This window comes from Epibacterium sp. ABV4_022 (assembly GCF_056159345.1).
Map to the genome: position 1 here is coordinate 1,904,650 of NZ_JBSWVA010000001.1, position 905,647 is coordinate 2,810,296.

General features: G+C 62.5%; 843 protein-coding genes, 15 tRNA genes, 2 other RNA genes, 5 pseudogenes and 1 riboswitch (2 of these 866 running past the window's edge). Of the genes and pseudogenes, 421 read left to right on the forward strand and 444 right to left on the reverse strand.

The genetic code is table 11. The annotated features are described in order from the left end of the window. Positions 1-312: the start of a nucleoside hydrolase gene (locus ACXAF5_RS08995; RefSeq protein ID WP_474946338.1), read on the reverse strand. Its footprint begins 630 nt before the window's first position; the window shows 312 of its 942 coding nt (coding positions 1-312); it begins with the start codon at positions 310-312; its stop codon lies beyond the left edge, outside the window. Between the two features lie 118 nt (positions 313-430). On the opposite strand from ACXAF5_RS08995, the gene ACXAF5_RS09000 reads away from it, so the two are divergent. Next, a complete protein-coding gene (locus ACXAF5_RS09000; protein WP_474946339.1) occupies positions 431-1,327 on the forward strand; it encodes a hypothetical protein in 897 nt (298 codons plus the stop codon). A gap of 24 nt (positions 1,328-1,351) precedes the next feature. Here the strand turns inward: ACXAF5_RS09000 and mazG are convergent, their stop codons facing one another. Then, positions 1,352-2,170 carry a nucleoside triphosphate pyrophosphohydrolase gene (gene mazG / locus ACXAF5_RS09005; protein WP_474946340.1) on the reverse strand — a complete coding sequence of 273 codons (819 nt, stop codon included), beginning with the start codon at positions 2,168-2,170 and terminating at the stop codon, positions 1,352-1,354. Between the two features lie 63 nt (positions 2,171-2,233). Between mazG and ACXAF5_RS09010 the strand changes: the two genes are divergently transcribed. The 4 genes from ACXAF5_RS09010 (at position 2,234) to ACXAF5_RS09025 (ending at position 5,963) form a co-directional block, all read left to right on the forward strand. Continuing rightward, a complete protein-coding gene (locus ACXAF5_RS09010; RefSeq protein WP_474946341.1) occupies positions 2,234-3,397 on the forward strand; it encodes a M20 aminoacylase family protein in 1,164 nt (387 codons plus the stop codon). Between the two features lie 89 nt (positions 3,398-3,486). Further along, positions 3,487-4,452 carry an agmatinase gene (gene speB, locus ACXAF5_RS09015; RefSeq protein ID WP_474946342.1) on the forward strand — a complete coding sequence of 322 codons (966 nt, stop codon included), beginning with the start codon at positions 3,487-3,489 and terminating at the stop codon, positions 4,450-4,452. Next, positions 4,449-5,387: an agmatinase gene (gene speB, locus ACXAF5_RS09020; protein ID WP_474946343.1), complete on the forward strand. Its 939-nt coding sequence runs from the start codon at positions 4,449-4,451 to the stop codon at positions 5,385-5,387. The genes speB (ACXAF5_RS09015) and speB (ACXAF5_RS09020) overlap by 4 nt, the downstream gene beginning before the upstream one ends. A gap of 204 nt (positions 5,388-5,591) precedes the next feature. Continuing rightward, positions 5,592-5,963 (forward strand): CZB domain-containing protein, encoded by a 372-nt coding sequence (locus tag ACXAF5_RS09025; protein ID WP_474946344.1) that lies wholly within the window; start codon positions 5,592-5,594, stop codon positions 5,961-5,963. Between the two features lie 163 nt (positions 5,964-6,126). On the opposite strand, the gene ACXAF5_RS09030 is transcribed toward ACXAF5_RS09025, so the two are convergent. Further along, complete coding sequence (locus ACXAF5_RS09030; RefSeq protein ID WP_474946345.1) at positions 6,127-6,435, reverse strand: hypothetical protein; 309 nt, start codon at positions 6,433-6,435, stop codon at positions 6,127-6,129. 72 nt (positions 6,436-6,507) lie between these two features. On the opposite strand from ACXAF5_RS09030, the gene prfA reads away from it, so the two are divergent. The 3 genes from prfA (at position 6,508) to ACXAF5_RS09045 (ending at position 9,269) form a co-directional block, all read left to right on the forward strand. Beyond that, on the forward strand, positions 6,508-7,560 hold the full coding sequence (prfA, locus tag ACXAF5_RS09035) for a peptide chain release factor 1 (RefSeq protein ID WP_474947820.1): 1,053 nt from the start codon (positions 6,508-6,510) through the stop codon (positions 7,558-7,560). Continuing rightward, complete coding sequence (gene prmC, locus ACXAF5_RS09040) at positions 7,557-8,393, forward strand: peptide chain release factor N(5)-glutamine methyltransferase (protein WP_474946346.1); 837 nt, start codon at positions 7,557-7,559, stop codon at positions 8,391-8,393. Before prfA ends, prmC begins: the two co-directional genes overlap by 4 nt. Positions 8,394-8,624: 231 nt before the next feature. Then, positions 8,625-9,269: a DUF4167 domain-containing protein gene (locus tag ACXAF5_RS09045; RefSeq protein ID WP_239321783.1), complete on the forward strand. Its 645-nt coding sequence runs from the start codon at positions 8,625-8,627 to the stop codon at positions 9,267-9,269. 102 nt (positions 9,270-9,371) lie between these two features. Here ACXAF5_RS09045 and rsmA read toward each other — a convergent pair whose 3' ends face one another. From rsmA to lptF, 6 genes are all read right to left on the reverse strand, one after another. After that, positions 9,372-10,214, reverse strand: coding sequence for a 16S rRNA (adenine(1518)-N(6)/adenine(1519)-N(6))-dimethyltransferase RsmA (rsmA, locus tag ACXAF5_RS09050; RefSeq protein WP_474946347.1), 843 nt, complete (start codon positions 10,212-10,214; stop codon positions 9,372-9,374). Positions 10,215-10,321: 107 nt separating this feature from the next. Continuing rightward, positions 10,322-11,302 (reverse strand): 4-hydroxythreonine-4-phosphate dehydrogenase PdxA, encoded by a 981-nt coding sequence (gene pdxA, locus ACXAF5_RS09055; protein ID WP_474946348.1) that lies wholly within the window; start codon positions 11,300-11,302, stop codon positions 10,322-10,324. Then, entirely contained in the window at positions 11,299-12,576 is a 1,278-nt protein-coding gene (locus ACXAF5_RS09060; RefSeq protein WP_474946349.1) for a peptidylprolyl isomerase, read from the reverse strand. The genes pdxA and ACXAF5_RS09060 overlap by 4 nt, the downstream gene beginning before the upstream one ends. Beyond that, positions 12,534-14,759 (reverse strand): LPS-assembly protein LptD, encoded by a 2,226-nt coding sequence (locus tag ACXAF5_RS09065; RefSeq protein WP_474946350.1) that lies wholly within the window; start codon positions 14,757-14,759, stop codon positions 12,534-12,536. The genes ACXAF5_RS09060 and ACXAF5_RS09065 overlap by 43 nt, the downstream gene beginning before the upstream one ends. Next, a complete protein-coding gene (gene lptG / locus ACXAF5_RS09070) occupies positions 14,743-15,849 on the reverse strand; it encodes an LPS export ABC transporter permease LptG (protein ID WP_239321773.1) in 1,107 nt (368 codons plus the stop codon). Before lptG ends, ACXAF5_RS09065 begins: the two co-directional genes overlap by 17 nt. Continuing rightward, positions 15,846-16,979: an LPS export ABC transporter permease LptF gene (lptF, locus tag ACXAF5_RS09075; RefSeq protein WP_474946351.1), complete on the reverse strand. Its 1,134-nt coding sequence runs from the start codon at positions 16,977-16,979 to the stop codon at positions 15,846-15,848. The genes lptG and lptF overlap by 4 nt, the downstream gene beginning before the upstream one ends. A 222-nt stretch (positions 16,980-17,201) precedes the next feature. On the opposite strand from lptF, the gene ACXAF5_RS09080 reads away from it, so the two are divergent. Together ACXAF5_RS09080 and ACXAF5_RS09085 are read left to right on the forward strand one after the other, a co-directional pair. After that, complete coding sequence (locus ACXAF5_RS09080) at positions 17,202-18,674, forward strand: leucyl aminopeptidase (protein WP_474946352.1); 1,473 nt, start codon at positions 17,202-17,204, stop codon at positions 18,672-18,674. 7 nt (positions 18,675-18,681) lie between these two features. Then, on the forward strand, positions 18,682-19,146 hold the full coding sequence (locus tag ACXAF5_RS09085) for a DNA polymerase III subunit chi (protein ID WP_474946353.1): 465 nt from the start codon (positions 18,682-18,684) through the stop codon (positions 19,144-19,146). A 41-nt stretch (positions 19,147-19,187) separates the two neighbouring features. On the opposite strand, the gene ACXAF5_RS09090 is transcribed toward ACXAF5_RS09085, so the two are convergent. The 4 genes from ACXAF5_RS09090 to ACXAF5_RS09105 form a co-directional block, all read right to left on the reverse strand. Continuing rightward, positions 19,188-20,222, reverse strand: a complete 1,035-nt coding sequence (locus ACXAF5_RS09090) for a TDP-N-acetylfucosamine:lipid II N-acetylfucosaminyltransferase family protein (protein ID WP_474946354.1) — start codon at positions 20,220-20,222, stop codon at positions 19,188-19,190. 168 nt (positions 20,223-20,390) lie between these two features. Continuing rightward, positions 20,391-20,972, reverse strand: coding sequence for a retropepsin-like aspartic protease family protein (locus ACXAF5_RS09095; protein ID WP_474946355.1), 582 nt, complete (start codon positions 20,970-20,972; stop codon positions 20,391-20,393). A gap of 49 nt (positions 20,973-21,021) precedes the next feature. After that, positions 21,022-21,645, reverse strand: coding sequence for a MarC family protein (locus ACXAF5_RS09100; protein ID WP_005613274.1), 624 nt, complete (start codon positions 21,643-21,645; stop codon positions 21,022-21,024). Next, positions 21,642-23,504, reverse strand: a complete 1,863-nt coding sequence (locus ACXAF5_RS09105; protein ID WP_474946356.1) for an ABC-F family ATP-binding cassette domain-containing protein — start codon at positions 23,502-23,504, stop codon at positions 21,642-21,644. Before ACXAF5_RS09105 ends, ACXAF5_RS09100 begins: the two co-directional genes overlap by 4 nt. Before the next feature lie 189 nt (positions 23,505-23,693). On the opposite strand from ACXAF5_RS09105, the gene ACXAF5_RS09110 reads away from it, so the two are divergent. The 3 genes from ACXAF5_RS09110 (at position 23,694) to ndk (ending at position 27,174) form a co-directional block, all read left to right on the forward strand. Further along, a complete protein-coding gene (locus tag ACXAF5_RS09110) occupies positions 23,694-25,283 on the forward strand; it encodes a DUF2235 domain-containing protein (protein ID WP_474946357.1) in 1,590 nt (529 codons plus the stop codon). Between the two features lie 106 nt (positions 25,284-25,389). Beyond that, complete coding sequence (locus ACXAF5_RS09115; protein ID WP_474946358.1) at positions 25,390-26,601, forward strand: multidrug effflux MFS transporter; 1,212 nt, start codon at positions 25,390-25,392, stop codon at positions 26,599-26,601. A gap of 150 nt (positions 26,602-26,751) precedes the next feature. Continuing rightward, positions 26,752-27,174, forward strand: a complete 423-nt coding sequence (gene ndk / locus ACXAF5_RS09120) for a nucleoside-diphosphate kinase (RefSeq protein WP_239321757.1) — start codon at positions 26,752-26,754, stop codon at positions 27,172-27,174. A 206-nt stretch (positions 27,175-27,380) separates the two neighbouring features. Here the strand turns inward: ndk and ACXAF5_RS09125 are convergent, their stop codons facing one another. After that, the gene (locus tag ACXAF5_RS09125) at positions 27,381-27,713 is read right to left on the reverse strand and encodes a TfoX/Sxy family protein (RefSeq protein WP_239359022.1); all 333 of its coding nucleotides are present in this window, start codon (positions 27,711-27,713) and stop codon (positions 27,381-27,383) included. 403 nt (positions 27,714-28,116) lie between these two features. Here ACXAF5_RS09125 and ACXAF5_RS09130 point away from each other — a divergent pair, with 403 nt between their 5' ends. Next, positions 28,117-29,382, forward strand: a complete 1,266-nt coding sequence (locus ACXAF5_RS09130) for a glycosyltransferase family protein (RefSeq protein WP_474946359.1) — start codon at positions 28,117-28,119, stop codon at positions 29,380-29,382. Between the two features lie 430 nt (positions 29,383-29,812). Here ACXAF5_RS09130 and ACXAF5_RS09135 read toward each other — a convergent pair whose 3' ends face one another. Further along, positions 29,813-30,427: a response regulator transcription factor gene (locus tag ACXAF5_RS09135; RefSeq protein WP_239321751.1), complete on the reverse strand. Its 615-nt coding sequence runs from the start codon at positions 30,425-30,427 to the stop codon at positions 29,813-29,815. Between the two features lie 343 nt (positions 30,428-30,770). On the opposite strand from ACXAF5_RS09135, the gene ACXAF5_RS09140 reads away from it, so the two are divergent. The 4 genes from ACXAF5_RS09140 to ACXAF5_RS09155 all read left to right on the forward strand — a co-directional run bounded on the left by ACXAF5_RS09140 (position 30,771) and on the right by ACXAF5_RS09155 (position 36,124). After that, complete coding sequence (locus tag ACXAF5_RS09140) at positions 30,771-31,244, forward strand: putative pterin-binding protein (protein WP_239321749.1); 474 nt, start codon at positions 30,771-30,773, stop codon at positions 31,242-31,244. A 41-nt stretch (positions 31,245-31,285) separates the two neighbouring features. Continuing rightward, positions 31,286-33,748, forward strand: coding sequence for a hybrid sensor histidine kinase/response regulator (locus tag ACXAF5_RS09145; RefSeq protein WP_474946360.1), 2,463 nt, complete (start codon positions 31,286-31,288; stop codon positions 33,746-33,748). Between the two features lie 251 nt (positions 33,749-33,999). Further along, positions 34,000-34,074: transfer RNA gene (locus ACXAF5_RS09150), tRNA-Asn, on the forward strand. A gap of 223 nt (positions 34,075-34,297) precedes the next feature. Continuing rightward, the gene (locus tag ACXAF5_RS09155) at positions 34,298-36,124 is read left to right on the forward strand and encodes a methyl-accepting chemotaxis protein (protein WP_474946361.1); all 1,827 of its coding nucleotides are present in this window, start codon (positions 34,298-34,300) and stop codon (positions 36,122-36,124) included. A gap of 417 nt (positions 36,125-36,541) precedes the next feature. Here the strand turns inward: ACXAF5_RS09155 and ACXAF5_RS09160 are convergent. Then, a tRNA-Asn gene (locus tag ACXAF5_RS09160) sits at positions 36,542-36,616 on the reverse strand. A 68-nt stretch (positions 36,617-36,684) separates the two neighbouring features. After that, the gene (locus tag ACXAF5_RS09165) at positions 36,685-37,608 is read right to left on the reverse strand and encodes an MBL fold metallo-hydrolase (protein WP_474946362.1); all 924 of its coding nucleotides are present in this window, start codon (positions 37,606-37,608) and stop codon (positions 36,685-36,687) included. A 57-nt stretch (positions 37,609-37,665) separates the two neighbouring features. On the opposite strand from ACXAF5_RS09165, the gene ACXAF5_RS09170 reads away from it, so the two are divergent. Both ACXAF5_RS09170 and ACXAF5_RS09175 read left to right on the forward strand, forming a co-directional pair. Continuing rightward, positions 37,666-38,991, forward strand: coding sequence for an ATP-binding protein (locus ACXAF5_RS09170; RefSeq protein WP_474946363.1), 1,326 nt, complete (start codon positions 37,666-37,668; stop codon positions 38,989-38,991). A gap of 192 nt (positions 38,992-39,183) precedes the next feature. After that, a complete protein-coding gene (locus tag ACXAF5_RS09175) occupies positions 39,184-39,363 on the forward strand; it encodes a PLD nuclease N-terminal domain-containing protein (RefSeq protein ID WP_474946364.1) in 180 nt (59 codons plus the stop codon). A gap of 266 nt (positions 39,364-39,629) precedes the next feature. Here ACXAF5_RS09175 and ACXAF5_RS09180 read toward each other — a convergent pair whose 3' ends face one another. Further along, a complete protein-coding gene (locus ACXAF5_RS09180) occupies positions 39,630-40,814 on the reverse strand; it encodes an AI-2E family transporter (RefSeq protein ID WP_474946365.1) in 1,185 nt (394 codons plus the stop codon). A gap of 273 nt (positions 40,815-41,087) precedes the next feature. On the opposite strand from ACXAF5_RS09180, the gene ACXAF5_RS09185 reads away from it, so the two are divergent. After that, positions 41,088-42,026: a PRC-barrel domain-containing protein gene (locus ACXAF5_RS09185; protein WP_474946366.1), complete on the forward strand. Its 939-nt coding sequence runs from the start codon at positions 41,088-41,090 to the stop codon at positions 42,024-42,026. A gap of 195 nt (positions 42,027-42,221) precedes the next feature. Here ACXAF5_RS09185 and ACXAF5_RS09190 read toward each other — a convergent pair. Beyond that, a tRNA-Ile gene (locus tag ACXAF5_RS09190) sits at positions 42,222-42,297 on the reverse strand. A gap of 36 nt (positions 42,298-42,333) precedes the next feature. Next, the gene (locus ACXAF5_RS09195) at positions 42,334-43,263 is read right to left on the reverse strand and encodes a LysR family transcriptional regulator (RefSeq protein WP_474946367.1); all 930 of its coding nucleotides are present in this window, start codon (positions 43,261-43,263) and stop codon (positions 42,334-42,336) included. A gap of 121 nt (positions 43,264-43,384) precedes the next feature. Between ACXAF5_RS09195 and rmmL the strand changes: the two genes are divergently transcribed. The 4 genes from rmmL to rnd all read left to right on the forward strand — a co-directional run bounded on the left by rmmL (position 43,385) and on the right by rnd (position 47,554). Continuing rightward, positions 43,385-44,353: a quorum-quenching N-acyl-homoserine lactonase RmmL gene (gene rmmL / locus ACXAF5_RS09200; RefSeq protein WP_474946368.1), complete on the forward strand. Its 969-nt coding sequence runs from the start codon at positions 43,385-43,387 to the stop codon at positions 44,351-44,353. 295 nt (positions 44,354-44,648) lie between these two features. Further along, on the forward strand, positions 44,649-45,695 hold the full coding sequence (gene purM, locus ACXAF5_RS09205) for a phosphoribosylformylglycinamidine cyclo-ligase (RefSeq protein ID WP_474946369.1): 1,047 nt from the start codon (positions 44,649-44,651) through the stop codon (positions 45,693-45,695). Beyond that, positions 45,692-46,297, forward strand: coding sequence for a phosphoribosylglycinamide formyltransferase (purN, locus tag ACXAF5_RS09210; protein ID WP_474946370.1), 606 nt, complete (start codon positions 45,692-45,694; stop codon positions 46,295-46,297). The genes purM and purN overlap by 4 nt, the downstream gene beginning before the upstream one ends. A gap of 99 nt (positions 46,298-46,396) precedes the next feature. Next, positions 46,397-47,554: a ribonuclease D gene (rnd, locus tag ACXAF5_RS09215; RefSeq protein WP_474946371.1), complete on the forward strand. Its 1,158-nt coding sequence runs from the start codon at positions 46,397-46,399 to the stop codon at positions 47,552-47,554. A gap of 207 nt (positions 47,555-47,761) precedes the next feature. On the opposite strand, the gene ACXAF5_RS09220 is transcribed toward rnd, so the two are convergent. Next, positions 47,762-48,286, reverse strand: coding sequence for a hypothetical protein (locus tag ACXAF5_RS09220; protein WP_474946372.1), 525 nt, complete (start codon positions 48,284-48,286; stop codon positions 47,762-47,764). A gap of 133 nt (positions 48,287-48,419) precedes the next feature. Between ACXAF5_RS09220 and ACXAF5_RS09225 the strand changes: the two genes are divergently transcribed. Further along, the gene (locus tag ACXAF5_RS09225; RefSeq protein ID WP_474946373.1) at positions 48,420-48,830 is read left to right on the forward strand and encodes a SufE family protein; all 411 of its coding nucleotides are present in this window, start codon (positions 48,420-48,422) and stop codon (positions 48,828-48,830) included. Between the two features lie 40 nt (positions 48,831-48,870). Here the strand turns inward: ACXAF5_RS09225 and ACXAF5_RS09230 are convergent, their stop codons facing one another. Continuing rightward, positions 48,871-49,632 (reverse strand): DUF1638 domain-containing protein, encoded by a 762-nt coding sequence (locus ACXAF5_RS09230; RefSeq protein ID WP_474946374.1) that lies wholly within the window; start codon positions 49,630-49,632, stop codon positions 48,871-48,873. Position 49,633: 1 nt separating this feature from the next. Continuing rightward, positions 49,634-50,332 (reverse strand): corrinoid protein, encoded by a 699-nt coding sequence (locus ACXAF5_RS09235; protein ID WP_239321720.1) that lies wholly within the window; start codon positions 50,330-50,332, stop codon positions 49,634-49,636. 220 nt (positions 50,333-50,552) lie between these two features. On the opposite strand from ACXAF5_RS09235, the gene ACXAF5_RS09240 reads away from it, so the two are divergent. Beyond that, positions 50,553-51,632 carry a PA0069 family radical SAM protein gene (locus ACXAF5_RS09240; protein WP_474946375.1) on the forward strand — a complete coding sequence of 360 codons (1,080 nt, stop codon included), beginning with the start codon at positions 50,553-50,555 and terminating at the stop codon, positions 51,630-51,632. A gap of 67 nt (positions 51,633-51,699) precedes the next feature. Here the strand turns inward: ACXAF5_RS09240 and bmt are convergent, their stop codons facing one another. The 3 genes from bmt to ACXAF5_RS09255 all read right to left on the reverse strand — a co-directional run bounded on the left by bmt (position 51,700) and on the right by ACXAF5_RS09255 (position 55,134). Then, a complete protein-coding gene (bmt, locus tag ACXAF5_RS09245; protein ID WP_474946376.1) occupies positions 51,700-52,722 on the reverse strand; it encodes a betaine--homocysteine S-methyltransferase in 1,023 nt (340 codons plus the stop codon). 66 nt (positions 52,723-52,788) lie between these two features. After that, complete coding sequence (locus ACXAF5_RS09250) at positions 52,789-54,696, reverse strand: phosphatidylglycerol lysyltransferase domain-containing protein (protein WP_474946377.1); 1,908 nt, start codon at positions 54,694-54,696, stop codon at positions 52,789-52,791. 120 nt (positions 54,697-54,816) lie between these two features. Next, the gene (locus tag ACXAF5_RS09255; protein WP_239321712.1) at positions 54,817-55,134 is read right to left on the reverse strand and encodes a DUF1476 domain-containing protein; all 318 of its coding nucleotides are present in this window, start codon (positions 55,132-55,134) and stop codon (positions 54,817-54,819) included. Positions 55,135-55,590: 456 nt separating this feature from the next. On the opposite strand from ACXAF5_RS09255, the gene purC reads away from it, so the two are divergent. From purC to ACXAF5_RS09290, 7 genes are all read left to right on the forward strand, one after another. Then, positions 55,591-56,352 carry a phosphoribosylaminoimidazolesuccinocarboxamide synthase gene (gene purC, locus ACXAF5_RS09260; RefSeq protein ID WP_239322038.1) on the forward strand — a complete coding sequence of 254 codons (762 nt, stop codon included), beginning with the start codon at positions 55,591-55,593 and terminating at the stop codon, positions 56,350-56,352. A 106-nt stretch (positions 56,353-56,458) separates the two neighbouring features. After that, on the forward strand, positions 56,459-56,689 hold the full coding sequence (gene purS / locus ACXAF5_RS09265) for a phosphoribosylformylglycinamidine synthase subunit PurS (RefSeq protein ID WP_474946378.1): 231 nt from the start codon (positions 56,459-56,461) through the stop codon (positions 56,687-56,689). Beyond that, positions 56,689-57,357 carry a phosphoribosylformylglycinamidine synthase subunit PurQ gene (purQ, locus tag ACXAF5_RS09270; RefSeq protein WP_474946379.1) on the forward strand — a complete coding sequence of 223 codons (669 nt, stop codon included), beginning with the start codon at positions 56,689-56,691 and terminating at the stop codon, positions 57,355-57,357. The genes purS and purQ overlap by 1 nt, the downstream gene beginning before the upstream one ends. A 36-nt stretch (positions 57,358-57,393) precedes the next feature. After that, entirely contained in the window at positions 57,394-59,196 is a 1,803-nt protein-coding gene (locus tag ACXAF5_RS09275; protein WP_239321708.1) for an ATP-binding protein, read from the forward strand. A gap of 24 nt (positions 59,197-59,220) precedes the next feature. After that, entirely contained in the window at positions 59,221-60,558 is a 1,338-nt protein-coding gene (locus tag ACXAF5_RS09280; protein WP_474946380.1) for a sigma-54-dependent transcriptional regulator, read from the forward strand. Continuing rightward, positions 60,558-61,247: an HAD family hydrolase gene (locus ACXAF5_RS09285; RefSeq protein ID WP_474946381.1), complete on the forward strand. Its 690-nt coding sequence runs from the start codon at positions 60,558-60,560 to the stop codon at positions 61,245-61,247. The genes ACXAF5_RS09280 and ACXAF5_RS09285 overlap by 1 nt, the downstream gene beginning before the upstream one ends. 596 nt (positions 61,248-61,843) lie before the next feature. Beyond that, a complete protein-coding gene (locus ACXAF5_RS09290) occupies positions 61,844-64,699 on the forward strand; it encodes an Rne/Rng family ribonuclease (protein WP_474946382.1) in 2,856 nt (951 codons plus the stop codon). Between the two features lie 107 nt (positions 64,700-64,806). Here the strand turns inward: ACXAF5_RS09290 and ACXAF5_RS09295 are convergent, their stop codons facing one another. After that, positions 64,807-65,043, reverse strand: a complete 237-nt coding sequence (locus ACXAF5_RS09295; RefSeq protein WP_474946383.1) for a sulfurtransferase TusA family protein — start codon at positions 65,041-65,043, stop codon at positions 64,807-64,809. Positions 65,044-65,137: 94 nt separating this feature from the next. Here ACXAF5_RS09295 and ACXAF5_RS09300 point away from each other — a divergent pair, with 94 nt between their 5' ends. From ACXAF5_RS09300 to ACXAF5_RS09310, 3 genes are all read left to right on the forward strand, one after another. Further along, positions 65,138-65,890 carry a cytochrome c biogenesis CcdA family protein gene (locus tag ACXAF5_RS09300; protein ID WP_474947821.1) on the forward strand — a complete coding sequence of 251 codons (753 nt, stop codon included), beginning with the start codon at positions 65,138-65,140 and terminating at the stop codon, positions 65,888-65,890. An 80-nt stretch (positions 65,891-65,970) separates the two neighbouring features. Then, positions 65,971-67,218 (forward strand): hypothetical protein, encoded by a 1,248-nt coding sequence (locus ACXAF5_RS09305; RefSeq protein ID WP_474946384.1) that lies wholly within the window; start codon positions 65,971-65,973, stop codon positions 67,216-67,218. Beyond that, positions 67,215-68,573 carry a cytochrome P450 gene (locus tag ACXAF5_RS09310; RefSeq protein WP_474946385.1) on the forward strand — a complete coding sequence of 453 codons (1,359 nt, stop codon included), beginning with the start codon at positions 67,215-67,217 and terminating at the stop codon, positions 68,571-68,573. The genes ACXAF5_RS09305 and ACXAF5_RS09310 overlap by 4 nt, the downstream gene beginning before the upstream one ends. Here ACXAF5_RS09310 and ACXAF5_RS09315 read toward each other — a convergent pair. The 4 genes from ACXAF5_RS09315 to fumC all read right to left on the reverse strand — a co-directional run bounded on the left by ACXAF5_RS09315 (position 68,570) and on the right by fumC (position 71,668). Next, complete coding sequence (locus tag ACXAF5_RS09315) at positions 68,570-68,800, reverse strand: ribbon-helix-helix domain-containing protein (RefSeq protein ID WP_239321691.1); 231 nt, start codon at positions 68,798-68,800, stop codon at positions 68,570-68,572. The genes ACXAF5_RS09310 and ACXAF5_RS09315 overlap by 4 nt on opposite strands. A 3-nt stretch (positions 68,801-68,803) precedes the next feature. Further along, on the reverse strand, positions 68,804-69,898 hold the full coding sequence (locus ACXAF5_RS09320; protein WP_474946386.1) for a Hint domain-containing protein: 1,095 nt from the start codon (positions 69,896-69,898) through the stop codon (positions 68,804-68,806). Positions 69,899-70,094: 196 nt separating this feature from the next. Next, positions 70,095-70,271 carry a DUF4169 family protein gene (locus tag ACXAF5_RS09325; RefSeq protein ID WP_474946387.1) on the reverse strand — a complete coding sequence of 59 codons (177 nt, stop codon included), beginning with the start codon at positions 70,269-70,271 and terminating at the stop codon, positions 70,095-70,097. Continuing rightward, on the reverse strand, positions 70,271-71,668 hold the full coding sequence (fumC, locus tag ACXAF5_RS09330) for a class II fumarate hydratase (RefSeq protein ID WP_474946388.1): 1,398 nt from the start codon (positions 71,666-71,668) through the stop codon (positions 70,271-70,273). Before fumC ends, ACXAF5_RS09325 begins: the two co-directional genes overlap by 1 nt. Before the next feature lie 287 nt (positions 71,669-71,955). Between fumC and ACXAF5_RS09335 the strand changes: the two genes are divergently transcribed. After that, positions 71,956-72,498, forward strand: a complete 543-nt coding sequence (locus ACXAF5_RS09335; protein ID WP_474946389.1) for a hypothetical protein — start codon at positions 71,956-71,958, stop codon at positions 72,496-72,498. A gap of 109 nt (positions 72,499-72,607) precedes the next feature. On the opposite strand, the gene ACXAF5_RS09340 is transcribed toward ACXAF5_RS09335, so the two are convergent. From ACXAF5_RS09340 to ACXAF5_RS09360, 5 genes are all read right to left on the reverse strand, one after another. Further along, complete coding sequence (locus ACXAF5_RS09340) at positions 72,608-73,087, reverse strand: SspB family protein (protein WP_239359092.1); 480 nt, start codon at positions 73,085-73,087, stop codon at positions 72,608-72,610. 115 nt (positions 73,088-73,202) lie between these two features. Continuing rightward, entirely contained in the window at positions 73,203-74,489 is a 1,287-nt protein-coding gene (gene chrA, locus ACXAF5_RS09345; protein WP_474946390.1) for a chromate efflux transporter, read from the reverse strand. Positions 74,490-74,661: 172 nt separating this feature from the next. Beyond that, entirely contained in the window at positions 74,662-75,096 is a 435-nt protein-coding gene (locus ACXAF5_RS09350; RefSeq protein WP_239321678.1) for an ester cyclase, read from the reverse strand. A 211-nt stretch (positions 75,097-75,307) separates the two neighbouring features. Further along, positions 75,308-75,659, reverse strand: a transfer-messenger RNA (tmRNA) gene (gene ssrA / locus ACXAF5_RS09355). Between the two features lie 60 nt (positions 75,660-75,719). Then, on the reverse strand, positions 75,720-76,451 hold the full coding sequence (locus tag ACXAF5_RS09360; protein ID WP_474946391.1) for a FadR/GntR family transcriptional regulator: 732 nt from the start codon (positions 76,449-76,451) through the stop codon (positions 75,720-75,722). A 124-nt stretch (positions 76,452-76,575) separates the two neighbouring features. Here ACXAF5_RS09360 and ACXAF5_RS09365 point away from each other — a divergent pair, with 124 nt between their 5' ends. From ACXAF5_RS09365 to ACXAF5_RS09415, 11 genes are all read left to right on the forward strand, one after another. Further along, positions 76,576-77,349, forward strand: coding sequence for a DUF2182 domain-containing protein (locus tag ACXAF5_RS09365; protein WP_474946392.1), 774 nt, complete (start codon positions 76,576-76,578; stop codon positions 77,347-77,349). A 17-nt stretch (positions 77,350-77,366) separates the two neighbouring features. After that, positions 77,367-78,011, forward strand: coding sequence for a DUF1326 domain-containing protein (locus ACXAF5_RS09370; protein WP_009176404.1), 645 nt, complete (start codon positions 77,367-77,369; stop codon positions 78,009-78,011). A 69-nt stretch (positions 78,012-78,080) separates the two neighbouring features. After that, positions 78,081-79,196, forward strand: a complete 1,116-nt coding sequence (locus ACXAF5_RS09375) for a dimethylsulfoniopropionate demethylase (RefSeq protein ID WP_474946393.1) — start codon at positions 78,081-78,083, stop codon at positions 79,194-79,196. Between the two features lie 14 nt (positions 79,197-79,210). Further along, positions 79,211-80,206: an acryloyl-CoA reductase gene (acuI, locus tag ACXAF5_RS09380; RefSeq protein ID WP_474946394.1), complete on the forward strand. Its 996-nt coding sequence runs from the start codon at positions 79,211-79,213 to the stop codon at positions 80,204-80,206. A 133-nt stretch (positions 80,207-80,339) separates the two neighbouring features. After that, the gene (locus ACXAF5_RS09385) at positions 80,340-81,557 is read left to right on the forward strand and encodes an aminotransferase class V-fold PLP-dependent enzyme (RefSeq protein WP_474947822.1); all 1,218 of its coding nucleotides are present in this window, start codon (positions 80,340-80,342) and stop codon (positions 81,555-81,557) included. Between the two features lie 30 nt (positions 81,558-81,587). After that, complete coding sequence (locus tag ACXAF5_RS09390; RefSeq protein ID WP_474946395.1) at positions 81,588-83,012, forward strand: cryptochrome/photolyase family protein; 1,425 nt, start codon at positions 81,588-81,590, stop codon at positions 83,010-83,012. A 131-nt stretch (positions 83,013-83,143) separates the two neighbouring features. Continuing rightward, on the forward strand, positions 83,144-83,584 hold the full coding sequence (locus tag ACXAF5_RS09395) for a TrgA family protein (RefSeq protein ID WP_474946396.1): 441 nt from the start codon (positions 83,144-83,146) through the stop codon (positions 83,582-83,584). Positions 83,585-83,609: 25 nt separating this feature from the next. Then, a complete protein-coding gene (locus tag ACXAF5_RS09400; RefSeq protein WP_474946397.1) occupies positions 83,610-84,722 on the forward strand; it encodes an NUDIX domain-containing protein in 1,113 nt (370 codons plus the stop codon). A 92-nt stretch (positions 84,723-84,814) separates the two neighbouring features. After that, the gene (locus tag ACXAF5_RS09405) at positions 84,815-85,849 is read left to right on the forward strand and encodes a cysteine synthase A (protein WP_239321662.1); all 1,035 of its coding nucleotides are present in this window, start codon (positions 84,815-84,817) and stop codon (positions 85,847-85,849) included. A 5-nt stretch (positions 85,850-85,854) separates the two neighbouring features. Continuing rightward, on the forward strand, positions 85,855-88,431 hold the full coding sequence (locus tag ACXAF5_RS09410; RefSeq protein ID WP_474946398.1) for a DUF3772 domain-containing protein: 2,577 nt from the start codon (positions 85,855-85,857) through the stop codon (positions 88,429-88,431). 259 nt (positions 88,432-88,690) lie between these two features. Further along, positions 88,691-88,780, forward strand: a tRNA-Ser gene (locus ACXAF5_RS09415). 134 nt (positions 88,781-88,914) lie between these two features. Here ACXAF5_RS09415 and mtnA read toward each other — a convergent pair. Continuing rightward, the gene (mtnA, locus tag ACXAF5_RS09420) at positions 88,915-90,009 is read right to left on the reverse strand and encodes an S-methyl-5-thioribose-1-phosphate isomerase (RefSeq protein ID WP_239321658.1); all 1,095 of its coding nucleotides are present in this window, start codon (positions 90,007-90,009) and stop codon (positions 88,915-88,917) included. A 199-nt stretch (positions 90,010-90,208) separates the two neighbouring features. On the opposite strand from mtnA, the gene ACXAF5_RS09425 reads away from it, so the two are divergent. The 3 genes from ACXAF5_RS09425 (at position 90,209) to ACXAF5_RS09435 (ending at position 93,145) form a co-directional block, all read left to right on the forward strand. Beyond that, positions 90,209-91,036 (forward strand): inositol monophosphatase family protein, encoded by an 828-nt coding sequence (locus ACXAF5_RS09425; RefSeq protein WP_474946399.1) that lies wholly within the window; start codon positions 90,209-90,211, stop codon positions 91,034-91,036. A 67-nt stretch (positions 91,037-91,103) separates the two neighbouring features. Continuing rightward, a complete protein-coding gene (locus ACXAF5_RS09430) occupies positions 91,104-91,916 on the forward strand; it encodes an enoyl-CoA hydratase (RefSeq protein WP_474946400.1) in 813 nt (270 codons plus the stop codon). Positions 91,917-92,485: 569 nt separating this feature from the next. Beyond that, positions 92,486-93,145 carry a Hint domain-containing protein gene (locus ACXAF5_RS09435; protein ID WP_474946401.1) on the forward strand — a complete coding sequence of 220 codons (660 nt, stop codon included), beginning with the start codon at positions 92,486-92,488 and terminating at the stop codon, positions 93,143-93,145. Positions 93,146-93,164: 19 nt separating this feature from the next. On the opposite strand, the gene ACXAF5_RS09440 is transcribed toward ACXAF5_RS09435, so the two are convergent. The 6 genes from ACXAF5_RS09440 to ACXAF5_RS09465 form a co-directional block, all read right to left on the reverse strand. Next, a complete protein-coding gene (locus ACXAF5_RS09440) occupies positions 93,165-93,782 on the reverse strand; it encodes a nucleotidyltransferase family protein (protein ID WP_474946402.1) in 618 nt (205 codons plus the stop codon). Between the two features lie 194 nt (positions 93,783-93,976). Further along, on the reverse strand, positions 93,977-96,394 hold the full coding sequence (locus ACXAF5_RS09445) for a GcvT family protein (RefSeq protein WP_474946403.1): 2,418 nt from the start codon (positions 96,392-96,394) through the stop codon (positions 93,977-93,979). A gap of 261 nt (positions 96,395-96,655) precedes the next feature. Continuing rightward, complete coding sequence (locus tag ACXAF5_RS09450) at positions 96,656-97,969, reverse strand: HlyC/CorC family transporter (protein ID WP_239321647.1); 1,314 nt, start codon at positions 97,967-97,969, stop codon at positions 96,656-96,658. A gap of 149 nt (positions 97,970-98,118) precedes the next feature. Then, on the reverse strand, positions 98,119-99,072 hold the full coding sequence (locus ACXAF5_RS09455) for a site-specific tyrosine recombinase XerD (protein ID WP_474946404.1): 954 nt from the start codon (positions 99,070-99,072) through the stop codon (positions 98,119-98,121). Positions 99,073-99,090: 18 nt separating this feature from the next. Further along, entirely contained in the window at positions 99,091-100,620 is a 1,530-nt protein-coding gene (locus ACXAF5_RS09460; RefSeq protein WP_474946405.1) for a hypothetical protein, read from the reverse strand. Beyond that, positions 100,610-100,759 (reverse strand): hypothetical protein, encoded by a 150-nt coding sequence (locus ACXAF5_RS09465; RefSeq protein WP_239321641.1) that lies wholly within the window; start codon positions 100,757-100,759, stop codon positions 100,610-100,612. The genes ACXAF5_RS09460 and ACXAF5_RS09465 overlap by 11 nt, the downstream gene beginning before the upstream one ends. 83 nt (positions 100,760-100,842) lie before the next feature. Between ACXAF5_RS09465 and ACXAF5_RS09470 the strand changes: the two genes are divergently transcribed. Next, positions 100,843-101,433: a shikimate kinase gene (locus ACXAF5_RS09470; protein WP_474946406.1), complete on the forward strand. Its 591-nt coding sequence runs from the start codon at positions 100,843-100,845 to the stop codon at positions 101,431-101,433. Continuing rightward, positions 101,433-102,548 carry a 3-dehydroquinate synthase gene (gene aroB / locus ACXAF5_RS09475; RefSeq protein ID WP_474946407.1) on the forward strand — a complete coding sequence of 372 codons (1,116 nt, stop codon included), beginning with the start codon at positions 101,433-101,435 and terminating at the stop codon, positions 102,546-102,548. The genes ACXAF5_RS09470 and aroB overlap by 1 nt, the downstream gene beginning before the upstream one ends. Before the next feature lie 107 nt (positions 102,549-102,655). On the opposite strand, the gene ssb is transcribed toward aroB, so the two are convergent. After that, positions 102,656-103,195 carry a single-stranded DNA-binding protein gene (ssb, locus tag ACXAF5_RS09480; RefSeq protein ID WP_474946408.1) on the reverse strand — a complete coding sequence of 180 codons (540 nt, stop codon included), beginning with the start codon at positions 103,193-103,195 and terminating at the stop codon, positions 102,656-102,658. A gap of 274 nt (positions 103,196-103,469) precedes the next feature. Between ssb and ACXAF5_RS09485 the strand changes: the two genes are divergently transcribed. From ACXAF5_RS09485 to ACXAF5_RS09500, 4 genes are all read left to right on the forward strand, one after another. Continuing rightward, positions 103,470-104,045 (forward strand): lytic transglycosylase domain-containing protein, encoded by a 576-nt coding sequence (locus ACXAF5_RS09485; protein WP_239321633.1) that lies wholly within the window; start codon positions 103,470-103,472, stop codon positions 104,043-104,045. A 150-nt stretch (positions 104,046-104,195) separates the two neighbouring features. Further along, positions 104,196-104,570, forward strand: coding sequence for a hypothetical protein (locus tag ACXAF5_RS09490; protein WP_474946409.1), 375 nt, complete (start codon positions 104,196-104,198; stop codon positions 104,568-104,570). 140 nt (positions 104,571-104,710) lie between these two features. After that, positions 104,711-105,853 carry a cytochrome-c peroxidase gene (locus tag ACXAF5_RS09495; RefSeq protein ID WP_474946410.1) on the forward strand — a complete coding sequence of 381 codons (1,143 nt, stop codon included), beginning with the start codon at positions 104,711-104,713 and terminating at the stop codon, positions 105,851-105,853. A 129-nt stretch (positions 105,854-105,982) separates the two neighbouring features. Continuing rightward, complete coding sequence (locus tag ACXAF5_RS09500) at positions 105,983-107,398, forward strand: tetratricopeptide repeat-containing sulfotransferase family protein (protein WP_474946411.1); 1,416 nt, start codon at positions 105,983-105,985, stop codon at positions 107,396-107,398. Positions 107,399-107,747: 349 nt separating this feature from the next. Here ACXAF5_RS09500 and ACXAF5_RS09505 read toward each other — a convergent pair whose 3' ends face one another. From ACXAF5_RS09505 to miaA, 6 genes are all read right to left on the reverse strand, one after another. Then, a complete protein-coding gene (locus tag ACXAF5_RS09505) occupies positions 107,748-109,835 on the reverse strand; it encodes a dipeptide ABC transporter ATP-binding protein (RefSeq protein ID WP_474946412.1) in 2,088 nt (695 codons plus the stop codon). Positions 109,836-109,929: 94 nt separating this feature from the next. Next, positions 109,930-111,366, reverse strand: a complete 1,437-nt coding sequence (locus ACXAF5_RS09510; protein ID WP_474946413.1) for an ABC transporter permease — start codon at positions 111,364-111,366, stop codon at positions 109,930-109,932. A 15-nt stretch (positions 111,367-111,381) separates the two neighbouring features. Then, positions 111,382-112,434 carry an ABC transporter permease gene (locus tag ACXAF5_RS09515; RefSeq protein WP_239321621.1) on the reverse strand — a complete coding sequence of 351 codons (1,053 nt, stop codon included), beginning with the start codon at positions 112,432-112,434 and terminating at the stop codon, positions 111,382-111,384. Between the two features lie 174 nt (positions 112,435-112,608). Continuing rightward, positions 112,609-114,273, reverse strand: a complete 1,665-nt coding sequence (locus ACXAF5_RS09520; protein ID WP_474946414.1) for an ABC transporter substrate-binding protein — start codon at positions 114,271-114,273, stop codon at positions 112,609-112,611. 258 nt (positions 114,274-114,531) lie between these two features. Continuing rightward, positions 114,532-115,362 carry an AraC family transcriptional regulator gene (locus ACXAF5_RS09525; protein WP_239321617.1) on the reverse strand — a complete coding sequence of 277 codons (831 nt, stop codon included), beginning with the start codon at positions 115,360-115,362 and terminating at the stop codon, positions 114,532-114,534. 132 nt (positions 115,363-115,494) lie between these two features. After that, positions 115,495-116,358, reverse strand: a complete 864-nt coding sequence (gene miaA / locus ACXAF5_RS09530) for a tRNA (adenosine(37)-N6)-dimethylallyltransferase MiaA (protein WP_474947823.1) — start codon at positions 116,356-116,358, stop codon at positions 115,495-115,497. Between the two features lie 153 nt (positions 116,359-116,511). Between miaA and pyrH the strand changes: the two genes are divergently transcribed. From pyrH to lpxB, 13 genes are all read left to right on the forward strand, one after another. Then, positions 116,512-117,261 (forward strand): UMP kinase, encoded by a 750-nt coding sequence (gene pyrH, locus ACXAF5_RS09535; RefSeq protein ID WP_239321615.1) that lies wholly within the window; start codon positions 116,512-116,514, stop codon positions 117,259-117,261. A 189-nt stretch (positions 117,262-117,450) separates the two neighbouring features. Beyond that, positions 117,451-118,014, forward strand: a complete 564-nt coding sequence (gene frr / locus ACXAF5_RS09540; protein ID WP_239321613.1) for a ribosome recycling factor — start codon at positions 117,451-117,453, stop codon at positions 118,012-118,014. A gap of 9 nt (positions 118,015-118,023) precedes the next feature. Then, positions 118,024-118,788 (forward strand): isoprenyl transferase, encoded by a 765-nt coding sequence (locus ACXAF5_RS09545; protein WP_474946415.1) that lies wholly within the window; start codon positions 118,024-118,026, stop codon positions 118,786-118,788. Then, positions 118,785-119,579 (forward strand): phosphatidate cytidylyltransferase, encoded by a 795-nt coding sequence (locus ACXAF5_RS09550; protein ID WP_474946416.1) that lies wholly within the window; start codon positions 118,785-118,787, stop codon positions 119,577-119,579. Before ACXAF5_RS09545 ends, ACXAF5_RS09550 begins: the two co-directional genes overlap by 4 nt. A 37-nt stretch (positions 119,580-119,616) precedes the next feature. Beyond that, positions 119,617-120,789 (forward strand): 1-deoxy-D-xylulose-5-phosphate reductoisomerase, encoded by a 1,173-nt coding sequence (gene dxr / locus ACXAF5_RS09555; protein WP_474946417.1) that lies wholly within the window; start codon positions 119,617-119,619, stop codon positions 120,787-120,789. 4 nt (positions 120,790-120,793) lie between these two features. Then, on the forward strand, positions 120,794-122,146 hold the full coding sequence (gene rseP / locus ACXAF5_RS09560) for an RIP metalloprotease RseP (RefSeq protein ID WP_239321608.1): 1,353 nt from the start codon (positions 120,794-120,796) through the stop codon (positions 122,144-122,146). 131 nt (positions 122,147-122,277) lie between these two features. Then, positions 122,278-122,406 (forward strand): hypothetical protein, encoded by a 129-nt coding sequence (locus tag ACXAF5_RS09565; protein WP_474946418.1) that lies wholly within the window; start codon positions 122,278-122,280, stop codon positions 122,404-122,406. Positions 122,407-122,629: 223 nt separating this feature from the next. Then, positions 122,630-124,981, forward strand: coding sequence for an outer membrane protein assembly factor BamA (gene bamA, locus ACXAF5_RS09570; protein WP_474946419.1), 2,352 nt, complete (start codon positions 122,630-122,632; stop codon positions 124,979-124,981). A gap of 50 nt (positions 124,982-125,031) precedes the next feature. Continuing rightward, positions 125,032-125,613: an OmpH family outer membrane protein gene (locus ACXAF5_RS09575; protein ID WP_474946420.1), complete on the forward strand. Its 582-nt coding sequence runs from the start codon at positions 125,032-125,034 to the stop codon at positions 125,611-125,613. 61 nt (positions 125,614-125,674) lie between these two features. Next, a complete protein-coding gene (gene fabZ / locus ACXAF5_RS09580; RefSeq protein WP_005617880.1) occupies positions 125,675-126,157 on the forward strand; it encodes a 3-hydroxyacyl-ACP dehydratase FabZ in 483 nt (160 codons plus the stop codon). Continuing rightward, positions 126,157-126,942: an acyl-ACP--UDP-N-acetylglucosamine O-acyltransferase gene (gene lpxA / locus ACXAF5_RS09585; RefSeq protein ID WP_474946421.1), complete on the forward strand. Its 786-nt coding sequence runs from the start codon at positions 126,157-126,159 to the stop codon at positions 126,940-126,942. The genes fabZ and lpxA overlap by 1 nt, the downstream gene beginning before the upstream one ends. Before the next feature lie 13 nt (positions 126,943-126,955). After that, positions 126,956-127,744, forward strand: coding sequence for an LpxI family protein (locus tag ACXAF5_RS09590; RefSeq protein ID WP_474946422.1), 789 nt, complete (start codon positions 126,956-126,958; stop codon positions 127,742-127,744). A gap of 4 nt (positions 127,745-127,748) precedes the next feature. Then, positions 127,749-128,915, forward strand: coding sequence for a lipid-A-disaccharide synthase (gene lpxB, locus ACXAF5_RS09595; RefSeq protein ID WP_474946423.1), 1,167 nt, complete (start codon positions 127,749-127,751; stop codon positions 128,913-128,915). A 54-nt stretch (positions 128,916-128,969) separates the two neighbouring features. Here the strand turns inward: lpxB and mnmA are convergent, their stop codons facing one another. Next, positions 128,970-130,115 carry a tRNA 2-thiouridine(34) synthase MnmA gene (gene mnmA, locus ACXAF5_RS09600; RefSeq protein ID WP_474946424.1) on the reverse strand — a complete coding sequence of 382 codons (1,146 nt, stop codon included), beginning with the start codon at positions 130,113-130,115 and terminating at the stop codon, positions 128,970-128,972. A 157-nt stretch (positions 130,116-130,272) separates the two neighbouring features. Between mnmA and sciP the strand changes: the two genes are divergently transcribed. From sciP to ACXAF5_RS09625, 5 genes are all read left to right on the forward strand, one after another. Next, entirely contained in the window at positions 130,273-130,551 is a 279-nt protein-coding gene (gene sciP, locus ACXAF5_RS09605) for a CtrA inhibitor SciP (RefSeq protein ID WP_005611705.1), read from the forward strand. Positions 130,552-130,676: 125 nt separating this feature from the next. Continuing rightward, positions 130,677-131,396: a response regulator transcription factor CtrA gene (gene ctrA / locus ACXAF5_RS09610; protein WP_011538736.1), complete on the forward strand. Its 720-nt coding sequence runs from the start codon at positions 130,677-130,679 to the stop codon at positions 131,394-131,396. 176 nt (positions 131,397-131,572) lie between these two features. Continuing rightward, a complete protein-coding gene (ligA, locus tag ACXAF5_RS09615; protein ID WP_474947824.1) occupies positions 131,573-133,792 on the forward strand; it encodes an NAD-dependent DNA ligase LigA in 2,220 nt (739 codons plus the stop codon). 7 nt (positions 133,793-133,799) lie between these two features. Then, on the forward strand, positions 133,800-135,890 hold the full coding sequence (gene recG / locus ACXAF5_RS09620; RefSeq protein ID WP_474946425.1) for an ATP-dependent DNA helicase RecG: 2,091 nt from the start codon (positions 133,800-133,802) through the stop codon (positions 135,888-135,890). A 146-nt stretch (positions 135,891-136,036) separates the two neighbouring features. After that, a complete protein-coding gene (locus ACXAF5_RS09625) occupies positions 136,037-136,159 on the forward strand; it encodes a hypothetical protein (protein ID WP_255729556.1) in 123 nt (40 codons plus the stop codon). 247 nt (positions 136,160-136,406) lie between these two features. Here the strand turns inward: ACXAF5_RS09625 and ACXAF5_RS09630 are convergent, their stop codons facing one another. After that, positions 136,407-136,859 carry an iron-sulfur cluster assembly scaffold protein gene (locus tag ACXAF5_RS09630; RefSeq protein WP_239321592.1) on the reverse strand — a complete coding sequence of 151 codons (453 nt, stop codon included), beginning with the start codon at positions 136,857-136,859 and terminating at the stop codon, positions 136,407-136,409. A 59-nt stretch (positions 136,860-136,918) separates the two neighbouring features. Between ACXAF5_RS09630 and hisI (ACXAF5_RS09635) the strand changes: the two genes are divergently transcribed. Next, positions 136,919-137,308 (forward strand): phosphoribosyl-AMP cyclohydrolase, encoded by a 390-nt coding sequence (gene hisI / locus ACXAF5_RS09635; RefSeq protein ID WP_239321590.1) that lies wholly within the window; start codon positions 136,919-136,921, stop codon positions 137,306-137,308. A gap of 13 nt (positions 137,309-137,321) precedes the next feature. Here hisI (ACXAF5_RS09635) and gluQRS read toward each other — a convergent pair whose 3' ends face one another. Genes gluQRS through trmFO form a run of 3 tightly spaced genes read right to left on the reverse strand, consistent with a single transcriptional unit; the run spans position 137,322 to position 140,158 of the window. Beyond that, positions 137,322-138,170: a tRNA glutamyl-Q(34) synthetase GluQRS gene (gluQRS, locus tag ACXAF5_RS09640; RefSeq protein ID WP_474946426.1), complete on the reverse strand. Its 849-nt coding sequence runs from the start codon at positions 138,168-138,170 to the stop codon at positions 137,322-137,324. Beyond that, positions 138,167-138,781, reverse strand: coding sequence for a class I SAM-dependent DNA methyltransferase (locus ACXAF5_RS09645; RefSeq protein ID WP_474946427.1), 615 nt, complete (start codon positions 138,779-138,781; stop codon positions 138,167-138,169). Before ACXAF5_RS09645 ends, gluQRS begins: the two co-directional genes overlap by 4 nt. Before the next feature lie 36 nt (positions 138,782-138,817). Then, the gene (gene trmFO, locus ACXAF5_RS09650) at positions 138,818-140,158 is read right to left on the reverse strand and encodes a methylenetetrahydrofolate--tRNA-(uracil(54)-C(5))-methyltransferase (FADH(2)-oxidizing) TrmFO (protein ID WP_474946428.1); all 1,341 of its coding nucleotides are present in this window, start codon (positions 140,156-140,158) and stop codon (positions 138,818-138,820) included. 401 nt (positions 140,159-140,559) lie between these two features. Here trmFO and ACXAF5_RS09655 point away from each other — a divergent pair, with 401 nt between their 5' ends. Then, positions 140,560-140,982, forward strand: a complete 423-nt coding sequence (locus ACXAF5_RS09655) for a PaaI family thioesterase (RefSeq protein WP_474946429.1) — start codon at positions 140,560-140,562, stop codon at positions 140,980-140,982. A 54-nt stretch (positions 140,983-141,036) separates the two neighbouring features. Here ACXAF5_RS09655 and speE read toward each other — a convergent pair whose 3' ends face one another. The 3 genes from speE to ACXAF5_RS09670 form a co-directional block, all read right to left on the reverse strand. Further along, positions 141,037-141,891 (reverse strand): polyamine aminopropyltransferase, encoded by an 855-nt coding sequence (gene speE / locus ACXAF5_RS09660; RefSeq protein WP_239359176.1) that lies wholly within the window; start codon positions 141,889-141,891, stop codon positions 141,037-141,039. After that, positions 141,888-142,394: an adenosylmethionine decarboxylase gene (gene speD, locus ACXAF5_RS09665; RefSeq protein ID WP_474946430.1), complete on the reverse strand. Its 507-nt coding sequence runs from the start codon at positions 142,392-142,394 to the stop codon at positions 141,888-141,890. The genes speE and speD overlap by 4 nt, the downstream gene beginning before the upstream one ends. Positions 142,395-142,610: 216 nt before the next feature. Next, the gene (locus ACXAF5_RS09670) at positions 142,611-142,841 is read right to left on the reverse strand and encodes a DUF1127 domain-containing protein (protein ID WP_474946431.1); all 231 of its coding nucleotides are present in this window, start codon (positions 142,839-142,841) and stop codon (positions 142,611-142,613) included. 92 nt (positions 142,842-142,933) lie between these two features. Here ACXAF5_RS09670 and ACXAF5_RS09675 point away from each other — a divergent pair, with 92 nt between their 5' ends. The 3 genes from ACXAF5_RS09675 to rpsI all read left to right on the forward strand — a co-directional run bounded on the left by ACXAF5_RS09675 (position 142,934) and on the right by rpsI (position 145,472). After that, positions 142,934-144,349, forward strand: a complete 1,416-nt coding sequence (locus ACXAF5_RS09675; protein ID WP_474946432.1) for an aminotransferase-like domain-containing protein — start codon at positions 142,934-142,936, stop codon at positions 144,347-144,349. 173 nt (positions 144,350-144,522) lie between these two features. Then, complete coding sequence (gene rplM / locus ACXAF5_RS09680) at positions 144,523-144,981, forward strand: 50S ribosomal protein L13 (protein ID WP_239321572.1); 459 nt, start codon at positions 144,523-144,525, stop codon at positions 144,979-144,981. 5 nt (positions 144,982-144,986) lie between these two features. Then, positions 144,987-145,472 carry a 30S ribosomal protein S9 gene (gene rpsI, locus ACXAF5_RS09685; protein WP_239321570.1) on the forward strand — a complete coding sequence of 162 codons (486 nt, stop codon included), beginning with the start codon at positions 144,987-144,989 and terminating at the stop codon, positions 145,470-145,472. Positions 145,473-145,579: 107 nt separating this feature from the next. Here the strand turns inward: rpsI and ACXAF5_RS09690 are convergent, their stop codons facing one another. From ACXAF5_RS09690 to guaA, 11 genes are all read right to left on the reverse strand, one after another. Continuing rightward, the gene (locus ACXAF5_RS09690; protein ID WP_474946433.1) at positions 145,580-147,736 is read right to left on the reverse strand and encodes a methyl-accepting chemotaxis protein; all 2,157 of its coding nucleotides are present in this window, start codon (positions 147,734-147,736) and stop codon (positions 145,580-145,582) included. A 207-nt stretch (positions 147,737-147,943) separates the two neighbouring features. Next, positions 147,944-148,561: a TetR/AcrR family transcriptional regulator gene (locus ACXAF5_RS09695; protein ID WP_474946434.1), complete on the reverse strand. Its 618-nt coding sequence runs from the start codon at positions 148,559-148,561 to the stop codon at positions 147,944-147,946. Further along, positions 148,554-149,423 carry a polyphosphate kinase 2 gene (gene ppk2, locus ACXAF5_RS09700; RefSeq protein WP_474946435.1) on the reverse strand — a complete coding sequence of 290 codons (870 nt, stop codon included), beginning with the start codon at positions 149,421-149,423 and terminating at the stop codon, positions 148,554-148,556. The genes ACXAF5_RS09695 and ppk2 overlap by 8 nt, the downstream gene beginning before the upstream one ends. Before the next feature lie 60 nt (positions 149,424-149,483). After that, the gene (locus ACXAF5_RS09705) at positions 149,484-150,449 is read right to left on the reverse strand and encodes an alpha/beta fold hydrolase (RefSeq protein WP_474946436.1); all 966 of its coding nucleotides are present in this window, start codon (positions 150,447-150,449) and stop codon (positions 149,484-149,486) included. 9 nt (positions 150,450-150,458) lie between these two features. Next, positions 150,459-151,397: a homoserine O-acetyltransferase MetA gene (gene metA, locus ACXAF5_RS09710; RefSeq protein WP_239321561.1), complete on the reverse strand. Its 939-nt coding sequence runs from the start codon at positions 151,395-151,397 to the stop codon at positions 150,459-150,461. A 135-nt stretch (positions 151,398-151,532) separates the two neighbouring features. Beyond that, positions 151,533-152,396 (reverse strand): ATPase, encoded by an 864-nt coding sequence (locus ACXAF5_RS09715; RefSeq protein WP_474946437.1) that lies wholly within the window; start codon positions 152,394-152,396, stop codon positions 151,533-151,535. A gap of 149 nt (positions 152,397-152,545) precedes the next feature. Further along, positions 152,546-153,685 carry an OmpP1/FadL family transporter gene (locus tag ACXAF5_RS09720; protein ID WP_474946438.1) on the reverse strand — a complete coding sequence of 380 codons (1,140 nt, stop codon included), beginning with the start codon at positions 153,683-153,685 and terminating at the stop codon, positions 152,546-152,548. Between the two features lie 131 nt (positions 153,686-153,816). Next, positions 153,817-154,710: a DMT family transporter gene (locus tag ACXAF5_RS09725; protein ID WP_474946439.1), complete on the reverse strand. Its 894-nt coding sequence runs from the start codon at positions 154,708-154,710 to the stop codon at positions 153,817-153,819. A gap of 61 nt (positions 154,711-154,771) precedes the next feature. Next, on the reverse strand, positions 154,772-155,572 hold the full coding sequence (locus ACXAF5_RS09730; protein WP_474946440.1) for a hypothetical protein: 801 nt from the start codon (positions 155,570-155,572) through the stop codon (positions 154,772-154,774). Between the two features lie 15 nt (positions 155,573-155,587). Continuing rightward, positions 155,588-156,295: a sulfotransferase domain-containing protein gene (locus ACXAF5_RS09735; protein ID WP_239321552.1), complete on the reverse strand. Its 708-nt coding sequence runs from the start codon at positions 156,293-156,295 to the stop codon at positions 155,588-155,590. Between the two features lie 187 nt (positions 156,296-156,482). Then, positions 156,483-158,045, reverse strand: coding sequence for a glutamine-hydrolyzing GMP synthase (gene guaA, locus ACXAF5_RS09740; protein WP_474946441.1), 1,563 nt, complete (start codon positions 158,043-158,045; stop codon positions 156,483-156,485). 248 nt (positions 158,046-158,293) lie between these two features. On the opposite strand from guaA, the gene ACXAF5_RS09745 reads away from it, so the two are divergent. Further along, positions 158,294-159,838 carry a trimethylamine methyltransferase family protein gene (locus tag ACXAF5_RS09745; protein WP_474946442.1) on the forward strand — a complete coding sequence of 515 codons (1,545 nt, stop codon included), beginning with the start codon at positions 158,294-158,296 and terminating at the stop codon, positions 159,836-159,838. A 69-nt stretch (positions 159,839-159,907) separates the two neighbouring features. On the opposite strand, the gene ACXAF5_RS09750 is transcribed toward ACXAF5_RS09745, so the two are convergent. Next, complete coding sequence (locus ACXAF5_RS09750) at positions 159,908-160,228, reverse strand: DUF6477 family protein (RefSeq protein WP_474946443.1); 321 nt, start codon at positions 160,226-160,228, stop codon at positions 159,908-159,910. 170 nt (positions 160,229-160,398) lie between these two features. On the opposite strand from ACXAF5_RS09750, the gene ACXAF5_RS09755 reads away from it, so the two are divergent. The 3 genes from ACXAF5_RS09755 to ACXAF5_RS09765 all read left to right on the forward strand — a co-directional run bounded on the left by ACXAF5_RS09755 (position 160,399) and on the right by ACXAF5_RS09765 (position 164,074). Next, positions 160,399-161,508, forward strand: coding sequence for a DUF6456 domain-containing protein (locus ACXAF5_RS09755; RefSeq protein ID WP_474946444.1), 1,110 nt, complete (start codon positions 160,399-160,401; stop codon positions 161,506-161,508). A 476-nt stretch (positions 161,509-161,984) separates the two neighbouring features. Continuing rightward, the gene (gene lipA / locus ACXAF5_RS09760) at positions 161,985-162,935 is read left to right on the forward strand and encodes a lipoyl synthase (protein ID WP_474946445.1); all 951 of its coding nucleotides are present in this window, start codon (positions 161,985-161,987) and stop codon (positions 162,933-162,935) included. Next, positions 162,932-164,074, forward strand: a complete 1,143-nt coding sequence (locus tag ACXAF5_RS09765; RefSeq protein WP_474946446.1) for an amidohydrolase — start codon at positions 162,932-162,934, stop codon at positions 164,072-164,074. Before lipA ends, ACXAF5_RS09765 begins: the two co-directional genes overlap by 4 nt. A 53-nt stretch (positions 164,075-164,127) precedes the next feature. Here the strand turns inward: ACXAF5_RS09765 and hpt are convergent, their stop codons facing one another. Next, positions 164,128-164,664: a hypoxanthine phosphoribosyltransferase gene (gene hpt / locus ACXAF5_RS09770; protein WP_239321541.1), complete on the reverse strand. Its 537-nt coding sequence runs from the start codon at positions 164,662-164,664 to the stop codon at positions 164,128-164,130. Positions 164,665-164,738: 74 nt separating this feature from the next. On the opposite strand from hpt, the gene ACXAF5_RS09775 reads away from it, so the two are divergent. After that, positions 164,739-165,185: a type II toxin-antitoxin system RatA family toxin gene (locus tag ACXAF5_RS09775; protein ID WP_239321539.1), complete on the forward strand. Its 447-nt coding sequence runs from the start codon at positions 164,739-164,741 to the stop codon at positions 165,183-165,185. Positions 165,186-165,219: 34 nt separating this feature from the next. Here ACXAF5_RS09775 and ACXAF5_RS09780 read toward each other — a convergent pair whose 3' ends face one another. Genes ACXAF5_RS09780 through ACXAF5_RS09790 form a run of 3 tightly spaced genes read right to left on the reverse strand, consistent with a single transcriptional unit; the run spans position 165,220 to position 167,338 of the window. Continuing rightward, the gene (locus ACXAF5_RS09780) at positions 165,220-165,699 is read right to left on the reverse strand and encodes a CinA family protein (RefSeq protein WP_474946447.1); all 480 of its coding nucleotides are present in this window, start codon (positions 165,697-165,699) and stop codon (positions 165,220-165,222) included. Then, positions 165,696-166,193, reverse strand: coding sequence for a phosphatidylglycerophosphatase A family protein (locus ACXAF5_RS09785; protein WP_474946448.1), 498 nt, complete (start codon positions 166,191-166,193; stop codon positions 165,696-165,698). Before ACXAF5_RS09785 ends, ACXAF5_RS09780 begins: the two co-directional genes overlap by 4 nt. Beyond that, positions 166,190-167,338: a bifunctional 2-C-methyl-D-erythritol 4-phosphate cytidylyltransferase/2-C-methyl-D-erythritol 2,4-cyclodiphosphate synthase gene (locus tag ACXAF5_RS09790; RefSeq protein WP_474946449.1), complete on the reverse strand. Its 1,149-nt coding sequence runs from the start codon at positions 167,336-167,338 to the stop codon at positions 166,190-166,192. The genes ACXAF5_RS09785 and ACXAF5_RS09790 overlap by 4 nt, the downstream gene beginning before the upstream one ends. Before the next feature lie 194 nt (positions 167,339-167,532). Between ACXAF5_RS09790 and dusB the strand changes: the two genes are divergently transcribed. From dusB to hflX, 9 genes are all read left to right on the forward strand, one after another. Continuing rightward, on the forward strand, positions 167,533-168,519 hold the full coding sequence (dusB, locus tag ACXAF5_RS09795; protein WP_474946450.1) for a tRNA dihydrouridine synthase DusB: 987 nt from the start codon (positions 167,533-167,535) through the stop codon (positions 168,517-168,519). After that, the gene (locus ACXAF5_RS09800) at positions 168,516-169,604 is read left to right on the forward strand and encodes a two-component system sensor histidine kinase NtrB (RefSeq protein WP_474946451.1); all 1,089 of its coding nucleotides are present in this window, start codon (positions 168,516-168,518) and stop codon (positions 169,602-169,604) included. The genes dusB and ACXAF5_RS09800 overlap by 4 nt, the downstream gene beginning before the upstream one ends. A gap of 17 nt (positions 169,605-169,621) precedes the next feature. Next, complete coding sequence (locus ACXAF5_RS09805) at positions 169,622-171,001, forward strand: response regulator (RefSeq protein ID WP_474946452.1); 1,380 nt, start codon at positions 169,622-169,624, stop codon at positions 170,999-171,001. A 99-nt stretch (positions 171,002-171,100) separates the two neighbouring features. Then, positions 171,101-173,380, forward strand: a complete 2,280-nt coding sequence (locus tag ACXAF5_RS09810) for a sensor histidine kinase NtrY-like (RefSeq protein ID WP_474946453.1) — start codon at positions 171,101-171,103, stop codon at positions 173,378-173,380. Then, entirely contained in the window at positions 173,377-174,786 is a 1,410-nt protein-coding gene (gene ntrX / locus ACXAF5_RS09815) for a nitrogen assimilation response regulator NtrX (protein WP_474946454.1), read from the forward strand. The genes ACXAF5_RS09810 and ntrX overlap by 4 nt, the downstream gene beginning before the upstream one ends. Positions 174,787-174,877: 91 nt before the next feature. Then, positions 174,878-176,254 (forward strand): Trk system potassium transporter TrkA, encoded by a 1,377-nt coding sequence (gene trkA / locus ACXAF5_RS09820; protein ID WP_239321521.1) that lies wholly within the window; start codon positions 174,878-174,880, stop codon positions 176,252-176,254. Position 176,255: 1 nt separating this feature from the next. Then, a complete protein-coding gene (locus ACXAF5_RS09825) occupies positions 176,256-177,794 on the forward strand; it encodes a TrkH family potassium uptake protein (protein ID WP_239321519.1) in 1,539 nt (512 codons plus the stop codon). Between the two features lie 132 nt (positions 177,795-177,926). Then, complete coding sequence (gene hfq / locus ACXAF5_RS09830) at positions 177,927-178,166, forward strand: RNA chaperone Hfq (RefSeq protein ID WP_005611588.1); 240 nt, start codon at positions 177,927-177,929, stop codon at positions 178,164-178,166. Next, the gene (hflX, locus tag ACXAF5_RS09835; protein WP_474946455.1) at positions 178,166-179,437 is read left to right on the forward strand and encodes a GTPase HflX; all 1,272 of its coding nucleotides are present in this window, start codon (positions 178,166-178,168) and stop codon (positions 179,435-179,437) included. The genes hfq and hflX overlap by 1 nt, the downstream gene beginning before the upstream one ends. Before the next feature lie 126 nt (positions 179,438-179,563). Here hflX and ACXAF5_RS09840 read toward each other — a convergent pair whose 3' ends face one another. Beyond that, positions 179,564-182,044 (reverse strand): penicillin acylase family protein, encoded by a 2,481-nt coding sequence (locus tag ACXAF5_RS09840; RefSeq protein WP_474946456.1) that lies wholly within the window; start codon positions 182,042-182,044, stop codon positions 179,564-179,566. 114 nt (positions 182,045-182,158) lie between these two features. Here ACXAF5_RS09840 and ACXAF5_RS09845 point away from each other — a divergent pair, with 114 nt between their 5' ends. Then, on the forward strand, positions 182,159-183,031 hold the full coding sequence (locus ACXAF5_RS09845) for an NAD(P)-dependent oxidoreductase (protein ID WP_474946457.1): 873 nt from the start codon (positions 182,159-182,161) through the stop codon (positions 183,029-183,031). 114 nt (positions 183,032-183,145) lie between these two features. Here the strand turns inward: ACXAF5_RS09845 and ACXAF5_RS09850 are convergent, their stop codons facing one another. After that, positions 183,146-183,718, reverse strand: coding sequence for a lipid-binding SYLF domain-containing protein (locus ACXAF5_RS09850; RefSeq protein ID WP_474946458.1), 573 nt, complete (start codon positions 183,716-183,718; stop codon positions 183,146-183,148). Positions 183,719-183,849: 131 nt separating this feature from the next. Next, positions 183,850-184,848 (reverse strand): porphobilinogen synthase, encoded by a 999-nt coding sequence (hemB, locus tag ACXAF5_RS09855; RefSeq protein WP_474946459.1) that lies wholly within the window; start codon positions 184,846-184,848, stop codon positions 183,850-183,852. 181 nt (positions 184,849-185,029) lie between these two features. Here hemB and ACXAF5_RS09860 point away from each other — a divergent pair, with 181 nt between their 5' ends. Continuing rightward, positions 185,030-185,554, forward strand: coding sequence for a component of SufBCD complex (locus ACXAF5_RS09860; RefSeq protein WP_474946460.1), 525 nt, complete (start codon positions 185,030-185,032; stop codon positions 185,552-185,554). A gap of 30 nt (positions 185,555-185,584) precedes the next feature. Next, positions 185,585-189,043 (forward strand): transcription-repair coupling factor, encoded by a 3,459-nt coding sequence (mfd, locus tag ACXAF5_RS09865; protein WP_474946461.1) that lies wholly within the window; start codon positions 185,585-185,587, stop codon positions 189,041-189,043. 117 nt (positions 189,044-189,160) lie between these two features. Here mfd and ACXAF5_RS09870 read toward each other — a convergent pair whose 3' ends face one another. The 3 genes from ACXAF5_RS09870 to ACXAF5_RS09880 all read right to left on the reverse strand — a co-directional run bounded on the left by ACXAF5_RS09870 (position 189,161) and on the right by ACXAF5_RS09880 (position 192,789). Then, on the reverse strand, positions 189,161-190,384 hold the full coding sequence (locus ACXAF5_RS09870; RefSeq protein WP_474946462.1) for a multidrug effflux MFS transporter: 1,224 nt from the start codon (positions 190,382-190,384) through the stop codon (positions 189,161-189,163). Positions 190,385-190,575: 191 nt separating this feature from the next. Next, positions 190,576-191,277 (reverse strand): DsbA family oxidoreductase, encoded by a 702-nt coding sequence (locus ACXAF5_RS09875; RefSeq protein WP_474946463.1) that lies wholly within the window; start codon positions 191,275-191,277, stop codon positions 190,576-190,578. A 3-nt stretch (positions 191,278-191,280) separates the two neighbouring features. Then, on the reverse strand, positions 191,281-192,789 hold the full coding sequence (locus tag ACXAF5_RS09880; RefSeq protein ID WP_474946464.1) for a class I adenylate-forming enzyme family protein: 1,509 nt from the start codon (positions 192,787-192,789) through the stop codon (positions 191,281-191,283). 76 nt (positions 192,790-192,865) lie between these two features. Here ACXAF5_RS09880 and ACXAF5_RS09885 point away from each other — a divergent pair, with 76 nt between their 5' ends. Next, positions 192,866-193,489 carry a helix-turn-helix domain-containing protein gene (locus ACXAF5_RS09885; protein ID WP_239321497.1) on the forward strand — a complete coding sequence of 208 codons (624 nt, stop codon included), beginning with the start codon at positions 192,866-192,868 and terminating at the stop codon, positions 193,487-193,489. Positions 193,490-193,569: 80 nt separating this feature from the next. Here ACXAF5_RS09885 and ACXAF5_RS09890 read toward each other — a convergent pair whose 3' ends face one another. Together ACXAF5_RS09890 and ACXAF5_RS09895 are read right to left on the reverse strand one after the other, a co-directional pair. Continuing rightward, positions 193,570-193,788, reverse strand: coding sequence for a hypothetical protein (locus tag ACXAF5_RS09890; RefSeq protein ID WP_239321495.1), 219 nt, complete (start codon positions 193,786-193,788; stop codon positions 193,570-193,572). Positions 193,789-194,047: 259 nt separating this feature from the next. Further along, a complete protein-coding gene (locus ACXAF5_RS09895) occupies positions 194,048-195,874 on the reverse strand; it encodes an extracellular solute-binding protein (RefSeq protein WP_474946465.1) in 1,827 nt (608 codons plus the stop codon). 369 nt (positions 195,875-196,243) lie between these two features. On the opposite strand from ACXAF5_RS09895, the gene ACXAF5_RS09900 reads away from it, so the two are divergent. Next, complete coding sequence (locus tag ACXAF5_RS09900; protein ID WP_474946466.1) at positions 196,244-197,017, forward strand: 3-hydroxybutyrate dehydrogenase; 774 nt, start codon at positions 196,244-196,246, stop codon at positions 197,015-197,017. Positions 197,018-197,087: 70 nt separating this feature from the next. After that, the gene (locus ACXAF5_RS09905) at positions 197,088-198,116 is read left to right on the forward strand and encodes a patatin-like phospholipase family protein (RefSeq protein WP_474946467.1); all 1,029 of its coding nucleotides are present in this window, start codon (positions 197,088-197,090) and stop codon (positions 198,114-198,116) included. 8 nt (positions 198,117-198,124) lie between these two features. Here the strand turns inward: ACXAF5_RS09905 and ACXAF5_RS09910 are convergent, their stop codons facing one another. From ACXAF5_RS09910 to ACXAF5_RS09925, 4 genes are all read right to left on the reverse strand, one after another. Next, complete coding sequence (locus ACXAF5_RS09910; protein ID WP_239321487.1) at positions 198,125-198,823, reverse strand: DUF502 domain-containing protein; 699 nt, start codon at positions 198,821-198,823, stop codon at positions 198,125-198,127. Positions 198,824-198,909: 86 nt separating this feature from the next. Continuing rightward, entirely contained in the window at positions 198,910-199,818 is a 909-nt protein-coding gene (locus tag ACXAF5_RS09915; RefSeq protein WP_474946468.1) for a pseudouridine-5'-phosphate glycosidase, read from the reverse strand. Beyond that, on the reverse strand, positions 199,815-200,723 hold the full coding sequence (locus ACXAF5_RS09920) for a PfkB family carbohydrate kinase (RefSeq protein ID WP_239359263.1): 909 nt from the start codon (positions 200,721-200,723) through the stop codon (positions 199,815-199,817). The genes ACXAF5_RS09915 and ACXAF5_RS09920 overlap by 4 nt, the downstream gene beginning before the upstream one ends. A gap of 168 nt (positions 200,724-200,891) precedes the next feature. Continuing rightward, positions 200,892-201,527: a thiamine phosphate synthase gene (locus ACXAF5_RS09925; RefSeq protein ID WP_239359265.1), complete on the reverse strand. Its 636-nt coding sequence runs from the start codon at positions 201,525-201,527 to the stop codon at positions 200,892-200,894. A 156-nt stretch (positions 201,528-201,683) separates the two neighbouring features. Between ACXAF5_RS09925 and ACXAF5_RS09930 the strand changes: the two genes are divergently transcribed. The 3 genes from ACXAF5_RS09930 to ACXAF5_RS09940 all read left to right on the forward strand — a co-directional run bounded on the left by ACXAF5_RS09930 (position 201,684) and on the right by ACXAF5_RS09940 (position 205,116). After that, positions 201,684-202,433: an RNA methyltransferase gene (locus ACXAF5_RS09930; protein ID WP_474946469.1), complete on the forward strand. Its 750-nt coding sequence runs from the start codon at positions 201,684-201,686 to the stop codon at positions 202,431-202,433. A 63-nt stretch (positions 202,434-202,496) separates the two neighbouring features. Then, entirely contained in the window at positions 202,497-203,642 is a 1,146-nt protein-coding gene (ctaA, locus tag ACXAF5_RS09935) for a heme A synthase (RefSeq protein WP_474946470.1), read from the forward strand. A 4-nt stretch (positions 203,643-203,646) separates the two neighbouring features. After that, positions 203,647-205,116 carry a carboxypeptidase M32 gene (locus tag ACXAF5_RS09940; RefSeq protein WP_474946471.1) on the forward strand — a complete coding sequence of 490 codons (1,470 nt, stop codon included), beginning with the start codon at positions 203,647-203,649 and terminating at the stop codon, positions 205,114-205,116. Positions 205,117-205,176: 60 nt separating this feature from the next. On the opposite strand, the gene ACXAF5_RS09945 is transcribed toward ACXAF5_RS09940, so the two are convergent. Together ACXAF5_RS09945 and gyrA are read right to left on the reverse strand one after the other, a co-directional pair. After that, positions 205,177-205,527, reverse strand: coding sequence for a DUF6614 family protein (locus ACXAF5_RS09945; RefSeq protein WP_005615674.1), 351 nt, complete (start codon positions 205,525-205,527; stop codon positions 205,177-205,179). Positions 205,528-205,657: 130 nt separating this feature from the next. Then, the gene (gene gyrA / locus ACXAF5_RS09950) at positions 205,658-208,396 is read right to left on the reverse strand and encodes a DNA gyrase subunit A (protein WP_474946472.1); all 2,739 of its coding nucleotides are present in this window, start codon (positions 208,394-208,396) and stop codon (positions 205,658-205,660) included. 191 nt (positions 208,397-208,587) lie between these two features. On the opposite strand from gyrA, the gene ACXAF5_RS09955 reads away from it, so the two are divergent. Beyond that, entirely contained in the window at positions 208,588-208,857 is a 270-nt protein-coding gene (locus ACXAF5_RS09955) for an usg protein (RefSeq protein WP_239321472.1), read from the forward strand. A gap of 120 nt (positions 208,858-208,977) precedes the next feature. After that, a complete protein-coding gene (pgl, locus tag ACXAF5_RS09960; RefSeq protein WP_474946473.1) occupies positions 208,978-209,649 on the forward strand; it encodes a 6-phosphogluconolactonase in 672 nt (223 codons plus the stop codon). 27 nt (positions 209,650-209,676) lie between these two features. On the opposite strand, the gene ACXAF5_RS09965 is transcribed toward pgl, so the two are convergent. From ACXAF5_RS09965 to ACXAF5_RS09980, 4 genes are all read right to left on the reverse strand, one after another. Beyond that, complete coding sequence (locus ACXAF5_RS09965) at positions 209,677-210,156, reverse strand: acyl-CoA thioesterase (RefSeq protein ID WP_474946474.1); 480 nt, start codon at positions 210,154-210,156, stop codon at positions 209,677-209,679. A 174-nt stretch (positions 210,157-210,330) separates the two neighbouring features. Further along, positions 210,331-210,404, reverse strand: a tRNA-Gly gene (locus ACXAF5_RS09970). 70 nt (positions 210,405-210,474) lie between these two features. Further along, on the reverse strand, positions 210,475-212,520 hold the full coding sequence (locus ACXAF5_RS09975; RefSeq protein ID WP_474946475.1) for an ASKHA domain-containing protein: 2,046 nt from the start codon (positions 212,518-212,520) through the stop codon (positions 210,475-210,477). A 136-nt stretch (positions 212,521-212,656) separates the two neighbouring features. Next, on the reverse strand, positions 212,657-213,805 hold the full coding sequence (locus tag ACXAF5_RS09980) for a CaiB/BaiF CoA transferase family protein (RefSeq protein ID WP_474946476.1): 1,149 nt from the start codon (positions 213,803-213,805) through the stop codon (positions 212,657-212,659). Positions 213,806-213,994: 189 nt separating this feature from the next. On the opposite strand from ACXAF5_RS09980, the gene guaB reads away from it, so the two are divergent. From guaB to ACXAF5_RS09995, 3 genes are all read left to right on the forward strand, one after another. Next, entirely contained in the window at positions 213,995-215,443 is a 1,449-nt protein-coding gene (guaB, locus tag ACXAF5_RS09985) for an IMP dehydrogenase (RefSeq protein WP_474946477.1), read from the forward strand. A 41-nt stretch (positions 215,444-215,484) separates the two neighbouring features. After that, on the forward strand, positions 215,485-216,654 hold the full coding sequence (locus tag ACXAF5_RS09990) for an RsmB/NOP family class I SAM-dependent RNA methyltransferase (protein ID WP_474946478.1): 1,170 nt from the start codon (positions 215,485-215,487) through the stop codon (positions 216,652-216,654). Positions 216,655-216,756: 102 nt separating this feature from the next. Then, positions 216,757-219,066, forward strand: coding sequence for an ATP-binding response regulator (locus tag ACXAF5_RS09995; RefSeq protein ID WP_239359299.1), 2,310 nt, complete (start codon positions 216,757-216,759; stop codon positions 219,064-219,066). Positions 219,067-219,072: 6 nt separating this feature from the next. Here ACXAF5_RS09995 and ACXAF5_RS10000 read toward each other — a convergent pair whose 3' ends face one another. After that, positions 219,073-219,669 carry a gamma-glutamyl kinase gene (locus ACXAF5_RS10000; RefSeq protein WP_474946479.1) on the reverse strand — a complete coding sequence of 199 codons (597 nt, stop codon included), beginning with the start codon at positions 219,667-219,669 and terminating at the stop codon, positions 219,073-219,075. Positions 219,670-219,864: 195 nt separating this feature from the next. Here ACXAF5_RS10000 and recA point away from each other — a divergent pair, with 195 nt between their 5' ends. The 5 genes from recA to ACXAF5_RS10025 all read left to right on the forward strand — a co-directional run bounded on the left by recA (position 219,865) and on the right by ACXAF5_RS10025 (position 225,450). Then, positions 219,865-220,938 carry a recombinase RecA gene (gene recA / locus ACXAF5_RS10005; RefSeq protein ID WP_474946480.1) on the forward strand — a complete coding sequence of 358 codons (1,074 nt, stop codon included), beginning with the start codon at positions 219,865-219,867 and terminating at the stop codon, positions 220,936-220,938. Between the two features lie 2 nt (positions 220,939-220,940). Further along, positions 220,941-221,486 (forward strand): hypothetical protein, encoded by a 546-nt coding sequence (locus ACXAF5_RS10010; RefSeq protein WP_474946481.1) that lies wholly within the window; start codon positions 220,941-220,943, stop codon positions 221,484-221,486. A 121-nt stretch (positions 221,487-221,607) separates the two neighbouring features. Continuing rightward, positions 221,608-224,259: an alanine--tRNA ligase gene (gene alaS / locus ACXAF5_RS10015; protein ID WP_474946482.1), complete on the forward strand. Its 2,652-nt coding sequence runs from the start codon at positions 221,608-221,610 to the stop codon at positions 224,257-224,259. 6 nt (positions 224,260-224,265) lie between these two features. Further along, on the forward strand, positions 224,266-224,553 hold the full coding sequence (locus ACXAF5_RS10020) for a DUF1330 domain-containing protein (protein ID WP_011538572.1): 288 nt from the start codon (positions 224,266-224,268) through the stop codon (positions 224,551-224,553). A gap of 120 nt (positions 224,554-224,673) precedes the next feature. Further along, positions 224,674-225,450 (forward strand): class II glutamine amidotransferase, encoded by a 777-nt coding sequence (locus ACXAF5_RS10025; protein ID WP_239320289.1) that lies wholly within the window; start codon positions 224,674-224,676, stop codon positions 225,448-225,450. 68 nt (positions 225,451-225,518) lie between these two features. Here ACXAF5_RS10025 and typA read toward each other — a convergent pair whose 3' ends face one another. The 5 genes from typA to ACXAF5_RS10050 form a co-directional block, all read right to left on the reverse strand. After that, on the reverse strand, positions 225,519-227,339 hold the full coding sequence (gene typA / locus ACXAF5_RS10030) for a translational GTPase TypA (protein ID WP_474946483.1): 1,821 nt from the start codon (positions 227,337-227,339) through the stop codon (positions 225,519-225,521). Positions 227,340-227,464: 125 nt separating this feature from the next. Then, positions 227,465-227,794, reverse strand: coding sequence for a DMT family transporter (locus ACXAF5_RS10035; RefSeq protein WP_239320283.1), 330 nt, complete (start codon positions 227,792-227,794; stop codon positions 227,465-227,467). A gap of 131 nt (positions 227,795-227,925) precedes the next feature. Then, positions 227,926-229,092 (reverse strand): HD domain-containing protein, encoded by a 1,167-nt coding sequence (locus ACXAF5_RS10040; protein WP_474946484.1) that lies wholly within the window; start codon positions 229,090-229,092, stop codon positions 227,926-227,928. Next, entirely contained in the window at positions 229,089-229,337 is a 249-nt protein-coding gene (locus ACXAF5_RS10045) for a hypothetical protein (RefSeq protein ID WP_239320276.1), read from the reverse strand. The genes ACXAF5_RS10040 and ACXAF5_RS10045 overlap by 4 nt, the downstream gene beginning before the upstream one ends. After that, positions 229,337-229,990 carry an alpha/beta hydrolase gene (locus ACXAF5_RS10050; protein WP_239320273.1) on the reverse strand — a complete coding sequence of 218 codons (654 nt, stop codon included), beginning with the start codon at positions 229,988-229,990 and terminating at the stop codon, positions 229,337-229,339. Before ACXAF5_RS10050 ends, ACXAF5_RS10045 begins: the two co-directional genes overlap by 1 nt. Positions 229,991-230,173: 183 nt before the next feature. On the opposite strand from ACXAF5_RS10050, the gene iscR reads away from it, so the two are divergent. The 15 genes from iscR to ACXAF5_RS10125 all read left to right on the forward strand — a co-directional run bounded on the left by iscR (position 230,174) and on the right by ACXAF5_RS10125 (position 243,422). Then, entirely contained in the window at positions 230,174-230,632 is a 459-nt protein-coding gene (iscR, locus tag ACXAF5_RS10055; RefSeq protein WP_239320272.1) for a Fe-S cluster assembly transcriptional regulator IscR, read from the forward strand. Between the two features lie 64 nt (positions 230,633-230,696). Next, entirely contained in the window at positions 230,697-231,740 is a 1,044-nt protein-coding gene (locus ACXAF5_RS10060; RefSeq protein ID WP_474946485.1) for a cysteine desulfurase family protein, read from the forward strand. Between the two features lie 15 nt (positions 231,741-231,755). Then, positions 231,756-233,276, forward strand: coding sequence for a Fe-S cluster assembly protein SufB (gene sufB, locus ACXAF5_RS10065; protein WP_239320268.1), 1,521 nt, complete (start codon positions 231,756-231,758; stop codon positions 233,274-233,276). Between the two features lie 38 nt (positions 233,277-233,314). Continuing rightward, on the forward strand, positions 233,315-233,629 hold the full coding sequence (locus tag ACXAF5_RS10070) for a heavy metal-binding domain-containing protein (RefSeq protein WP_239320266.1): 315 nt from the start codon (positions 233,315-233,317) through the stop codon (positions 233,627-233,629). Positions 233,630-233,698: 69 nt separating this feature from the next. Then, positions 233,699-234,454, forward strand: coding sequence for a Fe-S cluster assembly ATPase SufC (gene sufC / locus ACXAF5_RS10075; RefSeq protein WP_239320264.1), 756 nt, complete (start codon positions 233,699-233,701; stop codon positions 234,452-234,454). Beyond that, complete coding sequence (locus ACXAF5_RS10080) at positions 234,454-235,734, forward strand: SufB/SufD family protein (protein ID WP_474946486.1); 1,281 nt, start codon at positions 234,454-234,456, stop codon at positions 235,732-235,734. The genes sufC and ACXAF5_RS10080 overlap by 1 nt, the downstream gene beginning before the upstream one ends. An 8-nt stretch (positions 235,735-235,742) precedes the next feature. Beyond that, positions 235,743-236,228, forward strand: a complete 486-nt coding sequence (locus tag ACXAF5_RS10085; RefSeq protein ID WP_474946487.1) for a YIP1 family protein — start codon at positions 235,743-235,745, stop codon at positions 236,226-236,228. Next, on the forward strand, positions 236,228-236,806 hold the full coding sequence (locus ACXAF5_RS10090) for a YIP1 family protein (protein WP_474946488.1): 579 nt from the start codon (positions 236,228-236,230) through the stop codon (positions 236,804-236,806). Before ACXAF5_RS10085 ends, ACXAF5_RS10090 begins: the two co-directional genes overlap by 1 nt. After that, positions 236,799-238,019, forward strand: a complete 1,221-nt coding sequence (locus ACXAF5_RS10095) for a cysteine desulfurase (RefSeq protein WP_474946489.1) — start codon at positions 236,799-236,801, stop codon at positions 238,017-238,019. Before ACXAF5_RS10090 ends, ACXAF5_RS10095 begins: the two co-directional genes overlap by 8 nt. A 101-nt stretch (positions 238,020-238,120) precedes the next feature. Next, complete coding sequence (locus ACXAF5_RS10100; protein ID WP_474946490.1) at positions 238,121-238,336, forward strand: hypothetical protein; 216 nt, start codon at positions 238,121-238,123, stop codon at positions 238,334-238,336. Continuing rightward, positions 238,336-239,247, forward strand: coding sequence for a hypothetical protein (locus tag ACXAF5_RS10105; RefSeq protein ID WP_474946491.1), 912 nt, complete (start codon positions 238,336-238,338; stop codon positions 239,245-239,247). Before ACXAF5_RS10100 ends, ACXAF5_RS10105 begins: the two co-directional genes overlap by 1 nt. Positions 239,248-239,296: 49 nt before the next feature. Then, entirely contained in the window at positions 239,297-240,886 is a 1,590-nt protein-coding gene (locus tag ACXAF5_RS10110) for a hypothetical protein (RefSeq protein ID WP_474946492.1), read from the forward strand. A gap of 49 nt (positions 240,887-240,935) precedes the next feature. Beyond that, positions 240,936-241,457 (forward strand): hypothetical protein, encoded by a 522-nt coding sequence (locus ACXAF5_RS10115; RefSeq protein WP_474946493.1) that lies wholly within the window; start codon positions 240,936-240,938, stop codon positions 241,455-241,457. Then, positions 241,447-241,977, forward strand: a complete 531-nt coding sequence (locus ACXAF5_RS10120) for a M15 family metallopeptidase domain-containing protein (RefSeq protein ID WP_474946494.1) — start codon at positions 241,447-241,449, stop codon at positions 241,975-241,977. The genes ACXAF5_RS10115 and ACXAF5_RS10120 overlap by 11 nt, the downstream gene beginning before the upstream one ends. A 227-nt stretch (positions 241,978-242,204) precedes the next feature. Further along, complete coding sequence (locus ACXAF5_RS10125) at positions 242,205-243,422, forward strand: rolling circle replication-associated protein (RefSeq protein ID WP_474946495.1); 1,218 nt, start codon at positions 242,205-242,207, stop codon at positions 243,420-243,422. Positions 243,423-243,990: 568 nt separating this feature from the next. Here the strand turns inward: ACXAF5_RS10125 and ACXAF5_RS10130 are convergent. The 4 genes from ACXAF5_RS10130 to ACXAF5_RS10145 all read right to left on the reverse strand — a co-directional run bounded on the left by ACXAF5_RS10130 (position 243,991) and on the right by ACXAF5_RS10145 (position 250,249). Next, positions 243,991-244,422: a universal stress protein gene (locus ACXAF5_RS10130; RefSeq protein ID WP_239359380.1), complete on the reverse strand. Its 432-nt coding sequence runs from the start codon at positions 244,420-244,422 to the stop codon at positions 243,991-243,993. Further along, positions 244,419-247,019, reverse strand: a complete 2,601-nt coding sequence (locus tag ACXAF5_RS10135) for a TRAP transporter permease (protein WP_474946496.1) — start codon at positions 247,017-247,019, stop codon at positions 244,419-244,421. Before ACXAF5_RS10135 ends, ACXAF5_RS10130 begins: the two co-directional genes overlap by 4 nt. A gap of 107 nt (positions 247,020-247,126) precedes the next feature. Continuing rightward, positions 247,127-248,098: a TAXI family TRAP transporter solute-binding subunit gene (locus tag ACXAF5_RS10140; protein WP_239359385.1), complete on the reverse strand. Its 972-nt coding sequence runs from the start codon at positions 248,096-248,098 to the stop codon at positions 247,127-247,129. A gap of 927 nt (positions 248,099-249,025) precedes the next feature. After that, on the reverse strand, positions 249,026-250,249 hold the full coding sequence (locus tag ACXAF5_RS10145) for an acyl-CoA dehydrogenase (protein ID WP_239320211.1): 1,224 nt from the start codon (positions 250,247-250,249) through the stop codon (positions 249,026-249,028). Positions 250,250-250,343: 94 nt separating this feature from the next. Here ACXAF5_RS10145 and ACXAF5_RS10150 point away from each other — a divergent pair, with 94 nt between their 5' ends. Continuing rightward, positions 250,344-251,255: a LysR family transcriptional regulator gene (locus tag ACXAF5_RS10150; protein WP_474946497.1), complete on the forward strand. Its 912-nt coding sequence runs from the start codon at positions 250,344-250,346 to the stop codon at positions 251,253-251,255. Positions 251,256-251,305: 50 nt separating this feature from the next. Here ACXAF5_RS10150 and phoB read toward each other — a convergent pair whose 3' ends face one another. The 11 genes from phoB to ACXAF5_RS10205 form a co-directional block, all read right to left on the reverse strand. Further along, positions 251,306-251,995: a phosphate regulon transcriptional regulator PhoB gene (gene phoB / locus ACXAF5_RS10155; RefSeq protein ID WP_474946498.1), complete on the reverse strand. Its 690-nt coding sequence runs from the start codon at positions 251,993-251,995 to the stop codon at positions 251,306-251,308. Positions 251,996-251,998: 3 nt separating this feature from the next. Then, complete coding sequence (phoU, locus tag ACXAF5_RS10160) at positions 251,999-252,709, reverse strand: phosphate signaling complex protein PhoU (protein WP_239320205.1); 711 nt, start codon at positions 252,707-252,709, stop codon at positions 251,999-252,001. 17 nt (positions 252,710-252,726) lie between these two features. Then, positions 252,727-253,524, reverse strand: coding sequence for a phosphate ABC transporter ATP-binding protein PstB (gene pstB, locus ACXAF5_RS10165; RefSeq protein ID WP_239320203.1), 798 nt, complete (start codon positions 253,522-253,524; stop codon positions 252,727-252,729). A gap of 14 nt (positions 253,525-253,538) precedes the next feature. After that, positions 253,539-254,867, reverse strand: coding sequence for a phosphate ABC transporter permease PstA (gene pstA, locus ACXAF5_RS10170; RefSeq protein ID WP_474946499.1), 1,329 nt, complete (start codon positions 254,865-254,867; stop codon positions 253,539-253,541). After that, complete coding sequence (gene pstC / locus ACXAF5_RS10175) at positions 254,864-256,336, reverse strand: phosphate ABC transporter permease subunit PstC (protein WP_474946500.1); 1,473 nt, start codon at positions 256,334-256,336, stop codon at positions 254,864-254,866. The genes pstA and pstC overlap by 4 nt, the downstream gene beginning before the upstream one ends. Positions 256,337-256,431: 95 nt before the next feature. Next, entirely contained in the window at positions 256,432-257,472 is a 1,041-nt protein-coding gene (locus ACXAF5_RS10180; RefSeq protein WP_474946501.1) for a substrate-binding domain-containing protein, read from the reverse strand. A gap of 255 nt (positions 257,473-257,727) precedes the next feature. After that, positions 257,728-258,768, reverse strand: coding sequence for a sensor histidine kinase (locus tag ACXAF5_RS10185; RefSeq protein ID WP_474946502.1), 1,041 nt, complete (start codon positions 258,766-258,768; stop codon positions 257,728-257,730). 53 nt (positions 258,769-258,821) lie between these two features. Beyond that, positions 258,822-259,979, reverse strand: coding sequence for a trans-sulfuration enzyme family protein (locus ACXAF5_RS10190; protein ID WP_474947825.1), 1,158 nt, complete (start codon positions 259,977-259,979; stop codon positions 258,822-258,824). Positions 259,980-260,005: 26 nt separating this feature from the next. Next, a complete protein-coding gene (locus ACXAF5_RS10195; RefSeq protein ID WP_474946503.1) occupies positions 260,006-260,527 on the reverse strand; it encodes a gamma carbonic anhydrase family protein in 522 nt (173 codons plus the stop codon). Continuing rightward, positions 260,524-261,177: a guanylate kinase gene (gene gmk / locus ACXAF5_RS10200; RefSeq protein ID WP_474946504.1), complete on the reverse strand. Its 654-nt coding sequence runs from the start codon at positions 261,175-261,177 to the stop codon at positions 260,524-260,526. Before gmk ends, ACXAF5_RS10195 begins: the two co-directional genes overlap by 4 nt. Positions 261,178-261,193: 16 nt before the next feature. Beyond that, complete coding sequence (locus ACXAF5_RS10205) at positions 261,194-262,090, reverse strand: YicC/YloC family endoribonuclease (protein WP_474946505.1); 897 nt, start codon at positions 262,088-262,090, stop codon at positions 261,194-261,196. A 242-nt stretch (positions 262,091-262,332) separates the two neighbouring features. On the opposite strand from ACXAF5_RS10205, the gene ACXAF5_RS10210 reads away from it, so the two are divergent. After that, the gene (locus ACXAF5_RS10210) at positions 262,333-263,283 is read left to right on the forward strand and encodes a PAS domain-containing protein (RefSeq protein ID WP_474946506.1); all 951 of its coding nucleotides are present in this window, start codon (positions 262,333-262,335) and stop codon (positions 263,281-263,283) included. A 215-nt stretch (positions 263,284-263,498) separates the two neighbouring features. On the opposite strand, the gene ACXAF5_RS10215 is transcribed toward ACXAF5_RS10210, so the two are convergent. Beyond that, complete coding sequence (locus ACXAF5_RS10215) at positions 263,499-264,869, reverse strand: class II 3-deoxy-7-phosphoheptulonate synthase (RefSeq protein WP_239320181.1); 1,371 nt, start codon at positions 264,867-264,869, stop codon at positions 263,499-263,501. 200 nt (positions 264,870-265,069) lie between these two features. Here ACXAF5_RS10215 and ACXAF5_RS10220 point away from each other — a divergent pair, with 200 nt between their 5' ends. Continuing rightward, a complete protein-coding gene (locus ACXAF5_RS10220; RefSeq protein WP_474946507.1) occupies positions 265,070-266,074 on the forward strand; it encodes a GlxA family transcriptional regulator in 1,005 nt (334 codons plus the stop codon). Between the two features lie 3 nt (positions 266,075-266,077). On the opposite strand, the gene ACXAF5_RS10225 is transcribed toward ACXAF5_RS10220, so the two are convergent. Continuing rightward, positions 266,078-267,184, reverse strand: a complete 1,107-nt coding sequence (locus tag ACXAF5_RS10225) for a PQQ-dependent sugar dehydrogenase (RefSeq protein WP_474946508.1) — start codon at positions 267,182-267,184, stop codon at positions 266,078-266,080. A gap of 139 nt (positions 267,185-267,323) precedes the next feature. On the opposite strand from ACXAF5_RS10225, the gene ACXAF5_RS10230 reads away from it, so the two are divergent. The 5 genes from ACXAF5_RS10230 (at position 267,324) to ACXAF5_RS10250 (ending at position 272,465) form a co-directional block, all read left to right on the forward strand. Continuing rightward, positions 267,324-268,517, forward strand: coding sequence for an ABC transporter substrate-binding protein (locus tag ACXAF5_RS10230; RefSeq protein WP_239320175.1), 1,194 nt, complete (start codon positions 267,324-267,326; stop codon positions 268,515-268,517). A 110-nt stretch (positions 268,518-268,627) separates the two neighbouring features. Further along, complete coding sequence (locus tag ACXAF5_RS10235) at positions 268,628-269,419, forward strand: ABC transporter ATP-binding protein (RefSeq protein WP_239320172.1); 792 nt, start codon at positions 268,628-268,630, stop codon at positions 269,417-269,419. Further along, entirely contained in the window at positions 269,416-270,129 is a 714-nt protein-coding gene (locus ACXAF5_RS10240; RefSeq protein ID WP_239320170.1) for an ABC transporter ATP-binding protein, read from the forward strand. The genes ACXAF5_RS10235 and ACXAF5_RS10240 overlap by 4 nt, the downstream gene beginning before the upstream one ends. A 3-nt stretch (positions 270,130-270,132) precedes the next feature. After that, a complete protein-coding gene (locus ACXAF5_RS10245; protein WP_239320169.1) occupies positions 270,133-271,143 on the forward strand; it encodes a branched-chain amino acid ABC transporter permease in 1,011 nt (336 codons plus the stop codon). After that, positions 271,140-272,465 (forward strand): branched-chain amino acid ABC transporter permease, encoded by a 1,326-nt coding sequence (locus tag ACXAF5_RS10250; RefSeq protein ID WP_474946509.1) that lies wholly within the window; start codon positions 271,140-271,142, stop codon positions 272,463-272,465. The genes ACXAF5_RS10245 and ACXAF5_RS10250 overlap by 4 nt, the downstream gene beginning before the upstream one ends. 52 nt (positions 272,466-272,517) lie before the next feature. Here ACXAF5_RS10250 and ACXAF5_RS10255 read toward each other — a convergent pair whose 3' ends face one another. Beyond that, positions 272,518-274,062 carry a helicase HerA-like domain-containing protein gene (locus ACXAF5_RS10255; RefSeq protein ID WP_474946510.1) on the reverse strand — a complete coding sequence of 515 codons (1,545 nt, stop codon included), beginning with the start codon at positions 274,060-274,062 and terminating at the stop codon, positions 272,518-272,520. Positions 274,063-274,638: 576 nt separating this feature from the next. On the opposite strand from ACXAF5_RS10255, the gene ACXAF5_RS10260 reads away from it, so the two are divergent. Further along, positions 274,639-275,286, forward strand: coding sequence for an invasion associated locus B family protein (locus ACXAF5_RS10260; protein ID WP_474946511.1), 648 nt, complete (start codon positions 274,639-274,641; stop codon positions 275,284-275,286). A 78-nt stretch (positions 275,287-275,364) separates the two neighbouring features. On the opposite strand, the gene ACXAF5_RS10265 is transcribed toward ACXAF5_RS10260, so the two are convergent. From ACXAF5_RS10265 to ACXAF5_RS10280, 4 genes are read right to left on the reverse strand one after another with little or no spacing between them, the layout of a single operon-like run. Continuing rightward, entirely contained in the window at positions 275,365-276,573 is a 1,209-nt protein-coding gene (locus ACXAF5_RS10265) for a beta-ketoacyl-[acyl-carrier-protein] synthase family protein (RefSeq protein ID WP_239320162.1), read from the reverse strand. Between the two features lie 34 nt (positions 276,574-276,607). Next, positions 276,608-276,865, reverse strand: coding sequence for an acyl carrier protein (locus ACXAF5_RS10270; protein ID WP_239320161.1), 258 nt, complete (start codon positions 276,863-276,865; stop codon positions 276,608-276,610). A 51-nt stretch (positions 276,866-276,916) separates the two neighbouring features. Next, complete coding sequence (lpxD, locus tag ACXAF5_RS10275; protein ID WP_474946512.1) at positions 276,917-277,990, reverse strand: UDP-3-O-(3-hydroxymyristoyl)glucosamine N-acyltransferase; 1,074 nt, start codon at positions 277,988-277,990, stop codon at positions 276,917-276,919. Between the two features lie 38 nt (positions 277,991-278,028). Then, complete coding sequence (locus ACXAF5_RS10280; RefSeq protein ID WP_474946513.1) at positions 278,029-279,651, reverse strand: L,D-transpeptidase family protein; 1,623 nt, start codon at positions 279,649-279,651, stop codon at positions 278,029-278,031. A gap of 358 nt (positions 279,652-280,009) precedes the next feature. Here ACXAF5_RS10280 and mepK point away from each other — a divergent pair, with 358 nt between their 5' ends. Then, positions 280,010-280,576 (forward strand): peptidoglycan L,D-endopeptidase MepK, encoded by a 567-nt coding sequence (gene mepK, locus ACXAF5_RS10285; RefSeq protein WP_239320152.1) that lies wholly within the window; start codon positions 280,010-280,012, stop codon positions 280,574-280,576. A gap of 184 nt (positions 280,577-280,760) precedes the next feature. Continuing rightward, a tRNA-Arg gene (locus ACXAF5_RS10290) sits at positions 280,761-280,837 on the forward strand. 112 nt (positions 280,838-280,949) lie between these two features. Here ACXAF5_RS10290 and ACXAF5_RS10295 read toward each other — a convergent pair. Beyond that, positions 280,950-281,651 carry an enoyl-CoA hydratase/isomerase family protein gene (locus ACXAF5_RS10295; RefSeq protein ID WP_474946514.1) on the reverse strand — a complete coding sequence of 234 codons (702 nt, stop codon included), beginning with the start codon at positions 281,649-281,651 and terminating at the stop codon, positions 280,950-280,952. Between the two features lie 403 nt (positions 281,652-282,054). Here ACXAF5_RS10295 and aroQ point away from each other — a divergent pair, with 403 nt between their 5' ends. Continuing rightward, on the forward strand, positions 282,055-282,504 hold the full coding sequence (gene aroQ / locus ACXAF5_RS10300; RefSeq protein ID WP_239359793.1) for a type II 3-dehydroquinate dehydratase: 450 nt from the start codon (positions 282,055-282,057) through the stop codon (positions 282,502-282,504). Further along, on the forward strand, positions 282,501-283,256 hold the full coding sequence (locus ACXAF5_RS10305; protein WP_239320143.1) for an autoinducer binding domain-containing protein: 756 nt from the start codon (positions 282,501-282,503) through the stop codon (positions 283,254-283,256). Before aroQ ends, ACXAF5_RS10305 begins: the two co-directional genes overlap by 4 nt. Positions 283,257-283,681: 425 nt before the next feature. Here ACXAF5_RS10305 and tsf read toward each other — a convergent pair whose 3' ends face one another. From tsf to ACXAF5_RS10330, 5 genes are all read right to left on the reverse strand, one after another. Continuing rightward, the gene (tsf, locus tag ACXAF5_RS10310) at positions 283,682-284,557 is read right to left on the reverse strand and encodes a translation elongation factor Ts (RefSeq protein WP_474946515.1); all 876 of its coding nucleotides are present in this window, start codon (positions 284,555-284,557) and stop codon (positions 283,682-283,684) included. 80 nt (positions 284,558-284,637) lie between these two features. Further along, entirely contained in the window at positions 284,638-285,408 is a 771-nt protein-coding gene (rpsB, locus tag ACXAF5_RS10315; RefSeq protein ID WP_474946516.1) for a 30S ribosomal protein S2, read from the reverse strand. Positions 285,409-285,576: 168 nt separating this feature from the next. Then, on the reverse strand, positions 285,577-286,422 hold the full coding sequence (gene olsA, locus ACXAF5_RS10320) for a lyso-ornithine lipid O-acyltransferase (RefSeq protein WP_474946517.1): 846 nt from the start codon (positions 286,420-286,422) through the stop codon (positions 285,577-285,579). Continuing rightward, the gene (olsB, locus tag ACXAF5_RS10325) at positions 286,419-287,180 is read right to left on the reverse strand and encodes an L-ornithine N(alpha)-acyltransferase (protein WP_474946518.1); all 762 of its coding nucleotides are present in this window, start codon (positions 287,178-287,180) and stop codon (positions 286,419-286,421) included. Before olsB ends, olsA begins: the two co-directional genes overlap by 4 nt. A gap of 108 nt (positions 287,181-287,288) precedes the next feature. Beyond that, on the reverse strand, positions 287,289-287,471 hold the full coding sequence (locus ACXAF5_RS10330; RefSeq protein WP_239320132.1) for a DUF3553 domain-containing protein: 183 nt from the start codon (positions 287,469-287,471) through the stop codon (positions 287,289-287,291). A gap of 28 nt (positions 287,472-287,499) precedes the next feature. Between ACXAF5_RS10330 and ACXAF5_RS10335 the strand changes: the two genes are divergently transcribed. Further along, a complete protein-coding gene (locus tag ACXAF5_RS10335; protein ID WP_474946519.1) occupies positions 287,500-288,096 on the forward strand; it encodes a histidine phosphotransferase family protein in 597 nt (198 codons plus the stop codon). A gap of 99 nt (positions 288,097-288,195) precedes the next feature. On the opposite strand, the gene ACXAF5_RS10340 is transcribed toward ACXAF5_RS10335, so the two are convergent. The 7 genes from ACXAF5_RS10340 to ACXAF5_RS10370 all read right to left on the reverse strand — a co-directional run bounded on the left by ACXAF5_RS10340 (position 288,196) and on the right by ACXAF5_RS10370 (position 294,611). Further along, positions 288,196-289,461, reverse strand: a complete 1,266-nt coding sequence (locus tag ACXAF5_RS10340) for a glutamate-5-semialdehyde dehydrogenase (RefSeq protein WP_474946520.1) — start codon at positions 289,459-289,461, stop codon at positions 288,196-288,198. Between the two features lie 90 nt (positions 289,462-289,551). Beyond that, positions 289,552-290,658: a glutamate 5-kinase gene (gene proB, locus ACXAF5_RS10345; RefSeq protein ID WP_474946521.1), complete on the reverse strand. Its 1,107-nt coding sequence runs from the start codon at positions 290,656-290,658 to the stop codon at positions 289,552-289,554. After that, entirely contained in the window at positions 290,646-291,692 is a 1,047-nt protein-coding gene (obgE, locus tag ACXAF5_RS10350) for a GTPase ObgE (protein ID WP_239320125.1), read from the reverse strand. Before obgE ends, proB begins: the two co-directional genes overlap by 13 nt. A gap of 170 nt (positions 291,693-291,862) precedes the next feature. Then, positions 291,863-292,399, reverse strand: coding sequence for a GNAT family N-acetyltransferase (locus ACXAF5_RS10355; protein WP_239320123.1), 537 nt, complete (start codon positions 292,397-292,399; stop codon positions 291,863-291,865). Positions 292,400-292,611: 212 nt separating this feature from the next. Beyond that, on the reverse strand, positions 292,612-292,881 hold the full coding sequence (gene rpmA, locus ACXAF5_RS10360; RefSeq protein ID WP_005611266.1) for a 50S ribosomal protein L27: 270 nt from the start codon (positions 292,879-292,881) through the stop codon (positions 292,612-292,614). A 12-nt stretch (positions 292,882-292,893) separates the two neighbouring features. After that, entirely contained in the window at positions 292,894-293,502 is a 609-nt protein-coding gene (locus ACXAF5_RS10365) for a 50S ribosomal protein L21 (protein WP_239320121.1), read from the reverse strand. 233 nt (positions 293,503-293,735) lie between these two features. Further along, positions 293,736-294,611: a DUF2059 domain-containing protein gene (locus ACXAF5_RS10370; RefSeq protein WP_474946522.1), complete on the reverse strand. Its 876-nt coding sequence runs from the start codon at positions 294,609-294,611 to the stop codon at positions 293,736-293,738. A 120-nt stretch (positions 294,612-294,731) separates the two neighbouring features. Here ACXAF5_RS10370 and ACXAF5_RS10375 point away from each other — a divergent pair. Both ACXAF5_RS10375 and ACXAF5_RS10380 read left to right on the forward strand, forming a co-directional pair. Continuing rightward, positions 294,732-294,821, forward strand: a tRNA-Ser gene (locus ACXAF5_RS10375). Positions 294,822-294,952: 131 nt separating this feature from the next. Beyond that, positions 294,953-295,363, forward strand: coding sequence for a DUF1801 domain-containing protein (locus ACXAF5_RS10380; protein WP_474946523.1), 411 nt, complete (start codon positions 294,953-294,955; stop codon positions 295,361-295,363). A 95-nt stretch (positions 295,364-295,458) separates the two neighbouring features. On the opposite strand, the gene ACXAF5_RS10385 is transcribed toward ACXAF5_RS10380, so the two are convergent. Genes ACXAF5_RS10385 through ACXAF5_RS10395 form a run of 3 tightly spaced genes read right to left on the reverse strand, consistent with a single transcriptional unit; the run spans position 295,459 to position 297,782 of the window. After that, on the reverse strand, positions 295,459-296,520 hold the full coding sequence (locus tag ACXAF5_RS10385; RefSeq protein ID WP_239359434.1) for a methyltetrahydrofolate cobalamin methyltransferase: 1,062 nt from the start codon (positions 296,518-296,520) through the stop codon (positions 295,459-295,461). Positions 296,521-296,523: 3 nt separating this feature from the next. Further along, complete coding sequence (locus ACXAF5_RS10390; protein ID WP_474947826.1) at positions 296,524-297,456, reverse strand: methylenetetrahydrofolate reductase; 933 nt, start codon at positions 297,454-297,456, stop codon at positions 296,524-296,526. Positions 297,457-297,485: 29 nt separating this feature from the next. Then, complete coding sequence (locus tag ACXAF5_RS10395; RefSeq protein WP_239320110.1) at positions 297,486-297,782, reverse strand: virulence factor; 297 nt, start codon at positions 297,780-297,782, stop codon at positions 297,486-297,488. 299 nt (positions 297,783-298,081) lie between these two features. Here ACXAF5_RS10395 and ACXAF5_RS10400 point away from each other — a divergent pair, with 299 nt between their 5' ends. Together ACXAF5_RS10400 and ACXAF5_RS10405 are read left to right on the forward strand one after the other, a co-directional pair. Continuing rightward, on the forward strand, positions 298,082-299,194 hold the full coding sequence (locus ACXAF5_RS10400; protein WP_474946524.1) for a Ppx/GppA phosphatase family protein: 1,113 nt from the start codon (positions 298,082-298,084) through the stop codon (positions 299,192-299,194). Between the two features lie 81 nt (positions 299,195-299,275). Continuing rightward, on the forward strand, positions 299,276-299,992 hold the full coding sequence (locus ACXAF5_RS10405; protein WP_239320087.1) for an RlmE family RNA methyltransferase: 717 nt from the start codon (positions 299,276-299,278) through the stop codon (positions 299,990-299,992). Between the two features lie 352 nt (positions 299,993-300,344). Here the strand turns inward: ACXAF5_RS10405 and ACXAF5_RS10410 are convergent, their stop codons facing one another. Together ACXAF5_RS10410 and ACXAF5_RS10415 are read right to left on the reverse strand one after the other, a co-directional pair. After that, positions 300,345-301,208, reverse strand: coding sequence for a YihY/virulence factor BrkB family protein (locus ACXAF5_RS10410; protein WP_239320076.1), 864 nt, complete (start codon positions 301,206-301,208; stop codon positions 300,345-300,347). A 25-nt stretch (positions 301,209-301,233) separates the two neighbouring features. Continuing rightward, positions 301,234-301,689: a potassium channel family protein gene (locus tag ACXAF5_RS10415; RefSeq protein ID WP_474946525.1), complete on the reverse strand. Its 456-nt coding sequence runs from the start codon at positions 301,687-301,689 to the stop codon at positions 301,234-301,236. Between the two features lie 121 nt (positions 301,690-301,810). On the opposite strand from ACXAF5_RS10415, the gene ACXAF5_RS10420 reads away from it, so the two are divergent. From ACXAF5_RS10420 to ACXAF5_RS10430, 3 genes are read left to right on the forward strand one after another with little or no spacing between them, the layout of a single operon-like run. Next, complete coding sequence (locus ACXAF5_RS10420) at positions 301,811-302,476, forward strand: ABC transporter ATP-binding protein (RefSeq protein ID WP_474946526.1); 666 nt, start codon at positions 301,811-301,813, stop codon at positions 302,474-302,476. Further along, positions 302,473-304,893 carry an ABC transporter permease gene (locus tag ACXAF5_RS10425; RefSeq protein ID WP_474946527.1) on the forward strand — a complete coding sequence of 807 codons (2,421 nt, stop codon included), beginning with the start codon at positions 302,473-302,475 and terminating at the stop codon, positions 304,891-304,893. Before ACXAF5_RS10420 ends, ACXAF5_RS10425 begins: the two co-directional genes overlap by 4 nt. Then, positions 304,883-305,953 carry a lipocalin-like domain-containing protein gene (locus ACXAF5_RS10430; RefSeq protein WP_474946528.1) on the forward strand — a complete coding sequence of 357 codons (1,071 nt, stop codon included), beginning with the start codon at positions 304,883-304,885 and terminating at the stop codon, positions 305,951-305,953. The genes ACXAF5_RS10425 and ACXAF5_RS10430 overlap by 11 nt, the downstream gene beginning before the upstream one ends. A gap of 17 nt (positions 305,954-305,970) precedes the next feature. On the opposite strand, the gene ACXAF5_RS10435 is transcribed toward ACXAF5_RS10430, so the two are convergent. Then, a complete protein-coding gene (locus ACXAF5_RS10435; protein ID WP_474946529.1) occupies positions 305,971-306,963 on the reverse strand; it encodes a TAXI family TRAP transporter solute-binding subunit in 993 nt (330 codons plus the stop codon). A 359-nt stretch (positions 306,964-307,322) separates the two neighbouring features. Between ACXAF5_RS10435 and ACXAF5_RS10440 the strand changes: the two genes are divergently transcribed. The 4 genes from ACXAF5_RS10440 (at position 307,323) to ugpC (ending at position 311,571) form a co-directional block, all read left to right on the forward strand. Continuing rightward, entirely contained in the window at positions 307,323-308,630 is a 1,308-nt protein-coding gene (locus ACXAF5_RS10440; protein WP_474946530.1) for an extracellular solute-binding protein, read from the forward strand. Between the two features lie 75 nt (positions 308,631-308,705). Further along, positions 308,706-309,587: an ABC transporter permease subunit gene (locus ACXAF5_RS10445; RefSeq protein WP_239320056.1), complete on the forward strand. Its 882-nt coding sequence runs from the start codon at positions 308,706-308,708 to the stop codon at positions 309,585-309,587. Between the two features lie 13 nt (positions 309,588-309,600). Further along, entirely contained in the window at positions 309,601-310,509 is a 909-nt protein-coding gene (locus ACXAF5_RS10450; protein WP_474946531.1) for an ABC transporter permease subunit, read from the forward strand. Between the two features lie 12 nt (positions 310,510-310,521). Beyond that, entirely contained in the window at positions 310,522-311,571 is a 1,050-nt protein-coding gene (gene ugpC / locus ACXAF5_RS10455) for a sn-glycerol-3-phosphate ABC transporter ATP-binding protein UgpC (RefSeq protein WP_239320051.1), read from the forward strand. Positions 311,572-311,682: 111 nt separating this feature from the next. Here the strand turns inward: ugpC and ACXAF5_RS10460 are convergent, their stop codons facing one another. Beyond that, positions 311,683-312,519 (reverse strand): hypothetical protein, encoded by an 837-nt coding sequence (locus tag ACXAF5_RS10460; protein ID WP_474946532.1) that lies wholly within the window; start codon positions 312,517-312,519, stop codon positions 311,683-311,685. A 247-nt stretch (positions 312,520-312,766) separates the two neighbouring features. Here ACXAF5_RS10460 and ACXAF5_RS10465 point away from each other — a divergent pair, with 247 nt between their 5' ends. Next, entirely contained in the window at positions 312,767-313,432 is a 666-nt protein-coding gene (locus tag ACXAF5_RS10465) for a class II aldolase/adducin family protein (protein ID WP_239320046.1), read from the forward strand. 209 nt (positions 313,433-313,641) lie between these two features. Here the strand turns inward: ACXAF5_RS10465 and ACXAF5_RS10470 are convergent. After that, a tRNA-Leu gene (locus tag ACXAF5_RS10470) sits at positions 313,642-313,727 on the reverse strand. A 166-nt stretch (positions 313,728-313,893) separates the two neighbouring features. On the opposite strand from ACXAF5_RS10470, the gene ACXAF5_RS10475 reads away from it, so the two are divergent. Next, positions 313,894-314,472: a YqaA family protein gene (locus tag ACXAF5_RS10475; protein ID WP_474946533.1), complete on the forward strand. Its 579-nt coding sequence runs from the start codon at positions 313,894-313,896 to the stop codon at positions 314,470-314,472. Continuing rightward, the gene (locus tag ACXAF5_RS10480) at positions 314,469-314,933 is read left to right on the forward strand and encodes a disulfide bond formation protein B (RefSeq protein ID WP_474946534.1); all 465 of its coding nucleotides are present in this window, start codon (positions 314,469-314,471) and stop codon (positions 314,931-314,933) included. The genes ACXAF5_RS10475 and ACXAF5_RS10480 overlap by 4 nt, the downstream gene beginning before the upstream one ends. A gap of 19 nt (positions 314,934-314,952) precedes the next feature. On the opposite strand, the gene ACXAF5_RS10485 is transcribed toward ACXAF5_RS10480, so the two are convergent. Continuing rightward, positions 314,953-315,384, reverse strand: coding sequence for an Lrp/AsnC family transcriptional regulator (locus ACXAF5_RS10485; protein ID WP_239320041.1), 432 nt, complete (start codon positions 315,382-315,384; stop codon positions 314,953-314,955). Between the two features lie 109 nt (positions 315,385-315,493). Between ACXAF5_RS10485 and rocF the strand changes: the two genes are divergently transcribed. Genes rocF through ACXAF5_RS10500 form a run of 3 tightly spaced genes read left to right on the forward strand, consistent with a single transcriptional unit; the run spans position 315,494 to position 318,392 of the window. Beyond that, positions 315,494-316,423, forward strand: a complete 930-nt coding sequence (rocF, locus tag ACXAF5_RS10490) for an arginase (RefSeq protein WP_474946535.1) — start codon at positions 315,494-315,496, stop codon at positions 316,421-316,423. After that, the gene (gene ctlX / locus ACXAF5_RS10495; RefSeq protein WP_239320037.1) at positions 316,420-317,349 is read left to right on the forward strand and encodes a citrulline utilization hydrolase CtlX; all 930 of its coding nucleotides are present in this window, start codon (positions 316,420-316,422) and stop codon (positions 317,347-317,349) included. The genes rocF and ctlX overlap by 4 nt, the downstream gene beginning before the upstream one ends. Then, on the forward strand, positions 317,346-318,392 hold the full coding sequence (locus tag ACXAF5_RS10500) for an ornithine cyclodeaminase (protein ID WP_474946536.1): 1,047 nt from the start codon (positions 317,346-317,348) through the stop codon (positions 318,390-318,392). Before ctlX ends, ACXAF5_RS10500 begins: the two co-directional genes overlap by 4 nt. 50 nt (positions 318,393-318,442) lie before the next feature. Here ACXAF5_RS10500 and ACXAF5_RS10505 read toward each other — a convergent pair whose 3' ends face one another. Continuing rightward, a complete protein-coding gene (locus ACXAF5_RS10505) occupies positions 318,443-319,027 on the reverse strand; it encodes an HNH endonuclease (protein WP_239320034.1) in 585 nt (194 codons plus the stop codon). A 245-nt stretch (positions 319,028-319,272) separates the two neighbouring features. Here ACXAF5_RS10505 and ACXAF5_RS10510 point away from each other — a divergent pair, with 245 nt between their 5' ends. Continuing rightward, on the forward strand, positions 319,273-319,956 hold the full coding sequence (locus ACXAF5_RS10510; RefSeq protein WP_474946537.1) for an rRNA large subunit pseudouridine synthase E: 684 nt from the start codon (positions 319,273-319,275) through the stop codon (positions 319,954-319,956). Between the two features lie 2 nt (positions 319,957-319,958). Here the strand turns inward: ACXAF5_RS10510 and ACXAF5_RS10515 are convergent, their stop codons facing one another. Together ACXAF5_RS10515 and ACXAF5_RS10520 are read right to left on the reverse strand one after the other, a co-directional pair. Further along, positions 319,959-320,624 (reverse strand): alpha/beta hydrolase, encoded by a 666-nt coding sequence (locus tag ACXAF5_RS10515; protein WP_005659799.1) that lies wholly within the window; start codon positions 320,622-320,624, stop codon positions 319,959-319,961. Then, a complete protein-coding gene (locus ACXAF5_RS10520; RefSeq protein WP_474947827.1) occupies positions 320,621-321,253 on the reverse strand; it encodes a DNA-3-methyladenine glycosylase family protein in 633 nt (210 codons plus the stop codon). Before ACXAF5_RS10520 ends, ACXAF5_RS10515 begins: the two co-directional genes overlap by 4 nt. A gap of 78 nt (positions 321,254-321,331) precedes the next feature. Between ACXAF5_RS10520 and ACXAF5_RS10525 the strand changes: the two genes are divergently transcribed. Continuing rightward, on the forward strand, positions 321,332-322,555 hold the full coding sequence (locus ACXAF5_RS10525; RefSeq protein ID WP_065324006.1) for an MFS transporter: 1,224 nt from the start codon (positions 321,332-321,334) through the stop codon (positions 322,553-322,555). A gap of 22 nt (positions 322,556-322,577) precedes the next feature. Here the strand turns inward: ACXAF5_RS10525 and ACXAF5_RS10530 are convergent, their stop codons facing one another. The 4 genes from ACXAF5_RS10530 to ACXAF5_RS10545 all read right to left on the reverse strand — a co-directional run bounded on the left by ACXAF5_RS10530 (position 322,578) and on the right by ACXAF5_RS10545 (position 327,245). Continuing rightward, positions 322,578-323,354: a squalene/phytoene synthase family protein gene (locus tag ACXAF5_RS10530; RefSeq protein ID WP_474946538.1), complete on the reverse strand. Its 777-nt coding sequence runs from the start codon at positions 323,352-323,354 to the stop codon at positions 322,578-322,580. Further along, a complete protein-coding gene (gene cimA, locus ACXAF5_RS10535; protein WP_474946539.1) occupies positions 323,344-324,972 on the reverse strand; it encodes a citramalate synthase in 1,629 nt (542 codons plus the stop codon). Before cimA ends, ACXAF5_RS10530 begins: the two co-directional genes overlap by 11 nt. Beyond that, positions 324,969-326,417, reverse strand: coding sequence for a cysteine--tRNA ligase (cysS, locus tag ACXAF5_RS10540; protein ID WP_474946540.1), 1,449 nt, complete (start codon positions 326,415-326,417; stop codon positions 324,969-324,971). Before cysS ends, cimA begins: the two co-directional genes overlap by 4 nt. A gap of 291 nt (positions 326,418-326,708) precedes the next feature. Continuing rightward, complete coding sequence (locus ACXAF5_RS10545; RefSeq protein ID WP_474946541.1) at positions 326,709-327,245, reverse strand: hypothetical protein; 537 nt, start codon at positions 327,243-327,245, stop codon at positions 326,709-326,711. A 468-nt stretch (positions 327,246-327,713) separates the two neighbouring features. Between ACXAF5_RS10545 and ACXAF5_RS10550 the strand changes: the two genes are divergently transcribed. Continuing rightward, positions 327,714-329,261 carry a trimethylamine methyltransferase family protein gene (locus ACXAF5_RS10550; RefSeq protein ID WP_474946542.1) on the forward strand — a complete coding sequence of 516 codons (1,548 nt, stop codon included), beginning with the start codon at positions 327,714-327,716 and terminating at the stop codon, positions 329,259-329,261. A gap of 323 nt (positions 329,262-329,584) precedes the next feature. Here the strand turns inward: ACXAF5_RS10550 and ACXAF5_RS10555 are convergent, their stop codons facing one another. The 5 genes from ACXAF5_RS10555 to pdxH all read right to left on the reverse strand — a co-directional run bounded on the left by ACXAF5_RS10555 (position 329,585) and on the right by pdxH (position 335,916). Next, positions 329,585-333,238: a vitamin B12-dependent ribonucleotide reductase gene (locus ACXAF5_RS10555; protein ID WP_474946543.1), complete on the reverse strand. Its 3,654-nt coding sequence runs from the start codon at positions 333,236-333,238 to the stop codon at positions 329,585-329,587. An 809-nt stretch (positions 333,239-334,047) separates the two neighbouring features. After that, a tRNA-Pro gene (locus ACXAF5_RS10560) sits at positions 334,048-334,124 on the reverse strand. A 43-nt stretch (positions 334,125-334,167) separates the two neighbouring features. After that, complete coding sequence (locus ACXAF5_RS10565) at positions 334,168-334,641, reverse strand: DUF192 domain-containing protein (RefSeq protein ID WP_474946544.1); 474 nt, start codon at positions 334,639-334,641, stop codon at positions 334,168-334,170. Beyond that, the gene (locus ACXAF5_RS10570) at positions 334,638-335,180 is read right to left on the reverse strand and encodes a cold-shock protein (protein ID WP_239320007.1); all 543 of its coding nucleotides are present in this window, start codon (positions 335,178-335,180) and stop codon (positions 334,638-334,640) included. Before ACXAF5_RS10570 ends, ACXAF5_RS10565 begins: the two co-directional genes overlap by 4 nt. A 130-nt stretch (positions 335,181-335,310) precedes the next feature. Continuing rightward, a complete protein-coding gene (gene pdxH / locus ACXAF5_RS10575; RefSeq protein ID WP_239359490.1) occupies positions 335,311-335,916 on the reverse strand; it encodes a pyridoxamine 5'-phosphate oxidase in 606 nt (201 codons plus the stop codon). 144 nt (positions 335,917-336,060) lie between these two features. On the opposite strand from pdxH, the gene fabI reads away from it, so the two are divergent. The 5 genes from fabI (at position 336,061) to trpE (ending at position 342,256) form a co-directional block, all read left to right on the forward strand. After that, positions 336,061-336,867 (forward strand): enoyl-ACP reductase FabI, encoded by an 807-nt coding sequence (gene fabI, locus ACXAF5_RS10580; RefSeq protein WP_474946545.1) that lies wholly within the window; start codon positions 336,061-336,063, stop codon positions 336,865-336,867. Between the two features lie 5 nt (positions 336,868-336,872). After that, positions 336,873-337,403, forward strand: coding sequence for a xanthine phosphoribosyltransferase (gene gpt, locus ACXAF5_RS10585; protein ID WP_239359491.1), 531 nt, complete (start codon positions 336,873-336,875; stop codon positions 337,401-337,403). 150 nt (positions 337,404-337,553) lie between these two features. Beyond that, a complete protein-coding gene (locus ACXAF5_RS10590; protein WP_474946546.1) occupies positions 337,554-338,729 on the forward strand; it encodes an aminotransferase in 1,176 nt (391 codons plus the stop codon). Between the two features lie 158 nt (positions 338,730-338,887). After that, positions 338,888-340,723, forward strand: a complete 1,836-nt coding sequence (locus ACXAF5_RS10595) for a peptidylprolyl isomerase (protein WP_474946547.1) — start codon at positions 338,888-338,890, stop codon at positions 340,721-340,723. 21 nt (positions 340,724-340,744) lie between these two features. Then, a complete protein-coding gene (trpE, locus tag ACXAF5_RS10600) occupies positions 340,745-342,256 on the forward strand; it encodes an anthranilate synthase component I (RefSeq protein WP_474946548.1) in 1,512 nt (503 codons plus the stop codon). Positions 342,257-342,338: 82 nt separating this feature from the next. On the opposite strand, the gene ACXAF5_RS10605 is transcribed toward trpE, so the two are convergent. Continuing rightward, positions 342,339-343,895 carry a divergent polysaccharide deacetylase family protein gene (locus ACXAF5_RS10605; RefSeq protein ID WP_474946549.1) on the reverse strand — a complete coding sequence of 519 codons (1,557 nt, stop codon included), beginning with the start codon at positions 343,893-343,895 and terminating at the stop codon, positions 342,339-342,341. Between the two features lie 194 nt (positions 343,896-344,089). Between ACXAF5_RS10605 and ACXAF5_RS10610 the strand changes: the two genes are divergently transcribed. The 7 genes from ACXAF5_RS10610 to lexA all read left to right on the forward strand — a co-directional run bounded on the left by ACXAF5_RS10610 (position 344,090) and on the right by lexA (position 349,718). Next, a complete protein-coding gene (locus ACXAF5_RS10610; protein ID WP_411051030.1) occupies positions 344,090-344,671 on the forward strand; it encodes an anthranilate synthase component II in 582 nt (193 codons plus the stop codon). Continuing rightward, positions 344,668-345,690 (forward strand): anthranilate phosphoribosyltransferase, encoded by a 1,023-nt coding sequence (gene trpD, locus ACXAF5_RS10615; protein ID WP_474946550.1) that lies wholly within the window; start codon positions 344,668-344,670, stop codon positions 345,688-345,690. Before ACXAF5_RS10610 ends, trpD begins: the two co-directional genes overlap by 4 nt. Continuing rightward, entirely contained in the window at positions 345,690-346,394 is a 705-nt protein-coding gene (locus ACXAF5_RS10620) for a uracil-DNA glycosylase (RefSeq protein WP_474946551.1), read from the forward strand. The genes trpD and ACXAF5_RS10620 overlap by 1 nt, the downstream gene beginning before the upstream one ends. Next, complete coding sequence (gene trpC / locus ACXAF5_RS10625) at positions 346,387-347,196, forward strand: indole-3-glycerol phosphate synthase TrpC (protein ID WP_474946552.1); 810 nt, start codon at positions 346,387-346,389, stop codon at positions 347,194-347,196. Before ACXAF5_RS10620 ends, trpC begins: the two co-directional genes overlap by 8 nt. A gap of 12 nt (positions 347,197-347,208) precedes the next feature. Further along, entirely contained in the window at positions 347,209-347,679 is a 471-nt protein-coding gene (moaC, locus tag ACXAF5_RS10630; RefSeq protein ID WP_474946553.1) for a cyclic pyranopterin monophosphate synthase MoaC, read from the forward strand. 3 nt (positions 347,680-347,682) lie between these two features. Continuing rightward, entirely contained in the window at positions 347,683-348,855 is a 1,173-nt protein-coding gene (locus ACXAF5_RS10635; RefSeq protein WP_474946554.1) for a molybdopterin molybdotransferase MoeA, read from the forward strand. Positions 348,856-349,019: 164 nt separating this feature from the next. Next, entirely contained in the window at positions 349,020-349,718 is a 699-nt protein-coding gene (gene lexA, locus ACXAF5_RS10640; protein WP_239319973.1) for a transcriptional repressor LexA, read from the forward strand. Between the two features lie 69 nt (positions 349,719-349,787). Here lexA and ACXAF5_RS10645 read toward each other — a convergent pair whose 3' ends face one another. Continuing rightward, complete coding sequence (locus tag ACXAF5_RS10645; protein ID WP_474946555.1) at positions 349,788-351,809, reverse strand: ComEC/Rec2 family competence protein; 2,022 nt, start codon at positions 351,807-351,809, stop codon at positions 349,788-349,790. 79 nt (positions 351,810-351,888) lie between these two features. On the opposite strand from ACXAF5_RS10645, the gene gltX reads away from it, so the two are divergent. From gltX to ACXAF5_RS10660, 3 genes are all read left to right on the forward strand, one after another. Next, positions 351,889-353,289, forward strand: coding sequence for a glutamate--tRNA ligase (gltX, locus tag ACXAF5_RS10650; RefSeq protein ID WP_239319969.1), 1,401 nt, complete (start codon positions 351,889-351,891; stop codon positions 353,287-353,289). A gap of 140 nt (positions 353,290-353,429) precedes the next feature. Then, positions 353,430-354,725: a citrate synthase gene (gene gltA / locus ACXAF5_RS10655; RefSeq protein ID WP_239319967.1), complete on the forward strand. Its 1,296-nt coding sequence runs from the start codon at positions 353,430-353,432 to the stop codon at positions 354,723-354,725. Between the two features lie 276 nt (positions 354,726-355,001). Next, positions 355,002-356,051 (forward strand): calcium-binding protein, encoded by a 1,050-nt coding sequence (locus ACXAF5_RS10660; RefSeq protein ID WP_474946556.1) that lies wholly within the window; start codon positions 355,002-355,004, stop codon positions 356,049-356,051. 83 nt (positions 356,052-356,134) lie between these two features. Here ACXAF5_RS10660 and ACXAF5_RS10665 read toward each other — a convergent pair whose 3' ends face one another. The 11 genes from ACXAF5_RS10665 to ACXAF5_RS10715 form a co-directional block, all read right to left on the reverse strand. Further along, on the reverse strand, positions 356,135-356,914 hold the full coding sequence (locus tag ACXAF5_RS10665; RefSeq protein WP_474946557.1) for an enoyl-CoA hydratase-related protein: 780 nt from the start codon (positions 356,912-356,914) through the stop codon (positions 356,135-356,137). A gap of 72 nt (positions 356,915-356,986) precedes the next feature. Continuing rightward, on the reverse strand, positions 356,987-357,514 hold the full coding sequence (locus ACXAF5_RS10670; protein ID WP_474946558.1) for a DUF2087 domain-containing protein: 528 nt from the start codon (positions 357,512-357,514) through the stop codon (positions 356,987-356,989). A gap of 206 nt (positions 357,515-357,720) precedes the next feature. Continuing rightward, positions 357,721-358,188: a cytochrome c-type biogenesis protein gene (locus ACXAF5_RS10675; RefSeq protein WP_474946559.1), complete on the reverse strand. Its 468-nt coding sequence runs from the start codon at positions 358,186-358,188 to the stop codon at positions 357,721-357,723. Beyond that, positions 358,185-360,149, reverse strand: a complete 1,965-nt coding sequence (locus ACXAF5_RS10680) for a heme lyase CcmF/NrfE family subunit (protein WP_474946560.1) — start codon at positions 360,147-360,149, stop codon at positions 358,185-358,187. Before ACXAF5_RS10680 ends, ACXAF5_RS10675 begins: the two co-directional genes overlap by 4 nt. A gap of 72 nt (positions 360,150-360,221) precedes the next feature. Next, on the reverse strand, positions 360,222-360,758 hold the full coding sequence (locus tag ACXAF5_RS10685) for a holin family protein (RefSeq protein WP_474946561.1): 537 nt from the start codon (positions 360,756-360,758) through the stop codon (positions 360,222-360,224). 10 nt (positions 360,759-360,768) lie between these two features. Further along, entirely contained in the window at positions 360,769-361,377 is a 609-nt protein-coding gene (locus ACXAF5_RS10690; protein ID WP_474946562.1) for a holin-associated N-acetylmuramidase, read from the reverse strand. 143 nt (positions 361,378-361,520) lie between these two features. Beyond that, positions 361,521-361,964 carry a cytochrome c maturation protein CcmE gene (gene ccmE, locus ACXAF5_RS10695; RefSeq protein ID WP_065323984.1) on the reverse strand — a complete coding sequence of 148 codons (444 nt, stop codon included), beginning with the start codon at positions 361,962-361,964 and terminating at the stop codon, positions 361,521-361,523. Between the two features lie 13 nt (positions 361,965-361,977). Continuing rightward, positions 361,978-363,006: an N-acetyl-gamma-glutamyl-phosphate reductase gene (argC, locus tag ACXAF5_RS10700; protein WP_474946563.1), complete on the reverse strand. Its 1,029-nt coding sequence runs from the start codon at positions 363,004-363,006 to the stop codon at positions 361,978-361,980. 85 nt (positions 363,007-363,091) lie between these two features. Beyond that, entirely contained in the window at positions 363,092-363,901 is an 810-nt protein-coding gene (locus ACXAF5_RS10705; protein ID WP_474946564.1) for a glutamate racemase, read from the reverse strand. Positions 363,902-363,931: 30 nt separating this feature from the next. Then, positions 363,932-364,810, reverse strand: coding sequence for a lysophospholipid acyltransferase family protein (locus tag ACXAF5_RS10710; RefSeq protein ID WP_239359541.1), 879 nt, complete (start codon positions 364,808-364,810; stop codon positions 363,932-363,934). A 140-nt stretch (positions 364,811-364,950) separates the two neighbouring features. Next, positions 364,951-368,388, reverse strand: coding sequence for an indolepyruvate ferredoxin oxidoreductase family protein (locus ACXAF5_RS10715; RefSeq protein WP_474946565.1), 3,438 nt, complete (start codon positions 368,386-368,388; stop codon positions 364,951-364,953). A gap of 150 nt (positions 368,389-368,538) precedes the next feature. Here ACXAF5_RS10715 and ACXAF5_RS10720 point away from each other — a divergent pair, with 150 nt between their 5' ends. From ACXAF5_RS10720 to grxD, 4 genes are all read left to right on the forward strand, one after another. Further along, a complete protein-coding gene (locus tag ACXAF5_RS10720; RefSeq protein WP_239319912.1) occupies positions 368,539-369,444 on the forward strand; it encodes a LysR family transcriptional regulator in 906 nt (301 codons plus the stop codon). Positions 369,445-369,951: 507 nt separating this feature from the next. Further along, positions 369,952-372,117 carry a phosphoribosylformylglycinamidine synthase subunit PurL gene (purL, locus tag ACXAF5_RS10725; RefSeq protein ID WP_474946566.1) on the forward strand — a complete coding sequence of 722 codons (2,166 nt, stop codon included), beginning with the start codon at positions 369,952-369,954 and terminating at the stop codon, positions 372,115-372,117. 277 nt (positions 372,118-372,394) lie between these two features. Further along, positions 372,395-372,631 (forward strand): BolA/IbaG family iron-sulfur metabolism protein, encoded by a 237-nt coding sequence (locus ACXAF5_RS10730; protein ID WP_011538457.1) that lies wholly within the window; start codon positions 372,395-372,397, stop codon positions 372,629-372,631. A 199-nt stretch (positions 372,632-372,830) separates the two neighbouring features. After that, the gene (gene grxD, locus ACXAF5_RS10735) at positions 372,831-373,193 is read left to right on the forward strand and encodes a Grx4 family monothiol glutaredoxin (protein ID WP_474946567.1); all 363 of its coding nucleotides are present in this window, start codon (positions 372,831-372,833) and stop codon (positions 373,191-373,193) included. Between the two features lie 209 nt (positions 373,194-373,402). On the opposite strand, the pseudogene ACXAF5_RS10740 reads toward grxD, so the two are convergent. Together ACXAF5_RS10740 and ACXAF5_RS10745 are read right to left on the reverse strand one after the other, a co-directional pair. Further along, a pseudogene (locus ACXAF5_RS10740) lies at positions 373,403-373,813 on the reverse strand (cell division protein ZapA); the annotation flags it as partial. After that, positions 373,813-374,718, reverse strand: a complete 906-nt coding sequence (locus ACXAF5_RS10745) for a hypothetical protein (protein WP_474946568.1) — start codon at positions 374,716-374,718, stop codon at positions 373,813-373,815. The gene ACXAF5_RS10745 and the pseudogene ACXAF5_RS10740, both read right to left, overlap by 1 nt. A 325-nt stretch (positions 374,719-375,043) precedes the next feature. Here ACXAF5_RS10745 and tkt point away from each other — a divergent pair, with 325 nt between their 5' ends. Further along, on the forward strand, positions 375,044-377,065 hold the full coding sequence (gene tkt, locus ACXAF5_RS10750) for a transketolase (protein ID WP_474946569.1): 2,022 nt from the start codon (positions 375,044-375,046) through the stop codon (positions 377,063-377,065). A gap of 139 nt (positions 377,066-377,204) precedes the next feature. Here the strand turns inward: tkt and ACXAF5_RS10755 are convergent, their stop codons facing one another. Beyond that, positions 377,205-378,155 carry a DUF808 domain-containing protein gene (locus ACXAF5_RS10755; protein ID WP_239359567.1) on the reverse strand — a complete coding sequence of 317 codons (951 nt, stop codon included), beginning with the start codon at positions 378,153-378,155 and terminating at the stop codon, positions 377,205-377,207. Positions 378,156-378,409: 254 nt separating this feature from the next. On the opposite strand from ACXAF5_RS10755, the gene gap reads away from it, so the two are divergent. After that, positions 378,410-379,411 (forward strand): type I glyceraldehyde-3-phosphate dehydrogenase, encoded by a 1,002-nt coding sequence (gap, locus tag ACXAF5_RS10760; protein ID WP_474946570.1) that lies wholly within the window; start codon positions 378,410-378,412, stop codon positions 379,409-379,411. An 81-nt stretch (positions 379,412-379,492) separates the two neighbouring features. After that, on the forward strand, positions 379,493-379,636 hold the full coding sequence (locus tag ACXAF5_RS10765) for a hypothetical protein (protein WP_239319896.1): 144 nt from the start codon (positions 379,493-379,495) through the stop codon (positions 379,634-379,636). 84 nt (positions 379,637-379,720) lie between these two features. Here ACXAF5_RS10765 and coaD read toward each other — a convergent pair whose 3' ends face one another. The 3 genes from coaD to ACXAF5_RS10780 form a co-directional block, all read right to left on the reverse strand. Continuing rightward, the gene (gene coaD / locus ACXAF5_RS10770) at positions 379,721-380,212 is read right to left on the reverse strand and encodes a pantetheine-phosphate adenylyltransferase (protein WP_239319894.1); all 492 of its coding nucleotides are present in this window, start codon (positions 380,210-380,212) and stop codon (positions 379,721-379,723) included. Positions 380,213-380,331: 119 nt separating this feature from the next. Further along, positions 380,332-380,766: a CBS domain-containing protein gene (locus tag ACXAF5_RS10775; protein ID WP_239319887.1), complete on the reverse strand. Its 435-nt coding sequence runs from the start codon at positions 380,764-380,766 to the stop codon at positions 380,332-380,334. 56 nt (positions 380,767-380,822) lie between these two features. After that, positions 380,823-381,719: a LysR family transcriptional regulator gene (locus tag ACXAF5_RS10780; RefSeq protein WP_474946571.1), complete on the reverse strand. Its 897-nt coding sequence runs from the start codon at positions 381,717-381,719 to the stop codon at positions 380,823-380,825. A gap of 155 nt (positions 381,720-381,874) precedes the next feature. Between ACXAF5_RS10780 and ACXAF5_RS10785 the strand changes: the two genes are divergently transcribed. Together ACXAF5_RS10785 and ACXAF5_RS10790 are read left to right on the forward strand one after the other, a co-directional pair. After that, on the forward strand, positions 381,875-383,374 hold the full coding sequence (locus ACXAF5_RS10785) for a CoA-acylating methylmalonate-semialdehyde dehydrogenase (RefSeq protein WP_239319883.1): 1,500 nt from the start codon (positions 381,875-381,877) through the stop codon (positions 383,372-383,374). 190 nt (positions 383,375-383,564) lie between these two features. Beyond that, the gene (locus ACXAF5_RS10790; RefSeq protein ID WP_474946572.1) at positions 383,565-384,182 is read left to right on the forward strand and encodes a L,D-transpeptidase; all 618 of its coding nucleotides are present in this window, start codon (positions 383,565-383,567) and stop codon (positions 384,180-384,182) included. A gap of 153 nt (positions 384,183-384,335) precedes the next feature. Here the strand turns inward: ACXAF5_RS10790 and ACXAF5_RS10795 are convergent, their stop codons facing one another. Then, on the reverse strand, positions 384,336-386,183 hold the full coding sequence (locus tag ACXAF5_RS10795) for an O-linked N-acetylglucosamine transferase, SPINDLY family protein (RefSeq protein ID WP_474946573.1): 1,848 nt from the start codon (positions 386,181-386,183) through the stop codon (positions 384,336-384,338). A 290-nt stretch (positions 386,184-386,473) separates the two neighbouring features. On the opposite strand from ACXAF5_RS10795, the gene ACXAF5_RS10800 reads away from it, so the two are divergent. The 3 genes from ACXAF5_RS10800 to mmsB are packed head-to-tail and all read left to right on the forward strand — an operon-like array spanning position 386,474 to position 389,564. After that, the gene (locus ACXAF5_RS10800; protein WP_474946574.1) at positions 386,474-387,619 is read left to right on the forward strand and encodes an acyl-CoA dehydrogenase family protein; all 1,146 of its coding nucleotides are present in this window, start codon (positions 386,474-386,476) and stop codon (positions 387,617-387,619) included. Positions 387,620-387,643: 24 nt separating this feature from the next. Beyond that, positions 387,644-388,687, forward strand: coding sequence for an enoyl-CoA hydratase/isomerase family protein (locus tag ACXAF5_RS10805; RefSeq protein ID WP_474946575.1), 1,044 nt, complete (start codon positions 387,644-387,646; stop codon positions 388,685-388,687). A 4-nt stretch (positions 388,688-388,691) separates the two neighbouring features. After that, the gene (mmsB, locus tag ACXAF5_RS10810) at positions 388,692-389,564 is read left to right on the forward strand and encodes a 3-hydroxyisobutyrate dehydrogenase (RefSeq protein WP_474946576.1); all 873 of its coding nucleotides are present in this window, start codon (positions 388,692-388,694) and stop codon (positions 389,562-389,564) included. A 181-nt stretch (positions 389,565-389,745) separates the two neighbouring features. Here the strand turns inward: mmsB and ACXAF5_RS10815 are convergent, their stop codons facing one another. Then, a complete protein-coding gene (locus ACXAF5_RS10815; protein ID WP_474946577.1) occupies positions 389,746-390,522 on the reverse strand; it encodes a helix-turn-helix domain-containing protein in 777 nt (258 codons plus the stop codon). Positions 390,523-390,657: 135 nt separating this feature from the next. Here ACXAF5_RS10815 and ACXAF5_RS10820 point away from each other — a divergent pair, with 135 nt between their 5' ends. Next, entirely contained in the window at positions 390,658-391,101 is a 444-nt protein-coding gene (locus tag ACXAF5_RS10820) for an excinuclease ABC subunit A (RefSeq protein WP_474946578.1), read from the forward strand. Here ACXAF5_RS10820 and ACXAF5_RS10825 read toward each other — a convergent pair. The 4 genes from ACXAF5_RS10825 to lpdA all read right to left on the reverse strand — a co-directional run bounded on the left by ACXAF5_RS10825 (position 391,091) and on the right by lpdA (position 397,676). Next, positions 391,091-391,816: a head GIN domain-containing protein gene (locus tag ACXAF5_RS10825; RefSeq protein WP_474946579.1), complete on the reverse strand. Its 726-nt coding sequence runs from the start codon at positions 391,814-391,816 to the stop codon at positions 391,091-391,093. The genes ACXAF5_RS10820 and ACXAF5_RS10825 overlap by 11 nt on opposite strands. 143 nt (positions 391,817-391,959) lie before the next feature. Continuing rightward, the gene (gene uvrA, locus ACXAF5_RS10830; RefSeq protein WP_474946580.1) at positions 391,960-394,851 is read right to left on the reverse strand and encodes an excinuclease ABC subunit UvrA; all 2,892 of its coding nucleotides are present in this window, start codon (positions 394,849-394,851) and stop codon (positions 391,960-391,962) included. A gap of 93 nt (positions 394,852-394,944) precedes the next feature. Continuing rightward, positions 394,945-396,126 carry an MFS transporter gene (locus ACXAF5_RS10835; RefSeq protein ID WP_474946581.1) on the reverse strand — a complete coding sequence of 394 codons (1,182 nt, stop codon included), beginning with the start codon at positions 396,124-396,126 and terminating at the stop codon, positions 394,945-394,947. 155 nt (positions 396,127-396,281) lie between these two features. Continuing rightward, a complete protein-coding gene (lpdA, locus tag ACXAF5_RS10840; RefSeq protein WP_474946582.1) occupies positions 396,282-397,676 on the reverse strand; it encodes a dihydrolipoyl dehydrogenase in 1,395 nt (464 codons plus the stop codon). A gap of 320 nt (positions 397,677-397,996) precedes the next feature. Between lpdA and ACXAF5_RS10845 the strand changes: the two genes are divergently transcribed. Next, positions 397,997-398,455 carry a pyridoxamine 5'-phosphate oxidase family protein gene (locus tag ACXAF5_RS10845; protein ID WP_474946583.1) on the forward strand — a complete coding sequence of 153 codons (459 nt, stop codon included), beginning with the start codon at positions 397,997-397,999 and terminating at the stop codon, positions 398,453-398,455. Between the two features lie 122 nt (positions 398,456-398,577). On the opposite strand, the gene ACXAF5_RS10850 is transcribed toward ACXAF5_RS10845, so the two are convergent. From ACXAF5_RS10850 to ACXAF5_RS10865, 4 genes are all read right to left on the reverse strand, one after another. Continuing rightward, positions 398,578-399,156: a DUF924 family protein gene (locus tag ACXAF5_RS10850; RefSeq protein ID WP_474946584.1), complete on the reverse strand. Its 579-nt coding sequence runs from the start codon at positions 399,154-399,156 to the stop codon at positions 398,578-398,580. A 148-nt stretch (positions 399,157-399,304) separates the two neighbouring features. Next, entirely contained in the window at positions 399,305-400,579 is a 1,275-nt protein-coding gene (locus ACXAF5_RS10855; RefSeq protein WP_474946585.1) for an MFS transporter, read from the reverse strand. A gap of 304 nt (positions 400,580-400,883) precedes the next feature. Further along, positions 400,884-401,933, reverse strand: coding sequence for a tRNA preQ1(34) S-adenosylmethionine ribosyltransferase-isomerase QueA (gene queA, locus ACXAF5_RS10860; protein ID WP_474946586.1), 1,050 nt, complete (start codon positions 401,931-401,933; stop codon positions 400,884-400,886). An 85-nt stretch (positions 401,934-402,018) separates the two neighbouring features. After that, positions 402,019-405,438: a YhdP family protein gene (locus ACXAF5_RS10865; RefSeq protein ID WP_474946587.1), complete on the reverse strand. Its 3,420-nt coding sequence runs from the start codon at positions 405,436-405,438 to the stop codon at positions 402,019-402,021. 61 nt (positions 405,439-405,499) lie between these two features. On the opposite strand from ACXAF5_RS10865, the gene ACXAF5_RS10870 reads away from it, so the two are divergent. From ACXAF5_RS10870 to ACXAF5_RS10890, 5 genes are all read left to right on the forward strand, one after another. Next, positions 405,500-405,961: a peroxiredoxin gene (locus ACXAF5_RS10870; protein WP_474946588.1), complete on the forward strand. Its 462-nt coding sequence runs from the start codon at positions 405,500-405,502 to the stop codon at positions 405,959-405,961. Between the two features lie 422 nt (positions 405,962-406,383). Continuing rightward, entirely contained in the window at positions 406,384-407,226 is an 843-nt protein-coding gene (locus tag ACXAF5_RS10875) for a ferritin-like domain-containing protein (protein WP_474946589.1), read from the forward strand. A 288-nt stretch (positions 407,227-407,514) separates the two neighbouring features. Beyond that, complete coding sequence (locus tag ACXAF5_RS10880) at positions 407,515-408,846, forward strand: DUF5930 domain-containing protein (RefSeq protein ID WP_474946590.1); 1,332 nt, start codon at positions 407,515-407,517, stop codon at positions 408,844-408,846. Beyond that, positions 408,836-409,369, forward strand: a complete 534-nt coding sequence (locus ACXAF5_RS10885; protein ID WP_239319820.1) for a bactofilin family protein — start codon at positions 408,836-408,838, stop codon at positions 409,367-409,369. Before ACXAF5_RS10880 ends, ACXAF5_RS10885 begins: the two co-directional genes overlap by 11 nt. 159 nt (positions 409,370-409,528) lie before the next feature. Then, positions 409,529-410,599, forward strand: a complete 1,071-nt coding sequence (locus tag ACXAF5_RS10890) for a type I restriction endonuclease (protein WP_474946591.1) — start codon at positions 409,529-409,531, stop codon at positions 410,597-410,599. A gap of 210 nt (positions 410,600-410,809) precedes the next feature. On the opposite strand, the gene ACXAF5_RS10895 is transcribed toward ACXAF5_RS10890, so the two are convergent. Together ACXAF5_RS10895 and ACXAF5_RS10900 are read right to left on the reverse strand one after the other, a co-directional pair. Beyond that, entirely contained in the window at positions 410,810-411,358 is a 549-nt protein-coding gene (locus tag ACXAF5_RS10895) for a peptidylprolyl isomerase (RefSeq protein ID WP_474946592.1), read from the reverse strand. Beyond that, a complete protein-coding gene (locus tag ACXAF5_RS10900; RefSeq protein ID WP_239319811.1) occupies positions 411,351-411,857 on the reverse strand; it encodes a peptidylprolyl isomerase in 507 nt (168 codons plus the stop codon). Before ACXAF5_RS10900 ends, ACXAF5_RS10895 begins: the two co-directional genes overlap by 8 nt. 224 nt (positions 411,858-412,081) lie before the next feature. Here ACXAF5_RS10900 and ACXAF5_RS10905 point away from each other — a divergent pair, with 224 nt between their 5' ends. From ACXAF5_RS10905 to ACXAF5_RS10940, 8 genes and pseudogenes are all read left to right on the forward strand, one after another. Then, a complete protein-coding gene (locus ACXAF5_RS10905) occupies positions 412,082-413,272 on the forward strand; it encodes a phosphoglycerate kinase (RefSeq protein WP_474946593.1) in 1,191 nt (396 codons plus the stop codon). Positions 413,273-413,451: 179 nt separating this feature from the next. Continuing rightward, on the forward strand, positions 413,452-415,221 hold the full coding sequence (locus ACXAF5_RS10910; RefSeq protein WP_239319805.1) for a methyl-accepting chemotaxis protein: 1,770 nt from the start codon (positions 413,452-413,454) through the stop codon (positions 415,219-415,221). Between the two features lie 167 nt (positions 415,222-415,388). Next, positions 415,389-416,629, forward strand: a pseudogene (locus ACXAF5_RS10915) (MFS transporter). 222 nt (positions 416,630-416,851) lie between these two features. Then, positions 416,852-417,151 carry an FtsB family cell division protein gene (locus ACXAF5_RS10920; RefSeq protein WP_474946594.1) on the forward strand — a complete coding sequence of 100 codons (300 nt, stop codon included), beginning with the start codon at positions 416,852-416,854 and terminating at the stop codon, positions 417,149-417,151. 247 nt (positions 417,152-417,398) lie between these two features. Next, positions 417,399-418,412, forward strand: a complete 1,014-nt coding sequence (gene pdhA / locus ACXAF5_RS10925; protein WP_474946595.1) for a pyruvate dehydrogenase (acetyl-transferring) E1 component subunit alpha — start codon at positions 417,399-417,401, stop codon at positions 418,410-418,412. Between the two features lie 16 nt (positions 418,413-418,428). Next, on the forward strand, positions 418,429-419,808 hold the full coding sequence (locus tag ACXAF5_RS10930; RefSeq protein ID WP_474946596.1) for a pyruvate dehydrogenase complex E1 component subunit beta: 1,380 nt from the start codon (positions 418,429-418,431) through the stop codon (positions 419,806-419,808). 11 nt (positions 419,809-419,819) lie between these two features. Beyond that, a complete protein-coding gene (locus tag ACXAF5_RS10935) occupies positions 419,820-421,145 on the forward strand; it encodes a pyruvate dehydrogenase complex dihydrolipoamide acetyltransferase (protein ID WP_474946597.1) in 1,326 nt (441 codons plus the stop codon). Between the two features lie 220 nt (positions 421,146-421,365). Beyond that, a complete protein-coding gene (locus tag ACXAF5_RS10940; protein WP_474946598.1) occupies positions 421,366-423,126 on the forward strand; it encodes a methyl-accepting chemotaxis protein in 1,761 nt (586 codons plus the stop codon). An 87-nt stretch (positions 423,127-423,213) separates the two neighbouring features. Here the strand turns inward: ACXAF5_RS10940 and cysE are convergent, their stop codons facing one another. Beyond that, positions 423,214-424,020 carry a serine O-acetyltransferase gene (gene cysE, locus ACXAF5_RS10945; protein WP_239319782.1) on the reverse strand — a complete coding sequence of 269 codons (807 nt, stop codon included), beginning with the start codon at positions 424,018-424,020 and terminating at the stop codon, positions 423,214-423,216. 398 nt (positions 424,021-424,418) lie between these two features. Here cysE and ACXAF5_RS10950 point away from each other — a divergent pair, with 398 nt between their 5' ends. Further along, positions 424,419-424,625, forward strand: coding sequence for a cold-shock protein (locus tag ACXAF5_RS10950; RefSeq protein ID WP_011538414.1), 207 nt, complete (start codon positions 424,419-424,421; stop codon positions 424,623-424,625). A 110-nt stretch (positions 424,626-424,735) separates the two neighbouring features. Here ACXAF5_RS10950 and ACXAF5_RS10955 read toward each other — a convergent pair whose 3' ends face one another. The 24 genes from ACXAF5_RS10955 to fabD form a co-directional block, all read right to left on the reverse strand. Beyond that, complete coding sequence (locus ACXAF5_RS10955) at positions 424,736-425,047, reverse strand: DUF7742 family protein (RefSeq protein ID WP_474946599.1); 312 nt, start codon at positions 425,045-425,047, stop codon at positions 424,736-424,738. 14 nt (positions 425,048-425,061) lie between these two features. After that, positions 425,062-428,982 (reverse strand): baseplate multidomain protein megatron, encoded by a 3,921-nt coding sequence (locus tag ACXAF5_RS10960; protein WP_474946600.1) that lies wholly within the window; start codon positions 428,980-428,982, stop codon positions 425,062-425,064. A 58-nt stretch (positions 428,983-429,040) separates the two neighbouring features. Further along, positions 429,041-429,469 carry an NlpC/P60 family protein gene (locus ACXAF5_RS10965; RefSeq protein ID WP_474946601.1) on the reverse strand — a complete coding sequence of 143 codons (429 nt, stop codon included), beginning with the start codon at positions 429,467-429,469 and terminating at the stop codon, positions 429,041-429,043. Then, entirely contained in the window at positions 429,466-430,344 is an 879-nt protein-coding gene (locus tag ACXAF5_RS10970; protein WP_474946602.1) for a DUF2163 domain-containing protein, read from the reverse strand. The genes ACXAF5_RS10965 and ACXAF5_RS10970 overlap by 4 nt, the downstream gene beginning before the upstream one ends. After that, positions 430,344-430,976, reverse strand: a complete 633-nt coding sequence (locus tag ACXAF5_RS10975) for a phage distal tail protein, Rcc01695 family (protein WP_474946603.1) — start codon at positions 430,974-430,976, stop codon at positions 430,344-430,346. Before ACXAF5_RS10975 ends, ACXAF5_RS10970 begins: the two co-directional genes overlap by 1 nt. Before the next feature lie 13 nt (positions 430,977-430,989). After that, the gene (locus ACXAF5_RS10980) at positions 430,990-431,649 is read right to left on the reverse strand and encodes a phage tail tape measure protein (protein ID WP_046002130.1); all 660 of its coding nucleotides are present in this window, start codon (positions 431,647-431,649) and stop codon (positions 430,990-430,992) included. A 3-nt stretch (positions 431,650-431,652) separates the two neighbouring features. Next, positions 431,653-431,868, reverse strand: coding sequence for a rcc01693 family protein (locus tag ACXAF5_RS10985; RefSeq protein ID WP_474946604.1), 216 nt, complete (start codon positions 431,866-431,868; stop codon positions 431,653-431,655). Next, a complete protein-coding gene (locus ACXAF5_RS10990) occupies positions 431,865-432,188 on the reverse strand; it encodes a gene transfer agent family protein (protein ID WP_474946605.1) in 324 nt (107 codons plus the stop codon). The genes ACXAF5_RS10985 and ACXAF5_RS10990 overlap by 4 nt, the downstream gene beginning before the upstream one ends. A gap of 3 nt (positions 432,189-432,191) precedes the next feature. Further along, a complete protein-coding gene (locus ACXAF5_RS10995; protein WP_009178857.1) occupies positions 432,192-432,605 on the reverse strand; it encodes a phage major tail protein, TP901-1 family in 414 nt (137 codons plus the stop codon). Between the two features lie 35 nt (positions 432,606-432,640). Next, on the reverse strand, positions 432,641-433,048 hold the full coding sequence (locus ACXAF5_RS11000; RefSeq protein ID WP_474946606.1) for a DUF3168 domain-containing protein: 408 nt from the start codon (positions 433,046-433,048) through the stop codon (positions 432,641-432,643). After that, positions 433,045-433,383 carry a head-tail adaptor protein gene (locus ACXAF5_RS11005; RefSeq protein WP_474946607.1) on the reverse strand — a complete coding sequence of 113 codons (339 nt, stop codon included), beginning with the start codon at positions 433,381-433,383 and terminating at the stop codon, positions 433,045-433,047. The genes ACXAF5_RS11000 and ACXAF5_RS11005 overlap by 4 nt, the downstream gene beginning before the upstream one ends. After that, positions 433,380-433,982 (reverse strand): head-tail connector protein, encoded by a 603-nt coding sequence (locus ACXAF5_RS11010; protein ID WP_474946608.1) that lies wholly within the window; start codon positions 433,980-433,982, stop codon positions 433,380-433,382. Before ACXAF5_RS11010 ends, ACXAF5_RS11005 begins: the two co-directional genes overlap by 4 nt. Positions 433,983-434,157: 175 nt before the next feature. Next, on the reverse strand, positions 434,158-435,354 hold the full coding sequence (locus ACXAF5_RS11015; RefSeq protein WP_065323682.1) for a phage major capsid protein: 1,197 nt from the start codon (positions 435,352-435,354) through the stop codon (positions 434,158-434,160). A 20-nt stretch (positions 435,355-435,374) separates the two neighbouring features. Further along, positions 435,375-435,947, reverse strand: a complete 573-nt coding sequence (locus tag ACXAF5_RS11020) for an HK97 family phage prohead protease (RefSeq protein ID WP_474946609.1) — start codon at positions 435,945-435,947, stop codon at positions 435,375-435,377. A gap of 35 nt (positions 435,948-435,982) precedes the next feature. Continuing rightward, entirely contained in the window at positions 435,983-436,207 is a 225-nt protein-coding gene (locus ACXAF5_RS11025; RefSeq protein WP_005685939.1) for a GTA head formation protein, RCAP_rcc01685 family, read from the reverse strand. After that, positions 436,200-437,405 (reverse strand): phage portal protein, encoded by a 1,206-nt coding sequence (locus ACXAF5_RS11030; protein ID WP_474946610.1) that lies wholly within the window; start codon positions 437,403-437,405, stop codon positions 436,200-436,202. The genes ACXAF5_RS11025 and ACXAF5_RS11030 overlap by 8 nt, the downstream gene beginning before the upstream one ends. A 285-nt stretch (positions 437,406-437,690) precedes the next feature. Further along, the gene (locus ACXAF5_RS11035; protein ID WP_474946611.1) at positions 437,691-438,992 is read right to left on the reverse strand and encodes a DNA-packaging protein; all 1,302 of its coding nucleotides are present in this window, start codon (positions 438,990-438,992) and stop codon (positions 437,691-437,693) included. Continuing rightward, positions 438,961-439,314 (reverse strand): ubiquitin family protein, encoded by a 354-nt coding sequence (locus ACXAF5_RS11040; RefSeq protein ID WP_474946612.1) that lies wholly within the window; start codon positions 439,312-439,314, stop codon positions 438,961-438,963. The genes ACXAF5_RS11035 and ACXAF5_RS11040 overlap by 32 nt, the downstream gene beginning before the upstream one ends. Before the next feature lie 252 nt (positions 439,315-439,566). Further along, positions 439,567-440,721, reverse strand: a complete 1,155-nt coding sequence (gene mltG / locus ACXAF5_RS11045) for an endolytic transglycosylase MltG (protein WP_474946613.1) — start codon at positions 440,719-440,721, stop codon at positions 439,567-439,569. Position 440,722: 1 nt separating this feature from the next. Further along, positions 440,723-441,991: a beta-ketoacyl-ACP synthase II gene (gene fabF / locus ACXAF5_RS11050; RefSeq protein ID WP_474946614.1), complete on the reverse strand. Its 1,269-nt coding sequence runs from the start codon at positions 441,989-441,991 to the stop codon at positions 440,723-440,725. Between the two features lie 488 nt (positions 441,992-442,479). Further along, entirely contained in the window at positions 442,480-443,223 is a 744-nt protein-coding gene (locus ACXAF5_RS11055) for a 1-(5-phosphoribosyl)-5-[(5-phosphoribosylamino)methylideneamino]imidazole-4-carboxamide isomerase (RefSeq protein ID WP_474946615.1), read from the reverse strand. 184 nt (positions 443,224-443,407) lie between these two features. Then, complete coding sequence (locus ACXAF5_RS11060) at positions 443,408-443,641, reverse strand: acyl carrier protein (RefSeq protein WP_005645147.1); 234 nt, start codon at positions 443,639-443,641, stop codon at positions 443,408-443,410. A 384-nt stretch (positions 443,642-444,025) separates the two neighbouring features. Further along, the gene (gene fabG / locus ACXAF5_RS11065) at positions 444,026-444,763 is read right to left on the reverse strand and encodes a 3-oxoacyl-[acyl-carrier-protein] reductase (protein ID WP_239319749.1); all 738 of its coding nucleotides are present in this window, start codon (positions 444,761-444,763) and stop codon (positions 444,026-444,028) included. A 20-nt stretch (positions 444,764-444,783) separates the two neighbouring features. Further along, positions 444,784-445,719, reverse strand: a complete 936-nt coding sequence (fabD, locus tag ACXAF5_RS11070) for an ACP S-malonyltransferase (protein WP_474946616.1) — start codon at positions 445,717-445,719, stop codon at positions 444,784-444,786. Positions 445,720-445,922: 203 nt separating this feature from the next. On the opposite strand from fabD, the gene ACXAF5_RS11075 reads away from it, so the two are divergent. Then, positions 445,923-447,164, forward strand: coding sequence for a cytochrome b/b6 domain-containing protein (locus ACXAF5_RS11075; RefSeq protein ID WP_474946617.1), 1,242 nt, complete (start codon positions 445,923-445,925; stop codon positions 447,162-447,164). Between the two features lie 73 nt (positions 447,165-447,237). On the opposite strand, the gene ACXAF5_RS11080 is transcribed toward ACXAF5_RS11075, so the two are convergent. The 3 genes from ACXAF5_RS11080 to ACXAF5_RS11090 all read right to left on the reverse strand — a co-directional run bounded on the left by ACXAF5_RS11080 (position 447,238) and on the right by ACXAF5_RS11090 (position 449,646). Then, positions 447,238-448,017, reverse strand: coding sequence for a type 2 periplasmic-binding domain-containing protein (locus ACXAF5_RS11080; RefSeq protein WP_239319743.1), 780 nt, complete (start codon positions 448,015-448,017; stop codon positions 447,238-447,240). A 277-nt stretch (positions 448,018-448,294) separates the two neighbouring features. Continuing rightward, positions 448,295-448,873, reverse strand: coding sequence for a YceI family protein (locus ACXAF5_RS11085; protein ID WP_474946618.1), 579 nt, complete (start codon positions 448,871-448,873; stop codon positions 448,295-448,297). A 239-nt stretch (positions 448,874-449,112) separates the two neighbouring features. Continuing rightward, positions 449,113-449,646 carry a hypothetical protein gene (locus tag ACXAF5_RS11090; protein ID WP_239359672.1) on the reverse strand — a complete coding sequence of 178 codons (534 nt, stop codon included), beginning with the start codon at positions 449,644-449,646 and terminating at the stop codon, positions 449,113-449,115. Positions 449,647-449,937: 291 nt separating this feature from the next. On the opposite strand from ACXAF5_RS11090, the gene rpsF reads away from it, so the two are divergent. From rpsF to rplI, 3 genes are read left to right on the forward strand one after another with little or no spacing between them, the layout of a single operon-like run. Further along, complete coding sequence (gene rpsF / locus ACXAF5_RS11095; protein ID WP_239319737.1) at positions 449,938-450,291, forward strand: 30S ribosomal protein S6; 354 nt, start codon at positions 449,938-449,940, stop codon at positions 450,289-450,291. Between the two features lie 29 nt (positions 450,292-450,320). Continuing rightward, positions 450,321-450,548, forward strand: a complete 228-nt coding sequence (gene rpsR / locus ACXAF5_RS11100; RefSeq protein ID WP_005608650.1) for a 30S ribosomal protein S18 — start codon at positions 450,321-450,323, stop codon at positions 450,546-450,548. A 13-nt stretch (positions 450,549-450,561) separates the two neighbouring features. Beyond that, the gene (gene rplI / locus ACXAF5_RS11105; RefSeq protein ID WP_239319735.1) at positions 450,562-451,179 is read left to right on the forward strand and encodes a 50S ribosomal protein L9; all 618 of its coding nucleotides are present in this window, start codon (positions 450,562-450,564) and stop codon (positions 451,177-451,179) included. A gap of 112 nt (positions 451,180-451,291) precedes the next feature. Here rplI and ACXAF5_RS11110 read toward each other — a convergent pair whose 3' ends face one another. Both ACXAF5_RS11110 and ACXAF5_RS11115 read right to left on the reverse strand, forming a co-directional pair. After that, a complete protein-coding gene (locus ACXAF5_RS11110; RefSeq protein ID WP_239359675.1) occupies positions 451,292-452,143 on the reverse strand; it encodes a flagellin N-terminal helical domain-containing protein in 852 nt (283 codons plus the stop codon). 291 nt (positions 452,144-452,434) lie between these two features. Then, positions 452,435-453,280 (reverse strand): flagellin N-terminal helical domain-containing protein, encoded by an 846-nt coding sequence (locus ACXAF5_RS11115; RefSeq protein ID WP_474946619.1) that lies wholly within the window; start codon positions 453,278-453,280, stop codon positions 452,435-452,437. A gap of 473 nt (positions 453,281-453,753) precedes the next feature. Between ACXAF5_RS11115 and ACXAF5_RS11120 the strand changes: the two genes are divergently transcribed. Both ACXAF5_RS11120 and ACXAF5_RS11125 read left to right on the forward strand, forming a co-directional pair. Beyond that, positions 453,754-454,221 (forward strand): lytic transglycosylase domain-containing protein, encoded by a 468-nt coding sequence (locus ACXAF5_RS11120; RefSeq protein WP_239319730.1) that lies wholly within the window; start codon positions 453,754-453,756, stop codon positions 454,219-454,221. Positions 454,222-454,385: 164 nt separating this feature from the next. Next, positions 454,386-456,350, forward strand: coding sequence for a bifunctional 2',3'-cyclic-nucleotide 2'-phosphodiesterase/3'-nucleotidase (locus ACXAF5_RS11125; protein ID WP_474946620.1), 1,965 nt, complete (start codon positions 454,386-454,388; stop codon positions 456,348-456,350). Positions 456,351-456,421: 71 nt separating this feature from the next. Here the strand turns inward: ACXAF5_RS11125 and ACXAF5_RS11130 are convergent, their stop codons facing one another. The 3 genes from ACXAF5_RS11130 to ACXAF5_RS11140 all read right to left on the reverse strand — a co-directional run bounded on the left by ACXAF5_RS11130 (position 456,422) and on the right by ACXAF5_RS11140 (position 460,560). Continuing rightward, a complete protein-coding gene (locus tag ACXAF5_RS11130) occupies positions 456,422-457,363 on the reverse strand; it encodes a GGDEF domain-containing protein (RefSeq protein ID WP_474946621.1) in 942 nt (313 codons plus the stop codon). A gap of 440 nt (positions 457,364-457,803) precedes the next feature. Further along, complete coding sequence (gene tig, locus ACXAF5_RS11135; RefSeq protein ID WP_474946622.1) at positions 457,804-459,135, reverse strand: trigger factor; 1,332 nt, start codon at positions 459,133-459,135, stop codon at positions 457,804-457,806. 306 nt (positions 459,136-459,441) lie between these two features. After that, the gene (locus ACXAF5_RS11140; protein ID WP_239319725.1) at positions 459,442-460,560 is read right to left on the reverse strand and encodes a porin; all 1,119 of its coding nucleotides are present in this window, start codon (positions 460,558-460,560) and stop codon (positions 459,442-459,444) included. 417 nt (positions 460,561-460,977) lie between these two features. On the opposite strand from ACXAF5_RS11140, the gene ACXAF5_RS11145 reads away from it, so the two are divergent. Together ACXAF5_RS11145 and ACXAF5_RS11150 are read left to right on the forward strand one after the other, a co-directional pair. After that, on the forward strand, positions 460,978-461,745 hold the full coding sequence (locus ACXAF5_RS11145) for a substrate-binding periplasmic protein (protein ID WP_474946623.1): 768 nt from the start codon (positions 460,978-460,980) through the stop codon (positions 461,743-461,745). An 82-nt stretch (positions 461,746-461,827) separates the two neighbouring features. Then, on the forward strand, positions 461,828-462,592 hold the full coding sequence (locus tag ACXAF5_RS11150) for a substrate-binding periplasmic protein (protein ID WP_474946624.1): 765 nt from the start codon (positions 461,828-461,830) through the stop codon (positions 462,590-462,592). A gap of 291 nt (positions 462,593-462,883) precedes the next feature. Here the strand turns inward: ACXAF5_RS11150 and ACXAF5_RS11155 are convergent, their stop codons facing one another. The 14 genes from ACXAF5_RS11155 to hisI (ACXAF5_RS11220) all read right to left on the reverse strand — a co-directional run bounded on the left by ACXAF5_RS11155 (position 462,884) and on the right by hisI (ACXAF5_RS11220) (position 480,220). After that, positions 462,884-463,279 (reverse strand): response regulator, encoded by a 396-nt coding sequence (locus tag ACXAF5_RS11155; RefSeq protein WP_474946625.1) that lies wholly within the window; start codon positions 463,277-463,279, stop codon positions 462,884-462,886. Then, positions 463,276-465,660 carry a transporter substrate-binding domain-containing protein gene (locus ACXAF5_RS11160; protein WP_474946626.1) on the reverse strand — a complete coding sequence of 795 codons (2,385 nt, stop codon included), beginning with the start codon at positions 465,658-465,660 and terminating at the stop codon, positions 463,276-463,278. Before ACXAF5_RS11160 ends, ACXAF5_RS11155 begins: the two co-directional genes overlap by 4 nt. A 1-nt stretch (position 465,661) precedes the next feature. Further along, positions 465,662-466,042 (reverse strand): response regulator, encoded by a 381-nt coding sequence (locus tag ACXAF5_RS11165; RefSeq protein ID WP_474946627.1) that lies wholly within the window; start codon positions 466,040-466,042, stop codon positions 465,662-465,664. A gap of 4 nt (positions 466,043-466,046) precedes the next feature. Continuing rightward, positions 466,047-469,874 carry a chemotaxis protein CheB gene (locus tag ACXAF5_RS11170; RefSeq protein ID WP_474946628.1) on the reverse strand — a complete coding sequence of 1,276 codons (3,828 nt, stop codon included), beginning with the start codon at positions 469,872-469,874 and terminating at the stop codon, positions 466,047-466,049. Between the two features lie 279 nt (positions 469,875-470,153). Next, the gene (locus ACXAF5_RS11175) at positions 470,154-470,918 is read right to left on the reverse strand and encodes an ABC transporter ATP-binding protein (RefSeq protein WP_474946629.1); all 765 of its coding nucleotides are present in this window, start codon (positions 470,916-470,918) and stop codon (positions 470,154-470,156) included. Further along, positions 470,915-471,952 carry a FecCD family ABC transporter permease gene (locus ACXAF5_RS11180; protein ID WP_474946630.1) on the reverse strand — a complete coding sequence of 346 codons (1,038 nt, stop codon included), beginning with the start codon at positions 471,950-471,952 and terminating at the stop codon, positions 470,915-470,917. The genes ACXAF5_RS11175 and ACXAF5_RS11180 overlap by 4 nt, the downstream gene beginning before the upstream one ends. After that, positions 471,952-472,959: an ABC transporter substrate-binding protein gene (locus ACXAF5_RS11185; RefSeq protein WP_474946631.1), complete on the reverse strand. Its 1,008-nt coding sequence runs from the start codon at positions 472,957-472,959 to the stop codon at positions 471,952-471,954. The genes ACXAF5_RS11180 and ACXAF5_RS11185 overlap by 1 nt, the downstream gene beginning before the upstream one ends. Before the next feature lie 197 nt (positions 472,960-473,156). After that, positions 473,157-474,158, reverse strand: coding sequence for a DUF6925 family protein (locus tag ACXAF5_RS11190; RefSeq protein WP_474946632.1), 1,002 nt, complete (start codon positions 474,156-474,158; stop codon positions 473,157-473,159). Next, positions 474,151-474,807 carry an adenosylcobinamide amidohydrolase gene (locus tag ACXAF5_RS11195; protein ID WP_474946633.1) on the reverse strand — a complete coding sequence of 219 codons (657 nt, stop codon included), beginning with the start codon at positions 474,805-474,807 and terminating at the stop codon, positions 474,151-474,153. Before ACXAF5_RS11195 ends, ACXAF5_RS11190 begins: the two co-directional genes overlap by 8 nt. Continuing rightward, complete coding sequence (locus ACXAF5_RS11200; RefSeq protein ID WP_474946634.1) at positions 474,807-475,562, reverse strand: ABC transporter ATP-binding protein; 756 nt, start codon at positions 475,560-475,562, stop codon at positions 474,807-474,809. Before ACXAF5_RS11200 ends, ACXAF5_RS11195 begins: the two co-directional genes overlap by 1 nt. Then, the gene (locus ACXAF5_RS11205) at positions 475,559-476,542 is read right to left on the reverse strand and encodes a FecCD family ABC transporter permease (protein WP_474946635.1); all 984 of its coding nucleotides are present in this window, start codon (positions 476,540-476,542) and stop codon (positions 475,559-475,561) included. Before ACXAF5_RS11205 ends, ACXAF5_RS11200 begins: the two co-directional genes overlap by 4 nt. Then, positions 476,539-477,375 (reverse strand): ABC transporter substrate-binding protein, encoded by an 837-nt coding sequence (locus tag ACXAF5_RS11210; protein ID WP_474946636.1) that lies wholly within the window; start codon positions 477,373-477,375, stop codon positions 476,539-476,541. Before ACXAF5_RS11210 ends, ACXAF5_RS11205 begins: the two co-directional genes overlap by 4 nt. A gap of 3 nt (positions 477,376-477,378) precedes the next feature. After that, positions 477,379-479,280 (reverse strand): TonB-dependent receptor plug domain-containing protein, encoded by a 1,902-nt coding sequence (locus ACXAF5_RS11215; protein ID WP_474946637.1) that lies wholly within the window; start codon positions 479,278-479,280, stop codon positions 477,379-477,381. A gap of 160 nt (positions 479,281-479,440) precedes the next feature. Then, positions 479,441-479,650, reverse strand: a riboswitch (cobalamin riboswitch). A 96-nt stretch (positions 479,651-479,746) separates the two neighbouring features. Beyond that, positions 479,747-480,220 carry a phosphoribosyl-AMP cyclohydrolase gene (hisI, locus tag ACXAF5_RS11220; protein WP_474946638.1) on the reverse strand — a complete coding sequence of 158 codons (474 nt, stop codon included), beginning with the start codon at positions 480,218-480,220 and terminating at the stop codon, positions 479,747-479,749. Between the two features lie 90 nt (positions 480,221-480,310). Between hisI (ACXAF5_RS11220) and ACXAF5_RS11225 the strand changes: the two genes are divergently transcribed. The 4 genes from ACXAF5_RS11225 to ACXAF5_RS11240 all read left to right on the forward strand — a co-directional run bounded on the left by ACXAF5_RS11225 (position 480,311) and on the right by ACXAF5_RS11240 (position 484,693). Further along, the gene (locus ACXAF5_RS11225; protein WP_474946639.1) at positions 480,311-481,456 is read left to right on the forward strand and encodes a CobW family GTP-binding protein; all 1,146 of its coding nucleotides are present in this window, start codon (positions 480,311-480,313) and stop codon (positions 481,454-481,456) included. A gap of 95 nt (positions 481,457-481,551) precedes the next feature. After that, a complete protein-coding gene (gene thrS / locus ACXAF5_RS11230) occupies positions 481,552-483,471 on the forward strand; it encodes a threonine--tRNA ligase (protein WP_474946640.1) in 1,920 nt (639 codons plus the stop codon). A 71-nt stretch (positions 483,472-483,542) separates the two neighbouring features. Next, positions 483,543-484,016, forward strand: coding sequence for a phosphoribosyl-AMP cyclohydrolase (locus tag ACXAF5_RS11235; RefSeq protein WP_474946641.1), 474 nt, complete (start codon positions 483,543-483,545; stop codon positions 484,014-484,016). Positions 484,017-484,045: 29 nt separating this feature from the next. After that, a complete protein-coding gene (locus ACXAF5_RS11240) occupies positions 484,046-484,693 on the forward strand; it encodes a DUF1826 domain-containing protein (RefSeq protein WP_474946642.1) in 648 nt (215 codons plus the stop codon). A gap of 35 nt (positions 484,694-484,728) precedes the next feature. On the opposite strand, the gene ACXAF5_RS11245 is transcribed toward ACXAF5_RS11240, so the two are convergent. Further along, positions 484,729-485,751 carry a GlxA family transcriptional regulator gene (locus ACXAF5_RS11245; protein ID WP_474946643.1) on the reverse strand — a complete coding sequence of 341 codons (1,023 nt, stop codon included), beginning with the start codon at positions 485,749-485,751 and terminating at the stop codon, positions 484,729-484,731. Positions 485,752-485,873: 122 nt separating this feature from the next. Here ACXAF5_RS11245 and ACXAF5_RS11250 point away from each other — a divergent pair, with 122 nt between their 5' ends. From ACXAF5_RS11250 to ACXAF5_RS11265, 4 genes are all read left to right on the forward strand, one after another. Further along, positions 485,874-487,037 carry an S-(hydroxymethyl)glutathione dehydrogenase/class III alcohol dehydrogenase gene (locus tag ACXAF5_RS11250; RefSeq protein ID WP_239359723.1) on the forward strand — a complete coding sequence of 388 codons (1,164 nt, stop codon included), beginning with the start codon at positions 485,874-485,876 and terminating at the stop codon, positions 487,035-487,037. 156 nt (positions 487,038-487,193) lie between these two features. Further along, the gene (locus ACXAF5_RS11255) at positions 487,194-488,666 is read left to right on the forward strand and encodes an FAD/NAD(P)-binding protein (RefSeq protein ID WP_474946644.1); all 1,473 of its coding nucleotides are present in this window, start codon (positions 487,194-487,196) and stop codon (positions 488,664-488,666) included. Positions 488,667-488,855: 189 nt separating this feature from the next. After that, positions 488,856-490,088 carry a putative DNA modification/repair radical SAM protein gene (locus ACXAF5_RS11260; protein ID WP_474946645.1) on the forward strand — a complete coding sequence of 411 codons (1,233 nt, stop codon included), beginning with the start codon at positions 488,856-488,858 and terminating at the stop codon, positions 490,086-490,088. Continuing rightward, positions 490,085-491,500 (forward strand): UdgX family uracil-DNA binding protein, encoded by a 1,416-nt coding sequence (locus tag ACXAF5_RS11265; protein ID WP_474946646.1) that lies wholly within the window; start codon positions 490,085-490,087, stop codon positions 491,498-491,500. Before ACXAF5_RS11260 ends, ACXAF5_RS11265 begins: the two co-directional genes overlap by 4 nt. A gap of 168 nt (positions 491,501-491,668) precedes the next feature. Here the strand turns inward: ACXAF5_RS11265 and ACXAF5_RS11270 are convergent. Further along, a pseudogene (locus ACXAF5_RS11270) lies at positions 491,669-492,435 on the reverse strand (transposase); the annotation flags it as partial. A gap of 809 nt (positions 492,436-493,244) precedes the next feature. Beyond that, the gene (locus ACXAF5_RS11275) at positions 493,245-493,628 is read right to left on the reverse strand and encodes a transposase (protein WP_474946647.1); all 384 of its coding nucleotides are present in this window, start codon (positions 493,626-493,628) and stop codon (positions 493,245-493,247) included. Positions 493,629-493,708: 80 nt separating this feature from the next. On the opposite strand from ACXAF5_RS11275, the gene ACXAF5_RS11280 reads away from it, so the two are divergent. Continuing rightward, entirely contained in the window at positions 493,709-494,008 is a 300-nt protein-coding gene (locus tag ACXAF5_RS11280; protein WP_474946648.1) for a hypothetical protein, read from the forward strand. On the opposite strand, the gene ACXAF5_RS11285 is transcribed toward ACXAF5_RS11280, so the two are convergent. The 13 genes and pseudogenes from ACXAF5_RS11285 to ACXAF5_RS11345 all read right to left on the reverse strand — a co-directional run bounded on the left by ACXAF5_RS11285 (position 493,976) and on the right by ACXAF5_RS11345 (position 503,156). Next, positions 493,976-494,284: a hypothetical protein gene (locus ACXAF5_RS11285; protein WP_474946649.1), complete on the reverse strand. Its 309-nt coding sequence runs from the start codon at positions 494,282-494,284 to the stop codon at positions 493,976-493,978. The genes ACXAF5_RS11280 and ACXAF5_RS11285 overlap by 33 nt on opposite strands. A gap of 561 nt (positions 494,285-494,845) precedes the next feature. Then, the gene (locus tag ACXAF5_RS11290) at positions 494,846-495,178 is read right to left on the reverse strand and encodes a PAAR domain-containing protein (protein WP_239359801.1); all 333 of its coding nucleotides are present in this window, start codon (positions 495,176-495,178) and stop codon (positions 494,846-494,848) included. A 59-nt stretch (positions 495,179-495,237) separates the two neighbouring features. Next, positions 495,238-496,011 (reverse strand): PoNe immunity protein domain-containing protein, encoded by a 774-nt coding sequence (locus tag ACXAF5_RS11295; protein ID WP_474946650.1) that lies wholly within the window; start codon positions 496,009-496,011, stop codon positions 495,238-495,240. After that, positions 496,008-496,193 carry a hypothetical protein gene (locus ACXAF5_RS11300; RefSeq protein ID WP_239359748.1) on the reverse strand — a complete coding sequence of 62 codons (186 nt, stop codon included), beginning with the start codon at positions 496,191-496,193 and terminating at the stop codon, positions 496,008-496,010. Before ACXAF5_RS11300 ends, ACXAF5_RS11295 begins: the two co-directional genes overlap by 4 nt. A gap of 244 nt (positions 496,194-496,437) precedes the next feature. Then, the gene (locus tag ACXAF5_RS11305; RefSeq protein ID WP_474946651.1) at positions 496,438-496,758 is read right to left on the reverse strand and encodes a hypothetical protein; all 321 of its coding nucleotides are present in this window, start codon (positions 496,756-496,758) and stop codon (positions 496,438-496,440) included. A gap of 80 nt (positions 496,759-496,838) precedes the next feature. Continuing rightward, complete coding sequence (locus tag ACXAF5_RS11310) at positions 496,839-496,973, reverse strand: hypothetical protein (RefSeq protein ID WP_474946652.1); 135 nt, start codon at positions 496,971-496,973, stop codon at positions 496,839-496,841. A gap of 260 nt (positions 496,974-497,233) precedes the next feature. Next, positions 497,234-497,578 (reverse strand): annotated as a pseudogene (locus ACXAF5_RS11315) (DNA/RNA non-specific endonuclease); the annotation flags it as partial. A gap of 42 nt (positions 497,579-497,620) precedes the next feature. Next, positions 497,621-498,331: a T6SS immunity protein Tdi1 domain-containing protein gene (locus tag ACXAF5_RS11320; protein ID WP_474946653.1), complete on the reverse strand. Its 711-nt coding sequence runs from the start codon at positions 498,329-498,331 to the stop codon at positions 497,621-497,623. Between the two features lie 8 nt (positions 498,332-498,339). Next, the gene (locus tag ACXAF5_RS11325) at positions 498,340-499,917 is read right to left on the reverse strand and encodes a polymorphic toxin type 15 domain-containing protein (protein ID WP_474946654.1); all 1,578 of its coding nucleotides are present in this window, start codon (positions 499,915-499,917) and stop codon (positions 498,340-498,342) included. Continuing rightward, a complete protein-coding gene (locus ACXAF5_RS11330; RefSeq protein ID WP_474946655.1) occupies positions 499,917-500,303 on the reverse strand; it encodes a hypothetical protein in 387 nt (128 codons plus the stop codon). Before ACXAF5_RS11330 ends, ACXAF5_RS11325 begins: the two co-directional genes overlap by 1 nt. Positions 500,304-500,311: 8 nt before the next feature. Beyond that, positions 500,312-500,767, reverse strand: coding sequence for a hypothetical protein (locus ACXAF5_RS11335; protein ID WP_474946656.1), 456 nt, complete (start codon positions 500,765-500,767; stop codon positions 500,312-500,314). A 36-nt stretch (positions 500,768-500,803) separates the two neighbouring features. Beyond that, positions 500,804-502,393, reverse strand: coding sequence for a type VI secretion system Vgr family protein (locus tag ACXAF5_RS11340; protein ID WP_474946657.1), 1,590 nt, complete (start codon positions 502,391-502,393; stop codon positions 500,804-500,806). Positions 502,394-503,079: 686 nt separating this feature from the next. Beyond that, a tRNA-Arg gene (locus tag ACXAF5_RS11345) sits at positions 503,080-503,156 on the reverse strand. Between the two features lie 365 nt (positions 503,157-503,521). Between ACXAF5_RS11345 and ACXAF5_RS11350 the strand changes: the two genes are divergently transcribed. Then, positions 503,522-503,606, forward strand: a tRNA-Leu gene (locus tag ACXAF5_RS11350). Between the two features lie 130 nt (positions 503,607-503,736). On the opposite strand, the gene ACXAF5_RS11355 is transcribed toward ACXAF5_RS11350, so the two are convergent. Beyond that, positions 503,737-505,398, reverse strand: coding sequence for an NAD(P)H-hydrate dehydratase (locus ACXAF5_RS11355; protein ID WP_474946658.1), 1,662 nt, complete (start codon positions 505,396-505,398; stop codon positions 503,737-503,739). A gap of 169 nt (positions 505,399-505,567) precedes the next feature. Here ACXAF5_RS11355 and ACXAF5_RS11360 point away from each other — a divergent pair, with 169 nt between their 5' ends. The 5 genes from ACXAF5_RS11360 to ACXAF5_RS11380 all read left to right on the forward strand — a co-directional run bounded on the left by ACXAF5_RS11360 (position 505,568) and on the right by ACXAF5_RS11380 (position 511,184). Beyond that, positions 505,568-505,906, forward strand: a complete 339-nt coding sequence (locus ACXAF5_RS11360) for a P-II family nitrogen regulator (RefSeq protein ID WP_239319636.1) — start codon at positions 505,568-505,570, stop codon at positions 505,904-505,906. Positions 505,907-505,993: 87 nt separating this feature from the next. Beyond that, positions 505,994-507,400 carry a type I glutamate--ammonia ligase gene (gene glnA / locus ACXAF5_RS11365; RefSeq protein WP_239319635.1) on the forward strand — a complete coding sequence of 469 codons (1,407 nt, stop codon included), beginning with the start codon at positions 505,994-505,996 and terminating at the stop codon, positions 507,398-507,400. A 355-nt stretch (positions 507,401-507,755) separates the two neighbouring features. Then, positions 507,756-509,018: an Hsp70 family protein gene (locus ACXAF5_RS11370; protein WP_474946659.1), complete on the forward strand. Its 1,263-nt coding sequence runs from the start codon at positions 507,756-507,758 to the stop codon at positions 509,016-509,018. Between the two features lie 88 nt (positions 509,019-509,106). Further along, a complete protein-coding gene (locus ACXAF5_RS11375; protein WP_474946660.1) occupies positions 509,107-509,916 on the forward strand; it encodes a lytic murein transglycosylase in 810 nt (269 codons plus the stop codon). A gap of 263 nt (positions 509,917-510,179) precedes the next feature. After that, on the forward strand, positions 510,180-511,184 hold the full coding sequence (locus tag ACXAF5_RS11380; protein WP_474946661.1) for a hypothetical protein: 1,005 nt from the start codon (positions 510,180-510,182) through the stop codon (positions 511,182-511,184). A gap of 57 nt (positions 511,185-511,241) precedes the next feature. Here ACXAF5_RS11380 and ACXAF5_RS11385 read toward each other — a convergent pair whose 3' ends face one another. Further along, positions 511,242-512,009, reverse strand: a complete 768-nt coding sequence (locus ACXAF5_RS11385) for a heme-dependent oxidative N-demethylase family protein (protein ID WP_474946662.1) — start codon at positions 512,007-512,009, stop codon at positions 511,242-511,244. 181 nt (positions 512,010-512,190) lie between these two features. Here ACXAF5_RS11385 and dddP point away from each other — a divergent pair, with 181 nt between their 5' ends. Then, positions 512,191-513,534, forward strand: coding sequence for a dimethylsulfonioproprionate lyase DddP (gene dddP / locus ACXAF5_RS11390; protein ID WP_474946663.1), 1,344 nt, complete (start codon positions 512,191-512,193; stop codon positions 513,532-513,534). Positions 513,535-513,544: 10 nt separating this feature from the next. Here dddP and ACXAF5_RS11395 read toward each other — a convergent pair whose 3' ends face one another. Then, on the reverse strand, positions 513,545-514,453 hold the full coding sequence (locus tag ACXAF5_RS11395; RefSeq protein WP_474946664.1) for an endonuclease/exonuclease/phosphatase family protein: 909 nt from the start codon (positions 514,451-514,453) through the stop codon (positions 513,545-513,547). Beyond that, the gene (locus ACXAF5_RS11400; RefSeq protein ID WP_474946665.1) at positions 514,450-515,010 is read right to left on the reverse strand and encodes an NUDIX hydrolase; all 561 of its coding nucleotides are present in this window, start codon (positions 515,008-515,010) and stop codon (positions 514,450-514,452) included. Before ACXAF5_RS11400 ends, ACXAF5_RS11395 begins: the two co-directional genes overlap by 4 nt. Positions 515,011-515,124: 114 nt before the next feature. On the opposite strand from ACXAF5_RS11400, the gene ACXAF5_RS11405 reads away from it, so the two are divergent. The 3 genes from ACXAF5_RS11405 (at position 515,125) to purB (ending at position 518,143) form a co-directional block, all read left to right on the forward strand. Then, positions 515,125-516,396, forward strand: a complete 1,272-nt coding sequence (locus ACXAF5_RS11405; protein WP_474946666.1) for a bifunctional alpha/beta hydrolase/OsmC family protein — start codon at positions 515,125-515,127, stop codon at positions 516,394-516,396. Between the two features lie 68 nt (positions 516,397-516,464). Beyond that, the gene (locus ACXAF5_RS11410; RefSeq protein ID WP_474946667.1) at positions 516,465-516,725 is read left to right on the forward strand and encodes a DUF6455 family protein; all 261 of its coding nucleotides are present in this window, start codon (positions 516,465-516,467) and stop codon (positions 516,723-516,725) included. 113 nt (positions 516,726-516,838) lie between these two features. After that, a complete protein-coding gene (purB, locus tag ACXAF5_RS11415) occupies positions 516,839-518,143 on the forward strand; it encodes an adenylosuccinate lyase (RefSeq protein WP_474946668.1) in 1,305 nt (434 codons plus the stop codon). Between the two features lie 50 nt (positions 518,144-518,193). On the opposite strand, the gene ACXAF5_RS11420 is transcribed toward purB, so the two are convergent. Next, positions 518,194-518,805 carry an NADPH-dependent FMN reductase gene (locus tag ACXAF5_RS11420; protein ID WP_474946669.1) on the reverse strand — a complete coding sequence of 204 codons (612 nt, stop codon included), beginning with the start codon at positions 518,803-518,805 and terminating at the stop codon, positions 518,194-518,196. Between the two features lie 182 nt (positions 518,806-518,987). On the opposite strand from ACXAF5_RS11420, the gene ACXAF5_RS11425 reads away from it, so the two are divergent. The 3 genes from ACXAF5_RS11425 to ACXAF5_RS11435 all read left to right on the forward strand — a co-directional run bounded on the left by ACXAF5_RS11425 (position 518,988) and on the right by ACXAF5_RS11435 (position 521,783). Next, the gene (locus ACXAF5_RS11425; protein WP_239364743.1) at positions 518,988-519,521 is read left to right on the forward strand and encodes a tetratricopeptide repeat protein; all 534 of its coding nucleotides are present in this window, start codon (positions 518,988-518,990) and stop codon (positions 519,519-519,521) included. Positions 519,522-519,599: 78 nt separating this feature from the next. Beyond that, positions 519,600-520,703, forward strand: a complete 1,104-nt coding sequence (locus ACXAF5_RS11430; protein ID WP_474946670.1) for a flagellar motor switch protein FliG — start codon at positions 519,600-519,602, stop codon at positions 520,701-520,703. A gap of 144 nt (positions 520,704-520,847) precedes the next feature. Continuing rightward, on the forward strand, positions 520,848-521,783 hold the full coding sequence (locus ACXAF5_RS11435; protein WP_474946671.1) for a lysophospholipid acyltransferase family protein: 936 nt from the start codon (positions 520,848-520,850) through the stop codon (positions 521,781-521,783). A gap of 1 nt (position 521,784) precedes the next feature. Here the strand turns inward: ACXAF5_RS11435 and ACXAF5_RS11440 are convergent, their stop codons facing one another. After that, the gene (locus tag ACXAF5_RS11440) at positions 521,785-522,492 is read right to left on the reverse strand and encodes a DUF1223 domain-containing protein (protein WP_474946672.1); all 708 of its coding nucleotides are present in this window, start codon (positions 522,490-522,492) and stop codon (positions 521,785-521,787) included. Positions 522,493-522,709: 217 nt separating this feature from the next. Between ACXAF5_RS11440 and acnA the strand changes: the two genes are divergently transcribed. The 3 genes from acnA to ACXAF5_RS11455 all read left to right on the forward strand — a co-directional run bounded on the left by acnA (position 522,710) and on the right by ACXAF5_RS11455 (position 526,737). Continuing rightward, entirely contained in the window at positions 522,710-525,457 is a 2,748-nt protein-coding gene (gene acnA, locus ACXAF5_RS11445) for an aconitate hydratase AcnA (RefSeq protein ID WP_474946673.1), read from the forward strand. Positions 525,458-525,596: 139 nt separating this feature from the next. After that, complete coding sequence (locus tag ACXAF5_RS11450) at positions 525,597-525,944, forward strand: hypothetical protein (RefSeq protein WP_474946674.1); 348 nt, start codon at positions 525,597-525,599, stop codon at positions 525,942-525,944. Positions 525,945-526,032: 88 nt separating this feature from the next. Further along, positions 526,033-526,737 (forward strand): SDR family NAD(P)-dependent oxidoreductase, encoded by a 705-nt coding sequence (locus ACXAF5_RS11455; RefSeq protein ID WP_474946675.1) that lies wholly within the window; start codon positions 526,033-526,035, stop codon positions 526,735-526,737. Positions 526,738-526,743: 6 nt separating this feature from the next. On the opposite strand, the gene ACXAF5_RS11460 is transcribed toward ACXAF5_RS11455, so the two are convergent. Next, on the reverse strand, positions 526,744-527,364 hold the full coding sequence (locus tag ACXAF5_RS11460) for an NAD(P)-dependent oxidoreductase (protein WP_474946676.1): 621 nt from the start codon (positions 527,362-527,364) through the stop codon (positions 526,744-526,746). A 105-nt stretch (positions 527,365-527,469) separates the two neighbouring features. Here ACXAF5_RS11460 and ACXAF5_RS11465 point away from each other — a divergent pair, with 105 nt between their 5' ends. Continuing rightward, positions 527,470-527,841 (forward strand): winged helix-turn-helix transcriptional regulator, encoded by a 372-nt coding sequence (locus ACXAF5_RS11465; protein ID WP_474946677.1) that lies wholly within the window; start codon positions 527,470-527,472, stop codon positions 527,839-527,841. Between the two features lie 27 nt (positions 527,842-527,868). Here the strand turns inward: ACXAF5_RS11465 and ACXAF5_RS11470 are convergent, their stop codons facing one another. The 9 genes from ACXAF5_RS11470 to yajC form a co-directional block, all read right to left on the reverse strand. Continuing rightward, on the reverse strand, positions 527,869-528,405 hold the full coding sequence (locus ACXAF5_RS11470) for a DsbE family thiol:disulfide interchange protein (RefSeq protein WP_474946678.1): 537 nt from the start codon (positions 528,403-528,405) through the stop codon (positions 527,869-527,871). Beyond that, positions 528,398-528,553, reverse strand: a complete 156-nt coding sequence (gene ccmD, locus ACXAF5_RS11475; RefSeq protein WP_474946679.1) for a heme exporter protein CcmD — start codon at positions 528,551-528,553, stop codon at positions 528,398-528,400. Before ccmD ends, ACXAF5_RS11470 begins: the two co-directional genes overlap by 8 nt. Continuing rightward, on the reverse strand, positions 528,546-529,280 hold the full coding sequence (locus tag ACXAF5_RS11480) for a heme ABC transporter permease (protein WP_474946680.1): 735 nt from the start codon (positions 529,278-529,280) through the stop codon (positions 528,546-528,548). Before ACXAF5_RS11480 ends, ccmD begins: the two co-directional genes overlap by 8 nt. A gap of 44 nt (positions 529,281-529,324) precedes the next feature. After that, positions 529,325-529,981, reverse strand: a complete 657-nt coding sequence (ccmB, locus tag ACXAF5_RS11485) for a heme exporter protein CcmB (protein WP_065323645.1) — start codon at positions 529,979-529,981, stop codon at positions 529,325-529,327. Continuing rightward, positions 529,978-530,592, reverse strand: coding sequence for a heme ABC exporter ATP-binding protein CcmA (ccmA, locus tag ACXAF5_RS11490; RefSeq protein WP_474946681.1), 615 nt, complete (start codon positions 530,590-530,592; stop codon positions 529,978-529,980). Before ccmA ends, ccmB begins: the two co-directional genes overlap by 4 nt. An 87-nt stretch (positions 530,593-530,679) precedes the next feature. Further along, complete coding sequence (locus ACXAF5_RS11495; RefSeq protein ID WP_474946682.1) at positions 530,680-531,033, reverse strand: Mth938-like domain-containing protein; 354 nt, start codon at positions 531,031-531,033, stop codon at positions 530,680-530,682. 188 nt (positions 531,034-531,221) lie between these two features. Continuing rightward, positions 531,222-532,190: a protein translocase subunit SecF gene (gene secF / locus ACXAF5_RS11500; protein WP_239319592.1), complete on the reverse strand. Its 969-nt coding sequence runs from the start codon at positions 532,188-532,190 to the stop codon at positions 531,222-531,224. A 3-nt stretch (positions 532,191-532,193) separates the two neighbouring features. Next, entirely contained in the window at positions 532,194-533,858 is a 1,665-nt protein-coding gene (secD, locus tag ACXAF5_RS11505) for a protein translocase subunit SecD (RefSeq protein WP_474946683.1), read from the reverse strand. Between the two features lie 34 nt (positions 533,859-533,892). Continuing rightward, entirely contained in the window at positions 533,893-534,177 is a 285-nt protein-coding gene (yajC, locus tag ACXAF5_RS11510; protein ID WP_239319588.1) for a preprotein translocase subunit YajC, read from the reverse strand. Between the two features lie 255 nt (positions 534,178-534,432). Between yajC and serS the strand changes: the two genes are divergently transcribed. Continuing rightward, positions 534,433-535,725 (forward strand): serine--tRNA ligase, encoded by a 1,293-nt coding sequence (serS, locus tag ACXAF5_RS11515; protein WP_474946684.1) that lies wholly within the window; start codon positions 534,433-534,435, stop codon positions 535,723-535,725. Between the two features lie 104 nt (positions 535,726-535,829). Here the strand turns inward: serS and ACXAF5_RS11520 are convergent, their stop codons facing one another. The 6 genes from ACXAF5_RS11520 to ACXAF5_RS11545 all read right to left on the reverse strand — a co-directional run bounded on the left by ACXAF5_RS11520 (position 535,830) and on the right by ACXAF5_RS11545 (position 542,252). Next, the gene (locus ACXAF5_RS11520; RefSeq protein WP_474946685.1) at positions 535,830-536,510 is read right to left on the reverse strand and encodes a helix-hairpin-helix domain-containing protein; all 681 of its coding nucleotides are present in this window, start codon (positions 536,508-536,510) and stop codon (positions 535,830-535,832) included. Between the two features lie 110 nt (positions 536,511-536,620). Beyond that, positions 536,621-537,574: a fatty acid desaturase gene (locus ACXAF5_RS11525; RefSeq protein ID WP_474946686.1), complete on the reverse strand. Its 954-nt coding sequence runs from the start codon at positions 537,572-537,574 to the stop codon at positions 536,621-536,623. Between the two features lie 172 nt (positions 537,575-537,746). Beyond that, positions 537,747-538,397, reverse strand: a complete 651-nt coding sequence (locus ACXAF5_RS11530; RefSeq protein ID WP_474946687.1) for a MarC family protein — start codon at positions 538,395-538,397, stop codon at positions 537,747-537,749. A gap of 40 nt (positions 538,398-538,437) precedes the next feature. Further along, entirely contained in the window at positions 538,438-539,916 is a 1,479-nt protein-coding gene (gene der / locus ACXAF5_RS11535; protein WP_474946688.1) for a ribosome biogenesis GTPase Der, read from the reverse strand. A 268-nt stretch (positions 539,917-540,184) separates the two neighbouring features. Beyond that, a complete protein-coding gene (locus ACXAF5_RS11540; RefSeq protein ID WP_474946689.1) occupies positions 540,185-541,507 on the reverse strand; it encodes a PQQ-like beta-propeller repeat protein in 1,323 nt (440 codons plus the stop codon). A 70-nt stretch (positions 541,508-541,577) separates the two neighbouring features. Then, a complete protein-coding gene (locus tag ACXAF5_RS11545; protein WP_474946690.1) occupies positions 541,578-542,252 on the reverse strand; it encodes a hypothetical protein in 675 nt (224 codons plus the stop codon). Between the two features lie 353 nt (positions 542,253-542,605). On the opposite strand from ACXAF5_RS11545, the gene ACXAF5_RS11550 reads away from it, so the two are divergent. Together ACXAF5_RS11550 and ACXAF5_RS11555 are read left to right on the forward strand one after the other, a co-directional pair. Beyond that, entirely contained in the window at positions 542,606-543,871 is a 1,266-nt protein-coding gene (locus tag ACXAF5_RS11550; RefSeq protein ID WP_474946691.1) for an efflux RND transporter periplasmic adaptor subunit, read from the forward strand. After that, the gene (locus ACXAF5_RS11555) at positions 543,868-547,647 is read left to right on the forward strand and encodes an efflux RND transporter permease subunit (RefSeq protein ID WP_474946692.1); all 3,780 of its coding nucleotides are present in this window, start codon (positions 543,868-543,870) and stop codon (positions 547,645-547,647) included. Before ACXAF5_RS11550 ends, ACXAF5_RS11555 begins: the two co-directional genes overlap by 4 nt. Positions 547,648-547,756: 109 nt before the next feature. Here the strand turns inward: ACXAF5_RS11555 and ACXAF5_RS11560 are convergent, their stop codons facing one another. The 5 genes from ACXAF5_RS11560 to ACXAF5_RS11580 form a co-directional block, all read right to left on the reverse strand. Further along, positions 547,757-548,230: a hypothetical protein gene (locus ACXAF5_RS11560; RefSeq protein ID WP_474946693.1), complete on the reverse strand. Its 474-nt coding sequence runs from the start codon at positions 548,228-548,230 to the stop codon at positions 547,757-547,759. Positions 548,231-548,635: 405 nt separating this feature from the next. Further along, positions 548,636-548,881 carry an EF-hand domain-containing protein gene (locus tag ACXAF5_RS11565; protein ID WP_239319561.1) on the reverse strand — a complete coding sequence of 82 codons (246 nt, stop codon included), beginning with the start codon at positions 548,879-548,881 and terminating at the stop codon, positions 548,636-548,638. 379 nt (positions 548,882-549,260) lie between these two features. Continuing rightward, complete coding sequence (locus ACXAF5_RS11570) at positions 549,261-549,590, reverse strand: hypothetical protein (protein ID WP_239319558.1); 330 nt, start codon at positions 549,588-549,590, stop codon at positions 549,261-549,263. A gap of 131 nt (positions 549,591-549,721) precedes the next feature. After that, positions 549,722-551,530 carry an ABCB family ABC transporter ATP-binding protein/permease gene (locus tag ACXAF5_RS11575; RefSeq protein ID WP_474946694.1) on the reverse strand — a complete coding sequence of 603 codons (1,809 nt, stop codon included), beginning with the start codon at positions 551,528-551,530 and terminating at the stop codon, positions 549,722-549,724. Between the two features lie 134 nt (positions 551,531-551,664). Continuing rightward, positions 551,665-553,530: a LysM peptidoglycan-binding domain-containing protein gene (locus ACXAF5_RS11580; RefSeq protein ID WP_474946695.1), complete on the reverse strand. Its 1,866-nt coding sequence runs from the start codon at positions 553,528-553,530 to the stop codon at positions 551,665-551,667. 150 nt (positions 553,531-553,680) lie between these two features. On the opposite strand from ACXAF5_RS11580, the gene ACXAF5_RS11585 reads away from it, so the two are divergent. After that, a complete protein-coding gene (locus ACXAF5_RS11585) occupies positions 553,681-554,229 on the forward strand; it encodes an LOG family protein (protein WP_474946696.1) in 549 nt (182 codons plus the stop codon). Positions 554,230-554,333: 104 nt separating this feature from the next. Here the strand turns inward: ACXAF5_RS11585 and ACXAF5_RS11590 are convergent, their stop codons facing one another. The 9 genes from ACXAF5_RS11590 to ACXAF5_RS11630 all read right to left on the reverse strand — a co-directional run bounded on the left by ACXAF5_RS11590 (position 554,334) and on the right by ACXAF5_RS11630 (position 562,126). Then, on the reverse strand, positions 554,334-554,786 hold the full coding sequence (locus ACXAF5_RS11590) for a host attachment family protein (protein ID WP_239319542.1): 453 nt from the start codon (positions 554,784-554,786) through the stop codon (positions 554,334-554,336). After that, a complete protein-coding gene (locus ACXAF5_RS11595) occupies positions 554,783-554,986 on the reverse strand; it encodes a hypothetical protein (RefSeq protein WP_239319539.1) in 204 nt (67 codons plus the stop codon). The genes ACXAF5_RS11590 and ACXAF5_RS11595 overlap by 4 nt, the downstream gene beginning before the upstream one ends. A gap of 155 nt (positions 554,987-555,141) precedes the next feature. Then, a complete protein-coding gene (locus ACXAF5_RS11600; RefSeq protein WP_474946697.1) occupies positions 555,142-555,741 on the reverse strand; it encodes a superoxide dismutase in 600 nt (199 codons plus the stop codon). A gap of 115 nt (positions 555,742-555,856) precedes the next feature. After that, positions 555,857-556,267, reverse strand: a complete 411-nt coding sequence (locus ACXAF5_RS11605) for a hypothetical protein (protein ID WP_474946698.1) — start codon at positions 556,265-556,267, stop codon at positions 555,857-555,859. A 102-nt stretch (positions 556,268-556,369) separates the two neighbouring features. Continuing rightward, positions 556,370-556,939 (reverse strand): sarcosine oxidase subunit gamma, encoded by a 570-nt coding sequence (locus ACXAF5_RS11610; RefSeq protein ID WP_474946699.1) that lies wholly within the window; start codon positions 556,937-556,939, stop codon positions 556,370-556,372. After that, a complete protein-coding gene (locus ACXAF5_RS11615; protein ID WP_474946700.1) occupies positions 556,932-559,967 on the reverse strand; it encodes a sarcosine oxidase subunit alpha family protein in 3,036 nt (1,011 codons plus the stop codon). Before ACXAF5_RS11615 ends, ACXAF5_RS11610 begins: the two co-directional genes overlap by 8 nt. A 73-nt stretch (positions 559,968-560,040) precedes the next feature. Then, a complete protein-coding gene (locus ACXAF5_RS11620; RefSeq protein ID WP_106165300.1) occupies positions 560,041-560,373 on the reverse strand; it encodes a sarcosine oxidase subunit delta in 333 nt (110 codons plus the stop codon). A 201-nt stretch (positions 560,374-560,574) separates the two neighbouring features. After that, entirely contained in the window at positions 560,575-560,766 is a 192-nt protein-coding gene (locus tag ACXAF5_RS11625; RefSeq protein ID WP_239319517.1) for a hypothetical protein, read from the reverse strand. 115 nt (positions 560,767-560,881) lie between these two features. After that, a complete protein-coding gene (locus ACXAF5_RS11630; RefSeq protein WP_239319516.1) occupies positions 560,882-562,126 on the reverse strand; it encodes a sarcosine oxidase subunit beta family protein in 1,245 nt (414 codons plus the stop codon). 242 nt (positions 562,127-562,368) lie between these two features. Between ACXAF5_RS11630 and ccmI the strand changes: the two genes are divergently transcribed. The 3 genes from ccmI to ACXAF5_RS11645 are packed head-to-tail and all read left to right on the forward strand — an operon-like array spanning position 562,369 to position 564,323. Beyond that, on the forward strand, positions 562,369-563,616 hold the full coding sequence (gene ccmI, locus ACXAF5_RS11635) for a c-type cytochrome biogenesis protein CcmI (protein WP_474946701.1): 1,248 nt from the start codon (positions 562,369-562,371) through the stop codon (positions 563,614-563,616). Next, positions 563,613-564,086, forward strand: coding sequence for a Holliday junction resolvase RuvX (gene ruvX / locus ACXAF5_RS11640; protein WP_239319513.1), 474 nt, complete (start codon positions 563,613-563,615; stop codon positions 564,084-564,086). The genes ccmI and ruvX overlap by 4 nt, the downstream gene beginning before the upstream one ends. A gap of 3 nt (positions 564,087-564,089) precedes the next feature. After that, complete coding sequence (locus ACXAF5_RS11645) at positions 564,090-564,323, forward strand: DUF1289 domain-containing protein (RefSeq protein WP_239319512.1); 234 nt, start codon at positions 564,090-564,092, stop codon at positions 564,321-564,323. A gap of 108 nt (positions 564,324-564,431) precedes the next feature. On the opposite strand, the gene ACXAF5_RS11650 is transcribed toward ACXAF5_RS11645, so the two are convergent. Next, complete coding sequence (locus tag ACXAF5_RS11650) at positions 564,432-565,232, reverse strand: hypothetical protein (protein ID WP_474946702.1); 801 nt, start codon at positions 565,230-565,232, stop codon at positions 564,432-564,434. After that, positions 565,232-566,242, reverse strand: coding sequence for a tRNA dihydrouridine(20/20a) synthase DusA (gene dusA, locus ACXAF5_RS11655; protein ID WP_474946703.1), 1,011 nt, complete (start codon positions 566,240-566,242; stop codon positions 565,232-565,234). The genes ACXAF5_RS11650 and dusA overlap by 1 nt, the downstream gene beginning before the upstream one ends. A gap of 477 nt (positions 566,243-566,719) precedes the next feature. Here dusA and ACXAF5_RS11660 point away from each other — a divergent pair, with 477 nt between their 5' ends. The 9 genes from ACXAF5_RS11660 (at position 566,720) to ACXAF5_RS11700 (ending at position 579,769) form a co-directional block, all read left to right on the forward strand. Beyond that, the gene (locus tag ACXAF5_RS11660) at positions 566,720-568,081 is read left to right on the forward strand and encodes a methyl-accepting chemotaxis protein (protein ID WP_474946704.1); all 1,362 of its coding nucleotides are present in this window, start codon (positions 566,720-566,722) and stop codon (positions 568,079-568,081) included. A 362-nt stretch (positions 568,082-568,443) separates the two neighbouring features. After that, positions 568,444-569,406 (forward strand): AraC family transcriptional regulator, encoded by a 963-nt coding sequence (locus ACXAF5_RS11665; protein WP_474946705.1) that lies wholly within the window; start codon positions 568,444-568,446, stop codon positions 569,404-569,406. 161 nt (positions 569,407-569,567) lie between these two features. Further along, on the forward strand, positions 569,568-569,822 hold the full coding sequence (locus ACXAF5_RS11670) for a hypothetical protein (RefSeq protein WP_474946706.1): 255 nt from the start codon (positions 569,568-569,570) through the stop codon (positions 569,820-569,822). Between the two features lie 576 nt (positions 569,823-570,398). Beyond that, a complete protein-coding gene (locus tag ACXAF5_RS11675; protein ID WP_474946707.1) occupies positions 570,399-571,790 on the forward strand; it encodes a methyl-accepting chemotaxis protein in 1,392 nt (463 codons plus the stop codon). An 830-nt stretch (positions 571,791-572,620) separates the two neighbouring features. Then, positions 572,621-575,170: a Hint domain-containing protein gene (locus ACXAF5_RS11680; protein WP_474946708.1), complete on the forward strand. Its 2,550-nt coding sequence runs from the start codon at positions 572,621-572,623 to the stop codon at positions 575,168-575,170. Positions 575,171-575,265: 95 nt separating this feature from the next. Then, positions 575,266-576,150, forward strand: a complete 885-nt coding sequence (locus ACXAF5_RS11685) for an MBL fold metallo-hydrolase (RefSeq protein WP_474946709.1) — start codon at positions 575,266-575,268, stop codon at positions 576,148-576,150. Positions 576,151-576,472: 322 nt separating this feature from the next. Then, positions 576,473-578,431 carry an acetate--CoA ligase gene (acs, locus tag ACXAF5_RS11690; RefSeq protein WP_474946710.1) on the forward strand — a complete coding sequence of 653 codons (1,959 nt, stop codon included), beginning with the start codon at positions 576,473-576,475 and terminating at the stop codon, positions 578,429-578,431. Between the two features lie 5 nt (positions 578,432-578,436). Further along, positions 578,437-579,120, forward strand: coding sequence for an adenylate kinase (locus ACXAF5_RS11695; protein WP_474946711.1), 684 nt, complete (start codon positions 578,437-578,439; stop codon positions 579,118-579,120). Between the two features lie 148 nt (positions 579,121-579,268). Further along, the gene (locus ACXAF5_RS11700; protein WP_239319499.1) at positions 579,269-579,769 is read left to right on the forward strand and encodes a flavin reductase family protein; all 501 of its coding nucleotides are present in this window, start codon (positions 579,269-579,271) and stop codon (positions 579,767-579,769) included. A 73-nt stretch (positions 579,770-579,842) separates the two neighbouring features. On the opposite strand, the gene ACXAF5_RS11705 is transcribed toward ACXAF5_RS11700, so the two are convergent. The 7 genes from ACXAF5_RS11705 to ACXAF5_RS11735 all read right to left on the reverse strand — a co-directional run bounded on the left by ACXAF5_RS11705 (position 579,843) and on the right by ACXAF5_RS11735 (position 587,468). After that, entirely contained in the window at positions 579,843-580,439 is a 597-nt protein-coding gene (locus ACXAF5_RS11705; protein ID WP_474946712.1) for a 4Fe-4S dicluster domain-containing protein, read from the reverse strand. Positions 580,440-580,721: 282 nt separating this feature from the next. Next, complete coding sequence (locus ACXAF5_RS11710; protein ID WP_474946713.1) at positions 580,722-581,708, reverse strand: ABC transporter substrate-binding protein; 987 nt, start codon at positions 581,706-581,708, stop codon at positions 580,722-580,724. 201 nt (positions 581,709-581,909) lie between these two features. Further along, positions 581,910-582,755, reverse strand: a complete 846-nt coding sequence (locus tag ACXAF5_RS11715) for an ABC transporter permease (protein ID WP_474946714.1) — start codon at positions 582,753-582,755, stop codon at positions 581,910-581,912. 55 nt (positions 582,756-582,810) lie between these two features. Next, positions 582,811-583,728 (reverse strand): ABC transporter permease, encoded by a 918-nt coding sequence (locus ACXAF5_RS11720; protein WP_239319487.1) that lies wholly within the window; start codon positions 583,726-583,728, stop codon positions 582,811-582,813. A 24-nt stretch (positions 583,729-583,752) separates the two neighbouring features. Further along, positions 583,753-584,580: an ABC transporter ATP-binding protein gene (locus ACXAF5_RS11725; RefSeq protein WP_474946715.1), complete on the reverse strand. Its 828-nt coding sequence runs from the start codon at positions 584,578-584,580 to the stop codon at positions 583,753-583,755. A gap of 53 nt (positions 584,581-584,633) precedes the next feature. After that, on the reverse strand, positions 584,634-586,088 hold the full coding sequence (gene hydA / locus ACXAF5_RS11730) for a dihydropyrimidinase (RefSeq protein ID WP_474946716.1): 1,455 nt from the start codon (positions 586,086-586,088) through the stop codon (positions 584,634-584,636). A 129-nt stretch (positions 586,089-586,217) separates the two neighbouring features. After that, positions 586,218-587,468, reverse strand: a complete 1,251-nt coding sequence (locus tag ACXAF5_RS11735; RefSeq protein WP_474946717.1) for an allantoate amidohydrolase — start codon at positions 587,466-587,468, stop codon at positions 586,218-586,220. Between the two features lie 296 nt (positions 587,469-587,764). Between ACXAF5_RS11735 and ACXAF5_RS11740 the strand changes: the two genes are divergently transcribed. After that, positions 587,765-588,379 (forward strand): TetR family transcriptional regulator C-terminal domain-containing protein, encoded by a 615-nt coding sequence (locus ACXAF5_RS11740; protein WP_239319484.1) that lies wholly within the window; start codon positions 587,765-587,767, stop codon positions 588,377-588,379. A gap of 320 nt (positions 588,380-588,699) precedes the next feature. Here the strand turns inward: ACXAF5_RS11740 and preA are convergent, their stop codons facing one another. From preA to ACXAF5_RS11755, 3 genes are all read right to left on the reverse strand, one after another. Next, positions 588,700-590,004, reverse strand: a complete 1,305-nt coding sequence (gene preA, locus ACXAF5_RS11745) for an NAD-dependent dihydropyrimidine dehydrogenase subunit PreA (protein ID WP_219230913.1) — start codon at positions 590,002-590,004, stop codon at positions 588,700-588,702. Between the two features lie 59 nt (positions 590,005-590,063). Continuing rightward, the gene (locus tag ACXAF5_RS11750) at positions 590,064-591,398 is read right to left on the reverse strand and encodes an NAD(P)-dependent oxidoreductase (RefSeq protein WP_474946718.1); all 1,335 of its coding nucleotides are present in this window, start codon (positions 591,396-591,398) and stop codon (positions 590,064-590,066) included. 294 nt (positions 591,399-591,692) lie between these two features. Beyond that, positions 591,693-591,959, reverse strand: coding sequence for a DUF2312 domain-containing protein (locus ACXAF5_RS11755; protein ID WP_005609905.1), 267 nt, complete (start codon positions 591,957-591,959; stop codon positions 591,693-591,695). A 208-nt stretch (positions 591,960-592,167) separates the two neighbouring features. Here ACXAF5_RS11755 and ACXAF5_RS11760 point away from each other — a divergent pair, with 208 nt between their 5' ends. After that, entirely contained in the window at positions 592,168-592,383 is a 216-nt protein-coding gene (locus ACXAF5_RS11760; protein ID WP_239364953.1) for a hypothetical protein, read from the forward strand. Positions 592,384-592,538: 155 nt separating this feature from the next. Here the strand turns inward: ACXAF5_RS11760 and ACXAF5_RS11765 are convergent, their stop codons facing one another. Further along, positions 592,539-592,754, reverse strand: a complete 216-nt coding sequence (locus ACXAF5_RS11765; protein ID WP_474946719.1) for a hypothetical protein — start codon at positions 592,752-592,754, stop codon at positions 592,539-592,541. Between the two features lie 617 nt (positions 592,755-593,371). On the opposite strand from ACXAF5_RS11765, the gene ACXAF5_RS11770 reads away from it, so the two are divergent. After that, positions 593,372-593,803, forward strand: coding sequence for a protein tyrosine phosphatase family protein (locus tag ACXAF5_RS11770; protein WP_474946720.1), 432 nt, complete (start codon positions 593,372-593,374; stop codon positions 593,801-593,803). Between the two features lie 225 nt (positions 593,804-594,028). Here the strand turns inward: ACXAF5_RS11770 and ACXAF5_RS11775 are convergent, their stop codons facing one another. The 5 genes from ACXAF5_RS11775 to ACXAF5_RS11795 form a co-directional block, all read right to left on the reverse strand. Next, positions 594,029-595,333, reverse strand: a complete 1,305-nt coding sequence (locus ACXAF5_RS11775) for a FliM/FliN family flagellar motor switch protein (protein WP_474946721.1) — start codon at positions 595,331-595,333, stop codon at positions 594,029-594,031. A 76-nt stretch (positions 595,334-595,409) separates the two neighbouring features. Further along, a complete protein-coding gene (locus ACXAF5_RS11780; RefSeq protein ID WP_474946722.1) occupies positions 595,410-598,100 on the reverse strand; it encodes an ATP-binding protein in 2,691 nt (896 codons plus the stop codon). Beyond that, positions 598,097-598,501, reverse strand: coding sequence for a hypothetical protein (locus ACXAF5_RS11785; protein WP_474946723.1), 405 nt, complete (start codon positions 598,499-598,501; stop codon positions 598,097-598,099). Before ACXAF5_RS11785 ends, ACXAF5_RS11780 begins: the two co-directional genes overlap by 4 nt. A gap of 10 nt (positions 598,502-598,511) precedes the next feature. Beyond that, positions 598,512-598,943, reverse strand: coding sequence for a response regulator transcription factor (locus ACXAF5_RS11790; RefSeq protein WP_239319468.1), 432 nt, complete (start codon positions 598,941-598,943; stop codon positions 598,512-598,514). A gap of 131 nt (positions 598,944-599,074) precedes the next feature. After that, complete coding sequence (locus ACXAF5_RS11795) at positions 599,075-600,412, reverse strand: helix-turn-helix domain-containing protein (RefSeq protein WP_474946724.1); 1,338 nt, start codon at positions 600,410-600,412, stop codon at positions 599,075-599,077. Positions 600,413-600,650: 238 nt separating this feature from the next. Between ACXAF5_RS11795 and ACXAF5_RS11800 the strand changes: the two genes are divergently transcribed. Next, on the forward strand, positions 600,651-601,997 hold the full coding sequence (locus tag ACXAF5_RS11800) for a substrate-binding protein (RefSeq protein WP_474946725.1): 1,347 nt from the start codon (positions 600,651-600,653) through the stop codon (positions 601,995-601,997). A 13-nt stretch (positions 601,998-602,010) separates the two neighbouring features. Here ACXAF5_RS11800 and ACXAF5_RS11805 read toward each other — a convergent pair whose 3' ends face one another. Then, a complete protein-coding gene (locus ACXAF5_RS11805) occupies positions 602,011-602,157 on the reverse strand; it encodes a hypothetical protein (RefSeq protein ID WP_239365001.1) in 147 nt (48 codons plus the stop codon). Between ACXAF5_RS11805 and ACXAF5_RS11810 the strand changes: the two genes are divergently transcribed. The 8 genes from ACXAF5_RS11810 (at position 602,156) to aat (ending at position 609,361) form a co-directional block, all read left to right on the forward strand. Continuing rightward, positions 602,156-603,178, forward strand: coding sequence for a branched-chain amino acid ABC transporter permease (locus ACXAF5_RS11810; RefSeq protein WP_239319457.1), 1,023 nt, complete (start codon positions 602,156-602,158; stop codon positions 603,176-603,178). The genes ACXAF5_RS11805 and ACXAF5_RS11810 overlap by 2 nt on opposite strands. Before the next feature lie 4 nt (positions 603,179-603,182). After that, on the forward strand, positions 603,183-604,382 hold the full coding sequence (locus ACXAF5_RS11815; RefSeq protein WP_474946726.1) for a branched-chain amino acid ABC transporter permease: 1,200 nt from the start codon (positions 603,183-603,185) through the stop codon (positions 604,380-604,382). 10 nt (positions 604,383-604,392) lie between these two features. Next, entirely contained in the window at positions 604,393-605,148 is a 756-nt protein-coding gene (locus ACXAF5_RS11820) for an ABC transporter ATP-binding protein (protein WP_239319452.1), read from the forward strand. 15 nt (positions 605,149-605,163) lie between these two features. Continuing rightward, positions 605,164-605,919, forward strand: coding sequence for an ABC transporter ATP-binding protein (locus tag ACXAF5_RS11825; RefSeq protein ID WP_239319449.1), 756 nt, complete (start codon positions 605,164-605,166; stop codon positions 605,917-605,919). Between the two features lie 177 nt (positions 605,920-606,096). Beyond that, the gene (locus tag ACXAF5_RS11830; RefSeq protein WP_239319446.1) at positions 606,097-606,636 is read left to right on the forward strand and encodes a PAS and helix-turn-helix domain-containing protein; all 540 of its coding nucleotides are present in this window, start codon (positions 606,097-606,099) and stop codon (positions 606,634-606,636) included. A gap of 173 nt (positions 606,637-606,809) precedes the next feature. Then, positions 606,810-607,307, forward strand: a complete 498-nt coding sequence (gene accB, locus ACXAF5_RS11835; protein WP_474946727.1) for an acetyl-CoA carboxylase biotin carboxyl carrier protein — start codon at positions 606,810-606,812, stop codon at positions 607,305-607,307. A 9-nt stretch (positions 607,308-607,316) separates the two neighbouring features. Beyond that, positions 607,317-608,660: an acetyl-CoA carboxylase biotin carboxylase subunit gene (gene accC, locus ACXAF5_RS11840; protein ID WP_239319440.1), complete on the forward strand. Its 1,344-nt coding sequence runs from the start codon at positions 607,317-607,319 to the stop codon at positions 608,658-608,660. A gap of 68 nt (positions 608,661-608,728) precedes the next feature. Further along, positions 608,729-609,361 carry a leucyl/phenylalanyl-tRNA--protein transferase gene (gene aat / locus ACXAF5_RS11845; RefSeq protein WP_474946728.1) on the forward strand — a complete coding sequence of 211 codons (633 nt, stop codon included), beginning with the start codon at positions 608,729-608,731 and terminating at the stop codon, positions 609,359-609,361. Here aat and ACXAF5_RS11850 read toward each other — a convergent pair. From ACXAF5_RS11850 to ACXAF5_RS11890, 9 genes are all read right to left on the reverse strand, one after another. Beyond that, complete coding sequence (locus tag ACXAF5_RS11850) at positions 609,325-609,762, reverse strand: DUF2155 domain-containing protein (RefSeq protein ID WP_239319437.1); 438 nt, start codon at positions 609,760-609,762, stop codon at positions 609,325-609,327. The two genes, aat and ACXAF5_RS11850, sit on opposite strands and share 37 nt — an antisense overlap. Further along, a complete protein-coding gene (gene mlaD / locus ACXAF5_RS11855; protein WP_239319434.1) occupies positions 609,762-610,220 on the reverse strand; it encodes an outer membrane lipid asymmetry maintenance protein MlaD in 459 nt (152 codons plus the stop codon). The genes ACXAF5_RS11850 and mlaD overlap by 1 nt, the downstream gene beginning before the upstream one ends. A gap of 93 nt (positions 610,221-610,313) precedes the next feature. Then, positions 610,314-610,700 carry an NADH:ubiquinone oxidoreductase subunit NDUFA12 gene (locus tag ACXAF5_RS11860; RefSeq protein WP_239319433.1) on the reverse strand — a complete coding sequence of 129 codons (387 nt, stop codon included), beginning with the start codon at positions 610,698-610,700 and terminating at the stop codon, positions 610,314-610,316. Between the two features lie 121 nt (positions 610,701-610,821). Next, complete coding sequence (locus ACXAF5_RS11865; RefSeq protein ID WP_474946729.1) at positions 610,822-611,223, reverse strand: glyoxalase superfamily protein; 402 nt, start codon at positions 611,221-611,223, stop codon at positions 610,822-610,824. 9 nt (positions 611,224-611,232) lie between these two features. Next, on the reverse strand, positions 611,233-611,598 hold the full coding sequence (locus ACXAF5_RS11870; protein WP_474946730.1) for a RidA family protein: 366 nt from the start codon (positions 611,596-611,598) through the stop codon (positions 611,233-611,235). A gap of 104 nt (positions 611,599-611,702) precedes the next feature. After that, positions 611,703-612,410, reverse strand: coding sequence for a dienelactone hydrolase family protein (locus tag ACXAF5_RS11875; RefSeq protein WP_474946731.1), 708 nt, complete (start codon positions 612,408-612,410; stop codon positions 611,703-611,705). Positions 612,411-612,473: 63 nt separating this feature from the next. Beyond that, on the reverse strand, positions 612,474-612,986 hold the full coding sequence (locus ACXAF5_RS11880) for a hypothetical protein (protein ID WP_474946732.1): 513 nt from the start codon (positions 612,984-612,986) through the stop codon (positions 612,474-612,476). Positions 612,987-613,013: 27 nt separating this feature from the next. Next, the gene (gene clpX, locus ACXAF5_RS11885; RefSeq protein ID WP_474946733.1) at positions 613,014-614,279 is read right to left on the reverse strand and encodes an ATP-dependent Clp protease ATP-binding subunit ClpX; all 1,266 of its coding nucleotides are present in this window, start codon (positions 614,277-614,279) and stop codon (positions 613,014-613,016) included. 154 nt (positions 614,280-614,433) lie between these two features. After that, positions 614,434-615,066 (reverse strand): ATP-dependent Clp protease proteolytic subunit, encoded by a 633-nt coding sequence (locus ACXAF5_RS11890; RefSeq protein WP_474946734.1) that lies wholly within the window; start codon positions 615,064-615,066, stop codon positions 614,434-614,436. A gap of 427 nt (positions 615,067-615,493) precedes the next feature. On the opposite strand from ACXAF5_RS11890, the gene ACXAF5_RS11895 reads away from it, so the two are divergent. From ACXAF5_RS11895 to mdoH, 8 genes are all read left to right on the forward strand, one after another. Beyond that, a complete protein-coding gene (locus ACXAF5_RS11895; protein ID WP_239319421.1) occupies positions 615,494-616,501 on the forward strand; it encodes a GlxA family transcriptional regulator in 1,008 nt (335 codons plus the stop codon). 121 nt (positions 616,502-616,622) lie between these two features. Further along, positions 616,623-617,117, forward strand: a complete 495-nt coding sequence (locus tag ACXAF5_RS11900; RefSeq protein ID WP_474946735.1) for a DUF302 domain-containing protein — start codon at positions 616,623-616,625, stop codon at positions 617,115-617,117. Between the two features lie 43 nt (positions 617,118-617,160). Further along, positions 617,161-618,774 (forward strand): thiamine pyrophosphate-binding protein, encoded by a 1,614-nt coding sequence (locus ACXAF5_RS11905; protein WP_474946736.1) that lies wholly within the window; start codon positions 617,161-617,163, stop codon positions 618,772-618,774. Beyond that, positions 618,761-619,960, forward strand: a complete 1,200-nt coding sequence (locus ACXAF5_RS11910; protein ID WP_474946737.1) for a CaiB/BaiF CoA transferase family protein — start codon at positions 618,761-618,763, stop codon at positions 619,958-619,960. Before ACXAF5_RS11905 ends, ACXAF5_RS11910 begins: the two co-directional genes overlap by 14 nt. 264 nt (positions 619,961-620,224) lie before the next feature. Then, the gene (locus ACXAF5_RS11915; protein ID WP_474946738.1) at positions 620,225-621,589 is read left to right on the forward strand and encodes a tetratricopeptide repeat protein; all 1,365 of its coding nucleotides are present in this window, start codon (positions 620,225-620,227) and stop codon (positions 621,587-621,589) included. Between the two features lie 22 nt (positions 621,590-621,611). Next, positions 621,612-622,889 carry an OpgC family protein gene (locus tag ACXAF5_RS11920; RefSeq protein WP_474946739.1) on the forward strand — a complete coding sequence of 426 codons (1,278 nt, stop codon included), beginning with the start codon at positions 621,612-621,614 and terminating at the stop codon, positions 622,887-622,889. Continuing rightward, positions 622,886-624,412, forward strand: coding sequence for an OpgD/OpgG family glucan biosynthesis protein (locus ACXAF5_RS11925; protein ID WP_474946740.1), 1,527 nt, complete (start codon positions 622,886-622,888; stop codon positions 624,410-624,412). The genes ACXAF5_RS11920 and ACXAF5_RS11925 overlap by 4 nt, the downstream gene beginning before the upstream one ends. Then, entirely contained in the window at positions 624,413-626,305 is a 1,893-nt protein-coding gene (mdoH, locus tag ACXAF5_RS11930; protein WP_474946741.1) for a glucans biosynthesis glucosyltransferase MdoH, read from the forward strand. Positions 626,306-626,399: 94 nt separating this feature from the next. Here the strand turns inward: mdoH and ACXAF5_RS11935 are convergent, their stop codons facing one another. Both ACXAF5_RS11935 and ACXAF5_RS11940 read right to left on the reverse strand, forming a co-directional pair. Then, positions 626,400-627,257: a CE1 family esterase gene (locus ACXAF5_RS11935; protein WP_474946742.1), complete on the reverse strand. Its 858-nt coding sequence runs from the start codon at positions 627,255-627,257 to the stop codon at positions 626,400-626,402. Then, the gene (locus ACXAF5_RS11940) at positions 627,245-627,721 is read right to left on the reverse strand and encodes a rhodanese-like domain-containing protein (RefSeq protein ID WP_474946743.1); all 477 of its coding nucleotides are present in this window, start codon (positions 627,719-627,721) and stop codon (positions 627,245-627,247) included. Before ACXAF5_RS11940 ends, ACXAF5_RS11935 begins: the two co-directional genes overlap by 13 nt. Positions 627,722-628,026: 305 nt before the next feature. Between ACXAF5_RS11940 and ACXAF5_RS11945 the strand changes: the two genes are divergently transcribed. From ACXAF5_RS11945 to selD, 7 genes are read left to right on the forward strand one after another with little or no spacing between them, the layout of a single operon-like run. Further along, a complete protein-coding gene (locus ACXAF5_RS11945; protein WP_474946744.1) occupies positions 628,027-630,888 on the forward strand; it encodes a monovalent cation/H+ antiporter subunit A in 2,862 nt (953 codons plus the stop codon). A 2-nt stretch (positions 630,889-630,890) separates the two neighbouring features. After that, entirely contained in the window at positions 630,891-631,244 is a 354-nt protein-coding gene (locus ACXAF5_RS11950) for a Na+/H+ antiporter subunit C (protein WP_239319389.1), read from the forward strand. Next, positions 631,241-632,884: a monovalent cation/H+ antiporter subunit D gene (locus ACXAF5_RS11955; protein WP_474946745.1), complete on the forward strand. Its 1,644-nt coding sequence runs from the start codon at positions 631,241-631,243 to the stop codon at positions 632,882-632,884. The genes ACXAF5_RS11950 and ACXAF5_RS11955 overlap by 4 nt, the downstream gene beginning before the upstream one ends. Further along, the gene (locus tag ACXAF5_RS11960; protein WP_474946746.1) at positions 632,884-633,381 is read left to right on the forward strand and encodes a Na+/H+ antiporter subunit E; all 498 of its coding nucleotides are present in this window, start codon (positions 632,884-632,886) and stop codon (positions 633,379-633,381) included. Before ACXAF5_RS11955 ends, ACXAF5_RS11960 begins: the two co-directional genes overlap by 1 nt. Further along, on the forward strand, positions 633,378-633,647 hold the full coding sequence (locus tag ACXAF5_RS11965) for a K+/H+ antiporter subunit F (protein ID WP_239319384.1): 270 nt from the start codon (positions 633,378-633,380) through the stop codon (positions 633,645-633,647). The genes ACXAF5_RS11960 and ACXAF5_RS11965 overlap by 4 nt, the downstream gene beginning before the upstream one ends. Positions 633,648-633,657: 10 nt before the next feature. Further along, positions 633,658-634,035, forward strand: coding sequence for a Na+/H+ antiporter subunit G (locus ACXAF5_RS11970; protein ID WP_239319382.1), 378 nt, complete (start codon positions 633,658-633,660; stop codon positions 634,033-634,035). 33 nt (positions 634,036-634,068) lie between these two features. After that, positions 634,069-636,231: a selenide, water dikinase SelD gene (selD, locus tag ACXAF5_RS11975; protein WP_474946747.1), complete on the forward strand. Its 2,163-nt coding sequence runs from the start codon at positions 634,069-634,071 to the stop codon at positions 636,229-636,231. Positions 636,232-636,236: 5 nt separating this feature from the next. Here selD and mnmH read toward each other — a convergent pair whose 3' ends face one another. Beyond that, entirely contained in the window at positions 636,237-637,289 is a 1,053-nt protein-coding gene (gene mnmH / locus ACXAF5_RS11980) for a tRNA 2-selenouridine(34) synthase MnmH (RefSeq protein ID WP_474946748.1), read from the reverse strand. A 177-nt stretch (positions 637,290-637,466) separates the two neighbouring features. Between mnmH and ACXAF5_RS11985 the strand changes: the two genes are divergently transcribed. Then, complete coding sequence (locus ACXAF5_RS11985) at positions 637,467-637,946, forward strand: MarR family winged helix-turn-helix transcriptional regulator (protein ID WP_474946749.1); 480 nt, start codon at positions 637,467-637,469, stop codon at positions 637,944-637,946. Positions 637,947-638,030: 84 nt separating this feature from the next. On the opposite strand, the gene ACXAF5_RS11990 is transcribed toward ACXAF5_RS11985, so the two are convergent. Genes ACXAF5_RS11990 through ACXAF5_RS12000 form a run of 3 tightly spaced genes read right to left on the reverse strand, consistent with a single transcriptional unit; the run spans position 638,031 to position 639,774 of the window. Next, positions 638,031-638,333 (reverse strand): DnaJ family domain-containing protein, encoded by a 303-nt coding sequence (locus ACXAF5_RS11990; protein ID WP_239319373.1) that lies wholly within the window; start codon positions 638,331-638,333, stop codon positions 638,031-638,033. A gap of 6 nt (positions 638,334-638,339) precedes the next feature. After that, a complete protein-coding gene (locus ACXAF5_RS11995; RefSeq protein ID WP_474946750.1) occupies positions 638,340-639,398 on the reverse strand; it encodes a quinone-dependent dihydroorotate dehydrogenase in 1,059 nt (352 codons plus the stop codon). 37 nt (positions 639,399-639,435) lie between these two features. Continuing rightward, a complete protein-coding gene (locus ACXAF5_RS12000; protein ID WP_474946751.1) occupies positions 639,436-639,774 on the reverse strand; it encodes a DUF952 domain-containing protein in 339 nt (112 codons plus the stop codon). 189 nt (positions 639,775-639,963) lie between these two features. Between ACXAF5_RS12000 and ACXAF5_RS12005 the strand changes: the two genes are divergently transcribed. Next, complete coding sequence (locus tag ACXAF5_RS12005; protein WP_474946752.1) at positions 639,964-641,544, forward strand: bifunctional metallophosphatase/5'-nucleotidase; 1,581 nt, start codon at positions 639,964-639,966, stop codon at positions 641,542-641,544. A gap of 302 nt (positions 641,545-641,846) precedes the next feature. Here ACXAF5_RS12005 and ACXAF5_RS12010 read toward each other — a convergent pair whose 3' ends face one another. The 3 genes from ACXAF5_RS12010 to ACXAF5_RS12020 are packed head-to-tail and all read right to left on the reverse strand — an operon-like array spanning position 641,847 to position 644,125. After that, the gene (locus ACXAF5_RS12010) at positions 641,847-643,169 is read right to left on the reverse strand and encodes an MATE family efflux transporter (protein ID WP_474946753.1); all 1,323 of its coding nucleotides are present in this window, start codon (positions 643,167-643,169) and stop codon (positions 641,847-641,849) included. Positions 643,170-643,187: 18 nt separating this feature from the next. Then, positions 643,188-643,706 (reverse strand): PaaI family thioesterase, encoded by a 519-nt coding sequence (locus tag ACXAF5_RS12015; protein WP_474946754.1) that lies wholly within the window; start codon positions 643,704-643,706, stop codon positions 643,188-643,190. Then, on the reverse strand, positions 643,703-644,125 hold the full coding sequence (locus ACXAF5_RS12020) for a PaaI family thioesterase (RefSeq protein ID WP_474946755.1): 423 nt from the start codon (positions 644,123-644,125) through the stop codon (positions 643,703-643,705). Before ACXAF5_RS12020 ends, ACXAF5_RS12015 begins: the two co-directional genes overlap by 4 nt. A 125-nt stretch (positions 644,126-644,250) precedes the next feature. Between ACXAF5_RS12020 and ACXAF5_RS12025 the strand changes: the two genes are divergently transcribed. The 10 genes from ACXAF5_RS12025 (at position 644,251) to ACXAF5_RS12070 (ending at position 653,916) form a co-directional block, all read left to right on the forward strand. Then, positions 644,251-644,622, forward strand: coding sequence for a MerR family transcriptional regulator (locus tag ACXAF5_RS12025; protein ID WP_474946756.1), 372 nt, complete (start codon positions 644,251-644,253; stop codon positions 644,620-644,622). A gap of 114 nt (positions 644,623-644,736) precedes the next feature. Beyond that, positions 644,737-645,000, forward strand: a complete 264-nt coding sequence (locus ACXAF5_RS12030; RefSeq protein ID WP_239365115.1) for a hypothetical protein — start codon at positions 644,737-644,739, stop codon at positions 644,998-645,000. A gap of 339 nt (positions 645,001-645,339) precedes the next feature. After that, entirely contained in the window at positions 645,340-645,741 is a 402-nt protein-coding gene (locus ACXAF5_RS12035; protein WP_005629585.1) for a MerR family transcriptional regulator, read from the forward strand. 65 nt (positions 645,742-645,806) lie between these two features. Further along, positions 645,807-647,588 carry an acyl-CoA dehydrogenase C-terminal domain-containing protein gene (locus tag ACXAF5_RS12040; protein WP_474946757.1) on the forward strand — a complete coding sequence of 594 codons (1,782 nt, stop codon included), beginning with the start codon at positions 645,807-645,809 and terminating at the stop codon, positions 647,586-647,588. Between the two features lie 91 nt (positions 647,589-647,679). Continuing rightward, entirely contained in the window at positions 647,680-647,892 is a 213-nt protein-coding gene (locus ACXAF5_RS12045; RefSeq protein WP_005629582.1) for a hypothetical protein, read from the forward strand. A 37-nt stretch (positions 647,893-647,929) separates the two neighbouring features. Further along, positions 647,930-649,093 carry an acyl-CoA dehydrogenase family protein gene (locus ACXAF5_RS12050; RefSeq protein WP_474946758.1) on the forward strand — a complete coding sequence of 388 codons (1,164 nt, stop codon included), beginning with the start codon at positions 647,930-647,932 and terminating at the stop codon, positions 649,091-649,093. Between the two features lie 285 nt (positions 649,094-649,378). Further along, entirely contained in the window at positions 649,379-650,011 is a 633-nt protein-coding gene (locus tag ACXAF5_RS12055; RefSeq protein ID WP_474946759.1) for a glutathione S-transferase family protein, read from the forward strand. 10 nt (positions 650,012-650,021) lie between these two features. Beyond that, positions 650,022-651,233, forward strand: a complete 1,212-nt coding sequence (locus tag ACXAF5_RS12060; RefSeq protein ID WP_474946760.1) for an acetyl-CoA C-acetyltransferase — start codon at positions 650,022-650,024, stop codon at positions 651,231-651,233. Further along, positions 651,233-651,718, forward strand: a complete 486-nt coding sequence (locus ACXAF5_RS12065; protein WP_474946761.1) for a cupin domain-containing protein — start codon at positions 651,233-651,235, stop codon at positions 651,716-651,718. The genes ACXAF5_RS12060 and ACXAF5_RS12065 overlap by 1 nt, the downstream gene beginning before the upstream one ends. Then, positions 651,715-653,916, forward strand: coding sequence for a 3-hydroxyacyl-CoA dehydrogenase NAD-binding domain-containing protein (locus ACXAF5_RS12070; RefSeq protein WP_474946762.1), 2,202 nt, complete (start codon positions 651,715-651,717; stop codon positions 653,914-653,916). Before ACXAF5_RS12065 ends, ACXAF5_RS12070 begins: the two co-directional genes overlap by 4 nt. A 222-nt stretch (positions 653,917-654,138) precedes the next feature. On the opposite strand, the gene ACXAF5_RS12075 is transcribed toward ACXAF5_RS12070, so the two are convergent. Beyond that, positions 654,139-654,831, reverse strand: coding sequence for a Hint domain-containing protein (locus ACXAF5_RS12075; RefSeq protein ID WP_239365174.1), 693 nt, complete (start codon positions 654,829-654,831; stop codon positions 654,139-654,141). Positions 654,832-654,958: 127 nt separating this feature from the next. Further along, positions 654,959-655,624 carry a sulfotransferase family 2 domain-containing protein gene (locus ACXAF5_RS12080; protein ID WP_474946763.1) on the reverse strand — a complete coding sequence of 222 codons (666 nt, stop codon included), beginning with the start codon at positions 655,622-655,624 and terminating at the stop codon, positions 654,959-654,961. A 159-nt stretch (positions 655,625-655,783) separates the two neighbouring features. On the opposite strand from ACXAF5_RS12080, the gene ACXAF5_RS12085 reads away from it, so the two are divergent. Continuing rightward, positions 655,784-657,415 carry an AMP-binding protein gene (locus ACXAF5_RS12085; RefSeq protein WP_474946764.1) on the forward strand — a complete coding sequence of 544 codons (1,632 nt, stop codon included), beginning with the start codon at positions 655,784-655,786 and terminating at the stop codon, positions 657,413-657,415. Between the two features lie 177 nt (positions 657,416-657,592). Here ACXAF5_RS12085 and ACXAF5_RS12090 read toward each other — a convergent pair whose 3' ends face one another. Beyond that, positions 657,593-658,177 (reverse strand): DUF2199 domain-containing protein, encoded by a 585-nt coding sequence (locus tag ACXAF5_RS12090; RefSeq protein ID WP_474946765.1) that lies wholly within the window; start codon positions 658,175-658,177, stop codon positions 657,593-657,595. Between the two features lie 350 nt (positions 658,178-658,527). Here ACXAF5_RS12090 and ACXAF5_RS12095 point away from each other — a divergent pair, with 350 nt between their 5' ends. Beyond that, positions 658,528-659,538, forward strand: coding sequence for a hypothetical protein (locus ACXAF5_RS12095; RefSeq protein WP_239319334.1), 1,011 nt, complete (start codon positions 658,528-658,530; stop codon positions 659,536-659,538). Between the two features lie 123 nt (positions 659,539-659,661). Here ACXAF5_RS12095 and ACXAF5_RS12100 read toward each other — a convergent pair whose 3' ends face one another. The 6 genes from ACXAF5_RS12100 to ACXAF5_RS12125 form a co-directional block, all read right to left on the reverse strand. Beyond that, positions 659,662-660,765: an SPOR domain-containing protein gene (locus tag ACXAF5_RS12100; RefSeq protein WP_474946766.1), complete on the reverse strand. Its 1,104-nt coding sequence runs from the start codon at positions 660,763-660,765 to the stop codon at positions 659,662-659,664. Positions 660,766-661,098: 333 nt separating this feature from the next. Then, positions 661,099-661,731 (reverse strand): uracil phosphoribosyltransferase, encoded by a 633-nt coding sequence (upp, locus tag ACXAF5_RS12105; protein ID WP_239319328.1) that lies wholly within the window; start codon positions 661,729-661,731, stop codon positions 661,099-661,101. Positions 661,732-661,814: 83 nt separating this feature from the next. Next, positions 661,815-663,032, reverse strand: a complete 1,218-nt coding sequence (locus ACXAF5_RS12110; RefSeq protein ID WP_474946767.1) for a phosphopentomutase — start codon at positions 663,030-663,032, stop codon at positions 661,815-661,817. After that, positions 663,032-664,336 carry a thymidine phosphorylase gene (locus ACXAF5_RS12115; protein WP_474946768.1) on the reverse strand — a complete coding sequence of 435 codons (1,305 nt, stop codon included), beginning with the start codon at positions 664,334-664,336 and terminating at the stop codon, positions 663,032-663,034. Before ACXAF5_RS12115 ends, ACXAF5_RS12110 begins: the two co-directional genes overlap by 1 nt. Positions 664,337-664,341: 5 nt before the next feature. After that, entirely contained in the window at positions 664,342-664,758 is a 417-nt protein-coding gene (locus ACXAF5_RS12120) for a cytidine deaminase (RefSeq protein ID WP_239365202.1), read from the reverse strand. A gap of 140 nt (positions 664,759-664,898) precedes the next feature. After that, the gene (locus ACXAF5_RS12125; RefSeq protein WP_474946769.1) at positions 664,899-666,014 is read right to left on the reverse strand and encodes a cupin domain-containing protein; all 1,116 of its coding nucleotides are present in this window, start codon (positions 666,012-666,014) and stop codon (positions 664,899-664,901) included. A gap of 450 nt (positions 666,015-666,464) precedes the next feature. Here ACXAF5_RS12125 and ACXAF5_RS12130 point away from each other — a divergent pair, with 450 nt between their 5' ends. Further along, entirely contained in the window at positions 666,465-668,744 is a 2,280-nt protein-coding gene (locus tag ACXAF5_RS12130) for an NADP-dependent malic enzyme (protein WP_474946770.1), read from the forward strand. 79 nt (positions 668,745-668,823) lie between these two features. Here ACXAF5_RS12130 and ACXAF5_RS12135 read toward each other — a convergent pair whose 3' ends face one another. Continuing rightward, complete coding sequence (locus ACXAF5_RS12135) at positions 668,824-669,402, reverse strand: YceI family protein (protein ID WP_474946771.1); 579 nt, start codon at positions 669,400-669,402, stop codon at positions 668,824-668,826. Positions 669,403-669,746: 344 nt separating this feature from the next. On the opposite strand from ACXAF5_RS12135, the gene prpE reads away from it, so the two are divergent. Further along, positions 669,747-671,639 carry a propionate-CoA ligase PrpE gene (prpE, locus tag ACXAF5_RS12140; RefSeq protein WP_474946772.1) on the forward strand — a complete coding sequence of 631 codons (1,893 nt, stop codon included), beginning with the start codon at positions 669,747-669,749 and terminating at the stop codon, positions 671,637-671,639. Between the two features lie 66 nt (positions 671,640-671,705). On the opposite strand, the gene ACXAF5_RS12145 is transcribed toward prpE, so the two are convergent. After that, positions 671,706-671,915 carry a CsbD family protein gene (locus tag ACXAF5_RS12145; RefSeq protein ID WP_239319310.1) on the reverse strand — a complete coding sequence of 70 codons (210 nt, stop codon included), beginning with the start codon at positions 671,913-671,915 and terminating at the stop codon, positions 671,706-671,708. Positions 671,916-672,138: 223 nt separating this feature from the next. Here ACXAF5_RS12145 and ACXAF5_RS12150 point away from each other — a divergent pair, with 223 nt between their 5' ends. Further along, positions 672,139-673,560: an amidase family protein gene (locus ACXAF5_RS12150; RefSeq protein WP_474946773.1), complete on the forward strand. Its 1,422-nt coding sequence runs from the start codon at positions 672,139-672,141 to the stop codon at positions 673,558-673,560. A 123-nt stretch (positions 673,561-673,683) separates the two neighbouring features. Here the strand turns inward: ACXAF5_RS12150 and ACXAF5_RS12155 are convergent, their stop codons facing one another. Further along, positions 673,684-674,439 (reverse strand): NAD kinase, encoded by a 756-nt coding sequence (locus ACXAF5_RS12155; protein WP_239319305.1) that lies wholly within the window; start codon positions 674,437-674,439, stop codon positions 673,684-673,686. A gap of 175 nt (positions 674,440-674,614) precedes the next feature. On the opposite strand from ACXAF5_RS12155, the gene glyA reads away from it, so the two are divergent. Continuing rightward, positions 674,615-675,910 carry a serine hydroxymethyltransferase gene (gene glyA, locus ACXAF5_RS12160; RefSeq protein WP_239319304.1) on the forward strand — a complete coding sequence of 432 codons (1,296 nt, stop codon included), beginning with the start codon at positions 674,615-674,617 and terminating at the stop codon, positions 675,908-675,910. 109 nt (positions 675,911-676,019) lie between these two features. Next, positions 676,020-676,712, forward strand: coding sequence for an SOS response-associated peptidase (locus tag ACXAF5_RS12165; RefSeq protein WP_474946774.1), 693 nt, complete (start codon positions 676,020-676,022; stop codon positions 676,710-676,712). Between the two features lie 39 nt (positions 676,713-676,751). Here the strand turns inward: ACXAF5_RS12165 and ACXAF5_RS12170 are convergent, their stop codons facing one another. The 3 genes from ACXAF5_RS12170 to ACXAF5_RS12180 all read right to left on the reverse strand — a co-directional run bounded on the left by ACXAF5_RS12170 (position 676,752) and on the right by ACXAF5_RS12180 (position 678,501). Then, entirely contained in the window at positions 676,752-677,039 is a 288-nt protein-coding gene (locus ACXAF5_RS12170) for a YiaA/YiaB family inner membrane protein (RefSeq protein WP_065329230.1), read from the reverse strand. Positions 677,040-677,129: 90 nt separating this feature from the next. Next, a complete protein-coding gene (locus ACXAF5_RS12175; RefSeq protein WP_474946775.1) occupies positions 677,130-677,810 on the reverse strand; it encodes a PspA/IM30 family protein in 681 nt (226 codons plus the stop codon). A gap of 94 nt (positions 677,811-677,904) precedes the next feature. Beyond that, complete coding sequence (locus ACXAF5_RS12180; protein ID WP_065329491.1) at positions 677,905-678,501, reverse strand: TetR/AcrR family transcriptional regulator; 597 nt, start codon at positions 678,499-678,501, stop codon at positions 677,905-677,907. A 146-nt stretch (positions 678,502-678,647) separates the two neighbouring features. On the opposite strand from ACXAF5_RS12180, the gene ACXAF5_RS12185 reads away from it, so the two are divergent. Continuing rightward, entirely contained in the window at positions 678,648-679,577 is a 930-nt protein-coding gene (locus ACXAF5_RS12185) for a DUF817 domain-containing protein (protein WP_474946776.1), read from the forward strand. On the opposite strand, the gene ACXAF5_RS12190 is transcribed toward ACXAF5_RS12185, so the two are convergent. Beyond that, positions 679,531-679,896 carry a hypothetical protein gene (locus ACXAF5_RS12190; RefSeq protein WP_474946777.1) on the reverse strand — a complete coding sequence of 122 codons (366 nt, stop codon included), beginning with the start codon at positions 679,894-679,896 and terminating at the stop codon, positions 679,531-679,533. The two genes, ACXAF5_RS12185 and ACXAF5_RS12190, sit on opposite strands and share 47 nt — an antisense overlap. A gap of 126 nt (positions 679,897-680,022) precedes the next feature. Here ACXAF5_RS12190 and ACXAF5_RS12195 point away from each other — a divergent pair, with 126 nt between their 5' ends. Beyond that, positions 680,023-680,781, forward strand: a complete 759-nt coding sequence (locus ACXAF5_RS12195) for an alpha/beta fold hydrolase (RefSeq protein ID WP_474946778.1) — start codon at positions 680,023-680,025, stop codon at positions 680,779-680,781. A 66-nt stretch (positions 680,782-680,847) separates the two neighbouring features. On the opposite strand, the gene ACXAF5_RS12200 is transcribed toward ACXAF5_RS12195, so the two are convergent. From ACXAF5_RS12200 to ACXAF5_RS12210, 3 genes are read right to left on the reverse strand one after another with little or no spacing between them, the layout of a single operon-like run. Next, entirely contained in the window at positions 680,848-681,723 is an 876-nt protein-coding gene (locus ACXAF5_RS12200; RefSeq protein ID WP_474946779.1) for a DNA adenine methylase, read from the reverse strand. Positions 681,724-681,727: 4 nt separating this feature from the next. Further along, the gene (locus ACXAF5_RS12205; protein ID WP_474946780.1) at positions 681,728-682,522 is read right to left on the reverse strand and encodes an endonuclease; all 795 of its coding nucleotides are present in this window, start codon (positions 682,520-682,522) and stop codon (positions 681,728-681,730) included. Further along, entirely contained in the window at positions 682,515-683,852 is a 1,338-nt protein-coding gene (locus tag ACXAF5_RS12210; protein WP_474946781.1) for a DNA cytosine methyltransferase, read from the reverse strand. Before ACXAF5_RS12210 ends, ACXAF5_RS12205 begins: the two co-directional genes overlap by 8 nt. Positions 683,853-684,209: 357 nt before the next feature. On the opposite strand from ACXAF5_RS12210, the gene ACXAF5_RS12215 reads away from it, so the two are divergent. Genes ACXAF5_RS12215 through ACXAF5_RS12225 form a run of 3 tightly spaced genes read left to right on the forward strand, consistent with a single transcriptional unit; the run spans position 684,210 to position 686,939 of the window. Continuing rightward, positions 684,210-684,857 (forward strand): GAD-like domain-containing protein, encoded by a 648-nt coding sequence (locus ACXAF5_RS12215; protein ID WP_474946782.1) that lies wholly within the window; start codon positions 684,210-684,212, stop codon positions 684,855-684,857. Between the two features lie 8 nt (positions 684,858-684,865). After that, positions 684,866-685,504, forward strand: coding sequence for a hypothetical protein (locus ACXAF5_RS12220; RefSeq protein WP_474946783.1), 639 nt, complete (start codon positions 684,866-684,868; stop codon positions 685,502-685,504). A gap of 1 nt (position 685,505) precedes the next feature. Further along, positions 685,506-686,939 carry a phospholipase effector Tle1 domain-containing protein gene (locus ACXAF5_RS12225; RefSeq protein ID WP_474946784.1) on the forward strand — a complete coding sequence of 478 codons (1,434 nt, stop codon included), beginning with the start codon at positions 685,506-685,508 and terminating at the stop codon, positions 686,937-686,939. A gap of 2 nt (positions 686,940-686,941) precedes the next feature. Here the strand turns inward: ACXAF5_RS12225 and ACXAF5_RS12230 are convergent, their stop codons facing one another. Further along, positions 686,942-687,865: a DUF4123 domain-containing protein gene (locus tag ACXAF5_RS12230; protein WP_474946785.1), complete on the reverse strand. Its 924-nt coding sequence runs from the start codon at positions 687,863-687,865 to the stop codon at positions 686,942-686,944. Between the two features lie 382 nt (positions 687,866-688,247). On the opposite strand from ACXAF5_RS12230, the gene ACXAF5_RS12235 reads away from it, so the two are divergent. From ACXAF5_RS12235 to ACXAF5_RS12280, 10 genes are all read left to right on the forward strand, one after another. After that, positions 688,248-688,718 (forward strand): Rrf2 family transcriptional regulator, encoded by a 471-nt coding sequence (locus ACXAF5_RS12235; protein WP_474946786.1) that lies wholly within the window; start codon positions 688,248-688,250, stop codon positions 688,716-688,718. After that, positions 688,715-689,377 carry a Crp/Fnr family transcriptional regulator gene (locus ACXAF5_RS12240; RefSeq protein ID WP_474946787.1) on the forward strand — a complete coding sequence of 221 codons (663 nt, stop codon included), beginning with the start codon at positions 688,715-688,717 and terminating at the stop codon, positions 689,375-689,377. The genes ACXAF5_RS12235 and ACXAF5_RS12240 overlap by 4 nt, the downstream gene beginning before the upstream one ends. A 92-nt stretch (positions 689,378-689,469) precedes the next feature. Continuing rightward, positions 689,470-689,682, forward strand: a complete 213-nt coding sequence (locus ACXAF5_RS12245) for a YgaP family membrane protein (RefSeq protein ID WP_239319274.1) — start codon at positions 689,470-689,472, stop codon at positions 689,680-689,682. Positions 689,683-689,686: 4 nt separating this feature from the next. Further along, entirely contained in the window at positions 689,687-690,118 is a 432-nt protein-coding gene (locus tag ACXAF5_RS12250; protein ID WP_474946788.1) for a YeeE/YedE family protein, read from the forward strand. Position 690,119: 1 nt separating this feature from the next. Then, positions 690,120-690,548 carry a DUF6691 family protein gene (locus ACXAF5_RS12255; protein ID WP_474946789.1) on the forward strand — a complete coding sequence of 143 codons (429 nt, stop codon included), beginning with the start codon at positions 690,120-690,122 and terminating at the stop codon, positions 690,546-690,548. Between the two features lie 29 nt (positions 690,549-690,577). Continuing rightward, on the forward strand, positions 690,578-691,459 hold the full coding sequence (locus ACXAF5_RS12260; RefSeq protein ID WP_474946790.1) for an MBL fold metallo-hydrolase: 882 nt from the start codon (positions 690,578-690,580) through the stop codon (positions 691,457-691,459). 11 nt (positions 691,460-691,470) lie between these two features. Continuing rightward, a complete protein-coding gene (locus tag ACXAF5_RS12265) occupies positions 691,471-693,150 on the forward strand; it encodes a bifunctional protein tyrosine phosphatase family protein/NAD(P)/FAD-dependent oxidoreductase (RefSeq protein WP_474946791.1) in 1,680 nt (559 codons plus the stop codon). A 105-nt stretch (positions 693,151-693,255) separates the two neighbouring features. Continuing rightward, positions 693,256-694,989, forward strand: coding sequence for a SulP family inorganic anion transporter (locus tag ACXAF5_RS12270; protein ID WP_474946792.1), 1,734 nt, complete (start codon positions 693,256-693,258; stop codon positions 694,987-694,989). 56 nt (positions 694,990-695,045) lie between these two features. Continuing rightward, entirely contained in the window at positions 695,046-695,291 is a 246-nt protein-coding gene (locus ACXAF5_RS12275; protein ID WP_474946793.1) for a DUF2798 domain-containing protein, read from the forward strand. Between the two features lie 147 nt (positions 695,292-695,438). Beyond that, positions 695,439-695,951: a DinB family protein gene (locus ACXAF5_RS12280; protein WP_474946794.1), complete on the forward strand. Its 513-nt coding sequence runs from the start codon at positions 695,439-695,441 to the stop codon at positions 695,949-695,951. Between the two features lie 84 nt (positions 695,952-696,035). On the opposite strand, the gene ACXAF5_RS12285 is transcribed toward ACXAF5_RS12280, so the two are convergent. Continuing rightward, positions 696,036-696,569 (reverse strand): Lrp/AsnC family transcriptional regulator, encoded by a 534-nt coding sequence (locus ACXAF5_RS12285; protein WP_474946795.1) that lies wholly within the window; start codon positions 696,567-696,569, stop codon positions 696,036-696,038. 86 nt (positions 696,570-696,655) lie between these two features. Here ACXAF5_RS12285 and ACXAF5_RS12290 point away from each other — a divergent pair, with 86 nt between their 5' ends. Then, positions 696,656-697,693: a zinc-dependent alcohol dehydrogenase family protein gene (locus ACXAF5_RS12290; protein ID WP_474946796.1), complete on the forward strand. Its 1,038-nt coding sequence runs from the start codon at positions 696,656-696,658 to the stop codon at positions 697,691-697,693. A gap of 484 nt (positions 697,694-698,177) precedes the next feature. Here ACXAF5_RS12290 and ACXAF5_RS12295 read toward each other — a convergent pair. Together ACXAF5_RS12295 and ACXAF5_RS12300 are read right to left on the reverse strand one after the other, a co-directional pair. Further along, positions 698,178-698,308: transfer RNA gene (locus tag ACXAF5_RS12295), tRNA-OTHER, on the reverse strand. A gap of 5 nt (positions 698,309-698,313) precedes the next feature. Then, positions 698,314-698,505, reverse strand: coding sequence for a hypothetical protein (locus ACXAF5_RS12300; RefSeq protein WP_474946797.1), 192 nt, complete (start codon positions 698,503-698,505; stop codon positions 698,314-698,316). Between the two features lie 992 nt (positions 698,506-699,497). On the opposite strand from ACXAF5_RS12300, the gene catB reads away from it, so the two are divergent. Continuing rightward, positions 699,498-700,133: a type B chloramphenicol O-acetyltransferase gene (gene catB, locus ACXAF5_RS12305; protein WP_474946798.1), complete on the forward strand. Its 636-nt coding sequence runs from the start codon at positions 699,498-699,500 to the stop codon at positions 700,131-700,133. A 337-nt stretch (positions 700,134-700,470) separates the two neighbouring features. Here catB and ACXAF5_RS12310 read toward each other — a convergent pair whose 3' ends face one another. The 3 genes from ACXAF5_RS12310 to ACXAF5_RS12320 all read right to left on the reverse strand — a co-directional run bounded on the left by ACXAF5_RS12310 (position 700,471) and on the right by ACXAF5_RS12320 (position 703,158). After that, positions 700,471-701,445: a reverse transcriptase domain-containing protein gene (locus ACXAF5_RS12310; RefSeq protein ID WP_474946799.1), complete on the reverse strand. Its 975-nt coding sequence runs from the start codon at positions 701,443-701,445 to the stop codon at positions 700,471-700,473. A gap of 132 nt (positions 701,446-701,577) precedes the next feature. Further along, positions 701,578-702,420: a retron St85 family effector protein gene (locus tag ACXAF5_RS12315; protein WP_474946800.1), complete on the reverse strand. Its 843-nt coding sequence runs from the start codon at positions 702,418-702,420 to the stop codon at positions 701,578-701,580. Positions 702,421-702,849: 429 nt separating this feature from the next. Next, positions 702,850-703,158: an AAA family ATPase gene (locus ACXAF5_RS12320; protein WP_474946801.1), complete on the reverse strand. Its 309-nt coding sequence runs from the start codon at positions 703,156-703,158 to the stop codon at positions 702,850-702,852. 311 nt (positions 703,159-703,469) lie between these two features. Between ACXAF5_RS12320 and phnD the strand changes: the two genes are divergently transcribed. The 8 genes and pseudogenes from phnD to ACXAF5_RS12360 all read left to right on the forward strand — a co-directional run. Beyond that, positions 703,470-704,414, forward strand: a complete 945-nt coding sequence (gene phnD, locus ACXAF5_RS12325) for a phosphate/phosphite/phosphonate ABC transporter substrate-binding protein (protein ID WP_474946802.1) — start codon at positions 703,470-703,472, stop codon at positions 704,412-704,414. Positions 704,415-704,493: 79 nt separating this feature from the next. Next, a complete protein-coding gene (phnC, locus tag ACXAF5_RS12330; RefSeq protein WP_474946803.1) occupies positions 704,494-705,315 on the forward strand; it encodes a phosphonate ABC transporter ATP-binding protein in 822 nt (273 codons plus the stop codon). Then, the gene (gene phnE, locus ACXAF5_RS12335) at positions 705,312-706,124 is read left to right on the forward strand and encodes a phosphonate ABC transporter, permease protein PhnE (RefSeq protein ID WP_474946804.1); all 813 of its coding nucleotides are present in this window, start codon (positions 705,312-705,314) and stop codon (positions 706,122-706,124) included. Before phnC ends, phnE (ACXAF5_RS12335) begins: the two co-directional genes overlap by 4 nt. Further along, positions 706,121-706,927 (forward strand): phosphonate ABC transporter, permease protein PhnE, encoded by an 807-nt coding sequence (gene phnE, locus ACXAF5_RS12340; protein ID WP_474946805.1) that lies wholly within the window; start codon positions 706,121-706,123, stop codon positions 706,925-706,927. The genes phnE (ACXAF5_RS12335) and phnE (ACXAF5_RS12340) overlap by 4 nt, the downstream gene beginning before the upstream one ends. Positions 706,928-707,056: 129 nt before the next feature. Further along, positions 707,057-708,271 (forward strand): ABC transporter substrate-binding protein, encoded by a 1,215-nt coding sequence (locus ACXAF5_RS12345; protein WP_474946806.1) that lies wholly within the window; start codon positions 707,057-707,059, stop codon positions 708,269-708,271. Further along, a complete protein-coding gene (locus tag ACXAF5_RS12350) occupies positions 708,268-710,253 on the forward strand; it encodes a sensor histidine kinase (protein WP_474946807.1) in 1,986 nt (661 codons plus the stop codon). The genes ACXAF5_RS12345 and ACXAF5_RS12350 overlap by 4 nt, the downstream gene beginning before the upstream one ends. Then, positions 710,250-711,527: a sigma-54-dependent transcriptional regulator gene (locus ACXAF5_RS12355; protein WP_474946808.1), complete on the forward strand. Its 1,278-nt coding sequence runs from the start codon at positions 710,250-710,252 to the stop codon at positions 711,525-711,527. Before ACXAF5_RS12350 ends, ACXAF5_RS12355 begins: the two co-directional genes overlap by 4 nt. Before the next feature lie 65 nt (positions 711,528-711,592). Further along, positions 711,593-711,763: pseudogene (locus ACXAF5_RS12360) on the forward strand (IS6 family transposase); the annotation flags it as partial. Between the two features lie 115 nt (positions 711,764-711,878). On the opposite strand, the gene ACXAF5_RS12365 reads toward ACXAF5_RS12360, so the two are convergent. Next, complete coding sequence (locus ACXAF5_RS12365) at positions 711,879-712,478, reverse strand: Spy/CpxP family protein refolding chaperone (protein ID WP_474947858.1); 600 nt, start codon at positions 712,476-712,478, stop codon at positions 711,879-711,881. A gap of 73 nt (positions 712,479-712,551) precedes the next feature. On the opposite strand from ACXAF5_RS12365, the gene ACXAF5_RS12370 reads away from it, so the two are divergent. The 6 genes from ACXAF5_RS12370 (at position 712,552) to ACXAF5_RS12395 (ending at position 717,258) form a co-directional block, all read left to right on the forward strand. After that, entirely contained in the window at positions 712,552-713,091 is a 540-nt protein-coding gene (locus ACXAF5_RS12370) for a Crp/Fnr family transcriptional regulator (RefSeq protein ID WP_474946809.1), read from the forward strand. Between the two features lie 361 nt (positions 713,092-713,452). Next, entirely contained in the window at positions 713,453-714,457 is a 1,005-nt protein-coding gene (locus tag ACXAF5_RS12375) for an AraC family transcriptional regulator (protein WP_474947828.1), read from the forward strand. Positions 714,458-714,566: 109 nt separating this feature from the next. Beyond that, positions 714,567-715,394 carry an NAD(P)H-binding protein gene (locus ACXAF5_RS12380; RefSeq protein WP_474946810.1) on the forward strand — a complete coding sequence of 276 codons (828 nt, stop codon included), beginning with the start codon at positions 714,567-714,569 and terminating at the stop codon, positions 715,392-715,394. Positions 715,395-715,419: 25 nt separating this feature from the next. Then, entirely contained in the window at positions 715,420-715,848 is a 429-nt protein-coding gene (locus ACXAF5_RS12385) for a DUF4345 domain-containing protein (protein WP_474946811.1), read from the forward strand. 61 nt (positions 715,849-715,909) lie between these two features. Further along, a complete protein-coding gene (locus tag ACXAF5_RS12390; RefSeq protein ID WP_474946812.1) occupies positions 715,910-716,395 on the forward strand; it encodes an anthrone oxygenase family protein in 486 nt (161 codons plus the stop codon). 335 nt (positions 716,396-716,730) lie between these two features. Further along, entirely contained in the window at positions 716,731-717,258 is a 528-nt protein-coding gene (locus ACXAF5_RS12395) for a P27 family phage terminase small subunit (protein WP_474946813.1), read from the forward strand. 410 nt (positions 717,259-717,668) lie between these two features. On the opposite strand, the gene ACXAF5_RS12400 is transcribed toward ACXAF5_RS12395, so the two are convergent. From ACXAF5_RS12400 to ACXAF5_RS12410, 3 genes are all read right to left on the reverse strand, one after another. After that, complete coding sequence (locus ACXAF5_RS12400) at positions 717,669-718,382, reverse strand: DNA helicase (protein WP_474946215.1); 714 nt, start codon at positions 718,380-718,382, stop codon at positions 717,669-717,671. Positions 718,383-718,830: 448 nt separating this feature from the next. Beyond that, positions 718,831-719,676, reverse strand: coding sequence for an AAC(3) family N-acetyltransferase (locus tag ACXAF5_RS12405; protein ID WP_474946814.1), 846 nt, complete (start codon positions 719,674-719,676; stop codon positions 718,831-718,833). A gap of 432 nt (positions 719,677-720,108) precedes the next feature. After that, positions 720,109-720,939 carry a hypothetical protein gene (locus ACXAF5_RS12410; RefSeq protein ID WP_474946815.1) on the reverse strand — a complete coding sequence of 277 codons (831 nt, stop codon included), beginning with the start codon at positions 720,937-720,939 and terminating at the stop codon, positions 720,109-720,111. A gap of 240 nt (positions 720,940-721,179) precedes the next feature. On the opposite strand from ACXAF5_RS12410, the gene ACXAF5_RS12415 reads away from it, so the two are divergent. Further along, positions 721,180-721,812, forward strand: coding sequence for a tyrosine-type recombinase/integrase (locus tag ACXAF5_RS12415; protein WP_474946816.1), 633 nt, complete (start codon positions 721,180-721,182; stop codon positions 721,810-721,812). 639 nt (positions 721,813-722,451) lie between these two features. Continuing rightward, positions 722,452-722,841, forward strand: a complete 390-nt coding sequence (locus ACXAF5_RS12420; RefSeq protein ID WP_474946817.1) for a GIY-YIG nuclease family protein — start codon at positions 722,452-722,454, stop codon at positions 722,839-722,841. A gap of 75 nt (positions 722,842-722,916) precedes the next feature. On the opposite strand, the gene ACXAF5_RS12425 is transcribed toward ACXAF5_RS12420, so the two are convergent. The 6 genes from ACXAF5_RS12425 to ACXAF5_RS12450 form a co-directional block, all read right to left on the reverse strand. Continuing rightward, positions 722,917-726,945: an NACHT domain-containing protein gene (locus tag ACXAF5_RS12425; protein WP_474946818.1), complete on the reverse strand. Its 4,029-nt coding sequence runs from the start codon at positions 726,943-726,945 to the stop codon at positions 722,917-722,919. Between the two features lie 227 nt (positions 726,946-727,172). Next, positions 727,173-727,907, reverse strand: a complete 735-nt coding sequence (locus ACXAF5_RS12430; RefSeq protein WP_474946819.1) for a hypothetical protein — start codon at positions 727,905-727,907, stop codon at positions 727,173-727,175. Next, complete coding sequence (locus ACXAF5_RS12435; protein ID WP_474946820.1) at positions 727,904-728,488, reverse strand: hypothetical protein; 585 nt, start codon at positions 728,486-728,488, stop codon at positions 727,904-727,906. Before ACXAF5_RS12435 ends, ACXAF5_RS12430 begins: the two co-directional genes overlap by 4 nt. A 171-nt stretch (positions 728,489-728,659) precedes the next feature. Continuing rightward, positions 728,660-729,307 carry a hypothetical protein gene (locus ACXAF5_RS12440; RefSeq protein ID WP_474946821.1) on the reverse strand — a complete coding sequence of 216 codons (648 nt, stop codon included), beginning with the start codon at positions 729,305-729,307 and terminating at the stop codon, positions 728,660-728,662. Beyond that, positions 729,307-729,573 carry a hypothetical protein gene (locus tag ACXAF5_RS12445; protein ID WP_474946822.1) on the reverse strand — a complete coding sequence of 89 codons (267 nt, stop codon included), beginning with the start codon at positions 729,571-729,573 and terminating at the stop codon, positions 729,307-729,309. Before ACXAF5_RS12445 ends, ACXAF5_RS12440 begins: the two co-directional genes overlap by 1 nt. Then, the gene (locus tag ACXAF5_RS12450; protein ID WP_474946823.1) at positions 729,570-729,893 is read right to left on the reverse strand and encodes a hypothetical protein; all 324 of its coding nucleotides are present in this window, start codon (positions 729,891-729,893) and stop codon (positions 729,570-729,572) included. Before ACXAF5_RS12450 ends, ACXAF5_RS12445 begins: the two co-directional genes overlap by 4 nt. A gap of 260 nt (positions 729,894-730,153) precedes the next feature. On the opposite strand from ACXAF5_RS12450, the gene ACXAF5_RS12455 reads away from it, so the two are divergent. From ACXAF5_RS12455 to ACXAF5_RS12480, 6 genes are all read left to right on the forward strand, one after another. Further along, a complete protein-coding gene (locus ACXAF5_RS12455) occupies positions 730,154-730,825 on the forward strand; it encodes a S24 family peptidase (protein WP_474946824.1) in 672 nt (223 codons plus the stop codon). Positions 730,826-730,925: 100 nt separating this feature from the next. Beyond that, positions 730,926-731,207 (forward strand): hypothetical protein, encoded by a 282-nt coding sequence (locus ACXAF5_RS12460; RefSeq protein WP_474946825.1) that lies wholly within the window; start codon positions 730,926-730,928, stop codon positions 731,205-731,207. Positions 731,208-731,323: 116 nt separating this feature from the next. Then, on the forward strand, positions 731,324-731,749 hold the full coding sequence (locus ACXAF5_RS12465) for a hypothetical protein (protein WP_474946826.1): 426 nt from the start codon (positions 731,324-731,326) through the stop codon (positions 731,747-731,749). After that, positions 731,733-732,428: a hypothetical protein gene (locus tag ACXAF5_RS12470; protein ID WP_474946827.1), complete on the forward strand. Its 696-nt coding sequence runs from the start codon at positions 731,733-731,735 to the stop codon at positions 732,426-732,428. The genes ACXAF5_RS12465 and ACXAF5_RS12470 overlap by 17 nt, the downstream gene beginning before the upstream one ends. Positions 732,429-732,480: 52 nt before the next feature. Next, complete coding sequence (locus ACXAF5_RS12475) at positions 732,481-732,732, forward strand: hypothetical protein (RefSeq protein ID WP_474946828.1); 252 nt, start codon at positions 732,481-732,483, stop codon at positions 732,730-732,732. After that, positions 732,722-733,954, forward strand: a complete 1,233-nt coding sequence (locus tag ACXAF5_RS12480) for a hypothetical protein (RefSeq protein ID WP_474946829.1) — start codon at positions 732,722-732,724, stop codon at positions 733,952-733,954. The genes ACXAF5_RS12475 and ACXAF5_RS12480 overlap by 11 nt, the downstream gene beginning before the upstream one ends. A 103-nt stretch (positions 733,955-734,057) precedes the next feature. On the opposite strand, the gene ACXAF5_RS12485 is transcribed toward ACXAF5_RS12480, so the two are convergent. The 3 genes from ACXAF5_RS12485 to ACXAF5_RS12495 form a co-directional block, all read right to left on the reverse strand. Next, positions 734,058-734,141: transfer RNA gene (locus ACXAF5_RS12485), tRNA-Leu, on the reverse strand. A gap of 97 nt (positions 734,142-734,238) precedes the next feature. Next, positions 734,239-734,808: a tetratricopeptide repeat protein gene (locus tag ACXAF5_RS12490; RefSeq protein WP_474946830.1), complete on the reverse strand. Its 570-nt coding sequence runs from the start codon at positions 734,806-734,808 to the stop codon at positions 734,239-734,241. A 52-nt stretch (positions 734,809-734,860) separates the two neighbouring features. After that, the gene (locus tag ACXAF5_RS12495) at positions 734,861-735,337 is read right to left on the reverse strand and encodes an Lrp/AsnC family transcriptional regulator (protein WP_239361369.1); all 477 of its coding nucleotides are present in this window, start codon (positions 735,335-735,337) and stop codon (positions 734,861-734,863) included. A 112-nt stretch (positions 735,338-735,449) separates the two neighbouring features. Between ACXAF5_RS12495 and putA the strand changes: the two genes are divergently transcribed. The 3 genes from putA to ACXAF5_RS12510 all read left to right on the forward strand — a co-directional run bounded on the left by putA (position 735,450) and on the right by ACXAF5_RS12510 (position 740,424). Continuing rightward, positions 735,450-738,857, forward strand: coding sequence for a bifunctional proline dehydrogenase/L-glutamate gamma-semialdehyde dehydrogenase PutA (gene putA, locus ACXAF5_RS12500; RefSeq protein ID WP_474946831.1), 3,408 nt, complete (start codon positions 735,450-735,452; stop codon positions 738,855-738,857). 259 nt (positions 738,858-739,116) lie between these two features. After that, on the forward strand, positions 739,117-739,887 hold the full coding sequence (locus tag ACXAF5_RS12505) for a rhomboid family intramembrane serine protease (protein ID WP_474946832.1): 771 nt from the start codon (positions 739,117-739,119) through the stop codon (positions 739,885-739,887). 240 nt (positions 739,888-740,127) lie between these two features. Then, positions 740,128-740,424, forward strand: coding sequence for an antibiotic biosynthesis monooxygenase family protein (locus ACXAF5_RS12510; protein ID WP_474946833.1), 297 nt, complete (start codon positions 740,128-740,130; stop codon positions 740,422-740,424). A 131-nt stretch (positions 740,425-740,555) separates the two neighbouring features. Here ACXAF5_RS12510 and ACXAF5_RS12515 read toward each other — a convergent pair whose 3' ends face one another. Beyond that, complete coding sequence (locus ACXAF5_RS12515; RefSeq protein WP_239321339.1) at positions 740,556-741,341, reverse strand: inositol monophosphatase family protein; 786 nt, start codon at positions 741,339-741,341, stop codon at positions 740,556-740,558. A 411-nt stretch (positions 741,342-741,752) separates the two neighbouring features. Beyond that, positions 741,753-742,658, reverse strand: coding sequence for a LysR family transcriptional regulator (locus ACXAF5_RS12520; protein ID WP_239361373.1), 906 nt, complete (start codon positions 742,656-742,658; stop codon positions 741,753-741,755). 180 nt (positions 742,659-742,838) lie between these two features. Here ACXAF5_RS12520 and metF point away from each other — a divergent pair, with 180 nt between their 5' ends. Then, positions 742,839-743,720: a methylenetetrahydrofolate reductase [NAD(P)H] gene (gene metF / locus ACXAF5_RS12525; RefSeq protein WP_239321334.1), complete on the forward strand. Its 882-nt coding sequence runs from the start codon at positions 742,839-742,841 to the stop codon at positions 743,718-743,720. Positions 743,721-743,761: 41 nt separating this feature from the next. Next, entirely contained in the window at positions 743,762-744,376 is a 615-nt protein-coding gene (locus ACXAF5_RS12530; protein ID WP_474946834.1) for a GNAT family N-acetyltransferase, read from the forward strand. A 37-nt stretch (positions 744,377-744,413) separates the two neighbouring features. On the opposite strand, the gene ACXAF5_RS12535 is transcribed toward ACXAF5_RS12530, so the two are convergent. Both ACXAF5_RS12535 and ACXAF5_RS12540 read right to left on the reverse strand, forming a co-directional pair. Beyond that, on the reverse strand, positions 744,414-745,499 hold the full coding sequence (locus ACXAF5_RS12535; RefSeq protein WP_474946835.1) for a DUF2235 domain-containing protein: 1,086 nt from the start codon (positions 745,497-745,499) through the stop codon (positions 744,414-744,416). Beyond that, positions 745,477-747,786: a xanthine dehydrogenase family protein molybdopterin-binding subunit gene (locus tag ACXAF5_RS12540; protein WP_474946836.1), complete on the reverse strand. Its 2,310-nt coding sequence runs from the start codon at positions 747,784-747,786 to the stop codon at positions 745,477-745,479. The genes ACXAF5_RS12535 and ACXAF5_RS12540 overlap by 23 nt, the downstream gene beginning before the upstream one ends. Positions 747,787-748,561: 775 nt before the next feature. On the opposite strand from ACXAF5_RS12540, the gene ACXAF5_RS12545 reads away from it, so the two are divergent. The 14 genes from ACXAF5_RS12545 (at position 748,562) to ACXAF5_RS12610 (ending at position 764,194) form a co-directional block, all read left to right on the forward strand. Further along, the gene (locus ACXAF5_RS12545) at positions 748,562-751,648 is read left to right on the forward strand and encodes a valine--tRNA ligase (RefSeq protein WP_474946837.1); all 3,087 of its coding nucleotides are present in this window, start codon (positions 748,562-748,564) and stop codon (positions 751,646-751,648) included. Between the two features lie 217 nt (positions 751,649-751,865). Continuing rightward, on the forward strand, positions 751,866-752,159 hold the full coding sequence (locus ACXAF5_RS12550; protein ID WP_474946838.1) for a DUF1330 domain-containing protein: 294 nt from the start codon (positions 751,866-751,868) through the stop codon (positions 752,157-752,159). A 22-nt stretch (positions 752,160-752,181) separates the two neighbouring features. After that, on the forward strand, positions 752,182-752,652 hold the full coding sequence (locus ACXAF5_RS12555) for a tellurite resistance TerB family protein (protein WP_239321318.1): 471 nt from the start codon (positions 752,182-752,184) through the stop codon (positions 752,650-752,652). After that, positions 752,652-753,092, forward strand: coding sequence for a tellurite resistance TerB family protein (locus ACXAF5_RS12560; protein WP_239321424.1), 441 nt, complete (start codon positions 752,652-752,654; stop codon positions 753,090-753,092). The genes ACXAF5_RS12555 and ACXAF5_RS12560 overlap by 1 nt, the downstream gene beginning before the upstream one ends. Continuing rightward, positions 753,089-753,859 (forward strand): phosphate/phosphite/phosphonate ABC transporter substrate-binding protein, encoded by a 771-nt coding sequence (locus tag ACXAF5_RS12565; RefSeq protein ID WP_474946839.1) that lies wholly within the window; start codon positions 753,089-753,091, stop codon positions 753,857-753,859. Before ACXAF5_RS12560 ends, ACXAF5_RS12565 begins: the two co-directional genes overlap by 4 nt. 183 nt (positions 753,860-754,042) lie before the next feature. Continuing rightward, positions 754,043-754,822, forward strand: a complete 780-nt coding sequence (locus ACXAF5_RS12570; RefSeq protein WP_239321312.1) for an ABC transporter ATP-binding protein — start codon at positions 754,043-754,045, stop codon at positions 754,820-754,822. Positions 754,823-754,861: 39 nt separating this feature from the next. Beyond that, positions 754,862-755,569 carry a transporter substrate-binding domain-containing protein gene (locus ACXAF5_RS12575; RefSeq protein WP_239321310.1) on the forward strand — a complete coding sequence of 236 codons (708 nt, stop codon included), beginning with the start codon at positions 754,862-754,864 and terminating at the stop codon, positions 755,567-755,569. 131 nt (positions 755,570-755,700) lie between these two features. Then, positions 755,701-756,600, forward strand: a complete 900-nt coding sequence (locus ACXAF5_RS12580; protein WP_474947829.1) for an ABC transporter permease — start codon at positions 755,701-755,703, stop codon at positions 756,598-756,600. Next, entirely contained in the window at positions 756,597-757,403 is an 807-nt protein-coding gene (locus tag ACXAF5_RS12585) for an ABC transporter permease (RefSeq protein ID WP_239321307.1), read from the forward strand. Before ACXAF5_RS12580 ends, ACXAF5_RS12585 begins: the two co-directional genes overlap by 4 nt. A 350-nt stretch (positions 757,404-757,753) precedes the next feature. After that, entirely contained in the window at positions 757,754-759,073 is a 1,320-nt protein-coding gene (locus ACXAF5_RS12590) for a glutamine synthetase family protein (protein ID WP_474946840.1), read from the forward strand. A gap of 55 nt (positions 759,074-759,128) precedes the next feature. Next, a complete protein-coding gene (locus ACXAF5_RS12595) occupies positions 759,129-759,812 on the forward strand; it encodes a type 1 glutamine amidotransferase (protein ID WP_474946841.1) in 684 nt (227 codons plus the stop codon). After that, complete coding sequence (locus ACXAF5_RS12600) at positions 759,809-761,176, forward strand: glutamine synthetase family protein (RefSeq protein WP_239321299.1); 1,368 nt, start codon at positions 759,809-759,811, stop codon at positions 761,174-761,176. The genes ACXAF5_RS12595 and ACXAF5_RS12600 overlap by 4 nt, the downstream gene beginning before the upstream one ends. Before the next feature lie 114 nt (positions 761,177-761,290). Then, a complete protein-coding gene (locus tag ACXAF5_RS12605) occupies positions 761,291-762,601 on the forward strand; it encodes an NAD(P)/FAD-dependent oxidoreductase (protein WP_474947830.1) in 1,311 nt (436 codons plus the stop codon). Between the two features lie 351 nt (positions 762,602-762,952). Continuing rightward, the gene (locus ACXAF5_RS12610; RefSeq protein WP_474946842.1) at positions 762,953-764,194 is read left to right on the forward strand and encodes a DegT/DnrJ/EryC1/StrS family aminotransferase; all 1,242 of its coding nucleotides are present in this window, start codon (positions 762,953-762,955) and stop codon (positions 764,192-764,194) included. A gap of 310 nt (positions 764,195-764,504) precedes the next feature. On the opposite strand, the gene phaR is transcribed toward ACXAF5_RS12610, so the two are convergent. The 3 genes from phaR to ACXAF5_RS12625 all read right to left on the reverse strand — a co-directional run bounded on the left by phaR (position 764,505) and on the right by ACXAF5_RS12625 (position 767,829). After that, on the reverse strand, positions 764,505-765,056 hold the full coding sequence (gene phaR / locus ACXAF5_RS12615; RefSeq protein WP_474946843.1) for a polyhydroxyalkanoate synthesis repressor PhaR: 552 nt from the start codon (positions 765,054-765,056) through the stop codon (positions 764,505-764,507). A 321-nt stretch (positions 765,057-765,377) separates the two neighbouring features. Beyond that, positions 765,378-765,824, reverse strand: coding sequence for a phasin family protein (locus tag ACXAF5_RS12620; protein ID WP_239321291.1), 447 nt, complete (start codon positions 765,822-765,824; stop codon positions 765,378-765,380). 178 nt (positions 765,825-766,002) lie between these two features. After that, positions 766,003-767,829: a PHA/PHB synthase family protein gene (locus tag ACXAF5_RS12625; RefSeq protein ID WP_474946844.1), complete on the reverse strand. Its 1,827-nt coding sequence runs from the start codon at positions 767,827-767,829 to the stop codon at positions 766,003-766,005. Positions 767,830-767,977: 148 nt separating this feature from the next. Between ACXAF5_RS12625 and phaZ the strand changes: the two genes are divergently transcribed. Next, positions 767,978-769,258, forward strand: coding sequence for a polyhydroxyalkanoate depolymerase (gene phaZ / locus ACXAF5_RS12630; protein ID WP_474946845.1), 1,281 nt, complete (start codon positions 767,978-767,980; stop codon positions 769,256-769,258). 2 nt (positions 769,259-769,260) lie between these two features. Next, positions 769,261-769,851: a DUF6151 family protein gene (locus tag ACXAF5_RS12635; protein ID WP_474946846.1), complete on the forward strand. Its 591-nt coding sequence runs from the start codon at positions 769,261-769,263 to the stop codon at positions 769,849-769,851. Between the two features lie 43 nt (positions 769,852-769,894). Here ACXAF5_RS12635 and ACXAF5_RS12640 read toward each other — a convergent pair whose 3' ends face one another. The 3 genes from ACXAF5_RS12640 to ACXAF5_RS12650 all read right to left on the reverse strand — a co-directional run bounded on the left by ACXAF5_RS12640 (position 769,895) and on the right by ACXAF5_RS12650 (position 772,194). Further along, positions 769,895-770,815, reverse strand: a complete 921-nt coding sequence (locus ACXAF5_RS12640; RefSeq protein ID WP_474946847.1) for an alpha/beta fold hydrolase — start codon at positions 770,813-770,815, stop codon at positions 769,895-769,897. Between the two features lie 121 nt (positions 770,816-770,936). Then, complete coding sequence (locus ACXAF5_RS12645; RefSeq protein ID WP_239321278.1) at positions 770,937-771,362, reverse strand: VOC family protein; 426 nt, start codon at positions 771,360-771,362, stop codon at positions 770,937-770,939. A gap of 82 nt (positions 771,363-771,444) precedes the next feature. After that, positions 771,445-772,194, reverse strand: a complete 750-nt coding sequence (locus ACXAF5_RS12650; protein ID WP_474946848.1) for an alpha/beta hydrolase — start codon at positions 772,192-772,194, stop codon at positions 771,445-771,447. 247 nt (positions 772,195-772,441) lie between these two features. On the opposite strand from ACXAF5_RS12650, the gene thrS (ACXAF5_RS12655) reads away from it, so the two are divergent. The 5 genes from thrS (ACXAF5_RS12655) to ACXAF5_RS12675 all read left to right on the forward strand — a co-directional run bounded on the left by thrS (ACXAF5_RS12655) (position 772,442) and on the right by ACXAF5_RS12675 (position 777,197). Further along, entirely contained in the window at positions 772,442-774,388 is a 1,947-nt protein-coding gene (gene thrS / locus ACXAF5_RS12655; RefSeq protein WP_474946849.1) for a threonine--tRNA ligase, read from the forward strand. A gap of 219 nt (positions 774,389-774,607) precedes the next feature. Then, positions 774,608-774,913 carry a BufA1 family periplasmic bufferin-type metallophore gene (locus ACXAF5_RS12660; protein ID WP_239321269.1) on the forward strand — a complete coding sequence of 102 codons (306 nt, stop codon included), beginning with the start codon at positions 774,608-774,610 and terminating at the stop codon, positions 774,911-774,913. Between the two features lie 93 nt (positions 774,914-775,006). Then, a complete protein-coding gene (bufB, locus tag ACXAF5_RS12665; protein ID WP_474946850.1) occupies positions 775,007-775,879 on the forward strand; it encodes an MNIO family bufferin maturase in 873 nt (290 codons plus the stop codon). Further along, on the forward strand, positions 775,879-776,625 hold the full coding sequence (locus ACXAF5_RS12670) for an HvfC/BufC family peptide modification chaperone (RefSeq protein ID WP_474946851.1): 747 nt from the start codon (positions 775,879-775,881) through the stop codon (positions 776,623-776,625). Before bufB ends, ACXAF5_RS12670 begins: the two co-directional genes overlap by 1 nt. Before the next feature lie 8 nt (positions 776,626-776,633). Further along, the gene (locus tag ACXAF5_RS12675) at positions 776,634-777,197 is read left to right on the forward strand and encodes a DoxX family membrane protein (RefSeq protein WP_474946852.1); all 564 of its coding nucleotides are present in this window, start codon (positions 776,634-776,636) and stop codon (positions 777,195-777,197) included. Positions 777,198-777,277: 80 nt separating this feature from the next. Here ACXAF5_RS12675 and ACXAF5_RS12680 read toward each other — a convergent pair whose 3' ends face one another. Next, positions 777,278-777,595: an ArsC/Spx/MgsR family protein gene (locus ACXAF5_RS12680; protein WP_474946853.1), complete on the reverse strand. Its 318-nt coding sequence runs from the start codon at positions 777,593-777,595 to the stop codon at positions 777,278-777,280. A 222-nt stretch (positions 777,596-777,817) separates the two neighbouring features. Here ACXAF5_RS12680 and ACXAF5_RS12685 point away from each other — a divergent pair, with 222 nt between their 5' ends. Then, positions 777,818-778,024, forward strand: a complete 207-nt coding sequence (locus ACXAF5_RS12685) for a cold-shock protein (protein ID WP_239321255.1) — start codon at positions 777,818-777,820, stop codon at positions 778,022-778,024. Between the two features lie 105 nt (positions 778,025-778,129). Here the strand turns inward: ACXAF5_RS12685 and ACXAF5_RS12690 are convergent, their stop codons facing one another. Together ACXAF5_RS12690 and ACXAF5_RS12695 are read right to left on the reverse strand one after the other, a co-directional pair. Beyond that, positions 778,130-778,612, reverse strand: coding sequence for a dihydrofolate reductase (locus ACXAF5_RS12690; protein WP_474946854.1), 483 nt, complete (start codon positions 778,610-778,612; stop codon positions 778,130-778,132). 27 nt (positions 778,613-778,639) lie between these two features. Continuing rightward, entirely contained in the window at positions 778,640-779,473 is an 834-nt protein-coding gene (locus ACXAF5_RS12695) for a thymidylate synthase (protein WP_474946855.1), read from the reverse strand. 149 nt (positions 779,474-779,622) lie between these two features. Here ACXAF5_RS12695 and ACXAF5_RS12700 point away from each other — a divergent pair, with 149 nt between their 5' ends. Beyond that, a complete protein-coding gene (locus tag ACXAF5_RS12700) occupies positions 779,623-780,051 on the forward strand; it encodes a VOC family protein (RefSeq protein WP_239321247.1) in 429 nt (142 codons plus the stop codon). A 718-nt stretch (positions 780,052-780,769) separates the two neighbouring features. Here ACXAF5_RS12700 and ACXAF5_RS12705 read toward each other — a convergent pair. The 3 genes from ACXAF5_RS12705 to ACXAF5_RS12715 all read right to left on the reverse strand — a co-directional run bounded on the left by ACXAF5_RS12705 (position 780,770) and on the right by ACXAF5_RS12715 (position 782,020). Then, a complete protein-coding gene (locus ACXAF5_RS12705) occupies positions 780,770-781,267 on the reverse strand; it encodes a MarR family winged helix-turn-helix transcriptional regulator (RefSeq protein ID WP_239321245.1) in 498 nt (165 codons plus the stop codon). A gap of 79 nt (positions 781,268-781,346) precedes the next feature. Next, positions 781,347-781,622: a succinate dehydrogenase assembly factor 2 gene (locus ACXAF5_RS12710; RefSeq protein ID WP_239321242.1), complete on the reverse strand. Its 276-nt coding sequence runs from the start codon at positions 781,620-781,622 to the stop codon at positions 781,347-781,349. After that, on the reverse strand, positions 781,619-782,020 hold the full coding sequence (locus ACXAF5_RS12715; RefSeq protein ID WP_239321240.1) for a helix-turn-helix domain-containing protein: 402 nt from the start codon (positions 782,018-782,020) through the stop codon (positions 781,619-781,621). Before ACXAF5_RS12715 ends, ACXAF5_RS12710 begins: the two co-directional genes overlap by 4 nt. Positions 782,021-782,104: 84 nt before the next feature. On the opposite strand from ACXAF5_RS12715, the gene ACXAF5_RS12720 reads away from it, so the two are divergent. The 3 genes from ACXAF5_RS12720 (at position 782,105) to ACXAF5_RS12730 (ending at position 784,644) form a co-directional block, all read left to right on the forward strand. Beyond that, positions 782,105-783,307, forward strand: coding sequence for a pyridoxal phosphate-dependent aminotransferase (locus tag ACXAF5_RS12720; RefSeq protein WP_474947831.1), 1,203 nt, complete (start codon positions 782,105-782,107; stop codon positions 783,305-783,307). 211 nt (positions 783,308-783,518) lie between these two features. Beyond that, positions 783,519-783,920 carry a GFA family protein gene (locus tag ACXAF5_RS12725; protein WP_474946856.1) on the forward strand — a complete coding sequence of 134 codons (402 nt, stop codon included), beginning with the start codon at positions 783,519-783,521 and terminating at the stop codon, positions 783,918-783,920. Positions 783,921-784,224: 304 nt separating this feature from the next. Continuing rightward, positions 784,225-784,644: a hypothetical protein gene (locus tag ACXAF5_RS12730; protein ID WP_474946857.1), complete on the forward strand. Its 420-nt coding sequence runs from the start codon at positions 784,225-784,227 to the stop codon at positions 784,642-784,644. A 128-nt stretch (positions 784,645-784,772) separates the two neighbouring features. On the opposite strand, the gene ACXAF5_RS12735 is transcribed toward ACXAF5_RS12730, so the two are convergent. The 5 genes from ACXAF5_RS12735 to ACXAF5_RS12755 form a co-directional block, all read right to left on the reverse strand. Next, the gene (locus ACXAF5_RS12735) at positions 784,773-786,230 is read right to left on the reverse strand and encodes an MATE family efflux transporter (protein WP_474946858.1); all 1,458 of its coding nucleotides are present in this window, start codon (positions 786,228-786,230) and stop codon (positions 784,773-784,775) included. 414 nt (positions 786,231-786,644) lie between these two features. Beyond that, complete coding sequence (locus tag ACXAF5_RS12740; RefSeq protein ID WP_474946859.1) at positions 786,645-787,682, reverse strand: nickel/cobalt transporter; 1,038 nt, start codon at positions 787,680-787,682, stop codon at positions 786,645-786,647. A gap of 1 nt (position 787,683) precedes the next feature. Further along, positions 787,684-788,322: a DUF1007 family protein gene (locus tag ACXAF5_RS12745; protein ID WP_474946860.1), complete on the reverse strand. Its 639-nt coding sequence runs from the start codon at positions 788,320-788,322 to the stop codon at positions 787,684-787,686. Between the two features lie 94 nt (positions 788,323-788,416). Next, positions 788,417-789,025: a peroxidase-related enzyme gene (locus ACXAF5_RS12750; RefSeq protein ID WP_239321227.1), complete on the reverse strand. Its 609-nt coding sequence runs from the start codon at positions 789,023-789,025 to the stop codon at positions 788,417-788,419. A gap of 76 nt (positions 789,026-789,101) precedes the next feature. Then, positions 789,102-790,517, reverse strand: a complete 1,416-nt coding sequence (locus ACXAF5_RS12755; RefSeq protein WP_474946861.1) for a pyridoxal phosphate-dependent decarboxylase family protein — start codon at positions 790,515-790,517, stop codon at positions 789,102-789,104. A 113-nt stretch (positions 790,518-790,630) separates the two neighbouring features. Between ACXAF5_RS12755 and ACXAF5_RS12760 the strand changes: the two genes are divergently transcribed. The 9 genes from ACXAF5_RS12760 to ACXAF5_RS12800 all read left to right on the forward strand — a co-directional run bounded on the left by ACXAF5_RS12760 (position 790,631) and on the right by ACXAF5_RS12800 (position 798,733). After that, positions 790,631-791,239: a hypothetical protein gene (locus ACXAF5_RS12760; RefSeq protein ID WP_474946862.1), complete on the forward strand. Its 609-nt coding sequence runs from the start codon at positions 790,631-790,633 to the stop codon at positions 791,237-791,239. A gap of 125 nt (positions 791,240-791,364) precedes the next feature. Further along, on the forward strand, positions 791,365-793,323 hold the full coding sequence (parE, locus tag ACXAF5_RS12765) for a DNA topoisomerase IV subunit B (protein ID WP_239321219.1): 1,959 nt from the start codon (positions 791,365-791,367) through the stop codon (positions 793,321-793,323). Positions 793,324-793,325: 2 nt separating this feature from the next. Beyond that, positions 793,326-794,111, forward strand: coding sequence for a hypothetical protein (locus ACXAF5_RS12770; protein ID WP_474946863.1), 786 nt, complete (start codon positions 793,326-793,328; stop codon positions 794,109-794,111). A 534-nt stretch (positions 794,112-794,645) separates the two neighbouring features. Then, entirely contained in the window at positions 794,646-795,245 is a 600-nt protein-coding gene (locus ACXAF5_RS12775; protein ID WP_474946864.1) for a hypothetical protein, read from the forward strand. 362 nt (positions 795,246-795,607) lie between these two features. Further along, positions 795,608-796,354, forward strand: a complete 747-nt coding sequence (locus tag ACXAF5_RS12780) for a hypothetical protein (RefSeq protein ID WP_474946865.1) — start codon at positions 795,608-795,610, stop codon at positions 796,352-796,354. Positions 796,355-796,398: 44 nt separating this feature from the next. Next, positions 796,399-796,806 carry a PaaI family thioesterase gene (locus ACXAF5_RS12785; RefSeq protein ID WP_474946866.1) on the forward strand — a complete coding sequence of 136 codons (408 nt, stop codon included), beginning with the start codon at positions 796,399-796,401 and terminating at the stop codon, positions 796,804-796,806. Positions 796,807-796,819: 13 nt separating this feature from the next. Then, complete coding sequence (locus tag ACXAF5_RS12790; RefSeq protein WP_474946867.1) at positions 796,820-797,476, forward strand: DNA-3-methyladenine glycosylase I; 657 nt, start codon at positions 796,820-796,822, stop codon at positions 797,474-797,476. Continuing rightward, positions 797,469-798,152, forward strand: coding sequence for a hypothetical protein (locus ACXAF5_RS12795; RefSeq protein WP_474946868.1), 684 nt, complete (start codon positions 797,469-797,471; stop codon positions 798,150-798,152). Before ACXAF5_RS12790 ends, ACXAF5_RS12795 begins: the two co-directional genes overlap by 8 nt. Positions 798,153-798,295: 143 nt before the next feature. Then, a complete protein-coding gene (locus tag ACXAF5_RS12800; protein ID WP_474946869.1) occupies positions 798,296-798,733 on the forward strand; it encodes a DMT family transporter in 438 nt (145 codons plus the stop codon). Between the two features lie 57 nt (positions 798,734-798,790). Here ACXAF5_RS12800 and ACXAF5_RS12805 read toward each other — a convergent pair whose 3' ends face one another. The 3 genes from ACXAF5_RS12805 to ACXAF5_RS12815 all read right to left on the reverse strand — a co-directional run bounded on the left by ACXAF5_RS12805 (position 798,791) and on the right by ACXAF5_RS12815 (position 801,351). Next, a complete protein-coding gene (locus ACXAF5_RS12805; protein WP_474946870.1) occupies positions 798,791-799,474 on the reverse strand; it encodes an ABC transporter ATP-binding protein in 684 nt (227 codons plus the stop codon). Next, positions 799,467-800,750 carry a lipoprotein-releasing ABC transporter permease subunit gene (locus ACXAF5_RS12810; RefSeq protein WP_474946871.1) on the reverse strand — a complete coding sequence of 428 codons (1,284 nt, stop codon included), beginning with the start codon at positions 800,748-800,750 and terminating at the stop codon, positions 799,467-799,469. The genes ACXAF5_RS12805 and ACXAF5_RS12810 overlap by 8 nt, the downstream gene beginning before the upstream one ends. An 88-nt stretch (positions 800,751-800,838) precedes the next feature. Continuing rightward, complete coding sequence (locus ACXAF5_RS12815) at positions 800,839-801,351, reverse strand: DUF2937 family protein (RefSeq protein ID WP_474946872.1); 513 nt, start codon at positions 801,349-801,351, stop codon at positions 800,839-800,841. Positions 801,352-801,793: 442 nt separating this feature from the next. Between ACXAF5_RS12815 and ACXAF5_RS12820 the strand changes: the two genes are divergently transcribed. Beyond that, the gene (locus ACXAF5_RS12820) at positions 801,794-803,065 is read left to right on the forward strand and encodes a calcium-binding protein (protein ID WP_474946873.1); all 1,272 of its coding nucleotides are present in this window, start codon (positions 801,794-801,796) and stop codon (positions 803,063-803,065) included. Positions 803,066-803,338: 273 nt separating this feature from the next. Here ACXAF5_RS12820 and ACXAF5_RS12825 read toward each other — a convergent pair whose 3' ends face one another. Then, entirely contained in the window at positions 803,339-803,968 is a 630-nt protein-coding gene (locus ACXAF5_RS12825) for a LysE family translocator (RefSeq protein ID WP_474946874.1), read from the reverse strand. Positions 803,969-804,227: 259 nt separating this feature from the next. Continuing rightward, positions 804,228-805,583: a proline--tRNA ligase gene (gene proS, locus ACXAF5_RS12830; RefSeq protein ID WP_474946875.1), complete on the reverse strand. Its 1,356-nt coding sequence runs from the start codon at positions 805,581-805,583 to the stop codon at positions 804,228-804,230. A gap of 680 nt (positions 805,584-806,263) precedes the next feature. On the opposite strand from proS, the gene ACXAF5_RS12835 reads away from it, so the two are divergent. Then, positions 806,264-807,970: an ATP-binding protein gene (locus ACXAF5_RS12835; RefSeq protein WP_474946876.1), complete on the forward strand. Its 1,707-nt coding sequence runs from the start codon at positions 806,264-806,266 to the stop codon at positions 807,968-807,970. A gap of 45 nt (positions 807,971-808,015) precedes the next feature. Here ACXAF5_RS12835 and ACXAF5_RS12840 read toward each other — a convergent pair whose 3' ends face one another. Then, on the reverse strand, positions 808,016-809,305 hold the full coding sequence (locus ACXAF5_RS12840; protein WP_474946877.1) for an MFS transporter: 1,290 nt from the start codon (positions 809,303-809,305) through the stop codon (positions 808,016-808,018). Positions 809,306-809,577: 272 nt separating this feature from the next. Here ACXAF5_RS12840 and ACXAF5_RS12845 point away from each other — a divergent pair, with 272 nt between their 5' ends. From ACXAF5_RS12845 to ACXAF5_RS12860, 4 genes are all read left to right on the forward strand, one after another. Then, entirely contained in the window at positions 809,578-810,486 is a 909-nt protein-coding gene (locus ACXAF5_RS12845; protein WP_474946878.1) for a hypothetical protein, read from the forward strand. A 397-nt stretch (positions 810,487-810,883) separates the two neighbouring features. After that, positions 810,884-812,029 carry an AI-2E family transporter gene (locus tag ACXAF5_RS12850; RefSeq protein WP_239321174.1) on the forward strand — a complete coding sequence of 382 codons (1,146 nt, stop codon included), beginning with the start codon at positions 810,884-810,886 and terminating at the stop codon, positions 812,027-812,029. Between the two features lie 9 nt (positions 812,030-812,038). Next, positions 812,039-812,725 (forward strand): P-loop NTPase family protein, encoded by a 687-nt coding sequence (locus tag ACXAF5_RS12855; RefSeq protein ID WP_239321171.1) that lies wholly within the window; start codon positions 812,039-812,041, stop codon positions 812,723-812,725. A 127-nt stretch (positions 812,726-812,852) separates the two neighbouring features. Continuing rightward, entirely contained in the window at positions 812,853-814,499 is a 1,647-nt protein-coding gene (locus ACXAF5_RS12860) for a Ppx/GppA family phosphatase (protein ID WP_474946879.1), read from the forward strand. Between the two features lie 27 nt (positions 814,500-814,526). Here ACXAF5_RS12860 and ACXAF5_RS12865 read toward each other — a convergent pair whose 3' ends face one another. After that, positions 814,527-814,904 carry a hypothetical protein gene (locus ACXAF5_RS12865; RefSeq protein WP_474946880.1) on the reverse strand — a complete coding sequence of 126 codons (378 nt, stop codon included), beginning with the start codon at positions 814,902-814,904 and terminating at the stop codon, positions 814,527-814,529. A 79-nt stretch (positions 814,905-814,983) separates the two neighbouring features. Next, a complete protein-coding gene (locus tag ACXAF5_RS12870; protein WP_474946881.1) occupies positions 814,984-815,202 on the reverse strand; it encodes a DUF1127 domain-containing protein in 219 nt (72 codons plus the stop codon). Between the two features lie 95 nt (positions 815,203-815,297). On the opposite strand from ACXAF5_RS12870, the gene ACXAF5_RS12875 reads away from it, so the two are divergent. Next, the gene (locus ACXAF5_RS12875) at positions 815,298-816,197 is read left to right on the forward strand and encodes a LysR family transcriptional regulator (RefSeq protein WP_474946882.1); all 900 of its coding nucleotides are present in this window, start codon (positions 815,298-815,300) and stop codon (positions 816,195-816,197) included. Here the strand turns inward: ACXAF5_RS12875 and ACXAF5_RS12880 are convergent. Genes ACXAF5_RS12880 through ACXAF5_RS12895 form a run of 4 tightly spaced genes read right to left on the reverse strand, consistent with a single transcriptional unit; the run spans position 816,194 to position 819,037 of the window. Beyond that, on the reverse strand, positions 816,194-817,195 hold the full coding sequence (locus tag ACXAF5_RS12880) for an endonuclease/exonuclease/phosphatase family protein (RefSeq protein WP_474946883.1): 1,002 nt from the start codon (positions 817,193-817,195) through the stop codon (positions 816,194-816,196). The genes ACXAF5_RS12875 and ACXAF5_RS12880 overlap by 4 nt on opposite strands. Further along, positions 817,176-817,883 carry a molecular chaperone DjiA gene (locus ACXAF5_RS12885; protein ID WP_009176686.1) on the reverse strand — a complete coding sequence of 236 codons (708 nt, stop codon included), beginning with the start codon at positions 817,881-817,883 and terminating at the stop codon, positions 817,176-817,178. Before ACXAF5_RS12885 ends, ACXAF5_RS12880 begins: the two co-directional genes overlap by 20 nt. A gap of 9 nt (positions 817,884-817,892) precedes the next feature. Next, positions 817,893-818,438, reverse strand: coding sequence for an N-acetyltransferase family protein (locus ACXAF5_RS12890; RefSeq protein WP_474946884.1), 546 nt, complete (start codon positions 818,436-818,438; stop codon positions 817,893-817,895). After that, on the reverse strand, positions 818,435-819,037 hold the full coding sequence (locus tag ACXAF5_RS12895; RefSeq protein WP_474946885.1) for a VOC family protein: 603 nt from the start codon (positions 819,035-819,037) through the stop codon (positions 818,435-818,437). Before ACXAF5_RS12895 ends, ACXAF5_RS12890 begins: the two co-directional genes overlap by 4 nt. A gap of 215 nt (positions 819,038-819,252) precedes the next feature. Between ACXAF5_RS12895 and ACXAF5_RS12900 the strand changes: the two genes are divergently transcribed. Beyond that, complete coding sequence (locus ACXAF5_RS12900) at positions 819,253-819,741, forward strand: VOC family protein (protein WP_474946886.1); 489 nt, start codon at positions 819,253-819,255, stop codon at positions 819,739-819,741. Between the two features lie 170 nt (positions 819,742-819,911). On the opposite strand, the gene ACXAF5_RS12905 is transcribed toward ACXAF5_RS12900, so the two are convergent. Genes ACXAF5_RS12905 through ACXAF5_RS12915 form a run of 3 tightly spaced genes read right to left on the reverse strand, consistent with a single transcriptional unit; the run spans position 819,912 to position 823,272 of the window. Continuing rightward, positions 819,912-820,208: a putative quinol monooxygenase gene (locus ACXAF5_RS12905; protein ID WP_474946887.1), complete on the reverse strand. Its 297-nt coding sequence runs from the start codon at positions 820,206-820,208 to the stop codon at positions 819,912-819,914. A gap of 15 nt (positions 820,209-820,223) precedes the next feature. Further along, a complete protein-coding gene (scpA, locus tag ACXAF5_RS12910) occupies positions 820,224-822,353 on the reverse strand; it encodes a methylmalonyl-CoA mutase (protein ID WP_474946888.1) in 2,130 nt (709 codons plus the stop codon). Then, positions 822,316-823,272, reverse strand: a complete 957-nt coding sequence (locus tag ACXAF5_RS12915; protein ID WP_474946889.1) for a hypothetical protein — start codon at positions 823,270-823,272, stop codon at positions 822,316-822,318. The genes scpA and ACXAF5_RS12915 overlap by 38 nt, the downstream gene beginning before the upstream one ends. A gap of 169 nt (positions 823,273-823,441) precedes the next feature. Here ACXAF5_RS12915 and ACXAF5_RS12920 point away from each other — a divergent pair, with 169 nt between their 5' ends. Continuing rightward, on the forward strand, positions 823,442-823,969 hold the full coding sequence (locus tag ACXAF5_RS12920; RefSeq protein WP_239321139.1) for a DUF4174 domain-containing protein: 528 nt from the start codon (positions 823,442-823,444) through the stop codon (positions 823,967-823,969). A gap of 67 nt (positions 823,970-824,036) precedes the next feature. On the opposite strand, the gene ACXAF5_RS12925 is transcribed toward ACXAF5_RS12920, so the two are convergent. The 8 genes from ACXAF5_RS12925 to ACXAF5_RS12960 all read right to left on the reverse strand — a co-directional run bounded on the left by ACXAF5_RS12925 (position 824,037) and on the right by ACXAF5_RS12960 (position 831,189). Then, positions 824,037-824,576, reverse strand: a complete 540-nt coding sequence (locus ACXAF5_RS12925) for a hypothetical protein (protein ID WP_474946890.1) — start codon at positions 824,574-824,576, stop codon at positions 824,037-824,039. Between the two features lie 224 nt (positions 824,577-824,800). Further along, positions 824,801-826,831 carry an acetyl-CoA carboxylase biotin carboxylase subunit gene (locus ACXAF5_RS12930; RefSeq protein ID WP_474946891.1) on the reverse strand — a complete coding sequence of 677 codons (2,031 nt, stop codon included), beginning with the start codon at positions 826,829-826,831 and terminating at the stop codon, positions 824,801-824,803. Between the two features lie 143 nt (positions 826,832-826,974). Next, positions 826,975-827,178 (reverse strand): hypothetical protein, encoded by a 204-nt coding sequence (locus ACXAF5_RS12935; RefSeq protein ID WP_239321130.1) that lies wholly within the window; start codon positions 827,176-827,178, stop codon positions 826,975-826,977. A gap of 537 nt (positions 827,179-827,715) precedes the next feature. After that, the gene (locus ACXAF5_RS12940) at positions 827,716-828,063 is read right to left on the reverse strand and encodes a hypothetical protein (protein ID WP_239321128.1); all 348 of its coding nucleotides are present in this window, start codon (positions 828,061-828,063) and stop codon (positions 827,716-827,718) included. Positions 828,064-828,132: 69 nt separating this feature from the next. Continuing rightward, entirely contained in the window at positions 828,133-828,276 is a 144-nt protein-coding gene (locus ACXAF5_RS12945) for a hypothetical protein (protein WP_239321125.1), read from the reverse strand. Between the two features lie 214 nt (positions 828,277-828,490). After that, entirely contained in the window at positions 828,491-828,988 is a 498-nt protein-coding gene (locus ACXAF5_RS12950) for a DUF6497 family protein (RefSeq protein ID WP_474946892.1), read from the reverse strand. A gap of 308 nt (positions 828,989-829,296) precedes the next feature. Further along, the gene (locus tag ACXAF5_RS12955; protein WP_474946893.1) at positions 829,297-829,647 is read right to left on the reverse strand and encodes a hypothetical protein; all 351 of its coding nucleotides are present in this window, start codon (positions 829,645-829,647) and stop codon (positions 829,297-829,299) included. Positions 829,648-829,656: 9 nt separating this feature from the next. Continuing rightward, complete coding sequence (locus ACXAF5_RS12960; protein ID WP_474946894.1) at positions 829,657-831,189, reverse strand: acyl-CoA carboxylase subunit beta; 1,533 nt, start codon at positions 831,187-831,189, stop codon at positions 829,657-829,659. 337 nt (positions 831,190-831,526) lie between these two features. On the opposite strand from ACXAF5_RS12960, the gene ACXAF5_RS12965 reads away from it, so the two are divergent. Next, a complete protein-coding gene (locus ACXAF5_RS12965) occupies positions 831,527-832,720 on the forward strand; it encodes a multidrug effflux MFS transporter (protein WP_474946895.1) in 1,194 nt (397 codons plus the stop codon). Positions 832,721-832,997: 277 nt separating this feature from the next. Then, the gene (locus tag ACXAF5_RS12970; RefSeq protein ID WP_474946896.1) at positions 832,998-834,386 is read left to right on the forward strand and encodes a helix-turn-helix domain-containing protein; all 1,389 of its coding nucleotides are present in this window, start codon (positions 832,998-833,000) and stop codon (positions 834,384-834,386) included. A 54-nt stretch (positions 834,387-834,440) separates the two neighbouring features. Here the strand turns inward: ACXAF5_RS12970 and ACXAF5_RS12975 are convergent, their stop codons facing one another. The 5 genes from ACXAF5_RS12975 to ACXAF5_RS12995 all read right to left on the reverse strand — a co-directional run bounded on the left by ACXAF5_RS12975 (position 834,441) and on the right by ACXAF5_RS12995 (position 840,245). Continuing rightward, positions 834,441-834,680 (reverse strand): HP1242/YdcH family protein, encoded by a 240-nt coding sequence (locus ACXAF5_RS12975; protein WP_065322120.1) that lies wholly within the window; start codon positions 834,678-834,680, stop codon positions 834,441-834,443. A 360-nt stretch (positions 834,681-835,040) separates the two neighbouring features. Next, positions 835,041-835,364 (reverse strand): hypothetical protein, encoded by a 324-nt coding sequence (locus ACXAF5_RS12980; protein WP_474946897.1) that lies wholly within the window; start codon positions 835,362-835,364, stop codon positions 835,041-835,043. 186 nt (positions 835,365-835,550) lie between these two features. Continuing rightward, on the reverse strand, positions 835,551-837,206 hold the full coding sequence (gene betA / locus ACXAF5_RS12985) for a choline dehydrogenase (RefSeq protein ID WP_474947832.1): 1,656 nt from the start codon (positions 837,204-837,206) through the stop codon (positions 835,551-835,553). A gap of 145 nt (positions 837,207-837,351) precedes the next feature. Then, positions 837,352-838,809: a betaine-aldehyde dehydrogenase gene (betB, locus tag ACXAF5_RS12990; protein ID WP_474946898.1), complete on the reverse strand. Its 1,458-nt coding sequence runs from the start codon at positions 838,807-838,809 to the stop codon at positions 837,352-837,354. Between the two features lie 227 nt (positions 838,810-839,036). Further along, positions 839,037-840,245: a BCCT family transporter gene (locus tag ACXAF5_RS12995; RefSeq protein WP_474946899.1), complete on the reverse strand. Its 1,209-nt coding sequence runs from the start codon at positions 840,243-840,245 to the stop codon at positions 839,037-839,039. A gap of 193 nt (positions 840,246-840,438) precedes the next feature. On the opposite strand from ACXAF5_RS12995, the gene betI reads away from it, so the two are divergent. Continuing rightward, positions 840,439-841,029, forward strand: coding sequence for a choline-binding transcriptional repressor BetI (gene betI / locus ACXAF5_RS13000; RefSeq protein ID WP_474946900.1), 591 nt, complete (start codon positions 840,439-840,441; stop codon positions 841,027-841,029). A gap of 66 nt (positions 841,030-841,095) precedes the next feature. Here betI and ACXAF5_RS13005 read toward each other — a convergent pair whose 3' ends face one another. The 3 genes from ACXAF5_RS13005 to ACXAF5_RS13015 form a co-directional block, all read right to left on the reverse strand. Then, a complete protein-coding gene (locus ACXAF5_RS13005; protein WP_474946901.1) occupies positions 841,096-842,103 on the reverse strand; it encodes a DUF1036 domain-containing protein in 1,008 nt (335 codons plus the stop codon). Positions 842,104-842,239: 136 nt separating this feature from the next. Continuing rightward, complete coding sequence (locus tag ACXAF5_RS13010; RefSeq protein ID WP_474946902.1) at positions 842,240-843,172, reverse strand: DMT family transporter; 933 nt, start codon at positions 843,170-843,172, stop codon at positions 842,240-842,242. Positions 843,173-843,284: 112 nt separating this feature from the next. Continuing rightward, positions 843,285-843,743 carry a DUF2267 domain-containing protein gene (locus tag ACXAF5_RS13015; RefSeq protein ID WP_474946903.1) on the reverse strand — a complete coding sequence of 153 codons (459 nt, stop codon included), beginning with the start codon at positions 843,741-843,743 and terminating at the stop codon, positions 843,285-843,287. Between the two features lie 217 nt (positions 843,744-843,960). On the opposite strand from ACXAF5_RS13015, the gene ACXAF5_RS13020 reads away from it, so the two are divergent. Further along, positions 843,961-845,550, forward strand: coding sequence for an ABC-F family ATP-binding cassette domain-containing protein (locus tag ACXAF5_RS13020; RefSeq protein ID WP_474946904.1), 1,590 nt, complete (start codon positions 843,961-843,963; stop codon positions 845,548-845,550). Here the strand turns inward: ACXAF5_RS13020 and ACXAF5_RS13025 are convergent. Together ACXAF5_RS13025 and ACXAF5_RS13030 are read right to left on the reverse strand one after the other, a co-directional pair. After that, the gene (locus ACXAF5_RS13025) at positions 845,547-846,488 is read right to left on the reverse strand and encodes a pirin family protein (protein WP_474946905.1); all 942 of its coding nucleotides are present in this window, start codon (positions 846,486-846,488) and stop codon (positions 845,547-845,549) included. The two genes, ACXAF5_RS13020 and ACXAF5_RS13025, sit on opposite strands and share 4 nt — an antisense overlap. 93 nt (positions 846,489-846,581) lie before the next feature. Next, the gene (locus tag ACXAF5_RS13030; protein WP_474946906.1) at positions 846,582-847,211 is read right to left on the reverse strand and encodes a LysE/ArgO family amino acid transporter; all 630 of its coding nucleotides are present in this window, start codon (positions 847,209-847,211) and stop codon (positions 846,582-846,584) included. A gap of 112 nt (positions 847,212-847,323) precedes the next feature. Here ACXAF5_RS13030 and ACXAF5_RS13035 point away from each other — a divergent pair, with 112 nt between their 5' ends. The 4 genes from ACXAF5_RS13035 (at position 847,324) to ACXAF5_RS13050 (ending at position 852,336) form a co-directional block, all read left to right on the forward strand. Further along, positions 847,324-848,211 carry a LysR family transcriptional regulator ArgP gene (locus ACXAF5_RS13035; RefSeq protein ID WP_474946907.1) on the forward strand — a complete coding sequence of 296 codons (888 nt, stop codon included), beginning with the start codon at positions 847,324-847,326 and terminating at the stop codon, positions 848,209-848,211. Between the two features lie 96 nt (positions 848,212-848,307). Then, positions 848,308-849,120: a TIGR00282 family metallophosphoesterase gene (locus ACXAF5_RS13040; RefSeq protein WP_239361527.1), complete on the forward strand. Its 813-nt coding sequence runs from the start codon at positions 848,308-848,310 to the stop codon at positions 849,118-849,120. Positions 849,121-849,965: 845 nt separating this feature from the next. Continuing rightward, positions 849,966-851,744: an SLC13 family permease gene (locus tag ACXAF5_RS13045; RefSeq protein ID WP_474946908.1), complete on the forward strand. Its 1,779-nt coding sequence runs from the start codon at positions 849,966-849,968 to the stop codon at positions 851,742-851,744. 127 nt (positions 851,745-851,871) lie between these two features. Then, positions 851,872-852,336, forward strand: a complete 465-nt coding sequence (locus tag ACXAF5_RS13050) for an META domain-containing protein (RefSeq protein ID WP_474946909.1) — start codon at positions 851,872-851,874, stop codon at positions 852,334-852,336. A 44-nt stretch (positions 852,337-852,380) separates the two neighbouring features. Here ACXAF5_RS13050 and ACXAF5_RS13055 read toward each other — a convergent pair whose 3' ends face one another. The 3 genes from ACXAF5_RS13055 to ACXAF5_RS13065 form a co-directional block, all read right to left on the reverse strand. After that, positions 852,381-852,851 carry an NADAR family protein gene (locus ACXAF5_RS13055; RefSeq protein ID WP_474946910.1) on the reverse strand — a complete coding sequence of 157 codons (471 nt, stop codon included), beginning with the start codon at positions 852,849-852,851 and terminating at the stop codon, positions 852,381-852,383. Between the two features lie 80 nt (positions 852,852-852,931). After that, positions 852,932-854,605 carry an FAD-binding dehydrogenase gene (locus tag ACXAF5_RS13060; RefSeq protein ID WP_474946911.1) on the reverse strand — a complete coding sequence of 558 codons (1,674 nt, stop codon included), beginning with the start codon at positions 854,603-854,605 and terminating at the stop codon, positions 852,932-852,934. Positions 854,606-854,903: 298 nt separating this feature from the next. Further along, positions 854,904-856,679 carry an SLC13 family permease gene (locus tag ACXAF5_RS13065; RefSeq protein WP_239321067.1) on the reverse strand — a complete coding sequence of 592 codons (1,776 nt, stop codon included), beginning with the start codon at positions 856,677-856,679 and terminating at the stop codon, positions 854,904-854,906. A gap of 382 nt (positions 856,680-857,061) precedes the next feature. On the opposite strand from ACXAF5_RS13065, the gene ACXAF5_RS13070 reads away from it, so the two are divergent. After that, positions 857,062-857,802 carry a YebC/PmpR family DNA-binding transcriptional regulator gene (locus ACXAF5_RS13070; protein WP_239321061.1) on the forward strand — a complete coding sequence of 247 codons (741 nt, stop codon included), beginning with the start codon at positions 857,062-857,064 and terminating at the stop codon, positions 857,800-857,802. Positions 857,803-858,056: 254 nt separating this feature from the next. Here ACXAF5_RS13070 and ACXAF5_RS13075 read toward each other — a convergent pair whose 3' ends face one another. Then, positions 858,057-858,980 (reverse strand): COG3904 family protein, encoded by a 924-nt coding sequence (locus ACXAF5_RS13075; protein WP_474946912.1) that lies wholly within the window; start codon positions 858,978-858,980, stop codon positions 858,057-858,059. 567 nt (positions 858,981-859,547) lie between these two features. Between ACXAF5_RS13075 and ACXAF5_RS13080 the strand changes: the two genes are divergently transcribed. Then, positions 859,548-860,387 carry a 2OG-Fe(II) oxygenase gene (locus tag ACXAF5_RS13080; RefSeq protein ID WP_474946913.1) on the forward strand — a complete coding sequence of 280 codons (840 nt, stop codon included), beginning with the start codon at positions 859,548-859,550 and terminating at the stop codon, positions 860,385-860,387. Between the two features lie 15 nt (positions 860,388-860,402). Here ACXAF5_RS13080 and ACXAF5_RS13085 read toward each other — a convergent pair whose 3' ends face one another. From ACXAF5_RS13085 to mgtE, 3 genes are read right to left on the reverse strand one after another with little or no spacing between them, the layout of a single operon-like run. After that, positions 860,403-861,374: a capsular polysaccharide export protein, LipB/KpsS family gene (locus tag ACXAF5_RS13085; protein WP_474946914.1), complete on the reverse strand. Its 972-nt coding sequence runs from the start codon at positions 861,372-861,374 to the stop codon at positions 860,403-860,405. A gap of 36 nt (positions 861,375-861,410) precedes the next feature. Continuing rightward, the gene (locus ACXAF5_RS13090; RefSeq protein ID WP_474946915.1) at positions 861,411-861,995 is read right to left on the reverse strand and encodes a 5-formyltetrahydrofolate cyclo-ligase; all 585 of its coding nucleotides are present in this window, start codon (positions 861,993-861,995) and stop codon (positions 861,411-861,413) included. A 20-nt stretch (positions 861,996-862,015) separates the two neighbouring features. Continuing rightward, entirely contained in the window at positions 862,016-863,404 is a 1,389-nt protein-coding gene (gene mgtE, locus ACXAF5_RS13095; RefSeq protein ID WP_474946916.1) for a magnesium transporter, read from the reverse strand. 137 nt (positions 863,405-863,541) lie between these two features. On the opposite strand from mgtE, the gene guaD reads away from it, so the two are divergent. Next, a complete protein-coding gene (gene guaD, locus ACXAF5_RS13100; RefSeq protein ID WP_474946917.1) occupies positions 863,542-864,831 on the forward strand; it encodes a guanine deaminase in 1,290 nt (429 codons plus the stop codon). 127 nt (positions 864,832-864,958) lie between these two features. Here guaD and ACXAF5_RS13105 read toward each other — a convergent pair whose 3' ends face one another. The 3 genes from ACXAF5_RS13105 to ACXAF5_RS13115 form a co-directional block, all read right to left on the reverse strand. Then, positions 864,959-866,299: an 8-oxoguanine deaminase gene (locus ACXAF5_RS13105; RefSeq protein ID WP_474946918.1), complete on the reverse strand. Its 1,341-nt coding sequence runs from the start codon at positions 866,297-866,299 to the stop codon at positions 864,959-864,961. 183 nt (positions 866,300-866,482) lie between these two features. After that, positions 866,483-867,277, reverse strand: coding sequence for a histidinol-phosphatase (hisN, locus tag ACXAF5_RS13110; RefSeq protein WP_474946919.1), 795 nt, complete (start codon positions 867,275-867,277; stop codon positions 866,483-866,485). Positions 867,278-867,441: 164 nt separating this feature from the next. Beyond that, on the reverse strand, positions 867,442-867,813 hold the full coding sequence (locus ACXAF5_RS13115) for a helix-turn-helix domain-containing protein (protein ID WP_239321038.1): 372 nt from the start codon (positions 867,811-867,813) through the stop codon (positions 867,442-867,444). A 352-nt stretch (positions 867,814-868,165) separates the two neighbouring features. On the opposite strand from ACXAF5_RS13115, the gene ACXAF5_RS13120 reads away from it, so the two are divergent. Then, entirely contained in the window at positions 868,166-869,140 is a 975-nt protein-coding gene (locus ACXAF5_RS13120) for an NADPH:quinone oxidoreductase family protein (protein WP_474946920.1), read from the forward strand. Here the strand turns inward: ACXAF5_RS13120 and ACXAF5_RS13125 are convergent. Beyond that, positions 869,109-870,026: a LysR family transcriptional regulator gene (locus ACXAF5_RS13125; RefSeq protein WP_239321032.1), complete on the reverse strand. Its 918-nt coding sequence runs from the start codon at positions 870,024-870,026 to the stop codon at positions 869,109-869,111. The two genes, ACXAF5_RS13120 and ACXAF5_RS13125, sit on opposite strands and share 32 nt — an antisense overlap. A 126-nt stretch (positions 870,027-870,152) precedes the next feature. On the opposite strand from ACXAF5_RS13125, the gene ACXAF5_RS13130 reads away from it, so the two are divergent. The 3 genes from ACXAF5_RS13130 (at position 870,153) to ACXAF5_RS13140 (ending at position 871,967) form a co-directional block, all read left to right on the forward strand. Beyond that, positions 870,153-870,365 (forward strand): DUF1127 domain-containing protein, encoded by a 213-nt coding sequence (locus ACXAF5_RS13130; RefSeq protein ID WP_474946921.1) that lies wholly within the window; start codon positions 870,153-870,155, stop codon positions 870,363-870,365. A 226-nt stretch (positions 870,366-870,591) separates the two neighbouring features. Continuing rightward, positions 870,592-871,371, forward strand: coding sequence for a Bax inhibitor-1/YccA family protein (locus ACXAF5_RS13135; RefSeq protein ID WP_239321026.1), 780 nt, complete (start codon positions 870,592-870,594; stop codon positions 871,369-871,371). A 104-nt stretch (positions 871,372-871,475) separates the two neighbouring features. Next, positions 871,476-871,967: an N-acetyltransferase family protein gene (locus ACXAF5_RS13140; protein ID WP_474946922.1), complete on the forward strand. Its 492-nt coding sequence runs from the start codon at positions 871,476-871,478 to the stop codon at positions 871,965-871,967. An 84-nt stretch (positions 871,968-872,051) separates the two neighbouring features. On the opposite strand, the gene ACXAF5_RS13145 is transcribed toward ACXAF5_RS13140, so the two are convergent. The 9 genes from ACXAF5_RS13145 to ACXAF5_RS13185 all read right to left on the reverse strand — a co-directional run bounded on the left by ACXAF5_RS13145 (position 872,052) and on the right by ACXAF5_RS13185 (position 877,984). Further along, complete coding sequence (locus ACXAF5_RS13145) at positions 872,052-872,177, reverse strand: hypothetical protein (RefSeq protein ID WP_255734522.1); 126 nt, start codon at positions 872,175-872,177, stop codon at positions 872,052-872,054. A 132-nt stretch (positions 872,178-872,309) separates the two neighbouring features. Then, a complete protein-coding gene (locus ACXAF5_RS13150; protein WP_474946923.1) occupies positions 872,310-872,801 on the reverse strand; it encodes a GNAT family N-acetyltransferase in 492 nt (163 codons plus the stop codon). Positions 872,802-872,946: 145 nt separating this feature from the next. Then, positions 872,947-873,114, reverse strand: coding sequence for a 50S ribosomal protein L33 (gene rpmG, locus ACXAF5_RS13155; protein ID WP_010441901.1), 168 nt, complete (start codon positions 873,112-873,114; stop codon positions 872,947-872,949). A 180-nt stretch (positions 873,115-873,294) separates the two neighbouring features. Then, positions 873,295-873,722, reverse strand: an RNA gene (rnpB, locus tag ACXAF5_RS13160) — RNase P RNA component class A. Positions 873,723-873,836: 114 nt separating this feature from the next. Next, positions 873,837-874,496: an N-acetylmuramoyl-L-alanine amidase gene (locus ACXAF5_RS13165; RefSeq protein WP_474946924.1), complete on the reverse strand. Its 660-nt coding sequence runs from the start codon at positions 874,494-874,496 to the stop codon at positions 873,837-873,839. Positions 874,497-874,505: 9 nt separating this feature from the next. Next, positions 874,506-875,264, reverse strand: a complete 759-nt coding sequence (locus tag ACXAF5_RS13170; RefSeq protein ID WP_239321015.1) for a hypothetical protein — start codon at positions 875,262-875,264, stop codon at positions 874,506-874,508. Positions 875,265-875,304: 40 nt separating this feature from the next. After that, positions 875,305-876,792 carry an Asp-tRNA(Asn)/Glu-tRNA(Gln) amidotransferase subunit GatA gene (gene gatA / locus ACXAF5_RS13175; RefSeq protein WP_474946925.1) on the reverse strand — a complete coding sequence of 496 codons (1,488 nt, stop codon included), beginning with the start codon at positions 876,790-876,792 and terminating at the stop codon, positions 875,305-875,307. Between the two features lie 3 nt (positions 876,793-876,795). After that, positions 876,796-877,083, reverse strand: coding sequence for an Asp-tRNA(Asn)/Glu-tRNA(Gln) amidotransferase subunit GatC (gene gatC, locus ACXAF5_RS13180; RefSeq protein WP_005679979.1), 288 nt, complete (start codon positions 877,081-877,083; stop codon positions 876,796-876,798). 244 nt (positions 877,084-877,327) lie between these two features. Continuing rightward, positions 877,328-877,984: a ceramidase domain-containing protein gene (locus ACXAF5_RS13185; protein ID WP_474946926.1), complete on the reverse strand. Its 657-nt coding sequence runs from the start codon at positions 877,982-877,984 to the stop codon at positions 877,328-877,330. 78 nt (positions 877,985-878,062) lie between these two features. Here ACXAF5_RS13185 and ACXAF5_RS13190 point away from each other — a divergent pair, with 78 nt between their 5' ends. Together ACXAF5_RS13190 and ACXAF5_RS13195 are read left to right on the forward strand one after the other, a co-directional pair. Then, the gene (locus ACXAF5_RS13190; protein ID WP_474946927.1) at positions 878,063-878,755 is read left to right on the forward strand and encodes a metal-dependent hydrolase; all 693 of its coding nucleotides are present in this window, start codon (positions 878,063-878,065) and stop codon (positions 878,753-878,755) included. After that, the gene (locus tag ACXAF5_RS13195) at positions 878,755-879,924 is read left to right on the forward strand and encodes a M24 family metallopeptidase (protein WP_474946928.1); all 1,170 of its coding nucleotides are present in this window, start codon (positions 878,755-878,757) and stop codon (positions 879,922-879,924) included. Before ACXAF5_RS13190 ends, ACXAF5_RS13195 begins: the two co-directional genes overlap by 1 nt. A 255-nt stretch (positions 879,925-880,179) precedes the next feature. On the opposite strand, the gene ACXAF5_RS13200 is transcribed toward ACXAF5_RS13195, so the two are convergent. The 5 genes from ACXAF5_RS13200 to ACXAF5_RS13220 form a co-directional block, all read right to left on the reverse strand. After that, complete coding sequence (locus ACXAF5_RS13200) at positions 880,180-880,782, reverse strand: DNA-3-methyladenine glycosylase I (RefSeq protein WP_474946929.1); 603 nt, start codon at positions 880,780-880,782, stop codon at positions 880,180-880,182. Then, on the reverse strand, positions 880,779-881,066 hold the full coding sequence (locus ACXAF5_RS13205) for a YciI family protein (protein ID WP_474947833.1): 288 nt from the start codon (positions 881,064-881,066) through the stop codon (positions 880,779-880,781). Before ACXAF5_RS13205 ends, ACXAF5_RS13200 begins: the two co-directional genes overlap by 4 nt. Before the next feature lie 23 nt (positions 881,067-881,089). Next, positions 881,090-881,671 carry a TetR/AcrR family transcriptional regulator gene (locus tag ACXAF5_RS13210; RefSeq protein ID WP_474946930.1) on the reverse strand — a complete coding sequence of 194 codons (582 nt, stop codon included), beginning with the start codon at positions 881,669-881,671 and terminating at the stop codon, positions 881,090-881,092. Positions 881,672-881,758: 87 nt separating this feature from the next. Continuing rightward, positions 881,759-882,580: an aminoglycoside phosphotransferase family protein gene (locus ACXAF5_RS13215; RefSeq protein ID WP_474946931.1), complete on the reverse strand. Its 822-nt coding sequence runs from the start codon at positions 882,578-882,580 to the stop codon at positions 881,759-881,761. Further along, positions 882,577-883,029 (reverse strand): nucleoside deaminase, encoded by a 453-nt coding sequence (locus ACXAF5_RS13220; RefSeq protein ID WP_474947834.1) that lies wholly within the window; start codon positions 883,027-883,029, stop codon positions 882,577-882,579. The genes ACXAF5_RS13215 and ACXAF5_RS13220 overlap by 4 nt, the downstream gene beginning before the upstream one ends. Positions 883,030-883,131: 102 nt before the next feature. Between ACXAF5_RS13220 and ACXAF5_RS13225 the strand changes: the two genes are divergently transcribed. The 12 genes from ACXAF5_RS13225 to ACXAF5_RS13280 all read left to right on the forward strand — a co-directional run bounded on the left by ACXAF5_RS13225 (position 883,132) and on the right by ACXAF5_RS13280 (position 897,511). Further along, positions 883,132-884,295 carry a pseudouridine synthase gene (locus tag ACXAF5_RS13225; RefSeq protein WP_474946932.1) on the forward strand — a complete coding sequence of 388 codons (1,164 nt, stop codon included), beginning with the start codon at positions 883,132-883,134 and terminating at the stop codon, positions 884,293-884,295. Positions 884,296-884,459: 164 nt separating this feature from the next. Continuing rightward, entirely contained in the window at positions 884,460-885,368 is a 909-nt protein-coding gene (locus ACXAF5_RS13230) for a 5-bromo-4-chloroindolyl phosphate hydrolysis family protein (protein WP_474946933.1), read from the forward strand. Positions 885,369-885,390: 22 nt separating this feature from the next. Further along, on the forward strand, positions 885,391-886,581 hold the full coding sequence (locus ACXAF5_RS13235) for a toxic anion resistance protein (RefSeq protein ID WP_474946934.1): 1,191 nt from the start codon (positions 885,391-885,393) through the stop codon (positions 886,579-886,581). A gap of 10 nt (positions 886,582-886,591) precedes the next feature. Further along, entirely contained in the window at positions 886,592-887,545 is a 954-nt protein-coding gene (locus tag ACXAF5_RS13240; RefSeq protein ID WP_474946935.1) for a DUF2927 domain-containing protein, read from the forward strand. Positions 887,546-887,859: 314 nt separating this feature from the next. Continuing rightward, on the forward strand, positions 887,860-889,050 hold the full coding sequence (locus ACXAF5_RS13245) for an SPFH domain-containing protein (protein WP_474946936.1): 1,191 nt from the start codon (positions 887,860-887,862) through the stop codon (positions 889,048-889,050). A 138-nt stretch (positions 889,051-889,188) separates the two neighbouring features. Next, a complete protein-coding gene (locus ACXAF5_RS13250) occupies positions 889,189-890,292 on the forward strand; it encodes a TFIIB-type zinc finger domain-containing protein (protein WP_474947835.1) in 1,104 nt (367 codons plus the stop codon). Positions 890,293-890,852: 560 nt separating this feature from the next. Beyond that, on the forward strand, positions 890,853-891,314 hold the full coding sequence (gene dtd / locus ACXAF5_RS13255; RefSeq protein ID WP_474946937.1) for a D-aminoacyl-tRNA deacylase: 462 nt from the start codon (positions 890,853-890,855) through the stop codon (positions 891,312-891,314). A 191-nt stretch (positions 891,315-891,505) separates the two neighbouring features. Next, positions 891,506-893,089 (forward strand): ABC transporter substrate-binding protein, encoded by a 1,584-nt coding sequence (locus ACXAF5_RS13260; protein WP_474946938.1) that lies wholly within the window; start codon positions 891,506-891,508, stop codon positions 893,087-893,089. A 1-nt stretch (position 893,090) separates the two neighbouring features. After that, complete coding sequence (locus tag ACXAF5_RS13265; protein WP_239320968.1) at positions 893,091-894,047, forward strand: ABC transporter permease; 957 nt, start codon at positions 893,091-893,093, stop codon at positions 894,045-894,047. Continuing rightward, positions 894,044-894,859, forward strand: coding sequence for an ABC transporter permease (locus ACXAF5_RS13270; protein WP_474946939.1), 816 nt, complete (start codon positions 894,044-894,046; stop codon positions 894,857-894,859). Before ACXAF5_RS13265 ends, ACXAF5_RS13270 begins: the two co-directional genes overlap by 4 nt. Beyond that, entirely contained in the window at positions 894,856-896,493 is a 1,638-nt protein-coding gene (locus tag ACXAF5_RS13275; RefSeq protein WP_239320963.1) for an ABC transporter ATP-binding protein, read from the forward strand. The genes ACXAF5_RS13270 and ACXAF5_RS13275 overlap by 4 nt, the downstream gene beginning before the upstream one ends. A 181-nt stretch (positions 896,494-896,674) precedes the next feature. Beyond that, positions 896,675-897,511: an alkaline phosphatase family protein gene (locus ACXAF5_RS13280; protein ID WP_474946940.1), complete on the forward strand. Its 837-nt coding sequence runs from the start codon at positions 896,675-896,677 to the stop codon at positions 897,509-897,511. Positions 897,512-897,682: 171 nt separating this feature from the next. Here ACXAF5_RS13280 and ACXAF5_RS13285 read toward each other — a convergent pair whose 3' ends face one another. The 4 genes from ACXAF5_RS13285 to ACXAF5_RS13300 all read right to left on the reverse strand — a co-directional run bounded on the left by ACXAF5_RS13285 (position 897,683) and on the right by ACXAF5_RS13300 (position 902,885). Continuing rightward, entirely contained in the window at positions 897,683-898,612 is a 930-nt protein-coding gene (locus ACXAF5_RS13285) for an alpha/beta hydrolase (protein WP_474946941.1), read from the reverse strand. A gap of 137 nt (positions 898,613-898,749) precedes the next feature. Then, positions 898,750-900,636: an acyl-CoA synthetase gene (locus ACXAF5_RS13290; protein WP_474946942.1), complete on the reverse strand. Its 1,887-nt coding sequence runs from the start codon at positions 900,634-900,636 to the stop codon at positions 898,750-898,752. Positions 900,637-900,829: 193 nt separating this feature from the next. Further along, on the reverse strand, positions 900,830-902,632 hold the full coding sequence (locus ACXAF5_RS13295) for an ABC transporter transmembrane domain-containing protein (RefSeq protein WP_474946943.1): 1,803 nt from the start codon (positions 902,630-902,632) through the stop codon (positions 900,830-900,832). Positions 902,633-902,811: 179 nt separating this feature from the next. Then, positions 902,812-902,885 (reverse strand) — tRNA-Gly (locus tag ACXAF5_RS13300). A gap of 191 nt (positions 902,886-903,076) precedes the next feature. On the opposite strand from ACXAF5_RS13300, the gene ACXAF5_RS13305 reads away from it, so the two are divergent. Together ACXAF5_RS13305 and ACXAF5_RS13310 are read left to right on the forward strand one after the other, a co-directional pair. After that, positions 903,077-903,793, forward strand: a complete 717-nt coding sequence (locus ACXAF5_RS13305; RefSeq protein WP_474946944.1) for a CbiX/SirB N-terminal domain-containing protein — start codon at positions 903,077-903,079, stop codon at positions 903,791-903,793. Positions 903,794-904,050: 257 nt separating this feature from the next. After that, positions 904,051-904,124: transfer RNA gene (locus tag ACXAF5_RS13310), tRNA-Cys, on the forward strand. A 287-nt stretch (positions 904,125-904,411) separates the two neighbouring features. Here ACXAF5_RS13310 and ACXAF5_RS13315 read toward each other — a convergent pair. Further along, positions 904,412-905,647: the 3' portion of a thiamine pyrophosphate-binding protein gene (locus ACXAF5_RS13315; RefSeq protein WP_474946945.1), read on the reverse strand. 477 nt of this gene lie beyond the right edge of the window; the window shows 1,236 of its 1,713 coding nt (coding positions 478-1,713); its start codon lies off the right edge, out of view; it ends in the stop codon at positions 904,412-904,414.

The following is a 905,647-nucleotide window of genomic DNA, read 5'->3' on the forward strand; positions in this document are numbered from 1 at the left end:
CTGGTCCTGCAAGGGCATGGTGGGCTCAAACAGGTCGGGGCCATCGAGGCCGGTGCCGCCATGGACGTGCTCGGCCGTGACAAGTGCGCGTTCCAGCGGCGCATCGCAGCCGGCAAAGACCTTGACCTCGGGCCGGTCTGCCACCTCGCAGGTGATGCGGGCGTTCTTTTGCGTCAGCGCCAGCGGCACGTTACCGGCCACCGTGGTGATCCCCAACAGGTCAATCTCGTCAGGAGAGCCAAGCGCCAGCAGGATGGCAACCGCATCGTCCTGTCCGGGGTCGGTATCTATGATAATCTTGCGGGGGGACATGGTCGGTTGATGCTCCTCGGCTTGTTGCGCGGACCCTCGCAGCCCGGGTGGGATTTGTCCACCTGCGGAGGAGGCAGACAAGCCGGAAAACGCCTGATACTAGTGACACGACAATTGCGTGAACACGGAAACCATGGCCCGGCAGTATTTCCTCCATCTTGGCGCCCATCGCACGGGCAGCAGTTCGTTTCAGCTGTGTCTGCATGAAAACAGGGCCAGTTTAGAGCAGCATGGCTATGCGGTCGCCTTTCCGGCGCGGGACGGAATCCGGGCCGGGCAATTGGCGTTGCGGCTGCCCGCGCCCCGGCACGGCGCAAAGGAGGCTGCCAAAATGGCTGAGGCGGCGCGGCGTCATCTGGCCGAGGACATCGCGCCCGGTGCGGAGAGCAACATCCTGCTGTCGGAGGAGAATATCCTGGGCAGCATGGTGCATTTCCAGAATGCCACCTTTTATCCGGCCTCTGAAAAAAGGCTGACCGCGCTGCGGCAGGCGCTGGATGGTCCGGTGCAGGCGGTTCTCTTTGTGGTGCGGGACTATGGGGCGTTCTTTCGGTCCTGCATCCGCAAACGGATGGAGGAGACGGTGGAGATGGATTTCGAGGCTGCCGCCGCCGCCTATCTGGCGATGGATCGCGGCTGGGTGGAGGTGCTGCGCGAGGTGCGCGACATCTTGCAACCGTCGCGGTTGGTGGTGGCGCGCCATGAGGACAGGCATGGGCGTGTGGATCTGCTGCGCCAGCTCGCCCCCGGACTGGAGGATGCAGCGCTCTCACCGCCGAGCCGGTCTCTGAACACCTCGGCCACGGATCGGGCCCTTGTTGAATTGCAGGAGATCTACGGCAAGGGGGGCAAACTGTCGCGCAAGGACCGGCGCGCGGTGATCGACGCCGGCCAGAACGACCCGGAGCCGCTTGGACTGACGGAATTCACCACCCGAGAGCTGCGTTCGTTTTCAATGCGTTACGAGCGCGACCTGATGCGGCTGCAACAGGAGCCGGGGATCACCTTGATCTAGCCGCGATCTGCATGACGCGCGTGGCTATCGCGCTTTTTCCTCGGCCTTCACCGCGTTCCAAAGCGCGTCCATTTCGTCCAGGTCACTGTCCTCCGCGCGCTTGCCGCGGGCCGCAAGTTTGGCTTCTACGCCTTTGAAACGGCGCGTGAATTTGGCGTTGGTGCGGCGCAGGGCAGCTTCGGGCTCAACACCGAGATGACGACCCAGATTGGCCATCACGAACAGAAGGTCGCCAAATTCTTCTTCGACTTCATCCTGAGTGAGGCTCTCTTGGGCTTCGACCAACTCGGCAGATTCCTCGGCGATCTTGGCCAGCACATTCTGGGCAGACGGCCAGTCAAACCCCACACGTGCGGCGCGTTTCTGCAGCTTGTAGGCCCGCAGCAGCGCGGGCAGCCCCACGGCAACACCATCCAGCGCGCCGGTTTCCGCCTTGGCGGCACGTTCGGCGGCCTTGATCGTCTCCCAATCCTGCGTTTGCTGGTCGGCGGATTTATCGCGGCTCTCGTCGCCAAACACATGTGGATGACGCGAGACCATCTTGTTGGACATGGTGGTGACCACGTCCTGAAAGGTGAAATGCCCGGCTTCCTCGGCCATCTGCGCGTGAAAGACCGACTGGAACAAAAGATCGCCCAACTCGCCTTTCAACTCGTCCCATTTTTCGCGCTCAATGGCGTCGGCGACCTCATAGGCCTCTTCGATGGTGTAGGGCGCGATACTGGCAAAGCTCTGTTCGATATCCCACGGGCAGCCGGTTTCGGGATCGCGCAGGCGACGCATGATTTCCAAGAGCCGTTCGATTCCTGCATTTTCATCGTGGATCAACCTGTCGTCGCTCATTGCACCTGCCCGGGATTTCGTGTTCTGCTGCATCATCCCGACTATTTGACAGGAGTCCACCCCATGCCGGTCGTGAACCGCATCGCCGATTATGCCGAAGACATGAAGACCTGGCGACGCCATCTTCACCAGATCCCTGAACTGGGATTGGACACCGCAAAGACCGCCGCATATGTGACTGAAATACTGGAAACATTGGGCGTTGACGAGATCCATGGCGGGATCGCGCAAAACGGGATTGTAGCCATCATTAAGGGTCAGGGCGAGGGGCCGACCCTTGGTCTGCGCGCGGATATGGACGCACTGCCGATCACCGAGGTGCGCGATCTGGACTACAAGTCCCGCGAACCGGGGAAAATGCATGCCTGTGGCCATGACGGGCACACCACGATGCTGCTCGGCGCGGCGAAATATCTGGCTGAGACGCGCAATTTCAAAGGCCGGGTGGCGCTGTTGTTCCAGCCCGCCGAAGAGGTGATCGGCGGCGCGCAGATCATGGTCGAGGAAGGCGTGATGGAGCGCTTTGACATCAAGGAAGTCTACGCGTTGCACAATGCGCCGGGGCTACCGGTTGGCCACTTTGTCACCACGCCGGGCGCGCTGATGGCGGCGGTGGATGAGTTTACCATCAACATCAAAGGGCTGGGCGGGCATGGCGCAATGCCGCATGAGACCCGTGATCCGGTGATGGCGGCCTGTGGCATGGCGCAAGCGATCCAGACCATTGTTAGCCGCAACCATCATGCGACCGAGGATCTGGTGATCTCCGTCACTCAGATTCACACCGGCACCGTCGACAATGTGATCCCGGAAACCGCCTATATCAACGGCACGGTGCGCACCTTCAATCCGGAGGTGCAGCGCATGGTGATGGCGCGCTTTGATGAGATCGTGAAGGGCTGTGCGGTGGCATACGGGGTGGACGCAGAGCTTGATTATGCGGTTGGGTATCCGGCAACCATCAATGATGCCGACAAGGCAGCCTTTGCCACCGATATTGCGCGCGAAATCTCTGGCGATGCCAATGTGCAGGGGGATGCGGGCCGCGAGATGGGGGCAGAGGATTTCTCATATATGCTGCAAGCCCGTCCCGGGGCGTATCTGTTCCTCGGTCAAGGCGACACCGCCGGGCTGCATCACCCGGAATATGATTTCAACGATGAGATCTCTCCGGTCGGGGCGTCGTTCTTTGCCCGTCTGGTGGAGAAAGCACAGCCTTTGGCGTGAAATCGCGATCGGCGGCGGGCTTTCGGATGACAAGCCCGCCTGCATTGGCTAGGACGTGAGCATAACCCGAGAACAGGGAGCAGTCCGACATGGCGCTGGAAGACGCAAAAACACAGGTCGATCAAGCCTTTACTCGCGAGGATCTTAAGGGTCTCAGCTTTGAGAATACCTTTGGCGGGGCAACATCGTTTCTGCGACGGCGCTACAGCAAGGATCTGACCCATGCGGATATCGCGGTCACGGGCATCCCCTTTGATCAGGCGGTGACAAACCGGCCCGGCACCCGGCTTGGTCCGCGTGCGGTGCGTGAAGCCTCTGCCCTGCAAAGCCCGGATGCGCCGTATGGGTGGGACATCTGCCCGGCGAGCGAACTGGCGATTGTGGATTATGGCGACCTGGCGTTTGATTATGCCAATGTCCCGGCCTTTCCCGACACGCTGACGGACCATATCCGGGGCATTCTGGCGACCGATACCGCTTCGGTTGCGATTGGCGGCGATCACTACGTGAGCTTTCCGATCCTCAAGGCCTATGCCGAGAAATACGGGCCGATCTCTCTGCTGCATTTTGATGCCCACAGCGACACCTGGGCCGATGATGATTTCAGCCGCGTCGATCATGGCACGATGTTCTACAAGGCTGTGAAATCCGGCATCATTGATCCCGAGACCTCGGTGCAGGTGGGTATTCGCACCACCAATGAGGACAATCTGGGCGTGCCGACCATCGACGCGCCCACCGTGCATGAGATCGGCCCGGTCGAGACCGCGCGCCGCATCCGCGAGGTGCTGGGCGACCGGCCGGTCTATCTGACTTTCGACATCGATTGCCTTGATCCGGCCTATGCGCCGGGCACCGGTACACCGGTCTGGGGCGGTCTGACCACGGCGCAGGCAGAGGCGATCCTGAAGGGCCTGCGCGGCATCAACATCGTGGGCGGCGATATCGTCGAGGTCTCTCCGCCGTTTGACACCACCGGCGCCACCGCCATTGCGGGCGCCCATGTGGCCATGAGTATTATCTGCCTTCTGGGCTGGAGGATGACAGGACGATGAGCGAGTTCAATCAACCCATCAGTGGCAATGATCTGGCACGGTTTTCCGGGCCGGGGACGTTTATGCGACTGCCGCAGGCCACCTCGCTGGAGGGGCTGGATGTGGCCATTCTGGGCGTGCCAATGGATATTGGCACATCCTGGCGGTCCGGCACCCGGTTTGGCCCCAAACAGATCCGCGCCGAGAGCGCGATGATCCGTCCCTATAATATGACCACAGGTGCTGCGCCGTTCGATCACCTCAATATCGCGGATATTGGCGATCTGGCGATCAACACCTTCAACCTTGCGGACTCCTTGCGCATCATTGAGGACAGCTATGATGCGATCCTTGCCTCCGGGGTGATGCCGCTGGCGATGGGGGGGGATCATTCGATCACCCTGCCGATCCTGCGGGCGATTGCACGCAAACACGGCCCCGTCGCGGTGATCCATGTGGATGCCCACGCAGACGTCAATGACGAGATGTTTGGCGAGAAGGAAACCCATGGCACGGTATTCCGCCGCGCCTATGAGGAGGGGCTTCTGGAGGCCGACAAGGTCTATCAGATCGGTCTGCGGGGCACCGGCTATGGGCCGGATGATTTCAAGGAACCACAGGGCTGGGGCTTTCAGCATTTCCTGGCGTCCGAGCTGTGGAATCGTTCGCTGCACAATATGGGCGCGGAAATTCGCCGCGATATTGGCGCGCGTCCCGTCTATATCTCCTATGATATCGACAGCCTTGATCCGGCCTTTGCACCGGGCACCGGCACGCCTGAAATCGGCGGGCTGACCACCATGCAGGCGCTGGAGCTGATCCGGGCCTTCAAGGGGCTGAATGTGGTGGGCTGCGATCTGGTGGAAGTGTCGCCGCCCTATGATCCGTCGGGCAATACCGCATTGGTGGCGGCCAATCTGATCTACGAACTGCTCTGCATCCTGCCGGAACGGTGATTGCTCTCCGGTGCCGGCGCGTCCTCTCACAGGGGGCGGCTCTGGCACCTGCTGGCCTCTCTGCGGAACGTCCGGGGAGAGCGGCGCGCAGATGTGCGCTGTTTTACTCGAATTCTCTGGATGACTATCATTCAGAATAGGAGATATTTTACCGCTGGGCTGTATCTTGGCGCCCACAAAACAAAGTCGTTCTGGAGATACAGTATGGATACTGCGGTTCTACAAGGCCAAATCAATGACGCCAAGGCGGCCCATGAAAGCTGGAAAGTGAAGCTGCGTTCGGCCATTGACAGTGGGGTTTTGCCAAAACCGGCACGGGACATCACGATGGATGACCAGTGCAGCTTTGGCAAATGGCTGAAATCCCTGGCCAATGACCCCGAAATCCGGGGGAACCTGAAATACAGTAACGTTGTCCGTGCCCATGCCGCATTCCACCGCCAGGCTGGGAAAGTGGCCAGCTATGTCGAGCAGGACAACCAGACGATGGCGCGCGATGCGCTCACCGGTGGGGCGTTTCAGGAGTCGACCTCACGGCTGAATGCCGCCATGGATGATTGGTTGCGCAGCATCTGACAGTCGGAGCGTCTCGGGGCGTGTTGCGCCGTTCAGGTTGCCAAGGGCAGGGCGCAGGCCCTGCGCACATCCTGAGACAAGACTGCGAAAAAGACTGTAAAAAACACACCGTAAGATAAAACGCCACGGTCGGGGGCACACCCGGCCCACGGCCGCTCTGCCACTAGAGACGCGGCAGATCTGCGGGAAGGGGGCTGTGGCTGTTGGCAGCGGAGAGGCAGCCGTCCTCGACCTTGCGCCACATCGGCACATTCAGCGACATCTGGCACTGCGCCATGAACATGCGCCCGTCCACCTGCAGGCAGATTGTTTCGCCCAGCTCAATGCGCTCGCCCTGGGTGTCGGTGCAGTAGCAATCAATGATTTTGCCGCCAGGGCCGGTGACATCGGCCCGCGCAAATGGCGCAAAAGCAGCCCCGCCCGCAAGGGCGGCGCAGGCTGCAAACCGGACAAGACCACTGGCATGTTTCATGGCTCTAGCCTATCACAGGTGAAGCCCCGCGCCAAAGCAAGAGGCGCACCCAACAGCGAGACACGCCACGACATGATCCCCGAAGACCGGCTGGAACAGATCCTGCAACGCTATCAGTACCTTGAGGCCGCAATGGCCGATGGGGCAGGCGGCGACATTGCAAAACTCGCCAAGGAGTATTCCGACCTGCGCCCGGTGGTGGAGCAGATCAGCGCCTATCGCCAGCTGCTGAGCGATCTGGCCGAGGCTGAGGAAATGCTGGCCGATCCGGACATGAAGGCGCTCGCAGAAGAGGAAATTCCAACCCTGAAAGCGGCGTTGCCAGAGGCGGAACATGCGCTGCAACTGGCGCTCTTGCCCAAGGATGAGGCCGACAGCCGTGCGGCGATCCTGGAAATCCGTCCCGGAACCGGGGGCGATGAGGCGGCGCTGTTTGCCGGTGATCTTTACCGCATGTACAGCCGCTACGCCGAGGCGCAGGGCTGGAAGATCGACGTGATCGAAGAGCAGATCTCGGAACTGGGCGGGCTCAAGGAACTGGTGGCGCGGATCAATGGCGATGGTGTCTTTGCCCGGCTCAAGTATGAGAGCGGCGTGCACCGTGTCCAGCGCGTACCTGTCACCGAGAGTGGCGGGCGCATTCACACCTCTGCGGCCACGGTGGCGGTGCTGCCCGAGGCCGAGGACGTGGACATCAAGATCGACGCCAATGACCTGCGCATTGATACCATGCGCTCTTCCGGTGCGGGGGGACAGCACGTGAACACCACCGACTCGGCGGTGCGGATCACGCACCTGCCCACCGGACTGGTGGTGACGAGTTCCGAGAAATCCCAGCACCGCAACCGCGAGATCGCAATGCAGGTGCTGAAAACCCGGCTGTTTGATCTGGAGCGGCAGCGCATCGACAGCGAACGCTCGGCGGATCGTGCCTCTCAGGTGGGATCGGGGGATCGCTCGGAACGCATCCGCACCTATAATTTCCCGCAAGGGCGCATGTCGGATCACCGGATCAACCTCACGCTTTATAAGCTGGAGCAGGTCATGGGGGGAGATCTGGATGAGATCATCGATGCGCTGATCTCCGAACATCAGGCGAAACTTCTGGCGGAGATGGGGCAATGACCACCACCGCCGCCCAGGCCATGGTTGCTGCGACCGCACGTCTTCGGGCCGCCGGGGTGGATGATCCGGCGCGCGACGCGCGGGTGCTGTTGGCCCATGCGGCACGGATCGAGGCGGCGCGGGTGACGCTGATTGCACCAGAGGAGCTCTCGCACGAGGTGGCAGAGCGTTATGACCAGCTGATTTCCCTGCGGGCGATCCGGGTGCCGGTGTCGCATCTGATCGGCGAGCGGGATTTCTACGGGCGCCGCTTCAAGGTCTCGGCGGAGGTGCTTGATCCACGCCCGGAAACCGAGACACTGATCGAGGCGGCGCTGGCGGAACCGTTTGAACGTGTGCTGGATCTTGGCGTGGGTTCGGGCTGCATCCTGGTGACGCTGCTCGCGGAACAGCAGGGCGCGTTGGGGCTGGGGGTGGATCTGAGCGAAGCCGCCTGTTTGCAGGCCAGCGCCAATGCGGTGTTGCACCGGGTCGAGGCGCGCGCCGACATTCGCCAGTCCGACTGGTTCTCCGCCGTCAAAGGCCAGTTTGACCTGATCGTCTCCAACCCGCCCTATATCGCGCTGGACGAAATGGACGGGCTGTCGGCCGAGGTGCGCGATCACGAGCCGCAGATGGCGCTCACGGACGGGGCCGATGGGCTCAGCGCCTATCGGTTGATCTGCGCGGGGCTTGGGCGTCATCTGGCGCAAGGGGGCCGTGTGCTGGTTGAGATCGGTCCAACCCAAGGGGCCGCTGTGGCCGAAATGATGCGGGCGCAGGGGCTGGTCGATGTCGTGGTGCTGCCGGATCTGGATGGCCGGGATCGTGTCGTTTCAGGGCGAAAATCGTGACATTCCGGCCCATTTGCCCTATATTTTGAGGTGTCAGAGCAAAAAGAGTCAAAAAACCACGGCTCCCCCCTTGTTTGTGACGGTGGAACGTGGTTACTCAAGGTGTCGCTGTTGCAAGAGGACGTCAACGGACCTCTCGGCGACGCCAAGCCCAAAAAAGTTCGCAGGCCCATGCGCAGGATGCGCGGTACGCGGTCTTCGACAATTAGAACCAAGGCTGACGTTAGGCATATGAGATCGTCAAAATCACGTTCGCGTTCGAAGTCGAACCGTAATCGCCCGAATGGGGCCAATGTTGTCAACCGCGTGTTCGACAGCTCTGGGCCCGAGGGCAAGGTTCGCGGAACGCCGCAACAAATCATCGACAAATACAACCAGCTGGCGCGCGATGCGCAGCTTGGGAATGACCGTGTGGCCACTGAGAACTTTCAGCAGCACGCGGAACATTACCTGCGCATGCTGAACGAAGCGCAGCGCGAGATCGAAGCCAAGCGCGAAGAGCAGGAACGCCAGAACCGCGAACGTCAGGCCGAGCGTGACCGCGAGCGGGCAGAGCGTCTGGAACGGCAGGAGCGCGAAGCGGCAGAGGCTGCTGCGGGCGATGGGCCACAGCCCGAGATCGCCGATCCGCGCGAGTCCACGGCACCTGCATCGCAAGAGGACAGCGGCCTGGTGGAAACCCCCGAAGGCAAGACCTCTGCCGGAGAGGCTGCACCTGCCAAGAAAGCGCCGGCGCGCAAGCCGCGCAGCCGCAAACCGGCAGCCCCCAAGGATGGGGAGACCGGCGAGGGCAAACCGGAGGCCGAGGCCAAGCCGAAACGCAGCCGCGCCAAACCCAAGCCAAAGCCGGATGAGCCGCAGGAAGCGGCCGAATAAGGCCCATCCTGGCCATGCGAGACAAAAGAAAACCCCGCTGCACGAGCTGCGGGGTTTCTTGTCATTCCGGGCGTGTCTCTGGCGGTTCTGGCCGCGGGCGCGTCAGGCCTGCGCGAGGCTGCGGGCGAGGGCGCAGAACGCCTCCAGGCTAACCTGCTCGGCGCGTTCGGTTGGCGGAATTCCTGCGGCGTTCAGGTGATCCTCGATCTGCGGCGAGATGCCTTTGAGCGAGGCGCGCAGCATCTTGCGGCGCTGGTTGAAGGCGGCAGCCACCACGCGGCTGAGGATGGCCGCATCGGCCGGGAAACGCGGCTCTGGCAGGGCAGTGAGATGCACCACGGCGCTGGACACCTTTGGTGGCGGCGTAAAGGCCCCCGGGGGCAGCGACAGGGCGATCTTCGCCTCCGCGCGCCACTGCGCAAGGATCGCAAGCCGCCCATAGGCCTTGGAGCCGGGTTGCGCCACGATACGCTCGGCCACTTCGCGCTGGAACATCAAGGTGAGGCTTTGCCAGAAAGGCGGCCAGTCCTTGGGCGTCAGCCAGCGCACCAGCAGCTCGGTGCCGACGTTGTAGGGCAGGTTGGCGGCAACGCGGATCGGGGGCGTCAAATGCGCCAGCGGGTCGATTTCCAGCGCATCGCCATTGATCACCTCCAGACGCTCCGGATAGGCGGCGGCGATCTCCGCCAGAGCGGGCAGGCAGCGCTGGTCCTTTTCGATCGCCAGCACCTTGCGGGCGCCTTCGCTCAGCAACCCCCGTGTCAGACCGCCGGGGCCGGGGCCGATTTCCAACACGTCACAGCCAGTCAGATCCCCGGCCTGACGCGCGATCTTGGCGGTCAGGTTCAAATCCAGGAGGAAGTTCTGGCCCAGCGATTTGCGGGCCGAGAGCTGATGGGTCGCGATGACCTCACGCAGCGGGGGGAGATTGTCGATGGCGCTCATGATGGGTCTTCATAAGGGGCGGATATGGATCTGGAAAGCGGCTTTTGTTGTGAAACGGTGCGCAGGGCAAATGCCCTGCGCGCAGGTTTGTCTGTGGTCCGCGCCCTTCAGGCCGCGCGCGTGGCGGCCATGGATTGCGCCAGACGCAGCGCCTCGATCAGGCTGGACGGGTTGGCCCGGCCTTGGCCCGCAATGTCGAAGGCGGTGCCATGATCCGGCGAGGTGCGAACAAAGGGCAGGCCGAGGGTCACATTGACCCCCTTGTCGAAATCCAGCGTCTTGATCGGGATCAGCGCCTGATCATGATACATGGCGATGGCCGCGTCATAGTGCCGCCGGGCGGCGGCATGAAACAGCGTGTCGGCGGGATGCGGCCCCGTGAGCCGGTGGCCCTCGGTCTGCATGTCGGCAATCAGCGTCTCGATCCAGTCGAGTTCCTCATTGCCCATGGCGCCGCCTTCGCCGGCATGCGGGTTGAGGCCCGTCACCGCGATGCGGGGGGATTGGAGACCGAACTGGTCGCGCAGCCCCTGCGCGGTGATGGTGATCACCTGACGCAACAGCGCCGGGGTCAGGACCTCGGGCACCTGTCGCAAGGGGATGTGGATCGTGGCCGGGACCACCCGCAACTGCGCGCTGGCAAGCATCATCAACACATGATCGACGCCCGCAAGCGCGGCGAGGAATTCGGTGTGGCCGGGATAGGCAAACCCCGCCCCGTCAATCAGCGCCTTCTTGTGGATCGGAGCGGTGCAGACCGCTGCCGCCTCACCGGAGGTGACCAGCCCGACTGCGGTTTCGATGGACTGGATGACCCCTGCGGCGTTCCTGGGGTCAGCCGTGCCCTTGGTCGCACCGCCTTCAAAAGTGAGCGGCAGGACGGGCAGGGCGGTTGCACAGAGCTCCAGCGCCTCGGCGGGGGACGCGACCTGTTGCCAGTTGGTCTCGGCAGGCAGGTGCCGGGGGTCACCGATCCAGACAAAGGGGCAGTCGGCGCGCAGCGCCTCCCATGCGGCGGCGGCGATCTCGGGACCGATCCCCGCAGGTTCGCCGCAGGACAGCGCGATCACCTGCGGGGGCCTGGTCATTTGTATTCGATCCGCGCGTTGGCTTTCAGCTGCTCGACCAGGCTGTCGGCATAGGCATTCAGCCGCTGCTGGACAAGCGCATTGGCGACGGTGGTGCGGGCGTTCTCCTGCGCGGCGACGACATCGCTGGTGCGACCGCAGAGCATCACGAACAGCAGCGTCTGGCCATTGTCACGGGTCACGGCGGCGGAGGATTCATTGGCGTCCAGCTTGGACAGTTCCAATGCGATGTCCTGTGGAATCTCCGAGGGGGCGCGGCTGATCCGCTCCAGGCGCTCCGGGGCCTGGCCCTTGTTGATGCCGTAAAGGTCGTCACAGGTGTCGATCTCGTTGCGCAGTTCGGTTGCGCGCGCCTGGGCCTCCGGGCTGCGACCGCCGGGAATGCGGTAGGTGGCATAGTCGATGGCGGCGTAATTGGTGCTGCGTCCGTCGACTTCGCGCAGGCCACGCATCTGGAAAATGGCGATCGCCCCCTGCAAGGGCAGCGGTTGGGTGATCTCTCCGGGTTTCAGCCCCAGCACCACCTCCTGCAACTGGGCGGGCAGTCGTGTCAGCGGCATCCAAGGCAGGCGGCCACCGTCGACGCGGCTGTCGGCGGCAGAGAACTGGGCGGCGGAGGCGGTAAACGCCTGCTGCGTCTCCAGCTCGGAGATCTGTGTGGCGAGTTCCTGAACCTGGGCGGCGTTTTCCTGCGTCATCGGCAGGATGACCTCCGACAGCAGCACCTGGACGCTGCCGGATCCCGCCGTGCCCATGGCGCGGTCGATCTCGTCTTGGGAGGGGCGCGCCTGTGCGAGGAAGCGCCCGCGCACATATTCGCGCCATCCGAGGCCCGCGGCGGCAAAGTCGCGCACGGTCTCGGGGGCGACACCGGCCTGCTGGAGCCGTGCCAGGAACTGGTCCAGCGGGATATTCGCACGTCCGGCCAGTTCGCGCATGCCCTCGGTGACCTCGGCCTCGGACAGGGTCAGACCGACCTCGTTCAGCAGATCCTGTTTCAGGCGGTCCTCGATCAGGTCTTCGCGGGCCTCTTCCAGCGGGTCGCCCTGTGCGGAGCCCAAGACGGACATGAACAGCGCGCGCTGTTCCAGTTCATACTGGGTGACCACATCCTCGTTGACGATCACAACCGGAGCAAACAGCCCCTGCGCCATGACTGCGGATGCGGAGGGAAGCGACAGCGCTGCCAGCGCCAGGGCGCCCGCGCCAGCAGCGTTGCGGGTCCAGGTGGTCAGGATCCGGGTGATCCGGCGGGGGGGTACGTTCTGCTGCATGATCGCCTGCTTGTTGTGGTCGCGCTTTTCACGGAAAATCCGTTGAGCGAGAGTGTAAATCCGAAATCTGTCGAAGGCTCAACACTTGTGGTTGAGGTATAGCGACGGCTGACCGAGAGGTCGAGGGTGACGCATTCATTGCGATAGGTCAGGCCGAGCCCGGCCCGGGTCGCGCGCCCATCGGTGATGTCGTAGCGCATATTCGCCCCGGCGCGCCATGTCTCGTTCAGGTCATAGGCGCCGTCAAACCACAGTTCCGAGGTCTCCTCGGTGCGGTCTTCCTCCGGGTCGGCCTGGAGCCAGAGGTAGCTCCCGGCGAGGGTCACGCGGTTGCGGTGCAGATCCCCGCGGAATTCGGCCTTGGTGACGGAGAACTCCTCGTCGAGGATGCCGCGCGCGGTGAGGGTCAGGTCGTTCTGCAAACCGATCTGGCCCGCCAGCAGGAGGTTCGAGTTGCGCCCGTCCAGCCCGGAGGAGGAGGTAAAGCCGGGTTGCGCCTCCTCGCGCCGGATCTGGGCGATGGTGCCGGTGGCCTGCCAGCCGCTGGGATCAAAATGCGAGAAGTTCACGCCGTAAACCAGGGTGCGCCCGTCCTCGCGCGCATCGGTTTCCGGAAACCGCGACAAGGCGAGCAGGTTGCCCTGATCGAATTCCGAGATATTGCTGGCCTCGTTGGGGGTGCTGTCGCCACTGACCTTGGTCCAGCCGATCTGCAGGATGGGTTCGAGGATCTGAACCGCGCCGGAGGCGGTCTGGCGTGCCATGGGGCGGCGAAAGGTCACCGCTGTTTTGGGAGTGACGCGCGTGGCCTCGTTGTCAAACGCGCCATCATCGGCCAGCGCAAAGCTGTCCACCCCGACACCCAACGTCCAGCTGCCCTGCACGCCCCAGGGCAGAATCCAGCTGCGCAGCCAGGTGGCGTCGGCGGACACTCGGGTCATGTCGCGCCCGTTGGCGCTGGTCGCGGTGGCCTCCTGCGAGGAGGGGCGGTTGAAGTGGCTGGCGTTCAGGCGCAGGCGCAATTCGCCGCCGATGCGGTTGGGAAACAGGCGTTTTTCAAATGTGCCGGTCAGGATGGTGGCGGGCAGAAACGCCTGATCCTCGGTGCCGCGCAGGGTCTTGTAGTGATAGAGCGTGCCTTCGATCAGCTCGTCACGACGGGCCCGCGACAGGGTGATGCTGGACCGCAGCCGGTCGGTGTCGGAAATATCGTAGTCGGCAAGATAGGCATCGTCTGACACGCTCTTGAGATCGAAGCTCAGCTTGTAGCCGCGCCGGATGTCGAAGCTGCCTTTTGCAAACAGGTAGCCACGCCCGTCGTCGGGCTGGATGTCGTCACGGCTGAAGGCGCCGGTGAGCTCGATCCGACCGTTGCGGAAGGCCTGCCTGTACCGCAGGCCGAGGGTCGTGGTCTTGGCAGAGATATAGGGCGTGATGGTGAGGTCGCGATGCGGCCCCAGGGCCACGAAATAGGGCAGCTTGACACCGACGCCGAGGTTGGAGTCGCTCGACAGTGACGGGGTCAGGAACCCGGTGGAGCGTTCCAGGCTGGGGTCCGGCAGGCGCAGCGCCGGAAAGTAGAACACCGGAACATCCTTGATCCGCAGCTGCGCGCCTTCGAAATAGAGTTGCCGCTCCACCTGGTCGTGGGTGATCCGTTCCGCGCGGATTTGCCAGAGCGGCGGGCGGCCGTCATCGCAGACGTCGCAGGAGGTGACAGAGGTCTTGTAGAGCTGGGAATACCGCCCTTCGACCCGGGTCATCTGCAGGGCCGCAAGCTGCACCTGCTGGTCGAACACCAGCCGGGCGCCGCGCAGAATCCCGTTGCGCAGGCCATTGTCCAGTTCGGCGGCGTTGGCCAGCACTGTCACCGACCCGCTCTGGTCGATGCGGATCGGGCCTTCAAGGTTGAGCACACCACTGTCGCGATCATAAGTGATCCGCTGGGCCTGAAGCCGCACATCCCCCTGGAAGGCCTCCACATTGCCCTCGGCAACAAGCTTGCGATCCGGTGACAGGAACACGCGGTCGGCGACCAGCATGGCCGGCGCGCTGGCCTGCGACGGCGGCGGCGCCACAGGCTGTGCGATCCCGGGCGCCGGCAACAGGCCGAGCCACAGGGGCAGCACCGTGGACAGCAGCGCTCCTCGCCGCCAGTTCTTGAATTCAACCGTCTTCGGCATGCAGGAGCAGTCCCATTGTCAGAAGTATTGAGGCCACCGGCGGCGCCCAGGCCGCCAGCAGAACCGGGATTTGTCCGTTTTCGCCAAGGATCCGGGCGAAGTTATGGACGAAGTAGAGCGCGAACCCCAGCAGCACCGACGTCAGCACGGCGACCCCGGTGCCCCCCAGCCGCGTGTGGCGCATGGTAAAGGCAGCGCCCACCAGCACCATGGCGACCAGAAACAGCGGGCGGGCCAGCTCAACCTGCAACCAGACGCGGAACCGCGTGGTCGAAAATCCGGCTTCGGCGAGAGAGGCGATGGTCTCCGGCAGTTCGTAGATCGAGATGCCTTCGGAAAAGCTGAGCGTATCGCGAATGCGCTCGTTGGTCAGGGTGGTGGGCAGGCGCAACTCGTCATGGCGCCGGGCGCTGGTCTCCGGGTTCACTCCGACCACCAGCTGCCAGACCTTGGCATCGCGCAGCACCCAGTCCGCGCCGTCCAGCCAGGCCTCCTGTGCCATGATGCGCCGCACCGGCCCCCCTTCCGGCGCGTAGGAGAGGATCGACACATCATAGAGCACGAGATTCTGCGCATCGCCGTGATAGTTGACCGCATGGATGACGGATTGGCCGTTCTGCCCGCCCTGTCGCAGCCACAGGCCCTCGCCGGTCAGGGAAACCGCGGCCGCCGATCCGGGTTGGCGATAGTCCTCGACCAGCGCCTTGTAGCGGTTGGCGGTGACCGCCTCGATCGGGTTGAGCGTACTGACAGCCAGTCCGCCGATCACCATCGCCACGCCTACCGGTGGCATCAGCGCCCGGATTCCCGACCGTCCGATCGCCCGCGTCACCACCAGTTCGCTGCTGCGCGCCATCCCCACAAAGAGCACGATCGTCGTGAGGATCATGATGAGCGGCAGGAACTGGCTGAGGGCGGCGGGCGCGTTCAGGAGCGTGAGGCCGAACAATTGCCAGAAACTCAGATCTTGGCTGTCAAAGCGGCGGAACTGATCGCTGAGGTCAATCAGCATCACCAGGCTCATCAGCACCGCCGTGATGACCAGGAACCATTGCAGGAACCGTTTGGCATAATAGAGGTCGAGGATCATGCCGACCCCTCCGGGCGGGAGCGCCCTCTGGCAAGCAGCTGCGGCCGGCTTGCAAGATGCAGGAACACCAGCGATATCAGCAGCCCCAAGCCAGCGGGCAGATAGAGCAATGGCCACATGGCCGCGTCTTCCAACACCGGGGCGGCAACGATGCCGCGCAAGCCTTCAATCAGAATCAGCAGCACAAAGGCGGCCAGCAGCTGTTTCCAGATGCCGAACCGGCTGAACCCGCCAAGCATCAGTGTCGATACGGCGATCATCACCACGGCCAGCGTCACCACGGCCCGCGCGAATCTCTGGTGCAGCTCTTCGGCCTGGGCGCCGGGGGAATGTGTCTCGGTGGCGGTGATCTGCGCCCGGTCATACAGCAGGTCGCGCGTGGGAATGCTGCGCAGCGGCCGGGGCCCGTCGCCGATCTCCGGGGTGACGCGCCCGATGGGATAAGAAAAATCGGCAAAGGCGGTGGTCGACAGCTGCGCGGTCTCCAGGTTTCGCCGCTGCGCAAGCCCGTCAACCAGAATGAGATGCGCGCCGTCGCCATCACGCACCAGATAGGCCTTGTCGCTGGTATATGTGACCTCGATCGCCGCGGCGCGCTGGTCGGTCAGGAACACATTGTTGAGCGTGCCATCGTCGTCAATGCTGCCAATGAAAAAGGTCAGACCGTCCGCCGGATGCAGAAAGCTGCCGGGCTTCAGGAGTTTGGCGCTGACGCTGCGCGACAGTTCGGCCTCCCGTTCCTGCATCTGCGCCAGCGATGCGGGCAGCAGCACCAGGCTGAGGGCGGACATCATCAGGGCGGTCAGCACGCCAAAGGCCATCGCCGGGCGGGCCAATTGCCAGGGGCTCGACCCCGTTGCGCGCAATACCGTCAGTTCGCTCTCGGAATTCAACCGGTTGGTGACCCAGACCGTCGCCGCAAAGGCCGCCAGCGGCAGCACCATACGCACGAGGTTCGGCAGGCTCAAAACCGAGATTTCAAGGAAAGCCATCACGCCTTGCCCGTCGCCGATGAGCCAGTCAAACAGGCTCACGGCCCGGTTGATCCAGAACACGGCCACCAGAATCAAGGCAAAAAAGCCAAAGAACAAAAGATATTGCGACAGCACATATCTGTCGTAGCGTGACACCCGATCCCCCCATAGATCTTGCGCTCGGACTGTTCGCCGGACCTTAGAGGAATTGTGCGGGCGGGAAAACTGCAATCTTCCCGGGCCCCTGCCTGATCGGCAAGGATTGGGCGCGCCGGTCTGCCCGCTCTGGTATTCATCTCGGTCAACCGCTACCTGTTACGGGACTGTCAGCCAGATGCGCAAGCGGCGACAAGAGCAGATCAACCACAGGAGACCCGAATGAGCGCGCTCACACCGATCCGTTTTTCCCCCTTCGATCCCAAATCTCTGGCCGAGGTCGAAGGCCATCTGGCCGTGATGGTCACGCCCGAAGGCACGATGGATCAGGCCGCCCGCAGCGCCAATCGCCTGAGCAAGGGCGCGGTGGCGCGTCTGATCGCCTCCGATGGTTTTGCCAAGGCCAAGACCGGTCAGGTGATCACGCTGGCATGGCCTGCGGGTCTGGCGGTAGAGGCCCTGCATGTTGTTGTGCTGCCCCGCCGCATCACCGCGATCGAGGCGCGCAAGGCAGGCGCAAAACTGGCCGAAGCGCGGGGCAACAAAGCGTTGACGGTGAAGGCGGGGAACATGTCCCGTGCCGCCGATCTGGCTTTGGGGCTGGCGCTGCGCAGTTACAGCTTTGATGCGCATAGATCCGCGGACGCCGAAACGCCTGGCACCGTGACCATCGGCCACAACAAGCCCGAAGAGATCGAAGCCGCCTTTGCGCCGCTTCTGGCGGTGGCCGAAGGCGTGCATATGACCCGTGATCTGGTCAACGAACCTGCAAACGTGCTGACCACCACCGAATTTGCCGCGCGTCTCGAGGAAATGACGGCGCTTGGTCTTGAGGTGGAGGTGCTGGATGAGGCCGAGCTGGAGAAGCTCGGCATGCGCACGCTTCTCTGTGTCGGCCAAGGATCTGCTAGCCCCTCCAAGGTTGTTGTCATGAAATGGAACGGCGGCGACAAGGACGCAGCCCCGCTGGCGCTGGTCGGCAAGGGCGTTGTGTTTGACACCGGTGGCATCTCGTTGAAACCCGCGGCGGGCATGGAAGACATGACCATGGACATGGGCGGCGCGGGCGTTGTTGCGGGCACCATGCGGGCGCTGGCGCTGCGCAAGGCAAAGGCCAATGTCGTGGGGCTTGTGGGGCTTGTGGAAAACATGCCCTCCGGCACGGCGATCCGCCCCGGTGATGTGGTGAAATCCATGAAGGGCGACACCGTCGAGATCATCAACACCGACGCCGAGGGGCGCTTGGTGCTCTGTGATGTGATCTGGTATGCGCAGGAGCGGTTCAAACCGGCCGGTGTCATCGATCTCGCCACCCTCACAGGCGCGATCATCATCGGTCTGGGGCATGACAATGCGGGCGTGTTCTCCAATGACGACAAGCTCTGTTCTGCATTCCTCAAGGCCGCCGAGGCCGAGGGCGAAGGCGCATGGCGGATGCCCCTGGGGCAGGCCTATGACGATCAGCTCAAATCCAATGTGGCGGATATGAAAAACGTCGGTGGTCGCCCGGCGGGATCAATCACGGCGGCGCAATTCCTGCAACGTTTCATCAAGGACGGCACACCCTGGATCCATCTGGATATCGCCGGTGTGGCCTCGGTCAAATCCAACACCGCCTATGCGCCCAAAGGGGCGACCGGTTGGGGCGTGATGGCGCTGAGCCGTCTGGTACAAGATCAGTTCGAGGCAGAGTAAGACCGCAATGGGGGCCGCCTATTTCTATCACCTGACCCGCAAGCCCTTGCAGGAAACGCTGCCTGCTTTGCTGGACAAGGCGCGGGGCGCGGGCTGGCGTATCGCCGTGCGCGGACGTGATCCGGAGCGGCTGGCGTGGCTGGATGATACACTCTGGCTGGGCGGGGACGCCAGTTTCCTGCCGCACGGGCTGGCGGGTGGCCCCCATGACGCGCTGCAACCGATCCTGCTGACCACCTCGGCCGAGGCGCCGAACAAGGCGAACTGCGTGATGAGCATCGACGGCGCGCAGGTTGCGCCCGAGGAAGTCACCACGCTGGATCGGGTGTGTATCCTGTTTGATGGCACCGACGCGGAGGCGGTGCAGCACGCGCGTGGTCAGTGGAAGGCGCTGACCGCCGCTGGATGTCAGGCGCAGTACTGGTCCGAGGAAAGCGGGCGCTGGGAGAAAAAGGCCGAAAGCGGGGGCTGATCACCTCGCCCCAGCTGCCCGTGACGCCAGGCCCGGGCCTGCTAGCCTCTGCCATTGCAAATATGCTTCATCCTCTCAAAGACCGCGGCCCGGTTTTCGGTGGATTGCGTAGTGACGTCGACGACCTGGTTCTGAACGAAGGGCGCGGCCTCAACGGATTTGCGGAAGTCCTCGTTTTCGAGGCTTCGAATATCCTCGACATCAACATAGCCGAAATTGAGCATCTGCAGGTAGCCGGGGTTGGCCATGGTTCGCCCGCTTGGGGTGGTGATGACGCGGCGCATGAAGACGCGGCAATTGTTCAGGTAGGCGCTGGCGGCCGACCCCAGCGCCTGCTGGCGGTTATGTGCGGCCAGAAACAGCTCCGCCCGGGCGATAACGCTATTGTACTGTTCCAGCGGCAGCATCTCTTCCTGGAGGTACATGCGATCCAGCATACCCAGCTCGGTGGCCTTTTGCACAACCTGCGCCCGGTATTCGGGCGTGACATTATAGGCAAAGGGAATGTGGACCCGGTGTTCCTTGAAACGGTTGGCCAGCTCCAGAAGATACAGGTGGTCGTTGGAGGGATCTCCGGAATTGCCAAGGATGATCAGTTTTTCCTTCTCCATCCCCTCTGCTTGGGTGGTGGTGCTGTCGACCTTGTGGCAGGAGCCAGGGATTTCCGGGAGGGTGATCTGCGGATAGAGCATCAGCTCACCACAGAAGGAGACCACGCAGGAAAACCGGTTCAGAAACTCAATCCCGCCCGGAGATTGGGCGACCATATGCAGGTCTCCGCCCCACATGCACCAGACCAGATTGGCGCGTCGCTGGATCAGTTGCTGCGCGATCTCGAAGGATTGCTTCAGGAACAGGCTGTGCAGAACCACAATGTCGTTTGGTGCAAAACTCAGATTGCCGGTGAACATCGCGACGGAGGGCCAGAACTCCTTGCTGGTGTCCAGAAACGATTTCTGATGGCTGGTGGAGGGGAGCACGATGATCTCGTGGTCATCGGCGCTCTTGATGTCGGCAAGGTTCTTGGCGAGGCTGACCAGATGATTGCTGTCCGGGATCACGTGTATGTATTTCATGGGGTCATCAGCTCGTCTTGGGTGGGCGATCCTGCTGATCGCCGGGTGTCACCTTTGCAGAGGTAGCGGACAGATCTTTAAAAGGCGTTACAGATTTTAAGGAAATTTGAGTCTTTTGCGCCGGATTTGACGATGGTCGCGGCGCAGGTATCGCGACGGCGCGGTCCCTTAACGTGTCAGGACCAGGGTGTTGTTGCGGATTTCGAAACCGGAAAACCGTTGAAGATACCCCATGCCCAGAAGGGATTGCTCCAATGCGCCCTCATTGACCCAGGCGGAGACGTTGCGATCCGTGATCGGGCCGAGCGCCACACTGTCCAGTTTCACCCGCGCGGTGCGGACCTCGCCATTGGCGGTCATCGCGCGCCCGAGATAGGCAAGGCTTGCGGGATCAATACCGATCCGCCGGGCGTCCTCGGCATTCAGCACCATGTCGCTGGCACCGGTGTCGACCAGGAAATCCACCGGATCGCCGTTGACCTGCAATGTCAGGTAGTAATGACCATCGCGCGCGCGTGGCACGCTGATCTGGCCGCCGTCAGAGTGCACGGCCTGCTGCGGCAGCACGGTGGAGCGGATGTCTCCCCACAGGCCGTAGGCGGCAATCACGCCAAGGAAGATCAGCCCCCAGATCATCAACTGCTGGACCGTTTTGCCCAGCGATTGCCGGTTTTGCACGAACACCCATGTCCCGACAGCAGCGAGCAATGCGATGAGGTAGACCAGCTGGCCGATATCGTCTGAATTCATCGGTCTTTGTCCTCCATATCAGGGAGGTAGGTGTTCACCGCACCTATGTCTAGCTGGCAAAGCCAAAGGCGCGCAGACCTTCCAGCACGAATTGCACCGAAAGCGCGGCCAGAAGCATGCCCAGCAAACGGGTTGCCACATTGATGCCGACGGGACCCAGCAGACGCTCCAGCAGGCCCGAAATCGAGAACATCCCCAGCATCAGCGCAATCACCGCCACCACGATGGCCATCACCGAGGCAAAGCCCTCGATGCCCGGATGCTGCCCGGTCAGAAGGATGACCGTGGCGATGGAGCCGGGCCCCGCGATCAGCGGAATGGCCATGGGAAAGACAGAGGGATCATCCTCGGGGGCGATCTCGTCGCCCTGGTGCTGACGACGCGCGGTGCGGCGCTCAAACAGCATATCGAGCGCGGTGAGGAACAAGAGAATGCCGCCTGCAACGCGGAAGGCCGGCATGGAAATGCCGATAAAGCCCAGAACGCTTTCGCCAAACAGCGCAAAGACCGCGAGGATTCCGACCCCTGTGATGGAGGCCCGAATGGCGATGGCGCGGCGTTGCTTGCTGGTCATGCCCTGGGTCAACGCCAGAAACACCGGCATCAACCCGATCGGGTCAATGATCACAAAGAGCGTCACAAATGAGGTGATCAGGAACGCGGTGTCGATCATTGCGCCTCGGCGACCTCCAGTTTCTCAAGTGCCTTCATCCACAATTCCTCGGCGCGGTCCAGCGCGTCCATGCATTCGGCGTGTTTTTTCTGCCAGACCGCCCGGTCACCGGCGCGGCTCGACTCGTAGATCTCCGGATCGGCGAGCTTCTCGTCCAGCTTGTCCTGCATCTCGGTCAGCTTCTCGATGCGGGCCTCGGCCTTGCGGACCTCGTTGCGCAGGGCAAGGATCTGATCGCGGCTGGCGCGTTTGGGCTTTGGCTTGGAGGCGGCTTTTGCATCCGCTTTGCGGGCGGGTTTGTCGCGCATCAACAGCATTTCGCGATAGCTGTCGAGATCGCCGTCATAGGGCGCCACGGTGCCATCGGATACCAGCCAGAGCCGATCCGCCACCATGCTCAGCAAATGCATATCGTGGCTGACCAGAATGACCGCGCCGCTATAGGCGGTGAGCGCCTCGACCAGCGCCTCGCGGCTTTCTATGTCGAGGTGGTTGGTCGGCTCATCGAGGATCAGCATATGGGGCGCATCAAGCGTCGCCAAAAGCAGGCTCAGGCGGGCCTTTTGACCACCGGACAGCCGCCCGACCGCGGTTTCGACCTGCGCGGCCAGCAGGCCAAAGCCTGCCAGACGCGTGCGCCATTTTGCGGGGGCCTCATGAGGACGCAGGCGACGCAGGTGGTCGATCGGGGTTTCATCCACATAAAGCTCGTCCACCTGATGCTGGGCGAAATAGCCAATGCGCAGCTTGGACGAGCGCACCATCTTGCCCGCCATCAGCGGCAGCCGGTCCGAGAGCAGTTTGGACAGGGTGGATTTGCCCTGACCGTTCTTGCCCAGCAGCGCGATGCGATCATCCTGATCGATGCGCAGGTCGAGGCGTCTCAGAATTTCGACATCGCCATAGCCGGTGACACCGCCTTCGATCTGGATGATCGGCGGTGACATCTCTTCGGGTTCCGGGAAGGTGAACGCCCGCAGCGCGGCCTCTTGCGGCGTCGAGATCGGTTTCATCTTCTCGATCATCTTCAGGCGGGACTGGGCCTGTTTCGCCTTGGAAGCCTTGGCGCGGAAGCGGTCCACGAAGCTTTGCAGATGGGCGCGGCGGGATTCCTGTTTGCGCGCCTCGGATTGTGCCACGGCGATGCGCGCGGCGCGGGTTTCGGCAAAGGTGTCGTAGGTGCCCTGATAGAGCGTCAGCTTGCGATCCTCCAGATGCAGGATCGCCCCCACCGCCCGGTTCAAAAGCCCGCGGTCGTGAGAGACGATCAGCACCGTATGCGGATAGCGCGCGATATAGCTTTCGAGCCAAAGCGCACCTTCAAGGTCGAGGTAGTTGGTCGGCTCGTCCAGCAGCAGCAGGTCGGGCTGTGCAAAGAGCACCGCCGCAAGCGCCACACGCATCCGCCAGCCGCCGGAAAAATCGGAACAGGGGCGCAATTGGTCCTGATCGTCAAAGCCAAGCCCCTTGAGGATCGAGGCGGCACGGGCCTCGGCGGACCATGCGTCGATATCCACCAGCCGGGTCTGGATTTCCGCAATGCGGGCGCCGTCGGTTGCGGTGTCGGCCTCGGCCATCAGCGCCGCTCGTTCGGTATCGGCTGCCAGCACGGTGTCGATCAGGGAGGTGTCCGACGAGGGGACCTCTTGTGCCACACCGCCGATACGCGCCTGAGAGGGCAGGGTGATGGACCCGGTTTCCAGCGCAAGCTCTCCGCGGATCAGGCGGAACAGGGTGGATTTGCCGGTGCCATTGCGGCCCACGACACCGACCTTGTGGCCGGTTGGGATAGTGGCAGAGGCCTCCTCCATAAGGGGGCGGCCTTCGACGGAATAGGTGATGTTATCGATCCTGAGCATGATGCCTCTCATGTCGAAACCTGCGCGGGGGGTCAATGACTATCCGTCTTTCGGCGCGGCAAAGCCCGGCCGCGCCTGCAGGGGGAATTCCAGCCTTGGCGCACCCGGGTTCCGTGTTACCCTAGGTTGCATTTGAGCATGCCGGAGCGGGGAGGGACTCGCATTGACGGGCTGCGGGGGGATTTTGAGATGCGCCGATTGATTATCTGCTGTGATGGCACCTGGAACACCGCCGACCAGCACAGGGACGGCACGCCGACACCGACCAATGTGGCCAAGCTGCATTCGCTGGTGGCGGCGCGCGACGCCGCCGGTACCGAACAGCTGGGCTACTATCGCACCGGGGTCGGCACCTCGGGGGGCCTCTTTCGTCGCGTGCTTGGCGGGGCGATCGGCTTGCGGCTCGAAGATGACATCATGAGCGCCTATAAATTCCTGGCGGAGACCTATGCGCCCGGCGACGAGATCTTTCTGTTCGGCTTCAGCCGCGGCGCCTACACCGTGCGCAGCCTTGCCGGCATGGTGTCCAACGTCGGGCTTGCCGATCTGCGTCCGGACCACCTGTCGCCCTATGAGGACCCCTGGCAGGTGGTGACCCGGCTGATGGAGCGCTACCAATCACGCAAGGCCGGAACGGAAAAGACCGCCTTGCAGGCCGCCCTGTTGCAGGAGCGTCCCCTGGGGGCGGTGCGCTTTCACGACCCGGGGCAGGTCGGCTTTGCCTTCATCGGGGTCTGGGACACAGTCGGGGCGCTGGGCATTCCTGATGACAAGGGGCTGTTGCGGCTGCTGCTGGGCGATCCGCGCAAACACGGGTTTCGCGACACCGAGCTGGGCGGCAATGTGCGATGTGCCCGGCACGCGCTGGCCATGGACGAGCGGCGTCACGATTTCACGCCCACCCTGTGGACCAGCTGGGCACCGGGTCAGGATGTGGAGCAGCGTTGGTTCCCCGGCGTTCACGGTGATGTGGGGGGCAGCTATGCCGATTGCGGCCTTGGGGATCTGACGCTGGAGTGGATGCTGACAGAATCCCGCTCCCGGGGGCTCGGGCTGCGCGAGATTGCACCAGGGCACCTGGCGCCCGATGCCTTTGCGCGGCGGCACACGTCCCGCCTCGGCCTGTTCCGCTATCGGCCGACCCGTCCACGCGCGGTGCCGGAGCTGACACCGGACGCTGCCACGGTATCCGACCGGCGCAGCCGCACCCGGTTTGACCCGTCGGTCTATGCCCGCCACCTCACCCCGCCGCCGGGAGAAGCCAGCTACTGGCCAACCTGTGTGCTACGCCCGGGGCAGACCCGAACCGTCGCCGCCCATGCGCGCCAGCACTGGAACGCCACCGGTCTGTTTATCGAGGCGGGCGGGCGCTACAGGATACGGGCACGGGGGGAGTGGCTGGACGCCTCCATTCCCGCAACTGCCGATGGCGCGCGTGCGGGAGCACATCTGGGCAAGCTGGCCTATCTGCTGGCGACCATCCCCGAAGCGCTGCGCCGCGGGTTGCGCCGGATCAGGCGGCTGGCCAAGGCCGATGTGATCTTTGCCCGTCGCGTCGATACCGCGCAGTGGTTCGCCCTGATCGGAGCGGTGGCCAATGGTCAGGGCGCCAGCGAGCATGGCGAGGGCGTTGCCGCGCACGAGATACACCAACTGGCGCAGGAGGACGCCTTCACGGCCAGCGAGAGCGGCTATTTCTACCTGTTCGCCAATGATGCCTGGCATATGTACCGCAACAATGCCGGCACGCTCTCGGTCGAGGTCACACGGCTGCGCTGAACCAGCCTTGTATCCCTGCCTTGTATCAGCGAGCGTTTAGGGGTTCACTGACCGTCGGCCGCCGGCTGCCTTCGCGCCCGGCCTGTGGAGGACGGGACACCACATCATGAAACTGCGCGCGGCACAATCGCCCCCGACCTTGATGACGCTTGTGTTCGGCACCGCGCTGTCGGTGCTATCGCTGAACATGTTCCTGCCGTCTCTGCCCGGGATCGCGGCGGCGTTTGACGCGGACTACGCGCTCGCCAATCTCGCCGTGGCCGGGTACCTCGCTGTCTCCGCGGTGTTGCAGATCCTGATGGGACCGCTCTCTGACAGATACGGGCGCAGACCCGTCATGCTGGTCAGTTGCGGTCTCTTTGTGGTGGCCTCTGCCGGCTGTGCTCTGGCGAGCAACATCTGGGTGTTCCTCGGGTTTCGTCTGTTGCAAGGGGCGATCATCAGCGGGCAGGTGGTGTCGCGTGCGGTGATCCGCGACATGTATGCCCCCAGCGCCGCCGCGAGCAAACTTGGCTACATGGGCATGATCATGGCGCTGGCGCCGATGCTGGGGCCGATGATCGGCGGGGCGCTCGACATGGCGTTTGGATGGCGGGCGGGGTTCTGGCTCTATTGTGCGCTGGGCATCGGCGTGATGCTGTTCACCTGGGCCGATATGGGAGAGACCAATACCACCCGCTCCGCGACCTTTGGTTCGCAGCTGCGCCTCTATCCCCGTCTGTTCTCGTCACGCCGGTTCTGGGGCTACTCCGCCTGCGTCGCCTTTTCCATCGGCGGGTTCTACTCTTTCGTGACCGGCGCGCCGCTGGTGGCTGCGGCCTGGTTCGACCTCAGCCCGGCCATGGTGGGGCTGGGGATCGGCATTATCACCGCGGGCTTCATGACCGGGAATTTCGTGACCGGGCTGCTGGCGCAGCGGGTCCGGCTGCTGTCCCTGGTGCTGGTGGGGCGCGTGATTTCCAGCGCCGGGCCGGCGCTGGGCCTGAGCCTGTTCTGGAGCGGGCAGGGCAGCGAATGGGTGTTCTTTGGCTCTGCGATCTGCGTCGGGCTGGGCAACGGGCTGACCATTGCCAATGCCAGCGCGGGCCTGATGTCGGTGCGTCCCGAACTCGCCGGGAGTGCGGCGGGGCTGTCCGGGGCCCTCACCGTGGCGCTGGGCGCGGCGCTCACCTCCATGACAGGGGTTCTGGTCGCGCCGGACAATGCGCCTTTCATGGTTCTGGGGATCATGCTGGCGGCCAGTCTGCTAGCGCTGGTCTCGGCGCTCTACGTGATGGCCGTGGATGCCGCCGATCCGCTGGAACCCGCCCAATCCTGATCGGGGCGGCGATTTGCACCTGCCCGGCGCGACAAGCCCTCTTCCCATGCGGCACCAGCCGTGCTACCCGGCGCCAGATCGTTGCGGCGTCCGCACAGACGGGCTCTGCGACACTTAATCGACCCGTGAATGTCCCAAGGAGATCGCCTGATGGCACTGGAACGCACCTTTTCGATCATCAAGCCCGATGCAACCCGCCGTAACCTGACCGGCGCGATCAACGCCAAATTCGAAGAAGCGGGCCTGCGCATCGTTGCGCAGAAACGCATCCACATGACCAAAGCGCAGGCAGGCAAGTTCTACGAAGTGCACGCCGAGCGTCCCTTCTACGATGAACTGTGCGAATTCATGTCCTCCGCTCCGGTGGTTGTGCAGGTGCTCGAAGGCGAAGGCGCCATCGCGAAGAACCGCGAAATCATGGGCGCCACCAACCCGGCGGACGCGGCTCCCGGCACCATCCGTGCCGAATTTGCCGAATCCGTGGGTGAAAACTCCGTGCACGGTTCCGACGCACCGGAAACCGCGGCTGTGGAAATCGCCTACTTCTTCTCCGGCATCGAGCTGGTTGGCTGATCGTTTAGCCATCAAACAATCAACAGAGAGATTGGTTCAGTGTTGAACCACTCCCTGTGCTACAGAACCGCCATGCCCGCGCGTGGCGGTTTTCTTATATCCAGCAGAGCGGTTCCCTCCTGCGATCCAGAGTGGTCAACGGCGCAGGGGCAGGGGTCAACAGCGGCAGACCCGGCAGCGGGCGGGGCGTGCCAGCGGGATAGGCTTTAGCCGGGGCGCCGTTCCACCACGCCGATCTCGTTCAAAATCGCATCCAGGGCGGATTGCCCGCTGTCAAAGGAGCGCGCCTTGATCGCGTCGAACCGTTTGCGCAGCGCCTTCTTCTCGTCGCCCTTGCAGTCATTCCAGGGGCGCCCCTGTAGGGCCATCACCAGAACGTAATAGCCGATGAAATGCGGCTTGCTGCCAGATTGCAGCATCTTTGCATAAGCCGCGTCAGCCCCAAGCGCGCGCAGTTCCTCGGCGCTGTGAATGCCGGCGCGGGCACAGGCCTGTTCGTAGGCGGGACCGAGATTGCGAATGGAGGTGATCGAGCTCATGCGGCTGAGCCTAACGCACCCGGGCGGGAACGTCAGCCCCGAACTCGGCGGCACCGTCATGACGGGAGCTGGCGCGGAATCGGAAATCATGCGGCAGATCTGATCTTGGTTAATGATTCCAATTGGTTGGAAAGATCATGGTTAATGCTTGTTAGCATTTCCGCGGCCAAAGACTGATACCAATAAATTCAGTAAATTTGTGACCCTCGGAGCGGTTCCCACCTATCCTAAAGGGGGAGCGCTATGCTTTCGCAAGGGGCAGAGCGACGTCTGGGTAGGAAGGTCTGTGACGCGTCTTCGTCTAAAACTGTATGCAATGATATACCAAGCAAGCGAGGTTCCCATGCTGCACCCGATTATTCTCGCCGGTACGCCCCTTCCGTCCAGCGTTGCAGAGTCTGACATGACCCCGTTGCACTTTGAAGACGCCCCAGGGGTGCCCAGCCGGTTTGAGCGGCTGTTGACGGCCCTGTCTGGAGATGTCTTTGCGCCGCCGCTGGTGGTCGCGACCCGGGACTGCGCCACGGTGGCCACTCGTCAGGCGCAATGCGTCGCCGGCAGCAGCCTGATCCTGGAACCCGAGCAGCATAAACCGGCCGCGGCGGTGCTGAGCGCGCTCATGGCGCTGCGTGATCGGCCGCATGCGCTGGTGGTGGTGGCCCCGGCCAGCGCCGATTTTGCCGATGCGCAGCAACTGGACACCGCCCTGTGCCATGCGATCCCTGCCGCCCAGCGTGGTGAGATCGTGATGCTGGGGCAGCGCCGCAGCCGCGCCTACATGGGGCACGGCCTGCTCGAAGTCGCAAGCGCGCCGCGGTCCTCGGCGCCGGTATCGGTGGACCGTGTGCTCACGTCGGACCGGCAGCCGATGCTGTCAGGCCTGTTCCACGGTAACCATCACCTCTGCGGGTTGGGGATCTATGTTGCACGTGTGGATACCTTGCTTGCTGCCTACAAGCGCCATGCCAGCCGGATTTTCCTGGCCGTGAAGAATGCGGCGCAGCGTGCCAGCCGCATCGGCGAGGCGACGCTGCTGGAGGATCGGACCTATCGCCGGATCAAAACGCTCAGCTTCGAACGGGCGGTGGCGCAGAAGGCGGATAATCTCGTGGCCGTGCAGCTGGATGTGGACTGGAGCGTGCATGCCGACTGGGATCGGGATCGCGACGCGGAACGTCACTCCGGTGGGCAGGACCTGTCCGCCTGGGAGGCGGACCTGGCCGCAGAACGGCAGGCGGCAGGCGCGCATCCCCACGCCGCGGACATGATGTCGGTTTACGCCAGCCTCGCGGAGGCTGAGGCGGGCGATGCACTGAGTGCCCGCAGCGATGAGCATGACTGGGGCCGCAAGGAGACACTGGCGATGGGGCCGGGGTTCTCGCTTCAACGCCTGCTGGTCAACCCGGGCGAAAGCGTCGAGCTCTGCGCCGGAGACGGGGCCGCCGAGCATTGGGTTGTGGTGCAGGGAGCCGCCCTCATCACCCTCGGCAACCATGTCCGCCTGGTCTGGGAAAGCCAGAGCGCCCGCGTGCCCGCCGGTCGCTCGCGCCGGATCGAAAACCCCGGATCGGCGCCGCTCCAACTGATCCAGCTGCATGTCAGCGCCCTGCCGGAAGCGGCGCATGTCGCAGATCGCGCTGGAATTGTTCCCCCCGCCGGAGTTGCCTGACTCCCCCCCTCTGATCAAGGCAACAACGGCACTCAGACGTCCCGCGCGCCCACGCGGGGCGTCTCTTTTGTTTCAGGCGTCCCTGTCTGGCGTTCCGCGACAGGACGGGAAGGGCAGTGTGATCGGATCGGCACCGGGGCAAATCAGCCGGCGCGGCGGTGCCGACCGGGGCGCGGCCGAAGTATCCGGGGCGATTGGTTGCGGACGCCCGGCGGTGCAGAGTTTGGGGCTACCAGAGCCTTCTTGCGGCGCAGGGGAGAGGCTTCCGGCACGCGCCGGGGGCAGGGGGAGACCAATCACAGGGGATCGACGCAATACGCAAAACGCGCCCCGGCCCGGGAGGCGGGCGTGGAGGGGCGGGTTTCATCGGGCCTGGATGTCGGTGTGCCGAAAGCGGGTGCGAGAGGAGACGCGAACGCGTCGCCTTCGATCAGAACAGGCCGGCTTCCTTGGCGGTGAGCGCCGCCTGGGTGCGGTTCTTGGCATCAAGCTTGCGGCACAGCGTGCGCACATGCAGCTTGATGGTGACTTCCTGAAGGTTCAGGTCGCGGGCGATTTCCTTATTGGATTGGCCACGGCACAGACCATTCAGCACCTCGACCTCGCGCGGGCTGAGCTGCGCAATCAGCGGGTGGGCCGGGGCCGCTGCCTCTTGCCGCATCAGCTCGACCGGGACATAGATTTCGCCCGCGCTCATGAAACGCACGGCGTTGAGAAGCGATTGCGCCCCCATCGTCTTGGGCAGGAAACCGATCGCACCTGCATCAAGCGCTTCCTGGGCGGTGCGCGTCGGCGCGCTGCCGGAGAGGATGGCGACACCCCGGCCGCCATTTGCCTTGAGCGCCCGTTGCAGCCCGTCCAGCCCGTTCATGCCCGGCATGTTGTAGTCGAGCAGAACCAGATCATAGGGTCCGTTTGCCTCGAGTTCCTGCATGGCGCGTGGCAGGTCGGTGGTTGTGGTGATCTCTGCTCCGCCTTCCGAAGTTAGATAAGCGGAGATGGTGTCACGGACCATGTCATGATCGTCTGCGAGAAGGATACGCATATCGCCATTTAACCTGTTTTCACTGTTCTGATATGACCCTACAGGCGTAAACGTTTCGAATCTATCAACTTCTGACTCATTTTCTGACTCAACGGTTGTGTTTGTATTCTGCATTTCGAACTCCTGAATCCCCAAAACCGCTGAATTGTGGCGGGTGAGTCGAGTTTAATTCGCTCTCAAGAGGTCCGGGCCGGGGCAACCGGGTGCCTCCTGTGTGCGGCAGTTTACCGATATTATACGAAAGTCTAGCAGACTATACACAGGCGCTCATGTCCTCGCGGCAGGGGTGTGCCAGTATCCTCCCACGCCCGCTCTGGGTATGGTTTGCGTAAGGAGACACTTCATGAAACGCCTTTTGTCCGCCCTCATGGCGGTGTTTGCTCTCACTGTTTCCCTGCCGGTGGCGGCTGCGGAGGATGATATCGTGCTGACACTCCGCACGGACAGCGACAGTCATGAATTCTCGATCGCCGACCTGCGCGCGGTTGGGGAGCGCAAGATCGAAACCACCACCATCTGGAGCGACGGCCTGCAGGAATTCGTGGGCGTGCCTCTCGACAGGCTGATGGCCCATGTGGGGGTCGACAGCGGTACCCTCGAAGCTGCGGCCGTGAACGACTATGCCGTGGAAATTCCGATGTCCGACGTGCGTCCCGGCGGCCCGATCATTGCCTATCTGCGCAATGGTGAAACCATGTCGCTGCGGGACAAGGGGCCGCTCTGGGTGATTTACCCCTATGACGATGGCGCGGAATTCCGCACCGAAGAGGTGTTTTCCCGCAGCATCTGGCAGTTGAATCGGATAACCGTGAAATGACCCGCCCGACATGCGGCGGAGTATAGGGAGAGTTCTCGCCTGTGACCCGCCCCTCGGCCCACACTTTGTACCGTCTGCTGCTGACCGGCGCTGCCGTGGTGCTGATGCTGCTGGCGGTGCAGGCCTTTCGGCTGGGCAAGGACGTGCAGACCCGGCTGGAGGCGCTGTCATCCGCGGCAACGGATAACCTGCAATGGACCTTGTCGCAGGCCGAGGTCGATTTTCTCAAATACCAAAGAGCCGCCGCGCGTGTGCAGGGTCCGTCGGACCTGCGCGCATTGCGCCGTCAATTCGACATCTATTACAGCCGCATTGCCACTTTTCGGGAAAGCTCCTCCTATGCGGGTATTCGCGAGACGCCGGAAGGCAGCGATTTGCTTGAGGGTCTGCGTCAGGGCTTGAACGAGCAGGCGGCGCTGATCGATGCCGCGGATGAAACCCTGTTGTCACGCATGGCAGAGCTGCGTCAGTTGATCCGCGACGAGGGCGACGATGTCCGCGATCTCGCCCTCATGGGGGTGGTGCTGCAGGCCGCCGCCGCCGGGGACGAGCGCGGCCGGTTGCACCAGCTGTTCCTCCGGTTGGCGGTGGTGGTGATCACGCTGACCTTCGCGCTCACCCTGACGGCGCTGGTGATTTTGTTTCTCTATCGGCGGGGGCAGCGGCTGGCCCATCTTCAGGCGCAAGAGGCCGCGCGCACCGAGGCGATGGTCACCTCCTCGCTGGACGCCATCCTGATGGCCGATGAAGACGGGCGGATCACCGCCTTGAACGGCGCGGCGGAACGCATGTTCGACTATACGGTGGAGGAGGCCCTGGGGCGCCCCTTCCAGACGCTGGTGGACGTTGATCCAACCCTGATCGGTCAGGCGTCGGTGGCCGCGGATGCCGGTGACGGACGCATCCAGCTCACCGCCTATCGCAAATCCGGCGAGGCGCTGCCGGTAGAGGTGTCGCTGACAATCAGCCGGTCGGGCGGTAGCCCCGTTCTGGTGAGCTATATCCGCGACATCTCAACACGCCTGCAGGCTGAAGAGGAACTCCGCCGGGCGCGCGACGATGCGCTGGCGGGAGAGCGCGCCAAGGACAAGCTGCTGACGGTGATGAGCCATGAAATGCGCACGCCGCTGACGGGCATTCTGGGCTCTCTTGATATTCTTGAGGATGGCAACCCTTCGGCTGAGCAGGCACGGTATCTGCAGGCGATGCGGGTGTCCGGAGAGTTGCTGCTGCATCATGTCAACGATGTGCTGGAGCTGTCGCGCCTCGAGGCCGGTGCCGAACCGGAACAGGAACGTGTCTTTGACCTTGAGGAACTGGTCGGCAGCATCGTGGACAGCCAGCAGGCCAACGCGGCCCGCAACAACAACGAGCTGAGCGTGTTTTGCAGCATCGGCACCCCAACCGGGGTGCGCGGGCGAACCCGCGGGCTGCAGCAGGTGTTGCTGAATCTGATCGGGAACGCGCTGAAATTCACCCGAGATGGCGCAGTCTCGGTCGATGTGTTGCGCGGCGAGGCGGATGTTGTGGAGTTCAGCGTCGCAGATACGGGCAAGGGGATCGCGCCGGAGGATCTGGAGCGCATCTTTGATGACTTCATCATGCTCGACCCCAGCTACAAACGCGGCAGCGAGGGCACCGGCCTGGGGCTTGCAATCTCGCAGCGGCTGGTGCGGATGATGGGGGGCGAAATCTACTGCGAAAGCGAACCGGGCGAGGGCAGTATCTTTTCCTTTACGATCCCGCTCCCTCAGGCGGAACTGGCGGCACCGGCCCAGGTCGCGCAAACGCAGACAGGGCAGGAGGCCCGGAGCCTGCTGGTGATCGAGGACAATGACATCAACCGGCTGTTGCTGGAAAAGATGCTGACCGATCTGGGGCATCAGGTGGTCTCAGCCGCCGGAGGCGCCGAGGGGCTTGACCGGATTGCCGCGCAGCGTTTCGATCTGATCCTGTCCGATATCAGCATGCCGGACGTGGATGGTATGGAGGTGTTGCGGCGGGTGCGCGCGGAAAAACTGGCAGAAGGGATCGATCTGGTGGCGTTGACGGCGCATGCGGCGGCCGAGGACCACGCGCGGATCGTCAAGGCCGGGTTCGCCGAGGTTCTGACCAAGCCGATCAACCGCGCTGCTCTCGCCGATCTTGTGGCCCGGCGCGGGGGTGGCGCTGCCGTTGCGCCGCCACATGCGGACCAGGATTCGGATATTGCGCAGTTCGTTGAGGCCATTGGCCCGGAGAAAGCCCGACATTTTCTGGCGGAGTTCCGCAGCGACATGCAGAGCCTCAACGAGGTGCTCGGGCAGAGCACGGAACTCACCGAAGGCCACCGTCAGGAAGCGCACCGCCTGGCGGGGTCTGCGGCGGTTCTGGGATTTGCGGATCTGCGCGCATCGATGCTGGCCATCGAGCAAGCCAATACAAACGCGATGCCGAACCTGGACGGGTTGCGACAGGCCTGGGAAAACGCGGACGGTCTGCTGAACCGTTATGTCGGTCGTTAGATGTCGTGTTGATGGCGCGTTGTGCCCCCGGCGCAGCCGCATGTGGGTCGATCCGAGGCATGTGATTGGGATGGGGAACTGGTGACAGGAATATCGAGCGAGCGCCATCACTTGCCAGGTAGTGTCCGGCTGGAACGACGGCCGTGTGGTACCCGCCAGCACTTGACCGGACCACGCGGCAAAAAACTGGTTTCAAGCGCGTTTTTTCCTCTGGACGCCCCCGCCTGTGGCGTCTATATCGGCCTTCACACTCCGGCGTAGCTCAGCGGTAGAGCAGTTGACTGTTAATCAATTGGTCGTAGGTTCGATCCCTACCGCCGGAGCCAAAATTCCCTAGTGTTTTGAGCAGACAACAGCCGCATTCCCAGGCGGTTTCTTCATGCGTGGTTGCGCCTCATTTCAAGGCGTAGCCCAAGGCGCGGTGCGGATCCGTGTTTTACTAAAATACTGCATTTTGCGGTCCCTTTATCGCGCCGGCGGTCTCTCCCGACTTAACGAAATAACAAGTGTCTTGCGCAATGGTATCTCCGAACGATTTGGAGGGACACCATGTTCTTAAAGTCTTGGTTCCGGAACATGCCAGTGAAACAGAAGATCCTGCTTCCCGGGATGGCTGGTCTGTTGATGATGATTGGCGTTATCACGACGTTCTGGGCACAGCGCCTCTCGACCGCGCTTTATACCGGGTTCGAGGAGCAGGTCGAACTGACCGAAACATATATTGCCGCGCCGCTTGCGACCGCGGCATGGAACTATGACGAGGAACTGGCCAACACCACGCTGGCCTCCCTCGCCGAGCGCGAGACCTTCGTGTTTGCGCGTGTCGTCAGCAGCGGCGATGTGTTGTCCGAAGCCTTCAAGGGCGAGGAGATGCAGGAAGCCTGGACGCTGAAGGCAGAAGAATTGCTCGAAACCGGGGAAACCCGGCTGGTGGATGGCGACTTCACCTACTTCCGCACACCGCTCCTGTTCGAAGGAGAAGAAGCCGGTAACATGGTTTGGGCGCTGGATACCTCCATCATCGCCAATGAGATCATGCACGCCAATACGGTTGCGGCGGGTCTGGGATTTGCCATCTTTGCCGGTTTCTCCGTCATCTTCTACATGATTGCGGTTGCCGTCTCGCGCCCGATCAGCGACGTCGTCAACCACATCGATGCGCTGCAACATGGTGACACCACCCGGGATATCCCCGAAGCCGACCGCCGGGACGAAATCGGCGCGCTTGGCAAAGCGTTGGTGGATTTCCGCGACACCACAGCCGAACAGCAACGCATGGAAGAGGAAAAGCGCAAGCAGGACGCCGCCCAGGAACATGTGGTGACGGTGCTCAGCGACGCGCTTGGCAACCTCTCCACCGGCGACCTTACCGTGCAGATCACCGAAGATTTCCCCGCAGACTACGAAAAGCTGCGCACGGACTTCAATGCGCTGGTCAATCGCCTGTTTGACACGGTGTCCGCCGTGGTCGACGCCGCCGATAGCATTCAGAACGGCTCGACCGAGATCAGTTCCGCTTCGGACGATCTGGCGCGCCGCACCGAAAGCCAGGCTGCGACTCTGGAAGAAACCGCTGCCGCTCTGGATGAGCTGACCGCCTCCGTGCGTCAGGCTGCGGATGGGGCCAGCAGCGTGGCCAACACCATGGAAGAGGCAAAATCCGAAGCGGTGAACAGCGGAACCGTCGTCAACAGCGCGGTGTCGGCAATGACCGAGATCGAGCAATCCTCGAGCCATATCTCCCAGATCATTGGCGTGATCGATGATATTGCGTTCCAGACCAACCTGCTGGCCCTGAACGCGGGTGTCGAAGCAGCCCGTGCGGGCGAAGCCGGCCGTGGCTTTGCGGTTGTCGCCTCCGAGGTGCGGGCGCTTGCCCAGCGGTCCTCCGATGCGGCGATGGAAATCAAAACCCTGATCGGCGACAGTTCCAAACAGGTCGAACGCGGCGTGGATCTGGTCGGCAAGGCAGGTGAAGCCCTGCACAATATCGTCGAACGGGTCACGCAGATCTCCGGTCTGATTTCCGACATCGCCCAGGGCGCAAGTGAGCAGTCCGCCGGTCTTGGCGATATCAACAGCGGTATGGTCGAACTGGACCAGGTGACCCAGCAGAACGCTGCAATGGTCGAAGAAGCGACCGCCGCAAGCCATATGCTGAAAGCAAATGCCACCAACCTCGCGGAAATGGTGTCACATTTCAAACTCGGTGCCGGCACACGCAATGTGGAACCTCTGGTGCCAGCTGCCGAAGAACAGCAGCACACGGCGCCCTCTGCGCATGGGGACGATTGGGATTACACCCCGGAGCCCAGCCAGGCTGCAGTCGCAAGCGGTGGTGGCAGCGAAGCGACCAAGATCTGGGACGATTTCTGATCCGGATCTCAACGAGACCCTTTCAGGAAAACGCGGCCCCTTGGGCCGCGTTTTTTCGTGCGTGTCCTGATTGGTTGCCGTCCGCGCCAGAGATCATGAAACGCAACTGTAGGCTGCGGCCGCAGCTGCCGGAGACCGGTTGAACATACTCTATGGTATGAAATTCTGGTCTCAAACCTCACGGGGTAGACGACTGCGCTTGCGATCTGGCCGGGCCACGGATTGCACCACCTTGGTCATGGGGAACGACGAGACCTGTCACGATGCACCAAAGCCTCGCTGCGATCAAATTGTTGAAACTCAGGTCGCGCGCTGATGGGTTTGGCGAGATACGGCACGGGCGCGTATCCTTGTGACGACAGCGTACTCGACAAGAAAAAAGGACTTAGCGAACGAGCGCTAAGTCCTTGAAATCTTTGGCTCCGGCGGTAGGGATCGAACCTACGACCAATTGATTAACAGTCAACTGCTCTACCGCTGAGCTACGCCGGAGTGTGGGCGCCGATATAGACGCCACAGGCGGGGGCGTCCAGAGGGAAATGTGAAATTCGAAAAAAAATTCAACGGCACAGTTCGAAGATGGCTTCGCGCGCCAATGTCGCGGTCGGCCGCACCCGCCCGCGCTGATAGAGGTCAACGAGATGAGCCAGCACATTGCGTTCCGCCGCGGGGAGCAACGGGTCGGGGGTGTCGCGGTAGATGTGCCTGGCCAGGCTGGCGGCGTCGGCGGCGCCATGCGCGAGTTGTTCGAGGATGTCGGCCTCGCGCCCTTTGCGATGCGCAATCAGCCAGGCCAGCCTCTCCGCGGGATCGTGCACCAGATCGCCGTGTCCGGGTAGAAAACACGTCCAGCGGCGCTGCTGCAGCCGCGCGCAAGAGGCCATGAAGTCCGTGAGGTCGCCGTCCGGGGGCGAGACCAAGGAACTGGCCCAGCCCATGACGTGATCGCCGGAGAACAGCAGTCCCCCGATCGCGAAGCACAGGTGATTGCCGATATGACCGGGCGTGTGCAGCGCCTCGATCTGCCAGTCGGCACCTGCGATGATGTCGCCATCCGCCAGAGTATGATCGCAGACGAAACCGTGATCGATGCCCTCACCACCGCCGAGCATACCCTCGGCGGCAAGCTGGGCCATGATCGCGCTGCGCCCCGTGGTGGCCGTGCCATGGGCATAGACAGGCGCGCCGGTGGCCTCCCGGAGGGCGGCCGCCAGCGGCGAGTGATCGAGGTGGCTGTGGGTTACCAAGATATGGCCAATCCGCCCGCCCGGTTGCACCGCGTTGAGGATGGCCTCCAGATGCGCGTCCGACGCCGGCCCGGGGTCGATCACCGCAATCTCGCTGTCGCCGACAAGATAGGTATTGGTGCCACGATAGGTCATCGCGGAGGGGTTGGGCGCCAGCAGACGGCGGACCCCGGGGGCCACCTCTTCGGGCACACCGGGTTTGGGGTTGAACCCGGTGTCGGCTTGCGGTCTGTTCATCTGGCACCTCCCGTATCGGAGCGCCGTTGCAACCGGCGCCCAGGCCTAGGCTTAGTCATGAAACTCTCACGTCTCAAATACTATCTCCCCAGAATGCCCTCGGGCATCTACGGGCGGGCGGCGCTGATCTTGCTGATGCCGGTGATTGCCCTGCAATTCGTGGTGTCCTTTGTGTTCATCCGGCGCGATCTGGAAGACATCACCCAGCAGATGACCTATACGATGGTGCGCGAGCTCATCTTGATCCGAAACGAGGTGACGCAGGCGGAGGATCGCGCGGCGGCGCTGGCCCGGCTCGACCCGATGATGGGGCCGTTGCAGATGTCGATGCGATTTCTGGAGGCCGACGCGGTGCCACCCGATCTGATCCATTTCGAGGATTTTTCGGGCCGGATCGTGCGCGCGACCCTGGAACAGAGCCTGCCTGAGTTCCTGTCGATCCAACTGCCGCGGACCAAGGTGCTGCGCACGGTGGTCGACACGCAGCACGGCCCCTTGGAGGTGGAGTTCAGCCGCCGACGGGTCAGCGTTGCCGCGCCGCACCAGCTGATCGTGATCATGGTCTTTTTTGGCATTCTGTTGGGCGTCATCGCCATGGCCTATATGCGCAACCAGCTGCGACCGATCAAACGGCTTGCAGATGCAGCCGAAGCCTTTGGCCGCGGTCGCATGATCCCCTATCATCCGCGCGGCGCAACCGAAGTACGTGCGGCCGGGGCGGCCTTTGTCGATATGAGATCCCGGATCGAACGGCAGATCGAACAGCGCACCCTGATGCTGTCGGGGGTGAGTCATGACCTGCGCACACCGCTCACCCGGTTGAAGCTGGGCCTGTCGATGCTGGACGATGACGACGCCAAGCCGATGTTGCAGGACGTCACCGAGATGGAGAACATGGTGAATGCCTTCCTCGACTTTTCGCGCGGGGTGAGCACCAGTGCCATGGAGGAGGCCGACCCCTGCGCCCTGGTCTCGGAAGCGGTGGACAGCTGGACACGACAGGGCAAGAACGTCCTGCTGGTGGAGGCGGTTGGCAACCGTCCGGTGCCCCTGCGGGTGGCTGCGGTACGGAGGGCGCTCGACAATCTGATCTCCAACGCGGTGCGATACGGCACCCGTGCGCGGGTCTCGGTGGCGGTGATGCAGAAATCTCTGCGTATCCGGGTGGAGGATGACGGACCGGGCATCCCGGATGATCTGCGGGGCGATGCGGTGCGCCCGTTCACCCGGCTCGATCCTGCGCGCAACCAGGATCGGGGCACGGGCGTTGGCCTGGGCCTGGCGATCGTGGCGGATATCGCGCGCGCCCATGGCGGGACCTTGCGACTGGAAACCAGCGAGGAGCTTGGAGGGTTGCAGGCGGACATCGTGATTGCACTCTGACCGTGCGGCCCGCCGCGAAAACCCGCTGCGGGCGATGGGCTTTGACAGAGGACATTCCCCCCGGTGTGGCGCGGTCGCGCCGGTGGGGCGTGCGCGTGTTTCCGCGGTTGTCAGGTCGGTGCCGTCAGGGCCGGTCGGGAACGAAACCGCGACTAAGGCGTTTCCGAAGCAACAGCTTCAAGGAGACAGCACATGGAATATGGTATTTTTGGCCTTCTGGTCCTGATCGCGGACATCTACGCGATCTTGCAAACCTGGAGCAGTGGCAGCAGCACCGGCGCCAAAGTTCTCTGGACGCTTCTGATCCTGATCCTGCCCGTGCTCGGCTTTATCATCTGGTACTTTGCCGGTCCCAAGGGGCGCGCGCTCTAAGCGCAACTGCCCCTTAATCCGGGTTTATCCCCACGAAATCCGCTGAATGCTGATCGCGTGCCGCAGATCTGCAAGGGCGTCCTGCTCTTGTGAGTGCGGCGGGACGCGATTGGGATCCTCCGGATTTCGTGCTTTTTTGTGTCGGCTCGTGCCGGTTTGTGTGGGTTCGTGTGGGGCGCGGGCTTTGGGGCACAACTGCGCATCGGGTCCCGTTGGCCTGTTTCGCAGGACGCAGGTGACGTGACCAAATCGCGGCTGCCAGTTTGTTAGTCGGCGGGGTGTGCGGCGGGGGCGTTCGAACCCCCGAGAAAGGTGCCAAGAACGGACAGGGCGGGAACGTGATCGCACAGGGACTTGAGACAGACCAGAAGCGGCACCGCCATCAGAGCGCCCGCCACGCCCCAGACCCAGGCCCAGAGCACCACTGCCGCAAAGACCGCAACCGCGTTCAGGTTCAGGCGCCGCCCCAACAAGACCGGGGTCACGAACTGCCCTTCGATCAGCGTTGCCAGCAAATAGGCCAGTGGCGCCAGCACGGCATAGGACAAGGCGGAGAAGGTCACCAGCGACACCACCGCGCAGAGCACCACACCGGCAAGGGAGCCGATATAGGGCAGGAAGTTGAACAGGAAGGCGATCGCCCCCCAGACCACGGGTTGCGGCATGCCGATGGCCCACATGCAACATCCAACCACGACGCCCAGACCGGCGTTGATAAGCGTCACCGACAAGAGGTAGCGCGAAATCCGACGTTCGATGCTGTAGACGATCTGCAAGGCGCGGGTCTTTTCGGTCAGGCTGGGAAAGCTCTGCACGATTTTCAGGTAGAACATATCGTTGGAGGCCAGAAGAAACAGCGCCAGCACCAGCGCAACCATCGCGGTCGTGGCCAGCGTCACGATGTCAAGCGCGGTCGAGGCAATGATCCCCGGCTGGTCGATCGCCACCTTGATGACATCGGAATCTTCGGTGCTGGCGGCGATGTCTTCGACACGCTGCGAGGCTTCGCGGACCGTTTCCAGGGAGGAGGTGATCGCCCTCAACCGCTGTTCGAGCACGGCGCGCATGCGCGGCGCCTCGTCGATCCATTCGGCGACCGGGCCGCTCAGCAGGTAGATGCCACCGGCCACCGTTGCCGCAACTGCCAGGACCAGCAAGCCCGCCGAGATCAGGGGCGGGATGCCATGACGGGCGAGCCCTCGGGTCAGGGGGCTGAGCGTAAGCGCAATCAGCACCCCAAGCACAAAGGGGAGGATGACCTCCTTGGCAAAGAAGATCATTGCGGCGGCGCAGATGACCACGATGATACCGAGAAAGTTCCGGATCAGGACCAGGTTGCGATGCGTGGCCTGCGTCGCAGAAGCGCCGCTTTGATCGGAGGGGGCGCTGGACACGGCGTGATCGGAGGCCGGTGAGGCTGTGCCATCCGGCGCTGGATTGGTGGGTTTCATGATCTGGTTCTCTCTCCCTGACGCAACGACAACGCAGCCCGCGCCAACTCGTTCCCGCGACGCTGCCAATCCTTCACCGTGGTCTTGCTGCGACCTGTGTCACCGCGGTCTGACGTCGCCGTGCGCGCCTTGGCCGGGTGCGGGTTCTGAGCCGGTTCTTGCGCAGGACGGCGGCAGCACGCGGTTTTTTTCAGGAACATTTTTCACCCCGTCCGGTTGGTTGGGGGAGTGTCGTCGCGACAGACCACTGCCCAATCAATGAGGAGAGTTCCAATGAAACATCTGTTTATTACCAGCGCCTTGCTGACCGTAACCTCGACCATGGCCGTGGCGGAAACAGGGATGTTCCGCGCGGAGAACGACCCGATGGCAATTCACGCATCCGAGTTCATCGGCCAGCGCATCTACACCAGCAGCGATGCTGTCGAACAGGACAGCTTTGCCGGTATCCAGGACGGCTGGGAGAACATTGGCGAGGTCAATGATATCGTGCTCAGCCGCGACGGGATGATCGACTCGGTCCTCGTGGACATCGGCGGTTTCCTCGGGATCGGCGAGCGTCAGATTGCCGTGGACATGGATGCGCTGAAATGGGTCTCCGACAGCGCCACGGCGGAAGACACCTCGGACTACTTCCTGGTGATGCAGGCCGATATGGCGGATTTCGAGAACGCGCCGGCCTATTACACCGATGCCCGTAGCACTCTGGACCAGGAGGTTGCGCAGGCCGCGGATGCGGTCGAACAAACCGCGGAAGCAACGGGAACGGCCATTGAGAACACCGCCCAGGATCTGAAGTCCGGTGCCGAAACCGCAGCCTCCGAAGTGGGAGAGGCGATCACGGACACGACCGAGCAGGCACAGGACATGGCCGCCGACACGATGGCGCAGGACGGCGAACCGATATTGCGTGACGAGTATGAGCCGGTGGTCGACAAGACCCTGACGGCAGACCTTCTCACCGGTGCCCGGGTTTATGACGCCAAGGACGAGTGGATGGGCGAAGTGTCCGAATTGGTCATGAACGACAAACAGGTCATCACGCATGCCGTTGTTGACGTGGGTGGTTTCCTCGGTATCGGCGAAAAACCCGTCAAGCTGAGCATCGACGAGGTCCAGGTCATGACCGCAACCGATGGCGATGATGTGCGCGTTTACGTGCCGATGACCGAAGAGAAACTGAAGTCCATGCCGACCTACGAGGGTAAGTAAGGTCAGCAGGCCCTGACGGATCCCCATCCGTGATGAGGGGCATTTAAAACGCGGCCCGCCAGCCTCTGGCGGGCCGCTGACGTTATTGCCTGATGTTGGAACGCATAGGCCGTCCCGCACAGGCAAACGCTGCTGGCGGTACAGGGTGCCGTTTGGGGCTGTTGCAGCGGGGCTGTCGGGGACGTCTCGAATATCTGGTAGGCCCGGCAGGATTCGAACCTGCAACCAAAGCGTTATGAGCGCTCTGCTCTAACCGTTGAGCTACAGGCCCACCTGCGCAAACTGGTAGGAAATGGCGCGGGAGAGGTCAAGCGGTGATTGCGTGCAGCCGGGGAGGGGGGCGATTGTGGCGGATCTCCTGCAAGCGCTCGATCACGCCGTCGATCACCAGATCCCGCCTCCGGTCCAGGCCATGGCGCGAGGGATACACCGCAAACACATCCTTTTCCGGCGCGCTCCAGTGGGGCAGAACCTGTTCGAAGGTGCCGTCCCGAAGCATGTCCTGGACAAAGAACAAGGGGGCGCGGGTATAGCCCGATCCACTGCCGACCGCGCGCATGATCAGGTCCGGGTCATCGGCGGTGAACCCGACCCGGATCGGGGCCAGATGCTCGGTACCATCGCGCGTCAATGGAAAGAACCCCTTGGTCTGGTCCTCGTGGTGCTGGATGAACTTCAGGTGCTTCAGATCTTCGGGGTCACTGGGCCGGCCTTTCTGGTCCAGGTATTCCGGGGTGGCAAAGAGCACGGTTTCCAGGCTTGCGATGCGGCGGCCGACACCATCGGTATCGCCGAGGCGGCCGGTGCGGATCGCCAGATCATAGTTTTCGCGCACCACATCGACCAGCCGGTCCTCGATCCGCATGATGATGTTGAGGTCATCATGCCTGCGATCCAGATCCAGCAACATGGGGCCGATCACCCCGCGCCCCAGAAAGCTGTTGACGCTGATGCGGAAATCTCCCGACAGGCTGTTGTGCATCTGATCCAGCTCTGCCGCCATGCGGTCAAAGCCGCCCAGAAGATCCTGCGCATGGGCATAGACCAAAGCACCCGAGCGCGTCGCCCGGACACCCTGTGCGGTGCGGTGCAGCAACTGATGCCCCACCAGCGCTTCGAGCTGCTTGATCTGCTGGCTGACCGCGGATTGCGTCATGTCGCGTCGCTGGGCCGCCCGGTTCAAGCTGCCTTCGTCCAGCGCAACGATGAGGGTCTCGAGAAGTGACAGCCGATCCATGGCCCATCCTATCAGTGATGCTAATACCCCATATTAGACGGTCCCTGCTATGGGATGCCAGACCAAAGCGATAAGGTCAGTGCAGCCCGTAATTGACGGGCCCAGGATATTGGAGCTTCTTATGACCCTTTCCCGCAGAACCCTGTTGAAATCACTTGGTCTTGGTGCCGCGTCGTTGTCCCTCCCCGCGTTTGGCCGGCTGGCACAGGCCGCGCCCGCGGGGCCCGCGCCGGTCCTGCACCAGATCAGGCTGGGTGAGATGACGATAACAGCCTTGCTCGACGGGCATCTCGCGGTCCCGGCTGCGGCCTTCACCGGCTATGACGCAGCGCGCGCGGAGGAGACCCTGTCCGGCAGTTTCTATTCCGAAGGCCCGCAGGGGCTGGAAATTCCGGTGAACGGATATCTGGTGGAGCGCGGCGGTCAGTACACGCTGGTGGACACCGGGACGGCACAGCTGATGGGGCCGGATCTGGGTGGCTTGATGGCGGCGCTGTCGGCCGCGGGTGTCGCCCCGGCGCAGATCTCCACCGTCTTGCTGACCCATATGCACCCCGATCACGCCGGCGGCCTGTTGGCTGCGGATGGCAGCGCGGCCTTCCCGAATGCGGAGCTGGTGGTGGCCGAAGCGGAATGGGCGTTCTGGCATGATGACGCGATCATGGCCTCGGTCGACGAGGGCAGCCGCGGGTTCTTTCAGATGGCGCGCAATGCGGTGGCCCCCTATGCGCAGCGGCGCAAGGTCTTTGCCGGTGAAGGCGAGGTGCTGCCGGGCTTTGACGCGATGCCGCTGCCGGGACATACGCCGGGCCATTCGGGCTTCATGCTGGACACGGGCGCCACGCCGCTGCTGATCTGGGGCGATGTGGTGCACAGCACCGCGTTGCAATTCGCCAACCCGGGCTGGACCATTCCCTTCGACGTCGATCAGCCGCTGGCGGCAGAGACCCGCAAGGCGATGTTTGATCGGGCCGCCGCCGATCAGCTGTTGGTGACCGGCATGCACCTGGATTTCCCGGGACTGGGACGGGTGGAGCGCGACGGCGCGGCCTATGCCTTTGACCAGGCGCCGTGGCAATTCGGGCTTTGACCTAGCACAGAGCCGGAGGGCCGCCGATGCCACAAGGCGGCCCTCCGGCCGTGGCCAACGGCTTGCGACGGGGGCAGGCATGGGGACGGCGGGGGCACAGGATCGCCCAACACTGCGCCCTCGGTCGTCCGGTGATTTTTTGCACAACCTTAACGCGTTCGACTAAAATCCATCGAAGTATTGGTTCTGTCGGATACCGCAAGTGACCGTATGCTGGGGGAATTGGCAAGCTGGGGCTTTCCACATCTGACTGAAAGCGGTAAAGGCGGCGCAACCTCACGGAAGGAGCCATGCGATGACCAGCGGCAAGAACGGTTTGACCTATGCGGATGCAGGGGTCGATATTGATGCGGGCAATGAGCTTGTGGACCGGATCAAGCCGGCGGCCAAGCGGACTGCGCGTCCGGGTGTGATGAGCGGCCTCGGCGGCTTTGGCGCGCTGTTTGACCTGAAAGCGGCCGGATACGAGGATCCGATCCTTGTCGGCGCCACCGACGGGGTGGGTACCAAGCTGCGCATCGCCATTGATACCGGTCTGGTGGATGGCGTGGGCATCGACCTCGTGGCCATGTGCGTCAACGATCTGGTCTGTCAGGGCGCAGAACCGCTGTTCTTCCTCGACTACTTTGCCACCGGCAAGCTGGAAACCGATGTCGCGGCGCGAATCATCGAAGGCATCGCCGAGGGCTGCGTGCGCTCTGGCTGTGCGCTGATCGGTGGTGAAACGGCAGAGATGCCGGGCATGTACCCCAAGGGGGATTTTGACCTCGCAGGTTTTGCCGTTGGGGCGATGGAGCGGGGCACCGCACTGCCCGAAGGCGTGAGCGAGGGCGATGTGCTCTTGGGGCTGGCCTCTGATGGCGTGCACTCCAACGGCTATTCGCTGGTGCGCCAGATCGTGAAGTATTCGGGCCTTGGCTGGGACGGCGACAACCCGTTCGGCGCGGGCAAACTGGGGGAGGCGCTGCTGACCCCGACGCGTCTTTATGTGAAACAGGCCCTGGCTGCGGTTCGGGCCGGTGGCGTCAATGCTCTGGCGCATATCACCGGTGGCGGCCTCACCGAGAACCTGCCGCGCGTCCTGCCTGAGGGGCTGGGCGCTGATATCGACCTTGGTGCGTGGGAGCTTCCGGGCGTCTTCAAATGGCTGGCGGAAACCGGCGGCATTGATGAGGGCGAAATGCTCAAGACCTTCAACTGCGGCATCGGCATGATGCTTGTGGTGAAGGCCGACCGCGCCGATGCGCTGACCGAGGTGCTGGAGGGCGAAGGCGAAACCGTCGCGCGTCTCGGCACCGTGACAGCCGGGGAGGGCATCCGCTACACAGGCGGGCTGCTGTGAGCGACAAGAAACGCGTCGCCATTCTGGTTTCCGGCGGGGGCTCCAATATGGTGTCCCTCGTCGACAGCATGCTGAACGACGCCGATCATCCGGGCCAACCTTGTCTGGTGCTGTCCAACAACGCCGATGCTAGCGGGCTGACGAAGGCCGCTGCGCGCGGGGTTGCGACCGCTGTTGTGGATCATCGCCCCTTTGGCAAGGATCGCGAGGCGTTTGAGGCCGAGCTGGTAAAGCCTATCCTCGACGCACGCGCCGATGTGGTCTGTCTGGCCGGCTTCATGCGGGTGCTGACCGCCGGGTTTGTGCGCCAGTTCGAGGGGCGGATGCTGAATATCCACCCGTCTCTCCTGCCCAAATATAAGGGCCTGCACACCCATGCCCGGGCGCTGGAGGCCGGAGATGATCGCCACGGCTGCACCGTGCATGAGGTGACGCCGCTTCTGGATGACGGGCCGATTTTGGGCCAGGCGGAGGTGCCGGTTCTGCCCGGTGACACGCCGGATGATCTGGCCGCGCGCGTGCTGGTGCAGGAACATAGCCTCTATCCGGCCGTGCTTGCGCGCTATTTGCGCGGCGAGCGCGACATTCTGCGTCTGAACTGACCTGCGCCCTTTCTTGCCGTTAGAGGGTTTGCAACCCGCTTGCACTCGTCGTATCAACGGGGAGCCGAGCGGCAGAAACCCTTAATAAAGACCCATTTGATGAAAACTCTGACCACCACCGACGAACTGCGCGCCTTTTGTGAAGAGGCCGCGAAATATCCTTATGTGACGGTGGATACCGAGTTCCTGCGAGAGCGCACCTATTATTCCAAGCTCTGCCTGATCCAGATCGCCTATCGCGGCGATGGTGAAACGGATGCGGTTCTGGTCGATCCGCTTGCGGGGGAGCTGTCGCTGGAGCCCCTCTATGAGCTCTTTCGCAACGAGGATGTGGTCAAGGTTTTCCACGCCGCGCGTCAGGATCTGGAGATCTTCTGGGTGGATGCGGCCGTCTTTCCAAAACCGCTGTTCGACACGCAGGTCGCCGCCATGGTCTGCGGCTTTGGCGAGCAGGTGGGCTATGAGACGCTGGTGCGCAAGATCTGCAAGCAGGGCCTTGATAAGACGTCGCGTTTTACCGACTGGTCGCGTCGCCCGCTGAGTGATGCGCAAAAGACCTATGCGCTGGCGGATGTCACCCATCTGCGCCAGATCTATGAACACCTGCGCAAAGAACTGGACAAGACCGGGCGCAGCCATTGGGTCGCCGAAGAGTTGCAGGTTCTGACCGATCCCGCGACCTATGATATTCAGCCGCGCGAGGCCTGGCGCCGGGTGAAGACCCGCACCAATTCCGGTAAGTTCCTTGCTGTGGTGCGTGAGCTTGCGGCCTTTCGCGAGGAATACGCCCAGACCAACAATGTGCCCCGCAACCGGGTCTACAAGGATGATGCGCTGGTGGAGCTCGCGTCCACCAAACCGCGCACGCCGTCCGATCTGGGCGGCTCCCGCCTGTTGCTGCGCGAGGCGCGCAAAGGCGCCATTGCCGAGGGCATCCTCAAGGCGGTGGAGCGTGGCGTGAACTGTCCGCAGGACGAGATGCCGCAGCCGGATCGCTCGCGGGAAAAGATGCAGATCAACGGCGCGCTGGCCGATCTGCTGCGGGTGCTTCTCAAGGCCAAGACCGAAACCGCCGGTGTCGCGGCCAAGCTGATTGCGCCCTCCGCCGATCTGGACGCCATCGCCGCCGGAGAGCGGGATGTTCCGGCCCTCAAAGGCTGGCGGCACGAGGTCTTTGGCGCCGATGCCATGCGCCTGTGCAATGGCGAAGTGGCGCTGGCGGCAAAGGGGCAGGTCGTAAAGGTCGTCGACCTCTGAAGGACCAAATCCGAACCGATGATAAAACACGCTTTCGCCCTGCGGGAGCGTGTTTTGCGTTGGGGCGGAGGGCCGTCGATCAGCCGCGCTGTCAGAGCAGGGGTGCAGGGTCGGGCCGAAACCTAAGACCCTGATACGAAAGGGGTCTGTGTCTTAAGACGGCGATGGGATCTGCCCCCCCCCGGGCCGAGGCCCCGCCGACCCGGCTCAGCGGCGGCTTTCGCGTGCGTTTTCCTTGCCGACGACACGGATGGTCCGCACTCCGGCCAGATCCTGGTTCGACAGGCTGACGGCTGCGCGAATGGTGCGTGTTGCCTCGGTGCCTCGATAGGTGGCGCTCTTGGGGTAGGTCACGCGGAAGGTGTACTCCAGCCGCCCGGCCTCCTGGATCTCCGACGGCACCAGCTCTGCCTTGTAGGCACCGTTGCGTGCGGCTTCGCCTTCGACTGTCAGGATTGCGCCGACCGAGGTGCGTTCGATCCGCATGTCCTTGATCCGGGCGATGGGCAGGCTGTTGTCCACTTGCTCCGCATCCTTGCGTGACCCGAGCAGGTTGACCCGGTCCTCCTCCTGCGGGATCAGCGGGTTCAGGTTCTCGTCGGCTGTGGCGTCGACGCGGCTTTCGCGCGATTGTCCGAACCAGTTGCCGGGGTTGATGCGCGAGTCGCGCCAGCCGCCGCAGGACGACAGGACCAGAGTGCCAACCAAAAGGGCGCCGATTGTGATACGCATGAATACCTGCCGCAGTCAGAGTTACTTGCAAAACTGACTACCCGATTGAAGCGGCGTTGAAAAGCGGTTGAAAAGACCCCTGCGCTGGCCTAGGTCCGATCTGTTGCCACCTGACAGTAGGATGAGGTTTGACATGGCCAGTGCCGCCTTCGAGGAGATCGTCGAGGATTTTGAATTCTTTGAAGATTGGGAGGATCGCTATCGCCATGTGATCGAACAGGGCAAGGCGATGCCGCCCCTGGACGACGCCCTGAAGGTGCCCGCGACCAAGGTGGACGGCTGCGCCAGTCAGGTCTGGCTGCATCCGCAGATCGAGAATGGTGTCTTTCACTTTGACGGCGACAGTGACGCCATGATCGTCAAGGGGCTGATTGCGGTGCTGCGCAAGCTCTACAACGGATTGACCCTGCAAGAGGTGCTCGCGGTCGATGCGCGGGCCGAGATGGAACGTCTCGGGCTCAACGATCACCTGTCGGCGCAGCGCTCGAACGGGTTGCGCGCCATGATCGAACGCATTCGCGATACGGCAGCCGCGCAGGTCTGAGGCAGGGCCGAGACATCGGCGGCGTCAGCCGGTGCGGGGGCTATGATCGCCGATCCTGGCCGGAGGCACCGGATGTCGGCGCTGCGCCCCAGTCTCTGAGCGTTGTTTCCAGATCGCCATAGCCGGTGTGGCGATGGACGAAGTCCAAACCCATGCGGCGGGCGCATTCCTTTGCTTTTTCCACCAGCGCCGGATCGTTGACCTGGGATTGGTATATCAGCGTCGTGTAGTTGCCGAAGATCATGTCGCGCAGCTCCGGGTTCTTGTCGAGGCCCATGGGGCGCCAGACGAAGGCATCGAATTGCTTGACCAGAAAATCGGTCAGGTAAAAGGCCGTGATCTCGCCCGCCTCGGCCTGTTCTTCAAAGCGGGCGTTGCCCTCGAAGAAAGCATAGCAATGCGGGCCGGGGACCATCTCCACCCCCAGGTGTTCGCATTTGTCGAGCAGTTGCCCGCCCGTGCCGCAGTCGGCGTAGACGACATAGATCTGGTCGTAGGTCGCGCGGTGTTTTTCGACCGCGGCTTCGACATGGGTGATGATCTGGTCGGGGTAGAGGTGCAGTTTTGCCGGCAGGCAGGTCAGATCCATATGGTCGAGACCATTGGCGCGGGTGATGTCGAGGATCTCGCGGGCGAGGGCGCCACAGGCGATCAGCAGGATGCGCCCGGTCTTGCGCTCTGGTGCAGCCAGCCCGTTCTCTGTCAGGCTTGTGTCCTCGAGAGAGGTGCCGCTCGGCAAGGGGAGGGCGGCCCGCTGTGAAAGTCGGGCCGCCCGGCCGCGTCGCTGGGACGCGGCAGCCATATCAGGCGTTCATGGCGTTGTGCTTGCGCGCCACATATTCCTTGGCGGTTTCCACCGCGACAGCCGCATCGCGGCAATAGGCATCCGCGCCGATCGCCTTGCCGAATTCCTCGTTCAGCGGCGCGCCACCGACCAGCACGATGTAGTCGTCGCGCTTGCCCTGTTCGACCATCGTGTCGATCACAACCTTCATGTAGGGCATGGTGGTGGTCAGCAGGGCGGACATGCCGAGGATGTCGGGCTGATGCTCTTCCAGTGCTTCCAGGTAGTTTTCGACCGGGTTGTTGATGCCGATGTCGACAACCTCGAAACCCGCGCCTTCCATCATCATCGACACGAGGTTCTTGCCGATGTCGTGGATGTCGCCCTTGACGGTGCCGATCACCATGGAGCCCATGCGCGGCGCGCCGGTTTCCGCCAGCAGCGGCTTTAGGATCTGCATGCCGCCCTTCATGGCGTTGGCAGCCAGCAGCACCTCGGGCACAAACAGGATGCCGTCGCGGAAGTCGGCGCCAACAATGGTCATGCCGCCGACCAGCGCTTCGGTCAGGATCTTGTAGGGCGCCCAGCCGCGCTCCAGCAGGATATTGACCCCTTCTTCGATCTCTTCCTTGAGACCGTCATAGAGGTCGTCGAACATTTGTTGGACCAGTTCCTCGTCATCGAGGTCTGCGAGGATGATGTCTTCTTCGTCTGACATATCTGGATTCCTTAGCTGGCGGGCGTACCCGGTTTGGCCGTTATTCTATCTTTTTGTGACAGAAACGACGGGGTGAACTGTTTTGATTGCGACATAGCCGCGTTACGAACCGACCTCTGGTGATGAAACCACCGCAATCATGCTGCTGTTGCAGGTTGATTTTGTATTCTTTTCCGCAAGTGTTCTTTATTTGTTCTGCGTGGCGTGTCATAGTCCCACTATGCATGGAAATGGTTCTCAAATCCTCAAATGTCGTAAATCTCGCGGTGCGCTCAGCAATGCGTCAGGACGCTTTGATCTGCAGCGCGAAGAGGTGGATGATGGGTGGAATCAGGATGTGCCGGAACGGTCGGTCGCGACAGAGATTCGCCAGGAGATGGCGCGGAGCCTGATCTCCTACAACCGGTCTCCGGATCTGCCGTTCGACCGCTCGATCAATCCCTACAGGGGATGTGAACACGGCTGCATCTATTGTTTTGCGCGTCCGAGCCACGCCTACCTCGGCCTGTCGCCGGGGCTGGATTTCGAAACCAGGCTGGTGGCGCGTCCAAATGCGCCGGATCTGTTGCGCAAGGAGCTCTCTGCGCCGGGCTACAAGGTCGCGCCGATCGCCATCGGCACCAACACCGACCCCTATCAGCCCTGCGAGCGCGATCATGCGTTGATGCGGGCCTGTCTGGAGGTGTTGCAAGAGTTTCGCCACCCGGTGGCCATCGTGACCAAGGGGACCCTGATCGAACGCGATCTGGACATCCTGTCCGATATGGCGGCGCAGGGTCTGGTGCGGGTCGGCGTGTCGGTGACCACGCTGGATGCGGATCTGGCGCGCCGGATGGAACCGCGCGTCCCGGCGCCCGTGCGCCGGCTGGCCACGATCAAACGGCTGAGCAGCGCCGGCATTCCGGTGCGCATCATGACCTCGCCGCTGGTTCCGGGGCTGACCGATCACGAGTTGGAAGCCTTGCTCGCGGCCGGGGTCGATGCGGGCGCGGATGCCGCCAGCTGGATCATGCTGCGCCTGCCGCGCGAGGTTTCGGGCCTGTGGCAGGGTTGGTTGCACGCCCATGTCCCGAACCGGGCGGAGAAAGTGATGGCGCGCCTGCGCGAAATGCATGGTGGGCGGGATTATGATCCGCGCTGGGGGCAGCGGATGCGCGGCGAAGGGCACTACGCCGAGATGATTGCTCGCCGGTTCAAACTGGCCTGCACCCGGCTGGGGCTGTCAGAGAAGGCCCCGCCGCTGCGATGCGACCTGTTTGCCCGTCCCGCGCAACCCGGCGACCAGCTCAGCCTGTTCTGAAACGGAAAAGACCGGGCAGAGGCCCGGTCTTTGCAGGTTTGTCATGACATGGCGTCGATGCGTCGGCTTAGCCGCGGCGACGGCCCCGGCGGCTGCGGCGCTCTGAGCCGGTATTGGCGCCGTCTTCGGTGCCGTCATTGGTCGAGGTGAACGGGCCGAGAACGTCGACAATCTGCTCCAGCGTCGGACGGTCGCCGCGCGGACGGGTGTCGAGCGCCTCGCGCATGCTGCGCAGGTGCTCCGGCATGGTGCCGCAGCATCCGCCGATGATCTTGGCACCGGCATCCCGGGCGAGAACCGCATATTCGCCCATCAGCTCCGGCGTGCCGTCGTAGTGGATATGGCCGTCCACGTATTTCGGAATGCCCGCGTTGCCCTTGGAGATGATCGGACGCTCGGTGCCCTGCGCGGCAAAGCCAAGGACGGTGCGCAGGATATCGGACGCGCCGGTGCCGCAATTGGCACCAAAGGCCAGCGGCGGCACGTCGTATCCTTCGACCAGTTTGGCCAGGTCGGCGGAGGTGACGCCCATCATGGTGCGCCCGGCGGTGTCAAAGCTCATGGTGCCGCACCAGGGCATGTCGACCAGTTTGAAGGCCTCGGCGGCGGCGGCAAATTCCTCCGGTGCGGAGATGGTCTCCAGCCAGAGCACGTCGACGCCGCCTTCCTTGAGCGCATCGGCCTGTTCGTGGAACATCTCGACCGCCACGGCATGGCTCATCTCGCCAACCGGTTGCATGATCTCGCCGGTGGGGCCGACAGAGCCGGCCACGGCGATCTTGCGGCTGGCGGTATCGGCCACCTCGCGTCCCAGTTCGGCGGCGATGCGGTTCAATTCGCGCACCCGGTTCTGCGCGTCATGCAGCTTCAGCCGCGCGGCGGTGCCGCCAAAGCTGTTGGTCAGGAACAGGTCGCTGCCCGCATCAACCGCACCGCGGTAAAGCGCCTTGATCTTGTCCGGCGCCTCGGTGTTCCAGAGTTCCGGGGCATCCCCGGACTGCAGACCCATGTTGAACAGATTGGTCCCGGTGGCGCCATCCGCCAGCAGCACGTCGCGGCTCTGCAATAGATCGAGGAAACTGTTGCTCATCTTGGTATCCACTTGCCAGGTCTGCGTCAGCGGCGGGATGTGCCACTGACAGGATGGGTCCGTCTGTCACGCAGAGCGTTTCATGGCAACTGCATTTTCTTCAACATCAACATGAGGCGGATGCGAGGACTGGGGAGGCGTTTGCCATGTGATCTCGGGGCGCGCGGGGCGGTGAACCATGCGGATCATCTCTGCCAGGGACAGGGCCATCTGCGGCCAGCTGGGGGCGACGACATAGCGGTTCTCCCAGCGCGGCACAAAGCTGGCCTTGAACCGCCGCAATCCACACTCCTGTTGGCGTGCAAATCGGTGAGCGGGGACCGCGGCCAGCGACAGGCGGGCGACCTCGGCCTCGCGCGCGGCCTCGATCGCGCTGTGCACCAGCGCGTGACAGGTGCCATCCGGAGCGCCGGGCAAATGCCGTACCAGATCCAGACACCATTCATCGGCGGCGCGATGGAAGGTGACGAAACCAATCAGCCGGTCATCCAGCCAGGCGAGAAAGACCATCTGTATGGCGACATAGCCCGGTTCGAACTGCCCCATCGTGGTGCCGCGCGGGCGACCGTGGTGTTGGGTCCAGGCGGTGTCCACCGCCGCCATATCGGCAAGCGGCAGGTTGCTCCACGCCGGTGTGACGGTCACCCCGGCCTTGCTGGCGTGGCGCAGTTTGCGGCGCAACTGCCGAAAGCCGGCCCCGGTCGGGGTGAATTCCGCAGGGCAGAGGATCGCATCCTGCGCCACCCGGAGCGCTTTCCATCCCTGGCGGCGGGCGCTGATCGCCATGCGCGCGCTGCATTTGTAAAAACAGGCCGCGGCATTGCGGGCGCGGGCGTGGCGGCGCAGGGCATCGGGGATTTCACCATGGCGTCCGCTCAGCGGATCAAACAGCACCGCGGAGATCTGCGGCGTGTCCAGCATGGCCACCTGGTTCAGGCCAAAGGCCATGACATGGCCGCCATTTTGCAGGATCACGGCGGTTTCGGCCTGCGGGCGGACAAAGGGTTGGCTGGCGGCGGGGCGAACATCCGACCCCAGCAGATCCGTGTCCGTGACGGCTGGCGCCGGCAGCGCGCGCCCGATCAGCCCGGGCCAGAGCAACACGACACCGGCCAAAAGCAGCGGCAGACCGTAGTAGACAGCGCGGAAGGCAAGCAGCCCGGCCATCAGCGCGGCCGGATCGGACGCGGGCAGCAGGGACAACATGGCCAGTTCCAGCGGGCCGGCACCGCCGGGGGAGGAGGAGATGATCGCCAAACCCAAGGCCACAAAATAGGCGGGCAGCAGGGCGCCGAGTGCAATTCCGCTGCCCTCTGGCAGCAGCAGCCACAAGGCGATGCCGGCGCAGGTCACATCCATCAGGGTCCAGAGGCCAAGCGCCAGGATGGCCTGTAGTGACGGCAGCCGCAGCTTCAGACCGCGCAGGCGCCATTCCGGGTGCAGGAAGCACAGCACGCAGCAGAGGATGGCCAGCACCAGAATGCCAAGCCCCACCGCCCGCAACGCCAGTGTGGCGCCGATCAACAGCAGGGTCAGCCCGCAGATCACCGCCAGGGCGGTCATGAAGGTGATGCCGACAAACCCGGTGATCTGTGCCGACTGCAGGGGCGACAGGCGCGGCAGCAGGCGCCAGCGGGCGAAGGACCCCGACAGCAGACCAAAACCCACCGCCTGCGAAAAGGCGATGGCCGCCATGCCTGCGCGGCGCGCCAGCGGGTCGGGCGTCCCGCTGCCCAGATGCCGATGGGCCACGGCATCATACCGACCCAGCGCCCAGAAGCTCAGCCCGGTGGCGACCATGGCGCCGATCCAGTTGGCGACAGGCACCTGCCGCGCCATCGACAGCAGATCCGGCAGCGCCGGCAGATCGGTATGGTCGGCCAGCGTCAGCAGGCAGGTGGCCATGATGACAAGCGGGGCGATCACGCGCAAAGCGTTGGCAAAGATCTGTTTGCGCGTGGAGCGTGGTGTCATCTTGGGCATCCGCCATGCTTGAGGCGTGCAGACCGTGCGCCAAAAACAGGCGGCGCGCGGTCGACACGAGGTCATTATCAGACGGATGTGCCGGGAAACTCCGGTCGGCAGCCGTCGGGATCAGGAGGTCTGAGCGGAGATTTCTTCCACCGCCTGACGCATGCAGTCCGCCATCTTGTCGCGGATCACGTCACGGGTGACCCGGCCATCCAGATCGCGGGCCAATTTGTCCAGCACATCGCTGTCGCCGGGCAATTCCAGGTCCGCCAGGATGACGGTCTGGGCATAGGCTTCTGCCGCTTCGTCTCGGTGCCCCAACAGATCTGCGGCCCAAAAGCCCAGCAGCTTGTTGCGGCGCGCTTCTGCCTTGAACCTCAGTTCGGCGTCATGCGCGAATTTGTTTTCGAATGCCTTCTCGCGGTCATCAAAGGTCGTCACGTCGGCTCCTCCCTCCCAAAGTGGTGATGCGGTCGATCCTGCGGGTCGGGGCCGTGCCGCTGCCGGACCTGCCCCGGAGGTTCATGGTAGCACATCGCACTGCATTCCGATTTCACAATCTGTGTCAGGGTGCGGCGTGCCATTCTGTGCACTGAAACCGCGGTCCCCGGGTCCCACCACGGGAGGCCGGACATCCGTGGACGTCCGTATTCGGTTAACACCCAAACTAACGCCCGTTCTTGAACAAAGCGTCAACGCGAAGGGCGCAACAGGGCGCGAAATGGCGCAGAGGCGCGGAATTGCGTATATTTAACGCAACGTCAGATCCGCAGCGGCCCTTTGCCCGCCGGGCAGGCGGGCGGGATCGGCGCCACGCTTGCGGGACCGTCCCCCTTGCACTATGAGAGCGCTACGGATCGGGGCAGATTCCCGGTGGTCCATACCGAAAGGCTCTCCATGGCGCGGCGCAAGAAGATTTACGAAGGCAAGGCAAAAACCCTCTATGAAGGTCCCGAACCGGGCACCATCGTCCAGTACTTCAAGGATGACGCCACGGCCTTCAACGCCGAAAAGCACGACGTGATCGAGGGCAAGGGTGTCCTGAACAACATCCTGAGCGAGTTCTTCATGCTGGGGCTGGGCCAGATCGGCGTGCCGACGCATTTCCTGAAACGCCTCAACATGCGCGAACAGCTGGTGCGCTCCTGCGAGATCATCCCGCTCGAGGTGATCGTGCGCAACTATGCGGCCGGATCGCTGTGCAAACGGCTTGGTCTTGAGGAAGGCGCGCAGCTGCCGCGTCCGATCGTGGAATATTGCTACAAGGACGATGCGCTTGGGGATCCGCTGGTCACCGAAGAGCATATCGCGGCCTTTGGCTGGGCCAGCCAGCAGGACATGGACGACATCCTGAGCCTGGCGCTGCGGGTCAATGATTTCATGTCCGGCGTGATGCTGGCCGTCGGCATTCGCCTCGTCGACTTCAAGATCGAGATCGGCCGCATCTACGACGGTGATTTCCAGCGCTTGGTGATCGCCGATGAGATCAGCCCCGACAGCTGCCGCCTGTGGGACATCAAAACCGGGCAGAAGCTGGACAAGGACGTGTTCCGCCGCGACCTTGGCAGCCTGACGGATGCCTATACTGAGGTCGCCCGCCGTCTGGGTGTCATGCCGAACAATCCGCCAGCGCCGGGCAAGCCCCAGCTGGTGAACTGAGAAATTTCGCCCGCAAGGTCTGCTCCGCCGGTCTTGCGGGTTTTTCAATAGCGCAACAGGGCAGGGCGCTGATGCTCCCGCCCGCAGGAACTTGAGGAAAGACGCGATGAAAGCACGGGTGCATGTGATGCTGAAGAACGGGGTTCTCGATCCGCAAGGAGAGGCCGTTCGTCACGCGCTTGGCGCGCTTGGCTTTGACAAGGTCGAAGGCGTGCGTCAGGGCAAGGTCATTGATCTGGAATTGGCCGAGGGTGCCAGCGAGGCCGATGTGACCGAGATGTGCGAAAAGCTGCTCGCCAACACCGTGATCGAATCCTACAGCGTCGAGATCCAGTGATGAAGGCTGTCGTCGTCGTTTTTCCCGGTTCCAACTGCGACCGTGACCTTGCCGTGGCCTTCGAACAGTCCGGTTTCGACGTTTCAATGGTGTGGCACAAGGACAGCCAACTGCCCGAAGGCGTGGACATCGTCGGCGTTCCCGGTGGCTTTTCCTATGGGGACTACCTGCGCTGCGGTGCGATCGCGGCGCAGTCGCCGATCTGCAAGGCGGTGGTCGATCACGCCGAACGCGGCGGCTATGCGCTGGGTGTCTGCAACGGCTTCCAGATCCTGACCGAGACCGGCGTGCTGCCGGGGGCGCTGTTGCGCAATGCGGGGCTGAAGTACATCTGCAAGACCGTGGACCTGACCGTTGCGACCTCTGACAGTGCCTTTACCCAGGGCTACAATGCCGGTGATGTGATCGGTGTTCCGATCGCGCATCACGACGGCAACTACTACGCCGATGAGGCCACCGTGCAGGCGCTGAAGGATCAGGATCGCATCGCCTTTACCTATGTGGACAATCCCAACGGCTCTGTCGCCGATATTGCGGGTATCCTGTCGGAAAACCGCCGTGTGCTTGGCATGATGCCCCACCCGGAACGGGCGGCGGACGAAGGCCACGGCGGCACCGATGGTGCGGCGATGTTCCGCGCATTGTCCGGTCTGCTGACGGACGCCTGACTTGAGCCTTCGGGGCGGTAAACCTACTGTTACGTCATGACTGCCCCCGAAGAGCCCACTGAACAGAAGACGCGGGCGCCCTCCGAGCGCCCTGCCAAGCGTCATGTGTCGCGCTCGCGCACCATATCGTGGCGCGTGCGCGTGGCGCTGGTTGTGTTCATGGCGATTGCCGGGGGCACGGTCTGGTTCACCAATACCACCCTGACCCACAGCTTTACCGAGGCCACCCGCAACCGCGCCGAACTGCGGCTTGCACTCTATTCCGGCAACCTCGTCAGCGAACTGCGCCGCCATGCGATCGTGCCGCAGCTGTTGTCGCGCGATCAGGCCCTGATCTCCGCCCTGCAAAGCCAGGATTTCTCGCTGTCCACGCAACGCTTGATCTCCTTTGTCGAGGAGATCGGCGCGGCGTCGATCACGCTGATGGATCGGGACGGGCGCACGGTGGCGGCCACGGATCGCATTCGTCTCGGCGAGGTCTATCGCAACGCGCCCTATTTCGTCGAAGCGATCCGTTCGAACTCCACGGTGTTTTCGGTGATCCCGCGCGAGGTGCGGGGCTATCTGTTCACCTACTCGCGCCGTCTTGTCGACAGCAGCGGCACGCTGGGTGTCATCATGGTCGAGGTCGACCTGCAGAAGTTCGAGCGCGCCTGGGCGGGGATTTCCGATGCGGTGATGGTCGCCGACAGCACCGGCACCGTGGTACTCGCCACCGAGGCGCGCTGGCGGGGCCTGTCCGAGGCTGAGGCGCTGAAGGAACAAACCCCCGAAGGCGCGATCCAGCGGGCGATCCGGGCCACTGCGGATTGGACCGCGCTGCCGACGGATGTCTACCTGCAGGGCGAGGCGGTGATGCGGCTGGAGACGCGGGTGCCGTTTCAGGGCTGGCGCATGATGTCCTACACCACCTATGATTCGATCCGGGAGCAGGTGAACGCCGTCATTGCCCTCGAAATCATGGGCTTTGCGATCCTGCTGGCGCTGGCCTTCTACGCGCTGAGCCGTAAGACCGCGCTCAGGATGGCATTGTTCCAGCGCGAGTCGGCGGAGCTTCGCGTGTTGAACACCCGGCTCCAGCGGGAAATCGCCGAACGCGAACGGGTGCAGGAGACGCTTGCGGTGGCTGAACAGAGCCTTGCGCAAAGCTCCAAACTGGCCGCCCTGGGCGAGATGTCCGCCGCTGTCAGCCATGAACTCAACCAGCCGCTGGCGGCGATGAAAACATACCTCGCCGGGGCGCGGCTGCTGTTGCAGCGCAACCGGCCGGACGAGGCGCTGTCCTCCTTTGGCCGCATCGACGACCTGATCGAGCGGATGGGCGCGATCACCCGGCAGCTTAAATCCTATGCGCGCAAGGGCGGGGATGCGTTCAGCCCTGTAAACATGGGCGATGCGTTGGCGTCCTCCCTGTCGATGATGGAGCCGCAACTGCGTCAGCGCCATGTGAAAATTACCCGTATACTTCCGGAACAGCCGGTCTATGTCATGGCGGACCGGATGCGGCTGGAACAGGTGATGGTGAACCTCTTGCGCAATGCGCTGGATGCCACCAAATCCGTCGATGAACCCGAGGTGGAGATTATCCTTGCCGCAGGGGAAACCGCGACACTGACCGTGCGGGATAACGGCGACGGCATTCAGGACTTCGACAGCCTGTTCGAACCGTTCTATACAACCAAGCAACCCGGCGACGGCGTTGGTCTTGGGCTTGCTATCTCTTCGGGGATCGTGAACGACCTTGGCGGTCGCCTCACGGCCCGCAATTCCGAGGCGGGCGGCGCGGTGTTTGAAATGCAACTGCCGATCCTTGTGGACGGCATCGAGGCCGCCGAGTAGGCGGCACGACCTGGAGGGCAACTTATGGCACAGGCCATGAAAATTGCGATTGTGGATGACGAGCAGGACATGCGTCAGTCGATCAGCCAGTGGCTGGCTTTGTCTGGCTATGACACTGAAACCTTTGCCAGCGCCGAGGACGCGCTGAAGCAGCTGGGGCCGGATTATCCCGGTATCGTGATCTCCGACATCAAGATGCCCGGCATGGACGGGATGCAGTTCCTGAAGAAACTGATGGGATCGGACAGCTCCCTGCCGGTGATCATGATTACCGGCCACGGCGATGTGCCGATGGCGGTCGAGGCGATGCGCGTCGGCGCCTTCGATTTCCTCGAAAAACCCTTCAACCCGGATCGCATGTCGGAGCTGGCCAAGCGCGCCACCGGCGCGCGTCGTCTGACGCTCGACACCCGCGCATTGCGCCGCGAACTGTCCGACGGCGGCCAGATCATGAAGAAACTGATCGGCACCAGCCCGGTGATGGATCGCCTGCGCGAGGATATCCTCGATCTGGGCCAGGCCGACGGCCATGTGCTGATCGACGGCGAGACCGGCACCGGCAAGACTTTGGTGGCCCATGCGCTGCATGCGGTGGGCAGCCGGGCGGGCAAGAAATTCGTGCTGGTGTCCTGTGCCGCGCTGGAAGAAGACGCGCTCGCCAAACGCCTGTTTGGCCCGATGCAGCCCGAAGACAGCATGCTCCCGGCCGTGGAAGAAGCCCGCGGCGGCACGCTGGTGCTGGAGGATGTCGAGGCGCTGAGCGAAGCGCTGCAAGCCAAGCTTTTGAACTTCATCAACGAGCAGGGGATTCCGGGCGAGACGCGCATCATCGCGATCTCCAACCTGCAGGAGGCGGGCAAGACCTGCGAGGATGTGCTGCGTGCCGATCTCTTTTACCGTCTGGCCGCGCTGCGGATCACCGTGCCGCCGCTGCGCCAGCGTGGCGAGGATATCCTGACGCTGTTCACCCGCCTGTCGGAGCAATTCTCCGAGGAATACGGCTGCGACGCGCCACAGGTGACCGCGCAGGAGGCCGCGCAGCTGTTGCAGGCGCCCTGGCCGGGCAACGTGCGCCAACTGATCAACGTGGCGGAACGGGCGGTGCTGCAATCGCGGCGTGGCTCCGGCACCATTGCCTCGCTTCTGATGAGCGATCACGAAGACATGCAGCCGGTGATGACAACCGAGGGCAAGCCGCTCAAGGAATATGTCGAAGCGTTCGAACGGATGCTGATCGACAATACCATGCGTCGCCACAAGGGCTCCATCGCGTCGGTGATGGACGAGCTGTGCCTGCCGCGCCGGACATTGAACGAAAAGATGGCGAAATACGGCCTGCAACGCTCCGACTATCTCGGCTGATGCCGGCAGCGTATCTCTTTGATATGGACGGGCTGCTCCTTGATACGGAGCAGCTCACCCTGGATGCGTTTCTCGATTGCGGGCCGGAATTCGGCCTCGATCCGCATGAGATGCAGAGTTTTTTCATGGGGCTGATCGGCACGGCCAAGGCGCAGGGCGAGCAGATGGTGCGCGAGTTCATCGGCCCCGAACGCGATTTTGAGGCGCTCGATCAGGCCTGGCAACACCACAGCCAGAAACGCCTCGCGAGCGGGATACCGGTCAAGCCGACAGTCGCCGATACCCTTGCGGCCCTGCATGCGGACGGCCACGCCATGGCGGTTGTGACCTCGACCTTGGGCGACAAGGCGCGTCATCACCTGGACCGTGCGGGGCTGTTGCCCTGTTTTCGCGCGGTGGTCGGCGGCGATGAGGTTCCGGCCAACAAGCCCGATCCGGCCCCTTATGTGCAAGGAGCCGAGCGGCTGGGGGTGGCGCCGGGGCACTGTGCGGCCTTTGAGGACAGCGACCTTGGCATCACCGCGGCGGCGCGGGCCGGGTGTTTCGCCGTGCAGATCCCGGACCTGCGGCCCGTAGCGCGGGCCTTTCCCGCGGTCGGGCAGCGCTTTGCGCCAACGCTGAAGGAGGCGGTGGCCACCGCACAGGCGCATTTTCAGCAGACGCGCCGCACGGTCGGCCCGGCAGAGTGACGCCTGTTTGCGGGCTTTTCGCGTCAAAATGTCGGATTGGGCGCGCCTGTTAATCTTGCCTTGGATATTTGCGGGCATGACTGGAAAATATCGTTCGCGACGGCCCCGGCGCAGAATGACCATTGTCATTTCCTATCCACAGGCCTTATGCTGACTGTACGAACACTGCATCTGACGGTGTTCCCACATGAGATTTTCTGTCCTCATGTCCGACCGGCCAAAGCCGGGGCAGGGGTGACAGACCAGATCGTCTCGCAGATTGCGAGGCAGAAGAGTGCCTGCTTTGACGCGGCCGAACCTCGGTCAGATCAAAGAGGAAATAACGGGCAGGGATCGGGATACTCCCACCTGTCGGAGAAGAACCGCGATGACGCGCGCGAGACTATTGAGCACAGAGACAGGTTTTCCGCACTTATGCCGGAAATCCCTTTTGTGCACTCCCTGGTCCGCCACGCAGTCGAAAATCGCCCTGACAAGACACCACCCACAACATGCACGTCCACCCGGACCCGGCGCGGGATCAGGGGCAATCGCCCCGCGTCCCATGCGCCCCGACCGGCGGCGGCCTGTGCTGGCATGGTGCAATCCAAGGACTAATGGCGAAGAAAATGCTGATCGACGCCACCCACGCGGAAGAAACCCGCGTTGTGGTGGTGGATGGAAACAAAGTTGAGGAATTTGACTTTGAGTCTGAAAACAAACGCCAGCTTGCTGGCAATATCTACCTCGCAAAGGTAACCCGCGTCGAACCGTCGTTGCAGGCGGCATTTGTGGACTATGGCGGCAACCGCCACGGTTTCCTTGCGTTTTCCGAAATTCACCCGGACTACTACCAGATCCCCGTTGCGGACCGTGAGGCCCTGATGGAGGAGGAGCGCGCCTATGCCGAGGCACAGCGCGCACGGGACGAGGAAGACGAAGACCCCAAGCCCAAGAAACGCACGCGCTCGCGCAGCAAGACCCGCGCCGAGAAGGCCAAGACATCGGATGCGGTGGAAACCAAGGACGTTGCCGCGGCCAATGGCGAAATCTCCGGCATGGAGACCATCGACCTGACCGAGGAAGAGGTCGATCTCGCCGAGGTTCCGGAAGCGACCTCGCCGATGGAAACCGTCGCCGAAACCCCGGTGGAGGAGCCCAAGGGGGACGACGGCGCCGAGACCGCCCCGGCGGCCGAGGCTGACGTCGATGATACCGCTGACGAAGGCGTATCCGCAGAGGCCGCGCCCGCTGAGGACGTCCAGGATGACGACACGGCGCAGGCGGCCAAGGACGACGCGACCGAGGACAAAGCCTCTGACGCGGCCGACAAGGATGACAGCATCGAGTCGGTGGCCGACGACGATGACCAGGAAGACATTCGCCCGCCGCGCAAGCCGCGTCCGAAGCGCTACAAGATCCAGGAAGTCATCAAGGTGCGTCAGGTCCTGCTGGTGCAGGTCGTCAAGGAAGAGCGCGGCAACAAGGGTGCGGCGCTGACCACCTATCTGTCGCTGGCCGGTCGCTATTGCGTGCTGATGCCCAACACCGCGCGCGGTGGCGGCATTTCCCGCAAGATCACCAATGCGGCGGACCGCAAGAAGCTGAAGGACATCGCGGCGGAACTGGACGTGCCGACCGGCGCGGGCCTCATCGTGCGCACCGCCGGGGCAAAACGCACCAAGGCGGAGATCAAGCGCGACTATGAATACCTGCAGCGCATGTGGGAGCAGATCCGCGAACTGACGCTGAAATCCATCGCACCGGCGAAGATCTACGAAGAAGGCGACCTGATCAAACGCTCGATCCGCGATCTGTATAACCGCGAGATCGACGAGGTTCTGGTCGAGGGCGAACGCGGCTACCGCATTGCCAAGGACTTCATGAAGATGATCATGCCGTCCCATGCCAAGAACGTGAAAAACTACCAGGATCAGCTGCCGCTCTTTGCGCGCTATCAGGTCGAGAGCTACCTCGGCGGCATGTTCAACCCGACCGTGCAGCTGAAATCCGGTGGCTATATCGTGATCGGCGTGACCGAAGCGCTGGTGGCGATCGACGTGAACTCCGGCCGGGCAACCAAGGAAGCCTCGATCGAGGAAACCGCGCTCAAGACCAACCTGGAGGCCGCCGAAGAGGTGGCGCGCCAGCTGCGTCTGCGCGACCTTGCCGGTCTGATCGTCATCGACTTCATCGATATGGACGAGCGCAAGAACAACGCCGCCGTCGAGAAAAAGCTGAAAGACAAGCTGAAGACCGACCGTGCCCGCATTCAGGTGGGACGCATCTCCGGCTTTGGTCTGCTGGAAATGTCGCGTCAGCGTCTGCGCCCCGGCATGATCGAGGCAACCACCGCGCCGTGCCCACATTGCCATGGCACTGGCCTGATCCGGTCGGATGACAGCATGGCGCTGTCGATCCTGCGCCAGATCGAGGAAGAGGGCACCCGCCGTCGCTCTCGCGAGGTGCTGGTGAAATGCCCGGTGGACATCGCCAACTACCTGATGAACCAGAAGCGCGAGCATATCGCGCAGATCGAGGCGCGCTATGGTCTGTCGGTGCGTATCGAAGGCGATGTGACGCTGGTCAGCCCCGATTTCTCGCTTGAGAAGTTCAAGACCGCCTCGCGCGCCATTCCCGCGGTGACCAGCCCGGTGGTGTCGGTCGACGCCTCCATCATGGATCAGATCGACGCGGTGGAAGAGGTTGCCGAAGAGGTCGTCGAGGAGGCTCCGGCCCCCGTTGAGGTCGAGGAGACCGAAGGCGAAAGCAAACCCAAGCGCAAGCGTCGTCGCCGTCGCCGCAAGAAGTCCGGCAATGGTGAGAACGGTCAGGACAACGGTGGCAATACCGCGTCCGAGGCTGCGGCGTCTGAGGAAACCAAAGAGGCCGAGACCGCTCAGGACGCAGAGGCGAAGGCTGACGCCAGCGCAGAGCCGGCAGCCGAGGCTGAGGGCGACGCTGAGGCGGAGCCTAAGAAAAAGAGAACCCGGACCCGCACCCGCAGCCGCTCGCGCAAAAAGGCGGATACGGAGCAGGTGACAGAGGCGGAAACCCCCGCCGAAAGCGACGCTTCCGAAACGGCTGAAGCGGGTGCAGAACCCGCCGCGGTCGAGGCCGCTGCCGATGTGGTCACGGAAGCCTCCGATGTGGATGCGCCGGCAGCCGATACCCCCGAGGCAGCCCCCGCACCGGCGGCGGAAGATGCCGCGCCCGTCGTCGCTGAGGCAGAGGCTGACACGCCTCAGCCAGAAGCGGAACAGGCGGCGTCTGAACCCGAGGCGACCGGCGAGGAGGCTCCTGCTGCGGCGCAACCGACGGAAGATGCCCCTGTTGACGCCCCTGTCGAAGAGGCCGCGACCGAGGAGAGCGCGCCAGAGCCCGAACCCGAGCCGGAGCTTGTGGCCGCAGAGTCCGAGCCGGAACAGCCTGCAAAGCCCAAGCGGCGCGGCTGGTGGTCGGTCGGTCGCTAAGACCAGAGGACAAAAAACAAAAGGCGGCCCTCAGCGGGTCGCCTTTTTCATTTCTGGGATCGCAGAGCGGCGCGGACATGGATCTGCGTCAGGGGAACAAGCCCGTGTCAGTCTGCGCCCTTGCGGATCAGATAGATCTGGTGCTCCCCGGCGTCTTCCATGCCCAGAAACCCATGTCCGGCCTCGGTGCAGAAATGCGGCACATCGACGATCGCTGCCGGATCATCGGCCAGAATGCGCAAGACCCCCCCCTTTGCAAGGGGCTCCAGGCGTTTGCGGGCTTTTAAAACGGGCAGCGGGCAGAGGAGGCCGATGGCGTCCAGCGTGGCGTCAAAATCTGTCATGCCTTCCGAGATAAGCCGCGTGTTACAGCCTGTCCACAAGGATGTGACAAGCCGTGCAGGTGACGCCGCGAATGGCTTCGACTATGCAGGCGATATGTTTGGAATCGAGATCATCGACGCGAGCCTTTTGCCCGCCATGTTCGTGGCCCTTGTCGGGGGCATCATCAGCTTTCTGAGCCCCTGCGTGCTGCCGATCGTGCCGCCGTATCTGGCCTATATGAGCGGTGTTACCATTGGCGAGATCCAGGGCACGGCGGCGGCGCGGCGCAAGGCGACTCTGGCGGCGGTGTTCTTTGTCATGGGGCTGTCGACGGTGTTCCTGCTCCTCGGCTTCACGGCCTCGGCCTTTGGCGCATTTGTGCTGCAAAATCAGGAGCTTTTCGCCAAAGCCTCGGGCGTCGTTGTGATCGTGTTCGGGCTGCATTTCCTGTCGGTGTTCCGTATCCCGCTCCTTGATCGTGAGGCCCGGATGGAGACCGGGGAATCCGGCGGTTCTGCGCTTGGTGCCTATGTGCTGGGGCTGGCTTTTGCCTTTGGCTGGACGCCCTGTATCGGTCCGCAACTCGGCGCGATCCTGTCGCTGGCGGCCTCCGAGGCCTCGGTCAGCCGGGGGACGATCCTGCTCGGCGTCTATGCGCTGGGGCTTGGGGTGCCGTTTCTGCTGGCGGCGGTGTTCCTCAACCGCTCCATGGTGCTGATGAACCGGATCAAACGCCACATGGGGCTGATCGAAAAACTGATGGGCGGGTTGCTGTTGCTTGTTGGATTTATGCTGGTGACGGGATTGTTCACCAGCTTCTCCTTCTGGCTGCTGGAGACCTTTCCTGCGCTTGCCACGCTCGGCTGATCCGCTGCACGCACCGTCTTACGCTACACGCAAAGCTGCGCTAGGCTCATGGTCAAAAGATCGGGGCAAGAAGATCGGGCATGAGCAGCAACTCCAGCACAAGACCGGTGCGCCGGCGTCGGGTGTTCTACATTCCGGGCTATGATCCGTTCCACCCGCGCCGGTACCGCGAGCTTTATCGCAGCGAAGGCGCAGAACAGGCGCAGATTTCCGGCTATGCGCTGTCGCTCAGCCCCAAGACGACCGGGGTGCCATTTGGCTGGCATGTCTCGGCCGAGATTGAGGGGGCGCGGGTCGAGACGGATATGGAGGTTCTGGTCTGGTCGGACCTCGTCAAACACAGCATGAACAGCTCGATTGTTGCCACCTATTGGCAACTTCTGCGTACGGCCTGGATCTACATCGGCTCCGGTGCCTTGTGGCGACTGATGCATTTGCGCAAAGGACCGGTAATCGCCGCGCTTTATCCGGTGGTGATTTTGCTGCTTCAGGCTGGACTTGCGGCGCTGCTCGGGGTCGGGGTGGCATGGGGCATCGGGGCGTTGGCGAGCCTTATTGCGCTGCCAGAATGGATACTGCGCACCGCGCAGATCATCGCAGGCGCAGGGGCGGCTGTGGCGCTTTTGATGGCGTTCAAATCCCGCGACAATAAGTTCTTCGTTTATTATCTGATGCATGACTACGCCTATTCTGCGGGCCAGCGCGGCGCTGTTCCGGCGGAGCTTGGGGCGCGCATGCAGGCGTTCACCGCTGCCATTCGCACCGCACTGGAAGAGAACGCGGTGGATGAGGTTCTGGTTGTGGGGCATTCGTCGGGGGCGCATATTGGCGTCTCTGTGCTGGCGGATCTTCTGCACGCGGGCCTGCCGAAGGAACGCCCCGCCCTGAGTTTCCTCACGCTGGGGCAAGTGGTGCCGATGGTGTCCTTCCTGCCGCGTGCCGCACGCCTGCGCCGGGATCTGCAAGAGATGTCAGAGCAGGAGTTAATCCCGTGGTATGATATCACCGCCCCCGGCGACGGCTGTGCCTTTGCACTTTGTGATCCTGTTGCGGTGACGGGCGTTGCAACACAGGCGCAGCGTTGGCCTATCGTGTTTTCTGCCGCCTTCACCCAGACGCTCAGTCCCGCGCGTTGGAAGGCATTGAAACGGCGCTATTTTCGGCTGCACTTCCAATATCTCTGCGCATTCGACCAGCCCAAGGATTACGACTATTTTCGTATTACCGCCGGACCTTTGACCCTTGGTGAGAGGTTGCGAGACCGGGGGCATTCTCGGTCACGACTGGCTGACCCTGTGAGTGGGTATCGCACCATGAGTGAACGATGAGCAGGTTGCCCCCCAAACCCCCGGCGCGTCCGGACAGGGTCTCGCTCTGGCGGTATCTGAAGCTGTTTCGCGCCGATATCCTGTCAGCCCAGCCGCAGCGGCTCTATCGCGCATGGATGGCTGAGTTTCGCACACCGTTCTTTCGCTCCTTTCTGGTGAACCAGCCGGAGCTTCTGGATGTCCTGTTAAAGCAGCGCCCGGATGATTTCCCAAAATCCGATCGCGTGGGCGAGGGGCTGAGGCCGCTTTTGGGCAACTCCGTCTTTCTGACCAATGGCGAAACATGGAAACGGCAGCGTCGCATCATTGATCCGGCATTCGAGGGCGGGCGGCTGCGCGAGACGTTTCCCGCGATGCATGCGGCAGCCGAGGCAGGTGTCGCGCGCCTGGTGCCGCGCGCGGATGGCACCCCGCTGGAGTTTGAGGCCGAGACCTCGCATATCGCAGCGGATGTGATCTTTCGCACCCTGTTTTCCATCCCCATCGAACATGAGGTGGCCTCTGAGGTCTTTGCGCGCTTTCGCGCCTATCAACAGGCGCAACCGATCCTGAACCTTGCGGCGTTTGTGCCCGTGCCGCGCTGGATGCCGCGTTTCTATCCCAAAGGGACGCGCACAAATGCCACTCACATCCGCCGCCTGATCTCTGATCTGACACACACGCGTCTGGCCGAGATTGAGGCCGGAACCGCCCCTGATGATCTCGCCACCAAGATCATGACGACGCGTGACCCGGACACGGGCGTTGGCTTTGACGCCGAGGAAATGGTTGATCAGGTGGCGATCTTCTTCTTGGCGGGGCATGAAACCAGTGCGTCGGCGCTGGGGTGGGCGCTTTATTTGATGGCGCTTTATCCAGAGTGGCAGGACAAGCTGGCGACAGAGGTCGCGGAACACGGCACTGGGGATTTTGCGGCGGTGTCCCGGTTGCGCCTGACGCGGGATGTGTTTCGCGAGACACTGCGCCTCTATCCGCCGGTGCCGATGATGGTGCGTGAGGCGCAATGCCCGGAGAGGTTCCGCGACCGTGAGGTGCCAAAAGGATCGCAAATGGTGCTGAGCCCGTGGCACCTGCACCGGCACGAACGGCTGTGGGAGCGACCGGATGACTTTGATCCCGGTCGCTGGCAGACCGAGAATGGCAAGACCTGCGCGCGTAGCGCCTATATGCCATTCTCAGCGGGGGCGCGGGTCTGTACAGGTGCGGGATTTGCGATGGTTGAGGGCGTTTTGATCCTCGCCCAGCTGCTGCACCGTTTTCGCGTTGAGCGCGTGGAGGGGCGTGACCCGCAGCCCGTGGCCCATCTGACAGTGCGCTCGCGTAATGGGATCTGGCTGCGCCTCACAGAGCGTTAGCTGTCAGCCTCGGCCTTGAGCGCCATGAGCACATAGAGGCGAATAGCAGAGGCCAGACCGCAATCTGTGCCGCGCTGTTCGTCGATGTCGGCCGCCAGTTCATTGATGGCGCGCCCCTCTGTTGCGGCAAGGCGTCGGAATTCAGCCCAGAACGCATCCTCCAGCGAGACCGAGGTGCGGTGCCCGCGCAGGGTCAAAGAGCGTTTCTTCGGGCGCTCGCCAATCATGGGTCAGGCCCGCAGCAAACGGGCTTCGCGCACGCTCACCGCAGGGTAGCAGGTTGGCCCGTAGGCGCGCAGATCGGTCGCCAGTTCGGGAAAGATCTGGAACAGTTCTTGGCGCACCGCGTCCTCCGCCGCGCTCAGGACCCATTCGCCGGGATGGTAGCTCTCTGAAAACAGCCCGTCGACCTCGATCACCTCGTGCTGATCGAACAGCAGATGCACATAGGTCACCGGCGCCCCGCTCTGATCCTGATAGACGGAACGCCCGTTCACCAACCCCTTTGCGGGGGCGAGAATGGCGCTATCGGCAAAGAGCAATGCGCTCATGTGGCTCTCGATCAGCATGCGGTGCTGTGGCGAGACCTTCATCCGTCGCTGCGGGCAGCCGGGCCCGAGCGCATTTCGTTCAAACACGATGGGGGCCAGATGGGGCTGATCCGCGATCATGGGGCGCGACAGGGTGCGGCGGTGGATCCAGCGGATCGGCTGGTAGCCGCGATCACGTGTCAGCACGTAATCCCCCACCTGGAGCGTCCGGATGCGCTGGGGGCCCTTGGGGGTGGTGACCTGCGAATTGGGTGTGAAACACACCACGACGGCGCCTTCGATTTCGGAATATTCGCCCGGATCGGTGGCATCCTCACCGACATATTGCGGATAGATATAGCGATAGTAGCCGGTCAGCTCGTCATCATTGATGACATTGTGGCTGGTATAGCTGTAATCCACATCGCGCAGCAGCGGGGCGCTCGGCAGGTAGCCGACGAAATCACCTCCGCTTTCAAGCACATAGACCTGGATCTCACTGCCGTCGTCGCCGGTCAGCGTCAGCTGGCTTTCGGCATAGATGCGGTCGTTGAAGACAAAGCTGCCGTCGACATTGGCGAGGGTGGTGCCATCGCTCTCATACACGGTGCCGCGCTGGTTGCCGTCGGCGCCGGTTTCGTCATTGGTGAAATCCCCGTCGAGGGTGGCGTCATTGTCTTGCAGAGTGACGACGCGGCGGTCTTCTTCGGTGTCATAGTTCGGGTCCAGACGCACAGTGCCGCCGGAAAAATCCAGCGCATCCGCCGTGTAGACGAAGTAGGTAAATGTGGGCATGCCTGTGATGCCTCCGTGGAACCGATGCTGCTCGACAGTGAGTGGGCCTTGGGGCCTCTTGCGAAGAGATTATGCGTGTGATCGGGCCAAAGGTAAAGAAAGGATGAACAATCCGCACCGACTCCGGCGGGAAACGGCAGGCGGTGTTGCAGAGACGCAAAGCGGTCAGGCTGTGGTCCCCTGTGGCGATGCACGCTTAGTCGTCCAGTTTATGGCCGTCCTGTCGGGCCTGGTCGCGGCTCTGTTCCGCCTTGTCGCGGGCCTTTTCGGCTTTGCTGCGCCCGAATTTCACAGCGTTCTGATCCGCGCGGGCCTTTTTCTCGGCCCGCGCTTTTTCTTTCCGAAACCGGTTCAGGTTGACCGGCTTTGCCATCACTTGGCCTTGGGGCCGATCATCTGCTCGGGGCGGACCACCTTGTCAAAGGTCTCCTCGTCCACAAAGCCGAGCTTGATCGCCTCTTCCTTCAGGGTGGTGCCGTTCTTATGCGCGGTCTTGGCAACGGTGGTGGCGTTGTCATAGCCGATGGTGGGGGCCAAGGCGGTCACCAGCATCAGGCTTTCCTTCATCAGCTTGTCGATGCGCGGCTCGTTGGCCTGGATGCCGTTCAGCATCCGCTCGGTGAAGCTGTCCGCCGCGTCGCCCAACAGCTGGATGGATTGCAGCAGGTTATAGGACATCATCGGGTTATAGACGTTGAGTTCAAAGTGACCCTGAGAGCCTGCGAACTTGATCGCGGCGTCGTTGCCCATGACATGAGCTGCCACCTGTGTGAGCGCCTCGGCCTGGGTCGGGTTCACCTTGCCCGGCATGATCGAGGAGCCGGGTTCGTTTTCCGGCAGGATCAACTCGCCCAGACCGGAGCGCGGGCCGGAGCCCAGGAAGCGAATGTCGTTGGCGATCTTGTAGCAGCTGCCGGCGATGGTCGCGAGGGCGCCGGAGAGGAACACCATCGCATCATGCGCGGCGAGGGATTCGAACTTGTTGGGCGCGGTCACAAAGGGCAGGCCGGTGATTTCGGCCATGTTTGCCGCGACTTCCTCGCCCCAGCCTTCCACGGTGTTGAGACCGGTGCCAACCGCGGTGCCGCCCTGTGCCAGTTCATAGATGCCGGGCATTGCCGCCTCGACACGGGCCAGACCCTGACGGATCTGATGCGCGTAGCCGCCAAATTCCTGACCCAGCGTCAGCGGCGTGGCGTCCTGCGTATGGGTGCGGCCGATCTTGATAATGTCCTTGAACTCTTCCGCCTTGGCCTCGAGCCCTTCGGCCAGTTTGGTCAGGCCCGGCACCAGCACGTCACGCACCGACATCGCGGTGGCGATGTGCATTGCGGTCGGGAAAGTGTCGTTGGAGGACTGACCCATATTGCAGTGGTCGTTTGGGTGCACCGGATCCTTGGATCCGATCACGCCGCCGAGGATCTCGATCGCACGGTTGGCGATCACCTCGTTGGAGTTCATGTTGGACTGGGTGCCGGACCCAGTCTGCCAGACCACCAGCGGGAAGTTGTCGTCGAACTTGCCTTCGATCACCTCACCGGCGGCCTGAATGACCGCATCGCCGATTTTGGCGTCCAGCTTGCCGGAGGCCTTGTTGGCCATGGCGCAGGCTTTCTTGATCACGCCAAGCGCGCGCACGATGGCGACGGGCTGTTTTTCCCATCCGATCGGGAAGTTCATGATCGAACGCTGAGTCTGTGCCCCCCAGTATTTGTCGGAAGGGACCTCAAGCGGGCCAAAGCTGTCGGTTTCGGTGCGGGTGTTCGACATCGTGTCTGTCTCCGTCGCTGGTTCGGCCACTTGGCGCATGCAAGTGGTATACTGATGTATGCCGTTTACCCGGGCTGGCCGCCTGACGCAATTGTTCTGCGTGGTGATGCCCGGAGCATCGGGTCCTCAGAGGTCGGTATACTGCCGCAATTCCGCAAGTGCCATTGCCAGTTTGGGCAAGATGCATAGATTACATCAAAAGAGAGTCGCCAGACCGCCATTCAACAGGAGCTCGAACCCGCGATATGCACAGTATGACCATCCGCCGCACCAGGGCCCTGCCTGACATGACACGTCTCTTGCTGTGGGGCCTTGCCATGCTTGCGGCGGTGGTGCTGGCAACGCAGGCCGCCTATGCAAACGCTGACCTGCGGCGGTTTGTTGGCAAGTATTCCGGCAATGCCGAGGTCGAGCAACTGGATGGGTCGATCGAGCAACGCGATATGAGCGTCACCATCGGTGAAACCTACAATGGGTTCGAAGTGCAATGGAGCACCGCGATCCGCCGGGCGGACGGGCGCAAAAAGACGAAGTCCTACGAAATCGAGTTCCAGCCGACCGAGCGGCGGGGCGTGTTTGCAGCGGCGATGAAGACCAATGTGTTTGGTCACACCGTGCAGATGAACCCGATGAAGGGCGAGCCCTTTGTCTGGGCGCGGGTGATTGATGATACGCTTACCGTGTTCTCGCTCTATGTGGCAGAAAACGGCGACTACCTGATGCAGCAATATGACCGCACCCTTGCAGATGGGGGCTTGAGGCTGGATTTCTCGCTGCACCGCAACGGCCTGCCATCGCGCACGGTCTCGACCTTCCTGACCCGCGAATAACCCGGCGCGCGGTGATCCGACCGTCATTCAAAACGGCGCCGCGGCCTCTGGCCGGGCGCCGTTTTGCTTTCATAAGGCGGCGCGCGCGGGGGCGGCGCCTCGACCCTGACTATTTGCGAAAACTGTCGAGGGAGACCACATCGGCATCCTTCTTGGTGTCGGACACGTCTTCCTCCTCATCATCGGGCAGGTCGCTGGCCACTTCCAGCGGCGGCAAGTCCTCGTCATCGTCCTCGCCGGCACTTTCAAACCGCAGCCCGAATTCCACCGACGGATCGACAAACGTCTTGATCGCGTCATAGGGGATATAAAGCGGCTCCGGCGCATCGCCGAAATTCAGCGTCACCGCAAACCCTTCTTCGCCCACGTCGAGATTGTCGAACCAGTGCTGCATGACCACCGTCATCTCGCCCGGGTAGCGGTCCGACAGCCAGTCTGCCAGTTCGGCATCCGGATGCGAGGTGTCGAAGGTGATGAAGAAGTGATGAGCCCCCGGCAACCCGTTGGCGGCAACGTCATCGAGGACATTGCGGATCAGGCCCCGCATGGCACGATGCATCAGGTTTCCATAATCGATCTGACGGGACATCGTCTCACCCTTTGTTATTGGCAGGTGCGGGCTTGGCTCGAACAGCGGGTCCCACACCCGTTCCTCTTCAGTTTTGGACCTATTTTGAAGGCATTGCAAGCCAAGGCGGCAGTCTTTAGCCCAGCGTGAAGCTATCGGCAATCAGCCCGAGACATGCCATGGCTGCCAGCAACCAGAGGATGCGGCCGCGCAGGGCAATGGCCAGAACCGGAGCCATCAATGCCAGTGCGACCGCACGTGGGTCAAGGCTTTGCAATGCGGGAGCCGGCAGGCCGATGGGACCGATCTGGATCTCGTCCATCCTGCGAAACAGCAGGTGGAGCAGGAACCACACCGAGAGATTGAGCATCATGCCGGCGACGGCGGCGGTGATGGCGTTCAGGGCGCTGCGCAAGCGGGGGTGATGCGTCAGGCGTTCGACATAGGGGGCCGCGGCAAAGATCCACAGGAAGCACGGTGCGAAGGTGGCCCAGAGCGCCACAGCCCCGGCGGCCAGCGCGGTTGCAGCGCCGCCGGTCTGTGCCCCGGCCAGCATGGCGATGAACTGTGTGACCAGCACGAGCGGGCCGGGCGTGGTTTCGGCCAGCCCCAGCGCGTCAATCATCTGGCCGGTGGTGATCCAGCCATGGGTGGTGACGACGGTTTGGGTCATATAGGCCAGTACGGCATAGGCGCCGCCAAAGGTGACCACGGCCAGCTTTGCAAAAAACCATCCGATCGTGGCAAGAAATGTGGCGCCCGACAGGCTCAGCGCCAGCAGCGGCAGCAGCCAGAGACCCGCCCAGATCACGATGGTGCGCCAGTGGTTGGCTGGCACCGACAGATGCGGTGCCAGGTCGTCCTGCGGTGCGGTCCGGCCGATCAGGCCGATCACCCCGGCGCCGAGCACGACCAGCGGAAACGGCAGGTCCAGCGTAAAGATTGCCACGAAGCCGCCCAGGGCCAGCGCCCAGGCCGCGGCGGTTTTCAGCGCCTTGCGCGAGATCCGCCAGAGGGCCTGAACGACAATGACGACCACTGCGGCTTTGATACCCAGAAAGGCCGCCTGGACCGCGGGCAGGGTGCCGAAGGAGACATAGAGCCAGACAAGCGCGGCGATCACCAGGGCGCCGGGCAGGATGAACAGGCTGCCGGCCAGCAACCCTCCGGCGATGCCGCGCAACCGCCAGCCGGCGTAGGTCGCCAGTTGCATCGCTTCGGGGCCGGGCAGCAGCATGCAGAAGGACAGACCGCGCAGAAACTGGTCTTCGTTGAGCCAGCCATGCCGGTCGACAAGCTCGCGGTGCATCAGGGCGATCTGCGCCGCCGGTCCGCCAAAGCTGAGCAGCCCGATCAGGCCGAAGCAGTGAAACAGCCGCGTCCAGCTGGGACAGGGCTCTGTTGATCTGGCGTCGTCCGGCATCCCGCGTCCCTGATTCCCGCTCCGGCGCCGTTGTAACAGAGCACCGTATCAAGACCAGCGCTTTGGCGATCTTTGTCCACGGAGCGTCAGCGCAGGGGCCTATCGATGGGGCTGGTTCGGGGCAGGGGCGACAGTCTGCCCGGATCAGTCTGTCTGGATCAATTTGCCCGGATCAATCTGACCAGGTCAGGCGGGCGCCGGTCAGGCAGACGGGCAGGGAATCGGCGGGCAGTTGCCCGAGTTGTTCGAACATGCGCAGGTAGTCGAAATTGGAATAGAATTCGCAGAACTTGCCATTGCGCACCCGCACCATCATCTGGCCGGTGAAATCCAGCTTGCGGGTATGGCTGTGATCCAGCGCCTCGACCTTGACCCGAACCATGCACAGGTCGCCATCGTCAAGACTGTGGGTGATGGTCACTTGCGGCTGATCCAGCAACGCCTTCATTGCGGTGACGACTTCCTTGTAGTCCACGCCCGGAGAAACGACGGAATCCAGCGCGCCATTGAAGACCACGTCAGGGTCCAGCAAATCGTCGATTATTTCGAGGTTGTCCTTGTTCCAGACTTCTTCGAACCAAAGTTGCAGGAGGGCGCTGTTCGTCATGGATAGATGTGCTTCAGATGTCTCTATGAGCGTGAAGGCGCTCCCCTACAGCGCAAGCGCAGGGAAAGTCGAGAGCAGAGTGTAAAATAAGCCGTAAAGACACCGTGAAATAGTGTGATGCGGTCACGAGGCCACTTTCGCAAGGGGGGGCAGCGGCTGCCACGCCACATGATACGGCCAATCAGTGTATGGGGTGTGGCGCGGGCGTGAAAGTGCAGGTTTCTGTTGCCAGGTACCTGCGAACCCCGCCTAACGCGGCTAGGCGCTAGGGCTTAAAGTCGGTTCGACTCGGACTGCTTACGCAGCCAGAGCAACCGGAGCACGATTGTCGTTTGCAATTGTACTGTTTTCGCCGGTAACGGTGGCAGACAGCCGAGACAAAGCTAACCCCTTTAGACGTCCGTCGATCCTATTTCGGCCCCATAATCCCCAAACGAAGGATATTTGGTGGAGCCGCCGGGTACCGCCCCCGGGTCCGATCCGCTTATTACGAGCGCGTTTATGTCCATAGTTCCCGAAGGAACACACCGAATATAGGGTGGTTCACTGTGGAGTTAAAGGGGGAATTGACGCGCTGACGCGCGTGGCCTCCGGCGGGGATGTTTGAAAGAAGTTGAAGCGGGTCAGCGCTTTGCCGCGCGGCGGGCGAATACATCGGCGGCGAGGTTGCGCGTTTCCTCCTCCAGCGCGCTGAGGCCCGCGACGGCTGCGTCTCCCTTGCCGGCTTCGATGGCATCGGTGATGCTGGTGTGCAGCGCAAGGATGGTGGCGCGATCCCGCGCCGTGAAGGTGATCATGTTCATCAGCGGCTGCATCGCCTCCACGGCCCCGGCAAGTTGATAGGACAGCACCGGATTATGCGCCCCATCCACCAACGCGCGATGAAAGGCCACATCTGACGCACAAAAGGCCTCATCCGTGAGGCCGGGTTGGCCCTGCCGAAAGATCTCTGCCCGCATGGTCGCAAGCTGATCGGCGGTACGGCGGCTGGCCGAAAGCGGCGCGCAGGCTCGTTCCAGCGCATATCGGGCCTCGCAGGCGGTGTCGAAACTCACCGCGTTCATGCTCAGAAGCAGCGTCGAGGTGGTGATCTGCTGGCTGTAGGCGTCCTCGAAACTGAGACGGTTGACGAAGGCCCCCCCGGTTGCGCCGCGTTGGGTGCGGATCAGGGATTGCGCGGCGAGGCGTTTCAAACCTTCCCGCACGGTTGCGCGAGACACCTGAAATTGCTCGGCCAATTCCGATTCCGAGGGCAGGCGTTCGTCGACGATCAGATCGCCTGCAACGATGGCATCACGAATGGCCGTGGCAATCTGGGCAGAGAGATCTGCGGTACTGTTTGGGTCGATCTTCAAAACGGTTTGCCCTCACGTCAGATGGGGTGTCGGGAAATTCCATTTGTCAGACATTTAAAAGTCTGACATTTGATTCACAAGAGCTATCGAGTCGCAGCGATACGGGGAGGTCATCGCAAACACCATGCTGAAAACGCGCCTGACAGAGAGTATTCGCCAGATGAGCGGCCTGCATTGGCTCTTGCTCTTTGGCGGCATTCTGCTGGCCTGGGGGGCGTTGTTTGCCATGTCGGTGCCCGCGGAGATGCGCGATGCGGGGGTGCTTTATGGTGCGGAATTCTGGGTGTCGCTGTGTACCATGACGCCGGATGCGGCAGGCGCAGGCAAGATGGTGCTGATGTGGGTGTTGATGTCGGCGGCGATGATGGCGCCCACGGCGCTGCCGGCCTTTGCCACCTATGATGATCTGAGCCAATCGGCGGAGGGCACCCGGTTTGGGGATCTGGTTCTTGGCTATCTGATGGTCTGGATCGGATTTTCGCTGCTGGCAGCCGCGCTGCAACTGGCGCTTGTCCATGTGGGTATGGTCAGCGTTTTTGGCGACAGCCGTTCGTCCTTGCTGTCCGCGGCGCTCCTGTTGATTGCGGGGGGCTATCAGTTCACGCCGCTCAAAGACGCCTGTCTGTCCAAATGCCGCCGCCCGCTGGTGTTCTTTATGCAGCATTGGGAGGAGGGCCCATTGCGCAACGGTTTGCGCCTCGGTGCGGTCTGTTTGGGATGCTGCTGGGCGCTGATGCTCCTGGCCTTTGTCGGTGGGGTCATGAACCTCGCCTTTATGGGGCTGGCGACGGTTTTTATGGTTCTGGAAAAACTGCCCGAGATCGGGCGCTGGCTGACCCGTCCGATGGGCGTTGTCCTCTGCGCGTCGGGACTTTGGCTTCTTGTGACATCTGTTTGAATTGGGAGGAAAATCACATGGCGAATCCGCAAGTCGCATCGGCGCCCGAGCTCATGCCTTGGGCGATCAAGGGCGAGCTGATCCTGAACTGCAACTGTACGGTCTTTTGCCCCTGCGTGGTGTCGCTGGGCAAGCATCCGCCCACCGAAGGTTACTGTCAGGCCTGGGCGGGCGTGCGCATCGATGAAGGGCACTATGGCGACGCCGATCTGTCTGGTCTGAATGTCGGGCTGATCCTGGAAATTCCGGGATTGATGGCGCGCGGCAACTGGAAGGCGGCAGCCTATATCGACGAGCGCGCAAGCGAAGAGGCCTATGATGGTCTGATCGACATTTTCTCTGGAAAAGCAAGGGGAACCACGGGGCTCTTCAAGGTATTGGTGAGCGAATTCCTCGGTGCGGAGCGCGCGCCGGTGCTGTTTGAAACCGAAGGCAAGACCCGCCGCCTGATCGTGGGCAAGCAGATCCATGGTGAGGTTGTGCCGGTGGGCGGGGCTGACAGCGAGCAGGACATCGTGGTTACCAACACCGAGTATTGGATGGGCCCGGACATCACCGTCGCCACCGCCACCAAGGGCCGCGTGCGCGCCTTTGGCCGGGTGTGGGATTTCGACGGGCGCTCGGCCGAGATCTGCCAGATCGACTGGAAAGGCCCGCGCTAAGGTGACACCGGGCGGCGGCCAGACTGGCGCGCCGCTCATCCCCGCACTCGTGCCATGAAAGGGATCGCCATGGCCGTTATTCAACCCAATATCTCCCTGTCCCGCCGCCTGCGCCGCACCCCGTTTTCCGACGGGGTCGAGGCCGCAGGTGTGAAAGGCTACACGGTCTATAATCACATGCTGCTTCCGACCGTGTTCGAGAGCGTTGAGGCGGATTATCACCACCTCAAACGCCATGTGCAGGTCTGGGACGTGGCCTGCGAGCGGCAGGTGGAGCTGCGCGGCCCCGATGCGGGGCGCTTGATGCAAATGCTGACCCCACGGGATCTGCGCGGCATGATGCCCGGTCAGTGCTACTATGTGCCCATCGTGGATGAAACCGGCGGCATGCTGAATGATCCGGTGGCGGTGAAACTGGCCGAGGACCGCTGGTGGATTTCCATTGCCGACAGTGATCTCCTCTATTGGGTCAAGGGCATCGCCAATGGCTGGCGGCTGGATGTGCTGGTGGATGAGCCGGACGTCTCGCCACTGGCCATACAGGGACCGAAGGCCGAGGATCTGATGGCACGCGTCTTTGGCGAGACCGTGCGCGCGATCCGGTTCTTTCGCTTTGGTGTCTACCAGTTCGAGGGGCGCGACCTGGTGGTGGCGCGTTCGGGCTACTCGAAACAGGGCGGGTTCGAGATCTATGTCGAAGGCAGCGACATCGGCATGCCGCTTTGGTCCCGCCTGTTTGAGGCGGGCGCGGATCTGGAGGTGCGGGCAGGCTGTCCGAACCTGATCGAGCGGATCGAAAGTGGCTTGCTGAGCTATGGCAACGACATGACCGACGACAACACGCCGCATGAATGCGGGCTGGGCCGTTTCTGCAACACCCACACGGCCATCGGCTGTATTGGTCGTGACGCCCTGTTGCGGGTCGCTAAGGAAGGCCCGGTGCAGCAGATCCGCCCCATCGCCATTGCGGGCGACGCGGTGCCGCCCTGTGATCGCTTCTGGCCGCTCTATGCCAATGGACGCCGGGTGGGGCGGGTGTCCTCGGCCACATGGTCGCCGGATCATACCACCAATGTCGCCATCGGCATGGTGAAGATGACCCATTGGGACGCGGGCTCTCGCGTCGAGGTCGAGACACCGGACGGCATGCGCGAGGCGACCGTCCACGAGACATTTTGGAATTAACGGGAGAGATCAACATGTTCAAAGCACTGGTGATGACGAAAGACGCAGACAGCGGCAAGGCCTCTGCGGCCATTGAAGAGCTGAACGAGGATCAGTTGCCCGAGGCTGAGGTCACCGTTGCGGTTGAGTATTCCACCGTGAATTACAAGGACGGCCTCTGCCTCAGCGCCAAGGGCGGCGGTTTGGTGCGCAATTATCCGCATGTGCCGGGGATCGATTTTGCAGGCACCATCGAGGCATCATCGGATGATCGCTACAAACCCGGCGACAAGGTGGTGCTGACCGGTTGGCGCGTGGGCGAGGCCCATTGGGGCGGATATGCGCAAAAGGCGCGGGTCAAGGCGGATTGGCTAGTGCCACTGCCGGATGGGATCACGGCGCGCCAGGCCATGGCGGTGGGAACGGCTGGTTTTACCGCAATGCTGGCGGTGATGGCGCTGGAAGATCACGGTCTGAAACCGGGGAACGGCCCGGTGCTGGTCACGGGGGCTGCGGGCGGTGTCGGATCGGTGGCGACCGCAATCCTTGCGCATCTGGGCTATGAGGTGGCAGCGGTCACCGGGCGGCCAGAGACGACGGACTACCTCAAGAGCCTTGGCGCGACGCAGATCGTGCCGCGCGCGGATCTGAACGAGACCGTCAAACGCCCGCTGGAAAGCGAGACCTGGGCAGGCTGTGTCGATGCCGTTGGCGGCGACATGCTGGCGCGAGTGCTGGGCCAGATGAAATACGGCGCCTCTGTTGCGGCGGTGGGGCTGGCGGGCGGCGCGGCGCTTCCGGCAACCGTGATCCCGTTCCTGCTGCGCGGCGTGAACCTTTTGGGCATCGATTCCGTGATGCAACCGTTTGAAAACCGCCAGCGGGCATGGCAGCGGATTGCCTCGGATCTGCCGATGGACAAGCTCGACGCGATGGTGCACCCCGCGACGCTAGCAGATCTGCCGCAATTGGGCGCGGATATTCTTGCCGGGCAGGTCAAGGGGCGCGTTGTGGTCGATGTGAACGGCTAAGGCGGCTGACACCTGCGTGACACGCAGCCCCGGCGCGTCCTGGCGTCGCGACGGGGCGTTTCCGGGCTTGATCTTGTGGCGCGAAATTGCACTGTTCCTGCCATTGATCCGCAAAGGGAGCACGCGCCGCGCCATGGATATCGATTTTGTCCGCAAACAGTTTCCAGCTTTTGAGCAGGCCGCCCTGCAAGGCCAGGCCTTTTTTGAAAACGCAGGCGGGTCCTATACCTGCCGTCAGGTGATCGACCGCTTGTTTCGGTTTTATACAGAACACAAGGTCCAGCCCTACGCGCCCTATGCAGCCTCGCAGGTTGCGGGGGCCGAGATGGACGAAGCGCGCAGCCGTCTGGCGGCACTTCTTGGTGTGGGCGCCCAGGATGTGAGCTTTGGTCCCTCGACCACCCAGAACACCTATGTTCTGGCGCAGGCCTTTCGCAAGTTTCTGAAACCGGGCGAGAAGATCATCGTCACCAATCAGGATCACGAGGCCAACACCGGCCCCTGGCGGCGTCTGGCGGACGAGGGCATCGAGGTGCTGGAATGGCAGATTGATCCGGCGACGGGTCATCTTGACCCAACCACGCTGGAGCCGTTGCTGGATGAAAGCGTCCGTCTGGTCTGTTTCCCGCATTGTTCCAACGTGGTGGGCGAGATCAATCCGGTGACCGAAATCACCGCGCTGGCGCATGCCGCCGGGGCCTTTGTCTGTGTCGACGGGGTCTCTTACGCGCCCCATGGCCTGCCCAATGTGGGGGAGCTGGGGCCAGATATCTACCTGTTTTCAGCTTATAAAACCTATGGCCCGCATCAGGGGATCATGGTCATCAACCCGGCGCTCGCAGAGCTGCTGCCCAATCAGGCGCATTATTTCAACGCGGATGTGCCCTACAAGCGTTTTACCCCGGCAGGACCGGATCACGCGCAGGTCGCCGCCTGTGCCGGGATGGTCGACTATTTCGAAGCACTCGCCGCCCATCACGGTGCGACGGAAACCAAGGGCGCAGCCATGGGGGCCTTTGTGCACGACCTGATGCGGCAGCGCGAAATTGCCCTGTTGCAACCGCTTCTGGACGCCGTGAAGGATCGCAACGACATCCGGCTGCTTGGCCCTTCGGCGGCTGAGGACCGCGCACCAACCGTGGCGCTTGCGCTGGGGCGTGCGGCAGAGCCGGTGGCAAAACAACTGGCAGAGCTGGGTATCATGGCCGGCGGCGGTGATTTCTATGCGGTGCGTGCGCTCAATGCGATGGGGGTGGACCCGTCCGAAGGCGTGCTGCGGCTGAGTTTCACCCATTATACCGATCAATCGGAGGTGACAGCGCTGATCGAGGCCCTAGATCGCGTCCTGTAACATCTGATTGAGCAAGGACTATGACTGACCATGGCTGACATCCGACCGGTGATCTGGTGGATCAGGCGCGACCTGCGCCTGCGTGACAATCCGGCCCTGACGGCGGCACTGGAGACGGGCGGACCGATCATTCCGCTTTATATCCACGACCCTCAAGACGAGGCCTTGGGCGCGGCTCCAAAGTTTCGGCTGAGGCTTGGGCTTGAGCATTTTGCAAAAACGCTCGAGGGGAACGGCAGTCGATTGACCCTGCGAAAGGGGGACGCGCTTGCGGTGTTGCGCGAGGTCATCAAAGAGAGCGGAGCCGGTCATGTGGTCTGGTCCCGGCTCTATGATCCTGAGGGGATCAAACGCGACACCGAGATCAAGGAACAACTCAAAGCCACTGATATTGCGGTGAAATCCACCGGGGGGCGGCTGATGTTCGAACCCTGGACGGTCGAGACCAAAGACGGCGGCATGTATAAGGTCTACACGCCGTTCTGGAAAGCCGTGCGCGACCGCGAGGTCGAGGGTCTGATTGATGCGCCCGCAAACCTGCCAAAGCCGGATGCTTGGCCCGCGACGGACAAGCTTGCAGATTACAAGATGAGTGCCGCAATGCGTCGCGGTGCTGAGATCGTCGCAGGATATTGCCGGGTGGGTGAGGACGCGGCGCTGGAGCAGCTGGACTGTTTCCTTGAGGAGCGGGTCGCCACCTATAAGGCGGACCGGGACTTTCCGGGGCGCGCGGCCACGTCAGAACTGTCGGAAAACCTCGCTTGGGGCGAAATCAGCCCGCACCGGATGTGGCATCTGGGCGCGCAGGCGATGCGAAACGGCAAACAAGGCGCAGAACACTTCCTGAAAGAGGTGGTCTGGCGCGAGTTTGCCTATCACCTGATGTATCACTCGCCGCATATCCTGACCCGCAACTGGCGCGAGGAATGGGACGGCTTTCCATGGCAAGACGACCCGGGCGAGGCGCTCTTGCGCTGGCAGCAAGGTCAAACGGGCTATGATTTTGTCGATGCCGCAATGCGAGAGCTCTATGTCACCGGAAAAATGCACAATCGCGCCCGGATGATTGTGGCAAGTTTCCTCACCAAACATCTGATGATCCATTGGAAATTCGGGATGCAGTGGTTTGAGGACTGTTTGGTGGACTGGGATCCTGCCTCCAATGCTATGGGCTGGCAATGGGTGGCCGGATCGGGGCCGGATGCCGCGCCTTTCTTTCGGATTTTCAACCCAGACGGCCAGTTGGAGAAATTCGACCCCAAAGGGCACTATGTGCGCAGCTGGTTGGCGGAGGGGCAGTCGAACCCGCCCCAGACCGCGAAGGATTTCTTTGCGGCAACGCCAATCAGTTGGGAGTTGCAGCCCGGGATGCCGCGGGCCACTGCGATGGTCGACCTGAAGGCTGGACGTGAGCGGGCCTTGCAAGCCTATCATGACAGCAGAGGGTCAGATTAAGGCGCGATCCGTGATGCGGATGCGCCCAACCTGCGGCTAGTTTGCGGAAAAGGCGCCATCGGCTCTGGATTTGTCGCCGTGCTGCGCCTACCGTGGCCGCATTCGAGCAGACGTGCAGGACGAGAGAAAACATGCCCACCGCAGCGCGCCTTGTGGCAGCCCTTGCCCTTGCGGCCTTGGCCTTTGTGGTTTCCGGACAGATCATGCCATTGATGCCGGAGAACACCGACTTTGGCTATTTTACCCATGTGAACATGGCGTTGGCTGCGGTTGTCGGCTGGAAGATCATTGGCCCGCGTGCCGGTCGCGGATTTGTCCCAGGGGTCAACAACGGGCTGACCGGCATGGCGGTCCTTGTCCTGCTGGCGCTGTTCCTGCAAGGGGCGGTCGAAATGTTCCGCCTCGCGCACCGGCATGTGTATGACGATCCGTTCGAAGCGCTGGCTGCGATTTTCACCATCGGTCTGGAGTATTTCTTCATCATGGCCGTTCCGACGGTTCTGGTCACCCTGGTGATTGGCGGCGCATTGGTCGGAGTGATCGTCGACGTGTCTGCAAAACGTTGGAAATAGACATTTTTTGAGAGGTTTGATCCGGATGGATGTGTTTGTTGCCGGGGCGCTGTGCCTGCCGGAGGTGAGAGAGGCCGTGCTGGGCGCGGGGGCTGGGGATATTGATGCGGTCCCGGCGACCCTGCCGGACCATCGGCTGATGTTGTGCGGGCCTGCCGCGCACCCCGCGCTGGTGCGGCAGGGGGGCGACCGTTGCGATGGCCTCTGTCTGCGCGGCCTCACCGAACCGCAGCGTGCGGCCTTGACCTATTATCACCGCTGTTTCGGGCAGGGCGCCACCAGTCTGGCGGCAGAGACAGATACCGGCACGTGCGAGGTGGTCGCGTTTCGCGATGATGCGCCGGAGGACGGGACGCCGGTGTCACTGGCCGAATGGGCGCAGGAGTGGGACGCGATTGCAGCGCGGATGGCGGCAGAGATCATGGCCTATCACTCCCGCAAACCCGCAGAGGAGATGACCAAATCGCTGGCGCCGATGCGCCGTCGTGCTACGGCCTGGTGTGCCGCGCGGACGCGTCCTGCCGACCCAGCACATGATCTGGCGCGCGACGTGGTCGTGCATGCCCACAAGCGGGAGTACGTGAATTTCTTCGCCATGGAAGAGATGGACCTGCAACATCGCAAGTTCGATGGCAGCATGGGGCCGGTGATGAACCGCGGCGTGGCGCTGGTCGGCGAGGCGGCGGTGCTGCTGCCCTATGATCCCGCGCGTGATTGCGTCCTGTTGATCGAACAATTCCGGGCGGCGATCTATATCGCCGGAGAAGCCGCGCCCTGGACCTGGGAGCCGCCCGCGGGGCTGATCGATCCCGGCGAGACACCCGAGCAGGCCGCCCGGCGTGAAGCCAAGGAAGAAGCCGGGCTGGACGTGCCGCACCTGGAGCGAGTCGGCAGTCTCTACCCCTCCAGCGGTTCGTCGGGCGAATACATCCACATCTTCTGCGGCCTCGCCGACCTCTCCGTGATCGAAGGCGGTGGCGGCGTGCCGAGCGAAGGGGAGGATATTCGCAGTAAAGTCATCTCGTTCCAAGAATTGATGGCAGGCGTGGACGATTGTACTTTTCAGGACATGCCTTTGGTGACAGCGGCGCTCTGGCTGGCGCGTCACAGGGACCGTCTCCGCGCTGAATTCTGCTGACATCGCATCGAGACCGCCGAGCGGGTGCGCGCACCCTTGTGATCGTGTGGACCCCCGGCTACATCAATGGGGAACGAGTGAAAGGGACCTCCATGCGCATTGCACGTGATCTGGCCGATGCGGTCGGCCATACCCCGCTGATCCGGCTGAACAAAGTCAGCGAAGAAACCGGCTGCGAAATCCTCGGGAAGGCCGAGTTCATGAACCCGGGCCAATCAGTCAAGGACCGGGCCGCGCTCTATATCATCAAGGATGCGATCGCCCGGGGCGACCTGAAACCCGGCGGCACCATTGTCGAGGGCACCGCTGGCAACACCGGTATCGGTTTGGCGCTGGTCGGGGCCTCTATGGGCTTCAAGACGGTGATCGTCATCCCCGAGACCCAGTCCGAAGAAAAGAAGGACATGCTGCGCCTCGCTGGTGCGCAACTGGTTCAGGTGCCCGCAGCGCCCTACAAGAACCCCAACAACTATGTGCGCTATTCGGAACGTCTGGCGGCGGAGCTGGCCAAGACCGAACCCAATGGCGCGATCTGGGCCAACCAGTTCGACAATGTGGCCAATCGTCAGGCCCATGTCGAAACCACCGGCCCCGAGATCTGGGATCAGACCGGCGGCAAGGTTGACGGGTTCATCTGTGCCGTCGGCTCTGGCGGGACATTGGCGGGGGTGGCCGAGGTGCTGCAACCCAAGGGCGTCAAGATCGGCCTGGCCGACCCCAATGGCGCTGCGCTCTATTCCTATTACGCCACTGGCGAGCTGAAATCCGAAGGCTCCTCCATCACCGAGGGGATCGGACAGGGGCGGATCACCAAGAACCTCGAAGGGTTCACCCCGGATTACAACTACCAGGTGCCAGATGCCGAGGCGCTGCCCTTTGTGTTTGACCTGCTGCATGAAGAAGGTCTGGTGCTTGGCGGATCCTCGGCCATCAATATCGCCGGTGCGGTGCGGCTTGCCCGCGAATTGGGGCCGGGTCATACGATCGTCACCATCCTGTGTGACTATGGCACGCGCTATCAGTCAAAACTGTTCAATCCCGACTTCCTCAGGGACAAGGGGTTGCCGGTGCCCGAATGGATGACACACGCGCCCGCCTCGATCCCGGGTGTGTTCGAGGACGCCTGATCCCAATGACCCGTATGAAAACACTCTTCCAGGTCGGCCTTCTCGGGCTGACCTGTTTGCTATTTCCGATGGCGGTTTCGGCGCAGACGACCGAATCCACCGCCGCGCCCGCAGCCGCTGACGCGCCGTCCGATTCCGCCGCGCCCCACACGGAGGCGGGGCTGTCCCAGGCGCGCAATCTGGCACAATCGAACCTGTCCGGTCCGCTTGGCGAATATTACGAAACCTGGCAACGCACGGCGAACCGGGCCGAACGCGTGCTGGACGCCAAGCGCGCCTCCAACGGGGCGCTGGAATCGCTGCGCCTTGAATTGACCGAGTACCGGCAACAGTTCCTCGATGCCGGCAGCCAGAATGCCGATCGCATCAAGACGCTGCGCGCCCAGATCGAGGCGCTTGGCCCCGCGCCCGAAGAGGGCAGCAGCGAACCGGACAACATCGCCACCCTGCGCGACGAGCTGCAGAGCCAGCTGGCGAATCTGACCGCGCCGCAGGTCTTGGCCGATCTCGGCTACAGCCGCGCCCAGGGGTTGATCTCCGAAATTGATAAGCTGATCCGTGACCGCGCAACGCGCAAGTTGCTGGAACGGGCGCCGATGCCGCTCAACCCGGAGAACTGGCCATCCGCGGCAACTGACACAGCCAATGTGCTGGCGGCCTTCTGGAACGAAACCGCAGGTCTCCTTGCCAATGCCACCACCCGGGAGAGCATTCGGTCGCGGTTGCCGCTGCTGCTTTTGCTGAGTGCGGCCGCGCTGCTGCTGCTGGGACGGGGGCGGCATTGGGCCAAGCGCGCCGGCGCCTATCTGCGCGAGCTGGGCGGCAAGGGCACCGGGGTCTGGCGTTTCATTGTGTCGCTGTTGCAGGTCCTGCTGCCCTACATCGGCACCGTTCTTCTGGTGCGGGCGATCGATCTGTCGGGCATCCTCGGCGTGCGGGGCACGCTGCTGCTGGATGATGTGCCGCTGTGGTCGTTCCTGCTCTTCGCCTCCCACTGGCTGGGGGAGCGTTTGTATGTCTATCAGATCACCAATGAGCTGATCCCCTTTGAACCCAGATCCCAGGGGCAGGTGCGGGTCTTGATGGCCTCGCTGGCCTTTGTGCTGGTGCTGCAATTGATGCTGGATCGTCTCGATGTGATCGAGAATTTCGACGATGGCACCTTTGCGGTGCTCAGCTGGCCGCTGATCCTGCTGGCCTCCTTGCTGCTGCTGCGGCTGAACCGAATTCGCGCCAAGCAGCGCCGGCAGGACCCCGATACGGCAGGGGACGACGACGAAGGCGCGATTGCTGCCGGGGCCAGCCGGGCCATGTCCGTATTGCGGCGCCTGGTGTTTGTGCTGGCGGTGGTGGCTCCGGTGGTCGGTGCCTTTGGCTATATCAACGCGGCGATCGCCATCATCTATCCGGTCATCCTGACGCTGGCGCTGGTTACCACCCTCATGGTGGTGCAGCGCTTCCTGTCCGACATCTATGGCTGGCTGACCCGCGACGGGCAGGGCGCCGAGGATTCGCTCTTTGCGGTGATGACGGGATTTGTGCTCGCGCTTGTCTCCCTGCCGTTCCTGGCCCTGATCTGGGGCGCCCGCACGTCGGACCTGACCGAGCTCTGGTCCCGCTTCCTCGAAGGGTTCAATATCGGCGATACCAAGATCTCGCCCACGATCTTCCTGACCTTTGTGGTGGTTTTTGCGGCCGGCTATGTGCTGACCCGCCTGTTGCAGGGCAGCCTGCGCTCCTCGCTGCTGCCAAAGACCAAGATCGACCCGGGCGGGCAGAATGCGATCGTCTCGGGGGTCGGCTATATCGGCATTTTCCTCGCGGCGCTGATCGCGGTGTCGACGGCCGGGCTGGACCTGTCGTCTCTGGCGATCGTGGCCGGTGCGCTGTCGGTCGGGATCGGCTTTGGCCTGCAGACCATCGTGTCCAACTTTGTCTCCGGCATCATCCTGCTGATCGAACGTCCGGTCTCCAAGGGCGACTGGATCGAGGTCGGCGGCCTGATGGGCTATGTGCGCGATATCTCGGTGCGCTCGACCCGGATCGAGACCTTTGACCGCACCGATGTGATCGTGCCGAACTCCGACCTGATTTCCGGAACCGTCACCAACTACACCCGCGGCAATACCGTGGGCCGGGTGATCGTGCCAGTGGGCGTGGCCTATGGCACCGATCCGCGCAAGATCGAGGAAATCCTGATGGATGTCGCCAAATCGCATCCGATGGTGCTGATGAACCCGGCGCCTGCCGTGGTCTTCCAGGGGTTCGGCGCCGACAGTCTCGATTTCGAGATCCGTGCCATCCTGCGCGATGTGAACTGGGTGTTGTCGGTGAAATCCGACATGAACTACGAGATTGCCAAACGCTTTGACGAGGCGGGCATCGAGATCCCGTTTGCCCAGCGTGACATCTGGATTCGCAACCCCGAAGCCCTGAAGGGCGAGGCTGCAAGCGCGGACACCGCGCCGGAGGACGCAGTCACGTCTCAGGATGACGCGCGGGCAGCACAGAGCGCCCCGCCACAGCCCGATCTGACGGATCTCTCACCGGATGACGGCGCAGAGGGGGAGGCGGACCGCTAAGGCGATCACAGCCCCCGGGGCCCTTGCACCTATGACGCCGCCGCGACCCTCGTGTCGGCGTTTGTCGTCCGGGGCTCCCGACGGCCATGCGGGCGGGCAGAAGACCGCCACACCGGTTCCACATGCCCCGTTTTGAAGGGGCGATTCATACCATATTCACAGGTGGTTAGGCCGAAATGGGAGGTCGCGAAAAAAACTGATCTTTTTCTCGCAAAGCCTATTGCAATCCCTCCCGAAATACATCAGATATGCGCCCCACGGAGAGGTGGCCGAGTGGTCGAAGGCGCACGCCTGGAAAGTGTGTAGGCGGGAAACCGTCTCCAGGGTTCGAATCCCTGTCTCTCCGCCATAACCCCCACGATTGGTTTTTTGGCACAAGACCCGGCTCGGTTGAGCGGATCGTCCCTTTCTTGTCACATCGTTGATCGGCATGAAAACGGGCGCGCGCAGCGCCCTGTCTCCTGTTTGGTCTTGACCGTTGGCTCAGCCCGCCAGATCCGGGAACAAGCCCGCCAGACCCTCGGCGCTGGCCTCGCAGATGCCGCGTTCGGTGATGAGGCCGGTCACAAGCCGGTGCGGCGTGACATCAAAGGCGGGGTTGCCTGCGGGGGTGCCTTCTGGCGTCACCCGAACCGGACTGATCCGCCCGCTGGTGTCGCTGCCCTGGACATGGGTCACCTCCTGGCCGGGACGTTCTTCGATCGGAATGTCACCGATGCCATCGGTGACGGTCCAGTCGATGGTGGGCGAGGGCAGGGCGACGTAGAAGGGTACACCGTTGTCCTTGGCCGCCAGCGCCTTCAGATAAGTGCCGATCTTGTTGCAGACATCGCCCTGGCGGGTGGTGCGGTCGGTGCCGGTGATGACCAGATCGACCTGACCATGCTGCATCAGATGCCCGCCGGCATTGTCGGTGATGTAGCTGTGCGAGATGCCGTGGCTGCCCAGCTCCCAGGCGGTCAGCGCGCCCTGGTTGCGCGGCCGGGTCTCGTCCACCCAGACATGCAGCGGCAGGCCCGCGTCATGGGCCTGATACATCGGGCTGGTGGCAGTGCCCCAGTCCACGGTGGCGATCCAGCCGGCGTTGCAATGGGTCAGGATCTGCACCGGCGCGCCGTCAGCCTTCTGCGCGGCGATCTCCCGGATCAGGGCAAGGCCGTGTTCGCCGATGCGCCGGTTGATCTCCACATCCTCGTCCGCGATCTCATGGGCGAGGCGGAGCGCGGCGTCGGCCCGCGCGCCCGGCTCCAGCGGCACGAGCGCCGCGCGGCAGCGATCGAGCGCCCAGCGGAGATTGATGGCGGTGGGGCGGGTGGCATGCAACAGCTCCCAGGCGCGGGCGAGGGCGGCGTCGGAACTGTCCTGCGCCATTGCCAGCGCCATGCCATAGGCCGCCGTCGCCCCGATGAGCGGCGCCCCACGAACATGCATGTCGGTGATCGCAGTGGCATAATCCGCCAGCGTGTCCAGCTGCTGAATGCGGAAGTCATGGGGCAGCCAGCGTTGATCGATGATCTGCAGCGCCCCTTTCTGCGCATCCCACCAGAGCGAGCGGTAGTGCGTGCCGTTGACTTTCATCGGGTCTCTCCTCGTGCCGTTGCACCAATGCGGTTGCGCCCCAGTGTTAGGACCGCAGAGAGCACGGCGAAAGGTCAAACGCGCCATTCTCCGACCTGCTGTCGTGAAAATTTCATGGAGCAGCGCGCCGCTTGCGCGTGAGTTTTGTTCGGCAACGGGGTAGGAGGGCAGGTGACTGCAGGCAGAGGAGAAACCGGTGATGCGGCTGGATCAGAACACCGAGGATGCGTTGATTGCCATGGTTCGTGCGGCCGCGCAGGCAGAGATCATGCCCCGTTTCCGCAATCTCTCCGCCGCAGCAATTACAGAGAAATCCTCCGCCATCGACCTGGTCACCGAGGCGGATGTGGCAGCTGAACGGCACATGACGCGGCGCGTGGCGGACATCCTGCCGGGCGCCGTGGTGATCGGTGAGGAAGCGGTCAGCGCCGATCCGGCCACGCTGGCCCGGCTGCCGCAGGCGGAGGTTGCGGTGATCCTGGACCCGATCGACGGCACCTGGAACTTTGCCAATGGGCTTGCGACCTTTGGCGTGATCCTCGCGGTTGTCGTCCGGGGCCGGACGGTGTTTGGTCTGCTCTATGATCCGGTCATGGACGATTGGGTGCAGGCAAGCCTCGGGGGCGGCAGCTGGTTTGCAGCACCGGATCGGGCGCCGGAGCGGCTGCAGGTCGCAGCGGAGCGTCCCTTTGCGGAGGCGACCGGGTTCTTGCCGCATTACCTGTTCCCGACAGCCGAGCAGCCCCGCCTTGTTCAGGGCATGATCGCCGCGCGCCGGGTCAATGCGCTGTGCTGTTCGTGTCATGAATACCGGATGATGGCGCAGGGCGACGCGGATTTCATCCAGACCGAGGGGCTTCATTGCTGGGATCACGCCGCAGGTGTGCTGGCGGTGCAGGAGGCTGGCGGATACGCGCAGCTTGTGGACGGACGCGATTATGCGCCGGTGATCTCGGAGGGGCGGTTGACCGTTGCGACGGGGCCACGCATGCGGGATGAGGTGTGCGCAGCGTTTGATCTGGGATGATCCATCCTCCCCCTTGGCGCATGCCGGGGGCTGCACTAGGCTCTCCCTGAAAACCGGGAGGCGGCGCATGGCAGAGGATCAATCAATCGACCCGTTGGTCACACGGCAGGATCAGGCCGGCGTCACCACGCTGACGCTGAACCGGCCGCGCAGTATCAATGCGCTGTCCGAGGCCATGCTCTGCGCCCTGCAAGCGGAGCTGGACGGGATTGCGCAGGACCGCTCGGTCCGGGCGGTGATCCTGCGCGGCGCCGGAGATCACTTTTGTGCCGGCCACAACCTCAAGGAAATGACCGCGGCGCGCGAGGCCTCGGACGGTGGATTTCAGTATTTTCAGGATCTCTTTGCCACCTGTTCGCGCATGATGCAGACGCTGGTGGAGCTGCCCCAGCCGGTCATCGCCGAGGTGTCGGGGATCGCCACGGCTGCGGGCTGCCAACTGGTGGCAAGCTGCGATCTGGCGGTTGCGTCGGAGGAGGCGCGCTTTGCCACCTCCGGTGTCAATATTGGCCTGTTCTGTTCGACGCCCATGGTGGCGCTTTCGCGCAATGTTGCGGCCAAACATGCGATGGAAATGCTGCTTCTCGGCGATTTTGTTCCCGCGGCGCGGGCCGCCGAGATGGGCCTGATAAACCGTGTGGTGCCCCTCGACCAGCTGTCGCAGGCCGCTGCCGACATGGCGCGCCGGATCGCGGAGAAATCGCCAGCTGCGGTAAAGATCGGCAAGCGGGCCTTTTACGCCCAGGCCGAAATGTCGCTGGACGAGGCCTATGCCTACGCCGGTCGCGTCATGGCCGAGAACATGATGGCACGGGATGCGGAGGCCGGTATCGGGGCCTTTCTGTCGAAATCCGACATGCCGGACTGGACCGGAGAATAGGGCGCACGCTGCGACAGCTGGGATATGGCAGAGGGGGAGCGCGTCCTGATGCGCCCCTGTCCCCGAGCGGCGAATCGAATCGCCTGTGCGTCATTCTGGGCTCAGACTGGGGTTGCGCGGCCCGGTCCGGAAACAATCCCGTGCATAAGTCGCGTTTGTTCAGACAACCCGCGTTGACCGGACGTGTCGGGACGGCGCATGGCGCAGGCTATCGCCAAAACATCGTGAAGCCGTGCGGTTTCGAAACCGGAAACAATGGCCCGGGCCTCATCTGAAGCCGGAACAGATTGTGGCAAATTTTAGCCAAATGCGTGCCATTCCTGCGCCGAATGTTCAGCCTGCCTCTGCGGCAATCGGGAAACAATCCTGTCGCCTGCGGTCAGGCGTTCCGGCCGGGCGCCGGCGTTCAGCCCCAATGTCGAAAGTTTTAACTGTGTTTTAGCCTATGGTCCTGTGCGGGGCTCCGGTATTCCTGAGGTCCACCAAGAGGTTGCTGTCAGGACAGGTCGCGGCCTGTTGCGGAACGACCAAAGCTCCTGTGGGGGGGCAAGAGCGAAGGAGAGCACAAAATGGGCCGCAAAGACGAGACATCCGCCACATCACCGACCGAGGCCGCGCCGGCACAATCCTGCAAACGGGTCACCCCGTGTTTCACGCCCGGCACCTTGATTGCGACCCCGAATGGAGAGCGCCCGGTCGAAAACCTGCGGGCCGGAGACCGTGTCATTACCCGCGACAATGGCATCCAGGCGATCCGCTGGGTCGGGCGCAACGCCATGGGCAAGGAGGATCTTGCACATGCGTCCTATCTACAGCCGATCCTGATCCGGCAGGGGGCGCTTGGCAACGGTCTGCCGGAACGCGACATGATGGTCAGTCCGAACCACCGGGTGCTGGTCGCCAATGACAAGACCGCGCTCTATTTCGAAGACCGCGAGGTTCTGGTGGCCGCCAAACACCTCACTGGTCTCATCGGGATCGATGCGATCGAGACCACGGCGGTGACCTATATCCACTTCATGTTTGCACAGCATGAGGTGGTGCTCTCCGACGGCGCCTGGACCGAGAGCTTTCAGCCCGCCGATCAGTCGTTGCGGGGGCTCGATAATGCGCAACGCACGGAAATCCTGGAGCTGTTCCCGGAGTTGCGGAACGCGGAACCGGAGGAGGTCTTTCCCTCGGCCAGACGGGTGCTGAGAAAACGCGAAGCAAAGATGATCCTGCACTGAGGCGCAGCCCCCCCCGTCGTCAGCGTCGGTCGTGCTGTTGCCGCCACGCGTCCCAGGCTTCGGGGGTATCCAGATCGGTGAGCGCATGCGCTGCCGGAAGCGCGACAGAGCGCAGCTGTTCCCCGTTCAGAACGTGCCGGGCGCCGGCGTCTCCGCTGAGCTGTTTCAGCGCGTCGAAACAGCGGCGCGGGAACAGGACCGGATGACCGGGCACTGTGTGTCCGGCCTGATCTTGACCGGTGGCACGGCAGATGGCGCCCTCCGGGTCAGATCCCGAGGCCTCAAACGCCTCTCCCATGTTGCGCAGGTCGGCGGTGGTCAGTTCCGGCATATCGGCTGGCAGGATCATCACGCCGGTGATGTACTCCGGCAGCGCCCGCACCCCGGCGCGGATGGAGGCGGCCATGCCCTCGGCGGCGTCCGGAACCGGCACGCGATGGGTGTCCTTTGCCAGCAACGCCCGTGGATGGGCGAGGTCGGGCAGGGTGACCAGAACCTCGTATCCGGTTGCCTGTGCTCTTGCGATCATCCGGGCAAGCAGCGGCTGTCCGGCGACCTCCTCCAGCAGCTTGTCCCGTCCTCGCATGCGGGTCGCGGCCCCGGCGGCCAGCAGCAGGATGGCGATGTGGTCATGCATGGGCGTGCCCCAATATCCTGTTTCACAACGGTGATTTCTTGGCGTCATTCTGGTCAGGATACCACGCGCTGCCAAGAGGTCATGGCCGGTCTGGGCTGGCAACGCCTGTTTGCGCGCGCAGCGCTGTGGCCGAAACAACGACGCGCGCCCCGTGAGGGACGCGCGAATGACAACAGCGTAGGCCGTTCGCCGTGCTACAGGCCCCGCATGCGGGCGCCATCGGCATCAAACAGCGGCGTGGTAATCAGCCGGGCCGCATGTGTCTTGCCGAGGATTTCGATCTCGACCTCCAATCCGTCCTGCGCCCGATCTGTGGGAACAAAGCCCAGTGCGATGGATTTCTGCGCGTGGTGGCTGTAGCCCCCGGAGGTGCAGAACCCGACCACCGCGCCATCCAGCCAGATCGGCTCATAGGCGACCACATCGGCATCATCGGCATCCACCTCAAAGGCGCACAGGGTGCGCTCGGGTCCCGTGTCGCGTTCAGCTTCGGCAGCGGAACGGCCAATGAAATCAACGGGTTTCTTGAAGGAGATGAAGCGATCCAGCCCGGTCTCCGCCGCCGTGTAATCGGGCGAGAACTCCGACAGCCAGGAGCCAAAGAACTTGTCCAGACGCAGGCTCATCATCGCGCGCATGCCAAAGGGCTTCATGCCGTGGCTTTGCCCCTCCGCCCAGAGCGTTGACCACAGGGCGCGTTGGCTGGCGAGGTCGCAATAGATCTCATAGCCAAGATCGCCGGTATAGCTGACGCGCTGCACCACACAGTCCACCATGCCGATCGTCATCCGACGCACATCGAGGAACTTCAGGTCGGTGGCATCGCGGGTGACAGCCGCCAGCACCTCCCGTGCGCGCGGTCCCGCAATCTGGAAGCCGTTCACCTGATCGGAGACGTTGTCGATGGTGACGCCCTCGTCCAGGTTCTGCAGGAACCAGCGCATGTGATAGGCCTGCGCGCCGTAGGAGGCGGTCAGCTGGAAGTCATCCTCTGCCAGGCAGGAGATGGTGAAATCCCCGATCAGGCGTCCCTTGGGCGACAGCATCGGGGTCAGGCTGAGACGTCCCTGCTGCGGCACGCGTCCGGCCATGATGCGATCCAGCCAGGCGCGCGCGCCCGCGCCTCTGACACGGTATTTGCCGAAGTTGTGAATTTCATTGATTCCAACGGCTTCGCGCACGGTCTTCACCTCGCGCGCGGTGGCCTCAAAGGCATTGGAGCGGCGGAAGGACGGGGTCTCGTATCGCGCTTCCCCTTCGGCGGCAAAGTAGTTCGGGATCTCCATGCCGTAGTAGTGGCCCCAGACCGCGCCCAGCCCATCAAAGATGTCGTACATCGGCGTCGTGCGGAAGGGGCGCGCGGCGGGCAGCTCCTCGTTCGGATAAGCGATGGAGAAGCGTTTCTGATAGTTCTCGATCACTTTGGGGCGGGTGTAGCCCGGGGTGATCCAGTCGCCATAGCGGGCCACGTCCATCGCGGCGGTGTCGCGCTCGCATTCGCCCTCGACCATCCATTGCGCCAGCATCAGCCCGACGCCGCCGCCCTGGCTGAAGCCCGCCATGACCGCACAGGCGGACCAATAGTTGCGCACGCCCGGCACAGGGCCGACCAGCGGGTTGCCATCGGGGGCAAAGGTGAAGGGGCCGTGGATCACCGATTTCACCCCCGCCTCGGCCAGCGCCGGGAAGCGTTTGTAGGCAAAATCAATGCTGTCTTCGATCTTGTCAAAGTCGTCGGGCAACAGTTCATGGCCGAAATTCCACGGTGTGCCGTCGACGGCCCAGGGACGGCAGGGCTGTTCGTAGAAGCCGATACAGAGGCCGCGGCCCTCTTGCCGCAGATAGCTTTCACCCGCCGGGTCCATCACATGCGGGTGCTCGCCGCCGCCGTCGATGATCTCGGCGATCATCGGGACTTCGTCGGTGACAATATACTGGTGTTCCATCGGGTGCAGCGGGAAGTAGATGCCGGCCATGGCACCAACCTCACGGGCCCAGAGACCGCCTGCGTTGACGATATGCTCGGCGTGGATCGTGCCCTTTTCGGTGACCACGTCCCAGCTGCCGTCCGGGCGCTGGTTGGTTTCGATCACCTTGCAGTGCGTCTCGATGGTGGCGCCGCCCATGCGCGCGGCCTTGGCATAGGCATGGGTGGTGCCGGAGGGATCGAGGTGCCCGTCCAGCGGATCATAGAGCCCGCCGATAATGCCCGCGGTATTGGTGACAGGCGCGATTTTTGCGATTTCCTCGGGGCTTACGATCTCTGTCTCAAGCCCCATGAAGCGATGCTTGGCGCGCTCCGCCTTGAGCATGTCAAAGCGTTCCTTGTTGTCCGCAAGGGTGACGCCGCCGACGTGGTGCAAGCCACAGGACATGCCGGTGATCTCTTCCAGCTCCTTGTAGAGCTTGATGGTATAGCCCTGCAGCGCTGCCATATTGGTGTCGCCGTTCAGGGTGTGGAATCCCCCGGCGGCGTGCCAGGTGGACCCGGAGGTGAGTTCGGACCGTTCAATCAGCATCACGTCGGACCAGCCGAGCTTGGTCAGGTGATAGAGGACGGAGCAGCCGACGACGCCGCCGCCGATCACGGCCACACGAGTGGTGGTTTTCATGGGGTCTGTCTCCCTGTCAGGATCGCGTTTCCCATCATTCTGGACACTTCTGCCCAGTAGTCCAGTCAAAATGCGACAGCAGATGTCGGAGGCAAGCGGATCGGGGGAGGCTCCCGCCCAAAGGCCCTGCCGCTGTTGCGCCAGGTCTTCGGTTGGGCCCAGCGCCGCGCGCGCCCCGCAGGGGCGCGCGCGGCGCTGGTCGCTTCGGGCAAAGCCCGAAGCGAAACACCTCATTTTTCAAGGGATCAGCGGAACGCGGGTCTAAATGTCCAGGGGACGGATCTTCAGCCCTGTCACCCGGTTGCCTTCGCGGGCGGTCACTTCAAAGCGGAACCCGTGGAAGGAGAAGACCTGGCCGACGGTCGGAATCATCTGTGCCTCGTGGATGACCAGCCCGGCGACCGTATTGGCCTCGTCATCCGGCAGCGACCATTCCATCGCGCGATTGAGGTCGCGGATGGTCGTCGCGCCTTCAACCATGTAGTTGCCGTCGCCGGTCTTGTGGGCAAAGCTCTCTTCCGCCGGGTCGAACTCATCGGTGATTTCGCCAACGATCTCTTCGAGGATGTCTTCGAGTGTGATCAGCCCCTGAAGCGATCCGTATTCATCCACCACCAGCGCAAAATGCGTCCGCATGCGCAGGAACTGGCGCATCTGATCGTCCAGCGTCGTGGTTTCGGGAATGAAATAGGGCGGCTTGCTGACCTCGGTGATCCGGAAGTCGCGCAGCGCAGAGGCATCGCCATCGGGACCGCCGATCTTGGCATACATCTTGCGCAGCAGGTCCTTGGCATGCACCACGCCGATAATATTCTCCTGGTCGTCCTGGTATAGCGGCAGGCGCGTGTGCGAGGACGTCAGACATTGCTCCAGGATGGCTTCGGGGTCGGCGCTGGCATCGATCATCTCGATCTTGGACCGGTGCAGCATGATCTCTTCGACAAACCGGTCCGAGAGATCGAGTGCGCCCAGAATGCGGTCCCGGTCCTCTTTCTCGACCACCCCTTCGGAATGGCCGATCTGAAGCGCGCCGACGATCTCTTCGCGGACCGCCATGATGTGGCTGTCCGGGTCGATCTTCACCCCGAACAACCGCAACACACCGCGCACCAGCAGGCGCACCGCGCCGACGACGGGCGCAAGGAAGGTCACCAGCGTTCCGATCACAGGGGCGACGGCGGCGGCGGCTTTCTCCGAGTTGGTGATCGCATAGGTCTTGGGCAGGACTTCGGCAAAGATCAGCACCAGCAGCGTCATCACCAATGTGGCAAGCGCAACACCGCTCTCGCCAAAGAGGCGGGTAAAGAGTGCGGTTGCCAGCGATGCGGCGAGGATGTTGACGAGGTTGTTGCCCAGCAGAACCGACCCGATCAGCCGTTCATTGTCCTCGGTGATTTGCAGCGCCCGCTCCGCCCCGCGCGAGCCCTTGTCGGCCTGGCTGCGCAGTTTTCCGCGCGAGGCGGCGGTCAGCGCGGTTTCAGAGCCGGAAAAGAACCCGGAAAGAACCAGCAGCATCACGATGCCGCCGGCGGTGATCCAGAAAGAGCTGTCGAGCATGGAGGTTGTGCTGTCCATTGGGGGTCCTGAAGATCCTTCGATTTCTCATGGTTATGGGGGCTGGAGGACGCCGGATCAAGGCTTGTCGGGGCGCAATCTCCGGCGGGTGGCGTGCAGGTTCCGACGCTCTGGCAAGGGCCCGCTGTCCGGCGCCTCAGGTGGGGAGGTCAGTCCTCCTCCGGGGGCTGCTGCGCCAGCGGGTGATGCTGGTGCACCAACTCGGCCAGGCGGGCATCGAGGACATGGGTGTAGATCTCGGTGGTGGCGATATCCGCATGTCCAAGCAGCGCCTGGATCGCGCGCAGATCGGCGCCGTTTTCCAGCAGATGGGTGGCAAAGGCATGGCGCAGCGTGTGCGGTGTGACCTTGTCGGGGGAGACCCCGCCGGCAACCGCCAGTTCCTTGATAAGCAGGTAGAACCGGTGACGGGTCAGATGCCCGTCCTTGCTGCGGGAGGGAAACAGGAAACGAGAGGGCTTGTGCCCCTGTGCCGCGCGGTGGTCCTCATGCGCATCACGGCTCGTGAGCCACTCTGACAGGGCGGCGCGGGCAGGCGGGGAGAGGGGCACCATTCGTTCCTTGCCGCCCTTGCCCAGGATCAGCAGCAGATTGGGATCTCCGCGCGCGGCGGAGACCGGCAGCGACACCAGTTCGCTCACCCGCATCCCGGTCGCATAGAGAAGCTCCATCAGGCAGGTATTGCGCTGTCGATCAATCTCGCGCCGGCCGCTGTTGCGGGCGGCCTCCAGCAGGCGGTCGACTTCGGCGATGTCCAATGTCTTGGGCAGCGATTTGGCCCGTCCCGGTCCCTTGATCTGAAGCGCGGGATTGTTGTCGCGCCAGCCCTCCTCAAAGGCAAACCGGTATATCTGCTTGATCGCCGACAGGCGTCGGGCGCGGGTCGCGCGGCTCAGCCCCTCGGCATCGCAGGAGATCAGATAGGCCTCGACGTCGCTCTGCTGAACCTTGGCAAAGCTCAGTTGCCTGACCGCCATCCATTGCACCAGATCACGCAGATCGCGCCCATAAGCGAGCAGCGTATTGCGCGCCGCGCCCAGCTCTGCGGCCTGGGCATCGAGAAAGGTCGAGATCCACTGAAGGTCCTGATCCGGTGCGCGCATGAGCGGTCGATGCCTCCTTTAGCCGCGCGGCAGCAGCAACAGTTGCAGCGCCGCCCGGCGGGCCGTGTCCTCAAGCCCCATCTGGCGAAACGCGGTGAGCGACAACACCGTCGCCTCAAGGTTGCCATCCGCGGCATGGGCAAAACTCTTCATGGTCACCAGGATCGACTCGCCGAGGCGCCCCTGATCCAGCAGCAGCTTCTGCGCGGCCGGCAGCGGGGCCCCCGGGGCAAAGCCACGGGCGATGGCCTTTTCCAGCGCGCTGCTGGCCAGATCCGCATCCGGTTGGCCCTGCGCGAGCGAGGCGAGAAAGCGGCTCTGGCGGCTGCTGTCCGGCGGTGTGGCGGCAGCGCTCTCATATTCCGAGGACAGCAGTCGCAACCGCCAGGCGATGCGCGCCGCCTTGCCGTCCAGCGCCACCGGCGCCAGTCGTGGTGCAAAGAGATCCGCCAAGGCAATTTCGAGCCCCGCCTCACGCGCTGCGGCCCACAGGGCGGGCAGGGTCTTCTGGACCGCCTCCGCGCTGCCGGTGACCAGTGCCGTGTCAAACCGCTGCACCGCCGCCACCCGGTCCCAGATCCCGCCAGAGGCGGCTGGTTGCCGTTCGGTGAACAGGCCCAGCAGCTGGTTCGGGTTCATGGCCCGGCTTCGGGTCAGGCGTTCCGCGGCCTCAAGCTGCGCTTTCCAGCCGGTGATGTCGCGCAGATCGGCGCTGGCAAAGGCACGCGGCAGGGCGCGGGTGGGCATCGGCTCGCCGATGGCCTCGAACATGCGAAATTCCAGCGGCGAGGGGGCAGAGGGCGTCGGCAGGGGCGGCATGCCCTCATAGAGATCCGGATTGAGGAACCGGTCCAGAAGCGCTATCTGATCGCCATCCAGCAGGTCCAGCGCATGCGCCGTTTCCATCATCAGGGCCGCCGTGGGCCAGTCGCCGCGCCGGGCGGCACAAAAGATGCGGGCGGTATACTCCTGCTTCAGGTAGGGATCGGCGGTGAGGGCAGCGCAGCTGCGGTCCTCGTCGCCATTCAGCAGCGTCGCATCGAACCAGCGCTCAAACCGCGCCGCCGTCGCAGTGGGGCCGGCCTCCTGGACCAGCGCCTGAGCCGGGTCGGTGGCGCCGATTTCGGTCAGCCGGTCGAGGCGGGCCAGCAGCACCTGATCCGCATCGCGAAACGGCGGGCGCGCCTCGCTCAGGAGGAGGGTCATCAGCAGCGACTGCATCGCTGGCAGGCCGGAGACCGGGACCTCGCGGATCAAATCCGACACCCGATCCGGCGGGCTGCCCTGCCACAGGGTGATCGGCAGGCCCGTGCGCACATGCGACACCAGCCCCACCGGCGGGAGCAGCCGCTCCAGCGGAGTCACGGTGATTTCCGGCCCGTTGGCGCTCTGTGCGACCGGGGGTTCAAGCAGCAATGTGTCGGGAATATTGGCCACCGGTGGTGCGGTCTTCAGCCAGTCGATCGCGGCCAGCGGGTCGCGGGCCAGACCGGACGTGGCTGTCAGCAAAAGACCGCCGAGGGCCAGGGCAGCAATTCTAGTCGGCATTAAGCACCACGGGCTTGCGCACTTCCTCGGACGGGGCCGAGAAATCCGCGCCGAACCAGGGGCCGACATAGGCATAGCCGACCAATGCGATCGCTGCCAGTAGAATGAGGAAAGCCAAGTATTTTGCCAAACGTGCCATGGGGGTCCCGGTGCCTGCTTCTTTGCCTGTTTTGCGAGTTTTATATATGGCCTTTTCGGCAATATCACGTCATTCACGGAAGAATGAGCGAAAAAGACCAAATCACCGATGCGACGGCAGAAAGTCGCGTGCCGGGAAAGCTGAAAAAGACCATCGTGCTGGTGGGCATGATGGGGGCGGGCAAGACAGCTGTCGGCCGCGCGCTGGCCGCCCGGCTGGACGTGCCGTTTCTGGATAGCGACCACGAGATCGAGACGGCGGCGAACATGTCGATCCCCGAGATCTTTGCCCGTGATGGCGAGCCCTTCTTTCGCGAGAAGGAACACCAGGTGATCTGCCGACTGCTTCAGGAGGAATGTGGCGTGCTCTCCACTGGTGGCGGCGCTTTTCTGGCAGAGCGCAACCGCGACGTGATGAGCGCAGCGGGCGTGTCTGTCTGCCTGCAGGCCGATCTCGAGGTGCTGTGGAAACGGGTCAGGGGGCGCGATACACGGCCGCTGTTGCGGTCCGCCGATCCCTACAAGACCCTGTCCGACCTCTATCACGCGCGGGTGCCGGTCTACGCACAGGCCGATCTGACCGTGCATTCCGATGGTCAGGTCTCGATCGACAATATGGTGGACCGGGTGCTGGAGGCACTGCGGAGCCGGCCGGATGTACTGGAGTTTGAGTGATGGAACAGACCGTTCATGTGCCGTTGGGGGACCGGGCCTATGATGTGGTGATCGGCCCGGGGCTGATTGTCGAGGCTGGCAAGCGCATTTCCCCCTTGCTGACCCGCCCCAGAGTGGCGGTGCTCACGGATGAGACGGTTGCCGCGCTGCATCTGGACAGTTTGCGGGCCGGGCTGGCCGCCGAGGGGATCGAAATGGACGCCCTGGCACTGCCGCCGGGCGAGGCCACCAAGGGCTGGCCGCAGTTCACCCGCGCGGTGGAATGGCTGCTGGAACAGAAGGTGGAGCGCGGCGATATCGTGATCGCCTTTGGCGGCGGGGTGATCGGGGATCTGGCTGGATTTGCCGCGGCGGTCCTGCGCCGTGGCGTGCGATTCGTGCAGATCCCGACCTCGCTGCTGGCGCAGGTGGACAGTTCGGTGGGCGGCAAGACTGGCATCAACGCACCCCAGGGCAAGAACCTGATCGGTGCCTTTCACCAACCGGCGATGGTGCTGGCCGATACCTCGGTCTTGGGCACCCTGAGCACGCGGGATTTCCTCGCCGGTTATGGCGAGGTGGTGAAATACGGCCTGCTAGGGGATGCGGCATTCTTTGACTGGCTCGAAACCAACGCGCCTGCGATGGCGGCGGGCGACATGGCGCTGCGGGTCGAGGCGGTGGCCCGTTCGGTGCAGATGAAGGCCGACATCGTGGTGCGCGACGAGACCGAGCAGGGGGATCGCGCGCTGCTGAACCTCGGCCATACCTTCTGCCACGCACTGGAGGCGGCGACCGGCTACAGCGACCGGCTGATGCATGGTGAAGGCGTTGCGATCGGCTGCGCGCTGGCCTTTGAACTCTCGGCGCAGCTCGGCCTGTGCAGCCAGGAAGACCCAAGCCGCGTGCGCGCCCATCTCAAGGTGATGGGGATGAAGACCGATCTGGCGGATATTCCCGGCGATCTGCCCCCGGCTGCAGATCTCGTGGCGCTGATGGGGCAGGACAAAAAGGTGGTGGACGGCCAGCTCCGGTTCATTCTGGCCCGTGGCATCGGCGCGGCCTTCGTGACGGCAGATGTGCCGCAGGGCAAGGTTCTGGCGGTGCTGGAAGAGGCGTTGCGCCAGCGCGGCTGAGGCGGCGGCGCGGAACGGGCCCCTGTCCTGATCAAGAGCGAAATGAAAAACACCCGGCGCGGACAGCACCGGGTGTTTTCTTGTGCGATCTCGTTCGGGCCGGGGCCTCAGAACGGGATTTCGTCGTCGTCGATGTTCTGCGAGGGGCCACCGCCGCCAAAGCCACCGCCCTGGTTGCCACCGCCACCGCCGTAGCTGCCGCCGCCACCATAGCCGCCACCGCCGCCGCCGTAGTCACCGCCGCCACCTTGGCCTCCGCCGTAGCCGCCGCCACCACCGCCGCCGCCGCCTTCACCGCGTCCGTCGAGCATGGTCAGCGTGCCGCCGATGCCCTGCAAGACCACCTCGGTGGAATACCGGTCCTGACCATTCTGGTCCTGCCATTTGCGGGTCTGCAGCTGGCCTTCGACAAAGACCTTGGAGCCCTTGCGCAGATATTGTTCGCAGACGCGGACCAACCCCTCGCTGAAGATCGCGACGGAGTGCCATTCGGTCTTTTCACGACGCTCGCCGGTGTTGCGGTCTTTCCAGGTCTCAGAGGTTGCGATGCGCAGGTTGCACACCTTGCCGCCATTCTGGAAGCTGCGCACTTCCGGGTCGCGGCCCAGGTTGCCGATGAGCATTACTTTGTTCAGGGATCCGGCCATGTGGGTCCTGTCCTTTGTGTCTTTGTCTTGTTCTGTATCGTGTCAGATCTACAGCGGTCGCGGCGGGCCGCCGGGACAGGAGGTCGAATCCCGTCCGTTGCCTGACCGTTACAGTAGCGACCCTGACCGGGTGATGAAAGAGCGGCGGGCCGCCTCCGGCGTGCAGAGACGGCGTAAATACGACCTCCACGCCAGATAGATGTGGATATCTTCCATTTGCGGTAAACTCGTTTATAGTGCGCTCAGCCGAAAAATCAGATGTGCTGCCCATTCGATGCGACGCTTTGCTATTGCTACTCTTATCCTGTCCGTCTGCACCAGCCCTGCGGCGGCGGCGGACCTGTTTCAGAACAAGTCCAAGCGCAAGGTCTTTGCCGCCCAGACAAAGTTCCTCGACACGCGGGGGGCCACGCAATATCGCGGGTCGGCGCGGTTGAAGCCCGACAGCCTCAAGGATGATATCCTGCCGATCTACAACGGCAACTATCGTGGGGAATACCTCGAGGTGGCGCGCAGCGCTGCCCGGGCCCATGGGGTGCCCGAGGACCTGTTCCTGCGTCTGGTACAACAGGAGAGCAACTGGAACCCGGCGGCGCAGTCGCACAAGGGCGCGCTGGGGCTGGCGCAATTGATGCCGCAGACGGCCCGTATCCTTGGCGTTGATCCGATGGTGCCGGCAGAGAACCTGCGCGGGGGGGCCAAATACCTGGCTCAGCAATACCGCAAATTCGGCTCCTGGCGGCTGGCCTTGGCCGCCTATAACGCCGGCCCGGATGCGGTCAGCCGGTACGGCGGCGTGCCGCCCTACAAGGAAACCCAGACCTACGTGCGCAAGATCCTCGGCAGCTGAGGGCTGCCCCTGAGCCGGATCTTGCCAGTTTTCCCCACAGCGCGGCGTGTTTCCGCCGGCGTTAACCATTTGCCTCTGCGCCATCGTTAACCGGTCATTAATCCGCCTTAATCGGAGGTAAATTTCGCCCTCAACACGGAGGGAAGACTGGTGAGTGGGAAAACATTTCAAGGACAGGTGACACGCCTCGGGTGGGAAGCCGGTGCGAAACCCCGGCCCGAGCTGGTGGATCTGATCCTGGACCAACATGGACGCGGACAACGGCGCGAGATCGGCCCGACAGTATTGGGAGTGGCCTTTGGCGCGGTGGTGGGCCTGCTTTTGAAAGCGCTTGTGCTGGAAACTGCCCTTGGCGGGGCGCAGGGTGGCTGGGTGGCCGTCACGCTCACGGCCACTGGCGTTCTCGGCCTTGCCAGCGCCGTCGGGCTTGCGGCCTGGGCCGTGCTGCGCGCGGGCAAGCGTCCGGTGTTGTTGCAATTTGCCTCGATCAACCTGCTGACGCTGGGGATCGTCGCCGTGGCCTGATCCTGGCCACACCAAAGAATACCCGCGGGTGGGACTGTGGGAGGGAGAAAGGGCGCGTTCCGCAAGGGATGCGTCCTTTCTGCATCTGGATTCTCGGGAACCGCTGCGCTAGGTCGATCCGTAAGTCCAAGGAGGGTTTCATGTCCGTGCTTTTGCGTTTGGTCGCCTGCGCTGCCCTGGCCGCAACGCCTGTCTGCGCCGAGGAGTTTGCGTCGCCGGAGGCGCTGGGGCAGGCCCTGTTTTTTGAAACCGACCTCTCTGCCAACCGCAGCCAGTCCTGCGCCAGCTGTCATGATCCGGAGGCGGGTTTCGCCGATCCCCGGCGCGACGCGGCGGGGGCGTTCTCACGCGGGGACGACGGACAGTCGCTAGGCGCACGGCATGCGCCGACGGCAAGCTATGCGATGCTGTCGCCTGCCTTTCACCAGAATGAAGCCGGCGACTGGGTCGGCGGTCAATTCTGGGATGGCCGTGCGGGGGACCTTGCGGCACAGGCCGGCGGTCCGATCCTCAATCCGATCGAACTGGGGCTGAACACAGAGGCGGAGGCGGTCGCGCGCCTCGCCGAAACCCCGGCCTATGTGACCGCATTTCGCGACCTCTATGACGTTGATATTACAGACCCTTCACAGGCCGAGGCAGGCTATGATGCGCTCACCCTGGCGCTGGCGCGGTTTGAACAGACCGAGGTCTTTCGTCCCTTCGACAGCAAATACGACCGCTATCTGCGCGGCGAGGCCGAACTGACAAAGATGGAGGAACTGGGGCGGCTCCTGTTCTTTTCGCAACAGTTCACCAACTGCAACCAGTGTCATCAGTTGCGCCGCAGTGCGATGGATCCGGCCGAGCCCTTTACCGATTTCAAGTACCACAATATCGGCGTGCCGGCGAATTTTCCGGGCCGGCAGGAAAACGGGGTTGCGGCGGAGTGGGTCGACAACGGCTTGCTGGATAACCCCCTGGTCGACGATCCGCACCAGCGCGGCAAGTTCAAGACACCGACCCTGCGCAATGTGGCGGTGACTGGCCCCTATATGCACAATGGCGTCTTCCAGGATCTGCGCACCGTGGTGACCTTCTACAACCGCTACAACAGCAAGGCGGATGTGGCGCAGATCAACCCGGAAACCGGCGCATCCTGGGGACCGATCCCGGTGCCGGACACCCTGTCGACGACTGAGCTGACCCATGGACCGGCGCTGGACGAACGCCGGATTGATGCGCTGGTGGCCTTTCTGAAAACGCTCACCGATGCGCGCTACGAACCGCTTCTGAGCGAGTAACGGGTAACCTTTGCGGCGATGCCGCGTTAAATTCCAAGAAAAAGACACAAATTCGAACCAAGCGCTTTACCGCTGATTCACTTCTCTCCAGCAGGTTCGGCCTCATCGTTACAGAAGGGCGAACATCACATGCTGGTAGAAAACAGCCAAACTCCCGATGCCTTGGCTGAGGCATTTGCAACCGTCGACGGTCTCATGGCCACGGGTAAATTTGCGCGCTCCCTCAGCGTGATGCTGCCCTATGTCCAAGCGGGCGAGCTGGACATCGGCCTGCTTGAGCGGACCGCCGACTGCTTTTTTGAGATGCGCGATTATCCCAATGCCATCAAGGTGATGCGCCATATCACCGAAGCCGCGCCAGAGGATGCCGCGGGCTGGGGCAAGCTGGGGCTGATGCTGCAGACCAATGGGGATCTGGCCAGCGCCGCGCATGCCTTCGAAGAGGTGCTGCGACTGGACCCCAATTCGATCCCGGCGCTGACCGCGCTCAACGGGATCGAGACATTCGGCGTCGACAGCATCTACGCCCAGCGTCTGCTGTCGCTGTCCGAGCGCACCAATCTGGATACGCGCCACCGGGCGCTGGTTCATCACGCGCTGGCGCAGATTGCGCATGCGGCGGGTGAGACCGATGTCGCCTACACCCTGTTCCAATCCTCCCGCAAGGAGGTCGCTGGCGCCTTTGCCCCGGCGATCTTTGACGAGATGGTTGCAGAGCAGGAAGCCCTGTTCGAACCGCGTCCGGCCTCCGAGGATGCCACCCTCCTGCCCAAGATCGTCTTTGTCGGCGGCATGCCCATGGCCGGCACGGGTCTGGTGGAACGGATCCTGGCCAAACACCCCGGCGTGTTCAGCGTTGGCGAAAACACGGCGCTGTCGCGCACCCATGGTGCGATCCGCATGCATCTGGCCAAAACCGACCGTCCCTGCAACTACTGGGACTGGATGGACCAGCTGACGGCGGAAGAGGTCGATATTTTCCGCCAGTACTATCTGGAGCGTGCCCTGGGCGGGCAGGTTGCGGGCGGCAAGACGATCGTGGATGCCCATCCGCTCGGCTGCCTGGAGTTCGCGCTTGCGCAATTCCTGTTCCCGGAGGCGAAGTTTGTCTTCCTGTCGCGCCATCCGCTGGATACGGCGCTGGCAAATGTCGCCTCCAACGTGCTGAACGGCAACGCGCTGGCATCGCGCCCGGAATGGATCGCCAAGGTCACGCGCACGGTCTACTCCTCGGCGACCAACTATGCCGCGACGCTGGGCGATGCAATGCGCCTGCAATCCTACGAGGCGCTGGTGCAGCGTCCCGAAACCGAAATCGCGCTGCTGCTGGATCATGCAGGGCTGGATTTCCACGTGGATTGTCTGACGCCCAATGCGCTGTGCAACCTGGATGCGATTTCCGGGATGCTGGGACAGGAAGAGCTGACGCCGGACACCCAAGGCCAGTGGCAGGCCTATGAAGAACAGCTGAAGCCGGTCTATGACGCCCTGGGCGGCGCCCGCTGGGTCGAGGCCTGGGAGGCTTTCGACGCAGCCCTGCGCTGAATGCGCGCACCGTGACCGCTTGCAAGAGCGGGCACGTACATCGGCACAGATCCCGCCCGGCTAAAAAGGTGAGATGCTGATCCAACGTCCTGCCCCTCGTCCCTCGGGGGGGCAGAGACGGTTGGCGGTTGTGCCCGGTACACAAACAAAACGGCTCCACCCAACGCAGGGTGGAGCCGTTTTCTGTGCCGTCCAAGGCGCGTGGCCGGCCAGATTGGCCGTTCAATAGGCCGTAGAGCCGAAGTCATTCAAACCGAGCCGCTTTCTCAGGCTTTCCGGGCCGCGCAGACTCGGGGCGGAGCCAGCCCCGGCCTGCGCCAAAGGCCGGATGGACCGGCCTAGAACAGCCCTATTCGGCGGCGATCTTGATCACCGGCTCCATGCGTTCGAGGATCTCTTCGCTCAGGTGGCACTTGATCTGGTGGCCCCCGTCGAGGGTCCGGATCGGGGGCACTTCCTTTTCGCACAAGCCCCCGGGAACCTCGGATTTCCAGCGGCACCGGGTCTGGAACGGGCAGCCGGACGGCGGGTTCATCGCCGAGGGAATGTCGCCCTCCAGCACGATATGGGTCTTTTCCACCGAGGTGTCGGCGATCGGAACCGCCGACAAGAGCGCTTCGGTATAGGGGTGATAGGGCGGCGAGAACACCTGTTCGGTGTCCCCGAGTTCCACCACATGCCCGAGGTACATCACCATCACCCGGTCCGACAGGTAGCGCACGATCGACAGATCGTGGGAGATGAACAGAAGCGTGGTCTTCTCGTTGCGCTGGATCTCCATCAAGAGATCGGTCACCGCCGCCTGCACCGAGACGTCAAGCGCCGAAACCGGCTCGTCCGCGACCACGATCCGGGCCCCGCCAGCAAAGGCGCGGGCGATGCCCACCCGCTGCTTCTGACCACCGGACAGCTGACGCGGCATGCGGTCGGCAAAGGCGCGCGGCAGTTTTACCAGATCCAGCAGTTCCAGCATGCGCTGCTTGCGTTCGGCGTCGTTCTTGCCGATGCCAAAGATATCCAGCGCTCGGATGATCTGACGCCCCACGGTCATCGAGGGGTTCAGGGTGTCGAACGGGTTCTGGAACACCATCTGCACATCGGCGATGGTGCCAGCGTCGCGCTGCTGGATCGGCACCTGTTCGATATTGCGGTTGTCCAGCAGGATCTCGCCCTCGGTGGCGGTCTCCAGCCCCATCAGCACCTTTGCGAATGTGGATTTGCCACAGCCCGACTCGCCGACGATGGCAAGCGTTTCGGATTCGCGGGCTTCGAAACTCAGCGTCTCGTTGGCCTTCACCACCTTCTTGGTGCCGCCGCCGAACAGCGCATTGGCCGCGACCTCGTAGTATTTCTTGAGATTGTCCATCTTCAGGACAACGCGGCCGGGTTCGTTTTTTTCCTTCTGCTCGCCCGCATTGATGGGAGCGTTCCAGTCGATCTCCTGGAATTTGAGGCAGCGGGTATGGTGACGGTCATTGCCCGGCACCGGTTCCATCAGGATGTCACCGGCGTCACACCGCCCGGCTTCGAAATAATCGCAGCGCGGGCCGAAGTTGCAGCCCGGGGGGCGTTCATGGGGCAGGGGGAAGTTGCCGGGGATCGCCACCAGCGGGCGCGCGTTCTTGTCGGCGCCGGGCAGCGGGATCGAGCGGAACAGCGCCTGCGTGTAGGGGTGACGCATGTCGTCGAACACATCCTCGATCGAGCCGCGCTCCACCGCCTCGCCCGAATACATCACGCAGAGCCGGTCACAGGTTTCCAGCACCAGCCCGAGGTTGTGGGAGATGAACAGCATCGAGGTGCCGTATTTCTTGCCCAGATCCTTGACCAGCTCGACCACCGCGGCCTCCACCGTCACGTCGAGCGCGGTTGTGGGCTCATCCAGGATCAGCAGCGAGGGTTTCGACATCAGCGCCATGGCGATGACGATACGTTGCTGCTGGCCGCCCGAGAGCTGGTGCGGATAGGAGTTCAGCATCCGCTTGGGGTCCGGCAGCTTCACGTCCGTCACCACCTCGAGGGCGCGTGTATAGGCGTCCTTTTCGCTGAGCCCCTCGTGGATCATCGGCACTTCCATCAGTTGCTTGCCGATCTTCATCGCCGGGTTCAGCGAGGCCATCGGTTCCTGATAGATCATCGCGATCTCGTTGCCGCGCACATCGCGCAGCTCTTCCGTGCTCATTTCGGCCAGATCGCGGCCCTTGAACTTGATCGAGCCACCGACAATGCGACCGTTCTTGCCAAGGTCCTGCATGACGCCCAGCGCCACGGTGGATTTGCCGCAGCCGGATTCCCCCACAAGGCCCACGGCCTCGCCGGGTTGCACCGCGACGGAGAAATCCATCACCGCCGGAATTTCGCGCAGGCGCGTGAAGAAGGAGATCGACAGCTTGTCGATTTCGAGAATCGGACCGTCGTAGTCTGCAAGTTTGCTCATCTTTGTCTCCCTGGTGGGCCGGGCGATATGGGATCGCTTCTTTTGGCCCTGAATATCTTGGGGGCCGGGGGCAGTGCCCCCGGCAAAGCTCACATCAGTCCTTGAGGCTCTCTTCGCGCAGGCCGTCGGCCAGCAGGTTGAGGCCCAGCACCAGGCTCATCAGCGCCACCGCGGGCGGCAGGGCCGGGTGCAGGTAGATCGACAACAGCTTGCGCCCGTCGTTGATCGTGGAGCCCCAATCCGGGCTTTCCGGCGGCAGGCCGAGGCCAAAGAAGCCGAGCGTCCCAAGCAGGATGGTGGTGTAGCCGATGCGCAGGCAGAAATCGACGATCAGCGGACCGCGCACGTTGGGCAGGATTTCCCACAGCATGATGTACCAGGGCCGCTCGCCCCGGGTCTGCGCCGCGGCCACGTAATCGCGGGTCTTGATGTCCAGCGCCAGGCCGCGGACGATGCGGAACACGGTGGGCGAGTTCACAAAGACCACCGATACGAACACCACCAGCACGCCGCCGGGAATGTCAAAGAAATCAAGCGGCCAGAAGTCGATCTTGGAGCCGCGCGCATTGATCAGCGACATGTAGAGCAGGAACATGGGCACCAGCACCAACGCCAGCCACATGTAGTCCTTGTTGGGCTGGGTGCGGAACCGCGAGTGGATCAACACGCCGCAGAACACCATCGGAAAGGCAAAGAGCACGACAGCCATGAACTGTGGCAGGCCCGTGGCCACGATTTCCGGTGTCACCAGCAGATAGAACAGCAGGATCACCGGGAAGGCGAGGATGAGGTTGGCAAGGAACGACAGCACCGTATCCAGACGGCCACCGTAGTAGCCCGCCGGAAGCCCCAGGGTGATCCCCACCATAAAGGCAAAGAGCGTGGCCAGCGGCGCGTATTTCAGCACCTCCCAGGCGCCTTTGACCATGCGCGAGAACACGTCACGCGCGAGGTTGTCACCGCCCAGCAGATACCAGGCGTATTCGCCGTCTTCGGCCCCACGCAGCGGTGTGCCGGGAACCTTGTTCTTCATGCCGGAGACCTGTGCCAGCGGGTCATGCGTGGCGATCAGGTCGGCGGCGGCAAAGATGCCGGTGAACACCCAGAACATGACAAGGCCAAAGCCGATCATGCCGATGGGGCTGTCAAACAGCTTGCCATAGAGGCCGAGCCGACGCTTGAAGCTGATCGACAGGCCAAAGAGCACAATCAATGCGACCCAGGTCGGCAGCAACTGGCGCGACATCGCGCCGACGATGCCGGCGCCGGTGTTCATCACCAGCCCCAGCAGGAGGTAGGCCAGCGACAGGGCGGCGACCGCAAGGAACGCAAAGCGCACGCCCAGGCTCGCCATCGCTTGCGGATTGCCCGCCAGCGTGACGGTGCCGTCCGCATTGGCCACCTGACGGGTGCCGGCGCTGAGGATGGACATCACCATCCAGATCACGATCGCCGCAGCCAGCAGCAGAAGCGCGATCTGGTAGATCGGGTTGAGAAAGGCAAGAGCGCCTGTCCAGGTCAAGGGATCCATGAAAAGCCTCCTGCCTTAAGAGATACGGATACGCGGGTTCAGGAAGATATAGCCGATATCGGAAATCAGCTGCGTCAACAGAACCACGACGACGGAGACAACGGAGACCGCAAGAAGCAGCTCGATGTCGTTGTTGCTGGCGGCCTCCACAAGCGCCCAGCCAAAGCCTTTGTAGTTGAACAGGCTTTCCACGATGACCACGCCGTTCAAGAGCCAGGGGAACTGGAGCATGATAACCGTGAAGGGGGCGATCAGCGCGTTGCGCAGGGCGTGTTTCAGAACGATGTTCGGAAAGCTGACCCCTTTGAGGCGCGCGGTACGGATATACTGCGCGGTCATCACCTCGGTCATCGAGGCGCGCGTCATCCGCGCGATATAGCCCATGCCATAGAGCGCGATGGTCAGCACCGGCAGAAAGAAGTTCTCAAACGTCGGGTTTTCCATTGCCGCCGTAGCGGTGCCCTTGAACCATTTGAGCCCCACGGTGGAGGAGGCAAAGACCGCGATGAAGATCACGCCGGAGACATATTCGGGGGTGGCCGTGGTCATGATCGACAGGGTCGACAGCGATCGGTCGGTGGCCGATCCCTCGCGCATGCCGGCCAGGACGCCGATGATGAGTGCGGAGGGCACCATCAGGATCAGCACCCACATCATCAGGTAGCCGGTGTTGCCCAGACGGGTTTCGATGATTTCGCCGACCTCGGTCTTGAACCGGGTGGAATAGCCCCAGTCGCCCTGGATGATGCCACAATAGCGCGGCGCATCCGCCGCCACTTCGGGCGAGACGCCGCCATCCAGACAGCGGCCGGTCACCGTGCCGTCTTCGGTGCGGGTCCAGCCGGGCACAACCCCGAGCCACTGGCCGTATTTCACCGCGATGGGCTGGGCGTAGCCGTTCTTCTCAAGCCAACTGGCGACGGCCTCGTCCGACATGCGGAAGTTGCCCTCGGTCTTGGCGAGTTTTTCAAGGTTCGGATAAAGGTTGGTCAGAAAGAACACGATGAACGTCAGGCACAATGCCGTGATGATCATCACGCCCGAACGACGCAATATGAATAGTCCCATGTGATCCCCTGCAGACTGGCGGTCGGCTGGCCCTGATGTGGTCCGGAACTGGGTCTTCCGATCCGGTGGGGGCCGTTTTTATCGTGTAGCTGTTCTTGTTTTTCTTTGGGTTGTCCGCCCCCGGACCACAGGGGCCGGGGACGGAGCATCAGGCGTGGACGTGATCTCAGGCGATCAGGCCGCCCAGCCCCACTTGTAGTGGTGGTGCTCGTAGGAGATGTGCATGTCAGCCCCCATCACGCCCTCGCGCATGTGGCGGAACAGCGATTTCCAGTAGGGCTGGATGGTGACACCCTCGTCCTGGATCAGCTTCTCGCCCTTGGCGACGATTTCGCGACGCTTGTCGGCATCGGCGATCGCCAGCGCGTCGGACAGGATCTGATCGAACTCCTCGTTGGACCAACCGAACTCGTTCCAGGCCTCGCCCGAACGATAGGCCAGCGCCCAGATCTGAACGCCAAGCGGACGGTGGTTCCAGTTGGTGGAGCTGAACGGGTATTTGGTCCAGTCGTTCCAGAAGGTGGAGCCGGGCAGGACGGTGCGCTTCACCTTGAAGCCCGCGTCGCGCAGCTGAGCAGCCACCGCATCGGTGGTGTTCTTGCGCCAGTCGTCGTCGATGGAGATGATCTCGTGCTCGAAATCCATCATGCCGGCTTCTTCCATCAGGGCGCGGGCGCCTTCGACGTCCACTTCCTGCTTGGGCAGCTCGGCATATTCCGGGTGCGCCGGGCCGACATGGTGGTGTTCGGCGACAACACCGCGGTTGCCATAGCCCAGTTCCAGGCAGACATCATTGTCGATCGCCATCTGCAACGCCTTGCGCACGCGCTGATCGGCATAGGGCTTCTTGCCATCGATCTCGGCCAGCTGGTTGGGACGGATCACGATGGTGGACATGGTCACAACTTCGGACTTCACAAAGCCCAGCGCGTCCATCACGTCGATGAATTCACCCACCGATTCATAGAGCATGTCCACTTCTTCCGCTTCCAGCGCCGACAGCCACGAGGACGGGTCGGTGCCGAAGTCGATGTATTCGATGCTGTCCAGCGCCGGGCGGCCAAAGACCTCTTCGCCCCACCAGGTGTGGTCCTCGTTGCGGGTCAGGGTGCATTTCACGCCGACCTCGAGTTCGGAGATCAGATAGGGGCCGGTGCCGACCGCGTTCTGTGCATCATCCGCGCTAAAGCTGGCGTGGGTGATCGCCGCCGGATAGTCCGCCATGCCCGGAATGATCGAGATGTCGGAGTTCGGCAGCTTCAGCTTCACGGTGTGGCTGTCGACCACCTCGATCGCGCCCTCGATGGCCTTGTTGGTGTCGGGGTCGATCAGGCTGCCGAAACGGCCGGCCATGGAGTTGCCTTCCATGTCCTTGTCGCACCAGCCGGCGATATTGCGCGCCACGTCTTCGGCGGTGAAATCGTCGCCGTTGTTCCATTTCACGCCCTTGCGGACATTCAATGTATATTCGTCGGCGCTGTCGTTCACTTCCCAGCTTTCCAGCAGCATGGGGGTGAAGGTACCGTCGTTGTTGTACTCGACGAGATACTCCAGCGTGCCGCGGGTCTCGTTGCCGATTTCGGACCAGTCATAGGTGCGCGGATCCTTCAGGCCGCGGACATTCATCTGGACACGCATGGTGCCGCCTTCCTGCATGTCGCCGGCAGCGCGGGCCGGGGCGGACAGGCCGATCATGCCGTAGGCGGCAGTGGCGGATACGCCCAGAGCGGTGGCACGGGTCAGGAATTCGCGCCGGGAGATCTTGCCGGCTTTCAGTTCCTGTGCGTGCATCTCTGCCGCCCAATGGGGGGTCGAGCTCTTGAGTGTTGTGGTGGTCATCGATGTCTCCCTGTTTTAGACCGTCATTTGAAGGGCGCCCTCGGTCACGAGGTTCTCAGTCGCGGGCTATTTTATATCGCGCTGAGGTAGTTGAATTGTCACAATGTTTCTCAGCCTCACCATACGGCAACAGATCCGGGCCGACGTCAATGCACAGTATCGGCACCAGAGGGTAAAAATGCGACATTCCTCTGTCGGTTTTGACAAAACGACACCTGTGTCCAGTTTGGTGGCGCAATCAGGATGCATGCACCGATGTCAGGACGCCAGCGCCGCGGGGCGCGCCGACTCGCGTGCCATCTTGCGCAGGGCGCTGGGGGTTTCGCCGGTGTGCTGGGTGATGAATCGGGTGAAATAAGCCGCGCTGCCAAAGCCCAGCGAATGGGCAATGTCGCGCATCGGCAGGCTGGTTCGGACCAACAGGCTGCGTGCCGCGTGCAACTGGCGTTCGGTCAGCAGCGCGGCGGCGGTCTTGCCGGTTTCCTGCTTGCAGACCCGGGTCAGATGCGTCGGCGTCACCCCCAGTTCCGCCGCGTGGCCCGCCATGTTGAAGACGCCCTCGGAATCCGCAGCAAGCCGCTGGCAAAAGGCCCGCGACAGGCGCCGGGCCGCGCTGACCTTGCCATTCTCGGGCGCTGCCGCCCACAGGCGTTGCAGGTGGATGCCGATGAGTTCGCCGTAGCTGAGGATTGCGCGGGGGCTGTGGGTGTCTCCCAACTGCTGCTCGCGCTGGGTCGCCTCGAACAATGTGTTGAGACGGGCCTGTTCCTGCATGTCGCCGATCCGCATCTGCATCGGCTGGTCGGGCAGGGCGCAGGGCATGGTTTCGCCAATGCGCAGCACCTGCCCGATGCTCTGGCGCCCGACTTCCAGTGAAAACAGTGATCGCGCGGGAATCGACAGCACCGTATGAGGGCCAAAACCGCGACGCTGCCCATCCAGCAGCGCCCGTCCCTGGCCCCGGGTAACCCAGATCAACAGGTGGCAGTCACGTTCATGCGCCAGTTCCACCTGCCAGGAATCGCCGGACACGAGCCGCAGCAGCGGGCTGACGTCCAGCGGGCCGGAGAGAGGCGGGGCATATGACATGGCGGCGTTCAGGTCGTTCCAATCCTAAGTGCATCGGACCTTGACGCGCGCGCGTGATTCGATCAATTTTTTTGCCGCTTTTTCGCCAGATGGCCAAAAACCGCTGTCACAGAAGCGGATTTTGCCGCGTTTTTACGGTTCCGGCACCAGTTTTAACCATTGCGACATGCGAGCGCGGAACCAGGTCCGCTGTCGTTTGGCATATTGACGGGTGGCGATGGAGGCCCGTTCCGCGGTTTCCTCGACCGTGAGTTCGCCGCGCAGATGGGCCATCAGCTCCGGCACCCCGATCGCCTTGCAGGAGGGCAGCGCGGGATCGTACCGGCTCTGCATGGCGCGGGCTTCCTCCAGGGCCCCCGCCGCCATCATCCGCGAAAACCGGTTCCTGATACGCGCCTCCAGCCAGTCGCGCTCGGCCTCGACCACCAACGCGGTACAGGCCTCGGGGGGCAGCAACGGGGGCGGGGTGTCGTCCTGCCATTGCGCCAGCGGTCGTCCGGTGGCCCGCAATACCTCCCAGGCCCGTTGTACGCGCGCGCGATTCTGCATGTCGATGCGGGCACATGTCTCCGCATCCAGCTCTGCAGACAGGGCCTCGAGCGACATCAGGTCGGCTTCGGCACGGACCGGGGCCGGGGTGGCGGGGATTTCTGCCATGCCTTCGGTCAGCGCCAGGAAATACAACCCGGTGCCGCCGACGATAATGGGCCGCTCGGGCCCGGTCAGCAGCGGTGCGATCTCGCGCAGCCAGTGCCCGGCGGAATAGGGCGCGTCATGGCTCAGATGACCATAAAGCCGATGCGGCGCACGGGATTCGTCCTCTGCGGTGGGACGGGCCGTGACCACCCGCCAGCACGCGTAGACCTGGCTTGCATCGGCGTTCACGATGACGCCGCCATCCCGCTCGGCGATGCGCAGCGCCAGCTCCGATTTGCCGGAGGCTGTCGGGCCGGCGATCAGCACAGGACGGTCGGCGGGGATATTTGTCAAATCTATCAATGTTTTCCGCTGCGCGCCTGAGGGAACGCATCCATGTCAGAGGGAGAGCCCGAAGAAGATCGGCAATTATCCGGCAGCCCGGATTGATCCTCGGCGGCTTTTGCTCCATTTTGCCGCGAGATTTAACCCCGACATATTGCGGAGCGCAACATGCCCGAAACCCCTGACCAGCCGGACGTCTCGACGGCCGCCAGCTATAACCGTGTGATGCTGAAGATTTCCGGCGAGGCCCTGATGGGAACGCAGGGGTTCGGCCTGCACCCGCCAACCGTGCGCAGAATCGCCGAAGAGGTGAAGTCGGTGCACGACCTTGGCGTCGAGATCTGCATGGTGATCGGCGGCGGCAACATCTTTCGCGGGCTGTCCGGCTCTGCCCAGGGGATGGAGCGCACCACGGCGGACTACATGGGGATGCTGGCCACCGTCATGAACGCGCTGGGGATGCAATCCGCGCTCGAGGATCTGGGCGTGTTCACACGGGTGATTTCCGCCATTCGCATGGATGAGGTGGCAGAGCCCTACATCCGCCGCCGCGCGGTGCGTCACCTGGAGAAAAAGCGGGTCTGCATTTTTGCTGCCGGCACCGGCAATCCCTATTTCACCACCGACACCGCCGCCACGCTGCGGGCCAATGAAATGAATTGCGAAGCGATCTTCATGGGCAAGAACGGCGTCGATGGTGTCTATGACAAAGACCCCAAGACCAACGATGATGCCAAGCGGTATGACAGCGTCAGCTACGACGATGTTCTGGCGAAACGTCTGAAGGTCATGGATGCCTCTGCCATCGCGCTGGCGCGCGACAACAATCTGCCCCTGATTGTCTTTGGCCTTGATGAACCCGGCGGGTTCCGGGGCGTCCTGGCGGGCGAGGGCACCTATACCAAGGTGCACGGCTGACAGGGTTGCGGCTGACTGGGCCACGGTGAACGGCGCCTCGCGCCGTCGCCCGTCCGGCGCCTGTTTTGCGTGGAATTTCACCACGTTCCGAAGGTTTCGCGGGTGTTTGTCCGCCGAGATCGCTATACAAGAGATACCTGATGGCGTAAGAGCCGTCCTCAAGACCGCCTCAAGCAAGGGGAGAGCAGCATGTCTGATGATTTCGAACTGGACACCGATGACCTGAAACGCCGCATGGATGGTGCGATGGCGAACCTGAAGACCGAATTCGCGTCGTTGCGGACCGGTCGCGCCTCCGCCTCGATGCTGGAGCCGGTGATGGTCGACGCCTACGGCTCGATGACACCGATCAACCAGGTCGGCACCGTGAACGTGCCGGAACCGCGCATGGTCACCATCAATGTCTGGGACAAATCCCTCGTGGGCAAGGTGGAGAAAGCGATCCGCGAGTCGGGTCTTGGCATCAACCCGCAGCTCAATGGCACCATCATCATGCTGCCGATCCCGGAGCTGAACGAAGAGCGCCGCCGCGAGTTGGGCAAGGTGGCGGGCCAATACGCCGAACACGCCCGGGTCTCGATCCGCAACGTGCGTCGCGACGGCATGGACCAGATCAAGAAGGCCAAGGCCGACGGCATGTCCGAGGACGACCAGAAGTTCTGGGAGACCGAGGTCCAGGAACTGACCGACAAGATGATCAAATCCGTCGATGATGCGCTTGAAACCAAGCAAGCCGAAATCATGCAGGTCTGATCCGCGCTTATGGCCTTTGGGACGGACAGCGGCACACCGGCCGTAGACACAGCGGACCCGGATGGCTCTGGTGACGGGCCCCGGCACATTGCCATTATCATGGATGGCAATGGCCGTTGGGCGCAGGCGCGCGGGCGGCCGCGGCTGTTTGGCCATCACGCCGGTGCCCGCCGGGTGCGCGAAGTGGTCGAATGCTGTCCGGACCTCGGGGTCAAATACCTGACGATATTTGCCTTTTCGACCGAGAACTGGAAACGCACCCAGGTCGAGGTCGCCGGTCTGATGAGCCTGTTCCGGCGCTATATCTCCAAGGAAATGAAGGCGCTTGCGGCCAAGAACGTGCGCGTGCGTTTTATCGGCGACCGGGTGCGGCTGGATCGGAAACTGATCCAGCTGATGGATGCCCTGGAGCGTGAAACCGAGACCAATGACGGCACGCATCTGACCATCGCGCTCAATTACGGCGGCCGCGACGAGGTCGCCCGCGCCACCAAGCGGCTGGCCCAGGATGTTGCCGATGGCAAGCTTGACCCGGAAAACGTCGATGAGGAAACGCTGCCACGCTACCTCGACACCCATGTGTTGCCTGATCCGGATCTGGTGATCCGGACCTCGGGTGAGGCGCGGATTTCGAACTTCCTGCTCTGGCAGTCGGCCTATGCCGAATACGAGTTCATCGACACGCTCTGGCCGGATTTCACCGCCGAGGAACTGGCGCGCCTATGTCGCAGTTATGGCCGCCGGGATCGGCGGTTTGGCGCGGTGAAGACATGAGCGCCCGATCCCCTTTTGCGCAGACGCCGGGCCGTTGGGCCGACTTGCGGACCCGGAGCCTGTCGGCTGCGGTGCTGCTTGGTCTCGGGGGCGGGTCTCTGGCGATCGGCGGGGGCGCTTTCCTCGTGTTTGTGGCCGCATGCCTTGGGGCAGTGTTCTGGGAGCTCCTGAGCATGTACCGCGCCGACCTGAGCCTGCCGGCACTGGGCTGCGGCCTGTTGGCGGCGCTTGCAATACTGTTGGCGTCGATGGCGCCCCTGCTGCTGATGCCGCTGGTGCTGGCGGTGCCGCTGGCGGTGGGGGCCTGGGTGCTGCAGTCGCAGCGCCGCTATTTCCTCATGATTGCGGGCTGGGTGCTGCTGGGGGGCTACGGGCTGATCTGGCTGCGTGACTCCTATGGCTTTGGCTGGATGCTCTGGCTGATCCTGGTGGTGGTGGCGACCGATGTTGCGGGCTATTTTGCGGGCAAGCATTTTGGCGGGCCGAAGTTCTGGCCGGCTGTCAGCCCCAAGAAAACCTGGTCCGGCATCGCTGGTGGCTGGGTGGCCGCGGCGGCGACCGGAGTGCTGTTCGCCTGGCTCGGCGGGCTGCCCGCCAGCGTTATCCCTCTCTCGGTGGGGGTCTCCATGGCCAGCCAGGCGGGTGACATCGCCGAAAGCGCATTGAAGCGATACCTGGGCGTCAAGGACTCCAGCCAGCTGATCCCGGGCCATGGCGGCGTGTTCGACCGCTTTGACGGGATGCTGGGGGCCGGGGCGCTGTGTTTCGTGGTTGCGATGGTCCTGTCCTGACAGGACCGCCTGCGACGCGGATGAGGAATGATCGGCGATGAGAAAGATTTCCATATTCGGGGCCACCGGCTCCATCGGGCAGAACACCATCGACCTGATCCGCCGCCAGCCGGATGCCTATGACGTGGTGGCGCTGACCGGGGGGCACAATATCGCGCAACTGGCGCAGGACGCCATTGAGCTGCGCGCGGAGATTGCCGTCACCGCCCATGATGCGCGCCTGCCGGAGTTGCGCGCGGCCCTTGCGGGAAGCGCGGTCGAAGCCGCCGCTGGCCCGGAGGCCCTGCTGGAGGCTGCCAGCCGACCGGCGGACTGGATCATGTCGGCCATCGTCGGGGCCGCCGGGCTTGCGCCGGGCCTCAAGGCGCTGGAGCAGGGAACCACCCTGGCCCTCGCCAACAAGGAATCGCTGGTCTGTGCCGGGGCGCTGCTGATGCAGACCGCAGAGCGCCACGGCGCCCGCATCCTGCCGGTGGACAGTGAACATTCAGCCGTGTTTCAGGCGCTTGTGGGCGAGCGCCTCGACGAGGTCGAGCGGATCATCATCACCGCCTCCGGCGGTGCGTTTCGGGATTGGCCGCTGGAGGCCCTGCGGACCGCGACCCTGGCGCAGGCCTCCTCGCATCCGAATTGGGACATGGGGCAGCGGATCACCATCGACAGTGCTTCCATGTTCAACAAGGCGTTGGAAGTCATTGAAACCAGAGAGTTCTTTGGCGTTGACCCCAGTCAGATCGAGGTGCTGGTGCATCCGCAATCCCTGGTCCACGCCCTGGTGGGGTTTCGCGATGGCGCGTTGATGAGCCACCTGGGCGCGCCGGACATGCGCCATGCGATCGGTTATGCGCTGCACTGGCCGGAGCGCAAGACGCTGCCGGTGCCGCGACTGGATCTTGCGGCGGCGGGGCAGCTGGAGTTTCGCGCGCCCGACCCCGACCGCTACCCGGCGCTGCGGCTGGCGCAGGAGGTCATGGCGCGTGGTGGTCTCAGCGGTGCGGCCTTCAACGGGGCCAAGGAGCAGGCGCTCGATCACTTTATCGCGGGGCGCATTGGCTTTCTCGACATGGCGACCATAACTGAACAGGTGTTGGCATCGCTGGAGGCGCATCCGGGCCTTATTGACGCCGCAATGACACTTGAAAACGTCACCCGAGTTGACGATCTGGCGCGGCAGGCGACGGATCAGGTCGTGACGCAACGAACAGGATAGAGTTTTGGACGCAGTATCTCTGGTCTCGCAGCTGAGCGGGTTCCTCTACACGGTTGGCAGTTTTGTTGTTCTGCTTTCGATCATCGTGGCCGTGCATGAATACGGTCACTACATCGTCGGGCGCTGGTGCGGCATCCACCCGGAGGTGTTCTCGCTTGGATTCGGTCCGGTGCTGGCCAGCCGTGTCGACAAACGGGGCACCCGCTGGCAGGTTGCGGCCTTTCCCTTTGGCGGGTTTGTGAAATTCCTCGGCGATGCGGATGCGGCCTCGGGCAAGGACACCGGCAGCCTGTCGGCAGCCGAACAGGACCCGGCGCTGCTGCGCAAGACCATGCACGGCGCACCGCTCTGGGCGCGCTCGGCCACCGTTGCGGCGGGGCCGATCTTCAACTTCATCCTGTCGATCGTGATCTTCACCGGGGTGATCCTGGTGCAGGGCCAGATGAAAGATCCCCTGACCGTGGGAGAGCTTCGTCCGTTGCCGGATCAAAGCCTGACCCTGCGCCCCGGGGATGAAATCAAGGCGATCAGCGGCCTGGAGACGCCGGCCTTTACCGATCAGGCCGCCTGGAGCGCGTTTGAGCAGGCGGTGCCGGTGGAGCCGGTGCTGGAGTACCGCGTCCTGCGTGACGGCGCGGAACGCATTGTACGCGGCCCCTATCTGAGCCCCAGTCTGGTCACGGGGGTTGCGCCGCGCAGCGCGGCCTCTGACGCCGGTCTGCGTGAGGGGGACGTGATCCAGAGCGTCGATGGCGATGAGATCTTCACCTTCGGCCAGTTGAAGGAAAAGGTCGAGGCCGGCAACGGCGCGCCCCTGACGCTCGGCGTCTGGAACCGCGACGGAGAGCGTGAGGTGACGCTCACGCCCCGTCGCACCGATGAACCGACGGCGGAGGGCGGCTTTGCAACCCATTGGCGGATCGGCATCGCCGGCGGGCTGGCGTTTGAACCGGCCTCCGAGTCGATCTCTCCGCTTGTGGCGGTTGGGCGTGCGACCACCCAGATCTGGGTAATGATCGAGCAATCGCTCTCGGGGCTGAAACACATCATCACCGGCCAGATCAGCACCTGCAACCTGTCCGGCCCGGTGGCGATCGCCGAGGTCTCGGGCACGATGGCAAGCCAGGGCGCGATGGAGTTCATTCTGCTGATCGCCGCGCTGTCCACCGGCATTGGCCTCTTGAACCTGTTCCCGGTGCCGGTGCTGGATGGCGGGCATCTGGTGTTCTTCGCCTATGAGGCGGTGACCGGCAAGGCGCCCAACGACCGTGCGATGCAGGTGCTGATGATGATGGGCCTGGCGCTGGTGCTGGGGCTGATGCTGTTTTCCGTCAGCAACGACATTCTGTTTTGCTGATGCAATCAGAGGTGGGCGGCGCCGGAGAGCCATATTGGCGCCGCTTTCTCGCCACAAACGGCCTGTAGACCAGATCCCGGGTGAGTAAGGCCGGTCGTCCTGACCGGTCTTGGTAAAATCGGGAGCATATCATGCAAGTGCTGGAGCAATCCTATCAGGGGTTGAGTCTGCTGGTTCGTCTGAACGTGGATCGAGTGCTGTTTGTTGGCGCCATTTCGGCGGCGATTCTGACTGGATCCTGGATCGCCTCGAGCTTCTGAACAGGCGCAGAAACCGGCGGCCACAGCCATATTTTTAAGGCAGCGGGACGTGACCCCCCTGCAACGAGACAGCAGCGGCATTGCGCCGCTGCTTTTCTTGTTTTTGACAACCGCAGGCAAACCCGGTACGCCCTTTTTCAAGCTGCTATAAAGTTGGGTTAAAAAACGAATGACTTGGGGGAAGAGCGGGGCACAGGCCCGCGTGACACGCCGGGGGTGTGAAATGTCGATTTCTGCAAAGAGGTTTCTTGGATCCACCGCATTGTCCGCGGTCCTGGCATTGGGATTGGGGCTGACGCCGCTTTCGGTCGGGGCTCAGGATTATCGCTTTACCAATGTGCGTGTCGAAGGCAATCAACGTATTCAAAGCTCGACCATCGTCGCCTACACCGGGCTGGCGCGGGGCGAGACGGTAAGCGGCGGCGCCTTGAACGACGCCTATCGCGGCGTGTTCGACAGCGGTCTGTTCGAGAGCGTGGAACTGATCCCGCGCGGCAATACGCTGGTCATCAAGGTGGTGGAATACCCGACCATCAGCCGGATCAATTTCGAGGGCAACAAACGCCTGAAGGACGATGCCCTTTCAGAAGTCGTGCTGTCCTCGCCGCGCCGGGTGTTCAGCGCCGATCAGGCGGAGCGGGACGCGGCGGCGATCGCCGATCTCTACCGTGCCCAAGGGCGTCTGGCCTCGCGCGTCACCCCGCGTATCATTCGCCGCAATGACAATCGCGTCGATCTGGTGTTCGAAATCTCCGAAGGCGATACCGTCGAGGTGGAGCGCGTCTCCTTCGTCGGCAACCGCGCCTTCTCCGACCGGCGTCTGCGTCGGGTGCTGGAAACCAAGCAGGCGACCTTCCTGCGGGCGTTGATCAACCGGGATACGCTGATCGAAGACCGGATCCAGTTCGACCGTCAGGTGCTGACGGATTTCTACCGCTCGCGCGGTTATGTCGATTTCCGCATCAATGGCGTCAACGCCGAGGTGACCAAGGAACGCGATGCCGCCTTCCTGGTGGTGGATGTGACCGAAGGGCAGAAGTTCGAGTTTGGCGAGATCACCGTCACCAGCGAATTCCCTCAAGCCGATCCCGACGCGTATCGCAGCAAGCTGCGGGTCAAACCGGGCGTCACCTATTCGCCGCTGGTGATCGAGAATGCGATCACCACGCTGGAACAGCTGGCGGTCAAGCAGGGGATCGATTTCCTGCGGGTGGAACCGCGGGTGACCCGCAACGACCGGGATCTGACGCTGAACGTGGAATTTGCCATGGTCCGCGGTCCTCGGATCTTTGTCGAGCGCATCGACATCGAGGGCAATACCACCACGCTCGACCGGGTGATCCGCCGTCAGTTCAAGATCGTCGAAGGCGATCCGTTGAACCAGCGCGAGATCCGCAACAGCGCCGAGCGCATCCGAGCGCTTGGGTTCTTCTCCGAATCCGAGGTCGATGTGCGCGAGGGCAGCACCCCAAGCGAAGTCATCGTCGATGTGGACGTCGAGGAACAGCCAACCGGCTCGTTCACGCTGGGCGGCTCCTACTCGGTCGATGACGGGATCGGTGTGGCGATCGGCATTTCCGAGGACAATTTCCTCGGCCGGGGTCAGAAGCTGTCGTTCAATATCTCCACGGCGCAGGATACAGAAGCCTACAACCTGCGGTTTGTAGAGCCTAAGCTGCTGGGCCGGGATCTTCAGTTTGCGATCGACCTGGGGCTCAGCGAGACAGAATCCAGCTATTCGCAATACGACACCTCCGCGATCATCTTCCGCCCGTCGATCACCTTTGACGCCAGCGATACAACGTCCCTGCAACTGCGCTACGCGCTGGATCAGGACGAGATGAAAAGCCGGGGCAATGACAGCAATGGCGATCCGCTGGCCGGTCCCGTGCTGCGGGCCGATATTGCCGAGGGCAAGCGGACCACAAGTTCCGTCGGCGCGACCTTCACCTATGACAGCCGCCGCACAGGGCTGAACCCGACTGCCGGGTTCCTGATCCAGGGCGGATTTGACTACGCGGGCCTCGGCGGCGACAACGAATATATCCGCGCCACCAGCAAATTCGTGGCGCAGAAACTGGTCTTCAACGAGGAAGTCACCCTGCGGGCCACGGTTGAAACCGGCTATCTTGGCTGGCTTGGCGACAACAACAGCCGCACCGTGGATCGCTTCCTGCTGTCGTCGGAAACCCTGCGCGGTTTTGAACCGGGCGGTGTTGGTCCTCGGGATCTGTCCGCCACCGGCAGCGGCGGGTCCTATGACGATGCGCTTGGCGGCAACCTTTATGCCGTGGCGCGGTTTGATGCGGAGTTCCCGCTGGGCCTGCCCGAAGAACTGGGGATCCGTGGTGGTCTGTTCTATGACGTGGGCAACCTTTGGGGACTGGACGATTCCAATGCGGGCGCCAGCGGCAACGTCGTCGGGCGTGATGGCTCCTTCCGCCATGTGGTCGGCTTCTCGGTGCTCTGGACAACCGGTCTTGGCCCCTTGCGGTTCAACTTCTCCAAGGCGCTGGTCAAGGAAGACTACGACAAGGAGCGGAACTTCGACCTGACCATTCAGGCGCGGTTCTGACCCCGTTGCGACCTGCCGCGACCTTGCACAAACTCTGGATGGCCGGGCTGATGGCCTGGCTGTCCTGCGGTGGCCTCGCGCTGGCGCAGGGCGCCGGCTCCACTGTGGGTCTCGGCGGGTTCTCACCGGAACAGAACCTCGGGGTGCCGAGCAGCCTGCTGCTGACAATCCACTCCGACCGGCTGTTTTCCGAGAGCGCCTATGGCAAGCGTGTGGCGCAGGAGATGGAAGGGCGCAGCGCGGTTCTGATGGCCGAAAACCGCCGTATCGAAGCCGAGCTGCGTGCCGAAGAGCTGGACCTTGCGGAACGTCGGTCCACCACCGATCCAGAAGCGTTTCGCGCCCTGGCCGAGGCCTTTGATCAGAAGGTTCAGGAAACCCGGCGCACCCAGGAAGCAAAGTTCCTGGAAATCACCAACGCCCGCGAAGAGGCCCGCCGCGAATTTCGCCAGACCTCGATCCCGATTCTGGAACGGATCATGACAGAGACCGGCGCGGCGGCGATCCTGGAGCAATCAACCGTTTTGCTGAGCGCCGAGGCAATTGATGTGACCGATCTGGCGATTGCCCGCGTCGATGCCATTCTGGGGGATGGGGCAGAGACGGATGTGGCCCCGGCGGACAAGCCCTGAGCTTGCCCCGTTCCCGCTGGCTTGGTAGGGAAAACCAAACATAACAAACGGAACGTGACCCATGAGTGCTGACGCCAATCCCGACCTCAAGAGCGCCGACATCGGCCTGATCCAGCAAATCCTGCCGCATCGCTACCCGTTTCTGCTGGTGGACAAGGTTGTTGACATCGACGGCTATCAGTCCGCGCGCGGCATCAAGAACGTCACCATGAACGAGCCGCATTTCCAGGGCCATTTCCCGGGCACCCCGATCATGCCGGGTGTCACCATCGTCGAGGCCATGGCGCAGACCTCGGGCGTGATGCTGGGGGTCGGCATGGATCTGATCGGCACCGATATGCTGATCTATTTCATGAATATCGACAAATGCAAATTCCGCCGCAAGGTCGTGCCCGGTGACGTGCTGGAAATGCATGTGGAAACCGTGCGCGGCAAGCCCGGCGGCAAGATCTTCAAATTCTCCGGTCGGGCCACGGTCGACGGCGAACTGGCGGCCGAGGCCGAGTTCACCGCGATGATCGACCGGGACGGAAAGGACGGCTGATGAGCACCATTCACCCCAGCGCCATTATCGAGGATGGCGCCAAAATCGGCGAAGGCTGCGAGATCGGCCCGTTCTGCATCGTCGGCGCTGAGGTGGTGTTGGGTGACCGCGTGGTCCTGAAATCCCACGTGGTTGTCACCGGCGACACCGAGATCGGCGAGGACACGGTGGTGTTTTCCTTCTCCGTGCTGGGGGAAATCCCGCAGGATCTCAAATTCAAGGGCGAGAAGTGCCGCACCGTCATCGGCAAGCGCAATCGCATCCGCGAACATGTGACCGTGAATGCGGGCACCGATGGGGGCGGCGGTGTGACGCGCATCGGCGACGATGGCCTGTTCATGGCGGGCTGCCACATCGCGCATGATGCACAGATCGGGGATCGGGTGATCGTGGTGAACTCTGCCGCCGTCGCCGGGCACTGCATTCTCGAGGATGATGTGATCATTGGCGGTCTGTCCGGCATCCATCAGTTCGTGCGGATCGGACGTGGTGCCATTATCGGCGCGGTCACCATGGTGACCAACGACGTCATTCCCTACGGTCTGGTGCAGGCCTCGCGCGGGGAACTGGACGGGCTGAACCTCATCGGACTGAAACGCCGGGGCGTCAGCCGTGCCGATATCACCGCGCTTCGGGCCGCGTTTCAGATGCTGGCGCAGGGCGAGGGCACGTTTTCCGAACGCGCCCGCCGATTGGGCGACGAAAATGACAGCGCATATGTGCAGGAAATCGTTGCCTTCATCACCGGTCAGAGCGACCGCCACTTCCTGACCCCCGGCGGCTGAGAAAGGTCCTGACATGATTGCACTGATTGCCGGACGCGGGGCCTTGCCCGCCGAATTGATTGCGCGGCTGCCGGAGCGCCCCATGGTATGCGCCATGGCCGGGTCCGAACCGGATACGGTCGAGGCCGACATCACCTTCCGCCTCGAACAATTGGGCAGCTTTCTGGAAGAGCTGAAATCCCGGGGCGCGACCGAGGTCTGCCTGGCGGGTGCCGTGACGCGGCCCCAGATTGACCCGGGCGCGATTGATGCTGCCACTTTGCCGCTGGTGCCGGTGTTGCAGGCGGCGATTGCCGCAGGCGATGACGGGGCGCTGCGGGCGGTGATTGGTATTCTCGAACAGAGCGGCTTTGTCGTGAAGGCCGCCCATGAGATCGCGCCGGATCTGTTGATGGATGAGGGCGTTCCGACCAAGGTGCAGCCGGGCGAGATCGACAAGGCCGATGCCGAACGCGCCGCGGTCATCGCCTTTGGCCTGAGTGCTGCCGACATCGGGCAGGCCTGTGCGGTGCGGTCCGGTCAGGCGATCGCGATCGAGACCCTGTTTGGCACGGATTGGATGCTTGCCAGCCTCGCCAATCGTCCGGACGGGCAGGGTGGTCTGTTCTACAAGGCCCCAAAAGCCGGACAGGACCGGCGCGCCGATCTGCCGACCATTGGTCCGGCCACCGTCGAAGGTGCGGCCATGGCCGGTCTGAACGGCATTGTCCTCGAGGCCGAGGGCGTGATCGTTCTGGACCGCGAAGAGGTCATCGCCGCGTGCGACCGCCGGGGCATGTTCCTCTGGCTGCGTCAGGCCTGATCTCATGAGCCTTCGGGTGTTTATCCTCGCTGGTGAGCCTTCGGGCGACCGGCTTGGTGCCGCATTGATGCGCGGCCTCAAGGAACTGTCTCCGGGGGTGTCCTTTGAAGGCGTTGGCGGCAGCCTGATGCAGGCCGAGGGGCTCCGCTCGCAATTCCCGATGGAAGAACTCTCCGTCATGGGAATCGCCGAGGTTCTGCCAAAATACTTCGACCTCAAGCGCCGCATTCAGGAAACCGCCGATGCGGTGGTGGCCATGCAGCCCGACGTGATGATCACCATCGACAGCCCGGATTTTTCCCTGCGCGTTGCAAAGCTGGTGAAAGACGCCAGCGATATTCGAACCGTACACTATGTCGCGCCCTCCGTCTGGGCCTGGCGTCCGGGGCGTGCGGCAAAGATGGCGAAGGTCATCGATCACGTGCTGGCGCTGCTGCCGTTCGAACCGCCCTATATGGAAGCTGCCGGGATGGAGTGCGATTTTGTCGGCCATCCGGTGGTGGCGGACCCCCAGGCGACAGAGGCCGAGATTGCGGCGTTCCGTGCAGCATTCGATCTGGGCGATGCGCCGGTTTTGCTCGCCCTGCCAGGCTCGCGCCGCTCCGAGGTTGCACGGCTTGCGGATGTGTTCGGCGCAGCCCTGCGTGAGTTTCACACCAAACACCCGAAGTACCGGATCGTCGTTCCGGCAGCCGCGCATGTGGCGCCCTTGGTGCGTGAAAAACTCATGGACTGGCCAGAGGGCTGCATCGTACTCGATCCCGCCGATCATGCGGGCGCTGAGTTTGCCGCGCATAAACGCGCAGCCTTTGCCTCCGCGAATCTGGCATTGGCCGCATCGGGAACGGTATCCTTGGAACTGGCAGCGGCCCGCACGCCGATGGTGATTGCCTATCGGTTCAACTGGCTCACGTGGCAGATCATGAAGCGCATGGCGCTGATTGACACGGTGACATTGGTCAATCTGGTGAGCGAGACCCGCGTGGTGCCGGAATGCCTTGGTCCCGAGTGCACTGCCGAAACCATCGCGGCACGTCTCGATCAGGTGCTGAGCGCGCCTGACGCGCAACAGGACGCCATGCGCCTGACGATGGACCGTGTTGGCGAGGGGGGCGATGCCCCCGGCCTGCGTGCCGCGCGTGCGGTCCTTGAGAGATTGCCGCAGGTTTGAGGCGACACTAAAGGGTCTGAACAAATCAAAAGGGAGCCCGGAGGCTCCCTCGTTTTAGTGACCTCTCCAGATCCAGCCACCGCCAAAAATGCGGCTGCCGTTTGGATCATAGAATACACAGGCCTGACCGGGCGAAATGCCTTCCTCGGCGGAGAACAGCTCCACCTCCGCCTCGGTGTCCGAGATCGGACGAATGATCGCATCGCGCGGTGGGCGGGTGGAGCGCACCTTGACGCTCAGATGCCATTCCGCACGGCTGGTGAAAGGCTCATCCCCCAGCCAGTTGATCTCGCGCACCGGCACTCGGCGGGTGGCCAGCATTTCCTTTGGTCCGACGATGACCTGCTTTTGGTCCACATCTAGCTTTACCACATAAAGCGGCTCGCTCAGGCCACCGATGCCAAGGCCGCGACGTTGGCCGATGGTGTAGTGAATGACACCGTTGTGGTCGCCCAACACGCGGCCATCGGCGTGCACGATCTGTCCCGGCTCCGCCGCGCCGGGGCGCAGTTTCTCGATCACCGAGGCGTAGTCGCCGTTGGGGACAAAGCAGATGTCCTGACTGTCCGGTTTATCCGCAACCGACAGGCCATATTGCGCCGCCATCTCACGCGTTGCGTCCTTGGAGGGCAAATGGCCCAGCGGAAAGCGCAGGAAATCGAGCTGCTCGGGCGTGGTGGAGAACAGGAAATAGCTCTGATCGCGGTTGGCATCCTCGGCGGAATGCAGCTCCGGCCCGTGTTCGCCGATCTTGCGCTGGATATAATGGCCGGTTGCCATGCAGTCGGCCTCCAGATCCTTGGCGGTTTCCAGCAGATCCTTGAACTTCACGCGCTCGTTGCAGCGGATGCAGGGCACCGGCGTCGCCCCGGCCAGATAGCTGTCGGCGAACTCGTCAATCACGGCATCCTTAAAAATGTTCTCATAATCCAGAACATAATGCGGAAAGCCGCGCTCCTCCGCGACTCGGCGGGCATCGTGAATATCAATGCCGGCGCAGCAGGCGCCTTTCTTGGCCAGCGCCGCCCCGTGGTCATATAGCTGTAGCGTCACACCGACCACATCATAGCCCTGTTCCGCCAGATAGGCCGCCACAACAGAGCTATCGACGCCGCCGGACATGGCAACGACGACGCGCGTCTCGGCGGGCGATTTTGCAAAACCTAGCGAATTCACTGGTGCCTCATTGTCCAGTGCCATGGCGTACTCCTTGCGGGTCCGAAAGAGGAGAGGGAAAGCATCGAAGAATATAGGAAAATGCTAAGTATTCTCAAGGGGGCGATTTCACTTACCGTTAATGCCTGCGCGCCACTCTGCCTCTACCAAGCTGATTACGCATCCTAGTAAGGGCATAGCGATGTTTTTAAAGAAAGTTGATGGCCCCCGTGCGGTCACTCTGCCGGACGGAACAGTCATGACTCGGGCGGATTTACCGCCACAAACCACAAAACGATGGGTGGCATCGCGCAAGGCCGCGGTTGTGCGCGGGGTTTTGTACGGATTGATTCCCCAGACCGAGGCGCTACGTCTGTATAATCTGAGTGAAGAAGAGTTCCGGAGCTGGGTCGCTGCGGTCGCCGATCACGGCGAAGACGCCCTCAAAACCACGCGTTTGAAGGATTATCGTAATCCCTGAGGTAAAAACCGCCGCGTTAACTTGTTCGATCCGGGAAAATTAACCAACATGGTAACGGGACATTAACCTTTTCCAAGCAAGGTTAACGCAACCTGAGGACAACAGAGTACAGGCGGAGACCCAATATGCGCATTCTTCTGGTCGAGGATGATCCCACGACAGCGAAAAGCATCGAGCTGATGCTGACTCATGCAAACCTGAACGTTTACACCACGGACCTCGGCGAAGAGGGCATCGATCTGGCAAAGCTCTATGACTATGACCTGATCCTGCTGGATCTGGGTCTGCCGGATATGAACGGTCACGAGGTTCTGCGTCAGCTGCGTTTGTCGCGTATTGAGACCCCGATCCTGATCCTCTCTGGCGCCGATGACACCGAAAACAAGATCAAGGGCTTTGGCTTTGGCGCGGATGACTATCTGACCAAGCCGTTCCACCGCGAGGAACTGGTGGCGCGCATTCACGCGATCATCCGCCGCTCGAAGGGGCATTCCCAGTCGATCATCAAGACCGGCAAGATTTCGGTTAACCTGGATGCCAAGACCGTCGACGTCGAGGGCAAATCCGTGCATCTGACCGGCAAGGAATACCAGATGCTGGAGCTTCTCTCCCTGCGCAAGGGCACCACCCTGACCAAAGAGATGTTCCTGAACCACCTCTATGGCGGCATGGATGAACCGGAACTCAAGATCATCGACGTGTTCATCTGCAAACTGCGCAAGAAGCTCAGCACCGCAACGGATGGCGAGAACTACATCGAGACCGTCTGGGGCCGTGGCTACGTGCTGCGCGATCCACAAGAAGATCTCTCGGCCGGTGGTCCACGCATGGCGGTCGGCGCCTGAACGCAGGAAAATCCGGAAACCTGAAGGTTTTCAGAACTCCGTCGGGCTGAGCATCCCGGCGGGGTTTTTCGTCTCTAGGATCTGGCACTGGACCTCCTCCATATCGGGCACTATCACCAAGGCAAGACAGATACCCGAAGGGCGGAGCCAGGATGACAGAGCAGGATCCCCGGTCGATGAATGCGACCGACGCGCGTGACGAATTCGAGGCGCTTCAGGCGCAGATCGAGGCCGCGGATCTCGACTATCACCAGAAAGACGCCCCGACGTTGTCGGATGCTGAATATGACCGTCTGAAACGGCGCTATCTGGCCTTGGCCGAGGCCTTTCCCGAACTCGCCGAGGGGGCCACGCGTGTCGAGAGCGTTGGCGCGCCCGCCGCCTCCGGGTTTGGCAAGGTTGCGCATGCCGTGCGCATGATGTCGCTGGGAAATGCGTTTGAAGATCAGGATGTTGAGGATTTTGCCGCTGGCTTGCGCCGCTATCTTGGCCTGTCCACCGACGCCCCGCTTGCGTTTACGGCAGAGCCGAAGATCGACGGCCTGTCACTCTCTCTTCGCTATGAGAATGGCACGCTGGTACAGGCGGCGACGCGGGGGGACGGTGCTGTGGGTGAAAATGTCACCGAGAATGCCCGCACGATCGAAGATATTCCGCAGCAGATCACCGGCGCGCCCGACGTTCTGGAGGTGCGTGGCGAGGTCTATATGAGCCACGCGGATTTTGAGGCGCTGAACGCCCGCCACGCGGAAACCGGCGGCAAGATCTTTGCCAACCCGCGCAACGCGGCCGCCGGCTCCCTGCGCCAGCTTGATGCAGAGATCACCCGTGCCAGACCTTTGCGCTTCTTTGCTTACAGCTGGGGTGAACTGTCTGAACCTCTCGCAGAAACGCAAATTGACGCGATCGAGAGATTTAAATCCCTCGGCTTCCAGACCAACCCGTTGACCCGCTGCTGTCAGACCATTGCGGAATTGCTGACGCATTATCACAGCATCGAAGAACAGCGCGCGGATCTGGGCTATGACATTGATGGCGTGGTCTATAAGGTAAACGACCTCGCGCTGCAGGAGCGTCTCGGCTTTCGCTCCACCACACCACGCTGGGCCATTGCGCATAAATTCCCGGCCGAACTGGCCTGGACGCGCCTCGACGGTATCGACATTCAGGTTGGTCGCACCGGGGCGCTTAGCCCGGTGGCGCGATTGCAGCCGGTGACGGTGGGCGGTGTAGTCGTGTCCAACGCGACGTTGCACAACGAGGATTACATCGCTGGCCTCGACTCCAAGGGGAAGACAATCCGGGACGGCAAGGACATCCGCGTCGGCGATTGGGTGCAGATCTATCGCGCAGGCGATGTGATACCAAAAGTTGCCGATGTCGACTTAAACCGGCGTCCCGACGGCGCAGAAGTGTATGCATTCCCGACCCATTGTCCGCGCTGCAACAGCCCGGCGGTGCGTGAAGAAGGCGACGCGGTGCGGCGGTGCAGCGGCGGTTTGATCTGCCCGGCGCAGGCCGTCGAAAAGCTCAAACATTTTGTCTCCCGCGCGGCCTTTGACATCGAAGGCCTGGGGGCCAAGCAGGTCGAACAGTTCCACAGCGACGGTTGGATCAAAGAGCCTGCCGATATCTTTGAATTAAAAGAAAGATATGGCAGCGGGATGCAGCAGCTCAAGAACCGCGAAGGCTGGGGCGACAAATCTGTATCCGCCTTGTTTGCGGCTATTGATGACAAGCGGCGTATCGAGTTTGCGCGGCTGATCTTTGGCCTCGGTATTCGCCATGTGGGCGAGGTGGCCGCGAAAGATCTTGCCCTGCATTTCCGCACCTGGGTTGCGCTTTCGGAGGCCGCAGATCTGGCACGCCCGGCAGCGCTGGCGCATCGGGCCGCAGATGAGGCGGAACTGTTGGAACGGCAGACCGCTCAGGCTGAGGAGCGCCGCGCCAGGATTTCCGAAGTACGCAAAGCGGCGATTGCCGTCTGTGATGTTGCCCCTGATGCGCAGGCGGCTTGGGATGATTTGATCAGCGTCGACGGGCTTGGTCCGACTGTGGCGCTGTCGCTTTCCGATGCTTTTGCCAACCCCGAAGAACGCGCGGCCTTCGACCGTCTGATCGCGCATCTGGAGGTGATTGAACCGGACGCCCCGACAGAGGACAGCCCCGTTGCGGGCAAAACCGTGGTGTTCACCGGCACGCTGGAGAAAATGACCCGCGCCGAAGCCAAGGCCCGTGCCGAAGCCTTGGGTGCGAAGGTCTCTGGCTCGGTGTCCAAAAAGACCGATATTCTGGTGGCCGGTCCGGGGGCAGGCTCCAAGGCGACCAAAGCAGCAGAGCTTGGCGTGCATACCATGGATGAGGATCAATGGCTGGACTTGATCGGGCAGGCATGAGCGCATCATGAGCGGACGTCCGGAACAACTGTTCCCGCTTTTTGCGGAATTAGAAACTTTGCAAGGTGTCGGTCCAAAAACCGCCGAGCACTTTGCACAGTTGCAGATCACGGCACCACGGGATCTCTTGTTCGCGCTCCCCTATAGCGTTGTGGATCGGCGTCGGCGCGAGACCATTCGGGGGCTTGAGTTGCCCACCACGGCGACGGTTGAGATCACGGTCGGGCGACATCGCCCCGCGCGCAACAAGGGCGGGGCCTACCGGATCGATGTGACGGATCAGGAAACGGAGTTTCAACTGGTCTTTTTCCACGGGCGCAGCCGTTATCTGACCGCGCAATTGCCGGAAGGGTCCCGCCGTGTGGTTTCAGGCAAGCTGGAACTGTTCGACGGCATGGCGCAGATGGTCCACCCGGATCACATGCTGCCGCTGGAGGAGGCGGGCGATATTCCGGATTTCGAACCGGTGTATCACCTGACTCACGGCATCACGCAGAAAACCATGTTCAAAGCGGTGCAGAGCGCCTTGCAGAGGGTGCCTGAGCTCACCGAATGGATGGATGCATCCTATAAGGCCAAGCAGGGCTGGGCGGATTGGCACGAGGCCATCGCCACAGCCCATGCGCCGGGGCACCTGAGCGATCTGGAGCCCGAAGCCCCGGCGCGGGCCAGGCTTGCCTATGATGAGTTGTTCGCCCATCAGCTGACGCTGGCCATTGCCCGCTCGGTGGAGCGTGAACAGCCGGGGCGCAGCTCAGTCGCCACGGGAAAACTGCAAAGCAAAGTGCTCTCGGCGCTGCCGTATAAGCCCACGGGCGCACAGGGGCGCGCGATCGAAGAGATCACCGCCGATATGGCCTCCGGGCGGCGTATGAACCGTTTGCTGCAAGGCGATGTCGGGGCGGGCAAGACGCTGGTGGCCTTTATGGCGCTGCTGGTGGCCGTGGAGGCTGGCGGTCAGGGCGTGATGATGGCGCCGACAGAAATCCTTGCGCGTCAACACCTTGAGGGGCTGAAACCTCTGGCCGATGACGCCGGTGTAGTGCTGGAGATCCTGACCGGGCGTGACAAGGGCAAGGACCGGCGCGCCAAGACCGAGGCGCTGCAACGTGGCGATATTCATATCCTTGTCGGCACCCACGCGGTGTTTCAACAGGATGTTGTCTTTGACGATTTGCGGCTGGTCATTGTCGACGAACAGCACCGATTTGGTGTGCGGCAACGCATGGAGCTGGCTGAAAAGGGCAAGCGTGCCGATGTGCTGGTGATGACCGCGACGCCGATCCCGCGCTCGTTGGCGCTGACCCAATACGGCGATATGGAAGTCTCGATCCTCGACGAGAAACCACCGGGGCGCAAACCAATCAAGACCGCGATCCTCAGCACCGAACGCATGTCCGAGGTGGTGGACCATCTGCGCCGCGCTATTGCTGAGGGACGGCAGTGTTACTGGGTCTGCCCGCTGGTCGAAGAGTCCGAGGTCATGGATCTGACCGCTGCCGATGAGCGGTTCAAACACCTGCGGGCGGTGCTGGGCGATGATGTGGTGGGGCTGGTGCATGGTCAGATGCCCCCCGCAGAAAAAGACGCCGCCATGGCCGCTTTTCAGGAAGGGCGCACTCGGGTTCTGGTCGCAACGACAGTGATCGAGGTGGGGGTGAATGTGCCCAATGCCTCCATCATGGTGATCGAGCGCGCCGAGATCTTTGGCCTTGCGCAATTGCACCAGCTGCGCGGGCGTGTCGGGCGTGGAACGGCCCAATCCACCTGTCTGTTGATGTATCAGCCACCGCTCACCGAGGGCGGGCGCAGGCGACTTGAGGTGCTGCGCGAAAGCGAAGATGGATTTGTCATCGCTGAAACCGACCTACAGATGCGCGGTGCGGGGGATGTGATCGGCACCGCCCAATCCGGCCTGCCGCGTTTCCGGATCGCGGATCTGGAACGGCAGGCGGATCTGATGGCGATCGCCCAGAGTGATGCACGTGCCCTGATGACCTCTGACCCGGATTTGTCCAGTGACCGGGGGCGCGCGGCGCGCACGCTGTTGTGGCTATTGCGTCAGGATGAGGCTATCCGCCTGATTTCAGTGGGATAATACGCTCCTCCGGGAACGTGTTCTCATCTTTGTTCTACTTTGTTCGCAAATGTTCCCAAAAAGTTCTTTACACGACTCGCGTGAAATGAGAACAAAAGGACAACAAGGCGTCGCGTACGCAGGACAGAGATCGAGGAGGTTTTCAGATGGTCACGCAATTCAAATCCGCACTGCGCAATTCACAGTCCACCCTGTTGCAGGATGCTCTGGGCGCGGCGTCTCTGGTTGTCATGCTGATCGTCGGACTGCATCTGCCGGGCCTGATCTAAACGACGTCTTCACGCCTTTTGTAACCCGTTCACAGTTTCCTTTGTGCTGTCATGCCGGGGACACCAGCCTCAAGTCCCGTAAGGATCGATTGCCTGTTCGATCCGCACCAGAGTTTTCCCTCCGGTGTTTGGTGTCTCCCGGGTCCCGCATGACAGTGCTTTGACTTACCGCCGCCATCTGCCCGGATGTGCGGCGGTTTTTTCTTGGTTACTGCTGTTTAGGAGAGAATGGTACCGCGGCAGCAGGTCAGGCGCAGTCGGCCTTTTGTGCGGTCTGCATTGCCTCCAGCGTGGCCTCCAGCGCCAGCATGATCGAGGCGTGCCGGTTCTTGAATTCCCGTGCCGGCGTCAGCACTTCGAGACCGTCAAATGGGGCATCCGGGGCAGGGCCGCCTTCGGTCAGCATCGCCTTCAGCTGATCGCGCGCTGTTTCAACCTCACCCGTGCTGCGCCCGATGATCGCTGCGCCCACGACCGCGGCTGAGGCCTGGCCGAGCGCGCAGGCTTTCACGTCCTGCGCAAATCGCGCGACCTTGCCATCCTCCAGCGCCACATCCACCGTTACAGTTGACCCGCACAGTGGCGAGCGCCGCTTGACCGTCGCATCCGGCGCGTCCAGCGACCCCTGATGCGGAATATCCGCCGCCAGCGCGAGGATCTTGGTGGAGTAAAGCTTGATCAGATCGGTTTCGCCGGACATGTAGATTTCCTGGGTTTCCCTAAGGCCGTGTTCCCCATACATAGGGGCGCGCCCCCGAGATGCAAAAGGTTTTTGACATGCAAGATCCGGTGAAATTTTCGCCTGAAACGTTGACTTACAATGAGGCGGGGCTGGTGCCCTGTATCGCGCAAGACGTGGAAAGCGGCGAAATCCTGATGATGGCCTGGATGAATGCGGAAAGCGTTGCCAAGACACTCGAGACCGGGCGCGTGACCTATTGGTCGCGCTCGCGCCAGTCGTTCTGGATCAAGGGCGAAAGCTCCGGCCACGTTCAGGAGCTGGTGGAGCTGCGCGTCGACTGTGATCGGGATGCGTTGCTGGCGCTGGTGCGGCAGACCGGCCCCGCGTGCCACACCAACCGGCGCAGCTGCTTCTACACCGCTGTGCGCGATGGCGAAGAAGTTGAGATCATGACGCCAATGTCCTGATTTATCGGGGAATCTAGCCCAATCCGACAAGCGCTCTGATGTCTTGCGGACTGGCGCCGTCGGCACGATATTTCGCAATCGCGCGGGCGTCATCCCGCTTGGCGAGGCGCTTGCCCTGCGGATCGCGGATCAATCTGTGATGGTGATAGCGCGGCACGGGTAGATCCAGGAGGGCTTGCAGAACCACATGGATTTGCGTGCTCTCAAACAGATCTGCCCCACGCACTACATCGGTGATCCCCTGATCTGCATCATCCACCACCACGGACAGGTGATAGGAGCTGCCCATATTGCGGCGCACGAGAATGATGTCGCCCACCGCCTGAATCAGGTGGTCCCGTTCGAGTGAAATACATCCGCCAAGATTCTGGGATGTCTCAACAAAAGCCAGTTGAGGGAGCTGCTCCAGCGCGGCCGCCATATTGAGGCGGATCACATCATTCGGACCGGCCTCCGCCATGCTGCGCTGGCGACAGGTTCCGGGATAGATCCGCCCATCGGGACCGAACTGCGGCACGCCTTCCTGCGGGGCGCCGGCTGCCGCTTCGATATCAGAGCGGTTGCACCGGCACGGATAGGTCAGGCCACGCGCATTGAGCCGTTCCAACGCCCCCCGGTATCGAGGCAGGCGATCTGATTGGCGCATAACGGGTGTGGGCCACGTCAGGCCCAGCCACGTCAGATCCTCATAGATCTGCTCCTCCCAAGAGGCGCGGGCGCGGGACTGGTCGATATCCTCAATGCGTAGCAGGAACTGGCCGTTCCGCTGTTTGGCCATGTCGGATGCGAGCAGCGCGGAATAGGCATGTCCGAGATGCAGTGGCCCCGTCGGCGACGGAGCAAAACGAGTGGTGAAGGTCACACTTTTTCAATCACATAGACGTCAGCGTTCAAGTTGAGGCCCGGTAGGTGCGGGCCATGTTCCTTGAATAGCAACCGGGCCGCCCCGCAATCAAGCCATTCATTCATCGCACCGATGTAGCTGGGATCGGCAAGCGCATGATCGTTCAGAGAAAATGCCAGTAGATCGCCGCGGTTCAGCCCATGCATCAAATGCCCAAAAACGGAGGCCGGCGCCGCCCCGGTACCAAGCACGCCACAGGCGACAACCGCTTTGTAAGCGCCTGAGTTGAACGGCGTGCTGCTGTCGGGATCGATCTGCGTCAGGTTCCTGTGGGCACCCTTGCTGCGGGCGACGTTCAGCATTTCCTGCGAGGGATCAACGCCATCTATGGTCTCATATCCAACCCGGCGCAGCGCAATCCCGGAGAGCCCGGTCCCGCAGCCAAAGTCCAGCAACGGTGCCGAAGCATCAGGCAGCACGGACCAGAGCGCATCCGCGATCCGGCCGGGAGTCGCATAGTTATTTTCAGCGATTTCCGCATCATAGCTGGCTGCCCAGCGATTGTAATGGTCGACAGTCTCTTCAACTGTGTTGAGACCGTAGACCTTTTCGAGGAACTTTTCAGTCATGATCCCAGTCTAGAGCCGGGATCATACGCGCGTCCATCAAAAGTTTTGCAGCCAGTCCTGCCACGCCGCCTTGGCGCGGTCGGTATAGGCCTTGTAGCGGTCCTTGCGCCCGCGACGCCCGCCTTTCAGCCCGTCAACCGGACGGAACAGGCCGAAGTTCACATTCATAGGCTGAAAGGTCTTGGCCTCGGCACCGCCGGTGATGTGGTGGATCAAGGCCCCCATGGCGCTGTCCTGCGGCACGTGCGGCAGCTCTTTGCCGAGGATCTCTGCCGCAGCAAGACGCCCGGCGAGCAGCCCCATCGCAGCACTTTCGACATAGCCCTCGACGCCCGTGACCTGACCGGCAAAGCGGATGTTGGGCTTTGACTTCAGCCGCATCTCATGATCCAGCAATGTGGGCGAGTTCAGGAATGTGTTGCGGTGGATACCGCCAAGGCGCGCAAAACTTGCGTTCTCCAGCCCCGGAATCATACGGAAAACATCAGCTTGGGCGCCGTATTTCATCTTGGTCTGAAAGCCGACGATATTGAACAGCGTACCCAACGCATTGTCGCGACGCAGCTGTACCACGGCCCAGGCTTTCTCGTCCGGTTTATGCGGATTGGTCAGGCCCACGGGTTTCATCGGGCCATGGCGCAGGGTCTCGCGACCGCGCTCTGCCATTACTTCGATCGGCAGGCAGCCGTCGAAATAGCCAGCGGTTTCGCCTTCGTGGAACTCGGTCTTATCGGCGGCCAGAAGCGCGTCGATGAAGGCCTCATACTGATCCTTGGTCATCGGGCAGTTGAGGTAGGCGGTGCGCTCTTCCTCGGTTTCGCCCTTGTCGTACCGCGACTGCATCCAGGCCTGCGACATGTCGATGCTGTCGGCGTAGACAATTGGCGCAATGGCATCGAAAAACGCAAGCCGCTCTGCGCCGGTTTCACGCTGGATTGCCTCACCCAAGGCGGGCGAGGTCAGCGGGCCGGTGGCAAAGATCCACTGTCCGTCCGCGGGCAGGTCGGTGACTTCCTCGTAAGAGATCTGCACATTGGGCAGGGCCTTGAGCTTGGCCGTCACGGTTTCCGCAAACGGATCGCGGTCGACCGCCAGGGCGCCACCGGCGGGCAGGCGGTGCTCGTCCGCCGTGGTCATGATCAGACCATTGGCCGCGCGCATTTCCCAATGCAAAAGGCCCACGGCGTTCTGTTCGTCATCATCCGAGCGGAAGGAGTTGGAGCAGACCATTTCGCCCAAGTTGCCGGTCTGGTGGGCAAAGGTTTCAACCTTGGGCCGCATCTCGTGGATCACCACGTTGACGCCCATGTGGGCCGCCTGCCAGGCGGCCTCGGATCCGGCCATTCCGCCGCCGACGATATGAAGCTCTTGTGTCATGACAGGGCACATAGGGCAGGTGGCCTGCGGGCGCAATATCGCCTGGTGGTCATCGGTGCGGGGAGGCGGAAATAATTAGGGCCGCAGCTTCGTGGACGTCAAACCCGGGTGAGAGATCCGGTAGGAGGGACGATCCGAAGCAGCGGCCCGAATTGCGGCAAGCCAGTTGGCCTGCCCAACTCTTGCCACGATCTTGCCTTCTTTAGAAGCCTCAATATGGAAACAATAACGCGCCATTCGTAAACAAAGGCTAAATTGTCCGAAAATTTTAGGAAAAATCATCAGAAGTTCTGAACCCGTGAAGGGCAGGACCTGAAATGCCGTGGCGTTTTATGCAAAATTTCTTGAGGCGGCCCTTGCTGCATGCACACTGACGCGCAGACAGAAGTGGAGACGCCGGGATGGACTTGGTTTTTACAAAAGAGGGGCTGAGCGCCTATCTGGAGGATGTTTTTCCGCAGATCCGGGGTGAGTTCAGCATTGATGAGCTGAGCCCCGGTGCGATCACCATGCGCCTGAACGTCCAGGATCGGCACCTGCGTCCCGGTGGCACCGTGTCGGGGCCTTCGATGTTCGCGCTCGCCGATGTGTCGGTCTATGCGCTGGTGCTGGCGCATCTGGGGCGCGAGGCGCTTGCGGTCACGACCAATGCCTCGCTTGATTTCATGCGCAAACCTGAAAGCGGCTGCGATCTGCTGGGGCAGGCGCGGCTGCTGAAGCTGGGCCGCAGCCTGGCCGTGGGAGATGTGCTGCTGTTCTCCGACGGAAAACCCGAGCCGGTTGCGCGCTCCACCATGACATACTCGATCCCGCCGAAACGATAAGAGCGCCCGCGGATCGCTCCGCGGACGCTCTTTAAATGTGTTGTTCAACCTGTTTCAGGGGAACAGTTTTTTAACATATCCCGGCAGGGCAAACGCCGCCTTGTGCACCTCGGGCGTGTAGTAGTCGGGGGTGAGGTTCGCGGCGGCAAAGCGCGCCTCGAGCGTTGCCAGATCCACATCGCGCGCCTTGGTCGAGTGGCTGCCCCAACCAAGCGCCATCGGGCCGCCGACATAGGTCGGAATGGTGGCGAGATAGCAGGTCGCGTCCTGAAACAGCGCCTGAAAGGCCCGCATGGTATTGGTCAACTCGTCCCCTTGCATAAAGGGCACGCCATTCTGGGTGACTATGATGCCGTCCTCGGTCAGGGCGCGGGCGGCATGGCCGTAGAATGTATCGGTAAACAGAACCTCACCGGGGCCGATCGGGTCGGTGGAATCGACAATGATGACGTCGAACTTGTCATCGGTTTCCTTCATGAAGACCGCGCCATCGTTGATCACCAGATTGAGCCGCGCATCGTCAAAGGCGCCCTGGCTCAGCGTCGGCAGGTATTCCTTGGAAAAGTCGACAACGCCGGCGTCGATTTCCACCATGGTGACATGCTCGACCGAGGCGTGTTTCAGCACCTCGCGGGCAATGCCGCCATCGCCGCCGCCGATGATCAGCACGCGTTTTGCGGCCCCATGCGCCAGGATCGGCACATGGGTCAGCATCTCATGATAGATGAAGTTGTCGCCTTCGGTGGTCTGAACCACGTCATCGAGCGTCAGAACACGCCCGAAGGTGCCGTTCTGAAAGACCTTGAGCCGCTGGTGCTCGGTCTTGCTGTCGTAATACATTTCGCTCACCCGCAGGGATTGGGCGAAATGATCGTGCAGGCGTTCGGTGTTCCAGACCTCATCCGTCATGCGGCGACCTCCTTTGCGACGATTTCCTCGCCGCGCAACAGTTCACGCACCTCGACCACATCGGTCTCAAAGGCGGATTTCAGCACATCGACGGCCTTCCATGGCTCTGCATCGCCACACATAAAGACGTCAAATGCGCCATAGCCAATTTCCGGCCAAGTGTGCACGGAGATATGGCTCTCGGCCAGCACGGCCACACCGGAGACGCCCTGCGGCGAGAATTTATGGGTGTGGATGTGCAGCAGGGTTGCGCCGCAAACCTCGACCATCTTGCGAAAGGCGTCTTCGATCCGGGTCTGACAGTCCAGACCGGTGCCTTTCATCACTTCGATGATCAGGTGGGTGCCGGCAAACACCTTGCCGTCGCGACGGATGAAGTGATCCTCTCGGTCGGCGTCAACCAAAGAGTTCACAATAGCGGTGGATACACCGCGGGCGGTATCTTCCTCATGGGCGCCTGTCTCCAGACCGATCCCCAGTTGGAAGAGGTTGGCGTCGGACATGACACTCCCCTTCGTTCCAGTAGATGACAATCCAGACGGTCCTTAGCGCCCCCCCGAATAAGAGTTCAGGGTTGGGATCGGTACCGAAAGTGAGGCGCAGATAGGAAAGCGCGGGGATTCGATCAAGGTAAAAATGTAGGGAAGCGGGATCGCGCTTGGCCAAAAAAAGGGCCGGAGACGAGCTCCGGCCTGCCAGTTGGTTCTGTGCCCCGGGGATCAGGGTCTCCAGAACGGAAGAGTTCCTTCGCGCATGGCGTCCTCTCGTTGGAGGCCGATATCGCGCAGCTGATGCGCCTCGAGGCGTTGCAGCTGGCGGCGGGTGCGCTTTCGGACGGACCATTTGGTGACCAGAACCGCAAATCCGATCGCCGCTTCTGCAACCATCGGCAGCGCCGGGCGGCTGGTCAGATAGGCAAGGTGTGTCGGGTGTTCTGTCACATTTGTCATGGTACGTCTCACATTTTGTATTGATGCAATTTGAATGTGCTGGCATATGATGAGTACAAAATGTGATACGGATTGTCTAAACGGAGATTGTGATGGGTACAATTTGGCCCTCCACCTTGACCGGATCGCTGGCCGAGAAACCCGGCCCGAAATACAAGCGCGTCGCAGATACGATACGATTGGCGGTCGAGAGTGGTACATTGCAGGTGGGCGCAAAATTACCACCTGTACGGGAGCTTGCCTATCAGCTCAGCATCACGCCCGGCACCGTAGCGCGCGCGTATACCATCCTCACCGACGAGGGGGTTTTGCAGGCCGAAGTCGGCCGCGGCACCTTTGTGGCCGAGCGTGAAACCGCCGTGATGGATGATGTCTGGTCGCGTCAGTTGCATCTGCTGGAGCAGAGCAATCCCAACCACGTCAGCCTGTTCAGCCCGCGTCTGGTGGATGTCGGCCAGGTCAAGCTCATCCGAGAAGCACTAAGAAAATCAGCGGATTGTGACCGGCTTTCGCTGTTGAACTATCCGACGCGTGACGCCTATCAACCCGTGCGGCAGGCGGTGGTCGACTGGCTGTCGGACACGCCGCTTGGCCCGTTGGGCGAGCGAGACATCGTGCTGACCCACGGCGGGCAGAACGCCGTGATGACCGTGTTGCAGGCCATCCTGAAAGACAACAATCCGACCATTCTGGTGGAGGATCTGTCCTACGCCGGGTTCCGGCGCGCGGCCGAAGTCCTGCGCGCAAAGGTTGTCGGTGTCGCCATTGATGAGCACGGCATTGTGCCCGAAGCACTGGAGCTTGCGATCAAGAAATCGGGGGGCTCTGTGCTTTGTACCAGTCCGGAGGTGCACAATCCCACCGGGACGTTCACGCCGCTGGAACGCCGCAAGGAGATTATCGCTGTGCTGCGCCGGCATGGGGTACAAATTATCGAGGATGACTGTTACCGCATGGGCGAAGCGCGGGCGCCCACCTATCGGGCCCTGGCGCCGGACCTCAGCTGGCATGTCACGTCGATTTCCAAATCCCTGACCCCGGCCTTGCGGGTCGGCTTTGCGATCGCGCCGGTCGGGAAATCCTCCGAACTGCGGCGGGTGGCGGAATACGGGTATTTTGGTCTCGCCCAGCCCCTGGCCGAGGTCACGCGTATCCTGCTGTCCGATCCGCGCAGCAAGAAGCTGGTGCAAGCGGTACGCGAGGAAATGGCAGATTACGTGCGGGTCGCCGTCAATGCGCTTGGTGCGTTTGAGCTGACCTGGGACGCGCAGGTGCCCTTCCTGTGGTTGCGCCTGCCATCCGGCTGGCGGGCCGGGGCCTTTACCCGTGCGGCCGAGGGGCAGGGGGTGCAACTGCGGTCCGCGGATGAGTTCGCCCTGCGCGACGGGCGCGCCCCAAATGCGGTGCGCATCGCCATCAACGGGCATGTTACGCTGGCGCGGTTCGAGGATGCGATGCTGCGGCTGCGCATGCTTTTGGACAATCCGCCGGAGCAAATCAGCGTTTGAACCCGCTAGGGCGTGGGGTATTTTGATACCTATTTTTTAACACACTGAAATCAAATGGTTTTATGTGATTTGCCTGTGTTGACTGTTGTGTGACAGCGCCGTAAACCCCGTCCATCGAATTCAGATGGAGTCGCTTGCGGCGCTATCGTCACGACAAACAGGATTGACCTGACATGAAAACCTTCTCTGCTACTCCGGCAGACATCGACAAGAAGTGGATCATCATCGACGCCGAGGGCGTGGTGCTGGGCCGTCTTGCGTCGATCGTTGCCACCCGCCTGCGCGGCAAGCATAAACCGTCGTTCACCCCTCACATGGACATGGGTGACAACGTCATCGTCATCAACGCGGACAAGATCCAGATGACCGGCAAGAAGCGCGACGAGCACTTCTACTGGCACACTGGCCACCCGGGCGGCATCAAGTCCCGCACCAAACAGCAGATCCTCGACGGTGCACACCCCGAGCGCGTGGTCATGCAGGCCGTGAAGCGCATGCTGCCGGGCAACCGCCTGTCCCGTCAGCAGATGACCAACCTGCGCATCTATGCCGGTGCCGAGCACCCGCATGAAGCCCAGAGCCCCGAAGTTCTGGATGTCAAATCCATGAACAAGAAAAACACCCGGAGCTAATGACGATGGCTGATCAGATCAACACTCTCGAAGAGCTGGGCGCTGTCGCAGGCGTCGAAACCGCAGCCGAAGAGCTGGCCCCGCGCGAGCCCGTTCGTGACGAGCTGGGTCGCTCCTACGCCACCGGCAAGCGGAAAGACGCGATTGCCCGTGTCTGGATCAAGCCGGGTTCCGGCAAGGTCGAAGTGAACGGCAAAGAGCTGAACAAATACTTCGCCCGTCCGGTGCTGCAGATGATTCTGCGTCAACCCTTCACCGTTGCCGGTGTGGAAGACCAGTTCGACGTCTACGCAACCGTCAAGGGCGGTGGCCTCTCCGGTCAGGCCGGCGCGGTCAAGCACGGCATCTCCAAAGCGCTGCAGCTTTATGATCCCTCGCTGCGTGGCGCCCTGAAAGCCGCAGGCTTCCTGACCCGCGACAGCCGCGTTGTGGAACGTAAGAAGTTCGGCCGCCGCAAGGCCCGTCGTTCCTTCCAGTTCTCCAAGCGTTAATCCGCTGGATCTTACGATTATTGCAAAAGGCCACCTTCGGGTGGCCTTTTTCTTTGTCGGTCCAGGCAGTGTGCCGGTGAGGACCGCTTTGATCCGTGGCTAGCGGGTCAGCTGGCGTGAGGGAGCGCCGTGTGCTGTGTCTCTGATAGCAGGTCGGTGGCTGGCGGGCGTTGCTCGATCTGGGTGTTTTCCGCGCGGATCCTGAACCGCTGCACGATTGTATCGAGTTGCCGCGCATTGCTATTCAGCAACGTGCTGGCGGCGGTGGTTTCCTCCACCATGGCTGCGTTCTGCTGGGTGACCTGATCGAGCTGAACCACGCCGGTGTTGATTTCTTCCAGACCCGTCGATTGCTCCAGCGCCCCTTCGGCGATATCGCTGACAAGGCCGGAGATATGCGTGACCTGCTTGACGATGCTCTCCAGCGCGGTGCCTGCATCTCTGACCAGCCCGGCCCCGCGTTCCACCTGATGAGAACTGTCTCCGATTAGCGTCTTGATCTCCATCGCGGCGCTGGACGACCGTTGCGCAAGGGCGCGCACCTCGGAGGCGACGACGGCAAACCCGCGGCCGGCCTCGCCAGCGCGTGCGGCCTCCACACCGGCGTTCAGGGCCAGAAGGTTGGTCTGGAACGCGATGTCGTCAATCACGCCGATGATCTGTGCGATCTGATCGGAACCTTTCTCGATTTCGGCCATGGCGTCCACGGCGTCCCGCACCACGGTTCCGCTGCGGGTGGCTTCGATTTTGGCATTCTCGGTGGTATGTTCAACCGAACGGGCGCCGTCTGCGGCGGATTTGACGCTGGCGGTCAGTTCCTCCAGGGCAGCTGCGGTTTCCTCCAGCGTGGCCGCCTGGCTTTCGGTGCGATGGGACAGGTCGCCCGCGGCCTGGTCGATTTCCGCAGCCCCCGTGCTCAGGCTGTGGGCGGCTTCGATCACCTGTTCCATGGCATCGCGCAAACGGCTGATGGTCTGATTGAACCCGACACGCAGATCTTCGTAGTCCTGCGGGAAGGCGGCATCGACACTCACGGTCAGATCGCCGTCAGAGAGGCGGGACAGGCCGCCCCGCAGCTCAGCGACAACAAAATCCTGTTCGGATTTGCGCTTGTCTTGCTCGGCCGCCAGCGCCTCGGCATCGCGGCGCATTTGCAGGGTTTCCTGCTTGAACCTGTAGATGACACGCGCCATCCGGCTCAGCTCATCCTTGCCATCGATGCCCTCGACATGAATGTCGAATTTACCGTTGGCAAAGCCGTCCACCGCAGCGGTGAGCCCGTGAATACGCTTGATCATGCGTTCGAACACAAGCACCGCAAACCCCAGGGCACCGGTGACGGCGAGCGCGCACAGGATCGCGTAGGTCCGGAAAGCGCTGTCGGAACGGCTCTCGATTTCGGTGGAAATTTGTTTGATTTCAGCGGTTAGGCGCTCTTCCTGCATGCGGAGTGCATTGATCCAGTCGGTCGAAAGGGCAAACCAGTCCGGCGCGGTCAGGGCGCCATAGTCACCGCTTTCGAAACCGCCAAGAATGGTCTGCCGCGCCTGTGCGATCCGGGCGTATTCCTCAGTCGCCATCAGCTCTGCCAGCCAGACGTCGAGATCGACCATCGCGTCAACCTCATGGAGATGTGCCTGCTGCGCGCCGCCCAGAGAGACGAAGCGGTCATGCAAAGCCAGCGAGAACCCGCCGCCCAGGCCCGTGGCCCCCATGGCACGCTCCAGCCCGGCGGCCTCCTTGGCGGCACCGAGCAAGGTTCGCGCCTGAACGAGGGACTGAACCCGGTGTGACGGGGTTTCGAGTTGAACGGGGCGGGCCAGATCCAGGTACATCCCGATGGTTGTCGTGTAATATTTCGCCATCTCGGGCACGGTCAGCGCGAGCGCGTCCACCTGTCCACGCATGGCGGCAAGGTCCTCCATCCGCGCGCGCAGTGCTTGGTTCAGATCCGGTTTTTTCACGGTCAGGAACTGAACCCGGTCGGAGACAACCGTCAGAGCCTCGTTGGTCAACTGCCGCTGCGCGGCCAGCTCTTGCGGGAAGTTCTGCCCTTTCGAGGCAATGAAACCGGCGGAATAGCCCCGTTCCTTTTGCAACTCGTGCACAAGCGTGTTGACGAGTGTCTCCTCTTGCGTTTCCAGGCGGGTTGCGGCGGCGTCCGCGCGGTCCTCCCAGTGCCTCTGAAGCTCGAGGACGGCAAAGAAACCGCCCATGGCAAACAGGGGCATGATAACCAAAAACATAATCAATCGAAGAGGCATACCAAGCTCCTAACACCTACCTTGCACAGGGCAGACCCTAGGAACGGGGCTTTAAGGCGTTCTGAAACAAGAGTAAGCCCATCGTCAAAAGCGCGCAGGCGGCCGCGGACTGCCTGAAAAACGGGCGCAATCCCGTCTTATGCGTGGGGCAGGACCAAGGGAGGGCGCCTCAGACGTGATGCATCATGGGTGTTTGGGGGGAGAGCGCTACAGGTCCGGGTCGATCAGGCCCAGACCCCGCAGGTAAATGCCGATCCCGGTTTCCAGCAGGTCCTCGGGCGCATAGGGGGAGGCGGTTCCGGGCGCGTTGCGGGCAAAGAGTTCGACGACGCCATGGCTCATCGCCATGATATGGGCGGAGAACATCGAGGCCGGAGGACGTTTTTCCGCCGGGATGTGCTGGCTCAACTCTGCGGCGGCTTGTTCCAGCACACCACGCGCCCGTTTGGCGGCATCGGCCAATTCCGGCGTGCGATTTGCAGAAATGCCGCTTTCGAACATCGCAATATAGTGGCCGGGATGCTTGCGTGCAAAGGCCAGATAGGCGCGCCCGGTGGCCTCGAAGGCGGCGAGGGCAGAGGGCTGATACTTGTCATAGGCGTGCTGCATCAGGTCGGCAAACATCACAAATCCCTGCCGCGCGGCCTCGGCGATCAGGTCCTCGCGCCCCTCGAAGTGGCGATAGACCGCAGCCGGGGTGACGCCGGCCTGCTTTGCCGCCTCCGAGAGGGTGAACCCGGTGGGGCCCTTTACCTCGATCAGGCGCAGGGCGGCCTCCACCAGCGCCTGACGCAGGTTGCCGTGATGATAGCCGCGTTTAGGCATCCCAGATGTCCGGCCCTGCACAGATGCTGGTGTCAGCGACGCCGATGGCCTCGACGTCCTTGTTGTCGTAGTCCGTGTTCAACAGGACATGGCGGATCGCTTCCAGTCGCGCCCGCTTCTTGTCGTCAGAGCGCACCACGGTCCAGGGCGCATGCGGGCTTTGGCCGCGATAGAGGGTTTCGCGGATCGCCCTGGAGTAGGTGTCCCAGCGTTTCAGCCCCTCGACATCGATCCAGCTCAGTTTCCACTGCTTGAGCGGATCACGTTCCCGGGCCAGAAAGCGCCGCAGCTGCTCCGCGCGCCCGACGTTGAGCCAGAACTTGAACAGGTGAATGCCCTCATCCACCAGCATCTTTTCAAAATCAATGACTTGCGAGAAGAAGTGTTCGCGTTCCGCGTCGGTGCAGAAATCGAACACCTTTTCCACCACGCCGCGGTTGTACCAGCTGCGGTCGAAGAAAACGATCTCGCCGCCGGCCGGAAGCTGGGTGATATAGCGCTGGAAATACCATTGCGTCGCCTCCGTTTCCGTCGGCTTGTTGAGCGCGACAACACGCGCCCCCCGCGGATTGAGGTTCTCGCGAAAGCGCTTGATCGTCCCGCCTTTGCCAGCCGCATCCCGGCCCTCAAAGACGATGGCGATGCGTTGTCCGGAGGCCTTCACCCAGGCTTGCAGTTTCGCCAGTTCGATCTGCAACGCCTCGTACTGGTCCTTGTAGTCCTGTTTCGCGATCTCTTCACGGTAGGGGTAGGTCGGGTTCAGGATATCGTCCTTATGCGCGGTCTTGATCGCCTTGCGGATCTCCTTGGGCGCTTCGTCCTCAAAGAACGTGCTGATCGCCCCGTCAAACGGCAATGTCATGTCGTGTCCGTCCTTTCTGCGCCAGGATACATGCAGCGGTACTGTCCAATGTTAACGGGCTTAACGCAAGCCAGCCCGCTGCGCCGCCCGATGCACCGCATCCACCACCGCCTGGGTATGGGTTTGATGCGGCATATGTCCGACCCCGTCGAGCGGCGTCAGGCGCGCAGTTGAAGTATCGGCCACAAGCCGCTCTGCGTGAATGGAAATACCCACTGTGGTATCTGCGGTGCCATGCACGATTTCGATCGGCATGGTCAGGTCCGGATACTGCGGCGCCATGGCCTCGACCTCGGACAGGAGGTTGGCCCGCTGGCGCGCATTGGCCCGCAACGAGGACCGCCGCAGGCTCATCTCCAGCCCGAAATGCTCGGCGAACCCCTCCGGCACCTCCTGCGGGGCAAAGACCTCGGCAAGCGAATTGCGGACATAGCTTTGGGGCACCAACGCGGTCAGCAAGGGCACCACCAGCTGGCCGCCAAGACGCGAAGAGGTGAGCTGATAGAACGCCGGAAGCGGCGCCTCCCAGGGGTGGGAGACACCGGACACATTGACCACCGCCGCCGTGTGTTCGGGAAACTGCGTGGCCCAGGCGAGGGCGACGGCGCCACCATAGCTTTGTCCCAGAACGATCGGGCGGCTGACGCCAAGCTGCGCGCTGGCGGCCTGCAGGATCTCCGCCTGGGTCTGGATGCTGGTGCCGGTCGGGCTGACCGGATCGGAATAGCCAAGGCCGGGGCGATCAAAGATCAGGATATGATAGGCATCCTCCAGCGCTGGTGACAGGCGGAATGTCATGTCCCGGGAGCTGCCGTTGGAGCCGTGGATCAGCACCAGATCCGGAGCACTCCCCCTGGTCTGGCCCCGTTCCACCACATGCACCCGATGCCCCTGCACATCGATGAACTGTCCCTGTGGCGGATAGGCGGCCATCGCCCGCGCCTCCCGCGTGGTGATGCGGGAGGACAGCGAGGCACAGCCCGCCGCAAGCGCAAGCGCCAGAACCAGTAGGGTAAGTGCCCCCATGCGCACCACTCAGGCCCGCAGATCCGTGGATTCCAGCCCGATCTTCTGCACGTCGAAGGGCGTGGTTTCGTAAATCTCCGAAATCCAGTTGCGATAGAGCAGATGCGCGTGGCTGCGCCAGCGGTTCAGCGGTGTCTTGGAGGGATCATCGTCGGGATAGTAGTTCAGCGGCACGTTGATTTCCGTGCCGGAGGCCACATCGCGATCATATTCCTGCTTCAGCGTGTCGCTGTCATATTCAAAGTGGTTGAAGATATAGAGCGCGCGATGGCCTGGGTCTTCGACCAGACAGGGGCCGACATCCGGGCTGCCGAGCAAGGTGCGCAACCCCGGTGCCGCGTCGATTTCGGATTGGTGCATCTCCGTCCAGCGGGAGACGGGGATCACGAAATCATCCGAAAACCCAAGAAGATAGGGCGAGGTCGGCCGCAGGTTCTGATGCCGGAAACAGCCAAAGGCCTTTTTCTCCAGCATATGTTTGCGCACGCCGTGAAAGTAGTTGATCATCGCCATGCCGCCCCAGCAGACGCCAAATGTGGAATGCACATTGGTCTGGGTCCATTCAAAGACCTCGCAGAGTTCCTGCCAGTAGGTGACGTCTTCAAAGTCAAGATGCTCGATCGGCGCGCCGGTGATGATCAGCCCGTCGAATTTCTGATCCTTGACCTCCTGGAAGGGACGATAGAATTCCTCCATATGCGCCGCCGCGGTGTTCTTGGTCTGATGCTCGGTCATCCGGATCAGCGAGAACTCGATCTGCAACGGTGTTGCCCCGATCAGCCGGGCAAACTGGTTTTCCGTCTGGATCTTCTTCGGCATCAGGTTCAACAGGCCGATCTTGATCGGGCGGATATCCTGACGGGCGGCCTGATCCGGCGACATGACCATGACGCCTTCGTTCGACAGAACGGAGTAGGCGGGCAGGTCAGCGGGAATCTTGATAGGCATGTCAGGTCCTTTTTGGGAATGTGCCGTGGTCTCGGGGCGGGATCTTGAACGATGGAATCTTAGCGAAGGGTTTCAGATGGCGATAGCGGGCGGGGTGGTTCGGGCCCGACGGGCCGGCTCCGGTAGATAGGACTGTTACGAACGGGCCTCAAGGGCGGATGAGATCAACTCCTCGAAATCGGAATTTGATTGCACCTGTGCGATCTGGTCGGCGGTGACGGTGACGCCCCATTGCGCGGCCATCGCCTCGTATCGCGGCTGCCGGTGCGCCAGCGCCTGGGCATAGGTCCAGCGCAGAAAGGCATGCGGATCGACCTCGCTGTCGGAAATCTTGCTCTCAGCGAGATACTCTTGCCAGACGCGGGTCAGAAATTCGGGTTGGTAGGCCATCGGCTTGGGCGCGCGGTCAAAGCGGCGGATCAACTCCTGCGTGTGGGCCTCGGTGCCTTTGATCCAGACCAGCAGGGTCCGGGCGCTCAGTTCCGTCAGCAGCGGATCATTGGGATCGTTCGCATCCACCCATTCGCAGATGGAGCCGCCGGAATCGCAGATGAAATGCGGGTAGCCGTAGATGCGTTCCGAGCGTTCGATAAAGTAGCGGGTGTCCAGCAGGGCGTCGATCTCGGCCCGGCGGAACTGGTCCTGTCGCCGGTGATATTCGGCAATCGGCAGGCCGCCCTTGGCGGGATCGCCCGGCACCCCGAGATAGGCGGTCACAGCGCTCAGGTTCTCGAAGGTGATGTTGGAGGAAATATCAATGGAATCGTTCAGCAGCAGCTGGCGCAGGAACGGCACCTTCATCGCCTCGGCCTTGGCATTGTCGGCGATATATTCGCCCATATAGCGCGTGCCGATGCGGTAATCGGCGGAATAGTGGAACCACTGCCCGGAGCCCCGCAGCACGTTGCTGATATAGGTTTTCCCAAGGCCGGACATGCCAAAGAAAAGAACCCGTTTTGAGGGCGCATCGCGCCACGCCTGAGCGGAGGAGTAAAGCATGAAACTGCTGCCTTTTTCGCGGTCTGTCCCGCCTTGCTAGACAGGCGGGCGCGGCAGGTCAATTGCGGTTGACGGCAAGGGCGCCCAGAAAGCAGATCGCCCCCGGCACAGGGCCAGGGGCGATTGCTGTGGTCACATCCGAAGACGGATCAGAAGTAGAAGCCGACTTTCAGGCCAAAGCTGAGCGCATCGCTGTCCTTGAAGCTGGCCCGGGCGGTATCCGGCGTGCCGGTTTCCGCAAACGCATCATCCAGCATGGTGTAGCGCAGACCCGCGGCGACCTTGATGTTCTCGTTCTTGTACTGAACGCCAAGGCGGATTGCCTGGGCGCCATGCGTTGGCGCCAGGGGCGACACCAGATCATCCCCATCCACATCCTCGTACATATATGCCAGCGACGCGGACCAGTTTTCGTTGATCCGGCGACCAACCCCAAGCGTGTAGGTGATGGAATCGTCAAGCGTGATAAGCTCGACCGGCACCGGCAGGGCCGCATTGACGGCCACCGGGTCAAGCCGCGTGGTGCTGTGTTCCACCCAGCGGATGCCAGCCAGAAGCAGCGTGTCCTGAGCGATCCCGGTCTGGAAGTCGATATTCAGCGACTGCGGCGTCTTGGTCTTGTGCTCGGTGACGGTGGACGCGCCGCCCAGAGCCACAGGGAAGTTCTCGGTCACTTCGAAATCATGCGTGATTTCAGAGTTGTAGGTGACAGCAAGACGCAGGGCGATGTCCGGGATCTCATACGCGCCGCCGACAACGAAGCCAAAGCCGCCCTCGTTTGCAACATTGACGTTATAGCCGGATAGCGCGCCATAGGCCGCACCGGACAAGGCCAGATCGCCTTTGATCTCCTGATAGCGCAGACCGCCGTGCAGGCTGAACTGGTCGTTCACCTTGTAGCGCAGAAGCGTGGTGATCGCGTTTGATGTCGCATCGGCAAAGGTGCCGTTCAGCAGGGCGGAGCCACCGGTCGAGGGATAGGCAACATCCACGCCCCAGGGCTGATCAAAAATCACGGCCAGCGCCAGGCGATCATTGATATCGGTCTTGAAACCGCCGCCGAACATGTTGAAGCGGTTGGCAATATTCCCGGTTGCCGATTCCGCCGGGTTGAACGTGGCAAGATCGTTGCCGTTCAGGTCCGGGGATGTGGTGGCAAAGGAGAACTCCGCATAGGTTCCCTCTTCGAAAATGATATCTACCGGTTGACCGGTGCGATCCAGCCCCGCCGCCATGGCGGTGGATGCCAGCAATGTCGTCGCAATGGATGCGGCGATATAAGTCTTCATTTCTTGTCCTCCCTCAGCTGCGTGCGAAATTTTGTTTCGCTGCGCATTCTGATCCGAGCGTAAAGACAATATGACAGTTCCGGCAATGTTGACGGGACGGCAGTTGACGTCACCTTTTTGCGGGAAACCGGCTACTGTTGCCGAGAGGATACAATATTGATGAAATTCCCGGTAAAGATGAGTGCGGCACCGACGAACAGCCAGATCTCGACCGACTCACCGTAGATCAGCCAGCCCAGCAGGGCGATGAAGGGCAGGCGGGCGAAATCCACCGGCACCACCACCGCAGCGGGCGCCAGAGACAGCGCGTTGGTGATGCAGAAATGGGCGCTCAGACCGGCGCAGCCGATGATCAGCAGGAACGGCAGGCTCTGGGCATCAGGCAAGGCCACATCCAGATCATAGCCGGCAAAGAGAATGCCCAAGACCAGCTGCATCAGGGTCAGCCAGAACATGATCGACCAGATGCTTTCGGTCCGGGTCAGACGCTTGGTCGCGATATTGGTCAGGGCAAAGAACACGGCAGATCCGGCGGCGCAGGCGAGCCCGATATTGAAGGTCGCGGGGCTGGGGCGGGCCACGATGAGGATGCCGACAAACCCGAGGCTGACCGCCAGCATGCGCATCCGCGTCAGCCGTTCTCCGAGCAGGAGTGGCGCCAGCAGGATCACCCAGATCGGCGAGGTGAACTCCAGCGCAAAGACCTGCGCCAGCGGAATCGCTGACACCGCATAGAACCACAGGTTCTGGCCGGTAAAATGCGCCATGTTGCGCAGGCCGTGGTGTTTCAGCCGTTCGGTGCTGACCTGGGGCCAGCGCCGCAGCGCGGTGATCATCGCGGCCACCACCACGACGCCGACCAGGCTGCGGTACATCATGATCTCAAAGGTATCGAGCGACAGGCTGGCCTCGCGACCGGCGATCGCCATGGCGGAGAACGACAGGATGGCGCCGATCATCCAGGTGGCGGCGCGCAGCAGGGTGCTGTCGCGTGCGGCGTCGGCTTCGGCGATACGATCTTGCATGGTGTCCCCCTGCTGCTCTGCTGTGCAATTGGGGGACAAATCAGTGCCGGGTCAACCCCGGTCAGGCCGCAGCCTGCCGGTCAGCCATGTCGAGTGAGCCGTTGACGGCGATATATTTGTCCACCAGCGCCTCCGGGTCGAATTTATGCCGCCGGATTGCGATATCGATCTGATCCACCAGTTCATCGGAGGTGGCGACGGCATTGGCGTTTTTCTTGGGCGGCAAGACCGGCGCGGTGTCCTGTCCAAGCGCGCTCAGCAACGCGGCGGCGCCTTGCGGGCGGGTGATCTCTTCGAGTTGCGCGCGGACAAACCGGATGCGGTCGCCGAAAACGCGCTCGTAATAGGTCTGGCGGCATTCCATTTCCAACGTGTACCAGATCGCATGCCCAACCGGCCCCATCGGTAGAAACGGCACCGCGCTGACCATGCTGTTGGGGTATTGCGGCGCCAGATACCATTGCCACAGCAGGGTGATATTGGTGAAGTCGTGCCGATTGACATAGCTGGCGCATTGCCGGGCCAGGTCGCGACGCAGCACGATCACCGTGGTGTCGGCGTTGCGGGGGTGGTCGACAAGCGCCTCGATCAGACCGCATTTCCCCAGCGTGTGATTGGTTTCGCCGTAGGGCGTCTGCTGGGGCAACGCGTCCAGCTTGCTTTGCCAGAACGCGCGGATCTCCGCGTTTGAGCCGTAGGTGTTGAAGCTGCGCATCAGGCGGATGTCGGGCATGCGGGTGCCGAAATCCTCGATCCCGAGCGGTTCGTGAATGGCATTGATGCCCAGGTTGGTGCTAAGGAACTCCGCCAGCCAGGAAGATCCTGACCGGCCGGCCGCGAGAGAGAAATAGACTTGGCTCATGGGGAGGTCCTTTGGTCAGGCAGCGGATTGCAGCGGATGGGCATAGCCGAAGGCGTCGATCTGGGCGCGACAGGCGCGTGCGACGGTCGCTGCGGCCTCCGGATGGCGTTGATACATGTCCTGCATCGAGGTCCCGGTCTTGGGGCGAATGTCCGCCTTGCTCTTGAGGACATCCAGAACATCGGCCAACCCCTTGATCCCGAGGGAATCTATGTCGTCATGGAGGTGCTCGTAGCGCAGGTAGTGATCCATGCGTGCGGGGCCTTCCAGCGGTGCGATCTGGTCGTTGAAGTTGAGACCATCGCCGAGGGCGGCGACAAACTGGCCAAAATCGACCCCCTGCGCCGCCAGATTGCTGACATGGTCCTGCCAGAAGTACATGGAGATCGCCACGTCATACGGGTTGCGCACCAGGGTCACCTTTCGGTAGCTCTCCCACAATTCTGCCGGCACCGCCGCCTGAATGTCGGGGGCGGGCATATGGTTGTAGAAGGTCGCGGGTGATCGGAATTCGCCGCGTCCCGCACCAAGCTGCCAGACAGGGGTCTGATAGTTCTGTGCGCCGCGACAGCCCAACTGCCGCCGCATCTCCTCGTCCACCGGAGAGATCGGGGTGATGGTGCAATCCGGCCCGCAAAGCCCGGACAACGCGATTTCAAAGGAGGTCCCCGCGACCTTTTTTGTTTTTACAAAAATGAGCCGCTGCGTGTGACAGATGATCATGTGCCGCCTTTTGGGTTGGCACCGTCGGAAACGGGTGCTTGAGAGATGTCCCCTGTTTCTACCCCGGCGGGGTTAAGGGCGGGTTGACCGGCTTAAGATAAATTCTCCGCAAATAGACACGCAAAACCCCGGCGCTTTGCAGGCCGGGGTTTTGATCGGTGTTCGGGGTGTTTCAGAGGGGGGGGGGTTATTCCCACTCGATCGTGCCCGGAGGTTTGGAGGTGATGTCATAGGTGCAGCGGTTGATGCCCTTGACTTCATTGATGATCCGCGTGGCGGTCTCACCAAGGAATTCATGGCTGAATGGGTAGTAATCCGCCGTCATGCCATCCACCGAGGTGACCGCGCGCAGCGCGCAGGCATAATCATAGGTGCGGCCATCGCCCATCACGCCCACGGTACGCACCGGCAGGATCGCCACAAAGGCCTGCCAGATCTCGTCATAGAGACCGTGCTTGCGGATCTGGTCGATGTAGATCGCATCCGCCTCGCGCAGGATGTCCAGCTTGTCGCGGGTGATCTCGCCAGGGCAACGGATTGCCAGACCGGGGCCGGGGAAGGGGTGCCGTCCGATGAAACTGTCGGGCAGGCCCAGTTCACGCCCCAGGGCGCGGACCTCGTCCTTGAACAGCTCGCGCAGCGGCTCCACCAGTTTCAGGCCCATTTTCTCGGGCAGGCCACCGACGTTGTGGTGCGATTTGATCGTCACGGACGGTCCGCCAGAGAAGGAGACCGACTCGATCACATCCGGGTAGAGCGTGCCCTGGGCGAGGAACTCGGCACCCTCGATCTGATCGGCGTATTTCTGGAACACGTCGATGAACAGTTTGCCGATGATCTTGCGCTTGGTTTCCGGGTCGGACTGACCTTCGAGTTCGCCCAGGAACAGCTCGGTCTCATCCGCGTGGATCACCTGAAGATTCATGTGATCGCGGAACATGCCGACGACCTCTTGCGCCTCGTTCTTGCGCAACAGGCCATGGTCCACAAACACGCAGGTCAGCTGGTCGCCGATCGCCTCGTGGATCAGGGCCGCCGCGACCGAGCTGTCGACGCCGCCGGACAGGGCGCAGATGACCTTCTTGTCGCCGACCTGTTGGCGGATGGTTTCGACCATCTGCTCGCGGTAGGCGCCCATGGTCCAGTCGCCCTCAAACCCGGCCAGACGCACGAAGTTCTCATAGAGCGTCTTGCCGTTCGGGGTGTGGTGCACTTCGGGGTGGAACTGCACGGCGTAGAAGTTGCGCTCCAGATCCGCCGTGATCGCAAAAGGCGCATTGGGCGAGGTGCCGTAGACCTTGAAACCAGGTGCGATTTCAGAGACATGGTCGCCGTGGCTCATCCAAACCTGTTCGGTCTGATCGAGGAACCAGCCGCTCAGCATGTCGATCCGCTCTTCGGTGGGCGTCACATAGGCGCGGCCGAATTCCGCGGTGCCATGACCGGAGAGAACGGTGCCGCCGAGCTGGTGCATCATCACCTGCTGACCGTAGCAGATGCCCAGGATCGGCACGCCGTAGTCAAAAATCTCCTGCGGCGCACGGGGCGATCCCTCGCGCGTCACGCTGTCAGGACCACCAGAGAAAATCACCGCCTTGGGCGCAAACTTGCGCACGAAGTCCATGGTGACATTCTGGTAGGGGTGGATTTCGCAATAGACGCTCAGCTCACGCAGGCGACGCGCGATGAGCTGCGTTACCTGGCTGCCGAAGTCTATGATTAAGAGGCGGTCATGGGCTGTCTCGGTCATGCTTGGCTCTTAGGGTCTGGCGGGACGTCTGGCAAGAGGTCAGATCGGTCCCCGAGAGGGTTTTCGCGCGAATGCCGGCGGGCGGGGGACGTGCCGGGCGCGGCGGGGGCGCAAAATCCGAGTGCAAAGCCGCAAAATCCATGTCGGGATGTCGTATTTATGCGAGAATGGCCGTTATCCTTCGACGGTGCCAGCAATTGCTTCGATAATTAGTCTGCACAGAATTCATACTGTCGCGAGGTATAACAATGACAGATGCAGCACCACGTCGCCGCAGCCGGGGAGGCGGAGGCGCCGCCCGTCGCGCGGAACGGACCAGCGTCAAGATCGAGACAGCGAAATACATCGAACGGAACATTCCGAACTTCGAGGTGCTGGACGAAGAAGCGCTCCAGATCATCGAGACCAACGCCGAGACCATTCTCGAAGAGGTCGGCGTCAATTTCGTCGACAATCCGGCCGCTCTGGACCGCTGGCGCGAAGCCGGGGCCGACGTGCAGGGCGAGCGGGTGCGCATTCCGCGTGGTCTGGCGCGCAAACTCTGTGAAACCGCACCGAACCAGTTCACCCAGCACGCCCGCAACCCCGAGAAATCCGTGGTCATTGGCGGCAAGAACCTTGTGCTGGCCCCGATCTACGGTCCGCCCTTCGTGCGCGATGCCAATGGTGGCCGCCGCTATGCGACGCTGGAAGATTTCCAGAAGTTCGTGAAACTCGGCTATATGTCCAAGTGGCTGCACCATTCCGGCGGCACCGTGTGCGAACCCACCGATGTGCCGGTGAACAAGCGTCACCTGGACATGCTGATGGCGCATATGGAGCTGAGTGACAAACCCTTCATGGGGTCGGTCACCGAACCGAGCCGCGCCCAGGACACCGTCGACATGTGTTCGATCCTGTTCGGCAAGGATTTCGTGCAGGAAAACACCGTGACCACCTCGCTGGTCAACATCAACTCGCCGATGACTTTCGACGAAGTGATGATGGGCGCGCTGGAAATCTACGCGCAGAACAATCAGGCCTGCATCATCTCGCCCTTCATCGTTGGCGGCGCGATGGCGCCGGTGTCCGTCGCGGGCACGCTGACCCAGGTTCTGGCAGAGGTTCTGGCCGGCGTCGCCTACAGCCAGCTGATCCGTCAGGGCGCGCCTGTGATCTTTGGCGCCTTTGTGTCCTCGATCGACATGAACTCCGGTGCGCCCACCTTCGGCACCCCCGAGGCCTCGCTGGTGACCTATGGTGCCGGCCAGCTGGCGCGGCGCCTGAACCTGCCGTTCCGCTCTGCCGGGTCGTTCTGCGGCTCCAAACTGCCGGATGCGCAGGCCGCCTATGAGACCGCGAACTCGCTGAACATGGGGCTGCTTGCCGGTGTCAACTTCATGCTGCACTCCTGCGGTTGGCTCGAAGGTGGGCTGGTTGCCGATTTCGAGAAATTCGTGATGGACGCCGATCAGCTTGGTGTGCTGCATGGCCTCGCCAAGGGCGTGTTCGCCGACGAAAACCATCAGGCCATGGACGCCATCCGCGAGGTTGGCCCCGGTGGTCACTACCTCGGCTGTGCCCACACCCAGGCGAACTTCAAAACCGCGTTCTGGAAATCCGAACTGCTCGACTACAAGCCCTTCGAACAATGGGAAGAAGAGGGCGCGCGCGACACCTACAAGCTCGCCTCCTCCCGCGTGGATCACCTGCTTGCGACCTACAAGCAGCCAGAGATGGATCCCGCAATCCGCGAGGCCCTTATGGCCTATGTCGCGGAGAAGAAAGCCTCGATGCCGGATGCCTTCATGTAAGCCAGTCGGCGACATCTTTATATGATTCAAATTCGGCGCCCCTGTGGCGCCGTTTTTGTTGTCACCCGCCTACTGCGCGTCTGTTTGCAACGCGCCAGTGCCCGCAGCCCGAGTCGTCAGGAACAGCCGGCTTTCCGCAGCCAGGGCGATCAGCACGTCCACGTGACGCACCAGGGAATACCCCGGGTCGCGGGTCTTTCGTGCGGCTTCCTGATGCGCTTCGAGATCGAGCAGCCGCATCAGGATCGGCGCCGGTCGTGAGGGGCAGCTCGCCCCCAGCAGACGTTTCAGGTCACGGGAGCGGGAATACTCGCTGGCGCCGATACGCGCCGCCCGGGACAGAAGGCGCGGCCGGCTGAGCGTGGTGAGACGTGTGGCAAGATCCTGCATGACATTCCCCTATTAACCTGTGAACAACAGGGGAATAATACTCAACCCCAGCGGGTGTTGCGGAAACGGGCAAAGCAGCGAACGGTGCATTTTCAATAGATTTGATAATCTATGGCAAGGTTTCACGGCCGTCATAATTCAATCGTTCGCGGGAAGGGAGGAGACACCCGGTGACATCCTGTCGCCGCGCCTCTGCCATCTGTGTCCCGGAACTCTATTGGGGGTCAATTATGGATGAGGTGACCGGACCGGAGCTGCCGGATTGGGTTTCTGTAGAGGTGCGTCGTTATCTGGAACATACCGTGGCACAGGTTTCGATCCGGGAGCTGGCCCGCAAGGCGGACTGTCATGCGTCCACGGTGTTGCGACAGATCCGACGGATGGAGACACTGCGCGAGGATCTGCTGGTCGACGGGGCATTGCAGCGCCTGACGGATGTCTTCTATGATCGCCCCTGCAACAAAGAGGGTCCTTGCGGAAAAACGTATTTTTCCGAAGAGGATACGGTGCATTGTTTGACCTTGCTGTCGCATTCCGGGGCGGTGCTTGCGGCCAGCCGGGATATGCCCAAGGTGCTCATCCTGCGCGAACTGGATGATGAGATCCAAAAGACCGTCGTCGCGCGCGGTCTGGCCGAGGTGCTGGCGCTGCGCGACTGGATTGCCTGTTTTGCCTCCGGGCGCGTGTATCGGTATCGCATCACCAAGGAGGGGCGTCAGGCCCTGGCGGATCTGCTGGCCGCCGCAGAGCAGCGTCGCCGCAGGCGTCAGGAAAGCCTGACCCAATCCGGTGTGGCCGGGGTGATTGCGTCCCATGACACCGATGACCGGACATCCCAGCGCCGGCCGCGATACGGTATCCAGGAAACACCGCTGCAGGTCCTGGCGCGTCTGACGGATCGCGATGGAAACCCCTTCCTCACCCCAGAAATGATCAGAGCGGGCGAGAGGTTACGAGAAGACTTTGAACTGGCGCAGATCGGCCAGCATGTCGCGCGGGAACAAGCGGTCTTTGCCGATAAGGGCTCTGATCAGGAACGGCAAGACTTGCATCGACCGGCGCAGGAGGCGTTTCAGCGTGCGTCAAACGCGCTCTGTGCGCTTGGTCCCGGGTTGAACGACATCGCGCTGCGGTGCTGCTGTCATCTGGAGGGGTTGGAGGCCGCGGAACGGGAGCTGGGCTGGTCAGCGCGGTCGGGCAAAATCGTGCTGCGCATCGCATTGGCGCAGCTGCACGAATACTACAGCGCGCTACCCCCGCAAAGTCAGATGATTGGCTGATAAAAATCACACTCGGTCAGCTCCATAAAAGAAACGGCAATTCACACGCCAGAATAATCACGCAAGAATTATTTGGGCCCTGGGGCGAATGGAGAACAAATGTGGGGTATTTAGAGGTTTGGGTTTGATGGAATTATAGATTGTGCAATCACAGGTGGTTTTTGGCATGTCGAAATCAAAGATCTGTCCGAACGAAATCAACGGGGCTGAAGAACCACAGAAAGAGCGGTTTTGATTTGGCGACGGCCCATTTCGTAACGAAATTCGAGCTTCACCTGTAAACGCGGTGACGCCGGTCGCTGTGGCACGGGCTGTCCCGGTCGGCGCGTCAGCAGTTTCGGCGCCGTGGTGGCAGGATTAGGTATTTAAAGGCAATTGGTTGCACCACGCTCAAACCGGCCATGCAGCACTGGCCGTGGTCCACCGGTACTGTTATGTTACGCTCCAGTACCTGCCGCAGTCACAAGGAAGACCCTGTGCGAGATCTGAAGATCCCGGAGCAGCGCCACCCGGAAAAGGCGCACCGTCCCGATAATGCTCAGCCGAAGAAGCCAAGCTGGATCCGCGTCAAGGCGCCGGGCGGCAAGGGCTATGCCGAGACTCATAAAATCATGCGCGAGAACAACCTCGTCACGGTGTGCGAGGAAGCGGGCTGCCCGAATGTCGGCGAATGCTGGAGCCAGGGCCACGCCACCATGATGATCATGGGCGAGATCTGTACGCGCGGCTGCACCTTCTGCAACATTGCAACCGGCCGGCCCGATACGCTTGACGCCTTTGAGCCGGGGCGCGTCGCACATGCGGTGCAGAAACTCGGCCTCAATCACGTTGTGATCACATCGGTGGACCGCGACGACCTCGACGATGGCGGGGCGGAGCATTTCGCCCAGACCATTCGTGCGGTGCGGCATCGCTCCCCCTCGACCACGATCGAGATCCTGACGCCCGACTTTCTGAAATGTGCCCCCGAGGTGCTGGAGGCCGTCGTCGAGGCGAAACCGGATGTGTTCAACCACAACCTTGAGACCGTGCCCGGCCTTTACCCCGAGGTTCGCCCGGGCGCGCGCTACTTCCACTCGCTGCGCCTGTTGCAACGGGTCAAGGAGCTGGATCCGAGCATCTTCACAAAGTCGGGCATCATGGTGGGGCTGGGCGAACAGGCTCCGCAGGTGAAACAGGTGATGGACGACATGCGCGCTGCGGATGTGGATTTCCTGACCATCGGCCAGTATCTGCAGCCGACGCCGAAACACCACGCGGTGGATCGGTTTGTCACGCCGGAAGAGTTCGAATCCTATGAGAAATCCGCCTATGGCAAAGGGTTCCTGATGGTCTCCGCGACGCCTCTGACCCGGTCCTCCTATCATGCCGGCGATGACTTTGCGAAACTGCGGTCGGCGCGGAACGCCAAGCTCGGACTGGCATGACGCCGGACCAGCTGGGCCGCCTGACCGCGCTGCGGCATGGGTTTCACTCTGCGCCGGAACTGTCTGGCGCAGAACAACAAACCGCAGCCCGTGTGGTCGAGATCCTTGGCGGCTATGCGCCGGACGAGATTTTGACGGGTCTCGGAGGGCATGGTGTGGCCGCCGTGTTTCAGGGCCAGGAGCCAGGGCCGACTCTGGCCATCCGCTGTGAATTGGACGCGCTACCGATCCCTGAGCAAACCCACCTGAGCTATGCGTCACAAGTGCCTGGTTCAGCGCATCTTTGCGGGCATGACGGGCATATGGTCATGGTGCTTGCCGTGGCAGAGGCGCTGTCCGAGCGCCGCCCCCAGTCCGGGCGCGTGGTGCTGATGTTCCAGCCGGCCGAGGAAACCGGAGAAGGCGCGATCGCTTATCGGGCTGATCCCAAGTTTGCAGCAATCTCGCCGGATATGGTCCTGTCTTTGCACAATCTTCCGGGGCTTGAACTCGGGGCGGTATCCCTGCCCAGGGCGGCTGCCAATTGTGCCTCTCGCGGTGCGCGTATCCGGTTGCAGGGGCGTACCTCCCATGCTGCGGCGCCGCAGGACGGGGTGTCGCCGGCTCCGGCGCTGGCGGTGCTGATGCAGGATCTGGCCGCTCTTGGCACCGGCGGCGATCTGGATGAAGAGTACGCGCTCACCACCGTGACTCATGCCAAACTGGGCGAGCCGACCTTTGGCGTTGCACCGGGTGTGGCGGAGCTCTGGGTGACCCTGCGCACTGTGACAGACGAGAGAATGCAGGCGCTGACCGATGCGCTCTTATCCCGGGTTGCCGCCTGCGCGACCAAACACGGGCTTTCGCATCAGATCACCTATCACGACGTCTTTGAGGCCTGCACCAATGCGCCCGAAGCGGTGGCCGTGATCGAGGCGGCCTGCCGCGCAGGGGACGTCCCGGTGACGCTCTGCGATCATCCGCAAGCGTTTTCCGAGGACTTTGGCCAATTTGCCCATTCGGCGAAATCCGCGATGTTCTGGTTGGGCGCCGGAGAGGGTCATCCGCAGCTTCACAATCCGGACTATGATTTCCCTGACGCGCTGATCCCGATCGGCAGCGGCATATTTCTGAGGTCCATTTACAGCGTCTTGGGGTAGCCGCCGGTCACAGAGGTTGAACCGGCGCGCTTCGGCCCGTTGGCACAACAGGCTCAGGTAAAGCGGACCTTGCCGATGTGGGGCAGGTTGCGATTGCGCTGCGCAAAATCGATGCCATAGCCCACGACAAATTCATCCGGGATTTCAAACCCGATCCAGTCGGCGCGGAAATCCACCTCGCGGCGGGAGGGTTTGTCGAGCAGGGCGATGGATTTGAGGCGCGCGGGCTTGCGGCTCTTGAGGAGGGAGATCACGTGATTCAGCGTGTGACCGGTGTCGACGATATCCTCGACCACCAGCACGTCGCGCCCTTCAATTGCGCCGCGCAAGTCTTTGAGAATACGCACCTCTCTGCTGCTTTCCATACCGTCGCCATACGAGGACGCCTCAAGGAAATCCACCTCGATCGGCAGGTCCAGCTCTCGCACCAGATCGGCGATGAACACGAAACTGCCGCGCAACAGGCCCACGACCACCAGCTTGTCGGTGTCGCCAAACTCGGCGGTGATGTCGCCGCATAGCTCTTCGATTCGTGCAGCGATGGCCTTGGCCGAGATCATTACATCAATGACATATGGTCGCTCTGACATGCTTGCCCCCTTGAATTTCGCACGCGTTCATAGGACACCACGCGCCACCTGTACAGAAGACGAATTGAGCTGAGATGCCAACACATTCGGAAACCCGCCCGATGCCCTATAGCGCCCAGCAGATGTATGATCTGGTGGCAGATGTGGGATCATACCCGAAATTCCTGCCGTGGTGCGCCGCCGCGCGCATCCGCAGTCGCACGCCGCAGGGTGCATCCGAGGTGATGGAGGCGGATCTGGTGATTTCCTTCAAGGTGTTTCGGGAACGCTTTGGCAGCCGCGTGGTGCTGCACCCCGATGAACACAAGATCGATACCGAATACCTCGATGGGCCGTTTCGCTACATGAAGTCCAACTGGGCGTTTGCCGATCGTGCGGATGGCGGCTGTGACGTGAGTTTCTTTGTCGATTTCGAGTTCAAGAACGCCGTGTTGCAGGGGATCATCGGTGTCGTCTTCAACGAGGCGATGCAGCGGATCGTGCGCGCGTTTGAACGCCGCGCAGCAGAGCTCTATGGCTGAAGATATCAGGCTCTAACAAGGGGATTTTGGCGTTTTAGGCGGTGCGCCGCTCCAACGCGCGCTGGAGCATTGCAAGCGCATGATCCCGGCTGGCAAGGCGCACCTTGTCCCGTCCCAGCGGGCCAAAATCCACCAGTTCTGTCACCGTCTCTGCGCCGGATTGCGCTAGACCAAAACAGACGCGCCCTTCGGGTTTGTGCTCTGATCCCCCGGGCCCAGCGATGCCGGTGACGGACACCGCAAAGGTGGTTCCCGCTGCGCGCAGCGCGCCCTCGGCCATCTCACGCGCGGTCTCTTCGCTCACCGCGCCAAAATCCTTGAGTGTTTGAGCACTTACACCAAGCATCTGCATCTTTGCCGCGTTGGAGTAGGTGACAAACCCCCGGTCCACCACCTCAGAAGAGCCGGGAATATCCGTCAGCGCGGCGGCGATCATGCCTCCGGTGCAGCTCTCAGCGGTGGCAAGGGTTGCGCCTTGCGCTTTAGCAAGATCCAACAAGGTGTTGATATTCATAGCCCAAGCACCCCATGCGAGAACCCCGCCAGAAGGGCGATGCCAATCCCGGCCATGACCCCGGCGATCACATCATCCATCATCACACCAAACGGGCCTTTCTTGCGGTCCGCCCAGCCAACAGGCCCCGGTTTCCAGATGTCGAAGAGGCGAAACAGGATGAAACCTGCAACCCAACCGGGCCAAAGCGCTGTGATATCCAGACCTTTCATCCAAGCAGGCAGCGAGATCGCCCAGAGCGCCAGCATCTGCCCGGCAAGTTCATCCAGTACAAATTCCGATGGATCCAGATCTTCCTGACCGCGAGTCATCTCTGTGGCGGCCCAGAGGCCAACAAGGATCGCGAGGACCGTGATCACCGCCAGCAGAGGAAAGCCACCAGCCACATGCAGCGCATAGGTCACGGGCAGCGCGACCAGCGATCCCCAGGTGCCGGGGGCAGGGCGTAGATATCCGACACCACAACAGGTTCCAAGGAGTTGTGGAAGTGTCATGTGCGCACCAGCGTTGCGGTGGCAAGCGCCGCAATCCCCTCGCCACGGCCGGTAAAGCCCAGACGTTCGGATGTTGTGGCCTTCACCGACACGCGGTCACGATCAAGCCCCATGATCTTGGCCATTTGCGTGCGCATGGTCTCGGCGTGGGGGCCGATTTTGGGAAACTCACAGACCAGCGTACAGTCGACATTGCTGATGACAAAGCCTTTGGAGCGGGCGAGATCCACCGCATGACGCAGGAAAATCTCTGACGCAGCACCTTTCCACTGCGGGTCGCTGGGCGGGAAGTGACGTCCGATATCGCCCTCCGCCATCGCCCCATAGAGCGCATCCGTCACCGCATGCATGCCCACATCGGCGTCCGAGTGGCCTTGCAAGCCGCGGTCATGGGGGACCTTTATGCCGCAGAGGATCACGTGATCACCGGGGCCAAAACGATGAACGTCGTAGCCGTTGCCCAGTCTGATATCCGGAATGCCGTCCATGCTGCTCCTCAATATATGTTCGGCGCGGGCAAAATCCTCGGGCCGGGTGATCTTGATATTGTTGACGTCGCCTTGTGTGATGCGGACGGGTAGCCCTGCCTTTCGCGCGACCTCCACATCGTCTGCCGCCACCTCATCCAGTGCAAGATGCGCCGCAAGGATTGCGTCAAAATGAAACGCCTGCGGGGTTTGCGCGGCAAACAAGGCGTTGCGGTCCTGGGTGCCGGTGACATGGCCCTCAGCCCCGGTCCAAAGCGCATCTGTCACCGCAAGCCCCGGTGCGGCGGCGGGGGCGTGATCCAGAGCGGTGAGTGTTTCATGGATCACCTGCGTGCTCACACAGGGGCGGGCAGCATCGTGGATCAGGACGCGCGTGATGCCGTGATCTTTGAGCGCGATCAACCCGTTGCGGACCGAGGTTGACCGGTCAGCGCCACCATCGGCAAACAGAAGATTATTGTGACCTGCGAGCGCCTCTGCCGCGTGCTCATTCTCCGGATCGCGCACCACCATGATCGTGTCGCAGCCCGCACGTTTGAACGCTGCGATGGTCCAGTCGATCACCCGCTGCCCCGCCAAGGGGCGCCACTGTTTGGCCATGCCGCCGCCGGCGCGGGTTCCTTTGCCAGCGGCAACAATCAAAACGGCGATGGTCATGGCGAGAGACACGTCCTGAGCTGGGGCAATCTTTCGGCGTGTTTACGGTGCGGTGGATAAACTGGCAACGCCCCGAGGTGATATGCACAAAAATTAGGCAACACACCCGATATGCCGGGCTGGAATGGCGTGTTGGAATGGAGCATAGCTCCGTTTCAAGCTAATAAACACTCATATGCACAAGGATTAAGCATTTGTCCTTCTCAGTCGGACCCACACATCTCGATCCTCCTGTGGCGCTGGCGCCGATGGCTGGCATCACGGATCGTCCCTTCCGCGATCTGGTGCGCTCTTTTGGTGCGGGCCTTGTGGTGAGCGAAATGGTCGCCAGTCAGGAAATGGTGCAGGCCAAGCCCGGCGTGCGCGAAAAGGCAGAATTGAGCGCGGATGTGGAAAACACCTCCGTCCAGATCGCCGGACGAGAGGCCTATTGGATGGCCGAAGCCGCGCGGCGGGTCGCGGGCAGCGGGGCGCGCATGATCGACATCAATATGGGCTGCCCGGCCAAGAAGGTGACCAACGGGTATTCCGGCTCGGCGCTCCTGAAGACGCCGGATCACGCGCTGTCGCTCATTGAGGCAGTGGTCGAGGCCGTTGATGTGCCCGTCACGTTGAAAACCCGGCTCGGCTGGGATGACAATTGCCTGAATGCCGCAGATGTGGCGCGCCGGGCGCAAGACGCCGGGGTGCAGATGGTCACCATCCACGGCCGCACGCGCTGCCAGTTTTACAAGGGGCAGGCCGATTGGGCGGCGATTGCCGAGGTTCGGAACGCGGTCTCCGTGCCGCTGCTGGCCAATGGCGACATTGTCGATGCAGCCACCGCGCAGCAGGCGTTGCGTGCCTCTGGCGCAGATGGCGTGATGATCGGGCGAGGCGTGCAGGGCAAGCCTTGGCTGCTGGCGCAGGTCGCGCATGAGCTCTGGGGCAGTGCTGCACCTGATATTCCCACCCAAGGGGATTTTGTCGACATGGTATCAAGGCACTACGAGGCGATGCTTGAGTTCTATGGCGAGGATCTGGGCCTGCGTGTCGCGCGCAAACACCTAGGCTGGTATATGGATGAGGCAGGCACGCCAACAGCCCTGCGGCGTGAGGTTCTGACCGCCAAGACCCCGGCAGAGGTGCTGCGCTTGCTGCCCGCGGCATTGCAGGATCAGACGCAGGAGGATGCGGCATGAATGCTGCTGATGTTCCCCACAGCACCGAATGTGCCATCTGGGCGTCGCTGCCGGTGCCAGCCTTTCTGGTTGATGCTGAAAACTGCATCGTGGATGTGAACTCCGCCGCCGAAGGATTCATCAATTCCTCCCGCAAGTCTCTGATCGGCAAGCGGATCTGGCAGAAGGTCGCGATAGAAGCCGCGATTGAAACCGCGTTTGACAAGGCGCGCGCACAGGGCACGCCGCTGTTTGTGAACGATGTCGATGTGGGCGCGCGCGAACGGGCGCCGCTGCAATGCGCGGTCCAGATCGCGCCGCTGCACGGACATCCCGGCCATATGCTCCTGATGCTGTCGCCGCGCGAGCTGGCGGGGCGGATGACACAGACCCATTCGGCAAAATCTGCCGCCCAGTCGGCCATTGGCATGGCAGAGATGCTCGCGCATGAAATCAAGAATCCATTGGCAGGGATCACCGGTGCGGCGCAGCTGTTGAGCATGAACCTCGCGCCCGATGACCTTGAACTTACAGACCTAATCGTGAGTGAGAGCCGCAGGATCGTAAAGCTGCTTGAACAGGTGGAGCAATTCGGAAACCTCTCGGAGCCCGACTTCAAACCGGTCAACCTGCATGATGTTCTGGACCGCGCGCGCCGCTCGGCCCTGTTGGGGTTTGGCGCCCATATGAAAATCGTCGAGAAATACGACCCCTCGCTACCACTGGCATGGGGAGACACGGATCAGCTGTTGCAGGTGGTGCTGAACCTTCTGAAGAATGCCTCCGAGGCGGCGGGGACGACCGGCGGCACCATCACGGTACGCACGTTCTATGAGCATTCCTTCCGCCTGCGGCGCAGTGATGGGCAAGGCAAGCTGTTGCCGCTTCAGATCGAGATCAGCGACGACGGACCTGGCCTGCCGGAGAGTATCCGCGAGGACATCTTTGAACCCTTCGTCTCCGGCAAGGAGAACGGCACCGGCCTTGGTCTGGCCTTGGTCAGCAAGATCATCGGCGACCACAACGGCTGGATTTCGGTGCGTTCCGAACCTGGGAACACCACCTTCAGATTGTCGCTGTCGCGTGCACCGCGAGAGCAGAAATAACTCAGGAGAACAAAGACATGGACGGCACCGTTCTTGTGGCAGATGACGACCGTACGATCCGCACAGTCCTCACCCAGGCCTTGACCCGGGCGGGCTGCAAGGTCCATGCGACCTCTTCCTTGACGACGTTGATGCGCTGGGTTGGCGAAGGCAAGGGCGATGTGGTGATCTCGGACGTGATGATGCCGGACGGGAACGGGCTGGAGATGCTGCCGAAGATCGCCCAGGACCGTCCGGGTCTGCCGGTCATCGTGATCTCGGCGCAAAACACGATCATGACAGCGATCAAGGCTGCCGAGGCGGAGGCCTACGACTACCTGCCCAAGCCCTTTGATCTCCCTGAACTGATGAAGCGCACCGCCAAGGCGCTGACGGAGAAGCGCAGCGCGCAGGTTGCCGGTCAGGTGGAAGTGCCGGAGGAGCGCCCGGATGAGCTGCCATTGGTGGGGCGCACCGAGGTGATGCAGACGCTCTATCGTCTGATCGCACGGGTGATGAACACTGATATGCCGCTGCTGATCACGGGGGAAAGTGGCACTGGTAAGTCGTTGATTGCACGTGCAATTCACGATTTTTCGGACCGGCGCACACTGCCGTTTGTGGTCGCCGATGCGGCGGATCTGATCGAGTTGGAGGGCCCTTCGCGACTGCTTGCCCAGGTGAAGGGCGGCACGCTGCTGATTGATGAGCTGGTGGATCTGACGGATGAGGCGCAGGCGCGTCTGGTTCGGATGATGGATTCCCCTGGCGATCATGCCCCCCGGTTCATCGCCACCACCAGTCAGCAAGATCTTGCTGAGCAGTTGGACGACGGCGCGCTGCGCCAGGACCTATACTATCGGATCTGCGGGTCGGAGCTTGTCGTCCCGGCGCTGCGGGATCGGGTCGAAGATATTGCCCTGCTTTGCGAGCATTTCCTGCTGCGCGCAGAGAGCGAAGGGGCCGCGCGTCGCGTCCTGAGCGAGGACGCCCGGGATCTCTTGCGACATTACGCCTGGCCGGGGAATGTGCGGCAACTGGAAAATATTGTGAAAAGGCTTGCGCTTACGGCACGTAGCGAAGAGATCGGCAAGGGCGAGGTTGCCGCGGCGCTGGGGCCGCAGACCACCGGGGTCGAGCCCGTGATGGGGGGCGGCGCCAGCAATGAGAAGCTTTCGGATGCGGTGGCGCGGCATTTGCAGCGCTATTTCGACCTGCACGGAGACATGCTGCCGCCCCCCGGGCTCTATGCCCGCTTGTTGAAGGAAGTTGAAACGCCTCTGATCGAGATTTCGCTGGCCGCGACCGGCGGAAATCAGGCCAAATGCGCCGATTTGCTGGGGATCAACCGCAATACGCTGCGCAAGAAAATCACGGATCTCGATATTGAGGTGACACGCCGTCGCAAACTGATGTAATCTCGCCACAGAAGCGTGTCCGTGGCGCCAGAAGGCGCATGGCGGACCGCGAAATCATGTGGTGGGCGAGAAACGCCCAACATCAGCTGGGGGCAGGCGGTGGCGCAGATGTCACATATCCGCTCGGTGTATCTTTGGTTTGCAGCCTTGGATCGCTGGCGAAAATCGCGCAGGGCGCGCAACTTCACCACGCTTGGGCTGGTGTTCCTTGGCCCGGCGATGGCGATGGTTACCTTCCTGGTGATCGGTCCGTTTGGGCAAGGGGCGAGCTCCCCGGCGCTGCGACTGATTCTACTCGCTGATCTGGTCTATGTGCTGGCGATCGCCGCCATGGTGCTGAGCCAGATCGGACGCCTGATCGCGGCGCGTCGTGAAAAATCGGCCGGCTCACGGCTGCACCTGCGGCTGATCGGTGCCTTTGCATTCTTGGCCCTTGTGCCAACCGTAACGGTCGCGGTCTTTGCAGTTTTGACGGTGAACGTGGGGCTGGAGGGCTGGTTTTCGGATCGCGTCCGCGACGCGATCGGCAATTCGGTCAAGGCCGCTGAGGCCTACGAGCGCCAGCAACGCCAGGATCTGGAGCAGGACGCGCTGGCGCTGGCGCGCTTCCTGGATCACAGCCGGTCCAAGAATTTCTTTATGAGTGACGGCGAGCTGCGTCAGTTTCTGTCGCAGGGGCAGCTTCAGATCCAGCGTGGCTTGCAAGAGGCCTATGTGATCAACGGAACCGGGGTGATTCAGACCCGGGGCGAACGCTCCTACGAATTTGATTTCGAGATGCCGACGTTGGATCATATCGGCGCGGCAGAAGAAACCGGCCTGCATGTGATTCAGGACTGGGAGAACAGCGAATTTCGTGCGCTCGTGCGTCTGAATGCCTTTGTTGACCGCTATCTCTACGTCAGCCGCGATGTCGATGGCGAACTGCTCAAGCTGCTCGACGACACGCAGGAAACGGCGCATCTCTATCAGCAGCTGGAGAGCGAACGGGGCCGGGTGCTGTTCGAATTCGGGCTCTTGTACCTTGGATTCGCGGTGATCCTGATCCTCGCGGCGATGTGGCTTGGCATGTGGTTTGCCGAACGCCTGTCGCGCCCGGTCGGGCGTTTGACTGTCGCTGCGCAGCGGGTCGGGGCCGGTAACCTCAGCGTGCAGGTCACCGAAGAGCAAGGCGATGACGAGATTGCGCAATTGAGCCGGTATTTCAACCAGATGACGCAGCAACTTCAGGCGCAGCGGGAAACGCTTTTGGAGAATACCCGGCAGATCGAACAGCGTCGCCGCCTGTTTGATTCCGTGTTGTCCTCCGTCACCTCGGGAGTGGTTGGGCTGGATGCCAAGGGGCGTGTGACCTTTGTCAACAAATCCGCCAAACGCCTGCTGGACTGGCAGGAAGACCAGCAATCCGTGGCGCTGGCGGTTGCGGTGCCGGAGTTCGGCCCCCTGTTTGACGACCTGATCGAAAGCGGGTCCGGCGTGGCGCAGGGCGAGATCAAGGTGACGCGCCAGGGCCGCCTCGAGAACCTCCTGGTGCGCATGGCGCGTCGGCGTTCGGGCGAGCATGATCTCGAGGGCTATGTTGTGGCCTTTGATGATGTGACGGACCTGGTCAGCGCGCAGCGGATGGCGGCCTGGGGGGACGTGGCGCGCAGGATTGCCCATGAAATCAAGAACCCCCTGACGCCAATTCAACTCAGTGCGGAGCGCATCAAGCGCAAATTCGCCCCCAAACTGGGAGAGGATCACAGCGATCAGCTGCAATCCATGACGGATGTGATCGTGCGTCAGACCAATGACCTGCGCCGTATCGTGGATGAGTTTTCAAAGTTCGCGCGTATGCCCGAACCGGACCGTCGCGAAGAAGATCTGGGCAAACTGGTGCAGGAGGCGGTGTTGTTGCAGCAGGCCGGCCAACCCGATTTGCGCATCCATTCTGATCTGCCGGAGCAAGAGCTCAAGGTCGATGTCGATGCGACAATGATCGGGCAGGCGCTGACCAACCTCATCAAGAACGCCGGCGAAGCCACGGAAACGCTGAAACAAAAAGGCGCGCCAGAGGATTATGCACCAGAGATCCGGGTGCAGGTGCAATCTGATGCGCTGGGTCATGTGATCACGATTGCCGACAACGGGGTCGGTCTGCCAGCAGATCGGGCACGGCTGTTCGAACCCTATGTGACCACCCGCGACGAAGGCACCGGGCTCGGATTGCCGATCGTCAAGAAGATCATCGAAGAGCATGGCGGCACCTTGGCGCTGGAAGACGCGCCGCTCTTTGACGGAAATCGCCACACAGGTGCCATGGCGGTCATCCGCCTCCCGGCGTTCGCGCCGGACAGTACCGTCCACAAACAAACCGTAGTAGCAGGGCTGACATGAGTGACATTCTGATTGTTGACGATGAACGTGACATCCGGGAATTGGTTTCGGACATTCTGGAGGATGAGGGCTACGCCACGCGAAAGGCTGCGAATTCGGAAGAATGCATGGCAGCCTTTGAGGACGCGCGCCCCTCGCTGCTGATCCTCGACATCTGGCTGAAGGACAGTCAGATGGACGGGATCGATATTCTGAAGGTCGTCAAACGCGACTATCCCGAGGTGCCGGTGGTGATCATTTCCGGTCACGGCAATATCGAGATCGCGGTCGCCGCGATCAAGCAGGGCGCTTATGACTTTATCGAAAAACCCTTTAATATCGACCAGTTGATGGTCGTTATTCGCCGCGCGATGGAAACCTCGCGGCTGCGGCGCGAGAACACCGACCTGCGGCGCAAGGATGTGGGCGCAGCGGATATGGTGGGCACATCGCCCGCGTTCCGCACGCTTGTCGGGCAGCTCGACAAGGTGACCAAATCCAATGGCCGCGTCATGCTGACCGGCCCTGCGGGCAGCGGCAAGGAGGTCGCGGCGCGCTACATCCATTCCAATTCGAACCGGGCCGGTGCTCCGTTTGTGACGGTGAACTGCGCCAGTATCGAGCCGGAGCGGATGGAGGACGTCCTGTTTGGCCGTGAAAGCGGCGAGCGCGGCATCGAGCCGGGGCTGCTGGAACAGGCGGATGGCGGCGTTGTCTTCTTTGACGAGGTTGCCGACATGCCGTCGGGCACCCAGTCCAAGATCCTGCGGGTGCTGGTCGATCAGCAGTTTGTGCGGGTTGGCGGAACCGAGAAGATCAAGGTCGACCTGCGGGTGGTGTCCGCGACCAGCCGTGATCTGGAACAGGAAATCACTGACGGGAACTTCCGTCAGGAACTCTACCATCGCCTGAATGTGGTGCCGATCTGCGTACCGGCCCTGTCCGAACGACGCGAGGATATTCCGTTGCTGGCCCAGTATTTCATCGAAGGTTTCAACAAATCCCAGGGCCTGCCTTTGCGGGCGCTCAGCGATGACGCGGTGGCGCTTTTGCAGACCATGACCTGGCCCGGCAATGTGCGCCAGCTCAAGAACCTGGTGGAACGTGTTCTGATCCTTGGAGAAACCTCCGAGCCGATCCAGGCCAAGGATCTGCCCAGCGAAGAGGAAAAGGTCGAAACAGAAGGCCGTGTCGTCCTGTCCGGTGCCCTGGCGACATTGCCGCTGCGCGAGGCCCGCGAAGCCTTTGAACGCGAATACCTCCTGACCCAGATCAACCGGTTTGGCGGCAATATCAGCCGCACGGCCTCTTTTGTCGGCATGGAACGTTCGGCGCTGCATCGCAAGCTGAAGTCGCTTGGCGTGGTGACCTCCAACAAGGCCGGCACGCGGATCGCCCGGGTCGAGAATGAGGAAACAGCGGTCTGAGGACGGCCTCTGCGGCAAGGACAATTGAATTGACCCTGCCCAAGCCATCTGTCATGCAAATCAGGCATTTCAGCGCCCGGAGAGCGGATCGATGAAGGTAATAATCTGTGGCGCCGGGCAGGTCGGCTGGCAGATCGCGCGGCATTTGTCGGGTGAGCACAATGATGTCACCGTTGTGGACAACAATCCGGATCTGGTGCGTCGCGCGACGGATACGCTTGATGTTCAGGGGATTGCGGGCTTTGCCTCCTATCCGGATGTGCTGGATCGGGCCGGGGCGCGGGATGCGGATATGATCATCGCCGCCACCCATTCGGATGAGGTGAACATGGTCACCTGCCAGGTGGCGCATTCGGTGTTCTCCATCCAGCGCAAGATCGCGCGGCTGCGGTCCAAAAGCTATCTCAACGCCATCTATTCCGACCTCTATCGTCGCGACCACCTGCCGATCGACGTGGTCATCAGCCCGGAGCGCGAGGTGGCAGCAGCCGCCATGCAGCGCCTGCGCGCGCCGGCGGCCTTTGATACCGAAGTCTTTATGGAGGGGCGGGCGCAGTTGCTGGGCATCCACATCGATGAGGAATGCCCGGTGGTGAACACACCGCTGCGCCAGCTGACCGAGCTGTTCTCGACCCTGCGGGCGATCGTGGTGGGCATCCGCCGCGATGGCAGCCTGTTTGCGCCGGAACCGGGGGACCAGCTGTTTGTCGGCGATGCCGCCTATGTCTTCTGTCACGCGGACGACGTGAACAGAACCATGGAAGTCTTTGGCAAGAAAGAGAAACGACAAGAGCGCGTCGTTATCGTCGGCGGCGGCAATGTCGGGCTGGAAGTGGCCAAGGCGCTTGAAGGGCGCGCCGGTCGCACCCGGGCCAAGATGATCGAGATGAACCGGAAACACGCCGAGAAGGCCGCCGAAGAACTGGAGCGTACCATTGTTCTGAACGGGGACGGGCTGGATCGCGGGCTGATGATCGAGGCCGGGATCGACAAGGCCGATGCGATGCTGGCGGTGACCGATGATGACAAGACCAACATGCTGGCGGCGGTGCGGGCCAAGGCCGAGGGCTGCCCCTTTGCCATCGCCCTGATCAACGACCCCACGTTGCTGCCTCTGCTGCCGCATCTCGGCATCGACGCCCACATCAACCCGCGCGCCACCACCGTCAGTTCGATCCTGCGCCATATCCGCTACGGGCGGATCCGGCAGGTCTATTCCATCGGCGATGCCGAGGCCGAGGTGATCGAGACCGAGGTGCTCTCGACGTCGCCCATGGCCGGTCAGGCCTTGCGGGACATTGATTTCCCGGAAGGCGTGCTGGTCGGTGCGGTGAGCAAGAACGGCGAGGTCATGCGCCCCACGGGGGGCCTGCGGATCGAGGCGGGGGATACGATTGCCCTCTTTGCCATGGCGGCGGACGTGCGGGAGGTCGAGCGCCTGATGCAGGTCTCGATCGACTATTTCTAGAATGCCCCGTCGCCCCCGCTCTCAGGTTCGTGGCATCCTGCGGCTGCCGTTGCTGCTGCTGATCTGGGGCGTGTTCTCGGTCGCCATGTGGATCCCCGCGATCCATGCCGTGCTGGTGGACGATCACAATACCTCGCAGAGCTTTTTCTATTCCGGGCTTGTCGGGGTGACCCTGGTGACCTTTATCGGGCTTTCGGTGTCCAACCGGGTGCCGCGATACGGGATGCCGGGTCAGCTGATGACGCTTCTGGCGACCTTTGTGTTCCTGCCGCTGTTTCTGGCGGTGCCGTTGCAGGATGCGCTGCGCAACACCAGCTATCTGAATGCCTATTTCGACATGGTCAGCGCGTTGACCACCACCGGGGCCGATATTTTTGATCAGCCCGGTCGCCTGCCGGCGTCGGTGCATCTGTGGCGGGTGCTGGTGGCCTGGCTCGGCGGTTTGTTCATGTGGATTGCGGCCTCCGCAGTGTTGGCGCCGCTGTCGCTTGGCGGGTTCGAGGTGACAACCCGGGCGGAGCCTGGGCGCAGTGACGCGATCCTGCGCGAAAGCCACCGGCCGGACCCAAGACGCAAACTCATCATGGTCACCGTGGCCCTTGCCCCGGTCTACGTCGGGCTGACCCTGGCGCTTGCGGTGCTGCTGCTGCTCTGTGGTGACAGCGGTCTGGTTGCGGTGTCCCATGCGATGTCGGTGATGGCGACCTCCGGCCTGTCTCCGATCGGGGGAATTGGCGCGGCCCAGTCCGGGCTGGCCGGCGAAATGGTCATGTTCCTGTTCCTACTCTTTGCGCTGTCGCGCCTGACGTTCTCCAGCGACACCGTCGCCGTGGGCCATGGGCGGTTGGACAAGGATCCGGAGTTCCGCACCGGCATGCTGATCATCTTCGGGGTGCCGATCCTGCTGTTCCTGCGCCACTGGATTGCGGCGCTTGAGGTCAATACCTCGGACGACCTGTCGATGGCGCTGGCCTCCTTCTGGGGCGCTCTGTTCACCATCACCTCCTTTCTGACCACCAACGGGTTTGAAAGCGGCTATTGGTTCAGCGCCCAGGAATGGTCCGGGCTGGAGACGCCGGGCATGATCCTGCTGGGTCTTGCGGTCATGGGGGGCGGGGTGGCCACCACCGCCGGTGGTGTGAAACTGCTGCGGGTCTATGCGCTCTATCTCAACGGTCTGCGCGAGATGGAGCGGCTGGTCCTGCCATCGTCGGTCAGCGGCGAGGGGCGGGGCAACAGGCGGCTGCAAAGCAACGGGGCCTTCGTTGCCTGGATTTTTTTCATGCTCTTTGCCTTGTCGCTGGCCCTGATCTGCGTCGCGCTTTCGGCGTTTGGAATCCCGTTTGAGCAGGCGATGATTCTGGCCGTGGCCGGTCTGTCGACCACCGGTCCGCTGATCGAAGCGGCGGGACAGGTGCCGATCGAACTTGCGCTGCTGGCAGCCCCGGCAAAGCTGATCCTGTGTTTTGCCATGGTGCTGGGTCGGCTGGAAACGCTGGCCATTATCGCACTTCTGTCGCCCAATCTCTGGCGGAGCTGACAGAATCTGGTTAACCCATGTAGAAAAATGACGTATTTCGGGTGGAAACCCGCTAAAACTGCGTCCATACTCCGCGTAAGGGACGCGTTGGGCCGCAGCGCGTGACAAGAACAAAGGCGAGATAATAAACAAATGGCTTCGGACAGACAGAATCTTCAGGACGCATTCCTGAACCACGTTCGCAAAACTAAGGTTCCAGTCACAATCTTTCTGATCAACGGTGTCAAACTTCAGGGCGTGATCACCTGGTTTGACAACTTCTGCGTGTTGCTGCGCCGCGATGGCCAGTCGCAACTTGTGTACAAGCATGCGATCTCGACCATCATGCCGGCTCAGCCGATCAGTCTCTATGAGGGTGAAGACTCCAATTGATGGAGCATGACAGGAAGCGGACTCGCGCCTGGGTCCTGCATCCGGATATCAAGTCAGACAGAGAGCGCCGCGACGCTGTTCCGGCGCTGGAAGAAGGTGTGGCGCTCGCCGCCGCCTTGCCCGACCTGGATGTGGTCGGCTCCAATGTCGTGGGACTGCCCAAGGCGCATCCCGGCATGCTGTTTGGCTCCGGCAAGATCGAGGAACTGAAAGCGGTCTTCAAGGCGGAAGAGGTGGAGCTGGTCCTGATCGACGGTCCGGTCAGCCCGGTGCAGCAGCGCAATCTGGAAAAAGCCTGGAAGGTGAAGATCCTTGACCGGACGGGGCTGATCCTGGAGATCTTTTCTGATCGTGCGCGCACCCGCGAAGGCGTGTTGCAGGTGGAGATGGCGGCGCTGAGCTACCAGCGCACGCGTCTGGTGCGTGCCTGGACCCACCTGGAGCGGCAGCGTGGTGGTCTCGGGTTTGTCGGCGGCCCTGGCGAAACCCAGATCGAGGCTGACCGCCGCGCCATTGACGAACAACTGGTGCGCTTGCGCCGTCAGCTGGACAAGGTGGTGAAGACCCGCACCCTGCACCGCGCGGCACGGGCCAAGGTTCCCTATCCGATCGTCGCGCTTGTTGGCTATACCAACGCGGGAAAATCCACTGTTTTCAACCGCCTGACCGGTGCCGAGGTGATGGCGAAAGACATGCTCTTTGCCACGCTGGACCCGACCATGCGACGGGTGGAGCTGCCGGATGGTCCCGAGGTGATCCTGTCGGACACGGTGGGATTCATCTCTGACCTGCCGACGGAACTGGTCGCGGCATTCCGCGCCACGCTCGAAGAGGTGCTGGCCGCGGATGTCATCCTGCATGTCCGCGATATCAGCCATAGCGAGAGCGATCATCAGGCCGAAGATGTGGCGCAGATCCTGAGTTCTCTTGGCGTCGATGAGGATCGCGCCCTGATCGAGGTCTGGAACAAGATCGATCAGCTGTCCCCCGAGGAAGCCGAGGCCTGTCGCCAGCGGGCAGAGCGGAGCGACGATCTGTTTGCGATTTCGGCGCTCACAGGCGAGGGGCTGCCGGAGCTTCTCGCCCAGATCGCGCTAAAACTGCAAGGCGTGCGCCACACGGACGTGCTTCACCTTGAATTTTCGCAAGGCAAACAACGCGCCTGGCTGTTCAAGGAAGAGGTGGTGCAGTCGGAGGAACAGACCGATGAAGGGTTTGAACTGACCGTGCGCTGGACTGATCTGCAAAAGGCCAGGTTCGAGAAACTCTGATTGTACGGCGACGCATCCGGCCCCCGGTTGAGGGCCGGACCCGCGCGCTGTGGTGATGTCGGATCGTCGCCCAGTCATTGGCGCGGATGGGCCATGGCGCGTTGGGGCGTCCATCACCCCTCCGCCTCAGCGTGGCAGGATCCGGGTCACACCAACTGCCGCTGCCCGTGCCAGGTCCTCATCCAGCGACATCGGGATATATTCCCCCCGGCGCCAGAACTGCGCCATGTCATCGTAATAGCGCGACAGGAAGTGGCCTGATTGCCCGGTTGCGATGATAAAGACGGAACTGTCCGGATCGGCAAAATCATAGACCCCGCGATAGCCGGCCGCATGCACGTTGCGAAACGGCGCAGGTTCCTCGCCCGAGGTGAGGCCGCGCTGCAAGGTGTTGTCGCCGCCGCTGGTGGATTGACGGATGTTCACGAAATAGCGCAGCAGGGGCACTTCGCCGAGCACCTCATGGTCATGCGTCGCCTGATGGGCGTCGCCCCAGCGCAGGGCTTCCAGCGCATTGCCATAATGCTCGCTGATGTAGACCAATGCATCGTCCAGCGCCAATCGCGCCATATCGGTGCAGGTTTCCGTCGGGGCGCTTTGCTGCACGTCACACCAGACGCCAGCCCCGTCGATGTCGCGGAACACCCGTTCCAGGAACACCGGGTCAACACGGGTAAACGCATCAGCAAGCGGGCCGAGTTCATCCTCGATCAGGCGTTTTTGCAAAGCACGCACCCAGCTGGCGTAGATCAACGGCTCTGGCAGGTGTTCGTTCATCTCGCCGTTCCACTCTGCCAGCAGCGACAAGGCAATCTGGCGTTGGCGCGCCGGGGTGCCGTCGGGGGCGGCCTCACCAGTGAACCAGAGGTCAGCCCCGATCAGCGGCAGCAGGCTGCGGGCGCTGTAGGAAACGGTGTCGAGTTGCGCTTCGATAAAACTGTCACGGGTGTGCACCTCGCGCGTTTGCATCAGCCGCCGCCAGCGGTTGATCCGCTGCGTATCGCCCCATTCAAACGACACGTGATTGGGAAAGGGCCGGTCCAGCAGCTTGTTGTTGGTATTGCCAAGGATGCCGCCGCGCGGGCTGACAAATTCCGGGTTCGCCGCATAGGGCAGGCGACCCTGCCACTGGTTTTCCCGGCGCCAGCCCTGATTGGGCAAACGGCCCTGGCTCTGATTGCGCGGATCGCGATCTGGCATGGCGCCCACGGTTTTCAGCGCAACGGTTTCCGCGTCGGCCAGGGTCAGGTTTTGCGACGGCGCAATGAAGTTCTCGCCAGCGACGATCGCCTGTTCCACCGTCTGCGCGCGCATCAGTTCCAAGGCCGCGGTCATCGAGGTGTCGCGGGGCGACAGCGCTGTCCAGCCGAGGCTGATGACATGGCCGGGTGGCGTCACGGAGGCCAGATCGAACAGCGAACCGGGCAGCACCGGCCCATTGTCGGTCCAGCGCAGCGTCAGGGTCAGCGGTTCGTTGCCCTTGATCTGGACGATGGAAGGGCGGCTCTCGAATTCCTTGTAGCCGGTCGGGCTGAGGTACTGCTGCGGGTTGTCCGGATTGATCTTTTCGACAAACAGATCCTGATCGTCGAGATAGGACGAGGTGACCCCCCATCCCATCTGCTGCGATCGCCCGGTCAGAACGGCAGGAATGCCCGGGATGGTGCCACCGATCACGCCGCCAGTGCCCAGTTCCAGCCGCGCCAGATACCAGATGCCAGGGGCGCTCAGCCCAAGGTGGGGATCGTTGGCGAGCAGGGTGCCCCCCGCGGCAGAGCGATTGGGGGCAGCGGCCCAGGCGTTGGAGGCGCCCCCCAGTCCGCGCGGGGCGACAGGCATCAGCGCGGCGTAATGCGACCTCTCTGAGGGGGCCGCATCCGGTTTGGGGAACGGGCCGGGAAACAGTGTGGTGTATTCCGGCAGCGTTGCGGTTCCAGTGCCCGGAGCATCGGGGAGAATATCCAGCAGCCGCGAGGGGTTATCAAGCGCAATCGAGGTTTGCGCCCGCAGGATCTCCTCTTGCAGATGCGAGGAGAGCTGCAGCGCCATCAGCTTCATGATCGCGATGCTGTCGGCAGGCTGCCAGGGGGCAATCGGCATGTTGAACAGGAACATTTCAGGCGCGCCACGCCCCAGCGCGCGCTCGTTGACCTCCTGCAGGCGCGCATTGACGCCGCTGGCATAGGCTTCGAGCGCGCGCAGGCTTTCCGGGCTTTGCGCCGCGACGGAGCTGCGCGCGGTGCGATAGAGGTCAAGGCGGCGCAGGAAGCTGTCGGTCTTGACTGTGCGCGGGCCGAAGATTTCCGACAGACGCCCCTGGGCCGTGCGGCGCATCACTGCCATCTGCCAGAGACGATCCTGCGCATGGGCATAGCCGAGGCCGAAGAACACATCCTCGTCAGAGGCGCCGAAGCTGCCAAAGATATGCGGCACATTGGCGTGATCGCGCACGATTTCCACCGGCGCGGTCGGTCCGGGCAGCGCGATCTCCTTGTCATAATCGGGCAGCGATTGTGCGGCGAGAAAATAGACGAGTCCCGCGCCCGCAAGGCCAAGCAGAATCGAACCGGCCGTGAGGCGGAGAAGCCAGCGGAAAAGGCGTGCCATTCTTTGTCTATTCCCTTGGAAATTCGAGATTTGTTGCCGAGACACATTGCGCTTGATCGGCGCGGTGCTAGGGTTGGCGCCAACATATGCGAAGACAGATCAGGGGGAAAGGACATGACCAAAATTGCGTTCCTTGGACTTGGCGTGATGGGGTATCCCATGGCGGCACATCTGCAAAAGGCAGGCCATGATGTAACAGTTTACAACCGTACAACCGCAAAGGCGAAGGCCTGGGCGGCGGAAACGGGCGGGCGCGCTGCGGCCACCCCGCGCGAGGCTGCGGCGGATGCGCAGTTCGTGATGGCCTGCGTCGGCAATGATGACGATTTGCGTTCGGTCTGCCTGGGACCCGATGGGGCTTTTTCGGGGATGGCGTCCGGCAGCACCTTTGTGGATCACACCACCGTTTCGGCTCAGGTCACCCGGGAGCTTTATGCGGCCGCGCAAGAGGCAGGGCTGGGCTTTGTCGATGCGCCGATCTCCGGTGGCCAGGCGGGGGCCGAGAACGGCGCCTTGTCAATCATGTGCGGTGGTGATGCGGATCAATACACCAAGGCGGAGCCGATCATGGCCGCCTATGCACGTATCTGTCGTCGCATCGGTGACAGTGGCGCTGGCCAGATGACGAAGATGTGCAATCAGATCGCCATTGCCGGGCTGGTGCAGGGGCTCAGCGAAGCGCTGCATTTTGCCGAAAAGGCCGGACTGGACGGGCGCGCCGTGGTCGAGGTTATCAGCCAGGGCGCAGCGGGCAGCTGGCAGATGGCCAATCGCTACGAAACCATGCTGGACGATCAGTTCAATCACGGGTTTGCGGTGGATTGGATGCGCAAGGATCTCGGGATCTGCCTGGATACTGCGGATGACATCAACGCCAGCCTGCCGGTGACCGCATTGGTGGATCAGTTCTACAAGGATGTGCAGAAACTCGGCGGTGGCCGCTGGGACACTTCGGCGCTGATAAAGCGCTTGCGCGCGCTCGATTGATCCGGGCGACACGCCCGTGGATGGGCCGCAAACAGCAAAGCCTCCCGGATTAAGGGAGGCTTTGAACGCATTGAGATTTGAACGCATTGAGACTAGGTAGGAATTGCCAGTGTCTTAGGGGATGATGCGGGTGTATTTGGACCCTTCGAGGGTTGCACCCAGACGCAATCCTGCCTGACCAAAGACCGCGGCAATCACCGGTGCGGTGAGGGTGTTGGTGTCGGCCGTCAGCGCATTGCCTTCGTCCTTGACCACATATTCGAGATCCGCACCGGCGGTCCAACCCGAAGAGCGGCGGAACCGTGCCAGCGCCGCATCGGTCATGAAGAACAACACATGTGCATATTGCTGGGCACCGATTTGCAGACCGGCGTTGCCTTTGACATTGGCATAGTAGTCCACGGTGATACCATTGATGCGCAGCGCGCCGCGCCCATAGGCGCCACCAAAGATGAACCCCGCCTCGGTCACCAGCGGGATCACCAGCATGCCCGCGGATTTCTCTGCCAGGTCCCGGGTGCCGGGATAGCGGCTGTACATCTGGTTCAGAGTCGCATCCACGCGGGCGTCGATCTTCACGTCATTGGTATTGCCGATCCCGTTTCCGCAAGCGGCGGTCACGCCCAGCGTGGCGAGCCCGGCGGTGGTGAAGGCGCGGCGGGACAGGGAGGAATTTGTTCTGCTCATGGTGTTACCTGCATATTGGGTCGGCGCTTTTGCGCCTTGTTTGGGCCGACTATAGGCAAGCTTCGCGCCTCTGTCATCTCGAACCCACGCCGGATGCGCGGGTTCCCGCTGTCACGTTCACGTGTTCCGGCCTATCCGTTCAGCAGCCGCGCGACCTGTGGCGCGAAATAGGTCAGCACACCGTCGCAGCCCGCACGGCGGAAGGCCATCAGGCTTTCCAGCATCACCCGTTCGCCATCGATCCAGCCATTCTGCGCCGCAGCCTGGATCATGGCGTACTCACCGGAGACCTGATAGGCGAAGGTCGGTACGGCAAACTCGCGTTTGACGCGCTGGCAGATGTCCAGATAGGGCAGACCGGGTTTCACCATGACCATATCTGCGCCTTCGGTCAGGTCGCGGGCGATCATGCGCATTGCCTCGTCCGAGTTGCCCGCATCCATCTGATAGGTCTTCTTGTCGCCCTTCAGCGCACCGGAGGCCCCAACCGCATCGCGGAAGGGCCCGTAAAACCCCGAAGCATATTTTGCGGAGTAAGACAGGATCGTAACATTCTGAAATCCGGACTTTTCCAGGGCTGAGCGCATGGCGCCCACACGACCATCCATCATATCCGAAGGGCCGATAATATCCGCGCCGGCCTCGGCTTGCGCCAGGGTCATGCGGACCAGCGCCTCGACGGTTTCGTCATTGCGGATTTCGCCGTCCACGACATAGCCGTCATGGCCGTTGATATTATAGGGGTCGAGCGCCACATCCGTCATCACCGCCAGATCCGGTGCCGCGGCCTTGATGGCGCGAATGGCGCGATTGCACAGATTGTCCGGGTTCCAGGCTTCGGCACAGTCTGCCGTTTTCAAGGCGGGATCCGTGTAGGGAAAGAGGCAGATCGCCGGGATGCCGAGCGCATGCGCCTCGACAGCGGCCTCTGCCACTTTATCGACGGATCGGCGGACCACCCCCGGCATTGATGCAACCGGTTCCTCCACTCCCTCGCCATCGCGTACAAACACCGGCCAGATCAGGTCGTGCACCGAAAGTTCGTGTTCCCGCGTCAGGTTGCGAACGGCAGCTGAAGCGCGCAGGCGGCGCGGGCGGGCGGCTGGAAAGGGTGCAATGATAGGAGGCATCTTGATCTCGTGACAAATTCCGATGCCTATGGGTGCCACGGATCAGGCGTGGTTCACAAGTGCCGCGCCCGTGCATTTCTGACGCAGCAGCCCTTGTATCAGCGCGCGTGGCGATGGATACAGGGCGTCAAGTTGGCTCCGCGTTGCCTGTGCGACGGTGAAATCAGGGATTTGCACGACCTTGGACCTATTTGCAATTATCGTCGAGTTGATCGACCTGAGATCCTTTTCGAACCTGTGGTACTGGATTGCCCTTGCGGTGCTGTGGTCCTCTGCCAGCCACTGGGTGCTGGGCGTGCCCTATGACATGGTTGGGCGTGCGGCGCGGGTCGGGGGGCAATCGGCGCAGGATCTACAGGACCTGGTTCGCATACAGGTGAACAGGCTGCTGTATGTTGCTGATGTGTCAGGATTTATCCTGACAGGTTTCATGTTTTTTGTGCTGACGTCGCTGCTGATGCTGGGCTTTGTCTATGACATCGAATTTGCACAGGCGCTGGTGCTGATGCTGCTGCCGATGAATGTCGTGGGACTGATCAACCTGAGAGCAGCGCGCGCCATTCGGGCCAGGGAGCACGATGATCACGCCCTGCGCCGCCGGCTCGTGCGCACGCGTCTCTACGTGCAGCTGGTTGGTGTCGTGTCGATTTTTGTCACCGGGATCTGGGGCATGATTCAGAACCTGACCAACGGAGTGCTCGGCTGAGCCTCGGATAACCGTGAAGAAGGGGAGCACATGTCCCAGAAATCCATCGTTATGGGCGGCGCACCCGAGGGGTTTGACGCGCAGTTGGTGCTGCGTGAACTGGACCGCGCTGGCGCGCCGGTGCTGCATATTGCCCGCGATGACAAGCGCATGGACGCGATGCGCTCGGCGTTGCGCTTCTTTGCCCCGGAGCTGCCGGTCATCGTGTTTCCGGGATGGGATTGTCTGCCTTATGATCGCGTGTCGCCGAATGCGGATATTTCGGCCGCGCGGATGGCGACGCTGGCCGGATTGGTGCAGGGCATGCCCGGGCGCTTTGTGCTGCTGACGACCCTCAATGCCGCGATGCAGCGCGTGCCGGCGCGTGAGGTTCTGAAAGAAGCGGCCTTTACCGCGCAGGTCGACACGCGGATCGATGAAGAAGCGCTGCGCAAGTTCCTGGTGCGTATGGGGTTTTCCCAAAGCCCCACGGTGATGGAGCCGGGCGATTACGCGGTACGCGGCGGTATTATCGACATCTTTCCGCCTGGTGAGAGCGGGCCGGTGCGGCTTGATCTCTTTGGTGATGTGCTGGATGGCGCGCGGCGGTTTGATCCGGCGACGCAGCGGACGACCGAAAAGCTGGACCGGGTGGAACTGGCGCCGGTTTCGGAGGTGATCCTCGACGAGGCGGCGATCACCCGCTTTCGGCAGAATTACCGGATCGAGTTTGGTGCCGCTGGCAGCGACGATCCGCTGTACGAGGCGGTCTCTGCCGGGCGCAAGCATCAGGGGATGGAGCATTGGCTGCCGTTTTTTCACGAGCGGCTGGAAACCCTGTTTGATTACCTGCCGGACGCCACGGTCACCCTGGATGACCAGCTGACACCGGCTCGGATTGCCCGCTGGGAGAGCATCGCGGATCAGTATGAGACCCGCAAACACGCGATGGATGCCAAGGGGCGGATGGATTCGGTGTACAAGCCGACCCCGCCGCAGCTCTTGTATCTGGATGAGGCCGCCTGGGATCAGCAGGTCGCGGCATGCCGGTCTGTTCAGTTCCATCCGCTGCCGCAGGCCAGCGGTCCCGGCGTGGTGGATGCCGGCGGGCGGATCGGGCGTAACTTTGCACCGGAACGGCAACAGGAAAACATCAGCCTGTTTGGGGCTCTGGCGGATCATATTAAAGCGCGGATGGCGCAGGGGCCGGTGGTTGTGGCCTCCTATTCGGAAGGCGCGCGCGAGCGCCTCAGTGGGCTGATCGAGGATGAAGGGCTGGCGGAAACGATCCCCGTTTCTGATGGCACCAGAATAGGCAAATCAGGGCTGCATCTGGCGGTCTGGGCGCTGGAGCATGGCTTTGAAGCGCCGGATATGACGGTCATTTCGGAACAGGATGTTCTTGGTGACCGACTGATCCGGAAACCCAAAAAACGTCGGAAAGCCGAGAACTTCCTGACCGAAGCTCAATCCCTTACCCCCGGGGATCTGGTGGTTCACGTCGACCACGGGATCGGGCGCTACATGGGGTTGGAAGTGGTCACGGCGGCAGGTGCTGCGCATGAATGCCTGCTGCTGGAATATGCCGAGCAGAGCAAACTGTATCTGCCGGTCGAGAATATCGAACTGCTGTCCAAATACGGGCATGACGAGGGGTTGCTCGACAAGCTGGGCGGCGGCGCCTGGCAGGCCAAGAAGGCGCGGCTCAAGGAACGTATTCGCGAGATGGCCGACCGGTTGATCCGGATCGCCGCAGAGCGTGCCCTGCGCAAGGCGCCGGTGATGGATCCGCCACCGCATGCCTGGGAGGAGTTCTCGGCGCGCTTCCCCTATCAGGAAACCGACGATCAGCTTCGGGCGATCGAGGAGGTGATGGAGGACCTGCATTCCGGGCAGCCGATGGATCGCCTCATCTGTGGCGATGTCGGCTTTGGCAAGACCGAGGTGGCGATGCGGGCGGCCTTTGTCGCGGCGATGTCGGGTCTGCAAGTGGCCATCGTCGCGCCCACGACGCTGCTGGCGCGTCAGCATGCCGCCGGTTTCAAGGAGCGGTTCCGGGGATTCCCTTTGGAAGTCAGGCAGTTGTCGCGCTTTGTCAGTTCAAAGGAAGCGAGCCAGACCCGCGAAGGCCTGGCCAAGGGGACCGTCGATATTGTGGTCGGCACCCATGCGCTGTTGGCCAAGAATATTCGGTTTCAGAACCTTGGGTTGCTCATCATTGATGAAGAGCAGCATTTTGGCGTGGCGCATAAGGAGCGCCTGAAACAGCTGCGGACGGATATTCACGTCCTGACCCTGACCGCGACCCCGATCCCGAGAACACTTCAACTCAGCCTTACAGGTGTCCGGGATCTTTCGATAATTGGCACGCCGCCGGTGGACCGGTTGTCGATCCGTACCTATGTGGCCGAGTTTGATGCCATTACCATCCGCGAGGCTCTGCTGCGCGAGCATTATCGCGGCGGGCAGAGTTTCTATGTGGTGCCGCGCATTTCCGATCTGCCGGAGATCGAGGAATTCCTCAAGGAGCAGTTGCCGGAGCTGAGCTATGTGGTTGCGCATGGGCAGATGGCGGCCGGGGAGCTCGATGACCGTATGAATGCCTTCTATGACGGCAAGTATGACATCCTGCTGGCCACCACGATCGTTGAATCCGGTCTCGATATTCCAACCGCGAACACCATGGTGGTGCATCGTGCGGATATGTTCGGCCTGGCGCAGCTCTATCAGATCCGCGGCCGTGTCGGGCGCTCGAAGACACGCGCTTATGCCTATCTGACCACACGCCCACGTCAGCGCCTGACCGATACGGCGGAAAAGCGGTTGCGGGTGCTTGGCTCTCTCGACACGCTTGGCGCCGGCTTTACGCTCGCCTCGCAGGATCTTGATATTCGGGGCGCCGGCAACCTGCTGGGCGAAGAGCAATCGGGACAGATGCGCGATGTGGGCTATGAGCTGTACCAATCGATGCTGGAAGAGGCGATCGCCAAGATCAAATCCGGTGAGGTCGAGGGGCTGACCGAAGGCGATGAGCAATGGGCGCCGCAGATCAACCTCGGGGTGCCGGTGCTGATCCCGGAGGATTATGTTCCCGACCTCGATGTGCGGCTGGGCCTTTACCGGCGTCTGTCGTCCCTGTCGACGAAGGTCGAACTAGAGGGGTTTGCCGCGGAGCTGATCGACCGATTTGGGAAATTGCCCAAGGAGGTCAATACGTTGATGCTCGTTGTTCGGATCAAGGCGATGTGCAAGAAAGCCGGTATCGCCAAGTTGGACGGCGGTCCCAAGGGTGCAACCCTCCAGTTTCACAACGACAAATTCGCCTCGCCACAGGGATTGGTGGAGTTCATCCAGTCGCAGGACGGTCTGGCCAAGGTCAAGGACAACAAGATCGTGGTGCGCCGGGACTGGAAGAAGGACAGCGACAAGATCAAGGGGGCCTTTGCGATCGCCCGGGATCTGGCCGAGAAGGTCGTGGCCGAGAAGAAAAAGGCGCGCAAACCCCAGTGAGGCGAACATACACTTCCTGATCTGCTCGGGGGGCTTTAACGGAGTGCGGCACTGCTCAATACCTGAGCAGCGCCGCATAATATTTTGATAACGCGATATTTTCGGGTCTGAACGTTGTCAGGCCGGTGCGGTCATCGCTTCGACGCGCCCCATCCACAGCATGGTGAGGAAGGCAAGAAACGCAGTCCCAAGCACGCCCATCACCAGCGGGACGATGGTGCCGTCAAACAACAGGCCGATCGGGGCGGCGATGATGGCGGCCACAACCGTGGAGATCGCCCCCATGACCGAGGCGGCAAGACCGGCGATATGGCCCATCGGCTCCATCGCGATCGCGTTCAGATTGCCGAGCGTCAATCCGACCATGAAGAACACGCTGGTTTGCCAGGCCACAAACATGTAGAAATTCATCGGCTCGGCGATGGTGAACCCGGTGGCCAGGAACATCACGCTGCTGGCGCAGATCTGTGCCCCCAGGGCCCATGTCACCATGCGACGCATCCCCACACGCCCCACCAGAGAGGCGTTGAGGAAACTGGCGCTGCCCGCAATCAGGGCGACGATCATGAACCAGATCGGAAAGCTCTCGGCGCGCTCAAACACGATTTCATATACCGGCTGCACCATGACGATCATGGTAAACAGCATCGACATGCAAAAGGTCTGGGCCAGGATCGACAGCCGCACGGTGGGATGGTTGACCATTTCCCGCAGCGCGCTGAGCAGTTGCGGCAGACGGAAGGGGCGACGGTCTTCCTTGCGCAGCGGTTCCTGAAGTCGGAACCCCATCCAGAGCACGATAATGACGGAAAACAGCGCAAAGGCCGCAAAAATCCCGCGCCAGTCTGTCAGCGCGATAATGCCGCTGCCCAGAAGCGGTGCAAATGCGGGCACCAGCGTGAAGATCATCATCGCAAGCGACATGATCCGCGCCATGTCTCGCCCCACATAGAGGTCGCGCACGATGGCGATGGCCACCACGCGCGGCGCCGCCGCCCCGAGGCCCATCAGCACCCGCGAGATCAGAATGGTTTCGAGGGATTGGCTGAAATACGCGGCCAGCGCGCCCATGCAATAGAGCGCCGATCCCACGTAGATGACCGGCTTGCGCCCAAAGGCATCGGACAGCGGGCCGGTAAAGAAAGTGCCAAGCCCCATGCCCATGACAAAGGAGGTCACGATCAACTGGGCGCGGTTGGTGTCATCCGGGCTCAGGGTTGTGCCAATATCCGGAAGCGCTGGCAGCATGGCATCGATCGAAAAGGCGATGGTTGCAAACATCATTGCGATCAGGGCGATGAATTCGCCCTGCGACAAGGTGGATTTAGGGTGTTCTGTCATCTGTAAACCTCTGCCGGCGACATGAACGGGGGCGGACATCGCCCCGGGTTCGGAGGCCGGTGCCCCGGCGCTAACATGGATTTTGCATGCCGAAAAGCGCTTCAATTGTTAAATGTACGCACAGACATATGTGCATTGCGCGTAATCCGCGCAACCACCCTGATCCGTTTAGTTTTAAAAAGTATTTGGCATCAATGTTGTGTAGGGGTTTCCTCATCTTCAGCAGACGACGCGCTGGCAAGCTGCGATTTGATGTCGGCGATCACCTGAGCCCAAAGCTCCGGTTGCTGCGCACCGGGCACCACATGCTGATTTGCAATAATGAAGGTCGGGACGGAGTTCACGCCCATCTCGCGCGAATGCGCGTCCCGGTCGCGAATGGCCTGGATGTCATTGTCGCTCGCCAGGAGTTTTTCGATCACCGCGCGCTCCAGCCCGGCGTCGGCGGCCACATCGGCCAGAACCGCCGCATCGCCGATGTCTTTGCCGGCCACGAAATAGGCGTCAAACAGCGCGTCGACCACCTCGGACTGTTTGGCCTCCAGACCGGCCCAATGGATCAGACGGTGGGCGTCGATGGTATTCGGGGTGCGCTGCATGGCTTCGAAGTTGATCTCCACACCAGCGGCCTCGGCATGTTTTGCGATCTCGGCATAGACGTTGACGGCATTGTCCTTGCCGCCGAATTTGGCTTCCAGATAGGCGCGACGATCCATGCCGTCGGCCGGCATCTCCGGGTTCAGCTGAAAGGGATGCCACTCCACCACGAAGGGGTGATCCGGTTCGGCGGCGAGCGCCCGGTCCAACAGGGTTTTGCCGATATAGCACCAGGGGCAGATCGGATCCGACAGGATGTCGAGTTTCACATGGGGCGGCAGGTTTGGCTCGGTCATTTTCTAATCCTTGAACAGATCGGGCAGGGCCCGGCGCAGGAGTTTGCCGTTGGGGTTGCTCGGCAACTCGGTCAGGCGTTTATAGGCTTTGGGGCGTTTGTACGCTGCCAGCTGCGTGCTTGCAAAAGCCTGAAGCTCGGCATCGGTCACGTCTTCGCGACCGGAATAGAACCCCACAATGATGCGCACCCCTGGTTTCACTTCCACTTCGGAAGCTGCGAATTGTGTTATCTTGTCGTGGGTTGCAAAGACTTTCTCAATCTCTAGCGGCGACACGCGATAGCCACCCGCATTCAGCATGTCATCATCGCGTCCGCAGTATTCGATTTCTCCGGTTTCATGCATGATGCCTCTGTCTCCGGTCAGGAACCACTCGCCGCGAAACCGTGCTTGCGTTGCCTCGGGCGCATGGAGGTAGCGCAGCATCAGCCCTGGATCGTCGCGATGTATGGCAATGATCCCTTCGGTTCCGATCGGGACGGGGCCCTCGTCCGACAGGATGGCCACCCGGCGTCCGGTTTGAGGCGTGCCCAGCATGGCACCATCCGAGGGGCGATGCGGGGCCGAGGACACGAAGGTGGAGCATTCCGACATGCCGAAGGCTTCGTAGATCGGGGTGCCGGTGCGTTGCTGCCAGTGTTTGCGCAGATCGGCGGGCAGTTTCTCCCCGGCGGCCAGACCATGCCGCAGATGGGTCAGTTCGGGCAGGGTCTCCTGCTTCAATATCTTTCTGTATACGCCCGGTACAGCTGCAAAAACACTCGCCTGAGCTCTGTCAAGAAGCGCAGGCAGAGCGGTCAGATCCACATCCGGCGCGGGAATGATTGCGGTGGCCCCAAGCGACAGCGGATCCATGATCCCGGTGCCAAGCGTAAAGGTCCAGTTGAACGCGCCTGCATGCAGCAGGCGATCAGAGACGGACAGTGCGGCCCAGTCCCGGATCATCATCTGCCGCGCCCATACGGCGCGGTGGGCATGCGCCACGGCCCGGGGTGTGCCGCCGGTGCCCGATGTATAGACCACATAGGCAAGGCGGTCCGGCGCGCCGAGGTCATAGGGCGCGGCGGCCAGGCTTTGCATCCGTCGGATTTCGGACAGCGGGATTTCCCTGGCGTGCGGAGCGCTGGCTACATCGGGGGCACGCACCACGGCAGCGGGTGACAGATCGGCGATGATCTGCGCGACTTCGAGCGCGGTCAGCTGCGCCGAGGTGGGCACCGGGATCAGGCCGACAGAGATCGCGGCGAGGAACACTTGCGGGAATTCCACCGTGTTTCCCAATCGCATCAGCAGCAGGTCACCGGGTTTGAGCCCGGCCTCGATCAGGCCGGTGGCGATGCCGCGCACTGCGGTTTCAAAGCGGGCATAGGTCCAGACCTCGTCGCCATTTGCGCCCGCGATCACGACGGCCGGATGCGCCGCACGGTCACCGGCGTGTTGCAGGACATGCGCTGCCAGGTTGAAAGAGGCCGGACAAGGCGGGTGCTGACCCTGATCGAAGATAGAAAGCATGAATCTGACTACCCCGGGGCGCGCATCGGAGCAAGTCGGCGTTGCAAGGCCGCGAAGGCGCCACTATAGGACTTTCATGGTAGACCGCGACCCGAAGACACTGATTTCCATCGCCCATGCCAATGGCGAGGAACGTGAACCGGAACCCCTTGATCTGGGGGCTCGGGTCAGGGAGTTGCGCAAACAGCGCGACTGGACGTTGGAGCACGCCGCCAATCAGGCGGGGCTGGCGCGTTCGACGCTCTCCAAGATCGAAAACGGTCAGATGTCCCCGACCTATGAGGCGTTGAAGAAGCTGGCGGTCGGCCTGCAGATCTCGGTGCCGCAGTTGTTCACGCCGCCCCAACGCGACCAGGTCAACGGGCGCATGACGGTGACAAAGTTCGGCGAGGGATCAGCCCATGCCACTGCCACCTACGAACACGAATTGTTGGCGGACGGGCTGACCCGCAAACATATGTTGCCCTACCGCGCACGGGTGCGGGCGCGCAGGCTCGATGAGTTCGACGGCTGGGTGCGACATGACGGTGAAGAGTTTCTATACGTGCTGACCGGGGTCGTGACGCTTTATACTGAGTTTTACGAGCCGGTGGAAATGCGCCGTGGCGACAGCGCTTATTATGATGGGGCGATGGGCCACAACGTGGTGTCCGTCAGCCCGGAGGATGCGACGATCCTTTGGGTCACGTCATTGGCGTGACGGACGGCGGTTGACGGGCCGGCACTGACCCTGATCAGCGCGGCGTTTTATCGCCGGGTCGAAACCAGCCGCAGGCGGTCTCAGGCGGTCAGCTCTTCGCGCAGGCTCTCCAGATATAAAAAATCCCGCATCTCTTCGCGGGCTTCGGTGAGGGATATTCCCTGGGCAGAGGCGACAGCCTGGATCAGCTCATCGGTCTGGGTCATCGCACTGACAACGCTATCGACAACAAGATCGGGAAATCGTTGCTGCAAGCGTGGCAGGCTGCGCGCAAGGTTCACTTCGTTCAATTCAATCATCGCAACCCTCACACCCTGGGACACAATCCGAATTCGTGATGCTGAATGTAGCAAGAAACAGTCGTCCTGTCAGCGTTTCTTGAAGGTTTTGCAATATTTGGCGAAGCTTCGCCTGAATGAAATTTGATTTTAGTTATACTGACCCTCTGGAAAACCTGTAGTGCATTGGCAGTTGGCGCAAGGGTGCGTTGCTAAGGTCAGGGGATTGCAGGCAAAAACGGCCCACCCATTGCGAGGCGGGCCGTCCAAGGGGCGGATCTCAGTCCTGCGCGTGCCACCAGACCTCGGGCATGTAGTGGTGCCCGTCGCCGTAGATCGGGATGCGCATCGGGTATCTCATGGTGGCGTCATGGGCGATGCGGCTCTTTGCGTATTGCCAGATCGGAATCACATAGCGCCCCGCGGTCAGGATGCGATCCAAGGCGCGGGTGGCGGCAATGAACTCCTCAGCGGAGCTGGTGGTCAGCATGTGCTGGATCATCGCCTCTGCCGCCGGGCTGTCCATGCCCATGAGATTGCGGGAACCGGGCGCGTCCATGCCGTCGCTGCCCCAATAAAGCATCTGCTCATTGCCGGGGCTGAGCGACAGGGCACGACGGAAGAATGTCAGGTCAAAATCGTATTCGTTCTGACGTTCGACGTATTGCGCGCTGTCGACCAGATCGGTCGTGAGCGAAATGCCGAGCCGTTCCAGGGCGCTGGCATAGATCTCGACAGCCTTTTGCATTTCCTCTTCGCCGAGGTTGCCGTGTTGCAGCAGGACCTTGAGCTGCATCTGTTCGCCATCGGCGTTGGTCAATGCGCCATCGGTGATCGTCCAGCCGGCCTCTTCCAGCAGCTTGCGCGCACGGCGCAGGTTGGCACGATTGCGCGCGCTGCCGTCACTGACGGGCAGGCTGTAGCCATCAAGCGTGCCGGGCAGAAGATCGTCGGCAAAGGGCGCGAGGAGCTCGGCGACGCGTCCGGTTGCGGGGCCATCCTGCATCGACAGGTAGGAGTTTGAAAAATAGGACGTAATCCGGGGCAGGCGGCCTCCGGTCAGCGTGTCGTTGATGAATTCGTAGTTGAAAGCCTCGATCAGGGCCTGCCGCACGCGCCAGTCTGACAGGGTCTCGCGTCGCGTATTCATCACCAGCCCGGTCATGCCGGAGGGTTTCTGATTGGGAATTTCAGTCTTGATAACCGCGCCGTCTTGCACGCGTGCAAAGTCGTAATCCCGATCCCACTTTGCGGCATTGAATTCCCGCACAGCGGAAAGGGTTCCGGCCTTGAAAGCCTCAAACAGAACCGTCTGATCACCAAAAAACTCCAACCGCATTTCGTCAAAGTTGTTGGTGCCTCGGCGGAACGGCACGTCCTTGCCCCAATAGTCGGGGTTGCGCTCAAAGGTGACGGAGCGGCCAAGTTCGAAACTGCTGACCCGGTAAGGGGCGGAGCCGATGGGAACCTCGCTGGGATCGGCATCGGCAAAGGAGGTCCCCTCCCATTGCGCCTTTTTCAGCACCGGCCGTAGCCCGGCGATCAAGGCCAGTTCGCGATCCTCGACATTGAAGCTGATCCGCAGGCTGCGCGGCCCGGTTTGTTCGATGGTCTCGATCTTGTCCCAGAAACTGCGATAGCGCAGGTTGCCTTCGGTTCCGAGGGTTTCATAGGACCAGATCACATCCTCGACCGTGACCGGGCTGCCATCGGAAAACCGGGCTTCCTCGCGCAGGGTGAATTCCACCCAGGACCGGTCCTCCGGGGTCTCAATCGATTCGGCCAGTACCCCGTAGAGGGAAAAGGGCTCATCATAGGAGCGACCCATCAGGCTCTCGTAGCCCCAGAACCGCATTTGCCAGGGGGGATTGCCCTTGTTGGTGAACGGATTGAGCGAGTCAAAACTGCCGAGATTTCCAAAAACGACGGTGCCGCCTTTGGGCGCATCCGGGTTTACATAGGGCAGCGCCGTAAAATCAGACGCGAGTGCCGGATCGCCATACATGGCAATGCCATGGGCTGATTCTGCACTGGCGAGACTCGTGGTCGCAAGAAGTGCGATTCCGCCTGCTGCCGCACGAAGACGAGAGAAAAATAATGGTCTCATTTTGAGAACAATCCTGCGCTGCCCTTATTTTCATATGTGCAGACGCTATCTGGGCTTCCGGGGTAATTCAAACTTTTAGCTTGGACCGAAGCCGGAAATTGCTTATAACGGAGTCACTGCTCGATAGGTTTCTTGCCTGTATGAAACCTGCCTCAATAACTGAACGCCGGCTTCGTGCCGGCGTTTTTTTCTTTGCAGATCCCCTGATCTATGCGCAGCCTTTCTGCCCCCCGAACCGGGGCATTTGATTATAGTCGCTGAACCGAGGTGCGCAGGGGCTGGACCTTTCCTCTCGATTGGGCGTTTATTTCGCGGGTGCAGCATGCAAAGCTGCCGCCAACGCTACTCAGGATATTCAGGGGATAGAACATGTCCGTGACAGGTAAAACCGTGATCGTGACCGGCTCCAATTCCGGCATCGGGCTGGGCGTCGCGCAAGAGCTGGCGCGCGCGGGTGCCAATGTGGTGCTGAACTCCTTTACGGATCGCGACGAAGATCACGCCATTGCCGCCGAAATCGCCAAGGAGTTTGGCGTCGAGGCCCGCTATATCAAAGCAGATATGTCAAAGGCGGAGGAGTGCCGCGCCCTGATCGATCAGGCCGGCGGCTGTGACATCCTGGTGAACAACGCCGGCATTCAGCATGTGGCGCCCATCGACGCGTTTCCGACCGAGAAATGGGACGCGATCATCGCGATCAACCTCACCTCTGCGTTTCACACCACCGCAGCCGCCCTGCCGCACATGCGGGCAGCGGGCTGGGGCAGGGTGGTCAATATTGCCTCCGCGCATGGGCTTACCGCTTCGCCGTTCAAATCGGCCTATGTGGCAGCCAAACATGGCATCGTCGGCCTGACCAAGACCGTGGCGCTGGAAACCGCCGAAGAGCCGATCACCTGCAACGCGGTTTGCCCGGGATATGTCCTGACACCGCTGGTCGAGGCGCAAATCCCCGACACCATGGAGAAATACAACATGGGGCGCGAGGAGGTCATCAAGAAGGTGATGCTGGAACGCCAGCCCTCGCGCGAGTTCGCCACCGTCGAGCAGCTGGGCGGCACGGTGAATTTCCTGTGTTCGGATGCGGCGAAACAGATCACCGGCACCACCATCAGCGTCGATGGCGGCTGGACCGCGCTGTAAAGGCGAGACCGGTGTCGATCGCGGCCGCCTTTCTGTTTGGCGGTCGTCCCTCTCGCAAACGGAAAGACCAATGGTGAAACGCATAAATCTCGCCCTGCAGGGCGGCGGCGCGCATGGGGCGTTTACCTGGGGCGTGCTGGATCGGTTGCTCGAGGATGAGGATCTGGAAATCGCCGCTATCACCGGCACCTCTGCGGGGGCGCTGAATGGTGCTGCGCTCAAGGCGGGCATGGCGCGGGACGGGCGGGCAGGGGCCAAGGCCTCGCTCGACCGGCTCTGGGCCCGGATGGGAGCCGTGGGCGATATGCGCATGGCCAACTGGATTGCCGGGGTCGACGCCAGCCCGTTGCTGAACACGCTGAAGGTAATGGCCCCCTTCTCGCCGATTGAGGCGATGAGCCAGGCGGTGTCGCCGTATTCCTACGGACCGTTTTATCGCAACCCGCTGCGCCCGGTTGTCGAGCAGTTCGATTTTGGCGAGGTTTGCGCCGATGCCGGGCCGGATCTGTATATTTGCGCGACGTCCGTGCAAACTGGCAAGGTGCGGGTGTTTTCAGGAACAGAAGTCTCAACCGATGCGATCCTGGCATCGGCCTGTTTGCCCAATCTGTTTCAGGCGATCGAACTCCCAAACCCCAAGACCGGCCAGACCGAGGCCTATTGGGATGGCGGCTTTACGGGCAATCCCGCCCTGTTTCCGCTGTTTCGCGATGATCTGCCCGACGATGTTGTGGTCGTGAACATCAATCCGCTGGTGCGCGCGGAGGTTCCAAAGACCGCCCATGACATTCAGAACCGCGTGAACGAGATCAGCTTCAATTCCTCATTGCTGCGCGAATTGCGGGCGATCTCCTTTGTGCAGCGCCTGATTGACGATGGCACGATGGAGCAGGGGCGCATGAAGCGGGTGCTGGTGCATATGATCGCCGACGATGACCTGATGACGCGGCTTTCTGTGACCACAAAGCTGATACCGATCCCGCAGATCCTTCATATGCTCAAAGTGGCGGGCCGCGAGGCGGCAGAGGGGTTTCTTGACCAGCATATGAATGACCTCGGTCATAGGCAGACCGTGGATCTTGGCGCGATGTTTGGCTGAAGCCGCTGTTATTTGGCGGCTTTCTGCTCCAATGCCTCGGCCGGGTCCTTGCCGTTGGGATAGACAAGACCGGCTGAGATGACGAGCTTGGCGGCGTCCTCGACGCTCATGTCCAGCTCGATCACGTCTTCCTCGGGGAAATACAGCAGAAAACCGGATGTCGGGTTCGGCGTTGTGGGAACAAAGACGCTGATCAGCCGCCCGCTGGTTTCGGCATGTTTGAGGATCTCGCCCTTTGCTGTCGTCGAAATGAACCCGATCGCCCAGATGCCGCGACGCGGATACTGGATCAGGCAGGCCTTCTCAAAGCTGCGCTCGGTCTGGGCAAAGACGGTTTCCGAGATCTGCTTGATCCCGGAATAGATCGAACGCACCACCGGCATTCGATCCACCAGGCTTTCAGCGTAGCCGATCAGGGAGCGGCCGATGATGCCCTTTGCGATCCAGCCCACCACGATGGTGAACAGCAAAAAGATGATCAGCCCCACGCCCCGCAGGTTGATCCCGATATATTGCTCCGGCTGAAAGGTGCTGGGCACCAGGGGCAGCACCACGCCATCAACCCAGCCTGTCACCGACCACAACAGCCAGATGGTCAGACCAACCGGCGCGATCACCACGATACCTGTCAGAAAGGAGGACCGCAGCCGGGCAAAGAGCCCGGGGCGGCGCGGCGGGGGAGGAGGATCGTCAAATGGCGTGTTCATATTCGATTGTCTGATTGGCTCGCATGCAAGTTAGGGACTGTCGTGGTCCGCGACAATGGATTCGCATGCCGCCGGTTGCGATTGTTTCACCGACTGGCCAGTTCTTTGGCAATTTCTGCCGCCAGCCGCGCGTTGTTGCGGACCAGGGCAATATTGGCCTCCAGCGAGCGCCCCTCGGTCAGTTCGAAAATCCGCTGCAACAGGAAGGGGGTCACATCCTTGCCGGTGACGCCCTGCGCATCTGCTTCGCTTTGCGCCTGTGCAATGATCGGGGCCAGTTCTTCTGCCGGGATTTGCTCGTCTGTCGGAATGGGATTGGCCACCAACTGGCCGCCGGGCAGCTCCATCGCGCGGCGCAGGACGTGGGCGCGGGCAATCTCGGCGGCGCTGTCCATGCGCAGCGGCGCACTCAGGTCAGAGGTTGCCGACCAGAACGCAGGGAAGCTGTCCTGACCGTAGGCAATGACCGGAACCCCTTGGGTTTCCAGAACTTCCAGTGTCTTGGGTACATCCAGAATGGCCTTGGCGCCGGCGGCGACAACCGTCACGGGGGTCTGTGCCAGCTCCAGCAGGTCCGCGGAGATGTCAAAGCTGGTCTCGGCTCCCTTGTGCACGCCGCCGATACCGCCGGTTGCAAAGACGGAAATCCCGGCAAGCCGCGCGGCGATCATGGTGGCAGCCACGGTGGTGGCGCCGGTGCCCCCCGACGCCATGCAGGCGGCAAAATCGGCGCGCGAGATCTTCGCCACACTTTCGGCCTGGCCCAGCGATTGCAACGTGTCGGCCTCAAGCCCCACATGCAGCGTGCCCTTGATGACCGCCATGGTGGCGGGAACGGCGCCAGCGGCGCGAATGTCGGCCTCGACCTGCGCCGCCACTTCGACGTTTTGCGGATAGGGCATGCCATGGGTGATGATGGTGCTTTCCAGCGCCACGATCGGTTTGTCCTCGGCGCGGGCGGCTTCGACTTCGGCGGAATAGGTGATGTCGATCACAGGGGTGGTTCTCCGGATACGTAGGTTGCAGCCGCGCGCAGGGCAGAGGCGAGGGCGCTGTCGCGATCCTCGCCCCGAGATTCGGCGGCGATATGGGCGGCCATGAACGTGTCGCCGGCGCCGGTTACCCGGGCGACGGTCACGCGTGGCGGAACTTGGGTGCGAGAGGCGCTTGCGTCGGCCTCGGTGGCGGATTGGCCGCCATCGGTGACCAGAACCCGGGCGGCCCCGCGGGACAGGAGCGCCTGCGCGGCGGTTTCACTGTCGGTGAATCTGTCCTGACACAAGAGGCCCGCTTCCTCCAGGTTCACATAGAGGGTGCCGCGCTTGTGTGTCAGAAACGGACGCAGACGCTCTGCCTTGCCCGGCGAGGCCGGCGCCACGCGCAGATCCGCGGCATTAAACGCCGGGTGGGTGGCAATGTCATCGAGCAGCGCCAGCTTCAGATTGCCGTCGAGCGCGATGGGGCCGGAAAAGGGCGCATTTTCGGTTCCGAGCGGACCTCTGGTCAGCGGGCGCAGGATCTTGTCCCCCGCCGCTTCAAGCGAATGCGCATCGGCGATCGCCGCGATCAGCCCATTTGCGCCTTCGACCGCCATATAGCGATCCGTCGGCAGATCTTCAGAGCGATAAAGGTATTCGGTGATCAGTCCGAGGTGGCCACAGGCGGTGACCAGCTCGTCGCCCTCCGGGTCCTGTCCGACCGCGCTCAGCACGGCGGGCTTCATGCCAAACCGCGCCAGCGTCATGGCAATGTTCATCGCAACGCCACCGGGCAGACGGGTGATGCGGCCCGGCATATCAGAGCCACGCTGCATCTCCATGGTACTGCGGCCAATGATGTCCCAGAGGACGGAGCCGACACAGAGAATGTCAGGTTCGGAAAAATCAGCGCTTTCAGTCATATGGATCTCATGCCGCCTTTCGTCGCCCCCCGCAAGCACAATCGCAGGTGCGCATGAACGACGTTATACCACATGAGGCCGACACGCTGCACAGCGACAGGGGCGCCGCAATACCAACGGGGCAACCCGGACCGGGCGGACGGGGCGACCACCAAGGCGCAGTCGCGTTCAGCCCATCGCGGCCTGAAGCGTTTTCAGGGCTGTGACCGGATCCTCTTCGCGCCAGATTTCCTCGCCCACGGCAAAGAAATCGGTAAACGGAGAGATCTTGCGCACGATGTCCGTGTTCAGGCCACCTTCGGCGACCACGGGAACCTCGATCATTTCGGACCACCACTGGAACAGTTCAACCTCGGCGACGGCGCCATCGCCAAGGCCGGAGTGTCCGACCGGACCAAAACAGACGTAATCCGCGCCCGCTTCGCCCGCGGTCATGCCCTCATGCCGGGAGGCGCCGCAGAAACAGCCGACGATCGTATCGGTGCCCAGGGCCTTGCGCGCGCTGCGCACGGATTTCGACGAATCCGACAGATGCACGCCATCGAGCCCCAGACGCTCGGCCAGGATCTGATGGTCCGAGATCACCAACGCGATGTCGCGTGCATGGGTGACTTCGCGCAGCGCATCGGCGGCGCGGCTCAGCGTGTCCTCATCCCGGCTCGCCAGATCCAGCCGCACGCAGGCGACCTCGATCTCGTCCAGCACCCGCGCCAGCTGCCCCGGGAATTGCCCCAGTTCAAAGCTCGGCGGCGTGACCAGATAGATCTGCGGCTGCTCCGGTGTCTGCTGCTCTGCGCTGTCCATTGTCAGGGCTCCTGTTGGCTTGATTGGCGGGTATTTACCCGAATTCACGCGCAACGCAAGGATCTGGGCACGGATCGCGCAGGTTTTCCGAGGGCCAAGGCTTGCCCCAACCCGGCGCAGACAGTAAGGCAGAGCCGATTTTTCCGGAGTTCGCAGATGCCCACAGACCGCCCTCAACCTCACTTTGTGCTCGTCCGCCCGCAGATGGGTGAAAACATCGGCGGGGCCGCGCGTGCCATGTGGAACTTCGGCCTCGACCGGATGCGGATTGTTGCGCCCCGGGACGGCTGGCCGAACCAGAAGGCGGTTGCCATGGCCTCCGGTGCCGGGCGGCTCTTGGACGAGGCGCAGCTGGCGCAGGATCTGCCCGCGGCCTTGGCAGACTGCACCTATGTCTTTGCCACCACGGCCCGGCCACGCGAATTGACCAAGCCCGTCTTCAGCCCCGAAGGTGCGATGAAGAAAGCCGCAGAGCTGTTGGGGCAGGGTGAGAAGGTCGCCGTTCTCTTTGGTCCGGAGCGTGCGGGGCTGGAAAATGATGACATCGCCAAGGCCAACGCCATCATCACCGTGCCGGTCAACCCGGAGTTTGCCTCCTTGAACCTTGCGCAATGCGTCCTGCTCACGGCCTATGAGTGGCGTCGTCAGGCAGAACAGGTCCCGGATGAGACTTTCGAGATCGGCAAATCCGACTGGGCCACGGGCCAGGAGGTCGAGGCGCTGGTGAAACACTACGAGGATCGCCTGACGGAGGCGGGCTATTTCTTCCCGCCGGAAAAGGCGCCGGGCATGAGGACGGTTTTCCGCAACCTCTGGAGCCGGATGCGCCTCACGCGCGCGGATGTGCAGATGCTGCACGGCGTGATGCGACAGATGGTCCGTTGGAAGCAACACGGGCCGGACTAACTCTGTCTGGACCTTTTACCCCTCAGACCCTAGCGTCCCGCCAGATGAAGATGTGAGGCCAAGATGAGCAATCGCACGATTTTTGAGGATGTGTCCTCCGACAGCAAACAGCAGCCCACACCGACCCCCGGTGGCATTGATCGCAAACGCCGCGGCGCGCGTGGTGCAATCCGCGTCTGGCTCGCGGTTCTGTTTGCGCTGGTGGTGGCGATGATCGCCGTGGGCGGGCTGACGCGGCTGACCGACTCCGGTCTGTCGATCACGGAATGGCGGCCAGTGACCGGAGCGATCCCGCCGATGAGTGAGGCCGAGTGGCAGTCCGAGTTCGAGAAATACCAGCAGATCGACCAGTATCACTTGTTGAACTCCTGGATGGAGCTCTCTGATTTCAAAACGATTTACTGGTGGGAATGGGGGCACCGGCAGCTTGGCCGTGTGATTGGCCTGATCTGGGCGGTTGGTTTTCTGGGCTTTTGGGCCACCCGCAGCATTCCAACTGGCTGGACAGGGCGCTTGCTGCTGCCGGGGGTCCTCGGCGGTGTTCAGGGGGCCATTGGCTGGTGGATGGTGTCGTCCGGCGTCACGCTGGGTGAGGGCATGACCGCTGTGGCCTCTTATCGGCTGGCGACGCATCTTGGGCTCGCCTTTGTGATCCTCGGCTATCTGGCCTGGTTCATGTTCCTGCTGGGCCGTGAAGAGCGCGACCTGATGCAGGCGCGGCGCCTGAAGGAGGCCAAGATCTTTGGGATGAGCACGGGGCTGTTGCATTTTGCCTTCCTGCAAATCCTGATCGGGGCGCTGGTTGCCGGCATTGATGCGGGGCGATCCTATACCGACTGGCCCTTGATGGGCGGGCAGATCCTGCCGCCGCGTCCGTTCATGATTGAGCCGATCTGGAAAAACTTCTTTGAAAACCCGGGCTTGGTTCAGTTTATTCATCGGGTCACGGGATACGTCTTGTTTGCATTCGCCGTGTTCGTCTGGCTGCGCGGGCGACGCAGTGCTCACGCAGCGACCCGGTTTGCCTTTAACGCCGTCTTTGCGGTCTTGAGCCTGCAGGTGGTCATCGGCATTGTGACCGTTCTGACGGCGGCCCCGGTGGAGATCGCCATTGTCCACCAGGTGGTGGCGGTGTTGGTCTGGGTGCTGATCTTGCGGGCGCGTTTTCTGGCGGCCTACCCTGTAACGACTTCTATCAAAGGACATTGAATACATGAGTTCTTTCGACGAACTGATTGCTTTTGAACGTGAAACACAGGCGCTTGGGCAAATCGCGGGCCGTCTTGGCTGGGATCAGGAAACCATGATGCCACGCGGGGCCGCCCCCCAGCGTGGTGAGGAGATGGCGGCGATCGAGGCGGTGCTGCATGCGCGTCGGTCAGATCCGCGGGTTGCGGACTGGTTGGAGACCGCCAAGGCACCGGACGATATCGGCGCCGCGCAGTTGCGTGAAATTCGACGTGCCTATGAGCGCGCCGTGAAGGTGCCCGGTGAACTGGCAAGCAAGATCGCCCGCGTAACGTCCGAGGCGCAAGGCAAATGGGCGCAGGCGCGCGCGGATGAGGATGTCGCAGCGTTCTTGCCTGTCCTCGAAGAGGTCGTGGCGCTAAAGCGACAAGAAGGTCAGGCTCTGGCCGCCGGTGGCAACCTCTACGATGCGATGGTCGCAGATTACGAGCAGGGCACAACCTCCTCTGAAATCGCAGAAATCTTTGATGCCATGCGCCCCAGTCTGGTGGATCTGCGCGCGCGCGTGCTGGAGCAGCCAACCCCGGCCGGTCTGGCGGGCACCTTTGACGAGAATGCCCAGATGAAACTGGCACGCAAGGTCGCCAAGACCTTTGGCTACGATATGAGCCATGGCCGCGTTGACAAGGCGGTGCACCCGTTCAGCTCCGGCAGCGGTCTGGATGTGCGGATCACCACGCGGACCAATCCGCTCGATCCGTTCAACTGCATCTACTCCACCATTCATGAGGTCGGGCACGGGGCCTATGAACAGAACATCGACCGGGTGCATCTGCTGACGTCGCTGGGGCGTGGCGTGTCCATGGGCGTGCATGAAAGCCAGAGCCGGATCTATGAAAACCAGATCGGGCGCAGCCGTGCCTTCACCGGGTGGTTGTTCAAGGAAATGCGAGAAGCCTTTGGTGACATTGGTGTTTCTTCGGAAGAGGCGTTCTATGCGGCGGTGAACCGGGTGCAGAATGGCTACATCCGTACAGAGGCCGACGAGCTTCAGTACAACCTGCACATCATGCTGCGTTTCGATCTGGAGCGTGCGCTGATGCTGGGAGATTTGGAAGTTCAGGATCTCGAACCTGCGTGGAACGACCGTTTCCTCGCGGACTTTGGTTACCCGGTCGACAAGCCTTCAAATGGCTGTTTGCAGGACGTGCATTGGTCTGTTGGCCTGTTTGGGTATTTCCCGACCTATTCGCTGGGCAATGTCTATGCGGGCTGCCTGCATGAGGCGCTGCGTCGTGATGTCGCTGATCTGGATGCGCAGCTTGCCGAAGGTGATACATCTGTTGCGACAGGGTGGCTGCGTGACAACCTGCAACAGTTTGGCGGATTGCGCGAACCGCGTGACACCATCACTCATGCCGCAGGTTCCGCACCGACGCATCAGCCGCTGATGACCTATCTTGAGGCTAAGTTCTTCGAGATTTACAATCTGTAACAGGTGCTTGCAGGCCAAATATGAGAAAAAGCCCGGGCGTATGTCCCGGGCTTTTTCAGATCAGATAAGGGCCATGCGCTCGGCGCGTTCGGGATCGGGGAACGGTCGATACAGTCCAAAGTCGGACCGCGCGATCAGCGCGTTGACGTTGGCATAGAGGCGCGCAACCTCCTCGTCGTGTTCACCCAGAATTCGAAACGCTTGATCGAGCTGCGTCATATTCTCAAACTCGATCTCCAGCAGGAAATCCTTGCAGGTATCGTTTGCAAGGTTCAGCTTACGCCGGAGCAGACGCCATCCGGTGATCGCACCGCGACCTTTCAGATATTCCATCCATTGCTCGACAGCGCTGGCAAAGGCCAAAGCCTTGGCTTCGTGTTGGAGGTCTATCTGACAATGGTAGAGATTCATGCGCCGTTTCTCCCGACTCAATACGCGGAAATCACGGACAACTTTGCGCCCAAAACCTGTGTGAAGCGTAAACAAAAAACGCCGCCCCAAATCTGGAGCGGCGTTTTCGCGAGGTTTTAGCGGTAAGAGATTACTCTTCCACGGTTTCTTCCTCGTCACCGTTGTCCGCAATCCAGGCGACCGAGACGACCTCTTCACCCTTACCGGTGTTGAAGATCCGCACGCCGCCCGCGGAGCGGGATCGGAATGAGATGCCATCGACCGGCACGCGGATCGACTGGCCCTTGGATGTTGCCAGCATGATCTGGTCATCCAGCTCCACCGGGAAGGAGGCCACCAAGGCGCCACCGCGCATTGCCTTGTCCATTGCGGTGACGCCCATACCGCCGCGGCCGCGGACCGGATAATCGTGGCTGGACGAGAGCTTACCGGAGCCTTTTGCAGTGATGGTCAGGATCAGGTTTTCCGCCGCCGACATCTCTGCAAAGAGCTCGGTGGAGAAATTCGGATCTTCGACCGCATCCTCGTCAGAGGCATCCTCATCCGTGAGACCGGCCATGGCGCGGCGCATCTTGAGGTAAGCCGTCCGCTGCTCCGGGGTATATTTGGAGTGGCGGATCACCGACATGGAGACCACCTCGTCGCCTTCGCCAAGCTTGATCCCGCGCACACCAACGGAATTGCGAGAGTTGAACACGCGGACCTCTGTCGTCGGGAAGCGGATCGCGCGCCCGGTATTGGTCACCAGCATGATGTCGTCATCTTCGGAACAGATGCGCGCATTGATCAGCTTGGTGCCTTCGTTGTCGTCCTCGAACTTCATCGCGATCTTGCCGTTGCGCATGACATTCGTGAAGTCCGACAGACGGTTACGACGCACAGTTCCAGCAGATGTGGCGAACATGATCTGCAGATCGTTCCACTCTTCCTCGGCGCGATCCACCGGCATGATGGCAGCGATGGACACCCCCGTGGGGATCGGCAGGATATTGACGATCGCCTTGCCCTTGGAGGTCCGGCCACCCTGCGGCAGGCGCCAGGTCTTGAGCTTGTAGACCATCCCGTCGGTGGTGAAGAACAGGAGCTGCGTGTGGGTATTGGCGACGAAGAGCGTGGTGACCACGTCCTCTTCCTTGGTCTGCATCCCCGACAGCCCCTTGCCGCCGCGTTTCTGCGCTCGGAAATCGGCGAGCGGGGTGCGCTTGATATAACCGCCGGAGGTCACGGTCACCACCATGTCCTCGCGCTCGATCAGATCCTCGTCTTCCATGTCACCGGACCAGTCGACGATCTCGGTGCGACGGGGCACGGCAAAGCTGTTTCTGACCTCAGTCAGCTCATCGGCGATGATCCCCATGATGCGCTCACGAGAGGACAGGATTTCAAGGTATTCCTTGATCTTAGCTGCCAGTTCTTCAAGCTCATCGGTGACCTCTTTGACGCCCAGTTGGGTGAGGCGCTGCAACCGCAGCTCGAGGATCGCGCGGGCCTGAACTTCGGACAGGTTATAGGTGCCGTCCTCGTTCATCGTGTGGGTCGGATCGTCGATCAGACGAATATAGCCAGCGATCTCCGATGCCGGCCAGCGGCGTGTCATCAGTTTCTGACGGGCCTCGGCGGCATCCGCAGAGGAACGGATGGTGGCGACCACCTCGTCGACGTTGGAAACGGCAACCGCCAGACCACAGAGGATGTGGCTGCGTTCACGCGCCTTGCGCAGATTGTAGGCGGTGCGCCGCGCCACAACATCTTCGCGGAAGTCGATGAAAGACGTGAGGAATTTGCGCAGGGTCAGCTGTTCCGGACGGCCACCGTTCAGCGCCAGCATGTTGCAGCCAAAGGACGTCTGCATCGGTGTGAAACGATAGAGCTGGTTCAGAACGACCTCGGCGGTGGCATCGCGCTTCAGTTCGATGACCACGCGCACGCCGTTGCGGTCGGATTCGTCCTGCACGTGAGACACGCCTTCGATGCGTTTTTCGCGCACTTGTTCGGCGATCTTCTCGATCATGGACGCCTTGTTTACCTGATAGGGAATCTCATCAACAACAATGGCGTAGCGGTCTTTCCTGATCTCCTCGACGCGGGCCTTTGCGCGGATGATAACGCTGCCGCGGCCCTCGAGATAGGCCTTGCGCGCGCCGGACCGGCCCAGCATCACGCCGCCGGTCGGGAAATCGGGACCCGGCACATAGTCGATCAGCTGTTCTGAGGTCAGATCCGGATCTTCGATCAGCGCAAGGGTTGCATCGACCACTTCGCCCAGATTGTGCGGCGGGATGTTGGTGGCCATGCCGACCGCAATACCGCCAGCGCCATTGACCAGCATATTCGGAAAACGTGCTGGCAGAACAGTGGGTTCCTTGTCCTTGCCGTCGTAGTTATCCTGGAAATCAACCGTTTCCTTTTCGATGTCCGCGAGCATGAAGGCGGCAGGTTTGTCCATCCGCACCTCGGTATAGCGCATGGCCGCCGGGTTATCGCCGTCCATGGAGCCGAAGTTGCCCTGGCCATCCAGAAGCGGCAGCGACATGGAGAAATCCTGCGCCATCCGCACAAGGGCGTCGTAGATCGCGCTGTCGCCATGTGGGTGGTATTTACCCATCACGTCGCCGACAGGGCGGGCAGACTTGCGGTAGGCCTTGTCGTGGCTGTTGCCGGTCTCATGCATCGCATAGAGGATCCGGCGGTGTACCGGCTTCAGCCCGTCCCGCAGGTCGGGAATGGCACGGCTGACGATGACCGACATCGCATAGTCGAGATACGAATTGCGCATCTCGGATTCGATGGAAACCGTCGGGCCATCAAAGGATGGACGCATCGGCAGGTTTTCATCAGGGTTTTCAGGAGTTTCCGGCGTATCGCTCACGTTGGCTGCCCGCTTCTCTTTGGGATCTATATGTTGTGGAGGCACCATATCAGACCGCGCATATACCGTGCAAGCAAGCAGCCTCGCAAACCTTGGCAGCACTCCCGGCTATCTGCTAACAAACTGATTTATTTGAAAATTTACTCTTGAGCGGTAGGCTGAAGCTATCGATCAGTCAAAGGAGGACCGACATGGCCCCATCTGAAACCGAATTGATGCTCAAGGGCTATGGCCTGACCACAGCCGAATTTACCTATCACATGCCGGATTATGCGCATGTCCTGAACACCTTCGTGTGGCAGGACTACGATCTGGCGCCGGATCACCCGCGTCTGTTTTCCTTCATCGACTTCTGGAAGGAAGAAATCGAAGGACCGCTTCATCATGTGCGGTTTTCCCATCGCAAGATGATGTCGAGCGGCGAATGGCGCAATGTCGTGGGCGAGTTCTACATCAATTGAGCGTCCTGCCCAGAGCGCCGTCGCAACGGGCGCTCTTGGCCTGCTTCGCATCCTGTGACACAGTTCTGCCAAGCGCAGAGACGTCCCAGAGGGACTGTCTCAGGAATGAGGAGCAACTACATGAATTTCAAAGAATACCCGGACAGGGAAATGCTGTCGATCGCCGTTGCCAACCGGATTGCCGGCGATCTCAAGAACCATCTGTTGCGTCACGACCAGGCCGCACTTGCCGTTGCCGGGGGTACGACGCCCGGTCCGATCTTTGATGATCTCTGCGCCGCGGAACTGGATTGGGAAAATGTCTGTGTGATGGCCACGGATGAGCGCTGGGTGCCTACCGACAGCGAGCGATCCAACGCGCGCCTGATCCGCAATCGACTGCTCACCAACCGGGCCGCCGTCGCGCAGTTTCTGCCCTTTTACGTCGAGGGCGAAGAACCTGACAACGCAGTACTTTCCCTGTCGGAACAGGTGAAATCCCAGTGCAATCTGGCGGTGGTCCTGCTGGGCATGGGCGAAGACATGCACACCGCGTCCCTGTTTCCCGGTGTTGCGGGGCTGGTAGAGGCGCTGTCGGCCGATGCCGGTGCCTTGGCGGTGATGCGTCCCGACAGCCAACCGGAGGCGCGGATCACTCTGACAGCGCCGATCCTCGACAGTGCCATGGCCAAGCATCTGGTGATTTTTGGGGACGCAAAGCGCGAAGCGCTGGATCGTGCCGTCAGCCTGCCGCCGGAAGAGGCGCCGATTCAGGCGGTTCTGTCGGAGTGCCAGGTTCATTGGGCGCCGTAGCAGCGACCAGGACTGCGGCGACCGGGGTCACGTGTCCTCGGTTGCCCCGTCCAGATCAATGAACTGTTGCCGCAGGCTCTCGGGGATCGGACATCCGCTTGTGCCATCGGGCGTGCGGAACACCATGACGCCGACCATGCTGGCACGAAGTTCGCCCGACCAGATCTGCTGCTCCATCGTGTAGGAGGTGCGCCGAAAGGACAACACGCGCGCGGTGGTCAGGTAGGTTTCCCCAAGCACCATTTCCTTTGCGTAATGGATATTTGCGTTGCGAACCACATGGCGTGGTTCTGCGCCAATCTCTGCAAAGTGGTGCCGGAAATGGGAATTGTAGTAATGCACGCGCAGCGCTTCGAACCAATCCAGATAGGCTTTGTTGTTCACATGCTGCAGGATGTCGATCTCGGAAAACCGCACCCGGTCCGCCATTGCCATGGGCACAGGGGCAGGCAGCCCGTGGGCAAGTTGTTCCTCGGGGCTGAGCGGGGTGAGAAAGCGCAAGTTCATGTCCAACGGCGTAGGGGCTGCGCCGGTGATGCGCAATATCTTTTTTGATCGATCCGGGAGGCGACGGGTGCGCACCTCCGTTCACCAGGCGCGCGCTGGACAGACGGAGGTCGCCGATGAACTCCACGTAAAGGGTGCCATGCAACCGGCTGATATCAAGGGAAGTCATCAAAATGGAGCGGGTAGCGGGAATCGAACCCGCGCGTTCAGCTTGGGAAGCTGACAGGCTACCATTACATCATACCCGCGCCTGTGGAGCAGAGCTTTATGCCTCTGCGCCAAGGTCGTCAAGTGCGCGCGTGGCGAATTTTCAACGCCTTATCCGCGCCGCCTGCGACGGCGGCCACCTGCGCTGTCGCCTTCGCCACCACCAACGTTAAAGGACACATTCGGCAGGGTGACAACGGTCTCCAAGATCGGGAAGGGGTCGGTAGAGTTGGGGATCGCGGAGGCGTTGACAAAATGCTCCTGAAAGCGGGGTTCCACGGCGGTTTCGATCTTTTCGATCTGGCGCACCGTTTCCTCGATTTCATTGCGGGCGTTGGTGTTGAGAAGCGCAATGCGTGCCCCGGTTCCGGCGGCATTGCCGGCGCTGGTGACCTTTTCGATCCGGCAATCCGGGATCATGCCCAGGACCATCGCGTGTTTGGCGGAAATATGCGCCCCGAAGGCACCCGCGAGAACCACACGATCAACCGTATCGACGCCGATCTTGTCCATCAGGAGCCGGGCCCCGGAATAAAGCGCGGCCTTGGCCATCTGGATTGCGCGAATGTCGGGATTGGTCACGGTGATGCGCGGTCCGCCCTCGGCGCTGCCATCCCAGAGCAGATAAGCATTGGTGCGCCCCTCGGGGACACAACGCGCAGTGCCGGTCTGCTCGGCCGAGCCGATGAGGCCGGAGGCATCGAGCACGCCTGCAAGCCGCATCTCCGCAATCGCTTCGATGATGCCGGAGCCACAAATGCCGGAAATTCCGGTGGTTGCGATGCTTTCTTCAAACCCGTCCTCGTCGGACCATTTGTCCGATCCGATCACCCGGAACCGCGGTTCCTTGGTGTCGGGGTTGATCTCGACCCGCTCGATCGCACCGGGGGCGGCACGTTGCCCGGAGGAGATCTGCGCCCCTTCGAAGGCGGGGCCGGTCGGAGATGAGCAGGCGAGGACTTTGTCCTTGTTTCCCAACAGGATCTCGGCGTTTGTTCCGACGTCGACAACAAGAACGAGGTCTTCGGATTTGTCCGGCGCTTCCGACAGGGCCACCGCAGCGGCATCGGCGCCGACATGGCCGGCGATACAGGGCAACAGGTAGACCCGGGCCGCCGGGTGCAAGGTGAGGTCCAGATCGCTGGCATCAAGCGCCAGAGCGTTAGAAGTGGCCAGTGCAAACGGCGCCTGGCCCAGTTCGAACGGGTCGATGCCCAGGAACAGGTGGTGCATCACCGGGTTGCAGACGAAGACCGCGTCCATGATGAGCGACTGCTCGATCTGAGCTTCCTGCGAGATCTGCGCAAACAGCGCATTCATGCCCTCGCGCACGGCGCGGGTCATCTCCAGATCGCCGCCCTTGTTCATCATCGCGTAGGAGACCCGGCTCATCAGATCCTCGCCAAAGCGGATCTGCGGGTTCATGATGCCGGAGGAGGCCAGCACCTCGCCGGTCTTGAGGTCGCACAGATGCGCCGCGATGGTGGTCGAGCCGAGGTCTACCGCAAGCCCGTAAATGGTGCCCTCATAATATCCGGGCCAGATGTGCATGATGCGCGGGGGCTGGTAGTCATTCCCCAGATGCACGGCGACGGTCACCTTCCAGGCCCCTTTGCGCAGCACCGGTTGCAATTGCCGAAGGATGTGAATGTCGGCCTTTACATCCTTGATTTCCCACTGTTTGTCCAGGGCTTCACACAGGCGTTCGAGATCGCCCGAGGGCTTGTGCATGTCGGGCTCTTCCACCTCGACGTAGAACAGCCGGATCGCGGGATTCATGACGATGTCGCGGGCCTCGGCCCGTTTGCGCACCACCTGCTTGTGGACCTGGCTCTCCGGCGGGACATCGATTACCACGTCTTTTTCGATCTGGGCCTGGCAGCCGAGGCGACGCCCATCGATCAGCCCGCGCTTGTCTTTGTAGCGTTGCTCGACCTTGTTCCACTCGGACAGGGCGTCATCGGCCACCGTCACCCCGTGCTTGGAGAACTCGCCATAAGACGGCGTGATCTGGCATTTGGAGCAGATCCCGCGTCCGCCACAAACCGAATCGAGATCCACCCCGAGTTGCCGCGCCGCGGTCAACACCGGTGTGCCAACAGGAAACCGTCCGCGTTTGCCGGATGGAGTAAACACAACGAGGGGATCGTCAGACATGCCTCAGCCTCTTATTTCCGCATTTCATGCAGAGCATATGTCACTTTTGGCCGGAGGATAGGCAGCCACCGTCATTTTTTGACACATCGGCGGCATCGGGCGTGGATTTGGGCGTGCCGCACCCGGGCGGCGGCGCCTATGTGCTGTTGAGCCAAGCGAGAATCTCGGCCCGGTCGCCATCCAGGCTGGGCGCGGGGGCTCGGGTGTCGGGATCGGCCAGGGCGCTCATCTTGATCGGGTTTCCGGCGGCGACATAGGTGGGGCGTCCGGCCGGGTCGAGCACATCCACGACCATGTTCCGCGCGCGGATCTGCGGGTCTTGCAGGACCTCCGCGACATTCTGGATCGGACCTGTCGGAATGCCGGCCTTTGTCAGAAGGTCGATCCAGTGCTGCTTGCCTTCCTCCAGTGTAACTGCCTCGATCAAGCGTTTGAGAAGACGTGCATTCTCGCATCTCGCTGGATTGGTCTTGAAGCGCGGATCTTCGGCGATCGGCAATTGAATGGCCGCGCAGAGCCGGGCGAACAGCACGTCATTTCCGGCCGCGATGACAAACAGCCCGTCGGCCGCGTGAAAGGTCTCAAAGGGCGTGATCGAGGGGTGACGCGCGCCGGAGGGGCGCGGCGGCTCACCGCTCACGGTGGTCAGGGCAATGGCGTGTTCCAGCATCGCCAATTGGCAATCCAACATGGCGATGTCGATTTTTTGCCCGTGGCCGGTCTGCTGGCGATGCAGGAGCGCCGCCAGGACGCCTTGGGCCAGGAACATGCCGGCGGCAATGTCCCCGATCGAGGCGCCGACCCGCACCGGCTCCCGGTCGCGTTCGCCGGTGATGGACATCACGCCGCCCCGTGCCTGGACCACCATATCATAAGCGGGCCGCGCCGCCTCGGGCCCGGTGTGGCCAAAGCCGGACACCGCGCCATAGATCAGCCGCGGATGTTTGATCCTGAGATCCTCCCAGCCATAGCCAAGCCGCTCCATCACGCCGGGGCGAAAATTCTCCAGAACGACATCAGACCGGGCAAGAAGCGCTTCTAAAACAGAGCGGTCATCGATGTTCTTTAAGTCAAGCGCGATGCTCTCCTTGCCATGGTTGATGGTTGCGAAATAGGCGCTTTCGCCGTCCTTGAAGGGGGGGAATGCGCGGGTGTCATCGCCGGTGCCGGGGCGTTCGACCTTGATCACCCGGGCGCCGAGGTCGGCCAGCGTCATCGAGGCATAAGGGCCAGCCAGCACATGGGTCAGGTCAAGGATGACGACACCGTCGAGGGGGCTGCTCATGATCGTGTCTCCGTTCAGGGGGCTCTGTGACCGGGGTATAGAGGAGGTATGCGACAGCTCTTTGATCTGTATCAGGAAAACACGCCAGCGGTGCCGCGTTGCGGCGAAAAATGGACGTGGCCTCTTTCCCATCCTGTCAAACTGTGCAATAGGGTCACCGCCAAACGGTGTTTTGCATGGGGAAGACAGATGCAGATTCGTGAGGCTCTCACCTTTGACGATGTTTTGCTGGTTCCGGCCGCATCCAGTGTTCTGCCGAATACGGCGGATACACGCACGCGGGTGACCCGCGCAATCTCGCTCAATATTCCGCTGCTGAGCTCGGCGATGGATACGGTGACGGAGTCCCGTATGGCGATCACCATGGCGCAGGCGGGCGGCATGGGGGTCATTCACAAGAACCTCGATGTGGAAGAGCAGGCGCGCCAGGTGCGACGGGTCAAACGCTTCGAAAGCGGCATCGTCTATAACCCCATCACCCTGCATGCCAACCAGACCCTCGCGGATGCCAAGGCCCTGCAAGAGCGGTATCGCGTGACCGGTTTCCCGGTGGTGGATGATGCGGGTCGCGTGGTCGGGATTGTCACCAATCGCGACATGCGGTTTGCGTCGGATGACAACACCCCGGTGTCGGTGATGATGACCTCCGAGAACCTCGCCATGCTGCAGGAACCGGCAGAGCGCGAAGAGGCCAAGTCCCTGATGAAGGCGCGTCGCATCGAAAAACTGCTGGTGACCGACAAGGACGGCAAGCTGACCGGCCTGCTGACCCTCAAGGATACGGAACAGGCGGTGCTGAACCCGACCGCCTGCAAGGATGATCTGGGACGCCTGCGCGTGGCGGCTGCCAGTTCCGTCGGCGACAGCGGCTTTGAACGTTCCGAGGCGCTGATTGATGCCGGTGTGGATGTGGTGGTGGTCGATACTGCCCATGGCCACTCCGAAGGGGTTATCGAAGCCGTCAAGCGGATCAAGGCCTTGTCCAACGAAGTTCAGGTAATCGCGGGCAATGTCGCGACCTCAGATGCCACCCGGGCGCTGATCGACGCAGGCGCGGATGCGGTCAAGGTCGGGATCGGCCCGGGCTCGATCTGCACCACCCGCATGGTTGCGGGCGTCGGCGTGCCGCAGCTGACGGCGATCATGGATTGTGCCGGCGCTGCGGGCGAAACCCCGGTGATCGCCGATGGCGGGATCAAATTCTCGGGCGATTTTGCCAAGGCGATCGCCGCCGGGGCCTCCTGCGCCATGGTCGGCTCGATGATCGCGGGCACCGATGAAAGCCCGGGCGAGGTGATCCTCTATCAGGGCCGGTCGTTCAAATCCTATCGTGGCATGGGGTCCATGGGCGCGATGGCCCGCGGCTCTGCGGATCGCTATTTCCAGAAAGACGCTGCCAGCGACAAGCTGGTTCCGGAGGGCATCGAGGGGCAGGTGCCCTACAAGGGCTCGGCGGGCGCTGTCATTCACCAGCTGGTTGGCGGTCTGCGGGCGGCGATGGGCTACACCGGCTGCGCCACCGTGCCTGACATGCGCAAGAATTGCTCGTTTGTCCGCATCACCGGCGCCGGGTTGAAGGAAAGCCATGTGCACGATGTGCAGATCACCCGCGAAAGCCCGAATTACCGCATCGGCTGAGGGCTTGGCGTGACACGGACCATTTCTGCAAAGGGCGCCCGATGACGCCCGGCGCCCGCGTGCAGGCGGCGATCGAGATCCTGGATGACATCCTTGCGGGGCGGGCGGCGGAGAAAGCGCTGACCACGTGGGGCCGCCGCAGCCGCTTTGCCGGGTCCAAGGACCGAGCTGCGGTGCGCGATCACGTGTTTCAGGCCCTGCGCTGCCTGCGGTCACATGCGGTTCTGGGGGGCAGCCGGACCGGACGCGGGCTGCTGATCGGCGCCATGCGGGACGACGGGCGTGATCCGGCGGAGCTGTTTACCGGTGTCGGGCACGCCCCGTCACCGCTTGAGACGTCAGAGACCCAGCCACCACGGGAATTTGGGTCTCTGGCCGAGGCGAATGATCTGCCCGACTGGCTCTGGCCCGTGTTTGAACGCAGCCTCGGTACGCAGGCGGTGCAAGCGGCGCAAGCCCTGCGCAGCCGGGCACCGGTGCATCTGCGGGTGAACCGGAAAAAAGGGGATCGAGAGGCCGCCATCGCGCGCCTTGCGTCAGAGGGGATCGAGGCCAGCACGCATCCGGCCTCTCCGACCGCGTTGACCGTAACCTCGGGGGCGCGCCGTGTGAAAAATGCGGAAAGCTACACCCAGGGTTTTGTAGAATTGCAGGACGCCGCCAGTCAGGCGGTGGTCGATGCACTACCTTTGCAAAATGGCCAGCGGGTGCTTGACTATTGTGCTGGTGGTGGAGGCAAGGCGCTGGCGATGGCCGCCGCCGCCGATCTCGACCTCTATGCGCATGACGTCGAACCGCGGCGGATGAAAGATATACCGGAGCGCGCCGCGCGGGCCGGGGTGACGATCTCCTCCCTGAGCACGCAAGAGCTGCGCAGCCATGCGCCTTTTGATCTGGTGTTATGTGATGCGCCCTGCAGCGGCTCCGGCTCCTGGCGGCGTGATCCAGAAGGTAAGTGGCGTTTGACACCCCAAGCGCTGGAGGAGCTGACCACGCTGCAAGCGCGCATCCTCGATGATGCGGCGCAGCTGGTGGCAGAGGGCGGGGTTCTGGCCTTTGCCACCTGTTCCATGCTGGATGTGGAGAATGCGCATCAGTCGCAAGCCTTTCTGGACCGCACCCCGGGGTGGCAGGCCTTGAGCACACAATCCTGGCATGTTCATACTGGCACCGATGGCTTTTATGTGTCTGTATTCCGGCGGGGCCGGTAACATTAATCTGTTGGAAAGTTCTGCGATAGGGCGCTTTGGTTAACCCCGCTTTAACCAAGGATAACGCGTTATTGCCGCATGAAGATTGTAAACGGAGCCGAAATGATCGGTCGCACCTCCTCGATCGTGCCTGACCTCAAGGTACAGACGCCCGAACAGGCGCGGCTCGCCGCGACGTTTTTCCTGGCCCTGCTGCTGGTCCTCGTGCCCTGGATTCTGCCGGTGCCGGACTGGATCGGGCGGGCCCTGATCGCCGTAGGCCTGACGCTGGCCGGGGTCTCCAGCCTGATCTTCGTGCAGTCCCGCATGCGTCAGAATGCCCGGGCCATGGCCAGCGAATTGCTGGCGGGATTTATCGACAAGGATGCGTCGCCCAGTTTCGTCACCGACGAGGACGGGGTGATCCATGCCTGCAACAGTGCCGCACTGAAGCGGTTCGACGGCACCGAGAGCGAGACCATCGCCGGCACGTTGCGCTCGGTTCTGGCCAATCCCTCGGCGGTGCTGTTCCGGCTTCAGAGCCGCGCCAAGCTCGAAGGGGCGGCGCGCGAGGATATCGTGACCCGTCGGGGCCACGTCCGGCTGTCGGTGCATGAGATGGCCAATGCCAGTTTCCTGTGGCGGGTCGAGGACATGGGCGAGCGCCAGACCGGGCGCAACGCGGAGTCGAGCCCCGTGCCGATGATCTCGGTCGGGCGCACGGGCGCGGTTCTGTTCATGAACGAGGCCGCGCGCAGCTTGATCGGAGAGCGTGTCAAATCCACCGAGCGCCTGTTTACGTCGCTGCCGGTGGTGCCGGGGCGCATCAATACGATCATGACCAAGGCCGGCGCGGTCGAGGTTCTTGTCAGCGAGCACAGCCGCGGACAGGGGCGCAGCGAGCTTTACTTCATGAAGGCCGAGGTCGAGGACAGCGGCCCGCACACCGGATTCGAAGGGTTGCCGGTGCCGCTGCTGAAAATCCGTCCGGGGGGCGAGGTGCTGTCGGTCAACCGCATGGCGATGCGGCTTCTTGGCGTTGAACAGGCCGAAGGGGTGCAGCTGGGCCAGCTGATGGAAGGGCTGGGCCGGCCAATGAACGACTGGCTGCAGGAAACCGCCAAGGGGCTCGCGCCGCATAAATCCGAATTTCTGCGCGTCTCGCGTGATGACAAGGAGGTCTTTGTCCAGGTCACCCTGACGCGGGTGATCGAAGAGGGTGAGACGCTGCTGATGGCGGTGCTGAATGACGCAACCGAGCTGAAAACGCTCGAGGCGCAATTTGTGCAAAGCCAGAAAATGCAGGCGATCGGCCAGCTTGCGGGCGGTGTCGCGCATGATTTCAACAACCTGCTGACCGCGATTTCGGGCCATTGCGATCTGCTGCTGCTGCGTCATGACCAGGGCGATCAGGATTATGGCGATCTGATCCAGATCCATGAAAACGCCAACCGTGCCGCCGCCCTCGTGAGCCAGCTTTTGGCGTTCTCGCGCAAGCAGACCTTGCAGCCCGAGGTGCTTGATGTGCGCGAGACGCTCTCTGATCTGACGCATCTGCTGAACCGTCTGGTGGGCGAGAAAGTGTCGCTGACGCTCAGCCACGATCCTGTCATGCGCTCCATCCGTGCCGATAAGCGCCAGCTGGAGCAGGTGTTGATGAACCTCGTGGTGAACGCGCGCGATGCGATGCCGAGCGGCGGCGAGATCCGGGTGGAGACCGAGGTGGTCTCGCTGGACACCCCGCTGGAGCGCAACCGCGCCGTGGTGCCGCCGGGCGAATGGGTGACCATTCAGGTCAGCGATGAAGGCACCGGGATTTCACCGGACAAGCTGCAAAAGGTGTTTGAGCCCTTCTACACCACCAAGCGCACCGGCGAGGGCACCGGCCTCGGCCTGTCCACGGCGTATGGCATCATCAAGCAGACCGGCGGCTTTATCTTTGTCGATTCCGTGCTGAATCAGGGCACCAAGTTCACGCTCTATTTCCCGGTCTATCGCAGCGACGCCCCGGTGGAGGAAGACGACACCGCCACGCAAGCCAAGGCCAAGGCCCCCGCGGCGCAGCATGGCGAAGGGGTTGTGTTGCTGGTGGAGGATGAGGCGCCGGTGCGCGCCTTTGCGTCACGCGCGCTCCGGATGCGCGGTTACACGGTGCTCGAGGCCGAATCCGCCGAGGAGGCACTCGACACGCTGGAAGACCCGAACCTCAGCGTCGATGTCTTTGTCACCGATGTCATCATGCCCGGCATGGACGGCCCCACCTGGGTGCGCAAGGCGCTTGAGGAGCGCCCCGGCACCAAGGTGGTGTTTGTCTCCGGCTATTCCGAAGGGGCCTTTGGGGATGCGGAACCGGATGTGCCAAATTCGGTGTTCCTGGCCAAACCGTTCTCGCTCAGCCAGTTGACCGAAACGGTGCAGTCACAGCTGCAATAGGCTGTCTCAGCGCGGGATCGCGCCATAAAGCGCAAACTCCTCCGGGTGTTTGCGTCTGAGCTTTTCCTCGGTGTTGGCACTCAGGCTGAGATCCCCCGCCGGGCTGACGTTTTCTCGTTGCGTTTCAATGCGAAGACCTGTGCGGTCCTGCATGAACGCATGAAAGGGCGCGAGGTTCTCGTAGGCAAAGAGATGCGTCACACGACAGCCATTGGGTTGCGCCTCCAGGAACTTGGCCTGGCTTCCGACATTGGCATGCGGCGGGCGTTTGCCGCGGCAGTAGTCGGTGACAAACTCGTCAAAGCTCATGCCCTTGGTCGAGGTTGGCCGCCCATCGAGATGCGGCCGCTGGCGGAAGCGATACCAGCTGCCAAGCCAGCTGATCGGCTCGCGCATGATGGCAACCACCTCCAGCTCGGTGTCGCAAACTCTCTCATACATCGGCCGGAGCCAGCGGTTGTAGCGGTAGAGCGGCGCGTGTTTGAGCTCTGGCGGATCGGAAATCACCAGATCCGCATGCGGCCGGAGCGCCGATTGCAACGCCGTGGTGCCGGTCTTGGGCACCGATAGCAGCGCCAGTCGCGCGCGGTAAAATACCATCATGACGTTAAAGCTCCGGCAATAGTTCAAACTGTCACGGCTTTGTAAACCGATCCTTAACCACGTTGCCAGTCCCGTGAGTGAGTATGAAATTCCCTTGCAATGTTCTTGTTTTGATCCCATAAAGAACAAGAGGAGAACAAAGCAGTCATTGTCGTCCGCCTCCGGGTGTGACACATAGAGAAGGACACGGGTACTATGGCGGATCTATTGACCATGAAGGACGACAAGAAGAGCGGCGACAAGCAGAAGGCCTTGGACAGCGCGCTTGCCCAGATCGAACGACAGTTCGGCAAGGGCTCGATCATGAAACTCGGCGATGGCACGGCCTTGCAGGAGATCGAGGCAAGCTCCACCGGCTCGCTGGGCCTGGACATCGCGCTTGGCATCGGCGGTCTGCCGATGGGCCGGATCATCGAGATTTACGGCCCGGAAAGCTCGGGCAAGACCACGCTGACGCTGCACTGCATTGCGGAACAGCAGAAAAAGGGCGGTGTCTGCGCCTTTGTGGACGCGGAACACGCGCTTGATCCGCAATATGCGCGCAAACTCGGCGTCGACCTGGACGAGCTGCTGATTTCGCAACCCGACACCGGCGAACAGGCGCTGGAGATCACCGATACGCTGGTGCGCTCCGGTGCGGTGAACATGGTGATCGTCGACTCCGTGGCAGCACTGACCCCGAAGTCAGAGCTTGAGGGCGACATGGGCGACAGCAACGTCGGCGTGCAGGCCCGCCTGATGAGCCAGGCGATGCGCAAGCTCACCGGCTCCATCAGCCGCTCCAAATGCATGGTGATCTTCATCAACCAGATCCGCATGAAAATCGGCGTGATGTTCGGCTCGCCCGAAACCACCACCGGCGGCAACGCGCTGAAGTTCTATTCCTCGGTGCGTCTGGACATTCGCCGCATCGGCTCGATCAAGGACCGGGATGAGGTTGTCGGCAACGCCACCCGCGTCAAGGTGGTGAAGAACAAGGTCGCACCGCCGTTCAAGCAGGTCGAGTTCGACATCATGTATGGCGAAGGCATCTCCAAGATGGGTGAACTTCTGGACCTTGGTGTTGCTGCGGGCGTGGTCAACAAATCCGGTGCGTGGTTCTCTTACGGGGATGAGCGGATCGGGCAGGGGCGTGAGAACGCCAAGACCTATCTGCGCGAAAACTCTCGCATTGCGCTGGAGATCGAGGACAAGATCCGTGCCGCACACGGGCTTGATTTCGACATGCCGCCCGAGGCGCAGGATGATGACGTCCTGTTCGAAGGCTGACGATGCACGTCACCCCTGAGGAACTGAATGCGGCCTTGCCGCATGTGATGGCCGCCCCGAAAGATCGGGCGGCCATTTCCATGTTGTGCCTGCGACCAGCCTACAATCAGCGCCGCTTTGTCGAGGAAATCTCGGTAACGCCCGAGGGCGGCATCCCCGGCGAGCGTTGGTCCAGCCGCCCGTGGCTGACGCTGGAGGGTGGCGCGCCCCATCCCGGCATTCAGGTCTGCATCCTGTCAAAGCGAGTGCTTGATCTGGTCTGGCGCAATCGCGAGGAGGTGCAACACCCCGGCGATACGTTCATCGTGGATATGGATCTCTCCGAGGAAAACCTGCCCGCCGGACAGCTGTTGCAGGTGGGCAGCGCCGCGTTGCGGGTGTCTGACGTCTTCAACGATGGCTGCGTCAAGTGGAAAGCCCGCTATGGCACCGCGGCCAAGGAGTGGGTGAACCTGCCGGAGAACCGCGCGCTGCGTCTGCGGGGGATACTCTGTTCAGTCGAACGTGCCGGGTCGTTTTCCACCGGCGATCTTATGATCAAAAAATAGCGCTCAATCCCACTGTTTTCTTTGGGAAACTGCCACATGCGCTTTGGGCGGTGGACAGCCCTGCATGGGCGCGATAAACCGCTTTGGACTGTTCCAATCACATCTAGAGAGCCGCGTTGACATGCCCAGCTTGAACGACATCCGGTCGACCTTTCTGAACTATTTTGCCAAGCAGGGCCATGAGGTCGTGGACTCCAGCCCGTTGGTGCCACGCAATGACCCAACGCTGATGTTTACCAACTCCGGCATGGTGCAGTTCAAGAACTGTTTCACCGGTGTGGATCGTCGTGATTATGTGCGCGCCACCTCTGCGCAGAAATGTGTGCGTGCTGGCGGCAAGCACAATGACCTCGATAATGTGGGCTACACTGCGCGCCACCATACGTTTTTCGAGATGCTCGGAAACTTCTCCTTTGGCGATTATTTCAAGAACGAGGCGATCCCTTTTGCGTGGGAGCTGATCACCGGCGAGTTTGATATCCCCAAGGACAAACTTTATACCACCGTCTATCACACCGATGACGAAGCCTTTGAAATCTGGAAGAAAGTCGGCGTTCCCGAGGATCGGATCATCCGCATCGACACCTCTGACAACTTCTGGCAGATGGGCGATACCGGTCCGTGCGGTCCCTGCACCGAGATCTTTTATGACCACGGCGATCATATCTGGGGTGGCCCTCCGGGCTCGCCAGAGGAAGACGGTGATCGGTTCATCGAGATCTGGAACCTCGTGTTCATGCAGAACGAGCGCTTTGCGGATGGGTCCATGGTTGATCTCGACATGCAGTCGATCGACACCGGCATGGGGCTGGAGCGTATTGCGGCGTTGTTGCAGGGCACCCATGACAACTACGAGACCGACCTGTTCAAATATCTGATCGAGGCCTCGGCGACGGTCACCAACAGTGAGCCCTTCGGCGATCAGAACGTGCACCATCGCGTGATTGCCGACCACCTGCGGTCCTGTTCCTTCCTGATTGCCGAAGGTGTGCTGCCCTCCAATGAGGGCCGTGGCTATGTGCTGCGCCGCATCATGCGCCGCGCGATGCGCCATGCCTCCTTGCTGGGGGCGACCGATCCGGTGATGCACAAGCTGGTGCCGGCGCTGGTCAGCCAGATGGGCGCGGCCTATCCGGAGCTTGGGCAGGGTCAGGCGCTTATTGAGGAGACATTCGAGCAGGAAGAAACCCGCTTTCTCAAGACCTTGGACCGAGGTCTGAAATTGCTGGACGAGGCTTCCGTCGACCTCGACAAAGGCGACGTGCTGCCCGGTGAAACCGCGTTCAAACTCTACGATACCTTTGGCTTCCCGCTCGACCTGACCCAGGATGCATTGCGCGCCCGGGGCGTCGACGTCGACACCGATGGTTTTGATGCCGCGATGAAGGCACAGAAGGAGCAATCCCGCGCCGGTGGCATTGGTCTGGGGGACGCCGCGGATGTCAAAGTTTACTTCGACATCGTGGATGCCGAGGGCACGACCGAATTCCTGGGCTATGAGACCGAGAAGGCCGAGGGGCAGATCGTTGCATTGATCAAGGATGGCGCCAAGGTTGAAACGGCCACAAAAGGCGACAGCGTCCAGATCATCCTGAACCAGACGCCGTTTTATGGCGAGAGCGGTGGTCAGGTCGGCGACACTGGCGTTCTGACCGTTGAGGGCGGCGCCGCGCGGATCACCGATACCAAGAAGGTCGAGGGCCTGTTCCTGCATATCGCCGAGGTGACCGATGGCGAGGTTGCCGTAGGCAGCGGCGCGGCGATGGAGGTGGACCACACCCGCCGCACTCAGATCCGCGCCAACCACTCTGCGACACACCTGCTGCATGAGGCTCTGCGCAATGCGCTTGGCGATCATGTGGCACAGAAGGGCTCGCTCAATGCGGCGGATCGACTGCGGTTCGATTTCAGCCACAACAAGGCCGTGAGCCAGGAAGACTTGACGAAGATTGCCTCTGAAGTGAATGATTTCATTCGCCAAAACTCTCCGGTAAGCACGCGGATCATGACCCCGGATGATGCCCGTGCCTTGGGCGCGCAGGCGCTCTTTGGCGAGAAATACGGCGAAGAAGTCCGTGTGGTCTCCATGGGGCGCGCCAACACCGGCAAGGGCGCCGATGGTGATACCTACTCCATCGAGCTTTGCGGTGGCACACATGTGAAACAGACCGGCGATATCGGGACCTTTGTGATCCTTGGGGATAGCGCGTCCTCTGCAGGGGTGCGCCGGATCGAGGCGCTGACCGGTGCGGCAGCCTTTGACCACCTGGAGCGCGAAGCGGCGCGCATGGCGGAGGTCGCGGGCGCTCTCAAGGCGCAGCCCGCTGACGTGATGGACCGTCTGAAGGTGCTGATGGACGAGCGCAAGGCGCTGCAGAATGAGATTGCCACGCTCAAACAGCAGATCGCCATGGGCGGCGGCTCCGACGGTGGCGCCGAAACCAAGGAGATCGGTGGCAAGACTTTCCTCGGTCAGGCGCTTCAAGGAGTGTCCGGCAAGGATCTGCGCGGATTGATCGATGCACATAAGCAGAAGATCGGGTCCGGTGTGATCCTGCTGATCGCCGAAGATGACGGTAAGGTTGCGGTCGCCGCTGGTGTGACTGACGATCTGACCGGTGACATCTCGGCTGTCGATGTGCTGAAAGCGGCTGTTCCGGCGGTTGGCGGCAAGGGCGGCGGTGGCCGTCCCGATATGGCGCAGGGCGGCGGCAAGGATTTCTCTGGCGCCGCAGAGGCCATCAAGGCCGCCGAAACTTTTCTGGAAGGATAACGCAACATGCCCGCACTCTGGATCGCACATGTGACCGTCACCGACGCTGACGCCTACGGCAAATATGCCGAGCTTGCAGGCCCGGCAATCGCCAAGCACGGCGGCGAGTTCATCGCCCGCGGCGGGCGTTTTGTTCAGCTGGAAGGTAAGGAGCGTCCGCGCAATGTGGTCGCAAAATTCCCCAGCGTTGAGGCCGCCGTCGACTGCTACAACAGCCCCGAATACCAGGAGGCGCTAAGCCACGCGCGCGACGCCTCCGAGCGGGAGCTGATGGTCGTCGAGACCAGCGCCTGAACACGGAAAACCTGTGCAAAACAGAAGATTGGGCTGCGCGTTTCGCGTGGCCCTTTTTCATGATTAACAGCGCTTCGACGTCTCGGTGACAGGATATCGCGACGAGTCGAGGAGAACATCATGTGCCGTTGGGCCGCGTATATCGGCGCTCCAGTCTATCTGGACGAAGTTGTGTGCAAACCGGAGCAATCGCTGGTCGCACAATCGATCCATGCCTTTGAATGCAAAACACAAACCAATGCCGATGGGTTCGGAATTGCGTGGTATGACAGCCGCGAGGAGCCGGGGCTCTATCGCGACACGCATCCGGCATGGTCGGATCCCAACCTGCGGTCGATCACTCATCAGGTGCGCTCAGGTCTGTTTTTGGCGCATGTGCGCGCCTCGACCGGCACCGCGACCAGTCGCAACAACTGTCACCCGTTCACGCATGGGTGCTGGTCATTCATGCACAACGGTCAGGTCGGCGGGTTCGAGAACTTCCGCCGCCGTGCCGATATGATGATCCCGGACGAACTATATGGCGCGCGTAAGGGGGCCACAGACAGTGAGGCCTTGTTTCTGATCGCCATTGCGGAGGGACTTTATGAGGATCCCAAAGGCGCGATGCAGCGGGCGGTGGGGAAACTCGAAAGCCTGAGTCGGGAGTTCGGCCACACACCCCATATGCGGATCGGCGCGGCCTTCAGCTGCGGCGGCGTGCTCTATGCGGTGCGCTATGCCTCCGATCATCTGGCGCCAACCGTGTACAGCAGCAAGACAGCCGATGGCCGCGGACGTCTTGTGGTGTCGGAACCCCTGCACAAGGGGGAATGCTGGCAATCCGTGCCCGCCGGATCCTTCTGTCGATACACAGCGGAAGACGCGGAAATAGAGGATTTTGTTCCTGTTCTCTGATTTAACATGCAGAAATGAAAAGGCCCGGTCGAATACGACCGGGCCTATTTGCATTACTCAGGTGGCGATCAGCTGTTGGTCTTTGCCATCCGCTTACGCTCATGCGGATCAAGGTAGCGCTTGCGCAGGCGTACCGAGTTCGGCGTCACTTCGACCAACTCGTCATCGTTGATGTAGGCAATCGCCTCTTCCAGCGAGAGCGTGACCGGCGTGGTCAGGCGCACGGCGTCATCAGAGCCAGAGGCGCGCACGTTGGTCAGCTTTTTACCTTTGAGCGGGTTCACCTCGAGGTCATTGTCGCGGCTGTGCTCGCCAATGATCATGCCGGTGTAGACGTCGGCCTGGGCGCCGATGAACATCTTGCCGCGTTCTTCGAGGTTCCACAGCGCATAGGCAACGGATTGACCGTTCTCCATGGAGATCAGAACGCCAGCGCGACGGCCCGGAATGGAGCCCTTGTGCGCGGTCCAGCCATGGAACACGCGGTTCAGAACGCCGGTGCCGCGGGTGTCGGTCAGGAACTCGCCGTGATAGCCGATCAGGCCACGCGACGGCACATGCGCGATGATGCGGGTCTTGCCGGCACCTGCGGGCTTCATCTCGACCAGCTCACCCTTGCGGTTGCCGGTGAGCTTTTCGATCACCACGCCGGAATACTCGTCATCCACGTCGATGGTGGCTTCCTCGACGGGTTCCATGCGCTGGCCGTTTTCCTCGGTGAACAGCACCTGCGGACGGGAGATCGACAGTTCGAACCCTTCGCGGCGCATGTTCTCGATGAGAACGCCCATCTGCAATTCGCCACGGCCGGCGACCTCAAACGCCTCGCCGCCGGGGGTGTCGGTGACCTCGATTGCCACGTTCAGTTCCGCCTCTTTCATCAGGCGATCCCGGATCACGCGCGACTGGACTTTCTTGCCGTCACGACCCGCCAGCGGGCTGTCGTTGATGCCAAAGGTCACGGTGATGGTCGGCGGATCGATCGGCTGCGCGGGCAGGGCCTCGGTGACCGAGGTATCCACCAGCGAGTCCGCAACGGTGGCTTTGGTCATGCCGGCGATCGTGACGATGTCACCCGCCTCGGCGGCGTCAATCGGCTGCTGGGCAAGGCCGCGGAACGCGAGGATCTTGGTGGCGCGGAAATTCTCGATCAGGTCACCCTCACGGCTCAGCGCCTTGAGGTTGTCACCGACCTTGAGCGTGCCGCTCTCGACACGGCCGGTCAGGATGCGGCCCATGAAGGGGTCGGAGCCGAGCGTGGTAGCCAGCATGCGGAAGGGCTCATCCTTCTGCGCGATCTGCTTGGGCGCAGGGACGTGCTTCACGATGAGGTCAAACAGCGCCGAGAGATCCTTGCGCGGGCCATCCAGTTCCATATCGGCCCAGCCGGAGCGACCGGAGGCATACATGGACGGGAAATCAAGCTGATCGTCATCTGCACCAAGATTGGCAAAGAGATCGAAGCATTCGTCCAGCGCGCGGTCAGGCTCGGCGTCGGGCTTGTCGACCTTGTTCAGCACCACGATGGGGCGCAGACCCAGTGCCAGCGCCTTGGAGGTCACGAATTTGGTCTGCGGCATCGGGCCTTCGGCGGCGTCCACCAGCAGCACCACACCATCCACCATGGAGAGGATACGCTCCACTTCGCCACCAAAGTCGGCGTGGCCGGGGGTGTCGACGATATTGATACGGGTGCCATTCCATTCCACGGAGGTGGCTTTGGCCAGAATGGTAATGCCGCGTTCGCGTTCCAGATCGTTGGAGTCCATGGCGCGTTCCGCCACTGCCTGGTTTTCGCGGAAGGCGCCGGATTGTTTCAGAAGCTCGTCAACCAGTGTGGTTTTGCCGTGGTCAACGTGCGCGATGATCGCAATATTGCGCAGGTCCATGAGGTATGCCTTTGATTGGGGTTGCCGGGCGCATACCTCGATAAAGCCGCCATGGCTAGTGCAAAAGCGGGTTGCCCGCGCAACCGTCGCTGCGCTGCCGCACCCTGTGGCGCCGGGACAGGCGGTCAGTGGCCGGAACTGGCGGAGAACAGATGGATGATCAGGATGCCGCAGATGATCATCGCCATCCCGGCAAGTGCAGGCAGATCAATGCGTTGGCCAAAGACGATAAAGCCGATCGCCGCAATCAGCACGATGCCAAGGCCCGACCAGATGGCATAGACGATGCCAACGGGCATGAATTTCAGCGTCAGGCTCATCAGAAAGAATGATGCCCCATAGGCCACGACAACAATGACCGAGGGCAGCAGCCGGGTGAACTGCTGGCTGGCCTGAAGGGCGGTGGTGCCAATGGTTTCGGCCAGCACGGCGGCCATCAGGTAGAGATAATGCATGACGTGTCCTCTTGCCTCATGAGGCCGTCCTGGGCCGGGGGGGGCTGGCGGCAGGCCTGTCAAATCCTGCCTTGCGCGCCGACGCAAGAGGGGAATTCCGTGAACCGCGTTTGACCTGCACCGCGCGGGTGTCACAGCCTGCCGCGTTCGGCAAACCATGGCAGCAGGAGGGCGCGCACATGGGCCCAGACCTCTGGTGCGCCACGGGCGATCTTGTCTCCAACGCGGCTTTCGAGCTGAGGCAGGGTGACATCATATTCGACCCAACTGCCGCCGCCGGTGGCGATGTTCAACAGCACCGGCTGCACCCGGTCGATGGATTTCGCAAAGATGGCGTCGCTGCTCATCGCGGCTTCGAATTCCTGCCAGATCTTCAGGCACTCTGCGGCCTGAGCATCGGGCAGCAGGCCAAAGATGCGCTGCGCGGCCGCCAGTTCCTCCGCCTCGATCCGGGCAAGCGCAGCAGCGTCGAGCGTCGAGTGGATCGGCACATCTCCGGCATCGATCTCCACCAGATCGTGTAGCAGGAGCATGGTCAGCACCCGCGTCACATCGACCTGCGCAATGCTGTGCGGGGCCAGGATCCACGCATAGAGCATGATGTGCCAACTGTGTTCGGCAGAGTTCTCAAAACGCGTGTCGGAGGCAATGCGAGAGGCCCGCAGGATGGATTTCAACCGGTCCGCCTCGGACAGGAACGCCAGCCTTGCAGCAAAATCAAGATCGCTGACCTCTGCGCCATTCATGAGTTCAAGCGCCGCCGCATAGGCCTCGGGAAAGCGGTCCTTCAGGGTGGTTGCGCGGCCGGTGGTCAGGTTTTCACGGACCACGCGCAAATGATCCTTGGGAGGCGAAACAGCGCAAAGCGTTTGAAAGATCGGCTGGCAGTAGTCCAGCGCTTTTGCAAAGCGCGCATCGGCGCTTTCTGCGGCCTCGAATTCCTGCCAGCAGGCTTGCAGTGCGGTGGCCTGCGGATCGGGCAGGAGGCCAAAGATCCGTTTTTGTGCGCGTTCTTCGGCTGCAGCGACCGCGCTCCAGTCTGTGGGTTCATCAATGGGATGATCGCCAACGTCGATTTCGACGATGTCATGCAGCAGAAGCATCTGCATGACCCGCGGGATGGACACCGCGGGCGGTGCATAGGGCGCAAAGGCCAGCGCATAGAGCGCCAGGTGCCAGCTGTGTTCCGCCGAGTTCTCGACCCGGCTGCCATCGAGCAGGAGATTCTGCCGCTCCACCTCGCGCAGCCTTTCGATTTCAGAGAGGAATTCGAACTGCTGCACAAGATGGGTCGTCATGATCGGTTTTTTGCCTCTGCTTCAAGCGCGGCCTTTGCGGCCTCTAATCGTTTGCCGAGAAAATCGCGCGCCTTGCGTTCTGCAAGGCGAATCCGAACCTCTGTCAGAAAGGCTTCTTCGAGAGATTGGGACGCCGCCCCGAGAACCTGGGCGACCTCCATGAACAGACGGTCCTCGCCGAGCGCATCCTGGACCTTGATGGTGTCCTCCGCCAACTGTGCGGCCAGCGTGTCCAGGCTCGACATCAGCGGCTGCTTTCGGTGAGGCGCCGCTTTACATAATCGGAGACATTGCCGATCATCGTGTCCATATGCGGCTCCTGGAAGAAGTGATCCGCGCCCTCGATCTCATCATGGGTGATGGTGATGCCCTTCTGCTCGTGCAGCTTGTTCACAAGGCTCACGGTATCGGCGGGCGGCGCCACGCGGTCGGCGGTGCCATTGATGATCAGGCCGGAGGACGGGCAGGGCGCCAGGAAGGAAAAGTCATACATGTTCGCCGGCGGGGCAACCGAGATGAACCCGGTGATTTCCGGACGACGCATCAACAGCTGCATGCCGATCCAGGCGCCAAAGGAGAAGCCCGCAACCCAGCAATGTTTGGAGTTGTTGTTCATCGACTGGAGATAATCGAGGGCCGAGGCCGCATCCGACAGCTCGCCAACGCCCTGATCGTATTCGCCCTGCGACCGGCCCACGCCACGGAAATTGAACCGCAGAACAGTGAAGCCCATGTTGTAGAACGCATAGTGGAGGTTGTAGACCACCTTGTTGTTCATGGTCCCGCCGAATTGCGGGTGCGGATGCAGCACGATGGCGATCGGTGCGTCCTTTTCCTTTTGCGGGTGATAACGGCCTTCCAGCCGTCCTTCGGGTCCGGGAAAAATGACCTCAGGCATGGGTGGGTGGATCCTACTCTTTTTGGCGGGGATGTCGGAGAGATATGCTTGACGAAATCTCTCTGACATCTTAGAACAATTCTAAAGAGGCGCAGGTGGGCACCGGCACCTTGTCAAGCTGAGATACGCATTGACAGGGGTATCGTCAATCATTTGCTGCCTTTTCGGTGAAAGGGTGAGCAGATGAAGCTTTCGACAAAGGGCCGCTATGCAATGGTCGCGCTGGCGGATATTGCGCTGCAACCGGCCGAGGGGCTGGTGGTTCTGGCAGACATATCGAAACGTCAGGCGATTTCCCTGCCTTATTTGGAGCAGCTGTTTGTCAAGCTGCGGCGCGCCGGATTGGTGGCCTCGGTGCGCGGCCCCGGCGGCGGGTACCGGTTGGCACGTCCGGCGTCGGAGATCCGGGTGGTGGAAATCCTGGCTGCTGTTGATGAGACCGTTGATGCCATGCACAAAGGGGCCGGGGTGTCCGGTGGCTCTTGCGGCAGCCGGGCGCAATCCCTGACCAATCGCCTGTGGGAGGGGCTGAGCGCGCATGTCTATGTGTTCCTGCACCAGACCCGCCTGTCCGATGTGATCGAAAACGACCTCGCGCCCTGTCCGGCGGTTCCAAATCTCTTCTCGGTGGTGGATGAATAGCCGGTCCTGACAGGACACATCCGCCGATCACCCAGCCCAGTGGCCAATTCTAAAAGATGACTCCATGACCCGTGTTTATCTTGATCACAATGCCACATCGCCGCTGCGCCCAGAAGCGCAGGCCGCGATGGTCGCGGCGATGGGTGTCAGTGGCAATCCGTCCTCTGTGCATGCCGAGGGGCGTGCGGCGAAGGCGATCATCGAACGTGCCCGGGCTCAGGTGGCTGCCGCCTTTGGGGCCGAGGGCGCGGATGTGGTCTTTACCTCCGGGTCGACAGAGGGGGCAGCACTGGCCCTCGCCGGGCGCGACCTGCATGGGTCCGCGCTTGAACATGATGCTGTAAGAGCTTGGACCAAAGAGGATTTGTCTGTCGATGCCTCTGGTCGCGTGCAGGTTACCGACCCGCAGACCTCTTGCGTGCAGCTGGCCAACTCCGAAACCGGCATTATCCAGGATCTGCCCGACGGGCTCGCGGTGACGGATGCGACGCAGGCCTTTGGCAAACTGCCGGTGGCGTTCAACTGGATGGGCGCGACCATGGCGCTGATCTCGGCGCACAAGCTTGGCGGGCCCAAGGGCATTGGTGCCGTGGTGCTCAAACGCGGGACGGATCTCGCTGCGCAGATCAAAGGCGGCGGTCAGGAGATGGGACGCCGGTCCGGGACGGAAAATGTGATTGGAATCGCAGGGTTTGGCGCCGCAGCTGAAGCGGCGTCCAGGGACCTCGACAGCGGGGTTTGGGACCGGGTTGCAGAAATTAGAAATATTCTAGAAAAGGCGCTTGCGGCGGAGTGCCCAGACACTATTTTTGTGGGCAAGGATGCGCGTCGCCTGCCCAATACCTCTTGTTTCGCCACCCCTGGATGGAAAGGCGAGACGCAGGTCATGCAGATGGATCTGGCGGGGTTCGCGATCAGCGCGGGCAGCGCCTGCTCCAGCGGCAAGGTGCGCGCCAGCGCGGTTCTGACCGCAATGGGATATGACGAGACGACGGCCCAGGGTGCGATCCGCGTATCGCTCGGGCCGCAGACGACGGAAACGGATGTGCTGCGCTTTGCTGAAAGCTGGTGCGCCAAACAGAAGAAACATCGCGCCCGTTCGGCGTGAGGTGAGGAGAAGACGATGGCCGCTCTGGACCAATTCGAAGCCAAGGAAGGCGTTGATCAGGAAACCGTGGATGCGGTGCGCGAGGTCAGCACCTATAAATACGGTTGGGAAACCGATATCGAGATGGAATACGCCCCCAAGGGCGTCAACCCGGATATCGTGCGCCTGATTTCCGAAAAGAACGAAGAGCCGGAGTGGATGACCGAATGGCGTCTGCAGGCCTTCGAACGCTGGACCGGCATGGTCGAACCGGACTGGGCGATGGTGGAATATCCTGAAATCAACTTTCAGGATCAATACTACTATGCCCGGCCCAAGAGTATGGAAGAAAAGCCCAAGTCGCTCGACGAGGTCGATCCGAAGCTGCTCGCCACATACGAAAAGCTCGGCATCCCGTTGAAAGAGCAAATGATTCTTGCGGGCGTCGAGGGGGCCGAAGATGCGCCGTCCGAAGGCCGCAAGGTCGCCGTGGACGCGGTGTTCGACTCCGTTTCCGTCGGGACCACCTTTCAGGACGAGCTGAAAAAAGCGGGCGTGATCTTCTGTTCGATCTCCGAAGCGATCCGCGAACACCCCGAACTGGTGAAGAAATACCTCGGCACCGTGGTGCCGGTGTCGGACAACTTCTACGCGACGCTGAATTCGGCCGTGTTCTCTGATGGTTCGTTCGTCTACGTGCCGCCGGGCGTGCGCTGCCCGATGGAGCTCAGCACCTATTTCCGCATCAACGCGGAAAACACCGGCCAGTTCGAGCGCACCCTGATCATCGCGGACAAAGGCAGCTATGTCAGCTATTTGGAAGGCTGTACTGCACCGCAGCGCGACACCGCGCAGCTGCATGCCGCCGTGGTCGAGATCATCGTCGAAGAAGACGCCGAAGTGAAATACTCCACCGTGCAGAACTGGTTCCCCGGGGATGAGAACGGCAAGGGCGGCATCTACAACTTCGTGACCAAACGCGCCGATTGCCGTGGCGACCGCGCCAAGGTGATGTGGACCCAGGTCGAGACCGGCTCTGCCGTGACTTGGAAATACCCCTCCTGCATCCTGCGCGGCGAGGAAAGCCAGGGCGAGTTCTACTCGATCGCCATCGCCAACAACTACCAGCAGGCCGACACCGGCACCAAGATGATCCATCTGGGCAAGAACACCAAGAGCCGGATCGTCTCCAAGGGCATCTCTGCCGGCAAGGCGCAGAACACCTACCGCGGTCTGGTCTCGATGCACCCGAAGGCGAAAAACTCGCGCAACTACACCCAGTGCGACAGCTTGCTGATCGGTGATAAATGCGGGGCGCACACGGTGCCTTATATCGAGGTGAAGAACAACTCCTCGCGCTGCGAACACGAGGCGACCACTTCCAAGGTGGATGACGATCAGCTGTTCTACTGCCGCCAGCGTGGCATGGACGAGGAAGAGGCGGTTGCACTGGTTGTGAACGGTTTCTGCAAGGACGTGCTGCAAGCACTGCCGATGGAATTTGCAATGGAAGCACAGCAACTGGTTGCGATTTCGCTTGAAGGATCTGTTGGCTGATGTCCGGCCCCTGGCAAGGACGAAAAGGAGACCGCACCATGATCGTGACGACCACTGGCACCGTTGAGGGCTACCAGATCGCCGAATACAAGGGCATCGTCGTGGGCGAGGCGATCATGGGCGCCAATGTGGTCCGTGATGTCTTTGCCCAGATCACCGACATTGTTGGTGGCAGATCAGGCGCTTATGAGAGCAAGCTGCAAGACGCACGCGAGACGGCGCTGAACGAGCTGGAAGACCGCGCCCGCGCCCTTGGTGCGAATGCGGTCGTCGGCGTTGACCTCGACTATGAGGTTGTCGGTCAATCCATGTTGATGGTCTCGGCCAGCGGCACCGCCGTGGTGATCGGATAAGAATTTCGCCCCGAGGGGTATGGGAACACGAGGCACAAAGGTGTCTCATCGATACAAGACGAGGAAAAAATGCTCGAAATCAAAAACCTGCACGTGAAACTTGAGGAAGAAGACAAGCAGATCCTCAAAGGTGTGAACCTCACCGTCGAAGCTGGCAAGGTGCATGCGATCATGGGGCCGAACGGCTCTGGCAAATCCACGCTGTCCTATGTGCTGTCGGGCAAGGATGGCTACGAGGTCACCGAGGGCTCCGCCTCCTTGCTGGGTGAGGAGCTGCTGGAGCTGGAGCCGGAAGAGCGCGCGGCGCTTGGCGTATTCCTGGCGTTCCAATACCCGGTCGAAATCCCGGGTGTCGGCAACATGACCTTTCTGCGCACCGCGGTAAACGCGCAGCGCAAGGCGCGTGGCGAGGAGGAGCTGTCGGCGGCGGATTTCCTCAAGCATGTGCGCGAGAAGGCCAAGGAGCTGAAGATCGACGCCGAAATGCTGAAACGCCCGGTCAATGTCGGCTTCTCCGGTGGTGAGAAAAAGCGGAACGAAATCCTGCAGATGGCGATGCTGGAGCCCAAAATGTGCATCCTGGACGAGACCGACTCCGGCCTCGACGTGGATGCGATGAAACTGGTGGCCGATGGTGTGAACGCGCTGCGTGACGAAGGCCGCGGCTTCCTTGTCATCACCCACTACCAGCGCCTGCTGGATCACATCAAACCAGACGTCGTGCACATCATGGCCGACGGCCGCATCGTCAAGACCGGCGGCCCCGAGCTGGCGCTCGAGGTGGAAAACAACGGTTACGCAGACATCATGTCCGAGGTGGCGTAATGGCACTTCCAGAGCTGAAACAATCGACGACCGAGGCGCGCCTTTCTGCCTTGTCATTGCCCGAGGGCGGCTGCCTTGATGCGGCGCGCCGGGCGGCGGTGGCGCGGGTTCAAACGATGGGCCTGCCGGATCGCCGTGACGAATATTGGAAATACACCCGTCCGGATACGCTGACGGCTGTGCAGGCGCCGACTGCGACCGTGTTCGACAGTGGTGAGCCGCCGATGTTCGACACCTTTGATCGCATCCGCATTGTCTTTGTCGACGGTGTCTTTGATGCCGAAGCCTCCGACGATCTTTCGCTGGAGGGGGTGAGCATTGAGCGCCTTGCCGAAATCCAGGGTAAAGATATCCACTGGGCCAAGGACATATACGGCGTTCTTGAAGCGCGCGGACAAACGCCGGTGCAGCGCCCGCTGGCCGCGCTCAACACCGCGTTTGCAACCGATGGCGTGGTCATTCACGTCACCGGCACGCCGTCCAAACCGATCAATCTGGTCTATCGCCACGAGAATGAATCCTCCGACGCGATCCTGCACCATGTGATCAAGGTGGACAGCGGCGCCGAGGCCACGATCCTTGAAAACGGGCCTGCCGCTTCGCGCTTCAACAAGGCGATGGAAATCGACATTGCGGACAATGGCACGCTGCATCTGGTGCGCGCGCAGGGCCGCGATCATGAACGCCGTGCGGCGACGCATCTGTTTGCGCGCCTGGGGCAGGAATCCGTTTTCAAGAGCTTCACGCTCACCGTGAATGGCGTGTTGACGCGCAACGAAGCCGTGGTTGAGTTCCTTGGCGATGACGCCGTGGCGCATGTCGCCGGGGCCTGCGTTGGGGACGGTGATTTTCATCACGACGATACGGTGTTTGTCACCCATGACGCGGTGAATTGCGAGAGCCGTCAGGTTTTCAAGAAGGTTCTTCGCAACGGCGCAACCGGCGTGTTCCAGGGCAAGATCCTGGTGAAGGAAGGCGCGCAAAAGACGGATGGCTATCAGATTTCTCAGTCGCTGCTGCTGGATGACGACAGCCAGTTCCTCGCCAAGCCAGAACTTGAGATCTATGCCGATGACGTGGCCTGTTCCCATGGGTCCACCTCGGGTGCGATCGACGAGGACGGGCTGTTCTACCTGCGCTCGCGCGGCGTTCCCGAGAGCGAGGCAACCGACCTGATGACCCTGGCGTTCCTGGCCGAGGCGGTGGCCGAGATCGAAAGCGATGATATCGCCGCCAGTATCAACGACCGCCTCTATGGCTGGCTCGCGCGTCGGCGCTGAGGTCCGGCATGGCTGTGACGGCAGACATTACGGCAACCTATCGGGGGCCGCGCAAGGTGATTGCGCGGCTTCTGTCGATGGGGCACCGTGAAGATCGACTTTTGGCTTTTCTGATGGGGGCTTGTGCGTTGATGTTCATCGCGCAGATGCCGCGTCTCGCCCGCGAGGCGCATCTGACCGGACAGGACCTCAACATGCTGCTGGGCGGCGCGCTGCTGGGCATCATCTTTATCGCGCCGCTGGCGCTTTATGCGTTTGCCTGGCTTTCGCATATGCTGGTGCGTGTCCTGGGCGGGCAGGGCGATGGGTTCAGGGGCCGTCTGGCACTGTTCTGGGCCTTCCTGGCGTCGACGCCGATCCTGCTGTTGAACGGGCTTGTGGCCGGGTTCATCGGCTCGGGCCCGGCGCTGAATGGCGTTGGTCTTTTGTGGCTGGCTGTGTTCCTCTGGTTCTGGCTCTCCGGCCTGCGCGAAGCCTATTGGGGACAGGCATGATGGATTTCAAAGCCCTGGCGATCGAGACAATCACAAACCCTGCGCAGGCGGCGCGTTCCGTTCTGGCCCAGAGGTTTGAGGCCGACGTGGTCTGGACCGGCTTTGGCCTGACGGTCGTGCTGAGCGTCTTTCTCTATGCGTTGCAGGCCCAGCTGCTCGGCCTGCCATCAAACGCCTTGTTTCCCAACCTCAGCCCGGCACTCTTTGGCGGCTTTCTGGTGGTGTTGCAGTTGGGCTATGCCATCTGTTCCGTGACCATTGGCAGATGGATGGGCGGGCAGGCGGCATTTGTGCCGTTCTTTGCCCTGCTGGTGTGGCTGCGATTTGTGAATATCGCTGTGCAAGCCATTGCAATCGTTCTTGTATTTATCGTTCCGCCTGTTGCTGCGATTTTGAACCTGGTCGCCGCCATCTATGGGATCTATGTGTTGGCCCACTTCACCAACGAAGGCCTTGGTCTCAACGCGCTCGGAAAATCGCTCGGTGTGATCTTTATGGCTGGCCTTGGCGCGATGACTGCCGTGCTGATCCTGATGGGGCTGTTTGCTCCCACAATCCTGGAGACGTCCAATGTATGATGTCGAAAAAATCAGATCCGACTTCCCGATCCTCTCGCGAGAGGTGAACGGCAAGCCGCTGACCTATCTCGACAACGGCGCATCGGCGCAAAAGCCGAGCTGCGTGATCGACGCCGTGACCAAAGCTTATGCGGAAGAATATTCCAATGTTCACCGAGGCTTGCACTATCTGTCTAATCTCGCGACAGAGAAATACGAAGGCGTGCGCGGTATCATCGCCCGGTTCCTGAATGCCGCGCATGAGGACCATATTGTCCTGAATTCCGGCACCACCGAAGGCATCAATCTCGTGGCCTATGGCTGGGCCATGCCGCAACTCCAGGCGGGCGATGAGATCATCCTGTCTGTGATGGAGCATCATGCCAATATCGTTCCCTGGCATTTCCTGCGCGAGCGTCAGGGGGTTGTGCTGAAATGGGTCGAAACCGACGCCGACGGCAGCCTTGATCCGCAGAAGGTGCTGGATGCCATTACGCCGCGAACAAAACTGATCGCAATCACCCAGTGTTCCAATGTTCTGGGGACCGTTGTTGATGTGAAAACCATCACGTCCGGAGCCCATGACAAAGGTGTGCCAGTGCTGGTGGATGGATCTCAGGGCGCCGTGCACATGCCCGTTGATGTGCAGGATCTCGGGTGCGATTTCTATGCGATCACCGGACACAAGCTCTATGGGCCGTCGGCTTCGGGTGCGATCTATATCCGGCCGGAGCGTATGGCCGAGATGCGGCCATTCATCGGCGGTGGCGATATGATCAAGGAGGTCTCCAGGGATCGCGTGATCTACAATGATCCGCCGATGAAGTTCGAGGCCGGAACGCCGGGGATCGTCCAGACCATCGGCTTTGGTGTCGCGCTGGAGTATCTGATGGATATCGGCATGTCACAGATTGCTGCGCATGAGGCGGATCTTCGCGACTATGCGACGGCACGTTTCCAGGGGCTCAACTGGTTGAACATCCAGGGGCATGCTCCTGGCAAGGCAGCGATTTTCAGCCTCACGCTCGAAGGTGCAGCGCATGCGCATGACATTTCGACGATCCTCGACAAGAAAGGCGTTGCGGTGCGCGCCGGTCACCATTGTGCCGGTCCGCTCATGGATCATCTGGGTGTAACGGCGACCTGTCGCGCGTCGTTTGGGATGTACAACACGCGGGCCGAAGTGGATCGACTGGTCGACGCCCTTGAGCTCGCGCACGAGCTATTCGCGTAGGAAATAGGTGCTGTGACATGCCGTTTGCGCATGTCACAGCACAAAATATTTACATAATACTGATTATGCGACTTTCTCAACCCTAGGTAGAGGAAGAGCGAATGAAATGGCTCGTAAATCAGTACCTCGTCCCCGTCGCAAAGCGGCTCGGCGGACAAACCGGAGCTGCTCTTGTGGCGCTCGGCATGGCCGAGGCACACGAAAGCGCGGTAGCAGCCGTGGTCGCGTGGCTCATCGTAACCGCAGTTGAGGCTGTGTTTGACAAACGCAGCCGCGACCACCTCATACACCGGGTCAAGACCTACGGTGCGCCATGATGGAGCAACTCATCGTAATCGCGGTGCTGTTGCTCCTGTTGCTCTGCTGTTTCGTCCCTCGGGATGAAACGCAATGCAATTTCATTGGCGCGGCGATTGGCGCGGTCGCTGGACTGATTGGTGGTCGCGCAGACCGAAGAGCGCAACGCGAAGCCAACGAGGCGAACCGCCCTGTTAATCAGGTGCGCGAATGGGAAGAAGCCGGGATAAATCCTCTCTTTGGGATTAGCTCCGGCGGCTATATCCCGCATCAGGCAGCACAAATCGGCGATAGCTACGCGACAGCCGGTGCGCGTTTCGGTCAAGCGATTGACGCTGTTCGGGCTGAAAAGATTGAGCAAACGGAGTTAAAGCAGGAAAACCGCGAACTCCGCGAAAAGCTTGACGAACTTGCCACACCACGTGTCCCCTCTTATATGTCGCAATACGGGGCGATTATGCCTCTGCCGAGACAAGGGGACATCGATGTTAGCTCCGACGTGGCTAATAGCCGTAATAATCGCGCTACCGGCGGTCGCACTGGTTACGGTTATCGTTCTACTGGGTCGAAAACTGGTACGCATGACCCGGCGCTAGACTATCAAGCGCCAGACTACGGCGTTATTCAGGCTGACGGTGCAGGTTCAACCAGCATCGTGACCAACCCCGGGTATGTGGAGCATCTGGGGCAGTTCTATGGTGATGAGGTCGCCGATTTTGAAGGCGCCTTAAACTACGCCAAGGATTGGTGGTACGGACAAGTTAAAGGCGATGCCTATTTCCCCGGCTGGGGATGGGAAAGCCAAATCCTCCGACCAAAATCGCGACCAGCATCAGTAAGCTATCGCGCTAACAGACCCCCAAAAGCCAACACGAAAACAAAGGCGTACCGCGACTTCATGAAGGACGCGTACCCGACTGTTTTTGACTGATCGCGCAATTCTGCGCGGCCAGTAACCTATTGTCTCAAGGAAAAACACGATGTTGAAATCATCAACTGCAAAGAACGCCATTGCGACCGCATTTGACGGGCGTCGGCGGCTCCGGATGTGGAGCAACACCCATTTCGGAGGGATTGAAGCCGTCAAGGCAATGCCCTTGGCCATGTGTCGTTTCCGACCCGATGAAGGCGGGGCCGTGACAACAAAACTCAACGTCAAGCTGGCCCCTGTCAGCGGCTATATGCGTTCCAAAGCATATGTCGATGTTGTCCAGGTGTTTGTTCCCTATCAGGCTATCGAAAAGCTTGAGCTTGAGAGTGAAGATGCAGGCGTGACAGAAATGACGCGCCGCCGGTTGATGGCCGGTGAAGGGATTGGCTTTGAGACGGGACCCGGAGTGGCGGGTGTTTCACTCGCTGCCAATATTCACCCCAAGCGCGTCGGTGCCGATCAGGTTGTGTCGAAGACCGTGCGCCTCGCCTACATTTGCGCAATCAACCATTTGCGTAAGGCGGCGTATTACAATGCGGATCTGCTCGAAAAGACAGAGACCAATTTTGCGCCGGCCGTTCTTACCGCGAACGTGCTTGAGCGGTTCGATGGGGTTCTTGATCCTGAACGTCTTATCGATGGCGCGATCAATCTGACGGGCGAGTTGCCCATTAAGGGGATTGGTCAGAACGCCGAGCATGCCGCGGTGAGTACCAATCTACGCGAGACGGGCGGCGATGAGCGCGCCACCATGGGCTGGGTTGACGATCATGAAGGTCAAGCGGGCATTGTGGTGGAGGAAGACCCGGAAAATCCGGGCTATCCGAAGGTTACGGCCAATCTGGACGGGGTCAGCGAATTGACCCTCCGCGACATGATCGAGAGCCAAAAGCTTGATGGTCTTGTTCGTCAGTTTGCGCAGATGATCAAGAATGACCCTATCAACGGCGAGGAAGTCGTTGAACGGGCGCTCTACGGCATTTCGGTGGATTATGACCACAACTGTCAAGTGATGTACCGGAACGTGTACGAACTGACCGCAGGCCATACGCGTCCCACCGATGGCGCATCGATCAATGATGTGTCTGCACATTTCGAGTTGAACGATGAATTTGCCACTGTCGTGCCGCGTTCGGAACTCGGAGGGCAGCTTGTGACCATTGTCATGGTCAAGCCGCTTGAGACGCTCGACTATCAGCCAGACCCGGCACAGACCGAGGTTTGGGGGCTGGTCAATCGTGTTCATGATGAAACTGAACTCGAAGAAAAGCTGCTTACACGTCGCGATGTCGAGAGCAGCGTTCTGCCCGCTGAAGCTGATCAGCCCGCGTTCTGGGTCGGCCATAACCGGCTCGAACATGAATACGGCACGCATGGCGCAAATCTCCTTTTGACCAATGGCGTCGAGATGAAATCGACCATGTGGACTTATGCGCTGCCAACATCGGTGACGCCGGAGAACATCAACTATCCCCCGGAGGGGATTGATATGTATCCGTTCTACAACTGGAACGGGGCGCATGCCGAGTACACGATTTCGCAGCGTGCGGCGATTTCCACCTCTCTTGCGAAGGGTCCGACCCCGGTCGAACGTATCCAGTTGTTCCACGACGACCCGTCTCTCGTCCACGACGACTGAACCTAAAGGGGGCCATTGGCCCCCTGCCCTCTGAAACAAGGAAAATCACATGTACGATCAAGAGATTGAAAACGAACAGCACAAATGCCTTTGCCGCAATGCGCTTGTTCATGCCGTGATCTGGCCCCTTGGGGACGATCCGCAAGTAACCTTGATTGACGCCGACGGTGTCATTCAAGGTATTGTCCCGATTTCTGAGCCGACAAAGGGTCAGCATTTCAACAGCATGGTCCCGCAGGGATATTCGCTTGAAGTCCAAGATTGCAGCGTCGTCAGTATGTCCGGCAAGCTGCTCGTGACGACCGTCGGCGAATTTGACACAGCGGTCGTTACCGAGCGCGCGGAGCTCACGTATGAGGAACGCATGCAGCGACTCGAGCGCACCGCTTACCGGCAGCAGCTGGAGCAAGCGCGACGCGAACGCGAGCGCGAGCTCGAAATCGAAGAGCTGCGCAGCCAGCTTGCCGAGCGCGACCGCGACCGCGAGCGCGATGAACCGGCCACTGTGGTCGAAGAACCAGAGGAAGCACCCTCACAGGACGAACAGGAGGGCGCAGACGATGGCAAATGATCCAGCCATGGGGGAACCCCGCAAGCGCATCACACGCATGCGCTATGACGTCGGCCCGATGGGCTTTCTCTCCGACCAAATTATGAAGGAGATGCAGCGCGCCGGTTATCCGGTGCGCGAATTCAACCTGTACCGATCACCGGAGGAACAGGACCGCATGCACGCCCGGCGAGTCAGTCGCGCCCGGCGGTTCCAGAGTTCGCACCAGTACTATGCCGCCTCGGACCTGATCCATGAAAAATGGGCATGGTTTCACCCGTTACAACCGGGTGTCCCCGACGGGCGCCAATTCTGGTTGCGGCTTTGGGATTGCGTCGAAGTCGTTGGCGAGAAGTACAACGTCGAATTCAGCGACAAACTGGAATGGGATCCAGCCCATATCCAGCTTGAAAATTGGCGTGAATTCAAAGACGTGGTCGGTGAAGCTGAACCGAACCGCACGCAACTTGACTGGTATTTCCAGATCACGTTGCCCGCTGTCTGGAAACAGCACCTCCGCAGTCAGGCCCGCGTCGCCTGAGTGCAATGCAACGGCCCCGCTACATCGGGGCCGTTGCGCCCGATACACCCCTTGTTCCTGTATACATTTAATGACACCCCCGGACTGTAACAATGTGCACTAAGCCTCTGACGATCAACGGATATGAAGTTAGCTGCCGCGAATGCGATGAGTGTGTTGCGACCTACAAGAATTCGTGGGTTTCGCGCTGCGTAGCGGAAAAGCAAACCATGCCAAATGCTTACGCGATGACCCTCACATATGCAGATGTTGATGGGGAGCCGCCCTTGGGCGCTCGCGTATATCGCTACAAAGACGTGTCTGACATGTGGAAGCGCATAAGATCGGCAGCTAACCGCAGGTGGAAAAACGAAGAATTCCAATTGCGTTACGTTGTCGTCGGCGAAAAGGGTACTCGGTACGGGCGGTGTCATTATCATGGCGTCGTCTTTGCAACTCACCCGATACACGAGCTTGGAAAGCTCGAAGGCAAGAAGAGCAACAAATTTGCCTATAAACGGCGCCTAAATTGGACCCTCTGGGGCCACGGATATGTGGAATTCCAACCAGCCGACCGCAAGGGTATGGCCTATGTCCTCAAATACATCCTGAAAGCCCGTATGACCGCCGCGCGGTCTAAGGGCTTCGGTCGCGAAGGAAAAACGGAGTGGCTTGCAAGCTCTTATCTGTGGTGCAGCAAGATACCAGCGATCGGTCAGACATGGCTCTGGGACAAAATAAATGACCTAGTTTCCAAGGGCATGGCACCCCCTGCCCTTCGCGTTCGCGTACCCGGCGGCGGCGATTGGTACGTCCAGGGCAAATTGCAGCACGATATGTGCGTGTTTCTCCATCACGCCAATAATGAGTACCGCGCAGAGCGCGGGCGCGATCTGTCTGGGTGGAAAACCCTTATCAACTCGGTGTCGGGAGAAATTGAGAAAACCGACACCGGCGAAATCGTAAACCGCAAACCATGGGAGTGGCTGTTACATGGCGAGGAAGAAGAAGAGGAACTATCGGACGAAAAGCGGGCGGAACTCCGGGAACTCGGGGAGCAACGTTTCCGGGCCTTCAAGGCCCAGTTACAGCACCGTCGTCGTATTGCCGCGCCTATCACCAACGCGCGGGCAACGCTCCGCAACTGCGGACACATCGAACCGTGCGAGAAATGTGCCAACAGTCTCGAACAACATCAGCGAAACGACCTCGCGCAGGAATACCTCCTTCGCTTCGACGATTGGCAGCAAAAGCACCCGCAAGGCTCGCGAGAAAGCGCGGCAGAATATGAAAGACGTTTCAAGGATTGGTGGCTCACCCGGCTTAGACCCTCAAGGGGCTGTGCCATCCGAGAAACGGACATTCTCCAAGAACAGTTCCGCGCTCTTATCCCGGTCACAAAAGCCGAACCCGGCGTCACCTACAAAGAAGCGATTGGAAAAGCGCTGCAAGGACCGACCGGATAGCCGCGAGGCACGGCGCGGATCGGGTGGATCGCGTTCGTTCGTGCCATGGTGCAAAAAGACCTGAAAAGAGTCTTTTCAAGTAGGAGGGCGAAAGCCCTCCTTTTTCTGTTTCTAAGCACCTGCGCAACGCCAATCATTCCGCCAACGGAGCGACGTACAGTGCCGGAGGCACTAACTCGCGATGTAACGCCCATTGCGCCCGCCTTAGCGGCCCTCGGGCTACGCAGCGTCCTGCGGAGAATGCGGAGCATTTCCTTAAGCGCTGACCCTCTCCCCTATAGCTATGCACGACTAAACAGGAGTTCGTGTCTCACGCGCAAAGCACAACCATAGGGAGAAAGTCGCAAAAGGACGCAAGAAAAAAGTGGACAATCAATAAAATGTGTGGAACACAATATCTAGTGCAGGTGTTCTGCATCGAGGGTCGCATCTAAGGTATTGTAATCGCTTACTTAATACTGATTATAAGACTTCACATGCACCTTCACCAAGGGTGCTGACGCGCCCTCATACTAAAAAAGCGCGCCCTGATTTGGAGCGCGCTTTTCCTTTTCTGACCCGCTGGATGTCAGTCCCGAACGATCAGCACCGAGCATTTGGCATACCGTGCCACCCTTGCAGAGTTTGGACCTTGCAGCCGGTCCATCAGCTCCGGCTTATGCGCGCCCATGACCACAAGGTCTGCGTCAGCGCGTTTGATCGCGTCGAGGATCATCTCATAGACGTTTGCCCCGACTTCAACGATATGCTGGACGTTCTTCATGTCCGGAACATGGGTCTTCACAAAGGCATGCAGCTGCTTGTCCGCTTCCTTCACCGCCGCCTTCATCGTGCCCTCCTTGAAGAACGATCCGACGATACTCATGCCATAGTCCGGCACCACGGTGACCACGCTCAGCGTGGCCCCGTAGAATGTCGCAAGCTCGGCAGCCCGTTGCAAGAGCGTCGCCTCGGTGTCCATATGCGTCAGGTCCACCGCACAGAGTATATGTTTGGTCATTGGGCCATTCCTTCCTCTTTGCGCTTCCGGCCAAGCTGTAGCGCCACGATGAATGCCAGGACCAGGAACGCCGGAATATAGAAGACTTCTTTGGGCAAGCGGTCCGATTCAACTTCCATTTCAACGAGTTCCCAATCGAAGTCGATGCCGAGTTGCTCTGCCGGACCGCCAAAGTTCAGACTGTCCACGTAGATCCTATCACTTTCCTCGCGAAACTCGATGCCTGCTCCGTCATAAAGCCGGGTTCGCCCATCATCCCCCTTGGGACCAAGGGGCAGCAGGAAACGCGCATCGACCAAATCTCCTTCGAGGCTTTCGCCCTTCAGGCGCACGCGCAAGGTTCCACCATCTTCGACCCTCTCGGCCATCTGAAAGACCGCCGAGCCCGGACGTGTCTCGAACGCCGGCTGGATCTGGTCCAGGAAGAACCCTGGACGGAACAGCGTAAACGCTACAAGCAACAGCAGCGCACTCTCCCAGAGCTTTGATTTCACGAGGAAATAATTCATCGTCGAAGCCGCAAACAGCAGCATCGCGATCATCGCCACCAGGAATACAAAGATCGCCTGCACCGGTCCCACATCAATCAGCAGCAGATCGGTGTTGAAGATGAACAGGAACGGCAGCAGCGCAGTCCGGATGGAGTAGAAAAACGCCTGAAAACCGGTGCGCAGCGGATCCCCTTTGGAAATCGCGGCGGCGGCAAAGCTGGCCAGCCCCACCGGCGGCGTCACATCCGCCATAATGCCGAAGTAGAACACGAACATATGGACGGCGACCAGCGGCACGATCAGGCCGTTCTGCGCACCGAGTTCGACCACAACACCCGCCATCAAGGAGCTGACGACGATGTAGTTCGCGGTGGTCGGCAGGCCCATCCCCAGCACGATGGAAATCAGCGCGACAAAGAACAGCATCGCCAGCACGTTACCACCGGAGAGGAACTCGACGAATTCCGCCATCACCTGCCCGATACCGGTCAGGGTCACCGCGCCGACGATAATGCCGGCCACACCCATGGCGCAGGCCAGACCGATCATGTTGCGCGCGCCGATGATCAAACCTTCAAAGATGTCTGCAACGCCTTGTTTGAACTCGGATATCGCATGATCCTGGCCGCGGAACATGGCCTTTATCGGGTTTTGCGTCGCCAGGATGACCAGCATTGCGACCGAGGACCAGAACGCTGACAGCCCCGGAGATTTCCGTTCGATCATCAGGAGATACATCAGCAAGAGGATCGGCATGATATAGTGGATACCGGTCTTGAAGATCTCACGCGCAGGCGGCAGATCCTGCATCGACTCGATGCTCAGCTCCAGGTCCTCCTCTGCGGCGGCGACACGCAAGGCTAGAACATAGAGCACGGCCATAATGAGCACGATCAGCCATGTGCTGGCCCCGCCGGCGACGCCTTCCAGCGCATTGACGATCACTCCGCAGAGCCAGAGTGTTCCGCCGCCGATCACGATGGAGATGGCAATGGTGAAGATCGCGCCCAGGAAGAACTTGATCGGGTTCATGCGGCTGCTGCCGGTCATGCCCATTTTCAGCGCTTCAAGATGCACGATATAGACCAGCGCAATGTAGGAGATCGCCGCCGGGATGATTGCGGTCTTCACGACCTCGACATAGGGGATGCCGACGTATTCGGTCATCAGGAAGGCCACGGCGCCCATCACCGGCGGAGTCAGCACGCCATTGATCGAAGAGGACACTTCGATCGCACCGGCCTTGGTCGCCGGAAAGCCCACACGTTTCATCAGCGGAATGGTGAAGGTGCCAGTCGTAACCACATTTGCGATGGACGAGCCGGAGATCAGCCCGGTCGCAGCAGAACCGATCACTGCGGCCTTTGCCGGGCCACCACGCAGGTGACCCAGGGCTGCAAAGGCCAGTTTCAGAAAGTAGTTCCCTGCCCCGGCCTGATTAAGAAGCGCGCCGAACAGTACAAAAAGAAAGACAAAACCGGAAGAAACACCAAGCGCGACACCAAACACGCCCTCGGTGGTGAGCCACATGTGGCTCATCGCCTTGTTGATGGATGCGCCCTTCCACTGCACCACCTCCGGCAACCACGGAGACGAGCCGAAGAAGACATAGGCGAGGAAAAACAGCGCCACGCCCATGAGGGGAAAACCGAGGCTGCGTCGGGCCGCTTCCAGCAGCAGGACCAGGCCGATCACCGACACGATGACGTCGGTCTGGTTCGGGGCGCCGGATCGCGCCGCCACCCCGGCATAGGCATAGAACAGATAGGACGCACTGAGCGCCCCCACCGTAGCAATGGCCCAGGTTGTGATCGGGATGTGATGGCGCGGGCTGGATTTCAATCCGGGGAAGGCAATAAAGGCCAGCAAAACCGCAAAACCGAGGTGAATGGCCCGCGTCTGCGTGTCATTCCAGACCCCAACGCCGAGAATGAACGGCAGCGGAGAGGCGATCCAGAGCTGGTATAGCGACCAGACAAGCGGAATGTACCACAGCGCGTTCCGCCCGAACCTGTCCTTGGGCAATCGCCCGCCCGTGTCGCTGTCTGCTACAAAGTCATCCAGCGTGCGGTCGTCCTGATCCGCGGCGCTTTGGTTTTCCGTCATCGTGTCCCCACCCGGTTTGTTATGCACTCTTGCTTTTAACGAAAAAGGGCTTCCGCCACCTGAGGTCAGGGGCGAAAGCCTTTGATTTCACATCAGAAGTGATGAGATCACTTCCAGCCGCGCTCTTGATAGTATTTCAGCGCGCCCGGATGCAGGTCTGCCGACAGGGCATCGTTGACCATTTCCTCTTCGCTCAGACGCGCGAAAGCCGGGTGCAGTTTCTTGAAGTCGTCGAAGTTTTCAAACACCGCGCTCACCACGGCATAGACCACCTCATCCGCGACGTCCGCAGAGGTCACGAAGGTTGCCTTGGGGCCCCAGGACGGAATGTCATCCGCATTGCCGGGATACATGCCGCCGGGAATGGTCGCGGCCGCATAGGCGGAGTTCTCGGACAGAAGAGTTTCAATGTTCTCACCATCCAAGGGGATAATCTTCACGTCACAGGAGGAGGTGGCCTCCTGGCTGGACCCATTGGGCAGACCGGCGGCCCAGATCGTTGCGTCGATCTTGCCGTCACACAGCGCAGCGGATTGCTCGGAGGATTTCAGCTCTGCGGCGAGGGCAAAATCATCCTTGGTCAGGCCGGAATACTGCATCAGGGTTTCGGCCAGCACGCGGGTGCCGGAGCCGGGGTTTGCAATATTGACCTTCTTGCCCTTGAGGTCTGCGACCGATGCGATGTCAGCGTCGGCGCGGGCCATCAGGTGCATCGGTTCCGGGTGCACGGAGAACAGCGCCCGCAGACCCTCGAATGCGCCATCGGATTCAAACGCGCCGGTGCCTTCAAGGCCGGCTTTCTGGACGTCGGACTGAACCACGCCAAATTCCAGTTCGCCCTGGCGGATGGTGCGAGTGTTGTAGACGGAGCCGCCGGTGGATTCCACAGAGCAGCGAATGCCGTGTTCCTTGCGGTCTTTGTTGACCAGCCGGCAGATCGCGCCGCCCGTGGGGTAGTACACGCCTGTCACTCCGCCGGTCCCGATGGTGATAAACTGCTGTTCGGCTGCGGAGGCCGCGCCGGAAAAGCCTAGTGCCACGGTTGCAGCGGATGCGAGAAGTGTTTGTTTTAGGACCATAAGTTCTCTCCCTGATTAGAACGGAAATCGGTCGTTGTGCCGATAATATGCGGGGAATGCCGCTACAAGTTAATTTTACAGTCAAAGCACATGCGCGTGCTTATCCTGATCATCCAAGGAGTGGGGTGCTGCTGCAGGATCTGCCCTCTGTGGCTCGCCCCATCAGGCCCCAAAGCGCGCGACGGCTAGATGCCAGGTTGATCACCGCAGTTTCGCCACCTGTCTTCCCTCAGAGTGATGAGTGCCCAGTTTAGATGCAACCAGCATTTTTGCAGGGGTGAAAAATTCTGAAATGATCTCAGTTTTGGGAACTGGACCTCCCTGGCCTCGCTCCTATGCGTTACCTGCATGGATCTGACGGATCTCAAGAGCCGGAACCTGGGCGGTGCTGCTGTCGTGGTTCTGAAGACTTCCCTCGCCCTGCCCGCTTATGGTGCCAGTGCCGACGGACGTAGCACCGGCATGCTGATGGGGGTGCCGTGGAGGTGTGCAGATTGAGTCCGGCTTTGGATTTTTGAAGGTGCGCGCTGCGTGGATCGCCTGCGAAGTGGTGGAAATGCAAGGGGTGTTAAGTGTTTTGCATTTGAGATTGTGGCTTGGCCTGCGTGTCTCCTTGCGGATCTGCCAGACGGGTGGCCAAAGTAGCGCTGAAAACGATATTTGCGTATGTGCGCCTTTGGTGGTCTTCTGGCTGAGCCAAGTCAGTCGTTTTTGCAAAGCCTGTGGTTCGCGCTTTAGAAAGCTTAACAGCTCTGTTGAGCTTCCAAGTGTTTCGTCGCCAGGCGTTAATCAGAAGCTTAAGGGGTGCATACAACACGCGCCATGCCGCGCCTCCGGTGTCGGTGATCGGCGCAGGGGAATGCCCGCAAAATAACCGCCCTTGCATAAATGCATGGGCGGTTTTGCAGTAATGCGCAGCATTAAGGTTTAGAAAAACGCCTGCAAGCCGGTCTGCGCGCGCCCGAGGATCAGCGCATGCACATCATGGGTGCCCTCGTAGGTGTTCACCGTCTCAAGGTTCATCATGTGGCGGATCACCTGGAACTCCAGGCTGATGCCGTTGCCGCCATGCATGTCGCGCGCGTGGCGTGCGATCTCCAGCGCCTTGCCGCAGTTGTTGCGCTTCACGATAGAGATCATCTCCGGCGCTGCATTGGCCTCATCCATCAGGCGCCCCACCCGCAGCGAGGCTTGCAAACCAAGGGCGATCTCCGTCTGCATATTGGCCAGTTTCAGCTGGAACAGCTGCGTGTTCGCCAGAGGGCGACCAAACTGGTGACGATCAAGGCCGTATTGACGGGCGGCATGCCAGCAGGCTTCGGCCGCGCCCATGACGCCCCAGCTGATGCCGTACCGCGCCCGGTTCAGGCAGCCAAACGGACCTTTCAGACCTTCGACATGCGGCAGCAGCGCCTCTTCGCCAACCTCGACACCATCCAGGACAATCTCGCCGGTGATGGAGGCGCGCAGCGACATCTTCTGCCGGATCTTGGGGGCCGACAACCCTTTGGTGCCCTTGTCCAATACAAAGCCGCGGATCTTGCCGCCATGCGCTTCGGACTTGGCCCAGACCACAAAGACATCCGCGATCGGCGCGTTGGAGATCCACATCTTGGACCCCGTCAGGCGGTAACCGCCTTCGGTTTTCTCGGCGCGGGTTTTCATGCCCGCCGGGTCCGAGCCCGCATCGGGTTCGGTCAGGCCAAAACAGCCGATCCATTCGCCGGACGCCAGCTTCGGGAGGTATTTCTGCCGCTGCTCTTCGCTGCCATAGGCGTAGATCGGATACATCACCAGCGAGCTTTGCACCGACATCATCGAGCGATAGCCGCTGTCGACGCGTTCCACTTCGCGCGCAACCAGCCCGTAGGAGACGTAGCCACCACCGAGGCCGCCATATTCCTCCGGGATGGTGGTGCCCAAGAGCCCCATCTCGCCCATCTCGCGGAAGATCTCAGGGTCGGTCTGTTCGGTCTCATAGGCCTCGGTCACGCGGCTTTGCAGTTTTTCCTGTGCGTAGGCCCGAGCGGACGCTTCGATCATGCGTTCATCTTCGGTCAGCTGATCGCTCAGACGCAGCGGATCCTCCCAGCTGAACTGGCCAAGGTCAGGGGCATCTTTTGCGCGCAGGGTCGGTTTTTCATCCAGCATCGGGACCTCCAATAAAATGTTGACGACATCTTAAGCGCGCGCCGCGACGAAAAACAGCGAGACTTTGGCAATCATCCATGACAAAAGATCATACATGTCTGTGCCTCGCCGCTTCTTGCCCTCCATTGCTTCGTTGCGTGCGCTCGAAGCGCTCGACCGTCTGGGCAGCGCCTCTGCGGCGGCCACAGAGCTGTCTTTGACGCAAGGCGCGGTCAGTCGCCAGTTGCAAGCGCTGGAACGTCAGCTGGGGGTGGATCTGGTGGTTCGCGACGGAAAGGCCTTGACCTTGACGCCCGATGCCGCCGCCTATGCGGACGAGCTGCGGCATGCGCTCGATCGGATTGCAAATGCCACGCTTCAGGTGCAGTCCGCACCGCTGGCGGGCAGTCTGAACCTTGCGATCCTGCCGGCCTTTGGCATGCGGTGGCTGATGCCCCGGTTGCCGGAATTCTCGCGGCGGCATCCGGATGTGACCATCAATATGTCCACCCGTCTGGCGCCCTTCAACTTCGCCACCGAAACCTTTGATGCAGCGATCCATTTTGGTCAGGCGGATTGGCCCGGAACGCAGGCGCTGCTGTTGAAGCACGAACAGCTCCTGCCGGTCTGTGCGCCAGAGTTGCTGCGGCGGAGGCAGGTGACAGAACCGGCGGATCTGCTGAACCTGCCGCTACTGCATATCCAGACCCGGCCGCGGGCCTGGGCCGATTGGTTCGCGCGCCACGGGGTGGAGACCGAGGCCGCCCTCACAGGGACGCTCCATGACCAGTTCTCCACCATCAATCAGGCGGCGCTGCACGGGCTGGGGGCCGCCCTGATGCCGGATTATCTGGTGGAGCAGGATCTAGCGACCGGCCGGCTTGTGGCTTTGCACCCCAAGGCCGAAGACATCGGTGGCGCCTATTATCTGGTGTGGCCGATCACCAGAGCGCGCCACCCGGGGCTGTTGCAATTCCGCGAATGGCTTGCAGGGCAGGCGCAGCCCGAAGACCCCCTGCCCCGCTAGGTTTAAAATCCAGAAAAGATTTTATCTTTCAGTGTTCTGACGGATGAAGATCATCCAAGGGCATAGCCCGCACCGCGCACCGTGCGGACCGGGTCCTCACCGCCGTGCTGGGTCAGGGCCTTGCGCAGCCGACCGATGTGGACGTCCACGGTCCGGGTATCCACATAGATGTCGCGGCCCCAGACCCGATCCAAGAGCTGTTCCCGGCTCCAGACGCGGCCCGGTTTCTCCATGAAGGTGGAGAGCAGGCGAAACTCGGTCGGGCCCAGTTTCAACGGATGTTCCGCACGGCTGACCTTGTGGGTTTCGGCATCCAGGATGATGTCGTCGAACTCCAGCCGCATGCCGACGGTGGCGGGGCGCACCCGCCGCAGCTGGGTGCGCACCCGGGCCATCAGTTCGATCACCGAATAGGGTTTCACCACATAATCATCGGCGCCGGTTTCCAGGCCGCGCACCTTGTCGACCTCCTCGGAGCGGGCCGACAGCATGATGATCGGAATCCCACGGGTCTCGTTGCGGGTCTTCAGGCGGCGACAGACTTCGATCCCGGTCAGATTGGGCATCATCCAGTCCAGAACGATGATGTCGGGCATGTCTTCCTCGACCAGAAGCAGGGCTTCCTCACCGTTTTCCGCCTTGATCACCCGAAAGCCGTCGGCCTCCAGGTTGTAGGCCAGCACTTCGCGCTGTGCCAGTTCGTCTTCGACGACCAGAACTGTGGGCTGATCGACTGCCATGGCTTAGACCTCCTGGGTCGAAATAGAGGTGGTGTCCGCCTTCGCGCGCTCTTCTTCCGGCTTGTTGCCGGTCACGAGATAGACCACCTGCTCTGCCATGGCGGTCACGTGGTCGCCCATGCGTTCAATGTTCTTGGCGATGAAATGCAGGTGCATGCAGGAGGTGATGTTGCGCGGATCTTCCATCATATGGGTGAGGAATTCGCGAAACAGCGCATTGTACATCTGATCGACATCGCGGTCGCGGTCGATGACATCCTGGGCCAGTTCCACGTCACGCTGGATATAGCTGTCCAGCGCATCCTTCAGCATCAGTTCCACTTCGCGGGCCATGCGACGCAGGGCGGCGGCGCTGTCGGCCACGGCCGGGCTCTGGGCCAGCACGCCGGTGCGCTTTGCCATGTTCTTGGCATAGTCGCCGATGCGTTCGAGATGGCCGGAGATCTTCATGACGCTGAGCACCACGCGCAGGTCCACCGCCGCTGGGGCGCGAATGGCGATCACGCGCGCGGCGTCCTCGTTGATCATCTCTTCCAGACCGTCGATGGCGGCGTCGGCCTTGACCACCTGGGCGGCCAGTTCCTCGTCACGGGTTTCCAGGGCCCGGGCGGCTTCCATGATGGCAGCCTCCACGAGGCCCCCCATCTTCATGATCCGGGCCTGGATCGCTTCGAGATCCCGGTCAAAGGCGGATGCGATATGTTGTTCTTCCATGAGACTGTCTCTCTGCCTTAGCCGATACGGCCGGTGATGTAGCTTTCGGTGCGCGGATCTTCGGGGTTGGTAAAGATCTGACCGGTGGGACCGAATTCCACCAGGTTGCCGAGGTGGAAGAAGGCGGTCTTCTGGCTGACGCGCGCCGCCTGTTGCATCGAGTGGGTCACGATCACGACCGAATAGTTCTCGCGCAGCTCGTCGATCAGCTCCTCCACCTGCGCGGTGGCGATCGGGTCCAGTGCGGAGCACGGCTCGTCCATCAGCAGCACCTCGGGTTCGGTGGCAACGGCGCGGGCAATGCACAGACGCTGTTGCTGACCACCGGACAGGCCGGTGCCGGGCGCATGAAGACGGTCCTTGACCTCATCCCAGATGGCGCCGCGGCGCAGGGATTTCTCGACGATGTCGTCCAGGTCGGACTTGGATTTGGCCATCCCGTGGATGCGCGGACCATATGCGACGTTGTCATAGATCGACTTGGGGAACGGGTTCGGCTTCTGGAACACCATCCCCACCTGCGCGCGCAGCTGCACCGGGTCGACGCTCTTGGCGTAGATGTCTTCGCCCTCGAGCAGGATATCCCCGGTCACCCGGCAGATGTCGATGGTGTCATTCATCCGGTTCAGGCACCGCAGAAAGGTCGACTTGCCGCAGCCGGACGGGCCGATAAAGGCGGTCACGGTCTTGTCTTCGATTTCCACGTTGACGTCTTTGATGGCGTGGCTATCGCCGTAATAGACGTTGACGTTTTGCGCGGCGATCTTGGTACGTTGAGTTTCCACGGTCTTATCCACTGCTGTCATGTCGTTCATTTGAAATACTCCCCTTACCAGCGACGCTCGAAGCGACGGCGCAGGATGATGGCGATGATGTTCATGGTCAAGAGGAAGGCAAGCAGGATGATGATGCCACCCCAGGCCTTCTCGTAAAAGCTGACATCCGCGCGCGCCGCCCAGGTGTAGATCTGGGCCGGCATGGCCGAGTTCGGCTCGGTGAAGCCTTCGACAAAGCCTTCGGGATAGCCGCGGGCCACAAAGCCGACCATGCCGATCAGCAACAGCGGTGCGGTTTCCCCAAGCGCCTGGGCGAGGCCGATGATGGTGCCGGTCAGGATGCCCGGTGCGGCCAGCGGCAGCACGTGATGGAACACCGCCTGCATCTTGGACGCGCCCACGCCGAGGGCCGCGTCACGGATCGACGGCGGCACCGCCTTCAGCGACGCGCGGGTGGAGATGATGATGGTCGGCAGCGTCATCAGCGACAGCACCAGCCCCCCCACCAACGGCGCGGATTGCGGCAGATGCATGAACTGGATGAACACCGCGAGGCCGAGGATACCAAACACGATCGACGGCACCGCCGCGAGGTTGGAGATGTTCACCTCGATCAGATCGGTAAAGCGGTTCTGCGGTGCAAACTCTTCCAGGTAGATCGACGCGGCAACGCCGATCGGCAGCGACAGCACCAGAACCACCAGCATCATGAAGAAGGAGCCGACAACCGACGCACCGATCCCGGCCCCGCCGGGGTTGTCCACGCCGGAGTCGGCGCCCGTGATAAAGGCCCAGCTGAAGGCTTGCTTGATGATGCCCGCCTCTTCCAGCGCATCGACCAGATCGAGGTCGCTCAATTGCAGGAAGCGGCTGTCTTGCAGGGTTTCGCGTTGCACCCGGCCCTTGAAGTAGCCGTCGACCCGGCTGGAGGCCGCAAGTTCAAAGGCCACCGGTTGGCTCAGGTCATCCGGGTTCGCCTGGTAGTGGGCCCGCAGGGTGCCGCCCACCTTGCCGAGCAGGCGCTCGATCGCCGCCTCGTCGAATTCCACGGTCATGCCGCGCTCTTGCAGCTGCTCCTGGAGGGAGGCGATGAACAGGTTCGAATAGGCCTTGGTCTTGAACAATTCGCTTTCGGCGGCGTCCATCTGCTCCTGAGTGAGGGTGAAGTCCACCGTCACCACCGTCCGGGTAAAGGCCGGCAGGCCGGAGCGGACGATCGACACGAACAGCACCGTCAGGAAGAACAGGCCGACCAGGATCGCGGCCATGCCGTAGGCGCGGAAACGTCTCTCTGCGGCGTTGCGACGGCGCGTGTTGGGGTCGGTCTGGCTCAGCGACCTGGAGCGTGCAGGGGTCGGGTTGTCCATGCTTGCGTCGGTCATTCGTACTGCTCCCGGTATTTGCGGACGATGTAGAGGGCGATGATGTTGAGACCCAGCGTCAGCACGAAGAGGGTCATGCCGAGGGCGAAGGCGACCAGCGCCTCGGGGCTGGCAAAGTCGGCGTCGCCGGTCAGCTGGCTGACGATCTTGGCGGTGACGGTGGTCATCGCCTCAAAGGGGTTGAGACTGAGCCGGGCTGCGGCCCCTGCCCCAAGCACCACGATCATGGTCTCGCCAATGGCGCGCGAGGCCGCCAGCAGGATGGCGCCGACGATGCCGGGCAGTGCTGCCGGGATCACCACCTGGCGGATGGTTTCCGATTGCGTCGCGCCCAGCCCGTAAGAGCCGTCGCGCATGGCCTGCGGCACCGCGTTGATGATGTCGTCGGACAGCGAGGAGACAAAGGGAATGAGCATAATGCCCATCACCAGACCGGCGGTCATCACGGCGGTGCCGGCCTGCATCCAGCCGAGCCCGTCATCGCCAAAGACTTTCAGCAGCAGCGGGCCAACGGTGAGCAAGGCAAACAGACCGTAGACGATGGTCGGGATACCGGCGAGGATCTCCAGCAGCGGCTTGGCCACGGAACGGACCCGGGGGCTGGCGTATTCCGACAGGTAGATCGCGGCAAAGAGGCCGATCGGCACCGCCACGGCCAGTGCCACGATGGAGATGTAAAAGGTGCCCCACAGCAGCGGCAGCACGCCGAGGTCGGACGACCCGCCGCGGCCAGAGAAGCTCGGCGCCCAGTTGAGGCCGAAGAAGAAGTCGCTTGCCGGATAGAGGCGGAAGAACTCCCAGGTGTTGAACACCAGCGACAGCACGATGCCCACCGTGGTCAGGATGGCGATCGAGGCGGCCGCCACCAGCAGCGCGTGGATGCCGAATTCAACCACGTTGCGGGCGCGGAACAGGGCGCGGGTCTCGCGCAGGGCGAACAGCGTGCCCGCCAGCGCAACCACGATCGCCGCGATCGACATGATCAGATAGCCGGTGGAATTCACGATCCGGTAGCGCTGTGCCGCGCGCAGCACGGTCTGGGTGACTTCGGCTGTCACGATCTGCCCGGCATCCTTGAGGCGCTGGGTCACATCGGTGAAATCGGCGCGGGCGTTGCGGGCGAACTCCTCGTCCATCAGCCCCTGAGCGACCGCATTGTCGAGACCGGTCGCCGCCCGGCGCACCTCTGCCATCACCAGCCCGCGCGAGGAGCCGTCATCGATGGCGCTTTCGGGGATCATGCCGGAGATCACCGAGTTGACATAGAGCGGCTGCGCCAGAAGCCAGACGATCAGCAGACCGAAGGTGGGCACCATGGCTTTGAGCGCCACGTTCCAGCCGTAATAGGACGGCAGTGAGTGCAGCTCTCTGCTGTCGCCCCCCGCATTGGCCAGCGCCCGCGACCGGCCGAGCATATAGCCCACCGCCGCGATCACGAGCACGATCAAGATCAGCCAGAAAAGTGGCATCGTAACCCCCGAGGTCATGTTGTCGGTAAAAACGTCCAGAAAGGGAATGGGGGCGGCGCTATACACCGCCCCCAACATTTGGCCTAAGGCCGGATTTAGCTGCCGGAGCCCATGGTGGTCGCGTTGGCGACGGCTTCTTGGGTTTTGGCCAGTTCCGGATCCGAAACCAGACCGTAGTTGGCGAGCGGGCCGGAGGGGCCGGCGATCTCGTCAGCCACGAAGAACTGAGCGTATTCCTGCAGGCCCGGGATCACGCCGATGTGGGCTTTCTTCACGTAGAAGAACAGCGGGCGGGACACGGGGTATTCGCCGGTGGAGATGGTCTCGGTGGACGGGGTCACGCCGGACATGGTCGCCACTTTCAGCTTGTCGGTGTTGTTCTCGTAGAACGCCAGGCCGAACACGCCGATGCCGTTGGTGTTGGCGTCGATACGCGCCAGGGTCTCGGTGTAGTCACCGTCGATGTCCACGGACTTGCCGTCCTGACGCACGTCGAAGCACGCGTCTTCGATGGCGTCTTCGTCCATGCCTTTTTCTTCCATGGCGGCAACGGCGCCGGTGTCTTCACAGCCCTGCAGCAGGACTTTCTCTTCGAAGACTTCGCGGGTGCCGTGCTTGGTGCCGGGGATGAACATGGCGATTTCCGCATCGGGCAGATCGCTGTTGAACTCGGACCAGCTCTGGTGCGGGTTGGCGACCAGTTCGCCGTCTTTCAGGACGGTTGCGCCGATGGCGTTGTAGATGTCGGCCGGTTCAAACGCGGCGAAGTCGGGGCCGGACTGCTGGGAGGCAAACACGATGCCGTCATAGCCGATGCGCACTTCGATGATGTCGGTCACGCCGTTGTCGGCACAGGCCTTGATCTCTTTTTCGCGGATCTTGCGGGATGCGTTTGCAACGTCGATGGTGTTCTCGCCAACGCCTTCGCAGAAGCGCTTCAGGCCAGCGGAAGAACCGCCGGATTCCACGACCGGGGTCGGGAAGTCGGTGTTCTCGCCGAACACTTCCGCCACGATCGACGCGTAAGGCAGAACGGTGGAGGAGCCAGCGATCTGCACCTGGTCACGAGCAGCAGCTGCGGTGGCCGACACGGCGGCGATGGCCAGGGTCGATGCGGTCAGTTTCACAAAGGACATTTACGTCTCCATGAGTTTAAGAAGTTTACGATCACCCCCAAGATGATCTTGCGCCCCTCCTAGAAGGCGCAGGTGTGGCTTTTGTGACAGCTGTGTAACAGCTGTATGACAACCGACGCTCGAAAGAGAAAAAAACTGAAACAGTTCGCAAGACGGGCGGTTTCACATGGTTCAAGGCCGGCACGAGCGGGGTTTCCGCAGGTGCCAGCCGTTAACATGTTGTCACAGAATGCAGGTTTTCGGGTCGCGCAGCGCTTATCGCGGCAGGATCACCGTGAAGGTTGCGCCCTTGCCGAGGTCGCTTTCCACCCGCAGCCGTCCCCGGTGCCGGTTGATGATATGCTTGACGATCGCCAGCCCGAGGCCGGTGCCGCCCAGCTCCCGCGACCGGTGGTTGTCGGCGCGGTAGAACCGTTCGGTGAGGCGCGGCAGATGCACCGGATCGATGCCGGGGCCATCATCCGTCACCTGCACCCGCACGGCCGGGCAACGCAGGGCCGGATCGCGGTCCAGCGCGCTGAGGGAGACGGTGACCGTCTCGCCCCCGTATTTCAGCGCATTCTCGATCAGGTTGGTGAACACCTGCTGAATCTGATCGGGATCGGCGGGGATCTCCACCGGCACATCCGGCGCATCAAGCGTCAGTGCGGTGCCGCCGGATTCCGCCAGCGGGCCAAGCGATTTGATAGTGGAGTTCAGATAGCTGACCAGATCGATCCGCTCTTTCGGGCGGATGCGTTCCTCGCTTTCCACCCGGTTCAGCGACAGCAGGTCCCCCACCAGGCGATTCATGCGGCTGGCTTCACCCTCCATGATATTGAGGAACCGGTCGCGCGCATCGGCATCATCCCGCGCGGCCCCGCGCAGGGTCTCGATGAACCCCATCAGCGCCGTCAGCGGCGTGCGCAGCTCGTGGCTGACGTTGGCGACAAAATCGCGCCGCATCTGGCTGGCCTGCTCCCGGTCGGTGATGTCGTCGAAACACAACAGCACCGCGCCGCCCTTGACCGCGCCCACCCCCGGCACATAGCGCAGGGTGACCTCAAAGGTGGTGTCCTGCGCGCCATCATTGGACAGGTGGCGCGCGGTGCGTGGCTGGCGATCAAGCAGGCAGGATTCGATCGCCGAGGTCACATTGGGTTGCCGCAGGATGGTGGCAAAATGGCGCCCGATCACCTGCGGGCCAAGCAGGGTTGCGCCTTCGACATTGGCCGCGATCAAACGTTCGGTCTGATCGATCAGAACGGCAGGCATCGGAAACGCGGCCAGCAGCCCGTCGATCAGCTCTTGCGACATGATTTTTTGCCTCATCCTTGCGTCGTGACGGCCTTCCTAGGGGGCGAATGTAACTATGACATGGCAGAGTTGATTGCGGCCTCAAAGATCGCGCAAAGCGTGTCCGGGTCTTCCAGCCCGACCGATACGCGAAAGAACCCCTCGTGCAGGCCGAGTGCTGCGCGATTTTCCGGGGTAAGGGCGCGGTGTGACGAGGAAGCAGGGTGCGAGAGCGTGGTGCCCACATCCCCGAGCGTCGGCGCAAAGGACAGCCCTTCGGCCCCACGGGTAAACGCATTGGCCGCCTCGCGCCCGCCATCCAGCTCAAAACTCACCATATTGCAGCCCCTGCCCTTCAGCAGCGCCTGTGCGCGGGCATGGTCCGGGTGGTCCTGGCGCGTCGGGTAAATGACGCGCTTCACCCCCGGCAGCCCTGCAATGTGATCCGCCAGACGTGCTGCCGTGGCTTCGGCGCGGTCAAAACGCAGATCAAAGGACAGCAGCCCCCGTTCTGCCAACCAACAATCAAACGGGCTCGGCGTCATGCCGGTGGTGATGGAAAACACCCGCATCCGGTCATTGAGCGCGGGGTCCTTGGCCACCACATAGCCCAGCATCACGTCAGAGTGGCCCGCGAGCAGTTTGGTGACGGAGTGGATGACAATATCTGCGCCATGCTCAAACGGTTTGAACGCGCGAGGCGTGGTAAAGGTGTTGTCCACCGCCAGCAGAATGCCGTGGTCCCGGCACAGCGCGGCGATCCCGTCAATGTCCGCCACCGCAAGCGTCGGGTTCGACACCGCCTCCACCAGAATGAGCTTGGTCTCTGGGCGGATCGCGGCGCGGATTGCATCGACGTCGCCGGGATTGGCCAGAGACGTGTTGATACCAAGACGCGGCAAATCTTCCTTCATCAGCCGCAGCGAACGCCCATAAAGCTGATCGCCACCGATGACATGATCGCCTGTCTGCAACAGCCCCATGAGCATGGCAGAGACTGCCGCCATACCGGAGCCGGTGACAACGCCCCCAGTTGCGCCCTCCATGTCATCAAGCCGACGCGCAATTACATCGGCGTTGGGATGCCCCTCACGGGAATAGGTATAGCCATGCACGCGGCCCTCATATTGATCGTCCAGCGCATCCGGGGTTTCGGACGCATAGACCACCGAGGGGCTGAGCGGAGTCACCACAGGATGGCTGGCACTGTCGGGCAGACCATGTGGGCGCATAACAGAGGGGCGGGAATTCTTCACGGTCAAATCTCCTTCAGCTCCGCTTTGAAACGGCGCATGTTTTCCTGATAGTGCACGGCGCTGGCGGTCAGCTTTGCGGCGAGTGCTTCGTCAACCTCGCGCACCACCTTACCCGGTGCGCCCATGACGAGAGAATTATCAGGAATTTCCTTGTTCTCCGTAATCAGCGCGCCCGCCCCGATCAGACAGTTCTTACCGATCTTGGCGCCGTTCAGGATGGTCGCCCCCATCCCGATCAGGGAGTTCTCGCCAATGGTGCAGCCATGCAGCATGACCTTATGGCCAATGGTGCAGTTCTCGCCGATGGTCAGCGGATAGCCCGCGTCGATATGCATGACCACGTTTTCCTGCACGTTGGAGCCACGCCCGATGCGGATTTCCTCGTGATCGGCGCGGATGGTGACGCCAAACCAGACCGAGGCCCCCTCTTCCAGCACCACTTTGCCAATCAGGTTGGCGTCTGGAGCCACCCATGTATCGGCGTGGATGTGCGGGCGGTGTTCGCCAAGCGCGTAGATGCTCATGACAGATCCTCGAATTCCTGTTGCAGTGTGCGGGCATGTTCGATCAGTGCAGGCTGTTGAATGCGGCGCAGGCGGGTGGCCGTGATGATCGTCTTCAGCGCCTCTTCGGTCTCATCAAGGTCCTCGTTGATCAGCACATGATCGTAGGAGCCCCAGTGCGAGATCTCGTCCCAGCTCTTTTGCATGCGGCGCTGGATGGTCTCGGCATCATCCTGCCCCCGGCTTTCCAGGCGGCGACGCAGTTCGGTGATGGAGGGTGGCAACAAGAAGATCGACAGCGTGTGTTTGCCGAGATCCGAATTGGTGATCTGCTGCGCGCCCTGCCAGTCAATGTCGAACAGCACATCGCGGCCCTCGTTGATGGCTGTTTGCACCGGCCCCTTGGGGGAACCGTAGAAATTGCCGAACACATGGGCATGTTCCAGCATCTCACCATGGGCCACGTCATGCTTGAACGAATCCACCGACACAAAGTGATAATCCTGCCCGTCGACCTCGCCGGGGCGCGGCTGCCGTGTTGTGGCCGATACCGAAAAGCTGATGTCGCTGTCCCAGGCCCGCAGCCGCTTGGCCAATGTCGATTTCCCCGCGCCGGAGGGAGAAGACAGGATAATGAGAAGGCCCCGTCGCTGTGCTTTTGAGTGTGCCATAATGAGGGTGCTCTCCTTATTCTATGTTTTGAACCTGCTCGCGCATCTGGTCGATCACGGTTTTGAGTTCCAATCCCACCTCGGTCAAGGCCGCGTTCTGTGCCTTTGAACAAAGCGTGTTGGCCTCGCGGTTGAATTCCTGCATCAGAAAGTCGAGCTTGCGCCCCACCGGACCACCCTGCCCGATCAGTTTGCGTGCGGCGGCCACATGCGCCGCAAGCCGGTCGAGCTCTTCGGTGACGTCGGCCTTCACCGCGATCAGCGCCAGTTCCTGCGCGACGCGATCAGGGTCCGCGGCCTCGCTGTTGGACAGGACACGGGCAAGATTGCTCTTGAGCGTTTCTGCGATCTGCGCCTGACGGTCATCGGCGCGCTGGGCGGCCTCCTTGCGCAAGGCATCGATCCGGTCGATCTGACTCGTCAACACAGCCAGCAAAGCGGCGCCCTCGGCCGCACGCATGTTAACAAAGTCGGCCAGAAGTGAGTCGAATTCGGATAGGAGCCGCTGCACCAGCTGTTCGGAATCCTGCTCGGCGGTGGCCTGTTCCAGCACGCCGCGCATCTGAAGGATATCGGTGGCGCGCACCGGCGCGAGCTGCAATCCGACCTGCGCGGCCTGCGCCTGCGTCGCGGCAATGGCGGCCAGCATGGTCTCCATCGCAGCCGTGTTGATCTGCATCTGCCCCTTGCCATCCTCCGCACGGCTGAGGCGCAGACCAACGGTCACATTGCCCCGGCCCAGTTTTTTGGAGGCGCGGGTTTTTATCTCGTTTTCAAGACCTTCCAGCCAATCCGGCACCCGTGCGCGCACGTCCAGCCCCTTGGCATTGACCGATCTGATTTCCCAGACCCATGTATATGCGCCCTCTGCGCCCTGCCCGGAGGCAAATCCCGTCATCGAATGCAATGTCATCTGCGACCCTCCTGTATCCTGCATACAGGGGCACAGGGCGGGGTCAATGGTCAGGCGTATCGCGCGACACTGCCAAGGCAGAGGTCGCCTATCCGAAAGTGTTAACCATTGCTTAAACTATTGGTCCAAACTTTATTCAGATTGTGTCATGTTAACTCCAGGGTAACCACTTCGGCGTTAACACTTGGGCATGGGCCTCCCGCCAAGTTTCGATGCTGGAACCGGATGCAGAGGACAAGAAAATGATTTTTCGCGGTCAAGACGGCGCAGACAACAAGACGGGGTTGAACAAGGTGGTAGCAATGGATCGCTTTCGCACACGCTCGAACGTGTCGCCTCTGCGTCAGGCCGAGGCCTATTGGACCGCTCTGCGCCGTGGCGATGACATTCCCAGCCGTTCGCAGGTTGATCCGCGTGGCCTGGAGAACATCCTCAGCCAGACCTTCATTCTGGAGCGCGTCGCACCGGGGATCGCCCGCTTTCGCCTGGCCGGGCAGAAGGTCAACGAACTGGCCGGAATGGAAGTGCGGGGCATGCCTCTGACCGCCTTCTTCACCGCCGATGCCCGCAAGACCCTGAGCGCTGCGCTGGAACATATGTTCGACGATCCGTCGATCCTTGAATTCGACCTCAAGACCGAAGCGACCCGCCTGCGCGGCAGCCGTACCGCACGCATGATCCTGCTGCCCCTGCGCAGCGATCTGGGCGATGTCAGCCGCGCGCTGGGCGTTCTGGTTTCCGATGGTGGGGCAAGCCGGGTCTCGCAGCGCTTCCTGGTCGAGGATTACGAAATTCGCAAGATCGGCAAGTCCGACGCCGCGACAGCCAGCCCCGCGTTCAAGGCGACGCCGCGCGTCACCGCACCGGGGCTCGAAGATCTGCCGCGCCGCGACCTGTCGGCAAAGACACCGTCGGAGACCGACGGGTTTGCTGAACCCCGCCCGGAATTTGAGCGCAAATCCACCAGCCTGATGGAAGAAGCGCGCTCCCTGCTGGATCGGGCGCGCCGCGAGAACAGCGATGTGCTGAAAGCCACCCGCCCAATGGGTCAGGAGGACGCTGGCCGCAAGGGACCCGCGACGCTGGAAACCGTTGCCACGACCGATGCGGAGAAACTGGTGTCGCGCCCGCCGCGCGGTGGCAAGCTCAAGAAAGACGCGCCGCACCTGCGTCTTGTGGTTTCGCGGGACTGATCGTTAAAATTCTAGTCGAAATATCGACGAAGTTGCTTAAGTTTCAACCTACTGGACATAGACGTTGAAGCATTGACGCCCGGGCGCAGAACGCCCCGGGCGTTCTTTTTTGCCGCGTTCCGGCGCAACCGGGTGCAGCACAGAAAAACGGCCCGCACATGATGCGGGCCGCCGTGTCTCTGGTTGCATGTCCCGGGATGCCGGAAGGCGTCGGGTCAGATGACCGCGCGGGTCTCCCCCGGATCGCGCAGGCGCGACAGTTCCTCGGCCACCAAAAAGGCCAGCTCCAGCGATTGATCCGCATTCAGGCGCGGATCACAGGCGGTGTGGTAACGATCGCTGAGGTCTTCCTCGGTCACATCCCGCACGCCTCCTGTGCATTCGGTCACATCCTGGCCGGTCATCTCGAAGTGGACGCCGCCGGGCACCGTGCCCTCGGCCTGATGCACACCAAAGAAGTCGCGCACCTCGCGCAGCACCGAATCGAAGGGTCGGGTCTTGTAGCCAGTGGCGGATTTGATGGTGTTGCCATGCATCGGGTCACAGACCCAGGTGACATTGGCCCCCTCTTCCTTCACCGCCTTGACCAGACGCGGCAGATGTTCGCCCGCCTTGCCCGCGCCGAAACGTGCGATCAGGGTCAGCTTGCCCTCTTCGTTGTCCGGATTGAGCTTCTGCATCAGGACCTTGAGATCCTCGGCGGTGGTGGTGGGGCCGCACTTGAGGCCGATCGGGTTCAGCACCCCGCGGCAGAACTCCACATGTGCGCCATCCGGCTGCCGGGTGCGGTCGCCGATCCAGATCATGTGACCCGACCCGGCAAGCCATTTGCCGGAGGTCGAATCCATCCGCGTCAGCGCCTCTTCGTATTCCAGCAGCAGTCCCTCGTGGCTGGTATAGAATTCCACCGTTTGCAGGGTATGCGCGGTGTCCTTGGTGACGCCCGCCGCTTTCATGAAGTCGAGCGTATCGGTGATCCGGTTGGCCATGTCACGATAAGCCTCGGCCTTTTCACCTTCGGTAAAGCCCAGGGTCCAGGCGTGGACCTGATGCACATCGGCGTAACCACCGGTCGAGAAGGCCCGGATCAGGTTCAGGGTTGCCGCCGCCTGGGTATAGGCCTGAAGCATTTTCTTGGGGTCGGGAATCCGGGCGTCGGGCGTGAACGCCAGCTCGTTGATGATGTCACCTCGATAGCTGGGCAGTTCGACGCCATCCACAGTCTCGGTCGGTGCGGAGCGCGGCTTGGCGAATTGACCGGCCATGCGCCCCACTTTGACCACCGGGACCTTGGCACCGTAGGTCAGCACCATTGCCATCTGGAGCATCACCTTGAAGGTGTCGCGGATGCCATCGGCGCTGAATTGCTCAAAGCTTTCGGCGCAATCGCCCCCTTGCAGGAGAAAGGCCTCGCCGCGACCGGCGGCGCCCAACTGGGCTTTCAGACGGCGCGCTTCGCCGGCAAAAACCAGCGGCGGATATTTCCCCAGCTGCGCTTCGACGGCATGCAGCGCATCCTGATCCGTATACTCCGGCATCTGGACCCGCGGTTTGCTGCGCCAGTTCGTTTTTTGCCAATTGCTCATGGCCTATACTCCGAAAATGACTTTGGAACCCGGTATTACGAAAGAAGCGTATACAGAAGAGCGCTAACAGTGGCCAGTTTAGAATTTCAACATCTTGACCCGGCTGCTATCCTGTGAGCAGGGTTTTTGAATTCGCGACGCTGCGTCGCGCGGCTTTCCCAGCACCTGTCGAAAAGACCCGATTTGTAAGGACCCGAGCCATGCAAACAAAACCAGAGACGCTCCCTGAGCTGACCTCGGGTGGCAAACACCGCCGGTTTACGTTTGTCCTTTTGGACCAGTTCACGCTTCTGTGTTTCTCTGCCGCGATGGAATCGCTGCGGATCGCCAATCGCATGGCCGGTCAGGAACTCTATTCCTGGCGGCTTCTTGGTGAGGGCGGCGACACGGTGACCTGCTCCGCCGGGACTGTGTTCCAGGTGGACAGTGATCTCAATGAATTGCAGCGCGATGACACCATCATGCTCTGCGGTGGGATCGAGGTGCAGAAAGCCACGACCAAACGCGTATTGTCCTGGCTGCGGCGGGAATCGCGCAAGGGTCTGACCATTGGCGGGCTCTGCACCGCGTCCTACACGCTGGCAAAGGCCGGGTTGCTGGATGGCAAACGCGCCACCATCCACTGGGAGAATTCCGACAGTTTTGCCGAAGAGTTCGAAGAGGTCGATCTGACCAAATCGGTCTTTGTCATCGACGGCAATCGCATGTCCACTGCGGGCGGCACGTCGTCGATCGACCTGATGCTGAAGATCATCGCCGAGGATCATGGCGAGGAGCTGGCCAATATGGTGGCGGATCAGCTGATCTATTCCTCCATCCGCACCGATCAGGACACCCAGCGCCTGTCGATCCCGACGCGGATCGGGGTGCGCCATCCGAAATTGTCGATGGTGATCCAGATGATGGAAAAGAACATCGAGGAACCGATCAGCCCGTCGATCCTGGCAGAGGATGTCGGCATGTCGACCCGTCAGCTAGAGCGGCTGTTCCGCCGCTATCTGAACCGCAGCCCCAAGCGGTACTACATGGAGCTGCGCCTCCAGAAGGCGCGCAACCTGCTGATGCAGACCGACATGAGCGTGATCAACGTGGCGCTGGCCTGCGGCTTTGCCTCGCCGTCGCATTTCTCCAAATGCTACCGCGCGCATTACGACACCACGCCCTATCGCGAGCGTGGCAGCAAAGGCGCGCGGCAGATCACCTGACGATCACTGCGGGCGCAGCCGGTAGAGCGCGCCATCATATTCCGATGCAAACCAGATGCTGCCATCCGGGGCCTCTCGCAGGTCCCGGACCCGCCCCGTCTGTGGCGACTTCAGCTGCTCGACCTCCTTTAACGGCGTGCCGGACAGCCTTGATATATAGTCAAACTTCAACGATCCGACGAACAGGTCGTCTTGCCATTCTGGCCACAGTTTCCCGGAGTAGATCATCAGACCGGACGGCGCGATCGAGGGATCCCAGTACCATTCGGGCTGCGCCATGCCCGGGGTCTGCGTGCCCTCACCGATCTTGCGTCCCGAGTAATGCGTCCCATAAGAGATCACCGGCCAGCCGTAGTTGGTGCCCTTCTCGATCAGGTTGACCTCGTCACCGCCCTTGGCGCCATGCTCCACGCCCCACAGCCGCCCCTGTGCATCCATGGCCAGCCCCTGCGGGTTGCGGTGGCCATAAGACCAGATCGCGGGGCGCGCCTCCTGCACGCTGACAAAGGGGTTGTCGCCCGGGATGCGGCCATCCGGCAGGATGCGGATCACCGAGCCCTGCTCGCGGCCCAGGTCCTGGGCACTGGGTCGGTCGCCGCGTTCGCCGAGCGATACAAACAGGCTGCCATCGCGCGCTTCGACCAGCCGCGCGCCAAAGTGTCGACCGCCGCGCGCGCCGGGTTTTGCTTCGAAAATGACCGCAACATCTGTGAGCTGGCGATTGTCCGGGGACAATGTCGCCCGGGCAACCGCGGTGCCGGCGCCTCTGCCCTGGGGTTTTGCGTAGGTGAGATAAATCCGCCGACTCTGGTCGAAATCCCGCGCGGCCACCACATCAAGCAAGCCGCCCTGCCCGTCGGCAGCGACCGTCGGCACACCGCTCACCGTCTGTTTGCGGCCCTCTTTCACGTACCACAGGCGACCGTCCCGTTCGGTCACCAGCAGCGCGTCATCATCCAGGAACGTGAACCCCCAGGGCACATCCAGCCCGTCGACCATCTTTTCCACGGTCAGTTGCCCCTGGTTGCTGTCCATCGCAGCGGCCTCTGGCGGGGTTGAAAGCGCGGAGCCGAGGCTGAGGCAGAAGATCAGGGCGAGGCGGTATATCATCGGCTTTCTCCTTCTGGGGAGGGGTGTTAGCGCCCACATCGCCGTGTCACAAAAAGCAATGCTGAACACTCTTCCCTTTCCCGCGGGGCTTGCATAGGGTTCCTGACGAACAACATTGTTCCAACAAGGGAGTTTTCAAATGAAAAAACTGCTGACCGCGTCTGCGGCCATTGCGCTGAGCGCAGGCACCGCGTTTGCAGATGGCCACGCGAAGGAAGTCAAACTGGGCGTCCTGCTGGGCTTTACCGGTCCGATCGAATCCCTGGCTCCGGCCATGGGCGCGGGCGCTGAACTGGCCATGGCCGAGGTGACCGACTCCGGCAAGCTGCTGGATGCCGCCAAGGTGACCCCGATGCGTGCCGACACCGGTTGTATCGACAACGGTCTGGCCACCGCCAATGGCGAAAAACTGCTGGCCGACGGCGCGCATGGCATCATCGGTGGCGACTGCTCCGGCGTGACCGGCGCGATCCTGCAGAACGTCGCGATTCCAAACGGCATGGTGCTGATTTCGCCCTCCGCGACCTCGCCGGGCCTGTCCACCATGGAGGACAACGGCCTGTTCTTCCGCACCGCGCCCTCCGATGCGCGCGAAGGCCAGGTGATGGCAGCGATCCTGCAGGATCGCGACATCGACTCCATCGCGCTGACCTATACCAACAACGACTACGGCAAGGGTCTCGCCGATGCCATCCAGTCCTCCTTTGAGGAAGTTGGCGGCGAAGTCACCATCGTGACCGCGCATGAAGACGGCAAGGGCGACTATTCCGCCGAAGTTGCGGCGCTGGCCTCGGCCGGTGGCGACATCCTCGTGGTGGCCGGTTACCTCGACCAGGGCGGTCTGGGCATCATCCAGGGTGCGCTCGACACCGGTGCCTTTGACACCTTCGGCCTGCCCGGTGGCATGATCGGCGATTCGCTGCCCACCAACGTTGGATCGGACCTTGACGGCTCTTTCGGCCAGATCGCCGGCTCCGACAGCGAGGGCGCGGAAATCTACGCCAAGATGGCTTCTGACGCGGGCTTTGACGGCACCTCCGCCTATTCCGCGGAAAGCTATGATGCGGCTGCACTTTTCATGCTGGCGATGCAGGCGGCAGGATCCGTTGATCCGGCTGAATACGGCGCCAAGGTGATGGAAGTTGCCAACGCCCCCGGTGAAAAGATCAACCCCGGCGATCTGGGCAAGGCGCTCGAAATCCTCGCCAATGGCGGTGACATCGATTATGAGGGCGCCACCGGCGTTGAACTGATCGGACCGGGCGAGAGCGCAGGCTCCTACCGCGAGATCGAAGTTCAGGACGGCAAGAACGTGACGGTAAAGTTCCGCTGATCCGTTTCACGAACTGACATCGACATCTGATCAGCCCGGGAGCCACAAGCGCCCCGGGCTGTTCCAAATTAAAAGGGGCCGCAAAAACATGCGGCAGGGGATGAAATGACATGATCGTCGTCGAGGATTTGCACAAGCACTTCGGCGGGTTCCACGCGGTGGACGGCGCTTCGCTGGAAATCGCCAAGGGCTCCATTACCGGTTTGATCGGACCAAACGGTGCGGGAAAAACCACTCTTTTCAACGTTGTGGCGGGTGTTCTTCCACCTACGTCAGGCCGCGTCCTGATGGATGGTGAGGACATCACGGGCCTGCCACCGCATGAGCTGTTCCACAAGGGATTGCTGCGCACCTTCCAGATCGCGCATGAGTTCTCCTCGATGACCTGCCGCGAGAACCTGATGATGGTTCCGGGCAATCAATCGGGAGAGACGCTGTGGAACACCTGGTTCGGCCGCAAGCGCATCGCCGAAGAGGAACGCGCCCTGCGTGCCAAGGCGGATGAGGTGCTGGAGTTCCTCACCATCGGCCATATCGCGGACCTGAAGGCGGGCGAAATCTCGGGCGGTCAGAAAAAGCTCTTGGAGCTGGGCCGTACCATGATGGTCGACGCCAAGATCGTGTTCCTCGATGAGGTGGGCGCGGGCGTGAACCGGACGCTGCTCTATACCATCGCCGACGCCATCAAGCGCCTCAACGAGGAGCGCGGCTACACCTTCGTGGTGATCGAACATGACATGGAATTCATCGGCCGTCTGTGTGACCCGGTGATCGTCATGGCCGAGGGCAAGAAACTGGCCGAAGGCACCCTGGACGAGATCAAGGCCAATGAGCACGTGATCGAAGCATACCTGGGGACCGGTCTGAAAAACAAAGACAAATTGCAAGGGGCGGACGCATGAGCGAACCCTTTCTGATTGGTGACAGCATGACGGGGGGCTACGGCAAGGGGCCGGACATCCTGCATGACTGCACCATCGCCGTGAACCCCGGCGAAATTGCCGTGATCGTCGGCCCCAATGGCGCCGGTAAATCCACCGCCATGAAGGCCGTGTTCGGAATGCTGAGCGTGCGCTCCGGTGCGGTGCGCCTGGGGGGGGAAGACATCACCAGCCTCAGCCCGCAGGACCGGGTGGTCAAGGGCATGGGCTTTGTGCCGCAGACCAGCAATATCTTCACCTCGATGACGGTGGAGGAAAACCTCGAGATGGGGGCGTTCATCCGCACCGATGATTTCTCCGACACGATGGAGCAGGTCTATCACCTGTTCCCGATCCTGAAGGAAAAGCGGTTTCAGGCCGCCGGAGAGCTGTCGGGCGGTCAGCGTCAGCAGGTGGCCGTGGGCCGCGCGCTGATGACCAAGCCCAAGGTGCTGATGCTGGACGAACCCACCGCGGGTGTCTCGCCCATCGTCATGGATGAGCTGTTCGACCGCATTATCGAGGTCGCCCGCACCGGGCTGCCGATCCTGATGGTGGAGCAGAACGCCAAGCAAGCGCTTGAAATCGCGGACAAAGGCTATGTCCTGGTTCAGGGCCGCAATGCACATACCGGCACCGGCAAGGAGCTGCTTGCCGATGACGAAGTGCGCCAATCGTTTCTGGGAGGCTAAGAGATGGATTTCCTCAACGCCTTCGTGGCGCTTTCAAACTTCGTGCTTGTTCCCGGCATCGCCTATGGCAGCCAGCTGGCGCTAGGCGCGCTTGGCGTGACGCTGATCTACGGCATCCTGCGGTTCTCGAATTTTGCCCATGGCGATACCATGGCCTTTGGCACCATGGTGACGATCCTCTTCACCTGGTGGTTCCAGTCGATGGGGATCTCCGCAGGTCCGCTGCCGACGGCCTTGCTGGCCCTGCCCTTTGGCATCGCCATCACCATGGCGCTTGTGGTCGGCACCGACCGTGCCGTGTTCCGCTTCTATCGCCAGCAGAAGGCAAAACCTGTGGTGTTCGTGATGGTCTCGCTTGGCGTGATGTTCATGATGAACGGCCTGGTGCGTTTCATCATCGGCCCCGGCGATCAGCGGTTCTCGGATGGCGAGCGTTTCATCATCAAGGCCCGCACGTTCAAGCAGATGACCGGCCTCGATGAAGGGCTTGCGATCAAGACCTCGCAGGGGATCACCCTGGTGACCGCGATAATCGTTGTGGCGCTGTTGTTCTGGTTCCTGAACAAGACCCGCACCGGCAAATCCATGCGCGCCTATTCCGACAATGAGGATCTGGCGCTGTTGTCCGGCATCAACCCGGAGCGCGTGGTGATGATCACCTGGCTGATCGTGGCAGCGCTGGCCACCATTGCCGGTACGCTTTACGGTCTTGATAAGTCCTTCAAACCGTTCACCTATTTCCAGCTGTTGCTGCCCATCTTTGCGGCTGCGATCGTCGGGGGGCTTGGCAATCCGCTGGGCGCGATCGCCGGCGGTTTTGTCATCGCTATGAGCGAGGTGATGATCACCTACGCCTGGAAAAAGGTTGCAGGCTATGTCCTGCCGGAAAGCCTGGAGCCTGACGGGCTCGCGCAGCTGCTGAGCACCGACTACAAATTCGCGGTGTCCTTCGCGATCCTGGTGATCGTGCTCCTGTTCAAACCCACCGGCATCTTCAAGGGGAAAGCGGTATGAACGATACGATGAAACATACGCTTCTGTTTGTTGCCGTTGGCGTGCTGCTGGTGCTCGAAGGAACCACCACCGCCGCAGGCGTGTTCTCCGGGTCGTGGAATTCGTCGCTGACCATTCTCAACATGGGTCTGATCTCAGCGATCATGGCGCTTGGTGTAAACCTGCAATGGGGTTTTGCCGGGCTGTTCAACGTCGGCATCATGGGCTTCACCGCGCTTGGTGGTCTGGCCGTGGTGCTGACCTCGATGCCGGCAACGCCGGGGGCCTGGGAGGCTGGCGGTCAGCGGATCGTGGTTGCATTGATCCTCGGTGCGGCGACCATTGCCGCCACCATCGTCGCCTATCAGAAACTGCCGGCGGGGCGGGTGCGGACGGTGGCGATGCTGGCCATTCTCATCCTGGGATTTGTCCTCTACCGGGCCATGCTTGACCCGGGTGTCGAGGCGATCGAGGACATCAATCCCGCGCTGGAGGGCAATATCGGTGGCCTCGGACTGCCGGTGCTTCTGGCCTGGCCGGTTGGCGGGCTCCTGGCTGCGGGCGCGGCCTGGGTGATCGGCAAGACCGCGCTGGGGTTGCGCTCGGACTATCTGGCGATCGCCACCCTCGGCATTGCCGAGATCATCCTTGCGGTGCTCAAGAACGAGGATTGGCTGTCGCGGGGCGTCAAGAACGTGGTCGGCCTGCCCCGGCCGCTGCCTTATGAGGTCGATCTGCAAAACGATCCCGCCTTTGTCGAACGGGCGGCGTCCTGGGGCTTTGACGCCACCACCGCCTCCACGCTTTACGTCAAGCTGGGCTATGCGCTGCTGTTCACCGTGGTGCTGCTGGTGCTGTTGTGGATGGCGCAGATGGCGCTCAAGAGCCCGTGGGGCCGGATGATGCGCGCGATCCGCGACAATGAGACGGCCGCAAATGCCATGGGCAAACATGTCACCCGGCGTCATTTGCAGATCTTCATCCTCGGCTCTGCCATCTGCGGTGTGGCCGGTGCGATGATGACCACGCTCGACAGTCAGCTGACCCCCGGGACCTACAACCCGCTGCGGTTCACCTTCCTGATCTGGGTGATGGTGATCGTGGGTGGCTCCGGCAACAATTTCGGCGCGGTGCTGGGCGGGCTGCTGGTGTGGTTCCTCTGGATCAAGGTTGAACCCCTCGGCGTGCTGCTGATCGAAGTTGTCACCGCCGGCATGGCGGAGGACAGCGGCCTGCGCGCGCATCTGCTGGAGAGCGCGGCGCATATGCGTCTGTTTACCATGGGGCTGGTTCTGCTCCTGGTGCTGAGGTTTAGCCCACGCGGCTTGATCCCTGAAAAGTAACAATAAACGCCGCCTCATCGGGGCGGCGTTTTTCTTCGGGGATGGCAGTGTCTCAGCGTCCCTTGAACAATCCGCCCAGAATGCCGCGCACGATGCGGCGGCCGGTTGTGCTCTTCAACTCCTTGATGACCGCCTCCGACATGGCAGAGGCGATCGTGTCGGCGCCCCCGATCCGGCGGGCAGAGGACCGCCCCACCCGGCTGCCGCTGTAGCGCCGCGCTGCATTGAACTCCCGCACCATTGGATCGGGCGCATGCTCGGCCTGGTCTTCTGCATCGGCGGCCTCTGTTGCAGCGGTACTGGCGCGCGCCATCAGGATTTCATAGGCCGAGTTTCGATCAACCGGGGCGTCATATTTCCCCGACATGGGGGATTGGCGCAGAACCTCTGCCCGTTCCGCCGGTGTGATTGGCCCCAACTGGCTGGAGGGCGGGCGGATCAGCGTGCGCTCAACGATTCCCGGCACCGCCTTTTTCTCCAGCAGCGAGGTGACCGCCTCGCCAACGCCAACATCGCGGATGGCATCCTCGGTCGAGAACCGCGGGTTTTCGCGATAGGTCTCGGCGGCCAGTTTCAGCTTCTTGCGGTCGCGCGCGGTAAAGGCCCGCAACGCATGCTGAATTCGGTTGCCGAGCTGCCCGAGGATATCTTCGGGAATGTCATCCGGCGATTGGGTCACGAAATAGACCCCGACCCCCTTGGAGCGGATCAGCCGCGCCACCTGCTCCACCTTGTCGACCAGCGCCTTGGGCGCGTCTTCAAACAGCAGATGTGCTTCGTCGAAGAAAAACACCAGCTCCGGTTTGTCCGGATCGCCCACCTCCGGCAGGGTTTCGAACAATTCGCTCAGCAGCCACAGCAGGAAGGTGGCATAGAGCTTCGGCGCCGCCATCAGCTTGTCAGCGGCGAGGATATTGACCATGCCGCGGCCGGTGTCGTCCCGGCGCATCAGGTCCTTGAGGTCCAGCGCCGGTTCGCCAAACATGTCGGCACCACCCTGGTTTTCCAGCACAAGCAACCGCCGCTGGATCGCGCCGATCGAGGCGGTGGAGACATTGCCGTAGCGCAGCGACAGCGCGTCCCGGTTTTCCCCGACCCAGACCAGCAGGGCTTGCAGATCCTTCAGATCCAGCAGTGGCAGACCCTGTTCATCGGCGAGGCGAAAGGCGATATTCAGGATGCCCTCCTGCGCGTCGCTCAGTTCCAGCAGCCGCCCCAGCAGCAGCGGGCCCATTTCGGCGATCGTCGTGCGCGCCGGATGACCCTGCTGCCCGAACAGATCCCAAAAGGTCACGGGCACGTCGTGATAGTCAAACGCGGTAAATCCAATTTTTTGCGCTCTTTTAACAAACGCGTCGTGCAGCTCCGCCGATGCGCTGCCGGCTTTGGCCAGTCCCGACAGATCGCCTTTGACATCGGCCAGGATGACGGGCACGCCCTGGTTTGAGAAACTCTCTGCAAGAATTTGAAGTGTAACGGTTTTCCCGGTGCCGGTGGCCCCGGCGATCAACCCGTGCCGATTGGCGTAACGAAGTTGCAGGTGCTGCGCGTCGCCATAGTCTGCACCGCCCCCTCCAATAAACAATTCCTTTGGCATTCGGTCAGAACTCCTAAAGCCGGTTATGGAACAAAAATACAATGTTAACCTTTATGTGCCAGCGTGAACTTGCCCGTTGGTTCGAATGCGGTTGAACTGACGGACATTTCCTCCCTGTCAGACTGGCCGTGCCTTAGTGCACGGCCATTTTTTTGCGGGGCGCCTCGCGACAGCCAGTTCGCCCGATCAGCGCTATTGGCGGGCCTCCAGTTGATCTTCCTGAAATCGCCACCCCTGTCACAGGGCTTTCGCAATAAAAGCGCAAAATGGCGCGCTGGCGAAGATACGCGATTTTTTTCTCATTGCATGTTGACCGATGAGGATTTCGCTCGTAACGTTCTGATTAATAACTAAGTCGGCCAGTCCGACGGGGAGATGTGTACGTAAAAGGGGGCTTCGGCCCCCTTTTTCGTCATTCTGTCGCGTTTGGGGGCGCGTCGTTGCCCCGCGCGCCCCACGCCGCGCGCGAACATCGGCGGATTTCAGGTATTTGCAAGCGAAACGGGCGTTATTCCCCTGACACATGCAGGTGGTCATGTTACATGGCGAAGACAGTTTCAAACAGAAGAGGCATTCATGTTGAAATCCCTCAGCTCGGTCTCTCTTGCACTTCTCCTCGCGGCCTCGCCGCTGGTAGCGCAAGAGACGACGGATCAGGACACAGCCGATCAGACTGCGGACACCGCAGAGCAAGATGCAGAGGCGCCCGCAGCCACTGCGGACCAGCTGCTGGATCTGGGCACGCCCGCGGATGCGGCGCTTCGGGTGGGGCAGCGCTATTCGAAAGAGAAATTCGGAGATTGGGACCTCGCCTGTGTGCGCACCGACTCGGGCGAAGACCCCTGCTCGCTGCTCCAGGTGCTGCTGGATGAGGAAGGCGGCCCGGTGGCCGAGGTTTCGCTGTTCCGCATCGATCAGTCCGGTGGCGGTCTCGCGGTTGCGGGTGCCACGGTGATTGCGCCGCTGGAAACGCTGCTGCCGGCCGGCCTGACGGTCTCGGTCGACGGCGCCCCCGGCAAGCGCTACAACTTCTCGTTCTGCAATTCCGCCGGCTGCGTGGCGCAGATCGGCCTGACCGAAGCAGACATCAACGCGTTCAAACAGGGCAACGAGGCGATCTTCAGCCTGCGCCCGGCGCCTTCGCCGGATACCACGGTGTCGGTGCCGATGTCGCTGAACGGCTTTACCGCCGGCTTCAACGCCGTGGACGTGGTCAAGCAGTAACCGCGCATAGTCTGACTGTGAAAGCGCCCGCCTGACGCATCAGGCGGGCGTTTTTCTTTGGGGGTGTTTTCTGATGGCTCAGACGCGTTTCAGCGCAAGCACCGCGTTCAGCCCGCCAAATGCAAAGGCGTTCGACAACGCCACATCAACCTTGGCTTCGCGCGCCTCATTTGGAACCACGTCCAGGGCGCATTCGGGATCCGGCTCCTCGTAGCCGATGGTCGGCGCGACCACGCCATCCCGCAACGCCATGATACATGCCAGAAGCTCCACCGCGCCGGTGCCGCCAATCAGATGCCCGTGCATTGATTTTGTCGACGAAATCATAAGGTTATCGGCATGCGGCCCAAACACGTCCGCAACGGCGGCGCATTCGGTCTTGTCATTGGCGGCGGTGCCGGTGCCATGGGCGTTGATATAGCCAACCTCATCGGCGTTGATCCGTGCATCCCGCAGCGCACCGGAGATTGCGCGCGCCGCGCCCTGCTTGCTGGGCATGACAATGTCGGCGGCATCGGAACTCATGGCATAGCCCGCGATCTCGCAGAGGATCTCCGCCCCGCGGGCGCGGGCGTGTTCATATTCCTCGAACACAAAGATCCCGGCACCTTCGCCCTGGACCATGCCGTTGCGATTGGCGCTGAAGGGGCGGCAGGCGTCCTTGGACATGACCCGCAACCCTTCCCAGGCTTTGACGCCGCCAAAGCACAGCATGGATTCGGACCCGCCGGTGATCATCGCCGGGCTCATGCCGCTGCGCACCATCTGAAACGCCTGGGCCATGGCGTGATTGGAGGAGGCGCAGGCGGTGGAGACCGTAAAGCTCGGCCCCTTCAGGTTATACTCCATCGACACGTGGCTGGCGGCCGCGTTGTTCATGAGTTTAGGAACCACAAAGGGATGCACGCGGTTCTTGCCGTCCTCGTAGACCGACCGATAGTTGTCGTCCCAGGTCGAAACGCCGCCGCCCGCAGTTCCAAGCACCACACCGGAGCGCGCGGCGAGGTCGCCGGTAAACTCAAGCCCCGATTGCCGGATCGCCTGGCCCGCGGCCACCAATGTGAATTGGGTGAACCGGTCATAGAGCACCATCTGCTGGCGGTTGAACCGGCCTTCTGCTTCGAAATCACGGACTTGGCCGCCGATCTTGATGGCCAGACGATCTACGTCGCGAAACTCCAGTTCGCCGATGCCACAGCGCCCCTCGCGCATCGAGGTCAGGGTCTCGGCGACGGAATGCCCCAGCGCATTAATGGTTCCAGCGCCGGTAATCACAACGCGTTTCATCGCAAATCCTCTTGTCCCGCCATGTCCGGCGCGATCAGCCCTTTTCGGCGATCAGCTTGTCGATGCCGGTGACGATGGCAGCAACATTTGAAATATCGAAATCGCTCTGTTCAGGTTCATTGGCGTTGAAGGGGATCGTGATGTCGAATTCCTCTTCGATCGCAAAGATGCTCTCAACCAGGCCAAGGCTGTCGATCCCGAGATCTTCCAGCGTGCTGTCGAGAGTGACATCCGAGGGGTCCAGCACCGCCTGTTCCGCGATGATTGCAATGACCTTGTCCTGCGTGCTCATGAAGGGGCTCCTGCGGAAGATAAGTTTGGCAGAGGTTTACTGACTGCTTTGCTATTTGAAAACAGCCTTTTTCAGCGCGTCCAGTTCGCGCATCAGCCGCGGCAGGCGGCGTTGTGCCTTGTAGATTTCGGTGTGCGTGTCCATCTTGACCGCCGGGTAGCCCATCATCACGCGGCCCGCGGGAACATTGGACAGGATCTTGGTGCCGCCCCCGGCGATGACCCGGTCGCCGACAAAGAGATTGTCGGCAACACCGCATTGGCCACCAAGCACCACGTTGTTGCCGATGTCGACAGACCCCGACAGCCCGGTCTGGCCGCACAGCAGGCAATCATTGCCGATGCGGCAGTTGTGTCCGATGTGTACCTGGTTGTCGAGCTTGGTGCCATTGCCGATCACGGTGTCGCGGATGGTGCCGTTGTCGATGGTGCAGTTGGCGCCGATTTCCACGTCATTTCCGATTCTTACGGCACCCAGCGAATGTATGCGGACCCAGGATTGCGCATCGGTCTCGCCCTGGTCTCCCAGTGTTTTGCGGGCGTTTTCGACGCCGGAAGTCTCTGGGGTGACATAGGAGAACCCATCCGACGCGATCCGGGCGCCGGGCTGGGCGCGGAACCGATCACCGATGGTCACACGCGCCCCGATCGACACCATTTCCCGCAGATGCGCCTGCGCGCCGATGGTCACATCGGCCCCGATGAAGCAATGCGCGCCAAGCAGCGATCCTTCGCCGATCCGTGCATTCGGCCCCACCACGCAGAGCGGACCGATGCTGACATCGGCGCCGATCTGTGCCGTCGGATCAATCACTGCCGAGGGGTGGATGCCGGGCTGTTCTCCCTGACCCGGGTCGAGCATTCGCGTCACGCCACCCATCGCCAGGCGTGGACGGGTGGCAAAGATCGCCGCCTCCAGCCCCATGCCCTGCCAATCGGCCCCGTCCCAAAGCAGCGCGGCACGGGCGCTTCCAAGCGCCAGCGCATCGGCATATTTCGGCGCCATGGCCATGGCGAGCGCATCCGGTTTGGCGTCCTGCGGCTCTGCCGCATGGGTGACCGTCAGATCGAGTGCACCAGCCGCCTCAGCGCCAAGTGCATTGGCAATTTCACGAATGGTGAACATCGGGCCATCCCTCCTGAACCGGATCCTTGGCCCGAGACTTAGCCTTGAACGCCGGGGAGTGCCACCCCTGCCTGTTCCAGTGCCGACCAGATCTTTGCGTCACGCCCGTAGACGTCGCGGCGGAATTCGGCGCGCCCCTCTTCGGAGACAAAGGCGGTGCGATAGATGATATGCACCGGCACGTTCTGCTCAAGCTCCACCTTGGTTTCGCGGCCACTGTTCAGGATGCTGTGGAAATACTGTTTCGGATCAGAGGTTTGCCGCGCCAGCAGCGCATAGGCGAATTCGAAAGGTTTCTGCAGCCGGATACAGCCATGCGAAAAGGCGCGCACCTCGCGCCCAAACAGGCTCTTTTGCGGGGTGTCATGCAGATAGATGTTGTACTTGTTGGGGAACATGAACTTCACCAGCCCCAGCGCGTTGCGGCTGCTGGGCGGCTGACGCATGGCAAAGGGAAAGCTGCGCGCGGTGAACTGGGTGAAATCCACATTGTTGCGGTTCACCACCCGGCCCCGGCTGTCGGTGATTTCGATATAGCTGTGGGCGTTCGGGTTGTTCTTCAGCTTCGGCAGATATTCCTTGGTCACGATCGAACGTGGCACATACCAGCTCGGGTTGATGACCATATGTTCCATCTCGTCGGAGAACTCCGGCGAGCGGCGGTCGTAGCTGTTGCGGCCAATCACCGAGCGGGTGACAAAGGTCACCTCGCCATTGTCGATGATCTTGGCAGTGAAATCCGTCTGGTTGACGAGGATGTGGCGGTCGCCGCGCTCCGGCGTCAGCCAGCGTTCACGCTCCATCGCGACCATCACCGATTTGATCCGGTCGCTGACCGGGCGGTTCAGCTCCTTCAGCGTGCCCTCGCCGGCGATACCATCCACTTCCAGCCCGTGCTCTGCCTGGAACCGCCGCACGGCGTCCTCCAGATCAAAGTCATAGGCGGCGCTGGCGGTCGGATCCATGTATCCCATCGACACCAGCCGGTCCCGGAGCGCCACAACACCTGCCCCGGTGTCGCCGGGCTCCATCTTGCGGACAGGCACCGACGCGCCCCAGCCGCCCGCGGCCAGCAGCGCCTCGAGGCGCAGTTTCTCGCGCAGCAGCGCCCGGTATTGCGCCGAGGCGGGCACCAGGCTTTGCAGGAAGGCATGCGGCCGCTGTTCGGAGATCCCCCGCAGGAGCGCCGTCATGTCGATCTTGTGTTTCTTGCGAACGATGCCGTCGTCAATGCGGGATGGCGTATCGATCAGGCCGGTCTGCAGGTCGGTGGCATAGTCCACAAGCGCGCGGCTCAGCGCAACTTCGACGGCGCCCAGATCGCGGGTGGAGCGCACGGCGCGCATCTGTTCGGTCAATTCGACCACGCGCGGTGCCATGTCGGGCAGACCGTGCTGTGCGGCCTCGTCCAGCGCCTGCATCAGGGCCTGACGTCGGGCCCGGGCCTCCTCAGTGTCGGCGGTCCAGATCGGTTCAAAGCCGTTCTCGCGGTAGAACGCGGAGACATCGGCATCTTCCCACGCCATTTCCGCAACCGCCTGTCGGAAGCCGGCAGTGGAGGCCTGGGAGACACTGCCCCAAAGGGGCGACACGGCCAACGCGGAGGCCATCAGCCCCGCTTTGAGAAAGGACGAAAGTTTTGGTGCGCAAGGCCGCGACATTCTCAATACACTCCAAGATATAACGCAAGGGTTCCAGATAGACCCTAACCGACTGTAGGTAAACGACCCCCTTGCAAGTCCATTCACATTTGCATCAGCCGTGTGGTTGAGGCCGCAATGGTGCCCGTAAACCGCAATAGCGGCGTTTTGTTCCCCGGCAGGAGGGGGAAAAACGCCCCGCCCCTCCCCTTCTGCGCGGGATTTTGCCGAAAATCCGGTGCTTTCCGGCCACAGATCAATCCCGTCTTGGCAGGCGATTCTCGCTGTGCCATACAGCCTGTGCGTATCAAAACGCGTAAATTCCCGACAAATATCGGGCAGTGTGAAAACAAAAGCGTATGGGACAACGCTCATCACAATGGCAGAAAAAAATACCGGGTTTACCCGTCGAGCACTCTTGAAGGCATTTGCGGCAACCACCGTCGCATCCGCCCCCACCTACTCCCAGGCAGCAGGCTTCCTCCGCGGAGGTGGCGATATCCGCCGCATCCGCATGTATTCCGGTCGCACAGGCGAACGCCTCGACATGGTCTACTGGATTGATGGCAAATACATCAAAGATGCGGTCAAGGAGATCAACCACTTCATGCGCGATTGGCGGACCGATCAGGTCAAGTCCATGGATCTGCGCACCATCGACATCATGGCGGCCTCGCATAACCTCCTGGAGGTGAACGAGCCCTACCTGTTGTTGTCCGGTTACCGCAGCCCGCAGACCAACGCGATGCTGCGCAGCCGCTCGCGTGGTGTTGCCAAGAACTCCTTGCACATGAAGGGCCAGGCCGCAGATCTGCGTCTCGCGTCGCGTTCGGTTGGTCAGATGGCGCAGGCCGCACAGGCTTGCAAGGCTGGCGGTGTGGGTCGCTACTACGGCTCGAACTTCGTTCACATGGACTGCGGCGTCGTCCGCACCTGGCGCGGCTAACACACGCCTGTCGCCTGTCCCCGATCTGGTTTGCGCGCTGTTCTGCCACAGCGCGCCCATTTGCGTTTCGAACGCTGGTTCCACCGCCCCCACGCCGCGCGCCAATTCAGCACAAGGAATTGCCGGATCGGGTGTTTTTTCCATTGCAGAGGGTACAGCAGCCGCGTATATCGCGCAGACAGACGCACCTGTAGCTCAGCTGGATAGAGCGCTGCCCTCCGAAGGCAGAGGCCATAGGTTCGAATCCTATCAGGTGCGCCACTTACCCCTTTCCCGAAAATGTACCGATGTTGGCATGCGGCAGTAATCCTGACGCGCCGTTGCGCTGGCGGGTGCCTTCTGACACGGCCGCCTCCGCAGCTGGGTCTGGCCGCTAGCCCACAAGACGTTTCTCTGTGGCCGGTGTCGACATGCTCTCGTCCAGACACGTTTCGATCCGGGCGATGGTGTCCCGGCGCAGGTCGCGCTTGATCTCCGCATAGGTGGCCGGAGGCAAGCTTGCACATTTGCGCGCCTCTTTCAGGGCATAGCCGTGCAGATCCTCCAGATCATCGGCGATGATTTCGATGATCTGCGCATTGCGCGCGGCGATCGGACCCAGGCGTTGCCCGGTCAGCATCAGGCGCCGCTGGGTATTGGTGTCCAGGGACGCACGGGCAATTTCCATAAGCGCTGCCGAATACCCCTGGCCTTGCTGGACCTGCGACAGTTCGAACCCGGCCCGTGCGTGGGCGACCCGGATGTCGCTGGCCAGAACAAAGAACATGCCGGCACCGGAACAGAGCCCGGCACAGGCCGTCACCACCGGCTTTGGGCTTGCGTAGAGCGCCAGAAAGGCGGCGTTCAGTTCCGCGTCGGGATGCTCTGCGCCTGCTGGCAAACCGGTGCAGAAATCCTTGAACGGGCTTGTCAGCAGCAGCGCGCGCACGCTGTCGTCCCGGGACAGGGCCATGATCTCGGTCTGAAAGTCGCGCAGGAACGCGGCCGTCAGCCGGTTCTCAGGCGCATGGCCCAGTTGCAACTCCACCACGCCATCCCCATGTGGCCGCCGGTTGAGCCATTCCTCTTGTGCCATATTCACCCCCAGTGATGTCTCAGGACCACAGGCGCACGTCACCTGCGGTTCACGGGTGCGAGTCTCTGACGGGAGGTTTGCCAATCTATTACCAGCCTCAGGCAATACGTGCGCAATTGTAGCTGTTTCACTCGGGAGGCAGGCTCTGGCGCAGGCCAACGCCCCGCTCTGACCCGCGCCGAGGCCGGCCCCGGCTCGGGTAGATGTTTGGTCTGCATTTGTTTTTCACGTAGTGCACTGATCTTGACCTCACCGACAATGCGCGCATGACTGGGGGAAGAGACTGGTTTTTCACCGCGACGCCCCGAAAAACTCAGGCTATGTGTGGTGTCGCACCGCCGGAACGCCAGGCCTGTCTTCCGGATCAGGCAAGCGCCCTGGCGTGATCTAGAAAGGACAGATGATGAAGAGCGTATTGATCCTCAATGGCCCGAACCTGAACCTGCTGGGCACCCGGCAGCCGGAGGTCTACGGGTCACAGACGTTGGCGATGGTCGAAGATGCCTGTCGCCAGCATGGGGAACAAGCCGGTCTGGAGGTCGCCTGCTACCAGTCGAATCACGAAGGGGACCTGCTCGACCAGATCCATGCGGCCAAGGGCAAATATGACGGCATCGTGCTGAACGCCGGGGCCTATACCCACAGTTCGATCGCGCTGATGGATGCCATCTACTCTGTCGAGGTGCCCACGGTCGAAGTTCACCTATCCAACATCCATGCGCGCGAGACGTTTCGCCATACCTCCTACATCGGGCGCGCGGCGCTGGGGCAGATCTGCGGCTTTGGCGCCTTTGGCTATCTGATGGCGATCGACGCCTTGCTGCAGCACCATGCCAGCCGGGAAGTGTCATGACACTGAGCGACTATCTCCACCGTCTGACCCAGTTCAAGACCATGGAGGAGCTGTGGCATGCCCATGTCAACCAGATGGGCCGCTACGGGTTTGACCGGCTGATCTACGGCTACACACTGTTCAAGACCGCGACGTCGCTCGGCGATCCGGACGATTTTGTGATCCTGAGCAATCACAGCCCGGAGTATCTCAACGGCTTCCTTGCCGAGGGGCTCTATGCCGATGCGCCAATGCTGGACTGGGCGCTCACCAACGAGGGCTTTGCCAGCTGGCGCCGCGCCCATGACATGGCGCGTGCCGGGCAGCTGGATCCCAAAACCCAGGCCGTTTACGACTTCAATCAGCGGATGGGCGTGAAGGCCGGCTACACCATCAGTTTCAACTCGGCCACGCAGCGGTTCAAAGGCGCGATCGCCCTGACCGCGCGGCGGGATCTGACCCAGGATGCGGTTGATGAAATCTGGGAGGCGCATGGGCAGGACATCCTGCTGATGAACAATGTTGCGCATCTGAAGATCCTTACCCTGCCCTATCATGCGCCCAATCGGGGGCTGACCAAACGGCAGCGCGAGGTGCTGCAATGGGTGGGCGATGGCAAGACCACGCAGGACATCGCGATCCTGATGGGGCTGACACCTGCAACCATCGAAAAACATCTGCGGCTGGCGCGCGAATCCCTCTGCGTGGAGACCACGGCGCAGGCGGTGCTGAAGGCGGCGCTGCACAATCAGATGTATGCCGTCGTGACCTGAGGATTCGCCCCGTCACCCGATCCGGAACCGATCCGCCAGAGGCAACATTTTTACGACGTTTTGTTGATCCTTCCCTGAAGTACACACGCGAAGAGGTAAGGAAATCAAGACTTTCGCCTTATGCGTTAAAACGACATAATCTAGGCGTTCCGTGAGTGGTGGCTTAGCCTGGGAACTACGGGAAACGATCCTTGAAATTACAGGGCTCTCCGACCTGTCCGGTCGTTGGTGTGTATTGTTCCATGCCAACGACCGGAGATATTCCACACATCTAACGTCATACGTCACCAGGACGGACCCCGCGCTCAGCGGGCATTGTTGCGTGCCGCTCTGCCCGTGGCTTGGGCGTCCGACGAGCGCCCAAAACGAAAAACCCCCGGCGCACAGAGGCACCGGGGGGCAAGATCTTGGCAGTGGAGCCGGGCTTAGCCCTGAGCGGCTTTGGCCACTTCTGCTGCGAAGTCTTCTTTTTCGACTTCGATGCCTTCGCCAACCTCAACGCGGATGAAGCCGGTGATGGTGGCGCCCGCTTCCTTGGCTGCGGCTTCCACGGTCAGGTCCGGGTTCACCACGAACTGCTGGTTCAGCAGGGTGGATTCGGCGACGAATTTCTTCATGCGACCGTCGATCATCTTTTCGATGACCTGCTCCGGCTTGCCGGATTCGCGGGCGATGTCGATCTGAACCTGACGCTCTTTCTCGACCAGCGCCGGATCCATGTCCGCCTCGGACAGGGCCGCCGGGTTCACGGCTGCGATGTGCATCGCGACCTGCTTGCCGATGGCTTCATCGCCGCCGGTCAGTGCGACCAGAACGCCGATTTTGCCCATGCCGTCGGTGGCCGCGTTGTGCACGTAGGACACGACGGTTTCACCTTCCAGCTTCGCCATGCGACGCAGGGTCATGTTCTCGCCGATGGTGGCGATCTTGTCGGTCAGGGTGTTGGCAACGGATTTGCCACCCAGATCGGCTTCGGCCAGCGCTTCGACGGTGTCCACGGACAGGGCTGCCTTGGCGATGCCGGCGACCATCTCCTGGAATTCGCCGTTTTTCGCGACGAAGTCGGTTTCGGAGTTCACCTCGACAGCAACACCTTTGCCGCCGTCGACGACCACGGCCACCAGGCCTTCTGCGGCGGTACGGCCGGATTTCTTGGCCGCTTTGGCGAGGCCCTTGGTGCGCAGCCAGTCAACGGCAGCTTCCATGTCGCCGTCGTTTTCGACCAGTGCTTTTTTCGCGTCCATCATGCCTGCGCCGGTGGATTCGCGCAGTTCTTTCACCATTGCTGCAGTGATTGCCATCTTGGGCTCTCCTCAAGTCAAATGCGGTTTGGGGCAGGTCTACCCTGCCCCGCATGTCAAATCGATGACAGGCTGTCGGATCAGGCCTCAGCGGCCTCTTCCGCGACGGCTTCTTCGACCGGTGCTTCTTCCAAGGCACCAAGGTCAACACCGGCCGCGCCAAGCTGGGCGGACATGCCGTCCAGAGCCGCACGGGATACGAGATCGCAGTAGAGCGAGATCGCACGCGCCGCGTCATCGTTGCCGGGGATGATGTAGTCCACACCTTCCGGGGAGCAGTTGGTGTCGACGATGGCCACAACCGGGATGCCCAGCTTGTTGGCTTCGGCAATCGCCAGGGATTCTTTCTTCACGTCGATGACGAAGAGAAGATCCGGGATGCCGCCCATGTCGCGGATGCCGCCGAGCGAGGCTTGCAGCTTCTGCTGGTCGCGTTCCATGCCCAGACGCTCTTTCTTGGTCAGGCCTTCGGCGCCGGCTGCCATGCGCTCGTCGATCTCTTTCAGACGGTTGATCGACTGGGACACGGTTTTCCAGTTGGTCAGCGTGCCGCCGAGCCAGCGGTGGTTCATGTAATACTGCGCGGATTTCTCTGCGGCTTCGGCGATCGGCGCTGCGGCCTGACGCTTGGTGCCAACAAAGAGAACGCGGCCACCCTTGGCAACGGTTTCACGGATCGCGTTCAGCGCCTGATCCAGCATCGGAACGGTCTGGGTGAGGTCCATGATGTGGATGCCGTTGCGCGCGCCGTAGATGAAGGGCGACATGCGCGGGTTCCAGCGCTGAGTCTGGTGACCAAAGTGAACGCCAGCTTCCAGCAGCTGACGCATGGAGAACTCGGGAAGAGCCATGCTATTCTATCCTTTCCGGTTTAATCCTCGGCGGGGGTTCAGAAGCGGATGCCTCCAACCGGCGGTCTGTCAGGGATGTCTCCCCTGGACAGGCCAAACCCCGCCTGCGGGTTCGATGGCGCGCGTATAAGCCAGCTTGGGCAGCAGCGCAAGCGCAAAAGCGCGGCATCAACGCTGTTCCAGCACATCCCTGCGCAGGGCCTGATGTCCGGCGCGCACGATGTCGCCACAGGCGCGGGCCAGTGACTTGCGATCCGCAAAGTCGCGCACCGCCAGCGGGCTGTGATAACGCAGTTCCACCCGCCCGGGGGCGCGTGTGGCGAGAACCTTCAACACATGCGGGCCAAATTCCATATCCCCCCACCAGCCGTAGTAACGCGGATCAGCGCCATCGGGTGCGTGAAAGACCACCGAAACCGGCTGCACATGGAGCCGATCCCGCAGATCCGCGTCAAACAGAGAGGCAAACAGCGTGGTCTTGAAGGGCAGCACCTGCAAGCCGTCGGTGGAGGTCCCTTCCGGGAAGAACAGCAGCTTGTGCCCGGCTTTCAGCCGCTCGGCAAAAAGGGTTTTCTGCGCGCTGGCCTGAGACCGGTCGCGATCAATGAACACCGTGCCGGTGGCCCGTGCCAGCCAGCCGATCCCGGGCCATGCGGCGACCTCGGATTTCGACACGAAATAGATCCGCTTGGTGGCGTTGAGTGCAAATATGTCGAGCCAGGAGGTATGGTTTGCCACCACGATCCCGGGCTGCGACATCGGGGCGCCTGTCGCCTTGAAGGACAGACCGAGGATGCGAAAGGCGTTGCGGCAGACAAACATCGTGATCGCGGGGCTGACTGGCCGATGCAGGCCACACAGCGGGCGTTCGACCAGCCGGATCAACAGCAACAGCACCAGCCCGCCAAAGATCAACACCGCCAGCGGCACGCCGCGCCGCAAGGCACGCATCCAGTCGCGCCCGGACAGTGTCATCGTGTCCGGTGGAGTATCGCTGTTCCAGCTGACGCTCATTCCGCGCTGCTGCCCCGGGTGTAGATCCGGCTCTGACGCGCATTCATCCGCGCGGTATCGAGGATCAGGCACACATCGGTGGTGTTGAAGTCATGATCGACAAACGCGCCATCGCCCACAAAGCCCCCGAGCCGCAGATAGGCCTTGATCAGCGCCGGGGTCTCCAGCATCGCGCTGCGCCGGTCGATCTGCTCTGGCGGCAGCAGATCCATCGACTGATAGCGGGTCGACCGCACCCGGAGATCCTCGGGCGCCAGATGGTTGGCGTTCAGCATCGACAGCGGCTGTGCCAGCGCGGCGGGATCGGTGCCGTGGAAGGACGCGACGCCAAACAGCACCTCGATGTCATGCGCGGCCACATACTCCGCCAGACCGTTCCAGAGGTGGAACATGGCCATGCCGCCACGGTAGTCGCGGTGCAGGCAGGAGCGCCCAAGCTCCAGCAGCCTGCGCCCGGACTGACGCAGCGGGGTCAGGTCGTATTCGTCTTCGGAGTAGAACTGCCCCAGCGCCGCAGCCTGATCGCTGCGCAACAGCCGGTACACGCCGACCACCTCGTCGGTGCTGGTGTCGCTGACCAGCATGTGATCGAAATACGGGTCGAACTTGTCCTGTTCCAGCCCGGCCTCGTGGTCCACGAGATCGCCACTGCCGCCGAGTTCGCGCACAAAAACCTCGTAGCGCAGCGCCTGCGCGGCTCTGAGGTCCTCGTCCGTTTCGGCAATCCTTACGGTGAATTGCGGCGCGCCATCGTGCATAAGTCTGTTCTACCCCTGATCTGTGGCGGGCAAATAGCCCATCGGCATGTTCGCGCGCAAGATATATGCACACTTGTCTGTGATTGGTTAACCTTTCATAAACCGTTTTTACGGATCAAAGACTGGAACAAGGGCAACGCGCGCACCGTCAAAGACGACTTTGCCCTGGTCGGGAAAATTGACTGTGATCTTGCCGCCCACGTTTGACTGCACCTGCCCGACGCCCCACTCCGGGTGATCGGGATGGCGCACAAACATGCCGGGGGCCAGGATCGCGTTGAGGTCGTTCATATCGGGATGACCCTATTGGAGGAAAGTTATGGGTGTAGATAACGCCAATTTGGCCGCATTGGTAGGCTCTCGGATCTGTCACGATCTGATCAGCCCTGTGGGGGCCATCAACAACGGCCTGGAGCTGCTGGGCATGTCCAACACGTTGGACGGCCCGGAGTTGGAACTGATCTCGGACAGCGTCAACAACGCCAATGCCCGCATCCGTTTCTTCCGGGTCGCCTTTGGCGCTGCCGGTGAACAGGAACTGGGCCGCGCAGAAGTCGAAAGCGTGCTCGCCGATGTCAGCAAGGGCGGGCGGATCAAGTACAACTGGTCCTCCGACGGGGCGGCCGCACGGCGCGAGGTCCGCATGGCCTTTCTGGCGGCGCTGTGCCTGGAAACCGCCCTGCCCTATGGCGGCACCGTGCAGATCCTGCGCAGCAGCGACAGCTGGACCGTGGTGGGCGAAGGGCGCAAGATCAATGTCGACGAGACGCTCTGGTCGGGCTTGAGCGGCCAGGACCACAGTGCCGAGATCACACCGGCCCTGATCCAGTTTGCCCTGCTGCCGGAAGCGGCGCGCGAGGCCGGACGGCGGGTGAGTTTCGATCAGACCGTCGACAAGGTCTCGATCAGCTTCTAGGCCGATGCCCCGCCTCTTGCGCGGGAGGCTTGTCTGAAACGTTGAACAACGCCGCGCAGTCTGCCGCGGCGTTGTTGGCTTTTAAGGCGCTTCCGCCTGTTAGGTGCGCACGGTGCCGTCGCCGCGGACCAGATATTTGAAACTGGTCAGCTGCGTTGCCCCCACCGGACCACGGGCATGCATCTTGCCGGTGGCAATGCCGATCTCCGCCCCCATGCCGAACTCGCCGCCATCGGCAAACTGGGTGGAGGCATTGTGCATCAGGATGGCGCTGTCCAGCTCCGCAAAGAATTGCGCCACGGCTGCGTCATCCTCGGTGATGATGCAATCGGTGTGGGCCGAGTGATAGCTGCGGATATGGGCAATCGCCTCGTCGATGCTTGCCACTTTCTTGGCGGCAATAATCGCATCGAGGTATTCCTTGCCCCAATCCTCGGACGTGGCGACCTGCATGCTGTCCGGGCCGGGCAGGCCCTCTTCGGCGTGGATTTCGACCCCGCCCATGGCGAGTAGCTCCAGCACGTCCTTGCCGATGGTCTCGGCCACATCCTGATGGATCAGCAGGCATTCCGCAGCGCCGCAAATACCGGTGCGCCGGGTCTTGGCGTTCAGGACCACATCGATCGCCTTTTTGCGGTCGGCGTGTTTGTCGATGTAGATGTGTACGATGCCCTCGAGATGGGCAAAGACCGGCACGCGGGCCTCGCGTTGCACCAGCCCGACCAGCCCCTTGCCGCCACGCGGAACAATCACATCCACGTAGTCGGTCATGGTCAAAAGCTCCTGCACCGCCGCGCGATCACGGGTCGGCACCAGTTGCACGGCGTCCTCGGGTAGACCCGCAGCCCGCAGCCCGGCGGCCAGACAGCCATGGATTGCCTGCGCCGAATGCAGGCTCTCAGAGCCGCCGCGCAGGATCACCGCGTTGCCGGATTTGAGGCATAGCGCGCCCGCGTCCGCGGTCACATTGGGGCGGCTTTCATAGATCACGCCGATCACCCCAAGCGGGGTGCGCACACGTTGGATACGCAGGCCGGTGGGCTGCGTCCATTCTTCCATCACCGCACCGACGGGGTCGTCCTGCGCAGCAACTGCGCGCAACCCATCGACGATACCCTGAATACGCGCCTCATCCAGCATCAGCCGGTCCATCATCGCAGAGGACAGCCCCTTGTCGCGACCAAACTCCAGATCCTTGGCATTGGCGGCGATAATGTCCTCGCGCTTGGCCCAGACTTCATCTGCGGCAGCGGTCAGTGCCTGTTCTTTCTGTGCCGCGCTAGCGGTGGCGAGCTGTTGCGCAGCCGCTTTGGCGCGCGTGCCGATGTCTGTCATCAACGCGGGAATATTTTCCAGATCTTTCATGTCTTTGCCCTTTGTTTCCCCAGGCGGGGTCCGAGCCGCACCGCCACGTCGCGCGGCGATGGGAAATCTCGCATGCTCAGAATGACAGGATCAAAGCGCCATGTCATCCCGATGGATCAAGGCCGCGCGCCCCGCATAGCCGAGGATGTCCTCGATGTCAGCGGAGCGATGCCCCTGGATGGCGCGGGCTTCCTCTGCCGTATACCGGCTGAGCCCCTGCCCCAGTTTGCGCCCGTCTGGGCCGAGGATGGCCAGCGGATCCCCGCGGCCAAAGTCACCCTCCACATGACGCACCCCAGCGGGCAGCAGACTGTTTCCATTTTGCAGCGCCTTGGCGGCGCCCTCGTCCACGGTGATCACACCGCGGGTCTTCATCGCGGCGATCCAGCGTTTGCGCGCCACCTGCGGATCCCCTTGGGCGGTGAACCACGTCGAGGGCGCACCCGCGTCGAGCGCAGCAACCGGCGACATCACCGAGCCTTCGGTGATCGCCATGGCACAGCCCGCGGCGGTCGCCATCTTGGCCGCCAGCAGTTTGGTGATCATGCCGCCCTTGGACAGGCCAGAGACCCCGTCACCCGCCATCGCCTCAATTTCGGGCGTGATGGTTTCGATGCGATCAAACCGCTTGGCGTGGGGATCAAGCGCCGGATTGGCGCTGTAGAACCCGTCCACATCCGACAGCAGGATCAAGACATCTGCCTCCACCGTCACCGCGACCTGCGCCGCAAGGCGATCATTGTCGCCATAGCGGATCTCGTCGGTGGCGATGGTGTCGTTTTCATTGACGATGGGCACCGCGCCCAGCCCGATCAGGGTCTCCAGCGTGGCGCGGGAATTGAGGTAACGGCGGCGGTTTTCGCTATCCTCCAGTGTCACCAATACCTGCGCGGTGGTGATGCCATGCGGGGCCAGCGCCTCCTCATAGGCGCGCGCGAGGCGGATTTGGCCTACGGCAGCGGCGGCCTGCGATTGCTCCAGCGGCAGATCGGCACGCGGCAGGCCCAATGCACCGCGCCCCAGCGCAATCGATCCCGAGGACACGAGGATCACATCCTTGTCCTGCTCTTTGAGGCGCGCGACATCCTGCGCCAGCGACAGGAGCCAGTCCTGCCGCAACGCGCCGCTGGTGCGATCCACCAGCAGCGCAGAGCCGATCTTGATGACGACACGACGCGCCGTGTTCAGGGCTGCCAAGGGGTGTCCTCCTCCTCGGACGCCTCCGCCTGTTTGATCCGCAGGCGGTCATCGTCGATCTCGGCCCGTACGGCCCGCAGCACCTCGTCAAGACCCTCGCGGCTGACGCTGGACATCATCCGCACCGGTGCGCCCACCTCGGCCTCAAGTGCGGCACGCGCCTCGGCACGTTCCTCGTCATCCAGCGCGTCGATCTTGTTCAGGGCTGTCACCCGGGGCTTGTCGGCAAGTTCGCCGCCATAGGCCTCAAGCTCGTTGATGATGGTGCGGTAGTCCTCGGCCACGGTCTCGGACGTGCCGTCGACCAGATGCAGCAACACCGCGCAGCGTTCCACATGGCCCAGAAAGCGGTCACCGATGCCGCGGCCTTCATGCGCGCCTTCGATCAGGCCGGGAATATCCGCCATCACAAATTCAGTGTTATCAATCCCCACCACCCCGAGGTTCGGGTGCAGCGTGGTGAAGGGATAATCGGCAATCTTGGGCCGCGCGTTCGATGTGGACGACAGGAACGTCGACTTGCCCGCATTCGGCAATCCCAAAAGCCCCGCATCCGCGATCAGCTTCAGCCGCAGCCAGATGGTGCGCTCGACGCCCTCCTGACCGGGGTTGGCGCGGCGCGGCGCCTGGTTGGTGGAGGATTTGAAGTGCAGGTTGCCAAAGCCACCGTTGCCGCCCTTGGCGAGCAGCACGCGTTCGCCGACCTCTGTGAGGTCCGCCAGCACCGTTTCTTCATCCTCGTCGAGGATCTCGGTGCCCACCGGCACCCGCAGTACAATCTCGTCCCCGTCCTTGCCGGAGCGCTGGCGCCCCATGCCGGACTGGCCGTTTTTTGCAAAGAAATGCTGCTGATAGCGGAAATCGATAAGCGTGTTCAGCCCATCCACGGCCTCGGCCCAAACCGAGCCGCCCTTGCCGCCGTCACCGCCATCGGGGCCACCGTATTCGATGTATTTCTCGCGCCGAAAGCTGACGCAACCGTTCCCGCCGGCGCCGGAGCGAATGTAGACCTTTGCCAGATCGAGGAATTTCATGAGTAGGCCTCTGTGTTCGAGTTGGATCGCCAATACTTGAATTAAGGGGATGGCTCAACCCTGCGTCTGTGTTGGTGGCGCGGCCCGTAGCGGTCGACAGAAAGCAGACCATAAAAAACGCGGACCCGCATCAGCGCGTCCGCGATGTCTGTCGCCGGCTGACCGCGGGGTTACAGCTTGCGGCTGTAGGTCCAGGTCGGGACATTGGCGTTGCGCGCGACAGAGAAATCCTCCGCATCGCCCAGGTATTCGAACCCGCAATGCGCCAGAACCCGCGCCGACGCCGGATTGTCCTGAAACACGCTGGCGAACATGGTCGCATCCCCCAAGGGGTTGGCTTCGACCAGCAATTGCACCGCCTTGGAGGCCAGCCCGGTGTTCCAGAACGGCGGCGCCACCCAGTAGCCGACCTCGGACTGGTTGCGGTCCATGGATTTCAGGGAAATCACCCCCATCAGCTCGGGACTGCCGTCCTTGGTGCCATCCATCGCCCAGATGAATTCGCCCTGCGCAGCCTCCATCGCCCGGCTGACATAGGCTTCTGCCGCGCCGGGGGGATAGGGATGCGGGATCGGCGCTGTCATCTTGGCGACCCGCGCGTCCCCTGCATAATGTTCGATCAAACCCGCATCCGACGGCCGCAGCGGCCGCAGATCAAAACGATCTGCCTCGATGATGGTTTGCCGATCTGCCTGATCCAAACCCATGACCACGCTCCTCCTCAAAAAACTCAAACTGCGGCAAGACTGGGACTTTGCTCCTCCATCCCCTTGCCAATGAGATGGGAAGTGCCGGAATGGGAAACAAGTCGCGTTTTCACGCACTTGCGGTACGATCCGACAGGTCCATCCAGAAACGAAAAGAGGGACCGGTCTTTTAACCGATCCCCCTGAAGATTTTATTACCCTTTGGGTTCGGTTTACTCAGCGGCCTCCGCCGCCGGGAGAACCGAAATAAAGGTGCGGCCCTTGAGGCCCTTGTGGAAGGTCACGTTGCCGTTGGCGGTCGCAAAGATGGTGTGATCTTTGCCAATACCAACGCCTTCGCCCGGCCAGAACTTGGTGCCGCGCTGACGCACGATGATGTTGCCCGCGATTGCAGACTGACCACCATAAAGTTTCACGCCAAGACGACGACCTGCGGAGTCGCGACCGTTACGGGACGAACCGCCAGCTTTTTTATGTGCCATTCTTGTCTCTCCTTAGCCTTGAGCCAGCTCTTTGGCCTGCTCAACCCACTCGGGTTTGATCTTGACGGCGTCGATACCAGCAATGTCGTCTTCAGACAAGGCTGCGATCTGAGCGAAGGTGGTGAGGCCAGCGGCCTCCAGCTTCTTGGCGGCGGCAGGGCCAACACCGGTCAGCTGGGTCAGATCGTCGGAACCGGCAGCAGCTGCGGGGGCAGCGGCTTTGGCAGCCTTGGCTTTCGGCGCGGCTTTGGCAGCGGGTGCTGCATCGCCTTTACCGGTTGCCGCTTTGACGCCGGAGGCATCCGCACCGGAGGACAGGATCTCGGTGATCTTGACCAGGGTCAGCTTCTGACGGTGACCGACAGTACGCTTGGAGGAGTGCTTACGACGACGCTTGACGAACTTGATGACCTTGTCACCTTTGATCTGTTCGACCACTTCCGCCTGCACGGCGGCGCCGGACACAAACGGAGCACCAACGACGGGGGCATCGCCACCGATCATCAGAACGTCATTGAATTGAACGGTTTCGCCAGCGTCTGCAGCCAGTTTTTCCACGCGGAGCATATCGCCCGCCTGAACTTTGTACTGCTTGCCGCCGGTCTTGAGGACTGCGAACATTTCAGTCTTTCCTTTTCTACCCGCGTCCTTCGGTCCCCTTTCGGGCGTTTGCGACGGGGCCTCGCCCCCTCACCTCGAACAGCGCGCCCCGAGAACGGGACGGTATGACAATAAAACCCCGGCGCGGAGAGTCCGGGCCGGGATGCGGGCTTTTGACCCTGTTGGCGCTTGAAGTCAACCCTTCTGTTCGGGCTCAGGTGAAAAATATCCACAGCGACCGTCGTGGCCCCGGATCACAGCTCCTGCACTGGCTGCAAATCCCGCATCCGATGGGCAAGCTCCTCGAACCGATTGGCCTGAATCTCGTACTGGATCGCATTCAGCAGCTGATAGACCTCCTGCATCAGCGGGTGCTCCAGCGCCTCGACATAGGTCGCAACCTCCTCGGTGGTGAAGTCGCGATAGAGATAGGCGGAATGCGCCAGGCTGGAGGCTGCCATCTCACGGCGCATCTCATCCTCCTGGGCCTTCATCAGGGCGCGCAGCCCTTCGGCGTCGATCTGCATGTCGATGACGCCGGCTGCCGAGGCCGCCATCAGGAAGCGGAACTGGATTTCCTGAACCGCACGAAGCGCCGTCTCGGTGCCGCCGATCGCCAGGTTCATATCCTGATAGAGCGCAACCCGCGGATCATCCTCTTCGATCAGGGTGCTGACGATGCGTTCACCGGCGGCACGGGTGTCCTCGCCATCAGTCGCCATATGCGAGGCATTCTCGACCGCGACAAGCCGCTGCCCCAGGTCGCTGGCATAAAACTCCGCCGCAAAGAATAGCGCCTCCGTCGAGAGGGTCTCTTCGAGGATGTCCAGGGCGGTGGCCTGCATCTGGTCGGTGTCGAACACTTCTGCGGTCAGCCGCTCCCACTCCAGCCCGAAATCTCCGGCGTCGGCGCCGAGTATCATGGGCGCGTCGCCCGCGGATTGCGCAATGCTGTCCAGCGCCACGTCAAAACCGGTGACCTCCAGAAATGCCTTGATCTGGTCGCGATCCGCCGCTTCGGCTTTTGCCGGCAGCAAAACCGCAACGCTCAATGCGGCGGCAAAGACACCGTGCAGCAGGAACGATACAACTGAGGCGGGGCGCAGACGCGCTGAGAACGGTTCGGTCATGGCACAAATGTAGGGGCGCGATCCGCATCCGCAAACCAAAATCCGACTTTCTTGATATAACTGTGAAATCGCCCCTTGCACGCAGTGAAAATCACCTTTAAACGCCCTCACACCCCCCGCGGAGAGGTGCCGGAGTGGTCGAACGGGGCGGTCTCGAAAACCGTTGTGCCTTCACGGGCACCCAGGGTTCGAATCCCTGTCTCTCCGCCACTTATCCCCGCCCACATCTTCCAGCGATTGCAGGATCCTCCACCATTTGCAGGATACGGAGCAGACCGCCGCGTTGCATCGCGCCGGGTCCGGCTTTAGGCTCGGCCTCGAGCGTTTTGGAGTGGCCCGGCATGCTGAATGCAACACCCCCCTTTGTGTCACCGGCTGTCGAAGCGGTCTTTGCCGCCTACCCGGAACCGGAGCGGCAGGGTCTGCTGGCGTTACGCCGCATGATCTTTGCAACCGCAGAGGAGATCCCGGCGGTGGGGCGGCTGGACGAAACGTTGAAATGGGGGCAGCCTGCCTATCTGACACCTGACAGCAAATCCGGATCGACGATCCGATTGGGGCGCCCCAAAGGCGGTGGCTTTGCCCTCTACACCCATTGCCAGACGACGCTCATGTCGGATTTCCAGGCGCTGTTCCCGGAGACCTTCCGCTATGAGGGAAACCGGGCCATTCACTTCTTGCCCGACAGCGATCCGCCTGTGGATCTGCTAAGGCTGCTGGTGCGCAACGCCCTGACCTATCACCTGAAATAACCGCGCCCGTGGGGCCGGTGCACGCGCATCATCCTGCGCGCACGACTGAAAAAGCCGGGCTGTGACCCGGCTTTTTGTTGCTGTTTTGCGATGCGTCAGGCGCGGCGGCGACGGCCACCGGAACGACCACCCCGGCCGCGGGCCTCTTCGCCTTCCTTGGCGGGCGCCTTGTTGAACTTGATCCAGTCACCACCGTGCGGGTCATTGTTGGTCAGCAGGTTGGCGGCGCGGATCGCCTCCATCTCCTTGCCGGCGCGCGGCAGAGTGGACCCAAGACCGAACAGGGTCACAAAGGTCTCGTCGTCCATGCCTTCGGGCAGGATGATGCCAGCGGCGGCAACCTGTTCCTTCTTCTCGGCAATCGCCTTTTGCGTCACCGGCAGCGCCACCGGGTTCATGATCGCGGAGGTCATGCCCGCGCCCATGGCCATCGGCAGGAAGGCGTTGTTGATGCCGTGCCGGTTCGGCAGGCCGAAGGACACGTTGGAAGCGCCGCAGGTGGTGTTCACGCCCAGCTCCTCGCGCAGCCTGCGCACCAGGGCAAAAACCTGCTGGCCGGCGGTCGCCATGGCGCCGATCGGCATCACCAGCGGGTCGACAACGATGTCATGCGCGGGAATGCCGAAATCGGCGGCGCGTTCGACGATCTTCTTGGCCACCGCAAAGCGCACATCCGGGTCCTCGGAGATGCCGGTGTCGTCGTTGGAAATCGCCACCACCGGAACATTGTACTTTTTCACCAGCGGCAGCACGTGCTCCAGACGCTCTTCCTCGCCGGTGACGGAGTTCAGCAGCGGGCGTCCTTCGGCGGCCTGTAGCCCAGCCTCAAGCGCGGCGGGAACCGAGGAGTCGATGCACAGCGGCGTGTCGGTCAGCCCCTGCACCAGCTCGATGATCTTGGTCATCAGCGGCGGCTCGGTCTCGTTCGGGTTCGGGTTCGAGTTGTAGACAACGCCCGCGTTGATATCGAGGATGTTGGCGCCCGCCATCACCTGTGCCAGCGCGTCCTTCTCCACGGTGGAGAAATCACCTGCTTCCAGCTCTGCGGCCAGCTTCTTGCGACCGGTGGGATTGATCCGCTCACCGATCACGCAGAACGGCTGGTCAAAGCCCAGAATGGCGGTTTTTGACTTAGATTCTACGACAGTACGGGTCATTGTTTATCCTTGCTGTTTTACAGGCTGCGTGGACTCGCCGCCATTGTTGATTGCCCAGGTGGCATTGGTCTTGATACCGCCCAGGGGGAAGAAATGCACGTTGGTGATGTTGAAATCCGGGTTTGCCGCCTTGTAGGCGGCCAGCTCGGTCAGCACCTCGGTGGGCTCGTAAGGCAGCATCAGCTTGGTCACATCCATGGCGCGTTTTTGCAGCACTTTCAGCGACGGGCCGACACCGCAGGCGATGGCGAATTTGATCAGCGTCTGCAACTTGGCCGGCCCCGCGATGCCGATGTGGATCGGCAGGTCGATGCCCGCGTCCTTCAGGCCGTTCGCCCAGGCGATGATCGGCTTGGCCTCAAAGGCGAACTGGGTCGCCAGGGCCATCTTGGCATCGGTGCGTTCGGAGAATTTCTGTTTCCAGGACAGCGCTTCGGAGACGTTCTTCATCGAACCATCGGGGTCGATGTCCTTGTTGCCCTCGGGGTGGCCGGCCACATGCAGATTGGTGAAGCCCGCCTTGTCAAAGAGGCCGGTTTCCAAAAGCTGCATGGAGCTGTCGAACTCGCCATGCGGTGTCGCCACACCGCCCGCAAGCATCAGCGCCTGCTTGACGTCGGCCTCGCCCTGGTAACGGGCGATCCAGTCCGCGAGCGTGGCTTCATCCTTGATGATACGCGCCGGGAAATGCGGCATCACCGGATAGCCCTCGTCGTTCAGGCGTTTGGCGGTGGCGACCATTTCCTCGATCGGGGTGCCCTCGATGTGGGCGATATAGACGCGGGTGCCGGCGGGCAGCAGCTCGCGGAAATCCTCGACCTTTTGCGCCGTGCGCGGCATCACCTCGATGGAATAATCCTGGAGGAAGGCCTCAAGGTCCGGATTGACGATGGTCTCGGTCTCGGAACCGCGTTTCTTGAAGTTCAGCAAAGCCATGGCGGCCTCCCATAGTGAGCTCAGGGCTGTCATGCCCAACCGTCGTTTGCGATCAGCGCCTTGAGGCGGTCCTGATCATATTCCTCTTCCAGACGGGTCGCCTCGGCTTCGGCGATATCCCCCGGATCCCCTTCGATCGTCACGGGGGCGGCCTTGCGCCATTCCGCAAGATAGGCGTCGCTGTCCTTGGCGTTCACCTTCATGGCTGCACGGTCGATGGCCTGCTCGAAGCGTTCTTCCAGCTGGCGTTTTGCACCACGCCGCCCCTTGCCCACGATGACCTGGGCCGGGATGTCGCGCCAATATACGATGGTGACGTCGGGCATTGCCGTTCCTTTCCGATACGTCTGTCGTATCGTGTTTCTAGTGCGCCGCAGATCGCTTGGTGCGTCGGATTTCGACAACACAAGGGGAATGAGCGACCTTTTGCGGATCATGCTACGGGTTCGCCCCCTTGGATGCCAAGAAATTGCAACGTCAAATTTTTCAACAAGATCATGAGGCCCGAAACCCGGCGCGGACCAGGTCCGGTGCCAAATCAAACAATCGGCTGATGGCAGTACCTTGCAGATCCGCCCCGCCGGACGTACTGTCATCTCAACACGATAATCGGAGGGCGTGATTCATGGCGCCCAGGCGTTCCAAAGGTACAGGAGCGTTTCCCAGAGCGGTTGAGACCCCTGTACCAGCCCGGCCGGATCCGGATGCGCTCTATGCAGCGCTGGATCTTGGCACCAACAGTTGCAGGATGCTGATTGCCCAACCCAAGGGCAGCGGCTTTCATGTGGTGGACAGTTTTTCAAAGTCGGTGCAGCTTGGCTCCGGCCTTGAAAAGACGGGACGATTGTCCCGGTCCTCCATGGCGCGCACCATTCAGGCGTTGCGCATCTGCCAGCAGAAGATCAACCGCAACCGGGTCAAACGCATGCGGCTTGTCGCGACAGAAGCCTGTCGGCGGGCCAAGAACGGGCGTGACTTCATGCGCCAGATCAAGCGTGAAACCGGGATGACGATGGAGATCATCCAGCCCGAGGAGGAGGCCCGCCTGGCGGTGATTTCCTGCGCGCCGCTGGTGTCGACCAAGACCGAGCAGCTGCTGGTCGTGGACATTGGCGGCGGCTCGACCGAATTGGTCTGGATCGATATCTCCTCGATCGCGCGCCGGGATCGCCCCTCTGCCATCATGCGGCTGCACGCCGGGTTCCACAGCACCGAAAGCCCGTTTCCCGCCGCCAAGGTGGTGGACTGGATTTCCGTCCCGCTTGGCGTGGCAACGCTGCGCGACCAGTTCAGCGATGTGGAGGATGACGCCGCCCGTTTTGCGCTGATGAGCTGGTTCTTCGAGGAAAACCTGTCGGATTTTGCGCCCTACAAGGACGAACAGGCCCGCGAGGGGTTCCAGATCGTCGGCACCTCCGGCACCGTCACCACGGTGGCCGCCTCGCATCTGGGGCTGAAACGCTATGACCGCACCAAGGTCGACGGGCTTCGGATGACTTCCGATCAGATCGACAAGGTGATCCGCGGCTATCTGGAACTGGGGCCGCAGGGGCGCCGCCGCGATCCGCGGATTGGCGAGGACCGTCAGGCGCTCATCATGTCCGGGGCCGCGATCCTGCAGGCGCTGTTGCGCTGCTGGCCCACGGACCGGCTGTCGGTGGCGGACCGCGGCCTGCGCGAAGGGCTGCTCTATGCGCAGATGAGTGCCGATGGCGTGCTGGAGGACGGCCCGTTCTGAGGCCCCTTTCTGAGCGGCGCGAGATCGGCTATAGCGCGTCAGCTGTGACAACAGTCAGGACCGCGCGAAAGAGGATAGACCATGGCGAAGAAACCGACAGGCAAGAACACCTCCGGTCGCGGGCAGCGCGATCTGACCGTCAAGGTCAAGACCGCGCGCGGACGCAAACTCAGCTCGACCCGCTGGCTGCAACGTCAGCTCAACGACCCCTATGTCAAACGGGCACAGGCCGAAGGCTATCGCGGACGTGCGGCGTTCAAGATCATGGAACTGGACGACAAATACCGGTTTCTGGTGCCCGGCGCCCGTGTCGTGGACCTCGGCTGTGCGCCGGGCGGCTGGGCGCAGGTGGCGGTGCCCCGGGTCAATGCGCTTGGCGAGAAATCCGGCAAGGCGATCGGACGCATCATTGGCGTGGACCTGCAAGAGGTCGAACCCCTTGCCGGGGCAGAGTTTTATCAGCTCGACTTCATGGACGAAGGGGCCGACGACAAGGTCAAGGACTGGCTTGGTGGCAAGGCGGATGTGGTGATGTCGGATATGGCGGCATCCAGCTCCGGTCACAAGCAAACCGACCACTTGCGGATCATGTCGCTGTGCGAAACCGCCGCCTATTTCGCCTTTGACGTGCTCGAAGAAGGCGGCACCTTTGTCGCCAAGGTTCTGGCCGGGGGCGCCGAGGGCGAGCTGCAAAAACTGCTGAAGCAGAAATTCACGAGCGTGGCCAACGTGAAACCGCCCGCATCGCGGTCCGACAGTTCGGAAAAATTCGTCGTCGCCAGCGGCTTTCGCGGCTGAGCGTCACCGCGCCAGCGGCCAGACACGCGACGTGCGAGAGGCGCTTAGAGAGCGCAACGCACGATCCCTGAGCGCGTTGATCGCCTCGGATTCGGTCAGTCGCGGCGCGCTTCCAGATCCTGCGGTCGCCCCACCTGTCCCCCGAGCCCCTGCGGGAACGCGGCTGAGATGCAGCAGTCGCTCCCTGCCCTTTGCCATCGCTGATTTTGCCATCGCTGATTTTGGCATGTGAGTCTCCGAAGCCTGTGCCCTGTGGATGTCGAGGTCCCATAGGGCCGTCTGGACGGGGCTCCGCAGCGGCAAAAATGCGGCAAAACCTGCGCCCCTTGTGACAATTCTCGGGGAATTCGGGTCACGCCTTGTCGGCAAGCCGGTCGGTTTGCAGCACGCCGTTGATCTCGGCGCCGAGGATCAGGATCGCGGCATTGAGGTAGAGGAAGATCAACGCCGCCATGGCCCCTGCGAGGCCGGCATAGGTCGCGGAATAGCTGGCAAAGCTCGACACATAAAAGGCAAACCCCAGCCCGGCCGCCCACCACAGGATCAGGGTCGTGATCGCCCCCGGCAGGATCAGCGAGACCGGCGCCCGACGGGGCAACAGCACCAGATGATAGAGAAACACCGCCGCCACCGGCACGACGGCGACAACCAGGCCACTGGCGCCGTTCTCCCAGCCGCGGAGAAAATCCAGGTCCGGAAAGAACCGGGCCAGAAACCGCGCCGCCAGCGGCAGGAACAGCTCGAAAATCGCCGCAAACAACAGCCCCACGCCGCCGAGGATCACCAGCCCCAGCGAAATCAGCCGGTGTTTCCAGAACGGCCGCGTTTCCTCCTGCCCATAGGCACGCAGCATCGCGATCCGGATCGCATCAACCCCGTTGGAGGCAAAATAGAGCGCAAGAATCCCGCCCAACGTCATCAGCCCGGTGCCTGAGGTCTCCAGCACCGCATAGACCTCGCGCGTGATCGGAGCGGCCACCGATTGTGGCCAGCTGCCAAAGACCAGCCCGACCACATCCTCGACCACCACGCGGTGGGACAGCAGGCTGGCAATGGCACCGCTGAGTGCAACGGTGAACAGCACAAAGGGAAACAGAGCCATCATCATCGACATGGCGATATGGCTGCTGAGCACCCAGGCGTTCTTGGAGTTGAAGCGCCGGAGGGCACGGCGCAGGACCTGAAATGCCCTTCTTGCCTGGTGTCCCGCTGCCATATGTGTCTCCCTTGAAATGATTTTATTACAATGAGTTCGGCGTGCGTCTTGATGTCGTTTCAGAGAACCCGGGCCGCATGACAGCCACCAGGAACGCCGTGCTGATGCCAAAGGCCAGCATGCCCGTCATAGCAGCAAAGGAGGCAAAGATGCGATGTCCTTCATCCAGAACGATGTCGCCATATCCCAGGGTGGTATAGGTGGCGATGGAAAAATAGACGGCGGCGTTCCAGGTGGCAAAGCTGGCCGCCTTTAGCATCAGCGCCGCCGACCAGATCCAGACCTGCGCCGTATGGGCGCCGACGATGAACCCGATCGAAATAAGCAGCACGCCCAGCTGCTGCGGCCGTTCGGACAGATGGCCAAAACGCGTCTGGTGCCGGCGCAGGGCTTCGACGCACCAGACCAGCATTGCCGCCTCCAGCACCAGACAACCGCCGAGGAAGAAACTGCCCCAGACGATCTGCTGAATCAGGGTCATGTCGCTTTGCTCCTTCTGTCACCGCTGCAGGCCAGATTGACGCAGCCTAGAAATCGTCACTTGATCGTGCAACCTCCGCATTACATCCATGAGACAAGACATTGGGACAAGGGGCTTTCTTTTGCTTTTGCGCGTTCAGGACCTGACACGCCGATACCCGGGGCAGTCCAGGGCCGTGCTTCAGGGCGCCGGGTTCGAGCTGGATCGCGGCGAGAGCGTGGCGCTGACCGGAGAGAGCGGCTCCGGCAAATCCACGTTGCTGCACATGCTGGCGGCGCTGGACCAGCCCGATGCGGGGCAGATCCTGCTCGATGGCGCGGACATCAGCAGGCTGGATGATCGCACAGCCTCCGCCGTGCGGCGGCGCCGGATTGCATTGGTGTTCCAGCATTTCAATCTGATACCGGCGCTGACCGTGGCCGAGAATATCGCGCTGCATGCCCGCCTTGGCAAATGCCATGAGGCGGAGTGGACCAACCACCTGGCAGAGCGGATGGGACTGGCGGACCTGATGCGGCGCTATCCGGAGCAGATCTCCGGCGGGCAGCAGCAACGTGTGGCGATCGCCCGGGCGCTCGCCCTGCGTCCGGATGTGCTGCTGGCGGATGAACCGACCGGGAATCTGGACGAATACGCCAGCGAGGAAGTGCTGCGGCTGATGCTGGAGCTGGTGACCGAGGCGGGCAGCGCCTTGTTGCTGGTCACCCATTCGCAGCAGATTGCCGCCCGGTGTCAGCGCCACCTGCACCTCAGCGGCGGGCAGATTACCGAGGGCGCCTGCGCATGAGGCTGACATTGGCCACGCTGTTGCGCCATTGGCGGCGGATGCCGCTGCAACTGGGCTTGATGATCGCGGGTCTGGCACTGGCCACGGCGCTGTGGTCGGCGGTGCAGGCGATCAACGGCGAGGCGCGGGCCTCTTATGCGCGGGCCGTGGAACAGCTCGGCAGTGCGCAATTGCCCGCGCTGACCGCTCCGGACGGGCGCATCCCGCTTGCCACCTATGTCAGCCTGCGGCGCGCCGGTTGGCAGCTGTCGCCGGTGCTGGAGGGGCGCTGGTCTCCGGGGCGCAGGCCGGTCACGCTGATGGGGGTGGATGTGCTGAGCCACCCGGTGACAGCGGCGATGGTGGCGGCAGAGGCCGAAGCCGACCCCGATGCGCCGCCCTTTGCGACGGTGATGCAACGCGAGACCCTGTTTGCGCATCCCGATCACCTGCCGGATCTGGCGGGCAGCGGTTATCGCCTGCTGCCGCTGCCGCATCTGCCTCCGGATGTGGTGGTCGGCGATCTGGCGCTGGTCGCAACCCTGCTCGACCGGCCGGACGCGCTGACGCGGCTTTTGATATTACCAGAGCAACCCATGGGCCTGACACCGCTTGCTGAGCTTGCCCCCAATCTGCACGTCGGGCGTGTGCAGGACGGGGTTGCCGGGGATCCGCAGCGGCTGACCCGCAGTTTTCACCTCAATCTCTCGGCCTTTGGGTTGCTGTCGTTTGCGGTGGGTCTGTTCATCGTGCAGGGCAGCGTGACGCTTGGGCTGGAACAGCGCCGGGGCCAGATCCAGACCCTGCGCTGTCTCGGCGTGCCGCTGTCGCAGCTGATGCTGGCGCTGGCGATCGAGCTGGTGGTGTTTGCCTTGGTCGCAGGGCTGATCGGCCTCGTCATCGGCTACGGTCTGGCCGGGCTGCTGCTGCCGGATGTCACGGCCACGCTTCGCGGCCTCTACGGGGCGCCGGTGGACGGTGAACTGACCCTGCGCCCGGGGTGGGTTTTGTCCGGGCTGGCCATGTCGGTTGGTGGTACATTGCTGGCGGGCACTCAGGCCTTTTTGGCGCTGCGCCGCATGGCGCGCAGCCTGTCGCAATCGCCCGTGAGCGGGGCCAGACGCGGCGCGCACCACTGGCTGCGCCTGGCGGCAGGGGGGCTCGTCCTCATGGGCCTCGGGACATTGATCGGGGGGATCTGGCCCGGGCTATTGACAGGGTTTGTCTGGCTGGCGGGTCTAATGGTCGGCGCGGCGCTGCTGTTGCCGGCGCTCCTGCATGCGGCCAGCCATCTGATCCCGACCGGGCCAGATAGCCCACTGCGCGCCTGGCTGATCGCCGACAGCCGCCTGCAATTGCCGGGGCTGTCGCTCTCGCTGATGGCGCTGTGCCTCGCGGTGGCCACCAATATCGGCGTTGGAACCATGGTGTCCAGCTTCCGGCTGACCTTCGTCGACTGGATCGACCAGCGGCTGCTGGCCGACCTCTATGTGCAGCCCGAAACGGAGACGATGGAGGCGGAGCTGATGCGTTGGGCGCAGCAGGCGGGCGTGCGCGCCCTGCCCCGCTACCAGATCGACAGCCGCAGCGGCAATGCGCCCCTGCGGCTGTTCGGGATCACCGATGATCCGAGATACGCCGAAGAGTGGCCCCTGTTGCGCAGCCAGCCTGACGTCTGGACCCGCCTGTTCGATCAGGATGAGATCCTGATCAATGAACAGCTGGCACATCGACAGGGGCTGTCCCTCGGATCGGTGGTTGAACTCGCGCCGGGTTGGAGCGCCCGAGTCGCCGGTGTCTATGCCGACTATGGCAACCCGGATGGGCAGGCTTACATGTCGATCGACGCCATGCGTGATCGCGATATGCCGATGACCCTGTCGCAGATCGGATTGGTGGCACCGGCGGGCACAGCCATCGAGGATCTCGCGCAGGAGCTGCGCGCCGCGCTCGCCCTGCCGCCCGGTGCCGTGATCCGACACGACGCGGTCCGGGCAACTTCGACGGCGATCTTTGATCGCACTTTCGTGGTGACCGGCGCGCTGAATGTGCTGACTCTGGCCGTTGCCGGCTTTGCCATGCTGACCAGTTTTCTCAGTCAATGGAGCCGGCGCCTGCCGCAGCTGTCACCGCTGTGGGCGATGGGGGTCACCCGTCGTCAGCTGGCACTGTGCGAAGTGCTGCGCAGCCTCGGCTTTGCGGCGGGTACCTTCCTGCTGGCGTTGCCGCTGGGGCTGGTGCTGGCGTGGATCCTGCTGGCCCATATCAACCTGGAGGCCTTTGGATGGCGCGTGCCGATGACCCTGTTCCCCGACGAATGGCTGCGGTTGTTCGCCCTGACGCTTCTGGCGGCGGCGGTGGCGGCACTGGGACCGGCGACGCGTCTGCTGCGGCTGTCTCCGGCCCGTCTTCTGGGGGTGTTTTCACATGATCGCTAATGCTGTTGTCAGGACCTGCGCCCTTGCGCTTGGCGTCCTGATTGGGGTCGATCCGACTGTGGTCGCGGCGCAAGGCTATGCCGGGCTTGGCACCCAGGCAGAGGGGTTTACGGTTCCCACTCCGGGGCAGAGCCTGGAATTTCCCGCCGATCACGCGGCCCATCCCGATTACCGGATCGAATGGTGGTATCTCACCGCAACGCTTGAAACCGCAAGCGGCGCGCAGCTTGGGGTGCAATGGACCCTGTTCAGATCCGCACTGGCCCCTGGAACCGCCCCCGGCTGGAACAGCCCGCAGGTCTGGATGGGGCACGCCGCCGTGACCACGCAACAGCAGCATTACTATGCGGAACGCCTGGCGCGCGGCGGGATTGGACAGGCGGGCGTGTCGCTTGATCCGTTTAAGGCCTGGATCGATGACTGGGCGATGACCTCAATGGATAACACGCTCGACGGTCTGAACCTGCAAGCGCGTGGCGACGAGTTTGGCTATGATCTCTCCCTGCGCGCGGAGGGGCCGCTGGTCCTGCATGGGGAGGCCGGTTATTCGGTGAAATCGGCACAGGGGCAGGCAAGTTACTACTACGCCCAGCCCGGCTACCGGGTGAGTGGCACCGTACGGTTGCCGGAGGGGGATCTGGAGGTCACCGGCAGAGCCTGGCTGGATCGGGAATGGTCGAGTCAACCGCTGGCGGCGGATCAATCCGGCTGGGACTGGTTCTCTCTCCACCTTGATGGCGGCGACAAGCTGATGGGGTTTTTGCTGCGCAGCGACAGCGGGGATTTCAGCTCCGGCACCTGGATTGAAGCAGACGGGACCACCATCCCGCTGGCGCCTGGGTCACTCGCGGCTGAGCCCTTGGGCTGGAGCGCGGTCGCGGGGCGGCAGGTGCCGACTAGCTGGCGTGTTTCGCTGCCCGAGCGGGATCTCGCGGTGGAGGTGCGCGCGCTGAACCCGAACGCCTGGATGGGCACCGTGTTTCCCTATTGGGAAGGGCCGGTAGAGGTCTCGGGGTCGCATCAGGGGCGGGGCTATCTTGAAATGACCGGCTACGACTAGGGCTAGCGCGCCCCGGATCAGGGGGAGCTGCGCTCCAGCAGACCGTCAAAGCGGTAGTAGGCGCGCGCTGCGCGATGAAGCGGAGCGGTCTGGTAATCCTCCACCATGCTGGCCGCATCAAGCGCCCCAAAGGCGGGATGCGCACGGCGAAGCGTGTCGAGATTGGAAAAGACGCTGCGCACCATTTCATGCACGACCTTCAGCTTCTGCTGCCGCGTGGTCACCAGCGTCGCGGCAAAGCCAAAGGAATGCACCACCTCGGGATTGCCGCGATAGAGATGGGCCGGGATCTGGACAAAATCGTAGAACGGGCTGCTCGACACGATTGCGCGGATCTGCGGATCATTCACCGGGACCAGCAGGGAATCGCAGGCGGTGGTTGCCGCCTCGACCGAGGCGGAGGGATGGCCAACCGTGAACACCATCGCATCGATTTCATCTGCACAGAGCGCTTCGGACTGGGCCTCGGCGGGCAATTCATGCACCTCGGCAAAACTGTCCCTGCTCCAGCCGAGCACCGCCATCAAGCCCTCCATGGTGGCCCGCTGACCAGATCCCGGATTGCCGATATTGACCCGTTTGCCGCGCAGATCCGAAAAACTGTGGATATCCGCATCGACCCGCGCCACCACGGTGAATACCTCACCGTGAAGCGAGAACAACGCCCGCAGATCGGAGAACGGAACCCCGTTCGCCAGCAGCGGCGTGCCCGCGACAGCCTGGGCCTGCCAGTCGGACTGGACGATCGCAAAATCCAGCTCGCCCCGGCGCAGCGCCTGGAGATTCGCCACCGATCCATCTGTCACCTCTGCGGTGCAGCGAATGCCGTGACGGCGGCGATCCTTGTTCAGCAACCGGCAAATGGCGGTGCCCATCGGGTAATACAGACCGGAGACAGAACCGGTGCCGATGGTGATGAAATCCTCGGCCCGGGCGGGGGCCGCGACTATGATCACGGCGGTCAGCCATGTTGCCCATAGACGGGCGCACCGCCTTGAAATTTTTCCCATACTGTCCCCGCCCCCACGCTGTGCGCGCAAAATTCCAAAGGGGGCAGAGCCTGTCAAGGTGAATGCCCCCAAGGCATGGAAACCCGGAACCGTCAGCTCCGCGGCAAGACCTCCAAGCTGACGTCCGGAAATAGTTCTGTGTCATAAAAAGGTTATCAAAGACTTGTAGCTGAGCACACGTGTTCGCGGACTCACGTCCAGCCCCGCTTTCCGGTCTCAACCCGGGCGGCGGGAATGGATCAGGGGGCGCGAAAACGGGGGCCACGCTGTCATACAGATATTTCAAAATACTGGCAGCATCCCGGCGTCCGAAACAGTGAATTCGCTCCGTTCCCGGGGTAACAGACTTGGAGATGTCGATGACAATCTGGAAAATCGCAGCGCTGAACGTTGCCGCTGCCATCACCGCCACCGCGGCCTTTGCCGAAACCGAAATCACCCTGTGGCACGCGATGGGCGGCCAGCTGGGCGAGACCGTCAACAAGATCGCCGAAGACTTCAACGCGTCCCAGGACGACTACAAGATCACACCGGTGTTCAAAGGCTCCTATGAAGAGACCCTGACCGCTGGTATCGCCGCCTTCCGCGCCGGCGAGCAGCCCAACATCATGCAGGTGTTCGACGCCGGTGCCGCCACCGTGATCGGCGCCAAGGGCGCGACCATCCCGGTTCAGGACCTGCTGACCGACAATGGCGTCGATTTCGACATCAACGACTACATCTCCGGCGTGCGCTACTTCTACGCCGACAGCGATGGCAAGATGATCGGCATGCCGTTCAACTCCTCTTCGCCGATCATGTATTTCAACGTGGACGCGCTGGAAAAAGCAGGCGTCTCCGCACCCAAGACCTGGGAAGAGTTCCAGACCGTGACCGCGCCCGCCCTGAAGGACGCCGGCTACATCGGCCTGAGCCAGTCGCACCTGCCCTGGATCTTTACCGAGAACTTCCATAGCCGCCACAACCTGCCGTTTGCCACCAACGACAACGGCTATGAAGGCGCAGAAGGCACCGAGATCCTCGTCAACAACGACGCCATCAAGGCGCATTTCACCGCTCTGACCGAGTGGAAGGAAAACGGCTTCTTTGAATGGTATGGCACCGGTTGGGGCGACAACCAGCAGCCCTTCGAGGACGGCGATGTCGCCATCTGGCTCGGCTCCTCCGGCTCTTTCGGCGGGCTGATGTCCAAGGATCTCGGCTTTGAATTCTCCGCGACCTACCTGCCCTATTGGGAAGCCGTGACCACCGAGCCCAAGCAGACCTTCATCGGCGGCGCGTCGCTGTTTGCAATGTCCGGTCACGATGCCGAGGAAAACGAAGCCACCGCCAAGTTCTTCGAATTCCTGACCTCCTCCGACGTGCAGTACTTCTGGCACAAGGAAACCGGTTACGTTCCGATCACCGAAGCAGCCTACGAGCAAGCCAAGGCAGACGGCCACTATGACCGTTTCCCGGCGGCCGAAGTCGGCATCCAGCAGCTGTCCCTGCCCGGTGGCGACAACACCAAAGGCTACCGCATGGGCTTCTACGTCCAGATCCGTGACGTGATGAACCGTGAATACGGCCGCATCCTGACCGGCGAGACCTCGGTCGAAGACGCCTTCAACAACATCGAGAAAGAAGCCAACGACCTGCTGGCGCGCTTTGCCAAGACCCAGGGCTAAGCTCTCTCATATCCGGGGCAATCCGCGTCATCCGCGCGGGTTGCCCCATTTTCTTTTGCCGATGGAAGACCCCTCATGAAACGTGCCGGATTCACCACTGTCTGGCTGCCCGTAGCGCTGTTGCTGCCGCAGTTGATGATCATTGCGATCTTCTTCTACTGGCCAGCCGCCTGGGCGGTGCAGTCGTCATTCTACCTTCAGGACCCGTTCGGGTTTGGTTCAACCTTTGTCGGGGTCGAGAACTACACCGACCTGATGGCCAACTCCGAATACGGCAAGGTGGCGCGTTTCACCGTGATCTATACCGCGCTGGTGACGTTCTTCTCGCTGGCGATCGCCCTGCTGCTGGCGGTGAAGGCGGACAAGGTCATCAAGGGCGCAAAGTCCTATCGCACGCTGCTGATGTGGGTCTACGCGATCGCCCCGCCGGTGGCGGGGTTCCTGGGGCTCATGTTCTTTGACCAGCGCAACGGGCCGATGACCGAGATGTTTCAGGCGCTGGGCTGGGATTTCCGGCTGGGTGCGGATTACAACTCTACCGCCACCGCGATGGTGATCGTTGCGGTGTGGAAGCAGATCCCGGTCAATTTCATTTTCTTCCTCTCGGGGCTGCAATCGATCCCGAAATCCGTGCGCGAGGCGGCATTGATCGACAACCGCTCCGCCTCGGGGCGCTTCTGGGAGGTGACCTTTCCGCTGCTCGCGCCGACCGCGTTCTTCCTGCTGATCATCAACATCACTTACGCGCTGTTCGACACCTTCGGGATCATCGACACGCTGGTGCGGTCGGAGCCCGGCAACAACCCGGTGACGCTGGTCTACAAGGTCTTTGTCGACGGGTTCCGCGGCAATGATCTGGGCGGGTCCTCTGCGCAATCGGTGATCCTGATGGTGCTGGTCCTGCTGCTCACCGTTTTCCAGTTCCGGCTGATCGAACGCCGGATTCACTACACCTGAGGAGGGTCGGATCATGACTGATATGACACAGGCCAGCATCGCCACCGCGGCGCGCCCGCGCCGCTCCAAACGCTTCCGCTGGTCGCAGGTGTTTGATCACGCGATCCTGTGCACGGGCGCATTCTTCATGCTGTTTCCGGTGCTTCTGGTACTGATGACCACCAGTTTCGAGGACGCGGACATCGTGCGCAACGGGCTTCAGTTCGGCTTTGAAGGCCAGATGCTGGAAAACTTTGACGCCGCGATGTTCGAGGCCGCCGGGTTCAGCAAGGCGATCACCGGCACCCGGATGCTGATCAATTCGCTGATCCTCGGTTTTGGCTTTGCGATCGGCAAGATCGTGATTTCCATGATGGCCGCCTATGCCATCGTGTATTTCCGGCTGCGGTTTGCGACCTTTGCCTTCTGGATCATCTTTACCACGCTGCTGCTGCCGCTGGAGGTGCGCATCCTGCCCTCTTACGAGGCGATCCAGAGCCTGGGCCTCGCCAATACCTACACCGGGCTGATCGTCCCGCTGATCGCCTCCGCCACCGGCACGTTCTTCTTCCGTCAGTTCTTCCGCTCGATCCCCGAAGAGCTGGTGGAGGCGGCCCGCATTGACGGCGCCGGGCCGATCAAGTTCTTCATCGACATTCTGGTGCCACTAAGCCGCACCATGATCGCGGCGATCTTCATCATCATGTTTGTCTATGGCTGGAACCAGTACCTCTGGCCGACGCTGATCACCACCGATGAGGGCATGTTCACCCTGGTGCGCGGCATCAAGCAGATTGTGCAGGTGCTGAGCCAGACCGGCGCGATGATCCCCGAATACGGCAAGGCGCTGGCGCTCTCTCTGATCGCCATGATCCCGCCTGTCCTCATCGTCATTTTCTTCCAGAGCTGGTTCGTCAAGGGCCTGACGGAATCCGATAAATAAGGAACTGAACCTATGGCACAGGTAACACTGGACCGTGTCCGCAAGACCTATCCCAACGGCTTTGAAGCCGTGCAGCCCTGCTCCGTCGAGATCCCTGATGGGGAGCTGGTGGTGCTGGTTGGCCCCTCAGGCTGCGGGAAATCCACGCTGCTGCGCATGATCGCAGGGCTTGAGGACATCACCGATGGGGCCCTCTCGATTGGCACGGATGTGGTCAACGACAAGGACCCGGCAGATCGCAACATCGCGATGGTCTTTCAGAACTACGCGCTCTATCCTCATATGAGCGTTGCAAAAAACATGGGCTACGGGCTGAAGAACCGCGGCGCCTCCAAGGCCGAGATTGACGCCAAGGTGCAAGAGGCCGCGCGTATTCTGAACCTCGGCGATTATCTTGATCGTCGTCCGAGCCAGCTGTCGGGTGGGCAGCGCCAGCGCGTCGCCATGGGGCGGGCCATCGTGCGCGATCCGGAGCTGTTCCTGTTTGACGAGCCGCTCTCGAACCTTGATGCCAAGCTGCGCAACCAGATGCGGATTGAAATCCGGGCGTTGCAGCAGCGCCTCGGCGTGACCTCGGTCTATGTCACCCACGATCAGGTCGAGGCGATGACAATGGCGGACCGCATCATCGTGCTGAATGCCGGCCGCGTGGAACAGATCGGCACCCCGACCGAGATCTACGAACGCCCTGCCTCGACCTTTGTGGCCGGCTTCATGGGCGCGCCGCCGATGAACCTGATGACGGCAGCACTGGTCTCCGGTCAGCTGCAAGTCGGAGGCGAGACGAAACTGCCCCTCACCCCGCCTGCTGTGGCAACGGATGAGGTGCTTGTCGGATACCGGCCCGAGGATGTGCGTCTGGGCGGTGACGGTTCTGTGGTGCTGGATGTGCAGATCATCGAGGAGCTGGGCGCAAACCGGCTGCTGCATGGTCAGCTGGGCGGGCAGGCGTTCTCGATCAGCATTGGCAAGGACGAACAGGCTCAGGTCGGCCCGCAGCCGATCACCCTGCCTCAGGACCGCGTCCACTTCTTCCACCCCGAGCGCGGCACGCGTCTGTGATCCCAGTGCAGCAATAACGTGCAGTAATAACACGGCCGGCGACTGTGACGTCGCCGGCCCATTGGCAAGATCATCGCCCGCGGTGCGGGCGCGGTTCTGACAGCCTCCGGATCAAACCGTTGCAGGCGGCGGGCCGAGTTTCTTGCGCCAGGAGGCGATCGCCTTGATCCGCGTCGACATCTTCTGATTGAGATCCAGCATGTCTTTCATGGTTTTCATCGCCTTCACATCCGATGCGCTGGCCCCTTTGGACGCCCAGTCCGCCATTGCCTTGAATATGGCCTCGCCGGTCTTGTTCTCGGTGCTGCTCTTTGGATAGAGCTTGGCGATATTGCCGACATTCTGGTTGATGTCGCGGGCCGCTTTCAGAATGTTCTCGGAAAAGAACTTCAGCGCTTCGGTTTCGTCGCCGTTTGAATTGCGCTGGTTCTGCGCCACAAACAGCGCGCCTTTTTTCAGGGTCGCGTCGAGGTTTTTTCCCAGAACATTCAGGGATCGCACCGCATCGGTCATTTCCTTGCCGCGCTTGCCGACGATCTGCTTGTTCATGTTGAGCTGCGCTTCACCGCTGACGATGATCGCTTCGAGGTCCTTCTCCAGCACGTTGAGGCTGTCGAGCTTCATCTTGGAGCCGGTTTTTTTCAGCTCGTCCTTCCATGCCGTGTCCAGAACCTTGACATAGGCCGCACAGGCTTTCTTGGCAGAGGACAGCGCCTTGTCCAGATCTTCGAGCGCCTTCAGCTGCTTGTCCAACGGATCCTTCTTGTCGCGTGCCCCATTGCGATAGTCGGTGAACGCCTTGTCCATCGCCTTGAAATTGGTGGACAGCTTTGTCTTCTGGATCGTCTTGATAAAGGCATCGCTCGGCTTTTTGGATTTCGTGTTCTTTTCGAACGCCGTCTTGGCGCGTTCCCATTCCTTTGCCCAACTTCCTGCTTCTACTGCCATATTCGTCCCTCCTTGGTGCCAATTGCCTGTTCACAATAATCTGATTAGCGGGCTGCGCGCCGTCCCACCAGCCGGGAGCGGCAAAACTTTGAAACAACCTGCGTCTCATCTGGTCTCACGCAGCAGCCCGCAGCTTCCGTCGCGGCATGTGCGATTTTTTCCGGCGCCCGGCGGTCTAGCGCAAGGCTTTGTGCCGCGCGCGTAAAAACGCTATGTAGCGGAGACAGCAACAAGGGGATGCGTGCCCATGACCATCTATGGCGACAGCTTCGAGACCCGCGAAGCAATGATCGAGGCCTGCCGCGCGTTGAACCAAAGCGGCGTCAACCAGGGCACCTCCGGCAATATTTCGGTGCGCGTCGGTGCGGATTTTCTGATTACCCCGTCCGGCGTTCCCTACGAGGGGCTCACCCCTGACCTGATCGTGCGCCTGCCACTGGACCCAACTCAGCAGGCAGCGCCCGGGCAGATGAAACCCTCGACGGAATGGCCCTTCCACCGTGCCCTGCTGGTTGCCAAACCCGAGATGCAGGCGGTGGTGCATGCCCATCCGGTTCATTGCTGTGCATTGGCCATGAACCGCCAGAGCATACCGGCCTGCCACTATATGGTGGCTGCGTTTGGCGGCACCGACGTGCCTTTGGCGGAGTATGCGTTGTTCGGCTCCGACGCGCTCTCGGACAGTGTCACCGCGGCCATGCAGGAGCGCTCTGCCTGTCTGATGGCCAATCACGGCGCCGTTGTCTGCGGTGAAACGCTCGAGAAGGCCATGTGGCGCATGGGCGAGCTGGAAGCCCTCGCCAAGAGCTATATCGCAAGCCTCTCCATTGGCACGCCGCACATCCTGAGTGATGCGGAAATGGCCGAGGTGCTGGAGGCCTTTGCCGGTTACGGCCCGGCGCGCGAGTCCTGATGCGCCGGGGCCTGGTCCACGCATGAGCGCGTCGCAACCCCTTGCCTTGCTGCTGATACTGGGCACCGTGGTCCTGATCGGTCTTGGGCTGAGGTTGTATTTCCTCCCCGAGGATGATGACGACGATTTTCTCTGACGTCGCCGCATCCACGAGAAAAGCCGCCGGTTTCGCAACCAGCGGCTTTCTCAAGCAAAACAGTGCTTTGCGATGGTACCCAAGGCCGGACTCGAACCGGCACGCTGTCACCAGCGGGGGATTTTGAATCCCCTGCGTCTACCATTCCGCCACTTGGGCCTGCTGCGTGTCCTAGCGCTGCTTTTGCCCGAGGTCCAGAGCCAAATGTGGGCACAGGCGCAGAAAATTGACCAATTCAGCGCTGTCGCAAACAGTTGAGTTGACCCCCGGGCGCCTGCATGCAACGTCAGCCGGGACTTTTCCATCTAGGATATTGCCCTCTGACATGTTGCGCCCACTTTATGATCGGACCATGGCCCTGGCGGACCACCCGCATGCGCTGTGGTGGCTGGCGATTGTCGCCTTTGTCGAAAGCTCCGTGTTTCCGATACCGCCCGATGTGCTGATGATCCCGATGATCCTGGCGCGCCCGTCCCGTGCCTGGCTGATTGCGCTTGTGGCGCTTGTGGCTTCGGTGGCCGGAGGGCTGTTGGGCTATGTGATTGGGGCGTTCTTCTACGAGGGGATCGGCCAGCCGGTGCTCGAAGCAATGGGCAAGGCCGACAAGATGGCCGAGTTCAATACCCGGTTCAACGATTTTGGCTTCTGGGCCGTGCTGATCGCCGGTGTCACGCCCTTCCCCTACAAGGTCATCACCATCATGTCCGGCTGGACCGGCATGCCGATCGCCACTTTTGTCGCCACGTCGATCCTGGCGCGGGCGCTGCGGTTCTTTCTCGTGGCGGGACTGTTGTGGCAATTCGGCGCGCCCGTGCGCGATTTCATTGAAAAGCGTCTGGGGCTGGTGTTCACCGTCTTCTGTCTGCTGCTGTTGGGCGGCTTTCTTGCACTGAGGTATCTATGACATTCAGCCGTTTTCTCATCCTGATCGCCGCCGGTGGGTCCGCCGCGCTGCTGCTTGGCGCTTTCGGGTTTCAGTACATTGGCGAGCTTGCCCCCTGCAAGATGTGTATCTGGCAACGCTACCCGCATGGGGCGGCGGTTGGACTCGGCGTTCTTGCGGTTCTGATCCCCGGTGCGGTGCTGCCCTACCTGGGGGCTTTGGCGGCCCTGACGACGGCTGCGATCGGAGCGTTTCACGCCGGCGTCGAACAGGGCTGGTGGGAAGGTCCGACCACCTGCACATCCGGCGCGATCGACGGTCTCAGCGCGGATGAGCTGATGTCGCAGATCATGTCGGCACCGCTGGTGCGCTGTGACGACATCCCGTGGGAGCTGTTCGGCCTGTCCATGGCGGGGTGGAACGCGGTAATCTCGCTGGTTCTGGCCGCGATTTGGGTCGCGGCAGCCCGTCACGCGCGCTGACGGTCAGGCGCGCTGAAGGTCAAGCGCGACTGTCTTTCTTGGTGGCCAGCAGCAGATTGGTTTCGCTGGACACCACCCCGTCGAACATGCGGATCTTGGCCAGCGCCTCGTCGAGGGTTTCCAGCGTTTCGGTTCCCAGCTCCACGATCAGGTCCCAGCGCCCGTTGGTGGTGTGTATCGCACGCACCTCGGGCAGCCCCTGCAGCTGGCGCGTGATCCGCGACGCCCCGCGCCCCTCGATGCCGATCATCATCAGCCCGCGGACCGGATCGCGCAGCACGTCCTCCTTCAGCACCACCGTGAACCCCAGGATATCACCGCGCGACTGAAGCCGCTCGATCCGGGTGCGCACCGTGGTGCGCGACAGTTCCAACTGCATGGCCAGATCGGAGAGCGAGGCCCGCGCGTCATGGCGCAGTGCCGAGATCAGGCGTTCATCCGTTTTGTCCATAATCTACGTCCGTTTTGCGTTGTCTCTTCTCCTTATGGTCAATTTGCTCTCTGTTTTCCACCTCAAAACGGAGAAATATCAAAAAGACCCTCAATCAAGGAGATTTCGGATGTCCTCTCGACACTGTATTCTCGTCGGCGCGCCCGTCGACAGCGGCAAGCGCCGCACCGGCTGCCTGATGGGCCCGGATGCCTATCGCACTGCCGGGCTCGCCCCCGCTCTCGAAAGCCTCGGCCACACGGTCGAGGATATCGGCAATGTCACCCCTGCCCCGCATGCCCCCGATGATGGCAGCGGCCCCCTGCACGAGCCAAATCTGACCCGCGCCTGGACCGAGAGCCTGTCCGAAGCCGCAGAAGCCGCCATGGCGCGCGGCATGCCGATTTTCCTCGGCGGCGATCACGCTCTGGCATTGGGCACCGTGCGCGGTGTCGCAAACCACGCCGCAACTCAAGGGCGCCCGCTGTTTGTTCTCTGGCTCGATGCCCATAGCGACTATCACTCGCTCGACAGCACCGATTCCGGCAACCTGCATGGCTGCCCGGTGCGCTATTTCACCGGTCAGGCACCGTTTGAGGGCTTCCCGCCGGTGCCGAACCCGGTGCCGCCGGAAAATGTCTGCATGATCGGTCTGCGGTCCGTCGACACCGCCGAGCGCGAGGCGATGGAGAAGGTCGGCATTCACCGCCACGACATGCGCGATATTGATGAGAACGGCATCGCCCGTCCGCTGAGCGCCTTCCTGGAAAAGGTCGCCGCTCAGAACGGTATGCTGCATGTCTCGCTGGATGTGGATTTCCTCGATCCCGCCGTCGCGCCTGCGGTTGGCACCACTGTTCCGGGCGGCGCCACCGTGCGTGAGGGCCATCTGGTTTGCGAAATCCTGCATGACAGCGGCCTGATGACCTCGATGGATCTGGTGGAGCTGAACCCCTTCCTGGATGAGCGTGGCCGCACCGCGCATCTGATGGTCGATCTTTGTGCCTCTGCCATGGGGCGGCGCGTGTTTGACCGTCCAACCCGGAGCTACAACGCATGAGCATGCTTCAGGCTCCTGCGGCGGTGGTGATGGTGCGTCCTCATCACTTTACGCCGAACCCGGAAACCCGAGGGGACAATGCGTTTCAGGCGCAGGCCGATGCCCATGCCGACACCATCAGCGCCCGCGCGATCACCGAATTCGACGGCGCGGTCGCTGCGCTGCGCGACGCAGGCGTGACGGTCCATGTGTTCGAGGACACCAGCCGCGACACCCCGGATTCCGTCTTTCCCAACAACTGGTTCTCCACCCACGCCGGTGGTCATGTGGCGGTCTACCCGATGTTCGCGGCCAATCGCCGCCGAGAGCGGCGCTGGGACGTGATCGAGATGCTGAAACGGGAGTACCGTGTTCAGGATGTGATCGACTATTCCGGCCTGGAACAGGACGCTCTGTCGCTCGAAGGCACCGGCGCGATGGTGCTAGATCACATCGGGCGCATTGCCTATACGGTCAAATCAAACCGCGCCGATCCGGTGTTGCTGGAGCGGTTCTGCACCCATTTCAACTATGAACCGATGGTGTTCGAAGCCTGCGACGATCAGGGGCGCGACGTCTATCACACCAATGTCCTGATGGGCATCGGCACCGACTATGCGCTGATCTGCCTGGACATGATCCGCGACGCCACCCGCCGCGCCGAGGTTCGGCAGCGGCTCGAAGAAAGCGGACGAAGCGTCATCGACCTGTCTGCCGCGCAGATCCAGAACTTTCTCGGCAATACCTTCGAACTCACCGGGCACCGGCGCGTGCTGGCCCTGTCCGCCCGGGCGGCACAGGCACTGACCCCGGACCAGCGGGCGGTGATCGAACGCTCGGCAGAGCTGCTGCCGCTCTCCATTCCCACACTTGAAACGGCCGGTGGGTCGGTGCGCTGCATGCTCGCCGGCATTCACCTCAGCCCCCGTCAAAGGACCATGCAATGACCCAACCTTCCGATAAGGCCCTTGTTCCTTTTGTCAGCGTAGACAACATGATGCGCCTCATTCATCATGTCGGCATCGAGGATATGATGCGCAATCTGGCCGACTATATCGAGGCCGATTTCAAACGCTGGGAGCTGTTTGACAAGACACCCCGTGTCGCCAGCCACTCCGACGTCGGTGTGATCGAACTGATGCCCACCTCTGATGGTGAGGCTTACGGGTTCAAATACGTCAACGGCCACCCCAAGAACACCTCCGAGGGGCTGCAAACCGTGACGGCCTTTGGTCTGCTTGCCGATGTCTATACCGGCTATCCGGTGCTCTTGACCGAGATGACCATCCTCACCGCCCTGCGTACCGCGGCGACCTCGGCCATGGTGGCCAAGCACCTCGCCCCCAAGGGGGCGGACACCATGGCGATGATCGGCAATGGCGCGCAGTCGGAATTTCAGACGCTGGCGATGAAGGCGATCATCGGTCTCAAGGCCGTGCGCCTTTATGACAAGGACCCGGCGGCAACCGAGAAATGCGCGCAGAACCTCGCGGGTCTGGGGGTGGATGTCACCATCTGCAAAACCCCGGAAGAGGCGATCGAGGGCGCCCAGATCCTCACCACCTGCACCGCGGACAAGCAATATGCCACCATCCTGACCGACAACATGGTCGGCAGCGGTGTGCATATCAACGCCATCGGCGGCGACTGCCCCGGCAAGACCGAGCTTGCGCCCGGCATCCTCAACCGCTCGGACGTGTTTGTGGAATATCCGCCGCAAACCCGCGTCGAGGGTGAGATCCAGCAGATGCCCGAGGACTTCGCCGTGACGGAACTCTGGGAAGTGATCTCCGGTCACAAACCGGGCCGGACCGGTGATCGTCAAATCACGCTTTTTGACAGTGTCGGCTTTGCGATCGAAGATTTCTCGGCCCTTCGCTACATTCGCGACCGCATCAAGGGCACGGATTACTTCATCGATCTCGACATGCTGGCAGATCCGGATGATCCGCGGGATCTCTTTGGCATGGTGCAACGCGCCAAGGCCTGACGCGGAAAGCGCACCTCTCGGGGCGCGCTTTTCATTTCAAACCAAAGACTTCAGGCTTCCAGTTCACTGTCCCAATAGAGATAGTCCATCCAGCTTTCATGCAGGTAGCCGGGCGGGAACTTGCGGCCTGTATTGCGCAGCTCTTCCGCCCCGGGACGGCGCGGGGGCTTACGCAGGGACATGCCCGCACGGTGCAGCGGCTTGGAGCCTTTCCTGAGGTTGCAGCGCGAACAGGCCGCCACCACATTTTCCCAGCTGGTCACGCCGCCCGCCGCGCGTGGCACCACGTGATCAAAGGTCAGATCGCCCTTGGCCCCGCAGTACTGGCAGCAGAATTCGTCCCGCAAGAATAAATTAAAGCGCGTGAAGGCCACGCGCTTTTGGGGTTTGACAAAATCCTTCAGTACCACGACCGACGGTATTCGGATCTCGGTACTGGGACTGCGCACAACCTCGTCATACTCGGCCACGATGGCAACCCGGTCGAGCCAAGCGGCTTTAACGGCGTCCTGCCATGGCCAGAGTGACAAGGGGTAGTATGACAAAGGACGATAATCCGCGTTCAACACCAGCGCTGGATGTTGTTTCAGAGCCCCCGGCTCCCTTACGAATTCTGTCCTGAAGTCTCCGTCCATCAACGTCTTCCTCGCCCTGCTTGCCTCGGATCGGCACCAGAGCGGGGAACCCGCCCCAGCTTGAGATTAACTATATATCGTGGCCGGAGCCTGACAAGCCCCAAAGCGTCACCAGATGTCGTGTGAGATAGGATGATTCCGTTACAGCGGCGTGACAGTTATCCACAGCCCGCAAATCAGGCATTCCGCAGCGCGGCATTTGCGCAGGCTTGCACCACGGCCCGCCTGCCCGTAGAGCCAGTCCCATGAGCCGCTTGATCCGTTTCAATAAACCCTTTGATGTGCTGCCGCAGTTCACCGATCGCGGCAGCGAAGGCAGCCCGCGCCCCACGCTGAGCGATTATGTCGACTGTCCCGGCGTCTACCCCGCCGGGCGTCTGGACCGCGACAGTGAAGGGTTGATGCTGCTCACCGACAATGGCCGCCTACAGGCCTGGATCAGCGACCCCAAGCATAAGTTGGAGAAAACCTATTGGGCGCAGGTCGAGGGTATCCCCGATGAGGACGCTCTTAACTTACTCCGCCAAGGGGTTGAGTTGAAAGACGGAATGACCCGTCCAGCCAAGGCGCGCCTGATCAATGAGCCTGCTCAGCTCTGGGCCCGCACGCCGCCGATCCGGGAACGCAAATCTGTGCCCACCGCGTGGCTGGAGTTGAAGATCACCGAAGGCAAGAACCGGCAGGTGCGACGCATGACAGCCGCCGTAGGGCATCCGACCTTGCGGCTGATCCGCTATGCCATTGGCGCCTGGACACTGGATGGGCTGGCGCAGGGCAAATGGCAGGACCTGGACCCGCCGCGCGTGCCCGGCCCGCCAAAACCCTCGCAAAAGCCGCCCCGCCGCAAATCGCGCGTACAAAACACAGAAAACGGCGCTTCAAGGCCTCCCTCAAAGCGCCGCAAACCACGTTCAAAATCAACGCGCTAGGGTCACAGGCTCAGTTTGTCGCGCATGAAGGCCAGAGCCACGCTCAGCCCATCGGGCGCGATCCCGTGGCCGGTGCCCTTCATCACATGGGCAAAAACATCCTGAAAGCCCGCTTCTTGCAGCGCTTCGGCCGCCTGCGGCAGTGATTGCGGCGGCACCACGTCGTCCTCATCCCCATGCACCAGCAGCACCGGCATCCGGCTCACGACCTCATCGCTAAAGGTGTCCGGCGACAGCAGCCGACCGGAAAACGCCACGATCCCCGCCACGGGGTCTTCGCGACGCGGGGCGACATGCAGCGCCATCATGGTGCCTTGCGAGAAGCCCAGCAGAACCACCTGCTCCGGCAGCAGATCCTCATCCACCATGAAGGCATCCAGAAACGCGTTGAGGTCATCCACCGCTGCCATCATGCCGCGCATGGATTCTTCTTCCGAAGAGCCGTCAATCCACGGAATAGGGAACCACTGGAACCCCATCGGCGCACCGGCGCAGGCCTCGGGCGCATCGGGGGCGACAAACAACGTGTCCGGCAGATGTTCGGCCAGCGGGTCGGCGAGACCCAGGAGATCCGCCCCATTGGCCCCATAGCCATGCAAAAACACCACGGCGGAGCGGGTGTCACCGGAGAGCGGCTCTTTGCGGCCGGCAGTCAAAACGCGAGTCATCGGATCCCTTCCCTGTCCTTTGCCACATGGTAATAGGCCCACAAAAGCCGCGCCGCAACCGACCGCCACGGCGACCACGCCGCGGCCATGTCGCGCAGGGCACGCTCTTTGGGGCGCTCCGGCAGGGCAAACAACAGCCGCGCGCTTTCCTGCAGGGCCAGATCGCCGGGGGCAAAGACATCCGCCCGCCCAAGGGAGAACATCGCGTAGATCTCTGCCGTCCAGATGCCGATGCCCGAAACCTGTGTCAGCTCCGCCACCACATCTGCTGTAGGAGCATCCCGTAAGGATTTGAAATCTATACGCGCCTCCGCCAGTGCGCGGGCATAGCGGATCTTCTGGCGGCTCAGGCCTGCCGCGCGCAGATCTTCATCACTGGCCCAGAGGATCTTGCGCGGCCCGGTCAGTTTCGCCGCGCGCAGGCGGTTCCAGATCGCATTGGCCGACGCCACCGAGACCTGCTGACTGACAATGGCGCTCAGAAGCTGCGCGAACCCATCGGGCTTGCGCCGGAGCGGCAGCGGCCCCGTGAGCGCCAGCGCATCGGCAAAGCGTGGATCTTGCGCCGAGAGCCAAGCGGCGCCTTCGGCCACGCAGGCCGGGGTCTCGATGATGCGGCCAACCGTCATCTGGTGGCCCGCGCGAAAATTGTATTGGTGCACTGCACGCTTCTTGTTCCTTCACCTGTTCAGGGCTACGCCATTGCCATGACTATGACCGCTCCTGCCCCCGACGACCATATTGCAAAGCGCAATGTTCTGATTCTTGTGCTCGCGCAGGCCTTTCTGGGCGCGCAGATGCCGATGATCTTCATCGTGGGCGGACTGGCCGGTCAATCCCTGGCGACCAACCCCTGTCTGGCAACCCTACCGATTTCGCTGATCGTTGCGGGTTCGATGCTCTCGGCCACACCGATCTCGGCGATCATGCAGCGCTATGGACGCCGCGCCGGATTTGCCATTGGCGCCACCGGCGGTGCGCTGGGGGGGCTGATCGGCGGCTATGGTCTCTACCTCGGCTCGTTTCCGGTGTTTCTGGTGGGCAGCGCCCTGACCGGTATCTATATGAGCGCGCAGGGGTTCTACCGCTTTGCCGCCGCCGATACCGCATCTGACAGCTTTCGCCCCAAGGCGATTTCCTATGTGATGGCCGGGGGCCTGTTGTCGGCGATTGTCGGCCCGCAGCTGGTTAAGGCCACCAGCGATGCCTTCGTCATTCCCTTCCTTGGCACCTATTTGGCGGTGATCGCGGTGAATGTGCTGGGGGTCGGCCTCTTTGCCTTTCTGCGCATTCCGCGCCCGCCCGCACCGAAGGAAGACGCCCCCATTGGTCGCAGCCGTTGGGAGCTGCTGAAGACCCCCACCATCGCCGTCGCGGTGATCTGCGCCATGGTGTCTTATGCGCTGATGAATCTGGTGATGACGTCCACGCCGCTGGCGGTTGTCGGCTGTGGGTTCAGCCAGAACACCGCTGCGGATGTGGTCACCTCGCATGTTCTGGCGATGTATGTGCCGTCGTTCTTTACCGGGCATCTGATTGCGCGTTTCGGCGTGGAAAAGGTCGTTGGCGCGGGGCTGGTGATCCTTGCTGGTGCAGGCGCTGTCGCCTTGCAGGGCGTGGATCTGGGCAACTTCTTTATCGCGCTGATCCTGCTGGGCGTTGGCTGGAACTTCGGCTTTATCGGCGCGACCACCATGCTCGCTGGCGCGCATGAGGCGCATGAGCGCGGTCGGATGCAGGGTCTCAACGACCTGCTGGTCTTTGGCGGCGTGACCGTCGCCTCCGTTGCATCCGGTGGATTGATGAACTGCTCGGGCGGCAATCCGGTCGAGGGCTGGGCCGCCGTCAATATGGCCATGGCCCCCTTCCTGGTGCTGGCGGGCGGTGCCTTGATCTGGCTGGTGCTGAAGCCCAAATCCGCCACCGCCTGATCGCGGGCTGCACCGTGGCGCGCTACCAGCGCCCGGTGCCCGCCTGCCACATCAGCGACACCCGCCTGCGAAACTCACTCAGGCCAAGCGCGCCTGCCGCCACCCGCGCGGGTTCTGCCCGAACCTGTCGCAAGATGGCACCCGCCTGCCAGCCGGGCAGCAAGGCACTGCTTGCCGCAGAGGAGATCGCCTGCCGCCCTCGTCTGGCAGCGGCAAGCCGGTCCAACCCACGTTCCGCCAGTTGGATCAGCCCGGCCTCGGTCCCATCCAGCAGCGGCACCCGTTTTTGGGCCTCAAGCTCTGGGATTGCACGCAGATAGGCCGCAAGCCCCGCCGCATAGGCATAGTCGCGCACAACACCCTCGTCTGCTGGCCCCAGCGAGGCAGCCGCCATCCACATCAGACCACCCGACGTGGCGTCGATATAGGTGTCAAAGGCTGCCTCATCCTCAAACGGATCGCGGTAGATGTCCCAGCGCCGCGCCTCGGCCATCGCGTCAATCACCTGCGCGGCCTCGTGGTTGACCAGCCGCGCCAGCGGTGTCGCCACATAATGCCTGCGCACCTGCCCGCCGGAGGCAATCTCCGCACCGACATCGCGCCACCACTGCACCCGCATCTCAGCAATCATGCTCTCCTGACTGGCCCAGGGCGCGCGCGACATCTCGATGTTAAAGGCGTAGAGCGCAAACAGCAGCGGGCGCGCCTCGACGGGAGCGGCCATTGCGGCCAGAAAGCGATCCGGATCGCCCTTCTGAACCGCCTCGGCGCAGGCGTTCAGGTCATCGTCAAACTGCATCCGCCGCCTCGGCTGCATCGCGCAGCAGCTTCCAGTTCATCGCATCGAGCAACGCGTCAAAAGACGCATCCAGTATGTTCGGGCTGACGCCAACCGTGGACCAGCGCCGCCCCTTGCCGTCTTCGCTGTCGATGATGACGCGGGTCACGGCCTCGGTGCCGCCCTGGGTGATACGCACCTTGAAGTCGACCAGCCGCATGTCGTCCAACACCTTGGAATAGCGTCCCAAATCCTTGCGCAGCGCCTTGGCCAAGGCGTTCACAGGGCCGCGGTCGCTGCCGGTCTCGTCGAGGGACTCGCTGACGGAGAGCAGCTTTTCTCCGTCGACCTTGACCACCACGACGGCCTCGGACAGGCTCACCATCCGGTTGTACTTGTTCTTGCGCCGCTCCACGGTGACCTTGTAGCGTTTGACCTCAAAGAACTGCGGCATCTGGCCCAGTTCCTCCCGCGCCAGCAGCTCGAACGACGCCTGCGCCGTGTCGTAGGAATAGCCTTCGGTTTCGCGTTCCTTCACCCGCTCCAGAATACGGCCAAGCGCCGGGTCGCCCTTCTCAACCGTCAGGCCCGCCTCTGCCAGACGGCGGCGCAGGTTTGACTGCCCCGCCTGATTGGACATCGGGATAACGCGACTGTTGCCCACCACCGCGGGGTCAATATGCTCATAGGTCGAGGGGTCCTTGAGGATTGCGCTGGCATGCAGCCCCGCCTTATGCGCAAAGGCCGAGGCCCCCACATAGGCCGCCTGTTTCTGCGGCACCCGGTTGAGGATCTCGTCCAACATCCGGCTCACCGTCGTCAGCCGCGCCAGCGCCCCCTGCGGTACGCCCGTTTCATAGGCGCTGGCATAGGGCTCCTTCAACAGAAGCGTCGGGATCAGGGTGGTGAGGTTGGCATTGCCGCAGCGCTCGCCCAGACCGTTGAGCGTACCCTGGATCTGGCGCACGCCGGCGTCCACCGCCGCCAGCGAACAGCCAACCGCATTTTCGGTGTCGTTATGGGTGTGAATGCCCAGATGGTCGCCCGGCAGCCCCGCAGCGATCACCTCGGATACGATGCGGTGGACCTCATGCGGCAGGGTGCCGCCATTGGTGTCGCACAGCACAACCCAACGCGCGCCCGCATCGAGCGCCGCGCGACAGGCCGCCAGCGCATAGTCTGGATTGGCCTGGTAGCCGTCAAAGAAATGCTCGGCATCAAACAGCGCCTCGCGCCCCTGCGCCACGATATGCGCCACCGACTGCGCGATATTGTCGAGATTCTCCTCAAGCGTGATCCCCAGCGCAGCAGTCACATGATAGTCGTGCGACTTGCCCACCAGACAGACGCTCTTGGTGCCCGCGTTCATCACCGCCGCCAGCACATCGTCATTCTCAGCCGAGCGCCCTGCCCGCTTGGTCATGCCAAAGGCCGTCAGCGTCGCGCGGGTCTCGGGTGCCTCATCGAAAAAGGCGCTATCGGTCGGGTTGGCACCAGGCCAGCCACCCTCGATATAGTCCACACCTAGGTCATCAAGTGCCTGGGCGATCTGCTTTTTTTCTAACGTGGAGAATTGCACCCCCTGCGTCTGCTGCCCGTCGCGCAGGGTGGTGTCATAAAGATAGAGCCGTTCCGTCATTCCAGCCCCTCCAGCTTGGCCGCGTCAAACCCGGTGCCGGGTACAAGTTCCACACCGGTTTTCGACATGCGCACCTCCAGCCCTGCCTCCGTGTAGGCCGACTTGAGGCGATCTACCTCGGCAAAATCCTTGGTGTCCATGGCCGTCTGACGCGCCGCGAACAGTCGCGCCTCATGCGCCGAGAGATCAACCGACGGCGCTGCGGCCCAGTCACCCATCTCATCCGAGAGAAGACCGACTAGATTTGCGGAAGCCTTCAGAATACCGCGCCAATGGTGCGTGGAATGAGTGAGCTCGGGAGCATTCGGAACTTTTGCCTCAGCCGACTGTTCGAACTTTTCAAGGTGCTGAATTTCGCTCGCAATCCATCGCAAGTTACGGATCGCTGCTGGAGTATTGATGTCCTCAAAGAGATTGAGAAGGAAAGGTTCGTACACCTCCGTCGGAGCAACTCCCTTAGTTAACTCTCTCCATTTCCGAAGCTCTTTTTCTGCGCTTCTGGCCTTCTTCTCGGTCCAGTCCATCGGCTTGCGGTAATGGGTCTGCAGGAACACAAACCGCACCACTTCGCCCGGAATGCCCTGCTCCAGCAGATCGCGCACGGTGAAGAAATTGCCCAGCGATTTGGACATCTTCTTGCCTTCGACCTGCAGCATCTCATTGTGCAGCCAGTAACGCGCGAACTCGCCTTCGGGGTTGGCGCAGCAGCTCTGGGCGATCTCGTTCTCGTGATGCGGGAACATCAGATCATTGCCGCCGCCGTGAATGTCGAAACTCGCGCCCAAGAGATCATGGCTCATGGCGGAGCATTCGATATGCCAACCCGGACGTCCGCGCCCCCAGGGGCTCTCCCACCCCGGCTGTTCCGCATCCGACGGCTTCCAGAGAACAAAATCCATCGGATTTTTCTTGTACGGCGCCACCTCGACGCGGGCCCCGGCGATCATATCGTCAACGGAGCGGCCCGAAAGCTGACCGTAGCCCTCGCGCCAGGAATCCACCGCAAACAGCACATGACCTTCGGCAGCATAGGCATGGCCGCGGTCGATCAGATCCGCGATCATCGCGACCATCTGCGGGATATACTGCGTTGCGCGCGGCATATGCGTGGGCTCCAGCGCTCCAAGCGCGCCCATATCGTCCAGAAACCACTGAGTGGTCTCGGCGGTGATCTCGCCGATTTCACGCCCGCTTTCGGCCGCACGCGCGTTGATCTTGTCATCGACGTCGGTGAAGTTGCGCGCATAGGTGACGTGCGCGTCGCCGTAGACATGGCGCAGCAGCCGGAACAGCACGTCAAACACCACCACGGGCCGTGCATTGCCCAGATGCGCCCGATCATAGACCGTGGGGCCACAGACGTACATCTGCACATTGTCCGGATCAATCGGGGTAAAGACCTCTTTTTTGCGGGTCTTCGAGTTGTGCAATTTGATCGTCGTCATGTCAGCTCCTTCGACAACACCTCGGCTTGGGCGAACCCCACATACCTCAGCATGCGCACTGCGCGCAGCGCGGGCTTAGCAACTTGTCACATGAAAGAGAACGACAGAAACCAGCCCGCTGAAGATCAGCAGGCAATACAAATGGTAATGATGGTTTCGATACGTGCCATGGCATTCCGATAGCACAGCGATCCCCATTGGCCAAGCCCTATCCCGTCCGGATCTGCCTTGGGTCGAAGGGATGGCCTTTTTGGGTCCCGCGCAGTTTGCAAAGGCAAGCACCGCACCGGGTCAGAACCGGAAGGATGCGCTCAGCGACAGGTAGCGGTTTTCCCGAGAGAGCGAGTAGCTGCCGCCCGGATCCTCACTGCCCAGAACACCGCCTTGCACATAGACTCGCGGCGAGACTTCGACGCCCCAGCCGAGGCCAAATCCGGTCTCCGAGCCGCCCTCGGGGAGCGGTGCAAGCAGGTGCAGGCCGCTCTGGCCTGCAGGAGCAAGGGACGGTGCGCCCACTTGTGGTGACAGCGACAGGTCGATGGCGGGCGCATGTTGCCACAGACGCGCGGTGCCGGCGCTGCGTGAACCCGCCGTGCCGGCCTGAGGCGACGGCAAGGGCTGCGGCGCAGTCGAAGGGGCGGCAAAGCCGGGCTGCATGACAGGTGCGGCGACGATGGCCTGCTGCGAGAGGGCAAAACCACCCAGAAACCGGCCCGCCCAGTTGCTGTCCGCCTCTCCCGCCACGGCGGGTGTACAGGCGAGCAACAGACACCCGCAGAGGTGATGGAAGCGGCCACTTCGGTGGCGGGTGGGTACATGGTTCCCCATGGCGGTGCCCTTTCGATCAGCGCCACTGGCGCCGGTAGTAAACGCGTCGTTTTGCGCTGGTCTCCCTTGTCTTGAGCCTCCCACATTATGCTTAACACTTCGTTCAAGTCTCGCGCGCGACGGCCGTGTCCGACGGGTTTCCGGCCCACGCATCGGGTTCTTCTGCGGGGTTATTCTTAATTTGATGCGGATTTTCCGATCGCCCCTGATCGGCCCCCGGGCCGGAGGTCGGCACGGTCGAGAATCCTGTCGTTTTTGCGCCATGCGTCGTTGCCGAGACAGAATCGCCCGCAAATCCCCGGCTAGCCTGATCCAAAGGGAGGCCGCGCATGCAGGAACCACTGTGCATGATCCAGCTTGTGTCGCGCACCATCGGTGCGGCGCGCGGCCTTGCGGCGCGGGGGCGCCCCTCCTGTCTGTGATGTTTTCACCCCAAGGGTTCAACATTCAGACAACAGAGACAAAATCATGACATCTGCTCAAACCTCAACCGCAGCGCGCTCCGGCGGGCGTGCGGCCCGGCGCGCCGCACGCGCCGCCCCCCTCAGCGCGGAAATGCGCGCCATTCACCCCGGTCTGGAGGGCGGCCGGTTGAACCTCCTGTCCGATGCCGAACTCCTGCGCATCCACCACGCTGCCCTTGATGCGTTGGAACAGATCGGACTTGCGGATGCGCCGCAAAGCGGCATCGACCTCCTGTGCCAGGCCGGGTGCCAGCTGGGCGACGACGGGCGTCTGCGGTTCCCGCGCGCGCTGGTGGAGGACAAGCTGGCCGTTGCCAATCGCGCTGTCACCTTGTTCAGCCGCGACGGTCAGAGCGATCTCGACCTGCGGGGCACGCGGGTCCACTACGGCACCGCAGGGGCCGCCGTGCATCTGGTGGACGCGCAGGGCCGCGCCTATCGCGACAGCACCGTTCAGGATCTGCATGATGCGGCGCGGATCTGCGCGCAGCTGGACAATATCAGCTTTGTGCAGCGGCCGATGGTCTGCCGCGACATTGCCGACAATCTGGAGATGGATCTCAACACAATCTACGCCTGTTGTGCCGGCACTTTCAAACATGTGGGCACCTCGTTCACCGATCCGTCCTACGTCGCCCCGGCGATGGAGCTTCTGCACATGATTGCCGGCGGCGAGGACAAATGGCGCGCTCGCCCTTTCGTGTCGAACTCCAACTGTTTTGTCGTGCCGCCGATGAAGTTCGCCACCGAAGCCTGTCTGGTGATGGAGGAATGTATCCGCGCCGGCATTCCGGTGCTGCTGCTGTCGGCGGGCATGGCCGGGGCCACGGCGCCCTCCACCGTGGCGGGGGCGATCGTGCAGGCGGTGGCCGAATGCCTCGCCGGGATGGTTTATGTCAATACGCTAAGCCCCGGACATCCCGCGATTTTTGGCACTTGGCCCTTTGGCCTGGACTTGCGCACTGGGGCGATGACCGGCGGCTCGGGCGAACAGGCACTGCTGACCGCGGGCTGTGCCCAGATGCATCGGTTCTATGATCTGCCCGGCGGCGCTGCGGCGGGGATTGCCGACAGCAAGCTGCCGGACATGCAAGCGGGGTGGGAGCAGATGTGCTCCAACGTGATGGCCGGTCTGTCGGGGCTCAATATGGTCTATGAATCTGCCGGCATGCATGCCTCCCTTCTGGGGTTCTGCCACGAAAGCCTGATCCTCGGCGATGATCTGATCGGTCAGGCGATGCGCTGCGTGCGCGGCATCGAGGTGACCGACGAAACCCTCGCTCTGGACCAGATCGCCGAAGTCTGCCTCGGCGGCGCGGGCCACTACCTCGGCACCGGCCAGACCCTGAGCCGCATGCAGAAGGACTATGTCTACCCCGCCCTTGGGGACCGGACCTCGCCCAAGGAATGGGTCGAGCGCGAAAAGCCCGATCTGATCGCCAGTGCCACCACCCGCAAGGAGAGCATCCTGGCGGAGCGCGCCGCCGCCCGGTTTCCGCCGGATGTCGATCAGGCGATCCGGGCGCGGTTCAAGATCCACCTGCCCGCCTGAGCCGCCGTTTCAAAAGCAAAAAGCCCCCCTCCGGTTCAGAGGGGGGCAGTTTCGCCGATCAGGCTCTTCTCGTTGACCGCCCGGTGTTTTTTCTTGCCTGGTCCTTCTCGGCGTGTGGAGTGAGCGCACCCACTCCAGACAGGGGTCAAAGGCCCGGAACGCGCCTTCGATCCAGTTGGGCGGTCAGTGTTGGTGACCGGCCCTGTTTCGTCGGGGACGTGGCGGCGGTTGCGACGCCCTGTCCCCTGCGCATCCCCCAGGTGGTGTGTGCCCTCGGATGCGGTGTCTGGGTCCGGCGCGCGGAGCACGCCCGACCCGTTGTTTCAGCTACAGCCCGAGGTGGAGCCGCAGGTGTTGCATTTCATGCAGGTGCCGTTGCGCACCAGCGTGTAGTTGCCGCATTCGCCGCATGGGTCGCCTTCGTAACCCTGCATCCTGGCCTTGGTGCGTGCATCCATGCCGCCCGTCGGCGCCGGGGCGTCGGAGGTCTCCGGCACCAGTTTCTGCAAGGCCGCCACCGGGTCGGCGCTGCCGTCCAGCGCAGTCACCGCGACGCTGGTCTGGCCGCCTTGCAGCACCACCAGTTCCTGCGGCAGGCGTTTGCGCAGATAGCCACTGGAGGAAATCTGCTTCAGCACCTCCAGCGATTTCGACGCCGCGCCATCGCTCAGCTCGGAGAGGTTGGAGACCCCTTCTTCCGCTTCGCCCCGGCCCAGATCATCAAAACTCGCGCCTTCGGGCTTCACATGCGCCAGATCGGTGCGGTCGAGGTAGCTCACTGCCAGTTCGCGGAACACATAGTCGAGGATCGAGGTGGCGTTCTTGATCGAGTCGTTGCCCTGAACCATGCCGGCGGGTTCGAACTTGGTAAACGTGAAGGCATCGACAAATTCTTCGAGCGGCACCCCGTATTGCAGACCAACCGAGACCGCGATGGCGAAGTTGTTCATCATCGCCCGGAAGCCCGCGCCTTCCTTGTGCATGTCGATGAAGATCTCGCCGAGGTTGCCGTCCTCATATTCGCCGGTGCGCAGGTAAACCTTGTGGCCGCCGACAACTGCCTTTTGCGTGTAGCCCTTGCGGCGCTGCGGCATCTTGGTGCGATGGGATTTCATCACCTCCTTGATGACCACTTTCTCGACGATCTTCTCGGCGAGGGTTGCGGCCTTTTCCGGCACCGAACCTGTCTCTAGGATCTCGGCGGCCTCATCGTCATCCTCAACCAGGGCCGCAGCCAGCGGCTGGCTCAGTTTTGAGCCATCACGATAGAGCGCATTGGCTTTCACACCCAGCGACCAGCTCAGCTCATAGGCCCGCTGACAGTCCTCGATGGTGGCGTCATTGGGCATGTTGATGGTCTTGGAGATCGCGCCGGAGATAAAGCTCTGAGCGGCGGCCATCATCTTGATGTGGCTGTCAACACCCAGATAACGCTTGCCTTTTTTGCCACAGGGGTTGGCGCAATCAAAGATCGAATAATGCTCTTCCTTGAGGTGCGGCGCGCCCTCCAGGGTCATGGTCCCGCAGACGTGATCGTTCGCGGCATCAATGTCGGCTTTGGTGAAGCCGAGGTGGCGCAGCAGATCAAAGGCGGTGTCATTCAGCTTGTCCGCCGGAATGCCCAGCACGCCGGTGCAGAACTCTTCGCCCAATGTCCACTGGTTGAACACAAACCGGATGTCAAAGGCGCTTTCGAGTGCGGCGTCGACCTTTGCCAGCTCATTGGGGCCGAAACCATGTCCGGTCAGCGAGGTATGGTTGATCCCCGGCGCGTTGCCAATAGAGCCATGACCGACCGCATAGGAGACGATCTCTTCGATCTGAGCCGAAGAATAGCCGAGGCCTTCCAGCGCCGAGGGCACCGAGCGGTTGATGATCTTGAAATACCCGCCGCCGGCAAGTTTCTTGAACTTCACCAGTGCGAAGTCCGGCTCGATCCCGGTGGTGTCGCAATCCATCACCAGACCGATGGTGCCGGTGGGCGCGATCACGGTGGATTGCGCGTTGCGATAGCCGTGTTTCTCACCAAGGCTCACCGCCTCGTCCCAGGCGCTCATCGCCAGTTCGGTCAGGCGCGCATCGGGGCAGTTTTGCAAATCCAGCGGCACCGGTTTCACGGTGAGCTTGTCGTAACCCTCGGTCGCGCCGTAAGCGGCATTGCGGTGGTTGCGCATCACCCGCAGCATATGGTCGGCATTGCGCGCGTAGCTCGGGAACGGCCCCAGTTCGGAGGCAATCTCAGCCGAGGTCGCATAGGCCACACCGGTCATGATCGCGGTCAGCGACCCGCAGAGCGCCCGGCCCTCGTCGCTGTCATAACCGTAGCCCATGTTCATCAGCAGACCGCCGATGTTGGCATAGCCCAGACCCAGCGTGCGGAAGTCATATGACAGCTGCGCGATTTCCTTCGATGGGAACTGCGCCATCATCACCGAGATTTCCAGCGTCAGCGTCCACAGACGGCTGGCGTGCATGAAATCCTCGGCCTGAAACACGCCGCCCTGATAGAAGGTCAGGAGGTTCAGCGACGCCAGGTTGCAGGCGGTGTCATCCAGGAACATGTATTCCGAACAGGGGTTTGAGCCCCGAATCTCACCGTCTTCGGGGCAGGTGTGCCACTCGTTGACAGTGTCGTGGAACTGGATGCCCGGATCGGCGCAGGCCCAGGCTGCGTGGCCGACTTTCTCCCACAGATCACGCGCCTTCACGGTCTTGGCGACCTTGCCGTCGGTGCGGTTGATCAGCTCCCAATCGGCGTCTTTTTCGACTGCATGCAGGAACGCATTGGTGACGCGGATGGAGTTGTTGGAGTTCTGGCCCGACACGGAGGAATAGGCCTCGGAGTCCCAATCGGTGTCATAGGTCGGGAACTCGATGCTGTCATATCCCTGACGGGCATAATCCAGCACGCGTTTGATATAAGTCTCTGGAATCGCGACCTTCTTGGCCTCGCGGATCGCTGATTTCAGAGCGGTATTTTCGGCCGGATCATAGGCGTCCTCAGCGAGACCGTCCCAGGTCCGCAGAGCCTCAAAAATGCCGTTCAGCATCTTTTCGTGCATTTTGGAGCCGGCCACGATGGAGGCAACTTTCTGTTCCTCGATCACCTTCCATTCGATGAACTGCTCGATATCCGGGTGATCGGCATCCACGATCACCATCTTCGCTGCTCGACGGGTTGTCCCGCCTGACTTGATCGCGCCAGCGGCACGATCCCCGATTTTCAAAAAGCCCATGAGGCCCGAGGATTTGCCCCCGCCAGAGAGCTTCTCGCCCTCGGCCCGCAGGTGGCTGAAGTTGGTGCCGGTGCCGGAGCCGTATTTGAACAGCCGCGCCTCACGCACCCAGAGATCCATGATGCCACCGTCCTGCACCAGATCGTCGGACACGGACTGGATAAAGCAAGCATGCGGCTGCGGGTGTTCATAGGCGCTGTTGGATTTGGTCAGCTTGCCGGTCTTGTAATCCACATAGTGGTGGCCCTGCGCCGGGCCGTCGATGCCATAGGCCCAGTGCAGGCCGGTGTTGAACCACTGAGGGCTGTTCGGGGCGGCGCGCTGGGTCGCCAGCATATAGCGCATCTCGTCGAAATAGGCGCGTGCGTCTTCCTCCGAGGAGAAATAGCCACCCTTCCAGCCCCAATAGGTCCAGGCCCCGGCCAGGCGGTCGAACACCTGTTTGGAGGAGGTCTCGCCGCCGAGTTCCACATCGTCATCCGCCGGGACCGAGCGCCACAGGAATTCCGGTACGCCCTTCTCGCTGACCTTCTTCAGGCGGGACGGGACACCGGCCTTGCGAAAGTACTTCTGCGCGATGACGTCACTGGCCACCTGGCTCCAGGTCGATGGCACCTCGATGCCCTCCAGACGGAACACGATGGTGCCGTCCGGGTTGCGGATCTCGGACGTCGCTCCGATGAAATCCAAAGACGCGTAAGCATCCTGCCCTGCCTCTGTGAAACGACGTTCGATTTTCATGGCTACACCTGTCCCAATAGTCCCGTTGTCAAAGATCTGGCGCTGTTGCACCGGCCCCGATCGTCGCCCCCTGGCGCATGCAAATACCGCATTGCGGCACGGGGTCTCCCCGCACTCGCAGGCCCTTCACCGGCCCGAATTTAACGGTTTTGCACGAAGCACTGAGGTGGGGGACACGGCCTAATATCTACAAGATTTAGTGGCGCCCCCAGCGACACCCACAATCTCGCGTAAGATGCCCCAGAGGGTCAACGCAAAATTTCACTTTTAACGGAACAGAATTTAGTTGACCCTTTTTACGGTTTCACGGGTCATGCGCCCAGGTGTGATTCACACATGACGCCGCACCAACACCCCCTGCTGCGTGTCGTGGTTAACGGATGGTGAATTCTGTCGCGATGCGAGAGGGTTGCTCGCAGCACATCATCCAGAGTGATGAACCGATGCCTGCGCCATCCGCGTCGCGGGCCTGCCTCAGCGCGGTGATGAACATCCGCGACACGCTGTGGCTGTGAAACACCGGTATCCGGCCAAGCGCTGTCGGATCGCAAAACACTGCCGCCGAAAACAGCAGTAACTGACGCGCCCCCGCGTCAGAACCCTAACAAAGCGTAAACACCAAATCTAGCGAGGCGCCCAGGAGCAGCTGTCGAGGTGGTGAGGTGATTCTGGAATCGCGCCGCCTCTGTCGCCAGCGCCTGCCCGGACTGGCGCAGGCTGCGGGCGCGCGGCTGCACCTGTCGCGCCACCACGCCGCCGTTCCCGCGGAGAGAACCGCGGGACAGATGGGATATGGGAAAGGAAGAAAATGGTCGGGGCGGCGAGATTCGAACTCACGACCCCCTGTACCCAAAACAGGTGCGCTACCAGACTGCGCCACGCCCCGGACCGTGCGCCTTCCTAGCGATGCTGTTCGGATTTGAAAAGCCCTAACAGGGCCATTTTACCGTTTCGGATGAAAAAACTTCGTGCCGCATCTGGCTGCCGACGGAAATGCCATATGCGGCCACAACCCCGGCGTTCACTTCCAGCACGACCATGACCTCATCCCCGCCGGGGATCGGTGTCAGATCGCCCGGAATGGCGTTCTCATGGATGTGATCGACGACCCCGTCGGCACCGACAAAGATCATGTCGAGCGGGATCAGCGTGTTCTTCATCCAGAACGCAACCCGTTGCGGATGCTCGTAAACAAACAGCATGCCGGCGCGCGGCGGCATCTCGGCGCGATGCATCAGCCCCTGCGCCCGCGCATCCGGGGTTGCGGCCAGTTCAACGGTAAAGCTTGCCTGCCCCCAGTCGCCGCGCAGATCCACACGATCCGGCGCGCAGGCCCTGTCGGCGCGCGCAGCGCCGCTGGTGAGCAGAGCGATCCCGAGGGCGGTGATCGCTCCGCGTATCACTGATCGTCCTTCAGCTCTGACGCGGCGGCTTCCCAGGCCAGAACCTCGACCGCCATGCGGCCGCGCTTGCCCTCGATCACCCGCATCGCCAGCGCCTCGCCCGATTGCAGATCGGACAGGCCGGACTGGCGCAGGATCTCGACGTGGAGGAAGACATCCTCGTCCCGCCCAAAGACATTGGCAAAGCCAAATCCCTTGGCCTTGTCGAACCATTTCACCCGCGCGGGCTCCAGCAGATGCGCGGAGATATCGCCCGCATCCAGCTCCGCCAGATCACTCAGCACCGGCGTGTCGTCACGCTCGGGCGGGGTGATGGAGATGACCTCGACGGCCTGAACGCCACGGTCCGTGCGATGCGTGACAACCTCGATCCCGGCGCCATCGGCAACGGAACTCTGGCCAAAGTTCCGCAGAACATTGACGTGCAAGAGAATGTCGGGGCCGCCATTTGGACAGACGATGAAGCCGTACCCTTTGGTCGGGTCAAACCATTTCACTAGTCCACGGACCTGTTGCAAACTGCTCAAATCTTCGGCCATTTGCGAATTCCACCGGTTTGTTTGTTTATTTCCGTGCTGCCCAACTAACTGCGCGATTTCGGCACCAGAATTCAAGTGCAAAAAAAATTCCGAAGTTACAGGGAATGTAAAGTCATGACGCCAAATGACGTCATGGGCTCAAGCGGGTTATATTCCAGTCGTTTGCGCTATCTTCGCGTCTCCAGACAAAGCGATCGTGCAGCCGGAACGCGCCATCGGCCCAGAATTCGATCTCGATCGGGGTGAGTCGGAAACCTCCCCAGAAATGGGGACGTTTGGGATTCGGTCCCTTGGTGGCGGTCACCTTTGCAACCTCCGCCATCAAAGCGCTTCGAGAGGCCAATGGACGTGATTGCTGCGAGGCCCAGGCGCCCAGCCTGCTCTTCAGAGAGCGCGATTCAAAATAGGCATCCGCCTGCGGGCCCTCTTCTTTTTCCACATGTCCGCGCACCCGGATCTGGCGCCGCAGGGACTTCCAGTGCATCACAAAGGCGGCGGTGCCGGTTGCGGCGATCTCCTGGGCCTTGGCACTCTCGTAATTGGTGTAGAACACGAAGGCGGAGCTTTCGATTTCCTTAAGCAACACCATGCGCGAATTGGGCATGCCGTTGGCATCCACGGTGGCCAGCGCGATCGCATTGGGATCGTTGGGTTCGGTGGTTTCGGCCTCCGCCAACCAGCGGCGCGCGATTTCAAACGGGTCTTCCCCCGCGAAGAGTCCTTCTCGGTCTGACATCTTGGTTCCTGTCTGAGTGGTTGCGCGTCAACTTAGTGACCTTTGTGCCCGATTGAAAGACTGGACAGCAGTGTCCGCCCTTGATGCCTTTGACGCAGCGGGCTAAAGGACGTTCTATTAACCGATCACAGGCGGAGAACCTGCATGTCTAGTCAACTGATGGCCGGAAAACGAGGCCTCATCATGGGCCTGGCCAATGACAAATCCATCGCGTGGGGCATTGCCAAAGCCTGCGCCGAGGCCGGAGCGGAACTTGCGTTCTCCTATCAGGGTGATGCGCTGAAGAAGCGGGTCGACCCTTTGGCGGCCCAGTTGGGCAGCGACATCGTGCTGCCCTGCGATGTGGCGGATGAGGCGTCGATCGACGCGCTGTTTGCCGCGCTTGAGGAAAAATGGGGCAAGCTCGACTTTATCGTGCATGCCATCGGCTTTTCCGACAAGAGCGAGCTGCGTGGCCGCTATGTCGACACCAGCCGCGCCAACTTCCAGATGACCATGGACATCTCGGTCTATTCCTTCACCGCGGTTGCAAAACGCGCGGAGAAGATGATGGACGCGGGCGGCTCCATGCTGACGCTGACCTACTATGGCGCCGAACAGGTGATGCCGCATTATAACGTAATGGGTGTCGCCAAGGCCGCGCTGGAGGCGTCGGTGAAATACTTGGCCGAGGATCTGGGAAAGGACGGCATCCGCGTCAACGCGATCTCTGCCGGCCCGATCAAGACGCTGGCGGCCTCCGGCATCGGCGATTTCCGCTACATCATGAAGTGGAACGAGTACAACTCGCCGCTGCGCCGCAATGTGACCACCGATGACGTGGGCAAATCCGCGCTGTATCTCCTGTCGGATCTGGCCTCTGGTGTGACCGGCGAGAACCTGCATGTGGATGCGGGCTATCACGTGGTCGGTATGAAGGCCGTGGACGCCCCGGACATCGAGAAAGGCTGACCCAGATGAGCACCAAGGACCCGAACCGCCTGCCCCATGAAAAGGGGTTTCACATCTCCTGGGATCAGATTCACCGTGACAGCCGCGCGCTGGCGTGGCGTCTGGACGGGCTCGGGCCCGATGAGGGCCACTGGCGCGCGGTGGTGGCGATCACCCGCGGTGGCATGGCACCGGCGATGATCGTGGCGCGGGAGCTCGACATTCGCACCGTCGATACAATCAGTGTGAAATCCTATCACTCCGGCGGCGGCAAGGCCGATCAGCGCCGCGAGGCCGAAGTGCTGAAGAGCCCGGATCCTGACATCATGGGTGACGGCACCGGCATCCTGATCGTCGACGATCTGGTTGATTCCGGCAAAACCCTGGAACTGGTGCGCAGCCGCTATCCCAAGGCGCATCTGGCAACCGTCTATGCAAAACCGCAGGGTGAGCCGCAGGTCGATACCTTCATCACCGGCGTCAGTCAGGACACCTGGATCTTTTTCCCCTGGGATATGGCGCTGCAATATGTCGAGCCCTATCGCGGCACCGATTGATCCGGTTGATCCGGGCGGCACCGCCACTGTTGACAAAGCGCGCCTTTCGGGGCGCGTTTTTTCTTTGGTGCCAACCTCTGCCCACCCCTTGCAACTGCCCTGCGAAATCGCGCTAATGCCGCGAACGTTTTGACTGTGAAGGATGATCCCATGCCGCTGGCCAGAACCGCCGCCACTTTCGTCTCGCCGATCGTGGAGTCCCGCCGCTGGCTGTCGGGGGTGGAGTTCTCGGACGACCAGCCTTTGTTGAACCTCAGCCAGGCCGCGCCCGCGGATCCGCCGCCCGAAGGATTGCGCCGCGCCATGGCAGAGGCCGTCCTGCATCAGGACAGCGCCCATCTTTATGGTCCGGTGCTGGGCAACCCGGATCTGCGCGCGGCACTGGCGGCGCAGATCAGCCGCCACTACGCGGCGCAGGTCAGCGCCGAGGAGGTCGCCATCACCTCCGGCTGCAACCAGGCCTTTGCCGCTACCATTCAGAGTCTTTGCGCCGAGGGCGACGCGGTGATCCTGCCGACGCCCTGGTACTTCAACCACAAGATGTGGCTTGATATGCAGGGGGTGGAGACCCAGCCCTTGCCGGTCGGGACGGGCATGCTGCCCGATGTCGCCCGGGCCGAGACGCTGATCACGGATCGCACCCGCGCCATCGCGCTGGTGACGCCCAACAATCCCTGTGGCGTGGAATACCCGGCAGAGCTGCTCGATGCCTTCTACGACCTGGCACAGCGGCACGGGCTGACGCTGATCGTGGATGAAACCTACCGTGATTTCGACAGCCGCACCGGCGCGCCGCACGGGCTGTTTCAGCGCCCGGACTGGCCGGACACGCTGGTGCATCTCTATTCCTTCTCCAAGGCCTATCGCCTGACCGGACACCGCGTCGGCGCCATTGCCACCAGCCCCGCACGACTGCTGGAGATGGAGAAATTCCTCGACACCGTCACCATCTGCCCCGCTCAGGTCGGACAGATCGGCGCGGCCTGGGGTATCGAGAACCTCGCCCCGTGGCTGGCGGCGGAGCGGGAAGAGATCCTCGACCGCCGCGCCGCCATCGCGGAGGGATTCGCGCCCCTGGCCGCGCAGGGTTGGCAGTTGTTGGGACTGGGCGCTTATTTTGCCTATGTGCAGCACCCGTTCGACAGCCCCTCGGACCAGCTCGCGCAAAAGATGTTGCAGGAGATCGGCGTTCTGATGCTACCGGGCAGCATGTTCACCCCGGACGGATCACCAGAGGGGCAGCGCCAGCTCCGCATCGCCTTCGCCAATGTGGATCGCAGCGGCATATCCGAGATGATTGATCGCCTCGCCGGGTTCTCCGGCTAAGTGCGATCCGGGCGGCGCCATGCATGCTTGCTCCTCAGCGGGCAGACGCGTATTCAAGGCCGCAACAGACAAGAGCCGATCCGCTCGGCAGACCTAAAGGCCGCCCGGCATGCGATGCCGCAGCGCGCCGCCAAAAGACGACATAAAGGGCCGCAGGCATGAAAAACCTTTCAAAGACCTTCGTTTGGATCCTCATGGGTCTGTTGTTCGTGGGGCTTGCCGGCTTTGGCGCGATCAACGTATCCGGCACCACCCGCACGCTGGCCACCGTTGGCGAGGCCAAGGTCAGCGTCGATGATTACGCCCGTGCGCTGCAGCAGGAACAGCGCGCCATTCAGGCCCAGTCGGGCCAGTCCATCCCGCTGTCGCAGCTGATCTCCATGGGCGTTGATCGCGGTGTTCTCTCCGGTCTGGTGGCCTCGGCCGCGCTCGACAATGAGCTCCAGACCCTCGGCCTGTCGGTCGGCGATGAGGTGCTGCTGCAGGAAATCACGCAGATTGGCGCCTTCCAGGGCTCCGACGGCAGCTTCAGCCGCGATAATTACAGCTTCGCGCTGGACAATGCCGGCCTGTCCGAAACCGAATTCGAAGAGGACATGCGTGCCGAAACCGCCCGCACCCTGTTGCAGGGCGCGATCGTCGGCGGCACCCGCATGCCTGCCGTTCTGGGCGAGACCCTCACCGATTACATCGGCGCGCGCCGCAGCTTCTCCTACGTGCAATTGACCGAGGCCGATGTGATCCTGACCACGGTGGAACCCACCGAAGCGGAGCTCAAAGCCTTTTACGAGAGCAATATCGAGGATTTCACCCTGCCGCGCACCAAGGTCATCACCTATGTCGCCCTGCGCCCCGATGCGCTGGTGGACGAGGTCGAGGTGGATGAAACCGCCCTGCGCGCGCTGTACGAAGAACGCGACGCCGAATTCAACGTGCCCGAACGCCGCCTGGTCGAGCGTCTCGTGTTTGCCGATCAGGACGCCGCGGAAACCGCCAAGGCGCAACTGGACATCGGCGGCACCACCTTCGAATCCCTGGTCGAGGACCGGGGCCTGTCGCTGTCGGACATCGACATGGGCGACGTGGCACAGAGCGATCTGGGGGACGCGGGTGAAGGCGTGTTTGCGGTCGAGATCGGCGATGTCGCCGGCCCCCTGCCCTCCGACCTCGGTCCCGCGCTCTATCGCGTGAACGGCATGCTGGAGGCAAAATACACCAGCTTTGAGGATGCGCTGCCGGTGCTGCGCGAAGAACTGGCACTGGACCGCGCCCGCCGCGTGATCGAGACCCGGTCCGAAGGGATCGACGACGCGCTTGCCGGCGGTGCCACGCTGGAAGAGCTGGCCGAAGAGGAAACCGGCCTGGTGCTGGGGCAGATCGACTGGACCGCCGATACCACCGACGACATCGCCGCCTATGACACCTTCCGCAACGCGGCAGAGGCGGTGACGCTGGAGGATTTCCCGGAGGTTGGCTTCCTGGAGGACGGCAGCCTGTTTGCCCTGCGCCTGAACGAGGTTCTGGCCCCGCGCCCGCAACCGTTCGACGCCGCGCGTCCGGCAGTTGCCGAAGCCTTCAAACAGGACCGGATCGCGCAGGCGCTGCGCACCCAGGCCGAAGAGATCATGGCCGCGACCGAGGCAGCCGACGGTCAATTCCCCGAGGAGCGCAAGGTGATCGAACAGACCGGCCTGACCCGCACGGCCTACCTCGATCAGACCCCGGTTGATCTCATGAACCAGGTGTTCGAGATGGAAGCGGGAGAGCTGCGCGTGGTCTCCGATGCCGAGGGCACCGTGGTCGTGCGCCTGGATGACACACTGCCGCCGGATGACAGCGAGGACATGCAGTTCCTGTCGCAGGCCCTGAGCGAGCAGCTGGACCAGTCGCTGTCGAACGAGATCTTCCAGATCTACATGCAGGCGGTGCAGACGCGCGCCCAGCCCCAGGTCAACCAGCAGGCCGTGAATTCCGTTCACGCCAGCTTTCAATAACTTCGAGAGGCGCGCGCTCTGATGGCCCTGATCCCCGATTTCGAGACCTTCGCCAAAGCCTATGAGGCCGGCGAAAACCAGGTGGTCTACACGCGGCTTGCCGCCGATCTGGATACGCCCGTGTCCCTGATGCTGAAACTCACCGGCGCGCAGAAGGATGCCTTCATGCTGGAATCGGTGACCGGCGGCGAGGTGCGCGGGCGCTATTCCATCATCGGCATGAAGCCGGACCTGATCTGGCGCTCCCGGGGCGAACAGGCCGAAATCAACCGCGCCGCGCGGTTCGATCCCGAGGGTTTTGCCCCTGTCGAGGGCAATCCGCTCGACACGCTGCGCGCGCTGCTGGCCGAAAGCCGCATCGAGCTGCCCGATGACCTGCCGCAGGCGTCGGCGGGGCTCTTTGGCTATCTGGGCTATGACATGATCCGCCATGTGGAGCATCTGCCCCATGTGAACCCGGACCCGCTCGGCCTGCCCGATGCGGTGATGATCCGCCCCTCTGCGGTGGCGGTGCTGGACGGCGTCAAGGGCGAGGTCACGGTGGTCTCTCCGGCGTGGGTCAGCGACGGGCAATCGGCGCGCGCGGCCTATGCTCAGGCTGCCGAACGCGTGATGGATGCCGTGCGCGACCTCGAACGCGCCATGCCCGCCGAAACCCGCGATCTGGGCGAGGCGCGCGAGGTGGCCCCGCCGGTCTCGAACTTTACCAAGGACGGCTATATGGCCGCCGTCGAGAAGGCCAAGGACTACATCCGCGCCGGGGACATCTTTCAGGTGGTGCCCGCGCAGCGCTGGACGCAGGAGTTTCCGCAGCCGCCTTTTGCGCTGTATCGCTCGCTCCGGCGCACCAACCCCTCGCCGTTCATGTTCTATTTCAACTTCGGCGGCTTTCAGGTGATCGGCGCCAGCCCCGAGATCCTCGTGCGGGTCTTTGGCAACGAGGTTACCATTCGCCCCATCGCGGGCACCCGTCCGCGCGGCGCCACCCCAGAAGAGGACAAGGCGCTGGAACAGGATCTGCTCGCTGACAAGAAAGAGTTGGCCGAGCATCTGATGCTCCTGGATCTGGGCCGCAACGATGTGGGCCGCGTCGCCAAGATCGGCACCGTGCGCCCCACCGAAGAGTTCATCATCGAGCGTTACAGCCACGTGATGCATATCGTCTCCAACGTGGTCGGAGAGCTGCACGAGGACAAAGACGCGCTGGATGCGTTTTTCGCGGGCATGCCTGCGGGCACGGTGTCCGGTGCGCCCAAGGTGCGCGCGATGGAGATCATCGACGAGCTGGAACCGGAAAAACGCGGCATTTATGGCGGCGGTGTCGGCTATTTCAGCGCCGGGGGCGACATGGATATGTGCATCGCGCTGCGCACCGCGATCGTGCAGGATCAAAAGCTCTATATTCAGGCCGGGGGCGGCGTTGTCTACGACAGCGATCCGGAGGCGGAATATATGGAGACCGTGCATAAATCCAACGCGATCCGCCGCGCGGCGGCAGATGCTGCACGTTTCACCGGCGACGGCAACCGCTGAAAAAACCAGGGCTGCAAAATGAAAAACGCGCTCCCGAGATGATCGAGGAGCGCGTTTTGTTTTATACCATCTGAGGGACGGCTTATTGCGAAACCGGCTCCAGCAGGCGTTTGAGGCTGGCGGAGACCGGCACCAGTTCGACCCGGCTGGCGCGATCCTGCAGGCCCCAAATCAGCAGGGCCGAGATCGTGTCCGGTTTCAGGCGGCCCAGCATGATGACCGCGCCCTCTTGACCGGCGCGGAAGGCGGCCTGATCCAGGAACCGCCGCATCGCGCGCGGATCCTGCCCGGCGCCGTCAAAGTCGCGGAACACCACTCCGGCGGGCACCCCGTCCCGCAACGCCATTTTCTGCACCGTGTTCAGGCCATTGTCCTGCAACACCAGCCCATAGCCAAGATCCGCCGCAATCGCCGAGACCTGATCCGCCAGCGGCCGGTTGCCCTGAATCCCGCTGTCCACCCCTTCGAGCAGCGCAACCGACTCTGGTAGTCGGTCGAACCAGATCGGCAGCGCGGTTTCCGCATCCTGCGGCCCGGCATCGCGCGGCAGATCGGCCAGCACCATCACCTCGAAACCGGCAGCCCGGCGCGCCTGCATGCGCGCGGCGGCTTCCGGGTCGGCCGGATCGATCGCAAAGGTCAGCGGATAGGGGAACTCGGCCAGCGCTTCGGCCCCGACCGCGCCTTCTTCCTCGACCAGGATGATCGACATCAATGGCAGCCCCGGCGCCGGGGTTGCGGGTTCGCCGTTGCGGACAAACGGCGGCGCATCTGCCTCTGGCGCGGCGGCCTCAGCCTCGGCTGCGGTCTCTGCATCCCGTTCTGTCAGCGGCACCACCGGCGTGCCGATCCGGGGCCTGCTGTCTGCGGCAGAGGTCTCATCATCCGCGGGATCGGCCGCGTCAGAGGCCTGCGGCAGATCGGCGATGCGCTGCGCCTCATCCGCAGCCTCGTCCGCATCAGCGGTTGTGTCCGGCGCCGGAACGGGCGGCACCGGCGCTGTCCCGGAGAAACTGTCAGGTGGGGTCAGGCCGGGACTGGTGCCGATGTCCGGGCTCTGCACCGAGGGCGTCGCCGTTTCGATCTGCGGCGCCACATCCGCTGTCCCCGCATCCAGACCTGGCAGGCCGGTCTCCGCGTCCGGGGTATCCAGAGCCGGAGCGCCCACCCCATCCGATGACGGCGGCGCGGTGGCGGTGCCGGTGTCGGGCTGCGGATCGGTATCGGCGACGGGCGGGGCCAGGGCCACGGCCCCCTCGCTGCCGGTCACCGGCGCATCCTGTTCCGGTTGCACCGCTGGCGGTTCTGCACCCTGCGGCGCGGGATCAGTGGCGTCGGGTCCGGCGACCTCGGTCGACACATCCGGCTGATCGGCAGATTCGGTATCGATTTCGACCGCCGTTTCGGATTCGGTCGCCTGGCCCTGATCGGGGGCGGCCGGGGCGGTCTCCACCAGATCCGCATCGGACCCGGGCGTTTCCTGGGGCACGATGCCGCTGTCCCGCGGGGCCAGAATGGGTGCTGGCGTGTCGCCGGAGACGTCCACGCCCGGGGGCAAGGGGGTCGACAGCGACCACACGGCTGCTCCTGCCGTTGCGACCAGCGCCCCAACGCTCACGCCTCCCAGAAATCCTCGCATGCCTGTTTCGCCCTCTCGCCTGTGCCCGTTCTTTTGCCCTTATGCCGGGGCCTCGGCAGTTGGCACCTGCTCCTCATGCCCGTCGGCATTTCGGATGTGCTCTTGACGCTGCCGCGCATCCCTGAACATGTATGGTTCCGTTCACTATATCTCGGCGCGGCCCCCGCCCGCCACCCTTAAAAGAGCGTCCCAAGATGTTGCTGCTTATCGACAACTACGACTCCTTCACCTACAACCTCGTGCATTATCTTGGCGAGCTGGGCGCCGAGATCGAGGTCTGGCGAAACGATGCGTTGGATGTGCAGCACGCCATGGCGATGAAGCCCGCCGGCATCCTGCTGAGCCCCGGCCCCTGCGACCCCGATCAGGCAGGCATCTGCCTTGCGCTGACCGAAGCGGCCGCCGAAACCCGCACGCCGCTGTTGGGCGTCTGCCTTGGTCATCAGACCATCGGTCAGTCCTTTGGGGGCAAGGTGGTGCGCTGTCATGAGATTGTGCATGGCAAGATGGGCAAGATGCATCACACCGACAAGGGCCTCTTCAAGGGGCTGCCGTCGCCGTTCGATGCCACCCGCTATCACTCGCTGGTGGTGGAGCGCGAGAGCTTTCCGGACTGTCTGGAAATCACCGCAGAGCTGGAAGACGGCACCATCATGGGCCTGCAGCACAAAGAGCTGCCCATCCACGGCGTTCAGTTCCACCCGGAATCCATCGCCTCCGAGCATGGGCATGCGCTCCTGCAGAACTTCCTGAATGAGATGAAGGTCCCGGCATGAGTGATGCGCTGAAACCTCTGATCGGTCTGGCCGCAGATCGCGCCCTGACCCGTACCGAAGCCGAAACCGCCTTTGCCGCGCTGTTCAATGGCGAGGCCACCCCAAGCCAGATCGGCGGTCTTCTGATGGCCCTGCGCACCCGGGGCGAGACGGTGGATGAATATGCCGCCGCTGCCGCCGTGATGCGCGCCAAATGCAACAAGGTCACCGCGCCTCAGGGCGCGATGGACATTGTCGGCACCGGCGGCGATGGCAAGGGCACGCTTAATATCTCCACCGCGACGGCCTTTGTGGTGGCGGGCACCGGCGTGCCTGTGGCCAAACACGGCAATCGCAACCTGTCGTCCAAATCCGGTGCGGCAGATGCGCTGACCGAGATGGGCATTCAGGTGATGGTCGGCCCAAAAGTGGTTGAAAAATCACTGCAAGAGGCGGGCATCTGTTTCATGATGGCGCCGATGCATCACCCGGCAATTGCCCATGTGATGCCCACCCGTCAGGAACTTGGCACGCGGACGATTTTCAACATCCTCGGCCCGCTGACCAATCCGGCGGGTGTCAAACGCCAGCTGACCGGAGCCTTCAGCCGCGACCTGATCCGCCCGATGGCAGAAACCCTGCAACAGCTGGGTTCGGACAAGGCATGGCTGGTGCATGGCTCTGACGGCACTGACGAGCTGACCATCACCGGCGTCAGCTGGGTTGCGGGGCTTGGGGAAGACGGCAGCATTTCCGAATTCGAGATCCACCCGGAGGAAGCCGGCCTGCCCGAACATCCCTTTGAAGCGATCGTGGGTGGCACCCCCGCCGAAAATGCCGAGGCGTTTCGCGCGCTTTTGAACGGCGCGCCCTCGGCCTATCGTGACGCGGTGCTGCTCAACTCCGCTGCCGCGCAGGTGGTGGCAGGTACAGTCTCCTCGCTCAAGGAAGGCGCGGAACGTGCCGCCGAAAGCATCGACAGCGGTGCGGCCCTTGGCAAGGTCACGGCGGTTGCACGGATCACTTCGGAGGCCGCCTGATGGCCCCGCAAGACCACGCCTCAGCCCTGCGACCTGCGGTCGGGGGCTGGGCGGACCTGCCGTTCTTTCAGACGCATTGGCCTGAGATTGAGGCAAAGCTCGCACAAGACACGCGGCAGATCCTGCCGCCTGCGCATCAGCGCTTTGCCGCCCTTGAACTGACCCCGCCAGAGGCCACCCGCGTGGTGATCCTCGGGCAGGACCCCTATCCCACGCCGGGTCACGCCCATGGGCTGTCTTTTTCGGTGGAACCGGAGGTGACACCCCTGCCCCGATCATTGCGCAATATCTATCAGGAGATGCGCGACGACATCGGCTGCTGCCCCGACACCGGCGATCTGCGCCCTTGGGCCGCGCAGGGCGTGCTTTTGCTCAATACGGTGCTCTCGGTGCCTGCGGGCGACGCCAATGGCCACAAAAAACTCGGCTGGCAGGAACTTGCGCATCAGGTATTGGATCATAGCTCTCGCCGCCCGACGGCCTATGTCCTCTGGGGCAATCAAGCGCAGGCGCTTGAAAAACACATCCGTCCCGGCGATCACCTGATCCTGAAGACGGCCCATCCTTCGCCCCTGTCGGCGCGGCGCGGTTTTTTTGGATCGCGTCCGTTTACACGGATCAATGACTGGCTCTCCGCCCGCGGCGAGCAGCCTATCTCGTGGGCCGCCCCACGTACTTCTCAAGGGAGCCTCTTCGATGTCTGAGACCATCCTCGATAAAATCAAAGCCTACAAACTCGAAGAAGTGGCCGCCGACAAGGCCGCCAAACCGCTGGCCGATGTGGAGGCCGAGGCCCGCAGTGCCGATCCGGTGCGCGGCTTTGCGGACCGTCTGATCCAGGCCACCCACGAGGGCTACGGGCTGATTGCCGAGATCAAGAAAGCCAGCCCCTCCAAAGGGTTGATCCGCGCCGACTTCGACCCTGCCACGCTTGCCAAGGCCTATGCCGATGGCGGGGCCGCCTGTCTGTCGGTACTCACCGACACGCCGAGCTTTCAGGGCGCCAAGGACTATCTGGTGGAGGCCCGCGCCGCCTGCGACCTGCCCTGCCTGCGCAAGGATTTCATGTATGACACCTATCAGGTCGCCGAAGCCCGCGCGCTGGGGGCCGACTGCATCCTGATCATCCTTGCGTCGGTGAGCGATGCCCAGGCGGCAGAACTGGAAGCCTGCGCCTTTGACTGGGGCATGGATGTGCTGCTGGAGGTCCACAATGAAGAGGAGTTGGAACGCGCCTGCCATCTGAAGTCGCGCCTGATGGGCATCAACAACCGCAACCTCAAGACCTTCGAGACCACGCTGGACACCACCCGCCACCTGTCGCGTCTGGTGCCGCCGGAACGGTCCATCGTCTGCGAGAGCGGCCTGTCCACGCCCGAGGATCTCTCGGATATGGCGCGCTACGGCGCGCGCAGCTTCCTGATTGGTGAGAGCCTGATGCGGCAGCAGGACGTGGCCACCGCCACCCGCGAACTGCTCGCCAACCCGCTTGTGCCCGGTGTCTGAGGAGCTCTGCCCATGTCCCTGACCCATTTTGACCAGAAGGGCGACGCCCATATGGTGGATGTCTCCGACAAGGATGTGACCGCCCGCATCGCCGTCGCCGAGGGCCATATTCGCATGGCGCAGGAGACGTTTGACATAATCGCCGAAGGCCGCGCCAAGAAGGGCGATGTGCTGTCGGTTGCGCGTCTCGCCGGGATTATGGGGGCCAAGAAAACCGCCGAGCTGATCCCGCTCTGTCATCCGCTGCCGATCACCAAGGTCACGGTGGAGCTGACCCTCGACCCCGACCTTCCGGGCGTGCGTGTTGAGGGCACCGTCAAGACCACCGGCCAGACCGGTGTCGAGATGGAGGCCCTGACCGCCGTCTCCACCGCCTGCCTCACGGTCTATGACATGGCCAAGGCGGTGGACAAGGCAATGGAAATCGGCGGCATCCGCGTGCTGCTGAAAGACGGCGGCAAATCCGGCCGTTACGAGGCGTAAACGATGATCTCCGTCTCCGAGGCCCGCGCCGCGCTGCTTGATCTTGTCTCTGCCGTTGATGTGGAGACAGTCCCCTTGGCGCAGGCGGCGGGCCGTGTGCTGGCACAGCCCGTCACCGCAGGGCGCGATCAGCCGCCCTTTGATGCTTCCGCCATGGATGGCTATGCGGTGAATGCCGCCGAGGTGGAGCTGCATGCGATGTTCAAGGTGATCGGCGAGGCCGCTGCCGGACATGGGTTTCAGGGCCGGGTCGGTGCCGGTCAGGCGGTGCGGATCTTTACCGGAGCGCCGGTGCCGGAAGGCGCAAGTTTTGTGGTGATCCAAGAAGACGTTGACCGTAAGGGCGACCTCATCACCATCACTGATGATCCGGGGGGTAACGCCAATATCCGCGACCGGGGCCGTGATTTTCGCACTGGCCAAACCGTCGACGCCCCGCGCCTGTTGCGCCCTGCTGATATCGCGCTCTTGGCGGCGATGAACATTGCCGAGGTGCCGGTGCGCCGTCGCCCCGTGGTGGCGCTGATGTCCACTGGAGACGAGCTGGTGATGCCCGGCGAGACCCCCGGCCCGGATCAGATCATCGTTTCCAACACCTTTGGCCTCAAGGCGATGCTCGAAGAGCACGGCGCCGAGGTGCGCATGCTGCCGATCGCGCGCGACACGGATGCCTCGCTGCGCACCGCCTTTGGGTTGGCACATGATGCCGATCTGATCGTGACCATCGGTGGTGCCTCGGTCGGTGATCATGATCTGGTTGCGGGTGTGGCCGAAAGCCTCGGGATGGACCGTGCGTTCTACAAGGTTGCCATGCGCCCCGGCAAACCGCTGATGGCGGGCCGCTTGGGTGCGGGCGCCATGGTCGGGCTGCCGGGCAATCCGGTCTCCGCCATGATCTGCGGTCGGGTCTTTGTGGTGCCGATGCTGCAGGCCATGCTCAGCCTGCCAACAGCGGCAGAGCGGCTCTCCACCGCGCCGCTGGCAGCGGCCCTGCCCGCCAATGGCCCTCGTCAGCACTATATGCGCGCCACATGGCAGGACACGGGCCTGCAGGCCTTTGACAGTCAGGACAGCTCTCTGCTCTCGGTTCTGGCCCAGGCCGAAGCCCTGATCGTGCGCCCGCCGCATGACCCGGCCCGCGAGATCGGCGAGCCTGTCGATTTCCTCTCCCTCTGACGCACAGATCAGGTTGACGCACGGCGCAGGGCATTCAGGCGAAATCCCTGTCTGTATCGCAGCTTACCTGAGCTTTTTATGTTCCCGTTATGACCCGAGCGGTTGACACAAAACGGGAACATGAATAGAACATAAACAAAAGGCATCGTGCAGAGGGGACAGCTATGCTGACGAAAAAGCAGCTTCAGCTTTTGGAGTTCATTCACAACCGTCTGCAAAAGGACGGCGTCCCGCCCAGTTTTGACGAGATGAAAACCGCGCTGGATCTGCGCTCCAAATCCGGCATTCACCGCCTGATTACAGCGCTGGAGGAACGCGGCTTTATCCGTCGCCTCGCCCACCGCGCCCGCGCGATCGAGGTGATCCGCCTACCCGACAGCCTCGGTGGCAGCGCAGACGGGTTCCAGCCCACGGTTATCGAGGGGGGCAAGGATCAGGACGCGCCGCAAGCGGAGCTGAAACCAGTGGCGGACTCCGGCGCCACGGAACTCGCCGTGATGGGGCGCATCGCCGCCGGTGTGCCGATCGAGGCGATCAGCCAGGCCGCGGCCCATGTGGCGGTGCCCAATGCGATGCTGTCCAGCGCCGGTCAGCACTACGCATTGGAGGTGCGCGGCGATTCCATGATTGATGCGGGCATCAACGATGGCGATGTGGTTGTGATCCGCGAAACCGATGCGGCCGACAATGGCGATATTATCGTGGCCCTTGTCGAAGGGCATGAGGCGACGCTCAAACGTTATGAGCGCAAGGGCGGCATGATCGAACTGCACGCCGCCAACCCGGCCTATCCGACCCGCAGCTATGCGGAGGATCAGGTGAAGGTCCAGGGGCGCCTTGTGGGTCTGATCCGCACCTATTGATCGGGGCGCACCCGCTCAAACAGTCTTGAAAACGCCCGGTTGCATGTCCTGCTGCCGGGCTTTTTTTTATTACCGCGCGGACCATAACCGGTCCACGCCTGCATTGGCCGTGACCCTCTCGCCGTCTTGTGTGTAGGCGATGCTGCCGGTGTCGCGCAGGGCCCGGGGCGTGAGCCAGAGGCATTCCCCCTCCGGGGGCTCCGCCTCGACCGAGAGCACGATCACCTCCTCCGGCGCGCAGCTTTTTTGCCATTGGCCGAGGCCGGTTTTGCCCAGGACATGCACAAACCGGCGCCCAACCGCTTGAAACTCCAGTACCTTGCCCGTCTGCCCGGACGCCATTCGGGCAAAGGCCTGCGCCTGATCCGCACCATCGCCGTCGTTTTCCAGCCAGATCCCCGCCACGAAACTCTTGCCACGCGGGCGCGATAGGGCGCGTCCCTCGGATGTCATCACGCCGACCAGACCGCCATCGGCCGAGATCAGAACCTCGGGGCGCGGCGAAGAGGGCCAGAAGAACAGCGCCACGCCGATGGGCGCGAGGCCAAGCCAGCGCACCCGCCCCTGCCACAAGAGCACCAGCAATGCGCCCAGGACCAGCACCGGCAGTATCCACGGCTCTGGCGCGACCACCTGACCGCGGGCACCAGGCCAGCCGGCGACGGTGTCAGCGACGGTCAAAATCCAGCTGATCCCCTGCGACATGATCCAGAATCCAACTGCGCTGGCTCCAAACGGCGCCAGGCAGATCGCCAGCACCGCGCCCGGCACCACCACCGCGCCCATCACAGGTACGGCCGCGAGATTCGCAATCAGCCCGTAATGCGAGATCATGTTGAAATGCGCCGCTCCAAAGGGGGCCGTCGCCAGCCCCGCCACCAGCGAGGAGACAACCAGCGCGGCAATCCAGCGTGCAGCACTGCCCAACGCGCCCCCGCGGCCGGGACGAAACACCGGCTGCACCGCCTGAAACACCACCACCAGGGCCAATGTGGCGGCAAAGCTCATCTGGAACCCGGCGCTCAGCAGGCTTTCGGGGCGGCGCAGCAACACCAGCACCGCCGCAAAGGCGACCCCACGCACGGAAATGGCCCGCCGGTCCAGAAGCACCGCCACCAGCATCACCGCCACCATCAGGAACGCCCGTTCGGTGGCGACATTGGCCCCCGACAAGAGCAGATAGCCAAAGCTCGCCAGCAGGGCGACGGCAGCGGAGATCTTCTTGACGGGCCACCGCAGCGCAACAGAGGGCCACAGCGCAAACGACCGCCGCAGGCTGGCAAAGATCACGCCGGCAAACAGGCCCATGTGCAGCCCGGATATGGCCAGCAGATGCGCCAGATTGCTGGCGCGCAGATCCTCGGTCACCTGTCGCGGCACATGGGCGCGATCGCCGGTAACAAGGGCGGCTGCAACGCCGCCGGTGCGCTCGGGCAGTGCGGCGCGCACCCAGTCTGACACCCGGACACGCAGGCTGGCGATCGGGAGCATCTCCGGCGGGGCGCTGCGCAATACGGGCACGCGGCTGTAGCCCACCGCCCCAAGCCCCAGAAACCAGGCGTGGCGCCGAAAATCAAAGCCGCCGGGCTCGGCCGGGCCTTGCGGCGGCGACAGATGCGCGGTGGTCATCACCCAGGACCCGGGCTCCGGCGCGGTGCCATCAAACAGCGAAATCCGCACCCGTCCTGGCGTGCGCGCAGGCGACACATCATCCAGTCGCACATTCCCCAGCGTGATCCGCATGGCGTCAGAGGCGGATCTGTCGACCTTGAGCACCTGCCCCTCCACGGCGCCGTAATAGCGAAACGACAACACCGGCGCGCCGACCTGATGCGCGCGCGCGCCCATGTAGCAAAAGCCGAGGCCGACCAGAACCAGCGCCGCCGCCAGCAGCCCCAGCCCATCCCCGCGCCGCGCGCAGAGACCCAGCCCCAGCAAGACGCCAAGCACGGCCGCATAGATCGACGCGGAGGGTTCCTGTGCGAGGCCGAAATAGAGCCCGATGCCAAGGCCAAAACACACCGGCACCCAGGGAAACAGATGTCCCCGCTGGAGCTGTAGCATTGTATCAAGGGCGCCGAGAATGCGCACGCTTGCTCCCTGCCTTCTGGCTCGGTACACAGGCGTCAAACGTTGAACCCTCAAGGTTTCCAAAAGGTAAATACCCCACATGTCCCAACCGGTCGTCACCCGTTTCGCCCCCTCGCCCACCGGCTTTTTGCACATCGGCGGCGCGCGCACCGCGCTGTTCAACTGGCTCTATGCACGCGGGCGTGGCGGCAAGTTCCTGTTGCGGATCGAGGACACCGACCGGGAGCGTTCCACCCCCGAAGCCACCGCCGCCATTCTGCAAGGGATGCGCTGGCTTGGGCTCGATCACGACGGCGAGGTGGTGAGCCAGGCCGCGGGCGCGGCGCGTCACGCAGAGGTCGCGCATCAGCTTCTGGCCGAGGGCAAGGCGTATAAGTGTTTCTCCACGCAGGACGAAATCGCCGCCTTCCGCGAGGCCGCAAAGGCCGAGGGCAAATCCACCCTGTTCCGCTCGCCCTGGCGCGACGCCGCCGAATCCGAACATCCGGACGCCCCTTTTGCGATCCGCATCAAGGCGCCCAAGGACGGCGAGACCGTCATTCGCGACGAGGTTCAGGGCGATGTGACCCTCAAAAATGCGCAACTGGATGACATGATCCTGCTGCGCTCCGACGGCACGCCGGTCTATATGCTGGCGGTTGTCGTCGACGATCACGACATGGGCGTGACCCATGTGATCCGTGGCGATGACCACCTGATGAACGCTGCCCGCCAGATGATGATCTACGAGGCGATGGGCTGGCAGGTGCCGGTCTGGGCGCATATCCCGCTCATTCATGGACCGGATGGTAAAAAATTGTCGAAACGCCACGGGGCGCTCGGCGCGCAGGAATACCAGGCGATGGGTTATCCGGCGGCGGGCATGCGCAACTACCTGGCGCGGCTCGGCTGGGCGCATGGCGATGACGAATTCTTCACCGATGCGCAGGCCAAAGAGTGGTTCGACCTAAGCGGAATCGGCAAGAGCCCGGCCCGGTTCGACACCAAGAAGCTTGAGAACCTCTGCGGCCAACATATTGCAATCGCTGAGGATGCTGCGCTGCGGCAGGAAATCGAAGCCTATCTGGAGGCCGCCGGTAAACCCGCCCTAAGTGACGCACAGTCACGCGGGCTTGAAGCGGCGATGCATTGCCTCAAGGACCGGGCAAAGACCTTTCCGGAACTCCTTGAAAAAGCCCATTTTGTGCTGGCTTCACGTCCGCTGGACCGGGATGCGAAGGCGGAAAAAGCGCTTGATTCAGTATCCCTTGGTATACTGGGAGAATTGACGCCGCATCTGCAAAATGCTAGCTGGTCGCGAGACGAACTTGAGGCCGCCCTGAATGAATTTGCCGCGGCCAAGGACACGAAGTTTGGCAAATTGGCCGGCCCGCTGCGGGCTGTGCTTGCAGGCCGCGCGGTAACGCCTTCGGTCTTCGACATGATGATCTGCCTGGGCCGGGATGAAACGCTGGCCCGGCTCAAGGACGTAACAGGCTGATTGCCCGATGGGATCTGATGGTCAGATCCGGGTAAGCCCGTTCGGATAGGATTCCGCCTGCGTCGCCAGTCGACGTCGGCGCCCCGCTGCGCGGAACGGGCCACCCGCCCTCTCTGCGCCTGTAACAGGAAGGGACATCTATGACAGATTCACAAAAAACGGCCCAGCTGAGCCTGAATGGTGAGACCTACGATCTGCCCATTTTCAAGCCCACCGCCGGGCCGGATGTTCTGGACATCCGCAAACTCTACGCTCAGGCGGGCGTCTTCACCTATGACCCGGGCTTCACCTCCACCGCGAGCTGTGACAGCACCATCACCTATATCGACGGCAACGAAGGTGTGTTGCTGCACCGTGGCTATCCGATCGACCAGCTGGCGGGGAAATCCCACTATCTGGAGGTCTGCTATCTGCTGCTCTATGGTGAGCTGCCGACCGCAACCCAGCTTGAGGATTTCGAGACCCGTGTGACCCGTCACACCATGGTCCACGAGCAGATGCACAACTTCTTCCGGGGCTTCCGTCGCGATGCGCACCCGATGGCGACCCTTGTGGGTGTTGTGGGCGCAATGTCGGCCTTCTACCACGATTCCACCGACATCTCGGATCCGTGGCAGCGTGAAGTGGCGGCCATCCGTCTGATCGCAAAGCTGCCGACGATTGCGGCGATGGCCTATAAATACTCCATCGGCCAGCCGTTTGTGTATCCGCGCAATGACCTGGATTACGCAGCCAACTTCCTGCACATGTGTTTCTCCGTTCCGGCAGAAAACTACGAGGTCGATCCGATCCTGAGCCGGGCGATGGACCGCATCTTTACCCTGCATGCGGACCACGAGCAGAACGCCTCGACCTCGACCGTGCGCCTGGCGTCGTCCTCCGGGGCCAACCCGTTTGCCTGTATCGCGGCTGGCATCGCCTGCCTCTGGGGTCCCGCACATGGTGGTGCCAACCAGGCCTGCCTCGAGATGCTCAAGGAAATCGGCTCCGTCGACCGCATTCCGGAGTTCATCGAACGCGCCAAGGACAAGAACGATCCGTTCCGCCTGATGGGCTTTGGCCACCGCGTCTACAAGAACACCGACCCGCGCGCCAAGGTGCTGAAGCAATCCGCCGACGAGGTGCTGGAGCTGCTGGGCGTCGAGAACAACCCGCTGCTGCAAGTGGCCAAGGAGCTGGAGCAGACCGCGCTCAACGATCCTTACTTCATCGAGAAGAAGCTGTTCCCGAACGTCGACTTCTACTCGGGCATCATCCTCGAGGCGATGGGCTTCCCGACCTCCATGTTCACGCCGATCTTTGCGCTGTCGCGCACCGTTGGCTGGATTTCCCAGTGGAAGGAAATGATCGGCGATCCGCAGAACAAAATCGGCCGTCCGCGCCAATTGTATCTGGGTGAGACACAGCGCGATTACGTCGATATCGAAAACCGCTGAGCCGTAGCAAAAGAGACCTTAAAAACCGCCCGCAGTTGCCGGGCGGTTTTTTTATTGTTTTCAGCGACATGCATATCGCGCAGAGAACAGAGATCGCATTCGGGACTATTGTCGCGGATGCCGAAACAGACAGTTTTAACCAATCTTCAATTAAATACGTTACTTTTCAAATTCCGGCCTTAAAACGGACCATATACCCGCAGGTTGCCATGTGTTTGCCGCATTCAAGAATGGCGAGCAATGCGCTGACCTGTGATTACCGAACGAGGGCATGGAATGTTTCTACTTGCGATGATGGGAACCCTGGCAGCCGTTGGCGCCTTTGTGGCCCTGGATGGTGACGGTGACGACAGCGATGACAACACCGAAGACACCGCCGCCAACGAACGGGTGCCGGACAGCACGCTGGAAGGCTCCGCACTCAGCGACCTGCTGATCGGGACCGACGGGCACGATCTGATTTCCCTGGGCGACGGCGATGACCGCAGCGAAGGCGGTGAAGGCGACGACACCATCAATGGCGACGCAGGCGCGGACGATCTGCGTGGCGAAAACGGCGATGATGCGCTCTACGGCGATGCCGGCACCGACGACCTCTACGGTGGCGACGGCGATGATTTCATCTCCGGCGGCGCTGATGCCGATATCCTCGAAGGCGGCGCCGGTGATGACCGCATGACCGGGGGCGGTGGCCTCGATGTGATGGTCGGCGGTTCGGGCGACGACACCATGAGCGGCAGCCTCGGTCAGGACTACATGTCGGGCGATGCGGGCGACGATAGTCTCTCTGGCGGCTATGGCGGTGACGGGCTGCATGGGGGTATCGGCGCCGATACCCTTGACGGTGGCGCTGGGGATGATGCGCTGAATGGTGGCACGCTGGTCACCGATCCGTCGCTGTCCTCGCCGATCACGCTACGGCAGGTCTTTCTTCAAAACGAATCCACTCCCAGCACCTTTGGTCTGGATGTCGTCGATGATGGCACCGCCGATGTGCTGAGGGGCGGCGATGGCAATGACGTCCTGCTTGCCGGGGCCGGTGATGATCTGACCGGTGGCGAGGGGCTCGATGTCTTTGGCATCGGCGACTGGATGGATGCCGGAGAGGCCGCGATTATCCGCGACTTCAACGTCGGGGATGACAGCATTGTCTACCGCTACGACGGTCTGACCCCGCCGGATCTCAGCTATGAAACCGTCACCAATTCCGATGGCAGCGCCGATGTGGAAATCCTGGTCGGAGGTGAGGTCATCGCCTATCTGGAAAACGCGGGCGATGGATTTGATCCCGCCACCCATGTGCAGCTGCTTCGGGCAAACGCCTAACGCTGCGCCAGACGGACCAACCTATGAAAAAGCCGCCCCGGATCGGGCGGCTTTTTTGTGGTAACAGAGTGGCTTGCGCGCGGTCAGCGCCCTTCAAACCCCGGTTTGCGCTTTTCCATAAATGCGGTGACGCCCTCCATGAAATCACGGCTGCGGCCCAGCTCTCCCTGCAAATGCGCCTCCAGCGACAGCTGGTCGGACAGGCTGTTGTTGGTGGAGCCACGCAGCGCCTGTTTGATGGCGCCAAAGGCCTTGGACGGGCCGCTGGCCAGATAGGCCGCACGCGCGTTCCAATGGGTCTCGAACTCCGCGTCCGGCACCGCTTCCCAGATCATCCCCCAGTCACTGGCCTGACGCGCCGAGATCCTGTCAGCAAACAGCGCCGCGCCCATCGCCTTGGCCAGCCCCATCTGGCGCGGCAGGAACCACGTGCCGCCCGCATCCGGCATCAGCCCGATCTTGGCAAAGGCCTGGAGGAAATAGGCGCTCTCGGTGGCGATCACCACATCGGCGGCGAGCGCCAGATTGGCCCCTGCCCCGGCAGCCGGACCATTCACGGCAGAGAGCGTCGGCACCGGGCAGTTGTAGATCGCCTCCAGCATCGGCACATATTCGTCGCGCAGCGTGCGCTCCAGATCGATCTGGTTGCCACCGGAGGAGGCGTCCTTGAGATCCTGACCGGTGCAAAACGCATTGCCCGCCCCGGTCAGCACCACTGCGCGCGCCTCGGATGCGGCCGCTTTCATCGCATGGGTGATTTCCGCCCGCATCTGGCTGGTGAGCGCATTCATGCTCTGCGGGCGGTTCAAGGTCACGGTCGCAAGCCCGTCTGCAAGCGAATACTGAATGTCGCGGTAGTCCATGCGTGAAATATCCCTGTTCGAGTTATGCGCATGTTGACCTAAGCATCCGCCTGCGAAAAGACAAACGCCGCGTCAGCCAATCTTTGGCTTTTCTTGCGTTTTCTGCCGCTCTGCGAGCAAGGACAGCAGCGCCGCCCCATGTGCATCCATCGGAGTTTCGACCCGCGCATAGTCCGACCCATCGCGATTGCGGGTCAAAAGCTGCATCTCGATCAGGCTGCGCCGGATCTGGGCCGCATCGTGAAAGCTGCAGTGCTCGTCAATCAGCGCCGAGATTTGCCGCTCGCTCCAGCGTTCCCGGGCCGGCAGTCGCGCCCAGATCACCCAGAGGCACAGCTCGCGCACCCCGCGTTTTGTCGGCCAGCTTTCCCAGCGTCCACGATTGTCGAAATAGCGCGCCGCCCGCGCGATGCGCTTGTGGTCTATCTCTGGCGCGGGCGGGTTCTGGCTGCGCAGGTGCTGGAAATTGCGATACCCCGCGGCGCGGGCCACATGGTTCAGCATCTCCACGTGGCTTGGTGCCTCAGTCAGAGCGTTGCGCAGCTGCTTGGCGAAATCCGACACATCGGGAATGGTCAGACGGATCACATCCTTGGACATCATGTCCTCCATTTATGCAGGATGCCGGGCATGGCTCAGGCCATACGGATGTCCGCCCTTGTCCAAAGGCACCCCGATCAGGAGTCCAATGACATGATGTATAAAGCAGGTTTAGCGGGTGGCGGAGCCTTGGTGAACTGCGGACCAAGGCCTCAATAGCAAAATGTGCCGGATCAGGCAATCCGCCCGCGTCCCGGTATCAGACGTCAGTCCTTGAGGATTTCCTTGAGGCGCGCCTCTTCATCGGCTGACAGATCGTCCGTCTCGGCCCCGCCCGCCGCCGTGGCGCGTTTGCGCAGATACAGAAGTGCGATCAGCAGCGCCAGCACCAGCATCATCGGTCCCGCCGCCCAGAGAATCCAGTTGGCCCCGCGCACCGTCGGTTTCAGCAGCACATATTCGCCGTAGCGATCCACGATGAAGTCGATCGCCTCTTCATCGCTGTCCCCCGCCACCAGACGCTCGCGCACCAGCAGGCGCAGGTCGCGGGCCAGATCGGCGTTGGACTCGTCAATGCTCTCGTTGCGACACACCAGACAGCGCAGCCCCTTGGACAGGTCGCGGGCGCGTTCTTCCAGTTTCGGGTCGTCCAGAACCTCGTCCGGCTGCACGGCAAAGGCCGGCGTGACCGACAGGAGCAGAACCGCCATCAGGGCTTTGATCAGACGTATCATTCTGCCGGCACCCCTTCTGCGGTCGTTTTGCGCGCCCCGGCGGCAACGCGGAACCGCCGGTCCGACAGACTCAGCAGCCCGCCAAGGGCCATCAACAGGCAGCCGCCCCAGATCCAGTTGGCAAAGGGCTTGATATAGGTCCGCATGGTAAAGCCGCCGCCCGCCTGCGCATCCCCGATCACCACATAGAGATCCCGGGTGAACCGGTAGTCGATCGCCGCTTCGGTGGTGGGCATCTGCGCCACCGGGTAGACGCGCTTTTCAGGCCGCAGGGTGGCGATCTCGCGCCCGTTGCGGGTCACTTCGATCACGCCCATGGTGGTGAAATAGTTCGGGCCGCGCCCCTCTTCGACCGCCCTGAGAACCATGTCATAGGGGCCGACGCGGAAGGGCTCGTCGATATTGGCGACGCGAATGTCCTCGACCTGCCAGGCGGTAAGGCCCGCAATCGCAAAGATCGTGACCCCAAGCCCGGCATGCGCCACCGACTTGCCCCAATCGGCGCGCGGCAGGCGCATCAGGCGGGCCAGCTTGTCCTTGCGCCCGGCGCGGTTCCACAGATCCAGCGCCGCACCGCTGACCACCCAGGCCCCGAGCATGGCCCCGACCGGACCCAGCAGGCTGTCGCCGGACTGTACGGCCCAGGTGAGACCCGCGATCGCCAGCGCCAGCACCATGGCATACCGCAGCGCCCAGAGGGTCTTTGCGCCCTTGCCCCGTTTCCACGGCAGCACCGACCCGATCGGCAGCAACAGACCCAGCGCCACCATGAAGGGTGGAAAGGCCGCGTCAAAGAACGGCGCCCCGACCGAGAGCTTGCGGTCAAACGCCATCTCGGCCACCACCGGCCAGAGCGTGCCGACAAAGACCACAAAGCAGCTCACCGCCAGCAGCAGGTTGTTGGCCACCAGCGCGCTTTCGCGGCTGACCATGGAAAACACGCCCTTGGCCTCCATCGCCTGCGCCCGCAGCGCAAAGAGCAAGAGCGCGCCGCCGGTAAACACCGCGAGGATCGCCAGGATCACCACGCCGCGCTCCGGATCATTGGCGAAGGCATGCACCGAGGTGAGCAGACCGGAGCGGACGATAAATGTCCCGATCAGCGAGAACCCAAAGGCGAGGATCGCCAGCAGAATGGTCCAGCTTTTCAGGCTCTCGCGCTTTTCCACCACGATCGCCGAATGCAGCAGCGCCGCCGAAAGGAGCCATGGCATGAAGGAGGCGTTTTCGACCGGATCCCAGAACCAGAACCCACCCCAGCCGAGTTCGTAATAGGCCCACCACGACCCCAGCGCGATGCCGATGGTCAGGAAGATCCACGCCGCCAGGGTCCAGGGCCGCACCCAGCGCCCCCAGGCCGCATCAACGCGCCCCTCGATCAAGGCCGCAACCGCAAAGGAAAACGCCATCGAGAGACCCACATAGCCCAGGTACAGAAACGGCGGATGGAAGGCGAGGCCTGGATCCTGCAGCAGCGGGTTCAGATCCTGCCCGTCAAAGGGTGGATTTGACAGCCGCAGGAATGGGTTGGAGGTAAAGAGGATAAAGGCAAAGAACGCCACCCCGATCGCCGCCTGCACGCTCAGCACGCGGGCCTTGAGCGTCGGCGGCAGCCCGCCGCCAAACACCGAAGCCGTGGCGCCAAAGAGGCTCACGATCAGCACCCACAGCAGCATGGAGCCCTCGTGATTGCCCCAGGTGCCGGAAATCTTGTAGATCATCGGCTTTGCGGAATGGCTGTTGAGCGTCACCAGCCGCACCGAGAAGTCCGAGGTCACAAATGCCCAGGTCAACGCGCCAAAGGCAAAGGCGGTGAACAGGAACTGCGCCTGCGCGGCGGGTTCCGCCACAGCCATCCATCCGGGCCAGCGTTTGTGCGCACCAATCAGGGGCACGACCATCTGAACAATCGCGATCATGAAGGCTAGGATAAGGGCGAAGTGACCGAGCTCTGTAATCATACCTGCTTCTATATCGGTCTCGCAGATCAGCGCCAATCACATTCGCCCGCGTCCCCGCGCCGCAGGGGGTCTTCAATCACCGCGCGCGCGGTGCCAGTCCGCAAGCGCCGGATTATCCGCGCTGTCGTTTTCTCTTTTCTTTTCTGTGGGTTGCGCGGCTGTATTCAGCTGTTCGATATTCTCAACCGCCTGCGGCACCCGTGCCAGGCTGCGTGCGATGCCTTCCTGAAAGGCCTGTGTCTTTGCCTGACTGCGCGCGCCAAAGTAAAACGACACAACGATCCCCAGGAGCCACCACAGGGGTTCGGGCACCAGGGCCACGCCCTGCATGCGGGCCGCAAACCACAGCGGGTCCACCATCGCCGCCACCATCAGCCCCAACGTCCCCAGCGCCAGCATCGGGCGCGGCAGACGGTTGACCCCATCCATGAAGCGATCAAAGCCGCTTTTCTGCCCTGCAAACTCGGCTGCGAACTGCGCCAGTGCTGCGCCTTGCAGGTCATGCGCCCGCACCGCCGCCTGTTCGCTGTTTTCGCGAAAGACCTCTGCGGTCTCGCGGATCACATTGCGCCGATTGCCAAAGAGCATCTCCCAAAGTGTTGAAAACATGGAACCTCCTTCACGACCAATGCGCTGTGCGGGACTGAAACTCTGCCGGGGTCATGTGATAGCGTGGCGCGATGAAGTCTTCGGCGCGGCGAATCCAGCCGCCCTTGCCGCCTGCCCGGGTGCGGGCATATTTCCGGCTGCGCGGGCGGCGATCCGCAAGGTCGAAATAGTAGTTCCGGCGCGCGATCCCATAGGCATTGACCAGTGCCTCCATATTGACCTGCCCCGCAGCCTGCGCCGCCTTGGCCGTCTGCGGCCCCATGGCGCCATCTACCCGCAGGTCATAGCCCATCGCGCACAAAAGCTTTTGCAGGATGCGCACCGCGTTTGCGCCCGCGTTGACATGCATATCAAAGACGCTGGCCTGAAGCGGCTCTGGCAGCAGATGCAGACGCGGGCGGCGGAAGTATTCACGCAGGAAAATCTCTTCGGCCTGCGCGCGATCCAGCGCCTTGACGTCGCGCCGATCCACCGCGCCGTCACCGGTCAGATCAAGGCCAAGCCGGCGCAGCGTGTGAATGGTGACACCATGTTTGGTCGCCCCGCCGGGATCGTCGGGGTCATTCACATAGCCGCCTTCACGGGCGACAATCTCTCGGGCGATTTTTGCGACATCCATGCCAGATCCTCCAATCGGGAACTGGCAGGAAGACTAGCGTTCGGGCCTTGAGATCAGGTGCGCGCGGCGTGCGCCAAATACGCAACGCGCCCGTGCGAAGACCGCCGGGCGCGTGGTAAAACCAAAGGCATACGTCGAGGAAATCAGCTCTCGTCCTCGCGGTAGACACCCTGTTCCTTCAGCGCATCCACCACTTCCTTGGGCATGTAAGTCTCATCATGTTTTGCAAGGATTTCAGAGGCTTCAAAGACACCGTTGATATAACGCCCGGTACCCACCATGCCCTGATTTTCCTCAAACAGGTCCGGCAACACCCCGGTAAAGGTCACCGGCACGCTGGCCCCGCCATCGGTCACTGAAAACAGCACCGCCTCGCCTTGACCGCGTTGCAGGCTGCCTTCTTCGACCAAACCGCCGATGCGGAAGGTCTCGGTCGGATCGGGCGGCGTCTCCATCACCTGACTGGGCGAGCGGAAGTAGTTGATGCCATCGCGCATCGCATATCCAATAAGCGCCGTGGACCCGATCAGGGCCACGGTCGCAAGCGCTATGATCTGGATTCGCCGCTGCTTCTTCAGGGACTTCATCTGGACCTCTTGTTCAGGGGAACAGCGGTGCCATCATCAGCCCAGCTGTTTCCTCTTCACCTAACATCAGGTTCGCATTCTGCAAGGCCTGACCGCTGCTACCTTTTGTCAGGTTATCAAGCGCCACGATGACAATCGCCCGCCCGTCGATGCGATCCCCTGTCACCCCGATATGAACGAAGTTGGAGCCGCGCACATGGTGGGTCGAAGGGGCCTCGCCAAAGGGCAGCAGCTCGACAAAGGGCTCGTCAGCATAGGCCTTGGCAAAGGTCTCGTGGATCTTTTGCGCATCGCCTTTGACATAGGTGGTCGCCAAGATGCCCCGGTTCACGGGCAGCAGATGCGGTGTGAACTGAACCTGCACGGGACGCCCCGCCAGCAGAGAGAATTCCTGATCGAACTCGCCCTGATGCCGGTGGGTGCCGCCAATGGCATAGGCGTTGTAGCCCTCGCTCAGTTCCGCATGCAGCAGGTTTTCCTTGAGCGCCCGCCCGGCGCCGGAGACTGCGCATTTCATATCCAGAATGATCTCATCCAGATCAATGACGCCCGCCGCGATCAGCGGCCGCAGGGCGAATTGCCCGGTTGCGGCGTTGCAACCTGTACCCGCCACCAGCCGCGCCGATCTGATCTCGTCACGGTAGAATTCGGTGAGGCCATAGACCGCCTCTTTTTGCTGCTCCAGCGCCGCATGCGGGTTGCCGTACCATTTTTGATAGGCGTCCGGGTCGCGCAGCCGGAAATCCGCCGAAAGATCGACGATCTTCAGATCGCCGGGCAGTTTGGCGATCACCTCCTGGCTGGTCTTATGCGGCAGCGCGCAGAAACACAGATCGATCTGCGAAAAGTCGATTTCATCTATTTTGCAAAGGGTTGGCAGCGAAAGATGACGCAGATGCGGGAAAACATCTGCCATCTCCATGCCTGCCTTGCGCTCGGCGGCAAGCGCTTTGATGGTGATGTTCGGGTGCTGAGAAATCAGCCGGATCAGCTCTGCGCCGGTGTAGCCGGACGCACCAAGGATTGCCACGTTATGGGTCATGTCGAGACCTCGAATTGTTCATGTATCAGGAGGGCCTGCAGAAGGTGCAGACAGGAAATCAGGTTGGACGTGAGGGTATAACCCCTCAGGCCGCGTCAAAAGTGATTTCTCGTCGCAAGAACTGCGTCGCGCGACTGCTGACACGTCCGGCATCGCCCGTGGTCACATAGCCTGCGGCACCGCCGCCGATCATCTCGGGGCGACGCTCCAGATAATGCGCGAGGCTGTCGGCCACCAGACGGCCCTGGCTGAACACCTGCACATCCGGCCCCAGCGCCTTTTGAAAGATGTCCTCCATCAGCGGATAATGGGTGCAGCCCAGAATCGCCGCCTCGGGACGGGGCATCTTGCGCAACAGCGCGTCGACGTGGCTTTTGACCAGTGCCTCGGCCAGGATCATGTCGCCGTCCTCGATGGCATCAACAACTCCGCCACAGGCCTGCGCTTCGACGTCGACGCCGATGGCGCGAAACGCCAGTTCGCGCTGGAACGCGCGGCTTGCCACGGTGGCGGGGGTTGCAAACAGCGCCACATGTTTCACGGCCACCTCACGCGGGGGCGAATTGTCGCCCCACTGGCGTTCGGTCAGCGCCTCGATCAAGGGCACAAACACGCCGAGCACCCGCTTGCCCTCGGGCACGCCCGCCTCTTGCATCCGCCGCAGGGCCGCCGCCGAGGCGGTGTTGCAGGCCAGGATCACCAGATTGCAGCCGCGATCCCACATGTCGTGCACAGCCTTATGGGTCAGCTGATAGATATCTTCGGCATCGCGCACCCCATAAGGCGCGTGACTGTTGTCGCCATAGTAGAGGAAATCCACATCCGGCAGGCGCTTTTGCGCCGCATCCAGAACCGTCAGACCACCAAGACCGGAATCAAAAATACCAACTGCCATGTCACACTGCCTTTGGGTGTGCGGACCCGTTCAGGCCCGGTGTTTTTCTTCGAACTCAAACCCGTAGTCATAGGATTTGAGCGGTGTTGGAGACAGCTCATACGTGGCTTTGCGCAGGAAATCCATCATTGCTTTGGAGTCCTTGGCCAGCGGGTCCAGCACATCACGGCCGATCGGGTCGCCGACCACCACCCGGACCGGGGTGCCGACGCGTTTCTTGAACTCCTTGATCAGGAGGCCCATGCGCAGCGTGTAATGCAGATGCGAGGCAATCTGGAACAGCCGCGAAGTGTGCCCGTCAAAGTACAAGGGCACCACAACCGCATCGGATTTGGCCACCATCCGCGCGGTAAAGCCGCGCCAGCCCGGATCCATCGGATGGGCAAAGGGTTTGGCCGCGGTGGACACCGTCCCGCCGGGGAAGATCCCGATCGCACCGCCCTGCCCCAGATACGACAGCGCCTCGCGCCGGGTTTCGAGGTTAGCCTTCATCGCCTCCTTGGTCTCGGCAAAATCGATCGGCAGGATGACCTTGTTCAGATCCTCGGCCTTGCGAAACACCTGATGCGCCAGAATGCGGAAATCCCCGCGCGTGCGCGACAGGATATGCCCCATCATCAGCCCGTCCAGGATACCATAGGGGTGGTTTGCAATCAGGATCACCGGCTTGTCGCGCGGGATATTGTCGAGACTGCCACCCACCACATCAAGGCTGAGACCGTAGCGTTCGACGATCACGTCCCAGAAACTGCGCCCCGAGGCGACCTCGGAATCATAGCCCTTGGCGCGCTTTATCAGCCGCAAACGACCGGTGGTGTTTTCCATCAGGCGGATCATGATCCGACCCGGCCGCGTCTCGGCCGAGTGCGAATAGGAAATATCGCGAGCGATATGACGACGCTCAAGCATGTCTTTGAGGTCTCCGTAAAGACAGGGAATGCGCTGCCTGCGGTGCAGGTGCCCGGCTACCTAAGGCCGGGCGCGCATATTGCCCAGCCTTGGTAACACATTCATGACGCCATCCCCAAGACACAGTGGCGTGGGGGCCACTATTCGGCGGCGGCCTTCAGCGGCGCAGGCCCCTGTTTGAGCGCCACCAGCAGTTCCTCGCGCCGCTTGGCAGCCTGCTGTTCGCTCTTCATCTTGACAGGGCCAAAGCCACGGATCTGCAACGGCAGCTCCGCCAGCGCCACCAGCGCATCCATGTCCACCGCGTCGGATTTGCCGAGCCATTCCTTCATATCGGTTTCATACTGCTTGATCAGCGCCCGCTCCATCTTGCGCTCGGCGGTATAGCCAAAGACATCCAGCGGCGTGCCGCGCAGCCCCTTCAGCTTGGCCAGGATCCGCAACAACCGTTCCGTACCGGGGCCGAACTTGCGCTTTTTCGGGCGACCATTGGCATCCTTGCCGCCCAGGATCGGCGGCGCGAGGTTGTAAGAGATCTTCAGATCGCCATCAAACTCCGCCGCCGCCTTGTCGCGGCTGCTCAGCAGCAGGCGGGCAACCTCGTATTCATCCTTGTAGGACAAGAGCTTGTGATAGCCTTTTGCCACCGCTTCCTTGAGCCGCGGATCGGAGACACCCGTCACCAGTTTCTCGTAGCGTTTCGCGAGCCGCTCGCCCTGGTAGTCCACGAGCTGCGTCCGGCGATAGGCGATTTTCTCATCAAGCGTTTTGGGCAGCTCAACGACGCTCGGCGCCAGCAGTTTGGCCGCGTCCTCGGGATAGAGCACCGCCCAGCGTCCGATGTCAAAGGCGCGGAGGTTCTTTTCCACCGCAGCGCCATTCAGCTCGATGGCCTGTTTCAGCGCCTCATAGGACACCGGGATCAGCCCCCGCTGCCAGGCGGCGCCAAAGACCATCATGTTGGAAAAGATCGAATCTCCCATGCTGATGCGCGCCAGTTCGGAGGCATCAAACAGATCCACCCGGTCCCGCAACCGCGCCTGAAGCGCGACCTGCAACCTGTCGCTTGGCAACGCAAAATCGGTGTTACGGGTGAATTCCCCGGTGATGATCTCATGGCTGTTCACAACCGCGCCCGTGCGCCCGGTGGAGGTCAGGCCAAGGGTCTTGGCTCCCGCGCTCACCACCAGATCGCCGCCGATCAGCGCGTGCGCCTCGCCAGTGGCGACGCGGATGGCGCTGATGTCCGAGGGCTGCTCGGCAATGCGGCAATGAATATGCACCGCGCCGCCCTTTTGCGCGAGGCCGGCCATTTCCATCATGCCCGCGCCCTTGCCGTCGATCTGCGCGGCCTGCGCCAGCACCGCACCGATGGTCACCACGCCGGTGCCGCCAACGCCGGTGATCACCACGTTATGGGTGCCGTCGATCGCGGGCAATTGCGGGTCCGGCAACTCCGGCAGCTCCAGACTGGCGGTGGCGCTCTTCTTGATCTTGGCGCCCTCGACGGTGAGGAACGACGGGCAAAACCCGTTGAGACAAGAGAAATCCTTGTTGCAGCTGGACTGATCGATGGCGCGTTTGCGGCCCAGTTCGGTCTCTTTCGGTACGATCGACACACAGTTCGACTGCACCCCGCAATCGCCGCAGCCCTCGCAAACGTCGGAGTTGATGAACACGCGTTGATCCGGATCCGGGAACAAGCCCTTCTTGCGGCGGCGACGTTTTTCGGCCGCGCAGGTCTGGATGTAGATGATGGCGGAGACGCCCTCCACCTCCTCGAACTCGCGCTGGACCTTCATCAACTCGCCCCGCTCATGCATCCGCATGCCGGAGGGGAACTGGCTGGCGACCACGTCCTCTTTTTCATCGTAGACCACGGCGATGGTCTTGACCCCCATGGCGGTCAGCTCATGGGCGATCTGCGGCGCGGTGAGACCACCCTCGGCCTGCTGGCCACCGGTCATTGCCACCGCGTCATTATAGAGGATCTTGTAGGTGATATTGGTGCCCTCGGCGAGCGCGGCGCGGATCGCCATCACCCCGGAGTGGTTGTAAGTTCCGTCGCCAAGGTTCTGAAACACATGGTTTCTTTTGGAAAACGGCGCCTCGCCGATCCAGTTGGCACCCTCACCGCCCATATGGGTGAACCCGACGGTTTCGCGGTCCATCCACTGCACCATGAAGTGACAGCCGATCCCCGCATAGGCGCGGGAGCCATCCGGCAGTTTGGTAGAGGAGTTGTGCGGGCAGCCGGAACAGAAATACGGCAAGCGCGCGGCGATTTCCTCGGCATTGTCGGCCCGTTTCGCATCATCGAGCGAGGCCAGACCGGCGCGGATCGCCTCGGTGTCGCGGCCTTCTTCGATCAGGATATTGCCCAGTTTCTCGGCGATCATGATCGGGTCGAGCGCATATTTGGTCGGGAACAGCTCCTCGCGGTGCATGGTGCCCGCACCGCCCTTGTACCAGCCGTAGACCCGACGCCCGCGCCGGTCGTCAAAGATCGCTTCCTTGATCTGGATTTCGATCAGCTTGCGCTTTTCTTCGACCACCACGATCAGATCGAGCCCTTCGGCCCAGTCGTGGAACCCTTTCATGTCCATCGGCCAGGTCTGCCCCACCTTATAGGTGGTGATCCCAAGGCGTTCGGCCATGTTTTCGTCGATATTCAAGAGGCTTAGCGCGTGAACCAGATCCAGCCAGTTCTTGCCCGCAGCGACAAAACCGATCTTGGCGCCGGGCTTGCCCCACATGCGCTTGTCCATCTTGTTGGCATGGCTGAAGGCCTCGGCGGCAAAGCGCTTGTAGTCGATGATGCGGTCTTCCTGACGGAAGCGGTCATCGTCCAAACGAATGTTCAGCCCATCCGCCGGCATGTCGAACTGCGGCACGGAGAGTTGCATCCGGTCGGGATCGCCGTCGACAACCGAGGTCACCTCGATGGTGTCCTTCATCGTCTTGAGCCCCACCCAGAGGCCGGAAAACCGTGACAGCGCATAGCCATAGATGCCGTAGTCGAGGATTTCCTGCACCCCCGCCGGGCTGACGATCGGCAGGTAGCAATCCAGCAGTGACCATTCCGACTGATGCAGCACGGTGGAGCTTTCGCCGGTGTGGTCATCGCCCATGGCCACCAGCACGCCGCCATGTTTCGAAGAGCCCGCCATATTTGCATGGCGCAGCGCATCGCCGGAGCGGTCGACCCCCGGCCCCTTGCCGTACCACAGACCAAAGACACCGTCGTATTTGCCCTCGCCACGGATCTCTGCCTGTTGCGCGCCCCAAAGCGCGGTGACGGCAAGATCCTCATTGAGACCATATTGGAACGTCACGTCAGATTGCGTCAGCAGCTTTTCCGCGCGTTTCATCTGCATGTCGACAGCGCCAAGCGGCGAGCCGCGATAGCCGGTCACCAGACCGGCGGTGTTCAGGCCGGCGGCCACGTCGCGCGCTTTCTGCATCAGCATCAGGCGCACCAGCGCCTGGGTGCCGTTCAGCAGAATCGGCGATTTTTCAAGATCGTAACGGTCATTGAGCGAGATCTTTTGCGTGCTCATCCGGTCCTCCTCAACCATGACTTGCTTGCATTTTGGATCCAATAATAGGTCATAGATGCTGACCTGTATAGCCGTATTCGAAAGAATCCGTGTCAAACTCCGGTAAGGTTTGAAACTTATGCTGTTCCTAAGGTAGTTTGTCTAAAAGAGGCAGAAAGAGTAAAATCAATGGATTGGGACAAACTCAGGATCTTTCATGCAGTTGCGGACGCGGGCAGCCTGACCCATGCGGGGGATCGCCTCAATCTGTCCCAATCTGCGGTGTCGCGGCAGATCCGGGGGCTCGAAGAGAGCCTGAACGCAACATTGTTTCACCGCCACGCGCGGGGGCTGATTCTCACCGAACAGGGCGAGTTGCTGTTTGATGCCACCCGCACCATGGCCAAACGCCTGGAAACCGCCTCGGCGCGAATCCGCGACAGCGAAGAAGGCGTGTTCGGCGAATTGCGGGTGACCACCACCACCGGGTTCGGCACGCTCTGGCTGGCGCCGCGCCTGGCGAAACTTTACGAACAATATCCCAACCTCAAGATCGACCTGATGCTGGAGGAACGGGTGCTCGACCTGCCCATGCGGGAGGCCGATGTCGCCATTCGCATGAAGGAACCCAGCCAGGCCGACCTGATCCGCAAACGGCTGATGACGGTGCAGATGCGGCTTTATGCGTCGCGGGGCTATATCGACAAGTTCGGCTGGCCGGAAACGATCGAGGAAATCTGCGACCACCGCCTGATTTGCCAGAGCCTGCGCTCGGCGCAGGTGGGCTCTGCCACCGTCATGGTGCAGAAGCTGATGACCCATAACCCCAAGTCGCTTTTGACCGTGAACAACTATTTCGGCGTGTTGCAGGGGGTGTTGCAGGATCTCGGCATCGGGGTGCTGCCGGACTATGTGACCGAGGATTTCCCCGATCTGGTGCAGGTGTTGCCAAATGAGGACACCAATGGTGTGCCCGTCTACCTCGCCTACCCTGAAGAGTTGCGCCATTCGCAGCGTGTTTCCGCCTTTCGGGACTTTGTGCAGAATGAGATCATCGCACACCGTAAGCACATGAAAGAACTTGGAAAAATCTGATATCTGCCGTAGCGGCATGCACACAGCCGCGCAGCTATGCACATAGCGCATGGCAGGCTTGATTTAACAAGTGTTTCAAAACCCTTGCGGCATCGCGGCAGGCACCCTAAATGACCCTCATGAAGACGCGGCACACGCCGCACTTCATACCTCCCTGTTGGACTACGGCCGAGCTTAGTGCTCGGCCTTTTTTTTGGCCGCAGAGGATCTTGCCCAGTTTTTTCCCGCGCGCCGCATGTCCCGCTATCGCGTGTCGCGTGCCGCGTGGTGTCGAACATGATCTAGGCCGCGGCACGCCGATGGTGCCAGACAAAACATCGCTTTTCCGACGCAATAAGACGACGCGCGCCCCATGTGATGTGTCGACAGGCAGGCAACGGCCCGCCTGCCCAATTTCCGGGCACAGCCTGCATCCGCACGATGCTGTATCATGCCCCCTTTCCCCGCCGTTGGCCTTGCTCTAAAAGGCCGACAACATGAAGCGACCCGGGGGGCCATCTAAGCGCCATGCAGGAACCAGCCATTACGACTGAAGTGATCGAAAACCACGGACTGAAACCCGATGAGTACGATCTGATCCTGGAGATCATCGGCCGGGAGCCGACATTTACCGAACTCGGCATTTTCTCCGCCATGTGGAACGAACATTGTTCCTATAAATCCTCCAAGAAATGGCTGCGCACCCTGCCGACCTCCGGCCCGCAGGTGATCTGTGGTCCCGGCGAAAACGCCGGTATCGTGGACATCGGCGATGGCGATGCGGTCGTCTTCAAGATGGAAAGCCACAACCACCCCTCCTACATCGAGCCCTACCAAGGTGCCGCCACTGGTGTTGGCGGCATTTTGCGTGATGTCTTCACCATGGGCGCGCGGCCGATCGCCTCGATGAACTCGCTGTCCTTTGGCGAGCCTGCGCATCACAAGACCCGACAGCTGGTCAATGGCGTGGTTGAGGGCGTTGGCGGCTATGGCAACTGCTTTGGTGTGCCCTGTGTCGGCGGCGAAGTGCGCTTCCACCCGGCTTACAACGGCAATTGCCTCGTGAACGCCTTTGCGGCGGGCCTCGTGAAGACCGACATGATCTTCTACTCGGCTGCTTCTGGTGTGGGCATGCCGGTTGTGTACCTCGGCGCCAAGACCGGCCGCGACGGTGTGGGCGGGGCCACCATGGCGTCGGCAGAGTTTGACGACACCATCGAAGAAAAGCGCCCCACCGTGCAGGTTGGCGACCCTTTCACCGAAAAACGCCTGATGGAGGCGACGCTGGAGCTGATGCAGACCGGTGCCGTGATCTCCATTCAGGACATGGGCGCCGCGGGTCTGACCTGCTCCGCCGTAGAGATGGGCGACAAGGGCGGCCTTGGCGTGCGTCTGGATCTGGAAAAGGTTCCGCAGCGCGAAGAGCAGATGACCGCCTACGAGATGATGCTCTCGGAGTCGCAAGAGCGCATGCTAATGGTGCTGAAGCCCGAGCTGGAGGCCGAGGCCAAAGCCGTCTTTGAGAAATGGGACCTCGATTTTGCGATCGTGGGTGAGACCATTGCCGAAGACCGCTTCCTCATCATGCACAACGGCGAGGTCAAGGCCGACCTGCCGCTGTCAAAACTCTCCTCCTCCGCGCCGGAATATGACCGCCCGTGGATCGAGGTCGAGGCCCCCGAGGCGCTGACGGATGCGGATGTGCCGACCATTGACCCGATCGACGGGCTGAAGGCGCTGATCTCCAGCCCCAACTACGCCGGCAAACAGTGGGTCTATGAGCAATATGACACCACCGTGATGGGCGATACCGCCCGTCGTCCGGGTCTGGGTGGCGGCGTGGTGCGCGTGCATGGCACCGACAAGAAACTGGCGTTCACCTCTGATGTGACCCCGCGCTACGTCAAGGCGAACCCGGTTGAGGGCGGCAAACAGGCCGTGGCCGAGGCCTATCGCAACCTCTGCGCCGTGGGGGCCAAGCCGCTGGCGACCACCGACAACCTGAACTTCGGCAACCCCGAGAAGCCCGAGATCATGGGCCAGTTTGTCGGCGCACTCAAAGGCATCGGCGAGGCGGTGTCGGCGCTGGATATGCCGATCGTCTCCGGCAACGTCTCTCTTTATAACGAGACAGACGGTCAGGCGATCCTGCCCACCCCCACCATCGGTGCGGTGGGTCTGGTTGCGGCGGATGAAGAGCCGATCCTGGGTGAGGCCCGCGACGGTCACGTGCTGCTGCTGGTGGGCGAAACCACAGGTCACCTCGGCCAGTCGGCGCTCCTGCACGAGGTCTTCAACCGCGAAGACGGCGATGCGCCTGCAGTGGATCTGGAGGCTGAAAAGCGCAACGGCGAATTCATCCGCGACAACCGCGATTTCATCAAGGCCTGCACCGACATCAGCGATGGTGGTCTGGTGCTGGCCGCGTTTGAAATGGCCGAGGCCGCCGGTGTTGGCGTGCAGATCGATATCAGCGATACGCCGACCCTCTTTGGCGAGGATCAGGCCCGCTACCTCGTCGCCTGCAACTTTGACCAGGCAGAGGCCTTGATGATTGCCTCCGGCCAGTCTGGTGTACCGCTCCTGACCGTTGGCCGCTTTACCGGCGACACCGTCAAGATCGGCAGCTCCGAGGCGACACTGGAAGAGTTGAGCCAGATCTTCCGCGCAAGCTTTGCCGAAGCGGTCGCCTGAGTAAAAATGGCGGGGGAACTCCCGCGCCCGCAGGTGCCTTAGCAGATGCTAAGCCCCCTTGGCGGCCTTGGGCCCGGCACCGCGCCTGCGCGGTGCCGGGCCCAACTGTGTTGGGCGGGCCCCTTTGGGGCCGGTCCATAAGCAGGCGGGAGCGCCCTCGTCCCGTTTCACATCGGTCGCGATGAAACAGACCTTACAATCACGGTAGAGTTGCTTGCGTCCCCCGCATTGCAGCCCTACATTTTGGCAAAAGAACACCACAGCAAGGATGCGCCCCATGCCAATGCAGGCCCATGAAATCGAAGCCCTCCTGCGCGAAACCTTCCCGGATGCGCAAATTCAGGTGGGCGGCAGCGATGGCGTTCACATGTCCGCCATGGTCATCGACGAGAGCTTTCGCGGCAAGAACCGCGTGCAGCAGCAACGCGCTGTCTATGCCGCGCTCAAGGGGAAAATGGATGGCCCCAGCGGTGAGCTCCACGCCCTCGCTCTGACCACCAAAGCGCCGGAATGAGTTGGAAAGTCTGGCTCCTCAGCCGGACAAGATCGCGACCACAGCTTCTGACGTGCCACCTGGTATGGAAGCCACCGATCTGGAAATCGTGAAACACGCTCACACCGCCAGCGCACAGGCGCAAGATTACAACCGTTCGATCAGCCGGAAACTATCGCGTTAAACGCGCATCCCGGCGCCACGAAAAAGGACCAATACCATGACCGACGCAAAGACCCGCATCGATGAAACCGTCAAAGCCAATGATGTTGTGCTTTACATGAAAGGCACCAAGGAAATGCCGCAGTGCGGGTTTTCCTCGCGCGTGGCGGGCGTGCTAAACTACATCGGCGTCGACTACACCGACGTGAACGTGCTGGCAGATGAGGACATCCGTCAGGGCATCAAGGACTATTCCGACTGGCCGACCATCCCGCAACTCTACATCAAGGGCGAGTTTGTCGGCGGCTGCGACATCATCACCGAGATGACCCTCTCCGGCGAACTCGACGGCATGTTTGAGCAAAACGGCATCAGCTTTGACAAGGATGCTGCCGACAAGATCCGCGAAGCCAACGCCTGATCTGGGCCGGATCCGGGCCTGATCCGGGATCCGATCCTCACAAGAAAGCCCGCCAACCTGATGGTTCGGCGGGCTTTTTATCTGTTTAAGTGGCAGAGGAACGGTCAGGCCTGCGCGGTCTCTTCGCCCTCGGCAACGCTTTCTGCGGCGGCGTCGGCGGAGGCATCGGAGCCTTCCGCCTCTTCCGTGTCTTCGTCGTCATCGTCAGGCGCGGCCTTTTGCTCGATTTCGCCGGCCAGCGCCTCGGCGCGCGCTGCCAGATCTGCCAAAGCATCGGCCACCTGTGGCGGCACGACCGGCACCTCGACCTGTTCCGGCTCCGGCGGCGGCGCATTGCGCAGCTCTTCCAGCTCGGCAACCTTCTGGGCGATCTCGGCATCCTTTTCCGCCAGCACCGCTTCGACTTCCTTGATCCGGTCCTCGACTGCGGCTGTCTTGTCCGCCAGCATCAGGCCCGCCATCAACAGCATGCGCGCCTCGGGCATGCGCCCGATCTGATCCGACAGCACCTGGGCCTCATCGTCGAGCATCCCGGCCGCCATCTCCAGAAAGCTCTGTTCGCCTTCCTGACAGGACACCACAAAATCGCGGCCTCCGATGTGAATGGTCACTTCCGGCATCAGGCTTCTTCTCCTTCCGGCAGGTTGGGCGCGGTGGCCAGCAGGGGCTCCAATCGGGCCAGCACCGCGTTGACCTCGGCCTGGTCGGTGGCGCGGGCCGCCTTCAGCCCTTCGACCTCGGCTTCCAATCCTGCATTTATCAATGTCGGATCACCGACCCCTTCGGCATTGGCCGCACGCAGGGCGGCATTGGACTGGCGCAGTTGATCGTTGCTGGCCCGAAGGTTCTGCAACTCCCCGTCCAGCTCTCCCAGGCGCTGGTCCAGCTCGGCGCTGACCCCTTCGTCGACCGGCGCATCACCGCCAGAAGCTGCCTCCGCCGCTTCGGCCCGGGCCCGCATGGCCTCCAGTTCGATGCGCAGCGTGTCCAGTTCGGCGTCCAACGCCGCCGTATCAACCGCCGGTGCCAGCTCGGCGCCTGCCCCGGCGGAAAGCGCGTCGATCTGTGCCTGCAAGGCCTCGTTCTGGGCGGTGGCCTCCGTCAGGTCGTCCTCAAGCTTTTCGTGTTCACTGGCGGCCTGGTTGCGGGCCACTTCCAGGTCCTGCTTCAACCGCGCGACTTCGGCCTTGAGCGCGTCGACCTCGACCGGGTTGCCGGTCGCATTGCGCAGCAGCTCCAGCTCCGCATGCAGCGCGATCATGTCCTCGGCGCCGTCGACGGCGGCCACCTTCTTTTCCATGTCCTCAAGACGGCCGTGCAGCAGCTTCAGCCGCTCTTCGAGCTGCGCATTTGCCATCCGCTCGTCTTCGAGATCGGCCAACAGCTCTGCATGCTTTTGCATGTCCAGCTCTTCCAGCGTCGGCACCGGCCGGTTGGCATGCTTCTGTTCCAGCGCCGCGACGCCGCCATAAATACGGTGCAGCGCAGTCTGGATGCGGCCCTGCAATTCTTCTAACTGCTCCATGCGTTCCTCTTCGCCTCCTCCGGTGCCGCGGTACGGGCAGAGCCTGCTTCTGCCTTCCGACCGCGGGCCGGTCTTTTGCCGTTTGTCGCCATGCATCCCGCCACCCGATGCGCCCGGCCGGGCTGGCGCGGGGACGAATCAACGTGAGAGCCATCGGCTCCGGTCAGCTTATCGCATGATGGGGTAAAACACCCCCCCTTTGCTTTCAACCACTTGCGCGCGGACCTTCGCGCGAAACCCTGTAAAATAGGCCCTCAGCGCTTGATCTTTGCACCTTAGCTGCTATCCAGCGACAAACCCCTTGAACCCAAAGAGGAACAGTTCAGTGGATCTGACAGCCCTGCGCTCTGAAAACCCCGATCATTGGAACAAAGCCGCCGCCATCCGCGCCCTGACGCTGGACGCGGTCGCCGGTGCAAACTCCGGTCACTCCGGCATGCCGATCGGCATGGCTGATGTTGCAACCGTGCTGTTTGAAAAGCACATGAAGTTCGATGTGAGCGCCCCCAAATGGGCCGACCGGGATCGCTTCATTCTGTCGGCGGGCCATGGCTCCATGCTGATCTATTCGCTTCTGTATCTCATGGGCGACGCGCAGGTGACGCTGGATCAGATCAAGAACTTCCGCCAGTCCGGCGCGCTGACGGCGGGCCACCCGGAGAACTTCCTTCTGGACGCAGTCGAGGTCACCACCGGCCCGCTGGGTCAGGGGATTTCCAACGCCGTGGGTTTTGCCATGGCCGAGGAAAGCCTGCGCGCCCATTACGGCAAGAAGGTCGTCGATCACCACACCTATGTCATCGCCGGCGACGGCTGCCTGATGGAGGGTGTCAGCCAGGAGGCCATCGGCCTCGCCGGGCGTCACCAACTGGGCAAGCTGGTGGTGTTCTGGGACAACAACAACATCACCATCGACGGTCAGGTCGACCTCTCGGACCGCACCAATCAGGTACAGCGGTTCAAGGCCTCCGGCTGGCATGTGCAGGAAATCGACGGCCACAACCCGGCCGAGATCGACGCTGCCATTACCGCCGCGAAAAAGACCAAGAAACCCTCGATGATCGCCTGCAAGACCCATATCGCGCTGGGTCACGCCGCGCAGGATACCTCCAAGGGCCACGGCGCGCTGACCGACGCCGATCAGCTGAAAGCCGCCAAGGACGCCTATGGCTGGACCGGTGGCGCCTATCAGGTGCCCGCCGAGATCAAATCCCAGTGGGAGGAGATCGGCAAACGCGGCGCCGCGGCGCGTGCGGAATGGGAAGGTCGCTTTGCGGAGCTGTCGCAGCAGAAACAGGACCGGTTCAACCGCGTCTTTGCGCTGGAGGCCCCGAAAAAGCTCTCCGCCACCATCAAGGCGCTGAAAAAGCAGGTGTCTGAAGCCCAACCCAAGGTCGCCACCCGCAAGGCGTCGGAAATGGCGCTGGAAGTCATCAACCCGATCATGCCGGAAACCATGGGGGGCTCTGCGGACCTCACCGGGTCCAACAACACCAAGACCGGCGATCTGGGCATGTTTGACACCGATAATCGCAAGGGCCGCTACGTTTATTGGGGCATCCGCGAGCACGGTATGGCGGCGGCAATGAACGGTATGGCGCTGCATGGCGGTATCCGCCCCTATGGCGGCACCTTCTTCTGCTTTACCGATTATGCCCGCCCCGCGATGCGTCTGGCCGCCCTGTCGAAGATCCCCACCGTGTTTGTCATGACCCATGACTCGATCGGTGTGGGCGAAGATGGCCCGACCCACCAGCCGGTCGAACACCTGGCAATCTGCCGCGCGACCCCGAACACATATACGTTCCGCCCGGCGGATGCGGTGGAAACCGCCGAAGCCTGGGAAATCGCGCTGACCTCGAAAGAGACCCCGTCGGTGATCGCCCTGACCCGTCAGGGTCTGCCCACCGTGCGCACCGAGCACAAGCTGTCGAACCTCACCGAGAAAGGCGCCTATGTGCTGGCCGAGGCCGAGAGCAAGCGTCAGGTGATCCTGATGGCATCCGGCTCCGAGGTCTCCACCGCGATGGCCGCAAAAGACATCCTTGAAGGTCAGGGCATCGGCACCCGCGTGGTCTCTGTACCCTGCATGGAGCTGTTCCACGCACAGGACGAGGCCTACCGCCGCAAGGTTCTGCCCGCAGGTCCGGTGCGCGTGGCCATCGAGGCCGCCGTGCGCGATGGCGGCTGGGATCGTCTGCTGCTGGGCGAACGCGGTCAGGAGAAGAAAGCGGGCTTTGTCGGCATGGAGGGCTTTGGCGCCTCTGCCCCGGCGGGCGAGCTGTTCGAGAAATTCGGCATCACCGCCGAGGGCACCGTTGCCAAGGTCAAAGAGCTGTTGGGCTAAATGGCACATGGGGTTTGGGGGCGCTGCCCCCGACCCTTTCGGGTCTCCCCCGAGGTATTTTGGAAAAGATGAAGGGCGCCCGGATTTCGCGGCGCCCTTTTTTGATCTTCCCTTTTTTGATCTTGCGGTGTGCGCGTGTTCAGTGGGCGGCTTTGGCCCCAAACAGCGGCGCGATCACCTTGGTGGCGAGGGGGATCAGCAGGAGCCCCACGACAAAGCCGAGGAGACCGTCGACCACAGCCTTCACCAGCCATTCCACCAGCCCGTCGCCTTGGGCGATGGATTTGGCAAAGCTGTAGATCGTGTCTTCGGGCCAGTGCCAGCCCATCTGATGCGCGGAATGCACGATGATCGAACCGCCGACCCAGAGCATGGCGGCAGTGCCAACCACGGTCAGCATTTTCAGGAACCACGGCATAAAGGCGACAATGCCACGACCAAGCGCGCGAGTGCCGCTGGTACGGCCCACCTCTGTGAGCCAGAGGCCGACATCATCCATCTTCACGATGATGGCAACCACGCCATAGACCACGATGGTGATCATGATGCCCACCACGGCCAGTGTCGCCGCCTGAATCCACAGCACGTCGCTCTCGATCGTCGACAGGGAAATTGTCATGATCTCGGCCGAGAGGATGAAATCGGTCTTGATCGCGCCCTTGACCTTTTGTTCCTCCAGATGGGTGGGATCCCCCACGGCGTGGCTGCCATCTGGTCCACCGGACTGATCGTCATGGGGCATCAGCACATGCACGATCTTTTCCGCGCCCTCAAAGCACAGGTAACAACCGCCGAGGATCAGCAAGGGCGGGATCAGCCAGGGCGCGAACTGCGACATCAACAATGCGACGGGCAGCAGGAACACCAGCTTGTTGATGAAGGAGCCGCGCGCGATGCGCCAGATCATCGGCAGCTCACGTGCGGGCTGAAAGCCGGTCACGTATTTCGGCGTCACGGCGGCATCGTCGATCACGATCCCCGCCGCCTTGGACCCCGCCTTCATCGACTGGGTCGCCACATCATCCACCGAGGCGGCGGCGACCTTGGCAATCCCCGCGACATCATCCAACAAGGCCAGAAGACCGCTCATAACTCACCTCTTTGCGCAGTGGCATTCATTGCGTCATGTGTAGCCCGCGGCCGGGTCGGCATTCAAGCGTGCCGCGTTGCGGCATGAGCAGAAAGCCCGGCGCGGACAGTTACCGCAAACGGTGTTGCAGCTGTTAACGCAACCACCAAGGTTTTGCGCTAACAGTCTGTGTTTACTCTAATTTCTTCTTTTTCCCGAGGTTAATGCCCGCTATAGGCTGCCCCTAAGACAGCCTTCTCGTGGAGACGACAGAGATGACCATCAAAGTTGGAATCAACGGCTTCGGACGCATTGGCCGCTGCACCCTCGCCCATATCGCGGGCAGCTTTCGCAATGACATCGAGGTGATCAAGGTCAACGCGACCGGCCCGATCGAGACCGCCGCGCATCTCATCAAATACGACAGCATCCATGGCCGCTTTCCCGGCCAGGTCGATTTCAGCGAAGGCCGCCTGAACCTCGGTCGTGGCGACATGCAGGTCTATTCCACCTACGACATGGACACGCTGGACTGGGAAGGCTGCGACGTGGTGCTGGAATGCACCGGCAAGTTCAACGACGGCCTGAAGGCGAAAAAGCACCTGGAGCGCGGCGCTGGCAAGGTGCTGCTGTCCGCACCGGGCAAGAACGTCGACCGCACCGTGGTTTACGGCGTCAATGACGAGGATCTGCTGGTCACCGACAAGATGGTCTCCAACGGCTCCTGCACCACCAACTGCCTCGCACCACTGGCAAAAGTGCTGGACGAGGCCTTTGGCATCGAACATGGCATCATGACCACGATCCACGCCTATACCGGCGATCAGCCGACGCTGGATCGCCGTCACGACGATCTCTACCGGGCCCGCGCCGCCGCGATGTCGATGATCCCGACCTCCACCGGTGCCGCCAAGGCCCTGGGCGAAGTGCTGCCCAACCTCAAGGGCCGTCTGGATGGCTCCGCAATCCGCGTGCCGACACCAAATGTCTCTGCCGTGGATCTGACCTTCCGCGCTGGTCGCGAGGTGAGCGCCGAAGAGGTGAACGCGGCGGTGGAAGAGGCCTCCAAGGGGCACATGTCCCGCGTGCTGGGCTATGAGCCGGCCCCGCTGGTGTCGACCGATTTCAACCACACCGAAGAAAGCTCCATCTTTGCGCCCGATCAGACCCGTGTGGTCGACGGTCGCATGGTGCGCGTGCTGGCGTGGTATGACAACGAGTGGGGCTTCTCGGTGCGGATGGCCGATGTCGCCACCGCCATGGGCCGTCTGAACTGACGCCCTCCTCTCGCATGAGGGTTGAGATTTCACGCCCGGTCAGGCATAGCTGGCCGGGCGTTTTCTGAACGAGCAGCCCCTATGTCCAATACCGTCGCCATCACCCTTGGCCTGTTTCTGCTCACCGCGTTGGCGGTGGATACAGTCTTTTTTGGCACCGAACATCTGCTGTTTCTCGGCAAGAAGCTGTTCGATCTGATCGAATGGCTGGCGTTCTGGCGCTGATCCGTCCCGACAAATGCAAAAACCCGGCACTGCCTGCTGCGTGCCGGGTCTTCTGGGTCACCGTGGGAGGGCGGCCCGTCGGGCTCAGCCCAGGCGCTGCATCAGCTTTTCGCGCACCAGGGGGGTGACAAATTTGCTGACGTCGCCCTCCAACCGCGCAATCTCTTTCACAAGTTTGCTGGCGATCGCCTGATGCCGTGCCTCGGCCATCAGGAACACCGTCTCGATACTGTCATCCAGCGCACGGTTCATGCCAACCATCTGGAACTCATATTCGAAATCCGCCACCGCGCGCAGCCCGCGCACGATCACCTGCGCGCCCACATCGCGGGCACAGTCGATCAGCAGGTTCTCGAACGGATGGGCGATGATCTCGGTGCCGGTCTGTTCGGTCAGCTTGGCACATTCCGCCTCGATCATGGCGACGCGTTCTTCGAGATCGAACAACGGCCCCTTGTCGCGGTTGATCGCCACGCCGATCACCAGCCGATCCACCAGCATGGCCGCCCGGCGAATGATGTCGATATGCCCGAGCGTTATCGGGTCAAAGGTTCCGGGATACAAGCCAATGCGCATGGGCCCCTCCTGCCTGCGTCACATTCTGCGGGCACGCAATCATGTTGCGCCCCGCAATGCAAGTCCGTGAGAATACTGAATCTTCCTGCCCCGGATCTGCCGCTGCGCCAGGAACCGGCCTAATGGCCCATGATCATGCCTTCGAGTGCGGATTTTTCCATCGCCACTTCGGTCAGCTGGGCCTTCACCACATCGCCAAGCGAGATAATGCCGATCAACACGCCCTCCTCGACCACCGGCATGTGGCGAAACCGGCCTTCGGTCATCTTGGTCAGCGCCTCTTCGACATTGGTGTCCTGCACACAGGTCACCAGTTCCCGGGTCATGTAATCCTCGACCTTGTGCCCCAGGCACACCGATCCGGTCTTTGCCAGCTGGCGCACGATGTCACGCTCTGACAGGATGCCCAGCGGCGTGGCCTGATCGGCCGAGACCACAACGGTGCCGATCCCGCGATCCGACAGCAGCTGTGCCGCCGCCTCGATCGTCGCCTCGGGACCGATCGTCACCACATCGGTAATGTCCTTGGACTTCAGAATCGACTTTACGAGCATTTTGCGCACCCTTGAAATTTTCTTTCACTCTCTCAAGAGTTTGCCGCAAGATTGGATCAAGTCAAGCCTTCCAGCCGCTCCACCTCTTCGCGAATTCCCTTTGACAGCGCCTCGGCAAAGCGGTTGAGCCGGTCGCTGCGCTGATCGCCCTGATGGCGCACCAGGTAGAAACTGCGGGTCAGGCTGAATTCATCCTTCAACACCTTGCGTAAGGAGCGGTGGCTGGGCAGCGAGAAATCATGCACGACACCAACCGCGCTCCCCTCCGCCAGCATCTTGATCTGCACGGACACCGAATTGGATGCGAGCGACACCCGCTCCACGCCGAGGTCATTGAGGTAATCCAGCTCGCGGTCAAAGATCATGTCGGGGATGTAGCCGATCATCCGGTGATCCCGCAGGTGTTCCAGTTTCTCGATCGGGTGATGGTCGCGCAGGTAATAGCGCGACGCGGCCAGATGCAGGTGATAAACGGTGATCTTCTGCACCAGCAGCTTGCCGGCGGTGGGCGCGCTCACGGTCACCGCCATATCGGCCTCGCGCCGTGACAGATTGATGACCCGTGGCAGGGCGACCACCTGAATGTCCAGATCCGGGTTGTCCTTGGAGATCGCCGCGCAGACCTGCGGCAGGATGTAGTTGGCACAGCCGTCCGGCGCGCCAATGCGGATCTGCCCCGACAGCGTATCACTGGGACCGGTCAGCGCCTCTTCGCCGGCGCGCATGGCCAGCTCTGCCGCCTCGGCATGGCCGAGGAGCCGGTCTCCGGCCGCACTCAGCGCGTAGCCCTGTGGCGATTTTACAAACAGCGATGTTTTCAATGCCGCCTCGAAACGCGCCACCCGGCGGCCTACCGTGGCCGGGTCCATCTTCAGGACCCGCCCCGCACCAGAGAGGCTGCTCTCTCGCGCAACCGCCAAAAACACCTTCATATCGTCCCATTGGGGTTCCATCTGACGGGATCCTCCAGTCTTTTGCGCATTCTGCTCTGGGTAAACCTACATTAACCATTTGCGTTAATGCAAAACCTATTTGAAGCCTTTCCTCTTTTACGTTCGTTTTTGCAATCCTAGGATACGCGGGACTCGAGATCAGAGGAGGACTGCACATGCAGGAACTGACCCACTACGTGAATGGCGAGAAAGTTGCCGGAACCTCCGGCCGTTTTGCTGATGTTCTGAACCCCGCCACCGGTGAAGTGCAGGCCAAAGTGCCGCTCGCAACCAAAGCCGAAATGGACGCGGTGATCGCCAAAGCTGCCGAGGCACAGGTCGGCTGGGCCGCCACCAACCCGCAAAAACGCGCCCGCGTGATGATGAAGTTCGGCCAGCTCATCAACGAGCACATGGACACGCTCGCAGAACTGGTTGCCCGTGAACACGGCAAGACCCTGCCCGACGCACGCGGCGACGTTCAGCGTGGGCTTGAGGTGGTCGAGGTCTGCATGGGTGCGCCGCACATGCTGAAGGGCGAGTTCACCGACAGCGGCGGACCGGGCATCGACCTTTACTCCATGCGTCAGCCTCTGGGTGTGGTTGCGGGCATCACGCCCTTCAACTTCCCGGCAATGATCCCGCTGTGGAAAATGGCCCCTGCCCTGTCCTGCGGCAACGCCATGATCCTGAAACCCTCCGAGCGCGTGCCTTCCACCTCGCTCTACCTGGCGGAGCTTCTGAAAGAAGCGGGCCTGCCCGATGGTGTGCTGCAGGTGGTCAACGGCGACAAGGAAGCCGTGGACGCGATCCTCGACAATGAGACCATTCAGGCCGTGGGCTTTGTCGGCTCCACCCCGATCGCACAGTATATCTATGGCCGCGCCGCAACCAACGGCAAGCGCGCGCAGTGCTTTGGCGGTGCCAAGAACCACATGCTGATCATGCCCGATGCGGATCTCGACAAGGCGGCGGACGCGCTGGTCGGTGCCGGGTTTGGCGCTGCTGGCGAACGCTGCATGGCGATCTCCGTCGCGGTGCCGGTCGGCAAAGAAACTGCCGATGGCCTGATCGAACGTCTGGTGCCCCGCATCGAGAAACTCAAGGTCGGCCCCTACACCGCCGGTGAGGACATCGACTACGGTCCCGTCATCACCCCGCAGGCAAAAGCCCGCATCGAAGGTCTGATCGACAGCGGTGTCGAGCAAGGCGCAAAGCTGGTGACCGATGGCCGTGGCCTGACGCTGCAAGGCTATGAGAACGGCTATTTCGTCGGCCCGACCCTGTTCGACAATGTCACCGCCGAGATGGACATCTACAAGGAAGAAGTCTTTGGCCCGGTCCTGTCCACCGTCCGCATGGACAATTACGAGGACGCGCTGAACCTGGTGCGTGACAACGCCTATGGCAACGGCACCGCGATCTACACCGCCGATGGTGACACCGCGCGTGACTTTGCCAACCGCGTCAACGTGGGCATGGTCGGCATCAACTTCCCGATCCCGGTGCCACTCAGCTACCACACCTTCGGCGGCTGGAAGAAATCGGCCTTTGGCGACCTGAACCAATACGGTCCCGACGCCTTCCGGTTCTACACCCGCACCAAGACCGTCACCGCGCGCTGGTTCTCCGGCATCAAGGAAGGCGGCGAGTTCAACTTCAAGGCCATGGATTGATCCCCGACGTGTCTTGAGCCCGGGCCGTCCACATCGTGGGCGGCCTTTTTGCATGGGCCCCCGCTGCGCGGGGTTTTGCCCGGCCCGCGGGTTCACGCAAATGTCACCCCGCCCCCCTCTGGCCTTGTTTGCAGGGCGCCCGTAATGTGCGCTCAAACAATCGAGCATTTCAACGCATGAGGAAGGGCCCATGTCCGACGTCACAAAAACCAACCGTTTTCTGTCCCGCCGCGCGCTGCTGTCCGGCGCCGCTGCGACCCTCGCCGCGCCGAGCCTGCTGCGCGCGCAATCCACCGATGCCTTCCCGCAGGATGAACCCGCGATCCGCGAGGAAATCCCGGTCCAGCGCAACCTGTCGTCCTTCCAGCAGCAGCATTGGCAGGACCATTTTGACACCCTCGGCGTGGGCTGCCTGCTGGCCGATATCGAAAGCCGCGCCCTGCACTACTGGGGCGGCGACGGCGAAACCTATCTGCTGTTTCCCTCCTCCGTGCCGATGAGCGAGGAACTGACCCGGCGCGGTTATTCAAAAATCGTGCGCAAGCGCGAAAACCCCAGCTGGACCCCGACCGCCAATATGCGCGAGCGCGACCCGTCGCTGCCGCAGCGGATCGAGGGCGGCGTCCCGGGCAACCCGCTGGGCACCCGCGCCATGTATCTCGACTGGCCGGCCTATCTCGTGCATGGGACCCATGACACCCGCAAGATCGGACGTCAAAGCTCCTCCGGCTGCATCGGGCTCTATAACCAGCACGTGGAAAAACTCTATCCGTTGGTCAAGGTCGGCACCCAGGTGCGCCTGCTCTGACCCATCGGCGCGGGGTGCTTGGTGCGCCCGCCGGCGCCCTGCTTCGACAGGAGGCTCTGCGCCAACCTAGAGCCGTTTGAAACACTACAGCCGCGCCCCCAAAAGGGACGCGGCTGTTTTACGTTTGAGGAAGAACCGCGGCCCCGGCCCGGATCAGGCCGACAGGCCCATATGGCGCGGGCCGTTGCCGTCGAGGTAGTTCTGGAACGCCTTTTCCAGCAGCTGCTCGAAATCCCTTGTGTACCCGCTGGTATCAAACAGCGGCGCGCCGGAGTGGCTCTCCTCGATCCGCGCCTTGATGTCGGCGTGATAGTCCGGATCCTGCGCCACGCGCAGCGCCACATCGTGGTATTTCTTCTCGGTGCTGGTCACCAGATCCGACAGCCCGGCGGCGGTCAGGACACTGCCGGCCACCCGTGCGGCGAACTGTTCGCCGGTCTTGGTCACAACCGGCAACCCGGCCCAGAGCGCGTCACTGGCGGTGGTATGGGCGTTGACGTTGAACGTATCCAGGAACAGATCCGCAAACCGCAGGCGCGCCAGGTGCTCTTCCGGCTGCAACCGGCCGGCGGTGATGATACGGGCGCCATCGACCCCGCGGCTCTCTGCCTCCTTGCGGATCACGTCGCTGGCCTCGTTCTTGGACGTATAGAACCACAGCACGCTGTCGGGCACCTCTTTCAGCAGGTTCATCCAGATGTCGAATTCGCGCGGCGTGACCTTGTAGGGGTTGTTGAAGGAGGAGAACACAAACCCATCGGCCGGCAACCCATGGGTGGCGCGGCTGGCATAGCTGGTGGCGATATAGCGGTTCTCGTCATTGGGCTGGTAACAATGCGGCATATACAGGATATGCTCGCTGTAGTGCTTGCGCAGATGCGACGGGATGGTGATGCGGTCGGCCACCATATAGTCCATGGATTTCAGGCCGGTGGTGCCCGGATAGCCCAGATAGGCGATCTGGACCGGGGCCACGCGGTGGTTGAAAATATCGAGCCGGCCGCCCTCGGTATAGCCCTTCAGGTCGACGCCGATGTCGATCCCATCCGCACGCGCCAGATCCACCAGCTCCGTGGTGTTCATGGTCCGCACGTCATAGAACTGATCGGCGTTCCTGCGCGCCCGCTGGTGTTCGTGGTCCTGCCGCTTGGAGCCATAGTCGTAGATGAAGATCTCGAAACGCTCGCGGTCATGCCGCTCCAGCAAACCCGCCATCAGGTGCATGGTCGCGTGGTTGTAGAAGTCGTTGGAGAAATACCCGATCCGGATCTTCTGCTCTCTGGGCCGTGCGGCCACCGGCTTCCACGCCTTCACCGGGTTGCGGTGCTTGGCGCGCACATGCGCCTCGGAACGCAGCCGCTGGAACGACCCGTCATCGCAGAGCGACAGGAAGGCAAAGGGATCGGACACCACCCGTTTGTCGTTGAACGCCTTCAGGTAGTTCGGCAGCTTCTCGAACTCGTCCCAACGCAGCCGGTGCGCCTTCATGTGCATCATCCGGGACAGCGCGATATAGTTCTTGGGGTCGAATTTGACCGCGATCTGGAAATAGTCGATCGCCTCGTCATAGCGCTGCATCCGCATCAGGAGCGTGCCGATCAGACCATAGTGGCCGCCATTGGTCGGCTCCAGCTTCACTGCCCTCATGAAGCACGCCAGCGCATCGACCAGGCGCTGCATGTCCTTCATCAGCACTTCGCCCAGTTGCGCGTGCAGGGTGGCATTGGTCTCATCCAGCGAGATCGCCTGACGCAGCAGCGTTTCCGCGCGCTGGTTGTGGTGTTTCAGGATTTCGGCCCGCGCCCGTTTCAGCAGTTTCTTCGCGGCGTCCTGGGGTTTGTCCCCCGGCGCGAGACCCTTGCGCAGCCCGTTCTTCATCTCATAGGCGAATTTCGCCCGTTTCTGCGACTTGATGGAGGTGGCGAACTTCTCGAATTCCGGGAACTCCGGCTTCCCGTTCAGGGTCACGGCGAGCTTGCTGGTTTGACTGGGCTGCGACACGGTGATCACACTCCTTCTGAAACTGCGTTTGGTGCCCTCTCCTTCTGGAACATAGGCACGCTTTGCCGAAAGTTGTGCCAATGAGATGTTAAAAAATCCCTCAAATCCGCTGAGAATTCTTGGAAATCATCCCGCCGCGCCCGCCTTAGCGACGCGTCTGCCGCAGCAATGCAAGACCGGCTTGCAGATCCGCAGGTTGCAGTCGCGCCCGGTCACGCGTATTAAATAAACAGTTGTTCAATTCCTGCCAGCCCCAGCGCGGGCGCCGGCAGCAAGGGGGAGGAGAGCCCATGGACTTCGCAATGACAGAAGAGCAGACAGCCATCTTTGATATGGCCCATGGATTTGCACAGGAGCATATCGCGCCCTTTGCCCGTCAATGGGAATCTGAGGGCACCATCCCCAAGGATCTGTGGCCCAAGGTGGGCGAGCTGGGATTCGGGGCGCTTTATGTCAGCGAAGACTCCGGCGGCTCCGGCCTGTCGCGGCTTGATGCCACATTGGTGTTTGAGGCGCTGTCGATGGCCTGCCCGTCGGTGGCGGCATTCCTGTCGATCCACAACATGTGCGCCAAGATGCTTGACATGTTCGCCAGCGAGGAGTTGAAGGCGCGCGTCATGCCCGACGTCATGAGCCTCAACACGGTGCTGAGCTATTGCCTCACCGAGCCGGGCTCCGGCTCCGATGCGGCGGCGCTGAAAACCCGCGCCACCCGCGACGCCGACGGCTATGTGCTCAATGGCACCAAGGCGTTCATCTCCGGCGGCGGCTATTCCGATGCCTATGTCTGCATGGTGCGCACCGGCGAGGACGGCCCCAAGGGGATCTCCACCCTCTATGTCGAGGATGGCACCCCGGGTCTGTCCTTTGGCGGGCTTGAGGACAAGATGGGCTGGAAGAGCCAGCCGACCGCACAGGTGCAATTCGACGACTGCCGCGTGCCCGCCGCCAACCTGGTGGGCGAAGAGGGCCACGGGTTCAAATACGCCATGAAAGGTCTCGATGGCGGCCGCCTGAACATCGCCGCCTGCTCGCTCGGCGCGGCACAGACCGGCCTCAGCGCAACGCTGCAATATATGTCCGAGCGCAAGGCGTTTGGCCAATCCATCGACCAGTTCCAGGGGCTGCAATTCCGCCTCGCCGACATGGAGATCGAATTGCAGGCTGCGCGCACCTTCCTGCGTCAGGCGGCGTGGAAGCTCGATCAGGGCGAACCCGATGCCTCCAAGTTCTGCGCCATGGCCAAGAAATTTGTCACCGAGACCGGATCGAAGGTTGTGGACCAATGCCTGCAATTGCACGGTGGCTATGGCTATCTCGCCGACTACGGTATCGAGAAACTGGTCCGCGACCTGCGCGTGCACCAGATCCTCGAAGGTACCAATGAGATCATGCGCGTGATCGTCGCCCGCCACCTGCTGGCGGAAAACCACTAAGCTCCGGGAGGGGAAACAGCCGCCATGAGCGACATCCATATCCGCATCGAAGGCCGCGCGGGCCGGATCACCCTGACCCGCGAAAAGGCGCTGAATGCGCTGTCCTATGACATGTGCCTCGCCATCGATGCGGCACTCAGGGACTGGGCCATCGACGACAGCGTCGCGCTGGTGATCCTTGATGCTGCGGGCGACAAGGCCTTCTGTGCGGGCGGCGACATTGCCGAACTCTACGAGACCGGCACCAGGGGCGATTTTGCCTATGGCCGCAGGTTCTGGCGCGACGAATACCGCATGAACGCGCGCATTTTTGAATATCCCAAACCGGTGGTCAGCTTCCTGCAGGGCTTTACCATGGGGGGCGGTGTCGGCATCGGCTGTCACGGCACCCATCGCATCGTCTGCGAAAGCTCCAGGATCTCGATGCCGGAATGCGGCATCGGGCTGGTGCCGGACGTGGGCGGCTCCCTGCTGCTGGCGCTGGCGCCGGGGCGGCTCGGCGAATACCTCGGCACCACCGGGCACCGGATGGGCGCTGCGGATGCGATCCTTGCGGGCTTTGCCGATCATTTCATTCCACAGGCGCAATGGCCGGGCCTGATCGCCGACCTGCAACGCACTGGCGATCTGAACCTGCTGGCACAAATGGCGGAAACACCCCCGGAGGGGCAGCTTCAGGCCATGCGCGCAGAGATCGACGCCTGTTTTGCGGGCGAAACCCTCGCCGACATCCTCACCGTTCTGACGGCGCGGGACGACGCGTTTGCCCGCAGCACGCTACAGACCCTGTCGCGCCATGCGCCACTGTCGCTGGCCTGCACGGTGGAGATGGTTCACCGCCTGCGCGCCACCAATACCACCATGCGCCGCGCCCTGGACCTGGAATACCGGTTCACCCATCGCGCGATGGAACAGGGCGACTTGCTGGAAGGGGTGCGCGCCCTCATCATCGACAAGGACAAGTCGCCAAAGTGGCAATATGCAGAGGCCCCGGTGCCCGCGGTGGCCGTCAGCCAGATGCTGATGCCGCTGGGCCCGGATGCGCTGACCTTTGAGGAGGAGGAGTGAACAGATGAAGATCGGATTTATCGGACTGGGCAACATGGGCGGCCCGATGGCGGCAAACCTGGCCAAGGCTGGGCATGAGGTCACCGGCTTCGACATGGCGGAGGTCAGCGTCGACGGTGTCACCCTGGCCGACAGCGCCGCCGCCGCCGCGACGGGCGCGGATGTGGTCATCACCATGCTGCCCAACGGCGACATCCTGCGCCATGTGGCGGCAGAGATCATCCCTGCGATGGCGGCAGGCGCAGCCTTTGTCGACTGCTCCACCGTAGATGTGGACAGCGCCCGCGCCGTGGCAGACCAGGCCCATGACGCCGGGCTTCTGGCAGTGGATGCGCCGGTCTCCGGTGGCATCGGCGGCGCCGCGGGGGGCACGCTGACCTTCATGGCGGGCGGATCTGCCGAGGCCTTTGCCAAGGCGGAACCGCTGTTTGACATCATGGGCCAGAAGGCGGTGCATTGTGGCGAGGCCGGCGCCGGTCAGGCCGCCAAGATCTGCAACAACATGATCCTCGGCGTCACCATGATCGCCACCTGCGAGGCCTTTGCCCTGGCCGACAAGCTTGGCCTCGACCGGCAGAAGATGTTCGATGTGGTCTCCACCTCCTCGGGCTACAGCTGGTCGATGAATGCCTATTGCCCGGCGCCGGGCGTCGGCCCGCAATCGCCTGCGGACAATGGCTACCAGCCCGGTTTTGCCGCCGATCTGATGCTGAAGGACCTGCGCCTCAGCCAGCAGGCCGCCTACAGCGCCGACGCCGATACCCCGATGGGCAAACTGGCCGAGGCGCTCTACACCGCGTTTGTCGAGCAGGAGGATGGCACCGGCAAGGATTTCTCCGCCATGCTGCCGCGCTTTGAAGGCCGCAACCGCAGCTAACCGAGGCCACCGGAGGCGGCTCAGCCCCCGACAGATCCGACAGATCCGCAACCTGCGGGCCTGTCGCCCGCTGCACCAGCATGTCCCTGAACGACGGCGTGCAGCGCCCCGCATGGAGATCAGGACATGGCCGGGCGGGATCGCCACCCGCTTTTCATGCGGCAACAGATTTGCGCTAAAGTCAAGGTTGCGCAGCCGTCAGTGCAATCAGCGCCGCGCGCGTGGGCTCATCCGCCGGGAACAGGCATTCGATTTTCAACTCCGACAGGGCGATGTCCTCCACCGTGCCAAATTGCGAAATGGCCGAGAAGAACGACAACTCCTGACCGCCCAGCCGATAGCGGGCGGGGATGACCGGCGGCAGCACTTCTGTCGGTCCCGTATCCGGGGCCGCCACCACATGTGACTCCAACCTGCGGATCGCGTCTTCGAGCACCGGTTCGCGGCCAAAATGAGCAAGCTCGCTGCGCAGACGATGCAGGGTCAGGCGCTCGATTTCCGCCAGGTTGATCAGGCTGTCCCGCAGCCGCTGGTTCTGCATCAACTCCGACAACATATCGGCCCCCTCGCCCAGGCCCACCGGTGCCAGCAGGCTCCGGGCCGGGGTGTTGAGCGCGCAGATCCGCCAATGGCGATCCAGAGCCATCGCCGGATAGGGCGCATGCCGCGTCAGCATCCAGTCCACCGCATCCCGCAGTGGCGCCATCTCCGCATCCGTCAGGCGGCGTGCGCCATAGGCCGGCGCCAGCCCCGCCGCCTGCAACAGCGTGTTGACGCCTGCCTGAGGCACTGCCAGCTCTGCCGCCAATCGCAGCACCATGGCGCGGCTGGGCTGGGCGCGGCCGGTTTCCAGAAACGACAGGTGCCGGGCGGACACGCCAGCCGCCATTGCCAGATCCAGCTGGCTGCGGCGCCGGATCTGCCGCCAGTCTTTCAACGCTGCGCCGAAAGTGCCCATCCGATATGCCCCTTTTGCGGTCGACTGCCGTTGTGGCAGATTTTGATCCCGCACACACTTACCCCATAGGTAATTGAAATGCAGCGCCGCGCCTGCGCATGTGGTGCCGAACTGTCCTGCCACCGGAGATCCGCCATGTCCCCCGATCATGCTGCCCGTGTCCTGAAAACCGCCGCGGTGCTGACGCTGCTGTTTGGCCTTGCCCTCATCCTGGCGCCGCATGTCGCGCTGCTGCGTCCGATCGGACGCCTGTTTGTCGATCTGGCGTTCCTGACCTCGGATCAGGCGCCCGACCTGGGGCCGCCGGTTGCGCATCTGATGTTTGCGATCTCGGGCGGGCTGATGGTCGGTCTTGCGGTGCTGATCTGGCAGGTCACAACGCTGATCCATCCCCGCGATCCGGCCCTGGCGCGGCGGCTTCTGATCCCGGCCCTGCTGGGCTGGTATGTGACCGACTGCTTTGGCTCCGCCCTGTCGGGGGCGGGGTTCAACCTGGTGATGAACAGCGCCTTTCTCGCGCTGTTCCTTGTGCCGCTGCTGCTGGCCCGCCCCGCCGCGCGCCCGCGGGTCAGCCCTTGATCCGCACCGAGCCGCCGACCGAATGGCTGATGTCCTGGGTCGCCGGGTTGCCCTCGACCGAAATATCGCCGCCGCTCGACGCCTTGGCGCGCAATTGGCTGGTCGCGGTCAGATCCACATCCGCCCCGCTGGTGGCAGAGGCGCGGACTGTCTTGCAGTGCAAGTCCTCCGCGTCGATATCGCCGCCGCTGGAGGCGGTGACATCCAGCTTCAAGCAGCGCCCCGACACCTCCAGATCGCCGCCGGAGCTGGCCTCCAGATAGACCTGCGCCGCATCCAGATCCGAGATCTGCAACCGGCTGCCGCTAGTGACATCGAATTCGACCTCTGGCGCCAAGGCTCCGGTCACCTCGGCGCTGGCGCCTTCGTGCACCGACAGGCTGCGCAGTTCCGGCAGATGCACCGTCACCCGCAGCGGCCCGTCCAGCAGCCCGCCCATCGGCGACCAGCGATCGGTGCGATCAATCGCCAGCACCTGCCCGTCCTGCGTGATCTGCAAGCGATCCGTGCCGGTCAGGCCCGAGGCCTCTGCCGTGACCAGATAGCGCTCCGCCCCGGACACCACGGACAGCTCGATCCCCTCGGACAGCTGGATGGTGTGGAACTCTTCGAACCCGAACGCGCTTTGCTCCGCCTGGACCACGGCGCTGGCCCCGATATAGGCGCCCCCCGCAATGGCGATGGAACCGAACGCGGCAATGACCCTCGATGACATGGTGGCACCCTCACATGTGTATCCCGTTCACTGACACGTGATGTTAAGAGGGATAACATTCAAGAGGCGCGGGTGGGTTTTTCTGCCCACCCGACCAAGACCGTGCGCCCCGTGCGCGCTGCACCGGGGCCGATGGGCGCCGCTTACTCCGCGGCGACCTTTTTCTTCGGCTTCGCCGCCAGCATCGGTTTCAGATAATGGCCGGTATAGCTGCGCGGCTCTTCGGCGACCTTTTCCGGCGTCCCGGCGGCCACGATCTCCCCACCGCCATCGCCGCCCTCGGGGCCGATGTCGATGATCCAGTCGGCGGTCTTGATGACGTCGAGGTTGTGTTCGATCACCACCACCGAGTTGCCCTGCTCCACCAATTCATGCAGCACTTCCAACAGTTTGCGCACATCCTCGAAATGCAGACCCGTGGTCGGCTCATCAAGAATATAGAGCGTCCGACCGGTAGAGCGCTTCGCCAGCTCCTTGGACAGCTTCACCCGCTGCGCCTCACCGCCCGAGAGCGTCGTGGCCTGCTGGCCCACCTTGATATAGCCAAGACCCACCCGCATCAGCGCGTCCATCTTGTCGCGGATCGAGGGCACGGCAGCAAAGAACTCCTGCGCGTCTTCCACCGTCATATCCAGCACATCGGCAATGCTCTTGCCCTTGAACTTGATCTCCAGCGTTTCACGGTTGTAGCGCGCGCCCTGACAGGTCTCACAGGTGACATAGACGTCGGGCAGGAAATGCATCTCGACCTTCAGCACCCCGTCACCCTGACAGGCCTCGCAGCGCCCGCCCTTGACGTTGAAGGAGAACCGCCCCGGTTTATACCCGCGCGCCTTGGCTTCGGGCAGACCGGCAAACCAGTCACGGATCGGCGTGAAGGCCCCGGTATAGGTCGCCGGGTTCGAGCGTGGCGTACGCCCGATGGGGCGCTGGTCGATGTCGATCACCTTGTCCAGATGCTCCAGCCCCTTGATCGTCTCGCAAGGCGCAGGCGTCTGGCGCGCCCCGTTGAGGCGCATGGAGGCGGTTTTAAACAGCGTCTCGATGGTCAGGGTGGACTTGCCGCCACCCGACACGCCGGTGACGCAGACAAATTTCCCCAGCGGGAATTCGGCGGTGACGTTTTTCAGGTTGTTGCCGGTGGCCTTGACCACCTTGATCTTCTTTTTGTTGCCTTTACGGCGTGTGGCAGGCACCGCAATCTCACGGGTTCCGGCCAGATACTGCCCGGTCACCGAGCCCGCATCGCCCTCGACCGCGGCGGGCGTGCCGTGGCTCACCACCTGCCCGCCATGCACACCGGCACCGGGGCCGATGTCAAAGACGTAATCGGCCTGACGGATCATATCCTCGTCATGCTCCACCACGATCACCGTATTACCCTGATCGCGCAGGTTCTTGAGCGTGGTGATCAGCCGGTCATTGTCACGCTGGTGCAGACCGATGGAGGGTTCGTCCAACACATAAAGAACGCCGGTGAGGCCAGAGCCAATCTGGCTCGCCAGACGAATGCGCTGGCTTTCCCCGCCCGAGAGCGTGCCCGCGTTGCGCGAGAGGGTCAGATACTCCAGCCCCACATTGTTGAGGAAGCCAAGACGCTCGCGGATTTCCTTGACGATGGCCCGGGCGATCTCTTGTTTTTGCGCGGTGAGGTGGCTCGGCACCTCCTCAATCCACGCCAGCGCCTCACGGATGGATTTCTCCACCACCTGACCGATGTGCAGACGCTCTTCGGCTGCGCCTCCAGCCGGGCCGATTTTGACCGCCAGCGCCTCTTCGCGCAGACGATAACCGCCGCAATGGCCGCAATCACGGTTGTTCTGGTAGCGCTCGAACTCCTCGCGCACCCAGTTGGAATCCGTTTCGCGGTAGCGGCGTTCCATATTGGGGATCACGCCCTCAAAGACGCGGGTCACATTGTAGACACGGCCCCCCTCGTCATAGCGAAAGGCGATTTCCTCATCGCCGGAGCCATGCAGGAATACCTGTTTCACATGCGCGGGCAGATCCTTCCACGGCGTGTTCTTGTCGAATTCATAGTGGTTGGCGATGGCCTCGATGGTCTGCAGGAAGTAAGGCGATTTGCCCTTGCGCCAGGGCGCCAGCGCCCCGTCATAGACCTTGAGGCTCTGATCCGGCACCACGAGGCGTTCGTCAAAGAACAGCTCCACGCCCAGACCGTCACAATGGGGACAGGCCCCAAACGGCGCGTTAAAGGAAAACAGCCGTGGCTCGATCTCGGGGATGGTGAAACCACTGACGGGACAGGCGAAATTCTCACTGAATGTAATCCGCTCCGGATCGCCCTCACGCGGGGCTGTCTCCAGAATGGCAATGCCGTCGGCCAGATCCAGCGCGGTGCGCAAGCTGTCCGCCAGCCGCGTCTCGATACCTTCCTTCACCACCAGCCGGTCGACCACCACGTCGATGTCATGGCGGAACTTCTTGTCGAGCGTGGGCGGCGTATCAAGGTCGTGGAACTCCCCATCCACCTTGACGCGCTGGAACCCCTGCTTCCTCAGCTCCAGCATCTCTTTTTTGTACTCGCCCTTGCGATCCCGCACGATGGGCGCCAGCAGATAGCCGCGGGTGCCGTCCTCCAGCGTCATGATCCGGTCGACCATATCCTGCACCTGCTGCGCCTCGATGGGCTGGCCGGTGGCGGGGCTGTAGGGCGTGCCGGCGCGGGCAAACAGCAGTCGCAGATAGTCGTAAATCTCGGTGACGGTGCCGACGGTGGAGCGCGGGTTTTTCGACGTGGTCTTCTGCTCGATGGAGATCGCGGGGCTCAGGCCCGAGATATGATCCACATCCGGCTTTTCCATCATATCGAGGAACTGGCGCGCATAGGCGCTGAGGGACTCGACATAGCGGCGCTGCCCCTCCGCATAGATGGTGTCAAACGCAAGGCTCGATTTGCCCGAGCCAGACAGGCCGGTAATCACCACCAGTTCATCGCGCGGAATGTCCACGTCGATGTTCTTGAGATTGTGCTCGCGCGCGCCGCGCACCTCGATATTCTTCAACTCAGCCATATCGCCCCCAAACTTTGCAATACACATAGGTGAGCTGCCCCGAGTCTCCAAGAGAAAATGCGGAACAGACAGGGAACGACGCGCGCTGTGCTGTCAGAAACTGTCAGCGGCCCAGCGGCGGCGCTGAGAAGCGAGACTTTGATGCACCACCGCGCCACAGAAAAGCAGCAGCGCCACCGTCAGCATCAATGCGCCATAGCCGCCAAACGCGATCACCGCGACAAACAGCGGCGTGCCGATGGCATTGCCCAGATTGCCCGCCTGCGCCATGGCGCCATTGGCCTCGGATTGCGCGGCGGCGATGTCATTGAGCTGCGGCACGGCGGCAAAGCTTGCGCCCTGCACCAGCCCGAACCCCACCGCCAGCGCCATACAGGCCAGCCAATGCCCCGGCATGGCCCAAAGCCACAGCATCGCCGCCGCGCCGATCAGAAATCCCATCTGCACCACGGCCACGCCGGGTATCTGCCGCAGCAGCAGTGCGCCGATTGTCATCGACACCGCAATGGAGACCAGCGGCATCGCGCCCATCACATGCAGGCGGATGCTCTCGTCGACAAAGGGCGGCAGCACCGTCAGCACCGCCACAAAACAGCAGGTGTAAAACAGCCACCCCGCCGCGGGTGCGGTTTTATAAGGCGAGCGATAGATGTTGAGGTGCAGCGCCGGCAAGGCGGCGAGGTCCGGATAGCGTGTGCGCGCAGGCACCGGCACATCGCGCAGCGCCAGATGCAGGATCACCGCAAGCACCGCCATGATCGCCGCATGCACGCCAAACAGCGCCAGCACGCCATAGGCATCAACCAGCGGCAGCCCGGCCCAGCTCAGGATCGCAAAGGCCACGCCAAAAAAGGTGCTCCAGATCGTCAGCGCCAATCCGCGCGCCGGGCCATGTGCCAGGATCGCCATCAAGGTCGGCGCGGCGACGACCACACCCAGATGCGAGATCCCCTCGACCACGCGCGTCAGCAAGAACGGACCAAACGGCAGATGCAGCGCCTGCAAGGCCGACATCGCCGCGCCAAGCAGGAGCGAACAGACCAGCGTGCGCCGATAGCCAAAGGCCGAGACAAACAGACCCGCCACCACGCCAAAGACGATCCCCAGCACACCGACCAGCGATACCGTCCAGCCCATCGCCGCACCCACATCGGGATAGAGCGCGGGCAAACGGTCAAAGGTCACCGCGATCTTGCCGTATTGCGCCGCAGCGCCCAGGCCCGCAGCCCAGATCAGCAGCACCATGACCCAATTTGTCCCACGTCCCTGCTGCATCCCGTCGCCCTCGCCCGCTGAAAATGAGCCGCCACCCTATGCCTGCGCCCGCCGGGACGCCAGACAGCAGGACAGCTATTTTGTACCCACACAAAGCGCATGAAAAAGGCCGGGCTTACCACCCGGCCTCTCATCACTCATCTGCAAGGTGCAGATCAGATGTGGATCACCCGGTCAAAGGCATCCAGCACGCTTTCATGCATCATCTCCGACAGGGTCGGATGCGGGAAGACGGTGTTCATCAGGTCTTCTTCGGTGGTTTCCAGCTGACGCCCGACCACATAGCCCTGGATCAGCTCGGTGACTTCAGCACCCACCATATGCGCGCCCAAGAGCTCGCCGGTTTTCTCGTCGAACACGGTCTTTACCATGCCCTCGGCCTCGCCCAGGGCAATCGCCTTGCCGTTGCCGATAAAGGGGAAACGGCCCACTTTGACCTTGTAGCCCAGCTCCTTGGCCTTGGCTTCGGTATAGCCGACCGAGGCCACCTGCGGGTGACAATAGGTACAGCCCGCGATGCTCTCGGGTTTCACCGGATGGGCGTGCTTACCGGCGATCAGCTCGGCCACCATCACGCCCTCATGGCTCGCCTTATGCGCCAGCCACGGCGCGCCGGCGATATCGCCAATGGCATAGACGCCGTCGATACCGGTGCGGCAGTATTCATCGGTGATCACATGAGTGCGGTCGATCTTGACGCCCAGTTCCTCCAGCCCGAGACCCTCGGTATTGCCGACGATGCCGACCGCAGAAATCACCGTGTCAAACTCGTGTTTCTCGACCTTGCCGCCCACCTCGATATGGGCGGTGACCTTGCCGGAGGCACGATCAAGCTGTTTGACCATCGCCTTTTGCATGATCTTCATGCCTTGTTTCTCGAACGCCTTCTTGGCGAATTTCGAGATTTCCTCGTCCTCCACCGGCAAGACGCGATCCATCACCTCGACCACGGTCGTATCCGACCCCAAGGTGTTGTAGAAGCTGGCAAATTCGATACCGATCGCGCCGGAGCCGATCACCAGCAGCTTTTTCGGCATCCGCTTGGGGTCGAGCGCGTGCTTATAGGTCCAGACCAGATCGCCATCGGCCTCCAGCCCGGGCAGTTCACGCGCCCGCGCGCCGGTGGCGACGATGATGTTCTTGCCGGTCAGCTCCTCGGTGCCCTTGTCGGTTTTGACCGAAACCTTGCCCTTGGCAGGGATCGAGGCCGCGCCCATCACGACGTCGATCTTGTGCTTTTTCAGCAGACCTTTGACGCCCGCCGAGAGTTGCTTGGCCACGCCGCGCGAGCGTTTCACCACCGCGTTCAGGTCGTAGCCGATGTTCTCGGCCTTGAGGCCAAAATCCTTCGCGCGCTCCATCAGGTGGAACACCTCTGACGACCGCAACAGAGCCTTGGTCGGGATGCAGCCCCAGTTCAGGCAGATGCCGCCCAGGTGTTCGCGCTCGACCACGCAGGTCTTGAGACCGAGCTGCGCGGCCCGGATTGCGGCGACATAGCCACCGGGGCCTGCGCCGATTACGATCACGTCATAGGATGCTGCGGCCATTGTGTTCCCTCATGAACAAAGATCCAAAACTAGTTTACCGTTAAACTAATTTTCCGCGCGCTGCAACAACCGAAGCCGCCCTGTCCGGACGCGGCGCGGAGGATCGCGCAAAACCGCCCCGACCCTAACAAGCGCTGACAGGTGGGCAACAGAAAAATCCCCGACCGGCAGCTCTGCTCTGACGCTTGGCCAGGCGGGGCTCTTCCCTGGTGCCGGGGCGTCGCAAGACGGCCCCAGCCGGTCGCCGGCGGCGCTTGGTGCGCGCGATCCTGGCGCCTAGGCTGACGGGATCACGACACGTTCAAACACAGGAGACCGCCATGACCCGAGATTTCAAGGAAGCAGAACACGCCGTCCTGTGCTGGCTGGCCACGGTGGGGGCCGACAATCGCCCCAATGTCTCGCCCAAGGAAATCTACGCCGATCTGGACCCGGATCGGCTGGTCATCGCCGACATCGCCTCGGGTGGCAGCGTGCGCAACATCCGCGCCAATCCGGCGGTCTGCGTCAGCCTGATCGACGTGTTCCTGCAACGCGGGCACAAGATCGAGGGCACGGCAGAGGTCCTTGCCCCCAAGGCGCCCGGCTTTGCCGAACTGGCGGCGCCCTTGCTGGCGATGACCGGCGATGCGTTTCCGATCCGTCATGTGATCTCGGTCAATGTCACCCGCCGCGCGCCGATCCTGGCGCCGAGTTACCTGTTCCATCCCGACCGCAGCGAAGCCGAGCTGCGCGCGGATGCCCATCGCACCTATGGGGTGCGCCCCCTGTCGGAGTGACCCGCCGCCAAGAGGCACTGTGGCCCGGCCCCGGCCATGACGGCAGGCGCTGCACAAAAAAGGCCCCGCCAATCTGGCAGGGCCTTGGGACTTCGCGCGGCACTGTGCGGTCGCGGGAAGTGTCAGGCCATGGCCTGCATGTCGCGCACGGTGGAGCCATAGCCCCCGGCGCTGACGTAATCCAGTTCCGGCGCGGTGCTGTGGCGATGCAGCGCCTCGTTGCGATAGGGAAAGCGGCCAAACAGGCGTATCACCTCGCGATGCGCGCGCGCATGCAGCAGGTTTTCGGCGCCGGTCTTCTCCAGTCGCTCGTGGATCAGCCGCACGCAGCGCTCCTGATCGCACAGGCTCTCAGAATGCATCATCGGCAGGTAGAAGAACTGGCGCGCCGGTTCGTCGATCTTGAGATCCCACTTGCGGTCCACAGCCGCCTTGGCCGCAGCCAGCGCCGCCTGATCGGAGGAGAACGCCTTGCCCTCGCCCCGGAACATGTTGCGCGGGAACTGGTCCATCAGGATGATATAGGCCAGCGCGCCGCTGGGATAGGTCAGCCAGAACGAGTAACTGCCCTCGCAGGCCTTGGTCCAGCTGTCCTCGAACCGCTCGCGGATCTGTGCATCCAGCGCGTCGTCTTGGCGATACCAGCCCTGCTCGCCGACATCGTCGAGCCAGAATTCCAGTATCTCTTCAGGGCGTGCCATTGGTCTTTCTCCACCGGCTGTAAAAATAACGTAACATCCCATGATGAGCCTGATTCACCGGTCGAGCACAAGTGACGTTAGGTTACAAATACGACCTTCAGAGTCACTTTTGTGATCTGAAGGTCGCATTTTGGGCATGGTGGCGCTATCAGCCTGTGGAAGCGGCGTTTTCTTGCTCTTCCAGCTCGGTTTCGATGGCGTACTCCTGGGCGAACTCGACCGCGACCGAGGTCGCCGTCGGGCTCATCACCGGCATCACGCCGGTCTCTTCGACCGGGACGGTTGCCCGCTGCGTCGAGCGATAGGCGGCATAGAACACCAGCGCGCCCAGCAGCACCGCCATGAACAGGAAGAAGCCGTTGGGGCCGATCACCGAGTCCGACATCAGCCAACCGATGATGAGCGGGCCGGAGGACGCGCCCAGACCGTTGATGAACACCAGCCCGCCGGAGGCCGCCGCCATGTCGTCATGCTCCAGGTAGTCGTTGGTATGCGCCAGCAGCAGCGAGTAGAGCGGATTGACCAGCCCGCCGATGACAAAGGCCGAGGTCAGCAGCAGCGCAAAAGAGCCGCCGAGGATCATCGCCATGATCGAGGCCGCGCTGGCGGTGCCGGCGACAAAGATGATCAGCACCCGGCGTTCCATCCGGTCCGAGATCCAGCCCAGCGGGAATTGCAGGAACAGCGCGCCGACAAAGAAGCTCGCCGTGAACATGGAGATCTGATAGGTCTCCAGCCCCACCGAGGTGGCGTAAACCGCCGCCATGCCGAACTGGGCCGAGAACACGCCGCCCAGCAGGAACATGCCGACACAGCCCAGCGGCGAGGCCTCCATCAGCTCGCGCAGGGTCATCCGCTTGGCGGTGTCAAAGGCTGGGGTCGGCGAGATCGACAGCAGAATGGGGGCAAAGGAAATCGAAACCGCGATCGAGGCGATGACAAAGGGCAGATAACCCGCCGGATCCCCGATCAGGATGAAACCCTGTGCTGCCACCAGCCCCAGCGTCATCACCACCATATAGAGCGAGAGCGCCTTGCCCCGGTTCTGGTTGTCGGCGGCATTGTTGAGCCAGCTTTCGGCGGTCACATACACGCCCGAGAAGCAGAACCCCACCACGATCCGGCCAATGATCCAGACGATCGGGTTGGGGATCGCCGGATAGATCACCATCACCGCCGAAATCAGCGAGGCCAGCGCGGCAAACACCCGCACATGGCCGACGCGGCGGATCATGCCCGGCGCCATCCAGGACCCGATCAGCAGGCCCACGAAGTAGCCCGCGACGATCAGGGACATCATGAACTCGCTATAGCCCTCGATGTCCCCCCGCACCCCCAGGAGCGTCCCCTGAAGGCCGTTGCCCAGCATGAGCAATCCGATACCCAGCAGCAGCGCCCAGGCGCTCGACAGAACTTGAAACATGTCGTTTCGTCTCCTTCGGTCTTTGTCAGGAGCCCGCCGGCACAGCGCCGGACGAGAGAGATTGTTAGGAAACCCCGGCACGCGGCCATCAGGCGGGGCAATCGAAAAATGCGGCGCGATCGGCGCCGCAAAGGGTCAGTTATGATCCGTTTTGACGCGCCATGGCCCGGCAAATCCGACTCGCACTGGTCTTGTGGCGACCTTCCCACAGTGACCGGGCCGGTCAACCCCCCGCCTGCTCTGTCTGTGGCCGGCTGTGGTGGGGCGGATCACCGGAACGGGCCCGCGGGCCCTCGCGCGCGGCCTAGGGGATCAGCAGCGAGGCATCGCCGTAGGAAAAGAACCGATAGCGCTCGGTCACCGCATGGTCATAGACCCGCCGCATCCGCTCCTGCCCCATCAGCGCCGAGACCAGCATCAGCAGCGTCGACTTCGGCAGGTGGAAATTGGTCATCAGCGCATCGGTCACATGGAAGGTGAAGCCGGGATAGATAAAGATATCGGTCTCCCCCTCCCAAGGCGCGATCGCGCCGCTGTCGCGCGCCGCGCTCTCGATCAGCCGCAGCGCCGTGGTGCCGACCGGGATCACCCGCTTGCCCGCGGCCTTGGTGGCGGCGATTTCGGCGGCGGCCTGTTTGGTCACCTGCCCCCATTCGGCGTGCATCTTGTGGGTGGTGACGTCCTCGACCTTGACCGGCAGGAAGGTGCCCGCGCCCACATGCAGGGTGACATAGGTGAAATCCACGCCCCTGGCCGCCAGCGCCGTCAGCAGTGGCTCGTCGAAATGCAGGCTCGCCGTCGGAGCGGCAACGGCACCGGAGCTGCGCGCCCAGACGGTCTGGTAATCGGTCTTGTCCTGCTCGTCGGCTGCGCGCTTGGCGGCGATATAGGGCGGCAGCGGCATCGCCCCGGCCTCTGCCAGCGCGGCGTCGAAATCCTCGCCCACCAGATTGAACCGCAACCGGCCCTGGCCGTCGACCACCTCGACCAGCTCGGCCGACAGCCGATCGCCAAAGCGCACAACCTCGCCCGGCTTGATCTTCTTCAGCGGCTTCAGCAGCGCCGCCCAGCAGCCATCCGCCTGCGGCTCCAGCAAGGTGACCTCGATCCGCGCCGACACCGGGCCTTGTGCCGAGTCGCGATGGCGCTGACCGCTCAGCCGCGCCGGGATCACCTTGGTGTCATTCAGCACCAGCCGGTCGCCGGGCGCGATCCATTGCAGCAGGTCGGTCACCCGTGCATCGGTGATCCGGTCCTGTTGCGCCACCAGCAGCCGTGCCGAAGAGCGCGGCGACGCAGGGCGCGTGGCGATCAGCTCTTCCGGCAGGTCAAAGTCAAAATCACTCAGTTTCATGACCGGCGCGATACTGCGCGCCCGCGGGAAAGTCCATGCTCCACAGCCGCCCCGGGCGCGGTTTTTGCGCCGGTGCGACGGGCGCCTAGCGGTTCTCGTTGCGGCGCTTGCGTTCCTGGCGCAACTCCTCGGCCGAGACCTCGGGTTCCAGCGGCGCTTCGCCCGGGGCGGTGGGCTGGGCGCCGCGAAACACTTCGCGCAGGAAGCCCGGCGCGATCCCCGACAGCGGGTTGACAGATACCCGGGGATCATCGGCCTCGCCCTTCAGCGTGAAGGAAAAGCCAAACAGCCCTTCGCCCTTGCGGGTGAGCACGCTGCCGATGGCGTTGACCATGTAGATCGGCGACAGCACGCCGCGCATATTCATGCGGCTGGTGGCGAGATCATAGACCCCATCGAGCGACAGGCCGATCGAGGGGCCCACCGCAGAAGAGCTGTTGAGCGTCAGATAGCGCGAGCCGAGGCGGAAATCGGCCTCCACCGAGGTGAACAGAATGCCCTGCCCAGACAATTCGTCAAACAGCCCCACCAGGCTGAGCGAGTTGATCAGCGCGGCGATCGCCGGGGCGCGTTTGATGCGGATGTTGCTGACCCGCACCTGGCCGTTGTAGGCGCCGGATTGCTGCGCCGGGATCAGCGTCATCTCGAAACTGCCGCCATAGCCATGGCGCATCACCCCCGCGGCCCGGAACACGCCTCCGGCATCCTCCGAGCGCACGCGCATCGCCATGCCGCCCGCCTGCGGCACCACCACGCCCTCGACCGGGGTCAGCGTGTTGAGGTTGCCGGTAAAGGCGCCGTTGAAGCCACCCCGGGTGTCGAACCGGCCCTGGAACCGGGACAGCGCGATCTCATCCGTCACCTGCAACCGGTCCAGCGCCAGCGTCATCGGCGTATCGCCCCCCGATCCGCCACCGCTGCCGCCGGACCCGCTGTTGAACGGCGCTCGGCGCAGGTCGATCCGCCCGCCGGTCATCGCCAGCGCCGGCGGCGCGCCCGCGCGGCCGGTCAGCGTCACCGGCCCCTGCAACCAGTCCCCCAACGTGACCGAGGAGAACTCCGCCCGGTCGAGCCCGCCCGCCGCATTCACCGTCATCCGGCCCTCGGCCCGCAGTCCCGCCGCCTGCAGCCGCAGGTCCTCCACCGACGGGGTGTCGTCCAGCACGGTGGAGAAGGCCAACAGCCCCGCCGCGCCTTCCGGTTTGGACCAGGCCAGCTCCGGCAGGCGCAAGCCGATGCCCTGGAGGTTGCTCTCCACCGCCACTTGCACCGGCGCACCGGGGGGCAGTGTCACGGTGAAACCGGCACTGCCACGGCCGCGCAGCATCCCCTCCGGCAGGCCGATCTCCAGCGCCTCCAGCGTCTCGGAGGACAGTTCCATCTCGCCGGTTATGGTGCCGTCGGGCGGGTTTCCGGGCCGCAGCCCCTGATGCCAGCGCGCGGTGATCGGCACCCCGGAAAATTGCCCGGGTCCAGAAACCTCCACATGCGTGTTGTCACCCGAAATCGCCAGCTCTGCCGCCGCCACCGCATGACCGGGCACCAGAACGGTGCTGCGCACGTCACGCAACCGCCCGACATAGTGATACTCCACCTGCGCCACATCGACGTTTTTCTTCAGGGGCATCGCGGCGGTGGCATTGACCTCGACACGGCCCTCGCCCAGCTCCACCGGCAGCCCGACATTGTCGAGCACGGTCAGCGGTTCGCGATTGAGCAGCGACAGCACCGCCTGCGCATTGCCCCTAGCCTGCGCGCGCAGGATCCCGAGGCTGTCATCGCCCTTCTGCGCGGTGTCGGGAATGATGAACGACGATCCGGCCAGATCCATCCGCCCGCCCTGGCGCGCGGTAACCCAGCCCTCGGTCGCGGTGGCCACCAGCCGGTTGCCATAGATGCTGAGCTGACCCGACGCCTGTTCCAGCTCCGGATAGAACTTGTTGAACCGCACGCGCCCCTGCTCAAACCCGAGATCCACCGCGATAAAGGGTTTTTCCGCATCCCGCCCGCGCAACGCAAACTGTGCGTCATGGATGTGGCCGGACAGCACGTTTTCGACAAACCATTGCCGGGGTTTGGGCGGGGCCGATGGCGGCCACATCTGCTTGACCATCTCCACACCAAAGCGATCCGCCGTGCCCTGAAGGTCATAGTTCCAGCCCTTGTCGCCCGCCCTCACATCTCCGTTCAGCAGCAAGTCGGTCTCGCCCTGCTGCACCAGCATTTCCCCCAGCCGCAGGCGAAACGGCGCCAGCTCCATCAGGAAATCGGCCCGCACACCGGAAAAGGACAGCGGCTCCGGATACAGCCGCAGCGGATTGATCTTCATGTCGCTGAATTGCAGCTGGCCCACCAGTTCCGTCAGCTGGCCATCGCGGACCCCGACCAGCTCGGCCCGGCCCTCCATCTGCCCGCTGACCCAGCCGCTCTCGACCGACAGGCGGGAGAATTGCAGCTCCTGCGTCTGCGGGGTGAAGGTGAAGAAGCTCTGCGCCGACTGGATCGGAACCGGTTTCAGTGTCTCGCTGGGCTGGATCACCCCGGTGCCGATTTCAAGGCTGGCCTGCAACGGCAGCAGGCTGCCCTCGCTGTCGACCGCCCCGCGCAGCGCCCCGGAAATCGGCGCGCGCAGCACGTCGAGCCAGCCGAACGCCGGGCTTTGGCTGGCCACATCGGCGCTGGGCACCTGATCGACCACAACCGCGAATTCCGCCGCCGTATCCCCAATGTCGGACCGATAGTTCGCCTCTACCGTGCTGGCATATTCCCGCCCGCTCAGGATGGAGAACCCGGCCTCGATGTCGACACTGTCACCGGCACGCGACAACAGGATGGTGCCGCCATCCAGCGTCCAGGCCCGGTCGATCCGCCGATCCACATAGCTGAGGGTCACCGCCTGGGTCTCGACCCGGGTGAGTGCGGACAGGATCGGCAGTTCCAGCTGCCGGTCCCAGGCGTCGATCAGCTGCGGCAGGTTGCGGGCCTGGCGAAACGGGGTCGCGGCATCGGAAAAACTGACCGCAACGGCGCCGCCGCTGTCGCGTTGCAGGGTGGCAAACAGGCCCGAGAGCGAAATCACCTTGGGCCGCACCTGCCCGCGCAGCAAAGGCCGCATCGCCAGCGCCGCCTGCGCGTCCTCGAGCTGCAGCGCCGGGCTGCCATCCGGGTAGTACAGCGTGACATCGCTGAGCGACAACCGCGGCCGCCAGCCCCGACGCACCACCAGCTCGATGGTGCCAAATTCGATCTGCAATCCGCCCAGCTGCGCCTCAATCCGCGCCTCGGCCTCCGCCCGCAGCCACTCCGGCGCGCCGATGCGGCGATCCAGCAGCCAGGTCGTCGCCACCGCCACCAGCGCCAACGCCAGCACCAGCCAGGCCAGGCCGCCCCGCAGACGCCGCAACAGACGCCGGCGCCGTGCCTGCTTTCGATCCGACGGCGTCACGAATTGCGGCAGGTCCTCCTGCGGCGGTGCGACGATCTCTGGTTTCTCTTCGCCTGACATGATCTATGTTTGGCTCGTACCCGCTTTGCAGCTTGAACGACACCCTATGGAGACCCAAAACATGCTCGAACCCTCTGACCTTGCCCCGGCCTTCACCCTGCCCCGTGATGGCGGCGGCGAAGTCTCCCTTGCGGACCTGAAGGGCCAGGCCGTTGTCCTGTTTTTCTATCCCCGCGATGATACGCCGGGATGCACCAAGGAATCCATCGGATTCTCCGAGCATCTGCCGGCCTTTGCCGATGCCGGCGCCGCGGTGTTCGGCATTTCCCGGGATACGGTGACCAAACACGACAAATTCGTCGCCAAACACGGTCTGACCGTGCCGCTCCTGTCCGACGCCGACAGCACCATGTGCGAGGACTATGGCGTCTGGGTGGAAAAGAACATGTACGGCCGCAAGAGCATGGGCATCGAACGCTCGACCTTCCTCATCGACGGCGACGGAAAAATCGCCCGCATCTGGCGCAAGGTCAAAGTGCCCGGCCACGTCGAAGAGGTGCTGGAGGCGGTCAAAACCCTGTAATCCCCCACACCGGGCGCAGGGGAGGCTCCCGCCCCTTTTGCGGCGCGGCAAAGCCACCCCCAAAAGCGTTGGGCCGGGCGGGGCCGCGCCGCAGGCGCGGCCCCCCCTCCCGCGATTTGCACAGCAAAGCGCAAAACCTCCAGCCCCGAGCCCGATGTTTCGCTCCGGAGCCGCCCATCACCTGCCTCTGTCACGCCACGGCCAGGGCTGAGACGCAAGAAAAATCGCCGAGGGCCCCCGCCCGACGGGTGGGGAGACGGCTATTTTCCTTGCGGGGCGGACCTGGCGGTGGCAGGGGGCAGATCAGGTGAGGGGCAGATCCGGAGCGCTTTCGCTCTGGTGAGCCCTGATCCCACTCGCCACTCGCACCGCCACACGCGCCGCGCCCCGTGCCATATCCACGACGCCAAACCGACGGACCCATGACCCACACCCCCCTCACCCTCGCCCAGATGGCCACCGACGTGCTCACTTGCGCCGACGGGCGCGCCAAGACTGCCCTGTCGCACAAATACGCCGCCGCATGGCGCGCCTCCCGCGCCGGCGACGCACCCGAGATCGCCGTCGGTAGCGCCACCCCGCCAATGCATCCGGCCCGCCCCACGGAACCCGAGCTGCTGCACCCTCGCGACGTGCCAAAGCGCAAACCCGGCACCCCGCAGGGCCGGATCGCGCTCTTGCATGCGGTGGCCCATATCGAACTCAACGCCGTCGACCTGCACTGGGACATCATCGCCCGCTTCACCCATGTCCCGATGCCGCTTGGGTTCTACGATGACTGGGTGAAATCCGCAGATGAGGAATCCAAGCATTTCAACCTGATGTGCGATTGCCTGGAAAGCCTTGGCAGCCACTATGGCGCCCTGCCCGCCCATGCCGGCATGTGGCGCGCCGCCGAGGATACCGTGGACGATCTGATGGGCCGCCTGGCCGTGGTGCCGATGGTGCTGGAAGCCCGCGGGCTGGATGTGACCCCGGGCATGATCGAGATCTTCCGCAAGGCGGGTGTGCAAGAGGCGCTCGACGCGCTGGAGATCATCTATGCCGAAGAGGTCGGCCATGTGGCCTATGGCGCCAAATGGTTCAATTTCCTCTGCGGGCGCGACAACCTCGACCCAAAGGCCGAATTCCACGCATTGGTGCAGAAATATTTCCACGGTGCGCTCAAGCCGCCCTTCAACGAGGAAAAACGCGCCGACGCGGGCCTGCCGCCGGATTTCTACTGGCCGCTCGCGGATGGGGAAGCACCGGCCTACGCGCGCTGACCCGACGGCACCGCGCCATCCCCGGCCCTGCGACCGCCCCGGACGACCCGCACAAGAGGAATAGCCGCCTCCGCAATATCGCAATGCGCGAAAATCCGGGTCAAACCGGCCCATATCGGCAGTTTTCTGCCCAAGGCCAAGGAAATGCGCGACAGAAGCGCCATACGGACGGAACAGGGTTGCTGAATGGCCACAGTCTGGCTATTCCATCTTGCCAAGGCAGGTTGCAATACATCTCCGGGAGGCAGGAGAGAGCAACCGCAAAGGGATGGCACAAGGATATCGGGCTTGCGCGGCGGACTACACCTACGGATTCACGCATTTCTGGAGCGCCGGTTCCCCGAGCGCCGGGTTTTCCTCAAATCCGACACCGACACCCGGTTCATACGACTGAGCTCGGAAACCCAGATCCTGACCGTGGCGGGGCTGACGCTGTTTGTGTCCTGGGCCATTGTCGCCACCGCCATCGTGCTGATGGACAGCATCGGCTCCGGCAACTTCCGCGATCAGGCGCGCCGCGACCAGCAGGTCTATCAGGAGCGCCTGAACGCGCTGTCGACCGAACGCGACCGCCGCGCCGAAGAGGCGCTGGCCGCACAGGACCGCTTCAACGCCGCGCTCGAACAGATCTCCACCATGCAGTCGGAGCTGCTGGCCTCCGAAACCCGCCGCCGCGAGCTGGAAACCGGCATCGACATCATCCAGTCCAACCTGCGCCAGACCATTCGCGAGCGCGAGATCCTGAAACGCACGGTGCTGGACCTGCGCGAACAGACCGCGCCCGACAGCCCCGAACAGGTGCTGGCCGCCACCGCGCCCGAGCAACTGGATTTCCTCACCACCGCCCTGGCCGAGACCGCCGCCGAACGGGACCAGATCGAATCCGACGCCCGCTCTGCCCTGGCTCAACGCGACGATCTGGAACTGGAACTGCGCCTGGCCGCGCAGCGCAACGACCAGATCTTCCGCCAGCTGGAGGAGGCGATGGCGATCTCGGTCGAGCCGCTGAACAAGATGTTCTCCTCCGCCGGCCTGCCGCCGGATCGCATTCTCGAACAGGTGCGCCGGGGCTATAACGGCGAAGGCGGCCCGCTGGAGCCCCTGTCCCTGTCCACCCGCGGCGAGGAGCCCAGCCCCGATGAGCTGCGCGCCAATGCGCTGCTCAATCAGATGAGCCAGCTGAACCTCTACCGGATTGCCGCCGCCCAGGCGCCCTTCTCGGTGCCGGTGAATCTCGGTCAGGTGCGTCAGAGCTCCGGGTTTGGTTATCGCCGCGACCCCAAGACCGGCGGGCGCAGGCTGCATAAAGGCTCCGATTTCGCTGGCGGCACCGGCACCGACATCTTTGCCACCGCCGACGGTGTGGTCACCCATGCGGGCTGGCAATCCGGCTATGGCCGGCTTGTGAAAATCCAGCATGCCTTTGGCATCGAAACCAGATATGCCCATAACTCCAACATCCGTGTGAAGGTCGGTCAAAGGGTCTCGCGCGGGGATCACATTGCTGATATGGGTAACACCGGACGGTCCACCGGGACCCACCTCCATTACGAGGTCAGGGTCAATGGCAAACCCGTAAACCCCATGATCTATATCAAGGCTGCGAGAAATGTTTTCTAAGAGCAAAATCAACGAGCCCGGCCCGAAACAAGCCGAGACTCCAACGGCGACCCCGGCCTCCAGCCCGGCGCCCTCCTCGTCGAGCAGCGCATCCACCGGCGCCAGCGACTACAGCAAGCCCGCCGCGCCCAAGGCAAAGCCCGCGGCCTCGCTGCTGAGCTCGGATCTGCACATCACCGGCAATGTCAAAACCACCGGTGACATCCAGGTCGAAGGCACCGTCGAAGGCGACATCCGCGCCCATCTTCTGACCATTGGCGAGACCGCCACCATCAAGGGTGAGATCACCGCGGACGACGTGGTCATCAACGGCCGCATCGTCGGTCGCGTGCGCGGTCTGAAGGTACGCCTGACCTCCACCGCGCGGGTCGAGGGTGACATCATCCACAAGACCATCGCGATCGAGTCCGGCGCTCATTTCGAAGGCTCCGTGCAGCGTCAGGATGACCCCCTCAGCCCCGGCAAAGCCGCCTCCAAGGCACCGGCCCAGCCCGCCGCCGCGCCGGCCAAGGCCGAAGGCTGACCTCCGCCTGCGCAGCGGCGCAGGCCCAATAGCAGAACGACAAAGCGCCGGTCCACGCCGGCGCTTTTCTGTTTCTCATCGAGATCACCGCAAAACGAGTTCCTTGACCTCTCCGCAATTGCAACCGAAGCTAATATCGTTAGCAAGGGAGATGCAGGTATGGTTGAATTTTCTCAGCTCGTAGATGAACTATCGGGCCGGTCCAAGATCGCGGAACGCCAAGCCCTCACCGAAGAAGCAACCAAGACATCTGTCATCCTGCCCCTGTTACAGGCTTGGGGGTTTGATATTTTCAATCCCAGCGAAGTAATTCCAGAATTTGTCGCAGACGTCGGCACAAAAAAGGGCGAAAAGGTCGATTTCGCCGTGAAAATAGATGGCAAGATCGCCATGCTCGTGGAAGCGAAACCGATCACCTCAAAGCTGGGCGATGCCCAATACAGTCAGCTCTTTCGGTATTTTTCCGTAACCGAAGCCCGTCTCGCTCTGCTTACGAACGGCCGCGAAGCCTGGTTTTTCTCGGATACCGATGCACCGAACAAAATGGACAAGAGGCCATTCTTCAAGTTTGATTTTCAAGCCTATGACTCGGATCAAATCGAGGAACTCGCCCGTTTTCGAAAACAGAAATTCGCCATCGAACAAATCATCGAAGCCGCATCAACTCTGAAATATACCAGAGCGGCACCGAACTATCTCAAATCCCAACTTGAAGATCCCGATGATGAATTTATCCGCTTGATCGGGCGGCAGATATACGACGGCTCGATAACCAAAAATGTGGCCGAACAACTCAAGCCCGCAGTTCAGTCCGCCCTTGACGAGCTAATCCGTGACCGAATTCAGGATCGGCTCTCCATCACGTTCAACAGCAAGGCGGCCAATGCCCCCGCAGAGGAAGCGTCGCAGCCCGCTCCAGTGGAAGACGACGATGGCATTGTCACCACTGAGGAGGAGAAAGAGGCGCATCGTATCATCCGCGCGATCGGCGCGCGGGTTGTAAACGTTCAGCGCATCGCCATGAGGGACGCAAAGAGCTACTGTGCGATTTTGATGGACGATAACAACCGCCGCCCGATCTGCCGGTTGTACTTCAACGCAGCCAAGAGCAAATCCATCGTGATCTTCGATGCAGACAAGAACGAGACCAAACATAAGATCGAGATGATCGAAGACCTTTATCAGCATGCGTCCGCGATCGAGGCGGTCATTCGGTCCTACGGCGAATAGCCGAACATAAGTTCGGTACGCGCCCCCGCCGCGCGCCAGCGCGGCGCCCCGCCCAAAGGCCGCTGCCGTGCCCGGCGACAGCCGGGGACCCGGCGGACACGGGAGCGCGCCCTTCACCCCAGAACTCCAGCCACAACCACAGCCCGGAGCAAACAAAAAGCCCCGCAGCATCATACTGCGGGGCTTTGGTATTCCTTTGCCGCCAGCACCTTACTCGGTGACGGTGACCTTGGTCATCACATCAGGCTTACCGGTGATGGCACCGGACCGCGGATGGCCGCGTTTGATCTGATCCACCACATTCATGCCCTCGGTGACACGGCCCACAACGGTATATTGACCGTTCAGGAAGTGACCTTCGTCGAACATGATGAAGAACTGCGAGTTGCCGCTGTCGGGATCTTGCGACCGCGCCATGCCGACAACGCCGCGATCAAACGGCAGCTCGGAGAATTCCGCCGCCAGATCCGGACGGTCGGACCCGCCGGTGCCCGCATAGCGCATGTCCGATCCCAGACGACCGTTTTCCACGTCGCCGGTTTGCGCCATGAAGCCGTCGATCACCCGGTGAAACACCACACCGTCATACTGCCCTTCACCGGCCAGCGCAGTGATCTGCTCCACGTGCTTCGGGGCCACATCTTCCAGAAGGTCGATCACGATGGTGCCATTGGCCTCCCCCTCGACCTGGATTTCCAGACCAGTGGCAAACGCAGGCGACGCGGCCAGAAAGGCCAGTGCGCTCAGGTGCTTAAGCATCGGCGGCCACCTTGACCGAGATCATCCGGTCCGGGTTCGCAGGCGGCTCGCCACGGGTGATCGCATCCACATGCTCCATACCCTCGATGACACGGCCATAAACGGTGTACTGACGGTTGAGGAAGTGATTGTCCTTGAAGTTGATAAAGAACTGCGAGTTGGCGGAGTTCGGGTTCGACGAGCGCGCCGCGCCCAGCGTGCCACGGTCATGCGGCACACCGGAGAATTCCGCCGGCAGGTCTTTCTTGTCGGACCCACCGGTGCCGGCCCGGCCCAGGTTGAAGCCGTCTTCCATGTCGCCATGCTGCACGTCGCCGGTCTGCGCCATGAAACCGTCGATCACCCGGTGAAAGGCCACGTTGTCGTACTGGCCTTCGCGCGCCAGTTCCTTCATCCGGTCACAATGCATCGGCGCCACGTCGGGCAGCAGCTCGATGACGACATTGCCGTCCTTCAGCTCGACGATGATGGTGTTTTCGGGATCCTTGATCTCGGCCATGAGGCCCTCCTGTCACATTCGTATTGCCGGAATACCTAAAGTCCATGCCCCCGCTTGCCAAGGGAACAATGCACCGGCACGCACCGGTCGGCGGGATCGCGGCAGGGCGACGACGTGGCAGCCCATTGACTGAGGCGCAGAAACACAGGACACAGGCGCAAGACTTTGACTTTTCTGCACCTGCACCCCGCGCAGGCGCGCCCGATACCAAAGAGGAGCCGGACATGGGCTGGAAGACACTCGACGACATGGAGCTTGAAGGCAAAACCGTTCTGACCCGCGTGGACATCAACGTCCCGATGGAGGACGGCAAGGTCACCGATGACACCCGCATCCGCCGTCTGGTGCCGACCATCTCCGACCTCCTGGCCAAGGGTGCAAAACCCGTGCTGCTGGCGCATTTCGGCCGCCCCAAGGGTCAGGTGGTGCCGGAAATGTCGCTGCAACCGCTCGTTCCCGCGCTGGAGGCCACCTTTGGTGCCCCGGTGGTCTTTGTCGCCGATTGCCGTGGCCCCGCTGCCGAGGCTGCCGTTGCCGCCCTGCAACCGGGCCAGATCCTGCTGCTGGAAAACACCCGCTTTCACGCCGGCGAAGAAAAGAACGACGCCGACCTCGCGGCGGAAATGGCAAAGCTCGGCGATATCTACTGCAATGATGCGTTCTCTGCCGCCCACCGCGCCCATGCCTCGACCGAGGCGCTGGCGCGTCTGCTGCCCGCCTGCGCGGGTCGCCTGATGGAGGCGGAACTGAAGGCGCTCGAAGGTTCGCTTGCCACGCCCGAGCGCCCCGTGACAGCGGTTGTCGGTGGCGCCAAGGTCTCCACCAAGCTGGACCTGCTGGGCAATCTGGTCGCCAAGGTCGACACGCTGGTGATCGGCGGCGGCATGGCCAATACCTTCCTCGCGGCACAGGGCATCGACGTCGGCAAATCGCTCTGCGAACACGATATGACTGGCACCGCCAAGGAGATCATGGCCCGCGCCGAGGCCGCCGGCTGCACCATTCTCTTGCCCTCCGACGTGGTGGTGGCGCGCGAGTTCAAGGCCGGTGCCGAGAATGAAACCGTTCCCGCCGATGCCTGCCCGTCTGATGCGATGATCCTCGACGCCGGTCCCGCATCGGTTGCCGCCATCGCCGCCGTATTTGCCGACAGCAAGACCCTGATCTGGAACGGCCCGCTGGGCGCTTTTGAGATCGCGCCCTTCGATATGGCCACCAACACCGCCGCGCAAAAGGCCGCCGACTGCACCAAGGCGGGCACGCTGGTCTCCGTCGCAGGGGGCGGCGACACCGTGGCGGCACTCAATCAGGCCGGCGCGGCAGAGGCGTTCAGCTATATCTCCACCGCTGGCGGCGCCTTTCTGGAGTGGATGGAAGGCAAGGTCCTGCCCGGCGTTGCGGCGCTGGAGGGCTGATCCCCGCCGCGGCCGCAGCCGCCACGGCCACCGCAACCCTGACGACCGGCACGCACCTCCTGCGTGCCGGTTTTTTACGCAGTGACGAGAGTTTACAAACCGTTTCTTTACGTCTGTGGCGGTAGCCTGCGATCAGGCCGGGCCCTTCTGCCCGCCGGAATACGACAGGTCCCCACTTCATGAGACATTTCTCCATCCGCACCCAGGTGTTCCTCTTTGCCGGTGCCTTTATCGCCATGCTGCTGGCGCTCTCGGCGATTTCCTGGATCAACAACCAGCGTCTGACCAATGCCATCCAGAATACCAATCTGGGCACCGCCCAGCTCAAGAGCCTGGATGACATCAAGGAAGACACCGAACAGGGGCTGGCGGATCTTCTGTCCTATGCGCTTGGCGCGCCGGACGGGCTGACCCGGCTGCGGGGCAACCTCGACGAAATCCGCGCCGAGCTGGACCTGGCCGAAGGTCGCTTTGACACCGTGACCGCCGAGATGCGCAATCCGACCGTCTTTGCCGCGATGATGGACCTCAACGCGGTGCTGGATCGGATCACGGCCCGCCTCCCCGATCTCGAATCCGCCCCCGCCGACACCCGCGGTACCATGGCGCAGGATGCGGTGGTGCCGCTGCTGGCGGAGCTGCGCGACAGCGTCGACCAGATGCAGGAGGCGATCCAGACCCGCAACGTGCAGATCCAGCAAGACCTCCGCACGCTGATCGCAAACAGCCAGCTCATTCAGGCCATCAGCAGCGCCACGGCGGCCCTCGTGGCAGTGGCGGTGGCCCTCGCCTTCGGGCGCCATCTGAGCCAGCCGGTGGCCCGGGCCGCAGCCAGCATTCAGGCGCTCAGCGATCAGGACTACGAGACGGAGATTTCCGGCACCGACCGGGGTGACGAACTGGGCAGGATTGCCCGCAACCTGCAGGACCTGCGCGCGCGACTGGCCGCGGCAGAGGCGGCCTCACAGGCCAGCGAGACCGAGAACGCCCGCCGGGTCGCCCTGTTCGAAACCCTTGGCGCAGCGATGAGCGGCCTGAAACAGGGCCATCTGGACCAGGAAATCCCCGCCGGTGACTGGTCCGATCTCGGCCCCAGCTACACCGCGCTGTGCGAGGATTTCAACGGCCTCGCCCTATCGCTGGCCGATCTGGTCGCGCAACTCAGCCAGAGCTCTTCTGTCGTCGAACAGAACGCCCGCGAAATGGAACGGATGTCCGACCAGATGTCCCAGCGTGCCGAAACCCAGGCCGCCACACTGGAGGAAAGCGCCGCCGCGCTGGAGGAAATGTCGGCCTCGGTGCAGTCCAGCGCCGAACAGGCCCAGGCCGCCGACCGCGAGGTCGAAGAAGGCCGCCGTCGCGCCGAACAGGGCGGCGAGGTCATGGCCCAGGCACGCGAGGCAATGACCTCGATCGCCTCCTATTCCGAACAGATCAGCCAGATCATCACCTCGATCGACGACATCGCCTTTCAGACCAGCCTGCTGGCGCTGAACGCCGGCGTCGAGGCCGCCCGCGCGGGCGAAGCCGGGCGCGGGTTTGCCGTGGTCGCCTCCGAAGTGCGCGGCCTGGCCCTGAAGGCCGCCAAATCCGCCAGCGAGATCAAGGAGCTGGTGCAGGAAAGCTCGACCCAGGTCAGCGAGGGCGAACGTCTGGTCGAAGCCACGTCAGAGACCCTGAACCGCATCGTCGAAAGCGTCACCAACGTCTCCGGCATGGTCTCCGCCATCGCCAGCTCCTCCGGGGAGCAGGCGGCAGGCATCAAGGAGATCAACATCGGTGTGGCCCAGCTCGACACGGTGACCCAGGAAAACGCCGCGATGGTGCAGCAGACCTACAGCGCCAGCCAGGAGATGCGCAGCCAGGCCAGCCGCCTCAGCGATCTGTTGCAGGGGTTCACTGGCGGCCAAGCCGACGACACGCCAACGGGAGAGGCCCGCGCGGCCTGAGCCTGCGCACGGGTCGCGCATTGCTCCTGAGCGCCACACCGGCGCAATGTCGCAAACACCTGTAGGTGCGGCGCTGGCGCGCTGATCTTGCGGCAGATTGCTGTCCTAAGTGTCCGGGGGGGGTCGCCGCCTGAGGCGGTCCCCCGTGCAACACTTGGGGTGCTGAGATGATCAACATGCTGGCCTCTGTCTGGGCGCTCCTTGCCGGCGTGGTGCTGATCATGCTCGGCAACGGGATGCACTTCACCCTCATGGGCCTGCGCGGCGGGATGGAGGGGTTCTCCTCCGCTGAACTGTCGATCATCACCTCCGGGTATTTCCTCGGTTTCCTGTCCGGCGCCCGGTTTTCACCGATCCTGATCCAGCGCGTGGGACATGTGCGGGTCTTTGCGGCACTGGGCAGCTTCATCTCCGCGGCGCTGATCGCCTTTACGCTCTGGGCAGAACCCTGGACCTGGACGATCCTGCGCGTGGTCATCGGGTTCTGCATGTCGGGCATCTATGTGGTTGCGGAAAGCTGGCTCAACAATGCCACCTCGAACGAGAACCGCGGCAAGATGCTCTCGGCCTATATGCTGGCGCAGACGCTTGGCATCATCGGCGCGCAGGGCCTGTTGACGCTGGGCGACGCCGGCAATGCGGCGCTGTTTATCGGGGCCTCGATTCTGGTGTCGATCTCCTTTGCGCCGATCCTGCTGTCGATCCAGCCCGCGCCCATGGTCGATGTCGCCAAACCCTGCGGTCTCAAGGACCTGTTCAACGCCTCGCCGCTGGGCACGGTCGGTATCTTTCTCCTGGGCAGCATCTACGCCAGCCAGTCGGGCATGGGGGCCGTGTTTGGCAGCGAGATCGGCCTCAGCGCCAATCAGATCGCATTGTTCGTGGCGATGCTGTTTGGCGGGGCGATGCTGATGCAGGTCCCGATCGGCTGGCTGTCCGACCGCATCGACCGGCGCAAGGTGATTTGCGGCACCGCGTTCCTGGGGGCCGCCGCCTGCGGGCTGGGATGGATCGCGCAGAGCCCGCCAGCCTGGCTCAGCCTCGATCCGGCCGTGCCGATCATGGCGGCGGCCTTTCTTGCCGGGGCATGACAACGCCGCTTTATGCGCTGTTTCTGGCCTACACCAACGACAATGTGCCGGTGGCGGACATGCCGGCGATTTCCGGGGGGCTGGTGTTCACCTTCGGGCTGGGGGCCATTCTGGGGCCGCTTGCCGTGGGGCTGGCCATGGATGTGCTTGGCCCGTTTGCCTTCTGGATCGTGCTGGGCGGCACGTTTCTGGCGATCACGGTCTATGCGCTCTACCGGATGTCGCAGACCGAGGCGACGCCGGCGTCGGAAACCGACGCCTATGTGAACCTGGTGCCCACGACTTCGATCGTTGCGGTGGAGGACGCCACCACCTAGGCGGCCGAAAACGCGGAGGCCGAGTAGGACCACGGCAACCCGCTGCACAGGCGGGCCTGCCACAGGTCGGAGGTCTCCGCTCTCCCGGACTGTCCCGCGTTTGCGACACCTCGAAACGTTAACCCTTTTGGGAATTCACAGGCCTCGGTGCCTGTGCCATAAGGGCGTCAGACGCCGGGCAAACCGGCGCGCCCCGAGCATTGCAGTACAGGCATCATCCACGTGACGCGAAAATCCTCGCCCTCCTTGGGCACTTTGCTGTTCTTCGCCGCGGCGTTCCTGCTGAGCGCCTATTTCACCTTTGCCGCCGTGCAGGGCGATTTTGGCCTGTTCCGGCGTGTCGAGATCCAGGCCGAGGCCGATGGGCTCAAACAGGATCTCGCCCGGCTGCAACAAGACATCGCGCGGATGGAAAACCTGACCCGCAGGTTGTCGGATGACTATCTCGACCTCGACCTGCTGGACGAACAGGCCCGCTCCGTTCTGGGTCTGGCCCGTTCGGACGAAATCATCATCGACTGATCCGCCCTACGGCGCCCTGACCGTAACCGTGACCGTTGCGGGCGCCGGGCTTGATTTCCGGTGCCGCAGTCGGCACCCTGCCCCGGATATCTCTGACTGTCCTTTTCGGGTCCGCACTGCCTGCGGCGTCCGGCGGAGCACAGCCGGATCAGACCCGGCGTCACATTATTCCTCGCAACAGCGGGAAAAATGCTCTATGAGATAGTTTAGTGTTAAACTACCTTAGCTTTAGGGGGAGCCTGCCATTATGGCCGCAAGAAAAAGCGCTCAGAAATCAAACGTTTCCGCCGAAGAACTGACAACCTACTACCGCGAGATGCTGTTGATCCGGCGATTCGAGGAAAAGGCCGGTCAGCTTTACGGCATGGGCCTCATTGGCGGCTTCTGCCACCTTTATATCGGTCAGGAAGCGGTGGTTGTCGGACTGGAGGCTGCGGCCGAGGACGGCGACAAACGCGTCACATCCTACCGTGACCACGGCCACATGCTGGCCTGCGGCATGGACCCGGACGGGGTGATGGCCGAGTTGACCGGTCGCGAGGGCGGCTATTCCAAGGGCAAGGGCGGCTCCATGCATATGTTCTCCAAGGAGAAACATTTCTATGGCGGCCATGGCATCGTCGGCGCGCAGGTGCCGCTGGGTGCGGGCCTTGCGTTTTCCGACAAATACAAAGGCAACGACCGCGTGACCTTCACCTATTTCGGCGATGGCGCGGCGAACCAGGGTCAGGTCTATGAGACCTACAACATGGCACAGCTCTGGGATCTGCCGGTGGTCTTTGTGATCGAGAACAACCAATACGCCATGGGCACCTCCGTGCAGCGCTCGACCAAATCCCCGGCGCTGTGGAAACGCGGCGAGGCCTATGGCATCGCGGGCGAAGAAGTGGATGGCATGAACGTGCTGGCGGTCAAAGAAGCCGGCGAGCGCGCCGTCGCCCACTGCCGCGCCGGCAAGGGCCCCTATATCCTCGAGGTCAAAACCTACCGCTACCGTGGCCACTCCATGTCGGACCCGGCAAAATACCGGACCCGCGAAGAAGTGCAGAAGATGCGCGAAGAGCGTGACCCCATCGAGCAGGTCCGCGAAATGCTGCTGACCGGCAAGCATGCCACCGAAGAAGACCTCAAGGCGATCGACAAGGAAATCAAGGATATCGTCAACAAATCCGCCGATTTCGCCAAAGAAAGCCCCGAGCCCGCGCTTGATGAGCTTTGGACCGATATTTACGCCGACGACATTCCGCAGAAAAGCGCCTGAGGGAGAGACCAAGACTATGGCAACTGAAATTCTGATGCCCGCCCTGTCGCCGACCATGGAGGAAGGCACGCTGGCCAAATGGCTGGTCAAGGAAGGCGATACCGTGAACTCCGGCGATATTCTTGCCGAGATCGAAACCGACAAGGCCACCATGGAATTCGAGGCTGTCGACGAAGGCATCGTCGGCAAGATCCTCATCGACGAAGGCAGCGAGGGCGTGAAGGTGAACACCCCCATCGCGATCCTCGTGGAAGAGGGCGAAAGCGTGGAGGATGCTGTCGCATCCGCACCTGCGGCGGGCGGAGAAGCGCCAGCCGCCGAGGCTCCTGCGGAGCCCGCGCCGACCGTCGCTGCTGCCGCGGCCCCGGCTGCGCCCGAGGTGGATGACAGCCCCGATTACCCCGAAGGCACCGAGGTGGTCAGCCAGACTGTCCGCGAAGCCCTACGCGACGCCATGGCCGAAGAGATGCGGGGCAATGAAGACGTCTTTGTCATGGGTGAGGAAGTCGCCGAATATGAAGGCGCTTACAAGATCACCCAGGGTCTCTTGGATGAGTTCGGCGCCAAACGCGTGATCGACACTCCGATCACCGAGCACGGCTTTGCCGGGATCGCCACCGGCGCGGCCTTTGGGGGCCTGCGCCCGATCGTGGAGTTCATGACCTTCAACTTCGCCATGCAGGCGATCGACCAGATCATCAACTCTGCGGCCAAGACGCTCTATATGTCCGGCGGTCAGATGGGCGCACCTATGGTGTTCCGTGGCCCCAACGGTGCAGCGGCACGTGTGGGCGCACAGCACAGCCAGGACTACGCTGCGTGGTACATGCAGATCCCGGGCCTCAAGGTGGCGATGCCCTACTCCGCCGCCGACGCCAAGGGCCTGCTGAAATCGGCGATCCGCGACCCGAACCCGGTGATCTTCCTCGAAAACGAGATCCTCTACGGCAAGTCGTTCGATGTGCCGAAGCTCGACGATTACACCGTGCCCTTCGGCAAGGCGAAAATCTGGCGCAAGGGTGACCATGTCACCATCGTGTCCTTCGGCATCGGCATGACCTACGCCCTGCAAGCGGCGGATAAGCTGGCCGAAGACGGCATCAACGCCGAGGTCATCGACCTGCGCACCCTGCGCCCGATGGACCTGCCCACCGTGATCAAATCGGTGATGAAGACCAACCGCCTGGTCACCGTCGAGGAAGGCTGGCCGCAGGGCTCCGTTGGCTCTTATATTGCCTCTGAGGTGATGCAACAGGCGTTCGACTATCTCGACGCGCCCGTGGTGACCTGCACCGGCAAGGACGTGCCGATGCCCTATGCTGCCAACCTTGAAAAACACGCGCTGATCACCACCGAAGAGGTGATCGAAGCCGTGAAACAAGTGACCTACCGCTAAGGAGAGCAAGGATGCCCACTGAAATTCTCATGCCCGCCCTCTCTCCCACCATGGAGGAAGGCACGCTGGCAAAATGGCTGGTCAAGGAGGGCGACACCGTCTCCTCCGGCGATCTCATTGCCGAGATCGAAACCGACAAAGCGACGATGGAATTCGAGGCCGTGGACGAAGGTGTCGTTGGCAAGATCCTGATCGCCGAGGGCTCTGAGGGGGTGAAGGTCAACACCCCCATCGCGGTCCTGCTGGAGGATGGTGAAAGCGCTGATGATATCGACACATCGGCGGCAACACCGGAAGCGGCCCCCGCCGCTGACGCGGCTCAGGAGGCGGCCTCCGAAGGAGGCTCCGACGCGGCCGCTGCCCCCGCCGCCGCAAGCGCAACCCCTGCCCCGGCAGCACCTGCTGCGGCAGATGGCTCGCGCATCTTTGCCTCGCCTCTGGCGCGTCGCATCGCCGCCGACAAGGGTCTCGACCTGAGCGCCATCAAAGGCTCCGGCCCGCGCGGACGCATCATCAAGGTCGATGTGGAAAACGCCACCGCCGCTCCGAAGGCAGAGGCCAAGGCCGCGCCTGCCGCCGCTCCGGCAGCTGCCGCCGCGCCTGCTGGCCCCTCCGCCGATGCGGTCGCCAAGATGTACGAGGGCCGCGACTACGAGGAAGTCAAACTCGACGGCATGCGCAAGACCATTGCCGCGCGCCTCACCGAGGCCAAGCAGACCATCCCGCATTTCTACCTGCGCCGCGACATCCAGCTCGACGCGCTGCTAAAATTCCGCTCCCAGCTCAACAAGCAGCTGGAGCCGCGGGGCGTCAAACTCTCGGTCAATGACTTCATCATCAAGGCCGTGGCGCTGGCGCTGCAATCGGTGCCCGACGCCAATGCGGTCTGGGCCGGGGATCGCGTCCTCAAGATGAAAGCTTCCGATGTGGCCGTTGCGGTCGCGATTGAGGGCGGTCTGTTCACGCCGGTGCTGCAAGATTCCGACATGAAGTCGCTCTCGGCGCTGTCGGCAGAGATGAAAGACCTCGCCACCCGCGCCCGCGACCGCAAGCTTGCACCGCATGAATACCAAGGCGGCTCCTTTGCAATCTCCAACCTCGGCATGTTCGGCATCGATAATTTCGACGCCATCGTGAACCCGCCGCATGCGGGCATTCTGGCCGTCGGCTCTGGCGTCAAGAAACCCGTGGTGGGCGCAGATGGCGAACTCACCGTCGCCACCGTGATGAGCGTCACCATGTCGGTCGATCACCGCGTCATCGACGGCGCGCTTGGCGCGGACCTCTTGAAGGCGATCGTCGACAATCTGGAAAACCCGATGGTGATGCTGGCCTGACAGGGCCGCGCCAACACCAGACAGGATTGCACGCCGGGCAGACACTGCCCGGCGTTTTTCGTTTGCCGGGACGGGGTCTGCCCGACACGGAAAACATCACAGTTTCATGACGTTCACCCGCAATTCAAAACACTTCGCGCTGTTGCAGTTTACCTGATCGCAATATCAGCGCCCTAGACAGCAACAGCACGCCCCACCTTCCTTTTTGCGGGATATTCTCATGTTCAAACTGCGCCCCTCGGCCGCCCGTCGCGAGACGTCGCACAGCATCTTCGCCTCGATGAACCTCCGTATCGCGGCCCTTGTTGCGATCTTTTCGCTCATTGTGGCCCTGCCCATCGGGATCCTGGCAGGGGGCCGTCTGGAAACCCAGTCTATGGATGCCCTGCGCACCCTGCAGCTGGAGCTGACCAATATGGCGGCCACCCAGGTGGCGCAGCCGGTGCAGCTTGGCTTTTCCGGCACTGTCGAAAGCCGCCTGGCCTATGTAATCGAACGCGCCGGCGAGAGCTTTGCCTATACCAAGGTCATCAAGGGGGATGGCGTCGTCATGGCCGACATCGGCACGCTTGCACCGGAACGCGCCGAACGCCTGGATGCCGCCGCAACCGCCGTGTTGCAGAGCGGCGAAGCCCAGATCAGCGACAACGGGTTTTCCATCGTCTACCCCATCGCCTCCTCCAAGGGGGCGATCCGCGGCGTTCTCATCATGGTCTGGGATCCGACACCGGTCCAGTCCGCCATCACCGCAGCGCTGATCCGCGATGCGGGCATTGCCGTCGGCCTGATGATCGCGTCGCTGCTGGTGTGTTTTGCGATCCTGAAACGCACGGTCGGGCGTCCCATGGCACAGATTGTCGCAGCTCTGGAGCGGATCGACGCCGGCAATTACGACACCCGCCTGCCGCTGAGCAACCGCCGTGATGAGCTGGGCCGGATTGCCCGTCGAATCATCGCCCTTCAAGACACGCTGGCCGCGGGCCGGGAGACCGAGACCCTGCGCCAGACCGAGCAACAGTCGCAGCTGTTTGCCATCGAGCGCCTGCGCGCCGGGCTGGAGTCGCTGGCCCGCCGCGATCTGACCGTGCAGATGGACGCGCCCCTGGGCGAGGCCTATGAACCGCTGCGCGCCGATTTCAACAGCGCCATCTCCTCGATCGCCGCCGCCCTGTCGCAGGTGCTGGCCACTGCTGGAACCATCCTGACCCGCACCACCAATATCGAGGCCGGATCGGGCAGCCTCTCGCAGCGGATCCAGGCGCAATCGGAGACGTTGGACGAGATTTCCGGCGCGCTTCAGGACCTCACCGCCTCGGTCAACGCCGCCACCGAGGGGGCGCATGCGGTCAACGGCCTCGCCCAGACCGCGGTGCAGGAGGCGCGCACCAATGGCAAGGTGGTGGAAAACGCAATCGCCGCGATGACCGAGATCGAATCCAGCGCCAGCCAGATCGAAACCATCATCAAGGTGATCGACGACATCGCCTTCCAGACCAACCTGCTGGCACTGAACGCCGGTGTCGAAGCGGCGCGCGCAGGCAGCGCCGGGGCCGGATTCGCCGTGGTCGCCAGCGAAGTCCGCGCCCTCGCCCAACGCACTTCAACTGCCGCAACCGAGGTCAAGGGGCTGATCAACACCGCCACCGATCACATCCAGAACGGCGTGACCGAGGTCAACAACACCGGCGACGCGCTGACACAGGTGATCGCCTCGCTGGAGCAGATCTCCAGCCGCATCCAGGATTCAGCCGATGGGTTCGGCAATGATTCCAAACGGCTGGAGACCATCTCGGATCAGCTCAGCGCCCTCGGCCACACCACCAGCGACAATGCGCAAATCCTGGCCGGACAGGTGACAGATGTGCAATCCCTGCGCGGCGACGCCGGTCATCTGGACAGGCTCGTCAACGCCTTCGACCTCGCCCCACTCGGTGCAGACACCGCTCCGCGCACGGCGGAGGTCCCTCGGGCTGCGGCCTGATCCAGCCAACTAACCTGCAAAAGGGCACCGCCCAGGTGCCCTTTTTCCGTTTAACAACAGTCGCATCCACAAAACGGGACCGCGAACTCACTTCCCGGCAAGCACCTGATTCATGCTGACCGAAGGTTGATCGCAGCCCGCTTCGCCAACGATCTTGGCCGGCACCCCGGCCACCGTCTTGCAGGGCGGCACCTCCTGCAGCACCACGGACCCGGCCGCAATCCGCGAGCAATGCCCAACGCGGATATTGCCCAGCACCTTGGCCCCGGCGCCGATCAGCACGCCATCTTCGATCTTGGGGTGGCGGTCCTCTTCTTCCTTGCCGGTGCCGCCCAGCGTCACCGAATGCAGCATCGACACATTGTCCCCCACCACGGCGGTTTCGCCGATGACGATGGAATGGGCGTGGTCGATCATGATCCCCTTGCCGATCTTGGCCGCCGGATGAATGTCGACGCCAAAGATCTCGGAAATCCGCATCTGGAAGAAATAGGCCAGATCCCAGTCGCCCTGCTGCCACAGCCAATGGCCGACACGATAGGCCTGCACCGCCTGATAGCCCTTGAAATAGAGGATCGGCTGCAACAGCCGGTGGCAGGCCGGGTCGCGGTCATAGATCGCCATCAGGTCGGCCCGGGCCGCCTCGACCAGCGCCGGTTCCGCCTCATAGGCGCCATCGACGATCTCGCGCAGGATCACCATCGACATCTCGTTGGAATTGAGCTTGGCCGCAATCCGGTAGCTCAGCGCCTTGTCGAGGGTCTTGTGGTGCAGGATGCAGGCATGAATGAGACCGCCCATCAGGGGCTGCTCAGCAACGGCTGTTTCGGCTTCCTCGGTGATGCGGCCCCAGACGGGGTCGATCTGCCTGACGGCCTTGTGCGTGTCCAACATCGGCGTGGTCCTTCTCGCGCGGGGCATCCGTGTCTTGATCCTCTCCGGCGGGGGTCCCGGCGGATCTGGATCCAGTGAAACTCGCGGTCCCGGCTTATTCCGGGTCCAGTCCCGTCCACACTAGAGATCTAACCTCTCAAATGCCAAGCGCAATCCCGTGATCGCCCCGATCACCGGCGGAAATATGAAAACCCCGCAAAAACCTATGATTTCTCGCCCTTTTACGCCGCGACCGCCGGCGCAATGGCCGATTATCCTACTTGCAAAAAACGAGAATCCACGGCAAAAAGGACCTGCAACCTTATACCATCGAAGTTTCGTCTACCCGACCGCTTTCGACGTTAAGCTGCCGGGTCGCCGCACGTTGCGGGCGACAAAGACCAAAAGGAACTTTGAAAATGGCAAACGGTACCGTGAAGTGGTTCAACTCCACCAAAGGTTACGGCTTTATCGCGGTTGAAGGCCGCTCCAACGACGTGTTCGTGCACATCTCCGCAGTGGAACGCTCCGGTCTGACCGGTCTGGCCGACGGCCAGGCGGTGACCTTCGAGATCCAGTCCGGCCGTGACGGTCGCGAATCCGCAACCGATCTGGCTCTGGCCTGATCGACCACCGGCCTTCGGGCCGGTCTGGTGCGGTGTGGGAGCGCTTAGGCCTCCCCAGCACGGATCATTCCAAGAAAACGCCCCGGCAGCCCTTGGCGCCGGGGCGTTTTTCATCTGCCGCCCGTCATCGCGGTCACCGCATTCAGGGCGATGTGCAGGCAGCGCGCATAGTCGGGATCGCCGGGAAAGGGTTCCGCCGCCAGCGGAAAACAACGCGCCGCCCGATCCAGTGAGCCATCACCCCAGCGCGGGTGGCAGCAGCCAGTGGCCGCGGCCTGACGTCGCGCCCGGCTGGCCCCCAGAAGGATCTGCCGACACAAGGCCACCCTGCGCGGCGCCGGATGCGCCAGCAGGGCCCGCGCCAGGCTGCGCAGGTCTTCCCACAGGATCGGCTGGCGCGGTTTTGGATAATCGCGACACATTCTGATTTGCGGGACTATGCCAGCACCCATTCCGCCACCGGCCCCGCTCCGTAGCGCGCCGAGACCTGCGCCACCTGCACCACATCGCCCGCGCCTGCGCCATCGCTGGCCTGATCCGCCGCGCTGTAGATCCAGTCCGGCGTGGTGACACGCAGATCGCGCAGCACCGTGCTGCCCGCGCGCACCTGCACACGGTAGACCTCGGCCTCTTCGCCCAGTGGTACCTCCTCCAGATCCCAGCTGTCGCCCTCGATACGGGTGCGCCTGATCCAGTGAAACGCCATATCCGCGCCCAACGCGTCAGCGGTGCGCAGATGCACCGGCGCATAGGGACGCAAACCATTGCCGTCAAAGGCCGCCGAGAGCGCCACATAGGATGGATCATCATAGGCGCGCCGCGCCGGACCAAAGCGGTAGTCACGCGACATCCGCCGATCCGTCAGCGCCAGGTCCAGCTGCTCGACCGCTGCATCTATCAGCACCACAAAGGACCCCGCAGGCCAGAGGTCCGGCATCACACCATCGCTGCCGTATTGCCCACGCAGACGGTCCCGGATCAGGTAGCGGTTCGGCGCGATCAACTCGGCGTCTGTGAACTGGATCACCTCCCAGTTCTCCGGGCTGCCGTCGCCGATGGCCAGTCGGTTCGCCCCGCCCAGCACCGACAGAGGCTCGCGGCTCTCCAGCGTGCCCGCGATCAGCTCCACCTCCAGATCCGCGCCGCGATCCCAGCGCCCCACCGGCCCGGCCAGCAGGTCCGTTGTGGTCACCCCAACCGTTGCACGGGCGGGCAGCAATTCTTCGAGCATGAAATCCCCGCCCAGATCCGCACCATAGAGCGCAACCGCGCCCGGCCAGTCCCGCGCCGTGGCACAGACATGCGGTGCATGCGGCACCTCATCCCCGCGCATCAAGGGCAGATCGAGGAACAGCGGCAGCACCGGCACCGGCGCGGCAAAGGCATCATTGCGCGGCAGATCCTCCGGCGTGGCCAGCGGCTGATAGACCACGGGTTCAATGCGCACAACCTCGAGGATCTGCGCCTCGGCCTGCTCCACCCGGTCCACCCGGTAGCGCGCCGCGCCCTCGCCATCCTGCCCCGGCAGGCGCACCACGTCACCCGCCGCAACCTCCAGCGCCCGCGAGGGCGGCAGCGCAAAGCGTGCGGTGTCGCGCGAGATCCGCGCCTCCGCCAGCCAGCGCTGCACCACCTGCCGCCCCTCGGCACGGGTCAAGGCCATGGGCAGGTCATTCTGGCTCACCGCATGGGTGGCCTCATCCGGCAGCACCGCTTCTTCGGCAACGGTGTCATGGCTGCCGCCCCATTCGACAAAGCGCAGCCGCACCCGGCCCATCAGCTCGGCCTCGGGCATGCGGCTTTGTTCCTGATCGCCGTCCATCTCTGGCAGCACCGCCAGCGAGTCCGTCTCCAGATCCAATGCGTTCAGTCCGTCACGCAGGCGGAAGATCAGCGTGCCATCGCGCTCGATCGCGTCGAACCCATGACGCAGCATCAGGGGCTGCAAGGCACTGCGCGCCTCCGCCACGTCATAGACCGCATAGCCGCGCACAATCCCCCAGAGCTGGCTGGCGTCGATCTCCGTCACACCCGCCTCGCGGCAGATCTCCGTCACCACAGAGGCCAGCGTGCGCTGCCCCGCGCGCCCGTTGAGCCAATGCCCGCGCGCGTAATTCTCGCCATCGTCCCAGACCTCCACCCGGTTGGGAAAGGCCGGAAAGGGCCGCGCGTCCCAGGCCCAGACATAGGCATGACTCAGGTCCACCATCGCACCGCCATAGGCGCTGGAGGTCGGGTTATGCGTCGCCTCCTGCCAGTAGGTCAGCTGCGCGCGCAGATATTGCTGCTGGATCAGATCGTCGCGCAAGCCATTGGAGGCACGCGGCAATTTCGATTCAGAGCTTTTCGGATCAAGGAATTTGTTCGGCTCATTGGTGCCCTTGTCGATGGCCGCACAACCCAGTTCCGTGAACCAGATCGGTTTGGATTGAGGCACCCAATCGGTCGCGGTCTCGGACCGCACGCCCCCAATCCGGTCGTGATGCGGCAACGACCACCAGCTGCGGATGTCCTTGTTGCGGTAGATCCACGGCTCATCATAGGCGCCATCGGTGATCGGCGTGCGGATCTGCGCCGCCTCGGCCTCGGGGGAATGGTAATACCAGTCATAGCCCTCGCCGCCCTCGATATTGGCCTTGAGGTAGTCGAGATCATAGATCGCAGGCCACTCCTGCGCGTCGAGGTGGTCCTCGCCCTCGCGCCAGTCGCTGAGCGGCATGTAATTGTCGATGCCGATAAAATCGATCTGCGGGTCGGACCACAGCGGATCGAGGTGAAACAGATGGTCGCCCTCCGGCGTCTGGTAGCCGAAATACTCCGACCAATCCGCCGCATAGCCCAGTTTCACCTCTGCCCCCAAGAGCGCGCGCACCTCACCCACCAGATCCTTCAAACCTTCAACAAAAGGAAAGCCGCTCGCACCCCGGATCTGCGTCAACCCGCGCAGTTCCGAGCCGATGCAGAACGACTCCACGCCGCCCGCCGCCGCGCAAAGCGCTGCGTAATGCAGGATAAAGCGGCGAAAGCTCCACTCATTGGGGCCGTGATAGCTCACCTGCCCACCCGAGATCGCGAAATCGCTGGCCTGAGCGGCGCCGAGAAAATCTGCGACCTCCGCATCCGCGAGCGCAGTGCCATCCGGGCTGCCCGCCAGCCCCGGCGCGGTCGAGAGCGTGATCCGCCCCCGCCATGGCAACACCGGTTGGCCCTCGGCGTTGCTGTAGGGATCGGGCAGATCATTGCCCGCCTGCTGCTCCATCAGGATGAAGGGGTAAAACATCACCCGCTTGCCTTGGGCGTTCAGGTGCTGGATGCCCTGCACCACCGCCTGATCCGCCGGGGTACCACCATAAACGGCTGCGCCCGCGTCCTTGATGACTTCGTCCGCGCTGGCCCGGGTGAGCCCCGCCACCTGCCACGGCATCGAGCCATCAGCGAGCTTCTGTTCCACCTTGGGCGCAAGGGTGCAGTCACCACAGCGCAGGTCATCGCCAAACCAGCACACCACCATGGACACCGCCTCGGCCTGCGGCAGCTCCTCGGACAACGCATCGACCGAGGCCACCAGATCTGTCTCACCCGAGATCTGATTGATATTGGCGGCTTTCTGCGCGCCCGGCCCGTGCTGCATATAGACTGGCTGGCTGGCCAGACTGTATTCGCCCGTGCCGGGGATCAGGGCCACGCCGGGCACGATCTGCGCCAGATCCTGTTCATAAGCCGCGCCCGAGGGCTGCTCCGCGCGCAGCACTTCAAACGAGAACTGCGGCACCCGGTTGCCAAAACGCTCCAGATCGAGGTTTTCGAACACCACATAGGCGGTGCCGCGATAGGCGGGCACCTGGCCCGTGCCCTCCACCGCCTCCATCAGCGGCTCGGGCTGCTGGTCTTTGCTGCCCCGGTAGACGGTCATATTGAGGTCACGCAGCGCCACCTCCTCGCCATCGGCCCAGACGCGCGACACCCGTGTGATCTCGCCCGCGCAGATCGCCACCGCCATCGACAGGCTGTAGGAATAGCTGGTGGTGGTGCGTTTGGGGGCAGAGCCCTTGCCGCCCGAGGATGTGGTGGTTGCGGTCTCGACAAACTCCGTCGCCCAAATCACCTGCCCGCCCAGCCGCATGCGGCCAAAGACCTGCGCCATCGGCTCGCCATCGCTGCCGGTGGTGATGCGAAAGCGGTCGACCTTGCCGGTTTCCACCGCAGCACTGCCACTGCCCAGGAGGCGCTCGTCAATGACCCGACCCAGGGTTGCGCCGACCGCCCGGCCAATGATCGCGGTCGACAGCCCCGCCACAGAGCCGCCAATTGCCCCGCCCACGGCGGACCCTGCCGCCGCCAGTACCAATGTCGCCATGATATGTCCTCCTCAGGGATCGTTGGGGTGGAGAAAGTCCGGGCCACAGCCCGCTCGCTCACTCTGCGGGAAAGGCAAAGCGCGCCACGATGCGGCGCTGCCATGCGGGTGTCAGCGCGCTCTCGACCACGCCATGACCGCTGTAGGCATGGATGAAATGGGACTCGCTGCTTTGCAGGCCGAGGTGTTTGGCCACAGCGCCTCCATGCATGCGAAACAGGATCACCTGACCGGGCGCGGCGTGTTGGACGGGCTGCATATGTCGCAGCGCCGCCCGCCACAGGCGTTCCTCTGTGCCGCGTTCGGCCCAGTCGCGGGTATAGGGCGGTATGGGTTCGGGTTCGCTGCCATATAGGCTGCGCCAGATGCCCCGGATCAGCCCGAGACAATCGCAGCCCGCACCCCGCGTGGCCCCCTGATGCCGATAGGGCGTGCCCAGCCAGTGCCGTGCCACGGCCACCGCCTCTGTGTCGATGTCGCGGCTCATCGGCGGCTGCCGCCGGTGTTCTGACCATTGCGCTTGGGCACCGCGACCATCCAGTCCTCGCCGGGGATGTCGGGAAAGCCCTGATAGTTCACCAGATTGTCGAACTTCAGCCGACAGGTGCTCATGCGCTTGTCACAGCCTGCGGTCAGACGCACCATGTCGCCCGGCTGAACATCGGCGCGGATCGGTTGCCAGAGGGTGATTTCACGGCCCTCGCTCGTGCTGTCCGACCGGATCGGTGCCCACAGACCGGCGCCTGCGCCACTCAGCACGGTGAGCCGCCCGCCGGTGAACCACTCCGGCGCAAACCCATCAAGCGCGCCCCATGTGAAATTCTGCCCCTCGTCGATGTTTTCAACCGACACATCAGTGACATACCCCGCAGTGTTGAGGTCGAATTTACACGCCACATCCCCCAGAACCGCGCTACAGGGCGTCTGAAACACCCGCCCGAGCGGCTGGTTCAATCCTTCGGTCAGGCCCCGCAGCTCCGCCTCAAACGCACCGCCTGCACGGCGGATCTCCCCCAGGGAGCCGCGAAACTGCAAGGCGCGCTGAGTGGTGTCGGCCCAGTTCACCAGCCACGCCCGCACCTCGGCCCCGTCATAGCGCCCGGATTCAATATCCGCCTCGCGCACCGCATCGGAGCTGAGTGCGCCGAGTGCTTCGCTGTTGTCGACCGCAAGCCCGGTGCTCTGCATCAGGCTGCGCGCCGTGAGGCCGGTTCCGGCGCGGAATGTCACGCCGTCAAAGCTCAGATCCCGGTCATGGTCGGTGAAGCCCAGCGTCACGCCGTCTTCGCGGGTCACGGCCCAGGCGCGGCACACCATGGTGGCCCCGGATTTGAGATGCGTGTTCAAGCCTTCGCGATCCATCACACCCGCACCTCCACCACTGGCACATTCGGGGCCTCGCCCGCCTGAAACGACGCCACCGAGGTCTGGATGCGATCCGTGTCAAAGCGGACCGGCACGTCGAACTCAAACCCGGCGCGGATTTCACGTCCAATTTCCGGCACATAGGCCAGCGTCACCAGCCCCGTGGTCAGGTCGAGGTCATAATCCACGCCCTCCACCAGCGCCTCATTGTCGATCCCAAGGCGCACAGTGCCCGCCACGGGTTTGCTGATCGGGCGCAGGTATTCATGCGGGCCGGAGCGGTAGCGTTTGGCCAGCTGAAACCTGTTGGTGTCGCCATCACCGGTGGCGATCAGCTGATCCGCAAACGTCACATCCTGCCCCGGCAGCGATGACGCATAGTCGGTCCAGTCCTTCCACCGAAACCCATGGAGCTGGCCCTGACGGGCCTCAAAGAACGCAATCAACGCGGCAATATCCTCAAGACCGCGCAGGCCAAGCCCCGCATCATAACGCCGCCGCGCATGCGCCCATGGGGTGTTGCGTTCCTCGTGACCATTGGCCAGCGTCACCACATCCGTGCGCCGCTCCGGCCCGCCAACAGAGCCAAAAGAGAGCGTCTCAGGGAAACGAACTTCGTGAAAACTCATGGGCTTACCCTCCTTACCTATTGCGGTTTCCGCGTGCGAGCATGCGGCTCATCTGGGCTGCGATCTGCCCACGGGAGCGCTGGAACCCGGCCACATCGGGGGTGGTGACATTCATCACCACGGTTGGAGATTTGCCGCCGCCTTGCGTCTTCACCCCGAGGCTGCCGTCATGGCCGCGCGCCAGCGGCAGGATCGCCTCTGGCCCCGCTTCGCCCATCAGCCCAAGCCCGCCACGCATCGGGAAATGCGTCGGCGAGGACACCACGCCACCACGCGCAAAGGGCGTGACCTTGCCCTGACTGAAGGCCGCGCCATCGGCAAAGGGCAGGATGCCACCGACCAGCGCGCCGATCCCATCGCTCACCAACCCGCCGAGGTGATCTGTCACCGGACGCATGGCGGAGTTGAAGGTGGTGTTGATCATCGTCTTGGCGAGGCTTTCCAGCGCATCGCTCAGACTGTCGCCATCCACCACCAGATCCTTCATCGCGCGCCGCAGCCCCCGGCTGAGGCCGGTTTCAAAATCCGCCGCATCGGCTTGGGTCGCGGCAAAGGCCGCGCGCACTCGGTCCATCTCGGCGGTGAATTGTGCCGCCATCCCGGCGGCATCGCCAAGGCTGTCCTCCAGCGGCCCCGCCTGGGATTCAAAGTCGGAATCTGTCGTGTTTGCCATGGGTTACTCCGGTTGGTTCACGTCGTTGATCTGATCCGGGAACTGCGTCATCAGATGGCTCAGGCGGTCGCGGTCCATAGGTGGTGTGCTGGCATCAAGGTTCAGCATCAGCCGCAGCTCTGCCGGGGTCAGCTGCCAGAACTCACGCGGGGTCAGCCGCAGCCCCAGCATCCCGGCCCGCATCAGGGCGGGCCAATCGAGCATCGCCACGCGGCTCATGCATCCCCCGCGGGCAGCGCGAAACTCAGCGCCAGCAATTGCGCCGCCACCTTGGTGGCCTGCATCACGCCGCCCTCGATCTCGGCCTGCGCCAGATCTTCGCGGCTGATCTTAGACCCGCCGCCGCGTAGCCCCGCCGCCAGAAGCGCCAGCATGTCGCAAGAGGAAAACCGCCCGGTTTCAAAGCGTTGCACCAGAGAAATCAAGTCGCCCTCGCCCAGTTCCGCCTCCAGTTCCGCCAACGCGCCGAGCGTCAGCTTCAGCATCTGCGGCTGGCCGTTGAGCACCAGTGTCACTTCGCCTGCATAGGGGTTTGCCATGGCTCACACCGCCGTAAAGGTCAGCGCACCGGCGGAGGCCAGCGACAGCTCATAGGTGGCCTCGCCATTGTGGCTGCCCGCGTATTCCAGCGCGGTGACCTGAAACGGCCCCTCGACGGTGCCGAAATCCGGGATCACCACCTGAAACGCCGGGGTCTCACCATCAAAGAACAGCTGCCGCGCGCGCTCGTCGGTGTCTGCATCGCGAAACACACCCGAGCCGGAGAGGTTTGCTGAGCGCACGCCCGCACCGCCCAACAGTTCGCGCCAGCCGCCCGCACTGTCGAGGCTGGTCACATCGACGCTCTCGGCGTTGAAGCTGATACGGGTGGCGCGCAGGCCTGCGATGGTGGTGAAACTGCCGGTGCCGGTCATATCCACCTTGATCAGGAGATCCTTGCCGTTTTGAGCACTCATGGGTGAGATCCTTCTGTTAATGCGTTGAAATTCAGTCAGGAGTCTTCGAGCCGCGCGGAAAACCGCAGCGCGATGGAACGATCCCCGTTGCTCAGCCGTTTGGCGTTGGCGCGGTCAAACCACAGCCCCACCAGATGCCCGCGCGTCAGGGTCAGCGGCGCATCCACCAGAGCGTCGGAGATCGCCGCCGCCGCGCGTTTGGCCGCGCTGAACCCGGCCGCATTGGCGACCACGGTCACGGTAAAGCGATGCAGCGCGCCGCCGCCTGTGACATCGGAGCGGTCCCGCACGCTCTCCGCGCCGAGGGTCACATAGATCCCCGGCAGCGTGCCCGCAGGCAGCATGTCGTAGACCGCCGTGCCCACCTCTGCCGCCAGCGTGGCATCGTTGATCAGATGCTGGTAGACGGCGGTTTGCAGGCTGTGAGACAGCGCATAGGTCATGTGGCCAGCTCCTCTGTTGCGAAACAAATGAGGTAACGCCCGTCCATGTCGCGCTCTGCCACGGCGTCGATCTTGTAGATGCGGCTGCCTTCGCGAAACCGCTGGTCCGGCTTGGGGCGCGCAGAAGATCCCACCGGGGCGGAACGCAGGGTGATCCGATAGCGCTGCAGCGAGACGGAGGTGCCACGTCGGCCACTCTCGCGCCCCGTCAGCGCGTCGACCTCGGCCCAGTGCTGGCCCAGCTCGACCCATGTGATGTCAAATCCCCCGGCGCCATCGCTGGTCGCTTGCGGATCTTCCAGCCGCAATGGGCGGTTCAATCGCGGCGCGCTCATGAGTGCACCTCGTTTCGGGACAGGCTCAGACGCGGCATCCGGTGCCGGTCCAACAGGCTCGCCACGCCAAAGGGCATGCAGCCCGCATGCAGCGAGGTGTCATCGCGATACTCGTAATAATGCGCCGCCAGCAGCATCACCGCCTGCGCGAGATCAGCCGGAAGCGCGTCCCATGTGGCGGCCATCCCGGCGGTAAAGCGGATCACCGCGCCGCCCCCCGAGGGCATCATTGGCCAGACTGCCACGCGCGGCGTCAGGCGCGGAGCATGGGCGTCGGGCGCCAGCGCATAGGCCGCCTCGGGCACCTCCGTCTCCGCGCCGGTCTGGTCCACCATTGCCACCTGCGAGACGTTTGAAACCGGCGCCACCGGCAGCTCCACCACGCGGGGCCAGGCATTGAGCCGCCACTCGTAGTCGCGCGTCAAGAGCGCCTTGTTGGTGCGCGCCTCGATCGCCGCGAGGCTGGCGCGCAAGAAGGCCAGAAGCACCGCGTCCTGCAAGGCCTCCTCGCCAAAGCCGGTGCCCAGACGCAGATGCGCCTTGAAGGCCGCGAGCGGCAAAATGCTGTCGGGCAGCGGGGTCAGTTCGTGCAAAATCATCGGCTCTCTCCGCTGAAAAACTGTCTCCCTCACGCGGTCTCTGCCGCGCCGTCCATTGGACGGGTGCGCACCGGGTCTGCCGCTCGGACGGAGGGAGCAGCTGGACGACAAACCCATGAGGCACGCACCCACCGACGGAGCCGGGCTGCCGGCCCCGTCATCCGGGCCTAAGCGCTCAGCTCAGCCCGAATTTCATCAGCTTGATCGCGGCAAAGTCGCTGACGTCGCCGCCCACCCGCTTGGTGGCGTAAAACAGCACATGCGGCTTGGCGGAGAACGGGTCGCGCAGGACGCGCAGGTCCGGACGTTCGGCAATGGTGTAGCCTGCGCCAAAGTCGCCAAAGGCAATCGACAGGCTGTCAGAGGCCACATCCGGCATATCCTCGGCCACCAGCACCGGATAGCCCATCAGCCGCGCAGGCTCGCCCGCCGCAAGACCATCGGACCACAGGAAGCGGCCATCGGCGTCCTTCAGCTTGCGGATCAGACCGGCGGTTTTGGAGTTCATCACAAAACTCGCCCCGGCGCGGTAGCGCGCGTCCAGCGCATAGACCAGATCGATGATCGCATCCGCCGAGCCGATATCGCCGTCGCTGCCGGTGGCCACATAGCCGATGTTGCCCCAGCTCCAGCTGTCATTGTCCACCGTGGGATGGGTCAGGATGCCGGTGGGCTTGTCCACGCCATCCCCTGAAATAAAGCTCTGCGCCTCGGCGCGGGCGAATTTGTCGGCGATCCGCCCCGCCAGCCAGCCCTCGATGTCAAAGGCGCTGTCATCCAGCAGTCGTTGCGACGCCTTGGGCAGCGCCGAAAGCTCGTGCAGCGGGATCACGATACGGTCAATCGACGGCGTGCCGGTTTCCGTGACCGAGCCGGTCTCGGTGGCCCAGCCCGCGCCCACATCGGAATGGTCGATCAGCACGTCAAACGACGTCGCCTCCACATTGACCACCGAGGCCACCGCGCGGATCGAGGCGGTGGATTGCAGCACCGATTTCACCACATCGGAGGTCTGCGGGTCGACAAGGAAACCGCCATCGGAATTCACCGCCGTCGACATGGCCTTGGTGCCCATATCGAGGCCGCGAAAGCCCTCCTCGTCGCCATGGCGCAGATAGGCTTGCATGGCCTTTTGATGCGGCGCGCCATCGACCTCCGCCGCCGCCAGATGCGGCCGGGCCGCGGTTTGGGTTTTACGATCCAACATGGTCATACGCTCTTCCGTCTGTTTGAGTTTCTCGGTCACGTCGTCTTGGAACCCCTTGAAATGCTGCACGAATTGCGAAACGGCCTGTTTCACTTCCGTGGCCACATTCTGCGGCGGGGTCGCCGCATCCTCGGGCGCGTGGCCCGTGAATGGATGATCTGTCATCTCTGATCCTCTTTCAGGGGTTAGGGTCTGGTGGCCGCGCGCAGGGCGTCCGCGAGGGCGCGCAGGCCCGCATCGGAGGCGTCGGATTTCGCCGCCTCCGCCTCGCGCCGGGCAAGCCGCGACAGCCGGGCCGAGGGCAGCATCGGGAAGGTCACCAGCGACACCTCCCAGAGCTGAAGCTCCTCCAGCCGCCGGTGGCCTTCCTTGTCGCGGGTCGCCTTAACGGTGCGATAGCCGATCGACAGCCCCTCGATGGCCCCGGCGCGCACCAGAGCGGCGGCCTCTGCGCCTTTCTGGGTTTCCGTGAGGAGACGCCCTTTGACGCGCAGGCCGGTGTCGTCCTCAAGGATCTCGTCCCAGACGCCGATGGGGTGGCTCGGGTCATGCTGCCAGAGCATCTTGACCTTGCTGCCGCGCGCCTGATGCGCCGCGAGCGAGGCCGCATAAGCGCCACGGGTGACGATATCCTTGCCCCGATCGGGGGCACCAAAGAGGCTCGCATAGCCTTCGATCACCTCTCCGGCGCTTAGGGACAACGCCTCGCCAAAGCGGGCGAATTTGGTCTCGAGCCGGGGCTCATGATCTGTCAGCATCACGCTCTACCTTTCTGAAGTGTCTTGATTATCGCTCAGGGCAACTGCACCGACAAAAAGCCCTGAAAGGCCTGCGCCAGGATCACGGCGGCAACGCCGTAGACGGTGATCCAGAGCCGTTTTTCCAGCCGCTCCATCATCCGTTCCATCCGATCCAGTCGCCGGTTCAGCGCCTCCTGACGGATTTCACTCACGCGTTCATGGGCACTCAGTCGCTGGCTTGGGGCGCAGTCAAAGGGCGGCAACGGATAGTCAGTCATCCGGCCCCTCCACGCTGCGCGGCGGCAGGCCCAGCATCTGGCGCTTCTCAGACTCGGTCAGGAAATCCGCCTGCGTCACGCGCCGCCACTGCGCCTCGCGTTCAGTGCTGAGGGCCTGCACCTGATCGAGGTCCGGTTTCAGCTCCAGAACCTCGGTGCCAAACCGCGTCAGCCAGTCCGAAAGTTTCGCCGCCACCCGCATCGCCAAGGGCAGCACGGTCAGGCGATAGAACGCCCGGTTGGCCTCCTGATAGTTGGCATAGGTGGCATCGCCCGGAATGCCGAGGAGCATCGGCGGTACCCCAAAGGCCTGCGCAATCTCGCGCGCGGCGCTGTCCTTGGTGCGGTGGAATTCCATATCCGAGGGGCTGAAGCCCATTTGCTTCCAGTCCAGACCGCCCTCCAGCACCATCGGCCGTCCGGCATTGCGCGCGCCTTGGAAATTGGCCTCGATCTCCTCGGAGAGGCGGCGGAACTGGTCGTCGCCCATCTGCCCCAGCCCGTCCGATCCGGTCCAGACCAGCGCGCCGGAGGGTTGCGCGGCATTGTCCAGCAGGGATTTTGACCAGCGCGCGGCGGCGCTATGTACCTCGACCGCGGTGGCGGCAGCTTGAAGCGGCGCCAGACCGTAGTGATCGTCGAGCGGATGAAAGCTCTTGAGGTGGCAGATCGCCGGGCGTGCGGGATCTATCGCAAAGCGATGCGTCTTGCCGCCCACCGCATAGTCATAGCCCACCGGCCAGCCATCCCCCCCCGGCACCACCCGCATGCGATCCGGGCGCAGGATGTGCAGTTCCACCGGCCAGCCCTGATCAGAGGCGACCGCCTCGATATAGGCATTGCCCGACAGGAGCAGGTTGGCATAGAGCGCCTCCAGCATCTCGGCCCGTGCCTGCGCCGCATTGGGGCGCGACAGCAGCGAGAGCAGCGGGTGGCTGTCATACCGCGCATCCGTGCTCTGCAGCACCAAAGGCAGCGCGGCGGCGGCCTCGGCGATGAGTTTCACCGCGCGGTGGCCAACCGGGTTGCCCAGAAACCCTGCGCGGGTCAGAGAGACCGTGTCACGCGGCCCCCAGGCGGCCTGCGTGCCATTGCCCATCGGCAGCACCCGCGCCGCAGCGCTGGCCTTTTGCGACGGGGCCGCAGCCGCCGTCTGATCCACTCGCCCCGTCTTGCGTCGCAGCAGGTCAAAGACCATGGTGCACTCCTTTGCCGTTCCGGTTTCGCCTTGGGCCGATGCCCGTCGTGTTGGGAAACAATCTGCCACAGGGATTTGAACATCCCGCCAGCAGGGCGTGCGCCGGGGGCGCAACACCTGACGTCAAGTCTCTGATAGAAAAGCAAAACGCCCGCGCGAGGCGGGCGTTTCATCGGAGAGTTCAAAGGACAGCCCCTGACCCTGGGTGGGGGTAAAGCCCCCTCCCGTGGGCAGGGTCGGGGGCTGGCCGACCTGACGGCCGGACGGATCGCGCGGGCGTTCGGATTACAGGCGGCGGATCTTGGGGCAGCGATGCTGCTCTGCCGGGCCGATAATCAGCGCATGCAGCGCCCAGACCAGCGCATCCACACGGTCGGGAGAGCCATCGCCGCGATATCCCTGCGCCGTCATCAGGCACATCTGCTCCTCCAGCTCTTGCAGGCCCGGTGCATGATGCACGCGCCCCTGTTCATAGAGCGCCGCGACGGGTTCGGCACGCGCAGCCTTGCCTGTGCTGGCGTGGACCGGCGTAAAGGGCACCAGGGGATCAACCTGCCGCAATACGGTGCCCACCAATGCCCCGCCCTGATTGACCTCGGCCACCAGTCGCTCGGCCCGATAGGCGTCGCGCGCGGCAATGGCGGCGCGCGCCCAGCCGGTGGGCCCCAGCCCCTGCACCGTGTGATCGGCCAGCACATAGGCGCGCCACTCGGAAATCGGCCCCTGTGTCTGCGCCCCGGCGACAATGATACCGCAGGCATCAGAGCCCTTATGCGCACTCACCGACGGGTCCACCGCCACCACGATCCGATCAAGGGGCGGCCTGTCGCGACGCTGGAGCTGCTCCAGCATGCCAGAGGTCCAGAGTGCGCCATCCACATCCGCCAGCATTACGCCGTCCAGCTCTTGCCGCGCCAGTCGCGATCCACCGTAGCGCGCCCGCACTTCTGTCAGGAAACTGGGCGCGAGGTTGGCGCGGTTGGCCTCGGTGGGCGCATGGGTGGTGACGGTCGAGGGGCTCTCCAGCAGCTGTTTCAGCAGCGGCACATTGCGCGGGGTGGTGGTCACACAGACGCGCGGGGCCGCGCCTAAACGCAGGGCGAATTGCAGCATATCCCAGGCATCCTGAGCGCGGCGCCACTTCGCCAGCTCGTCCACCCAGGCGGCGTCAAACTGCGGCCCGCGCAGCGCCTCGGGGTCAGAAGCAGAAAACGCCTGCGCGGTGGCCCCATTGGGCCAGACCAGCCTGCGCTCGCCCGCGCGCCACTCCGGGCGGCGGTCCGGCGGCGAGCAGGCGAGGATGCCGCTGTCGCCATGGATCATCACGTCGCGCACCTGATCGTAGGTCTCGCCGACCAGCGCCATGCGACGCGCGCGACCGATGCCAAAAGGCTCTGCCCCCTCGACCTCGGACCGCACCCATTCGGCACCGGCACGGGTCTTGCCCGCCCCGCGCCCGCCCAGGATCACCCAGGCGCGCCACTCGCCCGCAGGCGCGCATTGATGCGGAAGCGCCCAGAGATCGAACACATAGGGCATCGCCGCCAGGGTGTGGTCATCCATCTCCTCCAGCCAGATCTGCGTCATGAAGCGCGGCACGGAGGCCAGCCAAGCGGCGCTCGATCTCATCGCGGGCGGCACAGAGGTCGAAAGCCACCATGCGGGCGGCACCAGGGGCGTCTTTGCGGTCGACAAGGGTTTTCTCCACTTTCTGGATGTCACGGATCAGGCCATCGAGCTTGGCAATCTGCGGCTTGAGCTGCGCGGTGTCGGGGTTGATGTCCTGTTCCGCCTCGAACTGGGCGAGGTAATCCTCACTGATCCGGCGCGCACGCCGCAGGCTGTCGTGCAGAGAGCGCAAGAGATCAGAGCTGATCTCCATCAGCTCTTCGGGCGTCTGTGATGTCATGGGGGTACGGCCTCGTCTCAGAACGATCCGTTGGGAGAAACGGGAGGCCAGGATCAGAGACCCGTCCAGGTCCGCCGATCCTTGCCCCCACGTTTTCCAGCTGCCGGGGAAGGTTTTAGCGCAGACGGATGAACATCACGTCAGACCGGCGTGCGCCCGGGGCGCAACGGCCACGGCTTGTGCTTAGGCGCCCCCGCACAAGCCAGGCGCTGGCAAAGAAAAAGGGGGGCCGTGCCCCCCTTTGATGTCGTCTCAGTTGTTGTTGCGTTGCGCTTCGATCTCGCGCCACTTGGCCACGTTGCGGTTGTGCTCTTCGAGCGTTTCCGCAAAGGCATGGCCACCGGTGCCATCGGCGACAAAGAACACATAGTCGGTCTGTTCCGGGTTCACTGCCGCCACCAGGCTCTCAAGCCCCGGGTTGGCGATAGGCGTCGGTGGCAGACCTTCGATCACATAGGTGTTCCAGGGCGTGACACCGCGCAGTTCGCTCTGACGCAGCCCCCGGCCCAGCACGCCCTCGCCCTTGGTGACGCCATAGATCACCGTGGGGTCGGTTTGCAGGCGCATGCCGCGCTTCAGGCGGTTGGTGAACACCGAGGCCACCACGCCGCGTTCTTCGGCAATACCGGTTTCCTTCTCGATGATCGAGGCCAGGATCAGCATCTCCTCAGGCGTTTCGACGGCCGCATCGGGGCTGCGCGCCTCCCATGCGTCGGCGATCCGCTGGTTCTGGCGGGCTTTCATCTCCGTCAGGATCGCTTCGCGCCGGGTGCCGGGGCGGATTTCATAGCTGTCCGGCGCCAAGCTGCCTTCCTCCGGGCGGCGACCGGGGTCGCCTTCGAGGATGTCCATCGCCTTGAGCGATTCCACCACCTGCCAGCTGGTCACACCTTCGGCCAGCGCAATGCGGTAGCGGGTGTCGGCCTCGGCCTTCTTCTCGGTATAGACCGCCGGGGTCTCATCAACGCCGGGCACAAACTCCGCCCGCTCCACAAAAGCGTTGGTGGCGGGGTCAAGCTCGCGCACCTCGGCCAACACGCGAGTCACGCCGACGCGATAGACGATCTCGGTGCCACAGGTGGAAGCGCCGCCGCGGGTGATCTGATCGACGATCCCCTCCATCGAGGCGCCGGGTTCGACCAGAAAGCTGCCCGCTTTCAGGTCCTGCGCCTTGTCGGAGTATTTGACGCCGATGCGGAAAATCGCGCCGGAGGTCACCGCGCCCTGCTCTTCCAGATCGCGGCTGACGCGCGACATGTTCGATCCGGGCTGCACGCGCAGGCAGATGGCCTCCGCCAGCGGTCCATCGGAGGTGTATTCATTCTTGCCCCACAGGATCACACCCGCGAAGAGGAACAGGCCGACGATCAGGATCGTCAGCATGTTCGAGGCCAGGCTGCGCCACATGTCAGTCGCTCACTTTCCCGAAGACCACCGAAGCATTGGTGCCGCCAAAGCCGAAGGAGTTCGACAGCGCCACGTTGATCTCGCGTTCGCGTTTTGCATTGGGGGCCAGGTCGACCGGGGTCTCCACCGCGGGGGTGTCGAGATTGATGGTCGGCGGCGCCACCTGATCGCGGATCGCGAGGATGGAGAAGATCGCCTCGATCGCGCCCGCCGCACCCAGGAGGTGGCCGGTGGCGGATTTGGTCGAGGACATGGTGGCGTTCTGCGCATGATCGCCCAGCAGACGCTCGACCGCGCCCAGCTCGATGGTATCCGCCATGGTGGAGGTGCCATGCGCGTTGATATAGTCGATGTCCGACGCGCTCAAACCCGCGTTGGCCAGTGCTGCGCGCATCGAGCGTTCGCCGCCCTCGCCGTCCTCGGAGGGGGCGGTGATGTGGTAGGCATCGCCCGACAGGCCGTAGCCCAGAACCTCGCCGTAAATCTTGGCGCCGCGTGCCTTGGCGTGTTCGTATTCCTCCAGCACCACGATGCCGGCGCCCTCGCCCATGACAAAACCGTCACGGTCCGCGTCATAGGGGCGCGATGCCTTGGTGGGATCATCAGCATATTTGGTCGACAGCGCCTTGCAGGCGTTGAAGCCCGCGATGCCGATCTCGCAGATCGCCGCCTCGGCACCGCCTGCGATCATCACGTCCGCGTCGCCGGATTTGATCAAGCGGGAGGCGTCGCCAATGGCATGCGCACCGGTGGAACAGGCGGTCACGACCGAGTGGTTCGGCCCTTTAAAGCCGTGACGGATGGAGACCTGACCGGAAATCAGGTTGATCAGCGCGCCGGGGATAAAGAAGGGAGAGACGCGACGCGGGCCCTTTTCCTTGATCATCACGGCGGTGTCGGCGATGGAGCTGAGCCCACCAATGCCGGAGCCGATCATCACGCCGGTGCGCAGGAGGCTTTCCTCGTCCTCGGGGGTCCAGCCCGCATCCTTGACCGCCATTTCCGCGGCAGCAATGCCGTAGAGGATGAAGTCGTCGATCTTCTTCTGGTCTTTCTTCACCACCCAGTCATCGGGGTTGAAGGTGCCCTCGGTGCCATCACCGCGCGGCACTTCGCAGGCATAGGTGGTGGTGACACCGCTGGCCTCTGCATCAAAGAGGGTGATCGGACCGGCGCCGGACTGCCCGTCCAGGAGCCGCGACCAGGTTTCCTCGACCCCGGATGCCAGGGGGGTCACCAGGCCCAGTCCGGTAACAACTACTCGACGCATTCCTTGCTCTCCTTAGCGCTTCAGCAATTCGTCCATCCAATTACCTTGGAATGGCCAAAATGTGCAAGAGCGGGAAGCCCGCCGCGCTTTTCGGGCAGATTTGCGTAAAATCTCGGCGAGTTTTCCACAGGGTGTAAGGCTTTGGTAAGCTTGATGTCGGACAGTGGTCCTTGGACGAAGCAAAGAACCAGGGTTCCCCCACATGAGGCTCTTTCATCAAAACAGGCCGTAGGTGAAAAATCGCCTGCGGCCTGTGTTTTGTTCGGGATGGGATCTGTAGAGTCAGTGAGTTCTATTGCGGTCCTATCACCCGCATGGCCGCAGACGGGGCGCGACCAAAGGGACCACCCCGACACGTGCATCGGGCCGCGCCGGTTGAGAGGGGCCGGATGCCTGTCGCGCCTCCGCCCCCAAAAATTCGCCGTTACGCCAGACCCACCGGCGCCTTCAACCCCTGATCGACCTGATCAGCCCGGTCAGCGCGTGGATCAGAGGAACTCCGCCACCGGTTCGGCTTCGGGCTGTGCAGTGGCCAGCGCCTCTTCGAGCGTGACGGTCTTGTTGAACAAGGCCCGGCCCACCAGCGCGCCTGCGATGTTCTGCACATACTTGAGCCGCGCGATATCATCCACGGTGCGCACCACGCCGCTGGCGATGACCGGCGATTTGGCCTGCGCCGCGAGGCTGGAGATCAGACCAAGCTGGGCGTCCAGATCGCTCATGTCGCTGTCGATGTCGGTGACCAGGATCCCGGCAAAGGGCACATTCTCAAAGGCATCGACAAAGGCTTCGGGCGTCCAGGCGCCGGATTTGCGCCAACCTTCGGTCATCACCTGACCCTGCCAGACGTCCAGCGCCAGCACGACCTGATCCGGGTGGTATTTAGCCAGCTCCGCAACCGCGGCGGGATCATAGGCGGCCATGGTGCCGATGACGACACGCCCGGCGCCCTTCTCGATCCAGTATTCCGCCCGCTCGCGCGAGCGGATACCGCCGCCAAGCTGGACCGGAACACCCGCGGTGCGGATGATTTCCGCCACCAGCTCGTCATTGGAGGTGTCGCCTTGCAGCGCATTGAAATCGGTCAGATGCATCCACTCGGCCCCGGCCTCGGCAAATCCCTTTGCCGTTTCGACCGGATCAACATGCCAGATCATCGGCGCGTCGAGGTTCCCCTTGTCCAGGGTCACGCAGCGGCCATCCAGCAGTTCCATTGTGGGATAAATCATCATGCTCCGTCGTCTCCGATTGTTCTCATAATGATTATGAGCATAGCATGATGCGGCGCGTTTGTGATCGCTTGTCTGCGTGAGACGAACGTCAAATTCTGCACCAGCAAACAAAAAGCGGCGCTTTTCCGCAGGAAAGCGCCGCTTCTTTAATCACGAAATCGTGAGGTCTCTCGAAAAGGCCCGATCAGGACGCTTCGGAGATGAACTTCACGGCGTCGCCGAAGGTCTGGATGGTCTCGGCTGCGTCGTCCGGGATCTCGATGCCGAACTCTTCTTCGAACGCCATGACCAGCTCAACGGTGTCGAGGCTGTCTGCGCCGAGGTCGTCGATGAAGGAGGCGCTTTCGGTCACCTTGTCTTCTTCCACACCCAGGTGCTCTACAACGATCTTTTTCACGCGATCTGCGACGTCGCTCATGTCTATTCCTCGTTTTTTTCAGGGCCACAAGAGCCCGGTTCTGCCCTTGCCCACTCGGGAGGGTTGGTTGTTGCCCAAGCGGGCGGTGGGGTCCCGTCCGGAAACGGGTCGTGCTGGCAAGGCGAGCAGCCTGCCAAGACGAAAGATGGGGGGCCTATAGCACAGACACAAGCCGACGCAAATCATTTCGGTTGCGTTAAAGCGCGGTGCCTGCGTGGCCGTTGCCCCCTGCGGTCACACTGGCCCCTGCACGCTGGGCGAACAACCCCCGAGTGTCGCCGCGATGCAGCGCCCCCTGCCGCGACGTCAGCCAAGGGTTTGAAAACATGCAAAAAGACCGCACCGTTTCCGGCGCGGCCTTTCCCCGATCAGCCGTCGTGGCGATCAGAGCATCGCCATGCCGCCGTTGACGTGCAGCGTGGTGCCGGTCACATAGGCGGCCTCGTCAGATGCCAGATAGAGCACGGCGGCGGCGATTTCTTTCGAATCCCCCATACGGCCCGCCGGGATCTGGGTCAGGATCGCGTCTTTCTGAGTGTCGTTGAGCTTGTCGGTCATCGCGGTGGCAATGAACCCGGGTGCAACCGCGTTCACAGTGATGCCGCGATTGGCGACCTCATAGGCCAGCGATTTGGACATGCCGATCATACCGGCCTTGGAGGCGGCATAGTTGCCCTGACCGGGATTACCCGTGGCGCCAACGATGGAGGAGATATTGACGATCCGGCCCCAGCGCGCCTTCATCATGCCGCGCAGCACGCCCCGGCACAGGCGCATGGTGGAGGTGAGGTTCACGTCCAGAACGCTCTGCCATTCCTCGTCCTTCATCCGCATGAAGAGGTTGTCCTTGGTGATGCCGGCGTTGTTGATCAGGATATCAACGGAGCCCATGACTTCGGCGGCTTGCTTGGGCAGCGCCTCGACGGCCTCGGCGTCGGAGAGGTTGCAGGTCACCACATGCGCCCGTTCGCCAAGCTCCTCGGCCAACGCGTGCAGCGGGTCGGGCCGGGTGCCGGACAGCGCAACAGTCGCCCCCGCTGCGTGGAGAGCGCGCGCAATGTCGCCACCGATGCCACCGGATGCGCCTGTGATCAGCGCGTTCTTACCTGTCAGATCAAACATGTCTGTCTCTTCCTTATGGATTATGCGCCGCTCACGGCCTTGACGTCGGCGTCGGTGCCGACCTGTTTTGAGGCAAGGGCGCGGTCGATCTTGCGGATCATGCCCGAAAGCGCCTTGCCCGCGCCGATTTCCCAGAATTCGGTGACGCCCTTCGCGGCCATGGCCGCGACGCTCTCGCGCCAGCGTACCGAGCCGGTGACCTGTTCCACCAGAAGCTGGCGGATGGTGTCGGGATCTGTGACCGCATCAGCGCGTACATTGGCGATCAGCGGCACCGCAGGCGCCTTGATCTCCACGCCTGCAAGTGCCTCGGCCATCACATCGGCGGCGGGCTGCATCAGGGCGCAGTGGAAGGGAGCGGAGACCGGCAGCATCACAGCGCGTTTGGCGCCTTTTTCCTTGGCGATCTCGGCGGCACGCTCCACCGCGGCCTTGTGGCCGGAGACCACCACCTGCGTGGGATCATTGTCATTGGCGGCCTGCACCACCTCGCCCTCGGCGGCGGCCTCGGCGGCGACGGCTTTCACCGTCTCAAAGTCCAGCCCCAGGAGCGCCGCCATTGCGCCAACACCGACCGGCACGGCGCTTTGCATCGCCTGCCCCCGGGTGCGCAACAGGCGTGCCGTGTCGGCAAGGCTGAGCGCGCCGGAGGCGGCCAGGGCGGAATATTCGCCCAAGGAGTGACCGGCCACAAAAGCCGCCTTGTCGATGCTGACCCCCTCGGCCTCCAGCGCGCGCATCGCGGCCATGGAGGTGGCCATCAGCGCGGGCTGGGCGTTCTGTGTCAGGGTCAGCGTCTCGATATCGCCCTCCCAGATCAGGCTGCTCAGGCTTTCGCCCAGGGCCGCGTCCACCTCGTCAAAGACGGCCTGTGCCGCCGGGTAGGCCTCGGCCAGCGCCTTGCCCATTCCGATGGTTTGGGCGCCCTGGCCCGGGAAAACGAATGCGATCGACATGGCTGTCCTCATTCATGAAACTGTCGTTCCCGGTGGTTTAGACGGGGCTGACGTTGCGTACAAGCATTCGGTGCCGCGAAATACCACGTCCGTGTGCACGCAGGGGTAATGTGCATCCGTGAAGGGCGGTGAATATTGAACCCCGCTGCGGTGTTATTACCTTTGACGCCAACAACAGACCCCAAAACAAGGACCCAAGTCCCATGTCCCGCAGCAACACCTCCAACAGCTACGGCGCGATCACCAAGAGTTTTCACTGGTTGACCGCCCTGCTGATCCTCTCGGCCTTTCCGCTGGGCTATTTCGCCAATGAGCTGGCCCATCAGATCCAGAGCCCGGAGTTCGACGGCGCGCAGGCCATGATCGCGCGCGCCACATTGCTGTTTTCGCTGCACAAGACCGTCGGGGTTGCGGTGTTCTTTACCGCGCTGCTGCGCATTCTTTGGGCGCTGACGCAGGAAAAGCCGGGCCTGCTGCACCCGGATCGCAAGCTGGAGACCTGGGCCGCGGAGACCGCGCATTGGGTGCTCTATGGTGCCATGGTGATCGTGCCGCTGTCAGGCTGGATTCACCACGCCGCCACCGACGGGTTTGCGCCGATCTGGTGGCCGTTCGGGCAGAACCTGCCGCTGGTGCCGAAATCAGAGCTGGTCTCGGAGCTTTCGGCAACCGTGCATTATTACACCATGCTGCTGCTTGGGGCGACGCTGCTGGCGCATGTTGGGGGCGCGTTGAAGCACCATGTGATCGACAAGGACAGCACCCTGCTGCGGATGGCGCCCGGCACCCGTGCGCTGCCGGAACCGCCGGCGCAGGCGCATTCCGCGCTGCCGTTTCTGACCGCACTGCTGGTCTGGATCGGGGTGATCGGCGGCAGCACCGCGCTGTTCATGCAGTCTCACCCGGTCTCGGCCACAGGGGCCACGGGGGCCGAAACCGCGCGCCAGACGGCAGAGGGCTCGGGCTGGGCGGTTGAGGACGGCAGCCTCGGGATCGAGGTCGTGCAGATGGGCAGCACCGTCAGCGGCACGTTTGCGGACTGGAACGCCAATATCAATTTCGAAGAGCCCGCCACCCCCGGCCCGGCCGGCGATGTGGAGGTCACGATCACGATCCCCTCGCTGACCCTGGGGTCGGTGACCGATCAGGCGATGGGGGCGGATTACTTCGCCGCGGACACCTATCCCACCGCAACCTTTACCGCCGAGATCGTCCAGATTGAGGGTGATCAGTACGAGGCCCAGGGCACGCTGACCATCCGCGACCAGTCGGTGCCCACCACCCTGCCCTTCACCCTCACGCTCGATGGCGACACAGCCACCATGTCCGGGCGCACGGAGGTGAACCGGCTGGATTTCAACATCGGAACCGGCACACAGGATGAGGCAACGCTGGGCTTTGGCGTGGAGATCACGGTCGATCTGACGGCAACGCGCGCAGACTGACCCGACTTGCAATCAAGGAAACACCGCCGCCCCGGATCGGGTGCGGCGGTGAAATCAATCCTGATGCGCGGGATCAGTAGCCCAGATACTGGGTGCCGAGGGTGTCGCGATAGCGTTCGGCCCATTTCTGATTGATCGCATCCAGCGTCCCGTCGGCCTTGGCCTCGCCATAGCAGCGGTTAAAATCCTCCGTCAGCGCTTCGGTGCGGAAGTTCATGCCGTAGTCAGAGGGCGCAAAGATCGCCTGAAAAGTCACGTCCTGATTTGGATCGAACATCAGGTCGGCCTGTTCGCGCAGTTGCCGGTTGTATTCGGCAAAGATCATGCCGTCGCCGATCACCGCATCCACGCGATGACCAAAGATCATCCGGCTCTGGCCGATCTGATCGGCTATTTCCTTGTAGCTCTTGAAGCTCGGCACCGCGTCCTTCAGCCCCGGGATGATCTCTGATGCGCCCATGAAGGCAATCACCGACTGGCCCGAAAGCGCCGAAAGATCCGCATAGCCCGCGCCCGCCTCCGACAGCGAGGACACGCCGTTCTGATACTGGATGTAGGCGTCGGACTGGACCCCGTCGAGCGGCATGCCGAGCGGGACGGTGGCGACCCCGTCGCCCTTGCCGTTGGCATAGGTTTTCCAGTGCCGGGTAAAGGGCTGGATCTCGAAGGTGACGCTGTGACCGCAGCGCTCCATCACGGTGGTGATGACCTCGGCCTCGCGCCCGGTGCCATCCGCGTTGAACATCGGCGGCAGGTCCCCGGCCAGGATGGTCAGGTCCTCGGCATGGGCAAAGGCCGGGATCTGGGTCACGGCAAGCGTCAGGGCAGCAAGGATGGGGCGGGCATTGAACATGGGGCAGACTCCTGGGTCGATGGCTACGGTCAAATGACTGCCCCAGAGCCTTGTCCAACGGCGGCTAACGATCACTTAACGCACGCGCCGGAACTATGCGCGATACGCAGGGCATTTGTATCAAGTTGCTGCTGTTCCCCGGCGCTCGTCCGATACAACGGCGGGCGACCTGTGCAATCAGCCCCTGTCCGCGTGATCCGCAGCGCCCGGGCACAAAGAAAACCACCGGCCCTGAGGTCAGGACCGATGGTCAAAAGCATCACAACGATGGGCGGGATTATTCCGCTTTCATCGCCTCGACGGAGATCTTCACTTCGACCTCGTCGCCGACGAAGGGCGCGAACTGGCCCAGGTCATATTCGGAGCGCACCAGCGTGGTGGTGGCGTCGAAACCGGCCCAGGGCTTTTTCGCCATCGGGTGCTCGCCCGCCTGGTTCAGCTTGGCATCCAGCACCACCGATTTGGTCACGCCGTTCAGGGTCAGGTCGCCGGTGATCTTGGCGGTGTCTTCGCCGGTCACTTCGATGCCGGTGGAGGTGAAGGTCACCATCTCGTCATCGGTGGCGCCGAAGAAATCATCGGACATGAAGTGGTTGAAGCGGGCTTCCCAGCCGGTCAGCATGGATTTCACCGGCATCGACACGGAAACCGACGAATTCGCGGGATCTTCCTGGTCGAACATGATGTCGCCCTCGAAACCGGAAAACAGGCCGTAGGTGGTGGAATAGCCAAGGTGGTTGTAGCTAAACAGGATCTGGCTGTGGCTTGCATCAAGCGTGTATTTTTCCGGCGCGGCAAAGGCGGAGGTGGCGGCGGTGGTGCCGATCAATGCAGCGGCAAGCAGGATCTTTTTCATGGGTCTGGGCTCCAGTGTCATGGTTTGATGGTCGTAATGTCGGCCATGCGGGTGGCGTCAGCTAGTCCGCAAAACCCAACATCGGGTGTTGGAAAATGAACACCCGACCCTGCGGATTTATTCGCAGTCGCCGCAGATCTATATGACATCGCCCGCAATTTCCTGTGGGAAAGCGGGCGGCTCACGCGAATGTCAGAGAATGTGGGGCGGCAAAACGGCAGCGGCGGCGGGGACCGGGCTTATCCGATCACCCGCAGATGCGGCCGCAGCTGCGTCAACAGCAGCTTGCGCGTGCCGCGCCCTTCCAGCGGCAGCTCGATCAACAGGGTGCCGTCAGCCTCCAGCAGCTGCACGCTCTTGCTGGTGAACCGCGCCGCGCCAAGACTGTCGTAGCTGCGCCGCACCAGCACCCGCGCGCGACCATCGGCGCGAACCTCTTCGATCCGCATCTCGCCGCGCTGGGCGTCGAACTGGAACTCCGGCTGCGGCGTCTGTTCGCGCAGCAGCAAGAGACACAGACCGAAGAACAGCAGGAACACCGAAATCCCGACCCGGATCAGCGCCATCTGCGGGTCCGCACCGGCCTCGGGCACCAGCCAGAGACCGGTGGAGGCCAACACCATGCAGCCGCCGAGCAGGCGCAGCACCATGGCAGATACGGACCCGCCGGGCCGGATATTGACCTGCGTCGGCGCTGTCGCCTGCACGCCGGGGACATGGTCCAGCGGGGCGACACGGCTGAAGTCGAGCACATTCTGGTCAATCGCGGTCATGGCGGTTATCCTTTCCAGCTCCGGCAGGTGTGAGACCCGCCGTTAACACTCTGTTAACCAATTTCTCGCGCCGGATTGGGGCGGCAGTGTGGCAGGCTTTGGGAATTCTCGCGCCCGCCCCCGGCCCATCCGGCCGCGCCGTTGCAACAGGCCGCTTGCGCCGGGGAACAAAGACGTCTAAGGGGAAGCCTCCTTCCGTATCTTTGGATCCGCGCAGACTCTCGTGGTGGGGCAGCGGAAGGCGATTATGCCCTGCCTATGAAATGCGCCCAGACACAAACAGGAGTTCGCATGCCACTCTATGAGCATGTCATGATTGCGCGTCAGGACCTGTCCAACTCGCAAGCTGAAGGCCTCATCGAACACTTCGGTGCTGTTCTGTCCGACAACGGCGGCAAGCTGGTCGACAACGAGTACTGGGGCGTCAAGACGATGGCCTACAAGATCAACAAGAACCGCAAGGGCCACTATGCCTTCCTGCGCTCCGATGCTCCGGCAGCGGCTGTTCAGGAAATGGAACGCCTGATGCGCCTGCATGACGACGTGATGCGCGTCCTGACCATCAAGGTCGACGAGCACGCCGAAGGCCCCTCGGTCCAGATGCAGAAACGTGACGAACGCGACAACCGTCGCGAGCGCCGCTGATCTAACGCTTGAGAAAAGGACGCTAAACCATGGCAGCCAAACCATTTTTCCGCCGCCGGAAAGTGTGCCCGTTCTCTGGTGAGAACGCGCCCAAGATCGATTACAAGGACACTCGTCTGCTGCAACGCTACATCTCTGAGCGTGGCAAGATCGTGCCCTCCCGTATCACCGCCGTTTCGGCAAAGAAGCAGCGTGAACTGGCCCGTGCTATCAAGCGCGCCCGCTTCCTCGCCCTGCTGCCCTACGCCGTGAAGTAAGGAGACCTGATCCATGCAAGTTATCCTTCTTGAACGTGTTGCGAAGCTCGGCCAGATGGGCGACGTCGTTGACGTAAAGCCCGGCTTTGCCCGCAACTACCTGCTGCCGCAGGGCAAGGCGCAGACCGCGTCTGACGCCAACATCGCAGCTTTTGAAGCCCAGAAAGCGCAGCTTGAAGCGCGCAACCTGGAGACCAAGAAAGAAGCAGAAGCCCTCGGCGAGAAACTCGACGGCCAGCAGTTCGTCGTGATTCGTCAGGCCTCCGATGGTGGCAACCTCTATGGCTCCGTCACCACCCGTGACGCGGCTGATGTTGCAACCGAAGAAGGCTTCTCGGTGGACCGCAAGCAGGTCATCATCCGTGAGCCGATCAAGACCCTGGGCCTGCACATCGCAGAAGTGCACCTGCACCCCGAGGTCATGGTGACCGTCGAGCTGAACGTTGCGCGCTCCCCCGAGGAAGCGGAGCTGCAGGCCTCCGGCAAGTCGATCCAGGAACTGGCCGCTGAAGAAGAAGCCGCAGCAGAGTTCGAAATCTCCGAACTCTTCGACGACATCGGCAGCGCCGCTTCCGACGACGACGAAGGCGATGCACCGGCTCCGGCCGCAGAGGACGAAACCAACGCCTGATCCCCGCGATCGGATGTTGTGACCTAAATAGAGGGCCGCCCGGATCATCGGGCGGCCCTTTTCTTGTCGGGGTCCATGTGCTGCGCGGGATCAGACCGGCGCGGATCTGTCTCTACTGCCGGAACAGCTGCAACAACAGGCGCGGCGCCTGATTGGCAATGGTCAGCGCCTGGATCGCCAGTTCTTGCTGGGTCTGCAAGGCCGCCAGTCGGGCAGAGGCTTCCTCCATATCGGTATCGGTCATGGCAGAGACGCCTTGCACCATCGAATCCACCAGACGGCCGACAAATTCGGACTGATCCTCCAGCCGCGCGGCAGAGGACCCAAGCGCGGCGGCGCCGTTGATCGCAGTCTGCAGGAAGCTTTCGATTTCGCTCAGCGCCGAGGCGGCAGAGGCGGTGTCGGTGATCGTGGTCAGGCTGCTGGCGAGGTCGAGGTTGGAGGTGAAATTTACCGAGTCGATGGTGATTTCCTGAGCCGTCACCGCGCCGCCCGGCCCCACCCGGTTGAGCGAGGCCAGCACCCCCAGCTGGGTGCCACCGCTGCCATCCAGATCCGCCGCCAGCAGGTTGGCGCCATTGAACTGGGCTGCGGAAATGATCGCTTCGACCTGCTCCACCTTGGAGGCGATGTCGGTCTGAATGGTGTCGTGATCCACGTTCTCCGACTGGGCAGAGACGATCAGTTCCTTGATTTCGGTGAGTTTTTCAACGATTTGCTCGGCTCCGGCAGAGGCAACCGCCACGGTGGCCTCGCCCAGTGCGAGCCCCTCCTCGATCGAGCGGAAACCGGCAATATCGGATTCCATCGTCTTGGCAATGGCCCAGACGGCGGCATTGTCCTTCGCCGATCCGATCCGCTTGCCGGTGGAAATGGAGGTCTGCACATCGGTCAGATCGCCATTGATGGTCTTCAGGGTGCGCAGGGCAATCATCGCCCCGGAATTCGTCAGGATACTGGACATGATGGGGTTCCATCGCATGGGACAGTTTTGGTCCCGCAGGTGTAGACCCCGCTTCAGGGATCGCTCCGTGCCCATTCCGACACTGCCGCCCGTTGCCGGGTGCGGCGCCATCCGCGCAGCTGCCTGCCGCGATGCGCTTCAACTATACGCTCAAAGCCTTACTGCGGAGTTAACGCCAAAGACCGCTGTTTGCAGGATCTTTACGATGATTGCCCGAGGCATCGCGACCACACGCAAAAACCGCCGGCCCCCTGGGGGACCGGCGGCTGTTTTACCGTGTCTCAGCGAGACTTATCGGAACAGCTGCAAGAGCGAACTTGGCGCTTCATTCGCGATCGTCAGCGATTGCGTGGCCAGGTCTTGCTGCGTCTGCAGAGCCGACAATCGGGCGGACGCCTCTTCCATGTTGGTGTCGGTCATGGTCGACACACCCTGGGTCATGGAGTCGACCAGGTTGCCCACGAACTCGGACTGGTCTTCCAGACGGGCCGCATCCGCACCCAGAGCCGCAGCGCCGGTGATGGCGGTTTGCAGATAGGTTTCGATCTCACCCAGAGCGGAGGCCGCGGAAGCGGAGTCGGTGATCTGGGTCATGGACGCCAGGTCGAGGCTGGATTCAAAGTCGACGGTGTCGATGGTGATTTCCACGGCAGACACGGCGCCGCCAGCGCCAACGCGGTCAAGCGACGCAAGAACGCCCATCTGCGTGGTGGTGTTGCCGTCGATATCGGAGGCCAGCAGGTTTGCACCGTTGAACTGGGCCGCAGAGATGATCGCGTTGACCTGCTCAACCTTGGAGTCGATGTCAGTCTGGATGGTGGCATGATCCACGTTCTCGGACTGAGCGGAGACGATCAGTTCCTTCATCTCGGTCAGTTTTTCAACGATCTGTTCGGCACCGGCAGAGGCAACCGCAACGGTGGCTTCGCCCACGGCGAGGCCTTCTTCGATCGCTTCGAAACCGGCGATGTCGGATTCCATGGTCTTGGAAATCGCCCAGACTGCGGAGTTATCCTTGGCAGAGCCCACCTCTTTACCGGTGGAGATGCTGGTCTGGGTTTCGTTGAGGTCGTCGTTGACGGACTTCAGGGTTTGCAGCGCAACCATTGCGCCGTTGTTGGTCAGAATGCTGGACATAGAGCACCTTATTCAATGGCAGGACAGTGATTTGTTATCTGTCCTTTATTCAGGTTTTCCCGTTACACGGGGGCGAGTGGTCCCGTCCTAAACCTGCCTTACGCCTCGCGGCGTCAGCGCCACCTGTCACCAGATGCACCGTTACACTGGCATAAATCTTCTTACCGAGAGATTAATGCCGCCCACCCTCATTCCTACAATTTTAACACAGCTGAATGATCTCCTAATCGACGAAAAAGAGATGCAATTTCATCGCGCTATTGCTGAAAATTAAACAGAGCTCCAACCCCGGCTTCAGCCCAGTCCAGGCTCGGGGTCACTGTCCCCTGAGCCCGTGCACCGCGGGCGACAGTACGCAGGATGCTGTGCCATCGCCGGGATCGGCAAAGCTCCGCCCTGCTGCCGGCGCGGGTCTTGCTGCATCTGAAATCCCGGCTAATCTGGCGCCGCAGCAACAATCGAAAGAGCCCCCCATGCATCGTCGTCACCTGCTTTGGACTTTGGCGGCCTTTTCCCTCAGCTCCGCGGCGGGCTGCGCACGCACCGAAACGGCAACGCGCGCCTACAGCCCGCCCCTCTATCCGAATGAAACCCCGGAGCTGCGGCAAAAGATCAACTACTGGGCCGATCACTATGAGGTGCCGCGCAGCCTGGTCCACCGGCTGGCAGTGCGCGAGAGCACCCATCGCCCCTGGGCCACCAACCGGCCCTATTACGGGCTGCTGCAGATCCTGCCCGCCACTGCGCGCTCCATGGGGTTCCGGGGCCAGCCGAAGGACCTGCTGGATGCCGATACCAACCTGAAATACGCGGTGCGGTATCTGCGCGGCGCCTGGCTGATCTCTGACGGCAGCCAGGACACGGCGGTCAAACACTATTCGCGCGGCTACTACTATGAGGCGAAGCGGCGTGGCATGCTGCGCGAAACGGGCCTGCGCTGAGCCGGTTCCGTCATCGCCTGTCCGCGATACGCGCTCCCGGATGTCAAATTCTTTGACCACAAGGTCAAAATCTGGCCTGCTGCAATATAGCCGTCACATGACTTGGCTACGACATTGCGCAGGCCCCCACTCCCGGGGGTTGATTTGATTTCAAGGAGTAGAACATGCCGCTTCAACTTGATCGCCGGTCCTTTCTTGCCGGCAGCGCCGGCGCCGGGCTGATTGCCCTGCATCCGTTTTCCGTTCAGGCGGCCGCCGGGCAGGTGCACCTGCGCCTGATGGAGACCACCGACCTGCACGTGCATGTGTTTCCTTATGACTATTACGGCGACAAACCCGTGGACACGGTCGGCCTCGCCCGGACCGCGGCCCTGATCAACGACATCCGCGCCGAGGCCACCAACACGCTGCTGCTGGACAATGGCGACTTCCTGCAGGGCAACCCGATGGGCGATTACATCGCCTATGAACGCGGCATGAAGGACGGCGATCAGCATCCGGTGATCACGGCGATGAACACAGTGGGCTACGATGCCTCCACCCTCGGCAATCACGAATTCAACTACGGCATATCCTTTTTGATGAAATCGCTGGCCGGGGCCGGGTTCCCGGTGGTCTGTGCCAATGTCGCCAAAAAGATGGGCGCCTCCCCGCGCGAGGATGAGACGCTGCTGCCGCCCTATGTGATGCTGGAGCGCACGCTGACCGATGGCGCTGGCAACACCCATCCGATCAAGATCGGCCTGATCGGCTTTGTGCCGCCGCAGGTGATGAACTGGGACCGCAAGCATCTGGAGGGCAACGTGCAGGCGCGTGACATCGTCGACTGCGCCCGCGCCTATGTGCCCGAGATGAAGGAGAAAGGCGCTGACATCATTATCGCGCTGTCGCACTCCGGCATCGGCTCTGCGGAGCTGAGCGAGGGGATGGAGAACGCCTCGGTTCCGCTGGCAGCGGTTGAGGGCATTGACGCCATCATGACCGGACACAGCCATCTGGTGTTCCCCTCCTCCACCTATGCGGATTTTGCGGGTGTGGATGCCGACAAGGGCACCATCCACGGCACCCCCGCCGTCATGGGCGGTTATTGGGGCAGCCATATGGGGCTGATCGACCTGATGCTGGAACGCGACGGCAACGGCTGGCGCGTTGTGGGTCATGCCTCCGAAGCGCGGCCCATTTCCAAGCGCAACGAGGACCGCAGCGTCACCGCCCTTGTCGACAGCGACCAGAGCGTGCTTGACGCGGTGCAGGCAGACCATGACGCCACACTGGCCTATGTGCGCCGCGCGGTGGGCAAGACGGACGCGCCGCTGCACAGCTATTTTGCGCTGGTTGCGGATGATCCATCGGTGCAGATCGTGTCGATCGCGCAGACCTGGTACATCGAACAGATGCTCAAGGGCACGGAATATGAGGGCCTGCCAATCCTCTCCGCCGCCGCCCCGTTCAAGGCTGGCGGCCGAGGCGGGCCGGAGTATTACACCGATGTCCCCGTGGGCGATGTGGCGATCAAGAATGTCGCCGATCTCTACCTCTATCCCAACACCGTGCGCGCGGTGAAGGTCACCGGCCAGCAGGTCAAGGACTGGCTGGAGCGCTCGGCGGGCATGTTCAATCAGATTGAGCCCGGCAAGGCGGATCAGGTGCTGCTGAACCCGGAGTTCCCCAGCTACAACTTTGATGTGATCGACGGGGTGACCTATCAGATCGACCTGAGCCAGCCGCCGATGTTCACTTCCAAGGGCGAGGTCATCAACCCGGACACCAACCGGATCGTGAACCTCGAATTCAATGGTGCCCCCATTGATCCCGCGCAGGAGTTCATCATTGCCACCAACAACTATCGCGCTGGCGGCGGTGGCAGCTTCCCCGGGGCGATGGGCGATACCGTTGTGTTCGAAGGCCCCGACACCAACCGCGATGTGATCGTGCGCTATATCGTGGAACAGGGCACCATCAGCCCCAAGGCAGACGGCAACTGGCGGTTTGCGCCCCTGCCCGGCACCTCGGTGCTGTTCGACACCGGCCCCAAGGCGGCGGACTATGCGGATGCGGTTCCCGGCGTGCCGATCACACCGGCCGGCGATGGCCCGGACGGGTTTGCCCGCTTCAAGATCGAACTCTGATCGCGGCCAGACACCGCGGCTGACAGGTCAAATGGGGCCGCCCCGGCAAATATCGGGGCGGCCCTTGTGCGTCAGGCGACCCGATTGCGGCCGTCGCGCTTGGCCCGGAGCAACATCACATCCGCCCGGCACAGCGCTGGCATCAGATCGGCCTGCCCTGCGATGGCGGCGCAGCTGAACGTGGCGGTGATCTTGCGCATCTTCAGAATGCCGGAGCCTTCGAGCTGTGCGCGACACTGTTCGGCAAGCGCGCGTGCCGATGCCAGATCCCCGCACGGCCGCAATACCAGAAACTCCTCGCCGCCCAGCCGGAACAGGAGATCACCGGGGCTCAATTCCTGCTGCACCAGCATCGTCACCGCTTTCAGCACATAGTCGCCGGTGGGATGACCGAGGTTGTCGTTGACGCTCTTGAAATCGTCGAGGTCAAACAGGATCAGGGCCGCGTCGGACAGATCCTCGATTTCGGTCACCGCCTCCAGGTGGCGCCGGTTGAAACATCCGGTCAGGGGGTCGCGGATACAGCCGCTGACCAGCTGGTTCTGCGCTTCGTCGATGCGGATTGCGGCATACCACAGGAAGGCAAGGCACAGGCTGAGCGCAAAGAAGAGCCGCATGGCAAAGGGCCAATCGCCACCAGAGAACAGCGTCATGGAAACAACCCCGCCGCAGAAGACCAGCGAGAACACCAGCGGGAACAGCCCACGCGACACCAGGAAGGCACCGATCACAGCCGGGAAAGCATAGAAACCGGTCTCCGGCCCGATCAGCCAGATCCCCAGCACGATCGCCGCCCCGATCAGGCAGAGCACAAGGTTGATCGAGACCGGCAGCCGTTGCAGGCGCAGCGCCGCAACGAGGTCGAGCACCAGGATCAGCACCACAAGCGCCAGAATGGCCGCCATCGGGTAGGTCCCGCGCGACAGGTTGACCACAACCATACCCGCACAAATAAGGGCAACGCTGGCCCCAAGAAGGATGTTCACGCGGCGCTGAATCCTGGTCGTTGGCATGGATCTGTCCCGATACGATTTATGCGTTTGAAGGCGCTGCCTTGAAATTTTTTTATATCGTCAACTTTTGATTTTTTCGCGAGGAAAGGAAAACCCCCAATCCGACAGGCGATGAGGGGAAAAAAACGATGCCTTCCCCGCAATGGCACGACCTGCAAATTGATGCCCCCACCGTTTGGGGTGGTTTCTCTAAAAAATTGAATGAACTAGATGAAATCGCACCAAATGGTTGAAGCAACTGAATATTTTCAAACATGAAAGGTTTCAGTTGCAGATATCCGGGCCAAAATCGCAGCCGCGCCGATCTGCGTGAGCAGATGATTCGCAGCCTCCGCGCCAAAGATGGCGCGCGCTAAAATCCGCGCCGACGCCCCCGTCGCACAAAGAAAAAGAGCCGCCCGGACCGGACGGCTCTTTCCAAAAACTCAAAGAAGCAGAGATTATTCTTCTTCCAGCGCCTCGACGGCTTTTTGCAGGTCTTCCTTGGAGACTTCCTTCTCGGAGACCTTCGCCTGATCGAATACCAGGTCGATGACCTTGTCTTCGAAGATCGGCGCACGCAGCTGCTGCTGCATCTGGGCGTTCTGCTGGATGAACTCAAAGAACTGGCGTTCCTGGCCCGGGTACTGGCGTGCCTGCTGCATGATCGCCTGGGTCATTTCCTGGTCGGTCACTTCGACTTCGGCTTTCTGGCCCATTTCGGCGAGCAGCAGACCCAGGCGCACGCGGCGCTCGGCCAGCTTGTTGTGCTCTTCGGTGGGCTCGATTTCCGGGTGGTCGTGGCCCTGCACGTCCGGGTTTTCCTCGTGCCACAGCTGGTGTGCGATCTGCTTGGCTTCGGCCTCAACCAGGCTCGGCGGCAGGTCGAAGGATACCAGATCGGCCAGCGCGTCGAGGGCGGCGCGCTTCATCACCTGACGGGCAGCACCGGCATATTCCGCTTCCAGACGCTCGGAGATCTGACCTTTCAGCTGGTCCAGATCCTCGGCACCGAATTTCTTGGCCAGCTCGTCGTTGATCTCGGCCGCTTTCGGGGCTTTGACCTCTTTGATGGTGCAGGAGAAGATGGCTTCCTTGCCCGCGAGGTGCTCTGCGCCATACTCTTCTGGGAAGGTCACGGTGACGTCTTTTTCCTCACCAGACTTCACGCCGACCAGCTGCTCTTCGAAGCCGGGGATGAAGGAGTTGGAGCCCAGCGTCAGCGGGTAATCCTCGGCGGAACCGCCTTCGAACGCTTCGCCGTCAACCTTGCCGACAAAGTCGATCACGACCTGATCGCCATCCTCGGATGCGGCACCCTCTTCGCGGGCCACGAATTCCTGTGCGGAGGATGCCAGGTTTTCCAGCGCCTCGGTCACGGCTTCGTCTTCGGCTTTGACAACCAGCTTTTCCAGCTCGACGTCGGACACGTCGACCTCGGGGATCTCGGGCAGCGCCTCATAGGACATTTCGACGTTGACGTCGTCGCCCTCTTTCCAGTCTTCGTTGGTCATCTTGACGTCGGGCTGCAGCGCCGGACGATCGCCGGAGTCTTCGAAGTGCTTGTTCATCGCACCATCGACAGCTTCCTGCATGACTTCGCCCATCAGGCGCGGACCGAACTGCTTTTTCAGAAGCGGCATCGGAACCTTGCCCTTGCGGAAGCCCTTCATCTCGATCTCGGGCTGCGCTTCGGCCAGTTTCGCGTTGACCTTCTCTTCCAGCTCGGTTGCCGGAATGGTGATCGCGTAGCCGCGCTTCAGACCTTCGTTCAGAGTTTCAGTGACCTGCATCATATTCCCCATAGAGATTCGGGGCGCGCGCGCAGGCTCCGCCCCCAGACAATTTGTGGCCTTCTATTGGCCCGCGCGGCGCGGTGCAAGAGGCATCCGCCCCGATCCGCCCATGAAGCGCCCCAAACCGGCGCTTTCCCCCCGTTTTTACGCCGTGAGGGCCGCAGACCACATGCAAACGCCCCCCGGGAGGAGCCGGGGGGCGCAGCGTGATGCGAACAACCGAACCAGTCACGGGTCACGAGGTAAAAACCCTCACCCGGCCCGGCGATCCGTATTCAGAGCACCGCTCTTGACATGTTCTGCTCAGAACTTCCAGCGGGCACCGGCCAGAACGGCAGACCCGTCCTGATAGGTGGTCGCCGAGGTGTCATCGTAGGAATACTCGCGGTAGGCGACATAGGCTTCGATGTTCTGGCGGTCGAATTTCTGCACCGCCGCGATCCCGAAGGATTCCGCGCTGTCGTTGACAGAGACCAGATCGGAGCCGTCATAATAGTCCACCGAGAAGGAGGTGGCGCCGACGGAGACCAGATTCGCGGTGTAGCCCAGCTTGACATAGCCATAGTTGCCGCCGGTGTCGCGGTCGCCGGTGGCCGCACTCAGCGACAGGCCGGTCGGCTCGTGCAGAACCGCAGCAGAGGCGATGGTGTCCCGCGTGTCGGAACCGCCCTTGTCGGTCCAGCTCACGGCCAGGGCACCGGCCACGGTGAAATCACCAAGATCCTCGTTTTCGTAGTTCAGGGCGATGTCATACTGCTCGGTGTCCGCATCCTCGGTCAGGATGTCCTCACCATAGGACGCAGAGACGGTGAAGCCGGCGAATTCGGGCGAGTCATAGCGCACCCGGCCGCGGCGGGAGCCGTCGAAGGTGGCAAAGACATCGCCGATCTCGATCCCGGTCAGCGCGCCGGTGCTGCTGCGCAGGAAGTAGCCACCGGCGGCATCCGCCACGGAGGTATTCGCCGCCACACCGGTGCCGGAAAGGTCGATCCCGGTGGCACCATCCGCCGCCATCGAACCCTGACCGATGGAGAAGGTACCGTAGCGCGGGGTGTGCCATTGCAGGTCGACGTGGCGCAGGTCGCTGCGGGTCCAGTCGGTGATGTCGCCCTGACCATTCTGGTCCACCCCATCTGTCGAGCGCAGCGACAGCGAGGTTTCAAAGCGGAATTTCAGGGTGTTCTCGCCAAAGGGCTGCTCCAGCCAAAAGCCGACGCGGGACCCGGAGTTGCCGTTGTCGAGGAAGCGGTTGTAGTCTTCCTGGCCATCGTCATAGCCCTGATAGGTCAGGTTGAGCTGACCGTACCAGCGGAAGGTGCCACCATTGTCCGAGGTGTAGGTGGGGCCCGCAACGGCAGGAGCGGCGAGGAGGGCTGTCAGCGCGAGCGCGCTGGAGCCCGCCGCAAGGGTTTTGGTGCTCATGATCTGAGTCTCCTAAAGTCGATTTGCAGTCGGCCATCCTCCATCCCCGGATCCGACTGGACCCTGAGCTATCATGTAAGAATTTCGGGAACAGGACTTGAAAGTCGACCCAGCTGAACGGGTTAGTTCACATCGTGGAGAGCGCTGTAATTATGGCACTTTTCCGCCTAGCACATCGTGCCACTGGGGTTTGGCTCGATCAATTTCAACCACCCAAGTTTGCATTATTGAATAGGCAGCCATTCGCTGCGTGCAACCCTCCGGCATCGTCACGGCCTCAAAGCGACGCGCCACTCGAATCAAATCCGCACAAAAATCCCCGGCTGCCCCCCTGCCCCGGTAACCGCTGGTTAGGGATCTGGGGGGAGACTTTCGCCAAACCGATTTTTGCGACAATCCACCTCCGGAGTAGACGACATGAAGACAACCCTGAGCGCCCTCGGCCTAGCCCTCGCCACCATGACCGCGCCGCTGATGGCGGAGCCGCTGCGCATTGCCACCGGCGAATACGCCCCGATGACCGGCGAAGCACTGCCCAATGGCGGTGTGGTCAACGGTCTTGTCTCGCGTCTGGCAGCCGATGCCGGGGTCGAGATCAGCTTTGAATACATGCCGTGGAACCGCGGGCTTGAACTCACCCGTCAGGGTCAGATGCACGGTGCCAGCTACTGGAACGATCTGACCGATCAGAGCGGCCTGATCGAAGTGGGCCCGGTGTCCAACGGCCGCATCGTCTTTTTCCACCGCGCCGATGCGCCGCTGCCGGAGTGGTCCGAGCTGGGCGATCTGGCCGGAACCACCTTTGGCGCCACGCTGGGCTACCCCTACACAGAGGCGTTCTGGGCGCATGGCGAGGATGGCACCTACGAGATCCAGACCGCGTCAAACGACCTGTCCAACTTCAAGAAGCTGCAAAAGGGGCGCATCGACGCTTTCATCATCAATGAGCTGGTGGGCTGGGACCTCCTGAACCAGAACTTCAGCCCCGAGGAAGTGGCTCAGTTCGCAGCATCGGAAACACCCGTCGCCGAGGCGCTTGGCTATCTTCAGATCTCGACCGAAGCCGAAGGCGGCGCCGACATCGCGGCACGCTTGCAAGCCGCCTATGACGCGCTGGCCGAATCCGGCGAACTCGACGCGGTGAAAACCGAACTGAATGCGGCCGCTGGCATCCCGTCCAGCTGACGGGCCATCGGCCCCTCCTCCCGGCGCCGCCTCTGACCTCGTGCGGCGCTGTCCCCCATCCTGTGAACGAAAGACCTCTCTCATGAAACATATCCTTGCGACCCTGACCGGCGCGCTGGTGGCGCTGTCCACGGCGGCCCATGCCGAAACCATCACGATCTCCACCGGTGAATACGCGCCCTTCACCGGGGAATCGCTGCCCAACAACGGCGTGGTCAACGGGCTGGTGACCCGCGTGGCCGAGCACGCCGGCCTCGATGTCGAATTCGAATACATGCCCTGGAAACGCGCGCTGGAGATGGCCCGCAATGGCCAGGTGCAGGCGTCGAGCTATTGGGGAGAGCGTCCCGACCAGACCGGTCTGGCGATGGTCGGCCCCTTCACGCTGGACCGCAACGTGCTCTACTATCGCACCGACAATCCGGTGCCGGAATTCGAGGATGTCACCGAACTGGAGGACGTGGTGATCGGTGTCACCCACGGCTATTCCTACACGCCGGTGTTCTGGGCCAATGTGGAAAACGGGTCGATCGAGACCCAGACCGCCAAGGATGATGCCTCCAACTTCCGCAAGCTGCTGGGCGGGCGCATCGATGCCTTTATCGTCGATGAATATGTCGGACAGTATCTGCTGGAGCAGGAATTCTCTGCCGAAGAGCGGGCGCAACTGGGCTCCACCGAAAGCGCCATCATGGGCGTTGGCGGTTTCCTCCAGATCTCGCTCGAAGCGGAGGGCGGTGCCGCGCTCGCCAAACGGTTGCAGGCGGCCTATGACGAGATGCAGGCCTCCGGCGCTCTGGACGAGAGCCGCGCCGAGCTGAGTTCCGCAGCCGGTCTCGGCAGCTGACGCCCCGTTGCCCGTCAGCGCTGCACGCTGGCGCTGACGGGCTGTCGGACAGGCGATGGCCTCATCGCAGCGAGTTTGCCCTCCGGGCCGCGCGGGTCCGGCCGGTGGGCGTCCCTATTCGGTGACGACATGAGGATCGGAAGCACAAACGGGGCGTTCTGCGCCCCGTTTCTTTTTCGTGCCAAAGGGCCGGGTTTGATCCGCGAAGATCACACGGGCTTTGATTTCTCTGCAATATGCCCCGCGCCAATGCGGGCGCGCCGGGATCAGGTGCCCGTTTGCGACGGGGCGCTATTCTTGGCGCATCATCGCCGCATGCTGCATCCAGCGGATTGACGCCTCCACCGCCGTGCGCAGCATGTCCAGCGACAGGCCGCGTTTGGTCAGATAGCGGGTCGCGCCTGCCTTCATCGCGGCGGCGGCCAGCTCCTCGCTGCCGCGTCCCGAGAGCACAATCACGGGTACAAACGGGTCGCGCGCCTTCAGGGCCGCCAGCACCGAAAGGCCATTGTTATCCGCCAGGTGATAGTCCAGCAGCACACAATCCGCGCGCCATTTGGCAAACCGCGCCACGCCGTCGCTGCCGGTGGCTTCGGTGGTGGTCACGGTACCCGGGATCTGCTCGCAGAGCTGACACAGGATCTGGGTGTCCTCCGGGCTGTCGTCGATAACAAGGATCTTGGTCATACTGCGTCCGCCAATGTCGCCGTCGCCGCAGCACCAGCGTCCTGCTCCCGCGCGTTGGGCAAGGAGAAGTAGAAGGTGGTGCCGCTGCCGACTGTGCTGTCCAGTGTAATAAGCTGGCCATAGCTTTCCACGATTTCCTTGGCAAAGGAAAGCCCCAGACCACTTCCGGTTGCACCGGGGAGGGTCTGGTCATGGGGCGACTGGCCCCGCGCCCCGGGTTCGAACAAGCGCATCCGATCCTCGGGCGCGATGCCGATGCCATTGTCGCGGACATAGAACACATGCACCAACCCGCTGTGGTCCTGGCTGTCCGGCGTCAGATAGCCCAGCCGCACCTCGGGTGTGGCGGCGCGGTTGTAGATCAGCCCGTTCGCCATCAGGTTCTGGAACACCACCTTGGCCTTGGCGCGGCTGGCGTTCACCTGTGGCAAGGGGGTTTCCACCACGATGCGCCCGCCCGTCGCCTGCGCCAGTTCCGACAGCTCGCCGCGGATTTCTTCCACCAGCGCCTCGACGTCGATGTCGACCCGGGCGCTGCCCCGGCCGCGATGCTGCGAGGAGCTCAGGAGCGCCGAAATCGTCGCCTCCATCTGGGCGCAGAGGTCCTCGATGCGGCGGATTTCCGCGGCGGGCGGCGTCTCGCTCTGCTCTTGCAGCTGGCGGATCTGCCAGTGGATGGCCCGCAGCGGTTCCTTGAGGTCGTGGGAGGCAATATCGGCAAAGCTGTCCAGTTCGCGGTTGGAGCGTTCCAGCTCCTCCACCAGCCCTTCGAGCTGGCGCGAATGTTGCAGCAGGCGGGCCTGGCGTTCCTGGGTCCGGCTGCGCTGCACCTGCTGCCAGATCGCCACCCCCAACAGCGCCACCAGCAGCGCACCGATGCCGCCCATCAGCAGCCGCAGCCGCAGCGGCGTCCAGAACACCGGGGTGCCGAACCACTTGGCCTGCCGGTCGGCATAGGTGTCGGAGATCAGATAGCCGGGGATCACCGCATTCAGCCGTTCCCGCACCTCGCCAAGCCCGAGGCGCAGGGCGGGCCCCGACTCGCTGACATAGAAGGGCTGCGCGCTGGCGCGGAACAGGTCGCGGTTGCCGCGCTGCGTGACATGGCTCCAGAAAGCGTTGGTCGGCGACAGGGTGGCCTCTGCCCGGCCATCGAGCAGCGCGGTCATGGTGCCGTCCTTGCCATCGACATAGATCAGATCCAGTCCGCCGTGGCTCTCGGCCAGAAGCGCGGTGTTCTTGCCGGTCTCCACCGCCACCCGCAGTCCGCGCAGGTCATCCAGCGACTGCGGCCGCTGTGGCGCATCGGCAAGGGTGAAGATCGAGAACGGCACCCGGTGGGTGGGAAAGGTGAAATCCATCCGCGTCTCGCGCGCTGCGTTCCAGGCCATCATCGGCACGATATCAGCAACGCCGTCGCGGGGGCCCTGACCAAACTCCTCGTCAGTGATGGGCTGATACCGAAACCGCAGGCCGGCCAGATCCATCAGATCTTCGAGCACCTCCACCCCGAACCCGGTGGCGGTGCCATCCGCCGCCATGTCGACAAAGGGCGGCACGTGATGCACCCCCACGGTCAGCACGTCGGGCACCGGCGCCGGGTTGGAGATCAGATATTTGGCGCGCAGCTGCTCCAGAGTGCCGTCGGCTTCGAATTTTTCGAGCGCGGCATTGACGGGGTCGAGCAGCTCGGCGCGGCTTTCGTGCAGCACGATGACGCGTTGGATCGTCTTCAGGGGATCACCGACAAAGGCGATCCGCCCGTCCAGCCGGGTGGCGCGGGTCATCGCAAACAGCACGTTGACCGGATAGGAAACCGCGTCGACATCGCCGCTGAGGAGCGAGATCAGCGCCTCCTCCGGCCCTGGCTGCTCCACCAGGGTGGCGGCGGGAAACAGGGCGGGATCTGCCGCGATGGTCGGTGGCACCGCCCCGATGCGCAGCCCGGCGAGGTTGTCGGGGTCAAAGCTGTCGGCCCGTTCAACCGGGATCGCCAGCCTGACCTGCACCTCGGATATCGGGCGTGAGGCCACATTGGTGGGCTGGAACACCGGCCCCATCCCCACCGCCACCAGCATGTCGGTCTCGCCACTGGCCTGCGCGGCGGCAATCTCGGGGATCGGTCCGTAGTATTTCAGTTCCAGTTCAAACCCGACCTCATCGGCGACCAGCCGGGCCAGTTCGACCGCGAACCCGGTCGGCGTGCCATCCTCGCCGCGCATCAGCAGCGGCGGCACATTGCCCCAGGGCATCACCACCTTGTCGTAGCGCGGCGCGTCCTCCGCCGCGACGGCTGCGCCGATGCTCAGCGCGAGCGCGGTGACAAGCCCCCGGACACTGCGCCGCCAATGCAGCAGAGGCAGGGCACGCGCCGGTCCCATGTTACAACAAGGACCCCAGTTGCGCCTTGCCAACCGGTTTTTCATAAAACCCGTCGATCACCGGATGGTCCTCGCTGCGCTGCCGGTCGGCCGGGTTGATCGAGGAAGAACAGACAAACAGCCGCGCATGGCCCCGCAGTTCGGGATAGAGCGCCTGATAGTGATCGGCGAATTCAAACCCGTTCAGCCGTGGCATGTTGATGTCGACAAACACCAGATCCACCTGCCCCCGCCCGGGTGTCTTGAGATAGGTCAGCGCATCCTCAGCATAGGTGAATTCCACCACTTCGGCCTCCGGCGCGACCTTGCGCAGGCTGCGTTTGAAGAAATACCGATCCGCATCGCAGTCATCGACCAGAAGGACCTTGGGGCGCGCTGTCATGGTGTCATCCCTCTCCCAACGTGAAGCGGAAGCTGGAGCCGCCGCCCTCTGCCTCCACCACCTCGATGGTGCCGCCGTGCATCGAGATGATCTTTTCACACATGGCAAGGCCGAGGCCGCTGCCTTCGACCTCGGATTCTACATGCAAGCGGGTAAACAGTTCAAAAACGCTCTCGCGATCCTTTTCCGCGATGCCGATGCCGGTGTCATCCACACGCACGCCGACCCGTCCATCGACGGTTGCCAGCGGAGCGATGGTGATGCGGCAAGGCCGGTCGGGGTGGCGATACTTGAGCGCATTGCTCAGCAGGTTCTGCAACACCCGCGCGATCAGATCCGGCACCCCAAGCGCCTGCGGCAGCGGTTCGACGATCACCTCGGCCCCGACCTGTTCGATCGGCACCTTCAGATCCTGCACCGAGGCCCGGGCGATCCGGTTCAGATCCAGCTGTTCCAGCGTGACGTCCTTGTCCTGCAAGCGGGCAAAGTCGAGGATCGCATCGACCCGCCGTTTCAGGCGGTTGGTGCCGCGGGTCAGATAGTCCACCAGTTCCCGGGCCTCATCGTCGAGCTGGTCCGGCAGTTCCTCCAACAGCGCCTCGATACTGCTTTCGATGGTATTGAGCGGCTGTTTCAGGTCATGGGCGGAAATAAAGGCAAAGCGGCGGATTTCATTGGCGCGGCGCTGGATCTCGTCCTCCCGCTCGCGCAGGTCGGTGACGTTCTGATGCACGCCGATCATCCGCATCGGACGGTGATCCACGCTCCAGTCGGTGACCTGCCCGCGGCTCTTGACCCAGATCACCGAGCCATCCTTGCGCAGATAGCGCACCTCGACCGCAAAGGGTTTTGTGCCGCGGCTCTCGACATGGGCGTCATAGGCCTGGTGGAACCGCGGGCGGTCTTCCTCGTGGATGAGGGCAAACCAGGTTTCCGGCGTGGGGGCCAGCTCGCCGGTGGCAAAGCCCAGCAATTCGAGGAAGCGCCGGCTGATATAGAGCTGGTCGCTGGGGATGTTCCAGTCCCAATAGCCCGCCTCCTCGCTCTCCAGCACGCTGGCCAGAATTTCGCTCTGTCGCCGTGCCTCCTGCTCCAGAAGCTTGCTGTCGGTGATGTCCAGCAGGGTGATGACCACCCCATCGGGGCTGCCACGCGGACGGGTGAACTGGCGCACGCGGGTCTGCACAAAGCCACCGTCCTGGCGGCGCAGTTCGCGTTCGGTTTCCTCGCCCTGATCGCGCGCCAGCGTCGCGTCCTCCAGCAGCAGGGTGACCGCCTCCGGCAGCAGCGCCGTGGCAAAGCTCTGCAACGGGCGGCCCACATCGCTGTGCTGGAGGTCCAGATAGCGGGTCACCCCGGCGCTGAAGCGGCGGATGCACATGTCATTGTCCAACAGCAGGATGCCCAGAGCCGCGGTTTCCAGCAGGTTATCGACATCGGCGTTCACCTGCTCCAGTTCGGAAATCCGCTCGATATTCTCGGTGTTGACCGTGTGCAGCTCCTCGTTGATGCTCTGGGTCTCTTCGTTGTTGGCCTGCAATTCCTCGTTGGCGGCAATCAGCTCCTCGTTGGCGGTTTGCAGCTCCTCGTTGGAGGCACCGAGGTCCTGCGCCGTCACCCCGAGCATTTCCTGAAGCGAGCGCACCTCGCCCTCCAGATGCTGGATATAGGCCTTGGTCTGGGCCGCTGGCTCTTCTCCGTCTGACGCGCCCGGCTGGCTGCGCGGCAGCGCCTGGGTCGACTGGCGGATGAACAGGGCGATGGCCGTGGTGTGCCCTTCCCACATGATCTTGCGCCCGGACACCGATACCGTACGCACCTCGTCTTCCTCGATCAGCCGGATGTCGGAGGACTGGGCCGAGGTATTGTCCTCGGCGCCGCGCATGACCAGCGCCACGGCACTGCGCAGACGGTCGTCACAGAGTTCGAAGATATTGGTGGAAAAGCCGCTGTCCGGGATTTGCAGGATCGACTTCATGTTGCCGAAGGTCTTCAGCAGGGTGGCACTGGGGTCCACGATGCACACGCCGGTCTGGCTTGCCTCCAGCGAGAACTGGAACAGCGAATGCAGGTCGTCCTGCGCGGTGTGGGTGCTCGAAAGCATGCGCCGCGCCCGCGGCAGCATGCCCAGGGCCGGCAGCTGTGCGGTCAGCGATCCGCGCCCGGGCCTGGACTGCGCCACGCGCATGTTCTTGTAGATCCGCTCCTTGCCCATGAAGAAGCTGAACCGGACACCATCCGGCCCCGGCGTTTCCGCCGCCCCAAGGAGCAGGTACCCCTCCATGCGCAGCGACATCGAGAAATTCACCATCACCCGCGCCTGCACATCCGGGCTGAGATAGATCAGCAGGTTGCGGCAGACGATCAGGTCGGTCCGCGTGTAGGGCGGATCGAGGGTGATGTCATGCACCGCAAAGACAATCTGGGCGCGGATCTTCGGCGCAATCGCAAAGGTGCCGGGGTGGTGGGTGATATAGCCGGCCTCGCGGTATTCCACCGGGATTTCTTGCAGCGTGTGATCCGGATAGATCCCCTGTTTGGCGGTATTGACCGCGTTTTCGTTCACATCGGTGGCATAGACGCGAAAGTCGCGCTCGATCTGGTTGTCGTCGCGAAACTTCTGCAACAGCATCGCCAGCGTATAGGCTTCCTCGCCGGTGGAGCAGCCAACCGACCAGATCCGCAGGGGCGCGCTGGTGTCGCCCTCTTCGAACAGCCGGCGCAGCACCCGGGCCTCCATCGTGCGCCAGACATGCAGATCGCGAAAGAAGTTGGTCACCCCGACCAGAAACTCGCGATAGAGCAGCTCCGCCTCGCCGCTGTTCTCCTCGAGATAGCGGAGATACCCCTCTGCCCGGGTGAGGCCGAGAAAGCCCATGCGCCGCGCGATGCGGCGTTTCAGGGTGGGCTCCTTGTAGAGAGCAAAGTCGATTTCCGCCCACGTGCTGACCCGTTCCAGGATCTGCCGGAATATATCCTGCGCGCCGGAAAACACCTCATCCACATCGGCAATGCCGCTCTGGCGCAGCGCGATAAAGCGATCGATTTCCTCGACGATGTCGTCGGGTTGAAGCACCTGATCCACCAGCCCGGTGGCAATGGCCTGACGCGGCATGCCGTCAAAGCCGCAGGTCTCGGGGTCCTGCGCGATCACCAGCCCCTCGCGGTCCTTGATCGCCCGCAGCCCGCGGCTGCCGTCGGACCCGGTGCCGGACAGCACGACTCCGATCGCCCGCTCACCCGCGGCCTCGGCAAGCGAGAGGAAGAACACGTCGATCGGCAGGTTGAGCGCCGGGCGAGGCTGCGGCGCGACCAGCGAGAACCGCAATCCCGCCCCCCGTGGCGCATTGGCGTTGTCCGAGGCATCCGGATCGCCCGCCTGATGCGTTCGTCCGCTGTTGCTGTCGCCCCGGGTGCCCTGAATGACGATATGCGCGCCGGGGGGGATGACATAGATGTGGTGGGGTTCCACCGGCATGTCATCCTCGACCTCCACCACCTGGTGCTGGGTTTCGCGGCCGAGGATCTCGGTCATCAGCGATTTGTAGTCCGGCGACAGGTGCTGGATGATGACAAAACTGTGCGGGAAATCCTCGGGCACCCGGGTCAGCAATTGCTTGATCGCATCGAGCCCCCCCGCCGACGCGCCAACGCCGATGATATAGAACCGCTGGTCAACCGATCCCATCGGACGGGGCCCGCCGGTGGTCTCAATGGCCGAAGCGGGCTGCGGGGTGGGCTCTTCGGGCTGAATGTTGTCCTCCGTCATGTTCTGCTGAATCGCCTCGCTTGAAACCTGATCGATCACGTCGCCGGCCAGACCTGCAAGCACAGCGGCCCTCTGGGCGGGATGCCGGGGGTGGCGCGCGCGATCATGGCGCCCATGACACGACCCGGCCTCCCACAGCTTTGCCTGAGAGACTAACGACGGGACCGGTGCACGTCCAGCGTGTAACGCGGGCGTTTTGTTACTCTTCTCAAGGCGCAAGCGGGTCCCGGACACCTTTAACGGCAGCCGCCCTGCCCGCCCGGGCGCCCTGCCCCGCCCGGTGTGCCGGGCTGGTTTTGCGCGGGCCTGCAGGTGCCGCCAGCGCCCGGGGCGCTGGGACGGTTACTCGGCGCTGAAGCGGATATGCGGCCTGTCGCCCACCGCGGGGCCGCTGACCTGGGCGGTGACGCGGAACACATCGCGCAGCAGATCCTGGGTCAGCACCGCATCAGGGGTGCCGCAGGCGCGGACGGTTCCGGCGTCCAGAACCACGATCCGATCACAGAACATCGCCGCGAGATTGAGGTCATGCAGCGCGATGATGCTGGTCAGGTCCAGATCACGCACCATGCGCAGGATCTCGATCTGGTGGTGAATATCGAGGTGGTTGGTCGGCTCGTCGAGGAACATCACCTGCGGCGCCTGGGCGAGCGCCCGCGCGATATGCACGCGCTGGCGTTCCCCGCCGGACAGGGTCTGCCAGGCCTGACGCCGGCGAGTGGCCATGTCGACCCGCTCCAGCGCATGAGTGACTGCGGCCTCGTCGGCCTCTGACCAGCCCGCAAGCGCCGAGCGATGCGGGGTGCGCCCGAGGCGGACGACATCTGCCACCGTGACATTGGTGTCGGTCGCGGCACTTTGCTGGACAAAGGCCACCTGCCGCGACAGCGCCTTGCGCGGCACCTGCGCGATGTTTTCGCCGTTGATCTCGACCCGCCCGGAGGCCGGCTTGCGCAATCCTGCCAGCAGCCGCAGCAAGGACGACTTCCCCGACCCGTTGGGGCCGATCAGGCCCATTGTCTCGCCCGGCGCGACCCTCAGCGACACGTCGGACACAATGGTCCGGCGTTTGACGCCCCATCGCAGGCTGTCGGCAACCACACTCATGACTGCGGCCTCGCCCGGTAGAGGATGATGGCAAAGAAGGGCACCCCGACAAGCGCCGTGACAACGCCGATGGGCACCGTCTGCTGCGGCGCGATCACCCGGGAAACGATGTCGGCCACCACCATGAACACGGCGCCGACCACGGCGCAGGCGGGCAACAGCCGCAGATGCAGCGGCCCCACCACGTAGCGCGCCGCATGGGGCACCACCAGACCGACAAACCCGATCGCCCCCACCATGCTGACGATGGTGGCCGTGAGCAGGGCCGTCACCCCAAACAACAGCAGTCGGATGCGCCCAACCGGCACCCCGAGCGCAGCGGCATCCTCGTCCCCAAAGGTAAAGGCATCAAGCGAGCGCGCCATCACGATACAGATCGCGAGGCTGACGACCACCACCACCAGCAACAGCTGGAAATCCGGCCAGCGCACGCCGCCAAAGCTGCCGAGAAGCCAGAACATCACGTCCCTGGCCTGCTGCGCATTGCCGGAGGTGGTGACAATATAGGAGGTCAGCGCGTTGAACAGCTGCGAGGCCGCCACCCCGGCCAGGATCGTGTGGTTCGGCCCGCTGGTGGCCCCGTTGGACAGCAGCGCCACCAGGGCAAACGCCGCGAAGGCTCCGGAAAACGCCCCCAACGACAACGACAGGCTGCCGGCCCCCAGCCCCAGCACGATCACGCAGACCGCGCCGGTCGAGGCCCCCGCCGACACCCCCAGGACAAAGGGTTCGGCCAGGGCATTGCGCAGCAGCGCCTGAAGGATCGCGCCGCAGATGGCCAGCCCGGCCCCGGCCAGCGCGGCCACCAGCGCGCGGCTCAGGCGCAGGTTCCAGACCACGCTCTGTTCGATCCGTGCAATTTCCGCCCCGGTCAGCCCCAGTTCATTGGTGACCGACAGAAACACCGTATCCAGACCGATATTGTAGTCGCCGATCGCCGCCGCCGCCGCGACGGCAAAGACCAGCACAACCAGCGACAGACAGAGGAAGAGCGTGAGGCGCGCCGCCTCGCCTTCTGAAGCATCCGATGCCATCACGGAAGATCAATCGCCTTCAGCTGTTCGGCCACCTGCTCCGCACCGTAGAGCGTGCGAATGCTGGGGTTCATGGCGGCACCGCTCATCACCACAATGCGCCCGTTGCGCACCGCTTCCATCTGGCTGACGGTCGGATCGGAGGTCAGAAACGCGATCTTGTTGTCCGCCGTGTCCAGGTTCCAGCGCTCCCGGTCGACCTGCGCCACCACAAACACCGTCGGGTCGGCTGCCATGATGCCTTCCCAGCCGACGGCGGGCCAGTCCGCTTCGGTCTTGATCGCATTGGTGCCGCCCAGCACGTCGGCGATATAGCCCGACGGCCCGTTGCCCCCGCCCAGATAGGCGTCATCCGCCGGGGACGGGCTGGAGAACCAGAACAGGAAGCTCAGATCCTCTGTTTCGGAAAACTGCGCCCGCAGGGCAGCCTCACGGGCCTTGAAGTCCGCGATCAACGCTTGCCCGCGCTCTGCCACGTCAAAGATCCGGGACAGGTCCTCGATCTCCTTGTACAGCAGGTCCATGTTCCAGAGCTCCCCGCGCGAGCCATAGGCGTCGCCTGCGTCCAGCGTCGTCGAGCAGGCGCTGGGCGACAGATAGGTCGGGATGCCGAGGTCTTCGAAATCGGCACGTTTGGCGACCTTGCTGTCCGGCCCCAGCAGCGTGGTCAGCATGGCGGCGACAAAATCGGGCTGGGTGGCAAGCACGGATTCCAGCGTCGGAAATTCAACGGTGAGCCTTTCGACACCGCTGTTGGCCTCTGCCACTTCGGGCAGGACGGCATTGGGCCAGAACGCGGTGGCCGCCATGCGGTCCTCAAGCCCCAGAAGCAGCATGATCTCGGCGCTGTTCTGTCCCAGCGCGACGGCGTTTTCCAGCGCCTTGTCAAAGGTCACCGACTGACCGCAGTTCTCGATCGTCAGGGGATAGTGGGTGTCCGCCCGCAGGGGCATGCCGGACACCAGCAGCGCCACGGTTCCCAGGGCCAGGATCGAATTGCGAGACATCGGCAGATTTCCATTCTTGAGCAGTTTAGTCGGAAACCAGCTAAAGACATCAGCCTGCAAGTTCAAGCGTGATTCTGACCTGTATTGCCCTGGGGCGCTCCGCTTCCGGCCAGCCGCGCAGCCAGCGCAGCATCCGGGCCGCAGGCAGCGGCGGCGGTGCCATTGCCTGCGCCGCGCCGCTGCCTGCGGGACAGGTATCAGTGGCCCGGATTTTCCGGTTCGGTTTGCTCGGCGCCACGATCAAAGCGCTCTGCGTAGGACTCCGTCAACGGGCCGGACCCATGCAGCACCCGCCATTGCCGGATACCGTTGCGCCAGCCCGCGCGGCCCTCGCGGGTATCAGGCTCTTGGGTCTCCCCGGCTGGGGTCCCGTCCTTCAGGTGCTGCCAGACGGCCTGTTTGCCGTCGCAATAGGCGTCAGCGCCCCAGGCACCGAGGAGATCCTGAAAGGCGTCAAAGGCAGCGCGATTGAAGCGCTTGTCCTCGCCCAGACGGCCAATGACAGGGTTCTCGGGATGCACACCGCAACAGGGCACCCAACCTTCGGGGATCGGCGTATTGGCAGAATGGGTGCGTTCGGCACGCAGAAGTTTCGGCAGCACATGGGTGTGCGGGCCTTCGGGGGATTTACCGCCGGTGTCCGGACCGCCGATCATCTGATAGACCTCGACCCGGCCAAGACGGGTCAGCAGTACCCGATGCGGATGTGCCTTCAGGATCGCGCCCATCGCCGGGTTGTCCTGTTCAAACAGCGACCGGCCGGCGTTTTCATTCAGCACCGCCAGCAGGTCGGGATCGGCGGTGCGGATGCAGAAATCCGCCTGATACTGGCCCAGCCCCATGTCGAACAGCTGCGCACCGCGATCCTCGTCGCGCAGGGCGTCGTGGTCCGGGCCGAGCGCGGTCAGCACATCGCGCCGGTTCATCGCCGCATCTGCATGCGGCAGGCACAGCGACACCGCCTGCGTCCAGCGGTGCGGCTTGGGGCTGAGGGTCTCATAGGCGACCGGGCGCACCCCTTCGAGCGTGTCGATGCGCACACCGCCGCGCGGGGTGACCTGCATCAGCCCGGCGTGTTCCTGCGGGGCCGGGTCGCCCTCGACGTGGTGGAACTCGGCAATGGCGCCAAACGCCCCCATGTTCCAGCCGCAGTCTTTTTGCATCAGCGCGTCTTTCAGCACCTGTTGAAGCTCAGGCATCTGCTGCCCTCCTGTTGGTTGTTTTCCAGTCCAGGGCGCCGCTGTGGACGGCCTGGTAGACGGCCTTGCCGATGGCCTCGCCGGTGGCGGTGTGCAGCCCGGCATAGGGCGTGTCGCCGAAGGGCGCAGCCACCGCGACGCAGTCGGTGCCGGTGCCGGTCGCGGTTCCGCTTGGCAAGGTGATGCCCGCCTCCATCACCGCGGCGGTGCGGGCCTGGACCGCGATGCTCATCGCCTCGATCAGCCCGGCCTGGGTCAGCCCTTCGGACAGGCGCAGGGCCACATTGATGGTGCCCCAGTTGCGGCTGGCATAGTCCATCCGGCTGCCGGCCCGTTCGGCGTTGGACAGGCCGACGGTGGCCACCGCATGGGCGCTGATGCCCTCGACCGTGGCCGTGGCCTCGCAATATGCGCGCACATCGCGGGAGGTCAGGAAGGCGACGGCATCACTGCCCCCATGCTGTGCCAGTTCACCAGCAAACCACGAGGTGACATCCAGATCCGGCGGCAGGTCGCTGTTGCGGACTTCGCGCCACAGGATTCGACGCGCGGTGACAAGGCCGGGACGGTTCACAGCCCAGCTCAGCACCTGCATCTCGGTGCCGAGGTCAAACGCGATCCAGGGGCGGTCCAGAGTGACAGATCCCATCACAGCACCTGCAGCGGCTGGAACACCGGCCCTTGCGCCGTCTGCTCATGCCAGACCGAGATGCCAAAAGCGCGGGCCATGAGGTCGGGCGTCAGTACTTCGTCGGGCGGTCCGTCGGCAAGGATGCGCCCCTCGGCCAGCAGGATCAGCCGGGTGCAGTGGCGCGCGGCCAGCCCCAGGTCATGCAGCGAGAGCAGCGCCGTGCGCCCCTCGGCTGCGAGGGCGGCAAAGACCTCCATGGTGGAAATCTGATGCGCCGGATCAAGCCCGGCGGCGGGTTCATCGGCCATCAACAGCGGCGTGTCCTGCGCCAGGGCACGGGCAATCAGCGCGCGGGCCTGCTCGCCGCCCGACAGGCGCGACGCCGCCCGCTGGCGAAACATCTCCAGTCCCATGCGGGCGATGGCCTGATCCACCAGCGCCTGATCGCGGGGCGGCAGCCGCAGCCCCTGCGGTAGATGCGGCAGGCGGCCAAGCGCCACCAGCCGCTCCACTGGGATCGGCCAGGCGATTTCGCGCGATTGCGGCATCCAGGCCACCGTGCGGGCGCGCTCTGCCGCGCTCATCTCTGCCAACGAGCTGTGCCCCTGCGCCGGGATCAGCCCCAGCGCCGCGCGCATCAGGCTGCTTTTTCCCGCACCGTTCGGCCCCAGCAGGCCGACGAACTCCCCCTCCCGGATGGTGAAGGACACATCGCGCAGCACCGGGCGGTTGCGCAAGGTGACGGAGAGGCTCCGGACCGAAAGCACGCTCATGCCAGCCCCTTTCGGGTCTTGTAGATCAGATGTAGGAACAGCGGCGCGCCAACCAGGGCGGTGACCACGCCCAGTTTCAGGTCGCGCGACGGCAGGATGACCCGCACGGCAATATCGGCCAGTTGCAGCATGATGGCACCGCCAAGCGCCGAGGCCCACAACAGCCGCGAGGGCTGACCGCCCACCAGCGGGCGCAGAATATGCGGCACCACCAGGCCGATGAAGCCGATCGCCCCGGCCACAGCGGTCGCACCGCCGACGATACCGGCGGTGCCGATCACCAGCAGCAGGCGCATCCGGTTCAGGTTCATCCCCATGGTCTGCGCCGCGTCCTCGCCCAGGGTCAGCGCATCAAGGCCCCGCGCAAGAGTCAGCAGGATGGCCGCCCCCGTCAGCGCAAAGGGCAGCACCAGCCAGACATGCAGCATCGAACGGTCCGCCAGCGAGCCCATCATCCAGAACACGATATCATTGGCGGCAAAGGGGTTGGGCGACAGGTTCAGCACCAGCGATGTGAGCGCCGCCGCCATCGCCGAGATCGCGATCCCCGCCAGGATCAGCGTCAGCGATCCGCCCTGCGGCCCGGCCAGCGCCATCACCAGGAACACCCCGGCCAAAGCCCCGGCAAGCGCCGCCAGCGGCAGGCCCAGGGTCAGGCTCGCCGCCAGCCCGGTATTGATCGCCAGCACCGCCCCGAGTGCTGCCGAAGAGGACACGCCGATCAGTCCCGGCTCTGCCAGCGGGTTGCGCAGATAGCCCTGCATGGCCGCCCCCGCCAGCCCAAGCCCGCCGCCGATGATCACCGCCAGCACGGCGCGCGGCAGCCGGATTTCCCGCATCACCAGGGTCAGCGGTCCGTAGCCGTCGTCAAACAGCGCCGCCAGGCTCTCGGTCGCGCGCACATCCGCCGGTCCCACCGTAAGCGACAGCAGGAACAGCACCACCACCATGGCGCTGAGGGCGATCATCAGACGGATCATTTGCGGTCCTCCTGAGCGACAAACTGGCGGCGCTCTGCGGCCAGGGCCTCCACCGCGCGCAAGACATACGGGGTGCCGCAGACCCAATCCGCGTCGCGGATCTGACCGGCACCGCTGCGGGCGGCCAGATGGCGCACCACCGGATGCGCGAGGTTTTCCTCGCTGCGCGAGGCGCGCGGATAGGGGGATGTTGCGACCAGCAGGTCCGGCGCCGACAGGGCCAGCACCTCCAGCGGCATGTGGCCGGAGCCGCCAAAGCCCAGCTCATCCGCGATATTGCGCAGTCCCGCTGCCCGCAGGATCTGGCCTGCGAGGGTGCGGCGGCCGGAGGTGAAGCCATTGGCGGCATAAAGCGCGGCGCGCGGAGCATCCGGCCCGGCGGGTTCCAGTTCTTTCAGGCGTCTGTCGTAGTCGGCCAGCAGGGCCCGGGCGGCCTCTTCGCGGTCCAGAACCTCTCCCATCCGCAGGATGCGGTCGCGCACATCCTCAAGCGCGTTGGCAGGTTGAAACACCACTACAGGCACCCCGAGGCGCCGCAGCATATCGGTGGTGGCCCGGGTCGAATTGGCACCGGCAATCACCAGATCGGGCTGCAGGAGATAGATCTCTTCGGCCAGACCGTGATTTACGGGATACGCCATGGCCACGTCAGCCATGGCCGAGGCGCGGGCATCCCGCGCGATGTAGGAGACCGACGCCAGCTGGCCCGGCGCCGCAAGCAGCATCGCCAACTGGTCCGTGCACAGGTTCATCGACACCACGCGCGACGGCCCGGCAAAGGCTCCGGTGGCGGCCCACAGAAGGGCAAGGGCTATGCCGGGCAGCCTGCGCATGGATCAGAACGACGCCCGGACGCCGACAAAGACCTCGCGGCCGTTTGCGAAATACCCCCAGGATTCCTGATAGTCTTCATCCAGCAGATTCGTCACCCGCGCGGTCAGCTGTGCATTGGCCGTCAGGTCATAGGTGGTGGCCAGATCCACGACAGTGAAGGACGGAAGCTCTGCCGTCGGGGTACCGGTCGCGAAGAACTGGCGGCCGTGATTGCCGGTGACGTGACGCACATCCAGGTTGACCGTGCCGCGCCCGGCATAGGCCTGCGCCGCAACCGACAGGCGCAGCTCATGCTCTGGCCGGCGCACCTGCACCGCACCGGTGGCGGTTTCGGCATCCGTGTAGGAATAGGCGCCGCTCAGATCCAGCCAGTCCAGCACGGCAAAGGAGGTTTCCAGCTCAACCCCGCGCGACTTGCTGGTGCCTGGGATGTTGACAGCTGTCATGCCCGATCCCTGGATCAGATTGTCGACGTCATTGCGGTAGAGTGTCACCGCCAGCTCACCGCGATCGCCGAGACCAAAGTCCGCGCCCAGTTCGTAGCTGGTGCTTTCCTCCGGCTTCAGGTTCGGGTTGCCGGCAAAGGAACCGGGAACAAAGCCGAATTGCTCGAACATCGTCGGGTTCACAAAGGCGCGCCCGGCGGCACCGCGCAGGCGGATGTCGCGACCGGGCAGTTGATAGGACACCGACAGGTTCCAGGTGGTTGCATTCTCGAAGGTGTCGTTAAAGTCGTGGCGCAGCCCGGCCTGCACATCAAGACCATTGGCCAGTTCCCCCTGATACTCCAGTGCAACGGCCTCGCTGTTGCGCTCGAACGCGGTGCTGCCGGTGAAGGACGCCGTGTATGTCTGTTCTTCGGCCTCCAGCAGCAGGTTCAGGCGGTGTGCGGAGTGATCCAGCCCTGCCCCGTCCAGCGCAAAGTTGCCCAGGTATTTGAACGCGCGGTGCGTCGACTCGCTGGAGGACGGGCCAAAGGCGCCATCCCGGGACTGGTTCTCCTGGTCGGTTCCGCTGATGGAAAACCGGTGCCTGCTGCGCCCGGAGGCGCTGTCAGCCTCCAGCCACAACGAGCCGAACACTTCGTCGCGGTCGGTGTTTGCCGGGCTTTCCACCAGATAGCCTTCAGAGGTCGGAGACGTGGAGCCAAAGGGGAGCGTGTCCTCGCTGCCGTAGTGCTGCCAGGTGCGCCGCAGGGTGAAACCGGTGGTGATCTGATCCGTAATCTCATACCGACCGGTCAGGTTCACTGTTTCCCGGTCGTTGAACTCGGTGTCGCCGCCATCCAGCCGTGAACCGTCCTCGCCATCGGTCTGGCGCGTGTCGACGGAGAAGTTCAGCTCGCCGCGCTCGAACCGCTGCCGCACATAGGCATTGGCAGCACGGGTGCTGTTGGAGCCGACTTCGACGCCACCGCCATAAGAGGTGCCCGGCTTTTCCGCCCGCTTGGTGGTGATCGAGATCACGCCAGAGACGGCATTGGCGCCGTAAAGCGCCGATTGCGGGCCGCGCAGCACTTCGATGCGTTCGATATCGCTGACGGTCAGCCCGCTGAGGATATATTCGCCGCCCGACCCGGTATTGGCTTCGACCCCGTCGATCAGCACCAGCACGTGGTTGCCTTCGCCGCCGCGGATCCTCACTTGGGTAAAGCCGCTGCCGGTCGAGTTCACCGCCACGCTGGGAACGCCGCGCAGGGCATCTTGCAGGGTGGTAACTCCGCGTGTTTCAAGCTCTTGCGCGGTGATCACCGAGACCGAGCGACCATAGTTGTCCGCCTCGATCGGGGTCAGGCCGCCGGAGACGATGATCTCGCCGAGATCGATGACACCGCCCTCCTGAGCGGTTGCGATTGCGGGGACGACCACCAGCGCGGCGGCCAGTGACAGGCTTGCCTTGTCCATATTCCATTCCTCCCAGCCCGCGCGCAATACACACGCCAGGCACACCGCCCATGCCGGGCAGCGGGTCCAAATTTCGGGTCTTCGGAAGGCCTTGCCCCCGCAGACGGTGAGAACTGCCACCACTACGGAAGTCCGTTGTCCTTGGCGCGCCCCGCACCCGGACAGGGTGATCCTTCTGGCAGGTCTCCTGACTCGCGGGTCGAGGCTTTGCCGCGCCTTCCCACCCTTTCCGGGCAGTGGCATATCGCAGCATTGCTCTCCGCTCACAGTTGCGGGGGCAGTCACGGATTCGGCGCCTGTTGGCTACACCTCACCGTGTTCCCTTTTAACCGGGTGGTCTCCCAGCCGGACCAGAATGACCCGGGCTTAGACAAAGTGACGTGATCCTGTCAAGCGCCAAAGCCCGGTGCGACGGCGGTGTTGCCCCGGCAGCGGCGTACAAACGCCCTGCCCCAACGCCGCAGGGTCAGAGTTGGGTCGGGTTCGGCGCATCGCCATAGACCGCCACCGGGTCGAAGGTCTTGCGCGCCTCAACAAAGGTCAGCGGCGTCCCGGCCTCTGCGCCATGTGGCACGGCGCGGTAGAAACAGGACCGATAGCCCACGTGGCAGGATGCGCCGGAGCCGGTCACATCGACACGCAGCCACAGGGCGTCCTGATCGTCGTCGATGCGCGCCTCGACCACGGTCTGAACCAGGCCGGAGGTCGCCCCCTTGTGCCACAACACCTTCCGGGCGCGGCTGAAATAATGCGCCTCGCCGGTTTGGATCGTCAGGCGAAAGGCCTCGGCATTCATCCAGCCCAGCATCAGCACCTCACCCGAGGCTGCGTCCGTGGTGATGCAGGGCATCAGACCATCATCGCCGAATTTGGGCGCAAGGTCGGTGCTTTCCTCGACCTGTTCCACGGTGGTGCGGGGCTGAAAGTGCAGTTGTGTCATATCGCCTTCTCCGGCTTCTTGTAAAACGTAGTGTTATAACGTAACAGTCCTGAACGAAAGGCAACACACTGTAAAGAGGCCAGCACCGTGATGACCGAGCAGGACAAACGCATTCCCGTGACCTTGCTGACCGGGTTTCTGGGGGCCGGGAAAACCACGCTGCTAAACCATCTGATCCGCGACCCCGACGCGGGGCGGATTGCCGTCATCATGAATGAATTTGGCGATATCGGTCTGGACCACGACCTGATCGAAGAAGCCACCGAGGAGACCGTCCTGTTGCCGTCGGGCTGCCTGTGCTGTGCAATCCTGGGCGATCTGGCCAAGACGTTCGAGGACCTGATCGCAAAGCGGGACGCGGGTCAGGTGCAATTTGACCGGGTGGTGATTGAAACCAGCGGCATCGCCGATCCGGCACCGATCGTGCATACGCTGACCACCGATTACCAGATTGCGCAGGCCTTCCGGCTGGATGGGGTGGTGACCCTGGTGGATGCGGCGACGGGCATGGGCACCCTCGATCGGCAGTTCGAGGCGGTGCAGCAAGTCGCCATGGCCGATACGCTGATCCTGTCGAAGGCGGATCTGATCGACGGGTTCGACCTGTCCCGGCTCGAAAAACGCCTGGAGGGTCTGAACACCACCGCCCCGCGTGTCCGGGCCGACCATGGGCGCGTGTCGGTGGGCACATTGTTTGGCCTCTCTGCCCTGCGCGAGGGCGTGGCCGCGCCGGAGGTCGACCGCTGGCTGGGACTGTCGCAAGAGATGGCACAGCCCGATCCGCTGGCCGGGTTGTCCAGTTTTGCCGCCGCGGCAACGCCCCCGGCCCCACTGGCCTTCAGCCCATCCGCGCCCGCCACACATGACCATCGGATCATCTCCGCCTCGATCGCAGTGACAGATCCCATTGCCGCAAATGTCTTTGATTTCTGGCTGGACTCGCTGATTGCACTTAAGGGACAGAACATCCTGCGTATGAAAGGCATCCTGCACGTCGAGGGCCTGCAATACCCGTTTGTCTTTCACGGGGTGCAGCATATTTTTGATGCCCCTGTGCCGCTCAAAAGCTGGTCGGGCACGGAGACCACCAGCCGCGTCGTTGTCATCGCGCGCGACATGGAAGAGGCCGACCTCAAGGCCAGCCTCGACATGCTCCTGATGAAACCAAAGGCCGAGACCGCACCGCCGGCACTGCCCGGCGGGATGATGGTCGACACCCTGGAATTGCCGTTCTGAGCCATGCCGGTCTGTTGCCCCCACACCAGAGAAACAGCCACAGCGCCATCGGTCTGCGGCCCGGTGCCTCCCCTCCCTGACAGAAAGACCCCGAAATGATCCATATCCGCCTGCCCGATGGCGCAAGCCGCGCGCTTGAGCCTGCCAGCACCGCCGCCGATCTTGCCGCCGCCATCAGCCCGAGCCTTGCCAAGCGCACGGTCGCTGCGGTTGTTGACGGAGAGGTCACGGATCTGTCCCGCCCCCTGCCCGACGGCGCCGCGGTAGAGCTGGTGACCCGGGATGACCCGCGGGCGCTGGAACTGATCCGCCACGACCTCGCACATGTGTTGGCCGAAGCGGTTCAGGCGCTGTGGCCCGGCACCAGAACCGCCATCGGACCGGCCATCGAACACGGGTTCTACTATGATTTCGAGCGGGACACGCCGTTCACGCCCGAGGATCTGCCGGTGATCGAGAAAAAGATGCGCCAGATCATCGCCGCCAGGACCCCCTTCACCCGCGAGGAATGGACCCGCGAAGAAGCCCGACAGCATTTTGAGACCGCCGGCGAAGGGTACAAACTGGCGTTGCTTGATGCGATCCCCGAGGGCGAGACCGTCACGATCTATCGCCAGGGGGACTGGCTCGACCTCTGCCGGGGGCCGCATATGCGCAGCACCGCGGATGTCGGCAGCGCGTTCAAACTGACCCGGGTGGCGGGCGCCTATTGGCGTGGGGACAGCAACAACCCGATGCTGAGCCGCATCTATGGGGTCGCCTTTGCCGACAAAGCCGCGCTCGATGCGCATATGACGATGATGGCCGAGGCCGAGAAACGCGATCACCGCCGACTGGGACGCGAGATGAACCTGTTCCACTTTGAGGAAGTCGCGCCCGGGTCTGTCTTCTGGCATGCAAAGGGCTGGCGCCTGTTCCAGACGCTGATCGGCTACATGCGCGAGCGCCAGGAAGAGGCGGGCTATATCGAGGTCAACTCTCCCGACATCATGGACCGCGCCCTGTGGGAGACCTCGGGCCACTGGCAGAACTACCGCCAGAACATGTTTCTCGCCAAGACCGAGGACGATCGCGACTATGCGCTGAAACCGATGAACTGCCCCGGCCATATGCTGATCTACGGGCAAGGCACCAAGAGCTATCGCGATCTGCCGCTGAAGATCGCCGAATTTGGCAAGGTGCATCGCTACGAGCCATCCGGCGCCTTGCACGGGCTTTTGCGCGTGCGCAGCTTCACCCAGGATGATGCCCATATCTATTGCACGCCGGAGCAGCTGACCGCGGAATGCCTGAAGGTCAACGATCTGGTGATGTCGATCTATCGCGATTTTGGTTTTGACGATGTACGCATCAAGCTTTCGACCCGCCCGGAGAACCGCATCGGCAGCGATCAAAGCTGGGACCGCTCCGAGGATGCGCTGCGTCAGGCGCTGGATCAGGCCGGTCATCCCTATACGATCTTTGAAGGCGAAGGCGCGTTCTACGGGCCAAAGCTGGAATATGTCCTGCGCGACGCCATCGGGCGGGACTGGCAATGCGGCACGCTTCAGGTGGATTTCAACCTGCCGGAACGGTTTGGCACCACCTATGTGGCCCCGTCGGGCGACAAGCTGGCACCGGTGATGCTGCACCGCGCGCTCTTTGGCTCGCTGGAGCGGTTCACCGGCATTCTGATAGAACACCACGCCGGTCATTTGCCGCTGTGGCTGGCGCCGGTGCAAGCGGTTGTCGCCACGGTGACCGGAGCCGCCGATGACTGGGCCACCGAGGTTGCACAGGCGCTAAAGGCGGCGGGGCTGCGGGTCGAGACCGATCTGCGCAACGAGAAGATCGGCTACAAGGTGCGCGAACACGCGCTGCAAAAGATCCCCGTCCAGATCGCACTCGGCGGGCGCGAGGCCGACGCGCGCAGCGTGACCATCCGGCGCCACGGAACCGGCAAGACCGAGACCCTGACCCTCGAAGAGGCGGTCCGCCTGCTGGTGACAGAGGCGCGTCCGCCCCGCGGAGCGTAAGGCCCCATCCTCCACTCTGCCAGAAGGGGCTACCGGCCCCCTTGTGACCCCATCAAACAAAGGACTGTTCCTTGCAGATTACCGAAGACGACATCCAGAACGCCCTGACCATCTGGGGCAATGGAAAAATCGCCATCTCGAAGGCCTTTGAGGACGGCGGTATCAAAGCCGCCCGCGCGGTCGCCTCGGCCAATATCGACGCTTACTACGGCTATGACCTCGGGCCGGTGTTGTTCAAACCGACCATGGCCAGCGGCGCGCAGACCTTTCGCCCGACCAAAGCCGGGGCCTTGGCCTATTTCTGCGGCCATTCCGATGACTACCCCCTCGACAACGGGTTTGCGATCATGGGCTGGCGCGCCATGGAGAGCATCCCCTCGGCCCGCTTCGTCCAGGGCGATGTCGCCATGTGGATGGGCTGGGTCAAGCTGACCAACAAGGACGGCTCCGTCACCACGGTGGACAAGAGCTTTGGCTACAAGAAGGACGAAACAGGCATCCTGCGCATCGTCCTGCATCATTCGTCCCTGCCCTACCAGCCTTGAAATCAATGCCTGAAACAGGAGTTCGCCAGATGATCCTCGACACGCCCCCCGCGCTCGACGACTGCACGACATCGGTCACCGCACCAAGTGGCCTGACGGCCATTCACCAGCCCGCCTGCGCGGCGACGATCTGGCAGCGCGATCCGCTGCCACGGTTCCAGCGATGGATCGATGCGCTGCCGCCCGAACAATTGCCAAAGGCGCGGCTGATCCTGCGGCCGGATGCGGTCTGTGACGCGCTGATCAATATTGCCGATCAATGCGGTACGCCGACATGTGAGGAGCGCAACATGCTGATCGAAGACGCCTCGGCACTGGCGTCGATTTTTGCCGATGTCATGGACAGTGCCTACGTCCGGCTGCGCTTTGACGTCGTCGACACCAATGCGTGTCGCAAGTTTCATATCGATGCCGTAAAGGCCCGCCTGGTCTGCACTTATCGCGGCACCGGCACGCAGTATGGGCTGTCCGAAAATGGCCACGACCCCGCGCAGATCCTGACCGTCCCAACGGGCGCGCCGATCATTCTGCGTGGCACGCGGTGGCCGGAAACGCCGGTCTCGGGGGTGCTGCACCGCTCGCCGCCCATTGCGGGCACCGGTGAAACACGGCTGCTGCTGGTGCTCGACCCGATCTACAATCCAGCAGAAGAAGCTGCGGCGGCCTACAAGCACTGATCGCTACGCACCCCGGGTGTTCGCACTGCTGGGCGCTAGCCAGGCGGTGCGCCGGAGGTCGCAAACCGCGCCCGGTAGTCGCGCGGCGACAGGGAAAAGCGGCGGCGAAAGGCCTTGCGCATTTGCTCGTCCGACTGAAACCCGGCGCGATAGGCCAGGATCTTTAGTGGTAGGTCCGTATCCAGCAGCAACGCCTTGGCCCGGTCACATCGCAGGGCTTCGAGCATGGTCATCGGGGCGACCGCAAACTCGGCCGTGAAGGCGCGGGTCAGGCTGCGCACGCTCATCCCATGCGCGGCGGCGATGTCACTCAGGCTCAGCGGTTGATCCAGCCGGTCGCTTATCCAGGTGAGCACCTTGGTCATGCTGGTTGCGCCCGCCATCTGCCCCGTCAGCAAGGTGCTGAATTGTGATTGCCCACCGGGGCGTTTGAGGTACATCACCATGTCGCGCGCCACCCCGAGCGCAATGTCACGACCGTAATCCTGTTCGACAAAGGCCAGCGTCAGGTCGATCGCCGCCGTGACCCCCGCAGAGGTCCAGAAACGGCCCGCCTGTACAAAGATCGCATCGGCATCCACCTCAATCTCCGGGTAGCGCTGGCGCAGCCGTTCGGCGTAATTCCAATGCGTCGCCGCGCGCTGCCCTTCCAGCAGACCGGCCTCCGCCAGAAAGAACGACCCGGTACAAAGCGCGGCGCAGCGCCGAACCCGCGGTCCGTTCTCGCGACACCAGTCCACCAGCGCGTGTTGTCCAGAGAGCACCTCTTCGATCCGGGCGGCGCCGGCGATCAGGACCGTTTCCGGCGCGCCGAGCTCCTTCAGGGCTACCGTTGCCTCCAGCGACATCGCCGTATCCGAGGGGATGTGACCCACCTCGGGTGCTGCGATGGTGACGTCATAGCCCCCGGCGTATCCTGCCTCGGCCAGATGCCGCGTGGCATAGCCAAAAACACTGAGCGGCCCCGTTGCCTCCAATGTCTTGAAGCCCGGATAGATCACCAAGGCGACGTGCCGCCGCTGGTCCATCCCGGGGGCAAGATGTTGATTTACAGACATGTCTGATCCCTGTTGTGGCCGATACGGCCCGTTGATTGGCCAGATCCGAGGGGTGGAACGCCTCGCCCCCTCAATGTGATAATGTAACATCAGGCAACCACTCCACAACAGAGGGAAATGCCATGAAAACCCGTGCCGCCATCGCCTGGGAACCCAACCGTCCGCTTGAAATCGAAGAGATCGATCTCGAGGGGCCAAAGGAGGGTGAGGTCCTTATCCGCATCGTCACAACCAGCTTGTGCCATACCGATATGTTCACCCTCTCCGGCGCGGATCCCGAGGGCCTGTTCCCGGCCGTTCTGGGCCATGAGGCCGTTGGCATCGTCGAGGAACTGGGCAAGGGCGTGACCTCGCTCAAGCCCGGCGACCATGTCATCCCGCTCTATACGCCCGAGGATCCGAACTGTCCCTATATCAAGTCGGGCAAGACCAACCTCTGCCAGACCATCCGCAAGACCCAAGGCCAGGGCGTGATGCCCGACGGCACCTCGCGGTTCAGCTACAAGGGCAAGATGATCCATCACTACATGGGCACATCCACCTTCAGCGAATACACGGTCCTGCCGGAAATCGCGGTGGCCAAGATCTCAAAAGAGGCCCCGCTGGCCAAAGCCTCCGTTATGGGCTGCGCCATTCCCACCGGCATGGGCGCGGTGCGCAACACGGCCAAAGTCGAAGCCGGGGCAACGGTTGCGGTCTTTGGTCTCGGGGCGGTCGGGATGGCCGTGATCCAGGGGGCGAAAATGCAAGGTGCCTCTCGCATCATCGGCATCGACACCAACCCGAATAAATTCGAGCTGGCCCGCAGCCTTGGTGCGCATGACTGCATCAACCCGGCGGATTTCTCACAGCCCATTCAGGACGTGATCGTCGAGATGACGGGCGGCGGCGTCGATTACTCCTTCGAGTGCATCGGCAACGTCAATGTCATGCGCGCGGCCCTGGAGTGCTGCCACAAGGGTTGGGGCGAATGCACGGTCATCGGTGTCGCCGGTGCCGGTGAAGAGATTGCCACGCGTCCGTTCCAGCTGGTGACCGGACGGGTCTGGCGCGGATCGGCCTTTGGCGGCGTGCTGGGGCGCAGCCAGCTGCCGGGCATGGTGGATGAATGGCTGCGGGGGGACTTTGACGTCGATCCCTACATCACCCACAACATGACGCACGACCAGATCAACACGGCCTTTGACCTGTTGCACGCGGGCAAGTCGATCCGGTCCGTGATCCATTTCCAGCCGTCCGACACCATGCTGGTCAACGACCTGCCCGGGATCATCGTCCCGACTTGAGCCTGTCATCGATTGGCAACGGCCCGCCACCACCATGGCGGGCCTTCGCCGGCTCAAAACCTACGCTCTGCCCACCCCGGCGATTTTTCGAGGCAAGTCCAGCGCGCCGCGCGCTTTACTTTCCACAGCGGCTGAGCTACGCCGCCTCTCGTGTCAGTGAAAAAGCTAGCAATCATCGGGTTCGGCCCCAGGGGGCTGGCCGCCGCCGAGGCGGCGCTGGCGGTTGCACCTGACCTGCGCATCTGCATCTTTGAACCAGGCCCTTACCCCGGCGTCGGACCAAACTTTCGTCCGGACGAAGCGCCCGAGTGCCTGTTGAACCTGCCGGCTCGCGAGCTTGATCTTGGTGCGCCGCGCTTTGCCGATTGGTTTGGGGGCGCGCCCGAGGCCTACCCGCCGAGGGCTGAAGTAGGCCGCTACCTGACAGAGCGCTGGCAGAAACTGCAACCCCACGTCGAACATGTCCCCGCCACCGCCATGTCGGCGCATTATGATCGCGGCTGGATCGTCGATGGCCGGGGGCCGTTTGACAACCTGCTTCTGACGCAAGGCCAGCCCCCGGTGACGCAAGACGCGCAGGCCGCCCGCTGGAGCGCGCATGCCGCCGCGCAAAAGTTGACCTTTATCGACGCTTACCCGACGACGTCGATCCGCTCCGTGGATTGGCGCGGGCGGGTCGCGGCGCTGCGTGGGCTTGCACTCTCGGCGCTGGATGTGATCGCCCTGCTCACCATCGGGCAAGGCGGCAGAATGGATGGCGACAGCTATCGCGCCTCGGGGCGGGAACCGGAGCTGATCGTGCCGTTCTCGCTTGACGGGATGCCACCGATGCCGAAGCCGGCCAATGCCGATATCGACGCGCTCTTTGATCCGCTCCCGACCGAACGGCGCGCGGTGATCAGCGCGGTGACGCGGGCACTGACGCTTTCGCCGGATGCCGCGGTCCGGTGCCTGACCGACGCCCTTGCGCCGATCGTCGCGCGCATCACCAATACCGACCCCCAGCCGTGGCTCGCCACAGAGCGCGACGCGCCGGGCACGCAAGAAGGCGATGACCCGGTGTCCGCGCTCGACAACGGGCTCGCGATGGCGGACGGACAGCGCGCGCCCTCTGTCGGTTATGCCGTCGGGCAGGTTTGGCGAAAACTGCAACAGGATGTGCGGGGCCCCTTCGCAGCGTGCGGCGGCAGTTGCGAGACCCGCTCCGCGCTGGTCGCCTTTGAAAACGGGCTGAAGCGCTACTCCTACGGCCCGCCCGTGCGCAGCGCCCGCCTGCTTCGTGCCCTGATCAACACGGGTCTGGTCCGTCTGACCGTTGCAGAGGACCCGGCGATCTTACTGGAGCGTGGTGGGTGGCGACTGGATGACAAGATCCTTGCCGACGCGATGATCGATTGCGTTCTTCCCGGCCCCTCGCCCGACGCTCTCACCGATCCCCTGGTGCGCGGCCTGATCCGCGCGGGACACTTAACGGTAGACTGCGGATTGAAACCGGAGACGGATGGGCTCTGCGTGCTCGGCCGCACGACCGAAGGTCAGAGGTGGGCAACGGACTCGCTCCTCGACTGCTTTGGCGATGTAACGGCGGAATGGGCCAGACAATCTTTCGGTGGCTCAGACGGGGTTTGAACCTCCACTGCTCAAGATAAGCAGTACAGAACATCAAAGCATGGCAAACTGAGCCTGATGCGGACCAGCGCCCAGGTCGATCCTGAAGAGCCAATGCAGGTGTCGATCACAGGCTCAAACAAGACCGATCTGCTGAGCTGACAGCGACAAACCTTGCACCGCGCGCACTTGTGTTCTACATATGTTCTCATGAAGCGCACACTCCAAGATAAGCTCGCAATCCTGTCGGATGCTGCCAAATACGATGCCTCCTGCGCGAGTTCCGGGACCACACGGCGGGATTCCCGCGCCGGCGGGGTCGGCAGTGCCGGGGGCAGCGGAATTTGCCACGCCTATACGCCCGATGGGCGCTGCATCAGCCTGCTGAAGATCCTGATGACCAACTTCTGCATCTACGACTGCGTCTATTGCGTCAATCGCGTCTCGAGCAGGGTGGAACGGGCGCGTTTCACCCCCGAAGAGGTCGTGACGCTGACGTTGGAGTTCTACCGGCGCAATTACATCGAGGGGCTGTTTCTGTCGTCAGGCATCATTCGCAGCCCGGACGACACAATGGCGGATATGGTCCGCATCGCGCGGATGCTGCGCGAGGCGCATGGCTTTAAGGGCTACATCCACCTCAAGACGATCCCCGAGGCGTCACCCGAGTTGATTACCGAAGCCGGACGCTATGCTGATCGCCTGTCGATCAACGTGGAACTTCCCAAAGACGACAGTGTCGCCAGGCTTGCGCCGCAGAAACAGCCCAAGGGTATCCGCGCCGCCATGAGCCATGTGCGCGAAACACGCGCCGCCAGTAAAGTGGCCAGCCATCGCGGCAAGCGCCCGGCGCGCTTTGCCCCTGCTGGGCAGTCGACTCAGATGATCGTTGGGGCCGATGGCACCTCTGACTGCGATATTCTGGGCACGTCCACGCGGCTTTATCAGGGCTACAAGCTCAAGCGGGTTTACTATTCAGCCTTTTCTCCGATCCCCGACAGCTCCGCGATGCTGCCGCTGATCCGGCCGCCGCTGATCCGGGAACACCGGCTCTATCAGGCCGATTGGCTGATGCGATTTTACGGATTTGATGCGGCGGAGATCACGTCCTCTACCAAGGGCGGTAATCTGGATCTGGAGATCGATCCAAAGCTCGCCTGGGCGCTGGCGCATCGCGCACAGTTTCCCGTGGATGTGGCCCGCGCGCCGCGCGAATTGTTGCTGCGTGTTCCGGGGTTTGGGACACGCACCGTTCAACGTATCCTTGCCGCGCGGCGTTCCGGGCCGCTGCGCTACGCGGATCTGATCCGCATCGGCGCGCGGGTGAAACAGGCCGAGCCGTTCATCACGCTGCCCGACTGGTCGCCTGGCGCTTTGACCGACAGCGCCGGACTGCGCGCACGCTACGCGCCACCGCCTGAGCAACTCAGCCTGTTCGCATGATCCAGATCGATCTGCCCGTTCTGGGGCGCGCAAAGGCGTGGCGCGAGGCCGCCCGGCGTCTCGCCAGCCACGGGATTGCCCCGGAGGAGGTTGACTGGCAGGGCGACACCCTCTTTGGCGGTGACCCCATGCCCGATGCGGACGGCCCGCGCGATCTTCGTGTGCCCAAAAGCTTTGTTCAACTGTCGGGCAGCGTCATCTGCCATACCGACCCGGAGGCGCCTGCCCTGCTCTATCAGGCGCTTTGGCGGCATCAGAATGACCGGCGCGCACTTGGAAACCCCGCCGACCCTCTGACCCGTCGTCTTGACCGGCTGGCAAAACCCGTGGGACGCGACATTCACAAGATGCACGCCTTCGTCCGGTTTCGCGAATTGCCCACAGACGGCGCGCGCCGCCGCTTTGCCGCATGGTTCGAGCCAGACCACCGCATTGTGGAGGCTGCTACTCCCTTCTTCGCCCGCCGCTTCGCCGATATGGACTGGCTGATTGCGACGCCGTTCGGCACCGCGCGGTTTTCGGACGGCCAGCTCGATTTTGATCTGCCGGGGCCGCGCCCGGACCTTCCGGAGGACGCGTCAGAGGCGCTTTGGACCACCTATTTCACCCATATATTCAACCCGGCGCGGGTGAAGGTCGGGGCGATGAAATCCGAAATGCCGGTGAAGTACTGGAAAAACCTCCCCGAGACCCGCGCGATCCCGGCCATGTTGCAAGACGCCGAAGCGCGCGTGCAGCGGATGCGGGACGCGCTGCCGACAGAGCCGCCGAAACGCGCGGCGCGGATCGCGGCAATGCCTGCCACGCTCGATCAGGCGCGTGCGGCGGCCGAGACTTGTTCGCGCTGTGACCTCTGCGCTCCGCGACGGATGGTCTGGGGTGAAGGGCCCACCGACGCGCCCCTGATGATCGTCGGCGAAGCACCCGGCGATCACGAGGACCAGCAAGCCCGGCCTTTTGTCGGCCCGGCTGGCCAGCTGTTGCGTGCGGCGATGGCAGAGGCGGGATGCCCGCCCTCTTATCTGACCAACGCCGTCAAACACTTCAAGTTTAGGCAGCGTGGCAAGCAACGGCTGCACCAAAGCCCGACGCGCGGCGAGATAGACCATTGCCGCTGGTGGCTGGACCAGGAACGACGGCTGATCCGACCTCGGCTTACCGTCGCGCTTGGCGCGAGCGCCGCATTTGCGCTGACCGGGCGTCGCGCGGCGCTGACATCGCGACGTGGCACGCTGGAACCGGCGATCCGAGGCGGTGACGTCCTCATTACCTGGCATCCCGCAGCAATCCTGCGCGCACGATCACGTGGCGCGGAGATGCGCGCCGAACTGGCCGCCGATCTGAGCCGCGCTGCGGGACTTGCGAAGGAACGAATGGCCGCGCAGGGCGTTGGAGGTGCGACAGGCCTTTAACAGGTCGCTGAATTAGTCAAGCCAGAGGCAGCTGTTCTCCGCGGTGGAATGAGTTCTCTCATCGGTCTTCCGGATTGGGTGGCTGGAAGCAGGCCTGGGTCCCCCCTCGAGCCTCATTCCGCCAGCAACCGGGGCAGCCGGGCGAGATTTCCGGCTGCGAGCGTCAGGATAAAGCGCGACCGCACCTGTGCCAGGGGGTTCCTGTAGCGCCGTGCGTCCGGGTCGGTGACCGAGGCATGGGTCGCATGCGAACGCTTCTCGCCCTTGGAGTTGACCTCGGGATTTCGGGTGCCGCGGCTGTAGCGAGGCATTGGAGCGGTCTCGGGTTCGGTCTGGGCGGGGTGCGCGGCAGGGGCAATGGATATCGCGGGCGGGTCATCCGGCCTATCATCGCCGGGCGGCGTGCCCGCCGACTCTGGCTGGAAACTCTTAATCGACGCCCAAGCCTTTACGAGCGTGCCATCGACCGAGAAGTCGTCGTCCGACAGGAACGGCGCGACCTCGCGATGCGCCAGAATGGCCGCCATCACCTTGCGCAATATATCGGCTGTCAGCAGCCGGTCGCGGTTGTTGGTGACCACCGTCGGCACCCATACCGGATCGTCGATCCCAAGGCCCACGAACCAGCGGAACAGCAGATTATACTGCATCTGTTCCATCAACGGCCACTCGGAGCGAATTGAGAACAGGATTTGGATCAGGCTGGCTCGAATCAACCGATCCGGCGGGATCGAGGGGCGGCCGAAATCGGTGTAGCCCGCCTCAAAATCGGCATCCAGACTGGCCAGCGCGTCGTTGACCACCTGCCTGATCTTACGCAACGGGTGCCGTGCTGGGATGCGCTCTTCAAGATCGGCATAGCTGAATAACGACCCGCTCGCTTCGTCCCGCGCATCATCCCCCCCCCCGCCACAGTCGTGCAGAGGGAGAGTCATGTTCCCAAAGCTGCGTCGAGAACCGACTTCTTTAGCATACTGCGAGGCATTCGCTTGATTGATGAGGATTTCTATTTTGGTAAAACGGTCGTGCTTCCGATGTTAGGTCAGCCGCAGACCCGCGTTGTAGCCGAAACGTTCGGCGACCCCGAGTTATTCCCGAGTTGGGCAGGAAAAAAGATAGTCAGGATGTCGCAGTCAACGGCAGGAAGGTTCCGCAACCTGTGAACTCAGTTTTCAAAATTGTATGACCGCAACACGGAGGCGGGGCTGATCGCCCCGCCGCTTCTGTTTTGTGGGCCAGCGGGATTTGGACAAGCCCAACGCCCCTGGCCGTCAGGGAGAGGGCGCTGCCCTCCCCCTCGGGCAATCCGATCAGTCCGAGCCGTGTCCTCGGCTACGCCTGCGGGCCGCACCAACCCGGTCGAATAGCATTGCCTCGCCCCCTCCCGCGTTCGCCCGCCGCTTGAAACTTGGGGCAGATCAGCAGGAACAGGCGGGCTCAAAGACTGAACCTGCAAATCAGCCCTGATTTTCCGAATGGAAGGTCAGATCAACGCAACAAGCCACACGGCAAAAACAACTCTCTGATTGCGACATTGTCAAACGGCGAGCGATCTGTCCGTCCAGAGTCATGGTTCTCTTCGAGGTAGCGGCTCACGCGCCTCACGATGGTGTTCGGTGGTGGATCGTCTCCAATGTGGATTGCAGGGTGAGCAGGTGAGCCTGCATCCCAACCGTTTTTACGAGATCGATCTACCTCCGTCCCGTTGGGACTTCGCTCCCCGCCGCGGGGGCGGCAACTCAGATCAGGTGGTGGCCTCCTTCGTCGATAGATACTCGGTTTCGTTTTTCCAAAGCGTCAGCATCAGAACGGCGAGCTTGCGGGCGGTCGAGACCGCCGCCTTGCGGAACCCGCGCCGTCCGGCCAGTCGCACGGCCCAGCTCTTGAGTGGCGAGAACCGTTTGACCTGGCGGATCAGGCAGGATGCCGCCTCAAACAGCGAGCCGCGCATAGCGCCGTCACCGCATTTCGACACGCGCCCTGACCAATCCACCTCGCCGGATTGATGCCGCTTCGGCGTGAGCCCGAGAAACGCACCGACGTCGGAGGCCCGGTTGAACCGGCCCGGATCATCGACCAGCGCGATGAAGCTGAGCGCATTAACCGGCCCGCCCCCTGGGATCGACATCAGACGACGTGCCACAGGATGGGATTTGGCTTTCTCCTCACCGCTTTGTCGAGATCCTCCACCGCCTGGCACAACGTGGTATGGGCGGCGATGAAGCCATCCGCAATAACTCGGAGAACCGGATCGGTCTCGCCGGCCGCGGCCAGCTGGTCCCGGAACGCTTGCCTTTGCTGTCCCTGGCCAATGCCCGTCATGCGGATGCCGAAGGGCTTCAGCACGCCCCTGATGTGACCTTCAAGATCTTTGCGCAGGCGGATCAAACGCTCGCGGGCTCCAACCAGATTGCGCAGCTGATACTCCTCTTCGCTTCGGATGTGCACCGCAGTGAACCAACCGGTTCGCGCGAGCTACGCCAGCCCCTCAGCATCGGCGGCGTCTGACTTGTTCGGCCGCGCCGAGAGGCTCTTGTGCGCCTTGCGGGCATCAATGCAGGTTGCGGGCAATCCCAGCCGGGCCATCCCGCGTTGCAGCCAGATCCATAGCATCCCGCTCTCGTGCACGATCCGGCGGGGCTTGAGATCGCGGTTGCTAAAACAGCCCGCAACGCCTTCAGGGTCAGCAGGGCATGTTCCCCGCGCGACCGTCCCGCCATCCTCATCCACGACGCAGATCGAAATCTCGTTCAGCGACACGCCCAAACCGGCATAATGTTTCATAGGTCGTTCACCTCACGGCAATTTTCCATGAGGTCGACACAGCGGACCTCGTTCGCCTCCGGAGAGCGACCGCTGCAATCACATCATGTGGATTGGGTCAGTTTATGACGCCTAGGTGGTCAATTTCGTCTGACTTTCAACAACTTGTGTGGAACGTCGAACACCTTTGACCCAATCCACGGCCAAAACCCGAGGGAACGGAACGGCCGCCTCATGCAATTCTGACCCAAACGTCAAGCATTTCTGACTCAATACGACAGCTGCCATTCATGCGGATCGAAAAGACGGGGATGCAGAGTCCCACTGTACCAAATGCTGCGTCCTGGTCGAATGAAAGGAAAGCGCAGAGAGCGCTATTTGCAAAGTAGTGGGATTTAGAGGCACGGTGAGCGATCCATGCCGCAGGCGCACTAGGAAGAGCTGACCTTCGCCGCAAGTGCAATCGCCTATTTTCATCGAACTCACAGGTCGCAGGATAAAGCGCCAATTCATCGTACACATACCAGTGACTGCTTTGGCTGGGCCGGAACCGTGCCGCAGCCGCAGAGGGGCGATCAGTGTTCAAGTTATCCGGCGGAAATAGTCCCGTTGAATGATCATCCGCCAAAACACATCGTCAGAGCCGCTTTCGACAGCCCCGCCGCAATCGATAGAATCCCCAACGCGGCCAGCGGGCTTTCCGTTGATAAAAACGCTACTCGATCCAGCCCACAGAGCTCGCGCGTGCGGCGGGTGTTTAGGCTTTGCGTGCGGCGCAAAAGCATCCCCCTCACGCAACGCCGGCTTCCCATTGATACCGACATCACCGCTTCCTGAACTCGCTGGTGTGGGTGGGAAGCCATCGTTGCCCGACCCGATATCCTCTTTTCGTCCCGCAGCAGGCGTGACACTCACTCCCAAGATTAAGTTGATTGCAAAAACGGCCTACTCATCACAACGGTGCGGCCTCGAAGCTACGACCGCGCCCAATCGGCCCATTCACCGGGGTAATGGGGATGGTCGCGTAATTCCCTATCATCAATCCCAAACGCGACGGAGGCCGCGGCTGCCTCCAGGCACCAGTAGCCAACGTAGGTACTGTTTTCTCCCAGGTTCTCACCGCGGGTCGTCTGGGCTGCCAACTCAGAGGCCATTTCATCATACCAGCCATCCACAAATTTTTTCAAATGATGGGGGCGGGCAAATTCCGGCTCTGCGGGATCGATGGCCAACCACAGGTTCTGATAGGCCTCGGGCCAATGCACATCACTCGTGACGGGAACCTCCGGCAGACCGAAATGCTGTCGGTAGGCCGCCCAGATCCGATCGTAGCCGCCATAGCCATCCATTTGCAGATCGAATTGATCAAGTGTTCTGAAGAAGGCTTCTGCCTCAGTAGATTCTGCCCGGGCCAAAACCAGGAATGACATGTCCCGCAGGTAGTTATCATATCCGACTCGCGCAATGCCATTGGGCATCTTGGTTCCGAAACGTGACACGATCTCCGGAAAGTGCTGCGCCACCGCCCTGAAGCCTGGGGCCACAACTTCTTCCATAGGCGCACCGGCTGAATAGAGGAGAAGCGACATCTCGAAAAGACTGTCTCTGAGTGCTTCACCTGAATTTCCTCGACCGCCAGCTTTAGCAGGATCTTGTTTGCGATAGATTTCTTCAAAAAAGACGATATCTTCTTCCTGGAATGCAAGTGCCTGTTTCCAAAAAGACGCGTTTGCAATGCGGTCTCTCATTCTTGAATTCTCCATGCCGGCCCAGCAACAGGTTTGCCGAATTTATCGAGCCATTCCTCAGTTACGGTTCCACTTTTGTCTACGCGTAATAGCACCCGATCATATACTTCGCCCATTTCGCGGGCGTGCATACGCGAAAGGCCTGCCTTGGCAAGTCTTCCTCGGATCCATTCGTCAGACATCTGCAGAACCCCTCGTTTTGTGGTTCCCTGCTGTGACCCCAGCGCCTTGGCGTCAGAAACAATGTAGCGCGGTGGCGGGCCCGGATCGCGATATATTGCGTCGATCTTACCTGGGCCGGTAAAGGGACTGTCCATCGTGGTGTTGGGGCCATTGATCTTTTCCCACCCCTGGCTGGCGGCATATCGGTCAGCTTCGACTTCGCCCCAGCGTCCGACCTGCGGATTATGGCGATGGGCATTGCGATCAGGCTGGCGGCAGAAAACCTGGCCGAAGCGTCGGGAGAACGGCTTTGAAGTTCTCCTCAGTGATCATCCATCGATAGGGATCTTCGTATTCATAACTCAGATGAAGTTCATGCGGTTTGCGCCCGAATTGCAACAGCGCCGTCTTCCAGTGCCGCGTTTCATAGTCCGGGTGAACAGCGCGGAGCGTGTTCAGCACTGGTAACAAAGGTTTAATCGGGAAACTGAAGCCGGTGGAATGACCGATCGGATCGTAGGCTCGCGCGCCACCGCCAGCGCCCTGGCCGTCCGGTGACAGCCACAACCAGGCCGAAATCGCCACCGCGTCCTCAGCGTAGTCACCGGGGATGGAAGGCAGGATCAGCTTGGCCAGCTTTCTGGCCTGGACCTCTTCGGCAGGTGTTATTGGTCAACCTTGGGGCGAAGTTCTTCGATATATCCGTGAATGTCTGCCGGGCGTACCTGCCAGCGGCTTTCGTCCTCGTCCTCGAACTGGACGTTGAACCGGCCCGAGACACGGTCGAACTGAAGCAGCATTTTGATCGGCGGCTGGGCGTCGCCGTAGACTCCCTGAAGGTAGTCAGAAACTGACGAGCAAAGAAGCCGGGATTTTACCGAAATAGCTTCGAAATCGCCATCCCGCTTAAAGAGTTAACCGTTTGTACCATTCGGCCGCCGATCTTCCGAGATTCTGACCACCAAGGAAAAGGAAATCCAGTCAGCAGTAAACTGCGCATCATACTCGATTGTTGTTTTAATGATTTCTTCAATCGCGCTCATCACTTCCTCGCGTATTTCTATTGCACGTCTCGCCAACTAACCCGATCAAATTTCTGACCGGGCCTGTTTGAAAATTCCGGTTCGTCTTTATAGACAACTTTCCCCGTTTCTGGATCACGCACCTCGTACCGAACATCAAATTCGTCTGGCCTCACCGCCCCTGGCGGATACGGATCGACTTTGAAATCAACCTCATAACCCATTTTAGTCCAGTCGGCCCACTCGTTCTCCATAGTTTTCCAGGCGCCCATATTGAGGTTCCCCGCCTGTGGAGCAATACCTTCGTCTGGCGTGTCGCCGAAGAAGCGGTGGGCCGCCAGATGGCCGCCTTGATCGCCTTCATTATCCAACTTGCCAATGGCTGTTGCGTTATCCCGCCGTTAGACGTGTTCAGCGGCCGGACATCAGCCGATTTCGCGGATAGTTTCCGTTCTGCCCATGTTAGAGCGCACCAGGTGGAAGGGCTGCAGCTGGGCGATCAGGCAAAAATGCTCCAGCGCCTTGACCCGCTGCACGTTGTCCAGCGTGCGGGAGCGGCTGTTGTAGCCGGTCAGCCCCAAGGAAGGCACAAAGCCGTAGACTTCACCGAATTCCAACTGCCCGAGTTTTCTGACTGCTGCTTCATACATGCGGTTTTCCTGCCAGTCCCAGCATTCGCCGGTGTCTTCGTCGGTTGGCAAGATCGTCCGTGTCCGCGTTTCCCGGTTGAGAGGTACCGTTTTTTTGGGGGTCGGCATCGGGTAATTGAGTACTGGCGCTGCCAAATCAAAACATTCAATTTGATATTTCAATAAATTTACGGTTATCGAATTGTGCCTCTCAGACCAAGCGATCAATTCCATTCCGAAAGCATCAAATCCTAAAATACGGGCGTCCGTGTGGCTGAAGTCCGTATCCGCCTTGAAGATCAAGGCAGCAAGGGAGCGATATTGATCTGCCGGGCAAAATTGATACCGCCCACCTCGCACCAGACCGTATCCGCGGGTTTTAATGAATTCGGCGTAGGTATTGGATACCCCTTCACGCCCTTCTGCAACTTGGCCTTGTGAGGGGAATTGTACCGGAGTGTAATCTCCAATACGATTAAGTCTTTTTTCGAAGTTTCTTTCTAGCATGTTAATCCTTAGTCACAACTCGATAGTCCGACATTCATAAGATGATCACTTCTACCTGCTGCTCTTAACTGGTCAGCATAGTCTTTCAATTGACCTGCTCTGGATGCTCCGCTCGGTGTGTTCTTGTAGGTCCAGGCAGGTCCGATCCGCTGATTTTCTTGCGCTCCACCCATTCCTACGTGTTCAGGATCGCCACCTGCAATAATGTCTAAGAAATGGGTTGCGTCCAGATCTGCCATAAGCTCGTCAATTTCATCTTCATCTAGCCCTAAGGCTTTGTCTAAGTATTCTCTGTGCTTGGTCCGAGCCTGCCTCTGCGCCTCACCATTCCCTCTCAGTAGCTTTGTAAAACTACCCTTCTGCCCCGTGTCCCGCCACACTTCCCGGGCGTGATCCAGAACGGCATGGGCATACCCCATCTCATCCGCAGTCATTTTGTTGATCGTATCCTGCTGTTCCCGCAGTTGCCTGTCGAACTCGACACGGTCAACATTGCGCGGAACGTCAAAACAATCCACTTCGCGGTGCGGGCCGCGCGGATGGTTTGGCCTTTCCGGTTCGTCATTGTCGTTGTTTCCGCTTTCCCGGTCCCTCGGCTGCTGTTCCAGCACCTTTTCAGCCGGCTTATCGGGGATGTCGCGGTTGGTGTCCGGTGCAAATCCGCCGACACCGTTCTCCTGCGGTTCGCCGTACTTGGCTGCTAGGGCGGCCTGACTATGGGTTCTGGTGCCGATCTTCCGACCATTCCCGTCCAGTATATCCACCACAATCTGTCCGGCCTTGGGCAAGGCACGGAGTCCGAATTTCAAGAAGCGGAGAAACGCAAGGCCTGAGTAAATTTCAGCGGCAAGGAAGATGCCGTCAACACCAACTGTGGATACGGCATAGAGAATGCCGCAATCATAATACTTCTGTTTCAGATCCTGCCAGACCGCTTTGAAAAATTCAGCAATCTTGCCTTCGACAACGGACATGTGAAAGGCTGTCTGCCGACCGATCACTTCCAGTTGCCGATCAATCTCCTGCTCGCGCTGACGCAAAACTTCGTCGCCAGCGTCGTCTGACAGCCAATAATCCAAAAGATCAGGCTTTCCTAGCATCAGAATGTCAGCCTGATTTTGCAGGTTATTGGCTGCCATGTAATGGTCGAAACCACTGCCAGTCAGTAAAGCCTCTATTTGCGCAACGACTTGGGCGCGAAACGCCGCGTCGGTTGCCAATAAGTAAACCGTTTCGAAAAGCGCATAGTACTCATAGACTTTCTGCGCGGTATAGCTGGAAATCGAACACTGGTTGTTGGCGTGCGAGGGGAAAGGATCGTCAAGAGCTAGAAACTCCTGTTCTTCGGCCTGTACACGTTCAGCGGCAGCTTTCAATTCCGGAAAGCGGTCGGATATCCATGGATCGGTGGCTGCTCGCTCGTAGCCCTGATTTTCCACGGAATAGTTAGATTGCATCGCATAGGGAATCTGCACTGTGCTTGCGGCTCGTCCCAGAACGTTGTGATAGGCCGCAAGCGCGTCCTCATATTCCTGTTGCTCGCGAAGGAACTTTTCTTGAGTGGTTTCAGCCAGGCTACCCGCCATCAGAACATCGCCATTTGAAGGCCGGTCTCCTGATCTTCAGAGAAGAAACTGCGCAGGACCTCAGGCGAATGTGCAGCGATACTATGGGGGCGGCTGTCAAAATGCTGCGGCAGCGCCGGTACTGCCAGGCCGATGGCTTCAGCTGCCTGAAGAGAAGCCTTAGCGGCTGCGGTCAGATTGGCGTCGTCGATCCGGGGGGACAGCACGTGCTGCACCAAGCTGGCCACGTTGGTGATGCGGTTAGCAGGGGACAGGAACACATCCCGCAAAGAGCCCGCAACAGGAACGCCAGCCTGAGCAAAAAACGCTCGCCGCAGCGCATCACGCTGCTGCTGGTTCTCTTTTGCGGCATCGCTCCAGGCGCCGGAAGTGACTTTCAGGGCCATCTTCTAACTCAATTCAGATCTATGCGCCCGCCGGTCACCGTGACCGCGGATTGTCCGTTGATGGTGATGTTCACACCGTCCAGCGCGATATTGCCTTCCCGGTCCAGAGTAATTTTGGACTTGCCGACAACGATTTCGTATTTCTCACCGACATGGGTCACCTTGTTGTTTCCGACTTCCTCCCAGGACCCGACGGCGCCACTCTCGTTCTTCACTCCACCAACAGTAACCTGCATGCCGCCCCCAACGGTGACGGCTTTTGCGGCACCTGCGATTTCAGTCGAACTGACCATCACTGTTTCCGCCTTGTTCTTGGCAACGCCGATGATCAGTTTGCCTTCACCCATGTTGAGCGCATCCGGCAGGCCAAGCTTGCTGGTCATGTCGCCGATCACACTGGTAAATTTCTTGAAGGCAGAGGTTACCGCCGACTGCAGCTTGTTCGGCCCCACCATCAGAGTCATGTTGCCGCCGATTACCTCGTGATGGTTGTTCCCGACCTAGATGGATTTGTTGTTCCCGACAGACTCGGACTGGTTGCGGTCCACCCGTTTGGCGCGGTTGTTCTCGATATGCAGTTCGTGATCTTTTTCTGCATGCAGATAGATCTTTTCGTTGTCCGTGGCGTCTTCGAATGTCAGCTCGTTGAAGCCAGAGCTCTTGTGACTGTCGCTGCGGAAAACGGATTTCGTCTTGTGCTTGGGCAACTCGTAAGGTGGTCGGTTCTTGCCGTTAAAGACGCAGCCGGTGACAATGGGCTTGTCCGGATCACCGCGAAGATGTTCGACGATGACCTCCATGCCAATACGAGGGATCACCATTCCGCCCCAGCCCTGACTGGCCCAGTTCTGGCTCACCCGAACGCGCATGGTGTGCGCGCCATCGAGATCCCAGTGAAAGCGGCATAAAATGCGACCGTGTTCGTCACAATCGATCTCGCCTTCACCGACGACAACCGCGGTTTCTGGTCCCTCTACGCGCGGCCCTGCTGTGCGGCGCTCCGGGCGAAATGGCGCATCATCAGGGATCAGCACATAGGCCCCGTCATACGGCGCGTCATCCGCTCCCGCGCTCCCAGACCCATAGGCTTGCGCCCGGAACCGATGGGTGGCCTTGAGGCAAACGAATGTGCGCCCCGTCGCTTTGGGAGCATCATCCCCAGCCAGTGAGACGCGCCAGCCCGCGCCGAGGGAGACCACATCGCCCTCAGCCCGGTGGCGCGGGGCCTGACCGCGCGCGGCCTCAAGGCGGCGCGACACCACGCCCCGGCCTTCGCCTTGGTGGAGGTAATCCCCCGGCCAGTCATGACTTTCGATATCGCCGTTTGGATGAGACGCATCAGAGAGTTGGTCAACTTCCTGCGCCGATGTGGGAATCTTGAAGTTATACTCCGTCAGCCGCACCGCGCCGGTGGTGATCCGCTCGCGCGCAGACCAATGGCGTAAATGCTCCTCCTCGCTCTGGTGGTATCCGGCGACACCCACATACGGGCGTGAGGATCCCGGCACCTCGGGCAGGCTGATCGCGGCATCGGTGAGCAAGAGCGTGTGTGATCCCGCTTCATGTCGCCACGACCACGTGATGCCAAAGCGCTCCAGCTGACGGCGAATGAAATCCGCATCCGACTCGCCATATTGGACGGTGTATTCCAGCACCGGGTAGTCATCCATCACCCGCACCTCAAGATGAGGGTTGCCCAGTGCGGCGTAAGAACTAAACACATCCTGCACAATCTCGATGACGGTTTTGTTGTGGAAGATCCGCATGTTGCGCCGCAGGCTGGCCACATGCAGCCACGGACGCAATGTCAGGTCATAGCGAAACCCGTTCTCGAAGGCCCCGCGTTGCTCGGCTTCGCACACGATCCCGTCAAAGGCCCGCACGCCCTGAGCGTGATTGATTTCAACGGTGGCATGGGTTCCAAGAAGAGCGCTGAGGTCGAGGGTGTTCTGGGTTGAGAGCGCTTCAACCCGCCACTCGAAATCCCCTGAAAGCTCCTCCGTGCCATCCATCCGCGAGAGCACAAGCGCGTCGGATCCCAGCACAGTCGTCAGACGCCCAAGCCGGGCATCCTGAGTAAATACATTCATAAAACACAACCTTTAAATTGAGCGAGAGCATATCTGCCTCGCCTTTAGGATCAAGGGTGGAAAATCTCTATCTGTGGGGAAAATAACGACGGTGCAATCACGCTCGAGTGATTGTCCTACGTCGCTGAGGCCGAGTTGAATGTCAGCTCGCGGTTAGACTTTCGCGCTTGCATAAGCGCCCTCGCTGCGCATTGCGTTGATGTCTCCTTCGGGCTGGCTACGGCCATCGATGCAAGTATCAGCACTAGCGGTTCAGTCCCGCAACCTGTGAACTCAGTTTTCAAAATTGATTGACCGCATCACTGAGCCGGGGCTGATGGCCCCGGCGCTTCTGTGTTGTGGGCCAGTGGGATTTGGACGAGCCAAACGCCCCTGGCCATCAAGAAGAGGGTGCTGCCCTCCCCCTCGGGCAATTCTATTAGACCGGGCCGTGTCCTTGGCTGCGCCTGCGGGCCGCACCAACCCGGTCGAATAGCATTGCCTCGCCCCCTCCCGCGTTCGCCCGCCTTTTGAAACTTGGGGCAGATCAGCAGGAACAGGCGGCTACGCCGACTGAACCTGCAAATCAGCCCTGATTTTCCAGAAGGAAGGTCAGATCAACGCAACAAGCCACACGGCAAAAACAGCGGATTGGGTCAGTTTATGACGTAAAAGCCAATTTCGTCTGACGTTCAACATTTTGGAAGTGGCGGACCGAGGAGGATTCGAACCCCCGACCCCTTGATTCGTAGTCAAGTACTCTATCCAGCTGAGCTATCGGTCCACTGAGGGCGGGGTTTATTGGCCACCGCGTCGAGGTGCAAGGCCAAAACGCAGCATCTCGTAAGTTTTTTGCCCAACCCGAATAAGAGCCGCCATTCGTGCGCCATGTGCTCTTGTACGACCTAGCCAGTTCCGCCTCCGGAGAAACGCGCGCATTGCTTAAGATCTCTACGAGGTCAGCCCCCCGCCGCGCTTACACCTGCCACGTCTGCTCTGATACGAAATTTCTCCGCGCGCCTGGCCTTCACCCAAAGAGCCGCACTGCGAAATCCGCCATTTTCTGTCTTGCGAGGCGAGAATTCCTCTCGCATCCGCAAAGAAGCTCTGATAATCACCAGCTCCGCGACGGGTGTCTCCTGTCGCAGTGCGGGTGTGGCGGAATTGGTAGACGCACCAGATTTAGGTTCTGGCGCCGCAAGGCGTGGGGGTTCAAGTCCCTTCACCCGCACCATTCCCTCATTCATACTCCGCATAATCAGACCGCGCTTTGTGTCCTTCTGCGGGCTGGCATCGGGACCTGGGCCGTCAGGGAGCGAGCCTCTCCATTGCAGCCCCACGCGCATCGGGGAGAGACACAGGCGTCAACCCGGCAGGGCCTGAAGGCCCCGCAGCACCTGGGGCAATTGGTCCGGCAAATCCTCGGCGATGAGCCCGGGGCCAAAGCTGCGCGCGCAGTCCACATGCAGCCGCGCGGCTGTCGCGGCTGCATCATGCGGGTCGAATCTGCGCGCCAAAAGCCCCGCGATGAACCCCGCCAGCACATCCCCCGCTCCGGCCGTCGCAAGCCAGGGTGCTGCGCGATCACCACTGGCAACATTGACCGAACACATGCCGGTTTCATCGGCAATCACGGTGTCGGCCCCTTTGAACAGAACCGTGCAGCCGGCGCGACGGGCGGCCTCGCGGGTGGCGTCCACCTTTGAATAGGCCGGACCGACTGTGGCGGGCTGGGCAAGCTTATCGGCGATATCGGGAAAGAGCCTCGAAAACTCTCCCCCATGCGGGGTCAAAACGCACGCCGGATGAAGCGCCTCGAACAGCGCTTCAGGCGCTTCGGCAAAGGCCGTTAGCGCATCGGCATCCAGTACTGTCGCACGGCCTGCCGCAAGTGCCGCCGGCACAAGGCGACGCGCCCGGTCCAGCCCAAGCCCCGGCCCCAGGCACAGCGCGGAGATGCGGCTGTCTTCCAGAACCGCCGTCAGCGCCCCTGCCCCGTCAACCCGGGTGAGCATCAGGGATGTGATCTGACACGCGACCTCCATCTGTGCCGCAGGCGGAGCACCCAGCGTGACCAGCCCCGCGCCGATCCTCAGCGCGCCCCGCGCCGCCAACCGCGCCGCGCCGGTTTGTCCCGCGCCACCGGACAGGATCAGCGCATGACCATGGTGATACTTATGCTCATCGGCCTGCTTTTGCAGATCGGGTGCGGACGCCTCCGCCGCGCGACACAGATATCGGCCAATCCGCTTGTCCCCGTGCAACGCGACCAGGGCCTGACGCGATTGGCCTCCAACCTCCGAAATGGGCGCCAGCCCGATGTCCTTGACTACCACGCTCCCACAGTGCTGCGGCCCCTCCGCCAACACATGCCCCAGCTTCCGGGAATGAAATGTAACCGTGAGACCGGCCTGCACCGCAGCCTCTCCGATCACGCGCCCGCTGTCACCGCAAAGCCCCGAGGGCAGGTCGATTGCCACCACCTGAGGCGTCTGCCCCCCCTCAGGCGCCGCTTTCAACGCGACCAGCGGCAGATCCACCGCGCGCGTCAACCCGGTGCCAAAGAGCGCATCCACCACCAGATCCTTCGACGGCCAGATCTGATCCCCCTCAAACGTTTCCGCGGATAACGCCTGAACCTCCCCCATCTCCAGCCAGCGCGCATAATTCGCCTGTGCATCCGGTGGCAGCGCCGCAGCATCGCCATAGAGAAACACCGTGACGTCCCAACCGCGTGCCTTCAGCAGCCGCGCCACCACAAAACCATCGCCACCATTGTTGCCCGGACCACAGAGCACCACAGCCCGCTTCAGCTTTTCCGAAATATCTCGGGGGACGGCCGCAGGCCGGGGGGCAGCGCCCCCATCCGGGGCAGCCTCATCGCCCAGCTCCGGCCAGGTCTCGAAAATCGCCTCTACCACGCCCGCACCGGCGCGCTCCATCAGCGCCTGCCCGGTCACCGCGCCGCTGTCGATGGCGCTTTTTTCGATCTCACGCATCTGCGCTGCGGTCAGCAATTCACTCATTCCGCACCCCTTCGATTCACGAATGCCCAATATTTAATCGCATGGCCCAAATTTTCATCACACCATCGGAAAACTGCACATTTCGGCAGCAGGCGCTTCAGCTTACACATTGTGGCGATCAGTTGAAAATGATCTGACCACAGTCGACAAGGTTGCGAGGAGCCCGGACATGAAAAAGATCGAAGCCATCATCAAGCCGTTCAAGCTGGACGAGGTGAAGGAAGCGCTACAGGACGTTGGCGTTCAGGGTCTCTCTGTCATCGAGGTCAAGGGTTTTGGCCGCCAGAAAGGTCATACGGAACTCTATCGCGGTGCGGAATACGTGGTCGACTTTCTGCCCAAGGTGAAAATCGAAGTGGTGCTGGACGACGATCAGGTCGACGCCGCCATCGAGGCCATCGTCGCCGCGGCCAAGACCGACAAGATCGGCGACGGCAAGATCTTTGTCAGCCCGATCGAACAGGCGGTTCGCATCCGGACCGGCGAATCCGGCTCCGACGCCCTCTAACCGAACACCAATGCGGCGCAGCATCCCGCACCGCAGATCACCCAACACCCGAAATACCCAAGTTTTCTGACGGAGGAAGAACTTCAAATGAGCAAGGACGCAGTTCTCAAGCTGATCAAGGATGAAGAGGCAGATTATGTCGACATCCGCTTCACCGACCCGCGTGGCAAGCTTCAGCACGTGACCCTGATGTCGGATCAGGTCGACGAAGACTTCCTCGAAGAAGGCTTCATGTTCGACGGTTCCTCCATCGCAGGCTGGAAATCCATCGAAGCCTCCGACATGAAGCTGATCCCGGACACCAACTCCGCCTATGTGGATCCCTTCTACGCGGAAAAGACCATCTGCATTCACTGCTCCGTGGTCGAACCCGACACCGGCGAAGCCTATGAGCGCGACCCGCGCGGCACCGCCGAAAAAGCCGAAGCCTATCTGAAGGCCTCCGGCATCGGTGATGTGGCCTACATGGGCCCGGAAGCTGAATTTTTCCTCTTTGATGATGTGCGGTTCTCCAACACCATCAACAAAGTCTCCTATGAGGTCGACGCAACCGACGCCTCCTGGAACTCCGATGCGGAATTCGAGACCGGCAACATGGGCCACCGTCCGGGCGTCAAGGGCGGCTATTTCCCGGTGAACCCGATCGACGAAGCGCAGGACCTGCGCTCCGAGATGCTCTCCACCATGAAGCGTCTGGGCATGAAGGTCGACAAGCACCACCACGAGGTGGCCTCCTGTCAGCACGAGCTGGGTCTGATCTTCGACAGCCTGACCAAACAGGCCGACGAGCTGCAGAAGTACAAATACGTGATCCACAATGTGGCCCACGCCTACGGCAAATCCGCCACCTTTATGCCCAAGCCGATCGCCGGCGACAACGGCACCGGCATGCATGTGAACATGTCGATCTGGAAAGACGGCAAGCCGCTCTTTGCAGGTGACAAATACGCGGATCTCTCCGACGAGGCGCTGTACTTCATCGGCGGCATCCTGAAGCATGCCAAGACGCTGAATGCCTTCACCAACCCGGCCACCAACTCCTACAAGCGCCTGATCCCCGGCTTCGAAGCTCCGGTTCTGCGCGCCTATTCCGCCCGCAACCGTTCCGGCTGTGTGCGTATTCCGTGGACCGAATCCCCGAAGGCAAAGCGCGTCGAGGCCCGCTTCCCCGATCCGGCCGCAAACCCCTACCTGGCGTTTGCAGCCCTGCTGATGGCCGGTCTGGACGGCATCAAGAACAAGATCGATCCGGGCGAAGCCATGGACAAGAACCTCTACGATCTGCCCGCAGAGGAACTGGCCGACATCCCGACCGTCTGCGGCTCCCTGCGCGAAGCGCTGGAAGCACTGGCCTCCGATCACGACTTCCTGCTGCAGGGCGACGTGTTCACCAAGGACCAGATCGAAGGCTACATCGACCTCAAGATGGAAGAAGTCGAAGCCTACGAGCACACCCCGCACCCGGTGGAATACCAGCTGTACTACAGCTGCTGATCCGCGGATCGAAGCAGAGTGTTATCAGGGCGTCCCTTCGGGGGCGCCTTTTTTTCGTCGATGCCACCACTGCGCGCCGTATCCGTTGGTGAGTCGCAGGTTTGTTTATTGACTGGTCAGTTAATATACGCCAGTCTAAGGACGGGCCGCACCTATTGGGGGTGGCTCGACGACTCATACGTCACGGATGTGTCCCGCATATGGGCCAGTTGTTGTGGCAGGGGCGCCTTACCCTCCCAGGGGGCGCCCTTTCTTTTCCGCGCATATCTTCCTGTTGGTCCCCCGGTATTTCCTGTTGAGCCCTTGCTCCCGGTCCTGTAGGTCTGCCCGCCTTGAGCCGCATGAGAGCCGACCCATGACACAGATCTCCGCCGCCCCGACAACGCTTGGCATCGACTTTGGCACCTCGAATTCCGCCGCAGGGGTAACGGTGGCGGGCCGCCCCTGGCTGGTGGAGCTGGAGCCGGGAGAGACCACGCTGCCGACGGCCGTGTTCTTTGACAGCGACACCAAGGCGCGCCGCATCGGGCGCAGCGCCACCCGGGCGTTGATCGCCGGTGACGAGGGACGTTTCATGCGCGCGCTCAAGAGCCTGCTGGGCACGCCGCTCCTTTATGAGAAGCGCCGCCTGGGCGGTGAGATGATGGATTTCACCGATGTCATCGCGCATTTCCTGCGCGAGGTGAAAACCCGCGCCGAAACCGCAACGCGGATGGAGTTCACTCATGCGCTTTCGGGGCGGCCGGTGAAATTTCACTCCAGGGACGAGGCCCGCAATGCCCGCGCCGAGGACGACCTGCGCCATTGTTATCAAAAGGCCGGGTTTCAGGATGTGCAGTTCATGTATGAACCCGAAGCCGCCCTGCGCGCCGCGCGTCCGCATCCGGGCATCGGCCTTGTGGTGGATATCGGCGGTGGTACATCGGATTTCACCTGTTTTGAGCAGGACGACAACGGCGGCACGCGTATTCTGGCCAGTCACGGCCTGCGTCTGGGCGGCACCGATTTTGACCGCCAGATCAGCATTGACCATGTGATGCCGCATCTGGGGCGTGGTGCGATGATCCGCAACAGCTTTGGCGGGGGCAGCCTGCCGGCGCCCAACCGGATCTTCAACGATCTTGCCACATGGCAGATGATCCCCTTCCTCTATGGGCCCGACACCCGCCGCGCGGCCCGCGATCTGGCGCAGAACGCCGAAGATCCCAGCGGGCTGAACCGGCTGCTGCGCGTACTGGAGGATGAGCTGGGCCATGATCTGGCCTTTGCGACCGAGGCCGGGAAGATTCGCGCCAATGGCGCCACCGAGGAGACCGCGCAGATCGATTTGCGCATTGTCGAGCCAGGGCTTTCCGCCGCCCTGCCCCGCGCCGCGCTTGAACAGTCTCTGGCGCAGATGGTGCAAGCCATTCAGGATGAGGCCGCCGAGACCCTGCGACTGGCCGGCGTGTCCCCCGGCGACGTCAACCGCTGCGTCATGGTGGGTGGGTCTGCGTTGCTGATGGCGGTGCGTGCAGCGCTTCAGGATCTCTGCCCCACCGCAGAGATCGAGACAGAGCGCGCAATGACCGCCGTGGCCGACGGGTTGGCGCTGGCTGCGCAGGATGCCGCCTTCTGAGCAAAGCTCCCCGTAAAAAGGGGGTGAAAGCCCCGCCTCTGCCGCGTAAGTTCCCCTTGGACATCCGCCAGTTTCAGAGGGTTCTTTCATGCTGTTTTCCCGTTTTGCGGCCCTGGGCCTTGCCGCCAGCCTTGCCATCGCAACACCTGTCGCCGGCCTTGCGGCCAGTTGCGGTAATACCTCTGCGGGGTTTGAGGCGTGGAAAGCGGAGTTTGCCCGCACCGCCAAACGCGCGGGCGTCCGTCAGGCCGGGCTCAATGCGCTGGCGCAGACGCGCTATGCCACCGGCACCATCGCAGCGGATCGCAACCAGAAGAGCTTTAAATACAGTCTGGAAAAATTCATGCAGGTGCGCGGGGCCACGACCATCGTCGCACAGGGGCGCAAGCACAAGGCCCGCAATGCCGCGTTTTTTGCATCTCTGGAGCGCAAATATGGCGTGCCTGCCGGGTTGCTCATTGCCATTCACGGCATGGAAACCGCCTTTGGCAATTATATGGGCGACAGTCAGGTGGTCTCGTCCATCGTGACCCTGACCTATGATTGCCGCCGGTCGGAGTTCTTTGAGCCCCACGCCATTGGCGCGCTAAAGCTGGTGGATCAGGGTGCGATCACCATGGCAACCAAGGGCGCCAAACACGGCGAGCTGGGGCATACGCAGTTCCTGCCCGGCAACGCGCTGAACTACGGTCAGGACTGGAACCGCGACGGGCGGGTGGATTTCTATGACATGGGGGACGCCCTGGCCTCCACCGCCTATTTCCTGCGCAAGAAAGGCTGGCGTCCGGGTCGCGGCTATCAACCGGGCGAGCCGAACTACAAAGTCCTGAAGCAATGGAACGCCGCCACGGTCTATCAGCAATCCCTGGCGATCATGGGGCGGCAGATCGACGGCTGATCGAGTCTCCGCAAAGGGTTAAAAACAATCAACGCGCCGGTCGCGGGATTGTAAAAGCTGCGGCATCAATATGGCCGTGCGCCGCCAGTATTTCGACGCATTTTCAGCTCGCATCGCGCCGCGATCTCCATATCCGTCTGTTTTTATTAAAACTTTTTGATTGACGAAATGTCACGGCTGAGGTCCCGGGAAATATTCAAAAACCGGCGGATACGCCCAATTTTCTGCGTGTTCGGCCTCTACATTGGTTGGGAACACAACCGATGGAGGATTTCACGGTGCTGGATCAGATTACACAGAATGTGTCCGCCACGGCCTTTCGCGGCAAGCTGGGCTTTTCCGAACGGGATGAGACGGCCCTTTCCACCGCCTGCACTCTGGTCGTGCAAACGCTTGAGGAATTTGGTCACGAGGTCGATCAGTTCCACGCCAAACGCGCTCATCGTGTCACGCTGGAATGCGATCACTATATCGTCGACCTGCGACACCGCCGCAGCCCTGCGCCCATGCGTCAGACCGATGGTGTGGCCTGTCGCTGCCAGCTTGATGTGACCTTCACGCCCCGGTTCCCGGAGCGCACCGATGCCGAACTGACCGAAATGCTGTTGGCCCGCAGCCTGCAAGCGCTGTTGTCGCAGCTGGACGCCAGCTCTGTCGAATGGCTGGATACGGCGGTCATTCTGGACCGCGACGCGTTTCTCTCGGCCTTTGCCGCTGAGGCTACTGAGCCCGCAGAGGATGTGTCTGTGCGGGACATTCAACTGCCGATCACCGATCCAAACGCCACAGCCGTGCCACTGCCGACGCCCGATGAGTCCGATCTGGCGCAGCCGATCCGCGCCTATGACACCTACGCCGCGCGCCAGGGCACGCCGGAAAATGCCGCAACACCAGCCGCGCCCGGCGCAACCGCACAGGCCCACAGCCCGCAGCGGTTCGCCCCGGTGGAGGAAACCTTTGGCAGCCTGACCGAAGCCTGCGACCGGATCATCGAGCGTCGCGATGGTCCCCGCCCGGCCCGGGATCTGGGCAACGCCTGTCGCAAGCTGGGCACCTCGCTGTCAAAGCGCGGATGGACCGCCAATACCACATCGGCCTGGGTGCTGACGCTGGTGATGACCCTGCTCGCCCTGCCGCTTGGCATCACTGCGGCTGCGGTCAATCTGGTGCGCGGCGGCGACATGCGCTTTAGCGTGCAGATGCTGGCGGTCATGGCCCTGTTGATGTTCCTGCAATCCTCCGGCCTGGTGCACGCCGCGCTCTACTGATCGGTTGCACGCACCTGAGCTACGCCCCGTAACACATTCGTGTTGCGGGGTTTTATATTATGTGGCGCCCGCCACCGCCTGCCACTGTTGCAGCACATCGGCGCGACGCATCACGGTGGTGTGGATCGAAAACACCACTGCACGGCTCTGCGGCAGGCGGTAGATCGACTGCAATTCGCTGCGCATGTAATGCTCGGTCCCCGGCGTCGAGGTGGCGCGTGGATCGCGCTCCAGCCTGGGTTGATGAAGGCTTGGGTCCGCATACCACAGCGCGTTGAAACGCCAGAGCGGCCGCCCCACCTGCACCCCGTCAAACAACCGCTGCACGCGGCGTGCGATCCCCGCATTGTAGTCTTTGACCGGCTCATGGATCGCCAGCAGCGGTTTCATGAATTTCTCCGCCAGCGTCCAACTGGCGGGAAAACACAATACAGCCGCCGTCAGCACATGTTCATCGCCGTCTTCGGGCCTCTCCAGGATACAGAAATCCTGCTGCGCAATCCGGCCAAGGGTCTCCATCGGCTGGGCGCGATTGATCGCAACCTTCACACCATCTGGCCGGATGACGTGGTCGACATCAGCGCCGGTGCCATAGCGCACCGCCAGCACCTGATCGAGCAGCTCTTGCGCGGCTGGCACGGCCGCCGCATCCATCGCCAATACCGCATCGGGGTGATCGCGCAACAGCCGCTCCCGCTCTGCCAGCTGCGCGGCAAACCCGGCGTCAAAGCGCAGCCAATCCTCCGGCTTGAGCGGCTGAATGCCGGGCAATGGGCGCGGGGCAAGCGGATTATAGGGAATGGAGGTCTGGAGAATCTCTGTCATGTGTCAGCCATAGCACCGCTGTCAAAACTGTGCACGACTGTACAGTTTCTGGGCGCAGACATCGTTCCAGACACGCCAATCCCGCCAATTCGGCCAAAACGGACATGCTCCGGGTCGCATTTGGAAACGCCACGCAGCGCAAGCCCCGGCAGGCTGAGGCCAAAGAGCCAGGGAGGCGAAGATGAACGAACACTTTCGGGATCGTCGAAAGATCGACCCCAGCCGCGGGTCCGTGTTGGGCGACGGCAGCCCCAATGACAATGACCGGATCGAGATTGGCCCGACGCAGCTGGCGTTTTCGGAATGGGCGGCGGCGGGGCTGGAGTTGCCCAATCTGGAGGCGATGCGCCACTACCGCTGGCAGCGGCTGACGCAGGCAATCGTGGAGCGCGGCTATGGGGGACTGCTGATGTTTGATCCGCTCAACATCCGCTACGCCACCGACAGCACCAATATGCAGCTGTGGAACACCCATAACCCGTTTCGCGCGCTGCTGCTGTGCGCGGATGGCTACATGGTGATCTGGGACTACAAGAACTCGCCGTTTCTGTCGACGTTCAACCCCTTGGTGCGCGAACAGCGTTCCGGCGCGGATCTGTTCTACTTTGACCGGGGCGACAAGGTTGATGTGGCCGCCGATGCGCTCTCGAATGAGATCCGCGTGCTGATCGGCGAACATGGCGGCGGCAATATGCGCCTCGCGGTGGACAAGGTCATGCTGCACGGGCTGCGCGCACTTGAGGCGCAAGGGTTCGAGGTCATGGAAGGCGAGGAAGTCACCGAAAAGGCTCGCGCAATCAAGGGCAAGGACGAAATCCTTGCCATGCGCTGTGCGTCCCATGCCTGCGAGACCGCCGTGAAGGCGATGGAGGATTTTGCCCGCGCCAATGTCGGCGATGGCAAAACCTCGGAGGATGACATCTGGGCGGTGCTGCATGCGGAAAACATCCGCCGGGGGGGCGAATGGATCGAGACACGGCTGCTCGCCTCGGGTCCGCGCTCCAACCCGTGGTTTCAGGAATGCGGCCCGCGCATCACCCAGCGCAACGAGATCATCTCCTTTGATACCGATCTGGTGGGCAGCTACGGGATTTGCGTCGACATTTCGCGCAGTTGGTGGATCGGCGATCAAAAGCCACGCCCGGACATGATCTATGCGATGCAGCACGCGCATGAACACATCATGACCAATATGGAAATGCTGAAACCGGGCGTGATGATCCCGGAGCTGACGGCAGGCACCCATGTGCTGGACGCAAAATATCAGGCGCAGAAATACGGCTGCCTGATGCATGGTGTGGGGCTGTGTGACGAATGGCCCTTGGTGGCTTACCCGGATCAGGCGGTGGCAGGTGCGTTCGACTATCCGCTGGAGCCGGGGATGGTGCTCTGTGTGGAGGCCTTGGTGGGCGAGGTTGGCGGCGATTTCTCGATCAAGCTCGAAGATCAGGTTCTGATCACCGAGGAGGGATATGAAAATCTGACCACCTACCCCTTTGATCCCGCGCTCATGGGGCAGATATAATGTCTGCACCTCACTGCGGTGCGTCTGGCCATGGCAGATGGGCCAGAACACCATGATGGTCAGAGGCGAGTTTCGGCTGTATCTCGATCTCGCCTTTGCCGCCCGGGGCCAGCACATGGTCAATGCCGATAGGGTAATCGAGCGGCGGCAGCTCAAATGTCGCCGCATAGGGGCCGACCCGCGCCATGCGGCCTGCTGCGCCGATCTGCGCCACCGCATGGGACCAGCCCACGGCGTTGAAATCCCCGGCGAGGATCACCGGCCCGTCGAGGGTCTCCAGCCGCTTCACCACCCTGTCCACATGCTCTGCCTGCTCATGCGGCCAGGGCCACGGCAAATGCAGCGCCGCCACCCAGAACCGCCCCGTTGGCCCCTCGATCTCCATCGCGGCTAGCCCGAGGTCCTCTGCACAGGCAAGCCTGTTTGTCGCCGTGACGCCGCGCGCCAGCACCGCGACACCTCCGACCCGACGAAACGGGCAGAACTGCTGTACCGGATAGTCGGTCCGCAAATCACCAAGGATCGGCATATTTTCGCGAGAGATTTCCTCTAGCGTGACGATATCCGCGCCTGAGGTGCGAATGGCCTCCATCAGGCTCTCGTTGCCGTCATTCCGCCACAGCATGTTTTTCTGATAGAGCGTGATCTGTGGTGTGCGCACCTCTGTCTCCGTGGGTGAATGGCCCAGCCAACTGACCAGCATCACACCGGACGCCACCGCGCCGAGCATGGCCGCGCGCGCATCGTGGCGCAGGATGAAGGCACAGATCATCGCAAGCCCGGCAAAGGGTACGCGAAACACCGCAAGGCTATCGCCAAGCGGATGCAGCGCGCCCATGAAACCGCCCGCCAGAGACAGGATGCTGAGGATCAAGAGCGCCCAGATCCCGGCGCGGCACAGTTTCAACAAGGCTTTCACAGGTCCAGCCGCTCCCGCCAGAGCGGCCATTTGCGCGCCACAACCGCAACGCTTTCGGCCTCCTCGGCCAGCTGATGCAATGGCACCCAAGCCAGCGCATGGGACTCCTCGCTTGCCATGGGCTCCCCTACCTCCGCGACAAAAAGATAGCGCACATCATAATGCAGATGCGCCGGTTCCTTGGCCGAGGCTGGGATCTCGTGCACATCGACGTCAAAGACCTCGGGCGCCAGCAGCCGGATACGGGACAGCCCGCTTTCCTCGTAGGCCTCTTTGGTGGCGTTGAAACAGGCGTCCTGAATACCATCGCAATGCCCGCCCAATTGCAGCCAGCGGTCGAGTTTTGCGTGATGGGTCAACAACACCGAAGTGAAGTCCGGCGACAGCACAAATGCAGATGCCGTGACATGGCTTGTCAGTGGATCGCGCTCAAACGCGCGGGGTTCATTGGCGCAGAACCTCACAAGGCGCGCCCACATCTCCTGATCACGTGCATCCAGGGGCGTAAAACACCCGATCCCCGGGATCATCTGCTCCGCGTTTTTATGCACGCCCATGTGACGCTCCTTCACCTTCCCGTGACGGTTGTGACAGCCGCCTTGCCGTAACCCTGACGTCGGCGCACCTTAGGAAAGCCGACCCATAAAAGCCAAGCCCCGAAAGCCACGCCCATGCCCACCGAACGCATCAGTTTCACCGGCCACGCCGGACATGACCTTGCCGCGCGCCTCGACCTGCCCGAAGGGCCGGTGTTGGCCACCGCCCTTTTTGCCCATTGCTTCACCTGTTCCAAGGACATCCCCGCCGCCCGGCGGATTGCCGCGCGACTGTCGGCCATGGGGATCGCGGTGTTGCGGTTCGATTTCACGGGCCTTGGTCATTCAGGGGGCGAGTTTGCCAATACCAGCTTTACCTCCAATGTCGCGGATCTGATCGCGGCGGCGCGCTATCTGGCCAGCCGCAACATGGCGCCCGACATGCTGATCGGTCACTCGCTGGGAGGGGCCGCAGTCTTGCGGGCACGTGCAGGTATCCCCTCGGTCAAGAGCGTGGTGACGCTGGGCGCACCCTTTGATCCGGGTCATGTGGCGCATCACTTCGAAGACGCGCTTGAGGCGATCAATCGCGACGGGCAGGCAGAGGTGAACCTCGGCGGGCGTCCTTTTGTGATCGGCAAGGAATTTGTCGATGACATCCGCCAGACCGAGCTTGGCGAAGCGGTGGCTGACCTGAAGGCCGCACTGCTGATCATGCATGCGCCGCGCGATACGACGGTTGGCATCGACAATGCCGCCGAGATTTTTCAGGCCGCACGTCACCCCAAGAGCTTTGTCACCCTGGATGATGCTGACCATCTGATCACCGATCCTTGCGATGCGGAGTACGCCGCAGACATGATCGCCACATGGGCCACGCGCTATGTGGATATGAAGCCCCCAGCGCCCCCGCCCGGCGCGCCCGAAGGCGTCATCCGCGTCACCGAGGCCGACCCGGAGGGGTTTTTGCAGGATGTGCAAAACGGCCCCTACCATCATGTGTTGGCAGATGAGCCCGAAGCCTATGGTGGCACCAATCGCGGGCTGTCACCTTATGGGTTTGTGGCGGCGGGGCTTGGTGCCTGTACCTCGATGACGTTGCGGATGTATGCACGGCGAAAGGGCTGGCGGCTGGACGGGATCAGCGTCGAGGTCTGCCACGACAAGGTCCACGCGCAGGATGCCATCCCGTCTGGCCCCGCCAAGATCGACCGGTTTATGCGGGTGATCCATTTGCAGGGTGATCTGGATCAGGAGCAACGCGCCAAATTGTTGGAGATTGCCGACAAATGCCCGGTGCATCGCACCCTAGAACAAAGCTCTCGGGTCGAGACACGGCTGGAAGATGCGCCAAAGCTCCCCGATATGTCTCAGGAAGGTCAGGATATGGACGCCGCAGCCACTTGATCGACATCAAGGCGCGGTGCGCGTTCCTCATTAGGGTTGCCACAGCCAGCAACAGGAGGACGCCCACCATGGGACTGATGCGCAAGCTGAGTGACAGCGCCGATCTCGTCAATGGAATGAGCCAGCGGCTCGGCATAGATCAGGCCGCGCGTCTGGCGCGTGACCCCGAAGGCGAGGCGCGCCGCCTGATGCAGATGGTGTCGCGCTGCGCAGGGTGTCTCGCACAGGGGGCCTGCGGTGAACTTCAGGCCCGCCATGACCAACTGGCAACCTGTCCCGCGTATTGCGAGAACAAAGCCTGCTTTGAGGACCTCACACCACGCCTCTGACGGGGATTTTGGACAGCGGCACGGCGCTGCTGCGGCGCGGCGCTTGCCGCCGGGGCATGGCTCGTCTATGAGAGCGCCATCTCTTCCACCGTCTTTGAAAGGTGCTGCTGCCTATGATCCCCCGCTACGCCCGCCCCGATATGGTTGCCGTCTGGTCGCCCGAGACCAAGTTCCGCATCTGGTACGAGATTGAGGCGCACGCCTGCGACGCCATGGCGAACCTCGGCGTGATCCCGCGCGAAAACGCGGAAGCGGTCTGGAAAGCCAAGGACGTCGAGTTCGACGTTGCCCGCATCGACGAAATCGAAGCGGTGACCAAACATGACGTCATCGCCTTCCTGACCCATCTGGCAGAGCATGTCGGATCGGAAGAAGCGCGCTTTGTGCATCAGGGCATGACCTCCTCGGATGTGCTTGATACCTGTTTCAACGTGCAGCTGACCCGCGCTGCGGACCTGTTGATGGTCGGCATGGACAAGCTCTTGGACGCGCTCAAGAAACGCGCGCTTGAACACAAGGACACCGTGCGCGTTGGCCGCAGCCACGGTATCCATGCGGAACCCACCACCATGGGTCTGACCTTTGCGCGGTTCTATGCGGAGATGGACCGCAACAAGAAACGCCTGATCGCCGCGCGCGAGGAAATCGCCACCGGTGCGATCTCCGGCGCCGTGGGCACCTTTGCCAATATCGATCCGCGCGTCGAAGAGCACGTCTGCGAGCAGCTGGGCCTGAACCCGGAGCCGATCTCCACTCAGGTGATCCCACGCGACCGCCACGCCATGTTCTTTGCCACCCTCGGCGTGATTGCCTCCTCGATCGAGAATATCGCGATCGAGATCCGCCACATGCAGCGCACTGAGGTGCTCGAAGGGGCCGAGTTCTTCTCCATGGGCCAAAAGGGCTCCTCCGCGATGCCGCACAAGAAGAACCCGGTTCTGACCGAAAACCTCACCGGTCTCGCCCGTCTGGTGCGTATGTCGGTGATCCCGGCGATGGAAAACGTGGCGCTCTGGCACGAGCGTGACATCTCGCATTCCTCGGTGGAGCGCGGCATCGGCCCCGACGCCACCGTGACCCTCGATTTCGCGCTGCACCGTCTGGCCGGCGTCATCGACAAGATGCTGGTGTTCCCGGAGAACATGCTGGAGAACATGAACAAATTCCCGGGTCTGGTGATGTCCCAGCGGGTGCTGCTGGCCCTCACGCAGGCCGGTGTCAGCCGCGAGGATGCCTATTCCATGGTGCAGCGCAATGCGCTCAAGGTCTGGGAAGAACGCCTCGATTTCCGTGAATTGCTGCTGGCCGATCCCGAGGTGGTTGCCGCCCTCGGCGAGGATGGCGTCAACGAGAAGTTCGACATGGGCTATCACACCAAGCACGTCGACACGATCTTCAAACGGGTGTTTGGCGACTAAGCCCGCCCTCACGCGCTCCGATCAAGCCCCGCCCTCACCGGCGGGGTTTTTTATGTGGGTTCTGAAGGTCCTGCCCCGTGCCCCTCACATCGCGCGGCAAATTGATCGACAAAATCGATCACGGCGCGGCGGTTCTGCGGCGCCTGCAACAGAGTGTCGATTTCGGCCGGGGAGGTCTGCATCAGCTCGAACCGCAGGAACACGTCGTCGAAAAAGCGCGAACTGACCGTAGAGAGCACGGTCCGCAACTGCGCGAGCATATCGTCGCCGCGATGCGACGCATGCATCAGGGCAATGGGCTTTGCGATGATCTCCTCGCGCGAGACCAGCCAGTCGATGGCGTTCTTGAGCCCGCCCGGAAGCGCCCGGACATATTCCGGGCTTGAAATGATCAGGCCATCGCTGCGCCCGACCCGGGCCGCGAAGTCCTCGACCGCCGGCGGCAGGGCGTTCTGCTCCAGATCCGGCGAGAACACCGGCAGCCTGGCCAGCCCCGCAAACACACTCACGGTGTGAGCGGGAGATACGATTCCGGACACCGCCCGCAGAAGGGCAGTATTGGTCGACGCGCGGCGCGCACTGCCAGAAATCGCCATAAACTCCATCTCGCCTCTATAGGGGTGGAATTCTGGGGCCACAATGACAGCTTTTGCACGGTACAATCCTGCGCAATCCTGTACACTCCTGCGCGCCTCTATGCCCCGGCGGTGTCACCGACCTGCACCCGGGGCACGTCCGCGCGTCCGGCACTGTATTTTGCCACTCACGGTTTCGTGAACGAATGTTTTGCGCAGCAGGCGTGTTTTCAGCGTAACCCCTTTAGACAGACGCACAGGAGGTATTCATGCGTTTCACAGCTCTCACCCTCGCCCTGGCCCTGCCCTTGTCGGCTTTTGCAGCCGGCAGCGATTCAACAACACCGCCCACACCCTCTGACACCACCAAGAAATGCTGGGGCAAACGGGTCTGGGACGAGGACGCCCAGAAATGCGTCAAACCGGAAGAATCATCCATGAACGGCCAGCAACTGCTCGAGACCGCGCGCGAGCTGGCGTATCTGGAGCGCTACGAGGATGCACAGGCGGTGCTGGCCGCGCATCCGGATCAGACGGATAGCCGTGTCCTGACCTATTGGGGGTTCACCAACCGCAAGATGGGTCAGGCCGAGGCCGCAAACGCATATTACACCCAAGCCATCGCGCAGGACCCCGATAACATCCTGGCCCGCAGCTACATGGCGCAAGGCTTTGTCGCCAATGGAGAATATGCGCAAGCGCTGTCGCAGTGGAAGGAAATCAAGGCCCGTGGCGGCGAAGGCACCTGGGCCGAAGCATCGCTGCGCCGTGCAATTCAGACGGGCGTGACCGTTAACTACTAAGCTTCAGGCTTTCTTTACTGCTGACGGCCTATCTTGTGATCTGACAGAAAGAGAATCTTTTCGGGTCAAGGTTCAAGAATGGAACAATCATCAGCCTTAGCGCTCCCCATGGCATCACCGGATATGGGGCTTGGCGATTTCGCGCCAGCCGCACCGGCTCCAGCCCTCACGGGGGGCGCGCCCCAACTGAGTGGCAAAGCAAAAGCGGCAATCGTCGTGCGACTTCTCCTCAACGAGGGGGCAGATGTGCCCCTGGAAGAGTTGCCGGACGATCTGCAGCTGGAACTCACGCAGCAGATGGGCAAAATGCGTTTGGTGGATCGCCAGACGTTGCATGCGGTGGCAGCCGAATTTGCAGAGCAACTCGAAAACATCGGGTTGTCCTTTCCTAATGGTCTGGCCGGTGCGCTGACCGCGATGGAAGGCAAGATCAGCCGCCACACCCACAGTCGTCTGCGCAAAGAAGCCGGCGTGCGCCAATTCGGCGACCCTTGGGAGCGCCTGCGCAACCTGCCGCCAGAGGACCTGGCGGATCTGGCCAAGGCAGAAAGCACCGAGGTCGCGGCGGTCCTGCTGTCGAAGATCGACACCGCCAAGGCGGCGGAAATGTTGCAGCATCTGCCGGGACCGCTGGCACGGCGCATCACCTATGCGGTCAGCCAGACCAGCAATGTCACACCGGACACCGTCGACCGCATTGGCCTGTCGCTGGCGTCGCAGATCGAGGCCCGTCCACAGGTCGCCTTTGAACAGACGCCGGGCCAGCGCGTCGGTGCGATCCTCACCCAATCCGCCGCTGCCAAGCGCGAGGAGGTGCTGACCGCTCTCGACGAGGAAGATCAGGAGTTTGCCACCGACGTGCGCAAGTCGATCTTCACCTTCGCGCTGATTGCCCAGAAGGTGGAACCGATGGATGTGCCCAAACTGGTGCGTGCTCTGGGTCCGCAGGAACTGACCACCGCGATCGCCTTTGCCACCGAAGAGGACGATGTGGCCTCTGTCACCTTCCTGCTGGAAAACATGTCCACACGGATGGCCAACAACCTGCGCGAAGAGGCCAACCAGCTGGGTCGCGTCAAACGGACCGAGGGCGAGGCCGCGTTTGGCCTCATCGTCAACATGCTGCGCGAGATGGTCGTCAATGGCGACATCGAGCTGAAGTCGGACGAGGAAGAAACATAACCCGGGGCCACCTGCGCCCCGGACTGCGCGCCTGTCCCCCTGCCCGCAGGGGACGCGTGTTTGTTGTCAGGGGTTTCTTGTATATGGCCGCAACCGGCTCTATGATCCTGCGTTGCGTGACAGCGACCAGGAGCCAGACACCGCATGCCCGTTGACTCGTCGGAGCTGACATTTTCCCAACGCGCCAAGTACTTTGCGATCAATCTGGCCATGCGCGGGCTGATTGGCGGACTAAAGCTGATCCCCTATCGCAAGCGCGTCCCAGCGACGGGTTGGGTACTGCGCAAACTGGCGCCGCTGATCGGGTTTCACAAGCGTGTGCGGCGCAACCTCGCCTATACCCGCCCGGATCTGCCTGCCTCTGAGGTGGAGAGCCTGTGTCATCAGGTTGCAGACAATGTGGGCCGCACCCTCGCCGAACTCTATGCCGGCGCGCCTTTCTGGGCCCGCGCCAAATCCGCCCTGCTGACCGGACCAGGCGTCGCCACGCTGGAGGCCGCCCGTGCCGCCGGCCGCCCGGTCGTGCTGGTCACCGGGCATTTTGGAAATTACGATGCGGCGCGCTCGAAGCTGGTCCAGATGGGGTTCAACATGGGCTCGCTCTACCGGCGCATGGCCAACCCCTATTTCAACGACCACTATGTCAAGGCGATCTCCGCCACCGGCAAGCCGATGTTCGAACAGGGCAAGCGTGGCATGGTCGAGATGGTGCGCCACCTGAAGGCGGGTGGCAATATTGCCATCGTCGCCGATATGCACGCCATGGGCGGTCAGTATCTGCCGTTCTTTGGGCGCCCGGCGCTGACCTCGACGGTTCCGGCGGAACTGGCGCTCAAATACAACGCGGTCTTCTTGCCGATCTATGGCGTGCGGCAAGCCAACGGTCTGGATTTCGAAGTGCATGTCGCGGCAGAAATCCCGCACTCCGACCCGGTCACCATGTCCCAGGCGGTCTGTGACGATCTGGAGCGCATGGTCCGCGCGCATATGGGGCAATGGTTCTGGCTGCACCGGCGTTGGAAGCCGATCTACGACACGCCGCACCCGGATTACGCGTCACCCCAGCAGGGCGAAGGCTAGGTCACTCGACCCGCGCCGCCGCCAGGATCGGGCCATAGGGCCATTCCTGCACCAACACCGCCGCCGGCAGATCCTCGGCAAGCGTTACCGAGAGTTCCAGCGGCGCCGCGCCATCCCAATCTGCCAGCACCTGGTGGCGTTCCACCACATTGGCGTAATCAATGCTGTGACCGGCAAGCTCACCCCGTTTGATGTCCACCCGGCGCATCGGCATATATTGCACCAGCTGCACCCGCAGATCCTCGGCAACCCCGTCCGGCAGTTGCGGCAGCGACACCGTCAGCGTCCGCCCGTCCAGCGCGACCGACAGCTTTGCGCGTGGTTTGTGGCCGAGGTAGTTCTCCATCGCCTCCGCCAATTGCATGGCATCGGCGCCGACCACATCCTCGCGCCCCATGATGATCATCTGCGGCGTGTAGATCATGTTCCGCTCGCCCACATGCGCATAGCCGCGCTGCCGGTCCGTATGAGCGGGATCTGCAAAAATATCGCGCCAGCCGATATAGTCCCAGTAATCAACGTGATAGGCCAATGCCAGCACGTCCTCGCGCTGCGCCAGACGCTGCAACAGCTCATCCGCCGGAGGACAGGAGGAACAACCCTGCGAGGTATAGAGTTCCACAACAACAGGCGATGGATCTGCCGCAACCGGTGGCGTGGCAGCGCAAACTGCCGCAAAAATCAGAGAGGAAAGCGAAATAAGCCGCATGAGTCGCCCGTAAGATTGTTAGGATTAAGGGTGTAAGCGCCCCGCTCATCAATGGCCAATCAATCATTCTTGAGAGCCGACGCCAAAACACACCAAAACAGTGTACTATGGTATACAATTTTTCGCCATGCAGCCTATATCCTATTGAATGAAGCACCTGCATGATGCAGATACATCGCAGCGAAGTCCCTATTTGTCATTTTTGAGGGAGGCCAATATGCCCATCACCGTCGGACAGGACACAGCCAAGACCCGCAGGACGCTCAGCGTCAACGGCGCGTCTATCTCCTATTATTCCATCCCGGCAGCCACCGAAGCGGGGCTTGGTGATTTCACCAAACTGCCTGCCGCGCTCAAGGTCGTGCTGGAAAACCTGCTGCGGTTCGAGGATGGCGGGTTCTCCGTCTCCACGGATGACATCAAGGCCTTTGGCGACTGGGCCAAGAATGGCGGCAAGAACCCGCGCGAGATCGCCTATCGCCCGGCCCGCGTGCTGATGCAGGATTTCACCGGCGTGCCCGCGGTGGTTGATCTCGCCGCAATGCGCGACGGAATCAAGAACCTTGGCGGTGATGCCAACAAGATTAACCCGCTGGTGCCCGTCGATCTGGTCATCGACCACTCGGTGATGATCGATGAATTCGGCAACCCACGCGCCTTCCAGATGAACGTCGACCGCGAATACGAGCGCAACATGGAGCGCTACCAGTTCCTGAAATGGGGTCAGACCGCGTTTGAAAACTTCCGCGTTGTGCCCCCGGGCACCGGCATCTGTCACCAGGTGAACCTGGAGTATTTGGCCCAGACGGTGTGGTCGGACAAGGATCAGAACGGCGAGGACGTCGCCTATCCCGACACGCTTGTGGGCACCGACAGCCACACCACCATGGTCAATGGTGCTGCCGTTCTGGGCTGGGGCGTCGGCGGGATCGAGGCCGAGGCCGCGATGCTGGGTCAGCCGATCTCCATGCTGATCCCAGAGGTTGTGGGCTTTGAACTGACCGGCGAGATGGTCGAAGGCACCACCGGCACCGACCTTGTGCTGAAGGTGGTGGAGATGCTGCGCGAGCTGGGCGTGGTGGGTAAATTCGTCGAATTCTACGGCTCGGGTCTGGACAATCTGCCGCTGGCGGATCGCGCGACCATTGCCAATATGGCGCCTGAATATGGCGCCACCTGCGGCTTCTTCCCGATCGACAATGAGACCATTCGCTACCTGCGCAACACCGGCCGCGACGAGGACCGCATCGCGCTGGTGGAGGCCTATGCCAAGGAAAACGGGTTCTGGCGCGATGAAAACTACGCGCCGATCTATACCGACACGCTGAGCCTCGACATGGGCACCATCGTGCCTGCGATCTCCGGCCCGAAACGGCCGCAGGATTATGTGGCGCTGGACGCCGCCGCGCCTGCGTTCAAGAAGGTGGTGTCGGATTATCGCGGGGTTGATGCCTCTGCCGATGCCACCGACATGGCGTCCGAAGGCCCCGCCCCGACCGCGCCCGCAGATCCCTGCAAATCGCACCCCGTCGAAGGCGAGGAGTTCGAACTGCGTGACGGCTCGGTCGTGATCGCCTCGATCACCTCCTGCACCAACACCTCGAACCCCTATGTGATGATCGGGGCCGGTCTGGTGGCGAAAAAGGCGCATGAGCTGGGCCTGAACCGCAAGCCCTGGGTCAAGACCTCGCTGGCACCGGGCTCGCAGGTGGTCTCTCACTATCTGGAGGCCGCAGGGCTGCAAGAGCATCTGGACGCGATCGGGTTCAACCTTGTAGGCTATGGCTGCACCACCTGTATCGGCAACTCCGGCCCGATCCAGAAAGAGTTCTCCGAGGCGATTGCCGAGGGCGATCTGGTCGCCACCTCCGTGCTGTCCGGCAACCGCAACTTTGAGGGCCGCATCAGCCCGGATGTGCGCGCCAACTACCTCGCCTCGCCGCCGCTGGTGGTGGCCTACGCACTGGCGGGCGACATGAATGTCGATCTCGTCAACGATCCGCTGGGACAGGATAAGGACGGCAATGACGTCTACCTGAAGGACATCTGGCCCAGCCAGAAGGAGATCGCCGATCTGGTCGAGGCCACCGTGACCCGCGAGGCGTTCCAGTCCAAATACGCCGACGTCTTCAAGGGCGACGAGAAATGGCAGGGCGTGGAAACCACCGAGGCCGAAACCTACGACTGGCCCGCCGCCTCGACCTATATCCAGAACCCGCCCTATTTCCAGGGCATGGGCGCGGAGCCGGGCACCATTGAGGACGTCGTCGGTGCCAAGCCTTTGTTGATCCTTGGCGATATGGTCACCACCGACCACATCTCTCCGGCGGGCTCCTTTGCGACCACCACTCCGGCGGGCAAATACCTGCTGGACCGTCAGGTGCAGCCGCGCGAGTTCAACTCCTATGGCTCGCGTCGCGGCAACCACGAGATCATGATGCGCGGCACCTTCGCCAATATCCGCATCAAGAACGAGATGCTCGACGGTGTCGAAGGCGGCTATACCAAAGGTCCCGATGGCGCGCAGACCTCGGTCTATGAGGCATCGATGGCGCATCAGGACGCCGGCACCCCGCTGGTGGTCTTTGGTGGCGAGCAATACGGCGCGGGCTCCTCGCGTGACTGGGCAGCCAAGGGCACCGCACTCCTGGGCGTCAAGGCGGTGATCGCCGAGAGCTTTGAGCGCATTCACCGGTCCAACCTCGTCGGGATGGGCGTCATTCCGTTCGAGTTCACCGGCGGTGACACACGCAAATCGCTCAAGCTGACTGGCGATGAAACGGTCGACATTCGCGGGCTGGAATCGGTCAAACCGCTGCAAGAGGTCGACTGCGATATCACCTATGGCGATGGCACCAAGACCACCATCACCCTCAAGTGCCGCATCGATACCGCGCCGGAAATCGAATACATCGAAAACGGTGGCGTGCTGCATTACGTGCTGCGCAGGCTTGCAAAAAGCTGATCGCACCGTTTTTGAACATTGTGGAAAGGGCGGCACAGTTGGCCGCCCTTTTTTGCTTTATTGCAATTGGTAATACTCAGATAACCAAAAGCCACCTATGCTCTCCCTATAAATGGCGAGGCGAACGCGAGGCGTCACAATGATCGCAGTCATAACGAAATACTACCCGCTCCGGGACAAGTTCGACGAGGTGCTCGACTGTGCCGCGGCTCTCGCCCGTGACGAGTCCGGGCGGCGCGTTGGCTGCTATGAAACGCGGCTCTTTGCGGCGCGCGAAAGCGGCGAAATCAAGTCGATCAGCCTCTGGCACAGCCAGCAGGTGTTTGAGGACTATCTTGATGCTGTGGTGTCCGGCGATGACCTGATGGAGTTCCAGTCCACCTACCTGCGCCGCGAAATCGACACGCAAGTCTATGAAACGGTCCACACCGAACTCTCCGCGTCTCTGGCCTCCGACATGGCGCCTCAGAGTCGGACCGGCACCTGATCAGCGCTTCTGCGCCGGGTCCCGGATCGGGGTCTTGCACAAGCCGGGCGCGTGGCGTTGACTGACCGCATCCAGTTCCGGAGGTTTCATGCGACGCACCGTCCTCGTCACCGGCGGCACCTATGGTCTCGGCCGGGCCATTTCCGCCGAACTTGCCCGCGATCACAATATCCTGCGGTCCTATCGCAAGACCGCGCCGGGTGATGATCTGGAGGCCCAGGACAATGTTGTCTCCTGCCCCTGCGACCTGTTGCAAGACGGCAGTGCCGAGAATCTGGTGGCACGCGCCCTGGATCATTTTGGCCGCATCGATGTCATCGTGAACAATGCGGGGCTGGTTCAGAGCACCCCGAAAGAGAGCTTTGATGCCGATGCGCACCAAAACGTGTTCGCGCTGAATGCGATCGCGCCGCTGGCCCTGCTGACGGCAGCGCTGCCACACCTGCGCGCAGGTGCCGCGATCGTCAGTATTTCCTCGATGAACGCGGTGCTGCCGCCGCAGGGCGCGGCCAGCTATGGTGCCAGCAAGGCCGCGCTCAATCTCTGGACCAGGGCGATGGCCAAGGAACTCGGCCCGCAAGGCATCCGCGTCAATGCGGTGGCGCCGGGGGCGATCAACGTTCCCGAAGCGCCCCGGTCCGACGAGTTGACGCACCTGTTTGTCAAGGACACCGCCCTTGGACGCCCCGGCACGCCGGAAGACATCGCAAAGGCGGTGCGTTTTCTGGCCTCGGACGAGGCCAGCTTCATCACCGGTGAGATCCTGACCGTCGCGGGCGGCTACCGGCTCTGAGCATCGTCAGTACGCCGCGTGAAAGATCTGGCGGCTGTGCTGCGGGGTTTCGACCTCATCCAGCAGGGCCACGGCATAATCCTCTGCCGAAATGCGGCTGTTGCCCTCTTCGTCCGTCATGAACTGACGGCCACCAAGACGGAACGTGCCGGTGCGTTCACCGGGTTCGATCAGCCCTGCCGGTGCCATCACCGTATAATTCAGATCGCTGGCGGCGATCTTTTCATAGGCCTGGCGCATGCCCTGCGCTTCGCTGCGGTAGGCCTCCGGCACCACATCCGCCACCGGGCTGCCGTCGGGCAGGTTGAGCGATCCGGCTCCGCCCACGACCACGACGCGGTTCTGCCCCAGCGCCGCAATCAGAGCATCCGCATAGGCGTTGGATTCCGCGATCGCATCGCCGGTGCTGCGCGGGCTGACGGCGGTGATGGTCACATCCGCAGCCTCTGCCTGCGCCGCAAGCGCCGCGGTATCATCGAGCGCCACCTGCACGGCGGTGACACCGTCCCGGAGGGCTGACCGCTCTTGGCTGCGGCTGCCAATGGTGACATCGTGTCCGCGCGACAGGGCTTCGGTTACGATCCGGCTGCCGATCATGCCGGTGCCGCCTAGAACAAAGAGCTTCATCTGGTCTCTCCAAATTGATAGTTACTGATGAGAACTACCTAAGTGCAGAGAACCGCGCCCGGAATACGCATGTTTTGGGCACATAGTTACCTGAAAGGAACCGCCATGGGACGTCGTCGCGCTGTGGACTACGATTGCGCCGTCCGGGATGTGCTGGACCGCATCGGAGATGCATGGTCCGTTCTGGTCATCCTTGAACTGTCCAAAGGCCCGTGTCGTTTCAATGCCTTGCGCAGGGTCATTGATGCGATCTCGCAACGTATGCTGTCGGTGACGCTGCGCAATCTGGAACGCGACGGGCTGGTCGCGCGTCAGGTTCTGGACCTGTCCCCGCCGCAGGTGGAATACAGCCTGACCGCGCGCGGCCACTCCCTGCACGCCGCCATTGGCCAGTTGGCGCAATGGGCCGAACACAATCAGCCGGGCATCCGCAATTCGCGCGCCTCTTATGACGCACGTGAGTCTGTGACCTCTTGATTTCGAACTGTGAAGGAGAGGCCGCGCCTATTGCGCCGCCTTTTCCATCGCCGGGCGAATGGTCTCTTCCAGTACCCGGCTGGTGATCGGCCCGGCAAAGCGCAGCACGATGGTGCCCTCGCCGTCGATCACATAGGTTTCCGGCACGCCGTACAACCCCCAGTCCAGCGCCATACGGCCCTGCTCGTCCCGGCCGACTGCAGTGTACGGATCGCCCAGTTCCTCAAGGAAGCTTTGCGCGTTGCCCAGTTGATCCTTGTAGTTCACGCCATAGATCGGCACGCCCTCTTCCGAGAGCGCCGTGAGGCTGGGGTGTTCGGCACGGCAAGGACCACACCAGCTGGCCCAATAATTCACCAGCTTGACCTCACCATCGCGCAGTGTGGCATCGTCAAAATTCTCTTTGCCGGGGAACGCGCTCAGCGCCACTGGCGGGGCCGCTTTGCCTTCGCGCGCCGAGGGCAGGCTTTCGGGGTCTTCACGGCCCATCCCCACGAGGGCGAGGCCCACAAAGGCTGCAAACACCACGACAGGAATAGCCATCATCGGCGAGATTTTAGTCATTGCGGCGCATCCTTTCCTCAACCTGTTTCAAGTCTGCCCGCACCTTTGCGCCGCGCATCAAGGTCATCACCAAGAGCGCCAGCAACAGCAGCAGCGACACCCCATAAGCGGACAGCACGGTGTCGGCATATTTCCCCAGATCAGGCATCCATCATCCTTTCCCGCGCGATCAGTGCAGACATCCGGCGCGCACGGATTTCGGTGCCGGTGCGATAGAGCACCAGCGCAACAAACAACAAGCCGAACCCGGCCATGCAGGCATATAGCGGGAAGGCAAAAACATCCGCGACATTCTCTTCCTTATCAAGCGACAGCGATGCCCCCTGATGCAGGCCCTGGTTCCAGAAATTCACCGCATAACGCGACAGGACTGCAAAAACCGACCCCACCAGGCAGAGGATCGAGGTCAGATCCGCGGCGGTATCGGGATTATCAATCGCCTCCCAAAGCGCGATATAGCCAAGGTAGAACAGGAACAGCACGAGGAACGAGGTAAGTCGCGGATCCCACGCCCACCAGGTGCCCCACATCGGCTGGCCCCAGATCGCGCCGGTGATCAGCGCAATCAGCGTCATCACCACGCCCACGGGCGCAGCGGCCTTGGCGGCCAGCGCGCTCACATGATGGCGGCGGATCACCCAGATCAGCGAGGCCACCAGCATCATGAACCATGCATTGATCGCCATCAGCGCGGCGGGCACATGCAGGTAGATGATCTTGACGGTAGAGCCCTGCCGGTAATCATCCGGCGTGAAGAAGAACCCCCAGATCAACCCACCTACAATACAGGCGCCCGCTGCCACCCAGAGGGCAGGCAACACGCGCGCGCTGGTGCGCAGGAACTTCTTCGGATTGGCATATTCCCAGATCGACATGGTGGCTATCTAGCTCTTGTTTCCGGTCATCACAATCACCGCCATCAGCGCAAATTGACGCGCAGCACCGCAGCGGAGGCAAAGGGCAAAAGGGCGATGGTGCCAAGGGTAATCCCGGCCAACATCAACAGGGGTGTTTCCACGCTCATACCTGAGGCTCCCCGGCGGGCCACTTCGGCACCAAAAATCAAGGTCGGCACATAAAGCGGCATCACCAGAAGCGACAGAAGCAAGCCGCCACGTTTCAGCCCCACGGTCAGCGCCGCGCCAAAGGTGCCAACCACCGACAGGGCCGGGGTGCCAATCAAAAGCGACAGCGTGATCCAGAGATATCCGCCAGCAGGCAGGTTCAACAACACCCCCAGCACAGGCGCGGCCAGAACCAGCGGCAGCCCGGTGGTCAGCCAATGCGCCAAGGCCTTGATGCTCAGCACGCCTTCGAGCGGCAGGGGGGCCGTGGCCAGCAAATCGAGTGAGCCATCCTCCCAATCCAGTGCCAGGAGGCGATCCAGTGACAACAGGCACGCCAACAAGGCTCCGAGCCACAGGATCCCCGGCGCAATCAGCGACAGCGTGTCGGAGTTCGGCCCGACCGAGAACGGCACCATCACCGTCACGATCAAAAAGAACGCAAGACCCAAGCCAAAGCCGCCCCCGGCGCGAAAGGCCAGCCGCAAATCCCGAACCAGCAGCGCGATCACAAGAAGCCCCCCGCGTCATCCGCATCAAAGGCCGGAAGCTTTGCCTTGAACGGCGCAAGGTCTAGAACACGGCCCTCGATCCCGAGGTCGATATGGGTCGCCATGATCGCCGCTCCGCCCGCCCCCAGATGGGTGCGAATACTCGAGGCAAACAGCTGAACGGAGGCTGCATCCAAACTGACGGTGGGTTCATCCAAAATCCAGAGCCGCCGCCCCGTGACCATCAGCCGCGCCAGGGACAGGCGGCGCTTTTGCCCCGCCGACAGCCCCCCGGCCGGACGGTCCCGCAACGCGGCCAGATCAAAAGCCCTAATCGCAGCGTCAGGGTCGCCGCCCCCAAACACCCGCGCCCAGAAGGCGAGGTTTTCATCCACCGTCAATGTGAGTTTCAATCCATCCGCATGGGCTGCATAGGCGATGTCCTCGCTGTCTCCAAGGATCTCGCCTGCCAAGGGGGGTTGCAGACCCGCAAGCGTGCGCAACAGCGTGGTCTTGCCAATCCCATTAGGACCGCGCAACACCAGCGCCTCGCCCGGTGAGAGCGCAAATTGCACCCCTGCCAGCACCGGCATCCCGCCGCGGCTTACGCCCAGATCCCTGACCTCAATCATGTTTGTTCCGATGTATTGTTCTTCTGGCCCAACGCCTTATCACGGCTCAGCAAAAGCAGCGATCGCCCCGCACCGCCTTGCGCCAGATCAAACCGGCAGCGCTGCCAGCGCAATGCGGCGGCCTTCGGACAACAGCACATTATAGGTACGGCAGGCAGCAGGAGAGTTCATCACCTCAACCCCCAATCCAGACTCTTCCAGAACCTGACGCAGATCGCCGGGAATATGCGCAATTTCCGCGCCGGTGCCGATGAACAGCACATCCACCTCGCCAACCAACGCCAGCAAGGGCGTCTGATCCGTGAGCCCGCCCCAGCTGGAGGTCCCCTTCGCACCGGTCAGGATGGCGCCGTCCCTGACCTCACCACCGACACGAAAGAAGCCGGGACCATACCCGTCGATCGGAACGGCGTCGGAATAGACCACTTCATTGAGGCGCATGGGAGACTCCTTGCTGAGGTTTACCGAGGTGAATATCACGCCGGCCACGGCGCTGAAACCGGCAAGTGCGGATGCGAGGCTCTGCCTCGCGCTCCGAGGTATTTGGGAAAAGATGAAACCCTCGCATCCCACAGAACGCAAACAGCCGCAGCACGAGGCCGCGGCTGTCTCTGTCGCATGAGGCCCAATCAGGCGTCGATATTGGCGAATTGATTGCCGGTGGTGTCGTTGTTCTTGGTCCAGTCGCGCTTCACACCCAGCCAGAGCAGGATGGTGGAGGCCACGAAGATCGACGAATAGGTCCCGACCACAACGCCCCAGATCATCGCAAAGACAAACCCGCGGATCACGTCGCCGCCCAGAACATAGAGCGAGATCAGCGCCAGCAGCGTTGTCACAGAGGTCATCATGGTCCGGCTCAGGGTCTCGTTGATCGAGATGTTCAGGACCTCGGCCAGCGGCTTTTGCTTGTAGCGACGCAGGTTCTCCCGCACCCGGTCAAACACCACCACGGTATCGTTCAGCGAGTAGCCAACGATGGTCAGAAGGGCCGCGATGATCGCAAGGTCGAACTTGATCTGCAATTCGGAGAAGACACCGATGGTCAGGATCACGTCGTGTACCAGTGCGGCCACAGCACCAAGGGCGAACTGCCATTCGAACCGCAGCCAGATGTAGATCAGCACCGCGCCGATCGCCAGCGCCACCGCAATGACCGCGGTCTGAACCAGCTCTCCCGAGACCTTGGGGCCGACGCTTTCGACCGAGATGAACTTGATCCCGGGCGCAACCGCATCGAGCGCCGCCTGCACATCCGCAATCACGGCGCTGGACAGGGCTTCGCCGTCCTCCTGCGCCTCGATACGGATCATCGCCACGTGCTGGTCTTCGTCAAAGGTCGGGTCGAACACCTCGGTGATGCTGATGTCGCCCAGCTCCAGCGGGGCAATCGCATCGCGGTAGACCCCGATATCGAGATCCTGCGTCGCCTCAGTGCGGATCGTGGTGCCGCCCCGGAAGTCGATGCCGAAGTTCAGCCCTTGCAATGCAAAGGAGGCAAAGCCGATCACCACCATCAATGCAGAGATGCCGAGCCAGACTTTCCACAGCCTGAAGAAATCAAAGGAGGTCCCTTCGGGTACCAGTTTCAAGCGCATCGGTTACACCTCGATGGTTTTGGGACGGCGACGTTCGAACCACATCACGATGATCAGCCGGGTGACGAAAATCGCGGTGAAGACCGAGGTCAGAATGCCGAGGCCAAGGGTAATGGCAAAGCCACGCACCGGGCCGGAGCCCATGGCAAAGAGGATCACGGCGGTGATGAAGGTGGTGATATTGGCATCCACGATCGCCGAGAGCGCCTTGGAATAGCCCTCGTCGATGGCCTTGGCGGGTCCCCGCCCTGCCTTCAGCTCTTCGCGGATCCGTTCAAAGATCAGCACGTTGGCATCCACCGCCATCCCCACCGTCAGAACGATACCGGCAATCCCCGGCAGGGTCAGCGTGCCGCCGATCAGGCTCAGCGCGCCAAAGATCAGGGCGATGTTCAGGATCAGCGCCACATTGGCAAAGACACCAAACATCCCGTAGCTCAGCACCATGAACACCAGCACGCCCGCAAAGGCGACAACCGTGGCCACCTTGCCGGCATCAATGCTGTCCTGGCCAAGCTCCGGGCCGATGGTGCGTTCTTCGAGGAACTGCAACTCCGCCGGCAGCGCACCGGCGCGCAGCAGAACCGCCAGCTGGGTGCTGTCCTCAACGGTGAAGTTGCCGGTGATGATGCCGGAGCCACCGGGGATGTGCGAGCGGATCACCGGGGCGGAGATCACCTCGTCATCGAGCACAATCGCAAAGGGCGCGCCGATGTTCTGGGCGGTATAGTCGCCGAATTTACGCGCGCCGGCGGTGTTGAAGCGGAAGTTGACCGCAGGCTGGCCGTTCTGGTCAAAGGCGGGCTGTGCGTCGACCAGTTCCTCGCCGGTGACCACAGGCGCGGATTCCACCGTGTAGTAGGTGCCCGGCTCGTCGATCGACGGGATCACCTTGTTGCCAATACCGGCAGCCTCGTCGGGGTCAGAACCACGGCTGACCACCGGATTGAAGGTCAGCTGCGCGGTGGTGCCTATAATCTCTTTCAGCTCGGCCGCCGACCCGATGCCCGGCACCTGAATGAGGATCCGGTCGCTGCCCTGACGCTGAATGGTCGGCTCACGGGTGCCGACCTCGTCGATCCGGCGGCGGATGATTTCCAGCGACTGGCGCACGGTACGATCATCGGAGGCGAGTTTTTCCTCGTCGGAGAGCGCGATGGAGATCACATCCCCCTGCCCGCTGACGGTGATGTCGGTGGCCCCCGCCCCGGTGAGCGAGGTCACCGGATTGGCCAGACCGCGCACCAGTTCCAGCGCCCGGTTCATGCCCGCTGCATCCGACAGGCGCAGGCGAATCTGATCCGCTGGGGCCTCGGGGATGCGGCGGAAGGTCCCAATGGTGCCCCGTTCATCCCGCAGGGTGTTGCGGACCTCGGGCCAGAGCGCATCCATCCGTGCGGCATAGACATCGCTGACCTGTACTTCGGCCAGCAGATGTGCGCCGCCGCGCAGGTCGAGACCGAGGTTCACAAGCCCCGAGGGCATCCACTCGGGCCATTGCCCGGCCACGGCCAGACGTTCAGGCGTTTCGCCCTCGACCTCTATCGCGGCCCAGGCGTCATTGGATTGTTCCACACGGGTGTAGAACGCATTGGGCAGGGCAGCCAAAAGGCCGGCCACGCAGACCAGCCAGATGAGCACCCTCTTCCAGGTATCGATTTGCAGCATTACCCTGCCTTTTCAGTAGCGTGCGAGGCGAGGCTCAGGATGCGGGCTCGGTCTTGTTCAGCACCTGCGCGATGGTGGATTTGACCACGCGAACCTTGACACCCTCGGCGATCTCGACCTCGATTTCGCCATCTTCCTTGACCTTGGCCACCTTGCCGATCACGCCGCCCTGGGTGACGACCTGATCGCCACGGCGCAGGGCTTCGACCATATTCTGATGCTGCTTCATCTTCTTCTGCTGCGGACGGATGAGCAGGAAGTACATGATCGCAAAGATCAGGATCAGCGGGATAAACTGGGCGATTGCGCCACCTTCCATGGGGTATTTCCTTCTGTCTTTGGGGGTCGCGTCAGCGCCCGGATTTTGCGTGGAACCTATGCGGTGCATTGGGGCATTGCAAGGCGCGGAGGACGCGATCCGGCGGGCTTTCATCACGCAAAGCACGCTTTTCGCGCCTCAATGCCACAGCTGCGGCTACAAGACCCCCTTGCCGGGCGCTGCCCCCTTCCCCTTCTCCCCCTGCTCGGGCATAGCTAACGGCACTGATTCAAACTGCATCATAGGAGCAGACCCATGCATGACATCCGTGCAATCCGCGAGAACCCGGCCGCATTTGACGCCGCCCTGGCCCGCCGTGGAGAGTCTGCCCTGTCCTCTCAGGTGCTGGAGCTGGACGAGGCCCGTCGCGCCAAGATCCTCGCGGCGGAAACCGCGCAGGCCGATCAGAACAAGGCCGCCAAAGCCATCGGTGCTGCCAAGGCCAAAGGCGATGAGGCGGAGTTCGAACGCCTGCGCGCCGAGGTTGCCGACAAAAAGGCCGAAGTTGCCACCATGCAGGCCGAGGCCAAGGAACTGGACGCCAAGCTCACCGATATGCTGGCGCGCATCCCCAACAGCCCGGCAGAAGACGTGCCCGAGGGCGCGGGTGAGGACGACAATGTCGAGGTGAAGCGCTGGGGCGATTTGCCCGCGTTCGACTTTGAACCCAAGGAGCATTTCGAGATCGCAGGCGTCGCCAAGGCGATGGATTTCGAGACTGCCGCCAAGATCTCCGGCGCGCGTTTTGTGGTGCTCAAAGGGGCCGTGGCCCGCATCCACCGCGCACTGGCGCAGTTCATGGTCGACACCCATGTGGACGACAACGGCCTCACCGAGGTGAACTCGCCCGTATTGGTGCGGGACGAGGCAATGTACGGCACAGACAAGCTGCCGAAATTCGGTGACGACAGCTATCAGACCACCAACGGCTGGTGGCTGGTGCCCACCTCCGAGGTGCCGCTGACCTACTCCGCTGCTGGTGACGTCATCGACGAAAGCGCGCTGCCGATCCGCTATACCGCGCATACGCTGTGTTTCCGGTCGGAAGCCGGATCGGCCGGCAAGGACACCTCCGGCATGCTGCGCCAGCACCAGTTCGAAAAGGTCGAGATGGTGTCGATCGTGCATCCGGACACCTCTGACGATGAGCAAAAGCGCATGTTGGGCTGTGCCGAAGGCATCCTCGAGAAGCTCGGCATCCCCTATCGCACCGTGGTGCTCTGCACCGGCGATATGGGCTTTGGCGCGCGTCGGACATTCGACATCGAGGCCTGGGTGCCTGGCCAGAACACCTATCGCGAGATTTCGTCGGTCTCGACCACCGGTGATTTCCAGGCCCGCCGCATGAATGCCCGGTACAAGCCCGCAGATGGCGGCAAGCCGGCCTATCTGCACACGCTCAACGGGTCCGGCCTTGCGGTCGGGCGTTGCCTCATTGCGGTACTGGAAAACGGCCAGCAGGCCGATGGCTCTGTCACGCTGCCCGCAGCGCTGGCGCCCTATCTCGGCGGCAAGTCGACCCTGACGGCAGAGGGTACACTGGCCTAAGGGCCAGAGGCCCGGCACCCACGCAAACCACACAGAAAAACCGGCGCCCGAGGGTGCCGGTTTTTTTACGAGATGCATAAAGAAAACGACGCCAGACCCTGACGTTACTTGTCTTTCTTGCTCTTCTTGTCTTTCTTCTTTTTCTTCGGATCGGCCTTGTCGGAGAGGATTTTCTTCGCCTTGACCTTTTCCTTGGCGATCTCTTTCTTGGCCTTGTTCTTTTCCTTTTTGGCCTTTGATTTCGCCTTGGCCTTGGCGGCGGCGAATTCGGCCATCAGGGCCTTTGCCTTCTTGGCGGCTTTTGCGGCCTTGGCTTCGGCCTTTGCCGCCTTGGCCTCCGCGGCAAGGCGTGCGGCCTCGGCAGCGGCGACGGCACTGTCGACCCCCTCGCGCCCCTGCTCGGCAGCGGTATCAACCCCGGACTTCACCGTCTCGGCAGCCTCGGTTGCAGCGGTTTTTGCAGCCGCCACGGTTTCCGGTTTCACCGCAGGTGGCCGGACGGTCCGTGGTTTGCGCGGGCTGGCGGGTTTGGCCGCACCGCGCGAGGCGGCGGTGCCGGATTTTGCCGCTGGCGCTGCCTGTGTGTCAGCGGCTGGCGCCCCCCCTCCAAGGAGTTCCCCCGATGCGGCCTTCATCTTGGCAATCCGACTGGACCCGAGCCCGGGTATCTTGCTGAGTTCCGCATCCGAACGGCGCGACAGATCCTCGACAGATTTGATGCCATGATCCTGGAGCAGCTTTGCCAGCGCGGGCCCCACACCGGGGAGTTTCAATATCGGGGTCATAGGTGGGTTCGGCCTCCAAGAAAAAACGTTTCCTTCGGATCAAGAGGTTAGCGGCGTCTTCCCATCATGTCCAACCCATCGTTTGCCCCCGTGTGGAGAACGACGACACGTCAGGTTGGAAACGGCACGAGGCGTTTCTGATCCTCGTCCCACAGTTTCAACCCCAGCGCCCGCAGGGCCTCGATAAACCTGATCCGACGCGGGGCCATGTCCTCGGGCAGATTGTAGTGGCACTGGCGCAGCCGATAACTGGGGATACGAGCGTTGAAATGGTGGATGTCATGCAGGGTGATATTGGCCACGGCAAAATCAAAGAACCAGCCAAAATCCAGACAGGACGACCCCTGCAAGGCGGCCACGCGGGGGTCAAGCTCCGGTCGGCGATCCCAATAGGTGTCCTCGAAATTATGCTGCAGATAGACCAGGAACACGCCGATCATGCCGCCCAGGAAGGAAAACCCAAGCCAGATCAGCAACCCCTCGCTGCCCGCCACCAGATACAGCAGATAGAGCCACGCCACGATGGCCAGATTGTGCAACAGCACCGGCATCACCCCGAATTCGAGCGTATTCTTCGGCCAGCGATAGCGGATGAAATAGGTGAAGGCCGCCCCCAGCGGCACCAGCACAAACGGGTTGCGATAGAGCCGATATTGCAGCCGCTCCCAGAACCCTGCCCGTGCCCATTCCGCCACCGTCATGGTGTGAATTTCACCGGTTTCGCGGTGCTCCAGATTGCCGACATTGGCGTGATGCAGGTTGTGGTTCTGCTTCATCACCTCAAACGGGGCAAAGGTGAAGGGCGACAGCCCGTGTCCGGCCCATTCGTTCTGGGAACGGGTCTCGAACAGCGAATGATGGCCGGTGTCATGTTGCAGCACGTAAAGCCGCACCGCGCAAAAGGCAAAAACGATGCCTGCGGGCCACATGACAAACCACAGATGGGAATAGGAAATCGCCAGATACAGCGTCGTGAAATAGACCGCAAATGTGCCAAAATAGCTCAACGCGGCAAGCCGGTTGTCTTTTTGCGTGTACTGGCGTGTGTAGGCTCTCAGATCCATGTCTGACCCCATAAATACGCTCTGTGACGCCTGCGTGACGGCAGGCTGTGGGTAAAAATTCACCCTGCTCAGTTAATATGTATACGCTCTAAGACAAGAGGTCGCAGCGGAAAAATGCCCGCCGCGCAGGTGTTTGCCACACAGGCACACGCCAAAGTTGCATCGCCTGTGGTCAGACGGGTGCAGCGGACAATGCCAGAACGCCCATCTGTTCGAGCCCCTGCAACACCGCATCCACCGCGACCGTCGCCAGGATCAGCCCCATGACCCGGCTGATGACGCTCACCCCGGTCTGACCGATCCAGCGCTGGATCTTGCTGGCCAGCAGAAGCAGCACGAAGGTGACGACCAGGACCAGCGCCAGAACACCGGCGGTCATGGCCTGTTCCACGACACCTGTCGAATGGTTGTCGGTCAGGATCACCACCGCGAGGATCGCCCCGGGAGAGGCGATCGACGGGATCGCGAGCGGGAACACCGCCCCCGACAGGTCTTCGCTCTCGGCTTCCTTGATTTCGCTGGCGGCCTTGGTCTCGCCAAAGATCATGCTGAGCGCAAAGAGGAACAGCACGATGCCGCCGGCAATCTGAAACGCGCCGAGACGCAGCCCGATGCCCTCGAGGATGATCTGACCGAGCACCAGAAACGACCCGAGCACCAGCGCGGACACCAAGACCGCCCGCAGCGCAAAGGACCGGTGCAGCCGCTGCGGCACCGCGGCAGTGGCAAACAGAAAGACGGGAATGCTGCCAACCGGGTCGATCACCACAAAAAGCGTGATGAATTCCCGGATCAGGTCCTGAATGCCAAAGGGCCAGGTCATGTGGCGCGGTCTCCTGTCAGTGGTGCCGCGCCAGCCGGGATCAGCTCTTGCGACCGTCGAGATGTTTACGCAGGCGCGACGGGGTCGCTTTCTTCTTGCCCTTGTAGGGATTCTTGTCGCCCTGCCCCCGCAGGGTCAAGCGGATCGGCGTGCCCGGCATGTCAAAATCATCGCGCAACCCGTTGATCAGATAGCGATTGTAGCTCTCGGGCATCTTGTCGGGGTGCGAACACATCACCACGAATCCGGGCGGTCGGGTCTTGGCCTGCGTCATGTAGCGCAGCTTGATCCGCTTGCCTTGAGGAGCGGGCGGCGGGTGCTGTTCCAGCATGCCCGCAAGCCAACGGTTCAGGGCCGCTGTCGGCACCCGGCGGTTCCAGACATCATGGGCGCGCATGATTGCGTCATGCAGGCGCTCCAGCCCCCGCCCGGTCTTGGCCGACACCGTGATCAGCGGCGCGCCCCGCAATTGCGGCAGCAGCCGCTCGAAGGCTTCCTTGAGCGCCTTGAGCTTGTCCTGCTTCTCGTCCTCGATGTCCCATTTGTTGACCGCGATCACCACCGCACGCCCCTCGCGCGCGGCCAGGTCGGCAATGCGCAGGTCCTGCTGTTCAAACGGGATCGCAGCATCCAGCAGGACCACCACGACCTCGGCAAACTTCACTGCCCGCAGACCGTCCGAGACCGAGAGCTTTTCGATCTTTTCCTGGACCTTGGCCTTCTTGCGCATGCCGGCGGTGTCAAAGATCCGCATGGGCGTTCCGGACCAGTCGATCTTGAGACTGATGGCGTCACGGGTGATCCCGGCCTCTGGTCCGGTCAGCAGTCGGTCTTCGCCGAGGATCTTGTTGATGAGGGTGGACTTGCCCGCGTTGGGGCGCCCCACGACCGCCACCTGAAGCGGTTTTTCCATTGTCGGAACGGGTGTTGCGGCGATCTCTTCACCTGCGTTGAAGTCCGCGTCCGCATCTTCGTCCAACAGGACATCCGTGAGGGGGGCGGTCTCTTCGGCGAGTTTCTCGAACCTCTCCGACACCGGCAAGAGTTCCGAATAGAGGTCGTTCATGCCTTCGCCATGTTCACCGGACAGACGGATCGGCTCGCCAAGCCCCAGCCCATAGGCCTCCAGCACGCCCGCATCGGCGGCGGAGCCCTCGGATTTGTTCGCGGCCAGGATCACATGCGCCGATTTCTTGCGCAGGATCTCGGCAAAGACCTCATCCGTCGGGGTCACGCCGACGCGCGCATCGATCATGAACAGGCAGACATCCGCCATTTCCACCGCCCGTTCGGTCAAGCGCCGCATGCGGCCCTCGAGACTGTTGTCGGTGGCGTCCTCCAAACCGGCGCTGTCGATCACCGTGAACCGCAGGTCGCCCAGCCGCGCCTCGCCCTCGCGCAGGTCGCGCGTGACACCGGGCTGGTCGTCGACCAGCGCCAGCTTCTTGCCGACAAGACGGTTGAACAAGGTGGACTTGCCCACATTCGGGCGCCCCACAATGGCGAGCGTAAAGGACATGGCTCCGGACTTTCCGTGATTGGTGAACCGCGCGGATACCCTATCTTTGGCCCGCACGCCAGTAAATAAATTCGCGGTCTCCGGAGCCCTGCCTCCCGGATGTCTTCAGGTCTGACAGTCAGAGCGGAGCGCTCCCGCCCCTTTGCAACGCAGCCTGCGGCAACGTCACAAGAAGCGTTGGGCCGGGCGGGCCGCGCCGAAGGCGCGGCCCGCCCCCTCGCGATGCGCAAAGCGCAGCGCAACACCTCACTGTTGCAGCGTCAACAGGTTAGCGAAACGCCGCAAGTTCACCATCAGACGTCACCACGTAGAGCGTGCCGTTGGCGACGACGGGCTCTGTCGAAGCGCCCCCTTTGACCTCGATACTGCGGTTGAGGCTGCCGTCCACCGGATCAAAGAACCGCAAGCGGCCGTCATTGGAGGCCACCACCAGCTGCCCACCCGCCAGGATCGGACCGTGATGCGCCACGATCTCTGCACGCTTGCGCGGCTTGTCCTTGACATAGCCCGGCAGGTCCACTGACCAGATGGCAGTGCCGTCATTGGCCGCAAGACGCATCAACCTGTTGCGATCACTCACGAAAAACACGCTGCCGCCGGCCACCCAGAGGGGGCCGAAGGTGCCTTCGAACGCAGTCCAGAGCCGTTCGCCGGAGTTCACGTCAAAGGCCGCGGTGCGCCCCGAATGGTTGCCCACATAGACACGATTGCCGTCCAGGAAGGGCGCTCCGGTGACATCGCTGATCTGCGAAATCGCGCTGCCGGTGCGCGCGCCGGAGACCGATGCGATCCAGCGGCGGAACCCGCCGCGCCGGAAGGTCCCGATCAGATCGCCGGAGCCAAATGCAAAGACCGAAATCTCCGGCCCGACCACGGGCGCCGGGGCGCCGAGGATGTTCGACGCACTGGGGCTGGCTTCCAACTGCCAGGCAATGCGGCCATCCTTGGTATCAATGACCCAGGCGGTGTCATCACCCGCCACGAGATACAGCAGCCCGTCGCGAATCGTCGGGTTGCCGGATCCGGTGGCGCCCAACTCCTGACGCCAGATCTGCTGGCCGGTCTCCGCATCCAGCGCGGTCAGGATGCCAAACCCGGAGGACACATAAACGACCCCGCCCGCATAGGCGATGCCGCCCCCGGTGGCGTCACCCTCGCCATCGCTGGAGGGCAGGATCGCGCGTTGCCACAGAACCGCACCCGCAGGCGACACTGCGGACACCTGAGAGGAGGCATCCAGCGTGTAGATGCGGCCACCGCCGACGACTGGCGCTGCGGTGATGCGCTGCTTGCGGCTGTCGCCGCTGCCGATGTTGGTGCTCCAGACCAAGGCGGGCGCCGTAGACAGCGCCGCATGGGTGGTCCGGGTTGCCGCCTGCCCCGGGCTCTGGGTCCAGGAGGAATTGTTGACCGCACGCGGCAGGGAAATCGCCCGCGCCTGGTTTTCAACCTCGCCGCTCTGTCCGCCGCGGATATCTTCGCGCGGGCCGCGCAGGATTTCCTCCGGTTCGGCGCACCCCAACAGGAGCGCCGCAATCGCCGTTGCCATTACACTTGCACGGAGGCCAAAGCCACCTGGAGTTGCCGTCATCACCCTGCCCCTGTCATCATTCCTGGGTCATTTCTTCCGGATCTCGTCACCACTCGAACCAGAGCGGCGCTTACCCGTCCCCGTCCTGCGCATCCGCCTCGGGCGATCCGCCGAGAGCCACAATCACTTGAGACACCCGCTCTTGCAAGTCCCGGGACACGCCAACCGAAGCAGAGATCTCCTGCAGACGGGCAAGCGCTGCCGCGGTGTCACCGGCCTCGATGTCCAGCAAGGCCAGCTGTTCGGCTGCCAGATACTGCAAGGTCCCGCCCGGGGCCGCGAGGGCCTCCAGGCGCAGGCGCCGATCCTGTGCCGACATGGTGTCCGCCTGCAGCAGAACCGATTTGAAGGCCGCAATATCGCGATAGACCTGGGGCAGATCCCCGTTGGTGGCGATCCCATCCAGCAGCGCTACGGCCTCTTGCGGGTTTCCGGCGTCGACGCGTGCGGCTGCTTCGGCCATATCGACAACGGCCTGCGCGCCCGCGCTGCCCGCCTCGATCTGCGCCAGACCATCGGCCCGGGCCGCTGCCGCATCCGCCGAGAGGGCCGCCGTCATCGCGTCTCCCACGTCCTGCGCCTGGCTGCGCGCCTGCGCCTGGCTGTATTCGCGCCAAGCGGCGCCGCCCACGATCAGGATCACCACCACCGCGCCGATCCAGCCGTAGCGCTTGAACAGCAGGAACAAACGGTCGCGGCGGACCTCTTCCGTCACCTCATCGATGAAACTGTCGGTATCGCTCATGAAACGGCCTCTGTCCCTGATGCCCCCAAGGGGCGAAATTTCTTCCTGACGATGTGTCATAGCCTGTGCACTCAGACAAGCCAAGTCCTGTGCACAAGAGCACAAAACCTGCCATTTGCCGGTGCGAAACGGCTCAATCAGGGAGAATTTTCACTCATTCGCGTCATTTTGCGTGACAAGAGCAATCTGAACCATTTTGTTTGCCGCCGGGACCGCTTAGACCTGAGCCCGGATCAAGGGCCCCGGCGCACGTGTTTCGGAAAACCATCACACTGTGACCTGCTTCACAGTGTGACGTGGCGAAACGGGGTTATACTCACAAAAACGTGTTCAATCTGGAGACGACGTTTAACATGCGCATTATTCCCCCTCTGACCGCCCTGGTCGTGACCGCAAGCCTTTATGCCGTGGTCATGGAGCGCGACAGCCTGTTGGCCTTCGCCCGCGGCGAGGACACGACGGACATGGAAGCGGCCGACTCCGCGGCCGAGGCGGCGCAGACCGCGCTCGCGGATGCAGGGTCCGGTGATACGGCAGACGGCCCGCCGCAAGTGGCGGTGGTCGCCGTGCACAGCACGGCCCGCGCCATCGACAACGCGGTGGTGCTGCGTGGCCAGACCCGTGCCCTGCGCGAGGTCAACGTCATGGCCGAAACCACCTCGACCGTGATCTCCGATCCGCTGCGCAAGGGGGCGACGGTGGACCGCGGCGATGTGCTGTGTGAACTGGACCCCGGCACCCGCCCGGCCTCGTTGCAGGAGGCGCGCGCGCGCCTCGCCGAAGCCCGCGCCAAGATGCCGGAAGCCGAAGCCCGCCTGGAAGAAGCGCATGCGGTGCTGGAAGAGGCGCGCATCAACCTGACCGCGGCACAGAAGCTTTCGGAAGGGGGCTATGCCTCTGAAACCCGTCTGGCCTCTGCCAAGGCGGCCGAGCGCACCGCACAGGCGGCGATCGCCTCAGCCGAAGGTGGGCTCGAATCCACCCGCGCCGGGATCGAATCCGCCGTGGCCGCCGTCGCCGCCGCGGAAAAGGAAATGGATCGCCTGGTGCTGCACGCGCCGTTCAATGGTATACTCGAATCCGATACCGCCGAGGTCGGCAGCCTGCTGCAGCCCGGCACCCTCTGCGCCACCGTGATCCAGCTCGATACCATCAAGCTGGTGGGATATGTGCCGGAAACCGCGATCAACCGGGTCTCGCTGGGCGCGCGGGCCGGTGCGCGGCTGGCAACCGGCCAGCAGGTCACCGGCGAGGTGTCCTTCATCAGCCGCTCCGCGGATGAAACCACCCGCACCTTCGAGGTGGAGGTCACCGTGCCCAACCCCGACCTGAGCATTCGCGATGGCCAGACCGCAGAAATCGCCATCGCCGCCGAAGGCGCCAAGGCACATCAATTGCCGCAATCGGCGCTGACACTGAACAACGAGGGGCAACTGGGCGTGCGCGTGGTGCGCGCAGATCGCACGGCCGGTTTTGTTCCGGTGACGCTGTTACGGGATGAGGCCGCCGGCGTCTGGCTCGACGGGCTGCCGGAACAGGCGGACGTGATTGTTGTCGGACAGGATTTTGTCACCGAAGGGGTGGCCCTGAACCCAACGTACCGGGAGGCAAGTGAATGATCGGCGTCGTCAACTGGGCTGCAGATCGTGCCAGGATGGTCCTGGCCTTTATCGCGATTTCCCTCCTGGTCGGGGGCTTTGCCTATGTCAGCCTGCCCAAGGAAGGCGAGCCCGACATTGAAATCCCCGCCCTGTTCATTTCGGTGCCCTTCCCCGGCATTTCCGCCGAGGATTCGGAGACGCTGCTGGTCAAGGTGATGGAAACCGAACTGGCGGATCTGGACGGGCTGGACAAGATGTCGGCCACCGCGGCCGAAGGCTATGCCGGCGTCGCACTGGAATTCGAATTCGGCTGGGACAAGACCGCTGTCATGGCCGACGTCCGCGACGCGATGGATGCCGCCGAGGCGGAGTTTCCCGAGGGCGCCGAGAAATACGCCATCCACGAGATCAACTTTTCCGAATTTCCGATCGTCATCGTGAACATGTCGGGTCCGGTGCCCGAACGCACCATGGCCCGGCTGGCCAAGGATTTGCAGGACGACATCGAAGCGCTGGATGCGGTGCTTGAGGCCGGAATCGCGGGCAATCGCGACGAAATGGTCGAGGTGCTGATCGACCCGCTCAAGCTTGAATCCTACAATGTCACCGCGGTCGAGCTGATCTCGGTGGTGCAGAACAACAACCAGCTGATCGCCGCCGGTGAAGTGGAGAGCGATCAGGGCACTTTCTCGGTGAAGATCCCGTCTTCCTTTGACAGCGTCGAGGACATTTATGGCCTGCCGGTCAAGACCAACGGCGACCGGGTGGTGACCCTTGGGGAACTGGCGCAGATCAATTTCACCTTCGAGGATCGCCAGGGCACCGCGCGGTTCAACGGCAATGAGACCGTCGCCCTGCAGATCGTCAAGCGCAAGGGCTTCAACCTGATCGATACCGTCGATCTGGTAAAGGAAACCCTGGCCGAAGCGCAGGCCAAATGGCCGCCGGAGTTGCAGGCGGCGATCGAGATCGGCACCTCCAACGACCAGAGCCGGGTTGTCGGCTCCATGGTAAGCCAGCTTGAAGGGTCGGTTCTGACCGCGGTGGCGCTGGTGATGATCGTCGTGCTTGCGGCGCTTGGCAGCCGGGCTGCGTTGCTGGTGGGCTTTGCCATTCCGACCTCGTTCCTGCTGTGCTTTGCCTTCCTGGCGCTGATGGGCATTTCGATTTCCAACATCGTCATGTTCGGCCTGATCCTCGCAGTGGGGATGCTGGTCGACGGCGCCATCGTGGTGGTGGAATATGCCGACAAGCGCATTTCCGAAGGCACCGGCCCGATGCACGCCTATGTGGAGGCGGCGCAGCGCATGTTCTGGCCGGTGGTTTCTTCCACCGCGACGACGCTTTGTGCTTTCTTGCCGATGCTGTTCTGGCCCGGGGTGCCGGGCGAGTTCATGGGCATGCTGCCGGTGACGCTGATCTTCGTTCTGTCGGCATCTCTGGTGGTTGCGCTGATCTACCTGCCGGTAATGGGCGGTGTGACGGGCCGCATGAGCCGCGCCTTTGGCAACGCCTCTGACGCGCTGCGCCACCATCTGCCCTGGGTGGTCCGGGCCGCACTGGTGCCGCTGGCGATCTGGGGCATGTTCGTGGGGGCGATGCAGCTTCTGAACCCGGCCTATCTGTTTGCAAATGGCGCGGGCCTGTTTGCCACGCTTGTGGGGGTCGCGATCTTTTTGCTGTCCGCCGTCGCCGCCTCTGTCACCCTCGGGGCGGCGGAGTTGCAACATCGCGAGCGCCGGGTCGAGGCCGGCCATCGCCTTGGCGGATTTGGCTGGTTCATCAAGCTGATCGTCGGCAACCCGGTCATGCCGGTGGTGACGCTTGTGGTCGTGGGCTTTGGCATCATGACGGTGTTTGGCTTGTTCCAGACCAACAACCACGGCGTCGAGTTCTTTGTCGAAAGCGAACCGGAGCAGGCCACCGCCTATGTCCGGGCGCGCGGCAACCTGTCGCTGCATGAAAAGGACGAAATGGTCCGCGCCACCGAAGACATGATCATGCGCCATCCGGCGGTCATCAATGTCTTCTCCTTTGCCGGTGAGGGCGGTCTGAACACCGATGCCTCCGGCGCGAGCACGCCGCCCGACACCATCGGCCAGGTCCAGTTCGAGATCATCCCCTGGGAGGATCGCCCGACAAAAACCGAGCCGGTCTTTGGGGGCTTGTTCGAGCGGGAAGTCACCGCGGATGAATTCGATGGCGACACGGTGCTCGAAGAGCTGACCGGCCTGACCGACACGCTGCCGGGCTTTGAGGTGGAGATCAAGGCGCTCGAGGGCGGGCCGGCCTCCGGCAAACCGGTTCACCTGCGCATCAAGGGTGACGACTGGGAACCGCTGCGCGCCGCCACCGATACCGCCCGCACCAAGTTCGAGGACACGCCGGGGCTGACCCTCATCGAGGACAGCCTGCCCCTGCCCGGGATCGACTGGGAAATCGACGTGGATGTGGCCAAGGCCGGCCGCTACGGTGCCGATGTGGCAACGGTGGGAGCCATGGTGCAGCTGGTCACCCGCGGCATCCTGCTAGACACCATGCGCGTCGACAGTTCCGACGAGGAAATCGAAATCCGCCTGCGCCTACCGGAGCAGCAGCGGGTGCTGTCGACCCTCGATACGCTGAAGCTGCGCACCGAGGAAGGGCTGGTGCCGCTGTCCAACTTCGTGACCCGAAAACCGGTTCCGAAACTGGCCGAGATTTCGCGCGTCGAACAGCAACGGTATTTCGATGTGAAGGCGGATGTGGAACCGGGCCTGAACCGGATCATGGGCACGGATGCCGATGGGGCGCCCTATTCTCTGGCGGTGGTCAAACAGGTGACAGAGGGGCAAACCGCCTCTGACCAGGCCATCACCCTGCCAAGCGGTGCCAAGGCGAAGATCCAGTCCCTGACCGGCGCTGCATCCTCTGACGCGCTGCGCGAAGCGATTGCGGACGACGAGACCAGCGTCGTTCCGATCAACTCCAACGAACGGATTGCGGAGCTGACCAAATGGCTGGAAACCGAGCCCTTTGACGCCTCCATCGACTGGGAGTGGACCGGCGATCAGGAGGAACAGGAGGAATCCGGTGCCTTCCTGATGCGGGCCTTTGCCGGGGCGCTTGGACTGATGTTCGTGATCCTGCTGGCGCAGTTCAACAGTTTCTACAACTCGGTTCTGGTGCTGCTGGCGGTGGTGCTGTCCACCACCGGGGTGCTGATCGGGATGATGGTGATGCAGCAGCCTTTCTCCATCATCATGACCGGCACCGGCATCGTGGCGCTGGCGGGGATTGTGGTGAACAACAATATCGTTCTGATTGATACCTATCAGGAATTCAGCCAGCACATGCCCCGGATCGAGGCCATCATCCGCACTGCGGAGGCCCGCATCCGGCCGGTTCTGCTGACCACGATCACCACCATGGCCGGTCTTGCACCGATGATGTTCGGGGTCAGCCTGGACTTCTTTGGCGGCGGCTACTCGATCGACAGCCCCACCGCCCTGTGGTGGAAACAGCTGGCCACTGCCGTGGTGTTTGGTCTGGGTGTGGCGACGGTTCTGACACTGGTCGTGACCCCCTCCCTGCTGGCGCTGCGGATCTGGTTCAGCACCTATATGGCCGCCCTCGGCCGTCTTGTCGCCCGCGTGACGGGTGGACAGGGCAGCCGTGTGGCCCGGGATACGGTGCTGAGCCGCAAGGCACGCCACCTGCCGATGACCGAGGTGCAATGGACTGACGATGAACCGCAGGAGGCAACAGAAGCGCCGTCCGCGGCGGGGTCAGCCTCCTTGAAGGCTGCCGAATAGCGGCGCGTCAGCGTAGAGCGAAAAGGAAGGGCCTCTCCCGCGATGGGAGAGGCCCTCTTCATTTGGCAGCAGCGACACCTCTGTCGAGGGGCTGCTGACGCAAACGATGTTACCCGTTGTTGTAGGACTGGCCTTCGGCGGTATTGCCGATACCCGGTTCCAGAACGTCGGACAGCTCGGCCTGGTCGATTTCTTCCATGTCCGCAACGCCGTCCTTGTTCACGTCCACTTCCTCAAAAACCTTCTTGGTCAGGGACGGATAGTCTTCCTTCAGCTCGGAGAAGGTCAGCGAGCCGGCTTCGTCCACACCATTCGGCGTCGGATCATAGTTGCCGTCGGAGGAGGAGTGCGTGACTGCCATCTCCTCGTCCAGCACACCGGATTGCTCGGCCTCATCGATCTCGGCCATGTCGGCCACACCGTCCTTGTTCACGTCGACCTGCTCAAACACCTTACGGTCGAGCGTGGGATAGACGTCCTTCAGCTCGTCGAAGGTTTGCGAACCGGCGCCGGAAACATCAGCCATTGCCGGGGCGGCAATCAGGGCGGAAAGGGCGGCGGTGGTCAGCGCAAAGCGTTTCATAATGTTGTCCTCCTTTTCAGGATCGCAGTGTATTTTGGAGGTCTTGTGCCTCCGTGACATCCGACCAACACGCCACAGCCAAAGATGTTCCTGCCAGTCTCGTTTCTGTGAAAAAAATGTAAGAAACCACCGGCTATCCCCCTGCGGAACAAGTAAAAAGACCCCGCCGATGGGCGGGGCCTTTCATGTGCCGCAACCTGGAACACAGGCGCAGTCTCTTGGGGGAAGAGAGGGTCAGACGGTCCGGCGGGGGCGCGGAACCGTGGCGCGTGCCAGGAAGAACAGCACATGCCTGTGGCAGGATCCCGAACCCGGAACAGGCGCAAAACAGACGCGCACGGGGGCTGCCACAGGGAGGCGTGCCCAGGGGCCCATCCGGGCGACCCTGGGCGACAGCCATTCGGGTTAGCCGTTGGTGACGAGGATGCCAGCTTCCTGCGCGGCTGCGACCTCTTCCATGTCCGCCTCGCCATCGGCGTTCACGTCGATCTGAGCAAAGGTCTCTTCGGTGAGCGCCGGATAGGCGATCTGAAGCTCTTCCAGCGACAGGGTGCCATTGCCATCCGCATCCACTTCGGGCGCGAAGTTGCTGGCCAGAACGGGGGCTGCGGCGATTGCGGCAACGGCGGCGGTCAGGGCAAAAGTCTTCATCGTTATACTCCACTCTTTGGTTTGTTTCGGTCACCGGCAGTTCAGCGCCTCGTGACATGATGGAAGGTAGAGAGCCCCCTCCACCGCCGCCAGAGCGATCCGGCCCGCCCCCGTTTTCGGGCGGTGTTCGGCCTGATTTTTCGTTTCACATCGGCGACTTAACGCATAGGCACCGGCACTGCACATATCGCCGCCGACCCCCGGGGCCGAAACGGGCGGCGCGCCGCGCAAATTCGCTCAAAAGAGGAAAAGCCACCCCGGCCGGGAACAAAATCAAAACCGGGGCAAAGCAAAAAAAGAGGCGACACCACCCGGTGCCGCCGTCGAATTTCTATCTTCATCACGATCTGCCACGCCAGCTGATCTGGCAACGGCAGTGTCAGTCGTAAAAGGTGTAGCCCCCCAGCGCGCAGAGATCGAGGCCGAAGTCCTCCAGCACCGCGCCATCGGAGAAGATACCGCGAATGTCGTAAACACAGGTGGACTGGCCATCCGCAATCACGACGTCGATTTCGTATCCCGGTTGCAGATAGCCCCCGGCCAGCAGGTTCTCTTCCCAGGACGCGGATTCCGCGACGGACACGTTGAATTCGACCAGATCGGCGCTGCTTTCGTTGCTCAGCAGAAAATCGAGATCCTCCGCGTGCGACACGGTGGCCGCAGCGCTCAGGACAAGGGCCATCAGGGCCTGTTTCAGTCGTTGGGTCATCTGTTCTCCCTGGAGAGACCGCCATCCGCGCCGCACCGTCTCCCCAAGCGGAGCGGCCCGCCCCAGAATATGACAGAGAGATGACAATCCAAAGCGCTAAAGCGCGCATGGGGTCAGGGAGACGCCGGAGCTCAGTCGCGGTCCAGATCCGACTGCTGGCGGTGCCAGAGTTGCGCATAGCGCCCACCCTGCCCGATCAGCGCGTCATGGGTTCCGGTCTCGGCGATCTCGCCCTGCTCCAGCACCACGATGCGATCCGCTTCGGCGATGGTTGACAGCCGGTGGGCAATGGTGATCACCGTGCGCCCCTGTCCGGCACGGGCCAGCGCCGTCTTGATCTCCTGTTCGGTGTAGGTATCGAGCGCCGAGGTGGCCTCGTCCAGCAGCAGGATCGGAGGGTCCTTCAGCAAGGTGCGGGCAATCCCGACGCGCTGCTTTTCACCGCCCGAGAGCTTCAGCCCCCGTTCGCCGACCTGCGTGTCGTAGCCCGCGGGCAGGCTTTCGATGAAATCATGGATCTGGGCATCGCGCGCGGCCTGTATGATCTCGGCCTCGCTGGCCCCAAACCGCCCGTAGGCGATGTTGTAGCGAATGGTATCGTTGAACAGCACCGTGTCCTGCGGCACCACGCCGATGGCGGCATGCAGGCTCTTCTGGGTCACGTCGCGCACATCCTGTCCGTCGATCATCAACTGACCGCCGGTGACATCGTAGAACCGGAACAGCAGCCGCCCGATGGTCGATTTTCCCGATCCCGTCGATCCGACGATCGCCACCGATTGGCCGCCCTGCACCGTCAGGGAGACGCCTTTCAGGATCTGGCGCTCCGGCTCATAGCCGAATTCGACCTGCTGCAATCGGATTTCGCCCTTGTCCACGCGCAGCTCCTGCGCATCAGGCCGGTCTTCGACGTCCGGCGCCTGCTCCAGGAGGTCGAACATCTCGCCCATGTCCACCAGGCTTTGACGGATCTCGCGATAGACCGTGCCCAGAAACCCCAGCGGGCCGGTGATCTGGATCATGTAGGCGTTGACCATGACAAAATCGCCCACCGTCAGATCGCCGCGCTCCACCCCCGCAGCCGCCATCACCATGACCGTGACCAGCCCGGTGGTGATGATGACCGCCTGACCGAAGTTCAGCGCCGCCAGCGAATAGGCCGTTTTCAACGCCGCGGCCGCGTAGTTCTTCATCGCCCCGTCGTAGCGTTCGGCCTCGCGATCCTCGGCACCGAAGTATTTGACCGTCTCGTAGTTCAGCAGGCTGTCGATCGCCTTCTGGTTGGCATCGGTGTCCTGGGTGTTCATGTCCCGTCGCAAGCGTACCCGCCATTCCGTCACCGCAAAGGAGAACCAGGCATAGAGACCAACGGTCACCGCGACGGCCACCAGATACCAGAAGTCGAACATCCAGGCGAGCACCACCGCGACCAGAGACAGCTCCAGGATCAGCGGCCCGATCGACAGCACCAGGAACCGCAGAAGGAACTCCACGCCCTTGACGCCACGCTCGATGATCCGGCTGAGGCCGCCGGTCTTGCGGGTCATGTGATAGCGCATCGACATCGCATGGATGTGGCGGAAGGTGGAGAGCGCCAGACGCCGCAGCGCCCGTTGGGTCACCGGGGCAAACACCGCATCACGCAATTGCTGAAACCCGGTGTTCATCACCCGCGCCATACCATAGGCGATGGTCAGGCCGATCGCGCCAAGCGCCAGCACCGGAACGCCCTCGCCGGCCAGCGCATCCACCGCGCCCTTGTAGAGCATCGGAGTCGCCACCGCGATCCCCTTGGCGGCGACCAGGACCGCAATCGCCAGGACCACCCGGACCCGCACCGACGGCGCCTCCTGCGGCCAGATGTAGGGCCAGACCTTGCGCAGCGTGCGCAACCCGGAACGGCGTTCCTGCGCGGCGGTGGGCGTCTCACTTTGGCTCATCTGGGGTCCTTGTCTCAGTCTGTGCGGCCGCATCTGCGCCGGTTCAGGGGCTGACGTCGTAGTGCCCGGCCTCGGACGCGAAAACGCGCCCCCGGCGACAGGAGCGCGCAAAGCAGTGGCTATTGTCTACGCCCTCACTGCGGCAGTGTGAAGATCTGTCCGGGGTAGATCAGATCGGGATCGCGAATATCGTCCTTGTTGGCCTCGAACACGCGCACATAGAGGAACCCGCTGCCGTAGCGCTCTTGCGAGATCGCCCAGAGGGTATCGCCCTTCTGCACGGTGACCGCCGCAATCGCCGGTGCCGGCCCGCCGGCCTCGCCCTGCGCCGCCAGCGCCGGTTGCAACACCTCGGGCGCTTCGCGTTTGAAGGGGGTTTCCAGCCGGCTCAGCACGTTGCCCTCCACCGGGTCGATCTCATCGAGGCGCAGCGTGTAAATCCCCGGCGCGATCGCTGTGAGACTGCCCGACCAGCGGCCATCGGCACGCGCGGGAATATCCGCCACCGGACTGTTGTCCAGATAGACCCGCACCAGCGCATCCGGTCTGGCACGTCCGGCAAGCTGCACCTCGCCGGCATCGGTATATCCGATGGTGTCCAGTGCAACCTTGTCCAACAGCGCCGGCGCAACCGGGCTGGCGGGTTGCACCAGCGTGACCCCATCCCTGCCCGCGCGCAACACGGCGACAGAGACGTCGGGCTGCGGCGCTGGCTCCGGATCCGCCTCCACCGGGTCCTCGGTCGCGGTGGCGGGCGCATCGGCGACGGAGGTCTGTCGTTCCGGCGGAGTCGCATCACCATCTGCGGCAATGTTCGGTGTTGCCGTACGGGTGGACGCCTGCGGTGTGTCGGGCTCAACCAGGGTGGACTCTGCGGAAACCGGCGGCGCTGTCTGCGTGTCCTGCACCCCAGCGTCGGCATCCGCGACGGTAACAGCGGTTGCGGCGGGCGGCGTTTCAGCGGTCACCGGCGTGCTCTGCACGGAGGGGGCCTCCGCTGTGGTCAGAGTGTCCTGTTGTGCCACCGCATCGTCGTCCGGCGCTTGTGGCGCGGACACGGTGTCTGTTGCGTCCACGGTGGTCTCCTGCTGCGCCGGGACCGGAGCAGCCTCGGCCACATCCGGGGCAAGCGTCTCTTGCGCCGGGGATGTGGGAGCGGCCTCTGCAACGTTCTGGCGATCCTCACCTCCGGTGGCGGGCGGTGTCACCTCTGTGACGCGGGCTGCCGCTGACGTGTCTTCGTCGGTGGCGGAAGCTTGCGCCGGCTCTGTTGTCGTCGCGGTCGATGGCGTGGACGCGGTTTCGTCCTCTGGCTGCGGCGCCACAACCTCGGATGTGTCGGCCACCACGAGATCAGCCGCATCGCTGTCGCCCTCCGTCGTTGCCGTTGCGCCCGGTGCCGGGTCCGCCTCCGGGGTATCATCGGTTGCGGCAATCTGCGGCTGGATCGGGGCCAGGATGAAACGGTCCTCTGACATGCGCTGCTGCCCGTCGAACCGGGCCAGCAGGGTCAGGATACGCGGCTGGTCGCTGACCTCGATGGACACAAAGGAGACAAACTCCCCCGCCTCCGGGACGGTCTGGGTGTCCAGAACCGCGCCATCAAGAAGCACCTGAACCTCGACCCCGACCTGAGCCGAGCCCGCAACGATCCCGGAGCCATCGGTTTCGAACCGGGCCACCTCCAGCACCGGCGCGCGCAGCTCAAACGTCGGTTCCGGCGCCGCGGCGACGTCTGGGACATCCTCTGGTGCGGTCGCCTCTGCGGGCGCTGCCTCTGTTGGCTCCGGCTCCGGTTCGGGTTTGGCTGCGGGGGGCTGCGCCTGGTCAGCGGGCGGCGCCAGCCCCAAAGCGGCCAGCTGCCGCTGAACCCCGGTTTGCGCCGCCTCGCCGAGCCTGCCGCTCTGGGCGAGGAAGATCCCGCCGCCCACGATGACCACCGCCGCAACCGTACCGATGGCCAACCCGGTCCCCAGGCCTATCCCGCTTGTTTTTGTCATCTTGCGACTGGTTCCTCTGTGTCCCTTTGCACCGGCTGACTGTTTCCGCCCGCTCGGTTGAGCAAACCTAGCAATACCGCTATGAGGGGTCAAAGCACGATGTTTTCCGGGCGTGATGAGAAATCCCGTTAAAAATGAGAAAGGTGCGCCATGACTGTCACATCTGTCTGCGTCTATTGCGGCTCGCGCATGGGGACGAACCCGGCCTACGAGGATGCGGCCCGCGACCTCGGCGCGGGGTTGGCAGCGGCAGGTCTGCGACTGGTCTACGGCGCCGGGGACGTGGGTCTGATGGGCACGGTCGCCCGCGCAGCGCAAGCCGCCGGCGGCGAGACCTTTGGCGTGATCCCGGAGCATCTGGTCAGGCGCGAAGTCGGCAAGCGCGACCTGACCACCTATGTGGTCACCGAAACCATGCATGAACGCAAGAAGGTGATGCTTTACAATGCAGACGCGGTGATCCTGCTGCCCGGCGGCATGGGGTCACTCGACGAGCTGTTCGAAGCGATCACCTGGCGCCAGCTCGGGCTGCACTCCAAGCCCATCGTGGTCCTCAACACCGCCGGCTATTGGGAGCCCTTGCGCTCACTGGCCAATCACGTGATTGCCGAGGGCTTTGCCGATGCGGCAGTTCTGGACACGCTGATCTGGGCGCAGACCGTGCCGGACGCGCTGACAGCACTCACAAAGGCCCCCTGACCGACGCACACCACCTGAACGGGTCACAAGCCTTCCGACATGACAACCCCCGCCCTAAGGCGGGGATTAACTGCTGTTGCGAAAATCCGTTCGGAAAAGCGTGATCAGGCCGCGAGCTCATCCATCACGATCTTCTCGATCTCATCAAGCGGATGGTTGGTCAGCGTCTTGGGGATCTCGTCCTGGATCAGCGCCTGCACCTCCTTGTGCAGCTTGCCGCGCAAGCCCCCCAGCACCTGCGGTGACGCCACCAGCACCAGCGGACCCAGCTTGCCGCGATGGGCGCGGGCATAGAGCAGGTCGGCAATATCATCGGCAAAGCGTTCCTTTGCCAGCTCGTGCCAGTCGGTGTCATCCAGTGCCGACCGCTGCCCGACGCCGGTGTCCGCTTTGCGACCCGGGCGGTTGGCAGATTGTTCAAGGTCGGACGGGTTGTCCTGCTCCTCTTTCTTTCTCACCTCGAAATGCGGGTTTTGCCCGTCGGTGATATTCTCAAGCAGCAGCGCCTTTTCGCTGTCCGTAACCAGAATGTAGGTGCCTTGTTCAAGCTTGCTCATGACGGATCCTCCTGTTCGTTAGCCTTGGTGACGCGGGTCGCCCCCGCTGGCCGCTCCACAGCGCGCTTTTCCTCATCCGCGCTGGCGATTTCGCGGGCCAGCCGGCCGCCATTGCGCCCACCGTGAGAGATCGCGCCCTCAGCCCCCAGAACATCCCGGGTTTCCTGATGGCCGTCCTTGGATCGCATACGCTCTGCCATGTTGAGCCTCCATTTCATTGCCGTTCAAAGGAACAACGCCCGGAGACCGCCGATGTTCCACAGAGCCCGCAATGGTCGAGGAACCTGAACATCGGCAACAAAAAAGGCTCCACCCAGACCGGGCAGAGCCTTTGAATTTCACACCTTGGCCGCACTTACATGCGGGAGGCGACGTTTTCCCAGTTCACCAGGTTGTCGAGGAAGTTCGACAGATAGGCCGGGCGCTTGTTGCGGAAATCGATGTAGTAGGAGTGCTCCCACACGTCACAGCCCAGCAGCGCGGTCTGACCAAAGCACAGCGGGTTCACGCCGTTTTCGGTCTTGGTCACCTTGAGGCCACCATCGGTGTCCTTGACCAGCCACGCCCAGCCGGAGCCGAACTGACCGGCGCCTGCGGCGGAGAACTCTTCCTTGAACTTGCCGACGGAGCCGAAGGACTCGACCAGTGCCTTTTCCAGCTCGGAGGGCATGGCGCTGTCGCCCGGGCCCATCATTTCCCAGAACTGGTTGTGGTTCCACAGCTGGGAGATGTTGTTGAAGATCCCGTTCTGCGCCACGGCGTCCTTGTTGTAGGTGCCGGTGATGATGTCTTCGAGCGACTTGCCTTCCCACTCGGTGCCCGCGATCAGCTTGTTGCCGTTGTCGACATAGGCCTTGTGGTGCAGGTCGTGGTGGTATTCCAGCGTTTCGGCAGACATGCCTTTGGACGCCAGCGCATCATGTGCATAGGGAAGGTCGGGAAGTTCAAAAGCCATGTTGGCCCCCTGTCATTTAATGTTGCGTTCCTGACGGATACATGCGGTTCTGCCTCGGATTGGTCAAGCCCGCTCGGGCGGAAAATCGCAAGGATGCCAGAGATCCCATGTACAGTTACTTGCGCACCGCGCAGCGTCCGTTGCCGGACTCGGTATTGCTATATCCCGGAATATCCATGTTGAGAAAGGCTTTGCCGTTGCCCTTCTGATGCGTGAGCGAGAAATTCAGCGTCGCCTTTTGGCCAGAGCTGCTGATGACATCCTTCAGCGACCAGCGCACGCGCAGCCGCTTAGTGGTGTTCTTGACAAATTTCGCTGCCACCGGCGCTATTTTGTGATGATGACTGATGCTGTCGATCACCTGCGCCGACTGCCCGTCGGCTGCCAGCTGCACAATGACCTGCGACGGGATAACATTGCGCCGATGCCCATCATTGAATGTGCACTCATAGGTTTGCGCAACAGCCGCAGTGGACAGCGCTCCAAGAGCGACGACCGTGGACAGTGTGAATGACTTGAAAAACATGGAGCCTCCTCAATACCTTATCGCCTTCTATTCACAAACGGAATACGGCCCCGCAAGGGGGCCGCATCGTGGTTTCCAAATCTGTTTCCAATTGGCGTCAGATCAGGCGTAGACACCAACCTTGGACTGCGGATGCGCCGCCGCCTTCAGGAGGTTGAACATATACTCGCCAACCGAGCGGAAGCAGACGATATGGAACACGCCCGCCTCATCCAGCCAGAACGCACCTGCCACCTGGGCAAAGCGGGTGCGGCGGAAGTCACCCGCGAGGAACTGGCCGTCGTCCAGATCCACCGGTGCCACCTTGGCGATCACCTCGCAGGCGGCGTCACCGCTGACCGAGAAACAGGCCCGCGCATCGGAGACATTGACCGCCATGTGGTGCTCACCCGCCAGATCCTCGCCCAGCTTGGCGACGACGGCATCAACGCCGTCGTAGTCCACCAGCAACAACAGTTCGTCCGGCGACATCCAGGCCGCCGCGCCAGTGTCGCCAAAGACGATCTTGCGCGTTGCCGGTACCTCGGTTCCGGTGGTGGCCTTTACCGCCGCCTGGAACTTGGCCGAGGCGAAATCGCCGCGCAGGGTGATCATGCCGCCAAGACCAGTGTCGGTGACCTTGGCCAGACCGGCGAAGCTTGCGCCGCCCAGGGCGCTTACAGCGTTAGACATTCTGCTTTTCCCCGTCCTTGTCGTAAAAGATCGGCTCCACGATCTTGGCTTTGTAGATTTTCCCGTCAGTGCCGGGGAAGTCGAGGACTTCGCCCATGCGCTTGGGACCGTGTTTCACCAGACCCATCGCGATCCCGCGACCAACCGTGGCGGAGTAGTAGGTGGAGGTCACCCGGCCGATGGTGTTCTTCTGACCATTGGCGTTGGTGCCATTGCCCACCGCATAGGCGCCATCCGGCAGCACCGAGCCGTCGACGGTTTCCAGACCCACCAGTTGCCAGCGATCGGGATCGGCCATGTGGCTGCGCTGCTGCGCGCGTTTGCCGAGGTAGTCCTCTTTCTTCTTCGACAGCGCCCAATGCAGGCCGAGATCCTGCGGGATCACGGTGCCATCGGTCTCGTCGCCGATCATGATGAAGCCCTTCTCGGCGCGCAGGATGTGCAGGCATTCGGTGCCATAGGGCATGACGCCAAATTCCTTGCCCGCCTCGACCAGCGCGTTCCAGAACGCCTGCCCCTCGGAGGCCGCAACCGCGATCTCGTAGGACAGTTCGCCCGAGAAGGAGATGCGATAGGCGCGCGCCTTGAAGCCGCCGATCTCGCCATCCTTCCACTCCATGAAGGCCAGCGCCTCTTTCGACAGATCCATGCCGCCGCCCGCGTTTGCGTTCAGCTTTTCCAGCACCTTGCGGGCGTTGGGGCCGACCACGGCAACCTGGGCCAGCTGTTCGGTGGCATTGGTGACATAGACTTTCCAGTCCCACCATTCGGTTTGCAGCCATTCCTCCATATGCGCGTGGATGCGATCCGCACCGCCGGTGGTGGTGTGGCAGAGCCAGGTGTCCTCGTCGATGCGCGCGACCACGCCGTCGTCATCGAGGAAGCCGTTCTCGGAACACATCAGACCATAGCGGCATTTGCCGATCTTCAGCGTGCTCATCATGTTGGTGTAGAGCATGTCGAGGAACTTGCCCGCATCCGGCCCTTTGACAATGAGCTTGCCCAGGGTGGAGGCATCCAGCAGGCCAAGGTTCTCGCGGGTGTTCTTGACCTCGCGATTGACCGCATCATGGACGCTTTCGCCCGCGCGCACATAGGCATAGGGACGGCGCCAGTGGCCGACCGGCTCCCAATGGGCGCCGTTGCTGTCGTGCCAGTCGTACATCGGCGTCTTGCGCAGCGGCTGGAAGATCTCACCCCGCGCCTCGCCGGCGATCGAAGCCATCGAGATCGGGTGATACGGCGGGCGGAAGGTGGTGGTGCCAACCTGCGGGATCTCTGCACCCAGGCTATCCGCAAGGATCGCCAAGCCGTTGATATTGGAGAGTTTCCCCTGATCGGTCGCCATGCCCAGCGTGGTGTAGCGCTTGGTGTGCTCGACGCTTTCATAGCCCTCGCGCGCAGCCAGCTGCACGTCGGAAACCTTGACGTCGTTCTGGTAGTCGAGCCAGGTTTTCATGCGCAGCTTGATGTCTGCCTTGGCGGGCATCATCCACACCGCTTCCATCGGCGCCTCAGTGAGATCAGAGGTCGCAACCTCAGCCACCGATTGCGCCGGACGTCCAGCCGCCTCTGCCGCTTTGGCTCCGGCTGCTGCCGCATCCGCCATCACAGCAGAGAGCGTGAGCGGACCGGAAGCACAGCCTGCAGTCACCACAAAGGGTTTGCCGTCATGACCGGTGGGCGCGCGCTCCGGATCGGGGCGGAAATGCGCCTGGGCGTCATCCCAGGTCAGCTTGCCTCCGCAGTGGGACCACAGGTGCACCACCGGCGACCAGCCGCCGGACATCGCAACTGCGTCGGCCTCGATCTCCTCGCGGGCACCGCCCTCGCCGTTCTGGGCGCAGATGGCAACCTTGGTGACGCGTTTGCCGTCCTTGACCTTGGCGATCGCCCGGCCACACTCAACGCGGATGCCAAGCGCGCGAACCTTGTCGGCCAGATCGCCGCCGCCGCTTTCGCGGGTGTCCAGCACGCGCACGACCTCGACGCCTGCTTGATGCAGGGAGATGGCGGTGCGGTAGGCGTCATCGTTGTTGGTGGCGACGACGACCTTCTGGCCCGGGGTCACGCCCCAGTTCACCACGTAGTCGCGCATTGAGGCCGCCAGCATCACGCCCGGCACGTCGTTGCCCGCAAAGGACAGCGGACGCTCGATGGCACCGGTTGCGGTCACGGTTTGCGTCGCGCGGATGCGCCACAGGCGGTGACGCGGGCCACCCTGACCCGGCGCGTGGTCGGTCAGACGCTCGTAGCCGAGGATATAGCCGTGGTCATAGACACCCGCACCCATGGTGCGCGTGCGCAGGGTGACATTCTCCATCGCCTCAAGCTCGGCAACGGTCTTGGCGATCCAGGCCTCGGCGTCGACCCCTTCGATGGTGCCACCGTCCACAGGCGTGCGACCACCCCAATAGGATTTTTCTTCCAGAACCAGCACCTTGGCACCCGTTGCTGCGGCAGATTTCGCGGCCTGCAAACCGGCCACACCGCCCCCGATCACCAGCACATCGCAGAAATAGTAGAAGTGCTCGTAGGTGTCGGCGTCCTTCAGTTCCTTGTCGGGCGCCTTGCCCAGACCTGCGGACTGGCGAATGAAGGGCTCATACACATGCTTCCAGAAGGGACGCGGGTGGATGAACATCTTGTAATAGAAGCCGGCGGTCAGGAAGCGGGAGAAGAACTTCGAGTTCAGCTCGCCGACGTCATATTCGAGGCTCGGCCAGTGGTTCTGCGACTGGGCCGAAAGGCCCGAGAACAGCTCGGTGGTGGTGGCGCGCTGGTTCGGTTCAAAGCGGTCGCCGGACCCGAGGCCCACCAGCGCGTTCGGCTCTTCGGAGCCAGAGGCGACGAGGCCGCGCGGACGGTGATATTTGAACGAGCGCCCGACCAGCATCTGGTCATTGGCGAGAAGCGCAGAGGCGAGCGTGTCCCCGGCGAAACCCTTGAGTTTCTTACCGTTGAACGAAAACTCGATCTGTTTGGAGCGGTCGATGAGACGACCCTGTTTGGCGAGACGCGTGCTCATGATGCGACCCTTTCGCGGCAGGAGGTCTGGGAGCCTCCGGCGGAGGTATTTGGGAAAAGATGAAACATGGCGATCAACCTTCGAATTCGCGCCAGGTCCAGCCCGGACGTTTGGCGGAGATCTTGTCCTTTACCTCCTGCGGCGGCTCGGTGGTCTGGGCGCTGTAGGTGGCGAAGACCTCGAGCGTCTGGGTGCAGCGGGCGGCGTGGAACCACTTGCCGCAGCCGTTGACGTGACGCCACCGTTCAAGGTGCACCCCGCGCGGGTTTTCCTTCATGAACAGGTAGTCGTGGAATTCATCGTCCGAGGAGCCGGGACCAAAGCGTTTCAGATGCGCTTCGCCACCGCCATGCAGTTCGGTTTCTTCGGCTTTGACACCGCAATAGGGACATTCAAGGATCAGCATTTTGCGTGCTCCGTCGAAAGAGTTACAGCAGCGCCCTGCGCAGCCCAGATGGCAGGCAGTGTCGCGGGATAGAATGTTCGGGGAGCGGCCCCGGAGGCAGCAGCGGTCACACCGGTTGCTGCCGCGAAGGTCACACGTCGGGGCAAACGCGTGTCGCGGGTGCGGGACACGCCACCAGCAGAGGCAGCGTGCCCCTGATGGTCAGTTGCCTTCGATGTCACCTTCGATGGCGCCGCCACCGGGCAGTTCGATGCTGACATCGGGTTCGTCAACGGGGTTTTCACCGCCAAGAACGAACCAGCCAAGGACGGCAAGCGCGACAACGACACCGCCGAGGATGAAGGCGAGCGCCCCGTTGCCGGAACCGGACGAGTGTTGCGTTTGATCTGACATGGTTGCCTCCTGCGTTTCAGTGCGTTCCGGGCTATAACGCCCGAACGCACGCAGAAGTTCCCCGCCGCAGGCGCGGCAGACGGACCCATGGGAGACCAGAGGCGAGCGGCGCGCATCAGTGGGCCACCCCGGCTGCGACGCTCTCGTCGATGAATTTGCCTTCCTTGAAGCGCATCATGGAGAACTCCTCGGCCAGGCTCGAATGCCCGGACGCCATCAGTTCCGCCATCGCCCAGCCGGAGCCCGGGATCGCCTTGAAGCCGCCCGTGCCCCAGCCTGCGTTGACAAAGCAGTTCTGCACCGGGGTCTTGGAAATCAGCGGCGAGCGATCACCGGTCACATCCACGATACCGCCCCATTGGCGCAGCATCTTCAGGCGGCTGACCATCGGGAAGGTCTCGACCAGCGCGCGCACTGTTTCCTCGATATGATGGAAGGAGCCGCGCTGGGTGTAGTTGTTGTAGCCGTCGGTGCCGCCGCCAATGACCATCTCACCCTTGTCGGATTGCGACATGTAGCCGTGCACCGTGTTGGCCATAACGACCACATCCATGCAGGGTTTGATCGGCTCGGACACCAGCGCCTGCAGGGCCACGGATTCCACCGGCAGGCGGAAGCCCGCCATCTCGGACAGCACAGAGCAGTTGCCCGCAACCACCATGCCGAGCTTGTCGCAATCGATCGCACCCTTGGTGGTATCGACGCCGACAACACGACCGTTTTCGGTGCGCACATTGGTGACTTCGCATTTCTGGATGATGTCCATGCCCATGTCGGAGCACGCCCGCGCATAGCCCCAAGCGACCGCGTCGTGACGGGCCGTGCCGCCACGTTCCTGCCAGAGGCCGCCCAGCACCGGATAGCGCGGACCTTCGAGGTTGATGATCGGCACCAATTCCTTGACGCGGGCAGGCTCGATCCACTCGGTCGAGACGCCCTGCAGCGCGTTGGCATGGGCGGTTCGCTTGTAGCCGCGCACCTCATGTTCGGTCTGGGCCAGCATGATCACGCCACGGGGGCTGAACATGATGTTGTAGTTGAAGTCCTGAGACAGGTCCTCGTAGAGGCTGCGCGCTTTTTCATAGATCGCGGCAGAGGGGTCCTGCAGGTAGTTCGACCGGATGATGGTGGTGTTCCGGCCGGTGTTGCCGCCGCCGAGCCAGCCCTTTTCGATCACCGCAACATTGGTGATACCGAAGTTCTTACCCAGGTAGTAAGCGGTGGCAAGCCCATGGCCACCGGCCCCCACGATGATCACATCGTAGTGGCGTTTGGGTTCGGGTGAGCGCCAGGCGCGTTCCCACCCGCTGTGGTAGCGCAGACCTTCCCGCGCCACTGCAAAGGCTGAATAGCGTTTCATGAGCGAATCCAATGCTTCGTGTCTGCACATAGGTATGCCTGCGTTTGCGCCTCGCCCCGCGCCGTTAATCGTCGCGTTTCGTCAGGTTTGCGACATCGCCTCTGCCGCAGCCCGGGAATTGGCCGCGCCCGTCGGATCTGACGCACTGGCTACCCGCGCCGCAGACGGGACAGCGGGTCGCAGCAATAGGGCTTTTTTCTGCGCGCCTGCATCTATACATGGGAACAAACGGCGGAGAGAGCATGGCTTTTTGGATTTTGACCGGTGCGTTGACCCTTGTGATGGCGGGGTTTCTGGCGCTGGTGTTGCTGCGCAACAAAAACGGATCAGGCGAACCGGCGGCGGCCTATGACCTGCGGGTCTATCGCCAGCAATTGAAGGATCTGGACCGGGATGTCGCCCGTGGCATCGTCACCGCCGCCGATGCGGAACGGCTGCGCACCGAGATCTCGCGCCGCATTCTGGCCGCGGATGCACAGGTTCAGGCGGCCGAAACCGGCGCGGCTCAACCCAATGGCCCCAGCCGTGTCACTGCGGTGGCGATGGCGCTTGTGGTGGTGGGCGGCACCGCTGCGCTCTACTGGCAGATCGGGGCACCGGGCTATGGTGATTTCGGGCTGGATCATCGGATCGCCCTGGCCGAAGAGCGCGCCCGCACGCGCCCCGGTCAGCAGGAGGCTGAGGCCCGCCTGCCCACATCACCGACGCCTGAGATCGATCCGAACTATCAGCGCCTGGTCGAGGAACTCCGCACCGCCACCGCGGATCGCCCCGACGATGCGCGCGGCCAGCAACTTCTGGCCCAACACGAGGCGCGACTGGGCAATTTCAAAGCCGCGTATGAGGCCAACGCCCGCTATATTGCCCTGCAAGAAGGCGATGTTGATCCACAGTTGCTGATCGACCAGGCCGAACTGCACGTCATGGCGGCGGGCGGTTATGTCTCTCCCGAGGCGGAGGCGCTGCTGTTGCGCGCCCTGTCTCATCAGCCCGAGGACGGTCGCGCACGGTATTATATGGGGCTCCTGATGGGACAGGTCGGGCGACCGGATCGCGGTTTCCAGATCTGGGCCGAGACCCTGCGCCAAGGCCCGCCCGGCGCACCGTGGATCCGCGCGATCCAGGCCCAGATCCCCGAAATGGCGACACTGGCCGGTGTCGACTATCGCCCGATTGCCCCCGGCGGCACAGCCGACGGCGCCCCCGCCCTGCCCGGCCCCAGCGCCGAACAGATGGCGGCGATGCAGGACCTGTCCGCGGAGGATCGCCAGCAGATGATCGGGGGCATGGTCTCCGGCCTCGCAACACGCCTTGCCGAAGAAGGCGGCAGCCCGGCGGAATGGGCCCGGCTGATCACCGCGCTTGGCGTTTTGGGCCGCATCGAGCAGGCCCGCGAGATCTATGCCGAGGCGCAAACCCAGTTTGCCGACAATGACGCGGCGCTGGAGATGCTGGCCGCAGCACGTGACCGCATGGAGGCGAGCCAATGATCCACGATCTGTTTGATGAGTTCGCCGACGCCCTGCCCCCGATGACCGCGCTGGTCGGGCTCGATTTTGGCGAAAAGACCATCGGTGTTGCCGTCTCCGACCGGATCGGCGCCGTGGCCACCCCGCTGGAAACGATCCGGCGTAAGAAATTCACCCTCGACAGCAATCGCCTGCTTGAGATCATCGCCGGGCGCGAGATTGGTGGCATTGTCCTGGGGTTGCCGCGCAACATGGATGGGTCCGAAGGGCCGCGCTGCCAATCCACCCGCGCCTTTGCCCGCAACCTGTCGCGTGTGACCGATGTGCCCATCGGTTTCTGGGACGAGCGCCTGTCCACCGTCGCGGCCGAACGCGCGCTTCTGGAGGCCGATACGTCCCGAAAACGTCGCTCCGAGGTGATCGACCATGTTGCCGCTTCGTATATCCTGCAAGGGGCGCTGGACCGGTTGCGCCACATGAGGAGTGGTTGAAACATGTCCGATGACGTCTGGAAACGGCAGGAAATCGAGAGCCCGTGCATCAAGCTCTGTGTCATCCACCCGGAGACACGGCTCTGTACCGGCTGCGCCCGTTCCATTGACGAAATCACCCGCTGGTCCAAGATGAGCGCCCCGGAACGCGCCGAGGTGATGGCAGAGCTGCCCTCCCGCTCTGCCGCGCCCAAAGGGAGACGTGGCGGGCGCGCCGCACGCAGCGGGCGCCGCTAGGGTCAGGACGCATTCCGCCCGGGGATCGGCATTTGAATCATCGTCCCGCAGGCAAGCCGCAGGTGGATGGCACCCGATAGGACAGGCGCTGCACTGCTGCCGCCGGCCTCAGGGATCGGCGAGCCAATGGGCCTGCCAATCCTGTATCTCGGGGCGGAAGTAGGCGATCATCCGCCCCTCCCCCTCCGGCGCGGAGGCCCCCTCGGCCCAAGGAGCGACCCCATGCAGGCAGAGCCGATGCATGAGATAGGCCTCGCCCGGTTGCGCGTGAACCGTGATCCGCGGGCAGGTCTCGAACACCTCGCGCCGGGCCGCGCCATAGGCCTCGGTCACATCAACCTCATGCCATTGCGCCGGATCGACGCCATCAAAGGCGGCAGAGAAGGCCGCCCGCATGATCTCGTGACTGCCTTCCCAGACCACCAGCGGCGCGGCATCTGCGCTGGCACGGTTGAGCGGCACCCCAAGCACCCAGGCGTGCGGCTCCTCCACCCGGCGACGGCGGGCATCGCCAAACATCTTTACCCCGTCCACATGGGCGGCGTCGCGATTGCGGCGATAGCCAAACGCGGCCGCGCTTTCGCCCCGCCGCGGCCGCGGATAGCCCGGGTAGATCACCGAAAGCTGCGCCGGGTGCAGCGTCCCGATGCCGCCGAGGTGGGTGGCAATGAACTGAAGCGCCGGCCCCGCGAGTTCGGGCCCGCCCAGCAACCGCCCCTTCGGATCATTGGGCAAGGCATCCACGCCGATGAACCAGGTGCCCTCGCAATCGATCCAGGGCGCATGCGCGGGGTCCTCAACGGCCTTTATGCCATGCCCGCGCGCGTGATCGGCCCAGGCCAGGGTATCATCGTTCGCCGGAAACCGGACCCAGCCCTTTTCGAAGAAATGATCGCGCGCCCCCTGCATCAGGCCGCCCGCGCCAGCACGAGATCCAGCGCCTCTTCAACCAGCTGCGGTCCAGCGCCCTTGCGGCTGCTGCCCTCAGACAGGTGACGGCGCCATTGCCGTGCGCCGGGACGCCCGGCAAACAGACCCAACATATGGCGGGTGACCTGGTGCAACCGGGCCCCTTTCTGCATCTCGCGCTCGATATAGGGCAGCATCTGCCGCACCACGTCGACAGGATCGCTGGCCGATCCGCCGCCATAGATCCTTGGATCCGCCGCGCAAAGCAGATCCGCCGGTTGATGATAGGCGGCACGCCCCACCATCACCCCGTCCAGACCGCGTGCCAGATGCGCCTCAGCTTCCTCGAGCGCGGCAATACCGCCGTTGATGGATATGTGCATATCGGGAAAGGCGGCCTTCATCCGGTGCACCAGATCGTAGTCGAGCGGCGGCACATCGCGGTTTTCCTTGGGCGACAGGCCCTGCAACCAGGCCTTGCGCGCGTGGATGATGACACGGGACACCCCGGCGCCGCGGATCTTCTCCAGAAACGTCGGAAGGATCTCCTCGGGGATCTGGTCATCGACACCGATGCGGCACTTCACTGTCACCTCGACATCCACGGCCTCGGCCATCGCGGCCATGCACTCCGCAACCAGATCAGGGCTTTGCATTAGGATCGCGCCAAAGGCACCCGATTGCACACGGTCACTCGGGCATCCGCAGTTGAGATTGATCTCATCATAGCCGGCATCGGCGCCAAGCCGCGCGGCCTCGGCCAGCTCCTGCGGGTCGGAGCCCCCCAATTGCAGCGCCATCGGGTGTTCGCTGTCGTCATGGTCCAGCAAGTGCATCGCCCGCCCCCGCACCAGAGCCGGCGCCGTAACCATTTCGGTATAAAGCAGCGTTTCTTTTGACAGCAGCCGGTGGAGATATCTGCACTCGCGCGTCGTCCAATCCATCATCGGCGCAACCGAAAAGCGAGCAGAGCGCCAAAGATCTGTTTTCAAGGTGTTTTCACGCGTCATCGTCTCGTTTCCCTGGCTCGAAAACCGGCTGTCTACTGCGTATTTTTGCACGTTCTGACACCTTCCCCCACAACTGTTGGGGGTATTTCGGGGGATGTTGGGACATGCCAGTCATGGAACAAGAATACGCTGATGGTCGATGGCCTACTTGGCACAGATCGACATTATACGGAAGGGCGAGCGGTATCGCGAGAACCGGCCATTCGACAAGAAGCGGCTCATTGGGGCGTGGACCTCCAACAGGTCGCAGGAGATCCGCGCGCTGATCGCCCACTGCAACGGCCAGCCACCCTGGATGATAGGCCGTCGGCTACCGCATCCGCGTTGGCAAAAGTAGTGATCACGTGCTGGTTTACGGGACGGGTGACAAGTCTTCACGCGCGTAAGATTTCTCTCACGATAATTTACTGATTTTCAACATACCAAATATAGAAGATCCGCAATGTAACGATTCACACCAACGAAGGTGCTTCCAGGATGTTCACTCGTTTACGCTCCAAGTCCAAACCTGATGCGAGCCTCAACGCTCAGGCGTTTGTTCTGAACATGATCGACAAGACACAGGCGACCATTCGTTTTCAAAGCGATGGCACCATCATCGAGGCAAACAAGAACTTCCTGTCCACCGTCGGATATTCGCTCGACGAAATTGTGGGTCGGCATCACTCCATGTTTGTTGATGAAGAATACGCAAAATCTGAAGAGTATTCGAATTTCTGGACGCAGCTTGCCGCCGGAGAGAGTTTCACTGACCAGTTTCCGCGCGTAACCAAACACGGCGACATAGTGTGGATCCAAGCCACCTACGCGCCATTGCACGACCACGATGGCAACGTCATTGGCGTCATGAAAATCGCAAGCGACATCACCGAGCGCCAGACCGGCGTCGCAGAAATCGCCAAAGCGCTCGAAGACCTCAGCAACGGCAATCTCGAACTCACCTTTCAAAAATCAAATCTTCCTGACCTGCGGTTGATTGGTGACAATCTGGAGAAAGCATCGCAAAGGCTCTGCGCGTCGATTTCGATGGTTCAAGAGATCTCCAGCGCGATCGAGCGCACGTCACGTGAAATTTGCGAGGCGTCCTCCGATCTGTCCAAACGCACCGAAACCCAGGCGGCGACGCTGGAGCAAACAGCGGCTGCAATGGAAGAACTGACTGCGACGGTGCGCCAGTCCGCGGAAGGTGCATCTGAAGTCGAGGCCTCCACGGTAGAGGCGAAGAAGACCGCCGAGAATGGCGGCGCCGTGGTCGCCAAAGGGGTCGAGGCGATGTCGCGGATCGAGAGCTCCTCTCAACAGATCACCAACATTATTTCTGTCATCGACGACATTGCCTTTCAGACCAACCTTCTGGCCCTCAACGCAGGTGTCGAAGCCGCCCGCGCCGGCGAGGCTGGTCGCGGCTTTGCTGTCGTGGCGTCGGAAGTGCGCGGCCTGGCACAGCGGTCCTCAGAAGCCGCCGGCGAGATCAAGGCGCTGATCACCGAAAGCTCTTCCCACGTCAAAGCCGGTGTGGAGCTGGTCGGCAATGCTGGCGAGGAGCTGGAAAAGATCATCAACGTGGTTTCGACCATCGCGGACAATATCGCAGACATCGCGCGCGGCGCGTCCGAACAATCGATCACACTGGGCGAGATCAACACAGGTGTTGCCCAGATGGACAGCGTGACCCAGCACAACGCAGCGATGGTGGAAGAGACAACCGCAGCGGGGCAAACACTTGCAAGCGATGCGGACAAACTGGCCAGCAGCATCTCGAGTTTTCGAGTGGGCAAGGTGAGCACCGCGTCCGCATCGAATGACAACCCCGGCACCGCGACCCGTTTCGCAAGCTGACCCCACCGTCAGCCTCTTGAATCCCACCAAACGGGCATTGGCGGGCTGGCGACGGGTGTCGCCGGCCCTTTTTCGTCAGAAAATGTCAGAAAATAAGACCGCCCACCACACAGGCGCGCGTGCTGCGGGTGAGGTTCTGCAACAGGTGATCGTTCGGCCCTCCCCAAAGCAGATGTTTGGCTAAGGGAGCGCGCGTTCCTTCGGACAGCGGTGTGGCGCGGTCTCACACACTCCACAAGACTAGCCGCCTGACACATTCAACATTCACGATGACTGGTTCCGCGCAGGCTGTTGCTGTATCGTCCCGTTCCATGCCGAGCGTAACAATTACATTCGCGCGTGTGATGGCTCAATCAGCCGGAATGACGCTGACAAGCGAGGGGGAACTGCTCGCTGGCGGACGCGTTGTCCGGCGCTTTCGTCCGGCTCACAACGACATGATTGAGGATGTCGATTACTTCGATATCCTTGATATTTCCCGTGACTTCGCGGGAGACGATGTCGCGCTTCTGACCGCATATGCCGATCAGGTTCAAACCGATCATCTCGGCGTCCTTGGGCTTGCAATCAAGACGGCGCCGAACCTGCGCGAGTCACTACAACGCGTGGAGCGGTACTATCGTCTCGTGACTGACACGGCGGTCTACCGGCTCTGCGAGACAGGTGTTTCGGCATCTTTGATATTCGAACCACACAGCGCGCATAACGCCACGCTTGAGTTTCGCAACGAAGGCGCGCTTGCAGGGTTCGCGCAAAATATGCGCCGCTTTGTCGGATCCGACCTTGCGTTCGAGTACGTGTCGTTCCGTCATGCCTGCCGAAGCGACCCTGCACGCTACGCAGAGCTGTTTGGCTGCCCGGTCCGGTTTGAGGCGGACCGCGACACGATCACGATGCACGCGACCATGCTAGATCTGCCGAACCGCCTTGGTGATGCGGCTGTCTCGGATTTTGTGACAGAGCATCTCGAGGCGGAATTCGGCTCCTTTCAAGACGGCGCGTCGCTTGTCGAGACATTGATGCATCACCTCACCCCGACGCTGAGTAACGGACGCCCCCAGGCCGCCACCATCGCGCGTGACATGGGACTGAGTGAGCGCACGCTCTATCGTCGCCTCGCGGAGGAAGGGCTGACCTTCCGCGATGTTGTCGGCCGGGCTCAGTTGGCGCTGGCGCAGGAGATGCTGCGCACAAGCGATGTTTCCATCGCGGAAGTTGCCTTTCTGACGGGGTTCTCCGAACAAAGCACCTTTAGCCGCGCGTTCAAGCGCTGGGTTGGACAAGCCCCGGCACAATTCAGGCAGCAGCAGGCCTCCAACGTCTGATCCGCCCATGACAAGACCGTGGCAGGTTCGGCCATGACCTTGGCAGGAACGGCCAATACCTGACGCGGTCTGGCGCCTAACATCTTTCCCAGGATCAATGGAAAACGCCACCGCGATCACCCGGAGTATCGGCTGCTTCCAAAACAGGAAAGGCGTTTGGCATGGCCCAAGACACAAGCATCCGTCAACACCGTCACCATAGTGGTCTGCACTCCGACCCCAAAAAGACCGGGACCGCAGGGCTGAACGACATGACCTTGCTGATCCTGGTCGCTGTCGCTGCTGCCTGTCTGGCGGGCCTGGTGTTGTTGCCGGTCACCATGCCGAAAGCGGCACGCCTGAGTGCCGAGGCCGTCTTTCCCGCGCCCAATGCTCCGATGGGCCCGGGCAAGAGCCTGCCCCCGGATCGGGCCTGACACCGAGGCCTCCAAACGAGTCTCCCGGCGACACGCCGCTGCAAGCGCCCACCTGCCGCACGGTCTATCGGGCACAAGGTTCGGCGGACCTGATGGGACCGCAGAAATTCAGACACCGGCCGAGGGCGCGTTGGGTCGCTCATCACACCTGGACCGGGCGAACCAAAAGACTGCGGCCTCCGAGGGGGCAAATCATTGCATAAAGCCATCAGCGCAACGCCTTTGATGTTCTTTCTCAGCCGCGCCGCATCTGGCGCCGCAGCCGCACCTGTGCGCCCTCTGCGCGATGCGTTGTGACGCCTGATCATTCTTCTGTTTCGCAGGTGCGCATCTCAAAGAGAGGTGTTTCGCGCAGATTTCACTGGTCAGAAGATGCGCGCGAACTTCTGAAACTTCTCTCTATTAACAGCACCTTGCTCCGACAACCTCTATTAATCTCGCCGCCTCCAAACGGGACAGCGGCCGATTTTATGCTGGTTTTTCTTCGGAGCAAGGAAAGTTTAGGAACTTCTCCATACCAAGGAGTGCGAAAATTCCGAGGCGACGCCTCCCAATTCAGCGAGTGTCAGAACCGTCATGCTTTTTGGAAAGTCTAAGAAAACGCCCGTCTCCGCCTTGGATAGCAACCGACTGTTGTCCGAGATGATTGACCGGACCCAGGCGCTGATCGAATTCGAGCCGGATGGCACGATCATCCGCGCCAACGAGAATTTCCTCACAACGATGGGATACGAGCTGGACGAAATCCAGGGCAAGCATCACAGCATGTTTGTCTACCCTTCCTTTGCCAAGACGGAACGCTACACCCGAATGTGGACCGACCTCGCCGCGGGCAAACCCTATGCGGATCAGTTTCCGCGCCTGCGCAAGAACGGTGATGTGGTCTGGATCCAGGCCACCTACGGGCCGATTCTGGATGCAGATGGCAAGGTCATCCAGGTGGTGAAGATTGCCACCGATGTCACCGGCCGTCGTCAGGAACTGCTCGGGATCGGCACCGCGCTGGAGGAACTGCGCAAGGGCGATCTCACCTATCGGCTGCCCCCCTCGGACCGCGAGGATATCCAGCGATTGGTCAGCTCCTACAACGGCGCGGTCGAAGCGTTGCAGGACGCCATTTCCGCGGTCAACGAAGTGGCTCAGGGGGTCAACAGAACCGCGGACGAGATGAACACATCCTCTGCCGAACTGTCGCATCGCACGGAAAACCAGGCCGCCACGCTGGAACAGACCGCCGCCGCGATCGAGGAACTGACCGCAACCGTGCGCTCTGCTGCCGATGGCGCCAAGGAGGTGGAGAGCAACGTTCAGACTGCGCGCGACACCGCCAAGAAGAGCGGTCACGTGGTTGAAGAAGCCGTCAACGCCATGTCCAAGATCGAAGCTTCCTCGGAGGAAATTGCCAAGATCATCTCTGTCATCGACGATATTGCCTTCCAGACCAATCTTCTGGCGCTCAATGCCGGGGTCGAGGCAGCCCGGGCCGGCGAGGCCGGGCGCGGATTTGCGGTGGTCGCATCCGAGGTGCGCGGGCTGGCGCTGCGCTCTGCCGATGCCGCCGGTGAGATCAAGGGGCTGATCGAACAGAGCACCAAACATGTCGCCGACGGCGTATCCCTGGTCGGGCGCACCGGCACGGAGCTTGAAAACATCATCGCAAGCGTCAACTCGATCTCCGAGAATGTGACCGAGATCGCGCGCGGGACAGAGGAACAATCCGTTACGCTCGGGGAAATCAACACCGGCATCAGCCAGCTTGACGAGGTGACCCAGCACAACGCGGCCATGGTCGAAGAAACCACCGCCGCCAGCCAGACCCTTGCCAATGACGCCAAGGAAATGACCCGCCAGATGGCACGCTTTGAAACCGGTAACGGGGCGACGCAGGTGGTGGATATGCACGCATCCGCGGGCGGCACCGCTGATCGCGCCGAACCCGCACCTCAGGCCCGTACAGGCACCGACTGAGGCCCAGGCGGCTATCAAATGAAACAGCGGCGATAAAAAGGGCGGCACTTGGCCAGGGCGAACGGCACCCTTGCCCTCAGAAAGGCGGCAGCGCAGCGTATGGCAGCGCACCGCTACCGCGCGTTGGAGTGAACAAACCCGGACGCGCTGCGGGCGCATGGGTTTCAGGGACCGCGCGGCTCTGACGCCTCCCTGCCGCGCTTTCCCCCGGGTGGTTCTACGGTTCTGACTTTGCGGCCATACGTCGCGGAGAGGCCCAACTTACCGGCCTTCGTCCCTCCCTTCAAAACCACCTGTCGCCAAGGCGCATGGCCCTTCGTGACCGCTGGCGCGCCGCCCCTTGCGATCACAGTAACCGTTGCTCGCACGACGAACGGAGTGACGCCTGGCCCGGGCCTTGCGCATGTCTCCGAGGTCGCGAACCTTTGCTGGGTGGCTGCCACCGCGACGCAGCACGATGCGACCACCAAATTGCCCGCAGGCAAATCCCCCCATTGGTACAGAAGCAACGCCTCCAGCACCGATGTCATAAACGCGCCGGATCTGTCACCAGTTCGCGCACGCGGTGAGGCTCAGTCTGTCGAACGGGTGCCACGGGCTGGACGGCTTCGCCCCAGGTGGCGCAGTCGCCGTACAAACAGCCGATCACTCCGCCCGCCACATAATCGCGCCCCCCCCTCCCGGGCGATACGGCTCGGGTAATGTGTCCAACACGCGAAGGGATCTCAAACCTGCGTTAATATCATGATGTTAAACTTGAGCCGTCGGCAACTCCTTGCTGGCGTGTTGATGAGTTGGACCCCTGCACTCTGCAGGGTGGGTATGTGATTATGGCGACGATGAACTCCGGCCTGGGCGGCGGCTCAGGCTATGGCGAGAACAGCTTCAAGACCACGGGCCCGGACATCGGGGACCTCGATGACGGCAGCGTCTATGTCGACGTGACGTCCGTGTTTGGTGGCAGTGGAATAAACTTCTTCGGCACCAACTACACCGGGCTTTATGTCAACAGCAACGGCCTGCTGACCTTCGGAACTGAAGAGATCGCCTATGACCCCCAGGGGTTGGCGGGATATGACACGCCGGCGATCGTTCCCTTCTGGACCGACATCGATATCCGCAACGGCGGTGATATCTACTGGGACCTCGATCCTGCGGCCGGCACCTTCACCGTGACCTGGCTCGATGTTGCGCCCTATAACGGCAGCGGCAACAACTCCTTTCAGGTGGTGTTGACCGATACCGGAGATGGCAACTTCGACATCGACTTCATCTACGAAGACATCCAGTTCAGCGATGGCTACGTCGGCGATGCCACCACCGGGGTCACCGACGGGGATGGACATGTCTACGAACTGGAAGGCTCCGGTGACGGGGCCGTGCTCACCACCTACGAAACCAACGATTTCGATGGCGGCGACCCCGACGGCACCTATTCGATGACGGTTGTCAACGGCCTGCCCGATGCGATCGTCGTCGACGGGACAGCCGGTGCGGACAGCATGGCTCTGGGCTATACCGATGCCGAAGGCCAGGAGATCACCACGACCGACGACTACATCGACGGCGGTGACGGAGACGACACGATCGATGGCGACACCGGCGACGACACCATCGCCGGCGGCGCGGGCGACGATGTCATCCTGAGCGGCTCGCACGGGAATGCCGGCGCACCTGTCTATACGGATGTCGACAACGGCGATGATCTGCACGGCACCACCGGGCAGGATTTCTATCGCTGGACCGCGGCGCCGGGCAGCAGCGCCACCATCCGCATGAACTATACGCCCTCGGTTGCGGACGCGGGTGATGGCGTGGCCGATTATGTGGTGGTCGCGACCACCAATGACACCGGCACGCTCACGATCGGGGACTTCGATGTCGGCGTCGACAGGATCGTTCTGCCGGAGGACTACGCCGGGATATCGATCAGCGATTCCAACGGCTATGCCAGCATCACCATCACCTATGCCAATGGGAACCAACAACATTTCGGCATATACCATGACTCGAGTCCGCCGATCTCGGCCAGTGCGATTTTCACAACCGAAGCGCCGGTCACCACCCAGAGCGACGACGACACCCTCCTGGGCGGCGCCGGGGATGACACCTTTGTGCTGGAGGATCAGTTCGGCAGCGACAGTATCGATGGTGGCGATGGCAGCGGCGACCAGATCGACGCATCAGGCCTGACCAGCGGCATCACCGCGACGTTCAGCGGCAGCGGCTCCGGCAGCCTGAGCGATGGGCAGGACACGCTGACCTTTGAAAACATCGAAGAGATGACCCTGACCAGCCAGTCGGACTCGGTCGATGCAAGCGCCTCTGGCAGCAGTGTTCTCCTGTCCGCAGGGGATGGCGACGATACCCTGCAGGGCTCCACGACCAACGATACACTGATCGGCGGGTTGGGCGACGATAGCCTGACCGGCAACGACGGCGACGATCTGTTTGTCCTGACAACCAGCGGCGGGCGCGACACCATTAGCGACTTTGACACCAGTGACGATGATGTCGACGGGGTCTTCAACGATCAGATCGACGTATCGGATCTGACCGGCGGCAGCGGTCCCGGTGGTGCGGTGACAACCCGTGATGTGGTGGTCAGCGACGATGGCGCGGGCAATGCGCTGCTGACCTTCCCGGGGGGAGAGGAACTGGTGCTGGGCGGCGGCATCACACCGGCAATGATGACCGGGCACGCCAATCTCTATGCCGCTGGCATCCCCTGTTTCACTGCCGGCACATTGATCGACACCACGCTGGGGTCACGCCCTGTCGAGGCGCTGAAACCGGGCGACATGCTGCCCACCGCGGATGCGGGGCCGCAACCGGTGCTGTGGGTGGGGCAGACCGTCCTCTCCCCGGCCCGGCTTCGCGACGATCCGCGCCTGTGGCCGGTGACCCTCCGGGCGGGCGGTGTCCTCGGGTTGCCGGCTCCGATCACTGTGTCGCGCCAGCACCGGCTGCTGTTGTCAACTGGCCCGGGGCGCGTCCCGCTCGGCGGCGGGCCGGAAGCCTGCTTCCTGCGCGCCAATCAACTGCTGCGCCATGCGCCCGAACAGGCATTCGTCAACTGCCCACCCCGCGGCATCACCTATGTCCACGTTCTGCTGGCGCGCCATCAGGTGATCTTTGCCAACGGCATCGCGACAGAGAGCTTTTATCCCGGCCCCTGGTCGCTGCCGGGCCTGTGCGCACAGGCAAGATCGGACCTGCTGCGGGTCATGCCGCAATTGCAGGCGCTGGCACAGGTGCATCCGGACATCGCCCGACAGGCCAGCCGCGCACTCTATGGCCCCCTCGCCCGCCCCGAACTGCGCTCCGGACAGCTGCGGCGGCTGTTGCGGTCCGGCTCGCAACTCGGCGCATGCGCGTGACCGCGCACAGCGTGACCTGCGACGCCGCATGGCGTTGCCCGAAGGTCTGCAACATGGGATAGACTGCGCTCATGCCTGCAACAAGGAGAGAGAGCATGACCACCCCCTCCGTCGCGCTGGACACGCACCCCGACGTCGAAGGCTTCTTCGATCCGGCCACACATACCATCAGCTACATTGTCAGTGATCCCGCCACCGGTATCGCGGCGGTGATCGACAGCGTCATGGACATCGATTATGCGGCCGGGCGGATCACCCACGGTCACGCGGATGAGATCATTGCCCGTATCAAGGACCGCAATCTGCGCCTTGAATGGATCATCGAGACACATGTGCATGCCGATCACCTGAGCGCCGCGCCCTATATCCAGGAACAACTGGGCGGCAAGATCGGGATTGGCGCCCGGATCATGGAAGTGCAGGAAACCTTTGGCAAGATCTTCAACGAGGGGACGCGGTTCCAGCGCGACGGCAGTCAGTTTGACCGGCTGTTTGAAGATGGCGACAGCTATATGCTGGGCGACATTCGCTGTTTTACCCTCTCCACGCCGGGCCACACCCCCGCCTGCATGGTGCATGTCATCGGCAACGCAGCCTTTGTCGGGGACACGCTGTTCATGCCCGACGGCGGGTCTGCGCGCGCGGATTTCCCGGGCGGCGATGCGGGGCAGCTCTATGATTCGATCCAACAGGTCCTCAGCCTGCCCGACGACATGCGGCTGTTCATGTGCCACGACTACGGCCCCAACGGCCGCGACATCCGGTGGGAAACAACCGTCGGAGAGGAAAAGGCGCATAATATCCATGTGGGCGGCGGCAAAACCCGCGCCGAGTTCATCCGCTTTCGCACCGAGCGCGACGCGCAGCTGGCGATGCCCAAACTGATCCTCCCCTCGCTTCAGGTCAACATGCGCGCGGGCGAGGTCCCCACCGATGAGGACGGACGTCCGATGCTGAAAGTGCCCGTAAACGGTCTGTAACCCCCGCGCGCGGAATCGTCGCACCCGACTGAGGCGGACACGGGCGCCACCGACCGCCAACAACGCGTCCGAAGACTCGGCATGTGAAATTGACAGTAAAACCGCTGTCTTCTTGCGTAAAATTCGTCAATTTCACCCATAAATTTACAATCCCGCGCTTCATGTCGGAAATTGATTTACAAGCAAGCCGTTCTTTTCCCGATGTTTATTCACATCTTTTCAACTTTGCTTATTATCACCGCTGAGGTTGGAGAACGTTTGACTCTGCGCGCGCTTCCATGTGGAGATCACGCGCAAGAGATTATTGGAGGGAGGACAGTCCATGACCACGCCCGAGAGCGCGGTGTACCCGCCGTCTGAGGACATTGTAGAAAACGCCCATGTGAATGCGGCGAAATATGACGCGCTCTATGCGCAGTCCATTCAGAACCCAGAGAAATTCTGGGCGGAGCAAGCCGAACGCATCACCTGGATCAAGCCTTTCACCAAGGTCAAGAACGTCTCGTATGACTTTGGCAATGTTGACATCAATTGGTTCGAAGACGGCCAGTTGAATGTGGCGGCCAACTGTATTGACCGTCATCTGGCAACCCGCGGAGAGCAGACCGCGATCATCTGGGAACCGGATGATCCATCCGAGGATGCCAAGCATATCTCCTACAAGGAGCTGCATCTGAAAACCTGCCGCATGGCCAATATCCTGGAAAGCATGGGCGTCAGAAAGGGCGACCGGGTGGTGATCTACCTGCCGATGATCCCGGAAGCCGCCTATGCGATGCTGGCCTGCGCCCGGATTGGCGCGATCCACTCGATCGTGTTTGCAGGCTTTTCCCCCGACGCCCTGGCTGCGCGTGTCAACGGCTGCGACGCCAAGGTTCTCATCACCGCCGATGAAGCCCCGCGCGGCGGTCGCAAGACACCGCTGAAATCCAATGCCGATGCGGCGCTGCTGCACTGCAAAGACAGCGTGAAATGCCTGGTGGTGAAGCGCACCGGGGGCCAGACCACCTGGGTCGAGGGCCGTGACCACGACTACAATGAAATGGCGCTGGAGGCGAACGACTACTGCAAGCCCGCCGTGATGGACGCTGAGGATCCGCTGTTCATCCTCTACACCTCCGGCTCCACCGGGCAGCCCAAGGGGGTGGTGCATACCACGGGCGGCTATCTGACCTATGCGGCGCTGACCCATGAGGTGACGTTCGACTATCACGACGGCGACGTCTACTGGTGCACCGCCGATGTGGGCTGGGTCACCGGCCACAGCTACATCGTCTATGGTCCGCTGGCCAATGGGGCGACCACGCTGATGTTCGAAGGGGTGCCGACCTATCCCGACGCTGGCCGGTTCTGGGCCGTCTGCGAAAAGCACAAGGTCAACCAGTTCTACACCGCGCCCACCGCCATTCGCGCCCTGATGGGGCAAGGGCCGGAGTTTGTTGAAAAATATGACCTTTCGGATCTCAAGGTGCTGGGCACTGTGGGCGAACCGATCAACCCCGAAGCCTGGAACTGGTACAATGACGTGGTCGGCAAGGGCAAATGTCCGATCGTCGACACCTGGTGGCAGACTGAAACCGGCGGCCACCTGATGACGCCCCTCCCCGGTGCCCATGCGACCAAGCCCGGCGCGGCGATGAAGCCTTTCTTCGGCATCGAGCCGGTGGTTCTGGATCCGCAGTCCGGCGCCGAGATCGAAGGCAACGATGTCGAGGGCGTGCTGTGCATCAAGGACAGCTGGCCCGGTCAGATGCGCACGGTCTGGGGCGATCACGAGCGGTTCGAGAAAACCTATTTCTCCGACTACAAGGGCTATTACTTCACCGGCGATGGCTGCCGCCGTGATGCCGATGGCGACTACTGGATCACCGGTCGCGTCGACGATGTCATCAATGTCTCCGGTCACCGGATGGGCACCGCCGAGGTCGAAAGCGCGCTTGTGGCCCATGCGGCCGTGGCGGAGGCCGCGGTGGTCGGCTACCCGCATGAGATCAAGGGCCAGGGCATCTATTGCTATGTGACCCTGATGAATGACCGCACCCCCTCGGACGAGCTGGTCAAGGAGTTGCGCCAGTGGGTGCGCACCGAGATCGGCCCCATCGCCAGCCCGGATGTCATCCAGTGGGCGCCCGGCCTGCCCAAGACCCGCTCGGGCAAGATCATGCGCCGCATTCTGCGCAAGATCGCCGAGAACGACTTCGGCAGCCTAGGCGACACCTCGACGCTCGCCGATCCCTCCGTGGTCGATGACCTGATCGCCAACCGCGCCAGCAAGGGATGACCAGCATGAGTGTAGATGTGATGACACGCCCGGCCGTATTGATCCTGCTGGGGCCGCCCGGCGCTGGCAAGGGCACCCAGGCGCGGATGCTGCAGGACAAGTTCGGCCTTGTGCAGCTCTCCACCGGAGATCTGCTGCGCGCTGCGGTTGCGGCGGGAACCCCGGCCGGAAAACAGGCCAAGGCGGTGATGGACGCAGGCGGCCTGGTGTCGGACGACATCGTGATCGCGATCCTGAATGACCGTCTCGCAGAGGAAGATTGCCAGAACGGCGTGATCCTCGACGGGTTTCCGCGCACCACGGTGCAGGCCAAGGCGCTTGACGATCTGCTCGCCTCCACCGGCCAGCGCATCAACGCTGCGATCAGCCTGAAGGTCGATGACGGCGCCATGGTCGAGCGGATTTCCGGTCGCTCCACCTGTGCGAACTGCGGCGAAGGCTATCACGACACGTTCAAGCCACCGCTGGCCGATGGCAGCTGCGCCAAATGCGGCGGGACCGAATTGACCCGCCGCGCCGATGATCGTGCCGAAACCGTCGCCAGCCGGCTGGAGGCCTATCACGCGCAAACCGCGCCGCTGATCGCCTATTACGCCGATGCCGGGGTTCTGACCTCGGTGGATGCCATGGCGGCCATCGAACAGGTCGCCAGCGATATGTCCAAAGTGGTGCAATCGGTGATCAACTGATCCCGACACAGGCTATGCGCTAAAACAGCCCCTGGTGCGCCGGGGGCTGTTTTGATTTCTTTTGCATCTTGTGCCAGTCGTTGAAATAAGGGCGTGGCCGACGTCGGGGCCGCAGGGCCTCAACCACCACAGACGGATTTCACCACGCATGACCCAGACGAGCTTTGTTCCCGGCCCTGAAACCCAAGCCGAGATGCGCGCCGCATTGGGCTGTTTCGCCACCGGCGTCGTCGTGGTCACAACCCAAAGCCCGCGCGGTCCGCTTGCCATTACGGCAAACAGCTTCACCTCGGTGTCGCTGGAGCCGCCGCTGGTGCTGTGGTGCCCCGCGGTGCAGTCCAAGCGGCACGATCCCTTTGTCGGGGCATCCCATTTCTCGATCCACGTCATGGCCGAACAGGATATGGAAACCGCGCTGCATTTTGCCCGCAATGGCGAGGTGTTTGACACCCATGCCTGGTCCGCCAATGCCGAGGGCACGCCCGCATTGGAACAGGCTCTGGTCCGGCTGGATTGCGGCCACCATGCAGCGCATCCCGGCGGCGATCACACGATTTTGGTCGGCGAGGTCCTGCGCGTCACGCAGCGAGGCGACCTCGGTGCCGGTCTGGTCTTCCATCAGGGGCAATACGGCCGGTTCTCGCGCTAGCCGACCCCACCGCCACGACAGAGGACCCGCTGCCACACGGTGGTGCCCCGCCCCTGGCTTTCCTTGGCGTTGGTCAGGCCCGTCGCCGCACCGGGGCCAGCGGCTGAATTGCCAGCACCTGCTCCGGGCATGCAGAGGCGCACAGACCGCATCCCGAACATTGTGAATCGCGAATTTCCAGCGACACCCCATCACTGCCCAGATGGATGGCGCCGGTTGGACAGGCCCATGCGCATTGACCGCAGAGCGTGCACCCGTCCGAAATGGTCACGCAGCCCTGCGCCGCCCCCAAGGCTCGCCGTGACGCCTGCCCCAGCTGCAGCAGCGCCCCGCCACCAAGCTCCGAGGGCCTTGCGTCGCCCTCCTCCAGCAGCGCCCGCAGCGCGCTGTCCGAATGGAACAGCACCACGGAGCCATTGAGCCCCGGACACGCCGCGACCTCCTCCACCAGGCGGATCTGGTGATGGATCACGCGGATGTCGGGCGACAGCTCGACAAACACGCGCTGAAACCCATGCGCCAGCATCCCAAGCAGGTCTTCGGTGTTCAGGCAACACCGGTTGCAGGTCGACAGATGGCTGACCGTATACCGGCCCCGTCGGTACAATGGCGGCTGTTCCGACATCGGCAGGTTGAAATACAACACCAGCGCCTGGGGACCGTCCCCCATTTGCTGGCGCAATCGCGCCTCCAGACAGGCTCGTTCCAAAGGCGCGGAGCGGCGGCCCGCATCGGGGTCAGCCGCTCCACAATAACACAGGCAACTCGTTAAATGGGACATTCTATTCCCCCAGTTCACCGGGGTAGCAGATCCCCCGAACACATCAACGAAAGCGCCTACATCCTTAACAGTCGGTTACTTTTTCTTAAAATTGACGAAGCCCACCCGCGTCGCGGATGGGCTTATTGCTAGATTTACTGCCCCACGCCTGAAAGCGGAGGCAAGACCCGATTACTTCAGCGCCGCATCGGTGATGGCATGGGTCCAGGCGCCCTCCGGCTGTTTGGTGATGACCGGATCGGATCCCCCCGACAGCAAGGTCTCAACCGTGCGTTGATAATCCGCTTCATCCAGCGCACCATTGCTGCCCGCCGTGAGTTTGGCGATTTCGCCCATCATGCGTTTCTGGTGGGTTTCGGTCTGCGCACCAGAGGCATCATTGTCGAGCACGATTTCCGCGGCCTCATCCGGGTTGGCTTCAGCGTATTTCCAGCCCTTCATCGAAGCGCGCACAAAACGCTCCATCTTGTCGACAAAGGCCTCGTCAGACAGGTTCTCTTCGAGCACGTAGAGCCCGTCCTCAAGCGTCGCAACGCCCTGATCCTCGTATTTGAAGGTCACCAGCTCATCAGCCGACACGCCCGCATCAATCACCTGCCAATATTCATTGTAGGTCATGGTGGAAATGCAATCGGCCTGCCGCTGCAACAGCGGATCGACGTTGAACCCCTGTTTCAGCACCTCGACCCCCTCGGGGCCTTTGCCTTCGGTGGAAATCCCAAGCTTGCCCATCCAGCTCATGAAGGGGAACTCATTGCCGAAGAACCAAACCCCCAGCGTGCGATCTGCCAGATCCGCAGGCTCGGAAATTCCGGTGTCTTTCCAGCAGGTCAGCATCATGCCCGAGGATTTGAACGGTTGCGCGATATTGACCAGGGGCAGACCCTTTTCGCGCGCCGCAAGGGCCGCGGGCATCCACTCCACGGTGACATCCGCGCCGCCGCCCGCAATCACCTGTGTCGGCGCAATGTCGGGGCCACCGGGCAGGATGGTCACATCGAGATCTTCTTCCTCATAAAACCCTTTGTCTAGTGCCACGTAATAGCCGGCAAACTGCGCCTGCGTGACCCATTTCAATTGCAGTTTGACCTCATCCGCAGCCTGTGCGGCGGAGGTTGCCATCAGTGCCATGGCGGCGGCTGTCAGCACGTTTTTCATCAGTTCGAACTCCCTGTTGATTATGATGAAATCATGCGCAAGCTCATCTCGACACGCAAAAGTTTTGCTTCTTATTGACGGTCGAAACGGTGTCCTCGCGCATATATTGAGCACTGGCCAAGGCGGGGATTTATCCCTCTGTTCAAGGCGTTGCACCCAAAGGATGAAGCGCACCCGCAAAATGCGGAGGCGCCGGTAGTTTCAGCCCCGTTGAGACGGGTGCCAGAAGGTCAGCGTTTTCTCCAAAAGCGCCATCGATCCGTAAAAGAGCGATCCGGCAAGTGCTGCGACCACGATTTCGGCCCAGACCATATCGAGGGCCAGCTGACCCACCGAGGTGGAGATGCGAAATCCCATCCCGACGGTCGGAGAGCCAAAGAACTCGGCCACAATCGCGCCAATCAGCGCAAGCGTGGTGGAGATCTTGAGCCCGTTGAACACGAAAGGCAGCGCGGCTGGCAGACGCAGCTTGAACAGGCTTTGCCAATAGGAGGCCGCATAGGTGCGCATCAGGTCGCGCTGCATCTGATCGGTTTCACGCAAACCCGCCACCGTGTTCACCAACATTGGAAAGAACACCATCACCACGACCACCGCAGCCTTGGATTGCCAATCAAAACCGAACCACATCACGAGGATCGGCGCGGTGCCAACGATGGGCAGTGCGGCGACAAAATTCCCAACCGGCAACAGCCCCCGCCGCAGGAAATCGCTGCGATCCACAAGGATGGCGGTCAGGAACGCCGCACCGCAGCCGATGACATAGCCGCCAAGCGCGCCCTTCAGGATGGTCTGGCTGAAGTCCGCCCAAAGGATCGGCAGGCTGGAGGCAAACCGCTCCGCGATCAGAGAGGGCGCGGGCAGGATCACCAGAGGCACCTCAAGGCCACGCACCAACAGTTCCCAGACGATGAGGATCGTCACGCCAAAGATCGCAGGCACCAAGAGCCCCACCGCACGGGTATTGGCCTTTGGTCCATTGGCCAGCCGCGCGTTGATCCACCAGCCCGCGATCCACACGAGCAGTGCAAGAAAAACCAAGGCCATCAGCGCACCTCCTCAGTGGTCTGGCTGCATCGGGCGTTCGATGTCAGCATATCGCTCATGGTTTCACCCCCATGCGCCCCAGCAGCACCCGCTCCAGCAGCCCCAGCAACGCAACCAGAGCCGCCGCCAGGATTGCCGCCGCAAAGAGCGCCGACCAGATCTGCACCGTTTGTCCGTAGTAGCTGCCCGCCAGAAGCCGCGCACCAAGTCCGGCAACCGCGCCGGTGGGCAGCTCGCCCACGATGGCACCGACCAATGAGGCCGCAATCCCGATCTTCAGCGAGGCAAAGAGATAGGGCATCGAGGATGGCAACCGCAGCTTCCAGAACACCTGCCCCTGAGACGCAAAATACGTCTTCATCAGGTCAAGCTGCATATGATCAGGACTGCGCAGCCCCTTCACCATGCCCACGACCACAGGGAAGAAACTGAGATAGGCGGCAATGATCGCCTTGGGCAAAAGCCCTTGTACGCCAATGGAATAGAGCACCACGATAATCATCGGCGCCAGCGCGATGATGGGGATGGTCTGGCTGACGATGGCCCAGGGCATCACCGACATATCCATCACCCGCGAGTGCACAATCCCCACGGCAAGCAGGATGCCAAGCCCGGTGCCGATGGCAAATCCCATAAGCGTCGCCGAAAGCGTCACCTGTGCATGGTAGATAAGGCTGCGCTTGGAGGTGATCTTTTTCATCACCGTCGTGTCCCACAGTTCCGCGACGACCTGATGGGGGGCGGGCAGACGTGGGCGCTCCACCGACCACGCGCGCGGAATGGCAAAGCTGTTCTGCGCCACGAGACCAAGCGCCGAAGCATCGCGCCGCTCCCTGGCAGTTGCAGGCGTCACCTGCTCCCCTGCCCGTTCAGCCGTATCCAAGACGCCCTTGATGTTCATCGGCACGCAGGCAAGATACCAGATCCCGATCAGCGTCGCGACAACGGTGAGGACAGCCAAAAGCGTCTTCATGCGCGCCCCTCCGAATTCCTACCCTCAGTCATGCGCATGCCCCGCGCGCAGCCCCTCGCGGACGCGATGGGCGATCTCGATGAACTCTGGCGAGTCGCGAATATCGAGGGGGCGTTCTTTGGGCAGCGTGCTGTCGATCACCTCGTGGATGCGGCCCGGGCGGGGGGACATCACCACGATCTTGGTCGACAGATACACCGCCTCGGGGATCGAGTGGGTGACAAAGCCGATGGTTTTATCCGTCCGCGCCCAGAGTTTCAGCAGCTGCTCATTAAGGTGATCGCGCACGATTTCATCAAGCGCCCCAAAGGGTTCGTCCATCAACAGCAGATCCGCATCAAAGGCCAGCGCGCGGGCAATGCTGGCCCGCTGCTGCATGCCACCAGAGAGCTGCCACGGGAACTTGCCGCCAAAGCCAGAAAGCTCCACCAGTTCCAGCACCTCGGCCACGCGTTTGTCCTGCTCGGTCTTGGAATATCCCATGATTTCAAGCGGAAGCTTGATGTTCTTGGCGATGGTGCGCCACGGGTACAATCCCGCCGCCTGAAACACATAGCCATAGGCACGCTGCTTGCGGGCGTCTTCGGGTGTCATCCCGTTCACGGTCAAGCTGCCGCCCGTCGGCGTTTCCAGCGACGCGACACATCGCAGGAATGTCGTCTTGCCACAGCCCGAAGGGCCAATGAAGGAGACAAAATCTCCCTTGTTGATTGTCAGGTTGATGTCCTTGAGCGCGTGAACGGATGTCTCGCCCGTCCCAAACACAAGGTTCAGGTCCCGGGCTTCGATCACTGCGGCATCCGGGGCTCGGTCCATGGCGCTGTCCACCCGTGAGGTCATTTGCATATTCATTTCATAGCCTTGGTCAAACAAACGGGGGCACGCGGCCCCCGTTCCTGATGCAGTTAGACGCCGGTGGCGGGAATGCCGCTGCGCTCCACCGGGCGCGGCGCGGTCAGATCCTTCCAGGTGCTGAGCGCCGTGTTGACCACGGTGTTGGGCGCGCGCTCCACAAACTTACCGTGACCTTCCTGCGTCTTGATCTCGCCGTCCATCACCGCCACCTGACCGCGGGTCAGCGTGTAACGCGGCAGGCCCTTGACCTCTTTGCCCTCGAAAACGTTGTAATCAATGGCAGATTGCTGCGAGGTAGCCGAGATCGTTTTGGTCTTCGCAGGGTCCCAGACCACCAGATCCGCATCCGCGCCGACCAGCACCGCGCCCTTTTTGGGGTAGCAGTTCAGGATCTTGGCGATGTTGGTCGATGTCACGGCGACAAATTCATTGGGCGTCAGACGGCCGGTCTCAACCCCATGGGTCCAGAGCATCGGCATCCGATCCTCAAGCCCGCCGGTGCCATTCGGGATCTTGGTGAAATCCCCCACGCCATAGCGTTTCTGCTCGGTCGAGAAGGCGCAATGATCGGTTGCCACCACCGACAGGGAGCCAGACTGAAGCCCCGCCCAGAGGCTGTCCTGATGCTGCTTGTTGCGGAACGGCGGCGACATCACCCGGCGTGCGGCATGGTCCCAATCGGCGTTGAAATACTCGCTTTCATCCAGCGTCAGATGCTGGATCAGCGGCTCGCCCCAGACCCGCTTGCCCTGCATGCGCGCGCGGCGGATGGCCTCGTGGCTGTCCTCGCAGGAGGTGTGCACCACATAGAGCGGCACGCCCGCCATATCGGCGATCATGATGGCACGGTTGGTGGCCTCGCCTTCGACCTGCGGCGGGCGGGAATAGGCATGCGCCTCGGGGCCGGTATTGCCCTGCGCGAGCAGCTTGGCGCTGAGTTCGGCGACCACATCGCCGTTTTCGGCGTGCACCATGGCAATGCCGCCCAGCTCCGACAGGCGCTGGAAGGACGCATAGAGTTCATCGTCGTTCACCATCAAGGCGCCCTTGTAGGCCATGAAGTGCTTGAACGTGTTGATGCCGCGGGTCTCGATCACGGTCTTCATCTCGTCAAAGACCTGCTCCCCCCACCATGTCACCGCCATATGGAAAGAATAGTCGCAGTTCGCCCGGGTAGATTTGTTGTCCCAGCGCTTCAGCGCATCGAGCAGGCTCTCGCCCGGCTGCGGCAGCGCAAAATCCACCACCATGGTGGTGCCGCCCGCTAGTCCCGCGCGGGTGCCGCTTTCAAAATCATCGGTGGAATAGGTGCCCATGAAGGGCATCTCCAGATGGGTATGCGGGTCGATCCCGCCCGGCATCACGTAGCAGCCGGTGGCGTCCAGCACCTCATCGCCTTTCAGATCCGGGCCAATTTCGGTGATGACGCCGTTTTCCACCAGCACATCCGCCTGATAGGTCAGATCCGCGGTCACGATGGTGCCGTTCTTGATGACTTTGGTCATATCAAACTCCCTGTGGTCCGACGCCTTGCGCGCCGTTGTCTTCAAATCCCGGGTGAGTTTCTTGTGACCCTGAATATCCCGGGTGTCGCGCAGGCGCGACGGGGGCAGCGCCCCCTTGGTTGTGTGATGTCAGGCGACGATCTCTGCCGTCTCCAGCACCGCATGCAGCATCACATCGGTGCCCGCTGCGGCCCAGTCCTTGGAAATCTCTTCCGCTTCATTGTGGCTCAGCCCATCAACGCAGGGGCACATGATCATCGCGGTCGGGGCCACATCGTTGATCCAGCAGGCGTCATGCCCCGCGCCGGACACGATATCGAGATGGCTGTAGCCCAGACGCTCCGCCGCATTGCGCACCGCGCTGACGCAGGTCTCGTCAAAGGTCACGGGGTCAAAATGCCCGACGGGTTCGATCTCCAGCCCGAGCCCCAGCTCCTCGGCGATCTCCTTCGCCTTGGCCTCGAACTGCGCCCGCATCGACGTGAGTTTCTCCAGATCCGGCGTGCGGAAATCCACGGTGAACACCACCTTGCCGGGGATCACATTGCGCGAGTTCGGGAAAACATCACAATGCCCCACCGCGCCAACCGCATGCGGCTGATGCGCCATGGCGATCTGATGTGCCGCTTCTGTCATCCGCGCCATGCCAAGCCCGGCATTCACCCGCATATTCATCGGCGTGGAGCCGGTATGCGCGTCCTTGCCACTCACCGTGCATTGCAACCACCACAGCCCCTGCCCATGGGTCACAACGCCGATATCCTTGCCTTCGGCCTCAAGGATGGGGCCCTGTTCGATGTGCAGTTCGAACATCGCATGCATCTTGCGCGCGCCGACGGTCTCATCGCCGACCCAGCCGATCCGCTTCAACTCGTCGCCGAACGTCTTGCCCTCGGCATCCTCGCGCCCATAGGCCCAGTCCTGCGTGTGCTTGCCCGCAAACACGCCTGAGGCCAGCATCGCGGGCGCAAACCGCGTGCCTTCCTCGTTGGTCCAGTTCGTGACCACGATCGGGTGTTTGGTCTTTATCCCAAGGTCGTTCATCGTGCGCACGGCTTCCAAGCCGCCAAGGACGCCCAGAACTCCATCGTATTTGCCGCCCGTCGGCTGGGTGTCCAGATGCGAGCCCATGTAGACCGGCAGCGCGTCGGGATCTTCGCCCGGGCGGGTTGCGAACATATTGCCCATGGTATCACAGCCCATGGTCATGCCTGCCGCCTCGCACCAGGACTGAAACAGCGCCCGCCCTTCGGCATCCGCATCGGTGAGCGTCTGGCGGTTGTTGCCCCCCGCGACGCCGGGGCCGATCTTGGCCATCTCCATCAGACTGTCCCACAGCCGATCGCCGTTGATTTTCAGATTTTGTCCAAGCGCGGTCATCTCTGTTTGCTTCCTTCCCTGTGGTCTGCCTCGCCCTCATGCATCGGGACGGGGTCATGCGTGGCTTGTCCAGCCCGGGTCAGTGGCTCTCACTGTGCCGTTGGTTCTGGCCGGGTCGCCAAGACGGGCAAGGCCGGACATTTGACCAACTGGTCAAACTCACGCTATCACCAGATGAGACTCAGTCAAGAATTTGCGCGCCTGTCCGTTCGGAATTGATTTCAGCTGCCGGGCATCTGTGCAAAAATCATGCGACCCTGCCAGGACCCGACACCAACAGAAAGCACCGGCACGACATGCCCAAAGACCGCAGCCCGACGAGGATCCAAAAACGCAATCGTGCCAATATCCTGGAGGCCGCTCTGGATGTGTTTTCCCAAAACGGTTTTCGCGGATCGACGGTTGATCAGATCGCCAGCGCGGCCGGGCTGTCAAAGCCCAATCTGCTCTATTATTATCCGTCCAAGGAAGCGATCTTTACCGAGCTTCTGTCGAAACTTCTCGCAACCTGGCTGGCCCCGCTGCGCGATATCGACCCGGACGGAGACCCGATGGAGGAGATCCTCACCTACGTACAGCGCAAATTGCAGATGAGTCAGGACATGCCGCGCGAAAGCCGGCTCTTCGCCAATGAAATCGTGCAAGGTGCGCCGCGCATGATCGACACGCTCTCGACGGAACTGCGGGAATTGGTGGATGCGACAGAAGTCATCTTTCAGGACTGGATGGCGGCAGGCAAGATCGCCAGCGTTCATCCCAGGCATCTGTTGTTTTCAATCTGGTCCCTCACTCAGCATTACGCAGATTTCGAGGTTCAGGTGCAGACCCTGATGACCCCCGAGGACCCCTTTGCTGCCGCGCCGGAATTTCTCGACACGCTCTACCGCCGCATGCTCACGCCCACGACCTGACACTCAGGACCCAACGCCCAATTTTGGGTGGCCAAGAGGGGGATGGCGGGTCAAGGGCCGCAAAGCGGCGGCGCGCAAGCGACGTTTACCCTTGAGGCGCCAGCGCCCGCCTCAAACTTGATCTGGTCCATCAGGACACATGTGCCCCTGATGGACCTCCCCAGCAAAATTCCGATCTCTCCCAAATAGCGATCCGGTCTCGGTGCTACGCGAAAGCACCGCGCAAAACGAATGCGCCGCGCGAAGCGCGGCGCCGGGCCCAACGGGAGAGGATGCAGGTTACCTGCATCCTCGACGGGCGGGAGCCTCCCCGCCGTGGCTTATTCCGCCGCTGTCGCAGCCGGATTGTTCGGATGCTGTGTCCAATTGCCATATTCGCCGCTCACCACCTTGCCGGTGCGCTCATCAACAGCGCCGACGGCAACCTCTTCCATGGTGATGCAGCCCTCGACCGGGCAGACGTTGACGCACAGGTTGCAGGCCACGCATTCATCGTCCTTCACGGTAAAGGTCCGATCCGCCGACATCGCGATCGCCTGATGCGAGGTATCCTCGCAGGCCGCGAAACAACGCCCGCATTTGATGCAATCATCCTGAGAGATCTTCGCCTTGGTCACATAGTTCAGATCCAGATACTGCCAGTCGGTGACATTGGGAACCGCCATGCCGCGGAAGTCCTCAATGGAGGAATATCCCTTCTGATCCATCCAGTCCGACAGACCCGAGATCATCTCCTCGACAACCTTGAACCCATAGGTCATTGCCGCCGTGCAGACCTGCACGTTGCCCGCCCCCAGCGCAATGAACTCTGCCGCATCGCGCCAGGTGGTGACGCCGCCGATGGCGGAAATCGGCAGGCCAGCGGTCTGCGGATCACGGGCGATCTCGGCGACCATATTCATCGCGATCGGCTTCACCGCCGGGCCGCAATAGCCGCCATGGGTGCCCTTGCCGCCAATCATCGGCTCAGGCGACATCGCATCAAGGTTCACCGAGGTGATCGAATTGATCGTATTGATCAGCGACACCGCATCCGCATTGCCGGCTTTGGCTGCGCGCGCCGGGTGGCGGATATCGGTGATATTGGGCGTCAGCTTCACGATCACCGGCTTGTCGTAATATTGCTTGCACCACTCCGTGACCATCTGGATGTATTCCGGCACCTGCCCCACCGCAGAGCCCATGCCGCGCTCGGCCATGCCATGCGGACAGCCAAAATTCAGCTCGATCCCGTCACAGCCGGTCTCCGCCACACGCGGCAGGATCGCTTTCCAAGCGGCTTCTTCACAGGGCACCATGATCGAGGCAATGAGCGCGCGGTCCGGATAATCCTTCTTCACGCGGGTCATTTCCTCAAGGTTCACATCCAGCGGACGGTCGGTGATCAGCTCGATGTTGTTGAGCCCCAAGAGCCGCCGGTCCGCGCCCCAGATCGCGCCATAGCGCGGCCCGTTCACATTCACCACCGGCGGACCTTCGGCGCCCAGCGTCTTCCAGACCACGCCGCCCCATCCGGCCTCAAAGGCGCGGCGGACGTTGTATTCCTTGTCGGTGGGCGGCGCAGAGGCCAGCCAAAACGGGTTCGGTGATTTGATACCGAGGAATTCTGTTGTAAGATCAGCCATTTGATCTCTCCCTGTTTGCTAACTATGCGGCCTGCCCTGCAAGGCGGCGCATAGCGGCTTCAGCCCATCAGGCTCGCGTGGATATCTTCGGCCGCATCGCGGCCCTCGGCGACGGCGGTCACGGTGAGGTCATCGCCGCCGGATGCACAATCGCCCCCGGCCCAGACCCCGGACACCGAGGTGCGCCCGGTTTCAGAGACCTTGATCTTACGCCCCTCCAGCGCCAGCACCTCCGGCTGGCCTTCAAGCGTCTGACCGATGGCCTTCATCACCTGATCGGCGGCCAAACGCACCGTCTCTCCGGTGCCGGTGACGCGCCCGTCCACAACATCGGTGTATTCCAGTTCGATCTCGACCGCAGACCCGTTGCCGTGGATCGCCTTTGGCATCACGTTGAACATCAGCTTCACGCCCTTGGAGGCCGCAAGATCCTGTTCAAACCGGCTTGCGCCCATGGCGTCACGCCCCCGGCGATAGGCGATGGTGACGTTTTCAGCGCCCAGAAGTTTGGACTGCACGGCGGCATCCACGGCGGTCATACCACCGCCGATGACCACCACATTGCGCCCCACGGGCAGCGCGGTCAGATCCTCGGCCTGACGCAGCTCCGCGATGAAATCCACCGCATCGCTCACGCCGTCCTTGTCTTCGCCGTCCGCACGCAGCGCATTGACGCCCTGTAGCCCGACGGACAGGAACACCGCATCAAAGTCAGACTGAAGCCCCTCAAGCGTCAGCCCCATGCCAAGCCCACGCCCGTACTCGATGGTGATGCCGCCGATTTGCAGCAACCACTCCACCTCGCGCGCGGCAAAGTCATTGGTGGATTTATAGGCCGCGATCCCGAATTCATTGAGGCCGCCCGCCTTGGCCTTGGCCTCATAGACCGTGACCTCGTGACCGTGCATCGCCAGACGGTGCGCCGCCGCAAGACCCGCAGGCCCTGCCCCGACAACCGCAACCCGCTTGCCCGTGGCCGCTGCGCGGGTGAAGGGGTGCACGTCCCGTTCCATCAGCATATCGGTGGCGTAGCGTTGCAAGCGGCCGATTTCGACTGGCTTGCCCTCGGCCACCTCCCGCACGCAGACCTCTTCGCAGAGCGTCTCTGTCGGACAAACCCGGGCGCACATGCCGCCGAGGATGTTCTGCTCCAGAATGGTCTTGGCAGCACTTTCCGCATGTCCGCCCTGGATCTCGCGAATGAATTGCGGAATGTCGATGCTGGTGGGACACGCCGTCATACAGGGCGCATCAAAACAGAAATAACAGCGATCCGCCGCAACCGCGGCTTCATGCGCATCAAAGGGCGCGTGAAGATCCGCGAAGTTTTCGGCGATTTCCTGAGCGCTGAGCCGCTCTGATCGCACTCCGGATACCTGGTGGCCTGCTGCCATTGGGTGTCTCCTTGCTGATACTGGACAGTCAATGATGTCTTCTTGTTGAAACCAGAGTGCCACAGGCGGATTTTTTATCAACTGGTAAAATTTAGAGAATACGTTTTCTCACTGCCTGACGCCGCAACAACGCCTCGCAATCACATGATTTAAATGAAAAAATGATGCGTGATTAATTCTGATGCACATCTCTGGCAGGCACAAAGACACAGCTGAACAGCGCATTTTCAATGCAAAACGGGGACCTGAGTCCCCTCAGATCCCCGTTCAAACAGGTTGGCGCATGGGTCCGGTTCAGGACATTCCAAGCGCTTCTTTGTACATTTCCAACACGGCCTCCTCTTCGGCGATGTCGTTTTCATCGCGCTTGCGCAGAGCGATAATCTTGCGCAGAACCTTGACGTCGTAACCGCGCCCTTTGGCTTCGGCCATGACCTCTTTCTGCTGCTCGGCAATTGCCTTCTTCTCTTCGTCCAGACGCTCGAACCGCTCCACAAACTGGCGCAGCTCGCCTGCGGTGACGCGGTAGTTTTCGCTCTTTTCGTCTTCGGTCATGTCCATGGGATGGCCCTCGTGCAAATTGCCTCAACTGCTCCGGTTTGGCACCGGTTGAGGCAGAGGGATACAGCGCTGTCACGCGCCTCGCAAGGCTGGAGTTCCACGGTCATGCTTGCAGTGGCGGGATCACTCTTGTAGGCGCTTAGCCATCCGCGTGACACGCGCCGTGGGCGGTGTCGGGCATGAGACCTGACAGAGGGAAAGCAGGCAGATGGAATATTTGGTTTGGGCGGGTGGCACGCTCTCGATCCTCGGTATGATCGGGCTGGTCTGGTGCGTGGTCAGCGTCATGCGCGCCAAGCGCAAGGGGCTGAGCGATGAGGAGCTGCGCGCCGTGTTGCAATCCGTCCTGCCCAAAAATCTCGGCGCATTGCTGCTGTCGGTTCTTGGTCTGATGCTGGTGATGGTCGGGCTGTTCCTGAGCTGAGTCTTAAGCAGGCGCACGCACCGTGCAGAGGCTGCGCCGACGCGGTACCGGGGGCAACATGCGACCATGCCACCACCGGTGCGCACGCCACGCCCTCCCCACCACCAAAGCTATCGGTGCCAGCGCTCCTCGTGCTCTGCTGGATCGACGGTTTTCTACACCGGCATATTGTCGAACTGACTTTCGATCATTTCATCGTTCAGCACCTGCTCGGTGCGTTTCAGATGGGCAGGAACCGGCACGCCAGTCGCCTTGATCCGGTTCATCACGCGGGCAAATTCGGGCTGCAGATCCAGCCGGCCGAGCTCCGGTGTGGCGCGGATCTTCTGTTCCAGCAGGCAAGCCCTTTCGATCAACTGTTCCGTGGTCATTCGTTACTCTCCTCCCCTACACAGCAGCGAGGTCATCTTTGAGCCCCCGCTACATTGGGTTAGTCTACAACAGTCTCAGGTTGCATCAACGCCTGCATGTCGCAAGACCGCAAATTGACGCATTCTCCACTCATACGCCTCAAAAAAAGGCATGCTGCAACACAGCACGTCTTGAGGGGGCAGAATGCGCGCGCAGCACAAAACCCGGAACTGATAACGTTAACTCTACCTTTGGTTGTTTAGCGGCGCATCGATTGACACCCCAGATGACGCTTACATTCCACATTTGGAATGACACACCGACGATCAAGCGCCCCTGTGGCGTGTCGAGCCACGGAGCGCGGGGCGGTCAGTTTGTCCGGCACGAGGCGAATCATAACCACCGATGACATTATGGCCGGGCCTTTGGTCAGCCTCGGAACGCGCATTGATAGCCACCCCATCCTGGTCCGAAATCGGCTGGACACCAACAGATCAGAGCTCCCCCCCGCCATCGCCGTACGAGGCTGCGGCGGCTGCCATCACGTTTTCGCGCCGCGATGCCCCGGCTTAGGCTTATGGCGCCAAGGCAGTGCTTGGTTCTGGACCGCAGCGGAGCAAAGGCTTAAAGGAGTGGCATGGACGCACGCACGCTTACACCCCGCTATTCGGTTTCTCCGCAGATCTCCGTGGAGGATGTTCCCGCCATCGCAGCCGCCGGTTTCACCACCGTGATCTGCAACCGCCCTGACGCGGAAGTGCCGCCCAGCCATCAGGCTGCGGCCCTGCGCGCAGCGGTCGAGGCGGCTGGGCTCACATTCCATGAACTGCCGCTGACACATCAGACCATGACTGCCGAGAATGTCGCCCGCCAGCGCGAACTCTATGAGAATGCGACAGGACCGGTGCTGGCCTATTGCGCCTCCGGCACGCGGTGTTCGGTGGTCTGGTCTCTGGGTCAGGCTGGCGATCTTGGTGTCGATACCATCATGCATGTGACCCAGGAAGCCGGCTACGACCTGTCCGGGCTACGCCCGACGCTCGATGCGCTGGCGCAGAACAAAGTCTAGGCGCGTCGTCCCGTTTCGCCCTTATGTGAATGGCTCCAACCGTGCCGCGATCAGATCGCGCATCCGCACTGAGCGGTGCCCTCTGTGCCGGGTGCCGCCCCCGTCACACTGTGGGTTTCGGATTTTGCGGCAAGGGGCGGTCGGTGAACACCGCCCCGCACCGCTGCCCCGCCAGCCCTATCACGGATGGACCGCCGCTAAGGTCGAGAGGACCTGTGCCCGCTCCTAGGTCCCGGTTTCCGGGAGGTCTTCTCCCAATCCGGCCAGTTCCGAGATTTCTGCCGCGGCGTCATCGGCGTTGAAATCGCCAAGATCATTCATCGGCAGATCAGGCAATTCTCCCATCCCGGCAAAATCACCCATGGGAAGATCGCCGCCCTCCAGGCCGCCGCCCAGATCCCCGGCCATATCCGATCCCAGACCGCCGCCGAGATCCGCACCGAGGTCGCCGCCCATTGGCGCCCCCAGGTCGGCCGCGGGATCACCGCCGAATCCTGCATCAAGCCCGCTTCCGAGGCTGTCGCCGGGTTCCTGCAAGCCCTGAGCCGCAATGGACAGATCCAGCGTGTTGTCCTCCAGCGCCTGCATGTTGCCGCCCTGCGCAATGCCATCAGAGAAACTGCCCTCGCCTCCGGAGACCAGCCGGGTGCGCTGTTCCGTCAACCGTACTGCACGCGATCCGTTCATCTGCCCAAGACGCCCCTTGGCGATGGGCTGGCCGTTGATCGCCTGCAGGTCGGTCTCGTAGAGATAAGCCTGATCCAGCGGCAACAGCTCGCCTTTTTTCAGGGCTGCAAACTGGCGCAGCGGTACCCGCATCTTGCACAGCACCGCCGTCAGCTCCGCCCGCATCGAGCCAACGCTGGAGCCAAGCCGCGGTCCGCGCACCGAATCCGTCTCATCGAGCTGCTCCACCGAGGGTTCCGGCAGCACCAGACAGATTTCGCCCTGCATCTTGCCGGTGGCGAGATCGACGTTCATGTTGATGACGCGATAATCCTCGGCCTCCATGCCCAGCACCAAGGTCCGCACGTCCTCGACCTGGGCGCCGAACCGATAGCCTTCGAAGATCCGCAGATCGGTCTGATCGTGCAGCAGCGAGGAGACCTTGGCGAACAGCTTTTCCAGAAACTCCGCCACCATCGCCGCGTCGGTGGGGGTATAGTGCCGCTCCGTCCCGGACATGCCCATGACGGTGCCCATGGTCTGTTGTTGAATGAGGGCGGTCACCGCCGCCGCATCCAGCGTCGCGGCCCCAATGCGCCCCTGCGGGCAATCCAGCACGATCAGCAGATGGCTGTCCGACAGCAGCCCGCCAAGGTCATCCGGCGTCCGGTTGGTCTGACGCGCCGCAATCACCGCCATCGGCAATTCGCACAGGTCTTCTGCCGCACGGGCCACCGAACGGCGCAGCGCCTTCAGCGTCAAGGACCCTCCTGTCCCCGCCGTGCCTTCCTTCGAGGCAGCAAGTTTGCGCGCCAGTCCCCCGACCGCGCGCTTGCCATCCTCCGTTTGATCCTTGTCAGTCATAAAATGAACCTGAGCCTTCCGCACCCTTATGGCACTGGTTCTAGCCCAGTGCTGGTTACCAAGACCTTTACAAATTTCAGCGGATTTCTTCTATTTTCGCTTGTTTTGGCAAAGTTACGCGAAATGCGGCCCCCGTGTCGCCCGGAAGATAGGCGACATCGCCGCCAAGGCGTCGCATGATTTCCTTGCAGATCGCCAGACCAAGCCCGGCGCCACCGGCGCGTTCCGGCGTAACTCTCGAGAATTTCTCAAAGATCATCGCCTGGAAGTCTTCGGGGATGCCAGCGCCGTTGTCGCGCAGATCCACATGCACCTGATCGGCCGTCTCACTGACGGCAATCTCCAGGGTCGGGCTGTCCGCGGTGCAATATTTCTGTGCATTTGCAATCAGGTTGATGAACACCTGGCTCAGCCGGTCCACATCGGTTTCCACCAGAACCGCCTCGGCCTCGCCCGCGCGATCGACCCGCAGGGGACCGTCAGCGCCCGCCAGCGCCGAGGCCACCGCGTGATCCAGGATGTCCGACAGGCTGCGGCGCGACAGATTGAGCGTGACAGCGCCGCTCTCCAACACGCTGAGATCCAGAAGATCGTTCAGCAATCGCGTAAGCCGCAGCGCCTCGTCATGGATGATGGACGCGTATTTGCGCTGTTCTTGCGGCGTGAGGCCCGGCTCGTCGCGCAGGATTTCGGAAAACGCCCGCACCGAGGTCATCGGGGTGCGCAACTCGTGACTGACCTGGCTCAGAAAGGCATCCTTCTGCTCGGACAATTGCGTCAGTTTCTGGTTGGTCTCGCGCAGCTGGCGGGCGGTGCGGGACAGTTCCTGCGACTGCGCCTCCAGGCGGCTGGAATACTCCAGCAACTGCGCGGATTCGTCGGCCACCGCCAGCAGATCCTCGACCGACACCGCGGCTCCGCTGACGATCTGGCCGATCATCGCATGCGCCGCCGCCGCGCCGATCGAGGCGCTCAGCTCGCGCTCCAGCTGCTCCAGAAAGGTCGGCGTGGGTTCTGGCAGCGGGCCCGGCCCACCCTGACGTTTCAACGCAGCCTGAAAGAAGGATTGGGCCTCATCCGGTCCCAGAATGCGCTGCGACATGATCATCAGGTCCTCGCTCTGCGCGACGGAGCCGGTCCAGCCGCCGGGACCGGCGGAATGGTCAAAGACATGCACGAATTGCGCGCCCTGCAAACGTTCCATCGGGCTTGGAAAACTCAGAACGGAAACAATGGCATAGGCCGCGACATTGAGGCTCATCGACCAGAGGACGCAATGCACGATCGGATCCAGCCCCTCGATCCCGAACAACGCCTGCGGTCGCAGCCAACCGAGGCCAAAGGGGCCATTGCTCAGCGTTGCCGCAGAAAACACGCCCCCGGCGACCTCGGGCAGCAGCAAGGTATAGCCCCAGACCGTAAAGCCGAGGAACAACCCCGCCAGCGCCCCGGCGCGGGTGGCACCCCGCCAGAACAGACCGCCCACCAGGGCCGGCAGGATCTGGGCGATCCCGGAAAAGGAAATCAATCCGATCGCCGCCAGTGCCGCGCCGCCGCCGGACATCTGGTAGTAGGCATAGCCCAGCCCCATGATCGCCGCGATCGAGAAGCGCCGCGCAAACAGCACCACAGAGCGCACATCGCCCGAGACCGACGCGCCGCCAAAGGCATCTGTGGTACGCAGCCAGATCGGCATCACGATATGGTTCGATACCATGGTCGACAGGCTCATCGCCGCCACGATCACCATCGAGGTCGCCGAGGAAAACCCGCCCAGGAACGACAGCATCGCCAGCCCGTTCTGACCCTGCGACAGCGGCAGCGTCAGCACAAAGAGATCCGGGTTCGCGCCCTGCGGCAGCAGCTCGAGACCCACAGCCGCAATCGGCACCACAAAGATCGAGATCAGCAGCAGATAGGTGGGAAAGGCCCAGGCGGCGATGCGCAGGTGGCGCTCATCCTCGTTCTCGACCACCATGACCTGAAACATGCGCGGCAGGCAGACAAAGGCGGCGGCCGCCAGAAAGGTGATCGCCGTCCAGCGTCCCCCATCGACCTGCCATTGCCCGATCGGTGAGCGGTCGACACGGGCGAGCACCTGCTCCACGCCGCCGGCCAGCCCCCAGACCACAAAGATGCCCACGGCGACCAGCGCGATCAGCTTGACCACCGCCTCCAACGCCACCGCGATGACCACCCCGTGGTGGCGTTCATTGGCGTTGAGGTTGCGGGTGCCGAACAGAATCGCAAAACAGGCCAGCCCCGTGGCGATCCAGAACACCGTGCCGCTCTCGTTGTAGCTGCGGGTCGGGTCCGCTTCGGCAAAGATCGCCACCGACAGGGTGATCGACTGCAATTGCAGGGCGATATAGGGGGTGACCCCGATCACCGCGAGCACGGTCACCCCGATCGCCAGCACATTGGATTTGCCATAGCGGGCTGACAGCAGATCGGCGATCGAACTGATGCGCTGGCTGCGCCCCACCCGCACCAGCTTGCGCAGGCCCCACCACCAGCCGATCATCACCAGCGTCGGGCCGAGGTAGATGGTGACGTATTCCATCCCCGACCGCGCCGCATAGCCCACGGCCCCGTAAAAGGTCCAGGCGGTGCAATAGATCGACAGCGACAGCGTGTAGATCAGGGGCGAGCCCATGAAGCGCGCGCCACGCCCGCGCAACGCCTGCCGATCCGCCCAGAACGCCACCGCAAACAGGATCGACACATAGCCGATACTGACCATCGCCAGCAGATTGAGCGAGGTCATGCCTCGGTCTCCGGGTCTGTGTCGGGCGCGGATGTGGCGGCGTCGGGCCGGGCGTCAGACCCCGCCTGGCCCGGAGTGAGCGGGTCCACCGGTCCGCCGCTGCCAGTCCAGTGGACCGCCCAGAGGCGCACCACCACCGAAAACCCCACCGAAAACAGGATCAACCCGCCCCACACTGCAAAGATGTAGATCATCGCAGATGACATGCTGCTGGCCGCCGGTGCCTCCGGGCCCGCGCCGGGGTCCTGCTGTGGCCACAGGAGCGGCACCAGGAACAGCAAGGCTCCGATCAGGGGCGCCAGTCGCGCGATGTCCATCAGCCGACGTCGCCGGTAGGTGCGCCGCTCGACAAAGGGCGTGCGCAACTCATCCTTGCTGCCAGCACCGTCGGACCGGATCATCGCAATCCGCTCAGCCCACGTCGCGCACGGAGGTCACCGGAGCGGAGCCGGCCTCCGGGTCGCGGGCCTGTCGGGCCTGCGCATTCAGGTCCCGCACGGCGGCCAGAACCTCGGTATTGGAAAACGGCTTGGTCATAAAACGAGTCACCCCGGCCTTCTCCGCCATTTCCCGATCCTTGAGCTGGCCGCGGGCCGTGAGCATCAGCACCGGCAGATGCGCCAAGGCCTCTATCTCCCTGATGTCGCGAATGATTTCCATGCCGCTCTTGCCGGGCAGCATCAGGTCGAGGATCACCAGATCGGGCGCGGCGGCCTCGATCACTGACAGCGCAGTGCTGCCATCCTCATGCACGTCCACCTGCCACCCTTCCCGCGACAGCAGAAAGCGGATGGCCTCGGCAATATTGGCTTCGTCTTCGATCAGAACGACTCGTCCAGCCATGGTCCCTCTTGTCCTCCCCCATGCACCACGCCGGTATCCGGTTCCTCCGGGTGCGGAGCGATCTTTGCATGAAACCAAAGCCGCTGTCACCCGGCAGTTACACAGGCCCGCCCCTGGATGCGCTGCTGCCGCTAGTCCAGCACCACCTGTTCGCCGCCCTGAGCCGGGCGCAGGATGGACGGTTCGCGCCGCGCCGCGCAGCTGCGGCGCACGCAGATCCGGCAACTGGCGCCCACCGGGCGCGACTCCGCTGCCGGTTCGGAAGGCTGGGCCTCCACCGAGGGCAGGATCAACATCACGGCGCGCAACACCGGGTCGCTGTCAAAGGCCACCGGCTGCGCCGTCCAGGAAATCGCAAAACAATCGCTGTCCCGCGCGGCGCGGCCCTGTTGGTGGACGCGGCGCCGGATTGGCACGCCCGGTTGCGACAGGGCCGTGAACAATGGCCACAGAGGACAGGAGGCCCCAAAACGCGGCAGCGAGAACCCCGGCACCGGCTTGCGGAACAGGATCGAACCGGAGGCATCGCAGACCACCAGCCCGGTGGGCTGGCCCAGCACCTCCTCCGGCAGGGCGGCCAGCCGACGCAACACCCGATGCACCGGGACGCCGAATTCGCGCGCCAACACGCCGGGCAGCAGACCGCAGCGCGCCAGCGCTTCTCGCAGGATCTCAAGCGGCATGTCGCGCGCGTCTGCCTCGTAATCCGCCAGCGCCGCAGCCGCCAGTTTCCGCGCCGCGCGACTGTCCAGCTCTGCCGCCCGATCAGCCAGTTCGCCCGCCGTCGCCGTGCGCGCCTCCAGTTCGGGAAAGTGGAACCCGCGGGCGGTAAAGAAAGCCTCGACCTCCTCCTGCGGTATCCCGCGGCGTTCGGTGCCCTGATCGCTGTCATCGAGGAACCGCACCAGCGCGCGGCTGCTGTCCGCCAGTCGCTGGGCGTCCTCGTCGAGGTTCTTGTGGAACCGGTCGCGCCATTCCGCCTCCAGCTCGCCCGGCTCCGCCAGGATCGCAGCCGTCGAGCGGATCGCGGCGGCGGTGGAGAGCACCTCGTGCAGCGACGCCGCCAGATGCGGGTCATGGGTCAGCCGATCCGATAGTGATCGCACCGTGCGCTCCAGAGCGCCGATCCGGCCGTGGGTCTCCGTCAGCACCTCCGCCCAGCCGGGAAAGCGGCCGGCGAACTCGTCGACACGGTCCAGTTCCACCGCCGGAGTGCGCGCATCCGCTGCCGCCTCGCGCAGCGCGGCGACCAGCGCGGCCTCCACCCCTTCGGTCAGAAGCGACGGCTCCACCCCCAGCGCCTGCGCCAGCGCCACAAGCAGCTTGCCGCCGATTCTGCGGCGGTTGTGTTCGATCAGATTGAGGTAGGAAGCCGAGATCCCCACGTCGCGCGCCAGATCCGCCTGGCGCATCCCCAGCATCAGCCGCCGCTCTCGGATACGGCTCCCGGTCATACTGTCTGCCACCATCGGTCGACCTCCTCTTGCAAAAGCGGGACTTTTCAAGGGCTTTCTGCACGGCAGAATAAGAAAATTTACCGCAACACATGATTTACTGTACACTTCTTTACAGAAAAACCACGCAAAACAAGGGTTTTATTGCGCAGATTTACAATGCACGCCCATACTCGTTTTGCACAATGCTGCAAGGGGACGCGCGAAAGTGAGGAGTCGCGCCTCGCCTTTTTCATCCTAGGGAGGAAACTAAATGTCCAAGACAGACCTAAGCCGTCGTGGCCTGCTCAGAACCGGTGCCGTGACAAGCGCCGGGCTGGCGCTGCCGACGATCTTCACCGCGCAGAGCGCCTCGGCCTTCACCAATGATCCGACCGGCGGCACCGTCACCCTCGGCTTCAACGTGCCGCAGACCGGCCCCTACGCGGACGAGGGCGCCGACGAGCTGCGCGCCTACCAGCTGGCGGTCGAGCACCTGAACGGCGAAGGCGACGGCGGCATGCTGAACACCTTCAGCTCCAAGGCGCTCGAAGGCAGCGGCATCCTGGGCAAGAAGGTCGAATATGTCACCGGCGACACCCAGACCAAATCCGATGCGGCGCGCGCCTCTGCGAAGTCGATGATCGAAAAAGACGGCGCCATCATGATCACCGGCGGGTCGTCCTCCGGCGTGGCGATCGCGGTGCAGGGCCTCTGCCAGGAGGCGGGCGTCATCTTCATGGCGGGCCTGACGCACTCGAACGACACCACCGGTAAAGACAAGAAAGCCAATGGCTTCCGTCACTTCTTTAACGCCTATATGTCCGGCGCAGCGCTGGCGCCGGTGCTGAAGAACCTCTATGGCGATGACCGCAAGGCCTATCACCTGACCGCCGACTACACCTGGGGCTGGACCCAGGAAGAATCCATCAAGGCCGCCACCGAGGCACTGGGTTGGGAAACCGTGAACACGGTAAAAACCCCGCTGGCGGCGACCGACTTCTCCTCCTACATCGCACCGGTTCTGAACTCCGGTGCCGATGTGCTGGTTCTGAACCACTACGGCGGCAACATGGTCAACTCGCTGACCAACGCCGTGCAGTTCGGCCTGCGCGAAAAGGAAGTGAACGGCAAGAACTTTGAGATCGTGGTGCCGCTCTACTCCCGCCTGATGGCAAAAGGTGCCGGGGCCAACGTGAAAGGCATTCACGGGTCCACCAACTGGCACTGGTCGCTGCAGGACGAAGGCTCCAAGGCCTTCGTGCGGTCCTTCGGCACCAAATACGGCTTCCCGCCCTCGCAGGCTGCGCATACCTGCTACGTGCAGACGCTGCTCTATGCGGATGCGGTGCAGCGTGCCGGGTCGTTCAACCCCTGCGCCGTGGCCGAAGCGCTCGAAGATTTCGAGTTCGACGGCATGGGCAACGGCAAGACGCTCTATCGCGGCGCGGATCACCAGTGCTTCAAGGACGTTCTTGTGGTGCGCGGGAAAGAAAACCCGACCTCCGAGTTCGACCTGCTTGAGGTCGTCGAGGTCACCCCGCGCGAGCAGGTGGAATACGCAGCCGACCACCCGATGTTTGCGGGCGGCAACCTGGGCTCCTGTAACCCGGGCGCATAACGCGAGAGCTACATCAGCGGTCGGGCGCGCCAGACGCGCCTGACCATCCCTCTCCCGCACAGCTTTGGTCCACCTGACACGCGCCCCGACGGCCATCGGGCGTGACCAGCTGTTGCAACCCGAAACCAGCCACCCAGACGAACCGGAAGGTGGGGATCATGGACGCATTCCTTCTGCAAATCCTAAACGGGCTCGACAAGGGCTCTGCCTATGCGCTGATCGCGCTCGGGCTTACACTCATTTTTGGCACGCTCGGCGTCGTGAACTTCGCCCATGGGGCGCTGTTCATGATCGGTGCCTTCTGCGCGGTGACGCTGCAGAAGATCTTCAGCCTCAGCTTTGAGACGGTCGACCCCGACAAGACCGACTTTCTCGGCAATCCGCTGAAGGTCAAAACCCCCTATGTCGAGAGCTGGTTCGGACCGGATCTGGGCGGCGCCATCATCGACTGGTCGGTGCCGCTGGCGATCCTGTTTGCGATCCCGATCATGATCGCCGTCGGCTTCATCATGGAGCGCGGGCTGATCAAGCATTTCTACAAGCGCCCCCATGCGGACCAGATCCTGGTGACCTTCGGCCTTGCCATCGTGCTGCAAGAGGTCATCAAGTATTTCTACGGCGCCAACCCGATCCCGACACCCGCACCGGATGCGCTCAATGGCGTGGCCAACCTCGGCGCGGTGATCGGCATGGACATCATCTATCCGGTCTGGCGCATCGTCTACTTCTGCTTTGCCTGCCTCATCATCGGCGCGGTCTTTGCCTTCCTGCAGTTCACCACCTTCGGGATGGTGGTCCGGGCTGGCATGGCGGATCGCGAGACCGTCGGTCTCCTCGGCATCAACATCGACCGCCGCTTTACCATCATGTTTGGCATCGCGGCCGCCGTCGCAGGACTTGCGGGCGTCATGTACACGCCGATCAATTCACCCAACTATCACATGGGCATGGACTTTCTGGTGCTGTCCTTCGTGGTGGTGGTTGTTGGCGGCATGGGCTCCCTGCCCGGCGCGGTTCTTGCGGGCTTTGTGCTCGGCGTGCTTGAGAGCTTTGCTTCGATGGAATGGGCGATCAGCCTCATTCCCGGCATCAACCAGATCATCATCTACCTCGTCGCAATCGTCATCCTTCTGGTCCGCCCACGCGGCCTGATGGGACGCAAAGGCGTGATGGAGGACTAAGACCATGTTCGGACTAGACAAAAGAGACACTACACTGCTTCTGATCGTGGCTGGACTTACGATCTTTGCTCCCTTCATCCTGAACCCCTTCCCGACCGACAGCGGCCTGGCGCAGTTCAACGCCGGCTATCCGGACCTGATGCAGCGCTTCGTGATCTTCGGGATCTTTGCCATCGGGTTCAACATCCTCTTTGGCCTGACCGGATACCTCTCCTTTGGCCATGCGGCCTTTCTCGGGGTGGGCTCCTACTCGGCGGTCTGGATGTTCAAACTGCTCAGCATGAATGTGCTGCCAGCCATTATCCTCAGCGTCATCATCGCGGGCCTGTTTGCCCTGGTGATCGGCTACGTCAGCCTGCGACGCTCGGGCATCTACTTCTCGATCCTGACGCTGGCCTTCGCGCAGATGTCCTTCAGCCTCGCCTATTCGGTGCTGACACCGATCACCAATGGCGAGACCGGCCTGCAACTGACGCTGGATGACCCGCGGGTTCTGGGGCAGACGGCAACGGCGGATGGGTCGATCCCGGTGACCAACCTCTTTGGCCTCGAGATGCGCGGCACCTACGAGATGGCGATGGGCCCCTGGGCGTTCCAGTTCAACATGGGCTACTACCTCTGCGCGCTGGTGCTGATCGCGGCCTTCTACCTGTCGATCCGCATCTTCCGCTCGCCCTTTGGCATGATGCTGCGGGCGGTGAAATCGAACCAGCAGCGGATGAACTACACTGGCCTCAACTCCAAACCCTACACGCTGGCGGCCTTTGTGATCTCCGGCATGTATGCCGGGCTTGCCGGTGGCCTGATGGCGTCGATGGACCCGCTGGCCGGTGCGGAGCGGATGCAGTGGACGGCCTCTGGCGAAGTGGTGCTGATGACCATCCTCGGCGGCGCAGGCACCCTGATCGGACCCGTGCTGGGCGCGGGCTTCATCAAGTACTTCGAGAACATCTTCTCCAAGATCAACAGCAACGTGCTGCACAGCTGGTTCAGCTTCCTGCCAGACGGACTTGAGGATTTCATCGTCTTCATCATCTACCCGTTCATCGGCAAGGGCTGGCACCTGACCCTCGGCATCCTGTTCATGCTGGTGGTGATCTACCTGCCCGGTGGTCTGGTCGAAGGCGGACAGCGCTTCGGTGGCTGGTTCAAGGGGCGCAAGAAATCTGACGCCCGCCAAAGCGAAACCAACCCCGCGGAATAAGGAGAGAGACATGGGAATTCTCGAAGTCAAAAACGTGGGCAAACGCTTTGGCGGCCTGCAAGCGCTGTCGGATGTGAATCTCTCGGTCAAGGAGAACTCGGTTCACGCCATCATCGGTCCCAACGGCGCGGGCAAGTCGACCCTGCTGAACTGCCTTGTGGGCAAGCTGATCCCCGACACCGGATCGGTGATGTTCGATGGTCAGTCGGTGCTGGGCCGGGCGCCCTACGAAATCAACCAGATGGGCATTTCCCGCGTGTTCCAGACGCCTGAAATCTTTGGCGATCTGACGGTGTTGGAAAACATGATGATCCCCTGCCTGGCCAAGCGTGACGGGGCATTCGAGCTGAACGCCATCGCCTCGGTGCTGTCGCAGAAGGACATCATGGACAAGGCCGAGCACATGCTGGAAGAGATGAACATGGCCGACAAGCGGCACATGCATGCGGCCTCGCTGTCGCGCGGGGACAAGCGACGGCTGGAAATCGGCATGTGCCTCAGCCAGGAGCCGCGCCTGCTGCTGCTGGACGAACCCACCGCAGGCATGGCACGCGCCGATACCAACAATACCATCGACCTGCTGAAACAGATCTCGGAAGAGCGCAACATCACCATCGCCATCATCGAGCACGACATGCATGTGGTGTTCTCGCTCGCAAACCGGATCACCGTGCTCGCGCAGGGGACACCTCTGGTGGAAGACGACCCCGAGAACATTCGCGGCAATCCAAAGGTCCGCGAAGCCTACCTCGGCGAAACCGCGTAACAAGGGGACAGAGATATGAACGTCAAACCTGATTTCTCCAAAGGTGTGAACCAGGCGGCCACGGCTCCGGCCTTTCTGTCGGTCTGGGACGTCCATGCCTATTATGGCGAGAGCTATATCGTGCAGGGCATCAATTTCAACGTCCATGAAGGCGAGATCCTCGCGCTTCTGGGCCGCAACGGCGCCGGCAAGACCTCGACCCTGCGGTCGATCGCCCGCACCGGCTCGCCCATGGTCACGCGCGGCGAGATCTGGCTCGACCACCAGCCGCTGCATCTGATGGAGAGCCACGAAGCCGCCGCCGCCGGCCTGGGGCTGGTGCCCGAGGACCGCCGCATCATCCCCGGCCTCACCGTCGAGGAAAACCTCGAGCTGGCACAGATCGCACCGCCCATCGGCTGGTCGATCGAACGCCTTTATGAGTTGTTCCCACGTCTGGGCGAACGCCGCAAGCAGGAGGGCGTGACCCTCTCCGGCGGCGAACAGCAGATGCTGGCGATCGCCCGGGCGCTGGCCCGTGACATCAAGGTGCTCCTGCTCGACGAACCCTACGAGGGCCTCGCGCCGGTGATCGTGGACGAGATCGAAAAGACCCTCATCCACATCAAGGAACAGGGCATGACGACGATTCTGGTGGAACAGAATGCGGTGCGGGCGCTGCAACTGGCGGATCGCGCCGTGATCCTGGATACCGGCGGCATCGTCTTTGACGGCACCGCCGCCGAAGTGCTGGAAAACGAGGAACTGCGCTCGGAATACCTCGCGATCTGATCTCTAAAGGACCCTCCCCGTCGCACGGCCATGGACAGCCGCGCGCACCTCACCGGCCGGGCCGCATCAGGCGCCCGGCCGTTTTTTGCTGTTTGGCGGCTGCGCCCTGCCCGCCCCCGTGGTGCGGCGATGCAGAGGGGCGTTCCCTTTGCGCCGCGTCCGGCGTAAAACCGGCACATGTCTGATCCCGCCTTCGAATTCGCTCCCGTTGGTCTCGCCGTGCTGGAGCATCGCGTCATCAAGCGCTGCAACCTGCAATTCGCCGAAACCTTTGGCGGTGATCCCGCCGAGCTGTGCGACCTCCCGATCGCCGCGCTCTACCCCAGCCCGGAGGATTATCATCGCATCGGTGAACTCCTGCAGATGCCCGAAGCCCAGAGCGGGGTCTACAATGATGAGCGCATCATGCGGCGTTGCTGTGGTGCGCTGTTCTGGTGCCGGGTGCGGGGCCGCTCCACCAGCCGCAGCGATCAGCCCTTTCAAACCGGCGTCTGGTCGTTTGCCGATCTTTCGGAGGAACGCCCTGTTGTCAGCCTGACCCCGCGCGAGCGCGACGTGGCGATCCTGACCTGCCGGGGATTGTCCGCCAAGGAGATCGGGCTGAAGCTGGGCCTGTCCTACCGCACGGTAGAGACTCACCGGGCGCGACTGCTGGACAAATTCGGCGCGCGCAAGCTGCCCGAACTGGTGGCCAAACTCAGCGGCATGCCGCTCTGAGCGCCCCCGGAACCGGAATATTCCCCTGCAAAAACCATTGAAACCGGATACGTTCGCCCTCATCTTGGGCCGCGATCAAGTACGCTTTCCTTATGGTCAGCTATGGCATATAAGGCCGAAAATTTCCGCCCCGGAAGCCTTCGGGGCCAGACAGGACCCTGCCGAGGAACAAAATGACAAATAAATCTCACGAAGCAGATGTGGCGTTCATCAAGGCTCTGGCTGAGCTTTTGCGCGAGAACGACCTGACCGAACTTCAGGTCAAGCGTGACTATGCCGAGGATGACAGCCTGAACGTGCGCGTCTCCCGTCATATCCCCGCCGCCCCCGCACCGGTACAGGTCGCCGCAGCGGCCCCCACACCGGCAGCCGCCGCTGCCCCCGCAGCCGCGGCCCCTGCCGCCGCCGCAGAGGTTGCGGAAGATCCCGCCAGCCACCCTGGTGCCGTGACCTCGCCGATGGTGGGCACCGCCTATCTGGCGCCGGAACCGGGTGCTGCAGCCTTCACCTCCGTGGGTCAGCAGGTCAGCGAAGGCGACACCCTGTTGATCGTCGAGGCGATGAAGACCATGAATCACATCCCGGCGCCCAAATCCGGCACCGTGAAACGCATCCTGGTCGAGGACGGCGCCGCGGTCGAGTTCGGCTCTCCGCTTGTCATCGTCGAGTAAGGCGGTCCCATGTTTGACAAAATCCTGATTGCCAACCGGGGTGAGATCGCGCTGCGCGTGATCCGTGCCTGCCGCGAGATGGGCATCCAGTCCGTCGCGGTGCACTCCACCGCCGATGCCGACGCGATGCATGTGCGCATGGCGGATGAATCCATCTGTATCGGCCCGCCCTCCGGCACCCAAAGCTACCTGTCGATCCCCGCCATCATCTCCGCCTGCGAGATTTCCGGCGCCCAGGCGATCCACCCGGGCTATGGCTTCCTGTCGGAGAACGCCAACTTCGTTCAGATCGTCGAAGATCACGGCATCACCTTTATCGGCCCCTCTGCCGAGCATATCCGCCAGATGGGTGACAAGATCACCGCAAAGGATACCGCAAAGGCGCTTGGCATCCCCTGTGTGCCCGGCTCCGACGGGGGCGTGCCCGACGTGGAGACCGCCAAAACGGTGGCCGCCGACATGGGTTATCCGGTCATCATCAAGGCCACCGCCGGTGGTGGTGGTCGCGGCATGAAAGTGGCGCAGACCGAGTCCGAACTGGTCCATGCGTTCCAGACCGCCCGCTCCGAGGCCAAGGCCGCCTTTGGCAATGACGAAGTCTATATGGAGAAATACCTCCAGCGTCCGCGCCACATCGAGATCCAGGTCTTTGGCGACGGCCAGGGCGGCGGCGTCCATCTGGGCGAGCGCGACTGCTCCTTGCAGCGCCGCCACCAGAAAGTGTTCGAAGAGGCCCCCGGCCCCTGCATCTCTGAGGAAGAGCGCGCCAAGATCGGCAAGATCTGCGCCGACGCCATCGGCAAGATGGGCTACTCCGGCGCGGGCACTGTCGAGTTCCTCTATGAAGACGGCGAGTTCTACTTCATCGAGATGAACACCCGCCTGCAGGTGGAACACCCGGTGACCGAGGCCATCTTTGGTGTCGATCTGGTGCGTGAACAGATCCGCGTGGCCTCCGGCCTGCCGCTGTCCTTCAGCCAGGACGATCTGACCATCAACGGTCACGCCATCGAGGTGCGCATCAACGCCGAGAAACTGCCGAACTTCTCCCCCTGCCCGGGCAAGATCACCGCATACCACGCCCCCGGCGGCCTTGGTGTGCGGATGGATTCGGCGCTTTATGACGGCTATTCGATCCCGCCCTACTATGACAGCCTGATCGGCAAGCTGATCGTGCATGGTCGCGACCGGGACGAGGCGCTGGCGCGTCTCAGCCGTTCGCTGGGCGAGTTGATCGTGGACGGGATCGACACCACGGTGCCGCTGTTCCACGCGCTCCTGCAGGAAAAGGACGTCCAGACCGGTGACTACAATATTCACTGGCTGGAAAAATGGCTCGACGCCAATCTGTGATACTGACCTGACGACAGGGGCGGCAGGTTCTTCTGCTGCCCCTGTCCTATTGTGCTAGGCTCTTTCTCATGACGCTCAGCGCTGATCTTCTACTGCATGCCTATGCCAGCGGCGTCTTTCCCATGGCGGAGAGCCGCGACGACCCGGAGGTGTTCTGGGTCGATCCCAAGCGCCGTGGCATCCTGCCGCTTGACGGGTTCCGGATCTCGCGCTCGTTGGGCAAACGCCTGCGCCGCGATGATTACCAGATCTCCGTCAACCGGGATTTTGCAGGTGTGGTGCGCGGCTGCTCGGATCGCGAGGAGACCTGGATCAACGAGGAGATCTTTGACCGCTATCTGGAATTGCATGTGATGGGTTTTGCCCATTCCGTCGAAGTCTGGATCGAAGGCGATCTTGCGGGCGGGGTCTACGGTGTTTCGCTGGGCGCGGCATTCTTTGGCGAAAGCATGTTCTCGCGCCGGCGCGATGCCTCGAAAATCGCGCTGGCCTATCTGGTGGATCGTCTCAACGCCGGTGGCTACCGCCTGTGCGACACCCAGTTCATCACGCCGCATCTGGCGTCGCTTGGAGGCCAGGAAATCGCACGTGGACGCTATCGCCGGATGCTGGCTGAGGCGCTGCAGCTCTCTGCGGATTTTCTAACGCCCGAAATTCCGTCGCCTCAGACACTTTTGCAGCGCAGGACCCAAACGTCGTAGCGGCGGTGATCCAGCGCATTGAGCGCCGGGCTGGAGGCGATCATCCAGCCATCAAAGAACACCCGTCCATCCTGCGGATCGCGAATGCTGAGAAACGCATAGGCATCGCCCGTGGGGTTTTCCGCCGGGTAGCGGCATTCACGCAGTGTGACCAGCAGGCCAAAGATCTCGACCGATCCACCACTGCGTACCTCGACGTCAATGCTCTTGCCATTGACCTTGTCGAGACCGCGCAGGCTGACGAGATTGCCTGTTTCTGCCTCGACCCGCTCGACACGCTCGCGGTTTTCGGGCACCAGCGGCGCGACCGGCGCCGGGGCCAGTTCCTCAACAGAAATCGACTGCGCCGCAACACCAGTTGCCGCGCACAGGCTCAGGGCACATAGAACAGCTCTCAGCATCAGGATCCTTCGTCGCCCCCGCTGCCGGAGACGAACTTGACCAGAAGCGAAATCAGGCTCACGGCGCCCTGGGTGTCGACGATCTCGTCACCGGGCTCCAGGTTGAACGGCGATCCGCCTGGCATCACCTCGACAAAATTGCCGCCCAGCAAGCCTTCGGAGGCAATCACGATCGCGCTGTCGTCGGGGATCATGATGTTCTGATCGACCGAAAACGTGGTGTCGGCGCGAAAGGTCTCTGCGTTCAGCGCCACATTCGTGACGGTGCCGATCTTCACGCCCGCCAGGCGCACATCGGTGCCGACGCTCACCCCTTCCAGAGAGCGAAAGGAGGCGGTCAGCGGATAGCTGTCACCGCCACGGGACAGTCCCGCCGCCTGTGCCGCGTAGAAGGCAAAACCGGCCGCGACAACAAGCACGAGCCCGCCGGTCATAACTTCGGTGGTGGAATGGGTCATGAAAAATCCTGCCTTTTGGCCAGATCGGAAAAGATCCCTCGCCGTCAAACGGACGAACGATCAGAGAAGTGCTGCATCGGGCGAACCCTGCGGTTATTCGGGGCTCCAGGCCTCGTAGTCGCTGCGTTCCTTCGGAGCGCCCCCGGCCCGTAAAGACCCCGCCGGGGCATAGGCCATGACGGTCCCGGTCAGGTTTTCCTGATGCGGCTTTTCCCAGGGCTTGTGCTTCAGCGGCTTTTCGCTCGGCACCTCGTCATAGGTGCGGTGCAGCCAGCCGTGCCAATCGGCGCTGACGCGCGAGGCTTCCGCCTCACCATTGAAAATCACCCAGCGGCGGCTGTCATCGGCGTTGCGGTAAAACACATTGCCCTGATCGTCCTCCCCGACCTTTTCCCCCTTGCGGCGGGTATAGATCAGAGTGTTCAGGGTGGCGCCGTTCCACCAGGTCACGGCCTGCAATAGCGAATTCAGGATTCCCATGGGTTCCTCCGAAGATCTCGCCTCCGATATGGCGCATTCTGGACCCGAGGTCCAGTGGTTCAGCCCGCGGTGGTGAATACACGGCAGGAAATGGCGATTTCAGCACCAGGATCCGGCCCGATCAGCCGGATTTCTGGGTCTCGCTGTGCTGCTCACAGAACCGCAACCGGTTGCCAAACGGATCGAGGACGGTGATTTGCAGCCCCCAGGGCATCGCGTCCAACGCCGGTTTCACGCCCCGAAACCGCTTGTCGCCCAGTTCCTGATGCAAACTCATCGCGCCGCTCATCGGCACAAAGCAGGTAGACCCAGGCGTGGCATCCCCGTGATGTTCCGTCAGATGCAGCAGGCAATCGGCACGGGAAATCTGCATGTAGACCGGGTGATCTTCCTCGGCACGATATTCCCAATCCGCGACAAACCCCAGATAATCGAGATAAAAGGCCCGCGCCTGTTCGAGATCAAAAATGCGCAAGACCGGAATGGCCGGGCGAATGTGCGCCGAAACATCTGTCAGTGTCATGTGCCCCTCCTAAGCCGAAGGCGCCAGCGCGGTGACCTCGATCTCGATCCGGAACTTCGGGTCGATCAGGTTGCATTCAATCATGGTGGCCGCGGGCGGGTTCGCGCCGAACGCCTCGGACAAGAGCGGCCAGCAGGGTTCGAACTCACGCGCCTCCGGCAGGTAGTAGTTCACCCGCACGACATCGGCAAAGCTGGCGCCGGCCTTGGTCAGGGCGGTCTCGATGGTGACAAGCGCCGAACGGCATTGCTCCACCACGTCATCGCCCTGCCCCACGGTGCCCGCGACATGAACAAAACCGCCCGCCACAACGGCACGGCAATAGCCGATTTTTGCTTCGTACTCTCCGCCGGAAGAGATGCGTTTGATGCTCATTTCTGTTCGCTCCCACTTCGTGTCCCGAAATGCTAAGCCAAGTGCAGGACAGCCGGAATTGCGTTCTGCTCAACCCCGGTATGCATGTGCCTCTGCGATTGCGATCACAGCATCTCGGCGAAGAACTGCGTCAGAGCACGCCAGGCCCGCGCGCTGGCGCGTTCGCTATACTGCATGCCGCCCTTGGGGTTCCGGGCGTTGGGATTGGTAAACGCATGCCCGGTGTGGCCAAAGCCCAGCACCTGCCAATCGCGGCAATGGGCGTTCAACTCCTCCGCCAACTGGCTCAGGGCCTCGGGCGGTGCCAGCGGGTCGTCCCAGCCATGCAGCACCAGCACCGCAGGGCGGATCTCCTCGGTGCGGAAATTCGGCCGATCATAGACGCCATGCAGCGGCACGCAGGCCCGGATATCCGCCCCGCAGCGCGCCAGGTCCAGCACCGCCTTGCCGCCGAGACAATAGCCCATCGCCCCGATGCGTCCGGCGTCCACCTGCGGCAGCTCCTTTGCGGCCTCAAGGGCGGCCACCATGCGACGCGCCAACACCTTGCGGTCCGAGGTCACGGTCGCCATCAGCGCCTGCGCCTCTTCCGGCGTTTCCACCCGGATCCCATTTCCGTAGTAATCAACGGCGAGCGCAACATAGCCAAGTGCCGCCAGCTCCTCCGCCCGTGAACGCTCAAAATCGCTGAGCCCGCCAAAGGCTGGCGCGATCAGGACACAGGGCGCAGGTGTCGCGATGCCGTCATCCCAGACCAGATGGCCGATGAACCTGTCGACGCCATCGCTGTACCGGAATGCTTCGCTTTTCATCAGAACCTCTCGATCTCGACATGTCACGCGTCAAGGGAATGAGGTTCGCATTTGACGGTGGCGTCAATCCCCAAATCGGATGCGCGCGGCCAACCTCTGGCGTGGCGCATAGATGTAGAGTGTTTCTCCGACTGGATCCCGATCAAACCAGCTGCCAGCGCTGTCGCGCGCGTGTTTCAACTCAGTATAGAGTTCAGTCGGCCAGTATTTTCCACAAAACTCAAGGGCATCTCGTGTCGTCGCTTTGAGAGGAGGCGCTGGCGTCGGTGACCAATCGCCGCCAAACTGATACTGCCAGCCGAGGTCATTTCGCCACTCTCGCGTGGGTGGCTGATCGGGCACCGGGGCTTGCAATCGCACGATGGCATAAGTGCAGTCCCAGGGCTCTGCGCCGCGCCTGTGCCACTTGCGCGATTGCAGAACCTGCTCCACCGGCAACAGTTCCGAAAACAACTCCTCCGCGTAAACGGGATCTTCGCGCGCACGCAGACGTTCGGGCTGCCCAACCAGAATCCACCATCCGCACCCATAGAAAAAGGCCAACGCCAGCACGACATTGGCCATTCCCTTGAACATAAATTTGTTCACCGGCATCGTACGGGATTACCCGGCGGTGGCCGATTCCTTCTCATCGGCGTGGATCATTAGCGGCTGCGCTTCGGCGCTCACAGCTTCTTCATTGACCACCACCTTGGTGACGCTTTCCATACCCGGCAGGTCAAACATCGTGTCGAGCAGGATGTCCTCCAGGATGGAGCGCAGACCCCGGGCGCCGGTCTTGCGCTCGATCGCCTTCTTGGCAATCGCAGAGAGCGCCTCGTCGGTGAAGTCCAGCTCGGTTTCCTCAAGCTCGAAGAGCCGCTGATACTGTTTGACCAGCGCGTTCTTGGGCTTGGTCAGGATGGTGATCAGCGCATCTTCGTCCAGATCTTCGAGCGTCGCCAGAACCGGCAGACGGCCGACGAATTCCGGGATCAGGCCGAATTTCAGCAGATCCTCGGGTTCCAGATCGCGGAAGGTCTCGCCCACACCGGCATCGCTCTCCTCGCGGACATCCGCGCCAAAGCCCATGGCAGAGCCCTTGCCGCGCTGCTTGATGATCTTGTCGAGACCGGCAAAGGCCCCGCCGCAGATGAACAGGATGTTGGTGGTATCCACTTGCAGGAATTCCTGCTGCGGATGCTTGCGCCCACCCTGCGGCGGCACCGAGGCCACGGTGCCCTCCATCAGCTTCAGCAAGGCCTGCTGCACGCCCTCGCCCGACACGTCGCGGGTGATCGAGGGGTTTTCGGACTTGCGGGTGATCTTGTCGACCTCGTCGATATAGACGATGCCGCGCTGCGCGCGCTCGACGTTGTATTCCGACGCCTGCAACAGCTTCAGGATGATGTTTTCGACGTCTTCGCCCACGTAGCCGGCTTCGGTCAGCGTGGTGGCATCGGCCATGGTGAAGGGCACATCCAGGATGCGCGCCAGCGTCTGTGCCAGCAGCGTCTTGCCGCAGCCGGTGGGGCCGATCAGCAGGATGTTGGATTTCGCCAGCTCGATATCATTGCCCGCCTTCTGGGCATGGTTCAGGCGCTTGTAGTGGTTGTGCACCGCCACCGACAGCACCCGTTTGGCTGTGGCCTGACCAATCACATAGTCGTCCAGCACCTGGCAGATGTCCTTGGGCGTAGGCACGCCGTCGGTCGCCTTCAAGCCGGAGGCCTTGGTCTCCTCGCGGATGATGTCCATGCACAGCTCGACGCATTCATCACAGATGAAAACGGTCGGGCCGGCAATCAGCTTGCGCACCTCATGCTGGCTCTTGCCGCAGAAGCTGCAGTAAAGCGTGTTCTTGCTGTCGCCGCTCGAGTTCGTCGCCATGGTCTACCTTTCCATCCGCCTCGGGGCCAGCGCGTGTCAATTCGCCCCGATGTCCGGCCAGCTTAGGACAGCTCCCAAGCGGCCACAATGTCAAATTGTGCTCCCTTGCACACACATTGGTGTAGGGAGCACAAAGCCCGTGCAAAAAGCGCGGTCAGCTCTCTTCGTCGTCAGCCTTGGCGCGGTTTTCCACGATCTCGTCGATGAGACCGAATTCCTTGGCCTGCTCCGGCGACATGAAGTTGTCACGCTCCAGCGCCTTTTCAATGGTGTCGTAATCCTGACCGGTGTGTTTCACATAGATCTCGTTCAGGCGACGCTTCAGTTTCAGCGTCTCCTCGGCGTGGATCATGATATCGGTCGCCTGCCCCTGATAGCCACCGGAGGGTTGGTGCACCATCACCCGCGAATTCGGCAAGCTGAAGCGCATGCCCGGCTCACCGGCGGTCAGCAGCAGGGAGCCCATGGAGGCGGCCTGCCCGATCACCAGGGTCGAGACCTTCGGCTTGATGTACTGCATGGTGTCATAGATCGACAGACCGGAGGTCACGACGCCACCGGGGCTGTTGATATACATCGAAATCTCTTTCGACGGGTTTTCCGCCTCAAGGTGCAGCAGCTGCGCCACGATCAGCGAAGACATGCCGTCATGCACAGGACCATTGAGGAAGATGATACGCTCCTTCAACAGGCGCGAGAAAATGTCATATGCCCGCTCGCCCCGGCTGGTCTGCTCAACGACCATCGGCACAAGTGTGTTCATGTAGGTTTCTGTTGGATCAATCATTGGACCTGCCTGTCTTTCGGATCATGACGGGCACCATACCCGACAGAGGATTACCCGAGTCTTAGTGCTGCGAAAAATGGGCTGCAAGAGGTCCACCCGCATTTTAGGTGCAGCGCGTCCATACAAAGGCATAGGAGCCTGCGGTGTGGTGTCCCGGTTACATGCGGCTGAATTCGCGGTCACCACATCGTGTGCATCGTCCATGCCGTGTCGCCGGCGCATGTGTCGCCCCGCCGGGGTGCCGCGGCCCCGGCGTTTGTTTCAAGGCACAGATGCCGGGCGGCTTTGTGCCGGTCAGACGCGTGTCGCAATTCGCCGGATCGAGGTCGTTATATCCCGGCACATTTGTGCGCAGCGGGAGTAGCAGATAGGGCAAGAGGCAGATCACACTGCCCGCCCCAGCCCCCTGACCCGCATGGAAACGCTCGTGTCCGAAGACAGTTTTGTTCAGAAAGGCGCTGCCGCCACGCTCTCGATCCCGCACATCGGAGAGCCGCAGGATTTCTATTTCCTGCTGCTGCCCAAGGCCACGATGCTGCCGGTGGCCGCCGCGATCGAACCGTTGCGGATCGCCAATCAGGTCACCAACACAAAACTCTACCGCTGGTACATCATGACCGAGGACGGGGCGCCGCTGCGCTGTTCCAACGGCATGGTGGTGACGCCCGATCTGCCGCTTGGCGCGCTGCCCTCCGATGGCATGGGCTTTGTCTGCGCCGGTGTGGAACCGCAAGAAGCCGCCGGAGAGGTCACGCTCAACTGGTTGCGGCGCGAACATCGCTTCGGCCGCAAGCTGGGCGGGATCTGCACCGGCGCCTTTGCGCTTGCCCAGGCCGGGCTGATCAAGGATCAGCCCTTTACCCTGCACTGGGAGAACCAGCCCGGATTTGTCGAGCGGTTCGAGCACCTGAAGCCCTCGCCCAATATCTACGAGGTCACCAGCACCCTGATGACTTGCGGCGGCGGCAGCGCGGCCACCGACATGATGCTGACGCTGATCGAGGAACGTCACGGCAAACAGCTTGCCATCATTGTCGCCGACATGTGCCTGCACGTGCGCTCCACCTCCGGCGCGGCGCCGCAAAAGTCGAACTACGCGGTCGCCATCGGCAGCCGCAATCAGCGCCTGCTGAGCGCCCTGCAACTGATGCAGGAGTCGATCGAGGAGCCCCTGTCCATCGGTGAACTCTGCACCCAGCTGGACATTTCCCGGCGTCAGCTTGAACGGCTGTTTTCGCGTTATCTCGATCAAAGCCCGATGCATGTCTACTCCGACATGCGCCTCAGCCACGCCTTTGCGTTGATGAATGAAACCTCCATGTCGGTGACCCAGATCGCGCTGGCCTCCGGGTTCAATTCCGCGACGCATTTCTCCCGGCAGTTCAAACGCAAGTTCGGTGCCAGCCCGCATTTCTTTCGCAAGGGCTGGGCCTGACCCGGTTTTGGGCCTGCCCCGGTTTCTCGTGGGATCTGACGCCGACCGCACCGAAATGTGACGAGTATTTCAGCGCATCTGCGCGTACACCCGGGGACAACCCTCATTGAAGGAGCCCCACATGGTCCGCCCCCTCGCCCACCTTAGACGCCTCGGCGCAGGTCTCCTGTTGGCTGCGGCACTCTCCGCGCCGGTTTCGGCGGACATCGCCGCACGCGACGGCTGGGCGATCCATGCCAGCACCAAGGATTACAAGACCCTGCTCGCTGATCTGAAAGCAGCGGTCAAAGCGCAGAACATGGGCGTGGTGACCGAGGCCGGGCCAACGGGCGCCGCCGCTGCCCGCGGCATCACCATTCCCGGCAACCGCGTCGTCGGGGTCTTTGCCAATGACTATGCGGTGCAGATCCTGGAACTCTCCACCGCCGCCATGATCGAGGCGCCCATCCGCTTTTACGTCACCGAAGAGGAGGACGGCACCGCGACGCTCTCCTATAAAACGCCAAGCCATGTCTTTGCCCCCTATGTGCCCGAAGCAGGCGAGAAACTCTCCGCCGTGGCCACGCAGCTCGACGCGGTGTTCGGCGCGATCACCACGGCCGCCCTGCGCGAATGATCCTTTTGACTGCAATTTGACGACAAACTGATACGGACTTCTGATGACCCAATCTCTCCGCGCCGCCGATGTTCTGGCCCGCCGTCTTTATGATGCAGGCTGCCGCCACGCCTTTGGCATGCCCGGCGGCGAAGTACTGACCCTTGTGGACGCGCTCACCCGCGCCGGGATCCGTTTTCACCTCGCCAAACACGAAAACTGCGCCGGGTTCATGGGCGAAGGCGTGCATCATAGCGATGGCGCTCCCGCTATTCTGGTGGCAACACTTGGCCCCGGTGCGCTGAACGGGGTCAATGTGGTGGCCAATGCCCATCAGGACCGGGTGCCGATGCTGGTGCTGACCGGCTGCGTCGATGCGGATGAGGCGCAGACCTACACCCATCAGGTGCTCGACCAGCAGGCGGTTTTTGCACCGATCACCAAGGCCAGCTTCCGCCTTGATGCAGCCGCTGCCGATGTGATCGCCGACAAGGCCGTCGCCATCGCCACCGAGGCCCGACAGGGGCCGGTTCATATCGATGTGCCGATCACGGTGGCCAACGCCCCCGCCACAGAACGCAACATCCGCCGCGCGCCTGCCGGAGCAACCGCGCCTGCGGGTGCAACACTAGCGCAGGCGCATGATTGGCTGAGGGAGGCCGCGCGCCCGCTTGCGGTCATTGGCCTGGATGCGCTGCTGCCCGGTGGCCCGGAGGCGGTCGCGGCCTTTGTCGAGGCCCGCCAGATCCCCTTTGTCACCACCTACAAGGCCAAGGGCATCCAGTCTGAGGATCATCCCCTGTGCCTTGGTGGGGCTGGCCTCTCGCCGCTTGCGGACCGACATCTGCTGCCGATCATCGAGGCCTCGGACCTCATTCTCTGCATCGGCTATGACCCGATCGAGATGCGCACCGGCTGGCGCGACGCCTGGGACGTGGCCCGAACCCGCGTGATCGACATCACACCTGAAACCAACACCCATTACATGCATCAATCCAGCCTGCCGCTGGTGGCCGACATCCCCGCCACGCTGGCAGCCCTCGCGGTTGCACCCCAGCCTGCAACCCTCTGGTCCGGTGGCGAAATCTCTGGCACGCAAAAAGCCCTCGCCGAGGCCTTCCCGCGCTCTGACGACTGGGGCCCGGCGGGCGTGATCGCGCAATGCATCGAAAGCCTGCCCGCCGATACGCTGCTCACCGCCGACAGCGGCGCGCACCGTATTTTGCTCAGCCAGATGTGGCCCTGCACGGAACCGCGCCAACTGGTGCAATCCTCTGGCCTGTGCACCATGGGCTGCGCCCTGCCGCTCGCCATTGGGCGCAAGCTTGCAGATCCTGATCGCACCGTTGTCAGCTTCTCCGGGGATGCGGGGTTCCTGATGGTGGCGGGTGAGTTGGCAACCGCTGCAGAAATGGGGCTTGCGCCGATTTTCGTTGTCTTTGTCGATGCCTCGCTTGCCCTGATTGATCTCAAGCAACGCCAGCGCCAGCTCCCCAATGCGGGGGTGGATTTTGGCCGCCACGACTTCGCCGCCATCGGCCGCGCCTTTGGTGGTGAGGGTCACACAGTCCGCAACCGCAAGGAGCTGAAGGCCGCCCTTGACCTTGCCGTCAAAGCAGAGACATTCACGGTGATCGCCGCTGAAATTGACAAGGAAGCTTACGATGGCCGCATCTGAATTCTCGCCCGCCGCCGCTCTGCCACATGGCGCGCTCAAGGGCGTGAAGGTGCTCGATCTGTCGCGCATCCTCGCAGGCCCCACCGCGACACAGCTCCTGGGCGATCTTGGTGCAGATGTGATCAAGGTGGAAAACCCCTCCACTGGCGGCGACGACACCCGCCAATGGGGCAAGAGCGTCGCAGAAGACGCTGATCTTACGCCCTATTTCATGGCCGCCAACCGCAACAAACGCTCACTCGCGCTTGATATTTCAAAACCCGAAGGACAGGACATCATCCGCCGCCTTGCGGCGCAGGCCGATGTGCTGGTGGAAAACTTCAAACCAGGCGGGCTGGCCAAATACGGGCTGGATTACGCCTCCCTTCGCGAGAGCTGCCCGCGTCTGGTCTATGCGTCCATATCGGGCTACGGCCAGACCGGCCCCAACCGCGAAAAGCCCGGCTATGACCTGATGGCGCAGGGCTATGGTGGCATCATGTCCCTGACCGGCGACCCCGAAGGCACGCCGGTCAAGGTCGGCGTCGGCATCGCGGATGTGATGTGCGGCATGTACGCGACCATCGGCATCCTCTCGGCGCTGCGCCACCGCGACCTCACCGGCGAAGGCCAACAGGTGGAGCTGGCGCTGGTGGACGCGCAGATCGCCTGGCTCATCAATGAGGGGGTAAGCTACCTCAACACCGGCCAAAAACCGCTGCGCCGGGGCAATGAGCATCCCTCGATCATGCCCTATAGCACCTATGAAACCCGCGATGGCCATGTGATCCTCGCGGTGGGCAATGACAGCCAGTTCCGCCGTTTCATGGCGTTCCTTGCGCTTGAAGGGCTGGCGAATGATCCCCGCTTTGCCACCAATCCCGCCCGCCTTGAAAATCGCGGCGCGCTGAATGATATCCTGATCCCCGCAGTCCGGCGCTACAGCACCGGTGAGGTGATCACGGCGATGGAGACGGCAAAGGTCCCGGTCGGCCCGGTAAAAACCCTCGATCAGGTGTTTGAAACCGATCAGGTTGCGGCGCGTGACATGGTGGTGACCATGCAATCAGGTGACACCCCGCTGCGCCTTCTGGGCAATCCGCTCAAATTCTCACGCACCCCGGTGACATACCGCAAATCGCCCCCTATATGCGGCGCAGACAGCGACGAGATTCTCGCCACTGATACGCCTTTTAAGGACGACTGAAATAGACAGGGTTGCTGCGGGCCCGCGGGGCCGTTTCGCAATGTTACAAAACCCGGTGCCACGGCACCCGCGTGCTGCCTCAAACAGCGCAAGCCCGGGTATTTGTGCCGATTTTTGCTCATCTCACCCCGTTTTCATGTCAGTTTCCTGCCGAAACCCACACGCGGCTTCACCAAAGCGCGAGCGGGGGGCGCGCGGTGTAAACCGCTTCGCTAGCATCACTTTTGACATCTTCAGTATTCAGCTTGTGAAAGTGACCCGCCCATGACCCAGGATATCTTCGGACAGGAGTGCAGCCTCACCGATCCCCGCGCGCTCGCGGAATGGAACGGGGCGCAACTGGGCGTGCTCGCCCACGCAGCGCGCACCGCAAACCACCTTGGGGCCGTGCTGGAGGCCGCCCCCGATTTTGCGCTGGGTCAAGCCATCAAGGGGCTGTCGCTCCTAATGCTGGGACGCGCGGAACTGGTGCCCACCGCGCACGAGGCCCTCGCAACCGCAAAAAACGCCTATGAAGGCGCATTGCCGCGTGAACGCAAATATGTGGACGCGCTGGAGGCTTGGGTTGCCGGACATCCCTCACGCGCGATCACCTGCATGGAAGAGGTGCTGACCCACCACCCCTGCGACACGCTGGCGATGAAACTGAGCCACGGCATCCGGTTTATCCTCGGGGATGCGCGCGGCATGCGGGCCTCGGTCGAACGTGTGCTGCCCGCCTATTCCACTGAACACGCAGGTCATGGCTACCTTTTGGGCTGTCACGCCTTTGCGCTGGAGGAAACCGGTGAATATGATCGCGCCGAGATCACCGGGCGTCAGGCGCTCTGGACCGCGCCGGATGACGCCTGGGGCCTACATGCGGTGGCGCATGTGCATGACATGACCGGCAATGCCAAAACCGGCCTCGGCTGGCTCAGCGGGCGCGAGGACGCCTGGGCGCATTGCAACAACTTCCGCTACCACGTCTGGTGGCACAAGGCCCTGATGCATCTGGACCTTGGCCAGATCGACGAGGTGATGCGGCTGTATGACGACGAAGTGCGCAAGGACAAGACCGACGACTACCGCGATATTTCCAACGCCACGTCGCTGCTGATGCGGCTGGAACTGGACGGTGTCAACGTCGGGGATCGCTGGGACGAACTGGCGGACCTCTGCGCCAACCGAACCGAGGATGGCAGCCTGATCTTTGCGGATCTGCACTACCTGCTGGCCCTGGTCGGCGGTGATCGCGCATCGGCGACGAACCGCCTGATCCGGCGGATACACGCCGATGGTGCGCAAGGCTCCACTGAAGCCGCGCAAAGAATGGCCGACCCGGGCTGCAGTGTTGCAAAGGGGCTTGAGGCTTTTGGGGAAGGCGACTACGGCACAGCTTTCGGTTACCTCGCTAAGTCACGGGATTCGTTGCAACTTGCGGGTGGCAGCCACGCCCAGCGGGACGTCTTTGAACGGATGACCATCGACGCGGGCCTGCGGGCAGGCAACTGGACGCAAGCGGAGGCCATCCTTGACGATCGCAAAGCCAAACGCGGGGGCGGCGAAGACAATTACGCGACCACCCGTCGCGCCCTGATTGCATCCGCGCGGAACAACGGCGGGGCCCAGAGCGTTCCGGCGGAGTGATCCTTTAGGAGATTGAAAACAGATGGCAGAAATCGCGCCCTTTCCGGCGCCTGACAAGGGGAGTGCTCCCCGCGCGGCCGCCAATGCGATGAGTGCCCCGCCCGATGCGGCGGCGGGCGCACCGCGCCCCCGGGACCCGCGCCTGGATTTCTACCGTGGCATTGCGATGTTCATCATCCTGTGCGCGCATATTCCCGGCAACCGCTGGACCGGATGGATTCCGGCCCGGTTTGGATTTTCCGACGCGACAGAGATCTTCGTGTTCTGCTCGGGCATGGCCTCGGCCATCGCCTTTGGCGGGTCATTCGCCCGTCATGGCTGGTGGCTGGGTACTGCACGCGTGGCCTATCGCTGCTGGCAGGTGTTCTGGGCCCATATCGGCCTGTTTTTCTTCCTCGCCATGTCGATGGCCGCGCTTGATCTCTATGGCGGCTTCGACAAGAGCTATATCGGCTCGCTGAACCTGCACCGGTTCTTTACCAACACCACACAGCAGATCGTGGGGATTTTCACCCTCACCTATGTGCCGAACTACTTTGACATCCTGCCGATGTATTTGGTGGTCCTGGCCCTGATGCCGGCGGTGATGGGGGCCCGGAAGGCCGGGCTTTGGGCGGTTGCCGGTTTGTGCATCGCGCTCTGGCTGCTGGCGAACCCCTATGTGCTTGGTCTTGGCCCCGACGGTCTGTCCCTCCCGGCAGAACCCTGGTCGGACCGCGAATGGTTCTTCAACCCCTTCGGCTGGCAACTTCTGTTCTTCACCGGCTTTGCCTTCATGGCCGGCTGGCTGCCAAAGCCGCCGGTCAGCCGCACCCTCGCCGTGATTGCTGCCGCCTTCCTGATCTTGTCGATGCCCTTTGGGTCGTGGAAAGTGTTCAGCTGGCTCAACGCCTCCGCCCCGGATCTGGGCGAGGCCATCCGCCCCGCATGGCGCATCACCGACGAATGGCGGGAAAAGACCGACTTTGGCCTGCTGCGGTATATGCACTTCCTGTCGCTGGCGTATCTGGCCTGGCTTGTGGCCGGTGAAAACGGTCAGAACCTGTTGGCGCGCGGCACCTCCGCGCTGTCGCGCCTCTGGGGACAGATCATCGCGCTGATCACCAAGGTCGGCCAACAAAGCCTTGCGGTTTTTGTATTTTCCATGGCGCTGGCCCGGTTCATCGGCGCCGCACTGGATCAGACAGATCGCGGCATCCTCGTGACCGCCGCTGCAAACCTTGCAGGCTTCGCCCTCATCATCGGCTGCGCATTTGGCGCGGCCTGGTTCAAATCCCAACCCTGGAGACGCAAACGATGAGCACATTCAGCCGTCGTGCCTTCCTGCAAACCGCATCCGCCCTGTCCCTGATCGCGGTCGCCCCTGCCGCGCGTGCCACTGCGGGAGGCGAAACCTTCTCCCGCGCTGATGTGATCGCGCGTGCCAAGGCGCTCGCCGAACGCCCGTTCAAGGAACGCAGCTCGGTGCCGGATGACTGGCTCGCTATGAGCTACGATCAGTACCGGTCGATCCAGTTCGATGTGACAAAGGCGCTCTGGGCCGATACCGACCGCAGCTACAACGTGGATTTCTTCCTGCCCGGTCTCTATTTCGAGCGCCCGGTCCAGATCCATGCGGTTACCGAGGGCGTCTCCTCAGGCGTGGCCTTCGACATGGCGCGGTTCAAGACCCACCCCGAGATTTCGCCGACCCTGTCGCGCGACGGAGCGCTGGGATACTCCGGTTTCCGCCTGCGGACCGATCTCGACGACCCCGACCATCCGGGCAAGAAGACCGAGTTCTGCGTGTTTCAGGGCGCAAGCTATTTCCGCGCCATTGCAAACGGCAACAACTACGGCCTGTCGGCGCGTGGACTGGCGCTGAAGACCGCCGATCCCGAGGGCGAGGAATTCCCCGAATTCGTCAGCTTCTGGCTGGAGGCCCCGGGGCCATTGCAGGAAAACATGGTGGTGCATGCGCTGATGGACAGCCCGTCCGTGACGGGCGCCTATCGGTTCGACATCACGCCGGGCAATCCTTGCGTGATGGACGTCACCGCCACCCTGTTCCCGCGCAAGGACCTCAGCCATGCGGGCCTTGCGCCGCTCACCTCGATGTTCCTGTTTGACGGCACCAATCATCAGCGCTTTGACGATTTCCGCCCTGCCGTACATGACAGCGACGGCCTGCTGGTCAAGAACGGTCAGGGCGAGGTGCTGTGGCGGCCGCTGGCCAATCCGACACGCCTGCAAGTGTCCAGCTTCGTGGACGAGAACCCGATGGGTTTCGGCCTGATGCAGCGCGCGCGCAAGCTCTCGGATTTCGCCGATCTGGAGGCGCATTATCACCGCCGCCCCTCGCTCTGGGTCGAGCCCAAGGGCAACTGGGGGACCGGCGCCGTGACGCTGGTCGAGATCCCGGCGGACAAGGAAATCTACGACAATATCGTCGCCTACTGGCGTCCCCAGGTGCCTTATGCCGCTGGCACGCGTGTCGATCTTGAGTATCGCCTGACCTGGGGCGATGAACCTGTGCTGGACCTGCCGCGCGTCATCAATACCGCCTCGGGGGCCAAGATCTTTGGCGATCCGGGCCGGCTGATGGTGATCGACTTCGAGGCGCATCCGATCTTCGAAGCCGCGCCGGAGGACTTCTCGATCCATGTCTCCTCCCCGCATCTGGAGACCAGCGACGGCATACTCGAACGCAACCCGGAAACCGGCGGCATGCGGCTGGCGTTTTCCTTTGACCCGGGTGAGCAGACTCACGTCGAGCTGCGGGCGCAACTGCGCAAGGACGGCGCTGCCGCCTCCGAGGTCTGGCTTTATCGGTGGACTGTTTAAATGCGTGACGATTTATCCCCGCCCCTGGTGCCTCCCGAGACTCCGCTGGCGATGCCGGCGCAGGACTTCGGGCGCCGGTTTCACGACGCCAGCGCGCCGGCCTCCGGTGCGGCAGGCGGATCGGATCGCCCCCCCGGTGTTGCGCTGTGGCGCATCCTGGCCTTCTCGCCGGCCATGGCCGCCACGGTGGCGCTGGCCTGGGTCATGCAGGGCTGGTTTGCCGCCGATGGCGTGACACCGCTGGAATGGGTGCTGCTGACGCTGATCGCCTTCAATTTCTTCTGGATCACCTTCACCGTCTCCACGGTGCTCCTGGGTCTCTACAGCCTGGCGCGCACCCGCCCGACGCCCGCACGGGGTCCGCGGCGTGCCATGCGCGTTGCCCTTCTGGTGCCGATCTATAACGAGGTCCCCTGGTATGTGCTGGGCAATGCCCGCTCCATGCTGGAAGAGCTGCGCGCCATCGGCGGGTCGCATCAATACGAGATGTTCATCCTCTCCGACACCCGCGACCCCGAGATCGCCGCCCAGGAGGAACAGAGCGTGCAGGCGCTCCGGGCAGAACTGCCCGATGGCATCACGCTCTATTATCGCCGCCGCGAGAAGAACACAGCCCGCAAGGTCGGCAACATCCACGATTGGGTGACCCGCTGGGGCGGCGACTACGAGGCGATGCTGGTGCTGGATGCCGACAGCCTGATGACAGGCCGCGCCATTGTGCGCCTCACCGACGCGCTGTCGCGGGACCCGGCCGCAGGCCTCATTCAGAGCTTCCCGCAACTCATTGGCGCGCAATCCGTTTTTGGCCGCATGCAGCAGTTTGCCAATGGCGTCTACGGTCTCGCCTTGGCCGAAGGGCTGGCACGCTGGACCGGGCATGAGGGCAACTACTGGGGGCACAATGCGATCATCCGCACCCGCGCCTTTGCCACCTGTGCGGGCCTGCCGGAACTGCCCACGCTTGCGGGCGGCACCTCGATCATCATGAGCCATGATTTTGTCGAAGCGGGCCTGTTGCGCCGAGCCGGCTGGCGGGTGCGCTTCCTGCCGCGCATTCGCGGCTCTTACGAAGAAACACCTGCGACGCTGGTGGACCACATCCAGCGCGACCGGCGCTGGTGCCAGGGCAACCTCCAGCACCTGCGCATCCTGTCGGCCACGGGCTTTCACGCCATGTCCCGCTTTCACCTCGCCCATGGCGCGATCGGCTATCTGATGGCGCCGGTGTGGTTTGCGCTTCTGGTGATCTGGGCGCTGATCGGCCATGACGAGGGCGGCTCGGTCATCACCTATTTCTCGGAAAAGAACCCACTGCGTCCCAACTGGCCCGACATGAGCGAACCCCGGCATGTGGCGGTGATCATTCTGATCTATGCCATGCTGTTGTTGCCAAAAGTACTGTCCGTGGCGGCGCTGCCCCTCACCGGGCGACGGATCGGCGACTATGGCGGTGCGGGCCGGTTCCTGCTGTCGATGTCGACTGAAATCCTGCTGGCGATCCTCTATGCACCGATCCTGATGGTGCAGCAGATGATCGCGGTGTTGCGCACGCTGTTCGGGCTGCAAAAAGGCTGGTCGCCGCAGGCGCGCGCAGGCGGGCACTACAGCCTTGCCACCCTGTTCAAATGCCACGCGCTGGAAACGGTCAGCGGTGTGGCGCTTTGGGCAGGGATCGCGGCGGGACTGGTGTCGCTTTGGCTTGCGCCGATCGCGCTGTCGCTGGTGCTGGCCGTGCCGCTGTCGGCCCTGTCCAGCCTGCGTCTGCCGCGAGGGTGGATGGGCACCGCCGAGGTCCTGAAGGAACCGCGCATCAACAAGGCCGCCCGCCACTACCGCAGTCTGCTGCGCCAGAACCTGCAGGGGCCGGACACCCCGGTGCCCGCAGCCGAATAGGTCAAGACCGCACCATCGCGGCCTCCCGCGATGGTGCGCATCAGATCCGGCCCGCCGTTTGACCCTTTGGCCGTTTGGCCGTTTGACAGGGGGATCAGTCGGTCTCTGCCTGCGGGCCAGCACCTGCCTCGATCCAGTCGATGACCCGGTCCGCCCATCCCGGCGGCACCATGTGCCCTCCCGGAAACAGCTCGAACACCAGCTCTGCATCAGCACCGCACTGCCAGCGACGCAGGCTCAACTCGCCGTCCTGCCAGATCCTGTCGGGCGCATGGGTGTCGCAGCCCATCGTGTCGCGCCACAATTCCAGCCCCGCCCAGATGTCCCCCTGCATGAACCGCCCGCCGCCGAGAATCCGCCCTTCCAGAGGCACCACCCCGTCGCGCCAGCCGTGGCTGTGGTAGATCCGCGCCGGTCCGGTGCAGCTCTCGGGCTGCGGACGCCAGAACCCGCCGGACACGGGCAGATAGGCCGCAAAGGTCTCGGGCTGGTCGCAGGCGAGGTAGTTCACCATAAAGGCTCCCGAAGAAAATCCCGCAAGAACAGTGTTCTGCGGATCGACATCAAAGCGCGCCGCCGCATCCGACACCACTGCGGGCAGGAACGCGAAATCATCGCGGCCCTGAAATTCCGGCAGGAAAGACCAGCTGCGCGGCCCGTTGGGACGGCGCGCCCCATTTGGTGCAATCACCGCATAGCCGCGCGCGGTGACCGCCTCCACCATGCTGCGCATGCGCAGCACCCCTTTGGCCGATCCGCCGTGACCGTGCAGGAACAGGACCGCCGGGATCGGTGACGGATCGCCCGCGGTTTCTGTTGCCGCCGGTGGCAAGGCGATCTCATAGCTGCCGCCCGGCATCTCACACTGCGACTCGACCGGTCCGCACCCTGCCCGAGCGGTGCCGGCTGCGGTCAGCGCCACAGCGACACAGAGCGGGATCAGCCGTTCCATGGGCGCACCGGAAGGTCGGACGCCAGCCAGCCGGGCCCGGCCGAGGACCCGTGAAGCCCCTCCGGCACGTCGATCACCTGCTGATAACCTGCCGCGAGGAGTTGGCGGCTGAGGCGGGCCGAGCGCACGCCCCCTGCGCAGATCAGCGCCACCGGCCGGGTCGGGTCCTGAGCCACGAAGGCGTCGAGCTTGGCGATGAAATCGTCGCGGCGCATGTCCAGTGGCACCGCCCCCTCCGGCACGCCGGTCCGGCGCCATTCGACCGGGGTGCGAATATCCACCAGCAGGATCTCTCCCGCTTGGGCCTGCGCATGCGCCGCCTGAACGCCGAGCATGCCGCCTTCATGCGACGGGCGATAGCGCGCGAGCCGCCACCAACCGGCAGCGGTCGCGACGCCGATCGCGCCCCCCGCGCATAGGAGACGACGGCGCGACATCGTCATCCCGGGTTCTGGCATTTCCATCTGCACCTCCTGCGTGACGGCCCCATGGTCCCTGCCCCGAGGTCCTAGCACAGGCCGCCCGTCCCCGCGCGGCTGTCCTCCTCACCGCGCCATCAAGTTCCCGTCATCACCATGCCGCATCGCGGCAATCGCAGGTTGCGGCCCAAAACATGCGGCCCAGTGTCACATTTTGGCGTTTCCGATGCGAAACAGGCCAGATTCCGTGCGGATTTTCTGGATCAGCACTGGAAAATTCCTTACTCAGCCTACAGCTTGGAGCCTGTTGCCCGACATAAAAACAATATGCCCGACCTGGAGAGTATGACGTGTCCCTTTTCTTGATAGCGGCCTTGCCATTTCTTGGCGCGCTGTTTCCCGCACTGTTGATCCGCGCCGGTCGCAATGCCTCGGCCGCCTCTGCCGGACTGGCCACGGGGCTTGCCTTCATTGGACTGATGCTGCACGCCCCCGCCATTCTGCGCGGCGAGGTTGTGCAGGTCGGTATCGACTGGCTTCCCGCGCTGGGATTGTCGGCCAATTTCTTTCTGGACGGGCTGGGGTTCCTGTTCGCCACGCTGATCCTCGGGATCGGGCTGCTGATCATCCTCTATGCGCGGTTCTACCTGTCGCGGCAGGATCCGATGGGGCAGTTCTATACCTATCTGCTACTGTTTCAGGGCGCGATGGTCGGTATCGTGCTGTCCGACAACATCCTGCTGCTGCTGGTGTTCTGGGAGCTGACATCGCTGTCGTCCTTCCTGCTGATCGGGTATTGGAAGCACCTGCCCGAAGGCCGCCAGGGCGCGCGCATGGCGCTGACGGTGACCGGCATGGGCGGGCTTGCCATGATCGGTGGCATGCTGATCCTCGGCCAGATCGCAGGCTCCTATGACATCAGCACCATCCTGCAAAACAAGGAGGCGATCCAGTCCTCCGACCTTTATCTGCCGGCGCTGATCCTGATCCTGATCGGGGCCTTTACCAAATCGGCACAGTTCCCGTTCCACTTCTGGCTGCCGCATGCGATGGCGGCGCCGACGCCGGTTTCGGCCTATCTGCACTCCGCCACCATGGTAAAGGCGGGCCTGTTCCTGTTGGCGCGACTGTGGCCGGTGCTCGCCGGCACGCCGGAATGGTTCTATATCGTCGCGACCACGGGCCTCGTGACCATGGTGATCGGCGCGGTGATCGCGCTGTTCAAGGACGACCTCAAAGCGCTGCTGGCGTTTTCCACCGTGTCCCATCTGGGGCTGATCACCATGCTCCTGGGGTTTGGCACCAAATATGCAGCGGTCGCGGCGGTGTTTCACATCATCAACCACGCCACGTTTAAGGCGGCGCTGTTCATGTCGGCAGGGATTGTCGACCACGAGGCCCATACCCGCGACATCAAGCGTCTGGGTGGGCTGCGTCACCTGATGCCGGTGACCTTCGTGATCGCCGCTGTCGCCTCGCTGTCGATGGCCGGCATCCCGCCGTTGAATGGTTTCCTGTCCAAGGAAATGATGCTGGATGCGGCGGAGAAGACCACATGGCTCAACTCCGCCTACATGGTGGCCGGGCTTGCGACCTTTGCGGCGATGTTCTCGGCGGCCTATTCCTTTCGCTATATTGCGCATGTCTTCCTCGGCCCCAAGCGCGAGGATTATCCGGCCAAGCCACATGACCCCGGCTTTGGCATGTGGGCCTCGCCTGCGCTGCTGGTGGGGCTGGTGGTGCTGATCGGTCTGTTCTCGGCCAAGCTGGTGGGCCCGCTTGTTGCGGCCTCCGCCAGTGCGGTGATTGGTGGCGAGAAACTGCCCTATTATTCGCTGAAGCTCTGGCACGGGTTTACGCCCGCGCTCTACATGTCGATCACCGCAGTTGTGGGTGGTCTGGTCCTGCTGGCCCTGCATCGTCCGCTGGAGCGGGCGTGGACTGCCCTGCCCCGCCCCGAGGCCAAGGTGATCTTTGACGCCATCGTGCTCCGCCTGACCGCTCTGACGCAGGGGGTGACGGCAAGGCTGCATGATGGATCGCTCACCCGCTATGCGGCGATCATGGTGAGCTTCACCGTCGCCATCTGCATCTTTGCCTATGGCACCGGAACGCTTGGCCTGCCCACGCGCGCGGCGCAAGAGTTCGGCGTGCTGCCGGTGGTCGGCTGGCTGTGTCTGATCGTGGCCACCTGCTGCATCGTGATCTTCCACCGCCAGCGCTTTGTCGCGCTGATCCTGATCGGCATCGTCGGCCTGGTTGTATCGCTGTCGTTCAACTACCTTTCCGCACCGGATCTGGCGCTGACCCAGATCTCGGTCGAGGTGGTGACGATCATCCTGATGCTGCTGGCGCTCAACTTCCTGCCCAAGGAAACCCCGGTGGAAACGCCCGCCCTGTCCCGCCTGCGCGACGGCGTGATCGCCATCGTCGGCGGTGTTGGCGTGGGGGGGCTGATCTATGCGCTGTTGATGCGCGACTTTGCCTTCCCGTCGATCTCGGGCTTTCACATCGAGAACTCCTACAAGGGCGGCGGCGGCACCAATATGGTGAACGTGATCCTGGTGGATTTCCGGGGCTTTGACACCTTTGGCGAGATCATCGTTCTGGGGATCGCGGCGCTGGTGATCTTTGCCCTGACCGAAGCGGTGCTGTCGACGCGCGTGCGCGCCTATCTGCTCAACCGCAAGCCCGACATCGAACAGGCGGGCGACAGCCACCCCGGCATGATGGTGGTGGTGACGCGGATGATGATGCCGGTGGCGCTGATGGTTGCGGCCTATATCTTCTTCCGCGGTCACAACCTGCCCGGCGGCGGCTTTATCGCCGGTCTGATCGCGGCGATCGCGGTGATCATGCAGTATATGGCCTCCGGGTTCGGCTGGGCGACAGAGCGCCAGCGCATGCCCTATCACGGCATCATCGGCTCCGGCGTGCTGATCGCCGCGGCCACCGGGCTTGGTGCCTGGTTCAATGGACAGCCGTTCCTGACCTCTGCCTTCGGCTATGTGCACCTGCCGCCGCTGGAGGAGTTCGAACTGGCCACCGCCGCGCTGTTCGATCTCGGCGTGTTCCTCGCGGTTGTCGGCGCGGTGATGCTGGCGCTGGAGAGCCTCAGCCGCTTTGCCTGGCAACCGGGCACCTCGACCGAGCACGCCATGGATATCAACCCCGCCCGCGATGACGCGGCGCATGACACCAAAGAGGTCTGAGCATGGAACTCCTTCTGGCTTCTGCCGTTGGCCTATTGACCGCTGCGGGGATCTACCTGGTCCTGCGCCGCCGGACGTTTCCGGTGATCCTGGGCACGTCGTTGCTGTCCTATGCCGTGAACGTCTTCCTGTTCGCCTCCGGGCGACTGGTGACAAACGCGCCGCCGATCCTCAACAAATACGAGGACATCGCCTATTCCGACCCGCTGCCGCAGGCGCTGGTGCTGACGGCGATCGTGATCTCCTTCGGCATGACCGCGGTTGTGGTGATGGTGGCGCTCGGGGCGTTCCTCAGCGCCCGCAATGACAATATCAACATGGACGACACTGCGCCCGCGCAGGGAGAGGACGCATGAACCACCTTCTGATTGCGCCCATCGTGCTGCCCGCGCTGGTGGCGCCCTTCATCATCATGACGCTGCGCTATCACATCGATTTGCAGCGCATATTCTCGCTGGCGTCGAACGTGCTTCTGGTTGCCATCGCGCTGACCCTGGCGGTTCAGGCCGCCGACGGCACGGTGCAGGTCTACGAACTGGGGGACTGGCAAGCGCCCTTCGGCATCGTGCTGGTGCTGGACCGGCTTTCGGCGATGATGGTGCTGTTGACCACGCTGCTGGCGCTGGCCGTCAACCTCTATGCCATCGGCAGCAAATGGGACGAACGCGGGGCCAACTTCCACGCGCTCTACCAGTTCCAGCTGATGGGCATCATCGGCGCCTTCCTGACCGGTGACGCCTTCAACCTGTTTGTGTTCTTCGAGGTGCTGCTGATCGCCTCCTACGGTCTGATGATCCACGGCGGCGGCGCGCGGCGCTTTCAGGCGGGCGTGCAGTATGTGGTCTTCAACCTCCTGGGCTCCACCCTGTTCCTGTTTGCGCTTGGCACCATCTATGCGGTGACCGGCACGCTGAACATGGCCGATCTTGCCGTCCGCGTGGCAGAGCTGCCGGCCGAAGACAGCGCCCTGATCCGCGTGGGTGCGGCGATGCTGCTCCTGGTCTTTGCGATCAAGGCCTCGCTGCTGCCGCTGCACTTCTGGCTGCCGGCCTCTTATGCCAATGCGCCTGCGCCGGTGGCGGCGCTGTTTGCGATCATGACCAAGGTCGGCGCCTATGCGATCCTGCGTGTCTACACGCTGATCTTCGGCCCCGATGTGGCGGTGGTCGAGGGGCTGGTGGGCGACTGGCTGCTGCCAGCAGCGCTCCTGACCGTGGCCATTGGCGCGATCGGGGTTCTGGGGGCCAAGGAGATCGGTCGGCTGATGTCCTTTGGCGCGATCACCTCCGTTGGCACGCTGTTGACCGCGATCGCCCTGTTCACGCCGGAGGCCGCAGCCGCGGCGCTCTATTACGCCGTGCATTCGACCCTTGCCGCCGCCGCGCTGTTCCTGGTCGCCGACATGGTACGGCAACGCCAGGGCGGCGAGATCATGCCGCAACCGGTGATGGCGCAAAGCGGTCTCATATCGGTGCTGTTCTTTGTTGCTGCGATCGCCACCGCAGGCATGCCGCCCCTGTCCGGTTTTCTGGGAAAACTGCTGATCCTCGACGCCGCGCGCGGGGATACGCTTGTGATCTGGGTCTGGGCCGTGATCCTGGTCAGCTCACTGATCACCATCATGGGGTTTGCACGCGCCGGCACGCTGATCTTCTGGAAGAGCCACGGGTTGCAGCATGACGACACCGTCGCAGAACCGGAAATCGAACTGGAACAGGTCGATCAGGACGACGCACCCGCCGCACCGCGCGCGCCCGCGCTGCCCTTTGTCGCCACATTCGGTCTGCTTGCGGGATTGGTGGCGCTCACCGTCTTTGCCGGTCCGATGACCCGCTACACCACCGCCACCGCGCAGGATCTCTTTGCGCCCGAGGCTTATATCGAGACGGTTCTGGCCAACCGTGACCGTCCCGTTGTCGACCCGGCCAAGGCCAATGGGTATGGCAGCGACGACAGCCACGACGATGCGGCGCAGATCCAAGAGGAGGGCCATTGATGAAGCTCCTGAACCGCCTTCTGCCGCACCCGTTGCTGACGCTGATGCTGACGGTGATCTGGCTGCTGCTGGTCAATCGTTTCTCGCTCAACTCGCTGGTGTTCGGCTTTTTCCTCGGCCTGTTGATCCCTGTGGTGACCCAGCCCTATTGGCCCAATCGCCCCAAGCTCAAAAGCCCGCTGCGGCTGGCGACCTATGTGCTGTTGGTGTTCTGGGATATCGTGATCGCCAATATCACCGTGGCGCGGATCATCCTGTTCATGCCCAACAGCAAACGTCAGCCCACATGGGTCGAAATCCCGCTGGACATCCGCACGCCCGAGGCCATCGCGATGCTTGGCGGAACCATCACCATGACGCCGGGGACCCTGACTGCGGATATCTCGACAGACGGGCGTCACCTGCTGGTTCACTGCCTGCACGCACCTGACACCGCCTCTGTCCGTGATGAGATCAAGACCCGCTATGAACGCCGCCTGAAGGAGATTTTCGAATGATCGAATACGCCTATATCTTCGCCTTCGGCTGTTTCGCCCTGGCGATGCTGATGAACCTGTGGAAAGTGGTGACCGGCACGGAGGTCACCGACCGCATCCTTGCGCTTGATACCCTGTTCATCAACTCCATCGCCCTGGTGGTGTTGTTCGGGGTGTTCCTGAGCTCGGAAATCTTCTTTGAGGCCTCGCTGATCATGGCCATGCTCGGCTTCATCTCCACCGTAGCCTATGCGCGCTTCCTGCTGCGCGGCAACATCATCGAGTGAGGAGACAGACATGATTCTCGACCTTCTCATCACCGGGTTCATCGTATTGGGGGGCTTTTTTGGCTTTGTGGGCTCTTTTGGCCTGCTCAAGCTCAACGACCCGATGTCGCGTATGCATGCGCCCACCAAGGCGACGACGCTTGGCGTCGGCGGTGTGCTGCTGGGCTCCATGCTGCATGCGGTGGTCTACGAGGGCCGCCTCTCTGCTCATGAGCTGCTGATCACCCTGTTCCTTCTGGTCTCCGCTCCGGTCACGGCAAATTTCCTTGCCAAGGTGTTCATCAACCAGCAGACAAAGCCCAAAGACCTGCCCGTCCCCGGCGACTGCGAACTCTGGGCGACGCACAACAAACCTGAACATCGTTCGGCCGACACGCCCGAAGCCTAGCGTTTTGGGACCGGCCATCCCCCGGAGGCCCCGATGCACGCACCCCGTCTTCCCCTGACCCGCGATCTGGTTCTTGTGGGAGGCGGCCATACCCACGCGCTGCTGCTGCGGATGTGGGGCATGAACCCGCTGCCGGGCGTGCGTCTCACCCTGATCAACCCCGGTCCCACCGCGCCTTATTCCGGTATGCTGCCGGGATTTGTGGCTGGTCATTACGACCGCGATGCGCTCGACATTGATCTTGTGAAACTCGCACGTTTTGCCGGGGCGCGGCTCATTCTGGGGGCCGCCGAAGAGATCGACCCTGAGGCGAAACGTATCACCGTGCCGGGCCGCCCGACCATCTCCTATGATGTGGCCTCTATCGACATCGGCATCACATCGGCCATGCCGGACTTGCCGGGCTTTGCCGATTTTGCAATTCCCGCCAAACCCTTGGGAGAGTTTGCCGCAAGCTGGGATGCCTTTCGTGCCGGCACTGAACCCGCCCGGATCGCCTGCATCGGCGGTGGCGTTGCCGGGGTGGAGCTGATCCTTGCGATGTCGCATGCCCTGCGCAAAAAGAACCGTCTGGCGCAGGCGACCTTGATCGACAGTGACGCCGCGCTCTCGGTGCTGAGTTCCCAGAGCCAATCGCGCCTGCGCAAGGCGTTGGATGCGCATGGTGTTACGGTTCTGGAACATGCACCGATAGAGCGCCTGAGCGAAGGTCGCATTCACCTCACGGACGGGCGCGACATCTCCAGCGATTTCATTGTTGGCGCTGCGGGCGCGCGTGCCTATGGCTGGCTTGCGACCTCCGGGCTTGCGCTCGATGACGGCGCGCTTGTGGTCTCCGAGCACCTTCAGACCTCTGACCCTCACGTCTTTGCCACCGGCGATTGCGCCTACATGGCGCATGCTCCGCGCCCCAAGGCAGGCGTCTTTGCGGTGCGGCAAGCGCCGGTGCTCTTTCACAACCTCAAGGCCATGCTGGCAGGCGGGGCTTTCAAGAGCTACCAGCCGCAGCAGGATTACCTCAAACTCATTTCTATGGGCGGAAAATCCGCGCTCGCGGATCGCAACGGGCGCAGCTTTTCCGGTGGGCTGTTGTGGCGCTGGAAAGATCACATCGACCGTAAATTCATGGGAAAATTCACCTCCCTGCCGGTCATGTCCCCGCCTGCCCTGCCCCGCGTCCACGCCAAGGACATGCAGGAGGCACTTGGCTCAAAACCCATGTGCGGCGGTTGCGGCTCCAAGGTCGGGCGCACGGCGCTACGCCACGGGCTAAGCACCTACCACGGCGCGCTGCGCCCAGATGTGACCCCGCTGCCGGGAGACGATGCCGCGCAGCTGACGGTCGGCGGGGCTACGCAGGTCATAAGCATCGACCACTTGCGCGCCTTTACCGAAGACCCGGTGGCGATGACCGCGATCACCGCGCAACATGCGCTCAACGACATCTGGGCGATGGGCGCGCGCCCACAGGCCGCCACCGTCACCCTGATCCTGCCCCGCCAGTCGCCCGAACTACAGGAACGGCTGCTGTCCGAGATCATGGAAACAGCCCATCAAGAGATGAAAGCCGCAGGTGCCGCCATCGTGGGCGGTCATACCTCTTTGGGCGAGGAACTGACGGTCGGTTTCACCATCACCGGGCTTTGTGACGCGCCCCCCATCACCCTTGCTGGCGCAGGCGCGGGCGATCACCTGATCCTGACCAAACCCTTGGGATCAGGCACGATTTTAGCCGCCGAAATGACAGGACAGGCCCGTGGGGCTTGGGTTGCGGGCGCGCTTGATCTGATGTGTCGGAGCCAGCGCAACGCCGCCAACGTCCTGCGCCCCGTGGCGCGCGCCATGACCGATGTCACGGGCTTTGGTCTGCTGGGTCACTTGCAGGGGCTGTGCGAGGCCTCACATCTGGGCGCAGAGATCACATTTGACGCGATCCCGTTGATGGAGGGCGCAAGTGACCTGGCCGAGGCAGGCGTGCGGTCCACGATCTTTGACGACAATGCGGCTCTATTGCCCGGCATTGGAACCGCAGGCGCGCGGGCGCTGCTGTTTGATCCGCAGACCTCGGGCGGTCTCTTGACCTGCGTCGCACCAGAGCATGCCGCGCAGGTGTTGGAGCAGCTTAGAAACCACGGCTACCACGCTGCAAAGATTGGCGAAATGCGCGGTCCTGACGAGGGTATCGTGCTACGGTAGCCGACTCAAAGAGCTGCCATCACCTCCAATACGCGCGCTGCGGCCTGCGTGCGATCCGACGCGCTTAATCCCGGCAGCGTAATCTGGCGTTGGATGCTTACTGCGTAGCGGCTGCGGGCCTTGCGGTAGGCGGGGTCGTAATGATCCGCCATCAACCGCGCCACCAGCGCTGGTTTATCCCCCGCCGCGATCAGCTCGAACCAGTCCTCCACCACCGCACCAGAGCGATGTTCCCGAAGAGGTCCGAGCTTTACGCGCAGGTGGTCCGCGTCTGACAAAATGTCATCGTAAGCCTCAACCAGATAGGCGCAGCGGGCCTCAAACGGCACCTCCAGATCAATCCTCGGCGCGGCTTTCATCGCCTCCCACAGGCTGGGCGGCAGGATGCGCGCCCCAATCTTGCTGGCTTCGGCCTCGACCAGCACCGGGCGCGTCGGGTCCATCTGCGCCAGCGCGCAGGCGATATAGCTCTCGAACCGTTTCTGACTTGGCTGCCCACCCGGCATCTCGCCCAGGAGCGAACCGCGATGCCCGGCAAGCCCCTCCAGATCCAGCACCTGACCGCCCATCGCGGCGACCTGCTGCAAAATCTCGGTCTTGGCGGTGCCGGTCAACCCGTCCAGCAAGATCAGCCGATGCGACAGCGGCGCCTCATAGAGCGCGGCATGCACCAGACGGCGATAGCTCTGGTAGCCACCCTGAACCACCTCGGCCCGCCAGCCGATCTGGCTCAACATCCAGGTAAAACTGCCCGAGCGCTGCCCGCCGCGCCAGCAATAGACCAGAGGTTTCCAGCTGCCGTCGTGATGGCTCAGCCGCTGTTCGATGTGGGTGGCGGCGTTGCGAAACACCATCGCCGCGCCGATCTTACGGGCACGAAAGGGGCTTTCCTGCACATAGATCGTGCCCACCTCGGCCCGTTCCTCATTGTCGAGCACCGGCAGGTTGATCGCGCCGGGCACATGGTCCTCGGCGTACTCTGCCGGGCTGCGCACGTCGATCACGGTATCGTGCCCATGCGCAAGAAAATCGGAAAGTGTTTGAAACGTCAGAGCCATGCCCCATCTCTATCTTCACCGGTGCGACAACAAAATACCTATCCACCCGCGCCGGGGCATGTCTGCGCCGAATGCAACCGGCCCACGAGAGATCCGCCCGCGCATGAGGTGCCGTCTGGCCACGTCCTAGCCGCATTTGGGGACATACTCCCCGCATCATTGACCCAAAGGCCCGCCATGCCCGAGTGCGAATTGGAACTCGATCACCTGCCCGCCACGCTGATCCGCCGGTTGAACCAGATCTCCGTCGCACGGTTTGCGGCCGCCATGTCCAACGCCAGCATTGACCTGACCCCGGTGCAATATGCCGCGCTGGCCGCACTCTCCGCCCGGCCCGGGGTTGATCAGGCAACGCTGGCAGCACTCATCGGCTATGATCGCGCGACACTGGGCAAAGTGGTGGAACGCCTCGATCTGAAGCAGCTGGTCCGGCGCGAGGTGCGCCCCGAGGATCGCCGGGCGCGCAGCCTGCATCTGACCTCTGCCGGTGCGGCCCTGCACGCCGCCGCCCGTCCGCTGGTCGAAGCGCTGCAAACCGATATCCTCGCTGGCCTGTCCCGCAGTGAACGCCAAGACATGCTGCAGCTGCTGCGCAAGGCCACCGAGGCCGCCGAAGCGGGCGATCACGACGCCCCACCCATGGTCCGGAGCGCATAACACGCTCTGCCGTACAGGCGCGCAGCATCTGTTGTCAGAGGCCGGAGTATGCCAGATCGGAAACCCCGCGTGCGCCTGCGTGCCTCAGCCCCGTTTGCGCGCGAGTTCGATCCGCGCCTCGGTCATGGACAAATCGGAGATGATCTGGCGACGCTTGCTGCGATCACTGGTCTCGTTCAGCTCCGCACGCAGGCGGGCCAGCTCACGGCTGAGCGCGACCACTTCGGGCACCGCGCCATTGTCCCGCAGGAGTCTGTTCATCACCGCATTGTCGGGATCATCGCATGGGGGCAAAGGACGGCCTGCCCCTTCGAGATTGTCAAAGGCTCCGTCTTTTTCGGCGGCAGCAATTCGCGCGTTGATGAGATCTATCAGCGGGTGGTCCATCGCCCGTCAGAGCCAGTCACTGCGCGCGGTACCGACAGCCTGCGCCACGGTGTCATAGCCGTCGCGCGACAGAAGCGTATCAACCCCCGTGGCGATCTCTGCGGCCAGGGACAGGCCGCCATAGACCAGCGCGGTATAGAACTGCACCGCCGACGCCCCGGCCCGGATCTTGGCATAGGCCTGTTCTGCCGAGGAAATTCCCCCGACGCCAATGATCGGCACCGCGCCGTCAAGACGCGCGGACAGCTGCGCCAGCACGCGGGTGGATTTGTCAAACAACGGTGCGCCGGACAGGCCGCCGGCTTCCGCCCGATGCGGGCTTTTCAGACCGTCTCGCGCAAGCGTGGTATTGGTGGCGATCACCGCGTCGATGCCGCTGTCGCGCGCCACTGCCGCGATGTCATCCAGCCCCGCCTGATCCAGATCGGGCGCGATTTTCAGGAACACCGGGATCGGGCGGTCGAGGCTGCTCTGGGCGTCCATGACCCCCGCCAACAGCGCCGATAGCGCGGCCTTGCCCTGAAGGTCGCGCAGTTTCTCGGTATTGGGTGAGGACACGTTTACGGTGGCAAAATCCAGATGCGCGCCGCAGTGGCGCAGCACCCGGGCAAAATCCTGCGCGCGGTCATCGCTGTCCTTGTTGGCCCCGAGGTTGAGGCCGATCACGCCATCCTTCGGACGGTTGGCGAGTCGGGCGCCGATCACGTCCATGCCTTCGTTGTTGAAGCCGAAACGGTTGATCGCCGCGCGATCTTCGCTCAGCCGGAACAGGCGGGGCTGCGGGTTGCCGGGCTGCGGGCGCGGTGTCGCAGCGCCGACCTCGATAAAACCAAAGCCCGCCTGCGTCAGCGCGCCGAGCGCCTCGGCGTTCTTGTCAAACCCGGCGGCCAGCCCCACCGGATTGGGCAGGCGCAGCCCTGCGATTTCGGTCTCCAGCCGCGGCGATGTGACGGGCCCCGGACGCGGTGTGAGACCGGACTTCAGCGCCTTGATGGACAGTCCATGGGCGGTTTCGGGGTCCAGGCGATGCATAACCGCCAGCGCCAGTGTTTCGGACAGCTTCATTCGCCATGTCTCCTTTGGTGCGCACAGCGCGGGGATGTCAGACCATCTCGGCGGGGAATTGATGCTGGCCGTCAACCAGCGGCAAGGGTTTCACCCAGAGCATCTCGGTCAACTGCAAGCGGCGATAGAGATGCGGGAACAGCGCCCCGCCGCGCGATGGCTCCCACTTCAGCGCCGCGCCCATCGCTTCGGCGTCAAACGCCAGGAGCCACAGGCCCTCGGCCCCGGCAAAATGCTTGGCCGCGGTTTCCGCCGCCTGCTGGGCTGTCGAGAAGTGGATATAGCCGTCCGCCAGATCCACGGGCGCGCCATCGGTTTCACCGGCGGCCTCAAAAGCGCGCCATTCGTCGTCACGGAAAATCTTGTACATCAGCATGGGAACCTCATGCCCTCAGACACCCCTGCTGCGCAAGGGCGCTTGTGCAATGGGCAGCGCAAAGTTTCCCCTGCGTCGATATATCCCTGTCATGATAATTTGGTTTTGACGGATTGGACAAAGATCCCGAATATTGGTCGAATAACAACCACCGGTAGAGGTGGCATAACAAAGGTGAGGGTTTATCCTATGATCGCACGTTTCCTGACATCCGTGGCCGCGCTTGGCCTGACCGCCGGCCTTGCGGCGGCGGACTACAAGCTGACCATCCTGCACACAAACGACATTCACAGCCGCATCGAGTCGATCAACAAATACGATTCCACCTGCGGTGCCGAGGACGAGGCCGAAGGCAAGTGTTTCGGCGGTGTGGCCCGCATCAAGACCAAGGTCGACGAAATGCGCGCGGCGCTTGAGGGACAGAACGTCCTGCTTCTGGATGCGGGCGACCCGTTCCAGGGTTCGCTGTTCTACACCACCTACAAGGGCGCAGCCGAGGCCGAGTTCATGGAGGCCATCGGCTATGACGTCATGGCCGTCGGCAACCACGAATTCGACGACGGCCCGGCCGGGCTGGAGAAATTCGTCGATACCGTGTCGTTCCCGGTGATCTCCGGCAATCTCGACCTCAGCTCCGAACCGCTGCTGAAAGGCAAGGTCGGCAACCACGTGGTGCTTGAGGTCGGCGGCGAAAAGATCGGCATCATCTCCGCGCTTGCGACCGACACGGTCGAGACCTCCTCGCCGGGGCCGAACGTTGTGTTCCAGGATGAGATCGACAGCCTGGCCGCGGATGTGGAGGCGCTGCAAGCCGAAGGCGTCAACAAGATCATCGCCCTGACCCATGTGGGCCTGGCCAAGGATCTGGAGATCGCGGAACAGGTTCCGGGTCTCGACGTGGTTGTGGGTGGCCATTCGCACACGCTCCTGTCCAACACATCCGACCGCGCGGCTGGCCCCTACCCGACCATGGTCGGCGATGTGCCGGTGGTGCAGGCCTATGCCTACTCCAAATACCTTGGCGAGCTGACGGTGACCTTTGACGACGCAGGCAATGTAACTGCGGCCGAGGGCGACCCGATCCTGCTCGACGCCTCGGTGACCCCGAATGCGGAGATCGCCGCCCGCGTGGCCGAGATGGGTGCCCCGATCGAAGAGATGAAAACCCGCGTGGTGGCCGAAACCACCGATACTGTCGATGGCTCTCGCGATGTGTGCCGTGCGGGCGAATGCTCGATGGGCAATCTGGTCGCCGATGCGATGCTGGCGCGAGTGAAGGACCAGGGCGTTTCCATCGCGATCCAGAACGGCGGCGGGCTGCGCGCCTCCATTGACGCGGGCGAGGTGACCATGGGCGAGGTGCTGACCGTGCTGCCGTTCCAGAACACGCTCTCGACCTTCGAGGTCAGCGGCCAGACCATGATCGACGCGCTGGAAAACGGCGTGGGTCAGATCGAGGAGGGCGCAGGCCGTTTCCCGCAGGTCGCCGGCATGAAGTTCGCCTTCGACCCGGCCAAGGAACCGGGCGCGCGGGTCTCTGACGTGATGGTCATGGAGGGCGATGCCTGGGTGGCGATCGATCCGGCCAAGACCTACGGCGTGGTGTCCAACAACTACGTCCGCAACGGCGGCGACGGCTACAAGATGTTCGCCGGCGACGACAAGAACGCCTATGACTTCGGCCCCGATCTTGCCGATGTGGTGGCCGAATACCTTGCCGAGGCTGGCCCCTACAGCGCCTATACTGACGGTCGCATCAGCCAGAAGTAAGCCCACGCCGGAGCAACACTCGCCCCCTGTGATCGGCTGCTCCAACCTGCATGTCCCCTGTCGGAACGATCCGGCAGGGGAAACCGGAAACAGAAAACCGGCCAGGGAAACCTGACCCACCCCCGGCATCGCCCTGGCCTGAGCCAGTGCGATCCGGTGACCTCAGGGCGCCGGCAGGCCGCGCCGAAGGCGCGGCCTGCCCCCCGGCGATTTGCTTGGCAAAGCGCAACTCCTCTTGCAAGATCAAGTGGCGCAACCACCGCGGTCAGCGCACCGGCCCGTATAGCCCAACCAGAGCAGTATCAGGCAGCTGAGACGCCGGCCTCCAGCCTCCGATAGCGGAGCGCAAGCGTCACGGCCCGGGTGAGGTTCAGCACCATCAGCGCCAGCCACAAACCGTGGTTGCCCAGAGTCGGAACCAGAACCAGCAAGGCCCCGACATAGACGGCGACCGATTGCAGCGCCGCGATCCGCATGTCGCGGGTCCATGTCGCGCCGATATAAATCCCGTCGAACATGTAGCTGGCGACGCTGACGAGCGGGGCAAGCGCCACCCACACGAGATACGTGCGGCCGGTCTCGCGCACCTCCGGCGCGGTGGTCATCAGGTCGATCAGCATCGGCCCCAGCCCCCAGAACCCCAGCGCCAGCAGCGCGGCAAAGCCGATCCCCCAATGGCTGGAAACCAGCGCCGCCCGGCGCAGGCGCTGCGGATCGCGCGCCCCCACCGCGCCGCCCACCAGCGCCTCGGCACTGAACGCAAACCCGTCCAGCGCAAAGGCAGTGATCTCCAGAAACTGGATCAGCACCTGATTGGCCGCCAGCGTCACATCCCCCATATCCGCGCCGATGAACAGGAAGGTCGTAAACGACAGCGTCAGCAGCACCGACCGCACCATGATGTCGCCATTGACCTGCATCATCCGTTTGATGCGCGCCCGATCAAAAATCCGCGCCCAATCATGCCATTGATCGCCCGCAAAGGCCGACCGGCAGAACCACAGTCCCAGCACCAGCCCCGACCACTCGGCGATCAGCGTCGCTGTCGCCACGCCTTCGACACCCCAGCCAAGCCCGAGCACAAACCACAGGTCCAACAGGATATTCAGCCCGTTCATCCAGATCTGAAGCAGGAACACCGCGCGTGTACGCTCCACCGCAATCAGCCAGCCGGTCACCGCATAAAGCCCGATGGTCGCGGGGGCACCCCAGATGCGGATCTCCAGATAGGCCCGGGCCAGATCTTCCACCTCAGCGCTGGCGGGCGCGAGGGCAAACGCGCCCCAGAACACCAAAGCCTGTGCAAGGATGAAAAACACACCCGCCCCGAAGGCCAGTATCAGCCCCCGCATCAGGAGCGCACCGGTCTCGGCCTCATCCCCGGCCCCACGCGCCTGCGCCGCAAGCCCGGTGGTGCCCATGCGCAGAAACCCAAAGGCCCAGTAAAGCGTCGACAGGATCACGGCGCCTACGCCCACCGCGCCAATGGGGGCCGCCTCGCCCAGTTGCCCCACGACACCCGTGTCCACCGCGCCGAGGATCGGCACGGTCGCATTGGACAAGACGATCGGCAGCGCGATTTTGAGCACCCGACCATGGGTGATGGGGCCAGATGCCTCGGACATGGATGTCGACCTTTGTGATTAATTGCCGGAACGCCGGTCCTGCGGCATCAGGAAATGCCCCGTTGCCTGCGCAAAGAGCTTGTCCTTGTGATCCTGCCAGGCGGCCACATGCACCGAGGCATAGCGCCGACCAGAGCGATTAACCGTGGCCCGCGCATAAGAATCGCGCGGCAGGCCGGACCGCAGATAATCCACGGTGAAATCGATGGTTTTGGGCAAGCGCGGCATCTGTCCCGCGGCCATGGTGTCCACGTCCAACTCGCCGCTTTCGAACTGCGGCCAGAGGTGGAACCACTGCAGGGTGATCACCGAGGTGACCTCCAGAAAGGCCGCCGTCGCCCCACCGTGGATCGCCGGCAGCATCGGGTTGCCGATCAGAGTGTCGTGAAAATGCATGGTCGAGGTCAGCTCGTCGCCACGCCGCTCAAAAGTGATGCCGAGAAACCCGATGTAGGGCACCGATTCCACCAAGGCCGCAAGGGCCGCATCGCGGCGTTGCTTGATCACTTGCACAGGCTCAGGACGGGGGCGGCTCATTGCTTGGGCTCCAGCGTGAAGGCGCCAGAGGCCGTTGCGACAGGCACTTCGGTTTCCTCATCCGTCGCCACCGCGCGCACAAAGGCGACATTGCGGGTCACGTGGTGACAGGTTGCGGTGGTGGTGATGGTCTGCCCCGGCGTCGCCCCGCGCATATAGTCGATCCGCAGGTCGATGGTGGCGGTGCTCGACGGCTCGCTCGGGTGGCTCATCACAGCCGCACCGCAACAGGTGTCCATCAGGGCCGACACCGCGCCGCCATGGATGACGCCGGTATCCGGATCCCCGATCAGTTTCTTGTCATAGGGCATCACGATCACCGCCCGGCCGTCACCGATCTCGGTCAGCTCCATTCCCAGCGCCTTTGAGTGCGGGATCGCCTCAATGAACTGGCGCGCCAGTTTGGTTTTGTCAGCCATGACTTGCTCCTTGCCGGATTTGCCTCATTTATTCCGTGCATGGGGGCAAAGCGCAAGGCTTGCAAAACTCCCAGTTGCACCGCTCGGTTCAGATGCTTAGGTTGCCCGAGCAAGGGAGGACATGGATGACCGAAACAAAACTGTCATTCAAGGAGATGTGCGCCGAGTTCGATGTGACGCCGCGCACCCTTCGGTACTATGAATATATAGAGCTGTTGCAGCCCGAACGTCAGGGGCGTTCACGGTTCTACGGCGCGCGCGACGTGGCGCGGATGAAGCTGATCCTGCGCGGGCGCAAGTTCGGCTTTCAGCTCGAAGAGATCCGCCAGTGGTTGCTGATCTACGACAAGGAAGGCGACGAAGCGCAAAACCGCGCCTTTATCGAGATGGCCGACCGGCAACTGAAGGAACTGGAACTCCAGCGCCAGCAGATCAACGAGGCGATGGAAGAGCTGACCGACCTGCGCAAGGTGACGCTGAACCTGCTGGATGGCTGATCTGCTCTTCAGAGGCGCAAGACCCGGCCTGGCTTTTGGATCGGAGCCAATATCTCAACTGCGGTTGCACCCTAGTCGTGATGCACGCTTGGACCTTTCAGCCATGAAACATCTATGAAGAACTTTCGCTGGCAAGTCGCCGGAAACGTCCAAGGCAATTGTTTGTCAGTGGAGCTGATCGACGAATACGGCGATGTACTTGCGGACATATCTCGCTGCGATGGCCCCAATACACTCACACTCAACACCTTTGGCAACGACATTGATCTCGGCATCGTGGAGGCATTCATCCGCGTCGCCCGGGAAAGATTAAAGTGTTTCGAAGACGGTTCGTTGCTGACAGAGGCCCGAACCAACCAGAGATTTCCAACAGAGTGAGAGGCCGTGTGGTCCCGCTCTGTCGACTTCGCTGACAGTCACACCAGAATTTCCAGTGCAGATAGACCCGTCACGCCAACGGGCACGACAAAGCCCCCACCTGCACAGGAAAAGCCCTATTTTACGCTTGTTTTCCGGTCGTTGCGCCGGAGAGCTTCGGCGATTTCCTGCCCTTCCGGCTCACGACGTCACGTCAAATCGCCCTGCCACCACGTCACCCCTCAAAATGACGCGGCGTCGGAGTTACGTAAACGTCAAGTTCATGTTGTAACTCTCGACAAGAGCCGCCAAGGTTTACGCAGACGACGCCAACGTAAAGCAACATCTGAGTGACGCCTCATGAGTGAAGACACCAAATCCATTCGCGAGATGTGCGACGAGTTCGGAGTAACGCCGCGCACGTTGCGCTTTTACGAAGCCAAGGAATTGCTGTTCCCGATCCGGGACGGACAAAAGCGGCTCTTTACCAAACGCGACCGGGCGCGGCTGAAATTGATCCTGCGCGGCAAGCGCTTTGGCTTCAGCCTCGAGGAAATCCGCCAGCTGCTCGACTTGTATCATATGGGCGACCAGCAGCTCACGCAGCTCAGCCGCACCTATGAGATCGCGCAGGACCGTCTGGCCGATATGGAGCGCCAGCGCGACGAGCTGACCGAGGCCATTGATGACCTGAAGGATCAGTTGAAATGGGGCGAGAAAGTCATCGCCTCGATGAAAACAAACGCCAAGGCGGCCGAGTAACCCTCACCGCCCTGCCCGCCAGATTGACCACGCAAACCGCACCACTCCAACCTTTGAGGACCGCGATGCCGAGCTATACCGCCCCCACCAAGGACACCCAATTTGTTCTGCACGATGTTCTGAACATCAAGGACGCAGGAATCCCCGGCTATAACGAGCTGGAGCCCGATTTCACCGGCGCCGTTCTGGAAGAAGCCGGCAAGATCGCCCGCGACGTGCTGCACCCCCTCAATGTGGTGGGCGACACCGAGGGCTGCCGTCTGGAAAACGGTGTGGTCTACACCCCGACCGGTTTCAAGGCCGCGTTCGAGCAAGTGAAGGAAGGCGGCTGGCCCGGTCTCGACATGCCGGAACAATACGGCGGCCAGAACATGCCCTATGTGATCGGTACTGCGGTGGGCGAGTTCTTCTCCGGCGCGAACCAAGCGTTTACCATGTATCAGGGCCTGACCCATGGCGCGGCCTCGGCCATTCTGGCGCATGGCACCGACGCACAGAAAGACACCTATCTGCCCAAGATGGTCTCTTGCGAGTGGACCGGCACCATGAACCTGACGGAGCCCCATTGCGGCACCGATCTGAGCCTGATGCGCACCAAAGCAGAACCGCAGGACGACGGATCTTATAAGATCACCGGTCAGAAGATCTTTATCTCCGCTGGCGATCACGACATGTCCGAAAACGTGATCCATCTGGTGCTGGCCAAGATCCCCGGCGGCCCCGAGGGCATCAAGGGCGTGTCGCTCTTTATCGTCCCGAAGTTCATCGTGAACGAAGACGGCACCCCGGGCGAGCGCAACGGCGTTTCGGTCGGCAAGATCGAAGAAAAGATGGGCATCCACGGCAACTCCACCTGCGTGATGAACTATGATGGCGCGACCGGCTGGCTCCTCGGGGACATGCACAAGGGCATGCGCGCCATGTTCACCATGATGAACGAGGCCCGTCTGGGTGTCGGCATGCAGGGTCTGGCGCAGGCCGAAGCCGCCTATCAGAACGCGGTGGAATACGCCAAGGACCGCCTTCAGGGCCGTGATGTGACAGGTGCAAAGAACCCCGATGGCCCGGCCGACCCGCTGATCGTCCACCCGGACATTCGCCGTAACCTGATGGATCAAAAGAGCTTTGCCGAGGGCGCGCGGGCGTTCATCCTCTGGGGAGCGACCATGATCGACAAGGCACACCGGGCCGAAGACAAGGACGCCGATGGGCTTATTTCCCTGCTGACGCCGGTCATCAAAGGCTTCCTGACCGACAAGGGCTATGACATGACCGTGCAGGCCCAGCAGGTTTACGGCGGCCATGGCTACATCGAGGAATGGGGCATGTCGCAATACACCCGCGACGCCCGTATCGCGATGATCTACGAGGGCGCAAACGGTGTGCAGGCGCTGGATCTGGTGGGCCGCAAACTGGCGCAGGACGGCGGCAAACATGTGATGGCCTTCTTTGATCTGGTCAAAGGGTTCTGCAAGGAAAACGGCGAGATTTCCGAAGACTATGCCAAAGACTTCATCGAGCCTCTGAAGGCAGCCTCCAAGGATCTGCAAGCGGCGGGGATGTATTTCATGCAAAACGGCATGAAGAACCCCAACAACGCGCTCGCTGGCTCCACCGATTTCATGCATATGTTCGGCCATGTCTGCCTTGGCCTGATGTGGGCGATGATGGGCAAAGCCGCGCAAAAGGCGCTTGACGACGGGGCCTCTGACGCGGCGTTCTACGAGACAAAACTCGCCACCGGCCGCTACTACATGGCACGTCAGCTGCCCGCGACCAAACTGCACCTTGCCCGTATCGAGACCGGTGCCGACACGGTGATGGCCCTCGACGCCGCACAGTTCTGATCGCGCCCTGTGACATGACATCGGATGTGCCCCTGCGGGGCATGTCCACCCTTGGCCGCCGGGGCGCATTTGGAATTGAGAGGATCCGAATATGCCCAAACGCTTTCGCCTGACCCGCCGCTTTCCCGTCGCCATGACGGAGGATGGCTTTCGCAGGCTCAAACGCTTTGCCCAGGAGGCCGGACTGGACGAGGGAGAAGCGCTGTCGTTTCTGTTCGAGAATTTTGACAGCGTGACCAACCATGAAAACCTGACCCATCGGTTGCGGCTGTTCAACGCCGAGCTGGAGGATCGCAAACGCTAGCGCACGGCAAGGACTGCCAAGCGCTTAAGGGGGAGAGATGAGCGCAGAGCTGGATTTTCGCACATCATCTGCATGGATGACCGACGAGCACAAAATGCTCGCCGACATGACGCAGAGCTTTATCACCAAGGAGTGGGCCCCGAAATTCGAACGCTGGCGCAAGCAGGGCGAGATGGACCGCTCCACCTGGGCGGAGGCCGGTGAACTGGGCCTGCTCTGCCCCTCCATCCCCGAGGAATTCGGCGGCGCAGGCGGCGATTTTGGCCATGAGGCGGCGATCCTGATCGAGGCCAGCCGCGCCAATCTCGCCAGCTGGGGCCACGGCATCCATTCGGGCATTGTGGCGCATTACATCCTGTCCTACGGCACCGAAGAGCAAAAACAGCGCTGGCTGCCCAAGCTGGTGTCCGGCGAGCTGGTCGGCGCGCTGGCGATGACAGAACCCTCAACCGGGTCTGACGTGCAGGCCATCAAGACCAAGGCCATTCGCGATGGCAATGTTTATCGGCTGTCCGGGCAGAAAACCTTTATCACCAATGGCCAGCACGCCAACCTGATCCTTGTGGCCTCAAAAACGGACCCGTCCCTTGGGTCAAAAGGCATCTCGCTGGTGGGTCTCGAAACGGATGGCGCCGACGGTTTCACCCGTGGCCGCAATCTCGAAAAGGTCGGCCTGCACGCAGCGGACACATCGGAGCTGTTTTTCGACAACATCGCGGTGCCCCCGGAAAACATCCTTGGCGGTGCCGAGGGTCAGGGCTTTTACCAGATGATGCAACAGCTGCCGCAGGAACGGCTGATCATCGCCTGCGGCGCGGTTGGCGCGATGCAAGGCGCTGTCGAGCGCACCATCGCTTATTGCAAGGAGCGCGAAGCCTTTGGCGGGCCTCTGACCCAATTCCAGAACACCCGCTTCAAACTCGCTGAATGCCTGACCAAGAGTAAAGTCGCCCGCGCCTTCCTTGATGACTGCATGGTGGAACACCTACGTGGGAACCTGAGCGTCGAAAAAGCGGCGATGGCCAAATACTGGATCACCGACACGCAAGGCGCTGTGCTCGACGAGTGTTTGCAATTGCACGGAGGATACGGGTTCATGCAGGAATACGCCGTGGCGGAAATGTGGACCGATGCCCGTGTGCAGCGCATTTACGGCGGCACCAATGAGATCATGAAAGAGCTGATTGCGAGGTCGCTGTGACAGTTCCAGCGCTTTCCCTCACCGCGTCTGACGGATGCCTCCGGCGGGGATATTTGAGAGAAGTTGAAGGTATGGGGCGCGCCTGCCCCCGAGCTCTCCGCCTAATGGGCAAGCGCGCCTTCAGCTTCTGCGGTCATCGGCTTCCCAGCCTGTACCGCACTGCCATGTTATCGCCATCTTGGTTAACAAACGCTGACTATCCTTCATCTTCTTCAAAATATCCCACGGGGGTGCGGGGGTGTGAAACCCCCGCCGCGACATCGCCACTGGGAGGGGCGATTTGATATGAAACTCTATTGTTTTGGCGAATCCGGCCATTCCTACAAGGCGGCGCTGGCGCTTGAGCTTGCGGGGCTAGCGTGGGAGCCGGTCTTTGTTGACTTTTTCAACGGCACCACACGCGGCGACGCGTTCCGAAGTAACGTCAATGAGATGGGCGAATGTCCGGTTTTAGTTGATGGTGACGTAACGCTCAGCCAGTCTGGCGTGATCCAGCAGTATCTGTCCGAGACCTATGGCAAGTTTGGTGGAACCACACCGGAAGAGAAACGGGAAGTCCTGCGCTGGCAGCTTTGGGACAATCACAAATTGTCTTCAAACGTGGGCCTGTGCCGGTTTTTGATGAATTTCCTGCCCGAAGACAAATGCCCGGCTGACGTAATCGCATTCCTGCAAGGGCGCCTCAAAGCGGCCTACGCAGTTCTGGACAGACACTTGGAGGGCCGCGACTGGATCGTGGACGAAGGCCTCACCAACGCCGACCTTACCTGCTGTAGCTATCTCTACTACCCTGAGCCTTTCGGATTTGACCGCAAGGACTACCCCAATATCGACGCCTGGCTGTCGCGCATCAGCGCCCTGCCCGGCTGGAAACACCCCTATGACCTGATGCCCGGCAACCCGTCGGATCGAGCTTGAGGAGACAACTATGACCGAAGCTTACATCTATGATGCCGTCCGCACCCCGCGCGGCAAAGGCCGCAAGGACGGCGCACTCCATGAGGTGACCTCGGTGCGCCTCTCTGCCCTGACCCTGAACGCGCTGAAAGAGCGCAACAACCTTGAAGGCCATGCAGTCGAGGATGTGATCTGGGGCAATGTCACGCAGGTGATGGAACAGGGTGGCTGTCTGGCGCGCTCTGCGGTGCTCGCCTCTGATCTGGATCAATCCATTCCGGGCCTTGCGATCAACCGCTTCTGCGCCTCTGGCATGGAAGCTGTGAACCTCGCTGCAAACCAGGTCAAAGGTGGCGCAGGAGATGGCTATATCGCGGGCGGCGTCGAGATGATGGGCCGTGTCGCCATGGGTTCGGACGGAGCGGCGATTGCCGTCGATCCGACACTGGCCATGGACAGCTATTTCGTGCCGCAGGGGATCTCGGCCGACATCATCGCCACCGAGTATGGGTTTACCCGCGAGCAGGCCGATGCGCTGGCGGTGGAATCCCAGCGCCGTGCCAAGGCCGCCTGGGATGACAACCGCTTTGCCAAATCCGTCATCACCGTGCGCGACCAGAATGGGCTTTCGATCCTGGATCACGATGAGTACATGCGCCCCGGCACCGACATGCAGGCACTTGGCGCGCTCAATGCCTCCTTCCAGATGATGGGCGAGGTGATGCCGGGCTTTGATGCGGTGGCAAAGCTGAAATATCCGCATCTGGAGAAGATCAACCACATCCACCACGCGGGCAACTCATCCGGCATCGTGGATGGATCCGCGGCGGTTCTGATCGGCAACAAGGAATTTGGCGAGCGTCATGGGCTGAAGCCGCGCGCCCGTATCAAGGCAACCGCCAAGATCGGCACCGACCCAACCATCATGCTGACCGGTCCTGTGCCTGTGACCGAGAAGATCCTCAAAGAGACCGGCATGAAGATTTCCGATCTGGATCTTTTTGAGGTCAACGAAGCCTTTGCCTCGGTGGTGCTGCGCTTCATGCAGGCGTTTGACGTGGACCCGGGGCTAGTGAACCCGAACGGCGGTTCGATCGCCATGGGGCACCCGCTGGGCGCGACCGGCGCGATCATCATCGGCACGCTGCTGGACGAGCTGGAGCGGCAGGACAAGGAATGCGGACTTGCCACGCTCTGCATCGCCTCGGGCATGGGGGCCGCCACCATCATCGAGCGCGTCTGATGCCAAAACTGGACCTTTCCCAAATTCCTGCAAAGGGCGGCTCGACCTATCCCGGCAAGCTGGCCCAGAGCGTTGCGGGACGGACGGCACAGCGCCTGGGCGATGCCGCTGGGATCAGCCAATATGGTGTGAACCTCGTGCATCTGGAGCCCGGGGCGCTGTCCTCCCTGCGCCATTACCACATGGAACAGGACGAGTTCGTCATGGTCACCGCCGGCACGCTGGTGCTGGTGGATGACGCAGGCGAACATGACATGAACCCGGGCGATTGCGCCGCCTTCCCCAAGGGCGATGCAAACGGCCACCACCTTATCAACAAGAGCGACGCGCTGGCCTCCTTCCTCGTGATCGGCACACGGACCGAGACCGAGACGGCCTTCTACAGCGACCTCGACATGATGGTGAAGGTTGCCGATGGCGCTTTCACCTTCACCCGTAAAGACGGCAGCCCGCTGACGGCTGAGCAGATCGGAGACGACACATGAGTGATTTCACATATGACGTGGACGCAGACGGCATTGCCATCATCACCTGGGATGCAGTCGACAAAAGCATGAACGTGCTGACCCGCGAGGCCTTTGGCCTGGTGGAGGAGTATATCGACCGTGCGCTTGGCGATGACGCGGTCAAGGGCGTGGTGATCACCTCCGGCAAGAAAGACTTTGCCGGCGGCATGGATCTGAACGTGCTGGCCACCATCCGCGAGGAGTCGGGCGAAAACCCGGCTCAGGGCCTGTTTGATTTCACCATGAATGGCCACCGCATCCTGCGCAAGCTGGAGCGCGCCGGGATGGACGCCAAGACCAACAAGGGCGGCAAACCGATTGCCTGCGCCATCAATGGCACCTGTGCGGGCATCGGCACCGAGATCGCGCTGGCCTGTCATTACCGCAGCATGACCGACAACCCAAAGGCCAAGATCGGCCTGCCGGAGATCCTGCTGGGCATCTTCCCCGGTGGCGGCGGCACCATCCGTTATTCGCGCATGGTGGGCGCGGTGAATGCTGCCCCCGTGCTGCTCGAAGGCAAGATGCTGGACCCGAAAAAGGCCAAATCCGCAAGCCTTGTGGATGAGGTTGCCGCCGATCCGCTGGAAGCGGCGCGTCAGTGGGTGCTCAATGCCAAGGACGTCGATATCGTCAAGCCGTGGGACCAGAAGGGCTATAAAATGCCCGGCGGCGCGCCCTATCATCCGGCTGGTTTCATGAACTATGTCGGGGCCTCCGCCATGGTGCATGGCAAGACCCAAGGCGCGTTCCCGGCGGCCAAGGCGCTGCTCTCGGCGGTTTATGAGGGCGCGCTGGTGGATTTTGACACCGCGCTGCGCATTGAGGCGCGCTGGTTCACCCATGTGCTGATGAACCCGTCCTCCTCAGCGATGATCCGATCCCTGTTCATCAACAAACAAGCGTTGGAAAAGGGCGCGGTGCGTCCCAAGGGCATTGAGGACCAGACCGTGAAGAAGATCGGTGTGCTCGGCGCAGGCATGATGGGCGCAGGCATCGCGTTGGTGTCGGCGCAGGCGGGCATGGAGGTCGTGCTGATCGACCGCGATCAGGACGCCGCCGACAAGGGCAAGGCCTACTCCGCCACCTATATGGACAAGGGCATCAAGCGCGGCAAAGCCACGCCCGAGAAGAAAGAGGCGCTGCTGGCGCAGATCACTGCAACACCGGATCTCGACGCCCTCAAGGGCTGCGATCTGATCATCGAGGCGGTGTTTGAAGACCCGAGCGTAAAGGCCGAGATGACCAAGAAGGTCGAGGCGATCATCCCCGAAGACTGCATCTTTGCCTCCAACACCTCGACCCTGCCGATCACCAGCCTCGCCGAGGCCTCGGTCCGGCCGGAGCAGTTCATCGGCATTCACTTCTTCTCGCCGGTTGAGAAGATGTTCCTGGTGGAGATCATCAAGGGCGAGAAGACCGGGGATCGCGCGGTGGCCAAGGCGCTGGACTATGTGCGCCAGATCCGCAAGACGCCGATCGTAGTGAATGATGCGCGGTTCTTCTACTGCAACCGCTGCATCATCCCCTACATCAATGAGGGCGCGCGGATGATCACCGAAGGTGTCTCGCCGGTGCTGATCGACAACGCCGCGCGTCAACTGGGCTTCCCGGTGGGGCCGATCCAGCTCACCGATGAGACCTCGATCGATCTGGGCGCAAAGATCGCACGGGCCACCAAGGCGGCGATGGGCGATGCCTATCCCGAAAGCCCCGCGGATGATCTGATCTTCTGGATGGAAGATCAGGGCCGTCTGGGGCGCAAGGCCAATGCGGGCTTCTTTGACTATGACGACAAAGGTAAGCGCGTTGAGTACTGGAAGGGCCTGTCGGAGAAATACCCGCAAGCTGCCGAGCAACCCGACCTGATCGAAGTGCAGGAGCGGCTGATGTTCGCGCAGGTCCTGGAGGCCGTGCGGGCGCTGGAAGAAGGCGTGTTGATGGACATCCGTGAGGGGGACGTGGGCGCGGTTCTGGCCTGGGGCTTTGCGCCGTGGTCCGGTGGACCGCTCAGCTGGCTCGATATTATCGGCACGCCCTATGCGGCGGAGCGCTGCGACCAGCTGGCAGAGGCTTATGGCGACCGGTTTACCTGCCCGCCGCTGCTGCGTGAGATGGCGGAGAAAGGCCAGACCTTCTATGGCCGTTTTGCGCCGGAAGACGATCAGGCGGCCTGAGCCCTGCGCACATTTGATCTAAAACGGTCGCCCCTCACGGGGCGGCTTTTTTGTTGTGCGAGGCTCTGCCTCGCGCTCCGAGATATTTGTGAAAAGATGAAGATCCGGGGGGCTTTGAGGCCCTGACAGTTCGCGCATGTGCCAAGATGACGAAGACCCGCCACCGAAAGGATCGGCTGGCGGGTCGTCTGCTCTGGAGGGGTGTGAGAGAGAGCGAAAGTATCAGGCGAAGGTTGCGTATTGCGGCTCGCCGGTGCCGCCGGTGCCCGCCATCGCGCCGGGGGTCCAGAAACTGTCCTCGGTGATCATGTCGATCACCAGTTCGCGGGCTTCGCCGGCGGAGAGAATGGTGTAGAGTTCCTCGGACTGGGCGGTCACGCAGTAGTGCATCAGGTCGTGATCCGCGGGGCAGAAGGCGAGAACGCCGGCCTCGATGTAAACCACCTCGTCCTCGTCAAAGGTCAGGAGGATGGTTTCCATGGTCACCTGCTGCGGCGCACGGGTGATGCCGCGGTAGCCTTCGAGCGCGCAGGCGGGAACGACGGCAAAGGGATCGCCCAGGTTATCTTCGAGCAGGTCATGCTCCAGCAGAACGCCCTGCTCTGGCTTGACCCACATCGGGTTGCGGTTGCCGAGCGCATCGCGGGGGATATAGACGGGTGCCATTTCCTGAGCGGAGGCGGTGTCGCCCAGAACCAGAGTGCGGCGGGTGATCGATTTGATGGGGCGCATGCCGTGGTCGAAGGTCAGCACCTCGTCACCGATGGACAGCGCCTGAACGGGGCGCCAACCGGTCGCGGTGGCAACCATGGTCCCGGCGAGAAAGCCGGCCTGGCCGGTGGCCACCATCGGGAATTCGGTGGTGAACGCTTCTGCCATCGGGGAGGCATTCCGTTTTGCAAACCAATCCAGCATGTTCCTGTCCTTTCGACCTTTGAGTTGCTCCGGACCTCGGGGGCTCGAAGCTCCAATCGCCGTTCCGTGAATACGTTGTAGCAAACCGGGCGGGCCTGGGCGCGGTCTCTAACGGAGCCGCTCTGTCTCAAAGGGATAGGGGGGAATCGTTAAAAGAGTATTCAAATCGCTCCAATTCAGTAGCGCAGCAATCCTGAACGGCAGTAATCGCCTGTGAATCATAGTAAACGCGCCAGTCGGGATCACGCTGTGACCCGTTCACACGAGGCAGATCCAGTGCGAACCCCAAGTGATCGAACAAGGGTGCGGCATCTGTGGCGAAGGATTCGAGCCGTATATAAAGGCTGCAATGCTCATACCCATCCGACTGCTGCATATATGAGGGCGCAGGCTGGGCCCTGAGCGCGCGCATCACCAAAGGGTCGGTGACAAAGCCGGAAAACGACCGCGATCTGGCCAGTGGCACCATCGGATGGTCAAAGGTCTGTCCTTGCAGCCAGTGATAGAGGCTGACCACGCGATCAAAGGGATTGCGCACCAAAGTGAAGGCAAACATCTGCCGCAGCTCCTCGCGGCTGGCGAGGCCTTCGATGTCGGCCAGGGTTGAGTGTTTCCACAATCGCCCCCGCGTCTGGGTGCCGTGCAGGCGGCGGCGGCGTTTCACGGCCTTCGGCGTGTCGCCCAGCATCTCGTCCCCGGCCATGGCGCGGGCCTCCAGCGCCAGCGCAAGCGCGGTGCCGCCGGTCTTGGGGATATGGATAAAGACGTAGTTGCGCCCGCGCGAAAGGATCATGCGCAGAGGCTAACCCATTACAGAGCATTGGGAAACATCCGAGCACATGGGGCGAATCCAGTAGAAATACCGCCCAGGCACGCAATCTCTTTCAATTTTCAAATCTCCAGCGCAATATTCGGTCTCAGGCGCAAATCGGCAAGACCGGGAGGAGGAATCATGGGGTGGCTGGCAGATGAAACCGGGCTGGAACGGACGGCGGCGAACTATGTGCCGCTGACGCCGCTCTCACACTTGCAGCGCGCGGCGCATGTCTTTGCCGAGGACACGGCCCTGGTCTACGGCCAAACCCGGCGCACCTATGCGCAGTATTATGATCGTTGTACCCGACTGGCGGCGGCGCTTGCCGGCATGGGGGTGACACCCGGCGATGTGGTTGCGACCTTGCTGCCGAATATCCCGGCGCAGGCCGAGGCGCATTTTGGCGTGCCCGCCTGTGGTGCGGTGCTCAACACAATCAACATCCGGCTGGATGTGGACACGGTCGCCTATATCTTTGACCACGGAGAGGCCAAGGTGGCGCTGGTTGACAGTGAGTTTCTGGAGCTGGCCGAGGCCGCCAAGGCGCGGATGCAGGGCGAGGGCCCGATCCTCATCGAGGTGCCCGATCCCGAGGCGGGTGTGCCCGCGAGCGGACGCCATGCCACCTATGATGAACTCCTCGCCGCGGCGCCTCATGATTTCGACTGGATCACGCCCCAGGACGAATGGGAAAGCCTCGCGCTCAACTACACCTCCGGCACCACCGGGCGGCCCAAGGGCGTGGTCTATCACCATCGCGGCGCCTATCTGATGACCATGGGCACCGTGATCTCGTGGCGGCTGCAGATGCGCCCGGTCTATCTGACCATCGTGCCGCTATTTCACTGCAACGGCTGGAACCACACGTGGATGATGCCGGTGCTGGGTGGCACCGTGGTCTGCTGCCGCAACACAACCGCCGAGGCGATCTATGATGCCATCGCCGATGAGGGCGTGACCCATTTTGGTGGCGCGCCGATCGTGCTCAATATGATCGTCAACGCCAAGGATGCGGAGCGGCGCGCTTTTGACCACACGGTTGAAGTCTTTACCGCAGGCGCGCCCCCTGCCCCGGCGACGCTGGAAAAGATCGAACGACTGGGGTTTCACGTCACACAGGTCTACGGGCTGACGGAAACCTATGGCCATGTCACCGAATGCCTCTGGAAAGGCGACAGCTGGAACACGCTCGACACCGCCGGGCGTGCCGCGATCAAGGCCCGTCAGGGCGTGGCCTTTCCGATGATGGAAGATGTCACGGTTCTGGACGAGACCCTGACGCAAGTCGCCAAGGACGGTCAGACGCAAGGACAGATCGTGATGCGCGGCAATTCGGTCATGAAAGGCTATCTGAAGAACCCGGAGGCCACCGCTGAGGCCTTTGCCGGCGGCTATTTCCACTCCGGCGACATCGCGGTGCAGCATCCCGATGGCTATATCCAGATCGCCGACCGGGCCAAGGACATCATCATTTCAGGCGGAGAGAATATCTCCTCCGTAGAGGTCGAAGGTGTGCTGATGGGCCACCCGGATGTGAACCTTGCTGCGGTGGTGGCAAAGCCCGACGAAAAATGGGGCGAAGTGCCCTGTGCCTTTGTGGAGCTGAAAGAGGGCGCAGTGGTCGACGAAGCCGCCCTGATCGCCTTCGCCCGCCAGACGCTTGCCGGTTTCAAGACTCCGAAAGCGGTGGTTTTTGGGGAATTGCCCAAGACCTCGACCGGAAAGATCCAGAAGTTCGAACTGAGGAAGCGGTTCGCTGGGGGGAGTTGAGGGCGACCTCCAGCCGCGGATTGGGAACGCTTTTGTGAAATGAGACTGGATGGCGAAGATCTGTCAGATCGAGCGTGAAGCTGCGATTGCTGACAATCACCCTGCCATTCATAGATGGATACCACGCGGGAGGAAGCACCAGTTCGCAGCGACTACGCGAATGTCGGCCTTCCTTTGTTAAGCGACCTGGTCTTTCCTTGAGCACGCGTGATTTGCGAGCTTGGCAATTTTTATTGCCTTTCGCCAGCTGATCCCTTCGCGTTGATCAATGGAAAGCGGATGGGAACTGTCCCAAAGATAGGCCTTTGGTCTTTGCCCTTTCGCACTCCATTGAATATCACATTCAAGGTGCTCAAGAGGAGCGCCAGCATCAGATAGATTGTAAAACGGCATGTCGACGGGCAACCACCCAAAGCTCCCGAGCGACGACTGATCTTGACCAAAGGTTTCAACGTATTTTTCGAAGCTGTCTTTAGACTGAGTAACCCAAACTCCCCAGGTAAATGGGGCATCGGCACCTTGGATCGGGATCTCAAGGACAACACGAATACAGAAAATCTCGTCGCCTTGGTCGTCATCTTTTGCAGGTTTAATGTGACAAAGATCATCCGAGGCGACAGTCCGATCTTTTCGGTTCCCCTCGGGGACATCGAAATAGTATGTCGGAAACTGAAACGAAAACGACGGCGCCCCTTGGTGAAACTCACCACACGCGTTGCACTTGTACTGAAATTGCCGTTTGCCGAACAATCGTTTGAACAATGTATACCCTTTCCGCGCTGTAAACCAATTTGAAGCAGACATTGTATCTGTGTGCAATGGAGGTCGGTTCGGCCTCAGACTGTTCATTCGTGACGCGCAACACAAATGAATGGTATCAAGTTTGACACATCATCCCGCCCGTCTGCCTTCGCAGGCGCCCTCGGGTATGATCATCAACAGTCCAACGGCACGTCTTGCACGTCCACATCCGGCTCCTTTCCACCTCAACGCCCTCTCAACGCTTAGAAAAACACTCAAGTGCCGCCATTTGAGCCGCAAAGCGGTTTGCCGCCGATGCGGCTTGCATGTTAAATACCATCTAGAACAACAGGAGCAGGCAATCCCGGTCGATGACGGTACTCCGTGAATTTCAGCGGCTTGAGGCGGTGGGCATCTGGCGGCCTTCGCCGTCAGAGCAGCGGCGCGACGTGATTGTCTCGCTCGGGGATGCGACGCTCACCATCACCGATATGCAGGATCGCCCCCTCGCCCATTGGTCGCTGGCTGCGGTCGAGCGGGCCAATCCGGGCGCGTTTCCTGCCCTCTATCATCCCGACGGCGACCCCGGCGAAACGCTGGAACTGGCCGAGGATGAGGTCACCATGCGCGAGGCGATCGAGACGGTGCAGACCGCCATCGACCGCGCGCGCCCGCATCCCGGAAGGCTGCGGCTCTATGGCGGTCTTGGCATTCTGGCCTGTGTTGCCACGCTACTGGCCTTTGGCCTGCCACAGACCATGCGCACGCAGACCCTCGCGGCGGTGTCGGATGTGCATCGCAAGGCCATTGGCCAGGCCCTTCTCGGGCGCATCGAGCGGGTCTCCGGGCAGGCCTGCTCCACGGCCGAAGCGGAACCGATCCTGAGAAAGCTCGCGGATCGCACCGATGTGCGCCGCGTGGTGGTGCTGCGCTCCGGGATTGCCGAGAGCCTGACCTTGCCCGGCGGCATCGTGTTGATCCACCGCTCCTTTGTCGAAGACTACGAAGACCCGGCGGTGGCTGCCGGTGCAGTGCTGGTGGAGCATGTGCGAGCTGATACGCGCGATCCGATGGCCGAGATCCTCGACATTGGCGGCATCGGCGCCACCTTCCGCCTGCTGACCACCGGCGAAATCCGGCGCGAGACCCTGGACCGCTATTCGGAGACCATGCTGGCCTCGCCGCGCCCCGGGGTCGATGTGGAGACCCTGCTGGCAGAATTTGCCCGCGCGGCCATTCCCTCCACCCCCTATGCCTACGCCCGCGATGTAACCGGTGAAACCACGCTGGGACTGATCGAAGCCGATCCGATGGCCGGGCGGGAATTGGCGCCGGTGCTGAACGACCGGGATTGGGTGCAGTTGCAGAACATCTGCGGCTAGGGTAAGCCCCCGGCGCTGAAGCGCCCAACCTTATGTCCCCAAAACACGATATCCGCTTCGGCACCGAGGTTCCGCCCTGCGTGGGTCAGCTTGGCAGCTGGTCGCCCTTGCGCCTGCGCACGCCTATTTGCTGAGGCGCGCGCCGCTGAAGCCAGCCGCACGAATGCGCTGAAGCGCCTGCTGAGCTCCGACCGTGAAGGGACCGGCAAGCACGACCTTGTAGGTCTGACCGTTCCGCTTCAACGTACCCAGCCGCATCTGCAATCCGGTGGCAGAGGCAAGATCCCGCGCCACGCGCCGGGCTTCGGCCGGATCCGACAGGGTTGCGGCACGCACGTAACGGCGCGCCACGGGAGCGACCTCGGGCAAGGTCGCATCGGGAGCAGAGCGGCTCGAGATGGCGGACCCGGGCCCACCCCGGCGCGGCGGCACGATGCCATATTTCGCTTTCGCGTCCCACAGGACAAAGGGGGTCTTGTCCAGCGGTCGCTCGACCTGCCGACGGGGCAGCTCTTCGCTCCAGACCTGCGCCATCTGCGCATCGCCCTGTGGGGTCCGCACACCCCGCTGGGCATTCATGCGGTTGTCGGCGCGATCGGCAGGGGCGTACCCGTCCGGGACAACCATGCGATCACTGAGAACCGTGGGACGAATGGTCTGCTCGGCGCGGTGGATGTTCAGGCGGTCATCTTCCCACACCACGCGATACCCCTCGGGCACCTGCAGGCCCTCGCTCTTGCGACGTTCGAGATAGATATGAACCGGCAGGATGCGGGTGTTTGGCGTGATGCGCGACAAGGGATCGGCGGATGCCGCGGCGGTCTGCGGGCGCGCGACGGGAACCGCCGCAGGCCGGGTGCCGGATGTGGGCGCCCGGGGCGCGGAGACCGGGCGGGCGGGGCGCACCGGCGACAGGTTCACCGCCGTCTGCGCCGCAGAGGTGCTCTCGGCCGCGCGTTGCGGTTTCACCACCGGCGTCACCGGCGCGACAGAGGTAGCTGCGGAGGCGGCAGGCGCGGTGGCCGCGTCGGATCCTGCTGCGGTTCCGGGCGCCAATGAGATCACTTCGGGGGCCGGTGACGGGGGAACCTCCGCGGCGGGACGGGCCCCGGCGATCTCTGTCGGCGTGGCACCGCAGAGTTGTTGTCGCGCCCGGTTCACCCGCGGAATCCACGCGACATTGCCGTCGACACCGGCACGGATAAACACACAGCCTTTGCTGTCCACGAACTGACGCCCCTCAAATGACGCCGGAGGGACCTCCGCCGGGCGCGCGATGGGCTGAATGGTCTGCGCGTAAAGACCCGCCCCACCTGAAACCGCCCAGATAAGGGATACTGCCGTAATTCTAGTTATTTTCATGGAACTGCCCCACAATATATGGCGGCAGGATGCCTGAAAAGCCCCGCTGAGTAAAGGAAATGCTGGCAACAATATGGCAGGTTCCGGCAGATCGTCGCCACAACCCGGCGCTCAGATCCGACAGGCCCGCTCGGGCCCCGGGGCAGACGCGCGCGGGCGGTGCCGGAATGGCCCTGCGCGCGCCCTGTAGGTCGGGCGTTACTTGGTCCCGAACATACGATCCCCGGCGTCCCCCAGACCGGGCAGGATATAGCCCTTCTCGTTCAGCTGGCGATCCAGCGAGGCCGTGATGATCTTCACATCCGGATGCGCCTCCTTCATGCGGGCCACCCCTTCGGGCGAGGCCAGCAGGCACAGGAAGCGGATATTGTTCGCCCCCGCCTTCTTCAACAGATCGATCGCCGCGACCGAGGAATTGCCGGTGGCCAGCATCGGATCCACCGCGATCACCATCCTGTCCGAGATCTGTTGCGGCACCTTGAAATAGTATTGCACCGGCTCCAGCGTCTCTTCATCCCGGTACATGCCGACAAACCCGACCCGCGCCGAGGGCACCAGTTCCAGCACCCCGTCGAGCATGCCGTTGCCTGCGCGCAGGATCGACACCAGCGCCAGTTTCTTGCCCGCCAGGATCGGCGCTTCCATCTCCTCCATCGGGGTTTCGATGGTGGTGGTGGTCAGGGGCAGTTCGCGTGTGACCTCATAGGCCAGCAGCTGGGTCAGTTCGCGCAGCAACTGGCGGAATTCCGAAGTGGATGTGGCCTTGTCGCGCATGATGGTCAGCTTGTGCTGCACCAGCGGGTGGTCAACGACGGTCAGGTGGTCACTCATCGGGCGCTCTCCATTTTGCTTTTGGTTCTCTTAAGCGCCGCACCCGGGGACAGGCAAGGCGTTTTCCGGCGCACGCCGGTGGTTCACGCGGGCAGAAAGCTCCGCCCGGGCCCCTGCGCAGGGACCCCCAGATGGGCGGCAACAGAGGCTGCGACATCGGCAAAGCGGATGCTGCCGATGCTGCCTGTGCCCGCCCCTGCGATCAGCACCGGCACCTGCTCGCGGGTATGGTCGGAGCCGGGCCAGCTTGGATCGTTGCCGTGATCGGCGGTCAGGATCAGCAGGTCCCCGTCGCGCAGCTCCTCCAGGACGCGGGCGATTTCACCATCAAACCACTCCAGCGCGCGGGCATAGCCCGAAATGTCACGCCGGTGCCCGAAATGGCTGTCGAATTCGACAAAATTGGCAAAGGTCAGGCTGCCCTCCTCGGCGCTGCTCACCGCCGCACGGAGATGGTTCATCAGCTCCGCATCGGTACCCTTGGCCAGAGTATTTATGCCCTGCATGGAGAAGATGTCGCCGATCTTGCCGATCCCGTGCACACGGCCACCGCCGGCCTGCACCCAATCCGTCAGGATCGGTGCCGGTGGCGTGATCGCAAAATCGCGTCGGTTGGCGGTGCGGGTGAACCCGGTCTCTGCCGTACCGACAAAGGGCCGCGCAATCACGCGACCGACCTGCATCCGGTGCAGGAAGGGCGCCACCTCGGCACAGAGTGCCAGCAGCCGGTCGAGGCCAAAGCTCTCCTCATGCGCCGCGATCTGAAAGACGCTGTCGGCAGAGGTATAGCAGATCGGCAGGCCGCTGCGCATATGGGCCTCGCCCAGCTTTGCAATGATCTCGGTGCCGGAGGCATGACAATTGCCCAACACGCCCGTGGTGCCCGCCGCCTGCGCCACATGCGCGACCAGATCGGCGTCAAAGGCATCGCCGTCCTCGGGGAAGTAGTGCCAGGCCCAGGGCACCGGCAGCCCCGCCAGCTCCCAATGCCCCGAGGGGGTGTCCTTGCCGGTGCTGATCTCGCGGGCTGCGCCCCAGAGCCCGACCGGCTCCGCCTCCAGCCCGGGCGCGGGCTGGGCCGTGGCAAGACGCAGCGCCGCGCCCAGCCCCAGCCGATCCAGCGTCGGCACCCGGAGCGGGCCGCTGCGCCCTTCCTCGGCGCGCCCTTCCGCACAGGCCTGGGCGATATGCGCCACGGTGTTGGCGCCCAGATCGGGCAGATCCTTGTTGAAATAGGCGCCGGCGTCCGGCGCACCGCCGATCCCGACCGAATCCATCACCACCAGGAATGCACGTGCCATCAGAAGATCCTTTCATGCAGCAGCGGCGGCAGATCGGGGGCCGCAGGCGCGACGGTCACCGCCGCCCGCAGGGCCGACGCCGCCTGCTGCGCATCCTCGGCGCGGGCGGCATGGATGCGGGCGATCACATCCCCCGGGGCAACAGCGCTGCCCAGGGGCAGCAGATCCGCGATGCCCACCGCCGGGTCGACCCGGTCGCTCTCCACCATGCGCCCACCACCAAGCCGCACCACCGCCAGCCCCAGCGCCTCACCGTCGATCGCCGCGATCTGCCCGGAGGTCTGCGCCGTCACTTCGTGAATAACAGGGGCCTCCGGCAACAGCTGTGCCCAGTCGTCGGCAAACCCGACCGGCCCACCCTGGGCCGCCACCATCCGGGCAAAACGTTCCGCCGCGCGCCCGTCGGCAAGCACCGCCGCGATCTGCGCCTCTCCGGCCGTGGCACTGTCGGCAAGCCCCGCTTGATGCAACAGCGCGCCTCCCAGCGCGACAGTAATGTCGATAATTGCTCCACGGCTTTGCCCGGTCAGCGCCCGCATCACCTCCGCCACTTCCAGCGCATTGCCAAGCGCGGGCACCAGCGGCTGGTTCATATCGGTGATCAGCGCCTGCGTCGGACAGCCCGCAGCCTTGGCCGTCTCCACCAGAGACACCGCCAGAGCACGGGCCTCTTCGACCGTTTTCATAAACGCGCCGGAGCCGATCTTCACGTCCAGCACCAGCGCCTGCGGGCTGGCTGCCAGTTTCTTCGACAGGATCGACGCCGTGATCAGGTCGAGGCTCTCGACCGTGGCCGTCACATCTCGCACCGCATAGAGCCGCTTGTCCGCTGGGGCGATCCGTGCGGTCGCCCCGATGATCGCGCAGCCGACGTCCCCCACGATCTTGGCAAGACGCTCCTGCGGCACCTGGGTGGACAGGCCGGGAATGGCCTCCAGCTTGTCCAGCGTACCGCCGGTATGCCCCAGCCCCCGACCCGAGATCATCGGCACAAAGGCCCCGCATTCCGCCAGGGCCGGCGCCAGCAGCAGCGAGACACAATCGCCAACCCCGCCGGTGGAATGCTTGTCCACTACCGGCCCCGGCAAATCCCAATGCAGCACATCACCGCTGTCGCGCATGGCCAATGTCAGGGCCGAACGCGCCTCGGCCGGCAGGCCGGTCAGACAGATGGCCATGGCAAAGGCGCCCGCCTGCGCATCACTCACCGCGCCTCCGGCCAGCCCCTCGGCAAACCACGACAGCTCCGGCGCGGTGGGCACCTGACGCTGGCGCAGCTTGGCGATGACAGATCGTGCATCCATCGCTCTCAGCTCCGTTCCATATGGCCCGCGTCAAAGGCACCGGGCAGCAGGGCCCCGATGGTGGTCTCCATCTCCGTGCCGTCGGTTGTGGCCAGCGTGACCGGAACATCGGCGGCACCAAATTCCTTCAGCTTCTGGCGACAACCGCCACAGGGCGGCACCGGGCTGGGACAATCGGCGATGACATAGGCCTCCAGCAGTTCGGTCTCGCCCGCCGCAACCATCGCGGCAATGGCGCCCGCTTCGGCACAGGTGCCTTCGGGGTAGGCAACATTCTCGACGTTGCAGCCCACATAGACGGTACCGGATGCGGCCCGGATCGCCGCGCCGACCTTGAAATTCGAATAGGGTGCATGGGCATTCTCACGCACCGCAGCCGCAGAGGACCGCAACGAGCTGGTGGATTTTTCGACGTGAGACATGGCTGCACTCCCAGTTGCGACACCGGCGCCAAGGTGCTCTTGCGGCGGTGTTCCGAATTGATGACGGAGCCGGCATGGCGGCCCCGCTGGTATCTGCTCTTATTTTGACCAAATGGTCAAATAAGATCTGCCGGCGAAGGTCAAGCCCGCTGCGGCTCCGCCTCCTGCTCCAGCGCGGTGTCGAATTGCCCGGGCAAGGTGACCTCCAGGATCTCCAGATCCGTCGAGGCGGCACTGAGCCGGGTCTTCATATGCGGCGGGATCACAAAGGCATCGCCCTGTTCCAGATCATAGGGCGCCCGGCCCTCTCCTTCCAGCGTCACCGTGCCCGCCATCACAAAGGCAAAGTGAATATCGGTATCATGCGCCGCCCAGGGGCTGGTGCCCCCATCGGGGGCCGGACGTACCACCTGCACTCCGGCAACGCCCTTGGTGTTCTCGGCAATGGTGGTGTCACGGCACAGAAACCCGGGCAATCGGAACGCCTGCCACGCCGCGCCCTCGGCCCTGTTGTGGACAAAGCGCTGCCCGTCCCATTCCCGCTCCGGCCGGTAATGCGGCGTCGGCAGGCGCATATCGTGGTCGATCTCGGTGACATGCTCCGCAGGCACGCCGATCTCGATCACCTGCACGTTATCGCTGGCTTCCAGAACCCGGTGACGAATCTCCGGCGGCTGGATAAAGCAGTCCCCGGCGGTGAGCCGCATCTTGTCGCCCTGATCCTCGTAGACCACATCAACCCAGCCGTGGATGCAGAAAATCAGCTGAAACCCGACCTTGTGAAAATGCACCATATCCGGCACCGGGCCGCCGTCCGGAATGCGGATATGGCTGGCAATGATCGAGCCCCCCAGCCGGTCCGGCACCAGGTCACGATAGTGCATGCCCGCGCGTCCGATGATCCACGGAGCCTGGTCCTTCAGCCGTCGCACGACAAAACTGTGCACGGTTGCGGGCATCACCAGCGGGGGATTGCGCGCGTCGATCAGAACCCGTGTCCCATTGGGCGCAGCCAGATCGCGCTGCCCCGCGGCAAAGCCATCGGGATCATCGGTCAAGATCCGGATGACCCCGGGCGCGGTCTGTGCATCCCGGTCGATCCGCACCCGCAACCCATGGCCGGAAAACACCCCCACGCGCGGGTCGTCCGCCGGGTAGATCATGTCGAGCTTCATTCCCAGAACCTTGGTATAAAAGGGAATATCATCCCTCAACTCTGATGTGGGCAGAAGGATCTCGGCGACCGTGTCGGCCATGGTGCACTCCCTTGAGGCTGGTGATATCGTGACGTGTCGCCACCCTGCGCGCTCCCCGCACGGTATTCAAGGACGAAGGCCGGCGGGTCCTCGCCTCACTGGCCTTCGCGCATCGTTGCGGGTGGGCTCTGTGGCCCGAAGCGTCTCCTGCCTCCCCGTCTCCCCTGCCCGGCGGTCTTTACGCGTGATCCGGTCGCGTCGCGCGCCACCGCCCGCAGCGCGCCTTGCGGGCTGCGGGCGCGGCCCAACGCCGCCAGCGGGTCACGCCGCAGGCGCTGGCCCGCGCGGGGGCGGGAGCGCCCCCTTCTCCCGACATGGCGTCGCCTCAGACGGGTCGGCGAGGGCCGCTTCAGCGCTTCTCTGCCGCTGCCCACAAAGGCGCGGAAAGCCTGTTCCCCTGAGCCCCAAGATAGTTTAACACTAAACTATCACCATCAGGAGCGCCTATTCATGACCGACAAGACTTCGGAATCCCTGCGCGACGCGGCCCTGCGGTATCACGAGTTCCCGCGTCCCGGTAAACTGGAAATCCGCGCCACCAAGCCGCTGGCCACCGGCAATGACCTTGCCCGCGCCTACTCCCCCGGCGTGGCCGAGGCCTGCGTCGAGATCAAGGAGGATGAGGTCAACGCCGCGCGCTACACCGCCCGCGGCAATCTGGTTGCAGTGGTGTCGAACGGTTCAGCGGTTCTGGGCCTTGGCAACATCGGCGCGCTGGCCTCCAAACCGGTGATGGAGGGCAAGGCGGTCCTCTTCAAGAATTTCGCCAATATCGACTGCTTCGATATCGAGGTGAACGAAAGCGATCCGGAAAAACTGGCTGATATCGTCTGCGCGCTGGAGCCGACCTTTGGCGCGGTGAACCTTGAAGACATCAAGGCACCGGATTGTTTTATCGTCGAAAAACTCTGCCGCGAGCGGATGAACATCCCTGTGTTTCACGACGATCAGCACGGCACAGCAATTGTTGTGGGTGCTGCTGCAAAAAACGCGCTGCATGTGGCCGGCAAGAAGTTTGAAGACATCAAGATCGTCTCCACTGGTGGTGGCGCGGCGGGGATTGCCTGCCTCAATATGCTGCTCAAACTCGGCGTGAAGCGCGAAAACGTCTGGCTTTGCGATATTCACGGGCTGGTCCATGAGGGCCGCGAAGAGGATATGAACCCGCACAAGGCGGCCTTTGCCCAGGCCTCAGACAAGCGCACGCTGGATGAGGTGATAGACGGCGCGGACCTGTTCCTCGGCCTTTCCGGCCCCAACGTGCTAAAGCCCGAAATGGTCGCAAAAATGGCCAAACGTCCGATCATTTTTGCGCTGGCAAATCCGACGCCCGAGATCATGCCGGATGTGGCGCGCAAGGTGGCACCTGACGCAATCATCGCCACCGGGCGCAGCGATTTTCCCAACCAGGTCAACAACGTGCTGTGCTTTCCGTTCATCTTCCGCGGCGCGCTGGATGTCGGTGCGACCGAGATCAACGACGAGATGCAGATCGCTTGTGTCGACGGCATCGCAGAGCTGGCGCGCACCACCACCTCTGCCGAAGCCGCCGCCGCCTACAAGGGCGAACAGCTGACATTCGGGGCCGATTACCTGATCCCCAAGCCCTTTGATCCGCGTCTTGTGGCCGTCGTGTCCTCCGCCGTGGCCAGTGCCGCCATGTCCAGCGGCGTGGCCAAGCGCCCGATGGAGGACCTCGGCGCCTATCGGGCAAAACTGAACCAGAGCGTGTTCAAATCCGCCCTTCTGATGAAACCGGTGTTCGAGGCCGCCCGCGCCGCGGCCCGCCGGATCGTTTTTGCCGAGGGCGAGGACGAGCGCGTATTGCGGGCTGCGCAGGAGATCCTGCGCGAAACCACCGAAACCCCGATCCTGATCGGACGCCCCGAGGTGATCGAGAGCCGCGCCGAACGGCTTGGCCTGTCGATCCGGCCCGGACAGGACGTGCAGATCGTGAACCCGGAAAACGATCCGCGCTACCGCGACTACTGGACCAGCTACCACCGCATCATGCAGCGCCAGGGGGTAACCCCGGATCTCGCCAAGGCGATCCTACGCACCAACACCACCGCCATCGGCGCCATCATGGTGCATCGCGGTGAGGCGGACAGCCTGATCTGCGGCACCTTTGGCGAATACCGCTGGCACCTGAATTATGTGCAACAGATCCTGGGCGGCGGTTCCTATGCGCCGCATGGCGCGCTGTCGATGATGATCCTCGAAGACGGGCCCCTGTTCATTGCCGACACCCAGGTGCGGATCGAACCGACCCCCGCAGAGATCGCCGAGACGGTGATCGGTGCCGCACGCCATGTGCGCCGGTTTGGCCTGACACCGCAGATCGCGCTCTGCTCACAAAGCCAGTTCGGCAATATCCAATGCGACACTGGTGCCCGCCTGCGCGCGGCGCTGGAAATCCTTGATGATAAGCGTCGCGACTTTATCTATGAGGGTGAGATGAACATCGACACCGCGCTCGACCCGGAGCTGCGCGCGCGGATCTTCCCCAATTCGCGTCTGGAAGGGGCCGCCAATGTGCTGGTCTTTGCCCATGCGGATGCGGCCTCTGGCGTGCGCAACATTCTGAAGATGCGCTCTGGCGGGCTGGAGGTCGGGCCGATCTTGATGGGCATGGGCAACCGCGCGCATATCGTGTCACCCTCGATCACGGCGCGCGGCCTTTTGAACATGGCGGCCATCGCTGGCACCCCTGTGGCGCATTACGGCTAGGGCCGGACAGACAAGACCAAGACAGGCGGGCCAACTCGGCCCCGCCTGTCTTGAGCGTTGCGTACAGGGGACCGTTGCCTCAGCGGCTCGCCCGGTCCACTTGGGCCAGAATGCGCAGATCGATCTGCGAGCCGACCAGTTCCGGATAGCCCGCCGCGCCAAATGCGGTACGATCAAGGCTGCCGGTCAGCAGGATCGCCAGGTGGTCCCGCTCCCCCGCATCGGTCCCGCGTTGCCGATACAGCTGCGCCGACAGGGTCACCGGTTGTGTCACGCCCTTCACCGTCAGATCCCCGAACACCTGCGCCCCGGCCAGCGACCCGGTGATCTTGCGCGCCACAAACCGGATACTCGGATGACGCCGCACATCCAACACGCCGGCGCTCTTCAAGGCTTCGGTCGCGATCAGGAACCCGGCCCGCGCGCCGCCCGGGCTGAGCGTCACGTCGATCTGGCTGGCCGCGATGTTGTCGAGATCCAGCGAGAGCTCCGCAGCACTCACCGGCATCTGGCCTTCGGTCGGGGTGCCATCCAGATAATAGGTGAAGGCCACCACGCTTTTATCCGTGTTCAAATCGAACACGGCCGGCGCGCCCAGCGCCGATTGCGCCGCCAGCATCGCGGCCGCAAACAGGGGGATCAGAAATGATTTGGTCATGAACGTTTCTCCTTTGTGCCGGGATAACGATCAAGGGCGGCGCATTATTCGAGACCGGGGCAGAATTCCTTTGAAACAGCCCCGACACAGGTGAGTCGCACCAGTCTACACCACCTGCCGTTTTCAACTGCGAGCGCAAACACCAGTTTTGCAAATTTGCAGAAACCGGCAAGTTACTTAGCGAAACTCTTGTATCCCAGAGGCTTTGCAAATCTTTGCAATCCATCGGGGCAAAATATTCCGCAAATCCGCTCCAATGTGACGCAGGGTCGCGCAGCACGCTTGCGGGACTTCGAACCCTCCGCCTAGGCTCTGACGCGGAGGAGACAGTGAGGAGGACCCCCATGACCTATTCTGAGGTGTACGCGCAGTGGAAATCAGATCCGGAGGGGTTCTGGATGGAGGCTGCAAACGCCATCAGCTGGGACAAGGCCCCGACCAAGGCGCTGAGCGATCTGGGTGGCGGGCTGTATGAGTGGTTTGCCGATACCAAGGTCAACACCTGCTACAATGCCGTCGACCGCCATGTTGAGGCCGGGCGCGGCGAGCAGACCGCGATCATCTACGACAGCCCCGTCACCCACACCAAGCGCGAGATTTCATTCGTCGAGCTGCGCAACCGGGTTGCGACACTGGCCGGTGCGCTGCGGGCCAAGGGGGTGGAGAAAGGCGACCGCGTCATCATCTACATGCCGATGATCCCCGAGGCGCTGGAGGCGATGCTTGCCTGTTCCCGCATCGGCGCGGTGCATTCGGTGGTCTTTGGCGGCTTTGCCTCCTCGGAGCTTGCGGTGCGGATTGATGATGCCACCCCCAAGGCGATCATCGCCGCCTCCTGCGGGATCGAGCCGGGACGGACCGTGCATTACAAGCCGCTCCTGGATGGGGCGATTGACCTGGCAACCCACAAGCCCGACTTCTGCGTGATCTTCCAGCGCGAGCAGGAAGTGGCAGAGCTGATCGAGGGCCGCGATGTAAACTGGCACGGATTCCAGTATGGCGTGGAGCCCGCGGACTGTGTGCCGGTCGAGGGCAATCATCCCTCCTATATCCTCTATACCTCGGGCACCACCGGGCAGCCCAAGGGCGTGATCCGCCACACCGCCGGGCAGTTGGTGGCGCTCAACTGGTCGATGAAGAACATCTATAACGTCGACCCCGGCGATGTGTTCTGGGCCGCGTCCGACGTGGGCTGGGTCGTGGGTCACAGCTACATCTGTTACGGCCCCCTCATCCACGGCAACACGACTGTGGTCTTTGAGGGCAAGCCCGTGGGCACGCCCGACGCTGGCACCTTCTGGCGGGTGATCTCGGAACATAAGGTCAAGAGCTTTTTCACCGCGCCCACCGCTTTCCGCGCCGTAAAACGCGAAGATCCCAATGGCAAGTTTGTCGGCAAATACGACCTCTCTTGCCTGGAGCAGGTCTATCTGGCCGGTGAACGCGCAGACCCCGACACCATCACCTGGGCGCAAGACCAGCTGGGTGTGCCGGTGATTGATCACTGGTGGCAGACAGAAACCGGCTGGTCCATTGCCGCCAACCCGCTCGGGATCGAGGAACTGCCGGTGAAACTGGGCTCTCCGGCAGTGCCGATGCCCGGCTATGACGTGCAGATCCTGGATGAGGGTGGCCATCCCATGCCACCGGGAGAGCTTGGCGCGATTGCGGTCAAACTGCCCCTGCCCCCCGGAACGCTGCCAAACTTGTGGAATGCCGAGGATCGGTTCAAGAAAAGCTACCTCACCACCTTCCCCGGCTACTATGAGACCGGCGATGCGGGGATGATGGATGCGGATGGCTATCTCTACATCATGGCGCGCACCGATGATGTGATCAACGTCGCGGGCCATCGCCTGTCGACCGGTGCGATGGAAGAGGTTCTGGCAGGCCACCCGGATGTGGCGGAATGTGCGGTGATTGGCGTGGCGGATCAGCTCAAGGGCCAGATGCCGCTGGGGTTCCTATGTCTCAATGCGGGCTGCAACCGCCCCCATGCCGAGATCACCGCAGAGGTGGTGAAACTGGTGCGCGAGAAGATCGGCCCGGTGGCAGCGTTCAAACTCGCCTGCGTGGTGGATCGCCTGCCCAAGACCCGCTCGGGCAAGATCCTGCGCGCGACCATGGTGTCGATCGCCGATGGCTCCGATTGGAAGATGCCGGCCACCATTGATGATCCGGCCATTCTCGATGAGATCACCACCGCCCTGCAAAGCCTCGGCTACGCAAGCCGGTAACACGCAAGCAGAAAGCGGCCCCGCTGAGGGCCGCTTTTGCCAATGTCGCCAGTGCAACGCCCAAGATCAGACACGATCTTTGAGGCGCTCCGCAAATTCGTCGATCTGACGCTCGGCCTCATCCTTGGCCACGCCATAGCGCTCCTGAATGAGACCCGCCAACTTCGAACGGTCCCCTGCGGCCTGATCGATCTCGTCTTCGGTCAGCTTGCCCCACTGGGTCTGCGTCTCACCCTTGAGTTGCTTCCACTTGCCTTCGATAATATCCCAGTTCATGATCTCTGCTCCTTTAAGCTCAGGTCGGATCACAGTGCGTTTTCAAACGCTTGCTGCTTGACCTGATAACGCCGCCGGCCCGCAGTTGTTCCCGCGGGATGCAGATTATTTTTCATCCCCCCGCAATGGGCCGTGCTCCAAAAGGCGGGCGCGCTGTGCCCGGAATTTGCCCTTCCCTGCCCGGGGAACCGGCACTAGGCTCGCCCTCAAGGAGATTATTAACATGTCAAATCAGGAACTTTGGCGCCTGAGCGCAACTGAACTGTCCCCCCTGACCCGCAGTGGCGCGGTCCGCCCCAGCGAGGCGGTTGCCTCCGCATTGGCGCGGATGGATGCGGTGAACCCGGCCCTCAACGCGGTGGTTGAGGATCTGCGCGATGAGGCGCTTGCCCGGGCCGAGGTTCTGGACAGCACGCCAGAGGCCGCACGCGGGCCGTTGCATGGCGTGCCGGTGACGATCAAGATCAACGTGGACCAGACCGGCCACGCCACCTCCAACGGCATTCCCGCACTCAAGGATCTGATCGCACCCGATGATGCTCCGGTGGTGCAAAATCTGGAACGTGCGGGCGCGGTTGTGATCGGGCGCACCAACACGCCGGAGTTTTCCTTCCGCGCGGATACCGACAATCCGCTTTATGGGCGCACCCATAACCCTTGGGGGCGGCATATCTCTCCTGGCGGTTCCTCGGGTGGCGGCGGTGCCGCAGTCATGGCCGGGATCGGCCCGCTGGCGCATGGCAATGACATCGGCGGCTCCCTGCGCTTTCCCGCGGCTGCCAATGGCGCGGTGACGGTTAAACCGGGCTTTGGCCGCGTGCCGGCCTGGAACCCGAGCCAAAAAGCCGAACGCGGATTGCTGGCACAGCTGATGAGCGTGCAGGGGCTGATGACCCGTTCGGCGTGTGACCTGCATCTGTCGATGCCCGCAATGATCGCGCCAGACATTCGCGATCCCTTCCATGCGCCGGTCCTGTGGCAAGGCCCCACCCCGGAGACCCCCATCAAGGTGGCCTTCACCCGCAACACCCATGGCTACGATCTGCACCCGGAGGTGGAGGCCGCGCTGCTGGCGGCCTGCGATGCCTTGTCGGATGCGGGCTATATCGTCGAGGAGGTCGAGCCCCCCAATGTGTTTGAGGCCGGACGTACCGGCTATCGCGCACTCATGGGCGAAATCCACGCGCTGATGAAACCGGATCTCGACGCGATGGGGTCCGAGGTCATCCGCACCATGTTCGACACCTATTTTCAGGAGTTCCCCCCCTTCCTCGGCGATGACCTCCTGAAGATGTACGCCAAACGCAGCCACTACGCCCGTCAGTGGGCGATGTTCATGGCGGACTACCCGCTGGTGCTGACGCCTTTCCTGCCGCATCCCTTCTTTGCCCCGGACCGCGACCGCGAGGGCGTCGAAGGCGCGCATGATGTCCTCGGCTGTGCGGTCTATTCCTACGCCATGAACTACATGGGTCTGCCCGCCGCCTGCGTCCCGTCCCGGCTGGCGCAGCTGCCCAAAGGCCCGCAGCCCATCAATGTGCAGATCGTGGCCCAACGCTGGCGCGAGGATATGGCGGTAGACGCCGCCATCGCCATCGAGGATCGCATCGGTCAGATGGCACCGCTGTTGTGGGAGCGGATGTAACGCAGGGCTCCGCCCTTTGCCCTTCATCTTTTTGTTAAATACCTCCGCCGGAGGCAACGGCCCCGGACCAACCGGTCCGGGGCTTACCCAGTCGCGCGCCAGCGCGCCCGCTTTGCATCGATCTCAGTTGAACTGTTCGGAAATCAGCCGTTCTTCCAGCCCATGTCCGGGATCAAACAGGATCTTGTGGCTGATCCGGCGTTCACTCTGGATCTCGACCCAGTCTATTTCCTTGAACGACACCGAATCCGCCTCCGCCATCACCGGCCGCTTGGCCGCATCGATCACGTCGAACCGCACCGTCGCACCACTTGGCAGCAACGCCCCGCGCCAGCGCCGCGGGCGAAACGCCGCGATCGCGGTCAGGGCCAGCACATCCGCCCCGATCGGCAGGATCGGACCATGGGCGGAGAAATTATAGGCGGTGGAGCCCGCAGGCGTCGACACCAGCGCCCCGTCGCAGACCAGTTCCGCCATGCGCTGACGTCCATCGACCGAGATCTTCAGCTTGGCCGCCTGCGGCCCCTGCCGCAACAGCGACACCTCGTTGATCGCCATCGCCGCATGCATCTTGCCGGCGCGATCCTTGGCACACATGCGCAGGGGATGAATGATCTCCTCGCTGGCAGCCTCCAGCCGCTCCAGAAGCTCACCCTCGCCGTAGGAGTTCATCAGGAACCCCACCGTGCCACGGTTCATCCCATAGATCGGAATGTTCAGGTTTACCGTATCCCGCAGCGTGTGCAGCATGAAGCCATCGCCGCCCAGGGCGACGATCACATCCGCCGCCTCTACCGCGACAGAGCCATAGCGCTTGCTCAGAACAGACAGGGCCGTTTGCGCCAAAGGGGCCTCGCTGGCCAGAAATGCGATTCTCATAAGGCGCGGTCCTGTTTCCGGAAGGGTCCAAACGGTTCCGAAACAAGCACAGGTTTTCCCCGAAGACCAGAGTTGCCGTTCACCTGTCCCGTTTCGTCGCTTTACAGCCTTTCAGATCTGTGAAGTTTCCGATAGGAAATCTCGCAAAGATCACCCCCAACCAGACGGAGCCAGCATGACTGAGACCCCCCGTGACACCGGTTTCTTCACCCAAAGCCTCTCGGAGCGCGACCCGGAGCTGTTCGGCGCAATCACCGACGAACTTGGCCGTCAGCGCGACGAGATCGAACTGATCGCCTCTGAGAACATCGTCTCCGCTGCCGTTATGGAAGCACAGGGCTCCGTGCTGACCAACAAATACGCCGAAGGCTACCCGGGCCGTCGCTACTACGGTGGCTGCCAGCATGTGGACGTGGCGGAAAACCTCGCCATCGACCGCGCCAAGCAGCTGTTCAACTGCGAATTCGCCAATGTACAGCCGAACTCCGGCTCTCAGGCCAACCAGGGCGTGTTCCAGGCGCTGCTGCAACCCGGCGACACCATCCTGGGCATGGATCTCGCGTCCGGCGGTCACCTGACCCATGGTGCGGCGCCGAACCAGTCCGGCAAATGGTTCAACGCGGTCCACTACGGTGTGCGCGAAGACGACAACCTGATCGACTATGACCAGCTGCAGGCGCTCGCCACCGAGCACCAGCCCAAGCTGATCATCGCCGGTGGTTCCGCCATTCCGCGTCAGATCGACTTTGCCAAGTTCCGCGCCGTGGCCGACAGCGTCGGCGCCTGGCTGATGGTCGACATGGCGCATTTCGCCGGTCTCGTGGCCGCAGGCGAGCACCCCTCGCCCTTCCCGCATGCGGATGTGGCCACCACCACCACCCACAAGACCCTGCGCGGTCCGCGCGGTGGTATGATCGTCACCAACAACCCGGATCTGGCGAAGAAGTTCAACTCCGCCATCTTCCCGGGCATCCAGGGTGGTCCCCTGATGCATGTGATCGCCGGCAAGGCGGCTGCGTTCGGCGAGGCGCTGAAGCCCGAGTTCAAGGCCTACCAGAAACAGGTGCGTGCAAACGCGGTTGCGCTGGCGGATGAGCTGATCAAGGGCGGTCTGGACATCGTGACCGGCGGCACCGACACCCATGTGATGCTGGTCGACCTGCGTCCCAAGGGCGTGACCGGCAATATCGTCGACAAGGCCCTGGGGCGCGCGCATATCACCACCAACAAGAACGGCATCCCGTTCGACCCGGAAAAGCCCACCGTGACCTCCGGCATTCGTCTGGGCACCCCGGCAGGCACCACCCGTGGCTTTGGCGAGGCTGAGTTCCGCGAAATCGCGCAGTTGATTGTCGAAGTGGTCGACGGTCTGGCCGCCAACGGCGAAGACGGCAACGGCGCGGTTGAAGAAGCGGTGCGCGGCAAGGTCGCGGCGCTCTGCGCCCGCTTCCCGCTCTACCCGAACCTCTGACCCATCCCCACTCCGGGTAAAAATCAAACCGCCGCGCCAGATTGCGCGGCGGTTTTTCATTGTGGGGGCCACCTTTGCCCGGTGTCGCAGAGACCGCTATCATACTGGCATGTGTGGTAGAATCGGCCTTCCCCAGTTGACGTGGAAACAATTCGTGGCGTGGCAGCGCGGCGAGTTTGACTGGCTCGACATCCTCCGCGAGGAGGGCTCTGACGATCTGGTCATGAGTTGGAACGTCAAACCCACCCAAACCGTAGATGCGCTTTTTGTCCGCAAGGGCGCCCTCGTCGCCGCCAATGCGCGCTGGTGGCTGGTGCCACAGTGGTTCAAGGGCGCGCCGAAGGATTGGAAGGCCACGACCTTCAACGCCAAGATCGAGACCGCCGACACCCTGCCGAGCTTTCGCGGTGCCAGCCGCTGCGCCATCCCGGCCAGCGGGTATTTCGAATGGACGGGCGACAAAGGGAAAAAGCAACCGTGGTGGATCACCACGCAAAGCAATGCGCCGATGCTGTTCTTTGCAGGGCTGCAAACACGGCTGGAGAGCGGGCTTCGGACCTGTTCGATTCTGACCCGCCCGGCGCTGACGCAAACGGCCCACCTGCACCCGCGCTCTCCGGTCATTCTGGCAGATGGGCAGCTCCAGGCATGGCTGAGTGGCGAGGTGGACCGGGACACGGCAAAATCAGACCTCGGCACCGATTGGGACGGACGCATGCGGTTTCATCAGGTGGCGCGGTTCGGGATTGAGGACGATGGACCGGAGCTGATCGAAGACATAGGGTCGGAGCCGCTCATCTGAGCTGGCTCCGACCCGAAATATCCACTCGAAAGTAAGGGGTTACCCCTCGGACGTCGGCTCTTTCAGCGCGTCTTCCAGCATGCGCTCGTTGCGAATGTCCTCGATGCGGCGAATACGGTCTTCGCTCTGGCGGATGTCAAAGCGGTACTTCACCACGTTGATGAGGCTCAGGGTCAGCAGCAGGATGCCCATGGCCCAATACCCTTTGGTCGACAGCGGCACCTCGGTCGAGAGCCAGAGCGAAATGCCGAGCATCCCATAAGCGATGACGACGCCAGCAATGTTGAGGTTGGTGATCAGGGCGTTTTCGTTGCGCATGTTAGACATGAGTCAGGTCCTTTGATTTGGAATTAGTCGCGTAAAACCGGGCGTTTGCCCATGTGAAGTGGGGCGTCTTTGCCCCGCAGAGTTTTCAGGTCAGCTGTCGGATTTCAGACGGCTCAGCACATCATTGGCAGTGCTGCGGGTGGCGGCACCAAAGCCTGCGTCTGCCAGTTGATCTGCAACGGAATGGGGCGTGAGGCTGGTTTCAATCTCGTTGAGGATTTCCGAGGCCTCAAAGGGATCTTCCTGCCCCAGCACCTCCTGAATAAGCTCCGCCGCCTCATCCATTGGCCGCCCCTGGAGCGCGTGTCCCAGAGAGGCCTGCGCGCGATGCTCGCCCCGCACGGCCTTGGCAGCGATGGCCCCCTGACGCAGGTCGATCAGACGGCGGCTGGCGGTTTCCACGGATTGGCGCAGACGCAAAATGCGGGCTTCCAGGCGCGCTTGTGTCTCCTGACGCAAGCGACGTTCGTTTTCCATCTCGGCGATGGCGGCTGCGGCGGTTGTCGCCAGATCGTCGCGCCCATCTGCCAGTGCGGCTTTGGCGCGGAGGGTCAGATCATTGATCCGCGTTGTCAGCGTTGCAATCTGACGCCCTTCGGCGCGTTCCTTCTGGATAAGGCTGACCAATGTGGATTTGGCCGACTTCAGATCATCATTGGCCTGGGCGATCTTTTCCTCGATCAACTCGATGGAAAACTGCTGGCGCACCCGGGTCTCGGCGCGGCGGTTTGCACCGACCATCAGGGTTTTGAGCGTTGAGAACACGATCATTCCTCCATTCGTGAACATCGTTCATATGGAGGATGTACGGAATTCCTGAACGTCGTTCAAGAACAAAAATGAACAATGTTCACAAAGGTAAGGTTTACCTTACCGTCAGCTGTGACAGCACCAGTGCAATCATGCGCCGGATCTCTTGCGGGGGCACGCCAGAGATGCGGTTTTCCAATCCCAGCAGCACAATGCCATGCACAGAAGAAAACAGCGCCCGCACGGTCAACGCCTGCTCCGCACGGGGCTGATCGGGAAACAGCTCGGCAACCGGGCCGGCAATATGCTGAAACAAGCGATCAAGTGCGGTGCGATACCAATCGGGCACTTCCCCGTCGGCTGGCAGCTCCAGATCGAACAACGCGCGCCACAGGCGATTGTTGGCGCTGGCAAAGTCCAGATAGGCTTCGCTCATCCGGATCAACCGTTCACTGGCGACCGCATCCTGTGATGCGGCCACGGCGGCCTCGACCTCTGCCCCGAGGCGCTGAAACGTGCGCCCGTTTACCGCCATGACCAGGGCTGTCATATCGTCAAAGGCGTTGTAGATCGCCCCCACCGCGCAGCCTGCATCCTTGGCCAGATCCCGTGCCCTGAGCGATGTCACGCCTGCGTCGCGAATACGCGCCTCTGCTGCATTCACCAGCTTCTCACGAAGGTCCGCCCTGCGCTGCTCTGCCTTTGTTGTCATCTTGCCCATCCGATTTTCTGAACCGCGTTCACGCTATGCCCGTCTATAGGCCGCATGTCCCCCAAAATGCAAATCCCGGCTTCAAAGGTCCTCCGCGCGTCAAAAGCACATAGACTTCATGTCCGTTTTACAGTCATTTCCCTCATATGACCCAGCAGACACCCCACACGCCCGCCAGCGCCAACCGCACACGCCGCCTTGAGCGCGCCCTTGGGGACTGGATGCGCGCGCGGCTTCCGCATTATCTGTCAGAATTTGTGATGTTCACCCTGAAACAGGGCTGGGCTGCGATCTTTGGTATCCTGCTTCTGGGTGGGCTGTTGATCTCCAGTCGTATCTGGCAGGAGGACTGGGCATTAGCACGCTATGATGCGCTTTTGATCTATGCGTTGGGGCTTCAGGTGGTGTTTCTGGCCACTGGCATGGAAAGTTGGCGCGAGGTGCGGGTGATCCTGTTGTTTCATCTCACCGGCACGATCATGGAAATCTTCAAGGTCGATGCCGGCAGCTGGGCCTATCCCGGTGATGGTCTGGCGAAACTTTGGGGCGTGCCGCTGTTCTCGGGCTTCATGTATGCCTCGGTGGGGTCCTACATGGCGCGGGTGATCCGCCTGTTTGACATGCGCTTTGCCCCCTACCCGCCGCTCTGGATGGCAACGGGCCTTGCGGTGGCGATCTATGTGAATTTCTTCAGCCACCATTTCCTGCCGGATATCAGGCTGGCCTTGTTTGTTGCCACGGTGGTGATTTTTGTCCGCACCCGGATCTGGTTCTATATCGGCGGCCACGCCTATTGGATGCCACTGCCACTGGCGGCCTTCCTGTCCAGTTTCTTCCTATGGGTGGCGGAAAACGTCGGCACCCGCACGCGCACATGGCTCTATGCCGGGCAGGACAGTGATCAATGGGTCAGTATCGCCAAAATGGGCAGCTGGTACCTGCTGTTGTATGTGAGTTTTGTCACCGTCACCCTGGTGGTGCGCGACGCGCTCTCGCACGCGCCTTACCGCCCGATCGGGTCACACGGGATCAGACGAACCCCCGCCAGCGCAGCACCACCACCAGAAGCGCTATGACGCACAATACGGCAAAGGCAGAGGTGGCGGCCATATCCAGAAGGCGCCCCTTGCGCCTGTCCTTGAGGTCCAGCTTCGCAAGATAGGCCCGCAGGCGGCGCGCTTTCTTGACCAGACGGTCCTCGTCCAGCGCCACGGCCAGGCGTGGATGGGCAAAGCTCTCCTCAGCAGACACAAGATCATCCGCCGCTTTGCGTAACCGATGCGGCAAATGACGCCGGGCACGGCGCAAACTCTCTGACAGGTCGCCAGAGAGCTTCAGCCGCTTTTCCAGCAACGCGCGGATCTGGTCCAACTCACTCTGTAACGTCTCGCGCATGGCGCTTTGCCCTCGTTCAGCAGATGCAACGCGCCCGACCATAGCCATCGCCTGCCGGGATCTCAATGCCGCAGGGGGGGCGGTTGGGGGCTGACAGCCTGTCCTCTGCCCGCTATCACCGCAGACATGCTGAACACGATCATACATGGCACCCCGACGGACCAACCACCCCTGCTGATTGCCCATGGCCTCTATGGCTCCGGGCGCAACTGGGGGGTGATTGCCAAGCGGCTTTCGGACGAGCGGCAGGTGATTGCCGTGGATATGCGCAACCACGGCCTCAGCCCGCAGACCGAGAGCCACACCTATGGCGATCTGGCCGAGGATCTGGCGGAGGTGATCGCGACCCACGGTGGCCGCATGGATGTGGTGGGGCATTCCATGGGCGGCAAGGCGGCGATGGTGCTGGCACTCAACCACCCGGACGCGGTGAACCGGCTGGTGGTCGCTGATATTGCGCCGGTAAGGTATGAGCACACACAGGCGCATTTCATCACCGCCATGCGCAGTGTGGATCTGTCGCGCGTGACGCGCCGCTCGGACGCGCAGGAACAGCTGGCAGAGGCTGGCGTGAACGCGATGTTGCAGAGCTTTTTCACCCAGTCCCTTGATGTGGAAAACAAATGCTGGCGATTGAACCTCGACACGCTGGAGCGCGAGATGCCGCATATCCTGTCGTTTCCGGAGATCGATACCCATTGGGACGGCGCGGCCTTGTTCCTGACCGGGGCCAATTCGGATTACGTGCTGGCGGAGCATCGCGGCCGCATCAAATCGCTGTTTCCCGGCGCCCGCTTTGCCAAGATCCCCGGCGCAGGCCATTGGCTGCACGCCGAAAAGCCGCGCGAATTCGAGGCGACGGTGCGCACGTTCCTGAACAGCTAACGCGCAGAATACCCGCGCAGATGGCGCGCGCTGCGCCCTCTCCTTGGGAGGGTCAGGTGCCCCGGGTCAATACGTGAGGAGCAGCCGGTCGCGCACGGCCTCTGTCTCCATGCGCTGGCCACCCATCTGGAACCGTTTCAGCATCGACTGGCCCATATTGACGAGGATCTCGCGGTCGAACAGCCCCTGCGGGATTTCGATATCGCAATAAACGTCGCCGGACTTCTTGGTGCCGTCGATCGACATCGCCACCCGCACTCCGCGCGCCTTGCAGGCGGCGATGCTGGCAAAGAGCTCCTCCAGCCGGAAGGTCTGCGCGCCATAGAGGATGGTTTGCGAATGCGCATAGGGCGGGTCGCAGTAGATCACGTCGCCCGCGCGCGCCTGTGCCATGGCGGCGCGATAATCCAGACAGGCAAACCGCGCGCCCGCCATCCGGTCGCGCCACATCTCCACCCGTTCCGCGAATTTATGCGGCTTCATCACCGGGTGGCTGCCGCAGGGTGTGGACATATAGCCGTCCTTGCGGCGAAACCGCACCACGCCACCGTAGCAGGCCCGGCACAGGAACAGGAAATCCGCCCCATTGGGCGTCGCGTTGTAACGGGCCTTGATCGCCTCGTAGACCGCCACACGGTCGCCCGCCATGAAGGCCTCATAGCGCGCCTGGTACCATTGGTTCAGCTGGTCGGGGTCTTCCTGCAAGGCCTGCCAGATCTCCACCAGCGGCGGGTAGATGTCGGAGCCGAGCGCACGCTGCGGCCGCAGGTTGGCCATCACCCCGCCCGCACCCAGAAAGGGTTCAAAATAGGTGCCGTAGTCCTTGGGCAGATGGGCGACGATCTCATGGGCAAAGCGCTGCTTGTTGCCGACCCATTTCAGCAGCTGGGTCTTGAACGGGGCGACCTGTTCCACGCCCGCCACGGGCGCCGACGCGTCCATCGCCTCAGACCTCGTCCCGATAGGCGATCCGCCGCGTGTAGCTCAGCGCATTGGCCGCGACCAGACGATAGTGGCGTTCCTGCAGCACCTGGATCTCGTCCCCCTGCACCGCCAGTTCGAACAGCGCCACGACGCTGTCCTCCATGAACTGCGCGGCGATGGCGCGGCAGCGCATGCCGGGGAACTTGGCCTCCGCATAGCGGATGTCCTGGCTGACCTGCACGATGCCGATCTGATCCTTGCCGCCCTTGGCCTGCACTGGAATGATGGTGTGGCAGCCGTACCGGTCGAGCCCGATATACAATTCATCAATCTCGATCTGGCCCATGCCCTTTACCGTGGTGCGCAGGTGGTTCTGCAGACTGTAGGTGGTGAGGCCGAGAAACGTGTCGATCAACCGGTTGTAGCGCACCACCGCCAGCAGCGCCTGCTCGTCATCCAGCGCATAGGCACGGATGATGGCGGGGGTGGCATCGGGGATGTCGATGACCTCCAGATCCTGCTGCGGCAGGATGCGGTTGATCTTCACCAGGCTGAATTTATAGACCGCCCGCCCGGCCAGCTCAATCACCCATTCGCGCCCCTCGGGCTGGGTGGCGACGATGGCCTCGGGCAGCGCATTGCGAAAGCGAAAGGAATAGAGCACATCGCCCAGGTTCTTGGGCAGCTTGATCGCCAGTTCCGCCGCCGCCTGCTCCAGCTCTTCGCGGCTGAAGCCGAACTCGGTCGCGCCCTCGCTGTAGCGCTCGACAAAGATCTTCTCGATCAGGGCGCTGTAGCGGTTCTGTCGCTTAGCCATTGGCGCTCTTGGGGGCGGCTGCGGCGCGCTCCAGCTCGATATCCGCCTGGCGCCGCTTGGTTGCGCCGCTCTTGCGGTCGCGGCGCGATGGCATGGCATCCACCTCGAAATGGGCGGCGGCGCGGGTCAGGTCGAATTGCAGCAGATCGGGGTCGCCCAGCTGCATGACCCCCTCGGGACGCTCCGGCGCATGACCAAGCGCCGCCATCATCTGCGCGGCCACGGCACGGGCCAGCGGCGGCGGCACCGAATTGCCGATCTGGCGCGCGCCGTGCCATTTGGTGGCGTTGAAGCGGAACCAGTCGGGAAAGCCGTGCAGCCGCGCCATCTCGCGCACGGTGACGCAGCGGTTGTACTTGTAGTGGATCGGGCGCGGGCTGGTGAACGCACCGCGCGCGCCATCCGTCCCCGCCCGCAGCGTATTGGAGACGCCTCCCCGGGCCAGCTTGAAGAAACGGCTGATCGGCTCCACCGCGCCTTCGGCGGTTTCGGCAAAGCGACGGCGGGTGATCTCGGTGTGGCCGGTGCGGGCGCTGGACGTCAGCACCTTGGGCTGCCAGTCGCGCACATAGCCGTGATGCCAAGCGTCATTGGTCAGCCCGCGCAGCTCTGCCGCGTAGTCCGACGGCTTGCCGAACCGCACACCGCGCGTGGCATCGCTGTCCAGCAGCGCGTCGAAACGTTCCGCATCCGGCAGATCCCCCAGCGCCTCGTGGCAGCTGGGCCCGTCGGGCAGCCCCTCGAAGGTCTGGGGCTTGCCGCTGATGTTGGTCTGCGGCGCCGGGTATTGAGGCAACGGCAGGCCCTTCTTGACCCCCATCAGGATCAGCCGCTCACGCGATTGCGGCGTGCCGAAATGGGCGGCGTTCAGCACTTTCCACGGGGTCTGGCAGGCATAACCGGCGGCATCGAAGGCCGCCACCAGCTCCTCGAGGAACCGCTTGTGCTTGCCCACCGTCAGCCCCTTGACGTTTTCGAACACAAAGGACCTGGCATCCAATTCCTTGACAATGCGCAGGAAATCCATCGCCAGCCGGTTGCGCGGATCATCCAGCACCCGCTTGCCGATCATGGAAAACCCCTGACAGGGCGCCCCCCCGGAGACACAGTCGATCTGCGCATCGCCCAGGCCCGCCGCCGCGCGGATCTGATCGCCGCTCAGTCCCTCGACAGAGCGCGCCAGCACCGCCGTATGGGGGAAGTTGAACTTGTGAACGGCGCAATGGACCGGGTCGATTTCCACCGCGGCCCGGACGTCAAACCCCGCCTGCTCAAACCCGAGGCTGAGGCCACCTGCGCCCGCAAACAACTCGACTGCGATCGGTCTCAACTTTCAGCGCCCTTCGTTCACGTTTGATTCTCACACATTAGCATGGGGGATACGCGATGTCGATCGCGCCCGCCAGTGTTACACAAGCTGATGTGGCGGCGCCACTGTGCCCGCCTTGATCCGCCTGCCGCAAAACGCACGGTTTATCAGCGCCCTAGCGCCAGACCGGCGCACACCTGCATGTTCAGCCCCGCGCGCAGGCCGGGAATTTTTTAATCTGACCGGCATCGGCAACCAGGCGCCGTTGCGCTGGCGGCGGATTGCGAAACAACCTTTGGTCGAGTACAGACAAAAGCACTTGTGGTCGCGGCCTCGGGTGCGCCGACAGTCTATTTTTTGAAGCATTTGTGAGTCAGCATGTCCGATCTTTTCTCTGTGCTTGGCCCGGTCCCGGATGATGCAATGTCCGTGGCCCCCGACACACTGGCGCGGTGGCAGCCGCGGTTGCCCCCGTGGCTGATCGAGGTCTGGGCCACCTACGGCCTTGTCTCCGTGGCGACGGGCCGCGTTCACCTGCTGGAGCCCGCGCGGCTGGCCGGTCTGATGGATTTCATTTTTGGCAATGACCCCGAGCTTGCCGGAGATACCCATGCCATCGCCTATGGCAACCTCGGCGAGCTGATGGTCTGGTCGCAACGTCATGGCTTCGGCTTTCTGTCCCCGATCCTGTCGACGCTGGAAATGCCGAACCTGACCAGCGACACGGCCATCCCGGCGGACCGGCAGATCCGCGAACGCCTGCTGCAAATTCCGCCGCAGATGATCGAAGTGCACGACGGCGCGCAGCAGCCACTTTATGACCGGCTTGCAGCCGCGCTTGGCCCCTTGCCCGATGGTATGGTCTACGCGCCCAAGATCCTGCCCCCGCGCCCCGGCGGCCGCCCGGTCGAGGACTACGGCATAGTACCGTTGGAAGCCTGCCTGGAGGACCTCTATACCGCCTATCAGGTCAGCATCGTCGATTGGACGCGCGCCAATCCGATGCTGCGTTTTGTGAAACGGTAGGCCCGGGCATGGCTGGCTCCTCCCTTTCGCGGCGCACCTACGGGCTTGCGCTCCTCGCCGTCATGGGTCTGGCCGGGGCCGGCAGTCTCGCCCTGTGGCTCTCGACGCCGCCGCATCGCGCCGTGTCGTTGGGATTTCAGGCCTATCGGAGCGCCCCCGCCGTGGTGACCCAATTTGCCATCGAACAGCCGCTCACGCCCATTCAGCCGCTGATCGCCTCCGGAAGCGCGGATATAAACATACCGCGCGATTCCGCCGGCGGATCGGTCCTGTCGCTTCCCAACGATGTCGAGGGGGACGGGAGATGGACGATCTCGGTGCAATGGGTGGAGCTGCCGACCGACAAGGCCTGGACCGCCTCTGCGACCATCGCGATCAAGGATCTGGTGCGCGACACATCCACCTACCACCTGCTGGTGATCCTGGGGCCGAATGGCGAACTTCTGATCGGCTCTGACGAGGCCCGGCCCGACCGCTCCGCACAGAACGACCTGGCACAGGTCTGCGGCACACGGGTGCCCGCGGCCGACAAGGCCTGGCGCCTAGAGACAGGGCAATTCCCCGAACTGCCCCGTCTCCTTGAAGGCATCGACAGCAACAGCGCAGCCGAGGACGGATCGTCCCACTGCCCGGAACCGCGAGGATAACATGGGTCTGACCGATATTGATACCGCGGCGCAGGGCGCGTCGGCCGAGGCCGGCATGTTCGGAGAGACCGGCAACATTGCCCAGACCTGCCCCAAGACGACGCTTGAAATCGGCGTGTTCTTCGATGGGACGCTGAACAATCGCTTCAACGTGCTGTCGGGCGGGCGCGACGACGGCAGCTACCAGAATGCCTTGTCGAACCCGGCGCTGCTCTATGATCGCTACAAGAACGATCCCGATTTCGATGAACCCAATGCCTGCGGCGGCACCGCGCGCGCGTTCCGGTCGGTCTATGTCCAAGGCCCCGGTTCGACCGCTGGCGAAGCCGACGACACCATGGGCTATGCCTTTGGCCAGGGCCGTCAAAGCGGTGTCGAAGCGCGCATCCTCGAAGGCTTCAGAGAGGTTCTGCGCCGCGTCAACCTCCTCGGCGGTGCGCCCTACCTCAAGGAGGTGGTGCTCGACGTGTTCGGGTTTTCGCGCGGGGCCGCAGGGGCGCGTCATTTCGTGAACTCGATCCGGGCCGGACGGGCAACCTATGACCCCTGGGGCATTGGCGATTACGAGGAAACCTGGCCCGAAGACCTCCCCGTCTCCATTCGCTTCGTTGGTATCTTCGACACAGTCGCCGCGATCGGCAAGGCCACCGATGACGACAACGACCCGGTGAACGTGCATCTGCGCAGCGATCAGGCCAGCAACCGGATCTACCACCTGACCGCAGGGGACGAATACCGCAAGAACTTCCGCCTCAACCGCAACATTCCCGGCGGCGGTGACACATTCGAACTGCCCGGGGCGCATTCCGATGTCGGCGGCGGCTACGCCGACCCCGGTGACACCGCCCCACTCGAGAGCGCGAGGGGGCAATTCTACTATCAGCGGGCCGAGGCCGAGGCCGCTCGCACTGCCGTCGAGCAGGCCGATCTGCAACCGGGAGCACATCGCGATCTGGAAGCGGTGTTCGTGCGCGAGGGCTGGCTTGGTCCGAACGAAACCGAAGGCGGGGTACTCCGCGTGATGACCCCGATCGTCGAGCGGACGGTCACGGTCCAGCACGGGTTTGAAACCATCACCCGCCAGACCTTCACCTATGACGAGCAACTGGCCCTGCATCGCCCCTGGGTGCAGCTTGGCCTATCGCGGGTCGCGCTGCACATGATGCACGAGGCCGCCGTGGCGGAGGTCGATGGCGCGTTCCTGGAATTGCCGAGCACTGACGAGAATTACGTTATTCCCGAGGGGCTGAAACCCTATGAGGCCGCCATGCGCAGTGGGTCGCTCTCATCGGCGGACCGGGCCGCCATTTTGCGCAACTTCGGCCATGTTTCGATGAAGGACGGCGATTTCCTGAGCGCCGATCACCAGGGCCACGGCCCGGAAACCAACCACGTCAGGGTCGAATATGACAACGACCCTGGCCAAGCGGTCTAGGATCACAGCGAGGGGCGATCCAGTTCTGCCACCCGCGCCGCGAGACGGCGCATCTTGTCCGCCTCACCGACGGGCAGTTCAAGGATCGCCCGAATTTTGGCTTCGGGATCAAGGTCTTCGAACGCCCCGTCTGCATGCAGATCCCACGCCGCAATGCGAAAGGCGTTCGCACGCTGGCGGATCCCGAACTCCCAGGCTCGACCGACGGACCGCTGCACCTGACGTTCCAGCCCGGCGGGCTCTTTCCCCGCGACCTGCTCGGGAAAGGTCTGCGTCAGAAGCGCCACCATTTCCGCTAGATTGTCACGCGTGCGGGCGCTGCGCAGCGCCAGAAGCTCCGGTTCCGACAGGTTGAAGGGCCGCAGCGGGGCGGCGGCGGTCTCATCCGCCGCGCCGGAGGGCCCCGGCCCCGCGACCCATAGCCCGTCTTTCTCCGGGTCCGGGAGCAGGAAGGCGTCCACACGCCCCCCGTCACGCGGCAGAAACCAGCGAGAGCGCCGCTCCTGCGTTTGGAGCGCCTGGAAATAGACCCTTGCGGGCGCGGCTTCCCAGAACCGGAACAGATAGGGACGCGCCTCGACCGTGACCCGAAGAAAGCGGCGCAAGTGCTTGCGGAGTTGGGCAATTTCCATATCGGTCGCGATCAGAATGCCGGGGCGTTTGTGCCACATGGCCTGCGGGGTGTCCTGGGTGTCGACAAAATCCCGCAGCAGCTCCCCACCCTGCGCGACCTCCACCAGATAGGGGGCAACGTCCCGCAGATCCTCTGCTGCGTCTCCTTGAAACAGGCACTCAAATGCCGCGTTCGACGCCTCCAACCGCTCTGGCAATCCGGGCAGGCAGGCGCCGTCGAGGACCGCGTAGAGCCCCTGGGTCGAATACCCCTGATCCAGCAGCGTTGCTCTTGCAATAAAATCTTCGGTCAAATCGTGTAACCCACGCCAACGTCATCGTTTTTAGCCCGGCACCACTCTGTCACACCGCCCCAAAAGGCGCCGCAACGGGTGCCGGACAGCACTATCCTATGGGCACCACAGCGGCGCTGCCAAGCCCGATGTCGACGCCGGCCCCTGCCCCTGCCCCAAGCCGCGTATTTCCGCCGACCCGGCGCAGCAGCTTCGAACCGCATGGCGTCGAGCACATCCCTTGCGGCGGTTTTCCAAGGGCGATCCGCGTGCTGTCCGGTGAGCGCACGCTGATTTGGTGTCCAAGCCGGCACCGGTCGCCGCACGGACAGAGCAACAAGACGGTTCCACCCATCTTGCAATAACATATAGTACAAATATAAGTTTCGGGCGAGGAGAGGCGATGAAACTGACGTCCTATACCAATTTCGCGCTGCGCTCTTTGCAGTTGGCGGCGCTGAAGTCCCCGGACCTGATCAGGGTCGATGATGTCGTGCGCGTACACGGGCTGGCCCGGCCGCATATCGTCAAAATCGTCCATGAACTGGGCGTTGCGGGGTATGTCGTGACACAACGCGGGCGCAATGGTGGGTTTCGTCTGGGACAACCCGCCGAAGACATTGTGATCGGGGATGTCGTGCGCTTGACAGAAGGCCCGCTCGAACTGGTGGAGTGTTTCAATTCCGAACACAACACCTGCCCGCTGATCGGGGTCTGCAAACTGTCGCGGGCGCTGCAGAGGGCCGCGCGCGCCTTCATGGAGGTTCTGGACGATCTGACACTCGCCGACATTGCCTCCAACCGCGATGATCTGCTGGCGCGTATCGCCCCACTTGAGGAGGGCATCGTCGCACCGATGCGCAAAGCACGATGATCGCCGATTGGACAGAGCGCTTTCAGGGCACTGCGGCCTTGCCGCGCCCTGTGCGGGACCGGTTGCAGAAGGTTGCGCGCGCAATCGAAATCCCCGCGGGCGAGCAGGTCTTTGGACCGGCAAACATCCCCGACAGCCTGTTTTTCCTCTACGAGGGCCGCATCCGCGTGTCGCAAAGCTCTGACACCGGCCGGGAGATCGTGCTCTACCGCGTGGATGCCGGTGAAAGCTGTGTTCTGACCACTGCCTGCATGCTGGCCGAAGAGGCCTACAACGCCGAAGGCATCGCCGAGACCGACATCACCGCCATCGTTCTGCCCAAGCCGGATTTTGACCGGCTGGTGGCGGAAGAAGACGCATTTCGAAAGTTTGTCTTTGCCGCCTACTCCCGGCGGTTGATCGACTTGTTGCGCGTCGTGGATGACGTCGCCTTTGGGCATATGGATGTGCGTCTGGCGGAACGGCTCATTGCCCTGGCAGGTGATTTCAAAGAGGTCGCCGCCACGCATCAGGACCTCGCGAGCGAGCTGGGCACCGCGCGCGAAGTCATCAGTCGCATCCTGCAGGATTTCCAGAAACGCGAGATGATCGCACAGTCGCGTGGCCGCATCGAATTGCTGGACAAACCAGCTTTGCGCGCCCTTGCCACTTCGGCGTAGCCTTTCACTTTGTGCCTGCTAAGTGACATTGTCACTGAAGCGCGCACCGCAAACTTATATCTGTTCTCCAAGTTATCGGATTGGAGACCCCCATGACCACCAATGTCGGCACCCTTGACCGCCTCCTTCGCGCAGCCCTTGGCGTTGGCTTGCTCTATCTCGCCTTTCTGAGCGGGGTGCCCGCATTTGACGGGGGGCTTCTGAAATATGGCGCAGCGCTTGTTGGCTGTGTGATGCTGATCGTCGCCGCCATCCGCGTGTGCCCGATCTATTCCATCTTCGGCTTCAAGACCTGCCGGGCCTGACGTGATGGAAACCGTGTTCACACCTTTCTCGTCCCTCGGGGGCGGTCTGCTCATCGGTCTCGGCGCGGTCTTGCTGATGCTGGGCCTGGGACGGATCTTTGGCGCAACCGGCATCTTGTCCGGCGCGGTCCTTGTCGAAAACCGGCAGGAGATGTCATGGCGCATCGCTGTGATTCTGGGCATGATCCTCGCCCCGGTGCTGATCTTTGCGGTGACAGGCGCGATGCCTGCGCTGACGGTACCGGTGAGCCCGATGATGATCGTCATCGGCGGTGTCATCGTCGGCTTTGGTGCCAGCCTCGGCTCCGGCTGCACGTCGGGTCACGGGGTCTGCGGTCTGTCGCGCCTGTCGATCCGGTCGCTGGTGGCCGTGCCGACCTTCATGGCGACCGCCGCCATCACCGTCTTTGTGATCCGCCACGTCCTTGGAGGTTGAGATGAAACATCTGTTTGCGCTTCTGACCGGCCTTGTCTTTGGCACCGGGATTGCGATCTCCGGCATGATGGACCCGGCCAAGGTTCTGAACTTCTTTGACATTGCCGGGACATGGGACCCGAGCCTGATGTTCGTCATGGGCGGTGCGCTGATCGTGACATCCATCGGCTACCGGTGGGTCTGGCGCCGGTGCAAACCTCTCTTTGGGCAGAGCTTTCAAGTGCCGACATCAACGCGTATCGACAGCAGGCTGATCGGCGGCGCGGCCCTGTTTGGTGTGGGCTGGGGCATCGCAGGGTTCTGCCCGGGCGCCGCCATCCCTGCACTTGGCACCGGTCGCTGGGAGGTCGCCCTGTTTCTGGTGTCAGTCACAGCCGGCTTCTTTCTGCGCCGCCTGGCTGGCCGCAAACCGCGCCACGTAACCCCCTAGCCCCTGACCCCGCAACCGGAGGACACAGCATGACCTACCCCGTCAACATGAACATCAAGCCGGAGGTTCAGGCCTTCTTTGATGAGGCCACGAACACGATCAGCTACATCGTGAAAGACCCGTCATCGACCGCCTGTGCCATCGTCGATAGCGTCATGGACATCGACTATGCTGCCGGGCGGATCACCTACGACCACGCGGATGAGCTGATCCGCCAGATCGAGGCCCGAAACCTCAATCTGGAGTGGATCATCGAAACCCACGTCCACGCCGACCACCTGAGCGCAGCCCCCTACATCCAGTCCCGGCTGGGCGGCAAGATCGGCATCGGGTCAAAGATCATGGTGGTCCAGGATACCTTTGGCAAAGTCTTCAACGAAGGCACCGAGTTTCAGCGTGACGGGTCCCAGTTCGACGCGCTGTTCGAAGATGGCGACACCTACCAGATCGGCGAGATGCAGGCCTTTGCGATGTACACGCCCGGCCACACGCCCGCCTGCATGGTGCATGTGATGGGCGATGCCGCCTTTGTGGGAGATACGCTGTTCATGCCGGATGGCGGCTCCGCCCGTGCCGACTTCCCCGGGGGCGACGCGAGTGAGCTCTATGACAGCATCCAGAAGGTCCTGGCCCTGCCGGACGCGACGCGGCTGTTCATGTGCCACGACTACGGCCCCAACGGGCGCGACATCCAGTGGGAAACCACGGTGGGCGAAGAGAAAGCCCACAACATCCACGTCGGCGGTGGCAAGACGAAGGAGGAATTCGTCAAGTTCCGCACCGAACGGGATGCGCAACTGGCCATGCCAAGGCTGATCATCCCCTCGTTGCAAGTGAACATGCGCGCGGGCGAAGTGCCGACCGACAAGGACGGCAACCCCATGCTCAAAGTGCCCGTGAACGGGCTTTGAGGGGCGGGACCATGGACATCCGGAAAATCAGCGACAAAACCTCCGTCACCCCCCAGATCACGGTCGAAGATATCGCCGCCATCAAGGAGGCAGGCTTTCGCGCCATTATCTGCAACCGCCCCGACGGGGAAGGCGCAGACCAGCCCAGTTTCGCGGAAATCGCTGCGGCTGCGGATCTCGCCGGGATCAAGGCGGCCTATGTTCCTGTGCAATCCGGTCTGGTGCAGGATGCGGATGTGGAGGCGTTCAGCGCCGCGCTCGCCGATCTGCCACGTCCGGTTCTGGCCTATTGCCGGACCGGCACGCGGTCGGCGACGCTTTGGTCGTTTCATGAGAGCAAGAAACGCCCGATGCCGGAGATCCTCGCGGCGACCAAGGCTGCGGGCTATGACATGAACGGGGTAGCCAGGCGGATTGCCAACGGAGGCAAGACCCCGACGGACACCGGTGACGCCAAATATGATGTGGTCATCGTCGGTGGCGGCGCCGGTGGCGTCTCGGTGGCCGCGAGCCTTCAGTCCCGGCAGTCGAACCTGTCGATCGCCATCATCGATCCTGCGGACATTCACTATTACCAGCCCGGCTGGACCATGGTCGGCGGCGGGATCTTCGAGGCCCGCGAAACAGCCAAGACCATGGGGTCGCTCATCCCGCGCGGCGTGGCCTGGATCAAGTCCGCCGTCGCCGCATTCGAGCCGGACAACAACGCGGTCATCCTCGATGGGTGCCGGGTGGTAAAATATGACCGGCTGGTCGTCTGCCCCGGCCTGAAGCTGGACTGGGACGCGGTCGAAGGCCTCGAAGACACGCTTGGTCGCAATGGCGTGACCTCGAATTACCGCTACGACCTTGCGCCCTATACCTGGCAGTTGGTGCAGGGATTGAAGGAAGGGCGCGCGCTTTTCACCCAGCCGCCGATGCCGATCAAATGTGCCGGTGCGCCGCAAAAGGCGATGTATCTGTCCGGCGATGCCTGGTTCCGCACCGGGGCGCTCAAGGATATCGACATCCAGTTCATGACTGCGGGCGGTGTTCTGTTTGGTGTCAAAGACTACGTTCCGGCGCTGGAGAAATACGTCGAAAAATACGATGCGACGCTGAACTTCTTCCACAATCTGGTGGCCGTGGATGGGCCTGCAAAGACCGCGACGTTCAAGGTCTCCAAACCGGACACCACCCCCGACACCGTCACGGTCGAGTTTGACATGATGCACGTCTGCCCGCCGCAGACCGCACCGGATTTCATCCGTGTGTCGCCGCTTGCCGATGCTGCGGGCTGGGTGGATGTGGATCAGACCACGCTGCGCCACAAGAGTTTCGACAACATCTGGTCGCTTGGCGATGTTATGAACGCCCCAAATGCCAAGACCGCCGCGGCCGCGCGCAAACAAGCGCCAACAGTCGCGGAAAACATCGTCGCCGATATTGCCGGGCGGTCCCCCACCGCCGCCTATGACGGCTACGGATCCTGCCCGCTGACCGTCGAGCGCGGCAAGATCGTGCTGGCGGAGTTCGGCTATGGCGGCGTGCTCAAACCCAGCTTCCCCTCGGTGCTGCTGGACGGCACACAGCCGACGCGATTGGCCTGGTTCCTGAAGGAAAAGATGCTGCCGCCGATCTATTGGAAGGCCATGCTGAAGGGCAAGGAATGGATGGCCAAGCCTGAAAAGCTCAACCCCGCAACGGACTGAGACACAAAGACCTGACCCGCGCGCATCGCCACCCGGATGCGCGCGCCCGGCGCGGGGCGCCTGCGCGCACAGAGCAGCCCCCTGCCCTGTTTTCTGGACAAGAACATGACCCGACTTCTACGCCGCTACCTGCCGGTCCTCGACTGGGGGCGCACTTACGACCGCAAGGCGTTTTCCAACGATATGATCGCCGCATTGATCGTCACGATCATGCTGATCCCGCAAAGCCTTGCCTATGCCCTTCTGGCAGGTCTGCCGCCAGAGGCCGGGATCTATGCCTCGATCGCGCCGATCGTGCTCTACGCGCTCTTCGGGACCAGCCGTGCGCTGGCCGTCGGCCCGGTCGCGGTGGTTTCGCTGTTGACCGCCTCGGCCATCGGTCAGGTTGCAGAGCAAGGCACCGCGGGTTACGCGATCGCGGCGCTGACGCTTGCGTTCCTGTCGGGCGGTTTTCTAGTCCTTATGGGGGTGTTCCGGCTGGGGTTTCTTGCCAATTTTCTCAGCCACCCTGTGATCGCTGGTTTCATCACCGCCTCGGGCATTCTTATCGCAACCAGTCAGCTGAAGCATATCCTGGGCGTCCCGGCCCATGGGCATACGCTGCCGGACATACTGGTGGCGCTCTCGACGCAGCTGCATGAGATCAACTGGATCACGCTGGCCATCGGCGTCACGGCGACCGCATTCCTGTTCTGGGTCCGCACGGGCCTGAAACCGACGCTTAAACGGCTTGGGGCTGCGACGCTGGTCACCGAGATTGCAGCCAAGGCCGGGCCAGTCGCCGCCGTTGTCGGCACCACGGCTCTGGTCTGGGCGCTCGATCTCGCCGACCACGGTGTCAAGATCGTGGGCGCCGTCCCGCAAAGCCTGCCGCCGCTGACACACCCGGGGTTTTCCGCCGAGCTTTTGCAGGCGCTCCTGGTGCCCGCGATCCTGATCTCGATCATCGGGTTTGTTGAATCCGTATCGGTCGCCCAGACACTTGCCGCCAAGAAACGTCAGCGGATCGACCCGGATCAGGAGCTGATCGGCCTGGGCGCCGCCAACCTCGGGGCGGCCTTCACCGGCGGCTATCCCGTCACCGGTGGCTTTGCGCGCTCCGTCGTGAACTTTGACGCCGGCGCGGAAACCCCGGCCGCCGGGGCCTTCACCGCCCTTGGCCTGGCGATTGCAGCCGTCGCGCTGACGCCCCTGGTCTACTATTTGCCAAACGCTGCCCTCGCTGCGACCATTATCGTGGCGGTGCTGTCGCTGATCGATCTGTCGATCCTGCAAAAAACCTGGACCTACAGCCGCGCGGATTTTACCGCCGTTGCCGCAACCATCGTGCTGACCCTCACGCTCGGCGTCGAGGTTGGCGTCGCAGCCGGGGTCATCCTGTCCGTCCTGCTGCATCTCTACAAAACCTCGCGGCCCCATGTGGCCGAGGTCGGCCGCGTCCCCGGCAGCGAGCATTTTCGCAACGTGCTGCGCCATGACGTGGAAACCGACCCCCGCGTGCTCAGCCTGCGGATCGACGAAAGCCTCTATTTCGTCAACGCGCGGTTTCTGGAGGATCTTGTCCAGTCCCGCGTCACCGAAGGATGCAGCATCGCGCATGTCGTCTTGATGTTCTCAGCGGTGAATGAGGTCGACTATTCCGCCCTCGAAAGCCTTGAAGCGGTGAACGCCCGGCTCAGGGATATGGGTGTTGGCCTCCATCTGTCCGAGGTCAAAGGCCCGGTGATGGATCGGCTGAAACGGTCTCATCTGATCGATGATCTGAACGGCCGGATCTTCCTGTCACAAAACGATGCATGGATGGCCCTTACAGATGACACGCGCGCCGCAGCCGAATAGACCAAGCTGCATGTCCACAACCGCCGTTCCCCCTGTCAAACCCATGCAGAGGTTCCATGATACGCCCCTTCATTCCACGCAAGCTTGAGCATATTGCTTTTGGCTTTCTTCTGTCCTGCTTCATGTCGCTGCTGATATCTGCCGTGGCGACATTCCTGGCCATCGGCTTTGCAGCCGATTTTGTACCGCGTTGGCTCGCCGCCTGGCTGCCCTCCTGGGCGATCGCCTTTCCCACCGTGCTGGTCGTCGCGCCCATCGTGCGCCGCATCCTCCACCGGTTCGTTGTCACGGACGGTGGGTGACACCGGGGCACAGGGTGGCCCGTCGCCCACGGCCATACAGATCTCCGCACAACACTCCGCCAGCCTATCATACGCAAACCTGTTGCACCGCGATGACCGGCAGGGCCTTGTAAGGCCCAAACAACCGGACTGTTTTGAGAGATCACGATGATCACAACCGACGACATTCAAGAGATGGCGGCCTACTCTGGCTGGCAGAACGACAACCTCTTCGAATGCCACGACGATATCGGGGCCGAAGAGCGAACCCGCGACCGCGGCATGTTCTTTGGCTCCATCCACAACACGTTGGATCATATCTGCGTCGTCAACCGCTCCATCCTGACATTTCTCAACGGGACACTCCCGGACCGCACCCCGCCCGGCCATGCTGTCTGGCCCGACTGGGAGGAGTTGAAATCCATCCGCCTAGAGCAAGAAGATATTCTTTCGGCAGGTGCGCGTGAATGGACGGAAGATTGGCTTGCTGCAAAAACAGTCAAGAGCGATCCTTTGGGTGAAGACTTACCTTCTGTCCCACGTTGGGTGATGGTCGTGCAGCTCTTCAACCATCAAACCCACCATCGCAGCCAGGTCACCAGTGCGCTGCACGCACTGAAGGTGGACTATGGCGCTACGGATATCCCCTGGCGCCCCGGAGCGGGCTTCTTTGCCGGTTAGCGAGACCGAGCAGCCAGCTTCGCGGCTGCGCTGACGACGCGGGAACGCGGTTGCAACGTGGGTTTCCGTGTCATGTCAGAGGCTTCATTCCATAGCAGACGGTCTGACCGGCAGTTTGCTGGACGCTTTCATCTCTTTCAGTGAAAGGTTCGAGCGAATGCTGGTGACCCCCGGCAGGGGACGCAGGGTGCTGTCGGCAAAGGCGCTGTAATCGTCCAGATCCCGCGCCACGACGATCAGCAGAAAATCGTCCGCTCCGGTGGTGTCGTGACAAGCCAGTATGTTCGGGGTTGTCTCGACAATCCGCTGGAACTCCGCCGTGGCGCCCTGATCGTGTTCTGAACAGCGCAGCTGTACAAACGCCATGACGCCCAGCCCCAGCTTGCGGCGGTTCAGATTGGCTTGACAACCTTCGATAACCCCGCTTTCCTCCAGTTTTTTCAAGCGGCGCCAGCAGGGTGTTTCGCTCATCCCGAGGGTTTCGGACAGTTTCGCATTGGTCATACGGCCATCCTCTTGCAGCAAGGACAGGAGGTGAACGTTTACGGCATCAAGGTCAGGCAAGGGCAAAAACTTTCGGAAAATGAGGAACAGAGAGGAGATCCCGCTCAGGATCACCTGAATTTCTGCAAGATTGACAGGGGTCTTTCCACAGGAAACGATATGATCGCCTTGATTAAACCCCAGAACCGAAAGACACCCCGATGAAAGCTGTCCTGTTCGAAAAGTTCCAACACGCCCCGAAGGTGGTCACGGTCGCAGACCCAAACCCCGCGCCACATGGTGTCGTCCTGAAGGTTGCCGCAACGGGGGTCTGCCGCAGCGACTGGCATGGCTGGATGGGTCATGACAGCGATATCGATCTGCCGCATGTCCCCGGCCACGAGCTGGCCGGCGTGGTCGAGGCAGTTGGAAAGGACGTCACCCGCTGGAAGGTTGGCGACAAGGTCACCGTCCCCTTTATCTGCGGTTGCGGCAGCTGCAGCGAATGCCACGCAGGCCAACAGCAGGTGTGCCTGCACCAGGAGCAGCCCGGCTTCACTCACTGGGGCTCGTTTGCAGAATGTGTCGCCATCCACCAAGCCGACCTGAACCTTGTGGCGCTGCCGGAGAGTATGGGGTTTGCGACCGCCGCCAGCCTTGGATGCCGGTTCGCGACATCCTTCCGCGCGGTCATCGATCAGGGCAAGGTGCGCGCAGGCCAGTGGGTGGCCGTACACGGTTGTGGCGGTGTCGGGCTGTCGGCCGTCATGATCGCGGCAGCGGCTGGGGCCAATGTGATCGGCGTGGATCTCGATGAGGCCAAGCTGAACCTGGCCAAAGAACTCGGTGCCGCTGCGGTCATTAACGGTGGCGAGGCCGATGTGCCCGAAGCAATCAAGGAACTGACACGCGGCGGTGCCCATGTTTCGCTCGATGCGCTTGGACATCCGGTCACCATGACCAATTCTATCCTTTGCCTGCGACCACGGGGCAAACACGTTCAGGTCGGGCTGATGCTGGGAGACCACGCCGCCCCAGCCGTGCCCATGCCCAAGATCGTGGGCCAGGAGATCGAGCTGCTCGGCTCGCACGGGATGCAGGCGCACCGCTATGGCGCGATGCTGGACATGGTCGCCAGCGGGACGCTTGATCCGGCGCGGCTGGTGGGCGATCAGATCAGCCTCTCCGAGGCCCCCGAGGCCCTTATGAGCATGGACAAGTTCCAATCCGCCGGAGCCACGGTCATCACCCGGTTCTGATCAGCAGGATCACTTTGGCTGGCAGCAAAGATCCTGCTGCCGGTCCTCTCACGGGACGACGAAAGGGTTTCTCCCTTTCACGCCCCCGTTTTCGGCAAGGCCTGCACGCGGTCGATCACTTTCCAATCTGCCTCAGTGGGTGCCAGCCTTGGCAACTGCGCCCCAAAAGCGTCGCCCCCTAGCGTTTTTTCCTGTTTGCCGGTCCGCCGCCCCAAGGTTGGCCGGATCGTTTTCACCATACACAGGAGCGCCAGAACACACCTTTCTCGGCACGCAAGTGACCTCACAGATAGATCCCACACCCCTGAAGACCGCAGACCAGCACACTGAGGGCACCACCTTCCCCCCGGGACCGCTCTGATGGGGCGTCGAAGGTCGTAGAAATCAGGAAACGACGAGTCTGAGAACGCAACTTGTACCAACTCGTGTACCGAACGCTTTTGAATCCAAGCTCATTTTTGGAAAAAATCTTTTATCTGCAGATTGGTACGGGCGGCGGGACTCGAACCCGCACGGCTAAAGCCTGGGGATTTTAAGTAGGTAGGTTTGACTTTGTTTTCAGAGCGTTGGTGCCACAAAAAAAAAACGGGCCTCGGACCTCAAGCCGACGTCCGGGGTTATCATGCAGATAAATCCCGCAGAGCTTTCGCCATATCCAGGTATCCTAGATAGCTATATTCGGCATGCATCCGCTCATACCATGCCGCCCATTGCTCTCTCCGGTCTTCAGGGAAGACATCGGACCAAGTTCCCTTTCGAACGCTGACCTGCCCATTCTCCAGCCGCTCAACTTTGATTTTCTCTGCGCTCATCAACACTCCCTTCAGCTCGATCTGTTGCAAGACTTGTAACTCTGGCAGCGCTTTGCTTTGCCGCCAGCATCATTAACAAGGCCAGCGCGAATGCTGAAGCGTCGGAGTGCGAGAACAAGTCGAAATCAAATCGAGCAGCCGAACATTCAGCGGGTGTCAGGCGTCCGTCCGATCAACACCTTAACCTCCCCCTCTAAGTTGCATTCGTGCCCCCGACCCAACACGGCGTTGACAGGAATTCCCCGCCTCCTTCTGGAGCGACACAAGCTACATCTCGCTTTTTGAAAATTGCATGATGGTTGTCGCGGAGGCTTACCTCGATCTTGCCAACGTGACCGCACTCACACCAGACGTGAAGAACAAGAGGCATTCGCTGCTCCGCTTCGCTTGATGGAACATAAGTGGAAGAACAGGAAGCAAGGATCAACGAGGCCAGAGCAGAACTGTGAGTAAGGCGCTCAAAAACTTGGCGCTTCATTTTTAGGTCGCGACCGTAGACGGAATCTAATCCGCCCATCTCTGCTTCATGCTTGTTTGCTTGGTCTGGCGACTAACCCTTCCAAATCCTTCGTGCATATAGAAGCACGAGCTGGCGTGCTAACAAACGGGCGAGAGCCGGCCTCCTCAGCGTTCTGGTGCAACGACCGCAAAGCATGGGATGGCAACCTTTGCAAAGTCGAGGTATCCGGCAAGATCTTGGTTGTCCCTTGACGTACGCGCCGTGTAAAGATCCGACTTTCGCTAAGCCTGAGGCCTCATATCAGATCTGGCGTTGGCCCTAGCGGACGTAGTTGCCAATGAACAGGCTTGCGTTTGGGGGCTGAAATGTTAAATCCAGCGACAGTCCGACAGAGCAGGAAACGCAATGAAGTCAGCGGACCGAACCATCTGAATAACGCCCTGCGTTAAAGCGCGGGGTGGCCGTGCGCCGCAAGTTGTGGTCGCGCTAAGTTCGCATGTTCGCGAACAAAAAAATCATTCAGAGGCTTCAAATGGAAAACTACTTCGAGAGCCCGTTCCGGGGGATTACTCTGGACAAACAGGTCAACAATCCAAACATCTCAGTCGGCCGCTACAGCTACTACTCCGGCTATTACCACGGTCATAGCTTCGAGAAATGCGCCCGCTACCTCCTCCCTGAGGAAGGAGTTGACCGTCTGCTGATCGGCAGCTTCTGTTCCATCGGATCAGGTGCGGCATTCATTATGGCTGGCAATCAGGGTCATAGAAATGACTGGGTCAGTACTTTTCCATTCTACTGGATGTCAGATGTTCCTGCGTTCGAAGGCGCTGCCAACGGTTATAGCCCAGCCGGTGACACGGTCGTCGGAAACGACGTGTGGATCGGGTCGGAAGCTATCGTAATGCCGGGTGTCCAAATCGGCGATGGAGCAGTGATTGGCACGCGCGCAGTGGTTACGCGAGATGTCGAGCCTTACACCATCGTCGGTGGGAACCCGGCAAAGGAAATCCGAAAGCGTTTCAGCGAGCACCACATCGAGATTTTGCTTGAATTGAAGTGGTGGGAGTGGCCAGAAGACCGCCTAAAAACCGCGATGCCTATCTTGACGAGCGGCGATATCGAAGCGCTACATAGATATTGGAAAACTCACATCTGCACCGCGTAGACCTAAGCACTCGCTATATGTCCCATAGCGAGTGCGCACGACAAGCCGTTACGGTCTCCAAGCAAACGCGGCAGCGCAAAGGGATGATACCCCGTATGGATCGCTACCATCGCTGACGCAGGGCACCACAAGCAGTCCAAAGCGGACATGATCTGTGCAGCGGCAGCACCAGAGGCTTTCCGAAGTGAGGGGCGGGAACCAGTCATTCTCTGCTTTTGCGAGCCTGCAAGGCCGCAAAGGCGGAAGCCGAATTTCAGATTCTCTGCACAAGGGCACATCTCTGCACCGCCGCAAGGCGGCATGCCGGTAGACAGTGTGCTCCAAGATATCGGGTGTTTTACTTACTTTGGTAGGTGTCGTGCAGGCGCAGGTGGCTCACATTATCCATGATAGTTCGATACTGCACGTACTGCTCGTCCTTTCCATGCACACACTTGTACCATTCAATGATCCCCCTGAGATGATCCTTGTTGCGATGTGCCCAGTGAATATCTCGCGATGCTTTGAAGAACAGGCTACGATATCTGCGTCTTTGCGGACCCGGAATTCTGGGCTCTTCTCCGTGAGTGAGCAGCCCTAGTGTTACTCTTGGAAGACCTTTGGGGTGGTACTTGGTTTTGCTTTGATTTGCTGAAAACCCACTATCAGTGATGATTTTTGACGCGATATCCGATAGTCTTGGATGATTGAAGTTTTTCTCCTTATGAAGAAACAGATCATCACTGTACCGAACGTATTTCATTTCCCATCTCTTAACGAGCGCCTCCAAGCGTTGATCCATACCTCGAACAATCAAGTTCGAGAGTGCTGGACTTGTTGGCGCACCTTGAGCTAGGCGGTCATCAAGTGTGGTAAGTCTTGAAAAAATATAAGACGAATTATCATTGAAACCAAGCGTTCGAAATAATCCAAATATTCTCTTGAAGCTAATTGATGGAAAAAAGTCTGAAATATCCATCTTCAGAACAGCCCGACCGGGACAAAGCTCGCTGGCAGCCGTCAGTATAGACTGACCTTTGACATATGAGTGTACAGAAGGACTCACTGCGATTTCCGAGAGTATCTTCTTATGAATTGCTCTCTGAACACCTTTGAGTTCACTGTTAGGAATATCGATTTCGCGCATAGCTTCAGGGTCCGAATTCTTTGGAATTTGAATTCGCACATAGAAGCGCCCCGGGTTTTCTACGAGGTAAAAGATATGCTGCGGGGCAAAACCCAGAAATTTCGCCAGCGAAACTAGGTCTGTGCATTCCCCCGCAGCACTCATTCCTACTTCTTCTCTCTCATCGATGCCTTCAATCAATCGCATAAGAGTGAAGAACTCTTATCTATTGATTGAAGGCAGGCTTCTGCGTACTTCGCGTGCCCGCAACGATCACATTGCGTCGCCCCTAGGGGCATTGCTAGGAATGTCGTCAGCCTAAACTTGTGTCGCCCGCTGTCAAGCAGCTGCTAGCACCGTCGCACGAAGTTTGCTTAGTGTAGTCGAACTAAATGGCTCCAGTAGATCATCGGCGTAGCCTTCAGTGGCTTGGTACCGACCAGAGCCTACTTTTTCGATCTTCTTTTCTGAAAAGAGCTTGCTCAGCGCTCGGGTAAGTTGCTTTGGCGCTAGACCAGAATACAGCAAGAGATCCGCGTAACTGGCGCGATCTCCAACCAAAATAGAAATCAGCGTAATTGCCATCTCATACTGTTCACGCAATGGCTTGATATAACCGGCGTAATCGCTCACTTCGCGCGAGATATGAAGCCGGGTGTTCTTCAAATATTCGTATCGCCTAAGGTAATGCGCATACTTGTAGAAGGTGAGAGGGTATCGGACCCTATCAAGCATGTCATCGAGGTTTTCAGCTTTGAAATAGATAACACTATTTGGGTTCTCGCGGGTGAGAAAGCTCAGAGGTCCTCGGGCGATGTAACTCTCCGCACGGTAAAACCTCTCCGACAGGAGAACGACAAGTCGGCTTCTAATCGCAGGAAGAAGAGAAAATGCTCCAAGTTCTGCGATTGAACCTGGTGACTCCAAGATCAAAAGCGTGAAATCTACATCATGTGCAAACCGCGCTTCCAAAGTCTGCAAGTCAGTACCCAGTTTTCGGTAGGAGTACTTGTCTTCGATTTCTTCACCGTAGATTGCTTCGACAGAAGGTACCCGTTGCAGAGCCGCCTTTGCCTTATCCCTTATGACGATGTTTCCAGACGCGTATCCTGGACCACACACGAAGACTCGCGAGTGAACTGCCTGAGCTTCAGATTTGAGCAACTTAGGCTGGATTATCATGCTGCGCCTCCGAATAGCGCTTAGTTTAGGAGGGGGGATCACAAATGCCAATATTTACGATGTTGATCTGGCATGAAATCAACTAGGCGTCACTGGCTGACAGGCCGTCAATCGAAAAGAGTCATAATTTTAAGTCGGTTAGCGTCCAATACACTGTTATCCGAGATAGGCCCAGTGCCCTCGCGATCTCACTAACGCGCCTAGATGCACACAAATTCCCAAAGTGGCGGCTTAGTCCCGCTCTGTTGACCGCTGAAGTCTCCGAGTTTTGCGCTTGCAGCGAATGGCCGGCTTGACGGGCCGCATCGCGGCAAAAGGTGTTACTGGCGAGAGACCGCATTGGGCCGTCAGCTTCAGGTAGTAGGAGGCAGGAGGGAGCCGCGCGGTTGCTCCGCTTCAGTAGGTTCTTCTTCCATCTGGAGAATTCGGTCAGATCGCTAATTGCGCACAGACAAAGTCGGCGCGTGCTGCGATTTCGGTGCGCGGCAGCTCCGTGATTTCATATCCGAGCGCAATGTAGGTCTCGTGCATGACTGTATAGGTTGCTTCGGCCTCGGTGCGGGTTTGCTTGCGTTCGGCGTCCTGCGCGAAGATCTGGTCCCAGTAGGGCGCCAGAAAGACGCGGGCGTTGTAACGGGCTGCCTTGGTCGCTGCGGCGACGTGCGGCGGCACCGGGAGGCCGCAGAGGGTCAGGTAGCCCAAGATATACGGCCCGCGGTAGAAGAGGGTGTTGTACATGATGATTGGAGCGCACCTCACCTAGGCGGCGGCAAAGTCGGTCGCAAGCTCATCCCTCTGACACCGCCGTCAGCGGCCTTCATCCGGGCAAGTCACGTTGTCGTGCAGATGAGCGCGGCTCTTGGCAGTCCAGGTATTGCGTCAGTCCTGCCCCGTATTTCGGGTCAATACTAACACGTTCTAGGGCGCCTCCGGGGCGTCATTCAACTGTCATATTGCAATGCTTGCCCGTTTTCCTAATTCCCGACTAACAAACGGCGCAGCCGGGTTCGCCGGCCTTGATCACGTCCACCAGCTCAAAGGAACGGACCATGAAAAAGACACTGACTGCCCTTGCGCTCATCCTCGCCGGCACCGCCGTGCAGGCGGAGTTCATGCTCGATGACCGCTACACCGATGCCGATGGCGACCTGATCGCCGACATCCCCTCCGACGAAGCCTCGCTCGTTGACCCCGACACGCTGGTCTTTGCCTACACGCCCGTGGAAGACCCCGCCGTTTACGCCGGTGTCTGGAGCGAGTTCCTCGATCACCTCGCCGCCGAGACCGGCAAAGAGGTGCAGTTCTTCCCCGTCCAGTCCAACGCCGCCCAGATCGAGGCGATGCGTGCAGGCCGCCTGCATGTGGCCGCATTCAACACCGGCTCCAACCCCATCGGGGTGGCCTGCGCGGGCTATCGCCCCTTCGCCATGATGGCCGATGAAAACGGCGGCTTCGGCTACGAGATGGAAATCATCACCTATCCCGGTTCCGGCATCGACGCGGTGGAAGACATCAAGGGCGGCCAGCTGACCTTCACCTCCGAAACCTCCAACTCGGGCTTCAAGGCGCCTTCGGCGATCCTGAAGGCCGATTACGCCATGGTCGCGGGCGAGGATTTCGAGCCGGTCTTCTCGGGCAAGCACGACAACTCGATCCTCGGCGTCGCCAACAAGGACTACAAGGCCGCCGCCACCGCCAACTCGGTTATGGCCCGCATGTTCGCCCGCGACGTGGTGAGCCCTGACCAACTGGTCACGCTCTACAAGTCGCAAACCTTCCCTACCTCCTCCTACGGCACCGCGCATAACCTGACGCCGGAACTGCAGGAGGCGATCCGGAACGCGTTCTACTCGTTCGACTGGGAAGGCACCGCGCTGATCGAGGAGTTCGGCAAGAACGGCGAAAGCCAGTTCATCCCGATCACCTTCAAGGAGCATTGGGCGGTGATCCGCAAGATCGATGAGGCCAACGGTATCGAGTATACCTGCCAGTAAGAGTGGCCTCTTGCGTGGCGGTCCGATCTCCTCCCCGGGCCGCCACACCTGTTTTCACATGAACCCGGAGAGGCGCCAGATGCTCGCGATCAACAACCTGACCAAAACCTATGCCACGGGCGACAAGGCGCTCAGCGCGGTGAGCTTCGCGCTCGAAAAGCGCCAGATGCTGGGGCTGATCGGGCCTTCGGGCGCAGGAAAATCGACACTCATCCGCTGTGTGAACCGGCTTGTGGAACCCTCGTCGGGGGCGATCCGGCTGGGCGAACAGGATATCGCCCGGCTCGGGCCCCGCGAGCTGCGGCGCGCGCGGCGCCGGATCGGGATGATCTTCCAGGAATATGCCCTGGTCGAACGGCTGACAGTGATGGAAAACGTCCTCTCCGGCCGCCTGGGCTACGTGCCCTTCTGGCGTTCCTTCCTGCGCCGCTACCCGGCCCGCGATGTCGAGCGTGCCTACCAGCTTCTCGACCGCGTGGGGCTGATGCAGCATGCCGACAAGCGCGCCGATGCGCTCTCGGGCGGGCAGCGGCAACGGGTCGGCATCGCCCGCGCGCTGGCGCAGGAGCCCGAGCTGTTGCTGGTGGACGAGCCCACCGCCTCGCTCGACCCCAAGACATCGCGCCAGATCATGCGGCTGCTCACCGAAGTCTGCGCCGAGCGCGGCCTGCCCGCCATCGTCAACATCCACGACGTGCCGCTCGCCCGGCAGTTCATGCAGCGCATCATCGGTCTGCGCGCGGGCGAGGTTGTGTTCGACGGCCACCCCGACGAGCTGGACGACATGGTGCTCACCACGATCTACGGCGAGGAAGACTGGACGGCGATGCAAAAGGCCACTGCCGAGGATGCTGCCGCCGAGACGGAACAGGCGGTGCAGGTGGCGGGGCTGGCCTCATGAGCGGCGCGCCCACCTCCTACCCCACCACATGGCGCCGCCCGCCGCAGATGTTCCGCTCGCGCGGGGTGCGTCTGTCGGTGCAACTGGCGATCCTGGCTTATCTCGTGATCGCCATCGGCGGGCTCGAGGTCAACTGGGACCGGATCGTCGAGGGCATGGAGCGCGGCGCGCGCTTCGTACAAGGCTTCCTCTCGCCCGATTTCGCCAGCCGCTGGGGCGATATCGTTCAGGGCCTGAAAGAGAGCCTGACGATGACCCTCACCGCCACCGTCACCGGCATCCTCCTCTCCGTACCTGTGGGCGTAGGCGCGGCCTCCAACCTCGTGCCGGCCTGGGTGTTCCTCAGTTGCCGGGCAGTCATCGCGATCAGCCGCTCGTTGCAGGAGGTGATCATCGCGATCTTCTTCGTGGCGCTCTTCGGCTTTGGCCCCTTCGCGGGCTATCTAACGCTCAGCTTCGCCACCATCGGCTTTCTGGCCAAGCTTATTGCGGAAGAGATCGAGGCGATGGATGCGCGGCAGGCCGAGGCAGTGCGCGCCACCGGGGCAAGCTGGCTGCAAGTGGTCGATTACGCGGTGAAACCGCAGGTGATGCCGCGGCTCATCGGCCTCTCGCTCTACAGGCTCGACATCAATTTCCGCGAAAGCTCGGTGATCGGCATCGTGGGCGCGGGCGGTATGGGCGCCACGCTCAACACCGCTATAGACCGCTACGAATATGACAGCGCGGCGGCCATCCTGCTGATCATCATCGCTATCGTGATGGTGGCCGAGTACGGCTCGTCCTACCTGAGGAGTTTCATCCAGTGACCGCCAGCTACCCCGACACATGGCAACGCCATTCGCGCCCCGCGCGGCTGGGCATCTTTTTTGGCTGGCTCGCGCTGGTGGCGCTCTTCGTTTGGTGCTGGCAGGTGATGAACGCCGACACGATCTGGTTCTTCGTGCAGGACGCGCCCAAGCAGGCCGCCGATATCGGCGCGCGGATGTTTCCGCCGCGCTGGTCTTACCTGAACGAGTTGTGGCTGCCGCTCTGGGACACGCTCAACATCGCCACGCTGGGAACGCTTCTGGGGGTGATCTTCGCGGTGCCGGTGGCCTTTCTCGCGGCCCGGCCCACCACGCCTTCGGCATGGCTCGTGCGGCCAGTGGCGCTTTTGGTGATCGTCTCTTCGCGCTCGATCAACTCGCTCATCTGGGCGCTCCTGCTGGTGGCGATCATCGGGCCGGGCATCCTCGCAGGCATCATCGCCATCGCGCTGCGCTCCATCGGGTTTGTCGGCAAGCTCCTCTACGAGGCGATCGAAGAAACCGACCGCCGCCAAATCGAGGCGGTGACTGCCACCGGGGCGGGGCCTGCGCAGATCATCACCTATGGCTACGTACCGCAGATCCTGCCGGCCTTCTGGGGCATCTCCGTCTTCCGCTGGGATATCAACATCCGCGAGAGTACCATCCTCGGGCTGGTCGGCGCAGGCGGGATCGGGCTGAAGCTTCAGGGCTCGCTCAACACCCTCGCCTGGCCGCAGGTGACGATGATTCTGCTGGCGATCCTTGCAACGGTAGTGGTGAGCGAATGGGTGTCTGCCCGGCTGCGCCGCGCCGTGACCTGACCCGCGATGCACCCTTGCACCGCCGCGCAGGTTCTGAAGGTTGCCCGGGCACGGCAAACGCGGGATTATGAGACCGGACGACAGGAGGCGAAGGGCATGACGGGCAGACCGGCTGTCAGGAAAAGGCGTTTGGCGCGGCACCTTGCGGCGGCGGTGCTGCTTCTCGCAGCGGTCGTGACGGGCACGCGGGCCGAGGCGCGCGAGCTGCGCATTCTCACCTCCTTCCCCGAAAGCTTTTACGCGCCCTTCGTTGCCGCGTTTTCCGAGCGCCACCCCGGCCACGCAGTGCGCGTTCATAACAAGGATACCAATGCCGGGCTCGACGAGATCCTGCGCGGCAATCCCCGCAGCTTCGATATCTACTGGGCCTCCTCGCCCGAAGCCTTCGCGGTGCTCGAGACGGCTCGTGGCGGGGCCGCGCTGGCCGCGCCGCCGGAGGTGTTCGCATTGGCGGGGATGGGCTGGGCCTACGGGCTGGATCAGCCCGACCCGCCGCTAACCAGCGAGGCGCTGCTTGGCGGGCGCTTCACCGGGCGCATCGCAATGGCCCGCCCAGCGCGCTCGGGCACCAACCACATGTTCATGGAACAGATCCTGCAGCAGCGCGGCTGGCAGGGGGGCTGGGCGCATCTTCTGGAGCTTGCGGGCCAGCTTCAGGCGGTGACACCGCGCAGCTACACCGCGGTCGAAGGCGTACAAACCGGGCGCTTCGATGTCGGCGTGTCGATCGACTTTCTGGCCACCTCGGACGTGCTGCCGGGGCTCGGCTTTACCTATGGCGAGGCGCCCGTGGTGATCGGCGCGCGTATCGCCGCGCTGACCGAGGGCAAGGCGCCCGACGCGGCACGCGCCTTCATCGCCTTCGTGCTCTCGCGCCCGGGGCAGGAATTGCTCCTTCGCCCCGAAGCCCGGCGCATCCCCATCGATCCGGAACTGCGCGCGAGGCTCGAACCGGGGATGGAACCCGCCTTTCGCGATGCCCTGCGCAATCGCGGGCGGGCGGAATATGACTACACCGTATCGGCGCAACGCTACTGGTCGACCAACGCGCTCTTCGATGCCTTCATCACCGTGCGGCTGGAGCGGCGCAAGGCGCTCTGGCGGCGGCTCGAGGCGCTGGCGGAGGTCGGGCGCGACATGGCCTTGATCCGCGCGCGGCTCACCGCCATGCCGGTGCCCGAAACCGACGCGCGGCTCGACCCGTCGCTGCCCCTGAGTGGCACCCGCTACACTGCGCTGTCGGAGCGCCAGCGCGCACTGGCGGATCAATGGGACGCGCTGGCCGAGGCGCAGCTCGATGCCGTCGAGAACATGATCCTTCAGCTTGAAGACGGGCGGGAATGACCAGCGGTCCCAACCGCCAGAAACTGCCCCTTTTCGCCTCACTCTGGTGGCGGCTCAGCCTGTCGTCGCTCATCATCGCCTTCCTCGCCCTGAGCGCTTTGGTGCTGGCGGCGGCGGTGGTCAGCGATGTCCGGCGCGGCGTGGTGAGCCTGCGCGAGGCGGACCTTCCCCGGCTCGGACTTGCCTTCGATCTGGCGGAAAGCGCCATGCATATCGCCGCCCTGCGCGGCGCGCTCGATGGCGATGGCGCCGCGCCCGAGGAGGATATCCGCCTCTTCCGCCAGCGGCTCGAAGGGCTGAGCGCGCGGGTGGGCCAGCTTCGCCCGAGCCTTGCGGAGGATGGCATCGCGCTGGACAAGGCAGTGACGCGGTTGCAGGCGCTGGCCGACGAGGCGGAAGAGGCCGACCGCGCGCTCCGCGTGGCGCTGCAGGATCTGCGCTGGCTCAACATCGACCTCGAAGGCGAGCTTGACCCGCTCAGCGAGGACCTGCGCTTCGATATCGAAACCCGTGTCGATCAGCAGGACGCGCCCGCCGTGGGCCAGCAGCTGGCCCGCTACGACACCCTGCAGGATCTCGACACTTTCGCCGGTGCCGCCGTCACGCTGATGCTGCAGGCCGCGACCACCACCGACCGCGCGGCCTTCGACACGCTGCGCGTGCTGATCGACGACACGATGGCCGAGGCCCGGCTGCGCGAGGCAAGACTGCCCGACCGGATCGATTACCAGACCCTCCGCCAGACGCTGGAGCTGTTGCAGGAACACGCGGTCAGCGAGCGCGGCGTGCTGTCGCGGCGCATCGCCTATCTTGATCTGCGCGGCGCGCTCTCGGCGCAGGTGCGCGAGGTGCAGGACCGCACCGAGGCGCTGCACGACGCCCTGCTGGTGGCGGCGAGCGCCGAGCGCGACGGCGTGCTGGCCGCCACCGAGACCCGCACCACGCGCGCCACCGGGCGGCTCAACCTGATGGGGCTGGCCGGTGCGGCGGTGGTGCTGCTCGTGCTGGTGGTTCTGTTCGGCTTTTTCCGCCGCGGCGTCGTCGGGCCGCTGGTGCAGCTCTCCACCGCGCTGCGCTCCATCGCCGCCGGCAAGGCCGATGTGCCGGTGCCGCATTACGGGCCAAGCGAGGTCGGCGAGATGGCCGCTGCCGTGCGCGAATTTCGCGGCGCGGTCACCGCGCGCGAAGAGGCCAACCAGCTGCTCGCCGAAGAGGTGGCGCGCCACAAGGCCACGTTGCAGGAGTTGCGCGAGACGCAGGCTGATCTGGTGCAGGCCGCCAAGCTTGCCACGCTGGGCGAACTGTCCGCTGGGCTGAACCACGAACTCAACCAGCCGCTGATGTCGCTCCAGCACCGGATCCGCACATTGCAGGAGATGCTGGGCGAAACCCCCGAGCCCGCGCGCGGCGACATCCGCGCCCGCGTTGGGCAACTGGGCGAGTTGGTGCAGCGCAGCATCGCCACGGTGCAGCATCTCAAACGCTTCACCCGCAAGGCCAGCCCGCAGGCACGCACGCCGGTCAATCTACACGAGGCCGCGCGCGGGGCCGAAAGCCTGATCCGCTACCGATTGCGCAATGCGGGTGTGTCGCTGGAGATCGCGGAGGATCTGGGCCGGTTCACTGCGCTTGGCGATACGGGGCTGATCGAGCAGGTGCTGCTCAACCTCTTCGCCAACGCGCTGGAGGCGGTCGAGGCCCGCGACGGCCTTGACGGAGCGGAAGTTCTCGTGCGCGCGCGCCGCGCGCTTGGCGGCGGCGTGGAGCTTGTGGTGGCCGATAGCGGCGTGGGCCTGCAAGGTATGTCGCCCGAGGATGCCATGGCGCCTTTCGTCACCAGCAAGCCCGCGGGAGAGGGTCTGGGCCTGGGCCTGTCGCTCTCGCGCAAGATCATGGAAGAGCTGGGCGGCAGCCTCGCGCTGCGCCCGCGCGCGGGCGGCGGCACGGAGGCGGTGATGACATTGCAGGAGGCCGAGCCGTGACCAAGGTCAACACCGTCTGCCTCGTGGACGACGATATCGACGTGCTCGACGCGGTGGGCGAGACCCTGCGGCGCGCGGGCTACCGTTTGCGCAAGTTCCACGGCGCCGAGGGCGTGGTGGAGGCGCTCGGCGAGAACTGGCCCGGCATAGTGCTGACCGACATGCGCATGCCGCGCATTTCGGGCATCAACCTGCTGGAACGTCTCCGCGCGGCCTATCCGGCGATCCCCGTGGTGCTGTTTTCCGCCCATGGCGATATTCAGGCGGCGATCCGCATCATGCGGCTCGGGGGCGAAGATTTCGTCGAGAAACCGATCGAGCCGGAGCTTTTGCTGGAGATCGTCGCGCGGGCGATGGAGAAGCGCAGGCTGTCGCTGGAAAACGCCCAGCTCAACGCGCGGCTGGCGGATAAATCGGGGCTGACACGGATGCTCTGGGGCAAGTCCCCCGCGATCCGTGCAGCGCGCGACGAGGTGCAGCGCATCGCTGCCAGCCCGCTCAACGCGCTCGTGGCGGGCGAAACCGGCACCGGCAAGGCGCTGGCCGCCCGCGCCATCCACGCGATGACCGTGCCGCAGCCCGAGCGTTTCGTGCAGGTCGGCTGCAAGGGCGGCGACGGGCAGGCCGCGCTGGCGGCGCTGCAGGAGATCGCGGACACACCCGGCGAGGAGACAGGCACCGAACCCGCCACCACCTTCAGCGCAACGCTCTACCTGCGCGATGTCGAGGCGCTGCCGCACGAGGCGCAGGACAGGGTGATGCAGGCTGCAGGCCCGGCCCATGTGCGGGTGATCGGCGGCCATACCGGATCGATTGCCGATCTGCGGAGTTCGGGGCGGCTCTTCGGCGATTTCCTCTTCTGGATCACCGGGGCCTGCCTCGAAATGCCCCCGCTGCGTGCCCGGCCCGAAGATGTGGTGCCGCTGCTCAACCGTATGCTCGACGAGATCACCCAGCGCCGCGAGACAGACAGCGTGCGGCTCGACAAGCTCACCGGGGCGCGGCTTGCGGCCTATGCCTGGCCCGGCAACACTCACGAGCTGCGCAATGTCGCCGAACGATGCGCATTGGGGCTCAAGCTGCACCTGGCGGAAGGCGTCGAGATGCCGGACGAGGCGCCGCTGGATTACGAGACCGCGATGCAGGACTACGAGCGCGGGCTGATCCTTCAGGCGCTGGCCGATTGCAACGGCAAGAAGGCCCGCGCGGCCGAGCGCCTCGGCATCCCCCGCAAGCGGTTGTACCTGCGCATGAAAGCTTTGGGCATGGGGTGACACTGCCGGTACTGTCAAAGGAACCTTGGCTAGAGGCGGGATACTGTCCGCCCTACCCTGCTAGCATGACAAAACGCGATCCATTTAAGTACTTTAAGACCAGTCGGGAGATCACCCGCCTGGCGGTCATGCTCTATGTTCGCTTCCCGCTCTCGCTCCGCAATGCCGAAGACCTTCTTCATGAGCGCGGCATCGATGTCAGCCACGAGGCGGTGCGATACTGGTGGCATCGGTTTCGCAAAAGTTCTGTGGCACAATTTTTCAGTTGCTCCGGCTGCGGTCGCGCCAGTGACAAGAACGGCCGATTTTGGCCGATTGGTCTTGGCAGGGTGTATTTGGCAGTCTGCGTGGTTACCCACAACCGTTGTGACGGCGCCACATCTCTGGATCGTGTCCATCCGGCACGTTTTCACACGGATCATCCGCATACCCGCGCAGGATGCTGTACCTCTGGATTTGCGCATCGCTTAGAAGTTCGGGCGTAGACAGATGCCGGGAAAGATGGATGAACCGCAACTCGGCACGCGCCTCGGCAGCCTCTGCGAGCAGGTCGCGAAGCCTCTGTTCCGAAAGGTCCGAACCTGCGAAGGCGTCGCTCAATGCCGCCTCAGCAGCAATGAAACGCTCCCCGGCAGCGACGGCATCCGTGCGCATCTGCCCATAGATTGCCGAGATCGCTTCTATTTGGCTCGCTGAAAGGTTCAATTCTTCCCCAAGCTCAAGAAGATGGGCAGGCCCGGGTCGGCCATTCAATTCGGCCGGCAAGGCCAAGCCCCAGCCTCCGCCGCGCCGCAACTCCTCGATGTCTTGTTCCGAGAGGCTCTTGATATCGCGCGTTTCAAACCCTGCATAGGGCGCGCTGTTTTCCCCATGCCCGTGGTCTTGTGCGAACGCAGCCAACGGCAATATGGCGATCATCAAGACCAAAGATTTCACAGGTTGCAGAGCCATTTCGATGTCCTTCTAGGTCCACGTGTCGAACAACTGGTAGCATCCGAATAATTCCGTCCATATGATCACTATCATGTCTAGTGTCGTATCTCGGCTTTTTGAAACAGAGCAGATCGTGCCGCTTGAGGCCGGGAAGACCGTCTTCCGGACAGGTGATCGCGTGCTGTCGATGTATCTGGTCGTCGAAGGTGGGGTCGATCTCGTGCGCTATACAGCGAGCGGCACTTCGTTGATCTTGAACCGTGTCAGCCCGGGCAACGTTCTGGCCGAGGCTTCGGCCTATTCAATGCAGTACCATTGCGACGGTCTGGCCAGCACGAAAACCCAACTAAAATCGCTTCCGGTGTCGCAGTTCCTTGAACGCCTTCACAGCTCCGCAGACATTGCGCGCTCATGGGCTGCCCATTTGGCTCGCGAATTGCAAAGCGCTCGAATGCAGTCCGAAATTCGGTCGCTCAAAACCGTGGCTGAACGATTGGACGCATGCCACGGATTGCGAAATAAATTGCCTCCGAGGGGTGAGATACAAGACTTGGCGCGCGTTCTTGGCGTATCGCGCGAGGCGCTCTATCGTGAACTCGCCTGTCGGCGCAAATTGGCTTCGAGTGAATAACTCCATACGTTTCTGGCGCAGGCAATAACCACCGTTTCTGAAAGCTCACAGTTTGTAGGAGCAGCCATTGGAGCAAGCGCAGCGAAATGGTGCTCCGTCCGCACTGCCGTCACTCGCCTCTCGAAAATGCTGCGCGGCGCATGGATGACCGCTCTGGTGAAGCTGCGGCGCGGCATCGGGCACCTCACCCAGCGGCGGCATTGGGCCGATCGCTTAGGACACTCCTCGGGGCAAAGCGCCGACCTTCGCTGAGTGTAGAAGCAGGATGCAAGATCGCCCAAATTCAAGAAAAACGGCCCCTCGCATGCCCGGATTCACTGTGAGCTTGGCGCATTGGCATGCCCACGGTAGAGTGAAGAATATGGGGTATGTGACATCTCTATTCGCGCGCAAGGTCGTCGCCGCGGCGGGCGGTGGGGTCGATGATGCGGCGGCGCTGGCCAGCGTCGGTATCGGCGCCGATGATCCCTCCGACCCCAAGCAAATGATACCGGCGGAGCGCTACTATGACTTGCTCGAAAGGATCGCCGAGCAGATCGACGTGACCGACCTGCCGGTGCGCACGGGCGCCTCAATGCGGCTTGACGAGTACGGCGCGCTCGGGCTGGCTTTCAAGGCGGCGACGACTCTGGGGGCGTCCTATGCGCGGGTGGAACGCTATGCGCGCCTATGGACCAGCGTCGCGGAATATGAGCTGCGGCCGATGACCGGGGGCAAGCTCTTTATCCTGCACCGGGCGGGTGAACGACGCCTTGGAATGCGGCTGTCGAACGAGGCTACGCTGGCCAGCGCCGTGGCCATCGCACGGCAGGTCTGCCCCGAGCCTCTTGTGCCCTTGGAAGTGATGGTCCGGCATCCCGCACCGCGCTCGATCACGGCTCATGAGGCGTGGTTTGGCTGTCCGGTGCGTTTCGACACAGATCTGGACGCGATCCTCTATTCTGACGAGACGTTGGCACGGCCCAACATCCTCGGCGATGAAGGAATATCGAAGTATCTCACACCACATCTGGATGCAGAATTGTCTGAGATCACTCGAGAGCCCGCGCTTGTCACGCAGGCAAAAGCCTCCATCGCCCAGGCCTTGAGCGAGGGGGTGCCGAAGATGGCCGAGATCGCCCGTGGCCTCGGCCTCAGTGCCAGGTCCTTCCACAGGCGGCTCTCCGAGCACGGAATGAACTTTCAGGCGCTCACCGAGCAAACCCGCCGCGACCTCGCCGAGGGACTTTTGCGGGACGAGAGCCGCTCACTGGCCGAAATCGCGTTTCTGACCGGTTTTTCCGAGCAGAGCGCCTTTACCCGGGCGTTCAAGCGCTGGGTCGGCACAACGCCCGCGTCTTTCCGTAAGGATATGGCCCACCGCTGACAGGCGCATTGGCGAGGTCGGTCAAAAGGCTGGCATCGCGGGTCAATACCGAACAGCATCAAAGCGCCTATCCCTTGGCTATCGAAGCCGAAGCCAAGGAGATACCCCGATGCAAGACCAACCAATCCTCGTCATCGGTGCGACCGGCAAGACCGGCCACCGCGTCGCCACCCGCCTCGAGGCGCGGGGCCTTCCCGTGCGCCGCGGCTCGCGCAACTCTGCCACGCCCTTTGACTGGGAGGCGCCGGAGACCTGGGCGCCGGCCCTGCGGGGCGCTCGCGCGGCCTATGTCACCTACTTCCCCGATCTCGCCTTTCCCGGGGCCGTGGAAAAGCTCGAGTCGCTGTGCGAAACAGCCCGCGACGTGGATGTCGAGCATCTCGTGCTGCTGTCCGGTCGCGGCGAACACCACGCCTGGCTGGGCGAAGAGGTGGTGCGCAATTCCGGTGTCGATTTCACCATCGTCCGGGCCGCCTGGTTCGCGCAGAACTTCTCTGAAGGTTACCTGCTTGATCCGGTCCTGGCGGGCGTCCTGCCGATGCCTGGCGGTGATGTCGCCGAGCCTATCATCGATATCGACGACATTGCCGATGTCGTGGTCGCGGCGCTGACAGAAGACGGCCACAAGGGCGAACTCTACGAGGTGACAGGCCCGCGTTTGATGACCTTCGCGGACATGGCGGCTGACCTCTCGCGGGCAACCGGGCACGAGATCCGGCATATCCCTATCAGCTTCGAGGATTTCCACGGCAACATCGCCGATGCTGGCGGCACCTTCGTCGCCGACGTCTTCACGGCCATCGCACGTGAAACCCTCGATGGGCGCAACGCACACACCACGGACGGCGTGATGCGCGCACTCGGTCGCGCCCCTCGCGACTTTGTAGACTTCGCCCGGGCCGCTGCCCGAACCGGGGCCTGGACAAGCGCCGCCTAACGCCATTCCATGAAAGGAGGATGACATGAGACCCACCCTGTTCGAGAAGATCGCGCTCGGCCTTTCCGGCCTCACCGCGTTCACCATCGGCGCTTCTATCCTGTTCGCACCACACGCCTTCTACTCCGCGTACGGCATCCACCTCGGCCAAAATGCCAACCTGCTGAGCGAATTGCGCGCCCCCGGCGCGGGTCTTGCGGCGTTCGGCCTTTTGATGCTGCTCGGAATCTGGCGGTACACGATTCTGCCCATCGCCATGGCGGCGGCGCTGACGGTCTACATCGCCTTTCCGACTGGACGGCTGGTTGGGCTTGCGGTGGATGGGATGCCGTCCGGCAGCGTCATCGGCGCTTTCGTATTCGAACTTATCATCGCCGCACTGTGCCTTGCCGCCTTCCGCCGGCGCCTCTGGCAGACGGCAGAAGGCCCATACAGAGCGCAGCCCGCTCAATAAATCTGCCGGGGCGGCATGGTCCTTGAAGCCCTGCCGCCTCCCCAAACAAGGAACACTCGACATGTCCCTCACGCTCTTCTACCTCGCTCACCTCGCTGTCCTCGCCTATGCATTGGTAGGCGGCGTCTTTCTCGCCTTCTCGGATTTCATCATGCGCGCCCTCTCTGTGACCAGCGGCCATGGTGGCGCGGAGGCGATGCAAGCCATCAACCGAGAGGTGTTCCGCTGGGTCTTCATGACCCTTTTCCTGGGCCTTGCCGCCCTTTCCCTGGCGCTGATCGTCTATGCAGTTCTGATGTTGACCGGACCAGCGGCGACGCTGATCGCAGCGGCGGGGCTGGTTTACATTCTCGGCTGCTTCGGAGTCACGATCGCTTTCAACGTGCCCTTAAACGAAGCGCTGGCCCGCATGGATCTTTCTCAAAAGGCGACCCACGCTTATTGGACAGGAACCTATCTACCGAGCTGGACATTCTGGAACACGGTTCGAACAATCGCCTGTGGCGTGGCGGCGGCGTTGTTGCTGCTCGGGCTGACGACTGTTTGAAAGACGCGGTTCCCATTGTTTACATATTGCGATCCTGAGCGCGACAGGCGATTCGAGGCGCTGCGAAGGTCCGGTCTGGAGAAGCTGCGCCGCAGCACTTGGTGATGTTCCGGAAGTCCGGAATGGGCCGTTAGTTCCTTCTAACAAAAGCGCGGCGCGGATGGCTGGGCGGTGGATCTACATCACCCCGCCAACCGCTGACGCAGCGGCCCGGCAACCCCGGGGGGAGGGGCCGAAGGAATTCCGGAAGCACTGGCAACCGGAGGGGGAGCCTTTGTCTGCGCAAAGTGGAAATTGAATAGAAAAAGCCACATGAACAAGGAGTTGATCGGGAGATGCGAGGGCGCAGACCGGCAGAGGAAAAAGTTGTGGCCCTCGCGGAAGAGGGCGCACCGCTTCACAATCTGGAAGAGCGGGCGCGGCTGCGCCTGGAGGAGATCCGGCCCGAGGGGCTGACCGGCGAGCTGCGCTGGACCTTTGACCGGCTGGCGCTGCCGCTGTGTCACCCGACCGTGGATCGGCTCAAGCCCAGCAATGTGATGATGTTCAAACAGCTCTGCAAAGCGGTGCTGCGGTTTGAACGTCTGGAGCTGGAACTGGAAGAGGCCGGCGAGACCTATGAGAGCGAGACGCGCAACGGGGTGCAGATCAAGGCGCGGCCCGAGGTGGCGCAGCTCAATGAGACGTTCCGTGTTGATGTCACGCGGTATAGGTCGATCCAAGGCAACTGGCCGAGTTCTGTCCCTGAAACTGCTGGGCATCGTTGTGTTAAGGTTGCGATGTGTATGGATCACTTCCTGGTCAGCAGACTTCCAATAGATACCTATTCACGATTGAACGTCTACTTCGAAGCCTGGCGATGAGCCGAAACGACCCTAGAGAGTCCACCGTCAGCGGATCGGTACAATGGGTGCATGAGCGGTACGATTTTCGCGATTGGACTGCGAAGCGGTTGACCGATATTCGGGCAGCGCAGACGCAAATTCCGAGGTCAGCTGGGCGGGCGAAACCCGCCAAATCTCCCTTGAGCGGACCTTCAGGTTAGCTCGGCCGGTCAGGACCGTTGCTGCTCTTGGCACGTATGTCGCAGAAGCGCAGTTAGCGACATTTGCAAAGTCTCAGGATCTGTCACCTGGGCAACGGTCCCACGCTGCACGAGCAATGGAAAGAGCAGACCTTCGCCGCAGGTGCAGCCTCCGACCACCATGGAACGGCTAGGAGGCGGGACTTTGCGGACCTTCGACGAACGTCCGCAAAGGAATTCAGCTTTGGGCTATGCCGCCGCCTCTATCTGGATTTGACCGTCATGTAGGAAACACTTTTTGTCGAAAAGCGATAGATCGACAGGGTTTGGCAAACGGATGTCGGCAAGGGTTGGCATGTTGCTCGACGATAGCTCAAAAGCGCGGTCGATCTGGGAGATCAGAACCACAACCGCTCCGCATTCGATAGCAAATTCCTTGAGCGCCCGGATTTGTTCTTCGAGCGGAGGATTACTGCGCTTCTGATCCAATAGCTGCAGGTAATCGACAACGACAAGTGCGTGACCCGGCGACTTACTGATGCGTTCAATGATATGCGCTGCGCAGATATCGTCCGAAGTATCAACGACGACTGATCGGTCATGTTCTTTTGGATCGAAACCAAGCTTCTCAAACCGCATCCAGACATCCGCTTCATTGTAGTCCAATGAAAACACATAGCCTGTGCGATTATTCCTCTCTGCCAATGCAGTCAGTTCCAATCCAAGAAGTGTTTTCCCATGACCAGGGCGCGCACCAATCAACACCATCTCTCCTGATTTGAGCTGGCTCATGACTTCGTGAGCTGGCGTGGTTTTGGAGTAGCTGGACGCCAAGTGGCTCCAGTCCTTGAAGCCCTCGTTGACGGCAATATGGTTGAGTGCCGCGTGGAGCTTGATGCCATTTTCGCGCGCGAGCCGTTTGGCGTGGCGCTTAAGGGTGTATATTGGCGATGATAGTCTCATCGTGAACCTCCTTTTGCGAGCGGTCTCCGCAATCCCTCCTTATGCGCGTGCTCGAACAGGATAGGTCCGAAATCGTGTCGCTCCGCATGTCAAATGCTGCCCCAGTGGAGGGGGGAGGCCCGAGCAAGGCCACACTTGAACGCTACCCAGATCGCTGGAGAAACTCAATTCGATTTCGGTCATTCGCTGCAGGTGCGCGTTCATTGGTTCGTACTGTGAAAAGCCGACATTCACCGCCCTGCCTGCTCGGTAGCTCTTGCCGCGCCATGCACCAAGGTCAGCAATGCGCAGTTAGCGACATTTGCAAAGTCTCAGGATCTGCCACCTGGGCAACGGTCCAATGTTGCACGAGCGATGGAGGGAGCAGACCTTCGCTGCAGATGCAGCCACAAACCACTGTCGAACGGAAGGGAGCGCGACCTAGCTGCCGTTGGATAGCACATTTCCTTTAGCTGAGATCACCGCTTCGTTTGTTGGCGCAGTCGATCCACGCGGAGGCGAAATCAACTAGAGATCGAAAATCGCATACCTTGCAATCGGCACCTCCGAATTTTCCGAAAGAAATAGCGCCGGTCTTTTCGAACGCCTCGCCAACTGCCGGAAACAGGCGGTTCATATCATCTGCTACGTCGGGTGTTTCGATCCATGATCCGTCTGGGCCACCGTTCTTGAAGCGTCGCGTTTTGGTCCGCTTGTGTTGTGCATAGGTCTCGGCTGTGTGAAGGGCTGAGCATCGGTTCCAGCCGACCCCGATCAACAAGATCTTCATGGCATGTCGATCACAGAGCTTCCCAAGGGGCGTTTTCTCTCCCGTTGCCCACGCGAGGCTGTGTTCTTTGAGAAAGCCGTTTGCATTCTTGCCATTAAGGCAGATCGATACAGCCGGGTGGTCGCTGCGTTGGGTTCCTGGCCAAGTTCTGAAAGTCTCCGCTATGACACCCATGCCAGACGTTGGGGATTTCGCTACATCGAAACCGGGAACCGCGTCTTCGATTTCGGCAATCTGGTCTTGGGTTAAGCGGGATGGATCAACTCCAGCAGGAAAGTAGGCATCGGAAGAGAAACCGGGCATTCCTACAAGACCTGTTCCACCCACAGCCTTCAGAAGGCTTTCCACAATTGTTCGAGCACCGCCCGCGGTAGCGCCTACGGCACTCATCGAGCCATGTACAAAAAGCCCGTCTCCGGGGTGAACGCCGAGCGAGATAAGATCATCGAGAAGGCTTGTCTGGGTGTGAATTACGGCAACCATACGCCTGATTATCACCATTTCTGCGGATGTAACATCCGTCAAAGTGAGCTCAAACCGGACTTGCGGCGGCGCAGCGGGTTGATCGCCCGCCTGGACTGCTACCGTCGCTGACGCGGGGCCGCAGGCAGCCCTTTGGCGACATTCATGCTAGGCGCAGCGAGCAAACCGCTGCAGGCCCGAAACTCCGGAGCTGATTCCCGAAAGCAGCCGTCCAGGAGGTGGTAGCGGCCCCGGCTGATGCTGCGTTCCGCACCAATGGCAGCTGAGCGCAGATGGCGCTCTTTGCAAAATCTTGGGAACTGCCAGCTGGACGGCGGTCCCATGCTGCACAAGCAACGGATGGATCAGACCTTCGCTGCAAGTGCAGCCACCAACCTTCATCGAACAGACGGGATGCCGGGCTTAGTGAATTTTCGCTGCGACTGCTCCAATTGCTGCTTCAGTCACAAGCGGCAGATTGGCTACAACGGGTCATTAGCCTACGAGAACAAACTCGTCTTCGCCTCGCAAAGTCCGCCCAAACATTCTTGTAGGTTCTGGGAAGCGAAATCCATTGTACGGCTCAAGTGGCTGGTCCCAACGACCTCCGTTTGCGCGAAACTGGTTTGGACGAGTGTTTAAACCTTGAAATCCATCATCGTCCAAGGCCGGTGTAGCGTCTCTTGGGAGCCAGTAGCCCTTCGATAGTGAGTATTGCTGGGTCGGAGCAGTCTTTAGGGCAGTCAAACTTTCTGCGGAGCGCATCAACCCAAATGCAGTGAACTGGACAGTATAACCCGAAGATTCGTTGGTCCAAATCGACGACATTCCGCCACCAGATATACCGCCAAAGCAAGCAGGATCATTTTCTTCGATGCGTAGTTCGCCCTCACCCTCGGACAGCAGTATGTCTCGGACAGCAAAGCCGCGCGCAAGTATGCGAAACTTGTTTGATCCTGATGCATTGAACACGGACAACTTGCCCTGCGAATCTGAGGAACCTGCAAAACTTGGCTTACTCTCGTCTGAATAATCCCACAAAGTAGCTCCAGAAATAGCACTGGCCGTATTTTCTGAAATCAATACAAAATTAAAGTAGTTCTTCTGAGCCTTAATACTTGTATTCTCCGCAGTGACGCCGTTCCATCGACCTACCACATAGGTGCGAGGATTTCCGGTATCATCAACCCCTTCTGTAACTTTTGCATCTCCCGCCATTCGGTCCAATTGGTCTATCACAAAAGCAGTGTTTAACGTAATCGGACCCTCAGCTTCTGCGACGACCCAGGGCTTAACACTTTCATCTTGGTTGCTGTTTTCTGTCATCAAAACTCATTCCCTCATTGCCATAATCTGAATCAGTTATTTTTAGTGTATTGAGTGCGGCACCATGTGAATATCACAAATTCGCATCTATTGCTGTCAAGCTGTCATACGAACGATCCGCAGTATCGGTTACTTTGGGCTCGAAGCCGACCCCGGATGCAGCGCGGCATCATGTGATATGATGTCTTGTCAACGTCGGGTTGTCGATGAAGGAGGGCGTGGTGGAGCGGAGCGTCCATCATGCAAACACCAAACTTACCCGCCATTCGCGCACTGCGCCCTGCCTGGAACAAAGGCCGGATCGTTGGCCAGAAGAGGCCACTCAAGCCCAAACACGTCTGGGCGATCAGGGTGCGCCTGGAGCTGGCCGAGAACCATCGTGATCTGGCCCTCTTCAATCTTGCCATCGACAGCAAGCTGCGCGGCTGCGATCTGGTGAGGATGAAAGTGGTCGATGTCATGGCGTCAGGCCAAATTAAGGAACGCGCGTCGGTTCTCCAGAGCAAGACGCAAAAACCGGTCCGCTTCGAAATCTCAGAGGGCACACGCGCATCGCTCGTAAGGTGGATGCGCGAGCCGCTCATGGTCGGCTCTGAGTATCTTTGGCCCGGGCGTTTTCACGAACGGCTTCACATATCGACCCGCCAGTACGCGCGTATTGTCCGTGAGTGGGTGACATCCATCGGTCTGGAGGCCAGCGCCTACGGCACGCACTCGATGAGACGAACAAAGGTGACGCAAATCTACAAGAAGACGGGCAACCTGCGGGCGGTCCAGCTGTTGTTGGGCCATACCAAGATGGACAGCACCGTCAGATACCTTGGCGTCGAGCTTGAAGATGCGCTGGCCATCGCCGAAGCTATAGAAATCTAAAGGCATGGGTCGTCTTCACGGACGGCCCACTCCGGACATTCGTCGACCTTTGGAGTGCCGCACTGCAGCTTTCCCTATGTGGACATTGCTTCAAGTGAGACGTTACCTTCGGGATTGAGAGAAGTAGGCAGCGAAAGGTGGCCTGCGCAGCATTGCTCTCGAGGTACGAAGGAAAGGTATCCAGTGTTCCAGTTTCACGAATTTCTTGAACGATGCGGATACGATCCTCGGAGAACGCGGCTCCTGCGCCACGATGCCCGGGGCGGCTTGGCTTGGAGGCGCGGGCAAGATGCTTTCCTCTGCTTCGCGTCTTTTCAGACACGAGCAAACTCGCCCTATAACGGGGCGCCTTCTCACGCATGTCATTTCATTGCCGGACCCACGATTGCCGGAACAGCAACGGCACTATTTGTCGGGACAACGGAAGTTGGAAACGGGCGTCCATGGGATCGAGAGGAATTGCCTCTTGTCCGCGACGAAGAGATAGTTGCCCAGGAACGTGCGAGCTTGGACCCACTGGACCTATTTGACCTTTCTTGGTGTGCGGCATGCAGCACCTACGTAGAACGGATACTAATTGATTGGGGTCCGGGAACGCGGTCATGGTCGCAGTGGGCAGATCGAAGACATAAACAGATCTTGGAGCTGCGCCTCGATGCCCGAGAAACACCTTTTCCTGGTTTCGGCGGGTTTCGTGAGCGCATTAGTTCATTGTCAGGATTGCCTGAAAGCTGGCGTGCGGCGCTTGAGAACGTCCGCGGCGTCTACCTCTTGGTGACAGAGCGTGGCCAACAATACGTTGGATCGGCATATGGCGCCGACGGGTTCCTTGGGCGCTGGCGTCAGTATGCTGCGAACGGCCATGGTGGGAACCGAGAGTTGATGAGGCTTGACCGCGATCTACGCGACTACCAAGTTTCTATCCTCGAAGTAGCCTCCCCCGAGATGTCAGCCGCCGACATCATCGCAAGAGAAGTTGCGTGGAAGGAAAAACTCGGCGCCCGCGCACACGGGTTGAACGCAAACTGAAGCTCTCGGCCCTAAGCGGACTTTGGCGCAAGTGGTCATGAATGTCTGCGTTCTACATTGCGAGGACTGGGCTAGCTAAGTCTGCTTAGAGACATCAAGCACAAATACATCAATCAAGCCGCGCAGATCGTCAGGAAGATCGTGTTCCAATTTTTCTTTGAGTGCTTTTGAGCTGGAAAGTCCATGTTTCTTCACTGCTGCCACCTTTTCATTCTCACCGAACCAAATCACCAAGTAGATGCCCTGTTGCTCGGCATCGGGGTGAATAGCGTACAGATTGTTCAACTGATCGGATGCGGCTTCATAGAGTTTAGGATGCCATTGGCCTTTTACCTCGGTCACGATCATGCGTCGCTTTCCATCCAGTACTTTGGCTGTCGTAAAGTCACAGCGTTTATCATGCTTTAGATGATGCTCAGGTGTAACGGTGATGTTTTGAGGCACAAGAATTAGGTTTAAGCGTTCGGCAATGATCCTTGTACAAGGTTCTTCGTCCAGTCGTTTGTCTCCGGCGTAGAACCGCTCCGCCGTATTGAACTCGCCCCCATCGATTGCTTTCTGAAGTTTTGACAGCTCCAGCAAAACAAGTTGACGTAGGCCTTCGACTGTTACGACTTCCCCGCGGTCAAGCATTGCGACAATTTCACCGGTGCTTGGTGGCTTAAAGTCCAAGAGGGCTTTCTTGCGCTCCAATCCAGCCAGCATGCTCTTCATGTCCTTGTGCAGGTCTACGTAGTGTGCATTGTTGAGCAGCCGCTTTAGCGCAGGGATGGCCTTGTCGGGATCATCGGCATTGATGGACCAGATAACGTCGGTCAAAAAACGGTAAGCTGTCTCGCCTTTCGGGCTTCCGGTTCCCCAGGAACTAGGCAGAGGTACTTTCGGCCAATGCTGAAAGAACGCCTCCAAAATAGCCTCCACTTTGTCCGATGTCAGACGGGGCCATGCTGGGTAGTCACTGCGGTTCATTCGCCCTGAACGTTCATTAAACAGAAACACATTTTCTTTGTCGGATTTGAGCCAATCCCAGTATGGGTTGGCAGAACCCTCCAAGAAGTAAATTGCTCGCATGAACCAGAACTTTCGCCTCTCTTCTAGACCTTCCGGCGATAGCTCTGGCGACCAGAACAATAGTACTTGGCTACTTCGGAAAGCTATTAGCTCCTTAAGTTGTTCCTGATCACCGTACTGAGTGACAATCTCAAAAAGGATATCCAGCGCTGAGACGGGCATCAGTTCGAAATCGCGCAACCACTCATATGCCAGAGATGGGGCCAAGGGTTGAAAAACTGGATCATGGCGAAGCCAGTGCACCTGAGGGTGGTTGCACTGTGGATCGCGAAGCTGCGGTTCAATGTATTGTCGGCAAAACTGTTCGACCGCCTCAATGGTAGCCAAAGCTAAACGATTGACCTCAACTTCAAGCGCTTCTCGCTCGCTATCTTGGACGGAATCGTAGTGCATATCCAAGTTGGTTCTCAGCGCCCAAAGCAAATGGATTGGGACACTGTTCAAATTGCTATCTCTTCGAAGCAGCTCCAGGCAAGCAGCGTAAAGTATGCTCTCGGAGTGTTGGTATTGGGACGCACATTGGAGTTCAGCCAGTTTTGCCAAATCCGGAACGTGTGGCGAGATGAAGTCCAAGCAATTCCTCAGGCCATTTCGCACAATAACTTCATCGCCGAACTCTTCTTCGATCATGTCTGGCTGCATGAGCACCAATTCTGCAAACCGCACGAGACAACTCCAATGACGGCCACCTTCGACAAGAGCTCGGTTCTCGTGGACATATTTGATGTTCGCAGCATGCATTTCGTTTTCACGATTGCGGCGTCGCTTCATACGCCGTGAATGGCGGAAACTTGGGATACGGTTTTCTCTCTCAAACCTCGCGGCATCCCGGTTGGATTTTACCCATTCGCGCATAAATGCAGGTTTATTCAGTGCTTGTTCTCGCATGTGACGCCGAAGCACGTCGGGGCCTCTCTTGGCTTTGTCGCGATGAAACTGGTGTCGAGCCATGAAGGCTGCCCATAATGCGGGATTTTCGTTGTCGTAGGCATGGTCAACGATGAATTCGTAGTCGTCTTGGCGAAAGCCAAGACCTGAGTGGGATTGCCAGTCGAAACGGTGAACCTTGGTCTCAAAAATCTCATCTCTGTCGGTCAACTTTCCAAACACATGTTTGATGATGCCTTGGCGCAAATCCCTTTCAGACTGAAGCACCTCGACTGCTTTGCTCTGATCTGCACTTTTGTTTTGGTGATAGTTCAGATTTTGCACCCACTTCCACACTTGCACTGGATCGTGGGGAGGCGATGACAACTCGAAGTAACGGTCAAGAAGCGCTCCGACGATCTTGCTTGTTCCGTTTCGGCAATCGCATTCATAGTTCTTTTTACCACAATTGCAGGTCAAGCCGCCTGTTAGGCCATTTATCAGGTGCTCTACGGTTGAAAGGTCGAGTTGGCTGACAAGACGCTTTACAAAATGGCGCGCACCGATGGTGCGCTCGAAACGTTCCTTGTGGCCGGGGTAAAGGTGGGCGCAAACCCGAAAGTAGCCCAAGAGGCGCTGATCGCCAAAGGTCTTGGAGCCCCGTTTCTCAATTGCTTTGGCAACAAGCTTCAAAGAAGTTTGGCTTGCTTCAAATACCAGAACAGCGATGTCTCCCAGGTGATCGTAACTTTCCCCTTGGCCCAGTAGACAGTTAAGCGCCAAAAGGCGGGTGTTCTCACTTTCTTGCGGAGCAAGAAGAAGTGCTCGCAGTTCATCACTCAAGTGCTGTATGGCGGGTGAGCCATCTAGCAATTCAAGTATCAAATCTCTCAAATGTCCTTCGGCCCCTCGCGAAAGCAAGGGCTTGATCTCGCCGACGACTTCGGGCGTGAAGAAACCAGCAACGCTGAATCTTCGCCAAAAGTCGCCTCTGCGAAAGTAAGGGTCCTTTTCTTCAATGTCTTTGAGGCGTTTGATAAGCAAGCGTTTCGATGTGGCGTCCAATTGAGACGGATCACCGTTGGCCAGAACTGCGTATGGATCGAGTTCAATCGCGGCATCTTGGATGGGTTTGTTGCCTAGCGAGGCCATCCAGCCAAGCAAGCCTCGCAGTTCATCACGCGTCGTTGAATTTGGTGCGATGACCGGCAGGCATCTGTCGAGCGTGAGCGCATCGGCCGGGTCAGCAATTCTCTTCGTGAAATAGCTCGCTGCAGCGTATTCTGCGATTATTTTGTGAACGGGTCGGTGGGTGTCAACCGTATCACCTGGCTTGAACATACGTGTCGAAAGAATTGAATTGATTGAGCTGGCATCTTCTACAAGCGACCCTAGAAGTGGATACAGGGCGTCTTCACTGGCTTCACTTGTGGCTACGCCTTCAGCGCCCGAAAGCAGCAGTTTCGCGAAGACTTCAGAGGCGGCATCTACTTTCCGCGCAGCGGACAATGACCCAACGGTGTTTTTCACGCTCGCATTTGCTTCTTTGGCAAGCCGCTCTAAAGCTAGAGAAAAGATAGACTTCTTATCCGTGAATTTGCGACCGCTCTCTAAATACGCGTCTGCAAACAAAGTCAGGAATTGCGGGTTGGGCAACAATGTTTCCAAATCAAAGCGTGCCACTTCAGCTTGGAAGGCGGAAAAGTCTTCTTTTGGGCTGTGATGCTCAAAGATTTTCTGCTGTTCGTCTTGTGCGAATTCGGACAGTCTCGCAACAAGTGGCGAAGCACCAAAGAACGCGTTGAAGGTACTGTTTGCAGCGTTGTCCCATTCGCTTGATCTACTTGAAATCACCAAATTTGTGGGGCTGGCAGCATGGGCTGCCGCAAGCATCTTGTAGATACCACTGGCGTCGATTTTGGCCAATTCATCATATGCATCAAGAAGTAGTGGAGTACCGTTAGCCTGAGCGCCTGTATGGGCAAATCGGCTTGCCGTAACAAGTGAAGCACCCAATTGCTGCGCCAAACTCTCCATCAGGCGGGTTTTGCCTGCTCCAGGTTCCGCCAAGACTACAATGAAGCGCGATGCGGCCAAAAGAGCAGCTTCGCTATAGGTTTTGTCGTCAGAGAAAAGGGTTCGGTGAAGGTAGAAATTTGAGTTCATTGCCGCACCATAACGCGAACCTCAATTTGTCGCCATACGAGACAGGGCAAAGCCCGACGACAATTGTTCCAAATGAGGCAAGGCATAGAACTCATTCATATCGGCTCGGTGTCCTCAAAGCCGACTTTGGCGCATCGCGCAGCGAACTTCTGCTTCCCGCCCTCCAGTAGGCAGGGCCACCGGATGCAGGAGCAGAACGAATGTCTTGCTTGGGCTGATTTCAGCCCTCACCAAACCATCCGCCCCAACGCCTCAGCCAAAGCCTGCCGCAACGCACCTGACGTCTGCCCCCGGACACTCCACCCATGCGCCCGCAGGACCGCGCTCATCGGCTTGTCCTCCAGGCACACCATATCCACCAGCCGCCGATCCGTGATGTTCACCCGCGAACCCCGCTTGGACGGGCGGATCTTGCGCACGGCCATGGCAGTACCCGTGCCGATGCGCCTTTGGATGCGCTCGATTTCTTCGCGATCTCGCAGCACCGCATCGATGAAGCTGCCACTGCCACCCCCACCGCCGCTGCGGATGGCCTCAACAGAGGAGCAGCGGACACCGGCGCAGGCGTGGCGCTCGACCAGATCCCGATAATACCGCCCCGCCGCAACCTGCGCGCGGGTGAAGGGCGCGGGCTTGCCGTTGCTGGCCGCCTTGGCCGCCATCACATCGAACACATCCGCGCACTGCATGGCCGACCGGCCACGGTAGCCTGAGGGGCGGGCCTTCCAGTCGTTTTCACCGTCGGGAAACAGGCTCATCGGTTGGAACACGCGGATCGCTCCCCGGGCCGGTGCCTCGGGGATCGCATCGCCGCAGACCTCTGGCACATAGCCCTGCTCTTTCACCGCCTGGATGCGTTCCTCCTCCGCCTGCAATCGCCGTTGGCGCGCCGCCATGAACTTTGCCACCGGGGTCAGATCCGCCACGCCATCGGGTGCCACGATCACAACATGCTCGCTCATGCTGCTGCACCCCGCTGCGCCTGGTCTGCGATCTCCCGACATTTCTGCAGCGCTTCAGACCGCCGCGCCCGAAAGCGCGTATCCTCGGCCGACAGGTGATCGCCACGCCCTGCCCGCATTTCGATGTCCGCCATCCGCCGCACCGCCTCATCCGCCTCATTGCGGATCTGGGTGATGGTGTAGCGACCCGGCCATTCCCGCGCCCCACGCAGATAGCGCAGCAACTCCGGCGCCCAGCCTCCGGCCAGCGCCTCCTGCCCCAGCGCATGCCCGAAGACTTTGAGCATCAGCGGCGATGGCCCGCTCTCCGGCGGCTGGATCTCGCGTGCCTTGTTCAGGATCTTCAGCCCAATCGGGAACCGATCCTTGTCCTTGCCGCCCGGGTGCGCCTCCACCCAATCCCGCAGCACCGCGAGGCTCGCCGGTGTCATATACGCCAGTTTCTGGCGCAGCTCGCCCAGCATCACCGCAAACTGCGCCTTGGTCAGCGTCGAGGGCCGCGCCAGCCCCAGCGCCTCCAGCGGCGTGATCAACAATTCCTGCACCCGCGCCTCACCGGCGGCCTGTTCCTTTGCATCCATCTCTGCACCTCTTTTCTCAGCAAATCCGAGTTATCCACAGCCGCCGACGTCAATGCGTCCGGCAACTGTCCTTCTGTTTTGTTATGTCTCTGTCTCTATCCCTGTCGTGCAGGACAGTCTGAGACTGTCCGAGACTGTCTTGAACTGTCCGCCGGACAGTCTTGGACAGTGTCAGGACAATGTTCGGTGGGTTCCGGAGCGCGCCTGCCCGAGGTCAAACATATGTGTCGACCAGGACTGCATGGCGCGCTCGATCCAGGTGGCGTTGCGGTATTCGCAGCCCTCCTGGACAAGCCACTCATCCATCCAGCGGATGGCGGCGTCATTCTTCGCGAGCTCCGCGTGATAGCCTGCCACGGTGGAGCGCAGCCGCTGCAAGCGCTTGGCCGCATTGGCCGCCTCGTGCTTGGCGCGATTGTCCTCCTTGCGCGATAGCGCCTCGGTGAGGGTGCGCAACACCATCGGGTGCATCAACCGCACCTCGCCGCCTTCGCAGATACAGGGCGTCCATTTGTGCAGCGGGCCATAGTCCAGCTTACACAACGCGCGAAAATGCCCAGGATCCACCAGCAAGAGCTTTGCCAGTATTTCCAGATCCTGCGGCACCGTGCCCACCGGCGTCTGATCGTAAGAGATATTGATCAGATCAAAAAAGAGCGCCCGGCACTCTGGCGTGCCCTTGAGCCGCATGTCAGAATTGAGCCAGCGCCGCCGTTCCCAGGCCATGAAGTAATGACTGTCGAGCCGATCCTCGATGCCCAGCGGATATTCCGGCAGATCATCGGTCGAGACCGGCTGCAAACCTGCTACATTCAACATTACGCGGCCTCCCCGAACATAGACGACAGCTCACCATCCAGCGCCTCAATCATCCGCGGGCCGCTATCTGCCGCGGGTCTTTGCACCATCTTGCGATAGGCCCCGGCCCAGCCGCGATAGCGGCAGATCTGGGTGCAGGTGCGCATCGAAGCGCCGGTAAACTCTGCCATATCTTGCAGGGTGCATTCGCCGGCACTGTCCTGGATCAGCCACCAGATCTGATAGGCGATCCGCTCGATCCGGGGTGAGGAATTCCGTACCATCATGCGGCCCTCGCCAATTGATCCTGAAAGAACGCCGCCGCGCCGGGATCGGTCAGGATCATCAGCAGGGCGGTATGGCTGGCAGGCGCGGTAACAGCGCCCCACCAGTTGAGTGCGGTCTGAAACGACACGTCGCAGAACAGCGCCACCTCGCGCGGGCTGTGAAACCGCGCGTGGAAATAGGCCGACCAAAGGTCAGGCGCACTGACCTTCAGCGCATGAGGGTCCAACTGATTTGACCAAGACGCTTGGTCAGCTGACATGCCAGGCTGGTCGCATGGCAGATCATTGTTCACGATCAGGGTTAGACGCGGGCGGCTCATGCGGCGATATCCCCCTCACTCTCGGGAGGAGGGTTCTCCAACATATGCTTTCGGATCTTGTCCACTGTGTGCAGCGTCGGGCTCGACTTACCATCGTTCCAGGACGCCCACTGCCCCCAGCTCGCGCCAATCGCTTGCCGCAACACATGTTGCGGGGTGCGACCAACAGCATCAGCGTAGGCGGAGAGTTCTGCGAGAAAGTGTTCCATGGCCCCTAATTGGGGTTTATTTACCCCAACAGTCAAGGGTGTATTTACGCCATGCTTATTTCAAACCAGTGGGGTAATTTACCCCACATGCAACAATCATTTAGAGACGCATTCCTTGCGGCAATCGAGACCTCCGGCAAGTCTATGCGCAAAGTTGCGAGTGATGCTGGCGTTTCCTATGAGCAGCTCAAAAACCTGGCACAGGGCAAGAGCAAGTCAACGAACGTAGACGATGCGGTGAAAATTGCAGCGTCATTTGGCACCACGCTAGAAGGCTTCTTGGACGGACAACTAACCTACTCAGAGGCACCTACCATCGCAATTGCTGGTAAAGTTGGAGCCGGTGCACGAGTTCCTGTCTTCGACGCTTATGAAAAAGGCGCTGGTCCACAAGTCCTTTGCCCACAAGGGCTGTCACCACATGGTGTAGTCGCTGTTGAGATCGAGGGCGACAGTATGGAACCTGTCTATTCAGCAGGGGATCTGCTGTTTTACACCCGCAACGGCCACAACGCGGTTGTTTCGGATGATATCGGCCACAGATGCGTTTGCGAAGATGAGGACGGAATGGGCTGGGTAAAGCAGATCAAACCAGGTGATGAGCCAGGCAGCTTTCACTTGATCTCTCTCAACCCAGGCGCTCAGAACATGTGGAACGTACGGTTGAAGTGGGCTGCAAGGGTGCGCCTACACTGGCCAGCAGAGCTTGCTCAGAGAATCTAACTTTGAGGCCTACATAAATATTGGGGTAATTATACCCCTTTTGAGTTGACGGGGTAATTATACCCCGCTATCAATTTTCCATCAACCGATGGAGGATTGAATGCACGACAGACTGGAAACCGTGCTGCGGAACGCGCAGCAGATCGCAGGCTCGCCCGAGGATCACCTCGACAGCCCGCACCTTTTCACAACAGCCTGGGCAACTCTGAAAGCCGCACGCGGCCAGGGCTTTGACCCGGCGCGCCTTCGGGCTGCGCATCTGATCGAACGCCCGGCCCCGACGCCTGAACCGACCGAGCAGGTCCTAGACCGCGTCGGCCAGAAGGTACGCCGCGTCATGGCGGATCGCCAGATCACCCCACACGGCCCCCATGCGGCGTAAGGCGAGGCGCACCCGCAATGACACCCCCTATCTCTCACGCTTCCGCATCCATGGCGGACGCATCCCGAGGGCCCCGCCCCTCTGAGACCAAAGAACACACGCGGCGCGTTGGAGGATTGCGCGCCGTCGACTGTCCCGAGGTTTCGCACCGCTCCCGCGGTGCGGATCTGGCGCGGGCGGATCAATCCTCCAAGTTGCCCACCGCCCGCGCATCATCCACCGCGAGCAACACCCTCGCGCTCTATGCCGCGACGGAGACGCTCAAGGCGACCCCGATGCATCAGAGGTCCGAACAATTCGCGGGCCTCGGCGGGCGCATCACTGCGCCCATGTCAGATGCATGGGTCCACGACGAGGCCCTCTGGCTGGTCGATCTAATGGGCATTCAATGCGCCGGCACATCCCGCCAAAGCGCCCTGAGTAGCTGGATCAAGACCGCCTCAGCGCGCGCACCACGCCGCGCAAGCGATGGCCGTCCGGATTGCCCCTGCAACGGCCAATCGCCCGCACCGACTTTGGCGCGAGGTGGCCTCAATGGCTAAAGCACTGGTCGCCTGCGAAACCAGCGGCATCATGCGTCGCGCTTTGCTGGCCCTCGGCCATGACGTCTGGTCCTGCGACCTTGCTCCGGCAGAGGATAAGACCAACCGGCACATTATTTGCGACGTTCGTGACGGCATCCTTAATGAAGGCTGGGATTTGCTGGCTGTGATGCACCCGCCCTGCACGCGTCTGTGCCGCTCTGGTCGCCGCTGGATGTCCGGGCCAGGCAAATGGACCCACCCCAAGAAATTGCCGAAGGGGCGGAGCTGGGCGGATCTCAAAGCCGAGTTTGAACTGGGCGTCAGCATCTTCACCGCTTGCTGGCAAGCGCCCATCCCCTGCCGGGCCATTGAAAACCCGGAAATGAATGACCTCGCCCGCGACCGTATGCCGGAGGATCTGCCCGCGCCCAGCATCGTGCAACCGTTCCAGTTTGGTGACCCGGCCTACAAGGCAACGGGCTGGTATCTGGACGGGCTGTCACCGCTGCGCGAGACAAATCGCCTGCCGGAGCCCGAACGGCTCTCCGCCGATTGGAAGCGCTGGAACCGCGTGCACCGAATGCCGCCGGGACCGGAACGCACTCGCCTGCGCAGTCGATCCTTCGAGGGCATGATGAACGCCGCCGCCCGCCAATGGGGCGACGAGGCGGACATGCGCCGCGCTGTTGCCGCATAAAGCGGCGCGAAGATCGCCGCCCAATGCAAGACACTGAAAAAAGAGAAATCTTATGCCCTTTCAGCAGCTATTCGTAAAGGAAGCGGACATAGCCGAAATGCTGGGCCATGATGTCAAGTGGCTGCGCTCGAACAGTGAAACACTCGAGCGTCAGTACGGCTTTCCCAAGATTGACCCCGCAATAGGCATGCGCCATCGCGAGGCCGTTGAGGAATGGGCGCGAGAACGCAACGCTAGATCTGCGAAAGCGCGCTCCGGGCGGTTGACGGAAACCAACCACACGGAGAACCACGATGCGTTTTAGAAACTCGCTCTGGGACGACAGCGAACCGGATTATGCCCCGTTCCTGAAGTACCTGAAAGACCGGGACAGCTACCTATGGCGTCCCAGCAAGAAGTATCTCGAAGCTGGATACAACATCAAAACATATAAACTCGGCGGATCAAAAGGCGACGGGCTTGACCTGGAGCGCGCCGCTCACTGCCGCGCCCTCACTCGCGAGATGCTTGAATGGTTTGACGGCGAAGCTAAAGGCCGCAAGGCAGGCACATGGGGGTGGCTGATTGGCCGTTACCTGTCAGACGAGTTCAGTTCCTTCCATGACGTATTGCCCCAAACACAGGACAAGTATCGGCAGATGCTGGGATATATCGAGCAGGCAATTGGCAATGTGCTGATCGAGGAGACTGACTATGAGCGGATCATGCGGTGGAAGAAAGCCATGCATGACAAGGGGCGCTCCACCCACTACGTCAAGAAATGGTTCACTCACTGGCGCTTGATCGTCTCCCACGGGATCAAGATCGGTGTAGATCACTGCGCCAAGGTGAAAGCGATCCGCGAGGAGGTGCGCATCCAGAACCCCGCCCGCCGATCACGTTACGCCACCCGCGAGCAGATCGAGGCCATTGTGGCCGAGGCCGACCGCATGGGCCGCCCTCACCTCGCGCTTGCCATATTGATGCGGTTCGAGTTCATCCTGCGCGGTGTCGACGTGCACGGGCAATGGGTCAAGGCCGACAACAGGCAGGGCGGCATTCGCGACGGCGGGCAGATTTGGGTCGACGGCGTGACGTGGGATATGTTCGATCAGGACGTCACGTCGTTCACCAAGGTGATCAGCAAGACCCGCAAGAGCTTGACCGAACCTTACACCTTCAGTCTGAAGCACACCCCCGAGATCCGGGAGCGCCTGCTTTTGATCCCGCAGGATCAGCGTACCGGCCCGGTAATCACCATGCCAAACGGAAAGCCACCCAAGAATGGCGTCCTGTCCCGCGGATTCAAGGAGGCCCTGCGCGCGGTAAACAAGGCACGTGTCGAAGCTGACCAAGATCCCTTCCCTGATGATCTGCAGATCCGTGACACCCGGTCTGGCGGCATCACCGAAGCGAAGTCTCTGGTGGACCCCACGACTCTGCAGCACGCGGCCCAGCACACTCAAGGCACCACCACCGCAATCTACACCCGTGACCGGTCTGGAGCCGCAAACAACGTGATTCAGGTACGCTCCAAAAGGGGGTGAGAACAGAACGAGCAACAACACGAGTAACAACACGAGTAACAGACGAGTAACGACCGTTTTTCAAGGCAGATCTTTAAGTGGAAAAAATCTTTTACCTTCAGGTTGGTACGGGCGGCGGGACTCGAACCCGCACGGCTAAAGCCTGGGGATTTTAAGTCCCCTGTGTCTACCATTCCACCACGCCCGCGCGGCTGGACCTTTGGCGTCAAGCTCTACCGTTGCGTGCGGGCGGGTTCAATCGGAATTTCAGGGGTTTGCGATCCAGTCGCAGTCCAGTCCCGGCGCTAGAGCTCGACCGCATCGTCCTCCAGCGGGCCACCCGGACCCAGAAGATGCCGTTCGGGAAGCCATGGGTTGAGGTCCAGCGCCTTTTGCAGCGCAACTCTGGCCTCGTCGACACGGGACAACCCTAGAAGCGACAGCGCCCGACCGCTCAGCGCCGCAACATGCTGTGGCGACAACGCCAGGGCACGGTTCAGATCCTTCAGGGCGGCGGCAAAATCGCGGCGCAGATAATGCACAAAGGCGCGTTGATTGTAGCCCTCGGCATAATCCGGACAGTATGCGATCAAGCGATCGAAATCCGACAATGCCCCGAGAAAGTCATAGGCGGAGCGCCGGGTCATGCCGCGATCCAGGATCTCTTGCGCGCGGGCGTCCGGCGCATCCGCCCAGTATTCCCACAGCTGATTGCCGATCCGTTGCGCCTCGCCTTCACTCTCGGCCGCCTGCACATCCGCCAGCAACGCCGAAATCGCAGCCCGATGATCCGGCGCCTCAGGACAGCCCTGCGCGGCCACACCAAAAGGAACGGCAAGGCCAACAGCAGCGGAGAACACGAAACGCAAAAACATGTCTATAATGGTGGCACATATTCCGCCGCGGACAAGTTCACATTTGCGCGTGCTACATCGGCCCGAGGCCCGCGTCGTCCTTCACCGCCTGCATCGACATATAGGTCGAGGTGGAGGAAACATGCGGCAAGGAGGAGATCTTTTCGCCCAGCACCGCGCGGAAATCCGACATCGAACGGCAGCGGACTTTCAGCAGATAGTCAAAATGCGAGGCCAGCATATGCACTTCTTCGATCTCTGCCACCTGCACCACCGCGGCGTTGAAGGACGCCAGCGCCGCCTCTCGCGTGTCGGTCAGTTTCACCTCGACAAAGGCGACGTGGTCGAGCCCGAGACGGATCGGATCGATCATCGCGCGATAGCCCTGGATGATGCCTTCTGCCTCCAGCCGTTTCAGCCGCGCCTGGGTGGGCGACTTGGACAGGCCGATGGCCCGGGCAAGATCGGACACGGAACTGCGGCCATTGTGGCTCAGCTCACGCAGAATCGCCTGGTCGAAGCGATCCAGACCGGGGAAGCGCGATTGCATCAAAAACCCTCCGCAAATAAGCGCATTTGTCCTGTACTATCGCGACAATCGGGACAAATGACCAGTAAGAACGCGATACAAGGGTCAAAATCTCTGACGAGGGGGATCAGACATGACACGTGACACTCTTTTGCGCGACCGGATCGATGCCGGCACCTATGCGGATCAGGCTCAGATGCGCGATGCGCTGGTGGCGCAGGCCGCGCTTTCGGAGGCGGATCGCTCGGCGATCTGCGCCTCCGCCACCCAATTGGTGACGGACATCCGGGGCCATTCCTCGCCCGGGCTGATGGAGGTCTTCCTGGCCGAATACGGCCTGTCGACCGACGAAGGCATTGCGCTGATGTGTCTGGCCGAGGCGTTGCTGCGGGTTCCGGATGCGGACACCATCGACGCCCTTATCGAAGACAAGATCGCGCCCTCCGACTGGGGCAAGCACATGGGCAAATCGACCTCTTCGCTAGTCAATGCCTCCACCTGGGCCTTGATGCTAACCGGCAAGGTACTGGATGAGGAAAAAAGCCCCGTTGGTGCCCTGCGCGGTGCCATCAAACGTCTGGGTGAACCGGTGATCCGCACCGCCGTCGGCCGCGCGATGCGGGAAATGGGCCGCCAGTTCGTGCTGGGCGAAACCATCGAGAGCGCCATGAAACGCGCCTCCAACATGGAAGCCAAGGGCTACACCTATTCCTATGACATGCTGGGAGAGGCCGCGCGCACCGAGGCGGATGCCTCGCGCTATCACCTTGCCTATTCCCGCGCCATCTCGGCCATTGCCAGCGCCTGCACCAGCAGCGACATCCGCGAAAACCCCGGCATCTCGGTGAAACTTTCGGCGCTGCACCCGCGCTACGAGATTGCCAAGGAGGCCTCGGTCAAGCAACAGCTGGTGCCACGCCTCAAGGCCCTGGCATTGCTGGCCAAGGCCGCAAAAATGGGCCTCAACATCGACGCCGAAGAGGCCGACCGCCTGTCGATCTCGCTCGAGGTGATCGAGGAGGTGATCTCCGATCCCGCGCTTCATGGTTGGGACGGCTTTGGCGTGGTGGTGCAGGCCTATGGTCCGCGCACCGGGCTGGCGATCGACGCGCTCTACGAGATGGCGGAGAAATACGACCGCCGCTTCATGGTGCGACTGGTGAAGGGCGCCTATTGGGACACCGAGATCAAGCGCGCGCAGGTCGAGGGCATGGATGGTTTCCCGGTCTTCACCTCCAAGGCGCTCACGGATGTGTCCTACATCGCCAACGCGCGCAAACTCCTGTCGCGCACGGACCGGATCTATCCGCAGTTTGCCACCCACAACGCCCACACCGTCAGCGCCATTCTGCACATGGCCGAGGACGGTCAGGCCTACGAGTTCCAGCGCCTGCACGGCATGGGCGAGACCCTGCACCAGATGGTGATGGACAAGAACAACACCCGCTGCCGCATCTATGCGCCGGTTGGGGCGCACCGCGATCTGCTGGCCTATCTGGTGCGGCGTCTGCTGGAAAACGGCGCCAACTCCTCCTTCGTGAACCAGATCGTCGACGAAGACGTGCCGCCCAGCGAGGTTGCAGCGGATCCTTTCCTGCAAATCGACGACCTGAGCACCGACATCCCCACCGGCCCGAACCTGTTCCAGCCGGAGCGTATAAATTCCAAGGGCTTCGACCTGCGCCACGCGCCAACCCTTGCGGCCATTGACGTGGCGCGCGCGCCCTTCCGCAGCGCGACATGGGACGCGGTGCCGCTGATCGCGGGCGAGGCGATGCCGGAAACCCGTGTGGCCGTCACCAATCCCAGCGATCTGAGCGAGATCGGCTCCGTTGCGCAATCCAGCGCCGAGGATGTGGAACTGGCCCTGGCCTCCGCCTCCACCTGGGACGCCCCGGCAGAGGTGCGCGCCGCCGCGCTCAACAAGGCCGCTGACCTCTATGAGGCCAACTATGGCGAGCTGTTCGCCCTGCTGGCGCGCGAGGCGGGCAAGACGCAGATGGACGCGGTGGCAGAGCTGCGCGAGGCGGTGGACTTCCTGCGCTACTACGCCGCCCGCATTCCCGATGCGGCCCCGGCCGGGATCTTCACCTGCATTTCGCCGTGGAACTTCCCGTTGGCGATCTTCACCGGGCAGGTCTCGGCTGCGCTGGCGACCGGCAACGCGGTACTGGCCAAACCCGCCGATCAGACCCCGCTGGTGGCCTTCCGCGCGGTTGAATTGATGCATGAGGCCGGGGTGCCGCGCGAGGTGCTGCAATTCCTGCCCGGTCGCGGCTCCAAGGTCGGCGCCGCCATTACCGGCGATGCGCGTGTGGGTGGCGTCGCCTTCACCGGCTCCACCGCCACCGCCCTGCGCATCCGCGCCGCCATGGCCGAACATTGCGCCCCCGGCACGCCACTGATCGCAGAGACCGGAGGCTTGAACGCGATGATCGTGGACTCGACTGCGCTGCCCGAACAGGCCGTGCAGGCGGTGATCGAAAGCGCGTTTCAGTCCGCAGGCCAGCGCTGCTCTGCCCTGCGCTGCCTCTACCTGCAAGAGGATGTGGCCGAGGACGTGCTGACCATGCTCAAAGGTGCCATGGAGGTGCTGGATCTGGGCGATCCCTGGGATCTGTCGATCGACAGCGGCCCGGTGATTGACGAAGGCTCGCGCGCCAAGATCCTGGCCCATATCGACCAGGCCCGCAGCGAAGGTCGGGTGCTGAAGGAGATGCAGGCGCCGCAGGGCGGCACCTTCGTCGGCCCGACGCTGATCCAGATCGACGGCATCAGCGACCTGCAGGAAGAGATCTTTGGCCCGGTGTTGCATGTGGCGACCTTCAAGTCGCGCCAGCTGGACGATGTGATCGACGCCATCAACGCCACCGGCTACGGGCTGACCTTCGGGTTGCAGACGCGCATCGACGACCGGGTGCAGCATGTGTGCGACCGTATCCACGCGGGCAACATCTATGTGAACCGCAACCAGATCGGCGCCATCGTTGGCAGTCAGCCCTTTGGCGGCGAGGGGCTTTCCGGCACCGGCCCCAAGGCGGGTGGTCCCCACTACCTGGCGCGCTTCTGCGCAGCGGATCGCCGCCAGAGCGATCAGAGCTGGGAGCAAACCATGGCCGAGATCCCCGGTGAGAGTGGCCAAGCCCAGCAGCCGGAGACCACCTCCCTGCCCGGCCCCACCGGTGAATCCAACCGGCTGACGGTATCGGCGCGCCCGCCACTGTTGTGCATGGGCCCGGGCCAGGACGCGGTGGCGGAACAGGCCAGACTGGTCGCGAATCTGGGCGGGACCGCGATCAAGGCAAGCGGCCTCGTGGACCTGCCCCGCCTGCAACATATCGGCGGTATCTCCGGTGTGGTGTGGTGGGGCGATGACGCCACGGGACGCGAGATCGAGCAAACCCTCGCCAAGCGTGACGGCCCCATCGTGCCGTTGATCCCCGGCGCACCGGATCGCGCCCGCGTGCTGGCAGAGCGTCATGTCTGCGTCGACACGACGGCAGCGGGGGGCAACGCTGCCCTGCTGGGCGGCAACGCCTGAACTGCACCCTTGCCCGGCGCCCCCGACGAGTGACCGAGCAGAGGTTTTGCGCTGCGCTTTGCGCATCGCGGAGGGGCGGCTGCAGCGCCTGCGGCGCGGCTCGCCGCCCGGCCCAACGCATCCGGAGGTGGCTTTGCCGCATCCGGATGGGGCGGGAGCGCCCCCGTCCTGAGTGTTTCAGTCACGCGGTAGCTCCGTTTTAGCGCGTCGCGGTCACCTATCGCTTGACCTTCCCCGGCGCAAAGCCCAGCTTCGGCTCATGTTTCCCCTGCGCGACCACAATCCCTCCGGCCGAACCCCTTATGTCGTCTATCTTCTGATGGCCGCCAACATTCTCGGCTATCTCTGGTATTCCACCAGCTTTCCCAGTGATCGTGGGCTGGCGATGTTCTACGGGGCCTTTGCCGCCGTCCCGCGCGAGATCATGTCCGGCGAGGCGCCGCTGACCCTGCTGACCTCCATGTTCATCCACGGCGGCGTGATGCATCTGGCGGGCAACATGCTGTTCCTGTGGATTTTTGGCGACAATATGGAAGACGAGATGGGCCATCTGCCATTCCTGCTCTTCTACCTCGTCTCGGGCGTGGGGGCGACGCTAGCCCATGTCGTTTCGGCCCCCATGTCCCCGGTGCCACTGGTGGGCGCATCCGGCGCGATTGCCGGTGTCATGGGCGGCTATCTGCTGCTGTTCCCCAAGGCGCGGGTGGACATCCTGATCATCCTGATCGTGTTCTTCCGCATCATCCCGGTGCCCGCCTTCGTCATGCTGGGTCTCTGGCTCGGGATGCAGTTCCTTGGCGGCCTCAACGCGGATCCAAATCTCGGCGGTGTGGCCTATTGGGCCCATGCGGGTGGCTTCCTGATCGGCCTAGCGCTCACCCTGCCCCTGTGGCTCAAGCGGGGCGGCCCCCGGTTCTGGACCCGAACCGCCGGCCATCCGCCCCACCCGGAGACCCGCTACAGCGTGACCCGCGTCCCGCGCGTGCCGCGGCACCCTCCGGCGCGCAGACCCGGCCCCTGGGGCAAATGAGCGCCGCGGTTGCCGCGCCATACGACCTCCGTCAGATCCAAGATCACGGTACAAGCACAGGTCTGGTGCCTGCCCTTCCGGAAGAGGCCCCTGCCCGGCGTTGACGGGCACGCCTTTGTAGCAGGCCGGCGCAGGACGCAAGACCATCCGCGCAATCTGTGCTATGCTGTCCAAACGACACCGACAAAGCCGAGGCAGCCACAGGCCGGGGACCCCACGCAACGGAGGGAGACCCAGCCTATGATTATGCGTATTTTCCAGGTCGTCACACATCCCGGCAAAGAAGCCGAATTTGCCGAGTTCGTTCACCACACCGCGATCCCGATGATGAAAGCCACCCGCGGGGTCGTCTCCGTCTTTCCCGGCACGGCGCGCCATGACAGCCCGCGGGACTTCAGCCTGGTGATGGTCTGGGAAAGCCTCGATGCGCTCAAGGCGTTTGTCGGCGAGGAGTACGACAGCCCTCACATCGACCCCGCAGAAGCCGACCTGGTGCAGTTTCGTACCATCAAACACTATGAATTTGTCGCCACGTGACAGGATTCCACCGGCGGGTGGCCACAATAGCAAACACCCCGGACCGCAGAGGCAGGCCGGGGCGTATCATGTCTTCGGATCGACCAGGGAGGACAGACACCCGGGGCGGATCACCCCGCCCATCGCGGATCTCAGCCGCGGATCACCTTGGTGAAATTCTCAAAGATCGGCTCGTTCGAACAAATCACCTCACCGCTGTCGAGGATCGTGTTCTCGGGGTCGAGCGCTTCGCAGAGGCCGCCGGCCTCCTTGACGATGATGATACCCGCAGCCAGATCCCAGCTGTTCAAACGGCGTTCCCAGAACCCTTCGTAGCGCCCGGCAGCCACATAGGCCATGTCGAGCGCCGCCGCGCCCCAACGCCGCACACCGGCGCAGGCGGGCATCAGGCGCGCCAGATCCTGAAGCGTCTCGGGCAGGTCGGCGCGACCGGCAAACGGCAGGCCGGTGGCAAAGATCGACTCGATCATCCGGTGACGTGCAGACACCCGGATGCGGGTCTCGTTCATCCAGGCGCCGGCGCCTTTTTCGGCAAAGAACATCTCGTCCTTGGCGGCATCATAGACCACGCCCGCGACGATCTTGCCCTTGTGTTCCAGCGCGATCGAAATCGCCCAATGCGGCAGGCCGTGTAGAAAGTTGGTGGTGCCATCCAGCGGATCGACAATCCAGCGCCGGGTCGGATCCTCACCGGGGATCTCACCGCCCTCTTCGGCCAGCCAGCCATAGGTCGGACGCGCGCCCATCAGCTCGTCCTTGAGGATCTTCTCGGCAGCGATATCGGCGCGGCTCACGAAATCCCCGGCCCCTTTGGTCGAGACTTGCAGGTTCTCAACCTCGCGGAAATCTTTCACCAGGGAGCGGCCAGCCTTGCGGGCGGCCTTGATCATGACGTTGAGATTTGCGCTACCAATCATTGTACGAGGTGTCCTTGCGGGGGAGATGTCGGTCAAAGGCTGCCCATACACGTCCCGCGCCCGAATGCCAAGGGCGAAACCGGCCTGCGCAGCGTGACACGCCGAGTGACACTGAACGGTTTCCGATCCTGACGGATCGGACCAACGCGGGCCGGGCCTTGCGGCCCGGCCCGCGAGGCCACCTCAGACACTCAAGACCGCCCCAGACGCAAACGTCGAAAAAGGCGCCCGCGCCGCGCCAGCGGCGCGCGGCCCAAGGGGGTAAGGGGTCTGGCAACGCCAGGGCCTGCGACCCGCGCGGGAGCCCCCCGCCCGCTGCAAGCGCATGTTCGGCTCGATGCCAAGCCTTACCGAACCGACAATAAGCCCCACTTGCCAGCCATCGCCCTACCAGCGCCCCCAAAAGACCGGTTACCGCTGTTGCAGCTTGCGCGCTTCGACCCGCGCCAGGCGGATCAGGTCCTGCATATACGGCTTGCCCTCATCCTCGCTGCGGATCGCCGCATAGAGCCTGCGGGTGATCCCCTGCGACGTCAGCGGCCGGGTCACATAATCGGAGGAGTATTTCACCTCCCGCACCACCCAGTCGGGCAGCACGGATACACCGCGATTCGACGCCACCAGCAGCAGGATCACGGCGGTCAGCTCCACCTTGCGGATGCTGGCCGGCTCCACCCCCGCGGGGATCAGCAGCTGGCTGAACACATCCAGACGGGTGCGTTCCACCGGATAGGTGATCAGCACCTGGCCCCGGAAATCCTCCGCCTCGATATGGGGTTTCGCCGCCAGCGGATGCTGCGCCGATGCGACAAAGACCGGATTGTAATCAAACAATTCGATAAAGGTGATCCCCGTCATCTCCTCCGGGTCGGAGGACACCACCAGATCCACCTCTTCGCGCATCAGCGCGGGCATCGCCTCGAACGCAAGCCCCGGGCGGATGTCCACATCCACATCGCCCCAGCTTTTGCGGAACCCTTCCAGCACCGGAAACAGCCACTCGAAACAGGCGTGACACTCGATCGCGATATGCAGCCGCCCCGCCTCCCCATCGCGAAGCGCGGTGAACTCCGCCTGGGCCGCCTCCACCTGCGGCAGGATCTGCTCTGCCAGACGCAGCAGACGCATGCCCGCCGCCGAGAGCTTCATCGGCTTGGATCGGCGCTGGAACAACTCCACCCCCGCCTGCTCCTCCAACCCCTTGATCTGGTGACTGAGCGCACTCTGAGTGATGTTGAGCTGATCGGCTGCCCGCGCCAGACCGCCTGCCTCATGGATCGCCTTGATGGTGCGAAGATGCCGGAACTCGATGTGCATCCTACGATGAGCCTCATGTTGTTCTTGAGAAATATGAATTTGATTCATTGATAGCCCTCATGTGACAAGGGGTCAAATACGGTGCGACCATTTCGGCAACGAATGCGACACCTGACACCACAGATGGGGCACATCGCGGCCCAAACGCCCTGCGCACAGCGCTCCGAGGAGACCAAGACAGTGACACAATCCAACACCACCCCCGAGATTTCCTTCGAGTTCTTTCCGCCCAAGAATCTGGAAGCCTCCTTTCGCCTTTGGGATACGGTTCAATCCCTGGCGCCGCTGGCGCCGCGCTTTGTCTCCGTCACCTACGGGGCCGGTGGCACCACCCGCGAACTGACCCGCGATGCGGTGACCACGCTGCACAAGAATTCCGGGCTCAAGGTCGCGGCGCATCTGACCTGCGTCTCGGCGACCCGGGCCGAGACCCTGGCCATCGCGGATCAATATGCCGAGGCCGGAATCACCGACATCGTGGCGCTGCGGGGTGACCCGCCCAAGGATCAGGGTCGCTTTGCCCCGACGCCGGAGGGTTTTGCCTCCTCCGTGGAGCTGATCGAGGCGCTGGCCGCCAAGGGCAGCTTTAACCTGCGGGTGGGCGCCTATCCCGAAAGCCACCCGGAGGCCGCCAGTCAGCAGGCCAATGTCGACTGGTTGAAACGCAAGCTGGACGCGGGTGCCGATGAGGCGCTGACCCAGTTCTTCTTCGAGGCGGAGAGCTTCTTCCGTTTTCGCGACACCTGTGCCAAGGCGGGGATCGACACGGATCGCATCACCCCCGGCATTCTGCCGATCGAGAACTGGTCCGGTGTGCGCCGGTTTGCCGAGGCCTGCGGCACCCATGTGCCGGACTGGCTGGATGCGGCCTTTGAAAAGGCCCAGCGCGACGATCGCTGCGATCTGCTCGCGACCGCCCTGTGCACCGAACTCTGCACGGAGTTGCTGGACGGCGGCGTGAAGAAGCTGCATTTCTATACGCTCAACCGGCCGGAACTGACCCGCGATGTCTGTCATGCGCTGGGGGTGACATCGAAAGTCCGCCTCCAGAACGTCGCCTAACCCCGGCTGCGAAACGCAGACTGCATCCACGAGGCCCGGACATGGCCCCACCAGAACAGGCGTCCCGCGCCATCGTGATCGAGGCGGGGCTGCGACCAGAACACCGGGCCCTCGCCGCCGAGGGCTATTGGCAGGCCTTTGCGCGCAAGCTGCGCTATCCGCTGGGGCCGAAGCACAAGGCCATCGCCTTCTTTGACCGGGTGATCCAGCCGGACCATGCGATCAGCGCGCTGTCGCCCAACGGCGACTTTCTCGGCGCGGCCGGTTTCAAATCACCCGCCGGCAGTTTCATCGGCGGCAGTTTCCGGGATCTGACGGCGGTCTATGGGATATTGGGTGCGGCCTGGCGCGGCGCCCTTGTCAGCTGCCTGGAGCGGGAGTGCGAGGCGGGCACCTTGCTGATGGACGGGATTTTTGTCTCGCCCGAGGCCCGGGGCTGCGGGGTCGGTACTGCCTTGCTGCACGCGATCCTGCGCCACGCAGAAGCGACCGGACTGACGCGGGTCCGGCTGGATGTGATCGACACCAACCCGCGCGCCCGGGCGCTCTATGAACGTGAGGGGTTTATTGCGCAGCGGGAACAGGCGCTTGGCCTTCTTGCGCCGGTCTTTGGCTTTTCCAGCGCCACCGAAATGGTCAGGGCGCTGCCCCGGTAGCATCCATCACCCGGGCACAGCCGCCTATCCCGCAGCGCTAATGCGGGCGGTGGCGCATGAACAGGCTCAGCAGGTTGGCAGAGCGGCGCCCGCGGTCCGCGCCATGCACGCTGGGATGAATCCGCTCGCTCGGATCCTGCCCCACCTTGCGGCGGCTGCGCAGGAGAAAGATCTTGCCCCAGCCCGACCAGGTGCCCACCGAGGGCGCATCCGGATCCACCGGAAAGCGCATGCGCCAGTCGCGCGGCAGCGGCAGACCGCACATCTCCGCCCGTTCCAGCATCCAGACCAGAGATATATTGGCCAGCGGACGGGCCTCTTCAACCCCTCCCAGCTGGCCACCGACATCGCCATGCGTGCCCCGGAACCAGACCTGTTCCAGCTGCCCGCTATAGCCCGGCGTACTCTCCCACAGGACCGGTGCGTAGACCTCTCGGGTCTCATCCAGGGCCAGAGCCTGGAACCCCGCCTTCACATGCGTGCCCAGACGGTGGTCATGAAACGCATGGCGCACCTCGGCCCAGCGCCACAGGATCGGCAACCGCAGGCCCAGCGCCTTGACCGTATCCCAGACGCCGACCATCTCCACATCGACCGCGTCGTGGCAATGCGCCCGCATGAAGGCGGCGCGCACCTCGCTGCCGCTGCCCAGCTGATAATGACGATAGGCGGTGCGAATGTGGCGCACGGTGGCGTGTTCGGTCTTCAGCAGGCCGACCGCCCCCAGCATGCCCGCCAGCGAGCGCACCGCATAGGCGCCGCGGGAATAGCCGATCAGAAAGATCTTGTCCCCGGGGCGATAGCGCGAGGCCAGATAGCCATAGGCGCGGCGGATCTTGCGGTTGATGCCGCGCCCCACCATGACATCGGCGGTCTTGTTCCAGCCGGTCCATTGCACCCCGGCCTCGTAGTAGACCGACACCTGCGGTCCCATTTCCTTGCACAGACGGTAGGCGGTGCCGGCGTGGGTTTCCTGGCCGGGCTCCAGCGTCGACATGGTGCCGTCGAGGATGATGACATGACATAGCGGGCCGCGGGTCGCGGTTTCCGAGGATTGTGCGGACAGCAGGCGCGGCCGCCCGAACAATCCCAGAACTGATTTACTCAGCCGCTTGAGGAACATCCCTGATCAACTCCCATAGTTTGACCGGCGTGAACGGCATGTCCACCTGCCGGATGCCCTGATCCCAGAGCGCATCCTGAACCGCATTGGCCACCGCTGCCAGCGCGCCGACGGTGCCGGCCTCGCCACAGCCCTTCATGCCCATCGGGTTCTGGGTCGAGGGCACGGGTTCGGACGTAAAGCCGACCCAGGGCATATCCTCGGCCCGGGGCATGGCGTAGTCCATGAACGTTGCCGTGAGCAATTGGCCATCGGCGTCATAGACCACATGTTCGAGCATCGCCTGCCCGAGCCCCTGCGCGACCCCGCCATGAACCTGACCTTCGGCGAGCATCGGGTTGATCAGATTACCAAAGTCATCGACCACCGTATAGCGGTCCACCCGCGATTGTCCGGTCGCTGTGTCAATCACGACCTCCGCGAGGTGGGCCCCATTGGGGAAAGACCGCCCCGGCAGAGACGCCTCCGCCTGATGGCGCAGCAGATCCGTGCGGCCCCTGTCGCGCGCAAGATCCGCCGCCTCCAGCACCGTCGGTGTCAGGTTCGATCCCGGTGCGCGGAAGGTCTCGCCGTCAAACTCGACAGCCTCCTCTTCGACGCCCATTTCCTCGGCCAGGAAGGGGGTGAAGGCCGCGACCATCTTGTCGACCGTGGCCAGGGTTGCATTGGCCTGCGTGGTGACGGAGCGAGAGCCGCCGGTGCCGCCGCCCTTGGCAATGCGGTCACTGTCGCCCTGGATGACCTTGATCGCGCTGACGGGGATGCCGGTCTGGTCCGCAAGGAACGAGGCAAAGACAGTCTCGTGCCCTTGTCCGTTGCTTTGCGTGCCCACGTAGATGTTCACCCGGCCGTCCTCCAGAAATTCGACGTCTGCGGTTTCTGAAGGATCGCCCAAAATACTTTCGATATAGTAACACAGGCCCGCGCCCCGGTAACGTCCCTCTGCCGCATCCGCCGCGCGACGCGCCTCGAACCCGGCCAGGTCGGCCTGCTGCACCAGCCGGTCCAGCACCAGGTTGAAGTCGCCCACGTCATAGGTTTCATCGGTAACGGTCTTGTAAGGGAACTTTTGCGGGGCGATGAAATTCCTGCGCCGCAACTCCAGCGGATCAACACCAAGATCCCGCGCCGCCCGGTCCATCACCCGCTCCAGCACATAGATCGCCTCGGGCCGCCCGGCGCCGCGATAGGCGTCCACCTGCGTGGTGTTGGTATAGATGCCATCGACCTCCAGCCAGGCGGTCTGAATGTCGTAAACCCCGGCCAGAACACGGGAAAACAACTGCGTCTGGATCGGCTGGCCGAAGTGGGAATTATAGGCGCCCAGGTTGCACTGCGTGTGCACACGATAGGCGGTGATCTTGAGATCTTCGTCAAAGGCCAGCTCCGCCAGCGAGGTCAGGTCCCGGCCGCCATTGTCGCTCAGCATCGCCTCGGTGCGGTCCGACATCCAGCCGACCGGGCGCTCCAACACCCGCGCCGCATGGGCGACGGCAAAATACTCCGGATAGGGCATCGCCTTCATGCCAAAGCCGCCGCCGACATCCGGCGTCACCACTTGGATGTCGGCCTCGGAGAGGTGCAGCTTCTTTGCAAGCTGCTCCTTCATGCCCCAGACCCCCTGACCGCCAAAGTGGAACTGCAACCGGCCCTCCGCCCAGGTTGCATGACAGCCGCGGGGCTCCATCGAGTTCACGATGATCCGGTTGTCTGCCACCTGCAGGCGGACGGTATGAGCGGCCGCGTCAAACGCCGCCTCCGTCGCCGCCTTGTCACCCAGCCCCCAGTTGAAGGCCCGGTTGTCCGGCGCTTCGGGATGGATCTGCGGCCCTCCCACGGCGAGATCCAGTTTCACGTCGAGATCGTCATAGTCCAACGCGATCATCTCGGCGGCATCGCGCGCTTGATCCAGGGTGTCGGCGATGACCACCGCCACGGGTTCGCCCACATAGCGCAGGCGGGTGCCAGCCAGCACCGGGCGTTCGGGTGCGGCCCCCTTGCTGCCGTCGATGTTCTTGATCACGGTTCCGTCCAGACGGGCCTCGATCCCGGCCTCCACCAGATCCGCCTGGGTCAGAACCAGATGCACCCCGTCGGCCGCGCGGGCGTCCTCGACGTCGAGCGTGGTGATCTCCCCATGGGCGACGGGGCTGCGAAACACATAGGCCCGCAACGCCCCTTGCGGCATTGTATCCTCGATATAGCGCCCCTGCCCGGTCAACAGACGCTTATCTTCGACCCGCGCAAGGGGTTGGCTCTTCCCGAATTTCTCGACGCGTTGGTTCATCAGATGGTTTCCTCTGCCTGCGCTGTGCTCTCGCGGAGCCTAATGCGCCCGGCAGGCTTGTCCAGTGATCCCGGACCATCGCGCGAAGAAAAGTCTCACCGCCCCTGTCAAGCGCCCGTGTGACACGCCCGGGCCGCACGCCGCGCCCTGCCCCTGTGATCGGCCCCTGTGATCGGCCCCTGTCAGAGGGATTGCGCTGCGCGATGCGCATCGCGGTGGCGCGGGCGCCGTGCCTACAGGGCACGGCGCCCGCTCGGCCCAACGCTTTGCGAGGTCCCGCAGGGGCATCGCCAAAGGGGCGGGAGCTCCCCCTCCCCCGCCGCGCCCGGCCTTGCGCACCGTCAGGGGCGTTGACAGAGGCCACGACAGGCTCCGAGGCCGCATTGCCTGGCCGTTCAGGCTTTGCCGCTGGGCGCGCCCCGTTGCCCTCGCTCCCGCTGCTAAATCCAGCGTTTTCCCACAAAAAATCCCGGACCTCGTGTACCCGGTCAGGTTCGCGGGGTGCGCGTCAGACCTGACCGGGCACGGAAGCCGGGACTTGAAAGAAGGGGGACGCGGTGGGGTGGTGGGTGAGGTGGGGTGCGTCCCTTGCAGACCTTTATTTCAAATAAGACTTAATAGCGGGTTATCATCCCCAACCCGATCCGCACGATCCGCGAATTTTCCACGCCGGTTCGGCACTTCCCCTTTGTGGCCGCATTCGGTATTGGGGGAGCAAATGCGGGTCTCAACCCGCCACCTGAGATCAAGAGACGCGACGGACGGGGCATCTGACATGGCACTGGAAAAGACCTTCAACGCAGCCGAGGCGGAGAGCCGCCTGTTTGACGCCTGGGAAAAGGCGGGCTGCTTCACCGCGGGCGCAAATGCCAAGCCCGGCGCCTCCACCTACTGCGTCATGATCCCGCCCCCGAACGTCACCGGCGTCCTGCACATGGGCCATGCCTTCAACAACACGTTGCAGGACATCCTGATCCGCTGGAAGCGCATGCAGGGGTTCGACACGCTCTGGCAGCCCGGCACCGACCACGCCGGCATCGCCACCCAGATGGTGGTGGAGCGCAAGCTGGCGGAAACCCAGCAGCCCTCGCGCACCGAGCTTGGCCGCGAGAAGTTCCTCGAGAAAGTCTGGGAATGGAAAGAACAGTCCGGCGGCACCATCATCAACCAGTTGAAACGCCTCGGCGCGTCCTGTGACTATGGTCGCACCGCCTTCACCATGGCCGGCGCGGCGGGCGACACCCGCACCGGGCATGAGAACTCGCCCAACTTCCACGATGCGGTCATCAAGGTCTTTGTGGAGATGTACAACAAGGGCCTGATCTACCGTGGCAAGCGGCTGGTGAACTGGGACCCGCATTTCGAGACCGCGATTTCCGACCTTGAGGTCGAGAATATCGAGGTCGCCGGCCACATGTGGCACTTCAAATATCCGCTGGCGGGCGGGGAGACCTACACCTACGTCGAGAAGGACGAAGACGGCAACGTCACCCTTGAGGAAGAGCGCGACTATATCTCCATCGCCACCACCCGGCCCGAAACCATGCTGGGCGACGGCGCGGTCGCCGTGCACCCGTCGGACGAGCGCTATGCGCCCATCGTCGGCAAGCTGGTGGAAATCCCGGTCGGCCCCAAGGAACACCGCCGCCTGATCCCGATCATCACCGATGAGTATCCGGACAAGGACTTTGGCTCCGGTGCGGTGAAGATCACCGGCGCGCATGACTTCAACGACTATCAGGTCGCCAAACGCGGCGGCATCCCGATGTATCGCCTGATGGACATGAAGGGCGCGATGCGCGCCGATGGGGCCCCCTATGCCGAGGACGCCGCCAAGGCGCAGGCCTATGCCAAGGGCGCTGCCTTCACCGAGAATGAGGTGGATGCCATCAACCTGGTGCCCGATCACCTGCGCGGGCTGGACCGGTTCGAGGCGCGCAAGCTGGTGGTGCAGGAAATCACCGACGAGGGCCTCGCCGTCATGTCCAAGATCACGAAAACGGTGAAGGATGAGGACGGCAATGAGACCGAGGTTACCGAGACGGTGCCGATGGTTGAGAACAAGCCGATCATGCAGCCCTTTGGCGACCGCTCCAAGGTGGTGATCGAGCCGATGCTGACCGACCAGTGGTTCGTCGACGCCGAAAAGGTCGTCGGCCCGGCACTGGATGCCGTGCGCGATGGCGATGTGAAGATCCTGCCGGAGTCGGGCGAGAAGACCTATTACCACTGGCTGGAAAACATCGAGCCCTGGTGCATCTCCCGCCAGCTGTGGTGGGGCCATCAGATTCCAGTTTGGTACGGGCCGACCAAAGACGCGCTGGAAGACTTCGATAACTACAAAGGCACTGCAAAAGCCTTCTGTGGGGCAACGGAAGAAGAAGCAATTGCACTAGCCCAGGCTTATTATGGTGAGAGTACAACTGTTTCCGTTGTCGCCGAAGGTACTGAATTCGAGTACATGACGATGTACGAGAATGAAGGTGACACCGAAGGTAATTCGACAGTTTCTCTCACCCGCGACCCCGACGTGCTCGACACCTGGTTCTCTTCCGGCCTCTGGCCGATCGGCACGCTGGGCTGGCCGGAATGGACAGAGGAGACGTCCAAGTATTTCCCGACCTCGACGCTGGTCACCGGTCAGGACATCCTGTTCTTCTGGGTGGCGCGGATGATGATGATGCAGCTGGCGGTGCTGGACGAAGACCTGCCGGTGCAGGAGCGCATCCCCTTCGACACCGTCTACCTGCATGGCCTCGTGCGCGATGCCAAGGGCAAGAAGATGTCGAAATCCACCGGCAATGTGGTCGACCCGCTGGAAATCATCGAGGAATACGGCGCCGACGCGCTGCGCTTCACCAATGCGGCGATGGCCTCGCTGGGGGGCGTGCTGAAACTGGATATGCAGCGCATCGCGGGCTATCGCAACTTCGGCACCAAGCTCTGGAACGCCGTGCGCTTTGCCGAGATGAACGAGGTCTTTGCCGACGCCGTGCCGCAGCTGACCGTCGATCAGCTCGCCCCCAAGGCCGCCGTCAACGCCTGGATCATCGGCGAAACTGCCCGCGTGCGCGAGGCGGTGGACGAGGCCATGGAGGGCTTCCGCTTCAACGACGCGGCACAGGCGCTTTATGGGTTTGTCTGGGGCAAGGTCTGCGACTGGTATGTGGAGCTGTCAAAGCCGCTGCTGCAAGGCGATGATGCCGAGGCACAGGCCGAAACCCGCGCCACCATGCGCTGGGTGATGGATCAATGCATGATTCTGCTGCACCCGATCATGCCCTTCATAACCGAGGAACTTTGGAGCGCCACAGGCACGCGCGCCAAGATGTTGGTGCATGCAGACTGGCCGACCTACACCGCCACCGATCTGGTGAAGCCCGCAGCGGATGCCGAAATGAACTGGGTGATCTCGGTCATTGAGAACACCCGCTCTGCCCGCGCCCAGATGCATGTGCCCGCCGGGCTTTATGTGGATATGCTGGTCACCGATATCGACGCCGCCGGTCAGGCCGCCTGGGACGCCAACGAGACGCTGATCAAACGCCTTGCGCGGATCGAAAGCCTGAGCAAGGTCGAAACCGCGCCCAAGGGCTGCGTGTCGATCTCTGCCCCCGGAGCGTCCTTCCTGCTGCCGCTGGCCGACATCATCGACATCGACGGCGAAAAGGCGCGACTGGAGAAATCCCTCGGCAAGTTGGCCAAGGAGCTGGGCGGATTGCGCGGGCGCCTGAACAACCCCAAGTTCGTCGCCTCCGCCCCCGAAGAGGTGGTCGAGGAGGCCCGCGAGAATCTCGCCGCCCGCGAGGAAGAGGAAACCAAGCTCAAGGAAGCCCTCTCCCGCCTGTCGGAAATCGGCTGACCTATCGCAAAATATGCATATCTCACGCCCGGGCCTCTGTACCGGGCGTTTTTTCTTGTGTCAGAGCGGCTTGAAGGATGTGCATGCGGGCGCTTTCCCCGTGAAATTATCGACAATCACCACTAGGTGGTGATTGCCAAAGCCCGTGTTCTGGTACAGCTTGGAACGCGAAACGACAGAGGCCGGTCACCGGCCCGAAGACAGGTGGGGGGAAGACATGGCCAAAGGATATTGGGTCGCACATGTCGATATTGACGACATGGAGCGCTACAAGGCGTATATTGAAGCCAACGCAGCCCCCTTTGCCGAATACGGCGCACGGTTTCTGGTCCGGGGTGGCCCCAAGGAAGTCCGCGAAGGTCAGATGCGCAGCCGCACCGTCGTGATCGAATTCAAGGATTTCGCCACCGCCAAGGCCTGCTATGACAGCGTGGCCTATCAGCAGGCAAAGGCGCTGCGCGATCCGGTGCCGACCGGCGACATGGAAATCATCGAAGGCTACGACGGCTGAGCCCGCGCAGAAGGAGTTTGTGATGCTGAAAAAGCTGTTTCAGGCCTTTCGCCCGACCCAGGGCCAATCCCTGCCCGACCCGGATGCGGAGCTGGCGCTGGGGGCGCTTCTGGTGCGGATCGCCCAATCCGACCGCGCCTATCTGCTGGAGGAGATCAGCCTGATCGACCGCATCCTGGCGCGGCTTTACGGCCACAACGCGCTTGAGGCCGCGAAGGTGCGCGCCACCTGTGAAAAGCTGCACGCCGCCGCGCCCGAGACCGACACCTTTGCCCGGCTCATCCGCGAGACCACCGGCCTCGAAGAGCGTCTGGCGGCGCTGGATGCGCTGTGGGAGGTGGTGCTGGCGGACAATCGCGAACATGAAGGCGAGATCGAAATCGTCAATGACGCCTGCAAGGCGATGGGCCTGTCGGTGATCGACAACAAACGCGCACGCGACCGGGCGCGCGCCAAATTGGCGACCAGCCCCACACAGCAGGGAGACGCATGATGTTCAAGGAGTTTCTGGACCGGCTGCTGGCCCCTGCCCCGGCGATCCTGCCCGACGAGGATGCCCGGCTGGCGCTGACTGCGCTGCTGGTGCGGCTGGCACGATCCGACAACGCCTATGCGGATGTGGAACGTGACCGGATTGATCGCATCCTGCGCACCCGTTTTGATCTGGACAGCGGTGCCGCCCAGATCCTGCGCGAACAGGGCGAAGGGCTGGAGGCCGCGGCCCCCGACACCGTCCGCTTCACCCGCGCGATCAAGGATGCGGTGCCCTACGAGGATCGCACCGGCGTCATCGAGGCGCTCTGGCAGGTCGCCCTTGCCGATGGCAAGCGTGACGATGACGAGGATGCGCTGATCCGGCTGGCCTCCAATCTGCTAGGGGTGAACGACGTCGACAGCGCCATGGCGCGCCAGCGGGCGGAGGCGCGCACATGATCGCCCTGCTGCCGATGTACGACCGCCCCGAGCTGCAACCCGCCAACGATGCCTTCTGGCAGGCGATCCGCGCGGAACTGGGGCGCGGCCCGGAGCATCTGAGCCGTGACCTGGATCTGTGGCAGGCCTGGCGCGCGCCGGATCTGCTGCTGGCGCAGACCTGCGGCCTGCCCTACCGCGCGCGTCTTTATGGCGACGTGGAGCTGGTGGGCACCCCCGACTACGGCCTGCCGGGCTGTCCCGAAGGCCATTACAACAGCGTTGTTGTTGCGCCTGCCGCCCGCAAGGGCGCTCGGCTCGCCGAATTCGCCGGCAGCCGCTTTGCCTATAACGATCCGGTGTCGCAATCGGGCTGGGCAGCGGCGATGATGCGTATGCGCAGCGAGGACATCCTGCCCGGAGAGCTGGTGGAAACCGGCAGCCATCAGGCCTCGGCCGTTGCGGTGGCCGAGGGGCGCGCGGATTTTGCCACCCTGGATGCGCTGACCTATCAGATGCTGTGTGACTACGAACCGGACCTGATGGCGCAGCTGTGCGAGCTGGAACGGACCGAACCAACCCCGGCCCTGCCCTTCATCACCGCGCTTGGCGAGGACGCCGCCGCGATCCTTGCCGCCATGCAGCAGGCGCTGGAGACGCTGCCCGAGGAGCACCGCGCCCGGCTGCACCTGCGCAAGATCGTCCCGCTGACCCCCAGCGACTACCTCGCGATCCCGACGCCCCCCGGGCCGACGCTGGTGATGGACCGGCTCGCGCGGGGGCGCTAACGGCATGGGACCGGCACCGGCTGAGAGTGGGACCGGGCAGCCGCGCCCGGCCATTGCGCTATCTGGCGGTTTCGGGTGCGAAATTGGCATATTGCGGTGGTTTGTCCCCCCTTTGCGCATTGCAATCGCCCGGAAAGTTGGTCCAATAGGGGCCACTTTGCACAATAGCCGGGCGACAACACCTTGACCGACGACACCCCTGTACTCGAAATCCGCGGATTGCATAAATCCTACGGCGACTTGGAAGTGATCAAAGGGGTGGATATCACCGCCAAACGGGGCGATGTGGTCTCCCTGATCGGCTCTTCCGGGTCCGGCAAATCCACACTGCTGCGGTGCTGCAATCTGCTGGAGGACAGCCAGCAGGGGGAGATCCTGTTCAAGGGCGAACCGATCACCTGGCGCGGCACCGGCCTAATGCGCCAGCCCGGCGATTCCAAACAGGTGCTGCGCATCCGCACCAACCTGTCGATGGTGTTCCAGCAGTTCAACCTGTGGTCCCATATGACCATCCTGCAAAACGTGATGGAGGCGCCGCTGACGGTGCTGAAACGCGACCGCGCCGAGGTGGAGAAATCCGCCCGCAAATACCTCGACCAGGTGGGCATCGGCGACAAATGCGACGTCTACCCGGCGCAGCTTTCGGGCGGCCAGCAGCAACGCGCCGCGATCGCCCGCGCGCTGTGCATGGAGCCCGAGGCGCTGTTGTTCGACGAACCCACCTCGGCCCTTGATCCGGAACTGGAACAAGAGGTCGTCAAGGTCATCAAGGATCTCGCCAGCGAGGGCCGCACCATGCTCATCGTTACCCACGACATGCGCATGGCCGCCGATGTCTCCGACCACATCGTGTTCCTGCACAAGGGGCTGATCGAGGAAGAAGGCTGCCCCGACGAGATTTTCGGAAACACCCGCAGCGAACGACTGCGGGCGTTCCTGTCGTCCACGCGACAGGCTCAATAACCATAAACCAGACCAACACCAATAAACGGGAGTAACACTATGAAATCTCTGCTTCTTGGCTCTGCTGCACTGGCACTGTCCGCAAGCTTTGCGATGGCTGACACCATTCGCCTCGGCACCGAGGGCGCCTACCCTCCCTACAACTTCATCAACGACGCCGGTGAAGTGGACGGGTTCGAGCGCGAGCTGGGCGACGAGCTGTGCAAACGCGCCGAGCTGACCTGCGAGTGGGTGACCAACGACTGGGATTCGATCATTCCGAACCTGCTGTCCGGCAACTACGACGCCATCATCGCCGGCATGTCGATTACCGACGAGCGCAAGGAAGTTGTCGCCTTTACCCAGGGCTACACCCTGCCGTCGCCCTCCGCCTATGCCGCCATGGCCGAAGGCGTTGACGTCGAAGGCGGCGTTGTGGCCGCGCAGGCTGCCACCATCCAGGCTGCCCATGTTGCCGAAACCGGCGCCACGCTGGTCGAATTCCCCACCCCCGACGAAACCGTCGCCGCGGTTAAATCCGGCGAAGTGGATGCGGTCCTGTCGGACAAGGACTTCCTGGCGCCGATCGTGGAAGAATCCGAGCTGATCTTCCTCGGTGATGTCTACCTCGGTGGTGGCATCGGCATGGCCTTCCGCCAGTCCGATGACGAGCTGCGCGGCAAGTTCGACGCGGCCATCGCCTCCATGAAGGAAGACGGCACCCTGAACGACATGCTCGACAAATGGGAGATCGAGGGCAAGTTCTGATCGCCCCGATCCCGCATTGAGACAGGGAAAGGGGGCCATGGCCCCCTTTCTCCCTTTCCCCGCACCGCATCCCCGCCCTGCTCTGGCACGGGATGTCGTGTCCGCCCCCGACCCAGAGAAAGAGGCCCGCCATTTTTTCCTATTGCTCTGATCCGGCCAGCCTGGAGGGCTTCCAATGGCTGAGCTGCTATCTGACCACCGGCAAGCACATGGCCTTTTACGTGTCCTTTGGCACCGTGCTGCTGCTGTTGGCGATCACCGCGCCGCTGGCGCTTGCCTTCGGCTTTTTCGGGGCCAGCGCCGCGCGGTCCCGCGTGCTGCCGCTGTCGCTCTTTGGCAAGGGGTATATCGCCATCGTGCGCGGTGTGCCGGACATCGCCTTTTTCCTGTTCTTCGTGATCGCGCTCGATCAGGGCATCGAATGGCTGCGCCACAAGGTCAAATGTCCCGGCTGGGATGAACCGATCCGGCAGGGCAATGACTTTCTGGTCTGCCAGATCGCCAAGATGCCGCTGAACGATTCCCCGCAATGGGTGCATGAGGTCTATGGCTTCAGCCTCGCGGTGCTGACCTTTGCCATCGTTTTTGGCGCCTTTGCCGCCAATGTGCTGTTTGGTGCCATGCGCGCCGTGCCGCGCGCCCAGATGGAAACCGCCGAGGCCTATGGCATGACCCCGCGCCAGTCCTTCTGGCGGGTGCTAGTGCCGCAGATGTGGGTCTACGCGCTGCCGGGGCTGTCCAACCTTTGGATGGTGCTGATCAAGGCAACGCCGCTGTTGTTCCTGCTCGGCGTCGAGGACATCGTCTACTGGGCGCGGGAACTGGGCGGATCAAAGACCGCACGTTTCACCGATTATCCGCATGGCGACTGGCGCATGTGGTATTTCCTGGCCTTGCTGCTGTTCTACCTCGCCTTCACCAAAGTGTCGGAGATCGTACTGGAACGGATCACCCGCCGCCTGTCCCACGGGCAGGCCACCGTCGCCGGTGAGGCACAACGCAAGGGTCAGGCAAAAGGAGCCGCGGCATGAGCTGTATCGAAACGCTTCAGGCCTATGCCTTCCGGTCGCTGGGATTTGGCGAGCGCCTGCTGCCGCGCAGTGACTTCACCCTGTGCGATCAATTTGTGCTGATCGGCTCCGGGCTGATCTGGAACGTCTACTTCGGCCTGCTGGCGATCCTGACCGGGTTTTTCTTTGCCAATGCGCTGGCGGTGGCCAAGAATTCTCCGCGGCGCTGGCTGCGCGCCCCGGCCAACGGGTTCATCTTCGTGTTCCGCGGCTCGCCGCTGTTCATCCAGTTCTTCTTTGCCTATTTCCTGTTTCTGTCGCTCAAGAGCGTGTCGCCGATCTTTGACCCGCTGTCGGCGGCCTGGCTGGGGGCGCTGATCGTTCTGTTCCTGAACACCTCCGCCTACTCGGCAGAGATCTTCTATGGCGCGCTGCGCTCGATCCCCAAGGGCGACATCGAGGCCGCAGATGCCTATGGGCTGGCAGGATGGAGCCGCTTTCGCCGGGTGATCTGGCCCACCATGATGCGGCTGGCCTGGCCCGCCTATACCAACGAGGCGATCTTCCTGTTCCATGCCACCACGCTGGTGTTCTTCTCGGGCTTTCCCGCGTGGCGCCAGCAGGGGGATGCGCTCTATTACGCGAACTATTTCGCCGACAAGACCTTCAACCCGTTCATCCCCTACCCGATCCTGGCCTTCTACTTCATCCTGCTGACGCTGGTCATCATCACCACCTTCGGGGCGATCAATACCCGCCTGAACCGGCACCTGCCGCAGGACAGGCGCGCAAAGATCCGGTTCAAGCCCCAGGTCATTCGCTGACACCACAGGCGGGCCGCGCGGACTCTGGCGCCGCCCACCGGGCTGAAAGTCCCTGACCGCCCTTTACAACTCTTGCACAAGGGCTCCTGACGGAGCCCTTGCTGTATTCGGGGGCCCTCCCGCCCGCCCGGGAACGCCCCTTCGGGGCCTCCCCGGGCCGTTGGGCCCGGCGGCGCGGCGCGTGCCCCCTGGGCACGCGCCGCGCCGGTCGCTTCGGGCACAGCCCGAAGCGAAACACCTCAGTACGCAAAACAGGCGTCTTGCGCTGAGGTTTTATTTTTTGATCAAATTCTCTTGCCAGGTTGCGATTGCCACGCCAAACTGCGGGCAACACAACAAGGAGCACGCGCATGGACCTCTCTGCGCTCAGAACAATCCGCATCGCCGCCTGTGACCTGAACGGACAGATGCGCGGCAAGCGCCTGCCCGCAGGCATGGCAGACAAACTCGGCGAAGGTTCCGCCCGGATGCCCTACTCTGTCCTCAACGTCGACATCTGGGGCCGCGATATCGACGACAGCCCGTTGGTGTTTGAAACCGGCGATGCCGATGGCATCCTGTTGCCCACCAAACGCGGCGCGGTGCCGATGCCCTGGCTGGCGACCCCTTCGGCGCTGGTGCCGATGAAGATGGTGCATGAGGATGGTCGCCCCTTCCTGGGCGATCCGCGTCAGGTGCTGGCGCATGTACTGGACCGTTACGCCGAAAAAGGCTGGCAGGTGGCCGCCGCGACCGAGCTCGAATTCATCCTGATCGACGACGCCGGCACCGAACCGCTGCCGCCGATTGACCCCCTCACGGGGCGGGCGCTCGATCAGCAATCGGTGCTCTCGATCGCGGAGCTGGACGCCTATGACGACTTCTTTACCGATCTTTATGACGGGGCCGAGGCGATGGGCATCCCGGCACAGGATGCGATTTCCGAGGCCGGTCTGGGCCAGTTTGAAATCAACCTGACCCATCAGGACGCCATGCGCGCCGCCGATGACACCTGGCTCTTTAAGGCGCTGGTCAAAGGCGTTGCGCGCAAACATGGCTTTGCCGCAACCTTTATGGCCAAACCCTACGCCGAGGAATCCGGCAACGGCATGCATGTGCATTTCTCGGTTGTGGATCGCGACGGCAACAACATCTTTGACAATGACGGCCCCGAGGGCACGCCGGCGCTGCATGCCGCCGTTGCGGGCTGCATCAACGCCATGCGCGACAGCACGCTGGTCTTTGCCCCGCATGGCAATTCCTACGACCGTCTGGTGCCGGGCGCCCATGCCCCGACCTCTGCCGCTTGGGCCTATGAAAACCGCACCGCCGCCATCCGTATTCCCGGCGGCAGCCCCAAGGCGCGGCGCATCGAACACCGGGTCTCGGGCGGCGACATCAATCCCTATCTGATGCTGGCAACCGTCCTTGGCGCGGCCCTCATCGGCATGGAAGATGGCGCAACACCCCCGCCCCCCTCCGAGGGCAATATCTACGACATCGAAGGTCTGCCGCAGCTCGCAGGCAGCTGGGCCGAGGCGATTGACCTCTTTGAAAACAGCCCCCTCATCGCGCGCATCCTGCCGCCGATGGCGATCCGCAATCTGGTGATGACCAAACGCCAGGAGCTCAAGGGCTTTGCCGAGCGCCCGGCAGAGAGTCATTGGCTCTCGTGGCTGGAGGCCGTATGAGGCAGGGAGAGACCTCTGTGTCCTGCCCTTGTATTTTGATCATATTCGGTGACCTATGAAGATCGGCATCCTGCAAACCGGCCACGCCCCGGAAGAGCTGAAACCCACCTCCGGGAACTACGACGCGATGTTCCGCAGGCTCCTTGATGGGCATGGGTTCAGCTTTGACACCTATCCAGTGCTGGATGGCGTGTTCCCCGAGGGCGCAGAGGCGGCGGATGGCTGGCTTATCACCGGATCAAAACACGGCGCCTACGAGGATCACGACTGGATTCCCCCGCTCGAAGATCTGATCCGCGAGATCCACGCGCGCAAGATGCCCCTCGTTGGCATCTGCTTTGGCCATCAGATCATCGCGCAGGCCCTTGGCGGCAAAGTGGTGAAATATGATGGCGGCTGGAGCGTCGGCCACACCGAATACCGCCTGCATGGCGCGCCGGTGCAGCTGAATGCCTGGCATCAGGATCAGGTGGTGGAGCTTCCCGCCGAGGCCCGCGTGATCGGCCAGAGCGATTTCTGCGCCAACGCCTTTCTGGCCTATGGCGACCACATCTGGACCTCGCAGCCGCACCCGGAGTTCGAAAACGCCTTTGTCGACGGGCTGTTGCGCACCCGTGGCAAGGGCGTGGTGCCGGATGAACAACTCAACGCGGCCGGGGCCTCCCTCGACCGCCCGACCGATTCCAACCTGATAGCCAACGAGATTGCCGACTTCTTCAAGAAAGTGAGGACCCGATGACGAGCCCGACGCGCTGGCAGGAGAAACTGCCCGAAGCTGCCAAGACCTATCTGGAGGGCCGTCGTCTCGACGAGGTTGAATGCGTTATCTCGGACCTGCCGGGCATCGCCCGGGGCAAGGCGGTGCCAGCATCCAAATTTGCAAAGCAGGACTATTTCCACCTGCCCGACAGCATCTTTTACCAGACCATCACCGGCGATTGGGCCGATGCAGCGGATGAGGATGGCTGGATCGAAAAGGACATGACGCTGAAACCGGACATGTCCACCGCCACCGCCGCCCCCTGGACCGGCGACTGGACCCTGCAGGTGATCCATGACGCCTATGACCGCGACGACAATCCGGTGCCCTTCAGCCCGCGCAACGTGCTGAAACGTGTCGTCGACCTCTATCATGCGCAGGGCTGGAAACCTGTGGTGGCGCCGGAGATGGAGTTCTTTCTGGTGGCGCGCAACGTCGACCCCGCCCGCGACATCGAGCCGATGATGGGCCGCTCCGGCCGCCCGGCCGCAGCGCGTCAGGCCTATTCCATGACCGCCGTGGACGAATTCGGCCCGGTGATCGACGACATCTATGACTTTGCCGAAGCGCAAGGGTTCGAGATCGACGGCATCACCCAGGAGGGCGGCGCCGGTCAGCTGGAAATCAACCTGCGCCATGGCTCGCCGGTGAAACTGGCCGACGAGGTGTTCTACTTCAAACGCCTGATCCGCGAAGCCGCTCTGCGCCACGATTGCTTTGCCACCTTCATGGCAAAACCGATCGAGGACGAACCGGGCTCAGCCATGCATATCCATCACTCCATCATCGATATGGAGAGTGGCGAGAACATCTTTTCCGGCCCGCAGGGCGGTGAAACGGATGCCTTCTATCACTTTATCGCCGGGTTGCAGACCTATATGCCCGCCGGCCTCGCGGTGATGGCGCCCTATGTGAACTCCTATCGCCGCTACGTGAAGGACCACGCCGCCCCGATCAACCTGGAATGGGCGCGCGACAACCGCACCACCGGCATCCGTATTCCGCTGTCGGGACCGGCCGCGCGGCGGGTGGAAAACCGCATCGCGGGCATGGATTGCAACCCCTACCTCGGTATCGCGGTGTCGCTGGCCTGCGGCTATCTCGGCCTGATGGAAGAACGCCGCCCCACGCGCCAGTTCAAGGGCGATGCCTATGAGGGCGAAGGCGACATTCCGCAGGTCATGGGCCAGGCGCTGGATCTCTTTGACGAGGCGACGGCCCTGCATGAGGTGCTCGGCCCCGATTTCGCCCGCGTCTACAGCTGCGTGAAACGGGCCGAATACGAGGAGTTCCTGCAAGTGATCTCGCCGTGGGAGCGCGAGCATCTGCTGCTGAACGTCTGATCCATTGGTGCTGCGTCCAGTCTCGGGCGCGGCGCATTGGATATTTATGAGAAGCTGAAAGACCAGCCCCCTGCGATCAAACTCCGGGGGTGGCAGACCCGTGAGGCCGACCCGATGGCGCTGAACCTTCTGCACGCAAACGACCGCCCCGGCAAATACCCCCAAAGCTGGTATGCTGCCACCGCGACGCCGGGGGTGCATTACCCCTCGCTGTCGGGCGGGGTGCGGGCGGATGTATGTATTGTGGGTGCGGGCTACACGGGGCTTTCCGCAGCGCTGCATCTGGCCGAAGCAGGACGCTCGGTGGTGCTGCTGGATGCGCAGCGGGTGGGCTTTGGCGCCTCCGGCCGCAACGGTGGCCAGCTTGGCTCCGGCCAGCGTCAGGACCAGGAAGCGCTGGAAAAGATGGTGGGGCAACAGGATGCCACCCATCTCTGGGCCTTGGGCGAAGAGGCCAAGGATCTGGTGAAATCCCTGATCGCCAAGCACCAGATCGACTGCCACTTGAAACCGGGCGTCGCCTGGACCGCAGAGAGCGCGCGGGACGTGCGTCATCTGCATGACTATGGCCACCATCTGCAAGACCGCTATGGCTATGATCAGATCGAGATTCTGGATCAAGACGCCTGCCATGCCATGTGTCCCTCACCCGCCTATAAGGGTGGCATTCTGGACCATGGTGCCGGGCATCTGCATCCGCTGAATTTTGCCCTCGGTCTCGCCCGTGCAGCAACGGCCGCAGGCGCGCAGATTTATGAACGCAGCGAAGTCTTTGCCATCGAGGACGGCCCGCAAGTCGAGGTGCGTACCGGCGAGGGCACCGTGCGCGCCGATCATCTGATCCTCGCCTGTAATGGCTATCTTGGCGGCCTGAACGAACAGGTCGCCGCGCGGGTGATGCCGATCAACAATTTTGTCGCCGCAACCGAGCCTCTGGGCGATGCCGCCGCGCAGGTCCTGGCCCGTGACGTGGCGGTGGCGGACAGCAAATTTGTGGTGAATTACTTCCGCCTCAGCCATGACAAGCGGCTGTTGTTTGGCGGCGGCGAGAGCTATGGCTACCGCTTTCCCAGCGATATTGCCGCCAAGGTGCGCGGCCCCATGAGCGAGATCTTCCCGCATCTTCGCGATGTAAAGATTGATTATGCATGGGGCGGCACTCTTGGCATCACTATGAAACGGCTGCCCTATCTGGCACGGGTCTCGCCGCGCATCCTGTCGGCCTCTGGCTATTCCGGGCATGGGGTCGGCACCGCCACCCATGCGGGCCGTCTCATGGCCGAGGCCATTGCGGGCCAAAGCGACGGCTTCAACACCATGGCCCGCATTCCCACCACGCCATTTCCTGGCGGCGCGCGTTTGCGCTCGCCGCTCTTGGTGCTGGCAATGACGTGGTTTTCGCTGCGCGACCGGCTCGGGATCTGATCCGGCCCGTCATCGGTGGCTGATCCCCGGTTTTAGATAATCGGGGGCTCCGCCCACAGGTCTAGATGTTCGGGGGCTCTGCCCACAGTTTTAGATATTCGGGGGCTCTGCCCCCGAGGACCCCCGAGGTATTTCTGAAAAGATGAAGCAGACCTGAAACCAGCGAATCCGCTTGGTTGCGCTGCGGGCCGCCTGCCGCTCTCTGAGGGCAAAAACCTCCGCCTGAAGGCAACAGTTTCGTGAAATTCCGGCCAACGAACCCCCTGATAACCCTCTGAGGACAGGGGAATCCTTGGCTTCCTTGCGTCATTGTTTTATAATTTTGAAAAGGTAAATTCAGGATTTTGAAATATGAAGCAGGCATCCTCTCCCCAAGTCCCGAACACCGAGGTTCCAAATGTGCATCAGGGCGAGCCAATCCCTGAGGCGGCGCGCGAAGCGATCGAGGCATTGATGCAATCGGGCGATCTGTTTCGCTATACCGCGCCGCAGGATGCGCCGGTGTCGCTGCTTGAGACAGAGTTTGCAGAGCTGTTGGGATCCAAATACGCGCTGGCGGTGTCGTCCTGCTCGGCGGCGCTGTTTTTGTCACTCAAGGCGCTGGACCTGCCCCGGGATGCGCGGGTCTTGATCCCCGGCTTTACCTTTGCGGCGGTGCCATCGTCGGTGGTGCATGCAGACTGCGTGCCGGTGCTCTGTGAGGTGGGTGAAAACTACCGCATCAATATGGCGGATTTCGAGGCCAAGATCGATCAGGATATCGCGGCGGTGATCATCTCGCACATGCGTGGGCATACATCGGATATGGATGCGATCATGGCGCTCTGTGAGGCGCGCGACATCCCCGTGGTCGAGGACGCGGCCCATTCGCTCGGCACCACATGGCATGGGCGCAATATCGGCACGCTTGGCAAGGTCGGGTGTTTTTCGTTCCAATCCTACAAGATGCTGAACGCCGGCGAAGGCGGTATTCTGGTCACCAATGACGCCGATGTGGTGGCGCGCGCGGTGATCATGTCCGGCGCGTATGAGCACAACTGGCAGAAACACAAACCCGCCCGCGGCGACAATGGCACCGCGCTGGCAGAGGCTTTTGGCCGCTGGCAGAACCTGTTGCCGCTTTATAACCTGCGGATGAGCAACCTCTCGGCCGCTGTCATTCGCCCCCAGATCCCCGAGCTCGCGCGCCGGGTCGCGGATGGTCTGAAGAACCACGACTATGTGGCGGCGAAACTGAATGCGCATGCCAATTTCCACGTCCCCGCGCCTTTGGTGCCGGAGCGGCGCGCCCCGGATTCGATCCAGTTCAATCTGGTCGGCATGGAGGATGCGCAGATCGAAGCCTTTGCGCAGGCCACCGCAGACAAAGGTGTGAAGGTCCAGATCTTTGGCCGCTCCACCGACAATGCGCGCGCGTTCTGGAACTGGCAGTTTCTGAAGGATCTGCCGGAGCTGCCCGAAACCCGCGCCATGCTGATGCGCGCCTGCGACGTGCGCCTGCCGGTGCGGCTGACGCAGGAGGAGCTGGATGTGATTGCACAGATCCTGCTGTCCTCGGTCGAAGAAACCATGGCCCGCGCTGCGGCCGCCTGACCAATCGGTCGGTCTCTAAAAGTCCTCAGGGCCGCGTGAAGACGCGGCCCTTTCTTTTTGGACCTGCCTGTGCCACCTGCCCCCGCCGCGCGTCAGCGCGGCGCTCGGCCCAACTGGCGGCGCCACATCTTGATGTGGCGCCGCTGGGCGGGAGCGCTCCCGCGCAGCTGCCGGGCATCAAAGATGCCCGGCAGCCCCTTGGGCCGGGCAGCGCGCCTGCGGCGCGCTGCCCTCCTCCCAGATTTCACCGAGCCACTAAAAAAGCCCCGGATGATCCGGGGCCTTATGATCGCAGGTCGCAGTCTATCGCTTAGCTGAGTTTGGAAAGCTTTTCCTGCAACTCCGCCAATTGGCGTTTGATGGCGTCTAGATCTTCTTCGCCCTGGGCGCCGCTGCCCTCTTCGCCGCCGCCGGTCCAGCCGCCGCCAAAGCCGCCGGTCATCGCCTTCAGAAACGCTTCTTGCTGGGCCTTCATCGCCTCGAACCCGGGGATCTGCGCCATCGGGTTCATGGCGTTCATGTTCTCCATCATCTTCGACTGGCTGTCGCGCAGCATGTCGAACGAGGCCTGCAGGAACTGCGGCATCACCCCGCCACCGGGCACCATATAGCTGCGCACCAGATCGTTCAGCACATTGACCGGCAGCACGTTTTCGCCCCGGCTCTCGTGTTCCGCAATGATCTGCAACAGGTATTGGCGGGTCAAGTCATCGCCGGTCTTCAGGTCGAGGATCTGCACCTCGCGCCCGTCGCGGATAAAGCCCGCGATATCTTCCAGCGTCACATAATCGCTGGTCTCGGTGTTGTAGAGCCTGCGGCTGGCATAGCGTTTGATGAGCAGAGGCTTATCCTGTTCCGCCATTCTCTTCTCCCCGGGAAATCTGCGCGTTGCAGAAAATCCTAGGCGAGCCGCTGACAAAAAGAAAGTGCTGAAAGCAAAAGGAGATGCCGCAGGGCGCGCGCGGCAGGGCCGATGCGGCTTCTGCAGATGCAAAGATGCGCCGCCGCGGCACCCGCCAGCCCCCTCCGTTCCGCTCCTGCCGAGGCCCTGGGCCCACAAGCAGACCCGACGCACAGGCGGAGCCCGTCACACAAAAGGGCAGGCGCGCGGCCTGCCCTTTTCTTCGGGGTCCCGTTGGTTGGGAGGAGAGCTGAACAGGCCCCCGGACGTCCCGTGCGGCGCTTACTTGGCAGCAGCGGCTTTCTTGGCAGCGGTGGAGACCTCTTCGGTGGCCTTCTTCACGGCTGCGCTTGCTTCTTCGGACATGTCCTTGCCAGCCGCCATCAGCAGCTCGACGGTGTCCATCTGAACCTTTTTCGCCACTTCGGCAAAGGCCGCCATGTTCTCGGCTGCAACCTCGGCAGAAGCGGACGCGAAATCGGTCGCCGCTTTTGCGTAGTCGGCAGGCTCTGCCTTCGCCTTGGAGATTTCACCCATCTTGGTCAGGGTGTCCTTGGTCCACTTGGAGGAGATCTCGGCGTTCTTTTCAGCCGCGTCCAGCGCCACGGAGGACAGCTTTTCGTTCAGCGCGGCGGTGTTCTTGAAGAAATCTTCCATCGCGGAGGTGTCAACCGGGAAGGACGCCATCATGTCTTTCATCATCGCGGAAAAATCTTGGGTCTTGGCCATGGTACTCATTCCTTAGATTACGTGTCCCCGGCCACGGGGCCGGTGGGGTTCCGAGCGGGCCACTCCCGCCGTTGCCAACAATATGCATGCCGCAGTGCAGCATTTCAAGTGAAATTTGCTGCGTTGCAGAAATTTTATCTTTCGTTCACGGAACGCCCTGCCCCGCCGCGACACGACGTCAGAGCTTCGCCTTGGCGCGCACGTATTGACCGGGGGCGGCCTCCAGCGCGGGATAGCCCGCCTCGCTGCCGGGGGTGCGCGCGGGCACCTGCTTGCCGGAGCGTTTCTTCAACCAGCCTTCCCAGCGGGGCCACCAGGAGCCCTCGGTAAAGGTCGCCCCCGCCCGCCAGGCCTCCGCGTCGCCCTTGAGGTCGCTGTTGACGTAATGCCCGTATTTGTTGCGGTTGACCGGGTTGACGATGCCGGCGATGTGGCCGGACTGGCTGACGATGAAGCTCTTGGAGCGCGACCCCATCTGCTGCACGCCGCGATAGCATTGCTTCCAGGCGGCGATGTGATCGGTCTCGCAGGTGATCGCCATCAGCGGCACATCCACGTCGCGCACATGCAGCGTGTGCCCCAGCAGCTCGAACCCCTCGCCGACAAAGCGATTGTCCTGACACAGGCCGCGCAGATACTGGATCGCCATCTTGCCCGGCAGGTTGGCGCCATCGCCGTTCCAGTAGAGCAGGTCAAACGCGGGCGGGGTCTCGCCCATCATGTAGCTGCGGATCGCCGGACCGTAGACCAGGTCATTGGCCCGCAGATAGGAAAAGGTGCGCGCCATGATGTAATGCGGCATGACCCCATCGGTGCCGACCTCTTCCTCGATCGCGTCGACAAAGTCATTTTGCAGGAAGGGCGTGAAATCCCCCTGATCGGAGAAATCCGTCAACGCGGTGAAGAAGGTCGCCGACTTGACCGATTTGTCGCCGCGCTGCTTCATCAGCGACAGCGTCAGGCTCAGCGTGGTGCCCGCAATGCAATAGCCCACCGCATTGACCTGCTTCACCCCGCAGATGTCCTTGACCACCTCGATGGCCTTCAGAAAGCCCTCTTCGACATAGTCTTCCATCCCCACATCGGCATAGTCATGGGTCGGGTTGACCCAGGACACCACAAACAGGCTGTAGCCCTGGTCGGTGATCCATTTGATCAGGCTGTTCTTTTCCTTCAGGTCGAGGATGTAGAACTTGTTGATCCAGGGCGGGAACAGGACGATCGGGGTCTCGTGCACGGTCTCGGTGGTGGGCCGGTACTGGATCAGCTCCATCATCCGGTTGCGGAACACCACGTCGCCCGGCGTGGTGGCAATGTTGCGGCCGATCTCAAAGGCGCTTTCATCCGCCAGCCGCACGATCAATTCGCCATCGTTGGCCTCCAGATCCGCCACCAGGTTCTCCAGCCCGTCGATCAGCGACTGCCCGTCGGTCTCCAGCGCCTTTTCCAGCGCATCCGGATTGGTGGCGAGGAAATTGGTCGGCGCCATCATGTTGATGATCTGATCGGCGAAATAGCTCAGCCGCCGCCGGTCCACCGCATCCAGATCCTCGACCTCCTCCACCGCAGTGCGGATGGCTTCGGCATTGGTCAGATACTGGTCGCGGACATATTTGAAATAGGGGTTGGTCTCCCACATCGGATTGCCAAATCGGCGATCCGCAGGGCGTTCCTGCGCCTCCTCCTCGGAGGGCGTCGCCTCGGCGCTCAGGGCCTGCGCCATCATCTGCTGCGCCTCGGCGAAATTCATCACCGATTTGCCCCAGTATTGCACCTGCTGCTCCAGCAATCTGGACGGGTTCTGCGCCATCGCCGCCCAATAGGACGATGCTGCACGCGCAAAGAGCTCTTGATTCGGAGCGTCCAATCCGGGGTTGTGGGTCTTCTTCTGCGCCAGCACCTCCACCAGGCGCTTGGACAGCTGCTCCACGCGCTCCAGATTTTCCTTAAGCCGGTCAATCTGTTCCGCGGAGGTTGCTTCAATAGCCTTGTCGGTTGTTGTCATCTTAAGGAAACCCTCTTAATCTTTCTGCTGTGCAGAATACTTGCCCTGCCATTCTACGGCAAAGCGACCAAAGGTCCGAATCCGCCGGGATGATCCGGCGAAATCGGGCTCAAACCGCGGCACGAAAAGCACCGCCAAGGAGACGCGCATGCGCTACATGATGTCCTACGATCTGATGGAGACGGTTCGCAACGCGAACCAGTGGTTCGGCGCGACGGCGCTGTCCATGGCCTCCTACCCCGCCTTCGCCGCCCTGCCCAATCCCATGCTGAGCTGGATGGCGGCCTGGGGCCAGGTCACCGAACGCAGCTTTGAACGCATGGTGGCCAAACCCGACTGGGGCATTCACGCCACCACCCTGGCCGATGGCAAGGACCATCTGGTCGAGGTCGACACCGTGGTCGAGAAACCCTTTGGCGACCTGATCCATTTCCGCGTCACCGACCGCGACGAACAGCCCCGCAAGGTTCTGGTTGTTGCGCCGATGTCCGGCCATTACGCCACCCTCCTGCGTTCCACCGTCAAGAGCCTGATCGAGAACTGCGAAGTCTATGTAACAGACTGGCACAATGCCCGCGACATTCCGGTCTCTGCCGGTAAATTCGATGTCGAGGATTATACCCTCTACCTCGTTGATTTCATGCGCGAGCTTGGCCCCGACACCCATGTGGTCGCGGTCTGCCAGCCGGCGCCGCTGACACTGGCGGCCACCGCCTATCTGGCCGAGATCGACCCCAAGGCGCAGCCCTCCTCGCTGACGCTGATCGGCGGTCCGGTGGATCCGGATGCGACGCCCACCGATGTCACCGACTTTGGCCACCGCGTCACCATGGGCCAGCTGGAGCAGACCATGATCCAGCGCGTCGGCTTCAAATACAAGGGCGTCGGCCGCGCGGTCTATCCGGGCCTGTTGCAGCTGGCGTCCTTCATGTCGATGAACATGGACCGCCACTCCAAGGCGTTTTCCGAGCAGATCCTGCGCGTCAGCCGGGGCGAGGCCACCGACCACGACGCCCACAACCGCTTTTACGATGAATATCTCGCGGTCATGGACATGCCCGCCGAATTCTATCTCTCCACCGTGGAGCGGGTCTTCAAGAACCGGGAAATCGCCAAGAACGCCTTTACCGTCGAGGGCCACAAGATCGACATCGGCAAGATCACCGATGTCGCGGTCAAGACCGTCGAAGGGGCCAAGGATGACATTTCCGCGCCCGGTCAATGCATTGCCGCGCTTGATCTCTGCACCGGCCTGCCCGATTCGAAAAAAGCCAGCCATGTGGAACCCGGCGCCGGGCACTACGGCATTTTTGCTGGCCGGTCCTGGCGCAACAACATCCGGCCGCTGGTGATCGACTTCATGGATGCCAACAGCCGCAAACCCGCGCGCAAGACGACCGCAAAATCCGCCCAGGCGGCCGCGGAGTAGGCATGCAACAGTCCGGCGCCGACGCGCTCCCCTTCGCCTGTTCCTGTGGCAGCCTCAGCGGGCACGTCACCGGAGCGGCGGTCAAACAGGGCTGCCGTATCCTGTGCCACTGTGCGGATTGCCGCGCGGTGGAACTCTACCACGGCTGCCCCGATCCCAAGGGCACCGGCGTCGATCTGCTGCAACTCGCGCCGGATATGGTCAGGATCGATCAGGGTGCGGAGCATCTGCGCCTGCTGCAATTGTCGCCCCGCGGGCTCTTTCGTTGGTATGCGGGCTGTTGCGGCACGCCGCTGTTCAACGGCCTGCGCAAGCCAAAGCTGCCCTTCATCGCCGTGCGCAGCGCGCTGTTCTCGGACCCGGATCGTCTGGGCAAAGTGGTGGCGCAGGCCTTTGTGCCGCAGCCCGGCAAACCACCGCGTCACGAGGGCGCGGGACGTATGACAATGAAACTCGCCAGCCGGATGATCTCCGCCTGGGTCTCCGGGCGCTGGCGGCAGACACCGTTATTCGATCACGACAGCGGCGCGCCTGTCGTCCAGCCGCAGGTGCTGTCAAAGGCGGAGCGTCAGGATCTGACCACACGCCCCTGACGCGCGGCCAGCCCCGGACGGGGCCGATCCCTAAAGCGCGCGATCAGGCGCTGGCGCGATAGTCCGGCGTCAAATGCAGGATCTCTTCGGACATCGGCTCTGCATCTGAACCCCGATCCCCTACGGTCGGCGCATTCCGGTCCGGCGCGGTCGCCAGCGCGGTCGGGCGCCGTCGCGAACGCCGACTGACCCAGACCGGCTCCGGCACGGGATCAAGGAGGTCTTCAGACACGGGGTGCTGCGCATGGTCGCCCACGATCCAGTTGTGCAGGATCGCCGACACCCGGTCCGGCTGCTCCATCAACGGCAGATGGCCCGCGTCCTCGATCATTTCGATGCGGGCGTTTCTCATCAGTTCGGCTGTAAACAACTGCCGCTTCACCGGAATGATCTGGTCATGCACACCGCAGACCACCAGTCCCGGCTGCTCCGCCCGCATCAATGTGGCCTGCTGGTCGGCGCGGCGCTGCAACATCCGGCTTTGCGACACAAAAACATCCGGGCCCAGATCCTCTGCCATATCGGCAAGCTGTCCCATCACCTGATGCCGCAACGGCCCCGGCGCCAATGCCGCGGCCGGTATCACCTCCTCCATCACACCGCGCAGCCGCCCGGCGCGGGCGCGGATGATCCAGGGTTCACGCTCCGCCGCCTTGGCCGGGGTTTCCGGCAGCGGCGTCGACCCGATCAACCCGATCCCGGCGATACGCTCGGGCGCGGTTTCCAGCATCGCCATCGCGATGGACCCGCCAAGCCCGGCCCCGATCACCGTGAATTTTTCCGGCATATGCACCAGCAGCGAGGCGGCCACATCCTCGACCCGGTCGGCATTGAGAACCGGCGCAACCGTCACCGGCACATGGCGGGACAGTAATCGGATCTGGGGTTCCCAGACCCGTCCGTCACTCATGAATCCCGGCACAACCACCAAAGGATGCGCCAACAACTGCGCTGGTTCATTCATATATATCTGCCCGTATTTCATGCGCCTATCTGTGACGCTTGGGTTCACTACACGTCCCAAAGTGCAGGGCAGCAAGGACTTTTTTACTTTGCCTAAAATTGGTTAAGGATGTGTGACTTCCTCAATACCCGCTCCAACGAAAGGCGCCATTCTCGGCCAGCGGCGCATAGGGGTTGTGCGCAATCTCCCAGATATGCCCGTCCGGCGCCCGGAAATATCCGATGGTGCCGCCCCAGAACACCGGCCCGGCCTCCCGCAGAACTTCCGCACCGGCGGCCCGGGCCCGCTCCATCAGCGGCGCCACCTCGTCCGCCGCCCGCACGTTATGGCTCAGCGTCATTGCTCCGGTCCCAAGCGCGTCGACGGGCAGGTTCATATCCTCCGCCAGTTTCTCCAGCGGATAAAGGCCGATGGTCTGGGAAATCAGATCAAACGCAATGATGCCTTCTTCGCTTTCAACACGCGTCCAGCCCAGGCTTTCGTAAAATCGCGCCGACGCCTGCACATCCGGCACACCCAGCGTAATCAGACTGACTCGTTGCTCCATCTTTCAATCCTCTCAAATACAAAAGACGCGCCTCGAACGGCGCGCCCTCTCCTTACCCTGAATTGGAACATAATGCGAACATTTATTCCATATCGCCGCAGACCTCCGCAACTGCCGCTGCGATCAGCTCCAGACAGGCGGGGTCGGAAAACCGGTGGTCGGCATCCTTGACCAGTGTCAGCCGCATATCCGCACAGCTTGCGTGATCCAGCAGCCGCAGCGCCGTCTCGGTCGACACAGCCGAGTCGTCGGTGCCTTGCAGGCAGCGCACCGGGAACGGCAGATCCAGATCGCTGCGCAGCACCAGATTCTGGCGCCCGTTTTCCACCATCCGCCGGGTCACCACATAGGGCTCCATATAGTCGCTGGGCAACTCCACCCGGCCCCGGGTGTCCAGTTCCGCCTTCTGCGCATCGGTGAAATTGGCCCAATAGCCATCCTCGGTGAAATCGGGGGCGGCGGCGATGGTCACCATCCCCCTGATCCGTGCCGCCCGCGCCTTGGCCAGCAACAGCGCCTGCCAGCCCCCCATGGAGGACCCCACCGGCACGATCTCACCCTCGGTCAAGGCATCCACCGCCGCCAGCGTGTCTTCGTGCCAATCACCGATGCAGCCCTCCTCGAACTGGCCGGAGCTTTCGCCATGTCCGGAGTAATCAAACCGCAGGAACGCCTGCCCGCGCGCCTTGGCCCAGTCCTCCAGGAACAGCGCCTTGGTGCCCTCCATGTCGGATTTCAATCCGCCCAGAAACACCATGCAGGGCCCCTGCCCCTCTGTCTTGTGATACGCAATGCGTCGTCCTTCAGCGGTATCCAGATACTGCGGCGCCATCGGCTGTCTCCCAAATTCCTTTACGCCTTCTCCCATGCCACGGGTTATCGGATTCGCCAAATCCGCCCCGTTCATCTTTTCCAAAATACCTCGGGGAGCACGAGGGGCAGCGCCCCTCGCCCACAGCCCCCGCCTTTTTGCAGTCCCGACCTTGACCTCATCGCCCCCCTCGGCCAAACAGCTCTCACACATATAACCCGCAACCGGGCGTTCAGTGGGCGCCAAACCGACGAGGAGAGCCAAGATAATGGCCCAAGTCTCCCTTACATTCCCCGATGGCAACGCACGGTCCTATGACGCAGGCATCACCCCTGCTGAAGTCGCCGCCGACATCTCCACCTCGCTGGCGAAAAAAGCCATCTCCGCCACCGTGGACGGTCAGCACTGGGACCTGCAATGGCCCGTGACCAAGGATGCCGCCATCGCCATCCACACCATGAAGGACGAGGCGCAGGCCAATGAGCTGATCCGCCACGACCTCGCCCATATCATGGCGCGCGCCGTGCAGGAGATCTGGCCCGACACCAAGGTCACCATCGGCCCGGTCATTGAGAACGGCTGGTACTACGATTTCGACCGCGCCGAACCGTTCACGCCCGAAGATCTCGGCACCATCGAAAAGAAGATGAAAGAGATCATCAACAAACGCGAGCCGGTGACCACAGAGGTATGGGACCGCGCACGTGCGGTGCAATATTACACCGACAACAACGAGCCCTATAAGGTCGAACTGATCGACGCCATTCCCGGCGACGAGCCCTTGCGCATGTATTGGCACGGCGACTGGCAGGATCTCTGCCGGGGGCCGCACCTGCAGCACACCGGCCAGGTGCCCGGCGACGCGTTCAAACTGATGTCCATTGCGGGTGCTTATTGGCGCGGCGACAGTGATCGCGCCATGCTGCAACGCATCTACGGTGTCGCCTTCACCGGCAAGGAAAAGCTCAAGGCGCATCTGACCATGCTGGAAGAGGCCGCCAAGCGCGACCACCGCAAGCTGGGCCGCGAGATGAACCTGTTCCACATGCAGGAAGAAGCCCCCGGTCAGGTGTTCTGGCACCCCAACGGTTGGCGGGTCTACACCACCTTGCAGGACTATATGCGTCGCCAGCAGGACAAGGGCGGCTATGTGGAGGTCAACACCCCGCAGGTGGTGGACCGCAAACTCTGGGAGGCCTCGGGTCACTGGGACAAATACCAGGAGAACATGTTCATCGTTGAGGTCGACGAAGAGCACGCCCGCGAAAAGGCCGTGAACGCGCTCAAACCGATGAACTGCCCCTGCCACGTGCAGGTGTTCAACCAGGGTCTCAAATCCTATCGCGACCTGCCGCTGCGCATGGCGGAATTCGGCTCCTGCGCCCGCTATGAGCCGTCGGGGGCATTGCATGGCATCATGCGCGTGCGCGGGTTCACCCAGGACGATGGTCACATCTTCTGCACCGAAGACCAGATCGAGTCGGAAACCGCTCGGTTCATCGAGTTCCTGTCCAGGATCTATGCCGATCTCGGCTTCCACGACTGGACGATCAAACTCTCCACGCGGCCGGAAAAACGCATCGGCAGCGACGAAAGCTGGGATTTTGTGGAAAAGGCCCTGGGCGATGCCTGCAAGGCCGCGGGCTATGACTACGAACTCCTCGAAGGCGAAGGCGCATTCTACGGCCCCAAGCTGGAATTCACCCTGACCGACGCGATCGGGCGGAACTGGCAATGCGGCACCCTTCAGGTGGACCCGAACCTGCCGGAACGGCTGGATGCAACCTATATCGGACAGGACGGTGCCAAGCACCGCCCCTTCATGCTGCACCGCGCCACCCTGGGCAGTTTCGAGCGGTTCATCGGCATCCTGATCGAGGAACACGCCGGCAAGCTGCCGTTCTGGCTGGCGCCGCGTCAGGTGGTGGTGGCCTCCATCACCTCCGAGGCCGATGACTATGTGAACGAGGTGGTCGAAACCCTGCGCGCCGCCGGTGTGCGGGCCGAGGCCGACATCCGCAACGAGAAGATCAACTACAAGGTCCGCGAACATTCCGTGGGCAAGGTGCCGGTCATTCTCGCCGTCGGCCACCGCGAGGTCGAGGAGCGCACGGTTTCGGTACGCCGGCTCGGCGAAAAGCAGACCAAGGTGGAAAGCCTGGCAAATGTTACAGCGGAGCTGGCGACCGCCGCGACCCCGCCGGACCTACTGTAACATTTCCCCGCAGTCCTGAAACGAACGGCCCCCGATCGGGGGCCGTTTTGTTACAAAAGGCCAAAATACCGTAAAGACAGCGACTTGCTGGCAACGCTTTGCTGACATTGACTGACGCAGGCGTGAGGCACGCCCTCGTGAGTTTATTTTCGCCATCCTCCCCGGTTAGGGTGTTCGTGTCATCAAAGACGACGCTCATCACTTCAGGAGGACACGCGTATGTCGACCACCAAGAACACCCTCGCCGTTGCTGGCGCAGTTGCCGCAGCACTGACCGCCCTCTCCACCTCCCAGGCCGCCGCACAGGCCAAGGAGAAATGCTATGGCGTCTCGCTCGCCGGGCAGAATGACTGCGCCGCAGGCCCCGGCACCACCTGTGCCGGCACCTCCACCGTGGATTATCAGGGCAATGCCTGGACCCTGGTGGACAAGGGCACCTGCACCGAAATGGACCTGCCCGCAATGGCGGATGGCTCCGAACGTCAGGGCTCGCTGGAGCCGCTGGAGCGCGACCTGCCGGCCTAAGCACCGGCCTCCGACATCATGGACGGGCGCATCGGCGATGTTGCGCCTGTCCCGGCCCGACAGGATTCCAGACCGACCAGAGAAAGCTCTGCCATGTTTGACCGCCCTGACCGCTCTCCCCGTTCGAACCGCCTGCCCGACGCAGCCGGTGTCGGCTACAAACCACAGCATTTCCAGGCCATCCTGGACGCGCCGGGGACGGTCGAATGGCTGGAAATCCACGCCGAGAACTACATGGGCGACGGCGGCCGACCGCTGGCGCAGCTGCGCCACCTGTCGCAACGCTTCCCGATTTCCGTCCATGGCGTCGGCCTCTCCATCGGCGGCGAGACCCCGCTTGATCCCGCGCATCTGGCGCGGCTCAAGCATCTTGTCGACTGGCTGAACCCGGCCAGTTTTTCCGAACATCTCGCCTGGTCCACCCACGACAGCCATTTCTACAACGACCTGCTGCCACTGCCCTATACCGACGACACGCTCGCCCGGGTCTGCGCACATATCGACCAGGTGCAGGACACCCTGGGCCGCCAGATGCTGCTGGAGAACCCCTCCAGCTACCTCGCCTTTGCCGAAAGCACCTGGGCGGAACCCGCCTTCCTGCACGAGATCGCCCGGCGCACCGGCTGCGGCTTGCTGCTGGATGTGAACAACGTCTTTGTCTCCGCCACCAACCTCGGCTACCGCCCGCAGGACTACATCGATTCCTACCCGCTTGATCTGGTGGGAGAAATCCATCTGGGCGGCCATGACGAGGACGCCGATGACCACGGCCGCCCGCTGTTAATCGACAGCCACGGCGCCGAGGTGGTCGATCCGGTCTGGGCGCTGCTGGACTATACGCTGGCCCGCTCCGGCCCGCGCCCCACCCTAGTGGAATGGGACACCGACGTCCCCGACTGGGTTGTTCTGGAGGCCGAGGCCGCCCGCGCCGCCACCGCCTTGAACGCCGTGAAGGTCGCCGCGTGATGTCACGGGCGGAGCAGTTCACCCGCGCCATCCTCGATGCGCGCCTGCCGGTGCCAGTCGGTCTTCTGGATGGGGCGCAGCAGCCCGCCGGGCGGCGCTTCAGCGTCTATCGCAACAATGTGGCCGTCTCCCTGACGGAAGCGCTGCACCAGGGATTTCCCGTCATTGCCAAGCTGCTCGGCCAGGAGAACATGGACGGTCTCGCCGCGCTCTATCTGCGCGCGCATCCGCCGACATCACCGCTGATGATGCACTATGGCGACAGCTTTCCCGACTTTCTGGAAGGTCTCGAACAGCTCTCTCACCTCGGCTATCTCGGCGATGTGGCGCGGCTGGAGCTGGCCCTGCGCCGCAGCTACCACGCCGCCGACGCAACACCGCTTGACGCGCAGCACCTCGGCACACTGCCGCCTGACATGCTGCTGTCCAGCCGTCTCGGCTTTGCCCCTGCGATGACGGTCGTGCGCTCTGCCTGGCCGATCCACGCGATCTGGGCCTACAACACCCGCGCGGACGCGCCCAAACCGCAGCCGGGTGCGCAGGATGTGCTGATCACCCGCCCCGAATTCGACCCCCTCCCGCAGCCCCTGCCCCCCGGCGGAGCCGCGTGGATTGCCCTCCTTCAGGCAGGCGAGACCCTCGGCACCGCGACCGAGGCCGTCACAAGTGATTTTCCCGATTTCGACCTCAGCGCCCCGCTGGCGCTTCTGATCGAGGGCTTGGCCCTCACCGACCTCTCGCAATAGGACTTCTCATGAACGCCCTGATTTCTCTGCATAACGCCGTCTTCGACCTGATCGAGCGCGCGGGCGACTGGCTGATGCCGCTGCTTGCCCGCTTCACCTTTGCCGCGGTCCTGCTGATCTACTACTGGAATTCCGGCCTGACCAAGCTGGGCGATGGCATTCTGGGGCTGTTTTCCCCATCCATCGGCGCCTACAGCCAGATTTTCCCCAAACAGCTGGAGGCCGCGGGCTATGACGTCTCGCAACTCGGGCTGTTTCACTGGCTGGTGGTGATGGCGGGAACCTACGCTGAATTCCTGCTGCCGCTGCTGATCGTGCTGGGCCTCGCCACCCGACTGGCCGCCCTGGGCATGATCGGCTTTGTGGTGGTGCAATCGCTGACCGATGTCTATGGCCACGGCGCCACCGATGCCAAGACGTTAGGCGCCTGGTTCGACCGCGCGTCCGACAGCGTCATCATGGATCAGCGGCTGCTGTGGGTCTTTGTCCTGTTGGTCCTGGTGGTCAAGGGCGCGGGCGCCCTGTCGCTGGATGCGCTGTTGCGCCGCCGGCAGGCAGATGTCGCCCCCTGACCGACCACCGAACCCCATACAGGAAGGCGCGCGCGGATCTCCCTGCGCGCGCCGTTTTTTGTGCCATCGGGGGCGCGTGTTCAGGCCACCCCAAGCGCCGTTTTTACATCGGCCGTCCAGCCAAGATAGAGGCTGTCGCCCTGCTCGATCAGCGGCCGTTTCATCAGACTCGGATGCTCCGCCAGCAGCGCCAACGGCGGTTTTGCCCGGTCCTCTTCGCTCAGATTTCGCCACGTGGTTGAACGTGTATTGAGCAACTTATCCGGGAATTGAGCAAATGCCCGCTCAATAATCGCTTGTGGAACGCCGCTGGCACGGACGTCGACAAACTCCGCATCCGGCAGTGATTTCATCGCCTTACGGCACGTATCGCAGGTCTTCAGACCATAGAGCTTCATTCCCGTTCTCCGCTCGATAGGAAAGTTTCACACAATTTACGGTAGAGTCTCACCGATTTCCTTTGATTTTTCAAAACCGCGTGCCACACTGAATATGGCCCCTGTTAACCAAGGGTCATGGTCTCCGCAGCCCGGGCACCGCCCATCGGGTCCGGTGCCTGTGGACGAAAGGTACTTTGAGCATGCTCAAAGTGAAGTGCAAGTGAGAAGGAGACACGGGACATGCCAAGTGGCACCGTGAAATGGTTCAACACCACCAAGGGCTATGGTTTTATTGAACCCGATGAGGGCGGCAAGGACGTGTTCGTCCATATTTCCGCCGTCGAACGCTCGGGCCTGACAGGCCTGGCTGACAATCAGAAAGTGGGATATGAGCTGACCGAGGGCCGCGACGGCCGTCAAATGGCCGGCGACATTCGCCCGCTCTAACGCCCTCCCCCCAAAACATCTCTGCGCCCGATCCGCGGCTTCGGGGCTTGGGCGCAGTTTCGGGATGTCCTTTCAAACGCGCGAACCGCCGGGCCCGCGCCCCGTTCAACTCGTGACCCGCAGGTATTCCCGCAGCACGCAGGCCGGCGCGTCCTCGCGCAGCGGCAGGCTGGCCGCCTCCCGCCAATGCGCCTGATCGAAGTCCGGGAAGAAGGCATCCGCCTCTTCGATGTCCAGATCGACCTCGGTGATCATCAGCCGGTCTGCCATGGCCAGCATGCCGCGATAGATCCCGGAGCCGCCGATACCATAGATCCGCGCATAGCCCGCACCGCGCGCCAGCGCCACCGCCTCCGCAATCGACGGCACCACCGTCTCCGCCACCGTGGGGTCGGAGGACACCACGATATTGAACCGGTTCTTCAACGGTTTGACCGGCAGGCTGTCCCAGGTGTTGCGCCCCATGATGATGGCGCCGCCCAGGGTCTCTCGCTGAAACGCCTTCAGATCCTCCGGCGCGTGCCAGGGAATATCGTTGTCCTTGCCGATGGCCCCGTTGCGGGCGCGGGCGACGATGAGTGTAATCATGACATGCCTGTGAGTTGGCCGATGCGGTCAGACCGCGACCGGCGCCTTGATGGTGGGATCGGGCGCATAGCCGATGATCTCGAAATCCTCGTATTTGAAATCGAAGATCGAGGAGACCTCCCGCGTGATGCGCAGCTGCGGCAAGGCCTTGGGGCGGCGCGACAGTTGCAGCGCCACCTGATCCATGTGGTTGGAATAGATATGGGCATCGCCCATCGTGTGCACAAAGGTGCCGACCTCATAGCCGGTCACATGTGCCAGCATCTGCAACAGCAGCGCATAGGAGGCGATGTTGAACGGCACGCCCAGGAACATATCGGCCGAGCGCTGATAGAGTTGCAGATGCAGCTTGCCCCCCAACACGCGCACCTGCCACAGGGTATGACAGGGCGGCAGCGCCATATCGGGCACATCACCCGGGTTCCAGGCGGTCACGATCAGGCGGCGGCTGTCGGGGCTGGTGCGGATCATCTCCACCAGATCGGCGATCTGGTCCACGGTGCCCGCCCGATAAAGCGGCTCATCGCCCAGCGTGCCGTCCGCCAGCTCCAGCCGGGGAAACTTGCGCCACTGATGCCCGTAGACCGGCCCCAGATCGCCGTGTTCATCCGCCCATTCATCCCAGATCGAAACACCGTTGTCTTTCAGATAGGTGATATTGGTGTCCCCGGACAGGAACCACAGCAGTTCGTGGATGATGGAGCGCAGGTGCAGCTTTTTCGTGGTGACCAGCGGAAACCCTTCGGCCAGATCATAGCGCTGCTGCATGCCGAAACAGGACAGGGTGCCGGTGCCGGTGCGATCCGTCGTCTCCACCCCGTGGTCAAGGATATGCTGCAAGGCGTCGTGATACTGCTGCATGGCGCGGGCCTCCTGTTTGCCCTCCGGTGATAGCCTGCCGCAAAAAGAGATCCAAGCAGTTTACCCGCGCGCCCTCGACATTCGCGTCGCAGCGCTTAGGTTGAGCGGCAACGCCGGAGTGCTCCGGCACAGGACAGAAGGACATCCCCATGCCGCTCAAGTATCTGCACACCATGGTCCGCGTGAAGGACCTGGAGAAATCCATGGCGTTCTATGCGCTTCTGGGGCTCAAGGAGACCCGCCGCCACGACAGCGAAGGCGGGCGGTTCTCGCTGATCTTCATGGCGCCTCCCGGTCAGGAAGAGGCCCCGATCGAACTGACCTGGAACTGGGATGGCGACGACGCATTGCCCTCCGACAGCCGTCACTTCGGCCACCTCGCCTATGAGGTCGATAACATCTACGAGATGTGCCAGCATCTGATGGACAATGGCGTCACCATCAATCGCCCGCCGCGCGACGGGCGCATGGCGTTTGTGCGCTCTCCGGACAATATCTCCATCGAGTTGCTCCAGGCGGGTGAGGCGCTGGCCCCCGCCGAGCCCTGGGCCAGCATGGAAAACACCGGCCACTGGTAAGCCATCGACGATTGCGCGCGTGCAACCGCTCCCGACGCTCGGGGGCGGTTTTTTCGTTACTGCTCCGCTGCACGCCAAAGGGACCGCATCACAGGCTGCTCATCACAGGCCACTCATCACAGGCTGCTCACCACAGGCCGCTCATCACGGGTTGCCCAACGCAGGCCGCTCATCACGGGTTGCCCAACGCAGAGTGCCAAACCCAAGGCGCCCGGCGCAGGACGGGCCTGCACCGGGGGAGCCTGAAAGGCCATACCACATCTGCGCCCACCGCCCTGCGGTGGCGCCCGCCGACGGAGCCTACGCGCATCCGGGCTCCGGGGGCTTGCCCCCATTCCCGGACACATCCGCACAGGTATCGGTCCCGACGCGATGCGGGACGATCAATCCGCGACAGCAGCCCCCTGGCGGCAACGTCTGCTCGGGTGGCCCAAAGGTCACCGTCGCAGCGATCCCGACCTCATGGGATGCAACGTGATACGTGTCTAATCTAACAGAGTGCCGAGTTCTCCGGCATCGGCAGTGCCTCGGTTGCTTCTGCAACCGCCCCCGTCTCGTCCTTCTCACCGCTGGCTGCGGCTGGCTGGACAGGGTTGACAGTCTTGCGAGGTCGTCCGGTCTAGATGGCTATCTCCGGCGGTGCCGGCTGTGGCGATAGGGGGCGACGATGCATATCCTGTCTTGTGCTTCCCGGACCTCATAGCCCGAAAAACGGCGCTTAATAGATGTAGCGAATCTGGTCAGACCAGTACCGCTCCATGCGTTTGAGGGAGCCGGTGATGTCCTCGATCCCCTCGGCGCTGATCACGCCTTTGGTCTCCAGGCCCTCCGCATGGCGAGAGAACAGCGACGCAACGATGTCGCGGATTTCCCGGCCGCGGGGTGTCAGGCGCACACGAACCGACCGGCGGTCGATCTCGCAGCGCTGATGGTGCATATAGCCCATCTCCACCAGCTTCTTCAGGTTGTAGCTGACATTGCTGCCCTGATAGTAGCCACGGGTTTTCAACTCGCCCGCGGTCACTTCATTGTCGCCAATGTTGAACAGCAACAGAGCCTGCACCGCGTTGATGTCAAGGACACCCACGCGTTCAAACTCATCCTTGATCACGTCAAGCAACAGGCGGTGAAGTCTCTCCACCAGCGCCAGTGCGTCAAGGTAACCAGTCATGAACCCTTTGCGGTCCAGCTGGTTGATCGGTCGTTCCATACTCATTCAGCATCTCCGAATCGAAATTGCTTCATGACAAATGTGACCGGTATTTCCTGAAAATGCGTTAAACCGGATTTCTCTTTTATTTTTGGTATGTTCGAGAGATCTCGTCGACCAGCGCGTGAAATTGATCCGGCGCCGGGGCCTGACCGGTTACCCATTGGTAAAGATCCTGGTCATTTTCCCGCAGGAGCAGGTCATAGAGATCCAGTTTCTCGTCGCTCATCGCGGCCAGATTCGCCGCCGCATAGCCCGACAGCAGGATGTCCATTTCCTTGATCCCTCGGCGCATGGAGCGCATGGAGAGCCGCTTGATGCGGATCTCCCTGTTTTCCGGGCCGGCGTCGGCCTCGATCATTGCGCCGGCTCCTGCGCGGCCGCCAGACGCCGCAGGGTCTTTTCCAGACGCCCGGCGCGTTCGGCCTGCATCCGCAGATCCTCGCGCAGGCTGCGCAATTCGCGCGCGATCGCCGCCATGTCCTCGCCCAGCGTGTCCTCTGTCGGCACCGACAGATCGTCGCCCTCGCCGGTCAGCAGCCAGCTCATGGAGACATTCAAAAGCCCCGAGAGCATCGACAGCTTGTTTGCGCGCGGCTCCGACAGGTCCTGCTCCCAGCCCACCAGGGTGGTTTTCTTCACGCCCATGCGGCGCGCGAGCTGGCCCTGGGACATGCCCGCGCTTTCCCGCGCCGCCGCCACGCGGTCGCCGAATGTTGCTGCATCGGGGCCGTACCAATCCGTCGTGGTGTCGGTCATGTGGTCTCTCCTTCGTGGATGACTTGATTGCCGTTTGAGCACACCCTAAGAGGTTTGCACATGACATTCAAACCGAGGTCCGACATGTCCTTTCTTTCTGCGACACTTTCCCGCGTCAAACCTTCGCCGACCATCGCGGTCACCAACAAGGCGCGCGAGTTGAAAGCCGCGGGGCGCGACGTGATCGGCTTGGGCGCGGGCGAGCCCGACTTCGACACGCCGCAGAACATCAAGGACGCCGCCGTGCGCGCCATCGCCGAGGGCAAGACCAAATACACCGCCGTCGACGGCATCCCCGAGCTGAAGCAGGCGATCTGCGATAAATTCAAGCGCGACAACGGCTTAGACTACACGCCGGCGCAGGTCACGGTGAACTCCGGTGGCAAGCAGACGCTCTACAATGCGCTGATGGCGACGCTGAACCCAGGCGACGAGGTCATCATCCCGGCACCCTATTGGGTCAGCTATCCCGACATGGTGCTGCTGGCCGGTGGCACCCCGGTGGCGGTGGAGGCGAGCCTGGAGACCAGCTTCAAGCTGACGCCGGATCAGCTGGAGGCTGCGATCACGCCAAAGACCAAATGGTTCATCTTCAACTCGCCCTCCAACCCCACCGGCGCGGGCTATTCGCGCAGCGAACTCAAGGCGCTGACCGATGTGCTGCTGCGCCACCCGCATGTCTGGGTGATGACCGACGACATGTACGAACATCTCGCCTATGATGATTTCGAATTCTGCACCCCGGCGCAGGTGGAACCCGCCCTTTATGACCGCACGCTGACCTGCAATGGCGTCTCCAAGGCCTATGCAATGACCGGCTGGCGCATCGGCTATGCCGCCGGCCCCGAGCCGCTGATCGCCGCCATGCGCAAGGTGCAGTCGCAATCGACCTCGAACCCCTGTTCGGTCAGCCAATATGCCGCGCTTGAGGCGCTGACCGGCCCGCAGGAGTTCCTCGCCGCCAACAACGAGATCTTTGTGCGCCGCCGCAACCTGGTGGTGTCGATGCTGTCCGAGATCGAGGGGCTGACCTGCCCGGTGCCGGAGGGGGCCTTCTACGTCTACCCGTCGATCGCCGGGCTGATCGGCAAGACCACCCCCGCTGGCACCAGGATCACCGATGACGAGGGTTTTGCCACCGCGCTTCTGGAAGAGGCGGATGTGGCGGTGGTCTTTGGCGCGGCCTTTGGCCTGTCACCGAACTTCCGCGTCAGCTACGCCACCTCGGACGCGGCCCTCAAGGAAGCCTGCAGCCGCATCCAGCGCTTCTGCGCCGCGCTGCGCTGACCCTCCTGGCTCCGGGGCGCCTGTCACACTTGGCGCAGCGCCCCGGTCAGGACCCGAAGACCATGGTCGAGCGCCCGCGCAGGCGGGCGATTAGAGATGGGCGGCGAGGGTCGGGCGCGCTGGCTACTGCCGCTGGGCTGGGCTGATCGACGCCAGGGGAGGACCAACCGGACCTGGACAGACCAGCTCCGCCGCCAAAAGGAGACCTGCCATGACCGTCAGAACCGGCGGCTGCCTGTGCGGGCGCGTGCGTTTCACCGTGACCGGCGTGCCAGATCGTGTCGGCCTGTGCCACTGCCTCGACTGCCGCAAACACCACGGCGCGCCCTTCTATGCGGCCGCTGTCTTTGCACCCGAACAGGTGACTGTGACCGGCGATGTGCGGTGCTACCAGGGGCGCTGCTTCTGCCCGACCTGCGGGTCTTCGGTCTATGCCACCAGCGGGGGAGAGGTTGAAATCCACCTTGGCGCGCTGGATGACGCCGACGCCTTCCAACCCACCTATGAGCTGTGGACCCGGCGTCGCGAAACATGGCTACGCCCCCTGCCCGGGGCGCGCCAATACGCTGGCAATCGCTGCGAGCCGGACGAAGATGGTCAGGACGACGCGTGACGGGAGGCTGATCGGCAGGAGCGACCTGCCCCGTCTCGAACACATCTTGCGGTCTCAAAGGGACGTCCCCCCTCTCTGAACCGTTCAGAGGTGTTGCGCTGCGCGTTGCGCATCGCGGCGCGGCCGCCGCCGGGCCCAACCAGGCCAAGGACACGTGCCGACAGGCAGGGGTCCTGCATGGGCGGGAGCGCCCCCGCCCGTCTGTGCGGCGACTCTGGCGCATCCTCCCGTTGTGGGAAGGGCTTGCTCTGGTGATCCAGACTGCTACCCTGCGCCAAACACCGGATCTCGCTCAGGAAACCAGATGACCACCACCCTGCCCGACTACTATTTCCGCATCCGAGAAAACGGCGCGCAGGTGTTTCGCGTCGACGCAGCGAGCCGCAACCGCCGCATCGAGATGGATCAGATCGCGGTGGTGAACCTGCGCAAGCGGGACATCAAACCGCACGGCGACAGGGTGCTGAGCGCCGAGGATCGCAGCGCTATCGAGGCCTGGATACAGGACCGCAGCGCGCTCCTGGCCACGCGTGAGGTGGATGACATCCTGCGCACGGTGGACCACCTGAACCTCACCGCCCAATGGGCGCAATCGCGCGCCTCGGAGGCCCAGCTCGATCAGGTCACCGATGCCCTGCTGCTGGCCATGCACGACCTGCGCAATGTGCTAGTGCGCAAAAAGGCCGACCGGCTCGGTCAGGACAGCCAGGACACATCGGCATAGCGCCGCGATGCCCCCAACGCGCTGCACAAGACCGCACAGCCAGCTCCGCCACGACACGATGCAATGCCCCGGTGGCGGGGCCAGCCGTCGGCACCGCCCGCCGTCGTGCCTGCGATACCTTCCGCGCCTCAGGCCGGACCCGCCATCGCATCCGTCGGCGGCACATCGCCGGGGGGCGGCGTGTCGATCCGTTTCAGCGCATGCAGCCAGAACCGCACCAGCAGCAGCACACCTGCCGTACTCAGGCCCAGGATCAGCCCGATCCAGACGCCGACGCCGCCCATCTCGGCCCGGAAGCCCAGGATATAGGAGGTCGGCACCCCGACCGCCCAATAGCTGAGCGCCGCCATCACCATCGGCACGCCGGTGTCCAACAGCCCCCGCAGCAGCCCCAGCGCGATCGCCTGCATGCCGTCCATCAGCTGGAACAGCCCCGCCATCGCCAGCAGCGAAATGCCGATCGCCAGGATCTCGGGTCTCTGCGGATCGTCGGGGTCGAGGAACAGCAGGATCAGCGGCTCCGGCGCCAGGAAGAACACCAGCGCCGTGGCCACCGCGATCAGCAGCGAGGCCAGCGTGACCACCACCGCGCCGCGCACCATATGCGCCTTGTCACCGCGCCCCAGTGCATTGCCCACCCGGATGGTGGCAGCGTTGGACAGGCCCAGATGCGCCATGAAGGTCAGCCCCGCCACCGACACCGCAATCCCATGCGCGGCCAGGGGCACCGTGCCCAGCCAGCCCATCATCAGGGCGGAGGCGGAGAACAGGCTGACCTCGCACAGGGTGGTCAGACCGATCGGCAGGCCATGGCGCACGATCTCGCGCATCATTTCCCAGTCCGGGCGCTGCAGGTTGCGCAGCAGGTCATGCTCCGGCAGGCGCCACAGCGCATAGGCCACCACCGCCAGCAAGGACACCGTCTGCGTCGCCAGAGAGGCCAGCGCCGCGCCCTGCAACCCCAGTTCCGGAAACCCGAAATGGCCAAAGATCAGCACGTAGTTCACCATCGCGTTGACCACCGCCGCCAGCACCGTGATCCACAGCACCGCCTGGGTGCGCTCCAACCCGGCGAGGTAGGACTTCAGCACCATCACCAGCAGCGCCGGAAAGATGCCCCAGCCCGCGATCCGCAGATACGTACCGGCATCCGCAGCGACCTGCGGTTCCTGACCGGCCGCCAGCAGGATCGCCTCGGAATACCACATCAAGGGCATCGACAGCGCGCCATAGACCACCGACAGCCACAGCCCCATGCGGGTGGCGCGGCGGATGCGGCGGTGATCGTCGGTCGCCGCCGCCGAGGCCACCATCGGCATCACCGCAAAGGCAAACCCGGCCCCGAGAATGAACCACACAAAAAAGAAGCTCTGCGCCAGTGTCACCGCCGCCAGCTCGGCAACACCGTACCAGCCCAGCATCACCGTATCCGTGAGGCCGATGGCAAATTGCGCCAGATGCCCGCCGATCAGCGGCAGGCCGAGGATCGACAGCGCGCGGACATGGCCGCCATAACTGATCTGAACCGGCGACGTCGGCGCGGTCAGAGACCCTTGGGGCGGGGGAGCGGATGTATTGCTTGCCATGTGCACGGCCTCCTTCTGACACTGGCATTAGGCCGGGTCCGCGGTGGCGGCAAGACGGCGTCGCGTACCGATACAATTGCACAACAATGAGGCACCGAAAAGACGCGAAACCCCGCCTATAGCGTCTTCTCGCGCAGTGCGGGGGCGCGGGTGAGGCAATCCAGGCCGCCCTCCAACGGTGCGATCTCGCGCCGCCGGAGGGCACGCGCGCAAGGTCGGCATCACCGGTGTGGGCAGGGTTTGTGGGCAGGGTTTCGGAACCGGGGCGCAGAATGTCTCCGCCCGCCACAACACATGAAAAGGGGATTGCGGCAGCCCTCACCAACCCGCACCGGACCGCGCAGGTCAGGCTGCAGCGTTTCCGCAAGCAGCGCGATCATGCAGAGGGGGCACGGGCGCGCGGGGGCGCAGCCCTCAGAGGCTGCGCAGCAGCAGTTGCAGGCACAGGGCCGTCACCAGCAGACCGGCGCAGACCTCAAGCGCCGCCGCCAGCCGGATGCTCCCGGACCCGCCCTGCCCCAGCACCCGCGCCAGCAGGCCACCGCGCACCCCGGCGGCCAGCAGCGCCACGCTCAGCGTCACGCTGGCAGTGCCCAACCCCATGGCAAAGGTTCCCGCGACCCCGGCCGCCAGCACGTCCAGCCGCCAGGTCAGCAGCAACAGGAACACCGCGCCGGTACAGGGCCGCGCCGCGATGCTGAGGACAATCGCCACTGCCTCGCGCCAGGAGGTCAGCCGCGCCGCTTCCTCCAGCGTCGGGCCGTGGCGATGGCCGCAGCTTGCACAGACCTCTCCCGGCCCGTGGTCATGGCTGTGGTCGTGGCCATGATCGTGACTGGGATCGTGAGTTTGGTCATGACCGTGATCGTGGCCGTGATGATGACCATGGTGATGGTGCGTATCGCCCTGCGGATCACCCCCGACAGCCGGGGCGGCTTCGGAGCGCAAACGCAGCGCCCGGCGCAACCCGCGCAGCATCAGATAGAGGCCCAGCACCGCCATCAGCCCATAGGACACCGGCGCCAGCATATCTTCGGCGGTGGCGGTCAGACGTTCGCGACCCCAGTCGAACAGCCAGACGCCGCTCAGCACCAGCAACACCGCGCTGGCGGCCTGCGCCAGCGACGAGGCCACCGCCAGCCCCGACAGCCGCCACAGGGTCACCGCACGGCCTAATCCGTAGCCACCGATCACCAGCTTGCCATGGCCCGGTCCGGCGGCGTGAAAGAACCCATAGGCAAAGCAGACCCCCATCAGGCTCCACCAGGCGCCGGGCGCGCCGGCCTTCAGCGCCCGCAGCCCCTGCGCCATGGCGTTCTGCGCCTCGCGCTGCGCCTCGGCGGCGGCCCGCAGCACCGGATCTGCACCGCCAAAGCCCCAGAGCCAGAGCGCCAGCCCCAGCACCGCAAGCAGGGTCACCGCCCCCAGCGCGGTCAGGATCGGTCGTGCCATCTCAGCCCTCGCAGGCCAGCGACACGGTGGCGGCAAAGGCCGCGCCCACCTCCGGATAGGCCTCCTCGGCCTGGTCCGTCGGCATCGCATAGAGCATTTCTTCGACCATCGTATAGGCCTGATCCAGATTGGGGGGCGTGATCGACGCGGTACAGGGGCCGGTGACCTCGACCCCGCGGCTCAGGTCATAGGCGGTGTAATAGGTCGGATCATAGGGTTTGACCGTGACCCCCGCCGCCTGCACCGGCCTTGTTTCGGCCAGCACGCGCCGGTGGCGGGTGGTGATGATCCCCTGCTCGACCTCCGTGCTCAGGTGTTCGGGCGCGCCCAGCGCCAGCGCCTCTCCGCCCGCCGACAGGTACAGGTCGCCCTTGAACCCCGGCGACCAGTTGAGGTCGAACCCCCGCAGCTGCTCCAGCTCCGCCGCGGTCAGCCGGCCGTCAAAATCACTGTCGAGCCGCAGATCCTCGAAGATCAGCAGCGAGTAGAAATCGTCATAGGCCCAGGTGACCTCCACCGCCGTCAACTCCCCGTCCGGGGTGACCTCCAGCGTCAGCCCCGTGTCCACAAAGATATGCGGATGGGCGCGCAGCGGCGCCGGGACAAGCATCAGCAGGCAGAGGGAGAGCGGTCGTATCATGTTATAACATCTATGCGTTGTCTCCGCCCGGCTCAAGCGGCGCGAGGCCGGGGCGCGACCGCATGGGCCGGTTTTTGCCCGCGCGGCGGCCATCTCAGCGATGCCCCCAGTCCTGCGGGTCCTCGCTGTTGCCCGGGCTGAGGCCCAGCACATCGCCTTCGGTCGAGCAGCCCAGCCCCAGCACCGTGCGGTTGGCATAGGCGAAATAGGCCACGACCTGGTTGATCTCCAGGATCTCGCCATCGCTCAGCCCGGCGTCCTTCAGCGCCCAGACGTCGTTGATCTCCATCGCGGCGGGGCGTTCGGTCAGCTTGCGGGCATAGACCATCGCCGCCCGTTCGGCCTCGCGCACCGGCAGCGCCTCCACGTCGCGCGCCTCGATCGCCGCCCGGATCGCCGCGGCGCGGTCGTCATCCTGCATCAGCCGCGTCAGCCCGGCAAAGTGATGCTCGACGCAATAGGCGCAACCGTTCAGCGCCGAGACCCAGACCCCCAGCATTTCCAGCACCCATTTGGGCAGCGTGTTGCCGGTGTGATGCAGCACATTCTTGTAGAGCGCCATATGCCCTTCCATCGAATGGGGCCGCAACCCATGCACCATCATGATGTTGTCGACGTTCCCCTCTGGCCCGGCCACCCGGTCATAGAGCTTGCGCAACTTGCCGGTTGCCTCTTCAAAGGGAACGGTTTCAATCCACGGCATCGGCACCTCCAAACATACACCTGCGTCAAAGCTACCCCGCCCGGCATCGAATGCAAGACCGGGCGCCCCGCTGACGTCAGTCGGCGCGTCGCAATTGCGTGATCGCCGCCAATGCCGTGGCAATATCCGCGCTTCGGGTGCGGTGGTTGGTGATCGCGGCGCGCAGGGCGGTGATGCCGCCGATTCGGGTCGTCGAAAACACCGCCACACCGGCCAGTTGCAGCGCCGTGGCGATCTGCGCGTTGATCTGCGACTGCCGCTCGGGCGGGGCCTCCGGGGCGGCGGTAAAGACACAGACGTTGGACACCACCGGGTGCATCAATGCCAGCCCTTCGGTCGTGTCGATCTGCGCACCCATCTCTGCCGCCAGCCGGCAATTGTCGGTGATCGCCGCGGCAAAGGCCGCCTCGCCGAACATCTCCAGCGCGCACCAGACCTTGATCGCGCGGTTGCCCCGGCTGAGGTCGATGCCATAGTCGCAGAACCACGGCTCGCCCCCCGCCAGCCCCTCCGGCGCGCCATCCAGATAGGCCGGCCGCGCCGCAAAGGCCACGCGATGGGCGCTTTCGTCCCGCATCAGCACCAGCCCGCAATCATAGCCCACATACATCCACTTGTGGAAATCCAGCGCAATGCTGTCGGCCCGCTCGATGCCGTCGCTGAGGGCGCGCCAGGGCGGCTCCGCCAGCCGGGTCCAGGCGCCAAAGGCCCCGTCCACATGCAGCCACAGCCCCTCTTGCGCCGCCACATCCGCCAGCGCATCGAGATCGTCAAACAGCCCCAGATCCACCGATCCCGCGGTGCCGACGATCAGGAAGGGCCGCGCCCCTGCGGCACGGTCCTGCTCCAGCATGTCCCGCAGCGCATCCGGGTCCATGCGCCCCTCGCGCAAGGGCACCTGACGCAGGTTGTCCGACCCGATGCCCAGCAGCTCCAGCGCCTTTACCGTGGCATTGTGCACGCCCGCCCCCGCATAGGCGGTAAGCCGCAGATCGCCCTGCCCCGCCTGTCGCAGATCCGGGATCACCCGCAGCCGCGCCGCCTGAAAGGCCAGCACCGTGGCCTGCGAGGTGCCGGTGGTCAGGACACCGCTGGCCGCCTCGGGAAAGCCCATGATCCGGCGCGCCCAGTCGATCACCGCGCGTTCCATCCGGTTGGCGCCATGGTCGCGGCCACCGCAATTGGCGTTCACCGCCGCCGCCGCCATGCCCGCGATCAGATCGGAGGCCAGCCCGCTGCCCTGCACCCAGCCCCAGAACCGCGGATGGATATTGCCGCCGTGATGCGGCAGCACATCCTCGACCAGCCGCGCGACCAGATCGCCCTGATCCGCCTGCCCGATGGCATAGCGCGCCTCCAGATCCTCCGGCACCGGCTGCCAGGGCCGGTTGCGCGCCACCTGCATCTGGCTGATCGCCGCATCCAGCATCCGCCGCGCCTCGGCCCGAAACGCACTCCAGTCGTCGGGCTCCAGCATGCCGTTCTTGCCCATGGACCTCTGTCCCCCGTTTGCTAAGCTGCGCCTGTTTGAACAGCACATTGAGCAGCCCGCCCCCAAAGGGTCAACTCGGGCTGCACCAAAAACCGACAAACGGAGGTTCCATCGTGGCCATTGGACGCGTTGAGCGCATCATAGCCCTGGTTGCGGCGCTCTTAGGCATTGCAACCGGCATCGGCTACTTCTGGGATCGGCTGCGCCCAACGCCGACATTGGCCTATTTCGACGGCACCGCCAGCACCGATGCCAGCCAGTTGGACGACGGCGACAATGCGGCGCTGCACGCGTTCCTGACCCAGCAGGCCAACACCCCGGTCTTTCTGGACCTCTCCGTCTACGTCAACGAGCTGTCGCCGCGCCGCACACCGGCCTGTGACGGCGATCCGCCCGCTGGCATGAGCGCCGCCCCGGACGCGAGCTCCTATGTGTTCTGGACCCTCGATCCGGACAGCACCTGCACCGCCGAGGGGGGCGCGCAACAGCCCTCCGCGACGCTGTTCGCCGTAGATTTTGCGCTTGATCACAGCATTCCGGGGGCGGGCGTCCAGATCCCCCCTTCCTCCAGCGGCGGCGTGGGGCGCTGGGTTCAGCGGATCTCGGGCTTCTTTCTGGTTGCCTCCGGCACCCCGGGTGGGCAGCAGGTCTTTACCCTGACGCCGACGCCCGTCCCCCAGGATCTGCGTCAGGCCACCCGTGCGGCCGCCGCCGAAGGCTGACCCTCCGGGCCGTCCCTCCCCACCCAGCGCCCTTATCCACAGGCCGCGCTGGCCCCTTCCCCCGCCCGATCACATGCGCCATAATGGCTGCCAACCAAACCAAACGAATGAGCAGCGATCCGCACATGGCCGACGACCTCCTGAGCCCGTCCTCGTCTGAAACCTATGACGCCTCCTCCATCGAAGTCCTCGAGGGCCTCGAACCCGTGCGTCAGCGCCCCGGCATGTATATCGGCGGCACCGACGAGCGCGCGCTGCACCACATGGTGGCCGAGATCCTCGACAACTCCATGGACGAGGCCGTCGCCGGTCACGCCAACCGCATCGAGGTGGAGCTGCACGCCGACTATTCGCTGACGGTGCGCGACAACGGTCGCGGCATCCCGATCGACCCGCATCCGAAGTTTCCCGACAAATCGGCGCTGGAGGTGATCCTCTGCACCCTGCACGCGGGCGGCAAGTTCTCCGGCAAGGCCTATCAGACCTCGGGCGGCCTGCACGGGGTCGGCTCTTCGGTGGTCAACGCGCTCTCGGATTCGCTGGTGGTGCAGGTGGCCAAGAACAAGGAGTTGTTCGAGCAGCGGTTCTCGCGCGGCAAGCCCCTGGGCGGGGTGGAAAAGATCGGCGCCGCCCCCAACCGGCGCGGCACCACGGTGACCTTCCACGCCGACGAGGAGATCTTCGGCTCGCATCGCTTCAAGCCCGCGCGCCTGTTCAAACTGGTGCGTTCCAAGGCCTATCTGTTCTCCGGCGTCGAGATCCGCTGGAAATCCGCCATCGACGACACTGAAACCCCGACCGAGGCCACCTTCCACTTCCCCGGCGGCCTCAAGGACTACCTGACCGAGGTGCTGGGCAAATCCTCCGTCTATGCGGATGCGCCCTTTGCCGGCAAGGTGGAGTTCCGCGAGAAATTCGGCGAGCCGGGCTATGTGGAATGGGCGATCAACTGGACGCCCTCGCGCGACGGGTTCACCCAGAGCTACTGTAACACCGTGCCCACGCCCGAGGGCGGCACCCATGTCGCCGGGTTCTGGGCCGCGATCCTCAAGGGCATCAAGGCTTACGGCGAGCTGGTCGGCAACAAGAAGGCCGCCCAGATCACCCGCGACGACCTGATGGCGGGCGGCTGCGCGCTGGTGTCGTGCTTCATCGCCGACCCGGCCTTTGTCGGCCAGACCAAGGATCGCCTCTCCACCGAGGGCGCGGCCAAGATGGTCGAAAACTCGGTCCGCGACCACTTCGACAACTGGCTTGCCGCCGACACCAAATCCGCCGGCGCCATCCTCGATTTCCTGATCCTGCGCGCCGAGGAACGCCTGCGCCGCAAGCAGGAGAAAGAGACCCAGCGCAAATCGGCCACCAAGAAGCTGCGCCTGCCCGGCAAGCTCACCGACTGTACCTCCAAGGACCGTTCCGGCACCGAACTGTTCATCGTCGAGGGCGACTCGGCGGGCGGCTCCGGCAAGGGCGCGCGCTCGCGCGAATACCAGGCGCTCTTGCCGCTCAAGGGCAAGATCCTCAACGTGCTGGGCGCCGCCTCCAACAAGCTCAGTTCAAATGCCGAGATCCGCGATTTGTGCGAAGCCCTCGGCGTCGGGCTTGGCACCAAGTTCAACCTCGACGATCTGCGCTATGACAAGATCATCATCATGACCGATGCGGATGTCGACGGCGCACATATCGCCTCGCTCCTGATGACCTTCTTCTTCACCCAGATGCGCCCTCTGATCGACGGCGGCCACCTCTATCTGGCCTGCCCGCCCCTGTTCCGCCTGACGCAAGGAGCAAAACGCGTATATTGCCTCGACGAGGCCGAGCGCGACATGTGGCTAGAAAAAGGCCTCGGCGGCAAAGGCAAGATCGACGTGAGCCGCTTCAAGGGTCTCGGCGAGATGGACGCCAAGGACCTGAAGGAGACCACCATGGATCCCAAGACCCGGAAATTGATCCGGGTCACCATCGACGAAGACGAACCCGGCGAGACCGGCGATCTGGTCGAACGTCTGATGGGCAAGAAACCCGAACTGCGCTTTCAGTATATTCAGGAGAACGCGAAGTTCGTGGAGGAGCTGGATGTTTGAGGATGAAAACTAAATGGGTATCACTGAGAAATTTAAAGGCGCATGAATTCAACACCACCCTTCGAAAACTCGGCCCCGATGAAAACTCTTGGGTCAATAAATACGAAAAACTTGGCAAAATTCAGAATGAGGCGATCGAAAACTTCATTAAGGCGGCAGCACGAATAGTTCTTGCATACTTCCTTGTGTCTTCCCTCAAGAAGGGAGAACTTATTTCGATAAATATTTTAGATTTATCAATTTCCGCACCCGCCTCCTTCTTTTTATCCGTCACGAGTTTCATTTTTCTAATAACAGCCCTGTCTTTTAATCATCTTTCAACCGCTATGTTCCTTAAAGTTCGTCAAGGAGCCAGACCACAAATCGTTGGTTTTTCAAGTACCACCTTCGGGATGATACGCGGCCATGATCAAAACTCACTTGGCGTACCTTCTCACAATAATCATTTTTTAAGAGAGGTCTTCCCTCTAACAAGCATCGTAGGAACACTTTTTCTTATCCTAGTTCTGTCCCCACTATTACCAATAGCGGCAATCGGCACTTACTTTGCACTATTACAATGTGACTTACTACTGGACCCAACGTTATCTATTGTGGATAGAATTGCGTCTGCACTGGGGCTAGCGAATATTGCCTTTTCACTCCTTTTCGTCTTGATTTTTCACGCTCCATTACCCCATCGAAAGCGCACACGCTTTATTAGGTATTTCGTACTTCCTAGATTGTGCCTGTTTTGGCCTCATCCTCGGGAGCAGGCTTGGCGATCTGACGCTGATACAGATAAATAGCCGGTGAAGCATGCTCCTTTAAAGGGCGCGGGAACCAGCTCTCAAGGCCCGCGCCTGACCTTGGGGAGGCGTGAAGCGCCTTCCCGGGGGGAAGGTCAGGCGCGGGCCGTGCGGCTACGCCCCACGTCCCAAGGGAAACTCCTGCAGGCTGTGCATTTTGGGGCAAGTGTTGCAGCGCAGGGCTCCGCCCGTTCTTACCCCAAACAGTGCCCCGCACTGTTTGCCGCTGCGCGGTCCGGGACGAACTCCCGGACGTAAGGTCAGGTGCGGGCCGTGCCGCTGCGCCTCACGTCCCAAGGATCTCCTGCAGACGCCACGTGTCAACGTTCACTGTGGTCCCCAGCCGGGAACCGCCGCTCCGCCCACACTTCATCTTCTCCCAAATATCCCGGGGGTGAATTGCCCGGCACGGGCAAGAGGGGGCAGCGCCCCCACCTTAAGCGCGAAAAAATCCGCCGCCGCCCCCGAATAATCCCCGGCCCCCCGGTGTTTCCTCAGCATCAACCCAAATCAATTGCTCAGAGGACACCCCCCATGGCCGAGACCATCAAGATCGCAGGCAAAGCCTTCCCCGCCGACATCCCCGGCATGCTCAAGCACAACAGCATGCGCAACACCTTCGGCAACTGGATCGCGCGCGAAAAGAAGGTGCTGCTGCCCCATATCAAATGCACCATTGCGATGATGAACAAACAGGACGGCCCCGGCCTCTTCCGCGACTATTTCGACGAGGCCCTGCCGGAGGCGCAGCGCGTCGACCTGCCGATCAACATCTATTCCCTGCTCAAGCAGGAAGCCGAAAGCGACACCCCCCGCGACGCCGCCTTCAAGGTGATCCTCAAGAAGGCGCAGAAATTCATCACCGGCCCGCTCGACCATTACCGGAGCGAATTCTTCGACTCCAAGACCTTCCGCGATTTCGTGATCAAGCAGCTCGGCCAGACCGACGCCAAGAAAGAAGCCAAGGCCCAGGGGATCAAGGACGACAAGACCCTGTTTGAGATCTTTATCCTCACCAACAGCGACCGCAAGGACGAGGCCGTGAAGCTGGTCAAAACACTGGCCAAGAAGGAAAAGCTCGGCAAGGAGAAGGAAGAGAGCCTGATCCGCCAGGTCACCAAGGGCCGCATGTAAGCGCCCCGCCGACACAGCCCGTTGCGCCCCCGGCGCGCGCGCGCCTCACGCGGTCTCAACCCGGGCCTGCCATACTCGCTTGCGTTGCAACACCCACAGGGCACGGCCTGACACCCCGTGCCCGGCAGGAGAACAGGGCCCCAGAGACCACCCTCACCCGGGTGCAGGGGATCCGGCCAGACGCGGGGAAACCCGCGCCATCTCTCCGCCTCCCGCGGGACCTCAAACCCCGTGGCGGCGCCGCCATTTGTCCTACGCCCGCCCACTTCTTTGTGAGGGCCGCCGACAACAGATTGATCGCAGGCGGCGCAACCGCCTAACCTCTGCGCACCGCCACGCGCAGGGAGGGGCAGCGGCACGTCATGAATTTCATCGCCGACAACCAGCTGCTGTTGCTGATCCTGTGCTTTGCCGCCGGAAGCCTCGGCACCGCCTTGCTGTTTCGCAAACCCGCCGGTCACCGCGCCTGGCGGCTGGCCGATCTGGTCTGGGTCATCCTCGGCGGCATCGGCGCCCTGGTGGCGGTGGTCGCCGGGATCTACTCCGCCGATACCTCGCGCCTCGACCGGCAGGTGGATGTGGCCTATGCCGCCACCCAGGCCTTTGACCGCGACGCCGCCCGCTTTCGCCTGCGTTTTTGCGAGCCCGCCTATGACAGCGACATCGCCGCGCTCTGCGACAAGGTTGAATTCCTCTCAGCCTCCACCGCCGACACCCGTGGTCTGCCGTTCTTCACCGCCGTCACCGACAGCGTCGCCCCGTTGCGCGCGCTCTCGGTCTTTGGCGACGACATGGAGGCCATGGCCCGTTCGGTCGACAGCTTTGATCCGGCCAGTTTTGTGGTCTTTGCCGCCCTTGATCCCGACACCGAGGCCGCCGTGGCCAGCCTGCGCCGCAAGGTGCCCGCCATCGCCGGGGATTTCCTGATCCTCGCCCGCGCCTACGAGGATCTGGTCGCGCTGCTTGCCCGCCTCAAGGACGAATGGCAAACCCTTGAAGAGAATGCCTATATCCTCGCGCTCCAGGTTCTGGCGCTGTGCCTGGTCAGTTTTGCGGCCCCGTTTCGGCTCGGCAAATCCATCGTGGAGCTGCGCCCGCGCCCGCGCTAAGGTCGCGGCAAGAGGGCGGCAAGGAGGCAACAGGGAGACGGACCATGACCAAGGACGATCTGCAACAGATCCTGGCCGATGCCTTTGCCCCCTGGGTGCAGGCGTTGGAGCTGACGGTGGTCGAGACCGCCCCCGACACCACCGTGCTGCAGATGCCGGTCACGCCTGCGCTCGCCCGGGTTGGGGGCATCGTTTCCGGTCAGGCGCTGATGGCGCTGGCGGATACCGCCATGGTGCTGGGGGCGATGTCGCATGTGGGGCGGATGCTGCCCTTGGCCACCACCGATCTGCACTGCCAGTTCCTGCGCCCCGGCAGCGGGCCCGCGATCCTGTGCCGCGCGCAACTGGTGAAACCGGGCCGCGCCCTCAGCGTCTGGCGCGCCGAGATGACCGACGAGGCCAGCGGCAAGCTGGTTGCCACCGCAACCGCCACCTTTTATCTGCCCGCCTGAGGAGCCGCGCCGCATGCGCCATTTCGACGAGATCTTCGCCATCGCCGCCGACCGCCACGGCGGCCCCGCCGCGCTGGACGGTAAGCTGACAAAGCCCGACCCGCAGATCACCGCCCTGCCCGAGGACCGCTGGCTGTCGGTGATGACCCGCTGCGTCTTCAACGCCGGTTTCAACTGGAAGGTCATCGCGGCCAAATGGGACGGGTTCGAACGCGCCTTTGACGGCTTTGACGTCGGCCGTAACGCCTTCATGGATGACGCACAGCTCGACGCTCATCTGCGCAACACCGAGATCGTGCGCAACGGCGCCAAGATCCAGTCGGTGCGCGACAATGCCGCCTTCCTGATGGAGCTGCGCGATGCGGGCGGCGCGGGCAAGGTGCTCGGCGGCTGGCCGTCGCAGGACTACATCGGCCTGCTGGAGATGCTGAAGACCCGCGGCAGCCGTCTTGGTGCCGCCACGGGACAATACGCCATGCGCTTTGCCGGGCGGGATGCGTTCATCCTCTCGCCCGACGTGACCGCACGGCTGGTCGCCGAAGAGGTGATCGACAAACCCGCCACCTCGAAACGGGCGCTGCGGGCCGTGCAGGAGGCCTTCAACCACTGGGCCGCTCAGTCGGGCCGGTCCCTCAGCGAAATCAGCCAGGTGCTGGCCTACAGTGTCTAGGGTTCTGCTCCTCCTGCTGGCCCTGCTGGCCGCCTGCGGCCGCAGCCCGACCGAGCGCGAACGCCTGTTCCTCGGCACGCTGCATGGCGACAGTCTGGATTACGCCCGCCTGCGTCTGGTCGAGGGCGCGCCATTGCGGGCCGTCACCTTCCGCCGCCCGCAGCGCCCCCGCACCACCTGCCGCGAACGCATCCTGCCGCCGCGTCCCGCTGGCGAGGTGGTCACCGCCTCTCCGGCGGCGGTGGCGATCTTCAACCGCATCTTCTTCACCCGCGAATGGTATCTGCCCGATTACACCCCGGACTATCCCGACACCCTGCCGCTGGTCGAAGCGATGCTGCTGGCGCATGAGGCCACCCATGTCTGGCAATGGCAGAACCGCGACCGCACCGGCTATACGCCGCTGAAGGCGCTGCTCGAACACGGCACCTCGCCCGATCCCTATCTGTTCGACCCGGATCGAGAGGCGGATTTCCTCTCCTTCGGCTACGAGCAACAGGGCACCATCGTCGAGGAATATGTCTGCTGCCGGGCCCTGGCCCCGCGCGCCAAGCGCACCCATCGCCTGCATCGCATGCTCGCGGCGGAGATGCCGGTCTCCGACCTGCCGCAGAGCCGCGAGAGCGACGTGCTGCTGCCCTGGAAGGACGTGCGCATCGACGGGATCTGCGACTGATCCCCGCCGTATAGTTACGTCCGGGGTAACGTTGCGTAGAAATACGCGGGCGCGCGGATAGCGCTTGCCCCCTTCTGGCCTGCGCCGCATTCTGCTCCGGCACGCAATCGGCAGGGGGAGCGGTCATGGGGAGGACAAGCGAAATGACCCAATTTGCACTGATCATGCTGGCAGCCGGGATCGGAATCCCCGTTCTCGCCGCCCTCAACGCGCGGCTGGGGCAGGTCCTCGGCGCGCCGGGGGCCGCCTGCGTGGTGCTGTTTGCAGTGGCCTTTGTCGCCGCGCTCGGGTTCTATGCGCTGGTCGGGCCCAAGACCCTGTCGCAGGTGATGGTCGCGCCCCGGCATCTCTTGCTCGGCGGGGTGCTGGTGGCCTTCTATGTCCTGTCGATCACCCATGTGGCGCCCCATTTCGGGGTCGGAAACGCGGTGTTCTTCGTGCTCCTGGGCCAGCTCCTCTCGGCTGCGGCGATCGACCATTTCGGCCTCTTTGGCGCCCAGATCAGCCCGCTGACCTGGACCCGTGCACTGGGGATCTCGGTCATGGCCGCCGGGGTCTGGATCACCCAGATCGCCGCCTGAATCCAACCTGAGTCCAGCCTGAGTGCCACCCCGACCGCTGCGGCTTGCGCGCCGGGCTCAGCCTGCGCGCAGCACCCCGTCCTCCAGATGCAGCACCCGGTCCATCCGGGAGGCAAGCTCCAGATTGTGGGTTGCGATCAGCGCCGACAGGCCGGTTTCCGACACCAGCCGCATCAACACCTCAAACACCTGATCCGAGGTCGCCGGATCAAGGTTCCCTGTCGGCTCATCCGCCAGCAGGATACGCGGGCTGTTGGCCAGCGCCCGGCAAAACGCCACCCGTTGCTGCTCGCCGCCGGAAAGCGCTGCGGGTCGATGCGCGGCGCGGTCTTTCAGCCCCACAAGCGCCAAGAGTTCGGCGCCGCGCGCCTCTGCAGCGCGTTGGGACACCCCATTGGCGAGTTGCGGCAGAACGATGTTTTCCAGCGCCGTGAACTCCGGCAGCAGGTGATGGAACTGGTAGACAAAGCCCACATCCTGCCGCCGCACCCGCGTGCGCTTGCGCTCACCCGCTCCGGTCATGTCTTGCCCGCCGATCTGCACCAGACCGCTGTCCGCCACATCCAGCAGCCCCGCGATCTGCAACAGCGTCGATTTGCCCGCACCGGAAGGGGCAACCAGCGCAACAACTTCGCCCGCGCGCAGGGTCAGGTCTGCTCCGCGCAAGACCGAGACCTCCCCCGGCGTGCCCGCCAGATAGGTCTTGCTCAGCCCTTCGATCTGCAAGGTGATCTCACTCATAGCGCAGCGCCTCCACAGGGTTCAGCCGCGCCGCGCGGCGGGCCGGGAAAATGGTGACAACAAACGACAGGCCCAGCGACAGGCCCACGGCCTTGATCACATCGCCCGCCCGCAGTTCAGCCGGTAGCGCGTAGATGCCCCGGATCGACGGATCCCAGACCCCGCCGCCCATGACGTAATTCACAAACGAGAAGATCGGCTCGATATAGATCGCAAACAGGCAACCAAGGATCACCCCAAGCAGGGTGCCGATCACCCCGGTGATCGACCCGCAAATGAAAAACACCCGCATCACCGAGCCTTCGCTCAGACCAATGGTGCGCAGGATGCCGATGTCGCGGCCCTTGTTCTTTACCAGCATGATAAGGCCGGAGACGATATTCATCGTCGCGATCAGCACCAGGATCGACAGGATCACGAACATCACATTATCCTCAACCTCCAGCGCCCGCAGGAATCCCCCCGAACTGTCACGCCAGCTCCAGACGCCATAGCTTTGCCCCGCCGCCTGCACCAGTGGCAGGATGTATTGATCCACCCGCTCGGGATCATCAACCATCACCTCGATCTCATCTGCCGCACCTTCACGGTTAAAATAGCTCTGCGCCTCGGCAAAGGGCAGATAGGCGCGGGTGTTGTCGATGTCATAGCGCCCGGCGGTAAAGACATAGACCACCTCATAGGCGTTCACGCGTGGGCTGGTGCCAAAGGCGGTCTTGACGCCGTTGGGAGAGATCAGCTTGACCTTGTCTCCGATGCTGAGGCCCAGGGCGCGCGCGACACCCGATCCAATCGCAATTCCTTCGTCAAAACGGCCAAGATCGCCATAGGCCACGTCGCTTTGGGCAACACCCGGGATCTCGGCCAGGTCCGCCGCGTGGATACCATAGACCTGCACACCGGCGTTGCGGTCGCCCCGGCTGGCCATCACCTGACCTTTGATCAGCGGGGCCGCCTGCAACACGCCGGGCACTTGCCCCACCGCATCCGCCAATGCGGCGTAATCGGTGATACGTCGATCAAGCGTGCCGGCTTCGGTGACCTCACCATGGGCGTAGACCGTGGCATGGGCATTGGCGCCCAAAATGGTGCCCACAAATTCCGACCGAAAGCCTGAGCGCACCGCCAGTGTCGCGATCAGCGCAAAGACCGCCAGCGTGATGCCGATGAGGGAAATCCAGGTCATTACCGACACGCCGCCTTCGCTGCGGCGGGCGCGCAAATAGCGCCAGGCAATCATCCATTCGAAACGGGAAAAAGGCGCAGGTGCGGCCATTTAGGCGGTCTTCCTCTTGCGATGAAAATGCGGCTCTGCCAAGGCAGAGCGCGTGTCGCGCAGACCCTAGGGGCGCGAGGGTGTGCGGTCAAGCAAGCCTGTCGCGGCGGCGCGCACTGCGGGCAAAGAGACGCCGCACCCCCGCCATCAGCCCCCAGGTAAGACCACTGCCCAAAAGCACCCCAACCGCCGCCAGCATCATCGCATCAAGCGAGACCGGCACCGCAGGCTCAAACGCCTGAAGCGTCGCAGAGGCGATCTCACTTTCGGCAAAGCGCCCCAGATGCAGCGCGCGCTCCACCGGGGCCATGGCGCTCAACTCACGCAAGTCAGACGATAGGCGACCGTAGCGGTCGATGGTGGCCGCCATGGTTTCCGCGCGCGCGGCTCCCATGTCGCCCCCCTGGGCCAGTTGTACCAAAGCGGCATTGCGCTCCAGCCCGAGCGCCGCCGCATCGGCATCGAACTCTGCCACCGTGCGGCGCAGCGCATCCACATGCCCACCCAGCCGTTGCAGATAGGCCTGCGCGTAGGCAGGAAACTGTGACAGGCCAATACCCGCGCCCGCCCCACCCAGCAGTGACACCATCCGCGTGATCATGATCGTTGTCCTTCTCTCGGCCCATTGCCATAAAGGTGCCCCCATGCGCCTGTCAGGCGCAACCCTCAGCATGAGCGCCCAATCAGACCCGCACACACCTCCCCTGTGAAGGGGAAAACGGGGGCGCTCCCGCCCCCTTTTGGTGTTTTGCATGCGCAAAACGCCGAAAAGGCGTTGGGGGTGGCGCCGGGCCAAAGGCCCGGCGCCACCCCCAACCCGCAGGGCCCAACCGGATCAGGGCATGTTTCATGCCCGCAAGACGGGCGGGAGCCCTGCCCGCACGCACCGATACGGCGCGATCTGCAAAAAGCAGCGCAAAAACGAGAGGTGCTTCGCATACACGGCAAAAACGCAACCCTTTGGAAATCTATTGAAGGCTATTCCCTCATAGGTAGTTTCAAACCTTTGCCACATGGATCAACACCATGAGGAGATTGATATCATGACAGCCATTTTACCGGGCCAAGACCCCCGGATCGCACAGATTTTTCAGGACATGGCCAGCAACCAACGCGCCCTCAAGGATGCTGATGAGGTCGAACAAGCCGGCAAACGCGGCCAGGCGGCCATGCACACCGAATATCAGATGCGGGCAGAGGACGGTCTCACCGTCAAGGAAGGCATGGGCGTCGGTGACATCAACCTCACCGCCCAACGCTACCGCCAGCAGGCTGCGGATATGCGCGTTGCCATTGCCAAACTGCGCGATGAGGATCCCGACCACGCGGATTACGCCACCACAATCGCCATGCAGATCCTCGGACAGGTCAGCACCGGCGACACGATGGCGGACACGATCCTGATGTCGATCCTTGGCGGTGACGCGACGGATGACACGTTCCTCAGCGCCAAATTCGCCATGCCGGATGCGGTGGGCACCGCAGGTGCGGATGAGGTCTCGGTGGAAACCGAGGGGATGATCTTTGGCGTCAAGACCGGCGACGGGGCCGATGTGGTCTCCCTCAGCGGCGCGCAGGTCTTTGACGTCAGCACCGATGCCACCCCCACCATTGCCGTCACGGTTGCAGACAAGGACGGCTCCAAAACCTGGATGAGCACGCAAACCTTTGCCAATAATGACAGGCTGACCATTCAGGCCGGAACCGCAGGGTCCATCAGCACCGGTGGCGGTGACGACAGGCTCACTATTGATGCGGACAACCTCTATAGTGTCTCCGCCGGCGATGGGAACGACAGGCTGCGGATCTCAGCCGATTATGCGCAGGGCATCAACGCCGGTGCAGGCAATGATATCATCAGCTTACAGGCCACAATTGCCGAACGCATCAGCGGCGGCGATGGGGCCGATGCGATTGACGTGACGGCGGCGCGGGGCTCTGTGGATGGTGGTGAGGGCGACGATCTGATCCGCATTTCCGCAACCGAAGCGGTGACCGTCAGCGGGGGGCGCGGCAATGACCTGATCGAGGTGCGCAACGGCGGCGGCACCGTCACCCTGTCGCGCAAGACCGGGGATGGCGATGATATTGCCATGCTGGCACCGGGGGCGAAGCTGACCATTGCCTCTGCCGCGCCCACCAGCATCACCCGCGAGGGCGACAAACTGCTCCTGCGCTATGCCGATGGCGGCAGCCTCACCCTGAGCGGGATTGATCAGGCGGGAGAGATCTCCCTCGCCAATGCCCGCGGCGGTGATCCGGTACCGCTGCAAATTCCGCCGGCAGACGCCAATGGTATCGATACGAGGGTCTGACATTCGGATCGGTCAGAGGCTAGGGGGGCCGCGCCTTTAGATGCCCCCGGAAGACATGAGTATTGGTCTGCACGCAGTGGGCGCACTCGCGCCCCGGCGTGCGCGCCGTTCACCGGCGTTGCGCGTATCACTCGAACAAAGACATCTGATCTGGATGCGGTTGCGTGGGTGTCGCGGGGCTGTCCGCACGGACTGCATCAACCAACGCGCGGAGCCGCAGCGAAGCGGGACGAAGTTGCAATTGCAGTTTGTCTGGCAAATGCCCGCTCTCGGTTATTGGCGCGAGATTGACTTCAACCCGAGTAGCAACGCTGCGCCAATCATAAAGCCACCGCCGATCCGTTCGATCCAGACCCGTGCGCTGCCTTTGAACCGTTTGACAATCCAACTTGACCCGAGGCCATAGGCAGACAGAAAGAGCCCGTCCATGACGATGTAAGTTGCGGACAGTATCAGGAACTGCGGCCAGAAAGCGACTTCGCTCGTGATGAATTGCGGGAAAAGCGCCGCGAAGAAAACAACAGCCTTTGGGTTCGCGGCGGACGTCAGGAAGCCTTGGAGCCAAAGGGTCTTCAGCGAAGCTCTCTTCTGTTCTGAAAGCTCGGCTGTTTCATCCGGTTTGGCTCGTCGGATCATGCGGATACCCAACCAGATCAAATACGCAACCCCCGCCCATTTGATGACGGTAAGGGCTGTCGCGGAGGCTGCAATGATAGCGGCCAGACCCAAACCCGCCGCCAGCATCTGCAAAGCGTTCGCGGAAAGGTCACCTGCTGCGGTCGATAGCGAGCGCTTGAAACCGTGAACGCCACTATTGGTGAGCATCAACAACTGGCTTGGTCCGGGCGTGCTCATCAAAGCCAGAACGGTCAAAACATACAAAGTCCAAGTTTCAATTGGCATACGCTGGTCTCCTCCACTTCACTGCAGGCTTGAGTTTGAACGAAAATTCGCACAGTTGGGAAGTACTTTCGCACCGCGCGTTCGGAGATATCGGCCATTGGTACGCAGCGCAGCATCGGTCAAAGTGGGCTCAAAGCCGACCTTTTCGCAGATGCTTTGCATTCACAGCATTGCTGGCCAATCACAACATGCGGCATATAAAAACCCCGCCCGACGGGTCTGTCGGACGGGGCTCTCAAATCTGTATGTGCCGGTGACTTTAGAAGCCGCGCGGCGTGGGGTGGTTGGCGTAGATTGCGGCGATTTTCTTCACTGCGTCTTCCGGGCTCATCTCTTCGCTTTCGCCGGTACGGCGCGAGGTCACCTCGACGACGCCGTTCTTCAGCCCGCGCGGGCCGACGGTGATGCGCCAGGGCAGACCGATGAGGTCCATGCTGGCGAATTTGCCGCCCGCACGTTCCTTGCGATCATCATAAAGCGGCTCCAGACCAAGGGCGGTGAGCGCCGCATAGAGCTGCTCGCAGGCGGCATCCGCTTCATCGTCGCCTTGCTTGAGGTTCACGATCCCGCAGTGGAAGGGGGTGACACCTTCGGGCCAGATGATGCCCTTGTCGTCGTGGCTGGCCTCGATGATGGCGCCGAGAAGACGCGAGACACCAATCCCGTGCGAGCCCATGTGGACCGGCACGCTGTCGCCCTCGGCGGTCTGCACGGTGGCGCCCAGCGCCTCGGAGTATTTGGTGCCGAAGTAGAAGATCTGGCCGACCTCGATGCCGCGCGCCACGCGACGGCGCTCTTCTGGCACCGCGTTGAACAGCGCCTCGTCATGGGTCTCGTCGGTGCGGGCATAGCGCGAGGTGAACTCTTCGAGCACCGCCTGGCACTGCTCGACGCTGTCATAGTCGATCTCGCGCGCGCCAAAGGTCAGATCGGTGATCTCGCTGTCATAAAAGACCTCCGACTCGCCGGTTTCGGCCAGCACGAGGAATTCGTGGGTGTAGTCGCCACCGATCGGGCCACCATCGGCGCGCATCGGGATCGCCTGCAGCCCCATGCGTTCATAGGTGCGCAGGTAGCTGACCAGATGGCGGTTGTAGGCGTGCAACGCGTCCTCTTTGGTGAGGTCGAAGTTGTAGCCGTCCTTCATGTAGAATTCGCGCCCCCGCATCACGCCAAAGCGCGGGCGGATCTCGTCGCGGAACTTCCACTGGATCTGATACATCGTCAGCGGCAGGTCTTTGTAGCTGGAGACATTGGCGCGGAAGATGTCGGTGATCAGCTCTTCGGCAGTGGGGGTGAACAGCATGTCGCGGTCATGGCGGTCGCGGATGCGCAGCATCTCCTCGCCGTACGCGTCATAGCGCCCGGACTCGCGCCACAGGTCGGCCGACTGGATGGTGGGCATCAGCATCGGGATGTGGCCCGCGCGCATCTGCTCTTCGTGCACGATGCCTTCGATCTTTTTCAGCACCCGGTAGCCCAGCGGCAGCCAGGAGTAGATCCCGGCGGCGGACTGTTTGATCATGCCGGCGCGCAGCATGTAACGGTGGCTGACGACCTGCGCCTCGGAGGGGGTCTCCTTGAGGACAGGCAGGAAATAGCGAGACAGGCGCATAATGGCTCCATGCGGTGAACGAGTGTTCTGCCCGGTTTAGTAGCTGGCAGGGAGACGGACAAGGGTGCAGTTGCACCGCACGGGCATCGCGCCCCGTGATCAGGGCAGCCAAGGGGTGGGCCATGGCGAAATCCGCAGCTTCGTCCGAAAATACTCCTCTCTGGATTGCAATGCTTCGCCCGCGCAATTGGCGTTTCCGGAGACGCCGCGCCGTGATGGTAATTTTGCGATAGTGACAGAGCGCACATTTCCACATCGGAGATTTGCACCAATGCCCGCGGTGCGATATGTCCTCAGGGGAACCGCTGCGTGGGAGGACCCGAACCCCGGACCCAAAAATCACCCGGATCAGCCGCAAAACCGACGGTCATGGCCCCTGTCGCCCCGTGTCACGACCTTTCGGTCCTCTGACCTCTCGCGGGCCGTGTGGGCGCGCGGAATCGACTCGCCATTCGCGCGAAGGGCAGCGCCCGCCCGACCAAACCCAAGTTTCACGAAATACGGATAACCCCCTGTCACCACAGCCGTTTTTAAAGTCATAAAAATAATTCCAATTAAATATAGTTTTTTGATACATTCTCGCAGAATGTGAGTATTCAAGTATCGGAATTTTGGCACAATAGTCGTGCCCAAGCTGTAATGCGGCCCTTGCCCGCGTGATGTTAAAAGATGTTTTGTTCATGACCCATGCCTTGCCACTGACGCCCGATGCCTATGACGTGCAGCTGCGCGAACTGGGCCTGGTCGAACACCACAGCGAAGACGCGCTGGACAATCTCACATCGCTGGCCGCCCGCGTGCTGAACACGCCCACCGCGATGATTTCGGTGGTGCAGCCCAGCCAGGACCGGCAGTTCTTCAAGAGCTGCATCGGCCTGCCCGACATGGTGAGCGAGTTGCGCCAGACGCCGCTATCGCATTCCTTCTGCCAGTATGTGCAGGCCACCGGGCAGCCGCTGATGGTCGAAGACAGCCGCGACAACGGCCAGCTGCGCGACAATGAGGCGGTGCGCGATCTGCATATGATCGCCTATCTCGGGGTGCCCATCCACCTGCCCGACGGCACCGCCATCGGCGCGCTCTGCGTGGTGGATCGCAAGCCCCGACCGTGGCAGCATGGCGATCTGGAGACCTTGCAGCAGCTGGCCCTGACCGTCGATCACCTGATCGCGCTGAAACAGGCCCGCGACAGCGCCGAGGCGTCAGAGGCCACCGCCCGGCGCGAGGCAGAGGCCCGCAAGACCTTCCTGGCCCATATGAGCCACGAGATCCGCACGCCGCTGAATGGCATCATCGGCTCGACCGATCTGCTGATGCGCAATGTGACCGGGATCGCCAGTTCTCCCCGGCAGCAGGGCGAATTGCTGCGCACCGTCAACCGATCCGCACAGAGCCTGGAGCGGCTGCTGAATGATGCGCTCGACATTGCAAAGATCGACGCCGGCAAGATGGAACTGGCCCCGACCCCCTTTGACCTGCGCGAAACCATACAGGACGTCGTGCAACTGTTTTCCGCCAATGCCGCGCGCAAGGGCATCGAGATCACCCACAATTTCACCGACATCGCCATGGGCGAGCTGCGCCAGGGCGACGGGTTCCGGCTTGGTCAGGTGCTGGGCAACCTGCTGAGCAACGCGGTGAAATTCACCGATCACGGCCGGGTCTGCCTCTGTCTGCGCGGCACCCCGCAGGCGGTGCATATCACCCTGCGGGACAGCGGCTGCGGCATCGCGCCCGAGCAAATCGACGCCCTGTTCAAACCCTTTGTCCAGGCCGAGCCCACCACCGCGCACAGCAAGGGCGGCACCGGGCTGGGCATGGCGATCGTGCAGCAGATGGTGCAGCTGATGGGCGGCCGCATCCGCGCCGAGAGCCTCCCGGGCGAGGGCACCACCTTTTTCCTGTCGCTGCCGATGCCGGTGGTCGCCCCCGCGCTTGCGGATCCCGGTCGCGGGGATGACCAACCCCCGGTGGAGACCGACGCGCAGATCCTGCGCGGCAAGCGGGTGCTGGTGGCGGATGACAGCCCGGCCAACCGGCTGGTGCTGCAAAAACTGCTGGAGAGCCTCGGCGCCGAGGTCGACAAGGCCTATGACGGTGGTGACGCCTTCGGGCGCGCGGTGACCACCCGCTATGACATTCTGTTCCTCGACATCCAGATGCCGGGCTACAGCGGGCTCGAGGTGCTGGAGAAGCTGCGCGCCTCGCCGCGCCATGTTGCCCATGACGCGCTCTGCATCGCGGTCACCGGCAATACGCTGCCCAGCCAGGTGCAGCAATACAGCGACAGCGGCTTTGACGCCTGGCTCAGCAAACCGCTGCGCCACAGCGACCTGATCCGCGCCCTCTCGCCGCTGCTCACGCCCGCCGGCCCGGCAAAGGCCTGATTGCCCAGTGATCGCCCGGTCGCCGCCGGCGGCGGTCATGCGCCCCTATGCACCAGCAGCAGCCAACCGTCGCGCCAGCGCCAGGCTCAGCGCCATCGCCGCCAGCAGGAACACGGCGCCAACGCTCCAGGCCACCGGGGTCGCATAGACGTCGGCAAGGGCCCCCGCCAGAACCAGCCCGATCGCCGCGCCACACTGCTGGATCAGGGAGCGCAGCGACAGCATGGTGGACCTCTGGTGATCCTCCACGCAGCGATGCAGCAGGCTGCTCGCAGGGGTCTCGCTGGCGCCAAGAAGGATGGAGTACAGCGCAAAGATAGCGACAAAGCCGACGATGCCGCCCTGCATCGCCAGCGCGACCTGTACAGCCGCGAGACAGGCAAAGATCGCCGCAAGCGTGCGCGCATGGCGCCGCCTGAAGATCCGGCTGATCTGCGGCGACAGGGAGGCGCCAATGGCGATCGCAAGGAAGTAGCCCGCCGTCAACGCCCCGATGACGGTATTGGCATAGGCGGCCTCCAGCATCGGCTTGGCATGGGTTGGCCAGATCACCTCGACCGGGTTTGTCGCCATCAGGAACAGCGCCAGAGCCGCCAGAAGCTTGGCAAGCGTCCGGTGTCGCAGCGCCAGGCGAAAGGACTCGGCCACCACCGACGGGACCCGCGCAAAACCCTGTGCAAGCGCATGGGGCGTCAGCGGCCGGGGGTCTTCGGCGATGGCGCAGAGGGTGTAGATCAACACGCCGACCATCACCACAAAGCTTGCGACATAGGACACATCATAGATGCTGATCCCATGGCGCAGACCAAGCGCCCCAAACGCGTCGGGCAGCAGCCCGCCCAGGACAGCCCCCACCGCAAGCCCCAGGGCGTTGGCCCCTTGCGCCCGGGCCAGCGCGGGCTGGACATCCACATTCGGCGCCGCCGCCCTGAAGGTCTCGACAAACCATGCATCCAGCGTGCCAGAGCGCAGGGCGCGTCCGAACCCGATAAAGGCGAAGGAGAGCGCGAGCACGCCAAAGTCGCGCGACATGAGAAAAAGCGCCAGCGACACCAGACTGGCCAGGGTCGCGGCCAGAAAGACCGGCTTGCGTCCGATCGTATCCGCCAGCCCGCCGAAGGGCAGTTCCATCGCCATGGTGGTCAGGGAGTAGATCCCAAACAGCAGCGAGATCTGAAACAGATCCATGCCGCGATCGGTCAACGCCAGCGCAACCACGGCAACCGTGAGCCCCATGGCAAAACGGTCAAGGAACTGATGTATCTGAAACACCCGGATGTGCCGCCGCGCGCCGTCGGGCAATGCCTTGAAAGAAAAATCGAGTTCCGTCGTCATGGCGGCAGCATCCGCCTTTCCGTCGCCCTGCGCAATGGCGGATCAGCCCCCGGGATGCCAGGCTCAGACCCCGCTGCACCAACCCGTGGCAAACGGCAGATCCGAGTCCATTGAGCCGGATGCTGCAGCATGCTTGAAGGTCTGCTTCATACTCTATTACGGCTACGGCACGACCTAGCGGTTTGTGTGGAGGTTGAAGCGCCTGCCTTCCCTTCGTGTTCAAGAACTGGAAAGGTTGTAACAATTCATTTGAGAGCGAGGCGCGAAAGGTTATGGGCGGAAATCAAGTGGCGCTAGCAATGTGCGAACCCGAAAAACTGCTCGAGACGCTGAACTGGCCCAAGGCCCCTTCCGAGATATGGCAGGAGCCATTTGACCGCATTCGAGGTCACTGTGAACGGATAGCAAACACTACGGAGCCGACTGACCTCTTTGACTTCTGCGATTTCTTTCTCGACTACCAGTACATGGAGGTTCAGGAAGACCTTCTAGCGTTTGGTTTTCCTAAAGCGCTTGAAGCTTGGGCACGACAGGAGCTCAGTCACCCCGACCCCAGGCGCTTCAAAGGCACTTGGAATTTTGAGGGTATGTGGGATGCACTAGCATATCGCCCGATCTATCCCGAATTTTTTAACAAGCAGCAATATCGAGCAATGACAGATTTCTTCGTTCATGTGCTGCTGGTACGTATGGGACGCGAGGAATTTTTGTCGTTTCGAGGAAGCGAAGCCAGCCCCTACGAGTGGATTAGATTGCATGACGAATTAATCTGGCTGTTTCCTGTAGCAGAGCAAATCTGGGACGAATGGTGGAGCTTCAAAACACCTGGAATGGCTGTGTGCGCGGTTCAATGGTTGTCAGCACTGCTTTACGAGGAAGATGAAAATCCGTTCTTCGAACCCTGGAACTCGCTAGAAGGAGGGGGGGCGCCGAACCTAACCGGGATTGATCACTTGTCTAACGGGATTGATCACTTGTCTAAGGAGACAGCCCCATCAGCCAATACTGAGTTCATTCGTTCAACCTTGACTCCAAAATGGGCCGAAGGTGTTTTGGCTCGAGCGGTCGAAGTCTTGTCAGAACATGAGAGTTTCGATCTTGTGTACACAATGTGGTTGGACAGTTCGCGTCGATCCACCCTTTTCGAAGAGCGAGCCCGAAAACTGCTCGAAGAGATGTAACGGAATACCTAAGGACCGTGATTTCTTGGGACGACAAATAGCTGTGCGTCATTGACTTATACCTTTGGAAAACGACACTTTTCTCTCGACGGTGAGAGCAATCCGCTTTGACACGACAGCAAACGCGGTCATAGCGGATGGACGCAGCGAGAGGCCGTTTTGTCCGCAATGCAGACACTCGCGTGAGTGGACGCGCGAGACCGCTGCGCCGTTGGCACACGCCGCGGAGGCAACGCGTCCCACAAACAGCCACTCACTCCGGTGCGGTGTCATGTGTCAGAACGCATTGATGCCACGGGTGGCGCAAGTCTGACTTGAAACGCTGCGCCCCATCGGCGATCACAGGGGCATCCGCGATCCACCCGTCCGCGACCCACCAAAGCGAGGATGCCTGACCATGGCCCTGCCCGCCCGCAAACAACTGAAATACTGGGGAATTGCCGCCGTCCTCTTTGCTATCGTCATGTGGGCGCTTGGCAATGTGCTGATGCCCTTCATCCTGGGCGGTGCCATCGCCTATATGATCGACCCGCTGGCGGACCGGCTGGAACGCGCAGGCCTCAGCCGCGAGGGGGCGACGGCGGTCATCACGGTGGGGGCGGTGCTGATCTTTCTGGTGCTGCTGCTGCTGATCGTCCCCGCGCTGATCAACCAGATGATCGATCTGGTGCAGACGCTGCCGCAGGCGCTGTCGAACCTGCGCGACTTTGCCCAGGAGCGGTTCCCGGCGCTGTTCGAGGACAACAGCCAGGTGCGCGAGGCCCTGGCCGGCCTGTGGAAGATGGTGCAGGACAAGAGCATCAGCCTGCTACAGACCTTTGTCGGCTCGGCGATGTCGCTGCTGAACATCGTGGTGCTGCTGGTGATCGTGCCGGTGGTTGCGGTCTACCTGCTGGTGGACTGGGACCGGATGGTGGCCCGCATCGACGAGCTGCTGCCGCGCGATCACGCGCCGGTGGTGCGCAAGCTGGCCGGCGAGATCGATGCCGTGCTGTCGTCCTTCATTCGCGGCATGGGCACGGTCTGCGTGATCCTGGGCACCTATTACGCGGTGGCGCTGATGCTGGTGGGGCTGAACTTTGGCCTGGCGGTCGGGTTTGTCGCCGGTCTGGTGACCTTCATCCCCTATCTCGGGGCGATCTTTGGCGGCGTGCTGGCGATCGGCCTGGCACTGTTTCAGTTCTGGGGCGCGGCAGAGGGCGCCGACGGCGAAATGATCCGCCAGAGCACCGACTGGCTGCGCATCGCGCTGGTGGCGGGGATCTTTGTGATCGGCCAGATGGTCGAGGGCAATTTCCTGACCCCCAAGCTCGTCGGCAACTCTGTCGGGCTGCACCCGGTGTGGCTGCTGCTGGCGCTGTCGGTCTTTGGCGCGCTGTTTGGATTTGTCGGCATGCTGATCGCGGTGCCGGTGGCTGCGGCGATCGGGGTGGTTGCACGATTTGCCGTGGACCAGTATCTGCACAGTCGCCTCTATCAGGGGCTGAGCCACCGGGACGTCGCGTCCCTTTCCGCCGAGGCGCCGCAGGACGGTGCAGAGTAAGAAGACCCGATGTCCGAACAGCTGAGCTTTGATCTCCCGGCGAAACCTGCGCTGGGGCGGGATGATTTCTTTGTTGCGCCGTCGAATGCCATGGCCGTGGCGCTGATCGACCCGAGTTTTGCATGGCCTTCGGGCAAGCTGGTGCTGACCGGGCCCAAGGGATCGGGCAAGACCCACCTCGCCCACGTCTGGGCCAAGGAAAGCGGCGCCCGCGTGGTGCCCGCACAGCAGCTGACCGAGGCCGACGTGCCGGAACTGGCCAGCGGCCCGGTGGCGATCGAGGACGTGCCGGAAATCGCCGAGGACGCGCTGGCGCAAAAGGCGCTGTTTCATCTGCACAACATGGTGCTGACCCATGGCCACCGGCTGATGCTGACGGGTCGTCCGGCGCCCAACCTCTGGGGGCTGGGGCTGGCGGATCTGCAAAGCCGGGTGCAGGCGGCCACCCATGCCGCGCTCGAGGCCCCCGATGATGCGCTGCTGGCGGTGGTGCTGGCGAAACTGTTCAACGACCGCCAGATCACCCCGAAACCCGATGTGATCCCCTATCTGGTGGGGCGCATGGACCGTAGCTTTGCCGCGGCGGCGGCGGTGGTCGATCAGCTCGACCGGCTGGCGCTGGCCGAGCAGCGCACCCTGAGCCGCGCGCTGGCGATTCGCATGATGGCCGCCGACCGCGAAAGCGAAGACAGATGACCCCGCGTCGCTACCGCCCGAGGATCCCCCCGGCACCGCTGGCGGAATTGACCTCCGCGACCCGATACACCATTCTTTCCAAAGCCCAAACATCCGGTCCCCAGGGCCGGACCATCCCGGAGCCCGCATGACGATCCTGCCAGACGCCCCGCACCTCGCCTCCGAGACCACGCCCTCCGACGGCACAGAGTCCGATCTGGAACCGCCCGCGGGCAGCAGCGAGGACTGGGGCCCGTTTGGCCGCCCGCTGTTCGATGATCCGGATGCCCGCGCGTTGAAACGGGTCGGCGTGGTTGATGTGGGGTCGAACTCGGTGCGACTGGTGGTGTTTGACGGCGCCGCGCGCAGCCCGGCCTATTTCTACAACGAAAAGATCATGTGCGGCCTTGGCGCCGGCCTGTCGGAAACCGGCAAGCTCAATCCGAAGGGGCGCGTGCGCGCGCTGGAGGCGCTGAAGCGCTTTCAGATCCTGGCGCAGGGGCTGCTGCCCTATTCGCTGATCGTGGTGGCCACCGCCGCCGTGCGCGATGCCAGCGACGGGCCGGAATTCTGCGCCGAGGTGGAGGCCGCCACCGGCCTGCGCATCCGTGTCATCACCGGCGAGGAAGAGGCGCGGCTGTCGGCGCAGGGGGTGCTTCTGGGCTGGCCCGGCGCCTATGGTCTGATCTGCGACATCGGCGGCTCCTCGATGGAGCTGGCGGAAATCCACGACGGCGAGGTCGGCAAATGCGTGACCTCGAACCTCGGCCCGCTGAAGCTGAAGGACATCAAAGGCGGGCGCCGGGGCCGCAAGAAACACATCGACGAGGTCATGGCCGCGCTGCGCGACCAGCTTGGCGATCAGCGCGACCGGCTGTTTCTGGTCGGCGGCAGCTGGCGCGCCATTGCCCGCGTCGACATGCTGCGGCGCAACTACCCGCTGACGGTGCAGCACGAATACCGCATGACCGCCAAGGACGTGCGCGAAACCGCCAAATACCTGGAAAAGAACGATCTCGACAAGATCCGCAGCGAGTGCGGCATATCCTCGGCCCGGATGGCGCTGGTGCCCTATGCGGCGGATGTGCTGTCGCGCCTGATCAAGACCTTTCGCCCCAAGGACATCGCCATTTCCAGCTATGGGATCCGCGAGGGGATCTTGTATGAACAGATGCCCGAGCGGCTGCGCGAACGCGACCCGCTGATCGAAGCGGCCCGCTTTGCCGAGGCCAAGGACGCGCGGGTGCCGGGCTTTGGCAAGACGCTCTATACCTTTGTAAAACCGCTGTTTTCCGGCGAACCCTATGCCAAGATGCGGCTGGTCAAAGCCGCTTGCGTGCTGCATGACGTGAGCTGGCGCGCGCATCCCGATTACCGCGCCGAGGTCTGTTTCGACAATGCCACCCGCGCCAATCTCGGAGGGCTGAAACATTCCGAACGGGTCTTCCTCGGGCTGGCGCTGCTGCATCGCTATCGCAACAAGCGGCAGGGCACCCATTTCGAACATCTCTATGATCTGCTGGCCCCGGCACAGCAGGTGGAGGCCGAAATTCTCGGCAAGGCCATGCGTTTTGGCGCCATGCTGATGGTGGGCGAGGATCAGGACATCGGCCGCCTGCGCTGGCAGCCGCGCAAACGCATCCTGCATGTGGAACTGCCCGCCGCCAGCGCGGCGCTGTTTGGCGAGGTGGCGCAATCGCGGCTGATGTCGCTGGTCAATGCGCTGGAGGCCGAGGTGCGGGTGACCATCGCCGGCAAGCGCGGCGCGTTGTTGGAAAAGGACGCGCGGGGGTAGCGCCCCAAGATCACGATGGCGCCTGGCTCAGAGCTCGATGCTGCCGTCCTCTTGCGCCTCTGGCGTGGCCTCGGGCTGTGGCGCCTTGCGGCGGATGATGATGTCGCCGTTGGGCAGGATTTCCGGCATCTCGTAAACGCTCCAGTCCTCCACCTGATTGGCGATATCCGCCAGCGCAGGCCCCATCTCCATGAGGAAGCTGCGCATGGAAGGGCCGATTTCGGCAAAGAGACGCGCGGCCTCGTCCAGCGTCGGCTCCATCTCGCGGCGCAGCCCCTCAAAGAACAGCTCCGCTCCGCGCTCCATCAGCGTCGGCCCTTCCTCGTCCGTCGGGGCGTCTTCAGCGGCGAGCGGCAGGGCCAACAGGGCCGCACCCCCGGCCCCAAGGGCAAGGCGGCGAAACATGCGGGGGCGAATATCCTGTGTCATGCCTCAGATTATAGAGCGCTTCTGTAACAGGCATAGGGGGACAAATCCGCGCCGCTTACCCCCGCCACATCGGCTTGGCGATCTCTTGCCGAAGGGCGGCGCGGGTCCAGCCTGCGTCCCGCAATGCGCTGTCGGGCGCGCCGAGCAACTCGCGTGCCAGCATCAGGCGCTGGCGACGCCGGGCAAGCCACAGCGCCAGCCCCCGCTGATCCGGGGCGCAACAGGTCGGGCGCAAGGGGCGCGCGTGCGGCAGGGTCAGAATAACGGCGGACATAAGAGGCTCCTTTGTTCCAATACCGCCAGATTAGCCCTATAGTGACCTCAGAAAAATTGAGTTCTTTTCCCGCCTTCTGGTCCATTCAGGAACATATGAGACATCTGCCGCCCCTCTCCGCCCTGCCCGCCTTCGAGGCCACTGCCCGGCTCGGGTCCGTGACCGCTGCTGGCGCCGAACTGGGCCGGACCCATAGCGCCATCAGCAAGCAGCTGCGCCATCTGGGCGAAGATCTGGGTGGCGCGTTGTTTGAAAAAGACGGCACCGGATTGCGGCTGACCCAGCGTGGTGCACAGTTGCAGGCGGAGCTGCGGCCCATGCTGGACCGGCTCGATCATGTGGCGCAGCAGTTGCGACAGCAGCAGGACCAGCGCCGGGTGCGACTGGCGGTGAGCGCCACCTTTGCCACCCGCTGGCTGACCCCGCGCCTGCCCCGGTTTTATGCGCAGCACCCGGATGTGGAGGTGGATCTGCTGATGTCCGGACCCCACCGCGACATGCGCGACACCTATGATCTGATCCTGAGCTATGACCGCCTGCGTGGCCCTCTGCGGGACACGCGCAGGCCCGAAATCCTTGGCGATACCTCTTATGGTCCGGTCTGCGCGCCGGGCTATCCGCTGGTGCAATCACCCGAGGGTTGGCGTGCGGAGCTGCGGCTGGTGCACGCGGGCGCGCCGCAATCCTGGGACGCGTGGCGCCGTCTGAGCGGCGTGGCCGTGCTTGCCACGCGTGAGAGCGCCTATCCGCATCACATCCTCGCGCTGGAGGCGGCGGCAGCGGGGCTTGGCGTGGCAGTGGCAGAGCGGCGGCTGGTGGCGGATGATCTGGCCTCGGGGCGGCTGATTGCGCCGCTGGGGTTTGTGCGTGTGTCCAACGGCTTGCAGGCGATCGTCACCCCGGCGGGTGAGACCAGCGGCCAGCACAAACACGCGGTGCGCGCGGTGCTGGACTGGCTGCGTGCCAGCATCACAGAGGAAAACGCGCAGGATTAGGCGGAGGCAAACGCCAGATCCAGCGTGACCGGGAAATGGTCTGACGCCATCAGGAGCGCCTGGTAGAGCGTGGGCGTGCCATAGCAGGCGGCATCCTCAAACGGGTGCCAGATGCGCCATTTCGGCTGATGCGCCTGCAAGGGCGGCGAGATCATGATGTAATCCAGCAGCGCCTGAAAATACCGCCCTTCCAGATGGTTATAGAACCGCGCCGAGGTCGGCAGCCCCTGCTGATTGGGCCGGAGCAAATGGCGCGCGTGGGGGTCAAACAGCTCTGCCCCCATGATGATTTCCACCGAAGAGCGGCCAAAGAGCGCCTCGTAGACGTCAAGGCCGGGGCCGTCGTTCAGATCACCCATCACCACCATCGGATCGCCCGCCTCCAGATGGTCCTCCACCCGCCCCCTGAGCCAGACCGCCTGCGCCAGTTGCTTGCGGCGGTTGGCAATGGAGATCGCGCGGGCTTCTTCCGGGGTGCGTGCGCCATGGGGGGCCTTGGATTTCAGATGCGCGCCGATCAGGCGAAAGGGCATACCCTCCACAGGGGTCACCATCAGCTCCATCGGGGGTTTGGAAAACCGCACCATATCGGCCTTGGCATCCACGTCTAGATCGATTTCAAACGTCGCATCAAACCGGGGCGCGCGGGGCGATGAGATGGGTGCATGTTCCGCCTGCATCACATTGGAATCAAACAGGAATGCGATTTCCTGACGGGTGTCATTGGCAAAGCCCATCACCACGTCCCTTGTGCGCAGATCACCCCATTCGGCAAACCGCGTGAGCGCGCGCACGGTGCTTTGACGTTTGCCGGTGTTGGGGCCCTCAATGATGGTGATGCCATCGGCGTCAATGGCGCGCAGCACATCGGCAATGGCCTCGGCCTGCGCGCGGCGGCTGACCTCGTGACGGGCGGAGGGGGCCTCATCCAGACGCAAGTGATCGCTCTCGTCAAAGAGCGCCTCGAACCATTCGATATTATACGTGCTCAGGCGCATGATCGCGGGCTTGAGCCTTGCCGCTGAGGTCTTCCCACGCGCGGTTGATGTCGATCATGCGCTTTTCGGCCAGCCGGATCGCCTCTTGCGGGACACCGCGCGCGATCATCGCGTCAGGGTGGTTGTCGCGCACCAGCCGACGCCAGATGCGGCGAATGTCTTCCATCGGGGTACCGGGGGCCACACCCAGCACCTCATGCGGGTCCTTTGGGGCATCCTCGACAAAGCGCGCCCGAAGCGAGCGGAACTGCGCCTCGGACTGGCCAAAGATGCGGCTCACCTCCTCGAGGAACACGTCCTCATTGGGGTGATAGAACCCGTCGGCAATGGCGATGTGAAACAGCCCCTCCATCAGGTCACAGAGCGTTTCGGGATCATCCGAGAACATCGCCCGGATGCGGCGGGCATAATCGTCGTAGCCTGCGATATCCTGCCGGGCGAGGTTGAAGACCCGCGCCGCCTGCGCCTCATCCTCGGCGGCGATCTGGAACACCTCGCGAAAGGCGGCGACCTCATCGCGGGTCACCTGCCCGTCGGCCTTGGCCATTTTGGCCCCCAGCGCAATCACCGCGATGGTGAAGCCCACGGAGCGTTCCGGCGGCGTGCGCAGGCGGTCGAACACCTCGGCCAGGCTTTCGCCCTGCGTCAGCGCCGCAAGCGCCTCGGTTATGCGGGTCCAGAGTGACATACGGCCAGTTTAGCCGGGATTGGCCGCGCTGTCAGGCGGGGCAGTGCCGTCCTCACGCAGAATTTTCTGCATCAGCACAAGATCCAGCCACTGTTCCCATTTGCGCCCCACCTGCGGCAGGCGTCCGACCTCTGTGTAGCCACAGGCGGCGTGGAACTGTTGGGCTGCAGGATTGGCGCTGCTGATGGCGGCGACCATGACGTGGATGCCGCCGTCAATGGCTCGGTTTTCTAGTTCTGTCAGGAGCTTACGCCCTGCCCCTCGTCCACGGGCGGCCTCTGAGAGGTAGATCGACAGCTCTGCCGCGTGGCGATAGCCCTCGCTGCTGCGAAAGCCCGTGTAGGTGGCGTAGCCAAGGAAGTCCCCATCCGTATCTTCGGCCACCAGAATGGGCGGATCACCGTAGAGGATATCATCCTGCCAGTCGCTGAGCGAACGCGCCTCTGTGGCGAAGGTCATAAGCGTGGTGTCAACGATGTGGCGCTGCAGATGCGTGATCGCCTCGGTATCGCTGTCGCGGGCGGGTCTGATCCGCGTCGTCTGTGCGGCGGTCATGACAGATGGCGCAGTCCGTGCGGCGTGTCGATTTCCGCCCGTAGCGCGGCGGGGCCGGGTTCAAACACCACCCGCGCATCATCAAGCGGCAGCAGCTCTGCCAGAGCCTGCGCCTCCGGGTGGGAGACCACCAGACGACGCAGGCTACAGCCCTGTTGCGTCAGGCGCGGTGCAGGGTGCGGTCCTTGCCACTGGATCAGCGCGGGAAAGATGTTGTCATAGGGCAGGATGCCGCTTTTGGGCACCGCCATTTGCCAGCTGAGATCCCCACGGGTGAGCGAGACCGGCGCACCCGCATCCACCGGCAGCGCGGCCAGCGTGCTGGCCAGATCACCGCTGCGACAGATCCAGTTGGTGATCCGGGCCGCACCTGCAAACCGGTCCAGATCAAACCAGCGCGGCTGACGCTCCGGCGTGGCCTCCGGGTCGATGGCGATGGCCTCCAGATAAAGCCCGTCTGCCAGCCCCAGAAGACGGTTGTGGGTGCCAAAGACCACATGTTCCCCGCCCTGCTGCAGGGGCACGCCAAGCGCCTCCTCGACATGGGCGGTGGCCTCGGCCAACGTGTTGGCGGCAATGGCGAAATGGTCGAGTTCCATGGTGAGGCCCCTTGGCTGGGTCGGTGTGGTCCTGAGCGGCAGCCTAGCAAATCCGAGGGGGAAGGACACCCGCATTGCGCGGGTCGCAAAGGCCTGGCGGTCTTGTTGTTTTGTGCTTGATCTAAAGTGAGCTTGAGGAATTACCGTCTGAGTCGCCGCCCCGGTTGTGCTGCTCTGCAGCCCTTGGGGCGCACCGACGATGACTGGAGTTCAATATGCACGACCCTATGACGCCCGAAGACTGGGCCGCAAGCCACATCCTTGGCATCTATGAGACGCATCTGCCGGTGCGGGATCTGGACCGTTCGCTGGCGTTTTATACCGGCCAGCTGGGATTAAAGCTGGCGCATCGTTTGCCCGCGCGCAATGTCGCCTTTGTCTGGGCCGGCCCCAAGGAGGTGGGCATGCTGGGGCTGTGGGGGGCAGGCAGCGCGCCGCTGAGCATGACGATGCATTTTGCGTTTCGCGCGACAAAATCCGCCGTGTTGAGCGCCTGCGAGGTATTGCCGAACCGGGGCATCACGCCGCTTGGCTTTGGCGGAACACCGGTCACCGAGCCGGTGGTGTTTGGCTGGATGCTTGCGATGTCGATCTATTTCAAGGACCCTGACGGCCATTCCATCGAGATGCTGCATATGCTGGAAGATGAGCCAGATGCGGATTTTGGCGTGCGCAGCTACTCCGACTGGCTCAACCGTGCGTAACCGAGGAGATAACCGGGGCAGCTCCCGCCCGTCCCGGTGGCATGTGCCATGCCACCACGCCCGTTGGGCGTGGCGCGTCGCACCCATTGGGTGCGACGCGCGCAGCCGACCCTCTCGTTGAGGGTCGGCTGCCACCGCCAGGATGAGACCCAGCGCCTAGGATCAGGACCCTAGTCTTCGGTGATGTCATACGCGCGACGTATGCCCTGCGTTTTTTGACCCCAGAGGGAGGCCCTTGCCCGCAGTTGATGCGCGTCAAACGCCGCGCGATCAGCAAAACATTCCTCCACCCGCCAGACGGATGGATCATCGGTTTGCGTCACTTCAAAGGAGACACACCCCGGCTCCGCCCGCGTGAGGCGGATGTGCTCCGGCAGATATTGCTCCACCAGGGCCTGCTCCTGCGCCGAAGCGCAGAAGAGATGACCCGAGAGGTGCAAGCGGCCCTTGGGGGATGCATCGCTCATATCGCACCCCTCGCGTCAGCTGCGGGCATCGCGGATCAGCTCCAGAATGTCCTGCGCAGCGGTGGGGATATTGGTGCCGGGGCCAAAAATGGCCTTCACCCCTGCCTTATACAGGAACTCATAATCCTGCTGCGGGATCACCCCGCCACAGATCACGATGATATCCTCGGCCCCTTGTGCCTTCAGCTCTGCGATCAATTGCGGTGCCAGCGTCTTATGCCCCGCCGCCTGAGAGGAGATGCCGATCACATGCACGTCATTGTCGATGGCGTCTTGCGCGGCCTCGGCCGGGGTCTGGAACAGCGGCCCCACGTCCACGTCAAAGCCGATGTCGGCAAAGGCGGTGGCGATCACCTTGGCGCCCCGGTCATGGCCGTCCTGCCCCATCTTGACCACCAGAAGACGCGGGCGGCGGCCTTCTTCTTCGGCAAAGGACTCGATGGATTTCTGGATCGCGGCAAAGCCTTCGTCGCCCTCATAGGCCGCGCCATAGACACCGGCGAGGGTTTTCACCTCGGCGCGGTGGCGACCGAACTCTTTTTCCATTGCCATGCTGATTTCTCCGACTGAGGCCCGGGCGCGGGCAGCCTCGACCGCCGCTTCGAGCAGGTTGCCGCCCTCGGACGCGCGGCGGGTCAGCTCGGCCAGAGCCGCCTCGCAGGCCGCCGTATCACGGCTGGCGCGGATCTGCTCGAGCCGGGCGATCTGACTGTCGCGCACCTTGACGTTGTCCACATCAAGAATGTCGATCGGGTCTTCCTTGTCCTTGCGGTATTTGTTGACGCCGACGATCACCTCTTCGCCGCGGTCGATCATCGCCTGACGGCGCGCGGCGGTTTCCTCGATGCGCAGTTTCGGCATGCCGGAGGCCACGGCCTTGGTCATGCCGCCCATCTCCTCCACTTCCTGCATCATCGCCCAGGCCTTGTCGACGAGTTCGGCGGTGAGGCTTTCGACGTAATAGCTGCCGGCGAGCGGGTCGACGACATTGGTGACACCGGTTTCTTCCTGCAAGATCAACTGGGTATTACGCGCAATTCGGGCAGAGAAATCGGTGGGCAGCGCGATCGCCTCATCGAGCGCATTGGTGTGCAGACTTTGCGTGCCGCCCAGAACCGCGCTCATCGCCTCATAGGCGGTGCGGATCACGTTGTTGTAGGGATCCTGTTCCTGCAGGCTCACACCCGAGGTCTGGCAATGGGTGCGCAGCATCTTGGAGCGGTCAGACTTGGCGTCAAACTCCGTCATCACCCGATGCCAGAGCGTACGCGCGGCGCGCAGCTTGGCGGCCTCCATGAAGAAGTTCATGCCAATCGCAAAGAAGAACGACAGGCGGCCTGCGAATTTGTCCACGTCCATGCCCGCCTCGATGGCGGCTTTGACGTATTCGCGCCCATCCGCCAGCGTATAGGCGAGCTCCTGCACCAGGTTCGCGCCCGCCTCCTGCATGTGGTAGCCGGAGATCGAGATGGAGTTGAACTTCGGCATCTCGTTTGAGGTGTATTCAATGATATCCGCAATGACCCGCATCGAGGGCTCGGGCGGATAGATATAGGTGTTGCGGACCATGAACTCCTTGAGGATGTCGTTCTGGATGGTCCCCGACAACAGCGCCTTGTCGTGGCCCTGCTCCTCGCCTGCAACGATGAAGCTGGCCAGGATCGGGATCACCGCGCCATTCATGGTCATGGAGACCGAAACCTGATCAAGCGGGATGCCGTCAAAGAGGATCTTCATATCCTCGACGCTGTCGATGGCCACGCCCGCCTTGCCGACATCGCCCATCACCCGTTCATGGTCGCTGTCATAGCCGCGGTGGGTGGCGAGATCGAAGGCGACGGAGACGCCCTGCTGACCGGCGGCAAGGTTGCGGCGGTAAAAGGCGTTGGATTCCTCGGCCGTGGAAAAGCCCGCGTATTGGCGGATGGTCCAGGGGCGGCCGGCGTACATGGTGGCCTTCACCCCGCGGGTGAAAGGGCCAAAGCCCGGCAGCGTGCCCATATGGCCAAGGTCTGCGGTATCCTCAGCCGTGTAGATCGGCTTTACGTCGATGCCTTCGAGGGTCTGCCAGGTGAGATCCTCGAGCGGGCGGCCACGGAGCTCCTTTTCAGCCAGTGCCCGCCAGTCTTCCGGTGTCTGGGTCATGCATTTGTCCTCTTGTCAGGTCATCCTGCGGCACGCGGTCCGCTGCAGCAGGGGGAGTGGCTGTGATGTCCGATTTGTTCGGATCTTCAACCAGTTCGGCGAGGCCGTCGGCACCGCCGACCAGCCACATCATATCGTCATAGTAGCTTTCCCGCAGGCTTGCGGCCTCGGCCTCGGAAAACGGCATCCAGCGGCCGTCGCCCTCCGGCAGGGCCCGGGCGAAACGCTCCGGCAGGTCGCTGCGCAGTTCCGGCAGGCGGGCGCAGGCGTTGAGGCGGAAGCTGCCGCGCGCGGGCGGACAATCGACGCCGGTCATGGCCGAGAGCTGTGCTTCGGGCTGGGAGGCAAAGACCTCATGCGCAAAGACCCGGATGCGGGCGCCGGGCATGGCGCAGTAGATGTCCTGGATCACGTCGCGCCAGCTGCGCGGGGACGCTGCGATGCGCGCCAGCGTGCGGGCATTGGGCAGACGCAGGGACTGTTCCAGCCGCAGCGACAGCGCCGAGGCCCAGAAGCTCTCGGGGCTGCGAATGTTGAGCATGACGTCGGTCACCGCCCCGTCAAACGCATGGTCCAGTCGCGACAGCTGCTCTCCGGCGCCGGGATACAGTGTCCCGAGCGACAGGCTCTGCTCCAGCGCGCCCAGCATCCTGGCATCCGAGATCACCAGCGCCGCCGTTCCGGCCTCCTGCATTGCCGCCAGCTGCAAGGCGATGCGCCCCTTGGCCCGTTCGACCGGATCCCGGCCCGTCACCGACACCGCGCCCGGCTGGACCCCGTGCAGCAGCCCCTTGCGGGTGCGCTCCGGCCCCCAGGACACGATCCCGTATTGCGACAGGTGATCGCCCTTGCGGGTGAGGTAGTTCTGGAAGCTGCGCGTCGCGCAGCGGTGGGCACCGATATGCAGAATGACTTTCATTGCAGGTTCTCCTTGCGCTGGCCCGGGCCCCGGCGTGGGCTCCGGCGGCAAGCTTGGCGCAAAAGGGGTTCTGTCCTGCTTAACGAAAGGTGATTTTTTTGTGTCCACAGCGGTTTCTGCGGTCGCTTTTACGGTCGGAGCACATATATTTCTGGTCAGAGGAGAGCGTATGAACAGAATGCACAGCCTGGCCCTGACCGCCGCCCTAGCCGCCCTGCCCCTGTCTTCGGTGGCCGTTGCCGCGCAAGAGACACAGGCCGCCGAAACCCTGTCGGAGGCCGCGATCAGCGAAGATGCGGCACCCGAAGACCTGTCGGCGGAGGCGGCCGAGCCCGCGTTCGAGATCCGCGACGGGTATGACGTGGAGATCGGCGAATACCGCTGGACCCACCGCCCGGTGGTGGTCTTTGCCGACAGCCCCGCCGATCCGCGATACCAGGAACAGATCGACGAGTTCCTGCAGGACATCCCTGCCCTGATGACACGCGATGTGCTGGTCTTTGTGGACACCGATCCGGCAGCCAAATCGGCACTGCGCAAGAAACTGCGCCCGCGCGGGTTCATGCTGGTGCTGATCGGCAAGGATGGCGGCGTCAAGCTGCGCAAACCGCTGCCGTGGAGCGTGCGGGAGCTGAGTCGCACCATCGACAAGATGCCCATGCGCCAACGCGAGATCGAGGACCGGCGCGGCGGCTGACCCGCCCGGATAGTCCGGATAGAGCGGGTGGCGTCGCGCGCTGCCCGATGCTGCCCCTGCGGCGCCCCTAAGAACTGCGCCCGCGCGAGAAGAATAGCCGCCTGTTGCGACGGTCGAAGACGGCCATGAACTTCTCCTCCGGTTCGAAGATCAGCACCGAGGTCGGGTCCAGCAAGGCGTTGAAATAGGCCTCTTCCATTTCGATCGCCATGCAATCCTTGCCGCCGGTGCCCGACGACAGCACCCCAAGCCCCTGCGGCAGATCGCGGGTCATGATCTTTTCGGTCACGACGGTGGGCGACATCCCCGGGATTTCGAAGGCCACCGCCTCGCCCTCGGTGATCGCACGCATGCCCGCATCGACGTTGCGCACCTTTTTCACCATGGAGGTGATACGGCTCGCCTTCACCTCGAACAGGGCGGCGGTGCAATTGACCCGGGAAAAGAAATAATAGGTCTCGCCCAGCTTGACCCAGTCCTGCACCTGCGCGCGCACTTCCTCCTCCTGATCGAGGCTGCACCCCAGGAGCACAGCAACCAGCGCGGGTGCCGCTGCGGCCCGGAGCATCAGGCGCCGCAAGGAGGATGGGGAAAAGGGAACGACCACGGACAAGATCTCCAGCATCATCAGCGCGCGAGGCAACAGCGCCAGACAGACGCCTCGGCGAGGTGTTTTGTCCGACCCTAGGAACAGCGCCTTCAGAAAGCCTTAACAAACCCGGTGCAAGCGCCGGATTTTGCGGAGATTTTGACCCGCACAGCTGATCCGCCCCGGCGCCAGACGGCTCCGGGATGGGATCAGGGAATATGCGGGTCGCGGCAGTCACCGGATCACTCGAACTCGATGATCACATCATCCACCGCGAGGCTGTCCCCCGCGCCGGCGTTGACCTGCGAGACCACGGATTTCTTCTCGGCGCGCAGGATGTTTTCCATCTTCATCGCCTCGATGGTGCAGAGCGGCTGGCCCTCCTGAACCTCTTGTCCCACCTCGACGTGGATCTTCACCACCAGACCGGGCATCGGGCACAGGAGCATCTTGGAGGTATCCGGCGGCAGTTTCTCCGGCATCAAAGCGGCCAGTTCGGCCTGACGCGGACGGCGCACATGCACCTTGAGGTCCGCCCCCCGGCTGCGCACGCGGAAGCCCTGGGTGATCTTGTCGACCTTCAGAACCAGGGGCGCACCATCGGTCAGCACATGGGCAAGGCTGTCCCCCGGCGTCCAGTCGGAGCTGACGCGGATTTCGCTCTTGTCCTCAAACCGCACGGTGGCGCCTTCGGGATCTGCCGAGATGCGCAGCGCATAAGAGTGATCGCCAATGGCCACCACCCAGTTGTTGCCGACACGGCGTTCGTGGTTGTCCATGCGGCCCGAGACCTGCGTGCGGCGGATTTCGGCAACACGGTGCATCGCCGCACAGGACGCCGCGATCCGGCGCAGGTCGCTTTCGGGCAGGTTCACGCCTTCGAACCCCTCGGGGTATTCCTCGGCAATAAAGGCGGTGGTCATATCGCCCGAGACGAATTTCGGATGATCCATCACCGCCGAGAGGAACGGCAGGTTGTGACCGATGCCTTCGACCTCGAAGCTGTCCAGCGCCACGCGCATCGCCTCGATCGCCGCTTCACGGGTCGGCGCCCAGGTGCAAAGCTTGGCGATCATCGGGTCGTAATACATTGAAATCTCGCCGCCTTCATAGACGCCGGTGTCATTGCGCACGACCACATCGCCCGCATCCCCCGGTGCCACGCCGGGCGTATAGGCCGCCGTTTCCGCCGGCGGACGATAGCGGGTGAGACGCCCGATGGAGGGCAGGAAGTTGCGGTAGGGATCTTCGGCATAAAGGCGGTTTTCAATCGCCCAGCCGGTGAGTTTGACGTCATTTTGAGTGATCGACAGCTCCTTGCCGGCCGCCACGCGGATCATCTGCTCCACAAGGTCAACACCGGTGATGAGTTCGGTCACCGGATGTTCCACCTGCAAACGGGTGTTCATCTCAAGGAAGTAGAAGTTCTTGTTGCCATCAACGATGAATTCCACAGTGCCCGCAGAGGCATAGCCCACCGCCTTGGCCAGCGCGACGGATTGCTCGCCCATGGCGCGGCGGGTTTCTTCATCAAGGAAGGGGCTGGGCGCCTCTTCGACGACCTTCTGGTTGCGGCGCTGGATGGAGCATTCACGCTCGCCCAGATAGACGCCGTTGCCATGGGCATCACAAAGCACCTGAATTTCGATGTGGCGCGGTTGGGTGACGAATTTCTCAATGAAAATCCGGTCATCGCCAAAGGAGTTCGCGGCCTCGTTCTTGGACGACTGGAAGCCTTCGCGCGCCTCTTCGTCGTTCCATGCAATCCGCATGCCCTTGCCGCCGCCGCCCGCAGAGGCTTTGATCATCACCGGATAGCCGATGTCGTTTGAGATCTTCACCGCCTCGTCGGCATCCGCGATCAGGCCCATGTAGCCCGGCACGGTGGATACGCCTGCTTCCTGGGCGATTTTTTTCGAGGTGATCTTGTCCCCCATCGCCTCGATCGCGCCTTTGGGCGGGCCGACGAAGGCGACGCCTGCGGCCTCCAGCGCCTCGGCGAATTTGGCGTTTTCCGACAGGAAGCCATAGCCCGGATGCACCGCCTGCGCGCCCGAGGATTTGATCGCTGCCATGACGTTGTCGATGACGATATAGGATTGGTTCGCGGGGGCTGGCCCCACATGCACCGCCTCATCCGCCATCTGCACATGCAGCGCCTGACGGTCGGCATCAGAGTAGATGGCGACGGTCTCAATGCCCATCTTGCGCGCGGTCTTGATGACGCGACAGGCGATTTCCCCCCGGTTGGCGATCAGGATCTTATCAAACATGGGCTGTCCCTTGTGGTCCGTGTTGATGGGTCTGGCGCGCACACGAAAAACCGCCGCGCACGGGGATGTCCCGTGGCGGCGGTGCGTCCGCGCCAAAGCGAAATGTCAGCGCCGCGCGACCCGGTCGCGCGCCCGAGGCCGGCTTAGCAGCGGCCCGGGTTTTCCTGACAGTAGATGAGGTTACCGGCCGCGCCCACGGCTGCGCCGGTGACAAGGCTGCCGTTGAGCAGCGCCGCACCTGCGGCACCGGCGCCAGCGCCATAAAGCGCCTGCTCGCCCGTGGTATCGCCACAGGCAGCAAGCACCGCGGTGCCTGCAAGGAAAGCGGCCAGAATGGATTTGCGCATCGGAAGACTCCTTTTCGCCGAGCTGCGAGATTTGGTCTCACTTTGCTCAGACAACGCAGAGCGTCCAGATATGTTCCACGCATGGTGTTGCGATGGGCGACGGATCGCCCGTTAATCCAGCGCAAGTGGCGACGTTTCGCCCATGGCGACACGGCCGCATGCCGCGCCCCTCCGGCGGTCTCGCCACGCAGGCGGCGCTTGGGCTGTTCGGCCTGGTGGCAACAAGATACGGAAGATGCAGTGAGTCCAAAAGCGGGCAGCTGGCACGGGGCTGTGCGCAGCTGCCCAGTCAGGTTTTGGGGCCAGAACATCAGCCAGAAGGGACGAAACGGCTGTGTAGGCTCTGTCAGCCTGTCAGCCTCTGCGCGCCCTGCAAACCCGCCTGTGAACGCGGCGCTGATTTGGGCGCACGCCCGCGCAAATTGCGACTGCGCCAGCGGGAAGACGCCGAGACGCCCTGCTCGGGCACGGCCCTGCGCGGCTTTCCGCTGCACAGGACGGCCCGTTCGGGTGATATGACGCCGATCCCGCATGCGATCAGCCCTCAAACGCCTCGGGGAACGAGCGGCGCGCGACCTCGACGTCGATCACCAGGAGCGACTCGTAGCTTTCAGGATCAAAGGGATCGTCCACCGCCAGCACCTCGCGCCCGAACAGCCAGCTGAGCCGCCCTGCGTCGAGATTGCCGCGTTCGAACGGCTGGTCGCCAAAGTTTTCCCACAGCGCGCGCATGAAGCCCGCATCGGCCCGCTTGTCCGCAGGCTTGCGGTCGCGAAACCGTTCGCGCCGGGTGATCGGCGTCACCCCCTTGGGATTGGGGCGGCGGATGACAAATTGATAATCGGTGCCCGGAAGACGGCCGGGGAAGCCGCGATGTTTCAACATGGAAGTGCCTCCGGTCCGGCACCCCGCAGGTCGGAAAGGTCCGGCCACAGGGCCGGACCCCTGAAGTGTTTACTTGTATTTGCCGGTGTAGACCGGCTCTTGCGAGATCGGCTCGGGCTCGACCACGACGAATTCTTCTTCCTGCTGGCCGGCACAGGCGGTGACGGCGGCCAGGAGGCCTGCGAGGGTGAAAAGCTTGATGCTCTTGGACATGTCAGTCTCCTAAGATCATAGATGAAACCTGCACGGGCATGCGCCCGCACCTCTGTCAGCCCGGCGGATCGAAATCCCCCCGGCCGAGGCGCATATTTGCGTCCTGCGCGCAGCATAGCGGCATTGGTTTGAAGGTTATATGCAAATTCCGCCGCCCGCGCCTGTTGTGGCGCGAAAACCGCAGAAAAATGCCGATCCGCAGGGCATGGGCGCATCAGAACCCCTCCCAGATGCAGGCATCGCCTTCAATGCGATAGGTTTCAAAGAACTGCGTCGCCTCCGGGGCCGACTGGCCAAAGGGCAGCGCGCGGTCCGACAGCGAGATCACCACCCGCTCCGGATGCAGGTCGTGATGGGCCAGATAGGGCAGCGCCAGCGTGGCGCAGAGATGGTCGATGTCGGTGGCGCTGGCGCCCTGGCTGGTCTGGCTGGCGATCTCCGGCGCCACAAACCGGAACCGCGCCCAAAGCGCGCCCGGGGCCCGGTCCAGAAGCACTTCGGACAGCGACACAGGCTGGCCGGAGGGCACCCGGATCCGCGCGCGCTCCTGTCCGTCGCCCGCTGCGCCCGCCAGTTCTGACTGGTCGGAGGCCGCGTCGGCGGCAGACGGCAGGCCCAGACCGGCCAGCCCCAGCGCCACGGCCAGCCCCAGGCCCATGGCCAATACCAAAGCCCGGCACAGATTGCGCCCCTGCTCTACCAGAGCGTGCATATCCAGTGATGCGGTGTAACACCCGAAATTGCCGCAGCCCCGACCCCAATCAGATTGGGCTCCTCCTGCCGAGGCTGCGGGCGCTGCGCCGATGGCGCGCGCTGATCCAGAAGATCTGATTTCGGCTGGGTCGGAGCATGCAACCGATTCGGCCTTCGTGTCAAACCCTGTTACAAATTTGTGCAACACCGGCCCGCCGTGCTGAAGCGCCTGGCACCCTGTGGACTCCCGAGCACAGCCCGCCCCCGCAAGCGGCGATTTGTGATCTGATCGCCCGAAAATTACGCCGTTTTTACGTTGACTTAAGGTCATCTTAACACGCGCCCCGACCGCCCCGCCTGAGCCACCCAACGGGCGCGATGCGCCGGGCACGCCAGCAGATCGGCAATCTGTGCGCTCAGACCCGGCGCCACCGGTCCGGCAACGCGTCCGCCGGCGGTGATTCGAATCACATCGCCCTCACCAGTGAGCTGCACCACCGGAGAGAACCCCCGCACCCGTTGCAGCGTCCGCCACATGTCCTGCCGGATCTGATGCGCCAGCCGCACCGGATCCCCCATAGGGAGAGTGGTGCTGGCCGCCACATCAAAGCGCGCCGGCAGCTGACGGCAGAGCGTCAGAGCGCCGTCAGTGCGCAGGATATGCCAACGGGGTGCCATGGAGTGCGATCAAAGCGGGATGTTGTCGTGTTTCTTCCACGGGTTTTGCAGCTTCTTGTTGCGCAGGCTGGCAAACGCGCGCGCCACCCGGCGGCGGGTGGATCGGGGCTGGATCACCTCGTCGATAAAACCACGCTCCGCCGCCACAAAGGGATTGGCAAAGCGGTCCTCGTATTCGGCGGTCTTGGCGGCGATCTTTTCCGCATCGCTTAGGTCGGCGCGGTGGATGATCTCGGTGGCGCCCTTGGCGCCCATCACCGCGATCTCTGCCGTTGGCCAGGCGTAGTTGAAATCGCCGCGCAGGTGCTTGGACGCCATCACGTCATAGGCGCCGCCATAGGCCTTGCGGGTGATCACGGTGACCTTGGGCACCGTCGCCTCCCCATAGGCAAACAGCAGCTTGGCGCCATGCTTGATGACACCGCCGTATTCCTGACTGGTCCCCGGCAGGAACCCCGGCACGTCGACAAAGGTCAGGATCGGGATTTCAAAGGCATCGCAGAACCGCACAAAGCGCGCCGCCTTGCGCGAACTGTCGATATCGAGACAGCCTGCCAGCACCATCGGCTGGTTCGCCACCACACCCACGGTCTGTCCTTCCAGACGGACAAAGCCGGTGAGGATGTTCTTGGCAAAATCCTCTTGAATCTCGTAGAAATCGCCCTCATCCGCCACTTTGGTGATGAGTTCCTTCATATCATACGGCGTGTTGGCGTTTTCCGGGATCAGCGTGTCGAGGCTGTCCTCGATCCGTGCCGGATCGTCAAAGAACGGGCGCACCGGGGGTTTTTCCCGGTTGTTCAGCGGCAGGAAATCCACCAGGCGGCGCACTTCGGCCAGCGCCTCGACGTCATTTTCAAAGGCTGCATCGGCGACGGAGGATTTCTTGGTGTGGGTGGAGGCGCCGCCCAGTTCCTCGGCGGTGACCTGTTCGTTGGTCACGGTTTTTACAACATCCGGGCCGGTCACGAACATGTAGGATGTGTCCTTCACCATAAAGATGAAGTCGGTCATCGCGGGGCTGTAGACCGCACCACCGGCGCACGGCCCCATGATGACGGAGATCTGCGGGATCACGCCAGAGGCCATGATGTTGCGCTGGAAGATTTCCGCATAGCCCGCAAGTGCGTCGACGCCTTCCTGAATGCGCGCGCCACCGGAATCGTTGAGACCAATAATGGGCGCGCCGTTCTGGATCGCCATATCCTGGATCTTGCAGATCTTTTGCGCGTGAGTTGCGGACACCGAGCCGCCCAGCACGGTGAAATCCTGCGAGAACACATAGACCTGCCGGCCATTGATGGTGCCCCAACCGGTGATGACACCGTCGCCCGCGGGCTTGTTGTTCTCCATGCCAAAATCGGTGCAGCGATGGCTGATGAACATGTCGAACTCTTCAAAGCTGCCTTCATCCAGCAGGAGTTCGATGCGTTCGCGGGCGGTCAGCTTGCCGCGCGCGTGCTGTGCATCAATGCGTTTCTGCCCACCGCCGAGCCGCGCGTTTTCGCGGCGCTCTTCGAGTTCGGCAAGGATATCCTTCATGGCAAATGCCCCCTGATCAGTTTGGGCCCAATGTTTCGAACGTGTTTGAACCGGGTTCGTTGCGGCCGACCCTAACGTGACGCCGGATCGACCCCAAGGCAAATATGGCAAATTTGCAAATACAATGCATAGCCGGCTCGCTAATCAGCAAATCAGCAAATTTCACCCATCGCCCCCGCCCCGGCCATCGGATCGGACTGCCGCGTGCCGCCTGGTGACCTGCTTCACAGACAAGCGCCGCGATGTCGGGCAAAATTGTACCCTAGGGACGGGTTCATTGGACAAGCACCGCGCCGCGCCCTAGACCCTGAACAGGTAAACTAAACCGAGACGTACAGTGACCCGCACCACCCCACCGACCATTTGGACCCTGATCCTGCTCTCCGGCCTTTCCGCCCTGGGGATGAACATCTTTCAGCCCTCGCTGCCCGGCATGGCCACCTATTTCGGGGTTGAATATCGGCTGATCGCGCTGTCGGTGCCGCTTTATCTGGCCGCAAGCACGGTGATCCAGATCGTTGTCGGGCCGATTTCGGACAAGATGGGGCGGCGTCCGGTGATGATGGCGTCACTGGTATTGTTCCTGCTGGCCACATTGGGCTGTATCTTTGCAACCACGGCCGAGGGATTTTTGGCCTTTCGCATGGCGCAGGCGGTGGTCGCCACCTGCATGGTGCTGAGCCGCGCCGCCGTGCGCGACATGTACGAAGGACCCAAGGCCGCGAGCATGATCGGCTATGTCACCATGGGGATGACGGTGGTGCCGATGGTGGGGCCAGCGCTTGGCGGGATCCTGGATCAGGCCTTTGGTTGGCATGCGAATTTCTGGCTGCTGTTTGCCGCCGCTGCGGTGACGCTGGCGATCTTCTACGCCGATTTTGGCGAGACCGCGACCGCGAGCGGCAAGCCGTTGATCGCGCAGTTTCGCGAATACCCGGCGCTGCTGCGCTCGCCGCGTTTCTGGGGCTACTCCCTGGCGGCGGGCCTGTCGTCGGGCAGCTTCTTTGCCTATCTCGGCGGCAGCCCCTTTGTGGGCACCAATGTCTACGGGCTGAACAGCGCCCAGCTGGGGATCTATTTCTCGGCCCCGGCGCTGGGGTATTTCCTCGGCAACTTCCTGTCCGGGCGCTACTCGGAGCGGTTCGGGATCAATGCGATGGTGTTCTGGGGCGCGATCATCAACATCTTTGGCGTCGGGCTGTCGCTGACCATCACGCTGGTCGGGATGGACTCGGTCTGGACCTTCTTTGGGCTGATGTGTTTTGTCGGGCTCGGCAACGGTATGGCGATCCCGAACGGCACCACCGGCGCAATCAGCGTACGCCCGCATCTGGCAGGGACCGCTGCGGGGCTGTCATCGGCGATCATGATCGGCGCCGGTGCGGCGCTCTCGGCCACGGCAAGCTGGCTGCTGGTGCCCGGCTCTGATGCTTCGCCGCTTCTGGAGATCATGTTTGCAAGCGGTGTCTGCGGGTTGATCGCCATCCTCTATGTGATGCGCCGCGAGCGGCAGTTGGGCCTTGCGGCCTGATCCTTCTGATATTTTCACCTGACATTTCTGCCTGACCAGAGGTGTTTCGCTTCGGGCTTTGCCCGAAGCGACCCGCGCGGCGCGCGCCCCTGCCGGGGCGCGCGCCGCGCTCGGCCCAACTGCGGACCTTGCTTTTTCAAAGCAGGGGCCGTGGGCGGGAGGTCTCCCCTCGCCCTTTCGGGTTGTTCTCTAAGGCCACAGCTCGGGTCACCACGGCTTGCCAGCGTGAATTTGCAGTTATACAAATAGACCAGCTCAATTTGCAAAGGCACGCCACATGGCCACCCAAAAGCTCTATGCCGGGGCGAAGCTGCGCGAGATGCGCAACCGGATCGGCCTCACCCAGAAGGAATTTGCCGCCAAGCTCGGCGTCTCGCTGCCCTATCTGAACCAGATGGAGAACAACAACCGGCCCGTGTCCACCACCGTGGTTCTGGCGCTGGCACAGGAGTTCGGGCTGGATGTAACGGAGCTGTCGTCTGGGGATAGCGAGCGGTTGATTTCCGACATGCGCGAGGCGATGGCCGATCCGGTCTTTGCCGATGATGTGCCGCCGCTTGCCGATCTGCGTCTGACCGCCTCTAACGCGCCAGCGCTCGCCCGCGCTTTCCTCAGCCTGCACCGCGCTTACCGGCAAACCCATGAACGGCTTGCCTCGCTCGATGAGGCGCTGGGGCGGGCAGATGCGCGCATTCAGGCCAGCCCCTGGGAAGAGGTCCGCGACTTCTTTCACTACTGCGACAACTATATCGACGCCGTGGACCGCGCGGCCGAGCGGTTTTCAGGCAGCGGCGACACACGTATGAACGCCGAGGCCGCGCTGCAACAGATCGGCGTCACCCTCACCCTGCGCGACATGGAGGGGCTGCGCGCCTATGATCCGGAGACCAAAGTGCTGGCGCTTTCGCATCGCTCCGCGCCGCAAACGCGGCTGTTCCAGATGCTCTTGCAACTGGCGCTGCTGCGCTACGGGGATTTGCTGGAAGCAACGCTGGACTTTGCAAAGTTCCAGACCGAAGAAGCGCGCTCCATCGCAAAGATCGGCCTTGCCAACTATTTCGCGGGCGCGGCCCTGATGCCCTACACAAGGTTTCTGGAGGCCGCGCAATCCTGCCGCCACGATCTGGAGCTGCTGGCGATCCGTTTTGGTGCCTCGATCGAGCAGGTGGCGCATCGCCTCTCCACCCTGCAACGCCCCGGCGCCAAGGGCATTCCGTTCTTCTTCGTGCGCGTCGATCAGGCTGGCACAATCACCAAGCGCCACTCTGCCACACGGCTGCAATTTGCCCGTTTTGGCGGTGCCTGCCCCTTGTGGAACGTCCACCGGGCGTTTGAGACGCCGGGGCGTTTTTTGCGCCAGCTAGCCGAGACACCTGACGGGGTGCGCTATATCTCACTGGCGCGGGATGTGTCGAAACCGGGCGGATCGTTCGGGGCACCGGTGCGGCGCTATGCGATCTCGCTGGGCTGCGAGGTCAGCCACGCGGATGCGCTGGTCTTTGCGGATGGGCTGGATGTGACGCAGGCCTCGGCCTTTGAACCCATCGGCATTTCATGCCGAATTTGCGAGCGCCAGCATTGCCACCAGCGCTCGGTGCCGCCGCTGGAGCGACGCCTGTCGGTCGATACCAATGAGCGCAGCGTGCTGCCCTACCGGGTCAACTAGTCATGCAAAAGGGCCGCCCAAATCCGGGCGACCCTTGGTGTTCATCAGGAAGGCTCAGGCCTTGGACAGGATGCCCCAGATCTCATCCTTGAGGGCGGCGCGCGTCTTGCGCAGCTCGCTTTCGGCTTGCTCCGAGACCGGCTCCACATTGGTTTCGGCGCGGTGCACGGCGCGGTTTACCTCGTGGTACTCCTCCGAAAGCTTTGCAAAATGCGCGTCTGACTGTTTGAGATCGCTCATCAGAGCGGCTTTTTCGGGGAATTCCTCGGCCAGTTCATGCGGGGTATGGGACATGTGTGCGCTCCTTCAATGCGTTGTTTGACAAGAGCTTAGAAGATGACTCGCAGGCACACTTTGACCGGGATCAAGTTTTGGCGGAATTCCAAACCCCAAATGACGTCGCTGCGATATCCGGGCCTCAAGTCAAGGTGCCGCACCAGCGCCCGATTTGAAGCGCCGTAACATTTTATCCCCTGTGGTGGCAGAGGTTTCGAACCGTGTGAAAGGCCGTGCACCTGCTCCACCCCACTCCGATACGGAGCAGCTGTCTGATCGGGCACAGGGATAGGAATAGAAGGACAGACTTCAATTCAGGTTGGCCTGCTTTGAACCTATTTTGCGAAACGATTCGACTCGGTGCCTCGCCAAACGTCGTCAGCTTTCCATCGAAATTTCTTGGACTTCGTCGTCAACAAACCGAACCGACAAGAGGTAGTTGGTCACATTCTCTGGAAGGCTGAAATCGAACGTATCTAGGCTGCCACCGTCCTCCGAACTCCAAGAATCGACCAATACTAGAGAATCGACAATCTTGGTCGGCTCGGGCGTTGGGGTTCCGTAGGTGTCTGAAAAGTAATCGGCTTCGAGTGCTGACAAGTGATGTTCGACAAACAAGTTCACGCTGTCATCGCCTTCTGGTCGCCCAATCAACAACTTGATGGCTTCCCGTGCGGAACTTTCCTGTTCGCGATGGCTCATTAGTTAAGGCCTCTCCTCATATAAACTGCGAATTCCGTGCGATTTTGTTTAAGTAATTCAAACCACATCAACCCATGTCGACTGTCAAGGTCCGCTCACCGACCAACAGGACTCTCGGGCATGTGAATAAAAAACCGCCCCACTGCGGATGCAGGGGGCGGCCAGTCGTGACCGACAGTGCAGGGTTCAGCGCTGTGCGGTCTGCCAGTTCGGATTGAACCAAGGTTCGGCATTCGACGACGGCAGGCGTCGGCCAAGGATATGGTCAGAGGCTTTCTCGCCGGTCATGATCGAGGGCCCGTTGAGGTTGCCGTTGGTGATGCGCGGGAAGATGGAGCTATCGGCGACCCGCAGCCCCTCGACGCCGATCACCCGGCATTCGGGGTCAACCACCGCCATCGGGTCATCCACCGCGCCCATCTTGCAGGTGCCGCAGGGGTGATAGGCGCTTTCGACGTGTTCGCGCAGGAACCCGTCGATCTCCTCATCGGTCTGCAGGTCGGTGCCGGGCTGGATCTCATGCTTCAGGTACGGTTTCATCGCGTCCTGAGCAAAGATCTCGCGGGTCAGGCGCACGCATTTGCGGAAATCGATCCAGTCCTGCTCGGTCGACATGTAGTTGAACAGGATCTTCGGCGCGGCATTGGGATCGGCGCTGGCCAGTGTGACCTCACCGCGCGAGGCAGAACGCATCGGGCCGACATGGGCCTGGAACCCGTGCCCCTCGGCAGCGACCTTGCCGTCATAGCGCACCGCCAGCGGCAGGAAGTGATACTGGATGTCCGGGTAGTCGATCCCCTTGTCCGACCGGATGAAGGCCGCGCTCTCGAACTGGTTCGACGCACCCAGCCCGGTCTTGGTAAAGAGCCACTGCGCCCCGACCAGCGCCTTGCCGAAGAGGTTCCAGTATTTATAGAGCGTGATCGGCTTTTTGGAGGCGAACTGGAAATAGAACTCCAGGTGGTCCTGCAGGTTCTGGCCGACGCCGGGGCGGTCTGCGATGACGTCGATGCCGTGTTCGGCCAGATGTTTGGCGGGACCAATGCCCGAGAGCATCAGCAGCTTTGGCGAGTTGAGCGAAGAGGCTGCGAGGATCACTTCCACATCCGCACGGATCACCTCGATCTGGCCACCGCGCTCAACTTCGACACCAACGGCGCGGCCGTCTTCGATCACCACCTTGCGGGCCAGCGCGCGGATCTTGGTGCAATTGTCGCGCTTCAGGGCGGGCTTCAGATAGGCGTTGGCGGCGGACCAGCGGCGGCCCTTGTGGACCGTCATCTCCATCGGGCCAAAGCCCTCTTGCTGCTCGCCATTGTAGTCCTTGGTGACCGGATAGCCCGCCTGCTGCCCGGCCTTCACAAAGGCATCATGCAGCGGGTTGTCGCGCGGGCCACGGGTGACATGCAGCGGGCCATCTTTGCCGCGCCAGTCGGGATCGCCGCCATGGCCGCGGTCGTCCCAGGTCTCCATGCGTTTGAAATACGGGAGAACATCGGCATAGGACCAGCCTGTGGCGCCGCTCTCGGCCCAGTGGTTATAATCGCCCGCATGGCCGCGCACATAGACCATGCCGTTGATCGAGGACGAGCCACCGACCACCTTGCCGCGCGGGGTGACCAGCTCGCGCCCGCCCAGATGCGGCTCGGGCTGGGATTTGTAGCCCCAGTCATACATCGCCATATTCATCGGGTAGCTCAATGCGCCCGGCATCTGGATGAACGGGCCTGCATCGGTGCCGCCATGTTCGATCACCAGCACCGATTTCCCCGCCTCGCTCAGACGGTAAGCCATGGCACAGCCTGCGCTGCCGGCCCCAACAATCACGTAATCCGCGTTCATCGCGTCCATTCTCCTGTCACAGGGCCGCACCCGCCGGGGCTGACCACAAGGCATAACGTCTCAGTTCGCCCGCGTCCTTTTGGGCGACGGGGCGGGTGGGTGGGCGTCGTCCAAAAGGACGCGCCCTATCGTTCAGGTGCAGACCTCAGAAGGCTGCTTCGCAATCGCCCATGCGCACATAGACCGACTTCACCTGGCTGAAGTGCTTGATCGCCTCCTTGGAGTTTTCACGCCCCACACCAGAGGCTTTGACGCCGCCAAAGGGCGCCTCGACCGGTGCGTCATTGTAGGAATTGATAAAGCAGCTGCCGGCCTCAAGCTGACCGATCACCCGGTGGGCGCGGGTGAAATCCATGGTGAAGACCCCTGCCGAGAGACCAAATTCGGTGTCATTGGCGCGCGCCACCACCTCGTCTTCGCTGTCGAAATCCAGCACACACATGACCGGGCCAAAGATTTCTTCGCGGGCGATGGTCATATCGTCGGTGACATCGGCAAAGACGGTGGGCTGCACGTAGTAGCCATCCATATCGGCGCGTCCGCCGCCGCAGATCAGCCGGGCGCCCTCTGCCTTGCCCTTCTCGATATAGCCCAGCACGATCTCCATCTGACGCTCGCTGACCATCGGGCCGAAGCTGACGCTCTCATCCATCGGGTCGCCCAGTTTGGCCGTCGCTGTGCGCTCGGCCAGACGGGTGAGGAATTTCTCCTTGATGTCCTTGTGCACAAACACCCGGGTGCCGTTCGAACACACCTGACCGGAGGAATAGAAGTTGCCGTTGATCGCACCGGAGATGGCGTTCTCGATGTCGGCGTCTTCAAAGACGATCATCGGTGACTTGCCGCCCAGCTCCATGGTCACGTGTTTCATGCCCTCGGCGGCGGCGGCGTAGACCTTCTTGCCGGTGGGCACGGAGCCGGTCAGCGAGACCTTGTCGACGCGCGGGTCGGTGACCAGCGAGCCGCCGACCTCACCCATGCCCTGCACCACGTTGAACAGGCCCGCAGGCGCGCCCGCCTCGATCAGGATCTCGGCCACTTTCAGCGCGCAGAGCGGCGTGGTCTCGGAGGGTTTGAACACCATCGAGTTGCCACAGGCCAATGCGGGCGCGCCCTTCCAGCAGGCGATCTGGGTCGGGTAGTTCCAGGCGCCGATGCCGACGCAGAGGCCCAGCGGTTCGCGGATGGTATAGACCCAATCCTCGCCCAGCGGGATATGCTCGCCCGTCAGGCTTGCCGCCAGACCACCGAAATATTCCAGCGCATCGGCGCCGGAGGTGGCATCGGCGACCAGCGTTTCCTGCAAGGGCTTGCCGGTGTCATAGGTTTCCAGCACCGACAGGTCATGGTTGCGTTCGCGCATGATGTCGGCCGCCCGGCGCAGCACCCGGCCGCGTTCTGTCGGGGCGGTCTTGGCCCAGATCTTCTGCGCCGCCTGCGCCGAGGTCAGCGCCTGTTCGACGATCGCCGGGGTGGCGGCATAGACGGTGGCGATCTCTTCGCCGGTGGCGGCATAGATCACCGGGATCGGGGTGCCGGAGGTATCTTCGACATAGGCGCCATTGATGAAATGGCTGGCTTTGGGCTGGGCCGGATGTGTCATGTCTCTCGCCTCTTTCCTTCTCAGGTCAGCGTGGGTCCCGCGCGTCTGCGGAACGGTGTGATAATCCTCCGTGCCCGCAGATGCGGCACACGAAGCTGTGCGGTTTTTCGGGGACCGGCACATGCAGGAAGGGCGCGAGCAGCGTCACTCTTGCATGGGTCGGTAGCGGCCCCTGGATGGTGTCGCCCCGCCTGCGGGCACAGGCCGGGCGACACCGGAGGTGCGTCTTAGTGCACCGCTTCGATCTTGGAGAAGTCCAGATCGTTTTCTTCCGGGCTGGCCTCGATCGCCATGACCTCGTCGCGTTTGGTGGCGAAGATGTAGATCAGGCAGGCCACGTAGAGACCGATCACCACGGCACCGATCCACTGGATCTGCAGCCACTGGCTCTGGAAGGCGACGGTCAGCGCAAAGAGCACAACCGCGTTGCCCAGGATATAGGGCAGCTTGCCAAAGCGTTTGCTGGTGAGGTTCAGGTTGTCGGTATAGAGGCGGATCAGCGAGTCAAACGAGTTGATCACGAAGACCACGCCCACAACCATCATCGAGACATTGATGAACAGCGTCGTCGGGATCTCATTCAGGTGGTAGTAGTAGAGCACCGAGAACCACACGCCGAGCGGGATCGACGGGAAGATCAGCAGCGCCGCCAGCACCTGCCAGGTCTTCAGACCACCGACAAAGCGCGAGGTGAACTGACCGATCATGATCGACCAGGCAAACCACCAGAACAGGTAGAACTCATGGTAGTCGGTGAGCGGCAGCACGAACTTGTGGATGTTGGCGAAATAGCCGCCGATGTTGCCGGCGGTGCCTGCAAACTCGCCCAGCCCCATTCCGGAATAGGCCCACATGCCCAGGATCAGCGCCGCAAACAGGCCGGTGGAGCCCAGCGACAGGATACGCACGTATTTGATGTCGGTCGAGGAGAAGGCCGCAAACAGGATCACCAGGAAGGTGATGACGTAGAAGGCCGGGATCACCGTCTCGCCGTCGCCCATGAAGGTGGCGTAATATGGCAGATAGATCAGGAACAGCGCACCGGTGAAGGCACAGGTGCCAATGATGACGATGTTGTTGATCCACTTGACCACCGGGATCTCGAAGAACTTCACCCGCGGTTCGATGACGCAGAAATAGAAGGTGGTCAGGAAGTAGAAGCCCCAGATCAGGAAGCCCCAGAAACCGAACTCCAGCGCCAGCGGGTTGGTGAACCCATAGGCGGGATTGTTCTCCACATCCGCATATAGCGGGAAGTCCCAGGCCAGCGGGAACATGATGAGGCCGACGTCGAGGCCGGATGTGAACAGGATCGCGATGAATGTGAACAGCGGCACGGGTGTGACGCCGACCACCTCCAGGTTCCACCACTTGATGACGCAGAATGCCACCAGCGCAAAGGCCAGCAGAATGCCTGCGGAAATCAGGTATGTCATATATTTCACCTCCCAGTGAATAAGTCGCAGAGGCGCGGGCTGGCGCCTCCTCGGGTCGATGTTATTGTTGTTGGTGACCGGGATCACGCGATCCCGGCCTGACTAAGCTAACCAAATTTTGAATGGCCATTCAAGTTTTGGTTTTTTGAAGTGAAATATTGAATCTTAAACCAAGCTGACGCACTCTCATTTTATGGCACGCAAACGCATCCGCGACATCCGCAACGAAGAACTGATCGAAGCCACCATCGTCACCGTACACAAGCGGGGCTATGGGACTGTAACCATGGCGGAAATCGCGCGTGAAGCCGGCGCCTCCGCGGCCTCGATCAGCTATTATTTCGGCTCCAAGGAAGGGCTGATGGAGGCCACGATGCGCCACCTTCTGCGCAAGCTGCGCGCCGCCATGGTGGCGGGTTATGCACAGGCCGAAACACCGCTCGAACGGCTCTATGCGGTGATGGATGCGAACTTTGCAGATTCGCTTTACACCGTGCCGCAGTGCAGCATCTGGATGCAATTCTGGGCCAATGCGCCCTATTCCACCAGTCTGGCGCGGCTGCACCGAATCAATCGGGCCCGGGTCCGAAGCCATTTTGTCGCCGAGTTGAGCCAACTGGTGCCGCCCGAACAGGTCGAGACCGCGCGTCAGGCGCTGCAAAGCTACATGGACGGGGTCTGGCTTCAGGCGGCACAGTCCGAGGGGCCGCTGGACACCGCCGCCGCCCGTCGCGCCGCCCATCGGGTGGTGGATCTGGTGACCTCGCGCGAATTGGTCGCCTGAACAGGTGCGGGATCTCTGCCGCGCGATGCGTGTGTCGGGCGGGACCTGCGGGCGATGCCGGGCGGCTCAGCCGTCGCGGTGATACCGGAGCGTGGTGCCCTGCGGCAGATAGACCAGCGACAGGTCCTGCCCGGAGACATGCTCCAGCCGGTAACAGAGATGCGTCCCGGCGGTATTGGCCCAGGTAAAGAGATACGGCCCCTGCCCGCTATGCGCGCCGCAGTGGTCCTGTATGGAGAGATACTCCACCGACGTTTCCGCCCCGGCATAGGTGTTCACCCGTTCGGCACCACTGACGCGGAAGCTGTCGTCCGGGTCGGTCATGCGCCGCCAGGTCCCCTGCAACCGCGCCAACAGCCGGTCGGCGGCGTTGACGGGTTGCAACTCCGCCTGACGCAGCACCAGTTCGGAAGTGGTGTCGAACAGATCGGCGCGCTGACCGGAAATCGCCACCCGCCGCCCCTGCGGCAACTCCGCAAGCTGCTGCCAGAGCGCCGGATCGATGCGACTGTCGTCATAGACCAGAAACCGCCGCCCGGCCCCGATGAAGGTGCAAAAGCTAACATAGGGGGCCGTGTCCAGTTGGCAGTCCTGAAACACCGCAACGCCGCTGAATTCGGGCGCGGTGATCGCCCGGGGCGCGCCGACGCCACGTCCGGGGATCAGATTGGCACTGAGCCGGTGGCTGTGCTGAACCGCCGCGATGCCGGTATCGATGCGGGCAAAGTTTTCCTGCCGATGGCCCCGGAGGGCACAGTTGGTGTCGCCGGTGATGCGAAAATCGCTGTCGTCGACGCAGAATCCCAGCTTGTCGTCCTGAAACTCCCAGCCCTCGGTTTCCACCCGCAGATAGTAGAACCGATGCTGCAACGCGCCGGCGACCACATCGCTGCACTCTTGCGGCGCGAGGTCCCACCAGCCCGTCGAGCTCCAGTCCGCGGTCGCCTTGTAGCCGATGGCCACCCGTTGCCGGGCGCTGGTGTCGTTGCAGATCTCCAGCCCGGCCTGCGCAGAGGTCGACAGGCCCAGCGCCAGCGCCAGCCACAACAGCCCTCTGATCTGATGCAAGGCCATGGCATCCTTACGTAAGATGGTCGTTCCGCATTCGCATCTATGACAGAAATGTAACCGCTTGACGACAGACCGGACGGTAAGCCGTTCAAGTTTTTGTTAATTTCTGCCACACGGCGGAGCGCGCAGGCCACTGCGTTCAGGATTTCATCGCATGCGGGGCCGGCGTGATGGCGCGCCGTTTCAGCATCGCTTCTCGCCAGGTGATAAAGGTCACGGCGCCCAGGATCATGGTGCCGCCGAGGACGACCCAAACATCGACGCTCTCGCCAAAGGCCAGCGCCCCGAGGAGCGTCGCCCAGATCAGCTGCAGGAAGGTGACGGGCTGCGTCACCGTCAACGGCGCGGAGGCAAAGGCCAGCGTCATGGTATAGTGGCCCGCAGTGGCGAAACAGGCCACGCCGAACAGCACCGCCAGTTCATAAAGTGTCGGCGTCACCCAGTTCGCCAGCGCGAAGGGCGCCAGACCGATCGTCACCCAGAGCGACAGCATCGCCACCACCACCGTGGGATTGGTGCGCCCCACCATGGTCTTGGCCAGAAGATAAGAGATCCCAAAGGCAAACCCCGTGACCAGCATCGCCAGATGTCCGGGAGAGACCGCGCGGAACCCGGGCCGCAGGATCACCACCACCCCCAACAGCGCCACCGCAACCGCGGCGATGCGGCGAAAGGCCAGTTTTTCACCCATAAAAATCGCAGCACCCAGCGTCACATAGACCGGCGAGAGGTAGTTCATCGCCGTGACCTCGGCCAGCGGAATGCGGGTCATGGCAAAGAACCACATGATGACCCCCAGCGCATGTACCCCACCGCGCAACGCGAACAGACCGTGCAGGTTCGGGGTCCAGGTCGCCGCCCGGAGCGAGCCGATCATCGGGATCAGGAACACCAGCCCCAGCAAATAGCGCAAGAACGCGCTCTCGGCGGGAGGGATGCGCGGCCCCATGTATTTCACCAGCGCCGTCACCGCCACGAAGTTAAGCCCCGTCACCAGCATCCAGAAGACACCGCGCATGGGGTTGGACGCTGGCTGGCTTGCCATCTCTTTGGTCAGGGTTGCATCGCTCATGGGCGCAAGCAGACACCCATTGCGGGGGCAAAACAACCCTTCACTTGTGAAATATTGTACCCCTTTTGCGCAGCGATGATGGATACACGGACCGCGCCCTGCGCGCAGAAGATCAGATGATGCGCTGCTCCAGTTCGCGCGGGTCGCTGACCTCTACGTGCCAGAATGCCTCCGCCCCCTCCGGCAGGCGCGCCAGCACCCGGTCCAGATCCTGCTGTCGGATCGAGCGGCGCAGGGCGCGGGCGGTGGCTTCGATGGCGTTGTCCGGCGTCAGATTGTGATGCGGGCGCAGGGCCTGTGCTTCGCGGGTCAGGCTGGCGCGGTCGCCAAAAGGCACCGGCGGTTGGCTGACATCCCAGTCCTTGACAAAGATCGCGCGCAGTACCGATGGCAGCACCGACGCAAAGGCCAGTCCATCCTGCGCTGTCAGTCGGCGGCGAAACACCAGCAACACGCCTTCCACCGCCGTATAGGCAGAATTGTCGGACTGAAGGCTCATCTCTTCTTTGACATCCTCAAGGAAGGCGCTGAATTCTTTTGAAGAATGTCGATATGTCCAGGGCATGGGCATCTGCGGTCTCTGCTGTCTCCGGTGGTTTCTGTCTCCAAGGCACTGCGCGCAACGCATAAGCGCAGTCTTGCCTGACGTGTCGGTCCTGTCGAGACCTCTTGCCTTTCGCGTTCTGGCGCATATGTTTCTTGGCAGGAGCAACAGAGGAAGACCCTATCCATGATCCAGACCCTTGCCGCACTCGCCCTGTTTGTGTCGCTGCACGTGGTTCTTTATCATGCCCTCTCCCAACGCCTCCGTCCGTCTCGACAGCCTGCATTGGTCCGCCGCTGACGCACGACCTGTTCTCTCGGACATCACTCTCAGTTTTCACCCCGGTCGCACCGGGATTGTTGGCCGCAATGGCACCGGCAAGACGACGCTGCTGCGTCTGATTGCGGGGGATCTGCCACCTGCATCGGGTCGTATCGTGACCACCGGCACGGTCGGTTGGATGCGACAGGAGGTGGCCGCGCAAGATCACCTGACGGTCGCGGAGCTGTTTGGCGCGGCCCCCGGTCTGGCGCGGCTGACGCGTGCTGAGGCGGGCTGCGCGAGTGCCGCCGATCTGGCCGAGGCCGATTGGACCCTACCCGCCCGGATGGAGGCCGCCATGCAACGTTGCGGTCTGTCGCTGCGCCCGGAGGCCACGCTGGCGCAGCTGTCGGGCGGACAACGCACCCGGCTTGCTCTGGCGGCGCTGCTGTTTCAGAAGCCGGATATCCTGCTGCTGGACGAGCCGACCAATACCCTCGACACCGAAGGGCGCGCCACGGTGCGGCAGGTTCTGCGCGACTGGCGGGGCACCGCGCTGGTGGTGAGCCATGATCGCGAACTGCTCGACGACATGGATGCCATCGTGGAGCTGAGCCCGCTTGGCGCCAGCCGCTTTAATGGGCCCTACGGCCACTATCGGGCGGAAAAACACGCAGCCTTGGCGGCGGCGCATCATGATCTGAACGAGGCCGAAAAAGCCCGCAAGGACACCGCCCGCCGCGCGCAGGAGGCCGCCGAGCGCAAGGCGCGGCGCGACAGCGCGGGCAAGGCGGCGCGTGCCTCAGGAAGCCAGCCCAAAGTCCTGATGGACAAGGCAAGAGAGCGCGCCGAGGCCTCTAAAGGCGCAGGCGTGCGATTGCGCGAGGCGCGGCAGGCGGCGGCGGATGAGGCGCTGGCGGAGGCGCGCGCGCGTATCGAAATACTTGAGCCGATCCGCATGGACATTCCGGCAACCGGGGTGCAGCCCAGCACGCGCATCCTGACCCTGCACGGGATCACCGCTGGCTACGGCACCGGCGACGTGTTGCGGGATATGTCGCTGGAGATCACCGGGCCGGAACAGATTGCGCTGCACGGCCCCAATGGCAGCGGCAAGACCACGCTTGTGTCGGTAATCCTCGGGCAGCTGGCCCCCCGCGCCGGATCTGTGGAACGCCACGCAGATACTGCGCTATTGGATCAGCATGTGAGCCTGCTGGAGGCCTCCGAGACGCTGGTGGAGAACTTCCAGCGCCTCAGCCCCGCAGCCACCCTGAATGAGGCCCGTGCGGCGCTGGCGCGGTTTCGGTTTCGCGCCGAGGATGGTTTGCAGTTGGCGGGCGCACTCAGCAGCGGGCAGCGGTTGCGGGCGGGGCTGGCCTGCACCCTTGGCCGCCCGGTGCCGCCGCAGCTATTGGTGCTGGACGAGCCGACAAACCACCTCGACCTAGACGCGGTTGAGGCCCTGGAGGCCGCGCTGCGGGACTATGACGGCGCGCTCATCGTGGTGAGCCACGACAGCGCATTTCTCGACCGGATAAACCTGACCCGGCACATCAGCTTGGGGCCTTAACAGTTTGGTAACGGGATGAATTCCGCGTCATCGCCGGGCGGCAGGTGAAAGCGCGGGTTATTGGCAAAATCGCCGCGCGCCCAGGCCAGTTTGGCCTCTTCGATCTTTTCCTTGGAGGAGGCGACGAAGTTCCACCAGATGTGGCGCGGCCCGCCCATGGTCTCGCCGCCCAGCGCCATCAGCCGTGCGCCCTCCGGCCCGGCGGTCACGGTGATCGCATCGCCGGGGCGAAACACCATCATCTGCCCCGCCTCAAAGGTCTGGCCTGCAATCTCGACCGCGCCGCGGGTGATATAAAGCCCACGATCCTCATGATCATCCGGCATCGGCAGCTTGGCCCCGGCGTCCAGAATGACATCGGCATAAAAGGTCTCTGACAGCATGGTCACAGGCGCGCGCTCGCCCCAGGCGGAGCCGAGGATCAGCCGCACGTCCTTGCCCTCGCCCAGAAGATGCGGCAGCGCCTCTTTGCCGTGGTGTTCAAACACCGGCGTCATGTCTTCCTTGTCTTCGGGCAGCGCGATCCATGTCTGGATGCCAAAGAGGTTGCTGTGCCCCTTGCGGGTCGCCTCAGAGGTGCGCTCGGAATGGGTGACGCCATTGCCGGCGACCATCCAGTTGACCTCGCCCGGGTAGATCATCTGATGGGTGCCGAGGCTGTCGCGGTGTTCAAACTCGCCCTGATAAAGATAGGTGACGGTGCCAAGGCCGATGTGCGGATGCGGGCGCACGTCGATGCCGCCGCCGGTGATGAACTCTGCCGGGCCCATCTGATCGAAAAAGATGAACGGCCCCACCATCTGACGCCGGGGTGCGGGCAAGGCGCGGCGCACCTCAAACCCGCCGATGTCGCGGGCGCGGGGAATGATCAGCGTCTCGATACTGTCGAGGCTGCCTGCATCGGGGCACTTGGGTTCCAGTGTCGGGTTCCAGCTCATGGGCCTGTCCTTTCCTCGCCGCGTTCCCCCTAAGCTAGGCCACGGGCGCTGCTCTGACAGCCTGTTGGTTTTGCACAGACCCTGCGCGCCCGCTCACATCAGGGCGAGTTTCAACGCCAGCGCCAGCATCACCACGCCGATCAGCGCGTCCAGCACCTGCCATGCGCGGGGCCGCGCAAACACGGGCGCCAGGAGCCGGGCGCCAAAGCCAAGCAGGAAGAAGAAGGCAAAGGAGGCCGTGACCGCACCAAGGCCAAAGATCCACGCCGGTGTGTATTGCGCCGAGATCGCCCCAAGCAGCACCACCGTATCGAGATAGACATGCGGGTTTAGCCAGGTAAACGCCAGACAGGTCAGCACCGCAGGCCAGAGCGCGGTCTGCACGCCCTGCCCTTCGGTCCTGAGCGCCGCGCCCCCTGTCCACGCCGCCCGGAGCGCGCGCAGCCCGTACCACGTCAGGAACAGCACGCCGCCAAGGCGCATCGCGGTTTCAAACCACGGCACCGCCGCGGTGAGCGTGCCAAACCCCGCCACCCCGGCGGTGATCAGCAGCGCGTCCGAGACCGCGCAGGTCAACACGATGGGCAGCACATGCTGGCCCCGGATGCCTTGGCGCAGAACAAAGGCGTTCTGCGCCCCGATCGCAAGGATCAGGCTAAAGCCAAGGCCAAAGCCTGCCATCAGGGTCGGCAGCATGTCCGGGGTCATCGAGATGGGCTGCATGGGGCTTTGTCCTTTTGTGTCAATGCGCAACGCCCGGGGGCGGTTGCCTTTGACTAACCGCTGGTGTTGGCGTAATCCAATTAAAGATACTCACCTTAATTAAGCACAGCTAATGAACTTCGATCCCCCTCACCTCGCCGCTCTCTCGGCGGTGCTGCAACTCGGCAGCTTTGATGCGGCGGCGGCGGCGCTTGGCGTGACGCCCTCGGCGGTCTCGCAGCGGATCAAGGCGCTGGAGGATCGGGTCGGCACGCCGCTGGTGAACCGCACCAGCCCCTGCACCGGCACCGAAACCGGGCTGCGCATCGCCAAACATGCCGAGGATGTCGCCCTGCTGGAGCGCCGCCTGGGCCGGGATCTGTCGCTGGAGACCACCGACAAACCGGCACGGCTGAAGGTTGCGGTCAATGCCGACAGCCTAGCCACCTGGTTTGTGCAGGCGATGGTCGCCGCCGAGGGGGTGCTGTTTGATCTGGTGATCGACGATCAGGACCACAGCACCGACTGGCTGCGGCGCGGCGCGGTGTCGGCGGCGGTCACGGCAGAGGCGCAGCCGGTGAGCGGCTGCGATGTGCATGCCTTGGGGCGGCTGTCGTATGTGGCCACGGCCAGCCCCGCCTATGTGGCACGCTGGTTCCCGGAGGGGCTGACGGCAGAGGCGGCCCGCCATGCGCCCTGCATGATCTTCAACGCCAAGGACCGCTTGCAGCATCGCTGGCTGGAGACGCATGTGGCGGCGGCGATCATACCGCCCGCGCATTACCTGTCCTCCACGCAGGCGTTTCTGGATGCGGCCGCCGCCGGGCTGGGCTGGGGGATGAACCCCGAAGTGCTGGCGCGCCCCTATCTGGCGCGTGGTGATCTGGTGGAGCTGGTGCCGGGCAGCCGGCTCGATACGCCGCTGTATTGGCAGGTGAGCCGGATCATGGCCCCCGCCCTGCGCGAGATCACCCTTGCGGTGCGCCGGGCGGCGGGGGCTGCATTGGGACAAGACGGCTGAGGTGGAGCGCGGCTGCGGTCCCGCGCCCCGGTCTGCGCCGCAGGACCCACAGCTTTGCCCCTTGCCGCCGCCCGCCACTGCGCCTATTCCGGGGGCATGCGAATTCTGTTTCTTGGCGATGTCATGGGCCGCGCGGGACGTGCGGCGATTACCGAAACCCTGCCGCGCCTGCGCGCGGACTGGCGGCTCGATTTTGTCGTGGTGAACGGCGAAAACGCCTCCAACGGCATGGGGCTCTCGGGCGATCATGCCAAGATCCTGTTTGATGCCGGGGCCGATTGCGTGACTCTGGGCGATCATGCTTTCGATCAGAAAGACATGCTGCAATACATCGAACAGGACAGCCGCATCGTGCGGCCATTGAACTTTGCCAAAGGCGCCCCCGGACGCGGGCATCGGCTGTTCACCGCCCGTGGCGGCCAGAAGGTGCTGGTGACGCAGGTGCTGGGACAGGTGTTCATGAAACGCGCCTTTGACGACCCGTTTGGCGCCGTCGAAAGCGTGCTGAAATCGCACCCGCGCGGTGGTCTGGCGCAGGCGATCATTGTCGACATGCATTGCGAAGCCACGTCGGAGAAGATGGCGATGGGGCATTTCTGCAATGGCAGGGCCTCGCTGGTGGTGGGCACCCATACCCATGTGCCGACGGGCGATGCCCAGATCCTCGAGGGCGGCACCGCCTATCTGAGCGATGCCGGCATGTGCGGCGACTACAATTCGGTGATCGGCATGGACAAGGCCGAGCCGATGCGCCGGTTCCTGACCGGCATGCCCAAGGGGCGGTTTACCCCAGCCTCCGGGGCGGCGACGCTGTCCGGCGTCTATGTCGAAACAGATGATCGCACCGGGGCCGCCAAACGCATCGAGATGGTACGCCAGGGCGGCCTCCTGCAGCAGGCCGCCCCCTGACCCCTGCACCCGCGCCGTTTGCTCTAAGGCGCGAACGCCGCCCAGCCGGGAGCAAACCCGGCCTGCGCCGCATTGAACGACGGGCGTAGCGTCGTTTTGCTTCTGGTTCGCGCCCCGCGCGTCCACGCTTCCGGCAAGCGGGATCTCCTGCCTCACACAGGCCTGCGGCGCGTTGACGTCGGCACTGGCAGCGCCCGAGCCTCCGGACCAAACGCCTCACGCGGCTCTCGCCCCTGCCAACTCCCCACGATCTCATTCCCATTTCCCCACCGACGCTAAAACCTCTCCGCCCTCTTCATGCCCGACACGTGCGCAGGCTGACCGCCGGATGATCGGTAGGCATGGCGAGCCGGTCACGAAGCTCGGGCTTTTGCCCGGTGGCGACGGTCCCGGTGCGAAGCCACAGAGAGACGACCTGACAGTCGGGCGCACCGCAAGACGGGGGCGCTCCCGCCCACGGCACGCTGCTCTGGCCTGCGCCAGAGAAACGGCCGCGGTTGGGCCGGGCACCGCACGCAAGCGTGCGGTGCCCGGCCCAACGGGAGGAGGGCTTTTATCAAAAAGCATGACGACGGGCGGGAGCGCCCCCGGCCTGTGTTCCGCTCTGTCATCACGCGACATCGGACGGCAGACGACCGCTGCATGGGGCGGCGGGCGCTCGCCGCGGTGCCGGCGGCGTCCGGATGTCGTCCCCGCAGCGGTGGCAGCGGCGCAGATCCTGCCGCAGTCCCAGATTTTTTGCTGCGACAATCGCTTGCTGCGCGCCACAGGATCGGTGAAACTGCCCGTCGGCTGAAGCCCCGCCCCGGAGTGCGGCGGGCGCAACCCTGGCATACTGGATCTCTATGTTTCTCTTTCAATCGGGTGACACCTCAAGCGCAATTCTGGCGCTGCTGATCGTCCTTGGCATGTTCGTGGCCTTTCTGCGCGAAACCTACCCGACCGAAGTGGTGGCCCTCTGCGGTGTCTCCCTGATGCTGGTGACCGGCGTGCTGCCCTATGACCAGGCGCTGCCGGTGCTGGCAAACCCCGCGCCCTGGACCATCGCGGCGATGTTCCTGATCATGGGCGCGCTGGTGCGCACTGGCGCGCTGGATGCCTTCACCTCGGTCGCACGCAAGAAGGCCGAGGTCAGTCCGAAGATGGCGATCGCGCTCCTGATGGGCTTTGTGGTGATCGCCTCGGCCTTTGTATCGAACACGCCGGTGGTGGTGGTGATGATCCCGGTCTTTATCCAGATCGCCCGCACGCTCAATGTCTCGCCCTCCAAGATGCTGATTCCGCTGTCTTATGCGGCGGTTCTGGGCGGCACGCTCACCCTGATCGGCACCTCGACCAACCTGCTCGTCGATGGTGTGGCCCGCGCGCAGGGCCTGAAGCCCTTCTCGATCTTTGAGGTCACGCCCCTGGGCATCGTGGTGGTCGCATGGGGCCTGATCTACCTGCGTTTCATCGCCCCGCGCCTGCTGCCGGAACGCGACAGCATGGCCTCGATGCTCTCCGACCGCTCCAGGATGAAATTCTTCACCGAAGCCGTAATCCCCCCCGACAGCAACCTGATCGGGCGCGAAGTCACCGGCGTGCAGCTGTTCAAACGCCCCGGCGTACGGCTGATCGATGTGATCCGGGGCGATGACTCCCTGCGCCGCAACCTCGAAGGGGTGGAGCTTCAAGTGGGCGACCGCGTGGTCCTGCGCACCAAGATGACGGAACTTCTGAGCCTGCAACGCAACAAGGAACTGAAGCGCGTCGATCAGGTCTCCGCCGTGGAGACCAAAACGGTCGAGGTGCTGATCACGCCGGGCTGCCGCATGGTGGGCCGCAGCCTTGGCGCCATGCGCCTGCGCCGCCGCTACGGCGTCTATGTGCTGGCGGTGCACCGGCGCAATCAGAACATCGGCGTGCAGCTCGACGATCTGGTGGTGCGCGTGGGCGACACATTGCTTCTGGAGGGTGCACCGGGGGATATCCAGCGCCTTGCCGCCGAAATGGACATGGCCGATGTCTCCCAGCCCACGCAGCGCGCCTATCGGCGCAGCCATGCGCCGGTGGCGGTGGCCGCGATGGTGGGGATCGTCATCGGCGCGGCCTTTGGCTTGGCACCGATCCTGATGCTGTCGATCCTTGCGGTGGCGCTGGTGCTGGCAACCCGCTGTATCGACGCGGACGAGGCGTTTTCCTTTATCGACGGGCGTTTGCTGGCGCTGATCTTCTCCATGCTGGCCATCGGGGCCGCACTTGAAAGCTCCGGCGCGGTCAAACTCATCGTCAGTGGCATTTCGCCGGTTCTGGCCGATCTGCCGCCGTTCTTCCTTGTCTGGGCGGTCTATCTGCTGACCTCGGTGCTGACCGAACTCGTCTCGAACAACGCGGTGGCCGTGGTGGTCACGCCGATTGCGGTGGGGCTGGCTCAGGCGATGGGGCTTGATCCGCGCCCGCTGGTGATTGCGGTGATGGTGGCGGCCTCGGCCTCCTTTGCCACGCCCATTGGCTATCAGACCAATATGCTGGTCTATGGCCCCGGCGGCTACAAATTCTCGGACTTCTTGCGGGTGGGCATTCCGCTCAATCTCTCGATGGGATTGCTGGCTTCGGCGGTCATTCCGCTTTTGTGGCCGCTCTAGGCACCTGACCGCCGGGATGCGCGTCTTTTCGCGCATCCCGCCTGCATGTTTTGCAGGTCCCCTTGCGACGGCCCCTGCCGCTTCCCACGTTTGTCTTTCGAGACAGACACAATTGGGAATGGGACCCATGCAAACAACCCGAAGAGCCTTTATCGCCGCCGTATTGGTGGCCGCCTCCGCCATCGTGATGGGCGCGCAGACCCGTGCCACGGAACCTGCAAAACCACCGTTAGCCGAGACAGAGTGGACCCTGAGCCAGATCGAGGGCGAGCCCCCGCTGGAGGGGCGTGGCCTTGACCTGAGCTTTGACGAAAACGGCCGCTTTGGCACCAGCGCCGGATGTAACCGGTTTATGGGGGACGTCGAGATCGAGGGTGAAGAGATCACCTTCCCCGACAAGATCGCCGGCACCATGATGGCCTGCCCCGAGGGACTGGCGGAGCAGGAAGAAAAGGTGCTGTCGCTCCTTGCACAGGTGACCAGCTACCAAATGGAGCCCGACGTCCTGATCCTGCTGGACAGCGAGGGCAGCGAGCTGTTGCGCTATAGCCGCGAGGTCGAAGACGACAGCCTTGTGGAAACCAGCGGCTAAGACATGTGGTCAGGACGGGCGCACCCTGCCCCCCTGCGCTTTGGTCAGGCACTGCCGACATCTGCGTTGCCTGACAGCTCGCGTCGAACTGTCATCAGGATCTGGCCCAGCTTGTTGAGGCCGCGCCCATCCGGGCCACAGCCCCAATAGGCATCCATCGGCGCATTTTCAATCAGAGGTGCATCCCCGGTGCTCAGAAGGAGCTGCCGGGGTGCCGCGTGGGTCTGGAATTTGCACCTGACAGCGGTAAGCATGATGTCGTCCTTGACCTCTTCCCAATCCGCGCGCAGCGGTATGGCGCGTGTCATGCCAAGGGCTTTGGCCGCTTTTGGCTTATGGCTGCGGCGAATGCGTTCGCGGTGGTCGGCGTCATGAAACTTCATCGCCTGAAAGTAATGCTCCACCGTGCGCCACCATGTGCCGTCAAACGCCACACCATAGGGAGCAAAGTTTGAAAACTCCGCGTAAGGGTCTGTTTGGGCGTAAAAATAGATGGGTTCCGGGTGTAGGGACATCGGTATTGAGTATCTCATCACAGGGGCATGGCGCCAGCCAAAGATGCGCTCAATGGGCGGGCAATCATTTCTAGTACCGGTCAGGCGATCTGATCCGAGCGTCCGGCTTGCCGGCCGGAAAACAGGCAGCCGCCCAGAAATGTGCCCTCCAGCGCGTTGTAGCCGTGATAGCCGCCGCCCCCGAACCCCGCCGCTTCGCCCACCGCAAACAGGCCGGGCAGTGGCGCGCCGTCTGCGCCGATCATCTGGCTGTCCAGCGTGGTGTGCAAACCGCCCAGTGTTTTGCGGGTGAGGATACTCAGCCGCACCGCAATCAGCGGTCCGTTGGCGCGGTCCAGCAGACGGTGCGGCTTGGCCGTGCGAATGAGCCGGTCGCCGCGATAGTTGCGCGCCGCATGGATCGCCTGAATTTGACGGTCCTTGGCAAAGCCATTGTCGACCTGCGCATCCCGCACCTCGATCTGTGCTCGGATATGCGCCTCATCCAGCGCCACATCGCCAATCTCATTCATGCCCCGCACCAGATCCGAGAGGGTCTCCGCCACCACAAAATCGGCGCCGTGTTTCTTGAAGGCTTCCACCGGGGCCGGGGCCTTGCCGCCGGACAACAGCCGCGCGCGCAGCACCTCGGCCCATTTGCCGGAGGTGAGGTCCGGGTTCTGCTCGGAACCGGAGAGGGCGAATTCTTTCTGGATGATCTTCTGGCTCAGGATGAACCAGCTGTAATCCTGGCCCGTGGCCAGGATCGTCTTCAACGTGCCCAGCGTGTCAAACCCCGGCAGCGCCGGGTCGGGGAGCCGGGTGCCATGGGCATCAAACCACAGGGATGAGGGGCCGGGCAGGATGCGAATGCCATGGTTGGGCCAAATCGGGTCCCAGTTCCTCAGCCCCTCGCAGTAGTGCCACATGCGATCACCATTGATGATATGGCCCCCTGCGGATTGCGCCACCTTCAGCATGCGCCCGTCCACATGTGCAGGCACGCCGGAGACCATGCGGCTGGGCGCGGGGCCAAGACGCTCGGTGGGCCAGTTGGCGCGCACCATCTCCAGATTGCCGCCGATGCCACCCGAGGCCACAATGAGCGAGGGGGCATAGACCTCAAACTCGCCCACCTCCTGCCGGTTCGTTTGCGCACCGATGGGGCTGGTGTCCTCGGCCAGCACCTCGCCCGAAACGCCTTTGATCTGGCCGCCCTGCTGGATGATGTGGCTGACCTGATGGCGAAAGCGCACATCTATGCGACCAGCGGTCATATGCGCCTCGACGCGTCGGGCAAAGGGGGCCACGACGCCCGGCCCGGTGCCCCATGTGATGTGAAAACGCGGTACCGAGTTGCCATGCCCCTCGGCGCGACCATCGCCGCGCTCGGCCCAGCCCACCACGGGAAACCAGCGCAGGCCGAGACCATGCAGCCACGGGCGCATGTCGCTGGCGGCGAACTCCAGATAGGCCTTGGCCCATTGCCGGGGGTTATCGTCCTCGGGGCGGTCGAACTGCGCGCTGCCCGCCCAATCCCGCCGCGCCAGATCGAGGCTGTCGCGAATGCCCATGCGGCGCTGCTCGGGCGTGTCAATCATGAAGAGCCCGCCAAGGCTCCAATGCGCCTGACCACCGAGGAAATGGGCAGGCTCCTGCTCCAGAAGGATCACCCGCTTGCCCCGGTCTGCCAGCTCATTTGCGGCCACCAGCCCCGCCAGCCCGGCTCCGATCACGATGACATCGGCGCTGTTGTCTCGATGCGCGGCGGCCATGGCGCTCCTCCTCGATTGGCAATGCCCTTGGGTCTGAGCCTAGGCGCAAGGGGCCGCGCCGTGCAATCCCTGCGTGTAGAGCTGCCGTGAGGGCACGCCAGTCCGGGCGCAGTGAGAGAATGCGGACAAGCGGGGTTTTGCGCGGCGGTGGCTTGAGGTGTTGCGCCGCACCTTCGTGCGTCGCGGGGGGGCGGGGGCCGCGCCAAAGGCGCGGCCCCCGCCGGGCCCAACGCTTTTGGAGGTGGCTTTGCCGCATCCATAAAGGGGCGGGAGCTCCCCCTCCCTCGTTTGGTTTTGATCAGAGCGGCCAGAAGAACAGGATTGCTGGGATCGACACGGCGATCACGAGGATCTCCAGCGGCAGCCCCATGCGCCAATAATCGCCAAACCGGTACCCCCCCGGACCCAGCACCAGCGTGTTGTTCTTATGCCCGATGGGGGTCAGAAACGCCGCCGAGGCCGCCACGGCCACGGCCATCAGAAACGGATCGGGCGAGACATCCAGCGCATTGGCCATGGAAATCCCCACCGGGGCCGCGACAATTGCCGTGGCCGTATTGTTGAGCACATCCGACAGCGTCATCGTCACCACCATCAGCACCGTCAGGATCGCCCACGCGGGCATTCCCGCCGTCAGATCCACCAGCCCATTGGCCAAGAGTTCGGTGCCGCCGGATTTCTCCAGCGCCTGTCCCAGCGGGATCATCGACCCCAAGAGCACCACCACCGGCCATTCTACGTGGTCATAAATCTCTGCCACCGGCAGGATTTTCAACAACACATAGCCGATCGCCACCAGCCCCAGTGCAATCGGCAAATAGAGGAAGCCCACCGAGGCCGCCAGAACCGCCGCCGCAAAGAGACCAATGGCCCACCATGTCTTGTCATTTGCCGTCACCGAAAGGCCACGCGCCGCGAGCGGCAGACAGCCCAGCCAGTCTGCCACCTCTGCGCCGCGATCACGTGGGCACAGGATCAGCAGAATGTCACCCGCCGCCACTTCGGTCTGACGCAGGTGCTTTTTCAGCCGCTCACCCTGCCGGGCGATCCCCAACAGAACCGCGCTTTGCCGCCACGCCAGCCCCACGGCCTGGGCACTGCGGCCAGCAATGCGGGAATGTTCCGGCACCACCACCTCAATCAACTCCAGCCCATCGCCTGCGGCCTTGAGCTTTTCCTCGCGCGCCGCATCGGAGAAATCGAGTTTCAGGGTGGTGCGGAACTCATCCAGCGCCTCGGGCGTGGCCTCCAGCACAATGGTATCGCCCGCCTGCAACAGCGCGCCCGAGGCGCGACCATAGCGGCGCTGGCCGCTTCGGATCAGTCCAAGAATGGCCACATCGGCCTTCTCGGCCTCGGTGTCCAGACTGCCGAGCCGCTGGCCGATCAGCTCGGACTCTTCGGGCACGGTGAGTTCGGCCACATAGGGGGCGAGCTGGCTCTCGGTTGCGCCTGCCGCCCCAGAGCGGTCCGGAATCAGCCGCCAGCCCACCAGCGCCACAAAGGCCAGACCCGCCGCCGCCGCTGCAAGGCCAACGGGAGCAAAGTCAAACATCTTGAACGGCTCACCCAATGTATCATGGCGGATCGTGGCGATGATGATGTTGGGCGGCGTGCCGATCAGCGTGGCCATACCGCCAAGGATGGTGGCAAAGGACAAGGGCATCAGGCTTTGCCCCGGCGCGCGTCCCGCTTTGCGCGCGGTCTGAATATCCACCGGCATCAGCAGCGCCAGCGCCGCCACATTATTCATAAACGCCGACAGCACCGCGCCCACGCTGCCCATCAGGGCAATATGCGCCCCAAGCGCCCGGCTCTGGTCCACCAGCGTGCGGGTGATCAGATGCACCGCACCGGATTTCACCAGCCCCGCCGAGACCACAAGCACCAGTGCCACCACCAATGTGGCCGGATGACCAAAGCCGGCAAAGGCGTCCTTGCTCTCCACCAGCCCCAGCACCACCGCCACCATCAACGCGGCAAATGCAACCAGATCATAGCGAAACCTGCCCCAGAGCAGGAGGCCAAAAACGGCGGCGAAAAGGCTGAAAAGCAGGGTCTGGTCCAATGTCATGCAGCCACTCTAGCTGCTGGCGTGGCGCTGACAAGGCGTTGAAAAGAAATCCGCATCAATCGGCCCATGCCTGTCAATGCCACCGCGCGCAAGTCGCAGATTGAGCCTCTGGGTTTCTATCTGTTGCCGGATAAAACCCCTCGGCTCTGCGTGATCGCCGGATGAGTATTGCATCGCAATGGCTCCTCTGCCTGCCTGACCAGATCAGCAGAAAATCCGCTAAAGACCAAGGCTTGGCGCAACAGACCCTGCCTTCTGAGCAATGCATCGCCCGTCAGCCCCATGCGCTCTCAGGGCCTCCCCTAAAAGCCCTGCCTTGAAAGCCTGTGCGCTCCGGGGCTATATGAGCGCCAGTTTCTGAAATCAAAACACAGGATGCACCATGGCAGGCCATTCCAAATGGGCAAACATCCAGCACCGTAAAGGTCGCCAGGATGCTGCGCGGTCCAAGCTCTTCTCCAAACTTTCCAAAGAAATCACCGTCGCCGCCAAGATGGGCGACCCGGACCCCGAGAAAAACCCGCGCCTGCGTCTTGCTGTCAAGGAAGCCAAGTCGAACTCGGTGCCCAAGGACGTGATCGACCGCGCCATCAAGAAGGCCACCGGGGGCGATGCGGAGAACTATGACGAGATCCGCTATGAGGGCTACGGCCCCAACGGTGTTGCGGTGATCGTCGAAACCATGACCGACAACAAGAACCGCACCGCCTCCACCGTGCGTTCGACGTTCTCCAAAAACGGCGGCAACCTTGGCGAGACAGGCTCCGTGGGGTTCATGTTCGAGCGCAAGGGCGAGGTCACCTACCCGGCTGAGGTGGGCGATGCCGACACCGTCATGATGGCCGCGATTGAGGCCGGTGCCGAAGATGTCGAAAGCTCCGAGGACGGTCATGTGATCTACTGCGCCGACACGGACCTGAACGAGGTCTCCACCGCGCTGGAGGGGGAGCTGGGCGAATCCGAGAGCACCAAGCTGATCTGGAAGCCGACCACCACCACCGAGCTGGACCTGGAAGGCATGCAGAAGCTGATGAAACTGGTCGACGCGCTTGAAGATGACGATGACGTGCAACGCGTCACCACCAACTTTGAGGCCTCCGACGAGGTGATGGCGCAGCTCTGAGCCAGAGCGGTCTTAGGCTTGTAACGACGGCTCCGACCGATGAGGTCGGAGCCGTTTTGCATTCGGACATCGGCCTGCGGGAGCGGGGAGCCTGATTTGCAAGCGCGGCATGAGGTGTTGCGCTGCGCCCTGCGCATCGCGCGGGGGCGGCGGCCGCGCCTTTGGCGCGGCCGCCGCCGGGCCCAACGCTTTCGGGGGTGGCTCCGCCACACCTGCAAAGGGGCGGGAGCCCCCCGCTCCGCGGTCGACCGTCTCTATGGGCGCAACACCCCCGCCGCCCGCAAGTCCGCCGGGTCAGGATACCACATCCGGTCCGGCGGCATGTCAAAGATCCGCGCTGCAAACTCCGGCCGCATGCCCTGTGCGATGAAATAGGCGCGATCCTTGTCCTGGGCGCCAAGGATGTCGTACCAGGGCAGATGCACGGCTTCGCCCAGACCATAGCCGTGAAACCCCAATCGCGCGCCCGCCGACAGGTCTCGTCTGACCCCCGCCATAAAAAGTAGGGTGCAGGCCGAGCTGCACTCCCCCACCGCCCGGGTCGTCAGCCCTGCCTCGGCAATCACCTGTGCGGCCCCGCGCGCCTCGTAGACGTGTCCCCCCGGACTGCTCAGGCGGATCTCACGCACATTCGGGGCCTGGGCCAGCGTCTGCGTCAGGCGCGCCTTGAGGCCAAAGGTAATTTCGCCCTCGAAGATGACGGTGCGACCATCCCGGTCCAGCGTGAGCAGGTACAGCGCCTCGCGGGCGCGGCGCATCTTCTCGTCGTAGCGCTCTTCTGCAGGCGGACGGTGGGCGATCAATATCATGTCCCACCACAGCGTCGCGCTCGCCAGCAGCGCCAGCAGGCAGATCAGATAGCCGGCCCAGCTTGCGGCCATGGCACCGGTATCGCGGATATGCGCCTCCGCCGCGCCATGGTAACGCGCGATCTGCAACAGCAACAGGGCGGCATCGCCGGTGACCAGCAGGTAGGCAAGCCAGCCGGGCAGAAGCAGCGTCTGGTTCATCCACCAGATCGCCACCAGCACCGCCCCCCGCGGCAGCACCAGCCGCCAGATGCTCTCAGCGAAGGAACCGCGTGGGGGAAGCGCAAACACCGACATGCAGCCGCCCTCAGACAAGCGCAGGGGCGCATCGCGGCTGCGCCGACCCAGACCGCAGGAACAGCGCCCCATGCGGCACGGGCCCGACACGCCCGGTCGGGTCCGGCTCTGCGGTCGGCAGGTGATCCGCCCGGCGTCGGGGGAATGGACCAGCACCTGCCCTCACGATCTGCATGTCTCTCCCTCCTGCGGGATCTGCGGTGGCGCTGCGTGAAGCGATCACACGCCCCGGCCGGAGGCACCACCAGCGCCTCGCGCGCCCTGCCCCGTGATCGCAACATCGGGCACGGGTTCCGGTCAGGCTAGCACAGCCGCAAGCCCCGCGCATAGGCCGCACAAGTGCCACCCAGAGTCGCCCAGTGCCACTCGGGGCCACCCGGATCAGCGGCGACGACCGGACCATTTGCGTGGAGCGCAAGAAAGAGTGACACGGGCCGGATTGTCGCCGCTCCGGAAACACCAAACCTGTCTATTTCGGCTATTTCGCCCAACAACGCCGATGCCCCCTGCACAAATCACCTAAGTTTAATAAAATGTCATTCAGCTCGTCCTGCGGCGCATGTTGCCTGTCAACAGCCTGCCCCATGCCCCACGCAGGTCTCGCCCAGTCCTGTCGCCGTTATTTTCGAGAGAGTTACCATGACCACACCCGTTCTGAACCTCGACCCCGACACATTGCTGATGTCCAGCAAGGACGCCCGTGCGGCGGCCACGGCGCTGGCGCCGCAATATCAGTCGCGCGCGCCCTTCCACTACGGCGGCTATGACAATTTCCTGAACCCGGAGATCCTGGAGCGCGTGCGCGAGGAGCTGAAGCAGCTGCCCGAGGCGGAGAACAGCTATGACCGCCCGCAGGAGAGGCTGAAGACCTCCTATGTGCCGGAACGCCTGCCGATGTACACCCGGCAGCTGTTCTATGCGCTGAACTCGCGCCCGGTGCTGGCCTTCGTCGAGGAACTGACCGGCATCAAGGGTCTGATCCCCGACCCCTATTTCGCCGGCGGCGGCGTGCATGTGGTGGCCAATGGCGGCCATCTCGACATCCATGCGGATTTCAACCACCACGCCGGTCTGAACCTGGAGCGCCGGGTCAATATGCTGATCTACCTCAACAAGGACTGGCGCGAGGAATACGGTGGCTCCTTTGAGGTCTGGGACGAGAATATGTCCGGCAAACTTGCCAGTTACGTGCCGGAGTTCAACCGGATGTGCATGTTCTCCACCTCCTCCGAGAGCTGGCATGGCAACCCCGAGCCGGTGAATCACCCAGATGGCGAGCCGCGCATGTCGATCGCGCTTTATTACTACACCGCCACCTGGGACAGCACCCGCAAGAGCCACACCACGCTGTTCAAACCGCGCCCCGGCTCAAAAGACCAGCGTGACCGTCAGGTGGCCCGCCGCGAGCTGCTGCAAGACCTGCTGCCGCCCGCGCTCCACCGCAAATTGGCCTGGCGGCTGGAAAAGCTGGGGTTCTGAGCGGCGGCGGGGGTTTCAGCCGCGCAGGCGCTCTTTAGAGAAACCCGCGCGTGCAAAAACCTCCCAGATCTGCGCATCCAGCGTGCCACTGTTGAGCGATAGGCAGTTCTTGAGGAAATACCACGCGAGATACTGTGCGTAGCCCTCCACGCGCTCGGCCTCGCGGGCGCGGGCCTCTGCGAAACTGAGGTGGGGCGACACGGTGCTGACAAAGTGGTGAAAGTCGCTCTGTCCAAACAGGATCGCGGGTTTGCAGTGCAAAAACCCCTCCAGCGCCACTGTCGAATTGATTGAGATGCTATGGGTACTTACGCGCAGCAAATCATGCACATTGGCGCGGGTGACAACTAGACGGTGATCCCGAGCCGCCAAGCGCTCTAACCGCGCGACATCCTGCGCAGAATTGGCCAGAGGATGTGGTTTCACCAGAACGGGACAGTCGCCAACTTCATCGAGTACCTGTTGCAGCATCTGCCAGTCACTGAGTTGGCTTGCACCGGATTTCATGGGAAAGTTCCCTTGAAAAAAGACTGCAACCCCGCCTTTTGGCAGGTCTTCAATTTCGTCGGGTTGATCGTATTTGGAGCGCCTTTTGCCCCTGTAGCGGGCCTGCATATTGGCAAAAAACACCTCGGCACGACGCTTTGGCATTTCCTCTGGCGTATAGTCTTTCGCACCGACGCTGCTGAAGGCCTTCACCCCATTGGGATCGAGGTGCCAGAAGTTCCAGAAATACGCGACACCAGCGTTAAGCACGTTCGGCGCACGTAGCGAACGGTCGTCGATAATATGCAAGCGGTCATCGTCGAACCGAGCATCTGAAACGGCGCGGGTGCCCACGCGGATGTCTGCGTCGCGCTGGCGCACTGTCAGGGCGATCCCCTCGCTCTGAAGAAGGGGCGCAAGATGCCGGTAAAGCGCGAGATGCCAGCCACGCAAGTCAGCCCCGAGGTCGTTTTGCTTGAGGTGCAATACCACACCGGACATGGCCTGATCCTTATTCCCGCGCGATGGTGCGCCGGTTCAGCGTTTGAAATCCAGCACCCGGCTTTCGGTCACGATCATGTCGAGCGGCTGGTCGGTGGGCTCCAGCGGCAGGCCTTCGGCTTCTTGCGCATCAAAGGCAAAGCCGATCGCCAGCGTGGCGCGGCGGCTGCGCAAACGTTCCAGCGTGCGGTCGTAAAAACCGCCGCCATAGCCCAGACGGTTGCCCGCCGCATCAAAGGCCACCAGCGGCACGATCAGGATTTCGGGATCGAAATAATCGTCCACTTCCGGGACTTTGGCGCCAAAAGGTCCATCGCGCAGCGCGCCCTCTGGTTGCCAGCGGCTGAACTCCAGCGGCAGGCCCGCGCCCTGAATGACCGGCACGCCCACGGGGCCATGGGCTGCGGCCTCGGCCATGACGGCCACCGGGTCGATCTCGGTGCGGATCGCCATATATCCCGCCAGCGGCACGCCGCGATAGCCCGCAAGCACCTCGGCCAGATGGCCCGCCGCGCCGGGGCGCTGCGCCTCAAACGCGCCCTTGCGACGCACAAAAGCCGCCTTGCGCGCCGCGGCCTTGAACGCCGCCAACTCCTCCGCGTCGTGATCCGTCTCGCTCATGTCCTGCTCCTGCCGACCTGTTACAGCAGTATCGCACCCGCAAGGCCCAGGAAGGCGAAAAAGCCCACAACATCCGTCACCGTGGTCACAAATGCGCCCGAGGCCAGCGCCGGGTCGACACCGATGCGGTCGAGAATAACCGGGATCACCGTGCCCGCGAGCCCCGCGACGACAAGGTTGATCACCATTGCGGCAGCGATCACCACGCCAAGCATCGGCGTGCCGAACCAGACCACCCCGATGATGCCCATCACCAGTGCAAAGATGGCGCCATTGATCAGCCCCACCAGCACCTCGCGCCGGATCACCCGCCAGACGTTTGATCCGGTCAGGTCGCGGGTCGCCAGCGCGCGCACGGCCACCGTCAGCGATTGCGTCCCCGCATTGCCACCCATGGAGGCCACGATGGGCATGAGCACCGCCAGCGCCACAAACTGCGCGATCGTTGCCTCGAATTGCGCGATCACCAGTGAGGCAAAGATCGCGGTGACCAGATTGACCGCAAGCCAGGGAAAGCGCTGTTTGGTGGTCTCGGACACATTGTCCGAGAGGCTGCCCTCGCCGACACCGGCCAGACGCAGGATGTCTTCTTCGTGTTCCTCGTCCAGCACCGCCATCGCATCATCGATGGTGATGGCGCCGACAAGCCGCCCGTCCTCGTCCACCACCGGCGCGGAGATCAGGTGATACTGGTTGAAGGCATAGGCCACGTCTTCTTCGTCCTGCGCCGCCGGGATGACCTGAAAGGTCTCCTCCAGGATCTCGATCAGGGGTTTGGTGCGGCGCGAACTCATCAGCCGGCCCAGGGTCACCTGCCCGACAGGATGCATGCGCGGGTCCACGATGACCACGTGATAGAACTGCTCGGGCAGCTCTTCTGCCTCGCGCATATGGTCGATGGCCTGCCCCACGGTCCAGTGTTCGGGCGCGGTCACCACCTCGCGCTGCATCAGGCGGCCTGCGGAGTTTTCCGGATAGGCCAGCGATTGTTCGATCGCCACCCGGTCGCTGTCTTCGAGCGCGCCGAGGATGGCCACCTGCTGCGGCTCTTCCAGGTCTTCGAGCAGGTCGACCACATCGTCACTGTCGAGGTCGCGCACCGCGTCGGCGAGAACCTGCGGGTTCAGGGCGGAAATGACCTCCTCGCGGATGGATTCATCCAGTTCCGACAGGATGTCGCCGTCGAACTCCTTGTCGTAGAGCCGGATCAGCCGGCCCCGGTCAAAGGCGTTGATCTGTTCCAGAAGGTCGGCGATGTCGGCCGGGTGCAGCGGCTCCATCAGCTCGACCAGCGCCTCCCGGTCATCCCGATCCAGGGCAAAGAGGATCTGCGCGACCCGCTTGCGATCCAGCTCGTAGGCGTCTTCGCCCGTGACCTCTGCTTCGGGGGTGTTCTCGCCAGTCGTCATCCGCAGCCCTCCGGTTTTTCCGACTTCCTGTCTAAAGGATGCCCGCGGGGGAAAACAACGGTGCGTCAGCAATTTACCCCTGCGCCACTGCGGCCTATCCTGTGTCTGCGTGATTTGACAACAGGTGTGATGCGGCGATGGAACAAGATCTGATAGTGCTGGGCCGGGTGCTCTCTTTTTCGGCGTCGCCCTTTGATGCGGCCGGGCCGGAGGCGGCGATCGACCAATACGAGGCGATCGGCCTGCGCGGCGGCAAGATCGTGGCGCTCGGCACCAAGGCGGCATTGGTCAAGGCACTGCCGGAGGCGCAGATCATCGACCATGGCGACAAGCTGATCGTGCCGGGGTTTGTCGACGCCCATGTGCATTATCCGCAGACCGCGATCATCGCCAGCTGGGGCAAGCGGCTGATCGACTGGCTCAATACCTACACCTTCCCCGAGGAAATGCGGTTTGGCGATGCGGGGTATGCGGCAGAGATCGCGGCGCGCTATCTGGATCTGACCACCGCCTGCGGCACCACGACGGTGGCGAGCTACTGCACCATCCATCCCGAAAGCGTCGAAGCGCTGTTTCAGGCCGCGCAGGCGCGCGGGCAACGCGTGGTTGCAGGCAAGACCTGCATGGACCGCAACGCCCCCGAGGGTCTGCGCGATACGCCGCAGAGCGCCTATGACGACAGCGCCGCGCTGATCCAGCGCTGGCACGGTGTCGACCGGATCACCTACGCCATCACGCCGCGGTTTTCGCCCACCTCAACGCCGGAACAGCTCGACGCACTCGGCGCGCTTTGGGCCGCGCACCCCACCTGCCTGATGCAAACGCATCTGAGCGAGCAACTTGACGAGATTGAATGGGTGCGCAGCCTGTACCCCGAGGCGCGCGACTATCTCGACACTTACGAACAATTTGGCCTTCTGGGCGAAGGCGCTCTCTTTGGCCACGCCATCCATCTGGAACCGCGCGAACGCGACCGGCTGCGCGAGACCCGCGCAAGCCTCATTCATTGCCCCACCTCCAATACTTTCATCGGCTCCGGCCTTTTTGACATGCAGGGGCTGATACAGGACGGGCAACGCATTGGCCTCGCGACCGACACCGGTGGTGGGTCGAGCTTTTCAATGCTGCGCACCATGGCCGCCGCCTATGAGGTCGCTCAACTGCGCGGCACGCCTTTGCATGCGGCGCAACTGCTGTGGCTGGCGACCCAGGGCTCTGCCACAGCGCTCGGACTTCAGGACAAGGTGGGCAATCTCGCGGTGGGTATGGAGGCCGATCTGGTGGTGCTCGATCTTGCCTCAACCCCAGCCATTGCCCAGCGCGCCAACCGTGCGAATGACCTCTGGGAAGCGCTGTTCCCCACGCTGATGATGGGCGATGATCGCGCCATATCCGAGGTCCGCATCAATGGCCGCAAGGCCCACTGAAGGCCCCGCTGAAACCCCAATGAAATAACAAAGGGCGGCGCCACGGCGCCACCCCAAGCTCTTCTAACTCAAAATATCCCGGAGCGCGAGGCAGCGCCTCGCATCCTCCAACCTTCAAACCAAACGCTCAGGCCCCGTTGGCCAGAGCTTGCGTCATCTCGCCATGCCGACGGATCACCGCCGAGAGGTCCAGCGTGGTCATACGGCCCCAAGCCACCACCTGACGCCCCTCTACAAAGAGATCGCGCACCTGTCGCGGCCCCGCCAGAACCAATGCCGCCGGATCCCAGCTGCCACTGGATGCAAGGCCAGAGACATCCCAGACCGCCAGATCCGCGCGTTTGCCGACTGCAATACGCCCGCAATCGGGCCGACCCAACACATCCGCACCGCCCCGGGTGGCAATCTCCAGTGCCTCATAGGCGGACATGGCATCCGCGCCATTGGCGACCCGTTGCAGCAACATCGCCTGTCGCGCCTCGTCCCAAAGGTTGGCAATATCGTTGCTGGCAGAGCCATCGACCCCCAGCCCCACCTTGACGCCCGCATCCCGCATCTGGCGCACCGGCGCGATGCCGCTGCCAAGGCGGCAGTTGGAACAGGGACAATGAGCCACGCCGGTGCGGGTTTTGGCAAAGAGATCAATCTCCTGCCCGTCCAGTTTCACGCAATGCGCGTGCCAGACATCATCGCCGGTCCAGCCCAGTTCCTCGGCGTATTGACCGGGGCGGCAGCCAAATTTGGCCTCGCTATAGGCGATGTCCTCGTCATTTTCCGCCAGATGGGTGTGCAGCATCACGCCCTTGTCGCGCGCCAGCACCGCCGCGTCGCGCATCAGTTCCCGGCTGACCGAGAATGGCGAACAGGGCGCCAGCCCCACCCGGCACATGGAGCCTTCGCCGGGATCGTGGAACGCATCCACCACCCGGATCATGTCCTCAAGGATGTCGGCTTCGCGCTCCACAAGGGCATCGGGCGGCAGGCCGCCGTCGCTTTCGCCAATGCTCATTGCGCCCCGGGTGGGATGAAACCGCAGCCCCACCTCGGCGGCGGCATGGATGGTGTCGTCCAGCCGTCCACCGTTGGGAAAGAGATAGAGATGATCCGAGGTCAGGCTGCATCCCGACAGCGCCAGCTCTGCCAGACCAAGCTGGGTGGAGATCTGCAAATGCTCCGGCCCCATGCGCGACCAGATCGGATAGAGGGTCTGCAACCACCCAAACAGCAGCGCATCCTGCCCGCCCGGCACGGCGCGGGTGAGGTTCTGATAGAGGTGGTGATGAGTGTTGACGAGCCCCGGCGTCACCACGGTGCCACTGGCGTCCACGGTTGCCTCTGCGCCTTGCAGGTCGTGCCCGATCTCGGCGATCACGCCGTCCCGCACCCGGATGTCGGCGGATTTCAACACCCGCCGGTCATCATCCATGGTCAGCAGGGTTTCGGCGTTCTTGAGTAGAAAATCAGTCATGGCTTCACGCTCCAAAATCTGCCCGTTTCATAAGGTGGAGGTGAAGAGACGCCGACGGAATACGGGCAAAGGACTCGGCGCGGGTCCATTGCTAGCCCAGCGCCCGCATCCGGGGCAAGCCGGACAATCGGAAAAACTGTTTCTCCGCTTGCCATCAAGTGCCCGGGGCGGGCTCGGCTGTGATCAAGCCTCCCGCAGCTGTGCCAGTGCGGCCGCGTGAATCTCCGGGTTTGCGGCGGCAAGCGCGCGGCCGCCGTCATGGGCCGGGCCGCCCTCCCAATTGGTGACGATGCCGCCTGCGGCCTCGATCACGGCAATGGGGGCCTGGATGTCATAGGCGTTCAATCCGGCCTCGATCACCAGATCCACCGTCCCCGCCGCCAGCAGCGCATAGGCGTAGCAATCCATCCCGTAGCGAGTCAGTTTGGCGTGGCGCGCGACACGCTCAAACCCGGCGCGATCCGCAGCGGTGCCGACCTCCGGAAAGGTGGTGAACAGGATTGCCTCATCCAGGGTCTCTGTCCTGCGGGTCGCCAGCGGCCGCGTGCCATGGGGGCCGATCACCTGCGCATGCCCCCGGCAGCCCTCGAACCGCTCACCAATATAGGGCTGATCAATGACGCCCAGCAATGGACCGTTTGCATCCGACAGCGCAATCAGCACCCCCCAAGTGGGCGTGCCGCTGATGAAACCGCGCGTGCCGTCGATCGGGTCGAGCACCCAAGTCCGCCCGCTGCTTCCTGCGGTAGGCGCAAATTCCTCGCCCAGAATACTGTCTTCGGGGCGCAGCTCCGCCAGCACGGCGCGCATCGCCTCTTCGGCGGCGCGATCCGCCACCGTCACCGGATCAAAGCCCGCCGCGAGCTTGTTATCCGCCGTGGTCGCCGTATTGCGGAAATGCGGCAGGATCACCGCGCGTGCCGCATCGGCGAGGCGGCGCGCAACGTCCAGATCGGACAAGGTCTCGGAAGTGGTCATGAAAACGGGCTCCGGTCATTGCAGGGCTGGTCCCCGTCGCGTGCCATGGCACGTCAGGGCAATCAAGCCCAAAGCCGACGTCAACGCATCGCCCTGCACATCCCACATGACAAAAGGCCGCCCGGAGAGCGGCCTTTCTGATTACATCGACGTCAGCTTGGCTCTCAGGCGACGTCACTCAGCACGCGGGCCAGTTCGAACAGGCGACGGCGCTGGTTCTCCGGGATGGCGTAGTAGGACCGCACCAGATCGAGTGCCTCCTTGTCGCCCATCAGATCCGCGGGCACACGCGCCTTTTCGGCCACGGCCTTGTCCTCGTCCTGCAACCCTTCGAAGAAAAAGCTGACATTCACGTCGAGCGCATCGGAAATATCCCACAGCCGCGAAGCACTGACGCGGTTTGCACCGGTTTCGTACTTCTGGATCTGCTGAAACTTGATGCCAACCTTTTCCGCCAATTGCTGTTGCGTCATTCCGATCAACCAGCGGCGATGACGAATGCGTTTCCCCACATGTGTATCGACGGGATGTGCCATTTTGTTATTCTCCCAGTTACGGCATTCCAGAAGCCTGCCACGTTACATTACGACCATTTCCGGAACCACGTACCGATGGCGCATCAATTCGTCATCGGAGTTCATTTGTTTCGGGTCAGAAGTTCAGTATTGTGGAAAGTGTACGCCCTTCTTGGTTGAATTCAAGTAAAGCAGCACGCGCGCAACGGGCTCGCCCCTCAAACATATGATTTAATGCATCAAAAATTAGCGCGAAATACGGTAAGACGACGGCGAATGGCGTCTCCCCATAAATGGTGAGCCGTTTTTTGCCGGTTTACGAAGCAGCGTTTTGACCGAATCAATCAAGAGCGAATCAGTAAGGAAAAGAGGCATGCTATCCTTTCGTATAGGAAAACACGAGACCCCCGGCCAGCTGCAACAGGTCGAAATACCGGATCCTGAACAGGGGGAAATTCAGATTGAAATTCACGCCTGCGCCCTGAACTTTGCTGATCTCCTGATGACCGAGGGACGCTATCAGGACACGCCGCCGCTGCCCTTTACGCCGGGGCTGGAATGCGCCGGAATCATTACAAAACTCGGATCTGATATTTCGAATTTCGAAATCGGGGATCGCGTGGCCGTGTTTTGTGGCCAGGACGGGCTGGCCGAATACGGGGTCTTTGACGCGGCCCGGGCGGTTCACCTTCCGGATGCGGTCAGCTTTGACGATGCGGCCGCATCGCTGATCGCCTACGGCACCAGCCTGCTGGCGCTTCAGCACCAGGCGCGTCTGAAGGCCGGGGAAACCCTGCTGGTTACCGGGGCGGCTGGCGGCGTGGGGCTGACCGCGGTCGAGATCGGCAAGCGCCTTGGCGCGACCGTGATTGCTCAGGCCCGGGGCGCGGACAAACTGGCGGTGGCCAAGGCTGCCGGCGCAGATCACCTGATCGATGCCGCAGACGACCTGCGGCAACGGGTCAAGGACCTGGGCGGGGCCGATGTGGTCTATGACGCGGTGGGCGGCGACACCTGGACGGCGGCGTTTCGGGCCACCAATCCGGGCGGGCGTCTGATTCCGATCGGGTTTGCCGGCGGCGAGGTGCCACAGATCCCGGCCAATCATCTGCTGGTCAAGAACCTGACCGTGATCGGCTTCTACCTCGGCGGACTGGTGAAGCTACGCCCCGAGATGGGACAGGACACGTTCAGCACGCTGATGACCTGGCTGGCGGAGGGGCAGATCACCCCGCACATCAGCCATCGGCTGCCGTTGAGCGAAACCGCGCGGGGGCTGGAGTTGATCCGAACCCGCGCGGCCACCGGCAAGGTGGTCATACAACCCCGAGCTGCGCACCCGGGCTGACCATATCGGTGCCAACGGCGCGCAGGCCCGGCTGCGACAGGCCGGAGAACCCCTGACGGATCAGACCGGCGAGGTGCTCGACATATTGGGCGCGCGCCCGGTCTGATCCATAGAGATTGATGTGCTGGACCGGCAATGTGGGCAGGCTGCCGCCGTGATCGATCACCTGCTGGTGCGCGGGCTGGGTGCCCTCCAGCAGCACGCCCACCGCCAGATCGGCGCTGACGGTCGCCTCGACCGTGCGGTCGGACTCGCTGTCCACCGCCATTTCCCACGGGATGCCCGCATCATCGAGCGCCGCCGTCGCGAGGCTGCGGAAGATACAATTGCGGCAGAAACCGATGCGCAGCGGTCGTTGACGCCAGGTCTGGCCGCTCAATGCCCCGATCCAGCGCAACGGCATCTGGTGGATGGTCTCCCCCCCCGCGCCCGCAGAACTCTCGGTGGTGACAATCAGGTCAAACCGCCCCTGATCGAAGTCCATCTTCAGATCGCGCGTGTTGGAGGTGCAGAGATTCACCTTCACCCGCGGGAACTGCACATTGAAGCGCTGCATCACCATCGGGATCACCGGATGCACCACATCGTGCGGCACCCCCAGCGTCACCTCCCCCTCAAAGGCCTGATCGGTCAGGCGGGTGATGATCTCGTCATTGAGGCTCAGCATCTTGCGCGCAAACCCCAAGAGCTGTTCGCCGGCCGCGGTCAGGCCGATATTGCGCCCCGTGCGATCCAGCAGCTCCACGCCCAGCATCTCTTCGAGACGTTTGAGCTGCATCGACACTGCCGATTGCGTCAGATGCAGGAAAGATGCCGCGCGCGTGACACCGCCGGTGTCGGCGACCGCTACGAACGAGCGCAGCGTGGTGACGTCCAGATTTCTCATTATCACACTCCTTGATGGACACCTTCAAAATCATTCGTTTTAAGAATGGCACATTCTTCCCATATAGATCAATACCAGTGATGCAACAACGACAACTCATCACAAAACAATCTATGGAGATCCGTCATGGCAAATAGTCTGTCCCAATACACCTGCCTGCCCCAGCGCCGGGCGTCCGTATTCTCAAGGCTGGGCGCGGCCCTGGCCCTGCGCCGGCAACGTCACAACCTGGCGCAACTCAGCGATGCGCAGCTCAAGGACATCGGCATTGATCGCGCGCAGGCCGATGCCGAAGCCCGGCGCAGCATGTGGGATGCCCCGGAACACTGGATGCGCTGAGCCCACCCACATGACCCGATACACACGTACAACAGCCGCCGGAACCGGCCCAACCGACACCCCCTGACCGGTTCCGGCAAAAAATCTATAATTGTGGCTTCGCTTTTGCCCTGATCCTGCCCGGAAACCCTTGAACCGGCGGGCACAAATGCCAATATTCAGGGCAACAGGCAGATCCGCGTCGCGGGTGTGCTCTGAGGGAGAATCTAGACGGAGACCATGATACATGGCACAGTTTGACAGCATTCGATCTGCTGCCGGTGCGCGCAGCGCCGAGATCGACGCCGGGCTTCGCGCCCACATGAACAAGGTCTACGGCACCATGTCCGTGGGCACACTCATCACATTCCTCGCCGCCTGGGCGATCGCGGGCCTCTCGGTCACCTCCGATCCGTCCGCGGCCGTCGCGCAGCTGAGCAGCGACACCTACCTGACCAACTTCGGCTACGCGATCTATGGTTCGCCGCTGAGGTGGGTGATCATGTTCGCCCCGCTGGCCTTTGTCTTCTTCGGCTTTGGCGCTGCGGTAAAGCGCCTCTCCGCCGCGGGCGTGCAGCTGGTGTTCTACGCATTTGCCGCTCTGATGGGCCTGTCGATCTCTTCGATCTTCGTGGTGTTCACCGGCGAGAGCATCGCGCAGGTGTTCCTGATCACCTCCATCGCCTTTGCGGGTCTGTCGCTGGTGGGCTACACCACCAAGAAAGACCTGTCCGGCATGGGATCGTTCCTGATCATGGGCGTGATCGGCCTGATCGTGGCCTCGGTGGTGAACATCTTCCTGGCCTCCTCTGCGATGGCCTTTGCGATTTCGGTACTGGGCGTGCTGATCTTTGCCGGTCTGACCGCCTATGACACCCAGCGCATCAAGAACGACTACCTGGAGATGGTCCACGCCGGTGACCAGGACTGGCTGGCGAAGTCGGCGATCATGGGCGCGTTGAGCCTCTATCTGGACTTCATCAACATGTTCATGTTCTTGCTCCAGCTGCTTGGGAACCGCGAATAACCGCACACTCCCAACTGACAGACAGCCGGGGCGGATCAGATCGATCCGCCCCTTTTCTTTTTCAGATCCGTGATTTGATTTCGACACGACCCAAGGATTGACCGATGAAGATTGAACCCATTGGCCCCGACCGGGCCGCATCTCTGGTGCCCCTGTTGCAGGATCTGCACGCGCTGCATGTCGCGCATCAGCCTGAACGATACACCGCCCAGCCCGACACCGACAATCTGTGCAGCTGGCTTGAGGACTGGCTGGCACAGCCCAACGTCCACGCCCTTACGGCCGTCAGCCCGCAGGACGCCATCATGGGCTATCTGATCTATGAAGTGGAGGATCGTCCCGCCCTGCCCGTGCGCCCGGCAGAGCGGCGCGCAATGGTGCACCACATCACGGTCGCACCGGCCTTGCGCCGGATCGGTGTTGGCAAGGCGTTGATGACGCGCATGAAGCAGGACGCTCTTGAGAAAGGGGCCGATGTGATCGGTGTCACCTATGCGCCCTTCAACGCGGCCTCAGCGGCATTGATGCGCCATTTTGGGCTAGCGCCGGTGATCACCATGGCCGAGTGGCGGGCGGAGCCCCACACCCGCGGCTGAGCCGGGTGGGCCTGCAGCTCCGAAGGTCGCCCCTAGTCACCCTGGCAACGCCGGGGGCGCCTCCCCCCTTGGACGAGCAGGATCTCAGAGCGGCGCGACCGTGATCCGGGCCGGAGCCTCCAGATACATCACCGTATCCCGCTCTCCCGTGACCGCCGCCGCAGCAGGCAACAACACCACCAGTAGCGATAATCCAAACAGCTTGCGCATGACACTTACCCCTAAACGTCTCTCACACCACAGCCCCGGTTTGATGTTGAAATATGGCAAGACTGTGCACTGCAGGGGACCGCGTGACGCCATTCCCGGCGGATTTTAGAAAACTCAACGGGATCGCCAGCATCAGTCAGACAGCGTCTGATGCATCACCACCACCGGAAAACCGAGCCCCGGCGCCAACTCCAGCTCGGTGCGGCCCTGTTCCACGAACCCAAGAGCCCGGTAGAATGGCACCGCCGGCAGGGTCGCATGACAGACCATATCCCGGACCGCAGCCGTGCGGGCAGAGGCAAGCGCGTGCTCCAGTACCGCCCGCCCCACGCCGCGACGCACGCTGTCATGGGCTGTCGCCACGTGACGGATATGGCCCTGACTTGCCCGGGACGGATCCGCAGTCCACCCACCGGCGCCCAGGACACGGTCATCACGTTTGCAAATCGCCAGAAAATACGTCCCGCTTTGTAACAGTTCCGGCTTGGCCCGGATCAGCTTGGGCAGCGCAGCCGCCAGCACCGGCGACGGATAAGCCCCCTGCAGGAGCCTGGGGTAACTGTCCGCCAACAGGCGCTCCACCGCGGCGTGATCATCCGGTGTGGCCGCTCTGATCCGAAACATGGCATGCCCCTTTTCTGCGGAGGCGCGAAACCATTGGCCGATGGTCCGCGTGGCGGCCAGATAGCTGACCCCTTCAAAGCAAAAGGGCCGCTGCAGATGCGCGACCCTTTTCAAATCAAGAGATCCTGATGGGACCCCGAAAGGCTTACTTGATTTTGCCTTCTTTGTACTCGACGTGCTTGCGCGCGACCGGGTCGTATTTACGAATGGTCATTTTCTCGGTCATGGTGCGCGCGTTTTTCTTGGTCACGTAGAAGTGGCCCGTGCCCGCGGTCGAGTTCAGGCGGATTTTGATGGTCGTCGGCTTCGCCATTGTGCTTCTCCTGCGTCCGAAAAGGCAGGGGGCCTCTCGGGTCTAATTCCTATATGAGCGTGCGCTTTTACCTTCGTGGCGGCGAGTGTCAATAGGATTCGCCCGGCTAAATTGCAGCTCTCGCTAAAATCGCGCCTCCGGGGGGACTTGCGATGATCCCGCCTGTGCGACGAGGGTGTTTTGCGCAGAGAGCCTGTAAGCCGGATCTTGTTCCCCCTGCCCCGAAAGGCAGGGTTTGATGACCATTCTTCTGGGACGCCCGTTGCCGGACGCCTCTAGCTGCCAACCCGGCCTCTCTCGGGTGAAACATCCCTAGCGGCGGTCTCGGTTGCCCGACCCGGCCCGCGCGGAGGCCCTATTTGGCATTGCTCCCGGTGGGGCTTGCCGTGCCACCCCTGTTGCCAGCGGCGCGGTGGGCTCTTACCCCACCGTTTCATCCTTACCCCGTCGCATCCTTTGGCGAACCTCCAGAGCGGCGAGGCGGTCTCATTTCTGTGGCGCTTTCCGTCAGGTTGCCCTGCCCGGGCGTTACCCGGCACCGTTGTTTCAGGGAGTCCGGACTTTCCTCGCGGGGGCGTGTGCCCCAACGCGGCCATCCGGCTCTCTGCGCGCGGCCTGCCTACGCCTGCGGGGGCGTTGCGTCAAGGTGGCACGGGTCTGAGGGGCGTTGCCCCTCTGCGCGGATGCGCATTCACCCCAGGATATTTGTGAGAAGGTGAAAATCAGTCCAGAAGCGGGATGAGGTCGTCGCGGCACAGCGCCCCCTCCCCCCAGGGCCGATAGCGCAGACGCACGGCCTCCAGAAGCGTGGCATCGTCAACCTCGGCGGTGAACCCGCAGGCCTGAGCTGCCTCGCGCAAGGTTTGCGGTGTGGCGGCGGTGGCGGCATGTGACCGGCTGGCCGGCCGCGCAAATCCGAGGGTCGCAAGCCGCTGCCAGTCGAAGCGCGGCCCCGGATCCCATTTGCGCCCAGGCGCAAGGTCTGAATGGCCAATCACCCCTTCGGGCGCAATCTCCCAGCGCGTCATGATCTGCGGCAGCAGCGCCTCCAGCGTCCGCATTTGCGGTTCGGAAAACGGATGATCGCCGCGATTGTCCAGTTCAACCCCGATCGAGCGCGAATTGATGTCCTGCTGGCCATCCCATTCGCCTGCGCCCGCGTGCCAGGCGCGCTGGTCTTCCGCGACCAGTTGCCAAAGTCTGCCATCGCCGCCGATCAGGTAATGAGCCGAGACCTCATATGCGGGATCACATAGCCGCGTGAGTGCTGCATCGGCGCTCTGCATGGCAGTGTAATGCAGCACGATCAGATGCGGCCGCAGACCATCGCGCCGGGGCCCGAAATTCGGGCTCGGATGCCAGATTGGGGCCAGCGTAGTCATGTCGGGGGATCAGTTGCCCTGTGCACGCACAGCCGCGCGGAAGGGCGCCGGATCCCAACCGCAGGCGTAGCCATCCCCATCCGGGTCCAGCGCCTTGCGGTCGCGTTTTGGCCCGCCCATCTCCAGGAAAGCTGCCTGTGCGAGGTCGGCAGACGCATATTGCGCGCAATTGCGCTGCGAACGCGCCTGCATGTTGATGCCGGTGCGACTGTAGATCCGCTGACCGCGCGGGTTCGAGGTGGACAATGCGTAGCGCACGATATTTGGCGACAGATCGCGCGGACGCTCTGGCACCGCGGTGGGGGCCACCACCTCGTATTGGGCGCGCTGGCGGGCGATGCGCTCCGCATCGCTTTCGATGGTTTGCCGGGCCGCCACCGCCTCGAAACTGTTCTCGTCCGAAATCCCGGGATTGCCGACAAGCGACGGCGCCGGATTGGAGGGGCTCGCGTCCAGCGGAGCCTGGCCGGAGTTCTGCCCCGCAGCGGAAATTGCGGCCGCCGCCTCGCGGGCGATATCATCATTGGACGCCGCCGCGCCCGATGGGCGCGGCTGTTGCCAATTGGCGTTATTGGCTGATGTTTCGTCAGACAGGCGTGCCGGTGGCACCAGCGGATCACCATTCAGCGTGCGCCCCGCCTCCACTTCGGGCGGCGCGTTAAAGGGGCTGGTCTCATCCCCGACCCCGGCGGCGCTGTCGGGTACCTGCGGGCTACAGGCCGCGAGTGCAATCGCACTCACCGCCGCTAGGGTTGCCAGTACTCGCATGGGTGTCACCTGTCTGCTCTGTCTGTCGTTGCCGCCTGTCTTACCACCACTGCGCGGGCTTGGCCACAAAGCCGGCGGATTGCTCCAGCGCATAGGCGGTATTCAGAAGATCCCCTTCTTCCCACGGCCGTCCGATCAGTTGCAGCCCCAGCGGCAGGCCCTGGGTGTCGACACCGGTTGGCACCGAAATCCCCGGCAGCCCGGCAAGGTTCACGGTGACGGTGAAGACGTCGTTCAGGTACATCTTGACCGGATCTTCGTCATTCATCTCGCCAAGGCCAAAGGCTGCAGAGGGCGTCGCCGGGGTCAGGATCGCATCCACACCTGCGGCAAAGGCATCCTCGAAGTCCTTCTTGATCAGGGTGCGGACCTTGCGGGCACGGTTGTAATAGGCGTCATAGAACCCCGCCGACAGCACATAGGTGCCGACCATCACGCGGCGCTGCACCTCGTGGCCAAAGCCTTCGGCGCGGGTTTTCTCGTACATCTCGGTGATGCCGTCCCCCTGCGCCAGCGAGGCCCGGTGGCCGTAGCGCACACCGTCGTAACGCGCGAGGTTCGAAGAGGCCTCAGCCGGGGCAATCACGTAATAGGCGGGCAGCGCGTATTTTGTGTGCGGCAGCGAGATGTCTACGATCTCGGCGCCCGCAGCCTTGAGCATCGCCGCGCCCTCATCCCAGAGCTTGGCAATCTCGGCGGGCATGCCGTCCATGCGGTATTCGCGCGGGATGCCGATTTTCTTGCCTTTGATGTCGCCGGTCAGCATCGCCTCAAAATTGGGGACCGCGAGGTCCGCAGAGGTCGAATCCTTGGCGTCATGGCCGCACATGGCCTCCAGCATGATGGCCGCGTCGCGCACGTTCTTGGTCATCGGCCCGGCCTGATCCAGCGAGGAGGCAAAGGCCACGATGCCCCAGCGCGAGCAGCGCCCGTAGGTGGGTTTGATGCCGACAGTGCCGGTGAAGGCCGCAGGCTGGCGGATAGAGCCGCCCGTATCGGTGCCGGTTGCCGCAAGGCACAGGTCTGCCGCCACAGCCGCCGCCGAGCCACCCGAAGACCCACCGGGCGTCAGCGGGGTCTCTTCCGCGCCGCGCCGCCATGGGCTGATGGCATTGCCATAGGCGGAGGTCTCGTTCGAGGAGCCCATGGCAAATTCGTCCATGTTGAGCTTGCCGAGCATCACCGCGCCTGCGTCCTGCAGCTTCTGCGAGACGGTGGATTCATATTCGGGCTTGAAGCCTTTGAGGATGTTCGACGCCGCCTGACTGTCGACACCTTTGGTGCAGAACAGATCCTTCATGCCGATGGGCAGGCCACACATGGCGGGGGCATCGCCCTCGGCAAGACGCGCGTCCGCCGCCTTGGCACGTTCCAGCGCGATCTCGGGGGTTTTATGCACAAACGCGTTGAGCGCATCAGCCCCGTCGATGGCGTTGAGGCAGGCCTCGGTCAGCTCGACAGAGGTGGTGTCACCCTTGCGCAGCAGATCGCGGGCCTCTGCAAGGCCCAGTTTGTTCAGGTCAGACATGTCTTACTCCACAACCTTGGGCACAGCAAAGAAGCCTTCGCGGGCATCGGGGGCATTGGCCAGCACCTTGTCCTGCTGGTTGCCGTCGGTGACCACATCCTCGCGGCGCTTGAGGCGCTGCGGGGTGACGGAGGTCATCGGCTCGACGCCCTCGACATCCACTTCGTTCAGTTGCTCGATGAACCCGAGGATCGTGTTGAACTCCTCTGCCAGCGCAGGCAGAGCGTCCTCTTCGACCTTGATCCGGGCCAGTTTGGCCACTTTCGCGGCTGTGCTTTGGTCAATCGACATCAATAACCCTCATCTCGTCTTGTCCACGCGTTTACCGCTCGCGCCTGCGCGCCGCAAGCCTGCCTCGGGAATTCTCCGCCCGCGCGGTTCAAATCCCAGCGCCGACTGAGGTGTTTCGCATCGGGCTGTGCCCGATGCGACCCGCGCGCGGACAGCACAGCTGTCCGCGCGCGCTCGGCCCAACGGATCGCAAGGCCCCAAAGGGGCATGAGAGCGGGCGGGAGCGCTGCCCCTGCGTCTGCGTTCAGCCCTGTGCGCGCTGGTGGCGGAGATAGACCTCGATCATCCAGCCGAGCATCGCCGCATTCAGCAGATGCCAGAGAAAATGCGTGCCGGACGGGAACGCGCCGCAGACCGGCAGATCCGTCGTTCGAAACACCAGGGACAGGATCAACAGTCCGGCTCCGACAAGGAACCCGCGTGATACCGCAGGCAAGCGCTGGCGCAGCGCAATGCCGTAAATCAGGATCAGCAGCGGTACCGGCGCGTAGCCTGCGGATCCTCCGATCCAGCTTACCTGCGCAAAGACGCTGCCCGCCAAGGCCGCATAGGGAAGAAACATCGCCGTTGCGCCGAACGCCCAGACAGACGGCAAGCGCAGCACATCCCGGTGCACGGCAAACAGATAGGTCAGTATGAACAGGGCGATCGGCAGCACATCCGCAAGCGCGGCCCAGGCCTGCGCAACGGTGTGAAACAGTCCGCTGCCAATCCCGATCGCCGCCATCAGCAGGCAGAGCACCCGCGCCATGACCCGCCCTTGTCCTGCACCTCCGGTGCGCTGCCACATGATCCCCGCAACGATCACAAAGGCCAGGTTGGTCACCGCATTCAGCGGCTCCGCCCAGAGGCCGGGGCCAAGGCGCTCACAATAGGCGTCAATCTCTTGCGTCAGATCCATGGATTTTTCCTGATCCCCTGATAGGGTCGCGATAAAGACACTCCAAACACCTCATATATAGACTGCGGGGAAACGCTCATGAAACTGATCTGGCTTGGTCATGGCGGCTTTCGTCTGGAAACCGGCGAGACCACCCTCCTCATCGACCCCTGGTTGACCGGCAATCCGATGCTGGAAGAAAGCCAGCACGCCGCCGCCACCAAAGGGGCCACCCATATCCTGCTGACCCACGCGCATTTCGACCATGTGGCGGATGTACTCGGCCTTGCCAGACATCTTTCGATCCCGATCATCGGCCAATATGACCTGATGGGCTTTTGGGGCGAAACCGAGGGCGTGGAAACCGTGGGCTTCAACAAGGGCGGCACGGTCGATGTGGGCGAGACCCGCGTGTCGATGGTGCCCGCGTCGCATTCCAACACGTTTTCCACCCGCGACGGGCTGCGCACCGCCGGCAGCGAAGTGGGCTATATGATCCGCGCCGAGGGACAGACGATCTATGTCTCGGGGGACACCGACATCATGGCCGATATGGACTGGATGGGAGACTACTACAGGCCCGACATCGGCATCCTGTCGGCTGGTGGCCATTTCACCATGGACATGAAGGCCGCCGCCTATGCCGCCAAGCGCTATTTTGCCTTCAAAACGGTCATTCCCTGCCACTATCGCACATTTCCATTGCTGGAACAGAGCGCACAGGACTTGATTGACGGGCTTCCCGGCGTCAACGTCATCGAGCCACAGGTAATGAAAGACATCGAGTTCTAATGCCCGCCAACGATTTTACCACCACCGAATACGCCCGCAGACTGGAAAAGACCCGCCGCGCCATGGCAGCACAGGGCCTTAAAACACTGGTGATCTGCGATCCTTCCAACATGGCATGGCTCACCGGCTACGACGGCTGGAGCTTTTACGTCCCGCAGGCGGTGATTCTTCATGAGAACGGCATGCCGATGTGGTGGGGCCGCACCCAGGACAAGCCCGGCGCCGCACTGACCACCTGGCTGGAGGCCGATCATCTCTTTGACTGGCCCGAAGAACACGTCCAGCATCCCGATCATCACCCGTTTGACTCGCTGGTGGATCTGCTGCGCGAATATGGCTGGACCGAGGCCATCGGCGTGGAGATGGACAACTACTATTACTCCGCCCGCAGCCATGAGATTCTGGAGACCGCCTTTGGCCGCGATGCCTTTGCGGATGCCACGGGCCTTGTGAACTGGCAACGCGCTGTCAAAAGCGAACAGGAACTGCAACTGATGCAGGCGGCAGGCAAGCTCTCGGCGCATATGCACGGGGTGCTGCGGGCCGAGTTCAACGAAGGCATTGCCAAGAACGCGCTGGTGGCTCGGGTGCAGGCCGCGGGCATCGAGGGTCTGCCGCTTCTGGCCGGGGATTATCCGGCAATCTCCCCCATCGCGCCCTCGGGCATAGAGGCCTCCGCCTCGCATATCACCTGGAATGACCGCCCGCTCGCCCCCGGCGAGGCGACCTATTTCGAGATCTCGGGCTGCGTGCGCCGCTATCATTGCCCGATCAGCCGCACCCTGTTCCTCGGCAGCCCGCCAGAGGACATCCGCCGCGGGGAAAAGGCAATCCTGCAAGCGATCGAAGATACATTCGCGGTCGCCAAACCCGGTGTCACCTGCGAAGAGGTCGCCGCCTGCGTCTATGAGAGCTTTGGCCGCGCGGGCTACATCAAGGGCAACCGCACCGGCTATCCGGTCGGCCTCAGCTACCCGCCGGATTGGGGCGAGCGCACCATGTCGCTGCGTCCAGGCGATACCACCAAGCTCGAAGAAAACATGACGTTCCACCTGATGCCGGGTCTGTGGACCCCGGACTGGGGGATGGCGATCACAGAGACATTTGTGGTGACCCCAAATGGCGGCGAAGCTCTGGTCGATGTGCCGCGCGAAATCGTGGTGAAATAACCCTGCCCCTCACAGGTCGGCTTCACAGGCAGGCGGGTGACCTCCCGCCCGTCAGCGCGGTTTATAAAAAACCACGCTTCCCGTTGGGCCAAGCGCCGCGCGCCCGAAGGGCGCGCGGCGCGGGTCGCTTTGGGCGAAGCCCAAAGCGAAATCCCTCAAACCCGGCAGTCGCATGGTAAACCCCCGTTTTTGCGGGGGCTGTCGTAAATTTACGCGGCCATCTGCAGTTTCAGGCCAATGGTCACAGGCCAATCGTCAGAGAGGAACTGAAAACGCCCGGCGCGCCTCAGTCGCCAGCGGGCGACAATAGCAGCCCTCGGCGTGATCGTTGACCAGCCCCATCGCCTGCATGAAGGCAAAACAGGTGGTTGGTCCGACGAATTTCCAGCCCCGTTTTTTCAAGTCCTTCGACAGCGCCACGGACTCTGGGCAGGTGGAAACGGTCTGCGGCTCTGGGGGTGTCTTGACCTCGTAACGCCAGAAGAATGCGGCCAGAGATCCCTCGCTGGCTTCCAGATCGACTGCGCGCGCGGCATTATTGATGACCGCCTCGATCTTGCCGCGATGACGGATGATGCCCGCGTCCTGCAACAATGCGGCGACGTTCTCCGGGCCATACCCCGCCATCCTGTGATAGTCGAAGCCGTCGAAGGCGGCGCGGAAGTTCTCGCGTTTTGACAGGATGGTGCGCCAACTGAGGCCGGACTGGAAACTCTCCAGACAGATCTTCTCAAACAGCCGCCGGTCGTCCCCCACCGGAAAGCCCCACTCCGCATCGTGGTAGGCATCAAACTCCGGTGCCGTGGCCGACCAAGCACAGCGCTGCCGGCCATCCGTGCTCGTGACAACGCGGCTCATGCGGCTACCTTCAGGAACCCCAGCCGCGCATCGGTGCGCGCGGGCGTAAATCCGGTGATCTCAGCCGTGACAATTCCCTCCTGCACAAAAGGGTCTGCCGCCACCCGCGCCTCCAGGGCGTCGCGATCTTCGCCGTAAGCAAGGATCGCGCCCCCTGCGCCATCGTCCAAAGAGCCCGCCGCAAGGAAAATCCCATCGGAAAACCCCTGCGCCAGCCATGCTTTATGCGCCTCCATAGCGTCTCCGGCGCGGGTCTTCTCTTCGGCGAATTTTAAAAAGATCACAAACAAAGCGACCCTCCCTCCCTTTATGAATAATCTGTGGGTTGCGCCGCGATTTGCTGCGCCACCCAATCCGTCATCTGCGCGACCTCCGCCTCGATCAGCGTCTCGTCGCCAAAGGCCTGTGCCAGCGCTGCGACGCCCTGACTGCGGCCCATCAGATGCGTGGCGAGCGCCTTGGCGTCGCGTTCCACACCGGCGCTGCGAAATTGCACCGCGAGCCAGTCTATGAAGAGTGTGAACAGCTCCGCCGCACGCGCGTGGGCGATGTGTTCAAGCTTTGAAAGCTCGCTCATCAATGTGCCCACCGGGCAGCCCCATGACATGATCTTGGCGCGGTTGCGGATCAGGATGCGGATGAAACAGGTGATGCGTGCCAGCGGCGTGTCGCCCTCGGCGTCCCACGCGGTCAGCATCGCGGCTGTGCGCGACAGGCGCAGGTCGATCACCGCATCCAGAATCTCGTCCTTGGTCTTGAAATGATAGTAGAAATTGCCGCGCGACAGCCCCAGGGGCGCGGCAATATCGGCCAGCGAGGTGGCCTCATACCCACGCTCATAAAACAGCACATCGGCCTGTTCGACGATCCGCTCTCTCGTACTGGGCATCGCCACTTCATCCTCGGCTGAGACATAACACAGGCGCGAATATGACCATTAGGTCACTTGTCCTAATGCCTAGTTAGGACAAGTGACCTAATCCGGCAAGCCCTTTTCAGCCACCCTCAGCATTTGACGTAACAAGGCACGCTCTCTTGGGGCCTCCTGCCCGGACCAGAGCATTGAGAGCAACAGCTTGGCGATGGCCCATCTGAGCTGCTCCTGTGCGCCACCCGCCACACGCCCCCAAGTGATCGCGCGGTGCCGGATCACCTGCGCATCCGCTGCAAAAGCGTGACACCCGCGCGGATGGCGGAACGCATTGGCCAGTTCATACGCCCGCGGCCCCGCCAATCCCTTGGCATCAAAAGCCCGCAGCCCCTGCGCCGTGTGAATGATGTTATCGTGATGGAGATCACCGTGCAGGGCGACGACCTCAACCGCGCCGCGCTGCATCTGATCCAGGCAGGTCCACGCTATCTCCTGCGCCTCACGCGCATCAGACGCGGTAAAACAGGCATCCTGCAACGGCGCCATGATTTCGGCCACCGACAGCAGCCCATCTGCGGAAACCTCTGCTGCAAACAACCGTGCAGCCACCTCGGTCAACCCGCGATCCGCAGCCTCCGGGTCCTGTCTGCGCGCCATTTCCCCAAGCGATGGCCCCTGAAGCCACTCCATCACCACTGCATCTGTTGACCGCGCAAATACTCGAACGACCCCGGCACCCTCGACACGCTCCATATAGGCTAAGCCACTGGTTTCATTTCCCATATGCCCGGCGGGATAGTATTTCAGCGCTGCCTGCGTGCCAGTTTGCTGCTGCACCCGCCAGACCTTGGCGCGCGTGGTTTCAGTGACCAGTTCCGGCGCACTCAGTCCGAAGCGGCGCAACAGGTCTGTGGGGGGCAGGCTCATCCGCGCCGTTTCGCAAAAAAGGCCCTCAACAACGCTTCTGACTGTGGTGCGGAAAACCCGTCATAAACCTCAGGCACATGGTGCGCTTGCGGGTGATCGAACACGCAGGCCCCGTGGGCCACGCCACCGGATTTCGGATCAGACGCGCCGTAGTACACCCGCGCGATACGGGCGGCGGCAATGGCAGCGGCACACATGGCGCAGGGCTCCAGCGTCACATAGAGATCATGTCCCGTCAGCCGCTCGCTGCCCAGTGCCGCGCAGCCCGCGCGGATCACTAGCACCTCGGCATGGGCGGTGGGATCGTTGAGTTCACGCGTTCGGTTGCCTGCCCGCGCCACCACCTCGCCCGAGGGGCTGACAAGCACCGCACCCACCGGCACCTCACCGCGCGCAGCGGCGGCCTGCGCCTCTTCCAGCGCCTCTGCCATGAAGGATCGAAACTCCATGTGTGCCATGCCCCTTTCCGTCGTCGTACCGTCCGCACTATCGGCCGCGCACCCCTGCAATGGATGCTTTCGCCGCCCTCGCGAATAGGCTATGGCAGCGCCATGAGCAAGAAAACCCCATCCTCCCCCTCCGCGCATCGCGCAGCCAAAGGCGCCCGGCCACAGGCGAAACCCTCAGCGAAGCCGCGCGGTCCCAAAGCCCCGCAGGCAAGCGCAACAGGGGACGCGCGGCCCTCTGCTGAAGGCGACCGCATTGCCAAGGTGCTCTCGCGCGCCGGCGTGGCTTCGCGCCGTGAGGCGGAGCGGATGATTGCCGAGGGCCGCGTTGCGGTCAACGGCGCGGTGATCGACAGCCCGGCGCTCAATGTGACCGGCAGTGATCGCATCGTGGTGGATGGCAATCCCCTGCCCGAGGCAGAGGCCCCGCGTCTGTGGCTCTATTACAAACCCACCGGTCTGGTGACGACCAATTCGGACGAAAAAGGCCGCAGGACGATCTTTGACGAATTGCCCGAGGATCTGCCGCGGGTGATGACGGTCGGGCGTCTCGACCTCAATTCCGAAGGTCTGCTGCTGTTGACCAACGATGGCGGCGTCAAACGCCAGTTGGAGCTGCCCTCCACCGGCTGGCTGCGCCGCTACCGGGTGCGCATCAATGGCCGACCGCAGGACCATGAATTCGACGTGCTGCGCAAAGGCGTGGTGATCGACGGCGAACGCTTCCAGCCAATGACCGTCAGCCTTGATCGTCAGCAGGGCGCCAACGCCTGGCTCACCATCGGGCTGCGCGAAGGCAAGAACCGCGAAATTCGCCGCGCCATGGAAGAGGTCGGCTACCCGGTGAACCGGCTGCTGCGGATCTCTTACGGGCCTTTCCAACTCGGCACGCTGAAGGAAGGCGAGGTCGAAGAACTGCGCCCGCGCGTGGTGCGTGACCAGCTGGGTCTGGCCGCCCCCGAGGGCGACGGTGAAGCCAAGAAAAAACCCACCCGCCCCGGACGTGGCCCGCGCAATCCCGGCGGAACCCCCGGCGCAAAACCGGCAGGCAAAAGTGGCAGCGCCCCAAAGGGCCGCCCCACGGGCAAAGCGGCTGGCAAGGGCGCGGGCAAGGCTTTTGCTGGCAAGACCTTCTCTGGCAAAACCTTCTCAGGCAAACCGTCCGGAGGCAAACCCGCAGGCGGCGCAGGCGCGGGCAAACCCGGTGGCGCATCCGGCGGCAAATCAGCCCCCGGCCCGCGGCGATTTGGCAAAAAACCGCAGGGCTGAGCCCCCCGAAGCGGACTTCCCCCTAGCAGGCGCGCCTGCAATCCCCTAGGTTTCAATATGTTGGGGAAATCTTGGGGGCCAAAACGGTGCAAACCATCGCCTATGTCGCGTTGCTGATCCTGATGCTGGGCATCGGGACCGGTTGGATCGTCGGGGTCTGACGCATGGCAAAGCGGTTTGGCGGCAAATTCAGCCCTTCAGCTCAGCACTCCACCCGCCCCGATGGGCGCCCCACAGGCAAGTCCCGCATGATGGCCAGCGCACGGGTTAATCCCGTCGGCCTACGTGCGAACCTGATGTTCGTGCCTGCGGCGATACTCATGCTGTTTTCGCTTGGGGCTGGCGCATCCGGTCTGGTGATCGGCCTGATCGGGGCCGGCCTCTGGGCCGCAGCCGCTGTGATGCTGCGCGAAGGGCTCAAGGCGCAAGCCGCCTATGACGCGCGCAAGGTGGCGCGCCGCCCCGCCCTGCCCCGCAAGATCCTTGCCGGTCTGTTGTGCGGCCTCGGCGGCGCGGTGGGCGCGTGGTCCAGCGAACCGGGCGTGATCACCGCCGCGCTTTATGGTGTCGCTTGCCTCGGGCTGCATCTGGCCGCATTCGGCATTGATCCCCTTAGCGACAAGGGCGTCGAGGGCGTCGACGAATTTCAAAGCTCCCGCGTGGCGCGTGTCGTGGATGAGGCCGAAACCCATCTGGCGGCGATGAAAGACGCGGTGCTGCGCGCCAAGGATCGTCAGGTCGAGTTGCGCGTGGACCAGTTTCAGGCGGTGGCGCGCGATCTTTGCCGCACCGTCGAAGAAGACCCGCGCGATCTGACCGCCGCGCGCAAATATCTGACCGTCTATCTGCTTGGTGCGCGGGACGCGACGATCAAGTTTGCCGATATCTTTGCCCGCAGTGGCAATGTCGAGGCGCGCGCGGACTACCTCGCGCTGCTCGACGATCTGGAACAAAATTTCGCCGCCCGGAATGAAAAACTCCTGCTGGAGGACCGGGGCGATCTGAATATTGAAATTGATGTGTTGCGCGCCCGATTGGAGCGCGAAGGCGTCCAACTGGACCGCCCCTCTTAACCTGACAGGAAAGGCCTGGCCCATGTCCGAGACCATTCAGAAGAAAGCTGTGGAAGCCGAAACGCTGGTGAAGGAGGTGACGGATGTTGCCCTGCCCGAGCCCAAAGGCGAGCTTGCCACGCTGGAAGCTGCAGACCCGGAGACCTCCACCGCGATCCGCAAGCGCATTGATGAGATCGACATGGGCGACACCAACTCGATCATCTCCTTCGGCTCTGCCGCGCAGGGCGAATTGCAGCAGATCAGCCAGGCAATGCTCACGGATGTGCGCAACAAGGATGTGGGCCCTGCCGGTGATTCCTTGCGCGATATCGTCACCACCATCCGCGGCTTTTCGGTGTCGGAACTGGACGTGCGCCGCAAACCGACCTTCTGGGAGCGCCTCCTGGGCCGCGCCGCGCCCTTTGCCAAGTTCACCGCCAAATATGAGAGTGTGCAGGGCCAGATCGACAAGATCACCGACAGCCTCCTGGCGCATGAGCACACGCTGCTGAAAGACATCAAGTCGCTTGATGTTCTCTATGAAAAGACGCTGGATTTCTACGACGAACTGGCGCTTTACATCGCGGCCGGTGAAGCCAAGCTGGCCGAGTTGGACGCCACCGAGATCCCCGCGCTGGAGGCCGCAGTTCAGGCTGCGCCAGAGGATGATCAGGTCATCAAAGCACAAGAGCTGCGCGATCTGCGCGCCGCCCGTGACGATCTGGAACGCCGCGTGCATGACCTGAAACTCACCCGTCAGGTGACCATGCAGTCCCTGCCCTCCATTCGCCTGGTGCAGGAAAACGACAAATCGCTGGTCACCAAGATCAACTCCACACTCGTCAACACCGTGCCGCTCTGGGAAACCCAGCTGGCGCAGGCGGTGACCATCCAACGCTCTGCCGAAGCCGCAAATGCGGTACGCGATGCCAACAACCTCACCAATGAGTTGCTGACCGCCAATGCCGCCAACCTGCGCGAGAGCAACAAGGTCATCCGCGAGGAAATGGAGCGCGGCGTCTTTGATATCGAGGCGGTCAAAAAGGCCAATGCCGATCTGATCGGCACCATTGAGGAAAGCCTTCAAATCGCCGACGAGGGCAAACGCAAGCGCGCCGAAGCAGAAACCGAGCTGAAAAAGATGGAAACCGAGCTGCGCGACACATTGGCGGCAGCCAAGGCCCGCAAGGACGGGGTCGGCGACAATGCTGGCACCGCCGTGCCCAAGTGAGCCTGACCGCGTGAACCCTCGCGACAATACCAGCACCGGAGCGCGGCCACTGGGCGCGCTCCTTGCCTTGAGCGCGGCTCTGGCGCTTGGCGGCTGCCTTGCGCTTGCGCCCGGCCCCAAGGATACGCCACGCCCGACCCCGCGCCCAATCAAGCCGGTCTATACCCCATCGGTGGAGGCGCAGACGCTCACCAAATACTATGCCGATCTGGAACAGGACCTGCTCACACGCGGGCTCTTGCGTACGGATGGCGGCGGGCCTGAAACGCCCTATGACGCCGAAGATCTGGCGGAACGTTTTGAAACCCTTGCGTTTTATGATGAATACGCCAGCGTATCTGACGGCGGTGCCGGGGGCATGGGACGCTGGGAACAGCCTGTGCAGCTGGTGCCGGTCTTTGGCCCCTCGGTGACCAAAGCGCAGGCCGAGAAGGACCGCGCCACCCTCACCGCCTATGCCGCGCGACTGGCCCGGATCACCGGGCATCCGGTCACGGTCGGCACCAGCGGCAACTTCACCGTGATCTTTGCCGGCATCGACGATGCCGACTTTGTCGAGGATAAGGTGCGCCGCCTGCTGCCCAACCTGTCCCCGGGTGACCTCGCGCTGTTTGCAACCCCACCACGGAAATTCTATTGCCTCGTCTCCGCCGGGGGGCCACAGCGTGATCCGCTGAATTATGCCCGCGGCGTGGCGCTGATCCGGGCCGAACAGCCGGACCTGATGCGCGAGAGCTGTATCCACGAGGAAATCGCCCAGGGCCTTGGCCTGCGCAACGACAGCCCAAAGGCACGGCCCTCGATCTTTAACGACGACGATGAGTTTGCCCGCCTGACCAGCCATGACGAGAAACTGTTGCAGATGCTCTATGACCGCCGGTTGCGTGTCGGCATGAGCGCGGCGGAGGCCCGTCCCATCGTTCAGCGCATCGCACGAGAGGTCATGGGAGGCCCAGGGACCTGACATGGATCACGCGTATTGCCACTTACCCCCCGTGGCGACAACCGGCGTGCGCGCCTATATACTGAGGACGCAGCCGGGCCGGGGTATGAACACGCAGCCGGGCGTTCGGGACTGTTATCGTGGCATGGGGTCTGCCCCATCGCGTTTTGGAACACGGAGAAGGAGGCACACCATGGCGGCACAATCGCGCATGCTGCGAAATGACGGGCACCCGCTGCAAGCCCTTTACGCCGGTTGGGTCTCCGCTGAGACACATCCCTCCGCCCTTTCTGTCATCCGCACACCAACCTCCGCAAACCAAAGAAGGTCAGCTCATGGGTATTTTTGACTTCCTCAAAGGCGAATTCATCGACGTCATCCATTGGACCGATGACACCCGCGACACCATGGTCATGCGGTTCGAGCGCGAAGGCCATGCGATCAAATACGGTGCCAAGCTGACGGTCCGCGAAGGTCAGGCGGCGGTGTTTGTGCATGAAGGCCAGCTGGCGGATGTGTTTACGCCCGGGCTTTATATGCTCGAAACCAACAACATGCCGGTGATGACGACGCTGCAACACTGGGACCACGGTTTCCAGTCGCCTTTTAAGTCTGAGATCTACTTTGTCGCGACGACGCGGTTCAATGACCTCAAATGGGGCACCAAGAACCCGATCATGTGCCGCGACCCGGAATTCGGCCCGGTGCGCCTGCGCGCCTTTGGCACCTATTCGGTGCGGGTGGTGGATCCGGCGCGGTTCCTCACCGAGATTGTCGGCACCGATGGTGAGTTCACCATGGACGAGATCTCTTACCAGATCCGCAATATCATCGTGCAGGAGTTCTCTCGCGCGATTGCAAGCTCCGGCATTCCGGTGCTTGATATGGCCGCCAACACCGCCGATCTGGGCAAGCTGGTCGCCGCCGAAATCGGCCCCGTCGTGGCAGAATACGGCCTCTCGATCCCTGAGCTTTACGTGGAGAACATCTCCCTGCCGCCAGCGGTGGAGCAGGCGATGGACAAGCGCACCCAGATGGGCATCATCGGCGATCTGGGCCGCTATACGCAGTTCAAGGCCGCCGAAGCGATGGAAGCCGCCGCCACGACCCCCAACAGCGGCATGGGCGCCGGCCTCGGCATGGGGATGGGCATGGCGATGGCACAGCAGATGGGGCAGACCTTGCAACACGCGCAGTCCCCGGCGGCAGCGGGTCAGACCTCCGGTCCCTGGGGCGCACGGCCCGCACCCGCTGCCTCGCAAGCGCCCGCGCAGGCCGCACCGATGGCCCCGCCGCCACCGCCGGTGGAACATGTCTGGCACATTGCGGAAAACGGTCAGACCTCCGGCCCCTACTCCAAGGCCCGCATGGGACGCATGGCCCAGGAAGGCCAGCTTACCCGCGACACCCATGTCTGGACACCGGGTCAGGACGGCTGGATGCGCGCTGGCGACGTGACCGAACTGGCACAGCTGTTCACCATCCTGCCCCCGCCTCCGCCGCCGCCACCGCCTGCGGGCAGCTGAACCTCGCGCCGCAAGGCTCAAAGGTCGGGCGCGCTGACGCCCGGCCTCTCTGATCTGCGCCCGATCCCCTTCCCGTGACCAAACCTGTGTTCAAAGAGCCCGCTTGACGTGACCCAGACACCGCCGCCCCCGCCCGCAATGGACGCAGCCCCGCAACAGGCCGAGGAAACCCATCGTTTTCCCTGCGAGCAATGTGGTGCGGACTACCGTTTTGCCCCCGCCGAGGGCGCGCTGATCTGCGATCACTGCGGTCACCAGAAAGACCTGGTTGAAAGCCCATGGGGCGGAAGCGCGCTGAAGGAGCTCGATTTCCTCAAGGCCCTGCGCGAACAGCTTCCCGCTGCCGAGATGGAAGTGACGCGCGTCTCCTCCTGCCCCAATTGCGCGGCACAAGTGGAGTTCGACCCCTCGGTGCATGCGCTGGAGTGCCCCTTCTGCGCGACCCCGGTGGTGGCGGACACCGGCGAGAATCGCCATATCAAACCCAAGGGCGTGCTGCCCTTTCAATTTGACGAACGCGCCGCGCATCAGGCGATGGAGGACTGGCTCGGCGGGCTGTGGTTCGCGCCCAACGGCCTCAAGGACTACGCCCGCAAAGGGCGCAAGATGGATGGGATCTATGTCCCCTACTGGACCTATGACGCCCAGACCCGCAGCCAATACACCGGCCAGCGCGGCACGGAATACACGGTCAACCGCACCGTGATGGTCGATGGCAAACCGCAGGTGCGCACCGAAATCCGCGTGCGCTGGTCGAATGTGCGCGGGCGCGTGCAGCGGTTCTTTGACGACGTATTGGTGCTCGCCTCCAAAAGCCTGCCGCGCAAATATACCGAAGGGCTGGAGCCCTGGGATCTGTCGCAGCTTGCGCCCTATCAGCCAAAGTATCTGGCCGGGTTCCGAGCCGAAGCCTACACAGTCGACCTTGAGACAGGCTTTGCCGATGCGCGCCAGAAAATGGACCGGGTCATCGAACGCGACATCAAATTCGACATTGGCGGCGACCGCCAGCGGATCAGTTCGGTCGATACCGACGTCAGCGCGGTGACCTTCAAACATGTGCTGCTGCCGGTCTGGATGGCGGCCTACAAATACCGCGGCCAAAGCTATCGCTTTGTGGTCAATGGCCAATCCGGCCGCGTGCAGGGCGAACGCCCCTATTCCGCGTGGAAGATCGCCGGTGCCGTGGTGCTCGGCCTGATCGTCGCGGCGGGCGTGGCCTATCTCGCATCGCAAAGCTGACCCCCAGCCGCCCCGGCCGGCGCAGGGCCCACAACCGGACACATCCGCTCCGCCCCCGTCTTGGGCGCGCGCGCCTTGTCATGTCCGCTGCGAATCCGACAGCATCCCCGAGGTTGGGTGCCGAGCTTCGGATCATGATCGGGATGCAGCCGTAAGGATCTGAATTACATATATATTTTCAAGATCACCCCTCTCGATCGACGCCGACATGGCTTATTTCCGACACCTGCTTGCGTTTTCACGACCTCGACGGCATGTTGCGCCAAACCCCGGGAGAGATCGGACATTGCCCAACAGCACCTTGAGCGCGCCAGATCGGACCGCCCCTTTACCCTGGCAGACGGTTCACAACCGCCGCCGTGAGGGCCATGGTAAAGACGGGGGGCGTGGGCGATGACCGCAGGCAATGCACGATCCGCGCGCCGACAGCCGCAGAAGGCGGTCCTATCAGCGCCACAACGGACGAGAATCGCGACGGCCACGCCAGCAGCTGCCTGTATCGGGCGCGGTCACTGGCAATCACGCCACGATGCGGGGACAGGCCCGCAGGAAGGAGCCCCATGCGCGCCCTCTTGCAACGTGTGAGCGCGGCCAGCGTCACCGTCGACTCGACCATCACCGGCGAGATCGAATCCGGTCTTTTGGTGCTGGTCTGCGCGATGCAGGGCGACAGCGAGGCCGAGGCCACACAGCTTGCGCATAAAATTTCACGCCTGCGGATCTTTCGTGATGAGGCAGGCAAGATGAACCGCTCGGTGGTCGATGTCGGCGGTGCGGTACTGGTGGTCAGCCAGTTCACCCTTGCCGCCGACACCCGCAGCGGCACACGACCCGGTTTTTCCAAAGCCGCGTCACCAACAGAAGGAGAACGGCTCTATCATTGTTTTTGCGAGAACATCCGGGCGACAGGAGTGCCCGTGGAGACCGGCAAATTCGGAGCAGACATGAAAGTTTCACTTGTGAATGACGGTCCTGTTACAGTTTGGCTGGACACCGAGGATCGTCCCAGCAAGACGAAGTGACCGGGCCCCGGCCCGTCCACGCCGGATTTAGACGCGTTACCAGGTTCAAAGCTGGCCTGCGGCCTGTGTGATCACAAAGCCTGCGCGAAATTTCTGGCAATATTTCTTGCCCCACTGCGCCAAATCGGCAAATCTTGATTCACCATTCAAGAAATCGGGGCTCACCCGAAACCTCGACAGGGAGACGACGAATGAACAATCATCTGAAACACCTCGCACGGGAAGCCGCGCTTGGCCGCATGGGCCGCCGTGAATTCCTCGGCCGCGCTGCGGCGCTGGGTGTCACCGCACTGGGGGCAAACACGCTGCTGGCCTCTGCCGTGAAGGCTGCCGGCCCGCAACAGGGCGGCACCCTCAAGGTCGGCCTGCAAGGCGGCTCCACCACCGACAGCATGGATCCGGCGCTGGCGACCAACCAGGTTGCACTGTCCGTGATCCGTCTGTGGGGGGAACCGCTGGTGGAACTGGGCGAAGACGGCGGTCTCGAAGGTATGGTCGCCGAGAGCTTCGAAGCCTCTGCCGACGCCAAGACCTGGACCTTCAAGATCCGCTCCGGCATCACCTTCTCCAACGGCCAGCCGGTCACCGCCGAAGACGTGGTGGCAACCATGGAGCGCCACTCCGGCGAGGACACCAAGTCCGGCGCGCTTGGCATCATGCGCTCCATCACCAATGTGAAGGCGGATGGCGACACGGTGGTGTTCGAACTGGACAACCCCAACGCCGACCTGCCCTATCTGCTGACCGACTACCACCTGGTGATCCAGCCCAAAGGTGGCATGGATGATCCCACGGCAGCAATCGGCACCGGCCCCTACGTGATGAAGTCCGTGGACATGGGCGTGCGCTTTGTGGCCGAAAAGAACCCGAACTACTGGGGTGATCTCGGCAACGCGGGCACCATCGAATATGTGGTCATCAACGACAACACCGCCCGCGTCGCAGCCTTGCAGGCCGGTCAGGTGGACATGATCGACCGGGTGCCGCCGCGCACCGCGAAACTGGTCGGCCGTGCCCCCAATATCACCGTGCATTCCACCGCAGGTCCGGGTCACTACGTGTTCATCGCCCATTGCAACACCGACCCCTTTGCCAACAACGACGTCCGTCTGGCGCTGAAGTACGGCATCAACCGTCAGGAAATGGTCGACAAGATCCTGAACGGCTTTGGCTCGGTGGGCAACGACACCCCGATCAACGCCTCCTACCCGCTGTTCACCCAGCTGGAGCAGCGCGAGTACGATCCCGACAAGGCCAAGTTCCACATGGAAAAATCGGGCTATGACGGCTCGATCCTGCTGCGCACCTCGGACAACTCCTTCCCCGGGGCACCGGATGCGGCGGCGCTGTTCCAGCAATCGCTGGCAGCCGCGGGCATCACCCTCGACATCAAGCGCGAGCCCAACGACGGCTACTGGTCCGAGGTCTGGAACAAGCAGCCGTTCTGCACCTCCTACTGGGGCGGGCGTCCGACCCAGGACCAGATGTTCACCACCGCCTATCTCTCGACGGCGGACTGGAACGACACCCGGTTCAACAACGAGCAGTTCGACCAGATGCTGATCGCCGCCCGCGGCGAGCTGGACGAGGCCAAGCGCACCCAGATGTATGCGGACATGTCCACCATGGTGCGCAACGAAGGCGGTCTGATCTGCCCGATGTTCAACGACTTTGTCGACGCGACATCCGACCGGATCGACGGCTGGAAGGACGGCGTCAAAGGCCATGCGCTGATGAACGCCTATGCCCCGCTGAAGATGTGGGTCAAAGCTTGATATGAATCCGGTTGTAAAACTTCTGGCTCAGCGCATTGCGCTGAGCCTCCTCCTGCTGTTGATGATCTCGGTGCTGATCTTTGCCGGTACCATGATCCTGCCGGGAGATGTGGCCCAATCCATCCTTGGACAATCCGCAACCCCCGAGGCGCTGGCCAATCTGCGCGCCGAGCTGGGACTGAATGATCCGCCTGTCACCCGCTACTTCCAATGGCTGTTCGGCGCCATTCAGGGTGATCTGGGCACGGCGCTGACCTCCGGGCAGGACATTACCTCTGCCATCAGCTCGCGCCTGTCGAACACGCTGTTTCTTGCCTTCTGGGCGGCGGTCATCGCCGTGCCGCTGGCGATTTTCCTCGGCCTTCTGGCGGTGCGCTACAAGGACCGCTGGCCCGACAAGCTGATCTCAGCCGTGACCCTGGCGTCGATCTCGATCCCCGAATTCCTGATCGGCTACGTCCTGATGTATCTGATCGCCGTAAAACTGCGCTGGTTCCCCTCCGTTGCGATGATCAACGACGGCATGAACCTGTGGCAGAAGCTCAATTCCATCGCCCTGCCTGTTGCGGTGCTGACGCTTGTGGTGCTTGCCCACATGATGCGGATGACCCGTGCAGCGATCCTCAACGTGATGCAGTCCGCCTATATCGAGACCGCTGAACTGAAGGGGCTTTCGACCTTCAAGGTGATCTGGCGCCATGCCTTTCCGAACTCGGTTGCCCCGATCGTGAACGTGGTGATGCTGAACCTTGCCTATCTGGTCGTCGGTGTCGTGGTGATCGAAGTGGTCTTCGTCTATCCCGGCATGGGGCAATATCTGGTGGATCACGTGTCCAAACGCGACGTTCCGGTGGTGCAGGCCTGCGGCCTGATCTTTGCCGCCGTCTATATCGGCCTCAACATGATTGCCGATATCGTCTCGATCCTGTCGAACCCGCGTCTGAGGCACCCGAAATGAAGAATATCCCCGTATCCGCTCTGATCGGGCTGTTTTTCACGGCCCTCTATTTCCTTGGCGCGATCTTCGCGCCGCTCCTGGCCCCCTATGGCATGGCCGAAGTGGTCGGCGACGTCTGGGAGCCCTCCAGCGCCGACTACCTGCTGGGCACCGACAATATCGGGCGTGATCTGATGTCGCGCATGATCTACGGCGGTCGCACCACCATCTTTATCGCCACCGTGGCGACCATCATCTCCTTCACCACCGGCTCCGTCCTCGGCATCTTTGCCGCGGTGGCGGGCGGCTGGGTGGACCAGATGCTGTCGCGCTTTGTCGATCTCATCATGTCGATCCCGACGCTGATCTTTGCCCTTGTGGTGCTGTCGGTGACGCCGGTGACCGTGCCGATGCTGATCCTGGTGATGGGGCTTCTGGATTCCACCCGTGTGTTCCGTCTGGCCCGCGCCGTTGCCGTCGACATCGAGGTGATGGACTATGTGGAGGCCGCCCGTCTGCGCGGCGAGAAAACCGCCTGGATCATCTTCCGCGAGATTCTGCCCAACGCGCTGTCGCCGCTGGTGGCCGAGATGGGTCTGCGCTTCATCTTCATGGTGCTCTTTGTCTCCACCCTGTCTTTCCTGGGTCTGGGCGTGCAGCCTCCTGAGGCAGACTGGGGCGGCATCGTGAAAGAAAACAAGGACGGTATCGTCTACGGCGTCCCCGCCGCCCTGATCCCCGCCTTCGCCATCGCAACGCTTGCGATCTCGGTGAACCTGGTGGCGGACTGGATCCTGAACCGTACCACATCGCTGAAAGGAGGCCGGGGATGAGCGAACCACTCCTGAAGGTCCGCGACCTGAAAATCGGCGCCACGGTTTATCCGCCGGGCGAGAAACCCCATGACATCGAGATCGTGCATGGCGTCAGCTTTGACCTGATGCCGGGCAAGGTGCTGGGTCTGATCGGTGAATCCGGCGCGGGCAAATCCACCATTGGTCTGTCGTCCATGGCCTATGGCCGCGGCGGCGTGAAGATCACCGGCGGCGAGGTCTGGGTCAACGGACGCGATATCCTCAAGTCCAAACTGGGCGATATCCGCAAGCTGCGCGGCGGCGAGGTGACCTATGTGTCGCAATCGGCGGCCGCCTCCTTCAACCCGGCCAAGACCATCATGGAACAGGTGGTCGAGGCCTCGGTCGAGCAGGGAAAATTCTCCCGCAAGAATGCCGAGGCCCGTGCGCGGGCGCTGTTTGACAAGCTGGGCCTGCCCGATCCGGACAATATCGGCAGCCGCTATCCGCACCAGGTCTCCGGCGGCCAGTTGCAGCGCTGCATGACGGCGCTGGCGCTGTGCCCGGAACCCGATCTGGTGGTCTTTGACGAGCCCACCACGGCGCTGGATGTGACCACGCAGATCGACGTTCTGATGGCGATCAAGGAAGCGATCCGCGACACCGGTGTGGCGGCGCTTTATATCACCCACGATCTCGCGGTGGTGGCGCAGGTGTCGGATGACATCATGGTGCTGCGCCATGGCGAAACCGTGGAATATGGCGACGTCAACCAGATCATCAACGAACCGCAGGAAGAGTACACCCAGGCGCTGGTCTCGGTGCGCTCCATCGACCACGAGGAAAAGGCCCCGACGGAAGAACCGGTGCTGTCGGTGCGCAATATCACCGCGCGCTACAAGGGCACCAAGTTCGATGTGCTGCACAACGTCAATGTCGACCTCTACCCCGGTCAGACACTTGCCGTGGTCGGCGAGTCCGGCTCGGGCAAATCGACGCTGGCGCGGGTCATCACCGGTCTGCTGCCACCGCGCGAAGGCGAGATCTACTTTGCTGGGCGCACACTCACGCCGGACTTCAACCACCGCAGCCGCGAGGATCTGCGTGAGTTGCAGATGATCTACCAGATGGCGGATGTGGCGATGAACCCGCGTCAGACCGTGGGCACCATCATCGGCCGGCCGCTGGAGTTCTACTTCGGCCTGAAGGGGGCGGAGAAGAAAAAGCGGATCGTGGAGCTTCTGGACGAGATCGAACTCGGCGAGAAATTCATCGACCGCTATCCGGCAGAGCTGTCGGGCGGGCAGAAACAGCGTGTCTGCATCGCACGCGCATTGGCAGCTAAGCCCAAGATGATCATCTGCGACGAGGTCACCTCGGCGCTGGATCCTCTGGTGGCGGACGGCATCCTGAAGCTGTTGTTGAACCTGCAAAAGATCGAGGATGTGGCCTATCTCTTCATCACCCACGATCTGGCGACGGTGAAGGCGATCTCCGACAACATCGCAGTGATGTACAAGGGCAAGGTGCAACGCTATGGCGGCAAGACGCAGGTGCTGACCCCGCCCTTTGATGATTACACCGACCTTCTGCTCAGCTCCGTGCCAGAGATGAAACTGGGCTGGCTCGAAGAGGTGATCGCCAATCGCAAGATGGAGAGCGCGGGCAACTGATGCCCGCCTCCTGCCAACCGGCAGCGCCCGCGCGATGCGGGCGCAAGACGATACAAGCCCTGTTCGGCCGAAAGGCCGGACAGCGCCCGACCCTCCCCACAGGGAGGGCGCTTCACGCCCCCCCTAGGCTCGGGCGCTGTCCTGAGCACAAATAGCCCACCCCCAGCCCAGGACCTCTCCCATGGACCGCAAACTCCTGCTCATCATCCTTGATGGCGTGCCCTACCGCAATTTCCGTCGCCTGTTTGGCAACCTCGAAGGCTGGGTCGCCTCTGGCGAGGCCCGCGTCTGGAAACACAGCGCGGTGCTGCCCTCGATCTCGGCCAGTTGCTATGCCTCGATCCACACCGGGGTCAGCCCGCAGGAACACGGCTGCACCGGCAACGGCAATGTCTTTCGCCTCAACCACGACGATGTGTTCTCGCAGGTCCGCAAGGGCGGCGGCACGACAGGCGCCGTGGCGCATAGCTTCTGGTCGGAGTTCTTCAACCGCTCCCCCTTCGATTATGTGCGCGACATCGAATATGACGAGCCAGAAAGCGCCACCATCAACCATGGCCGGTTTCACTCGATGACCGGCTATGGCCACGACAACCAGATGACACCCTCGGATGTGGATCTCTTTGCCACGCTCACCAACCTCTGCGGGCGCTTCGATCTGAACTACGGCATGCTGCACACCTGCACGCTGGACAGCATGGGGCACCGGTTCTTTCACGAAAGCGCCGAGATGGACAAAGCCTGCTTTGTCATGGACGAAATGCTCGCGCCCTTCATCCCGCGCTGGCGTGCGATGGGCTATGAGGTGATCGTGACCGCCGACCACGGCCAGGACGACCGCGGCCACCACGGCGGACGCCATCCGCTGCAACAGGAAACCGCGCTCTATTACTTTGGCGACGGCGAAGGCCCCGGCGAAGGCGATGTGATCGACCAGCTGCAACTGGCCCCCAGCATCCTGTCCCGCCTCGGCGCGCCGGTCGCCGACACGATGAAGGCCACGCCCTTTCTGCGCTGACGGCGCTAGCGGCGCCTGACCCCTATCGTGGCCGCCACACGGATGGCCACGATCCCGGCGTAATTCAGCGCCGCAGCCAAAGACCACCATGCCCGAAAGAGGCCGCTTAAGAAGCCGAAGGAGAGGTCGCAGTCCTCGTCGCTGCGCTCAACCTACCGGCACCCGGTGGCCCTATTCGTCGTAGGGCCAGATTTCCTGCCCCAGCCCCTCGATCGCCAGCACGATCCGCTCGAAACTGTCCCGGGCTCGGCCCACGCTGTGGCGGGCGCGCAGGTAGCCATGCACCAGCCCGGCCTCGTTGATCCACTCCGCCTGACCGCCCGCCTTGCGAATGGCATCGCGGTAGGCGCCACAATCATCGCGCAGGGGATCGCAGTCCGCAGAGAACATCACCGTGGGCGGCAGGCCGGAAAAGTTGCGATCCTGGAGCGGCGCATAGGTCGGATCGCCCGCCGGTTCGGTGCCACTAGACCGCACACCCGCATAGAATTTGACATCTTCGAGCGTCAACATCGGCGCCTGTGCATGTTCGCGATAGGACGGCAGGCTGTGATCGCCGCCGAGGCCCGGATAGATCAGCACCTGTCCCAGCACCACATCGAGCCGACCGCGCGCATGATGCGCCACGCAGGCGCTCAGCATGCCGCCGGCGCTGTCGCCCGCCAGCACCACGCCACCTTCGTCATAGGTTTCCGCAATCCATTCCAGCACCGTCCAGGCATCGTCGAACTGCGCCGGGTGCTGGTTTTCGGGGGCAAGCCGGTAGTCCACGGACACCACGCGATAGCCGGTCTGCTCGCAGATTTCGGCACAGACATCATCGTGGCTGTTGAGATCGCCGACAACAAAGCCGCCGCCATGACAGTACATGACCGTGCGGGTGGGATCACCGGCCTGATAGATACGCACCGAGACCGTGCGGACCGTCCGCTCGGTGACCTCCACAACCTCCGCCCGGGGTTTGCGGAACGCCGCCGCCATCTTGTTGTAGACCTCGCGCTGTTCGTCGATGCCGAGGGCCACGGAATCCTCCGGATAGTGGCGGCCCGTCTCCCGGATGAAGGTCCAGGTTTCCTCGTCAATCAGCTTTTCGTAGTCCATGTCCTCACCGTGGCTGGTGTCGCGTTCCAGAAAGCCTAGGACCGCAGCCCCACGATGAAAATGGCAAAATGAAAAAAGCACGCCGGACGCGGCGTGCTTTTCTCTGTCACAGCGCCATGCGGCGCGCAGGCGGCACCCTATGCCTCGGCCTGCTCCCAGGGGCGGGTGAAGGCGCCCAGCACATTGCCGACATCCTCGGACGCGCATCCGTTCAGGCTGATCTGCGCGACCAGACCGCGTTTCTTGTCGTCGATGACCGAACTGACCCGGGCAGGCAGGCCAGCGGCCTCCAACGCGCCATCGTAGATGCGAATGATCGCATGCCGCCGCAAGTCCGGCTTGAACACTTTGCCCACCGCGGTTTTGGGCAATTCCGGCAGGATTGTCAGGTGCTTGGGGATCGCGGCCCGTTCATGGATGTGACGCTTGCAATAGGCCAGCAACTCCTCCTCGGTCACCGTGGCACCGTCCACCAGCTCGACAAAGGCGCAGGGCAATTCCCCCGAATGCGCATCCGGCTGGCCAATGGCGCCGGCAAAGGCCACCGCGTCATGGCCCAGCAGCGCCTCTTCGATCTCTGCCGGGTCGATATTGTGACCGCCGCGAATGATCAGATCCTTGGCGCGGCCGGTGATCCAGAGATAGCCGTCGCTGTCCACCCGACCCAGATCGCCGGTGCGCAGGTATTTCTCCTGATAGTAGAGGTCCACGTTCTTGTCGGCCTCGGTGTAGGTGTGGCCGGGAAACACGCCGGGCGTATAGACGCAGATCTCGCCGATCTCGTCGCAGCCACATTCCGTCAGCCCGTCCGGCGTGCCCTTCACGATCTTCACATCGGAATAGGGGAAGGGAATGCCGATCGATCCGACCTTTTTCTCCCCCTCCACCGGGTTGCAGGACACAAGACAGGTCGCCTCGGTCAGGCCATAGCCCTCCACCAGTGTGACACCGGTGGCCTTTTCAAAACGGCGGAACAGCTCCAGCGGCAAGGGAGCAGAGCCGGAAAAGGCGGTCTTGATGGTGGAGACATCCGCATCCACCGGGCGCTGCATCTTGGCCGAGATCGCTGTTGGCACGGTGATGATAAAGGTGATCTTCCAGCGCTCACAGAGCTTCCAGAAATTGTCGAACACCCCCTCGCCGCGATAGCCCTGCGGGGTCGGGAACACCACATGCGCACCAGACGCAACAGCGGCCATGACGATCACATGGCAGGCAAAGACATGGAACAGCGGCAGCGGACACATGATGTTGTCCTCTTCGGTGAAGAGGAGCGTGTGACCGAGCCAGCCGTTGTAGATCATCCCCTGGTAGGTGTGCTGCGCCACCTTGGGCATGCCGGTGGTGCCGCCGGTGTGGAAATAGCAGGCCACCCGGTCGCCGTCGCTGTCGGGAAAGGTCAGCTCGGTCGGCTGTTTGGCCATTTCCTTGCGAAAACACTTGTAGTCCGCATGGGCATGCGCCTTGTTCACCTTGGGCCGGATCAGCGGCACGATCCAGGATTTCGGCGGCGTCAGATAGCGGTTGAGATCGACCTCCAGCACGGTCTTGACGCTGGGAGCATGGGCCACCGCCTCGGCCACCTTCTGCGGCACGTCGGTCTTGGGAAACCCCTTGAGCGTCACCACCACCTTGGCGCCGGTTTCACGCAGGATGGACGCGATCTGCTCGGGTTCCAGCAGCGGGTTGATCGGGTTGACGATCCCCGCCACGGCGCCGCCGAGCATGGTAATCAGCGTCTCGTTGGCATTGGGCAGCACGTAGGCGACCACGTCCTTTTCCCCGATGCCAAGGGACCGGAACAGGTTTGCAGCCTGGGTGGTCTTGTCCTTCAGCTCGCGCCAGGTCAGCGTTTCCGCCTTGTCGGTCGGGCCGGACAGGATCTGATAGCTCACCGCCTTGTTGTCCGGGAAATTCCCCGCCGTGCGTGACAGGAGCCCATAGAGCGTTTTGGGCACATCCCGGTCCGCCCATGCGCATTCCTGTTCGATCGCCGCGACATCCGCGGTCGTTGCAAAAGCCATGTTTCTCCTCCCCTAGCCCGTTCCTCGGATCTTGATTGTTCCTCACCGGATACGATGATTGCAATTGCATCAGCGTGCAAGCGACACTGGCGGTTCACGTAAAGGAAGCTCATTTGTGACGCTGCGCCATTTGCCGCCCAAACAGGTCAGGACACCGTCCTGCCCTGCCCGCACATGGACCTGCGCAGGACGGTCAGGCGACCGCGGCCCCATCGGTGAATTGCAGGCGCGCCAGACGCGCATAGAGCCCACCTTCGGCCACAAGACTGTCGTGGCTGCCGACGGCGACGATCCGGCCCTGATCCATCACCACGATCCGGTCGGCCTGTTTGACGGTCGCCAGTCGGTGGGCCACCACGATGGTGGTGCGATCCCGGCTCAGATCCTCAAACGCGGCCTGCACCAGACGTTCACTCTCCGCATCGAGCGCCGAGGTCGCCTCGTCCAGCAACAGCACCGGCGCGTCGCGCAGGATGGCGCGGGCAATGGCAATGCGCTGCTTCTGCCCGCCCGACAGCATCACGCCGCGTTCGCCCACATAGGCATCATACCCTTCGGGCAGCTTCATGATGAAGTCATGCGCGGCGGCGGACCGTGCGGCGGCCTCGACCTCGGCATCGGTGGCATCCGGACGCCCAAAGCGGATGTTGTCACGCGCCGTGGCGGCAAAGATCACCGGATCCTGCGGCACCATCGCCACATGGCGGCGGAAGTCCTGCCGCGACAGGGCGTTCAGCGGCACCCCGTCCAGCCGGACCTCGCCGGATTGCGGGTCATAAAACCGCTGGATCATCTGGATGATCGTGGTCTTGCCCGCCCCGGACGGGCCGACAAAGGCCACCGTTTCGCCGGGATGAATGGTCAGATCGACCTGATCCAGCGCCGAGACATCCGGCCGCGACGGATAGGTGAAGGACACGTTGTCGAACCGCAATTCGCCGCGCACCGGCTCCGGCAGGGTCTGTGCCGACATCGGGTCGGTGACGCTGTCCTCGGCCTGCAACAGCTCGACCAGCCGCTCAGTGGCCCCCGCCGCCCGTTGCAACTCGCTCCAGATCTCGGACAGGGCCGCAACCGAACCAGCCACCATCACCGCATAGATCACGAACTGCACCAATGCGCCTTCGGACATGTCGCCAAAGCGCACGTCGTTGGCCCCGATCCACAGCACCCCGACAACACCGGCAAAGACCAGAAAGATCACGATCACCGTGAGCCAGGCGCGCGTCTGGATGCGGCGGCGCGAGACGTCATATGCGGTTTCGGTCATTTCTGCAAAATGCTGACGGCTGAGATCCTCGTGGGTGAAGGCCTGAACGGTCTGCACCGCCCCCAGCGCCTCGCCCGCATTGCCCGATGAGGCGGCGATCCAGTCCTGGTTCTCCTTGGAAATCGCCCGCAGGCGGCGGCCCAGAAACAGGATCGGGACAATCACCGCCGGTACGATCAGCAACACCAGCGCCGTCAGCTTGGCCGATGTCAGCAGCATCAGCACCAGCCCGCCCGCAAAAATCAGGAGATTGCGCAGCGCGACAGAGGCCGAAGAGCCCAGCACCGACTGGATCAGTGTGGTGTCGGTGGTGATCCGGCTCAGCACCTCGCCGGTCATGATTCGCTCGAAGAAGGCCGGGCTCATGCCAATGATGCGGTCGAACACCGCCTTGCGGATGTCCGCCACCACCCGTTCGCCCAGTTTGGTCACCAGCGCGTAGCGCAGCCCGGTGCCAAAGGCCAGCAGCGCCGCCATCACCATCGCCGCGGTGAAATACTGGTTCAACAGCGCCGCATCCGTGATCCGGAAATTGTCGACCACCCGGCGCACCGCCAGCGGCAGGGACAGAGACACGCCCGCGGTCAGCGTCAGCGCCGCCAGCGCCGCAAGGATCATCCCCCGATAGGGCCGCATGAACGGCCAGAGCGCCTTCAGAACGCCAATCCGGCGAGAGCTCTCGCGATCTTCGTTGCCGCCTGAGGTTTGCACCGCACGTCGTGCCATGAAGGCTCCTTTGCTCGCCAATCTTCATCTGGCGCGCACAGCGCCCGTCCCGCCCCGTGTCATGGCCTCGCGCCACTGGCAGGTCAAGGCTGCATTGGCCGCCAAACTGGGTAGTATCGCCGCAGTTGCGCAATACAAGCAGTTGAAGCAACAGGTCTTTTTATCGGCTGGGAAAGTTTTGGAGCGGGTAGCGGGAATCGAACCCGCACCTTAAGCTTGGAAGGCTCTTATGATACCATTTCACCATACCCGCTTCGTATCGTGTGATGTATGTGAAGGTTTTTTTGCCGTCAACCACATATCCGGTATTTTTCCCGCCGGACCCGCGTCGCCCCCGGATTTTCGCGGTCTCTCTTCGGCGGATCAGACCCGCCCCCTTTTCCACATTGCACAGAGTCCCTAGTGTCAGGAGGTCTCTGCCCTCTTCACAGCCCCGAACCCCTCATGCCGCATCTCCCCCGCGTTGCCATCCTGACCTCTCATGGCCAGCCGTCTGCGCCCCCTCCCCCCGAGATCCATCTCGCCGCGGTGGCAGCAGCCGTGAACGACCAGCTGCCCGATTGGGAGGTCCGGTCTGCAACCCTGTCGTCCAAAGGGTTTCTGGAGGCCGCCATGTGTGAGGATGCGGTGATCTATCCCTTTTTCATGGCGCGGGGATGGTTCACCGGCAAGGTCTTGCCGCGGCGCCTGACCGGGTGGCGATACCGGATCGCCGCGCCGTTTGGCCTTGATCCGGCGCTGCCGGCGCTCACAGTCACCGCCATCCGGGACGCGGTTGCATCGCGTGGCTGGGCGCTCGACGATACCGAGATCCTGCTGGCTGCACATGGCTCGGCACGCGGTCCCAAGGCAGCCGAGGCGGCCGAGTCCTTTGCTGCGACACTGCGCGCCGACCTGCCCGGGCTGAACCTGCGCACCGGCTTTGTCGAGGAGACACCGTTCATCGCGGACGCGGCCCGATCCCTTGGCCCCCGCGCCCTATGCCTGCCCTTCTTTGCCCAATCCGGCGCCCATGTGCGCGAAGACATCCCCGAGGCGCTGGCCCACGCCGGCTTTCAGGGCGACACCCTGCCCGTTCTTGGCGCACTGCCCGGCGTCCCCGAGCTGATCGCCAAGGCCATCCTCCAAACGCATCACCAAAGCACGACGGCGCAAGGTTAGCTCTCTCTCAGCGCCCCAGATGGTCCCGCCTGGCGTATCGCTTGCCAGCGCCTCGGTGGACGGAACGGTCGGAACGGGCAGAGCATTCACTGGGCTCCGTGTCCCCGTCCCGCAGTGCCTCAAACCAGGCTTCCAGAAGTCCCAAGAATTTCGTGAGAGATCGTCGTTTTGCCCCTTGCGAACCCATCAGAACACAAATAGACAGTGTGGCACGCTCAGTGGCAGGACACCACCCGCCACTGTTAAGCGATTGATAAGGCGAGTTGGCGGAGTGGTGACGCAGCGGATTGCAAATCCGTGTACACCGGTTCGATTCCGGTACTCGCCTCCAACTCTTAGCAGTTTCCAGCTCTCAACGCTCTGCGCAACATGCGCGTTTTGGCTTCGTTACGTTCGTCTTGCATCGCGTTGTCCGCAGCCCCTTCCGCATGTTTCTGCGCCAACCGGCGGGCGGTGATAAGCCTCTCAGTGGTGGCGACATCGGACACACGGCGGCGCACGACATGTTTCACAAACTGAAGCGCGATCCGGTCCGCGGCGGACCAGATCACATGATGTTTCCGGATTTGTTGCCCGCCCCCGTGCCGGCAGTGCGAACGTCAGGGGCGCGCTCGACAATCAGGCCTTCTGCGTCGCTTCGCCCTCTGCCCGCACTGCGGAGAGCGACTGGTTGGGCGTCAGCGCCTCCGGGTCGACGACAATCTCGATCATGTAGCCTCCCCTGGCAGTCCGGGCGCGTTCCAGCGCGGCCGGGAAATCGCCGGTGGACAAGACCCGTTCGCCTGCGATGCCGAAGGAGGCCGCATAGGCCACAAAATCCGGGTTCACCAGCTTGGTCGCCATCACCTTGCCGGGGTGGTGGCGCTCCTGGTGCATCCGGATGGTGCCATACATGCCGTTGTTCACCACCACAAAGATCACATCCGCGCCGTGCTGAACGGCGGTGGCAAGCTCCTGCGAGGTCATCATGAAACAACCATCACCGGCCATGGCAACCACCGTGCGATCAGGATGCTGAAGCTTGGCCGCCACGGCCGCAGGCACCCCATACCCCATGGAGCCGCTGGTGGGGGCAAGCTGGGTCCGATAGGCGCGATGCTGGTGAAACCGGTGCAGCCAGACCGTGTAGTTCCCCGCCCCGTTGGTATAGATCGTGTCCTGCGGCAGCGTCTCGCTCATATGGCGCACCACATGGCCCATGTTCACATCCCCGGGCACCTCGGTCGGGGTCTGGAAGGCAAGGTAGTCCGCCCGCTGGTCCTGAAGCCAGTCCGCCCAGACATACGGCCCATCGGGGACGGTAATGGCCTCGGCGGCGTCAAAAAACAGCTCCGGATCGGAGTGGATCGCGAGATCCGGCTGATAGACCTGCCCCAACTCCTCGGCGCCCGGATGCACATGCACAAATGTCATCTGTGGATGCGGGATGTCGATCAGCTCGTAGCCCTGGGTCGTCATCTCGCCAAGACGCGGCCCGACCGCGATCAGAAGATCAACATCTTCACGCAAGCGTTTGCGAAGATTGGGAATCGGTGCGATGCCGACAGGACCGACATAATTGTCGTGACCGTTGTCCACATAATCCTGACTGCGGAAGGATGTGGTCACGGGCAGCCCGAGCCGTTCGGCAAATGCCAGCGCCTTTTGCGCGCAGCGGTCGCTCCAGCCGGGACCACCCACCATCAGCATCGGCCGTTCGGCGCGCGCGATCATCGCCTGCAGGGTCTCCACATCGCCAGCGGTCGGCGCAGGGCGTGCCGGCGGGGTCGCCCGCAGGTCCGCGACCGCAACCTCATCGGTGAGCATGTCCTCGGGCAACGCCAGCACCACTGGCCCGGGGCGCCCCGACAGCGC

Coding starts and splice junctions, on each gene's coding strand:
- ACXAF5_RS10400 (WP_474946524.1), top strand. CDS start 298,082: ATGGCGCCCAGGCGTTCCAAAGGTACAGGAGCGTTTCCCAGAGCGGTT.
- ACXAF5_RS11140 (WP_239319725.1), bottom strand. CDS start 460,560: ATGAGCACCAAAACCCTTGCGGCGGGCTCCAGCGCGCTCGCGCTGACA.
- gpt (WP_239359491.1), top strand. CDS start 336,873: ATGAGCACCAAGGACCCGAACCGCCTGCCCCATGAAAAGGGGTTTCAC.
- rmmL (WP_474946368.1), top strand. CDS start 43,385: ATGACCCTTTCCCGCAGAACCCTGTTGAAATCACTTGGTCTTGGTGCC.
- ACXAF5_RS10775 (WP_239319887.1), bottom strand. CDS start 380,766: ATGCTCGTAAAGTCGATTCTGAAGTCCAAGGACATTACCGATGTGGTG.
- ACXAF5_RS11960 (WP_474946746.1), top strand. CDS start 632,884: ATGAAGCTCCTGAACCGCCTTCTGCCGCACCCGTTGCTGACGCTGATG.
- ACXAF5_RS12225 (WP_474946784.1), top strand. CDS start 685,506: ATGGGTCTGACCGATATTGATACCGCGGCGCAGGGCGCGTCGGCCGAG.
- ACXAF5_RS11780 (WP_474946722.1), bottom strand. CDS start 598,100: ATGACCTCGCTCAATCTGCTGGCGATGGTCAGTATCGGCTATGTGTCG.
- ACXAF5_RS10745 (WP_474946568.1), bottom strand. CDS start 374,718: ATGGAGCAGTTAGAAGAATTGCAGGGCCGCATCCAGACTGCGCTGCAC.
- ACXAF5_RS13060 (WP_474946911.1), bottom strand. CDS start 854,605: ATGGCCGCCGCGCATCGAGACAACAGCGCCGATGTCATCGTGATCGGA.
- ntrX (WP_474946454.1), top strand. CDS start 173,377: ATGAGTGACATTCTGATTGTTGACGATGAACGTGACATCCGGGAATTG.
- speB (WP_474946342.1), top strand. CDS start 3,487: ATGGCGCTGGAAGACGCAAAAACACAGGTCGATCAAGCCTTTACTCGC.
- ACXAF5_RS13295 (WP_474946943.1), bottom strand. CDS start 902,632: ATGGCACGACGTGCGGTGCAAACCTCAGGCGGCAACGAAGATCGCGAG.
- recA (WP_474946480.1), top strand. CDS start 219,865: ATGGCGGATCTATTGACCATGAAGGACGACAAGAAGAGCGGCGACAAG.
- ACXAF5_RS13070 (WP_239321061.1), top strand. CDS start 857,062: ATGGCAGGCCATTCCAAATGGGCAAACATCCAGCACCGTAAAGGTCGC.
- ACXAF5_RS09720 (WP_474946438.1), bottom strand. CDS start 153,685: ATGAAGACTTATATCGCCGCATCCATTGCGACGACATTGCTGGCATCC.
- ACXAF5_RS10385 (WP_239359434.1), bottom strand. CDS start 296,520: ATGACCCGTACTGTCGTAGAATCTAAGTCAAAAACCGCCATTCTGGGC.
- ACXAF5_RS12385 (WP_474946811.1), top strand. CDS start 715,420: ATGAGACCCACCCTGTTCGAGAAGATCGCGCTCGGCCTTTCCGGCCTC.
- ACXAF5_RS09385 (WP_474947822.1), top strand. CDS start 80,340: ATGGATATCGATTTTGTCCGCAAACAGTTTCCAGCTTTTGAGCAGGCC.
- ACXAF5_RS11495 (WP_474946682.1), bottom strand. CDS start 531,033: ATGCGCCTCAATGAAGTGGTCTATTCCGACGCCGTTCCGATCGACGGG.
- rpmG (WP_010441901.1), bottom strand. CDS start 873,114: ATGGCGAAGCCGACGACCATCAAAATCCGCCTGAACTCGACCGCGGGC.
- purB (WP_474946668.1), top strand. CDS start 516,839: ATGATCCCCCGCTACGCCCGCCCCGATATGGTTGCCGTCTGGTCGCCC.
- ACXAF5_RS10090 (WP_474946488.1), top strand. CDS start 236,228: ATGGATTTCAAAGCCCTGGCGATCGAGACAATCACAAACCCTGCGCAG.
- mtnA (WP_239321658.1), bottom strand. CDS start 90,009: ATGAAAGTCAACGGCACGCACTACCGCTCGCTCTGGTGGGATGCGCAG.
- ACXAF5_RS13290 (WP_474946942.1), bottom strand. CDS start 900,636: ATGGCTTTTGCAACGACCGCGGATGTCGCGGCGATCGAACAGGAATGC.
- ACXAF5_RS11890 (WP_474946734.1), bottom strand. CDS start 615,066: ATGATTGATCCAACAGAAACCTACATGAACACACTTGTGCCGATGGTC.
- ACXAF5_RS11090 (WP_239359672.1), bottom strand. CDS start 449,646: ATGACCGCGATTGACCAGAATGTGCTCGACTTCAGCCGTGTCGCCCCG.
- ccmI (WP_474946701.1), top strand. CDS start 562,369: ATGGCTTTTTGGATTTTGACCGGTGCGTTGACCCTTGTGATGGCGGGG.
- ACXAF5_RS09240 (WP_474946375.1), top strand. CDS start 50,553: ATGCATGGAAATGGTTCTCAAATCCTCAAATGTCGTAAATCTCGCGGT.
- ACXAF5_RS13055 (WP_474946910.1), bottom strand. CDS start 852,851: ATGTCCCTACACCCGGAACCCATCTATTTTTACGCCCAAACAGACCCT.
- ACXAF5_RS09115 (WP_474946358.1), top strand. CDS start 25,390: ATGAAACTGCGCGCGGCACAATCGCCCCCGACCTTGATGACGCTTGTG.
- ACXAF5_RS12595 (WP_474946841.1), top strand. CDS start 759,129: ATGAAGATCGGCATCCTGCAAACCGGCCACGCCCCGGAAGAGCTGAAA.
- ACXAF5_RS10780 (WP_474946571.1), bottom strand. CDS start 381,719: ATGGAACCCCAATGGGACGATATGAAGGTGTTTTTGGCGGTTGCGCGA.
- ACXAF5_RS11755 (WP_005609905.1), bottom strand. CDS start 591,959: ATGGACATGACCGAAGACGAAAAGAGCGAAAACTACCGCGTCACCGCA.
- ACXAF5_RS12755 (WP_474946861.1), bottom strand. CDS start 790,517: ATGGGCAAGAACGGCATGCTGGAGCCCGACGACTGGAGTGCGTTTCGG.
- acs (WP_474946710.1), top strand. CDS start 576,473: ATGACCACGCCCGAGAGCGCGGTGTACCCGCCGTCTGAGGACATTGTA.
- ACXAF5_RS11450 (WP_474946674.1), top strand. CDS start 525,597: ATGATCGCAGTCATAACGAAATACTACCCGCTCCGGGACAAGTTCGAC.
- ACXAF5_RS09745 (WP_474946442.1), top strand. CDS start 158,294: ATGACAGATGCAGCACCACGTCGCCGCAGCCGGGGAGGCGGAGGCGCC.
- coaD (WP_239319894.1), bottom strand. CDS start 380,212: ATGCGCATTGGCTTGTATCCCGGAACCTTTGACCCGATAACGCTCGGG.
- ACXAF5_RS11735 (WP_474946717.1), bottom strand. CDS start 587,468: ATGACCGCGCTTGGACAAAATCTGAAAATCAACGGCGATCGGCTGTGG.
- ACXAF5_RS10525 (WP_065324006.1), top strand. CDS start 321,332: ATGACTATGACCGCTCCTGCCCCCGACGACCATATTGCAAAGCGCAAT.
- ACXAF5_RS12660 (WP_239321269.1), top strand. CDS start 774,608: ATGTCGACCACCAAGAACACCCTCGCCGTTGCTGGCGCAGTTGCCGCA.
- ACXAF5_RS11210 (WP_474946636.1), bottom strand. CDS start 477,375: ATGCGCAGGCTGCCCGGCATAGCCCTTGCCCTTCTGTGGGCCGCCACC.
- ACXAF5_RS12430 (WP_474946819.1), bottom strand. CDS start 727,907: ATGAGCGAGCATGTTGTGATCGTGGCACCCGATGGCGTGGCGGATCTG.
- ACXAF5_RS12255 (WP_474946789.1), top strand. CDS start 690,120: ATGAAACATCTGTTTGCGCTTCTGACCGGCCTTGTCTTTGGCACCGGG.
- ACXAF5_RS12415 (WP_474946816.1), top strand. CDS start 721,180: ATGCAAACACCAAACTTACCCGCCATTCGCGCACTGCGCCCTGCCTGG.
- ACXAF5_RS09175 (WP_474946364.1), top strand. CDS start 39,184: ATGGAATATGGTATTTTTGGCCTTCTGGTCCTGATCGCGGACATCTAC.
- ACXAF5_RS10100 (WP_474946490.1), top strand. CDS start 238,121: ATGAAATGGCTCGTAAATCAGTACCTCGTCCCCGTCGCAAAGCGGCTC.
- ACXAF5_RS09080 (WP_474946352.1), top strand. CDS start 17,202: ATGAGCGCGCTCACACCGATCCGTTTTTCCCCCTTCGATCCCAAATCT.
- ACXAF5_RS09280 (WP_474946380.1), top strand. CDS start 59,221: ATGGCACAGGCCATGAAAATTGCGATTGTGGATGACGAGCAGGACATG.
- mepK (WP_239320152.1), top strand. CDS start 280,010: ATGGCAGAAAAAAATACCGGGTTTACCCGTCGAGCACTCTTGAAGGCA.
- ACXAF5_RS11010 (WP_474946608.1), bottom strand. CDS start 433,982: ATGATTTTGCACGAACTGACCCCGCTGCCCGACAGCATTTTGCCGCTC.
- ACXAF5_RS13170 (WP_239321015.1), bottom strand. CDS start 875,264: ATGCGAGTACTGGCAACCCTAGCGGCGGTGAGTGCGATTGCACTCGCG.
- ACXAF5_RS11525 (WP_474946686.1), bottom strand. CDS start 537,574: ATGGATCTGAGAGCCTACACACGCCAGTACACGCAAAAAGACAACCGG.
- ACXAF5_RS12700 (WP_239321247.1), top strand. CDS start 779,623: ATGCCGCTCAAGTATCTGCACACCATGGTCCGCGTGAAGGACCTGGAG.
- ACXAF5_RS09955 (WP_239321472.1), top strand. CDS start 208,588: ATGGCCCCATCTGAAACCGAATTGATGCTCAAGGGCTATGGCCTGACC.
- ACXAF5_RS13220 (WP_474947834.1), bottom strand. CDS start 883,029: ATGGAGTTTCGATCCTTCATGGCAGAGGCGCTGGAAGAGGCGCAGGCC.
- ACXAF5_RS11605 (WP_474946698.1), bottom strand. CDS start 556,267: ATGTTTTTCAAGTCATTCACACTGTCCACGGTCGTCGCTCTTGGAGCG.
- recG (WP_474946425.1), top strand. CDS start 133,800: ATGAGCGGACGTCCGGAACAACTGTTCCCGCTTTTTGCGGAATTAGAA.
- gltA (WP_239319967.1), top strand. CDS start 353,430: ATGACAGATTCACAAAAAACGGCCCAGCTGAGCCTGAATGGTGAGACC.
- ACXAF5_RS12380 (WP_474946810.1), top strand. CDS start 714,567: ATGCAAGACCAACCAATCCTCGTCATCGGTGCGACCGGCAAGACCGGC.
- rocF (WP_474946535.1), top strand. CDS start 315,494: ATGTCCTCTCGACACTGTATTCTCGTCGGCGCGCCCGTCGACAGCGGC.
- ACXAF5_RS13140 (WP_474946922.1), top strand. CDS start 871,476: ATGAAGATTGAACCCATTGGCCCCGACCGGGCCGCATCTCTGGTGCCC.
- mfd (WP_474946461.1), top strand. CDS start 185,585: ATGTCCCAGAAATCCATCGTTATGGGCGGCGCACCCGAGGGGTTTGAC.
- ACXAF5_RS09250 (WP_474946377.1), bottom strand. CDS start 54,696: ATGACACCACGCTCCACGCGCAAACAGATCTTTGCCAACGCTTTGCGC.
- rpsF (WP_239319737.1), top strand. CDS start 449,938: ATGCCACTCTATGAGCATGTCATGATTGCGCGTCAGGACCTGTCCAAC.
- ACXAF5_RS10445 (WP_239320056.1), top strand. CDS start 308,706: ATGAAACGTGCCGGATTCACCACTGTCTGGCTGCCCGTAGCGCTGTTG.
- ACXAF5_RS09845 (WP_474946457.1), top strand. CDS start 182,159: ATGACCAAAATTGCGTTCCTTGGACTTGGCGTGATGGGGTATCCCATG.
- ACXAF5_RS12445 (WP_474946822.1), bottom strand. CDS start 729,573: ATGATGGTACGGAATTCCTCACCCCGGATCGAGCGGATCGCCTATCAG.
- ACXAF5_RS12605 (WP_474947830.1), top strand. CDS start 761,291: ATGGCGCTGAACCTTCTGCACGCAAACGACCGCCCCGGCAAATACCCC.
- ACXAF5_RS10430 (WP_474946528.1), top strand. CDS start 304,883: ATGATCGCTAATGCTGTTGTCAGGACCTGCGCCCTTGCGCTTGGCGTC.
- ACXAF5_RS12515 (WP_239321339.1), bottom strand. CDS start 741,341: ATGATTGGTAGCGCAAATCTCAACGTCATGATCAAGGCCGCCCGCAAG.
- ACXAF5_RS10720 (WP_239319912.1), top strand. CDS start 368,539: ATGGATTGGGACAAACTCAGGATCTTTCATGCAGTTGCGGACGCGGGC.
- ACXAF5_RS10380 (WP_474946523.1), top strand. CDS start 294,953: ATGCTGAATGCAACACCCCCCTTTGTGTCACCGGCTGTCGAAGCGGTC.
- ugpC (WP_239320051.1), top strand. CDS start 310,522: ATGGCACAGGTAACACTGGACCGTGTCCGCAAGACCTATCCCAACGGC.
- bufB (WP_474946850.1), top strand. CDS start 775,007: ATGTTTGACCGCCCTGACCGCTCTCCCCGTTCGAACCGCCTGCCCGAC.
- ACXAF5_RS12690 (WP_474946854.1), bottom strand. CDS start 778,612: ATGATTACACTCATCGTCGCCCGCGCCCGCAACGGGGCCATCGGCAAG.
- ACXAF5_RS11155 (WP_474946625.1), bottom strand. CDS start 463,279: ATGACCAAGATCCTTGTTATCGACGACAGCCCGGAGGACACCCAGATC.
- ACXAF5_RS12710 (WP_239321242.1), bottom strand. CDS start 781,622: ATGATCGAGGCCGACGCCGGCCCGGAAAACAGGGAGATCCGCATCAAG.
- ACXAF5_RS10265 (WP_239320162.1), bottom strand. CDS start 276,573: ATGAAACGCGTTGTGATTACCGGCGCTGGAACCATTAATGCGCTGGGG.
- ACXAF5_RS09030 (WP_474946345.1), bottom strand. CDS start 6,435: ATGAAACATGCCAGTGGTCTTGTCCGGTTTGCAGCCTGCGCCGCCCTT.
- ACXAF5_RS10590 (WP_474946546.1), top strand. CDS start 337,554: ATGCCGCTGGCCAGAACCGCCGCCACTTTCGTCTCGCCGATCGTGGAG.
- ACXAF5_RS12620 (WP_239321291.1), bottom strand. CDS start 765,824: ATGGCCAAGACCCAAGATTTTTCCGCGATGATGAAAGACATGATGGCG.
- ACXAF5_RS11405 (WP_474946666.1), top strand. CDS start 515,125: ATGCCCACCGAACGCATCAGTTTCACCGGCCACGCCGGACATGACCTT.
- ACXAF5_RS13010 (WP_474946902.1), bottom strand. CDS start 843,172: ATGAGCGATGCAACCCTGACCAAAGAGATGGCAAGCCAGCCAGCGTCC.
- ACXAF5_RS10335 (WP_474946519.1), top strand. CDS start 287,500: ATGGGTGTAGATAACGCCAATTTGGCCGCATTGGTAGGCTCTCGGATC.
- ACXAF5_RS11710 (WP_474946713.1), bottom strand. CDS start 581,708: ATGAAAAACGTGCTGACAGCCGCCGCCATGGCACTGATGGCAACCTCC.
- ACXAF5_RS11670 (WP_474946706.1), top strand. CDS start 569,568: ATGGCCCAAGACACAAGCATCCGTCAACACCGTCACCATAGTGGTCTG.
- ACXAF5_RS12150 (WP_474946773.1), top strand. CDS start 672,139: ATGTCAAATCAGGAACTTTGGCGCCTGAGCGCAACTGAACTGTCCCCC.
- ACXAF5_RS12835 (WP_474946876.1), top strand. CDS start 806,264: ATGACCCATGCCTTGCCACTGACGCCCGATGCCTATGACGTGCAGCTG.
- ACXAF5_RS10850 (WP_474946584.1), bottom strand. CDS start 399,156: ATGGCACGCCCTGAAGAGATACTGGAATTCTGGCTCGACGATGTCGGC.
- speD (WP_474946430.1), bottom strand. CDS start 142,394: ATGTCCGACGCCAACCTCTTCCAACTGGGGATCGGTCTGGAGACAGGC.
- ACXAF5_RS10435 (WP_474946529.1), bottom strand. CDS start 306,963: ATGGGAAAAATTTCAAGGCGGTGCGCCCGTCTATGGGCAACATGGCTG.
- ACXAF5_RS11125 (WP_474946620.1), top strand. CDS start 454,386: ATGCCGCTTCAACTTGATCGCCGGTCCTTTCTTGCCGGCAGCGCCGGC.
- ACXAF5_RS12645 (WP_239321278.1), bottom strand. CDS start 771,362: ATGGAGCAACGAGTCAGTCTGATTACGCTGGGTGTGCCGGATGTGCAG.
- ACXAF5_RS11410 (WP_474946667.1), top strand. CDS start 516,465: ATGGGACTGATGCGCAAGCTGAGTGACAGCGCCGATCTCGTCAATGGA.
- ACXAF5_RS13270 (WP_474946939.1), top strand. CDS start 894,044: ATGAAGAATATCCCCGTATCCGCTCTGATCGGGCTGTTTTTCACGGCC.
- ACXAF5_RS09790 (WP_474946449.1), bottom strand. CDS start 167,338: ATGACCATCGCCGTTTTGATTGTTGCCGCTGGCAAAGGAACCCGCGCC.
- ACXAF5_RS10730 (WP_011538457.1), top strand. CDS start 372,395: ATGCCAATGCAGGCCCATGAAATCGAAGCCCTCCTGCGCGAAACCTTC.
- ACXAF5_RS10910 (WP_239319805.1), top strand. CDS start 413,452: ATGAGACATTTCTCCATCCGCACCCAGGTGTTCCTCTTTGCCGGTGCC.
- sciP (WP_005611705.1), top strand. CDS start 130,273: ATGTTTTTAAAGAAAGTTGATGGCCCCCGTGCGGTCACTCTGCCGGAC.
- ACXAF5_RS09505 (WP_474946412.1), bottom strand. CDS start 109,835: ATGAGCAAACTTGCAGACTACGACGGTCCGATTCTCGAAATCGACAAG.
- ACXAF5_RS13030 (WP_474946906.1), bottom strand. CDS start 847,211: ATGCAGCCCATCTCGATGACCCCGGACATGCTGCCGACCCTGATGGCA.
- ACXAF5_RS12960 (WP_474946894.1), bottom strand. CDS start 831,189: ATGAAGGATATCCTTGCCGAACTCGAAGAGCGCCGCGAAAACGCGCGG.
- mgtE (WP_474946916.1), bottom strand. CDS start 863,404: ATGACGACTGGCGAGAACACCCCCGAAGCAGAGGTCACGGGCGAAGAC.
- ACXAF5_RS09515 (WP_239321621.1), bottom strand. CDS start 112,434: ATGGGACTATTCATATTGCGTCGTTCGGGCGTGATGATCATCACGGCA.
- ACXAF5_RS09090 (WP_474946354.1), bottom strand. CDS start 20,222: ATGAAATACATACACGTGATCCCGGACAGCAATCATCTGGTCAGCCTC.
- uvrA (WP_474946580.1), bottom strand. CDS start 394,851: ATGGCTGAGTTGAAGAATATCGAGGTGCGCGGCGCGCGCGAGCACAAT.
- ACXAF5_RS11665 (WP_474946705.1), top strand. CDS start 568,444: ATGACGCTGACAAGCGAGGGGGAACTGCTCGCTGGCGGACGCGTTGTC.
- ACXAF5_RS12705 (WP_239321245.1), bottom strand. CDS start 781,267: ATGAGTATGGAACGACCGATCAACCAGCTGGACCGCAAAGGGTTCATG.
- trpD (WP_474946550.1), top strand. CDS start 344,668: ATGAGTGATGCGCTGAAACCTCTGATCGGTCTGGCCGCAGATCGCGCC.
- ACXAF5_RS11810 (WP_239319457.1), top strand. CDS start 602,156: ATGGACGCATTCCTTCTGCAAATCCTAAACGGGCTCGACAAGGGCTCT.
- ACXAF5_RS12865 (WP_474946880.1), bottom strand. CDS start 814,904: ATGTTTCGCCGCCTTGCCCTTGGGGCCGGGGGTGCGGCCCTGTTGGCC.
- rplI (WP_239319735.1), top strand. CDS start 450,562: ATGCAAGTTATCCTTCTTGAACGTGTTGCGAAGCTCGGCCAGATGGGC.
- ACXAF5_RS09850 (WP_474946458.1), bottom strand. CDS start 183,718: ATGAGCAGAACAAATTCCTCCCTGTCCCGCCGCGCCTTCACCACCGCC.
- ACXAF5_RS11935 (WP_474946742.1), bottom strand. CDS start 627,257: ATGGAACGGCTGATCCCGCTCTGTGTCGCTGTGGCGCTGACCGCAGCC.
- ACXAF5_RS10215 (WP_239320181.1), bottom strand. CDS start 264,869: ATGAGCAATTGGCAAAAAACGAACTGGCGCAGCAAACCGCGGGTCCAG.
- ACXAF5_RS09100 (WP_005613274.1), bottom strand. CDS start 21,645: ATGATCGACACCGCGTTCCTGATCACCTCATTTGTGACGCTCTTTGTG.
- ACXAF5_RS09085 (WP_474946353.1), top strand. CDS start 18,682: ATGGGGGCCGCCTATTTCTATCACCTGACCCGCAAGCCCTTGCAGGAA.
- phnE (WP_474946804.1), top strand. CDS start 705,312: ATGAGCGGCGCGCCCACCTCCTACCCCACCACATGGCGCCGCCCGCCG.
- ACXAF5_RS13130 (WP_474946921.1), top strand. CDS start 870,153: ATGGCAAATAGTCTGTCCCAATACACCTGCCTGCCCCAGCGCCGGGCG.
- ACXAF5_RS11115 (WP_474946619.1), bottom strand. CDS start 453,280: ATGTCCAGCATTCTGACCAACAACGGCGCAATGGTTGCGCTGCAAACC.
- ACXAF5_RS09230 (WP_474946374.1), bottom strand. CDS start 49,632: ATGGCTGCCGCGTCCCAGCGACGCGGCCGGGCGGCCCGACTTTCACAG.
- ACXAF5_RS13090 (WP_474946915.1), bottom strand. CDS start 861,995: ATGAGCGAGACGGATCACGACGCGGAGGAGTTGGCGGCGTTCAAGGCC.
- ACXAF5_RS12375 (WP_474947828.1), top strand. CDS start 713,453: ATGGGGTATGTGACATCTCTATTCGCGCGCAAGGTCGTCGCCGCGGCG.
- hemB (WP_474946459.1), bottom strand. CDS start 184,848: ATGCCTCCTATCATTGCACCCTTTCCAGCCGCCCGCCCGCGCCGCCTG.
- phoU (WP_239320205.1), bottom strand. CDS start 252,709: ATGGAAGAACAACATATCGCATCCGCCTTTGACCGGGATCTCGAAGCG.
- ACXAF5_RS10105 (WP_474946491.1), top strand. CDS start 238,336: ATGGAGCAACTCATCGTAATCGCGGTGCTGTTGCTCCTGTTGCTCTGC.
- ACXAF5_RS09905 (WP_474946467.1), top strand. CDS start 197,088: ATGGTGAAACGCATAAATCTCGCCCTGCAGGGCGGCGGCGCGCATGGG.
- ACXAF5_RS12235 (WP_474946786.1), top strand. CDS start 688,248: ATGAAACTGACGTCCTATACCAATTTCGCGCTGCGCTCTTTGCAGTTG.
- phaZ (WP_474946845.1), top strand. CDS start 767,978: ATGCGCTACATGATGTCCTACGATCTGATGGAGACGGTTCGCAACGCG.
- ACXAF5_RS13145 (WP_255734522.1), bottom strand. CDS start 872,177: ATGCGCAAGCTGTTTGGATTATCGCTACTGGTGGTGTTGTTGCCTGCT.
- upp (WP_239319328.1), bottom strand. CDS start 661,731: ATGAGTGACCACCTGACCGTCGTTGACCACCCGCTGGTGCAGCACAAG.
- ACXAF5_RS10210 (WP_474946506.1), top strand. CDS start 262,333: ATGATTTTTCGCGGTCAAGACGGCGCAGACAACAAGACGGGGTTGAAC.
- ACXAF5_RS11325 (WP_474946654.1), bottom strand. CDS start 499,917: ATGGCGGGTAGCCTGGCTGAAACCACTCAAGAAAAGTTCCTTCGCGAG.
- ACXAF5_RS09525 (WP_239321617.1), bottom strand. CDS start 115,362: ATGTCATATGCCCCGCCTCTCTCCGGCCCGCTGGACGTCAGCCCGCTG.
- rsmA (WP_474946347.1), bottom strand. CDS start 10,214: ATGAGCGCCATCGACAATCTCCCCCCGCTGCGTGAGGTCATCGCGACC.
- ACXAF5_RS10080 (WP_474946486.1), top strand. CDS start 234,454: ATGGCACTTCCAGAGCTGAAACAATCGACGACCGAGGCGCGCCTTTCT.
- ACXAF5_RS10685 (WP_474946561.1), bottom strand. CDS start 360,758: ATGTTTTCAACACTTTGGGAGATGCTCTTTGGCAATCGGCGCAATGTG.
- ACXAF5_RS10140 (WP_239359385.1), bottom strand. CDS start 248,098: ATGGTCCTAAAACAAACACTTCTCGCATCCGCTGCAACCGTGGCACTA.
- ACXAF5_RS10145 (WP_239320211.1), bottom strand. CDS start 250,249: ATGCTGGATGAAAAACCGACCCTGCGCGCAAAAGATGCCCCTGACCTT.
- ACXAF5_RS09065 (WP_474946350.1), bottom strand. CDS start 14,759: ATGCCGAAGACGGTTGAATTCAAGAACTGGCGGCGAGGAGCGCTGCTG.
- ACXAF5_RS12020 (WP_474946755.1), bottom strand. CDS start 644,125: ATGGCTGACAAAACCAAACTGGCGCGCCAGTTCATTGAGGCGATCCCG.
- ACXAF5_RS09980 (WP_474946476.1), bottom strand. CDS start 213,805: ATGAGCAGCCCCCTCGACGGTGTCGTCATCCTTGACCTGACCCATGTG.
- ACXAF5_RS10890 (WP_474946591.1), top strand. CDS start 409,529: ATGGTTGAATTTTCTCAGCTCGTAGATGAACTATCGGGCCGGTCCAAG.
- ACXAF5_RS11060 (WP_005645147.1), bottom strand. CDS start 443,641: ATGAGCGACGTCGCAGATCGCGTGAAAAAGATCGTTGTAGAGCACCTG.
- queA (WP_474946586.1), bottom strand. CDS start 401,933: ATGAAACTGAGTGATTTTGACTTTGACCTGCCGGAAGAGCTGATCGCC.
- ACXAF5_RS10520 (WP_474947827.1), bottom strand. CDS start 321,253: ATGACGGTTGGCCGCATCATCGAGACCCCGGCCTGCGTGGCCGAAGGC.
- ACXAF5_RS09800 (WP_474946451.1), top strand. CDS start 168,516: ATGAATGCTGCTGATGTTCCCCACAGCACCGAATGTGCCATCTGGGCG.
- ACXAF5_RS12895 (WP_474946885.1), bottom strand. CDS start 819,037: ATGGAACTCGACCATTTCGCCATTGCCGCCAACACGTTGGCCGAGGCC.
- ACXAF5_RS12890 (WP_474946884.1), bottom strand. CDS start 818,438: ATGACCGCCGCACAGACGACGCGGATCAGACCCGCCCGCGACAGCGAT.
- ACXAF5_RS09325 (WP_474946387.1), bottom strand. CDS start 70,271: ATGGCAAAGCCGGTCAACCTGAACCGGTTTCGGAAAGAAAAAGCGCGG.
- ACXAF5_RS10885 (WP_239319820.1), top strand. CDS start 408,836: ATGTTTTCTAAGAGCAAAATCAACGAGCCCGGCCCGAAACAAGCCGAG.
- ACXAF5_RS10280 (WP_474946513.1), bottom strand. CDS start 279,651: ATGTCGCGGCCTTGCGCACCAAAACTTTCGTCCTTTCTCAAAGCGGGG.
- ACXAF5_RS11300 (WP_239359748.1), bottom strand. CDS start 496,193: ATGTCTGACGAATGGATCCGAGGAAGACTTGCCAAGGCAGGCCTTTCG.
- ACXAF5_RS09285 (WP_474946381.1), top strand. CDS start 60,558: ATGCCGGCAGCGTATCTCTTTGATATGGACGGGCTGCTCCTTGATACG.
- ACXAF5_RS11020 (WP_474946609.1), bottom strand. CDS start 435,947: ATGCTGACAGATCATGAGCCCCGGCTCGAGACCAAATTCGCCCGCTTT.
- ACXAF5_RS13085 (WP_474946914.1), bottom strand. CDS start 861,374: ATGTCCGGTGTGGTATTGCACCTCAAGCAAAACGACCTCGGGGCTGAC.
- ACXAF5_RS11110 (WP_239359675.1), bottom strand. CDS start 452,143: ATGTCCAGTATCCTGACGAATTCCGGGGCGATGATTGCCCTGCGCACC.
- ACXAF5_RS12825 (WP_474946874.1), bottom strand. CDS start 803,968: ATGCCAATTGAAACTTGGACTTTGTATGTTTTGACCGTTCTGGCTTTG.
- ACXAF5_RS12455 (WP_474946824.1), top strand. CDS start 730,154: ATGCTTATTTCAAACCAGTGGGGTAATTTACCCCACATGCAACAATCA.
- ACXAF5_RS11620 (WP_106165300.1), bottom strand. CDS start 560,373: ATGCTGATCCTTGAATGTCCCTATTGCGGTGTCAAAGCCGAAGAAACC.
- ACXAF5_RS12730 (WP_474946857.1), top strand. CDS start 784,225: ATGACCACCACCCTGCCCGACTACTATTTCCGCATCCGAGAAAACGGC.
- ACXAF5_RS13015 (WP_474946903.1), bottom strand. CDS start 843,743: ATGCCCATGCCCTGGACATATCGACATTCTTCAAAAGAATTCAGCGCC.
- ACXAF5_RS10865 (WP_474946587.1), bottom strand. CDS start 405,438: ATGTCAGGCGAAGAGAAACCAGAGATCGTCGCACCGCCGCAGGAGGAC.
- alaS (WP_474946482.1), top strand. CDS start 221,608: ATGCCCAGCTTGAACGACATCCGGTCGACCTTTCTGAACTATTTTGCC.
- ACXAF5_RS12640 (WP_474946847.1), bottom strand. CDS start 770,815: ATGAATGAACCAGCGCAGTTGTTGGCGCATCCTTTGGTGGTTGTGCCG.
- ACXAF5_RS12320 (WP_474946801.1), bottom strand. CDS start 703,158: ATGTACAACACCCTCTTCTACCGCGGGCCGTATATCTTGGGCTACCTG.
- ACXAF5_RS10970 (WP_474946602.1), bottom strand. CDS start 430,344: ATGGATCGCGAAGGCTTGAACACGCATCTCAAATCCGGGGCCACCATG.
- ctlX (WP_239320037.1), top strand. CDS start 316,420: ATGAGCATGCTTCAGGCTCCTGCGGCGGTGGTGATGGTGCGTCCTCAT.
- ACXAF5_RS10515 (WP_005659799.1), bottom strand. CDS start 320,624: ATGACTCGCGTTTTGACTGCCGGCCGCAAAGAGCCGCTCTCCGGTGAC.
- ACXAF5_RS11320 (WP_474946653.1), bottom strand. CDS start 498,331: ATGCTAGAAAGAAACTTCGAAAAAAGACTTAATCGTATTGGAGATTAC.
- ACXAF5_RS10680 (WP_474946560.1), bottom strand. CDS start 360,149: ATGATTACAGAGCTCGGTCACTTCGCCCTTATCCTAGCCTTCATGATC.
- ACXAF5_RS11530 (WP_474946687.1), bottom strand. CDS start 538,397: ATGACCTGGCCCTTTGGCATTCAGGACCTGATCCGGGAATTCATCACG.
- ACXAF5_RS09300 (WP_474947821.1), top strand. CDS start 65,138: ATGTTTGGAATCGAGATCATCGACGCGAGCCTTTTGCCCGCCATGTTC.
- ACXAF5_RS10530 (WP_474946538.1), bottom strand. CDS start 323,354: ATGCAGTTTGACGATGACCTGAACGCCTGCGCCGAGGCGGTTCAGAAG.
- ACXAF5_RS10755 (WP_239359567.1), bottom strand. CDS start 378,155: ATGAGCGGTCTTCTGGCCTTGTTGGATGATGTCGCGGGGATTGCCAAG.
- ACXAF5_RS10715 (WP_474946565.1), bottom strand. CDS start 368,388: ATGGTTGAGGAGGACCGGATGAGCACGCAAAAGATCTCGCTCAATGAC.
- ACXAF5_RS11005 (WP_474946607.1), bottom strand. CDS start 433,383: ATGAGCGCGCCGCGATTGAACCGCCCATTGCGGCTGGAAGATCCGCAA.
- ACXAF5_RS13225 (WP_474946932.1), top strand. CDS start 883,132: ATGAGCAAGAAAACCCCATCCTCCCCCTCCGCGCATCGCGCAGCCAAA.
- ACXAF5_RS11240 (WP_474946642.1), top strand. CDS start 484,046: ATGATCCTCGACACGCCCCCCGCGCTCGACGACTGCACGACATCGGTC.
- ACXAF5_RS09370 (WP_009176404.1), top strand. CDS start 77,367: ATGGCGAATCCGCAAGTCGCATCGGCGCCCGAGCTCATGCCTTGGGCG.
- ACXAF5_RS10050 (WP_239320273.1), bottom strand. CDS start 229,990: ATGCCTGAGGTCATTTTTCCCGGACCCGAAGGACGGCTGGAAGGCCGT.
- ACXAF5_RS10450 (WP_474946531.1), top strand. CDS start 309,601: ATGACTGATATGACACAGGCCAGCATCGCCACCGCGGCGCGCCCGCGC.
- ACXAF5_RS12115 (WP_474946768.1), bottom strand. CDS start 664,336: ATGGATGCACGATCTGTCATCGCCAAGCTGCGCCAGCGTCAGGTGCCC.
- ACXAF5_RS09430 (WP_474946400.1), top strand. CDS start 91,104: ATGGCAGAGGATCAATCAATCGACCCGTTGGTCACACGGCAGGATCAG.
- ACXAF5_RS11455 (WP_474946675.1), top strand. CDS start 526,033: ATGCGACGCACCGTCCTCGTCACCGGCGGCACCTATGGTCTCGGCCGG.
- ACXAF5_RS12200 (WP_474946779.1), bottom strand. CDS start 681,723: ATGGACGCGTCGGCGCCCGTGGCGGGCGTGGAACAGGTCGCCCCGTTC.
- ACXAF5_RS11385 (WP_474946662.1), bottom strand. CDS start 512,009: ATGACAGAGATTCTCCAGACCTCCATTCCCTATAATCCGCTTGCCCCG.
- ACXAF5_RS10980 (WP_046002130.1), bottom strand. CDS start 431,649: ATGGCAAACACGACAGATTCCGACTTTGAATCCCAGGCGGGGCCGCTG.
- ACXAF5_RS13080 (WP_474946913.1), top strand. CDS start 859,548: ATGACCACACCCGTTCTGAACCTCGACCCCGACACATTGCTGATGTCC.
- ACXAF5_RS12035 (WP_005629585.1), top strand. CDS start 645,340: ATGAGTGAAGACACCAAATCCATTCGCGAGATGTGCGACGAGTTCGGA.
- ACXAF5_RS09440 (WP_474946402.1), bottom strand. CDS start 93,782: ATGCATGACCACATCGCCATCCTGCTGCTGGCCGCCGGGGCCGCGACC.
- ACXAF5_RS09395 (WP_474946396.1), top strand. CDS start 83,144: ATGCCCACCGCAGCGCGCCTTGTGGCAGCCCTTGCCCTTGCGGCCTTG.
- purS (WP_474946378.1), top strand. CDS start 56,459: ATGAAAGCACGGGTGCATGTGATGCTGAAGAACGGGGTTCTCGATCCG.
- ACXAF5_RS11925 (WP_474946740.1), top strand. CDS start 622,886: ATGAGCACATTCAGCCGTCGTGCCTTCCTGCAAACCGCATCCGCCCTG.
- ACXAF5_RS12535 (WP_474946835.1), bottom strand. CDS start 745,499: ATGTTCCTCAAGCGGCTGAGTAAATCAGTTCTGGGATTGTTCGGGCGG.
- ACXAF5_RS12530 (WP_474946834.1), top strand. CDS start 743,762: ATGGCCCCACCAGAACAGGCGTCCCGCGCCATCGTGATCGAGGCGGGG.
- ccmE (WP_065323984.1), bottom strand. CDS start 361,964: ATGAAGTCCCTGAAGAAGCAGCGGCGAATCCAGATCATAGCGCTTGCG.
- ACXAF5_RS10120 (WP_474946494.1), top strand. CDS start 241,447: ATGGCAAATGATCCAGCCATGGGGGAACCCCGCAAGCGCATCACACGC.
- aroQ (WP_239359793.1), top strand. CDS start 282,055: ATGAAGAGCGTATTGATCCTCAATGGCCCGAACCTGAACCTGCTGGGC.
- betB (WP_474946898.1), bottom strand. CDS start 838,809: ATGACACATCCGGCCCAGCCCAAAGCCAGCCATTTCATCAATGGCGCC.
- ACXAF5_RS11965 (WP_239319384.1), top strand. CDS start 633,378: ATGATCGAATACGCCTATATCTTCGCCTTCGGCTGTTTCGCCCTGGCG.
- hpt (WP_239321541.1), bottom strand. CDS start 164,664: ATGTCAGAGCGACCATATGTCATTGATGTAATGATCTCGGCCAAGGCC.
- ACXAF5_RS12185 (WP_474946776.1), top strand. CDS start 678,648: ATGACCCAGCAGACACCCCACACGCCCGCCAGCGCCAACCGCACACGC.
- ACXAF5_RS12275 (WP_474946793.1), top strand. CDS start 695,046: ATGATACGCCCCTTCATTCCACGCAAGCTTGAGCATATTGCTTTTGGC.
- ACXAF5_RS12070 (WP_474946762.1), top strand. CDS start 651,715: ATGAGTGATTTCACATATGACGTGGACGCAGACGGCATTGCCATCATC.
- ACXAF5_RS11900 (WP_474946735.1), top strand. CDS start 616,623: ATGGTCCGCCCCCTCGCCCACCTTAGACGCCTCGGCGCAGGTCTCCTG.
- ACXAF5_RS09930 (WP_474946469.1), top strand. CDS start 201,684: ATGCCCACAGACCGCCCTCAACCTCACTTTGTGCTCGTCCGCCCGCAG.
- ACXAF5_RS12555 (WP_239321318.1), top strand. CDS start 752,182: ATGCTGAAAAAGCTGTTTCAGGCCTTTCGCCCGACCCAGGGCCAATCC.
- ACXAF5_RS10505 (WP_239320034.1), bottom strand. CDS start 319,027: ATGGACGGAGACTTCAGGACAGAATTCGTAAGGGAGCCGGGGGCTCTG.
- ACXAF5_RS10935 (WP_474946597.1), top strand. CDS start 419,820: ATGCCCACTGAAATTCTCATGCCCGCCCTCTCTCCCACCATGGAGGAA.
- ACXAF5_RS11470 (WP_474946678.1), bottom strand. CDS start 528,405: ATGACTAAAATCTCGCCGATGATGGCTATTCCTGTCGTGGTGTTTGCA.
- ACXAF5_RS11540 (WP_474946689.1), bottom strand. CDS start 541,507: ATGACGGCAACTCCAGGTGGCTTTGGCCTCCGTGCAAGTGTAATGGCA.
- phnC (WP_474946803.1), top strand. CDS start 704,494: ATGCTCGCGATCAACAACCTGACCAAAACCTATGCCACGGGCGACAAG.
- ACXAF5_RS12390 (WP_474946812.1), top strand. CDS start 715,910: ATGTCCCTCACGCTCTTCTACCTCGCTCACCTCGCTGTCCTCGCCTAT.
- ACXAF5_RS13280 (WP_474946940.1), top strand. CDS start 896,675: ATGGACCGCAAACTCCTGCTCATCATCCTTGATGGCGTGCCCTACCGC.
- ACXAF5_RS11430 (WP_474946670.1), top strand. CDS start 519,600: ATGGAACAATCATCAGCCTTAGCGCTCCCCATGGCATCACCGGATATG.
- ACXAF5_RS11285 (WP_474946649.1), bottom strand. CDS start 494,284: ATGAAACATTATGCCGGTTTGGGCGTGTCGCTGAACGAGATTTCGATC.
- ctrA (WP_011538736.1), top strand. CDS start 130,677: ATGCGCATTCTTCTGGTCGAGGATGATCCCACGACAGCGAAAAGCATC.
- ACXAF5_RS10070 (WP_239320266.1), top strand. CDS start 233,315: ATGATCGTGACGACCACTGGCACCGTTGAGGGCTACCAGATCGCCGAA.
- ACXAF5_RS10975 (WP_474946603.1), bottom strand. CDS start 430,976: ATGAGTTTTCACGAAGTTCGTTTCCCTGAGACGCTCTCTTTTGGCTCT.
- ACXAF5_RS10965 (WP_474946601.1), bottom strand. CDS start 429,469: ATGAGCCGCGACATCGACACAGAGGCGGTGGCCGTGGCACGGCACTGG.
- ACXAF5_RS12600 (WP_239321299.1), top strand. CDS start 759,809: ATGACGAGCCCGACGCGCTGGCAGGAGAAACTGCCCGAAGCTGCCAAG.
- purQ (WP_474946379.1), top strand. CDS start 56,689: ATGAAGGCTGTCGTCGTCGTTTTTCCCGGTTCCAACTGCGACCGTGAC.
- ACXAF5_RS11705 (WP_474946712.1), bottom strand. CDS start 580,439: ATGGGGGACGGTCCCCAGGCGCTGGTGTTGTATTTCAACCTGCCGATG.
- dtd (WP_474946937.1), top strand. CDS start 890,853: ATGCGCGCCCTCTTGCAACGTGTGAGCGCGGCCAGCGTCACCGTCGAC.
- ACXAF5_RS10405 (WP_239320087.1), top strand. CDS start 299,276: ATGGCGAAGAAACCGACAGGCAAGAACACCTCCGGTCGCGGGCAGCGC.
- ACXAF5_RS10240 (WP_239320170.1), top strand. CDS start 269,416: ATGAGCGAACCCTTTCTGATTGGTGACAGCATGACGGGGGGCTACGGC.
- ACXAF5_RS11460 (WP_474946676.1), bottom strand. CDS start 527,364: ATGAAGCTCTTTGTTCTAGGCGGCACCGGCATGATCGGCAGCCGGATC.
- ACXAF5_RS12995 (WP_474946899.1), bottom strand. CDS start 840,245: ATGACATACCTGATTTCCGCAGGCATTCTGCTGGCCTTTGCGCTGGTG.
- parE (WP_239321219.1), top strand. CDS start 791,365: ATGGCCGACGACCTCCTGAGCCCGTCCTCGTCTGAAACCTATGACGCC.
- ACXAF5_RS11760 (WP_239364953.1), top strand. CDS start 592,168: ATGGAATATTTGGTTTGGGCGGGTGGCACGCTCTCGATCCTCGGTATG.
- ACXAF5_RS09825 (WP_239321519.1), top strand. CDS start 176,256: ATGCCCCGTCGCCCCCGCTCTCAGGTTCGTGGCATCCTGCGGCTGCCG.
- ACXAF5_RS12290 (WP_474946796.1), top strand. CDS start 696,656: ATGAAAGCTGTCCTGTTCGAAAAGTTCCAACACGCCCCGAAGGTGGTC.
- ACXAF5_RS12625 (WP_474946844.1), bottom strand. CDS start 767,829: ATGACAACAACCGACAAGGCTATTGAAGCAACCTCCGCGGAACAGATT.
- ACXAF5_RS11625 (WP_239319517.1), bottom strand. CDS start 560,766: ATGTCAGATCAAACGCAACACTCGTCCGGTTCCGGCAACGGGGCGCTC.
- ssb (WP_474946408.1), bottom strand. CDS start 103,195: ATGGCCGGATCCCTGAACAAAGTAATGCTCATCGGCAACCTGGGCCGC.
- ACXAF5_RS12750 (WP_239321227.1), bottom strand. CDS start 789,025: ATGCCGTGGATTGAAACCGTTCCCTTTGAAGAGGCAACCGGCAAGTTG.
- ACXAF5_RS12170 (WP_065329230.1), bottom strand. CDS start 677,039: ATGTCTAACATGCGCAACGAAAACGCCCTGATCACCAACCTCAACATT.
- ACXAF5_RS12180 (WP_065329491.1), bottom strand. CDS start 678,501: ATGACAACAAAGGCAGAGCAGCGCAGGGCGGACCTTCGTGAGAAGCTG.
- ACXAF5_RS12735 (WP_474946858.1), bottom strand. CDS start 786,230: ATGGCAAGCAATACATCCGCTCCCCCGCCCCAAGGGTCTCTGACCGCG.
- ACXAF5_RS13215 (WP_474946931.1), bottom strand. CDS start 882,580: ATGAGCCTGCCCCCCACAGACCTGTTGCGCCGCTTCGGACTGAGTGCG.
- ACXAF5_RS11650 (WP_474946702.1), bottom strand. CDS start 565,232: ATGCAGGGGGCGCGCGATCATTTCTTCGAAAAGGGCTGGGTCCGGTTT.
- ACXAF5_RS13195 (WP_474946928.1), top strand. CDS start 878,755: ATGCCCGCCAACGATTTTACCACCACCGAATACGCCCGCAGACTGGAA.
- ACXAF5_RS12000 (WP_474946751.1), bottom strand. CDS start 639,774: ATGCTGATGTACAAGATTTTCCGTGACGACGAATGGCGCGCTTTTGAG.
- sufB (WP_239320268.1), top strand. CDS start 231,756: ATGGCCGCTCTGGACCAATTCGAAGCCAAGGAAGGCGTTGATCAGGAA.
- ACXAF5_RS11820 (WP_239319452.1), top strand. CDS start 604,393: ATGGGAATTCTCGAAGTCAAAAACGTGGGCAAACGCTTTGGCGGCCTG.
- ACXAF5_RS12590 (WP_474946840.1), top strand. CDS start 757,754: ATGGACCTCTCTGCGCTCAGAACAATCCGCATCGCCGCCTGTGACCTG.
- ACXAF5_RS11130 (WP_474946621.1), bottom strand. CDS start 457,363: ATGCCAACGACCAGGATTCAGCGCCGCGTGAACATCCTTCTTGGGGCC.
- tig (WP_474946622.1), bottom strand. CDS start 459,135: ATGCAGGTCACTGAAACTCTGAACGAAGGTCTGAAGCGCGGCTACGCG.
- ACXAF5_RS09320 (WP_474946386.1), bottom strand. CDS start 69,898: ATGCCCACATTTACCTACTTCGTCTACACGGCGGATGCGCTGGATTTT.
- ACXAF5_RS12740 (WP_474946859.1), bottom strand. CDS start 787,682: ATGGCACGACCGATCCTGACCGCGCTGGGGGCGGTGACCCTGCTTGCG.
- ACXAF5_RS10905 (WP_474946593.1), top strand. CDS start 412,082: ATGGGCTGGAAGACACTCGACGACATGGAGCTTGAAGGCAAAACCGTT.
- ACXAF5_RS12610 (WP_474946842.1), top strand. CDS start 762,953: ATGAAGCAGGCATCCTCTCCCCAAGTCCCGAACACCGAGGTTCCAAAT.
- ACXAF5_RS12975 (WP_065322120.1), bottom strand. CDS start 834,680: ATGTCCCATACCCCGCATGAACTGGCCGAGGAATTCCCCGAAAAAGCC.
- hflX (WP_474946455.1), top strand. CDS start 178,166: ATGGAGCATGACAGGAAGCGGACTCGCGCCTGGGTCCTGCATCCGGAT.
- ACXAF5_RS10205 (WP_474946505.1), bottom strand. CDS start 262,090: ATGACATTGCATTCGATGACGGGATTTGCCTCCGGGCAGGGCGCAGAG.
- ACXAF5_RS11815 (WP_474946726.1), top strand. CDS start 603,183: ATGTTCGGACTAGACAAAAGAGACACTACACTGCTTCTGATCGTGGCT.
- ACXAF5_RS10415 (WP_474946525.1), bottom strand. CDS start 301,689: ATGACCCTGATTCAGCAGATCGTCTGGGGCAGTTTCTTCCTCGGCGGT.
- ACXAF5_RS12935 (WP_239321130.1), bottom strand. CDS start 827,178: ATGCGCAAATCCATTCTGGCCGCTTTCCTTGCAGGCACCGCGGTGCTT.
- ACXAF5_RS09495 (WP_474946410.1), top strand. CDS start 104,711: ATGTCCGTGCTTTTGCGTTTGGTCGCCTGCGCTGCCCTGGCCGCAACG.
- ACXAF5_RS09180 (WP_474946365.1), bottom strand. CDS start 40,814: ATGAAACCCACCAATCCAGCGCCGGATGGCACAGCCTCACCGGCCTCC.
- ACXAF5_RS11265 (WP_474946646.1), top strand. CDS start 490,085: ATGATCCAGATCGATCTGCCCGTTCTGGGGCGCGCAAAGGCGTGGCGC.
- ACXAF5_RS12005 (WP_474946752.1), top strand. CDS start 639,964: ATGATCGCACGTTTCCTGACATCCGTGGCCGCGCTTGGCCTGACCGCC.
- ACXAF5_RS09910 (WP_239321487.1), bottom strand. CDS start 198,823: ATGAACACGCCATTTGACGATCCTCCTCCCCCGCCGCGCCGCCCCGGG.
- ACXAF5_RS12945 (WP_239321125.1), bottom strand. CDS start 828,276: ATGTCCAAGAGCATCAAGCTTTTCACCCTCGCAGGCCTCCTGGCCGCC.
- ACXAF5_RS13165 (WP_474946924.1), bottom strand. CDS start 874,496: ATGACTACGCTGGCCCCAATCTGGCATCCGAGCCCGAATTTCGGGCCC.
- prmC (WP_474946346.1), top strand. CDS start 7,557: ATGACCACCACCGCCGCCCAGGCCATGGTTGCTGCGACCGCACGTCTT.
- ACXAF5_RS09920 (WP_239359263.1), bottom strand. CDS start 200,723: ATGACTGAAAGCGCTGATTTTTCCGAACCTGACATTCTCTGTGTCGGC.
- tsf (WP_474946515.1), bottom strand. CDS start 284,557: ATGGCAATCACTGCAGCAATGGTGAAAGAACTGCGCGAATCCACCGGC.
- ACXAF5_RS11310 (WP_474946652.1), bottom strand. CDS start 496,973: ATGCTGCTTCAGTTCGACCGTGTCTCGGGCCGGTTCAACGTCCAGTTC.
- ACXAF5_RS13035 (WP_474946907.1), top strand. CDS start 847,324: ATGAACTTCGATCCCCCTCACCTCGCCGCTCTCTCGGCGGTGCTGCAA.
- ACXAF5_RS10370 (WP_474946522.1), bottom strand. CDS start 294,611: ATGACCGAACCGTTCTCAGCGCGTCTGCGCCCCGCCTCAGTTGTATCG.
- ACXAF5_RS09400 (WP_474946397.1), top strand. CDS start 83,610: ATGGATGTGTTTGTTGCCGGGGCGCTGTGCCTGCCGGAGGTGAGAGAG.
- ACXAF5_RS09225 (WP_474946373.1), top strand. CDS start 48,420: ATGGCCAGTGCCGCCTTCGAGGAGATCGTCGAGGATTTTGAATTCTTT.
- ACXAF5_RS13275 (WP_239320963.1), top strand. CDS start 894,856: ATGAGCGAACCACTCCTGAAGGTCCGCGACCTGAAAATCGGCGCCACG.
- ACXAF5_RS12085 (WP_474946764.1), top strand. CDS start 655,784: ATGGGGTGGCTGGCAGATGAAACCGGGCTGGAACGGACGGCGGCGAAC.
- ACXAF5_RS10570 (WP_239320007.1), bottom strand. CDS start 335,180: ATGGCCGAAGATTTGAGCAGTTTGCAACAGGTCCGTGGACTAGTGAAA.
- ACXAF5_RS13150 (WP_474946923.1), bottom strand. CDS start 872,801: ATGTTTCGGATCAGAGCGGCCACACCGGATGATCACGCCGCGGTGGAG.
- ACXAF5_RS12635 (WP_474946846.1), top strand. CDS start 769,261: ATGCAACAGTCCGGCGCCGACGCGCTCCCCTTCGCCTGTTCCTGTGGC.
- ACXAF5_RS12220 (WP_474946783.1), top strand. CDS start 684,866: ATGGCTGGCTCCTCCCTTTCGCGGCGCACCTACGGGCTTGCGCTCCTC.
- ACXAF5_RS10440 (WP_474946530.1), top strand. CDS start 307,323: ATGACAATCTGGAAAATCGCAGCGCTGAACGTTGCCGCTGCCATCACC.
- ACXAF5_RS12080 (WP_474946763.1), bottom strand. CDS start 655,624: ATGATCCTTTCGCGCGGGCGCAACTACGTCTTTATCCATATCCCCAAG.
- ACXAF5_RS11795 (WP_474946724.1), bottom strand. CDS start 600,412: ATGGTGGCAGACAGTATGACCGGGAGCCGTATCCGAGAGCGGCGGCTG.
- ACXAF5_RS12540 (WP_474946836.1), bottom strand. CDS start 747,786: ATGAACCAACGCGTCGAGAAATTCGGGAAGAGCCAACCCCTTGCGCGG.
- ACXAF5_RS12010 (WP_474946753.1), bottom strand. CDS start 643,169: ATGTCCGAGGCATCTGGCCCCATCACCCATGGTCGGGTGCTCAAAATC.
- ACXAF5_RS10330 (WP_239320132.1), bottom strand. CDS start 287,471: ATGAACGACCTCAACGCGATCCTGGCCCCCGGCATGTTTGTGCGCCAT.
- grxD (WP_474946567.1), top strand. CDS start 372,831: ATGACCGACGCAAAGACCCGCATCGATGAAACCGTCAAAGCCAATGAT.
- ACXAF5_RS10020 (WP_011538572.1), top strand. CDS start 224,266: ATGCCCGCACTCTGGATCGCACATGTGACCGTCACCGACGCTGACGCC.
- ACXAF5_RS09235 (WP_239321720.1), bottom strand. CDS start 50,332: ATGTCAGACGAAGAAGACATCATCCTCGCAGACCTCGATGACGAGGAA.
- ACXAF5_RS11340 (WP_474946657.1), bottom strand. CDS start 502,393: ATGAATGTATTTACTCAGGATGCCCGGCTTGGGCGTCTGACGACTGTG.
- lpxA (WP_474946421.1), top strand. CDS start 126,157: ATGAGCACCATTCACCCCAGCGCCATTATCGAGGATGGCGCCAAAATC.
- ACXAF5_RS11245 (WP_474946643.1), bottom strand. CDS start 485,751: ATGTCTGTAAATCAACATCTTGCCCCCGGGATGGACCAGCGGCGGCAC.
- ACXAF5_RS12155 (WP_239319305.1), bottom strand. CDS start 674,439: ATGAGAATCGCATTTCTGGCCAGCGAGGCCCCTTTGGCGCAAACGGCC.
- ACXAF5_RS10235 (WP_239320172.1), top strand. CDS start 268,628: ATGATCGTCGTCGAGGATTTGCACAAGCACTTCGGCGGGTTCCACGCG.
- speB (WP_474946343.1), top strand. CDS start 4,449: ATGAGCGAGTTCAATCAACCCATCAGTGGCAATGATCTGGCACGGTTT.
- prpE (WP_474946772.1), top strand. CDS start 669,747: ATGACCTATTCTGAGGTGTACGCGCAGTGGAAATCAGATCCGGAGGGG.
- ACXAF5_RS09135 (WP_239321751.1), bottom strand. CDS start 30,427: ATGCGTATCCTTCTCGCAGACGATCATGACATGGTCCGTGACACCATC.
- ACXAF5_RS10185 (WP_474946502.1), bottom strand. CDS start 258,768: ATGTCGCAAGAGCTGATCGACGGGCTGCTGGCCGCGTTTCCGATGCCT.
- ACXAF5_RS11260 (WP_474946645.1), top strand. CDS start 488,856: ATGAAGCGCACACTCCAAGATAAGCTCGCAATCCTGTCGGATGCTGCC.
- ACXAF5_RS09105 (WP_474946356.1), bottom strand. CDS start 23,504: ATGCTCAGGATCGATAACATCACCTATTCCGTCGAAGGCCGCCCCCTT.
- secF (WP_239319592.1), bottom strand. CDS start 532,190: ATGCGCTTGAAACTGGTACCCGAAGGGACCTCCTTTGATTTCTTCAGG.
- ACXAF5_RS10870 (WP_474946588.1), top strand. CDS start 405,500: ATGCTCGAACCCTCTGACCTTGCCCCGGCCTTCACCCTGCCCCGTGAT.
- ACXAF5_RS12315 (WP_474946800.1), bottom strand. CDS start 702,420: ATGATAATCCAGCCTAAGTTGCTCAAATCTGAAGCTCAGGCAGTTCAC.
- ACXAF5_RS11985 (WP_474946749.1), top strand. CDS start 637,467: ATGCCCGAGTGCGAATTGGAACTCGATCACCTGCCCGCCACGCTGATC.
- ACXAF5_RS10705 (WP_474946564.1), bottom strand. CDS start 363,901: ATGGCAGTTGGTATTTTTGATTCCGGTCTTGGTGGTCTGACGGTTCTG.
- ACXAF5_RS09775 (WP_239321539.1), top strand. CDS start 164,739: ATGCCAACACATTCGGAAACCCGCCCGATGCCCTATAGCGCCCAGCAG.
- ACXAF5_RS10135 (WP_474946496.1), bottom strand. CDS start 247,019: ATGACGGAAAACCAAAGCGCCGCGGATCAGGACGACCGCACGCTGGAT.
- betA (WP_474947832.1), bottom strand. CDS start 837,206: ATGAACGCGGATTACGTGATTGTTGGGGCCGGCAGCGCAGGCTGTGCC.
- purL (WP_474946566.1), top strand. CDS start 369,952: ATGCAGGAACCAGCCATTACGACTGAAGTGATCGAAAACCACGGACTG.
- ACXAF5_RS11790 (WP_239319468.1), bottom strand. CDS start 598,943: ATGGCTGGACGAGTCGTTCTGATCGAAGACGAAGCCAATATTGCCGAG.
- ACXAF5_RS09290 (WP_474946382.1), top strand. CDS start 61,844: ATGGCGAAGAAAATGCTGATCGACGCCACCCACGCGGAAGAAACCCGC.
- ACXAF5_RS12670 (WP_474946851.1), top strand. CDS start 775,879: ATGTCACGGGCGGAGCAGTTCACCCGCGCCATCCTCGATGCGCGCCTG.
- ACXAF5_RS11720 (WP_239319487.1), bottom strand. CDS start 583,728: ATGAAGACGCTTTTGGCTGTCCTCACCGTTGTCGCGACGCTGATCGGG.
- ACXAF5_RS12280 (WP_474946794.1), top strand. CDS start 695,439: ATGATCACAACCGACGACATTCAAGAGATGGCGGCCTACTCTGGCTGG.
- ACXAF5_RS10620 (WP_474946551.1), top strand. CDS start 345,690: ATGGCCCCGCAAGACCACGCCTCAGCCCTGCGACCTGCGGTCGGGGGC.
- ACXAF5_RS09750 (WP_474946443.1), bottom strand. CDS start 160,228: ATGCAGGATCTTGCCACACGTCTCACCACGCTCAGCCGGCCGCGCCTT.
- fumC (WP_474946388.1), bottom strand. CDS start 71,668: ATGTCGAACACCCGCACCGAAACCGACAGCTTTGGCCCGCTTGAGGTC.
- chrA (WP_474946390.1), bottom strand. CDS start 74,489: ATGCCGGACGACGCCAGATCAACAGAGCCCTGTCCCAGCTGGACGCGG.
- ACXAF5_RS11150 (WP_474946624.1), top strand. CDS start 461,828: ATGAAACATATCCTTGCGACCCTGACCGGCGCGCTGGTGGCGCTGTCC.
- ACXAF5_RS10785 (WP_239319883.1), top strand. CDS start 381,875: ATGCAGGAACTGACCCACTACGTGAATGGCGAGAAAGTTGCCGGAACC.
- ACXAF5_RS12130 (WP_474946770.1), top strand. CDS start 666,465: ATGACCGACAAGACTTCGGAATCCCTGCGCGACGCGGCCCTGCGGTAT.
- ACXAF5_RS11645 (WP_239319512.1), top strand. CDS start 564,090: ATGTCCGATGACGTCTGGAAACGGCAGGAAATCGAGAGCCCGTGCATC.
- ACXAF5_RS11175 (WP_474946629.1), bottom strand. CDS start 470,918: ATGAGTGTGGTTGCCGACAGCCTGCGATGGGGCGTCAAACGCCGGACC.
- fabI (WP_474946545.1), top strand. CDS start 336,061: ATGTCTAGTCAACTGATGGCCGGAAAACGAGGCCTCATCATGGGCCTG.
- hfq (WP_005611588.1), top strand. CDS start 177,927: ATGGCTTCGGACAGACAGAATCTTCAGGACGCATTCCTGAACCACGTT.
- ACXAF5_RS13105 (WP_474946918.1), bottom strand. CDS start 866,299: ATGACTGATTTTCTACTCAAGAACGCCGAAACCCTGCTGACCATGGAT.
- ACXAF5_RS12920 (WP_239321139.1), top strand. CDS start 823,442: ATGAACAGAATGCACAGCCTGGCCCTGACCGCCGCCCTAGCCGCCCTG.
- ACXAF5_RS11850 (WP_239319437.1), bottom strand. CDS start 609,762: ATGCTGAGAGCTGTTCTATGTGCCCTGAGCCTGTGCGCGGCAACTGGT.
- ACXAF5_RS11025 (WP_005685939.1), bottom strand. CDS start 436,207: ATGACTGACTATCCGTTGCCGCCCTTTGACTGCGCCCCAAGCCAGCGA.
- ACXAF5_RS10390 (WP_474947826.1), bottom strand. CDS start 297,456: ATGGCTTTGCTGAACTTCAAGAAACGCGGTTCCGAGACCGAGACCATC.
- mltG (WP_474946613.1), bottom strand. CDS start 440,721: ATGTGGCGCAGCCTGGCCTCGAACATGCTGACGATCCTGATCGTCGGC.
- lpdA (WP_474946582.1), bottom strand. CDS start 397,676: ATGGCCGCAGCATCCTATGACGTGATCGTAATCGGCGCAGGCCCCGGT.
- ACXAF5_RS10035 (WP_239320283.1), bottom strand. CDS start 227,794: ATGCATTATCTCTACCTGATGGCCGCCGTGCTGGCCGAAACCATTGGC.
- ACXAF5_RS10115 (WP_474946493.1), top strand. CDS start 240,936: ATGTACGATCAAGAGATTGAAAACGAACAGCACAAATGCCTTTGCCGC.
- ACXAF5_RS10605 (WP_474946549.1), bottom strand. CDS start 343,895: ATGCGAGGATTTCTGGGAGGCGTGAGCGTTGGGGCGCTGGTCGCAACG.
- trmFO (WP_474946428.1), bottom strand. CDS start 140,158: ATGACACAAGAGCTTCATATCGTCGGCGGCGGAATGGCCGGATCCGAG.
- prfA (WP_474947820.1), top strand. CDS start 6,508: ATGATCCCCGAAGACCGGCTGGAACAGATCCTGCAACGCTATCAGTAC.
- ACXAF5_RS10550 (WP_474946542.1), top strand. CDS start 327,714: ATGACATCTGCTCAAACCTCAACCGCAGCGCGCTCCGGCGGGCGTGCG.
- ACXAF5_RS12550 (WP_474946838.1), top strand. CDS start 751,866: ATGGCCAAAGGATATTGGGTCGCACATGTCGATATTGACGACATGGAG.
- ACXAF5_RS12125 (WP_474946769.1), bottom strand. CDS start 666,014: ATGGCCGACACGGTCGCCGAGATCCTTCTGCCCACATCAGAGTTGAGG.
- ACXAF5_RS10195 (WP_474946503.1), bottom strand. CDS start 260,527: ATGAGCATCTACGCGCTTGGCGAACACCGCCCGCACATCCACGCCGAT.
- sufC (WP_239320264.1), top strand. CDS start 233,699: ATGCTCGAAATCAAAAACCTGCACGTGAAACTTGAGGAAGAAGACAAG.
- ACXAF5_RS10960 (WP_474946600.1), bottom strand. CDS start 428,982: ATGGCGACATTGGTACTGGCGGCGGCAGGGTCCGCCGTGGGCGGGGCA.
- ndk (WP_239321757.1), top strand. CDS start 26,752: ATGGCACTGGAACGCACCTTTTCGATCATCAAGCCCGATGCAACCCGC.
- ACXAF5_RS11200 (WP_474946634.1), bottom strand. CDS start 475,562: ATGAGCGTGCTTTCGGTCCGGAGCCTCTCCGTCACCTTGCGCAACCGC.
- glnA (WP_239319635.1), top strand. CDS start 505,994: ATGAGCAAGGACGCAGTTCTCAAGCTGATCAAGGATGAAGAGGCAGAT.
- ACXAF5_RS09185 (WP_474946366.1), top strand. CDS start 41,088: ATGAAACATCTGTTTATTACCAGCGCCTTGCTGACCGTAACCTCGACC.
- ACXAF5_RS10260 (WP_474946511.1), top strand. CDS start 274,639: ATGTTGAAATCCCTCAGCTCGGTCTCTCTTGCACTTCTCCTCGCGGCC.
- ACXAF5_RS11725 (WP_474946715.1), bottom strand. CDS start 584,580: ATGAATATGCAAATGACCTCACGGGTGGACAGCGCCATGGACCGAGCC.
- ACXAF5_RS10095 (WP_474946489.1), top strand. CDS start 236,799: ATGTATGATGTCGAAAAAATCAGATCCGACTTCCCGATCCTCTCGCGA.
- ACXAF5_RS10510 (WP_474946537.1), top strand. CDS start 319,273: ATGAGCCGCTTGATCCGTTTCAATAAACCCTTTGATGTGCTGCCGCAG.
- olsA (WP_474946517.1), bottom strand. CDS start 286,422: ATGAGCGTCAGCTGGAACAGCGATACTCCACCGGACACGATGACACTG.
- ACXAF5_RS11860 (WP_239319433.1), bottom strand. CDS start 610,700: ATGGGAATCCTGAATTCGCTATTGCAGGCCGTGACCTGGTGGAACGGC.
- ACXAF5_RS12560 (WP_239321424.1), top strand. CDS start 752,652: ATGTTCAAGGAGTTTCTGGACCGGCTGCTGGCCCCTGCCCCGGCGATC.
- ACXAF5_RS12510 (WP_474946833.1), top strand. CDS start 740,128: ATGATTATGCGTATTTTCCAGGTCGTCACACATCCCGGCAAAGAAGCC.
- ACXAF5_RS09460 (WP_474946405.1), bottom strand. CDS start 100,620: ATGCCGACTAGAATTGCTGCCCTGGCCCTCGGCGGTCTTTTGCTGACA.
- ctaA (WP_474946470.1), top strand. CDS start 202,497: ATGAGCAATCGCACGATTTTTGAGGATGTGTCCTCCGACAGCAAACAG.
- ACXAF5_RS11770 (WP_474946720.1), top strand. CDS start 593,372: ATGGACGCACGCACGCTTACACCCCGCTATTCGGTTTCTCCGCAGATC.
- ACXAF5_RS11805 (WP_239365001.1), bottom strand. CDS start 602,157: ATGATCCCCACCTTCCGGTTCGTCTGGGTGGCTGGTTTCGGGTTGCAA.
- ACXAF5_RS09645 (WP_474946427.1), bottom strand. CDS start 138,781: ATGACTGAAAAGTTCCTCGAAAAGGTCTACGGTCTCAACACAGTTGAA.
- ACXAF5_RS13190 (WP_474946927.1), top strand. CDS start 878,063: ATGAAACTGATCTGGCTTGGTCATGGCGGCTTTCGTCTGGAAACCGGC.
- lpxB (WP_474946423.1), top strand. CDS start 127,749: ATGAGCCTTCGGGTGTTTATCCTCGCTGGTGAGCCTTCGGGCGACCGG.
- ACXAF5_RS13210 (WP_474946930.1), bottom strand. CDS start 881,671: ATGCCCAGTACGAGAGAGCGGATCGTCGAACAGGCCGATGTGCTGTTT.
- ACXAF5_RS11905 (WP_474946736.1), top strand. CDS start 617,161: ATGACCCAATCTCTCCGCGCCGCCGATGTTCTGGCCCGCCGTCTTTAT.
- scpA (WP_474946888.1), bottom strand. CDS start 822,353: ATGACCCAGACACCGGAAGACTGGCGGGCACTGGCTGAAAAGGAGCTC.
- ACXAF5_RS10765 (WP_239319896.1), top strand. CDS start 379,493: ATGTCCAATACCGTCGCCATCACCCTTGGCCTGTTTCTGCTCACCGCG.
- ACXAF5_RS11295 (WP_474946650.1), bottom strand. CDS start 496,011: ATGAGAGACCGCATTGCAAACGCGTCTTTTTGGAAACAGGCACTTGCA.
- ACXAF5_RS13020 (WP_474946904.1), top strand. CDS start 843,961: ATGCCCTCTCCCAACGCCTCCGTCCGTCTCGACAGCCTGCATTGGTCC.
- gmk (WP_474946504.1), bottom strand. CDS start 261,177: ATGGCACACTCAAAAGCACAGCGACGGGGCCTTCTCATTATCCTGTCT.
- ACXAF5_RS12410 (WP_474946815.1), bottom strand. CDS start 720,939: ATGACAGAAAACAGCAACCAAGATGAAAGTGTTAAGCCCTGGGTCGTC.
- ACXAF5_RS10245 (WP_239320169.1), top strand. CDS start 270,133: ATGGATTTCCTCAACGCCTTCGTGGCGCTTTCAAACTTCGTGCTTGTT.
- ACXAF5_RS12270 (WP_474946792.1), top strand. CDS start 693,256: ATGACCCGACTTCTACGCCGCTACCTGCCGGTCCTCGACTGGGGGCGC.
- ACXAF5_RS10395 (WP_239320110.1), bottom strand. CDS start 297,782: ATGCCCGACGTCACCATCGTATATTGGCGCGACATCCCGGCCCAGGTC.
- ACXAF5_RS09425 (WP_474946399.1), top strand. CDS start 90,209: ATGCGGCTGGATCAGAACACCGAGGATGCGTTGATTGCCATGGTTCGT.
- metA (WP_239321561.1), bottom strand. CDS start 151,397: ATGCCTATCAAGATTCCCGCTGACCTGCCCGCCTACTCCGTTCTGTCG.
- ACXAF5_RS13040 (WP_239361527.1), top strand. CDS start 848,308: ATGCGAATTCTGTTTCTTGGCGATGTCATGGGCCGCGCGGGACGTGCG.
- ACXAF5_RS10180 (WP_474946501.1), bottom strand. CDS start 257,472: ATGTCCTTTGTGAAACTGACCGCATCGACCCTGGCCATCGCCGCCGTG.
- guaA (WP_474946441.1), bottom strand. CDS start 158,045: ATGACCGAGACAGCCCATGACCGCCTCTTAATCATAGACTTCGGCAGC.
- ACXAF5_RS11630 (WP_239319516.1), bottom strand. CDS start 562,126: ATGAAACGCTATTCAGCCTTTGCAGTGGCGCGGGAAGGTCTGCGCTAC.
- ACXAF5_RS09335 (WP_474946389.1), top strand. CDS start 71,956: ATGACACGTCTCTTGCTGTGGGGCCTTGCCATGCTTGCGGCGGTGGTG.
- ACXAF5_RS12165 (WP_474946774.1), top strand. CDS start 676,020: ATGTGTGGTAGAATCGGCCTTCCCCAGTTGACGTGGAAACAATTCGTG.
- acuI (WP_474946394.1), top strand. CDS start 79,211: ATGTTCAAAGCACTGGTGATGACGAAAGACGCAGACAGCGGCAAGGCC.
- ACXAF5_RS09995 (WP_239359299.1), top strand. CDS start 216,757: ATGATCGGTCGCACCTCCTCGATCGTGCCTGACCTCAAGGTACAGACG.
- ACXAF5_RS11910 (WP_474946737.1), top strand. CDS start 618,761: ATGGCCGCATCTGAATTCTCGCCCGCCGCCGCTCTGCCACATGGCGCG.
- ACXAF5_RS11075 (WP_474946617.1), top strand. CDS start 445,923: ATGTCCCGCAGCAACACCTCCAACAGCTACGGCGCGATCACCAAGAGT.
- ACXAF5_RS12260 (WP_474946790.1), top strand. CDS start 690,578: ATGACCTACCCCGTCAACATGAACATCAAGCCGGAGGTTCAGGCCTTC.
- ACXAF5_RS13305 (WP_474946944.1), top strand. CDS start 903,077: ATGCCGCATCTCCCCCGCGTTGCCATCCTGACCTCTCATGGCCAGCCG.
- ACXAF5_RS12440 (WP_474946821.1), bottom strand. CDS start 729,307: ATGTTGAATGTAGCAGGTTTGCAGCCGGTCTCGACCGATGATCTGCCG.
- ACXAF5_RS11055 (WP_474946615.1), bottom strand. CDS start 443,223: ATGATGATTTATCCCACAATGGAACTGCTGGATGGCCGCTGCGTGACC.
- putA (WP_474946831.1), top strand. CDS start 735,450: ATGACACGTGACACTCTTTTGCGCGACCGGATCGATGCCGGCACCTAT.
- ACXAF5_RS09870 (WP_474946462.1), bottom strand. CDS start 190,384: ATGACAGAACACCCTAAATCCACCTTGTCGCAGGGCGAATTCATCGCC.
- ACXAF5_RS11015 (WP_065323682.1), bottom strand. CDS start 435,354: ATGACAGATCATCCATTCACGGGCCACGCGCCCGAGGATGCGGCGACC.
- ACXAF5_RS10670 (WP_474946558.1), bottom strand. CDS start 357,514: ATGTCCAAGGATGTGATCCGTCTGACCATTCCCGATGTGTCGGATTTC.
- ACXAF5_RS09390 (WP_474946395.1), top strand. CDS start 81,588: ATGGCTGACATCCGACCGGTGATCTGGTGGATCAGGCGCGACCTGCGC.
- ACXAF5_RS13135 (WP_239321026.1), top strand. CDS start 870,592: ATGGCACAGTTTGACAGCATTCGATCTGCTGCCGGTGCGCGCAGCGCC.
- ACXAF5_RS09900 (WP_474946466.1), top strand. CDS start 196,244: ATGTCCGTGACAGGTAAAACCGTGATCGTGACCGGCTCCAATTCCGGC.
- ACXAF5_RS11330 (WP_474946655.1), bottom strand. CDS start 500,303: ATGGCCCTGAAAGTCACTTCCGGCGCCTGGAGCGATGCCGCAAAAGAG.
- ACXAF5_RS11380 (WP_474946661.1), top strand. CDS start 510,180: ATGGAGGATTTCACGGTGCTGGATCAGATTACACAGAATGTGTCCGCC.
- ACXAF5_RS09470 (WP_474946406.1), top strand. CDS start 100,843: ATGAGCGAAAAAGACCAAATCACCGATGCGACGGCAGAAAGTCGCGTG.
- ACXAF5_RS12495 (WP_239361369.1), bottom strand. CDS start 735,337: ATGCAATCGCGCTTCCCCGGTCTGGATCGCTTCGACCAGGCGATTCTG.
- ACXAF5_RS12110 (WP_474946767.1), bottom strand. CDS start 663,032: ATGGCACGTGCATTCCTGGTGGTGATGGATTCGGTCGGGATCGGCGGT.
- olsB (WP_474946518.1), bottom strand. CDS start 287,180: ATGCACGATGGCGCGCCGCAATTCACCGTAAGGATTGCCGAAACGGAC.
- gatA (WP_474946925.1), bottom strand. CDS start 876,792: ATGTCTGACCTGAACAAACTGGGCCTTGCAGAGGCCCGCGATCTGCTG.
- ACXAF5_RS11425 (WP_239364743.1), top strand. CDS start 518,988: ATGCGTTTCACAGCTCTCACCCTCGCCCTGGCCCTGCCCTTGTCGGCT.
- ACXAF5_RS12870 (WP_474946881.1), bottom strand. CDS start 815,202: ATGTCCGCCGTTATTCTGACCCTGCCGCACGCGCGCCCCTTGCGCCCG.
- phaR (WP_474946843.1), bottom strand. CDS start 765,056: ATGGCGGAACAGGATAAGCCTCTGCTCATCAAACGCTATGCCAGCCGC.
- ACXAF5_RS09705 (WP_474946436.1), bottom strand. CDS start 150,449: ATGGGGGCACTTACCCTACTGGTTCTGGCGCTTGCGCTTGCGGCGGGC.
- pstB (WP_239320203.1), bottom strand. CDS start 253,524: ATGAACGACATGACAGCAGTGGATAAGACCGTGGAAACTCAACGTACC.
- ACXAF5_RS10410 (WP_239320076.1), bottom strand. CDS start 301,208: ATGGCAGCGGGACACCAGGCAAGAAGGGCATTTCAGGTCCTGCGCCGT.
- ACXAF5_RS12370 (WP_474946809.1), top strand. CDS start 712,552: ATGTCTAGTGTCGTATCTCGGCTTTTTGAAACAGAGCAGATCGTGCCG.
- ACXAF5_RS09455 (WP_474946404.1), bottom strand. CDS start 99,072: ATGCGCGCACCGGATCAGGACCTTCAGTGGATCTCGACCTTTCTCGAT.
- ACXAF5_RS10480 (WP_474946534.1), top strand. CDS start 314,469: ATGACATTCAGCCGTTTTCTCATCCTGATCGCCGCCGGTGGGTCCGCC.
- ACXAF5_RS11520 (WP_474946685.1), bottom strand. CDS start 536,510: ATGACCCCGATATTGAAACTCCCCGGTGTGGGGCCCGCGCTGGCAAAG.
- ACXAF5_RS13185 (WP_474946926.1), bottom strand. CDS start 877,984: ATGGATCTGACGCAAGAGATTGACGCCTATTGTGAGCGCCTTGGCCCC.
- ACXAF5_RS11695 (WP_474946711.1), top strand. CDS start 578,437: ATGAGTGTAGATGTGATGACACGCCCGGCCGTATTGATCCTGCTGGGG.
- proS (WP_474946875.1), bottom strand. CDS start 805,583: ATGCGCCTGTCTCGCTATTTCCTGCCTGTCCTCAAGGAGACCCCCTCC.
- guaB (WP_474946477.1), top strand. CDS start 213,995: ATGCAGATTCGTGAGGCTCTCACCTTTGACGATGTTTTGCTGGTTCCG.
- obgE (WP_239320125.1), bottom strand. CDS start 291,692: ATGAAATTCCTCGATCTGGCAAAGGTCTACATTCGCTCCGGCGCCGGC.
- ACXAF5_RS11775 (WP_474946721.1), bottom strand. CDS start 595,333: ATGACTGACAAGGATCAAACGGAGGATGGCAAGCGCGCGGTCGGGGGA.
- ACXAF5_RS12745 (WP_474946860.1), bottom strand. CDS start 788,322: ATGATACGACCGCTCTCCCTCTGCCTGCTGATGCTTGTCCCGGCGCCG.
- ACXAF5_RS12840 (WP_474946877.1), bottom strand. CDS start 809,305: ATGACGACGGAACTCGATTTTTCTTTCAAGGCATTGCCCGACGGCGCG.
- ACXAF5_RS10710 (WP_239359541.1), bottom strand. CDS start 364,810: ATGCTTGAGCGTCGTCATATCGCTCGCGATATTTCCTATTCGCACTCG.
- ACXAF5_RS09975 (WP_474946475.1), bottom strand. CDS start 212,520: ATGTCTGACGATCCCCTCGTTGTGTTTACTCCATCCGGCAAACGCGGA.
- ACXAF5_RS11995 (WP_474946750.1), bottom strand. CDS start 639,398: ATGAAGCTGTCCGAAACACTGGCGCTGGCGGTTATGCATCGCCTGGAC.
- ACXAF5_RS10985 (WP_474946604.1), bottom strand. CDS start 431,868: ATGAGCCGCGTGGCGATGCTCGATTGGCCCGCCCTGATGCGGGCCGGG.
- ACXAF5_RS12915 (WP_474946889.1), bottom strand. CDS start 823,272: ATGAAAGTCATTCTGCATATCGGTGCCCACCGCTGCGCGACGCGCAGC.
- ACXAF5_RS12040 (WP_474946757.1), top strand. CDS start 645,807: ATGCCGAGCTATACCGCCCCCACCAAGGACACCCAATTTGTTCTGCAC.
- ACXAF5_RS11180 (WP_474946630.1), bottom strand. CDS start 471,952: ATGGCATCGGATGCTTCAGAAGGCGAGGCGGCGCGCCTCACGCTCTTC.
- ACXAF5_RS11280 (WP_474946648.1), top strand. CDS start 493,709: ATGGGCGGCGATGAAGCCATCCGCAATAACTCGGAGAACCGGATCGGT.
- dusA (WP_474946703.1), bottom strand. CDS start 566,242: ATGACGCGTGAAAACACCTTGAAAACAGATCTTTGGCGCTCTGCTCGC.
- ACXAF5_RS12030 (WP_239365115.1), top strand. CDS start 644,737: ATGAAGAACTTTCGCTGGCAAGTCGCCGGAAACGTCCAAGGCAATTGT.
- ACXAF5_RS11120 (WP_239319730.1), top strand. CDS start 453,754: ATGCATCGTCGTCACCTGCTTTGGACTTTGGCGGCCTTTTCCCTCAGC.
- ACXAF5_RS09655 (WP_474946429.1), top strand. CDS start 140,560: ATGGACTTGGTTTTTACAAAAGAGGGGCTGAGCGCCTATCTGGAGGAT.
- ACXAF5_RS13200 (WP_474946929.1), bottom strand. CDS start 880,782: ATGAGCCGCGTTGTCACGAGCACGGATGGCCGGCAGCGCTGTGCTTGG.
- acnA (WP_474946673.1), top strand. CDS start 522,710: ATGCCCATCACCGTCGGACAGGACACAGCCAAGACCCGCAGGACGCTC.
- ACXAF5_RS10790 (WP_474946572.1), top strand. CDS start 383,565: ATGTCCGACGTCACAAAAACCAACCGTTTTCTGTCCCGCCGCGCGCTG.
- ACXAF5_RS12680 (WP_474946853.1), bottom strand. CDS start 777,595: ATGAAGCTCTATGGTCTGAAGACCTGCGATACGTGCCGTAAGGCGATG.
- ACXAF5_RS10250 (WP_474946509.1), top strand. CDS start 271,140: ATGAACGATACGATGAAACATACGCTTCTGTTTGTTGCCGTTGGCGTG.
- ACXAF5_RS10220 (WP_474946507.1), top strand. CDS start 265,070: ATGCAAACAAAACCAGAGACGCTCCCTGAGCTGACCTCGGGTGGCAAA.
- ACXAF5_RS12845 (WP_474946878.1), top strand. CDS start 809,578: ATGGGCGGAAATCAAGTGGCGCTAGCAATGTGCGAACCCGAAAAACTG.
- ACXAF5_RS10955 (WP_474946599.1), bottom strand. CDS start 425,047: ATGTGTCGCGATTATCCAAAACCGCGCCAGCCGATCCTGTGGGAAGAC.
- ACXAF5_RS10660 (WP_474946556.1), top strand. CDS start 355,002: ATGTTTCTACTTGCGATGATGGGAACCCTGGCAGCCGTTGGCGCCTTT.
- ACXAF5_RS09485 (WP_239321633.1), top strand. CDS start 103,470: ATGCGACGCTTTGCTATTGCTACTCTTATCCTGTCCGTCTGCACCAGC.
- clpX (WP_474946733.1), bottom strand. CDS start 614,279: ATGGCGACGAACTCGAGCGGCGACAGCAAGAACACGCTTTACTGCAGC.
- ACXAF5_RS12250 (WP_474946788.1), top strand. CDS start 689,687: ATGGAAACCGTGTTCACACCTTTCTCGTCCCTCGGGGGCGGTCTGCTC.
- ACXAF5_RS12175 (WP_474946775.1), bottom strand. CDS start 677,810: ATGATCGTGTTCTCAACGCTCAAAACCCTGATGGTCGGTGCAAACCGC.
- ACXAF5_RS11940 (WP_474946743.1), bottom strand. CDS start 627,721: ATGGAAATGCCAGAACCCGGGATGACGATGTCGCGCCGTCGTCTCCTA.
- moaC (WP_474946553.1), top strand. CDS start 347,209: ATGTCCCTGACCCATTTTGACCAGAAGGGCGACGCCCATATGGTGGAT.
- ACXAF5_RS11165 (WP_474946627.1), bottom strand. CDS start 466,042: ATGACAGCGCGCCCCAAGGTCCTTCTGGTCGATGACTGCGATGCGGAT.
- ACXAF5_RS10425 (WP_474946527.1), top strand. CDS start 302,473: ATGAGGCTGACATTGGCCACGCTGTTGCGCCATTGGCGGCGGATGCCG.
- rpmA (WP_005611266.1), bottom strand. CDS start 292,881: ATGGCACATAAAAAAGCTGGCGGTTCGTCCCGTAACGGTCGCGACTCC.
- ACXAF5_RS10295 (WP_474946514.1), bottom strand. CDS start 281,651: ATGGCACAAGAGGAATGGCTCAACCGGCGGCCACATGGGGATGGCGTG.
- dddP (WP_474946663.1), top strand. CDS start 512,191: ATGAACGAACACTTTCGGGATCGTCGAAAGATCGACCCCAGCCGCGGG.
- pdhA (WP_474946595.1), top strand. CDS start 417,399: ATGGCCGCAAGAAAAAGCGCTCAGAAATCAAACGTTTCCGCCGAAGAA.
- ACXAF5_RS13245 (WP_474946936.1), top strand. CDS start 887,860: ATGGGTATTTTTGACTTCCTCAAAGGCGAATTCATCGACGTCATCCAT.
- ACXAF5_RS09445 (WP_474946403.1), bottom strand. CDS start 96,394: ATGAAAACCACCACTCGTGTGGCCGTGATCGGCGGCGGCGTCGTCGGC.
- pgl (WP_474946473.1), top strand. CDS start 208,978: ATGAATTTCAAAGAATACCCGGACAGGGAAATGCTGTCGATCGCCGTT.
- ACXAF5_RS09275 (WP_239321708.1), top strand. CDS start 57,394: ATGACTGCCCCCGAAGAGCCCACTGAACAGAAGACGCGGGCGCCCTCC.
- ACXAF5_RS12300 (WP_474946797.1), bottom strand. CDS start 698,505: ATGAGCGCAGAGAAAATCAAAGTTGAGCGGCTGGAGAATGGGCAGGTC.
- ACXAF5_RS11555 (WP_474946692.1), top strand. CDS start 543,868: ATGATCGGCGTCGTCAACTGGGCTGCAGATCGTGCCAGGATGGTCCTG.
- ACXAF5_RS10000 (WP_474946479.1), bottom strand. CDS start 219,669: ATGATGGTATTTTACCGCGCGCGACTGGCGCTGCTATCGGTGCCCAAG.
- ACXAF5_RS13025 (WP_474946905.1), bottom strand. CDS start 846,488: ATGAGCTGGAACCCGACACTGGAACCCAAGTGCCCCGATGCAGGCAGC.
- ACXAF5_RS12310 (WP_474946799.1), bottom strand. CDS start 701,445: ATGCGATTGATTGAAGGCATCGATGAGAGAGAAGAAGTAGGAATGAGT.
- ACXAF5_RS12460 (WP_474946825.1), top strand. CDS start 730,926: ATGCACGACAGACTGGAAACCGTGCTGCGGAACGCGCAGCAGATCGCA.
- trkA (WP_239321521.1), top strand. CDS start 174,878: ATGAAGGTAATAATCTGTGGCGCCGGGCAGGTCGGCTGGCAGATCGCG.
- mazG (WP_474946340.1), bottom strand. CDS start 2,170: ATGAGCGACGACAGGTTGATCCACGATGAAAATGCAGGAATCGAACGG.
- betI (WP_474946900.1), top strand. CDS start 840,439: ATGGCACGCAAACGCATCCGCGACATCCGCAACGAAGAACTGATCGAA.
- ACXAF5_RS13050 (WP_474946909.1), top strand. CDS start 851,872: ATGCAAACAACCCGAAGAGCCTTTATCGCCGCCGTATTGGTGGCCGCC.
- ACXAF5_RS12785 (WP_474946866.1), top strand. CDS start 796,399: ATGACCAAGGACGATCTGCAACAGATCCTGGCCGATGCCTTTGCCCCC.
- phnD (WP_474946802.1), top strand. CDS start 703,470: ATGAAAAAGACACTGACTGCCCTTGCGCTCATCCTCGCCGGCACCGCC.
- ACXAF5_RS10485 (WP_239320041.1), bottom strand. CDS start 315,384: ATGGACAAAACGGATGAACGCCTGATCTCGGCACTGCGCCATGACGCG.
- ACXAF5_RS10475 (WP_474946533.1), top strand. CDS start 313,894: ATGTTGCGCCCACTTTATGATCGGACCATGGCCCTGGCGGACCACCCG.
- ACXAF5_RS09840 (WP_474946456.1), bottom strand. CDS start 182,044: ATGGCACGCCTTTTCCGCTGGCTTCTCCGCCTCACGGCCGGTTCGATT.
- ACXAF5_RS11215 (WP_474946637.1), bottom strand. CDS start 479,280: ATGGACAAGGCAAGCCTGTCACTGGCCGCCGCGCTGGTGGTCGTCCCC.
- ACXAF5_RS09730 (WP_474946440.1), bottom strand. CDS start 155,572: ATGAGCCAAGTCTATTTCTCTCTCGCGGCCGGCCGGTCAGGATCTTCC.
- preA (WP_219230913.1), bottom strand. CDS start 590,004: ATGGCTGATCTTACAACAGAATTCCTCGGTATCAAATCACCGAACCCG.
- ACXAF5_RS11375 (WP_474946660.1), top strand. CDS start 509,107: ATGCTGTTTTCCCGTTTTGCGGCCCTGGGCCTTGCCGCCAGCCTTGCC.
- ACXAF5_RS12095 (WP_239319334.1), top strand. CDS start 658,528: ATGACGGTACTCCGTGAATTTCAGCGGCTTGAGGCGGTGGGCATCTGG.
- ccmD (WP_474946679.1), bottom strand. CDS start 528,553: ATGCCTGATCTGGGGAAATATGCCGACACCGTGCTGTCCGCTTATGGG.
- ACXAF5_RS09725 (WP_474946439.1), bottom strand. CDS start 154,710: ATGCAAGATCGTATCGCCGAAGCCGACGCCGCACGCGACAGCACCCTG.
- gltX (WP_239319969.1), top strand. CDS start 351,889: ATGTCCCAACCGGTCGTCACCCGTTTCGCCCCCTCGCCCACCGGCTTT.
- iscR (WP_239320272.1), top strand. CDS start 230,174: ATGAAGCTTTCGACAAAGGGCCGCTATGCAATGGTCGCGCTGGCGGAT.
- ACXAF5_RS10875 (WP_474946589.1), top strand. CDS start 406,384: ATGACCCACACCCCCCTCACCCTCGCCCAGATGGCCACCGACGTGCTC.
- pdxH (WP_239359490.1), bottom strand. CDS start 335,916: ATGTCAGACCGAGAAGGACTCTTCGCGGGGGAAGACCCGTTTGAAATC.
- mnmH (WP_474946748.1), bottom strand. CDS start 637,289: ATGGCTCTGACGTTTCAAACACTTTCCGATTTTCTTGCGCATGGGCAC.
- ACXAF5_RS11360 (WP_239319636.1), top strand. CDS start 505,568: ATGAAAAAGATCGAAGCCATCATCAAGCCGTTCAAGCTGGACGAGGTG.
- ACXAF5_RS10150 (WP_474946497.1), top strand. CDS start 250,344: ATGTCTGTGCCTCGCCGCTTCTTGCCCTCCATTGCTTCGTTGCGTGCG.
- ACXAF5_RS12905 (WP_474946887.1), bottom strand. CDS start 820,208: ATGAGCGATGCATCCCCCAAGGGCCGCTTGCACCTCTCGGGTCATCTC.
- ACXAF5_RS09805 (WP_474946452.1), top strand. CDS start 169,622: ATGGACGGCACCGTTCTTGTGGCAGATGACGACCGTACGATCCGCACA.
- ACXAF5_RS11955 (WP_474946745.1), top strand. CDS start 631,241: ATGAACCACCTTCTGATTGCGCCCATCGTGCTGCCCGCGCTGGTGGCG.
- ACXAF5_RS11275 (WP_474946647.1), bottom strand. CDS start 493,628: ATGTCGATCCCAGGGGGCGGGCCGGTTAATGCGCTCAGCTTCATCGCG.
- cimA (WP_474946539.1), bottom strand. CDS start 324,972: ATGACGGAACGGCTCTATCTTTATGACACCACCCTGCGCGACGGGCAG.
- ACXAF5_RS09925 (WP_239359265.1), bottom strand. CDS start 201,527: ATGGACAGCGCAGAGCAGCAGACACCGGAGCAGCCGCAGATCTATCTG.
- ACXAF5_RS12930 (WP_474946891.1), bottom strand. CDS start 826,831: ATGTTTGATAAGATCCTGATCGCCAACCGGGGGGAAATCGCCTGTCGC.
- ACXAF5_RS11465 (WP_474946677.1), top strand. CDS start 527,470: ATGGGACGTCGTCGCGCTGTGGACTACGATTGCGCCGTCCGGGATGTG.
- pyrH (WP_239321615.1), top strand. CDS start 116,512: ATGCCCGAAACCCCTGACCAGCCGGACGTCTCGACGGCCGCCAGCTAT.
- ACXAF5_RS11000 (WP_474946606.1), bottom strand. CDS start 433,048: ATGACCTATGCGCTGTCTCACAGCCTGCAAACCGCCGTCTACCAGCAT.
- rnd (WP_474946371.1), top strand. CDS start 46,397: ATGAAAACTCTGACCACCACCGACGAACTGCGCGCCTTTTGTGAAGAG.
- ACXAF5_RS12205 (WP_474946780.1), bottom strand. CDS start 682,522: ATGGCTAAGCGACAGAACCGCTACAGCGCCCTGATCGAGAAGATCTTT.
- ACXAF5_RS10675 (WP_474946559.1), bottom strand. CDS start 358,188: ATGATACGTCTGATCAAAGCCCTGATGGCGGTTCTGCTCCTGTCGGTC.
- ACXAF5_RS12215 (WP_474946782.1), top strand. CDS start 684,210: ATGTCCGATCTTTTCTCTGTGCTTGGCCCGGTCCCGGATGATGCAATG.
- dxr (WP_474946417.1), top strand. CDS start 119,617: ATGAGAAAGATTTCCATATTCGGGGCCACCGGCTCCATCGGGCAGAAC.
- mmsB (WP_474946576.1), top strand. CDS start 388,692: ATGAAGATCGGATTTATCGGACTGGGCAACATGGGCGGCCCGATGGCG.
- ACXAF5_RS09765 (WP_474946446.1), top strand. CDS start 162,932: ATGACGCCGGACCAGCTGGGCCGCCTGACCGCGCTGCGGCATGGGTTT.
- serS (WP_474946684.1), top strand. CDS start 534,433: ATGCATGACATCCGTGCAATCCGCGAGAACCCGGCCGCATTTGACGCC.
- ACXAF5_RS09305 (WP_474946384.1), top strand. CDS start 65,971: ATGAGCAGCAACTCCAGCACAAGACCGGTGCGCCGGCGTCGGGTGTTC.
- ACXAF5_RS11225 (WP_474946639.1), top strand. CDS start 480,311: ATGACCGAGCAGGACAAACGCATTCCCGTGACCTTGCTGACCGGGTTT.
- ACXAF5_RS11660 (WP_474946704.1), top strand. CDS start 566,720: ATGTTCACTCGTTTACGCTCCAAGTCCAAACCTGATGCGAGCCTCAAC.
- ACXAF5_RS11355 (WP_474946658.1), bottom strand. CDS start 505,398: ATGAGTGAATTGCTGACCGCAGCGCAGATGCGTGAGATCGAAAAAAGC.
- ACXAF5_RS09310 (WP_474946385.1), top strand. CDS start 67,215: ATGAGCAGGTTGCCCCCCAAACCCCCGGCGCGTCCGGACAGGGTCTCG.
- ACXAF5_RS09695 (WP_474946434.1), bottom strand. CDS start 148,561: ATGCCTAAACGCGGCTATCATCACGGCAACCTGCGTCAGGCGCTGGTG.
- ACXAF5_RS11715 (WP_474946714.1), bottom strand. CDS start 582,755: ATGGCCTTGGTTTTTCTTGCACTGCTCGTGTGGATCGCGGGCTGGTGG.
- ACXAF5_RS11915 (WP_474946738.1), top strand. CDS start 620,225: ATGACCCAGGATATCTTCGGACAGGAGTGCAGCCTCACCGATCCCCGC.
- ACXAF5_RS12855 (WP_239321171.1), top strand. CDS start 812,039: ATGTCCGAACAGCTGAGCTTTGATCTCCCGGCGAAACCTGCGCTGGGG.
- ACXAF5_RS12820 (WP_474946873.1), top strand. CDS start 801,794: ATGACAGCCATTTTACCGGGCCAAGACCCCCGGATCGCACAGATTTTT.
- fabD (WP_474946616.1), bottom strand. CDS start 445,719: ATGTCGATCGCATTCGTTTTCCCGGGCCAGGGCGCCCAAACCATCGGA.
- ccmA (WP_474946681.1), bottom strand. CDS start 530,592: ATGATTGAGGTCAGGGATCTGGGCGTAAGCCGCGGCGGGATGCCGGTG.
- ACXAF5_RS10190 (WP_474947825.1), bottom strand. CDS start 259,979: ATGCGCCCACATGGTCTGCCCGACAGTGCCAGCCATCCTGTGGTGACT.
- ACXAF5_RS09410 (WP_474946398.1), top strand. CDS start 85,855: ATGACCCGTATGAAAACACTCTTCCAGGTCGGCCTTCTCGGGCTGACC.
- ACXAF5_RS13065 (WP_239321067.1), bottom strand. CDS start 856,679: ATGACATTGGACCAGACCCTGCTTTTCAGCCTTTTCGCCGCCGTTTTT.
- ACXAF5_RS12805 (WP_474946870.1), bottom strand. CDS start 799,474: ATGAGTGAGATCACCTTGCAGATCGAAGGGCTGAGCAAGACCTATCTG.
- argC (WP_474946563.1), bottom strand. CDS start 363,006: ATGACCCATAACGTGGCAATCCTTGGTGCGTCCGGCTACACCGGCGCA.
- ACXAF5_RS12350 (WP_474946807.1), top strand. CDS start 708,268: ATGACCAGCGGTCCCAACCGCCAGAAACTGCCCCTTTTCGCCTCACTC.
- ACXAF5_RS11035 (WP_474946611.1), bottom strand. CDS start 438,992: ATGACGCAGATCTGGCTGGAGGAGATGGATGACCACACCCTGGCGGCG.
- catB (WP_474946798.1), top strand. CDS start 699,498: ATGGAAAACTACTTCGAGAGCCCGTTCCGGGGGATTACTCTGGACAAA.
- ACXAF5_RS09375 (WP_474946393.1), top strand. CDS start 78,081: ATGGCCGTTATTCAACCCAATATCTCCCTGTCCCGCCGCCTGCGCCGC.
- bamA (WP_474946419.1), top strand. CDS start 122,630: ATGTCGATTTCTGCAAAGAGGTTTCTTGGATCCACCGCATTGTCCGCG.
- ACXAF5_RS09450 (WP_239321647.1), bottom strand. CDS start 97,969: ATGGACAGCACAACCTCCATGCTCGACAGCTCTTTCTGGATCACCGCC.
- fabG (WP_239319749.1), bottom strand. CDS start 444,763: ATGTTTGATCTGACAGGTAAGAACGCGCTGATCACAGGCGCATCCGGT.
- ACXAF5_RS12490 (WP_474946830.1), bottom strand. CDS start 734,808: ATGTTTTTGCGTTTCGTGTTCTCCGCTGCTGTTGGCCTTGCCGTTCCT.
- guaD (WP_474946917.1), top strand. CDS start 863,542: ATGGAACAAGATCTGATAGTGCTGGGCCGGGTGCTCTCTTTTTCGGCG.
- ACXAF5_RS11825 (WP_239319449.1), top strand. CDS start 605,164: ATGAACGTCAAACCTGATTTCTCCAAAGGTGTGAACCAGGCGGCCACG.
- ACXAF5_RS13120 (WP_474946920.1), top strand. CDS start 868,166: ATGCTATCCTTTCGTATAGGAAAACACGAGACCCCCGGCCAGCTGCAA.
- ACXAF5_RS12565 (WP_474946839.1), top strand. CDS start 753,089: ATGATCGCCCTGCTGCCGATGTACGACCGCCCCGAGCTGCAACCCGCC.
- ACXAF5_RS12475 (WP_474946828.1), top strand. CDS start 732,481: ATGCCCTTTCAGCAGCTATTCGTAAAGGAAGCGGACATAGCCGAAATG.
- ACXAF5_RS09945 (WP_005615674.1), bottom strand. CDS start 205,527: ATGAATCTCTACCATTGTCAGATAGACCTCCAACACGAAGCCAAGGCT.
- ACXAF5_RS11195 (WP_474946633.1), bottom strand. CDS start 474,807: ATGGGATCTGTCACTCTGGACCGCCCCTGGATCGCGTTTGACCTCGGC.
- ACXAF5_RS11030 (WP_474946610.1), bottom strand. CDS start 437,405: ATGGTCTTTGACCTGCTGCGACGCAAGACGGGGCGAGTGGATCAGACG.
- ACXAF5_RS12145 (WP_239319310.1), bottom strand. CDS start 671,915: ATGAACTGGGATATTATCGAAGGCAAGTGGAAGCAACTCAAGGGTGAG.
- ACXAF5_RS09165 (WP_474946362.1), bottom strand. CDS start 37,608: ATGAACAGACCGCAAGCCGACACCGGGTTCAACCCCAAACCCGGTGTG.
- ACXAF5_RS09990 (WP_474946478.1), top strand. CDS start 215,485: ATGACGCCCGGCGCCCGCGTGCAGGCGGCGATCGAGATCCTGGATGAC.
- ACXAF5_RS12050 (WP_474946758.1), top strand. CDS start 647,930: ATGAGCGCAGAGCTGGATTTTCGCACATCATCTGCATGGATGACCGAC.
- ACXAF5_RS11080 (WP_239319743.1), bottom strand. CDS start 448,017: ATGTTCAATGCCCGCCCCATCCTTGCTGCCCTGACGCTTGCCGTGACC.
- trpE (WP_474946548.1), top strand. CDS start 340,745: ATGGCCCTGATCCCCGATTTCGAGACCTTCGCCAAAGCCTATGAGGCC.
- ACXAF5_RS12435 (WP_474946820.1), bottom strand. CDS start 728,488: ATGGATGCAAAGGAACAGGCCGCCGGTGAGGCGCGGGTGCAGGAATTG.
- ACXAF5_RS10355 (WP_239320123.1), bottom strand. CDS start 292,399: ATGGGTTTGGATCAGGCAGATCGGCAAACCATCATCGAGGCAGATCGT.
- ACXAF5_RS11435 (WP_474946671.1), top strand. CDS start 520,848: ATGCCCGTTGACTCGTCGGAGCTGACATTTTCCCAACGCGCCAAGTAC.
- aroB (WP_474946407.1), top strand. CDS start 101,433: ATGGAACAGACCGTTCATGTGCCGTTGGGGGACCGGGCCTATGATGTG.
- ACXAF5_RS09125 (WP_239359022.1), bottom strand. CDS start 27,713: ATGAGCTCGATCACCTCCATTCGCAATCTCGGTCCCGCCTACGAACAG.
- ACXAF5_RS11875 (WP_474946731.1), bottom strand. CDS start 612,410: ATGAAAAGCGAAGCATTCCGGTACAGCGATGGCGTCGACAGGTTCATC.
- ACXAF5_RS11190 (WP_474946632.1), bottom strand. CDS start 474,158: ATGCCTGAGCTTCAACAGGTGCTGAAAGACGCGCTGATGCAAAAAGAC.
- ACXAF5_RS10125 (WP_474946495.1), top strand. CDS start 242,205: ATGACCCTCACATATGCAGATGTTGATGGGGAGCCGCCCTTGGGCGCT.
- ACXAF5_RS09295 (WP_474946383.1), bottom strand. CDS start 65,043: ATGACAGATTTTGACGCCACGCTGGACGCCATCGGCCTCCTCTGCCCG.
- ACXAF5_RS11990 (WP_239319373.1), bottom strand. CDS start 638,333: ATGGACCACCCGCTGATAGATCTCATCAACGCGCGAATTGCTGCCGCC.
- ACXAF5_RS11370 (WP_474946659.1), top strand. CDS start 507,756: ATGACACAGATCTCCGCCGCCCCGACAACGCTTGGCATCGACTTTGGC.
- fabZ (WP_005617880.1), top strand. CDS start 125,675: ATGAGTGCTGACGCCAATCCCGACCTCAAGAGCGCCGACATCGGCCTG.
- ACXAF5_RS09025 (WP_474946344.1), top strand. CDS start 5,592: ATGGATACTGCGGTTCTACAAGGCCAAATCAATGACGCCAAGGCGGCC.
- ACXAF5_RS09155 (WP_474946361.1), top strand. CDS start 34,298: ATGTTCTTAAAGTCTTGGTTCCGGAACATGCCAGTGAAACAGAAGATC.
- ACXAF5_RS09965 (WP_474946474.1), bottom strand. CDS start 210,156: ATGAACTTGCGCTTTCTCACCCCGCTCAGCCCCGAGGAACAACTTGCC.
- ACXAF5_RS12365 (WP_474947858.1), bottom strand. CDS start 712,478: ATGGCTCTGCAACCTGTGAAATCTTTGGTCTTGATGATCGCCATATTG.
- ACXAF5_RS10610 (WP_411051030.1), top strand. CDS start 344,090: ATGTTGCTGCTTATCGACAACTACGACTCCTTCACCTACAACCTCGTG.
- ACXAF5_RS12480 (WP_474946829.1), top strand. CDS start 732,722: ATGCGTTTTAGAAACTCGCTCTGGGACGACAGCGAACCGGATTATGCC.
- phoB (WP_474946498.1), bottom strand. CDS start 251,995: ATGGCAGTCGATCAGCCCACAGTTCTGGTCGTCGAAGACGAACTGGCA.
- ACXAF5_RS09365 (WP_474946392.1), top strand. CDS start 76,576: ATGCTGAAAACGCGCCTGACAGAGAGTATTCGCCAGATGAGCGGCCTG.
- ACXAF5_RS09575 (WP_474946420.1), top strand. CDS start 125,032: ATGGCCTGGCTGTCCTGCGGTGGCCTCGCGCTGGCGCAGGGCGCCGGC.
- purM (WP_474946369.1), top strand. CDS start 44,649: ATGACCAGCGGCAAGAACGGTTTGACCTATGCGGATGCAGGGGTCGAT.
- ACXAF5_RS10690 (WP_474946562.1), bottom strand. CDS start 361,377: ATGGATGTCGCAAAAATCGCCCGAGAGATTGTCGCCCGTGAAGGCGGC.
- thrS (WP_474946849.1), top strand. CDS start 772,442: ATGGCCCAAGTCTCCCTTACATTCCCCGATGGCAACGCACGGTCCTAT.
- ACXAF5_RS11590 (WP_239319542.1), bottom strand. CDS start 554,786: ATGAGCAAGCTTGAACAAGGCACCTACATTCTGGTTACGGACAGCGAA.
- ACXAF5_RS13250 (WP_474947835.1), top strand. CDS start 889,189: ATGGACGCAGCCCCGCAACAGGCCGAGGAAACCCATCGTTTTCCCTGC.
- ACXAF5_RS12265 (WP_474946791.1), top strand. CDS start 691,471: ATGGACATCCGGAAAATCAGCGACAAAACCTCCGTCACCCCCCAGATC.
- ACXAF5_RS11920 (WP_474946739.1), top strand. CDS start 621,612: ATGGCAGAAATCGCGCCCTTTCCGGCGCCTGACAAGGGGAGTGCTCCC.
- ACXAF5_RS13230 (WP_474946933.1), top strand. CDS start 884,460: ATGGCAAAGCGGTTTGGCGGCAAATTCAGCCCTTCAGCTCAGCACTCC.
- ACXAF5_RS09060 (WP_474946349.1), bottom strand. CDS start 12,576: ATGCAGCAGAACGTACCCCCCCGCCGGATCACCCGGATCCTGACCACC.
- ACXAF5_RS12770 (WP_474946863.1), top strand. CDS start 793,326: ATGAAAACTAAATGGGTATCACTGAGAAATTTAAAGGCGCATGAATTC.
- typA (WP_474946483.1), bottom strand. CDS start 227,339: ATGGACCTGCGCAATATTGCGATCATCGCGCACGTTGACCACGGCAAA.
- ACXAF5_RS11560 (WP_474946693.1), bottom strand. CDS start 548,230: ATGAAACGCTTTGCGCTGACCACCGCCGCCCTTTCCGCCCTGATTGCC.
- ACXAF5_RS10010 (WP_474946481.1), top strand. CDS start 220,941: ATGCACGTCACCCCTGAGGAACTGAATGCGGCCTTGCCGCATGTGATG.
- gatC (WP_005679979.1), bottom strand. CDS start 877,083: ATGTCGATTGACCAAAGCACAGCCGCGAAAGTGGCCAAACTGGCCCGG.
- ACXAF5_RS09510 (WP_474946413.1), bottom strand. CDS start 111,366: ATGGATCCCTTGACCTGGACAGGCGCTCTTGCCTTTCTCAACCCGATC.
- ACXAF5_RS11205 (WP_474946635.1), bottom strand. CDS start 476,542: ATGATCCGTCTGATGATCGCCCTCAGCGCCATGGTGGTGGTGCTGTTC.
- ACXAF5_RS10255 (WP_474946510.1), bottom strand. CDS start 274,062: ATGCCAAAGGAATTGTTTATTGGAGGGGGCGGTGCAGACTATGGCGAC.
- ACXAF5_RS10595 (WP_474946547.1), top strand. CDS start 338,888: ATGAAAAACCTTTCAAAGACCTTCGTTTGGATCCTCATGGGTCTGTTG.
- ACXAF5_RS11865 (WP_474946729.1), bottom strand. CDS start 611,223: ATGACACTGACAGATGTTTCGGCGCACATTCGCCCGGCCATTCCGGTC.
- rplM (WP_239321572.1), top strand. CDS start 144,523: ATGAAAACCTTCTCTGCTACTCCGGCAGACATCGACAAGAAGTGGATC.
- ACXAF5_RS09565 (WP_474946418.1), top strand. CDS start 122,278: ATGCAAGTGCTGGAGCAATCCTATCAGGGGTTGAGTCTGCTGGTTCGT.
- ACXAF5_RS11600 (WP_474946697.1), bottom strand. CDS start 555,741: ATGGCTTTTGAACTTCCCGACCTTCCCTATGCACATGATGCGCTGGCG.
- ACXAF5_RS09500 (WP_474946411.1), top strand. CDS start 105,983: ATGCTGGTAGAAAACAGCCAAACTCCCGATGCCTTGGCTGAGGCATTT.
- der (WP_474946688.1), bottom strand. CDS start 539,916: ATGTCCTTTACGCTCGCCATTGTGGGGCGCCCGAATGTGGGCAAGTCC.
- ACXAF5_RS10500 (WP_474946536.1), top strand. CDS start 317,346: ATGACCCAACCTTCCGATAAGGCCCTTGTTCCTTTTGTCAGCGTAGAC.
- ACXAF5_RS09715 (WP_474946437.1), bottom strand. CDS start 152,396: ATGCTTTACTCCTCCGCTCAGGCGTGGCGCGATGCGCCCTCAAAACGG.
- ACXAF5_RS09405 (WP_239321662.1), top strand. CDS start 84,815: ATGCGCATTGCACGTGATCTGGCCGATGCGGTCGGCCATACCCCGCTG.
- ACXAF5_RS12875 (WP_474946882.1), top strand. CDS start 815,298: ATGAGACATCTGCCGCCCCTCTCCGCCCTGCCCGCCTTCGAGGCCACT.
- ACXAF5_RS12860 (WP_474946879.1), top strand. CDS start 812,853: ATGACGATCCTGCCAGACGCCCCGCACCTCGCCTCCGAGACCACGCCC.
- ACXAF5_RS12025 (WP_474946756.1), top strand. CDS start 644,251: ATGACCGAAACAAAACTGTCATTCAAGGAGATGTGCGCCGAGTTCGAT.
- ACXAF5_RS11480 (WP_474946680.1), bottom strand. CDS start 529,280: ATGTCGATCTGGGAATATGCCAATCCGAAGAAGTTCCTGCGCACCAGC.
- ACXAF5_RS12720 (WP_474947831.1), top strand. CDS start 782,105: ATGTCCTTTCTTTCTGCGACACTTTCCCGCGTCAAACCTTCGCCGACC.
- pstC (WP_474946500.1), bottom strand. CDS start 256,336: ATGCCACTTTTCTGGCTGATCTTGATCGTGCTCGTGATCGCGGCGGTG.
- ACXAF5_RS12880 (WP_474946883.1), bottom strand. CDS start 817,195: ATGCGCCTGAGCACGTATAATATCGAATGGTTCGAGGCGCTCTTTGAC.
- ACXAF5_RS11250 (WP_239359723.1), top strand. CDS start 485,874: ATGAAAACCCGTGCCGCCATCGCCTGGGAACCCAACCGTCCGCTTGAA.
- ACXAF5_RS10835 (WP_474946581.1), bottom strand. CDS start 396,126: ATGCAGCAGGGACGTGGGACAAATTGGGTCATGGTGCTGCTGATCTGG.
- ACXAF5_RS11700 (WP_239319499.1), top strand. CDS start 579,269: ATGACCCAGACGAGCTTTGTTCCCGGCCCTGAAACCCAAGCCGAGATG.
- ACXAF5_RS11085 (WP_474946618.1), bottom strand. CDS start 448,873: ATGAAAAAGATCCTGCTTGCCGCTGCATTGATCGGCACCACCGCCGCC.
- ACXAF5_RS12955 (WP_474946893.1), bottom strand. CDS start 829,647: ATGGCACCCCGTTGGCATATCCTGCGCACTGACGGCGCTCTGACGCTC.
- ACXAF5_RS09435 (WP_474946401.1), top strand. CDS start 92,486: ATGGGCCGCAAAGACGAGACATCCGCCACATCACCGACCGAGGCCGCG.
- ACXAF5_RS10805 (WP_474946575.1), top strand. CDS start 387,644: ATGAGCGACATCCATATCCGCATCGAAGGCCGCGCGGGCCGGATCACC.
- gap (WP_474946570.1), top strand. CDS start 378,410: ATGACCATCAAAGTTGGAATCAACGGCTTCGGACGCATTGGCCGCTGC.
- ACXAF5_RS11400 (WP_474946665.1), bottom strand. CDS start 515,010: ATGGGCGTGCATAAAAACGCGGAGCAGATGATCCCGGGGATCGGGTGT.
- ACXAF5_RS12545 (WP_474946837.1), top strand. CDS start 748,562: ATGGCACTGGAAAAGACCTTCAACGCAGCCGAGGCGGAGAGCCGCCTG.
- ACXAF5_RS13285 (WP_474946941.1), bottom strand. CDS start 898,612: ATGGACTACGAAAAGCTGATTGACGAGGAAACCTGGACCTTCATCCGG.
- yajC (WP_239319588.1), bottom strand. CDS start 534,177: ATGGAAGGTGGCGCAATCGCCCAGTTTATCCCGCTGATCCTGATCTTT.
- ACXAF5_RS11830 (WP_239319446.1), top strand. CDS start 606,097: ATGTCTGATCCCGCCTTCGAATTCGCTCCCGTTGGTCTCGCCGTGCTG.
- ACXAF5_RS10800 (WP_474946574.1), top strand. CDS start 386,474: ATGGACTTCGCAATGACAGAAGAGCAGACAGCCATCTTTGATATGGCC.
- selD (WP_474946747.1), top strand. CDS start 634,069: ATGCACGCACCCCGTCTTCCCCTGACCCGCGATCTGGTTCTTGTGGGA.
- speE (WP_239359176.1), bottom strand. CDS start 141,891: ATGACGGATGAGGTCTGGAACACCGAACGCCTGCACGATCATTTCGCC.
- ACXAF5_RS10820 (WP_474946578.1), top strand. CDS start 390,658: ATGTCCCCCGATCATGCTGCCCGTGTCCTGAAAACCGCCGCGGTGCTG.
- trpC (WP_474946552.1), top strand. CDS start 346,387: ATGTCTGAGACCATCCTCGATAAAATCAAAGCCTACAAACTCGAAGAA.
- ACXAF5_RS10110 (WP_474946492.1), top strand. CDS start 239,297: ATGTTGAAATCATCAACTGCAAAGAACGCCATTGCGACCGCATTTGAC.
- ACXAF5_RS11740 (WP_239319484.1), top strand. CDS start 587,765: ATGCCCAAAGACCGCAGCCCGACGAGGATCCAAAAACGCAATCGTGCC.
- ACXAF5_RS12900 (WP_474946886.1), top strand. CDS start 819,253: ATGCACGACCCTATGACGCCCGAAGACTGGGCCGCAAGCCACATCCTT.
- ACXAF5_RS12980 (WP_474946897.1), bottom strand. CDS start 835,364: ATGAGCCATCGCGAACAGGAAAGTTCCGCACGGGAAGCCATCAAGTTG.
- ACXAF5_RS11545 (WP_474946690.1), bottom strand. CDS start 542,252: ATGAGCGATACCGACAGTTTCATCGATGAGGTGACGGAAGAGGTCCGC.
- hydA (WP_474946716.1), bottom strand. CDS start 586,088: ATGACCAAAGTCATCAAGAACGGCACCATCGTGACCGCGGATCTGACC.
- ACXAF5_RS12450 (WP_474946823.1), bottom strand. CDS start 729,893: ATGAGCCGCCCGCGTCTAACCCTGATCGTGAACAATGATCTGCCATGC.
- rpsR (WP_005608650.1), top strand. CDS start 450,321: ATGGCAGCCAAACCATTTTTCCGCCGCCGGAAAGTGTGCCCGTTCTCT.
- ppk2 (WP_474946435.1), bottom strand. CDS start 149,423: ATGACATTGCCGTTTGACGGGGCGATCAGCACGTTCTTTGAGGACGAA.
- ACXAF5_RS10950 (WP_011538414.1), top strand. CDS start 424,419: ATGGCAAACGGTACCGTGAAGTGGTTCAACTCCACCAAAGGTTACGGC.
- ACXAF5_RS11160 (WP_474946626.1), bottom strand. CDS start 465,660: ATGGGACCGGCGCGTGCCCTGCCTCTGCTGCATTGGCGGCGCAGTGTC.
- ACXAF5_RS12065 (WP_474946761.1), top strand. CDS start 651,233: ATGCCAAAACTGGACCTTTCCCAAATTCCTGCAAAGGGCGGCTCGACC.
- ACXAF5_RS11800 (WP_474946725.1), top strand. CDS start 600,651: ATGTCCAAGACAGACCTAAGCCGTCGTGGCCTGCTCAGAACCGGTGCC.
- ACXAF5_RS11585 (WP_474946696.1), top strand. CDS start 553,681: ATGACTGTCACATCTGTCTGCGTCTATTGCGGCTCGCGCATGGGGACG.
- hisI (WP_474946638.1), bottom strand. CDS start 480,220: ATGACACAACTGCACTTTCAGCCCCGCACCACCGTGGAACAGGTCGAG.
- ACXAF5_RS10025 (WP_239320289.1), top strand. CDS start 224,674: ATGTGCCGTTGGGCCGCGTATATCGGCGCTCCAGTCTATCTGGACGAA.
- ACXAF5_RS12575 (WP_239321310.1), top strand. CDS start 754,862: ATGAAATCTCTGCTTCTTGGCTCTGCTGCACTGGCACTGTCCGCAAGC.
- ACXAF5_RS09880 (WP_474946464.1), bottom strand. CDS start 192,789: ATGCTTTCTATCTTCGATCAGGGTCAGCACCCGCCTTGTCCGGCCTCT.
- ACXAF5_RS10340 (WP_474946520.1), bottom strand. CDS start 289,461: ATGAAAGATCTGGAAAATATTCCCGCGTTGATGACAGACATCGGCACG.
- ACXAF5_RS09625 (WP_255729556.1), top strand. CDS start 136,037: ATGGTCACGCAATTCAAATCCGCACTGCGCAATTCACAGTCCACCCTG.
- pdxA (WP_474946348.1), bottom strand. CDS start 11,302: ATGACCAGGCCCCCGCAGGTGATCGCGCTGTCCTGCGGCGAACCTGCG.
- ACXAF5_RS10040 (WP_474946484.1), bottom strand. CDS start 229,092: ATGACGACCCATCTTGTGCAGCAGTTCGAATTCCTCTCTGAAATCGAA.
- ACXAF5_RS09630 (WP_239321592.1), bottom strand. CDS start 136,859: ATGTCCGGCGAAACCGATCTGATCAAGCTTTACTCCACCAAGATCCTC.
- thrS (WP_474946640.1), top strand. CDS start 481,552: ATGATCCATATCCGCCTGCCCGATGGCGCAAGCCGCGCGCTTGAGCCT.
- ACXAF5_RS09465 (WP_239321641.1), bottom strand. CDS start 100,759: ATGGCACGTTTGGCAAAATACTTGGCTTTCCTCATTCTACTGGCAGCG.
- ACXAF5_RS10825 (WP_474946579.1), bottom strand. CDS start 391,816: ATGTCATCGAGGGTCATTGCCGCGTTCGGTTCCATCGCCATTGCGGGG.
- ACXAF5_RS12045 (WP_005629582.1), top strand. CDS start 647,680: ATGCCCAAACGCTTTCGCCTGACCCGCCGCTTTCCCGTCGCCATGACG.
- ACXAF5_RS10855 (WP_474946585.1), bottom strand. CDS start 400,579: ATGTTTCAAGTTCTGTCGAGCGCCTGGGCGCTGCTGCTGGGTATCGGA.
- ACXAF5_RS12950 (WP_474946892.1), bottom strand. CDS start 828,988: ATGCACGCTCTGGTAGAGCAGGGGCGCAATCTGTGCCGGGCTTTGGTA.
- hisI (WP_239321590.1), top strand. CDS start 136,919: ATGCAAAAGGTTTTTGACATGCAAGATCCGGTGAAATTTTCGCCTGAA.
- ACXAF5_RS11440 (WP_474946672.1), bottom strand. CDS start 522,492: ATGCGGCTTATTTCGCTTTCCTCTCTGATTTTTGCGGCAGTTTGCGCT.
- ACXAF5_RS11565 (WP_239319561.1), bottom strand. CDS start 548,881: ATGAAGACTTTTGCCCTGACCGCCGCCGTTGCCGCAATCGCCGCAGCC.
- aat (WP_474946728.1), top strand. CDS start 608,729: ATGACGCTCAGCGCTGATCTTCTACTGCATGCCTATGCCAGCGGCGTC.
- ACXAF5_RS12425 (WP_474946818.1), bottom strand. CDS start 726,945: ATGAACTCAAATTTCTACCTTCACCGAACCCTTTTCTCTGACGACAAA.
- accB (WP_474946727.1), top strand. CDS start 606,810: ATGACAAATAAATCTCACGAAGCAGATGTGGCGTTCATCAAGGCTCTG.
- ACXAF5_RS12135 (WP_474946771.1), bottom strand. CDS start 669,402: ATGACCAAATCATTTCTGATCCCCCTGTTTGCGGCCGCGATGCTGGCG.
- ACXAF5_RS12790 (WP_474946867.1), top strand. CDS start 796,820: ATGCGCCATTTCGACGAGATCTTCGCCATCGCCGCCGACCGCCACGGC.
- ACXAF5_RS10995 (WP_009178857.1), bottom strand. CDS start 432,605: ATGAGTGCTCAAAACGGCAAGGATCTCCTGATCAAGGTGGATATGACC.
- ACXAF5_RS11950 (WP_239319389.1), top strand. CDS start 630,891: ATGGAACTCCTTCTGGCTTCTGCCGTTGGCCTATTGACCGCTGCGGGG.
- accC (WP_239319440.1), top strand. CDS start 607,317: ATGTTTGACAAAATCCTGATTGCCAACCGGGGTGAGATCGCGCTGCGC.
- bmt (WP_474946376.1), bottom strand. CDS start 52,722: ATGAGCAACAGTTTCCTCGATCTATTGCAGAGCCGCGACGTGCTGCTG.
- fabF (WP_474946614.1), bottom strand. CDS start 441,991: ATGCGTCGAGTAGTTGTTACCGGACTGGGCCTGGTGACCCCCCTGGCA.
- ACXAF5_RS12190 (WP_474946777.1), bottom strand. CDS start 679,896: ATGCGCGAGACGTTACAGAGTGAGTTGGACCAGATCCGCGCGTTGCTG.
- ACXAF5_RS09010 (WP_474946341.1), top strand. CDS start 2,234: ATGCCGGTCGTGAACCGCATCGCCGATTATGCCGAAGACATGAAGACC.
- ACXAF5_RS11880 (WP_474946732.1), bottom strand. CDS start 612,986: ATGTTCAAGGGAATGGCCAATGTCGTGCTGGCGTTGGCCTTTTTCTAT.
- ACXAF5_RS10270 (WP_239320161.1), bottom strand. CDS start 276,865: ATGAGCACGCAGGACAAGGTCATTGCAATCATCGCGGAACAGGCGGTG.
- hisN (WP_474946919.1), bottom strand. CDS start 867,277: ATGACCACTTCCGAGACCTTGTCCGATCTGGACGTTGCGCGCCGCCTC.
- glyA (WP_239319304.1), top strand. CDS start 674,615: ATGACTGAGACCCCCCGTGACACCGGTTTCTTCACCCAAAGCCTCTCG.
- ACXAF5_RS11595 (WP_239319539.1), bottom strand. CDS start 554,986: ATGGCAGAGCGTATGCGATCCAAGGACGGCCATCAGGAAACCCGGGAT.
- ACXAF5_RS09340 (WP_239359092.1), bottom strand. CDS start 73,087: ATGTCCCGTCAGATCGATTATGGAAACCTGATGCATCGTGCCATGCGG.
- ACXAF5_RS09220 (WP_474946372.1), bottom strand. CDS start 48,286: ATGCGTATCACAATCGGCGCCCTTTTGGTTGGCACTCTGGTCCTGTCG.
- ACXAF5_RS13045 (WP_474946908.1), top strand. CDS start 849,966: ATGTTTCTCTTTCAATCGGGTGACACCTCAAGCGCAATTCTGGCGCTG.
- ACXAF5_RS12675 (WP_474946852.1), top strand. CDS start 776,634: ATGAACGCCCTGATTTCTCTGCATAACGCCGTCTTCGACCTGATCGAG.
- ACXAF5_RS12800 (WP_474946869.1), top strand. CDS start 798,296: ATGACCCAATTTGCACTGATCATGCTGGCAGCCGGGATCGGAATCCCC.
- ACXAF5_RS12885 (WP_009176686.1), bottom strand. CDS start 817,883: ATGTCACTCTGGACCCGCATAACCGAGGCGCTTGCGGCGCTGACGCAG.
- mdoH (WP_474946741.1), top strand. CDS start 624,413: ATGCGTGACGATTTATCCCCGCCCCTGGTGCCTCCCGAGACTCCGCTG.
- ACXAF5_RS12775 (WP_474946864.1), top strand. CDS start 794,646: ATGGCCGAGACCATCAAGATCGCAGGCAAAGCCTTCCCCGCCGACATC.
- ACXAF5_RS10635 (WP_474946554.1), top strand. CDS start 347,683: ATGATCTCCGTCTCCGAGGCCCGCGCCGCGCTGCTTGATCTTGTCTCT.
- ACXAF5_RS09545 (WP_474946415.1), top strand. CDS start 118,024: ATGGCCTTTGGGACGGACAGCGGCACACCGGCCGTAGACACAGCGGAC.
- ACXAF5_RS11680 (WP_474946708.1), top strand. CDS start 572,621: ATGGCGACGATGAACTCCGGCCTGGGCGGCGGCTCAGGCTATGGCGAG.
- ACXAF5_RS10900 (WP_239319811.1), bottom strand. CDS start 411,857: ATGGCCGAGATCAAGGATCCCGAAAACACCATCATCGTCGAGCTGAAG.
- ACXAF5_RS10230 (WP_239320175.1), top strand. CDS start 267,324: ATGAAAAAACTGCTGACCGCGTCTGCGGCCATTGCGCTGAGCGCAGGC.
- ACXAF5_RS10045 (WP_239320276.1), bottom strand. CDS start 229,337: ATGTCGAGCCTGGACACGCTGGCCGCACAGTTGGCGGAGGACACCATC.
- pstA (WP_474946499.1), bottom strand. CDS start 254,867: ATGACCGACGCAAGCATGGACAACCCGACCCCTGCACGCTCCAGGTCG.
- ACXAF5_RS09670 (WP_474946431.1), bottom strand. CDS start 142,841: ATGACAAATGTGACAGAACACCCGACACACCTTGCCTATCTGACCAGC.
- lptG (WP_239321773.1), bottom strand. CDS start 15,849: ATGATCCTCGACCTCTATTATGCCAAACGGTTCCTGCAATGGTTCCTG.
- ACXAF5_RS12505 (WP_474946832.1), top strand. CDS start 739,117: ATGTTTCCCCTGCGCGACCACAATCCCTCCGGCCGAACCCCTTATGTC.
- ACXAF5_RS12970 (WP_474946896.1), top strand. CDS start 832,998: ATGGCCACCCAAAAGCTCTATGCCGGGGCGAAGCTGCGCGAGATGCGC.
- ACXAF5_RS09735 (WP_239321552.1), bottom strand. CDS start 156,295: ATGATCATCTGTCACACGCAGCGGCTCATTTTTGTAAAAACAAAAAAG.
- ACXAF5_RS10845 (WP_474946583.1), top strand. CDS start 397,997: ATGACCCGAGATTTCAAGGAAGCAGAACACGCCGTCCTGTGCTGGCTG.
- ACXAF5_RS09690 (WP_474946433.1), bottom strand. CDS start 147,736: ATGCCTCTTCGATTGATTATGTTTTTGGTTATCATGCCCCTGTTTGCC.
- ACXAF5_RS10225 (WP_474946508.1), bottom strand. CDS start 267,184: ATGATATACCGCCTCGCCCTGATCTTCTGCCTCAGCCTCGGCTCCGCG.
- ACXAF5_RS12120 (WP_239365202.1), bottom strand. CDS start 664,758: ATGTCTCACGTCGAAAAATCCACCAGCTCGTTGCGGTCCTCTGCGGCT.
- lexA (WP_239319973.1), top strand. CDS start 349,020: ATGCTGACGAAAAAGCAGCTTCAGCTTTTGGAGTTCATTCACAACCGT.
- ACXAF5_RS11610 (WP_474946699.1), bottom strand. CDS start 556,939: ATGTCTAACGCTGTAAGCGCCCTGGGCGGCGCAAGCTTCGCCGGTCTG.
- ACXAF5_RS09195 (WP_474946367.1), bottom strand. CDS start 43,263: ATGGATCGGCTGTCACTTCTCGAGACCCTCATCGTTGCGCTGGACGAA.
- ACXAF5_RS10940 (WP_474946598.1), top strand. CDS start 421,366: ATGTTCAAACTGCGCCCCTCGGCCGCCCGTCGCGAGACGTCGCACAGC.
- ACXAF5_RS10085 (WP_474946487.1), top strand. CDS start 235,743: ATGGCTGTGACGGCAGACATTACGGCAACCTATCGGGGGCCGCGCAAG.
- ACXAF5_RS10990 (WP_474946605.1), bottom strand. CDS start 432,188: ATGGCAAACCCCTATGCAGGCGAAGTGACACTGGTGCTCAACGGCCAG.
- ACXAF5_RS10365 (WP_239320121.1), bottom strand. CDS start 293,502: ATGTTCGCAGTCCTCAAGACCGGCGGCAAGCAGTACAAAGTTCAGGCG.
- ACXAF5_RS12395 (WP_474946813.1), top strand. CDS start 716,731: ATGCGAGGGCGCAGACCGGCAGAGGAAAAAGTTGTGGCCCTCGCGGAA.
- ACXAF5_RS10930 (WP_474946596.1), top strand. CDS start 418,429: ATGGCAACTGAAATTCTGATGCCCGCCCTGTCGCCGACCATGGAGGAA.
- ACXAF5_RS13075 (WP_474946912.1), bottom strand. CDS start 858,980: ATGGGGCGCTGTTCCTGCGGTCTGGGTCGGCGCAGCCGCGATGCGCCC.
- ACXAF5_RS09780 (WP_474946447.1), bottom strand. CDS start 165,699: ATGAATATCAACACCTTGTTGGATCTTGCTAAAGCGCAAGGCGCAACC.
- ACXAF5_RS11570 (WP_239319558.1), bottom strand. CDS start 549,590: ATGACCCAACGACTGAAACAGGCCCTGATGGCCCTTGTCCTGAGCGCT.
- rpsB (WP_474946516.1), bottom strand. CDS start 285,408: ATGGCTCTTCCCGAGTTCTCCATGCGTCAGCTGCTGGAAGCTGGCGTT.
- ACXAF5_RS12585 (WP_239321307.1), top strand. CDS start 756,597: ATGAGCTGTATCGAAACGCTTCAGGCCTATGCCTTCCGGTCGCTGGGA.
- cysE (WP_239319782.1), bottom strand. CDS start 424,020: ATGTTGGACACGCACAAGGCCGTCAGGCAGATCGACCCCGTCTGGGGC.
- ACXAF5_RS09785 (WP_474946448.1), bottom strand. CDS start 166,193: ATGACACTTCCACAACTCCTTGGAACCTGTTGTGGTGTCGGATATCTA.
- ACXAF5_RS09170 (WP_474946363.1), top strand. CDS start 37,666: ATGAAACTCTCACGTCTCAAATACTATCTCCCCAGAATGCCCTCGGGC.
- rpsI (WP_239321570.1), top strand. CDS start 144,987: ATGGCTGATCAGATCAACACTCTCGAAGAGCTGGGCGCTGTCGCAGGC.
- purC (WP_239322038.1), top strand. CDS start 55,591: ATGGCGCGGCGCAAGAAGATTTACGAAGGCAAGGCAAAAACCCTCTAT.
- ACXAF5_RS11785 (WP_474946723.1), bottom strand. CDS start 598,501: ATGATCCGGTCCGACGGTGCTGGCAGCAAGGATGAGTTGCGCACGCCC.
- ACXAF5_RS11750 (WP_474946718.1), bottom strand. CDS start 591,398: ATGGCAGCAGGCCACCAGGTATCCGGAGTGCGATCAGAGCGGCTCAGC.
- ACXAF5_RS09095 (WP_474946355.1), bottom strand. CDS start 20,972: ATGAATTCAGACGATATCGGCCAGCTGGTCTACCTCATCGCATTGCTC.
- ACXAF5_RS11335 (WP_474946656.1), bottom strand. CDS start 500,767: ATGACTCTGATGGTGGGGCCGAACAAGCTGCAGTCGGCGGTAACCTCT.
- ACXAF5_RS11615 (WP_474946700.1), bottom strand. CDS start 559,967: ATGAGCACGCGTCTCGCCAAACAGGGTCGTCTCATCGACCGCTCCAAA.
- ACXAF5_RS10555 (WP_474946543.1), bottom strand. CDS start 333,238: ATGAAAATCGAACGTCGTTTCACAGAGGCAGGGCAGGATGCTTACGCG.
- mnmA (WP_474946424.1), bottom strand. CDS start 130,115: ATGGCACTGGACAATGAGGCACCAGTGAATTCGCTAGGTTTTGCAAAA.
- secD (WP_474946683.1), bottom strand. CDS start 533,858: ATGCTGCAAATCGATACCTGGAAGAGGGTGCTCATCTGGCTGGTCTGC.
- ACXAF5_RS11870 (WP_474946730.1), bottom strand. CDS start 611,598: ATGAGCATCAAACGCATCTCTTCCGGCGGAGAGTACGAAGCAAAAATC.
- ACXAF5_RS13265 (WP_239320968.1), top strand. CDS start 893,091: ATGAATCCGGTTGTAAAACTTCTGGCTCAGCGCATTGCGCTGAGCCTC.
- ACXAF5_RS12940 (WP_239321128.1), bottom strand. CDS start 828,063: ATGTTGAAACATCGCGGCTTCCCCGGCCGTCTTCCGGGCACCGATTAT.
- ACXAF5_RS10305 (WP_239320143.1), top strand. CDS start 282,501: ATGACACTGAGCGACTATCTCCACCGTCTGACCCAGTTCAAGACCATG.
- mlaD (WP_239319434.1), bottom strand. CDS start 610,220: ATGACCCATTCCACCACCGAAGTTATGACCGGCGGGCTCGTGCTTGTT.
- ACXAF5_RS10130 (WP_239359380.1), bottom strand. CDS start 244,422: ATGACCAAACATATACTCTGTGCGGTGGACCTGACGCATATGGACACC.
- ACXAF5_RS11685 (WP_474946709.1), top strand. CDS start 575,266: ATGACCACCCCCTCCGTCGCGCTGGACACGCACCCCGACGTCGAAGGC.
- ACXAF5_RS12810 (WP_474946871.1), bottom strand. CDS start 800,750: ATGGCCGCACCTGCGCCTTTTTCCCGTTTCGAATGGATGATTGCCTGG.
- lpxD (WP_474946512.1), bottom strand. CDS start 277,990: ATGTTCACCATTCGTGAAATTGCCAATGCACTTGGCGCTGAGGCGGCT.
- ACXAF5_RS09520 (WP_474946414.1), bottom strand. CDS start 114,273: ATGACCACCACAACACTCAAGAGCTCGACCCCCCATTGGGCGGCAGAG.
- ligA (WP_474947824.1), top strand. CDS start 131,573: ATGAATGCGACCGACGCGCGTGACGAATTCGAGGCGCTTCAGGCGCAG.
- ACXAF5_RS12245 (WP_239319274.1), top strand. CDS start 689,470: ATGACCACCAATGTCGGCACCCTTGACCGCCTCCTTCGCGCAGCCCTT.
- ACXAF5_RS10060 (WP_474946485.1), top strand. CDS start 230,697: ATGACCCGTGTTTATCTTGATCACAATGCCACATCGCCGCTGCGCCCA.
- ACXAF5_RS11550 (WP_474946691.1), top strand. CDS start 542,606: ATGCGCATTATTCCCCCTCTGACCGCCCTGGTCGTGACCGCAAGCCTT.
- ACXAF5_RS12015 (WP_474946754.1), bottom strand. CDS start 643,706: ATGAGCCGCCCCCGTCCTGAGCCTGTGCAAGTGATCAAGCAACGCCGC.
- ACXAF5_RS09130 (WP_474946359.1), top strand. CDS start 28,117: ATGACCCCGTTGCACTTTGAAGACGCCCCAGGGGTGCCCAGCCGGTTT.
- ACXAF5_RS13125 (WP_239321032.1), bottom strand. CDS start 870,026: ATGAGAAATCTGGACGTCACCACGCTGCGCTCGTTCGTAGCGGTCGCC.
- ACXAF5_RS09110 (WP_474946357.1), top strand. CDS start 23,694: ATGCGCCGATTGATTATCTGCTGTGATGGCACCTGGAACACCGCCGAC.
- ACXAF5_RS11040 (WP_474946612.1), bottom strand. CDS start 439,314: ATGACATCACAGACGCCCGAAGAGCTGATGGAGATCAGCTCTGATCTC.
- ACXAF5_RS12240 (WP_474946787.1), top strand. CDS start 688,715: ATGATCGCCGATTGGACAGAGCGCTTTCAGGGCACTGCGGCCTTGCCG.
- ACXAF5_RS12780 (WP_474946865.1), top strand. CDS start 795,608: ATGAATTTCATCGCCGACAACCAGCTGCTGTTGCTGATCCTGTGCTTT.
- ACXAF5_RS09940 (WP_474946471.1), top strand. CDS start 203,647: ATGAGTTCTTTCGACGAACTGATTGCTTTTGAACGTGAAACACAGGCG.
- ACXAF5_RS09875 (WP_474946463.1), bottom strand. CDS start 191,277: ATGACCGAGCCAAACCTGCCGCCCCATGTGAAACTCGACATCCTGTCG.
- ACXAF5_RS12715 (WP_239321240.1), bottom strand. CDS start 782,020: ATGACCGACACCACGACGGATTGGTACGGCCCCGATGCAGCAACATTC.
- ACXAF5_RS09890 (WP_239321495.1), bottom strand. CDS start 193,788: ATGATTGAATTGAACGAAGTGAACCTTGCGCGCAGCCTGCCACGCTTG.
- ACXAF5_RS10460 (WP_474946532.1), bottom strand. CDS start 312,519: ATGGCAGTAGAAGCAGGAAGTTGGGCAAAGGAATGGGAACGCGCCAAG.
- ACXAF5_RS11145 (WP_474946623.1), top strand. CDS start 460,978: ATGAAGACAACCCTGAGCGCCCTCGGCCTAGCCCTCGCCACCATGACC.
- ACXAF5_RS09895 (WP_474946465.1), bottom strand. CDS start 195,874: ATGAGACCATTATTTTTCTCTCGTCTTCGTGCGGCAGCAGGCGGAATC.
- ACXAF5_RS11970 (WP_239319382.1), top strand. CDS start 633,658: ATGATTCTCGACCTTCTCATCACCGGGTTCATCGTATTGGGGGGCTTT.
- ACXAF5_RS09885 (WP_239321497.1), top strand. CDS start 192,866: ATGGTAGACCGCGACCCGAAGACACTGATTTCCATCGCCCATGCCAAT.
- ACXAF5_RS12850 (WP_239321174.1), top strand. CDS start 810,884: ATGGCCCTGCCCGCCCGCAAACAACTGAAATACTGGGGAATTGCCGCC.
- ACXAF5_RS12725 (WP_474946856.1), top strand. CDS start 783,519: ATGACCGTCAGAACCGGCGGCTGCCTGTGCGGGCGCGTGCGTTTCACC.
- ACXAF5_RS09140 (WP_239321749.1), top strand. CDS start 30,771: ATGAAACGCCTTTTGTCCGCCCTCATGGCGGTGTTTGCTCTCACTGTT.
- ACXAF5_RS12060 (WP_474946760.1), top strand. CDS start 650,022: ATGACCGAAGCTTACATCTATGATGCCGTCCGCACCCCGCGCGGCAAA.
- ACXAF5_RS09675 (WP_474946432.1), top strand. CDS start 142,934: ATGGGTACAATTTGGCCCTCCACCTTGACCGGATCGCTGGCCGAGAAA.
- ACXAF5_RS09550 (WP_474946416.1), top strand. CDS start 118,785: ATGAGCGCCCGATCCCCTTTTGCGCAGACGCCGGGCCGTTGGGCCGAC.
- ACXAF5_RS10545 (WP_474946541.1), bottom strand. CDS start 327,245: ATGGGGAACCATGTACCCACCCGCCACCGAAGTGGCCGCTTCCATCAC.
- ACXAF5_RS12520 (WP_239361373.1), bottom strand. CDS start 742,658: ATGCACATCGAGTTCCGGCATCTTCGCACCATCAAGGCGATCCATGAG.
- ACXAF5_RS12695 (WP_474946855.1), bottom strand. CDS start 779,473: ATGCAGCAGTATCACGACGCCTTGCAGCATATCCTTGACCACGGGGTG.
- cysS (WP_474946540.1), bottom strand. CDS start 326,417: ATGACGACGATCAAATTGCACAACTCGAAGACCCGCAAAAAAGAGGTC.
- ACXAF5_RS11675 (WP_474946707.1), top strand. CDS start 570,399: ATGCTTTTTGGAAAGTCTAAGAAAACGCCCGTCTCCGCCTTGGATAGC.
- ACXAF5_RS11185 (WP_474946631.1), bottom strand. CDS start 472,959: ATGTCTCGCAATTCGATCCTGGCCCTGGGAACCGTGGCGCTGCTGGTG.
- ACXAF5_RS10815 (WP_474946577.1), bottom strand. CDS start 390,522: ATGGGCACTTTCGGCGCAGCGTTGAAAGACTGGCGGCAGATCCGGCGC.
- ACXAF5_RS11580 (WP_474946695.1), bottom strand. CDS start 553,530: ATGACAAAAACAAGCGGGATAGGCCTGGGGACCGGGTTGGCCATCGGT.
- ACXAF5_RS12055 (WP_474946759.1), top strand. CDS start 649,379: ATGAAACTCTATTGTTTTGGCGAATCCGGCCATTCCTACAAGGCGGCG.
- ACXAF5_RS09315 (WP_239321691.1), bottom strand. CDS start 68,800: ATGATTGGCGAGCGCCCGAAGAAACGCTCTTTGACCCTGCGCGGGCAC.
- ACXAF5_RS09350 (WP_239321678.1), bottom strand. CDS start 75,096: ATGACGAACAGCGCCCTCCTGCAACTTTGGTTCGAAGAAGTCTGGAAC.
- ACXAF5_RS10895 (WP_474946592.1), bottom strand. CDS start 411,358: ATGCTTAAGCACCTGAGCGCACTGGCCTTTCTGGCCGCGTCGCCTGCG.
- ACXAF5_RS09590 (WP_474946422.1), top strand. CDS start 126,956: ATGATTGCACTGATTGCCGGACGCGGGGCCTTGCCCGCCGAATTGATT.
- ACXAF5_RS12815 (WP_474946872.1), bottom strand. CDS start 801,351: ATGATCACGCGGATGGTGTCACTGCTGGGTGGGGCGGGCGCGGGTATT.
- ACXAF5_RS12195 (WP_474946778.1), top strand. CDS start 680,023: ATGCTGAACACGATCATACATGGCACCCCGACGGACCAACCACCCCTG.
- ACXAF5_RS13235 (WP_474946934.1), top strand. CDS start 885,391: ATGTCCGAGACCATTCAGAAGAAAGCTGTGGAAGCCGAAACGCTGGTG.
- ACXAF5_RS12400 (WP_474946215.1), bottom strand. CDS start 718,382: ATGAGACTATCATCGCCAATATACACCCTTAAGCGCCACGCCAAACGG.
- ACXAF5_RS11575 (WP_474946694.1), bottom strand. CDS start 551,530: ATGAGCCAAAGTGAGACGCCCACCGCCGCGCAGGAACGCCGTTCCGGG.
- ACXAF5_RS13260 (WP_474946938.1), top strand. CDS start 891,506: ATGAACAATCATCTGAAACACCTCGCACGGGAAGCCGCGCTTGGCCGC.
- ACXAF5_RS09045 (WP_239321783.1), top strand. CDS start 8,625: ATGAGATCGTCAAAATCACGTTCGCGTTCGAAGTCGAACCGTAATCGC.
- ACXAF5_RS12075 (WP_239365174.1), bottom strand. CDS start 654,831: ATGCTGGATTGGTTTGCAAAACGGAATGCCTCCCCGATGGCAGAAGCG.
- ACXAF5_RS12685 (WP_239321255.1), top strand. CDS start 777,818: ATGCCAAGTGGCACCGTGAAATGGTTCAACACCACCAAGGGCTATGGT.
- frr (WP_239321613.1), top strand. CDS start 117,451: ATGTCTGATGATTTCGAACTGGACACCGATGACCTGAAACGCCGCATG.
- ACXAF5_RS11765 (WP_474946719.1), bottom strand. CDS start 592,754: ATGACCACGGAACAGTTGATCGAAAGGGCTTGCCTGCTGGAACAGAAG.
- ACXAF5_RS13005 (WP_474946901.1), bottom strand. CDS start 842,103: ATGGCCTTGCATCAGATCAGAGGGCTGTTGTGGCTGGCGCTGGCGCTG.
- ACXAF5_RS10465 (WP_239320046.1), top strand. CDS start 312,767: ATGACCATCTATGGCGACAGCTTCGAGACCCGCGAAGCAATGATCGAG.
- ACXAF5_RS10665 (WP_474946557.1), bottom strand. CDS start 356,914: ATGGACTACCGCGACATTCAGTATTCGCTTGCAGACGGGCTTGCGACC.
- ACXAF5_RS12650 (WP_474946848.1), bottom strand. CDS start 772,194: ATGGCGCCGCAGTATCTGGATACCGCTGAAGGACGACGCATTGCGTAT.
- ACXAF5_RS13115 (WP_239321038.1), bottom strand. CDS start 867,813: ATGGCACATCCCGTCGATACACATGTGGGGAAACGCATTCGTCATCGC.
- ruvX (WP_239319513.1), top strand. CDS start 563,613: ATGATCCACGATCTGTTTGATGAGTTCGCCGACGCCCTGCCCCCGATG.